The sequence below is a fragment of the Sphingobium sp. GW821-FHT02B05 genome, from assembly GCF_059421905.1.
The window spans coordinates 953,399-1,859,543 of record NZ_JBWKVW010000001.1 but is presented as its reverse complement, the minus strand read 5'-3'; the positions used below and the strand labels follow the sequence as shown (position 1 = coordinate 1,859,543).

Annotated in this window: 876 protein-coding genes, 13 tRNA genes, 1 other RNA gene, 8 pseudogenes, 1 riboswitch and 1 other annotated feature (1 of these 900 only partly in view); of the genes and pseudogenes, 522 read left to right on the top strand and 376 right to left on the bottom strand. The window is 64.0% G+C overall.

The features are described from left to right. A protein-coding gene (locus AC07UX_RS09295) for an ABC transporter ATP-binding protein (RefSeq protein WP_495191611.1) crosses the window boundary here: on the top strand, positions 1–736 show its 3' portion. Its footprint begins 41 nt before the window's first position; the window shows 736 of its 777 coding nt (coding positions 42–777); its start codon lies off the left edge, out of view; the stop codon is at positions 734–736. A 26-nt stretch (positions 737–762) separates the two neighbouring features. Here the strand turns inward: AC07UX_RS09295 and AC07UX_RS09290 are convergent, their stop codons facing one another. Then, positions 763–1,968, bottom strand: coding sequence for a penicillin-binding protein activator (locus AC07UX_RS09290; protein ID WP_495191610.1), 1,206 nt, complete (start codon positions 1,966–1,968; stop codon positions 763–765). 11 nt (positions 1,969–1,979) lie between these two features. Between AC07UX_RS09290 and rsmI the strand changes: the two genes are divergently transcribed. The 4 genes from rsmI (at position 1,980) to AC07UX_RS09270 (ending at position 4,942) form a co-directional block, all read left to right on the top strand. Continuing rightward, positions 1,980–2,837 carry a 16S rRNA (cytidine(1402)-2'-O)-methyltransferase gene (gene rsmI / locus AC07UX_RS09285; protein WP_495191609.1) on the top strand — a complete coding sequence of 286 codons (858 nt, stop codon included), beginning with the start codon at positions 1,980–1,982 and terminating at the stop codon, positions 2,835–2,837. Beyond that, entirely contained in the window at positions 2,834–3,187 is a 354-nt protein-coding gene (locus AC07UX_RS09280) for a YraN family protein (protein ID WP_495191608.1), read from the top strand. The genes rsmI and AC07UX_RS09280 overlap by 4 nt, the downstream gene beginning before the upstream one ends. 144 nt (positions 3,188–3,331) lie before the next feature. Continuing rightward, complete coding sequence (gene gshB, locus AC07UX_RS09275) at positions 3,332–4,306, top strand: glutathione synthase (RefSeq protein ID WP_495191607.1); 975 nt, start codon at positions 3,332–3,334, stop codon at positions 4,304–4,306. A gap of 36 nt (positions 4,307–4,342) precedes the next feature. After that, the gene (locus AC07UX_RS09270) at positions 4,343–4,942 is read left to right on the top strand and encodes a DedA family protein (RefSeq protein ID WP_495191606.1); all 600 of its coding nucleotides are present in this window, start codon (positions 4,343–4,345) and stop codon (positions 4,940–4,942) included. Here AC07UX_RS09270 and AC07UX_RS09265 read toward each other — a convergent pair. Continuing rightward, positions 4,939–5,238 (bottom strand): hypothetical protein, encoded by a 300-nt coding sequence (locus AC07UX_RS09265; protein WP_495191605.1) that lies wholly within the window; start codon positions 5,236–5,238, stop codon positions 4,939–4,941. The two genes, AC07UX_RS09270 and AC07UX_RS09265, sit on opposite strands and share 4 nt — an antisense overlap. A 63-nt stretch (positions 5,239–5,301) precedes the next feature. After that, the gene (locus tag AC07UX_RS09260) at positions 5,302–6,192 is read right to left on the bottom strand and encodes a tyrosine recombinase XerC (protein WP_495191604.1); all 891 of its coding nucleotides are present in this window, start codon (positions 6,190–6,192) and stop codon (positions 5,302–5,304) included. A gap of 297 nt (positions 6,193–6,489) precedes the next feature. Between AC07UX_RS09260 and AC07UX_RS09255 the strand changes: the two genes are divergently transcribed. From AC07UX_RS09255 to nadA, 3 genes are read left to right on the top strand one after another with little or no spacing between them, the layout of a single operon-like run. Then, positions 6,490–7,368, top strand: coding sequence for an MBL fold metallo-hydrolase (locus tag AC07UX_RS09255; RefSeq protein WP_495191603.1), 879 nt, complete (start codon positions 6,490–6,492; stop codon positions 7,366–7,368). Further along, positions 7,353–8,072 carry a DUF4230 domain-containing protein gene (locus AC07UX_RS09250; RefSeq protein ID WP_495191602.1) on the top strand — a complete coding sequence of 240 codons (720 nt, stop codon included), beginning with the start codon at positions 7,353–7,355 and terminating at the stop codon, positions 8,070–8,072. The genes AC07UX_RS09255 and AC07UX_RS09250 overlap by 16 nt, the downstream gene beginning before the upstream one ends. 46 nt (positions 8,073–8,118) lie before the next feature. Beyond that, positions 8,119–9,105, top strand: a complete 987-nt coding sequence (gene nadA / locus AC07UX_RS09245; protein WP_495191601.1) for a quinolinate synthase NadA — start codon at positions 8,119–8,121, stop codon at positions 9,103–9,105. Between the two features lie 6 nt (positions 9,106–9,111). Here nadA and AC07UX_RS09240 read toward each other — a convergent pair whose 3' ends face one another. Further along, positions 9,112–9,540 (bottom strand): type II toxin-antitoxin system VapC family toxin, encoded by a 429-nt coding sequence (locus tag AC07UX_RS09240; RefSeq protein ID WP_495191600.1) that lies wholly within the window; start codon positions 9,538–9,540, stop codon positions 9,112–9,114. Next, positions 9,537–9,788: a type II toxin-antitoxin system Phd/YefM family antitoxin gene (locus AC07UX_RS09235; protein WP_495191599.1), complete on the bottom strand. Its 252-nt coding sequence runs from the start codon at positions 9,786–9,788 to the stop codon at positions 9,537–9,539. The genes AC07UX_RS09240 and AC07UX_RS09235 overlap by 4 nt, the downstream gene beginning before the upstream one ends. Positions 9,789–9,871: 83 nt before the next feature. Here AC07UX_RS09235 and nadC point away from each other — a divergent pair, with 83 nt between their 5' ends. Further along, a complete protein-coding gene (nadC, locus tag AC07UX_RS09230) occupies positions 9,872–10,720 on the top strand; it encodes a carboxylating nicotinate-nucleotide diphosphorylase (RefSeq protein ID WP_495191598.1) in 849 nt (282 codons plus the stop codon). Beyond that, on the top strand, positions 10,713–11,420 hold the full coding sequence (locus tag AC07UX_RS09225; protein ID WP_495191597.1) for a ribonuclease T2 family protein: 708 nt from the start codon (positions 10,713–10,715) through the stop codon (positions 11,418–11,420). Before nadC ends, AC07UX_RS09225 begins: the two co-directional genes overlap by 8 nt. Here the strand turns inward: AC07UX_RS09225 and AC07UX_RS09220 are convergent, their stop codons facing one another. Together AC07UX_RS09220 and AC07UX_RS09215 are read right to left on the bottom strand one after the other, a co-directional pair. Next, positions 11,421–11,843: a DUF4112 domain-containing protein gene (locus tag AC07UX_RS09220; RefSeq protein ID WP_495191596.1), complete on the bottom strand. Its 423-nt coding sequence runs from the start codon at positions 11,841–11,843 to the stop codon at positions 11,421–11,423. It lies immediately after the preceding gene. Positions 11,844–11,865: 22 nt separating this feature from the next. Beyond that, positions 11,866–13,356 carry an ABC transporter substrate-binding protein gene (locus AC07UX_RS09215; RefSeq protein ID WP_495191595.1) on the bottom strand — a complete coding sequence of 497 codons (1,491 nt, stop codon included), beginning with the start codon at positions 13,354–13,356 and terminating at the stop codon, positions 11,866–11,868. Positions 13,357–13,582: 226 nt separating this feature from the next. On the opposite strand from AC07UX_RS09215, the gene AC07UX_RS09210 reads away from it, so the two are divergent. Next, entirely contained in the window at positions 13,583–15,040 is a 1,458-nt protein-coding gene (locus AC07UX_RS09210) for a porin (protein ID WP_495191594.1), read from the top strand. Positions 15,041–15,164: 124 nt separating this feature from the next. Next, entirely contained in the window at positions 15,165–16,373 is a 1,209-nt protein-coding gene (locus AC07UX_RS09205; RefSeq protein ID WP_495191593.1) for a hypothetical protein, read from the top strand. Positions 16,374–16,468: 95 nt separating this feature from the next. Here AC07UX_RS09205 and rplL read toward each other — a convergent pair whose 3' ends face one another. The 4 genes from rplL to AC07UX_RS09185 all read right to left on the bottom strand — a co-directional run bounded on the left by rplL (position 16,469) and on the right by AC07UX_RS09185 (position 22,296). Then, the gene (rplL, locus tag AC07UX_RS09200) at positions 16,469–16,843 is read right to left on the bottom strand and encodes a 50S ribosomal protein L7/L12 (protein WP_120250812.1); all 375 of its coding nucleotides are present in this window, start codon (positions 16,841–16,843) and stop codon (positions 16,469–16,471) included. 68 nt (positions 16,844–16,911) lie between these two features. Beyond that, on the bottom strand, positions 16,912–17,427 hold the full coding sequence (gene rplJ, locus AC07UX_RS09195; RefSeq protein ID WP_495191592.1) for a 50S ribosomal protein L10: 516 nt from the start codon (positions 17,425–17,427) through the stop codon (positions 16,912–16,914). Positions 17,428–18,165: 738 nt separating this feature from the next. Then, positions 18,166–19,980, bottom strand: coding sequence for a GGDEF domain-containing protein (locus AC07UX_RS09190; RefSeq protein ID WP_495191591.1), 1,815 nt, complete (start codon positions 19,978–19,980; stop codon positions 18,166–18,168). Positions 19,981–20,190: 210 nt separating this feature from the next. After that, positions 20,191–22,296: a RelA/SpoT family protein gene (locus tag AC07UX_RS09185; protein WP_495191590.1), complete on the bottom strand. Its 2,106-nt coding sequence runs from the start codon at positions 22,294–22,296 to the stop codon at positions 20,191–20,193. 110 nt (positions 22,297–22,406) lie between these two features. Here AC07UX_RS09185 and AC07UX_RS09180 point away from each other — a divergent pair, with 110 nt between their 5' ends. The 3 genes from AC07UX_RS09180 to AC07UX_RS09170 are packed head-to-tail and all read left to right on the top strand — an operon-like array spanning position 22,407 to position 24,849. Next, positions 22,407–22,889, top strand: coding sequence for a winged helix-turn-helix transcriptional regulator (locus tag AC07UX_RS09180; protein ID WP_495191589.1), 483 nt, complete (start codon positions 22,407–22,409; stop codon positions 22,887–22,889). 50 nt (positions 22,890–22,939) lie between these two features. Next, a complete protein-coding gene (locus AC07UX_RS09175; RefSeq protein ID WP_495191588.1) occupies positions 22,940–24,052 on the top strand; it encodes a sensor histidine kinase in 1,113 nt (370 codons plus the stop codon). Next, a complete protein-coding gene (locus tag AC07UX_RS09170) occupies positions 24,049–24,849 on the top strand; it encodes a LytR/AlgR family response regulator transcription factor (RefSeq protein ID WP_311269076.1) in 801 nt (266 codons plus the stop codon). Before AC07UX_RS09175 ends, AC07UX_RS09170 begins: the two co-directional genes overlap by 4 nt. A gap of 141 nt (positions 24,850–24,990) precedes the next feature. On the opposite strand, the gene AC07UX_RS09165 is transcribed toward AC07UX_RS09170, so the two are convergent. Further along, positions 24,991–25,722: an SDR family oxidoreductase gene (locus AC07UX_RS09165; protein WP_495191587.1), complete on the bottom strand. Its 732-nt coding sequence runs from the start codon at positions 25,720–25,722 to the stop codon at positions 24,991–24,993. A gap of 277 nt (positions 25,723–25,999) precedes the next feature. Between AC07UX_RS09165 and AC07UX_RS09160 the strand changes: the two genes are divergently transcribed. Continuing rightward, positions 26,000–26,893 (top strand): AraC family transcriptional regulator, encoded by an 894-nt coding sequence (locus tag AC07UX_RS09160; protein WP_495191586.1) that lies wholly within the window; start codon positions 26,000–26,002, stop codon positions 26,891–26,893. A 54-nt stretch (positions 26,894–26,947) separates the two neighbouring features. Here the strand turns inward: AC07UX_RS09160 and AC07UX_RS09155 are convergent, their stop codons facing one another. Then, complete coding sequence (locus AC07UX_RS09155; RefSeq protein WP_495191585.1) at positions 26,948–27,364, bottom strand: GtrA family protein; 417 nt, start codon at positions 27,362–27,364, stop codon at positions 26,948–26,950. 45 nt (positions 27,365–27,409) lie between these two features. On the opposite strand from AC07UX_RS09155, the gene AC07UX_RS09150 reads away from it, so the two are divergent. After that, a complete protein-coding gene (locus tag AC07UX_RS09150) occupies positions 27,410–29,284 on the top strand; it encodes a hypothetical protein (RefSeq protein ID WP_495191584.1) in 1,875 nt (624 codons plus the stop codon). A 75-nt stretch (positions 29,285–29,359) separates the two neighbouring features. Here the strand turns inward: AC07UX_RS09150 and AC07UX_RS09145 are convergent, their stop codons facing one another. Beyond that, the gene (locus AC07UX_RS09145; protein WP_495191583.1) at positions 29,360–29,818 is read right to left on the bottom strand and encodes a nucleoside deaminase; all 459 of its coding nucleotides are present in this window, start codon (positions 29,816–29,818) and stop codon (positions 29,360–29,362) included. Between the two features lie 174 nt (positions 29,819–29,992). Further along, positions 29,993–30,214: a hypothetical protein gene (locus tag AC07UX_RS09140; protein ID WP_495191582.1), complete on the bottom strand. Its 222-nt coding sequence runs from the start codon at positions 30,212–30,214 to the stop codon at positions 29,993–29,995. Positions 30,215–30,360: 146 nt separating this feature from the next. On the opposite strand from AC07UX_RS09140, the gene rpmB reads away from it, so the two are divergent. Continuing rightward, on the top strand, positions 30,361–30,654 hold the full coding sequence (gene rpmB / locus AC07UX_RS09135) for a 50S ribosomal protein L28 (RefSeq protein WP_495191581.1): 294 nt from the start codon (positions 30,361–30,363) through the stop codon (positions 30,652–30,654). Between the two features lie 189 nt (positions 30,655–30,843). Here rpmB and AC07UX_RS09130 read toward each other — a convergent pair whose 3' ends face one another. Further along, entirely contained in the window at positions 30,844–31,827 is a 984-nt protein-coding gene (locus AC07UX_RS09130; RefSeq protein ID WP_495191580.1) for an esterase-like activity of phytase family protein, read from the bottom strand. A 188-nt stretch (positions 31,828–32,015) separates the two neighbouring features. Here AC07UX_RS09130 and AC07UX_RS09125 point away from each other — a divergent pair, with 188 nt between their 5' ends. Continuing rightward, positions 32,016–32,453, top strand: coding sequence for a hypothetical protein (locus tag AC07UX_RS09125; RefSeq protein ID WP_495191579.1), 438 nt, complete (start codon positions 32,016–32,018; stop codon positions 32,451–32,453). 74 nt (positions 32,454–32,527) lie between these two features. Here AC07UX_RS09125 and AC07UX_RS09120 read toward each other — a convergent pair whose 3' ends face one another. Together AC07UX_RS09120 and AC07UX_RS09115 are read right to left on the bottom strand one after the other, a co-directional pair. Beyond that, positions 32,528–32,770: a hypothetical protein gene (locus AC07UX_RS09120; RefSeq protein ID WP_495191578.1), complete on the bottom strand. Its 243-nt coding sequence runs from the start codon at positions 32,768–32,770 to the stop codon at positions 32,528–32,530. A 78-nt stretch (positions 32,771–32,848) separates the two neighbouring features. Then, a complete protein-coding gene (locus AC07UX_RS09115; RefSeq protein WP_495191577.1) occupies positions 32,849–33,064 on the bottom strand; it encodes a circumsporozoite protein in 216 nt (71 codons plus the stop codon). A gap of 229 nt (positions 33,065–33,293) precedes the next feature. Here AC07UX_RS09115 and AC07UX_RS09110 point away from each other — a divergent pair, with 229 nt between their 5' ends. The 7 genes from AC07UX_RS09110 (at position 33,294) to AC07UX_RS09080 (ending at position 40,760) form a co-directional block, all read left to right on the top strand. Continuing rightward, positions 33,294–34,265 (top strand): ArsR/SmtB family transcription factor, encoded by a 972-nt coding sequence (locus tag AC07UX_RS09110; RefSeq protein WP_495191576.1) that lies wholly within the window; start codon positions 33,294–33,296, stop codon positions 34,263–34,265. Beyond that, entirely contained in the window at positions 34,262–35,182 is a 921-nt protein-coding gene (metF, locus tag AC07UX_RS09105) for a methylenetetrahydrofolate reductase (protein WP_495191575.1), read from the top strand. The genes AC07UX_RS09110 and metF overlap by 4 nt, the downstream gene beginning before the upstream one ends. A gap of 94 nt (positions 35,183–35,276) precedes the next feature. Beyond that, on the top strand, positions 35,277–36,323 hold the full coding sequence (locus AC07UX_RS09100; RefSeq protein ID WP_495191574.1) for a homocysteine S-methyltransferase family protein: 1,047 nt from the start codon (positions 35,277–35,279) through the stop codon (positions 36,321–36,323). An 84-nt stretch (positions 36,324–36,407) separates the two neighbouring features. Then, complete coding sequence (gene metH, locus AC07UX_RS09095; RefSeq protein ID WP_495191573.1) at positions 36,408–39,008, top strand: methionine synthase; 2,601 nt, start codon at positions 36,408–36,410, stop codon at positions 39,006–39,008. A gap of 57 nt (positions 39,009–39,065) precedes the next feature. Next, positions 39,066–39,500, top strand: coding sequence for a DUF488 domain-containing protein (locus tag AC07UX_RS09090; protein ID WP_495191572.1), 435 nt, complete (start codon positions 39,066–39,068; stop codon positions 39,498–39,500). A gap of 95 nt (positions 39,501–39,595) precedes the next feature. Beyond that, positions 39,596–40,534, top strand: coding sequence for a right-handed parallel beta-helix repeat-containing protein (locus tag AC07UX_RS09085; RefSeq protein ID WP_495191571.1), 939 nt, complete (start codon positions 39,596–39,598; stop codon positions 40,532–40,534). Positions 40,535–40,565: 31 nt separating this feature from the next. Further along, the gene (locus tag AC07UX_RS09080; RefSeq protein WP_495191570.1) at positions 40,566–40,760 is read left to right on the top strand and encodes a hypothetical protein; all 195 of its coding nucleotides are present in this window, start codon (positions 40,566–40,568) and stop codon (positions 40,758–40,760) included. Positions 40,761–40,763: 3 nt separating this feature from the next. Here the strand turns inward: AC07UX_RS09080 and AC07UX_RS09075 are convergent, their stop codons facing one another. Together AC07UX_RS09075 and AC07UX_RS09070 are read right to left on the bottom strand one after the other, a co-directional pair. After that, the gene (locus AC07UX_RS09075) at positions 40,764–41,789 is read right to left on the bottom strand and encodes a glycosyltransferase (protein ID WP_495191569.1); all 1,026 of its coding nucleotides are present in this window, start codon (positions 41,787–41,789) and stop codon (positions 40,764–40,766) included. A gap of 33 nt (positions 41,790–41,822) precedes the next feature. Continuing rightward, positions 41,823–43,220, bottom strand: coding sequence for a helix-turn-helix domain-containing protein (locus AC07UX_RS09070; protein ID WP_495191568.1), 1,398 nt, complete (start codon positions 43,218–43,220; stop codon positions 41,823–41,825). A gap of 141 nt (positions 43,221–43,361) precedes the next feature. Between AC07UX_RS09070 and AC07UX_RS09065 the strand changes: the two genes are divergently transcribed. Next, positions 43,362–44,957, top strand: a complete 1,596-nt coding sequence (locus tag AC07UX_RS09065; RefSeq protein ID WP_495191567.1) for an isocitrate lyase — start codon at positions 43,362–43,364, stop codon at positions 44,955–44,957. Between the two features lie 339 nt (positions 44,958–45,296). On the opposite strand, the gene AC07UX_RS09060 is transcribed toward AC07UX_RS09065, so the two are convergent. Continuing rightward, positions 45,297–47,105: a DUF885 domain-containing protein gene (locus AC07UX_RS09060; RefSeq protein WP_495191566.1), complete on the bottom strand. Its 1,809-nt coding sequence runs from the start codon at positions 47,103–47,105 to the stop codon at positions 45,297–45,299. A gap of 226 nt (positions 47,106–47,331) precedes the next feature. On the opposite strand from AC07UX_RS09060, the gene AC07UX_RS09055 reads away from it, so the two are divergent. From AC07UX_RS09055 to AC07UX_RS09020, 8 genes are all read left to right on the top strand, one after another. Further along, positions 47,332–48,030 (top strand): glutathione S-transferase family protein, encoded by a 699-nt coding sequence (locus tag AC07UX_RS09055; RefSeq protein WP_495191565.1) that lies wholly within the window; start codon positions 47,332–47,334, stop codon positions 48,028–48,030. 102 nt (positions 48,031–48,132) lie between these two features. Then, a complete protein-coding gene (leuC, locus tag AC07UX_RS09050; protein ID WP_495191564.1) occupies positions 48,133–49,584 on the top strand; it encodes a 3-isopropylmalate dehydratase large subunit in 1,452 nt (483 codons plus the stop codon). Positions 49,585–49,693: 109 nt separating this feature from the next. Further along, positions 49,694–50,305: a 3-isopropylmalate dehydratase small subunit gene (gene leuD / locus AC07UX_RS09045; RefSeq protein WP_495191563.1), complete on the top strand. Its 612-nt coding sequence runs from the start codon at positions 49,694–49,696 to the stop codon at positions 50,303–50,305. A gap of 58 nt (positions 50,306–50,363) precedes the next feature. Next, positions 50,364–50,687, top strand: a complete 324-nt coding sequence (locus AC07UX_RS09040; protein WP_495191562.1) for a DUF1476 domain-containing protein — start codon at positions 50,364–50,366, stop codon at positions 50,685–50,687. Positions 50,688–50,698: 11 nt separating this feature from the next. Next, positions 50,699–50,932, top strand: coding sequence for a BolA/IbaG family iron-sulfur metabolism protein (locus AC07UX_RS09035; protein ID WP_495191561.1), 234 nt, complete (start codon positions 50,699–50,701; stop codon positions 50,930–50,932). A 56-nt stretch (positions 50,933–50,988) separates the two neighbouring features. Further along, positions 50,989–51,321, top strand: a complete 333-nt coding sequence (grxD, locus tag AC07UX_RS09030; protein WP_495191560.1) for a Grx4 family monothiol glutaredoxin — start codon at positions 50,989–50,991, stop codon at positions 51,319–51,321. Positions 51,322–52,002: 681 nt separating this feature from the next. Then, positions 52,003–52,371 (top strand): BlaI/MecI/CopY family transcriptional regulator, encoded by a 369-nt coding sequence (locus AC07UX_RS09025; RefSeq protein WP_056683720.1) that lies wholly within the window; start codon positions 52,003–52,005, stop codon positions 52,369–52,371. Beyond that, a complete protein-coding gene (locus AC07UX_RS09020) occupies positions 52,368–54,032 on the top strand; it encodes a M56 family metallopeptidase (protein WP_495191559.1) in 1,665 nt (554 codons plus the stop codon). The genes AC07UX_RS09025 and AC07UX_RS09020 overlap by 4 nt, the downstream gene beginning before the upstream one ends. A 4-nt stretch (positions 54,033–54,036) precedes the next feature. Here AC07UX_RS09020 and hemW read toward each other — a convergent pair whose 3' ends face one another. Next, positions 54,037–55,224 (bottom strand): radical SAM family heme chaperone HemW, encoded by a 1,188-nt coding sequence (gene hemW / locus AC07UX_RS09015; RefSeq protein WP_495191558.1) that lies wholly within the window; start codon positions 55,222–55,224, stop codon positions 54,037–54,039. Between the two features lie 25 nt (positions 55,225–55,249). On the opposite strand from hemW, the gene AC07UX_RS09010 reads away from it, so the two are divergent. Continuing rightward, the gene (locus AC07UX_RS09010; protein WP_495191557.1) at positions 55,250–55,918 is read left to right on the top strand and encodes a CAP domain-containing protein; all 669 of its coding nucleotides are present in this window, start codon (positions 55,250–55,252) and stop codon (positions 55,916–55,918) included. A gap of 63 nt (positions 55,919–55,981) precedes the next feature. Next, complete coding sequence (locus AC07UX_RS09005) at positions 55,982–56,752, top strand: hypothetical protein (protein WP_495191556.1); 771 nt, start codon at positions 55,982–55,984, stop codon at positions 56,750–56,752. Positions 56,753–56,756: 4 nt separating this feature from the next. Here the strand turns inward: AC07UX_RS09005 and rdgB are convergent, their stop codons facing one another. Both rdgB and rph read right to left on the bottom strand, forming a co-directional pair. Further along, positions 56,757–57,386 (bottom strand): RdgB/HAM1 family non-canonical purine NTP pyrophosphatase, encoded by a 630-nt coding sequence (gene rdgB, locus AC07UX_RS09000; protein ID WP_495191843.1) that lies wholly within the window; start codon positions 57,384–57,386, stop codon positions 56,757–56,759. Between the two features lie 109 nt (positions 57,387–57,495). Next, positions 57,496–58,212 (bottom strand): ribonuclease PH, encoded by a 717-nt coding sequence (gene rph / locus AC07UX_RS08995; RefSeq protein WP_495191555.1) that lies wholly within the window; start codon positions 58,210–58,212, stop codon positions 57,496–57,498. Between the two features lie 133 nt (positions 58,213–58,345). On the opposite strand from rph, the gene AC07UX_RS08990 reads away from it, so the two are divergent. The 6 genes and pseudogenes from AC07UX_RS08990 to AC07UX_RS08965 all read left to right on the top strand — a co-directional run bounded on the left by AC07UX_RS08990 (position 58,346) and on the right by AC07UX_RS08965 (position 62,845). After that, positions 58,346–58,852, top strand: coding sequence for a DUF6438 domain-containing protein (locus tag AC07UX_RS08990; protein WP_495191554.1), 507 nt, complete (start codon positions 58,346–58,348; stop codon positions 58,850–58,852). A gap of 31 nt (positions 58,853–58,883) precedes the next feature. Continuing rightward, the gene (hrcA, locus tag AC07UX_RS08985) at positions 58,884–59,927 is read left to right on the top strand and encodes a heat-inducible transcriptional repressor HrcA (RefSeq protein WP_495191553.1); all 1,044 of its coding nucleotides are present in this window, start codon (positions 58,884–58,886) and stop codon (positions 59,925–59,927) included. Further along, positions 59,924–60,478 carry a nucleotide exchange factor GrpE gene (gene grpE / locus AC07UX_RS08980; RefSeq protein ID WP_495191552.1) on the top strand — a complete coding sequence of 185 codons (555 nt, stop codon included), beginning with the start codon at positions 59,924–59,926 and terminating at the stop codon, positions 60,476–60,478. Before hrcA ends, grpE begins: the two co-directional genes overlap by 4 nt. Positions 60,479–60,583: 105 nt before the next feature. Further along, positions 60,584–61,823 (top strand): annotated as a pseudogene (locus AC07UX_RS08975) (threonine synthase). A 93-nt stretch (positions 61,824–61,916) separates the two neighbouring features. After that, positions 61,917–62,564: a PadR family transcriptional regulator gene (locus AC07UX_RS08970; RefSeq protein ID WP_495191551.1), complete on the top strand. Its 648-nt coding sequence runs from the start codon at positions 61,917–61,919 to the stop codon at positions 62,562–62,564. Between the two features lie 2 nt (positions 62,565–62,566). Then, on the top strand, positions 62,567–62,845 hold the full coding sequence (locus tag AC07UX_RS08965) for a DUF2218 domain-containing protein (RefSeq protein WP_495191550.1): 279 nt from the start codon (positions 62,567–62,569) through the stop codon (positions 62,843–62,845). A gap of 87 nt (positions 62,846–62,932) precedes the next feature. Here the strand turns inward: AC07UX_RS08965 and AC07UX_RS08960 are convergent, their stop codons facing one another. Together AC07UX_RS08960 and AC07UX_RS08955 are read right to left on the bottom strand one after the other, a co-directional pair. Then, positions 62,933–64,063, bottom strand: a complete 1,131-nt coding sequence (locus tag AC07UX_RS08960; protein ID WP_495191549.1) for a M14 family metallopeptidase — start codon at positions 64,061–64,063, stop codon at positions 62,933–62,935. Further along, the gene (locus AC07UX_RS08955; protein WP_495191548.1) at positions 64,060–64,677 is read right to left on the bottom strand and encodes a hypothetical protein; all 618 of its coding nucleotides are present in this window, start codon (positions 64,675–64,677) and stop codon (positions 64,060–64,062) included. The genes AC07UX_RS08960 and AC07UX_RS08955 overlap by 4 nt, the downstream gene beginning before the upstream one ends. A gap of 211 nt (positions 64,678–64,888) precedes the next feature. On the opposite strand from AC07UX_RS08955, the gene ykgO reads away from it, so the two are divergent. Then, on the top strand, positions 64,889–65,014 hold the full coding sequence (gene ykgO / locus AC07UX_RS08950; RefSeq protein WP_004210176.1) for a type B 50S ribosomal protein L36: 126 nt from the start codon (positions 64,889–64,891) through the stop codon (positions 65,012–65,014). Positions 65,015–65,276: 262 nt separating this feature from the next. Here the strand turns inward: ykgO and pyk are convergent, their stop codons facing one another. Next, the gene (gene pyk / locus AC07UX_RS08945; RefSeq protein WP_495191547.1) at positions 65,277–66,734 is read right to left on the bottom strand and encodes a pyruvate kinase; all 1,458 of its coding nucleotides are present in this window, start codon (positions 66,732–66,734) and stop codon (positions 65,277–65,279) included. Between the two features lie 110 nt (positions 66,735–66,844). On the opposite strand from pyk, the gene AC07UX_RS08940 reads away from it, so the two are divergent. The 5 genes from AC07UX_RS08940 to ruvC all read left to right on the top strand — a co-directional run bounded on the left by AC07UX_RS08940 (position 66,845) and on the right by ruvC (position 69,368). Continuing rightward, positions 66,845–67,144, top strand: a complete 300-nt coding sequence (locus tag AC07UX_RS08940) for a DUF1244 domain-containing protein (RefSeq protein ID WP_495191546.1) — start codon at positions 66,845–66,847, stop codon at positions 67,142–67,144. A 61-nt stretch (positions 67,145–67,205) separates the two neighbouring features. Further along, positions 67,206–67,448, top strand: coding sequence for a DUF2312 domain-containing protein (locus AC07UX_RS08935; protein ID WP_056683669.1), 243 nt, complete (start codon positions 67,206–67,208; stop codon positions 67,446–67,448). A 155-nt stretch (positions 67,449–67,603) separates the two neighbouring features. Beyond that, entirely contained in the window at positions 67,604–67,930 is a 327-nt protein-coding gene (locus tag AC07UX_RS08930) for a heavy metal-binding domain-containing protein (protein WP_495191545.1), read from the top strand. A gap of 112 nt (positions 67,931–68,042) precedes the next feature. Beyond that, positions 68,043–68,786: a YebC/PmpR family DNA-binding transcriptional regulator gene (locus AC07UX_RS08925; RefSeq protein ID WP_184269935.1), complete on the top strand. Its 744-nt coding sequence runs from the start codon at positions 68,043–68,045 to the stop codon at positions 68,784–68,786. A gap of 90 nt (positions 68,787–68,876) precedes the next feature. Continuing rightward, the gene (gene ruvC, locus AC07UX_RS08920; RefSeq protein ID WP_495191544.1) at positions 68,877–69,368 is read left to right on the top strand and encodes a crossover junction endodeoxyribonuclease RuvC; all 492 of its coding nucleotides are present in this window, start codon (positions 68,877–68,879) and stop codon (positions 69,366–69,368) included. A 9-nt stretch (positions 69,369–69,377) separates the two neighbouring features. On the opposite strand, the gene AC07UX_RS08915 is transcribed toward ruvC, so the two are convergent. The 3 genes from AC07UX_RS08915 to AC07UX_RS08905 all read right to left on the bottom strand — a co-directional run bounded on the left by AC07UX_RS08915 (position 69,378) and on the right by AC07UX_RS08905 (position 72,507). Next, on the bottom strand, positions 69,378–70,097 hold the full coding sequence (locus AC07UX_RS08915) for a dienelactone hydrolase family protein (RefSeq protein WP_495191543.1): 720 nt from the start codon (positions 70,095–70,097) through the stop codon (positions 69,378–69,380). Between the two features lie 11 nt (positions 70,098–70,108). Next, complete coding sequence (locus AC07UX_RS08910) at positions 70,109–71,119, bottom strand: 50S ribosomal protein L11 methyltransferase (RefSeq protein WP_495191542.1); 1,011 nt, start codon at positions 71,117–71,119, stop codon at positions 70,109–70,111. Between the two features lie 95 nt (positions 71,120–71,214). Further along, positions 71,215–72,507: a methyl-accepting chemotaxis protein gene (locus AC07UX_RS08905; RefSeq protein ID WP_495191842.1), complete on the bottom strand. Its 1,293-nt coding sequence runs from the start codon at positions 72,505–72,507 to the stop codon at positions 71,215–71,217. A 240-nt stretch (positions 72,508–72,747) separates the two neighbouring features. Between AC07UX_RS08905 and sdhC the strand changes: the two genes are divergently transcribed. The 4 genes from sdhC to AC07UX_RS08885 all read left to right on the top strand — a co-directional run bounded on the left by sdhC (position 72,748) and on the right by AC07UX_RS08885 (position 76,476). Then, positions 72,748–73,143, top strand: a complete 396-nt coding sequence (sdhC, locus tag AC07UX_RS08900) for a succinate dehydrogenase, cytochrome b556 subunit (RefSeq protein ID WP_495191541.1) — start codon at positions 72,748–72,750, stop codon at positions 73,141–73,143. After that, positions 73,143–73,535, top strand: a complete 393-nt coding sequence (gene sdhD / locus AC07UX_RS08895; protein ID WP_495191540.1) for a succinate dehydrogenase, hydrophobic membrane anchor protein — start codon at positions 73,143–73,145, stop codon at positions 73,533–73,535. Before sdhC ends, sdhD begins: the two co-directional genes overlap by 1 nt. Next, positions 73,532–75,334: a succinate dehydrogenase flavoprotein subunit gene (sdhA, locus tag AC07UX_RS08890; protein ID WP_495191539.1), complete on the top strand. Its 1,803-nt coding sequence runs from the start codon at positions 73,532–73,534 to the stop codon at positions 75,332–75,334. The genes sdhD and sdhA overlap by 4 nt, the downstream gene beginning before the upstream one ends. 86 nt (positions 75,335–75,420) lie before the next feature. Continuing rightward, the gene (locus tag AC07UX_RS08885) at positions 75,421–76,476 is read left to right on the top strand and encodes an ATP-binding protein (RefSeq protein WP_495191538.1); all 1,056 of its coding nucleotides are present in this window, start codon (positions 75,421–75,423) and stop codon (positions 76,474–76,476) included. Positions 76,477–76,546: 70 nt separating this feature from the next. On the opposite strand, the gene AC07UX_RS08880 is transcribed toward AC07UX_RS08885, so the two are convergent. Both AC07UX_RS08880 and AC07UX_RS08875 read right to left on the bottom strand, forming a co-directional pair. After that, on the bottom strand, positions 76,547–77,017 hold the full coding sequence (locus AC07UX_RS08880) for a vgr related protein (protein WP_495191537.1): 471 nt from the start codon (positions 77,015–77,017) through the stop codon (positions 76,547–76,549). Then, positions 77,014–77,496, bottom strand: coding sequence for a copper chaperone PCu(A)C (locus AC07UX_RS08875; RefSeq protein WP_495191536.1), 483 nt, complete (start codon positions 77,494–77,496; stop codon positions 77,014–77,016). Before AC07UX_RS08875 ends, AC07UX_RS08880 begins: the two co-directional genes overlap by 4 nt. A gap of 175 nt (positions 77,497–77,671) precedes the next feature. On the opposite strand from AC07UX_RS08875, the gene dnaK reads away from it, so the two are divergent. Both dnaK and dnaJ read left to right on the top strand, forming a co-directional pair. Next, positions 77,672–79,573, top strand: coding sequence for a molecular chaperone DnaK (dnaK, locus tag AC07UX_RS08870; protein WP_495191535.1), 1,902 nt, complete (start codon positions 77,672–77,674; stop codon positions 79,571–79,573). Between the two features lie 65 nt (positions 79,574–79,638). Then, a complete protein-coding gene (gene dnaJ / locus AC07UX_RS08865; protein ID WP_495191534.1) occupies positions 79,639–80,787 on the top strand; it encodes a molecular chaperone DnaJ in 1,149 nt (382 codons plus the stop codon). 97 nt (positions 80,788–80,884) lie between these two features. Here dnaJ and AC07UX_RS08860 read toward each other — a convergent pair whose 3' ends face one another. Further along, positions 80,885–82,180 (bottom strand): amino acid permease, encoded by a 1,296-nt coding sequence (locus AC07UX_RS08860; protein ID WP_495191533.1) that lies wholly within the window; start codon positions 82,178–82,180, stop codon positions 80,885–80,887. Positions 82,181–82,388: 208 nt separating this feature from the next. Here AC07UX_RS08860 and AC07UX_RS08855 point away from each other — a divergent pair, with 208 nt between their 5' ends. Next, positions 82,389–82,580, top strand: a complete 192-nt coding sequence (locus tag AC07UX_RS08855; RefSeq protein WP_495191532.1) for a hypothetical protein — start codon at positions 82,389–82,391, stop codon at positions 82,578–82,580. Positions 82,581–82,638: 58 nt separating this feature from the next. On the opposite strand, the gene AC07UX_RS08850 is transcribed toward AC07UX_RS08855, so the two are convergent. Together AC07UX_RS08850 and AC07UX_RS08845 are read right to left on the bottom strand one after the other, a co-directional pair. Next, a complete protein-coding gene (locus AC07UX_RS08850; RefSeq protein ID WP_495191531.1) occupies positions 82,639–84,441 on the bottom strand; it encodes an acyl-CoA dehydrogenase C-terminal domain-containing protein in 1,803 nt (600 codons plus the stop codon). Positions 84,442–84,490: 49 nt separating this feature from the next. Continuing rightward, positions 84,491–84,901, bottom strand: a complete 411-nt coding sequence (locus tag AC07UX_RS08845; protein ID WP_120250752.1) for a MerR family transcriptional regulator — start codon at positions 84,899–84,901, stop codon at positions 84,491–84,493. 106 nt (positions 84,902–85,007) lie between these two features. Here AC07UX_RS08845 and AC07UX_RS08840 point away from each other — a divergent pair, with 106 nt between their 5' ends. From AC07UX_RS08840 to AC07UX_RS08820, 5 genes are all read left to right on the top strand, one after another. Next, positions 85,008–85,418: a DUF2946 family protein gene (locus AC07UX_RS08840; protein WP_495191530.1), complete on the top strand. Its 411-nt coding sequence runs from the start codon at positions 85,008–85,010 to the stop codon at positions 85,416–85,418. A 75-nt stretch (positions 85,419–85,493) separates the two neighbouring features. Then, entirely contained in the window at positions 85,494–87,515 is a 2,022-nt protein-coding gene (locus tag AC07UX_RS08835; RefSeq protein ID WP_495191529.1) for a TonB-dependent receptor family protein, read from the top strand. Further along, positions 87,515–88,765 (top strand): PepSY-associated TM helix domain-containing protein, encoded by a 1,251-nt coding sequence (locus AC07UX_RS08830; RefSeq protein ID WP_495191528.1) that lies wholly within the window; start codon positions 87,515–87,517, stop codon positions 88,763–88,765. Before AC07UX_RS08835 ends, AC07UX_RS08830 begins: the two co-directional genes overlap by 1 nt. A gap of 35 nt (positions 88,766–88,800) precedes the next feature. Then, positions 88,801–90,423: an NAD(P)/FAD-dependent oxidoreductase gene (locus AC07UX_RS08825; protein ID WP_495191527.1), complete on the top strand. Its 1,623-nt coding sequence runs from the start codon at positions 88,801–88,803 to the stop codon at positions 90,421–90,423. Positions 90,424–90,475: 52 nt separating this feature from the next. Further along, positions 90,476–90,754 carry a hypothetical protein gene (locus tag AC07UX_RS08820; protein ID WP_495191526.1) on the top strand — a complete coding sequence of 93 codons (279 nt, stop codon included), beginning with the start codon at positions 90,476–90,478 and terminating at the stop codon, positions 90,752–90,754. Positions 90,755–90,814: 60 nt separating this feature from the next. Here the strand turns inward: AC07UX_RS08820 and AC07UX_RS08815 are convergent. The 11 genes from AC07UX_RS08815 to hflK all read right to left on the bottom strand — a co-directional run bounded on the left by AC07UX_RS08815 (position 90,815) and on the right by hflK (position 110,059). After that, a tRNA-Gln gene (locus AC07UX_RS08815) sits at positions 90,815–90,888 on the bottom strand. Between the two features lie 233 nt (positions 90,889–91,121). Continuing rightward, a complete protein-coding gene (rpoC, locus tag AC07UX_RS08810; protein WP_495191525.1) occupies positions 91,122–95,408 on the bottom strand; it encodes a DNA-directed RNA polymerase subunit beta' in 4,287 nt (1,428 codons plus the stop codon). Between the two features lie 86 nt (positions 95,409–95,494). Further along, positions 95,495–99,658 carry a DNA-directed RNA polymerase subunit beta gene (gene rpoB / locus AC07UX_RS08805; protein ID WP_495191524.1) on the bottom strand — a complete coding sequence of 1,388 codons (4,164 nt, stop codon included), beginning with the start codon at positions 99,656–99,658 and terminating at the stop codon, positions 95,495–95,497. A gap of 377 nt (positions 99,659–100,035) precedes the next feature. Further along, positions 100,036–101,355, bottom strand: coding sequence for a cell wall hydrolase (locus AC07UX_RS08800; RefSeq protein ID WP_495191523.1), 1,320 nt, complete (start codon positions 101,353–101,355; stop codon positions 100,036–100,038). Between the two features lie 212 nt (positions 101,356–101,567). Further along, on the bottom strand, positions 101,568–102,485 hold the full coding sequence (gene cysK / locus AC07UX_RS08795) for a cysteine synthase A (RefSeq protein ID WP_495191522.1): 918 nt from the start codon (positions 102,483–102,485) through the stop codon (positions 101,568–101,570). After that, a complete protein-coding gene (locus AC07UX_RS08790; RefSeq protein WP_495191521.1) occupies positions 102,482–103,786 on the bottom strand; it encodes an MFS transporter in 1,305 nt (434 codons plus the stop codon). The genes cysK and AC07UX_RS08790 overlap by 4 nt, the downstream gene beginning before the upstream one ends. Before the next feature lie 468 nt (positions 103,787–104,254). After that, positions 104,255–104,647, bottom strand: coding sequence for a hypothetical protein (locus AC07UX_RS08785; RefSeq protein ID WP_495191520.1), 393 nt, complete (start codon positions 104,645–104,647; stop codon positions 104,255–104,257). 34 nt (positions 104,648–104,681) lie between these two features. Then, positions 104,682–106,313 (bottom strand): helicase HerA-like domain-containing protein, encoded by a 1,632-nt coding sequence (locus AC07UX_RS08780; RefSeq protein ID WP_495191519.1) that lies wholly within the window; start codon positions 106,311–106,313, stop codon positions 104,682–104,684. A 128-nt stretch (positions 106,314–106,441) separates the two neighbouring features. Further along, a complete protein-coding gene (locus AC07UX_RS08775) occupies positions 106,442–107,956 on the bottom strand; it encodes a Do family serine endopeptidase (protein ID WP_495191518.1) in 1,515 nt (504 codons plus the stop codon). Positions 107,957–108,092: 136 nt separating this feature from the next. Next, the gene (gene hflC, locus AC07UX_RS08770; protein WP_495191517.1) at positions 108,093–108,941 is read right to left on the bottom strand and encodes a protease modulator HflC; all 849 of its coding nucleotides are present in this window, start codon (positions 108,939–108,941) and stop codon (positions 108,093–108,095) included. After that, positions 108,941–110,059 (bottom strand): FtsH protease activity modulator HflK, encoded by a 1,119-nt coding sequence (hflK, locus tag AC07UX_RS08765; RefSeq protein WP_495191516.1) that lies wholly within the window; start codon positions 110,057–110,059, stop codon positions 108,941–108,943. The genes hflC and hflK overlap by 1 nt, the downstream gene beginning before the upstream one ends. Positions 110,060–110,133: 74 nt before the next feature. Here hflK and AC07UX_RS08760 point away from each other — a divergent pair, with 74 nt between their 5' ends. Further along, entirely contained in the window at positions 110,134–111,114 is a 981-nt protein-coding gene (locus AC07UX_RS08760; protein WP_495191515.1) for an Mrp/NBP35 family ATP-binding protein, read from the top strand. Here AC07UX_RS08760 and AC07UX_RS08755 read toward each other — a convergent pair whose 3' ends face one another. After that, on the bottom strand, positions 111,115–111,573 hold the full coding sequence (locus tag AC07UX_RS08755) for a GNAT family N-acetyltransferase (protein WP_495191841.1): 459 nt from the start codon (positions 111,571–111,573) through the stop codon (positions 111,115–111,117). A gap of 86 nt (positions 111,574–111,659) precedes the next feature. On the opposite strand from AC07UX_RS08755, the gene AC07UX_RS08750 reads away from it, so the two are divergent. The 8 genes from AC07UX_RS08750 (at position 111,660) to AC07UX_RS08715 (ending at position 120,527) form a co-directional block, all read left to right on the top strand. Further along, positions 111,660–112,094, top strand: coding sequence for a CoA-binding protein (locus AC07UX_RS08750; protein ID WP_495191514.1), 435 nt, complete (start codon positions 111,660–111,662; stop codon positions 112,092–112,094). Between the two features lie 38 nt (positions 112,095–112,132). Next, entirely contained in the window at positions 112,133–114,400 is a 2,268-nt protein-coding gene (locus AC07UX_RS08745) for a xanthine dehydrogenase family protein molybdopterin-binding subunit (RefSeq protein ID WP_495191513.1), read from the top strand. Next, on the top strand, positions 114,397–115,395 hold the full coding sequence (gene hemH, locus AC07UX_RS08740; protein ID WP_495191512.1) for a ferrochelatase: 999 nt from the start codon (positions 114,397–114,399) through the stop codon (positions 115,393–115,395). Before AC07UX_RS08745 ends, hemH begins: the two co-directional genes overlap by 4 nt. Before the next feature lie 25 nt (positions 115,396–115,420). Beyond that, positions 115,421–116,143: an acetoacetyl-CoA reductase gene (phbB, locus tag AC07UX_RS08735; RefSeq protein WP_495191511.1), complete on the top strand. Its 723-nt coding sequence runs from the start codon at positions 115,421–115,423 to the stop codon at positions 116,141–116,143. Then, entirely contained in the window at positions 116,143–116,439 is a 297-nt protein-coding gene (locus tag AC07UX_RS08730; RefSeq protein ID WP_495191510.1) for a ribbon-helix-helix domain-containing protein, read from the top strand. Before phbB ends, AC07UX_RS08730 begins: the two co-directional genes overlap by 1 nt. Before the next feature lie 60 nt (positions 116,440–116,499). Next, positions 116,500–118,944, top strand: coding sequence for a TonB-dependent receptor (locus tag AC07UX_RS08725; RefSeq protein ID WP_495191509.1), 2,445 nt, complete (start codon positions 116,500–116,502; stop codon positions 118,942–118,944). Positions 118,945–119,056: 112 nt separating this feature from the next. After that, positions 119,057–119,827 (top strand): energy transducer TonB, encoded by a 771-nt coding sequence (locus AC07UX_RS08720; RefSeq protein WP_495191508.1) that lies wholly within the window; start codon positions 119,057–119,059, stop codon positions 119,825–119,827. Between the two features lie 16 nt (positions 119,828–119,843). Beyond that, a complete protein-coding gene (locus AC07UX_RS08715; RefSeq protein WP_495191507.1) occupies positions 119,844–120,527 on the top strand; it encodes a Fe2+-dependent dioxygenase in 684 nt (227 codons plus the stop codon). A 377-nt stretch (positions 120,528–120,904) separates the two neighbouring features. Here AC07UX_RS08715 and AC07UX_RS08710 read toward each other — a convergent pair whose 3' ends face one another. From AC07UX_RS08710 to AC07UX_RS08695, 4 genes are all read right to left on the bottom strand, one after another. Then, the gene (locus AC07UX_RS08710) at positions 120,905–121,768 is read right to left on the bottom strand and encodes an FAD:protein FMN transferase (RefSeq protein WP_495191840.1); all 864 of its coding nucleotides are present in this window, start codon (positions 121,766–121,768) and stop codon (positions 120,905–120,907) included. Positions 121,769–121,878: 110 nt separating this feature from the next. Next, a complete protein-coding gene (locus AC07UX_RS08705) occupies positions 121,879–122,775 on the bottom strand; it encodes a DUF4198 domain-containing protein (RefSeq protein ID WP_495191506.1) in 897 nt (298 codons plus the stop codon). Between the two features lie 13 nt (positions 122,776–122,788). Next, on the bottom strand, positions 122,789–123,319 hold the full coding sequence (locus AC07UX_RS08700; protein ID WP_495191505.1) for a DUF2271 domain-containing protein: 531 nt from the start codon (positions 123,317–123,319) through the stop codon (positions 122,789–122,791). Between the two features lie 18 nt (positions 123,320–123,337). Further along, the gene (locus AC07UX_RS08695) at positions 123,338–123,982 is read right to left on the bottom strand and encodes a PepSY-associated TM helix domain-containing protein (protein ID WP_495191504.1); all 645 of its coding nucleotides are present in this window, start codon (positions 123,980–123,982) and stop codon (positions 123,338–123,340) included. A gap of 279 nt (positions 123,983–124,261) precedes the next feature. Here AC07UX_RS08695 and AC07UX_RS08690 point away from each other — a divergent pair, with 279 nt between their 5' ends. After that, a complete protein-coding gene (locus AC07UX_RS08690; protein WP_495191503.1) occupies positions 124,262–125,239 on the top strand; it encodes an MlaA family lipoprotein in 978 nt (325 codons plus the stop codon). A 156-nt stretch (positions 125,240–125,395) separates the two neighbouring features. Here the strand turns inward: AC07UX_RS08690 and AC07UX_RS08685 are convergent, their stop codons facing one another. Together AC07UX_RS08685 and AC07UX_RS08680 are read right to left on the bottom strand one after the other, a co-directional pair. Further along, complete coding sequence (locus tag AC07UX_RS08685; protein WP_495191502.1) at positions 125,396–130,075, bottom strand: NAD-glutamate dehydrogenase; 4,680 nt, start codon at positions 130,073–130,075, stop codon at positions 125,396–125,398. A gap of 313 nt (positions 130,076–130,388) precedes the next feature. Beyond that, complete coding sequence (locus AC07UX_RS08680) at positions 130,389–131,705, bottom strand: PAS domain-containing protein (protein WP_495191501.1); 1,317 nt, start codon at positions 131,703–131,705, stop codon at positions 130,389–130,391. A gap of 192 nt (positions 131,706–131,897) precedes the next feature. On the opposite strand from AC07UX_RS08680, the gene AC07UX_RS08675 reads away from it, so the two are divergent. Next, a tRNA-Thr gene (locus tag AC07UX_RS08675) sits at positions 131,898–131,973 on the top strand. Between the two features lie 488 nt (positions 131,974–132,461). Here the strand turns inward: AC07UX_RS08675 and AC07UX_RS08670 are convergent. Beyond that, positions 132,462–133,358, bottom strand: coding sequence for a LysR family transcriptional regulator (locus tag AC07UX_RS08670; RefSeq protein ID WP_495191500.1), 897 nt, complete (start codon positions 133,356–133,358; stop codon positions 132,462–132,464). A gap of 143 nt (positions 133,359–133,501) precedes the next feature. On the opposite strand from AC07UX_RS08670, the gene AC07UX_RS08665 reads away from it, so the two are divergent. From AC07UX_RS08665 to AC07UX_RS08635, 7 genes are read left to right on the top strand one after another with little or no spacing between them, the layout of a single operon-like run. Further along, complete coding sequence (locus tag AC07UX_RS08665; protein ID WP_495191839.1) at positions 133,502–134,485, top strand: aldo/keto reductase; 984 nt, start codon at positions 133,502–133,504, stop codon at positions 134,483–134,485. Positions 134,486–134,505: 20 nt separating this feature from the next. Continuing rightward, positions 134,506–135,363 (top strand): aldo/keto reductase, encoded by an 858-nt coding sequence (locus AC07UX_RS08660; protein ID WP_495191499.1) that lies wholly within the window; start codon positions 134,506–134,508, stop codon positions 135,361–135,363. Positions 135,364–135,408: 45 nt separating this feature from the next. Beyond that, the gene (locus tag AC07UX_RS08655; RefSeq protein WP_495191498.1) at positions 135,409–136,575 is read left to right on the top strand and encodes a (R)-mandelonitrile lyase; all 1,167 of its coding nucleotides are present in this window, start codon (positions 135,409–135,411) and stop codon (positions 136,573–136,575) included. 8 nt (positions 136,576–136,583) lie between these two features. Next, positions 136,584–137,231: an aldehyde dehydrogenase iron-sulfur subunit PaoA gene (paoA, locus tag AC07UX_RS08650; protein ID WP_495191497.1), complete on the top strand. Its 648-nt coding sequence runs from the start codon at positions 136,584–136,586 to the stop codon at positions 137,229–137,231. Further along, the gene (locus AC07UX_RS08645) at positions 137,228–138,181 is read left to right on the top strand and encodes an FAD binding domain-containing protein (protein WP_495191496.1); all 954 of its coding nucleotides are present in this window, start codon (positions 137,228–137,230) and stop codon (positions 138,179–138,181) included. Before paoA ends, AC07UX_RS08645 begins: the two co-directional genes overlap by 4 nt. After that, entirely contained in the window at positions 138,178–140,382 is a 2,205-nt protein-coding gene (paoC, locus tag AC07UX_RS08640) for an aldehyde oxidoreductase molybdenum-binding subunit PaoC (RefSeq protein WP_495191495.1), read from the top strand. Before AC07UX_RS08645 ends, paoC begins: the two co-directional genes overlap by 4 nt. After that, a complete protein-coding gene (locus AC07UX_RS08635; protein WP_495191494.1) occupies positions 140,379–140,966 on the top strand; it encodes a flavodoxin in 588 nt (195 codons plus the stop codon). Before paoC ends, AC07UX_RS08635 begins: the two co-directional genes overlap by 4 nt. A gap of 143 nt (positions 140,967–141,109) precedes the next feature. Here the strand turns inward: AC07UX_RS08635 and AC07UX_RS08630 are convergent, their stop codons facing one another. Both AC07UX_RS08630 and AC07UX_RS08625 read right to left on the bottom strand, forming a co-directional pair. After that, on the bottom strand, positions 141,110–141,712 hold the full coding sequence (locus AC07UX_RS08630; protein ID WP_495191493.1) for a response regulator transcription factor: 603 nt from the start codon (positions 141,710–141,712) through the stop codon (positions 141,110–141,112). Further along, positions 141,705–143,300 carry an ATP-binding protein gene (locus tag AC07UX_RS08625; RefSeq protein ID WP_495191492.1) on the bottom strand — a complete coding sequence of 532 codons (1,596 nt, stop codon included), beginning with the start codon at positions 143,298–143,300 and terminating at the stop codon, positions 141,705–141,707. Before AC07UX_RS08625 ends, AC07UX_RS08630 begins: the two co-directional genes overlap by 8 nt. A gap of 230 nt (positions 143,301–143,530) precedes the next feature. Here AC07UX_RS08625 and AC07UX_RS08620 point away from each other — a divergent pair, with 230 nt between their 5' ends. Continuing rightward, positions 143,531–144,622, top strand: coding sequence for a flagellin N-terminal helical domain-containing protein (locus AC07UX_RS08620; protein WP_495191491.1), 1,092 nt, complete (start codon positions 143,531–143,533; stop codon positions 144,620–144,622). Further along, positions 144,619–145,203, top strand: coding sequence for a PilZ domain-containing protein (locus AC07UX_RS08615; RefSeq protein WP_495191490.1), 585 nt, complete (start codon positions 144,619–144,621; stop codon positions 145,201–145,203). The genes AC07UX_RS08620 and AC07UX_RS08615 overlap by 4 nt, the downstream gene beginning before the upstream one ends. Positions 145,204–145,330: 127 nt before the next feature. Here the strand turns inward: AC07UX_RS08615 and AC07UX_RS08610 are convergent, their stop codons facing one another. Then, a complete protein-coding gene (locus AC07UX_RS08610) occupies positions 145,331–145,870 on the bottom strand; it encodes a hypothetical protein (RefSeq protein ID WP_495191489.1) in 540 nt (179 codons plus the stop codon). Between the two features lie 4 nt (positions 145,871–145,874). Between AC07UX_RS08610 and AC07UX_RS08605 the strand changes: the two genes are divergently transcribed. Beyond that, positions 145,875–147,272, top strand: coding sequence for an MFS transporter (locus AC07UX_RS08605; RefSeq protein WP_495191488.1), 1,398 nt, complete (start codon positions 145,875–145,877; stop codon positions 147,270–147,272). A gap of 34 nt (positions 147,273–147,306) precedes the next feature. Here AC07UX_RS08605 and AC07UX_RS08600 read toward each other — a convergent pair whose 3' ends face one another. Both AC07UX_RS08600 and AC07UX_RS08595 read right to left on the bottom strand, forming a co-directional pair. After that, entirely contained in the window at positions 147,307–148,569 is a 1,263-nt protein-coding gene (locus AC07UX_RS08600; protein WP_495191487.1) for a M24 family metallopeptidase, read from the bottom strand. Between the two features lie 67 nt (positions 148,570–148,636). Continuing rightward, the gene (locus AC07UX_RS08595) at positions 148,637–150,964 is read right to left on the bottom strand and encodes a TonB-dependent receptor (RefSeq protein ID WP_495191486.1); all 2,328 of its coding nucleotides are present in this window, start codon (positions 150,962–150,964) and stop codon (positions 148,637–148,639) included. A 311-nt stretch (positions 150,965–151,275) separates the two neighbouring features. Between AC07UX_RS08595 and AC07UX_RS08590 the strand changes: the two genes are divergently transcribed. Next, positions 151,276–152,655 (top strand): LLM class flavin-dependent oxidoreductase, encoded by a 1,380-nt coding sequence (locus AC07UX_RS08590; protein WP_495191485.1) that lies wholly within the window; start codon positions 151,276–151,278, stop codon positions 152,653–152,655. Positions 152,656–152,688: 33 nt separating this feature from the next. Here AC07UX_RS08590 and AC07UX_RS08585 read toward each other — a convergent pair whose 3' ends face one another. The 5 genes from AC07UX_RS08585 to AC07UX_RS08565 all read right to left on the bottom strand — a co-directional run bounded on the left by AC07UX_RS08585 (position 152,689) and on the right by AC07UX_RS08565 (position 157,146). Beyond that, positions 152,689–153,465: a helix-turn-helix domain-containing protein gene (locus tag AC07UX_RS08585; RefSeq protein WP_495191484.1), complete on the bottom strand. Its 777-nt coding sequence runs from the start codon at positions 153,463–153,465 to the stop codon at positions 152,689–152,691. Between the two features lie 245 nt (positions 153,466–153,710). Further along, a complete protein-coding gene (locus tag AC07UX_RS08580) occupies positions 153,711–154,631 on the bottom strand; it encodes a polysaccharide deacetylase family protein (RefSeq protein ID WP_495191483.1) in 921 nt (306 codons plus the stop codon). Then, complete coding sequence (locus AC07UX_RS08575; protein WP_495191482.1) at positions 154,628–155,518, bottom strand: polysaccharide deacetylase family protein; 891 nt, start codon at positions 155,516–155,518, stop codon at positions 154,628–154,630. Before AC07UX_RS08575 ends, AC07UX_RS08580 begins: the two co-directional genes overlap by 4 nt. Next, a complete protein-coding gene (locus AC07UX_RS08570; RefSeq protein WP_495191481.1) occupies positions 155,508–156,197 on the bottom strand; it encodes an isochorismatase family protein in 690 nt (229 codons plus the stop codon). Before AC07UX_RS08570 ends, AC07UX_RS08575 begins: the two co-directional genes overlap by 11 nt. 10 nt (positions 156,198–156,207) lie before the next feature. Next, on the bottom strand, positions 156,208–157,146 hold the full coding sequence (locus tag AC07UX_RS08565) for a hydroxymethylglutaryl-CoA lyase (RefSeq protein ID WP_495191480.1): 939 nt from the start codon (positions 157,144–157,146) through the stop codon (positions 156,208–156,210). 74 nt (positions 157,147–157,220) lie between these two features. Here AC07UX_RS08565 and AC07UX_RS08560 point away from each other — a divergent pair, with 74 nt between their 5' ends. After that, a complete protein-coding gene (locus AC07UX_RS08560; protein ID WP_495191479.1) occupies positions 157,221–158,375 on the top strand; it encodes a CaiB/BaiF CoA transferase family protein in 1,155 nt (384 codons plus the stop codon). Positions 158,376–158,382: 7 nt separating this feature from the next. Here AC07UX_RS08560 and AC07UX_RS08555 read toward each other — a convergent pair whose 3' ends face one another. After that, positions 158,383–159,138, bottom strand: a complete 756-nt coding sequence (locus AC07UX_RS08555; protein ID WP_495191478.1) for a GntR family transcriptional regulator — start codon at positions 159,136–159,138, stop codon at positions 158,383–158,385. Between the two features lie 93 nt (positions 159,139–159,231). On the opposite strand from AC07UX_RS08555, the gene AC07UX_RS08550 reads away from it, so the two are divergent. From AC07UX_RS08550 to AC07UX_RS08540, 3 genes are read left to right on the top strand one after another with little or no spacing between them, the layout of a single operon-like run. Next, positions 159,232–160,623, top strand: a complete 1,392-nt coding sequence (locus tag AC07UX_RS08550) for a 3-isopropylmalate dehydratase large subunit (protein ID WP_495191477.1) — start codon at positions 159,232–159,234, stop codon at positions 160,621–160,623. Then, positions 160,620–161,207 (top strand): 3-isopropylmalate dehydratase small subunit, encoded by a 588-nt coding sequence (leuD, locus tag AC07UX_RS08545; protein ID WP_495191476.1) that lies wholly within the window; start codon positions 160,620–160,622, stop codon positions 161,205–161,207. Before AC07UX_RS08550 ends, leuD (AC07UX_RS08545) begins: the two co-directional genes overlap by 4 nt. Positions 161,208–161,217: 10 nt before the next feature. After that, complete coding sequence (locus AC07UX_RS08540) at positions 161,218–162,585, top strand: FAD-dependent oxidoreductase (protein ID WP_495191475.1); 1,368 nt, start codon at positions 161,218–161,220, stop codon at positions 162,583–162,585. Between the two features lie 218 nt (positions 162,586–162,803). On the opposite strand, the gene AC07UX_RS08535 is transcribed toward AC07UX_RS08540, so the two are convergent. Together AC07UX_RS08535 and AC07UX_RS08530 are read right to left on the bottom strand one after the other, a co-directional pair. Further along, complete coding sequence (locus tag AC07UX_RS08535; RefSeq protein ID WP_495191474.1) at positions 162,804–164,108, bottom strand: M24 family metallopeptidase; 1,305 nt, start codon at positions 164,106–164,108, stop codon at positions 162,804–162,806. After that, a complete protein-coding gene (locus AC07UX_RS08530; protein WP_495191473.1) occupies positions 164,098–164,937 on the bottom strand; it encodes an alpha/beta fold hydrolase in 840 nt (279 codons plus the stop codon). The genes AC07UX_RS08535 and AC07UX_RS08530 overlap by 11 nt, the downstream gene beginning before the upstream one ends. A 119-nt stretch (positions 164,938–165,056) precedes the next feature. Between AC07UX_RS08530 and AC07UX_RS08525 the strand changes: the two genes are divergently transcribed. The 4 genes from AC07UX_RS08525 to AC07UX_RS08510 are packed head-to-tail and all read left to right on the top strand — an operon-like array spanning position 165,057 to position 168,683. Continuing rightward, on the top strand, positions 165,057–166,445 hold the full coding sequence (locus AC07UX_RS08525; RefSeq protein WP_495191472.1) for an MFS transporter: 1,389 nt from the start codon (positions 165,057–165,059) through the stop codon (positions 166,443–166,445). Then, a complete protein-coding gene (locus tag AC07UX_RS08520; protein ID WP_495191471.1) occupies positions 166,445–166,750 on the top strand; it encodes a hypothetical protein in 306 nt (101 codons plus the stop codon). Before AC07UX_RS08525 ends, AC07UX_RS08520 begins: the two co-directional genes overlap by 1 nt. Continuing rightward, positions 166,747–167,862, top strand: coding sequence for a class I SAM-dependent methyltransferase (locus AC07UX_RS08515; RefSeq protein ID WP_495191470.1), 1,116 nt, complete (start codon positions 166,747–166,749; stop codon positions 167,860–167,862). Before AC07UX_RS08520 ends, AC07UX_RS08515 begins: the two co-directional genes overlap by 4 nt. Continuing rightward, the gene (locus AC07UX_RS08510; protein WP_495191469.1) at positions 167,859–168,683 is read left to right on the top strand and encodes an alpha/beta fold hydrolase; all 825 of its coding nucleotides are present in this window, start codon (positions 167,859–167,861) and stop codon (positions 168,681–168,683) included. The genes AC07UX_RS08515 and AC07UX_RS08510 overlap by 4 nt, the downstream gene beginning before the upstream one ends. Here the strand turns inward: AC07UX_RS08510 and AC07UX_RS08505 are convergent. Together AC07UX_RS08505 and AC07UX_RS08500 are read right to left on the bottom strand one after the other, a co-directional pair. Further along, entirely contained in the window at positions 168,676–169,248 is a 573-nt protein-coding gene (locus tag AC07UX_RS08505; RefSeq protein WP_495191468.1) for a hydrolase, read from the bottom strand. The genes AC07UX_RS08510 and AC07UX_RS08505 overlap by 8 nt on opposite strands. Before the next feature lie 14 nt (positions 169,249–169,262). Next, entirely contained in the window at positions 169,263–170,486 is a 1,224-nt protein-coding gene (locus tag AC07UX_RS08500) for an FAD-dependent oxidoreductase (protein ID WP_495191467.1), read from the bottom strand. Positions 170,487–170,683: 197 nt separating this feature from the next. Here AC07UX_RS08500 and AC07UX_RS08495 point away from each other — a divergent pair, with 197 nt between their 5' ends. The 3 genes from AC07UX_RS08495 to AC07UX_RS08485 are packed head-to-tail and all read left to right on the top strand — an operon-like array spanning position 170,684 to position 173,185. Next, complete coding sequence (locus tag AC07UX_RS08495) at positions 170,684–171,727, top strand: class I SAM-dependent methyltransferase (protein ID WP_495191466.1); 1,044 nt, start codon at positions 170,684–170,686, stop codon at positions 171,725–171,727. Beyond that, complete coding sequence (locus AC07UX_RS08490) at positions 171,720–171,983, top strand: hypothetical protein (RefSeq protein WP_495191465.1); 264 nt, start codon at positions 171,720–171,722, stop codon at positions 171,981–171,983. Before AC07UX_RS08495 ends, AC07UX_RS08490 begins: the two co-directional genes overlap by 8 nt. Next, positions 171,980–173,185 carry an MFS transporter gene (locus AC07UX_RS08485; protein WP_495191464.1) on the top strand — a complete coding sequence of 402 codons (1,206 nt, stop codon included), beginning with the start codon at positions 171,980–171,982 and terminating at the stop codon, positions 173,183–173,185. The genes AC07UX_RS08490 and AC07UX_RS08485 overlap by 4 nt, the downstream gene beginning before the upstream one ends. A 4-nt stretch (positions 173,186–173,189) precedes the next feature. Here AC07UX_RS08485 and AC07UX_RS08480 read toward each other — a convergent pair whose 3' ends face one another. The 5 genes from AC07UX_RS08480 to AC07UX_RS08460 all read right to left on the bottom strand — a co-directional run bounded on the left by AC07UX_RS08480 (position 173,190) and on the right by AC07UX_RS08460 (position 177,239). Continuing rightward, a complete protein-coding gene (locus AC07UX_RS08480) occupies positions 173,190–173,936 on the bottom strand; it encodes a maleate cis-trans isomerase family protein (protein WP_495191463.1) in 747 nt (248 codons plus the stop codon). After that, complete coding sequence (locus AC07UX_RS08475) at positions 173,929–174,567, bottom strand: isochorismatase family protein (RefSeq protein ID WP_495191462.1); 639 nt, start codon at positions 174,565–174,567, stop codon at positions 173,929–173,931. Before AC07UX_RS08475 ends, AC07UX_RS08480 begins: the two co-directional genes overlap by 8 nt. Continuing rightward, positions 174,557–175,417 carry an isocitrate lyase/PEP mutase family protein gene (locus tag AC07UX_RS08470; protein ID WP_495191461.1) on the bottom strand — a complete coding sequence of 287 codons (861 nt, stop codon included), beginning with the start codon at positions 175,415–175,417 and terminating at the stop codon, positions 174,557–174,559. Before AC07UX_RS08470 ends, AC07UX_RS08475 begins: the two co-directional genes overlap by 11 nt. Beyond that, positions 175,417–176,331 (bottom strand): polysaccharide deacetylase family protein, encoded by a 915-nt coding sequence (locus AC07UX_RS08465; protein ID WP_495191460.1) that lies wholly within the window; start codon positions 176,329–176,331, stop codon positions 175,417–175,419. The genes AC07UX_RS08470 and AC07UX_RS08465 overlap by 1 nt, the downstream gene beginning before the upstream one ends. A 92-nt stretch (positions 176,332–176,423) precedes the next feature. After that, the gene (locus AC07UX_RS08460) at positions 176,424–177,239 is read right to left on the bottom strand and encodes an alpha/beta fold hydrolase (RefSeq protein ID WP_495191459.1); all 816 of its coding nucleotides are present in this window, start codon (positions 177,237–177,239) and stop codon (positions 176,424–176,426) included. A 158-nt stretch (positions 177,240–177,397) separates the two neighbouring features. On the opposite strand from AC07UX_RS08460, the gene AC07UX_RS08455 reads away from it, so the two are divergent. Further along, positions 177,398–178,765 carry an MFS transporter gene (locus AC07UX_RS08455; RefSeq protein WP_495191458.1) on the top strand — a complete coding sequence of 456 codons (1,368 nt, stop codon included), beginning with the start codon at positions 177,398–177,400 and terminating at the stop codon, positions 178,763–178,765. Positions 178,766–179,115: 350 nt separating this feature from the next. Here the strand turns inward: AC07UX_RS08455 and AC07UX_RS08450 are convergent, their stop codons facing one another. Both AC07UX_RS08450 and ilvD read right to left on the bottom strand, forming a co-directional pair. Continuing rightward, positions 179,116–179,493: a hypothetical protein gene (locus tag AC07UX_RS08450; protein ID WP_495191457.1), complete on the bottom strand. Its 378-nt coding sequence runs from the start codon at positions 179,491–179,493 to the stop codon at positions 179,116–179,118. 195 nt (positions 179,494–179,688) lie between these two features. Then, positions 179,689–181,539: a dihydroxy-acid dehydratase gene (gene ilvD / locus AC07UX_RS08445; RefSeq protein WP_495191456.1), complete on the bottom strand. Its 1,851-nt coding sequence runs from the start codon at positions 181,537–181,539 to the stop codon at positions 179,689–179,691. A gap of 273 nt (positions 181,540–181,812) precedes the next feature. Here ilvD and AC07UX_RS08440 point away from each other — a divergent pair, with 273 nt between their 5' ends. Beyond that, the gene (locus tag AC07UX_RS08440; protein WP_495191838.1) at positions 181,813–182,460 is read left to right on the top strand and encodes a L,D-transpeptidase family protein; all 648 of its coding nucleotides are present in this window, start codon (positions 181,813–181,815) and stop codon (positions 182,458–182,460) included. Between the two features lie 460 nt (positions 182,461–182,920). Further along, the gene (locus tag AC07UX_RS08435; RefSeq protein WP_495191455.1) at positions 182,921–184,228 is read left to right on the top strand and encodes an MFS transporter; all 1,308 of its coding nucleotides are present in this window, start codon (positions 182,921–182,923) and stop codon (positions 184,226–184,228) included. 83 nt (positions 184,229–184,311) lie between these two features. Here AC07UX_RS08435 and ahpF read toward each other — a convergent pair whose 3' ends face one another. The 3 genes from ahpF to betI all read right to left on the bottom strand — a co-directional run bounded on the left by ahpF (position 184,312) and on the right by betI (position 187,458). After that, positions 184,312–185,892 (bottom strand): alkyl hydroperoxide reductase subunit F, encoded by a 1,581-nt coding sequence (gene ahpF, locus AC07UX_RS08430; RefSeq protein WP_495191454.1) that lies wholly within the window; start codon positions 185,890–185,892, stop codon positions 184,312–184,314. Positions 185,893–186,114: 222 nt separating this feature from the next. After that, the gene (gene ahpC, locus AC07UX_RS08425; RefSeq protein WP_495191453.1) at positions 186,115–186,678 is read right to left on the bottom strand and encodes an alkyl hydroperoxide reductase subunit C; all 564 of its coding nucleotides are present in this window, start codon (positions 186,676–186,678) and stop codon (positions 186,115–186,117) included. A 141-nt stretch (positions 186,679–186,819) separates the two neighbouring features. After that, the gene (betI, locus tag AC07UX_RS08420; protein WP_495191452.1) at positions 186,820–187,458 is read right to left on the bottom strand and encodes a transcriptional regulator BetI; all 639 of its coding nucleotides are present in this window, start codon (positions 187,456–187,458) and stop codon (positions 186,820–186,822) included. A 121-nt stretch (positions 187,459–187,579) separates the two neighbouring features. Between betI and AC07UX_RS08415 the strand changes: the two genes are divergently transcribed. Next, a complete protein-coding gene (locus tag AC07UX_RS08415) occupies positions 187,580–188,050 on the top strand; it encodes a hypothetical protein (protein ID WP_495191451.1) in 471 nt (156 codons plus the stop codon). Between the two features lie 127 nt (positions 188,051–188,177). Here the strand turns inward: AC07UX_RS08415 and AC07UX_RS08410 are convergent, their stop codons facing one another. Continuing rightward, positions 188,178–188,516 (bottom strand): ArsR/SmtB family transcription factor, encoded by a 339-nt coding sequence (locus AC07UX_RS08410; RefSeq protein WP_495191450.1) that lies wholly within the window; start codon positions 188,514–188,516, stop codon positions 188,178–188,180. Positions 188,517–188,806: 290 nt separating this feature from the next. Between AC07UX_RS08410 and AC07UX_RS08405 the strand changes: the two genes are divergently transcribed. Both AC07UX_RS08405 and folP read left to right on the top strand, forming a co-directional pair. Continuing rightward, the gene (locus tag AC07UX_RS08405) at positions 188,807–189,934 is read left to right on the top strand and encodes a site-specific DNA-methyltransferase (protein ID WP_495191449.1); all 1,128 of its coding nucleotides are present in this window, start codon (positions 188,807–188,809) and stop codon (positions 189,932–189,934) included. 42 nt (positions 189,935–189,976) lie between these two features. After that, entirely contained in the window at positions 189,977–191,095 is a 1,119-nt protein-coding gene (gene folP / locus AC07UX_RS08400; protein WP_495191448.1) for a dihydropteroate synthase, read from the top strand. A gap of 249 nt (positions 191,096–191,344) precedes the next feature. On the opposite strand, the gene AC07UX_RS08395 is transcribed toward folP, so the two are convergent. From AC07UX_RS08395 to AC07UX_RS08385, 3 genes are all read right to left on the bottom strand, one after another. Beyond that, complete coding sequence (locus tag AC07UX_RS08395) at positions 191,345–191,788, bottom strand: GNAT family N-acetyltransferase (protein WP_495191447.1); 444 nt, start codon at positions 191,786–191,788, stop codon at positions 191,345–191,347. Between the two features lie 41 nt (positions 191,789–191,829). Continuing rightward, positions 191,830–192,471 carry a hypothetical protein gene (locus AC07UX_RS08390; protein ID WP_495191446.1) on the bottom strand — a complete coding sequence of 214 codons (642 nt, stop codon included), beginning with the start codon at positions 192,469–192,471 and terminating at the stop codon, positions 191,830–191,832. 79 nt (positions 192,472–192,550) lie between these two features. After that, positions 192,551–193,996, bottom strand: coding sequence for a sigma-54-dependent transcriptional regulator (locus AC07UX_RS08385; RefSeq protein WP_495191445.1), 1,446 nt, complete (start codon positions 193,994–193,996; stop codon positions 192,551–192,553). 152 nt (positions 193,997–194,148) lie between these two features. Between AC07UX_RS08385 and AC07UX_RS08380 the strand changes: the two genes are divergently transcribed. From AC07UX_RS08380 to AC07UX_RS08365, 4 genes are all read left to right on the top strand, one after another. After that, positions 194,149–194,274: an aa3-type cytochrome c oxidase subunit IV gene (locus AC07UX_RS08380; RefSeq protein ID WP_495191444.1), complete on the top strand. Its 126-nt coding sequence runs from the start codon at positions 194,149–194,151 to the stop codon at positions 194,272–194,274. 34 nt (positions 194,275–194,308) lie between these two features. Then, positions 194,309–194,611, top strand: coding sequence for a hypothetical protein (locus AC07UX_RS08375; RefSeq protein ID WP_495191443.1), 303 nt, complete (start codon positions 194,309–194,311; stop codon positions 194,609–194,611). Beyond that, positions 194,608–195,258: an NAD(P)(+) transhydrogenase (Re/Si-specific) subunit beta gene (locus AC07UX_RS08370; protein WP_495191442.1), complete on the top strand. Its 651-nt coding sequence runs from the start codon at positions 194,608–194,610 to the stop codon at positions 195,256–195,258. Before AC07UX_RS08375 ends, AC07UX_RS08370 begins: the two co-directional genes overlap by 4 nt. A gap of 76 nt (positions 195,259–195,334) precedes the next feature. Beyond that, positions 195,335–196,024 (top strand): aspartate/glutamate racemase family protein, encoded by a 690-nt coding sequence (locus AC07UX_RS08365; RefSeq protein WP_495191441.1) that lies wholly within the window; start codon positions 195,335–195,337, stop codon positions 196,022–196,024. A gap of 16 nt (positions 196,025–196,040) precedes the next feature. Here AC07UX_RS08365 and AC07UX_RS08360 read toward each other — a convergent pair whose 3' ends face one another. From AC07UX_RS08360 to AC07UX_RS08345, 4 genes are all read right to left on the bottom strand, one after another. After that, positions 196,041–196,775: a FadR/GntR family transcriptional regulator gene (locus tag AC07UX_RS08360; protein WP_495191440.1), complete on the bottom strand. Its 735-nt coding sequence runs from the start codon at positions 196,773–196,775 to the stop codon at positions 196,041–196,043. A gap of 16 nt (positions 196,776–196,791) precedes the next feature. Next, the gene (locus AC07UX_RS08355; protein ID WP_495191439.1) at positions 196,792–197,715 is read right to left on the bottom strand and encodes a Gfo/Idh/MocA family protein; all 924 of its coding nucleotides are present in this window, start codon (positions 197,713–197,715) and stop codon (positions 196,792–196,794) included. Beyond that, positions 197,712–199,289, bottom strand: a complete 1,578-nt coding sequence (locus AC07UX_RS08350; RefSeq protein ID WP_495191438.1) for an aldehyde dehydrogenase (NADP(+)) — start codon at positions 199,287–199,289, stop codon at positions 197,712–197,714. The genes AC07UX_RS08355 and AC07UX_RS08350 overlap by 4 nt, the downstream gene beginning before the upstream one ends. Before the next feature lie 138 nt (positions 199,290–199,427). Then, positions 199,428–201,230: an IlvD/Edd family dehydratase gene (locus AC07UX_RS08345; protein ID WP_495191437.1), complete on the bottom strand. Its 1,803-nt coding sequence runs from the start codon at positions 201,228–201,230 to the stop codon at positions 199,428–199,430. Between the two features lie 138 nt (positions 201,231–201,368). Here AC07UX_RS08345 and AC07UX_RS08340 point away from each other — a divergent pair, with 138 nt between their 5' ends. After that, the gene (locus AC07UX_RS08340) at positions 201,369–202,286 is read left to right on the top strand and encodes a 2-dehydro-3-deoxygalactonokinase (protein WP_495191436.1); all 918 of its coding nucleotides are present in this window, start codon (positions 201,369–201,371) and stop codon (positions 202,284–202,286) included. Further along, positions 202,283–202,915, top strand: a complete 633-nt coding sequence (locus tag AC07UX_RS08335; protein WP_495191435.1) for a 2-dehydro-3-deoxy-6-phosphogalactonate aldolase — start codon at positions 202,283–202,285, stop codon at positions 202,913–202,915. The genes AC07UX_RS08340 and AC07UX_RS08335 overlap by 4 nt, the downstream gene beginning before the upstream one ends. Before the next feature lie 4 nt (positions 202,916–202,919). Here the strand turns inward: AC07UX_RS08335 and AC07UX_RS08330 are convergent, their stop codons facing one another. Then, positions 202,920–204,962 (bottom strand): ATP-binding protein, encoded by a 2,043-nt coding sequence (locus AC07UX_RS08330; protein ID WP_495191434.1) that lies wholly within the window; start codon positions 204,960–204,962, stop codon positions 202,920–202,922. A gap of 148 nt (positions 204,963–205,110) precedes the next feature. On the opposite strand from AC07UX_RS08330, the gene AC07UX_RS08325 reads away from it, so the two are divergent. The 4 genes from AC07UX_RS08325 to rpsI all read left to right on the top strand — a co-directional run bounded on the left by AC07UX_RS08325 (position 205,111) and on the right by rpsI (position 208,080). Then, positions 205,111–206,139, top strand: a complete 1,029-nt coding sequence (locus tag AC07UX_RS08325) for a COX15/CtaA family protein (protein WP_495191433.1) — start codon at positions 205,111–205,113, stop codon at positions 206,137–206,139. Further along, on the top strand, positions 206,136–206,918 hold the full coding sequence (locus tag AC07UX_RS08320) for a hypothetical protein (RefSeq protein ID WP_495191432.1): 783 nt from the start codon (positions 206,136–206,138) through the stop codon (positions 206,916–206,918). The genes AC07UX_RS08325 and AC07UX_RS08320 overlap by 4 nt, the downstream gene beginning before the upstream one ends. Before the next feature lie 134 nt (positions 206,919–207,052). Then, positions 207,053–207,532: a 50S ribosomal protein L13 gene (gene rplM, locus AC07UX_RS08315; protein WP_082462630.1), complete on the top strand. Its 480-nt coding sequence runs from the start codon at positions 207,053–207,055 to the stop codon at positions 207,530–207,532. Continuing rightward, on the top strand, positions 207,532–208,080 hold the full coding sequence (rpsI, locus tag AC07UX_RS08310) for a 30S ribosomal protein S9 (protein WP_495191431.1): 549 nt from the start codon (positions 207,532–207,534) through the stop codon (positions 208,078–208,080). Before rplM ends, rpsI begins: the two co-directional genes overlap by 1 nt. 157 nt (positions 208,081–208,237) lie before the next feature. Here rpsI and AC07UX_RS08305 read toward each other — a convergent pair whose 3' ends face one another. Beyond that, positions 208,238–209,134, bottom strand: a complete 897-nt coding sequence (locus tag AC07UX_RS08305) for a diacylglycerol/lipid kinase family protein (protein WP_495191430.1) — start codon at positions 209,132–209,134, stop codon at positions 208,238–208,240. Between the two features lie 70 nt (positions 209,135–209,204). Between AC07UX_RS08305 and AC07UX_RS08300 the strand changes: the two genes are divergently transcribed. After that, positions 209,205–210,104 carry a metallophosphoesterase family protein gene (locus AC07UX_RS08300; protein WP_495191429.1) on the top strand — a complete coding sequence of 300 codons (900 nt, stop codon included), beginning with the start codon at positions 209,205–209,207 and terminating at the stop codon, positions 210,102–210,104. Positions 210,105–210,136: 32 nt separating this feature from the next. Further along, positions 210,137–211,201 (top strand): SDR family oxidoreductase, encoded by a 1,065-nt coding sequence (locus AC07UX_RS08295; protein ID WP_495191428.1) that lies wholly within the window; start codon positions 210,137–210,139, stop codon positions 211,199–211,201. Positions 211,202–211,219: 18 nt separating this feature from the next. Here the strand turns inward: AC07UX_RS08295 and AC07UX_RS08290 are convergent, their stop codons facing one another. Further along, positions 211,220–212,071: a class I SAM-dependent methyltransferase gene (locus AC07UX_RS08290; protein WP_495191427.1), complete on the bottom strand. Its 852-nt coding sequence runs from the start codon at positions 212,069–212,071 to the stop codon at positions 211,220–211,222. A 41-nt stretch (positions 212,072–212,112) separates the two neighbouring features. Between AC07UX_RS08290 and AC07UX_RS08285 the strand changes: the two genes are divergently transcribed. The 5 genes from AC07UX_RS08285 (at position 212,113) to AC07UX_RS08265 (ending at position 214,598) form a co-directional block, all read left to right on the top strand. After that, positions 212,113–212,862, top strand: a complete 750-nt coding sequence (locus tag AC07UX_RS08285) for a double zinc ribbon domain-containing protein (RefSeq protein WP_495191426.1) — start codon at positions 212,113–212,115, stop codon at positions 212,860–212,862. Between the two features lie 49 nt (positions 212,863–212,911). Further along, entirely contained in the window at positions 212,912–213,169 is a 258-nt protein-coding gene (gene grxC / locus AC07UX_RS08280; RefSeq protein WP_495191425.1) for a glutaredoxin 3, read from the top strand. A gap of 5 nt (positions 213,170–213,174) precedes the next feature. Continuing rightward, positions 213,175–214,005, top strand: a complete 831-nt coding sequence (locus tag AC07UX_RS08275) for a carbon-nitrogen hydrolase family protein (protein ID WP_495191837.1) — start codon at positions 213,175–213,177, stop codon at positions 214,003–214,005. Then, complete coding sequence (locus tag AC07UX_RS08270) at positions 214,002–214,487, top strand: DUF1178 family protein (RefSeq protein ID WP_495191424.1); 486 nt, start codon at positions 214,002–214,004, stop codon at positions 214,485–214,487. The genes AC07UX_RS08275 and AC07UX_RS08270 overlap by 4 nt, the downstream gene beginning before the upstream one ends. Positions 214,488–214,521: 34 nt before the next feature. Further along, positions 214,522–214,598: transfer RNA gene (locus tag AC07UX_RS08265), tRNA-Arg, on the top strand. 85 nt (positions 214,599–214,683) lie between these two features. Here AC07UX_RS08265 and map read toward each other — a convergent pair. From map to AC07UX_RS08225, 8 genes are all read right to left on the bottom strand, one after another. Further along, a complete protein-coding gene (map, locus tag AC07UX_RS08260) occupies positions 214,684–215,454 on the bottom strand; it encodes a type I methionyl aminopeptidase (protein ID WP_495191423.1) in 771 nt (256 codons plus the stop codon). Beyond that, positions 215,451–215,663, bottom strand: a complete 213-nt coding sequence (locus AC07UX_RS08255) for a ParD-like family protein (protein WP_495191422.1) — start codon at positions 215,661–215,663, stop codon at positions 215,451–215,453. Before AC07UX_RS08255 ends, map begins: the two co-directional genes overlap by 4 nt. Before the next feature lie 63 nt (positions 215,664–215,726). After that, positions 215,727–216,983 carry an MFS transporter gene (locus AC07UX_RS08250; RefSeq protein ID WP_495191421.1) on the bottom strand — a complete coding sequence of 419 codons (1,257 nt, stop codon included), beginning with the start codon at positions 216,981–216,983 and terminating at the stop codon, positions 215,727–215,729. 35 nt (positions 216,984–217,018) lie between these two features. Further along, on the bottom strand, positions 217,019–218,662 hold the full coding sequence (locus AC07UX_RS08245; RefSeq protein ID WP_495191420.1) for a sulfatase family protein: 1,644 nt from the start codon (positions 218,660–218,662) through the stop codon (positions 217,019–217,021). Beyond that, a complete protein-coding gene (locus AC07UX_RS08240; RefSeq protein WP_495191836.1) occupies positions 218,659–219,591 on the bottom strand; it encodes a formylglycine-generating enzyme family protein in 933 nt (310 codons plus the stop codon). Before AC07UX_RS08240 ends, AC07UX_RS08245 begins: the two co-directional genes overlap by 4 nt. Before the next feature lie 8 nt (positions 219,592–219,599). Then, positions 219,600–221,528, bottom strand: coding sequence for a glycoside hydrolase family 3 protein (locus tag AC07UX_RS08235; RefSeq protein ID WP_495191419.1), 1,929 nt, complete (start codon positions 221,526–221,528; stop codon positions 219,600–219,602). Continuing rightward, complete coding sequence (locus AC07UX_RS08230) at positions 221,522–223,231, bottom strand: glycoside hydrolase family 3 protein (protein WP_495191418.1); 1,710 nt, start codon at positions 223,229–223,231, stop codon at positions 221,522–221,524. The genes AC07UX_RS08235 and AC07UX_RS08230 overlap by 7 nt, the downstream gene beginning before the upstream one ends. A 97-nt stretch (positions 223,232–223,328) precedes the next feature. After that, positions 223,329–225,704 (bottom strand): TonB-dependent receptor, encoded by a 2,376-nt coding sequence (locus AC07UX_RS08225; RefSeq protein WP_495191417.1) that lies wholly within the window; start codon positions 225,702–225,704, stop codon positions 223,329–223,331. Between the two features lie 254 nt (positions 225,705–225,958). On the opposite strand from AC07UX_RS08225, the gene AC07UX_RS08220 reads away from it, so the two are divergent. Continuing rightward, positions 225,959–227,023 carry a LacI family DNA-binding transcriptional regulator gene (locus tag AC07UX_RS08220; RefSeq protein WP_495191416.1) on the top strand — a complete coding sequence of 355 codons (1,065 nt, stop codon included), beginning with the start codon at positions 225,959–225,961 and terminating at the stop codon, positions 227,021–227,023. Here AC07UX_RS08220 and AC07UX_RS08215 read toward each other — a convergent pair. Continuing rightward, positions 227,001–227,969: a magnesium and cobalt transport protein CorA gene (locus AC07UX_RS08215; RefSeq protein ID WP_495191415.1), complete on the bottom strand. Its 969-nt coding sequence runs from the start codon at positions 227,967–227,969 to the stop codon at positions 227,001–227,003. The genes AC07UX_RS08220 and AC07UX_RS08215 overlap by 23 nt on opposite strands. Positions 227,970–228,188: 219 nt before the next feature. Here AC07UX_RS08215 and AC07UX_RS08210 point away from each other — a divergent pair, with 219 nt between their 5' ends. From AC07UX_RS08210 to epsC (AC07UX_RS08170), 9 genes are all read left to right on the top strand, one after another. Further along, positions 228,189–228,713, top strand: a complete 525-nt coding sequence (locus tag AC07UX_RS08210; protein ID WP_495191835.1) for a hypothetical protein — start codon at positions 228,189–228,191, stop codon at positions 228,711–228,713. Between the two features lie 104 nt (positions 228,714–228,817). After that, positions 228,818–229,306: a hypothetical protein gene (locus AC07UX_RS08205; RefSeq protein WP_495191414.1), complete on the top strand. Its 489-nt coding sequence runs from the start codon at positions 228,818–228,820 to the stop codon at positions 229,304–229,306. Further along, the gene (locus AC07UX_RS08200; protein WP_495191413.1) at positions 229,303–230,013 is read left to right on the top strand and encodes a response regulator; all 711 of its coding nucleotides are present in this window, start codon (positions 229,303–229,305) and stop codon (positions 230,011–230,013) included. Before AC07UX_RS08205 ends, AC07UX_RS08200 begins: the two co-directional genes overlap by 4 nt. Before the next feature lie 182 nt (positions 230,014–230,195). Next, positions 230,196–230,894 (top strand): carbonic anhydrase, encoded by a 699-nt coding sequence (locus AC07UX_RS08195; RefSeq protein WP_495191412.1) that lies wholly within the window; start codon positions 230,196–230,198, stop codon positions 230,892–230,894. Between the two features lie 3 nt (positions 230,895–230,897). Beyond that, positions 230,898–232,394: a SulP family inorganic anion transporter gene (locus tag AC07UX_RS08190; protein WP_495191411.1), complete on the top strand. Its 1,497-nt coding sequence runs from the start codon at positions 230,898–230,900 to the stop codon at positions 232,392–232,394. Positions 232,395–232,689: 295 nt separating this feature from the next. Beyond that, on the top strand, positions 232,690–233,547 hold the full coding sequence (locus AC07UX_RS08185) for a TorF family putative porin (RefSeq protein ID WP_495191410.1): 858 nt from the start codon (positions 232,690–232,692) through the stop codon (positions 233,545–233,547). Positions 233,548–233,731: 184 nt separating this feature from the next. Beyond that, positions 233,732–234,442, top strand: coding sequence for a response regulator (locus tag AC07UX_RS08180; RefSeq protein ID WP_056683259.1), 711 nt, complete (start codon positions 233,732–233,734; stop codon positions 234,440–234,442). Continuing rightward, entirely contained in the window at positions 234,439–235,767 is a 1,329-nt protein-coding gene (locus AC07UX_RS08175; protein ID WP_495191409.1) for an ATP-binding protein, read from the top strand. Before AC07UX_RS08180 ends, AC07UX_RS08175 begins: the two co-directional genes overlap by 4 nt. Positions 235,768–235,860: 93 nt before the next feature. After that, positions 235,861–236,868, top strand: a complete 1,008-nt coding sequence (gene epsC, locus AC07UX_RS08170; protein WP_495191408.1) for a serine O-acetyltransferase EpsC — start codon at positions 235,861–235,863, stop codon at positions 236,866–236,868. A gap of 148 nt (positions 236,869–237,016) precedes the next feature. Here the strand turns inward: epsC (AC07UX_RS08170) and AC07UX_RS08165 are convergent, their stop codons facing one another. Then, positions 237,017–238,690, bottom strand: coding sequence for an alkaline phosphatase family protein (locus AC07UX_RS08165; protein ID WP_495191407.1), 1,674 nt, complete (start codon positions 238,688–238,690; stop codon positions 237,017–237,019). Between the two features lie 77 nt (positions 238,691–238,767). Between AC07UX_RS08165 and AC07UX_RS08160 the strand changes: the two genes are divergently transcribed. From AC07UX_RS08160 to AC07UX_RS08115, 10 genes are all read left to right on the top strand, one after another. Continuing rightward, on the top strand, positions 238,768–240,798 hold the full coding sequence (locus AC07UX_RS08160) for a protein-disulfide reductase DsbD family protein (protein ID WP_495191406.1): 2,031 nt from the start codon (positions 238,768–238,770) through the stop codon (positions 240,796–240,798). Continuing rightward, positions 240,798–241,535 carry a TlyA family RNA methyltransferase gene (locus AC07UX_RS08155; protein WP_495191405.1) on the top strand — a complete coding sequence of 246 codons (738 nt, stop codon included), beginning with the start codon at positions 240,798–240,800 and terminating at the stop codon, positions 241,533–241,535. Before AC07UX_RS08160 ends, AC07UX_RS08155 begins: the two co-directional genes overlap by 1 nt. 97 nt (positions 241,536–241,632) lie before the next feature. Further along, on the top strand, positions 241,633–242,694 hold the full coding sequence (locus AC07UX_RS08150) for an efflux RND transporter periplasmic adaptor subunit (RefSeq protein ID WP_495191404.1): 1,062 nt from the start codon (positions 241,633–241,635) through the stop codon (positions 242,692–242,694). Next, entirely contained in the window at positions 242,694–245,798 is a 3,105-nt protein-coding gene (locus AC07UX_RS08145; RefSeq protein ID WP_495191403.1) for an efflux RND transporter permease subunit, read from the top strand. Before AC07UX_RS08150 ends, AC07UX_RS08145 begins: the two co-directional genes overlap by 1 nt. A gap of 24 nt (positions 245,799–245,822) precedes the next feature. Beyond that, a complete protein-coding gene (locus AC07UX_RS08140; protein ID WP_495191402.1) occupies positions 245,823–246,371 on the top strand; it encodes a TspO/MBR family protein in 549 nt (182 codons plus the stop codon). A 41-nt stretch (positions 246,372–246,412) separates the two neighbouring features. Beyond that, complete coding sequence (locus tag AC07UX_RS08135; protein WP_495191401.1) at positions 246,413–246,703, top strand: accessory factor UbiK family protein; 291 nt, start codon at positions 246,413–246,415, stop codon at positions 246,701–246,703. Positions 246,704–246,746: 43 nt separating this feature from the next. Next, entirely contained in the window at positions 246,747–247,253 is a 507-nt protein-coding gene (locus AC07UX_RS08130; protein ID WP_495191400.1) for a type III secretion system chaperone family protein, read from the top strand. Between the two features lie 5 nt (positions 247,254–247,258). Continuing rightward, positions 247,259–248,071, top strand: a complete 813-nt coding sequence (proC, locus tag AC07UX_RS08125) for a pyrroline-5-carboxylate reductase (protein ID WP_495191399.1) — start codon at positions 247,259–247,261, stop codon at positions 248,069–248,071. A 61-nt stretch (positions 248,072–248,132) separates the two neighbouring features. Beyond that, complete coding sequence (locus tag AC07UX_RS08120; protein ID WP_495191398.1) at positions 248,133–248,636, top strand: asparaginase domain-containing protein; 504 nt, start codon at positions 248,133–248,135, stop codon at positions 248,634–248,636. Positions 248,637–248,715: 79 nt separating this feature from the next. Continuing rightward, entirely contained in the window at positions 248,716–248,970 is a 255-nt protein-coding gene (locus AC07UX_RS08115; RefSeq protein ID WP_495191397.1) for a hypothetical protein, read from the top strand. Positions 248,971–249,017: 47 nt separating this feature from the next. Here the strand turns inward: AC07UX_RS08115 and AC07UX_RS08110 are convergent, their stop codons facing one another. From AC07UX_RS08110 to AC07UX_RS08090, 5 genes are all read right to left on the bottom strand, one after another. Then, positions 249,018–250,175, bottom strand: a complete 1,158-nt coding sequence (locus AC07UX_RS08110) for a pyridoxal phosphate-dependent aminotransferase (RefSeq protein WP_495191834.1) — start codon at positions 250,173–250,175, stop codon at positions 249,018–249,020. A gap of 127 nt (positions 250,176–250,302) precedes the next feature. Further along, positions 250,303–250,830, bottom strand: coding sequence for a CarD family transcriptional regulator (locus AC07UX_RS08105; protein WP_120250658.1), 528 nt, complete (start codon positions 250,828–250,830; stop codon positions 250,303–250,305). Positions 250,831–251,077: 247 nt separating this feature from the next. Next, positions 251,078–251,416 carry a ferredoxin FdxA gene (gene fdxA, locus AC07UX_RS08100; RefSeq protein ID WP_056683218.1) on the bottom strand — a complete coding sequence of 113 codons (339 nt, stop codon included), beginning with the start codon at positions 251,414–251,416 and terminating at the stop codon, positions 251,078–251,080. A 147-nt stretch (positions 251,417–251,563) separates the two neighbouring features. Continuing rightward, entirely contained in the window at positions 251,564–251,860 is a 297-nt protein-coding gene (locus AC07UX_RS08095; RefSeq protein WP_495191396.1) for an RNA-binding S4 domain-containing protein, read from the bottom strand. Further along, the gene (locus AC07UX_RS08090) at positions 251,853–254,657 is read right to left on the bottom strand and encodes a helicase-related protein (protein WP_495191833.1); all 2,805 of its coding nucleotides are present in this window, start codon (positions 254,655–254,657) and stop codon (positions 251,853–251,855) included. The genes AC07UX_RS08095 and AC07UX_RS08090 overlap by 8 nt, the downstream gene beginning before the upstream one ends. Positions 254,658–254,884: 227 nt before the next feature. On the opposite strand from AC07UX_RS08090, the gene AC07UX_RS08085 reads away from it, so the two are divergent. Both AC07UX_RS08085 and AC07UX_RS08080 read left to right on the top strand, forming a co-directional pair. Continuing rightward, positions 254,885–256,417, top strand: coding sequence for a peptidoglycan DD-metalloendopeptidase family protein (locus AC07UX_RS08085; protein WP_495191395.1), 1,533 nt, complete (start codon positions 254,885–254,887; stop codon positions 256,415–256,417). Positions 256,418–256,515: 98 nt separating this feature from the next. Continuing rightward, positions 256,516–257,307 (top strand): nucleotidyltransferase family protein, encoded by a 792-nt coding sequence (locus tag AC07UX_RS08080; protein WP_495191394.1) that lies wholly within the window; start codon positions 256,516–256,518, stop codon positions 257,305–257,307. Positions 257,308–257,316: 9 nt separating this feature from the next. Here AC07UX_RS08080 and rnhA read toward each other — a convergent pair whose 3' ends face one another. Genes rnhA through ispH form a run of 3 tightly spaced genes read right to left on the bottom strand, consistent with a single transcriptional unit; the run spans position 257,317 to position 259,700 of the window. Continuing rightward, on the bottom strand, positions 257,317–257,763 hold the full coding sequence (gene rnhA, locus AC07UX_RS08075) for a ribonuclease HI (protein WP_495191393.1): 447 nt from the start codon (positions 257,761–257,763) through the stop codon (positions 257,317–257,319). Then, entirely contained in the window at positions 257,760–258,737 is a 978-nt protein-coding gene (gene thrB / locus AC07UX_RS08070) for a homoserine kinase (protein WP_495191392.1), read from the bottom strand. The genes rnhA and thrB overlap by 4 nt, the downstream gene beginning before the upstream one ends. A 3-nt stretch (positions 258,738–258,740) precedes the next feature. Further along, entirely contained in the window at positions 258,741–259,700 is a 960-nt protein-coding gene (ispH, locus tag AC07UX_RS08065; protein ID WP_495191391.1) for a 4-hydroxy-3-methylbut-2-enyl diphosphate reductase, read from the bottom strand. Between the two features lie 174 nt (positions 259,701–259,874). On the opposite strand from ispH, the gene AC07UX_RS08060 reads away from it, so the two are divergent. From AC07UX_RS08060 to tatC, 9 genes are all read left to right on the top strand, one after another. Beyond that, positions 259,875–260,483, top strand: coding sequence for a hypothetical protein (locus AC07UX_RS08060; RefSeq protein WP_495191832.1), 609 nt, complete (start codon positions 259,875–259,877; stop codon positions 260,481–260,483). A gap of 132 nt (positions 260,484–260,615) precedes the next feature. Next, a complete protein-coding gene (argS, locus tag AC07UX_RS08055) occupies positions 260,616–262,343 on the top strand; it encodes an arginine--tRNA ligase (RefSeq protein ID WP_495191390.1) in 1,728 nt (575 codons plus the stop codon). Positions 262,344–262,356: 13 nt separating this feature from the next. Continuing rightward, the gene (locus tag AC07UX_RS08050) at positions 262,357–263,079 is read left to right on the top strand and encodes an SPOR domain-containing protein (RefSeq protein ID WP_495191389.1); all 723 of its coding nucleotides are present in this window, start codon (positions 262,357–262,359) and stop codon (positions 263,077–263,079) included. Between the two features lie 66 nt (positions 263,080–263,145). Further along, positions 263,146–264,159 (top strand): beta-N-acetylhexosaminidase, encoded by a 1,014-nt coding sequence (gene nagZ, locus AC07UX_RS08045; RefSeq protein WP_495191388.1) that lies wholly within the window; start codon positions 263,146–263,148, stop codon positions 264,157–264,159. Continuing rightward, positions 264,156–264,935: a segregation and condensation protein A gene (locus tag AC07UX_RS08040; RefSeq protein ID WP_495191387.1), complete on the top strand. Its 780-nt coding sequence runs from the start codon at positions 264,156–264,158 to the stop codon at positions 264,933–264,935. Before nagZ ends, AC07UX_RS08040 begins: the two co-directional genes overlap by 4 nt. Next, positions 264,932–265,525 (top strand): SMC-Scp complex subunit ScpB, encoded by a 594-nt coding sequence (gene scpB / locus AC07UX_RS08035; RefSeq protein ID WP_495191386.1) that lies wholly within the window; start codon positions 264,932–264,934, stop codon positions 265,523–265,525. The genes AC07UX_RS08040 and scpB overlap by 4 nt, the downstream gene beginning before the upstream one ends. A 28-nt stretch (positions 265,526–265,553) precedes the next feature. After that, entirely contained in the window at positions 265,554–265,799 is a 246-nt protein-coding gene (locus tag AC07UX_RS08030; RefSeq protein WP_056683173.1) for a twin-arginine translocase TatA/TatE family subunit, read from the top strand. A 26-nt stretch (positions 265,800–265,825) separates the two neighbouring features. Then, entirely contained in the window at positions 265,826–266,284 is a 459-nt protein-coding gene (tatB, locus tag AC07UX_RS08025) for a Sec-independent protein translocase protein TatB (RefSeq protein WP_495191385.1), read from the top strand. Further along, positions 266,281–267,069: a twin-arginine translocase subunit TatC gene (gene tatC, locus AC07UX_RS08020; RefSeq protein WP_495191384.1), complete on the top strand. Its 789-nt coding sequence runs from the start codon at positions 266,281–266,283 to the stop codon at positions 267,067–267,069. The genes tatB and tatC overlap by 4 nt, the downstream gene beginning before the upstream one ends. 170 nt (positions 267,070–267,239) lie before the next feature. Here the strand turns inward: tatC and AC07UX_RS08015 are convergent, their stop codons facing one another. Next, positions 267,240–267,368, bottom strand: a complete 129-nt coding sequence (locus tag AC07UX_RS08015) for an entericidin A/B family lipoprotein (RefSeq protein WP_056683165.1) — start codon at positions 267,366–267,368, stop codon at positions 267,240–267,242. A gap of 356 nt (positions 267,369–267,724) precedes the next feature. After that, positions 267,725–268,714 carry a cell wall hydrolase gene (locus AC07UX_RS08010; protein WP_495191831.1) on the bottom strand — a complete coding sequence of 330 codons (990 nt, stop codon included), beginning with the start codon at positions 268,712–268,714 and terminating at the stop codon, positions 267,725–267,727. Positions 268,715–268,902: 188 nt separating this feature from the next. On the opposite strand from AC07UX_RS08010, the gene AC07UX_RS08005 reads away from it, so the two are divergent. From AC07UX_RS08005 to AC07UX_RS07870, 28 genes are all read left to right on the top strand, one after another. After that, positions 268,903–269,898, top strand: coding sequence for a cysteine synthase A (locus tag AC07UX_RS08005; protein WP_495191383.1), 996 nt, complete (start codon positions 268,903–268,905; stop codon positions 269,896–269,898). A gap of 41 nt (positions 269,899–269,939) precedes the next feature. After that, positions 269,940–270,251: a hypothetical protein gene (locus tag AC07UX_RS08000; protein WP_120252135.1), complete on the top strand. Its 312-nt coding sequence runs from the start codon at positions 269,940–269,942 to the stop codon at positions 270,249–270,251. A 73-nt stretch (positions 270,252–270,324) separates the two neighbouring features. Next, a complete protein-coding gene (locus tag AC07UX_RS07995) occupies positions 270,325–271,596 on the top strand; it encodes a Gldg family protein (protein WP_495191382.1) in 1,272 nt (423 codons plus the stop codon). A 187-nt stretch (positions 271,597–271,783) separates the two neighbouring features. Beyond that, entirely contained in the window at positions 271,784–272,281 is a 498-nt protein-coding gene (locus tag AC07UX_RS07990) for a division/cell wall cluster transcriptional repressor MraZ (protein ID WP_495191381.1), read from the top strand. Next, positions 272,278–273,225: a 16S rRNA (cytosine(1402)-N(4))-methyltransferase RsmH gene (rsmH, locus tag AC07UX_RS07985; RefSeq protein ID WP_495191380.1), complete on the top strand. Its 948-nt coding sequence runs from the start codon at positions 272,278–272,280 to the stop codon at positions 273,223–273,225. Before AC07UX_RS07990 ends, rsmH begins: the two co-directional genes overlap by 4 nt. After that, on the top strand, positions 273,222–273,872 hold the full coding sequence (locus AC07UX_RS07980) for a colicin transporter (RefSeq protein ID WP_495191379.1): 651 nt from the start codon (positions 273,222–273,224) through the stop codon (positions 273,870–273,872). The genes rsmH and AC07UX_RS07980 overlap by 4 nt, the downstream gene beginning before the upstream one ends. Continuing rightward, positions 273,872–275,575 (top strand): peptidoglycan D,D-transpeptidase FtsI family protein, encoded by a 1,704-nt coding sequence (locus tag AC07UX_RS07975; protein WP_495191378.1) that lies wholly within the window; start codon positions 273,872–273,874, stop codon positions 275,573–275,575. The genes AC07UX_RS07980 and AC07UX_RS07975 overlap by 1 nt, the downstream gene beginning before the upstream one ends. After that, positions 275,575–277,029: a UDP-N-acetylmuramoyl-L-alanyl-D-glutamate--2,6-diaminopimelate ligase gene (locus AC07UX_RS07970; protein WP_495191830.1), complete on the top strand. Its 1,455-nt coding sequence runs from the start codon at positions 275,575–275,577 to the stop codon at positions 277,027–277,029. Before AC07UX_RS07975 ends, AC07UX_RS07970 begins: the two co-directional genes overlap by 1 nt. 31 nt (positions 277,030–277,060) lie before the next feature. After that, positions 277,061–278,452, top strand: a complete 1,392-nt coding sequence (locus AC07UX_RS07965) for a UDP-N-acetylmuramoyl-tripeptide--D-alanyl-D-alanine ligase (protein ID WP_495191377.1) — start codon at positions 277,061–277,063, stop codon at positions 278,450–278,452. Then, positions 278,452–279,525 carry a phospho-N-acetylmuramoyl-pentapeptide-transferase gene (gene mraY, locus AC07UX_RS07960; RefSeq protein ID WP_495191376.1) on the top strand — a complete coding sequence of 358 codons (1,074 nt, stop codon included), beginning with the start codon at positions 278,452–278,454 and terminating at the stop codon, positions 279,523–279,525. Before AC07UX_RS07965 ends, mraY begins: the two co-directional genes overlap by 1 nt. Before the next feature lie 4 nt (positions 279,526–279,529). Then, complete coding sequence (murD, locus tag AC07UX_RS07955; protein WP_495191375.1) at positions 279,530–280,855, top strand: UDP-N-acetylmuramoyl-L-alanine--D-glutamate ligase; 1,326 nt, start codon at positions 279,530–279,532, stop codon at positions 280,853–280,855. A gap of 46 nt (positions 280,856–280,901) precedes the next feature. After that, a complete protein-coding gene (locus tag AC07UX_RS07950; RefSeq protein WP_495191374.1) occupies positions 280,902–282,104 on the top strand; it encodes an FtsW/RodA/SpoVE family cell cycle protein in 1,203 nt (400 codons plus the stop codon). Further along, positions 282,101–283,282, top strand: a complete 1,182-nt coding sequence (gene murG, locus AC07UX_RS07945; protein WP_495191373.1) for an undecaprenyldiphospho-muramoylpentapeptide beta-N-acetylglucosaminyltransferase — start codon at positions 282,101–282,103, stop codon at positions 283,280–283,282. Before AC07UX_RS07950 ends, murG begins: the two co-directional genes overlap by 4 nt. Continuing rightward, positions 283,279–284,703: a UDP-N-acetylmuramate--L-alanine ligase gene (murC, locus tag AC07UX_RS07940; RefSeq protein ID WP_495191372.1), complete on the top strand. Its 1,425-nt coding sequence runs from the start codon at positions 283,279–283,281 to the stop codon at positions 284,701–284,703. The genes murG and murC overlap by 4 nt, the downstream gene beginning before the upstream one ends. Beyond that, positions 284,703–284,900: a hypothetical protein gene (locus tag AC07UX_RS07935; RefSeq protein WP_495191371.1), complete on the top strand. Its 198-nt coding sequence runs from the start codon at positions 284,703–284,705 to the stop codon at positions 284,898–284,900. The genes murC and AC07UX_RS07935 overlap by 1 nt, the downstream gene beginning before the upstream one ends. Next, entirely contained in the window at positions 284,882–285,832 is a 951-nt protein-coding gene (gene murB / locus AC07UX_RS07930) for a UDP-N-acetylmuramate dehydrogenase (RefSeq protein ID WP_495191370.1), read from the top strand. The genes AC07UX_RS07935 and murB overlap by 19 nt, the downstream gene beginning before the upstream one ends. Further along, positions 285,829–286,779 carry a D-alanine--D-alanine ligase gene (locus AC07UX_RS07925; RefSeq protein ID WP_495191369.1) on the top strand — a complete coding sequence of 317 codons (951 nt, stop codon included), beginning with the start codon at positions 285,829–285,831 and terminating at the stop codon, positions 286,777–286,779. The genes murB and AC07UX_RS07925 overlap by 4 nt, the downstream gene beginning before the upstream one ends. Beyond that, positions 286,772–287,716, top strand: coding sequence for a cell division protein FtsQ/DivIB (locus tag AC07UX_RS07920; protein WP_495191368.1), 945 nt, complete (start codon positions 286,772–286,774; stop codon positions 287,714–287,716). Before AC07UX_RS07925 ends, AC07UX_RS07920 begins: the two co-directional genes overlap by 8 nt. A 6-nt stretch (positions 287,717–287,722) precedes the next feature. Next, positions 287,723–289,006: a cell division protein FtsA gene (ftsA, locus tag AC07UX_RS07915; RefSeq protein WP_495191367.1), complete on the top strand. Its 1,284-nt coding sequence runs from the start codon at positions 287,723–287,725 to the stop codon at positions 289,004–289,006. A gap of 107 nt (positions 289,007–289,113) precedes the next feature. Then, positions 289,114–290,553, top strand: coding sequence for a cell division protein FtsZ (ftsZ, locus tag AC07UX_RS07910; RefSeq protein WP_495191366.1), 1,440 nt, complete (start codon positions 289,114–289,116; stop codon positions 290,551–290,553). Positions 290,554–290,676: 123 nt separating this feature from the next. Then, a complete protein-coding gene (locus AC07UX_RS07905; protein WP_495191365.1) occupies positions 290,677–292,629 on the top strand; it encodes a tetratricopeptide repeat protein in 1,953 nt (650 codons plus the stop codon). A 169-nt stretch (positions 292,630–292,798) separates the two neighbouring features. Continuing rightward, positions 292,799–293,959: a deoxyguanosinetriphosphate triphosphohydrolase gene (locus AC07UX_RS07900; protein ID WP_495191364.1), complete on the top strand. Its 1,161-nt coding sequence runs from the start codon at positions 292,799–292,801 to the stop codon at positions 293,957–293,959. 54 nt (positions 293,960–294,013) lie between these two features. Next, a riboswitch (glycine riboswitch) is annotated at positions 294,014–294,113 on the top strand. A gap of 175 nt (positions 294,114–294,288) precedes the next feature. Then, positions 294,289–295,437: a glycine cleavage system aminomethyltransferase GcvT gene (gcvT, locus tag AC07UX_RS07895; protein ID WP_495191363.1), complete on the top strand. Its 1,149-nt coding sequence runs from the start codon at positions 294,289–294,291 to the stop codon at positions 295,435–295,437. 43 nt (positions 295,438–295,480) lie between these two features. Then, entirely contained in the window at positions 295,481–295,852 is a 372-nt protein-coding gene (gene gcvH, locus AC07UX_RS07890) for a glycine cleavage system protein GcvH (protein ID WP_495191362.1), read from the top strand. Positions 295,853–296,020: 168 nt separating this feature from the next. Then, on the top strand, positions 296,021–297,379 hold the full coding sequence (gene gcvPA / locus AC07UX_RS07885) for an aminomethyl-transferring glycine dehydrogenase subunit GcvPA (RefSeq protein WP_495191361.1): 1,359 nt from the start codon (positions 296,021–296,023) through the stop codon (positions 297,377–297,379). A gap of 106 nt (positions 297,380–297,485) precedes the next feature. Then, positions 297,486–299,057 (top strand): aminomethyl-transferring glycine dehydrogenase subunit GcvPB, encoded by a 1,572-nt coding sequence (gene gcvPB / locus AC07UX_RS07880; protein ID WP_495191360.1) that lies wholly within the window; start codon positions 297,486–297,488, stop codon positions 299,055–299,057. Continuing rightward, positions 299,054–299,695, top strand: coding sequence for a DUF938 domain-containing protein (locus AC07UX_RS07875; protein WP_495191359.1), 642 nt, complete (start codon positions 299,054–299,056; stop codon positions 299,693–299,695). Before gcvPB ends, AC07UX_RS07875 begins: the two co-directional genes overlap by 4 nt. Before the next feature lie 113 nt (positions 299,696–299,808). Then, entirely contained in the window at positions 299,809–300,699 is an 891-nt protein-coding gene (locus tag AC07UX_RS07870) for a hypothetical protein (protein ID WP_495191358.1), read from the top strand. Here AC07UX_RS07870 and AC07UX_RS07865 read toward each other — a convergent pair. The 5 genes from AC07UX_RS07865 to hrpB all read right to left on the bottom strand — a co-directional run bounded on the left by AC07UX_RS07865 (position 300,656) and on the right by hrpB (position 307,388). Next, positions 300,656–302,644: an ATP-binding protein gene (locus AC07UX_RS07865; RefSeq protein WP_495191357.1), complete on the bottom strand. Its 1,989-nt coding sequence runs from the start codon at positions 302,642–302,644 to the stop codon at positions 300,656–300,658. The two genes, AC07UX_RS07870 and AC07UX_RS07865, sit on opposite strands and share 44 nt — an antisense overlap. 122 nt (positions 302,645–302,766) lie before the next feature. After that, positions 302,767–304,029, bottom strand: coding sequence for a serine palmitoyltransferase (gene spt, locus AC07UX_RS07860; protein WP_495191356.1), 1,263 nt, complete (start codon positions 304,027–304,029; stop codon positions 302,767–302,769). Between the two features lie 104 nt (positions 304,030–304,133). Next, positions 304,134–304,376, bottom strand: a complete 243-nt coding sequence (locus tag AC07UX_RS07855) for an acyl carrier protein (RefSeq protein ID WP_495191355.1) — start codon at positions 304,374–304,376, stop codon at positions 304,134–304,136. A 120-nt stretch (positions 304,377–304,496) separates the two neighbouring features. Next, entirely contained in the window at positions 304,497–304,775 is a 279-nt protein-coding gene (locus AC07UX_RS07850; protein ID WP_495191354.1) for an ETC complex I subunit, read from the bottom strand. 69 nt (positions 304,776–304,844) lie between these two features. Continuing rightward, positions 304,845–307,388 (bottom strand): ATP-dependent helicase HrpB, encoded by a 2,544-nt coding sequence (gene hrpB / locus AC07UX_RS07845; RefSeq protein ID WP_495191353.1) that lies wholly within the window; start codon positions 307,386–307,388, stop codon positions 304,845–304,847. Positions 307,389–307,529: 141 nt separating this feature from the next. On the opposite strand from hrpB, the gene AC07UX_RS07840 reads away from it, so the two are divergent. Further along, positions 307,530–309,140, top strand: coding sequence for an ATP-binding protein (locus AC07UX_RS07840; RefSeq protein WP_495191352.1), 1,611 nt, complete (start codon positions 307,530–307,532; stop codon positions 309,138–309,140). Here AC07UX_RS07840 and AC07UX_RS07835 read toward each other — a convergent pair whose 3' ends face one another. Both AC07UX_RS07835 and AC07UX_RS07830 read right to left on the bottom strand, forming a co-directional pair. Continuing rightward, positions 309,141–309,920 (bottom strand): TSUP family transporter, encoded by a 780-nt coding sequence (locus tag AC07UX_RS07835; RefSeq protein ID WP_495191351.1) that lies wholly within the window; start codon positions 309,918–309,920, stop codon positions 309,141–309,143. Positions 309,921–310,045: 125 nt separating this feature from the next. Beyond that, on the bottom strand, positions 310,046–311,074 hold the full coding sequence (locus AC07UX_RS07830; RefSeq protein WP_495191350.1) for a polyprenyl synthetase family protein: 1,029 nt from the start codon (positions 311,072–311,074) through the stop codon (positions 310,046–310,048). A gap of 104 nt (positions 311,075–311,178) precedes the next feature. Between AC07UX_RS07830 and AC07UX_RS07825 the strand changes: the two genes are divergently transcribed. Next, on the top strand, positions 311,179–311,457 hold the full coding sequence (locus AC07UX_RS07825) for a chorismate mutase (protein ID WP_120252126.1): 279 nt from the start codon (positions 311,179–311,181) through the stop codon (positions 311,455–311,457). An 81-nt stretch (positions 311,458–311,538) separates the two neighbouring features. Here the strand turns inward: AC07UX_RS07825 and AC07UX_RS07820 are convergent, their stop codons facing one another. From AC07UX_RS07820 to AC07UX_RS07795, 6 genes are all read right to left on the bottom strand, one after another. Next, on the bottom strand, positions 311,539–312,489 hold the full coding sequence (locus AC07UX_RS07820; protein ID WP_495191349.1) for a cupin-like domain-containing protein: 951 nt from the start codon (positions 312,487–312,489) through the stop codon (positions 311,539–311,541). A gap of 115 nt (positions 312,490–312,604) precedes the next feature. Continuing rightward, positions 312,605–313,495 (bottom strand): DMT family transporter, encoded by an 891-nt coding sequence (locus tag AC07UX_RS07815; protein ID WP_495191348.1) that lies wholly within the window; start codon positions 313,493–313,495, stop codon positions 312,605–312,607. A 180-nt stretch (positions 313,496–313,675) separates the two neighbouring features. Beyond that, the gene (locus AC07UX_RS07810) at positions 313,676–313,927 is read right to left on the bottom strand and encodes a hypothetical protein (RefSeq protein ID WP_495191347.1); all 252 of its coding nucleotides are present in this window, start codon (positions 313,925–313,927) and stop codon (positions 313,676–313,678) included. Positions 313,928–314,215: 288 nt separating this feature from the next. Then, positions 314,216–314,857, bottom strand: coding sequence for a heme exporter protein CcmB (locus AC07UX_RS07805; RefSeq protein WP_495191829.1), 642 nt, complete (start codon positions 314,855–314,857; stop codon positions 314,216–314,218). A gap of 2 nt (positions 314,858–314,859) precedes the next feature. Then, on the bottom strand, positions 314,860–315,459 hold the full coding sequence (gene ccmA / locus AC07UX_RS07800; protein WP_495191346.1) for a heme ABC exporter ATP-binding protein CcmA: 600 nt from the start codon (positions 315,457–315,459) through the stop codon (positions 314,860–314,862). Next, positions 315,456–315,863, bottom strand: coding sequence for a metallopeptidase family protein (locus AC07UX_RS07795; protein WP_495191345.1), 408 nt, complete (start codon positions 315,861–315,863; stop codon positions 315,456–315,458). Before AC07UX_RS07795 ends, ccmA begins: the two co-directional genes overlap by 4 nt. A gap of 40 nt (positions 315,864–315,903) precedes the next feature. Between AC07UX_RS07795 and AC07UX_RS07790 the strand changes: the two genes are divergently transcribed. Continuing rightward, the gene (locus tag AC07UX_RS07790; protein ID WP_495191344.1) at positions 315,904–316,194 is read left to right on the top strand and encodes a 4a-hydroxytetrahydrobiopterin dehydratase; all 291 of its coding nucleotides are present in this window, start codon (positions 315,904–315,906) and stop codon (positions 316,192–316,194) included. A gap of 119 nt (positions 316,195–316,313) precedes the next feature. On the opposite strand, the gene AC07UX_RS07785 is transcribed toward AC07UX_RS07790, so the two are convergent. The 3 genes from AC07UX_RS07785 to AC07UX_RS07775 are packed head-to-tail and all read right to left on the bottom strand — an operon-like array spanning position 316,314 to position 319,897. Next, entirely contained in the window at positions 316,314–316,820 is a 507-nt protein-coding gene (locus AC07UX_RS07785; protein WP_495191343.1) for a hypothetical protein, read from the bottom strand. Further along, positions 316,817–319,150, bottom strand: coding sequence for a patatin-like protein (locus AC07UX_RS07780; protein ID WP_495191342.1), 2,334 nt, complete (start codon positions 319,148–319,150; stop codon positions 316,817–316,819). The genes AC07UX_RS07785 and AC07UX_RS07780 overlap by 4 nt, the downstream gene beginning before the upstream one ends. A gap of 48 nt (positions 319,151–319,198) precedes the next feature. Next, positions 319,199–319,897, bottom strand: coding sequence for an endonuclease/exonuclease/phosphatase family protein (locus AC07UX_RS07775; RefSeq protein WP_495191341.1), 699 nt, complete (start codon positions 319,895–319,897; stop codon positions 319,199–319,201). A gap of 88 nt (positions 319,898–319,985) precedes the next feature. Between AC07UX_RS07775 and radA the strand changes: the two genes are divergently transcribed. Then, positions 319,986–321,353 (top strand): DNA repair protein RadA, encoded by a 1,368-nt coding sequence (radA, locus tag AC07UX_RS07770; protein WP_495191828.1) that lies wholly within the window; start codon positions 319,986–319,988, stop codon positions 321,351–321,353. A 12-nt stretch (positions 321,354–321,365) separates the two neighbouring features. Next, positions 321,366–321,884, top strand: coding sequence for a CvpA family protein (locus AC07UX_RS07765; RefSeq protein ID WP_495191340.1), 519 nt, complete (start codon positions 321,366–321,368; stop codon positions 321,882–321,884). Between the two features lie 31 nt (positions 321,885–321,915). On the opposite strand, the gene AC07UX_RS07760 is transcribed toward AC07UX_RS07765, so the two are convergent. The 4 genes from AC07UX_RS07760 to AC07UX_RS07745 form a co-directional block, all read right to left on the bottom strand. Further along, a complete protein-coding gene (locus tag AC07UX_RS07760) occupies positions 321,916–322,833 on the bottom strand; it encodes an NAD-dependent epimerase/dehydratase family protein (RefSeq protein WP_495191339.1) in 918 nt (305 codons plus the stop codon). A 5-nt stretch (positions 322,834–322,838) separates the two neighbouring features. Then, entirely contained in the window at positions 322,839–323,969 is a 1,131-nt protein-coding gene (proB, locus tag AC07UX_RS07755; RefSeq protein WP_495191338.1) for a glutamate 5-kinase, read from the bottom strand. A gap of 90 nt (positions 323,970–324,059) precedes the next feature. Next, positions 324,060–325,154, bottom strand: coding sequence for a GTPase ObgE (gene obgE, locus AC07UX_RS07750; protein WP_495191337.1), 1,095 nt, complete (start codon positions 325,152–325,154; stop codon positions 324,060–324,062). A 30-nt stretch (positions 325,155–325,184) separates the two neighbouring features. Next, a complete protein-coding gene (locus AC07UX_RS07745) occupies positions 325,185–325,802 on the bottom strand; it encodes a TetR/AcrR family transcriptional regulator (RefSeq protein WP_495191336.1) in 618 nt (205 codons plus the stop codon). A 54-nt stretch (positions 325,803–325,856) separates the two neighbouring features. Here AC07UX_RS07745 and AC07UX_RS07740 point away from each other — a divergent pair, with 54 nt between their 5' ends. Further along, positions 325,857–326,708, top strand: coding sequence for a metal-dependent hydrolase (locus AC07UX_RS07740; RefSeq protein ID WP_495191335.1), 852 nt, complete (start codon positions 325,857–325,859; stop codon positions 326,706–326,708). 31 nt (positions 326,709–326,739) lie between these two features. Then, entirely contained in the window at positions 326,740–327,267 is a 528-nt protein-coding gene (locus tag AC07UX_RS07735; protein WP_495191334.1) for a GNAT family N-acetyltransferase, read from the top strand. Between the two features lie 44 nt (positions 327,268–327,311). On the opposite strand, the gene AC07UX_RS07730 is transcribed toward AC07UX_RS07735, so the two are convergent. The 3 genes from AC07UX_RS07730 to rplU all read right to left on the bottom strand — a co-directional run bounded on the left by AC07UX_RS07730 (position 327,312) and on the right by rplU (position 328,786). Continuing rightward, positions 327,312–327,884 carry a GNAT family N-acetyltransferase gene (locus AC07UX_RS07730; RefSeq protein ID WP_495191333.1) on the bottom strand — a complete coding sequence of 191 codons (573 nt, stop codon included), beginning with the start codon at positions 327,882–327,884 and terminating at the stop codon, positions 327,312–327,314. Between the two features lie 306 nt (positions 327,885–328,190). Next, positions 328,191–328,460, bottom strand: a complete 270-nt coding sequence (rpmA, locus tag AC07UX_RS07725; protein ID WP_120250600.1) for a 50S ribosomal protein L27 — start codon at positions 328,458–328,460, stop codon at positions 328,191–328,193. Between the two features lie 29 nt (positions 328,461–328,489). Beyond that, entirely contained in the window at positions 328,490–328,786 is a 297-nt protein-coding gene (gene rplU / locus AC07UX_RS07720; RefSeq protein ID WP_495191332.1) for a 50S ribosomal protein L21, read from the bottom strand. Positions 328,787–329,008: 222 nt separating this feature from the next. On the opposite strand from rplU, the gene AC07UX_RS07715 reads away from it, so the two are divergent. The 3 genes from AC07UX_RS07715 to ybaL all read left to right on the top strand — a co-directional run bounded on the left by AC07UX_RS07715 (position 329,009) and on the right by ybaL (position 331,382). Then, on the top strand, positions 329,009–329,410 hold the full coding sequence (locus AC07UX_RS07715; RefSeq protein ID WP_495191331.1) for a hypothetical protein: 402 nt from the start codon (positions 329,009–329,011) through the stop codon (positions 329,408–329,410). Positions 329,411–329,469: 59 nt separating this feature from the next. Next, positions 329,470–329,601 (top strand): hypothetical protein, encoded by a 132-nt coding sequence (locus AC07UX_RS07710; RefSeq protein WP_495191330.1) that lies wholly within the window; start codon positions 329,470–329,472, stop codon positions 329,599–329,601. A 140-nt stretch (positions 329,602–329,741) separates the two neighbouring features. After that, positions 329,742–331,382, top strand: a complete 1,641-nt coding sequence (gene ybaL / locus AC07UX_RS07705) for a YbaL family putative K(+) efflux transporter (RefSeq protein WP_495191329.1) — start codon at positions 329,742–329,744, stop codon at positions 331,380–331,382. A 54-nt stretch (positions 331,383–331,436) separates the two neighbouring features. Here the strand turns inward: ybaL and AC07UX_RS07700 are convergent, their stop codons facing one another. From AC07UX_RS07700 to AC07UX_RS07645, 12 genes are all read right to left on the bottom strand, one after another. Beyond that, positions 331,437–333,212, bottom strand: a complete 1,776-nt coding sequence (locus AC07UX_RS07700) for a DEAD/DEAH box helicase (RefSeq protein WP_495191328.1) — start codon at positions 333,210–333,212, stop codon at positions 331,437–331,439. Between the two features lie 253 nt (positions 333,213–333,465). After that, on the bottom strand, positions 333,466–334,164 hold the full coding sequence (gene rplA / locus AC07UX_RS07695; RefSeq protein WP_495191327.1) for a 50S ribosomal protein L1: 699 nt from the start codon (positions 334,162–334,164) through the stop codon (positions 333,466–333,468). Between the two features lie 4 nt (positions 334,165–334,168). After that, the gene (rplK, locus tag AC07UX_RS07690; protein ID WP_120250594.1) at positions 334,169–334,600 is read right to left on the bottom strand and encodes a 50S ribosomal protein L11; all 432 of its coding nucleotides are present in this window, start codon (positions 334,598–334,600) and stop codon (positions 334,169–334,171) included. A 334-nt stretch (positions 334,601–334,934) separates the two neighbouring features. Next, on the bottom strand, positions 334,935–335,471 hold the full coding sequence (gene nusG, locus AC07UX_RS07685; protein WP_056687666.1) for a transcription termination/antitermination protein NusG: 537 nt from the start codon (positions 335,469–335,471) through the stop codon (positions 334,935–334,937). A gap of 72 nt (positions 335,472–335,543) precedes the next feature. Continuing rightward, positions 335,544–335,747, bottom strand: a complete 204-nt coding sequence (secE, locus tag AC07UX_RS07680) for a preprotein translocase subunit SecE (RefSeq protein ID WP_056687668.1) — start codon at positions 335,745–335,747, stop codon at positions 335,544–335,546. Between the two features lie 171 nt (positions 335,748–335,918). Further along, positions 335,919–335,994, bottom strand: a tRNA-Trp gene (locus AC07UX_RS07675). A gap of 75 nt (positions 335,995–336,069) precedes the next feature. Further along, entirely contained in the window at positions 336,070–336,975 is a 906-nt protein-coding gene (locus AC07UX_RS07670; RefSeq protein ID WP_495191326.1) for a YihY/virulence factor BrkB family protein, read from the bottom strand. Between the two features lie 565 nt (positions 336,976–337,540). Beyond that, positions 337,541–338,764 (bottom strand): dihydroorotase, encoded by a 1,224-nt coding sequence (locus AC07UX_RS07665; RefSeq protein ID WP_495191827.1) that lies wholly within the window; start codon positions 338,762–338,764, stop codon positions 337,541–337,543. A 104-nt stretch (positions 338,765–338,868) separates the two neighbouring features. Then, complete coding sequence (locus AC07UX_RS07660; RefSeq protein ID WP_495191325.1) at positions 338,869–339,864, bottom strand: aspartate carbamoyltransferase catalytic subunit; 996 nt, start codon at positions 339,862–339,864, stop codon at positions 338,869–338,871. A gap of 52 nt (positions 339,865–339,916) precedes the next feature. After that, positions 339,917–341,527, bottom strand: a complete 1,611-nt coding sequence (locus AC07UX_RS07655; protein WP_495191324.1) for a phytoene desaturase family protein — start codon at positions 341,525–341,527, stop codon at positions 339,917–339,919. 55 nt (positions 341,528–341,582) lie between these two features. Then, a complete protein-coding gene (locus AC07UX_RS07650) occupies positions 341,583–342,746 on the bottom strand; it encodes an aromatic ring-hydroxylating oxygenase subunit alpha (protein ID WP_495191826.1) in 1,164 nt (387 codons plus the stop codon). Positions 342,747–342,832: 86 nt separating this feature from the next. After that, positions 342,833–343,813 carry a bile acid:sodium symporter family protein gene (locus tag AC07UX_RS07645; protein WP_495191323.1) on the bottom strand — a complete coding sequence of 327 codons (981 nt, stop codon included), beginning with the start codon at positions 343,811–343,813 and terminating at the stop codon, positions 342,833–342,835. Positions 343,814–343,915: 102 nt separating this feature from the next. On the opposite strand from AC07UX_RS07645, the gene AC07UX_RS07640 reads away from it, so the two are divergent. Next, entirely contained in the window at positions 343,916–344,674 is a 759-nt protein-coding gene (locus tag AC07UX_RS07640; protein ID WP_495191322.1) for an enoyl-CoA hydratase-related protein, read from the top strand. Positions 344,675–344,769: 95 nt separating this feature from the next. Here the strand turns inward: AC07UX_RS07640 and AC07UX_RS07635 are convergent, their stop codons facing one another. Next, entirely contained in the window at positions 344,770–345,708 is a 939-nt protein-coding gene (locus AC07UX_RS07635) for a DMT family transporter (RefSeq protein ID WP_495191321.1), read from the bottom strand. Between the two features lie 47 nt (positions 345,709–345,755). Between AC07UX_RS07635 and AC07UX_RS07630 the strand changes: the two genes are divergently transcribed. Then, positions 345,756–346,310: a helix-turn-helix domain-containing protein gene (locus AC07UX_RS07630; protein WP_495191320.1), complete on the top strand. Its 555-nt coding sequence runs from the start codon at positions 345,756–345,758 to the stop codon at positions 346,308–346,310. A 19-nt stretch (positions 346,311–346,329) separates the two neighbouring features. Here the strand turns inward: AC07UX_RS07630 and AC07UX_RS07625 are convergent, their stop codons facing one another. After that, complete coding sequence (locus AC07UX_RS07625) at positions 346,330–346,644, bottom strand: hypothetical protein (protein ID WP_495191319.1); 315 nt, start codon at positions 346,642–346,644, stop codon at positions 346,330–346,332. 73 nt (positions 346,645–346,717) lie between these two features. Next, positions 346,718–347,233 (bottom strand): MarR family winged helix-turn-helix transcriptional regulator, encoded by a 516-nt coding sequence (locus AC07UX_RS07620; protein ID WP_495191318.1) that lies wholly within the window; start codon positions 347,231–347,233, stop codon positions 346,718–346,720. Positions 347,234–347,355: 122 nt separating this feature from the next. Between AC07UX_RS07620 and AC07UX_RS07615 the strand changes: the two genes are divergently transcribed. After that, positions 347,356–347,430: transfer RNA gene (locus AC07UX_RS07615), tRNA-Gln, on the top strand. Positions 347,431–347,877: 447 nt separating this feature from the next. Here the strand turns inward: AC07UX_RS07615 and AC07UX_RS07610 are convergent. Continuing rightward, on the bottom strand, positions 347,878–348,990 hold the full coding sequence (locus AC07UX_RS07610; protein ID WP_495191317.1) for an ROK family protein: 1,113 nt from the start codon (positions 348,988–348,990) through the stop codon (positions 347,878–347,880). A 125-nt stretch (positions 348,991–349,115) separates the two neighbouring features. On the opposite strand from AC07UX_RS07610, the gene AC07UX_RS07605 reads away from it, so the two are divergent. Genes AC07UX_RS07605 through AC07UX_RS07595 form a run of 3 tightly spaced genes read left to right on the top strand, consistent with a single transcriptional unit; the run spans position 349,116 to position 353,787 of the window. Beyond that, entirely contained in the window at positions 349,116–351,608 is a 2,493-nt protein-coding gene (locus AC07UX_RS07605) for a TonB-dependent receptor (RefSeq protein ID WP_495191316.1), read from the top strand. After that, entirely contained in the window at positions 351,608–352,786 is a 1,179-nt protein-coding gene (locus tag AC07UX_RS07600; RefSeq protein ID WP_495191315.1) for a YdcF family protein, read from the top strand. The genes AC07UX_RS07605 and AC07UX_RS07600 overlap by 1 nt, the downstream gene beginning before the upstream one ends. Positions 352,787–352,800: 14 nt before the next feature. Next, positions 352,801–353,787 (top strand): phospholipase C/P1 nuclease family protein, encoded by a 987-nt coding sequence (locus tag AC07UX_RS07595; RefSeq protein WP_495191314.1) that lies wholly within the window; start codon positions 352,801–352,803, stop codon positions 353,785–353,787. Positions 353,788–353,846: 59 nt separating this feature from the next. Here the strand turns inward: AC07UX_RS07595 and AC07UX_RS07590 are convergent. The 9 genes and pseudogenes from AC07UX_RS07590 to AC07UX_RS07550 all read right to left on the bottom strand — a co-directional run. Beyond that, positions 353,847–355,082 (bottom strand): annotated as a pseudogene (locus AC07UX_RS07590) (MFS transporter); the annotation flags it as partial. 96 nt (positions 355,083–355,178) lie between these two features. Next, positions 355,179–356,210 carry a phospholipase C/P1 nuclease family protein gene (locus AC07UX_RS07585; RefSeq protein WP_495191313.1) on the bottom strand — a complete coding sequence of 344 codons (1,032 nt, stop codon included), beginning with the start codon at positions 356,208–356,210 and terminating at the stop codon, positions 355,179–355,181. Positions 356,211–356,219: 9 nt separating this feature from the next. Beyond that, entirely contained in the window at positions 356,220–357,431 is a 1,212-nt protein-coding gene (locus AC07UX_RS07580; RefSeq protein ID WP_495191312.1) for an SGNH/GDSL hydrolase family protein, read from the bottom strand. 15 nt (positions 357,432–357,446) lie between these two features. Beyond that, positions 357,447–360,365 (bottom strand): TonB-dependent receptor, encoded by a 2,919-nt coding sequence (locus AC07UX_RS07575; RefSeq protein ID WP_495191311.1) that lies wholly within the window; start codon positions 360,363–360,365, stop codon positions 357,447–357,449. Positions 360,366–360,476: 111 nt separating this feature from the next. Then, entirely contained in the window at positions 360,477–361,484 is a 1,008-nt protein-coding gene (locus AC07UX_RS07570; RefSeq protein WP_495191310.1) for a FecR family protein, read from the bottom strand. Then, positions 361,471–362,061: an RNA polymerase sigma factor gene (locus tag AC07UX_RS07565; RefSeq protein ID WP_495191309.1), complete on the bottom strand. Its 591-nt coding sequence runs from the start codon at positions 362,059–362,061 to the stop codon at positions 361,471–361,473. The genes AC07UX_RS07570 and AC07UX_RS07565 overlap by 14 nt, the downstream gene beginning before the upstream one ends. Positions 362,062–362,227: 166 nt before the next feature. Continuing rightward, a complete protein-coding gene (locus tag AC07UX_RS07560) occupies positions 362,228–363,346 on the bottom strand; it encodes a glycerophosphodiester phosphodiesterase (protein ID WP_495191825.1) in 1,119 nt (372 codons plus the stop codon). Continuing rightward, complete coding sequence (locus AC07UX_RS07555; protein ID WP_495191308.1) at positions 363,346–365,802, bottom strand: TonB-dependent receptor; 2,457 nt, start codon at positions 365,800–365,802, stop codon at positions 363,346–363,348. Before AC07UX_RS07555 ends, AC07UX_RS07560 begins: the two co-directional genes overlap by 1 nt. Positions 365,803–365,954: 152 nt before the next feature. Further along, positions 365,955–366,467, bottom strand: coding sequence for an aminotransferase class I/II-fold pyridoxal phosphate-dependent enzyme (locus AC07UX_RS07550; protein ID WP_495191307.1), 513 nt, complete (start codon positions 366,465–366,467; stop codon positions 365,955–365,957). Between the two features lie 144 nt (positions 366,468–366,611). On the opposite strand from AC07UX_RS07550, the gene AC07UX_RS07545 reads away from it, so the two are divergent. The 13 genes from AC07UX_RS07545 to AC07UX_RS07485 all read left to right on the top strand — a co-directional run bounded on the left by AC07UX_RS07545 (position 366,612) and on the right by AC07UX_RS07485 (position 382,789). Then, entirely contained in the window at positions 366,612–367,616 is a 1,005-nt protein-coding gene (locus AC07UX_RS07545; RefSeq protein WP_495191306.1) for a threonine ammonia-lyase, read from the top strand. Next, a complete protein-coding gene (locus AC07UX_RS07540) occupies positions 367,616–368,515 on the top strand; it encodes a LysR family transcriptional regulator (protein ID WP_495191305.1) in 900 nt (299 codons plus the stop codon). Before AC07UX_RS07545 ends, AC07UX_RS07540 begins: the two co-directional genes overlap by 1 nt. Before the next feature lie 79 nt (positions 368,516–368,594). Beyond that, on the top strand, positions 368,595–369,821 hold the full coding sequence (locus tag AC07UX_RS07535) for an amidohydrolase family protein (protein ID WP_495191304.1): 1,227 nt from the start codon (positions 368,595–368,597) through the stop codon (positions 369,819–369,821). Between the two features lie 16 nt (positions 369,822–369,837). Beyond that, entirely contained in the window at positions 369,838–371,337 is a 1,500-nt protein-coding gene (locus AC07UX_RS07530) for a bifunctional 3-(3-hydroxy-phenyl)propionate/3-hydroxycinnamic acid hydroxylase (RefSeq protein ID WP_495191303.1), read from the top strand. Further along, entirely contained in the window at positions 371,334–371,765 is a 432-nt protein-coding gene (locus AC07UX_RS07525) for a GlcG/HbpS family heme-binding protein (protein WP_495191302.1), read from the top strand. The genes AC07UX_RS07530 and AC07UX_RS07525 overlap by 4 nt, the downstream gene beginning before the upstream one ends. Beyond that, positions 371,762–372,670, top strand: a complete 909-nt coding sequence (locus AC07UX_RS07520; RefSeq protein WP_495191301.1) for a VOC family protein — start codon at positions 371,762–371,764, stop codon at positions 372,668–372,670. Before AC07UX_RS07525 ends, AC07UX_RS07520 begins: the two co-directional genes overlap by 4 nt. Beyond that, positions 372,670–373,500 carry a fumarylacetoacetate hydrolase family protein gene (locus AC07UX_RS07515; protein ID WP_495191300.1) on the top strand — a complete coding sequence of 277 codons (831 nt, stop codon included), beginning with the start codon at positions 372,670–372,672 and terminating at the stop codon, positions 373,498–373,500. Before AC07UX_RS07520 ends, AC07UX_RS07515 begins: the two co-directional genes overlap by 1 nt. A 39-nt stretch (positions 373,501–373,539) precedes the next feature. Further along, complete coding sequence (locus AC07UX_RS07510; RefSeq protein ID WP_495191299.1) at positions 373,540–375,825, top strand: TonB-dependent receptor; 2,286 nt, start codon at positions 373,540–373,542, stop codon at positions 375,823–375,825. A 71-nt stretch (positions 375,826–375,896) separates the two neighbouring features. Continuing rightward, positions 375,897–376,745, top strand: a complete 849-nt coding sequence (locus AC07UX_RS07505) for an alpha/beta hydrolase (RefSeq protein WP_495191298.1) — start codon at positions 375,897–375,899, stop codon at positions 376,743–376,745. 30 nt (positions 376,746–376,775) lie between these two features. Continuing rightward, a complete protein-coding gene (locus AC07UX_RS07500) occupies positions 376,776–378,080 on the top strand; it encodes a glycoside hydrolase family 1 protein (RefSeq protein WP_495191297.1) in 1,305 nt (434 codons plus the stop codon). A 14-nt stretch (positions 378,081–378,094) separates the two neighbouring features. Continuing rightward, positions 378,095–379,003, top strand: a complete 909-nt coding sequence (locus AC07UX_RS07495; protein WP_495191296.1) for an alpha/beta hydrolase — start codon at positions 378,095–378,097, stop codon at positions 379,001–379,003. Next, positions 379,000–379,446 carry a hypothetical protein gene (locus AC07UX_RS07490; protein WP_495191295.1) on the top strand — a complete coding sequence of 149 codons (447 nt, stop codon included), beginning with the start codon at positions 379,000–379,002 and terminating at the stop codon, positions 379,444–379,446. The genes AC07UX_RS07495 and AC07UX_RS07490 overlap by 4 nt, the downstream gene beginning before the upstream one ends. Before the next feature lie 16 nt (positions 379,447–379,462). Further along, complete coding sequence (locus tag AC07UX_RS07485; protein ID WP_495191294.1) at positions 379,463–382,789, top strand: glycosyl hydrolase; 3,327 nt, start codon at positions 379,463–379,465, stop codon at positions 382,787–382,789. A 258-nt stretch (positions 382,790–383,047) separates the two neighbouring features. Here the strand turns inward: AC07UX_RS07485 and AC07UX_RS07480 are convergent, their stop codons facing one another. From AC07UX_RS07480 to AC07UX_RS07465, 4 genes are all read right to left on the bottom strand, one after another. After that, positions 383,048–383,809, bottom strand: a complete 762-nt coding sequence (locus AC07UX_RS07480) for a TIGR02186 family protein (RefSeq protein ID WP_495191293.1) — start codon at positions 383,807–383,809, stop codon at positions 383,048–383,050. Further along, positions 383,809–384,723: a sulfite exporter TauE/SafE family protein gene (locus tag AC07UX_RS07475; protein ID WP_495191824.1), complete on the bottom strand. Its 915-nt coding sequence runs from the start codon at positions 384,721–384,723 to the stop codon at positions 383,809–383,811. Before AC07UX_RS07475 ends, AC07UX_RS07480 begins: the two co-directional genes overlap by 1 nt. Positions 384,724–384,780: 57 nt before the next feature. Continuing rightward, positions 384,781–385,569, bottom strand: a complete 789-nt coding sequence (locus AC07UX_RS07470) for a hypothetical protein (RefSeq protein WP_495191292.1) — start codon at positions 385,567–385,569, stop codon at positions 384,781–384,783. 284 nt (positions 385,570–385,853) lie between these two features. Next, positions 385,854–387,242, bottom strand: a complete 1,389-nt coding sequence (locus tag AC07UX_RS07465) for a glycosyl transferase family protein (protein ID WP_495191823.1) — start codon at positions 387,240–387,242, stop codon at positions 385,854–385,856. A gap of 160 nt (positions 387,243–387,402) precedes the next feature. Between AC07UX_RS07465 and nhaA (AC07UX_RS07460) the strand changes: the two genes are divergently transcribed. Beyond that, positions 387,403–388,608, top strand: coding sequence for a Na+/H+ antiporter NhaA (gene nhaA, locus AC07UX_RS07460; protein WP_495191291.1), 1,206 nt, complete (start codon positions 387,403–387,405; stop codon positions 388,606–388,608). A 113-nt stretch (positions 388,609–388,721) separates the two neighbouring features. Further along, a complete protein-coding gene (locus AC07UX_RS07455; protein ID WP_495191290.1) occupies positions 388,722–388,895 on the top strand; it encodes a hypothetical protein in 174 nt (57 codons plus the stop codon). A 9-nt stretch (positions 388,896–388,904) separates the two neighbouring features. Here the strand turns inward: AC07UX_RS07455 and AC07UX_RS07450 are convergent, their stop codons facing one another. Then, a complete protein-coding gene (locus AC07UX_RS07450; protein ID WP_495191289.1) occupies positions 388,905–389,303 on the bottom strand; it encodes a low affinity iron permease family protein in 399 nt (132 codons plus the stop codon). Between the two features lie 70 nt (positions 389,304–389,373). Between AC07UX_RS07450 and AC07UX_RS07445 the strand changes: the two genes are divergently transcribed. The 4 genes from AC07UX_RS07445 to AC07UX_RS07430 all read left to right on the top strand — a co-directional run bounded on the left by AC07UX_RS07445 (position 389,374) and on the right by AC07UX_RS07430 (position 392,817). Then, entirely contained in the window at positions 389,374–389,694 is a 321-nt protein-coding gene (locus AC07UX_RS07445; protein ID WP_495191288.1) for a hypothetical protein, read from the top strand. A gap of 147 nt (positions 389,695–389,841) precedes the next feature. Further along, the gene (gene sucC, locus AC07UX_RS07440; protein ID WP_495191287.1) at positions 389,842–391,041 is read left to right on the top strand and encodes an ADP-forming succinate--CoA ligase subunit beta; all 1,200 of its coding nucleotides are present in this window, start codon (positions 389,842–389,844) and stop codon (positions 391,039–391,041) included. Between the two features lie 97 nt (positions 391,042–391,138). Beyond that, positions 391,139–391,888 carry an electron transfer flavoprotein subunit beta/FixA family protein gene (locus tag AC07UX_RS07435; protein ID WP_495191286.1) on the top strand — a complete coding sequence of 250 codons (750 nt, stop codon included), beginning with the start codon at positions 391,139–391,141 and terminating at the stop codon, positions 391,886–391,888. Further along, the gene (locus AC07UX_RS07430) at positions 391,885–392,817 is read left to right on the top strand and encodes an electron transfer flavoprotein subunit alpha/FixB family protein (protein ID WP_495191285.1); all 933 of its coding nucleotides are present in this window, start codon (positions 391,885–391,887) and stop codon (positions 392,815–392,817) included. Before AC07UX_RS07435 ends, AC07UX_RS07430 begins: the two co-directional genes overlap by 4 nt. Before the next feature lie 230 nt (positions 392,818–393,047). Here the strand turns inward: AC07UX_RS07430 and AC07UX_RS07425 are convergent, their stop codons facing one another. Continuing rightward, positions 393,048–393,260 carry a hypothetical protein gene (locus AC07UX_RS07425; RefSeq protein WP_495191284.1) on the bottom strand — a complete coding sequence of 71 codons (213 nt, stop codon included), beginning with the start codon at positions 393,258–393,260 and terminating at the stop codon, positions 393,048–393,050. Positions 393,261–393,381: 121 nt separating this feature from the next. Here AC07UX_RS07425 and AC07UX_RS07420 point away from each other — a divergent pair, with 121 nt between their 5' ends. Then, positions 393,382–393,984, top strand: a complete 603-nt coding sequence (locus tag AC07UX_RS07420; protein WP_495191283.1) for a hypothetical protein — start codon at positions 393,382–393,384, stop codon at positions 393,982–393,984. A gap of 8 nt (positions 393,985–393,992) precedes the next feature. On the opposite strand, the gene AC07UX_RS07415 is transcribed toward AC07UX_RS07420, so the two are convergent. The 5 genes from AC07UX_RS07415 to relB all read right to left on the bottom strand — a co-directional run bounded on the left by AC07UX_RS07415 (position 393,993) and on the right by relB (position 396,366). After that, positions 393,993–394,175, bottom strand: coding sequence for a hypothetical protein (locus tag AC07UX_RS07415; RefSeq protein WP_495191282.1), 183 nt, complete (start codon positions 394,173–394,175; stop codon positions 393,993–393,995). Positions 394,176–394,321: 146 nt separating this feature from the next. Next, positions 394,322–394,534: a cold-shock protein gene (locus tag AC07UX_RS07410; RefSeq protein ID WP_120250550.1), complete on the bottom strand. Its 213-nt coding sequence runs from the start codon at positions 394,532–394,534 to the stop codon at positions 394,322–394,324. A gap of 177 nt (positions 394,535–394,711) precedes the next feature. Then, the gene (locus tag AC07UX_RS07405) at positions 394,712–395,818 is read right to left on the bottom strand and encodes a hypothetical protein (protein ID WP_495191281.1); all 1,107 of its coding nucleotides are present in this window, start codon (positions 395,816–395,818) and stop codon (positions 394,712–394,714) included. A 78-nt stretch (positions 395,819–395,896) separates the two neighbouring features. Next, the gene (locus AC07UX_RS07400) at positions 395,897–396,172 is read right to left on the bottom strand and encodes a type II toxin-antitoxin system RelE/ParE family toxin (protein WP_495191280.1); all 276 of its coding nucleotides are present in this window, start codon (positions 396,170–396,172) and stop codon (positions 395,897–395,899) included. Further along, complete coding sequence (gene relB / locus AC07UX_RS07395; protein WP_495191279.1) at positions 396,172–396,366, bottom strand: type II toxin-antitoxin system RelB family antitoxin; 195 nt, start codon at positions 396,364–396,366, stop codon at positions 396,172–396,174. The genes AC07UX_RS07400 and relB overlap by 1 nt, the downstream gene beginning before the upstream one ends. Positions 396,367–396,606: 240 nt before the next feature. Between relB and AC07UX_RS07390 the strand changes: the two genes are divergently transcribed. Continuing rightward, positions 396,607–397,617 (top strand): DUF7946 domain-containing protein, encoded by a 1,011-nt coding sequence (locus AC07UX_RS07390; protein ID WP_495191278.1) that lies wholly within the window; start codon positions 396,607–396,609, stop codon positions 397,615–397,617. A gap of 8 nt (positions 397,618–397,625) precedes the next feature. On the opposite strand, the gene uvrA is transcribed toward AC07UX_RS07390, so the two are convergent. Next, entirely contained in the window at positions 397,626–400,544 is a 2,919-nt protein-coding gene (gene uvrA / locus AC07UX_RS07385; protein ID WP_495191277.1) for an excinuclease ABC subunit UvrA, read from the bottom strand. Positions 400,545–401,448: 904 nt separating this feature from the next. Between uvrA and AC07UX_RS07380 the strand changes: the two genes are divergently transcribed. Continuing rightward, entirely contained in the window at positions 401,449–401,805 is a 357-nt protein-coding gene (locus AC07UX_RS07380; RefSeq protein ID WP_495191276.1) for a UrcA family protein, read from the top strand. Positions 401,806–402,195: 390 nt separating this feature from the next. Here the strand turns inward: AC07UX_RS07380 and AC07UX_RS07375 are convergent, their stop codons facing one another. Next, the gene (locus tag AC07UX_RS07375) at positions 402,196–402,957 is read right to left on the bottom strand and encodes an enoyl-CoA hydratase/isomerase family protein (RefSeq protein WP_495191275.1); all 762 of its coding nucleotides are present in this window, start codon (positions 402,955–402,957) and stop codon (positions 402,196–402,198) included. A gap of 1 nt (position 402,958) precedes the next feature. Then, positions 402,959–403,627 carry an HAD family hydrolase gene (locus tag AC07UX_RS07370; protein WP_495191274.1) on the bottom strand — a complete coding sequence of 223 codons (669 nt, stop codon included), beginning with the start codon at positions 403,625–403,627 and terminating at the stop codon, positions 402,959–402,961. Positions 403,628–403,791: 164 nt separating this feature from the next. Here AC07UX_RS07370 and glmU point away from each other — a divergent pair, with 164 nt between their 5' ends. From glmU to AC07UX_RS07345, 5 genes are all read left to right on the top strand, one after another. Beyond that, entirely contained in the window at positions 403,792–405,084 is a 1,293-nt protein-coding gene (gene glmU, locus AC07UX_RS07365) for a bifunctional UDP-N-acetylglucosamine diphosphorylase/glucosamine-1-phosphate N-acetyltransferase GlmU (protein WP_495191822.1), read from the top strand. A gap of 9 nt (positions 405,085–405,093) precedes the next feature. Next, complete coding sequence (locus AC07UX_RS07360) at positions 405,094–405,969, top strand: metallophosphoesterase (protein WP_495191273.1); 876 nt, start codon at positions 405,094–405,096, stop codon at positions 405,967–405,969. A gap of 112 nt (positions 405,970–406,081) precedes the next feature. Continuing rightward, the gene (gene glmS / locus AC07UX_RS07355) at positions 406,082–407,905 is read left to right on the top strand and encodes a glutamine--fructose-6-phosphate transaminase (isomerizing) (protein ID WP_495191272.1); all 1,824 of its coding nucleotides are present in this window, start codon (positions 406,082–406,084) and stop codon (positions 407,903–407,905) included. Between the two features lie 45 nt (positions 407,906–407,950). Further along, positions 407,951–408,199 (top strand): type II toxin-antitoxin system HicA family toxin, encoded by a 249-nt coding sequence (locus tag AC07UX_RS07350; protein WP_495191271.1) that lies wholly within the window; start codon positions 407,951–407,953, stop codon positions 408,197–408,199. Continuing rightward, a complete protein-coding gene (locus AC07UX_RS07345; RefSeq protein ID WP_495191270.1) occupies positions 408,192–408,542 on the top strand; it encodes a type II toxin-antitoxin system HicB family antitoxin in 351 nt (116 codons plus the stop codon). The genes AC07UX_RS07350 and AC07UX_RS07345 overlap by 8 nt, the downstream gene beginning before the upstream one ends. A 106-nt stretch (positions 408,543–408,648) precedes the next feature. Here AC07UX_RS07345 and AC07UX_RS07340 read toward each other — a convergent pair whose 3' ends face one another. Next, positions 408,649–410,262 (bottom strand): GNAT family N-acetyltransferase, encoded by a 1,614-nt coding sequence (locus tag AC07UX_RS07340; RefSeq protein WP_495191269.1) that lies wholly within the window; start codon positions 410,260–410,262, stop codon positions 408,649–408,651. A gap of 196 nt (positions 410,263–410,458) precedes the next feature. Then, positions 410,459–411,682 (bottom strand): NADP-dependent isocitrate dehydrogenase, encoded by a 1,224-nt coding sequence (locus AC07UX_RS07335; RefSeq protein WP_495191268.1) that lies wholly within the window; start codon positions 411,680–411,682, stop codon positions 410,459–410,461. A gap of 160 nt (positions 411,683–411,842) precedes the next feature. On the opposite strand from AC07UX_RS07335, the gene AC07UX_RS07330 reads away from it, so the two are divergent. Both AC07UX_RS07330 and AC07UX_RS07325 read left to right on the top strand, forming a co-directional pair. Beyond that, on the top strand, positions 411,843–412,577 hold the full coding sequence (locus AC07UX_RS07330; protein WP_495191267.1) for a phosphatidylserine decarboxylase: 735 nt from the start codon (positions 411,843–411,845) through the stop codon (positions 412,575–412,577). 169 nt (positions 412,578–412,746) lie between these two features. Then, the gene (locus AC07UX_RS07325; protein WP_495191821.1) at positions 412,747–413,490 is read left to right on the top strand and encodes a CDP-alcohol phosphatidyltransferase family protein; all 744 of its coding nucleotides are present in this window, start codon (positions 412,747–412,749) and stop codon (positions 413,488–413,490) included. Between the two features lie 71 nt (positions 413,491–413,561). On the opposite strand, the gene AC07UX_RS07320 is transcribed toward AC07UX_RS07325, so the two are convergent. Continuing rightward, positions 413,562–413,789 (bottom strand): hypothetical protein, encoded by a 228-nt coding sequence (locus tag AC07UX_RS07320; RefSeq protein WP_495191820.1) that lies wholly within the window; start codon positions 413,787–413,789, stop codon positions 413,562–413,564. A gap of 256 nt (positions 413,790–414,045) precedes the next feature. Between AC07UX_RS07320 and rpsB the strand changes: the two genes are divergently transcribed. The 14 genes from rpsB (at position 414,046) to AC07UX_RS07250 (ending at position 426,597) form a co-directional block, all read left to right on the top strand. Then, entirely contained in the window at positions 414,046–414,804 is a 759-nt protein-coding gene (gene rpsB, locus AC07UX_RS07315; protein WP_495191266.1) for a 30S ribosomal protein S2, read from the top strand. 219 nt (positions 414,805–415,023) lie between these two features. Next, positions 415,024–415,950: a translation elongation factor Ts gene (gene tsf / locus AC07UX_RS07310; protein WP_495191265.1), complete on the top strand. Its 927-nt coding sequence runs from the start codon at positions 415,024–415,026 to the stop codon at positions 415,948–415,950. Positions 415,951–416,160: 210 nt separating this feature from the next. Then, positions 416,161–416,886, top strand: a complete 726-nt coding sequence (gene pyrH, locus AC07UX_RS07305) for a UMP kinase (RefSeq protein WP_495191264.1) — start codon at positions 416,161–416,163, stop codon at positions 416,884–416,886. A gap of 3 nt (positions 416,887–416,889) precedes the next feature. Further along, positions 416,890–417,447 carry a ribosome recycling factor gene (frr, locus tag AC07UX_RS07300; protein ID WP_120250535.1) on the top strand — a complete coding sequence of 186 codons (558 nt, stop codon included), beginning with the start codon at positions 416,890–416,892 and terminating at the stop codon, positions 417,445–417,447. Positions 417,448–417,490: 43 nt separating this feature from the next. Beyond that, positions 417,491–418,231 (top strand): polyprenyl diphosphate synthase, encoded by a 741-nt coding sequence (uppS, locus tag AC07UX_RS07295; protein WP_495191263.1) that lies wholly within the window; start codon positions 417,491–417,493, stop codon positions 418,229–418,231. A gap of 4 nt (positions 418,232–418,235) precedes the next feature. Beyond that, entirely contained in the window at positions 418,236–419,015 is a 780-nt protein-coding gene (locus AC07UX_RS07290) for a phosphatidate cytidylyltransferase (RefSeq protein WP_495191262.1), read from the top strand. After that, positions 419,012–420,169: a 1-deoxy-D-xylulose-5-phosphate reductoisomerase gene (locus AC07UX_RS07285; RefSeq protein ID WP_495191261.1), complete on the top strand. Its 1,158-nt coding sequence runs from the start codon at positions 419,012–419,014 to the stop codon at positions 420,167–420,169. Before AC07UX_RS07290 ends, AC07UX_RS07285 begins: the two co-directional genes overlap by 4 nt. Further along, a complete protein-coding gene (gene rseP / locus AC07UX_RS07280; RefSeq protein WP_495191260.1) occupies positions 420,166–421,299 on the top strand; it encodes an RIP metalloprotease RseP in 1,134 nt (377 codons plus the stop codon). The genes AC07UX_RS07285 and rseP overlap by 4 nt, the downstream gene beginning before the upstream one ends. A 90-nt stretch (positions 421,300–421,389) precedes the next feature. Next, on the top strand, positions 421,390–424,050 hold the full coding sequence (bamA, locus tag AC07UX_RS07275) for an outer membrane protein assembly factor BamA (protein WP_495191259.1): 2,661 nt from the start codon (positions 421,390–421,392) through the stop codon (positions 424,048–424,050). Beyond that, on the top strand, positions 424,050–424,706 hold the full coding sequence (locus AC07UX_RS07270; RefSeq protein WP_495191258.1) for an OmpH/Skp family outer membrane protein: 657 nt from the start codon (positions 424,050–424,052) through the stop codon (positions 424,704–424,706). Before bamA ends, AC07UX_RS07270 begins: the two co-directional genes overlap by 1 nt. A gap of 6 nt (positions 424,707–424,712) precedes the next feature. Then, positions 424,713–425,189 carry a 3-hydroxyacyl-ACP dehydratase FabZ gene (gene fabZ / locus AC07UX_RS07265; RefSeq protein ID WP_150426216.1) on the top strand — a complete coding sequence of 159 codons (477 nt, stop codon included), beginning with the start codon at positions 424,713–424,715 and terminating at the stop codon, positions 425,187–425,189. 142 nt (positions 425,190–425,331) lie between these two features. Next, positions 425,332–425,556 carry a 50S ribosomal protein L31 gene (gene rpmE, locus AC07UX_RS07260; protein ID WP_120250525.1) on the top strand — a complete coding sequence of 75 codons (225 nt, stop codon included), beginning with the start codon at positions 425,332–425,334 and terminating at the stop codon, positions 425,554–425,556. Between the two features lie 332 nt (positions 425,557–425,888). Further along, on the top strand, positions 425,889–426,212 hold the full coding sequence (locus AC07UX_RS07255; protein ID WP_495191257.1) for a YnfA family protein: 324 nt from the start codon (positions 425,889–425,891) through the stop codon (positions 426,210–426,212). 58 nt (positions 426,213–426,270) lie between these two features. Then, positions 426,271–426,597, top strand: coding sequence for a hypothetical protein (locus tag AC07UX_RS07250; RefSeq protein WP_495191256.1), 327 nt, complete (start codon positions 426,271–426,273; stop codon positions 426,595–426,597). Between the two features lie 102 nt (positions 426,598–426,699). Here AC07UX_RS07250 and aroB read toward each other — a convergent pair whose 3' ends face one another. Both aroB and AC07UX_RS07240 read right to left on the bottom strand, forming a co-directional pair. Further along, positions 426,700–427,809 (bottom strand): 3-dehydroquinate synthase, encoded by a 1,110-nt coding sequence (gene aroB / locus AC07UX_RS07245; RefSeq protein WP_495191255.1) that lies wholly within the window; start codon positions 427,807–427,809, stop codon positions 426,700–426,702. Next, positions 427,800–428,348, bottom strand: a complete 549-nt coding sequence (locus AC07UX_RS07240) for a shikimate kinase (protein WP_495191254.1) — start codon at positions 428,346–428,348, stop codon at positions 427,800–427,802. The genes aroB and AC07UX_RS07240 overlap by 10 nt, the downstream gene beginning before the upstream one ends. Before the next feature lie 95 nt (positions 428,349–428,443). Between AC07UX_RS07240 and AC07UX_RS07235 the strand changes: the two genes are divergently transcribed. The 5 genes from AC07UX_RS07235 (at position 428,444) to AC07UX_RS07215 (ending at position 434,088) form a co-directional block, all read left to right on the top strand. Beyond that, positions 428,444–428,632 (top strand): hypothetical protein, encoded by a 189-nt coding sequence (locus AC07UX_RS07235; protein ID WP_120250522.1) that lies wholly within the window; start codon positions 428,444–428,446, stop codon positions 428,630–428,632. A gap of 5 nt (positions 428,633–428,637) precedes the next feature. Next, complete coding sequence (locus AC07UX_RS07230) at positions 428,638–430,485, top strand: hypothetical protein (RefSeq protein ID WP_495191253.1); 1,848 nt, start codon at positions 428,638–428,640, stop codon at positions 430,483–430,485. Positions 430,486–430,487: 2 nt separating this feature from the next. After that, on the top strand, positions 430,488–431,420 hold the full coding sequence (locus AC07UX_RS07225; RefSeq protein ID WP_495191252.1) for a tyrosine recombinase: 933 nt from the start codon (positions 430,488–430,490) through the stop codon (positions 431,418–431,420). Between the two features lie 10 nt (positions 431,421–431,430). Continuing rightward, complete coding sequence (locus AC07UX_RS07220) at positions 431,431–432,375, top strand: acetyl-CoA carboxylase carboxyltransferase subunit alpha (protein ID WP_495191251.1); 945 nt, start codon at positions 431,431–431,433, stop codon at positions 432,373–432,375. Positions 432,376–432,609: 234 nt separating this feature from the next. Further along, positions 432,610–434,088: a M48 family metalloprotease gene (locus tag AC07UX_RS07215; RefSeq protein ID WP_495191250.1), complete on the top strand. Its 1,479-nt coding sequence runs from the start codon at positions 432,610–432,612 to the stop codon at positions 434,086–434,088. A 259-nt stretch (positions 434,089–434,347) separates the two neighbouring features. On the opposite strand, the gene AC07UX_RS07210 is transcribed toward AC07UX_RS07215, so the two are convergent. Both AC07UX_RS07210 and AC07UX_RS07205 read right to left on the bottom strand, forming a co-directional pair. Then, the gene (locus tag AC07UX_RS07210) at positions 434,348–434,506 is read right to left on the bottom strand and encodes a Flp family type IVb pilin (RefSeq protein ID WP_495191249.1); all 159 of its coding nucleotides are present in this window, start codon (positions 434,504–434,506) and stop codon (positions 434,348–434,350) included. 139 nt (positions 434,507–434,645) lie between these two features. After that, entirely contained in the window at positions 434,646–434,831 is a 186-nt protein-coding gene (locus AC07UX_RS07205; RefSeq protein WP_495191248.1) for a Flp family type IVb pilin, read from the bottom strand. Between the two features lie 82 nt (positions 434,832–434,913). Here AC07UX_RS07205 and AC07UX_RS07200 point away from each other — a divergent pair, with 82 nt between their 5' ends. Further along, the gene (locus AC07UX_RS07200; RefSeq protein ID WP_495191247.1) at positions 434,914–435,321 is read left to right on the top strand and encodes a (deoxy)nucleoside triphosphate pyrophosphohydrolase; all 408 of its coding nucleotides are present in this window, start codon (positions 434,914–434,916) and stop codon (positions 435,319–435,321) included. 161 nt (positions 435,322–435,482) lie between these two features. Here the strand turns inward: AC07UX_RS07200 and bfr are convergent, their stop codons facing one another. The 3 genes from bfr to AC07UX_RS07185 form a co-directional block, all read right to left on the bottom strand. Next, positions 435,483–435,962: a bacterioferritin gene (gene bfr / locus AC07UX_RS07195; protein WP_056687943.1), complete on the bottom strand. Its 480-nt coding sequence runs from the start codon at positions 435,960–435,962 to the stop codon at positions 435,483–435,485. A gap of 148 nt (positions 435,963–436,110) precedes the next feature. Next, positions 436,111–436,281, bottom strand: coding sequence for a (2Fe-2S)-binding protein (locus tag AC07UX_RS07190; RefSeq protein ID WP_093013101.1), 171 nt, complete (start codon positions 436,279–436,281; stop codon positions 436,111–436,113). A 60-nt stretch (positions 436,282–436,341) separates the two neighbouring features. Continuing rightward, entirely contained in the window at positions 436,342–437,598 is a 1,257-nt protein-coding gene (locus AC07UX_RS07185; protein WP_495191246.1) for a DUF418 domain-containing protein, read from the bottom strand. A gap of 61 nt (positions 437,599–437,659) precedes the next feature. Here AC07UX_RS07185 and AC07UX_RS07180 point away from each other — a divergent pair, with 61 nt between their 5' ends. Together AC07UX_RS07180 and AC07UX_RS07175 are read left to right on the top strand one after the other, a co-directional pair. Continuing rightward, positions 437,660–438,451 (top strand): methyltransferase domain-containing protein, encoded by a 792-nt coding sequence (locus tag AC07UX_RS07180; protein WP_495191245.1) that lies wholly within the window; start codon positions 437,660–437,662, stop codon positions 438,449–438,451. A 90-nt stretch (positions 438,452–438,541) separates the two neighbouring features. Continuing rightward, the gene (locus AC07UX_RS07175; protein ID WP_495191244.1) at positions 438,542–439,078 is read left to right on the top strand and encodes a GNAT family N-acetyltransferase; all 537 of its coding nucleotides are present in this window, start codon (positions 438,542–438,544) and stop codon (positions 439,076–439,078) included. A 33-nt stretch (positions 439,079–439,111) separates the two neighbouring features. Here AC07UX_RS07175 and purL read toward each other — a convergent pair whose 3' ends face one another. Next, positions 439,112–441,301, bottom strand: a complete 2,190-nt coding sequence (gene purL / locus AC07UX_RS07170; RefSeq protein WP_495191243.1) for a phosphoribosylformylglycinamidine synthase subunit PurL — start codon at positions 441,299–441,301, stop codon at positions 439,112–439,114. Between the two features lie 202 nt (positions 441,302–441,503). On the opposite strand from purL, the gene AC07UX_RS07165 reads away from it, so the two are divergent. Then, positions 441,504–441,659 carry a hypothetical protein gene (locus tag AC07UX_RS07165; RefSeq protein ID WP_495191242.1) on the top strand — a complete coding sequence of 52 codons (156 nt, stop codon included), beginning with the start codon at positions 441,504–441,506 and terminating at the stop codon, positions 441,657–441,659. 177 nt (positions 441,660–441,836) lie between these two features. On the opposite strand, the gene AC07UX_RS07160 is transcribed toward AC07UX_RS07165, so the two are convergent. Beyond that, positions 441,837–442,220: a hypothetical protein gene (locus AC07UX_RS07160; RefSeq protein WP_495191241.1), complete on the bottom strand. Its 384-nt coding sequence runs from the start codon at positions 442,218–442,220 to the stop codon at positions 441,837–441,839. A gap of 169 nt (positions 442,221–442,389) precedes the next feature. On the opposite strand from AC07UX_RS07160, the gene AC07UX_RS07155 reads away from it, so the two are divergent. The 5 genes from AC07UX_RS07155 (at position 442,390) to queA (ending at position 446,190) form a co-directional block, all read left to right on the top strand. Further along, positions 442,390–442,644 carry an exodeoxyribonuclease VII small subunit gene (locus AC07UX_RS07155; protein WP_495191240.1) on the top strand — a complete coding sequence of 85 codons (255 nt, stop codon included), beginning with the start codon at positions 442,390–442,392 and terminating at the stop codon, positions 442,642–442,644. Between the two features lie 5 nt (positions 442,645–442,649). Continuing rightward, positions 442,650–443,567, top strand: a complete 918-nt coding sequence (locus tag AC07UX_RS07150; protein WP_495191239.1) for a polyprenyl synthetase family protein — start codon at positions 442,650–442,652, stop codon at positions 443,565–443,567. A gap of 5 nt (positions 443,568–443,572) precedes the next feature. Then, positions 443,573–444,085, top strand: a complete 513-nt coding sequence (coaD, locus tag AC07UX_RS07145; RefSeq protein ID WP_495191238.1) for a pantetheine-phosphate adenylyltransferase — start codon at positions 443,573–443,575, stop codon at positions 444,083–444,085. A gap of 167 nt (positions 444,086–444,252) precedes the next feature. After that, positions 444,253–445,020: a peptidylprolyl isomerase gene (locus tag AC07UX_RS07140; RefSeq protein ID WP_495191237.1), complete on the top strand. Its 768-nt coding sequence runs from the start codon at positions 444,253–444,255 to the stop codon at positions 445,018–445,020. A 90-nt stretch (positions 445,021–445,110) separates the two neighbouring features. After that, positions 445,111–446,190 carry a tRNA preQ1(34) S-adenosylmethionine ribosyltransferase-isomerase QueA gene (queA, locus tag AC07UX_RS07135; protein ID WP_495191236.1) on the top strand — a complete coding sequence of 360 codons (1,080 nt, stop codon included), beginning with the start codon at positions 445,111–445,113 and terminating at the stop codon, positions 446,188–446,190. Between the two features lie 114 nt (positions 446,191–446,304). Here the strand turns inward: queA and AC07UX_RS07130 are convergent, their stop codons facing one another. Continuing rightward, on the bottom strand, positions 446,305–446,490 hold the full coding sequence (locus AC07UX_RS07130) for a hypothetical protein (RefSeq protein ID WP_495191235.1): 186 nt from the start codon (positions 446,488–446,490) through the stop codon (positions 446,305–446,307). 142 nt (positions 446,491–446,632) lie between these two features. Between AC07UX_RS07130 and AC07UX_RS07125 the strand changes: the two genes are divergently transcribed. Continuing rightward, positions 446,633–446,887, top strand: a complete 255-nt coding sequence (locus AC07UX_RS07125) for a hypothetical protein (RefSeq protein WP_495191234.1) — start codon at positions 446,633–446,635, stop codon at positions 446,885–446,887. A 3-nt stretch (positions 446,888–446,890) separates the two neighbouring features. On the opposite strand, the gene AC07UX_RS07120 is transcribed toward AC07UX_RS07125, so the two are convergent. Together AC07UX_RS07120 and AC07UX_RS07115 are read right to left on the bottom strand one after the other, a co-directional pair. Next, a complete protein-coding gene (locus AC07UX_RS07120; RefSeq protein WP_495191233.1) occupies positions 446,891–447,229 on the bottom strand; it encodes a DMT family protein in 339 nt (112 codons plus the stop codon). A 119-nt stretch (positions 447,230–447,348) separates the two neighbouring features. After that, positions 447,349–448,272, bottom strand: coding sequence for a DUF2171 domain-containing protein (locus AC07UX_RS07115; RefSeq protein WP_495191232.1), 924 nt, complete (start codon positions 448,270–448,272; stop codon positions 447,349–447,351). A gap of 234 nt (positions 448,273–448,506) precedes the next feature. On the opposite strand from AC07UX_RS07115, the gene AC07UX_RS07110 reads away from it, so the two are divergent. The 3 genes from AC07UX_RS07110 to AC07UX_RS07100 all read left to right on the top strand — a co-directional run bounded on the left by AC07UX_RS07110 (position 448,507) and on the right by AC07UX_RS07100 (position 450,190). Continuing rightward, positions 448,507–448,582: transfer RNA gene (locus AC07UX_RS07110), tRNA-Ala, on the top strand. A gap of 66 nt (positions 448,583–448,648) precedes the next feature. Next, positions 448,649–449,461 carry an NUDIX hydrolase gene (locus AC07UX_RS07105; RefSeq protein ID WP_495191231.1) on the top strand — a complete coding sequence of 271 codons (813 nt, stop codon included), beginning with the start codon at positions 448,649–448,651 and terminating at the stop codon, positions 449,459–449,461. Positions 449,462–449,464: 3 nt separating this feature from the next. After that, complete coding sequence (locus AC07UX_RS07100) at positions 449,465–450,190, top strand: extensin-like domain-containing protein (RefSeq protein WP_495191230.1); 726 nt, start codon at positions 449,465–449,467, stop codon at positions 450,188–450,190. A 66-nt stretch (positions 450,191–450,256) separates the two neighbouring features. On the opposite strand, the gene trpE is transcribed toward AC07UX_RS07100, so the two are convergent. Continuing rightward, positions 450,257–451,780 (bottom strand): anthranilate synthase component I, encoded by a 1,524-nt coding sequence (gene trpE / locus AC07UX_RS07095; protein ID WP_495191229.1) that lies wholly within the window; start codon positions 451,778–451,780, stop codon positions 450,257–450,259. A gap of 1 nt (position 451,781) precedes the next feature. Next, the gene (locus AC07UX_RS07090) at positions 451,782–453,731 is read right to left on the bottom strand and encodes a SurA N-terminal domain-containing protein (protein ID WP_495191228.1); all 1,950 of its coding nucleotides are present in this window, start codon (positions 453,729–453,731) and stop codon (positions 451,782–451,784) included. Between the two features lie 200 nt (positions 453,732–453,931). Between AC07UX_RS07090 and tpiA the strand changes: the two genes are divergently transcribed. The 3 genes from tpiA (at position 453,932) to pyrG (ending at position 456,977) form a co-directional block, all read left to right on the top strand. Beyond that, positions 453,932–454,693, top strand: a complete 762-nt coding sequence (gene tpiA / locus AC07UX_RS07085) for a triose-phosphate isomerase (RefSeq protein ID WP_495191227.1) — start codon at positions 453,932–453,934, stop codon at positions 454,691–454,693. Between the two features lie 186 nt (positions 454,694–454,879). Next, a complete protein-coding gene (gene secG, locus AC07UX_RS07080; protein ID WP_495191819.1) occupies positions 454,880–455,254 on the top strand; it encodes a preprotein translocase subunit SecG in 375 nt (124 codons plus the stop codon). Positions 455,255–455,345: 91 nt separating this feature from the next. Then, positions 455,346–456,977, top strand: a complete 1,632-nt coding sequence (gene pyrG, locus AC07UX_RS07075; RefSeq protein WP_495191226.1) for a CTP synthase — start codon at positions 455,346–455,348, stop codon at positions 456,975–456,977. 93 nt (positions 456,978–457,070) lie between these two features. Here pyrG and AC07UX_RS07070 read toward each other — a convergent pair whose 3' ends face one another. Together AC07UX_RS07070 and AC07UX_RS07065 are read right to left on the bottom strand one after the other, a co-directional pair. Next, a complete protein-coding gene (locus tag AC07UX_RS07070; protein ID WP_495191225.1) occupies positions 457,071–458,174 on the bottom strand; it encodes an NADH:flavin oxidoreductase/NADH oxidase in 1,104 nt (367 codons plus the stop codon). A gap of 126 nt (positions 458,175–458,300) precedes the next feature. Next, positions 458,301–459,431 carry a PQQ-dependent sugar dehydrogenase gene (locus AC07UX_RS07065; protein WP_495191224.1) on the bottom strand — a complete coding sequence of 377 codons (1,131 nt, stop codon included), beginning with the start codon at positions 459,429–459,431 and terminating at the stop codon, positions 458,301–458,303. Between the two features lie 262 nt (positions 459,432–459,693). Between AC07UX_RS07065 and rimP the strand changes: the two genes are divergently transcribed. From rimP to AC07UX_RS07015, 10 genes are all read left to right on the top strand, one after another. Next, positions 459,694–460,218: a ribosome maturation protein RimP gene (rimP, locus tag AC07UX_RS07060; RefSeq protein ID WP_495191223.1), complete on the top strand. Its 525-nt coding sequence runs from the start codon at positions 459,694–459,696 to the stop codon at positions 460,216–460,218. 14 nt (positions 460,219–460,232) lie between these two features. Then, the gene (nusA, locus tag AC07UX_RS07055; protein WP_495191222.1) at positions 460,233–461,804 is read left to right on the top strand and encodes a transcription termination factor NusA; all 1,572 of its coding nucleotides are present in this window, start codon (positions 460,233–460,235) and stop codon (positions 461,802–461,804) included. Between the two features lie 195 nt (positions 461,805–461,999). Next, on the top strand, positions 462,000–462,683 hold the full coding sequence (locus tag AC07UX_RS07050; protein ID WP_495191221.1) for a DUF448 domain-containing protein: 684 nt from the start codon (positions 462,000–462,002) through the stop codon (positions 462,681–462,683). A gap of 97 nt (positions 462,684–462,780) precedes the next feature. Further along, the gene (infB, locus tag AC07UX_RS07045) at positions 462,781–465,396 is read left to right on the top strand and encodes a translation initiation factor IF-2 (protein WP_495191220.1); all 2,616 of its coding nucleotides are present in this window, start codon (positions 462,781–462,783) and stop codon (positions 465,394–465,396) included. 101 nt (positions 465,397–465,497) lie between these two features. After that, positions 465,498–465,899, top strand: coding sequence for a 30S ribosome-binding factor RbfA (gene rbfA / locus AC07UX_RS07040; protein WP_495191219.1), 402 nt, complete (start codon positions 465,498–465,500; stop codon positions 465,897–465,899). Positions 465,900–465,930: 31 nt separating this feature from the next. Beyond that, a complete protein-coding gene (locus AC07UX_RS07035; RefSeq protein WP_495191218.1) occupies positions 465,931–466,200 on the top strand; it encodes an AbrB/MazE/SpoVT family DNA-binding domain-containing protein in 270 nt (89 codons plus the stop codon). Then, positions 466,200–466,589 carry a type II toxin-antitoxin system VapC family toxin gene (locus AC07UX_RS07030; RefSeq protein WP_495191217.1) on the top strand — a complete coding sequence of 130 codons (390 nt, stop codon included), beginning with the start codon at positions 466,200–466,202 and terminating at the stop codon, positions 466,587–466,589. The genes AC07UX_RS07035 and AC07UX_RS07030 overlap by 1 nt, the downstream gene beginning before the upstream one ends. Before the next feature lie 14 nt (positions 466,590–466,603). After that, positions 466,604–467,500 (top strand): alpha/beta hydrolase family protein, encoded by an 897-nt coding sequence (locus AC07UX_RS07025; RefSeq protein WP_495191818.1) that lies wholly within the window; start codon positions 466,604–466,606, stop codon positions 467,498–467,500. A gap of 98 nt (positions 467,501–467,598) precedes the next feature. Further along, positions 467,599–468,177 (top strand): thymidine kinase, encoded by a 579-nt coding sequence (locus AC07UX_RS07020; protein ID WP_341896903.1) that lies wholly within the window; start codon positions 467,599–467,601, stop codon positions 468,175–468,177. Beyond that, positions 468,174–468,722 carry a GNAT family N-acetyltransferase gene (locus tag AC07UX_RS07015; protein ID WP_495191216.1) on the top strand — a complete coding sequence of 183 codons (549 nt, stop codon included), beginning with the start codon at positions 468,174–468,176 and terminating at the stop codon, positions 468,720–468,722. Before AC07UX_RS07020 ends, AC07UX_RS07015 begins: the two co-directional genes overlap by 4 nt. A gap of 49 nt (positions 468,723–468,771) precedes the next feature. Here AC07UX_RS07015 and AC07UX_RS07010 read toward each other — a convergent pair whose 3' ends face one another. After that, the gene (locus tag AC07UX_RS07010; RefSeq protein WP_495191215.1) at positions 468,772–469,467 is read right to left on the bottom strand and encodes an HAD family hydrolase; all 696 of its coding nucleotides are present in this window, start codon (positions 469,465–469,467) and stop codon (positions 468,772–468,774) included. Between the two features lie 61 nt (positions 469,468–469,528). Between AC07UX_RS07010 and truB the strand changes: the two genes are divergently transcribed. The 8 genes and pseudogenes from truB to ligA all read left to right on the top strand — a co-directional run bounded on the left by truB (position 469,529) and on the right by ligA (position 479,852). Further along, positions 469,529–470,473, top strand: a complete 945-nt coding sequence (truB, locus tag AC07UX_RS07005; protein ID WP_495191214.1) for a tRNA pseudouridine(55) synthase TruB — start codon at positions 469,529–469,531, stop codon at positions 470,471–470,473. Beyond that, on the top strand, positions 470,474–470,743 hold the full coding sequence (gene rpsO, locus AC07UX_RS07000) for a 30S ribosomal protein S15 (RefSeq protein WP_495191213.1): 270 nt from the start codon (positions 470,474–470,476) through the stop codon (positions 470,741–470,743). Positions 470,744–471,013: 270 nt separating this feature from the next. Then, positions 471,014–473,350 (top strand): polyribonucleotide nucleotidyltransferase, encoded by a 2,337-nt coding sequence (gene pnp / locus AC07UX_RS06995; RefSeq protein ID WP_495191212.1) that lies wholly within the window; start codon positions 471,014–471,016, stop codon positions 473,348–473,350. 174 nt (positions 473,351–473,524) lie between these two features. Continuing rightward, positions 473,525–474,535, top strand: a complete 1,011-nt coding sequence (locus AC07UX_RS06990; RefSeq protein WP_495191211.1) for a sensor histidine kinase — start codon at positions 473,525–473,527, stop codon at positions 474,533–474,535. 69 nt (positions 474,536–474,604) lie between these two features. Beyond that, positions 474,605–475,393 (top strand): outer membrane protein assembly factor BamD, encoded by a 789-nt coding sequence (locus AC07UX_RS06985; protein ID WP_311270082.1) that lies wholly within the window; start codon positions 474,605–474,607, stop codon positions 475,391–475,393. A gap of 76 nt (positions 475,394–475,469) precedes the next feature. Continuing rightward, positions 475,470–477,131, top strand: coding sequence for a DNA repair protein RecN (gene recN / locus AC07UX_RS06980; RefSeq protein WP_495191210.1), 1,662 nt, complete (start codon positions 475,470–475,472; stop codon positions 477,129–477,131). 83 nt (positions 477,132–477,214) lie between these two features. Continuing rightward, a pseudogene (locus AC07UX_RS06975) lies at positions 477,215–477,588 on the top strand (putative quinol monooxygenase). A gap of 146 nt (positions 477,589–477,734) precedes the next feature. Continuing rightward, positions 477,735–479,852, top strand: a complete 2,118-nt coding sequence (ligA, locus tag AC07UX_RS06970; RefSeq protein WP_495191209.1) for an NAD-dependent DNA ligase LigA — start codon at positions 477,735–477,737, stop codon at positions 479,850–479,852. A gap of 36 nt (positions 479,853–479,888) precedes the next feature. Here the strand turns inward: ligA and chrA are convergent, their stop codons facing one another. Both chrA and AC07UX_RS06960 read right to left on the bottom strand, forming a co-directional pair. Next, positions 479,889–481,190, bottom strand: coding sequence for a chromate efflux transporter (gene chrA, locus AC07UX_RS06965; RefSeq protein ID WP_495191208.1), 1,302 nt, complete (start codon positions 481,188–481,190; stop codon positions 479,889–479,891). Positions 481,191–481,336: 146 nt separating this feature from the next. Continuing rightward, the gene (locus AC07UX_RS06960; protein WP_495191207.1) at positions 481,337–481,723 is read right to left on the bottom strand and encodes a winged helix-turn-helix transcriptional regulator; all 387 of its coding nucleotides are present in this window, start codon (positions 481,721–481,723) and stop codon (positions 481,337–481,339) included. A gap of 108 nt (positions 481,724–481,831) precedes the next feature. On the opposite strand from AC07UX_RS06960, the gene AC07UX_RS06955 reads away from it, so the two are divergent. Next, a complete protein-coding gene (locus AC07UX_RS06955) occupies positions 481,832–482,443 on the top strand; it encodes an NAD(P)-dependent oxidoreductase (RefSeq protein WP_495191206.1) in 612 nt (203 codons plus the stop codon). 73 nt (positions 482,444–482,516) lie between these two features. Here AC07UX_RS06955 and yghU read toward each other — a convergent pair whose 3' ends face one another. Next, positions 482,517–483,386 (bottom strand): glutathione-dependent disulfide-bond oxidoreductase, encoded by an 870-nt coding sequence (gene yghU / locus AC07UX_RS06950; RefSeq protein WP_495191205.1) that lies wholly within the window; start codon positions 483,384–483,386, stop codon positions 482,517–482,519. Between the two features lie 258 nt (positions 483,387–483,644). After that, a complete protein-coding gene (locus AC07UX_RS06945) occupies positions 483,645–484,070 on the bottom strand; it encodes a universal stress protein (protein WP_495191817.1) in 426 nt (141 codons plus the stop codon). Positions 484,071–484,459: 389 nt separating this feature from the next. Here AC07UX_RS06945 and groES point away from each other — a divergent pair, with 389 nt between their 5' ends. Both groES and groL read left to right on the top strand, forming a co-directional pair. Then, a complete protein-coding gene (groES, locus tag AC07UX_RS06940; protein ID WP_004211301.1) occupies positions 484,460–484,747 on the top strand; it encodes a co-chaperone GroES in 288 nt (95 codons plus the stop codon). 102 nt (positions 484,748–484,849) lie between these two features. After that, on the top strand, positions 484,850–486,496 hold the full coding sequence (gene groL / locus AC07UX_RS06935) for a chaperonin GroEL (RefSeq protein ID WP_495191204.1): 1,647 nt from the start codon (positions 484,850–484,852) through the stop codon (positions 486,494–486,496). A 142-nt stretch (positions 486,497–486,638) separates the two neighbouring features. Here the strand turns inward: groL and AC07UX_RS06930 are convergent, their stop codons facing one another. Continuing rightward, positions 486,639–487,331 carry a GNAT family N-acetyltransferase gene (locus tag AC07UX_RS06930; protein ID WP_495191203.1) on the bottom strand — a complete coding sequence of 231 codons (693 nt, stop codon included), beginning with the start codon at positions 487,329–487,331 and terminating at the stop codon, positions 486,639–486,641. 77 nt (positions 487,332–487,408) lie between these two features. Here AC07UX_RS06930 and AC07UX_RS06925 point away from each other — a divergent pair, with 77 nt between their 5' ends. Next, positions 487,409–489,424 (top strand): putative bifunctional diguanylate cyclase/phosphodiesterase, encoded by a 2,016-nt coding sequence (locus AC07UX_RS06925; protein ID WP_495191202.1) that lies wholly within the window; start codon positions 487,409–487,411, stop codon positions 489,422–489,424. Between the two features lie 21 nt (positions 489,425–489,445). Here the strand turns inward: AC07UX_RS06925 and AC07UX_RS06920 are convergent, their stop codons facing one another. Continuing rightward, positions 489,446–490,429, bottom strand: coding sequence for a crotonase/enoyl-CoA hydratase family protein (locus AC07UX_RS06920; protein WP_495191201.1), 984 nt, complete (start codon positions 490,427–490,429; stop codon positions 489,446–489,448). A 238-nt stretch (positions 490,430–490,667) separates the two neighbouring features. On the opposite strand from AC07UX_RS06920, the gene AC07UX_RS06915 reads away from it, so the two are divergent. Both AC07UX_RS06915 and tgt read left to right on the top strand, forming a co-directional pair. Continuing rightward, complete coding sequence (locus tag AC07UX_RS06915) at positions 490,668–490,847, top strand: hypothetical protein (protein WP_495191200.1); 180 nt, start codon at positions 490,668–490,670, stop codon at positions 490,845–490,847. 59 nt (positions 490,848–490,906) lie between these two features. Continuing rightward, the gene (tgt, locus tag AC07UX_RS06910; RefSeq protein WP_495191199.1) at positions 490,907–492,037 is read left to right on the top strand and encodes a tRNA guanosine(34) transglycosylase Tgt; all 1,131 of its coding nucleotides are present in this window, start codon (positions 490,907–490,909) and stop codon (positions 492,035–492,037) included. Between the two features lie 9 nt (positions 492,038–492,046). Here tgt and AC07UX_RS06905 read toward each other — a convergent pair whose 3' ends face one another. Both AC07UX_RS06905 and AC07UX_RS06900 read right to left on the bottom strand, forming a co-directional pair. Beyond that, the gene (locus AC07UX_RS06905) at positions 492,047–493,549 is read right to left on the bottom strand and encodes a sensor histidine kinase (RefSeq protein WP_495191816.1); all 1,503 of its coding nucleotides are present in this window, start codon (positions 493,547–493,549) and stop codon (positions 492,047–492,049) included. Between the two features lie 88 nt (positions 493,550–493,637). Then, positions 493,638–493,892 (bottom strand): NepR family anti-sigma factor, encoded by a 255-nt coding sequence (locus tag AC07UX_RS06900; RefSeq protein WP_495191198.1) that lies wholly within the window; start codon positions 493,890–493,892, stop codon positions 493,638–493,640. A 276-nt stretch (positions 493,893–494,168) separates the two neighbouring features. Here AC07UX_RS06900 and AC07UX_RS06895 point away from each other — a divergent pair, with 276 nt between their 5' ends. The 7 genes from AC07UX_RS06895 (at position 494,169) to AC07UX_RS06865 (ending at position 503,381) form a co-directional block, all read left to right on the top strand. Then, positions 494,169–494,960, top strand: coding sequence for a response regulator (locus AC07UX_RS06895; protein ID WP_495191197.1), 792 nt, complete (start codon positions 494,169–494,171; stop codon positions 494,958–494,960). Positions 494,961–495,280: 320 nt separating this feature from the next. Then, positions 495,281–495,931 (top strand): sigma-70 family RNA polymerase sigma factor, encoded by a 651-nt coding sequence (locus AC07UX_RS06890; protein ID WP_495191196.1) that lies wholly within the window; start codon positions 495,281–495,283, stop codon positions 495,929–495,931. A gap of 51 nt (positions 495,932–495,982) precedes the next feature. Then, positions 495,983–496,255 carry a hypothetical protein gene (locus AC07UX_RS06885; protein ID WP_495191195.1) on the top strand — a complete coding sequence of 91 codons (273 nt, stop codon included), beginning with the start codon at positions 495,983–495,985 and terminating at the stop codon, positions 496,253–496,255. Positions 496,256–496,497: 242 nt separating this feature from the next. Further along, positions 496,498–497,886 (top strand): TIGR03013 family XrtA/PEP-CTERM system glycosyltransferase, encoded by a 1,389-nt coding sequence (locus tag AC07UX_RS06880; RefSeq protein WP_495191194.1) that lies wholly within the window; start codon positions 496,498–496,500, stop codon positions 497,884–497,886. A 13-nt stretch (positions 497,887–497,899) separates the two neighbouring features. Then, positions 497,900–499,972 (top strand): XrtA/PEP-CTERM system histidine kinase PrsK, encoded by a 2,073-nt coding sequence (gene prsK / locus AC07UX_RS06875; RefSeq protein WP_495191193.1) that lies wholly within the window; start codon positions 497,900–497,902, stop codon positions 499,970–499,972. Beyond that, positions 499,972–501,336: a PEP-CTERM-box response regulator transcription factor gene (gene prsR, locus AC07UX_RS06870; protein WP_495191192.1), complete on the top strand. Its 1,365-nt coding sequence runs from the start codon at positions 499,972–499,974 to the stop codon at positions 501,334–501,336. The genes prsK and prsR overlap by 1 nt, the downstream gene beginning before the upstream one ends. A gap of 5 nt (positions 501,337–501,341) precedes the next feature. Next, a complete protein-coding gene (locus AC07UX_RS06865) occupies positions 501,342–503,381 on the top strand; it encodes a tetratricopeptide repeat protein (protein ID WP_495191191.1) in 2,040 nt (679 codons plus the stop codon). A gap of 42 nt (positions 503,382–503,423) precedes the next feature. Here the strand turns inward: AC07UX_RS06865 and AC07UX_RS06860 are convergent, their stop codons facing one another. Both AC07UX_RS06860 and AC07UX_RS06855 read right to left on the bottom strand, forming a co-directional pair. After that, positions 503,424–503,768, bottom strand: coding sequence for a GntR family transcriptional regulator (locus AC07UX_RS06860; protein WP_495191190.1), 345 nt, complete (start codon positions 503,766–503,768; stop codon positions 503,424–503,426). A 73-nt stretch (positions 503,769–503,841) separates the two neighbouring features. Further along, positions 503,842–504,420: a nitroreductase family protein gene (locus AC07UX_RS06855; protein WP_495191189.1), complete on the bottom strand. Its 579-nt coding sequence runs from the start codon at positions 504,418–504,420 to the stop codon at positions 503,842–503,844. A 143-nt stretch (positions 504,421–504,563) separates the two neighbouring features. On the opposite strand from AC07UX_RS06855, the gene AC07UX_RS06850 reads away from it, so the two are divergent. From AC07UX_RS06850 to AC07UX_RS06835, 4 genes are all read left to right on the top strand, one after another. Continuing rightward, on the top strand, positions 504,564–506,087 hold the full coding sequence (locus AC07UX_RS06850; RefSeq protein WP_495191188.1) for a peptide MFS transporter: 1,524 nt from the start codon (positions 504,564–504,566) through the stop codon (positions 506,085–506,087). Next, positions 506,084–507,481, top strand: coding sequence for an amidohydrolase (locus AC07UX_RS06845; protein WP_495191187.1), 1,398 nt, complete (start codon positions 506,084–506,086; stop codon positions 507,479–507,481). Before AC07UX_RS06850 ends, AC07UX_RS06845 begins: the two co-directional genes overlap by 4 nt. Beyond that, positions 507,478–508,785 carry an amidohydrolase family protein gene (locus tag AC07UX_RS06840; protein WP_495191186.1) on the top strand — a complete coding sequence of 436 codons (1,308 nt, stop codon included), beginning with the start codon at positions 507,478–507,480 and terminating at the stop codon, positions 508,783–508,785. Before AC07UX_RS06845 ends, AC07UX_RS06840 begins: the two co-directional genes overlap by 4 nt. A 264-nt stretch (positions 508,786–509,049) precedes the next feature. Continuing rightward, positions 509,050–509,105: a sequence feature (sul1 is cis-regulatory element that is thought to sense ions involved in sulfur or methionine metabolism; They are found in Alphaproteobacteria), on the top strand. 65 nt (positions 509,106–509,170) lie between these two features. Further along, on the top strand, positions 509,171–510,661 hold the full coding sequence (locus tag AC07UX_RS06835; protein ID WP_495191185.1) for a SulP family inorganic anion transporter: 1,491 nt from the start codon (positions 509,171–509,173) through the stop codon (positions 510,659–510,661). A gap of 198 nt (positions 510,662–510,859) precedes the next feature. Here the strand turns inward: AC07UX_RS06835 and AC07UX_RS06830 are convergent, their stop codons facing one another. Then, a complete protein-coding gene (locus AC07UX_RS06830; protein WP_495191184.1) occupies positions 510,860–511,357 on the bottom strand; it encodes an SH3 domain-containing protein in 498 nt (165 codons plus the stop codon). 104 nt (positions 511,358–511,461) lie between these two features. Here AC07UX_RS06830 and AC07UX_RS06825 point away from each other — a divergent pair, with 104 nt between their 5' ends. After that, positions 511,462–512,460, top strand: a complete 999-nt coding sequence (locus AC07UX_RS06825; RefSeq protein WP_495191183.1) for a 2-hydroxyacid dehydrogenase — start codon at positions 511,462–511,464, stop codon at positions 512,458–512,460. A 25-nt stretch (positions 512,461–512,485) separates the two neighbouring features. Here the strand turns inward: AC07UX_RS06825 and AC07UX_RS06820 are convergent, their stop codons facing one another. Next, complete coding sequence (locus AC07UX_RS06820) at positions 512,486–512,938, bottom strand: PA2169 family four-helix-bundle protein (protein WP_495191182.1); 453 nt, start codon at positions 512,936–512,938, stop codon at positions 512,486–512,488. Between the two features lie 178 nt (positions 512,939–513,116). On the opposite strand from AC07UX_RS06820, the gene AC07UX_RS06815 reads away from it, so the two are divergent. The 6 genes from AC07UX_RS06815 to AC07UX_RS06790 all read left to right on the top strand — a co-directional run bounded on the left by AC07UX_RS06815 (position 513,117) and on the right by AC07UX_RS06790 (position 522,531). Beyond that, positions 513,117–513,302 carry a DUF1328 domain-containing protein gene (locus tag AC07UX_RS06815; protein WP_298399454.1) on the top strand — a complete coding sequence of 62 codons (186 nt, stop codon included), beginning with the start codon at positions 513,117–513,119 and terminating at the stop codon, positions 513,300–513,302. A 3-nt stretch (positions 513,303–513,305) separates the two neighbouring features. Next, positions 513,306–513,509, top strand: coding sequence for a DUF5818 domain-containing protein (locus AC07UX_RS06810; RefSeq protein WP_495191181.1), 204 nt, complete (start codon positions 513,306–513,308; stop codon positions 513,507–513,509). 55 nt (positions 513,510–513,564) lie between these two features. Next, positions 513,565–515,322: a DUF885 domain-containing protein gene (locus tag AC07UX_RS06805; RefSeq protein WP_495191180.1), complete on the top strand. Its 1,758-nt coding sequence runs from the start codon at positions 513,565–513,567 to the stop codon at positions 515,320–515,322. A gap of 318 nt (positions 515,323–515,640) precedes the next feature. Beyond that, positions 515,641–518,406, top strand: coding sequence for a bifunctional aconitate hydratase 2/2-methylisocitrate dehydratase (locus AC07UX_RS06800; protein WP_495191179.1), 2,766 nt, complete (start codon positions 515,641–515,643; stop codon positions 518,404–518,406). 651 nt (positions 518,407–519,057) lie between these two features. Next, the gene (acnA, locus tag AC07UX_RS06795) at positions 519,058–521,727 is read left to right on the top strand and encodes an aconitate hydratase AcnA (RefSeq protein ID WP_495191178.1); all 2,670 of its coding nucleotides are present in this window, start codon (positions 519,058–519,060) and stop codon (positions 521,725–521,727) included. Between the two features lie 180 nt (positions 521,728–521,907). Then, the gene (locus AC07UX_RS06790; protein ID WP_495191177.1) at positions 521,908–522,531 is read left to right on the top strand and encodes a hypothetical protein; all 624 of its coding nucleotides are present in this window, start codon (positions 521,908–521,910) and stop codon (positions 522,529–522,531) included. 3 nt (positions 522,532–522,534) lie between these two features. Here the strand turns inward: AC07UX_RS06790 and AC07UX_RS06785 are convergent, their stop codons facing one another. Further along, complete coding sequence (locus tag AC07UX_RS06785; protein ID WP_495191176.1) at positions 522,535–524,859, bottom strand: GH92 family glycosyl hydrolase; 2,325 nt, start codon at positions 524,857–524,859, stop codon at positions 522,535–522,537. A 111-nt stretch (positions 524,860–524,970) separates the two neighbouring features. On the opposite strand from AC07UX_RS06785, the gene AC07UX_RS06780 reads away from it, so the two are divergent. Both AC07UX_RS06780 and AC07UX_RS06775 read left to right on the top strand, forming a co-directional pair. Further along, a complete protein-coding gene (locus AC07UX_RS06780; protein ID WP_495191175.1) occupies positions 524,971–525,672 on the top strand; it encodes a glutamine amidotransferase in 702 nt (233 codons plus the stop codon). 52 nt (positions 525,673–525,724) lie between these two features. Then, on the top strand, positions 525,725–527,077 hold the full coding sequence (locus AC07UX_RS06775; protein ID WP_495191815.1) for a glycoside hydrolase family 27 protein: 1,353 nt from the start codon (positions 525,725–525,727) through the stop codon (positions 527,075–527,077). A gap of 57 nt (positions 527,078–527,134) precedes the next feature. Here AC07UX_RS06775 and AC07UX_RS06770 read toward each other — a convergent pair whose 3' ends face one another. Continuing rightward, positions 527,135–528,811 (bottom strand): M28 family metallopeptidase, encoded by a 1,677-nt coding sequence (locus tag AC07UX_RS06770; RefSeq protein WP_495191174.1) that lies wholly within the window; start codon positions 528,809–528,811, stop codon positions 527,135–527,137. Positions 528,812–528,852: 41 nt separating this feature from the next. Beyond that, a complete protein-coding gene (locus tag AC07UX_RS06765; protein ID WP_495191173.1) occupies positions 528,853–529,509 on the bottom strand; it encodes a glutathione S-transferase in 657 nt (218 codons plus the stop codon). Positions 529,510–529,635: 126 nt separating this feature from the next. On the opposite strand from AC07UX_RS06765, the gene AC07UX_RS06760 reads away from it, so the two are divergent. Beyond that, entirely contained in the window at positions 529,636–530,859 is a 1,224-nt protein-coding gene (locus tag AC07UX_RS06760; RefSeq protein ID WP_495191172.1) for a polyhydroxyalkanoate depolymerase, read from the top strand. Positions 530,860–530,975: 116 nt separating this feature from the next. Here AC07UX_RS06760 and AC07UX_RS06755 read toward each other — a convergent pair whose 3' ends face one another. From AC07UX_RS06755 to AC07UX_RS06730, 6 genes are all read right to left on the bottom strand, one after another. Further along, positions 530,976–531,329 (bottom strand): YbaN family protein, encoded by a 354-nt coding sequence (locus AC07UX_RS06755; protein WP_495191171.1) that lies wholly within the window; start codon positions 531,327–531,329, stop codon positions 530,976–530,978. 344 nt (positions 531,330–531,673) lie between these two features. Further along, positions 531,674–531,904: a hypothetical protein gene (locus tag AC07UX_RS06750; RefSeq protein ID WP_066858169.1), complete on the bottom strand. Its 231-nt coding sequence runs from the start codon at positions 531,902–531,904 to the stop codon at positions 531,674–531,676. A gap of 231 nt (positions 531,905–532,135) precedes the next feature. Continuing rightward, on the bottom strand, positions 532,136–533,440 hold the full coding sequence (locus AC07UX_RS06745; RefSeq protein WP_495191814.1) for a sensor histidine kinase: 1,305 nt from the start codon (positions 533,438–533,440) through the stop codon (positions 532,136–532,138). 163 nt (positions 533,441–533,603) lie between these two features. Beyond that, positions 533,604–534,269, bottom strand: coding sequence for a response regulator transcription factor (locus AC07UX_RS06740; protein ID WP_495191170.1), 666 nt, complete (start codon positions 534,267–534,269; stop codon positions 533,604–533,606). Positions 534,270–534,319: 50 nt separating this feature from the next. Beyond that, positions 534,320–534,613 (bottom strand): hypothetical protein, encoded by a 294-nt coding sequence (locus AC07UX_RS06735; RefSeq protein ID WP_495191813.1) that lies wholly within the window; start codon positions 534,611–534,613, stop codon positions 534,320–534,322. Positions 534,614–534,744: 131 nt separating this feature from the next. Next, the gene (locus AC07UX_RS06730) at positions 534,745–535,488 is read right to left on the bottom strand and encodes an SIMPL domain-containing protein (protein ID WP_495191169.1); all 744 of its coding nucleotides are present in this window, start codon (positions 535,486–535,488) and stop codon (positions 534,745–534,747) included. 140 nt (positions 535,489–535,628) lie between these two features. On the opposite strand from AC07UX_RS06730, the gene AC07UX_RS06725 reads away from it, so the two are divergent. From AC07UX_RS06725 to AC07UX_RS06700, 6 genes are all read left to right on the top strand, one after another. Continuing rightward, entirely contained in the window at positions 535,629–537,410 is a 1,782-nt protein-coding gene (locus tag AC07UX_RS06725; RefSeq protein ID WP_495191168.1) for an ABC-F family ATP-binding cassette domain-containing protein, read from the top strand. A gap of 108 nt (positions 537,411–537,518) precedes the next feature. Beyond that, a complete protein-coding gene (locus AC07UX_RS06720) occupies positions 537,519–538,229 on the top strand; it encodes a VIT1/CCC1 transporter family protein (RefSeq protein WP_495191812.1) in 711 nt (236 codons plus the stop codon). A 43-nt stretch (positions 538,230–538,272) separates the two neighbouring features. Then, positions 538,273–538,818, top strand: a complete 546-nt coding sequence (locus AC07UX_RS06715) for a glutathione peroxidase (RefSeq protein WP_495191167.1) — start codon at positions 538,273–538,275, stop codon at positions 538,816–538,818. Beyond that, positions 538,818–540,128: a M20/M25/M40 family metallo-hydrolase gene (locus AC07UX_RS06710; RefSeq protein ID WP_495191811.1), complete on the top strand. Its 1,311-nt coding sequence runs from the start codon at positions 538,818–538,820 to the stop codon at positions 540,126–540,128. Before AC07UX_RS06715 ends, AC07UX_RS06710 begins: the two co-directional genes overlap by 1 nt. Before the next feature lie 131 nt (positions 540,129–540,259). After that, a complete protein-coding gene (locus tag AC07UX_RS06705; protein ID WP_495191166.1) occupies positions 540,260–540,904 on the top strand; it encodes a trimeric intracellular cation channel family protein in 645 nt (214 codons plus the stop codon). A 200-nt stretch (positions 540,905–541,104) separates the two neighbouring features. Then, positions 541,105–541,359, top strand: coding sequence for a helix-turn-helix domain-containing protein (locus AC07UX_RS06700; RefSeq protein ID WP_495191165.1), 255 nt, complete (start codon positions 541,105–541,107; stop codon positions 541,357–541,359). A 66-nt stretch (positions 541,360–541,425) separates the two neighbouring features. On the opposite strand, the gene sppA is transcribed toward AC07UX_RS06700, so the two are convergent. Further along, a complete protein-coding gene (sppA, locus tag AC07UX_RS06695) occupies positions 541,426–543,312 on the bottom strand; it encodes a signal peptide peptidase SppA (RefSeq protein ID WP_495191164.1) in 1,887 nt (628 codons plus the stop codon). Between the two features lie 156 nt (positions 543,313–543,468). Between sppA and gpmA the strand changes: the two genes are divergently transcribed. The 8 genes from gpmA to AC07UX_RS06655 all read left to right on the top strand — a co-directional run bounded on the left by gpmA (position 543,469) and on the right by AC07UX_RS06655 (position 551,339). After that, positions 543,469–544,155: a 2,3-diphosphoglycerate-dependent phosphoglycerate mutase gene (gene gpmA / locus AC07UX_RS06690; protein WP_495191163.1), complete on the top strand. Its 687-nt coding sequence runs from the start codon at positions 543,469–543,471 to the stop codon at positions 544,153–544,155. A gap of 208 nt (positions 544,156–544,363) precedes the next feature. Beyond that, on the top strand, positions 544,364–544,852 hold the full coding sequence (purE, locus tag AC07UX_RS06685) for a 5-(carboxyamino)imidazole ribonucleotide mutase (RefSeq protein ID WP_495191162.1): 489 nt from the start codon (positions 544,364–544,366) through the stop codon (positions 544,850–544,852). 15 nt (positions 544,853–544,867) lie between these two features. Continuing rightward, complete coding sequence (locus tag AC07UX_RS06680; protein ID WP_495191161.1) at positions 544,868–545,938, top strand: 5-(carboxyamino)imidazole ribonucleotide synthase; 1,071 nt, start codon at positions 544,868–544,870, stop codon at positions 545,936–545,938. Then, a complete protein-coding gene (locus AC07UX_RS06675) occupies positions 545,935–546,420 on the top strand; it encodes a dihydrofolate reductase (protein ID WP_495191160.1) in 486 nt (161 codons plus the stop codon). The genes AC07UX_RS06680 and AC07UX_RS06675 overlap by 4 nt, the downstream gene beginning before the upstream one ends. A 93-nt stretch (positions 546,421–546,513) precedes the next feature. After that, positions 546,514–547,440 carry a bifunctional riboflavin kinase/FAD synthetase gene (locus tag AC07UX_RS06670; RefSeq protein ID WP_495191159.1) on the top strand — a complete coding sequence of 309 codons (927 nt, stop codon included), beginning with the start codon at positions 546,514–546,516 and terminating at the stop codon, positions 547,438–547,440. 121 nt (positions 547,441–547,561) lie between these two features. Beyond that, entirely contained in the window at positions 547,562–550,423 is a 2,862-nt protein-coding gene (gene ileS / locus AC07UX_RS06665; RefSeq protein ID WP_495191158.1) for an isoleucine--tRNA ligase, read from the top strand. Further along, positions 550,420–550,929, top strand: coding sequence for a signal peptidase II (lspA, locus tag AC07UX_RS06660; protein WP_495191157.1), 510 nt, complete (start codon positions 550,420–550,422; stop codon positions 550,927–550,929). Before ileS ends, lspA begins: the two co-directional genes overlap by 4 nt. Beyond that, positions 550,929–551,339, top strand: coding sequence for a DUF3035 domain-containing protein (locus AC07UX_RS06655; protein WP_495191156.1), 411 nt, complete (start codon positions 550,929–550,931; stop codon positions 551,337–551,339). Before lspA ends, AC07UX_RS06655 begins: the two co-directional genes overlap by 1 nt. Here the strand turns inward: AC07UX_RS06655 and AC07UX_RS06650 are convergent, their stop codons facing one another. The 6 genes from AC07UX_RS06650 to AC07UX_RS06625 form a co-directional block, all read right to left on the bottom strand. Beyond that, entirely contained in the window at positions 551,340–552,836 is a 1,497-nt protein-coding gene (locus tag AC07UX_RS06650) for a DUF4403 family protein (RefSeq protein ID WP_495191155.1), read from the bottom strand. Between the two features lie 107 nt (positions 552,837–552,943). Next, positions 552,944–554,872: a 1-deoxy-D-xylulose-5-phosphate synthase gene (gene dxs, locus AC07UX_RS06645; protein WP_495191154.1), complete on the bottom strand. Its 1,929-nt coding sequence runs from the start codon at positions 554,870–554,872 to the stop codon at positions 552,944–552,946. 78 nt (positions 554,873–554,950) lie between these two features. Further along, entirely contained in the window at positions 554,951–555,418 is a 468-nt protein-coding gene (locus AC07UX_RS06640; RefSeq protein ID WP_495191153.1) for a Fur family transcriptional regulator, read from the bottom strand. A gap of 52 nt (positions 555,419–555,470) precedes the next feature. Further along, the gene (locus AC07UX_RS06635; protein ID WP_495191152.1) at positions 555,471–555,797 is read right to left on the bottom strand and encodes a DUF423 domain-containing protein; all 327 of its coding nucleotides are present in this window, start codon (positions 555,795–555,797) and stop codon (positions 555,471–555,473) included. After that, positions 555,794–557,593 carry a cation:proton antiporter domain-containing protein gene (locus tag AC07UX_RS06630; protein ID WP_495191151.1) on the bottom strand — a complete coding sequence of 600 codons (1,800 nt, stop codon included), beginning with the start codon at positions 557,591–557,593 and terminating at the stop codon, positions 555,794–555,796. The genes AC07UX_RS06635 and AC07UX_RS06630 overlap by 4 nt, the downstream gene beginning before the upstream one ends. Continuing rightward, positions 557,593–558,015: an iron-sulfur cluster assembly scaffold protein gene (locus AC07UX_RS06625; RefSeq protein WP_495191150.1), complete on the bottom strand. Its 423-nt coding sequence runs from the start codon at positions 558,013–558,015 to the stop codon at positions 557,593–557,595. Before AC07UX_RS06625 ends, AC07UX_RS06630 begins: the two co-directional genes overlap by 1 nt. Positions 558,016–558,116: 101 nt before the next feature. Between AC07UX_RS06625 and AC07UX_RS06620 the strand changes: the two genes are divergently transcribed. Both AC07UX_RS06620 and AC07UX_RS06615 read left to right on the top strand, forming a co-directional pair. After that, positions 558,117–558,572 carry a YaiI/YqxD family protein gene (locus AC07UX_RS06620; protein WP_495191149.1) on the top strand — a complete coding sequence of 152 codons (456 nt, stop codon included), beginning with the start codon at positions 558,117–558,119 and terminating at the stop codon, positions 558,570–558,572. 2 nt (positions 558,573–558,574) lie between these two features. Next, the gene (locus AC07UX_RS06615; RefSeq protein ID WP_495191148.1) at positions 558,575–559,762 is read left to right on the top strand and encodes a BaiN/RdsA family NAD(P)/FAD-dependent oxidoreductase; all 1,188 of its coding nucleotides are present in this window, start codon (positions 558,575–558,577) and stop codon (positions 559,760–559,762) included. 87 nt (positions 559,763–559,849) lie between these two features. Here AC07UX_RS06615 and AC07UX_RS06610 read toward each other — a convergent pair whose 3' ends face one another. Both AC07UX_RS06610 and AC07UX_RS06605 read right to left on the bottom strand, forming a co-directional pair. Continuing rightward, entirely contained in the window at positions 559,850–560,596 is a 747-nt protein-coding gene (locus AC07UX_RS06610) for a LytR/AlgR family response regulator transcription factor (RefSeq protein ID WP_495191810.1), read from the bottom strand. Between the two features lie 35 nt (positions 560,597–560,631). Further along, on the bottom strand, positions 560,632–561,741 hold the full coding sequence (locus tag AC07UX_RS06605) for a sensor histidine kinase (RefSeq protein ID WP_495191809.1): 1,110 nt from the start codon (positions 561,739–561,741) through the stop codon (positions 560,632–560,634). Positions 561,742–561,902: 161 nt separating this feature from the next. Between AC07UX_RS06605 and AC07UX_RS06600 the strand changes: the two genes are divergently transcribed. The 6 genes from AC07UX_RS06600 (at position 561,903) to AC07UX_RS06575 (ending at position 564,808) form a co-directional block, all read left to right on the top strand. Next, positions 561,903–562,121: a hypothetical protein gene (locus tag AC07UX_RS06600; RefSeq protein ID WP_495191147.1), complete on the top strand. Its 219-nt coding sequence runs from the start codon at positions 561,903–561,905 to the stop codon at positions 562,119–562,121. Positions 562,122–562,201: 80 nt separating this feature from the next. Next, positions 562,202–562,456 carry a hypothetical protein gene (locus AC07UX_RS06595; protein WP_495191146.1) on the top strand — a complete coding sequence of 85 codons (255 nt, stop codon included), beginning with the start codon at positions 562,202–562,204 and terminating at the stop codon, positions 562,454–562,456. 55 nt (positions 562,457–562,511) lie between these two features. Beyond that, the gene (locus AC07UX_RS06590; RefSeq protein WP_495191145.1) at positions 562,512–562,871 is read left to right on the top strand and encodes a winged helix-turn-helix domain-containing protein; all 360 of its coding nucleotides are present in this window, start codon (positions 562,512–562,514) and stop codon (positions 562,869–562,871) included. A 47-nt stretch (positions 562,872–562,918) separates the two neighbouring features. After that, the gene (locus AC07UX_RS06585; protein WP_495191144.1) at positions 562,919–563,275 is read left to right on the top strand and encodes an STAS/SEC14 domain-containing protein; all 357 of its coding nucleotides are present in this window, start codon (positions 562,919–562,921) and stop codon (positions 563,273–563,275) included. Positions 563,276–563,645: 370 nt separating this feature from the next. Further along, positions 563,646–564,194 carry a hypothetical protein gene (locus tag AC07UX_RS06580; protein WP_120252089.1) on the top strand — a complete coding sequence of 183 codons (549 nt, stop codon included), beginning with the start codon at positions 563,646–563,648 and terminating at the stop codon, positions 564,192–564,194. A gap of 422 nt (positions 564,195–564,616) precedes the next feature. Next, positions 564,617–564,808: a hypothetical protein gene (locus AC07UX_RS06575; RefSeq protein ID WP_495191143.1), complete on the top strand. Its 192-nt coding sequence runs from the start codon at positions 564,617–564,619 to the stop codon at positions 564,806–564,808. 63 nt (positions 564,809–564,871) lie between these two features. On the opposite strand, the gene epsC (AC07UX_RS06570) is transcribed toward AC07UX_RS06575, so the two are convergent. The 3 genes from epsC (AC07UX_RS06570) to AC07UX_RS06560 form a co-directional block, all read right to left on the bottom strand. Further along, entirely contained in the window at positions 564,872–565,786 is a 915-nt protein-coding gene (epsC, locus tag AC07UX_RS06570; protein ID WP_495191142.1) for a serine O-acetyltransferase EpsC, read from the bottom strand. A gap of 96 nt (positions 565,787–565,882) precedes the next feature. Beyond that, positions 565,883–567,268 carry a sensor histidine kinase gene (locus AC07UX_RS06565; RefSeq protein WP_495191141.1) on the bottom strand — a complete coding sequence of 462 codons (1,386 nt, stop codon included), beginning with the start codon at positions 567,266–567,268 and terminating at the stop codon, positions 565,883–565,885. Continuing rightward, a complete protein-coding gene (locus AC07UX_RS06560; protein ID WP_495191140.1) occupies positions 567,258–567,911 on the bottom strand; it encodes a response regulator in 654 nt (217 codons plus the stop codon). The genes AC07UX_RS06565 and AC07UX_RS06560 overlap by 11 nt, the downstream gene beginning before the upstream one ends. 109 nt (positions 567,912–568,020) lie before the next feature. Between AC07UX_RS06560 and AC07UX_RS06555 the strand changes: the two genes are divergently transcribed. Genes AC07UX_RS06555 through AC07UX_RS06540 form a run of 4 tightly spaced genes read left to right on the top strand, consistent with a single transcriptional unit; the run spans position 568,021 to position 573,068 of the window. Then, the gene (locus tag AC07UX_RS06555; protein ID WP_495191139.1) at positions 568,021–569,094 is read left to right on the top strand and encodes an ABC transporter substrate-binding protein; all 1,074 of its coding nucleotides are present in this window, start codon (positions 568,021–568,023) and stop codon (positions 569,092–569,094) included. After that, complete coding sequence (locus tag AC07UX_RS06550; protein WP_495191138.1) at positions 569,094–570,587, top strand: OprO/OprP family phosphate-selective porin; 1,494 nt, start codon at positions 569,094–569,096, stop codon at positions 570,585–570,587. Before AC07UX_RS06555 ends, AC07UX_RS06550 begins: the two co-directional genes overlap by 1 nt. 34 nt (positions 570,588–570,621) lie before the next feature. Next, a complete protein-coding gene (locus tag AC07UX_RS06545; protein ID WP_495191137.1) occupies positions 570,622–571,929 on the top strand; it encodes a CitMHS family transporter in 1,308 nt (435 codons plus the stop codon). Positions 571,930–571,988: 59 nt separating this feature from the next. Then, positions 571,989–573,068: an AbrB family transcriptional regulator gene (locus AC07UX_RS06540; protein ID WP_495191136.1), complete on the top strand. Its 1,080-nt coding sequence runs from the start codon at positions 571,989–571,991 to the stop codon at positions 573,066–573,068. On the opposite strand, the gene AC07UX_RS06535 is transcribed toward AC07UX_RS06540, so the two are convergent. The 5 genes from AC07UX_RS06535 to AC07UX_RS06515 all read right to left on the bottom strand — a co-directional run bounded on the left by AC07UX_RS06535 (position 573,052) and on the right by AC07UX_RS06515 (position 578,900). Continuing rightward, a complete protein-coding gene (locus tag AC07UX_RS06535) occupies positions 573,052–573,705 on the bottom strand; it encodes a YjbE family putative metal transport protein (protein ID WP_495191135.1) in 654 nt (217 codons plus the stop codon). The genes AC07UX_RS06540 and AC07UX_RS06535 overlap by 17 nt on opposite strands. Positions 573,706–574,052: 347 nt before the next feature. After that, entirely contained in the window at positions 574,053–574,748 is a 696-nt protein-coding gene (gene trmB / locus AC07UX_RS06530) for a tRNA (guanine(46)-N(7))-methyltransferase TrmB (protein ID WP_495191134.1), read from the bottom strand. Positions 574,749–575,417: 669 nt separating this feature from the next. Continuing rightward, positions 575,418–576,617 (bottom strand): methionine adenosyltransferase, encoded by a 1,200-nt coding sequence (metK, locus tag AC07UX_RS06525; RefSeq protein ID WP_495191133.1) that lies wholly within the window; start codon positions 576,615–576,617, stop codon positions 575,418–575,420. 56 nt (positions 576,618–576,673) lie between these two features. Continuing rightward, the gene (lnt, locus tag AC07UX_RS06520; protein WP_495191132.1) at positions 576,674–578,263 is read right to left on the bottom strand and encodes an apolipoprotein N-acyltransferase; all 1,590 of its coding nucleotides are present in this window, start codon (positions 578,261–578,263) and stop codon (positions 576,674–576,676) included. 1 nt (position 578,264) lies between these two features. Beyond that, positions 578,265–578,900 (bottom strand): YqaA family protein, encoded by a 636-nt coding sequence (locus AC07UX_RS06515; RefSeq protein ID WP_495191131.1) that lies wholly within the window; start codon positions 578,898–578,900, stop codon positions 578,265–578,267. Between the two features lie 351 nt (positions 578,901–579,251). Here AC07UX_RS06515 and AC07UX_RS06510 point away from each other — a divergent pair, with 351 nt between their 5' ends. From AC07UX_RS06510 to AC07UX_RS06490, 5 genes are all read left to right on the top strand, one after another. Then, positions 579,252–580,046, top strand: coding sequence for a hypothetical protein (locus tag AC07UX_RS06510; RefSeq protein WP_495191808.1), 795 nt, complete (start codon positions 579,252–579,254; stop codon positions 580,044–580,046). 93 nt (positions 580,047–580,139) lie between these two features. Continuing rightward, positions 580,140–580,748, top strand: coding sequence for a DJ-1/PfpI family protein (locus tag AC07UX_RS06505; RefSeq protein WP_495191807.1), 609 nt, complete (start codon positions 580,140–580,142; stop codon positions 580,746–580,748). 69 nt (positions 580,749–580,817) lie between these two features. Next, positions 580,818–581,465, top strand: coding sequence for a glutathione S-transferase family protein (locus AC07UX_RS06500; protein WP_495191130.1), 648 nt, complete (start codon positions 580,818–580,820; stop codon positions 581,463–581,465). A 197-nt stretch (positions 581,466–581,662) separates the two neighbouring features. Then, positions 581,663–582,199, top strand: coding sequence for a hypothetical protein (locus AC07UX_RS06495; protein ID WP_495191129.1), 537 nt, complete (start codon positions 581,663–581,665; stop codon positions 582,197–582,199). Between the two features lie 301 nt (positions 582,200–582,500). Continuing rightward, positions 582,501–583,814 carry a DNA-packaging protein gene (locus AC07UX_RS06490; protein WP_495191128.1) on the top strand — a complete coding sequence of 438 codons (1,314 nt, stop codon included), beginning with the start codon at positions 582,501–582,503 and terminating at the stop codon, positions 583,812–583,814. An 80-nt stretch (positions 583,815–583,894) separates the two neighbouring features. Here AC07UX_RS06490 and AC07UX_RS06485 read toward each other — a convergent pair whose 3' ends face one another. After that, entirely contained in the window at positions 583,895–584,722 is an 828-nt protein-coding gene (locus AC07UX_RS06485; protein ID WP_495191127.1) for a hypothetical protein, read from the bottom strand. A gap of 182 nt (positions 584,723–584,904) precedes the next feature. On the opposite strand from AC07UX_RS06485, the gene AC07UX_RS06480 reads away from it, so the two are divergent. The 6 genes from AC07UX_RS06480 to AC07UX_RS06455 all read left to right on the top strand — a co-directional run bounded on the left by AC07UX_RS06480 (position 584,905) and on the right by AC07UX_RS06455 (position 589,487). Beyond that, positions 584,905–586,230 carry a M20/M25/M40 family metallo-hydrolase gene (locus AC07UX_RS06480; RefSeq protein WP_495191126.1) on the top strand — a complete coding sequence of 442 codons (1,326 nt, stop codon included), beginning with the start codon at positions 584,905–584,907 and terminating at the stop codon, positions 586,228–586,230. 111 nt (positions 586,231–586,341) lie between these two features. Next, on the top strand, positions 586,342–586,974 hold the full coding sequence (locus AC07UX_RS06475) for an NAD(P)H-dependent oxidoreductase (protein WP_495191125.1): 633 nt from the start codon (positions 586,342–586,344) through the stop codon (positions 586,972–586,974). Between the two features lie 91 nt (positions 586,975–587,065). After that, complete coding sequence (locus AC07UX_RS06470; protein ID WP_495191124.1) at positions 587,066–587,404, top strand: hypothetical protein; 339 nt, start codon at positions 587,066–587,068, stop codon at positions 587,402–587,404. Between the two features lie 107 nt (positions 587,405–587,511). Further along, complete coding sequence (locus tag AC07UX_RS06465; RefSeq protein ID WP_495191123.1) at positions 587,512–587,691, top strand: hypothetical protein; 180 nt, start codon at positions 587,512–587,514, stop codon at positions 587,689–587,691. A gap of 19 nt (positions 587,692–587,710) precedes the next feature. After that, positions 587,711–588,241, top strand: a complete 531-nt coding sequence (locus AC07UX_RS06460) for a GNAT family N-acetyltransferase (protein ID WP_495191122.1) — start codon at positions 587,711–587,713, stop codon at positions 588,239–588,241. Positions 588,242–588,344: 103 nt separating this feature from the next. Next, positions 588,345–589,487, top strand: a complete 1,143-nt coding sequence (locus AC07UX_RS06455) for a phage portal protein (protein ID WP_495191121.1) — start codon at positions 588,345–588,347, stop codon at positions 589,485–589,487. Between the two features lie 99 nt (positions 589,488–589,586). On the opposite strand, the gene AC07UX_RS06450 is transcribed toward AC07UX_RS06455, so the two are convergent. Continuing rightward, positions 589,587–589,766, bottom strand: a complete 180-nt coding sequence (locus AC07UX_RS06450) for a hypothetical protein (RefSeq protein WP_495191120.1) — start codon at positions 589,764–589,766, stop codon at positions 589,587–589,589. A gap of 48 nt (positions 589,767–589,814) precedes the next feature. On the opposite strand from AC07UX_RS06450, the gene AC07UX_RS06445 reads away from it, so the two are divergent. The 11 genes from AC07UX_RS06445 (at position 589,815) to gp17 (ending at position 596,018) form a co-directional block, all read left to right on the top strand. Continuing rightward, positions 589,815–590,123, top strand: a complete 309-nt coding sequence (locus AC07UX_RS06445) for a DUF6127 family protein (RefSeq protein ID WP_495191119.1) — start codon at positions 589,815–589,817, stop codon at positions 590,121–590,123. Then, complete coding sequence (locus AC07UX_RS06440; protein WP_495191118.1) at positions 590,120–590,527, top strand: HK97 family phage prohead protease; 408 nt, start codon at positions 590,120–590,122, stop codon at positions 590,525–590,527. The genes AC07UX_RS06445 and AC07UX_RS06440 overlap by 4 nt, the downstream gene beginning before the upstream one ends. Before the next feature lie 139 nt (positions 590,528–590,666). Continuing rightward, on the top strand, positions 590,667–590,876 hold the full coding sequence (locus AC07UX_RS06435) for a hypothetical protein (RefSeq protein ID WP_495191117.1): 210 nt from the start codon (positions 590,667–590,669) through the stop codon (positions 590,874–590,876). After that, entirely contained in the window at positions 590,869–591,375 is a 507-nt protein-coding gene (locus AC07UX_RS06430) for a DUF2335 domain-containing protein (RefSeq protein WP_495191116.1), read from the top strand. Before AC07UX_RS06435 ends, AC07UX_RS06430 begins: the two co-directional genes overlap by 8 nt. A 106-nt stretch (positions 591,376–591,481) precedes the next feature. Next, complete coding sequence (locus AC07UX_RS06425) at positions 591,482–592,609, top strand: phage major capsid protein (RefSeq protein WP_495191115.1); 1,128 nt, start codon at positions 591,482–591,484, stop codon at positions 592,607–592,609. 144 nt (positions 592,610–592,753) lie between these two features. Further along, positions 592,754–594,430, top strand: coding sequence for a tail fiber domain-containing protein (locus tag AC07UX_RS06420; RefSeq protein ID WP_495191114.1), 1,677 nt, complete (start codon positions 592,754–592,756; stop codon positions 594,428–594,430). Continuing rightward, positions 594,417–594,584 carry a hypothetical protein gene (locus AC07UX_RS06415; protein WP_495191113.1) on the top strand — a complete coding sequence of 56 codons (168 nt, stop codon included), beginning with the start codon at positions 594,417–594,419 and terminating at the stop codon, positions 594,582–594,584. The genes AC07UX_RS06420 and AC07UX_RS06415 overlap by 14 nt, the downstream gene beginning before the upstream one ends. After that, positions 594,581–594,859 carry a phage fiber-tail adaptor protein gene (locus AC07UX_RS06410; protein WP_495191112.1) on the top strand — a complete coding sequence of 93 codons (279 nt, stop codon included), beginning with the start codon at positions 594,581–594,583 and terminating at the stop codon, positions 594,857–594,859. Before AC07UX_RS06415 ends, AC07UX_RS06410 begins: the two co-directional genes overlap by 4 nt. 6 nt (positions 594,860–594,865) lie before the next feature. Beyond that, a complete protein-coding gene (locus AC07UX_RS06405) occupies positions 594,866–595,402 on the top strand; it encodes a head-tail connector protein (RefSeq protein ID WP_495191111.1) in 537 nt (178 codons plus the stop codon). A gap of 11 nt (positions 595,403–595,413) precedes the next feature. Then, the gene (locus AC07UX_RS06400) at positions 595,414–595,605 is read left to right on the top strand and encodes a hypothetical protein (protein ID WP_495191110.1); all 192 of its coding nucleotides are present in this window, start codon (positions 595,414–595,416) and stop codon (positions 595,603–595,605) included. Further along, complete coding sequence (gene gp17, locus AC07UX_RS06395) at positions 595,602–596,018, top strand: tail completion protein gp17 (RefSeq protein ID WP_495191109.1); 417 nt, start codon at positions 595,602–595,604, stop codon at positions 596,016–596,018. The genes AC07UX_RS06400 and gp17 overlap by 4 nt, the downstream gene beginning before the upstream one ends. A 274-nt stretch (positions 596,019–596,292) precedes the next feature. Here gp17 and AC07UX_RS06390 read toward each other — a convergent pair whose 3' ends face one another. Next, complete coding sequence (locus AC07UX_RS06390; RefSeq protein ID WP_495191108.1) at positions 596,293–596,616, bottom strand: hypothetical protein; 324 nt, start codon at positions 596,614–596,616, stop codon at positions 596,293–596,295. A gap of 137 nt (positions 596,617–596,753) precedes the next feature. Here AC07UX_RS06390 and AC07UX_RS06385 point away from each other — a divergent pair, with 137 nt between their 5' ends. The 10 genes from AC07UX_RS06385 (at position 596,754) to AC07UX_RS06340 (ending at position 605,888) form a co-directional block, all read left to right on the top strand. Next, entirely contained in the window at positions 596,754–597,161 is a 408-nt protein-coding gene (locus AC07UX_RS06385; RefSeq protein ID WP_495191107.1) for a phage major tail protein, TP901-1 family, read from the top strand. Continuing rightward, the gene (locus AC07UX_RS06380) at positions 597,158–597,472 is read left to right on the top strand and encodes a gene transfer agent family protein (RefSeq protein ID WP_495191106.1); all 315 of its coding nucleotides are present in this window, start codon (positions 597,158–597,160) and stop codon (positions 597,470–597,472) included. The genes AC07UX_RS06385 and AC07UX_RS06380 overlap by 4 nt, the downstream gene beginning before the upstream one ends. Then, a complete protein-coding gene (locus tag AC07UX_RS06375) occupies positions 597,469–597,666 on the top strand; it encodes a phage tail assembly chaperone (RefSeq protein WP_495191105.1) in 198 nt (65 codons plus the stop codon). The genes AC07UX_RS06380 and AC07UX_RS06375 overlap by 4 nt, the downstream gene beginning before the upstream one ends. A gap of 78 nt (positions 597,667–597,744) precedes the next feature. Then, entirely contained in the window at positions 597,745–598,302 is a 558-nt protein-coding gene (locus AC07UX_RS06370; RefSeq protein ID WP_495191104.1) for a tail tape measure protein, read from the top strand. Then, positions 598,302–600,647: a DUF2460 domain-containing protein gene (locus AC07UX_RS06365; protein ID WP_495191103.1), complete on the top strand. Its 2,346-nt coding sequence runs from the start codon at positions 598,302–598,304 to the stop codon at positions 600,645–600,647. Before AC07UX_RS06370 ends, AC07UX_RS06365 begins: the two co-directional genes overlap by 1 nt. Beyond that, on the top strand, positions 600,644–601,459 hold the full coding sequence (locus AC07UX_RS06360; protein WP_495191102.1) for a phage/gene transfer agent baseplate hub protein: 816 nt from the start codon (positions 600,644–600,646) through the stop codon (positions 601,457–601,459). The genes AC07UX_RS06365 and AC07UX_RS06360 overlap by 4 nt, the downstream gene beginning before the upstream one ends. After that, the gene (locus AC07UX_RS06355; RefSeq protein WP_495191101.1) at positions 601,456–601,824 is read left to right on the top strand and encodes an NlpC/P60 family protein; all 369 of its coding nucleotides are present in this window, start codon (positions 601,456–601,458) and stop codon (positions 601,822–601,824) included. Before AC07UX_RS06360 ends, AC07UX_RS06355 begins: the two co-directional genes overlap by 4 nt. A 39-nt stretch (positions 601,825–601,863) precedes the next feature. Further along, on the top strand, positions 601,864–604,062 hold the full coding sequence (locus tag AC07UX_RS06350; RefSeq protein WP_495191100.1) for a phage tail protein: 2,199 nt from the start codon (positions 601,864–601,866) through the stop codon (positions 604,060–604,062). A gap of 51 nt (positions 604,063–604,113) precedes the next feature. Further along, a complete protein-coding gene (locus AC07UX_RS06345; protein WP_495191099.1) occupies positions 604,114–604,611 on the top strand; it encodes a DUF2793 domain-containing protein in 498 nt (165 codons plus the stop codon). A 200-nt stretch (positions 604,612–604,811) separates the two neighbouring features. Further along, a complete protein-coding gene (locus AC07UX_RS06340; protein ID WP_495191098.1) occupies positions 604,812–605,888 on the top strand; it encodes an OmpA family protein in 1,077 nt (358 codons plus the stop codon). A gap of 347 nt (positions 605,889–606,235) precedes the next feature. Here AC07UX_RS06340 and AC07UX_RS06335 read toward each other — a convergent pair whose 3' ends face one another. Next, complete coding sequence (locus tag AC07UX_RS06335) at positions 606,236–606,718, bottom strand: hypothetical protein (RefSeq protein WP_495191097.1); 483 nt, start codon at positions 606,716–606,718, stop codon at positions 606,236–606,238. Between AC07UX_RS06335 and AC07UX_RS06330 the strand changes: the two genes are divergently transcribed. Beyond that, positions 606,717–607,250 (top strand): superoxide dismutase family protein, encoded by a 534-nt coding sequence (locus tag AC07UX_RS06330; RefSeq protein ID WP_495191096.1) that lies wholly within the window; start codon positions 606,717–606,719, stop codon positions 607,248–607,250. The genes AC07UX_RS06335 and AC07UX_RS06330 overlap by 2 nt on opposite strands. A 668-nt stretch (positions 607,251–607,918) precedes the next feature. Here AC07UX_RS06330 and thpR read toward each other — a convergent pair. The 3 genes from thpR to AC07UX_RS06315 all read right to left on the bottom strand — a co-directional run bounded on the left by thpR (position 607,919) and on the right by AC07UX_RS06315 (position 611,620). Beyond that, positions 607,919–608,476 carry an RNA 2',3'-cyclic phosphodiesterase gene (gene thpR, locus AC07UX_RS06325; RefSeq protein WP_495191095.1) on the bottom strand — a complete coding sequence of 186 codons (558 nt, stop codon included), beginning with the start codon at positions 608,474–608,476 and terminating at the stop codon, positions 607,919–607,921. A 462-nt stretch (positions 608,477–608,938) separates the two neighbouring features. Next, positions 608,939–611,269, bottom strand: coding sequence for an ATP-dependent Clp protease ATP-binding subunit ClpA (clpA, locus tag AC07UX_RS06320; protein WP_495191094.1), 2,331 nt, complete (start codon positions 611,267–611,269; stop codon positions 608,939–608,941). 153 nt (positions 611,270–611,422) lie between these two features. After that, positions 611,423–611,620, bottom strand: coding sequence for a DUF1192 domain-containing protein (locus tag AC07UX_RS06315; RefSeq protein ID WP_495191806.1), 198 nt, complete (start codon positions 611,618–611,620; stop codon positions 611,423–611,425). Positions 611,621–611,723: 103 nt separating this feature from the next. On the opposite strand from AC07UX_RS06315, the gene AC07UX_RS06310 reads away from it, so the two are divergent. Beyond that, positions 611,724–612,728: an NAD(P)H-quinone oxidoreductase gene (locus AC07UX_RS06310; RefSeq protein ID WP_495191093.1), complete on the top strand. Its 1,005-nt coding sequence runs from the start codon at positions 611,724–611,726 to the stop codon at positions 612,726–612,728. A gap of 46 nt (positions 612,729–612,774) precedes the next feature. Here the strand turns inward: AC07UX_RS06310 and AC07UX_RS06305 are convergent, their stop codons facing one another. The 3 genes from AC07UX_RS06305 to AC07UX_RS06295 all read right to left on the bottom strand — a co-directional run bounded on the left by AC07UX_RS06305 (position 612,775) and on the right by AC07UX_RS06295 (position 615,965). Beyond that, a complete protein-coding gene (locus AC07UX_RS06305; protein WP_495191092.1) occupies positions 612,775–613,095 on the bottom strand; it encodes a hypothetical protein in 321 nt (106 codons plus the stop codon). An 83-nt stretch (positions 613,096–613,178) separates the two neighbouring features. Further along, a complete protein-coding gene (locus AC07UX_RS06300; protein WP_495191091.1) occupies positions 613,179–614,516 on the bottom strand; it encodes an LLM class flavin-dependent oxidoreductase in 1,338 nt (445 codons plus the stop codon). 96 nt (positions 614,517–614,612) lie between these two features. Then, positions 614,613–615,965: an FAD/NAD(P)-binding protein gene (locus AC07UX_RS06295; protein WP_495191090.1), complete on the bottom strand. Its 1,353-nt coding sequence runs from the start codon at positions 615,963–615,965 to the stop codon at positions 614,613–614,615. Positions 615,966–616,064: 99 nt separating this feature from the next. On the opposite strand from AC07UX_RS06295, the gene AC07UX_RS06290 reads away from it, so the two are divergent. Genes AC07UX_RS06290 through AC07UX_RS06275 form a run of 4 tightly spaced genes read left to right on the top strand, consistent with a single transcriptional unit; the run spans position 616,065 to position 619,324 of the window. Continuing rightward, complete coding sequence (locus AC07UX_RS06290) at positions 616,065–616,202, top strand: hypothetical protein (protein WP_495191089.1); 138 nt, start codon at positions 616,065–616,067, stop codon at positions 616,200–616,202. After that, positions 616,192–617,181, top strand: coding sequence for an ABC transporter substrate-binding protein (locus AC07UX_RS06285; protein WP_495191088.1), 990 nt, complete (start codon positions 616,192–616,194; stop codon positions 617,179–617,181). Before AC07UX_RS06290 ends, AC07UX_RS06285 begins: the two co-directional genes overlap by 11 nt. Positions 617,182–617,187: 6 nt before the next feature. Then, on the top strand, positions 617,188–618,375 hold the full coding sequence (locus AC07UX_RS06280; RefSeq protein ID WP_495191087.1) for an acyl-CoA dehydrogenase family protein: 1,188 nt from the start codon (positions 617,188–617,190) through the stop codon (positions 618,373–618,375). A 1-nt stretch (position 618,376) separates the two neighbouring features. Then, positions 618,377–619,324 (top strand): D-isomer specific 2-hydroxyacid dehydrogenase family protein, encoded by a 948-nt coding sequence (locus tag AC07UX_RS06275; protein WP_495191086.1) that lies wholly within the window; start codon positions 618,377–618,379, stop codon positions 619,322–619,324. Between the two features lie 100 nt (positions 619,325–619,424). Here AC07UX_RS06275 and AC07UX_RS06270 read toward each other — a convergent pair whose 3' ends face one another. Further along, positions 619,425–620,261: a LysR substrate-binding domain-containing protein gene (locus AC07UX_RS06270; RefSeq protein WP_495191085.1), complete on the bottom strand. Its 837-nt coding sequence runs from the start codon at positions 620,259–620,261 to the stop codon at positions 619,425–619,427. A 401-nt stretch (positions 620,262–620,662) separates the two neighbouring features. Here AC07UX_RS06270 and AC07UX_RS06265 point away from each other — a divergent pair, with 401 nt between their 5' ends. The 11 genes from AC07UX_RS06265 to AC07UX_RS06215 all read left to right on the top strand — a co-directional run bounded on the left by AC07UX_RS06265 (position 620,663) and on the right by AC07UX_RS06215 (position 632,779). Continuing rightward, on the top strand, positions 620,663–621,388 hold the full coding sequence (locus AC07UX_RS06265; protein WP_495191805.1) for an ABC transporter permease: 726 nt from the start codon (positions 620,663–620,665) through the stop codon (positions 621,386–621,388). 2 nt (positions 621,389–621,390) lie between these two features. Then, positions 621,391–622,173, top strand: coding sequence for an ABC transporter ATP-binding protein (locus AC07UX_RS06260; protein WP_495191084.1), 783 nt, complete (start codon positions 621,391–621,393; stop codon positions 622,171–622,173). Next, positions 622,170–622,793 carry a cysteine dioxygenase family protein gene (locus tag AC07UX_RS06255; protein ID WP_495191083.1) on the top strand — a complete coding sequence of 208 codons (624 nt, stop codon included), beginning with the start codon at positions 622,170–622,172 and terminating at the stop codon, positions 622,791–622,793. The genes AC07UX_RS06260 and AC07UX_RS06255 overlap by 4 nt, the downstream gene beginning before the upstream one ends. Next, complete coding sequence (locus AC07UX_RS06250; protein WP_495191082.1) at positions 622,790–624,052, top strand: rhodanese-like domain-containing protein; 1,263 nt, start codon at positions 622,790–622,792, stop codon at positions 624,050–624,052. Before AC07UX_RS06255 ends, AC07UX_RS06250 begins: the two co-directional genes overlap by 4 nt. Before the next feature lie 17 nt (positions 624,053–624,069). Next, complete coding sequence (locus AC07UX_RS06245) at positions 624,070–625,158, top strand: LLM class flavin-dependent oxidoreductase (protein WP_495191081.1); 1,089 nt, start codon at positions 624,070–624,072, stop codon at positions 625,156–625,158. 3 nt (positions 625,159–625,161) lie between these two features. Beyond that, on the top strand, positions 625,162–626,121 hold the full coding sequence (locus AC07UX_RS06240) for an ABC transporter substrate-binding protein (RefSeq protein ID WP_495191080.1): 960 nt from the start codon (positions 625,162–625,164) through the stop codon (positions 626,119–626,121). 129 nt (positions 626,122–626,250) lie between these two features. Beyond that, positions 626,251–628,827, top strand: coding sequence for a TonB-dependent receptor plug domain-containing protein (locus AC07UX_RS06235; protein WP_495191079.1), 2,577 nt, complete (start codon positions 626,251–626,253; stop codon positions 628,825–628,827). Further along, a complete protein-coding gene (locus AC07UX_RS06230; RefSeq protein ID WP_495191078.1) occupies positions 628,802–629,782 on the top strand; it encodes an ABC transporter substrate-binding protein in 981 nt (326 codons plus the stop codon). Before AC07UX_RS06235 ends, AC07UX_RS06230 begins: the two co-directional genes overlap by 26 nt. 82 nt (positions 629,783–629,864) lie before the next feature. Beyond that, entirely contained in the window at positions 629,865–630,656 is a 792-nt protein-coding gene (locus tag AC07UX_RS06225) for a class II aldolase/adducin family protein (RefSeq protein WP_495191077.1), read from the top strand. Positions 630,657–630,665: 9 nt separating this feature from the next. After that, positions 630,666–632,015: an LLM class flavin-dependent oxidoreductase gene (locus tag AC07UX_RS06220; protein ID WP_495191076.1), complete on the top strand. Its 1,350-nt coding sequence runs from the start codon at positions 630,666–630,668 to the stop codon at positions 632,013–632,015. A 101-nt stretch (positions 632,016–632,116) separates the two neighbouring features. Continuing rightward, positions 632,117–632,779 carry a peroxiredoxin-like family protein gene (locus AC07UX_RS06215; RefSeq protein WP_495191075.1) on the top strand — a complete coding sequence of 221 codons (663 nt, stop codon included), beginning with the start codon at positions 632,117–632,119 and terminating at the stop codon, positions 632,777–632,779. A 165-nt stretch (positions 632,780–632,944) separates the two neighbouring features. Here the strand turns inward: AC07UX_RS06215 and AC07UX_RS06210 are convergent. Then, a pseudogene (locus tag AC07UX_RS06210) lies at positions 632,945–633,186 on the bottom strand (efflux RND transporter permease subunit); the annotation flags it as partial. 150 nt (positions 633,187–633,336) lie between these two features. On the opposite strand from AC07UX_RS06210, the gene AC07UX_RS06205 reads away from it, so the two are divergent. The 4 genes from AC07UX_RS06205 to AC07UX_RS06190 all read left to right on the top strand — a co-directional run bounded on the left by AC07UX_RS06205 (position 633,337) and on the right by AC07UX_RS06190 (position 638,972). Further along, positions 633,337–633,483 carry a hypothetical protein gene (locus AC07UX_RS06205; protein ID WP_495191850.1) on the top strand — a complete coding sequence of 49 codons (147 nt, stop codon included), beginning with the start codon at positions 633,337–633,339 and terminating at the stop codon, positions 633,481–633,483. An 86-nt stretch (positions 633,484–633,569) separates the two neighbouring features. Continuing rightward, positions 633,570–634,352 (top strand): ImuA family protein, encoded by a 783-nt coding sequence (locus AC07UX_RS06200; RefSeq protein WP_495191074.1) that lies wholly within the window; start codon positions 633,570–633,572, stop codon positions 634,350–634,352. Further along, a complete protein-coding gene (locus AC07UX_RS06195; RefSeq protein WP_495191073.1) occupies positions 634,312–635,790 on the top strand; it encodes a Y-family DNA polymerase in 1,479 nt (492 codons plus the stop codon). The genes AC07UX_RS06200 and AC07UX_RS06195 overlap by 41 nt, the downstream gene beginning before the upstream one ends. After that, positions 635,787–638,972, top strand: coding sequence for an error-prone DNA polymerase (locus AC07UX_RS06190; protein ID WP_495191072.1), 3,186 nt, complete (start codon positions 635,787–635,789; stop codon positions 638,970–638,972). Before AC07UX_RS06195 ends, AC07UX_RS06190 begins: the two co-directional genes overlap by 4 nt. Positions 638,973–639,675: 703 nt before the next feature. On the opposite strand, the gene AC07UX_RS06185 is transcribed toward AC07UX_RS06190, so the two are convergent. After that, positions 639,676–640,347, bottom strand: coding sequence for a spermidine synthase (locus tag AC07UX_RS06185; protein ID WP_495191071.1), 672 nt, complete (start codon positions 640,345–640,347; stop codon positions 639,676–639,678). 129 nt (positions 640,348–640,476) lie between these two features. Here AC07UX_RS06185 and AC07UX_RS06180 point away from each other — a divergent pair, with 129 nt between their 5' ends. After that, entirely contained in the window at positions 640,477–640,929 is a 453-nt protein-coding gene (locus AC07UX_RS06180; RefSeq protein WP_184265161.1) for a hypothetical protein, read from the top strand. Here the strand turns inward: AC07UX_RS06180 and AC07UX_RS06175 are convergent. From AC07UX_RS06175 to AC07UX_RS06140, 8 genes are all read right to left on the bottom strand, one after another. Beyond that, a complete protein-coding gene (locus AC07UX_RS06175; protein ID WP_495191070.1) occupies positions 640,914–642,719 on the bottom strand; it encodes a carboxypeptidase regulatory-like domain-containing protein in 1,806 nt (601 codons plus the stop codon). The genes AC07UX_RS06180 and AC07UX_RS06175 overlap by 16 nt on opposite strands. Continuing rightward, complete coding sequence (locus AC07UX_RS06170; RefSeq protein WP_495191069.1) at positions 642,716–644,830, bottom strand: DUF4175 domain-containing protein; 2,115 nt, start codon at positions 644,828–644,830, stop codon at positions 642,716–642,718. The genes AC07UX_RS06175 and AC07UX_RS06170 overlap by 4 nt, the downstream gene beginning before the upstream one ends. Then, on the bottom strand, positions 644,827–645,963 hold the full coding sequence (locus AC07UX_RS06165) for a BatA domain-containing protein (protein WP_495191068.1): 1,137 nt from the start codon (positions 645,961–645,963) through the stop codon (positions 644,827–644,829). The genes AC07UX_RS06170 and AC07UX_RS06165 overlap by 4 nt, the downstream gene beginning before the upstream one ends. Next, complete coding sequence (locus AC07UX_RS06160; protein ID WP_495191067.1) at positions 645,960–646,853, bottom strand: DUF58 domain-containing protein; 894 nt, start codon at positions 646,851–646,853, stop codon at positions 645,960–645,962. Before AC07UX_RS06160 ends, AC07UX_RS06165 begins: the two co-directional genes overlap by 4 nt. A 10-nt stretch (positions 646,854–646,863) precedes the next feature. Then, positions 646,864–647,853 carry an AAA family ATPase gene (locus AC07UX_RS06155; RefSeq protein WP_495191066.1) on the bottom strand — a complete coding sequence of 330 codons (990 nt, stop codon included), beginning with the start codon at positions 647,851–647,853 and terminating at the stop codon, positions 646,864–646,866. A 49-nt stretch (positions 647,854–647,902) separates the two neighbouring features. After that, positions 647,903–648,604: a DUF4159 domain-containing protein gene (locus AC07UX_RS06150; RefSeq protein WP_495191065.1), complete on the bottom strand. Its 702-nt coding sequence runs from the start codon at positions 648,602–648,604 to the stop codon at positions 647,903–647,905. Positions 648,605–648,698: 94 nt separating this feature from the next. Continuing rightward, on the bottom strand, positions 648,699–650,033 hold the full coding sequence (locus AC07UX_RS06145; protein ID WP_495191064.1) for a TldD/PmbA family protein: 1,335 nt from the start codon (positions 650,031–650,033) through the stop codon (positions 648,699–648,701). Between the two features lie 141 nt (positions 650,034–650,174). Then, on the bottom strand, positions 650,175–651,809 hold the full coding sequence (locus AC07UX_RS06140) for a TldD/PmbA family protein (protein WP_495191063.1): 1,635 nt from the start codon (positions 651,807–651,809) through the stop codon (positions 650,175–650,177). A gap of 491 nt (positions 651,810–652,300) precedes the next feature. On the opposite strand from AC07UX_RS06140, the gene AC07UX_RS06135 reads away from it, so the two are divergent. Genes AC07UX_RS06135 through AC07UX_RS06080 form a run of 12 tightly spaced genes read left to right on the top strand, consistent with a single transcriptional unit; the run spans position 652,301 to position 660,209 of the window. Continuing rightward, on the top strand, positions 652,301–652,537 hold the full coding sequence (locus tag AC07UX_RS06135; RefSeq protein WP_495191062.1) for a hypothetical protein: 237 nt from the start codon (positions 652,301–652,303) through the stop codon (positions 652,535–652,537). Further along, on the top strand, positions 652,534–653,814 hold the full coding sequence (locus AC07UX_RS06130) for a PRTRC system ParB family protein (protein WP_495191061.1): 1,281 nt from the start codon (positions 652,534–652,536) through the stop codon (positions 653,812–653,814). The genes AC07UX_RS06135 and AC07UX_RS06130 overlap by 4 nt, the downstream gene beginning before the upstream one ends. Positions 653,815–653,819: 5 nt before the next feature. Then, complete coding sequence (locus AC07UX_RS06125; protein WP_495191060.1) at positions 653,820–654,227, top strand: PRTRC system protein E; 408 nt, start codon at positions 653,820–653,822, stop codon at positions 654,225–654,227. A gap of 31 nt (positions 654,228–654,258) precedes the next feature. Beyond that, a complete protein-coding gene (locus tag AC07UX_RS06120; protein WP_495191059.1) occupies positions 654,259–654,465 on the top strand; it encodes a PRTRC system protein C in 207 nt (68 codons plus the stop codon). Between the two features lie 57 nt (positions 654,466–654,522). Continuing rightward, complete coding sequence (locus AC07UX_RS06115) at positions 654,523–655,638, top strand: hypothetical protein (protein WP_495191058.1); 1,116 nt, start codon at positions 654,523–654,525, stop codon at positions 655,636–655,638. Positions 655,639–655,644: 6 nt separating this feature from the next. After that, positions 655,645–656,442, top strand: a complete 798-nt coding sequence (locus tag AC07UX_RS06110) for a PRTRC system protein B (protein ID WP_495191057.1) — start codon at positions 655,645–655,647, stop codon at positions 656,440–656,442. Continuing rightward, positions 656,439–657,098 carry a PRTRC system protein A gene (locus tag AC07UX_RS06105; RefSeq protein WP_495191056.1) on the top strand — a complete coding sequence of 220 codons (660 nt, stop codon included), beginning with the start codon at positions 656,439–656,441 and terminating at the stop codon, positions 657,096–657,098. The genes AC07UX_RS06110 and AC07UX_RS06105 overlap by 4 nt, the downstream gene beginning before the upstream one ends. Continuing rightward, on the top strand, positions 657,088–657,876 hold the full coding sequence (locus AC07UX_RS06100; RefSeq protein WP_495191055.1) for a PRTRC system ThiF family protein: 789 nt from the start codon (positions 657,088–657,090) through the stop codon (positions 657,874–657,876). The genes AC07UX_RS06105 and AC07UX_RS06100 overlap by 11 nt, the downstream gene beginning before the upstream one ends. Beyond that, positions 657,873–658,064, top strand: a complete 192-nt coding sequence (locus AC07UX_RS06095) for a hypothetical protein (protein WP_495191054.1) — start codon at positions 657,873–657,875, stop codon at positions 658,062–658,064. Before AC07UX_RS06100 ends, AC07UX_RS06095 begins: the two co-directional genes overlap by 4 nt. Beyond that, entirely contained in the window at positions 658,061–658,411 is a 351-nt protein-coding gene (locus AC07UX_RS06090; RefSeq protein ID WP_495191053.1) for a hypothetical protein, read from the top strand. The genes AC07UX_RS06095 and AC07UX_RS06090 overlap by 4 nt, the downstream gene beginning before the upstream one ends. After that, positions 658,408–660,060: an SNF2-related protein gene (locus AC07UX_RS06085; protein WP_495191052.1), complete on the top strand. Its 1,653-nt coding sequence runs from the start codon at positions 658,408–658,410 to the stop codon at positions 660,058–660,060. The genes AC07UX_RS06090 and AC07UX_RS06085 overlap by 4 nt, the downstream gene beginning before the upstream one ends. Next, entirely contained in the window at positions 660,057–660,209 is a 153-nt protein-coding gene (locus AC07UX_RS06080) for a hypothetical protein (protein ID WP_495191051.1), read from the top strand. Before AC07UX_RS06085 ends, AC07UX_RS06080 begins: the two co-directional genes overlap by 4 nt. Positions 660,210–660,229: 20 nt before the next feature. Here AC07UX_RS06080 and AC07UX_RS06075 read toward each other — a convergent pair whose 3' ends face one another. Beyond that, positions 660,230–661,045 carry a hypothetical protein gene (locus AC07UX_RS06075; protein WP_495191050.1) on the bottom strand — a complete coding sequence of 272 codons (816 nt, stop codon included), beginning with the start codon at positions 661,043–661,045 and terminating at the stop codon, positions 660,230–660,232. Between AC07UX_RS06075 and AC07UX_RS06070 the strand changes: the two genes are divergently transcribed. Together AC07UX_RS06070 and AC07UX_RS06065 are read left to right on the top strand one after the other, a co-directional pair. Further along, complete coding sequence (locus tag AC07UX_RS06070) at positions 661,044–661,316, top strand: hypothetical protein (RefSeq protein WP_495191049.1); 273 nt, start codon at positions 661,044–661,046, stop codon at positions 661,314–661,316. The genes AC07UX_RS06075 and AC07UX_RS06070 overlap by 2 nt on opposite strands. 222 nt (positions 661,317–661,538) lie before the next feature. Continuing rightward, positions 661,539–661,754, top strand: coding sequence for a hypothetical protein (locus tag AC07UX_RS06065; protein WP_495191048.1), 216 nt, complete (start codon positions 661,539–661,541; stop codon positions 661,752–661,754). Positions 661,755–661,937: 183 nt separating this feature from the next. Here AC07UX_RS06065 and AC07UX_RS06060 read toward each other — a convergent pair whose 3' ends face one another. The 5 genes from AC07UX_RS06060 to AC07UX_RS06040 all read right to left on the bottom strand — a co-directional run bounded on the left by AC07UX_RS06060 (position 661,938) and on the right by AC07UX_RS06040 (position 665,634). After that, positions 661,938–662,276 (bottom strand): hypothetical protein, encoded by a 339-nt coding sequence (locus AC07UX_RS06060; protein ID WP_495191047.1) that lies wholly within the window; start codon positions 662,274–662,276, stop codon positions 661,938–661,940. A 79-nt stretch (positions 662,277–662,355) separates the two neighbouring features. Beyond that, positions 662,356–662,943, bottom strand: coding sequence for a glycoside hydrolase family protein (locus AC07UX_RS06055; RefSeq protein ID WP_495191046.1), 588 nt, complete (start codon positions 662,941–662,943; stop codon positions 662,356–662,358). Continuing rightward, entirely contained in the window at positions 662,933–663,163 is a 231-nt protein-coding gene (locus AC07UX_RS06050; protein ID WP_495191045.1) for a DUF7940 domain-containing protein, read from the bottom strand. The genes AC07UX_RS06055 and AC07UX_RS06050 overlap by 11 nt, the downstream gene beginning before the upstream one ends. Next, the gene (locus AC07UX_RS06045) at positions 663,160–663,543 is read right to left on the bottom strand and encodes a hypothetical protein (protein WP_495191044.1); all 384 of its coding nucleotides are present in this window, start codon (positions 663,541–663,543) and stop codon (positions 663,160–663,162) included. The genes AC07UX_RS06050 and AC07UX_RS06045 overlap by 4 nt, the downstream gene beginning before the upstream one ends. A 102-nt stretch (positions 663,544–663,645) precedes the next feature. Continuing rightward, a complete protein-coding gene (locus tag AC07UX_RS06040; protein ID WP_495191043.1) occupies positions 663,646–665,634 on the bottom strand; it encodes a hypothetical protein in 1,989 nt (662 codons plus the stop codon). Positions 665,635–665,737: 103 nt separating this feature from the next. Here AC07UX_RS06040 and AC07UX_RS06035 point away from each other — a divergent pair, with 103 nt between their 5' ends. After that, entirely contained in the window at positions 665,738–666,139 is a 402-nt protein-coding gene (locus AC07UX_RS06035; protein ID WP_495191042.1) for a hypothetical protein, read from the top strand. Positions 666,140–666,158: 19 nt separating this feature from the next. Here the strand turns inward: AC07UX_RS06035 and AC07UX_RS06030 are convergent, their stop codons facing one another. The 26 genes and pseudogenes from AC07UX_RS06030 to AC07UX_RS05905 all read right to left on the bottom strand — a co-directional run bounded on the left by AC07UX_RS06030 (position 666,159) and on the right by AC07UX_RS05905 (position 691,264). Next, on the bottom strand, positions 666,159–672,581 hold the full coding sequence (locus tag AC07UX_RS06030; protein WP_495191041.1) for an acetyltransferase: 6,423 nt from the start codon (positions 672,579–672,581) through the stop codon (positions 666,159–666,161). Continuing rightward, positions 672,578–674,623, bottom strand: a complete 2,046-nt coding sequence (locus AC07UX_RS06025) for a transglycosylase SLT domain-containing protein (protein ID WP_495191040.1) — start codon at positions 674,621–674,623, stop codon at positions 672,578–672,580. Before AC07UX_RS06025 ends, AC07UX_RS06030 begins: the two co-directional genes overlap by 4 nt. Positions 674,624–674,706: 83 nt before the next feature. Beyond that, positions 674,707–675,189, bottom strand: coding sequence for a virion core protein, T7 gp14 family (locus AC07UX_RS06020; RefSeq protein WP_495191039.1), 483 nt, complete (start codon positions 675,187–675,189; stop codon positions 674,707–674,709). Between the two features lie 16 nt (positions 675,190–675,205). Further along, positions 675,206–675,664: a hypothetical protein gene (locus tag AC07UX_RS06015; RefSeq protein WP_495191038.1), complete on the bottom strand. Its 459-nt coding sequence runs from the start codon at positions 675,662–675,664 to the stop codon at positions 675,206–675,208. Continuing rightward, entirely contained in the window at positions 675,654–677,447 is a 1,794-nt protein-coding gene (locus AC07UX_RS06010; protein ID WP_495191037.1) for a phage tail protein, read from the bottom strand. Before AC07UX_RS06010 ends, AC07UX_RS06015 begins: the two co-directional genes overlap by 11 nt. Then, on the bottom strand, positions 677,447–678,415 hold the full coding sequence (locus AC07UX_RS06005; protein WP_495191036.1) for a Hint domain-containing protein: 969 nt from the start codon (positions 678,413–678,415) through the stop codon (positions 677,447–677,449). The genes AC07UX_RS06010 and AC07UX_RS06005 overlap by 1 nt, the downstream gene beginning before the upstream one ends. After that, positions 678,415–679,092, bottom strand: coding sequence for a phage connector family protein (locus AC07UX_RS06000; protein WP_495191035.1), 678 nt, complete (start codon positions 679,090–679,092; stop codon positions 678,415–678,417). Before AC07UX_RS06000 ends, AC07UX_RS06005 begins: the two co-directional genes overlap by 1 nt. Positions 679,093–679,144: 52 nt before the next feature. Further along, positions 679,145–679,885 (bottom strand): hypothetical protein, encoded by a 741-nt coding sequence (locus tag AC07UX_RS05995; RefSeq protein WP_495191034.1) that lies wholly within the window; start codon positions 679,883–679,885, stop codon positions 679,145–679,147. A gap of 6 nt (positions 679,886–679,891) precedes the next feature. Continuing rightward, on the bottom strand, positions 679,892–680,380 hold the full coding sequence (locus tag AC07UX_RS05990) for a hypothetical protein (protein WP_495191033.1): 489 nt from the start codon (positions 680,378–680,380) through the stop codon (positions 679,892–679,894). A 9-nt stretch (positions 680,381–680,389) separates the two neighbouring features. Next, entirely contained in the window at positions 680,390–680,812 is a 423-nt protein-coding gene (locus AC07UX_RS05985) for a Bbp16 family capsid cement protein (protein WP_495191032.1), read from the bottom strand. Positions 680,813–680,832: 20 nt separating this feature from the next. After that, the gene (locus AC07UX_RS05980; protein WP_495191031.1) at positions 680,833–681,852 is read right to left on the bottom strand and encodes a major capsid protein; all 1,020 of its coding nucleotides are present in this window, start codon (positions 681,850–681,852) and stop codon (positions 680,833–680,835) included. 3 nt (positions 681,853–681,855) lie between these two features. Then, the gene (locus tag AC07UX_RS05975; protein WP_495191030.1) at positions 681,856–682,662 is read right to left on the bottom strand and encodes a hypothetical protein; all 807 of its coding nucleotides are present in this window, start codon (positions 682,660–682,662) and stop codon (positions 681,856–681,858) included. Continuing rightward, positions 682,622–682,933, bottom strand: a complete 312-nt coding sequence (locus AC07UX_RS05970) for a hypothetical protein (RefSeq protein WP_495191029.1) — start codon at positions 682,931–682,933, stop codon at positions 682,622–682,624. The genes AC07UX_RS05975 and AC07UX_RS05970 overlap by 41 nt, the downstream gene beginning before the upstream one ends. Continuing rightward, the gene (locus AC07UX_RS05965) at positions 682,930–684,609 is read right to left on the bottom strand and encodes a portal protein (RefSeq protein ID WP_495191028.1); all 1,680 of its coding nucleotides are present in this window, start codon (positions 684,607–684,609) and stop codon (positions 682,930–682,932) included. Before AC07UX_RS05965 ends, AC07UX_RS05970 begins: the two co-directional genes overlap by 4 nt. Further along, a complete protein-coding gene (locus tag AC07UX_RS05960; RefSeq protein ID WP_495191027.1) occupies positions 684,609–684,797 on the bottom strand; it encodes a hypothetical protein in 189 nt (62 codons plus the stop codon). Before AC07UX_RS05960 ends, AC07UX_RS05965 begins: the two co-directional genes overlap by 1 nt. 59 nt (positions 684,798–684,856) lie before the next feature. Further along, on the bottom strand, positions 684,857–686,362 hold the full coding sequence (locus AC07UX_RS05955; RefSeq protein WP_495191026.1) for a terminase: 1,506 nt from the start codon (positions 686,360–686,362) through the stop codon (positions 684,857–684,859). A 45-nt stretch (positions 686,363–686,407) separates the two neighbouring features. Beyond that, positions 686,408–686,566, bottom strand: coding sequence for a hypothetical protein (locus tag AC07UX_RS05950; protein ID WP_495191025.1), 159 nt, complete (start codon positions 686,564–686,566; stop codon positions 686,408–686,410). Next, on the bottom strand, positions 686,559–687,293 hold the full coding sequence (locus AC07UX_RS05945) for a terminase small subunit (protein WP_495191024.1): 735 nt from the start codon (positions 687,291–687,293) through the stop codon (positions 686,559–686,561). The genes AC07UX_RS05950 and AC07UX_RS05945 overlap by 8 nt, the downstream gene beginning before the upstream one ends. After that, positions 687,290–687,727, bottom strand: a complete 438-nt coding sequence (locus AC07UX_RS05940) for a hypothetical protein (RefSeq protein ID WP_495191023.1) — start codon at positions 687,725–687,727, stop codon at positions 687,290–687,292. The genes AC07UX_RS05945 and AC07UX_RS05940 overlap by 4 nt, the downstream gene beginning before the upstream one ends. 17 nt (positions 687,728–687,744) lie before the next feature. Then, positions 687,745–688,800, bottom strand: a complete 1,056-nt coding sequence (locus AC07UX_RS05935; protein WP_495191022.1) for a DnaA N-terminal domain-containing protein — start codon at positions 688,798–688,800, stop codon at positions 687,745–687,747. Beyond that, positions 688,797–689,147, bottom strand: coding sequence for a hypothetical protein (locus AC07UX_RS05930; RefSeq protein WP_495191021.1), 351 nt, complete (start codon positions 689,145–689,147; stop codon positions 688,797–688,799). Before AC07UX_RS05930 ends, AC07UX_RS05935 begins: the two co-directional genes overlap by 4 nt. 54 nt (positions 689,148–689,201) lie before the next feature. After that, positions 689,202–689,480: a hypothetical protein gene (locus AC07UX_RS05925; RefSeq protein ID WP_495191020.1), complete on the bottom strand. Its 279-nt coding sequence runs from the start codon at positions 689,478–689,480 to the stop codon at positions 689,202–689,204. A gap of 143 nt (positions 689,481–689,623) precedes the next feature. After that, complete coding sequence (locus AC07UX_RS05920; RefSeq protein ID WP_495191019.1) at positions 689,624–690,328, bottom strand: DNA-methyltransferase; 705 nt, start codon at positions 690,326–690,328, stop codon at positions 689,624–689,626. 113 nt (positions 690,329–690,441) lie between these two features. After that, a pseudogene (locus AC07UX_RS05915) lies at positions 690,442–690,636 on the bottom strand (DNA translocase FtsK); the annotation flags it as partial. A gap of 87 nt (positions 690,637–690,723) precedes the next feature. After that, positions 690,724–690,963: pseudogene (locus tag AC07UX_RS05910) on the bottom strand (DUF2312 domain-containing protein); the annotation flags it as partial. 55 nt (positions 690,964–691,018) lie between these two features. Next, positions 691,019–691,264 (bottom strand): hypothetical protein, encoded by a 246-nt coding sequence (locus tag AC07UX_RS05905; RefSeq protein ID WP_495191018.1) that lies wholly within the window; start codon positions 691,262–691,264, stop codon positions 691,019–691,021. 47 nt (positions 691,265–691,311) lie between these two features. Between AC07UX_RS05905 and AC07UX_RS05900 the strand changes: the two genes are divergently transcribed. The 14 genes from AC07UX_RS05900 (at position 691,312) to AC07UX_RS05835 (ending at position 697,767) form a co-directional block, all read left to right on the top strand. Further along, positions 691,312–692,067 (top strand): S24 family peptidase, encoded by a 756-nt coding sequence (locus AC07UX_RS05900; RefSeq protein ID WP_495191017.1) that lies wholly within the window; start codon positions 691,312–691,314, stop codon positions 692,065–692,067. Between the two features lie 5 nt (positions 692,068–692,072). Continuing rightward, positions 692,073–692,474, top strand: a complete 402-nt coding sequence (locus AC07UX_RS05895; protein ID WP_495191016.1) for a hypothetical protein — start codon at positions 692,073–692,075, stop codon at positions 692,472–692,474. A 110-nt stretch (positions 692,475–692,584) separates the two neighbouring features. Continuing rightward, on the top strand, positions 692,585–693,043 hold the full coding sequence (locus AC07UX_RS05890) for a hypothetical protein (RefSeq protein WP_495191015.1): 459 nt from the start codon (positions 692,585–692,587) through the stop codon (positions 693,041–693,043). Further along, positions 693,034–693,276 carry a hypothetical protein gene (locus AC07UX_RS05885; protein ID WP_495191014.1) on the top strand — a complete coding sequence of 81 codons (243 nt, stop codon included), beginning with the start codon at positions 693,034–693,036 and terminating at the stop codon, positions 693,274–693,276. The genes AC07UX_RS05890 and AC07UX_RS05885 overlap by 10 nt, the downstream gene beginning before the upstream one ends. Next, entirely contained in the window at positions 693,273–693,422 is a 150-nt protein-coding gene (locus AC07UX_RS05880) for a hypothetical protein (protein ID WP_495191013.1), read from the top strand. The genes AC07UX_RS05885 and AC07UX_RS05880 overlap by 4 nt, the downstream gene beginning before the upstream one ends. Further along, the gene (locus AC07UX_RS05875; protein WP_495191012.1) at positions 693,419–693,751 is read left to right on the top strand and encodes a hypothetical protein; all 333 of its coding nucleotides are present in this window, start codon (positions 693,419–693,421) and stop codon (positions 693,749–693,751) included. The genes AC07UX_RS05880 and AC07UX_RS05875 overlap by 4 nt, the downstream gene beginning before the upstream one ends. Beyond that, positions 693,751–694,341 (top strand): sulfotransferase, encoded by a 591-nt coding sequence (locus AC07UX_RS05870; RefSeq protein WP_495191011.1) that lies wholly within the window; start codon positions 693,751–693,753, stop codon positions 694,339–694,341. Before AC07UX_RS05875 ends, AC07UX_RS05870 begins: the two co-directional genes overlap by 1 nt. Continuing rightward, the gene (locus AC07UX_RS05865) at positions 694,334–694,555 is read left to right on the top strand and encodes a hypothetical protein (protein ID WP_495191010.1); all 222 of its coding nucleotides are present in this window, start codon (positions 694,334–694,336) and stop codon (positions 694,553–694,555) included. The genes AC07UX_RS05870 and AC07UX_RS05865 overlap by 8 nt, the downstream gene beginning before the upstream one ends. Continuing rightward, entirely contained in the window at positions 694,548–694,847 is a 300-nt protein-coding gene (locus AC07UX_RS05860) for a MarR family transcriptional regulator (protein WP_495191009.1), read from the top strand. Before AC07UX_RS05865 ends, AC07UX_RS05860 begins: the two co-directional genes overlap by 8 nt. Next, positions 694,840–695,181 (top strand): hypothetical protein, encoded by a 342-nt coding sequence (locus AC07UX_RS05855; protein ID WP_495191008.1) that lies wholly within the window; start codon positions 694,840–694,842, stop codon positions 695,179–695,181. The genes AC07UX_RS05860 and AC07UX_RS05855 overlap by 8 nt, the downstream gene beginning before the upstream one ends. Next, positions 695,178–695,417, top strand: coding sequence for a hypothetical protein (locus AC07UX_RS05850; protein WP_495191007.1), 240 nt, complete (start codon positions 695,178–695,180; stop codon positions 695,415–695,417). Before AC07UX_RS05855 ends, AC07UX_RS05850 begins: the two co-directional genes overlap by 4 nt. After that, positions 695,410–695,808: a hypothetical protein gene (locus tag AC07UX_RS05845; RefSeq protein ID WP_495191006.1), complete on the top strand. Its 399-nt coding sequence runs from the start codon at positions 695,410–695,412 to the stop codon at positions 695,806–695,808. Before AC07UX_RS05850 ends, AC07UX_RS05845 begins: the two co-directional genes overlap by 8 nt. After that, positions 695,805–696,305: a hypothetical protein gene (locus AC07UX_RS05840; protein ID WP_495191005.1), complete on the top strand. Its 501-nt coding sequence runs from the start codon at positions 695,805–695,807 to the stop codon at positions 696,303–696,305. The genes AC07UX_RS05845 and AC07UX_RS05840 overlap by 4 nt, the downstream gene beginning before the upstream one ends. 151 nt (positions 696,306–696,456) lie before the next feature. Next, positions 696,457–697,767, top strand: coding sequence for a hypothetical protein (locus AC07UX_RS05835; protein WP_495191004.1), 1,311 nt, complete (start codon positions 696,457–696,459; stop codon positions 697,765–697,767). Positions 697,768–697,773: 6 nt separating this feature from the next. On the opposite strand, the gene AC07UX_RS05830 is transcribed toward AC07UX_RS05835, so the two are convergent. Both AC07UX_RS05830 and AC07UX_RS05825 read right to left on the bottom strand, forming a co-directional pair. Beyond that, positions 697,774–697,850, bottom strand: a tRNA-Pro gene (locus tag AC07UX_RS05830). A gap of 115 nt (positions 697,851–697,965) precedes the next feature. Next, positions 697,966–698,265 carry a JAB domain-containing protein gene (locus tag AC07UX_RS05825; protein ID WP_495191003.1) on the bottom strand — a complete coding sequence of 100 codons (300 nt, stop codon included), beginning with the start codon at positions 698,263–698,265 and terminating at the stop codon, positions 697,966–697,968. Positions 698,266–698,424: 159 nt separating this feature from the next. Here AC07UX_RS05825 and thyA point away from each other — a divergent pair, with 159 nt between their 5' ends. The 4 genes from thyA (at position 698,425) to AC07UX_RS05805 (ending at position 703,240) form a co-directional block, all read left to right on the top strand. Continuing rightward, positions 698,425–699,363 (top strand): thymidylate synthase, encoded by a 939-nt coding sequence (gene thyA, locus AC07UX_RS05820; protein WP_495191804.1) that lies wholly within the window; start codon positions 698,425–698,427, stop codon positions 699,361–699,363. Between the two features lie 141 nt (positions 699,364–699,504). Continuing rightward, positions 699,505–700,800 carry a 3-methyl-2-oxobutanoate dehydrogenase (2-methylpropanoyl-transferring) subunit alpha gene (locus AC07UX_RS05815; RefSeq protein WP_495191002.1) on the top strand — a complete coding sequence of 432 codons (1,296 nt, stop codon included), beginning with the start codon at positions 699,505–699,507 and terminating at the stop codon, positions 700,798–700,800. A gap of 95 nt (positions 700,801–700,895) precedes the next feature. Further along, complete coding sequence (locus tag AC07UX_RS05810) at positions 700,896–701,900, top strand: alpha-ketoacid dehydrogenase subunit beta (protein WP_495191803.1); 1,005 nt, start codon at positions 700,896–700,898, stop codon at positions 701,898–701,900. Between the two features lie 5 nt (positions 701,901–701,905). Further along, a complete protein-coding gene (locus AC07UX_RS05805; RefSeq protein WP_495191001.1) occupies positions 701,906–703,240 on the top strand; it encodes a dihydrolipoamide acetyltransferase family protein in 1,335 nt (444 codons plus the stop codon). Positions 703,241–703,283: 43 nt separating this feature from the next. On the opposite strand, the gene AC07UX_RS05800 is transcribed toward AC07UX_RS05805, so the two are convergent. Further along, positions 703,284–703,733, bottom strand: coding sequence for a hypothetical protein (locus AC07UX_RS05800; protein WP_495191802.1), 450 nt, complete (start codon positions 703,731–703,733; stop codon positions 703,284–703,286). A gap of 208 nt (positions 703,734–703,941) precedes the next feature. On the opposite strand from AC07UX_RS05800, the gene AC07UX_RS05795 reads away from it, so the two are divergent. The 4 genes from AC07UX_RS05795 to AC07UX_RS05780 all read left to right on the top strand — a co-directional run bounded on the left by AC07UX_RS05795 (position 703,942) and on the right by AC07UX_RS05780 (position 705,530). Continuing rightward, positions 703,942–705,096: an AI-2E family transporter gene (locus AC07UX_RS05795; RefSeq protein ID WP_495191000.1), complete on the top strand. Its 1,155-nt coding sequence runs from the start codon at positions 703,942–703,944 to the stop codon at positions 705,094–705,096. 42 nt (positions 705,097–705,138) lie between these two features. Further along, positions 705,139–705,215: transfer RNA gene (locus AC07UX_RS05790), tRNA-Asp, on the top strand. A gap of 81 nt (positions 705,216–705,296) precedes the next feature. After that, positions 705,297–705,373 (top strand) — tRNA-Asp (locus AC07UX_RS05785). Between the two features lie 80 nt (positions 705,374–705,453). Then, positions 705,454–705,530, top strand: a tRNA-Asp gene (locus AC07UX_RS05780). Between the two features lie 31 nt (positions 705,531–705,561). Here the strand turns inward: AC07UX_RS05780 and AC07UX_RS05775 are convergent. The 4 genes from AC07UX_RS05775 to AC07UX_RS05760 all read right to left on the bottom strand — a co-directional run bounded on the left by AC07UX_RS05775 (position 705,562) and on the right by AC07UX_RS05760 (position 707,107). Beyond that, the gene (locus tag AC07UX_RS05775) at positions 705,562–705,798 is read right to left on the bottom strand and encodes a DUF2842 domain-containing protein (protein ID WP_495190999.1); all 237 of its coding nucleotides are present in this window, start codon (positions 705,796–705,798) and stop codon (positions 705,562–705,564) included. Next, positions 705,795–706,382, bottom strand: a complete 588-nt coding sequence (locus AC07UX_RS05770; RefSeq protein ID WP_495190998.1) for a 5-formyltetrahydrofolate cyclo-ligase — start codon at positions 706,380–706,382, stop codon at positions 705,795–705,797. The genes AC07UX_RS05775 and AC07UX_RS05770 overlap by 4 nt, the downstream gene beginning before the upstream one ends. 208 nt (positions 706,383–706,590) lie before the next feature. Continuing rightward, the gene (locus AC07UX_RS05765; RefSeq protein ID WP_495190997.1) at positions 706,591–706,926 is read right to left on the bottom strand and encodes a cell division protein ZapA; all 336 of its coding nucleotides are present in this window, start codon (positions 706,924–706,926) and stop codon (positions 706,591–706,593) included. Beyond that, positions 706,919–707,107, bottom strand: a complete 189-nt coding sequence (locus AC07UX_RS05760) for a hypothetical protein (RefSeq protein WP_495190996.1) — start codon at positions 707,105–707,107, stop codon at positions 706,919–706,921. The genes AC07UX_RS05765 and AC07UX_RS05760 overlap by 8 nt, the downstream gene beginning before the upstream one ends. A gap of 180 nt (positions 707,108–707,287) precedes the next feature. On the opposite strand from AC07UX_RS05760, the gene tkt reads away from it, so the two are divergent. From tkt to AC07UX_RS05745, 3 genes are all read left to right on the top strand, one after another. Next, positions 707,288–709,249, top strand: a complete 1,962-nt coding sequence (tkt, locus tag AC07UX_RS05755; protein WP_495190995.1) for a transketolase — start codon at positions 707,288–707,290, stop codon at positions 709,247–709,249. A gap of 84 nt (positions 709,250–709,333) precedes the next feature. Continuing rightward, positions 709,334–710,344, top strand: a complete 1,011-nt coding sequence (gene gap, locus AC07UX_RS05750) for a type I glyceraldehyde-3-phosphate dehydrogenase (RefSeq protein WP_495190994.1) — start codon at positions 709,334–709,336, stop codon at positions 710,342–710,344. 145 nt (positions 710,345–710,489) lie between these two features. Then, the gene (locus AC07UX_RS05745) at positions 710,490–711,692 is read left to right on the top strand and encodes a phosphoglycerate kinase (RefSeq protein WP_495190993.1); all 1,203 of its coding nucleotides are present in this window, start codon (positions 710,490–710,492) and stop codon (positions 711,690–711,692) included. Between the two features lie 84 nt (positions 711,693–711,776). Here AC07UX_RS05745 and AC07UX_RS05740 read toward each other — a convergent pair whose 3' ends face one another. Continuing rightward, complete coding sequence (locus AC07UX_RS05740) at positions 711,777–712,976, bottom strand: MFS transporter (RefSeq protein WP_495190992.1); 1,200 nt, start codon at positions 712,974–712,976, stop codon at positions 711,777–711,779. 246 nt (positions 712,977–713,222) lie between these two features. Here AC07UX_RS05740 and AC07UX_RS05735 point away from each other — a divergent pair, with 246 nt between their 5' ends. Further along, positions 713,223–714,128: a fructose bisphosphate aldolase gene (locus AC07UX_RS05735; RefSeq protein WP_495191801.1), complete on the top strand. Its 906-nt coding sequence runs from the start codon at positions 713,223–713,225 to the stop codon at positions 714,126–714,128. Positions 714,129–714,259: 131 nt separating this feature from the next. On the opposite strand, the gene AC07UX_RS05730 is transcribed toward AC07UX_RS05735, so the two are convergent. Next, the gene (locus tag AC07UX_RS05730) at positions 714,260–715,393 is read right to left on the bottom strand and encodes a DmpA family aminopeptidase (RefSeq protein ID WP_495190991.1); all 1,134 of its coding nucleotides are present in this window, start codon (positions 715,391–715,393) and stop codon (positions 714,260–714,262) included. Between the two features lie 97 nt (positions 715,394–715,490). Here AC07UX_RS05730 and thiE point away from each other — a divergent pair, with 97 nt between their 5' ends. The 25 genes from thiE (at position 715,491) to aac(6') (ending at position 738,879) form a co-directional block, all read left to right on the top strand. After that, on the top strand, positions 715,491–716,198 hold the full coding sequence (gene thiE, locus AC07UX_RS05725) for a thiamine phosphate synthase (RefSeq protein WP_495190990.1): 708 nt from the start codon (positions 715,491–715,493) through the stop codon (positions 716,196–716,198). A gap of 101 nt (positions 716,199–716,299) precedes the next feature. Next, positions 716,300–717,391 carry a L,D-transpeptidase family protein gene (locus AC07UX_RS05720; protein WP_495190989.1) on the top strand — a complete coding sequence of 364 codons (1,092 nt, stop codon included), beginning with the start codon at positions 716,300–716,302 and terminating at the stop codon, positions 717,389–717,391. Next, the gene (locus AC07UX_RS05715; RefSeq protein ID WP_495190988.1) at positions 717,388–717,960 is read left to right on the top strand and encodes a M23 family metallopeptidase; all 573 of its coding nucleotides are present in this window, start codon (positions 717,388–717,390) and stop codon (positions 717,958–717,960) included. Before AC07UX_RS05720 ends, AC07UX_RS05715 begins: the two co-directional genes overlap by 4 nt. A 222-nt stretch (positions 717,961–718,182) precedes the next feature. Next, entirely contained in the window at positions 718,183–718,749 is a 567-nt protein-coding gene (gene efp / locus AC07UX_RS05710; RefSeq protein WP_495190987.1) for an elongation factor P, read from the top strand. 17 nt (positions 718,750–718,766) lie between these two features. Beyond that, entirely contained in the window at positions 718,767–719,153 is a 387-nt protein-coding gene (locus tag AC07UX_RS05705) for a hypothetical protein (protein WP_495190986.1), read from the top strand. A gap of 41 nt (positions 719,154–719,194) precedes the next feature. Then, positions 719,195–720,007: an inositol monophosphatase family protein gene (locus tag AC07UX_RS05700; RefSeq protein WP_495190985.1), complete on the top strand. Its 813-nt coding sequence runs from the start codon at positions 719,195–719,197 to the stop codon at positions 720,005–720,007. A gap of 475 nt (positions 720,008–720,482) precedes the next feature. Continuing rightward, a complete protein-coding gene (locus AC07UX_RS05695) occupies positions 720,483–720,857 on the top strand; it encodes an NADH-quinone oxidoreductase subunit A (RefSeq protein ID WP_056689651.1) in 375 nt (124 codons plus the stop codon). Continuing rightward, positions 720,848–721,402, top strand: a complete 555-nt coding sequence (locus AC07UX_RS05690; protein ID WP_120250226.1) for a NuoB/complex I 20 kDa subunit family protein — start codon at positions 720,848–720,850, stop codon at positions 721,400–721,402. Before AC07UX_RS05695 ends, AC07UX_RS05690 begins: the two co-directional genes overlap by 10 nt. 1 nt (position 721,403) lies before the next feature. Beyond that, positions 721,404–722,198: an NADH-quinone oxidoreductase subunit C gene (locus AC07UX_RS05685; protein ID WP_495190984.1), complete on the top strand. Its 795-nt coding sequence runs from the start codon at positions 721,404–721,406 to the stop codon at positions 722,196–722,198. Beyond that, positions 722,198–723,433, top strand: a complete 1,236-nt coding sequence (locus AC07UX_RS05680) for an NADH-quinone oxidoreductase subunit D (RefSeq protein ID WP_150425308.1) — start codon at positions 722,198–722,200, stop codon at positions 723,431–723,433. Before AC07UX_RS05685 ends, AC07UX_RS05680 begins: the two co-directional genes overlap by 1 nt. Next, complete coding sequence (locus tag AC07UX_RS05675; RefSeq protein ID WP_495190983.1) at positions 723,433–724,116, top strand: complex I 24 kDa subunit family protein; 684 nt, start codon at positions 723,433–723,435, stop codon at positions 724,114–724,116. The genes AC07UX_RS05680 and AC07UX_RS05675 overlap by 1 nt, the downstream gene beginning before the upstream one ends. Then, positions 724,113–725,447, top strand: coding sequence for an NADH-quinone oxidoreductase subunit NuoF (nuoF, locus tag AC07UX_RS05670; RefSeq protein ID WP_495190982.1), 1,335 nt, complete (start codon positions 724,113–724,115; stop codon positions 725,445–725,447). Before AC07UX_RS05675 ends, nuoF begins: the two co-directional genes overlap by 4 nt. Positions 725,448–725,449: 2 nt before the next feature. Continuing rightward, positions 725,450–727,456, top strand: a complete 2,007-nt coding sequence (nuoG, locus tag AC07UX_RS05665; RefSeq protein ID WP_495190981.1) for an NADH-quinone oxidoreductase subunit NuoG — start codon at positions 725,450–725,452, stop codon at positions 727,454–727,456. Beyond that, the gene (gene nuoH, locus AC07UX_RS05660) at positions 727,453–728,502 is read left to right on the top strand and encodes an NADH-quinone oxidoreductase subunit NuoH (protein WP_495190980.1); all 1,050 of its coding nucleotides are present in this window, start codon (positions 727,453–727,455) and stop codon (positions 728,500–728,502) included. The genes nuoG and nuoH overlap by 4 nt, the downstream gene beginning before the upstream one ends. Continuing rightward, entirely contained in the window at positions 728,499–728,984 is a 486-nt protein-coding gene (nuoI, locus tag AC07UX_RS05655) for an NADH-quinone oxidoreductase subunit NuoI (protein WP_150425304.1), read from the top strand. Before nuoH ends, nuoI begins: the two co-directional genes overlap by 4 nt. A gap of 29 nt (positions 728,985–729,013) precedes the next feature. After that, positions 729,014–729,625: an NADH-quinone oxidoreductase subunit J gene (locus AC07UX_RS05650; protein WP_495190979.1), complete on the top strand. Its 612-nt coding sequence runs from the start codon at positions 729,014–729,016 to the stop codon at positions 729,623–729,625. Continuing rightward, complete coding sequence (nuoK, locus tag AC07UX_RS05645; RefSeq protein WP_004211745.1) at positions 729,622–729,927, top strand: NADH-quinone oxidoreductase subunit NuoK; 306 nt, start codon at positions 729,622–729,624, stop codon at positions 729,925–729,927. Before AC07UX_RS05650 ends, nuoK begins: the two co-directional genes overlap by 4 nt. 10 nt (positions 729,928–729,937) lie before the next feature. Further along, complete coding sequence (nuoL, locus tag AC07UX_RS05640) at positions 729,938–732,025, top strand: NADH-quinone oxidoreductase subunit L (RefSeq protein WP_495190978.1); 2,088 nt, start codon at positions 729,938–729,940, stop codon at positions 732,023–732,025. Continuing rightward, complete coding sequence (locus tag AC07UX_RS05635; RefSeq protein ID WP_495190977.1) at positions 732,025–733,572, top strand: NADH-quinone oxidoreductase subunit M; 1,548 nt, start codon at positions 732,025–732,027, stop codon at positions 733,570–733,572. Before nuoL ends, AC07UX_RS05635 begins: the two co-directional genes overlap by 1 nt. Beyond that, on the top strand, positions 733,572–735,008 hold the full coding sequence (nuoN, locus tag AC07UX_RS05630; RefSeq protein WP_495190976.1) for an NADH-quinone oxidoreductase subunit NuoN: 1,437 nt from the start codon (positions 733,572–733,574) through the stop codon (positions 735,006–735,008). The genes AC07UX_RS05635 and nuoN overlap by 1 nt, the downstream gene beginning before the upstream one ends. A 2-nt stretch (positions 735,009–735,010) precedes the next feature. Next, on the top strand, positions 735,011–735,712 hold the full coding sequence (locus AC07UX_RS05625; protein WP_495191800.1) for a biotin--[acetyl-CoA-carboxylase] ligase: 702 nt from the start codon (positions 735,011–735,013) through the stop codon (positions 735,710–735,712). A gap of 10 nt (positions 735,713–735,722) precedes the next feature. Next, positions 735,723–736,502 (top strand): type III pantothenate kinase, encoded by a 780-nt coding sequence (locus AC07UX_RS05620; protein ID WP_495190975.1) that lies wholly within the window; start codon positions 735,723–735,725, stop codon positions 736,500–736,502. Next, positions 736,502–738,139: a ribonuclease J gene (locus AC07UX_RS05615; protein ID WP_495190974.1), complete on the top strand. Its 1,638-nt coding sequence runs from the start codon at positions 736,502–736,504 to the stop codon at positions 738,137–738,139. Before AC07UX_RS05620 ends, AC07UX_RS05615 begins: the two co-directional genes overlap by 1 nt. Positions 738,140–738,148: 9 nt before the next feature. After that, positions 738,149–738,418: a DUF1467 family protein gene (locus AC07UX_RS05610; RefSeq protein WP_495190973.1), complete on the top strand. Its 270-nt coding sequence runs from the start codon at positions 738,149–738,151 to the stop codon at positions 738,416–738,418. Next, positions 738,415–738,879, top strand: a complete 465-nt coding sequence (gene aac(6'), locus AC07UX_RS05605; protein ID WP_495190972.1) for an aminoglycoside 6'-N-acetyltransferase — start codon at positions 738,415–738,417, stop codon at positions 738,877–738,879. The genes AC07UX_RS05610 and aac(6') overlap by 4 nt, the downstream gene beginning before the upstream one ends. A 9-nt stretch (positions 738,880–738,888) precedes the next feature. Here the strand turns inward: aac(6') and AC07UX_RS05600 are convergent, their stop codons facing one another. Then, positions 738,889–741,561: a coiled-coil domain-containing protein gene (locus tag AC07UX_RS05600; protein WP_495190971.1), complete on the bottom strand. Its 2,673-nt coding sequence runs from the start codon at positions 741,559–741,561 to the stop codon at positions 738,889–738,891. A gap of 79 nt (positions 741,562–741,640) precedes the next feature. Between AC07UX_RS05600 and AC07UX_RS05595 the strand changes: the two genes are divergently transcribed. The 4 genes from AC07UX_RS05595 to AC07UX_RS05580 all read left to right on the top strand — a co-directional run bounded on the left by AC07UX_RS05595 (position 741,641) and on the right by AC07UX_RS05580 (position 745,721). Next, positions 741,641–741,943 carry an Hpt domain-containing protein gene (locus AC07UX_RS05595; RefSeq protein WP_495190970.1) on the top strand — a complete coding sequence of 101 codons (303 nt, stop codon included), beginning with the start codon at positions 741,641–741,643 and terminating at the stop codon, positions 741,941–741,943. Positions 741,944–742,042: 99 nt separating this feature from the next. Next, positions 742,043–743,209 carry a hypothetical protein gene (locus AC07UX_RS05590; protein ID WP_495190969.1) on the top strand — a complete coding sequence of 389 codons (1,167 nt, stop codon included), beginning with the start codon at positions 742,043–742,045 and terminating at the stop codon, positions 743,207–743,209. 56 nt (positions 743,210–743,265) lie between these two features. Continuing rightward, positions 743,266–744,348: a DUF2336 domain-containing protein gene (locus tag AC07UX_RS05585; RefSeq protein WP_495190968.1), complete on the top strand. Its 1,083-nt coding sequence runs from the start codon at positions 743,266–743,268 to the stop codon at positions 744,346–744,348. Then, positions 744,345–745,721 carry a sensor histidine kinase gene (locus AC07UX_RS05580; protein WP_495190967.1) on the top strand — a complete coding sequence of 459 codons (1,377 nt, stop codon included), beginning with the start codon at positions 744,345–744,347 and terminating at the stop codon, positions 745,719–745,721. The genes AC07UX_RS05585 and AC07UX_RS05580 overlap by 4 nt, the downstream gene beginning before the upstream one ends. Before the next feature lie 69 nt (positions 745,722–745,790). Here AC07UX_RS05580 and gltA read toward each other — a convergent pair whose 3' ends face one another. Then, positions 745,791–747,077, bottom strand: a complete 1,287-nt coding sequence (gltA, locus tag AC07UX_RS05575) for a citrate synthase (protein ID WP_495190966.1) — start codon at positions 747,075–747,077, stop codon at positions 745,791–745,793. A 20-nt stretch (positions 747,078–747,097) separates the two neighbouring features. Further along, positions 747,098–748,519, bottom strand: coding sequence for a glutamate--tRNA ligase (gene gltX / locus AC07UX_RS05570; RefSeq protein WP_495191799.1), 1,422 nt, complete (start codon positions 748,517–748,519; stop codon positions 747,098–747,100). 69 nt (positions 748,520–748,588) lie between these two features. On the opposite strand from gltX, the gene AC07UX_RS05565 reads away from it, so the two are divergent. Further along, entirely contained in the window at positions 748,589–750,724 is a 2,136-nt protein-coding gene (locus AC07UX_RS05565) for a ComEC/Rec2 family competence protein (protein WP_495190965.1), read from the top strand. Here AC07UX_RS05565 and lexA read toward each other — a convergent pair. The 6 genes from lexA to AC07UX_RS05535 all read right to left on the bottom strand — a co-directional run bounded on the left by lexA (position 750,721) and on the right by AC07UX_RS05535 (position 755,645). Further along, the gene (gene lexA, locus AC07UX_RS05560) at positions 750,721–751,401 is read right to left on the bottom strand and encodes a transcriptional repressor LexA (protein WP_495190964.1); all 681 of its coding nucleotides are present in this window, start codon (positions 751,399–751,401) and stop codon (positions 750,721–750,723) included. The genes AC07UX_RS05565 and lexA overlap by 4 nt on opposite strands. A 69-nt stretch (positions 751,402–751,470) precedes the next feature. Beyond that, a complete protein-coding gene (locus AC07UX_RS05555; RefSeq protein ID WP_495190963.1) occupies positions 751,471–752,649 on the bottom strand; it encodes a molybdopterin molybdotransferase MoeA in 1,179 nt (392 codons plus the stop codon). Further along, positions 752,646–753,119, bottom strand: a complete 474-nt coding sequence (gene moaC, locus AC07UX_RS05550) for a cyclic pyranopterin monophosphate synthase MoaC (RefSeq protein ID WP_495190962.1) — start codon at positions 753,117–753,119, stop codon at positions 752,646–752,648. The genes AC07UX_RS05555 and moaC overlap by 4 nt, the downstream gene beginning before the upstream one ends. Next, complete coding sequence (gene trpC / locus AC07UX_RS05545; protein ID WP_495190961.1) at positions 753,116–753,907, bottom strand: indole-3-glycerol phosphate synthase TrpC; 792 nt, start codon at positions 753,905–753,907, stop codon at positions 753,116–753,118. The genes moaC and trpC overlap by 4 nt, the downstream gene beginning before the upstream one ends. Continuing rightward, the gene (gene trpD / locus AC07UX_RS05540) at positions 753,904–754,896 is read right to left on the bottom strand and encodes an anthranilate phosphoribosyltransferase (protein ID WP_495190960.1); all 993 of its coding nucleotides are present in this window, start codon (positions 754,894–754,896) and stop codon (positions 753,904–753,906) included. The genes trpC and trpD overlap by 4 nt, the downstream gene beginning before the upstream one ends. 158 nt (positions 754,897–755,054) lie before the next feature. Continuing rightward, on the bottom strand, positions 755,055–755,645 hold the full coding sequence (locus tag AC07UX_RS05535; RefSeq protein WP_495190959.1) for an anthranilate synthase component II: 591 nt from the start codon (positions 755,643–755,645) through the stop codon (positions 755,055–755,057). Positions 755,646–755,769: 124 nt separating this feature from the next. On the opposite strand from AC07UX_RS05535, the gene ssrA reads away from it, so the two are divergent. After that, positions 755,770–756,124: a transfer-messenger RNA gene (gene ssrA / locus AC07UX_RS05530) on the top strand. A gap of 298 nt (positions 756,125–756,422) precedes the next feature. Next, positions 756,423–756,806 carry a tetratricopeptide repeat protein gene (locus AC07UX_RS05525; protein ID WP_495190958.1) on the top strand — a complete coding sequence of 128 codons (384 nt, stop codon included), beginning with the start codon at positions 756,423–756,425 and terminating at the stop codon, positions 756,804–756,806. Between the two features lie 229 nt (positions 756,807–757,035). On the opposite strand, the gene AC07UX_RS05520 is transcribed toward AC07UX_RS05525, so the two are convergent. Both AC07UX_RS05520 and AC07UX_RS05515 read right to left on the bottom strand, forming a co-directional pair. Continuing rightward, the gene (locus tag AC07UX_RS05520) at positions 757,036–759,726 is read right to left on the bottom strand and encodes a TonB-dependent receptor domain-containing protein (RefSeq protein WP_495190957.1); all 2,691 of its coding nucleotides are present in this window, start codon (positions 759,724–759,726) and stop codon (positions 757,036–757,038) included. A 105-nt stretch (positions 759,727–759,831) separates the two neighbouring features. After that, positions 759,832–761,427 carry a beta-helix domain-containing protein gene (locus AC07UX_RS05515; protein ID WP_495190956.1) on the bottom strand — a complete coding sequence of 532 codons (1,596 nt, stop codon included), beginning with the start codon at positions 761,425–761,427 and terminating at the stop codon, positions 759,832–759,834. Positions 761,428–761,672: 245 nt separating this feature from the next. Here AC07UX_RS05515 and AC07UX_RS05510 point away from each other — a divergent pair, with 245 nt between their 5' ends. Further along, entirely contained in the window at positions 761,673–763,091 is a 1,419-nt protein-coding gene (locus tag AC07UX_RS05510) for a CYTH and CHAD domain-containing protein (RefSeq protein ID WP_495190955.1), read from the top strand. On the opposite strand, the gene AC07UX_RS05505 is transcribed toward AC07UX_RS05510, so the two are convergent. Next, positions 763,092–763,742, bottom strand: coding sequence for a prolyl hydroxylase family protein (locus tag AC07UX_RS05505; protein ID WP_495190954.1), 651 nt, complete (start codon positions 763,740–763,742; stop codon positions 763,092–763,094). A 186-nt stretch (positions 763,743–763,928) separates the two neighbouring features. Here AC07UX_RS05505 and AC07UX_RS05500 point away from each other — a divergent pair, with 186 nt between their 5' ends. The 14 genes from AC07UX_RS05500 (at position 763,929) to AC07UX_RS05435 (ending at position 778,410) form a co-directional block, all read left to right on the top strand. Next, on the top strand, positions 763,929–764,786 hold the full coding sequence (locus AC07UX_RS05500; RefSeq protein WP_495190953.1) for a type II secretion system protein N: 858 nt from the start codon (positions 763,929–763,931) through the stop codon (positions 764,784–764,786). Continuing rightward, a complete protein-coding gene (gene gspD, locus AC07UX_RS05495) occupies positions 764,783–767,005 on the top strand; it encodes a type II secretion system secretin GspD (RefSeq protein WP_495190952.1) in 2,223 nt (740 codons plus the stop codon). The genes AC07UX_RS05500 and gspD overlap by 4 nt, the downstream gene beginning before the upstream one ends. Continuing rightward, positions 767,002–768,540 (top strand): type II secretion system ATPase GspE, encoded by a 1,539-nt coding sequence (gene gspE / locus AC07UX_RS05490; RefSeq protein ID WP_495190951.1) that lies wholly within the window; start codon positions 767,002–767,004, stop codon positions 768,538–768,540. Before gspD ends, gspE begins: the two co-directional genes overlap by 4 nt. Beyond that, a complete protein-coding gene (gspF, locus tag AC07UX_RS05485; protein ID WP_495190950.1) occupies positions 768,533–769,750 on the top strand; it encodes a type II secretion system inner membrane protein GspF in 1,218 nt (405 codons plus the stop codon). Before gspE ends, gspF begins: the two co-directional genes overlap by 8 nt. Before the next feature lie 11 nt (positions 769,751–769,761). After that, positions 769,762–770,325 carry a type II secretion system major pseudopilin GspG gene (gspG, locus tag AC07UX_RS05480; protein ID WP_495190949.1) on the top strand — a complete coding sequence of 188 codons (564 nt, stop codon included), beginning with the start codon at positions 769,762–769,764 and terminating at the stop codon, positions 770,323–770,325. Then, positions 770,297–770,857 (top strand): GspH/FimT family pseudopilin, encoded by a 561-nt coding sequence (locus tag AC07UX_RS05475; RefSeq protein ID WP_495190948.1) that lies wholly within the window; start codon positions 770,297–770,299, stop codon positions 770,855–770,857. Before gspG ends, AC07UX_RS05475 begins: the two co-directional genes overlap by 29 nt. 28 nt (positions 770,858–770,885) lie before the next feature. After that, positions 770,886–771,251, top strand: a complete 366-nt coding sequence (gene gspI / locus AC07UX_RS05470; protein ID WP_495190947.1) for a type II secretion system minor pseudopilin GspI — start codon at positions 770,886–770,888, stop codon at positions 771,249–771,251. 71 nt (positions 771,252–771,322) lie between these two features. Continuing rightward, entirely contained in the window at positions 771,323–772,027 is a 705-nt protein-coding gene (gene gspJ / locus AC07UX_RS05465; RefSeq protein WP_495191798.1) for a type II secretion system minor pseudopilin GspJ, read from the top strand. Continuing rightward, entirely contained in the window at positions 772,020–773,009 is a 990-nt protein-coding gene (gene gspK, locus AC07UX_RS05460; protein WP_495190946.1) for a type II secretion system minor pseudopilin GspK, read from the top strand. Before gspJ ends, gspK begins: the two co-directional genes overlap by 8 nt. Next, positions 773,006–774,124 carry a type II secretion system protein GspL gene (gene gspL / locus AC07UX_RS05455; RefSeq protein WP_495190945.1) on the top strand — a complete coding sequence of 373 codons (1,119 nt, stop codon included), beginning with the start codon at positions 773,006–773,008 and terminating at the stop codon, positions 774,122–774,124. Before gspK ends, gspL begins: the two co-directional genes overlap by 4 nt. Beyond that, a complete protein-coding gene (locus AC07UX_RS05450; protein ID WP_495190944.1) occupies positions 774,121–774,609 on the top strand; it encodes a type II secretion system protein M in 489 nt (162 codons plus the stop codon). Before gspL ends, AC07UX_RS05450 begins: the two co-directional genes overlap by 4 nt. Beyond that, positions 774,606–775,328: a type II secretion system protein N gene (gene gspN / locus AC07UX_RS05445; RefSeq protein WP_495190943.1), complete on the top strand. Its 723-nt coding sequence runs from the start codon at positions 774,606–774,608 to the stop codon at positions 775,326–775,328. The genes AC07UX_RS05450 and gspN overlap by 4 nt, the downstream gene beginning before the upstream one ends. Then, on the top strand, positions 775,325–776,080 hold the full coding sequence (locus AC07UX_RS05440) for a prepilin peptidase (protein WP_495190942.1): 756 nt from the start codon (positions 775,325–775,327) through the stop codon (positions 776,078–776,080). Before gspN ends, AC07UX_RS05440 begins: the two co-directional genes overlap by 4 nt. A 248-nt stretch (positions 776,081–776,328) precedes the next feature. Beyond that, positions 776,329–778,410, top strand: coding sequence for a catalase (locus tag AC07UX_RS05435; RefSeq protein ID WP_495190941.1), 2,082 nt, complete (start codon positions 776,329–776,331; stop codon positions 778,408–778,410). 170 nt (positions 778,411–778,580) lie between these two features. Here AC07UX_RS05435 and AC07UX_RS05430 read toward each other — a convergent pair whose 3' ends face one another. Together AC07UX_RS05430 and AC07UX_RS05425 are read right to left on the bottom strand one after the other, a co-directional pair. Next, positions 778,581–779,876, bottom strand: coding sequence for a PQQ-dependent sugar dehydrogenase (locus AC07UX_RS05430; protein WP_495190940.1), 1,296 nt, complete (start codon positions 779,874–779,876; stop codon positions 778,581–778,583). Then, positions 779,873–780,301 carry a DUF2231 domain-containing protein gene (locus AC07UX_RS05425; RefSeq protein WP_495190939.1) on the bottom strand — a complete coding sequence of 143 codons (429 nt, stop codon included), beginning with the start codon at positions 780,299–780,301 and terminating at the stop codon, positions 779,873–779,875. Before AC07UX_RS05425 ends, AC07UX_RS05430 begins: the two co-directional genes overlap by 4 nt. Before the next feature lie 182 nt (positions 780,302–780,483). Here AC07UX_RS05425 and coxB point away from each other — a divergent pair, with 182 nt between their 5' ends. From coxB to AC07UX_RS05400, 5 genes are read left to right on the top strand one after another with little or no spacing between them, the layout of a single operon-like run. Beyond that, on the top strand, positions 780,484–781,452 hold the full coding sequence (gene coxB / locus AC07UX_RS05420; protein ID WP_495190938.1) for a cytochrome c oxidase subunit II: 969 nt from the start codon (positions 780,484–780,486) through the stop codon (positions 781,450–781,452). Continuing rightward, on the top strand, positions 781,449–783,971 hold the full coding sequence (ctaD, locus tag AC07UX_RS05415) for a cytochrome c oxidase subunit I (RefSeq protein ID WP_495190937.1): 2,523 nt from the start codon (positions 781,449–781,451) through the stop codon (positions 783,969–783,971). Before coxB ends, ctaD begins: the two co-directional genes overlap by 4 nt. Further along, positions 783,968–784,345: a hypothetical protein gene (locus AC07UX_RS05410; RefSeq protein ID WP_495190936.1), complete on the top strand. Its 378-nt coding sequence runs from the start codon at positions 783,968–783,970 to the stop codon at positions 784,343–784,345. Before ctaD ends, AC07UX_RS05410 begins: the two co-directional genes overlap by 4 nt. After that, the gene (locus tag AC07UX_RS05405; RefSeq protein ID WP_495190935.1) at positions 784,342–784,932 is read left to right on the top strand and encodes a cytochrome c oxidase assembly protein; all 591 of its coding nucleotides are present in this window, start codon (positions 784,342–784,344) and stop codon (positions 784,930–784,932) included. The genes AC07UX_RS05410 and AC07UX_RS05405 overlap by 4 nt, the downstream gene beginning before the upstream one ends. After that, positions 784,929–786,017: a c-type cytochrome gene (locus AC07UX_RS05400; protein ID WP_495190934.1), complete on the top strand. Its 1,089-nt coding sequence runs from the start codon at positions 784,929–784,931 to the stop codon at positions 786,015–786,017. Before AC07UX_RS05405 ends, AC07UX_RS05400 begins: the two co-directional genes overlap by 4 nt. A 198-nt stretch (positions 786,018–786,215) precedes the next feature. Here AC07UX_RS05400 and AC07UX_RS05395 read toward each other — a convergent pair whose 3' ends face one another. Next, on the bottom strand, positions 786,216–786,440 hold the full coding sequence (locus AC07UX_RS05395; protein WP_495190933.1) for a hypothetical protein: 225 nt from the start codon (positions 786,438–786,440) through the stop codon (positions 786,216–786,218). A gap of 64 nt (positions 786,441–786,504) precedes the next feature. Next, complete coding sequence (locus AC07UX_RS05390) at positions 786,505–787,221, bottom strand: Crp/Fnr family transcriptional regulator (RefSeq protein WP_495190932.1); 717 nt, start codon at positions 787,219–787,221, stop codon at positions 786,505–786,507. A gap of 187 nt (positions 787,222–787,408) precedes the next feature. On the opposite strand from AC07UX_RS05390, the gene AC07UX_RS05385 reads away from it, so the two are divergent. Both AC07UX_RS05385 and AC07UX_RS05380 read left to right on the top strand, forming a co-directional pair. Continuing rightward, positions 787,409–788,296 (top strand): iron-containing redox enzyme family protein, encoded by an 888-nt coding sequence (locus tag AC07UX_RS05385; RefSeq protein WP_495190931.1) that lies wholly within the window; start codon positions 787,409–787,411, stop codon positions 788,294–788,296. Between the two features lie 4 nt (positions 788,297–788,300). Continuing rightward, entirely contained in the window at positions 788,301–788,648 is a 348-nt protein-coding gene (locus AC07UX_RS05380) for a response regulator (RefSeq protein WP_495190930.1), read from the top strand. Positions 788,649–788,831: 183 nt separating this feature from the next. Here AC07UX_RS05380 and AC07UX_RS05375 read toward each other — a convergent pair whose 3' ends face one another. Then, the gene (locus AC07UX_RS05375; protein ID WP_495190929.1) at positions 788,832–789,383 is read right to left on the bottom strand and encodes an opacity protein; all 552 of its coding nucleotides are present in this window, start codon (positions 789,381–789,383) and stop codon (positions 788,832–788,834) included. A gap of 419 nt (positions 789,384–789,802) precedes the next feature. Continuing rightward, on the bottom strand, positions 789,803–790,345 hold the full coding sequence (locus tag AC07UX_RS05370) for a hypothetical protein (RefSeq protein WP_495190928.1): 543 nt from the start codon (positions 790,343–790,345) through the stop codon (positions 789,803–789,805). Here AC07UX_RS05370 and AC07UX_RS05365 point away from each other — a divergent pair. Both AC07UX_RS05365 and AC07UX_RS05360 read left to right on the top strand, forming a co-directional pair. Then, positions 790,329–790,640, top strand: a complete 312-nt coding sequence (locus AC07UX_RS05365) for a polyhydroxyalkanoic acid system family protein (protein ID WP_495190927.1) — start codon at positions 790,329–790,331, stop codon at positions 790,638–790,640. The genes AC07UX_RS05370 and AC07UX_RS05365 overlap by 17 nt on opposite strands. A 360-nt stretch (positions 790,641–791,000) precedes the next feature. Then, on the top strand, positions 791,001–792,152 hold the full coding sequence (locus tag AC07UX_RS05360) for an extracellular catalytic domain type 1 short-chain-length polyhydroxyalkanoate depolymerase (RefSeq protein ID WP_495190926.1): 1,152 nt from the start codon (positions 791,001–791,003) through the stop codon (positions 792,150–792,152). A gap of 4 nt (positions 792,153–792,156) precedes the next feature. Here AC07UX_RS05360 and AC07UX_RS05355 read toward each other — a convergent pair whose 3' ends face one another. The 4 genes and pseudogenes from AC07UX_RS05355 to AC07UX_RS05340 all read right to left on the bottom strand — a co-directional run bounded on the left by AC07UX_RS05355 (position 792,157) and on the right by AC07UX_RS05340 (position 793,198). Next, on the bottom strand, positions 792,157–792,450 hold the full coding sequence (locus AC07UX_RS05355; protein WP_495190925.1) for a DUF3253 domain-containing protein: 294 nt from the start codon (positions 792,448–792,450) through the stop codon (positions 792,157–792,159). Between the two features lie 65 nt (positions 792,451–792,515). Further along, positions 792,516–792,641: pseudogene (locus AC07UX_RS05350) on the bottom strand (DUF2256 domain-containing protein); the annotation flags it as partial. A gap of 7 nt (positions 792,642–792,648) precedes the next feature. Next, positions 792,649–792,906: a hypothetical protein gene (locus tag AC07UX_RS05345; protein ID WP_495190924.1), complete on the bottom strand. Its 258-nt coding sequence runs from the start codon at positions 792,904–792,906 to the stop codon at positions 792,649–792,651. 85 nt (positions 792,907–792,991) lie between these two features. Continuing rightward, a complete protein-coding gene (locus tag AC07UX_RS05340) occupies positions 792,992–793,198 on the bottom strand; it encodes a hypothetical protein (protein WP_495190923.1) in 207 nt (68 codons plus the stop codon). A gap of 135 nt (positions 793,199–793,333) precedes the next feature. Here AC07UX_RS05340 and nhaA (AC07UX_RS05335) point away from each other — a divergent pair, with 135 nt between their 5' ends. Next, on the top strand, positions 793,334–794,713 hold the full coding sequence (nhaA, locus tag AC07UX_RS05335) for a Na+/H+ antiporter NhaA (protein ID WP_495190922.1): 1,380 nt from the start codon (positions 793,334–793,336) through the stop codon (positions 794,711–794,713). A 45-nt stretch (positions 794,714–794,758) separates the two neighbouring features. Here the strand turns inward: nhaA (AC07UX_RS05335) and AC07UX_RS05330 are convergent, their stop codons facing one another. Next, positions 794,759–795,535 carry an N-formylglutamate amidohydrolase gene (locus AC07UX_RS05330; protein ID WP_495190921.1) on the bottom strand — a complete coding sequence of 259 codons (777 nt, stop codon included), beginning with the start codon at positions 795,533–795,535 and terminating at the stop codon, positions 794,759–794,761. Between the two features lie 15 nt (positions 795,536–795,550). Between AC07UX_RS05330 and AC07UX_RS05325 the strand changes: the two genes are divergently transcribed. The 3 genes from AC07UX_RS05325 (at position 795,551) to AC07UX_RS05315 (ending at position 797,820) form a co-directional block, all read left to right on the top strand. Further along, entirely contained in the window at positions 795,551–796,501 is a 951-nt protein-coding gene (locus AC07UX_RS05325; RefSeq protein WP_495190920.1) for a transglutaminase family protein, read from the top strand. Next, positions 796,495–797,310, top strand: a complete 816-nt coding sequence (locus AC07UX_RS05320) for a transglutaminase-like domain-containing protein (RefSeq protein WP_495190919.1) — start codon at positions 796,495–796,497, stop codon at positions 797,308–797,310. The genes AC07UX_RS05325 and AC07UX_RS05320 overlap by 7 nt, the downstream gene beginning before the upstream one ends. A 294-nt stretch (positions 797,311–797,604) precedes the next feature. Further along, positions 797,605–797,820 carry a hypothetical protein gene (locus AC07UX_RS05315; protein ID WP_495190918.1) on the top strand — a complete coding sequence of 72 codons (216 nt, stop codon included), beginning with the start codon at positions 797,605–797,607 and terminating at the stop codon, positions 797,818–797,820. A 196-nt stretch (positions 797,821–798,016) separates the two neighbouring features. Here AC07UX_RS05315 and AC07UX_RS05310 read toward each other — a convergent pair whose 3' ends face one another. Together AC07UX_RS05310 and AC07UX_RS05305 are read right to left on the bottom strand one after the other, a co-directional pair. Further along, complete coding sequence (locus tag AC07UX_RS05310) at positions 798,017–798,199, bottom strand: hypothetical protein (protein WP_495190917.1); 183 nt, start codon at positions 798,197–798,199, stop codon at positions 798,017–798,019. Between the two features lie 62 nt (positions 798,200–798,261). After that, positions 798,262–798,570, bottom strand: coding sequence for an ankyrin repeat domain-containing protein (locus tag AC07UX_RS05305; RefSeq protein WP_495191797.1), 309 nt, complete (start codon positions 798,568–798,570; stop codon positions 798,262–798,264). Positions 798,571–798,813: 243 nt separating this feature from the next. Here AC07UX_RS05305 and AC07UX_RS05300 point away from each other — a divergent pair, with 243 nt between their 5' ends. The 10 genes from AC07UX_RS05300 to AC07UX_RS05255 all read left to right on the top strand — a co-directional run bounded on the left by AC07UX_RS05300 (position 798,814) and on the right by AC07UX_RS05255 (position 807,186). Beyond that, entirely contained in the window at positions 798,814–799,560 is a 747-nt protein-coding gene (locus AC07UX_RS05300; protein WP_495190916.1) for a Crp/Fnr family transcriptional regulator, read from the top strand. Next, the gene (locus AC07UX_RS05295; RefSeq protein WP_495190915.1) at positions 799,557–799,754 is read left to right on the top strand and encodes a hypothetical protein; all 198 of its coding nucleotides are present in this window, start codon (positions 799,557–799,559) and stop codon (positions 799,752–799,754) included. The genes AC07UX_RS05300 and AC07UX_RS05295 overlap by 4 nt, the downstream gene beginning before the upstream one ends. A 282-nt stretch (positions 799,755–800,036) precedes the next feature. Then, complete coding sequence (locus AC07UX_RS05290) at positions 800,037–801,143, top strand: glycosyltransferase (RefSeq protein WP_495190914.1); 1,107 nt, start codon at positions 800,037–800,039, stop codon at positions 801,141–801,143. Next, the gene (locus AC07UX_RS05285; protein WP_495190913.1) at positions 801,140–802,060 is read left to right on the top strand and encodes a glycosyltransferase family 2 protein; all 921 of its coding nucleotides are present in this window, start codon (positions 801,140–801,142) and stop codon (positions 802,058–802,060) included. The genes AC07UX_RS05290 and AC07UX_RS05285 overlap by 4 nt, the downstream gene beginning before the upstream one ends. After that, entirely contained in the window at positions 802,057–803,106 is a 1,050-nt protein-coding gene (locus AC07UX_RS05280; protein ID WP_495190912.1) for a glycosyltransferase, read from the top strand. The genes AC07UX_RS05285 and AC07UX_RS05280 overlap by 4 nt, the downstream gene beginning before the upstream one ends. A gap of 104 nt (positions 803,107–803,210) precedes the next feature. Continuing rightward, on the top strand, positions 803,211–804,209 hold the full coding sequence (locus AC07UX_RS05275; RefSeq protein ID WP_495190911.1) for an acyl-CoA dehydrogenase family protein: 999 nt from the start codon (positions 803,211–803,213) through the stop codon (positions 804,207–804,209). A gap of 11 nt (positions 804,210–804,220) precedes the next feature. Continuing rightward, positions 804,221–804,865, top strand: coding sequence for a PIG-L deacetylase family protein (locus tag AC07UX_RS05270; RefSeq protein WP_495190910.1), 645 nt, complete (start codon positions 804,221–804,223; stop codon positions 804,863–804,865). A 2-nt stretch (positions 804,866–804,867) separates the two neighbouring features. Then, entirely contained in the window at positions 804,868–805,449 is a 582-nt protein-coding gene (locus tag AC07UX_RS05265; RefSeq protein WP_495190909.1) for an SAM-dependent methyltransferase, read from the top strand. Beyond that, a complete protein-coding gene (locus tag AC07UX_RS05260; RefSeq protein WP_495190908.1) occupies positions 805,443–806,387 on the top strand; it encodes a glycosyltransferase family 2 protein in 945 nt (314 codons plus the stop codon). Before AC07UX_RS05265 ends, AC07UX_RS05260 begins: the two co-directional genes overlap by 7 nt. 391 nt (positions 806,388–806,778) lie before the next feature. After that, positions 806,779–807,186 carry a BLUF domain-containing protein gene (locus AC07UX_RS05255; RefSeq protein WP_495190907.1) on the top strand — a complete coding sequence of 136 codons (408 nt, stop codon included), beginning with the start codon at positions 806,779–806,781 and terminating at the stop codon, positions 807,184–807,186. 185 nt (positions 807,187–807,371) lie between these two features. Here AC07UX_RS05255 and AC07UX_RS05250 read toward each other — a convergent pair whose 3' ends face one another. The 6 genes from AC07UX_RS05250 to AC07UX_RS05225 all read right to left on the bottom strand — a co-directional run bounded on the left by AC07UX_RS05250 (position 807,372) and on the right by AC07UX_RS05225 (position 815,967). Further along, positions 807,372–807,692 carry a hypothetical protein gene (locus AC07UX_RS05250; protein ID WP_495190906.1) on the bottom strand — a complete coding sequence of 107 codons (321 nt, stop codon included), beginning with the start codon at positions 807,690–807,692 and terminating at the stop codon, positions 807,372–807,374. A 63-nt stretch (positions 807,693–807,755) separates the two neighbouring features. Then, positions 807,756–810,149 (bottom strand): malto-oligosyltrehalose synthase, encoded by a 2,394-nt coding sequence (treY, locus tag AC07UX_RS05245; RefSeq protein ID WP_495190905.1) that lies wholly within the window; start codon positions 810,147–810,149, stop codon positions 807,756–807,758. Next, complete coding sequence (locus AC07UX_RS05240; protein WP_495190904.1) at positions 810,146–811,906, bottom strand: 4-alpha-glucanotransferase; 1,761 nt, start codon at positions 811,904–811,906, stop codon at positions 810,146–810,148. The genes treY and AC07UX_RS05240 overlap by 4 nt, the downstream gene beginning before the upstream one ends. Further along, a complete protein-coding gene (gene treZ, locus AC07UX_RS05235; RefSeq protein WP_495190903.1) occupies positions 811,903–813,606 on the bottom strand; it encodes a malto-oligosyltrehalose trehalohydrolase in 1,704 nt (567 codons plus the stop codon). Before treZ ends, AC07UX_RS05240 begins: the two co-directional genes overlap by 4 nt. Beyond that, the gene (glgX, locus tag AC07UX_RS05230) at positions 813,603–815,708 is read right to left on the bottom strand and encodes a glycogen debranching protein GlgX (protein WP_495190902.1); all 2,106 of its coding nucleotides are present in this window, start codon (positions 815,706–815,708) and stop codon (positions 813,603–813,605) included. The genes treZ and glgX overlap by 4 nt, the downstream gene beginning before the upstream one ends. Positions 815,709–815,754: 46 nt before the next feature. Continuing rightward, positions 815,755–815,967, bottom strand: a complete 213-nt coding sequence (locus AC07UX_RS05225; protein WP_495190901.1) for a DUF2934 domain-containing protein — start codon at positions 815,965–815,967, stop codon at positions 815,755–815,757. A gap of 157 nt (positions 815,968–816,124) precedes the next feature. On the opposite strand from AC07UX_RS05225, the gene amyA reads away from it, so the two are divergent. The 3 genes from amyA (at position 816,125) to AC07UX_RS05210 (ending at position 819,318) form a co-directional block, all read left to right on the top strand. Further along, positions 816,125–817,615 (top strand): alpha-amylase, encoded by a 1,491-nt coding sequence (amyA, locus tag AC07UX_RS05220; RefSeq protein WP_495190900.1) that lies wholly within the window; start codon positions 816,125–816,127, stop codon positions 817,613–817,615. Positions 817,616–817,756: 141 nt separating this feature from the next. Then, complete coding sequence (locus AC07UX_RS05215; RefSeq protein ID WP_495190899.1) at positions 817,757–818,365, top strand: flavodoxin family protein; 609 nt, start codon at positions 817,757–817,759, stop codon at positions 818,363–818,365. Further along, entirely contained in the window at positions 818,365–819,318 is a 954-nt protein-coding gene (locus tag AC07UX_RS05210) for a cation diffusion facilitator family transporter (RefSeq protein ID WP_495190898.1), read from the top strand. The genes AC07UX_RS05215 and AC07UX_RS05210 overlap by 1 nt, the downstream gene beginning before the upstream one ends. Before the next feature lie 275 nt (positions 819,319–819,593). Here the strand turns inward: AC07UX_RS05210 and AC07UX_RS05205 are convergent. From AC07UX_RS05205 to AC07UX_RS05190, 4 genes are all read right to left on the bottom strand, one after another. Next, positions 819,594–819,670 (bottom strand) — tRNA-Pro (locus AC07UX_RS05205). Between the two features lie 56 nt (positions 819,671–819,726). Then, on the bottom strand, positions 819,727–819,879 hold the full coding sequence (locus AC07UX_RS05200) for a hypothetical protein (RefSeq protein WP_495190897.1): 153 nt from the start codon (positions 819,877–819,879) through the stop codon (positions 819,727–819,729). Between the two features lie 72 nt (positions 819,880–819,951). Continuing rightward, positions 819,952–820,167, bottom strand: a complete 216-nt coding sequence (locus AC07UX_RS05195) for a hypothetical protein (protein WP_056684845.1) — start codon at positions 820,165–820,167, stop codon at positions 819,952–819,954. Between the two features lie 157 nt (positions 820,168–820,324). Further along, positions 820,325–821,698 carry a M20/M25/M40 family metallo-hydrolase gene (locus AC07UX_RS05190; RefSeq protein WP_495190896.1) on the bottom strand — a complete coding sequence of 458 codons (1,374 nt, stop codon included), beginning with the start codon at positions 821,696–821,698 and terminating at the stop codon, positions 820,325–820,327. Between the two features lie 112 nt (positions 821,699–821,810). On the opposite strand from AC07UX_RS05190, the gene ettA reads away from it, so the two are divergent. Both ettA and AC07UX_RS05180 read left to right on the top strand, forming a co-directional pair. Continuing rightward, positions 821,811–823,496, top strand: coding sequence for an energy-dependent translational throttle protein EttA (ettA, locus tag AC07UX_RS05185; protein ID WP_495190895.1), 1,686 nt, complete (start codon positions 821,811–821,813; stop codon positions 823,494–823,496). 19 nt (positions 823,497–823,515) lie between these two features. Further along, positions 823,516–824,640: a 5-methyltetrahydropteroyltriglutamate--homocysteine S-methyltransferase gene (locus AC07UX_RS05180; RefSeq protein WP_495190894.1), complete on the top strand. Its 1,125-nt coding sequence runs from the start codon at positions 823,516–823,518 to the stop codon at positions 824,638–824,640. Positions 824,641–824,790: 150 nt separating this feature from the next. Here AC07UX_RS05180 and AC07UX_RS05175 read toward each other — a convergent pair whose 3' ends face one another. The 4 genes from AC07UX_RS05175 to AC07UX_RS05160 all read right to left on the bottom strand — a co-directional run bounded on the left by AC07UX_RS05175 (position 824,791) and on the right by AC07UX_RS05160 (position 827,651). Further along, positions 824,791–825,798: a cytochrome-c peroxidase gene (locus AC07UX_RS05175; protein WP_495190893.1), complete on the bottom strand. Its 1,008-nt coding sequence runs from the start codon at positions 825,796–825,798 to the stop codon at positions 824,791–824,793. 104 nt (positions 825,799–825,902) lie between these two features. Continuing rightward, the gene (locus AC07UX_RS05170; protein ID WP_495190892.1) at positions 825,903–826,184 is read right to left on the bottom strand and encodes an acylphosphatase; all 282 of its coding nucleotides are present in this window, start codon (positions 826,182–826,184) and stop codon (positions 825,903–825,905) included. A 4-nt stretch (positions 826,185–826,188) separates the two neighbouring features. Beyond that, positions 826,189–826,998: an NYN domain-containing protein gene (locus tag AC07UX_RS05165; RefSeq protein ID WP_495190891.1), complete on the bottom strand. Its 810-nt coding sequence runs from the start codon at positions 826,996–826,998 to the stop codon at positions 826,189–826,191. A gap of 14 nt (positions 826,999–827,012) precedes the next feature. Next, positions 827,013–827,651, bottom strand: coding sequence for a carbonic anhydrase (locus AC07UX_RS05160; protein WP_495190890.1), 639 nt, complete (start codon positions 827,649–827,651; stop codon positions 827,013–827,015). Positions 827,652–827,660: 9 nt separating this feature from the next. Here AC07UX_RS05160 and lipA point away from each other — a divergent pair, with 9 nt between their 5' ends. Both lipA and AC07UX_RS05150 read left to right on the top strand, forming a co-directional pair. Then, positions 827,661–828,686, top strand: coding sequence for a lipoyl synthase (lipA, locus tag AC07UX_RS05155; RefSeq protein WP_495190889.1), 1,026 nt, complete (start codon positions 827,661–827,663; stop codon positions 828,684–828,686). A gap of 7 nt (positions 828,687–828,693) precedes the next feature. Beyond that, positions 828,694–829,167 (top strand): type II toxin-antitoxin system RatA family toxin, encoded by a 474-nt coding sequence (locus AC07UX_RS05150; protein WP_495190888.1) that lies wholly within the window; start codon positions 828,694–828,696, stop codon positions 829,165–829,167. On the opposite strand, the gene AC07UX_RS05145 is transcribed toward AC07UX_RS05150, so the two are convergent. Continuing rightward, the gene (locus tag AC07UX_RS05145; protein WP_495190887.1) at positions 829,116–829,631 is read right to left on the bottom strand and encodes a CinA family protein; all 516 of its coding nucleotides are present in this window, start codon (positions 829,629–829,631) and stop codon (positions 829,116–829,118) included. The two genes, AC07UX_RS05150 and AC07UX_RS05145, sit on opposite strands and share 52 nt — an antisense overlap. Before the next feature lie 4 nt (positions 829,632–829,635). Further along, a complete protein-coding gene (locus AC07UX_RS05140; RefSeq protein WP_495191796.1) occupies positions 829,636–830,817 on the bottom strand; it encodes a bifunctional 2-C-methyl-D-erythritol 4-phosphate cytidylyltransferase/2-C-methyl-D-erythritol 2,4-cyclodiphosphate synthase in 1,182 nt (393 codons plus the stop codon). A gap of 100 nt (positions 830,818–830,917) precedes the next feature. Here AC07UX_RS05140 and dusB point away from each other — a divergent pair, with 100 nt between their 5' ends. The 7 genes from dusB (at position 830,918) to hflX (ending at position 840,327) form a co-directional block, all read left to right on the top strand. After that, positions 830,918–831,955: a tRNA dihydrouridine synthase DusB gene (gene dusB, locus AC07UX_RS05135; protein ID WP_495190886.1), complete on the top strand. Its 1,038-nt coding sequence runs from the start codon at positions 830,918–830,920 to the stop codon at positions 831,953–831,955. Beyond that, positions 831,952–833,061, top strand: a complete 1,110-nt coding sequence (locus AC07UX_RS05130) for a two-component system sensor histidine kinase NtrB (protein WP_495190885.1) — start codon at positions 831,952–831,954, stop codon at positions 833,059–833,061. Before dusB ends, AC07UX_RS05130 begins: the two co-directional genes overlap by 4 nt. Then, on the top strand, positions 833,061–834,506 hold the full coding sequence (gene ntrC / locus AC07UX_RS05125) for a nitrogen regulation protein NR(I) (protein WP_495190884.1): 1,446 nt from the start codon (positions 833,061–833,063) through the stop codon (positions 834,504–834,506). Before AC07UX_RS05130 ends, ntrC begins: the two co-directional genes overlap by 1 nt. 123 nt (positions 834,507–834,629) lie before the next feature. Continuing rightward, positions 834,630–836,885 carry a sensor histidine kinase gene (locus AC07UX_RS05120; protein WP_495190883.1) on the top strand — a complete coding sequence of 752 codons (2,256 nt, stop codon included), beginning with the start codon at positions 834,630–834,632 and terminating at the stop codon, positions 836,883–836,885. After that, complete coding sequence (gene ntrX / locus AC07UX_RS05115) at positions 836,875–838,245, top strand: nitrogen assimilation response regulator NtrX (RefSeq protein WP_120250150.1); 1,371 nt, start codon at positions 836,875–836,877, stop codon at positions 838,243–838,245. Before AC07UX_RS05120 ends, ntrX begins: the two co-directional genes overlap by 11 nt. 172 nt (positions 838,246–838,417) lie before the next feature. Further along, a complete protein-coding gene (gene hfq, locus AC07UX_RS05110; protein WP_495191795.1) occupies positions 838,418–838,912 on the top strand; it encodes an RNA chaperone Hfq in 495 nt (164 codons plus the stop codon). Between the two features lie 65 nt (positions 838,913–838,977). Then, positions 838,978–840,327 carry a GTPase HflX gene (hflX, locus tag AC07UX_RS05105; protein WP_495190882.1) on the top strand — a complete coding sequence of 450 codons (1,350 nt, stop codon included), beginning with the start codon at positions 838,978–838,980 and terminating at the stop codon, positions 840,325–840,327. Between the two features lie 24 nt (positions 840,328–840,351). On the opposite strand, the gene AC07UX_RS05100 is transcribed toward hflX, so the two are convergent. The 13 genes from AC07UX_RS05100 to AC07UX_RS05040 all read right to left on the bottom strand — a co-directional run bounded on the left by AC07UX_RS05100 (position 840,352) and on the right by AC07UX_RS05040 (position 853,588). Beyond that, the gene (locus AC07UX_RS05100) at positions 840,352–840,882 is read right to left on the bottom strand and encodes a tetratricopeptide repeat protein (protein ID WP_495190881.1); all 531 of its coding nucleotides are present in this window, start codon (positions 840,880–840,882) and stop codon (positions 840,352–840,354) included. 120 nt (positions 840,883–841,002) lie between these two features. After that, positions 841,003–841,782 carry a nucleoside triphosphate pyrophosphohydrolase gene (mazG, locus tag AC07UX_RS05095; protein WP_495190880.1) on the bottom strand — a complete coding sequence of 260 codons (780 nt, stop codon included), beginning with the start codon at positions 841,780–841,782 and terminating at the stop codon, positions 841,003–841,005. Positions 841,783–842,033: 251 nt separating this feature from the next. After that, complete coding sequence (locus AC07UX_RS05090; RefSeq protein ID WP_495190879.1) at positions 842,034–843,452, bottom strand: ISNCY family transposase; 1,419 nt, start codon at positions 843,450–843,452, stop codon at positions 842,034–842,036. A gap of 201 nt (positions 843,453–843,653) precedes the next feature. Continuing rightward, the gene (locus AC07UX_RS05085) at positions 843,654–844,955 is read right to left on the bottom strand and encodes an MFS transporter (RefSeq protein ID WP_495190878.1); all 1,302 of its coding nucleotides are present in this window, start codon (positions 844,953–844,955) and stop codon (positions 843,654–843,656) included. Next, on the bottom strand, positions 844,952–845,581 hold the full coding sequence (locus tag AC07UX_RS05080; protein WP_495190877.1) for a retropepsin-like aspartic protease family protein: 630 nt from the start codon (positions 845,579–845,581) through the stop codon (positions 844,952–844,954). Before AC07UX_RS05080 ends, AC07UX_RS05085 begins: the two co-directional genes overlap by 4 nt. Further along, the gene (locus AC07UX_RS05075; RefSeq protein WP_495190876.1) at positions 845,582–846,373 is read right to left on the bottom strand and encodes an MBL fold metallo-hydrolase; all 792 of its coding nucleotides are present in this window, start codon (positions 846,371–846,373) and stop codon (positions 845,582–845,584) included. Then, positions 846,370–847,143: a TatD family hydrolase gene (locus AC07UX_RS05070; RefSeq protein WP_495190875.1), complete on the bottom strand. Its 774-nt coding sequence runs from the start codon at positions 847,141–847,143 to the stop codon at positions 846,370–846,372. Before AC07UX_RS05070 ends, AC07UX_RS05075 begins: the two co-directional genes overlap by 4 nt. 5 nt (positions 847,144–847,148) lie before the next feature. Continuing rightward, complete coding sequence (gene metG, locus AC07UX_RS05065; RefSeq protein WP_495190874.1) at positions 847,149–848,711, bottom strand: methionine--tRNA ligase; 1,563 nt, start codon at positions 848,709–848,711, stop codon at positions 847,149–847,151. A 42-nt stretch (positions 848,712–848,753) separates the two neighbouring features. Then, positions 848,754–849,725 carry a DNA polymerase III delta subunit-related protein gene (locus AC07UX_RS05060; RefSeq protein WP_495190873.1) on the bottom strand — a complete coding sequence of 324 codons (972 nt, stop codon included), beginning with the start codon at positions 849,723–849,725 and terminating at the stop codon, positions 848,754–848,756. After that, positions 849,722–850,363 (bottom strand): dTMP kinase, encoded by a 642-nt coding sequence (tmk, locus tag AC07UX_RS05055; protein ID WP_495190872.1) that lies wholly within the window; start codon positions 850,361–850,363, stop codon positions 849,722–849,724. Before tmk ends, AC07UX_RS05060 begins: the two co-directional genes overlap by 4 nt. Further along, entirely contained in the window at positions 850,360–851,523 is a 1,164-nt protein-coding gene (locus AC07UX_RS05050) for a D-alanyl-D-alanine carboxypeptidase family protein (protein WP_495190871.1), read from the bottom strand. Before AC07UX_RS05050 ends, tmk begins: the two co-directional genes overlap by 4 nt. A gap of 48 nt (positions 851,524–851,571) precedes the next feature. Next, positions 851,572–852,567, bottom strand: a complete 996-nt coding sequence (locus AC07UX_RS05045) for a septal ring lytic transglycosylase RlpA family protein (protein WP_495190870.1) — start codon at positions 852,565–852,567, stop codon at positions 851,572–851,574. After that, entirely contained in the window at positions 852,551–853,588 is a 1,038-nt protein-coding gene (locus AC07UX_RS05040) for a lytic murein transglycosylase (RefSeq protein WP_495190869.1), read from the bottom strand. Before AC07UX_RS05040 ends, AC07UX_RS05045 begins: the two co-directional genes overlap by 17 nt. Before the next feature lie 145 nt (positions 853,589–853,733). Between AC07UX_RS05040 and AC07UX_RS05035 the strand changes: the two genes are divergently transcribed. Further along, positions 853,734–853,823 (top strand) — tRNA-Ser (locus tag AC07UX_RS05035). 20 nt (positions 853,824–853,843) lie between these two features. Here AC07UX_RS05035 and AC07UX_RS05030 read toward each other — a convergent pair. Both AC07UX_RS05030 and secA read right to left on the bottom strand, forming a co-directional pair. Continuing rightward, positions 853,844–854,200 carry a PilZ domain-containing protein gene (locus AC07UX_RS05030; protein ID WP_120250135.1) on the bottom strand — a complete coding sequence of 119 codons (357 nt, stop codon included), beginning with the start codon at positions 854,198–854,200 and terminating at the stop codon, positions 853,844–853,846. A gap of 133 nt (positions 854,201–854,333) precedes the next feature. After that, a complete protein-coding gene (gene secA / locus AC07UX_RS05025; RefSeq protein WP_495190868.1) occupies positions 854,334–857,069 on the bottom strand; it encodes a preprotein translocase subunit SecA in 2,736 nt (911 codons plus the stop codon). A 243-nt stretch (positions 857,070–857,312) separates the two neighbouring features. On the opposite strand from secA, the gene AC07UX_RS05020 reads away from it, so the two are divergent. From AC07UX_RS05020 to AC07UX_RS05005, 4 genes are read left to right on the top strand one after another with little or no spacing between them, the layout of a single operon-like run. Next, entirely contained in the window at positions 857,313–858,857 is a 1,545-nt protein-coding gene (locus tag AC07UX_RS05020; protein ID WP_495190867.1) for an ArnT family glycosyltransferase, read from the top strand. 35 nt (positions 858,858–858,892) lie between these two features. Continuing rightward, the gene (argJ, locus tag AC07UX_RS05015; RefSeq protein ID WP_495190866.1) at positions 858,893–860,119 is read left to right on the top strand and encodes a bifunctional glutamate N-acetyltransferase/amino-acid acetyltransferase ArgJ; all 1,227 of its coding nucleotides are present in this window, start codon (positions 858,893–858,895) and stop codon (positions 860,117–860,119) included. Next, positions 860,119–860,913 carry an inositol monophosphatase family protein gene (locus AC07UX_RS05010; protein ID WP_495190865.1) on the top strand — a complete coding sequence of 265 codons (795 nt, stop codon included), beginning with the start codon at positions 860,119–860,121 and terminating at the stop codon, positions 860,911–860,913. The genes argJ and AC07UX_RS05010 overlap by 1 nt, the downstream gene beginning before the upstream one ends. An 11-nt stretch (positions 860,914–860,924) precedes the next feature. Next, entirely contained in the window at positions 860,925–861,533 is a 609-nt protein-coding gene (locus tag AC07UX_RS05005; protein WP_495190864.1) for a glutathione S-transferase family protein, read from the top strand. Between the two features lie 17 nt (positions 861,534–861,550). Here AC07UX_RS05005 and trxA read toward each other — a convergent pair whose 3' ends face one another. From trxA to AC07UX_RS04960, 9 genes are all read right to left on the bottom strand, one after another. Beyond that, positions 861,551–861,871 (bottom strand): thioredoxin, encoded by a 321-nt coding sequence (gene trxA, locus AC07UX_RS05000; RefSeq protein ID WP_120250131.1) that lies wholly within the window; start codon positions 861,869–861,871, stop codon positions 861,551–861,553. 56 nt (positions 861,872–861,927) lie between these two features. Next, on the bottom strand, positions 861,928–865,365 hold the full coding sequence (addA, locus tag AC07UX_RS04995) for a double-strand break repair helicase AddA (protein WP_495190863.1): 3,438 nt from the start codon (positions 865,363–865,365) through the stop codon (positions 861,928–861,930). Then, the gene (gene addB / locus AC07UX_RS04990) at positions 865,346–868,315 is read right to left on the bottom strand and encodes a double-strand break repair protein AddB (protein WP_495190862.1); all 2,970 of its coding nucleotides are present in this window, start codon (positions 868,313–868,315) and stop codon (positions 865,346–865,348) included. The genes addA and addB overlap by 20 nt, the downstream gene beginning before the upstream one ends. Beyond that, complete coding sequence (locus AC07UX_RS04985) at positions 868,308–869,018, bottom strand: nucleotidyltransferase family protein (protein ID WP_495190861.1); 711 nt, start codon at positions 869,016–869,018, stop codon at positions 868,308–868,310. Before AC07UX_RS04985 ends, addB begins: the two co-directional genes overlap by 8 nt. Further along, a complete protein-coding gene (locus tag AC07UX_RS04980; RefSeq protein WP_495190860.1) occupies positions 869,015–870,001 on the bottom strand; it encodes an aminoglycoside phosphotransferase family protein in 987 nt (328 codons plus the stop codon). Before AC07UX_RS04980 ends, AC07UX_RS04985 begins: the two co-directional genes overlap by 4 nt. Further along, on the bottom strand, positions 869,998–870,453 hold the full coding sequence (gene tsaE / locus AC07UX_RS04975; protein ID WP_495191794.1) for a tRNA (adenosine(37)-N6)-threonylcarbamoyltransferase complex ATPase subunit type 1 TsaE: 456 nt from the start codon (positions 870,451–870,453) through the stop codon (positions 869,998–870,000). The genes AC07UX_RS04980 and tsaE overlap by 4 nt, the downstream gene beginning before the upstream one ends. A gap of 7 nt (positions 870,454–870,460) precedes the next feature. After that, on the bottom strand, positions 870,461–872,809 hold the full coding sequence (locus AC07UX_RS04970; RefSeq protein WP_495190859.1) for a sensor histidine kinase: 2,349 nt from the start codon (positions 872,807–872,809) through the stop codon (positions 870,461–870,463). 148 nt (positions 872,810–872,957) lie between these two features. Beyond that, positions 872,958–874,376 (bottom strand): adenosylhomocysteinase, encoded by a 1,419-nt coding sequence (gene ahcY / locus AC07UX_RS04965; protein WP_495190858.1) that lies wholly within the window; start codon positions 874,374–874,376, stop codon positions 872,958–872,960. Between the two features lie 121 nt (positions 874,377–874,497). Further along, positions 874,498–875,058: a YqgE/AlgH family protein gene (locus AC07UX_RS04960; protein ID WP_495190857.1), complete on the bottom strand. Its 561-nt coding sequence runs from the start codon at positions 875,056–875,058 to the stop codon at positions 874,498–874,500. Positions 875,059–875,202: 144 nt separating this feature from the next. Here AC07UX_RS04960 and AC07UX_RS04955 point away from each other — a divergent pair, with 144 nt between their 5' ends. Further along, a complete protein-coding gene (locus AC07UX_RS04955; RefSeq protein WP_495190856.1) occupies positions 875,203–875,685 on the top strand; it encodes a peroxiredoxin in 483 nt (160 codons plus the stop codon). Positions 875,686–875,776: 91 nt separating this feature from the next. Then, a complete protein-coding gene (locus AC07UX_RS04950) occupies positions 875,777–877,231 on the top strand; it encodes an AMP nucleosidase (protein ID WP_495190855.1) in 1,455 nt (484 codons plus the stop codon). Here AC07UX_RS04950 and AC07UX_RS04945 read toward each other — a convergent pair. The 7 genes from AC07UX_RS04945 to AC07UX_RS04915 all read right to left on the bottom strand — a co-directional run bounded on the left by AC07UX_RS04945 (position 877,228) and on the right by AC07UX_RS04915 (position 885,447). Further along, entirely contained in the window at positions 877,228–878,325 is a 1,098-nt protein-coding gene (locus AC07UX_RS04945; RefSeq protein ID WP_495190854.1) for a GGDEF domain-containing protein, read from the bottom strand. The genes AC07UX_RS04950 and AC07UX_RS04945 overlap by 4 nt on opposite strands. 82 nt (positions 878,326–878,407) lie before the next feature. After that, complete coding sequence (locus AC07UX_RS04940; protein WP_495190853.1) at positions 878,408–880,231, bottom strand: M2 family metallopeptidase; 1,824 nt, start codon at positions 880,229–880,231, stop codon at positions 878,408–878,410. A gap of 53 nt (positions 880,232–880,284) precedes the next feature. Then, a complete protein-coding gene (locus AC07UX_RS04935) occupies positions 880,285–881,046 on the bottom strand; it encodes an alpha/beta fold hydrolase (protein WP_495190852.1) in 762 nt (253 codons plus the stop codon). 44 nt (positions 881,047–881,090) lie between these two features. Beyond that, the gene (locus AC07UX_RS04930; RefSeq protein WP_495190851.1) at positions 881,091–881,729 is read right to left on the bottom strand and encodes a DUF2238 domain-containing protein; all 639 of its coding nucleotides are present in this window, start codon (positions 881,727–881,729) and stop codon (positions 881,091–881,093) included. Between the two features lie 152 nt (positions 881,730–881,881). Further along, positions 881,882–882,907: an aspartate-semialdehyde dehydrogenase gene (locus AC07UX_RS04925; protein WP_495190850.1), complete on the bottom strand. Its 1,026-nt coding sequence runs from the start codon at positions 882,905–882,907 to the stop codon at positions 881,882–881,884. Between the two features lie 128 nt (positions 882,908–883,035). Next, complete coding sequence (locus tag AC07UX_RS04920) at positions 883,036–885,258, bottom strand: S9 family peptidase (protein ID WP_495190849.1); 2,223 nt, start codon at positions 885,256–885,258, stop codon at positions 883,036–883,038. 114 nt (positions 885,259–885,372) lie between these two features. Further along, positions 885,373–885,447 (bottom strand) — tRNA-Val (locus tag AC07UX_RS04915). A 139-nt stretch (positions 885,448–885,586) separates the two neighbouring features. Here AC07UX_RS04915 and AC07UX_RS04910 point away from each other — a divergent pair. Further along, the gene (locus tag AC07UX_RS04910; RefSeq protein WP_495191793.1) at positions 885,587–885,715 is read left to right on the top strand and encodes an entericidin A/B family lipoprotein; all 129 of its coding nucleotides are present in this window, start codon (positions 885,587–885,589) and stop codon (positions 885,713–885,715) included. A 40-nt stretch (positions 885,716–885,755) separates the two neighbouring features. On the opposite strand, the gene AC07UX_RS04905 is transcribed toward AC07UX_RS04910, so the two are convergent. Next, positions 885,756–885,944: a hypothetical protein gene (locus AC07UX_RS04905; protein WP_495190848.1), complete on the bottom strand. Its 189-nt coding sequence runs from the start codon at positions 885,942–885,944 to the stop codon at positions 885,756–885,758. Positions 885,945–886,119: 175 nt separating this feature from the next. Here AC07UX_RS04905 and hslV point away from each other — a divergent pair, with 175 nt between their 5' ends. Together hslV and hslU are read left to right on the top strand one after the other, a co-directional pair. Continuing rightward, positions 886,120–886,686, top strand: a complete 567-nt coding sequence (hslV, locus tag AC07UX_RS04900; protein WP_495190847.1) for an ATP-dependent protease subunit HslV — start codon at positions 886,120–886,122, stop codon at positions 886,684–886,686. A gap of 40 nt (positions 886,687–886,726) precedes the next feature. Further along, positions 886,727–888,028 carry an ATP-dependent protease ATPase subunit HslU gene (gene hslU / locus AC07UX_RS04895; RefSeq protein WP_495190846.1) on the top strand — a complete coding sequence of 434 codons (1,302 nt, stop codon included), beginning with the start codon at positions 886,727–886,729 and terminating at the stop codon, positions 888,026–888,028. A gap of 80 nt (positions 888,029–888,108) precedes the next feature. Here hslU and proS read toward each other — a convergent pair whose 3' ends face one another. The 3 genes from proS to phaR all read right to left on the bottom strand — a co-directional run bounded on the left by proS (position 888,109) and on the right by phaR (position 890,665). Next, positions 888,109–889,635 (bottom strand): proline--tRNA ligase, encoded by a 1,527-nt coding sequence (proS, locus tag AC07UX_RS04890; protein WP_495190845.1) that lies wholly within the window; start codon positions 889,633–889,635, stop codon positions 888,109–888,111. A 99-nt stretch (positions 889,636–889,734) separates the two neighbouring features. Then, the gene (locus AC07UX_RS04885; protein WP_495190844.1) at positions 889,735–890,076 is read right to left on the bottom strand and encodes a hypothetical protein; all 342 of its coding nucleotides are present in this window, start codon (positions 890,074–890,076) and stop codon (positions 889,735–889,737) included. 4 nt (positions 890,077–890,080) lie between these two features. After that, positions 890,081–890,665: a polyhydroxyalkanoate synthesis repressor PhaR gene (gene phaR / locus AC07UX_RS04880; RefSeq protein ID WP_495190843.1), complete on the bottom strand. Its 585-nt coding sequence runs from the start codon at positions 890,663–890,665 to the stop codon at positions 890,081–890,083. Here phaR and AC07UX_RS04875 point away from each other — a divergent pair. Together AC07UX_RS04875 and AC07UX_RS04870 are read left to right on the top strand one after the other, a co-directional pair. Beyond that, positions 890,664–891,752, top strand: a complete 1,089-nt coding sequence (locus tag AC07UX_RS04875; protein WP_495190842.1) for an alpha/beta hydrolase — start codon at positions 890,664–890,666, stop codon at positions 891,750–891,752. The two genes, phaR and AC07UX_RS04875, sit on opposite strands and share 2 nt — an antisense overlap. 47 nt (positions 891,753–891,799) lie before the next feature. Then, positions 891,800–892,972, top strand: coding sequence for an acetyl-CoA C-acetyltransferase (locus AC07UX_RS04870; RefSeq protein WP_495190841.1), 1,173 nt, complete (start codon positions 891,800–891,802; stop codon positions 892,970–892,972). Positions 892,973–893,032: 60 nt separating this feature from the next. Here AC07UX_RS04870 and AC07UX_RS04865 read toward each other — a convergent pair. Both AC07UX_RS04865 and AC07UX_RS04860 read right to left on the bottom strand, forming a co-directional pair. Then, a pseudogene (locus tag AC07UX_RS04865) lies at positions 893,033–893,289 on the bottom strand (MFS transporter); the annotation flags it as partial. A 133-nt stretch (positions 893,290–893,422) separates the two neighbouring features. Next, a complete protein-coding gene (locus AC07UX_RS04860; protein ID WP_495190840.1) occupies positions 893,423–893,794 on the bottom strand; it encodes a tRNA-binding protein in 372 nt (123 codons plus the stop codon). A 61-nt stretch (positions 893,795–893,855) separates the two neighbouring features. Between AC07UX_RS04860 and AC07UX_RS04855 the strand changes: the two genes are divergently transcribed. Then, positions 893,856–894,068, top strand: a complete 213-nt coding sequence (locus AC07UX_RS04855) for a hypothetical protein (RefSeq protein WP_495190839.1) — start codon at positions 893,856–893,858, stop codon at positions 894,066–894,068. A 40-nt stretch (positions 894,069–894,108) separates the two neighbouring features. On the opposite strand, the gene AC07UX_RS04850 is transcribed toward AC07UX_RS04855, so the two are convergent. The 5 genes from AC07UX_RS04850 to AC07UX_RS04830 form a co-directional block, all read right to left on the bottom strand. Beyond that, the gene (locus AC07UX_RS04850; protein WP_495190838.1) at positions 894,109–896,109 is read right to left on the bottom strand and encodes an ATP-binding protein; all 2,001 of its coding nucleotides are present in this window, start codon (positions 896,107–896,109) and stop codon (positions 894,109–894,111) included. A 352-nt stretch (positions 896,110–896,461) separates the two neighbouring features. After that, a complete protein-coding gene (gene bioB, locus AC07UX_RS04845) occupies positions 896,462–897,475 on the bottom strand; it encodes a biotin synthase BioB (RefSeq protein ID WP_495190837.1) in 1,014 nt (337 codons plus the stop codon). Further along, on the bottom strand, positions 897,476–899,629 hold the full coding sequence (scpA, locus tag AC07UX_RS04840) for a methylmalonyl-CoA mutase (protein ID WP_495190836.1): 2,154 nt from the start codon (positions 899,627–899,629) through the stop codon (positions 897,476–897,478). Positions 899,630–899,734: 105 nt separating this feature from the next. After that, the gene (gene mce / locus AC07UX_RS04835) at positions 899,735–900,172 is read right to left on the bottom strand and encodes a methylmalonyl-CoA epimerase (RefSeq protein WP_495191792.1); all 438 of its coding nucleotides are present in this window, start codon (positions 900,170–900,172) and stop codon (positions 899,735–899,737) included. A 111-nt stretch (positions 900,173–900,283) separates the two neighbouring features. Continuing rightward, entirely contained in the window at positions 900,284–901,816 is a 1,533-nt protein-coding gene (locus tag AC07UX_RS04830) for an acyl-CoA carboxylase subunit beta (protein WP_495190835.1), read from the bottom strand. Positions 901,817–902,006: 190 nt separating this feature from the next. Here AC07UX_RS04830 and AC07UX_RS04825 point away from each other — a divergent pair, with 190 nt between their 5' ends. Beyond that, positions 902,007–903,422: a helix-turn-helix domain-containing protein gene (locus AC07UX_RS04825; protein ID WP_495190834.1), complete on the top strand. Its 1,416-nt coding sequence runs from the start codon at positions 902,007–902,009 to the stop codon at positions 903,420–903,422. A gap of 41 nt (positions 903,423–903,463) precedes the next feature. Here AC07UX_RS04825 and AC07UX_RS04820 read toward each other — a convergent pair whose 3' ends face one another. Then, the gene (locus AC07UX_RS04820; protein ID WP_495190833.1) at positions 903,464–904,360 is read right to left on the bottom strand and encodes a LysR family transcriptional regulator; all 897 of its coding nucleotides are present in this window, start codon (positions 904,358–904,360) and stop codon (positions 903,464–903,466) included. Between the two features lie 103 nt (positions 904,361–904,463). Between AC07UX_RS04820 and AC07UX_RS04815 the strand changes: the two genes are divergently transcribed. Together AC07UX_RS04815 and AC07UX_RS04810 are read left to right on the top strand one after the other, a co-directional pair. Then, positions 904,464–905,243 (top strand): SDR family NAD(P)-dependent oxidoreductase, encoded by a 780-nt coding sequence (locus AC07UX_RS04815; protein ID WP_495190832.1) that lies wholly within the window; start codon positions 904,464–904,466, stop codon positions 905,241–905,243. 60 nt (positions 905,244–905,303) lie between these two features. Beyond that, the gene (locus tag AC07UX_RS04810; RefSeq protein WP_495191791.1) at positions 905,304–906,017 is read left to right on the top strand and encodes a 2OG-Fe dioxygenase family protein; all 714 of its coding nucleotides are present in this window, start codon (positions 905,304–905,306) and stop codon (positions 906,015–906,017) included. The last annotated feature ends 128 nt before the right edge of the window (positions 906,018–906,145 follow it).

Sequence of the window (906,145 nt, the reverse complement as noted above, 5' to 3'; positions counted from 1 at the left end):
GCGTCATGCGGCGGTCCGCAATGTCGGCGTGACGCTGGAGCCGGGACGGTTGGTCGGCGTGATCGGCCCCAATGGCGCGGGCAAGTCCACCTTGATCCGGGCGCTGCTGGGGCTGGCGAAGCCGGAAGCGGGGCAGGTGCGGATCGACGGGCGCGATGTGGCCGGGCTGGACCGGCAGAGCGTGGCGAAATCCGTCGCCTATCTGCCGCAGGGGCAGACGCTGCACTGGCCGCTGGGGGTCGAGCGGCTGGTGGCGCTGGGGCGACTGCCGCATCTGGGGCCGTTGTCGCGCCTGTCGGTGGAGGACGAGGCGGCGATCGAGGCAGCGATGGCGCGGGCCGATGTGCTGCACCTCAAAGGCCGGCTCGCGACCGAATTGTCGGGTGGCGAGCGGGCGCGGGTGCTGCTGGCGCGGGCGCTGGCCGTGGGCGCGCGGGCGCTGATCGCGGACGAGCCGCTGGCCGCGCTCGATCCGGGGCATCAGATCGACGTCATGGACCTGCTGCGGGCCGAGGCGCGGGGCGGGGCGCTGGTGGTGACCGTGCTGCACGACCTTGGCATGGCCGCGCGCTATTGCGACCGGTTGCTGCTGATGGACGGAGGCGCGCTTGTCGCCGATGGCGCGCCGATGGATGTGCTGACGCCCGACATATTGGCGCGCGTCTATGGCGTGACCGCCCGGATCGAGCGGGACGGGGACGTGCCGCTGATCCTGCCGGTGGGGCGGGTCCGCTAAATCCTCCCCCTGCGGGAAGGACGGTCTTACTCGCCGAAGCTGCGCGGGGCAGGGTCGATCACGCTGATGGTGCCGGCGCCGACTTCCCCGACCTCCAGCGCGCGTTCGGCCACGCCCGCACGGTTGAAGCGGAAGGCGCCGTCGATCCCGGAAAAGCCGCCGGCGTCACGCAGGCGGGCCGCCGGGAAGGGCGTACCGGGCTTCCAGTCCTGCGCGATGCGGACGGTCAACAACACCGAATCATAGCCGAGCGAGGAGAGGCGGAAGGGGGCGCTGCCGTAGCGGGCGCGATATTTGTTGGCGAGCTGGCGATACAGCGCATCGGACACGCTGGCGAACCAGGCGCCGCGCAGCACGGGACTTGCAGCCAGCGCGGTGTCCGTGTTCCACAGTTCCGTGCCCAGCAGGCGTGCGGTGGCGCCGCCATTCTTGCGCACGATCGGCGCGACCTGCAACGCCACCCGGCCGCTGTCGGCGATGAGCAGCGCGTCGTAGCTGGATGAGGCCTGGAGCTTGTTCACCGCAGCAGTGATGGAGGCAGGCGAGCGGTCGAAGGTCTGCATCGACACGACGGTACCGCCGGCCTGTTCGACCGCGCGGAGCATGGCGTTGCCGGCCCGTTCGCCATAAGTGCCGCGGGGCACCAGCGCGCCGAAGCGGGACAGGCCCTTGCCCTTCGCATAATCCACGACGCGGTCGATCGACTGGGCGGTGTTGTAGCCCAGCACATAGACGCCGCTGCCCGCGATGCTGGCATCGTTTGAAAAGCTGACGACCGGCACATTGGCGCGGGCGGCGATAGGCCCGACGATGCGGGCATCCTCCGCCAGCAAGGGGCCAAGGATCAGGCGGTTGCCGTCGGCCAGCGCCTTGTTGACGGCGGCCGCCGCACCCAGCGCCGTGTCATAGGTGGTGATGCGTACGCGATCGGTCTTGGTATCCAGCAAGGCCAGCGTGGTGGCGTTGGCGATCGACTGGCCCACGCCCGCATTGGTGCCGGTCATCGGCACCAGCAGGGCAACGCGATGACGGGCTGTATCGGTGGGCAGGCCCTGCACGACTTCCGGACCGGTCGGCCGGGTGGGACCAGTGGGGGCGGCTGGCCCCGGCCCCTTGGGCACGATCGACTGACAGGCGGCCAGGAACAGGGCCGCCCCCATGAAGGCGATCCGCGCGCCCCTTTTTATGGCGGCGAACATGTTTGCTTGCCGGGGGGCATCCGTCTCTGTCATCTGGCGTCCTTATGGAAACTGAACCTTCAGGGCTTGAGCCTGGGCTTTATATCGTGGCGGGGCCAATCGGCAACCTTGGTGACCTTACGCCGCGCGGGGCGGAAGTCCTGCGGCTGGCAGATGTGGTCGCCGTGGAAGATACACGGGTGAGCGCGCGCCTCCTGCGCCACGCCGGGTCGGACCGGCCGATGGTCCCCTATCATGATCATAGCGCGGAAAATGTGCGGCAGCGGCTGGTCGAACGGATGGCGAGCGAATCGGTGGCTTTGCTGTCGGACGCGGGGACGCCGCTGATTTCAGATCCGGGATACAAGCTGGTGCGCGACGCGCGGGCGGCGGGGCGGAAGGTCACGACCCTGCCCGGACCCAGCGCGGCGATCGCGGCGCTGACGCTGTCGGGCCTGCCGACCGATCGCTTCCTGTTCATGGGCTTCCTGCCCAGCAAGGCGAAGGCGCGGGGGGACGCGCTGGACGAAGTGGCAGCGCTGCGGGCCACCTTGGTCTTTTACGAGAGCGGACCGCGCCTGTCCGACAGTCTGGCGTCGATGGCCGCGCATCTGGGCGATCGGGACGCGGCGGTGAGCCGGGAGATCAGCAAGACGTTCGAGGAGACGGCGACGGGCACATTGACCGAATTGTCCGTCCGCTACGCCGATGCGCCGCCCAAGGGGGAGATCGTCGTCACCGTCGGTCCGCCCGGCGAAGCGCCGCCGGCGAGCGCGGAGGATGCCGATGCGGCGTTGCGGGAGGCGCTGACCCGGTTGCCGGTGTCCAAGGCGGCGGGCGAGGTGGCCAAGAAGCTGGGGCTGGATCGGCGGACGCTGTATGACCGGGCGACGGAATTGAAGGCCATGGAATCGGAGGGGTGAGCAGGCATCAGGCGGAGAAGCGCGGACGTCAGGCCGAACGCATCGCTGCCTGGTGGCTGCGGCTTAAAGGCTGGCAGATTGTCGGGCGGCGGATGCGGACGCCTGCTGGCGAGGTCGACCTCGTCGCGCGGCGCGGGTCGATGATCGCCTTTGTCGAGGTGAAGGCGCGGGGAAGCGCGGCGGAGCTGGACCTGGCGATCGACGAACGCCGGCTGGCGCGGGTCGCGGCCGCGGCGGAAATATTGTGGCATGATCTGGCGAAACCGGGCGACGATATGCGAATCGACGTCATCCTCCTTGCGCCGGGCCGCGCGCCACGCCATCTGGCCAATGTCTGGCATGGGGGGTGATGGCCTGCCCCATCAATCAACCCCGTTCGTTTCGAGCGGAGGTTCGAGCGAAGCCGAGAGCCGAAGTCGAGAAGGCATTCTCGACAGACGCTTCTCGACAGGCTCGAAGCTGCGCGAACCGAACGGTTTAAGGGAAAGATACGAATGACCGAACTCAACCCCCTGACCGTCGCCATGCAGATGGACCCCATGGAGGGTATCAAGATCGGGGGCGATTCGACCTTCCATATCATGCTGGCGGCGCAGGCGCGGGGGCACAGGCTCTATCATTATCTGGCGCCGGACCTGACCTTCCGCGACGGCCGCGTGCTGGCCAAGGCACGGCCGGTGCGGGTGCAGAAGGTGCAGGGCGATCATTTCGCCTTTGGCGACTGGGAAGTGCTGGACCTTGGCCGGGACGTCGATGTCGTGTGGATGCGGCAGGACCCGCCGTTCGACCTCAGCTACATCACCGCCACCCATCTGCTGGAGCGGGTGCAGGACGAGACATTGGTGGTGAACGACCCCGCCAGCGTCCGCAATGCGCCCGAAAAGCTGTTCGTGCTGGACTATGCGCGCTTCATGCCGCCCACGATGATCACCCGCGATCTGGCGCAGGTGAAGACGTTCCTGGCCGAGCATGGCGAGATCGTGGTGAAGCCGCTCTATGGCAATGGCGGCGTGGCGGTGTTCCATGTCGGCAGCAACGGGGCGAACCTGTCGTCGCTGGTGGAACTGTTCAACGCCTCATGGGTCGAACCCTTCATGGTGCAGGCCTTCATCCCCGGCGTCGCGGAAGGCGACAAGCGGATCGTGCTGATCGACGGAGAGGTCGCGGGCGCGGTCAACCGCATTCCGGGCAAGGGCGAGATCCGGTCGAACCTGGCCGTGGGCGGATCGGCGGCCAAGACCGAATTGACCGATAAGGAGCGCGAAATCTGCGCCGCGCTTGGCCCGGAACTCAAGGCGCGCGGCTTGTTGTTCGTGGGGATCGACGTGATCGGCGGCGAATGGCTGACGGAAATCAACGTGACGTCGCCGACGGGGATCGTGTCGATCGATGCGTTCGACGGCACGGATACCGGCGGCCTGATCTGGGACGCCATCGACGCACGGCTGGCGGCGCGGGCGGCGGCGTGACCTGATGCCCAGGGTTTTCCTGACGGGCTTGGGGATATGACCGATTGGGTGCTCCGCCTGATCGATGCGGGGGGATATTGGGGGATCTTCTTCCTGATGATCCTGGAAAATGTCTTTCCGCCGATCCCGTCCGAACTGATCATGGGCATTGGCGGCATCCGCGTCGGGCAGGGGCGGATGGCGATGGAATGGCTGTTGCTGGCGGGCACGATCGGCACCACCATCGGCAATTATGTCTGGTATCTGGTGGGCCATATGCTGGGCTTTGCCCGGTTGAAGCCGCTTGTCGACCGCTTCGGCCGCTGGGCCACGCTGGAATGGCGCGATGTCGAGGCGCTGGACCGGCTGTTCGGTAAATATGGGCAGATCGTCGTCTTCGTGTTTCGCTTCATGCCGGCGTTTCGCACGATGATATCGCTGCCCGCCGGGCTGTTCCGCATGGGTCATGTGCGCTTCCTGTTATGGACCACTGGCGGCGCGCTGATCTGGAACGTCATCCTGGCCTATGCCGGCTATGTGCTGGGGCAGAATTTCCGCAACATCGACCATTATGTCGGACCGGCGGCGACCGCCTGCGTCATCGGGGCGGTGCTGCTCTATCTTTGGCGGCTCGCGACCTGGCGGCCCAAGGGCTAGAAGGGAATTTTCACCCCTACCATCACTCGCTGGGAGGTGGTGCCGTTGGCCATGCTCTGGCTTTCGACATGGACATTGCCCTTCACCTTGCCGAACAGCCCCATTTCCGCGCGACCGAGCGGCGGTTCGGTGTCCAACGGGACAGGTTCGTTATCGACCCGCTGGCTCTGGCGTCGCGCGGTGACGACGATGGCGTTGGCATCAGGGGAGGGTTTCACCTTCTTCAGGTCGAAATCGGCGGGAATGTCGGCCCCGCCCACGCTTTGCAGGGCCAATATCAGACGCAACATCATCATATTCCCCTTCGGGGCCGAAGATGATGCAAGCTGTCCTGCGATTGCGGCCGATATAAGGCGATTTCAGGCGCGGGGGTGGGCGTTGCGATAGATGTCGAGCAGATGGGCGGCATCGACCTGCGTATAGATTTGGGTCGAGGACAGGCTGGCATGGCCGAGCAGTTCCTGAAGGGAGCGCAGGTCCGCGCCGCGCCCCAGCAGATGAGTCGCGAAACTGTGGCGCAGCGCATGCGGCGTGGTGCGGTCCGACAGGCCGAGGCGCCCGCGCGCGCCCTGCACGGCGCGGCGGATGATCGCAGGAGAGAGCGGCCCGCCGCGCGCACCCCGGAACAAAGGTTCGTCGCGGGCCGGCGGATAAGGGCAGAGGTCGAGATAGGCGGCGATCGCGTCGCGCACTTGCGGCAATAGCGGAACGATGCGGGTCTTGTTGCGCTTGCCGGTGACGCGCAGCGTGTCGGCCAGCGGCAATATGTCGCCATGCAGCCCCATCGCCTCCCCGATGCGCAGCCCGGCACCATAGAGTAGCAGGAGCACGGCCCAGTCGCGCGCACCGATCCAGCCGTCGCGCGCGGTTTCGGCGATATCCTGCGCCAGCGCGACCGCTTCGTCGGGGGAGACGGGGCGGGGCAGGCCGCGCTTGACCCGTGGGCCTTTGAGGTGCGGCACACGGGCATCGTCGCCGCCGACGAATTTCAGAAAACCGCGCACGGCGGACAGTTCGCGTGCGGCGGAGAGGTTGCCGATGCCGTCGGCGCGGCGGCTGGACAGGAAGGCGCGCAGGTCCGCCTGATCGAGGCTGGCGAGGGTTGTTGCGGTGACGGCTTCACCCCGATGCTCCGCGAGGAAGGCGATCAGCCGCTCGGCCGTTGCGACATAGGCGCGCACGGTATGGATGGAGCGACGACGGTCGAGCGCCAGATGCTGGCGCCAGCGTTCGGGGAGGGCGCCGCTCATGTTGGACACGCCGGGCTTAACTTCGCACATTTCCCGCCAAATGAGACATTTTGGAACAAGAGTTGGAAATATTGTTGCGAACTAATGTGGGGGGACGAGGAGCGCTGAGCGGGCATGGCGGGAGCATATCAGAGGGCGGCGCAGTAGGACAGGTGGACGGGATGGATGACGGAAGGGCTACTTTCCCAAACGTTATCCCAGCGACGGCTGCGATCCCAGCCTTCGCTGGGGTGAAGGTAAGGGGGCGACATGTCGCGCACCCTTGAAATCCGCGCATAAATGGGCACATGGGTGGGCATGGCACCTCCCTTCGATCCGGCCGACCTGCCGACCGGCCTTTTGATGCCGCTCAGCCCCCTGGTTCATCGCGTGTTGGCGCCCAATCCTTCGCCTTTCACCTTTACCGGAACTCAGACCTATATCGTCGGCGCGCAGGCCGTGGCGGTGATTGATCCCGGCCCGGACGATGCCGACCATCTGGCCGCGCTGATCGCCGCGATCGCGGGGCGGCCGGTGGTGGCGATATTATGCACCCATACCCATCGCGACCATAGCCCGGCCGCGCGGCCATTGAGCGACCTGACCGGCGCGCCGGTCATCGGTTGCGCGCCGCTGACGCTGGACGATGACGGGCCGCGCGCGGACGCGGCGTTTGACGCGGGCTATCGCCCCGATCGCATCTTGGCCGATGGCGAGCAGGTGCGCGGGCCGGGCTGGACGCTGGCGGCGGTGGCGACGCCGGGCCATACGTCCAACCATCTGTGCTTTGCCCTGCTGGAGGAAAAGGCGCTGTTCAGCGGCGATCATGTGATGGGCTGGTCCACCAGCGTGATTTCCCCCCCCGATGGCGACATGACCGCCTATATGCGTTCCATGCAGTTGCTTCTGGGGCGCGACGATGTCGTCTATTATCCCGCCCATGGCGAGCCGATCGACAATCCGCAGCGGCTGGTGCGCGGGATGATGGGGCATCGCAAGCAGCGCGAGGGGCAGATTTTGCGATTCCTGGAACGGAACGGGGACAGCGCCATCCCGGACATGGTGGCGGAGATGTACAAGGGCGTAGATCCGCGCCTGCATGGCGCCGCCGGGCGATCGGTGCTGGCGCATCTGATCGACCTGGACGGTCGGGGTCTGGCAGAACCCACCGGGGACGGGCGATGGCAGATGCGTTGAAACGGTACGCCGGTCCGATCGGCGCGGCGCTGCTGATCCTGTTCGCGGGCGCGGCGATGCTGGTCGGCTGGCAGCGCTATAATCGCGACTATGTGGTGGCGGTGGAGGATGATGGATCGGCGGTGACGAAGATCATCGCAGAGAAGATCGCCGGCACCAGCGACCTGCGCGTGTCGCGGTTGAACGGCGTGGTCCAGAGTACGGCCCAGGATGTGCGCGGCTTTGGCTGGCTGAAATCCGACCAGGTGGTGAAGATGCCCTATTCGGTCGATTATTTCATCGACCTGTCGGGGCTTTCGCCAAGCGATCTGGAATGGGATGAAAAGAGCCGCACGCTGATCGTCAATGCGCCCGACGTGAAGACGGACAAGGCCAATGTCGATGAAGCGCGCCGGACCTTGGTGCGCACCGGCGGCATGTTCGTGACGCGCGAAGCGGGCGAGGCGCTGAGCCGCAAGGCGTCCGCCCATGCGCAGGCGCGGGCGGAAGCCTCTGCCCGGTCGCCCGAACGCATGGCGCAGGCGCGCGAATATGGGCGGTCGGCAGTGGCGAAGGTCATGGGCGCGCCGCTGGCCGCGATGGGCTTTGGCAATGCGCGGGTGATCGTCACCTTCCCGTCGGAGCGCAAAGGGGACAATCGCGAGCGGTGGGACGTCACCACGCCGATCAACGAGGTACTGGCAAACCGCAGACAGGCCCGCTAGGGCGCGCGGTAAGCCCGGATGCAGGGACAGGCAGGAGTTACAGGGTATGAACGCTTTCACCGCGATTCCGCAGGGCACCGACCTGCGTGCTGAAATCGACCGGCTGCGCAAGGAGCGCAATGCCGTGATCCTTGGCCATTATTATCAATCGCCGGAAATTCAGGATCTGTCCGATTTCGTCGGCGATTCGCTGGAGCTGTCGCGCAAGGCGGCGGAGACGGATGCGGACGTCATCGCTTTTTGCGGTGTGCGCTTCATGGCGGAGACGGCCAAGATCCTGTCGCCGGAAAAGATCGTGGTGCTGCCGGACATGGATGCCGGTTGCAGCCTGGAAGACAGCTGCCCGCCCGCGCAGTTCAAGGCGTTTCGCGAGGCGCACCCCGATCATATTGCGCTCAGCTACATCAACTGTTCGGCCGAGGTGAAGGCGCTGTCCGACATCATCGTGACGTCGTCTTCCGCCGAAAAGATATTGGCGCAGATCCCCAAGGATCAGAAGATCATCTTTGGTCCCGACAAGCATCTGGGCGGGTACCTCAAGCGCAAGCTGGGCCGCGACATGCTGTTGTGGCCGGGCGTGTGCATCGTGCATGAGGCGTTCAGCGAGACCGAGTTGCTCAAGCTGAAGGCCGTGCATCCCGACGCGCCCATCGCTGCGCATCCCGAATGCCCGCCCTATATCGTCGATCATGCCGATTATGTCGGGTCGACCAGCGGCATCCTCGATTTCGCCAAGACGATGCCGGGCGACACGCTGATCGTGGCGACCGAACCGCATATCATCCACCAGATGCAAAAAGCGGTGCCGGACAAGAATTTCATCGGCGCGCCGGGTGCGGACGGCAACTGCAACTGCAACATCTGCCCCTATATGGCGCTCAACACGATGGAAAAGCTGTATCTGTCGCTGCGCGACTTGCAGCCGCGTATCGAGATGGACGAGACGCTACGGTTGCAGGCGAAGAAGAGTCTGGACCGGATGCTGGAAATGGCCAGCGGCACGGTGGGGCAGGGCGATGTGGGCGCGCGCTAAGGCGCTTTAACTTCGGTACGCCAGCCGCTGTTCGCTGAGCAGCGGCTGGTGCCATAATGTTTCGCAAGGAAATGCCGCGAAGGCCGGATCGCGGGTGAGCAAGGTCAAGTCTTCCAGTTCCGCCTGTGCCGCCAGCATCCGGTCGAAAGGATCGCGATGCGGCACATCATAAGCACCGGCGCGCAGTCCATGGGCAGATTTCAGGTCGAGTGAGCGGAAGTCGGCATCCGCCACCGCAGCCTCATAGCGATCGAGGTAGGGCAGGAGTTGTGGCAGCTTGCCGACTCGCGCCTTCGTCGCGATTTCCCAGGCATTCACGCTGCTGACGAAAATCTGGTCGGCGCCGCTTTCGATCATGCGATCAATCCTGTCAGGCAGCAGGCTTCGGTCCGTCCACCACCAGATCAGGACATGGGTGTCGAGAAGCAGCCTCAATCCCCATGCCCCTCCCAAAGGCGCAATTCGTCCTCCGGCAGTGGATCGAAAATTTCGTCGCCAACCGTGAACAGGCCTGCAAACTGGCCACCCCGCCTTTTGGGGCGGTCCTGCACCGGATTGATCGGCACAAGTTTGGCATAGGGCTTTCCAGCCTTTGCAAGGATGATTTCCTCGCCGGCGTGGGCGCGATCCAAGAGCTTGGAGAAATGCGTCTTGGCCTCGTGAACATTGACGGTCGCGGTCATGCGAGCAATATGGACTTAGTCCATGGACTAAGTCAAGCGCGATGGAGACTTGCGACCGCACCACATATGATTAGAGAGAGGCCATGACCTTCTCCCTCCCCGGTTTCGACCTTGATGCTTTTGTGGCGGCCACGCTGGCCGAAGACTTTGGTCCCGATGGCCGCGATGTGACCAGCGAGGCGGTGATCCCAGCCGATGCGATCTTCGACGGGGTGATGGACAGCCGGGATGATGTGACGCTGGCCGGGCTGCCGATTGCCATGGCGTTTTTCCGGGCGCTGGACCCGGATGTCGAGATCGAATTGCTGCATCGCGATGGCGATCGGGTGGCGGCGGGGACCGACATCATGCGCATCCGGGGCAAGGCGCGGGCGATGCTGACCGCGGAGCGGTCCGCGCTCAACACCGTACAGCATCTGACCGGCATCGCGACGATGACGCGGGCCTATGTCGACGCGATCCTGGGCACGGGCGCGACCTTGCTCGACACGCGCAAGACGATTCCGGGCCTGCGGGTACTGGAAAAATATGCGACGCGGCAGGGCGGGGCGACCAATCATCGCATGGGCCTGTGGGACGCGGCGATGATCAAGGACAATCATGTCGCCGTTGCCGGATCCGTCGAGGAGGCGGTACGCCGCGCCGTGGCAGCGGGCGTCGAGCGGATCATCGTCGAGGTCGATCGGGTGGACCAGATCGAGCCGGCGCTGGCTGCCGGCGCCACCCATCTGCTGCTCGACAATATGGATGCGCCGACGCTGCGCGGGGCCGTGACGCTGATCGGTGGGCGGGTGCCGACCGAATCGTCGGGCGGGGTCACGCTGGACACGATCCGCGCCAAGGCGGAGACCGGCGTGACTTATATCAGCGTCGGCCGACTGACCCAATCGGCGCCGGCCGCCGACATCGGACTGGATTTCGCTTATGCTTAAGATGCTGCTGCCCCTTATCGCGATCGCCATGCCGGGCATGGCCATGGCACAGGCCAACCAGTGCCGCCTGCCCGAAATCATCGCGCGGCCCAAGGTCGAGGGGCCGACGGCCGAAGATCCCAAGCGGGTGCTGCCGATCGGCTATTATACGCTGGCGGTCAGCTGGACGCCGCAATATTGCAAGACGTCGCGCGGCGGCGCGCGGGATGCTTTCCAGTGCCAGTCGGGCAATGATTTCGCCTTCACCCTGCATGGGCTGTGGCCGGACGGCTATGGGCAGGAATGGCCGCAATATTGCAAGGCTTCGGGAGTCCTGCCGCGCAAGGTGATCCGCGACCATCTCTGTTCGACGCCGTCGGTGCAGCTGATCCAGCATGAATGGGAAAAGCACGGCACCTGCATGCCGACCAATCCGACCAAATTCTTTGCCCTGTCGCGCAAGCTGTATCAGGGGCTGCGTTATCCCGACATGGCGGCGCTGGCGGCGCGGCCGACTTTGTCGGCGCGGGATTTCGCCCAGGCCTTCGCGGCGGAGAATAAAGGCATGGTCGCGGACGGCATTCGGTTGAACGTGACGCGCGACGGCGCCCTGAGCGAAGTGTGGATCTGCATGGACCGTAACTATCGCTACATCAGCTGCCCGCCGCAGCAGGGCGGGGTGAAGGACCGGGCGCAGTTGCGGATTCAGCCTAAGGGGTGATTAGCCGTCGATCGTCACCGTCGAGGGATGGTGGCGATCAAGATGCTTGCGGATGATGCGCAGATTCTTGGTATTCGACTTGTAGAGAAAGTCGAACAGGTCGCCGGCGAAGGGAATGGCGCCGATCAGCGTATCCACGCCGACATTGGCAGCCATGCGGGTGATCTGCCATTTCGACATGCCCAGATTGCGGGCTTCCCACACGATCCAGGCGCCCATGGCCGCGGTGGCAAGATCGCCCACCACCGGCACCAGCCCGACCAGACTGTCGAGGCCAACGCGATATTTGGTGCCGGGAATGACGAACAGCCCCTCCAGCATCGCCTCCATCGCCTCGATCCGGCGGCGGATCGAGGCTGGGTCGCGGCCAAAACCGGGCATATCGCGCGCGATACGATCAAACTGGTCCTGGGAAATCGCCATCTGAAAATTCTCCTCCGCCACCCTAATTGGTGGTGCGGAAGAGATGGTTCAATGGGTGCCGTGCGCGGGCGGATGATTGGAAGCCGGTAAGCCGTTTCGATACCAGCGACCAGCGCACCGGGGCGCCCAGCGGGATGTAGCCGTTGTGGCCGACCATCTGCGCCTCCGCCTCGGCAATGCGGGCGACCCGTTCGTCCATGGTCGGGGCCAGGCTGGCGGCGTGCAGCTGGGCATCGGCGCCATCGCTGCAATGGATTTTCCGCGCGCAGCCGACGCGGCCGAGATACCAGAGTGCGCTGTCATAGGCGGCGACTTCATCGACCAGCCGCAGATCGGCTTGCGCATCGAGCGCGACGCGCCGGACGGACAGGCCTATCGCGGCGAGGTCGCGGCGCAGCATGCCAAGCAACAGGGTGGCACCGGGGCCGCGCGGCAGGGCGATGCGCAGCGGCGGCGGCGGGCCATGGTCTGCGCGCCAGCGGGTGACGCTCGCCCCGGCCTGCGCGCGCCGCTGGTCGAGCGATTGGGCAGCCCAGGCAGGATCGGTGGGCGCGCGGCCCAGGTCCATCTGGTCAGGCAGCAACCGTTCGCTGGTCGCCCAGCCACCGAGCGGGAACAGGGCGGGCAGCTGGCTGCGGTCGATGCTCATGTTGATCGCGGCGCGGATGGCGGGATCGTCGAGCAGCTTGCCCTGACCGGTGACGGCAAGGCCGAGCAGGCCGCTTACCGGATCGATGCGGACATTATCGCGGTCGATCCCGGCGGATACCAGCAGCGGCAGGTCGGTAAAGCGCCCGCCCAGCACCAGTGCGGCATCCCTCTCCCGGAAGCGAATGATCGCCAGCGCGGCGCGTTCGGCGCGCAGAACCAGCGTCTGCGAAGGGGGCGGCGGATCGTCGGGAGCATCGCCGGTGGTGCGGTCCACGGGCGTCAAATAGGTGGCGTCGCCCTTGGTGACGCGGCGATAGGGTCCGGTGCCGCCATCCCGTGACAGGACGGCCATCTGCGGCTGGGCCAGCATTTGCAGCACATAGGGGCGCGGGGCGGTCATGCGGATTTCGATCACTTCGCCGGTCATCGGCACGACCGCCTGTACCGCATCGAGCGGGCCGTCCGGGTCCAGGCGACGCAGCGATTCGATTCGTGCCATCAGCATGCGGGCGACATCGGGGGCGGTGACGCGCGCACCATTGGCCCAGAACGCACGGCGCAGGCGGAATATATAGGATCGCCCGTCATCCTCCACGATCCATCGTTGCGCCAGAGCAGGCAGGATTTCCCCGCTGGCGTCGAAGGCCACCAGACCCTGCGCGGTCGCTTCCAGGATCAGTTTGGCGCCGGGGTCGGGCAGGCGGAGCAACGGTTTCGCGAAATCGTCTTTATCGCCCAGTACGCTGACGACGACAGGCCCCTTGCCCTCGTCCGAACAGCTGCTCGCGAGCAGGGCCAGCCCTGCTGCGGCGACCAGCGTGGCGCGGCGGCAAGACTGGACGATGGGGGTGATCATGAACATGCTGGTCGAAGGCTTAGAGCATTTTGAGGGCCGGTGGAAACACCCGGCGGACAAGAGCGCAAGCCTATCGCGATAGGCCGACGACGAGGGGTCGGCGTCGAGAGGCCGGCAGGTCGCGCGATGCGCGGTGTCTTCGTTTCACTGTCACTAAAGTGAGATATAAATGTCATTTTCACGTCATCAAACTGACATAGCGCTCTGCCGCATTCGGATCGGAAGGCGGGCAATGACAGGATCAAGACTGAAGGGCATGGCGTTGGCGGTGAGCCTGATCGCCCTGATGCCGGAGATGGCGGCGGCGCAAAGCAACGCCGCCTTGCAGCAGCAGATCGACGAGTTGAAGGCGCAGGTGCAGGCGCTGACCAGCGCACTGGCCGCCAGCAAGACGGCGACGGCCACCGGTCCGGTGCCGGCAGCAGGATCGCAAAACCCGGAAGCCGCGCCGGCCGCGCCGACCGCCTTGGCCGCTGCGTCCGTGCCACCGGCCGAGCCTGTAGCGGTTGCCGCCGCGTCCGCGCCTGCACCCAAATCCAAGGCATGGTATGAAAAGCTGACGCTGCGGGGCTATACCCAGATGCGCTACAACGCCTTCCTGTCCGGGGACGATAGCGCGCCGGCGGGGATTTCGCGTCTTGGCTCGGTCCATGACAGCGCGATTTCAGACCGCAGCGGCTTTTCTCTGCGCCGGGCACGGCTGGTATTGCAGGGCGACGTCTCCGATCGCGTGTCGCTCTATTTCCAGTCCGATTTCGCAACGGCCGTGAACAATCAGGCGGGCACCGAACGGCGCGAGGGCTATGTCCAGTTGCGCGACGCCTATGCCGATATCTTCATCGACAAGGCAAAGAGCCTGCGCCTGCGCCTCGGCCAGTCGAAAGTGCCGTTCGGTTGGGAAAATATGCAGTCATCGTCCAATCGCCTGACGCTGGACCGTAGCGATGCGATCAACAGCGCGGTGCCCAGCGAGCGGGATCTGGGCGTCGTCGCTTATTATACGCCCGCTTCGGTCGACAGGATCTGGGCGCGATTGGAGGATGGCGGGCAGAAGCTGTTCGGCAATTACGGCGCCTTTGGCCTGGGGGTTTTCAACGGGCAAGGCATCAACCGGACCGAGCAGAATCGCGGGCTGATGAAGGTCGCCTTTGCGACATGGCCGTTCGAACTGGACGGGCTGGGTGGCGCTTTTGCCGGGCAGGTGTTCGAAATCGGCGGATCGGCGATGCTGAACGACGTCCAGCCCGAATTGCGCAGCGGTTCGATCAGCCCTGTCGCCTACAAGGATAATCGCGTCGGCCTGCATGCGATGCTCTATCCGCAGCCATTTGGCATCCAGGCCGAATGGAATTGGGGCAAGGGGCCGGAATATGACCTGACCAGCAAGGCGATCGAAACCAAGAAGCTGAGCGGCGGCTATGTCCAGATGATGTACCGCCTGCCTACCGATACGGTCGGCACGCTGATTCCCTATGGTCGCTGGCAACGCTATCGCGGCGGGTGGAAGGGCGCGACCAGTGCGCCGCGACTGGAGACGGACGAGTTCGAGATGGGCGTCGAATGGCAAATCTGGAAGGCGCTGGAACTGACGGTCGCCTATGCCCGCATGAAGCGCGCCGAGGCGGACGAGCGCCGCACCGGCCGCGCAGAAGGTGACCTGATCCGCACGCAGGTACAGTGGAATTATTGACCGGCGACAGCGGCCGCAGGGTTGGCAACGATATATCAAGGGACTTGTATAAGAAGCGTCGATAACGCTGCTTTAACCGAGTGTGTCGATGCGTCATGCCGTTTCATCGCCGTCCCTGTCGCTGATGGGGCGCTCCCTGCCTGGCTGGTGCGATCTGCCCGCATCGACCTGGCTGGTTATGGTCAGCTACATGGCCATTCTTCTGGGGGTCGCCCTGTCGATTCCCTTCCCGACGCGCATCGACGAGTTGCAGCATTATTCGGTCATCCGCGCGCAATATGAGCAGCCGGCACTTTTCCCCGACTGGGGCCGCTATCTGGTCCTGCGGGCGGACGATTTGTCCCGATGGTCCGATATCCCTAACTATATCAACCATCCCTCGCTCTATTATCTGCTGATGGCCCCTTTCATGGCGGCCGGTGGCGATCCGCTGCTGCTGCGGCTCGTCAATGTCCTGTTGTCGACGCTCACTCTGCTGATTTTGGTGGTTGCGGTGCGACGGCGGTTCGCGCCCGATCTGCTGTCGCCGACCGTGTTCGCGCTGGTCGCCGCCTGCTTCCCCAAGGGCGCCGTGGTGGGGGGGCTGGTCAATAACGACAATCTGGCGGTCATGGCGGGGGCGATGCTGTTTGCCGGACTGCTGGGCATGCCGGCCGCCGGCTGGTGGATCATGGTCGGGCTGGCGATCGCCGGCTGGACCAAGCTGACCGCCTTTTTGGCGCTGGCGGCAGTGGCGGGGGCCGGGCTAGGGCTGCGGCTGATGCGGCGCGAGATGGCGCCGGGCGATCCGCTGCTGCGTTTCTTGGCGTTGGGGCTGGCGATCGGTGCGCTGCCCTATCTGGTCCATCTGGTCCAGACCGGCCATGTCCTGTGGGTGAATGACGCGCATTGGCGGGTGCCGCCGGGGCAGCGGGCACATTATGATTTGCCGGCCTTCGCCAGCTATTTCCTGCGATCCATGCTGTTCAAATGGCCGGCCGCGGAGGGCGCCTATCCGATGGCGCTGGTCCTGGCCATGTTGCTGGCGGCATTGGGGGTTGCAGGCGCGGGCCTTCATGTGCGGGCGGTGCGTTCCGTCGCCATGGCCTATGGCGCGGGGATCGTTGCGCTGCTGGCGATCCATTTCCTGTTCGGGTGGCGCAGTTTCCAGGCGCTGGGCGACCTGACCATCGCGCAGACCCGCTATTATAATGTGCTGTGGCCGGGCGTTGCGCTGGCGGCGAGTGCGGGGGCGGGGGTGCTGGCGCGCTATTGGCGCGGGGCGCCCCATGCGGTGGCGGCGCTGTATCTGGCGCCGACGCTGATCGGGTCGGCGGCGATGGCGCTCATCTGACAGAAAAAGGGCGGCAACCCGAAGGCGCCGCCCCTGTTTCTCCGGCTGAAACCGGGTCGGTTCGCCCCGACGCTTTCGCATCGGGGCTGGTCCGATTACTTCAGCTCGACGGTCGCGCCGGCTTCTTCAAGCTGCTTCTTCAGCTTGTCGGCTTCGTCCTTGTTCACGCCTTCCTTGACAGCCTTGGGAGCGCCTTCGACCAGAGCCTTGGCTTCGGTCAGGCCCAGGCCGGTGATGGCGCGGACTTCCTTGATGACGTTGATCTTCTTGCCACCGTCGCCGGTCAGGATCACGTCGAATTCGGTCTGCTCTTCGGCAGCCGGTGCGGCGGCGGCAGCGGCCGGGCCGGCAACGGCGACGGCAGCAGCGGCGCTAACGCCCCACTTTTCTTCCAGAGCCTTCGACAGTTCGGCGGCTTCGAGGACGGTGAGGGCCGAGAGCTGGTCGACCAGAGCGTTGATGTCTGCCATGATATATTTCCTTTTTTGGGGCGAAATGCCCCGTCAGATGAGGGTCAAAAAATCGGAGGACGAACGGCTCAGGCCGCTTCCTTCTCCGCATAGGCGTTGAAGACGCGCGCAAGCTGCGCAGCCGGTGCCTGGGTGACGGTTGCGAGCTTGGTAGCAGGCGCGACCAGAAGGCCAACCAGCTTTGCACGCAGTTCATCCAGCGACGGCATCGATGCGAGCGCCTTGACGCCCTCTGCATCGAGCAGCACTTCACCCATCGCGCCGCCAACGATCTCAAGCTTGTCGTTGGTCTTGGCGAAATCGATCGCAACCTTGGCGGCTGCAACCGGGTCGACCGAGGTGGCCAGGCCAACCGGACCGGTGAGCAGGTCGCTCAGGCCGGTGTAGCTGGTGCCATCAAGGGCGATACGGGCGAGGCGGTTCTTCGTAACCTTGTAGGTCGCGCCGGCTTCGCGCATCTTCTGGCGCAGGACGGTCGACTGTGCGACGGTCATGCCGAGGTTGCGGGTCACGACGACCACGCCAACTTCTGCCAGTTCTGCGTTCAGCGCGGAAACGACATCAGCTTTCTGATTACGATCCATGCCATTACTCCACTTCATGTTCGCTTCGCCCGGAAAGGTCCAAGCGAACGGCTAAAACCCACGCCTGACGGCATGGGGCACTAAGTCCGAAGGGGAGAGATCGACCGGCCATGTCCCCTCATGAGGCACAGGCAGACCCGAATCGGGTGCATGACCCGGTTCGGTAAAGAACTTTTCCCCGTCTAGGCTGGAGATTAAGAAGGGCATATTCCCTTCGCCAACTGTCTCGGACGGAAGACCCGTGGGGTTGAGCCACCGGTCTGCTGGCGCGCCCATAGGGGATGTGGGCGGGAATGTCACGCGGAAACTGGGATCGGGGTGGGCCGCAGGTGCGCGACGGGCGAAGTTCACACCGTCGTCGGGGGTCGGGCGACGCAAAAGGTGGAAAAATGGCGAATGACGCGCCCCCCACGCTTCCCCGAAGCGCTCGCGACGCGCCACTTCCAACAAGGGCAGGGCACAGGGACGCGACAGGGGCGCGACAGGGAGAGGACGGGGACGCGACACCGACGCGCCGGGGGGTCGGGTGGAGCGGTGCGGTGCGCGTGCGCGGGTGGAGGGGAGGGGCGGCGTGGTCCATCTGTGAGGATGGATCAGAGAAACGCCGAGTAGGAAAGGGGAAGATTGGCCGATAGGCGAATGTCAGCTTCGGAGTGCGGGTCATCGTATAGCTGCGGGTCGCGTTGTGTCGCGTCCGGACCCAACTTACGCCGTTCTGAATGGCCAAAACAGCTGATCTCAGCCAGTATAATGAACGCAATTTCGACCCGCAGCTTTAGCGGCATAAAGTCGTCGATCCGAAACCAGCAAAGCTTCTTCCAAAGTTCTGGCAGATCGCGGCACGTCCACAGCACCGCCGCTGAAACGAAGCGGATAATTCGGGGCCAGAGCCAAGTTTACCCTTCCCGCTTTTTGCGCAACGCGATCCAATATGGTGCGGGCATCGTCTGGCCCTGCATTTGGAATGACAAGGAGAAATTCCTCACCACCCCAGCGCCCGAAAATATCGCCGGGTCTGATCGTTTCCTTGAACAGGAGAGCAAAGGTCTTGAGAGCTTCGTCGCCCGCATCGTGGCCAAAGCTGTCATTGCATGATTTGAAGTGGTCGAGATCGACGATAGCGATCATGGCGCGTCCGTCACGCGATACGGCGCGCGATACCACTTCTCTCGCGCGGGCTTCTGTATATCTGCGGTTGGGCAGACCAGTCAGCGGATCGGTAATGGATTGTTCTCGATAGAGCCTGCGTTGCCTAGTGAGAAGGAAAACCAAACCTGCCAGAAACGCTCCGAGCATGATCAACAGCGTGGCGATCAGCCGCTGGTGCGTAATGACTTCGCTTTTCAAACGGTTTTGCTCAGCCGCCTCCTGTAATTGATCGTCCATATTATCGACCACATGCTCCATCGCGGTGGCAGCACTTCTCGTCGTCCTTTGAAATTTGGCAAGGTGATGGTTTCGCAGCGCGGGCACTCCATGCGCAAAATCGCCTTTGGCGATCAGCAGCTCCGCCTCTGCACGTTGGACGCCGCCGCCAAAGGACATAAGCTTTTTGGAGATACGGCCATGAATCTGATCGACATCCTTTTGCGCCAACGCCGCTTGACCTGTGCGCGCATAGGCCGTGGCCCGGAACGGCAACATGGAATTCTTCACGACATCCGGCACGTTCAGCGCCGGACCATAAGGGGCCAGGCATTTCAACACACCGGGCCAATCCTCTCGCGACGATGCAGCAAAGGCGCAGATATTGCCGGCATATCCCGACGCGGTTGCCGTATCAGTACGCGCAGCCAGCCGGGTATAGATTTGCACCAGCATCAACGCCTCATCGTGCCGTCCCAGATAGCTAAGCGACTGGGTGAGATTATAGACCGATTCATAGTCCGGGCGCGGGTAGGAGGATGCTGCCATGTAAGTTTCGGCGCGCTCGGCGGCCTTGAGCGAACCGGGCACGTCGTCGATCATGATATGGCCGATGGATACAAGATCCCACGCTGCCGCCGCCACGCTGGCTTGCCCTGCCTGTTCCTGCGGAATGCGGGGAATTGTATCGACCATCAGGCGCAGTGCGTCGCCGATGCGGCCTTCATCAAACAGGCGACGGGCCAATGCCGTGTCGGCAAATACCCGTGGCAACCAGTCCGACTGTCGCCTAGCCAGATTCTCCATCTCGGCCAGACTGACATCATGGTCGCGCAGATGACGGATCTGAAGAGCGTTAACCTGCGCGATGGCCATGTATCGGAGGTTATTTTGCTGTCGGGCAGATCGCGCCAACTGCTCATTCCATCGTACTGCGACAGGGAAGTCTCCCTGGTTGATCATGATCCGTGTCACATGCTGGAGACGGCTCAGCCCCTCCGCATCCCTTCGCTCTAATGCAGCTCGACCGAAGCTCTCCAGCACTGCAAAGCTCGAGTGCATGGCCCTTTGTTCGACGCGCTTGGCATAGGCAACCGCATCGGTTGTGACGAATGACGCGCTATTTTGCGCGCGTCCTTGCGCAAGCGAAGGTGGAACGCAGCATAATGTCGAGGTCAATACCGCCAAGCTTGCGGTAAACAGGCAACGCAAGTCTTCTACTCCGCGCAAACCAAATGCCTACATAGGCTATCGTTAAAAATCCGTGTGCAACGTCGTTCGCAGGCTTCAATCATTAGCCGAAAAACAAGCGATATCACATGTGTGAATGTCCGATTGCCCGCACGGTGATCGAAGTATGACGCGACCGCAATTGGCGCATCCCCGCCACTTACCCCATCAAACCCGATCCGCCTGCACCACCACATCAATCGCCCGCAACGCCGACAATATCCGGTTCAGATGTTGCGCGTCCGCCACTTCCAGGTCGATGATGTCGGTGTGGAAGGGGCCTTCGCGGTTGACCAGTTGCAGGTTGAGGATGTTGGCCTTGGTCGCGCCGAAGACGTTGGCGACGGCGGCCAGGGCGCCCGGCTGGTTCTTGACGATGACGGAGAGGCGGGCGGTGCCGCCCTTGGACTTGCTGTCCCACGACAGATCGACCCAATCGTCGTCCTGCTCCACCTCCAGCGAGCGGCAGTCGATCGTGTGGACCTCGATCGGTTCGCCGGTGCGGCGCACGCCCACGATGCGGTCGCCGGGGACGGGGTGGCAGCAATCGCCCAGATTGTACGCGATGCCGGGCGTCAGGCCGCGGATCGAGACGGGTTCGTGCTGGCGCGGATGCGCTTCGGCCATGCCCTGCGCGCTGGTGGAGCCGGGCATCAGCGCCTCCATCACTTCGCTGTCGAGCAGGCGATGAGTCGCGATCGCCACCATCAATGACGCGCGATCCTCCAGCTTGAGGCGCTTCAAGGCGGCGTTCAGCGCCTTGTCGCCCAGCTCCTTCGCCAGATCGGGGGAGAAGCGGCCGACGATTTCGTCATAGAGCTTTTCGCCGAGCTTGATTTCCTCGCCCCGCTGTTTCTGGCGGATATAGCGGCGGATGGCGGCGCGGGCCTTGCCGGTGATGGCGAAGGTCAGCCAGCCGGGCTGCGGTTCCTGCCCTTCGGATTTCAGGATTTCGACCTGATCGCCATTTTCGAGGGAGGTGCGCAGCGGCACGACGCGGCCGTTGACCTTGGCCCCGACGGTCTGGTTGCCGAGCGAGGTATGGACGGCATAGGCGAAATCGACCGGGGTCGACCCCTTGGGCATCTGATGCAGCTCACCCTTGGGCGAGAAGGCGAAGATGCGGTCCTGATACATGGCCATGCGGGTATGTTCGAGCAGCTCGTCCGCATCCTGGCTCTGCTCCAGGATTTCGACCAGGTCGCGCAGCCAGGCGGCATGATGGTCGGTGGCGTCGCCCTTCTGCTTATAGGCCCAGTGCGCGGCGAGGCCGAGTTCGGCGTCATTGTGCATGTCGCGGCTGCGAATCTGTACCTCGATCCGGGCATTGTCCTGGTGGATGACGGTGGTGTGCAGCGACTGATAGCCGTTGCGCTTGGGCGTGGAGATATAATCCTTGAACCGGCCGGGCACCATCTTGAACGTCTGGTGGATGATGCCGAGCGCGCGGTAGCAATCTTCATGGCTGTCGGTGATGACGCGGAAGGCCATGACGTCGGTCAGCTGTTCGAAGCTGATATGCCGTTCCTGCATCTTCTTGAAGATCGAATAGGGGTGTTTTTCGCGGCCCGACACGCTGACCGACATGCCCTTGCCCGCCAGCAGCAATTGCAGTTCCGCGCCGATCCGGTCGACCTTGTCATGGCCGCCTTCCTTCAGCTGCTCCAGCCGCTTGGTGATGCTGGCATAGGCTTCCGGCTCGATCTCGCGGAAGGAGAGCAGCTGCATTTCGCGCATGAAATCATACATGCCGATCCGTTCGGCCAGCGGCGCATAGATATCCATCGTCTCGCGCGCGATGCGGCGGCGCTTGTCGGGATTCTTGATGAAGTGCAGCGTGCGCATATTGTGCAGCCGGTCGGCGAGCTTGACCAGCAGCACCCGGATATCGTCCGACATGGCGAGCAGGAATTTGCGCAGATTTTCCGCCGCCCGCTCATTTTCGGACATGGCCTCGATCTTGGATAGCTTGGTCACGCCATCGACCATGCGCGCGACATCCTTGCCGAACGCGCCCTCAATCTCCTCATAGGTGACCAGCGTATCTTCGATCGTGTCGTGCAGCAGCGCGGTCACGATCGTCTGGTCGTCCAGGTTGAAGTCGGTCAATATGCCCGCCACTTCGATCGGGTGGCTGAAATAGGGGTCGCCGCTGGCGCGTTTCTGGCTGCCATGTTTCTGGACCGAAAAGACATAGGCGCGGTTGATCATCGCTTCGTCCGCATCCGGATCGTAGCGCTTTACCCGTTCGACAAGTTCATATTGACGCAGCATCGTTGCCCGATTGTGTGAGAACGGGCTTGCGGTGCAACAAAAAAATCCCATTTAATTGAATAAGGCGGCGATTTTGCAACGCCTGTGACTTTACGCTATGCGTCAGGGCCATGAAACATAACCTTGCTCAGGATCTGGAACAATGCGCGCTGCCCAGCGCGCTGGAGATGATGGGCGAACGCTGGTCGTTCCTCATCCTGCGCGGCGCCTTGTCGGGCATTCGCCATTTCGAAGAGTTTCAGTCCACGTTGGGCATCGCCCGCAACATATTGGCCAACCGGCTCGCAAGGCTGGTCGAAAACGGCATATTGGTGCGCGAACCGATGCAGTGCGACCGGCGGAAGGTCGAATATCGGCTTACCGAAAAGGGGCAGGGGCTGGCCCCCGCCATGATCGCGCTGCGCCAGTGGGGCGAAAAATGGGGATGCGGCACGCCCGCCTGCCAGGTGCTGGCCGACAAGCGCGACGGCCAGCCGATCCGGCCGATCGGCATATTGGCGCATGACGGACGCACGCTGGACCTCGCCGATCTGGTCTGGCTGTGTACCGACGAAGTGACGCCGATGGCCGAGGAGCCGGCGGTCGCGGCCTGAAGGCTAAAGCATCTTTGACCGGGCGCGCAAATGGCCTAAGTCTGGGCGCAATGTCCGTCACCGTCCCCCGCATCAAGCCGCAGCCCTTTTTCGCTGACAAGAATCGCGCCTTCTGGAACCTCCAGTCGCTGGGCTGGGCCGGGGCGTTCCTGCTGCGCGGATCGTCCACCATCGCCAATGGCCAGCCGCTCTCCAGCCTGGTGCCGGTGCTGATCTCTACCGTGTCGGGCTATTCGGTGACGCTGCTGATCGCGGTGATGTTTCGCTTTCTGGTGAAGAAGCGGCCGATCATCACCTGGGGCGTGTCGATCGTGACCGTGGTGTTCGCCGCGGGGCTGGTCGCCTTCATCGACGCATGGGTGTTTTCGACGCAGAACCGGGCGAGCGATACGGCGGGGCTGCAACTGTTCCTGGGCGCATTCTATCTCTCCATGACGCTGCTGGGCGCCTGGTCCGCGCTTTATTATGCGATCAACTTCTACCTGACGGTGGAGGAGCAGGCGGATCAGCTGCTGCGGCTGGAAAATCAGGCGGCCAACGCGCAGCTGGCGATGCTGCGGTACCAGCTGAACCCGCATTTCCTATTCAATACGCTCAACAGCATATCGACGCTGGTGCTGCTCAAGCAGACGGACCGGGCCAATGCCATGCTCTCGCGCCTGTCCTCCTTCCTGCGCTATACGCTGATCAACGAGCCGACCGCGCAGGTGACGATCGAGCAGGAGATCGAGACGCTCAAACTCTATCTGGAGATCGAGAAGATGCGGTTCGAGGATCGGTTGCGGCCGGTCTTCACCATCGATCCGGCCGTCGCCCATGCGCGCTTGCCCTCCCTCCTGCTCCAGCCCCTGGTCGAAAACGCGATCAAATATGCGGTGACGCCCAAGGAGGAAGGGGCGGAAATCGCGGTCACGGCGCAGCCTGCCGGGGATAATGTCCGGATCGTCGTATCGGACAGCGGGCCGGGATTGAACGAAGGCGGAATGAAGCCGCACATTCCCATGAGCGAGGGGACGGGAGTGGGCCTGCCGAACATCCGGGACCGGTTAATTCAGGCCTTCGGGGAACGACAGAGCTTCGAAACGCGTTCCACGCCGGGCGGATTTTCGGTCATCATCGAATTTCCGCTGAATTTGGATGAAACATCGAAAGTGGCCGCATGACCATCAGAACAATCCTCGTCGATGACGAAAGCCTGGCCATTCAAGGGCTCCAGCTGCGTCTGCAAGCGCATGAGGATGTCGAAATTATCGAAACCTGCAACAACGGCCGCGAAGCCATCCGCGCGATCAAGACGCATAAACCCGACCTTGTGTTCCTCGATATTCAGATGCCCGGTTTCGATGGCTTTTCCGTCGTGCAGGGGCTGATGGAAGTCGAGCCACCGCTCGTCATCTTCTGCACCGCCTATAGCGACCATGCGATCCGTGCGTTCGAGGCGCAGGCGGTCGACTATCTGATGAAGCCGGTGGACGAAGGGCGGCTGGCCGACGCGCTGGATCGCGTGCGCCAGCGGCTGAATGAGAAGCGGCAGGTGCAGGAAGTCGAGAAGCTGCGCGAAGTGCTGGCCGAAGTCGCGCCGCAGGCGATGAGCGATTTCGTGACCGACGATGATTCGCCCGCATCCAGCCGGTTCGAGAAGCTGATCAACATCAAGGATCGCGGGCAGATTTTCCGCGTCGATGTGGATTCGATCGAGCGGATCGACGCGGCTGGCGACTATATGTGCATCTATACGGCCGACAATAGCCTGATCCTGCGCGAGACGATGAAGGATCTGGAAAAGCGGCTGGACCCGCGCAATTTCCAGCGCGTGCATCGCTCCACCATTGTCAACCTGAGCCAGGTGCGGCAGGTCAAGCCCCACACCAATGGCGAATGTTTCCTGGTGCTGGAAAGCGGCGCGCAGGTGAAGGTCAGCCGCTCCTATCGCGATGTGGTGGCGCGCTTCGTGCATTGAAAAGAACAATGTCATCCCCGCCTTTGCGGGAATGACATTGTTTTGAGCCATATAAACCCAAGGCGCGACAGGTTGGGTCATATATGCGTTCCCCGGCGCAGGCCGGGGAACACAGAAGGCAAAGCTCATTGCCTGTTGGTATCAATCCATCGTCCGCACCGGCCGGACGACCAGTTCGTTGACGTCCACATCGTCGGGCTGTTCCACCGCATAGGCGATGGCGCGGGCGATCGCGTCCGGGGTCAGGGCGATGGCGCGGAAATCCTGCATCGCGGCGGCGGCGCCCGCTTCGGTGATGGTGCCGGCCAGTTCGGATTCCACCACGCCCGGCGACACCACGGTCACGCGGATATCGTCATGTTCCATGCGCAGCCCGTCGGAAATGGCGCGGACCGCATATTTGGTGGCGCTGTAAACGCCGCAGGTCGGCCAGACGCGATAGCCGCCGATGGACGAAATATTGACGAAATGGCCACTGCGCTGCACCTTGAACCGGGGCAGGGCGGCAGCGATGCCGTGCAGCACGCCGCGAATGTTGACGTCGATCATCCGGTCCCATTCATCGACCTTCAGGCTGTCGAAGCGCGATAGCGGCATCAGGCCCGCATTGTTCACCAGTACGTCGATCCGGCCAAATCCGGCCTCCGTCGCGGCGACGAACGCCTCGACATCGGCGCGGTCGGTGACGTCGAGCGCGCGGAAGGCGACCGTGCCACCAGCGGCATTGAGTTCGTCGGCAAGGCTGGCCAGCCGGTCGGTGCGCCGCGCGCCCAGCATCAGCCTGGCGCCGCGCGCCGCCAGCAGCCGCGCCGTGCCCTCCCCGATGCCGCTGCTGGCGCCGGTGATTGCGATGACCTTGGTGTCTATTGCCATGTCCTGTCTCCCGATCGGGCGGATCGACCGTCGATCCGATGGGCCATGGATGCGCCATCATGGGGTGGGGGCGGTAGAATGGGCTTGCGTGATGATTGCACGATTTTCCAGATTTGGAGTGGTGGGCTGTTCAGGTGGAGATGCTCCAGATAAGAAGCCGTCACACTGATTTCCCTAACTTGGTTCGTTTCGAGCGTGTCGAGAAACCCGAAGCGCCGCGCTCGCCGCTTCTCGACTTCGCTCGAAGCGAACGGAAGCTTGTCAGGAGGATGGTCACATGTCCCATGGTCCGTTGGCGGAACAGATTGCCCGATATGCCGATGGCGACGGGATCGTCGACACCGCCATCCCGCGCCTGACGCTGGTGCGCTGGAGCCATGCGGACGAGCCGGTGCATATGCTCCAGCGGCCCGCGCTCTGCATCATCGCGCAGGGGGCCAAGCGGGTGATGCTGGGCGATAGCGTGGTGGCTTATGGGCCGGCCAGCTATCTGGTCGCCTCGCTCGACCTGCCGATCACCGGCATGGTCACGCAGGCCAGCGAGGATGCGCCCTATCTCTGCTTCTGCCTCTATCTCGATCCGGTGCTGTTGTCCGACATCGCCATTTCACTGCCGCCGGCGGCCCCTGTGGCGGAAGGGAGCGCATTGTCGCTGCATCCGATCACGCCCGAATTGCTGGATGCCGCAAACCGGCTGACGGCGTTGCTGGGCGATCCGGGTGGCGCGCCGCTGCTGGCGCCGCTGATCGAGCGGGAGTTGCTGGTGCGGCTGATGACCGGGCGGAGCGGCGGCATCGTGCGTGCGATCGCGGCGGGGGATAGCAGGACGGGGCAGATCGCGCGAGCTATCGGATGGCTGAAGGCGCATTTCCGCGAGCCGTATGACGGGCCGGGGCTGGCCGATCTTGCAGGGATGAGCGTGTCGAGCTTCCATGCGCATTTCCGCCGCGCCACCGCGATGACGCCGCTGCAATATCAAAAGCAGTTGCGGTTGCAGGCGGCACGCACGCTGATGCTGGCCGACCGGCTGGACGCGGCGGAGGCCGGGTTTCGCGTGGGCTATGACAGTCCCTCGCAGTTCAGCCGCGAATATCGCCGCCTCTTCGGCGCGCCGCCGGTGCGGGACATGGGGCGCTTGCGGACCATGCCGCATGTGGCGATGGCGATTTAGCGGAGCGGGCATGGATGGGCAGGGGCCATCGTGCCCATTTCCGGCCGGGCGCCGTCACCTGAACACCCATTGCCGGTTCAGCCCGAACATCACGGCGGGCGTCACGAAGAGCATCGCGGGGATGGGGGACCATTCGGGCCACCCCATATGGGTGACGCACAGATATACCCAGAGCGCGTTGAGGGCGTAGCTGACGAGCGAGACGATGATGAATTTCGCGCCGCGCGCGGCGTGGCCGCCATGGCCGCCATGGCCGCGGAAGGTGAAGAGGCTGTGGCTGACATAGCCGATCGCGACGGCGGCGAGATAGCCGATGAAATTGGCAGCCTGCGGATGGAAGCCGGCGAGCGCGGCGAGGCACCAGTAGATCGCCGCCTGACAGGCGGTGACGAACAGGCCGGTCACGCCATAGCGGACGATCTGCCAGAAGAGCGGGCCATGGTCTGCATAAAGTCGTGACAGATATTTCATGGATCGCCCCGTTGCGCTTTGATGCGGAGCGTCTAATCGACAGCCATGACCTTGCCTAGCCGCGATATCCTGCGCGCCCGCGCGCGCCATTGGGCGCCGATCCTGACCGCCTATACCCAGCGGCACTGGAAATGGCTGACCTTCCTGATCTGGATCGTCATCGCCATCGTCATGGTCGCGACGCGCTGGCCTGCGGTTCATTGGCTGGTGCTGAGCGATACGGACGATAATATCCGCTATGTGCAGGTGAAGGACTGGCTGGCCGGGCAGGGCTGGTATGATCTGCGCCAATATCGGCTCGATCCGCCGGGCGGGGCGAACATCCACTGGTCGCGGCTGGTCGACATTCCGATCGCAGGGCTGATCATCTTCTTCCGCGCCTTCGTCGATCAGGGGCTGGCCGATCGGCTGGCCTGCGCCATCGCGCCGCTGCTGCCGTTGTTGTTGCTGATGGGGAGCCTGGGGTTCATCGGGCGGCGGCTGGCCGGGCCGAACGGCTGGTGGCTGGCGGTGCTGGCGCCGCTGGCCGCGCAGATGGGGCTGGGCATGTATGCGCCGATGCGGATCGACCATCATGGCTGGCAACTGGCGCTGGCGGTGACGATGCTGGCCGGCGTGATCGACGGTCATCGGCTGCGCGGCGGATTGATGGCGGGCATCAGCAGCGCCTTGTCGATCGCCATCGGCATGGAGATGATCGTCTATCTGGCGGCGGGCGGTGCCCTCATCGCACTGCGCTGGGTGTTCCGGCCGGGGGAGGCGCGGCGGATGCTGCCCTACGGCCTCAGCCTCGCGGGGGCGACGTCGCTCTGTTATGTGCTGTTCGCCAGTTATGCCAACCGGGACATGGTGTGCGACGCGATATCGCCCATCTGGGTGGCGGTGTTCGGCGCGGCGGGCGCGGGCATGGTGATGCTGTCGATCGCGCCGCTGCGCAGCTGGCCGGTGCGGCTGGCTGCGGGCGCAGTCGTGGGCGGCGCGGTGGCCGCGTTTTTCTATGCGAACTGGCCGCAATGCCTGACCCCCTATCAGATTTCGCCGGAATTGCAGCGGCTGTGGCTGGCCAATATCCGGGAGGCGAAGCCGATCACCGCGCAGGCGCAATCCATGGTCGTGCCGTTGCTGGCAGTACCGGCGGCGGGGCTGGTCGGTTTGCTCTGGGCCTTGTGGGATGCGCGGCGCGACGCCGAGCGGCTCTGGGCCTGGGCGACGGTCGGCGCGATGATGGTCTTTTCCACGGCACTGCTGTTCTGGCAGTTGCGCGCGGGGCCGGCGGCGCAGTTGCTGGCGATCCCGCCGGCCGCCTGGGCCGCGCACCGGCTGGTCGCGGCGATCCTGACGGGGACGCGGCGGGTGCGGATGGGCGCCGGTTTGGGCGTGGCGCTGCTGGCGGCGATCGCCTGCGCCTATCCGCTCTATCCGCAGCTGGTGAAATTCTATCAGGAGGCGACGGGCACGAAGCCCAAGCCCTGGCGCCCTTCGGCCATTGCACGCACCGATGCGATCAAGAAGGCGAACGGACGATGCCGCACGCTGCCCGCGCTGGAGGTGCTGGACCAGTTGCCGCCCGCGACCATCTTCACCATGGTGGACCTTGGGCCGCGCCTGATCGCGACGACGCATCATAGTGCGATCGCCGGCCCCTATCATCGCAATGGGGCGACGATCCTGGACATGCACCATGCCTATGACGGGCCGGCGGATGGGTTTCGCGCGATCGCGGCGAAGCATCATGCCACCTATCTGCTGGTCTGCCCCAATTTCCCGGAAGGGACGATCTATCAGTCGCGCAGCCCGCGCGGCTTCTATGCCGGGCTGATGCGGGGAACGGTCCCGCGCTGGCTGGTGCCGGTCGATCTGAAGACGGGGATGACGCTGCCTTACCAGCTCTATAAAATCGATTATGCGACGCCGCGCTGACCGCGCGACATCATATGGTTTTTGTGGGACGCATCGCTGATGCGAAAAGGGCGCCCCTTTTCGCGCGATGCTTGGTTAGCGCCGGGCAGCGAAAAAGTCGCGGAGAAGCGCTGAGGCTTCGGCTTCGGCAAGACCGCCATAGACGTCGGGGCGATGCAGGCATTGCGGCTGGGCGAAAAGACGCGGGCCTTGCTCGATCGCGCCGCCCTTGGGATCGCCCACCGCATAATAGAGGCGGGCGATGCGGGCGTGCGATATGGCGCCCGCGCACATGGGACAGGGCTCCAGCGTCACCCACAGGTCGCAACCGGTCAGCCGATAGTCGCCCAGATGCGCGGCGGCTGCGCGCATCGCGACGATTTCGGCATGGGCGGTGGGATCATGGTCGCGGCGGTTGCGGTTCTCGCCCTCGCCGATAATCGCGCCATCCTTCGTTACTACGGCACCGATCGGCACTTCGCCCGCCGCCTCGGCGGTGCGGGCGAGCGCCAGGGCGCGGCGCATGGGCGCGGGCAGGGGGAAGGGCTGAGCCATCAGCCCCGCCCGTTACAGGATGATGCACGCTGAAGGAAGTTATACCACGGCACAACGACGCCAACCTCTGGCTGTCGGTTCCGCAGTGCAGGCCGGGGGGTCCAGGCCAGGGAACTGGACCCCGGCCTGCGCCGGGGAACGTGCATTATAGGGAAGTGTCAGCGTCGGATGCTGTCAGGGCTTCTTCACGTCCACGGTGGGCACATCGACGGTTTCCTTGCGGGTGCCGACTTCCACCTTGGCGACGTTCGCCTCATATTTGGGCAGAGCGCCTTCCTTGACCGCGACTTCGGGCAGCCGTCCTTCCTGCGTTTTTTGCAGGTCGATGAAGCCCGTGGCGATGCCGCCGGCCAGGACCAGCAAAATGATGACCAATATTCCACCAATGACTCGCATTCGTCCCTCCTCTGGGTTAGTTGACCTTTCAACGCGCGGGGTCGCAGAGGGTTGCGATCCTGCCTTGCTGCGGCTTGACGGGGACGACGAATCCCGTTATCGGCGCGGCTTTCCGAACGAACCCGAATTTCAAAGGTTGATTGACTATGTCGCGCATTTGCGAGCTGACCGGTAAGGGTCGCCAGGTGGGTCACAATGTTTCCCACGCCAATAACAAGACCAAGCGCGTGTTCCTGCCGAACTTGCAGAACGTGTCGCTGATCTCCGAGACGCTGGAAACCACGGTTAAGCTGCGCGTATCGACCCATGGTCTGCGTTCGGTCGAACATAATGGCGGCCTGGACAACTGGCTGGTCAAGACCAACGACGAGAAGCTGTCGCTGAAGGCCCGTCGCCTGAAGCGCGACATCGTCAAGAAGAAGGCTGCCGTCGCAGCCTGATTTCCGACCGATTCGTTTCGGCATAAGGAGCGGCCCCGCAACGGGCCGCTTTTTTGCGTTGGCATTTGGCTTGTGACGGGCTTCAAGCGGCGTCTTTCTGCGCTTCCGGTGCTCACATACTGAACTACGCGGCGCGCGGGTCCTGGAACGCCAATATTTCCGGCCGCCATAGGCCAAATTCCGGTCGCGCTATTTCATCCCGAATTTCAGCAGCAATGTGCGCTGGAAGAATTCGTGATTGTCGTCGGAGATGATCCAGATGACCGGGCGGCCATTCTCATGGGACAGCGCAAGCCCCTCGAAATTGTCGGCGAGCAGCGGTGGGGCCAGTCTGGCAAGGGTGCGGGCCTTCATCTCCGTGCCCGGCTCCAGCTTTTCGGGCAGGTCGACGATGGCGATGATGCCGGTGAACAGTTGCTCCATGGTCAGGCGACGATTGAGGACCAGCAGGTGCCGGTCGTCCAGCGCCACCGCATCGGTCGGGCGATAGCCGCGCGGTGCGGTGTAGCGCAGATGGATGGGGATGGGCGTATCCTTTTCCGCCGGATCGCCGGCAAAGAGCAGGCTGTCATGATGCCCGTCCGCCGTCATCCCCATTTCGCCGATCGCCAGAAAGCGGCCGTCGGGCAGGCGGGTGAAAGATTCGATCGACCCGGTCTTGGGCCAGGCGACGATTTCCGGCCAGGTACGACAGGCCTCCACGCGGGCAAAGCCGGGGCTGTAGCGACAGATCGCCTGTTGCAGTTCGAAGCCTGCCCAATAGCGGCCGGTCGCCGGATCGTGGGTCAGACTTTCCGAATCCCACGCCCACCAGGGGCGATGGCGATCCTGCGGGCGGATGGGCAGGGGGGCGATGAAAGGGTGCCCCTCTCCATCGCCCGGAGCAATGCGAAAGCCCATCAATATCCCTGAATCGCTCAGGCCCAATATATCGCCCAACGGTGACACCAGCAGCGCCGATATGCCGCCAAAACCGGGATTGGCGCTCTCCAGCTGCCAGCCGCCAAGATAGGTAAGCGCGCCCACATGGGTCAGCCCCGGCTCGATGCTGCTGAGCGGCAGGGGGCGGGCGGTGACCAGCAGGCTGCCTGCGCGCACCGCTTCCGGTTTCCCCATCGGCGGGGCCGGCAACAGCAAAATGGCAACAAGGAGGACGATCAGGATTCGCTGCATCGCCCCTGCCATAGGATATAATCGGGTCGGACGCAGCAGGGTCGTGACGGGTAGGGCGCAGGTGAACGGGGGCTGACACCCCCATTCAGGCTCGGCTCAACCCGAATCGATCATAAGGGTATCAATCGAAGGGCAATCCCGTTCTTTTCAACGGCCGCCCAAGAGGATGGCAAATGAGGAGAAGCGCCATGAAGATGAAGTTTCTTGTTAATCTGGGAGCCGCTCTGGCGATGGGCGCCGCTTCCTTTGCCGTGACGGCAACCCCGGCTGCGGCGCGGGATCATTATCGCGGCGGTTATGACCGTGGCGATTATTATCGCGGTGGCTATGATCGCGGTTGGCGGGGTGATCGCGGCTATCGCGGCTACCGCAACGACGGGTATCGCGGCTATCGTGGCGACGGCTATTATCGCAACAGCTATCGCGGCGGATATCGTGGCGGCTATCGCTGCCGGGACAATGGCACCGGCGGCACCATCATCGGCGCGATCGCCGGTGGCCTGCTGGGTAACGAAGTGGGCAAGGGTTCGGGCCGCTATGGTCGTCGCGGCGATGGCACCACGGGCGCCATCCTTGGCGCGGGCGTAGGTGCGCTGGCCGGCCGGGCGATCGACCGCAACTGCTAAATCCCGCGATATTCGGACATAAGGAGGGCCGTCCCATAGGGGCGGCCCTTTTCGCATCGGGATTTTTGGTCGCATCAGGGTTTGGGTTCGGGCTGCGGGGCGACCCGCTTGCGGTCGGCACCTGCGGCCGTGACGGCAGCGGGGTTGAGGCCGGGGTCGGCGCTTTGCGCTGCGCCGGTGCGGGCATCCAGCATGGCCGCAGCATCGTTAAGCGCCTGGGCTTCGCCGGCGCTGACCCCGCCGACGCCGTCCTGCGATCCCGATCCACAGGCGGCCAGCATGGACAGGGCGGCAAGGGGGAGGAGAGGGCGGACCATGGTTTGCTCCAAAAGAAAAAGGGCCGCCCCGTTGTCGGTGCGACCCTTCCCTAAATTCTAGACCCGAACGGGACTGAATTACATCGCGTTCGCAGCGTTGTTGGTCGCGTTCGACGCAGCGTTCGCAGCGTTGTCGGCAGCGTTCAGCGCAGCGTTCATGGCGTTGTCGGCAGCGTTCGAAGCGTTTTCGGCCGAGTTGGCGGCGTTGTTGGCAGCGTTCTCGGTACCGCCCGAGCAAGCAGCCAGGCCGAGCGAAGCGGCGAGAACGAGCGAAAGAGCAATCGACTTGGTCATGGGTTTAAACCCCTCTCTGAGAAAAATAAAAATGCAGACCACTCTCGGAGAAAAGCTCACCCCCCATTGCGCCTGCACGCCGATTCGTACTGCCTTGAACCGGGCAAGGCAATCCCATTCATGGAGCCAAAAGGTCGGATACCCGCCATTTCATCGCTTTATGGATGAAAAATGCACGGAAAATTCACTGGCATTGACGTATATAAAGATTTCTTTATATGGAATGTCCATGCACGCGGCACTTGATATATTCCGGGCACTTGGCGACCCGACGCGGCTGCGCATCATCCACCTGTTGCGGGCGATGGAGCTGGCGGTGGGGGAGATTGCGCAGGTCGTGGGGCAGAGCCAGCCGCGCGTGTCGCGCCATGTCCGCATATTGGCCGAAGCGGGGCTGGTGGAGCGGCGCAAGGAAGGCAATTGGGTATTTCTGCGCCTGGGCAAGGACCGGTCGGTCGTGCCCTTCCTGACCCTGTTCGACCGGCTGGAGCCGTCCGAAAGCGAAGCGTTGTGGCAGGCGGCGGATCTGGCGCGACTGGCCGCCGTGCGCGCCGACCGCGCGCGGGCGGCCGAATGCTATTTTGCCGAACATGCAGAAGAATGGGACGCGATACGCTCCCTTCATGTCGCCGAAGCCGATGTGGAAGCGGCCATGGTGGCGCTTCTGGGGCGCGAGCCGATCGGCCATCTGCTCGACATCGGCACCGGCACCGGGCGGATGATCGAACTGTTCGGAGCCGGCGCGGATCAGGTGACCGCGCTGGACCGCAGCCCGGACATGCTGCGCCTGGCACGGGCCAAGCTGCCGCAGGATGCCGGCGACAAATATGCGCTGTTGCTGGGCGATTTCCTGGACCTGCCGCTGGAGCAGGGCAGTGCCGATACGGTGGTGCTGCATCAGGTGCTGCATTATGCGCAGGCGCCCGAGCTGGTGATCGCGCAGGCGGCGCGGGTCGCGGCGACGAACGGCCGGGTGCTGATCGCCGATTTCGCGGCGCATGAACGCGAAGAATTGCGCCTGCGCGACCAGCATGCGCGGCTGGGCTTTTCCGACGAGCAGATCGAAGGCTGGTTCGCGCAGGCGGGGCTGGCGCTGGAACGGGTGGAAACGCTGCCCGGCCAGGAATTGACGGTAGTATTGTGGCTGGGGCGGCGCCAGAGCGTCGATGTCCTGCCCATCGAAGGACGGATTTCCGCATGACCCTTAACGATCCCATGCACAATGAGGCTATTGGGCCGCTTTACGCGGATCTGGCCGGCGACGCCCGCGTCAGCTTCGAATTTTTTCCGCCCAAGACGGAGAAGATGGAAGCGCAGCTGTGGTCGGCGATCGAGACCTTGGCCCCCCTGGCGCCCAAATTCGTGTCCGTCACCTATGGGGCGGGCGGCTCCACGCGCGAGCGTACCCATAATACGGTTGCCCGCATCGCGAAGGAAACGTCTCTGTCCGCCGCCGCGCACCTGACCTGCGTGGCGGCCAGCAGGGATGAGATTGGCGAGATTGCCGACGCCTATTGGGATGCGGGCGTGCGCCATATCGTCGCGTTGCGCGGCGATCCGCCGGAAGTGGGCGGCCGGTTCGAGCCGCACCCGCAAGGCTATGCCGGCGCGGCCGATCTGGTCGAAGGGCTGATGAAGCGCCATCCGTTCGAGATCAGCGTGTCGGCCTATCCCGAAGTGCATCCCGACGCCGCGAGCGCGCAAAGCGACCTCGATAATCTGAAGCGCAAGCTGGACGCCGGGGCGACCCGTGCGATCACGCAATTCTTCTTCTCGCCCGACGCCTATTTCCGCTTCATGGACAAGGTCGGCGCGGCGGGGATCACGGCGGACATCGTACCGGGCATCATGCCGGTCAGCAATTTCGCCGCGACACAGCGCATGGCCGCCATGTGCAATACCGACGTGCCGCCGTGGATGGCGCGCCTGTTCGAAGGGCTGGACGAACATCCCGCATCGCGCCAGCTGGTGTCGGCGACGATCGCCGCCGAACTGTGCCGCAAATTGTATGAAGGCGGCGTGCGCGATTTCCATTTCTACACGCTCAATCGGGCGGAACTCAGCTTTGCGATCTGCCATCTGCTCGGCCTTCGGGCCAAGGTGGCAGTGGACGCCTGATACACATCAACCCCCTCCGTTCGGTTCGCGCTTGGCGAGAACCGGTTGCGCGAGGGTTCTCGACAAGCTCGAACCGAACGGGGAGAGGGAGCATATGACCGCCGAAGACCAATTGCGCCAACTGGCCGCCGACAAGATCCTGATCTTCGATGGCGGTTACGGCACATCGATCCAGAAACACGGCCTGACCGAAGCCGATTATCGCGGCGACCTGGACCTGGCGAAGGACCAGAAAGGCAATAACGACCTTCTGTGCCTCACGCGCCCGGACATCGTGGAGGGCATCCATAGCGCCTATCTGGAAGCCGGCGCGGACATGATCGAGACGAACACGTTCAGCTCCACCAAGATCGCGATGGCCGATTATGGCGCCGAGCATCTGGTGTGGGACATCAATATCGCGGCGGCAAAGCTGGCCCGCAGCGCGTGTGAAAAGGCGACGGCGAAGGATGGCAAGCCGCGCTTCGTGTGCGGCTCGATCGGCCCGACGAACAAGACGCTCAGCATTTCGCCAGACGTCAACGACCCCGCCTTTCGTGAAGTCGATTACGACACGCTCAAGGCCGATTATCGCGAGCAGTGCGACGCGCTGATCGCCGGTGGGGTGGATTTCCTGCTGGTCGAAACCTGCTTCGATACGCTCAATGCCAAGGCCGCGGGCATGGCCGCGCGCGAGGCGGAGGAAGCGGCGGGCCGCTCCGTGCCGCTGATGCTCAGCTTCACCATCACGGACATGTCGGGCCGCAACCTGTCGGGCCACACGATCAACGCCTTCTGGTATTCTCTGCGCCATTTGAAGCCGCTGACCATCGGCGTGAACTGCGCCTTCGGGGCGGATCTGCTGCGGCCGTATCTGGCCGAACTGTCGAAAAATGCCGATACGCTGATCCTGGCCTATCCCAATGCGGGCCTGCCCAACGAACTGGGCCAATATGACGAACTGCCCGAAACCACCGCGAAGCTGATCCGCGACTGGGTGGACGAAGGGCTGGTGAATATGGTCGGCGGCTGTTGCGGCACGACCCCGGCGCATATCGGCGCGGTGGCAAAGGCGCTGGACGGGCACAAGCCGCGCGTGGTGCCGGCCCTGCCGGTCGTGACGCGGCTCGCGGGCCTCGAACCGATGCATATCGCGGCGTAAAAATTCACATCCGTTCGGTTCGAGCTTGTCGAGAACCGGGCGCGCAACGCTTCTCGACAGGCTCGAAGCGAACGGAACTAGAGAATGACCACCCAATCCACCGCCACTTTCGTCAATATCGGTGAGCGCACCAACGTCACCGGATCGGCCAAGTTCAAGAAGCTGATCATGGCGGGCGACTATGCCGCCGCCATCGACATCGCGCGCGAGCAGGTGGAGAATGGCGCGCAGATCGTCGACGTAAATATGGACGAGGGCCTGCTCGACGCGGTCGAGGCGATGACGACTTTCCTCAAGCTGATGACGTCGGAACCGGACATCAGCCGCGTGCCGGTCATGATCGACTCGTCGAAGTGGGATGTCATCGAGGCGGGGCTGAAATGCGTCAGCGGCAAGCCGATCGTCAATTCGATCAGCATGAAGGAGGGCGAGGAGGCCTTCCTGTTCCATGCGCGCAAATGCATGGCCTATGGCGCCGCCGCCGTCATCATGGCGTTCGACGAGACGGGCCAGGCGGACACGAAGGAGCGCAAGGTCGAGATTTGCGAGCGCGCCTACAAGCTGTTGATGACGATCGGCTTTCCGCCCGAGGACATTATCTTCGATCCCAATATCTTCGCGGTGGCGACCGGGATCGAGGAGCATAATAATTACGGCGTCGACTTCATCGAGGCGTGCCGCGAGATCAAGAAGCGCTGCCCGCACGTCCATATTTCGGGCGGCCTGTCGAACTTTTCCTTCTCCTTCCGTGGCAACGAGCCGGTGCGCCGGGCGATGCACTCGGTCTTCCTCTATCACGCCATTCCGGCGGGGCTGGACATGGCGATCGTCAATGCCGGGCAGCTCGACGTCTATGACGCGATCGACCCGGCGCTGCGCAAGGCGTGTGAGGATGTGCTGCTGAACACGGACCCCGAAGCGGGCGACCGGCTGGTGACGTTGGCCGAAAGCTTCAAGGGCAAGGATGCGGCGTCCGAAAAGGCCGCGCAGGAATGGCGCGGCTGGCCGGTTGCCAAGCGGCTGGAACATGCGCTGGTCAAGGGCATCGACATGTATGTGGTGGAGGATACGGAGGAATGCCGCCTGGCCGCGGACAAGCCGATCCATGTGATCGAAGGCCCGCTGATGGACGGGATGAACGTCGTCGGCGACCTGTTCGGCGCGGGCAAGATGTTCCTGCCGCAAGTCGTGAAATCCGCCCGCGTCATGAAGAAGGCGGTCGCCCATCTGCTGCCCTTCATCGAAGCGGCAAAGGAGCCGGGCGCCAAGGGCAAGGGCAAGATCATCATGGCGACCGTCAAGGGCGACGTGCATGATATCGGCAAGAATATCGTCGGCGTCGTCCTGCAATGCAACGGCTTCGACGTGATCGACATGGGCGTGATGGTGCCGTGGCAGGACATCATCAAGGCCGCGAACGAGAATGACGCCGACATGATCGGGCTTTCGGGCCTCATCACTCCCTCGCTGGACGAGATGGTGACGGTGGCGGCGGAAATGCAGCGGGCGAACATGACCATGCCGCTGCTGATCGGCGGGGCGACGACGTCGCGCGTGCATACCGCGCTGCGCATCGACCCGGCCTTTACCGGGCCGGTCGTCCATGTGCTGGACGCCAGCCGCGCCGTGGGCGTGGCCACGGCCCTGGTGTCCGAAACGCAGAAGAATGATTTCGTCCAGAAGACCAAGGACGATTATGAGCATGTCCGCGTCGCCCGCGCCAACAAGGGGCAGAGCGCGCTGATCAGCATCGCGGACGCGCGCGACAACGGCTTCGAGATCGACGAGAGCCTGAAGGCGCCACGCCCGCGCCTGCCCGGCGTGCATAAATTCCCCGACTGGGACCTGAAGGATCTGGTCCAGTATATCGACTGGACGCCCTTCTTCCGCGCCTGGGAACTGGCGGGCAATTATCCCGCGATTTTGACCGATCCGGTGGTGGGCGAAAGCGCGACCAGCCTGTTTGCCGACGCGCAGAAGATGCTGGACAAGATCGTCAACGACAAATGGCTGACCGCGCGCGGCGTGGCGGGCCTGTGGCCGTGCCGTCGCAAGGGCGACGACATCATCGTCCATGTCGAGGATGAGAAACATTACACCCTGCCGATGCTGCGCCAGCAGATACAGAAGCGGGAAGGGCGGGCGAACATGTGCCTCGCCGACTTCATCAGCCATGATGGCGACTGGATGGGCGGGTTCGCCGTGTCGATCCATGGCATCGAACCGCATCTGGCGCGGTTCAAGAATGCGATCGATGACTATTCGGACATCCTTCTGAAGGCGCTGGCCGACCGTCTGGCCGAAGCCTTTGCCGAGCGGCTGCACCATTATGTCCGCACGGCATTGTGGGGCTATGCCGAGGGCGAGCAGCTGACCAACGAAGCGCTCATCAAGGAACAATATCGCGGAATCCGCCCGGCGCCCGGCTATCCCGCCTGCCCGGAACATAGCCTGAAACCGATCCTGTTCGAGATGCTGGACGCGCATCATGCGACCGGCGCGACGTTGACGGAAAGCTTTGCGATGTTGCCGACGGCGGCGGTCAGCGGCTTTTACTTCGGCCATGCGCAGGCGGAATATTTCGGCGTGGCGCGGGTCGGCCGCGACCAGCTGGAAGATTATGCGCAGCGGCGCGGTATCGACCTGGAAACGGCGGAACGCTATTTGCGCCCGAATCTGGACTAAGGACTTGCTCCCCGGCGAAGGGATGAAACACGCCATCTCCCTTCCTATCTCCCGCCCATGAAGATCTTCACCATCGGCTATGAAGGCACGACGCAGCCGGACCTGATCGCGGCGCTGCAAGCCGCCGGCGTCCGGTTGCTCGCCGATGTCCGCGCGGTGCCGCTGTCGCGCCGCCCCGGTTTCTCGAAGAACATCCTGGCCGCCGGCCTGCGCGAGGCGGGGATCGACTATGTCGGCCTGAAGGCGCTGGGCACGCCGGCCGAGGGGCGCGAGGCTGCGCGCAAGGGGCAGCATGCACGGCTGGCGGAAATCTATGCGCGCCAGCTCGACCTGCCCGAAGCGATCGTGCAAGCCGAGCAGTTGAAGGATATGGCGGCGGAGCGCCCCACGGCCCTGCTCTGTTTCGAACGTGATCCGTCGGGCTGCCACCGCTCGCTGCTGATCGACGCGGTGCTGCCGGATGCGGTGCGGATCGACCTGTTCCCGGCGTAAAGACATGGCCGTCACCCTGTCCCATAGCGGGGCAGCGGCAGATTGCGGGTCTTCGCGCCTTGGTGCTGCCGTCGGCGGCGTTTATGCACGCGCACATGCGCATAGTCTCCACCACGCTCCTCGTCTCCGCCGCGATCGCTTCGGCCGCGCTGGCGCAGGGCAATGCCGCTCCCTTCACCGTCGCAGAGACGGGGCAGGGCTTTGCCACGATCGGCGACGCGCTGGCCGCGATCGGCGACCGGCGCGGCACGGTGGTCGTGGCGCCCGGCACCTACCGCCAATGCGGCGTGCAGCAAGGGGGCGACGTCACCATCCGCGCGGCGACGCCCGGCACCGCGATCTTCGACGGGGCCGTGTGCGAAGGGAAGGGCGCGCTGGTGCTGCGCGGCCAGGCCAGCCATGTGGACGGCATCATCTTCCAGAATATGCGCGTGCCCGACGGCAATGGCGCGGGCATTCGCCTGGAAAGCGGCAACCTGACCGTCCGCAACAGCCTGTTCCGCAACAGCGAGGAGGGTATCCTTACCGGCGACTATGATGGCGGGCAGGTGGAGATCGACAAATCGACCTTCCGCAAGCTCGGCCGGTGCGACCGCGACCTCGACTGCGCGCATGGCATCTATATCGGTCGGCTCGCCAGCCTGTCCGTCACCAACAGCCGGTTCGATCAGGGCGATGGCGGTCATTATCTGAAAACCCGCACCGCCCGCGTCACGATAAGCGGCAACAGCTTCGACGATAGCGGCGGGCATCTGACCAATTATATGATCGACCTGTCCAATGGCGCGACCGGTACCATCACCGGTAATGAAATGGTGCAGGGCAAGGACAAGGATAACTGGTCAGCCTTCATCACCGTGGCTCCGGAAGGCCGCGAACATTCGAGCGCGGGCCTGGTGATCGAGGGGAACAAGGCGGGCTTCGTGCCGGGGCTGGAGCGCGGCTCCACCTTCGTCGCCAATTTCACCGACGATGCGGTGCGGATCGGCACGAACCAACTGGCGCCCAGCATGAAGGTCAAGGACCGGCGCTGACTTGGCCGCGTTGGCGTGATAGGATGGCGTCATGCGAACCACCTATGACAGCGCGACCGTCCGCCTCTATCATCTGGGCGATGATGGGGCGGCCATGACGATCATGTATGGGCCGTTGAGCCAGGCCCTGCGTGTCGCCGAACAGCAGCCGGCCGAAGTGCAGGACGGGCTGTTCCTGGCGACCGACAATGATGTGGTCGCCTATCTGGACCTGATCGAAAGCTGATCGTCAGCCCAGCAGCGCGAGCTGCTGGCGGATGACGTCCAGATTATGCTGGGCCAGATGGCTGCCGCGTCCTTCGACGGACCCGTCCAGATCGGGGCGCTCGCCAATCTCCAGGCAGCGTTCCCAGGCCGTGGCGGCAAGCGGCAACCAGTCGGTGAGCGCATGAGCCGGCTCGGCCAGCGCCCGGTCCATGGCGAGGTTGCCCAGGACGAAGAAGAAATCGGGCGACTCCGGCCAATGGGGCATCTGCTGCCCGGCGATGGCGATGCCTTCCTCCGATTCGCCCGACTGGCCGAGGCAATGGAGCCGGCGGATCATCAGGCCGTGGGTCCATGGCGCGCTATCGGGGGTGCGGGCGCTGGCCTGTTCATACCAGTCCGCTGCGCAGGCGTAGTCTTGCGCCGTCTCCGCCTCCTTGCCCAATTGGTAGAGGAGGTAGGGATTTTCGGGATCGACCTGCAATTCTGCCAGCAGCAGCGGCGTATTGCGATCCCGCTTGCCCGCCGCCTGCGCGTCCTCATAGCCGTCATGGTCGAGGATGAGGGCGATGCGCTCGACCGGCAGGCTGGACACGGGCTGTTCGTGGATGCGCCCGGCATAGCGGACGCCGCGAGGCAATAGCCGGGCGATCCAGCTGCGGGTGGAGGGCAGGGCGGTGCCAGCCTGCTGCGGCAGGTCGAAGCTGCTGCGGATGCAGAGAGCGCCCAGCCGTGGCGGTCCCTCGCACCAGTCACGCAAACCCTCGCCCCCCTTCGCGATCCATTCGTCGGCGTCGATCACCAGGTTCCAGTCGGCGTCGGACAGCGCCAGCACATGATTGCGCGCGGCCGAAAAATCGCCTGGCCAGTCGAGATGATGGACCTGCGCGCCGCAGCCCTGCGCGATCGCGACGCTGTCGTCGGTCGATCCGGTGTCCAGCACGATCATGGCATCGACATAGGGTCGCACGCTGGCGAGACAGCGGGCGATGCAGCGCGCCTCGTTACGCATGATGAGCGTCGCGGCGATGCGGGGGCGATTGGCGGTCATGCCCCTGTTTCGCCTGGCCGGCCTAAAAAGCCGTTAACCATCGGCAAAGCCGAAGGGCGCGCGGGTGCGGCGATAATCGTCGGGCAGCATGTCGCGGCCGATCGGCGGGGCGGATCGGGCCATGCACTGGGCGCGGTGGCACAGGCGACAGGTGACGCCGATCGGGGTCGGGGCGGGCGCGGGCGCATCCTGCGTATAGATCAGCCGATGTGCATGTTCCGCCGCGCAGCACAGTGCGATGGCGCGCTCCACCTTCGGCGCGCCCCAGCTGCCGCCGCCCGCCGTCACCGTGCGCGCGATCGAGAAGAAGCGCTGGCCGTCGGGCAGCTCCAGCCATTGCGTTACCACTTCGCGCGGGGTTTCGAACACGCGATGCACCGACCAGAGCGGGCAGGAGCCGCCATGCCGCGCAAAGGGGAAGCCCGCGCCGTCGAGCCGCTTGCTGACATTGCCGGCCGGATCGACCCGCAGGAAGAAGAAGGGGACGCGCTCCTGCCCCGGCTTTTGCAGGGTGGTCAGGCGATGGGCGGTCTGTTCGAAACTCGTCCCGAACTGGCGGGCCAGTGCCTCCACATCATAGCGGCGCGCTTCGACGGCCTTGGCAAAGGCGGTATAGGGCATCAGGATTGCGGCGGCGGCATAGCTGGCGAGTGCGCGGCGGGCGAGGCGGCGGCCGCTTTCATGGGAGAAGTGACCGTCTTTCAGGATCGAGTCGAAATTTTTGCGCAGGTCCAGATAGGCGATCTGGAGCGCCAGCTGGAATTGCGAACTGGCGCCATCCAGCGCATCGTCCAGCAGCACCGCGTCGCGATGCCGGTCGAGGCGGCGCATCGATCCGGCCATCACGTCCGAAGGCAGGCGGCGGACGCGCAGATTATGCTTCGCCTTGAGCCAGGCGATGAGGCCGCCTTCGGCCTCCGCTTGCGCCGCCAGCCTTTCCGCCGCATCGTCCAGCAGCGGGAAGCTGTTGCGCCGGGCGGCGAGGAAGCGGCGCGATTCGGCGACGGGATCAGCCATATCTTCGACAGGTTCGACCCCCGCGCCGCGATCCGCCAGCGCCAGATGCTCCTCGCGATAGCTGGTATAAAGGCGCAGCAGCGCTTCGGTAATGCCGGGATAATTGACCGCGACGTCGCCGGTGGCGAGCGTGGGCAGGTCTATGTCGGCGAACATCGGGTCCTTCAGCACCGCCTGCAACCGCGCCGACTGCTCCGCGCCGCCGTCCCCGGCCACCTCCGCCATATCAAGTTTGTAGGTCCGGGCGAGGCGCAACAGCATGTCGGCGGTCAGCGGCCGCTGGTTGCGTTCCAGCAAGGCCACGTAGGAGGCGGATATGTCGAGATCGGCGGCCATGTCCGCCTGCGTCAGGCCGAGTTCTCGCCGCAGCCGCCGCAGTCGCGGCCCCATGTAAACCGGGCGATCCTTGGCCATATCCGCGACTCCTGTGCAGGCTTTACAACTTTACAGCAGATTTTTGTAAAGATCGACAACTGAACTTCAGCGGGACTGCCGCACCGCAGCAGGGGCGATTAGGTCGGGAGCAACAGATCACCGGACGCAAGGAAAACGGCCATGACCTATCAGGACAATATCGCAAAGGCGCAGGGCCTCATCGGCCGCCACCCCGGCACCTGGGACGGGATCAATGCCGAATCCGTCGCCCGAATGAAGCTCCAGAACCGCTTCAACACCGGGCTGGACATCGCCAAATATACCGCCGGCATCATGCGCCGCGACATGGCCGCCTATGATCTGGACCCGGCCAACTACACCCAGTCGCTTGGCTGCTGGCACGGCTTCATCGGCCAGCAGAAGCTGATCGCGATCAAGAAGCATTTTGGTACGACCCGCCAAAAATATCTGTACCTGTCCGGCTGGATGGTCGCAGCGCTGCGCAGCGATTTCGGCCCGCTGCCCGACCAATCGATGCACGAAAAGACCAGCGTCGCCGCGCTGATCGAAGAACTCTACACCTTCCTCAAGCAGGCCGACGCCCGCGAACTGGGGATGATGTTCCGCGATCTGGACAAGGCGCGCGAGACAGGCAATGCGGTCGAGGCACAGCGCCTGACCCATGCGATCGACAATTATGAAACCCATGTCGTTCCCATCATTGCAGACATCGACGCGGGCTTCGGCAATGCGGAGGCCACCTATCTGCTCGCCAAGAAGATGATCGAGGCGGGCGCCTGCGCGCTCCAGATCGAAAATCAGGTCAGCGACGAAAAGCAGTGCGGGCATCAGGACGGCAAGGTCACGGTGCCGCATGAGGACTTCCTGGCGAAGGTCCGCGCCTGCCGCTACGCCTTCCTGGAACTGGGCGTCGACGATGGCGTCATCGTCACCCGGACGGACTCGCTGGGCGCGGGGCTGACCAAGCAGATCGCGGTCAGCAAGGAACCCGGCGATATCGGTGACCAGTATAACAGCTTCCTCGATTGCGAAGAGATCGACCCGGCCACGGCGAGGAATGGCGATGTCATCCTGAACCGCGACGGCAAGCTGTTGCGCCCCAAGCGCCTGCCCAGCAACCTGTTCCAGTTCCGCGAAGGCACCGGGGCGGATCGCTGCGTCCTCGACTGCATCACCTCACTCCAGAATGGCGCGGACCTGCTGTGGATCGAGACGGAAAAGCCGCATATCGAGCAGATCGCGTCGATGGTCGACCGCATCCGCGACGTCATCCCCAACGCCAAGCTGGTCTATAATAATTCGCCCAGCTTCAACTGGACGCTGAACTTCCGCCAGCAGGTCTATGACGCATGGGTCGAGGCCGGCAAGGATGTCGGCGCCTATGACCGGGCGAAGCTGATGAGCGCCGATTATGACGCGACCGACCTGGGCCAGGAAGCCGATGAGAAGATCCGCACCTTCCAGAAGGATGCGGCGGCGCGGGCCGGTATCTTCCATCACCTCATCACCCTGCCCACCTACCACACGGCGGCGCTCAGCACCGATAACCTGGCCAAGGATTATTTCGGCGAGGCGGGCATGCTGGGCTATGTCGAGGGCGTCCAGCGCAAGGAAATCCGTCAGGGCATCGCCTGCGTGAAGCATCAGAATATGTCGGGCAGCGACATTGGCGACGATCACAAGGATTATTTCGCTGGGGAAGCCGCGCTGAAGGCCGGCGGCGCGCACAACACGATGAACCAGTTTGCAGCCTAAAGGCTGCGGGGAACCAGTTTGCGGCCTGAAGGCCGCGGTGAACCAGGTTGCAGCCTAAAGGCTGCGGGGAGACCCTTTTGCGGCTTGAAGATCGAGGCTGTTCCCCGGCGCAGGCCGGGGTCCGGTTGGCACCGTTGGACTGGACCCCGGCCTGCGCCGGGGAACGGTATATCCAAGTTCCGGCTTTCCGCCGAACGTAGAGCCAAGGCGCGGGGATTTCGGGTTTCCCGTCTGGGGATCGGCCCTCCGCGTGTTTGGGTGGAAGAAACTGGACGACCCGGCGGCGCGCCGCCGGGTCGTTTTTTGTTCAATGCCGAGCGGTCATTGCGAGCGGGGAATTCAGGCCATTCCCGCCCGCTGCCGAACCGTCTGCTTCAAAATATCCAGCGGCATCGCGCCCAGCGTCAGCACCTCATGGAAGGCCTTGAGGTCGAACTTGTCCCCTTGCCTGGCCTTCACCTCGTCGCGCAGCTGCGTCCAGACGGTGTGGCCGATCTTGTAACTGCATGCCTGACCCGGCCATACGGTGTAGCGGTCGATCTCGCCCTGGCTGCGGCCGCGCGCGATGCCGGTGGTGGCGATGAGGTAATCGGTCGCCTTTTCCCGGCTCCAGCGCTTGGCGTGCATGCCACTGTCCACCACCAGACGGGTGGCGCGGAACAGCAGCGACTGGAGATAGCCGACCTGCCCCAGCGGATCGCCTTCATACATGCCCATTTCGTCGGCCAGCTGCTCGGAATAGAGCGCCCAGCCTTCCGAATAGCCGCTGTAGAAGCCGCGCCGGCGGATCATCGGTATGGAGTCGGATTCCAGCGCCACCGACACCTGAAGATGGTGCCCCGGCACCGCTTCATGATAGCTGAGCGTCGCGAGGCCGAATTTCGGCCGGTCGAACGTGTCGCGCAGGTTGATGAAATAGATGGCCGGGCGCGACCCGTCGAGCGAGGCATTCTGATAATAGCCGCCCGGCGCGCCGGCCTGAATCGTTACCGGCACGCGGCGGACCTCGACCGGGGCCTTGGGCACGGTGTTGAACGCTTCGGGGAGGCGCTTCTGCATGGCGATGATCTGGCTGTTGAGCTGCGCCAGCAGCGCCTCGCGACCCGGATCGGTGTTGGGGAAGAGCTGGTCGGGGCGCTTGTTGAGTTCGACGAGGCGATCGCCGACGCTGCCCTGACTCATTCCCTCTCCTTTAAGGATGGCGTCGATCCGCGACGAGATGCTGGCGACCTGATCCAGACCCATCCGGTGGATTTCATCGCCGGTCAGCTTGGTCGTGGTCGCGGCTTCGGCGGCGGCGGCGTAGAAGGCTTCGCCATCGGGCAGGCGCCAGCAGCCGGCATCATGGCTGGCCTTGGCGCGCAGTTGCGCCACCAGTGCGCGCTGGCGATCGACGGCGGGGAAAATCTTTTCCGCGACAATCTTTTCCGCCTGTGCGGCGCGCTCAGGCGGCAGACCGGCGGCGGCCAGTTTCTTGACGAAGGACGCGACCAGCACGGTCTGCGCGGCCGGCTGGTCACGCAGGGACGCCTGCATCTTCATGGTGGTGTCGAGAATATAGTCCGGCGCGAACACGCCCTTGGCCGCGTCCGCCTTCTGCCGGGCCAGTTCGCCGTCCAGCGCGGCGGGGAAGGCTTCCAGGCGGGACAGGTAAGCGTCGGCATCCGCCGCATCCTTCACCCGATGCTGCGAATCGAGGAAGTCGGGGACTTCGCGATAGCTGCCGGTCAGCTGGCTGAGGATATAGGGGGCGTAGCGGCCCGCCGTCTCGCCATAGCCGAAACGTTCGCCGCCCACGGCGCGGTCCAGTTGGTAGGCGACGACATCATAGTCGAGCTGGCTGGCGGGGCTGAGTTTGGCGCGATCGACGCTGGCCAGTTGCTTCACCTGGGCCTTGGTGCGGGCCAGATCCTTGGCCGCGCCCGCCGCGCTGGTGTCGCTCAGCTTGCCCCGCAACGCCGCGCGCGCGCCAGTGTCGAGGCCAAGGCGGGTCGCGCTTTCCGGCGATTCGGCCAGGCGACCGTAGAAGAAATCGTCCAGCATCGCGCGGAACCGCGCATCGGCGCCGGCCCCTTGCGCAAAAGCGTTGGGCGTGGCGGCGGCAAGGGCGGTGGCACCGCTGGTGGCAAGAAATTGGCGTCGGTTCACGACAGGAGGCTCCAGAGCAAGGGGAGGGCAGCAAGGAGCGCCGCCCGCGATGCGCTCTTTTGACGCCCGTTCAACAGCTTGGCTAGGGCAAGATCGTAGCGGCAGAACCCCGCCCGCGATGACGAACGTCTGATAAGCCCAGCTTGTCAGCATCATGGATCGTTGCGGCTGTCCCGCCGTTTCCTCCTGCGCTATGGCGCGCGTGCCTTGCACAGGGAGGAACCACATGGCCTACACGCTGATCACCGCCAACCGGAATTACAGCAGCTGGTCGCTGCGCCCCTGGGTACTGATGCAGGCGCTGGGCATAGAGTTCGAGGACCGGATCGAGCCGTTTGCGTCGGCCACCAACTATGCCGCCTTCCGCAGCTTCTCGCCCACGGGGCAGGTGCCGGTGCTGATCGACGGGGCCGATGGAGAGGGGCTTACCGTCTGGGATTCGCTGGGTATCATCCTTTATCTGGCGGACCGTCATCCCGGCGTCTGGCCGGCGGACGAGGCGGCGCGCGCCTTTGCCCAATGTGCGACGGCCGAAATGCACAGCGGCTTCACCACGTTGCGCGACGACTGCACCATGAATGTCGGCGTTCGCGTCGAGCCGCACATGCCATCGCCCGCGCTCAACAAGGATATCGCCCGGCTGCGCGAAGTGTGGGAGCAGGGGCTGGACCTGTTCAGCGGCCCTTTCCTCGCCGGCGACGCCTTCACCGCGATCGACGCCTTCTATGCGCCCGTCGCCTTTCGCGTGCGCACCTATGGGCTGGACGTCGGCCCGCACGCGCAGGTCTGGGTCGACCATATGCTCGCCCACCCCGCCATGCAGCAGTGGGAAAGGGAGGCGCTGGCCGAAACATGGCGCGAGGACAGCCATGAAGCGGAGATCGGCGCGGCCGGCAAGATCGTCGAAGACTATCGCGCCCAATAATCCGACCCTGTAACTTTCTTGCCCGCCTGACAGGAAAAACAGGTCAAATCGGTCGTCCACCCCCTTTCCCGATCCGCCCGACGGGTCTAGGGGGTGGACATTATGGTCAAGTCTCGCACCCTCTACGAAAAGATCTGGGACGCGCACGTCGTCGAACGGCGTCCCGATGGCACCTGCCTCATCTACATCGACCGCCACCTCGTCCATGAAGTGACGAGCCCGCAGGCGTTCGAAGGCCTTCGTCTCGCTGGACGAAAAGTGCGCCGGCCCGACCTGACCCTGGCGGTGCCGGACCATAATCTGCCCACCACGCCGCGCCGCGACGCGGATGGCCATCGCATCCCGATCGCCGATCCGGAAAGCGCGCAGCAGCTGGCTGCGCTGGAACGCAATGCGCCCGAATTCGGCGTCCGCCTGATCGGTGACGCCGATCTGGAGCAGGGCATCGTCCATGTCGTCGGCCCGGAACAGGGCTTCACGCTGCCCGGCACCACCTTGGTGTGCGGCGACAGCCATACCAGCTCGCACGGTGCGCTGGGCGCGCTGGCCTTCGGCATCGGCACGAGCGAGGTGGAGCATGTGCTGGCGACCCAGACGCTGTTGCTGAAACAATCCAAGACCATGGCCGTCGTGGTCGATGGCGAACTGGCGCCCGGCGTCACGCCCAAGGATGTGGCGCTGGCGATCTGCGGCACCATCGGCACGGCGGGCGGCACCGGCTATGTCATGGAATATCGGGGTTCCGTGTTCCGCGACATGTCGATCGAGGGGCGCCTGACCGTCGCCAACATGTCGATCGAGGCGGGCGCGCGTTCCGGCCTGTTCGCCCCGGACGAAAAGACCTTCGCCTATATCAAGGGCCGCCCGATGGCGCCCAGGGGGGCGGATTTCGATGCGGCCGTCGCTTATTGGCAGACGCTCGTCACCGATGAAGGCGCCGTCTTCGACAAGACGGTGGTGATCGACGCGGCCGACATCGTCCCCAACGTCACCTGGGGCACCAGCCCGGAAGACGTCGTGGCCGTCACCGGCACGGTCCCCGATCCGCTGAGCTTTGCCGATCCGTCCAAGCAGGCCGCCGCGCAAAAGTCGCTTGATTATATGGGTCTGGTCGCCGGGCAGAAGATGGAAGATGTCGCTATCGAGCATGTCTTCATCGGCAGTTGCACCAACAGCCGGATCGAGGATCTGCGCGCCGCCGCATCCTTGCTGAAGGGGCGCCATGTCGCGGCCGGCATCAAGCATGCGATGGTCGTGCCGGGTTCCGGTCTGGTGAAGCAACAGGCCGAATCCGAAGGGCTGGACCGCATCTTCCTGGACGCCGGTTTCGAATGGCGCGAGCCTGGCTGTTCGGCGTGCCTGGGCATGAACCCGGACAAGGTGCCGGCGGGCGAACGCTGTGCATCGACCAGCAACCGCAATTTCATGGGCCGTCAGGGACCGGGGTCGCGCACCCATCTGGTGTCGCCGGCCATGGCGGCGGCGGCGGCCATTACCGGCCACCTCACGGATGTGCGGTTATTGTTGAATAATGAAGAGGGTGTGGTCGCATGAAGAAGATTTTCTGGCTGCTGACGCTGGGCGCGCTGGCCAGCGCGGCGATGGCCGCTACCCTGGGTCGCGCGGAAGACACGCCGGCTGCCGAGGTAAAGAAGGTTCGCTGATGGACAAGTTGACGACCGTCGATGGCCGGGCCTATCCGTTCGGGATGAAGAATGTCGATACCGACATCGTCATTCCCGCGCATTGGCTCAAGACCATTTCGCGCAATGGCCTGGGGCGCGGCGCGTTCGAAGTGCTGCGCAAGGAACCGGGCAACGTCTTCGACGATCCGGTATATGCCGGCAGCCCGATCCTGATCGCCGGCGACAATTTCGGCTGCGGCTCCAGCCGCGAACATGCCGCCTGGGCGCTCGCCGACCTGGGGATCAAGGTGGTGATCGCGCCCAGCTTCTCCGACATCTTTTCCGGCAATGCGTTCAAGAACGGCATTTTGACCGTGGTCCTGCCGCAGGATGCGGTCGATCGGTTGATGGAAGTGGCCCAGGGAATCAACGGGACTCCGGACACGATCCATGTCGATCTGGAATCGCAGTCCGTCACCACCCAATTCCAGGACCGGTTCGCGTTCGAGATCGACCCGTTCCGCAAACATTGCCTGCTGGGCGGCCTGGACGAAATCGGCCTGACGCTGGATCAGGGCGACGCGATCGACGGCTATGAAGCCAGGCAGGCACAGGATCGCCCCTGGATCGTCCCCGCCGCCGTTGCGTAATTTTCCGCTTCTGCCTATCTGTCGTACCTTGATACCGCTTTGAACGGGGCATAGACGCATGACCACTTTCGACGATCGCGAAAAGGCGTTCGAAAACAAGTTCGCCCATGACCAGGAAATGGAATTTCGTATCCAGGCGCGCCGCAACCGGTTGCTGGGCGAATGGGCCGCGGTCAAGATGGGTCTGACCCCGGAAGAGACGGACGCCTATGCCAAGGCGGTGGTGCAGGCCGATTTCGAGGAAGCGGGCGACGAGGATGTCATTCGCAAGCTGGTAGGCGATATGACGTCGGCCGGCGTCGATATCGACGAAGCCGGGGTGCGTGCCGCTCTGGACGAGCAGGCCGTGATCGCCCGCCGTCAATTCATCGAAGTACAGTAAGGCTTGATCCCATGCCCATGGCAGCCGACGATATTGCGGACATGATCCGCGCCGCCATCCCCGATGCGCAGGTCGAGATTACCGACCTGGCCGGGGACGGCGATCATTATGCGGCGAAGGTCGTGGCGGAAAGTTTTCGCGGGCTGACGCGGGTGGCGCAGCAGCGCGCCGTCTATGCTGCGCTTGGCGGACGTATGGGTGGCGTGCTTCACGCCTTGCAACTGACCACAGCGGTTCCCAACTAACAGACCAGAGATTCGCGTCCATCGCATGGGCGCCAGACAGGAATGGAACTTTTCACATGACCGACGCCGTGCAGCAGCGGATCGCCGACATCGTCAAGAGCAGCGACGTGGTGCTTTTCATGAAGGGTACGCCGCTCTTCCCGCAATGCGGCTTTTCCAGCCGCGCCATCGCGATCCTGGAGCATCTGGGCGTGACCTATGAAACGGTCGACGTCTTGCAGGACCAGGCCGTGCGTCAGGGCATCAAGGCCTTTTCCGACTGGCCGACCATCCCCCAGCTCTATGTGAAGGGCGAATTTGTCGGCGGCAGCGACATCATGATGGAAATGTATGAAGCGGGCGAGCTGAGCCAGCTCATGACAGATCAAGGGATCGCCGCCGCCAACTGAGCGGAGGTATGATCGGAAACGGGAAGGCGGTCCGGGAACGGGCCGCCTTTTGTGTTTTGGGGCCGACCCTTTTTCCCCTCCCCCCAAGGGAGAGGGCTGCGCAGACATGGCAGCTGGCGGCCTTGGTTGAAGCTGGGTGAGGGGCAGGCTCACGATAATAGGCCAGCCTCGCGCCAGCCCCTTGTCCACCCGCCACCGGTCCACAGCCCCGTTACCAACAGAGGCGTGCGCAGCGCGTCGCTGTCGCGTGGGTGTGGCGCCGGTGACGCTTTGGGAGAGCCTCGCGGGGGCTTCGCGACCGCGTCGGGCCCGCCAAGGCCGGCAACAGTGCGAACTTCGCTCGTCGCGTCGTCGTAAGCTGACATGGAGGGAGAGCCAACGGGTGGGGGATGCGGAGCGGAGACTGCCTGCATCCCCCGGTAGTTGAACGGTGGGAACGCGACTAAAGTCGCAATGGCCGTGCCAGTTTGGGGCGATCGCGGGAAGCTGCGGCTTTCAAAGGTTAACGCGCCGACCGGCTGTGCACCAACTGTCAAGATTTCCGACATTTTCGGGCGTTTTCAATATGAAGGCAGTGAGGGAAGGCCGAGCAAACGGCTATTGACTACATCTGTAATCAATGCGACTACATCTGTGGTTGTTAAACATCGAGTCGGGTATCGACTCAGTCAGCGAGAAGATGTGAGCGAGAAGATCAGCGAAGCGGAACTGGTGGTGATGGAGGCGCTGTGGGAAGCCGCGCCGCAGACCGCCAACGACGTTGCCGATCGCGTCGCCACCGACCGCGACTGGAGCCTGCAAACGGTCAAGACCCTGTTGTCGCGCCTGATGGCCAAGGATGTCATCGCCGCCGACCAGGATGGCCGGCGTTTTCTCTATCGTCCGATGGTGGCCCGCGACGATTATGTCGCGGGCGAAGGCGGGCGTCTGGTCAACCGCCTGTTTGGCGGGCGGATTTCGCCGCTGGTCGCCCAGCTGGCGCAACAGGATCAATTGACGGCGGACGATATCGCCGAGCTTGAGGCCATCCTGAAGGGGTTGAAATCATGAGCGTCTGGCTGGCCGAAACGCTGATCGCCACTACCTTGCTGATGGCGCTGGTGATGATGTTGCGGCGGCCGGTCGCGCGCTGGCTGGGGGCGGGGGCGGCCTATCTGCTCTGGGCGCTGCCGCTGGCGCGGATGGTGATGCCGGCTTTGCCACGCGACGTCGACCCGTCGCCGCTGCATCTGGCGGTGGATCAGGCGGGTCTGCCCGACCTGTTGACGGTATCGGCCGCCACGCCCGCCGTCGCCACGGCGCAGGGCTTTCCCTGGCTGGAGGCTGGCCTGTCGCTCTGGTTCGTGGGCATGATCGCTTTCCTGATCGTGCAGGCGGTGGGCTACGTCCGTTTCCGTCGCCACATGCTGGATGACGCCACCCCGGTCGGGGAGGCAGGGCGCATCCGCATCATTTCCAGCCCGCATGCGACCGGCCCGCTCGCCTTTGGCGTATTGCGGCCCTATATCGTGCTGCCGGCCGATTTCGCCCTGCGCTACGACGCGCAGGAGCAGGATATGGCGATCGCCCATGAACGGGCGCACCATGAACGGGGCGACCTGGCCGCCAATATGATCGCGCTGCTGCTGCTGGCCGTCCATTGGTGCAATCCGGTCGCCTGGATCGCCTATCGTGCCTATCGCGCCGATCAGGAAACCGCCTGCGACGCCCGCGTCCTTTCGCTCTACGGTCGCGATCAGGCCCATGCCTATGGCCGCGCCATATTGAAGGCGGCCGGCGGCCGGCAGTTTGCCGGCGCCTGCCATCTCACCCGTATCACCACGCTCAAGGGGAGGCTGAAAATGCTGTCCAACCATGACATTTCGCTTCAGCGCATCAGCTGGGGCATGGCCGCCGTCGCGATCGTCACCGCCACCGGCCTGGCGCTCACCGCATCGGGCAGCCGCGCCGCGCAGCAGATGGCCGCGATCACCGACAAGGTGGAAAGCGCCGACTTCGCCAAATTGTCCGACCTGGTGTCGCAGCCCGCCACGGCCAGCGTGCCGGCGACGACCCAAGTCGCGGCGGTCCCTGCTGTACCGACGGTGCCTGCCGTCCCTGCGGTGAAGGCGGGCGATGACGCATGGTCCTCGCCAGCGCCCATGGCGCCGCCCGCGGCGATAGTGCCCGCAGCCGACATGATCGCCCCGGTCGCGCCCGTACCGCCCACGCCGCCGATCGTGCGCAGCGAAAAGGGGCGTATCACCGTTACCCATGCCGACGGCCGCGTCGAAACGCACCGCATCCCGACGCAGGCGGAGATTGCGCGGATGGTCCCGAACGTCGATGTCCGCGAAGGATGCGACGGCAATAATGGCCAGGTGCAAACGCGCCGGGAATGGGTGGATGGTAGTGGTCGGCGGCAGATTCGGGTCCGCATCTGCAATAGCGCGATCGAAGCACAGGCGCGTCGCGCGGAAGCGCAAGCCGAGCGGGCAGAAGCGTTGGCCGAACGCCAGGGTACCCGCGCGGAGGCCATGGCCGAGCGGCAGGCAGCGCTGGCCGAACGTGACGGTGCGCGGGCCGAACGCATGGGCAAGCTGGCGGCACGGCGCGGCCTGATGAACGCACGGGTTCAGATCGCCAACAGCCGGATGCCCGCCAAGGATCAGGCCGAAGCCCTGCGCGACATCGACGATGAAATCGCGGCGCTGGACCGCGACAGGAACTGATCGTTCAGACCGCCACCACTTCGGGCAGGATGGCGTCGAGCAGGAGCATACCCGCCGGCGCCACCTGCAAATGGTCGCCGGTCAGGCGGATGAGGCCAAGGTCGGTCAATTGCGCGATCGCCCGTTCGTCCACCAGACGGTCCGCCCTGATCCCGGACAGGGCGGCGATCCGGGCCAGATCGACCCCTTCGCCGAGCCGCAGGCCCATCAGCAACGCCTCACGGGCGCGGTCTTCCGGCGCCAATGGGTCCTCGCTCTGAATACCATGGCCGTTGCGGGATACCGCGCCCATCCAGTTTTCCGGCTTTTTGTGACGCAGCGTCGCCATGCCGCCCCGCCGGCCATGCGCGCCCGGCCCGATGCCGGCATAATCGCCATAGCGCCAATAGACGAGATTATGGCGGCTTTCCTGCCCCGGCCGGGCATGGTTGCTGATTTCATAGGCGGGGATGCCCGCCGCGCCGGTCATCGCCTGCGTCAGTTCATAGAGCGTCGCGCCATGATCGGGATCGGCGGGCGTCAACTTGTTCTGCGCCACCAAAGTGGCAAAGCGCGTGCCCGGCTCGATCGTCAGCTGATAGAGCGACAGATGCCCGGTGCCGAAGGACAGAGCGCGCGCCAGTTCCGCTTCCCAATCCGCTTCGCTCTGATCGGGGCGGGCGTAGATCAGGTCGAAGCTGACCCTGTCGAACACGCGCTGCGCCGTGTCGAGCGCAGCCAGTCCCTCCGCCACGTCATGAGCGCGGCCCAGGAAATGTAGCGCCTGATCGTCGAGCGCCTGAAGGCCGAGCGAGGTGCGGTTGACCCCGGCAGCGGCGAGATCGGCAAAGCGCGCTGCCTCGACCGAATTGGGATTGGCCTCCAGCGTGATCTCTATGTCCGGGGTGAAGCTCCAATGACGCTCCGCCGTGCCGATCAGCGTTTCGACCAGCGCAGGCGGCATGAGGGACGGGGTGCCGCCGCCAAAGAAGATCGACGAAAGCGGCCGGCCCGGCGCCAGCGCCGCTTCATGCGCCATGTCCGCCAGCAGCGCGGCTTCCCATGCCGGAATGTCCACGCCATCGCGGACATGACTGTTAAAATCGCAGTAGGGACATTTGGAAACGCAAAAGGGCCAGTGGATATATAAGGCTTGCGCGTTGGCCGGGGCGTTGGCTGGGGCCGTTGCGATTTGGGGGTTAAGAGGCGACATGGCTGGGGGCAGCCCTAAAGACTTTTTGCGCGCTTCGCTATGGGGTGCGCTGATACTGGCGATGCCGATGGTGACGGGCGGCGCGCAGGCGGCGTCTGAGAGCAGGGGCGGCGGCGCTGCGCCAGCCGGCACGGTCGCTACCGGCACGGTCATGCCCGCTGCCTATTATGGCATGGAAGAAGCGCCGCGCGGGACTGCGCTGCTGCGGTCGGTCATACTCGACGCGCATAATAAGGAGCGTGGCTCGCTCGGCCTGCCGCTGCTGGACTGGGACGATGGGCTGGCGACCGACGCCGCCCGCTATGCCGACGATATGGCGCGCAGCGGCCTGTTCCGCCATTCGCCCCGCACAGGCCGTGCGATCCCCAGCGGCGAAAATCTGTGGATGGGACCGCGCCGCCTCTATGGCTATGGTGCGATGGTCGGATCGTTCCTGGAGGAAAAGCGGCTGACCCGTATCGCGGGCAAGCTGCCCGACATGAGCGCGACGGGACGTTGGCAGGATGTGGGCCATTATACGCAGATGATCTGGCGCGGGACGCGCAAGGTGGGTTGTGCACTGGGCGAGGGGGCGAATGCGGACTATCTGGTCTGCCGCTATTTCCCGGCAGGCAACGCCTTTGGCAAGGGGCCGCTGGACGCCGATGATGTGGCGCCGATGGCGCAAACGCAGGTTGCCAGCGTCGGTCCATAAGGCGGCGATGGATATTCTGCTGGCGGTGGGCATTGAGGAAAGGAAGCCGCAAAGGAGAAGAGGATGCGCCATACCGCACTGTCATGGATGATTTCAGGTTGCGCGCTGTTGGCGCTTGGCGCCTGCGGGGCGCCGCCGCAGCCTGAGCATAAGGCGGACGAGGCGCCCAGCGCCAATGACGCCGCGCCGGTGGCTGCATCGCCGGTCAATGCGAGCGTCGCGCAAAGTCCGATGCCCGTACCCGTTGCGCAAAGCGCGGAGCCGCTGTCCTGTACGGCCGATATCGGCGCTGCGGCCGCAGCAAAGAGGGTGGCCGTCTGTCGCAATGTTTCGCCCGCCACCCGGCCGCCCTGCAATGCGGCCAACAGCTGCGCCATGATCGAGGATGAGATTGCACGCAGCTGCGCCCTGTTCGATGGCAAGGGCGAACCGATGCCGGGATGCGATCCCGCGCCCAAGAGCATGGCGGCGGCGGTCGCGGTGGTGCAGCTTTACTATTCGGCGATCAATGCCCGCGATTATGGCACCGCCTGGGCGCAATGGGGGGAGGATGGTCCGCCCAACCAGACATTGGACAATTTTCAGGCGGGCTTTGCCGGCACGCGATCGACGCGCGTGACGATCGGCAGCAGGCTGGAGCCGGGCGATGGCGGCGCGGGTTCGATCTACCAGACGGTGCCGGTGACGGTCGATTCGCAGCTGCTGGACGGGACGCGCCAGCGTTTCGTGGGCGACTATGTGCTGCGCCGCGTCAATGATGTGGACGGCGCCACGCCCGCCCAGCTGCGCTGGCATATCGGGCAGGCGAAGCTGAAGGCCGTGCCGGTTAGCTGACAGGTCAAATGACCGCCGCGACCAGTTGCTCGAAGGCCCTGGCGCGGTGGCTCATGGCGTGTTTGGCGTCCGGGTCCATCTCGCCGAAGCTGATGGCGTGGTCCAATGGCTGGAACATGGCGTCATAGCCAAAGCCATTCTGCCCGCGCGGCGGCCAGACCAGGGTGCCGTCGATCCGCCCCTCGAACGCTTCGACATGGCCATCGGGCCAGGCGAGGGCGAGGGCGCAGATGAAATGGGCGCTATGGCTGGCGTCCGGCCCCTTGGCCTGCACGCCGTCCCACACCAGCTGCATCGCCATGCCGAAATCCTTGGTCGGGCCGGCCCAGCGCGCCGAAAACAGGCCGGGATCGCCGCCCAGCGCTTCGACGCACAGGCCGCTGTCGTCGGCAAGAGCGGGCAGGCCGGAGAGGTCGGCGGCCTGCATCGCCTTCAATTCCGCATTGGCGATGAAGGTGGTGCCGGTTTCTTCCGGTTCGGGCAGGTCGAGCGACGCGGCGGAGATCGGCTCGATCCCGTAGGGGCCAAGCAGGGCAGCGATTTCGCGTACCTTGCCGGGATTATGGCTGGCGATCACCAGTCTGCCCGGCTTCAGTTTGCGGATCGCCTGTTCCTGTCCGAAATCGTCGCTCATCATTCACTACCCTATGCCGTTCGTTTCGAACGTAGTCGAGAAACGCGCGAATGCGCTATCGGCTTCTCGACATAGTTTATCCTGAGCGCTCGAAGCGAACGGATATAAATTAACGTCCGGTCGCCACATCCTGCGCCGCGAAGATCTTCGCGCAGCCGATGCGGGCGAGGCGGAGCAGGCGGAGCAGCTCTTCCTCGTCATAGGCAGCACCCTCGGCCGTCGCCTGCACTTCGGCGAACTTGCCGTCGCCGGTCAGGATCAGGTTGGCGTCGGTTTCGGCATTGCTGTCTTCGGCATAGTCGAGGTCGAGCACGGGGGTGCCGTTATAGATGCCGCAGCTGATCGCCGCGACCTTCTGGATGATCGGGTCTTCGGTCAGTGCGCCGGACGCGAGCAGTTTGTCCACCGCGATGCGCAGCGCGACCCAGCTGCCGGAAATGGCCGCAGTGCGGGTGCCGCCATCGGCCTGGATCACGTCGCAATCGATCACGATCTGGCGCTCGCCCAGCTTCTTCAAGTCCACGACCGTGCGCAGCGAGCGGCCGATCAGGCGCTGGATTTCCTGGGTACGGCCCGACTGCTTGCCCTTGGCCGCTTCACGGCTGCCGCGGGTGTGGGTGGCGCGGGGCAGCATGCCATATTCGGCCGTCACCCAGCCCGACCCCTTGCCGCGCAGGAAAGGCGGCACCTTTTCTTCCACCGACGCGGTGCAAAGCACGCGCGTATCGCCGAAGCTGATGAGGCAGCTGCCTTCGGCATGGATGGTGAAGCCGGGTTCCATGGTGATATCGCGCATCTGGTCGGGCGCGCGGCCGGAAGGACGCATAAATTCTACTCCGAAGCATTTGAAAGGCGACAGGGGTCGCCAATGCGCCCAATGGCGCACTTAAAGCGTCGCTTAGCGGTCGATGGGGCGAGTTGCCAGTGTCCAGAGCGCGAATTGGACGATATGAGGGGTTATGACGATAAAAATCTGGGCCGCAGCCGGGCTGTTGGCATTGACGGGATGCCTGGCGGAGCAGGAAGGGCTGGAGCCGCCCAAGGCGCCGGGCGATGTGATCCGCTTTACGGCGGGGCGCTGCTTTGGCGCATGCCCGGCCTATATGGTGCAGGTGTCGCCCGATGGCGCGGGCCTGCTGACGCCCGAACGCTTTACGTCGGTGCCGGGGCCGACCCGCTTCACCATCAGCCGGGTGCAATATCGCAAGCTGCTGGCGACGTTGGCGCCGCATCGACCCGCGACCGGCACGACGGAAAAGATCGACCAGAAAAGCTGCACCCGCTTCGCCACCGACATGCCCGCCTACAGCGTGGAATGGAGCCGGCCGGGGCAACAGGCGACACGGCTGGATTTCCAGTCGGGCTGCATGGACCCGCGCTATGGCAAGCTGCGCGTGGCGATCGCGTCGGTGCCCAAGATCCTGGACGTTGAGCATATGCTGAACCCCAAGGCAGTGACGCCTTGAGCGCGCATCCCGTCTTGCCTAGATAAGGCACATGTCGGTCACGCCCATATCCGAATTGAACGATCGCGCGCGCGATGTCTTTCGCCTGGTGGTGGAAAGCTATCTGGGTACGGGCATGCCGGTGGGATCGCGCACCATCAGCAAGATGGCCTCGCTCAGCCTGTCGCCCGCCTCCATCCGTAACGTCATGCAGGATCTGGAGGAACTGGGCCTGCTCGCCGCGCCGCATACCTCGGCGGGGCGGATGCCCACCGAAACGGGGCTCCGCCTGTTCGTCGACGGCATGATGCAGGCGGCCGAACCGTCGGCGGAGGAGCGCCGCGCGATCGAAGCGGGGATATCCGAAAGCGGGCCGATCGAGGAAGCATTGTCCGCTGCCACCGCGACTCTTTCCGGGCTGTCGGCCTGCGCGGGCATCGTGATGGTGCCCAAGCGGGAGCCGGTGCTGCGCCAGTTCGGCTTCGTGCCGCTGAACGGCCGCCAAGCGCTGGCGGTGCTGGTGGGGCAGGACGGGTCGGTCGAAAATCGCGTGCTGGACCTGCCCGAAGGCGTCAGCCCGATCGCGCTCAACGAAGCGGCCAATTTCATGTCGGCGCGGTTCGGCGGCCTGACCCTGCGCCAGGCGGGCGAGGCGCTGGCACGGGAGATGGAGGCGGAGCGGCACGCGCTCGACAACAGCGCGCGCGATCTGGCGGCGCGGGGCCTGGCCATCTGGTCGCATGACGCCGACGACCGGCCGGTGCTGATCGTGCGGGGCCAGTCGCATCTGCTGGACGATGGCGCGGCCGCCGACCTGGAACGGGCGCGGCAGTTGCTGGAGCAGCTGGAGGGCAAGCAGGAAATATTGGACCTGCTGCGCGGCGCATTGGCCGGCAGCGCGACCAAAATCTTCATCGGCTCGGAAAACAAGCTCTTTTCCCTGTCAGGGTCTTCGGTCATAGCCGCCCCCTACCGTGGCGCGGACGGCCGGGTCGTCGGCGTGGTCGGCGTGATCGGCCCCACGCGCTTGAACTATGCGCGGGTGATCCCCATGGTGGACTTTACTGCACAGACGCTGTCGAGATTGATGAGATGACCGAGAACAAAGACACTATCGAAAACACCGAAGTCGTGGACGCTCTGCCCGAAGATGCGGCACCGGCCGGAGACGCCGCAGCGGACAAGATCGTCGCGCTGGAGGCCGAGCTTGCCACCGCAAAGCAGGATATTCTCTACGCCCATGCCGATACGCAGAATGTGCGTCGCCGGCTGGAAAAGGAACTGGCCGATGCGCGTTCCTATGCGTCGACCGCCTTTGCGCGCGATATCCTGTCGGTTGCCGACAATCTGAGCCGTGCGCTGGCCGCGATCCCCGCCGAATTGCGCGAGGATGAGAAATTCAAGAGCCTGGTCGTGGGGCTGGAGGCTACCGGCCGCGAACTGGACAGCGTGTTCGGCCGCAATGGCGTGACCAGGCTGGAGTCGGTCGGCCAACCGCTCGATCCCAACAAGCATCAGGCGGTGATGGAGATCCCGTCGGCCGACGCCGAGCCGGGCACCGTGCTGGTGGAAATGCAGGCCGGCTACATGATCAAGGACCGCCTGCTGCGCCCCGCCATGGTGAGCGTGGCGAAGAAGCCGGACTAACCGACGGGCTTGTATATCCCGTTCGCCCCGAGCCTGTCGAAGAGCCCCACTTTCTAGAAGAGAAGGGCGGGGGCTTCGACAAGCTCGGCCCGAACGGAGATTTTTGTGTTGCACGACCTCAACCTCACCACCGACCGTCCGACCTTCGTCACCCATCTGGAATGTTCGCTGACCGGCGAACGCTATGAGGCGGACAAGCTGCACGGCCTCTCGGCGGCGGGAAAGCCGCTGCTGGTGCGCTATGATCTGGAGGGCGTCCGGGCCACGCTGACCAAGGAAGCGCTTGCCCAGCGGCCGATGGACCTGTGGCGGTGGCGTGAATTGCTGCCGGTGCGACAGACGGCCAATATCGTGAGCCTGGGCGAAAATGCGACTCCGCTCATTCCGCTCCCGCGCACGGCGGCGCGGCTGGGTGGGGCACATCTGCTGGCCAAGGATGAAGGGCGCCTGCCGACGGCGTCGTTCAAGGCGCGTGGCCTCGTCATGGCGGTTTCGATGGCCAAGGAACTGGGCGTGACCCAGGTGGCGATGCCGACCAACGGCAATGCCGGCGCGGCGCTGGCCGCTTATGCCGCCGTTGCGGGCATGGTCGGTGATCTTCTGTCCCGCCGACACGCCTGAAATCAACGTACGGGAAATCGCGGCGCAGGGCGCGCGGGTCTATCGCGTCAACGGCTATATTGACGACTGCGGCGCCATCGTGGGGCAGGGCGTCAAGGCACGCGGCTGGTTCGACTTCTCGACGCTGAAAGAGCCCTACCGGATCGAGGGCAAGAAGACGATGGGCCTCGAACTGGCCGAACAGCTCGGTTGGGAATTGCCCGACGCGATCTTCTACCCCACCGGCGGCGGCACCGGCCTCATCGGCATGTGGAAGGCGTTCGACGAACTGGAGAAGATCGGCTTCATCGGATCGAAGCGCCCCAAGATGTTCGCGGTGCAGGCCGAAGGCTGCGCGCCGATGGTTCGCGCCTTCGAACAGGGCGTGGAATTTGCCGAGCGCTGGGAGGACGCCCAAACCATCGCCATGGGTATCCGCGTACCCAAGGCCGTGGGCGATTTCCTGATCCTCCGCGCGGTGCGGGAAAGCGGCGGCGCGGCGCTGGCCGTCTCGGACGCGGCGATCGCGGCAGCGGTGCGCGATGTTGCGCGCGATGATGGCTTGCTGCTCTGTCCGGAGGGCGGGGCCACGCTGGCGGCCTATCAACGTGCGCTGGACGAGGGGCTGATCGGGCGGGACGATCGCGCGGTGCTGTTCAACTGTGCCAGCGGCCTCAAATATCCGCTGGAGGACCAGAGCCGCACATTGGACCGGCACGCGCCGATCGATTTTTCAACGCTCTAAGATATCGTGGTACAATTAAGATCTATCTTAAATCTTGACGATGAGATTTTTTAAGATATATCGCATTGCATCATGACATATATGAAAGAGCAAATGATGCGTAATCACCACAATTTTCACGGCCGCCATGGCGGTCATCATCGCGGTCTGCATGGGCATGACCGCTTCGCCTTCCCCGGCGGCTTTGGCCGTGGCCATGGCGGCCCGTTCGGTGGCGGCGATCCCTTTGGCGAGGACGGCCCGCGCGGTGGCGGTCGCGGTGGACGCGGCGGCGGTGGTCGCCGGCGCCTGTTCGACAATGAAACGCTGCGGCTCATCCTGCTGAAGCTGATCGCCGATGAACCGCGCCACGGCTATGAATTGATCCGCGCGATCGAGGCGCTATCGGGCGAAGCCTATGCCCCCAGCCCCGGCGTCGTCTATCCGACGCTCACCCTGCTGTCCGAAATGGACCTCATCGCCGAAGAGCCGAGCGAGGGCAGCCGCAAGCGCTTTGCCGTCACCGATGCGGGCCGTGCGCAGATCGAAGAGCGCAAGGCGGCGCTCGACCTGGCGCTGGAGCGGCTGGCGTCGATGGCGCAAAAGGCCGAGCGGGTCGATGGCGGCCCGGTACGCCGCGCGATGCACAATCTGCGTTTTGCCATCCAGCAACGCCTTGAAAAGGAAGGGGCCGATAACCAGACCATGTTCGACGTCGCCGCCCTGATCGACGAAGCCGTCGCCAAGATCGAAAGGCTCTGAATATGCCCCTGACCGCAACTGTGCCGACCACCAATGGCAGCCGTTATCTCCAGCAATTGTGCAAACATTGGAGCCACAAGTTCGACGTCGATTTCGACGCTGAACAGGGCGTCATCGCTTTCCCCATGGGGCCGATCCGCATGACCGCGCAGCAGGAAGCGCTGGTGGTCGTGCTGGAGCCGAACCCCGATGCGGATGTCGAGCGGTTCAAGCAGGTGGTCGCCGACCATCTCGACCGCTTCGCCTTCCGCGAAGCGCCGCTGCCCTTTGCGTGGCAGTAAGGGCCAAGATCAGCTTGTCCGTCCCCGGCGAAGGCCGGGGTCCGGTTCAGGTCTAAAGACTGCGCCCCGGCCTTTGCCGGGGAACAATCAAATATCCTCGATCATCTCTGCCAGCACGGCCAGGCAATCCTTGCCCAGCTGGATGGAGCGGGCGGGGGACCAGCCGAAATCGGCGTCGGGCAGGTCGTCATTGTCCTTGAACGGCATTTCCAGCGTCATTGCCACCGCGCCGAATCGCTCGGCGACCTGATTGGTGGACATGGACAGGTTCGCCTTGCCCGCGCCGGCCACCGGATAGCCCAGCCGCGTCTGGAAATCGGGCGTGCGGGCGGCCAGCGTGTCGCGATAGCGATGGTAAAGCTGGACCTGCTTGTCCGTAATCGACGGGATCCCTTCGAACCCTGCGATGAACACCGCGGGGATCGCTTCGTCGCCATGGACGTCCATGGCGAAGTCCACGCCCGTCTCGTCCATCGCATTGCGGACCATCAGCACTTCGGGGCTACGCTCGGCAGTCGGCTGATGCCATTCGCGATTGAGGTTCACGCCGACCGCATTGGTGCGCAGATGGCCGCGACGGCTGCCGTCCGGGTTCATATTGGGGACGAGGTGGATCGTCGCCTTCTGCCGCAACAGACGGGCGACCGCGTCTTCCTCGTCGGTCAGGCGCTCCAGCGCGCCTTCCATCCACCATTGCGCCATCGATTCGCCGGGATGCTGGCGGGCGTAGAGCCACACCTGCTTGGGGCCGTCGCCGATCGTGAGCAGGTCCATCGGCTGGCCGTCCAGCGTCAGGCCCAGTTCGCGATGCTCGACGCCCGGCTGGCTGGCCGCCCAGGCGATCAGATCGTGATGGCGCTCCATCGAATAGGGTGCGAAATAGGCGATCCAGACGGCATTGCTGTCCGGTTCCAGTCGGATGGTCAGCGTGCCATCGGCATAGCTGGTATCGGCCAGCAGCCAGTTTTCGCGGTCCTCGCTGACGCGGGCGCTATAGCCTGCCCAGCCGTCGGGATAGGCCGACTGGCCGCAATTGACGATGGCCAGTTCCACGGCGCGCCCCGCCGCATTGGCGAGCCGGAAATGGAACCATTGATAGAAGTCACTCTGATGGTCCGTCACGATCTCCAGCTCGGCGCGGACGCCGGCGGGGGAGTCGGTGATGGAGAGGGTGCGAATATTGCCGCTGTCAAAGCCGCTGGAGATGCTGATGGTCATTTGACCATTATAGTGCGCCCCGATTCACCGGGATAGCCCCCGATCAGCGCCGCGGCGAGTTTCTGCGCGGCGGTAGCGGGCTGGGCGGCGGGCGATCCCTGTTTTGCCTCCGTCGAGGCGCGCCCTTCCCAGATGGCGGTCGAATCGGACCGGCGGCGCAGCTGCACATGCAGCTGGGTCGTCACGATATCCTTGGGCTTGCCCGACAGGTTGATGCCGACGCCCAGCCCCAGGCCGCCAAAGGTGCCGCCCCGGCGCCCGCCACCGCTGCCGATCCCGCCGCTCATGCCCACGCTGACCGGCTTGTCGCTGCTGCGATCGACGCCGGAGGGGCGAAAGGTGCGGCTGAAGCTGACCAGCGCGACATAATCGCTCTGCGCGCCTTCGCCGGCGGCGCTGAAGCCCACGCGCTGGAATTCCTGCGATACCGCGCCGGCATAGGTGCGGAATTCCAGGCTGATGTCGGGATTGCCCGGCATTTCCTCGACCGCGACGGAGCCTGAGCGGGCCGGGTTGTCGATATGGAATCGCGTCACTTCCACGCGCGGGGCGGCCGTCGCGCAGGCGCCGAGCGGAAGGGCGATGGCGGCGATGAAAAGAAGGCGCTTCGGCATGGGGTCAACTCCAACGGGCATTCGGCTATCATGTCATGCTATAGACGGTGCGAGGGGCATAATCCCCTCCAACGCTTGAAGCCACGAACTTGCTGCATGAAGGATGAACAGAGTCAAAAGAGCGGCTGTCGCCCTTGACTTTGGTCCGCCCCGCCCATAGGGGCTGCGCTTCGATTTTCGAACAAATTCAGATTCCATCAAGGGCCTAGCCATGAAGATCCGCAACTCGCTCAAGTCGCTCAAGGGACGCCACCGGGACAACCGCGTGATCCGTCGTCGCGGCCGCACCTACGTCATCAACAAGACCAACCGCCGCTTCAAGGCCCGCCAGGGCTAAAAGCCGGACTGCTCCTTCGGGGGGCAGGTCTTGTAACGCAAAAAGAGCGCCCGGTCATGGATCGGGCGCTTTTCTGCGTTTGTCCGAGCTTGGAGCGGAAGGCGATTCGCGCGAATCGAATCACCCTCCCTCCGTTCGTTTCGAGCTTGTCGCGTAACGAGGCAGCATAGTGCTGCCCATTTATCGACCTCGGCCTGTCCTGAGCGACTGCCTTGGCAGGTAGTCGAAGGGCTCGAAGCGAACGGAGGGAGGGTGTGATCGTTCAGCCTTCGTCGCGGCCCTTGAGTTCGTCGCCGCGCACCGCCGCGACATGCAGAACGTTGGTCGACCCCGGCGTGCCGAAGGGGACGCCGGCCAGCACGACGATCTTGCCGCCCTTTTCGGCCATGCCGTGGCGCAACGCCATGCGCCGGGCCTTGCCGATCATTTCTTCGAAATTGCCGATATCCTTGGTGCGGATGGCATGCACGCCCCAGGTCAGGCCCAGCTTGCGCGCCGTGTCCGACCGCGGTGTCAGCGCAAGAATCGGCGCTGACGGCCGCTCGCGGGCCACGCGGCGGACCGTGCTGCCCGACGAAGTGAAGCAGGTGATGGCGCTGGCGCCCACGACATCGACGATATTGCCGGCGCTTTCGGCCAGTGCGTCGGCGGTGGTCGGGTCAGGGCGCGTTTCGGTATAGTGGAGCCGGCCGAAATAGCCGGGATCGCGTTCGACGCTGTGGGCGATACTGTCCATCATCGCGACCGCCTCGACCGGCCAGTCGCCCGCCGCCGTCTCCGCCGACAGCATGATGGCGTCGGCGCCGTCATAGACGGCCGTGGCAACGTCCGACACTTCGGCGCGCGTGGGCGAGGGGGACTTGATCATCGATTCGAGCATCTGGGTCGCGACGACCACCGGGCGGCCCATGCGCCGCGCGGTGGCGACGATCTGCTTTTGCAACGGTGGTACGGCCTGCGGCGGGAGTTCGACGCCCAGGTCGCCGCGTGCGACCATCACGCCGTCCGCCAGTTCGATAATTTCCTCCAGTCGCTGCACCGCCGACGGCTTTTCGATCTTGGCCATCAGCGCGCCATAGCCGCCCATCAGCTTGCGCGCTTCGGCCAGGTCTTCGGGCCGCTGGACGAAGCTGAGCGCGATCCAGTCGCAACCCTGTTCTATCGCGAAGCTGAGGTCGCGGCGATCCTTGTCCGTCAGCGCCGGCACTGGCACGACGACGTCAGGTACGTTCACGCCCTTGCGATTGGACAGGGTGCCGCCGACTTCGACGATCGTGTCGATGCGCTTCTCTCCGACCGTCTTGACCCGCAGCACCAGCTTGCCGTCGTCCAGCAGCAGGCGCGTTTCGGGCACCAGCGCGGCGTAGATTTCGGGGTGCGGCAAGTTGACGCGGCGCGCGTCGCCCGGCGTTTCGTCCTGGTCCAGGACGAAGGGCGCGCCGGTTTCCAATATGGCCAGGCCCTTTTCGAACGTGCCCACGCGCAGCTTTGGTCCCTGAAGGTCGCCCAGGATCGTGGTCGGCCGATGGAATTCCTTTTCCAGATCGCGGATGATGGCGATGCGTGCGGCATGATCCTCATGCGCGCCATGGCTCATATTGATGCGGAAGGCATCGGCCCCGGCGACGAACAGCGCCCGGATCATTTCGGGCGTGTCGCTCGCAGGACCAAGGGTCGCCAGGATGCGAACCTTGCGAGAGCGGGGCGGTAGTGTCGTCATGTCTTCTCCTGAGCGTCATGATCGCTCCCGGTTTGCCGGGGCGAGGTTATGCGTTATCCATGCTGCACGACAGGATGATGTAGTTTTCAGCGAAAGGGTTTCTCGCGCCGATGTCCGATACCATAGTCACAGATGCCGTTGCTGCAACCGCCTTCCGCCGTCTGGTCGCGCATTTGCAGCATCGCACCGATGTGGAGAATATCGACCTGATGGGAACGGCGGGCTTCTGCCGCAACTGCCTGGCCGACTGGATTGCGGAAGCGGACGGCGATCTGACGCGGGATCAGGCGCGCGAAATCATCCACGGCATGCCCTTTTCGCAGTGGAAGGCGCAGCATCAGGGCGAAGCCACGCCTCAGCAGATCGCAAAGATGCAGGAGAGTGTGGCGAAGAACGCCGACAGTCATTAGAGGCGTCCGCCAACCTGATTCATTCAGCCTGATTCACATTTCACAACGAACGGAGATTCCCATGAGCGAGGGCAACGTCGCAGCCGACCAGCTACGTCTTCTCATCGAGCGCATCGAGCGGCTCGAAGAGGAAAAGAAGGGTATCGGCGACGACATCAAGGACGTCTATCTGGAGGCCAAGGCGACCGGCTATGATGCCAAGATCATGCGCCAGATCATCCGCCTGCGTAAGATGCAGCCGCATGACCGGCAGGAGATGGAAGCCATCCTCCAGACCTATCTTTCTGCGCTGGGCATGGAATAAGGCGCTGTTTGTCAGCTACGCTTAAGCGTATCTTTGAGCCGCATCGGCCCTCTCCCCCACCCGGCCATCTATATGATACTGCCTGGCCAGGTGGAGGAGAGGGCCGGCGCGGAAATCCGGCGGAGGCCGGATTCTTCATCAAGGGAGAAGCGTCCATGTCCGAGATCATCGTCAGCACCACCAGCCGTCTGGAGGGGAGGCCCGCGAAGGAATATCTCGGCATCGTCACTGGTGAGGTGATCGTGGGCGCCAACCTGTTTCGCGACCTGTTTGCCAGCGTCCGCGATATCGTGGGTGGGCGGTCGGGCGCCTATGAAGATGTGCTTCAGCGCGCCCGCGAGCAGGCCATTGCCGAAATGCGCACCCGCGCGGCGAGCCTGGGTGCCAATGCCGTCGTCGGCGTGGACCTGGACTATGAAGTGATCGGCTCCAACGGGTCGATGCTGATGGTGTCGGCGTCGGGCACCGCGATCCTCTATTGACCCTGCAAACTACCGGGCAATGATGGCGCACGCGCGCTGGCGGTTGCCCTTTGGGCGGCCGCTGGTGTAAGGGCGCCCATCCTATTTCAACGGCAGATAAGAATTCAGGACCATGGCAGGCCATTCCAAATTCAAGAATATCATGCATCGCAAGGGCGCGCAGGACAAGAAGCGCTCCTCGATGTTCTCCAAGCTGAGCCGCGAAATCACCGTCGCGGCCAAGATGGGCATGCCCGATGTGGACATGAACCCGCGTCTGCGCCTGGCGGTCAACGCGGCCAAGGCGCAGTCGATGCCCAAGGACAATATCCAGCGCGCCATCGACAAGGCGAGCAAGGGCGATACGGAGAATTACGAGGAAGTGCGCTATGAGGGCTACGGCCCCGGCGGCACAGCGATCATCGTCGAGGCGCTGACCGACAATCGCAATCGTACCGCGACCAACGTGCGCACCGCCTTTTCCAAAAATGGCGGCAATCTGGGCGCGTCGGGCGCGGTGAGCCATGGCTTCGATCGCCTTGGCCTCATCACCTATCCGGCGAGCGCGGGCGACGCCGAAGCCATCTTCGAAGCGGCGCTGGAAGCCGGCGCGGAGGACGTGTCGTCCAACGAGGACGAGCATGAAATCTGGACCGCGATGGACGCGCTCCACGAAGTCGCCAAGGCGCTGGAAGCCACGCTGGGCGCCGCAGACGGCGCCAAGCTGGCCTGGAAGCCCACCACCACCGTCGAAGTCGACGAAAGCAACGCCGCCACGCTGATGAAGCTGGTCGACACGCTGGAAGATGATGACGACGTCCAGACCGTCTGGGGCAATTACGAAGTCTCCGACGAAGTGATGGAAAAGCTGGGCTGACATGCCTTCTTCCGTTCGTGTCGAGCCTGGTCGAGACACGAAAAGCGCAAGGCTTCTCGACTTCGCTCGAAGCGAACGGATTTCCTTTCCATGATCCTTCTTGGCCTGGACCCCGGACTTGGCACCACCGGCTGGGGCCTGATTGCCGCGGATGGCAATCGGCTGACCCATATCGGCAATGGCCAGATCAAGACCGACAGCACGATGTCGCTGGCGACGCGGCTGCTGGCGCTCGACCTGGCGCTGACCGACCTCATCCTGGAGCATAAGCCCGATGGCGCGGCGGTCGAGGAGGTGTTCGTCAATGTGAACCCGCAATCGACGCTGAAACTGGGGCAGGCGCGCGGCGTCATCCTGCTCAATGCGTCGCGATCGGGCATGGAGGTCGGCGAATATGCCGCCCGGCTCGTGAAGAAATCGGTCGTGGGCGTCGGCAATGCGTCGAAGGATCAGGTGCATGCCATGGTGCAGCGCCTGTTGCCCGGCGCGAAGATCGCCGGGCCGGATGCGGCCGACGCGCTCGCCGTGGCCATCACCCACGCCCATCATCTGGCCAGCGCGCGGCGTATCCCGACGCGCTGACCATCGGGGTCAGCCGAACAGGTCGCCCAGAAAATCCGTCATGGCGCGGAAGCTGCGGCGGTCTGCGTCCGGACTGTAGGCGAGGCCCTTTTCCGGCATGTTCACCGCCTCGTCCGTGAAGGCGTGGCCGGTATGGCCATAGGCGTGAATCTGCCAGTCGCAGCCGGCTTGGGTCAGTTCCTTCGCCAGCCCTACGGTAGCTTCCGGCGGGGCGATCGGGTCGTCCCAGCCATGGCAGATCAGCAGCTTGGCGCCGATGTTCGCATTGGGGAAGGGTGGGGCTTCATAGACGCCGTGGAAGCTGACGCCGCCGGATATGTCCGCGCCGGACCGGGCGAGATCGAGTACGCATTTGCCGCCGAAGCAGAAGCCGATCGCCGCCGTCCGTGCCGGATCGACCGTTCCCAGCCCCTTGAGCAGCGCATGCACGCCGTTCGCCCGATCACGCAGCAGCGCGCGGTCGGCGTTCAATGCGTCCATGTAGAGCGCCGGATTGGCGTCGGCACGGCTCGTGCGCTTGCCCTGACCGAAGATATCGGCGACCAGCACCGTGTAGCCGAGCGCCGCTACCTTCTGCGCATAGGCGAAATCTGCCTCCTTGGTTCCCAGCACATTGGGGAAGAGCAGGATGCCGGGGCGTGGATCATCATTTGCGGTGTCGGCCACGACGACATGTTCGAACGGGTCGCCGTCCATTTGCTGGACGAGGACGGTGCGGGTGATGCTCATGAACTGATCCTTCAAATGCTGCCGAAACCGGGGGCTTCGCCGCGTGCGGCGCTGTCGATGCGCTTCGGGCGCTTCCAGCCGATGACGGGCCGCTTGCGCAAGTGCAATGTCGGCCAGTCGCCCCGGTCGCTGCGTTCGGCCAGGCGCATGCCCTGGGCGCGATAGGCGGCGATCACCGCATCGGCCTGTTCGTTGAGCAGACCGGCCAGCACGATGCTGCCGCCTTCCTCCACCAGGGCGCAGAGCGCTGGCGCCAATTCGATCAACGGCCCGGCCAGGATGTTGGCGATCAGCAGGTCGTAGGGCGCTCGCCCGATCAGCGCCGGATGATTGCCGCCCGCCGCCGTCACCAGCGCCAGCCGGCCCGCCCCGTCGCCCAGCGTCACGCCATTGGTCCGCGCATTGTCGGCAGTGATTTCCACGGCGACGGCGTCGATATCCGACGCGATCGTATGGGCACGCGGCCACAGGGTCAGCGCAGCGAAGGCGAGCAGCCCGGTGCCCGTGCCGATGTCGGCGACATGGCGAAAACGCATGCCGACCGATCGCATCCGGTCGAGCATGGCCAGGCAGCCGGCGGTGGTTTCATGCTGCCCGGTGCCAAAGGCACGTCCTGCCTCGATCAGCAAATTGACGTGGCCAGGCAGTTCGGGGTCGGCGGCGATGTTGCGCACATGGAAACGGCCGGCCGTCACCGGCTCCAGCCCCTGTTGGCTCAGCGTTACCCAATCCTCGTCGGGCAGGGCTTCGACGATCGGTTTGACCCGTGCGGCGCTGGGCACCAGCGTGCGCAGCAGCTTGATCGCGGCCGGACTGGGCTTGCCTTCGAAATAGGCGTCGAGTTGCCATGCGTTGTCGTCATCGGGCGCAGCCTCGCTGGTCATCAGCACCGGTGGCCGGTCCATGATGGCGAAGGCCGCAATGTCGCCGTCCAGCGCCTCCGCTTCGGCGCGGGTACAGGGGAGGGTGACTTTCCAGCTTTGGACTGGCTGGCTTTGGGCTGCGTTTGCGACATCGTTCATCCCGCCGCCTTTAGACCAGCGGCGGGGGGAGGGGAAGCTTCGCAACAGCCCTACGCAAGCATCCGTTCGGAGATAAGGTTGCTTGAGCGCGCCGCTCAGGCGACCTGACGCCCGAAGTCGGACGAGGCATGCCGCAGGCTGGCCAGCTTGCCCTCCACGCTCACAAAGCCGCGTTCCAACTGGTCGATTTCCGACGCCACCACTTCAGTATCCTGTCGGATGGCGGAAATGGTGGTCGACATCGAATCAGCCGCCAGCGCGGTTTCATCCACGGCGGCGGTGATCATGGTGACGGTCTGCGCCTGCGCGTCCATGGCATGGCGGATACGCTCGGCGCTGGCCTGCACTTCGCCCACCGTGTCGCGGATGCGCTCGTTCGTCTCGACCGACTGGCGGGTCGAGGCTTGGATATCGGCGATCTTGCTGGCAATTTCGTCGGTGGCACGGGCGGTCTGGTTGGCCAGGCTCTTCACTTCCTGCGCGACGACGGCAAAACCGCGCCCGGCATCACCGGCGCGGGCCGCCTCGATCGTGGCATTGAGCGCGAGCAGGTTGGTCTGCCCGGCAATGTCGCGAATCAGGCCCAGGATCGATTCGATCGACTTGGCATGTTCGGACAGGGTAGCCGACATCGCGACCGCGTCGCCCGACTGGGACGAGGCGCGCCGCGCGACTTCGGCGGAGCTTTCGACTTCGGTTCGGGCATCCTCGATCGCGCGGATCAGGCCGGCGGAGGTGCGGGCGGCTTCGCGCATGGCAAGGGCGGACTGTTCGGCGGCGGCAGCGACTTCGGAAGCCTTGCCCAACATGCCGCGCGTCGCGGCCGACGCATCCTTGGCCTGTTCGCGCAGCGATTCGCCCAGCTTCGACGCGCCGTCGATTTCGCCGACGATTCGCTGTTCGAACAGCGTACCGTACCGCTGACGTTCGATACGCTGGTTTTCGGCCTGATCGTTGGCCAGCACATTGCTCATGAAGCCCGAATCGATCATCGCGATCTGCAACATCATGCTCAGCAACTTGCGGCAGCGTGCGCCGTCGTCATGGCAGCGTTCCCAGATCAGATCGGTAACACGTTCGTTCGCGGCGGCCACGGCGGTCATCACCGACCGCACCGACACGTCATGTTTGCGGGCATGCCGCACACAGTCGGCGGCCGATTGCGCCCAGCGCCCTTCTGCGAAATGCAGCAGTTTTTCACGGACATAACGGTCCGCTTCCTGCTCGATCCGGGCGATGATGGCGCCGCCAAGCCTATCCTTCAGGCCGGTTTCACGCATATAGGTGGTAAAGAATGTCGCGCTGACGCTGCCCAGATCCTGCTCGATCAGTTCGCCCACCTCGCGCGCGGCACGGGCGATCGCGCCGGTGGGGTCGACGTCCGCCATATAGTCCGATGTGATGGCGGCGGAGGGGAGACTGGACGGCATGCGGGAACGGCCCTTGCTGAAGACATGATCGGTTCGCGTTCGATCATTAGCGTGGGTTGGTTAATCACTTCTTATGCCTGCTGGCGCTTATCGGAAAAGCCTCGGCAACTTTCTATGGCCTTCCGCTGCTTGCCCTCGTGGCGCTTCGCTCTTAAGGGGAGCGGACTCAGGGACAAGTATCTAAGGACTAGGGTAGACATGGCGCGTTCCAACAGCCGGCCGCTCTCGCCGCATTTGACGATCTGGAAATGGGGGCCGGCCATGGCCGTCTCCATCATGCACCGCGTAACGGGCAACGGTCTGGCGACCGCTGGCGCGCTTGGCCTCATCTGGTGGCTGATGGCCGCTGCGACCGGTCCGGAGGCCTATGCGACCTTCGTGAAGTGCGCGACCTCGCCGATCGGCTATCTGGTGATGATCGGCCTTTCCTGGTTCTTCTTCCAGCATCTCTTTTCGGGCCTCCGCCATTTCGTGCTCGACATGGGCGCGGGTTATGAGCTGAAGAACAACAAGATGTGGTCGATCGCGACCTTCATCCTGTCGTTGCTCACGACCGGCTTCGTCTGGCTCACCATCTTCGGAAAGGCGCTCTGATGGGTACCGGTACTGGCATCGGTCGCGTTCGCGGCCTCGGCTCCGCCAAGCATGGCGCGCATCATTGGCTGGCGCAGCGCTACACTGCCGTCGGCAATCTGCTGCTGACCCTGTGGCTGCTCTTCAGCCTGCTCAGCCTGCCCGGCCTGGATTATGAAAGCGTCGTCAGCTGGATTCACAATCCGCTGGTCGCGGTGCCGATGATGCTGATGATCGTCAGCATCTTCTGGCACCTGCGTCTGGGCATGCAGGTGATGCTGGAGGATTATGTCCATGACAAGGGACTGGCCTTCTTCTCCATGCTTGTGCTCAATTTCTATGCCTTTGGCGGCGCGGCCGCCGGCATCTTCGCGATCGCCAAGATCGCCTTCATCGGGGTCGTCAAGCCATGACCGAAGCCTATAAGATCATCGACCATACCTACGACACCGTCGTCGTGGGCGCGGGCGGCTCCGGCCTGCGCGCGACCATGGGCAGCGCCGAAGCGGGCCTCAAGACCGCCTGCATCACCAAGCTGTTCCCGACCCGCAGCCATACCGTGGCGGCGCAGGGCGGCATCGCCGCGTCGCTGGGCAACAATTCGCCCGACCACTGGACCTGGCACATGTACGACACCGTCAAGGGGTCGGACTGGCTGGGCGACCAGGACGCCATCGAATATATGGTGCGTGAAGCGCCGGCGGCGGTGATCGAGCTGGAACATGCCGGCGTGCCGTTCAGCCGTAACGAGGATGGGACGATCTATCAGCGTCCTTTCGGCGGCCACATGCAGAATATGGGCGCCGGCCCGCCGGTGCAGCGCACCTGCGCCGCGGCGGACCGTACCGGTCATGCCATGCTGCACGCGCTCTATCAGCAGTCGCTGAAATATGACGCGGACTTCTACATCGAATATTTCGCCATCGACCTCATCATGGAAAATGGCGAGTGCCGTGGCGTCATCGCGATCTGCATGGAAGATGGTTCGATTCATCGCTTCCGCAGCCATGCGGTCGTGCTGGCGACGGGCGGCTATGGCCGCGCCTATTTCTCCGCCACCTCGGCCCATAGCTGCACCGGCGACGGCGGCGGCATGGTGCTGCGCGCGGGTCTGCCGCTCCAGGATCTGGAGTTCGTGCAGTTCCACCCGACCGGCATCTACGGCGCGGGCGTGCTCATCACCGAAGGCGCGCGTGGCGAGGGCGGTTACCTCACCAACTCCGAAGGCGAGCGGTTCATGGAACGCTATGCCCCGTCGGCCAAGGATCTGGCGTCGCGCGACGTCGTGTCGCGTTCGATGGCGATGGAAATGCGCGAAGGGCGCGGCGTGGGCGAGCATAAGGATCATATCTTCCTGCACCTCGACCATATCGATCCCAAGGTGCTGGCAGAGCGCCTGCCCGGCATCACCGAAAGCGGCAAGATTTTCGCGGGCGTGGACCTTACCCGCCAACCGCTGCCGGTGACGCCGACGGTCCATTACAATATGGGCGGCATCCCCTGTAACTATCATGGTCAGGTGGTGACGAAGGTTGGCGACGATCCGGAAGTGATCGTCAAGGGCCTGTTCGCGGTCGGCGAAGCGGCCTGCGTGTCGGTCCATGGCGCGAACCGCCTCGGCTCCAACAGCCTCATCGACCTTGTCGTGTTCGGCCGGGCCACGGGCCTGTTCCTGAAGGAAAATCTGAAGCCCAATGCGCCGCACAAGGCGCTGCCGGCCGATGCCGCCGATCTGGCGCTCAGCCGCCTCGACCATTATCGCAATGCGAAGGGCAGCACGCCGACGGCGGATATCCGCATGGACATGCAGCGGACCATGCAGAAGCATGCCGCCGTGTTCCGCGACAGCGCCCTGCTGTCGGAAGGCGTCACCCAGATGCAGGCGGTCAACAAGCGGCTTCAGGACGTCAAGGTCAGCGATCGTTCGCTGATCTGGAACACCGACCTCATCGAGACGCTGGAACTGGACAACCTCATGAGCCAGGCCATCTGCACGATGGAAGGCGCCGAAGCGCGCAAGGAATCGCGCGGCGCCCATGCGCATGAGGATTTCCCGAACCGCGACGACGAAAACTGGATGAAGCACACCATCAGCTGGTTCGAAGGCTGGGGTGGTTCGGGCGGCAAGGTGACGCTCGATTATCGCCCGGTCCACGACTATACGATGACCGACGAAGCGGAATATGTGAAGCCCAAGGCGCGCGTCTATTAAGACATTGCGTTCCAAGGCAGAAGTTTGAGGAGGGGGCTGGCCGCAGGGCTGGCCCCCTTTTCATTCGGGCAGGATGTGGAGACGACATGACGCAGCAGCAGGACGCGATCGCCATCCTCTATCAGGCGCTGCCGCCGCCGGTGATCGACGGGCTGCGCAAGGATGCCAAGCCGGGCGGCTATTCCGATGGCGGCGCGGATATCGGGTTCGTGCTGCGCGGGCGGGGACATCGGGTGGTGACCCCGGTGGCCGCTCCCGATCCCGCCCGGCCGCTCGACTGGGTGTTCCCCGACACGGCCGACGGCATCGCGGAGGCGATCGCCGCGGGTGCCAACATCCTGTGGGCCAACAGCGTGCTGTTCGAAGGGCATCCGCTCGAAGCCGTGCTGGGACAGGTGCGGATCGTGGGGCAATTGCCCGAACTGATGCAGCGCTATGACGACAAATTCGCCACGAACCGGATGCTGGAGGCGGCGGGCCTGCCGGTCGCACGCTCCTTCCTGATGGCGCAGGCGGCGCGGCCGGGCGTGTCGGCGCTGGCGGATGTCGTTGCGGCGATCGCGGAAACGGCGTTGAGCTTTCCGCTGATCGTGAAGCCGGTGCGCGGGCGCGGCAGTCAGGGCGTCAGCCGGGTTGCCGATCTGGCAGGGTTGCTGTCGGCAGCGACCGCCCTGATCGCGGACGCGAAATTCGGCGATACACTGATCGTCGAGGAATATCTGGCCGGGGAAGAGGTCACGGTCACGGTGATGCCGCCGCTCGACGGTACCTACCGGGCACTGCGCCCCGTGCGTCGCTTCAACCAGAAGGACGGCGTGGCGCCCTATAATGGCGACGTCGCCGTGACCGCCAACAGCGTAGCGATCAACGAATCGGAACTGGCGGCACCGGCCGTTCAAGCGATGCTGGACGCCTGCGTCCGGGCGGCGGCGCTGGTCGGCGCGCGCGCCGTCATCCGCATCGATTGCCGTGCGGACGCCAGCGGCGCCTACACATTGTTCGACCTCAACATGAAGCCCAACATGACCGGTCCCGGCCGCCCCGGTCGTGACGACCAGGACTGCCTGTCCGCCATAGCGGCGCGCGCCGACGGCATGAGTTTCGCGCTATTGCTGGAAGGGATGCTGGCTGGAGCTTGGTGAAGCGGGGCCAACTGACGATCACGAGCTGAGGTCAATCCTCCCCTGGCAGGGGAGGGCCGACAACCGTCGCTCAGCCGTCCGCCCTGCCAAATGGCAATAGCGCCTCATACACATCCAGCCCCGGCTTGCCCGCCACCGCGATACCCCGTCGCAGCAAAAACGCATGGCGCACGATCTCCGCCTGCTGCTCTATTCCATATCGCGCGAACGGCTTGCCGGGCACCACATCATAGCCATAGCGGCAAAAGGGGTGGCGCATCAGCGGCAGCCACCATTTTCCGGATCGTTGCGCCTGCCACACATGGGTCATCTCATGGATGAAATGCCCCTGGATATGCAGCGGAGTGTCGCAGAAATCCCTGCAGAACAGCCCGCCATCCGGATGGAACCACAGGTCGCCGTCCGGCGCCATGGTGACGTTCCTCGGCTGGAACGGCCACCATTTGCGCGCATGCACGCGCACCTTGCCATAGTCGATTTCCGCCCCGAACAGGGTCCGGGCCAGCGCCGCCTCCTGCTGCGTCAGTAGGCGGCTGGTCAATGTTGAGGCGTTCCGGGTGCCGCGTTATCGGCGGGCTTTGCCGCGCCAGCCGCTTCGGGCTTGCGGATCACCGCGTCCACCAGCAGCCGGTCGCCATTGCCCATCAGGAAAGTGAACTGCATCTTGCCCCGGCTGATCGCCGTATCGTTGATGCCCCAGATCATCAGATGCCTGGCCCCCGGCGCGAAGGCGACCTGCCCCTTGGGCGGCACATCGACGCTTTCGATCCGCTCCATCGTGGTCATGCCGTCCTTGCTCACCGTCTCGTGCATTTCGACCTTGAGCGCATAGTCGGTCAGTACGCCGCGCAACTGCACCCCCGCATCCCCGCCATGGACGACGAAATAGCCCGCCGAAGGCGTGTCCTTGTTGGGCGACAGCCGCACCCAGGCCTGGTCGATATAGGATGGCGCAGGGTCGCCGCAGGCGCTGAGCGCCAAGGGGGCCGCCAGGGCGAAAAGGGCAAAGCGCGCGCGCATCCGACACTCCATAACTTGTCTCGTTTCTGGTCGATCCATCAGGTAAACGCCCCAGCGTCTTGTGCCAAGCGTAACCGCGCCTATATCCCGCTTTGCAGACCGGCCTTGCCTTGGCGCTTATGTGAGGCATATGGCCGTCAACCGCTGAATATGTTTGGGGTTACAAGAGGAAGAGATGGCAAAAGTAATCGGGATCGATCTGGGTACCACCAACAGCTGTGTCGCTGTCATGGATGGCGGCAAGCCCAAGGTCATCGAAAATGCGGAAGGGGCGCGGACCACGCCCTCGATCGTCGCCTTCGCCAAGGATGGCGAGCGTCTGATCGGTCAGCCGGCCAAGCGCCAGGCGGTCACCAATCCGGACAACACGATTTTTGCGGTAAAGCGCCTTATCGGCCGCCGCTTCGACGATCCGTTGACCAAGAAGGACATGGAGCTCGTTCCCTACGACATCGCGAAGGGCCCGAATGGCGACGCCTGGGTCAAGGCCGGTGGCGAGGAATATAGCCCGTCGCAGATCAGCGCCTTCACGCTTCAGAAGATGAAGGAAACCGCCGAATCCTATCTCGGCGAAACCGTGACGCAGGCGGTCATCACCGTGCCCGCCTACTTCAACGACGCCCAGCGTCAGGCGACCAAGGACGCCGGCCAGATCGCAGGCCTTGAGGTGCTGCGCATCATCAACGAGCCGACTGCGGCTGCGCTGGCCTACGGCCTCGACAAGCAGGACGGCAAGACGATCGCGGTCTATGACCTTGGCGGCGGTACGTTCGACATTTCGATTCTCGAAATCGGGGACGGCGTGTTCGAAGTGAAGTCGACCAACGGCGACACCTTCCTGGGCGGCGAAGATTTCGACGCCAAGCTGGTGGAATATCTGGCCGCCGACTTCAAGAAGGCGGAAAGCATCGACCTGACCAAGGACAAGCTGGCCCTCCAGCGTCTGAAGGAAGCCGCTGAAAAGGCGAAGATCGAGCTGTCCTCGGCGCAGACGACCGAAGTCAACCTGCCCTTCATCACCGCCGACCAAAATGGTCCCAAGCATCTGGTGAAGACGATCACCCGCGCCGATCTGGAGCGTCTGGTCGCCGACCTCATCAAGCGCACGATGGACCCGGTCAAGAAGGCGATGGCGGACGCAGGCGTGTCGGCCAGCGACATCAGCGAAGTCGTCCTCGTCGGCGGCATGACCCGCATGCCCAAGGTGCGCGAAGCCGTGAAGGAATTTTTCGGCAAGGAACCGCATACCGGCGTGAACCCGGACGAAGTCGTCGCCATGGGCGCGGCGATCCAGGCCGGCGTGCTTCAGGGCGACGTCAAGGACGTGCTGCTGCTCGACGTGACCCCGCTGAGCCTGGGCATCGAAACGCTGGGTGGCGTGTTCACCCGCATGATCGACCGCAACACCACCATCCCCGCGAAAAAGTCGCAGGTCTATTCGACCGCCGACGACAATCAGCAGGCGGTGACCATCCGCGTGTTCCAGGGCGAGCGTGAAATGGCGGCGGACAACAAGATCCTCGGCCAGTTCGACCTGCTCGGTATTCCGCCTGCTCCGCGCGGCGTGCCACAGATCGAAGTCACGTTCGACATCGACGCCAACGGCCTGGTCAACGTGTCCGCCAAGGACAAGGGCACCGGCAAGGAACAGCAGATCCGCATCCAGGCGTCGGGCGGTCTTAGCGACGCCGATATCGACCAGATGGTCAAGGATGCCGAGCGCTTTGCCGAAGACGACAAGAAGCGTCGCGAATCGGCGGAAGCCAAGAACAATGCCGAAAGCCTGGTCCACACGACCGAGGCGCAGCTGGCCGAACATGGCGATAAGGTCGACGCATCGCTGAAGGGCGAGATCGAAGCGGCGATTGCGGAAACAAAGACCGCGATCGAAGGCGGCGACGCCGAAGCGATGAAGACCAAGGCGCAGGAACTCGCGACCATTGCGATGAAGCTCGGCCAGGCGATCTACGAGAAGGAGCAGGCCAATGCGGCGGCTCCGGGTGCGGACGCGCCCAAGGCTGACGACGACGTCGTCGACGCCGAATTCTCGGAAGTCGACGATAACAACAAGGCATAATCTATGCCCATCGCCCGTCATGCCGATAGCCATCGGCATGACGGGCGAAGCGGGCGGGGGCCTCTATGACGACCGAAGTTGACTATTACGAGCTGCTCGAAGTCGAGCGTACCGCTGACGGCGCAGTGATCAAGAGCGCCTATCGCAAGATGGCGATGAAATATCACCCGGACAAAACCGGGGGATGCGCGGACAGCGAAGCCAAGTTCAAGGCTGTATCTGAAGCCTATGACTGCCTGAAAGACCCGCAAAAGCGCGCGGCCTATGACCGCTACGGTCATGCGGCCTACACCCAGCAACAGCAGGGGGGCGGTGGAGGCGGCGGCTTCCGCGGCGGTGGAGCCGGTGGCTTTTCCGACCTGGGCGATATTTTCGAGACGATCTTCGGCCAGTCCGGCTTTGGCGGACAGGGCGGTGGCGGGCGTCAGGCCAATCGTCGCGGCGCGGACCTGCGCTACGACATGGAAATCACGCTCGACGAAGCCTATCACGGCAAGAAGACCGAGATTGCGATCGACGTATCGGCCGCATGCGACACGTGCGAGGGGTCTGGCGCCCAGCCCGGCACCGGGGTCAAGACCTGCGGCACGTGCAAGGGCCATGGACAGGTCCGTGCGCAGCAGGGCTTCTTCGTGGTCGAACGCACCTGCCCGTCCTGCCATGGCGCAGGCCAGGTGATCGAAAGCCCGTGTAAAGCCTGCCGCGGCGAAGGGCGCGTGGACAAGCCCAAGAGCCTGTCGGTCAACATCCCGGCCGGCGTGGACGAAGGAACCCGCATCCGCCTGTCGGGCGAGGGCGAAGCCGGCGCGCGCGGCGCTCCTGCGGGCGACCTCTACATCTTCCTGCATGTAAAGCGGCATGCGCTGTTCGAACGCGACGGCACGACGTTATTCTGCCGTGCGCCGGTCAGCTTCACCACGGCGGCGCTGGGCGGGTCGATCGAAGTGCCGGGGCTGGATGGCATCCGGCATCAGATCAAAATCCCGACCGGCATCCAGTCGGGGAAGCAATTGCGCCAGCGCGGCGGCGGCATGCCGGTTCTGAACGGGCGTGGCCATGGCGACCTGGTCATTCAGGTCGAGGTGGAAACGCCGACCAGGCTGACGGCCAAGCAAAAGGAATTGCTGGAAGCCTTCCGCGAAACGGAAACGGGTGAGGAATGCCCGCAGGTCAGCGGCTTCTTTTCCAAGCTCAAGGATTTGTGGGCGGACTAAATTTTCTAAAAAATCCGTTCGGTTCGAATAGTCTTCGCGCGAAGTCGAGAAGGCGTATCGACGACAGTTCTCGACAGACTCGAACCGAACGGATGATTTACGACGCCTTACGCCCCCGCCGCGCCCACCAGTAAAAGGGCAGGCCCGCCAGCATCAGCAGGATACTCGACCCGCTCGCCACCAGTCCGGCGCCCCATAATGTCCAGAGCGCGTAGCCCAGCCCGATAACCGCCGCCGGCATCACCAGCCGGAATCTCAGGCTGGCCAGCGCACATCCCACATAGAGCCACAGCGTCGCCGACGTCGCCAGAAGCGCCATCGCCGTGAACAATGCCACCAACCCCTGCAAGCTGTTCGCGACCAGCATCAGGCTGGCCAGCACGGTCGACAGGATCAGCCCGCGCACCGGCGTGCCCTTGGCATCCGTAGCCGCCAGCCAGCGCGGCAATTCACCCGCCCGCGCCATTGCCAATGGCACTTCGCCCTGGAGCAGCGTCCAGCCATTGAGCGCACCAAGGCAGCTGATCACCACGAAAATGGCGATGAAGCGGGCCGGTCCCGCCGACCAATAATGGCTGACGAACGCGCCGAAGGGCGATCCGGTCTGCGTTTCCGCGGCGGGCAGGGTCAGCGCGATACCGGAGCAGACGATCAGATAGATAAGGCCGGTTGCCGCCGTGCCGATGAGCGTGGCGCGCGGGATGGTGCGGGCGGGATCGCGTACCTTATCCGCCGCCACGCTGGCCGATTCGAAACCCAGCAGGGCCCAGAGCGTCAATGCGGCCGAAGCGGTGATGCCAGCCCCGGTCAGCCCCTGCGCAGGGAAGGGTTCGACCTGCGCGCTACCGTTGCTCAGGATGATCGACAGCACAATGAGAGCGACGAGGATCGGCACCAACTTGATGCAGGTGGTGGCGATCTGCGTCAGGCCGGCTGCCCGCGCACCGATCAGGTTGATACCCGTCATCGCCCACAGGAACGCGATGGAGCAGACGGCGCCCAGGCCGGGCTTCGCCAGCACCGGCATGATGCTGCTCAGATTCGCGGTCGCCGCCACCGCGATGGTGACGTTGGTGATGATGATGGAAATCCAGTAGATCCAGCCGATCGCAAAGCCCGCCAGCGGCCCATAAGCCCGCGCGATCATCTGCGATGCGTTGGCGTCCGGCATGGCGACGGTCAGTCTCGCGATGACGAAGGCGAGCACCAGCGATCCGGCGATGGTGAAGCCCCACCCCGCCACCGCATCCCAGCCGAACGGCGCGAGGCTGGCAGGCAGCAGGAACACGCCCGACCCGATCATATTGCCCATGACGAGGGCGATGCAGGCTGCCAGGCCCAGCGTGCGGGAAGAGGAGGCTGCGGCGGTCGCACGATCGGGCTGGTGGCACATGTCCGAACCCTAATGGCGTGTCTGGCCGATTGCTAGGGGAGGCGAATGGCCGTGATGCTCTGGCATGGACGGGAAACCTGATAGAACTCCGCCCGTTACTGGAAGGGGAGACCAAAGGGGCGCTCCCGGTCGCAACATGTAATTCCTGCAATCGCCCTCGCCCGCATTGCATTTGCGAAGGCGCGCTCAAAAGCCCAGATAGGCTGCGATGCTGCAACGCAGCAAAGTCAATAAAGGCCCTGTCATGTTTTCCCTTCTTGCGCTGTATTTCTCCTATCGCCGCGACGTCGTCTCTGCCGAGCGCTATATTTCCGCGCTCAATAAGACCGAGGCGACCGCGCCGGTTGCAGACGATGTGACGCCCGTCCCCGTCGAAGAGCGGCTGCCGCTCGCAGCATGATGTCCATGCGGAAAGGGCGGCCCGATGGACCGCCCTTCGCATGATATTGGTCGCCGGATCAGGCTGCCAGAAACATATCCGGATCGAGCGCCATAAGGGCGTCGGCACCGCCCTCGATCTTGCGCCGCAGAGACCCTGCATCGGGCATGATGCGTTCGGCAAAGAAGCGCGCCGTCACCAGCTTCGCCTCCAGATATTTGGCGTCCCCTTCGCCCGCCGCGATCAGCGTGGTCGCGGCCTTTGCCATGCGAAGCCACATCAGGCCGGTCGCGACGATACCCAAAATATGCATATAATGATGCGCGCCGGCCCCGGCATGTTCGGGGTTCTTCATCGCATTCTGCATCAGCCACATGGTCGCCGCGCCTAGCTGGCCGCTGGCCTTTTCCAGCGCTTCGGCGATCGGCGCCAGCTTTTCGTCGGCCTTGGCGGTGGCGACGTCCTCGCCCACCATCTTGAGGAAGGACTGGAGCGCCCGCCCGCCGTTCATCGGCAGCTTGCGGCCCACCAGGTCCATCGCCTGCACGCCGTTGGTGCCTTCGTAAATCTGGGCGATGCGGGCGTCGCGCACATATTGCTCCACGCCATTTTCCCAGATGTAGCCATGGCCGCCGAACACCTGCTGGCAGGCGACCGCCACGTCGAAGCCGCGATCGGTGCCATAGCCCTTGACCACCGGGGTCAGCAGTTGGAGCAAATCGTCGGCCGCCTGACGCTCTTCTTCCGTCGCGGCATGGTGCGACAGGTCGACTTGCAGCGACGTCCACAGGATCAGCGCGCGCAGACCCTCCGTCATTGCCTTGGCTTCCATCAGCATGCGGCGCACGTCGGGATGGACGAACAGCGTGTCGGCCTTTTCGTTCGGCTCCTTCGGCCCCGTCAGTGCGCGCCCCTGACGACGATCCTTGGCATAATGAACGGCATTCTGGAACGCGATCTCCGCCTGGCCCAGCCCTTGAAGGCCCACGCCCAGCCGCGCCGCGTTCATCATGATGAACATCGCGGCCAGGCCCTTATTCTCCTCGCCCACGATCCAGCCGGTCGCGCCGTCATAATTCATGACGCAGGTGGCGTTGCCATGGATTCCCATCTTATGCTCGATCGATCCACAGGACACGGCATTGCGATCCCCCAATGCGCCATCGTCGCCCACGAACATCTTCGGAACGACGAACAGGGAAATGCCCTTGCTGCCTTCCGGTGCATCCGGCGTCTTGGCAAGAACGAGGTGGATGATATTGTCGGCCAGGTCATGCTCGCCCGCCGAAATGAAGATCTTCGTGCCGGTGATGCTGAAGCTGCCATCGGCCTGCGGCACGGCCTTGGTCTTGATGAGGCCAAGGTCGGTGCCGCAATGGGGTTCGGTCAGGTTCATCGTGCCGGTCCATTCGCCCGACACCATCTTGGGAATATAGCGTTGTTGCAGTTCGGCGCTGCCCTTGGCGATCAGCGCCGCGACGGCGCCGGCGGTCAGCCCATGATACATTTCGAACGCCTGATTGGCCGACAGCACATATTCGTCCACCGCCGTCGCCAGCACGCTGGGCAGGCCCTGACCGCCAAATTCGGCCGGGCCGTGGATCGTGGTCCAGCCGCCTGCGACAAACTGGTCGAACGCGGCCTTGAAGCCGGTGGGCGTGGTCACGCTGCCGTCGGGGTGACGGGTGCAGCCTTCCTTGTCACCCACGGCATTGAGCGGAAACAGCACTTCGGCCGCCATCTTGCCGCCTTCGGTCAAAATTGCCTCGACCAGATCGGGCGTGGCATTTTCAAATCCGGGCAGGTTGGCATAGCGGTCCAGCCCGACAATATGGTCCAGCACGAAGCGGGTGTCGCGAACGGGGGCGGCATAGCTGGGCATGATCTTCTCCTGATTATTCTTCTAAGTCTCCCCGGCGGGGGGAGGGGGATTATTTCTGTTCGATGGTCGTGATGAAGCTGGCCAGCTCCGTGATGGCCGCGTCGATATCGTCCTTTTGCCGGGTCAGCAGGTCGATCCGCGCCTTGCACTTGTCCACGGTGACGCGCCGCTGCGCCTCATGCGCTTCGTCGGCGTCATAAAGGTCGATCATCTCGCGAATCTCGGTCAGGCTGAACCCGACCCGCTTGCCGCGCAATATCCAGGCGAGGCGGGCGCGGTCGCGGCGCGAATAGATGCGGGCGAGGCCCTGCCGTTCCGGCGAGATCAGCCCTTCATCCTCATAAAAGCGCAGCGCGCGGGCCGTGACCCCGAATTCCTCGGACAGGTCGGTGATCGTGTAGCTTTGCCGTTCGCTATGGTCGGGCAATTCGATGCCGGCGATGCTGCTGCGCGTGTTCATGACAGGAGATGTAAATAGCCTTTACGTTTACGTCAAGGTGAGTGAATGGTCGGCTTGGACCTTTTGCCCGGATGACAAGGCAGCTTGTCGCCGCTACGTCAGGAACATGATGGGGGCGATCAGACGGTCGGAGAAGGCACGCGCGCTGCTGGCGGCGCTGGCTTTGCTCGTGCTCGCCATCCAGCTGATCGCGCCATCCGGCTTCATGCCGGTGCGCACGGAACGGGGCGTCGTGGTGACGCTCTGTACCGGCACTGGACCGGTCAATGTCGTCGTGCCGCGTGGCGCGGCACCCGAAAAGGGCAGTCATCACTCCGACGACGGCATGACCGGGCAGCAGCATTGCCCGTTCGCAGCATCGGTGCAGCCGCTGGTCCCGCCGCTCATGGCAGCCGACCTGCCGCTACCCGCCTGGCACCTGGCTTTCGGCCCGATCGCCTTCGCGCTCAAAACAGGGCTGATCGCCCGCCTGGCCGCGCCGCCGCCGCCATCCCTGGGACCCCCCGCCACTTTCTGAACGTCACAGGCTCTCTGGCTCGTCCCAGTCTAGCCTGCCGAAATCTCGTTATTCTTTCAGAAAGTTACCCCATTCATGCGTCATTACCATGTCGCGCGCGGCCTGCCGCTGTGCGCCCTGATCCTTGTCCTGTCCACCAACTCTGTCTGGGCGGAGGAGGCCGAACAAAGCGCCATCATCGTCACCGCCAGCCCGATCGTCGAAGAAGCCGCCACCCGCGTCCAGCAGACCCCCGGCGGCGTCGATGTCGTCGCCGCCGACGACTTCGCGAACAAGGCCGCCGTCTCGCTACGCGATGCGCTAGCCTTCTCCCCCGGCGTCTATACCCAGCCGCGCTTCGGGCAGGAGGTGCGCATTTCCATCCGCGGATCGGGCCTGTCGCGCGGCTATCATATGCGGGGCCTCACGCTGTTGCAGGATGGTATCCCCATCAACAGCGCCGACGACAATGGCGACTTCCAGGAACTCGACCCGCAAATTTTCCAGCATCTGGAAGTCTATCGCGGCGGCAATGCGCTCCGCTTCGGCGGATCGACGCTGGGCGGGGCGATCAATGCCGTGACGCCGACCGGACGCAGCATGCCGGGCACGGAGATACGCATCGACGGCGGCAGCTTCGACACGCTGCGCGGCAAGATCGCCTATGGCCATGCCGATGATCGCGCGGATGTCTATCTCGCTGTCTCAGGCGACCGGTCCGACAGCGACCGCGCCCATGGCGACCGCAAGGCGCTGCGCTTCAACGGCAATGTCGGGCTGAAGCTGGGGGAGGGGGTGGAAACCCGCTTCTATGCCAGCGCCCAGACCATCCGCCAGCATCTGGCAGGCGCATTGGGCGAATCGGACGCGCTGGCCAACCCCGGCAAGGGCAATTTCACCGGCAATCAGGCCCGGGACATCGATTCGATCCGTCTCCAGAATCGCACCACCATCGACCTTTCTCATGGCGCGCTGGCCTTCGGCCTCTTCTACAATGCTAAGGCTTTGTCCCACCCCATCTATCAATTGATCGACCAGACGTCGGAGGATCGCGGCCTTTTCGCCAGCCTCGACCTCAAAGGCGACCTTGCCGGCATGCCGGTGGCCCTGACGCTGGGCAGCCAGGCGCGATTCGGGCGCACGGTGGCGCGCCAGTTCGTGAACCTGAACGGCAGGTCCGGCGCGTTGACCGCCAATGCCCTGCAAAAGGCGCAGACGATCAACAGCTATGCCGAAGCGCGGATCGCGCCCGCCGCGAACCTCTGGCTGATCGCAGGCGGCCTCTACAGCCATGGCGAGCGGCGGATCGCCAATCGCCTTGTCCCGGCGCGCAGCGGCGACGCCAGCTTCGACAGCTTGGCACCCAGACTGGGGCTGCTCTATGAGCCTGCCGAAACCCTGCAATTCTATGCCAATTATAGCCGCTCGGTCGAAATGCCCGGCTTTGGCGAACTCAGCCAGACGCCGACGGGTGGCGCACCGGGCTTCACGCCGGTCGGCCTGCAAAAGGCATGGACGGCAGAAATCGGCACGCGCGGCCGGCGGGGCATCGCGGCCTGGGATGTCAGCCTCTATCGTGCGGACATACAGGGCGAGATGCTGCAATATAGCGTCATCGCCGGCACCATCCCCGCCGCGACCTTCAATGCCGACCGTACCCGGCATCAGGGGATCGAGGCCGGGCTGGACCTGACCCTGACGCCCTGGGCCAGCCTGCGACAGGTCTATCAATTCAGCGATTTCCGGTTCCGCGACGATGCGCAATTCGGCGACAATCGCCTGCCGGTGGTGCCGCGCCATTTCTATCGCGCGGAACTAACGCTGGGCACCGAAAGGCTCAGCATTGCGCCGGCGGTCGAATGGCTGCCGCAGGGCGCCTGGGTCGATTATGCCAACAGCAAGCGGGTTGGCAATTATGCGCTGCTCAACCTGGGGGCACAGGCGCAACTGCGCGATGGTGTCACCCTGTTCCTCGACGCCCGCAACCTGACCGGGGAGCGCGCCATCGGCGATGTCAGCGCCGTGGTGAACTATGCCGCGTTGCCCGCGACCAGTCGCGCAATCTTCTATCCTGTCGAACGGCGCGCCTTCTATGCCGGCGTGCGGGCGCGCTTCTGATGGAGCGGGACCTGTATCGCGCCATGTGGCGCTGGCATTTCTATGCCGGCCTCATCGTCCTGCCGGTGCTGGCGCTGATGGCAGTGACCGGCGCCCTTTATCTCTACAAGCCGGAAGTGGAGGCGTTCCTTTATCCGGTGCGGATTACCGCGCCGCCGGATGCGCAACCACTGCCGCCATCGCGCCTGATCGAAGCTGCACGGGGGACGGGAGCACCGGCAACCCAATTGCTGGTGCCCGCCCGGCGCAACGAAAGCTGGCGCGTGACGACAGGATCGACCGTCACGTTCGTCGATCCCTTCAGCGGGCGCCCGCTGGGCCAGATGCACGATGGCGGCATCATGCAGACGGTCCGCGACCTGCACAGCCTGGCGCTGACCGGCCCGATCGGCAACCGGCTGGTGGAGGTGGTGGCGGGCTGGGCGATCCTGCTTTGCATCACCGGCCTCTATCTGCGTTGGCCCCGGCGCGGCAGCCCGGCACTGGCGATCCGGGGGCGCGCCGGCGGACGGCTTTTCTGGCGCGACCTGCATGGCACGCTCGGCTTTCTGTCGGCCGGCGTGATCCTGTTCCTGGCCGTCACCGGGATGCCCTGGACGGATGTATGGGGCGGCGGCCTGCGCGCCGTCATCGCAGCCAATGGCGCGGGCCGTCCGCCCATGAAGGTCAACCCCTGGGCGCCGGCAGCGAAGCAGGCGCTGCCCTGGACCCTGCGAGAGGATAATGCGCCAGGCGGCGATCCCGGCGACGTCGGCGTCGATGCCGTAGCCCGGATCGCGGGGCGCCATGGCCTGGCTTCCGGCTATCAGCTGTTCCTGCCATCCAGCCCCGGCGCGCCCTATCTGGTCACTGCGCTCACCACCCGCGCCGACGATGCTCGTGCCATCACCATCGACGCGGGCACTGGCGCTGTGGTGCAGAACATGGACTGGCGCCAGTTTGGCGCTGGCGCCAAAAGCGTCGAATGGGGCGTCGCGACCCATCAGGGCCAGCAATATGGGGAACCGAACCGGCTGCTGATGCTGGCCGGCTGCCTCTGCCTGCTCGCCCTCTGCCTGACCGCGCCGATCCTCTGGTGGAAACGCCGGTTCGCCAAGCCGCCGCCTGCGCCACCGGGCACCCAGCGCATGGTCGCCGGGTTGATGCTGGGTCTTGGCCTGCTCTTCCCGCTCACCGGCCTGTCGATGCTTGCGGCGCTGGCGGGCGAATGGCTGGCCGGTCGGCTCGCCGTTCGGATGTGGGGGACCTAGTTTATTTTCAGGCCGCGAAGGACTATGGCGCAGCGATGATCCGTCTTTCCGGCCTGAAACTGCCCCTCGACCATCCGGCCGAGGCGATCCCCGCCGCCATTTGCGCCCGCCTTGGCATCGAACCGCACGACCTGCGCGGGCATAGTCTGGTACGGCGGGGCAATGACGCGCGCCGTCGCTCCGCGATCATGCTGGTTTACACCTTCGACGTCGATGTCGCGGAAGAAGCGGCGCTACTCGCCGGTTTCGCCGACGACCATGACGTCCGCCCCACGCCGGACACCAGCTACACGTTCGTCGCCCATGCGCCCGATGGCTGGCAGGGCCAGCGCCCGATCGTCATCGGCGCCGGCCCATGCGGCCTGTTCGCGGGCCTCATCCTCGCCCAGATGGGGTTCAGGCCCATCATTCTCGATCGCGGCAAGGTGGTGCGCGAACGGACCAAGGATACCTGGGGCCTGTGGCGCCGGGCGGAACTGAACCCGGACAGCAATGTCCAGTTTGGCGAGGGCGGGGCGGGCACCTTCTCCGACGGCAAGCTCTATTGCCGCGTCAAAGACCCGCGTTTTCTGGGCCGCAAGGTGCTGGAGGAATTCGTCGCCGCTGGCGCGCCTGACGATATCTTGTGGGAAGCGCATCCCCATATCGGCACCTTCCGCCTCGTCACCATGGTGGAGGCGATGCGCAGGCAGATCGAGGCGCTGGGCGGCGAATATCGCTGGCAGCATCGCGTCGACGATCTGGTGCTGGAACGGCAGGGGGACGGGACGCAGAAGCTGCGCGGCATCGTGCTGCACGATGGCAGCGTGATCGAAAGCGACCATGTCGTGCTGGCGGTCGGCCATAGCGCGCGCCCGACCTTCGAAATGCTGCACGCGCGCGGCATCCATATCGAACCCAAGCCCTTCTCCATCGGCGTGCGCATCGAACATCCGCAAAGCTGGGTGGATCGCGCCCGCTATGGCAATTGCGCCGGCCATCCCGACCTTGGCGCCGCGGCCTACAGCCTTGCCCACCATTGCGCCAACGGGCGCACCGTTTACAGTTTCTGCATGTGCCCCGGCGGTCGCGTCGTCGCCGCCACGTCGGAAGAGGGGCAGGTCGTCACCAACGGCATGAGCCAATATAGCCGGGCCGAATTCAACGCCAATTCCGGGCTGGTGGTCGGCATCGACCCAGCCAGAGATTATCCCGACGGGCCACTGGCCGGCATCGCGCTCCAGCGCCATTGGGAAAGCCTGGCCTATCAGGCGGGCGGGTCTTCCTACTGGGCGCCGGGCCAGACGGTCGGGGATTTCCTCGCGCGCCGACCCTCGACGCATCTTGGCGACGTGGTGCCCTCCTACAAGCCGGGCGTCACGCCGACCGACCTGTCGCTCTGCCTGCCTGACTATGTGGTAGAGGCTTTCCACGAGGCGCTGCCCGCCTTTGGCCGCCAGATCGCCCATTATGACCATCCCGACGCGGTCATGACCGGCGTGGAAACCCGCACGTCCTCACCCATCCGCATCACGCGCGGCAAGGATTTCCAAAGCCTCAACGTCGTCGGCCTGTATCCGGCGGGCGAAGGGGCGGGCTATGCTGGTGGCATCCTTTCTGCCGCGATCGACGGCATCAAGGTGGCAGAAGCGGTCGCCCGGGCGATCGTGCCGGCATAGCGCACCGACGATGCCGCTGGACGGCATGGGTCGCTTTGGCGACCTTCGTGACATGACACCTATCGAACGAGCCGCTCGCGCCTTATGCGCGTTGGAAGCCAATGCAGGAGTCAGTCTCGCCTCGCCGGGTAACGAAGCCGACTGGCGGCGTCATGTGCCGCAGGTAATCGCGGTGATCGATGTTTTGCACGACCCAATCCTGCCGATGAAGGAGGCGGGGGTGGAGATCATCCGCCATATCGGTCCGGATGAATCGCTGCTCGCCTATCAAAGCGATGCGGCCAATGTGTGGCGATACATGATCGACGCCATCCGTCAGCAGGGCTATTGATCGCGGCATAGCGATCAATGTTCAGCCGCGTGGCTATGTTTATGTGCTCATTTGGAAATTTGGATGCCCGACAAGGACTCGAACCTTGATTGACGGAGTCAGAGTCCGCTCTCTTACCATTAGAGGATCGGGCATCAATCCTGAGCGCACCGCGCTTGGGACGCCGCAGATAGGCGGGGTTTGAGAGTCGGTCAAGCGCTTTTCTGATATAATTGCGCGACTTTTATGGCATTTCGCTGCGTTCGGATAAAAAGAAAGCCCGCCGAACGCAGCTGCGTCCGACGGGCATATCTTCTCTTCCTTGCGGAAGGGAAGGGCATGGGAGCCGCACTCTATATAGGGTGCGGCTCCCATGCTTTCAAAGGGCTTATTCGCCGTCGCTCTTCAGCAGGTAATCGCCCGCATCCGCATCGCTGCCATGGGTTTCCCCTTCGACGGCAGCCAGCGCATCGTTGCCGATGGCCGCTTCCGGGCCCTGCGCCAGTTCGGCGGCGCGTTCGGCGGCCGCCGACTTGGGTGCGATCAGGTCCACCTGGCTGGAGGCGCGCAGCGCGGCCCGCAGCGCCGCGTCACGCGACGAAGCGGCAACGCGCAGGCGGTTCATGCCGGCACCGGTACCCGCCGGGATCAGGCGGCCGACGATGACATTTTCCTTCAGGCCGACCAGCGTGTCCTTCTTGCCCTGGACCGCCGCTTCCGTGAGGACGCGGGTGGTTTCCTGGAAGGACGCCGCCGAAATGAACGAACGGGTCTGGAGCGAGGCCTTGGTGATGCCAAGCAGCACCGGCTTGCCAGCGGCGGGCGCGAAGCCCGGCTGGAGCTTGCTGTTGATCTCGTCCATTTCCTCACGGTCGATCTGCTCGCCCACCAGCAGGGTGGTGTCGCCGGACTCGATGATCTCGACCTTCTGCAACATCTGACGAACGATCGTTTCGATGTGCTTGTCGTTGATCTTCACGCCCTGCAAGCGATAGACTTCCTGGATTTCAGCGACCAGATATTCGGCCAGCGGCTCGATACCCAGCACTTCCAGAATGTCATGCGGATCGGGCGAACCGCCGATCAGGTTGTCGCCGCGCTTCACGAAGTCGCCTTCCTGAACGTCGATCACCTTGCTCTTGGGGATCAGATATTCGACCGGCTCGCCGCCATCTTCGGGATTGATGGCGATCTTCCGCTTCGCCTTGTAATCCTTCAGGAACTGGACGCGGCCCGACACCTTGGCAATGATCGCATTGTCCTTGGGCTTGCGGGCTTCGAACAGCTCGGCAACGCGCGGCAGACCACCGGTGATGTCGCGGGTCTTGGCCGCTTCGCGGCTGACACGCGCCAGCACGTCACCGGCCTGAACCTGCGCACCATCGTCGACCGACAGGGTCGCACCCACCGCCAGCATATAGCGTGCGGCTTCGCCCGAATTGTCGTCGAGCAGGGTGAGGCGCGGGCGAAGATCTTCCTTGGTGCGGGCAGCACCACGATGTTCGATCACCACGCGCTGGGCGATACCGGTGGCTTCGTCGGTCTGCTCGGTCAGCGTCTTGTTGTCGATCAGGTCGACATACTTAACGATACCGGGCTTTTCCGTGATCACCGGCATGGTGAAGGGATCCCATTCGGCGAAGCGGTCGCCCTTCTTCACGGCATCGCCATCTGCGAACAGGATGGTGGCGCCGTACGGCAGGCGGTGCGTTTCGCGTTCGCGGCCTTCGCTGTCGATGATCGCGATCTCGCCGTTGCGGGCGAGCGACAGGCGGCGACCGTTCTTGTCGGTGATCGTCGGCATGTCGCGCAGTTCGATCGTACCGTCGGCCAGGGCCTCCAGGTTCGACGTTTCGTTGAAGTTGGCCGCGCCGCCGATGTGGAAGGTACGCATGGTCAGCTGCGTGCCCGGTTCACCGATCGACTGAGCCGCGATTACGCCGACGGCTTCGCCGATGTTCACCGGCGTACCGCGGGCCAGGTCACGACCGTAGCACTTGCCGCAAACGCCCATCTTGCTTTCGCAGATCAGCGGGCTGCGGATCTTCACGGCCTGCGTGCCGATGGCTTCGATCTGGGCGATCATCGGTTCGTCCAGCAGAGTGCCGATCGGAATGACGATGCTGCCATCCTTGCTGTCGACGATGTCCTGCGCCGTGGTGCGGCCCAGGATGCGTTCGCCGAGCGAGGCGATGACCGAACCACCCTGAACGATGGCCTTCATCTCCAGCGCCTTTTCGGTGCCGCAATCATCCTCGACGATCGTGCAATCCTGCGACACGTCGACCAGACGGCGGGTCAGGTAACCCGAATTCGCCGTCTTGAGCGCGGTGTCGGCCAGACCCTTGCGAGCGCCGTGGGTGGAGTTGAAATACTCAAGGACGGTCAGACCTTCCTTGAAGTTCGAGATGATCGGCGTCTCGATGATCTCGCCCGAAGGCTTGGCCATCAGGCCGCGCATGCCGGCCAGCTGCTTCATCTGGGCCTGGCTACCACGGGCACCGGAGTGCGCCATCATGTAGATCGAGTTGATCTGCTTCTGGCGGCCGGTTTCCGGATCGATCGGCATCGCACGGATTTCGTCCATCATGGCATTCGCCACCACGTCGCCGCAACGGCTCCAGGCGTCGATGACCTTGTTGTACTTTTCCTGCTGCGTGATCAGACCGTCCTGATACTGCTGCTCATAGTCGGCCACCAGCGCCTTGGTTTCGGCGACGGACCCTTCCTTCGAATCCGGAATCACCATGTCGTCCTTGCCGAACGAGATGCCGGCCTGGAATGCGTGGCGGAAGCCCAGCGCCATGATGGCGTCGGCGAACAGTACCGTGTCCTTCTGACCGGTGTGACGATAGACCTCGTCGATCACGTCGCCCACATCCTTCTTGGTCAGAAGGCGGTTGACGGCGTCGAAGGGTACCTTGTGGCTCTTGGGCAGACATTCGCCCAGCAGCATGCGGCCCGGCGTCGTCTCGAAGCGCTTCATATATTGCTGACCGTTTTCGTCGGTCTGCGGCACGCGGCTGATGATCTTCGAATGCAGGGTGACGGCCTTGGCATAGAGGGCCTGATGGACCTCCTGCATGTCGGACAGCAGCATGCCTTCGCCCGGTTCGCCCACACGTTCCATCGACAGATAATAGATGCCCAGAACCATGTCCTGCGAGGGGACGATGATCGGCTTGCCGTTGGCGGGCGACAGGATGTTGTTGGTGGACATCATCAGCACGCGCGCCTCCAGCTGGGCTTCCAGCGAGAGCGGTACGTGGACGGCCATCTGGTCACCATCGAAGTCGGCGTTGAAGGCCGAGCAGACGAGCGGGTGCAGCTGGATCGCCTTGCCTTCGATCAGCACGGGTTCGAACGCCTGGATGCCCAGACGGTGAAGCGTGGGCGCACGGTTCAGCATGACCGGATGTTCGCGGATCACCTCGTCCAGGATGTCCCAGACTTCCTTGCGTTCCTTTTCCACCCACTTCTTGGCCTGCTTCAGGGTCATGGACAGACCCTTGGCATCCAGACGCGCGTAGATGAACGGCTTGAACAGTTCGAGCGCCATCTTCTTGGGCAGGCCGCACTGATGCAGCTTCAGCTCCGGACCGGTCACGATGACCGAACGACCCGAATAGTCGACGCGCTTGCCGAGCAGGTTCTGACGGAAGCGGCCCTGCTTGCCCTTGAGCATGTCCGACAGCGACTTCAAAGGACGCTTGTTGGCGCCGGTGATGACGCGACCACGACGGCCGTTGTCGAACAGGGCGTCGACGGCTTCCTGCAACATGCGCTTTTCGTTGCGGACAATGATGTCCGGCGCGCGCAGTTCCATCAGGCGCTTCAGGCGATTGTTACGGTTGATGACGCGGCGATACAGGTCGTTCAGATCCGACGTCGCGAAACGACCGCCGTCCAGCGGCACCAGCGGGCGCAGTTCCGGCGGAATGACCGGCACGACGTCCAGGATCATCCATTCCGGCCGATTGCCCGATTCCAGGAAGCTCTCGACGACCTTGAGGCGCTTGATGATCTTCTTGGGCTTCAATTCCGACTTGGTGACGGCCAGCTCGTCCAGCAGCGCCTGCTTCTCGCCTTCCAGGTCGAGATCCATCAGCATCTGCTTGACGGCTTCCGCGCCGATGCCGGCGGAGAAGGCGTCTTCGCCATATTCGTCCTGCGCGTCGAGCAGTTCGTCTTCGGTCAGCAGCTGGAACTTCTCCAGCGGCGTCAGGCCGGGTTCGGTGATGATATAGGATTCGAAGTAGAGGACGCGCTCCAGCTGCTTGAGCTGCATGTCGAGCAGCAGGCCGATGCGTGAGGGCAGGCTCTTGAGGAACCAGATGTGCGCGACCGGCGCGGCCAGTTCGATATGGCCCATGCGCTCGCGGCGGACCTTCGACACGGTCACTTCCACGCCGCACTTTTCGCAGACGATGCCCTTGTACTTCATGCGCTTATACTTGCCGCACAAGCATTCATAGTCCTTGATCGGACCGAAGATGCGGGCGCAGAACAGGCCGTCACGTTCGGGCTTGAACGTGCGATAGTTGATGGTCTCCGGCTTCTTGATCTCGCCGAAGGACCAGGACCGGATGCGCTCTGGCGAGGCAAGGCCGATCTGGATCTGATCGAAGGTTTCGGCCTTCTGGACCGGGTTCGCGAAGTTGGTCAGTTCGTTCATATTTCAAGTCCCTCTAGAGGGTAAAGTATCTGGAGCGAGGCAGGGGAGGGGCACTGCCCTGGGGAAGGCAGTGCCCGCAAAACCCCTTATTCCGCCGCCTGCGCCAAGCCGTCGTCGTCTTCGGCCGCGTCCATCGCGGCGAGTTCGACGTTGAGGCCCAGCGAGCGCATTTCCTTGACCAGCACGTTGAAGCTTTCGGGAATGCCGGCCTCGAACGTGTCGTCGCCCTTGACGATCGCTTCGTAAACCTTGGTGCGGCCGACCACGTCGTCGGACTTCACCGTCAGCATTTCCTGGAGCGTGTAGGCAGCGCCATAGGCCTGGAGCGCCCACACTTCCATTTCACCGAAGCGCTGACCACCGAACTGCGCCTTACCACCCAGCGGCTGCTGGGTAACGAGCGAGTAGGGGCCGATCGAACGGGCGTGGATCTTGTCGTCGACCAGGTGATGCAGCTTCAGCATATAGATGATGCCAACAGTCACCTTGCGGTCGAAACGGTCGCCGGTGCGGCCGTCATACAGATCCGACTGGCCCGACGTGTGCAGGCCTGCGCGTTCCAGCATGTCCGACACGTCCGCTTCGCGGGCGCCGTCGAACACCGGCGTCGCCATCGGGATGCCCCGCTGGAGATGCTCGGCCAGATCGATGATCTGCTCGGGCGTGCGGGCTTCGATCTGCTCGGCATAGCGATCGCCGTAGGAGGTCAGCAGCCGTTCCTTGACCGCGTCGGGCATGTCGCCCGGCTGCGGGTTCGGATTGGCTTCACGCCAGTCTTCCAGCGCGTGCTTGAGCTGCTGGCCAAGGCCGCGGGCAGCCCAGCCCAGATGCGTTTCGAAGATCTGCCCGACGTTCATGCGCGACGGCACGCCCAGCGGGTTCAGCACGATGTCGACATGGGTGCCGTCTTCCAGGAACGGCATGTCCTCGATCGGCAGGATACGCGAAATGACGCCCTTGTTACCATGGCGGCCGGCCATCTTGTCGCCCGGTTGCAGCTTGCGCTTCACCGCGACGAAGACCTTGACCATCTTCAGCACGCCCGGCGGCAGCTCGTCGCCGCGCTGGAGCTTGTCGACGCGATCCTCGAACTTGTCGACGATCGACTTCACCGCTTCGTCATACTGTCCCTTGATCGCTTCGATCTGGGCCTGGCGGCTGTCGTCCTCGACGGCGAACTTCCACCATTCGTGCCGTTCGACTTCGCCCAGCAGGGCTTCATCGATGACGACGCCCTTCTTGACGCCCTTGGGCGCGGCAGACGCGGTCTGGCCCGTCAGCATTTCCGACAAGCGGTTGAAGGTCGCGCGGTTGAGGATGGCGCGTTCGTCTTCACGGTCCTTGGCGAGACGGTCGATTTCCTCCCGCTCGATCGCCATGGCACGTTCGTCCTTGTCGATACCGTGACGGTTGAACACGCGCACTTCCACGACCGTACCGGCAACGCCCGGCGGCAGACGCAGGGACGTGTCGCGCACGTCGCTCGCCTTCTCGCCGAAGATCGCGCGGAGCAGCTTTTCTTCCGGAGTCATCGGCGATTCACCCTTGGGGGTGATCTTGCCGACCAGAATGTCGCCCGGCTCCACTTCGGCGCCGATATACACGATGCCAGCCTCGTCGAGGTTGCGCAGCGCTTCTTCACCGACGTTCGGGATGTCGCGGGTGATGTCCTCCGGCCCCAGCTTGGTGTCGCGGGCCATGACCTCGAACTCCTCGATATGGATCGAGGTGAAGACGTCGTCCTTCACGATCCGTTCGGAGATCAGGATGGAGTCTTCGTAGTTGTAGCCGTTCCAGGGCATGAACGCGACGAGCGTATTGCGGCCCAGCGCCAGCTCGCCGAACTCGGTCGACGGGCCATCGGCGATGACGTCGCCGGCTTCGATCAGGTCGCCCACCTTCACCAGCGGACGCTGGTTGATGCAGGTATCCTGGTTGGAACGCTGGAACTTCTGGAGCGTGTAGATGTCCACGCCCGACTGGCCGGCTTCGATGTCGCCGGTCGCGCGGATGACGATACGGGTCGCGTCGACCTGATCGACGATGCCAGCCCGCTTGGACGCGACGGCCGCGCCGGAGTCGCGGGCGACCGTGCCTTCCATGCCGGTGCCCACGAACGGCGCTTCGGCGCGGACCAGAGGCACGGCCTGACGCTGCATGTTCGATCCCATCAGCGCGCGGTTGGCGTCATCATTTTCCAGGAACGGAATGAGCGATGCGGCGACCGACACAAGCTGCTTGGGGCTGACGTCCATCAGGGTGATGTGGTCCTTGGGCGCCATCAGGAACTCACCGGCCTCACGGGCAGAAATGAGATCCTCGACGAAGGTGCCGTCGGCATTCACTTCGGCGTTGGCCTGCGCGATCGTGTGCTTGGCCTCCTCCATAGCCGACAGATAGACGACGTCGTCGGTGACCTTGTTGTCCACGACCTTGCGGTACGGCGTTTCGATGAAGCCGTACTTGTTGACGCGGCTGAAGGTCGCGAGGCTGTTGATCAGACCGATGTTCGGGCCTTCGGGCGTTTCGATCGGGCAGATACGGCCATAATGGGTCGGGTGAACGTCGCGGACTTCGAAGCCTGCGCGTTCGCGGGTCAGACCGCCCGGCCCGAGCGCCGATACGCGGCGCTTGTGGGTGACTTCCGACAGCGGGTTGGTCTGATCCATGAACTGCGACAGCTGCGAGGAGCCGAAGAATTCACGCACGGCCGCCACGGCGGGCTTCGCATTGATCAGGTCGTTCGGCATGACCGTCGACACGTCGACCGACGACATGCGTTCCTTGACCGCGCGCTCCATGCGCAGCAGGCCGACGCGATACTGGTTTTCCAGCAATTCGCCGACCGAACGGACGCGACGGTTGCCCAGGTTATCGATATCGTCGATTTCGCCCTTGCCGTCCTTCAGGTTCACCAGTTCCTTGACGACCGCGAGGATGTCCTCGACGCGCAGGGTGGTGACCGTGTCCTCGGCATCGAGGTCGAGGCGCATGTTCAGCTTCACGCGGCCCACGGCCGACAGGTCGTAGCGTTCCGGATCGAAGAACAGGCCGGCAAACAGCGCTTCGGCCGTTTCCTTCGTCGGCGGTTCGCCAGGGCGCATGACGCGATAGATGTCGGACAGGGCCTGGTCGCGATCCTCGGCCTTGTCGGCCTTGAGCGTATTACGAATCCATGCGCCGGTGCCGACATGGTCGATGTCCAGCAGTTCCAGACGGTCCACGCCCGCCTTGTCGAGCTTTTCCAGATTCTCAGGGCTGACTTCGTCGCCGGCTTCGATGTAGATTTCGCCGGTGCTCTCGTTGATGAGGTCATAGGCGCTGTAGCGGCCATAGACTTCCTCGGTCGGGATCAGCAGCGTGGCGAGGCCATCCTTTTCCGCCTTGTTGGCGGCGCGGGGGCTGATCTTGTGACCGGCAGCGAACACGACTTCGCCAGAAGCGGCATCGACGATGTCGAACGCCGGCTTCAGGCCGCGCCATGCTTCGGCGAGATAGGGGATGACCCAGCCGCCTTCGCCGCGGACATAGGTAACCTTGTTATAGAATTCGCCCAGAATTTCTTCCGGCGTCAGGCCCAGCGCGAACAGCAGCGCAGTGACCGGCAGCTTGCGCTTGCGGTCGATGCGGACGTTGACGATGTCCTTGGCGTCGAATTCGAAGTCGAGCCACGAACCACGGTAGGGAATGACGCGCGCGGCAAAGAGATACTTGCCCGACGAGTGGGTCTTGCCACGGTCATGATCGAACAGGACGCCCGGCGAACGGTGCATCTGGCTGACGATGACGCGCTCGGTGCCGTTGACGATGAAGGTGCCGTTGCCCGTCATCAGGGGCATGTCGCCCATATAGACGTCCTGCTCCTTGATATCCAGGACCGAACGGGTTTCGGTGTCCTGATCGACTTCGAACACGATCAGGCGCAGGGTGACGCGCATCGGCGCGGCGTAGGTGATGCCGCGCTGACGGCATTCTTCCACGTCGTACTTGGGATCTTCCAGCTCATAATGGACGAAGTCCATTTCGGCGGTGCCGGCGAAGTCGCGGATCGGGAAGACGCTGCGCAGCGTCTTTTCCAGGCCCGAAACATAGCCGATCGACGGGTCGGAACGCAGGAACTGTTCGTAACTCTCCCTCTGAACCTCGATCAGGTTCGGCATCTGCACCACTTCATGGATGTCGCCGAACACCTTGCGGATGCGCTTCTTGGCGCCGGTGTTGCTGATGGGGGGGAGAGCCTTGGTCGCCATGCGGTTCCTGCCTGTTACCTGTCTAAACGTCGTCAGTTCGTCGTGTTTTTCCGCATCCCGGCGGAAATTCAGTCGAAGCGCTATGGGAAAGCGGGTGATTCGCACCCTCTATTCCACGCAAAAAAGTGCGGGCCGGGACTGTCCGATCCGCACTGTCAGCACCTGATGACCCGTCGAAAGTCGCCCAATTCCGCCAGCTTCGCGCGCAATTCGATGCTGGACCCCGAGCGATCCGGGGGACGGCCGACCATCAACGCATAGCGTCGCAGGACGACCGGATTGACGCTGATATAGGCGCTATGTGGCTGTTTGTGAAGGGGGGTGGCGATGGATACCGGTCCCCCTGCGATATTCCGGCCCGCCGTGGCCGGTGCCTATCAGTCCGGCGTGGCCGTGGCGGCGTTACCCGCCATGCCGGGCGGCAGGATCTTCACCGTTTCGAACCGCTCCTTGCGCCGCACGCCGGTCAACATCGGTGCGGGAGACGCCGCGGTTATGCGCTGGCGCATACATTCGCTCTTGGCCGCGCGGGGGATGACCCCGCAATTCCACAAGGCGCGCTGCAACCCGCTTTGTATGTCGTGGATGTAGGAAAAGCGCATCGCCGCCAGATTGGCGAGCGTCAATGGCAGGCCGGTGGGGGCGTCCGCCGCGGTCCAGCCCATGATCCGACATTGCGGACGCCCGGCGCAGAAGGTCCGCGCGCTGGCCGGCCAGCTGTCCGGCTTGCTGCCCTTGGGCAGTTCGACCAGGAAGCTGCGGATGTCCGCCAGGGCGATCAGCCGCACGCCTGCCACGCTCTTGCCGATCTGATCGAGGCCGATCGCCTGTCGCGCCTGCGCGGCGATCGCCTCTGCGCTGTCGCCGACCGGCGTGATGGCGCCAGGCAGCGGCAGCGTCACATCGCGATGCGCGATCGAAAAAGCGGCGATCCGCGGGATCAGCGGCTCGCCCGGATCGACGGTCTTGCGGAAGGCGGCCGGTGTCCCCCACCAGCCGCGCCAGCGGAAGAAGAGGTGCGTGCCGACCGCCGTGATCTTGTCCAGGCTGCTGCTCCAATAGGGGACGACCCAGTCGGTATGATAATGGGTGGCATGGCCGACTGCCGCATAGACCTTGCCCGCCAGTGCGCTGCGCGCGATGTCCTGCGCGCGCGCCCAGGCGGCCGGGCCCGGTATGCGGGCCAAGGCTCCGTCGCAGCTGAAGGTGAACTGGCAACCGGTGCTGCGCTCCTGTCCCTGGAACACGACGCCACATACCGTCTTGGGGAAGGCGGGGTGACGCACCCGGTTCAGCACCACTTGTGCGACGGCCTGCTCACCCACCGCATCGTCGCCCGCTTCAAATATCTCTGCTGCCGCCAGGCAGTCCGTCGCGCGGGCCAGGTCGGTTTGCGTGCCGGAAAAGCGGAAGGGCGCGGCTGCCGGATTGGGATCGCGCGAAAAGGGGATGGCGGCATTGAACGCCACGGCCTGATCCCGCTCCAGAGCATAGACCTTGACCGGTTCGACCGGGGGAGGCGGCGTCGATGGCCGCTTGCCCCGTGCCGCATGGGCGACCGCGAGGCGAGCGGGCGCATCGGCCGCCTGCCGATGGCTTTCCCAGCCGGCCACGGCCATGGGGAGGCCAATGAACAATAGCGCCCAGACGATCCAGGACAAAAGGGTGGAGAGGTCGGTTCGTTTCACGCGGATCATGGCCCTGCACCGGATCGGTCGTCAGCGCGGTTCGCCACGTTTCCGACTATCAGCCACGTCATGCCGAACCTGTTTCAGCATCGATCGGACCTTTGTGCGCAGTGTGCCTTTAGGCAGGAACAGGGATCGAAACAAGGCAGGCCACACGGCGCGCCGTCCGCCCCTATGGTAGAGGGCGAACGGCAGTAGGCGAGCTTGCCTTGTTCCGGGCCTTATTCGGGCAGGAAGTCGGGCACCGACAGATAGCGCTCGCCAGTGTCATAGTTGAAGCCGAGCACGCGGCTGCCAGTGGGCAACTCCTTCAACTTCTGTGCGATCGCCGCCAGCGTGCCGCCCGACGAAATGCCGACCAGCAGCCCTTCCTGCGTTGCGGCGCGGCGCGCATAATCCTTGGCATCGGCCGGATCGACCTGGATCACGCCGTCCAGCAGCTGCGTATGCAGGTTGGCCGGGATGAAGCCCGCGCCGATGCCCTGGATCGGATGTGGGCCGGGCTGGCCGCCGCTGATGACCGGCGACAGGGTGGGCTCGACCGCATAGACCTTTAAGGCAGGCCACTGTTTCTTGAGCACTTCGGCGACGCCGGTGATATGGCCGCCCGTGCCCACGCCGGTGATCAGCGCGTCGATCGGCGTGTCGGCGAAATCGGCCAGGATTTCCTGCGCCGTCGTACGGACATGCACGTCGATATTGGCGGGATTTTCGAACTGCTGCGGCATCCAGCTGCCCGGCGTCTGCGACACCAGCTCCAGCGCGCGCTCGATCGCGCCCTTCATGCCCTTTTCGCGCGGCGTCAGGTCGAAACTGGCGCCATAGGCCAGCATCAGGCGACGGCGCTCGATCGACATGCTTTCGGGCATGACCAGGATCAGCTTGTACCCCTTGACCGCCGCGACCATGGCCAGCCCGACGCCGGTATTGCCCGACGTCGGCTCGATGATGGTGCCGCCGGGCTGCAATTCGCCGCTGGCTTCGGCCGCTTCGATCATGGCCAGCGCAATGCGGTCCTTGATCGACCCGCCGGGGTTCGATCGTTCCGACTTGATCCAGACTTCAGCGTCGCCGAACAGCCGGTTCACCCGGACATGCGGCGTATTGCCGATGGTTTCGAGAATCGTGGCAGCTTTCATTGTGTCTTCTCCAAGCTGTTTTCCGCTCGCCCGATGTCGGGTGGATCGAAGCTACGTGCAAGGCGCAATTCGGGAAAGAGTCGCGCCCAGATGATGGTGATGATGATAGCACCGACGCCGCCGCCGATCACGGCGGCGATCGGCCCGACCAGGGCGGCCAGGAAACCGGACTCCGCCTCGCCCAGTTCGTTGGACGCCGAAATGGTCAGTTGCGACAGGCTGGACACGCGGCCGCGCATGGCGTCGGGCGTATGCAGCTGCACCAGCGACTGGCGCACGAAGACCGATACCATGTCCGCGCCGCCCAGCACGACCAGCGCGGCCACGCCAGCCTCCACCGCGATGTCGCGCGGCAGGAAGGCCGTGCAACCGAACGCGATGGTGGCGAGGCCAAACAGGATGACCGCGCCCAGCATCTTGAGGCCGACCTCCGTCTTCATCGGGCGGAACGAGAACCATAAAGCCGTCAATCCTGCGCCGATGCCCGGCGCGATGGCCAGATGGCCATAGCCTTCCGACCCCACATGCAGGATGTCGCGGGCATACACGGGCAGCAGCGCCGTGGCGCCGGCCAGCAGCACCGCGAACAGGTCCAGCGTGATCGTCGCCAGCACCAGCCGGTTGCCCCGTACATAGGTAAAGCCGTCGATCATCTGGCGGATGGGGTGGCGCCCCTGCTGGCGCGGCGGCTGTGGCACCGGCCCGATCATCAGCATGGATACCAGCCCGACCCCGAACAGGACGGCGGACAGCGCATAGGCGAACCAGGGTTCCATCGCATAGGCGTATCCGCCCAGCGCCTTGCCCAATATGTCGCCCGCCTGCCAGGCGACGGAGGACAGGGCGATGGCATTGGGCAGCACCGCGGCGGGCACCAGATTGGGCGCGAGTGCGCCATAGGCCGGTCCGTTGAAGGCGCGGGCGATGCCGACGATGACCGCGATGAAGAAGATGAGCGGCAGGTTGACCCAGCCTTCATAAGTGGCGAACGCCAGCAAGGCCGCCGCCATGGTCAGCAACGCCAGGGTCAACCGGGTGATGATCCGCCGGTCATAATGATCCGCGACCCATCCGGTGACGGGCGTCAGCAGGAACAGCGGCAGGAACTGGGCCAGGCCGATAAGGCCGAGCTGCGCCGATGCGCCGGCCGTGGTCATCGTCTCTCGCGCGATATTATAGGCCTGCCACGCCAATATGATCATCATGCTGTACTGCGCCAGCGTCGCGCAGAAACGCCCCACCAGATAGGCCCGGAAATTGGGGAATTGCAGCGGATGGCGGGAGGGGGGAGAGGCCGTCATGCCAGGGGCTTTAGCGGGGCTTATATTGCCGAAGCAACAGCGCCGCGATCCGCCGTGCGACAAGATTTGCTTTGCGACCTATGAGGGGCGGGCTGAAATTGTCGAAGACGAGACTTTCCGTCGCTCTTTTTACGCTTTTTCCTGCAACGGCGAAGTTCACACCGTCACGCGGCTTTTGGGCCGCAAGCACCCCCGAAGCGCTCGCGAGGCGCTCGCAAGGCGTCACCGACGCGCTCCCGAAGCGTCCCCGGTCAGACGCGCATGCGCCACCAAGTTTACACCCCAGGCGCCGCCTGCGCATGGGCATTGCGATCATGGAGGTGCAGGGCGAAGCTGTCATCCCACAGGATAGATCAGACAAAATCCTACATTGAAAGCGGCATGGTCGAGGGCATGGCGGCATTTTTGCAGCCGCCCGACCCGACATATGGCAGTCCGCTACCCACCCGAACCGGGCGTTTGCGCGGTCTATTTCCGCAACATTATGCCGCTGACCGACCCGTTGCGAACCGAGCAGACGAAGGGAATGTCGCCGTCACCAGAACCCACCACGCCCTCGACCTCCCAGCCTGTGGACATGGTGCTGGCCCGCGCCGCCCCGATCAGTCGCGACGCCGGCCCCGCCTGATACAGCGCCTTTTCCGCGCAGGCATCCCGCGCCGCAGCCGCAGTGGAGATCGACCCATAGCCAGGCGTGGCATAGGGCGTTTGCCGCGCGTCACGCTGCGCCTGCCGGTCGGCGACGATGTCGCTGACGATGGCAGCGCCCACGACATGCCGGGGCACGACGACGATTTGCGCATGCAGGGGCGTGGTCAGCAGAAACATCGCTGCACCTGTCCAACTCGCTGTCGCTTTCATGTCGATCATCTCCCTGTTGCGCCCTGACGATAGCCTATTTGAACAGGCTGCCCAAGATACCACGGACCAGCTTGCCGGCAATGCCGCCCGACGAAGACTTGCGGCTCGATCCGCCGAATACCGCCCGGCCCAGTTCATTGGCGACCTGCCGCCCGACAGAAGAGCCGGCGGCGCGGGTGGCGGACTGGACCGCCTTGTCAAAGGCGCTGGGCCTGGCCGCCTCGCGCGCTTCCGCGGCTTCCCGCCGGGCTTGTTCCTTCAGTTCCGCCTCGCGTTGCTTGGCTTCCACCTTCGCTTGCGTGGCGGCGGCCTTGTCGGCTTCGGCCTGCGCTTTGGAAGCCTGCGCCGCGGCCGCTGCGGCCTGTCCGCGCGCCGCGAGGATTTCCTCTGCCGACTCCCGGTTGACGGCGGTGTCATATTTGCCCGCGACCGGCGATATCGACTGGATGATCGCCCGTTCCTTGGCATCGAGCGGGCCGAGGCGCGAACGGGGCGGGGCGATCAGCGTGCGCTGCACGATGCCCGGCGATCCATCCTCCTGCAACAGCGAGACCAGCGCCTCGCCGACCTTCAATTCGGTGATCGCCGTTTCGACATTCAGGTCGGGATTGATGCGGAAGGTTTCCGCCGCAGCCTTGATCGCGCGCTGGTCGCGCGGGGTGAAGGCGCGCAGCGCATGCTGCACCCGGTTGCCGAGCTGCCCCGCCACATCTTCGGGAATGTCGATCGGGTTTTGCGTGACGAAATAGACGCCCACGCCCTTCGACCGGATCAGGCGCACCACCTGCTCGATCTTGTCGGTCAGCGCCTTGGGCGCGTCATCGAACAGCAGATGCGCTTCATCGAAGAAGAAGACCAGCTTGGGCTTGTCCGGGTCGCCCACTTCGGGGAGCGTTTCGAACAGCTCACTCAGCAGCCACAGCAGGAAGGTCGCATAAAGTTTGGGCGACTGCATCAGCTTGTCGGCGGCCAGCACATTTACATAGCCGCGCCCTTTCTCATCCACCTGCAACATGTCGTGGATGTCGAGCGCCGGCTCGCCGAAGAAATGTTCGCCGCCCTGGCTTTCCAGCTGGAGCAATTGCCGCTGGATCGCGCCGACGCTGGCCTTGGTCACATTGCCATAGCGGGCCGAAAGCGTGTCGGCATTTTCGGCGCAATGGGCCAGCATCGCCTGCAAATCGCCAAGGTCCAGCAGCAGCAGGCCTTCCTCATCCGCATATTTGAAGGCGATCGACAGCACGCCTTCCTGCGTTTCGTTAAGGCCCATCAGGCGCGCGAGCAGCAGCGGCCCCATCTCGCTGACGGTGGTGCGGATCGGATGACCCTGCTGCCCGTAAAGATCCCAGAAGATCGCCGGATTATCGGCATAGCTATAGTCGGCGATCCCGACTTCCGCCGCGCGGGCCACCAGCTTGTCGGCATTTTTGGCGGTGGGGGAGCCGGCCATGGATATGCCGGCCAGGTCGCCCTTAACGTCGGCCAGGAACACCGGCACGCCCAGCGCGGAAAAGCTTTCGGCGATGCCCTGCAACGTCACCGTCTTGCCGGTGCCGGTCGCGCCCGCGATCAGGCCGTGGCGATTTGCCCGACGCAGGTTCAGCGTCTGTGGCACGCCGCCTTCCTTCTCCGGTGCGCCCAGGCCGATGAAGATACCGTCGATCATCAAAAATCCCCGAAAACGAAGACCCGCTCGCCCCGCACCTGTCGAACGTCTGTCGACAGATACGGCCCGAACGGGTCTGAATTGGCTATCCCAACTCTAGCGAGCCGGACGCCGTCGGCAAGAGCCGCTTATTTGTCGCGCAGGCGCACCGGCAGGAAGATGGCCGGCTGGCCGCGACGCAGCACCTGCAACAGGATGGCGTTGCGGCCCTGCGCCGAAACCGCCTTGGCCTGAGCGTCCAGTTCCGCCTGAGTGGCTACAGGGCGATTATTCGCGCTGATGATGACGTCGCCGCGACGCAGGCCCTTGGCGCCCGCATCGGTGGATCCATCGACGGCGGTGATGACGACGCCCTTGGTATCGGCGGCGATGCCCAGCTGGCGGATGATGCCGGGCGTCAGCGGGATCGCCGAAATACCCAGCGCCTGTTGCGTCGCCTGACCCGGATTCTGCTCCTGCTGGCTGAAATCTTCATCGCCCTGCGGTTGCGCGAAATTGTTGAGCTCGTCTTCCGACGGGCGCTCGCCCACGATCGCGGTCACGGTCTGGCGCTGGCCGTTGCGAATGAGGACGATCGGCACGCGCGCGCCAATGTCCTGATTGGCGACGATGGAGGACAGATTCTGGTCCGCCGTCACTTCCTGACCGGCCACGCTGACGATCACGTCGCCAGCCTTGATCCCGGCCTTCTCGGCGCCCTTGCCCGGCTCGACGCCCTGGACGAATTCACCGCGATTCTTGGCCAGACCCAGCGAATCCGCCAGATCTTCGCCCAGCGGGCTGATTTGTACGCCCAGATAGCCGCGCTTGATCGTCTGACCCTTTTGCAAGGTGGCGACGATCGGGGCGGCCTGTTCCGACGGAATGGCAAAGCCGATGCCGACATTGCCGCCCGAAGGCGACAGGATCTGGCTGTTGATGCCGATCACGTTGCCGCGCATGTCGAACATCGGGCCACCGCTGTTGCCCTGGTTGATCGACGCATCGGTCTGGATGAACTTGTCGTAGCCCGACGTGCCGCCGGTATTGCGATGCAGCGCGGAAATGATCCCCGCCGTCACCGTGCCCGACAGGGCGAAGGGGTTGCCGATCGCCACGACCCAGTCGCCCACGCGCGCCTTGGTGCTGTCGCCGAACTTCACGAAGGGCAGGGGCTTGGGCGATTCGATCTTCAGCACCGCCAGGTCGGTGGCGGGGTCGCGGCCGATCAGCTTGGCGGGAAATTCCTGCTTGTCGGTCATGGTAACCGTGATCGAATCGACGCTGGCGCCTTCTGCACCGGCGGACACCACATGGTTGTTGGTGACGATATAGCCGTCGGCCGAAATCAGGAAGCCCGAACCCAGCGACTGGGCCTGGCGCGTCTGGGGCTGGCCGCCGCCCTGGCCCTGGCCGAACAGGTCGCCGAACGGAGTGCCGGCAAACGGGTTCTGCACCTTCACGCGCTGCTTGGTCGAAATATTGACCACGGCCGGTTGCAGCTTTTCGACCATGTCGGCCAGGCTCGCGGGCGCGCCCGCAGGCGCTGCGGCCGTCAGGCCTTCGTTCTGCGCGGTCTGCGCGCCGACATTGGAACTGGTGGTAACCGCGATGGCGGTGCCGCCGAGCAGCAGGGCGCCGGTAATGGCATAAGCGTAACGCACTCGTGACGGTCCTCTTCAAAGCTTCAGGGGTAAGGAAGGCGGGACTTTTAGGAAGCCCTCAGATGCTCCGCTTTGCCTTAACCCTCATTGAATGACGCTGGTTCCGTAATGATCCGGGCGGGATCATGACGAAAGATTAACGTCGTCCCTGAAATTGCCGCAGGAACTCATTGTCCGGCGACAGGATGATGTTGGTCTGACCCGGACGGTCGGGCGCGAAAGTATAGCGATAGCTCTGCATCCCGCGATAGAAATCGTAGAAGGACGGGTCTTTCCCAAAGCTTTCGGCATAGATGCGCGCGGCGTTCGCGTCGGCTTCGGCGCGGATGATCTGCGCCTGCTTGGCGCCCTGCGCACGGATGGTCAGCGCTTCCTGCTCGCGCGCGGTGCGCATGCGGGTGAAGGCGCTTTCCAGCGGCGTGCCGTCGGGCAAATCGGCGCGCTTGATGCGTACGTCCACGATCTCCGCGCCATATTGGCGCGCGACCCGGTCCAGGCCGGCCTCGATATTCTGCATCACCTGCCCGCGTTCGGGGCTGAGCAGCGCGGCGAAGGGCCGCTTGCCCAGTTCGTTGCGCAGCGCGGAGCCCAGGATCGGGCGCAGCGCGTCGGACACGCGGTCCTCGCTGCCGGCTGCAATATACATGCGCAGCGGATCGATGATGCGATAGCGGGCGAAGGCATCGACCTGAAGGCGCAGCTGATCGGTGGACAGCACCTGCTGGCGCTCCATTTCGACCGACAGCACGCGCTTGTCGATCCACACGATCTGATCGACGAACGGCGCGCGCAGGATGATGCCGGCGCCCGTCTGGCCGAAGCTTTCATTGGGGCGGTAGCGATTGATGATTTCCTTGGGATCGCCGAAGCGGACGATCACACCCTGTTTGGTTTCGGGCACGATCGCCACGGTGCTGCCGATCAGGATCAACAGCGCCAGCAGGATCAGCGCAAGGGCGACGGGATGACGCAGGATGGCGGGCATTACTGGCCTCCCGTGCTGGTGGCATCGGTGGCGGGGGCGGCCTGCGCGCGACGCTTGATTTCGGGCAGGGGCAGATAGGGCGTCACATTATTGCCCTCCACGATGGTCTTGTCGACGTTCGACAGCACGCTCTCCATGGTTTCATAATACATGCGACGACGGGTCACGTCGGGCGACAGCTTATATTGTTCATAGACCTTGTCGAAGGCTGCGGCTTCACCCTGCGCCTTGGCGGTCACCTGCTGGGCGGCGGCGCGCGCTTCGTTGAGGTAGGTCTGCGCGGTCTGCTGCGCGGCGGACACGGCCTTGAACGCATCGTTCACGGCGGTCGGCGGGTCGGCCTGCTTGATCGCGACGCCCTGGATGCGGATGCCCGACTTGTAGCCGTCCAGTATCTCCTGCATGCGCAGTTCGACCTGCTGCTCGATCGCGGTGCGACCCGCACCCAGCGCATCGTCAAGGCTGACGCTGGCGAGCACCGAACGCATGGCGCTTTCGGCGACTTCGCGCACGCTGGCGTCAGGTTCCGACAGCTGGAACAGATAGAGCTCGGGGTTACGGATGTTCCAGCGCACCGAATAGGCAAGGTCTATGATATTCTGGTCACCGGTCAGCACCAGATTTTCGCTTTCGGCGCTGGCCGATCCGATGTCGATGGTGCGGATTTCTTCCACATCGACCGTCGTCACCGCCTCGAACGGAGCGGGCAGGGTCAGGCTTATGCCCGGCGTGAGGGTGCGGCTATATTTGCCGAGGAAGGTGACGACGCCACGTTCCTGGGGCCCGACGCGGTGAAAACTGGTCAGGACCAGCCACAAGATGACCACCAGGCCGACCGCGACTGGCCACAAGGCCCGGCCGGCCGCGCGGGGCGGCAGGCCGCCACCACTGCCATTGCCGCCGCCCTGGCCAAAGCTTTCGCGACCACGACGCAGCAATTCTTCGATCGCGGACGGGCCTTTCTGGCCGCCGGACGGCTTGCCCGGCTGCGTCCACGGATTGCGTGGGCCGCCGTCGCCGCCTTTCTGCCCGTCCCCGCCCGGGCCGTCATTCTTGCCGCCCCAGGGGCCTTGGACCATCGCTGCGATCGCGGGCATCCACCCGAATATTCTTCTCATACTGTCTTCTATAGGAAGGCTCTTGTCCGAAAAACAGTGCAAATGGCTGCGATTATTTCCTACAGGGCTTCGTCATGACCGATCTTGCCGATTTCACCGCCCGTCTGACCGCTCTCACCGATGGCCGCGCCAGTGCGCCGCGCCTGAAGGACGGGGTGATGACCCTGGCCCTGGACGTAGGCGGCCTGTCGCCGGAGCAGCGCGACGGGCTGGCCGCCGCGATCCGCGAAGGGGGGATGACCGTGGCGGGCGTGGCCGATGTCCGCATCGCCATGACGGCTGAGCGCAAGCCCGCGCAAGAGCGCAAGCCGTTGCGGATATTGGCGGTCGCGTCGGGCAAGGGCGGGGTGGGCAAATCGACCCTGTCGGCCAATCTGGCCGTCGCGCTCCACCGACTGGGGATCAAGGTGGGGCTGGTCGATGCCGACATCTATGGCCCGTCGCAGGCCAAGCTGATGGGGAGCGAGGACCAAAAGCCGGTCGCGCGCGACAAGAAGCTGGTGCCCGTCACCGGTCCGATCGGCATCCCGATGCTGTCGATGGCGCATCTGGTGGAGCCGGGCAAGGCGCTGGCGTGGCGCGGGCCGATGGTCGGCAATGCGCTCACGCAACTGATCGACGCGGAATGGGGCGAGGCTGAACTGCTGGTGGTCGACATGCCGCCCGGCACCGGCGATATCCAGTTGACCATGGTGCAGAAGCACAAGCCTGCCGGCGCGGTGATCGTGTCCACGCCGCAGGATCTGGCGCTGATCGACGCGACCCGCGCGGTAAGTCTGTTTGTGCAGGCTGGCGTGCCGATGGTCGGTCTGGTCGAAAATATGGCTGGCTATGCCTGCCCCCATTGCGGCGAAATCTCCGATCCCTTCGGGCAGGGCGGTGCGGAAAGCGCGGCGGGCGACCTGTCCATGCCCTTCCTCGGCCGCATTCCGCTGGCCATCGACATTCGCCGCCAGTCCGACGCGGGCGATCCCCCGGCGGCGGGCGAGGGCCTATATGCCGACGCTTTCCGCGCCATCGCGCAGAAGGTGGCGGACTGGCTGAAGGCGGCCTGATTAAAGGCGCAGGTGCAGGAACTGGCTGAAGCCGTTCACCCGATAGTCGCCGAACGGCCCGCCATCGACGAAGCCATGGCGGCGATAGAGGGCAAGCGCCGGGCCGAAGGCGGTGCCGCGTCCCGTCTCCAGGCTCATATGTTTGAGGCCGTTCGCCCGCGCCGTGTCGATGACATGAAGCAGCAACGCCGTGCCCACGCCCTGTCGCAGAAAGTCCGGGTGGGTCCGCATCGACTTGATCTCGCCGTGCTCGGCATCGAGCAGCCGCAGCGCGCCCACGCCTGCAATCGCATCGCCGTCCCAGGCCGACCATAGCCTGATATCGGGCGCTTGCAGGCCAGACAGGTCCAGCGCGAACACGGCGTCGGACGGCGAATGATCCTGCATGCCAGACAGATGCAGCGCCAGCAGCGCGCGGGTCTGCGGATCGGTCAGGTCGTCGGGGCGGATGGCAAACATGGGCACAGACTAACCCCGTGGTGTCGCGAAGGGAACGTCTTGCATGCAGCGACGTCCTTCCCATGTCATCGCAAAAGGAGACTCTCATGCCTCTCACCGCCCCGCAGGATATCGCCGCCTTGCTCGACCGCACCCGCACCATCGCGCTGGTCGGCATTTCCGATCGCCCGGATCGCCCAAGCTATGGCGTGATGAAATTTCTTCAGGACCATGGCTATCGCGTCCTGCCGGTCAACCCGCAGATCGCCGGCGAGCATGTCCATGGCGAATTCGTCTGGGGGCGCCTGTCCGACATCGGCGTGCCTGTCGACCTGGTCGATATCTTCCGCCGCAGCGAGGCGGCGGGCGAGGCGGTGGACGATGCCATCGCGGTCGGAGCCAAGGCGGTGTGGATGCAGTTGGGCGTCGTCAACGAAGCCGCCGCCGCACGCGCCGAGGCGGCGGGATTGCAGGTAGTGATGGACCGCTGTCCGGCGATCGACATTCCGCGCTTCGGCATCGCGCCGATCGCTGCGGATTAGCGCTAGGCAGCACGCGCCTGCGCCTCTATCAGGCAGGCATGGCGCGCACCCCGCGGAAGCAATCCGGCACCAAAACAGGCATTGATCGCCGCACCCTGCTGGTGGGCGGCGGCGCGGCGGCGGGCCTGATGATCGCCTGGGGCGTCTGGCCGCGCAGCTACGCGCCCAATCTCAATGCCGGCGCGACCGAAACGATCCTCAACGCCTTCCTGAAGATCGACGCATCGGGGCAGATCATCGTCGTCGTGCCGCAGACCGAAATGGGGCAGGGCGTCACGACCGTCCTGCCGCAGATATTGGCGGACGAGCTGGGCGCTGACTGGCGCACGGTCGCGGTGCAGAGTGCGCCGGTCAGCCCGCTCTACGCCAACAGGCTGCTGGCGCGCGAATGGCTGGCGAGCGACTGGACGCGCCTGCTGGGCGGGGCGGGCGACTGGGCGCTCAATCAATATGCGACGCGCGGCGCGCTGATGCTGACCGGCGGCGGCACCTCCATCCCCATGTTCCGCGACGCCTATCGCGATGCCGGTGCGGCAGCGCGTGTCCTGTTGTGCAAGGCGGCTGCGGCGCGCTGGGCCATCCCGTGGGAAAGCTGCGACATACTCGATGGCATCATCACCGATGGCGCGGCCCATCGCATTAAGATCGGCGATATCGTCGCTGACGCCGCCCGATTCGACCTGCCCGACATATTGCCCTATCGGCAGGGGCAGGACGGGCGCCTGTCGGGGCAGGATCTGCCGCGCCTAGACACCCCGTCGAAGATTGACGGCAGCCATAATTATGCCGCCGACATCCGCCTGCCCGACATGGTCTATGCCTCGATCCGGCAGGGGCCGATCGGCGACGCCCTGTTGGCCGGCGTGGATGAGCGCAGCGCGGGCGGGGTCACCGGCTTCCTGCGGCTGATCCGGCGTGAACGGTGGGTCGCGGCGATCGCCAGCAACTGGTGGGCGGCCAACAGGGCACTCGATCTGGCCGACCCGGTCTTCACCTTGCGCGGGGTGCCCGTCAGTAGCGGCAGCATGGACGATGCGCTGGAAGCGGCCTTTGCAGGATCGGCCGGTCGCCGCCTTTACGCGCAGGGGGACCTTGGTCCGGTGTTCGATGGCGCGACCATATTGGCCAGCGAATATCAGGTCGATGCCGGCCTGCATCTGTCGATCGAACCGCCTTGCGCGACCGCCCGCGTGACGGGGGATGGCGCCGAAATCTGGATGGCGACGCAGGCGCCCGGCCTGGCCCGTGCGGCGATCGCCGATGCGCTCGGCCTGTCCGAACGGGGGGTGACGGTCTATCCGCTCCATGCCGGCGGCTCCTTCGGGCGCGCCATGGATTGGGATGTCGGTGTGCAGGCGGCGCTCCTCGCGCAGGAGATGAAGCGGCCGGTTCAATTGCTCTGGTCGCGGCTGGAAGATGTGATCCAGGATCGCCCCAGCGCCCCGGCCCACGCCCGGATGGCCGCCAAGCTCGGCCGAAACGGCGCGATCGAAGGCTGGTCGGCCAAGGTCGCTGCGCCCTGCGCCATGACCCAGACATGGTCACGGATCGCCGATCGCAAATTGCCGCATGAAGCGGCCGCCGATGCGGCGGACACGGTCACGCGGCTGGCGGTGGCCGGCATGGTGCCGCCTTATGCCATTCCAAATTGGGCGGTGGATCATTTTCCGGCCGATGTCGGGCTGCCACTCGGCTTCATGCGCGGCAACGCGCATCTGCATGGCACTTTCTTTACCGAAAGCTTCATCGACGAACTGGCGCATCTGGCAGGGATAGAGGCCATGTCCTTCCGCATCCAGATGCTCGGCGGCAATCCGCGTCTCGCCCATTGCCTTTCGACCGCGGCGTCGATGGGCGGCTGGCAGGGCGGGATAGCCGGCAGCGGGCAGGGGCTTTCCGCGCACATGATGGATGGCGCTTATGCCGCCGTCATGGTGGAGGCGGCGATGAATGGCGACGCGCTCAGCGTCAATCGCATCGTCGCGGCGGTCGATGCCGGGGATCAGGTCAATCCCGACATCGCCCGGCAGCAGATCGAAAGCGGCCTGATCTATGGCCTGGCCTATGCCATGGGTGCGTCCGTCCCTTATGAAAAGGGGATGCCAACCCGCGCCATTCTGGGTCGCATGAACCTGCCACGGTTGGCGGACATCGGAGAGGTCACGGTGGAGTTGATGCGCAGCACCGCCGACCCAGCTGGCGTCACCGACCTTGCCGCGCCACTGGTCGCCCCCGCCATCGCGAACGCCCTGTACACATGGACAGGTCAGCGCCTGCGCAGACTGCCTTTAGTAGGAACCGCATGACCCTGCCTGCCGATCATCCCGCCATTCCTGCGCCCAAAGTGGGTGTGCTGCTCATCAACCTCGGCACGCCGGACGCGCCCGACGCCAAATCGGTGCGCCGCTATCTGGCGGAATTTCTGTCCGACCCGCGCGTGGTGGAAATTCCCAAACTCGTCTGGCAGCCGATCCTGCATGGCGTGATCCTGACCACCCGCCCGAAAAAATCCGCCCATGCCTATCAACAGGTGTGGACGCCCGATGGTTCGCCGCTGGCCGTTTACACCCGCGCCACCGCGCAGGCGTTGCAGCAGGCGATGCCCCATGTCCTCGTCGACTGGGCGATGCGCTATGGCAATCCCGCCATTGCTGAAAAGCTCGCCGCGATGAAGGCCCAGGGGTGCGATCGCATCCTGCTCGCGCCGCTCTATCCGCAATATAGCGGCGCGACCACGGCGACCGCCAATGACGCCGCCTTTGCCGCATTGGCGGCGATGCGCTGGCAGCCGGCGGTGCGCACCCTGCCGCCCTATCATGACGATCCGGCCTATATCGCGGCATTGAAGGCGTCCATCGACCGGCATGTCGCCGCACTCGATTTCGTGCCGGATGCGCTGCTCGCCAGTTTCCACGGCATGCCGGAACGCACCTTGCATCTGGGCGATCCCTATCATTGCCAGTCGGTCAAGACCGTCAGATTGTTGCGCGAGGCTTTGTCCCTGCCTGTCCATATGAGCTTCCAGTCGCGCTTCGGCCGGGCCAAATGGCTCGAACCGGAAACCGAAGCGACGCTCGCCAAATTGGTACAGGATGGTGTCCGGAATATTGCTGTCGTCACGCCCGGCTTCGCGGCGGATTGCCTTGAAACCCTAGAGGAAATCGCTTTGCGCGCGAAAGATGTCTTTTTGCGCCAGGGTGGCGAAAATTTTGCCTATTTGCCCTGTCTAAACGCATCGGCGGAAGCTATCACCCTTTACCAGAGGCTTATGAGCCGCGAGCTTTCGGGTTGGATCGACTGACCCCGTTGCAGGAAGAGGATAGCAGATGTCGAGAGTAGCGATCGTGACCGGCGGAACGCGGGGCATCGGCGAGGCGATCAGCCTGGCACTGAAGGAATTGGGCTACACCGTCGCTGCCAATTATGCCGGTAATGAGGAAAAGGCGAAGGCCTTCACCGAAAAGACCGGCATTGCCACCTTCAAATGGGATGTCGGCGACCATCAGGCCTGCCTCGACGGCGTGGCGAAGGTGACGCAGGCGCTCGGCCCGGTCGATATCGTCGTCAACAATGCCGGTATCACTCGCGACGGCGTGCTGGCGAAGATGAGCTTCGACGACTGGAACGAGGTGATGCGCATCAACCTTGGCGGTTGCTTCAACATGGCCAAGGCAACGTTCGGCGGCATGCGCGAACGCGGCTGGGGCCGGATCGTCAATATCGGTTCGATCAACGGCCAGGCCGGCCAATATGGCCAGGTGAACTATGCCGCCGCCAAATCGGGCATCCATGGCTTTACCAAGGCGCTGGCGCAGGAAGGCGCCCGGTCGGGCATCACCGTCAATGCGATCGCGCCCGGCTATATCGACACCGACATGGTGGCCGCGGTGCCGCCTGCCGTTCTGGAAAAGATCGTGGCGAAAATCCCCGTCGGCCGTTTGGGGCAGGCGCATGAAATCGCGCGCGGCGTCGCGTTCCTGTGCAGTGAGGATGGTGGCTTCGTGACCGGCAGCACCCTGTCGATCAACGGCGGCCAGCATATGTATTGATGTCAGGGGGCGATCCTGACCAAGGCCCCGATGGGCCGGAGGGGTCGCCCTTCTCCCCGCCGGTCAAGCGCAGCGTGACCATAGCGGGACACCAGACCGCCATCAGTCTGGAACCCATCTTCTGGGACGCGCTGCGTGCCCAAGCTGCGCAGCAACAATTGCCCGTCAACGCGCTCGTCGCCTGCATTGATGCGGAGCGGCTCGCCGTGCCGCATCCGCCCAATCTGGCCAGCGCCATTCGCAGTTGGCTCTTCCTGCAACAATCTTGCAAGATCGGTAATAATCAGTCGCAATAGCGTTGACTCTGAGAAGGACTCGCAATAGCAGCGTCCCCAACAAAAAGGGGACCTGTAAACATGTTGAAGTCCGGGAATATGACGTCCTTTCTGGCGCTCGGTTGTGTTGGCGCCATGGCATTTGCAGCCAATGCAAGCGCACAAGGCGGGGAGCAGGCTGCGCGCTTGGGCGGCATGACCGTCACCGACAGCGCGATCGATGAATCGACGATCAAGGTGGAGAAGGCGGAATCGCCCAAATATACCCGGCCCCTTCTCGACACGCCGCAGACCATCACCGTCATCGGCAAGGAAACCATCCAGCAGCAAAATCTGCTCACCCTGCGCGACGTGCTGTCCACCGTGCCCGGCATCACCTTTGGCGCGGGCGAGGGCGGCTTTGGCTATGGCGACCGCATCATCCTGCGTGGACAGGACGCCAAGAATGACGTGACGATCGACGGCGTGCGTTCGGGCGCCTTCCTCAATCGCAACGAAGTCTATAATATCGAGCAGGTCGAAGTCACCAATGGCGCCAACTCGGTCATGAACGGCGGCGGATCGGTCGCCGGTACGATCAACCTTGTCACCAAGCGTCCGCTGGCCGACGATCAGACCATCCTCAACGCCGGCATCGGCACCGACAATTATTACCGCGCCACGATCGACGCCAACCAGCGCGTCAACGATCTGATCGCCGTGCGCCTGAACGCCGTCTATCACAAGAATGACGTGCCCGGCCGCGATGTCGAGGATTATGAGCGCTATGGCTTTGCCCCTGCCATCACCATCGGCATCGACGGCCCGACCAGCCTGACCGTGCAGGGCGAATATCTGCATGATGAAGCGATGCCCCAATATGGCGTGCGCTATTATCCGCGAGAGGGCGGCTTCCTTGAGGAATTCGATCGTTCGGGCTATTATGGCTTTGCCAATCTGGATCAGCAGAACAGCACGACCCGCTCGGTCCAGGCGATCTTCAGCCATCAGTTCAGCGACGCGGTCAAGATCCGCAACCTGACCCGCTACGAACATATTCGCCAGAATACGATCACCAGCCAGCCCAACGGCACCTTCTGCCTCTCGACCGGTTTCCAGCCCGCCGATGTTAATACCGGCATATCGGCCGCCTGCCCGGCGACGGTCCCCGCCGGCTATTATCTGCCCACCGGTGGCCGCGGCGTTCAGCGTTTCATCAACAATACGACCGCCTATAACCAGATCGACCTGAGCGCCGATTTCGATACCGGTGGCGTTGGGCATACGCTGGTCCTCGGCGCGTCGGCGCTGTGGGAACAATATCGGCAGGAGCAGGGTACGTTGCCCCGCAATGCCGACGGGTCCACGCCCGCTTTCCCGCTGGTCAACATTGCGAACCCCGGTGAGGTGGTTCAGGGGCCGGCCGGCTATAGCTATGGCAACAACGAATATAACGGTCCGATCAACTTCATCCGATCCAGCCGCGCGCTGGGCGAGCAGACCAGCTATGCCGCCTATCTGTTCGATACGCTCAAGTTCAGCGATTTCTTCGAAATCAACGGCGGCGTGCGCTATGAAAATGTGAAGGGGCTGAGCCGCAGCTTCGCCTACAACGCCACCGCCGGTTCGCCGACGCTGGGCCAGTTGACCACGGCGACCAGCTTCCCGCGCACGAACGACAATCTCTTCTCCTATCGCGTCGGCGCGGTGGTGAAGCCGACGCCGGACACCAGCCTCTATGTCGCCTATGGCAACAGCAAGCTGCCGTCCAAGGCCTCGGTCGACGGCACCTGCACCGTGGCCAATGCGGCCGGTGGCAGCGGCACTTGCTTCGTGAAGCCGGAAACCACGAAAAACTACGAGATCGGTGCCAAGGCCGACCTGTTCGACAAGAAGCTGCTGCTGACGCTGGCTGCCTTCCGCAACGATCGTGACCAGATCAAGGTCGTGTCGGGCGACCCGACCCTGCCGGATCAGGCGACCGATGGTCGCCAGCGGGTCGAAGGCATATCCTTCGGCGCATCGGGCAACATCACCAGCAACTGGACGATTTCGGCCAACTACATGTATCTGAAATCGAAGATCAAACAGGGCGTTTCGGACTATTGCCTGGATAATCCCGGCACGACGGACCCTGCGGCAGGTGCGTGCGCCAACAGTGCCGCTTTCCTCGACCCGACGGCCGGCTATGCGCTGACCAACACGCCCAAACATTCGGGCAGCCTGTTCACCACCTACCGTTTCGACTTTGGTCTGGAACTGGGCTATGGCCTGACCTATCAGGGCCGCTTCCTGCTGAACCAGCCATCGCTGGCACAGTTGAGCGCGGTCGGCGGCAGCACCTACGTCCCTTATTATGTGCCCAGCTACACCATCCATCGCCTGATGGTGAACTATCCGATCACGCCGAACCTGAAGGCGCAGGTCAACGTCCAGAATTTCACCAATGAGAAATATGTGACGACCGTGCGCAACGCCGTGGGTGGCAGCTGGGCGCAGCCGGCGCCGACCCGGTCGGCGGTGTTCAGCCTGAACTATCAGTTCTGATCCTTGCCTGGCCCCGGCCGCTGGCGGCCGGGGCCAGTTTTGCTGAATATTGCCAAAGCGCAATTGATTCGCATTAGGCTTCGCGTTATGGCGCGGAAAGGGAGGCGCTGTCATGCTGCAAGCCGCGAGTCTGCCGATCGACGACTATGATGCCATTGCGGAGCAGGCGGTCGCGCCCGCGCCCGTCATGTCCCGTTCGCCTGTCGACACAGGCCCTTCCGCCGCCGCTCGCTATGGCGCACGGTCGCGGCCCAATCTTCCTGCCATTGCGGCCATTCTTGTCCTGCATGCGCTGGCGATCGGCGCGCTCATTCAGGTCCGCAACCATGTGCAACGGGCGGAAGCCACGAAGCTGACGGTCGTCAACCTGACCCCGCCACCACCGCCCCCGGCAGCCGAAACGCCACCACCACCGCCGACCAAGCCGGCCGTGGTGGCGCCGCCGCCCATCGTGCAAACACCCGTGCCGGTCCAGACCGTGCAGACGACTCCCGATCCGACCCCGGTGCCGACCCCCATGCCCGTCGCGGTCACGGTGGCCGTGGCCGGCCCGCCGGCCCCCGTCGCGCCACCGGCCCCGCCCAGTATCGTGCAGGGCGGCGACCTCGGCGCGCAGATGGTAGCGGGCAGGCCGCCGCGCTATCCGATCGAAAGCCGTCGCAAACATGAACAGGGCACGGTGGTGCTGAGCCTGATCGTCGGGCTGGACGGGGCGGTCGAAAGCATCAGCGTGGCGCAAAGCAGCGGCTCCTCCCGGCTCGACAATGCCGCCCGCGACGCGGTGAAGGGCTGGCGCTGGAAGCCGATCCTGCGCAGCGGCCAGCCTGTGCGGGTCAAGGGCGTGGTCGAAATCCCCTTCATCCTGCGGACCGACGCCGCCTGACGGACACGCCTTTCCCATGCTGATTGCCATACCCGACCTGATCGACGCCGCCGGCGTCGCCGCCATCCGTTCCGTGATCGATGCCGCCGACTGGGTGGATGGCAACATCACCTCCGGCCACCAGTCCGCGCTGGCCAAGCGCAACCTGCAATTGCCCGAAGAAAGCGATGCCGCGAAACGGGCCGGGCAGATGGTGCTGGATGCGCTCGGCCAATCGCCCCTGTTCATCGCCGCCGCTCTGCCGCTCAAGATTTTCCTGCCCTTGTTCAACAGCTATGCCGGGGGTCAGAATTTCGGCGTTCATGTCGACAATGCCGTGCGGATCCAGGCCGGGACGGGCTTTCGCGTTCGCTCCGACCTGTCCATCACCGTCTTTCTGGAAGCGCCCGACGCTTATGATGGCGGCGAACTGACGATCGAGACCAATTTCGGCGTGCAGCAGGTGAAGCTGCCGGCGGGCCATGCGGTCCTCTATCCGTCCTCCTCGCTGCATCGGGTCGAGCCGGTGACGCGCGGGCGTCGGGTGGCCAGCTTCTTCTGGCTGCAATCGATGGTCCGCGACGATGGCGCACGGCAGATGCTGTTCGACCTCGACCGCAGCGTGCAGGGCGTCGCTGCTGCCATGGGGCAGGACCATGACGAGGTGATCCGCCTTACCGGCGTCTATCACAACCTGCTGCGCCGCTGGGCCGACGCCTGACGGGTTGGCGGCGACGAGAGGCGGACCTATCGCGATCCTTCCGATCTGTCCCATAGCCGTCACTCCAGCGAAGGCTGGGGTCTCAGGCGGTAGTAGAAGGAGGCCAACCGTCTCGCGCTATCCGTTGACGCAATGTGCGCCTGCCTGAGATCCCAGCTTTCGCTGGGATGACGGTATCCAGGGCGTACACTTAAAACCCGCCGGTCTCCTACCCACCCATTTCTGTCCTACACGCGCCGTTTGCGCTAACAGCCTATCCAGGCTGGAAGGATTGCTGCGGCCGACCGGCGATCGACATATAATGTCCAACTCTTGTAAGGAAATGTCTGAATCAGCGGGAAATGTGCGAAGTTAAGCGGGCCATTTCCTATTTGTCTTCACGCCAGCATCGCGGCCATTGCCGGCGTCATATATTCCTGCCCACCGTCGCGCGTGCGCATCACCAGGCGCGCCGCCAGCCCATGACGGGTGGCGAGGTGCATGCCGCGGTTCGGCCCCATCACGGTGATGGCGGTGGCCCAGGCGTCGGCCAGCATCGCCTGATCGTGCAGCACCGTCACCGATGCGACGCCTTCCTCGATCGGCTGGCCAGCTGCGGGATCGATGCTGTGGGAGAGGCGGGTGCCGTCTGCCATGCGGAAGCGGCGATAGTCGCCGGAGGTGGCGACGGCCATGTCGCACAGCGCGATGCGCAGGGTGGGGACGGGCAGGTCGGTGGGCGGTTCGACATCCACCCACCAGGGCTGAAGGTCGGGCTTTACGCCGTCGCCGCGCAATTCGCCGCCAATTTCGATCAGGAAATTCGTGACGCCCATGTCACGCAGCGCATACGCCACGGCATCGACGGCGAAACCCTTGGCTATGCCTGAGAAATCGAGCGCCACATCGGCCAGCCGTCGGGCATGGCCGCGCTCGACCTCGATTCGGGTCCAGGGCCGGGCGATGGCATAGGGCGATGCTAAAGCGTTCGGCCCGAACCCCCAATGATCGACGAGCCGGCCGATGGCGGGATCGAAGGCGCCGTCCGACAGCCGGGCCATGTCCAGCCCGGCGCGCAGCACGTCCAGCATATCGGCGGGCAGCTTTATCCATTCGCCCACCGGCGCGCGATTGAACTGGCTGATCGCGCTGTCCGCCTCCCAATGGCTCATCTGGTCGATGATGCGGGCGAGGACCGTCTCGATCGCAACGGCGCAGCCTGCGGGCGGTGCCACGATCTGGACCGACCAGCTGGTGCCCATGGTCGGGCCGCCATAGGACATGATTGCGCCCGGCTGTCGTCGCCCGACCAACTGATCGGGCGACAGGCCGGGCGCAATCGCGATGCGGACGCCATGGGACGCCGGCAGTGTCAGGGGGCCAGCACTTCCAGCGTGGTGATGTAGGATGCGCGGCGCTTCGGCGGGCCGGCCGGCGCCTGCGGGCGCGGCGGCGGCGGGGCGCCTTCGCCGGCCTTGGCGCCGGGAGCGCCGGGTCCACCTTCGCCGCCGGGGCCGCCCTCACGACCACCACCGATCGTGGCGTTCAGCCAATACATGCCCGGCTGCGGCCAGGTGATCGACGCCTTGCCTTCCTTGTCTGCGACAAGGTCGATCTGGCCCAGCGCGTCGCGATAGCGGATGCCGCCGGGAATGACCGTGATCTTCAGGCCCGCAGCGGGCTTGCCGTCCAGCAGAAACTGGAAGGTGGCCGCTTCGCCGGACACGAGATCGTTGGGATGGGTGACCGGGACCAGCTCGATGCCGACGCCGGCGGGCTTGAAGATGGTCGTGCTGGGCGCGCCCAGAGTCACGAAAATCTCGTTGCGGCTGGCCATTTCGGCGGTCTGCACATTGGTCGCCCCGGCGGGAATGACGCTGGCCAGCTTGTCCTTGGTCGTGCCGCGCGGCAGGCGTTCCTGCTTGCCGTTCAGCGTGTAGCTGCCCATCACGCCGGTCGACACATTGGCGATGCGGTATGTGCCGGGCTTGGTCAGATGGACGTCGAAGGTCGACCGATAGCGGCCCTTGGCGGCGTTTTCGATTTTCCCCGTCGCGCCGTCCGGTTCGGTCACGACGATATTGTCGGTCCCCATCGGGAAATGTTCGAAATAGAAGAGGTCGTTGGAGACGGCCGCGTCCACGGTGACCCAGCTGTCCGTGCCGGACAGGGTGGTGGAGGACGGCATCATCCACTGGCGATGGGCTTGCGCCGTGGTGGCGAGCGAAAGGGCGGCGAGCGCGCCCGCGATCAGAAATCTGGCCTTCATGGTCTTTCCCCTGTTACTTTCCGAAGCTGAGGGCGACGGCGCCCAATTCGCTGCTGCCCGCCGCGCGGACCGTTGCGCCTGGCTTTGGCGGCCAGGAGAAGGGCAGGCGGACGACTTCGCGGCCACCCACTTCGCGGGCGGCCTCGACCAGCAGCGTGTAATTGCCGGGCGCGAGCGTACCGAGCGGCCCCTTGCCGGCGATAAAGGCGATCTTCTGGTCGCCCGGCGCGCGGGTTGCGCCGCTGACGCCATCGACCGGGAAATTCAGCGCACGGCCCGATGCCCGCCACCATTGGCGCATGTCGCGCAGCCATTTGGTGCCTTCGCCCTTGGCCTTGTCATAATCATACCAGACCGCCAGGCTGCGGGGTGCCGCGCCCTCTTTTTCGACCCAGATGGCGACATAGGGACGATGATATTCTGCGACCGACAGGCGCGGAATATTGACGCTGACGTTGATCGTCTGGGCCGTGGCAGGAGCGGCGGCCCCTGCCACGCCCAGCGCGGCGGTGCCGGTCAGCAGCAGGCGATGGCTGATCTGCATAAGCGAAATAATCCCCCGTTAATGGATGAAGATGATGGCAAGGATCGCCGGAATGGCGAGGCCGGCGGCGACCAGTGGCCAGGTGCTTGGTCTTTTCTTGGCGTGCAGTTGCAGCAGGACGAGACCGGTCAGCGCGAAGACGAAGCAGGCGATCGAGAAGATGTCGATAAACCATTTCCATGGCGACCCGGCATTGCGGCCCTTGTGCAGATCGTTGAGATAGCTGATCCAGCCGCGGCTGGTGCTTTCGCTGGCCACCTTGCCGTCATGCCGGTCGATCGACACCCAGCCGTCCCCGCCGGGGCGGGGCAAGGCGAGATAGATTTCATCGGCCGACCATTCGGCGACGCCTTGCCCTGACTGGCCCACGGACTTTTCCACCCAGTCGGCGACGGGCGCGGGCAAGGGTTTCCTGGCATCGGGCGCATCGTCGGCCGCCACCTGTTTCAGCAGGTCGGCAGGCAGGGTGGCGCTTTTTTCGATCGTGTGCGGCGACGCTTCGACGTCTGCGGCGTGGTTGAGCGTGATGCCGGTAAAGGCGAAGAGCAACAGGCCGATGAGGCTGATCGCCGAGCTGACCCAGTGCCAGGTATGCAGCTGCTTCATCCAGAAGGCCTTGGCGCTCTTCTTCCTGGGCGTGTGGATGCGGGCGGTTCCGTGCATCGAAATAAAGTCTGTCCTGCGAAATGGCTATGCATCGCATAACGCGAACGACTCGCAGTTGCAAACGAGTCGCGCCGATAATCTTGTATCAAAATGTAAGAGGGTGCGACGAGCAGCCCCGGCGGGAGGATCGGCAGGCAGGCCTTGCTATTGACGATGCGGCCCACCACCTCTAGCCGCGCTGTATGCCTGATGTAACACGGATTAAATATGTCTGGTACGTCATGGATTTTGAAGGGCGTTGCGGGGAGAGCGCGGGGCCGCTGCTAGGAATATATTATGTTGGTGCCGGCCGTTGCTGCGGGAATGATGATGATGGGGGCGCAGGCGCAAGGCGCTGTACCGCAACTGGCTGTGGCTGCGGATGTTGCCGCGATACAGGATGCTTCCCCGGCCGTGCCGGCGGCGGTTGCCCCATCGCCAGCCGCCACGCCGCCCGCTCCGCAAGATGATGCCGCGCAGGATATTGTCGTCACGGGCGACAAGGGCGCGCCCAAGGGCGATCCGCTGGAGCAATTGAACGCCAAGAGTTTCGAAGCGGTGCAGTCGGTCGACAAGGCAGTCGTGGAGCCGGTGGCCAAGGCCTATAATAAGGGCCTGCCGCGCCCGGTGCGCAAGGGGCTGCGCAATTTCTTCTCCAACTTGCAGGACCCGGTGGTCGCCGCCGCCTATCTGCTCCAGTTCAAGCCGGGCAAGGCATTCGAGACGGTAGGGCGGTTCGGCGTCAATTCGACGCTGGGCTTTGTCGGCCTGTTCGATGTCGCCAAGCGCAAGCCGTTCAACCTGCCCCATCGCAACAATGGCCTGGCCAACACGCTGGGCTTCTATGGCATCGGGCCGGGTCCGTACATGTATCTGCCGATCGTCGGGCCGACGACGCTGCGCGACATTGTCGGCGACACGGTGGACAAGATGATCCTGCCCTTTGCCGTGGGCAAGCCGTTCAACAAACCCACCTATGTCATCCCTTCGACGATCCTGAACCAGCTGGGCGAGCGCGCCGCGTTCGACGAAACCATCACGGCGATCCGCAAGGAAGACGATCCCTATACCGTGTACAAGACCATGTATCTGCGCCAGCGCAAGGCGGAGATCGAGGCGCTGCACGGACGGGTGTCCGACGAAAAATTCGTGCCCATCTATGGCGAGGATATCCGCACGCCGGGCAAGAAGGACGCACCCAAGCTGGTGGTGCCCGATACCTATGGCGACGATGTAGAAGACGAGCCGGCAACAGATACGCCGCCGCAATCGTAATATCGCGATGCCATAGGGTGTAGCGTTCCCCGGCCGTCGCCGGGGAACGCAGGGGCGGTGGCTCACATCAAGACATTGGCTCGCGGAAAAATCGACGCATGAAAAAGGGGCGCCATCCGCATGGGATGGCGCCCCTTTTTTTTGTTGTGGAGTGGATCAGCGCCCCAGCAAGCCGCGCGCCTGTCCCGCAATCTCCGCCAGCATGGCGACATTGGGGGTCGCGGCGGCCTTGGCGCGCTGGACCAGCGTACGGAACTGGCGGACGCGGGCGCCCTTGGCCTGCAACCAGTCTTCGACGTGAGTGGCGACGTCCTTGCCCTTCCCCTGGGCCAGGAAGTCGAGACGGACCTGCTGCATGTCGCGGGCGACGCCGGAAATCAGCAGCCGCTCCCACGGATCGGTCGGTTCCATGCGCGCGGCCGCGGACTGGACCCAATCGATGCCGACCGCTTCGCCCAGATGGGTGAAGGCACGGGTCAGCGCGACTTCCTCCACGCCCATGCGGGCGGCGAGCGAGGCGATGCCGACGGCGCCATCCAGCTTGAACAGGCCGGCGGTGCGCACTGCCAGCGTTTCCGGCGCGCCAAGGCCGATCAGCCTGTCGGTGACGGCGGCGGTGCGGCGCTGCGCCTCGCTGGTCAGCAGGTCATCGACCTGGCTGGCCAGCAGGCCGACGCCTGTGGCCAGTCGCTCATGCCCTTCGGCCGGCAACGTACCGGCGGGCAGGGCGCGCAATATGTCGGCTATCTGCGCCCGCATGCCGCCGGCAATGTCGCTGAACAGGGCAAGCCGCGCACCTTCCGACATATCCGCCGCGTCGATATCCGCCCAGAGCGTGCCGATATCGTACAGGCGTTCCGCGATCAGGAAGGCGCTGGCCAGATCCGCGAGCGAGCAGCCTTCCTCCTCCGCCAGCTCGAACGGATGGATGAGGCCCAGACGATTGACGATGCGGTTGGCGACCTTGGTGGCGATGATCTCCTTCCTGAGCGCATGGCCGGCGATCGCGTCCGCTTCCTTCTTCTGCATCGCTTCCGGGAAGGCGGCCATCAGTTCGGCGATCATGCTGTCGTCCGTGGCAAGCTCGCCATGTTCGATCGCATCCTGCAAGGCGAGCTTGGCGGTCGAAAGCAGCACGGCGAGTTCCGGGCGGGTGAGACCCTGACCGTCCTGTCCACGGCGTAGCAACTGGTCGTTGGCGGCCAGCCCCTCCACCTGCCGGTCGAGCCGCCCGGTTTCCTCGAACGTCTCGATCAGGCGGACATAGGAGGCCAGATCGGCCGCACCGCCCGCTTCGGCGATGGAGAGGCCAAGCGCCTGGAGCCGATTATCCTCCAGCACGATGTCGCCCACCGCGTCGGTCATGCTTTCCAGCAACGTGTTGCGCTTGTCGAAGGGCAGGCGGCCTTCGGCCATCTCCTTATTCAGCGCGATCTTGATGTTGACCTCATTATCCGAACAATCGACGCCCGCGCTATTGTCGATGAAGTCGGTGTTGATCCGCCCGCCATGCAGCGAGAAGGCGATGCGGCCCGCCTGGGTCGTGCCCAGGTTCGCACCCTCGCCGATCACCTTGACGCGCAGCTGTTCGGCATTGACGCGCAGCCGGTCATTGGCCGGATCGCCGACATCGCCATGGCTTTGCGCGGCGGCCTTCACATAGGTGCCGATGCCGCCGAACCACAGCAGGTCGGCAGGCGCCTTGAGGATCGCGGAGATAAGCGCGGCCGGCTCCATCTCCTTGTCCTGAACGTCCAGGATCGCCTGCATTTCGGGCGTCAGCGCAATGCGTTTCAGCGCGCGGGAGAAGACGCCGCCGCCCTTGGAAATCAGCGCCTTGTCATAATCTTCCCAGCTGGATCGCGGCAAGGCGAACATACGGTTGCGCTCTTCCCAGCTCTTGGCCGGATCGGGCGAGGGGTCGAAGAAGATGTGGCGATGGTCGAAGGCAGCGACCAGCTTGATCGCCTTGCTGAGGAGCATGCCATTGCCGAACACGTCGCCCGACATGTCGCCGCAGCCCACGACGCTGACCGGCTCGCTCTGCACATCGACGCCCATTTCGGCAAAGTGGCGCTGGACCGAAATCCATGCGCCACGCGCCGTGATGCCCATCGCCTTGTGATCGTAACCGTTGGAGCCGCCGCTGGCGAAGGCGTCGCCCAGCCAGAAGCCGCGATCCAGCGCGATGGCGTTGGCGACGTCGGAGAAAGTCGCCGTGCCCTTGTCCGCCGCGACGACGAAATAGGGATCGTCGCCGTCATGCACGACGACGTCGGCGGGGTGCTGCACCGTGTTCGTCACGATATTGTCGGTGATCGACAGCAAGGATCGGATGAAGATGCGATAGCTTTCGGTGCCTTCGGCGATCCAGGCGTCGCGATCGGCCTGCGGATTGGGCAGTTGCTTGGGATAGAATCCGCCCTTTGCGCCGGTCGGTACGATGACGGCATTCTTCACGCGCTGCGCCTTCATGAGGCCCAGGATTTCGGTGCGGAAATCGTCGCGGCGGTCGGACCAGCGCAGGCCGCCACGGGCGACCGGGCCGGCGCGCAGGTGGATACCCTCGACACGCGGGGAATAGACCCAGATTTCGCGCCAGGGCAGCGGCGCCGGCAGGCCGGGCACCAGGGCGCTGTCCAGCTTGAAGGCGATCGCCTCCTGCGCGGCGGGGGCGTAGAAATTGGTGCGCAGCGTGGCGGTGATGACGGCGCGCAGCAGGCGCAGGATGCGATCTTCGTCGATCGCCGTCACCTGCTCCAGCCCGGCGTCGATGTCGGATTGCGCCTGCGCGATGCGGTCGGCCGCGCCATCCTGCGTGGCGGGATCATGCAGCGCTTCGAACAGGGTGATGAGGGTGTTGGCGATGCCCTGCGCCTTGCGAAGCGTATCGGCGAAGGTCGCCATGCCATAGGCGACGCCCGCCTGACGCAGATAGCGATAGAGGGCGCGGAACAGCACGACGGAGCGCGGCGCGAGGCCGGCGGTCACGATCAGTTCGTTCAGCCGGTCATTTTCCGCCACGCCTTCCAGTACCTGGGCGATGGCTTCTGTCACCACCTCGGCGCGATCGACCACCAGCTGCGCATTATCGCCGGTTGGCAGTTCCAGCACGAAGCGCTGGACATGGCCCAGCGTGCCGCCTTCGGCCGCGCTGCCGCTGATCGCGGTGGTCATTTCCTCGATCACGCGGAAGCCGAAATTCTCGAAGGCGGGAACGACTTCGGACAGGGCGACGCTGACATGGCTGTAGAGTTTAAGCCGCAGACGTTGGGCGCTGTCTTCGGGATTGCGGTAGATGCGGATCGACTTGTCGCCGTCCCCGGACAGGGCATGGATCAGGCGGATGTCGACGGCGGCTTCTTCCGGACCTGCGCCGTTGCGATAGGCGAGCGGGAAGCCGCCGCCATAACGCTGCGCCATGGCGGCGGCGCGGCCTGGCTCCTCGGTAACGGCCAGCGCTTCTTCGACCGCCGGAATCCAGCCACGCACCATCTGCTTGAGCATCCGGTCGAGCGCGACGTCATCGGGTACGATCCCGCCATCGCGCAGGTCGAGCGTGATGCGTAGCAGCGCTAGGCCGCCTTCCTCCAGCGCGATCGACCAGCTGAGCACCGTGCCATGGCTCTTGAGCGCCAGCATGTCCTGAATGCTCACGCGGCGGGCGGTGGACAGCTCGTCGCGCGGCAGCCAGACGAAGGCATAGAGGTGACGCGCCAGCGCGCTGGTGGCGAGCGCCAGCTTGGGCCGCGGCCGATCCGTCAGCGACATGAAGGTCAGCGCCAGTCGCTCCAGCGTGTCGCGGTCGAAGCCGATCGTGATGTCGTGGGGCAGGGCGGTCAGCGCATGGGCCAGCGTCTTGCCGGCATGGCCCTGCGGGTCGAAGCCGAACTTGTCCATCAGCGTGGACAGGGCGGAGCGCAGCAGAGGCACCTTGTCCGGGGTCGCCGACAGGCCGGAACTGGTCCACATGCCGGCATGGATCGACAGGGCCTTGACCGTCTTGCCGTCCCGCACCGGAATGATGATGAGGTCGAGCAGTACCAGGCGATGGACGCGCGAAATCCGGCTGGACTTGATGATGAGCGGGGTGCGCTTGCCCTCCTCGAACCAAGTGAAGGCCGCCTCCAGCGAGGCGGGCGCGATCAGCGGCTTGTCATGGCGGGTGCAGATGCCGAGCGGCGCGCTGCTGCTGCCGTCGCGGTGCAGGATTTCATGGCCGGTCTGGGTGAAATGGCGGGTCAGGAACCAGCGCAGCAGGGCGGCCCCTTCCTCATCCGGCACGGCATCGGCATCGGCGGCCATCGCCGACTGCATCTTGGGCCAGTCGGCGACCGCGACGCGCACGTCGGCCAGCGTTTCCTGCAAGGATTTTTCGAGCGCCCGGCGCGCCTTCGCATCGGCGCGGTCGGTTTCGATATAGATCATGGATTCGCGGCGGGCGCCGGACGCATCCTCTTCGAACAGGCCGGTCAGCGCGCCATCGCCGTCGCGCGTCACGAACAGCACGGGATGGAGCAGACGGTGGATGGTGATGTCGGCCGCCGCCAGCGCATTGGCGATGGAATCGACCAGGAAGGGCATGTCGTCATTGATGATGGCGAGCCGCATGAAGCGGCCGTTGGCGCCTTCGCCCATCGTCTCCACCGCGATCGCCTCATGGCCCGGCTTGCGGCCATTGGCGGTACGGCCCAGAAATGCGGCGGCGCCAGCCAGTGCGGTCTCGTCAAACCCCTCGCTTTCGCCGGGCAGGGCGCCCCGGCTGAGCGCGCCTTCCAGCGCCTCGCGAATATTCTGGTCGACTTCCTTGTTCTTCGCTTCCGCCAGCGCCGTCATTCGCTCACCTCTTGCCACGGGTCTGTCCCGCATGATTCATAACGGAGGAGGCGCTGGATCGCCGCCATGCGACTCCTCGGCTTTAGGGCCGCCTATATGCGCCCGGCCAAGAGGCGGCTCAACCCTTGCAGGAAATAAAATTTCCGATTTTTGAAATAATATGATGCAACGCAACATGGCCCGCGCGCGATGTGCGGGGCCGGTCGGTCGAGGCGACTATCGTTCAGCCCGCGCAGCATGTCGAGCGCGGATGCGCACAGTCCGGACCTATTTTCTGACGAGTTGACGGCAGATCATGGCCGGACCTGCCGTATCAGCGCGCGGCGGCGCTGATCACCCGCTGGTTGAGATCGCTGTCACCCGGCAGGGCGGCGACGATCGCCAGCGTGCCATCGGCCTCGCGCCGGGCGATGACGACGGCCAGGCCATCGGCATCGGTGGCGACGGCGACCGGATCTATCGCGACGGCGGCCTTTACCGCGTCCCGCGCCATCTGGCGGCGATCGGGCCTGGCGGGGGCCTGCGACCGGCGCTGGGCACGTTCGTCGCGGACCAGCGCCTTGAGGCCACCGACATAGTCGGACAGATAGGCGGCCAACGATCCGACGCTCAGGCCCGCGGTCATCGCATGGTCCAGCGCGGTCGCATATTCGGTGATGCGCGTCTTGTCGTAAGTGGCTCCGAAGACCAGTTTGATGACGGCAGTCATCGGGCTGCGGGCCTGCGCCTTGATGCCATAATCATGCAGCAGTTCGGCATAGTCGTCCGGGCGGACGCGGGCGACCTGTGCGAAATCATAGGAGAGGCTGACGGCGCGATAGAGGGCGGCATGGCTGCGCGCCTCGCTGATCCGCACACGGGCCGCGCCATCGCGGGCGATGGCCAGCCAGTCGGCCAGCGGCGCATCCTCGGTCGGACATTCCATGCCGGTAAGGTCGAGCGCGTCGTCGTCCTCATCATCCGCTTCGATACCGAAGGCCAAGCTGTTGCTCTGCTGGTCGGCGGCGGGGCCGTCGGCCCAGATCGGCGCGGTGTCGCGCGCCGCCGGCGCGCTGCGCATCGCCTCGTCCACTTCCAGTTCCAGCGCATCGGTCAGGCTGCGGCTGGCCAGCTCCTTCCAGTTGATGACGCCGAATACGAAGTCGATCGTTTCGTCGTCGGACGAGAAGGGCATCAATATGCCGCGATACATGATTTCCGCACCGCGCTGGTTGACGAATTCGGCTTCGAAGCCGATCGGCGCGGCATTGGCGATGATTTGCAGATAATGGTCGGTCAGGCGCGACAGCAGCGACCGGGCCGGCACATCGTCGATATAGGCGATCGCGCCTTCTATCTGACATTCGGCGCGCAGCGCGGCGCCCAGATAGACGATGGCGGGATTGTCCAGGCCCACGCTGAAATCGAGCAGCACCGAATAGGGACCGAAATCCTCCAGCTGTTCGGGGGCCAGATCCTCGATCGAGGGCAGGGTGCGGTCGCCCAGCAACGACGCCCAATAATTATAGGCGCGCACCTGCATGCGCCGTTCATCGGAGATGACGGCGGGCGGCGCATCCATCTGCGCGTCGCCGACATAGTCGAAATCGTCCTCGTCATTGGCGGCATCATGCCCCCGCAGCGTGTCCATTCGATCGTCCTACCTTGCGCTGAAAAACTATTCCGGGACTCGACAGTGGCACGGGATGGTAAATTTGGCGTAAACAGGATGGCGCGGATTGGCCGGGGCAGGGCGAACGGGATGCGGGCGGAAAAAAGGCGCGCGCGGAGTGAAATGCCCGCTTGTCCAATCGCCCAACCGCTGTTATCTGCCCGCCCCGACGCCGCTTTAGCTCAGTTGGTAGAGCACATCATTCGTAATGATGGGGTCACGTGTTCGAGTCACGTAAGCGGCACCAGCCTTTCAGCAGGAAATCCTCGAAAACCTAGCGAAAGTGCCTTTCGGCCGATGGCTGCAAGGTTGCTCGGTTTATCTGCCTTTGGGCTGATCCACGTGGGGATCTGGACGAGCGCCAACAACCGAGCGCGCGCTGATTTATGGACCGCTATCGGCATCAGCGGGCTGGCAACTCTTGCGCGACAACATACTCAAGCAGCCATTCGATTGGAGGCTTGTTCAGAGCGGGCTGTCTCTTCTCCCACCCTTAGCTGACGAGCTGCTCTCGCTTCTTTGCCGCTTCGAAAGTGCGCTTCTCAAACCCGCTTGCCAGCTTGTTCATTCATGCGGTTGGCCAGGCATTGACGCGATCCAACCTTGCTTGATCAAGGATGGCCGTACACGGGACGGGAATCCAGTCCTCGCGATTGGACGCGCTGTCATCATCGTCAGCTGTCTTGTAATATCAGCTGGTGACGAAACATGCCGTATAGCCGGATGGTGATATCATCATTGGGACCGGAAGCGCAGCGCTTCAAGCAGCATCTTGAACGCGGGAGAAGGCTGCCTGCGACTGGTGTAATAGAGATAATATCCATCGAAAGGCTCGCACCATTCGTCGAGCACGCGAACGAGAGATCCGTCTGAAAAGTGATCGAGAACATGATCCTCGACCATGAAAGCGATCCCATGTCCGGCAAGCGCTGCTGTCATGATGAGGTGCGCGTCGTTGAACACCAATTGACCCTGGGCCTTGACCCTCAGCTCCTTGCCGCCGCGCTCGAATTCCCAGGCATATAGTCCGCCGGACGTGGACATTCGCAGACTGATGCAATTGTGTTTCGCCAGATCATAAGGCGTTAGGGGCGTTCCCTGGCGAGCCAGGTAGGATGGAGAAGCGAACGCAGCCATTCGGAGTTTCGGACCGATTGGCACCGCAATCATGTCCTGTTCCAACGCTTCGCCAAGGCGCACGCCGGCATCATATCGATCGGCAACGATATCCACAAAGCCACCCTCGATACTGACTTCGATGTTCAAGTCGGGATTTTCGGCCGTCAGGCGGTCGATGACCGGCCACAGCACCGCACGCGCCGCATGAGCGCTGGACGTAATTCGAACAGTCCCTCCGGGACGTTGGCGAAGCTCCGTCAGCGTCGCCAGCTTGTCATCGATCGTATCGAATGCAGGTCGCAGCGTCTCGATCAGACGTTCACCGGCCTCCGTCGGCGCGACGCTGCGGGTCGTGCGGGTAAGCAACCGCAGCCCCAATTTGGCCTCCAGGCGGCGCACGGTATGGCTCAGCGCTGATTGCGAAATGCCCAGCTTTGCCGCTGCCCTGGTAAAGCTACGCTCCTCTGCGACGGCCAGAAACATTGCAAGATTGCCCAATTCTTCACGTTTCATATTCAGCCTGGCCGATCAAGTTTCATGACATGATGTCATAGACCCAAGCGATTTGCCCTGTCTAATTGTCAGAGCGGCTTCACGCTACCTTTCGATCATCATGGCCCGGCATGTGAGCAACGGGCCAAACGAGGATTTTGATGATGCAGAAGCGCATATTGGGCCGCAGCGGCCTTGAGGTGTCGGCTCTTGGGCTTGGATGCATGGGGCTGAGCTATGGCTACGGCCCCGCGACCGATCGCACGGAGGCGGTATCCCTGCTGCGCGCGGCGCACGATCGCGGCATTACCTTCTTCGACACGGCCGAAGCCTATGGGCCGGGGGACAATGAGGAGGTTGTCGGCGAAGCACTGGCGCCGGTTCGCGATCGGGTGGTGATCGCCACCAAATTCGGGTTCGAGAACGGCAAACCGGGTGATGGCTTGAACAGCCGTCCCGAGCGTATCCGGCAGGTCGCGAACGAGGCGCTGTCCCGATTGCGCACCGATTGCATCGACCTTTTCTATCAGCACCGCGTCGATCCCAATGTGCCGATTGAGGACGTGGCCGGAACGGTTCGCGACCTGATCGCCGAGGGCAAGGTCAAACATTTCGGCCTGTCGGAAGCCGGCCCCGACACAATCCGACGCGCCCATGCGGTGCAGCCCGTCGCGGCACTTCAAAGCGAATATTCGATGTTCTGGCGCGAGCCGGAGTCAGAGATCCTGCCACTGCTCGAAGAGCTGGGGATCGGCTTCGTGCCGTTTGCACCGCTCGGCAAGGGCTTTCTCACCGGCAAGCTGAAGGCCGACACCATTTTCGCGGCCGATGACTTCCGCAGCACCGTGCCGCGCTTCCAGGCGGATGCGATGGCGGCGAACCAGGCGCTTGTCGATCTGGTCACGACGATCGCCGGCGAGAAGGGGGCCACGCCCGCGCAGGTCGCGCTTGCATGGCTGCTCGCACAGCGTCCCTGGATCGTGCCCATCCCTGGTACGACCAAGCTCCACCGGCTGGAGGAGAACCTGGGGGGTGCCGATCTGGCGCTGACCGATCAGGACCTGGCGCGCATCGCCGACGCCCTGTCGGGGATCGAAGTTCATGGCGAGCGCTATGCGGCCTCGCATCAGCAGTTCGTAAATCGCTGAACCGATCGAGGACCACGCCCATGACCAGCAACGTTCCCTGCGTCACGCTCAACAACGGCGTTAAGATGCCGATCCTTGGCTTCGGCGTGTTTCAGGTGCCAGATCCCGCAGAATGCGAGCGAAGCGTCCGCGACGCGATCGACGTCGGCTATCGCCTGCTCGATACCGCTGCGTCCTACGGCAACGAGGAGGCGGTTGGCGCTGCCATCAAAAGCCACGGCATCGATCGAAGCGAGCTGTTCGTCACCACCAAGCTCTGGGTCCAGGATGCCAGCTACGAAGGAGCAAAGGCCGCCTTCGAGCGGTCGATCAACAAGCTCGAGCTGGACTATCTCGACCTATGGCTGATCCATCAACCCTATGGCGACGTGTACGGCGCATGGCGCGCGATGGAAGAACTGTACAAGGCGGGACGCATCCGCGCGATCGGGGTCAGCAACTTCTACCCTGATCGCCTTGTCGACTTCGTGCTGCACAACGCGGTCAAGCCGGCGGTCAACCAGATCGAGATCCATCCTTTCCACCAGCAGACCGACGCGGTGAAGATCCTTGAGGAGCACGGCGTCCAGCCAGAGGCATGGGGACCGTTCGCGGAGGGCAAGAACGGCCTGTTCACGAACGCGCTGTTGCAGCCGATCGCCGACAAGCATGGCAAGAGCATCGCTCAGGTCGTGCTTCGCTGGCTGACCGACCGGGGCATCGTCGCGATCCCCAAATCGGTACGCAAGGAGCGCATGGCGCAGAATTTCGATATTTTCGATTTCGATCTCGACGCCGGCGACCGCGATGCCATCGCCCAGCTCGATCGGAACATCAGCAGCTTTTTCGATCATCGCGATCCGGCGATGGTGAAGTGGCTCGGCGAACGGAAGCTGTGATCGTCGTGGCCGGGCTGATGAGCGGGTGAGATGGGAGACGAGACTATGAAGATCGCTACCGCAACTGCCGCCGCTCTGGCGATGGCCGTGCCTGTCGAGGCGCAGGATCGTCCCTCGGTTGCGCCCAAGAACATGCAGGCAATCGCGCCGGCATTGGCTGGCTATACCGACCGGGTGCTGTTTGGCGACCTGTGGGTGCGACCCGAGCTGGCTCCGCGCGACCGCAGCATCGTCACTCTGTCGGTGCTGATTGCCATGGGCAAGACCGCGCAGATGACGAGCCATCTCAATCGTGGCCTCGATAACGGTATCAAGCCGTCCGAGGTGGCCGGCATGGTGACGCAGCTCGCCTTCTATACCGGGTGGCCGAACGCCGTGTCGGCCTTGAACGAGGTCGAGAAGCTATTTGCCGCACGCCATGTCGATCTACAGTCGCTTGCAGCGGTGCCTCCGGCCACCGCGCCGCTCCCCGCATCCGATCCCGCGCGTGCCGCGACCGTCAACAGGACGCTCGCCCCGATCGCACCCAAGCTTGCGCAGCTGACCAACGATGTCGTGTTCGCCGACTTGTGGCGGCGTACCGACTTGTCGCCCCGCGACCGCAGCCTTGTCACCATCGCCGCGCTTTCCGCAGGGGGTGACGGCGACCAGCTTGCTTTCCATGTCCAGCGCGGTCTCGAAAACGGGCTGACCCAAGCGCAGATCGTTGAGGCCCTGACTCATCTCGCTTTCTACGCAGGATGGCCGAAGGCGAACGCCGCCATTGGCGTCGCGGGCAAGGTGTTTGCCAGACAAGAGGTTGCCGCCATGTCAGACGTTCAGGTCATTCGTCCCGGCCAAGAGCCAAAATCTGGTCCCGCCGACTATTTCACCGGCAGCGTGTCCGTCGCATCGCCCTTCAAAGGCACCGGCGATGCGCGCCTCGGCGGTGCGACGGTAACGTTCCAGCCGGGCGCGCATACGAACTGGCACACGCATCCGCTGGGGCAACTGCTGATCGTCACCGCTGGACACGGATGGGTCCAGGCCGATGGCGAGGCTGCCATGCCGATCGCGACGGGGGACACCGTGTTTATCTCGCCGGGCGTCAAGCACTGGCATGGTGCAGCGCGCGACAGCGTGATGACCCATGTCGCGGTCTCCGAAGCGCTCGATGGTATGTCCGTGACATGGCTCGAACCAGTCGCGGACGAGTTATACAACAAGCTGTAACAGGAGAGATGGCGATGATGTCTGAGATGGAGATGTCCAGGCGAGGCGTTCTCGCCGCCAGTGCCGCAACGGCTGCGCTGGCCGCGGCCCCGCATGTCGAGGCGCAACCCTTAAAGGCGGTTCCGCCCGCGACCATGCCGGTATCGCTCACCATCAATGGCAAGCGCCGCGACCTTACGCTCGACACGCGCACGACGCTGCTCGATGCGCTGCGCGAGCATCTGAAGCTTACCGGCACGAAAAAGGGCTGCGATCATGGGCAATGCGGAGCATGCACCGTCATCGTCAACGGTGAGCGGATCAATTCCTGCCTCAGCCTTGCCGTGCAACATCAGGGCGACGAGGTGACGACGATCGAGGGGCTGGGCACGCCCGACAATCTCCATCCCATGCAGGCCGCGTTCGTCCGCCATGACGGCTATCAGTGCGGCTATTGCACGCCGGGCCAGATTTGTTCGGCCATTGCGGTGCTGGACGAGATCGGGCGCGGGGTGCCGAGCCACGTCCAGGCCGATCTTTCCGCTCGACCTCAGCTGACCAACATCGAAATGCGCGAGCGGATGAGCGGCAATATCTGCCGTTGCGGTGCCTATTCCAACATCGCCGAGGCGATGGCGGAAGTCGCGGGAACCGCTGAGAAGGAGATGGGCGCATGAAGCCCTTCACCTATGAGCGCGCGAAGACGCCGGCGCAAGCCGCCGCCGCTGTTGCCCGTCAGCCCGGCGCCAAGTTCCTTGCCGGGGGCACCAACCTGCTCGACCTGATGAAGCTGGAGATCGAGACGCCCCGGCATCTGGTCGATGTCCAGGACCTGAAGCTCGATCGGATCGAGCCGACAACGGATGGCGGCTTGCGGATCGGCGCGCTGGTCACCAACACCGCGCTCGCTGCCGACACCCGCGTCCGTCGCGATTATGGCGTGCTCACCCGCGCGATCGTGGCAGGCGCCTCTGGCCAGCTTCGCAACAAGGCGACAACGGCGGGCAATCTGCTTCAGCGGACCCGATGTCCCTATTTCTATGACCCCAACATGCCCTGCAACAAGCGCAGGCCGGGGGCGGGCTGCGCTGCGATCGGCGGCTATTCGCGTCAGCTGGCCGTGATCGGTTCCAGCGACCAATGTATTGCCACCTATCCCGGCGATATGGCCGTGGCGATGCGCGTGCTGGATGCGACCGTGGAGACGGTCAAGGCGGATGGCACGACCCGCGCCATCCCGATCGCCGATTTCCACCGTCTGCCCGGCGACAATCCCCACCTCGACAACAAGCTTGAAGCCGGCGAGCTGATTACGGCGGTGACGCTGCCCCGGCCGCTTGGCGGCACGCACCATTATGAGAAGGTGCGTGACAGGGCGTCCTATGCGTTCGCGCTCGTCTCGGTCGCGGCCGTCCTCCAGAAGGACGGGAGCGGCCGTGTCGCGTTCGGCGGGGTCGCGCACAAGCCGTGGCGGGTCGAAGCGGCCGATGCCATGATGACGCAAGGGGCCGCAGCCGTGACGGCCAGAGCGTTCGCAAACGCCCAACCGACAGAGGAAAATGCGTTCAAGATACCGCTCGCGACGCGGGCGCTTGCAGCCACCATCGCGGAGGGCAAGTCAGCATGAAGTTCGACACGCCAGCGGGCACCAACCCGATCGATCGGGAAACGGTCGTGGGCAAGCCGCACCCGCGCATCGAAGGGCCGCTCAAGACGACCGGGCGCGCAGTCTATTCCTACGAGAACCACGAAGCCGCGCCGAACGCCGCCTATGGCTATGTCGTCGGTTCGGCCATCGCCAAGGGGCGCATATCGTCGATGGATATGCGCGAGGCCAGGGCCGCGCCGGGTGTCCTCGCAATCGTGACGGCCGATAATGCCGGGCCGATCAAGACGCAGGGGTTCTACGTCGCCAAGCCCCTCGCAGGGCCGGAGATCGAGCATTATCATCAGGCTATCGCGCTGGTCATCGCGGAAACGTTCGAGCAGGCGCGGCATGCCGCATCGCTGATCCGCGTCGATTATGCGCGCGGTCAGGGCGCGTTCGATCTGGCCGCTGCACGCGCGGGAGCAAAGCCGCATCAGCGTCAGCCAGACGTCCGCATCGGCGACTTCGACAAGGCGTTCTCGTCTGCTCCCGTGAAGGTCGATGCGACCTACACCACCCCGGATCACAGTCACATGATGCTGGAGCCGCACGCCACGATCGCACGCTGGGACGGCGATCTGCTGACAATATGGTCGGCGCAGCAGATTGTTGGTTGGGCGCGTCGCGACCTCGGCAACAAGCTCAATATCCCGCAGGACAAGATCCGCGTCGTCGCGACCTACATTGGTGGCGGCTTCGGCGGAAAGGGTAGCGTCTGTTCGGACGCGATCCTTGCGGCGCTTGGCGCTCGCGCCGTCGGCCGCCCGGTAAAGGTGGCGTTGCCGCGCCCGCTGATGCCGAACAACACGACGCATCGCCCCGCCACGATCCAGCGGGTCCGTCTGGCGGCGGGTCGCGACGGCAAGCTGGTCGCGGTCGGTCATGAAACCCTCTCCGGCAATCTGCCGGGGGGCGGCCCGGAGATCGCGGCTGCGCAGACGCAGTTGCTCTATGGGGGGGCAAACCGCCTCAACCTGACCCGGCTCGCGACGCTCGACCTGCCCGAAGGCAATGCGATGCGCGCACCGGGCGAGGCGTCGGGCCTGATGGCGCTCGAAGTGGCGATGGACGAGCTGGCCGAGAAGCTGGGGATGGACCCGGTGGAGCTGCGCGTCATCAACGACACCCAGGTCGTTCCGGGCGAGTCAGGTCAGGCTCCGCGTCCATTCTCCATCCGTCAATTCGTTCCGTGCCTGCGCACGGGCGCCGAGCGCTTCGGTTGGCAGGAGCGCCAAGCCAAGCCCGGCAGCCGCCGCGAAGGCCGCTGGCTGATCGGCATGGGCATGGCATCCGCCATTCGCGGCGCGCCTATCATTCCCGCCGGTGGGCGGGTCACGCTCGATAGCAAGGGGATCGTGACCGTCGAGAGCAACATGACCGACATGGGGACGGGCAGCTACACCGTCATCGGCCAGACGGTCGCGGAAATGATGGGCCTGCCCCTCGATCGCGTCGTGGTGAAGCTCGCAGACTCGAATTTTCCTGAAGCGTTCGGGGGTGGCGGACAGGGGGGTGCCGCATCCGCGACGGCCGGTGCCTATGCCGCGTGCGTGAAGCTGCGCGAAGCCGTAGCGACGAAGCTGGGGTTCAACTCTGCCGACGCCGAGTTCGTGGACGGCGAAGTCCGGGCCGGCAACCGACGCGCCCCGCTTGCGCAGGCCGCGAAGGACGGTGCGATCACGGCTGAAGACAAGATGGAATATGGCGACCTGTCGAAGCGGTTCGAACAGCAGACCTTCGGAGCCCATTTCTGCGAGGTTGCCGTCGATGCCTATACCGGCGAAATCCGCATCCGGCGGATGCTCGCCGTTTGCGCGGCCGGACGTATCCTCAACCCCATCACCGCCCGCAGCCAGGTGATTGGCGGCATGGTCGGCGGCGCGGGCGCGGCGCTGATGGAAGAGCTGGCCGTTGACAAGCGCTTTGGCTTCTTCGTCAATCACGACCTCGCCGGATACGAAGTGCCGGTCCATGCCGACATACCGCATCAGGAGGTGATCTTCCTGGAGGAAACCGATCCCACCATGTCACCAGTGAAGGCCAAGGGCGTCGGCGAGCTTGGTATTTCCGGCGTCGCACCCGCCATTGCCAACGCGGTTTACAACGCGACCGGGGTGCGGGTCCGGGAATATCCGATCACACTCGACAAGCATCTGGCGAAACTGCCGGAGATCGTATGACTCAAGGTCCGCAGCGGTTCTCGCGCCGTACCGTGCTGGTGACCCCGGCAATGCTGTCACTGGTTGGCACGGCATGTGCGCAGGAGTCCGAGCAGCCCCGTACCAGTGCCGGCAAGACACTGGTCGCGTATCTCACCCGATCGGGCAATACCCGCGTGATTGCAGGAACCTTGCAGCGAACGCTGCCGGCTGATCTCTTCGAAATCCGTCCCGCGCGACCATATCCGGATGATTATGAGCAGCATGTCGCGCAGGCCACGCGCGAGCGAGACAGCGGGTTTGAACCTCCACTGGCGGCCAAGGTCGACAACATTGCCGGCTATGACACTGTCTTCCTTGGCTTTCCTATCTGGGGGGAGACGACACCCCCGCCAATCCGCTCGTTCCTGAAGGCTCATGATCTACGCGGGAAGACGCTTCGCCCGTTCATAACGCATGGCGGATATGGTGTTGGCGGCAGTCTTGCGGTGCTGGCATCCCATGCGACCGGCGCAACGATCGAAGACGCCTTCGTCATGGAGGCAGACCAGGAACGGCGCACGCTCAATCAGGTCCGCGATTGGCTCGGCCAGATCAACCGCTAACGGTATTGGATTTTCGAGTATGATCGTGACCGATCCAGTTTGCTTCTCAGGATCGAGGCGTGCGTTCTTGTCGCCTGCATGATCGGGGCTACTGCTTCGGGTACCCATGGCATGGCATGATGAAGGCAACGCCAGCGCCCAACTCAAGAGCCTGACAGTTCCCGCATCAGGGCTATCAAACCGGCCGCACTGGAAATGCCCGTTTTCGCGACGATCGACGCCCGATGATCTTCGATTGTCTTCGGGCTCAACCCCAGCTCCGCCGCGACCATCTTGTTGCTCATGCCCTGCGCCAGATAGGCCAGCACATCGCGTTCGCGCGGCGTCAGAGACGCTATGCGGGCAAAGGCTGCGCGGCGGCGGCGGCTCCAAGCAATGCCCTCGGCTACGGCAATGAGCAGGCGATCTTCATCGATCGGTTTTTCCAGATAGTCCAGCCCACCATAACGCCGGATCGCATCGACCGCGTTGGCCGTGGTCGGCCACGCCGTCATGAATATGATCGCAGCCGCCGCATCGATGGTGCGTAATTTCTGCGCCATTGCAAAGCCGTCCATGTCCCCCATCATGACGTCGGTCACGATGCAATGGGCAGGCGCTTTGGCGTGATGATCCAGCATGGCAGCAGGATCGACGAAGGGCATGGCATCATAGCCGTTGCGAGCCAGCAGTCGCGATACGGCCGCACTCAAATCACCGTCATCATCCACCACATGGATAAGGGCACGCTGGTCCGTGTCAGCCATCGTTCGCCTCCATCAGCGGCAGGCGGATGATATGGTGAATCATGTTCGCATCCGTCCCCTCCCTGTTCAGCACACCGCCATGCGCCTCCACGATCGCGCGTGCGACCAGCGTCCCGATGCCCATTCCGGCATAGTCGAGCGGGGCAGTGTCGCTCCGGTTGCTGACCCGAACACTGACCGTCGCCATGTCGGCGGCGAGATCGACCGCGATCGATCCCCCCGGCGAGGCGGCCATCGCGTTGCGGATCAGGTTGAGCAAGGCCTGCGTCAGTTCCACTTCCTGCCCATGCACCATCAGATCACCCGGCTGCGTGGTCAGGGCGATATGGCATCGCAAGGCGCGCGCCTCCCCGGAAAGGATAGCGATGCAATCCTCGACCAGTCGCCGCATGGAAAGAGCCGATGGCTCATCGACCGCCCGGCCACCGAACCGACGCAGCCGACGGACCATTTCGGCCAATGCCTGCGCCTTTCTTTCGATCAGGGCCGCGCTTTCGGCCATATCGGCAAGATTGGGATCATCCGACCGACTGGTGGCGGCGAGGTGGCGGCTCTCGATGGCGAGGGTCGACAGCGGCTGGCTGATTTCATGAATGACGGCGACCGACATCGCGCGGAGCGTCTTCAAGCGTTCGGCCTGAAACAACATGCGGTCACGCCGGGCGATGTCGCGACGCGCGCGCGCCTGCGCATCGGCAAAACTGCCCGCCAGATAGGCGGAGATGGCAACCCCGGCCAGCCACATATGCAGGGCAAAGCGTGTCGCGACCGACGTCATCGGGGCGGACCATGGCAGGATGATGACCGCGCACAGCATGATCGCGACCGACGCGCCATGTCGTCCGCAACGCAGGCCCACCCATGTCGATGTTACCAGAACCGGGGTCAGGGCGATTTGCGGGTCCACGCTGGCGAGCCCGGCCACCAATATCCACCCGACACAAAAGACCGCCCCGGTTTCGATCACGCGCGCAGCGGACGGCCATCCGCCGGTTTCCGCACTATCCGCGCCGTCGATACGCGCGGCGAGCCACAGCAAGGGCGGCGCGATCAATAGCACGCCAAGCAGATCGCCAACCAGAAAGGCTGCAATAGTGGTCGCAAAAGGCTGCGCCGACAGGTCGGGCATGATGCTGGGCCGGATCCATTCCCACAGGCCCGCCGTGAAAGCGGCCGCCGTAGGCGCCAGCACCGATGCAAGGCCGAAGGGCATGGGCGCGATCGAGAGGTCGGACGTCCCGCGCCGCTGCATCCACCGCACAAGACCGATCGTTGCCCCGTAGATCAGCGATGGACGCGCAACCCCGGCGAGATCGTTCCAGATCGTCGGAGAATCAATATGAACGACGCCGACCGCCAATTGGATCAGGCATTCATACAGCGCGACGATCGGCGCATGGCGTGCCCCGCAGTGCCAAAAAAGCGCCACCCGCACACCGGCGGCCGGATACCAGAGGCTGTAGAAATGCGCACCACCCCAGTGTCGCGCGACATGATGGGCCAACACGAAAGCGACGCCATAGGCCAGCAAGATCGTTATGCCGCGTTTCGGGTTGTCGAAAAGGGAATGGTCAGCAGGTCCGGACATCCCGGCCCGTCTTAAGGATGTGCGAAGACCTGCCAAGCCGGGAAAAATCCCGTCCTTTCAGTTTCTGTCCGGGAAATTCCCGGATGGTCGGCTTGATCCCGCCCCGACATGAATGTGCTCCACGGGGGCGATGCTTTCGGTTCCCGGATGGCGCATGCGACCCGCGCCGTCCGGGGACATCCATTTCGGGTCCGCACATCGGGGCCTGTCGGACCCAGCCGGGGAACAGCATGAGCGTCATTGGCACCAACAGCGCTGCGCTTCGCGCCCAGCGGGCAATAGAGGCCGCCAGCAAGGCGCAATCGCAGGCCGCCGAACGGCTATCGACGGGCAAGCGGATCAATTCTGCAAAGGATGATGCCGCAGGGCTGGCGATCAGCAGCACCCTGTCATCGCAGATTACCGGATTGCAGGCGGGAAGACGGAATGCCGCCGACGGCATATCGCTGCTTCAGACCGCCGAAGGCATAATGGGTGAGGTGCAGAACACGCTCCAACGCATGCGGGAGCTTGCGGTGCAGGCGTCCAGCGGCATCAATTCCCCTGAAAATCTGGCGGCCTTGCAAGCTGAGATGGTCCAGTCCGTTGCCCATATCGACGCCCTTCTCGGCAACGCCGAATTTAATGGCATCGAGCTGTTTTCAGACACCGCCAATGGGATCGTCGCGCACGATTATAACAACGACACCGATTTCAAGGATATCTATGTCGAGAACAATATCCTCTATGACGAGACGCATAATGCGGGAAAAACGGTCATCAACATCCAGACCGGGGCCAATGCGAACGACACGACCCGGATCGAAATTCCCACGCTGCGCAGCGCCAGCGACAATTTTACCCTGCTAGGCACCGACATGAACGTCGCGGGGTTCGAGCGATTCGTCGGGATTGCCAATATCGACCTGACCCTGGCCAACGACGTCGGCGCGCCACGGCAATATACCTACACCAATGCTGATGGTTTTCAGGTGTGGCACGATGTTCCCGGCCATATCGAATATACCGACTCCGACTATAAATCCTACGCTTCCATCGGCGTGACCGCACAGCAGGCGCTGGATGTCATCGACGCCGCGTTGGCGCAGGTCAGCGATGTGCGGGTCACGTTGGGTGTCTCTCAACTTCGGCTGGAATCGACGATGTCGCAGGCCGACAGTTCGATCGTCAATTTGACCGATGCGCGCTCCCGCATAGAAGATGCCGATTTCTCCGCCGAGACGACAGCTTTGGCGAAAAACCAGATATTGACGCAGGCAGCGACTGCGATGCTGGCACAGGCCAATGCCAGTCAGCGCGACATCCTGAAGCTCATCGAATGAGCGTTGAACGCGCCATATCTCTTCTCCATATCGGAACGCTGTCGACGGACAGGCATCAAAGCCTGTGCCTGATCCGCGCCCTGGCTTCTGATCATGCTATCGTCAGAGCAAGTCTGCCCGTGATGCCCGGCACGGGCCTGACGTTGGGCCTGCGAAACGGCCTATCCATCGCCACATCCGTCGAGGGCGCACAGGACGAGCGGATCAAGCTCAAATTCGGCCAGCCAGTCCCTATGGACCGACTGATGCGGGACCAAGCGCGGGGAAATGGAGGCGCGGAATCGGTTCGGGTTCCTGCTTCGGCTGAGGTGAAAGTCGAGGTGAACGGAGCACGGATCGTCGCCATTTTGCGCGACATATCCTTGTTTGGAGTCCGGCTCGCCGACATGCCGGAGAATCTTCCCCCCGGTGCTGAGGTCACCGTTCACATAGCAGGCCTCGTTCGACGCACAGCCATTATCAGATGGCACAGGAGCGGTCAGGCAGGTCTGCGATTTGCCCACAGCCTTGGCTACGAGCTACTGGATAGCTGGTTGATCAGACGCGGCGATCAGTGGCATCCGCCCTTTCTGACACCCTGAGAATCAGAGAGCGGATGTGAGCGGCGGCCCTGTCCGAGTGGTCATCGCTGATCATCACCGCTCACCCTCATGTCGACATTCGCCGAAGGCATGCTGGCCGTTCGTCAACGCATTGACGTGGCGGCGGCTACAATTTCGCAATCGCTTGGCTGCCGAGACCAATTTCTCTCCGGGTAAAAATCGATGTGTAGCGGTCAGGCCCCCGGATTGGCGCACGGGGAAATTCCGTCCGGTAAGCCCTGCGACGGATGGTTTCTGAAATCTTTGTCGAATGGTGGAGCGCTTTGCCGATCTGGTCACGATCACGCGCCCGCTGTGCCATCAGGTCGATGCGGGCGACCAGATCAGTGGCCCAGCTTGCAGAGATCGGCAACGCAGTCGGAATGATTTTACGCGGGTTGCGTGTTGGGTCCAGGCAGCCAGGATTTTGGTGATCTGAATGTCTGTCAGGCACGCCCTTTACGTTCGGATGCCTGGAATGACCGGCTAGTGGAGATAGTCGAGATGGCACTGCACGGCCCGTGCGGGAGCAGCCAAAGCTGAATGCTGGCCACCCTGATAGATGGGTATCATGAAACAGGCAGGGATTTTCAACGAACGGGCCGCCCGAACGCAATGGCGCCGCGTTTTCGCTGCGCTTACCGTCAGCGCTGGTTGCGATGGTCACTGAGGTGAAGCGCGATCGTCGCGCGACAATCACGGCTGCCGTGGTGGGGGGCGCTGCCTTTGTGCAGGCGTTTGACTCCAGCGCAATTACCATGGCCTTGCCCGATATTGCGCGAGATTTTTCGGCACCGGTCCTGTCCCTCAACGTCATCATCACCGCCTATCTGATGGGCGCGACGGCAGCACTGCCACTATGCGCATGGTTGGCAGACCGAGCAGGACCGCGCCGCACGTTCATCGCCTCGCTCGCGCTGTTTGGAGGGGCCGCGTTGCTCTGCGGTCTGTCCAGCAATCTGACTCTGCTGTTGGTTGCGCGCATTCTGGAAGGCTGCGCTGGCGCGATGTTATTGCCCGTCGGTCGGATAATCGTGCTGCGATCTGCGCAGACGCAAGATTTCGTGCGCGCGTTGGCAGTGATGACCATGCCGATCATGCTGGGGCCGGTTGTCGGGCCGACAGTTGGCGGAATCATTGTAACCGAATTATCGTGGCGCTGGCTGTTCCTGCTGAACATGCCCCTCACGCTGTTGGGCATCATTCTGGTTCTTCTATGCGTGGAGGAACAGCCTACCTCACCTGTAAAACTTGATGTGATCGGGACGGTGCTGATCGTCCTGGCCCTGATCGGCGTCACCTTTGGGCTGGGCGCCGTGACGAGGGCCGACGTCACGCCAGCGGCAACAGGAGCGATAGTCGCAGGCGCGCTGCTGTGCGGGATCGTCTATGTCATCCATGCGCGCGCGAAGCCCGCCGCAGTCCTTTCCCTCTCCTCTTTCGCCAGCTTTCCCGCCCGGCTCAGCACCATCGGCGGCATGTTCCCGCGCATGTTGGTAAGCGCAGTACCCTTTTTACTCACGATGCTTTTTCAGGTGGGACTGGGCCTGAGCGCGATCGAAGCAGGCGGGCTGATTTTTGCCAGTGCGGTGGGCGCATTACTCAGCCGCTATTGCATTAATCCGCTGCTCGTTCTGTTCGGTTTTCGCTTGCTGCTGGTAGTGAACGGCGTGCTGCTGGCATTGACGGTCGGGCTGTGCGCGATATTCAATGCTCATACGCCGCATATATATATTCTGGCATTACTGTTCGTGCAGGGGTTGCTGCGCTCTTTGCAACTTCTGCTGCTCAACATCGTCGGATATTCCGAGTTAAGTGAGAGGGAATTTGCAGCGGCCAGTACGATATCGAGCGTGAGTCAGCAAATGGCGCAGGGGGTTGGGGTTGCGATTGCCGTCATCGCCGTTCAACTCACGCAACGGCTGACCGGCTCACAAAGCACGACGATCGAGACAATTGCGCCCGCATTTATCGCGGTGGCGCTTCTGTCGCTACTATCGATCTTTTGGTTTGTTCGCCTGCCCTTGGATGCCGGTGCGGCGATGATCGTTCGCAAGACAAGGCAATAGCGGCGTCTGAGACGACGCCGCTATCGCAAGAATGTCAGGCGACCGGCCGAAGCCGCAATGATGTGTCGCAATTGGTCAATGGTTCTACGCCGTTGGCCGTGACCAAAATCTGGTCTTCGGTGTGCAGGTTCCCCCAGCCGATTTCATAATAGGGCATGTCGAGCGAGAAGATCATATTCTCCTCAAATATGAATTCGCCATTGCCACCGGGCAGGGTGGGGCCGATCGGGATTTTGTGGTCCGAATGTTCCAGGCCGATGGAATGGGGCGTGGCGAAGAAGAAGCCAGGAAACCCTGCCTTGCGCACGGCTTCGATCACCGCGTCGGACACTTCGCGGCCGGTGACTCCGGGCTTTACGACCTTGAGCACAGTCTCGCACCCGACTTCCAGCGCCTTCACCCGCTCTACGATGTCCGGCCGAGGCGTACCGCACAGGGCAATGCGTCCAAGGTCGCCATGATAGTTGCGATATTCGCATAGCCCGTCGAACGTGATGGTCTCATCCGCCAGCACCCGGCCCATATTATTGTTGGTACCGTTCTGCCCGGTGGCGAGATACAGGCCGCGACCGCCGCGCTTGGCGATTTCGACATTGTAGATGATCTCCAGATCGTCGCGCGGCATCCCGACCTGAAGGCTGTCGATCACCGCCTCCAGCGCTTCCTCGTTCATCTTCGCAACCTTGCGCATGATGGCTATTTCGTCGGGCGTCTTGACCATGCGGATGTCGCGGAAGGTCGTGGTCCCTTCGACGACACTGATGTCGGGCAGGCCGATTTCCTGCAACCATGGACCCACTCGCGGGTCGTCGGAGGCAAGCCGGGCATTGGTCAGGCCGGCATCCTGCAAGGCTTTCTTGAGCGCATATAGCGCATTGACGGAGGCATTGCCGCGATTACCCTCCATGAATTGCAGATATTCCTCGTCGCGCGGGGAAAGCTGGTCATGCTTGATCGGCCATTTCATGCCATATTCGACATGTTCGGGATCTTCGACATCGGGGTCGAAGTCGCGGCGGTCGCAATAGACGGGATGCACATAGCTCTGGATGTTCGGCATCCAGGTCGATTCCGGCCGGTGGAAGAAGCGTAGATGCTCCACCCCGGTTACGATCAGCGCGGCCGGTTTGTCATGATCGCGCGGCAGCAGCGCGTAATTGTAGAAGCTGCGCCGCATCCGCATGAGCGCGCCCCAATAATCCGACAGATAATAGACGTTGATCGGTGCGACGGCGATCAGCCCGTCCAGCCCTTCGCGATCCATGATGGCATCGGCGCGCGCGCGGTTGAGAAGCATATTTATGTCCCGGAAAAGAGGAAAAAAAAGGGCGGCGCCGAAATGACCCGGTGCCGCCCGCCCCGCTTTAGAAACGCGCTACGCCGCGCATGCCCACCGTGCGGCGTTCCGGTGCCGCCAGGATGAAGGTGTTGAGGCCTTGGGTGACGCTGCTGTTCGGATTGGTGTTGCGCAGCAGGTTCGATGGCGTCTTGTCGTCGGTCAGGTTGCGAGCGAAGATTTCGAACGTGTACTTGTCCGAATTGATACCCAGGCGCAGGTTGAACTTGCTGGCCGAGTTGATCCAGGCCGTATTGTCCGACGTCGCATATTGTTTGCCGGTATAGACATAGTCGAGGCGGATAGATCCGGTCCACATATCGTCTATGGGCTGCTCATAGGTCGCTGCGGCGGAACCGGAGAATTCCGGGTAGCGCTCCATCAGGTCGCCTACGGGATTGCGCACGCCGGAGTCCTGCACGCATTCCGAGCAGTCTGTGAAGCGGATGTCCGTCTTCGCCCAGTTGAACGTGCCCTCGAACGTCCAGGGACGGCTCGGCTTGTAGGTCGCTTCCAGTTCCACGCCGTACACGTTGGTCGATCCATTGGGGAAGGTCAGCGTTGCTGTCGAGGTGGTTGTGCCGATCGTGTAGGGCACATTCTGGTTGATCTGGCGGTCGCGCCATTCGCCATAATAGAAAGCGGACAGGATACGCAGCTTGCGATCGAACAGTTCACCCTTGAAGCCGAATTCATACATGGTCAGCTTTTCTTCGGCCACCGCGACCGGTACCGATCCGCCCGGCGCATTGGCGGTCAACTGCGCTTGGATGGCGGGGCTGAACGCCAGATAATTGGTATTGAACGTACCGGGGCGCGTGCCTTTCGACCAGGACAGATAGGTGCTGGCCGAGGGCGCCAGTTCATAGTTCAGGATGAGGCGCGGCGAGAAAGACCTGAAAGTCTGCGACAGGTCGGTGACGGTCGCGCCGGTCGATGCGCTATAGGCGATGTGGTTGATCGTGTCCCACTGATAGCGGGCTTCCCCGCTCAGCTTCAGGCTGTCGGTGATCTTGAGGTTGGCCGATCCGAAGGCGCCCCAGGTGCGGGCCCGATAGTCGGTCGGCACGCCCAGATTGGCCGGATTTGCGCTGGTCGTCGGGCGATAGGCGCGCGTGAAGAAATTGATGCTCTCCCAATAATAGTTGCCGCCGACCATGAAGCTGAGCGGGCCATATTCAGGGGTCGCCAGACGCAGTTCGGCCGAGGTATTATCGATATTGTAGGGCAGCAGGACGGTAGAGGAATAACCGGTCGTGTCCGCCCGGTTATAGGTGTCGGTCAGCACCGCCCAATCGTTGCCGCTGTGCGAAACCGAACCCGACAGTGTGTAGTCGCCCAGTTCCCAGTCGAACATGCCGTATGTCTGATAGGCTTCGCGTTCCAGACCGAGATGGTCGATGAAGTCCGCCGGAAGAACCGCGCCGATCGCCGGATTGGTCACGCCGCCGAAATTGTTGCTGCCCTTGGCGCGGGTGTTCTGCGACATTTTGGACGTCGCGATGTCGCCCAGATTGCCGCAGATGGTGTTGAAACCAGTGGTGCTGCCACGCGGTATGCGTCCGGTGCCGCCCGTATTGCAGTTATAGTCGGATTCGCCCAGCAGCGCCTGGGCCGTCGGGCCGTCACTGTCTTGCCAGTAGGTGCCGTAGCCGCGAATGGTCAGTGTCTCGGTCGGTTTGATGATGATCGAACCCGCGACCGACTTCGTCTCGCGCTGGCCCAACGTGCCGCCGAAGCCAACGTTGCGATATTGGCCGTCGGTATAATAATAGGTGCCCGACAGGCGCACGCCGATCTTGTCGGTGATGATCGGCCCTTCGACGCTCACCTTGACGTTGACCGTCGAATAGAGGTCGAGCGACGCATCGATCGAGCCATGGAAATCGGTGAGCGAGGGCGGCGCGGTGATGAAGTTGATCGCGCCGGCAAAGGTCGAGCGCCCGAAATAGGCGCTCTGCGGACCCTTCACTACTTCTACGCGCTGCACATCGGTCATGCCCGGAATGGCGCCTGAAGGAACAGGCACGCCATCGACGAAGACGGTCACGGCCTGGCGGTTGGGGGAATCGCCAGGAAACATTCCGCGCATCGAATAGGTGTGAAAGCTGCGGTCGTTGCGGTTCGCGGCGCTGTTTTGGTAACGCAGACCCGGCACGAAGTCGTTGAGTTCCTGGAAGCCCTGTACACCGCGGGCGCTGAGCGCCTCGGCGGTCAACGCGGTGATCGCGACCGGTGTATCGACCAGGTTTTCGCCGACCTTGCGTGCAGTCACGGTGATTTCGGCCAGCCCACCGCCCGCATCGGCCTGGGGCGCAACGTCGGTCTGGGCTGAAGCAAGGCTCGGTATCATCATGATGCCCACGGCAGCGACGGATGCGAATAGACCAATGCGTAACTTCGTTTGTGACCGACCGAACATATCCATACCCCTTATATAACTGCTGGAATTTGGTCCTGCGAATGGCAAGGCTCGATCTTTTCGTCGGCCTTTTGTTGTAGGCGCAGGAGGGCGGATCGGCAGGGACAAGTCCAATCGGGGTGAAAAACTATCCACCAGTCAGGCAAAAAGTGAGCGCTATGTCCACCATGCGGTCATTTTGTCCGCATCAATTTGGCGTGTCGCCCGCTATGCTAGCCCGGCGTTTCCCATCAAGGAGACAAGCGATGAGCACCTCGCGTCAGATGCACCTGCTCGCCTTTCCATCGGCCTTGGGCGCGCATGTCGCCGGCTGGCGCAAGGCTACCCCGTCCGGCGGCCAGCATAGCCTGAAATATTACGCCCATCTTGCAGAGGTTGCCGAAGCAGGTCTGTTCGATGCGATCTTCTTCGCCGACGCACAGGGTTATCGCACGATCGTCGGCCGCGACGCCTATGCGCGCGTGGATGCGCTGCGGATCGATCCGCTGGTACTGCTGGGCGCGCTGGCCGCGAGCACGGACAAACTTGGTCTCATCTGCACCCTGTCGACCAGCTATAACGAACCCTATGCCGTCGCGCGCCGCATGGCGACGCTCGACCATCTGAGCGGGGGGCGTGCGGGCTGGAACGTGGTCACATCGACCAGCCAGAACGAAGCGCGCAATTTCGGCCGCGACCAGCATTTCGGCCATGCCGAACGCTATGCCCGCGCCGGCGAATTTCTGGACGTGGTGACCGGCCTGTGGGACAGTTTCGAGGAGGACGCGGTCGAGGTCGATCAGGCCGCCGGTCGCTATTTCGATCCGGCCAAGGTCCATGCGCTGGAGCATCAGGGCCAGCATTTCCGTGTGGCCGGTCCCCTGACCTGCGCCCGTCCGCCGCAGGGTCATCCAGTGATCGTGCAGGCGGGGTCGTCCGACGCCGGACAGGCGCTGGCCGCGCAGACCGCCGAAGTCGTCTTCACGTCCCACCCGAATATTCCGAGCGCCGCCAAATTCTACGCCGCGCTTAAGGGGCAGGTAGTGGCCGCAGGCCGATCGCCCGATTCGTGCAAGATCATGCCCGCGATCCAGCCGCTGGTGGCCGATACGGAGGAGGAAGCGCGCGCGATCGAAGCGGAACTGGAAGCGCTCGTCCATCCCGACCTCGCCATCGCCATGTTGCAGATGCAGATCGGCCAAACACTGGACCTGACAAAGCTGGACCTGAACGGCCCGTTGCCCGATATGCCCGACAGCAATGCCGCCCGTTCGATTCAGGCGCGCGTCGCCGAAATGTCGCGCGATGGGAAGGTCAGCATTCTCCAGCTCGCTCGGCGGATCGCGGCCGGCCGCACCAGCGCGGCGCTTACCGGCACGCCGGTCCAGATCGCCGACGCGATGGAGCAGTGGTTCAATGCCGGAGCTGCGGACGGCTTCGTCATTGTTCCGCCGGTGCTGCCCGACCAGTTGGAGGTCTTCGTGGCCAAGGTGGTGCCGGAACTCCAGCGGCGCGGGCTTTTCCGCACTGCCTATGCGGGGACGACCCTGCGAGAGCATCTGGGCCTTGATCGTCCGGTCAGCCGCTATACCGATCCCGCTACGCCACGGGTGGAACCGCGCATCTGGCAGCCTGATCTCAAGTGAGGGCGCAGGGCGCGACGGATGCCGTCGCGCCCGTCAGTCCAGATCGCCGCTGATCGCTTCGGCGGTGGCTTTGAGCGGCGCGACGAACTGGGCTACCGCGTCGCTCATCTTCGTCGCCGATGCGAAGAAGGCCAGTGTCAGCGCGCCTGCGACCGTGCCCTTGCGCGTGAGGATCGGTACGGCGATCGAGGATGTCTTCCCCGGATTGCGGGTGAACTGGTTATAGCCGCGCGTGGAGAAGCCCGCGCCGCGTATCTGTTCGACCAGATCGCCATTCTCCATCAGGTCGATGACATGCATGTTCACCCGCTTTGGAAGCAGCTTGATCGCTCGGAACAATTCGATCCGCTCCATCTCCCCGATATTGGCCAGATAGACGTGCCCCGCCGCACACTCCAAGATCGGCAGGGTGAAGCCGGGATGATAATGGCTGAAGGTCAGCGCCGTCAGAGCGTGGGTGGAATCGCGGATCACCATGGAATGGCCGACCTGCGTCGATAGGGAAATCGGCCAGCCGACGCGCCGGGTCAGGTCCACGATATGCGTTCGTGCCGCCCGGACCAGCTCGGCATCGCCCTGGAATCCGTGGGCCAGCGCCTGCACCAGCGCGGTTGGGCGATAACGTTTGCGCGCGGGTTCCCGTTCGATCAGCCCTTCATGCAGTAATGTCTGCACGATGCGGCACGCGGTCGGGTAGGGAACTTCGGACGACCGCGCTATTTCCATCATCGACAAAGAATTGCCGCGATTGACGGCCTGAAGCACCGCAATGCCGCGCGAGAGCGAGCGAATCGGAACGCCTTTTTCCATGGTTCACATTGTGACTGACTGATGACCTGATAGCGGTTTCGAAAATATTCTATCCGACAGACGGATAAAATAGTGAAATCCTCCATCGAAAATGGGTGCGACCGTAGCCTGCAACGCCCCCATTTCTCCGTCAGACGATCAGATTAGAACATCATGCGGAAAAGCGGGAACCGGTTTTGCGCTTGAAATGATGCGAAAACAAAACCTGATGGGCATGTCCTGCGTCGCATTCAACGTAGAACGGTCTAGAGTGCGGCGGCAATCACAACGTCGCCTGCCGGGGCGACCCAGGCCTCCGGGCGAGCCGCGACCCAGCGGAGCAACGCCTCTAAAGCGTCGATGCGATAGGGTAGGGCCATGATATAAGGCGTCAGATGCAGCGGCAGCATTCTTGCCGCGCCGGTGGTCGCCGCCTCTGACGACAGCCAATCGAAAGCGTCGCGCATCTGCTGTGCGTAACTGTCGGCCGAATTTTGCTGCACGGTGATGATCTGTCGGTCCGACAGTTCATGGTTGAGTGGCAGGTTGACGATGGCACCGGCCGGAGTGGTCATGCGGTAGGGCAGTTCGTCATTCACCCAGTCGAGCATGTAATTCACACCGCTCTCGGCCAGCAGCCTGGGCGTATTGAAACTTTGCGACCGGGCGATGGACAGCCAGCCGCGCGGACGCATGCCAGTCGCCCGTTCCAATGTATCGAGCGATCGCATGATGAGCGCGCGTTCGTCTTCTTCGGGCAGGCCGCTGGCGATCGTGCCGTTCATATCAGTGGAATGAGCGACGATCTCATGCCCCGCCCTTACGATGTCTGCGACCAGCGATGGGTAGCGTTCGGCTATGGCGGAATTGGTCGCGACCGAGACGCGCATCCCCGCGGCCGCGAAGGCATCAAGCAAGCGGTAGATGCCAACGCGCAATCCATATTCACGCGAGGTATAATGGCGATAGTCGGGATAGGCCGTCTGCATATGCCCCGGCGCGCGGAACGGCGCGTCGTTCGGCAGGATCGGAAACCATTCGAGGCTAACGATGATCGGCACTGCGACGCTGCGTCCATCCGGCCAGACGATGGGTGTGCGCTCGAACAGGTTTGACCAAGGATAGAGATCATGGTCCATCCCCCGCCGGCGGCGGGGATAGTTGAGGTAGCTGGGGTCGAGCGTCATCGAACATCTCCCTGCGCCAGAATGTGGTCGGCGATGTCGCCGCTGCGCGTGATCCATGCGCGGCCATCGGCAGCGATGTGGCGCAGTACATCCTCGAAAGCGCCGATGCGGTGGGGCTGGCCGATCAGATAGCTGTGCAGCGGTATGCACATGACCGTGCCGGACGTCTCGCCTTCGCGCGCCAACCGGTCGAACTGGCGGATCAGCGTATCGGCATATTCGCGCGGGGACATGTTATAGACGAAGAAGCCATAATGGTCGTTGACCTCCAGGCTGTAGGGCATGGAGATGAGGCTGCCCTGCGCGACATGGACCGGTTGGGGCTGGTCGTCATGATAGAGGTCGCAGGTATAGGTCAGCCCATATTCGGCGATCAGGTCGAGCGTGCGCGGCGTATGGGTGAGGGCAGGCGCGAGCCAGCCCTTGATCGTCTGTCCGGTTGCATCGCGGACGGTGCGGATCGAATCCTCGATGATCGCGCGTTCCTGCGCCTCGTCCATGCCATAGGAATAGCGGGTATTGTAGATGCCGTGGCTGAAGAATTCCCAGCCGCGCGCGTTCGCGTCCTCGACGACGTCAGGAATATGATCGCACAGCGCCACGGACAGGCTGACCGATCCGGGGAAGCCGTGCTTCGTCATGACATCTGCCATCCGCCAGTGACCGACCCGATTGGCATGGTCGCGATGGCTGTATCCGACGACGTCGGGGTGGGGCTTTGCCCAACTCTTGCGGTGCGGGTTTGTCGGTGGGTCCAGTTCGTAATATTCGAGGTTGGGCGACACCCATAGCGCGACACTCTTGCCGCCGGGCCATTCGATTTTCGGCCGACCGCGGTAGGGCAGATAATCGTAGAGGCCCGGATCCGCCTGCCCTTCACGCACCATAATTCTCCAGCCAGTCGACCACTGTCTGGACCGGCTCGACATCGGCATATTTCAGCTGAAGATCGGTCAGGTTGGCGTAATGATAGCTTTCATGCTTGTCGGCGGTCGTCTCGATGGGAACGATGGCGCGATAGCCTCGGCTGAGCGCTTCGACTGCCGTCGCCCGGACGCAGCCCGAGGTGGAGCCGCCCGTAATGACCACGGTATCGACCTTGTGCCACACCAGCAGGCTCTGGAGCGGCGTTTCAAAGAAGGCCGATGGCATGCGTTTGTCGTAAACCACGTCGATCGACGGATCGATTTCGCACCGCTCGTCGAAATCATGGCGGCGCGATCCATATTTGATGTTCTGGAGTGAGTCGGGCGTATTCGTCCGCGTGCCCCAGACGCCCGCGTCGGCCGCCGTGCCGGCATAAGCGACATGGGTCCAGATAACCGGCATTCCCTTTTGCCGCGCCAAACGGGAAATCGTGTTGATATGCTCGATCTGGCGCGGATCGGTTTCATAGGCGGTCTTGAACTCGTCTATCCGCGTATATGCGTTTTGCAGGTCGACATTGACGATGGCGAGCTTGGTGCCGAAGCCGAACTTGCTGCGTGCCGGATTGGCCATCACCTCGTCAAAAATCTGGCGCGCGGTCTTGCCGTCCGACACCATCTTTGTGCCCACAATCGTCATGAAACCTCCTTCAGGCCGCGACCCTTTCTTGCGCCGGACGGAAGCCCAGCGGCAGGCCAGCGTCAGGCAGGAAGCCGTAAAGCGGTTCGTTCGCCAAGGCGTTGGCCAGGATTGATCGCACAGCGATCAGTTTTTGCAGGTCGATCCCGGTGTCGAGGCCCATTGCCTCCAGCATGAACGCCAGATCCTCTGTCACGATATTGCCCGATGCCCCCGGCGCGAAGGGGCAGCCGCCAAGACCGCCGAGCGATGCGTCGAAGGTGGTGAGGCCGCAGTCGAGCGCTGCCAGCACGTTGGCAAGGCCCAGGCCGCGCGTATTGTGCAAGTGTATGCCGGTCAGTCCGCCGTCGCCCACGACGCCGCGCACCAGCCTGATAAGATGCTTTACCGCTGCCGGATCAGCATAGCCGGTGGTGTCGGATAGGCCGACCTCATCGCAGCCCGCCTGCATCAGCGCATCGGCCAGACGCGCTATCTGCGCGTCGGGAATGGCGCCCTCCAGCGTGCAACCGAAGGCGGTGGAAAGGCTCCCTTCGAAATGAGGCCGCTTTGCTTCCGGTAGGGTGGCGATCAGGGTCGCGATGCCACGCGCTTCCTCGATCACCTGATCGTGGGTGCGGCGCAGATTCGCCATGCTGTGGGTTTCGGACACCGACAGGGGCAGGGTGATCTTGTGCGCACCGGCCTCGATCGCGGCCTGCGCCCTGCGCAGATTGGGCACCAGCACCGCGACGGTCAGGCCGGGAATCGTACGGGCGAAGGCCACGACCTCCGCCGTGTCGGCAAGCTGCGGCAACAGCTTTGCCGGGACGAAGCTGCCGACCTCAATCTCCGTCACCCCGGCGGCGGCTTCCGCTGCGATCCACGCCTTTTTGGCCTCCAGCGGCATGATCGTAGAAATGCTCTGCAACCCGTCGCGCGGGCCCACTTCACTGATCAGAACAGCCATGTTCATAAACTCCGCTTGGCTTAATTGTATTATTCTTATATCAATTAAACCGAACTGATCAATGGAGTTGCGGAATGGACGATAGCGCCTTGCCTCTGGCCGGCATCCGGGTGGTCGAATTCACGCATATGGTGATGGGGCCATCGGCAGGCGTGATCCTGGCAGATCTGGGCGCAGACGTGGTGAAGGTGGAACCGCAGGGCGGCGACCAGACGCGCCGCCTTCTCGGATCGGGCGCAGGCTATTTTCCGATGTTCAACCGCAACAAGCGATCCATCTGCCTCGACCTGAAATCCGAAGACGGGCTGGCCATCGCCCGCAAGCTCTGCATCGGCGCGGATATCGTGATCGAGAATTTCCGGCCTGGCACGCTCGACCGGCTGGGCCTGGGTTATGAAGCGCTCAAGGATGACAATATCGGCCTGATCCACTGTTCGGCCAAAGGCTTTCTGTCCGGTCCCTATGAACATCGCACCGCACTGGACGAAGTAACGCAGATGATGGGCGGCCTTGCCTATATGACCGGCCCGCCCGGACGTCCGCTGCGTGCCGGCGCGTCCGTGATCGATGTTACCGGAGGCATGTTCGGCGTGATCGGCATCCTCGCTGCGCTGGAGCGTCGTCATCGGACCGGTGAGGGCGGCACGGTCAAATGCGCGCTCTACGAGACGACGGCCTTCCTCGTCGGCCAGCATATGGCGCAGAAGGCCGTCACCGGCAAAGCCGCGCAGCCCATGCCAGTGCGCATTTCGGCTTGGGCGATCTATGATGTGTTCGATACGGCTGTGGAGGGGGAGCAGCTTTTTCTTGGCGTGGTCAGCGACAGTCAGTGGAAGATATTTTGCGAAACCTTCGGCCTGACGGATTTGGGCGCCAACCCCGATTATGCCGCGAACAACCAGCGCGTGCTGGCGCGCGACGTCATCCTGCCGCGCGTACGCGCGCATCTTGCGCAATTCACCCGCGCGGAACTGATTGCGACAATCGAAGGGGCAGGCTTGCCCTTCGCGCCGATCGCCCGGCCTGACGATCTGTTCGACGACCCACATCTCAATGCTGGGGGGCTGTTGCCGCTTACCATTCCCGGCGGCGAAAAGACGATGCTGCCGGGCCTGCCGATCGAGTTCGATGGCGAGCGTCTGCCGCTGCGCCACGACATTCCCGAAGCGGGGGGCGACGCGGAATCGATCCTGGAAGAGATCGGCTGGGCAACGGCGCCGGCTGCCTGAAGGCGGCTCAGTCTGCGGCGGCCCGCGCCCCCAGATCGACGGTCAGGCGGTAACGGTCGCCGCGATATTGCGCGATCGTCGCCAGCAGCGGCTTGTCGCTTCGGTCGCGCACCAACCGATCGACGCGAATGATCGGCGCGCGCGGTTCTACCTGAAGAAAGGCCGCGAGGGACGGGTCGGCGGCGACCGCTGATACGGTCTGGCTCGCTGCCCCGATCGCATGGCCGGACGTGCGGATCAGTTCCAGCAGCGGCGTGGTCATCAAATCCCTGCCATTGAGTGCGCCCGCAACCTGTTCGGGCACGAAGCTTTCGATCGCGCCGAGGGGCAGATCATCGAGAAAGCGGACCCGCAACGCCCGCACGATCATCGCGCCATCGGTCAGGTCCAGAAGGTCTGCAATTTGCGGGCTGGCGATTTCCCGTTCGAATGACACGACGCGCACACGCGTCCGCCGACCGAAGGCGATCAGCGATTCGACTGCCTGTTCGATATTCGCTTCGATCGGAATGGTCTGTTCCTGGAAGATGACGCGCGTACCAACACGACGTTTGCGTTCGACCAGACCCTGTGCCGCCAATTCATCGAGCGCACGGCGCGCGGTGATGCGCGATACGTCGAACTGGGCGACAACTTCATGTTCGGTCGGCACCGCAGATCCCGCTGGACGCTTGCCCGATGTGATTTCATCGCGAAGCGTGAGGAATATCTGCTGATAGAGCGGGATGCCGCCGGACCGGCCGGCGCGTCGTGGGGATGCCATTCTCCCGGCGTGCCGCACTTCCCTTTGCTCGCCAAGCGATTTATTTGTTATATTGATATAGCAAATTAGTGCGGCTGCGTTTACCGTCGCCGCATGGGAAGAACGATCTTCGAAAAGATCTGGGACGCGCATCGGGTCGAATCGTTGGGAGAGGCCAGCGATCTGATCCTGATCGACCGGATATTGCTGCACGAACGGACCGGCGGCATCGCGCTGAAGAGTCTGGCGGAGGCGGGGCGGCCGATCGTTGCGCCGCGTCAGGTGTTCGCGACGATGGATCATGTCGTCGATACGCTGCCGGGACGGAGCGACCGGACCATCATGCCGACCGGGCGCGACTTCATCGTCGCGACGCGCGAAGCTGCTATCGCGGCGGGCATCACCCTGTTCGACCTTGGCGATCCGCGTCAGGGCATCGTCCATGTGATTTCGCCCGAACAGGGCATCATCCTTCCCGGCCTCAGTCTCGTCTGCCCGGACAGTCATACATGCAGCCAGGGGGCGCTGGGCGGCTTGGCTTGGGGCATCGGGTCGAGCGAAGCGGAACATGCGCTCGCCACCGGCACCTTGCGGGTGAAGCGCCCCAACACCATGCGCGTGACTGTGAATGGTGCATTGCGTCCCGGCGTCACACCCAAGGATCTGGCACTGCACATTCTCGCCCGCTTCGGGTCGGCGGGCGGGAAGGGACATGTGGTCGAATATGCAGGGGACGCCGTGCGTGCGCTGGACGTGGAGGGGAGGCTCACTCTTTGCAACATGGCGACCGAATTTTCGGCCTTCACTGCAATCATTGCGCCGGATGAAAAGGTGTTCGCCTATCTGAAGGATGCGCCCTTCGCGCCGAAAGGAGAAGCCTGGGACGCGGCAGTCGCGGACTGGCGCGCGTTGGCGAGCGATGCGGACGCCCAATTCGACGCGCAACTGACCATCGACGCTGCCGATGTGGCGCCCATGATAAGCTGGGGCACCAGCCCGCAGCAGGCCGTCCCGCTAAACGGCCAAGTGCCGCGGGGAGTAGAGGAAGCGCTGGTCCGCGCGCGCGACTATATCGGTCTGGAGGAAGGCGCGGCATTGATCGGGCAGCCGATCGACGCGGCGTTCATCGGTTCGTGCACCAACAGCCGCCTCTCGGACCTGCGGCGCGCAGCGGCGATCCTGAAGGGGCGCCAGGTCGCGCCCGGCGTCCGCGCCATCTGTGTCCCCGGATCGGGGCAGGTCAAGGCCGCTGCCGAAGCGGAAGGGATTGATCGCATTTTCCTCGATGCGGGGTTCGAATGGCGCGAGCCGGGCTGTTCCATGTGCTTTTTCGCCGGGGGTGAGCATTTCGGCGCGCAGGAGCGCGTCGTCACCTCCACCAATCGCAATTTCGAAAGTCGGCAGGGACCAGGCACCCGCTCGCATCTTGCCTCGCCCGAAACGGTTGCCGCCTCGGCCATTGCCGGCTGCATCGCCGACCCCTCCCTGTTGAAGGCGCAATCATGACTGGGTTCAAATCCCTCACCAGCATCGCCGCGCCTTTAATTCGCGACAATATCGATACGGACGCGATCATTCCCTCTCGCGAGATGAAATCTGTCGCCAAGACCGGGCTGGCGGACGGTCTGTTCGCAGGATGGCGCTACAAGGAGGGGCGCACGCCCGCGCCCGATTTTATCCTGAACCAGCCTGCCTATGTCGATGCGCAGATATTGTTGGGTGGCATCAATTTCGGATGCGGGTCCAGTCGGGAACACGCCGCATGGGCGCTGGCCGAATATGGGTTCCGCGTGATCGTAGCACCCAGCTTCAACCCGATCTTTCGCGCGAATTGCGTGCGCAACGGCATTGTTCCGGTCGAGTTGGACGCATGGCCGCTTGCGCGGGCAAGTGGTCCGCTGACCGTCGATCTGCCGAGTCAGAGCGTCATGGCGGCAGGCGGGCAGCGCTGGACCTTCGCCATCGATTCTGAAGCGAAGGCCATGCTGCTCGATGGCCTGGACGAGATCGGCCTGACCCTGTTGCGAGCCGGGGCCATCACGGCCTTTCGCGCCCATGACCGGGCACTTCGCCCCTGGGCTTATCTGTAAGGAGATTATCATGGATGCCATCCATGTTTCCGTCGTGATCATAGGAGCGGGCGGAACGGGCCTCGCAGCCGCGTTGGCCGCCGCCGACCTTGGCGCGGAGGTACTGGTTATCGAGCGCGATCAGACGCCGCTGGGCTCCACCGCGATGTCGACCGGCCTGATCCCCGCCGCCGGGACGCCCGAGCAGGCCGCCGCAGGAATCTTTGACAGCCCGGATCGCTTCACCGCCGACATATTGGCCAAGACCAAGGGCGCGACCGATGCCGCCATGGCCCGCCATATCGCGAACGAATCCGCCGAAACCATCGCCTGGCTGCGCGACACTCATGGCCTACCTCTCGCCCTGATCGGCGGCTTTCTGTATCCCGGCCACAGCGCACAGCGCATGTATGGCACTCCCCACCGCACGGGCGGCGAATTGATGGCGGCGCTGGAATCCGCGGCCGAGCGGGCGCAAGTGATGATACTGACGGAGGCAACCGCGTGCGATCTGACGCGCGAAGGCGACCGTGTCACCGGGCTGAGCGTCCTGCGCCCCGACGGTACGACCGAAACCATCATTTGCGACGCGCTGATCCTGGCCTGTTCGGGCTTTGGCGGTGCGGCTGATCTTGTCGCACGCCATATCCCGGATATGGCAGAGGCTGTCTTTCACGGGCATCCCGGCAACAAGGGCGACGCGCTGCGTTGGGGCGAGGAGCTGGGCGCGGCGGTCGCTGACCTTGGGGCCTATCAGGGCCATGGCGGGCTGGCTGCGGGGCATGGCGTTCCGATCCTCTGGCCGCTCATCATGGAAGGCGGTTTTCAGGTGAATGCCGATGGCCTGCGTTTCTCCAACGAGGCGTCGGGCTATTCCGAGCAGGCGGCCAAGGTGAATGCGCAGCCGGGCCATGTCGCCTGGTCGATCTTCGATCACAGGCTGCATGAACTGATGCTCGACTTCGACGATTATCGGGAAGCGTTGGGCGCGGGCGCAGTGGTGTGGGCAGACACGGTCGATGAACTGGCCGGAGCCGTGCGTTTGCCGGTCGAGGCGCTGGCCGGGACGGTCGAGGGGGTGGCCGCCATGACGCGCGGTGAAACGAGCGACGCCTTCGGCCGCGACTTTTCAGGCAAGCCCGAACTGGCCGGTCCCTGGTATGCCGCAAAGGTGACAGGCGCGCTCTTCCATACGCAGGGCGGTCTGGTGGTCGATCGCGATGCGCGTGTATTGAAGGCGGATGGATCGCCCTTCCCCAATCTGTTTGCGGGCGGCGGGGCGGCGCGGGGCATATCCGGGCCCGGTGCGGACGGCTATCTTGCCGGGAACGGCCTGCTTGCCGCGACGACGCTGGGCAAGCTGGCCGGTCGAGCGGCGGCGCGGCTGGCCAAGGGCTAGAAGCGACGATCCGGACGAGCATCCCTATCGCGGGTGCAGCGTCGTCCTTTTCTTCTGGAGCGGCCAGCCCTTCGCGCACGCGCGGCTGACGGTCGAAGAAAAGTTCTAGGCCGCAGAGAAGCGCCATGTCTTCCCTGCGGATATCGACCGCGATCGACGGCGACTTTCGGAAGCCCGCACCATTTAGTCGGGACGGGGATCAAGGCCAGCCTCCCCGGCTAGATAGGTTTCACGCGAAGGGCTGTATCCATCGACGTGATCGGCTCGCAGCCATTGGCCCGCACGATCATCATGTCCTCGACATGGGTCGTGCCCCAGCCAAACTCATGATAGGGCATGTCCAGCGTGAAGACCATATTCTCCTCGAAGACGAGGGGGTGATGTCCGGGCATTTCCGGCCCGACGGACACCGGATGGTCCGTATGCTCCAGCCCCACCGAATGCGGCCCGGCAATGACGAAGCCGGGGAAGCCTGCCTCGTGCACCGACTTCAATGTCAGGTCGACAATCTCCTTGAAGCTCTTGCCCGGCCGGATTGCCTCATAGGCAATGCGCAGCGCCGCGCTTACTGCGTCGAAGCGGCGTAGCATCTCGTCGGTAGGGGTGCCGAAATAGACGGATCGGCCGACATCGCCGCGATATTGCTGCCAGCTTCCCACCGAATCCAGCTTGATGAGTTCGTTCGGCTCCACCACGCCTGTTGCAAGGCCACGGATATTGGCGATGATCCATTCGGATCGTCCGCCCTGCTGCGCCATGGAAAGGGCATGGATGCGGCCCAGTTCGTCGAGCGGCATGCCGACTTCCATCGCGTCCACTACGGTATTGATCGCAGTCTCGCTCATGCGCCCGGCGGTTTTCAGCAGGTCGATCTCAGCCTCGCTCTTCACCATGCGGATCTGCTTGAAGATATTGAGCGCATCGACGCCCCGCAGATCGTCCAGCCCCACTTGTTGCAACCAGCCCAGCACGCGCGGATCATCGAACCCAAGCCGCCCTTTTTCCAGGCCCGCAGCGCGGATTGCGCCCGCCAGCGCGCGGCACGCCGTAACCTCCGCGCCGCCGCGATGCTGGGCGTAGCGGTCGAGCAACTGCTGGTCGCGCGGGGCCATCGGCGCACCCGGCCGCGTCGGATAGGGTGTAAGCGGCGCGTCCTTCACCGCCTCTGCCGTCACGACCTGATCGCCGCCGGAAGCCGGTTCCTCGATCAGTTCCTCGGTCGAAAATTCAAAGTCGCGTTCGGGGATCGCCTTGGGCGCGATGCGGGTGATGAAGGTCGCCACATTGGGCATCCATGTCGGGGCATGTTCCAGATGATAGACGCCTGTGCCCGGCATGATAAGGGCAGCAGGCTTGCTCTCGTCGCGCGGCAGGAAGGCATAGAGCGTATAGTTGCGCGACATCAGGAACATCGAGCCCCAATAGTCGGAGAGATAGTAGATATTTTCCTGAAAGGCAGCGACCAGCCCGTCGAGGCCGTGCAGATCCATGATGGCGTTGGCGCGGGCGCGGTTAAGCAGCATGGGTCGTCTCCTGTTCATCGTAAAAGGCACGCAGCGCCTGCGCGATCCGCAATACGCCGCCTTCGGGTTCGAAAATATCGCGGTCCATGCCTGGCAGTTCCACGACGCGCGCGTCAGGAATCAGTCGGGCGGCTGCCTTGCTATGCTCCAGCAGCGGCTCGTGCGGCTGCACGATCAGCACGGGCTGTGCGATTTGCGCCAGCCGTTCCTCGACCGGATAGGTCCACACGCCCTCATAGGGCCACCAGTAACGGTGCAGCGGCTTGGCGCGCTCTGCCCAGATTTGCGCCGCCCGTTCGATGGGGATGCCCGGCGTGCGCTGCGCGACGGTGAAGTTCCACAGCCATCGCAATCGTGCGAAGATCGCTTCGCCATCATCGGTTGGCGGCTGCACCGCATGAATCTGGTCGAGCCGCTCGCGCCGCTCCGCCTCCGGCCGAAAGGGGATGCCTGACAACACGAGATGCCGCGCGCGGTTGCCCAGCAGCTTGGCCAATTCTATCGCGAGGAAGGTGCCAGTGTGAAATCCGAACAGGTCGACCGGTTCGTCCAGCCCCAGGGCAGTTATCCCTTCGGCGAAGGCGGCAGCATATTCGGCCATGGCGATCGGCTGCTCCGGCCGGGCGGACATGCCGAATCCCGGTGTATCGAATGCGATGACGCGCCGGTCCTTCGCCATTTCGGTCAACAGGTGGCGATATTCCTCTGAACTGGACGGGTTCTGATGCAGCAGGACGAGGGGGCGGCGCGCAGGCGCATCTGGGCGTCCCTCCAGATAGTGGAGCTGCCCGAACCGGGCGTCGGTATAGCCGTTGCGTGCTGCGGTCATAGCTGCTCCATAAGCGCCATGATAGCATTGCGCGCCGCCCATCCCGCACAATTGATCGTCAGGTGGATAGAAGGGCGACCCTTGATGCGCCTTGCCGACCGTCATGATTGTGTATGGCCGTGACCCAGATATCTACCCCCAACTCCGCCGCCATGGGCCAAGCCGATTCGACGACGGACCGATTGCCCTTCCTCCTTCAGTTCGGATGGGGGCTGGGCACCATGGGTCTTACCGCCTTCATGGTCGGCAGCTATCTGCTCCTGCGCTTCATGACCGACTATATGGGTGTTCCCGCCGCCATAGCCGGAACTGTCTTCGCGCTCGCAAAGATTTACGACGCGATCGCCGATCCGATCTTCGGCGGCTTTTCCGATCGCACCCAGTCGCGCTGGGGCCGCCGCAGGCCGTTCCTGCTGGCCGGTGCCTTCGCCTGCGGCCTCACCTTCATGCTGGCCTTCAACGCGCCGGTGATTGAAAATCGGGCAGGAGCGGTCGCCTTGTTGGCCGGCCTGCTGATCCTGCACGCCAGTTCCTATGCGGTCTTTGCCGTCCCATACATGGCAATGCCGGCGGAGATGACCGATAATCCGCATGAGCGATCGAAACTCATGTCTTTCCGCGTCATCAACGGGGCACTGGGCAATCTGGTCGGCGGCTGGGCCACCGCGTCGCTGATCGCCCTGTTCGGCGGCGGCCTGATGGGCCATCGGATGATGGGCATCATCGTCGGCCTGCTTATCTTTGCCGTGCTGATGGGCTGTTTCTTCCTGACCGCGCCCGCGCGCCACCGCGAAATCGACAAGAACCATCTCCCCTATCGCCAGCAACTGAAACTCGCCACGCGCAACAGGCCCTTCATGGTGTTGCAGGGGGCAAAGCTGATGCTGATGAGCGCGGCTGGCCTGCACACCGCGTCCGCCGCCTTCTTCGTCCAGCGACGGCTGGAGATGAGCGATGCCTGGCTCGGTATCATCTACGCGACGCTCACCATCGGCACCGTTCTGGTCCAGCCGCTGTGGCTCTGGTGCGCGCGCACCTATGGCAAGCGGCAGACCTATACGATCGCGGGGCTGTTCACGGCGCTCGTCTGGGCCAGTTGGCTCCCCTTTGGTCCCGGCACCCATGGCTGGATCATCGGTGGTATCGGCCTGCTCGCCGGGTTCGGCAATGGCGGGATCGTGATGATCAGCCAATCAATGCTGCCCGACACCATAGCCTATCAATATCTCGCCACCGGCCAGCGCAGCGAGGGCAGTTTCGCGGGCGTGTACATATTGGTGGAAAAACTGGGGCAGGCGATCGGTGCGTCGCTAACCGGCATCATCCTGGGCCTGTTCGGCTATATCCAGTCGACCGGACATCAAGCCGTCGAGCAGCCGCAGAGCGCCATTACCGGCATCACGCTCGTTTATTGCGTTTTCTCGACCGGCTTCCTGCTGGCGAGCATTGTCGTGCTGCGCTTCTACCCGCTCGACGAACGCAGCATGACCTTGAGGAGCGCGTCCTGATGCCCCGTCCGCCCGTCAATCGCCGCCTGGCCGTGCAGGGCCAGTCGCCGGCGGAGGACCGGTTGCTCGCGATGGTTGCAGCGCTGGCGTCGGAACTGGCGATGACGCGCGAACGGCTCGACACGCTGGAGCGGCTGGCGGACGCATCGGGCATGGTGCCGCGCGCCGCGATCGAGGATTATGTTCCCGATGCCATGGCTGCACAGGAACGGGACGCGACCCGCCAGCGCCTGATCGCCAAGGTCTTCCGCCCGCTCAAGGACGATGCGGAGCGGGCTGCCCATGAGGAGGAGCCTTCCGCATGACCGCCCATCCCATGTTGCCGCAGGCCAGCCATGACGAACTGGCCGAACAATTGTTCATCCGTGACCTCAAGGGCTGGATCGGCGGCGAGGTGGAAGGGCATCAGCGCACGCTGGCCGCACGGCTCGATCCGGGCGCGCAAAGCAATGCGCGCGAGGAAAGGCTCTACGAAGCGCTGCACGAACAGGACATTTTCCGCGCCTGGGCCAGCCTGCGCCGCACATCGCAGGACATGCTATGGGATGCGATCGCCACCAGCGTCGCGCGGCAGGGCAAGGAACTGGACGCCAAGGCAGCCGTGCATGAAGCGGGATCGGTCACCCTGCCCGATGATGCGGGCCTGCCCGCCTATATCGAAAGCCGCGACGTCCATCTGATGCCGGGCGGTTACCAGCATGACGAAGGTGGCGTGTTGCAAGGCGCGATCATGGATCGCGGCGGGGCGGTCTATATGCTGGGGCGCAATGGGGGTCTGTTGAATGACGGGCGGGGGCGCACCGTGCTGGCGCATCTGTTCGCCCGTTTTCCCGATTTCGAGCCAAGCCGGATATTGGAGCTGGGCTGCGGCGTCGGCGCCAGCCTGGTGCCGCTGGCCAAGGCGTTTCCGCAAGCCGAAGTCCACGGTATCGATCTCGGCGCGTCGATGCTGCGCTATGCCCGCGCGCGCGCCGCGTCGATGGGCGCGACCGTGCATCTCGCGCAGGACGATGCGGAAGGCACGCGCTATCCTGGCGGCAGTTTCGACCTCGTCTTTTCCGCCGTGCTGATGCACGAAACCTCGGCCGATGCGATCCCGCGCATTCTCGCCGAAAGCCGCAGACTGCTCGCGCCGGGCGGCGTCGCCATCCATCTGGAAGTGCCCCAGCGCTACGAAGCGATGGATCTTTGGGGCCGTATCCGCGGACAGATCGAGGCGGATTACAACAACGAGCCGGCCTGGCGGGCGGCGATCAGCGCTGACTATGACGCCCTGATGCGGCAGGCAGGCTTCACCAAGGTCGCGACCGGCTATCAGGATGCGGCGCGCGGCGATCCGCAGCCGGGGCAGGGGGGCTTTGGCCAGACGTCGAAGGGCGTGTTCGGTTCCTGGTTCGTGGCGTCGGGCCGGGCGTGATCGACCGCGCCTTTGCCCGTGTCGCCGAAGGGCTGACCCATTATCGTCATGTCGAAGGAAGCGGCACGCCGTTGCTGCTGCTCCATGCCTCACCCGGATCGTCGGCGAATCTGGTGCCGCTGGTCGAAGCGCTCATGGCGACCGGCAACGCGCCGCCGCTGATCGCGCCGGACACGCCGGGCAACGGCGACAGCGCCGCGCTGATCGCGCAATCGCCAGACATGGCCGACTATTCCGATGCGCTCGTTCGCCTGATGGATGCGCTCGGCATCGATCGGGCAAACATCTACGGCGCGCACACGGGCGCTCGGATCGCCGTGGAGGCGGGGGTGCGGCACCCCGATCGCGTGGCCGCCATCGTTGCAGACGGTATCGGTGAATATGAAGGCGCGCTGCGGGACGAACTGATCGAACGCTACGCGCCCGAAGTGCAGCCCGACGATTATGGATCGCATCTCCTCTGGGCCTTCCATTTCGTCCGCGATCAGGCGCTGCATTTCCCCCATTATGTCCGCGATCCCGCGCATCGCCTCATGACGCGCGCGGTGCCTGATGCGGATGCGCTGCACAGTGCGGCCATGGAGGTACTGAAGGCGCTGGGCACCTATCATCACGCCTATCGCGCGGCCTTTGCCTATCCTACCCGCGCGCGGCTGGAGCGGCTTGAGCGCCCCTTCTACCTGCTCGACGCTGTGGGAGAGATACCGGGCCTGCGCGCGCAGGCAGAAGCGCTGGCGAAGGCCGCGCCCGATTGTCGGTTGGTGCCGGTCGAAGCGGGCCTGACGGCGAAGGCCGAGGCGATCGTCGCGACGCTCAGCTGAGCGCGGCGACGATGTCGTCGGTCTTGCGCACATGCCCCAAACGCGGGAAGACGTGCGCGATCGGAAAAGCGTGCAGCATGTCGCTGAAGCTGGCCATCGCATCCTCCGCAAAGATCAGTCGATAGCCATGCTCCCACGCCGACCGGGCGGTTGATTCCACGCCCATATGCGTGGCGATGCCGGCCAGGATGATCGTGTCGATGCCGCGACGGCGCAGTTGCAAGTCCAATTCGGTGCCGTAAAACGCGCCCCACTGCCGCTTGACGATGCGCATGTCGCCGTCATGCGCACCCAGTTCCGGCACGATCTCTGCGAAATCGGCGGGCGGCCCGTCGGATGAACGGGGCGCGCTGATGTCGGCCGGTTGCGCCAAAGCATCGACGAAGCCTTTGTGGAAATCGACCGTCACCAGCACAATGATGCCACGGACAACCCGCAGCGCTTCGGCGATGGCGCGGCTGCGCGCGACTACATCGGCGGATGCGTGCGGCGCGGTGCTGTTCGCTACGATGCCCTTTTGCAGGTCGATCGCGACCAGCGCGGTGCGGGTTGGGTCGATGTCCATGCCGGCTCCTCTCGTCAATCGATCGCGGCTGCGTCTGCCAGACTGGTCACCATCGCCTGCCGCAACAGATAGGCACGGCGTTTTTCGGGATCATTGGCCAACGCCTCCATCTTGGCGCGCTGCAACCTGTGCGCTTCGGACTGGCCACCGCGCATCAGCTCCATATTCTGGATCGTCTGGCTCTGGATGAAATCATGCGTCATTTGCCGTCGCTGGCGGTCGTAGCGGGTGAGCAGCGCCGGATCGGCCTTGTTCTGGATCACCTCGACCAGCTTCTCGCACAGGTTGAAGGCGTCATGAATGCCGCTGTTCATGCCGAATCCGCCTAGCGGGTTGTTGAGATGCGCGGCGTCCCCCATCAGGAATATGCGGCCGACCTGGAACTGCTTCGCGACGCGCTGGTGGATGCGATAGACGGTGCGATGGAAGGTTTCCACCGCCGTGCCATCGCCGGTCAGCCCGTCGAACACTGCGTTCTTCTTGGCATCGGATCGCAGGTCGACCGATTCATCCAGATCATTCGCCGGCACCAGCACGCGCCAAAGCGTCGGCACGCGCAGCAGCACCAGCCACTCGTCGGGATCGGAGACATAATTTACCGGCGCCAAGCCGGGGAGATACTCCTCCAGCGGCGTTTCAGTGGTCAGGCACAGGAATTTTTCAGGGTAGGTGAACCCATCGAAGCCGACACCCAGCCACTTGCGCACGATGGAAGATGCGCCATCCGCCCCGATCAGGTAATCAGCCCGCACGGTGCGGATGTCGTTGGGCGTTTCCAGCGAAAGGGTAACGCCATCGCCATCCTGCTCCAGATGGACCAGACGGTGGTTGAACAGCACCTGCGCGGCGGGCAGTTCCTCCAGCGCGGACGCCATCATGCGGGCGAGATGATATTGTTCGCACTGGACGCGGAAGGGATATCGGACGGCGTCGGCAATCTCGGTCATGTCGAAGGAGAGGATGTCGCCGCTGCGCCGGTCGCGCCAATGATAGATGGGGGCTTTCAGGCCGCGCTCGAACAGCTTTTCGGTGAAGCCCAGCGTGTCGAGCATCTCCAGCGTTGGTGCGTGAAAGGTGGAGGCGCGCATGTCCTGTGCGCAGTCCGGTCCCGATTCCACCAGCATCACGTCGATGCCCCGTTGGGCGAGATAGGTGGCCGCGACGCATCCGACCGGGCCTGCGCCGGCGATCACCACCTGCACCCGTTCACCGGCCTGTTTGATATGCGGATCGGTCATAAGTCCCCTGAAATCTATGGTCGCCCCATCTGCTAGGAAGTGGCGGCCCCGGCCGCGACCTGCCCGCCAGCTTTATCCGCAGGTCGATAAATTGCGGGTCGTCCTGTGCGATCTGTTCGTCCAGCGATCAGAATGGTGCGCGCGATTGTCGCGGGGCTGCGCGTGGATGAGCGTCATCCAGATATTTGGAGGCGCGGATGATCGACATTCCTCTCAAGCAGCGCGGGCGCGCGCGCATCGATTTCGAGGTGGGCGTGCGGCTGGCCGCGCGCCGTCGCCAGCAGGCATGCGAGGGCGTTTTGGCGGACAGGGGCGTGACGGCCGGGACGCTGCCCGACGACATGGATGCGCGCCATGCGTTGATCGATGCGACGCTGCGGGATGTGGCGCCATGGACGACGCATGCCTGGCTCGGCGACTGGAGCGCTAGGGAACATGGCCGCGTGTGCGAAGAGGCGTTCGATGAAGTAGCGGACATCGCTGTTCCTGCGCTGGACGCGCTGGAGCAGGGTGCCTCGACCCTGACGGACGATGGCGCTGCCAAGCCGCGCTATTGGTCGGAAATCTGGTTTCATCGCACGCGGGGCGGATGGGACGCATCGCCTTATAACGGCTATGTTCATGGCGAGCTTGTGCATCGCCGCTATGTCTCGCGCATCTATCCGGGCGACATCTATGCCCAGCGTCGCCGGGTGCTCGAGGCGCTGGGCGATTTCGCCGCGCGTGATATCGTCGAATTCGGCACGTCGAGCGGCCATTACACGGTCGCATTGGCAGAGCGCTTTCCGGACGCGCGGATCATCGGCATAGACCCGTCGCGACGGATGCTTGAGCAGGCCCGGCGGGTCGGCAACGGATTGGGCCACAGGTGGGATTTGCGGGTCGGAGTAGGCGAGGAGAGTGGCCTGCCCGCCGAAAGCACGGACCTCGTCACCAGTTATGCCATCCATCATGAACTGCCGCCGCGCATCATCACCCGATGGTTCGCGGAAGCCTGGCGATTGTTGCGACCAGGCGGAATGCTGCTGATGGCGGACGTGCCGCGCTATGCCGATCTGGATCGGCTGGCCGCCTGGCGCTTCGACTGGTCAGCGAAATGGGGCGGCGAGCCATTTTGGCGTTCATCAGCCCAGTTGGATTTGGGTGAGGGGGCTCGGTCGGCAGGCTTCGTCGATGTGACATCGACCGGCGTTTCGCCGACCGGCAATCCCTATTATGTGGTGGGCCGCAAACATGGTTGACCCGACGCCCAACCGGACGATCCTGCCTGCCGCCTCGCTGGACCGTGTCGCCGACGCCGTGCTGGCGCTTGCGCGTGAGTTGTGGGTCATGCGCGACCGCCAGATGGTGCTGGAAACGGTCCTTGCGGACCGGGGCATTGATGTGGCCGCGATGATCGACGATTTCGCCCCCGATCCGGCGTTTCAGGAACGGCTCGATGCGGAGCGCGACCGGTTGATCGAGGCGGTGGCGCGCGCTCTGGATGGCGCGCGATGAGCGAACCGATCGATAGCGGATGGACGCCGCTACGCCGCCGGGTCGTGGCCATCTGCACTCTCATCAATGCGCTCGATGGCATGGACGTTCTCATCATGTCCTATGTGGCGCCCGCCATGGCAGCGGACTGGACCATCGGTTTTGAAATGATGGGGTTGATCTTCAGCGCCGGGCTTGCCGGCATGGTGATCGGTTGCTTGCTGGTCGCGCCCTTCGCTGACAGTATCGGACGGCGTCCGATCGTGCTGATGGCTCTCATGATGATGAGCGCAGGCATGTTGGGTACGGGCCTGGCTGGCAGCCTCACGCCCTTTCTGATCGCGCGCATCGTTGCCGGCATCGGCATCGGCACCCTTCTTGCCAGCATCGCCGCGCTGACGGCCGAATATGCGCCACCAGGTAGGACCAGCTTTGCCATCGGCCTCTTTCAGGCGGGTTACCCGATCGGCGCGGTGCTTACCGGTTTGGCCAGCATCGCTGCGATCCCGACCTTCGGCTGGCAGGCGACATTGCTTGGCGCAGGCTGCATCAGCCTCGCGGTCCTGCCTGTCGCCTGGATCGGCCTGCCCGAATCCCGCCGCTTCCTGGAGGAGGGGAAAGAAAACCGCAGCGCCACGCCGCCGGTCGGTGGGCTCTTCATCGCGGGCCGCTGGCGATCGACGCTGGCGCTCTGGTGCGCGACCTTCGCCGGTTTTGCCGTCCTCTATTTCATCACCAGCTGGATTCCGGGCCTCGCCATCGAAGCGGGCCTTGCGCCTGGCGCAGCGCTATGGGCGGGCACGATCTTCAATCTGGGCGGCTGCGTCGGCGCGACCGCGATCGGCTGGCTTGCGATCCGCACGTCGATCGCTCGGTTGATCCGCCTCTTCCTTGGCGGCGCAGCGATACTGCTGCTGCTCTTTTCCGCGCCCTTGCCGCTCGCCCTGGTCCTGCTCATCGCCTTCGGCATCGGCCTAACCCTTCAGGGCGGCTTCAGCGGCTTCTACGCACTTTGCGCCGAACTCTATCCGCCCGAAACGCGCAGCAGCGGAACCGGCTGGGCGGTGGGCATCGGCCGGGGCGGGGCGATATTGGGGCCAGCGGTCGGCGGCATGTTGCTGGCGGCGAAGCTGCCGCTCTGGGCCGTGTTCCTGAGTTTCGCCGTGCCGCTCGTCCTTTCCGGCGCGCTGGCCGTGCTCGCCGCACGCCTGCGCACCGGATAAGGGGTCAGAACTCGGCCATCAACCGGCCGAAGCCTTCTTTCCTGTCCATGATCCCGTTCATGCGCAGCGCGTTCCAGTAGGTCGCGGTGTTGATCGCGATCACCGGCTTGCCCAGGAACAGTTCTGCCGCCGCGGCAAAGCGGACCATCGACAGGTTGGTGCCGACCTGCACGATCGCATCCACATCGTCGCCGTCCAGTCCCAGCACCGTATCGCGTAGCCGTGCCGGCGGCACTTCTGCAATCGCCGTCCAGCTTGGGCAGCGCAACGGCGTGTCGCGCACCACGGTCACGCCATGGTCGCTCATGAACTTGGCGACTTCCGCATTGGCGACCGGGTAATAGGGTGACAGCACGGCCACCTTTCTGATCCCGCCATAGGCGCTGAAGGCAGCGATCAGCGACTGCGCGCCGGTGCACAGCGAAACGCCGGCGACCTCCTCGACCGCCTTGGACCACCGGGCCGATCCTTCGGCGCCGCCATAGAAGGTGACGGCCGACATGCCCATGACCAGGAAGTCGGGGCGGCAGGTCATCACACCGCGCACCGCTTCATGGGTCGCCTCGTCGATCTTGAGCGTCCCTGCCATGAAACTTTCGTCGGACAGTGCCTTGGCGTCCTCCACGATGATGCGACTATAATGATTGGTCACTCCCGCCACGCGAAGATCGTCGAAATCCGGTTGCACCACCGTGTTGGTCGATGGCCCCAGCACGCCGAACTTCTTCCGCCAACCCAGCATGTCACCCATGATTACGTCCTTTCTGCATCAGGGCGACGGCGTCTTTTTCGCTCACCACCTCGGCCATCTTGGCTGCCATATCGAACAGATTTTGCTCATGCGGCCGGGCGTCCCGGTCGCCGCATGCCTCGCGGATCACGAAGGGCGCAAAGCCATGGCACAGCGCATCGAGCGCGGTTGCCCGCACGCAGCCGCTGGTCGAAAATCCGGTCACCATCACCGTGTCCACACGCATCGCGTGCAGCGTGGAGGCGAGCGAGGTGCCGAAGAAAGCGGACGGATATTGTTTCGAGATCACCATCTCGTTCGCGCGCGGTTGCAGCGTGTCGGGAAAGGCGCCGTCCGGCGACCCGCGCGTGAAAGCGCGCAAAGCCGGCACCTTGCGGAAGAATATGCCGCCATCCGCGCCGCCCGGCTCATAGACCACATTGGTGAAGATTACCGGCACGCCAGCATCGCGGGCGGCGGCAACAATGCGTTCGTTGGAAGCGAGTGCCGCCTCCACCCCGGCATAGAGTGGCGAGGCGGGTTTCAGATAGGCCATCACGACATCGACGATCAGCAGCACGGGCCGCTGCCCGAACGGCAATCGACCGCCGAAGCCGGCGGCGGCATAATCCTCTTGCAGGTCATCCCGCATGATCGTCTCCCCAAGCAATGAGATCGGCCGCGCCGGTGAGCGCGTTCATGTCGGAAAGCCGCGCCAGCGGCAGTCCGTCGGTGGTGCGATGCGCGGCCAGATGCGCCAGCCAGCCAGGGGCGGCGGTTACCAGGCCATGCATCAGGAGAAGGGGGTGCAGCGCAACCCGAACCCCCCCACGTTCCAGAATTTGGGCGTCGTTGGTCGGCGTGAAACCGCCTTCGACCAGATTGTGGACCAGCGGCACGCGCCCGGCGAAGCGGGCCGACACGGCATCCAGTTCAGCCATGTCGCGGGGTCCTTCCACGAAGATCATGTCCGCGCCCGCTTCCAGATAGGCGTCCGCCCGGTCGAGCGCGGCGTTCAGCCCCTCGACCGCCAGCGCATCCGTGCGTGCGATCACCAGCATCCTGTCCCGACTGTCCAAAGCCGCCCGGATGCGTCCGAGCGCCTCGCCCATCGGCACCACGGTCTTGCCCGCCATATGGCCGCAGCGCTTCGGAAAGCCCTGATCCTCGATCTGGATCGCGCTTGCGCCTGCCCGCTCGAATCCGCGGACCGTGCGGGCAAGCGTCAGCGCATTGCCGAATCCCGTGTCGCCGTCCGCAATCAGCGGGATCGCCACCCGGTCGCGGATCGCCGTGATCGTGTCGATCACCTCGGTCGCGGTGACAAGGCCGATGTCGGGGCGACCAAAGCGCCCCATGGCAATGCCCCCGCCGGTGACGAAAGCGGCCGGAAAACCGGCCTTCTCGACCAAAAGGGCGGTCAGCCCGTCCCAGCATCCCGGCACGGACAATAGCCGCCCGCCGGGCGCGATCAGCGCGCGAAGGGCGGCGATATGGTCCATCAGCCGAGCTGGCCCGGAATATGGCTTTCATGATTCTGGAGATACCAGTCTGCAATCTCCTCACGTGTGGTCCACCATATGCCCGGCAGCGACTTGGCATGTTCGATGAACTCGCGCAGCGCCCGTACGCGATGCGCGCGGCCGGACACATGCGGGTGGAGGCCGACATTCATGATCCGCCCGGTCTTCGCGCCCTCGGCATAGAGCACGTCCAGTTCCTCGATCAGCGCGTCGCGGAACTGGTCCGTCGTATAATTTTTCCGCGTGATGAAGGTGAAATCGTTGATCTCGTTCGAATAGGGGACCGACACGATCGGGCCATGCGGCGTTTTCAGCAGATAGGGCTGATCATCGTTCATGATGTCGCAATAGAAGGTCGCGCCATATTGGGCGAGGATGTCGGCCGTCTGCAACGTGCCCCGCAGCGAGGAGGACAACCAGCCTTTGGATTTGCGCCCCGTGAATTTTTCGAACTGCTCCAGTGTGCGCGTTACGACTTCGCGCTCCTTCGTCGGATCCTGCGCGAAATTGGTCAGCAGTTCGCCCTGCTCCCAGTTGTGAGTCAATAATTCCCAACCGCGTTCCAGGACTGCGTCGGTCATCGCCTTGCGCCGTTCGAATGTGACGGCATTGGTGGTGCAGGACGCCGGCACGCCCAATTCGTCGAACAGATCGAACAGGCGCCAGATGCCGACCCGTTGACCATATTCGCGCCAGGTGAAATTGGGGAAATCGGGCGTGTTGCCGGGCAGGATATCGGGCAGGATCGACGGGCCGCCTGCATAATAGGGCTTGTCGGTGTCCTTCGTCAGATCCCAGGTCTCCAGATTGAATGTCAGGATCAACGCGACCTGCTTGCCGTCCGGCCATTTGAGCGGCTGGCGGGCGGGGAGCGGGATATAGTCATAGTCCATGGGAAACCTCCTTGCGCGGAACTGCTCTTTAACGAACCGACAGAGCGAGGACAAAAGGGGCGGGTATTTTCCTCGCAGGGCGAATAAAATGGTCAGGGTGCGCGCAGGAATGTGTCGATCATCGTCGCAATGGCGTCGCGCTCCAGCACGAACAGGCCATGTCCCGCGCCGGGCAAAGGCGTTACTGTAACATGGGGGATCAGCGGCGCGGCCCGCTGCGTCGGTTGCCACAAATCGTCCTCCGGCGCGATCAGCAGTACCGGCTGCATCAGCATGGGCAGCGCCGCCGCCAGATCATAGCCATAGACCGCGGCATAGCCCCAATAGGCACGCGCGCCGCTGCGCAGATTTTCGGTGAGCGATTCCTGCTTCCAGCCGATGTCGATGCGCGGATCGAACAGGGTCTGCATGTGCTGCCACATGGCCAGCAGATGGTTGCCATCATCGGCCAGGGTGGTGCCGGCGGCAAGCCGCTCCATCCGCGCGGTGCGCGCCTGGGCGTCATAGAGCGGCAGGGACACCGGCACGATCCGCCGCACCCGTTCGGGCGCTGCAAGCGCCATGGCTACCGCGATGACCGATCCAGTATGGTAGCCCACGACATCGAACGGCCCCGCCGGGATCAACCCGTCGCGCGCCAGCGTCGTCATCAGGTCCAGCATCTCGGCCGCCAAATCAGTGATGGCAGCCGGATCGGACGGCGCATCGCTCGCCCCATAGCCTGGCGTGTCGGGCGCTATCACAGTTCGCCCGGCTGCCAGCAATGGCATCAATGGCTCCCATATCCAGCCGGACTTCGGCGTGGGGTGCAGCATCAGTAGAGGCGGGGCGTCCACCCTGCCGCCCTTGGCGATCCGCAGGTGGATCTGGCCCCAGCGGCCATCGGCATAATGTCGGCGGATGGTCATGCCCGTCTCCCTGGCTCGTCCATTCGGATTAGCGCTCCGATCGCCGCTACTGCTGCTTTCGTCCGTGTCTATCCACCCTGCGGATAGTCATCGATCCGTTCGTCGCCCCTTCCGTAAAGCGTGCATGCTTTCGCCTTCACCCTTCAGGGAGGCCTTAAGTGTCGGCAACGATTGCAACTTCATCGATCGAGGATCGCCTGCCGACTCGCCTCTGTATCGGTTTCGGTATCGGTTCGCTGGGGATCGCGATCCTGCTGAATACCGTCACGACCTTCTTTCCGGCGCTGATGACGACGGTGCTTGGGCAGTCGGCTGGCCTGGCGGGGCTGCTGCTCACCGTCTCGAAACTCTATGATGCGGTGGCGGACATCGTGATCGGCATGGTCAGCGACCGGACTCGCAGTCGCTGGGGTCGGCGTCGTCCCTATCTGCTCGTCGGCGCGTTGATATCGGGCGTGTCTTTCCTGTTGATCTTCATGCCACCCAAGCTGGAAGGCATGGGTCTCGTCATCTGGATGGGGATGGCGCTGGTCGTCTATTCCACCGGCTATTCGCTCTTTTCCGTGCCTTATGTCGCCATGGCGGGCGAGATGACCGACGGCTATCATGAACGCACGCGCCTCTTTTCTTTTCGCGCTTTCTTTATCACCTTCGGCCAGATCATTTCCTCGGCTGGGACGGCGGCACTGATCAGCTGGGCGGGCGGGGGAAGCGCTGGCTACGCCATTATGGGAGCGGTGACGGGCGCGATCCTCACTGCAACGATGCTGGCCTGCTTCGCGGGGACCCGCACGGCCCGTTTCGTCAACGCAAGCCCCATTGGCCATATGAGCAAGAGCGAGGCGATCCGGGCCCTCGTCACCAACCGGCCTTTCGTGCTCCTGATGTCCATCAAAATTGCTCAGTTCATGGCGATCGCCGTCATCAACACGACGAAACTGTTGTTTCTGCTGAATGTCGCGAAGGTCGGCTATACAGGATTGATACATCTGACCGTCGTGCAGAATGTCGTTTCTGCTCTGGCGGTTCCACTGTGGGTTCGCGCAGCCCGCATCATCGGCAAGCGAAACGCCTATATCGTCGCCACCGCCTGCCTTGCAATTGTCTATGGCAGCTGGTTCTTTACTGGCCCGGACCTGAGCCTGACGTCTATCTGGTGGCGCGGCGCGATAAATGGGCTGGCGGCGGCCGGCACGACATTGCTCAGCATCTCCATGCTGCCTGACATCATGGAATATGATCGCATCAAGACCGGCCTGCGCCGCGAGGGCATATTTTCAGGAATTTACACCATCGTGGAAAAACTGGGTTTTGCGTTGGGCGCAGCGATCACCGGGGCCGTCCTGTCCTTCTCCGGTTATATCCCCACGACGGGGGGTAAACTGGTCGATCAGCCGCAATCGGCTATTTCGGGCCTCTATGCTGGTGCATCGATCATTCCAGCGCTGCTGATCTGTATCAGCATGGGGCTTATGCTATTCTATCGTCTGGATGAGAAGGCGCTTCGTGCTATCCGTACAAATTAGAGCGTTTCTACGTTGTTGGAGTCGCCTGCTGACTCGGAAAACGCGGCAAGCCAAGGACGTAGGGCAGCCGGGCCAATGGGATCGGATCGGAAACGGCTTCAAGCGCTGGAGTGGGTCGTCAGCAGCGACTGTCAGTTGTTATACCAACCTGCCTTGATCTTCGCTCGTGCGCCTATTTGCGGCGTCCGATAGGCACGATGCGCCAGCGCTGATCGACGAGCCTGTTCCAGGCCTCGCAGCCAAGGTCGTCGTTGCGAGGTTGCCCTGGTTCATGGACCTATGGGGCGATCCCTATCGGCCAACTGGTTGCAAGACGTCCCCGCGCATTAGCCGGTCATGGCCTATCCATGCTAATAAGGGCGATCGATATCGCTTGTCAGCCACATCTCCGAAGGCAGTTTCGAACTGAACACGGCGACATTGGTGCTTGCAAGCAATGCCCTCAGACGCTTCTTCTGGTCGATATCGTTGGTCCATATCGCTACGCGATCCGATGACTGGAATGTGCGCTGCATTTGCCAGAGCGTGCGGGCGGCGACAGCCTCGGTCGGGCGGAGCGCCTCTGTAATATCGAAAAGGATACGAACAGGACGCCCATGCGCGCGCCGCCTGCTCAGCTCAATTCTCAGATTTCGATAGAGCAAATCTACATCGACCAATTCCCACTGGCCGCTTGCAAAGATCGCCATGATCCCGTCAGGATCGGAAAGGAGATCGATTTCAACCACATCCTCACCATATCATGCTTAAGGCATGATTAATTATGTATCGAAGCGTTTATGCCTTCCGCTCCAAAGGCCGTCAACTTTGTAGGGCTGTCGCTGCGTAAATTACCGCAATGCTGCGCATGGATCCATGCCGCCGATCGAAGCAATTCATGTGTTCCGTCCCGCCGGCATGGCAACTGGCGGGACGCATGTCGATCAGCGCTCGATCTGGCTGACGTCGCGCACCGCGCCCTTGGCCGCGTTGGTGGTCATTGCGGCGTAGGCGCGCAGGGCCGGGGACACGTCGCGCTTGCGGCCGAAGGGCTTCCATGCCTTGGCGCCGCGGGCTTCCATTTCGGCGCGGCGTTCCGCCAGCAGCGCGTCGTCCAGGTCCACCTTGATGACACGGGCCGGGATGTCGATGACGATCGGGTCGCCGGTCTGGACCAGCGCGATCAGGCCGCCTTCGGCCGCTTCGGGGGACACATGGCCGATCGACAGGCCCGACGTGCCGCCGGAAAAACGCCCGTCGGTGATGAGCGCGCAGGCCTTGCCCAGCCCCTTCGACTTCAGGTAGCTGGTGGGATACAGCATTTCCTGCATGCCCGGCCCGCCCTTTGGCCCTTCATAGCGGATGACAACGACGTCGTTGGCCTTCACTTCGTTGCCAAGGATGCCCGCGACCGCCGCGTCCTGGCTTTCATAGACGCGGGCCTGGCCGTGGAAGACGAGGATGCTTTCGTCCACGCCGGCCGTCTTCACGATGCAGCCTTCGGGCGCGAGGTTGCCGAACAGCACGGCCAGGCCGCCATCCTTGGAAAAGGCATGTTCGGCCGAACGGATCACGCCATGCTCGCGGTCGGTGTCCAGTTCCTCCCAGCGCTCGGATTGGCTGAACGCCGTCTGGGTCGGCACGCCGCCGGGCGCCGCGCGATAGAAGTTGCGCACTTCCTCGCTATTGGTGCGGCCGATGTCCCAGCGGGCGAGCGCGGCGGCCATGGTCGGCGCATGCACGGTCGGCAGGCTTGCGTCGATCAGGCCCGCGCGCTCCAGTTCGCCCAAAATCGCCATGATGCCACCGGCGCGGTGGACATCCTCCATATGGACGTCGTTCTTGGCTGGTGCGACCTTGCACAGGCACGGCACGCGGCGCGACAGCCGGTCGATATCGGCCATGGTGAAGTCGATCCCGCCTTCATAGGCGGCCGCCAGCAGGTGCAGCACCGTGTTGGACGACCCGCCCATCGCGATGTCCAGGCTCATGGCATTTTCGAACGCCGCGAAATTGGCGATGCTGCGCGGCAGGACGCTCTCGTCATCCTGCTCATAATAGCGTTTGGTGATGTCGACGATGACATGGCCGGCTTCACGGAACAGGCGCTCGCGATCGGAGTGGGTGGCCAGCGTCGATCCATTGCCTGGCAGCGACAGGCCCAGCGCTTCGGTCAGGCAGTTCATCGAATTGGCGGTGAACATGCCCGAACAGCTGCCGCAGGTGGGGCAGGCCGACCGTTCGATGGTCTTCACTTCCTCGTCCGTATAATTTTCGTCGGCGGCGACGACCATGGCGTCGACCAGGTCGAGCGCGACCTTCTTGCCACGCACGGTCGCCTTGCCCGCTTCCATCGGCCCGCCGGACACGAAGACGACCGGGATGTTGAGGCGCATCGCGGCCATCAGCATGCCGGGCGTGATCTTGTCGCAATTGGAGATGCACACGATCGCGTCGGCACAATGGGCGTTGACCATATATTCGACGCTGTCGGCGATCAGATCGCGGCTGGGCAGCGAATAGAGCATGCCGCCATGGCCCATTGCGATGCCGTCATCGACCGCGATGGTGTTGAATTCCTTGGCGACGCCGCCCGCCGCCTCGATTTCGCGCGCGACCAGCTGGCCCAGATCCTTGAGGTGGACATGGCCTGGCACGAATTGAGTGAATGAATTGGCGATCGCGATGATCGGCTTGCCGAAATCCTCGTCCTTCATGCCCGTCGCGCGCCATAGACCACGGGCGCCCGCCATATTGCGGCCATGGGTGGTGGTGCGGGAACGATAGGCAGGCATGACTCGGAATCCTTCAGACTATGATCGCGCCCCTCTACAGACTGCGACGCGGCTGTGAAACATTTTATTCCTTTCACGCGCCATTTCTATCATTTTATTGCGAGCGCTTCGCGTCGGTCCCTTGGTGTAGCTTGTCCCACGATGGGACCGCATGATCGGCGGGGCAAAGCCGGGGGTGGCGCTGGCGGCGATCATGGTTAAGAAACCATTATGCGTTTCTTGTCGCCCTGCCTGCGCGCTCTTGCCCTTGCGTCCATAGTGGGCCTGTCGCTGATGGCAGGCGGGTCGGCCGGTCCGGTGCAGGCTGCGGGCGAAGCGGCGATGGCGCCGGGTGGCTATCGCTGGCTGGAAACCGGTCCTTGGGACGCATCGCGCGACGGGCCGATCTATATGGTCATCAGCATCGAAAAGCAGATGATCCATGTCTATGTCGGCGACCGGTTGATCGGCATGGCCAGCGTATCGACGGGCATGAAGGGGCACCGCACCCCGATCGGCGACTATCCGATCCTGCAAAAGCGGCAATGGCACCGCTCCAACCTCTACAGCAACGCGCCCATGCCCTATATGCAACGGCTGACCTGGGACGGGATTGCGCTCCATGCCGGGCATAATCCGGGCTATCCCGCCAGCCATGGCTGCATCCGTCTGCCCTACGCCTTTGCGCGGCAGCTGTTCGCGATGACGAAGATGGGGACGCTGGTGGAAGTGACGCAGGCGCGGCTGAGCGCGGCGCTGAAGCTCGACGCGCTGGTGCTGAGCGATCCGGGTAGTAGCGTGGTGACGTTCGGGCAGCCGCGGACGCGCGGAGGCGCTATCCTGTCGCCAGTGCCGGCCGCGACCATGCCGGCAGACGCGGGGCCGGGAGAGGTGCCGATGCTGGAGGTCGATCCCGGCATCTTCGGGATAATAGGTCGGTAGGCGGGCCACTTTCGTCGCCCCGGCCGCTTTTGCAGGCTCGCGACGCACGTCCTTTCGAGCTTTGCCGGAGCAAGCGGGATGCCGGACAAAAGCCGGCATGACGAAGGAGGGTATGGCGACTATCAGCCATTTGCCAACTTATCGCGATCTTTCCGATCTGTCCCATAGCCGTCACCCCAGCGAAGGCTGGGGTCTCAGGCGGTAGTAGAAGAAGGCCAGCCGTCTTGCGCTATCCGTTGACGCAATGTGCGCCTGCCTGAGATCCCAGCTTTCGCTGGGATGACGGTATCCAGGGCGTTAGGCTCAAAACCCGCCGTTCCGCTACCCACCCATCTCCGCCATTGCTCTGTCGCCGCATGATATCGCGATGCCGGTCTCCCGCCTTGTCGCAGCCCCCCTTCCAACGCGACAGATATCGGCGCAGGAAGGGGCATATGGCGGCGAAGGCGAAGGAGTATCGATGCAGGCCCGTTCCACCTCCTCTCAGCCGCTGCCCACCCGGTCCCTGGCGGTCGCGGCGCTTTCCACCATTGTGGAATGGTATGATTTCACCCTCTATCTCTATTTCGCGACCGTGTTGTCGCGGGTGTTTTTCGGCGGCGGTGCGGTCGGGTTGGGGGATGCGCTGGCGGGTTTTGCCGTCGCCTATCTGATGCGGCCGGTCGGCGCGATCGTCTTTGGGCATATCGGCGATCGCTATGGACGGCGGCCGACCATGATCCTGTCGATGGGAATGATGACCGCGGCCATGCTGGCGACGGCGATGTTGCCGACCCATGAGCAGGTCGGTCCGGCGGCGGGCTGGATGATGATCGGGCTTCGCTGCCTGATGGCCTTCTCCGTGGGGGGCGAATATACCGGCGTGGTTGCTTATCTGCTGGAGGGCGCGCGGGCGGAGCGGCGCGGCTTCGTCACATCGCTGGCGTCGGCGGCGAGCGAAGTGGGGGCGTTGCTGGCGGCGGGCGTGTCCGCCATCACCGTCGCCTCGCTGGACGATATGGCGCTGGCGGGTTGGGGATGGCGCATTCCCTTCCTGGTCGGTGCGGCGCTGGCCGGCATCATATTGCTGGCCCGGTCCACCATGGAGGAATCCCCCGATTTCCTGCGGCAACAGGCGCAGGCGACGACGCCCCGGTCGCCGCTGCGCCACAGCCTGCGCCATCATCGCGCCGCGATCGGCCGGGGTTTCGCCATTTCGGCACTGGGATCGATCACCTATTATGTCGGCATCACCTATGTGCCCAGCTTCCTGTCCGCCATGGGCGCGACCGGGGAAGCCGACGCGCTGTGGCTGTCGACGCTGGCGGCGCTGGCGGTCATATTGGTCACGCCGATGACCGGCCTGCTGACCGACCGGGTTGGGCGCCGGCCGGTGCTGGTCGGGCTGGCGATCGCGGGCGTGCTGCTGCCGATGCTGCTTTTCCTGATGATGCGCGGCGGCTTTGGGCTGGCGCTGGCGGGGGCCGTGCTATTGGCCTGCCTTGGCGGCGCGGTCAGCGCTGTGGGCGCCGTCGCCACGGCCGAGCAATTTCCGGGGGAGGGGCGGCTCAGCGGCCTGGCCTTTGGTGCGACCAGCGCGACCGCCCTGTTCGGCGGGCTTACGCCATGGCTGGCGCATCATCTGGTGGCGGCGAGCGGCTGGGCGCCCGCGCCGGGCGCCATGATCGCGGTCGTGGCGCTTTGCGTCCTGCCGGTGCTGATCGCACTGCCGGAAACCGCGTCACGCAAAAGCAAGAAGGCCGACCCGTTACCGGATCGGCCTTTCTAGGGCTGTCCCCCGGCGCAGGCCGGGGTCCAGTTGAGAGCGTGGAACCGGACCCCGGCCTTCGCCGCGGAACAGCTTCGTTTGTCTTACGCCGCCTGCGCCGCTTCCTCGCTGGCCGGCAGGCGGATCAGATAATCGAAAGCGGACAGCGCCGCCGTCGATCCCGCGCCCATGGCGATCACGATCTGCTTGTACGGGACGGTCGTGCAGTCACCCGCCGCAAAGATGCCCGGCTGGCTGGTTTCGCCGCGCGCGTCGATCTCGATCTCGCCACGCGGCGACAAGGCGATCGCGTCCTTCAACCATTCGGTATTGGGGACCAGGCCGATCTGGACGAAGATGCCCTCCAGTTCGACATCATGCTCCGTGCCATGGTTGCGGTCCTTGTAGGACAGGCCCGTGACCCGCTCGCCATTGCCGTCCACCTTGGTGGTCAGCGCCGAGGTGATGATCTTGACGTTGGGCAGGCTGGCCAGCTTGCGCTGCAACACGGCGTCCGCGCGCAACTGGCTGTCATATTCGACCAGCGTCACATGGGCGACGATGCCGGCCAGGTCGATGGCCGCTTCGACGCCGCTATTGCCGCCGCCGATCACCGCCACGCGCTTGCCCTTGAACAGCGGACCGTCGCAATGCGGGCAGTAGGCGACGCCCTTGTTGCGATATTCCTCTTCGCCCGGCACGCCCATCTGCCGCCAGCGGGCACCGGTGGACAGGATCAGTGTACGGCCCTTGAGCGACGCGCCATTTTCCAGCACGACTTCATGATAGCCGCCCTCGGTCTTGCTGGGGATCAGCTTGGCCGCCTTTTGCAGGTTCATGATTTCGACATCATAATCCTTGACGTGCGCTTCCAGCGCGGACGCCAGTTTCGGCCCTTCTGTGCGCGATACCGAGATGAAATTCTCGATATCCATCGTGTCCAGCACCTGCCCGCCAAAGCGCTCCGCCGCGACGCCGGTGCGGATACCCTTGCGCGCTGCATAGACGGCCGCTGCCGCACCGGCGGGGCCGCCGCCAACGACCAGAACCTCGAACGGGTCCTGCGCCTTGATCTTCTCGGCAGCGCGCGCTTCCGCGCCGCTGTCGATCTTCGCGACGATCTGCTCCAGCTCCATGCGGCCCTGGCCAAAGGGTTCGCCGTTCAGGAAGATGGTCGGCACCGCCATCACCTTGCGTGCGTCCACTTCCTCCTTGAACAGGCCGCCGTCGATGGCGACATGGCTGATCCGGGGATTGAGCACGCTCATCAGGTTGAGCGCCTGCACCACGTCGGGGCAATTCTGGCACGACAGCGAGAAATAGGTTTCGAACGCATAGTCGCCGTCCAGATCCCTGACCTGCTGGATCAGATCCTGCGCCGCCTTCGACGGATGGCCGCCGACCTGCAACAACGCCAGCACCAGCGAGGTAAATTCATGCCCCATCGGCAGGCCCGCGAAGGTCACACCGATATCGGTGCCCACGCGGCGGATCATGAAGCTGGGCTTACGCTTGTCCGCGCCCGTCACGACCGAAACCTTGTCCGACAGCTCCGCGATCTCGCCCAGCAATTCGCTCATTTCACGCGACTTCGCGCCATCGTCCAGCGACGCCACCAGCTCGATGGGCTGGGTGATGTTCGCCATATAGGCCTTCAGCTGACCTTTGAGATTTGCGTCCAACATCTTGTGCGTCTCCATGGATTAATGCGCGCGACGATCCGTTCGCCAGGCAGTGCGACCCGAAGGCCCGGCGTTCCGTTCGAAGATAGCGATGAATATCGGGATAAAAACCCCGCCGGGCCGGGGAGCTTCTTGCTCGACCCGGTCCGGCGAGTGCCTTCTCAGGACTTGGTTTGGTGCGATTTCCGGGTCGTCAGATGTCCCATCTGACTGGAAATCGGTTGTTTAGATCTTGCCGACCAGGTCGAGCGACGGGGCCAGGGTGGCTTCGCCTTCTTCCCACTTGGCAGGGCAGACTTCGCCCGGATGGCTGGCCCAATATTGGAGCGCCTTCACCTTGCGGAGCAGTTCGGCCGCGTTGCGACCCACGCCCTCGGGGGTGATTTCAACCAGCTGGATCACGCCTTCGGGATCGAGGACGAAGGTGCCACGATCGGCCAGGCCGACGCCTTCACGCAGAACGTCGAACTGGGTGGCCAGCGCGTGGTTCTGGTCGCCGACCATGAAATAGTTGATCTTGCCGATCGCCGGCGACGTGTCGTGCCAGGCCTTGTGGCTGAAATGGGTGTCGGTCGATACCGAATAGACTTCCACGCCCATGCCCTGGAGGGTGGGGTAGATGTCCGCCAGGTCTTCCAGTTCGGTCGGGCAGACGAAGGTGAAGTCGGCCGGGTAGAAGAAGAAGACGGCCCACTTGCCCTTCACGTCGGCGTCCGTGATGTCGACGAACTTGCCTTCCTTGTAGGCGGTGGCCGAAAAGGGCTTCAGGGGGGTGTTGATGAGAGCCATGGGCTTCCTTTTCCTGATGAATAATATTGCGGTTGCGAAGACCCATGTAGGGATGCGGTCGATTCGGGGGAAATTGCTTTTCTCGGATGCGCTAAGTGAGAAAAACGATCAGAGCCTGTCCGATTGATCGAACGCCTCGCCTTAAATCTGCAACAATGTTCCCATCGCGGCCTCGACCATGGCCTGCGCTTCCTCCGGCGAAAAGGTGGATCGATCAAGGCACAGCTCCAGCCACAGACCATCCACCAGCGCGCTCAGGCTGATCGCGGCTATGCGGGTCTGCGACGGGGGAAGGGCAGGGGCGGCGGCCTGCAACAGCGCCTCCAGCTGCGCGCGCGTTCCGGCATAGACGGCGGCATGGACGGCGGCGATCGCGGGATCGGATTTGACCAAGCTCCAGAAGGCGATCCAGGTGGCGAGCAGATCCGGGTCCAGGATCGGTTCGCGGAAATTGGCCTGAAGACAGGCGCGCAGCCGGTCGCGTGGATCGTCGCCGGCCGCCTCGATCGCGGCGTCCAGCGCGACGGACACCCGCGTGCCGACATCGACATAGGTGGCCAGGATCAGCGCATCGACACCGTCGAAATAATGGGTCAGCAGGCCGGACGAGACGCCCGCGCGCGCGCAGATGGCGCGGACGGATGTGCCGCCGACGCCCTTTTCGGCCAGGCACCGCGCCGTCGCCTCGATCAGTGCCTGCCGCCGCACGTCGGCCGCTTCGCGCACGAAACGCGCTCTGGGCCTCGTCGTGCCTGCGCGCTCTCCAAATCTGTCGGTCATCGTCATTCCCCCATATCGTCTTTGCGCGCGGACGGGGCGGCTGGCAAGAGATCGTCCCATGTTCCGGGGATCATATCGGGACGGCTGGTGGTTGTGATCGGACGATGAAGGAGACTGACGGATGATACGCGCCCTTTCCCCGCTTGTGCTGCTGCCCATATTGCTGGCCGGTTGCGCCAAAACGCCCGACAATCAATCGTTGGCCAACAACGCCGCCAATGTCGCATCGGTCGAGACGTTCGACGAGAGCGACGCGGCACCCACCGACAACCAGGCCTACGGTCAGAGCGCCGACGCGCGCTTGCCGACCGACGACTGGGTCGGCAAATGGACCGGGCCGGAGGGGCTGTTCCTGGACATCCAGCCTTCGCCCGATGGAAAGCCCGGCCATTATGCCCTGACCAACAAGGACAATCTGGACCGGCAGGGCGATTATCAGGGTATCGCCGACGGCACGACGATCCGTTTCGTGCGCGATGGCAAGGATCTGGCGATCCGGCCGGGCAACGGTGACGAAAGCGGCTTCAAATATCTGGCCGGCAAGAGTGACTGCCTGATCGTGGTGAAAGGGCAGGAGGGTTACTGCCGTTAGGTGCCGGCGGACCGGAGAATATGTCCACGTCATCCCGGTCTCGATCCGAGGTCCCGCTTACTTCTCCCCACCGCTTGAACAAAAGCGGGGGCCCCGGCTCAAGAACGGGTGACGACACATGCCCGTCTCAACCACCCAGCCCCTCAAGCGCGGAAAAGCGCTGCGACCAGAGCGCGCCATGGATCGCCATCCACTGGATCACCGGGCCCAGCCCCTTCACCCGCGCGGCATACCAGGTTTCGCGCCCCGCGCGACGCGCCGTCACGAGGCCGGCACGTTTGAGCTTGGCAAGGTGGCGGGACACCATCGGCTGCGATACGCCCGACACCTGCGTGAGCGCCTGCACATTCTGTTCGCCCTCTCGCACCAGCGTCTCCAGCAGGGCACGGCGGGTGCCGTCCGACAGCGCCTTGAACAGGGCATCGGTGGCGGCGTCGCGATCGGCGGTTCGTGATTCACTCGTCATCGTCGATTCATAATCATATGGTTATGAATATGTCCAGTTTTACGTGACGACTCGCCTGTTTTCGGCGTTAACCAAAAAAAGTCAGGCGGCCGGCGGCGGAGAGTCTTTTGCGCAACACCGCCCCATGTAGAGTCTGTGCGGAGTCGGCCGACTCAACATCTTGTGGGTGCCTGCTTCGTTCTCATCGTCGTTAACTATTGTCTGAAGCCCGGCGCCTAAGCCGCTGATCTTGACGGCGGACTCCCAAGGACTCACTGCTGGGCCTCAAGACGATTTTGGGGGCCAAGACCATGGGTGTAATGGAGCGCGTCGCAGCGCCGCGGCGGAAGAAGGCGATTGCGTCCGTAGAGGTCGAGGCCGACCGGCTGCTCCGCGGCGATTGCATCTCGGAAATGGCCAAGCTGCCCGACAATTGCATCGACATGATCTTTGCCGATCCGCCCTATAATCTCCAGCTGGGTGGCGACCTGTTCCGGCCCGAAGGCGGCCGCGTCGATGCGGTCGATAATGATTGGGACAAGTTCGACACGCTGGGCAGCTATGATCGCTTTACCAAGGCGTGGCTGCGCGAGGCGCGCCGTATCCTCAAACCCAACGGCTCCATGTGGGTGATCGGCAGCTATCATAATATCTTTCGCGTCGGCACCGCGCTCCAGGACGAAGGCTTCTGGATCCTGAACGACATCATCTGGCGCAAATCCAACCCCATGCCCAATTTCAAGGGCACGCGGTTCACCAATGCGCATGAGACGCTGATCTGGGCGAGCCAGGGCGAGGACGCCAAATATACGTTCAATTACAAGGCGATGAAGACGCTCAATGACGAGTTGCAGATGCGCTCCGACTGGGTGCTGCCGATTTGCGGCGGGCAGGAGCGACTGAAGCGCAACGGGACGAAGGCGCATCCGACGCAAAAGCCCGAAGCGCTGCTCTATCGCGTGATGCTGGCCACCACCAAGCCCGGCGACGTGGTGCTCGATCCCTTCTTTGGCACCGGCACCACCGGCGCCGTCGCCAAGCGCCTCGGCCGCAAGTGGATCGGCATCGAACGCGAGCCGGACTATATCGAAGTGGCGCTGGAACGCATTGAAGCCGCGCTGCCGCTGGACGAAAGTGCGCTCACCATCATGCAGACCGCGCGCCAGCAGCCCAAGGTGGCGTTCGGCACGCTGGTCGAGACTGGCTATCTGAACCCGGGCACGCTGTTGATGGACAGCAAGCGCCGCTGGCAGGCGGAGGTCCGCGCGGACGGATCGCTCAGCGTCGGCACCGACAGCGGCTCCATCCACAAGATGGGCGCCACATTGCAAGGCGCGCCCAGCTGCAACGGCTGGACCTTCTGGCATGTCGAGGTGGACGGCAAGCTGGCCGCCATCGACACGCTGCGCCAGACCTATTTGCTGGCCAACGAGCCTTAACGATCCCAAAGCTTCGCTCGAAGCGAACGGATAGGGATTTCCATGGTCAGCCTCCCCCCTCACGCCCGCCTCTACCTCAAGCCCACATGGTTCGTGCCGACCCCGATTGGCCAGCCTGATGGCAGCGTGGCGCGGATGGGCAATGGGCTGATCTGGTTCCAGGGCTTTGAACTCGGCGCCTTCGATGGCGCACGGCGGATCGCGCGGCTGACGGTGCCGGTGGCGGAGTTTGAGGCGACCATCGCCGCGTTGCCCGGACCGCTGGCGCAGCGGGCGCACCAACTGGCGGCGAATATCTCGGCCCAACGCGCGCCGCTCGTCCTGGGCGATCGCACGATCCGCTTCGACGCGCCGCAGGTGATGGCGATCCTGAACGTCACGCCCGACAGCTTTTCCGATGGCGGCAAGCATGTGGGCGATCCGCAGGCGGCGGCCGATGCGGGGTTCGCCATGGCGGCGGCCGGTGCCGCGCTGATCGACGTCGGCGGGGAATCGACCCGGCCCAAGGCGGCAAAGGTTTGGGAAGGCGACGAGATCGCCCGCATCGCGCCGGTGATCGAGCGGCTGGCGGCGGCCGGGGTTTCTGTGTCGGTCGATACGCGCAAAGCCGCCGTGATGGAGGCGGCGCTGGGCGCGGGCGCAAAGATCATCAACGACGTCAGTGCGCTGGCGCATGATCCGCGCAGCCTGGACGTGGTGGCGAAGGCAGGTTGCCCGGTCATCCTGATGCACGCGCCGTCGGCCGGCGACGATCCCCATGACAATCCCGACGGCTATGGCGATGTGGTCGCCGATGTGTTCGACCATCTGGAGGCGCGGATCGCGGCCTGCGAGGCCGCCGGTATCGCGCGGGCCAATATCATGGTCGATCCCGGCCTGGGTTTCGGCAAGAGCCTGGCGGATAATCTCGCGCTGGTGAACGGCCTCGCCACCTTCCAGGCGCTGGGCGTGCCCTTGCTGTTTGCGGGCAGCCGCAAGCGGCTGATCGGTGCCCTGTCGAACGAGGCGCCGGCGGCGGATCGGTTGGGCGGCTCGGTCGCGCTTGCCTTCCGTGCGGCGCAGCTGGGGGCGCAGATGGTGCGCGTGCATGACGTGAAGGAAAGCGTGCAAGCGCTGCACCTGTGGCGCGGCCTCGCCGATGCGGGACTGAGCGCGATTTGAAGGATATTGGTCAGCGCCAGATCAAGGAAGGCAGCAGGGCTCCGGGTAAAGGCCGGGGTGACGAATATTCGGCACATGACGCCTTTTGCGCGAAGCTGTCCTATTCCAGCCCCGACGGCTAGGGTCTGTCTCGCGCCATCGCTATAGCCGACCCACGCAACAAAATGTCCAACTCTTGTTTCGATATGTCGAATTCAACGGGAAATGTGCGAAGTTAAGCAACGCATATCCTGTTCAGGCTGGCGCCGCTCAGCCCAGTTGCCGCCGATAAAATCGTGTATCGACCGCCATTTTGGGGAAGCTGGCCGGCAGATTTTCCGCCGCCACCAGCGCAAAGCCATTTTTCTCATAGAAGCGATGCGCGGCCAGAAACTGCTCGGTCGTGCCCAGCCATAGCGCGCGAACACCTCTGTCTCGCGCCTGCGCCATCAGCCTGTCGAGCAAAGCCTGCGCCACCCCGGCGGTCCGCCCACGATGGCTGGCGGCAACGAACATCTTGCGCAGCGCCGCCTGACTCGATCCGATATCCCTGAGCGCGATCGTGCCGACCAGCCGGCCATCGGCCTGCGCGACCCAGAAGTCGCCGGTCCGGTCCTGATAGAAGGCCGGGATATCGCCCAGGTCCGGCTGATCCTGCGCGGTGATGGCGATGCCATATTCGTCGCGCTGGATCGTCAGGATCAGGTCCAGCACGCCCGGCTGGTCGGCCGGGGTGAAGCGGCGGATCGTCAGGGTCAGTTGGCGGGCCTCGTCGCGGCCGGTGCAGCGGCATTGGCGGCGGGCGCCGCTGCGGCCGCTTCCGCCTCGGCCTTGGGCGCAAAGACCCGCAGGCTGGCCAGCGTCTGTTCGGCAATGCCCTGATATTGTTCGCTCAGCATTTCGGGATAGACGAAGGTGGCGGTCACGATCGACCCGTCGGCCTGCCTGAGCAGGCGCAGCCCCACATTATTGCCTTCGCCGTCATTGGCGGTGCCGCGATATTCATTCTCGCCGATGAAATCGCCATCGACCCCTTCGGCCCCGTTGCTGACCGCCTCGACGATCTGCTGGAGCGTCTGGTCATTGTCATTCTTTTGCCAGAAGACGCGGACGTCGGCGCCGGCACCCGGATCCTGATAGACGGCGCCGTCGGCGTTGCTGGCGTCCTTGTCGATGGTCCAGCCTTCAGGGAAGGTCACCGAAAAGCCGCGCGTCTGGTTCACATAATTGCGGTTTTCGACTTCGTCCGCCTGCGCATTGGCGATCGCATTGGCTGCGGCGGCATTAGCGGCCGCCGCCAACTCCTCCTGGCTCGGCATGTCGGCGACCTTTTCGGTCCTTCCGCAGGCGGCAAGCAGGGCGAGGGGGAGGAGGGCGACAAGGGTTGGATGTTTCATGGCCCGATCCAAAGCATAGCCGCGCGGATAATTCAACGCTGTAGCCCGATCCGCCCGTTGATCCCATATGCTCGGCCGGTCATGCCGCGCTGTCGATGCCCAATTCCGCCAGCTTGCGATAGAGGGTGGATCGCCCGATGCCCAGCCGCCGCGCAACCTCCGTCATGCGACCGCGATAATGGCCGATCGCCAGGCGAATGACGTCAGCCTCTATCTCCGCCAGCTGGCGCACATGCCCGTCGCCTTCGAACAGGGTGATGCCTGCGCCGTCGCGATGCGGATGGCCGGCGGCGCGCGGGCGCATGGGCAGCACGCTGGCGCTTCCGGCCTGAATATGGGCGGCGATCTGTGGGAAATCCTGCGGCGTCAGCGCATCGCCCTCGCACAATACGGCGGCGCGGAAGAGGGCGTTCTGCAACTGTCGGACATTGCCCGGCCAGCCATGCTGCATCAGCAAGGCCAGCGCATCGTCGGTGACGCCCAGGCCGCGCAACCCCGGCTGGGTGGCGATGCGGGCAAGCAGGTGGCGCGACAGGGCGGGGATGTCGCCCATGCGTTCGCGCAGGGGCGGGACGGTCAGCTGGACGACGTTGAGGCGATAATAGAGATCCTCGCGGAAACGACCGGCCTCGACTTCCTCGATCAGCCGCTTGTTGGTCGCGGCGATGACGCGCACATCGACATGGGACGGGCGGCGTGCGCCGATCGGCTGCACTTCGCCATCCTGCAACACGCGCAGCAACTTGACCTGCGCATCCAGCGGCATCTCGCTGACTTCGTCCAGAAAGATGGTGCCCATGTCCGCGCTGGCGAACCGGCCGACATGGCGGTCGAACGCCCCGGTAAAGGCGCCTCGCTCATGGCCGAACAGTTCCGATTCGACCAGGTTGGCGGGGATGGCGCCGCAATTGACCGTGACCATCGCCTGTTTGTGGCGGGGCGATGCGGCGTGGATGGCGCGGGCGATCACATCCTTGCCGACGCCGCTTTCGCCTTCGATCAGCACGGGGACGCGGGCGCGCGCCGCCTTGGCCGCGATGGCCAGCGCCGCGCGGAATTGCGGGGCGGAACCGACCACGTCCTCGAAAGACAGCGGGGCGGTGATCTTTTCGGTCAGCGGGCGCAACTCGCCTGCGGCCGCGCCCTCGGCCAGGGTCGCGTTCAAAGCCGCGAGCAGCCGTTCGGGCGCGATCGGTTTGGACAGATAATCGGTCGCGCCGGCACGCATCGCCTCCACGGCGATGGCGACATTGTTATGCGCGGTCAGGATCAGAATGGGCAAAGCAGGGCGGCGGCTGCGAATTTCACGGATCAGGCCGGACGGTTCATAGTCCGGGCTCCATTGGTCCAGGATGATCGCATCCAGTTGCATCCCGTCCTGCGTGCCGAGCGTGGCGATGGCGGTTTCGCCATCGGCAGCAAAGATGGTGCGCCATCCCGCACGCGCGCCCAGCGCCGATACCAGCCGCCTCTGGGCCGGTTCGTCGTCGATCAGCATCAGCATCGGTACGCCGTCGCGCGTCATCAAACCCCTCATGTGCAAAGCTGGGCATGATGGTAAGCACAGGGAGTAAAAGCGGACTTAACCGCGCGGAATTTTCTTGGGCATGCCGGGTTGAGGCCATGACGCCCAGACGATAAGAGATGGGCGCAATCATCGCGACAAGGGGACAGGATATGGCGTCGGAAGGCAATATGAAGGCCGCGAACCAGACTTATGGCAGCTTCGTGGGTTTCGTGAAGTGGGGCACGATCGTCTCCGTGGCTCTGGCTGCGCTGGTCGTCCTGCTGATCGCCAGCTGATCGCCATAGCATTTCCTTGCCGGAAGGAGGGGGCGTGAACGGCGTCGGCCTGTTGCCCCTGTTCCTGCTGGCCATTGCGGGCGGCTTCATCGCCGCCCGGCCGGATGCCGATCCGGATCGCCCGCTCTGGCGCTCGGGTGTCGGGGCATTGCCGGCGATCATGCTGGTCGGCGCCGTGATCGCCGCCGCCGAAGCCGGCAGCGCCAGCGCCCGCTATCTCGCCTTGTTCGCCGTCCTCATCGCCAGCGTGGCGGCCGTTCTACTGGTCGGCATAGCCGAACGGCGCTGGCCGCCGGTCGCGCCAGCTCAGGATGACTCTGGCGAGGATGTCGGGTGAGCGCCGCCTTCGACCCGTCCTGGCTAGGTGCGCGCATCGACGGGGTCGATCCTTCGCCGCTGGTGGCGGGCATGTGGCTCGTCGCGGCCGGACTGTTGCTCTGTGCGCTCTGGTTGCGCGGGCACCGTGTCGGCAACCGGCTTGCGCTGGCGGGCGGCATGTTGGCGGTGGGCGCCGCGCTTTATAGCCATGATGTCGTCAACCTGCCGGAAATCGTTAGCGCCCTGGTGATCGGCGGGAGCATAGGCCTGACGCTCGCGCGGCGGTGTGCGGCGCATCGGCTCTCCTGGCTGGTGTTGGTGGCCCATGGCCTGCTGGGACTGGCGGGCGTGGCGACAGGCGTGGCCCTGTTCCTCAATCCCTTCGCCTTCGCGCTGGTGGACGGGCAGGGCCATGTCACGCCAACCCATGGCGCGCTGTTGCTGGGGGGTGTTGCCATCGGCGCGTCGGTGGTGCTTGGCGCGCTGCTGATGCTGGTCCGGCGCACGCAGTCTGGCCTGGCGCTGGTCGGCAGCGGCGCGGGCTGGTCGGCGGCGGCGCTGGGGCTGGCGATGGGTAACAGCGCGCTGGTGCTGGCCGGAGGCATGGCGGGCGCGGCCGGGCTGCGTCTGGGGTGGCGCGCGCGGACCATCAGACGGGCTGCGTAAAGCGCCTTGCCTAGCGGGGCGTGCTTCCCCTAACGCTTGGCCATCTGAACCCCTTCCTGCGCAGCGGAGACACGCATTGCACACACTCGGCCTGATCGGCGGCCTCAGCTGGACCTCCACCGCCCGCTATTATGCAATCATCAATCAGGCGGTGCATCGTGCGCTGGGCGGACAGCATAGCGCGCCGCTGTTGATCGACAGCCTCGACTTCGCGTCGGTCGCCGGTTGCCAGAACGAGGCGGACTGGGACGCCGCCGCCGCCAAGCTGATTGCGTCGGCCCGGCGGCTGGAGCAAGCGGGCGCGGAAAGCCTGCTGATCTGTGCCAATTCCATGCATCGCGTCTATGACAAGGTGCAGGCGCAGGTCGGCATCCCCATCATCCATATCGCCGAAGTGGTGGGCGACCGGATGCAGGCGGATGGTATCGAAAAAGCGGCGTTGATCGGCACGCGCAACGTGATGACCGAAAAATTCTACCGTCAGCGGCTGGTATCCCATGGCGTGTCGCTGCTGCCGGCCGACATGGAGCTGGCCGAACGGATCGACAAGATCGTCTATGACGAATTGACGGTGGGCAAGGTCAGCAAGGAATCCGAACGCTATATGAAGTCGGAACTCACCGACATCGCGAAGGAAGATGTGCAGGCGGTGGTGCTGGCCTGCACCGAACTGGAGCTGATCGTGGACGTGAAGGCGAATGTCCTGCCGATCTACGACTGCACCGGCATCCACGCCAAGGCGGGTGTGGAATTTATTCTGGGGTGAGCGCTTGCCCGGCGCGTTACCCGCCAGGCTCCGCCAGCGCGATATCCATGTCGGCGAGCGCCAGGCGCAGCAGTTCGGCCATGGTCGCGCGTGCGGCGGCCGTGTCGCGTGCGGCGATCGCCTGAAACACGGCGCGATGGTCGGGTAGGGGGTCGCGCGGCATCAGCTTCTTGCGATGTTTGAACGTGGTGGTCCAGCTGACCGCTGCCCCGACCGAGCTGGCCAGCGCCTCCAACGCATCATTATGGGTGGCAGCCAGGATCGCATGATGAAAACGCTGGTCGGCGGCGCGGCCGTCAGGGGTGGACAGTCCAAAGCGCCCCATTTCCGCCAACGCCGCTTCCATCGTCGCCAGTTGCTCATCGGTACGGCGGCGCGCGGCAAATTCGGCGGCCGCCGGTTCGATCACGCCGCGCAATTCGAACAGGTCGCGGATGAAGCCGGCGTCCGGCTCGCCGGCAAACATCCACGCCAGCATTTCGGGGTCCAGTACGTTCCAGCGGCTGCGCGGCAGCACGCGGGTACCCGCCTTGGGACGGCTTTCCAGCATCCCCTTGGCAATCAGGATGCGTACCGCCTCGCGATAGGCGGTGCGCGATACGCCCAGCCGCTCCGACGCCTCGATCTCACCCTCGAACAATTCGCCGGGGCGGTGCCGGCCGGTCAGGATCGCGGTGCCAAGGTCGCGGGCGATCGTCTGATGGATGCGTAGCACGCTGTCCTCCGATCCGATCTTGCGCCCGCTACCCAATGCCCGCTCCTATAGCTCAGTCCTCGAACACTGCCGTAGGACAATGCCGCCCGCAAAGGAAGGCATCCGCTACAAGGCGCAGCGGCGCTGTATCCGCGTCGATCGCCTTGTCCGCCACCAGTCCCACGAAACGACGGTACATGGTCGGATATTCTTCGTCCGGCGCTTTCATCTGTACCTCGCCATCGAGGCGCAGCGTGTTGCCGCCTTCGGACAGGAGCAGGCTGCCCTTGTCTGTCTCCACTGCGATGTCCCAGGTCTGCGGACCGGTCTGGCGCCAATCGAACACGGCGTCTATCGCTGCGCCCGATGCCGTTGCCATGGCCAGCGTCGCACCGATCGGCGCCTGCTTGTTCGACGGCACTTCCAGTTCCGCCGAAAGAACGGTGATCGGCTCGCCGACGATCTCGGTCAGGATCGACAGGGCGTTTATGCCCGGATCGAACACGCCAAAACCGCCCGCTTCCCATATCCAGGGCTGGCCCGGATGCCAGTGACGCACATCCTCGCGCCACTGAATGTCGATCCGCTCGACCTTGCGCGCCGCGATCCACGCCTTGGCCTGGGCCACGGCGGCGGCATAGCGGCTGTGCCAGCTGGCATAGAGCGTGACGCCCTGCCCCTTCGCCAGCGCCGTCAGCGCCTCCACTTCGGACACGGTCGCGCCCGGCGGCTTTTCCAGAAACACATGCTTGCCCGCCAGCAACGCCTGCCGGGCCGCATGATAGCGGACCTGCGGCGGCTGGCAGAGGATGACGGCGTCAAGGTCGGGTTCGCCCGCCAGCATCGCGCCGAGGTCAGGGTAATTATTCACCCCTTCCCCCTGCGCGTTGCGGCTGGCGACGGCGACCAGGTCGATGCCGTCTATCTTTTCAATGGCGGGCAGGTGCTGATCGCGCGCGATCTTGCCGAGCCCTACCAGACCTGCCCGAATGGTCATGCGGCCACTTCCAGCTTGCCTTCGTTACGGCGCGTCAGGCCCCAGGGATTGGCGTCCTGCAACGCGGCGGGCAGCAGCGCATCGGGTACGTCCTGATAGCAGACCGGGCGCAGGAAGCGCATCATCGCCAGCGTACCGACCGAGGTCGAGCGGCCGTCCGATGTGGAGGGGAAGGGACCGCCATGGACCATGGCGTGGGTCACTTCGACCCCGGTGGGCCAGCCATTGGCAAGCACGCGGCCCACTTTACGGGAAAGCGTGGGCAGCAGCTTGGCGGCATCGTCCGCATCGCTGGCTTCCATCTGGAGCGTTGCGGTCAGCTGACCTTCCAGATCGGCGATCGTGGCGATGACGTCTTCGATCGTGGCGCATTTCACCAGGATCGAGGATGCACCGAACACTTCATGCGCCAATGCCGGGTTCGCGCGGAACTGGTCGGCAGCGGTGGAGAAGAAGGCGGACTGGCCGCGATTGACGCCGTCCGCTTCCGTACCGCGCGCGACGGTCGTCACGCCATCTGCGCTGGCCAGTGCCTCGACGCCCTTTTCATAGGCGGCGTGGATGCCCGGCGTCAGCATGACCTGCGCCGCATTGGCCGACAGGGCGTTGGCGGCCGAAGCGACGAACGTGTCGAGATCGGGGCTGTCGAGCGCGATCACCATGCCGGGATTGGTGCAGAACTGGCCGGCGAACAGCGACATGGAGCCGACGAATGCGGTGCCCAGCGCTTCGGCGCGCGCGGCGAGCGCGCCGGGCAGCAGGACGACCGGGTTGATCGACGACATTTCCGAATAGACCGGGATCGGCTCGGCCCGCTTGGCGGCGATCTGCATCAGCGCAATGCCGCCACCGCGCGAACCGGTGAAGCCCACCGCCTTGATGCGGGCGTCAGCGACCAGTGCGCCGCCCAGATCGTTGGTGGTGCCGGGCAGGTAGGAGAATACGCCTTCGGGCAGGCCACAGGCCGCGACCGCCGCGATGATCGCGCGGGCGACCAGTTCGCCGGTGCCGGGGTGCGCGGGATGCCCCTTCACCACGACCGGGCAACCGGCCGCGAAGGCGGATGCCGTGTCGCCGCCCGCGACCGAGAAAGCGAGCGGGAAGTTGGACGCGCCGAACACGGCGACCGGGCCGAGCGCCTGATTGACGCGGCGCAGGTCGCTGCGCGGCAGGGGGGTGCGTTCCGGCAGCGCCTTGTCGATCGTGGCGTCCAGCCAGTCGCCCTGGCGGACATAGCTGGCGAACAGGCGCAACTGGCCGACGGTGCGGCCCCGCTCGCCCTCGAGCCGACCGCGGGGCAGGCCGGATTCGCTCATCGCGGTGGTGATGAGCAGGTCGCCGACAGCGACGATCTGGTCGGCGACGGCCTCCAGGAAAGCGGCGCGTGCGTCGGGGGTCAGGGTGGAGAAGGTTTCGAACGCGGCCTCGGCCAAAGCGGTCGCGTCAGCGACATCGGCGGTCGATGCGTTGGAAAAGGCGACCTCGCCCTTCGCGCCGGTCGACGGGTCGATGGCGTAGAAAGGCTCGCCGCCGTTGCGCTCGCTCGCGCCGATAAGGATGGCTCCGTTGAACATGATGTTCTCCTGAATGAAGGATGGAATGGCTGATCGATCGTGCAGCCGGGATCTGGTCCGTTTGCGGCACATATCATGCTGAAATGACAGGGAAGGGGGCGGCCTTCAGATGGAGAGCCGCCCCGCTGCTTTCAAGAATTAATGATTGTCACGCGGCAGGCCCATGGTCTGGGCGATGCGCTGATATTTCTCCGCGCCTTCCAGGATGGCGCCGGTGTTCATCTGGCCCACGACCGAGCGCTGGATTTCCTGCCATGGGGTCTGCGAAGCGGGATATTTGAATCCGCCCTCGGCCACCAGCTTGGCGCGGCGGGCCTCCAGTTCCTCGTCGGAAATCAGGACGTTCACCGTACCGGCCTTCAGGTCCATGCGGACGCGGTCGCCGGTTTCCAGCAGCGCAAGGCCACCCATGGCTGCCGCTTCGGGGGAAGCGTTCAGGATCGACGGGCTTCCGCTCGTACCCGACTGGCGGCCATCGCCGATGCAGGGCAGGGCGGACACGCCTTCGGTAATGAGATAGGATGGCGGACGCATGTTCACGACCTCGGCCGCACCCGGATAGCCGATGGGGCCGGCGCCGCGCATGAACATCAGCGTGTCGGCGGTGATGCCGACCGACGGGTCGTCGATGCGATGGTGATAATCTTCCGGCCCGTCGAACACGACCGCCGGGCCTTCAAAGGCTTCGGGGTCGTCTGGGTTCGACAGGTAGCGCTGGCGGAACTCGTCGCTGATGACGCTGGTCTTCATGACCGCTTCGTCGAACAGGTTGCCGGTCAGGACCAGGAAGCCGGCTTCGTCCTTTAGCGGCTGGCCGAACGGGCGGATGACCTTTTCATCCTCGATCTCCACGCCCTTGCAATTTTCGCCCATGGTCTTGCCATTGACGGTCATCGCGCCTTCCTTGATCAGGCCCTGATCGATCAGCTGGCTGATGACGGCAGGCAGGCCGCCGGCCCGATAATAATCCTCGCCCAGATATTCGCCGGCAGGCTGCATGTTGACCAGCAGCGGCACCTTATGCCCGACGGTTTCCCAGTCCTTGAGCGGCAGGTCCACGCCCATATGGCGGGCGATTGCGGCCAGATGGATCGGCGCGTTGGTCGAACCGCCGATCGCCGAGTTGGCGACGATGGCGTTGTGGAAGGCGTCGAGCGTCATGATGTCGGAGGGCTTCAAGTCCTCATGCACCATTTCCACGATGCGCTTCCCGGTGCGCCAGGCCGCTTCCTGCCGGTCGCGATAGGGGGCCGGGATCGCCGCGCTGCCGGGCAGCATCATGCCCAGTGCTTCGGCCAGCGCGTTCATGGTGCTGGCGGTGCCCATGGTGTTGCAGAAGCCAGTGGACGGTGCAGACGATGCGACCAGCTTGATGAAGCCTTCATCGTCGATCTTGCCGGCGGCCAGCAGCTGGCGGCCATGCCATACGATCGTCCCCGAACCGGTGCGCTCACCCTTGTGCCAGCCATTGAGCATCGGGCCCACCGACAAGGCGATCGCCGGAATGTTGACGGTCGCGGCGGCCATCAGCAGCGCCGGCGTGGTCTTGTCGCACCCGCTGGTCAGGATCACGCCGTCGAGCGGATAGCCATACATGGCTTCGACCAGGCCCAGATAGGCAAGGTTGCGGTCGAGGCCAGCGGTCGGGCGCTTGCCGGTTTCCTGGATCGGATGGACCGGGAATTCCAACGCGATGCCGCCCATTTCGCGAATGCCCTCGCGCATGCGTTCGGCCAGCACCAGATGATGGCGATTGCAGGGTGACAGGTCGCTGCCGGTCTGGGCGATGCCGATAATCGGTTTGCCGCTGCGCAGTTCCTCGAGGGACAGGCCGAAGTTCAGATAGCGCTCCAGATAGAGCGAGGTCATGTCGATATTGTCCGGGTTGTCGAACCAGGCGCGGCTGCGCAGCTTCGGGGCAGTCTTGGGCGAATCGCTCATAGGGGCATCCTGACGCAAAAATAGGGCATGGCGCGTTGACGCGCTTGCCCTCCTGATATACTCAGACAAATAACATTTCAAGCACCCGAAGTGGGGTAATGTGAGCGCTACCATAAATAAAGTCAGGACCGGGCCGCGATGACCGGTGCGGTAGGGGGTTATGCCGTGATCGGCGACTGGGGCACCAGCCGCCTGCGCCTGTTCCGGGTCGAACAGGGGGCTATCGTGGCGCGTCGCGACGGGCCGGGTATCGGCGCGGTCGGGCGCGCGGCAGAGGCCGCCTTTGCCGAAACGATGGCACTCTGGCTGGATGATGGCGCTCCGGAATCGATCACACTTTGCGGCATGGCCGGCGCGCGCGACGGCTGGGTCGAGGCGCCCTATGCCGACTGTCCCGCCGACGCCGCGACATGGCGGCAGGCGGCCGTGCGGTTCGACTGGCACGGTGCGCCACTCGCCATCATGGCGGGTCTGGCCTGCAAGAGCGCGGACGGCGTCCCTGATGTGATGCGGGGCGAGGAGACGCAGATTTTTGGCGCCCTGGCGCGCGACCCCGCGCTTTGCCACGGTCGGCACCTGATCGTGTTGCCGGGCACGCACAATAAATGGTCGTTGGTCGAGGACGGCCGGATCGTCTCTTTCCGCACCATGCCGACCGGCGAGTTGTTTGCCCTGCTGCGCGACCAGTCGACACTGGGGCCGAAAGTCGAGCTGACCGATCCGGCCCACGAAGCCGCTGGTTTCGCCGAAGGATTGGACCGCGCGAATGATGCCAAGCTGTTGCAGTCGTTGTTCGCGGCGCGGGCCATGCGGCTGCGCAGCGGTCGGTCGGGCGACTGGGCGCTGGGCTATCTGTCCGGCCTGCTGATCGGCTGCGAGATTGCGGAGATTATGGAGACGCTGACCGGCACGGACGACGTGGTGCTGATTGGCGACAAGAAATTATCCGCCCGCTATGCGCAGGCGCTCGACGCACGGGGCATCGCATGCCGTGCGCTGGATGGTGACGGCTGCGCGCTCGCGGGCCTTGGTTTTACGGGAGAGTTGACGGCATGACCTTGGACGAATTGCTGGCCGACGGCGCGCCGCCGGTCTGCGCCATCCTGCGCGGCATCAAGCCGCAAGAGGCGATCGACGTCAGCGCGGCGCTGGTAGAAGCGGGCATCCGCATCCTGGAAGTGCCGTTCAACTCGCCTGAGCCATTGAAGAGCATCGCGGCGATGCAGGATGCGTTTGGCGATCGCGCGCTGATCGGCGGCGGCACGGTGCTGAGCGTCGAAGCGGTCGAGCAATTGCATGGCGCGGGCGGGCGCATCATGGTGACGCCGAACACCAATCCAGCCGTGATCGCGCGGGGCGCAGAGCTGGGACTGGAACTCCTGCCCGGCTTCATGACGCCCAGCGAAGCCTTCGCCGCGATCGCTGCGGGCGCGAAGCGGATCAAGCTGTTCCCGGCGGCGCAACTGGGCGCGGCCTATGTAAAGGCGGTGAAGGACGTGCTGCCCAAGCATGTCAGCGTGTGGGCGGTCGGCGGTACTGGCGCGGATACGATCGGGCAGTGGCTTGCTGGCGGATGCGAAGGCATTGGCGTCGGTGGCGCGCTTTACAAGCCGGGCGACGACGCGGCGACTGTGGGGCAGAGAGGCCGCGATCTTGTGGCGGCATGGAACGCCGCGGCCGTTTGAATTTTCAGGCGACACCTTCGGCTGGCTGTTCGGCCCGATCCAGAACCTCGCGTATCTTCGCGGCCAGGTCGGCATAGCCAAAGGGCTTGGTCAGCAGCTCCACGCCCGCATCCAGCCGGCCACGATGGACGATGGCGTCGCGGGCATAACCGGTGGTGAACAGGATTTTGAGGTCCGGCCAGCGCGTCTTGGCCGCGCGACTGAGATCCGCTCCGGTCATGCCGCCTGGTAGGACCACATCGGTAAAGAGCAAATGGACTGGCCTGTCCGCTGCCTCCAGCGCGGCGAGGGCGGCAGGGCCATCGTTGGCGGCGATTACATGATAACCCAGGTCGCGCAGCACTTCGAGCGAATAGGCGCGGACATTATCGTCATCTTCGCACAGCAGGATCGTTTCGGCCCCGCCCCGCAGCGGCCGGGGCGGCACATCTTGCGCATCGTTGGCAGCAACGCTGCCATGGTGACGGGGCAGGTAGAGGCGTACGCTGGTGCCCTGGCCCGGCTGCGACTGGACGCGCATATGGCCACCCGACTGTTTGATGAAGCCATAGACCATCGACAGGCCAAGGCCGGTGCCGCGCCCGACTTCCTTTGTGGTGAAAAAGGGTTCGATCGCCTGAGCCAGCGTTTCCGCGTCCATACCGTCGCCCGAATCCGATACGCATATTACCACATAGTCCCCCGGCGTCAGCTCGCCGTCCTGCGCTGCCTGATCGGCGTCAATGACGCGATTGGTCACCTCGATCGCCAATTGGCCGCCTGAAGGCATGGCGTCGCGCGCATTGACCGCCAGGTTGAGCAGCGCATTTTCCATCTGGTTGACATCCACCTCGATCGGCCAGCTTCGCGGCGTTTCGATCGTCGTGACGCGAATCGTCTCGCCCAGCGTCCGGTGCAGCATGTCCGACATGCCGGCGACGAGCTGGTTGGGATTTGCCGGGCGCGGGTCGAGTGGCTGGCGGCGGGAAAAGGCCAGCAACCGCTGCGTCAATATGGTTGCCCGGTCCGCGCCTGCGGCGGCGCGCGCGACCATGTTTCGCATCCGCGTCGCATCGGCAGGTAGCGCTCTTTGCAACAATTCCAGATTGCCAGTCACGATCTGAAGCAGATTGTTGAAGTCGTGCGCTACCCCGCCAGTCAGCTGACCCAGCGTTTCCATCTTCTGCGCCTGTCGCAGCGCCGCTTCGGTATCGGCCAGCGCGAGCGCATGGGCGCGTTGCTCCGTGACGTCGCGGGCGACGCAATAGATGATGTCGCCATCCGGCACGGCGGTCCAGCTGAAGGTGCGGTAACTGCCATCCTTCGTCCGGAACCGATTGTCGAAGCGCATCACCGTTTCGCCCTGGGCCAGATCGTCGATGCGTTCGCGGGTTGCGGCGATATCGTCGGGATGTTCCATCCATTGCGACGTGCGGCCGATCAGATCCTCTTCGGTCCAGCCCAATATGTCGGTCCAGGCGGGACTGGCGGCAAGCCAGACGCCTGCGGTATCCGCGATCAGAAAGGGATCGCGAGCCAGTGCCCAGAGGCGGTTGCGCTCGGCCAGCATCGCTCGCTCGGCCAGCACGCGCTGCGTGGTTTCGCTGACGATGCACAGGACGCCGCCGATCGACCCGTCGCCTTCGAAGACCGGGGAATAGCTGATGTCGAAATAGACATGCTCGCCCCGGCCGCCGTCACGTTCGATGTAAAAGGGGCGGTCCTTGGCATGGACCGTTTCGCCGCCTTCATAGACGGTGCGCAGCAACGGTCCGAGGTCGCTCCATAACTCGGCCCAGCCCTCGCAGCCAGGACGGCCAAGCACATGGGGATGTTTGTCGCCGATCGTGGGGACGTAGGTTTCATTATAGAGCGCGCAATATTGCGGCCCCCAGAACAGCACGATTTCCGCCTTGGACGACAGCATCAGGCGGACGGTCGACACCAGGATGGGCGACCAGCTGTCCACCGGGCCAAGCGGTGAACTGTCGTCCAGCGCGGCGATGAGAGCCCCGACCGGTCCCTGCGCAGCGATCATCGCGGCTATGCCGGTCGGTGCGGCGGTCATGACAAAATCCCTGCTTCAAACCATGTCAGTTTCATACGCCCTTGGCGCAATTTGTTTCCCAATTGCCAGCCTCTGGGCCGATTTGTCCATGCCCGATATGCGCTGCGACGGCTTGAAAAGGGGCCGGCATGGGCGCATGGACCGGGCCATGACAGCCGCTTCGTTCCGCGCCCCGCGCCCTGCCGCCATTGCCCGCTGGTTGCTGACCGTGGCGTTCCTGGTCTTTTGCATGGTTGTGGTGGGCGGGATTACGCGCCTGACCGAATCCGGCCTGTCGATTACCCAGTGGAAACCGATCACCGGCGCCATTCCGCCACTGACCCATGCCCAGTGGATAGAGGCATTCCGCCTATATCAGCAAATTCCCGAATATCAGCAGTTGCGCCAAGGCATGACCCTGTCGGACTTCCAGTTCATCTTCTTCTGGGAATGGCTGCATCGGCTGCTCGGCCGGCTCATCGGCGTGGCTTTTGCGCTGCCGCTCATCTGGTTCGCGGTGCGTCGTGCCATTCCCGCGGGCTATGGTCTCCGTCTGGTCGCACTCCTCGCTTTGGGCGGATTGCAGGGCGCGATCGGCTGGTGGATGGTGAAGTCCGGCCTGTCCGTGCGCACGGATGTCAGCCATTATCGGCTGGCCGTCCATCTGCTGACGGCGCTGTTCATCATCGGCGGCCTGATCTGGACGGCGCTGGATCTGCGCGCATTGGCGCGCTCCGGCGGCGCGCGGCCGGCGCGGTTGCGCCCCTTCGCGCTGGCGGTGCTGCTGGTGCTGCTGATCCAGTTGATGCTGGGCGCGTTCACCGCTGGCCTGGACGCCGGCTATGTGTCCAACACATGGCCGCTGATGAACGATCATCTGGTGCCGGAGGGGATCAGCTGGATGGGATCATATTGGGCCACCATGTCCAGCGATCCCTATCTCGTCCATTTCCTGCATCGCTGGTGGGCCTGGGTCGCGGCCGTGATGCTGATCCTTCTGGCGCGGCTGGCGAAGCGGGCGGGGCAACGTGGCGCGTCGATCGCCATCAACGCTGCGTTGGGGACTCAGATAGTTCTGGGCATCGCCACCGTCATCAGCGGCATCGCCCTGCCACTGGCAGTGCTGCATCAGGCTGTCGGCACGCTGGTCGTGGCCGCCGCCGCCTGGGGCGCCCATGCCGTGGGCGCGCGCCGGTGAGGACGCCGCTGGCCATCGTCGCAATCGCGCTGGCGCAGCCGGTCGCGGCGCAGACCATCGCAATCCCCTTTGCGCCGCCGACCGACCGGGCACTGACCTATCGCATCGAACAGCATCGACCAGTGGCGGGCAAGGTCAGCGCCTTCACCGCCAGCCGCGATCTGCGGTTCGAACGGGTGGGGGAGGGTTATGTCCTCACCGTCACTTTGCGCGCGATCGACACGGACGCTCCCCAACCGGGCGCGCACCCTTATCGCGCAGCGCTGGGGCCATTGGTCGGGATCGCCATGCGCTTCCGGCTGGATGGGCAGGGCAAGATCGTCGCGCTGGATGATGAAGATGCGATCTGGGCGAAGGTGCGGGCCGGCGTCGATGTCGTGGCGGCCGAGCCTGATAGCGAGCGCCAGCGGGCGGCGCAAAAGGTCCGCGCCTTGTTCGACAGCCTGTCAGTTGAAGGGCGCTTGTCTTTGCTGTCGGGCGAATTGCGTCCGATTTTTCTTTTCGCCAGTAGTGATGTCGCAGGTGGCGCAGGGCGCGGATTGCGCAGCGTGGCCGGGTCCCCGCTTGTGCGCCCGGTGCCGGTCGAAGGCGCGCTGACGCTGTCCGGGCAGGATGGCGACATGCTGGTTCTGGACGAAAAGCTGGCCGGGGACGGTGTGCAGGTTTCGATCAAATATCGCCTGTCGCGGGTCACCGGTCTGGTGGAAAGTCAGGAGCGAAGCCTGATCGCAGGCGGACAGCCGCTGGTGGAAAAACGGACTCTGACGCCCGCCGATTAGGCGAAGGTATTATTTTACCCGTCGGGAAACGCCCCGAATCTCTTGACTTCCTGCGCCGCTACCGTCATTAGCGCCCCACTTCCGGGTGTCGGCAACGGCGCCCGGTTTCATTTTTCATCTGGAGTATTGGCACCATGAAGGCGCTGATGAAGACCACCAAGCCGGCGACCCCGGCAACGGTCGAAAAGAAGTGGATCCTGATCGACGCCGAAGGCGCCGTCGTGGGCCGTCTCGCATCGACCGTCGCGAATATCCTGCGCGGCAAGCACAAGACCAGCTTCACGCCCCACGTCGATTGCGGTGACAATGTCATCATCATCAACGCCGGCAAGGTGAAGTTCACCGGTCGCAAGCTGACCGACAAGGTTTACTACAAGCACACCGGTTATGCCGGCGGCATCAAGGAAACCACCCCCCAGAAGATTCTGGAAGGTCGTTTCCCTGAGCGCGTCCTGGAAAAGGCCGTCGAGCGTATGATCCCCCGTGGTCCGCTGGGTCGTCAGCAGATGCGCAACCTGCGCATCTTCGCCGGTGCCGAGCATGCTCATGAAGCCCAGAACCCCGAAGTGCTCGATTTCGTGTCGCGCAACCGCAAGAACAAGGTGGGTGCATAATGTCCGATAACCGCCAGTCCCTGTCCGACCTTGCGGCGATCGCCGCGAACGCCCCCGTCGCCGCTGCGCCTGTCGCCGCCGACGCCGTGGAAGGTGAAGCGCCCGTCGTCTCCGCTCCGGTTCAGCCGTCGGCCCCGCTGCGCGATCAGGAAATCGACAGCCTCGGCCGCGCCTACGCCACCGGCCGTCGTAAGGACGCCGTTGCCCGCGTGTGGGTAAAGCCCGGCACCGGCAAGATCACGGTCAACGGCCGTGACCAGGAAGTCTATTTCGCCCGTCCGACCCTGCGCCTGGTGATCAACCAGCCGTTCGGCGTCACCGAGCGTGAAGGCCAGTATGACGTGATCGCCACCGTCAAGGGCGGCGGTCTGTCGGGTCAGGCCGGCGCCGTGAAGCACGGCATTGCGCAGGCTTTGTCGAAGTACGAGCCGGCGCTGCGCAGCGCGGTCAAGGCCGAAGGCTTCCTGACCCGCGACAGCCGCGTCGTCGAGCGTAAGAAGTACGGTAAGGCCAAGGCCCGTCGTAGCTTCCAGTTCTCGAAGCGCTAAGCGTCTTCGACACCATCGAACACAGAGAAGGGGCCGGTTTCCGGTCCCTTTTTTGTTGCGCCTTGCGTGAGATTTTCCTTCGTTTCGAGCGTGGTCGAGAAACGCATATATTGCGCTATCCGCCTCCCGACTTTGCCCGGATCGAATGGAGCAGGCGTCAATCGCCGCGTGGCACCGCCACCTCGACCGCGCCGGCCGCGATCTTCACCGTAACGGGCGTTTTCGCCAATACTTCACCGTCGATGGAGATGCGCTGGCGGGGGTGGCAGTCGATCTTGAAGCATGTGCCGTGAAACTCTTCGGTATGCGCGTTACGATCGCGCAGTTTGAAGAATTTGGCGTACCAGTCCCAGGCGAGGCGCGGCTTGCTGCGGCCCACGACGGCCTGCACCACGATTTCCCCGGTGTCGACATCGGCGTGATCGGAAAGCTCTACGCCGCCATGATAGGGGCCGTTCAGGATGCGTACCTCCGTCGACCACATGCGCCGTTCCTTCACACCATCGTCGACGGTCAGGCGGAAGGCGCGAAAGCCGACCGAGCATTTGACGGCCCAGAGCAGATAGCCGATCCGCCCCAGATAGCGCTTCAGCTTGTGTGGCACGGTCTGCCCGATCATCGGCGAGAGACCGAGCGAGGCCGCATTCACGAAATAGTCGCGGTCGATCATGCCCAGGTCCACGCGGCGGCGCTGGCCGTTGGCGATCGCCTGCACCGCGCCGTCCAGGTCGAGCGGCAGGCCCAGCGTCCGGGCGAAGCTGTTCGCCGTGCCGAGCGGCAGTACGCCGAACACGACATGCTTGCCGACCAGTTCGTCCACCGTCCCCGACATGGATCCGTCGCCGCCGCCCACGATCACCATGGGCGCGCCGCTTTCCACCGCCTTGCGCACGGTCGCGGCCATCTGTTCGGGGTCTTCCACCGCATGGGCGGCGATCAGGCGGACGCCGGCAGCTTCCAGCTTGGCCTTCGCCTGCGCGAAATTATCCTGCCCGCTTCGGCTATGGGCGTTGACGACCAATATGGCGTCTTTGGGGAGGGGGTTCGTTTCCATGCCGCAATAACTCCGCGAGAAGGGATTTGGGTCCGTTGGAAACCCTGTGGCGCGCAATCGTTACTGTGCCATGGCTCGCATCGCTCATCTTTCCGATATTCACTTTGGCGCCAATCATCGCAAGATCGTGGACGCCGCCACCGCCTGGCTGGAGGAAAGGCGGCCCGACCTGGTCGTCATCAGCGGCGATTTCACGCAGCGGGCACGAGTGGAGCAGTTCAAACAGGCCGCCGCCTGGCTCAACAGGTTGCACGGCGCAGGACTGAAGACGCTGGTGGTGCCGGGCAATCATGATGTGCCGCTTTATGATGTGGTGCGCCGTTTCACTCGGCCGCTGGCGCGCTATAAACGCTATATCAGCAACGATCTCTGCCCCTTTTACGAGGATAGGGAGGTCGCGATCCTGGGACTCAACACCGCCCGTTCGCTCACGATCAAGGACGGGCGGATCAATCATGACCAGATGGACCTGCTGCGCGATCGCTTCGCCAGGGTGGCGCCGGACAAGACCCGCATCCTTGTCACCCATCATCCGCTCTTTTCCATGCCGATCGGCAAGGGCGGGGAATTGAGCGAAGCGGTCGGCCGGCACGATGACGCGGTCAGGGCCGCTTGCGAGGCCGGGGTGCATCTGGCGCTGGCCGGTCATTTTCATCGCACCTATGCGCAGGCCGCGCAGAAGATGGTGGAACATAGCGGCGGCGCGTTGGTGATCCAGGCCGGGACGGCGACCTCCACCCGGCTGCGCAACGCCGAACCGCAAAGTTTCAACTGGCTGCATGTGCGGCGAAACAACGAGATGGAGTTGCAGGTGATCGTATGGGATGGTGCGGCGTTCCGGCGGGCGAGCCATGTCGAATATCGCCGTCAGGATGAAGAATGGACATCGCGGGCTATCTATGAAGCGCCGGTGGTCGGCAAACTGGCACTTGGCACTGCAAATGGCCCACATGCGATGGCACCGGACTGACACTTTATACACTCTATACTGATCGGAATATCATGACGGAAAAAACGGCACTCGTCGTCGGCGCAAGCGGGATCGTGGGCGGCGCTACCGCTGCACTTCTGACCGCTGAAGGATGGACGGTGCATGGTCTGGCGCGGCGACCGATAAGCCAGGCTGGCGTACTGCCTGTCGTCGCTGACCTTCGGGATGCCGAAGCGACGGCATCAGCGCTCGCCGATATCCGGCCCGATGCGGTGTTTATCACCACCTGGCTGCGGCAGGATAGCGAGGCGGAGAATATCCGGGTGAATGCGGCCATGGTTCGCAACCTGCTCGATGGTCTTCGTCCCGGTGCCAGCACACGCCATGTCGCGCTGGTTACCGGCCTCAAACATTATCTCGGTCCGTTCGAGGCCTATGGAAAAGGCGTGTTGCCGCAGACCCCGTTTCGCGAAGAACAGGGGCGGCTGGACGTCGAGAATTTCTATTATGCCCAGGAGGATGAGCTGTTCGCCGCGGCAGAACAGGATGGTTTCGGCTGGAGCGTGCATCGCCCGCATACGGTCATTGGCAAGGCGGTCGGCAACGCGATGAACATGGGGACGACGCTGGCCGTCTATGCGACGCTGTGCCGCGAAACGGGGCGTCCCTTCCGCTTTCCCGGCTCTGCCGCACAATGGCATGGCCTGACTGACATGACGGACGCCACGGTGCTGGCGAAGCATCTGCTATGGGCGACGCAAACGGCATCGGCGCGGAACGAAGCCTTCAACATCGTCAATGGTGACGTGTTCCGCTGGCAGTGGCTGTGGGGCCGGATTGCAACATGGTTCGGGTTGGAGGCTGCGCCTTTCGATGGCGAAATCCTGCCGCTGGAACGGCAGATGGCGGACGACGCGGCGACTTGGGGCCGCATCGCCGAACGCGACGGACTGGTCGAAGCGGACATCACCCGTCTCATCTCGCCCTGGCATACGGATGCCGATCTGGGTCGTCCGATCGAAGTGGTGACCGACATGTCGAAAAGCCGTCGGATGGGCTTTACGACTTACTTGCCGACCGACGATGCCTTCTTCGCGCTGTTCGACCGCCTTCGCGCCGATCGCCTCATTCCCTGAGCGTGCGAAGGGGAAGGATCAGTCCTTCCCCTTCAGCGCCGCCGCGAGCGATACCGTGGCGCTGCCGCGTTTGGCGGGGGCGGCCTGGCTGGGGTCGGGTTTCCAGCCGGACAGGTAGATGATCGCCATCTGCTCTGCGGTGCGGCCGTCCGGGTCGGCGGCTCCGGCGAAATGAGCGGCAGCGCGCATCAGCACATCGCGGGTCAGGGCCGGTGCGCGCGTCTCCAGCACATTGCCTGCGCCCATGCCGCGCAAATCATGCATCAGGCGGATGACGTCGCCATAGCGGACATCCAGCGCGTCTCCGTCCGCGACGGGCATGGCGAAGCCGGCGCGGCTCAATAGGTCGCCGGCCGATCGCACATCGACTTGCGGATGGACATGCTGGCCGGGCCGGTCGCCTTCCGCCGCGAGCAGGGCCGCCTTGAGCCGCGGCAGGCTGCCGGCGCCCGCAAAAGCGGCGAGCATCAGTCCATCGGGGCGCAGCACGCGCCGCATCAGGATCAGCGCACCGGGCAGGTCGTTGACGCTGTCGAGCGTACCGCAGGCGATGACCAGATCGAAACTGTCGTCGGCAAAGGGCAGGGCGTCTTCGTCGGCCTGTACGCCGCCTGCAATACTGGCCGCGACAAAGCCAGGGTCGGCGCAGGCCACCCGCTTGCCCATCGCCTCCAGCGCCGCCCTGGCGCTGCCGTCCGGGCAACCGATCAGCAGCACTTCGGGCAGGTCGCGCTGTACGTCGCCCAGCCGGTCGAGCAACTCGTCCAGCATCGCCCGGTAGAGAAAGTCATGGTCGGCGAAGGCGGGCAACATGCGGTCGCGGTGGCGCGCGCGGCGATCGCGGTCGAAAATGTCGGGGCGGGAATCCATGGCGGGCCTTGTGCATCGGGCGCGAAGTGCGGACAAGGCAGATGATGCCTGTCCTCCCGCTTCTCAAGGGGCTTTTGCAGCCTGCGGTCGATTATGCGCTGCCGCCGCGCTGCCCCGGTTGCGGCGCCATCGTGGGGGAGGATTTCGCTTTCTGCCTGTCCTGCTGGGGCGGGATGGAATTTCTGGGCGAGCCCTGCTGCGCGCGGTGCGGCGTGCCTTTCCCGCATGAAATGGGGAAAGGGGCGGAATGTGGGGGTTGCATGGCCGATCCGCCGCCATGGGACAGTGCGCGGGCGGTGCTGGCCTATGGCGATGTCGCGCGGACGGTGGCGCTGCGCCTGAAATATGGGCGGCGCATCGGCCTGGCCCGGTTGATCGCGCGGCAGATGCTGCGTCACGTGGGGGATACGGAAGCCCTGATCGTGCCGGTGCCGTTGCACCGCTGGCGCTTGTGGAACCGGGGTTTCAACCAGTCGGCCCTGATTGCCGATCATCTGGGGCGGCTGACGGGCTGGCCGGTGGACAAACAGGCATTGCGGCGCGTGAAGCGCACGGCGCCGTTGCGGGGCATGAACCCGAAGCAGCGGGCGAAGATGGTGCGTGGCGCCTTCGCGCTGGGGGGCGCGCAGCGGCTGAAGGGCCGGCGCATATTGCTGATCGACGATGTCCATACCAGCGGCGCGACGGCGGCTGCCTGTGCGAAGATGCTGAAGCGCGGCGGGGCCGGGGACGTGCGGCTGCTTTGCTGGGCGCGGGTGCTTCCGGACGCCATTGCCCAACCCGTTGATTGACAAAGCGCTGCTTTACCCCAATTTCGGGGGAAAGGAGTTTTCCGATATCATGGCGAAGGTCGAAATCTATACCAAGGACTGGTGCGGCTATTGTGCGCGGGCCAAGGCGCTGCTGACCGACAAGGGTGTACCGTTCGAAGAATATGACATCACGATGGGCGGCCCGAAGCGCGAGGAAATGCTGGAGCGGGCGCCCGGCCGGTCCAGCGTGCCGCAAATCTTCATCGACGGCGCCCATATCGGGGGCAGCGACGACCTGTCCGCGCTGAACCGGGCGGGCAAGCTGGACGCATTGCTGGGCCTATGAGCATGTTGCGCGCCGCCCTGTTCCAGATGACCAGCGGGGTCGATCCCGCCGCCAACGCCGCCGCCATCGTGGAGATGGTGAAGCGGGCGAAGGCGGAGGGGGCGGACATGCTGTTCACCCCCGAAATGGCCGGGTGCCTGGATCGCGACCGGGCGCGGGCGGCGAACACGCTGCGCAACGAAGCGGAGGATGTGGTGCTGGCCGCCGTGCGGGATGCCGCCGCGCGCGAAGGGATGTGGGTGCATATCGGGTCGCTGCCCCTGAAGGGCGAGCGGGCCGACGGGCGCTGGGCCAATCGCAGTTTCCTGATCGACGACACGGGCGCGATCCGGGCGCGCTACGACAAGATCCATCTGTTCGACGTCGATCTGGCGACGGGGGAAAGCTGGCGCGAATCTTCGGTCTATGGGCCGGGCGAACAGGTGGTCGCGGCCGATACGCCATGGGGGCGGATGGGCTTTTCCATCTGCTACGACATGCGCTTTCCCGATCTGTACCGGGCGCTGACCAATGCGGGCGCGACGATCTTGCTGGCGCCGGCTGCCTTTACCGTGCCCACGGGGCAGGCGCACTGGCATGTGCTGCTGCGCGCGCGGGCGATCGAGGCCGGCTGCTATGTCATCGCGACGGCCCAGGTGGGCCATCATGAAGATGGCCGCATCACCTATGGCCATAGCGTGGTGATCGATCCCTGGGGCGAAGTCCTGCTCGACATGGGCGAAACCGCCGGGCTGGGGCTTGCGGATATCGACCTGTCGCGCATAGGGGATGTGCGCGGGCGCGTGCCCGCCATCTCCAACCGCCGTATGATACCCAAGGACGTGACTGTTTCGTGATCGTATTCGACCTGAAATGCGCGGGCCAGGGCCATGTGTTCGAAGCATGGTTCGGGTCCAGCACCGATTATGCGGACCAGAAGGCGCGGGGTCTGTTGACCTGTCCGCTATGCGGCGACGCGGACGTGACCAAGGCGGTGATGGCGCCGGCCGTGGGGGCGAAGGGCAATAGCCGCACCGAAGTGGCGCCGGCGTCCTCCCCGCGGCAGGAGCCGACCGCGCCGGTCATGAACGTTGCGGATCAGGCGAAGATGCAGGCGCTGGTCGAAGCGCTGGGGCAGGCGCAGGCCAAGGCGTTGGAAGGTTCCACCTGGGTCGGGCGCGGCTTTGCCGAACAGGCCCGCGCCATGCACTATGGCGAGCAGGACCGCAGCAGCATCCATGGCGAGGTGGCACCGGCCGAGGCCAAGGCGCTGATCGCAGAGGGTGTCGAGGTCGCGCCGCTGCCCTTTCCGGTCATTCCACCCCAAGCTAAGAATTGACCGGAACCGCGACGCGCAATAGAGCCGTCGCCGGGCACCCGTAGCTCAGCAGGATAGAGCATTAGATTCCTAATCTAAGGGCCATGGGTTCGAATCCCGTCGGGTGCACCATTTCTAAAGCCTCAAGCGTCGGCGTGGGCACCCTGACGGGTTCCAGATCGCTCTTTTCCGAGTGCCTCACTCAATAGCGCCATTTTCAGGACCGCGCCGGCTTTTCGTCCGGACGCAGGGTCAGGACGCGCACGCCGGTCGCCGTGACCGCCACGGTATGTTCGAATTGGGCGGACAGCTTGCCGTCGGTGGTGACCACGGTCCAGCCATCGTCCAGCGTCCGTACCGTGCGGCGGCCCTGGTTCAGCATCGGCTCGATGGTGAAGACCATGCCTTCCTTCAGCACCATGCCGCTGCCGGGCTTGCCGAAATGCAGGACCTGCGGCTCTTCGTGCATTTCGGTGCCGATGCCATGACCGCAATAGTCGCGCACGATCGCATAGCCGGCGCGCTTGGCGTGGCGCTCGATCGCATGGCCCACGTCGCCGAGGCGGGCACCGGGCCGGACCATGCCGATGCCCTTCCACAGCGCATCATAAGTGGTCTTCACCAGCCGGCGGGCGGCGGGCGTGACGTCGCCGATCATGTAGGTCTTGCTGGAATCGGCGATATAGCCGTCCTTTTCCAGCGTGATGTCGAAATTCACGATGTCGCCGTCGCGCAGCACCTCCTGCGTTGAGGGCACGCCATGGCAGACGACATGGTTGATCGAGCAGTTGAGGACGAAGCCATAGCCATATTGGCCCTTGCTGGCGGGCCGTGCCTGCAACTGATCGACGATCAGGCGCTCGACCGCATTGTTGACGTCCATCGTCGTGCGCCCGGCGAGCGGCTGGGCGTCGAGCCAGGTGAAGACGGATGCCAGCAACCGGCCTGCTTCCGCCATGATCTCGATTTCGGCGGGGGTCTTTATCATCCTGCCGGCACCGGCATGGGGGCGGGATCAACGCCGGCCTCCTGATATTCCCTGGCCACGATCTGCTGAAAGCTGAGCTGGGGGTTCAGTTCGCACAACATGCCGATCCTGATCCAGAAGGCGGCCTGCGCGTTGATCGAGCGGTAGGCAGCCTTGCTGGCCTTGCGCAGCTGATCGTGCAGCTCATCCTCTATGTTGACGATACCCACAGTCCATCCTGCCCTATATGAATCATATATGGTTCATATAGGGCATCGGGGAAATGGGCAAGATCAGCGGGATCGGCGCACCGGGCAGATGGTGATCGCGCCGATCAGGGCGAAAAGGCAGCCGACGAAGTAGATGGCGGCATAGTCATTGCCCTGCGCGCTGCCGATCGCGAGGATGATCGGGGCGATGGCGGGGGCCAGCGACTGGGGCAGGCTGTTGGCGATCTGGAACACGCCCATATCCTTCGCGCTGTCCTCCGGCCGGGGCAGGATGGCGGCCAGCAGGGCAAGGTCGACCGCGAAATAGAGGCCCTTGCCGATGCCGGCCATGGCGACGCCGACCAGGAATTGCGAGACGGACGGGGCGAGGGCGATCGTCAGGAAACCGGCGCCCTCCAGCGCGGCGGCAAGGAAGATCAGAGGTTTGCGGCGGCCGGTCCAGTCGGTGATGAAGCCGCCGACCAGCGATATGGCGATGGTGGCGGTGGCGATGATCGCCATGGACTTTACCATCACCTGCGTCGCGGCGGCCTTTTCCAGCGACAATTGATCGGTCAGGAAGAAAAGCTGGTAGGTCAAAAGGAACGACCAGGCCATCATGATGAGGAAGCGGCTGCCAAAGGCCCAGCTGAAGTCCCAGTCGCGGAAAGGGGCGCCGATCGCGCGCAGCATGGCGATGGGGCCAAGGCGGCGATCATCGCTGCCGGCGGCCTGGCGATCGGGCAGGATGAAGCACAGGATACCGATGCTGACCACGGTGATCGCGAAGGGAGCAAGGAACATCAGCAGCGACGACCCCTGGGTATATTGGGTGATCCAGCTGCCTGCGAAGGTGCCCATGGTCGATGTCATGCCCAGCATGCCCGCAACACGCCCCTGCCAGCGGACGGGAATGATGTCGGGCAGGATCGGCAGGCATCCCGCCTGCATCGCGTTGAAGCCGGCCTGGCAGATGATCCAGCCCACGCCCAACAGCAGGAGATTGGGCGCAAGGCCGAGCAGCAGCAGGCCGGCGCCCGCGACCAGCAGCCCGCCCAGCAGCCATGGTCGGCGGCGGCCGAAGCGGCTGCGCGTCCGGTCCGACAGGGCGCCGCAGACCGGCGTGGCAACCAGCGCCACGAAGCCGCCGATCGCCAGGATGATGCCCAGCCAGCGGCCTTTCTCCGCCTCGCTCGCAATCTCACCCACGCGCAGCGCCAGCGTCATCACCACCGGGGTCAGCAGCGCGACCCAGATGCCGAACTGCGCCAGTACATAAATGGCGACGAAGCCCAGCGACACGGCGGGGCGAGTGGTTTCCGGCGAAGGGGATGCGGTCATCGACGCGAACTTTCAGAAGGGCCGGCTGGCCATAGTCACGGGTGGTAGGTCTTGCCTTCGGCGTCCGCTTTGGCCTTGGCCGGGCTGTCAGCGAACAGGTCGTTCATCTTGGTCGGCAGATTGGGCTGCACATACCAGTCGGCCGGGAAATCGGCGGCATGCGGGCCGTCGATATTGCGGTTGACCAGGCCGGAACTGGTCTTGCGCGTATAGGGCACAACATGCGCGCCCTGGTTGTTGGCGAGCTGGTCGAACAGCGCCTTGCGCAGGGTGATCTTGGTATCCAACCACTTGGGATCCTGGATCAGATTGTGCATCTCGTCCGGATCGGTCTTGAGGTCGTACAGTTCCTCCAGATCCCACACGCCATGATATTGGATATATTTCACCCGGTCGCGCTCGATCGCGAAGGTGGTGGGGGTCTGCGGAAAACTCCATTCCCAATAATATTCATAGACGAAATCGCCGGGGTTCCAGGTCTTTTCGTCAATCTTGCCCTCGGCGACGGGCAGGAAGCTCTTCCCCTCCATCTGTGCGGGTTTCGCCACATGGGCGATGTCGAGGAAGGTCGGCGCCAGGTCCAGGTTGCGCACGACCGCGGGGTTGGTCACCCCCTTTGGCACCATGCCGGGCGCCCAGACGATCATCGGCACGCGCACAGACGGTTCATAGGCGTTGCGCTTGTCGATCAGGCCATGTTCGCCGATCAGGAAGCCGTTGTCGGAATAGAAGACGACCATCGTATTTTTATCGAGATGGTTCTTCTTCAGATACGCCAGGATGCGACCCAGGCTCTCATCCACGGGGGAAAGGGTGCGATAATAGTCGCGCACCTGCTCCGTCATGGGATTGTTGGTGTGATAGGGGAAGTCGGCGCCGTGCCAGCTGTTGCGCTGGTTCCGGACCCATAGCGGTTTGCCCGCATTATTTTCCGGCGTGTCCGCCATGCTGGCGGGCAGCTTGATCTGAAGGTCGCCATATTGCGCCTTGTAGCGATCGGGCGGCAGCGGATCGCTATGGACCGCCTTGTGGCTCAGATAGAGGAAGAAGGGTTTGGACGGATCGCGCCCCTTCTCCAGCCAATCCATCGCATAATCGGTCAGTTCGTCGGTGATATAGCCGGTGCGCTTTACATGCGCGCCATCGACGTTGAGCATCTGCCGCTCGCCCGCCGCGATTTTTTCGGGACTGAGCTGTTCGGTCGGGAAATAGGCGCCTTGCCCCTTGAAGCTGACCCATTTGTCGAAGCCCGGGCGGGGGGCGTCGGTATCGAAGCCCATATGCCATTTACCGAAGAAGCCGGTCTGATAGCCCGCTGCCTGAAGATATTTGGGGAAGAAGGTCAGCCCTTCTTCGGAACTGTTATTATTGTCCACCACGCCATGGTTGCGCGCGGTCTGGCCGGTCAGGATAGTCGCGCGGCTGGGCGAGCAGAGCGAGGAGGTGACGACGGCATTGGGGAAATAGACGCCGTCCCTGGCCAGCCGGTCGATATTGGGCGTCTGGAGGCCCGGCGTCAGGAAGCCCATCGCGTCGTAACGCAGATCGTCCACCAGCACGAAGATCATGTTTGTGGGCTTCGGCTGCGGCGCGTTCACCGGCTTGGCGAAGGCGCCCGGACCCAGCAGGGTGCAGGCGGCGATCGCGGCGGCGCGCAGCGCGCGACGGGCGTGGGTCATGGACGGGTTCCCTTCTTGTCCCGGATGATGCAGCGAAAACCGATATGGCTGGTGGCGCTGTCCACTGCCTGCGCATGGCGGGCGGCGGGGCGATAGCGCTGGCAATAATTGGGCGCGCATAGATGCGATCCGCCCTTCAATACCTTCCGCGGGATGGCGATGCCGGGCGTGGCGGGATCGAAACTCTCGCGCTTCGTGCCGCCGCGGGGATTGGCCGGGACGCAGCAGCTGCCCTTGGCCTTGCGCTCGACGCGCGGTTGGGCGAACCAGTCGGTCGTCCATTCCCAGACATTGCCGATCATGTCGTACAGGCCATGGCCGTTGGCGGGGTAGGTGCGCACCGGGGATGTGCGCTCATAGCCGTCCTCCAGCGTGTTGCCATAGGGGAAGGCGCCCTGCCAGTAATTGGCCATCATCGCGCCTTCCGGTGCCAGTGCGTTGCCCCAGGCATAGTCCGCGGCGTCCAGCCCGCCGCGCGCGGCATATTCCCATTCCGCCTCGGTCGGCAGCGCCTTGCCCGCCCAATTCGCATAGGCCTCCGCATCGGCAAAGGCGACATGGACGACGGGATGATCCTCCAGTCCCTCGATCCGGCTGTCCGGTCCATGGGGATGGCGCCAGTCGGTACCAAAGCTGAACTGCCACCACTGGCTGTAATCGTCGAGCGACACCGGGCCGCCCGTGCGCTGGAACAGCAGCGATCCAGCCTGTGCCATCGCCGGGTCCATGCCGGGATAGTCCTTGGGGTCGGGCGCGATTTCCGCCAGCGTGACATGACCGGTCGCTGCCACGAAGCGGGCGAAGTCCCGGTTGGTGACGGGCGTTTCGTCGATCCGGAAGCCGTCCACCTGCACCCGGCGCACCGGCGCTTCCTCCGGGTAGAATCGGTCCGACCCCATCAGGAAGGTGCCGCCGGGCAGATGGATCATGCCGTCCGTCACTGGGCGGACGCCTTGAGGACGATACCGGCGCCGCGCGGATAGGCGGGGGCGGGGCCATCATCGGGCAGGTCGGGGCTTTGCGCCTCGACATCGGCCATGGAGCGGGGGAGCGAGAAGGGCATATGGCCTTTTGCCACTGCGCGCCCGGTGACGACATCCAGCACCGCGGCATCGCTGGCGCCGAAGGTGACGAGAATCGCGCGGGCCATCGGCTCGATCGCGGTCAGGATGGCCGGGCGGTCCATCTCCACGGCGACGATGGTGGGGACATGGGCGGCGGCGCGGCGAAGCGCCTGCACATCCTTGTCGTCGGCGCGGAAATCGAGCCGCCCCTCATGCTGGCGCGCGCCGAAGAAATGATGCGGGTGCAGCGTTTCGGACGGGGTAGCGGTGCGAATGAGGGCGATGTCGGCCTGTGCAGGGTCTGCGACCACGGTGAAGTCGGCGGCACGGGCGGCGGCGGCATCGACATTGTGCAGCCAGATGCGCTTGCCCGGCGCGACCGGCAGGATGGCGGCGTCGTTGCGCAGCAGCACCTGGCTGGCGCGCTGGACCGCGTCCGCCTGCCCTTGAGCCTGCGGGTTGCCGACGATGCGGGCTGCGGCGGCTTCATCGACATAGGGGTTGTCGAACAGCCCCTGTTCGAACTTCAGGCGCAGCACGCGACGGACGGATTCGTCGATCCGCTTTTCGCTGACGAGACCCTTGGCGAGCGCGTCCAGGATCGGGGCGGGATCGTTCGCGCCGCCAAACTGGTCGATACCGGCATTCAGCCCCTTGGCGAAGCGGGTCGTCTTGTCGGCCGTTTCCATGCCCCATGGCGTGCCGATCGAGGCGGGCGTCTGCGGATTGGCGGCATCGGGCGCCATGCAGGCTTGCGGGCAATCATTGGTGATCGACCAGTCGGAGACGATCAGGCCGGAAAAGCCTTTCTCCCTGCGCAGCAGGCCGGTCAGCATCTGCTTGTTGAAGCCGGCGGCGACCGGTTCGATCGGCTGGCCTGCGATCTTGGGCCCATGAACGATGACATAGGTGGGCATGACGCCGGCGCTGTGGGCGGCCAGGCTGTCGTCGAAGGCGCGGATATGCTGGGCGAAGGATGCGTCGGTCAGCCGTGCGTTGCGGCCATAATGATTGTGGCCGTCAAAGCCTTCGGGTTCGGCGCCATAGCCGACCCAATGCTTGACCACGGTCGCGACGCCATCGGGGCGGACGCCGGTGCGGCCATGCTGGAAGCCGTCCACATAGGCGCCGGCAAGGCGGGAGACTTCGGCCGGATCGGACCCGAAGGTGGCGGCGAAGCGCGGCCAGCGCGGTTCGGTGGCAAGGTCCGCCTGCGGCGATAGCGCCATATGAATGCCGACGGCGCGATATTCCTGCCGGGCGATGTCGCCGAAGCGGCGCACGGTTTCCGTGTCGCCCAGCGCGGCAAAGCCCAGCGTGTCGGGCCAGAGCGAGAAGCCGCCGCCGGTGGTGCTGGCGCCCAATGTCGCCTGGAAATGATGGCGCGGATCGGTGCTGATCGTGACGGGGATGCCCAGGCGGCCGGCCTCCGCCAGTTTCTGTACCGCGTTATTTTGCGCGGCGAGGTCGGACGGCGACACGACGAGGCGGGTGATGAAGCTGCTGATGTGGCGATCATTGAGCAGCTTGGTGGTCGCATCGGCATCATAGGCCTTGCCTGCGAAGCCGATCGCGGAACCGGGCGTCGGCAGCGTGCCGTGCAACAGCATGCCGGCCTTTTCCGCCAGCGTCATCTGCTTCAGCAGATCCTCGACCCGCGCGTCGATGGGCGCGCGGCTATCCTCATACCGGTCGACCCGACCATTATGGTTGAGGTCGCGCCAGCCCTTGGGCGGTGACGCGGCGGCGCCCAGCGCGAGCGCGAAAAGCGATGCCGCGGCGATCCTGCGGGGGCTTACCATGTCAGTTGTTCCTTCCCGCAAAAAGCATCGACCGGGCTGTTCCCGGTAAAGGGCGCTTCACCCACCAGTCGCTCCACCAATGCCGTCTGCACGTCGGGCAGTGAGGCATAGGCGTTGATATAGGTCGCGAAATTGGGCGCGTCATACAGATAATAGGGCTGGCCGAAGGAGACGAGCAGCGTCGGGATTTCCCGGTTGAACTGGATCATCCCGTTGCGCGGACTGGCGTGCAGCTTGGCAAAGTCGAGGAAGATATGGCTGAGCGAGGGCGTCGCTTCCTGCCCGATCAGATAGAGGATGAGGTCGGTATCCCCCGACGTCGGCATCGCTTCGGGATCGAAATGGCGGATGGTGAAGCCCCGGCTTTCCAGGCCAGCGATCAACGGCGTGAAATCGCGTTCGGGCGCGCCGGAAAAGAAGCTGGACCCTTCGTCCGAAATGATGACCAGGCGCTTGTGCCTGTCCGGCGCGATCGGGATCAGCGCTTCGCGATCCTTGACCAGGGTAATGCTGGCGGCGCAGGCCCGCGCAGCCCTGTCCAGATGGGCGGGCTGGCGCAGCAGGGAGCGGGTCTGCTCGATCGGCGCGATGCGCTCGTCCGGGGTCATGCGGTGCAGGCCGAGCTTCGCCTTCAGCATCAGGAAGCGGGTGACGGCGTCGTGGAGGCGCTGTTCCGACAGGCGGCCCTCGCGAAGGCCCTGCACCATGAGGTCCATGTCGGCCACCGGATCGCGGCTGAACAGGAAGACGTCGCAGCCGCCCTCGATAACGGCGGGGACGGCCTCGGCCCGGTCCATCCAGCTGGTGAGACCTCCCATGACGGTGGCGTCGGACACGATCAGCCCGCGGAAGCCCAGCTCGCCGCGCAGCAGGTCATGATTGAGCAGGCGCGAGACGGAGGCCGGTTCGAAGGCCTGCGCGCCCGCGTGCGGCATCTTTTCGCGGATATAGGCGGGCAGGGCGATATGGGCGGACATGATCGTCATCACGCCATCATCGACCAGCGTGCCATATATGCGGCCGAAGGTCGCGCGCCATTCGTCCATGTCCATGTCGTTGACGCTGGTGACGAGATGCTGGTCGCGATCGTCCAGCCCATCGCCCGGCCAATGCTTGGCGCACGCCGCCACGCCCTGTGCCTGCAAGGCGCGGACATAGGCGCGCGCCTGCGCCAGGATGCGGTCGGGATCGGCGCCATAGGAACGGGTGCCGACCACCGCATTGCGGAAGGCGCGATTGATATCGACGACGGGGGTGAAGGACCAGTTATAGCCCAGCGCCCGGCTTTCCTGCCCGACGATGTGGGCAAGATCGGCGCTCAGCGTGAGGTCGTCGCAAGCGGCGATGCCCATCTGGTTAGGGATGGCGGTTGTGAAGGGCGCGCTGACCGTGCCGCCTTCTATATCGCCCGACAGGATCAGCGGAACTTCCGATCGTTCCACCGCATGGCGCGTGGCGGTCCATGCCGCGTCGATATCATGCGTCGGGAAGCGATGGATGCCGCCCGGTGCATGACCGAGCAGGCCGTCGGTTTCCGCGATGCTGTCATGCCGGGCGGACAGGACGAAAAGCTGTGCGATCTGCGCCTCGACGCTCATCGCATCGCGGGTTTTTTCCACCCAGGCCATGTCCTCCGGGGAGAGGGCAAGAGGACCGGCGCCGGGTGAAAGGGGGGAAGTCGGATTGTGAATGATGCTGCTCATTTCGGATCGGTGAAGGCGTCATCGCGGCGGCCGCGCCGCGAAAAGTGCGGGCGGTTCGGCAAGGGCGCGGCGGCAAGGCACCGCCGCGCCCCCAGGATCAGAACTTCACGCCAAGCGTGGCGCCGAAGTAACGGTCGGCATCCTTGTTGAACGTGCCGACCAGATCATAATTGCCGCCCAGGAAGGATGTGTGGCCGATGCTGGTCAGATAGTTTTCGTCGAACAGATTTTTGACGAACAGGGTCAGGCTGTAGCGGCCGTCAATCTGCTTCACGCCGATGCTGGCATCGACCAGCGTATAGGCCGGCTGCTCCAGCAGCGGGTCTTGCTCGACAGAGAAGTTCATGGCGCTCTGGAAGTTGACGCCCACCTGCGCGAAGCCGGCATAGTCGGTGCCGGGAATCTGCGCTTCGTAACGGGGGGCGATGCTGATCTTCCACTTGGGGCTGACCGGCAGGGTGGCGCCGCGCAGATTTTGCGTCGGGGTCACCCCTGCTCCCGTGCGATAGCAGACGTTGATCGGCGTGCCGGTCATGACCGGTGCCGTCGCGGCGATCTGCTGCGGACAGTTCAGGCCATCGATATCGATCTTCGCATCGGAATAGGTGACGGCGCCGGTCAGGCTGAAATGATCGTCGGGACGCACGGTCGCCTCGATCTCGAAGCCCTTGGTGCGCGACTTGCCGGCGTTGGTCGATACGAACTGCACCACGCCCGACGCGATGTCGGAGCGGTTCGCCTGCACCTGAAGATTGGTATAGTCGGCAAGGAAGAGGGCGGTGGTGACGCTGAGCACGCCATCGGCGGTGCGCCCCTTGAAGCCCACTTCATAGGCATTGACATGTTCCGGCTCCAGCACGGTCTGATCGGCCAGGTTGGTGGAGATTTCCATGTCATAGCCCAGCCCCTTGTAGCCGCGGGTATAGCTGCCATAGAGTTGCGCATTGCGGCTGAATTCATATTGCAGGCCCGCCTTGCCGGTGACGGCGGTGTCGCTGGCGCTGATCGAACCGCTGGTCGATGCGTTGCCGGGGAAGATCACGTCGCCTGCCACGATCGGTGCGGTACGGGTGCCGCTGTTGGTGCCCTTTTCATATTGCACGCGCAGGCCGCCGATCGCCTTCAGGCCGCCCACGATGCGATAGTCGACCTGGCCAAATGCGGCGATGCTGTCCTGCTTCAGGCGAACGTCGCTCCTGGCCGATTGCCATATGATGTTGCTCGTGGCGCAGGGCTGGCCGAAGGTGCCGGCGGTGCAGCGGGCGCGGCGGCGATCGAACGGCCGTTCGATGTCGGAATGCATGTAGAAGACGCCGGCGACATAGTTGAGGTCGCTATTGCCATTATTGGCGATGCGCAGTTCCTGGCTGAAGGCGTCCAGGTCAACGATGCCATGGTTCTGGCTGAAATAGGCATAGGTGGCGCTGCTGCCTACGAACAACGGCACATTGCTGTTGATGCGTTCGATCGGCTGGTTCACGTCCAGATGATATTTCTGGTAGGCGGAAATGGAGGTGACGGTCGCGCCGCCCAGATCCCAATCGGCCTGCAACGAATAGGTCTGCTGCTTGCTGTTGGAATAGGTCACGCTTTCATCGTTCAACGTGCGGTTTTCGCGCGTCGCGTTGATCGGGCCGACCAGCGACTGGAGGTTCGGATTGGTGATCGCGATCCAGGTGGAGGCGCAGCAATCCGCATCCGTCTTGCGATATTCGCCCGCGAACAGCAGGTTCAGATTCTCGGTCGCATCCCATTCCAGCTTGCCGCGCACGCCCCAGCTCTTGGACCCATTGTCCCAGCTACCGGTGGCGATATTGCGAGCGACGCCCCGCACATCATTGTAGAAGCCGGTGACGCGGGCGCGCAGCGTGTCGCTGATCGGGCCGGACACGGTGCCACGGGCGCGATATTCGCCATGCTCGGCGATCGTCGCTTCGCCCTTGCCCTCAAACTCGCGCGAGGGGCGGGCGGTGGTGACGCTGATGACGCCCGCGGTCGCATTCTTGCCGAACAGCGTGCCCTGCGGGCCGCGCAGCACTTCAACCCGCTCGATATCGGCCAGGTCGGTGAAGCCCTGCGTCTGGCGCACGGCGACGACGCCATCGACGACGGTGGAAACGGAGGATTCGACGCCTTGGCCGAACAGCGCAGTGCCGATGCCGCGGATGCGGAAGCTGCTGTTGGTGGGGGTCGCGCCCTGCTGGAACGTCAGCGAAGGGACGGCCTGCACCAGCGAGCTGCTATCGTTGATCTGGCGATTGGCCAGCGCGTCGGCGCCCACGGCCGTCACGGCCAACGGTACGTCCTGCAAGCGTTCGGCGCGCTTCTGCGCGGTGACGACGATGTCGGTGCCATCCAGCGGGGTCTGCGGCGCGGCGTCCTGCGCCATCGCGGCGGCAGGGGCCAGGGCGATGCCCAGGCTGAATGCGGACACCGCGGCGCGGCGCATCGTTATGGTCTTGGAAAAACGCATATATCCTCCCCTGATCCGCACCGTTTTGGCGTGCGGTTGTGCAACTGGTCCGACCAGCGGTTTGACCGCTTGGTTGTAGCGCTAAATCTTCCGCAGTGACGGCAATGTCAACAGCAATATTTTAGCGCTACATTTTCCCGTCATGTTGCGGATTTCCTGCAACAGGGGCCTTCGACGCCATTTGCAACCGCAGGGAATATAGCGTTAAACATCTGGCCAAGGTGCAGGGTGCGCCGGTCAGGGAGTCGCCAGATATGGCCCGTTCGGGGCGTCGTGCCAGTCAGGCCATTACCATTCAGACCGTCGCGGATCATGCCGGCGTGTCGGCCATGACCGTGTCCAATGTGCTCAACAACAGCAGCAAGGTACGGCAAAGCACGCGCGATACGGTGATGGCGGCGGTGCGTGAGCTCAATTATGTGCCCAACATGGCGGCGCGGTCGCTGGCCAGCGCCAGCGCGACGCGAATCGGTCTGCTTTACCGCAATATCGAAAATGCGTTTTTGAGTTCCATATTGGTAGGCGCGCTGGACGCGACGAGCCGGCTGGGCGCGCAACTGTTGCTGCGCCCGCTGGAAAGCGGCGACCCCAGGGAAATCGCACAGCAGATGCAGGGTATGGTGGAAAATGGCGCGCATGCGATCCTGATCGTGCCGCCCTATTGCGAGGTTGCCAATCGCCACGGCCTGACCCGCGACTTTCCGGTGCCGGTCGTGGCCATGTCGCCGGGTGACGCACTGCCGGGCGATCATTGCGTGCGGATCGACGATTTCGGCGCCGCGCTGGACATGACCGCCTATCTGATCGGCCTGGGCCATCGGGACATCGGCTTCATTCGCGGCGGCGCAGGGCACCTCATCCACCGTACCCGCTGCGAAGGCTATCAGGCGGCGCTGCGGGCGGCGGGGCTTCCGATCCGGCCGGAATTGATCGCGACCGGGGATATGAGCTTTGAATCGGGGCTGGTCGCGGGCGCGGCGTTGCTGGACCTGCCCGACCGGCCGACCGCCATCTTCGCCAGCAATGACGACATGGCCGCCGCGATCGTCTCACTGGCGCATCGGCGCGGGCTGGACGTGCCGCGCGACTTGTCCGTCGCGGGGTTCGACGACACGCCGATCGCGGTAAAGATCTGGCCGTCGCTCACCACGGTCAAGCATCCGGGCAAGCAGATTTCGGCGCAGGCCGCGACGTTGGCGATCAATCTGGCGCGTAACGGGGCAGGGGGCGCAGAGCGAGTGAACGACTATTTGGCCCATGAACTGGTGATCCGCGAGTCGGTGGCGCCACCGCCGGCTACAACCATTTCAGCTTCTTGAACCGGGTATAGAGCAGGGTGCAGATCACGGCGATCACGCCCAGCACCACCGGATAGCCGTAGCGGCTCCGCAGCTCGGGCATATGTTCGAAATTCATGCCATATATGCCGGCGATCGCAGTCGGCACCGCCAGGATCGCGGCCCAGGCGGCCAGTTGCCGGGTGATGTCGCCGGTGCGCTGCTGCTCCAGCAGATTGCTGGATTCGAATACGCTGTTCAGGATCTCGCGCAGATCGTCCACCATCGTCTGCACCCGGCGGACATGGTCGCGCACATCGCTGAAATAGGGGCGGGCTTCCGGGTCGATGCAGGGCAGGTCCATCTTGACGAACTTGGTCGCCACCTCCTGCATCGGCAGCAGGATGCGCTGGAACCGGATCAACTGGCGGCGCAGGCTGAAGATGCGGGTAATGTCCTCGCGGCGCAGGAAATGGTCGATCATCCGCTGTTCCATCTCCAGCACTTCCTCCTCTATCCCCTCGATGATCGGCAGATAGCCATCGACGATGAAGTCGATGATGGCATGCAGCACATAGTCCACGCCTTGCGCCAGACGGGATGGCACCGCCTCCAATTCTTCCCGCAGGGCCAGATGGGCGCGGGCGGACCCATGGCGCACGCTGATGATATGATTATGCCCCAAGAAGAGTGCGGTTTCGCCGTAGCAGATGGCATCGCCCTCGACATGGGCGGTGCGCGTGACGACGAACAGCTGGTCGCCATAAATGTCGATCTTGGGCAACTGATTCGCCTTGATCGCATCCTCCACCGCCAGCGGATGCAGCCCGTAGGTGCGGGCCAGTATCTGCATTTCCGCCTCGGTCGGTTCCGCAACACCGATCCAGATGAATTCGGACTTGTCGGGCGCACAGTCGATTCGCTCGTCGATCGCCACCGGGCGGACCCGCTGGCCGTTGCGATAGAGATAGGCGGCGACGACGGTCATGACGTGGTGTTTCCCTTTGGTTTCGGGTGCCTAGCAGACAATTTCGGCGCCGTCGCGCCCTTCGCCGCACCGAAGTTTCGGCCCATATGATTTTTGCTGAAGGGGCTGGCGATTGACTTGCCCATGACATAGTTCGGGCCGAAAGGGGCGCATGGAAAAACGCGCGGCGCAGGCTTGGAGGGGGCATGCCGCGCGACAATATGGAGCTGTGCCTTGCACATCACGACCATCGATTTCGAGGCGTCCTGCCTGCCACGCCATGGACGGTCCTTCCCGATCGAAGTGGGGATAGCCGATGGCGATATGTCGCGCAGCTGGCTGATTCGCCCGCATGACGACTGGGCCGGCTGGGACTGGACACCCGAAGCCGAGGCGTTGCACGGCCTGAGCCGCGAACGGATCGCGTATGAAGGTCTGCCGGCATCGGTGGTGCTTGCCGAGCTGATCGCCGCCACGCAGGGGCATCGGGTCATCGCCGACAGCCTGATCGACCAATATTGGCTCGATACGCTGGCAGCCGCAGCGGGCGTGCCGTCGCCCTTCACCATCCAGCATGTCGCCACCTTGTTCGACGAGGAACAAGCGGACGAGGCCCGCGTGGGCGCGGCCGTGGCCTTTGCCGACGGGCGGGGGGCGACCCGGCATCGCGCAGCGGGCGATGCCCTGTGGCTGTCTGCGCTGATCGGCCATGTTCGCGGCATGGTAGCGCCTATGCCCAATCCGATATTGCTGGCAGCGCAATGAATCATTGCCTGAAACCGAACTTCAGCAATGATTTGTTACGTTCGGCAAATTGCGGAGACATTTGCCAGCCTTAATCCTCTGTCATCCGTATCTGCCCGGCCAAGATGGCGCAGATCGCCCATGACGCAGAGGAGACATCCATGTTCCTGATCCTGGCATCCAGCGTGGCGGCGCTTGCCGCTGCCCCCGGCACCATCCACAGCACCGACATAAGCCATGGCGCGCAGGCCTATACGGCCAGCTATCACGCCCAGCCGGCAATCAGCCTGCGAGAGGTGGAACCCCGCTTCGCCAATCGTGGCGCGATCCCGGTTTGCCGCTGGCAGGCCGACGTCTCCGTGACCCGATCGGTCGCTGCCCAGGGTCAGGCGATCCCGGCCTTTGGCAAGGCGATCCATCGCTTCGCCCCGCTGTCGGGCAGCTATGCCGGCACCTGCACAGCCGCCCGCCACCAGATCGACGCGCAGGTCGCCCGCTATGCGGCCACCCGGTCGGCCGAAGCCGTCGCCGTCGCGCAGCAGGATCGTGCCGTTTTGGTCAATGAGCTGGATGGCGTGCGCGCGCTGACCAAAGGCGTCGTGAAAGGCGGATGAGTCCACCGCTGATATTGATCGCAGAGACACATCAGGATCTGCGGCAGACGATACGTGAATATCTGGAGCAGAGTGGTTTTCGCGCCCTGCCGGCGGCTTCTGCCCACGATATTTACAGCGCGCTGACCACTACGCCGGTCGGCGCGCTGGTGCTGGATGCGGCGCTGCGCGGACCGGACGGGCTGGACCTGTGCCGCGACGTGCGCGAACGCAGTGACGTGCCCATCATCCTTGTCGCGGCGAACAGTTCGGAGGTCGACCGGGTGGTCGGGCTGGAACTGGGCGCCGACGATTATATGGCGAAGCCCTATTCGCCGCGCGAACTGGCGGCGCGGCTGCGGGCTGTGCTGCGTCGGGGGCGGGGCGAGCGGGCACTGGGTCTGCGTCGCCAGACGGAGGCGATTTTCGAAGGATGGGTGGTGGACTTTGCCCGGCGCGAGGTGACGGACCCCGCCGGACATCAGGTTGATCTGACCGCGGCGGAATTTTCGCTGCTATCGGTCTTCCTCGACCATTCCCAGACGGTGATTGCGCGCGCGCGGCTGATGGAACTGGCAGGGGTGCGCGACACGCCCTCGTCGGACCGCAGCATCGACGTGCTGGTCAGCCGGCTGCGCCGCAAGCTGGGGGAGGGCGGCCGGGCTGCGCCGATTGTTACTGTGCGCGGCGTGGGATATATGTTCAGCGCGGTGGTCGATCGGCGCTGAATGGCAAAGGATTGCGAAAAACCGCCATTTCGGGCGGTTTTTCGCTCGCCGGGCGCTTTCATTGGCCAGACATAGTTTTTAACAATCCCGCTGCGCCGCAGCAAAACCGCTTGTCTATTCTTCACACTATACCGGTCCGCCCCCTGGCCGGAGATAGTCATTCAAAGAAGAGGATAGACTCCATGAACGAGCTTATCGGTCGCGTTTTTGACTTTGAAACCAAGGTTTATCCCAGCGAAAGCACGCTGTACAACCAGCTGGCCAACCATGGCCAAAGCCCCAAGGCGCTGATGATTTCCTGCGCGGATTCGCGCATCGTCCCCGAACAGATCATGCAGGCTGCGCCCGGCGACCTGTTCGTGTGCCGCAATGCCGGCAACATCGTGCCGCCGCATGCCAGCCAGCTGGGCGGCGTGACCGCGACGGTCGAATATGCCGTCATGGTGCTGGGCGTGCGCGACATCATTGTATGCGGCCATAGCGACTGCGGCGCGATGAAGGCACTGGCGACCGACGCCGACCTGACGTCGATGCCGAACGTCGCCGCCTGGCTGCGTCACAGCCATGCCGCGCAGAAGGTGTGCCGCGAAAATTATCCCACGGATCTGAGCGACGCGGAAAAGCTGCGCAACATGGCGCTGGAAAATGTCGTGGTTCAGCTCGCCCACCTGCGCACCCATCCGTCGATCGCGTCGGGCATCGCCCGTGGCGAAATCGCGCTGCATGGATGGTATGTCGACATTCACGCCGGCCAGGTGCTTGGCCTTGACGGCGAAACCGGTCGCTTCTCGCCCCTGCGCGAAGGCCAGCCGATGCCGGTCGCTCTTCCCCACGGCCGTCGCCTCGCCGGCGAATCGGTTTATGCCCAAGCGGCGGAGTAAATCATGCTGAAGGCTCTTTCCGGCGGCAATTTCGGCCGCGATTTCACGGCGTCGATCGTCGTCTTCCTGGTGGCGATGCCGCTTTGCATGGGCATCGCCATTGCGTCCGGCGTGCCGCCGGAAAAGGGTCTTATCACCGGCATCATCGGGGGCATCGTCGTCGGCCTGCTCGCGGGTTCTCCGTTGCAGGTCAGCGGCCCCGCCGCCGGCCTTGCCGTCATCGTCTTTGAAATCGTCCGCGAACAGGGGCTTTCGGCCCTGGGGCCGATCCTGATTCTGGCGGGCGCGATCCAGGTTGTTGCAGGCATGTTGCGGGTCGGCGGCTGGTTTCGCGCCATTTCGCCCGCCGTCGTGCATGGCATGCTTGCGGGCATCGGCGTGCTGATCGTGGTCGGCCAGTTCCATGTGCTGTTCGACGACAAGCCGCTGTCGAGCGGCCTGCACAATCTGATCGCCATGCCCGGCCAGATTCTGGGCCTGTCGAACGGCGATACCGTCACTGCCTTCGCCGTCGGCCTTGTCACCATTTTCAGCATGTTGGGCTGGGAGAAGTTCCGCCCCGCCTCGATGAAGCTGGTGCCCGGCGCACTCGTCGGCGTGGTGGCCGCGACGCTCGTCGCCTTCGCGCTGGGCCTGGACATCGCGCGCGTCGTGGTGCCCGAATCGATCGTCGCGGCGGTCAGCCTGCCCGAACAGGGCCTGCTGGCGCAGTTGCTGAACCCGACCGTCATCACCACGGCCATCGCAATCGCCTTCATCGCCAGCGCCGAAACATTGCTGTCGGCCGCCGCCGTGGATCGCATGCACGATGGTGTGCGGACCAATTACAACAAGGAATTGAGCGCGCAGGGCGTGGGCAACCTGCTCTGCGGCCTTGCCGGCGCGCTGCCGATGACCGGCGTGATCGTCCGTTCGTCGGCCAACGTGCAGGCGGGGGCCAAGACCCGCCTGTCCGCGATCCTGCACGGCATCTGGATTTTGGGCTTCGTGGCCCTGCTGCCCTGGCTGTTGCGGGAAATCCCGATGGCCGCGCTGGCCGGCATCCTCGTCATCACCGGCGTTCGCCTGGTGAGCGTGGCGCACGTCAAGCATCTCTTCCACCTCTATGGTCCGCTGCCTGCGATCGTATGGGCCGCAACGCTGATCTGCGTCGTGACGACCGACCTGCTGACCGGCGTGCTGGTGGGCATCGGCCTGTCGATGCTGGAACTGCTGCCCCACGCGACCCGCCTGCGCCTGAAGGTGGAGGATGAAAGCCGGGGCGAAGCGCATGAAGTGGCGCTGCGCGGTACCGCCACCTTCCTCAGCCTGCCCAAGCTGTCGGCCAAACTGGAATCGCTCCCGACCGCCGGCCTTGTCATCCTGAACGTCGAGCGTCTGGGCCATATCGACCATACTTGCGCCGAAATGCTGCGCGAATGGGTCGATCGCCGGCGCGGGACCGGCGCACCCGTCGAACTGTTCGGTGCGACCGGTCGGATGCGTCAACTGGTCGCCTGATCCCTTCACAACGACATGGGCGACATTTTGAACCGCCGTGCCTTTCCCCCGGGGCATGGCGGTTTCCTTTTGCTCCAATTTGTTAGAAACGAAATAGCAACATAATATTGCCCAAATAGCAAAGAACCGTGCCCTGTATAGCACAGCAGTCCCGATCCGTTCGCAGCTGCGGCAAAAGCAGTTTGCGCGAAGGACAGGACCGAATAGGCCAAGATCATTCGCTGGCATCGGGGACGATCAACAACAGATCCCTGGGCGGCGAATGCAGGACGGAACATTCCAACGTAAAAGGGGAATGTTCATGAAGTACCAAATCGCCTGTGCCGCCCTCGCGCTCCTTTCCAGCGCCCCGGCCTTTGCGCAGGAAGAACCCACCAGCCCCGTGACGGTTACCGGCAGCGTCGGCCTCGTGTCCGATTATCGTTTCCGTGGCGTGTCGCAGTCGGACAAGGCCATGGCCGTGCAGGGGGGCATCACCGCCACGCATGAAAGCGGCGCCTATGTCGGCACCTGGGCGTCGAACCTGGCGGGCTGGGGCACCTTTGGCGGCGCCGGCATCGAACTGGACCTGTTCGCCGGCTATGCAGTTCCGCTGAACGAAACCACCACGCTGGACGTGGGCCTGACCTGGTACATGTATCCGTCGGGTGCGGACGAAACCGATTTCGCCGAACCCTATGTGAAGCTGTCGAGCCAGCTTGGCCCGGTCAAGGCCCTGGTCGGCGTCGCCTATGCGCCCAAGCAGCAGGCGCTGGGCAAATGGTATAATGACGCATTCAGCTATGCTGGCGGCGTCCCCGACAGCCCCGGCAAGAAGAATGACAATTTCTACAGCTGGGTGGACGTCAGTGGCGCGGTTCCCAACACGCCGGTCAGCCTGAAGGCGCATCTGGGCTATTCGAAGGGCAATAGCGGCCTTGGCCCGAACGGCACCTCGGTTGCCCCCACCGGCAAATATATGGACTGGCTAGTCGGCGCGGATGTCGCCATCCCCGGTACGCCGCTCACCCTGGGCGTGGCCTATGTCGATACCGACATCGCCCGCGTCGAGGAAAACTACCTTCGTCCCAACCTGTCGGTGGCGGATGCGGACAACGCCGGCAAGTCGATCGTGCGCAGCCAGGTCGTCTTCTCGCTGACGGCGGCCTTCTGATTCGAAGCCTTGGCTTTGCCTGAAAAAGGGCCGGTCCGACACGATGCGTCGGGCCGGCCCTTTTCGCTGGCGTGACAAATTGTTGCTCCAGTCGCGATTGACCCGTTGGTCGGGGGCGCGCAGTTGACCCTCGATACGGCGCGGCCTATCTCCAAAGCATGACATTTTGTGCGCTGACGCTTTCATGACCGCCCCGTCGATCATCCTCGTCGAAGACGATCCGCCGCTGCGCACGCTGACGGCCCGCGCGCTTCAGGAACATGGCTATCAGGTGCGGCCCGCATCGTCCGGCCCGGAAATGTGGGTGGCCTTCGACGCTGGCCCAGTGGACCTTGTGGTGCTGGACGTCATGCTGCCGGGTACCAACGGCATTGACCTATGCCGCCAGATCCGCCGCAAGAGCGATGTCCCCATCATTTTCATCAGCGCCAAGGGCAGCGAGACGGACCGCATCGTCGGGCTGGAACTGGGCGCGGACGATTACCTTCCCAAACCCTTCGGCACGCGCGAGCTGATCGCCCGCATCCGCGCCATCCTGCGCCGCGTCGGCGTGGAGCGCGGCCCGGACGAGCATCGCGAGAGCGAAGCCCATTTCGACGGCTGGAGCGTCAACTTCCCCCGCCGCGAACTCCGCTCGCCCACCGGCGCGATCGTGGAGTTGACCGGGGCGGAGTTCGACCTGCTCGGTTCCTTCCTCAGCCATCCGCAGCGCGTCATCGCGCGCGAACGGCTGATCGAACTGTCCCGCACCCGCATGGGCGACAGCTCCGACCGCAGCATCGACGTGCTGGTCAGCCGCCTGCGCCGCAAATTGTCCACGCAGGACAAGGGCGCGCCGATCACCACCGTGCGCGGCGTGGGCTATATGTTCAATGCAGAGGTCAGCCGCGCTTGAAACTTCAGTTCAGGGGATCGCTCGGCCTGCTCGGCCGGCTCTGTGCGATCCTGCTGCTGACCGTCACGCTGGAATTTGCCGTCGGCACGCTCGTCTATGAGCGGGCCAGCCATTTGTCGTTGCAGGATGACGAGGCCCGGCGCCTGGCCGAACATCTGGTCATCGCGCGCAAGCTGCTGCTCGAACAACCGCGCAACGAACGTCCCGCGCTTGGCCTGCAACTGACCACCGACCGCTACGATGTCCACTGGTCCCCGGCCGCCCCGCCGCCGCCGCCGCTATCGCCCGAACTGGAGCGGATGCGGCGCCAGATCATCGACTGGGAACCCAGCCTGGAAAAATCCGGCCTGTGGCTGCGCCTGACGCCGGGGCGCCATTCTGAAATCAATGGTGGGCTGCAACTTCATGATGGCAGCTGGCTCTATTTCGGCATGCACCATAGCGGTGGGAAATGGGCCTTCACCATCGGCCGGCTGGGGCTGGCGCTGATCCCGGTATTGGCGCTGCTGCTCGCGGGCCTGCTGCTGATCCGCCGAACGCTGGCCCCGCTGCGCGACCTGACCCATGCGACCCACCGGATCGGTCGCGGCTCCGAAGTGATCGTACCCGAAGCCGGCACCAACGACGTGCGCAACCTCATCACCGCGTTCAACGCGATGCAGGCACGCATGCACCGCCTTATCGACGAGCGTACGGAAACGCTGGCGGCGGTCGGCCATGATCTGCGCACGCCGCTCGCCCGGCTGCAATTGCGGTTGGAAATGGTGAAAGACCCCGAAGTGCAGGACGCCATGGGCGGCGACCTGGCGGAAATGGGCGCGATGCTGGAATCGCTGCTCGCTTTCCTTGGCGGCGAAAAGGATCCCGAACCGCCGGTCCGCACCGACATCGCGGTCAGCATCGCCACCATCGTCGATGCGTTTCAGGATCATGACCAGGATGTGGACTATAACGGGCCGGACCATCTGGAAATGGAAGTGCGCGGCCTGTCGCTGCGCCGGGCAGTGCGCAACCTGATCGAGAATGCGCTTCACTATGGCGATCGCGCCCGCGTGTCGCTGGAGCGCAAGGGCAATGAGGTGCTGATCCGCGTCGATGATGACGGTCCCGGCATCCCGCGTGAGCGGCTGGAGGAAGTGCTCCGGCCCTTCTCCCGCCTGGACGATGCGCGTCAGCGCAATACGCGCGGGCTGGGTCTGGGCCTTGCCATCGTGCAGAAGGCGGTGATGGCGGAGGGCGGCCAGTTCATCCTGGCCAACCGGCCCGAAGGCGGATTGCGCGCCGAAATCTGCCTGTATCTGCCCAGGCAGGCGGGGCGCGGCTAAAAGAGAATCTGTTCGGCCCCAAGCAAAACTCGTTTATCCCTGTCCCCGTCACCACGCTATGCCCCCGGCAATAAGCGCATGAAGGCGGACAAGATGGCAGACGGACAGGACGACGATCGCATCGTCGAGGGGTATTGGGATGTTGACGGGCTGGTCGCGGCGCTGAGCAGCGCGCGCAGCCGCTGGCGGCAATCGCAACGGCATCACGCCGAATATGGCGCCGAGGGCTTCCCCTCTCGCGACAATATGGCGAAGATCACCCAATCGCTCTGCGGCGCGCTCTTTCCCCTGCGGCTCGGCCCCAGCTTCGTGCGCCTCCATAATGAGGACGCCTATGTCGCCGACACGCTGCAAACCGTCCTTAGCCGTCTCCATGGTCAGATCCGGCTGGAGCTTATCTATGCGCTGAAGGGGCAGCCGGTCGAGGCCGTGGACAAGGAAGCGGCGCGGATCATATCGGCCTTTGCCGAAAGCCTGCCGGCATTACGCACCCTGCTCGACACCGATGTCGATGCGGCCTTCCTGGGCGATCCCGCCGCACGCAGCGTGGATGAGGTGCTGATCTGCTACCCGTCGATGCTGGCGATCATCCATCACCGGCTGGCGCATCGTCTCTATGAACTGGGCGCGCCATTGGTGGCCCGCATCGTCTCGGAAATCGCCCATGGAAAGACCGGGATCGACATTCACCCCGGCGCGAAGATCGGCCCGTCCTTCTTCATCGACCATGGCACCGGCGTGGTGATCGGCGAAACCGCGATCGTCGGCGCGCGGGTGCGCCTTTATCAGGGGGTGACGCTGGGCGCGCGCAGTTTCCCGGCGGACGAGAAGGGGCATCTGGAAAAGGCCCTGCCGCGCCATCCGATCATCGAGGATGATGTGGTGATCTACGCCGGCGCGACGGTGCTGGGCCGCATCATCGTGGGCAGCCGCTCGGTCATCGGCGGCAATGTCTGGCTGACCGACAGCGTACCGGCCGACTCCAACGTCCGTCAGGCCAAGGCGCAATATGAAGTGACCAGCCGCGTCCAGGTATCCGCCCCGCACCGCGTCCACGCTTTGGTCGAGGAAGCGACGGACGGGATCGGGGAGAATATCTGAGACCATTTCGAAGGCAGCTGGCACGGCTGCCGGCTGGCATCATGCTCTCAAGTCGGCGATCAGTCGATTTTGCTGTTCCCCGGCGCAGGCCGGGGTCCAGTTCCACGCCGCCATCTGGACCCCGCCCTGAGCCGAGGAGCAGCCAAGATTATGGCGCGCAGCTGTCCCCATCCCCCGCGATCAGGTCCAGGCAGCGGCCGTCAATCTCATCCTTGGGCACCGGCAGCTTGATGAGCGCGGCCAGCGTCGGCAGGATGTCGACCGTCTCGACGCCCAGCGGCTGTTCGAAATGCTGCATCCCCTTGCGCCAGAACAGGATCGGCACCCGGCGATCCGTGTCCCAGGGCGAACCATGGGTCGCGACCGCGCCCATCACGGCGCTTTCCGGGATAGACATGACCCGCGGCTTGAGCAGCACGAGCAGGTCACCCGACCGCGCGGGATAGAAGCTGGCGCGCGCTTCCTGGATCAGGCTCCAGCTTTCGGGCGGCCCGGATGGGGAAGGGGTAGCGGCGATTTCCGCCTTGGTAAAGACGGTCTGCACTTGCGGATGCGCGCGCAGATAGGCCAAGGTCGCAGCCTCCACCTTCGCGCGCTCGGAGGCGGTCAGCCCCTTGTCGAAATAAAGGTCGCCGGCCGGCCCGTCGCCCCAGATCAGTTTCTTGCCGGCCATGCCGACCTTTTCGGCGATGGTGGCGTTCAGCGCCTTTGGCGTCAGCGCCTTGTCCACCCGCTGTTCCATCGGCATGGCGTTCAGCCGGTGGCGTTCGGGCAGGTCATGGCCGCCATGGTCGGCGGTCAGCACGACGACATAGTCGATGCCGTCCTTGTCCAGCTTATCGAAGAAGGCGCCCAGTTCGCGGTCCAGACGATCGACCTGGATGCAGCTTTCGGTGCCTTCGGTACCATAGGTGTGGCCGACATAATCGGTCGCCGACAGGCCGATCGAAATGATGTCGGTCTGCGCCTGCTTGCCCAGGGCCATGCTGTCGATCGCGGCGGCGGCGAAGGCCAGCGTCAGCGCATCCTGTTCGGGCGAAATGCGAAAACCGGTATAGTCGCCCGCCTGCCGCGCGAAGCGGCCGGTGCCGACGGAACGATTGCCCGCCTGTACCGCGAAATCCTTCGACACGCACTGGGCGGGCAGTTCGAACCCGGCATTGGGCTGCGCCAAGCGCTGGGCGAACACATCGTTCACCTTGGCGACCAGCGGCGGAACCGTCACGCCCTTGTAGCTGACATAGCCCTTGGGGCCGAGCCACCAGGCCTGATCGGCGGTCGGCCCGCCCATCATGATGGCGGCGCGGTCCTTGCCGGAGACCGACACGACGCGCGTGGCGGGATTGGCGATCTTCATCCTACCGCCCAGAGTCGGCACATTCAGATGCAGGGGCGATGCCTCATAATGGTCGCTGTCGGTCCCCGGCTGGCTTTCATCCTCTGCACAATAGACATTCTTGTCATCGCGCTTGGCGTTCAGATCGAACCAGTTGTTGGCGATGATGCCGGTGCGCGACGGGCGGCTGCCGGTCAGGATGGTTGAATGGCCGGGGCAGGTTTCAGTCGCGGCATGGCTTTGGTAGCCGCGCGGGAAGACGGCGCCTTCGCTGGTCAGGCGCTTGAGCCCGCCGGTATAATATTGGCGATATTCGCTGAACAGGTCGGCGGAAAACTGGTCGACGCTGATCGCGACGATCAGCTTGGGTGGAGAGGCGGGCGCGGCTGTTGCGGCAGGCGCGGACGCCGGGCTTTGCGCGACGACGGGCGCGACAGGGACCAGGGCGCTGGCAAGCAACAGGGCGGCGGCGACTCGTTTCAACATATTCTATGACCTTCTCATGCCTTGACGGCGGATAGGGAGCGACCTAGCCCCCTTGCACCTGACCGACCAGAGGCCCGATGCGGATTTTTCAAGTCATATTCATGACGCTTGCCCTGTTGGCAGGCCTGTCTGCCGCGCACGCCCAAAGTGCTTTTGGCGGCGCGGCGGCGCATATCGCCGCGACACTGGCGGCGGAAAGCGCCGTGCCCAGGGCGGGCGAGGGCACGACCATCGCCTTTGCCATGGTGCCGGAACAGGGCTGGCACGGCTATTGGGAAAATCCGGGCGATGCGGGTCTGGGCATGACCGTTGACTGGACCTTGCCAAGGGGCGTGACCGTCGGCGCGCTGCGCTATCCGGTGCCCGAAACCCTGCTGATCGCGGGCCTGATGAACCATGTCTATGAAGGCCCCTATGCGGTGCTGGCGGACCTGAAGGTCGCGGCGGATGTGGCGCCCGGCACGCGCCTGCCGGTGAAGGCGGCGGCTCAGTGGCTGGCCTGCACCGACAAGGTGTGCGTGCCCGAAGGCGGCGACCTGACGCTGGACCTGATCGTCGGTGACGGTCAGGTCTTGACGGCCACGCGCGCGCGCTTCGATGGCTGGCGCACCCATTTGCCGCGCCCGCTGGGGTCGGAGGCGACCTATGCGATCAAGGACGGCAAGCTCCGCCTCTCCGTGCCCTTCCCGGCAAATGCGCAGGCAAGCGATGTGCATCTGTTTCCGCTGCCCGACGGGCTGATCCGCAACGCTGCCCCGCAGGCGGTGACGCGGCAAGGCGATCAATTGCTGCTGGAAACCGACGCGGCCGATGGCGCTAAGAACGGCACCGTTCAGGCGGTCCTGCGGACCGGCGATCATGTCGGCTTCCTGCTGACCGCCCGGCCGGGCGAGGTGGCCGGCGCGGCATCGGGCGGCGGTCAGTGGGGCGCCATCTTCGCGGCCCTGGGCGGCGCGCTGCTGGGCGGGCTGCTGCTCAACATCATGCCCTGCGTCTTCCCGATCCTGGGTTTGAAGGCGATGAAGCTGGCCAGGGCGGGCGGTAACGAACGCACCGTCCGGCGCGAAGCGCTGGCCTATACTGCCGGCATCATCCTTATCTGCCTCGCATTGGGCGGCCTGTTGCTGGCGTTGCGCGCGGCGGGGGACGCGGTCGGCTGGGCCTTCCAGTTGCAGGATCCGCGCATCATCCTGGCGCTGTTGCTGCTGGTGACGGCGATCGCCTTCAATCTGGCCGGCCTGTTCGACCTCCGCGCCTATGGCGGCGGTGAAGGCTTGGCAGGGAAGGGCGGCGTGGCAGGCTCCTTCTGGACCGGCGCGCTCGTCGCCTTTGTTGCGACGCCCTGTACCGGGCCGTTCATGGCGGCGGCGATGGGCGCGGCGCTGCTGCTGCCCCTGGCCGCCGCGCTGGCGGTATTTGCGGGGCTGGGCCTTGGCCTTGCGCTGCCATTCCTGTTGCTCGCCTGGGTGCCGGCGCTTCGCAATCGTTTGCCTAAACCCGGTAGCTGGATGAGCACGTTCCAGAAGATATTGGCCATCCCGATGTTCCTGACCGCGCTGGGCCTCGCCTGGCTGCTGGGGCAGCAGCGCGGCGTGCCCGGCATGACGATCGGCCTGTCGGCCGCATTGCTGCTCGCCCTGCTGCTCTGGGGACTGGGCGGTCGCCAGCGGCGGGGCGATGGCGGCGGCCTCATCGCCGCCATCGCCGGTCTGGCGATCCTGTCGGCGGCCGCCTATGCCCTGCCGACCCGCGCGCCGACCGCCGCGAAAGCTGGCGATTCCACTGTCTCTTTCGCTGTCTCGAAACTCGCCGAACTGCGCGCCGCCAACAAGCCGGTCTTCCTCTATTTCACCGCCGACTGGTGCCTGACCTGCAAGGCGAACGAGGCCGCCGCCATCGACCGGGCCGAAACCCGTGCCGCCTTCGACAAGGCCGGCGTTACCGTCATGGTCGGCGACTGGACCAATGCCGATCCCGCCATCACCCGCTTTCTGGAAAGCCAGGGGCGCTCCGGCGTGCCGCTCTATCTTTATTATGCGCCGGGCAAGGAGGCCCAGACCTTGCCGCAATTGCTGACCCCCGCCACTCTGACCGGACTGGTGCGCTGATGGCGAAAGTCCGTGCCGATCAACTGCTCGTCGACAACGGCCTGGCCGAAAGCCGCGCCCGTGCGCAGGCGCTCATCCTCGCCGGCCTCGTCTTCCTGGGCGACAAGAAGGTGGAGAAGGCCGGGCAGCAGGTGGCCGCCGATGCCGACCTTGATGTGCGCGGTCGCGATCATCCCTGGGTATCGCGCGGCGGCATCAAGCTGGCCCATGCGATCGAGCAATTTGGCATCGACGTCACCGGCTTCGTCGCCATCGACGTCGGCTCCTCGACCGGCGGCTTTACCGACGTGCTGCTGACCAATGGCGCAGCGAAGGTCTATGCGGTCGACAGCGGCACCAATCAGCTCGCCTGGAAACTACGCTCCGACGATCGCGTCGTCGTGCATGAACAGACCAGCGCCCGCATTCTGACCGATGCCCATATCCCCGAACCGGTGGACATCATCGTGTGTGACGCCAGCTTCATCAGCCTGGCCAAGGTGCTTGAAAGGCCGCTCAGCTTCGCCAGGCCCGGTGCGCAGATGGTCGCGCTCATCAAGCCGCAGTTCGAAGCGCGGCGCGAAGAGGTCGGCAAGAATGGCGTGATCCGCGATCCCGCCGTCCACGATCGCGTCTGCGCCGAGGTGCAGGACTGGGCCGTCGCGCAGGGCTGGACTGTCGCGGGACTGACGCAAAGCCCGATTACCGGGCCGCAGGGCAATGTGGAATTTCTTCTCTACGCCCGCCTTGGCGGATAACGGGTTCAGCTTCGTTCTCAGCCCCCGACATATACTGATACATATTGCGACAAAGCTTCCCATTGTGTCGCCCCGAAAGGCCCGATAGCCCTCCGCCATGCGCCCTTATTTGCCTGTCATTCTCTCCGCCCTTTGTCTTGCCGGTTGCAGCGGCGAAAAGCAGCAGAAACCGCGCGCCGTTCCGTTAGTGGAAATCCAGCCGATCGCGCCCGCTGCCTTTACCGATGATCTGGAGGCGGTCGGCACCGCGCTTGCCAATGAGCAGGTCGTGCTGTCTGCGCCGGTCACGGAACGGATCGAGGCGCTGAACTTCGCCGATGGCGGCTTCGTTGCCAAAGGGCAGGTCATCGCGCGTCTTGCAGTTGGCCAGGAACAGGCCGAACTTGCCTCTGCGGAGGCGACCGCGCTTCAGGCGGGCCAGCAATTGCAACGCATCCAGTCGCTCAAGGATCGCGGCTTTGCCACCGGCGCCACGCTGGAACAGCAGGTGGCGCTCTCCAATGCCGCCCGCGCCAATGCGCAACTTGCGCGTGCCTCGATCGGCGACCGGGTGATCCGCGCGCCCTTCGGCGGCTGGGTTTCGCTGCGCACCGTGTCGCCCGGCGCGATCGTGACGGCGGGAACGGCGATCGCCACGGTCAGCGACATCAGCCGCATCAAGCTGGACTTCACCATCCCCGAAACCCGGCTGGCGATGATCCGCACGGGCATGCCGATCAAGGCGGTATCGGCCGCCTGGCCCGACCGGCCGTTCAACGGCACCATCGCGACGATCGACCCGGTCATCGACCCGGCCACGCGCGCGGTGAAGGTGCGGGCGATCCTGCCCAACCCCGACAAGGCGTTGAAACCCGGCATGTTGCTGACCGTCAGCGTGATGGCGCGCCGGCGCCAGTCGCTGTCCGTGCCCGAACTGGCGGTCGTGGGTGACGGCGACGAGCGCTTCGTCTTCGTCGTCGAGGATCGCACGGCCAAGCGGACCAAGGTCAGCACCGGCATCCGCCAGGACGGTCGGGTCGAGATATTGGGCGGGGTGAAGCCGGGCCAGAAGGTCGTGACCGAAGGCGTCGTGAAGCTGACCGACGGCGTTACCGTCCGGCTGGCTGGCGACAAGAATGATGCACAGCCCAGGGACGGATCGGGCAAGGGCGCGCGCTGATGCAATTGTCCGATCTTTCCGTTCGCCGCCCGGTCTTCGCCGCGGTCGTCGCGGTATTGCTCTGCATCGTCGGCGTCGTCGGCTGGATGAGCCTGTCGGTGCGCGAATATCCCGATACCGATCCGCCGATCGTGTCGGTCGAAACCAGCTATACCGGCGCGGCGGCCTCCGTGGTGGAAACCCGCATCACCCAGTTGATCGAAGATGGCGTCGCGGGGGTGCAGGGCATCCAGACGATCACATCGACGTCGCAGGACGGCACATCCAACATCAATATCGAATTCGATCCGTCGCGCGACATCGACAGCGCCGCCAATGACGTGCGCGATCGTGTCGGTTCGGTGGTGGAGGATCTGCCCGAAGACGCGCTGGCGCCCGAAATCCGCAAGGTCGATTCCGACGCCCGCTCCATCCTGTTCCTTGCCTTTTCCCGCCCCGGCTGGTCGTCGATCCAGATCAGCGACTATCTCGACCGCAACGTCGCCGACCGTTTCTCCGCGATAGATGGCGTCGCCCGCGTCACCATCGGCGGCGAAGCGCGGCCCTCCACCCGCATCTGGTTCAACGCGGAAAAGCTGGCCGCCTTCGGCCTGACCCCGGCCGATGTCGAGGCCGCGCTACGCAGCCAGAATGTGGAACTGCCCGCCGGCCGCTTCGAATCGAAGGACCAGAACCAGACGTTGCGCGTCGAACGGCCCTTCGCCACGCCGGCGGAATTTTCCGGGCTGGTCGTGGGCCGCGGCACGGACGGCTATCAGGTGCGCCTGGGCGACGTCGCCCGGATCGAGGAAGGGGCGGAAAATCCCTATACCAGCTTCCGGTCGAACCAGGGCACCGCGATCGGTATCGGCATCATCCGCCAGTCGGGCGCCAACACGCTGGCCGTCGCGCAAAAGGCCAAGGCGCTTATCAAGGAACTGGAGCCGACCTTGCCGCAGGGCATGCGCGTCGCCATTGGCACCGACGAATCCCTGTTCATCGAACGCGCCATCGACAATGTCTATGACACGCTGATCGAGGCGGCGCTGCTGGTCATCCTCGTCATCTTCCTGTTCCTGGGATCGGTGCGCGCGACGATCATCCCGGCGGTGACCGTGCCGATCTGCCTGCTGGCGACCTGCGCTGTCATGTGGCTGCTTGGCCTGTCGATCAACCTGCTGACCCTGCTCGCCTTCGTGCTGGCGATCGGTCTGGTGGTGGACGACGCCATCGTCGTGCTGGAAAATGTCTATCACCGTATCGAACAGGGCGACGATCCGCTGGTCGCCGCTTATCTCGGCACCCGGCAGGTGGGCTTCGCGATCATTTCGACCACCTTGGTCGTCTGCGCGGTATTCGTGCCGGTAATGTTCCTCGCCGGCCAGACTGGCCTGCTGTTTCGCGAACTCGCCATCGCCATGATCGCGGCCATCGCCTTCTCCGGCTTCATCTCGCTCAGCCTGGCGCCGATGATGTGTTCCAAGCTGCTCAAGACGGCCGAGCGCGGGCGGTTCGCGCGCTGGATCGACGATCGTTTCCAGCGGCTGGAACATGGCTATGCGCGCTGGCTGGACGGCGCCTTGCGCAAGCCGTTGCTACCCTTGCTGGGCGTATTCCTCTTCCTGGGTGTCGCCGGCTTCTTCTTCACCCGCCTGCCGAGCGAACTCGCGCCCGCCGAAGATACCGGCGTAGTGGAAGCGCAGATCAGCGCGCCCGAAGGCACCGGCTTTGCCCGCATGATGGCCTATATGAAGAAGATCGAGGATGATCTGGCCTTCCTGCGCAAGGATGGCACGCTCCAGAATCTGGTCATCCGCACCCCGTCGGGTTTCGGCGCGACGGACGATTATAATGGCGGCAACGTCATCGCCTTCCTGCGGCCATGGGAAGATCGTACCATCACCACCGCGCAGGTCGCGACGATCGTGAACAAGGTGATTGCCGACCAGCCGGGCGTGCGCGGCAATGCGGCGCCGCGATCGGGGCTGGGGCGCGGGCGTGGCCTGCCGGTCAATATCGTACTGGCCGGCTCCACCTATGAAGGGCTGGTCGCCGCGCGCGACCGGATCATGGCGGCGGCGGCCGACTATCCCGGCCTGATCAACGTCGACAGCGATTACAAGGAAACCAAGCCGCAGATGCGGATCGAGGCCAATCTGGCCCGTGCCGGCGATCTGGGCGTATCGGTGAACGATGTCAGCCAGGCGCTGCAAAGCCTGCTTGGTTCCCGCCGCGTCGGCACCTATGTCGACCGGGGCGAAGAATATCGCGTGCTGGTGCAGGCGGAGGAGGACGGCCGCCGGACCGTCGCCGATCTGGAGCGGATCAACGTCCGGTCCCGCACCGGCGCGCTGGTACCGCTGTCCACATTGGTCAAGGTGCGCGAAGTCGCCGGGCCGCGTCAGCTCAACCGCTACAACAAGCTGCGCGCCATCACCCTGACTGCCGCGCTGGCGCCCGGCACCTCGCTGGGCGAGGCACTGACCTTCCTGGAGGATCAGGCGCGTCAGTCACCCGAAGTGCTGGCCATCGGCTATCGCGGCGAAAGCCAGTCCTTGCGCGAAACCGGCGGGTCGATCTGGCTGGTCTTCGGCCTTACCATATTGATCGTCTATCTGCTGCTGGCTGCGCAGTTTGAAAGCTTCGTCCATCCCGGCATCATCATCGCCACCGTGCCGCTGGCCGTGGCGGGCGGCGCGCTGGGGCTGGCGATCATGGGCGGCTCGATCAACCTCTACAGCCAGATCGGCATCGTCATGCTGGTGGGCCTCGCCGCCAAGAACGGCATCCTGATCGTCGAGTTCGCCAATCAGCTGCGCGATGAGGGGATGGACGTCGCGCAAGCCATTCGCGAAGCGGCCAAGCGACGCCTTCGCCCAATCCTGATGACGTCCATCGCGACCGTCATCGGTGCGGTGCCGCTGGTGATGCGGGGCGGGGCCGGGGCGGCCGCGCGGCACTCGATCGGCACCGTCGTGGTGTTCGGCGTCAGCCTGGCAACGCTCATCACGCTTTTCCTCATTCCGATCTTCTATTCCCGCGTTGCCAAGCGGACGGTTTCTCCGCAAACCGTCAGTCGAAAGCTGGATTCGGCGCTCAAGGATTCGCCGGAACCCGCCGAATAATGGCTTTTTGGAGCTGCCTTGCCGATGAACGAGATTGCGTCGCCCGGTCAATTGCGTCTTGCCTATCTGCGCTGGGCGCTGGTGACGGTGCCCGCTATCGTCTTCCTCGGCTTCATGTCCGGGCGCCTTGCCAATAGCGGCTATGGCAATCGCTGGTTCGACGCGCTGGACAAGCCCGCCTTCATGCCGCCGGGCTGGGCCTTCGGCGTCGCCTGGACCATCCTTTATGTCCTGATGGCGCTGGCCTTCGCCATCGTGCTGCATGCGCGCGGGGCGCAGGGGCGGGGCGGGGCAATCGCACTGTTCCTGATGCAATTGCTGCTCAACCTCTGCTGGTCGCCGCTTTTCTTTCGCGCGCATCAGGTGGGCAGTGCGCTAGCGCTGATCCTGATCCTGACCGTGCTGGTGGCGGTGACGACCGCGTTTTTCTGGCGGATTCGGCGCTTGGCCGGCGTGCTGCTGCTGCCCTATCTGGCATGGCTGGCCTTCGCTTCCTTCCTCAACTATGAGATTGCTGTGCTGAACCCCGATGCGGCGACCCTTGTGGCCCCGGCGCTCAGAACCCAGATATGATCTACGGGCGCGCCCATCGCGCCGCAAAAAGGACAAGTGCAATGCAGAGCGAAAACCGCTTCTTCGACGATCTGGCCAAGCTGGTGAACGGCGCTGCCGGCACCGTGGCCGGCGTGACGCGCGAATTTGAATCCAACGCGCGCGAGCGGGCGAAGGAATGGATCGGCGGCCTGGAATTCGTGTCGCGTGAAGAATTTGACGCGGTCAAGGCCGTCGCCGCCGCCGCGCGCGAAGAAGTCGAGCTGCTCAAGGCCCGGCTCGACGCGCTGGAAGGCAAGACGACCGAACCGGTGACGAAGAGCGTCAAGGCCACCAAGCCCGCGGCGGATTGACTCGCGTCTGTCCTTTCACCGCATCCGGTGATAAGGCGCGCCGATGATGGATAGTGACGAATTCGAACATGGCGGTGGGGAAGCCGCGCCGATCGACATGCTGGGCGCCTATTTCGAGGCGCATGGCTGGAGCTACGAGCAGGTCGGCGAGGATGAAATTGTCGCCAATACCCAGGGATCGTGGGCGCAATATGAGCTGCGCGGTATCTGGCGCGACGAAGATCAGGTGCTGCAACTGCTGGCGCTGCCCGACATTCGTGTCAGCGAAGAAAAGCGCGGCACCATCTACGAGACGCTGGGCCTGATCAACGAGCAGCTGTGGCTCGGCCATTTCGAGCTATGGTCGTCCAGCGGCATCATCCTGTTCCGCCACGGTGCGCTGCTGGGCGCGGGCGGCACGTTGACGCTGGATCAGGCGCAATTGCTGGTCGAAACCGCGATCGACGAATGCGAACGCTTCTATCCGGTGTTCCAGTTCGTCCTTTGGGGCGGCAAGTCGCCATCCGAGGCGATCTCCGCCAGCCTGATCGAAACCCGCGGCGAGGCCTGACCTGCATGATTGCCATCTGGCCCGATCACCTGTTCCTTGTCGGCTGCGGCAATATGGCGGGGCAGATGTTGTCCCGCTGGCTGGACCAGGGGCTGGACCCTGCCCGTATCACCGTGCTGCGCCCCAGCGGCAAGCCGGTGGCCGACGGCGTCGCGGTGGTGACGGACTATCCGGCGGTGCTGCCGGCCGGCACAACCGTGTTGCTGGGCATGAAACCCTATCAGATTGCCGATGTCGCCGCCGCGCTGGCGCCGCTTTGTGCGATCGACACGCGGATCGTGTCGATCCTCGCCGGCACGACGCTGGCCGAATTGCGCAGCCGCTTCCCCGTCGCGCGCGATGTCGTGCGGGCCATGCCCAACCTGCCGGTGGGGCTGGGCCAGGGGGTGACGGCGCTGTTCAGCGACGATGCCACCGATCCCTCTGCACGCGACGCGATCGGCGCCCTGATCCAGCCTCTGGGGCTGGTCGAATGGATCGCCGACGAAGCCCTGTTCAATCAGGTGACGGCACTGTCGGGATGCGGCCCGGCCTTCCTGTTCCGCTTCGTCGATGCACTGGCTCGCGCGGGCGAAGCGATCGGCATCCCCGCCGATCAGGCCGCGCGCATGGCGCTGGCAACCGTGCAGGGGTCGGCGAATATGGCCGCACGCGCCTCTGTCAGCCCGGCTACGCTCGCCGATCAGGTCGCCAGCCCCGGCGGCATGACGCGCCAGGGGCTCAATGTGCTGGACGCCGACGACCGGCTGCTTGCGCTACTGACCGATACGCTGGCCGCCGCTCGCGATCGCGGCGAGGCGATGGCGCGCGGCGACTAAGCACGGTTCCGGGGGCGGCGCTTTTGCGGTAAGGCGCGCCGAAATCACCCTGGAGTTGCTCATGTTGTCGCCCGAAACCCCCATCCTGCTGCTCACCACCGGTGGGACCATCGACAAAGTCTATTTCGACGCCCTGTCCGACTATCAGGTCGGGGAAACGGTGATGGCCAAGCTGCTGGAGGTCGCGCGGGTGAAGCGCCCTTTCCGCATCGAGGAAGTGACGCGCAAGGACAGTCTGGAACTGGACGAGACGGATCGGGCGCTGATCGTCGCGCGCGTCGCGGCCGCCCGCGAAAAACATATCGTCATCACCCATGGCACCGACACGATGACCGACACAGCCAGAGAGATGGCCGGGATCGAAGGGAAGACCATCGTGCTGGTCGGTGCGCTGGCCCCCGCCCGCTTCGGCGAGAGCGACGCCAGCTTCAACCTGGGCATGGCCTTCGCCACCGCGCAGGTGGCCGAACCGGGCGTCTATATCACCATGAGCGGGTCGGTATTTCGCGCGGACAAGGTGGTGAAGGATCGCGCCAAGGGCGCCTTCGTACCGACGCAGGACTGATCGCGACCATCTCGCTCCCGGAACAACATCCCCCGCCCGGCATTGAACGGGCGGGTGGCATGACGAGGAGGAGCAAGACATGACCGATAATCGGTCCGATTATCAGGAGCGTCCGGCGACGCACACGACAATCATCGAAAAGCGCGGCGGTGGCGGCACGACCATCGCAATCCTGCTGCTGGTGGTCGTGGTGGCGGTGGCCGCTTTCTTCCTGATCAGCAGCCAGACGAACAAGGATAATGCGGTATCCACCGCAGCCGAGCAGGTCGGCTCCGCCGCCAGCGATGTCGGTGACGCGGCCAAGGATGCGGCCGGCGCGGTCAAGAAGGATTAAGGAATGAAGGGGGCTGGCAACCTGTGGTACCAGCCCCTTCGCTCATCTCAGACCATGATCTTGTCGAGCGCGGCGCAGAAGGCCTGCATGTCGGCCATCGAACCGACCGTCACGCGCGACATGGTGGGCCAAGGCGCCCAGTTGCGGCCGATGCCGACGCCCGCTGCCAGGAACTGATCCTGCACGCCCTTGGCTGGCTTGCCCCAATCGACCATGAACATATTTGCGTCCGACGGGATGAACTTGATCCCGCGCTTTTTGAGATGCGCGAACGTATAGTCGCGCGCGGCGATCATTTCGGCGCGGCGCTGTTCGATCAGCGCCTTTTGCGTGAGGGCTACCGTGCCGCACACGACCGAGGGCAGCGGCAGGTTGGTCGACATGCGCTTGCCGTCATAGCGCATAAGCTGCTCGTGAAGCGCGGGCGATGCGATGGTCGCGCCCAGCCGCATGCCCGCCATGCCGAACAGCTTGGAAAAGGTGCGCAGCACGACGACATCGTCGCGCTTGGCGGCCAGATAGGCGGCGGACTTGGCATGGGAGAAGTGGAGATAGGCCTCGTCCACCAGCACGACCGATCCGGCTGGCTTGTTGGCGACAAGCCATTCGATGTCCGCGATCGGGGTGATCGTGCCGGTCGGGTTGTTGGGCGAACAGACATAATAGAGGCCAGCCTGCGGATCGGCGGCCAGCATCGCCTTCACGTCATGGCGATAGTCGCTGGTCAGCGGCACCTTGGTCACTTTCGCGCCTGCCCATTCGGCCGTGCCCCAGGGCTGTTCATAGCTGACGTCCGCCGTCACCAGGCCCTTTTTGGGCGAACAGAAAGCAACGACGATGCGCGACAGCGGATCGCTGGAACCGGGCCATGGCAGGATATGGTCGGCGGGCACGCCCTCGATCGTGGCGAGCGTTGTCTTGAAATCGGTGACTTCGGTGCCAGGATGGTAGAAATTGGAATGGCCGATGATCTTGGCGGCTTCCGCCTGTGCGACGGGGAAGGGGCCGGTCCAGCATTCGTTGGAGCCGATGCGGACCTTGGGAAAATTGCCCTCTTCCGGGCCGTTGTTGCGCTGCGCCCAGAGCGGCGTGCCTGCGCTCGCGGCTGCGACGCCGGCGCCCAGCACGCCCATGATGCGGGCGGCCTGTCGCCGGGAATAGCCACGTTCGAGAAGATCCTGCCGTGCGTTGGACTGGTCATGCATCATATCGTTCCCCTGTCATTACCTACAGGGGAGGAAACGGACGAAGGCGGCTTTTCCGCAGCGTCCAAAGAGAAAGGGCGCCCGTGGCCGGACGCCCTTTTCTTCATTCAGGCAAGGAATGAGGGGATCAGCCCTCGACCTTCACATGCTTGGGCGCAGCCTCATTGAGGATGCGCAGAATCTTCTTGAGCGCGGTCGGCTCGTCCGTTTCTTCCATCGCGGCGAGTTCGCGGGCGAGGCGGCTGGACGCTGCTTCGAAGATCTGGCGTTCGGAATAGCTCTGCTCAGGCTGGTCGTCGGCACGGAACAGGTCGCGGGTCACTTCGGCGATCGACACCAGGTCGCCCGAATTGATTTTCGCTTCATATTCCTGCGCGCGGCGCGACCACATGGTACGCTTTACCTTGGGCTTGCCCTTGAGCGTTTCCATCGATTCTTCGAGGGTCTTGTTGGAGGACAGCTTGCGCATGCCCACGCCTTCCGCCTTGTTGGTCGGCACGCGAAGCGTCATGCGCTCCTTTTCGAAACGGAGCACGTACAGCTCCAGTTCCATGCCGGCAATCTGCTCCTTCTGAAGCTCGATTACACGGCCTACGCCATGCTTGGGATAAACGACATAATCACCAACGTCAAAGGACAGCGCCTTGGCAGCCATTTGATACCTTTCCAATTCAACCGGGGAACGGGCCGTCGCGGGGCAGATGCGAGACAAATGCCGAGGGGTCCACGGCGACACCGTCAAGACATGAAGCGTATTCTCCAGAGCCGGATGATAGGGAACATCCAGCCGTCACGGAGCTATTTAGCAGATTCGTAACAAAATTACCACCCCCGGACACAATGTCTGGGGGTGGGGTTGTTCCTGTGGCGCAATATGGGACGCCATAGGGCGCGCAAAGGGTTTAGCTGCCTTCGCCCGGTTCGGGGGAAAAGAACTTCTCCAGTTTGTTTTCCACGCCGCTCATCGCGTCGGCGTCGGCAGGCGCTTCGCCCTTCACGGTGATGTTGGGCCATTCGGCGGAAAATTTGGTGTTGAGTTCCAGCCATTTTTCAAGGCCGTTCTCGGTATCGGGCAGGATCGCTTCGGCCGGGCATTCCGGTTCGCACACGCCGCAGTCGATGCACTCGTTCGGATTGATGACCAGCATATTCTCGCCCTCGTAGAAACAGTCGACGGGGCAGACCTCGACGCAATCCATATATTTGCAGCGGATGCAATTGTCGGTCACGACATAGGTCATTGTCTGGGCACTCGTAGGATTGGAAAAAGCGCGGCCCTGCTATGCCCCACACGCGCGAAGGTCAATGAGGATATTGTTGTCAGGGCTTTAGGGCGGGTTTCGTGCGAACGACTCTCAAATTCATGCGTCGGGATCAAGGCTTGCGGTCTATCCGCCGACCGTCAGTTCCTCATAGCAGGCCTGGGCCTCGGGCGCCGGCCCGCGTCGTGCCGGCAGGGCGACGACGCGGACCACGCGCACCTTGTCGAAATGGGGGAAGGTGATGAGGTCGCCCGTTCGCACCGGCGAATGGGCACGCTCGATCCGGCGGCCGTTCAGGCGGATATGGCCATCTTCCGCCAGTTTCTGTGCGTTCGACCGGCTGGAGCACAGCCGGACGAACCACAAATATTTGTCGATGCGCAGCGTCGGCCCATGGCCGACGCCCGACACCGGGTCAGCCATTTCGGCCGAGCAGGTCGGCAAGGCCGGCAAAGGCGTTGTTGGCCGGCGCCGGCGTGCTGCCGGGCGAGGCCGGGCGGGACCCGCCGGAGCGCGGCGGGCGGCCATCCTTGTCGGAACGACGAGCGCCGCCGCCAGGCTTGCCGCCATCCTTGCCGTCGCGCGGCAGCTGGTTGCGGGCCTGCTGGCCCTGATGCGGGCGGCCATTTTGCGGACGATCGCCACGCGGTTTCTGTCGGCCCCTGAACGTCCAGTTGGCGCCAGCGACAGGAGCAACCTGCGCTTCTGCGGCGCCTTCCACAGTGTCCATGCCTTCGGTCGGGGCTTCGGCGGCTTCCACAGGGGTTTCCTCAACCACTTCCGGTGCCGGCGGCGTGACCGGACGGAAACCGGCGAGCCGCATCAATTGCAGGAAGGAAGGTTCGGATAGGCCCAGCGACACGATTTGCGGGCTGCTGTGGGTAAAGGGTTCGTTCTTGGCGATGGCTTCATGTGCGGCGCGGGCCATGCGCTCGGCCATGTCGATGCGCAACATCTGCTCGCCAAATCCACGGAAGCCGGCAATGCGCGCACCCATCTGTTCGAACTTCTCGCCGGCCGGGATCAGCGTCAGGCCGGGGCCGGGCAGCGGCAGGCAGGGCTTGGCGATTCGTGCCGCCAGCAGCGCCGAGCGCCAGCGCGCCGCGCCGGGCTTCAGCAGGCCGGGATGATAGATGTCGAGCACGCCGATATCGATGCCCGCCTTGCGCAGCAGATGGCGCTGATCCTTGTCGAGATGGCCGAGCGCCGAATCGAGATCGGTGCGCGCGATCACGCCGCCGGCGTCGCCAAGCTGCGCAAAGACGGCGCGCACGACCGCGGGGACTTCAGGATCGGACGCGCTCTCGTTCATCTTGACGAGCGGGAGGAGATGCTTCTGCTTCTGGGCCTCGACCCAGGCGGCGATGCGGGTCACGACCTGCTTTTGCACATCCTGGCCCAGGCTAAGTAGCGCGCGATCCAGCCGAATTTCCGGAGCCAGCAGGCTTGATCCCGCCAGCAGCGACGCCACCGGCGTTTCGCCCCAGGCGATGCCCGGTGCCTGTCCTGCTTCGTCCATGAGCGCGAAATCCGTATCCGCTGCGCCCACCAATTCGTCTGCCTTCACTCGTAATACCTTTCCAAGGCGCCGTTCCGCGGCCGCCAGCAACATCTTCCTGTCCTGATGTCGCGTAGCGGGATCGACGGAGAATCGGAAGCCGTCAAGTTTTCCGATCGTCTCGCCATCGACACAGACGCTCCCGTCCGGCTCCACCGTGACCGGCAGATTGCTCGCATTCTGCCCGATATCGCGCAGCAGGACGGATGTGCGCCGATCGACGAAACGCTGCGTCAACGCGGCGTGGAGCGCATCTGACAGCTTTTCCTCCAGCGCGCGGGTGCGCTCTGCCATTTCGGCCGGATGAGCCAGCCAATCGGGGCGATGAGCGATGTACGACCATGTGCGCGCGGCGGCGATCCGGCCCGACAGCGTGTCGATATCGCCCTGTACCGAATCGAGCCGGGCCAAATTCTGGGCGAACCAGTCGCGCGGGATATGGCCGGTGCCTTCCGACAGAAATTGCCAGATGCGATTGACGGTGCGGCCATGATGGTCCGCGCCCAGCTTCTGGAAATCGGGCAGGCCGCAGGCGCTCCACAGCCGTTCGACCTGCCGCTTGCCCTTGACCCGTTCGATCACCAGCGGATCGTCGGCCATGCGTCGCAATACGGCAAGATCCACCGCTTCGGGCGCGGCGCGCAGTTCGGGACGCTGCGGCTTCTGCTCCAGATCGGCCAGAAGATGCTCCAGCCGGTCGGTGCGGGGCGTGCCGTTGCGCCAGAAAAGCTGCTCGATCGGCGGGAAGCGATGCGCCTCGATCGCCTCGATCTCTTCCGGCGTGAAAGCGGCGTCTCCATCCTCGCCGCCCAGACTGCCGAATGTGCCATCCTTGTGATGACGGCCCGCGCGCCCGGCGATCTGCGCCATTTCGCTGACGGTCAGGCGGCGGCTGCGGCGGCCGTCATATTTGCGCAGGGATGCAAAGGCGACATGGGCGACATCCAGGTTCAACCCCATGCCGATGGCGTCGGTGGCGACCAGATAGTCGACCTCGCCATTCAAAAACATCTGCACCTGCGAATTGCGGGTGCGGGGGCTGAGCGCGCCCATCACCACCGCAGCGCCGCCCCGGAAACGGCGCAGCATTTCAGCGACGGCATAGACTTCTTCAGCGGAGAAGGCGACGATGGCGGATCGTTTGGGCAGGCGCGACAGCTTCTTGGCGCCGGCATAGCTGAGCGTCGAAAAGCGCGGGCGGCCGATGATTTCGATATCCGGGACCAACGCCTTGACCAGGCGGCTGATGCTGGCGGACCCCAGGATCATCGTCTCTTCCCGACCCCGCGCGCGCAGCAGCCGGTCGGTGAAGATATGGCCGCGTTCCGGGTCAGACCCCAATTGCGCCTCGTCCAGCGCGACGAAGGCGAAATCCTCCTTGATGCCGGTTTCCCGCCCACCGCTGAGCGGCATGGATTCGGCCGTGCAGAGGAAATAGCGCGCGCCCGGCGGCACGATCTTTTCCTCGCCGGTGATGAGTGCGACCAGTTGCGGCCCCTTGATCGCGACCACCCGGTCATAGACTTCGCGCGCCAGCAGGCGCAGCGGAAAGCCCATCATGCCGCTCGAATGGCCGCACATGCGCTCTACGGCAAGGTGGGTCTTGCCGGTGTTGGTCGGACCGAGGACAGCGGTGATGGGAGAACGGGCGAACTGGGCCATGATGCTCGCTATGTCGGGCAGGACCGGCCGGGTAGCAAGGAGTTTTGCGGTTCCGCCCGCAAACGCCAATCCCGTCGGGCCATGGGCACGGTTCGTCGCACGGTTGTTCGTCATACGGACGTCTTTATTTGACTTTAACCCTGTGCGTTCACAACAGTCCCGCCCACGCATGGCGCGGGGGACGTTGCCGGCGCAGCAATGATAAAAATGCCTTTGGGGTCGCGGGTTTGTTTCAGGAAAGCCAGTTGGGATCGCAACAGGGCGGCGCGTCCATGTCGCTGTGGATGGCCGATTCCCTCGCGCGTGCCGGCGCCGCGCCGCAGCCACGAGACTGGCGCACGCGCTTGCGCGACTGGGCGGATGAGGTCGATCTGGTCCCCGACCTTGCCGAACGGGTCGGCAGCCTTACCTGGTTCCGCGGCCTTGCCACCTGCTTCGGCCTTTGTGCCACGGCGCTCTACCTCTCGCCTTCCTTCCAGCCGATTCCGGGCCTGCCCGGTGCCCGCCTGAGCGACGCGCATTATGACGAGGTGCGCAGCCAGATGATGACTCCGCTCGCGCTCGGCGCTGACAGCGGGCGGCACATGGGCGCGACCGATGCGGTGCAGCCGCTGCGCGAGACGCCGGAGCGCCCGCAGATCGAACTCAGTGCCCAGATCGGCAGCAGCGACACGCTGGCCCGTGCCCTGTCACGCGCCGGGGTCAGCGGCGGCGACGTCGCTACCGTGACGGCGATGGTCGGCGGCGACTTGAGCGAGGGTGTGAAGCCCGGCACGCGCCTCGACATCATATTGGGGCGTCGCACCAGCCGCGACCGGCCGCGTCCGCTCGACAAGCTGGCCTTCCGTGCCCGGCTCGACCTTGCCCTTGAACTGACGCGCGCCGGCGGCGTGCTGTCGGTCAGGCGCATCCCCATCCGCGTCGACAATACGCCGCTGCGGATTCAGGGCGTGGTCGGCGACAGCATCTATCGCTCGGCCCGCGCGGCCGGCGCGCCGCCCAGGGCGGTCCAGGCCTTCCTGCGCGTCATCGCGGGGCAGGTCGATCTGGGTGGGATCGGGGCGGGCGACCGCTACGATATCGTCACCGAATATCGCCGTGCCGAAACCGGCGATGTGGAGGTGGGCGATCTCCTCTATGCGGGCCTTAGACGATCGCGCGGCAAGTCGGTCGACATGCTGAAATGGACGAAGGACGGCCGCACCGAATGGTTCGAAGCGTCGGGTGTGGGCGAACGGCGCGGCGTCTTGTCGGCGCCGGTCGCCGGGCGCATGTCGTCGGGCTATGGGCAGCGTCGCCATCCGATATTGGGCTATACCCGCATGCACGCCGGCATCGACTTTGCGGCGCGCTACGGCTCGCCCATCTACGCCGTGACGGACGGCGTGGTCGCCTTTGCCGGTCGCCATGGCGGCCATGGCAATTATGTCCGCATCCAGCATGGCGGGGGTCTCGCCACCGGCTATGCCCATATGAGCCGCATCGCGGCGGCACCGGGTCAGCGGGTGCGGCGCGGCCAGGTGATCGGCTATGTCGGATCGACCGGCCTGTCGACCGGTCCGCATCTCCATTATGAGCTGTATCGCAATGGCGCGACGGTCAATCCGCTGTCGGTGAAGTTCACCACGACGGCGCAGCTGGCGGGGGCTGAACTATCCGCCTTCCGCGCGCGACTGGCGCAATATCGTGGGCTGCGCGTCGGCCTGCATGACAGTTTCGCGCAAAAGGCTCCGGCGGCGCCCGTGGCGTCTGGCAAATAAGTCCCTTTCCGCCGCGGGGTAGCTCCAATTTATCGTTTTCCGCATTCTGCGAACCGTCGGCTGTTCCAGCCGACTTCAGAATGCTCTAGGGCGCGGCGATGACCTCTCCTCTTCCCGCCGCAGTCACCGCCATCCTGCTCGCGGGCGCACGCCCCATTCCCGATCCCTTGGCGCAGGCCGCCGGCGTGGCGGTCAAGCCGCTGGTTCCGGTGGGTGGAGAGCCGATGATCAATCGCCCGGCGCGCGCGCTGCTGGATCATCCCGCGATAGGCCAAGTGGTGATCCTGACCCAGCGCGCGGACCTGTTCGCCGCCGATCCCGCCACCGCCTGGCTGGCCGACCATCCGCGCATACGCTTCGAAAAGGGCGGGCAGGGCATCGCCTCTTCGCTGCTGGCGCTGCTGGAGGGGGACGACGTGCCGTTCCCGATTTTGATGACCACCGCCGATCATGTGCTGCTCGACCGCGCCATGCTGGACCAGTTCGTGGCGGAAGCGCGCGGTGCGGACGTCGCGGTCGCCATGGTGGAGCGGGCGACCTTGCTGGCCCGCTATCCGCAGTCGCGCCGCACCTGGCTCAAATTCCGCGACGGCTGGTGGTCGGGCGCGAACATCTTCTGGTTCGGCAGCGACAAGGCGAGCGCGATCATCTCCCTGTGGCAGGAGGTGGAGCAGGACCGCAAAAAGGGCTGGAAAATCCTGGCAGCCTTCGGCCCGTTCGCATTGCTGGGCGCGTTGCTGCGCATCCTGACTTTGCGTGGCGGGATGGCGCGGATCGGTCGCAAGTTCGGTCTTGCGGCGCGGCTGGTTGCGATGGACAGCCCGGAAGCCTGTATCGACGCCGACAAGCCCGAAGACGTGACGCTGATCGAGGCGATCCTGCGGCGCTGACGGCGCGCCTTATTTCCGGAAACTCTCCGCTGCCGCGCAGGCAAGCGCGTCGGCGCGCTCGTTTTCCGGATGGCCGGCATGGCCCTTCACCCATTGCCACGTCACCTTATGGGGGGCCGCAGCCTTCAGCAGCAATTGCCAGATTTCGACATTCTTCACCGGCTTGTTATCCGCAGTCCGCCAACCCCTTTTCTGCCAGCCGAAGACCCATTTGGTGATGCCGTCCATCACATATTTACTATCGGTATAGAGCGTCACCTGGCACGGCTTTTTCAGCATATTCAGTGCTTCGACCGCCGCCATCATTTCCATGCGGTTGTTGGTCGTCTGCGCTTCGCCGCCGGAAATGTCCTTCTCCGTATCGCCAAAGCGCAGCACGGCGCCCCAGCCGCCGGGGCCGGGATTGCCCTTGCACGCGCCGTCGGTGAAAATCTCCACTTTGGGCAGGTCGGTCATGCGCCCAGCAATTCCGCCGGATCGGCCTTCGCATAGAATTCCAGCCGGCGCAGATAGGCCAGTGGATCCTTGCGCGTCACCAGTGCGTCGGCGGGCGTATTGATCCAGTCATAGGCGCGCGTGAGCAGGAACCGCAAAGCCGCGCCCCGGCACAGGATGGGGAAGGCGGCGCGTTCGGCATCGCTCAGCCCATGGGCCTGCATATAGCCTTCGCCCATCGCGGCTGCGCGTTCGCCATGCCAGGTCGCGCCGTCATTGCTGAAGCACCAGGCGCTATGCGTCACCGCCAGATCATAGGCGCGGACGTCGGTGCAGCTGAAATAAAAGTCGATGAGGCCGGTGACGTCTTCGCCCAGCATCAGGACATTGTCGGGAAAGAGGTCGGCATGGATGACGCTGCGGGGCAAGTCGGCCGGCCAGTGGGCATCCAGAAACGCCAGTTCGGTCGCCACCCGCGCGCCAAGGCCCGGTTCGATCTGGTCGAAATCCGCGCCGCATTTGGCCGCCAGCGCGTGCCAGCCGGTCTTGTCGAGTGCATTGCGCCGCTCGCCGGCAAAACCCTGCGCCGCCTTGTGCAATTCACCCAGCGCAACGCCGGCCGCGCGTGCCTGCCCGCCGGTCGGCTCGGTGACGGAAATGCCTGTCAGGAACTCGATCAGGCAGGCGGGACGACCCGACAATTGCTGGAGCCGCTTGCCCTCCCGATCGGCGATGAAGCGGGGGACGAGGCATCCGCGCGCGCCCAGATGGTCGAGCAGGTCCATGAAGAAAGGCAGGTCCTCCTCATCCACCCGCTTTTCATAGAGCGTCAGGATGTAACGGTGACCGCGTCCATCGGCGCCGGTGGTTTCCAACAGATAATTGCTGTTCTCGACCCCTTCGGCGATGCCCTTGGCCGATACGAGGCGCCCGGCGTCATAGCGGGTGAGGAAGGCGTCGATCTCTTCGGCGGGAACATGGGTATAGACGGCCATGGTTCAGGCAGTCTCCAGTCCGCGCGGGAGCTTGAAGGCGATCGTCTCGCGTGCCGTTTCCACCTGTTCTTCCTCGACAGCGAATCGTTCGGCCAGCCGGTCGGCCACTTCGCGCACCAATATTTCAGGGGCGGAGGCACCGGCGGTCAGGCCCAGCGTCTCGACGCCTTCCAGCCAGTCGAAGTCGATCTCATCCGCGCGCTGGATCAACCGGGCGGGGGTCCCCTCCCGTTCGGCGACCTCCACCAGCCGCAGCGAATTGGAACTGTTGGGCGCGCCGATCACGTAGAGGGCGTCGCATCTGGGCGCGATCGCCTTCACCGCCGTCTGCCGGTTCGATGTGGCATAACATATGTCCTCGCCCTTGGGCGCGGATATTGACGGGAAGCGGCGCTCCAACGCGGAGACGATTGCGGCGGTATCGTCCACCGACAGGGTCGTTTGCGTGAGGAATGCGAGATTATCGGGATCGGCCGGCGTAAAGGCTTCGGCATCCTCGACCGTTTCTATCAGGCTCATCGTACCGTCTGGCACCTGGCCGAAGGTGCCGATGACTTCGGGATGCCCCTTATGCCCGACGAACAGGATATGGCGGCCAGCCGCGACCTGCCGTTCGGCCTGGCGATGGACCTTGCTGACCAGCGGGCAGGTGGCGTCCAGATAGGACAGGCCCCGCTGTTCCGCCTTGGCCGGTACCGCCTTGGGCACGCCATGGGCGGAAAAGACCACCGGCACACCGTCGGGCACCTGATCCAGGCTTTCCACGAAGATCGCGCCCTTGGCCTTCAGCCCGTCGACGACGAATTTGTTATGGACGATTTCGTGGCGGACATAGACCGGGGCGCCATAGGCCTCGATTGCCTTTTCGACGATGATGATGGCGCGATCGACCCCGGCGCAAAAGCCGCGCGGTGCGGCGATCAGGAGCTTCATCGGCGGGCGGGCGGTGGGCGCGTGCGTCATGTCTTGCCGCTTAGAGAAGAATGGGGGCAGAGGAAAGCCGCTTCCTTTTGGTTGGAGGGGATGGGCAGTTGCGTGGCAGGCGGCGGATGGATAAGGAAGCGCAAAGCTTCTGGTCATGTGGGCCGTTTGAAGGAATATCTGCCTGTGAAATTGTCTCATATCGCCCTGACCGGAATGTTGGCCCTGGCTCTGGCGGGCTGCTCGCGGCGTGGTGAGATTGATGCGACCGGCGGTATCGTCGCGGTGCGTTCGGCCTGCCCGGTGGCGGCGATCCCCGCGCAGACCGGCGATATCACGCTCTTCACCGCGCCCGGTCGTACCGACGCTGCGGGCATCGACGTGGTGGCGGAGATCACCAACCTGCGTTCCACCTGCGCGGATGGCGCACAATTCTATACCGAAGCGACCTTCACGGTGAACGCCCGGCGCAACGACGCCAGCGCCGCTCGGCAGGTGACCTTGCCCTATTTCTCCGCCGTGGTGCGCGGCGGCAATGCCGTGATCGCCAAGCGCGTGGGTCAGGTGACGTTGAACTTCGCCGCTGGCGATTATCGTGCCAGCGCGCAGGCGAAGGCCGGCAGCTATGTCGACAAGGCTGCCGCCACGCTGCCCGCCGACATCCAGCAGAAGATCACGGCGAAGCGCAAGGCCGGCGATGCCGACGCCGCCATCGACCCCTTCGCTCAGCCCGATGTCAAGGCGGCGCTCCAGAAGACCAGCTTCGAGCTGCTCGTGGGTTTCAACCTGACCCAGGATCAGCTCCGATATAATGCGACCCGTTAAAGCCCATTGAACTACCCCCCGTTCGGGCTGAGCGAAGTCGAAGCCTGCCACTGAGCGGAGCGAAGTGCCTTCACTTCGTTCAGGCGAGCCCTTCGACTTCGCTCAGGGCGAACGGCGTTGAAGGAAAAGCCCGTGTCCCTTTACACCCGTTTCACCGCCCATCTCGATGCCGTGCTCGACGCGCTGGAGGCCGAAGGCACGCTGCCTGCCGGCCTCAACCGCAAGCCGGTCACAGTCGAGCCGCCGCGTGACGCCACCCATGGCGACCTCGCCACCAACGCCGCCATGGTGCTGGCCAAGCCTGCGGGCACCAATCCGCGCGCGCTGGCCGATGCGATCGTGGCCAAGTTGCAGGCGCTGGACGAAGTCGAAGGCGCGACCATCGCTGGTCCGGGCTTCATCAACCTGACCCTGACCGATCCGACCTGGCGCGCGGAACTGGCCGCGATCCATGCGGACGCCGATGAGTATGGCCGGTCCGATTTCGGGCAGGGCGTGACCGTCAATGTCGAATATGTATCGGCCAACCCGACCGGTCCGATGCATATGGGCCATTGCCGTGGTGCCGTGGTGGGCGACGCGCTCGCCACGCTGCTGGAATATGCCGGGCATAGGGTCACGCGCGAATATTATATCAACGATGCGGGCGGTCAGGTCGATGTCCTCGCTCGCTCGGCCCATGTGCGTTACCGCGAAGCGCTGGGCGAGGATGTAGGCGCGATCCCCGAAGGTCTCTATCCCGGCGACTATCTGGTGCCGGTGGGGCAGGCGCTTGCGACCGAATATGGCGACCGCTTCGTCGGCGCGCCCGAAGCCGACTGGCTCGTTACCTTCCGCACCTTTGCGGTCGCAAAGATGATGGACATGATCCGCGACGATCTCGCGCTGCTCGGCATCCATCACGACCTCTTCTCTTCGGAGGCCGAATTGCAGGCGGCCGGCAAGCCGGAGGCGGCCGAAGCCTGGCTGCGTGCGCACGACCTGGTCTATGACGGCGTGCTGGAAGCACCCAAGGGCGAACTGCCCGACGACTGGGAGCCGGTGGAGTTGCCGCTGTTCCGCTCGACCCGATTTGGCGACGATCAGGATCGGCCGATCAAGAAGTCGAACGGGTCATGGACCTATTTCGGCGCCGACATGGCCTATCATTACCAGAAGGCCCAGAGCGCCGACCAGCTGATCGACATCTGGGGCGCCGACCATGCCGGTACGGTCAAGCGCATCCAGGCGGCGGTCGCCGCGTTGACGCAGGGCAAGGCGCGGTTCGACGTCAAGCTCATCCAGATGGTCCGCCTGCTGCGCGATGGCGAGCCGGTGAAGATGTCCAAGCGCGCGGGCAATTTCGTGACACTGGCCGATGTGGTCAAGGAAGTGGGCAAGGATGTCGTCCGCTTCACCATGTTGACGCGCAAGGCCGACGCCCAGATGGACTTCGACTTCGCCAAGGTGGTGGAGGCGTCTAAGGACAATCCGGTCTTCTACGTCCAGTACGCCCATGCGCGCATTTCCTCGCTCGGCCGCCGCGCGCAGGAGGCCGGGATCGTCCTGCCTGCGCCCGACCTGTCCCTTCTTGGGACGGCGGAACTGGCCATGGTCAAGCTCGCCGCGCAATTCCCGCGTGTCGTAGAAGGGGCCGCGCAGGCCCGCGAACCGCATCGTGTTGCCTTCTATCTCAATGACTTGGCCTCCGCCTTCCATGGCTGGTGGAATATGGGCAATGACGATCCGCGCGCGCGCGTCATCCTGGCCGAGGATCCGGCGCTCACTGCGACGCGCCTTTTCCTCGCGCAAGGAATAGGGCAGATTATCCGTAACGGGCTGGCGCTGATGGGCGTTGCGGCCCTGACGGAAATGCAGTGAGGCGCTGACTATCATGAGCGATTATGCGCGCGGACGACTGGACCTGGACGATGAAGATCGTCTGCCCTGGCTGGAGCCGGCCATCGACGATGATGCGGACGACCGCATATCTCCCTTGCGGCTGCTCGGCCTGATCCTGCTCGGCCTCGCGCTGATCGGCGCGGTCGTCGCTGGCGTGTGGTGGATGCAGAATCGCAACGGCGCCGGTGGCGCGGGCGAGGGGCAATTGATCGCGGCGCCGACCGATGATTACAAGATCGCCGCCAACGAGGCCGATGCCAAGAAGTTCGATGGCGAAGGCGATGCCAGCTTCGCCGCGAGCGAAGGTGTCGTGCGCGACGGTCGCATCGACCCCAGCCGTGTGCCCGAAGCGCCGATCGCCAAGACCGCGCCCGCGCCGGCCGCCCCCGCGCCCGCGACCCCGAACAAGCCCGCCGCCAGCGTAACCGCCCGCGTCACCGACGAAACCAGCGCGCGTCCGACCGCAACGGTCAGGCCAGCCGCTGGCGGCGCGATGATCCAGCTGGGCGCCTATGGCAGCGCATCGGGCGCCAAGGATGCCTGGACCAAATTATCCAAGCGCTTTGCCTATCTCGCGCCGCTCTCCATGTCGGTCGAACCGGCCCAGGTCGGCGGCGGCACCGTTTACCGCCTGCGCGCCAGCGCCGGCGGACAGGCGAGCACCATCTGCGGCAAACTGAAAGTCGCCGGCGAAAGCTGCATGGTCGTGAATTGATAGAAGAGGGAAGGGCGCTGCTCTTCCCCTTCGACAATCGCGGTTCGACGCGCTACGATCCTCCCCATGAAACCCGTTATCTTCGGCCTTTCCGGCGAAACCCTGACTGCCGACGAGCGCGCCTTTTTCGCAGACGCGCAGCCGGCAGGCTATATCCTGTTCAAACGCAATATTGCCGACAGGGCGCAGGTCCGGGCGCTGACCGACGATCTGCGTGCGCTGCACGGTCGCGACGACCTGCTCGTCATGATCGATCAGGAAGGCGGCCGGGTCGCGCGGATGCAGGCGCCGGTCTGGCCCAGCTTCCCGCCCGGCGCGGCCTTCGACCGGCTCTATGACATCGCCCCGTCCAGCGCGATCGCCGCGGCGCGTGCCAATGCCCACGCCATCGCGCTGACCCTGGCAGAGGTCGGCATCACCGTCGATGCGCTGCCCCTGCTGGATGTGCGGCAGGAAGGCGCGAGCGACATCATGGGCGACCGCACTTTGGGCGCCGATCCGATGCGCGTCGCCGCGCTGGGCCGCGCCACGTTGGAAGGGCTGGCCGAAGGCGGCGTGGTCGGCATCGTCAAACATATGCCGGGCCATGGCCGGGCGATGGTGGACAGCCATCTGGCGCTGCCGATCGTCAACGCGAACCTCAATGCGCTGGAAACCGACCTGGCGCCGTTCCGCACGCTCAATCGCGCGCCGATGGGGATGACCGCGCACGTCGTCTATACCGAATGGGATGCGGAGCGGCCCGCCAGCCTGTCGCCCAGGATCATCGGCGAAATCATCCGCCAGCGCATCGGTTTCGACGGGCTGCTCATGTCCGACGATCTCGATATGAAGGCGTTGCAGGGCAGCATCCCCGAACTGGCGGCCGGTGTGGTCGCGGCGGGTTGCGACCTGGCGCTCAATTGCTGGGCGCGGATGGACGATATGGTCGGCATTGCCGGCCTGCTGCCCGACATCACGGATCAGGCGCGCGCGCGGCTGGACCGGGCGATGGCGTCGGTCACGCGCGGCGCGGACCGGTCGGAACTGGAAGAACTGCTGGCGACGCGCGATTCGCTGCTGGACCTGGCGCTCGCTTGACGCAGGATCTGTTCAGCCAGCCGGCTGTTCCCAGTCCCGAGACGCTCACCGTCAGCTTCGATGCGTGGGAAGGGCCGCTCGACCTGCTGCTCAGCCTTGCGCGCACGCAGAAGGTCGATCTGCGCGAAATCTCCATATTGGCGCTGACCGAGCAATATCTGGGCTTTATCGACGGCGCGCGGCAGTTGCGGCTGGAACTGGCGGCCGATTATCTGGTGATGGCGGCCTGGCTGGCCTATCTCAAATCCGCGCTGCTGCTGCCCCGGCAGGAACAGGAAGATCCCAGTCCCGAAGACATGGCGTTGCGGCTGCAATTGCGGCTCCAGCGGCTCCATGCGATGCGCGATGCCGCCGCCCGGCTGATGGCGCGCGACCGGGTGGGGCGCGACGTCTTCACCCGGCGCAAGCCCGAAGGGCTGCGGCTCATCAGGAAAGCGCGATGGCGCGCCAGCCTCTACGACCTGATCCAGGCCTATGGCCAGATTCGCGCCCGGACCCAGCCTGTGGTCCACACCATTGCGGTCCGCCCGGTGATGACGCTGGATGAGGCGATCCAGCGGGTCGGATCGCTGGTCGGCACGGCATTGGACTGGACCCGGCTTGAATCTTTCCTGCCGCCTGACCTGGATGCGCCCAAGGCGAAGTCCGCCCTGGCCAGCAGTTTCGTCGCCGCACTGGAACTGGCGCGGCAGGGGCGGCTGGAGATGCAGCAGGACGGCATCTTCGCGCCAATCTACCTCCGCGCGCCAGTATCGAATCAGGGCAGCCCGGCATGAGCGGCCCGCCCGACGATTTCCTGCGTGCGGTGGAAGCCGCCCTGTTCGTGGCCGAAGCACCACTTAGTCCAGCCGAACTCAAACTGCATGTGGGGGATGGCGGCAATCTTGCCACCGCGTTGCAGATGCTGTCGGATCATTATGCCGGGCGCGGCATCAACCTCGTCGAGCGGGGCGGGCGCTGGCATTTCCAGACCGCAAGCGACCTGGCCCATATCCTGCGGCGCGAGAAGGACGAACCGCGCAAATTGTCGCGTGCCGCCATGGAGACGCTGGCCATCATCGCTTATCATGAGCCGGTCAGCCGCGCGGAAATCGAAGCGATCCGGGGCGTGCAAGTGGCTAAGGGGACGCTGGACGTGCTGATGGAGGCGGGCTGGGTCCGTCCCGCCGGCCGTCGCGAAGTGCCCGGCCGCCCGCTTATCTATGCGACCAGCGTAGATTTTCTGTCACATTTCGGGCTTAGCAGCCGTCGCGACCTTCCTGGAATGGACGATTTGCGCGCCGCTGGCCTGCTCGACCCCGTCGATTTGGCGCTGGAGGGTATGGGCGGACAATCCGTTCTGGAAAATGACGAGGAAGAGGCCTAGATAGGTCTTCTGCTAGGAGTATTGAAAAATGGGTTCCTTTTCGCTGATGCACTGGGTGATCGTGCTCCTGGTCGTCATGCTGCTGTTCGGTGGCGGCCGCATTTCCGGCCTGATGGGCGACGTTGCCAAGGGCATAAAGAGCTTCAAGAAGGGCATGGCGGACGATGACGATGATGTGACGCCGGCCAAGCCCGCCGTGCGCATCGATGGTCATCGCGTGCCTGAGCAGGACGCGCCGACGCCCAGCGCGACCGAAGAAAAGACCAAGGCCTGATCCTCCAGCAAGGCCGATAGTCCCGCATGTTTGGTATCGATTCGTCCGAACTTCTGGTGATCGTGATCATTGCCGTGATCGTGATCGGGCCGAAGGACTTGCCGCGCGCGCTCTACAAGGTGGGGCAGATCGTGGGCAAGGCGCAGGGCATGGCCCGCCATTTCCGCACCGGCATAGACGCCATGGTTCGCGAAGTGGAACTGGAAGAGCTGGAAAAGAAATGGGCTGCGCAGAACAAGCGGATCATGGAAGAACATCCGCCCGAAACGTCCGACGACGCGCTGCCTGCACCGGTCGATACGTCCGCGCAGGATGCGCCGCCTTATGTCGCGGACTCCGCGCCGGCAGAGCATCCGCCCTTCGTTGCCGAATCGGCGCCGGTCGCTCCGGCACCATCGCCCGCCCCGACATCGGCGAACGACGGGCCGCCCTATGTGGCCGAAGCGCCGGTCGTTCAGCCTCATAAGGGTGATGCGGCGGCATGATCGGCGATATCGATGACAGCAAGGCGCCCCTGCTCGACCATCTGATCGAGTTGCGCGGCCGGTTGCTCAAATGCGTCTATGCGCTGGTGCTGACCGGTGCGATCTGCTTCTATTTTTCAGAGCAGCTGTTCGCGATCCTGGTGCATCCGCTCAAGGAGGCATTTGGCGACGGCGGCGGCAAGCTGGTCTATACCAAGCTGTACGAAGCCTTTTTCGTGCAGGTGAAGATCGCCTTCTTCGGGGCCTTCTGCCTGTCCTTCCCGATCATCGCAAACCAGCTATGGGCCTTCGTCGCGCCGGGTCTCTATGCCAAGGAGAAGAAGGCGTTGTTGCCGTTCATCCTGGCCACGCCCTTCCTGTTCGCCATGGGCGCCAGCCTTGCCTATTTCGTGGTCATGCCCATGGCCTTCCATTTCTTTCTGGAATTTCAGGGCAATAGTAGCGGCCTGTCGGTGGAGGCCCTGCCCAGCGCGGATGCCTATCTGGGTCTGGTGATGCAGTTCATCCTGGCCTTTGGCATCAGCTTTCTGATGCCGGTGCTGCTGATGCTGCTCAACCGGGCGGGCTTCGTCACGCGCGCGCAGCTGATCGGCATGCGCCGCTATATGATCGTTGCCGCCTTCATCCTGGCTGCGGTGCTGACCCCGCCCGACGTCGTGTCGCAGCTGATGCTGGCCGTCCCGCTATTGCTGCTCTACGAAATCACGATCATCGCCATCTGGTTCACCGACCGCAAGGCCGCGAAAATGGCAGCAGCGGAAGAAGCGGAAGAGGCCTCCGCCTGAGTCTTCCCGGTGAATGGGCGCTGTGGTCATGGGCGTCTGGGCGCGTGGACGGATGACAGTCCGTTGTCGGATCGAGCGCCCGCTGTCGGGTCGAGCGCCAAAAAAAGGCCCGCCGTTTGACGGGCGGGCCATGCTAGGGAGGGGGTAGTGAAACGCGAAATCCGCGGCGCTTAGTTCGCGCTCTTTTCCACGGCCTTGCCGGCGCTCTGCACGTCGCGGCCAGCGCCTTCGACCGTGTTGCACGCAGCGACCATCAGCGAACCCGTGAGCAGCACGGCAGCCAGGATTTTCTTCGTCATCGAAAGTCTCCTCGTAAATTCTGTGACCGGACGGCGGCGCCATCCCGGTGACGAAGGGAAGAACCCGCGCTGGAAAGATACGTTCCGCAGCCGGAAAGAATAATGATTTCAGGAAGAAAGCTGCCCCGAAAAATTCTGAGCCCGGAATGCGTCGGGGGGGGAAGCATTCCGGGCTCATATTTTGTGGATAGCAAGAGCGGGGGGCAAAAGATTTGCTATCCGGAATATAAAACCCTCCGCGACACGGATCGGTTCCCGCAAGCACCAAAAAATGCACTTTTTTAAATGCTTTTTTTACAGCTGCTTCGATGGTGACTGGATATTTAACCACAAAAATCGCCGGCCAGCGGACGAAATCAGATGAGCGGTCGTCCCGTGTTGCGATATTCCGGACGGATCGTGGACTCCGGCAGGCCGTCGTCGGCGCGCTGTGGTGCGGGGGCGGGCGTCGAGCCGGCACGCGGCGCGGCGGGCTGTTGCGCAAGCATCGGGACATTGCCCTGCGGCACGTAAGCGGGCGCAAGCGTTTCCACCGGGGTTACCGGTCTGGCGGGCCAGCTGGTGCGGGCCGGACCGGAAATCGTCTCCCGCCCCAGATAGGGTATGCGAAAGGCGGCGGGCGTGCCGTTGAACCCCGGATTGCGGTAGAAGATGTGCGCGCCGATCACCGCCACCGCCTGAAGGCTGGATGACCATTCCGGCCGGACTGCCAGCGTATGATAATGGGTGGCCAGGCCCACAGGGGTATAGCCCTTGCCGGCCAGCGCCTGTTCCGCCACGCGCCGCGCCCTGATCCAGGCCGCCGCCGCCGGCATGCGTGCCATGGCCCCGTCGCAGCTGAAGGTGAACTGGCATCGAAAGTCGGCGCGTTCCGACCCCTGATAGACGACGCCGCACACCGTATTGGGCCAGAGCGGACTGCGCACCCGATTGAGCACCACCTGCGCCACCGCGCGCTGCCCTTCGTCCGGTTCGTTCGCCGCTTCATAATAGACGGCCGACGTCAGGCAGTTGAGCGCGCGATAACTGTCCAGGCCGGTCAACCCCCGGAACAGCATTGCCGGCGCGGGCGTCGCCTCGTCCAGTCCCAGCACATGCTCGCTCTGTACCGTGGCGACGCCCGGCACCGGATCGAACGCGCCCTGCGCGTAGAAAAAGGCAGAGCCGGGGAAATTCTGCGCCGATTCCTCGGACGGGTCGGCATGGCCGATATCCTGCTCGCCGCGCAGCATATCCAGCGGCGCGGCGGTGATCAGGCGCGGCGCGACGAGCAGCAACAGCGCGATCGCCAGGATCGCCCCATGCCCCCTCCATCCCCGCATCTGTGCCAGCATGCCCATGCCCATCCCGTCAAGTGGCGACCAGCCGTCGCCCGCCCGCAAGCCCTTAGCCTAAAATCCTTATTCTTTCCTCCTCGCATTTCTTATTGTTCCGCGATGGGACGATGATCGGCGCAAAGGTTAAAATGCGCGCTTTTGCCGGGTCATCATTCCCTTGCTTGGCAAAGCCGCGCTCGCTCCGCTATGCGGGTGCCATGCTGCTTCAATCCAATAGTCTCGCGCTGATCGGCAACACGCCGATGGTGCGCCTCGCCGGCCCCTCGCAGGAGACGGGCTGCGACATTTTCGCCAAATGCGAATTTGCCAATCCCGGCGCGTCCGTGAAGGATCGCGCCGCCCTGTTCATCGTCAACGATGCCGAGGAAAAGGGACTGCTCAAGCCTGGCGGCACGATCGTCGAAGGGACCGCGGGCAATACCGGCATCGGCCTCGCGCTGGTCGCCAATGCAAAGGGTTACAAATCGATCATCGTCATGCCCGAGACGCAGAGCCGGGAAAAGATGGACACGCTGCGCGCGCTGGGCGCGGAGCTGGTGACGGTGCCGGCGGCGCCCTATTCCAACCCCGGCCATTTCGTCCACACCTCGCGCCGACTGGCGGAGGAAACGGAAGGAGCGATCTGGGCCAACCAGTTCGACAATATCGCCAATCGCAAGGCGCATATCGTCGGCACGGCCGAGGAAATCTGGACCCAGATGGAAGGCCGGATCGACGGTTTTACCTGCGCGGCGGGCACTGGCGGCACGATTGCGGGCGTGGGCCTGGGCCTCAAGGCCAAGGATGAGGCGATCACCATCGCCTTGAGTGACCCGCATGGCGCGGCGCTGTTCAACTATTATGCCCATGGCGAATTGAAGGCGGAAGGCTCCTCGGTTGCCGAAGGCATCGGGCAGGGGCGTATCACCGCCAATCTGGACGGCGCGCCGATCGACACGCAATTCCGTATCTCGGACGAGGACGGTCTGCTCTGGGTGCGCCGCCTGCTGGCGGAGGAAGGGCTGTGCCTTGGCCTGTCGTCGGGCATCAACGTCGCGGGCGCAGTCGCGCTGGCGAAGCAATTGGGGCCGGGCAAGCGGATCGCGACCATCCTGTGCGACACAGGCTTTCGGTACCTGTCGACGCTCTATAACCGGCAATGGCTGGAATCTAAGGGCTTGACCGTCTTCCCCTGGCTCGCGCACACTGCATGATCGCCGACACGGGTCGCGGCGAAGGCAATAAGAGCGCAAGCATGGCTGAAGCACCCCGCCGTCAGGAAGGGTTACAGCGCGTCCAGATCGGCCTTACCGGCCTGGCGGGTGTCGTGCTGCTGGTCGGCCTCGCCAATATCGTGATCGAAAAGGCGCGGATGGACGACGCCGCGCTGCCGCCGCCTGTGGTGCCCACGCTCAGCCAGACGCAAAATGCCGTCTCACCCAAGGAGCCTCTGGCGGAACTGGGCGTGCAACCCGCGCCGGAGCAGGCGCCGATCGTGCCCGACCTTCAGCCCGATCCCAATATTCGCAAGCCCATGGACCGCGATCCCGCGCAACAACAGCGCTAAGGGTCGGCGTGGCCTCCATTCTCATCGTCATGGCTTCGCTACGCTTGCGATGACGAAAGATAATCCTGGGCAAATGAAGGCAGGCCTGAAGCGTTTCCTCTGGCTCTGGCTGCCGCCGTTCGCTCTTTTCTTTGCCGGGTTGCAGCGCGCCTTTCTGACGGGGCAGGCCGATCCCTGGGACTGGGGACTGCCTGCGGCTTTTCTACTGGGCGCGCTGGGCCTGCTCCTTGCGCGCCGGACTGGGGCGATGAAGGCCTGGGTGGCGCTGGGGGGCGTCGGGATGGCGCTGATCTTCTGCGCGCTGGCCGCAGCGCGCCCGCCGGATCAGTTGGCAGCGGTGGGGCTATTGGCGGTGGCATTGCTCGCCATATTCGGTGGCGCGTTGCTCATGCCAAGGCGTTATGCGGCTGGCCCATATGAAGCAGCCCCCGGCCTGCGCCGGGGAAGGTTCGTATCAATAGCTGTTGGGGTTGGTCTGATCGCCGCTGCCGCCATTCTCCTCTGGCGCGGCCCTGCGCAACAGGTCCGACCTGTCCCGGATCGTCCCAGTCTTGCCGTCGTTACCGGCCTGCCGCTTTTCTGGGAGGAGGCGGGCAGGGGTGGGCCGCGCGATGCGCCGATCGTCACACTCCTGCGGACCCGTTTCACCGTCAGGCCAATGGATGATCCGCTTCAACTCAAGACGTCGGGCGCCGACCGCTTGCTGCTGGCCCAACCGCGCGCGCTGACGCCGGCGCAACTGGTCGCGATCGACCAATGGGTGCGGGATGGCGGGACCGTACTGGTGCTGGCCGATCCGCTGCTCCGCTGGCCGTCCGCCCTGCCTCTGGGCGACCGCCGCCGCGCGCCCTCCGTCACGCTGCTGGGGCCGCTGCTCGATCATTGGGGGTTCCGCCCATGTGCCATTACAAGCGAAGAAATCCGGCATTTCGCGCCCGACGGCACGCTCGTCACCCTGTCGGGCGCGCGCGCCTGTCCCACTGCGGAGAGAGACGGGATCGTGCAGCGCAAGCAGGTAGGGCATGGCGCGGCCCTGCTGCTGGGCGACGCCGATCCGATCGACGACCGGCTCTGGCTCGCCGATCCCGCGCACCCCATCGATCCGCGCTATTGGGTGGCCGATACGCCCGCTCGCCTCATCCACTGGCTGGGCGGTAAGGCCGTCCCCGGCGACCGGCGCTGGATTCGGGAGCCGGGGGACGTCATCGGCGCCCTGCGATGGGCGCTTCTCGCTGGGACGATATGGGCGATCATGGGTGCGATGCTCTTTGGCCGGAAAAGACGGGTCTCCAGCCATGGAACAGAAAAAGAACATGAAAGGGTGAAAGATAACAAATCCGGTTAGTCCCGTATTTCACCGTCTTTTCCCATCGTCACCCATGCTTTCCCATTGCAGTCCGCCCTCATGCTTGGTAGGAAAACCGGCATTGGGGTTCGTCAGGCTTTGCGTTGTCCTGTGCGCTGGATGATCGTTCTCATGATTCCGGCGACAGGTGGCCTGTGCCCCGAAAACAAGGGGCCAGGTCGCCATCGTGTCGGACGTCATTCTCTATTCGGGCAACGCATTCAGCGTCGCGGACGGCAAAGGCCGTTTCGTGCTGCCCCTGGAGATGCGCAAGCTGGTCAAGCAGGCCAGCGGCGGCGAAAATCGCCTGTGCCTGTCGGTCCATTTCGACAATGGCTGCGCCACCGGCTTCGGCCTGTCCCACAAGCAGTTCCTGTTCGAGGAGGTCGAGAAGCTGGAGCGTCAGGCCTATGAGGCCGGGCGCGACTTCAACGCCGATCTGGAGCGCGAAAACCGCCTCGGTACGATTGAGGACGTAAATTTCGACGATGCCGGCCGATTCTTCCTCCACCCCGATATCAAGGAAGAAGCAGGTATCACGGACGCGATCTTCTTTTACGGCGTGGGCCGCTATTTCCAGATCTGGAAGCCCGAAGCCCTGGTCGAAAGCCCGGATCGCCCGGCGTTGATCCGCAACAAGGTCCGCCGCTGGATCGACGCCCGCGCGGAAGGGGCAGCGAAGTGAGCGATGCCCCCCACATCCCCGTCCTGATCGACGAAGTCCTCGACGCCCTCGCCATCGAACCCGGCGAGATCCATGTTGACGGCACCTTCGGCGCTGGCGGCTATAGCAGCGCCATGGCCCGTGCCGGCGCCCGCGTCTTCGCCTTCGATCGCGACCCCGATGCGATCCGGGAAGGGCAGGCGGTGGCCGACGCGCATCGGATCACGCTGATCCCTGGCGAATTTTCGCGCATGGCGGAATTGCTGGCGGAGCGCGGCGTCGACAAAGTGTCGGGCATTACGCTCGATATCGGCGTATCCTCGATGCAGCTGGATCGGGCGGAGCGCGGCTTCTCCTTCCAGTCCGACGGCCCGCTCACCATGACGATGAGCCAGGACGGCATGAGCGCCGCCGATTTCCTCAATACAGCGTCCGAGGAAGAGATCGCCAAAGTCATCTATCGCTATGGCGACGAGCCCAAGTCGCGCCGTGTCGCCCGCGCGATCGTGGAGGCGCGCCCGCTGGAGCGCACCGGCCAACTGGCCGCCATCGTCCGCAAGGCGCTGGGCCATAAGCCGCACGACAAGAAAGACCCCGCGACCCGTACCTTCCAGGCGATCCGCATCCATGTGAACCGCGAACTGGAGGAGCTGGAGTTGGCCCTCGAAGCGGCGGAAGCCCTGCTGGAGGAGGGCGGACGCCTTGCGATCGTCACCTTCCACTCTCTGGAAGATCGCATCGTCAAACAGTTTCTACGCAACCGCAGCGGCGGCGACAGCGGTGGGTCCAGGCATATGCCCGAACGCGCCGCCGGGCCGCAGCCGACCTTCGCCAAGCCGGCCAAGGCGGTGAAATCCGGTGAGGCCGAATTGGCGCGCAACCCCCGCGCCCGATCCGCCACGCTCCGCGCTGCCATCCGTACGTCTGCCCCCGCCCACCAGTCTCTTCGGAGTGTCCGCTCATGATCGCCGTCAAAAGGTTGCAGAGCCTGATCTGGGTGATCCTCGTCGCGCTGGGCGCGCTGGGCGCCTATATGGTGTCGCTCAAGGTCGCGACCGAACGCAACGAACTGATGAAGGTCCGGGCGCAGATCGCGCGGGCAAAGGCGGATATCCGCTATCTGGAAACGGAATTCAGCGCGCGCGCGTCCATGCGGCAGCTGGAACGCTGGAACCAGGATGATTTCATGTATTCGACGCCCAGCGCCCAGCAATATCTGGGCGGGGAAAGGGCGCTGGCCCATCTGGACGGGGTGCAGCCCAATGGTCCCGACTATATCGCGCCGCCGGTGATGGTGGCGATGGTCGAAACCCCGGCCGACCTGCCATCCGCCCCGCAAAAGGTGCCCGAAAGCCCCGCCGCGACCCAGATCCGCAGCGATATCGCGGTGATCCGGGAGGCGCATGCGGCCGACGCCGTCGACAAGCTGCCCAAGCCCGCGCGCCGTACCCCCTTGCAGCAGGCGAAGGCCGACGCCGACGTGTCGAAGCCCAATCCGGTCGCGCGCAAGGCGGAGCGGATGGCGATGCTCGATGCCAAGCTGCTGGATGACAGCACGCTGGGCGACCTGAGCGCCAAGGCGGCGCGCGAGAAGCGCAGGGAGGCGCGCTGATGGCCACGATCATTGTCCAGCCGGGCGGCGAGCGGGCGGGGCGAGCGCGGGTCAACCTGACCGCCATCGCCCACAACCGGCTGATGCTGCTGCTGATCCTGTTCATGCTCATCACCGCCATCGTCATCGGCCGACTCGTCTGGGTCGGCATTTTTGCGCATGGCAATGCGGGCGACGGCAGCCTGTCGCCTTTCCTGCCGGCGCGTGCGGACATCGTCGATCGCAACGGCGTGCCGCTGGCGCGCACCATGGATGCCTATTCGGTGGCGGTTCGCCCGTCCAAGCTGATCGGCGATCCGGGCGAACTTGCGCGCAAGCTGCACGAAATCTTCCCGGACGAACCAGAAGCGGCCTTCTACAAGAAGCTGACCGGCCGGGGCTGGGCCTATCTGCGCCGTCGAGCCCTGCCAGAGGAAGTGGCGGCAGTGAACGCGCTGGGCGAAATCGGCATCGAATTCCCGCGCGAGAAAGAGCGCCTCTATCCGCAGCGCACGCTGGCGGCCCATGTGCTGGGCTTCGCGCCCAACGCCGAAGGGCAGGGCGGCATGGGCGTGGAGGCGGCCTTCAACGACCGGCTGACCCAGGCGGCGCAGCGCGGCAAGCCCTTCGCCATCTCGATCGACAGCCGGGTGCAGGGCGCGCTGGAAAGCGAACTTTACGCGCAGCTGGTACAGACCAGGGCAAAGGGCGCGGGCGGCATCATCATGGACGCCAATACCGGCGAGATCATCGCCATGGCCTCCATCCCCGTCTTCGATCCCAACAAGCTGCAAAATTATGCGGGCAAGACGTGCAGCGAATCGCCGCTCTGCAACCATATGGTGCAGGCCCGCTACGAACTGGGTTCCTCCTTCAAGCCGCTGTCGATCGCGGCGGCCATGGATGCCGGCGTCGTGACGTCGATGAGCAAGCGCTATGACGCCACCGCGCCCCTTGCTGTTGCCGGCTTCCGCATCCGCGACGATCATTCGCTTGGTCGCTGGATCAACGTGCCGGAAATCCTGGTGCACAGCTCCAACATCGGCACGGCGCGGATCGCCGACGAAATGGGCGCCGCGCCGCTGCAAAAGATGTTCCGCAGCCTCGATTTCGACCAGCGTGCCCCGATCGAGTTCAACGAGCGGGCCAAGGGCATCTGGCCATCCAGCTGGGGCCGCATCACCAGCATGACCACGGCTTATGGGCATGGTATTGCGGTCACGCCGCTGCATCTGGCGGCGGCCTATGCGGCGCTGGTCAATGGCGGCATCTGGCGTCCGGCCACCATGCGCAAGCTGCGCCCCGACGAAGTGCCCGAAGGACGCCGCGTCTTTACCGCCGCCACCAGCGCGCGGATGCGGCAACTGTTGCGGATGATCGTGTCGGCGGGTACAGGACGCAGTGCCGATGCCAAGGGATTCCGGGTGGGCGGCAAGACGGGTTCCGCCGAAAAGCCCCAGGAGGGGCGCTATAACAAGACTTCGCTCGTGACGACTTTCGCCTCTGCCTTCCCGATGGACAATCCCCGCTACGTCGTGGTCGCGATCATGGACGAGGCGACCGGCCAATATGGCCTGCGCACCGCCGCCTGGACCGCCGCCCCGGTGGTCAAGCGCGTGGTGGAGCGCGCCGGCCCGATGCTGGGCGTGATGCCGGACGAAAGTCGTGACGTGGATATTTCGGATCTGATGCCGCTGCTGCACGGCGACAAGGAGAAAGAATGATGCGCCTCGGGTCGCTTATCGAGGGGCTGGATGCGGACATATCGACCAAGGTCGGCGCTATTGCCGGCCTTGATGCGTCCGTGACCGGCTTTGCCATCGACAATCGCAAGGTCGCGCCCGGCACCGTCTTCGGTGCGTTTCAGGGCCTGCGCGTCAATGGCGAGGACTATATTTCCGACGCGGTGAAGGCCGGCGCGGTCGCCATCGTCGCGCGCCCCGAAGCGAAGGTGGAAGGCGCGATCCACATCGCCCACGCCAATCCCCGCCGCTTGCTGGCGTTGATGGCCGCCCGCTATTTCGCGCCCTTCCCGGACGTGACCGTCGCCGTCACCGGCACCAATGGCAAGACCAGCACCGTCGAACTCGCGCGCCAGCTGTGGCGCATGCTGGGTCACAAGTCCGCGTCGATCGGTACGCTGGGCGTCACGACCGCGGTCGATCAGGTATCGACCGGCCTCACCACGCCGGACATCGTCACCTTCCTCGCCAATATGTCGGGCCTCAAACGCGAAGGCATCACCCATGCCGCGTTCGAGGCGTCCAGCCATGGCCTCGACCAATATCGTACCGAAGGGCTGCCGGTCGTCGCCGGGGCCTTCACCAACCTGTCGCGCGATCATCTCGACTATCATGGCGACATGGACAGCTATTTCGACGCCAAGATGCGGCTGTTCGACGAAGTCCTGTCGGCTGATGGCGCGGCGGTCGTCTGGGCCGACGACGCATGGTCGGACAAGGTCATCCAGCGCGCTACGAAGCGGGGGCTTCGTGTGCTGAGCGTCGGGGTGCAGGGACAGGCTCTGCGCCTCGTCAACCGCACCCCGACCCAGTTGGGCCAGGCGCTGGAGGTCGAAGCTGACGGCACGCTCTACAAGGTGAACCTGCCGCTGATCGGCGCCTATCAGGCCGCCAATGCGCTGACCGCCGCTGGTCTCGTCATCGCGACGGGTGGTGACACGGTCAAGGTCATGGAACTGCTCGGCCGGGTCCAGCCAGTGCGCGGTCGGCTGGAACGCGCGGTCATCAGCAAGGCGGGCGCGCCCGTCTATGTCGATTATGCCCATACGCCTGATGGCCTGAAAGCCGCGATTGAGGCGCTGCGCCCGCATACGCGCGGCAAGCTCATCACCCTGTTCGGCGCCGGCGGCGATCGGGATGCGGGCAAACGTCCGCTGATGGGCAAGGTAGCGGCGGACCTGTCAGACCATGTCATCGTCACCGACGACAATCCCCGTTCGGAAGAACCCTCCGCAATCCGCGCCGCCGTGCTGGCGGGTGCGCCGCAGGCCGAGGAAATCGGCGGTCGCCGTGCCGCCATCGCCGCCGCCATCGGTCAGGCGGGCGCGGACGATATCGTCCTGCTGGCCGGCAAGGGCCATGAACAGGGCCAGATCATCGGCGACCGCGTCCTGCCCTTCGACGACGTGACCGTGGCGCGGGAGTGCGCGGGGTGATTCTCGGTTCCCACCTTTCCGTTCGGTGTCTATGACCGACCTCTGGACCTCCGCCGAAATCGCCGAGGCCACAGGCGGCGCCGCGTCGGCGCCGTTTGCCGTTTCGGGCGTCGCCTTCGACAGCCGCGAAGTGGGGCAGGGCGACCTGTTCGTCGCGATGAAGGGTGAGGCGACCGACGGCCATAAATTCGTCGCCAAGGCCTTCGACCAAGGCGCGGCAGGCGCGATCGTCAGCGAGCCGGTCGATCACCCCCATATCCTCGTCCCCGACAGCGCCCTTGCGCTCGAAGCGCTGGGAAAAGCATCGCGCAAGCGCATGAATGGCAAGGTGATCGGCGTCACCGGATCGGTCGGCAAGACCGGCACGAAGGAAGCTTTGTTCCAGGCGCTGGACCGTGCCGCGCCCGGCGAGGCGCATCGCTCGGTCAAAAGCTACAACAACCATGTCGGCGTGCCCTTGAGTCTGTCGCGCATGGCGCACAATACGGCCTATGGCGTGTTCGAAATGGGTATGAATCATGCCGGCGAACTGTCTGCGCTGACCCGGCAGGTCCGGCCCCATGTCGCCATCGTCACCGCCATCGCGCCTGCGCATATCGAATTTTTCGGCACCGAAGCGAAGATCGCCGAGGCCAAGGCGGAAATCTTTGAAGGACTGCAACCGGGCGGCACGGCGATCATCCCCTATGACAGCCCGCATGTCGCCACGCTCTATAACAAGGCGGAGCGCCACGCCGCCCGCATCCTGACCTTCGGCACCAGCCCGCAGGCCGATGTCTGCGCGCGCGAAGCCGTGCCCGCGCCGGGCGGCGGCACGCTGGTCACGGCCACCCTTCCGGGCGCCGAACTTTGCTTCACCGTGGCCGCGCCCGGCGATCATTGGGTGTCCAATGCGCTCGCCGTGCTGGCGGCGGTAGAGGCGGTGGGCGGCGATCTGGCCGCAGCCGGCCTTGCGCTCGCCGAAATGCCGGGCCTGCCGGGCCGGGGCGAACGGCGCATCCTGCCGGTTGCCGGTGGCGAAGCGCTGCTGATCGACGAAAGCTACAACGCCAATCCCTTGTCCATGAAGGCGACGCTGACCCAGCTTGGCCGCGAGAAAGCTGATCGTCGCATCGCCATATTGGGCGGCATGCGCGAGCTGGGCGACCGCAGCGTAGAACTTCATGCCGGCCTTGCCGAACCGCTGGGGGCGGGGCAGGTCGACTATGCCATATTGGTTGGCGCGGAAATGACGCCTCTGGTCGATGCGCTGGCCGGCGTCATTCCCTTTGTCCATGTCGCCGACACGGCGGCGGCCATCCCCCTCATTCAAACCGAAATGCGCGCGGGCGACGCGATCCTGGTCAAAGGCTCCAACGGCGTGGGCCTGTCCCGCCTGGTCGCTGCCCTGGCCGAGGCCGCCCGTGACGGAGATGTAAACTAATGCTCTACTGGCTGGCCGAAACCCTGGATTTCGCAGGTGTTTTCAACCTGATCCGTTACCTGTCCTTCCGGGCGGGCGCGGCGATCTTCACCGCGCTCTTCATCGGCCTGGTCATCGGCCCCAAATTCATCGGCTGGCTGCGCGTCCGCCAGGGCAAGGGGCAGCCGATCCGCGACGACGGCCCGCAAAGCCACCTGGCCAAGCGTGGCACGCCGACCATGGGCGGCCTCATGATCCTGACCTCCATGGTCATTTCGGTGCTGCTGTGGATGGATCTGCAATCCACCTATGTCTGGGCCTGCCTGTTCGTCACTCTGGGCTTCGGCGCGATCGGCTTCCTCGACGATTATGACAAGGTGACGAAGGCCAGCCACAAGGGCCTGTCGGGCAGGATGCGCCTGATCTTCGAATTTCTGATCGCCGGCGTCGCCGCCTGGATGATCGTGAACCAGCATGGCAATACCGCGCTCTACGTGCCCTTCTACAATGGCCCGGCGATCGAACTGGGGCCGTTCTACTTCTGCTTTGCCGCCTTCGTCATCGTGGCGTTCGGCAATGCCGTGAACCTGACGGACGGCCTCGACGGCCTTGCCACCATGCCGGTCATCATCGCCAGTCTGGCCTTCATGCTGATCGTCTATCTGGTCGGGCGCGCGGACTTTGCCGATTATCTGGGCATCCCCCATGTGCCAGGCGCGGGCAATCTCACCATATTGTGCGGCGCGATCATCGGCGCGGGCCTTGCCTTCCTGTGGTTCAACGCGCCGCCGGCCGCCGTCTTCATGGGCGACACTGGCAGCCTGGCGCTGGGCGGCACGATCGGCGTGATCGCCGTGACGGCCCATCACGAAATCGTGCTGGGCATCATCGGCGGGCTGTTCGTCGTGGAAGCGCTGAGCGTCATCATCCAGGTCTTCTTTTACAAGCGCACCGGCAAGCGCGTGTTCAAGATGGCGCCGATCCACCATCATTTCGAACAACTGGGCTGGGCCGAACCGACCGTGGTGATCCGGTTCTGGATCATCGCCTTCATCCTGGCGCTCGCCGGCCTTGCCACCTTGAAGCTGAGGTAAGCGGATGATCGTTTCGGACGCTTTCAGGGGCAAGACCTACGCCGTGCTGGGCCTGGCGCGGTCCGGCCTCGCCACGGTCGACACGCTGGTCGCGAGCGGCGCGCGCGTCGTCGCCTGGGACAGCCGGGAAGAAGCGCGCGCGCTGGTCGCGGGCAAAGCGGAACTGGGCGATCCGATGGAGATCGACCTTTCCGGCTTCGACGGCATCGTCCTGTCGCCGGGCGTGCCGCTGAACCGTCACCCCATCGCGATGCGTGCCAAGATCGCCGCTGTCCCCATCATCGGCGACATCGAGCTGTTCGCGCTCGCCCGGCCGACGCTGCCGCCGCACAAGGTCGTCGGCATCACAGGCACAAACGGCAAGTCGACGACGACCGCGCTGATCCACCATATCATCGAGCAGGCGGGCTTCCCGACGGTGATGGGCGGCAATATCGGCCTGCCGATCCTCAGCCAACCGCCGCTGGAGCCGAACCTGCATGGCGTGGGCGTCTATGTGCTGGAACTGTCCAGCTATCAGATCGACCTGACCCACAGCCTGGACTGCGACGTCGCGGTGCTGCTCAACATCACGCCGGACCATCTGGATCGCTACGACGGCTTTGCAGGCTATGTCGCGTCGAAGGCGCGTCTGTTCGCCATGCAGTCTCCGGGACAGGTGGCCGTCATCGCGACCGATGATGAACCAAGCCGAGCGATTGCCGACAACCTGTTCTCCGGATTGGTGCGCGTGGCGTCTTCCGACATCGATCCTGCCACCCAACACCCCTGGCCCGCCCTTCAAGGGCCGCACAATGCGCAAAATGCTGCTGTCTCTATCGCTGTCGCAAAGGCGCTGGGCATCGACGAAGCGACCATATCCGCCGCTCTGGCCAGCTACGCCTCGCTCCCGCACCGCATGCAGGCCGTCGGCACCCGCAACGGCGTCCTCTACGTCAACGACAGCAAGGCGACCAACGCCGCGTCCACCGCGCCCGCACTCGCCGCCTGGCCGGCGAAGGACGGCAAGCCGCGCATCCACTGGATCTTGGGCGGCGTCGCCAAATCGGACAATCTGGACGAGTGCATCCCCCATTTCGCCAACATCGCCCACGCCTATACCATCGGTGAAGCGGGGCATATGTTCGCCGATCTGCTGCGCCCGCATATGGCGGTGGACGACAGTGAAATGCTAAGCGCCGCCGTCCGCCGCGCCGCGCGCATTGCGCAGCCGGGGGACGTGGTGCTGTTGTCCCCGGCCTGCGCCAGTTTCGACCAGTTTCGCGATTTCGAAGCGCGCGGCGATGCCTTCGCCGCCGCCGTTGCGGCGCTGGATTCTCTTAGCGATTAACCACCAAGTCGGGGGCGACACGATGGGCAGGGAAGGGACGACACGGATGTTCAAGGCTGGCGAACTGGTGAAGGGTTTCCGCACCCGCACCGTGCCGCGCGAACGGACGGCGCTCGCCATCTGGTTCTGGGAAATCGACCGCGTGCTCCTGTCGCTGATCGTCACGCTGATGGCGATCGGGCTGGTCGCCGTCGCGGCGGCATCCCCCGTCGCTGCGATCGACCGGTCGACCGCCTCGGTCGCGGTCAATCCGCTCATCTATTTCTATCGCCAGCTGATGTGGGTGTTCATCGGCCTGCCCATCATGCTCATCATTTCCATGCTGCCCCGCCCGCAGGCGCGGCGGCTCGCCATCTTCGGCTGTGCCTTCTTTTTCGTCATGCTGCTGTGCGTGCCGATCCTGGGATCGACGGTGAACGGCGCCAAGCGCTGGATCGACCTGCCGGGCTTCCGTTTCCAGCCGTCCGAATTTCTCAAGCCCGTCTTCGTCGTGGCGCTCGCCTGGCTGTTGTCGCTGCGTACCAAGGATATGAGCCTGCCGGTCGTGCCGCTGAGCTTCTGCGTCACCGGCCTTATCGCCATCATCCTGATGCGCCAGCCCGACTTCGGCCAGACGGTCATCTTCTGCGCCTGTCTTGGCGTGCTCCTGCTGCTGTCGGGCGTGTCGATGCGCTTCATCGGCGCGATGGGCGGGGCGGCGCTCGCGGGACTGGTCGCCGTCTATATGTTCTATGAAAATGGCCGCCAGCGCGTGAACGACTTCCTGGGCATCGGGGTTCAGCTGGACGCCGGCCCGGACCAGACAGACCTTGCCTTCCGCACCATCTCCCATGGTGGCTTTACCGGCGTCGGGCCGGGTGGGGGCCAGAACAAGTTCCGCCTCCCCGAAGCGCATACCGATTATATCTTCTCGGTGATCGGGGAGGAGTTCGGCCTGCTCGCCTGCATCGCGATCGCCTGCGTCTATCTCGCCATCGTGGTGCGCGTGCTGCTGCGCCTGCTGGACGAGGAAGATAATTTCACGATCCTCGCCGCCGCCGGCCTCACCACCCAGTTCGGCCTTCAGGCGATCATCAACATGGGCGTTAACGCGCAGATATTTCCGTCAAAAGGCATGACGCTGCCCTTTATCAGCTACGGCGGCTCCTCTATGCTGGCGCTTTGTATCGGCGTCGGCCTGCTGCTCGCATTCACGCGGCGCAACCCCTTCATGGGTCGGCACACGGTCGTCAAATGGAGTGGTCGATGAGCATTTCCCGTCACTTCGTCCTCGCCGCCGGCGGGACGGGGGGTCATATGATTCCAGCCCATGCCGTGGCGGAGGAGCTGATGGCGCGTGGTCATCATGTCGCGCTCGTCACCGACGAGCGGGGCGCGAAAATCCCCGGCATCTTCGATCACGCGCCCGACAATCGCGCGCAGGTCCATGTCATGCCCGCCGGCCGGATGACGAAGAACCCGCTCAGCTGGCCTGGCGCGCTCAGGGCGATCCTGGCCGGCCGCGCCATGTCCCGCCGCCTCAACGAAACCTTTCGCCCGACCGCCGTGGTCGGTTTCGGCGGCTATCCCGCCATGCCCGCGCTGCTGGGCGCGCTGGCAGATGGCATCCCGACCGCCATCCACGAACAAAATGCCGTGCTGGGCCGGGTCAACCGTCTGCTCAGCGGTGGCGTCGATGCGATCGCGACGGCCTATCCCGACGTAGAGCGGCTGAAACCGGCCTATGCGTCCAGGGTCCACCTGATCGGCAATCCGGTCCGCGAAGAAGTAAAGCAGTTGCGCGAGGAGGATTTCCCCGCGCTCACCGACGAAAGCGTCTTCCGCGTGCTGGTGATCGGCGGCAGCCAGGGCGCCTCCATCCTGTCCAGCGTCGTGCCCGAAGGCCTCTCGATGCTGCCGGTCGCGCTGCGCCGTCGCCTGCAAGTCACGCAGCAATGCCGCGCCGAAGATATTGAGCGCGTCCGCAAAACCTATGCGGAAATGGAAATCCCCGCAGACCTCGCCACCTATTTCAACGATGTGCCCGAAAAGCTGGGCTGGTCGCATCTGGTGATCGCGCGGGCAGGGGCCTCCACGCTGGCGGAACTGACCTGCGCCGGCCGTCCGGCGATCCTCATCCCGCTGCCCAGTGCGATGGACGATCACCAGACCGCCAATGCGAAGGAAATGACCGAGGCCGGCGGCGCCCGCACCATCCCGCAGGCCCGCTTCACCGCGGTCGAACTGGCCAAGCAGATGCAGAAGATGGCGCTGGAACCCGGCGCGCTTCAGAACGCCGCCAAGCGCGCGCGCAACTGCGGCCGTCCCCATGCCGCGCGCGACATGGCCGACCTGCTGGAAAGCATCGGCACCGCGCCCATCGTCAACGATCCGGTCAGGGTCGGCCCGACCCCGACCACGCTCAATCTCCAGGGAGTTCCCGCATGAAGGGTGTCGGCACAGACATCGGCACGATCCATTTCATCGGCATCGGCGGCATCGGCATGTCCGGCATCGCCGAAGTGATGCACAATCTGGGGTATAGCGTGCAAGGATCCGATGTGGCCGAAGGCTATGTCGTGGAAGGCCTGCGCGCCAAGGGGATCAAGGTGATGATCGGCCACAAGGCCGAAAATCTGGGCGATGCCGCCGTGGTCGTCACCTCCACCGCGATCAAGCGCGGCAATCCCGAAGTCGAACTGGCGCTGGAAAATCGCGTGCCGGTCATCCGCCGCGCGGAAATGCTCGCCGAACTCATGCGCCTCAAATCCACCGTGGCGATCGCGGGCACCCACGGCAAGACCACGACGACGTCGATGGTCGCCGCGCTGCTCGACGCGGGCGGGGTGGACCCGACCGTCATCAACGGCGGCATCATCAACAGCTATGGGTCCAACGCGCGCCTCGGCAACAGCGACTGGATGGTCGTGGAGGCCGACGAAAGCGACGGTAGCTTCCTGCGCCTTGATGGAACGATCGCGGTCGTCACCAATATCGATCCCGAACATCTCGACCATTATGGCAATTTCGACAGGGTCAAGGACGCCTTCGTCGAGTTCGTCGGCAACGTCCCCTTCTACGGCGCAGCGATGCTGTGCCTCGACCATCCCGAAGTGCAGGCGATCCTGCCGCGAGTGCAGGATCGCCGGATCGTCACCTACGGTTTTTCCGCGCAGGCCGATATCCGGGGCGACAATGTCCAGCCCATCCCTGGCGGCAACCGCTTCGATATCCAGATCCGCGAGCGCGACGGATCGACCCGCCGGATCGAGGGAATCGAAATGCCGATGCCCGGCCGCCACAATGTCCTGAACGCCATGGCAGCGATCGGCGTGGCGTTGCAAATGGGCATTGACGACGCGACCATCCAGACCGGTTTCGCCAAGTTCGGCGGCGTGAAGCGCCGCTTCACCAAGGTCGGCGAGATTGAGGTTGCAGGCGGCACCGCCACCGTCATCGACGATTATGGCCACCATCCGGTCGAGATCAAGGCGGTTCTCGCCGCCGCGCGCGAAGGCGCCAAGGGCCGCGTCATCGCCGTGGTCCAGCCGCACCGCTTCACCCGCCTGCGCGACCTGATGGACGAATTTCAGCAGGCGTTCAACGATGCCGACATCGTCTATGCCGCCCCCGTCTATACGGCGGGCGAACAACCGATCGAGGGCGTGGACAGCGCGGCGCTGGTCGCCGGGCTCAAGCGGCGCGGCCATCGCAACGCCGCGACTGTCGCCGATGCCGACGACCTGGCCGCCGTCATCGCCGCCGATATCCAGCCCGACGACATGGTCATCTGCCTTGGCGCGGGCGACATCACCAAATGGGCTGCCGGCCTCGCCCCGGCCGTGAACAGCGTGAAGGAAACCGCCTGATGTTCGAACTGTTCGCCGTCGGACTGGAAATGCAGAAGCGCATGATCGATGCCCAGATGCAGGGCGTCGAGGTCGCGCGCGACATGGTGGAGGCCGCGCAGAAGCAGGTGCAGACCGGCATGGCCGCGGCGCAGGCCAATGAAGCGGGCCTCAAGGCCATGAAGGGCTGGATGAACCTGTGGGGCATGCGCGGTTGACGACTGACACGGCCCTCCCGCCCGTTCGTGGCACGCTCAAGGCTGACGCCCCGCTGGCGCCGCTCGTCTGGTTCAAGGCGGGCGGCGTGGCGCAATGGCTGTTCGAACCAAAGGATGCGGATGATCTGTCCGATTTCCTCGCCATGCTCGATCCGCAAGTGCCGTTCATGGCATTGGGCCTCGGCTCCAACCTCATCGTGCGCGATGGCGGCGTGCCGGGCGTGGTCGTGCGCCTGGGCAAGCCCTTCGCGAAGGTCGATCGGCTGGATGATGTTACGCTGACCTGCGGCGCGGGCGCGTCGGGCATCCTCGTGTCATCGACCGCGCGCGACGCAGGGATAGCCGGCCTTGAATTTCTGCGCTCCATTCCCGGCACGGTCGGCGGTTTCGTGCGCATGAACGGCGGTGCCTATGGCCGCGAGACGGCGGACATACTCGTCTCCTGCGATGTCGTGCTGCGCTCTGGCGAGCAGATCACGCTGCTGGCCCGCGACCTCCATTATACCTACCGCCATTCCAACCTGACCGACGGTGCGGTCGTGGTGAGCGCGACTTTTCGTGGCGAACCGGGCGAACCCGCTGCGATCCAGGCCGAAATGGACCGTATCGCCACCGCGCGCGAAGAGAGCCAGCCGCTGCGCAGCAAGACCGGCGGCTCCACCTTCAAGAACCCCGACGGGCACAAGGCCTGGGCGCTGGTGGATGAAGCGGGCTGTCGCGGCCTCCAACTGGGCGGCGCGCAGGTGAGCGAAAAGCACACCAATTTCCTGCTCAACACCGGCGACGCCACCAGCGCGGACATCGAAGCGCTGGGCGAGGAGGTCCGCCGCCGCGTGAAGGACAAGAGCGGCGTCGAACTGGAATGGGAAATCCAGCGGGTCGGCCTGTTTGCCGACGACGCACATGAACCGATCGAAGGAAATATCGCATGAGCCGTGGTCCCTGGCATGTCGCCGTCCTGATGGGCGGCTGGTCGGCGGAGCGGCCTGTCTCGCTGTCTTCGGGCGAAGGCGTCGCCAAGGCGCTGGAATCGCGCGGCCACAAAGTCACGCGGATCGACATGGACCGCAACGTCGCCGCGCGCCTGGCCGAAACCAAGGCCGATGTGATCTTCAACGCGCTGCACGGCGTCCCCGGCGAAGACGGCACTGTGCAGGGCATGATGGACCTGATGGGCCTCACCTACACCCATAGCGGCCTTGCGACATCGGTCATCGCGATCGACAAGCAACTGACCAAGCAGGCGCTGGTGCCGCACGGCATCCCCATGCCCGGCGGCCATATCGTGCAGAGCGAAAGCCTCTTTACCGCCGATCCGCTGCCGCGTCCCTATGTGCTCAAGCCCGTCAATGAAGGCAGCTCGGTCGGCGTTGCCATCGTCACGGCGGAGGGCAATTACGGCAGTCCCATCGGTCGCGACAGCGTCGGCCCCTGGCAGGATTTCTCCGAACTGCTGGCCGAACCCTATATTCGCGGCCGTGAACTGACGACCGCCGTGCTGGGCGACGAAGCCCTGCTCGTTACTGAACTACGCCCCAAAAGCGGCTTCTATGATTTCGACGCCAAATATACCGACGGCATGACGGACCATATCTGCCCCGCCGATCTGCCGCCGGAAATTACCGAAGCCTGCAAGGCGATCGCCCTGCGAGCCCATCAATTGCTGGGCTGCAAGGGCGCATCGCGTGCCGATTTTCGCTGGGACGATACGCAGGGGATCGAGGGGCTGTTCCTGCTGGAGGTCAATACCCAGCCGGGCATGACGCCCCTGAGCCTGGTCCCCGAACAGGCGGCGAAGCTGGGCATTGACTATGCCACGCTGGTAGAGACTATTGTGGCAGAGGCGTTGGATCGCGCCGGGGGACATGGTGATGGCTGAGGCACGTATCCGGCGCGGCGGCACCGCACGGCTGAGCAGCGCGAAGGGAAGGGCGACGAAGGGCGGCCGCGGCCGTGTGCTCAAGCGTCAAAGCGGTCTCGACCGGCTGGTCGAGATGCTGCCCGTCAGCGAAGCGACCCTGCAACGTATGGCCAGCTGGGCGATCGTCGGCATCTTCGGTGCCATCGTCCTGTCCATAGCCATCTTCGCCGGCCTCCCCGGCATGGCGCGGCAGCAGGCGGCGGACATCGCCGCCCGTGCCGGTTTCGAAGTCGACAAGGTCGAAGTGCGCGGCGTCGAACGGATGGACGAACTGCCCGTCTATAATATCGCGCTGGGGCAGGTGGATCGCTCCATGCTCTCGCTCGACCTGCCCAAGGTGCGGGCCGACATGCTGAAGCTCGGCTGGGTCAAGGATGCGCGTATTTCCCGTCGCCTGCCCGACACGCTGGTGGTCGACATCATCGAGCGCGATCCGGTCGCCGTCTGGCAGCATGACGGGCAATTGCACCTGATCGACGTGCAGGGCGTGGTGCTCCAGTCGGTGTCGGCCAGCGCCATGCCGGACCTGCCGCTGGTCGTCGGCCCCAATGCCAATCGCCAGACCGCCGGCCTCAATCGCCTGATGGAAAATGCTCCGGCCCTGAAGCCCATGCTGGCAGGCGCGACCTGGGTCGGGAACCGCCGCTGGGATTTGCGCTTTCAATCGGGTGAGACGCTCTCCCTGCCGGAGGGTGACAAGGATTCCGCCGGCGCCCTGGTGAACTTCGCCCGCATGGACGGTGTGAACCGTCTGCTCGGCCGAGGCATCGTCAAATTCGACATGCGCGATCCCGACCGTTTCGTCCTGCGCCTGCCGCAGGGCAAGGTCGAGGAAAAGCCGACCGACGCCGCGGCGGCCACCGCCAAGGCGCCGGACGCAGGCGAGGAAGGCTAGGACAAGATGGCGCAGCCCAAGGTCGAAAAGCTCATTACCGCGATCGACATTGGCTCCTGGAAAGTGTCGGCGCTGATCGCAGGTCGCACCGACACCGGCGAACTCGCGATCCTGGGAACGGGTCAGCGGGAAAGCCGTGGCGTGCGCCGGGGTTTCATCGCGGACATGGAGCGTACCGAACTGGCCGTCCGCGAAACGGTGGAACAGGCCGAGCGGGTCGCGGGGACCAATATCGAGGATGTGTGGGTCAGCTTTTCGGGCGGGTCCCTCGTCAGCGATGTCGTCACGGTCGAGCGCGACATGGGCGGCTATCGCATCGAACAGCCCGATATCGACGACCTCCTGACCACCGGCCAGCAGGGCATCGACCCTGATGGCCGCATCGTCCTTCATGCCCAGCCGACCTGCTTCACCATCAATGGCAAGGTGCCGGTGAAGAAGCCGCTGGGCATGCATGCGGACCTGCTGGGCGTCGACATCCATGTGGTGCTGGCGGACGGCGCGCCGCTCGCCAATCTCGACCTGTGCGTGCGTGGCGCCTATCTCAACGTCAATTCGATCGTCGCCGCGCCGATCGCGACGGGCCTGGCCTGCCTTTCCGAAGAAGAGCGCGACCTGGGCGTCGCTCTGGTGGAAATGGGCGCGGGCGTCACCAACGTCTCGCTCTATGCGGGCGGCATGCTGGTCGGCCTCCATTCCATTCCGATGGGCGCGGCGGACATTACCGACGACATCGCCTCGTCCTTCGGTATCCGCCGCAGCCAGGCGGAGCGGATCAAATGCTTCTATGGTTCCGCCATGCAGAACCCCCGCGATTTCCGCGAGATGATCGAGATCGCGCCGCCCCATGGCGAAGCGGCCATTCCGGGGCAGGCCGCCGGTCCCAATGCGGAAGGGGGCAAGATCACCCGGGCCGCTCTCGTCGGCGTCATCTGCGAACGGCTCAATCAGATCATGACGGAGGTCAACGCGGCACTGGCCGGCATGGGGTTCAATTCCACCGGACGCCAGGTCGTCTTGACCGGCGGCGGCGCGGAAATGAAGGGCATTGCCGATTATGCCCAGGGCGCATTAGGCCGCGCCGTGCGTGTCGGGCGACCAAGGGGCTTGTCCGCCATGCCCGAAGCGCATAGTGGGCCGGCCTTCGCGACATTGGCGGGACTCGCGCTTTACGGCGCTTCCAACCCGGTTGATCTCCGCACGATGGCGCCTGCGCCGCAAACGGTGCATCGTCTGGGTACCCCGCTCTGGTGGCAGCGTATGATGCGCGCGATGAAGACGAACTATTAGACGAAATGCTATAAAGACGAAAATAGCTGGTGAAATACGCTATTTTCTGGTGTTAACATTGTATGACGGCGTTGCTTCCTGACGAGGAAGCTGAGGGAGCAGAATTTATGAGCATTGAAATCAGCCCACCGCATGTGGACGAACTGAAGCCGCGCATCGCGGTGATCGGCGTCGGCGGCGCGGGCGGCAATGCCATCGCGAACATGATTGCCGCTTCGGTCGAAGGCGTGGACTTCATCGTGGCCAATACCGACGCGCAGGCGCTGAACAGCTCGCCGGCGGAGCGGCGTATTCAGCTCGGGCCGCAGATCACCGAAGGCCTGGGTGCCGGTTCGCGCCCCGAAATCGGCAAGGCGGCCGCTGAAGAAACGATCGCTTCGGTCGAAGAGGCGCTCAACGGCGCGCATATGTGCTTCATCACCGCGGGCATGGGCGGCGGCACCGGCACCGGCGCGGCACCCGTCATTGCGAAGGCTGCGCGCGATCGCGGCATCCTGACCGTCGGTGTCGTGACCAAGCCCTTCACCTTCGAAGGCAATCGCCGCATGAAGTCGGCCGACGCCGGCATCGAAGAATTGCAGAAGCATGTCGATACGCTGATCGTCATCCCGAACCAGAATCTCTTCCTGATCGCCAATCCGAACACGACCTTCAAGGAAGCGTTCCAGATGGCGGACGAAGTGCTGCAACAGGGCGTGCGCTCGATCACCGACCTCATGATCATGCCCGGCCTCATCAACCTCGACTTTGCCGACGTCCGTTCGGTGATGGGCGAAATGGGCAAGGCGATGATGGGCACCGGCGAAGCCGAAGGCGACGGCCGTGCGCTTCAGGCCGCTGAGAAGGCGATCGCCAACCCGCTGCTCGACGGCGTGTCGATGCGCGGCGCGAAGGGCGTCATCGTGTCCATCGTGGGTGGCGACGACATGCGCCTGATGGAAGTGGACGAAGCTGCCAACCATATCCGCGAACTGGTCGATCCGGATGCGAACATCATCTGGGGCAGCGCCTTCAACGATGGCCTGAACGGCAAGATCCGCGTGTCGGTGGTCGCCACAGGCATCGAAGCCGAAGCCGGCGGCAACGCCGCACCGCTGACCCAGCCGTTCAGCTTCGCCAACCGCCCGTCGGTGTCCGTGCCGCAGGCCGCAGCGCCCAGGGCTGCGGCAGCGCCCGTCGCGGCCCAGCCGGCCCCTGTCGCTGCGCCTGCACCCACGCCGGCCCCGGCGCCCGCGCCGCAGCCCGAGACGCTGGAACTCGACGTGCCGGCGGCGCCCGCTCCGGCCGCCCCGTCGCCGTCCTTCGCGCCGCCCAAGCCCGCTGCCGTCTTCGATGACGAAGACAGCAGCCAGGACGAACTGGTCCTGGGTGCCGAAGCGGCCGAACCGACCGTGCCTGCCGCGGCGCCGCCGCGCGTGGCGACTGGCGGTACCCTGTTCGAACGCATGGCCGGCCTGACCCGTGGGACTGAAAAGGCGCCGGGCGCTGACGATGCCGCGCCGGGCGTGGATATCCCGCGTTTCCTGAATCGTCAGAGCAACCAGTAATTTCCAGACCGGCTCCGGCCGTGGAAACATGATGAAGCGCGCTGTCGGTTGCCTGGGGCAACCCGGCGCGCTTTTTCGTTGCGCTAATTCCCTATTCAGCATGCGATCGTTTAAGGCCCCGATGTGAAACAGACTTCTCCTTGGATTCTCGGACTTTGCCTGTCCGGTGCGGCGGTGCTGCCAACCGGCATGGCGCAGGCGCAACTCGACCAGTCCCAACTGGTTCGCCCGCTCGGCGCTGCCGATCTCAATGCCAATCTCTCGCGGCTTGCCGCCAACCCGCGCGATGTCGCTGCGCTGATCGGGGCAGGTGAGGCGGCACTGGCGCTGGACGATCCGCGCGCGGCTGCCGGTTTTTACGCGCGCGCCGACGCGATCGAAAGCGGCAATGGCCGGATCAAGGCCGGACTGGCGCGCGTGATGCTTAAGCTGCAAAACCCGGTCGAGGCGCTGCGGCTGTTCGATCAGGCGCAACGATTGGGCTATCCCGACGCGACGATCCTGTCCGATCGCGGCCTTGCAAAGGATATGACCGGCGATCAGGCCGGCGCGCAGCGCGATTATCAGGCGGCGCTGCAACGCACGCCCAATGATGACGAACTGGTGCGCCGCTACGCCGCATCGCTCGGCATCGCCGGTCAGGTCGCGGCGTCCGACAAAATCCTCGAACCCTTGCTCTACAAGAGCGATCGGGCCGCCTGGCGCTACAAGGCTTTCATCCTGGCGATGAACAACAAGCAGGCTGACGCGAAGAAGGTGGCGGAACAGACCATGCCCGCCCAACTGGCCGGCGCCATCACGCCCTATATGCAGAAAATGCCCTATCTCACCCCCGCGCAAAAGGCCGCAGCGGTGCATTTCGGCCATTTCCCGCAGCAGATCGGTACCAGCATCGCCGCGATCACGCCGACTCCGCCCGCGCCCGGCATTGCGATAGCCAAGCCGGTGGCGGTCGCCGCCGTGGCGCCTGAAAAGACGAAACCGCTCAGCCGCAGCGAGCAGCGCCGCCAGCAGCGTGAGGCTGCCCGCAAGGCCCGCGAAGAGCGGCTGGCCGCCGCCCGCCGCCCCGCGCAAACGCCACCGGCACAAGCCCGCCCGGCCCAGACGCAGGTGGCGCAGGCCGCAACCAGGCCGCCAGTGCCGGAACCTGCGCGCCAGCCGATCCTGCAACAGCCCGCGTCGCAGCCCGCTCGTTCGGCGCCCGTGCCGCAGGTCCAGCCGCTACCGTCCGATGAACGCGGCAACGGGGCGCAGACAAGAACGGAAACCGTCCCGCTGCGGCCGGGCGAAAGCTTCCCGTCCACCACCGTGCAGGGGCCACCGGCGCCGGGCTTTGAATCGATCCAGAGCAATGCCGCGCGCGCCACGCCGGCGCAAAATCCGCCGTCCGGCAACGGCCCGCAGCCCAATGCTACCGCTCTCGCGCAGGCATCGACGCCCGCGCCTGCATCGCCTCAGCCGGCTGAGCCTGCAACGACGCCCGCCGCCGGGCCGTCGCCGGCTCCGGCCGCCCAACCGTCAACCAGCGTGCAGCAGCCTGACCCCGAAATGGTTCGCACGCTGGCCGACATCATCCGCGCCATCGACGTGCCGGAAGCCGAGCGTCAGTCCAGCGTCGCGGCCGTCGATCTGAATGAGGTCGCCGCGCTTCAGGCTTCCCGTCGCGCCGAACGGCAGGCCGCTGCCAAAATGGCTGCCGACAAGGCGAAAAAGGATGCCGCAGCCAAGGCCAAGGCGGAAGCCGATGCCAAAGCCAAGGCAGAGGCCAGGGCCGCAGCGGAAGAAAAGAAGCGGCTCGCCGCCAACCCCTCGCGCAACTGGCTTCAGGTCGGCGTCGGCCAGAGCAAGGGCGCGCTGGGCTTCACGATGAAGGGCTTGCGCAAGAAATACACGATCCTGGCCCCGCAAGGCGCGTGGAGCGCCAGCTGGGGCCGCACCAACCGCCTGCTGGTCGGCCCCTTCGCCAGCTTCGCCCGCGCCAAGGAACTGGAAACCAGCCTGAAAAAGGATGGCGCGGACGTCTTTGCCTGGCGCAGCGATGCCGGCGAGGAGGTGGAGAAGCTGGGCGGCGAGTGAGCTATATAGCCGTCCGGGCATGCACTGGCTTTTAGTGAGATCGTCATCCTGTGGTGACGAATATTGTAACCATGCGCACGCACCCACACCCCGCCGCCGCATCACCAAATATGCAATCGCCCCTCACTAGCCGTTCAAACCCGCCCCGCTTTGGGCTAACAGGCGTCCCATGACGACGCTTGCTTCCTATGCCTGCCATCCCGACGCCAGTCAGGGCCGCCTTCATGCCGAACCGGGGGGGGAGGTGCGGGGGCCGCGCGATGTGTTTCAGCGGGATCGCGACCGCATCATCCATAGCATCGCCTTCCGCCGCCTGCGCCACAAGACGCAGGTGTTCGTCTCGCCCGATGGCGATCATTTCCGCGTCCGCCTGACCCACAGCCTGGAGGTCGCGCAGATCGGCCGCACCACCGCACGCACGCTGGGCCTCAATGAAGATCTGACCGAAGCCCTCTGCCTCGCCCACGACATTGGCCATCCGCCCTTTGGCCATGCGGGCGAGGATGCGCTGGAAGCCGCGCTGGAAGAGCATGGCGGCTTCGATCACAACGCCCATACGCTGCGCACGCTGATGCTGTTGGAAAGCCCCTATCCACGGTTCCGGGGCCTCAACCTCAGCTGGGAAATGCTGGAGGGGCTGGCCAAGCATAATGGCCCGATCGAACGTCCGGGCTGGGCGATGCGCGAACTGGATGCGCTCTTTCCGCTGAACCTTTCCAGCCATGCCTCGCTGGAGGCGCAGCTGGCGGCCATTTCCGACGATATCGCCTATGACAACCACGATATCGACGATGGCCTGCGCGCGGGTCTGCTTACGCTCGACCAGCTGCTGGAGGTGCCCTTCGTCGCCCATTGCTGGGACCGGGTGCGCAAACGCTATCCCGACGTTGCGCAGGACCGCCTGCTGCGCGAACTGGTGCGCGAACAGATCGGCGTCATGGCCAACGACCTGCTCGCCGCCACCCGCGTCAATATCGTGCAATCCGGCGTCGAAACGGTCGCGGATGTCCGCGCGCTCGGCCGTACCCTGGTCGCCTTTTCGCCCGAACTCGCCGAGCAGGAACGCGATCTCAAGCGCTTCATGTACGCCACCCTCTACCATCATCCCGAACAGCTTGCGGCGGCGGATCGGGCACGGATCATCGTCACCGACCTGTTCGCCGCCTATCAGGCCGATCCGGCGCTGATGCCGCCCGAATGGCGCGACGATTGCACGTTCGAAGAACCCGTCCGCAGCCGCCACATCGCCGATTTCATCGCCGGCATGACCGACCGCTACGCCGAAAAACGCCATGCGGAGATTTATGGCCTGGTGGCTTTGGCCGATTGACGCGCCCGTGCGTTTGACGCAATGCGCTGAATGTCTCCGGCGGATTCGTTCGCCGGGCATGATGCGGGAGAGCATGGGAAGCCTTTGAGGCCACCCCGTCACCGAAGGAGCAACCGCCCCGGAATCTCTCAGGTCAAAGGACCGCATCGCGCGCAAGGCACTCTGGAAAGCGGACGGATTTCCGTCCCACCGAAGGGGTAAGCCATGTGGCCGCACGGCCGCTGGTCAAAGCTCTCAGGTTCCGTGACAGAGGGGGTGGCAGTTGTAACAGGTCCGACTCCGGGCCTGTCTATGCTGTCGCTACCACCTCCTGCATGGAAAGGCCGCTCATGTCCGGCACGCAAGACGCCACGCATTTCGAAGACCTGCCGCTCGAAGCACTTCCGCTCGATGCCTGGCACCGCGCCCGTGGCGCGCGCATGGTCGGCTTTGCCGGCTATCATATGCCGATCCAATATGAAGGCATCATGGCCGAACATAGCTGGACCCGCGAACATGCCGGCCTGTTCGATGTCAGCCATATGGGCCAGCTGACCTTCAGTGGGGAGGGCGTGGACGACGCGCTCGAAACCCTGCTGCCCAGCGACATCAAGGGGCTGAAGCCCTTCCGCCAGCGCTATTCGATGCTGCTGGATCAGGATGGCGGTATCCTGGACGATCTGATGGTCTCGCGCCTCGGTAATGATGCCTTCGACGGCGCGGATATCTATATGGTGGTCAACGGCGCGACCAAATATGACGATATCGGCTGGATCATCGAACATCTGCCCGACGCCGTCGTCATGAATCATATGGCCGATCAGGCGCTGCTGGCGCTGCAAGGCCCGCAAGCGGGCGAGGCGCTGGCCGCACTCATTCCGGAAACCGCGGACCTTCTCTTCATGCAGTCGGGCCTCTTCACCTGGCGCGGCGTTTCGCTGTGGATCAGCCGGTCGGGCTATACCGGCGAGGATGGTTTCGAGATCAGCATCCCTGCCGACGACGCGACCCTGCTCGCCGACGCGCTGTGCGCCCTGCCGCAGGTCAAGCCGATCGGCCTTGGTGCGCGCGACTCGCTGCGTCTGGAGGCTGGCCTGCCGCTCTACGGCCATGACCTGTCTCCTGCCGTCAGCACCATCGGCGCCGACCTGGGCTTTGCCATCGGCAAGCGCCGGCGCGAGGAAGGCGGCTTCATCGGCCATGCCCGCGTCATGAAGGAACTGGCCGACGGACCCGGCGCGAAGCGCGTGGGCCTCAAGATCGCAGGCCGCCTGCCGGCCCGCGAAGGCGCGACCATCCATATCGGCGCAACCCAGGTCGGCGAAGTCACCTCCGGTGGCTTCGCGCCGACCGTTGGCGCGCCGATCGCGATGGGCTGGGTCAGCCTGCCGCACAGCGCGGAAGGGACCGCGCTGGAAATCGAAGTGCGTGGAAAACGCATCGCCGCTGAGGTTGCGCCGATGCCGTTCGTTGCGCATCGTTATCGCCGCAAGGCCTGAGCGTCCGGGCCTGAATTTTCTACACTCCGAGGGGAGACACAGCATGAGCCGTTATTTCACCGACGAACATGAATGGATCGACGTAGAGGGCGAAATCGCCACCGTCGGCATCACCGACTATGCGCAGGAACAGCTTGGCGACATCGTGTTCGTCGAACTGCCGGCCGAAGGCACGACCTTCGACAAGGGCGACGACGCCGCCGTCGTGGAATCCGTCAAGGCCGCGTCCGACGTCTATGCCCCGATTTCGGGCGAAGTGATCGAGAGCAACGGCGCGCTGGAGGACGAACCGGCGCTGGTCAACAGCGATGCCGAGGAAGACGGCTGGTTCTTCAAGCTGCGCATCGCCGACACCAGCGAGCTGGAAGGCCTGATGACCGAAGCCGCCTACAAGAAATTCGTGGCGAGCCTCTGATCCTGATCTGGCCCCTCCCTTTTTAAGGGAGGGGTTGGGGTGGGTGGCGACCGCAGGGAGCCTAGAACCTGTCCCGAAGAGCCGCCGCTGGCGCGGCGCACCCACCCTTGATCGGAGGCACGTGACTCCGATCAACCCTCCCTAAAAGGGAGGGGACCGGAGAAATACATGCGCTATCTACCCCTTACCGACACCGACCGGCAGGACATGCTGTCCGTCATCGGCGCTGCGTCCATCGACGACCTTTTCGTCGACGTGCCTGTGCAAGCCCGCTTGACCGGCACGATTCCCGGCCTGCCCGACCATGCCAGCGAACTGGCGGTCGAGCGCCACATGGGCGCGCTTGCACGGAAGAATCTGTCGGCAGGGGAGGCGCCCTTCTTCCTGGGGGCCGGCGCCTACAAGCATCATGTGCCCGCCAGCGTCGATCATCTGATCCAGCGCGGCGAGTTTCTGACCGCCTACACGCCCTATCAGCCGGAAATCGCGCAGGGCACGTTGCAGGTGCTATTCGAATTCCAGACGCAGGTGGCGCGCCTGCTGGGCGTCGATGTCGCCAACGCCTCCATGTATGACGGCTCGACCGCCTGCTGGGAAGCGATCGGCATGGCCCGCCGCATTACCAAGCGCGGCAAGGCTCTGCTTTCGTCGGGCCTCCACCCCCATTATGTCTCGGTCGCCAACACCATGGCGAAGTTCACCGGCGACGCGCTGGTGCATGAAGCGCCGACGCTGGACGCCGCGACCGATATCGACGCGCTGATCGCATCGATCGACAAGGACACATCCTGCGTTGTCGTCCAGTACCCGGACATTCTCGGCCGCATCGCCGACCTGACCCCGCTCGCCGACGCCGCACACGCGGCCGGCGCGCTGCTGGTCGCGGTAGTGACGGAACCCGTTGCGCTGGGCGCGATCAAGGCGCCCGGCCATATGGGAGCGGACATCGTGGTGGGCGAAGGCCAGTCGATTGGCGTCGGCCTCCAGTTCGGCGGGCCTTATCTCGGCCTGTTCGGCTGCAAGCAGAAATATGTCCGCCAGATGCCGGGTCGCCTGTGCGGCGAAACCGTCGATGCGGCGGGCAAGCGCGGCTATGTGCTGACGCTTTCCACCCGCGAGCAGCATATCCGCCGTGAGAAGGCGACGTCGAACATCTGCACCAATTCGGGCCTGTGCGCGCTGGCCTTCAGCATCCACATGACGCTGCTGGGCGAACGGGGCCTGCGGGAATTGGCGACGCTGAACCACGGCCTCGCTTGCCAGGCCGCCGATCGTCTGGCCAAGGTGCCGGGCGTCACGCTGCTCAACGACGGCTTCTTCAACGAATTCACCCTGATCCTGACCAAGGATGCGCGCGACGTCGTGCGCACCCTGGCCGACAAGGGTGTGCTGGCGGGCGTCTCGCTCGGCCGCCTCTTCCCGGACGCGCCGCAGATCGGCAACGGCCTCGTCGTCGCGGTCACTGAAACCGTCACGGCGGAGGATATCGAAACTCTTGCCGCCGCGCTTGAGGAGGAACTGGCATGACCATGCGCCTTTCATCCCGTTCGCTTCGAGCCTGTCGAGAAGCAGGGCACGCAACGGTTCTCGACAAGCTCGAACTGAACCGCGTTTTTATGCAGGAGATCGCGGCATGACCATGTTGAAGGAAGGTCGCCCGACCACCCCCGTTCCCGTCAAGGAAGCCCATATGGCCCCCGCAACCGCCACCGGCAATCGCGCGCTTATGCTGGAAGAAGCGCTGATCTTCGAGATCGGATCGACCGACACCACCGGCGTCGATTTCGCTCAGACGCCCGAGCATCAAAGCCGCCTCGGTTCGCTCGCCCGCACCGACGGCATCGGTCTGCCCGGCCTGTCGGAGCAGGAGACGGTGCGTCACTACACCCGCCTGTCGCGCCAGAACTATGCCATCGACCTGGGCCTGTTCCCGCTCGGCAGTTGCACGATGAAGCACAACCCGCGCCTCAATGAAAAGGTCGCGCGGATGCCCGGTTTCGCCGACATCCACCCACTCCAGCCCCAGTCCACCGTACAGGGCGCGCTGGCGGTCATCCATGAACTTGCCCAGTGGCTGGTGACGCTGACCGGCATGCACTCGGTCGCGATGTCGCCCAAGGCGGGCGCCCATGGCGAACTGTGCGGTCTGCTCGCGATCCGCGCCGCGCTGGAAGCGCGCGGTGACGCCCGCAGCGTCGTCCTCGTCCCCGAAAGCGCGCATGGCACCAACCCCGCCACCGCCGCCTTCTGCGGCTACAAGGTAGAGGATATCCCCGCGACCGCCGAAGGCCGCGTGGACCTTGAAGCCCTCAAGGACCGCCTCGGCCCGGACGTTGCGGCGGTGATGATCACCAACCCCAACACCTGCGGCCTGTTCGAACGGGACATGAAGACCATCTCCGACGCGGTCCATGCCGTCGGGGCCTTCGTCTATTGCGACGGCGCGAACTTCAACGCCATCGTCGGCCGGGTCCGCCCCGGCGACCTGGGCGTCGATGCGATGCACATCAACCTGCACAAGACTTTCTCGACGCCCCATGGCGGCGGCGGCCCCGGCTCCGGCCCGGTCGTGCTGTCGGAAGCGCTCGCGCCCTTCGCGCCGCTCCCCTTCGTGGAAAAGCGGGGCGACAGCTTCGCCCTGGTCGAAGAGGAAACGGCGGAGGATCACCACGGTCAGACCTTCGGCCGCATGGTCGCCTTCCATGGCCAGATGGGCATGTTCACCCGCGCGCTGACCTATATCCTCAGCCATGGCGCGGACGGGCTGCGTCAGGTTGCCAGCGATGCGGTGCTCAATGCCAATTATATCCTGCGCAGCCTGGACGATGTGCTGGATGCGCCCTTCGGCGGCAGCGGCCCGTGCATGCACGAAGCCCTGTTCAGCGATAAGGGCCTGGCTGACGGCTTCACCACGCTCGACATCGCCAAGGGGCTGATCGACGAAGGCTTCCACCCGATGACCATGTATTTCCCGCTGGTCGTCCATGGCGCGATGCTGGTCGAACCGACCGAGACGGAGAGCAAGGCCGCGCTGGACCAGTTCATCCTGGCGCTGCGCAGCCTGGCGGAACGCGCCAAGGCGGGCGACGAAGCGCTCAAGGGCGCGCCCTATCACGCCCCGCGTCGTCGCCTGGACGAGACGCTGGCAGCGCGCAAGCCGATCCTGACCTGGACCGACCCCGCGCTGGCGGTCGCCGCCGAATGATCGACAGGCCGGAACCCTGGCAACCGGGTTCCGGCCCTGCCGGCGCGGGAAAACGCCACGCCCCCGCGACGCAGCGCAACCGCGACGCCATCGCGGATATCCTGCGCGATGCCTTGCCACCCTCCGGTCTTGTGCTGGAGGTCGCGAGCGGGAGCGGCGAACATGCCATCCACTTCGCCGCCACTTTCCCGGCACTGGATTGGCAACCGACCGATCCCGATCCGGCGGCGCTCGCCTCGATCGCGGCATGGCGCGACGACGCAAAGCTGCCCAACCTGCACGCCCCGATGCAACTGGCCGCTGCGGCTGACTGGCCGCTCGCCCAGGCCGACGCCATCCTTTGCATCAACATGGTGCATATCTCGCCATGGGACGCGACACTTGGCTTGCTGCGCGGGGCAGGGGAGGTGCTGCCGCCAGGCGGCCTGCTTTATCTGTACGGGCCCTACACCCGCGAGAATGTGGAGACCGCCGCCAGCAACCTCAGCTTCGACGCCGCGCTCAAGGCGCGTGACCCCCGCTGGGGTCTGCGATCGGTGGAGGATGTCATCGCGGCAGCGGACAGGCAAGGCCTGCTTTTCGACCGCCTGATCGACATGCCCGCGAACAACCTGTCATTGCTCTTTCATAAGGGATAACGGTAAACATCCGTTCGCCCTGCGCTTGTCGAAGGGTCGCACTTTCTTGAAAACAAGAGCGGGGCTTCGACAGGCTCAGCCCCGAACGGAATTGACCCTTTTTACACCGACCCATGCCCCACCAACTCCTCCCCCTCGTCACCGCCGAACTTTCATCCCCGGCCGATCCGCGCGCGGCCGCCATGGCCGGGGCGCTCGCCGCCCAATATTGCGCTGCCGCCCGTGCCGTCCTCTTCTATGGGTCCTGCCTGCGGGAGGCCAATCTCGACGGGCTGATGCTCGATTTCTACCTGATCGTCTCGGACTATCCGACCGCTTACGGGAAAAGCTGGCTCGCGACCGCCAACCGGCTGATCCCGCCCAACGTATTCCCGTTCGAACATAATGGTCTGATCGCCAAATATGCGGTCCTGTCCGAAGCCGACTTCGCCCGGCTCAACAGCCCGGCGGCGGACAATGTCTCGGTCTGGGCGCGCTTCGCCCAGCCATCGCGCCTGCTCTGGGCGTCGGACGATCTTGCCCGCCAGCGCACGATCGCTGCCGTGGCGCAGGCCGCGCCGACTCTGCTCTCGCTCGCCAGGCCGATGCACGAAGGGCAGGGGGCAAGGCCGGGAGATGCGCTGGCCCTCTGGAAGACCGGCTTTACCCTGACCTATAATGCGGAATTGCGGGCCGAAAAAAAGGGCCGCTCCCTTTCGATCGTGGACGCCGATCCCGCGCGCTATCGCCGCTTCGGGGACGCTGCGCTGGCCGATGGCCTGCCGCCTTCACCCGCCGATGCCCCTGCGCTCTGGCGTCAGCTCCAGCGGCGCGGCAAGCGGCTGTCGGTCGCACGCCTGGCCAAGGCCAGCTTCACCTATGCCGGCGGCATCGATTATCTGGCGTGGAAGATCAATCGCCACGCCGGCACGAAGATAGAGATCAAGCCCTGGCAACGGCGCTGGCCGCTGCTGGGCGCGGTCACTCTGCTGCCGCGGCTGTTCCGGGGTGGCGCGATTCGCTGAGCATCTGGCTTAGCGCCTGCCCCAGCGCCATCAGCGTATAGGGTTTGCGCAGCACCGCATGTCCCGCAAAATCGGCGCTGTCGTTGCCGTCGCCGGTATAGCCGGTCACGAACAGCACCGGCAGATGCTGAAAGCGCGCGGGCAGGGCCTTTACCATTTCCGGGCCGGTCATGTCGGGCATCAACACGTCGCTGACGATCAGGCCGATGTCGCCGTGGCTCGCCAGCAGCTTGACGGCCTTTGCCGGATGGTCGCACGCGATCGGCAGGTGACCCAGTTCGCTCAGCGCCGCCATCGTCTGGTTCAACACCCGGACATCGTCTTCGACCACCAGAATGCGGGTGGGCGGCTGCTCCACCGGCGTTCGCGCGAACCCGGCCTCGGCTTCCGCCACCTCTCCCGCCCTGTCCGATCGCGGCAGATACAGATGCACGCCGGTGCCGATGCCCGGTGTTGATTCGATGCGAATTTCGCCACCGCACTGGCGCACGAAACCGAAAATCTGGCTAAGCCCCAGACCCGTTCCCTTGCCCACCGGCTTGGTGGTGAAGAAGGGTTCGAATACACGCGCCACGACGTCCGGCGTCATGCCACACCCGTTATCGGTCACGCTGACGGTGACATAATCGCCCGCCACGCACGCGCCGACTTCGCCGTCCGACAATAATGCCTGCCCCGTCGCCATCGTCAGGCGACCGCGTCCCTCCATCGCGTCGCGCGCATTGACGCACAGGTTCAGGATCGCATTTTCCATCTGATGCTGGTCAACGAAAATGCGCCATCCGCTCGCGCCCTCGGCGAACTCCACGCTGATCTGGTCGCCGATCGTGCGGTCGATCAGGTCGGCCATGCCGCTCAGCAACGCATCAGGATCGACGGCGCTGGGCAACAAAGGCTCCGACCGGGCAAAGGCCAGCAGTCGCCGGGTCAGCGCCGCTGCGCGGTTGGCCCCCTCCATCGCATTGTCCAGATGTCGGTCCGCCTCGTCGGGCTTCACCGCCATCTTGCGCTTGGCCAGTTCCAGCCCGCCCACGACGACCGCCAGCATATTGTTGAAATCATGGGCAATGCCGCCGGTCAGCTGGCCCACCGCATCCATCTTCTGCATCTGGCGCAGATGATCCTGCGCCGCCGCGCGCTCTGCCGACTCCTGTTTCAATTGCTCATAGGCGTCGGACAGTTCGGCCGTGCGTGCCGCCACCGCCGCCTCCAGCCGGTCGGCGCGTTCGGTCTCGACATCCGCCAATCGCCGCGCCGTGCGTCGCTCGCGAAAGGCGGTATTGGCGAACCAGATGCCGAACACTATGCACACCAGCATGGCCAGCCCGACCAGTCGCGACGTCTTGCCCACCCACTCGTTGCGATCGCCGGCCAGCGTCACTGCCAGGCTCCGTTCGCGCAGCCGGTCATTCTCCGCCTTGATGACCAGGTCGAGCAGCGCTGTGATCCGCCGCAGATCCTGGCTCTTGCCGGCCTGATGGAAGCGCGCCAGCGCGGCCATCTTCTGGTCGTAGGTGGTGCGCAGGCCAATCTCGTTCAGCGTCTTGCCACGCGCGATGAACGCATAACGCAACGCGGCGACATTGCCGCGCTGCCAGGCGGAGGTGCGCGTCGCATAGCCCAGCGTCTTCAACTGGCTGGCGGCGCTGCGCCACTGATCCTGGAACAGGCGGCCGGTATCGGGGTCCAGGCTGATGACATAGCGCGCCAGCGTCACCTCGGCCCGCGCCACCCGCGCCTCGAACCCGCGCGCCAGCGCGATCACCTCGAAACTGTTCTGCTGTTCGGCCAGCGCCTGCGCATGATCGCGTGATGCGTTGCTGGCGCTGTAGATCAGCGCACCCATCGAACCGATCAGCAACAGGCCGAGCAGCAGCGGCAGCATGCGTCGCACAAGCACGCGGCTCAAATCATATGGGTCGCCAGGAAGTTCGGGTTCGGCCATCGGACCGTTACACTAGCCCAACAAGCCCGAAGACGAAACATCGGTCATGATCGGTTCCATGCGTCACGGCCATTTCGTCGCACTCATGGCTCCATCGGTCGCCATGTCACGGCGTTATCGGCTCAGCCGATTGCTCCGGTCGCCTTGCCCGCCGCTTCGAACATCCCGATGATCTGCGTCACCTGATCGTCGCTATGGTCGGCGCACAGCGAACAGCGCAGCAGGAAGGTGCCGGCCGGAGTCGCCGGTGGGCGTGCCATGTTGACGTACAGGCCCAGCTCCAGCAGCGTCTGCCACATGGCGACGGCCTGCATCTGGTCGGTCAGGATGACGGCGATGATCGCCGATTGCGGCGTCGCGCTGCCCAGCTTGAAGCCAAGATCGGACAGGCCCTTATGCAGCCGCTGGCTGTTCTTCCACAGATGGGCGCGCTTTTCGCCCGCGTGCATCAGCTTGCGGATGCTGGTCGCGGCGGTCGCGACGACGCTGGGCGGCAGCGATGCGGTAAAGACATAAGGACGACAGACGAGGCGCAGGATTTCGAACTTGGGATGGTTCGATACGCAAAAGCCACCCACCGTGCCGACCGACTTGGAGAAGGTGCCGACCACGAAGTCGATTTCGCCTTCCACGCCCTGTTCCTCATAGGCGCCCCGGCCATTGGGGCCGAAGAAACCCATGCCATGGGCTTCGTCGCACAGGATCATGCAATTGGGATGCTTGCGGATCGCGGCGACCATCTCGGGCAGGGGCGCGACGTCGCCCAGCATCGAATAGACGCCTTCCAGCACCACCAGCTTCAGCGCGTCGGCAGGCAGGCGACCCAGGCGCTTGTCCAGGTCCTCGACGCTGTTGTGGCGGAAACGGACGATCTCCGCATTGCCCAGGCCACAACCGTCATAGATGGACGCATGGCTGTCGGCGTCCAGCACGACATAGTCGCCCTTGCCCGCCAGCGTGGAGATGATGCCGAGGTTCGCCTGATAGCCGGTCGAAAAGACCATGGCGCCCGACGTGCCGTAAAATTCCTTGAGCGCGTCCTCGACTTCCTTGTGGCCCTGATAGGTGCCGTTGAGGACGCGGCTGCCGGTCGTGCCCGCGCCGAATTCGTCCAGCGCCTTCTTGCCCGCCGCGACCACATCCGGGTCGAACGTCATGCCCATATAATTATAGGTGCCGAGCAGGATGGTTTCCTTGCCCTTGATCATCGCGCGGGTGGGGGACAGCACCTCGTCCATCACGATCGCATAGGGATCGCGCACGCCGGTCGCCAGCAGCGCCTCGCGCTCGTTGATCAGCGGATCGAATTTGGAAAACAGGTCGCGCGCGCCGGGCGTTTCGGCCGGGGTGTGCGCATCGTTCGCGGTGGCGGCAGCGTCGGTCATATAAAAAATCCGTTCGGTTCAGGACCTCCGTTCGGTTCGAGCCTGTCGAGAACCAAGCGCATCGTTCTCGACAGGCTCGAACCGAACGGGAAAGGACAGGCGGTTCAGCCCTTCAGCTTCGCGACCGCGTCCACCAGCTGGCCGACGGTTTCGATTTCGGCCTGCATGTTCATGGTGATGATGATGTCGAACTCATCCTCGATGGCGGCGACGAAATCCATCACCGTCAGGCTGTCCCACTCCAGATCGCCGGCGAAGCTGGTGGCTTCGGTCAGCGCGACGCCTTTCTTGTTGAAAGGCTCGATCTGCGCGGCGACGCTGTCGAAAATGGCGGTGCGATCGGTCATTATCGGTAAAATCTTTCCGTCAAAGCGCGGCTTTTGCCGCCTCATCCCGCTCTTTGGCAAGCGAATAAGGCGTCAATCGGGCAGCAACGCGCCCGAATATGAAATGGCTTTTGCGTCCGCTTACCGGAAATTGTCGGCGTAGGCCTGCAATTTCAGCGTCTTGGGCGGCGTCGCGATGACGGTATAGGGCACGCCCTTCTTTTGCGCATAGGCGACGGCGCTTTCCTGCGATGGAAAGCTCAGCTTCAGCTGCTGCTGCGTGTCGCCCGAACCGGCCCAGCCGGTCAGCGGATCGGCCTTCTTCGCTTCGGCGGGCACATATTCCAGCACCCATTTATGGGTCAGCGCCTTGCCGGACTGGAGGGCGTTTTTCTGGATCTGGTAAATGCGCGCGTTCATCGCGAAAGACTCCGTAAATTCGTCACGCTGCGTTGCACCAGCGGCCGCCGCCAAGTCAAGGCCCAGCCCCTATCGGCGCCGCGCATCCGCATTTTTCGTGCGCAATGTGGCGTTCGCGCCGGCCGGATCGTCGGGCCAGGGGTGGCGCGGATAGCGCCCCCGCATTTCCTTCGCCACGTCGCGCCAGTTGCCCGCCCAGAAACCGGGCAGGTCGCGCGTCGTCTGGATCGGGCGCCCGGCCGGCGAGGTCAGCGACAGCACCAGCGGGATGCGCTGGCTCCCCACGGTCGGATGTTCGGAAAGGCCGAACAGCGCCTGCACCCGCAATTCGACGCGCGGCCCGCCTTCGGCCGCATAGTCGATCGCATGGTGGCTGCCCGCAGGCGATCGGAAATCGGGCGGCGCCAGCCGATCCAGCTGGCTCTTGCCGTCCCAGCCGATCAGCCCCTCCAGCACGCCCGACAATTGCGACCGGTCGATATCCGACAGCCGTCGCCTGCCCGCCAGCAGGGAGGGCAGCCATGCGTCTAGCGTTTCGATCAACGCCGCATCCGACAGCGCCTCCAGCCCGGCAAATGCGCCCCGCATCCGCAGCGACTGCGCCGCCTCCGACCATGGCAGCAGGTCCAGCCCACCCTGGCGCACGCCGTCCACCAAGGCCGCGACCACCGCATCGGGATCGGGCCGGTCATCCGACCCGGACGACAGCCGCACCGCGCCCAGCCGCCGTTCGCGCAGCGCCTCGATCCCGCTATTGGCGGGACGGAATTTCACCGTCCGATGCTCCATGATCCGCGCTCCGAACAGCGCGATTACGTCCGCTTCGTCGATCGGCGCGGCGGACAGGATGCGCGCGCCTGCCGCGCTGCCCTGCACCTCGCCGACGGCCAGCCACGCCTCCCGCGCGAGCGGCGACAACGGATCAAGCCGAAACCCGCGCCCCCCCGCACTCGTCCAGTCCGCGCCATCGGACGACCGCCGCTTGGCCACCCGATCGGGGAAGGCGAGGGCGAGGCACAAGCCGACGCTATGATCAGAATAACCCCTCCCTTCCAGGGAGGGGTTGGGGTGGGTGCGCCGCAGCAGCTGCGCTTGCGACGCCGATGGTGAAGGCTCGCTACGTTCGCCACTCACCCCCGGCCCCTCCCCAATAGGGAGGGGGGAAAGGAGTTTCGCCCACCGCTTCGCCAATCCTCGTGCCGCGTCCGCCCGCTTGCCGCTCTCCCGCCGCCAGCGCTGCCGACGCAATGTCAGGTCGGTATCCTGCCCGCCAATCCCGCGCTCGCCCAGCAGCACCGCAACATCCGCCGCGACCTCGGCCAGTCCCATCTCGCCGGCCCGCACCAGCATATGCGCGATGCGCGGTGACAGGGGCAGCTTGGCCAGCGCCTTCCCATGCGGCGTAATCCGCCCGTCCGCATCCAGCGCGTCCAGCACCGTCAGCCGCCCCCGCGCTTCCTCGACCGCCGCGGCCGGCGGCGCATCCAGCCAGCGCAGCGCTGACGGATCGCTCACCCCCCACAGCGCGCAGTCCAGCAACAGGCTCGACAGGTCGCTTTCCAAAATCTCCGGCGGGTCGAACGGCGGCATCCCCGCACTCGCCGCCGCTTCCCACAAGCGATAGGCGACGCCGGGCCGCTGCCGCGCCGCACGCCCGGCGCGCTGCGTGGCCGACGCCTGGCTGGCCCGCTCCGTCACCAGCCGCGTCACGCCTGCCGCCCGGTCGTACCGCGGCCGCCGTGCGAGGCCACTGTCCACCACGATCCGCACGCCATCAATGGTCAGGCTGGTTTCCGCGATCGCGGTGGCGAGGATGACCTTGCGCCGTCCCGCCCGCGAAGGCCGGATCGCGGCGCGCTGCGCGCCGGGGTCCAGCGACCCGTGCAGCATATGGACTTCGACCGCGCCGCCCTCGATCCGCTCCGCCGTCCGCTCGATCTCCCGCACGCCCGGCAGGAAGGCGAGCAGGTCGCCCTCGGCTTCCTCGCTCAGCGCCCGGCGGATCGCCGCCGCCATCTCATCCTCGATCTTCTTCTCGGCCGCGCGGCCGATGTGGCGGTGGTCCAGCGGCTGGATGCGCCCCTCGCTCTCTATGACCGGCGCACCATCCAAAAGAGACGCGAACCGCGCCCCGTCCAGCGTTGCCGACATCGGCACGATCCGCAGGTCTGGCCGCAACGCCCCCTGCGCGTCCAAAGCCAGCGCCAGTCCGAAATCGCTGTCCAGGCTGCGCTCATGCACTTCGTCGAACAGCACGGCCGATACGCCTGCCAGTTCCGGATCATCCTGTATCCGCCGCACGAAAATACCTTCGGTCAGCACCAGCAGCCGCGTGCGCGCCGACACCTTGCTGTCCATCCGCGTCGCATAGCCGACCGTGCCGCCCGGCTGTTCGCCCATCATCTCGGCGATCCGCTCCGCCGCCGCCCGCGCCGCCAGCCTGCGCGGCGACAGCAGCAGCACTTGTCCTGCGCACCATGGCTCGTTCAGCAGGGCAGGGGCCACCGCCGTCGTCTTGCCCGCGCCCGGCGGCGCTACCAGCACGGCGTTGCTCCCCGCTCGCAACGCGGCAAGCAGGTCGGGCAGGACGGCATAAATGGGCAGGTCGGTCATCGCGCCTCCCTCGCGCCAATCGTCGCGCCGCGCAAGATGCGGCAAGAATAGTCGCCGTCACGGGAAAAAGGTGCCAATATGGACGTTGGGCGCACACAAGCTGATCCGCATCGAGCGGCACGTGGAAGGACGAGCAGGGGAATGGCCAGCCAGATGGAGGGAGCGGACCGGTATCGCACCCTGTTCGAAACGATGGACGAGGGCTTTTGCATCATCGAATTTTTCGATGGCCCCCATGGCCCGTTGAGCGACTATATCCATGTCGAGGCGAACGCCGCCTATGCCCGCCATGCCGGCATCCCCAATGTCGTGGGGCAGAAGCTGCGCGAAATGGTGCCGGATGAGGCGGACGGCTGGGTCGAGCTCTATGGCGGCGTCCTGCACAGCGGCCAGCCCATCCGCTTCCAGCGTGAACTGGAAGCAACCGGTCATCATCTGGAAGTCTCCTCCTTCCGGGTCGGCCCGTTTGAAAACCGCCAGGTTGCGGTGCTGTTCAACGACATCACCGACCGGATCAAGGCGGAAAGGGCGCAGCGGGCCCTCAACGAAACGCTCGAAGCCCGCATCGCCCAGGCGCTGGAGGAACGGGAACAGGCCGAAAGCGCCCTGCGCCAGGCGCAGAAGATGGAGGCGGTGGGCCAGCTGACCGGCGGACTTGCCCATGATTTCAACAATTTGCTGGCCGGTATTTCCGGCGCGTTCGAAATGATCGGCGTGCGGTTGGCGCAAGGCCGCACCGCAGACGTCGACAAATATCTGACCGCCGGGCAGGGCGCCACCCGCCGCGCCGCCGCGCTGACCCATCGCCTGCTGGCCTTTTCCCGTCGCCAGACGTTGACGCCCAAGCCGACCGTCGTGAACCGGCTGCTCGGCGATTTTTCCGAACTGGTCCGCCGCACCGTCGGGCCGCAGATAGAGGTGCAGACCATCGCCTCGTCGGGTCTGTGGCCCGCTTTGGTCGATGCCAACCAGCTGGAAAATGCGCTGCTCAACCTCTGTATCAACGCGCGCGACGCGATGCCCAGCGGTGGCAAGATCACGATCGAGACGGGCAATCGCTGGCTCGACGCCCGTAGCGCCCGCGAACATGGCCTCACGCCGGGCCAATATGTCACCATATGCACCAGCGACACCGGCACCGGCATCGACAAGGCGATCCTCGATCGCGTCTTCGATCCTTTTTTCACCACCAAGCCGATCGGGCAGGGGACGGGCCTTGGCCTCTCCATGGTCTATGGCTTCGCGCGCCAGAGCAACGGCCATGTCCGCATCTATTCGGAGCCGGGCGACGGCACGATGGTCTGCATCTATTTGCCCCGCCACCGTGGCGAGGAGGATATCGACGCGACGGACATCAGCGAACCCCCGATCGAGGGCGGGGCGAGCGAAACCATCCTGGTGATCGACGACGAACCATCGGTGCGGATGCTGGTCGTCGATGCGCTCAGCGATCTGGGCTATCATTGTCTGGAGGCCGCAGACGGCCCAGCCGGCCTGCGCATCCTGGAATCGCGCGCGCGGATCGATCTGCTCATCACCGATGTCGGGCTGCCGGGCGGCCTCAACGGCCGTCAGGTCGCCGACGCCGCCCGCACGCTACGCCCGGATCTCAAAATATTGTTCGTCACCGGCTATGCCGAAAATGCCGTGCTGAACCATGGCCATATCGAACATGGGATGGAAGTGCTGACCAAGCCCTTCGCCGTGGACGAACTGCATCGCCGCGTGGCGACGCTGGTGCAGGCGGAATGATTATCCGAACAGATAGATATGGATCGGGTTTTTCGGGTCCAGCAGCATCTTGGCGGTCAGCGCCAGCGACATGACGATCAGCAGCGGCTTGATCAGGCGCGACCAGAACCGCATCGCCAGATGCGACCCGATCTGCCCGCCGGTGATGCTGCCCACCGCCATGGCCAGGCCCGCAATCCAGATCACATGCCCGCCCGCGATCATGGTCAGCAAGCCCGCGACATTGCTGGCCAGATTGGCGGCCTTCGTCTGCGCCGTCGCACGCAGGATGGACAGGCCGCCCAGCGCCAGGAAAATGGTCGTGTAGAAGGCCCCGGCCCCCGGCCCGAAAAAGCCGTCGTAAAAGCCGACCACGCCGATCAGTCCGGATAACGCCGCCATGCCGACCCGCGCATGGCGATCGGCATCGCTCAACTTGGGGGAGAAGGTGAAATAGGCGGCAAGCGCGATCAGCAGCGCTGGCATCAAACCCGCCAGAATCGACGGATCGACCCGCTGGAGCAACCATGCCCCCCCGACGGACCCGATGAAGGCGGCCAGGACGGGCCATTTATAGGTTTTGAGGTCCATATGCCCGCGCCGGGCATAGGCCACGCAGGCGCCGAACGTACCCAGGCTGCTTTGCAACTTGTTGGTCGCGACCGCCTGAACCGGCGGTATCCCCGCCGCCAGCAGCGCGGGCAGCGCGATAAGCCCTCCGCCGCCCGCCATCGCATCGACGCACCCGGCCATCGTCGCTGCGGCCACAAGGAAAGCGATGGTTTCGGGGGAGAGGATCATAGGCGTAATCCGGCTCCGCCCTCTGACCCTTTCGGGCCGAGCCTGTCGAAGCCCTGTACTTTCTGTGTCAGGGGCCAAATGACCGATGGATGGCGTCTGATCGAACGATCAGGCGCCGGAAAACCTCAATAGGCCCGCGCTATAGCGAATTCGACCGCTTCGGTAAGGGCCGCCTTGGCCTGACCGGCATCGAACCGGCCCAGCGCGTCGATCGCGCGCTGGCCATAATGGCGCGCGCGCGCCATCGTGTCGGCGATGGCGCCGGTCTGGCGTAGCAGGCCGGTGGCATGGGCCAGGTCTTCGTCGCTGATCTTGTGGCCAGCGATCGCCGCCTTCCAGAAGGCCTTGTCTTCGGCCGATCCGCGCGCATAGGCCAGGATCACCGGCAACGTCACCTTGCCGTCGCGGAAATCGTCGCCCGCATCCTTGCCCATGGTCGCGCCGTCCGATTCATAATCGATCGCATCGTCGATCAGCTGGAACGCGATGCCAAGGTTCCGGCCATAGACGTCCAGCGCCTGCTCCTCCGCCTCGCTGCGGTCGGCAACCACGGCGGAAATGCGGCAGGCGGCGGCGAACAGGGCGGCGGTCTTGGCGCCGATAATGTCCAGATACTGGTCTTCGCTGGTGTCGATCTTGCGCTGGGCGGTCAGCTGGTTGACCTCGCCCTCGGCGATCACCGCCGACGCATTGGCCAGGATCTTGAGCACCTTGAGCGATTCCGCCTCGACCATCAGCTCGAACGAGCGGGAGAAGAGGAAATCGCCCACCAGCACGCTGGCGCTGTTGCCCCAGATGATGTTGGCGGTCTTGCGGCCCCGACGCAGCCCCGACCCATCGACGACATCGTCATGCAGCAGCGTGGCGGTGTGGATGAACTCGACGGCGGCGGCCAGCTTGTAATGGCGCGTGCCGGCATAGCCGACCAGGTCGGCGCAGGCCAAAGTCAGCATCGGCCGCAGGCGCTTGCCGCCGCCCGCAATCAGATGACCGGCCAGTTCCGGGATCAGGGGGATGCGCGACTGCATCCGGTCCAGGATCACGGCATTGACCTGGTTCATGCCGTCGGCAACCAGCGACATGATGGGGGCGAGCGAGGGCGCGGCGTTCGCGCGGCCGATCGGGTGGACGTTACCGGAGGCGGGTGCTGTCATGACCGCGCCCATGTGGCGGTGCAAAATGTGAAAGGCAAGCGGGAATAGCTTGCACAAGGCGGCGGATGCGGCAAAAAGCGCGCCATCTGGAACCGGAGGCCCAAGTGGACGAGACTTTGAACCGCTATCGCGAAAGCATCGACAATATCGACGCGGCGCTGGTGTTCATGCTGGCCGAACGTTTCAAGATCACCCAGGCCGTCGGCGAGCATAAGGCGACTCACGATCTGCCCCCCGCCGATCCCGGCCGGGAGGATCGCCAGATCACCCGCCTGCGCCAGCTGGCGCTCGACGCGAAGCTCGATCCCGACTTCACCGAAAAATTCCTGCGCTTCATCATCGACGAAGTCATCCGCCACCACGAGCAACTGCGCGAGGGGTAAGCGAGCTGCATCATTGCGAGCGCAGCGAAGCAATCCATCGTAGCGCAACGATGGATCTGTTGCGCGTGCAAAGACGGCGAATTACCCCGCCGGATAACTTTCATGCCCGACATTGGGCCAGTGGAAATTGGTATAGGTCAGCATGGTCGAAAAGCTTTCCGACCGCACCTGATGCCACCAGCCGATCGGGATGAACAGCAGGTCGCCCGGCGTCAGCAACACGTCATAGCGCAGCACGTCCCGCGCCTGCGGATGCAGCTTCAACCGCGCCTCGTCGGTGACGTCCCGCACATCGCTGAACACATGCGAGCGGTGCGCCAGTCGTCGCGTCTGTGATGGCGGGATCAGGATGACGCGCTTGGTGCCGCTCACCTGCGCCAGCATATTGTTGGTCAGGTCGAAATGCAGTGGCGTGAACGTGCCTTCGCCGCCGATCCACAGCATCCCCGGCGCGCGCGTCAGATAGGCGTCGATCGGCCCTAGATCATTTTCCAGCACGCGCAGTGCCGGCCCGTTGGCGGCGCTGTTGGACGCGGTCAGATAGGCGTCGTTCCCGCCCTTGCGCGCCAAAGCCATGAACTGGCGGAACGGCGCGCGCTTGCGATGCCTGTCCTTCTTCAGCTCATAATCCTGTGTGGTCGATCGCCCGCCCTGATATTCGATCATGGCGTCGCCAACTGTCTTCGCCAGATAATCGGGCGTCCATCGCGCCAGCGCCGGCCAATGGTCGATCGCGCCCTTGATCAGCACCGGCCGCCCCGGCGCGTAAAAACCGTGCAGGAAATCCTCGCCAGACAGATGTTCTGCGGTCAACAGGCCGGACGCATAGGGCGACAGCGCGCGCTGCTGCTCCTGCACGTCCATCAGCCACTCCCGCCGCTTGAGGGGCAACGTCTCTTCTGTCGCCTTGGCCGGCATGGGCGGCGGCGTAATCGGTCGTGCGGTGGCGGCACCGAAGTCGATCTGCCGCAAGGCCATTTGCATCGCCATGTCGGCGGCCTGGGCGGGAAGGGAGGGCAGCATCTTGCTCATGCCGTTCCCTACCGCCCGATGATGACGGCGATGTTGCAACCGATGACGTTTATGTGACGACGGACATGCTCTCGGAACCGTCCGTCCTGAGCCTGTCGAAGGACGCGCACGCCGTTCAGGCCGGCTCGACGACCTCCACCTTCTTCCCCTGCGACCGCCCGATCAGTACGCCGCCCAGCGCCAGCGTAAAGCCCAGCAACTGCACCGGCCCCAGCCGCTCGCCGAACAGCAGCCAGGCCTCGATCGCAGCCAGCGGCGGCACCAGGAGCAACAGCATCGACATGCGCGTCGCCCCTTGATGCCGCACCAGCCACACCAGCAGCGACAGGCCGCCGGCGGACAGGCCCAGCACGGACCAGCCAAGGCCCAGCCACAAAATCGGCGCCCCGTCCCAGCGATATTCGCCCACCAGCACGGTCGCGGCGATCGCCACCAACGCCCCGCCCATATTCTGCACCGCGCCCGATACGGCGATTCCGTCGCCCGCGATCGCGCCGCGCTGGATCAGCGTGCCGCCGGCCATGCCCAGCACCGCGACCATGCCCGCGATCGCGGGGGCGATGCCGATCCCGCCCGCGCCTGATCGCTCGATCGCCGGCATCAGGACGCAGCCCACGCCGGCGATCGCGACGGCCAGCCCGCCCCACGCGCGGCCCGGCAACCGCTCGCCCAATAATGCGACGCTCGCAACCGCCACCATCAGCGGCTGGAGCGATCCCAGCAGCGACATGATTCCGGCGGGCATGCCGTCATTCACCGCCCACCAGCTGAGCGTCAGATAAAAGCCATGCAGCATCGCGCCGGCCGCCAGATGCAACCCCAGCCGCCGCCCCGTTGGCCAGGCCTGCCGCGCATAGAGCGCCGCCCCGCTCAGCACTATGGCCGTCGCCGTCAGCCGTAGCGCCAGGATCAGTTCCGGCGCGCCATGGGGCACCATCGCCCGCGCGACGATGAAGCCGGTGGACCATATGAGGACGAAGAGGACAGACGCGACAAGGCCGAACATGTCGCTGCCTTTGGCGCAAGGGCAGGGCGATGTCGAGCCGGAGGAAGGGAGGAGGCGGGATGCGCCGGTCGGGCCGGGGCGATACCGAACTTGGTTGGCGGCACTGGCCTACGGCTCAGGATCCACCGCGCCTCCTCGGTCCGCCCTTGCCAAAGGACATGGCGCGATCCGGTACAGCGCTCATCCAGCCCCCAACTCGCAACGCCACTGGGGCCGCAGCGCCATCTTGGCCGCGCCGATCATCTGCCGATGCGCCATGCTGTCGGGCAGCACATCGATCCACGACTGGCCCGTCATGACCCCATAGCTTTCACGCCAGATCTTGCCCGCGATCAGGTCAATCTCTTCGTCCGTGGGTTGATGCTGTTCGGCCAGACATCGCACGAGCAGCCGATGAAAGATATTGCCGGAATTCTGGCGAATTCGGTTCATGGTGACGTCCTCTCCATGGCGCCGATTTTTATCGGCATCCGTAGGGGAAGGTGCCTGATTCGCACGCCTCCGTCAATCAATGGGGCCGCAAAGCTGTCCTATCGGCCGCCATCATGCCATGCTCGCGCATCGCCAAGGCGCTGATGCGAGGCTTTCCGATAGGATCAGGCCGGCGCAACAAAATGTCCGAATTGACGGGAAATGTGTGAAGTTAAGGCATTTCGACGTCGTCCGGCACGGATGACGGCGCGCAATTTGCGGCGACAAAAGACTATCGCGGGCAAAGATCTATTCCCGCCCTGCCCGGATCGCCGCGCCGCCGGCAAAGGGCGTGATAGCCACCAGCAGCAAGGATGCCGCACCCAGGAATTTGAGCGCCGCGCCGCTCCCGTCGCCCAGCGTCCCCGCGCCGAAAATCAGCAGCGGCACCGCCAGCGGCAGTGCCAGCAACCCGGCCAGCGCCCCGCTGGACCGCAACCCGGCCGTCAGCGTGGCCACCAGCAACCCCAGCGCCGCCAGCGCGGGCGTCCCGATCAACAACCCCAGTTCCAGCGTCGCTATAGTCCCGCCGTCCAGCTTCAGCAGCGCGGCGGCGGGCAGGGTGGCGATCATCAGCGGCGGGCCGAAGCCCAGCCAGTGCGCCACCAGCCGCGCCGTCACCACCCATTCCTCGCCAATGCCGCGCAGCGCGATCTGGTCCAGTATGCCGGCCTGCATGTCCGGCGCGACCAGCCGATCGACCGGCAACAGGCTGGCCAGCAGCGCTGCGATCCACAGCATCCCGCCGCCGGTCCGCCCCAGCAGCGCCGCATCCGGCCCGACCGCAAAGGGATAAAGGCTGGCGACCAGCAACAAGAAGGCGACGGGCAGCCATAGGCCCGCCGATGCCCAGGCCTGGCGCAGGTCACGCGCCGCCAGCAGCCACATCATTCTCATGCCGCGTCTGCCCGATAGTCCGACAGCGCCAGCGTCACCGGTGCGTCGATCGGCAGCGGCTGGTGCGACGCCGCGACCACGATCCCGCCCGCCGCCAGGTGTCCGGCCACCGCCCGGCCCAACAGGTCCAGCGACGCCATATCCAGCCCGTTGCCCGGTTCGTCCAGCAACCACACGCCCGCGCCGCTTGCGATCACGCGCGCCAGCATCGCCCGCTTGCGCTGGCCGGTCGACAACATCCGCACCGGCACCTGCGCCAGTCCCGTCAGTGCCATCGCGGCCAGGGCGGCATCGACCGCATCCGGCCCGGTCCGGTCCAGCTTCGCCCAGAAGGACAGGGCATCGCGTAGCGGCTGCTCACCGTCCAGCGCCAGCCGTTCGTCGGTCATCGCCACGCCGCCGCCGCGCTCCACCGTCCCGGCAAAGGCCGGCAGCAACCCGGCGCAGATTCGCAACAGGCTGGATTTTCCGACGCCGTTCGGCCCGGTCAGCAACGCGCCGTCGCCCGGTTCCAGGGTCAGGTCCACCCCCGTAAACAGCATCCGCCCGCCCCGCAGGCAGGCCACATCGGTCAGGCGCAACGCCGCACCGGTCATAGCGTGACCATGTCCTCCAGGACATGCATGTCGATATCCGACAGGCCGAAATGATGGCCGATTTCATGCACCACGACATGGGTGATGAGCGCGTCCAGCGGCACGCCCGTCTCCACCCATTCGTCCAGCAGCGGCCGGCGGAACAGATGCACGGTCGGCGGCCCGTCCCCGGTCTGCGCTTCCTGACCGATCGTTCGGCCGGTGTAGAGGCCCGTCAGTTCGAACGGGTCGCTCAGGTCCATTTCCTTCAGGATCGCCGCGTCCGCAAAATCCTCCACGAACAGCACGACGTCGGACAGATGCTCGGTGAAGGGAGAGGGGAGCCGGCTCAGCGCGACAAGCGCCAGCGTCTCAATCTCTTCCCTGGTGGGAGCGAAGCGGGGCGGTTGACCGTTGGACGACATGCCTGCCACATACCCCAAGGCATTTCATGAGGATAGGGACATGATTGGTAAACTGACCGATGAGGAACGCGCCCTTGCGCTCGCCGACCTGCCGCAATGGACGCCGGTATCGGACCCGGACGGCATCTCCCGCCGCTTCACCTTCACCGATTTCGTGGGCGCCTTCGGCTTCATGACGCGCGTCGCGATTATGGCTGAAAAGGCGGACCATCATCCCGAATGGTCGAACGTCTATAACCGGGTGGACATAATTCTGACCACCCACGACGCCGGCGGCCTGTCGCAGCGGGACGTCGATCTCGCCAAGGCGATTGATGGGCTGGCGGAGTGAGGCAAATGATCCGGGCCGGCGACCCCAGTCGTTACCCGTCACCCCAGCGAAGGCCGGGGTCGCAGCAAAGGAAGCGCAAGGCTGCCTGAGATCCCAGCCTTCGCTGGGATGACGATACCTCAATAATTCGCCACGCCCTCGATATGCGTGTCATAGCCCTTGAGCGCGCTCGTCACCGACGCATCCCCGGCATAGCGTCGGCGCAGCATCGCCAGACGGGCGTCTGTCCCCTGGCACAGTTCGGCGATATTCTCGGCGATATAGGCGCGCCGTTCCGCATCATAGGCCTGCTCGCCCCGGAAATGGTCGCATCCGTCGCGGTCGACCATGAAGGCGGTGACTTCCTGGGGGAAGGGCAGGGCGGATACATCATCGCCCGACGGCGGCAGGTCCATCACGTTCCGCGGCGCCGGCTGGGCGCGGACGGTGACGACCGGCGATGCCTTGGTCGGGACGGTCGCATTCTTGATCGGCAGCGGCGCCGGCTCCTCCGGCAGCAGGGTGGCGACGACGGTCGGCGGCGCGATGCCGTTATCGGCCTGCGCGCTGTCATCGGACGAGTCGCGACAGCCGGCGACCAGCGCCAGCATCAGCACCACAGTAACCAGACCAAAACGCCCGCTCACCCGATCTCCTCCCGCAAGCTGGCGATAAGATCGGCTACATGGGGCAGCCGCGACTCTTCCTCATCGAGGATCGCCAGAAACGCGGCCCGCCTATAGTCGGCCAATGCTTCGGGCGAAAGACGGCTTGCTGCGGGCATGGCCGAAATCACGATATCCAGAAGCCGCTCTACCCCGTGCAGCCGGCCCCACAGATAGTCATTCTCGCGATAGACCCTGCTAAAGAAAGCCCCGAAGTTGTTGAATTCAATGCCCTTGAGCGTCGCGCTTGCTCCGCCGCCCCGGATCGCGGAGCAATCTTCCGGCGAAATCCGATCGACCTTCACCGGATCATATTCATCCAGAGTGTCACCCTGGAGCAACGGTAAGGTGGCGATATCGGTAAAGGGGAAGCCCAGATAGGCGAGCAGCATGGTGCGGCGCCCCCCCTTGGGCAGGCCGGCGAACGCCTCCGCCAGCATCAGGTCGGCCGCTTCGTCCCGCGCCTTCAATCCGCGTGCAGCTGCCACCGCTTCCATCGCCGCTGCCGCATCGGTCGGCACGGACTTGGCCGCTACGATCGCCTCTGCCCCGTAAAACTCGCTATCCTCGCACTCGGCGTAGAGGCTGAGCGCCCCATAGATGGCATCGTGCATCGCCAGCACCGCCGGATCGTCGGCCTCCGCCTCCAGTTCCAGCGTATCGGCCAGCCGCCGCGCCAGATAGCGCAACCGCCGGATGCGGAAGGCCAGGTCATGGGCGCGGAAGAAAGCGACCGGCGCCGACGCCGATCCGCCATCGTCGCTCAATTGGTCCGCCCCCCCGGCGCGGATCGCGGCCCAGATCGCCTGGCGATAGCTTTCCCGCATCATCGCGCTGTCCTCGCCGCTCAGGCGAAACAGCAGCGAACAAAGCGATTCGACGATCCCCGACAATTTCAGATGGCCATAGGCGGGATAGGCAAAGCCCGCCGCGCTCGCCGCCCGCTGCTGCGCCTTGCCGCGCCAGGCGGAAAGGCGCGCGGGCGTCGGCCGGTCGAGAAACAGCATCCGCCCGATCGCGCTTTCCACATCGGCCTCTATGCCGGGGCGCAACGCATCCAATATCCGCCGCATCCGCCGGATGCCCGCACTATGCCGGTCGATCGCTTCCAGATTGTCGCGGATCGGCTGCTCGCGCGGAATGTCGGACAGGGCGCCGAAGATGGTCCGGAAAAATCCGGGCAGCGGCGCATCCTCGCCGGTCGGCGCGTCCTGCTGCTCGCCCTCCTTGTTCAGGCGGATGGACCGGTGCCCAGGCTTGGGGTCGATATAGACGAAGCGCCGGTCAACCTCCCGCCGCGACGGCCGGTTCTTCAGCGCGCCGATCGCCTGCGCGAAGGGCGCGTTCGCCAGCACCGATCCGTCGATCAGTACGGCGTCCTCCGCCGTCCCGCGCGCCGCATGGCGGGGCAGGGCGCGCGCCAGGAATGCGTCGCGCGTCGGCCACCCGCGATGCTGGCGCTTCAACACCCGGTCCAGTTCCCGCACGGTAAAGGGGGGAAAGGCACCGGGGAAACTTGCCGTCGCCCGCGCCGCAAACACCAGCTCGGCCGCATCGGCGAAACCCCGTTCTCCGCGCCCGCGCGCCTTGAAGCCTATCGACAGCCGATGCTCCGTCTCGATCACCTGCGCCGGGCTGTTCAGGTTCAGGCTCTGGGGATGCCCCTCGAAATCCGTGACCGTCACGAACAGGTCGAGCGGATGCCCGTCCGGCAACAGCGGTTGCCCCTTGTCCGCCGCCGCCATCGCGTCGAACGCATCGACCAGCATGGCCGAAAATATCTCCCCGCCAAAGGGCGGCTCGAACCAGCGCGACCGGATGAAGCGGGAAAGTTTCATCCGCACTTCCTCGCGCGTGTCCGGCGCCACGGTCCGCTCCACCGCATCGCCCGGCCGTCGCGCCGCCATCCACACCAGAGGCGTGGCCCAGAATTTCGTCATGGCGCGGGCAGGGCGGGCATCGGGGTCCAGCAGCCGGTCGACATCGGCATTGTCCAGCCACATGGTCGTCAACGGCTCCAGCGACTGGCCCGTCTCGATCGCCTGCGCCAGGAAAATGCCGTTGATCCCGCCCGCGCTGGCCCCCGCGATAATGTCTGGCATGACACGCAACCGCACGCCGCTTGCGGCCGCCATATCCGCCAAGACCTGCGCATAGACGGCCTCGCTGCCACCGCTGGCCGGCACGCCATCATGAAAGGCCCGGCTGGCGCGCGCCAGATGCCACACCTCCTTGGTGATGCCGTGCATGTAGATCGCCAGGCTGATCCCGCCATAGCAGACCAGCGCCAGTCGCAATTCCCGCTCCTTCATGGGGCGAACGTCGCAGAGGGCGGCGGGATTGGCAACCCAAAGCGGCGGTTACCCAACCGCAAACTCCGCCCAGATCGGCAGATGATCCGAAGCCTTCCGCGCCGCTGCGCTTTCATGCACGCCGCAATCCTTCAGGGTCAGCTTGCCGCAATGCATGATCCGGTCCAGCCGCGCCACCGGCCGCCGCGCATGGAAACTCCGCCCGCACGGCGCAAAGCTGTAATGCCGCGCAAAATCGGCGAGGCAGCCACGCTCCGCGCTCCATTCGTTCAGGTCGCCCATCAGCACGGTGGGCATCGCCTCACCCTGCGCCGCCGCATGGATGACCGCCGCCGCCTGCCGCCGCCGCCACAGGCCCGACAGGTCCAGATGCATGCCGAACACCCGCACCGTCGCGCCGTTCAGCGTCACTTCCGCCATCGTCGCCCCGCGCGGCTCCAGATAGGGCAGGTGCAGCACGTCATGGGCGGCGACCTCCGCCTCCTTGCGCACCAATATCGCATTGCCGTGCCAGCCCATGGAATCGGTCTGCACATTCAGCGGCACCGGCCGATAGCCGCTCTGATTGTCCATCAACAGCGGCGGGATCGCCGCAGACCGCACGCCAAAGCGCCGGTCGGCCTCCTGCAACGCGACGATATCGGCATCCACCTGCGCCAATACCTCCAGCACCCGTTCCGGCACCCGCCGCCGATCGGTGCCGATGGCCTTGCGGATATTATAGCTGGCTACCCGGATTGTTTTCATGGCGTTTCAATGCGCCAGCGCGGCGGATGTTTCCAGATCATGTTTTGATGTTCTTGCAATGTTCGCACGCCGTCGGCATATCCGTGCCATGGCCAAGGCAAAACGCAAATTCGTCTGTCAGCAATGCGGCACCGTCGCCAGCCGGTGGCAGGGTCAGTGCGAGGATTGCGGCGAATGGAACAGCATCGTCGAAGAAGCGGCGGAAACGGTCTTTTCGTCCCGGCACGACCTGCAAAATGGCGGACGCGCCATCACGCTGGTCGGCCTTGACAGCCAGGTCGAACTGCCCCCGCGCACCAGTACCGGCATCGCCGAATTCGACCGGGCGCTGGGCGGCGGCATCGTCCATGGTTCCGCGACCCTGATCGGTGGCGATCCAGGCATCGGCAAATCCACGCTGCTGCTGCAAGCGGCCGCGCGCATCGCCGCGAGAGGCCTGTCGGTGGCCTATATCAGTGGCGAGGAAGCCGCCGATCAGGTCCGTTTGCGGGCCCAGCGCCTCGGCCTCGGCAATGCGCCTGTGCAACTGGCCAGCGCTACCTCCGTCCGCGATATCCTGACGACCTTGGGAGAGGGGCCGCCGCCCGCGCTGCTCATCATCGATTCGATTCAGACGATGCACAGCGACCTGATCGAAGGGGCGCCCGGCACCGTCAGCCAGGTCCGCGCCTCGTCCCAGGAACTGATCAAATTCGCCAAGCAACGCGGCACCGCGCTGATCCTGGTCGGCCATGTGACCAAGGATGGCAGCATCGCCGGTCCGCGCGTGCTGGAACATATGGTCGACACCGTGCTGGCGTTTGAGGGCGAACGCAGCCACCAATATCGCATTCTGCGTGCGGTCAAGAACCGCTTCGGCGGCACGGACGAGATCGGCGTGTTCGCCATGGTCGCTGAAGGGCTGGAGGAAGTCGCCAACCCCTCCGCGCTCTTCCTCACCAACCGCGACGAAACGGTCACGGGCGCGACCGTCTTCCCCGCACTGGAAGGCACCCGTCCGGTCTTGGTGGAAATTCAGGCGCTGGTCGTGCGCCTGTCCAGCGGCGCTACGCCCCGGCGCGCCGTGGTCGGCTGGGACAGCGGCCGGCTCGCCATGATCCTTGCCGTGCTGGAGGCGCGCTGCGGCCTCAGCTTTTCGACCTGCGAAGTCTATCTGAACGTTGCGGGCGGTTATCGTCTGACCGATCCGGCTGCCGACCTTGCCGTCGCCGCCGCGCTCATTTCCGCCATGTCGGAACGGCCGGTGCCGGTCGATATCATTCTGTTCGGCGAAATCGCCCTGTCGAGCGAAATCCGCCCCGTCTCTCATTCGCCGCTGCGTCTGCGCGAAGCGGCGAAGCTCGGTTTTACCCGCGCCTATATCCCGGCCTCGGCCGCGGACGGGGTGAAGGGAATCGCGGTCAGTGGTTTCCGCACCCTCGCGCAGTTGGTTGACCAGATGCTGGGACGCGGATAGCGACAGCGCATAATGAACGCCATCGACATTCTCGTCCTGCTCGCCATCGGCGGGTGCGCCATATTGGGCCTCATGCGCGGTTTCGTGCTCGAAACCCTCTCGCTCATCGCCTGGGTGCTGGCGATCTTCGCCATCCGCCTGTTCCACGCCCCGACGGCCGAATTGCTCAGCGCCTTCGTCGGCAACAGCAGCGGCGCCGCCATGCTGGCGCTGGTCCTCGTCTTCGGCGTGACCTTCGGCGTGGGGAAACTGATCGCCCACGCCATCGGTCGCCGCACCCGCCAGTCGATCCTGGGTCCGGTCGACCGGGTGCTGGGCGCGGGCTTCGGCGCGGTGAAGGGCCTGATCGGCGCGACGATCCTCTTCCTCGCCTTCAGCCTGGTCTATGACACATTCTACGGCAGCGGCGCCCGCCGGCCCGACTGGCTCAGCGACGCGCGTACCTATCCGTTGCTCAATGCCAGCGGTCAGGCGATCAGCGAATTTCTGGCAGAACAGCGCGCAAGGAAACCAGCGCCGGAGGATCGGTAACCGGTCCCCGAACGGAAAGGGGGCAGCGACCCTACAGCCAGCCCTTCAACCGATAGGCCGCCACGGTCGCGCTCAGCCCATCCTCGGTCTTCACCTGCGGCAACCACAGCCGCTTGGGCGGTTGCTTGCGCTTGCCCACCACCCAGTCGGGGTGACAGAAATAATCGACCCGATCCGGCGTCAGCTTGGCTTTCCTGCCGCGCACCAGCCGGTCGGTCCGCGCCGCGACGTTCAACAGCCATTCCGGCGTCGCCAGCGTCTTGACCGACCGCCCGACCGCCCGGCCGATCGCCTGCCCGAAATCCTTGTGATCCCATCCGCCCGGCGTACCGTCATCGACCTCATAGATGCGGGTGAGGCTGTTCTCCCGCTCCCCCGACAGCGCCAGCAGCAGCGCGGCCAGATCGCCCACATGAATCACCGACAACCGCCCGCCCGGCGGCAGCATCATGATGCCGCGCTTGGCCATGCGGAACAGTTCCAGCATCTCCTTGTCGCCCGGCCCGTAAATCGCCGGCGGCCGCACGATCGTCCAGTCCAGGCCGCTGGCCTTCACATGTTTTTCGGCCAGTTCCTTGGACCATCCATAGTCGGACAGGCCCGGCTCCCGCGCCGCCAGCGACGACACATGCACCAGCCGCTTGACCCCGCGCTTGCGCATCGCATCGACCACCGCCATGGTTCCGCGCGCATTGCCCGTCTCGAAACCGTCGCGGTCGGGCGCGTTCACCACGCCTGCAATATGGATCACCGCATCGGCATCGCGCACCAGCGTGTCGAGCGCGGCTGCATCCTCCAGCGATCCATGCACCCATTTCAGCTTCGCGCGCGGCGGCTGTGCCCGGCGGGTCAGCGCATTGACGCGCAACCCGTCGCCCAGCGCCTGTTCCAGCACTTCGGCGCCGACGAAACCCGTCGCGCCGGTAATGGCAATCCGCATCTGCTGCATACCCCTCAGACCATCGCCATATGGTCGCGATGGACCAGCACGGACCGGGGCATCTCGCCCAGCAGCGTCGCGATATCCTCGCTGCGCTTGCCCGCAATCTTCACCGCCGCTTCGCTGTCATATTCGATCAGGCCGCGCGCGATGACCCGGCCGTCCTGCGCCACGATATCGACCACATCGCCGCGATCGAACATACCCTCGACCTGGGCGACCCCAGCGGGCAGCAGGCTGTTGCCCTTGCCCAGCGCCTTTTCCGCACCGGCATCCACGATGATCCGCCCGCGCGTCGTCAACCGCCCGGCCAGCCAGCCCTTGCGCGCGCCCTTGCCTTGGGCGGCCAGGAAAATGGACCCGCGCCCGCTTGTCGCCCAATGCGCCAGCGGCGAATCCACCTTGCCCGAAATGATGGCCAGATGCGCGCCCGCACCCGTGGCGATGCGCGCCGCCTGAATCTTCGACACCATCCCGCCCGATCCCATGCCGGACGCGGAGCCGGTATCGGCCATCGCCGCGATCCGGGCGTCGATCGTCTCGATTGTCTCTATCAGCATGGCGCTGGCATCGACGTGCGGGTTGGCGGTGTAAAGCCCGTCCACATCGGAAAGCAGCGCAACCGCGTCAGCCCGTGCCGCCTGTCCGATGCGCGCCGCCAGCCGATCATTGTCGCCAAAACGGATTTCGCTCGTCGCCACGCTGTCATTCTCGTTGATGACCGGTACGACATCCAGCGCCATCAGCCGCTCCAGCGTGGCCGAAGCGTTCAGATACCGCCGCCTGTTTTCCAGATCGTCCAGCGTCACCAGCATCTGCGCGGCGGTGATGCCTTTCTCGTCCAGCAGGCTGGCCCAGCATTGCGACAATGCGATCTGCCCGGTCGCCGCCGCCGCCTGCGCATCCTCCAGGCTGCCGCGCCCGCCCTTTGGCAGGTTCAGCCGCCGCGCGCCCAGCGCGATCGCGCCCGACGACACGATGATGACCTGCTGACCCGCCGCCTTGCGCGCCGCCACATCGGCCACCAGCGTACGCAGCCAGTCCACCCGCACCTGTCCCGCCGGATCGACCAGCAGGGCCGACCCGATCTTGATGACCAGACGGCGGACGAGGGCAGGGGGGAAACCGGAAAGGGATGAGGTCACAGTAAAAGGTCCGTTCAGTTCGAGCCTGTCGAGAACCCCCGCGCAAAGTTCTCGACAAGCTCGAACCGAACGGAGGTTGATGATCTGGCTCTAGATCGGCGACCAGCCGGCTTCGCTTTCAGCGCCGCCTTCTTCACGGTCCTCAGTCTCCTGATCCATCATCAGCAGCACCGCATCCAGCAATGGACCCACGCCTTCGCCAGTCGCGCCGGAAATGATGAAGACATCCTCCACGCCCGCTTCCTCGCGCAGCTGGTCGGCAATGTCCTCCATCAACTCCTGCCCCAGCAGGTCGCCCTTGTTCAGCACCACCAGCTGCGGCTTTTCGTCCAGACCTTCCCCGTACGCCGCCAGTTCGTCGGTGACGACATGGAACGCTTCGACCGGATCGTCGGTCGTCGCGTCGATCATGTGGAGCAGCACGCGGCAACGTTCGATATGGCCCAGGAAGCGGTCGCCAATGCCCACGCCTTCGGCCGCGCCCGCGATCAGGCCGGGAATATCCGCCAGCACGAATTCGCGGTCGCGATGCAGCACCACGCCCAGCTGCGGCTTGGTGGTGGTAAAGGCATAGGCACCGACCTTCGCCTTGGTATTCGTCACCTGATTGATCAGCGTCGATTTGCCCGCATTGGGCATCCCCACCAGCCCGACGTCGGCCAGCAGCTTCAGCCGCAACCACACCCACATTTCCTGACCCGGCCAGCCCGTGCCATGCTGGCGCGGCGCGCGGTTTGTGCTGGTCTTGTACGACATGTTGCCACGCCCGCCATCGCCGCCGCGCAGGAAGGTAACGCGCTGCCCCACTTCGGTGAAGTCGGCCAGAACGTCCTGATCCTCATATTCGGGATAGCCGTCCTCGTCCTCGCTGCCCTCGATCGGCTTGGGGTCGGACAATATCTGCGTGCCTACCGGCACCTTGATGATCAGGTCCTTGCCGCCCGCGCCATAGCGGTTCTTGCCCATGCCGGGCGTGCCGCGCTGCGCCTTGAAATGCTGGGTATAGCGGAAATCGATCAGGGTATTGAGGCCCTGCACCGCTTCGAAGATGATGTCGCCGCCCTTGCCGCCATTGCCGCCGTCGGGGCCGCCATATTCCTCGTATTTTTCACGGCGGAAACTGACCGCGCCGGGGCCGCCCCAGCCGGATTTGATGTAGATTTTGGCTTGATCGAGAAAATGCATGGCGCGCCCATAACCGCAAAAGGCAAAAAGTTAAACCTTGGCTTGCGCTGCAATGGCCGCAGCTTCCTGCATCAGCGCAAAAGTCAGGCTCCTCGTGGCGATTTCCCGCGCTTTTTCGCGGGGCAGGGCCAGCGCCCCGGCCATTGCGCCACCCAGCTGCGAATCGCCCAAAGCCAGCAGCACCAGCATCAGCGTATTCTCCCGGATCAATTCGGCGAGGTTGGCGGTGAGCGCGCTCGCTGCCAGCTTGTCGACCAGCCGGTGGATCGCCTCCACCACCGGGTCCAGCGCATCCTCATTGCCCGATGCCAGCATCCAGCTGGCCAGCGCGCCCGCGCCCTCCCGGTCGAAGGCGTCGAACGTCATGTCCACGATGATGCGCGGGCTGACCTCGCCGCGCCGCGCCGCATTGACCGCATCGCCGATCTTGGCCGTGATCGTCTCGCCCAGATGGGCCGCCAGCGCCTTTTGCAATCCTGCCGCCGACCCGAAATGGTGCAGCAGATTGGCATGCGTCCGGCCGACCCGCCCGGCCACGGCCTTGAGCGTCACCGCCTGCGGTCCCGCCTCGATCAGCAGGTCGCGCGCGGCCTCCACGGCGACGAGGCGGCTCTCATCCTGGCTGAGGCGTGCGCGTTTTATTGACATGAGTGTCAGTTACTCTTATTTACATCAATGTAAGTAACAACCGGAGGCATCCCCATGACCCCGACCGATCTCACCATTACACCTCGCGATCGTCGCTTTGGACGCGATCGCCGGGCCGCGCGACATTGGCTGAACGGCGACCCGATCGCCACGGCTTTCTTCAATGCCCTGTCGATCACCTTCCCGCGCGGGGAGGCCTATTTCATCGACAGCGTCCGCGCCTTTCGCGATGGCGTGCCGGACAGGCTGGCCCGCGAAATCGCCGCCTTCATCAAACAGGAGGTGGTCCACAGCCGCGAGCATCTGGCCTTCAACCGGCAGGTGACCGACCATGGCTATGACGTATCGCGCCTGGACGCCGACGTGACGATGGTGCTGGACCTCGCCAGGCAGCGGCCACCTATCGCCAGCCTGGCCGCGACCATGGCGCTCGAACATTTTACCGCCATCCTCGCCCATGAACTGCTGAGCGACCCGCGGCATCTGGACGGGGCCGATCCGGAGATCGCCGCGCTCTGGCGCTGGCACGCGGTCGAGGAGATCGAGCATAAGGGCGTCGCTCACGATACATGGGTTCACGCCACACGCGACTGGAGGCGGTTCAAGCGCTGGTGGGTAAAGAGCGCCATGATGCTGGTCGTGACCAAGCATTTCCTCCACCACCGCGCCCGCGGCATGATGGACCTGTTGCAACAGGATGGCATCACCGGACGGCGCGCATGGGGCGGTTTGCTCCGCTACGCACTGGTCCGGCCCGGCATATTGCGCCGTGTCGCGCGACCATGGCTTGGCTATTTCCTGCCGGGCTTCCACCCCTGGGCAGTGGACGATCGCGCGCTGATCGGGCTGGCCGAAAGCCCCTATGCCGACGCGCTCCCGCAGGGCGCCCTGCCGTCGCCGGCTTGACCGGACGCGATCGACGGCGTCTTATCAGCGCATGACGCAAGCCCCCACATTGGAAACCATCCGCCTGATCCTGCGCCCCCATGCGGCGGAGGATTACGCCAACTGCCGGACATTATGGGCCGACGCGGATGTCGTACGCCATATCGGCGGGATGCCGCAGGACAGCCAGGCCGTCTGGTTCCGCATCCTGCGCTATGCCGGTATGTGGTCGCTGCTCGGCCACGGCATGTGGGTGATCGAGGAGCGCGACAGCGGCGCCTTCCTGGGCGAAGCGGGCCTGCTGAGCGCCGAACGCGGCCTGGCCGAACTGGAGGGCGTGCCCGAAGCGGGTTGGGTATTGGCGCCGCAAGCTTGGGGCAGGGGTATCGCCACAGAGGCGATGCAGGCGATCCTCGACTGGGCCGACGCACATGTCGCCGCGCCTTCGCTCCGCTGTATCATCGACCCCGACAATGCCGCGTCGGCCCATGTCGCGGAGAAACTGGGTTTCCACGCGCTCGTCGACACAGACTATGGCGGCAAGCCCACCCGTGTCTTCGATCGGCCGAAATCAGGCTAGAAACGATGCGTCATCCCGACATGGAGGGATGACGCAACATGGATTCACGCCGCCACGAGCAGCGCGTCGCGATACAGGTCCATGGCCGGGTCATTATCCTGTCGCATGGCGTCGCCTTCCTCGAACAGCAGGCAATCGACCATCGCGTCGCGGGCCAGGCTGTAGCGCTGCGCCTTTTGCCCGGTGAAGCGGAAGCCCAGCTTGCGCAGGACATTGCCCGATGCCGGATTGTCGGCAAAGTGGCAGGCGCGGATGTCGCGCACGCCATTGGCCCGCGCCATGCTCATCACCGCGCCCGCAGCTTCGGTCGCAAAGCCCAGGCCCCAATAGGGGCGGGCGATCCAGTAACCCAGTTCCGGTGCGCCATCTTCGTCGAGATGGATGCCGCAACCGCCCACCAGGCGCGGCGCGCCCTGGGTACGGGTAAAGGCCAGCAGGCGCGGCAATTGCGGATGCTGCGGCAGCGCCAGAAAAGCTTCCGCATCGTCCAGTCCATAGGGGCTGGGCGCACGGGTCAGGTTACGCAGGACCGACGCATCACCGATCGTCCGGGCCAGCATGGGGGCATCTTCCATCCAGCCCGGACGAAGGAGCAGGCGGGGGGTACGGGCAAACATTCTCGTCTCTCCTCTTGGCTGCGCCGTTAGCCGCCAATGATGACGACTTCGCGACGGCATGGTCTGGATGATTCCCCGCCGGCTAGACGCGCGAGAAGGCGTGGAGTTCCAGGGACTTGAGGGAAATCGGAAGAGGAAGTGCTGCTTTATTTCCTTGTCATGATCCGGTCAGGATCAGGCAACGGAAAAAGGGGCGCTCCCATGGTAGGAGCGCCCCTTGTTTCCCTCGAAAACCGGCAGGTGCCTGATGACATCTGCCGGGAGGATCGCCCCTGTTGCGGGGGGCGATCCGTCATCGATCACCCGTTATTCGGCGGCGAGCGCCACGGCGTCGACCGACACATATTTGCGGCCGAGCTTGCCGGTGTGGAATACCACGCGGCCTTCGTTCAGCGCGAACAGCGTATGGTCCTTGCCGATGCCGACATTGCGGCCCGGATAGACGCGCGTGCCGCGCTGACGGATGATGATGTTGCCGCCGATCACTTCCTGACCGCCGAACTTCTTCACGCCAAGGCGCTTCGACTCAGAATCGCGACCGTTGCGCGACGAACCGCCAGCTTTTTTATGTGCCATGACCTAAACTCCTTAACTTATGTCTGCGCTCAGGCGATCGACACGATCTTGAGGATCGTGTGATTCTGGCGGTGACCGTTCTTGCGGCGATAGTTGTGACGACGACGCTTCTTGAAGACGATGACCTTCTCGCCCTTCGCCTGCGCGATGATCTCTGCGGCAACGGTCAGCTTGGCAACGTCCTTCAGGTCGCCGCCTTCACCGGCCAGCAGGACGTCGTCCAGCGTAACCTTGTCGCCGGCTTTGCCAGCCAGCTTTTCAACGACGATCTTGTCTCCGGCGGCGACGCGATACTGCTTGCCGCCCGTGCGCACGATAGCGAACATGGCTTGTCTCTTCTCGTTCAAATCTGCTTTACGCAGCTCACCAAAGACATGATGCCTTGCCGACCCGCGCGGGAATGTGGCCCGTTAGTGGAATGACTCGCGCCTGTCAACCGATGGCGGTTCGGAACCGGGGTGGTTTTCCCGCTTTTTCATCCCTATCTTCACGGCTGCACAGGCCGGAACGGCATTATATATGGGCGATTACAGGAGCAAGTCCGGCGCATGCGGCAGGCTACAGAGTCATGGTGGATCGGAAAGGGCGCGTTGATGCGCTTGCCGATCCTTGCCGCCCTGTGGACGCTGCTGGCGGTCACTTTGCTATCCGCGCTGGCGCCGATGGGGCCACCGCTCAGCCGCGCCACCGGCTCCGCCTTCAATCCTGCAACGCTGGACGTCGTGCTCAAGGCCCGCGCCCAGCCTGCGTCCCAGACCGCGGTGGAAACGCCCCGCCCCGGTGGGGAGGGCGCACCGCCGCCCATGCTGCTGGCGCTGGCCCTGGCTCTCGTCCTGCTCGCGCTCCGCCACGTCCGGCCGATTGGCCCCACCGGCGATCATCGCGCCGCCATCCGATCCTCCACACCCGCGCGCACCCGTCGCGCCCGTGCGCCGCCCCGCGCTTCCTGACGATTCGCGTTAACGCCCGGCCCCGCAGCCGGGCTTCGTCGGAAGAAGGAGCATCTCCCATGGCTCGCAGGAAAGCAGCGCGACGCATCCGTCGTCGTCGCCCGCCCTGGTGGTTCATGCCCGCCATCATGTCTGGCCTCGCCATCGCGGCAGCCGGCCTGTCGGCGGTGATGATGACCGTCGTAGAATAAACATCCCTTCCATCCGTTCGGTTCGAGCGTGTCGAGAACCATCAGCCTGCGTTCCCGACAGGCTTGAACCGAACGGATGTGGTATAAATGTCCCGCCGGACGCAGCGCACAGCGTCCGGCGGCAGGATCGAAAGGCTTTCATGCCCCACCACACGCCCCTGATCGGCACCATCGTTGCCGGCCTCGTCGTCGCCTTCATCATGGGCGCCATCGCCCATCGCCTCAAACTCTCGCCGTTGGTCGGCTATCTGGTCGCCGGCATATTGGTCGGCCCCTTCACGCCCGGTTTCGTCGCCGATGCGGGCCTGGCCAATGAACTGGCCGAAATCGGCGTCATCCTGCTGATGTTCGGGGTCGGCCTGCATTTTTCGTTGAAAGACCTGTTGTCGGTCAGGAATATCGCCGTCCCCGGCGCGCTGGTGCAGATCGCGGTCGCGACCCTGCTCGGCATGGGCCTGGCTTATTATATGGGCTGGGGGCTGATGGGCGGCATCGTCTTCGGCCTCGCGCTCTCGGTCGCCAGTACGGTGGTACTGCTGCGCGCCTTGCAGGGCGCCGACCTGGTCGAAACCCGGCGGGGCCGAATCGCGATCGGCTGGCTGATCGTGGAGGATCTGGTGATGGTCCTCGCCCTCGTCCTGCTCCCCGCGCTTGCCGGCGTCCTCGACAATGCCGATGGCGGCGGCGGGGCAGGGGCGCTCGTAGCGCCGCTGCTGGGCACGCTGCTGAAGGTTGCGGGCTTCGTCGCCGTCATGCTGATCGTCGGCCGCCGCGTCATCCCCTGGGCGCTCCACTGGGTGGTCCATACCGGATCGCGGGAGCTGTTCCGCCTCGCCGTCCTTGCCATTGCGCTGGGCGTCGCTTTCGGTGCAGCCCTCGCCTTCGACGTGTCCTTCGCGCTGGGCGCTTTCTTCGCCGGCATGATTCTGGGCGAAACGCCGCTCAGCCGCCGCGCGACGGAGGAGACGCTCCCGCTGCGCGATGCCTTCGCCGTGCTGTTCTTCGTGTCGGTGGGGATGCTGTTCAATCCCTCGATCGTGCTGGAGCATCCGCTGCCCTTGCTGGCAACCGTCCTCATCATCGTCGTTGGCAAGTCGATCGCCGCTTGGGGCATCGTCCGCGCCTTCGGCCACGCCAATGTGACGGCGCTCACCATCGCGGCCAGCCTGGCGCAGATCGGCGAATTTTCCTTCATCCTGGCGTCGCTGGGCACCGGCCTTGGCGTCCTGCCCGCCGACGCGCGCGACCTCATCCTGGCCGGTGCGCTCGTCTCCATCTTCCTCAACCCCATCCTTTTCTCGCTCATCGTGCGCGACCACAAGAAGGATGAGGATGAGGCGGAAGTGGGCGCCGCCAAGGCGCCGGAAAAGCCGCGCATCGGCCATGTCATCCTGATCGGCTATGGGCGCGTGGGCAAGCTGATCGCCCTGCGCCTGCATGAACGCGATGTGCATTTCGTGGTTGTGGAGGGTGACCCGGAACGCGCGGAAGAAGCCGAGGAAAACGGCCTGTCGGTGGTGCGCGGCAATGCGCTGGAGGACAAGCATCTGCTCGCCGCCGGCATTTGCGAGGCGCGCCACCTGCTGATCGCCGTGCCCGAAGGCTATGAAGGCGGCGCCATCCACGACCATGCGCGCACCCTCAACGACAAGGTTCAGGTCATCGCCCGCGCGCATAGCGATGCGGAGGTCGAGCATCTGGAGCGGCTGGGCGTCCCCCATGTCGTCATGGGCGAACGCGAACTGGCCGGCCGCATGCTGACCCTGTGCGGCGTGAGATAAAGAAAAAGGCCCCGTTCGGTCCTGCCGAACGGGGCCTTTGTCAAATCCGGCCGATCAACCGCGCGAGCGGGGCGGCCCCTTGCGCGGGCCACCGGCGCCGGCACCCTTGAACGGGCGCGCGCTGTGCGGACGTCCACCGCCCGGACCGCCACGCGGCGGGCCGCTGCGGTTGGGTCGCGCGTCGTTGGACGGGCGCAGCTGCTTGCGGTTCTCGCGCGCTTCCTCGCGCGGTGCGCCTTCGGTCGGCTCGAACCTGACGTCCGCACCCTCGTCATTGGCTTCACCGGTCCGCTTGACCGCCGCGATGAACTTCGACGCGATGGCGCGCGGAATTTCGAACATCGTCTCGTTGGTCGTGATGCGGATCGCACCGATGTCCCCGCGCGACACATGGCCACGGCGGCAGATCAGCGGCAATATCCAGCGCGGATCGGCATTCTGGCGACGGCCAATGTCCATGCGGAACCACTGGGTATCCTCAAAGCCCGGACGCGGCCCGTCACGGCGCGCAGGCGCCTCGCTGGCGTCCAGCAGCTCTTCGGGCGCCGGCATCGCCGCACGGGCGCTGCGCACCAGCATCGCGGCGATTTCCTTGGCGCTCTTGGCTTCCAGCAGTTCGTTGCCCAGTGCCCAGTCGGACTCTTCCAGTTCCATCGGCTCCAGCAGCCGCGCGCGCAGCCGTTCGGCATCCTGTGCGGCGATCTGCTCCTTGCTCGGCGCGGTCGTCCATTCGACCGGGATCTTGGCGCCCTTCAGCATGGATTCGACGCGGCGGCGGCGCGGATAGGGCACGATCAGCACGGCGGTGCCCTTCTTGCCCGCACGGCCGGTACGTCCCGAACGATGCTGCATCGTCTCGGCGTCGCGTGGCAGTTCCACATGGACCACCAGCGTCAGCGTGGGCAGGTCGATGCCGCGTGCGGCCACGTCCGTCGCCACGCACACCCGCGCCCGCTTGTCGCGCAGCGCCTGCAACGCATGGTTGCGCTCATTCTGGCTATGCTCGCCCGACAGCGCCACGGCGGCAAAGCCACGCTCGGTCAGGCTGGCGTGCAGGTGGCGCACATTGTCGCGCGTGGCGCAGAACAGGATCGCCGTTTCCGCCTCATGGAAACGCAGCAGGTTGACCACCGCATTTTCGATGTCTGCGGGCGCGACGGTCATCGCCTGATAGCTGATGTCGCCATGGCCGCGCTCGGCCGAGATGGTCGCGATTTGCAGCGCGTCCTTCTGGTAGCGACGCGCCAGCGCCACGATCGGCTTGGGCATGGTGGCCGAAAACAGCAGCGTACGACGGCCTTCGCCGGTCGCGTCGAGAATCCCTTCCAGATCCTCGCGGAAGCCCATGTCGAGCATCTCGTCGGCCTCGTCCAGCACGGCGGTCTTGAGCGCCGACAGGTCGAGCGCGCCGCGTTCCAGATGGTCGCGCAAACGGCCCGGCGTACCGACCACGATATGCGCGCCCTGCGACAAGGCGCGGCGTTCCTTGGCGGCGTCCATGCCGCCTACGCAGGTGGCAATGCGCGCGCGGGCGCCAGCATAGAGCCATTCCAGCTCGCGACTGACCTGCAATGCCAGTTCGCGCGTCGGCGCGATCACCAGCGCCAGCGGCCATGCGGGCGGGGGCAGGCGATCGGCGTCGCCCAGCAGTTCGCCGGCCATGGCCAGGCCGAAGGCGACGGTCTTGCCCGATCCGGTCTGCGCCGACACGATCAGGTCGCGGCCATGCGCTTCTTCCTGCGTCACTTCGGACTGAACGGGGGTCAGCGCTTCATAGCCCTTGGTCGTCAACGCCTGGGCAAGAAGGGGGTGGAGTGTTTCAAATGTCATGTTTTTGTTTTCTCGTCGGTTAAAAGCGACCCGCCTTCATCCGACGGAATCAACATAACCTTTCTCGCTGTCGCCGGTTCGCGATCAGCCGGTGCGTCAGGTCAGGTCGCACCCGTTCAGGTTGGTTGCCCAACCGCCATTGCCTGTTGCGGAATGGCAAAAGGGACGGGCTTTGCGCCGCATCCCCCAAACAAGAAAGCCTCCTTCCACATTCCGAGGAAGGAGGCTTGTCTCATAGTCTATAGCGCAAAAATCAGACCGAAGCGACTTCCGCCACATCGACCTTCACGCCCGGACCCATCGAGGAGGACAGGGCAATCTTGCGGACATACTTGCCCTTCGAACCCGACGGCTTCGCCTTGACGATCGCGTCGACGAAGGCGTCGAAATTCTTGCGCAGGTCTTCGGCCGAGAAGCTCGACTTGCCCAGGCCAGCATGGATGATGCCGGCCTTTTCGACGCGGAATTCGATCTGACCACCCTTGGCGGCTTTCACGGCTTCGGCGACGTTCGGCGTCACGGTGCCCAGCTTGGGGTTCGGCATCAGGCCCTTGGGGCCCAGAACCTTACCCAGGCGACCCACCAGACCCATCATGTCGGGGGTGGCGATGACGCGCTGGAAGTCGATGTTGCCGGCCTGGATCGATTCGAGCAGGTCTTCGGCACCCACGATGTCGGCACCGGCGTCGAGCGCCTGCTGGGCCTTGTCGTTGCGGGCGAACACGGCGACGCGAACGTCCTTGCCGGTGCCGGCGGGCAGGGTGACGACGCCACGGACCATCTGGTCGGCATGACGCGGATCGACGCCCAGGTTGATCGCGATTTCGACGGATTCGTCGAACTTGGCGGTCGCGTGGGTCTTGATCAGGCCCAGCGCTTCGTCAACGCCGTGCAGCTTTTCCTTGTCGACGGCGGCGGCCAGAACCTTGGCCTTCTTGGTGATCTTCGCCATTATATCAGCCCTCCACCACGTCGAGGCCCATCGCGCGAGCGGAGCCTTCGATGATCTTCGTTGCAGCGTCGATGTCGTTCGCGTTGAGGTCGACCATCTTGGCCTGGGCGATTTCGGCGAGCTGGGTGCGGGTGATCTTGCCGGCGACGACCTTGCCCGGTTCCTTGGAACCCGACTTCAGGTTGATCGCCTTCTTGATCAGGAAGGTTGCGGGCGGCTGCTTCGTGGTGAAGGTGAAGCTGCGGTCGGCATAGACGGTGATGATCGTGGGCAGCGGGGTGCCCTTGTCCATGCTGGCCGTCTGCGCGTTGAACGCCTTGCAGAATTCCATGATGTTCACGCCGCGCTGACCCAGCGCAGGGCCGATCGGCGGGGCGGGCTTTGCGTCTCCAGCGGGCACCTGGAGTTTGATATAGCCCGTAATCTTCTTGGCCATTGTCACTCACTCTATAGCTGGCGGATGTGCGAACACATCTGCCGGTTCAAGTTTAGCGGTCGAACGGTTGTCACGAAGACAACCTCCCGCATTTGGCTCCATCCACCCTGACGGGCGATATGGAAGCGCGGGCCTATAGCGATGTTCGCTCGGAAAGGAAAGGGGGTCTGCCCCATTCCGGAAAAATCCCAGCGCGGCCCGCAATCCTGTCGCGATAAGCCGCCGCTCCTCGCTGGGGAACAGCCTTGTCCGGGTTGTCATCTAGACGCCAAAAAGGGCCACCGATCCGAAGAAAAGGCGACCCTTTTTGAAAACCAGCCTTTGGGGCAGGCGCTTATTTCGACAGTTCGACCTGTTCGAAATCCAGTTCCACCGGCGTTGCGCGACCGAAGATCGACACCGACACCTTGACCCGGTTCTTTTCGAAATCCAGTTCCTCGACCACGCCGTTGAAGCTGGCGAACGGGCCGTCCAGCACCTTGACGCTGTCGCCGATTTCGTAATCGACGCTGACCTTGTGCTTGGGGGCGGCTTCGGCTTCCTTCTGGGCGCCGAAATAGCGGGCGGCGTCCGCCTCGCTGATCGCCTGCGGCTTGCCCATGGAACCCAGGAAGCCCGTCACCTTGGGCGTGTTCTTAACCAGGTGATAGATGTCGTCGTTCATCGCCAGCTTGGCCAGGACATAGCCGGGCATGAACTTGCGCTCGACCTGGACCTTCTTGCCGCGCTTGACCTCAGTGATGGTTTCGACAGGCACTTCGACCTGTTCGACCAGTTGCGACAGGCCCATGCGCTCGGCTTCGGACAGGATCGATTCCTTGACCTTGTTCTCGAAGCCCGAATAGGCGTGGATGATGTACCAGCGCGCCATGTTACCGTCTAAACTCCTGTTCAGAGCATTATGCTCAATGTCCCGACGCCCGCAAATCCAAGCCCTGGAGGCTTAACGACCCGCTGCCACGCCCAGCAACCACTGGACGATCGCGCCGAAGAAAGTGTCGATGCCAAAGAAGAACAGGCCCAGCAGCGTCGTCATGATGACGACCATCACGCCGGTCATCACCGTTTCGCGACCGGTCGGCCATACGATCTTCTTCGCTTCGGTCTGTACCTGGTTGACGAATTCGCCGGGGGATACCTTCGCCATCGTCTGCCTTTGCACGTCTTGAAACCAACACCAAATCGCGAAGCAACAGTCCGCCCTCCCGATCCCGCCTGCTTCGGCGTCCGGGGGTGCGGCCGCACGCTCCGCGACCTAATTCGCCAGCAAACCTAGCCGCGAACCCCTGTATTTTCAAGGTTTCGCGGCCAGTTCGCTTGGCAGGAGTGGAGGGACTCGAACCCACGGCATTCGGTTTTGGAGACCGACGCTCTACCAACTGAGCTACACTCCTGCACTGGCCGGGACCAGCGAAGGAGGGCGCTTTAGCGTGGCCGTGCGGGGAGGGCAAGCGCCATTATGCCGCTTTTTATATTGGGTCGGCCACTTGCGTGTCGGCGCTGGTCTGCCGCTCGGCCTCCGCATTGATCTGCGCGCCCAGCAACACGATATAGGCGGACACGAACAGCCACAGTTGCAGCACCACCACCGCGCCCAGCGACCCATATGTCTTGTTGTAATTGCCGAATGTGGAAACATAGAAGGATACGCCCAGCGTTGCGGCCAGCCAGAACAGGGTCGCGGCCACCGATCCCACCGTCAGCCATTGCCACTGCGCATGGCGCCGGTTCGGCCCGAACCGGTAGATGAGGCCGAAGATCGTGCTGGCCAGCAAGCCCGCGCACAGCCAGGTCGCCGCCTTGATCGCGAACAGCACGCCCGGCCCCCAATTGGTCAGGAAATCCTGCAACAGGCCGATGATCGTGGCTGTGAACACGCCCGCGACCACCACCAGCACCGCCGAAAAGGTGATCCCCATCGAGGTGCGGTAGAATTTCAGGATGTTGCGGCCTTCCTTCTGACCATAGACGATATTGAGCGCCTCCATGATCGCCGACGCCGCGCGGGTCGCGCCATAGACGGCGATCGCCAGCGCCAGCAGCAGCCCGAACCCGATCGCGGGCTTTCGCGTACTCACTACGCCCAGCAACTGGTCGTTGATGAGGGATGCGGCGTCCTGCGGCACGACGGAAATGATCGCCTGCATATGCCGCTGCACCATCGACGGATCGCCGAACAACCCATAGGTCAGCACCACGGCCGCCAGCAAAGGCGCGATCGACAGAAAGGCATAATAGGCCACGCCGGCCGCCAGCAACCCGACATGATTGGCCGACAGCGCGCCATGGACGCGCTTCAATATCTCCCACCATCCCCGCGCCGGTATCTTCCACGGCGCATCGACATGCACTTGGCTCGCGACGGTAGCGGTCATCACATTCCCCTGCTGTTCCCCAAGGCAAGCGCGCAAGGGGGGAGGGTAGTTCCCTGATGAGGTGGACGGGTGGTTGATCTGCCGAAATGGGTGGTTTCCTGCTATTCCCCTCCCGCAAGCGGGAGGGGCAGCGAGACTTGCGTGCGCAGCGCGTTAGTCGCAGCGGGGTGGGCTGTTGCGACGTCCAGCCCACCCCCTGGCCCCCTCCTGTAAACGGGAGGGGGAACATGTCCGCCTCTGGTCGCCACCAGCCATCCCGCCATCGCGCTTCCAAAGTAGGATTTTCTCTGATCTATCCTGCGGGATGAAAGCCTCGTCCTTCCACTGCATCAGCGATCGGTCCGTGCGCAAAGGCGCGATGCGGGCGCGTGGGTGGCGCGGTCCTGTGACCCTGATGGCGCGCGGTCGTGACCCATGTGGCGCGCCGGTGGCGCGTCGCGCGCGCGTGGCGAGCGCGTCGGGGACGCTTCCGGCGAAAAAGCCGTGCAACGGTGTGAACTTCGCCCTGTCGCCTCGTCACGGTCCCGGCCACGGCCCGCAATGCCGTTCGCCGGGGCAGCAGTCCCTACAGGAACACCCCACCCTTCATCACCCGCCGCGCGCGACCCTGCACCGGCACGCGGTCGAACGGGGTATTGTCCGCCGACGCCGCCATCTTCGCCCGGTCCACGATCCACGGCGCATCGGGATCGACGAAGATCAGGTCCGCCGCGCTGCCGCTCGCAAAGCTGCCCGCATCGACGCCCAATATCCGCGCCGGATTGGCGCTGAGCAGCGTCATCAGTCGGCCCATGCCGACATGCCCATCCCGCACCAGATTGAGCGAGAGCGCCAGCAGCGTCTCTGCCCCCGCCATGCCCGGCGACGCATCGGCGAAGGGCAGGCGCTTGTCTTCCGGCCCGCGCGGATCATGGCTGGATGTGATGACGTCCACCGTCCCATCCGCCACGGCGGCCAGGCTCGCCTGCCGATCGCGCTCGTCCCGCAATGGCGGGGACAGCCGCGCAAAGGTGCGGAAATCGGTTGCCGCCTGATCGTTCAGGAACAGATAGGCCGGGCTGATGCCGCAACTGACCTTCAGCCCCTCCGCCTTGGCCGCGCGGACTAGGTCGAAGCCCGCCTTTGTCGTCACCAGCCGGAAATGGATGGCCGCGCCCGTCTCGCGCACCAGCATGATGTCGCGCGCGATCGCCAATGCCTCGGCGCAGGCCGGCGCGTGCGGCAGGCCCAGCCGGGTCGCCGTCTCGCCGCTGGTTGCGACCGCCTTGGCGCTCAGCCCGCCATCTTCGGCATGGGCGATGACCGTCAGGCCCAGCCCGCTGGCGTAGGACAGCACGCGCAGCATCACGCCCGAATCGGCGATCCACTGGCGCCCGGTGCCGACCGCCTTCGCGCCCGCCATCTGCATCAGGCCCATCTCGGCCATCTCCTGCCCCAGCAGGCCGCGCGTCGCCGCCGCGATCGGATGGACCCAGAAATCAGGCTTGCCCGCCCGCGTCGCCTGCCGGATCAGGCCGACGTCGTCCAGCGGCGCGCGCTGGTCTGGCATCAGCGCCGCGCGCGTGATCCCGCCGTAAAGAAAGGCCGGCTTGTCGGTCGCAAACACGCCCAGATCAATCAGGCCCGGCGCCACGATCATCCCGCGCGCGTCGACGCTTTGCGCATCGTCCGGCACCGCGACATCGCCCGCCGCCAGGATCCGGTCTCCCTCGATCAACACGGTGCCGGGAACCGGCGCGTCGCCCCTGGGGTCGGCCAGCTTGCCGTTGACGATGGCGATCTTGCTCATGCCCAACCCGCTTTCCTTGTTGGTCGGGATGGTCAAGACCATCCCACTTTCCTTGTTGGTCGGGATGGTCAAGACCATCCCACTTTCCCTGCTGGTCGGGATGGTCAAGACCATCCCTCCACGCCGCGCGCGCTGCGCGTCAGCACGTCCAGGCATGCCATGCGCACCGCCACGCCCATGGCCACCTGCTCGGTGATCGCGGAGCGTTCCGGATGATCCGCCACCGAACTGCTGATTTCCACGCCCCGGTTCATCGGCCCCGGATGCATCACCAGCGCATCGGGCTTGGCTTGTCCCAGCCGCTCCGGCGTCAGCCCGTACAATGCATGATATTCACGCGGGGAGGGGATGAAGGCCCCATCCATCCGCTCATTCTGGAGCCGCAGCATCATCACGACGTCAGCGCCGTCCAGCCCCTCGTCCATGCGCGTGAACGGCGTTGCCCCCAGCATCTCGACGTCCGGCGGCAGCAAGGTCGGCGGCGCCACCGCGCGCACCTGCGCGCCCAGCGCGGCCAGGCACAGCATGTTCGACCGTGCCACCCGGCTATGCAGCACATCGCCGCAGATCGCGACGACCAGCCCCGCAAAACTGCCCTTGCGCCGGCGAATGGTCAATGCGTCCAGCAGCGCCTGCGTGGGATGCTGGTGCCAGCCATCGCCTGCGTTCAGCACCGGACAATCCACCTTGTCCGCGATCAGGCGCACCGCGCCCGAACTGGCATGGCGAATGACGATCACGTCGGCGGCCATGGCATTCAATGTCATCGCCGTGTCGATCAGCGTCTCGCCCTTCTTCACGCTCGATTGGCCGGCGTGCATGTTGACGACATCCGCCCCCAGCCGCTTGCCGGCAATCTCGAACGACAACAAAGTGCGCGTGCTGTTCTCGAAAAAGGCGTTGATCTGGGTCATACCCGCCAGCCGCCCGTCATGCTTGCGCGCCTGGCCCTTGTTGGTCGTGGCCCAATGCTCGGCTTCGTCCAGCAGGAAACGGATTTCCCAGGGCTTCAGGTCCGCGATGGACAGCAAATGCCTGTGCGGAAACAACGCCCGGCCGGTCAGCGCGGGTGTGGCGTCAGGTATGAAGATATCGGGCATGAACCGGGTCTTTAGGGGAGCAAGCCGGGGAGGGCAAGGCGTCCTGAAACGCTCAGGCCCGCCCGCGCCATTTCCCGAAGATCGCCCGGTCCTTCATCACTTCGCGCGCCGCATTATGGCCCGGCGCCCCGGTCACGCCGCCGCCCGGATGCGTGCCCGCGCCGCACATATAGAGGCCCTTCACCGGCCCGCGATAGGCGCCGTGGCCCAGCACCGGCCGCGCCGCCCACATCTGGTCCAGCGTCAGATTGCCGTGCATGATGTCGCCGCCGATCAGCCCGAACTTGCGCTCCAGGTCGAGCGGCGAATGGATCTGTCGCGCGATCACGCTCCTGGCAAATCCCGGCGCATGCGCGTCCACCGTCGCGATGATATGGTCCGCCGCTGCGTCCCGCTCGTCATCCCACGAACGCCCGTCCGGCAATTCCGGCGCGAATTGCTGGCAAAAGAGGCTGGCGACATGGCACCCCTCCGGCGCCAGGCTGTCGTCGATGGTCGACGGGATCAGCATTTCCACGATCGGCGCCTTCGACCAGCCGTCGCGCTTTGCGTCCAGAAACGCCCGGTCCATATAATCCAAAGTCGGCGCGATGATGATGCCCGACTGGTGATGCTCGCCCACACCGGGCAGGCAGGTGAAGTCGGCCAGGGCGGACAGCGCCACGTTCATGCGGAACGTACCCGACCCGGCCTTGAACGCCTTCACGCGCTTTACAAAATCGGTGGGCAGATCGGCCGGTGCCATCAACTGCTGATACAGCAATTTAGGCCCGACATTGGCGATCACCGCGCCGCCCATCACCTCTTCGCCGCTTTCCAGCCGCACGCCCGCAGCGCGCCCACCATCCACCAGAACGGATGCGACCGGCGCCTCCAGACTGATCTCCACGCCCATCGCGCTCACGACCTTGGCCATGATCTGCGTGATCGCGCCCATGCCGCCTACGCTGTGGCCCCATGCGCCCTTCCTGCCGTTCACTTCGCCGAACACATGATGCAACAGCACATAGGCGCTGCCCGGCGTATCGGGGCTGGCATAGTTACCGACCACCGCGTCGAAACCGAACGCCGCCTTCACCGCGTCGCTTTCGAACCAGCTGTCCAGGAAAGTGCGGGCCGATTTGGTGAACAGGTCCAGCACGTCGCGCTGCTGCTCCAGCCCCAGCCCCGCGACCCGTCGCCCCTGTTTCAGCGCTTCGACGACCATGGTCAGCCCGTCACCGACATTGGGCGGCGCTTTAAGCACCAGATCGCGCAATATATCGGCCACCACCTCCAGCGCGTCATAATAAGCCGGCAGCGCCTTGGCGTCATGCGCGCTGAACTTGGCAAACTCGGCCTGCGTCTTCTCCAGTCCGCCACCCAGCTTCAGATAGCCGCCATCGGGCTGCGGCAGGAAATTGCTGATCGGCCGCTCGATCACGCGATAGCCATGATCGGCCAGCTGCATGTCGCGGATGACCTTGGGATTGAGCAGGCTGACGGTATAGCTGGCGGTCGAATTGCGGAAACCGGGATGGAATTCCTCCGTCACCGCTGCGCCGCCCACGACATCGCGCCGCTCTAGAATGCGCACCTTATAGCCCGCTCGCGCCAGGTAAAAGGCGCAGACGAGGCCATTATGCCCGCCCCCGATGATGACCGCGTCGTAGGATTTGCTCATGTCACTGCTCCTACATCCGTTCGTTTCGAGCGAAGTCGAGAAACCCCAGCGCCGCTCATGCCTTGCTGCTCCACCCCATCCCCGGCGCGCGATGTAACCGCGCCTCCGGAATCAGCTCGCGCACCCGCCCGCAAAAATGCCGGAGCGCCACTTCCTGCTCGCTCAGGGGGCCGACGGTGAAGCTGGCCGACGCCATCCCCGCCTGCACCCGGCCGACCAGTTGCGTATCCTCGGCATTGACCTGCCGGTTGATCCGCCAGTTCAGATAGCGGGCCGCCTTCATCTCCCGCCGGTCGTCGGGCAGGGCATAGCTGATCTCCCGGATCAGCGTCTGCGTCGGCGACACCGGCAGCCACTGCATGAAGTCGACCTGATCGGGATAGATGTCGAAGGCGAAATTCGGCCATAGTTTGAAATAGGTCCACAGCCGCTGCCGCGCCGCCGGCAGATGCGGCACTGGCGGCAGGAAATGCTGATAGGCCCGCTCGGACAGATTGGCGGACGGGCGATCGACGATCGGCCCCCACATCTTGTCGGCATGGGCGCTGGCCTCCACGCCATAGCCGTCGCCCATCAGCCGCTTGAGGCCCGGATGCGCAACCGCGATATGCAGCCCGTCCGAATAATTGTCGCCGATATTCTTCCAGTTCACGGCCCGCGGCCGCAACGTCACCCGCCCCAGCGCCCGCACGTCCGGGAACCGATACGGCGCGACTTCCGCTTCATAGGGGGCCATCATCTGCGCCACCGAAGGCCCGCCATCGTCCACCAGTCGCACGAACAAAAAGCCTTGCCAGCGATCCACTTCGACGCGCGCCAGCCCATGATCGGCCAACGCGAACGCCGTGCCATAGCTGGCCTTCATCGGCACGCCCGACAGTCTGCCATCTTGCTGATAGGTCCAGCCATGATAGGGGCAGACCAGCTTCTTCGCGCAACCGCTGGTTTCATTGACGATCCGCGCCCCGCGATGACGACAGACATTGGTGAACGCGCGTACCGCGCCATCGTCGCCGCGGATCAGGATCACACTTTCGCCGATATAGTCGAGCGAGTGGAAATCGCCGGGCGCAGGGATGTCGCTCTCATGGCAGACAATCTGCCAGGACGGGCGAAAGATCCGCTCTACCTCGACCCCGAAAAATTCGGCGTCGCCATAGGTCCAGGCCGGCAGGCTCCATCCTGCATCGGGATCATTCCCGCCATATTCCCCTTGCATCACCGCCCACGCCCCCCGGCATCGTTATTTTTACGTGTGTATAACAAACTTTCTGAAAAGTCGATTCACCTGTCTCACTCGCTGTCTCAATCCGCGATCGGATCACTCTCTACTTGCGCGCCATACCGTCTTGCCAGCCAGGCGCAGACCATCAACTGGATTTGGTGGAACAGCATGATGGGCAGCAGGATCGGCCCGACGGCCGCCGCCGGGAACAGCACGCCCGCGATCGGCACGCCCGACGCCAAGCTCTTCTTAGACCCGCAAAATTGCAGCACGATCGCATCTTCCCGCGACAGGCCCAGCATCCGCCCCAGCGCCAGCGTGAACAGCAGGATGAGTACCAGCATCACGATGCACAGCCCCGCCAGCACCGCCAATTCTTCGCCAGACACCTTGGCCCACAACCCTTCGACCACGGCGGCGGAGAAGGCGGCATAGACGACCAGCAGAATGGACCCGCGATCGACCCGCCCGATCATCGCCTTGTGCCGCGCCACAAAGCCGCCGATCCACGGCCGCAGCAAATGCCCCACGACGAAGGGCAGCAACAGTTGCAGCACGATCCCTTCTGCCGAAGACAGTGACATCAGGCTACCGCTGCCGCTCCTCTGCATCAGCAAAGCGACCAGCACCGGCGTCAGGACAATGCCCAGCAGGTTGGAGAAGGAGGCGCTGACCACGGCGGCTGCGACATTGCCCCGCGCGATCGCGGTAAAGGCGATCGACGACTGCACCGTCGATGGCAGCAGCGTCAGGAACAGCAGCCCCGCCCGCATATCCTGCGGCACGAATCCGAATCGCCCGATCAACAATCCCAGCAGGGGGAAGGCGGCAAAGGTCGTTGCCAGAGTCGCCAGATGGAGTTTCCACGCCTTCGCCCCGTCCCAGATCGCCTCGCGCGACAATTTCGCACCATGCAGGAAAAAAAGCAGCACGATGCCGGCATCGGCAATCCAGTCCGCGATCCGCGCACCGTTGCCCCGCGCAGGCAGGATGGACGCTAGGGCCACGGTGGCGATCAGCAGCAGCAGGAACGGGTCGAGGGCTTGGCGCAGGCGCTTCATGCATGGCTCCGGTCGAACGCAGGATTGCGGCGGGGGGATAGACGCGGCGTTCGACCTGCGCCAACAATTTCCCCTTGGATGCATGCAAGGAGAGGCTGGCCCATGAGCGAGCATATCGCGATTACGGAAAAGCAGGGCGTCGTGGAAATCATGATCGACCGCGCCGACAAGAAGAACGCGCTGACCGCGCCCATGTATCGTGCCATGACGACAGCTTTGATGGACGCTTCCGCACGTTCCGATATCGGCGCGGTGCTGATCGCCGGGCAGGGGGATGCCTTTTGCGCGGGCAATGACCTGAAAGACTTCATGGCCGGGCCGGAAGGCGGGGCCGCCGCCTTCGACTTCATTCGGGCCATCGCCGCCTTCGACAAGCCTTTGGTCGCTGCGGTACAGGGGCTGGCGGTTGGCGTCGGCACGACTATGTTGTTCCACTGCGACCTCGTCTATGCCGCGCCCGACGCCCGTTTCGTCATGCCCTTCGTCAATCTGGGGATCGTGCCGGAGGCTGGCTCCAGCCTGCTCGCGCCCGCCGTGTTGGGTCATGCCAAGGCGGCTGCGATGCTGCTATTGGGCGAACCGCTGGAGGCTGACGCGGCCGACCGCGCCGGCCTCGTCACCGCGATCGTGCCGGGTAACGGCCTGCACGCCCATGCGCGTGCCAAGGCGGCGGCGCTGATGGGCAAGCCGCCCCAGGCCTTGCTGGCCACCCGCCGCCTGATGAAGGGGGACCCCGCCATCCTCATCGCCCGGATCGAGGAGGAAGCGCGCCTGTTCCGCCAATCCCTGACGTCGCCCGAAGCGCAGGAAGCCTTCGCCGCTTTCTTCGAAAAGCGCGCGCCGGTCTTTAGGCGCGGCTAAGCATAACTGCCGTTCGGTTTCGAATATAGTCGAGCAATGGGCAGGGTAGAAGGAATTGGTCGAAGAAAAGCCTGTCCTACAGGCATGCGCTTGCGTTACGCCGATGCCGGTTCTTTCCCAGCGTCGGCTTCCTCACATTTTTTCTTCCGCCCGAACTGCATTTCGCTCACGATCACGGCCGCGACGATCAATATGCCGCCCATCAGCGCCGTGGGCGGCAACCGCTCGCCCGCAATGCGGCCGATGATCCCGGCCCATACCGGCTCGCCAGCATAGATCAGCGTGGCGCGCGTCGGCGAAACGGTCCGCTGTGCCCAGTTCATCACGAACTGGATCAACGCCGTCATCGCGCCAAGCCCGCAGGCGCTCAGGCCCACGGTCCAACTGAGCGGCGGCACCTGCTCGCCCATCGCACCCATGCAGGCGAATGACAGCAGGGACGTCGCTGCCAACTGCACCAAAGTCACCCGCGCGACATTCACCTTGCCCGCCCACAGGCTGATGAAGATGATTTCCAGTGCGATCGCCACCGTGCTGATCAGGGTCAGCGCCTCGCCCTTGCCCAGCGCCAGCCCATCCTTGGGCGCTGCCACCAGCATCAACCCGACAAAGGCCAGCGCCACGCCGATCCAGCTGGTCAGGCGCGGCCGCCTGCGCAGGATGATCCACTGCATGATCGGCACCAGCGGCACATAGGCGGCGGTGATGAAGGCGGACGTGCTGCTGCCGATCGTCTGCAATCCCCAGGTCTGGAGCGAATAGCCGACGAATATGCCCAGCCCGATCGTCAGGCCGGCCAGCAACTCCTTGCCCGTCAGCCCGCGCAGCACTGGCAATGCCAACGGCAGGGCGATCAGCGCCGCCGTGCCAAAGCGCAGCCCCACGAAAAAGAAAGGCCCCGTTTCCTGCATTGCACGATGGACGATCAGGAAAGTCCCGCCCCAAAGGACGGTCACGCCGATTAGCGCCAATTCGGGACGGCCGATCATTAGGCGCGGATGGTTGGGCTTGCCGGAATCGTCATTGTGCAACATAATGCACATGCCCTATGAGTAATATATTGCACAGTCAAGACAGGCCGATGGACCGCCGCCCCGATGTCCTCGCGCATGTCGCCGGCAATGTCCGGGCGCTTCGTGCCGAACGCGGCCTTAGTCAGGATGGGTTGGCGACGGCAGCGGACGTCAGCCGCCGCATGATCTCCGGCATCGAAAGCGGGGAGGCGAATGTCAGCCTTTCGACGCTCGACCGGTTGGCGGCAGCACTGGGCGTCAGCTTTTCGCGCCTCGTGCGCCCACCCGAAATGCCGGACAATAGTCGGATCGACAGCCTGGCATGGCGCGGCCACAGTTCCGACAGCCGTGCCACCCTGCTCGGCACCGTCCCCGCCGCGCGAGAGGCGGAACTATGGACATGGTCGCTAGGGGCAGGGGAGGTCTATCCGGCCGAAGCCGATGCTGCCAACTGGCATGAAATGCTCTACGTGGTCGATGGCATATTGACCGTCGAACAGGAAGGGATTGCGCCCCGGCGGGTGGAAAGGGGCGACTTCCTGATCTTCACCAGCGATCGCCCCTATCTCTTCGCCAACCGCAATACCGAACCGGTCCGCTTCGTCAGGAATGTGGTGTTTTAACCAAAGGAAAAAGGCAGCCTTATTCCTTCTTCAGGTCGTTCCCGGCCTTTTCCAGCGACGTGCCGACATCATGCTTTGCCTCGGCAGCCTCGCGCTTGGCATCGGCGGCGGCATTGTCGCTCGCCGCGCCGATCCGCTCGGCCCCATTGTCGATGGCGTGGCCTGCATGATCCAGCCCGTTATCGATCTTGGCGCCTGCATCATCGACCGCGTTGCTCACGTCATTGCCGATCGCCGACCCGGCATTTTCCAGATTGGTCTGCGCCTTTTCCGAGCAGGCGGACAGGCCGGAGACGGTCAGCACCGCGACCGCGGCGAGTAGGGATGTGCGCATGGTGGCTCCTCTTGCCATTGAATATAGCCTCTCTAAGCGCAGGAGGCGGCAGAAGGTTTCGCAGCCGTGTCGTTTATCCGCCGCGCAGGCCGAAGACCATCGACCGATCGCCCTCGGGAATCAGGCCCTCCAGCACGCGCCAGAAACCGGTGACCGATCCTTGGCCAGCCTGCGCATAGGCGGTCGCCATCTTCTCGCGCAGGGCGCGGAAAAGCTCTGCTTCCAGCGCCTTGCCTGCCGGGCTGAGCCGCAACAGTTTCTGCCTGCGATCGCTGGCGCCGGTGCGAGTCTCGATATAGCCGCGCTCGACCAGATCGTTCAGCACGCGCCCTAGCGATTGTTTGGTGATGGCCAACAGGCGCAGCAGATCCTTGACCGTCAGGTCCGGCTGGCGGGAAATAAAATAGAGCGCCCGGTGATGCGCCCGGCCCAGCCCCTGCGCCGCCAGCCCCTCGTCGATCGACCGGGTCAGCGCGGAATAGCCGAAATAGAGCATTTCGATTCCCCGCCGTATCTCGTCCTCGCGCAGGAAGAGCGGCGATGCCGGAGAAATGGGGGCGGGGGACGCGGGGGAACTGGAAACCGACATGAAGGGCTGTGATCCGGGAAAAGAGCGACGTCCATATTGGCGTCATCAAACTATCATGACTAGGGCTTTCCTTTCGCCGATGACACGTTATATGGCGATCCGCGCCGAGATGATCGGCCTGCTGGGGCGTCGCCAAGCGGTAAGGCAGCGGCTTTTGATGCCGCCATGCGCAGGTTCGAATCCTGCCGCCCCAGCCAGTTTTCTCCCAAATGACCGCAAAACCCCGATTCTCGGATGCGCCGTAACCATGGTGGGGCACTTGCTACAAAACCCATCTACAAAGTTGGGGCTTTGAGCGAACGGGGGGGCGAACACTATCAGCGGCAGTGCGCTTCTCAACGGCAATGCCCATTTTTAGCGTGCCGTTGTCAGGTTTGGCCGACGGTTCGCTCCTGAACAGCGAAATCCGATTGTCGATCCTCTGGCTGGGGACGTCCTTTGCTTGTTTCAACAAAGGGGCTTATTGTGCCTTTCGCCGTAGAAACGCCATCAGCGCGCTCGCTACATTCTGCGCGTTGGCCCCAGGTTCATCATCGGGGCAGTTCGCCAGCGGTCCAGAAGGACGGCACGCCGCAGAAGCCAAAGGCCTTGTATCTTGCCAGGTCCGACAGCGCCTGGCGGTCCGCGATCAAGCCTTCCCCTGCTCACACATCTGCGGATAAAGCATGAATGGGCAACAGCGCAGCACCAAAAGTGATCGGCGAACCATGCAGGCGCGATATCTGTATGGGCGGCCGCCGCTGATGGACGGTCGTTACCAGTTCGGAATCATGCAGGCGGCTGGCCAGCGCTTGGAGAATGTCGGGTGGCAAGGTGCCGGCCAGGACAATTGCCCCCGGATCAAGCCATGCAAACGCCGTGTTGCAGATCGCTTCCAGTTGCGAGGAGGCGCGGTCCAGCCAGCTTTCGATCGTGCCGATTTGGTCCGGGGCGCTGAAGTCGATGTCGGTAACCGATGACAGGTCGCACCCGGCGCTACGCAGCATCGCCAGCAGATCCAGGGGGCTGGGGCGTGGCAGATGCCCAGGGAACAGGCAGCCGATCTCGCCTGCCACTCCATATTGACCGCGCACGAGCCGGCCATCGACAATGACGCCTGCGCCGATGCCAAAGCCCAAGAGCAGCACAACGATAGTGCCGAAATCCCGCAGCAGGCCTCCCAGATAATATTCGGCGATCGCCGCAGCATTGGCATCATTTTCGATCCAGAGCGGCCAGCCCATTTCGGCGGATAAAATATCGCGCAGCGGTGCGTCGCGCCAATTGGGTAAGACGTCAACGACGCTCCAACGATCGCCGGTCGGCGATAATGATGGTCCTGGCACCGCAACGCCCAGACCCAACATGCGACGTCCCAGCAGGCCGTGCCGGTCCACCAGTTCATGCGTCATGCGCCGCACCTTGCGCGCAAAGCCCTGGGGATCGATGGGTTCGACGGCTTCATGGTGGACGGCGATGGTCGTGCCGGTGAAATCGACCAGGGCGATGTCGATGAAGCCCTTGTGCGCAGTTGCGCCGACCGCATAACCGCCATGGCCCGCAAGGCGCAGCGGTATGGCCGGGCGCCCACGGCCCCGTGCCTCCGCATCAGGCACCTCCTCCACCAGATTAAGGGCGATCAGGTCGCGCGACAGGCGGGTGAGCGCTGTACCGCTGATTCCCAATGCGGATGCGAGTGCGGACCGCGACAACGGGCCGGACTTGCGCAACATCTGGATAATGCGCTGCTGGTCCTTGTCCAGGGTGGGAAACTGCATGTCGATCCGGCTGTCCCGTAAAATGCGAGGACCGGTTATGGCGATTTATTTATTTTCACAACAATAATTAAAAATGTCACATCGTACGCCCAGAGGCGCCCCGACCAATTCAGAGGGGACGCATCATGTTCAAGACTTTACTGGCCTGCGGCACGGCGCTTGCCGCGCTTTGCACCATCGGGTCGCCAGCCCTAGCCCAGACCGCCGACACCGCACCGGCGGAGCAAGCGGCTGCCGATACCGGCAATGGCCCCGACGACATCATCGTTACCGGGTCCACCCGTGCCCAGCGCCGCTTCGATGTGTCCTATGCGATCAACACCATCTCGGCCGAGGATGTGGAGAAGATCGCGCCTGTCAATTTCGCCGACCTGATCGGCCAGTTGCCCGGCTTCCAGACCGAAATCACAGGCGGCGAAGTGCAGAATATCTATCGCATTCGCGGCCTGCCGAACGACGGCGGTTTCGTCAGCTTCCAGCAGGACGGCCTGCCGCTGTTCCATGAGAATGACGGCGTCTTCTTCCGCGGCGACGCGATCCTGAAGCAGGATCTGATGACCGACCATGTGGAGGTCGTGCGCGGCGGCCCGGCGCCGGTCTATGCCAGCTATTCAGGCGCGATCATCAACGCGATCACCGTCACCGGCAGCGACACGCCGCGCGGCAAGGCGCAGGTCACGCTGGGCGACACCGGCCTTTATCGCCTCGACGCCTATCAGGCTGGCCCGCTGGGCAACGACACCTATTATGCTATCGGCGGCTTCATCCGCTATCATGACGGCTATCGCGACAATGGCTTCGCCAATGACAAGGGCGGGCAGCTCCGCGCCAATATCAAGCATGATTTCGACAATGGCTCGATCAAGCTGAACCTCAACTATGTGAACGACCACAACGTCTTCTACCTGCCGATCCCGATAGCCGACCCGCGCGATCCCAGCCTCTCGCTCGACAAATATATCGACTATTTCGATGGCACCATGAACTCGCCGTCGCTGCGCAACGTGAACCTCCAATATCGCGACGGCACTGGCCAGATCCAGAGCCGCACCGGCGACCTGTCGGATGGCCGCCATATGCAGATGATCAATTTCGGTGCTCAATATGATGGCGATTTCGACGGCTGGCTTGTCTCGGCCAAGGCCGGCTATACCCAGGGCAAGCTCGATTTCAGTGCCTTCTACTCGACCACCAACCCGGCCGACGGCAATGCCTTTGCCGCCGGCTATCTGGCCCGCGCCACCGCGGCTTTCGGCGCGGTCGATCATTTCGGCTACACGCTGGCGGGAACCAATACCGTCTATGATCCCTATTCGGCGTCCGGTCTGGTGATGCAGGGTCAGTATCGCGACATCCACTCGAAATTCTATTCGGCTCAGGCCAACCTGTCCGTCGCCAAGAAGTTCGAGACCGGTTTCGGCAGCCACGACCTCAAACTGGGCCTCTATGGAAGCTTCTATGGCGAGGACAGCCGCACCTTGTATCAGAACTACCTGATCGAGGTGGCGGGCAAGCCGCGCACGCTGGACCTGGTCGCCTATAATGCCGCCGGCGCGGAAATCGGCCGCGTCACGGACAACGGCGTGCTCAACTATGCCGCGACCCTCAACCAGGGCGATAGCGACGCCAAGATGGTCGCCGTCTTCGCCAACGACACCTGGGAAATCGTGCCGGGTTTGCGCATCGATGCCGGCATCCGCCATGAACGCTACAGCTACAAGGGCTGGGCGGCGCTGACCGGTGCGGCCAATCTGGGCGACACGACCACCCTGGCGGATGACAGCACCCGCGCCTTTACCGGCGTGATCCTCAATCAGAAACTCAAGCCCAATGTCACCAACTGGACGGTCGGCGCCAATTACGACTTTTCCAGCCATGTTGGCATCTATGGCCGCGCCTCGCACCTGGAAACGCCGCCCAACATCCAGACCGTGATGAGCATCAATCCGACCATCATCACGACAAAGGCCGACCAGTTCGAAGCCGGGCTGAAGCTCGCCTCTGGCCGCTCCTATCTCTATGTCACGGGCTTCTACACGAATTTCGACCCGTTGAACGCCAGCTTCCTGGCCTATGATCCGACCACGGGCCGCAACGACGTCAACATCCCCTTCATCGGCGAGGCACAGGTCAAGGGCGTGGAATTCGACGGCAAGCTGGCGTTGAGCAACTGGTTCTCGCTCAATGGCGCGCTCACCATCAGCGATCCCAAATACAAGAATTTCGAAAGCTCGACCGGTGCCGATCCGGAACAGGCCGAAGGCAACCAGATTGTCCGCCAGCCCAAGATCTACGGCAATATCCGACCCAGCTTCGATTTTCAGACGGGCGACACCGATGTGTCGGTCTATGGTCGCTACACCTATATGGGCAAGCGTTATGTCGACCTCTACAACAACACCGCGTTGCCGGCCTACGGCACGATCGGTGCCGGCATCACGGTTCGGCACGGAAGTTGGCAGGCGCAGGTCGTGGGCGACAATCTGTTCAACGCTCATGGATTGACCGAAGGCAATACCCGCACCGACTCGCTGAGCGGCCAGGGCAGCGCCGAGGCGATCTATGGCCGGCCGATCTTCGGTCGCAACTTCCGCCTCGTCGTCAGCAAGTCCTGGTGATGGCTCGCCGCCTCGGCCGCATGGCGGCCTCGTTTATGACGACGGCGGCGGTGGCGATCACGCCCGTCCCGGCTCTTGCCGGGGCGGCGCGCGACGCCGCGGCGGGGGCGCTCTCGCAGCGTCTTTTTCCCCTGCTCGATGCCCTTGGGCAGGATCCCGTCGCACTTGCGGCCTTCCGCGCCCGGCCAGATATGGATACGCTGCTCCATAGGCGCGAAGATCGACGCACGGCCTGCGCGGGCGATGTCGATTGCGTCGCGCAGGCCAATGTCTGGACCCCGACCGAGATCGAATTGATGGCCCAAGCTGCGCTATCGCTGCGCGGCGTCCCGGTGGCGGACGACGGCGCCGGTGCGCAGATCCGGCGTGAAGTCGAAGGCATTAACGCCACCTTGCGCAGCTACGCGCTGGGACAGGTGCCGGCCTACCCGGATATTGACGGTGCCGGCACGATCGACGTGCGCGAGCGACAGGCCCGTCTGCGCGCCGCTGCCTGGATCGCGCAGACACCGCGTAAAGGCTCCGCCCAGGCGCTGGATTCCAGCATCGAATATGTGCTGGCTCTGCTCGACGTCAGCGATCGCACGGACGCGATCGGTTTCGAGCCGCTGACCGGCGGCCTCAACGCGCCCGCCATGGCACGTGCAAAGGGTGTCGACTGGAAACGCTATCGCTACAGCGCCCTGATCGTCACCGGGGTTGGGCCGGAAGTCGATGGCATGCAGATGAGTCCGTTTGGCAAATATCATCTGCGCCTTGCCGCCAATCGGTTCGCTGATGGCGACGCGCCCTTCATCATCCTGACCGGTGGCCGTGCCCATCCGCGCGCGACCCGCTTTGCCGAGGCGGAGCAGATGCGTCAGGCGCTGATTGATCGCTATGGCGTGCCGGCCGATGCGATCATCATCGAACCCTATGCCCGGCACACCACCACCAATTTGCGCAACGCCAGCCGCTTGCTGATGGCGATGGCCGCGCCGCTGGACAAGGACGCGCTGATCGTCTGCAATCCGGGGCAGAGTGCGATGATCGAAAATCCGCTGTTCGGGCAACGCAACGACAAGGAACTGGGCTATCAGCCCGGCACCATCGGTGCGCGCCTGACCCCAACAGAATTGCTGTTCCGCCCGTCGCGCCTGTCCGCACGGGTCGATCCGCGCGATCCGCTCGATCCCTGAAGGGAGGCATGACAATGCGTAATTTCACTTTGGCCCTGGCGCTCGGCGCGCTGGCATTTAGCCCCAACACCGCAATGGCCTGGGGCGGCACCGCGCATGCGGTGATCGACCGCGCCGCTCTGGACTCCATCCCGCAGGACGGCCCCGTCTTCCTGAAGAGCTATACTGACTATATTGCTGCCTCTGCTTCGCTGCCCGACAGCTGGCGCGGGGATTCTGAAAATTTCTCCAAGATAGAGGAAGACCCCAATCATGGCTGGTTCAGGGAGCAATTCTCGTTTCTGAAGCCAATCCCGCGCTCACGTTATGAATTCGTGATCGCGCTCTACAAACGCTATGAAACGATCAAGGACAACGACCCGGCGACTGCCGCGCGCACCAATGTGCGCTGGACGGGCACCTTGCCCTATGCGGCGATCGAAGCCTATGACCGGCTGGTCGTCTGCATGCGACAAGTCCGCAAGGCGCAGGCAGCGGGCCAGGATGCGTCGGTGCCGGAACAGCATTGCGCTTTCGACACGATCCGCCTCGGCCACTATATAGGCGACGGTGCGCAACCCATGCATGACTCGGTCCATTCAGACGGGTGGCGGGGTGACAATTCTGGTGGCTTTACCACCGATCGCAGCGTGCATGGTCGGTTCGAGAGCCAGTTCGTCGATGGCATGAAGCTGACCGTGGCGGACATTGCGCCGCGCATCAGGGCGCCGGGCCATCGCAGCGGCGACATGTTCGATGCCGTCCTTGCCTATCTGGACGAGGCTGGCGACAAGGTGGAACGGGTCTATATGTTGGAGAAGCGAGCGGGCTTTGCCGATTTTTCCGACAGGGATGTGCGCGCCATGGTCTATGAGCGGACGGCCGCCGGGGCCTCCATGCTGCGGGACATGCTCTGTCGCGCCTGGGCCGAAAGTGCCCAGCCGCCTGTCAAGGTCACACCCGCGCCGCTGTATTTCCGCAATCCGCGTTTCAATCCGGAGACCGGATCGGCACCCGACTGACGGCGCCGATCCAGCGCAGCAAGCAGGCGGCCATGTCGGGCATGGCCCAATGTGAAGCGACGCATCAGCAGAATGGCGGCGAGGCCGCCGGCCAGCGGGATGCCTAGGCCAAGGCTGATGATGGCGGCCTGGACCGCCATCGTTTGCGACTGGCCGGGGACATAGCCCAGCCAGCCCAGCGTCCAGCCGATCAGGCTGATCGAGGCCGCGCCGCTCGCCTTCACCATGACGAGGTAAAAGGCGAACAAGCCTGTTTCGAACCGTCTTGCGTGCCGCCATTCCACGACATCTACGGCGTCGGCAAGCAGGCCCCAAGGCAGCATGAAGACGCTGGCGAGGCCAAATCCAATCAGGGCCGCGCACCCCAGGAGCGTCGTCGGCCAGGACAGGCACAGGCCAAATGCAATCAGGCCCAAAATGCTTATGCCATGTCCCATGGCGAGCAGCGCGCTCTTGCTGAACCGGTGGGTAAGGGCAGTCCAGCACAGGACGCCGGCGAACTGCCCTGTCGCCAGCGCCAGCAACAGCGTGGGGACCAGATCGGGGCGGTGGACGACATAGCTGCCCATATAGAGCAGCGTCCGTCCGAAGGTCGGCGCGGCAAAGCCGGTCAACAGGGCCAGCAGGCCCATGCCCATCACCATCGGGTCGCGCAGCGGTACACCGATGCCGTCCAATTCAGCTTCGCGCTGCACAGGACGAAGCCGGCCGCTGCCGGAAGTCCAGGCGCACAGGATCATGGTCAGGGCAAACAGGCCGCCGGCCACCGCACCGGCCAGCGCCATCCGGTCGAAAACATGGTTGCTGCCGGCACGTTGCACCACTGGTGTCAGGACCGTCGCGACGACCAGCGCACTGGTGGTGCTGAAGAACAGGCGATAACCCGACACGCGCCCGCGGGCGCGGCTGTCGCTGGTCAACTGCGCCATCATCGCATTATGCGGCACGTCGATGATCGCGTAGGCACCACGGAACAGCAGCAGCGCTGCCGCGAGCATCCATAGTTGCCGCGCGCCCAGCATCGGCATGGCATAGAGAAAGGCGAAGGCCAGCGCGCAGGGCGTCGCCGCGACCGCAACCATCCAGCGATAGCCCTTGCCGGCGCGCCGTAGCCGGATGACCAGCCGCGCAGCGATCAGATCGAAGATCAGATCGCCGCACAAGGCTGCCAGCATCAACCATCCGGCGGTTGTGCCGCTCAGGCCGAACACATCAGTCAGCAAAAACAGGATCGTCAGTTCCGCGCCGCTGAAAACCAGCGCCTTGCCGAAATTGCCGGAGGCATAAGCCAGCATGCGGCCATCTTCCCGTGTACCGATCACCTCAACTTCCCGTATGTTCGTGACCGCATGCGGATTTGCGGGACGCGCGCGTCCTAAAAGTCTATTCTTTCATTCGTGCGACAAAGGACCGGGTGATGTGAAATTGCCTTCAGGCGGCGGCGCGGAGCCGGTTGCCGGATCGAAAGCCGGATCGGAAGGATTCAGGGGGTTCCTGACCTGTGGGGCAGTGGCCGCCTCTTTCCAGGCACGAACGATCATGTCGCGCAGCATGGCGGCGCCGGCGGCACAGCTGTGATAGACGAGGCTGCGGGCCTCGGCATTTTTGGGATCGTTCAGCGCGCCGCGTTGTTCCAGGGCATAGACCTGTTCCATCCGGTCGCCCGCATGGTCGAGAAAGGCGAGCATTTGATCAAAAAGATCGCCCCTGAGCGGATCGGTCGCGCCCATTAACGGTCGGATATCGTCCACTTTCAGGGCGATGGCAGCGACATAGGCGGACTCGAACTGTCCGTGGATCTTGCCGTCTCTGCTGTAACCTTTGGGATTGTCGCCGCGCCAACCGTCGCTGTTGACGGAGTCGTGCAGCGGCTGCGCACCGTCGCCGACATAATGGCCGAGACGCACGACACTATGGGCAATATTCTGCTCCAGCACGCGCGCCTGCGCTTTGTCTTCCTTGGCGCGCGCTGCCCGCAGCAAGCGCATTTCCGCGACCATCTGTCCATATTGCTCCATCGCTGCGTAGGGCAGGGTGCCGGTCCAGCGCACGTTCATGCGCGCGGCTGTCGCGGGTGCACTGTCCTTCAGCCGCAAATGTTCGCGATAAAGCGCCAAGACGAAAGCATAGCGGGACCGCGGGACGGGCTTGAGAAACGCGAACTGTTCGCGGAACCATCCATGATTGGGATCTTCCTCGACCTTCGCGAACGGCTCCGTGGCGTTTCGCCATTTGTCGGGCAACGTGGCCGAGCGGGTGATGTAGTCCAGATAGTCATGCAGGAAAATCGGACCGTCAGCCGGCAGAGCCTCGATGGCAGCGCGATCGATGACGACATGTGCCTGATGGCCCCACGCCAGCGCGGCAGTAGGGGACAGCGCAAGCAGGACAGCCATCAGCGGCGGGAGTGGCGAAAGGCGCATGGCTTTTTCCTATTCGGTGTAGGCAGGGCGGACGAGCGGACGCAATAGCGACAGAGGGACCGCGCGACCCATCGCCTCATAACCTGCGTCGCCTGGGTGCAACTTGTCGCCGGAATCGAACGGGCGTTTGATGGCGGGCGGCGTCCCGTTGTCGCGCAGCGCCGCATCGAAATCGACGACGGCGTCGAACCGCCCGCTCTTGCGTATCCACTGATTGGTGTGCTGCCGCACTTCCTCCATGTCGCGTGAGAGATATTTGGAACCCCAGCCAGGCGTGATCGTGCCACCGATTACCCGGATGCCGCGTGCGTGGGCCAGCGCGATGATCCGCTGATAGCCCGCGATCAGGTCAGCGGCGGCTACAGGGGCTTCGCCGGGCTGCCCCGCGCGCCATATGTCGTTTATGCCCTCCAGCAGGATCAGGTGCGTAACGCCGGGCACCGAAACAATGTCCCGATCGAACCGATCCACTGCCGCTGTACCGCGTCCCTCTCGCAGCAGGCGGTTGCCGCTGATACCCATGTTGACCACGCCGCAATGCGCGCCTTTTTGTTCGATCAGGCGCCGTGCCAGAACACCGGGCCAGCCGCGCCAGCCGGTGCGCGTACCTCGCGCGCCTTCCGTGATGGAATCACCCATGGTGACGATGGTGCAGTCGGCGGAGGGATTATGCACAGAAAATTGGGTGACGAACGGACGCAGCTTGCGCGTTTCCAGACCCGCCCCGTCGGCAGTCATGCCCGTCTCGCTGAAGGCAACAGGGAAACCGGCATTGCCACCGACAATGGTGCTGGGCGAACGGGTTTCGATCGTCAGGATGAGGTCGTCGCCGGCCTTGACGGCAAGATCGACTGGCAGGCTGAAAAGATCCGCTCCGGCTACGATCCCCATGGGCGAGCCGGTGGGAAATGCCAGCGGACGCTCGCTTGCGGTGTCGAGGCCGAAGCCTTCCTTTCCCGCAGCCTTGGCTACCGTCACCCGGCCGATCTCCAATGGCAGCGCGCCAGCCGGATTGGTGAATATGAAGCGGAGAGCGGAGCCCGACTGGCTGGATCGCAGGCGATAGCGATAAGTGCCGGCAGGTAGCGTATCGCGCACGGCCTTCGTCGCAGGCGAGGTGGCATAGCCCCATGCCCCACCCCAGCGCTGATTGTCCGGAGGGGCCGCAGCAGCGTTCGCCGCCAGTGCGGCAAACATGGGTGCAAGGCTGATGCGTTTCATGTCGACCGCCTCCAATCAGAATTTGTAGCGCAGTGCGGCGGAATAGGTGCGTCCTTCGAAATAGACGCGGTCGTGGAAATCTTCCGACCCCCAATAGGCCCGCTGCGGCCGGTTGGTGAGGTTGGTGCCGTCGATCGTCAAAGACAGGTTGCGATTGAAATTATAGGTGGCCGACGCAGCCAGACGCTCGATCGGATACCAGTTCAGATTCTTGGTCGGATCGGTGAGATTATAGGCCAGCGTGAACTGCCCGCGCCAGCTATAGGCGATCTTCGCGCGAAACCGGCCGTCGTCATAGAAGAGCGCGAGATTATAGGCGTGCTTGGAGATGCCTGCTGTCTGCCCCGTAAAGGCTGCCGTCGCGTTCGTGGCAGGCAATGCCTGCTTGGAGTCCGTATAGGTATAGTTTGCCGATACGCCGAAATTGCGCAGCATGCCGGGCGCGAAGTCGAAGAAGGTGCTTACGCTTGCTTCGATGCCCTTGATCGTGCCATCGCCGGCGTTGACCGGTCGGGTCACATCAACGATGCCCAATGCGCCGGGGATGCTGCTGTCCTGTTCGATCGCGTTGACGATGTAGTTTTTGACGTCGCGCTGGAACAGGGCGATGCTGGCGGCGCCGGCACGGCCATAATAATATTCAAGCGATGCGTCCCAGTTGGTCGACCGGATCGGCAACAGGTCTGGATTGCCGGTCGTTACGCGGCCTGTGTAAGCGCCCGATCCGGCCAGCACCTGCGCGAAGGTCTGGCTGGGGTTGAGCTGCGAGAAATCGGGGCGGCTGAACGTCTTCGTCCAGGCCAGGCGCAACTGAAGCTGCGGTGTGAAATGCGCCACCGCGCTGAAACTGGGGTCCAGGTCCAGATAGTTTTGTCGCGCGTGAACAGGCGTATAGCTCGTCACATTGCCGCCCGAAGTGGGCGAGCGGGACACGGCATATTGGGTGCCGTCGATGGCGAGCACCGTATTGACCAGACGCGCGCCCGCTACGCCGTCGATTGCGACACCGGCCAGATCGAAACCATATTTGATCTGACCATAGGCGGCATAGCTGGTTTCCTTTCCACTGAAGGCGGATTGGGGCGCGAAGGCGGGACGGCCGCCATCTGTGAACAGCTTGGTGGTCAGAAGGGAGTCGACATAGGCGTTCACGCTTTTGACATTGCTCATGCTGGCAAGCCAATTGGCATCGTAACCAACCCAGCCGCTCGGCAATGTCGCGTCGTCCGCCGACACGCCGCGCGTCAGCTTGACGGGCGTGGCACCACCCGGCACCTCGGACATGGACAGACCAAGAGGATTGAGGTTCGCAAGGCCCGTCCCGGTCTGATAGTCGGCGGTGCGCCGGGCGTAGCGAAACCCCGTCTTGATCGACCGGAAGAAGCCTGTCCCCGTGTCCAGATTGAGGTCGGTGCGCCATTGCAGGCCCTTGCCCTTCTGCCGGGTACGGGTGTCGGAATAGGCACGTACATGGAACTGGTCGATGTCGGACAGATCGACGTTGCGATAGCTATAGGACAAGCCGCCATATTTGCTGTCGCTCTGAAACACGGCGTCGATGACCGGCGCTTTGTTGAATGAAAGCAGCATGAGCTGCTGATCGGTTTCGATTTTCGATGTCGTATAGACAGCGCTGGTCGTCAGCGTGGCGATGCCGGAACTAAAGTCGGCGCCGAATTCAAGCTGGGTCGTGTCGAGCAATTGCCGGGTGTGGTTGGAGCGCGGCCCGGAATCTGCCGTCGCGGTGAACGTCGCACTCTTCACGATGTTGGTGCCAGGAACCAGTTCGACATTGGTCAACGGCGTCGTCAGCGCCATGTTGGTCTGAAGGTCGGTATCCGTATATTCATTGTCGTCGGTGACGTGGGTGGCGCGCAGATAGAGTCCGAAATTATAGGCCGGACGCCATTGCAGCTCTGCGGTAACGACCGGGCGCTCATAGCTGCCCTTGGGATTTTTGAGCAGGATGCCGGTCGGAAAGGCCTGGCCCGCGGCATTGGTCTGGGGCTGGAGGCTTTCGCGATAGGACTCATAATAATCGCGCTTGAGATAGGAGGCGTTGAGCATGACACCGATCTCTCCAGCGCCCGTGTCCCAATTACCCGCGACCAGCAGGTCGGCATTGCCGAACGCCTTCTTCGCCTGATCGTCATAGCTGCCGCGCAGCGTAGCGGCCGCGCTCAGGCCCTTCTTGAAGTCAAGCGGCTGGCGCAACTGTACGTCCACCGCGCCGCCGATTCCGCCTTCGATGAGGTCGGGCGTCAGCGCCTTATAGACTTCCATCGACCGGATAAGTCCGGCGGGATAGCTATTGAGCAGTGTGCGGCGCGAGGAGCCGGTATAGGCTTCCTGCCCGTTGATCATCGTCACAACCTGAGCAATGCCGCGAATGGTGATCGACTGGCCCTCACCGCGATTGCGGAAGATCTGGACGCCGGGCAGGCGGGCCAGTGCCTCGGTCGCGCTATTGTCCGGCAACTGGCCGATATCTTCGGCTGCTACGCTATCAACGATGGCGTCGGACTTGCGCTTTATCTCCCGTGCGATGTTCATGCTGGCGCGAAAACCGGTGACGACGATTTTGTCATCGTCGGCTGCCTGTTGCGCGATGGGCTTTCCCGGCTGGGGCACCGCCGCGCGCCGCAGGACGATGCGGGCGCCGTCATCTGCGGCGATCTCCAGGCCGCTGCCGGCAGTCAGTTGCCGCAGGGCGACACGCGCGCTCATCATGCCCTTGACCGGCCGACTGCGGATTGTTTCCAGCCCTTCGCCGGGCGCGACGATCTGCAACCGTGCTTGCTTGCCAAGGGCGGCGATCGCGGTCTGCATCTGCTGTGCGGGAATGTCGAACGCGCGATCCTGCGCGTGGGCCGGACATGCGACTGCAACCGCCGCAGCAAAGATGCTGCAGCCAGAATAAAATCTGGAATTCATGAAAAAAATGTCCCCGCTATTCGGCCTTCAAGACCGGGTTCGCGGACTAGATGCTGCCTGGGAGCCGATCCTCCACCCGGACGCGAAATTTTTTGTGCGTCGGTGGTCCTCTCACCGCGACAGGGTTATCGCGTCGGTTGAAACCGACAGTGCAAGCCCCTGTGCCAGAGCGGCCGCCCGCGCAAAGCCGATCGGATCGCTGGTCGAATAAACCCCCGCGACCTTGAGCCGGGCGACGGCGGGATCGGCGATGGCGATGCGCATGTCCGAATAACGGGCGAACTCGCGAGCCGCGTCACCCAGCGTCATGCCGGTCAGGTCCATCTCGCCGCGCTGCCACAGTCCGATCCGGTCGACATCGGCCATAGACAGTTTTTCCTGCATGACTTTCCGGCCGGCAAAGGCCAACTGATCGCCAGCCACCAGTCGCGTCGGCGCGCCATCGCCATGTCGCACCTCGACTATACCTTCACGGACCGTCACCGACACAGTGTCGGGATCGGACAACCGCACGATGAAGCTTGTGCCAACGACGCGAATGCGTAACGGTCCGGCGTCGACGATGAAGGGGCGTTCCATATCCTTGGCGACATCGAAATTGGCTTCGCCCGCCACGAGTGCGACGCGGCGGACATCATCCTGCAACGCCACCTTGATCTCTGCCTGGCTATTGAGCGTGACCGCCGATCCGTCGCGCAACGCCGCGCGCTGAACATTGCCCATCGATGCAGCGATGCTTTCCCCGCTGAACAGATTTTTCAACCCAACGACAGCCACCGCTGTTGCGGCGATCGCACCCAGTCCACCGCCAATCCACATTCTACGTGAAACGCCAGGTGTGTGGTCTTGAATCTCCGGCGGATGCTCGGCCCGATCGTCAACATCGGCTGCATCGCCCATCTGCGGATGCACTAGGGGGTAGGGGACGCCCAGCGATGCTGCGCGGTCGAAATAGGCGCTGGCGGCCATGGCGCGGGTAAAGGCGCCCATATTGCGGCTATCCTGGCCAGTCCATGCATCCAGTTCTGCCTCTTCCTGGGCGGACATTTCGCCGGATTGAATGCGTATGGCCCATTGCGCGGCGCAGGTTTCGCGCATGCTGGGTTCAGCGTTGGGCATCCCGCCGCTCTGTCTCAAAAACTCGGTCACGGTCTCTAGATGCCGGATCGCGTCGATTTCCGCCACGTCCGAATGCATGCGTCAGGCTGGCGAATGCCTTGACCATATGTTTTTCCACCGTGCTTTCGGCAATATCGAGTTGCCGCGCGACCTCCTTTTGCGACAGGCCGCGCAATTTGCGCAGCACGAAGACCTCACGGCAACGATCGGGCAGCCGGTCGATAAAGGCCGCGACCTGTTCCAACTCCTGGCGGTCCGACATGACCCGCTCTGCGTCTGGTGCCGGTTCGGGAATTTCCAATATCTCCGCCTGGGCGGGTGCGTCGATCATGACGACACGAGAGCGCCTTAGCGATTGGAGTACGACCGATTTGGCGACCTCGAAGAAATAATTTCGTGGCGTCTGGATATGATCGACCGATTTGAGGCTCGCCAATATGGCATAGCTTTCCTGGATGATGTCATCGACGTCCATGCCCCAACCCGATGGGCGGCGCGCCAGCCACTGCCGCAGAGCGGGCTCATGTGGGAAGATATGGCGGCCCAGCCAGGCTGCTCTTTGATGGGGAAGTCTCATCGCCAGTGGCAGATAGACATATTGAATGACAGTTTGGATACAGGGCGCGTTCCTGCTTCGCACATCCCCTTATATACCCCATGGCCTGCTGTACGGACCGCCGATGATATTGCCGCTGGATGTCGCCTTCGGGGCGATCTGGATTGGGAATTCTGTTCTTTCGATCTTAGGACATGGCACGCCGTCCCAAAGCCGGATCGTCTGTGAAGATCGCATCGACACCCGTTGCGATGTAGCGCTGCATCTCTGCAATACTGCCTGCCTCATTGCGCGCAGAGGGGCCATCGCCGTTGCGAAAATCAGCGGCCAGGAATTGATTTTCCGGACGGAAGGTCCAGATGCTGACGAGCAGGCCAGCCGCGTGCGCGGCATCGACGAGTCCTGTGGGCCTCGTCAGGCGCTGATCCTTGTCGACAGGAATGACCATCCGGACGTGGGGGGCAAGATAATCGGCATAGCTCGCGACGTCGGCAAGACCTGCGGGCGTCAGCATGTCGCGATAGGACCGCTTGCCGCCCGCCGCCAGCACATCGGCCGGGGCCTGGGCCGGGTCGCCGATCAACTGCGCCAATTGGATGTTGGGATATGCGGCTATCTTGCCGCGCAGCGCACGTAGATTGGCGACCTCGAACGACTGGATGGCGAAGGGCGCGCGTTGGAGATAGGCGCTCTTGCCGATGATATCGATCAGCCGCTGCTCCTGCGGCAGGCCGATGCCGGCAAAATAGGTCGAATGCTTGATTTCGGGGATCAGGCCGATGGTCCGGCCGCGTGCGGCGGATTCGGCTGCCACGAAATCGGCTATCTCCTCCATCGACACGATCTGGAACGCGCCGTCATGGGACTGGCTTTCGGGCCGGATCGCGCCCAGCCGTTCCTTGGCACGCAAAGTCTTGAGTTCCGCGAAGGTGAAATCTTCCGTGAACCAGCCTTCCTGCCGTTCGCCGTCGATCGTCTTGACGGTCTTGCGTCCAGCAAATTCCGTCCGCGCCGCCACGTCCGTCGTGTCGGCGATATTATTCTCATGCCGCGCCACCAGGACGCCGTCTTGCGTCGCGACCAGATCGGGTTCGACATAGTCGGCACCATCCTGGATCGCCTTGGCATAGGCGGCCAGCGTATGTTCCGGACGCAGCGCCGATGCGCCGCGATGGGCGATCAGCAGTGGCGGACCCTTGCGCGCCATGGGCGCGGCGATCGCCGCTCCTGCGCCCGTTACAGCGCCGACTGCCAGGCCAGCACCCGCCTGAAGCAGGGAGCGGCGCGATACTGGCCCGGCCTGCATCAGTAGTTCACCGACAGCGTGGCGAACCACTGGCGCGGCGGGATGGGATAGACGTTATAGTTGTTGGTGTTCGCGCTCGCCTGCACCGTTGACGCGCCGGTCGTGTCGAACAGGTTGGTGACGTTCAGGCTGACTTCAGCCTTTTGCAGGCCGACCATGCTGGCGGGCAGGCGATAGGCGATCCGGGCGCTGGCCTGGAACACCGACTTGACCGACGCATCATTGGTAAAGGTGGTGAACCGGCGGCCGACATAGTCGCCGATCAGCTGCGCGTCGAAATCGCCAAGCGTCAGCGTCGCGACCGTCTTGTTCATCCACTTCGGGCTGACGGGTATCAGCTTGCCGCCGGTGGGTACGACGCCGCCCACGGTCGCGATGCCGCCAATCCGGGTGCCGGTGGCGGCACCGGTGATGGTGCTATAGTCGCTGTCGTAGATGGAGCGATTGTAGGACACGGCGTTGTAGAGCGAGAACACCTGCCCGAACCGCAACGTCAGCGCCGCATCGATGCCGTCCGTCTTGACGCCGCCGACATTGAATACCGCAGGCGTCCCGCCGCTGATGCCACCGCCGCCGATGCCGCCGATTGCGCCGGCGGGCGTGATGCCCAGCAGGCGGTCGCTGAAATCGACATGATAATAGTTCACCTGCGCTTCGATGCCGGTCAGGAACGCGCTGTCGATGGTGCGGCGGCTGCGCAGGCCGATTTCATAGACCCAGGATGTTTCGGGACGGCCGTTGAATTTGAGATTGTCGAACGCTGCCTGGCTGCCGCTGCTCCACGGCGTAACGCCGCCGCCGCCATAGGGCTGGAAGTGGCGCAGGTTCTTCTGCACATTGACATAGACCTGTTCGCTATCGGTGAAGTCCCACTTCGCACCGATTGCGGGCAGGAACCAGCGCTTGGTGTTGATCTCGCCTTCGGGCAGGGCACTTGCCGAACCGGGCAGCGACCCGATGATCGGCTGCACCGGGAAGGTGCCGCTGGCAAATTGCAGGCTGGACTTGAAGCCGCCCTGGATCAACAGGCTGGGCGTGACCTGCCAGCTGTCCTGCACATGGAGTTGCAAGACGTTGGTGCGCATTTCGCTGGCATATTGGGTGAACAGCGGGTCGTGCGGCGGCAGGGAATAGGGATTGTAGTCCTGCGGCCGGGTGACGTCGAGCGCATACCAGTTCCGATAGGCGGCCGAGCTGTTATATTCGTACCAGGCGCCCAGCTGGATCTGATGGTTGCCCAGCGTCGCGTCGATCGAAGACAGGATGCCGCCGCGGTCGATACGATATTCGGTGGTGCGGATCGCATAGCCCGAATTGCCGGTGGCCGTCTTCAGATTCTGGCCGGGGAAATAGAGCGAGAACAGGTTGGGCAGGCCCGCGACCGTGATCGGCCCCGCAACGATGCCCGCACCGTCATTATTATGGTAATAGATCTGGTTCGACCAATCGACCTTGTCCGACAGATGGGCCTGATATTTGAGGTAGCCCAGATAATCGGTGCGGATGGCGGCGCTGTAATAGTTGCGATAATTCTGCGCTTCGGCCGCCGGCACATTGCCGCTGGCGTTCAGATAGGCGACTGCTGCGTCGAAGTCGGGGTAGAAGAAGGGGCGGGTATAGGGCTGATATGCCTGCGCCGCATTCGCAGGGGTCTTGAAGACGGTGGTCGCGTCCTCATTGGGTTCCTGCTTGTCGGAATAGCTGAAATAGGCCGTGAACTTGCCGTTGCTGTCGTCGTGCACGAATTTCGCGTTGGCGGCCCAGCCCTTCTGCTTGCCCCGGAAATCCCAGGCGCGGGCACGATGGCGCAGGACCGAGACATAGCCGCTATTGCCATCACCAAACGCGCCGCTGTCCAGGCGGACAAACGTGCGGGCCGTGCCATAGCTGCCAAACGTGTGATTGAGCTGAGCGCCCATTTGCGCACGCGGATCGCTCGAAAAATTCTCGATCCCGCCGCCCAGGTTGCTGGTCGATGCGATGCCCAGTTCCGCCGTACCGGTGGCAACGACGACGCTGCCGACATTTTCGGAGATGATGGCGCGCTGGGGCGACAGGCCGTTGAAATTGCCATAGCTCTGGTCGCCCAGCGGCACGCCGTCCAGCGTGTGCCCCAATTGCTGGGCGCTGAAGCCATGGATGAAGAGCGAGGCGTTCTGTTCGTTGTTGCCCCATGGGTCGGCGGTCACATACATGACGCCCGGCAGGGTCTGGATCGCCTTGAACGGCGCGACGCCCGGCAGGATCTTCTGGATTTCCGTCGTGGTAATGGCGGTGGCGGAGCGCGTCGCCTTCACGCCGGTAACGACGATCGAGGTCGGCTCGCCATCGGCGTCTGCCGGCTGTGCCGCAGAAGGTGCGGGCGTCTGCGAGAAAGCTGGCACGCTTACCGCCAGAGCGAACAGACCGGTGCCGCCCAGAAGGCAGGCGCGCGAAAGCGCGTGCAAAATCGTCATGACCCTATATCCCCAAACAATGTGCGATTTCGCACTTGCAGCATCGCGTTAGGTGGGATTGGTTGCCGTTTCCGGTCCGTTTCGGGTCGTATTCATGACATTTGAACGGCGACCATGTTGCATTGCTGCCCCATCAGGCATGCGATAGTCGATCAACGCGCCCAGCGTTTCGTCCAGACTGCGGGCGCGAGCAGCTTCGAAGTGGAACCGGCATGGATGACCCGTGCAGGCGCGTGGCTCGCCATCGGCAGCAACGGTTGTGCACTAAAATGAACTTCATGGTCATAATCGTCTTCGATAATCGCGAAGGCGAATTGTCGGGCGAGTTCCAGCAAGCGCAGGCGCCGTTCGGGCCGCATGGATACGGTGGTGGGAAACTGATGGTGCGGGGTGAGGAAGATCGCCCGCACCCGATGCTTGCGACAGGCGCGTTCGCCATCGGCGACATCGACGCCGTCTTCATCCAGTCCGACCGTGACGATCTTCGCCCCGCAGGCGCGGAACGCGGCGACGGCTGGCTCGTAGGTCAGTCGTTCGACCAGCACCGCGTCGCCCGGCCGGATCAGGATGCGTGCGTTCAGGGGCACGCCCATCTGGCTGCCGCGCATGATGCAGATATCGTCTGCCGCGACCATCAGGCCACGCTGGCGTCGCGCGATCTGCATGTAGCGCGGGTAGCAAAAAATCAGGACGTCGCAAAAAGATCGACCATCCGTGCGCCTGACCAGGAGCGGGCCAGCAGGCGCAGGTTGGCGCTTCTCCTCCTGCCGGGGGAGCGCTAGAGCCTTGGACGCAATAAGGAGCCGCGCATGGATCAACCGCCCGTCATCACCATCGCCGATATTATCGACGCCGCCCATGTCATCGCCCCGGCCGCCGTGCGCACGCCCTTGCTGGAAAATGACGCGCTCAACGATCGCGTCGGCCGCCGCGTCCTGCTGAAGTTCGAAGGGGCGCAGCGCACCGGATCGTTCAAGTTTCGCGGCGCGTATAATCGTCTGGCGCGGCTGGACGATCGGGAGCGGGCGGCGGGCGTCGTCGCCTGGTCTTCGGGCAATCATGCGCAGGGCGTGGCGGCTGCTGCAAAGCTGCTCGGCATGCCGGCGACGATAGTGATGCCGGCCGACGCGCCTGCGGTCAAGCTGGCCAACACGCGCGCGCTCGGCGCGGACATCGTGACTTATGATCGCCATCGTGAAAGCCGCGAGGCGATCGCCACCGCTTTGTCCCAGGAGCGGGGCGCAGTGCTGGTGCCGTCTTTCGACGATCCCTTCATCATCGCTGGGCAGGGCACGGCCGGCCTTGAAATTCTGGACCAGGCGGCGGAAGTGGGTGCCGATATCGGTCAGATCCTCGTCTGTTGCGGCGGAGGCGGCCTGACCGCCGGCATTGCCACGGCGGTCAAGGCGCGCGCACCCGATATCGCGCTTTATTCGGTCGAGCCGGCGGGTTTCGACGATACCGCCCGTTCGCTCGTCAGCGGCCGGCGCGAAACGGTGGCGACCGATGCCCGCAGCATCTGCGACGCGCTGATGGCGCCCAGCCCCGGCGGCATGACCTTCCCGATCAACCAGGCGCTGCTGTCCGGCGGTCTGGTCGTCAACGACGATCAGGTGCGCGATGCCATGCGCTTCGCCTTCGCCTCGCTCAAACTGGTGGTGGAGCCGGGCGGGGCGGTCGCACTGGCCGCCATGCTCAGCGGCCTCGCGCCATCCTGCGATGGCGCCAGCGTCGTTGTGATGTCGGGCAGCAACGTCGATCCTGCAATCTATGCAGCCATAGTCGGGCCGCCCATCGTCGGAGACGTCGCCTGATGATCGATCCGCGCGCCATCCGCACCTTTCTGGCGGTCTGCCGTGCCAACAGCATCAGCGGCGGCGCGCGGGCGCTTAATATCTCGCAGCCATCCGTATCGATCGCGATCGCGCAACTCGAACAGTCGCTGGGCGGCGTGTCCTTGTTCGAGCGCTCGCGCAGCGGCATCCAGCTGACGCCCGAAGGCGAGGCGTTGCTGCGGCGCGCGGAGGCGATCGACAGCCTGATGGCCGATGTGGAAACCGAAGTGAAGCTGGCCAGCGCCGGCGTGACCGGGCCATTGCGGGTGGGTGGCACGCCCGGCGCCCTGGTCAGCCTGCTGCCCGACGCGGTGCGCCGCATGGAGGCGCGGATCGGCCATTTTGCCCTGCATGTGGTGGAACGGCCAGACCATGATCTGGCGGCGATGCTCCATCGGGGCGAAATCGAACTGGCGTTCGTGACCACCGGCATCGAACAGCCGCCCGCAGGCATCGAAGAACGCACTTTCTCTCGCGATCCTTTCGCCCTGATCGTGGGCAGGCAGAATGACCACATGCCCGCGCGCCTTTCGTTGCGCGACACGGCCCATATGCGCTGGGTCTTGCCAGAAGCACGCGGGGCCTTTCGCCGGCAGGTCGATGCGCTGTTCATGGCCGCCGATATCCCGGTGCCACGGGATATCATCCGCTGCGACTCCCTGCTCACGACCAAGGCGATGGTCCGTGGAAGCCAGCGCGTGACCATCTTGCCGATGCAGGTCGCCTCGGCCGAATTGTCGATCGGCGTGCTGCGCGCGATAGCGATCGAGGAAGCACAATTTGCCCGAAGCATTGGCGTGCGCAAATTGGCGGAGGGCCGTTTGTCACGTCTGGGCATGGAATTGTTAGACACGCTTATCCATAGTTCGAAACTATGATGTATCCAAAAATCATTATTTTTCTTTCTATGCGTAGCAGCCTATAACGTCTCCATAACGAGAGCAGGAGAGACTTCAGGTGCAACAGCTTATCCGCAATGTTCGGATATTCGACGGAACGGGCAGCGATCCCGTCGCTGGTGCCGTCCTGATCGAAGGCGACAGCATCGTCGCCATCCTGCCGCCCGACACCGACGCAACGGCTGACAATGTGATCGACGGCCAGGGCGGCACGCTGATGCCCGGCATGGTCGATGCGCATACCCACCTGACCTGGGGCAGTTCGGTCGAGAAAATCTATCACCAGTTCATCCTGCCCCCAGAAGAACTGAAGGTCGCCGCGTGGCGCAATGCCCGCGTGCTGCTCGACCATGGCTATACCAGCCTCTATTCCGCCGGCGCGCTGGGCGACCAAATCGAACCTGACCTCGCCCGCGCCATCGAGGCCGGTGAAACGCCCGGCCCGCGGCTGGTCCCCTCGACGCTGGAGCGCAGCCCGGAAGGCGAAGAGGGCGTGGAGACGGGCGACGTGTTCAATGGTCGCGGTCCGCAAGCCATGCGGGACTTCGTCGCCTATTGCGCGGCGGAAGGGGTCAAGTCGCTCAAGCTGGTCATTTCCGGCGAAGATGCGCTCAAGCCCGGTTCGTCCGGCGACATCCTCTACACGGATGAGGAAATGCTGGCGGCGGGCGAGGCGGCGAAGGAAGCGGGTCTGTGGATCGCGACCCATGCCTATTCGCCGCGCGCCATCACGCTTGCGCTCGAAGCGGGCGCGCGCATCCTCTATCATTGCTCCTTCGCCGACGATGCCGCAATCGACGCGATGGCCGCGAAGAAGGACGCGATCTTCTACGCACCCGGTCCCGGCGTGTCGGTCGCCGCGCTGGAAGCGTCGCCCCCGCCGCACATCAATATGGCGTCGATGAAGGCGAGCGCGGCCGAGCGTCTGGAGCTGGAAAAGGCGCTTGTGCCCAAATTGAAGGCACGGGGCGTGCGCGTTCTGCCCGGTGGCGACTATGGTTTTCCCTTCAATCCCCATGGCCGCAACGCCCGCGACCTGGAGCATTTCGTCACTTATTACGGCTTCACGCCGGCCGAAGCCCTGAGTGCCGCCACGATGCTCGGCGGGCAGCTGATGGGACAGCAAGTTGGACAGGTGAAGCCGGGTTATCTGGCTGACCTTTTGCTGATAGACGGTGATCCGACGCAGGATGTGAAAATCCTGCAAAATTCCAATAATATCAAGATGATAATGCTTGGCGGGCGACTGCATAAATCGCCTGTTGCCCAGCCCGTGGCTGCCTGACCGGAAAGACGCTTTCATGTTCGATGTTGCGATCATCGGCTGCGGGCCGGTGGGGGCCTTTGCGGCCAATTTACTTGGGAAATCCGGCGCTTCGGTCCTGGTGATCGAGCAGGCGGCGCATCCCTATCCGCTGCCCCGCGCAGTGCATCTGGACCATGAAATGATGCGCCTGTTCCAGTCGGCCGGGGTCATCGAACGGGTCGTTGGCGACATGCGCGATACCGAAGGACATCTGCATGTCGGCGCCGACCATGGCGTCATCCGCTACATGGGGACGGTGGGCCGCGCGCGGCCGTTCAGCTGGTCGAACGATTATTTCTTTTACCAGCCCGAACTGGAGGATCATCTCCGCGACGCGCTGGCCGACTACCCCAATATAACTGTCCAACTCGGTGTCGCATTCGAAGGACTGGAGCAGAATGCGGACGGCGTAACGCTCCGCCTGTCCGGCGACCGCAGCGAACAGGCCCGCTATGTCATCGCCTGCGACGGCGCGCGCAGTGCCGTGCGCAAGGCGTTGGGCATCAGGCTGGACGATCTGGATTTCGAGGAACCTTGGCTGGTGGTCGATGCCGAGGTCGATGGCCCGGTCCGCTTCCCCGACCTGTGGGGCGTGCCCGAAGCCGCCGACCTGCAAAAACTGTCGGTCATGATGTGCGATCCCAACCGGCCGGCGACGATCGTGCCGGGACGCGGCAACCATCGCCGCTGGGAATTCATGCTGTTGCCGGGCGAAGACGACCAGGCGATGATGGCACCCGATGCGGTTGCCGCCCTTGTCGCGCCCTATCTGTCCGGGGTTCCGCACCGGGTCGTGCGCGCAGCGACCTATCGTTTCCATGGACTGATCGCCGAGCGGTGGCGGCAGGGCGGCGTCTTTCTGGCCGGCGATGCCGCGCACCAGACGCCGCCCTTTTTCGGGCAGGGCATGTGCCATGGCCTGCGCGACGTCGCCAATCTGGCGTGGAAGCTCGACCTTGTATTAAAGGGCCAGGCACCCGACGCACTGCTTGATACCTATCAGCCTGAGCGCGATCCCCATGTCCGCGCCGTCATTTCCGCCGCCGTGGGGGCGGGCCGTTATATCTGCATGCTCGATCCGCAAGCGGCGGCAGAGCGAGACGCGAACATGCGTGAAGCCGCCAAGGAGGCTCAGCATGGCACCGCCGCCGACCTGATCCCCGCCATCGCCACCGGCATTGTCGCAACGGGCACGGCGGGCGCAGGCGAGCGCTTCATCCAGCCGCGCGTCGGCGATCGGCTGTTGGACGATGTCGCCGGCAGCGGTTGGCGGCTCTTCACCCGCACGGCCATCGACGGCGGCGATTTGTCCGTGATCGATCTCACGCAATTGGACGACGGCGGCGCGATCGCTGGCTGGCTCGCCGCCCGCAACGCCGATGCGGTGCTGGTCCGGCCCGATCATTATGTTTTCGGCACCGGGAAGGCGAGCGACCTGATCGCCCGGCGCAACGCCCTGATCGCTGGCGCCACACGTCAGGAGATTGCCGCATGAGCCTAACCCTGCATCAGGCGCGGACCATCGTCGACGCTTCCCTGTCCAAGGGCGGCGCCGATGGCGCGCAGCCGCTGGCCGTCGTGGTGCTGGACGCCGGCGCGCATCCGGTGGCGATGGTGCGGGAGGATGGCGCCAGCCTGTTCCGTTTCGATATCGCCAAGGCGAAGGCCGTAGGTGCGCTGGGGATGGGGGCGGATACGCGGGTTCTGGCCGCGCGCGCGGCTTCCAACCCCGTCTTCTTTCAGAGCGTCGTCGCCGCCACCGGCGGTCGGCTCGCTCTGTCGCCCGGCGGCGTCCTGATCCGTGACATGGAAGGTGCGGTGATCGGCGCCGTCGGGATCAGCGGCGACACCGGCGACTGCGACGAGGTCTGCGCCGTCGCGGGCATTTTGGCCGCCGGTCTGTTTCATGGAGAAAAACGATGAGATTGCGCAGCATCGAGCTGGCGCTGCCGGGTGCGGCGGAGGCGGCGGCTTTCCTGACGGACATATGGGGCATGGCCCCGGCGGATGTCGTGGGCGACATTCATTATCTGCGCGGATCGGGCAGCTATCCCTATCTGGTCGCGCTGGAAGAGTCGGCGCACCCTCATGTCCGTTCCACTACCTTCGTCTGCACCGCCGACAGTCTGGAGCAGTTGAAGCGCAGCGTAACCGAAGCAGGCCTGCCTGCCGCGCCCGTGACCTCAGCCGATCCGGGCGGCGGCCATGGCATCATCGTCGAACTGGCCGAGGGTGAACTGCTCCGCTTTCTGGTCGATGCGGCGGAAGTCGCGCCGATTGAGGGACGCGACCTGCCGGTCAAGCTGACCCATGTCGTGTTCAACAGCGCCGACGCCGAAGCGACCGGCCTTCTGGTCGAGGATGCACTGGGCTTCCGCGTGTCGGACCGGACCAAGGCCATGGTTTTCGTGCGCTGCAACGACTCCCATCATTCGACCGCCTTCGCCCGTGCCGGATTCGCCTCTCTCAACCATATCGCCTTCGAGATGGAGGATATCGACGCGGTGATGCGCGGCATCGGCCGTTTGCGCGATCAGGATATGGCGCCAGCCTGGGGGCCGGGCCGTCATGGTCCGGGCGCCAACGTCTTCGCCTATTTCATTGCCCCCTTTGGTCCCGTCATCGAATTTTCGACCGCTGTCGAGAAGGTGCCTCACGACTATCAGGCCGGCGCGCCGGAAGACTGGACCTGGCCTGCCAGGCGGATCGACCAATGGGGCATTTCGACCAAGGATTTCGACGGCCTGCGCGCCGCCGAAGAGAAATTTCGCCATCGTCGCGAATGGGACGCCCAGCCCCTCGATGTTCTGACTGAGGAAAATCACTAATGCGTTATGTCAGCTTTCGCCGCCCCGACGGCACCGCCAGCTTTGGCCGCCTTGACGGTGAGACGATCGTCGAACTGGCGACCGGTGCGACGCCCAGCCTGAAGGCGGCGCTGGCCGAGGGCAGCCTGTCGGCGCTGACCGATGGGGCGACCTTTGCCGCAGCCGACATCGTGTTGATGCCGGTCATCCCCGATCCGGCCAAGATATTGTGCGTCGGCCTCAACTATGCCGATCATGTCAAGGAAACCGGCCGCGAGCAGAAAGCGCATCCGGCGATCTTCGTGCGCTATGCCGACAGCCTGGTCGCCGACGGCCAGCCGATGGTGAAGCCGTCCGTGACCGAACGGTTCGACTATGAAGGCGAGTTGGCGATCGTCATCGGCAAGCCCGCGCACAAGGTCGCGGCGGCCGACGCCTGGAACTATGTCGCCGGTTACTCTGCCTTCAACGATGGCAGCGCGCGCGACTGGCAGCGGCACAATATCCAGTTCACGCCCGGCAAGACCTTTCCCGGCACCGGCGGTTTCGGCCCGGCCCTGGTGACGGCGGACGAGATCGAGGATCTGGACGCCCTGCGCGTCCAGACCCGCCTGAACGGGGAACTGCTTCAGGACCAGCCGGTCGGCGACATGATCTGGGATATCCCGACCGTGATCGAATATGTGTCGGCTTTCACCCCACTCAGCCCCGGCGACGTCATCGCCACCGGCACGCCCGGCGGCGTGGGCGATAAGCGCACCCCGCCGCTCTACATGAAGGCCGGCGACAAGGTCGAAATCAGCATCGGCGCCATCGGCACGCTCACCAACCGCATCATCGACGAACAATAATCAACAACTACCCAATCATAAGAAAGGGAGAGGGACATCATGCGTAAGTTCAACCTGACCATCACCGCGCTCGCTGGCGCGAGCGTCATCGCCCTGTCGGTGCCCGCCTTTGCGCAGGACGCAACGCCGCAACAGGCAGCAGACGCAGCGGACGTCAATTCGGACATCATCGTCACCGCCCAGCGCAAGGCGGAGAAGGTGACGGAGGTGCCGATCTCCATCACCGTCGCCAATCAGGCGCAACTGGAACGGCAGCAGGTCAATACGGTCAACGACCTCAGCCGCGTCGCGCCTTCGCTGGAAATCCAGCAGGCGCCGGGCCAGAATACCGGCGGCGGCGGCGCCATTCGCGGTATCGGGACACAGACCTTTTCGGCCGGGGCGGTCGCCTCGGTGGGCGTGGTCGTCGATCAGGTCAGCCAGGGCAATGCCAACATCTCCGACCTGTTCGACGTGTCGCGGATCGAAGTGCTGAAAGGTCCGCAGGGCACTTTGTTCGGCCTCACGACGTCGGCGGGCGTCATCAACATCACGACCAATGCACCCGACCCCAGCGGCTTTTCTGCGCGGGTGCGCACCGAATTGTCCGATGCCGGCACCGCCGGGTCGAAGTTCGGCAATCAGGTCATTCAAGGCGTCGTGAACATCCCGCTGGCGTCCAATACCGCCATTCGTGTGTCGGGCGTCACCAATTTGCGCCAGGGCGTAAACAAGAATGCACTGACCGGTGATTATAATGACAATGATCGATATGGCGTGCGTGGGCGTCTGCTCTGGGAGCCGACCGAGCGGCTGACCGTCAACCTGATCGGCGATTATACCAAGAGCCGTGCCGAAAATGGTGGCGACTTCTTCACCTTCGTCCAGACCAGCGGCCCCGGCACGGCATTGGGCGGCCTGCTTCGGGACAGCGTCGGGATCACGGGCCGGCTGGCAAGCTGCGGCGTGACGCCCGGCGAAGGCAATCAGAAATATTGCTCCGACTCCTCCTATGTCGGCCGTACGGAAAATTACGGCGGCTCGCTCCAGCTCGATTACGAAGCCGATCCGTTCACGCTGACCTCCGTCACCGCCTATCGCAAATCGAACGAAACAGGTTTTGGCGCGGCGACCAACGTATTCCGTGGCGATCCACTGGAATTGCAGGTCGGCAACGGTGCGGTGAACCGCAAGCTGAGCCTGTTTACGCAGGAGTTGCGAGTCAGTTCGCCTGCCGATCAGTTCCTGGAATATACCGCTGGCGTTTTCTATTCGAACCAGAAGCAGACACGCGATCCGGAAAGCCTTTCGGTGTCGGTGGTGCCGTTCCCTGGCCTGACCATCCCGATCGTGCGCAACCCCGGCGCTGATCTGGATATTCAGGATGAATCGCTTGCCGTCTTCGGGCAGGGCACCTTCCATCTGTCGCCCAGCCTGCGCCTGATTGCCGGTGGCCGGTTCACGACCGATCGACTGTCGATGGATCGCTACGATTATTTCACGCCCGCCGATCCGTTCAGCCGCACCATATTGGACGTCCAGAAATTCTCCTGGCGGCTGGGTGCGCAATATGATCTGGCCCGCGACATGATGATCTACGCCACCGCATCGCGCGGGTTCAAGGGCGGCCAGATCGCCATCCCGTCGGCACCGGCCAAGCCTTTCGTCGTACTGCCCGAAATCCCGATGGCTTATGAAGCAGGCCTGAAGACCACCTTGTTCGGCGGTTGGGTCGCGGACCTCAGCGTCTTCTATCAGAAGATCAAGAATTTCCAGGCGCAGCAGTGCACCGTGGACAGCACTGCCGTCATTTCCTGCGTGCAGACTAACATCAACGGAGTGAAGTCGCGCGGCGCGGAAATCAACTTCTTTGGCAAGGTTTTCGAAGGCCTGTCGCTCAATACCGGCTTCATCTATGCCAAGGCGACCTACCCGACCAACTTCATCGGTACGGATGGCACTAACATCGGCGGCTCGCAACTGGCCTATGCACCCAAATATAAGTTCACGCTGTCGGGTGAATATGAAGCGCCTGTGGCGGGTCGCTTGAACGGATTCGTGGCCGCCGACACGGTCTGGAAATCGCGCGTGCGCTACGAAGCCAATTCGAACAGCCTGACGACCTTCCGCCCGCACTGGCTGGTAGGTGGCCGGATCGGACTGCGCACCGATGATAATCGCTACAGCGTCGCTGTGTTCGGCCGCAACCTGTTCAACGTGCATGAGCCTTCGCTGATGCAGAGCGATTTCCCCTACACCACCGACCAGGGCGAGCAGAATATCGGTGCCATCTATGGCCCGCAGTCCTTCCGCCAGGTGGGCATCAGCTTCGACGCGAAGTTCTGATCTGACAGTAGCATGGCGGGGCTGTACGCTCCGCCATGCCTGTTTACCGCACGGCATAGGAAAGGGGACGGATGAACCAGACCAGACAGGACATCGCGGCGCTGGGTACCGACCTTGGCCCGGATGTTCTCGACCAATGTCGTGCGCTGTTCGATGTCGAACAGTCGGCACTGATGGCGCAAGTGCCGGTGGCGGCTGCGGACATTGCTTATGGGCCGCATGACCGGCATCGGATCGATATCTACCGACCTGTGGGCAGCGACCCGGCGCCGATCATGGTCTTCGTCCACGGCGGCGGTTTCCTAAAAGGCGACAAGGGCGGCGCGGGGGTCTGGCCCAACGCCAATGTCGGACGCATGGCGGCACAGGCGGGCTTTCTGGGCGTCGTCATCAATTATCGGCTGGCGCCCGACAATGTCTGGCCGGCCGGGGCCGATGATGTCGCGGCCGTCGTCGCCTGGATCAAGGACCATGCTGCGCAACATGGTGGCGATCCCGGTCGCATCGTCCTGATGGGCACGTCGGCAGGGGCGGTGCATGTCTCGGCCTATCTCAAGCTGGCTGGAGATCGTGACGTTCGCGCCGCCATCCTGCTTTCGGGCCTCTATGGCTATACGCCTCTCGATCAGCGGGACATGCTCTATTATGGCGATCCGGTGCTTTATCCGGAGCGTATGCCGCTGGAAGCGGTCGCCTCGACCAGATTGCCGCTGTTGATCGCCTGTGCCGAATTTGATCCGCCGCGCTTTCAGGCGGAGTTTCTGGGGCTGATGCAGGATCGGCTTACCCGCCATGGCGCGATGCCGCGCGGTTATATTCATTCGGGCCATAATCATTACAGCCTGGCCATGCATTTGGGCACCACCGACCGGCGGCTGTCGCAAGAAATCTGCGCCTTCGTGCGCGAAACTACTGCCTGACATTTCATATATAATCGGAGAGACGGACACATGCTGGACCGCAGAACCCTTCTGGCCACTGGCGCTGCCGCCATGGCTGCCCCTGCCTTTGCCGCGCGCAAGAGTGCCGACCCGGCCTTTCCCAAGGACTTTCTGTGGGGCGCGGCCACCGCGCCGCACCAGATCGAGGGCAATAATATCGCCAGCGACCTGTGGTTCCTGGAAAACCAGCAACCCACCGTGTTCAGCCAGCCGTCGGGCGATGCCTGCAACAGCTTCGCCTTGTGGGAAACCGACCTCGACCTTGCCAAGGCGATGGGCCTCAACTGCTATCGCTTCGGCATCGAATGGGCGCGGATCGAGCCGGAGAAGGGCCTGTTCAGCCAAGCGATGCTCGACCATTATAGAGCGGTGATCGAGGGATGTCGGGCACGTGGCCTGGCCCCGGTCGTGACCTTTAGCCATTTCACCGCGCCGCGCTGGTTCAGTGCGCAAGGCGGCTGGACCAACCCGGAAAGCGCGTCGCTGTTCGCGCGCTATTGCGACAAGGCGACGCGCGCTTTGGGGCAGGGCATCCATAGCGTCATAACCTTCAACGAACCGAACATCCTTTTGCTACTGAAGCCCATGCTGCCGCCGCAGTTGTGGGCTATTCAGAAGCTGACGCTGGAAACCGCGGCCAAGCGGCTGGGCGTTCCCAAATTCGTTAGCGCCAATGTTGCCGATGTCGCAGACCTGCCGGCCTTGCAGAAGGGGCTGCTGGCCGCGCATCAGGCGGGCAAGGCGGCGATCAAGGGGGTGCGGCCTGACCTGCCGGTCGGCATTTCGCTCGCCATGATGGACGATCAGGCCGTGGGTAAGGCTTCGGTGCGCGACCGGATGCGCGGCGAGCTGTATGGCGAATGGCTGCATGTCGCGAAGGGCGACGATTTCATCGGCGTGCAGAATTACGAGCGTGCGTTGTGGGGCGACAAGGGCCGGCTGCCCGCGCCCAAGGGATCGACCGTCAACTGGTCGGGCACCGAAGTCTGGCCGGGGTCACTCGCCGGCGCGGTCCGCTACGCCCATGAAGCGACCGGCGTGCCCATTCTGGTCTCCGAACATGGCGTTGGGACCGAAGACGACACGATCCGCGCAAAATTCATTCCCGAAGCATTGGCTGGGCTGAAGGCGACGATCGACGATGGCATTCCTGTGCGCGGCTATTGCCACTGGTCTCTGCTTGACAATTTCGAATGGATTTTCGGTTATAAGCCCAAGTTCGGCTTGCATAGTGTCGATCCGGTGACATTTGCGCGGACGCCCAAGCCCAGCGCCGGCATCTATGGCGCCATCGCACGCCGTAACGCGCTGTAAAGGGAGAGATCGTCATGAAGCGTATCGCTCTCATCGCCGCGATGCTGACGACCGCTCCGGCGGTTGCGCAGATGCCTGTTCCGGTACCAGCGCAGGCGCCGGCCGAGCCGGATGCCATTGCGCTCTATCCGCAGGTAAAATCACCCAAGGGATCGGCCGAGAACTGGGTTCGCTTCGGCCAGGATCTGGCCGTTCGCAACGTCACTGTGCCCACCATTACGCCCGTTCTGCCCGATCCCTCCAAAGCGACCGGCGCAGCGGTCATCGTGGCGCCGGGCGGCGCCTTCATGCTGTTGTCGATGGAGCATGAAGGCTGGAGCGTCGCGCGCTGGCTGGCCGAACATGGCATTGCCGCCTTCGTTCTGAAATATCGGTTGAACCCGACCCCGGCCGATACCGCTGAGGCGTCCGCCTATATGGGCAAGCGGATGGCGGATTCGCTGCGCGATCCGACCGCCGCGCCGGGCATCACCGAGCCGCGCGCCACGCTCGATGCGCTGGCGGCTTTGAAGATGGTGCGCGGTGAAGCCGGCAAATGGGGCGTGGATCCGACGCGGGTCGGCATGATCGGCTTTTCCGCGGGCGCGATGACCACTCTGAACGCGGCACTGGAAGGAAAGGGGGGCGATCGCCCGTCCTTCATCGGCTATGTCTATGGTCCGATGCTGGCGCGCAATGCGCCGGCCGACGCGCCACCGATGTTCGCGGCCATCGCCAATGACGATAGCCTGTTTCCCAATCCTTCTTATGCGCTAGTGGAAAGCTGGCGGCGGGTTCATGTGCCGGTCGAGCTTCACGCTTATGAGCGTGGCGATCATGGTTTCGGCATGGGCAAGCCCGGCACCACGACCATGGGGCTGCTGCCGCAGTTCCTGTCCTGGATGGACATGCGCGGCCTGTTGAGCACGAAGGCCGGGCAGTGACGGCGCCGGCCGTATCGATCCGCCGGGAAGCCGGCATCAGCGTCGTCATCAACGGGGTGTTGAGCCTGGCTTTCTTCCTGGGCGTATTCGGGACCGTGTCGCGTCCGCTCGGCTGGATGGCGCCGGACAATCTGGCGATCGATTTCGTGCCGCAAAGCATCGCGGTCGCGCTGATGAGTGCGCTGGTTCCCGCGCTGATCGCCAGGAAACGGCTGGGGAACGGACCGGGGCTTCGGCCCATCCTCACTCGTGCGGCTCTCTTTGCTCTGGCCGGCGGCGTCCTGGGCGGCTTTCTGGCCCTTGCCATCGGCGCGGCGGCCCTGTCGACCATCGGCTGGGGCACCGCCCTGGCGATCAAAATCACCTATGGCGGTGCGCTTGGTGCGCTGGTCGCCACTCTGGCGCTGGGGCGGTTCATATCGTCCGTCCGCGCTGGTCGATAGAAAGAGGATTGCCCAGATGACGCCCCGCACCCTTCGCTTTTTCGCTTTGTTGGCCTGCACCGTCCTGGCCACGCCGGCGCGGGCGGATGAACTGGCCGATGGCTTCCGCAATCCGCCCCAGTCGGCGCGCCCGCGCGTCTGGTGGCATTGGATGAACGGCAATGTGACCAAGGAGGGGATCGACAAGGATCTCGACTGGATGGCGCGCATGGGGATTGGCGGCGTGCAGAATTTCGATGCCAGCCTGATGACGCCGCAGATCGTCAAGGAACGGCTGGTCTATATGACCGACGGTTGGAAGGATGCGTTCCGTCATGCCGTCCAGACGGCCGATGCCAAGGGTCTGGAATTCGCCATCGCCGCCTCCCCGGGCTGGAGCGAAACGGGCGGCCCCTGGGTCAAGCCGCAGGACGCCATGAAGAAGCTGGTCTGGAGTGAAACCGACCTGCGTGGCGGCCAGCGGGTGACGGGCGTTTTGCCAGCGCCGCCAGCTGTCACGGGGCCGTTCCAGAGTGCAAAGTTCAACGATCCGCTGTCCGGCGGAGCCGACGCTGGGGCGCTACCCAGCTATTATGCCGACGCGCGGGTGCTGGCCTATCCGGTCGTGGCGACGTCTCTGCCGCAACCGCGGGTGACACAGGCCGATGGTGCTGCGCTGGACGCGGCGCCGTTGCTTGACGATGACCTGGAAACCGTCGCGCAACTGGCCAAGGGCGACGCGGTCCATCCCGGCGCGCTGATCCTGGACTATGGCAAGCCCGTCACCATTCGTTCGGCCAGCCTGTTCGTGCCCCATGCCCGTCCGCCTTTCGGTGATCCGGCCTACCGCCCGACATTGGAGGTGGAGACGGCGCAAGGCTGGCGGCCGGTGGGCCGTTTCACCCTGACCGAGGTGTCCGCCACGATCGGCGTTGCCCCCGTCACGGCGCGGCGTTTCCGGCTGGTGCTTTCGCCCAATGATGCGCCCAAGTCGCCCGGATTGGGCGACGGCGCGCCCGGTGCGGTGATGATGGATGTGTTCGCGCGGCCGGATAGTCCGACGCTGGGCATTGGCGCGTTGCGGCTGTCGGCCGACCCGAAGATCGATCAATATGAAGTGAAGGCCGGATACGGGATCGTGCCGGACTATAATGTGTTGAGCGACGGACGCGCATCTGATGTACCGGCGATCGACCCGGCGAAAGTCGTCGACCTGACCGGCCATTTGCGCCCCGACGGCACGCTGGACTGGACCGCGCCCAAAGGCAGCGACTGGCGCATCGTCCGCATGGGCTATTCGCTGACCGGCAAGACTAACCATCCCGCCACGCCCGAAGCGACGGGGCTGGAAGTCGATAAATATGATGCCGCTGCCGTTCGCCGCTATCTTGAAACCTACCTGGGCATGTATCGCGACACGGTGGGTGCGGACTGGATCGGCAAAAAGGGTATCCGTGCGCTGCTGACCGACAGTATCGAGGTTGGTGCGTCCAACTGGACCCCGCGCATGGTTGAAGAGTTCCAAGCGCGGCGTGGCTATGATCCGGTGCCGTTCCTGCCTGCGCTGACCGGCGTCGTGGTGGGGTCGGCCGCGCGCAGCGATGCTTTTCTGCATGACTATCGGCAGACGCTGGCCGACCTGCTGGCCGACGCCCATTATGGCACGGTGGCGAAGGTCGCGCATGAAAATGGCCTGACCGTCTATGGCGAGGCACTGGAAAATGGGCGCCCGGTGCTGGGCGACGATCTGGCCATGCGGTCCCATGCCGATGTGCCGATGGCGGCGATGTGGACATTCAACCGGGGCGCCGCGCCGCGTCCGACCCTGATCGGCGATATGAAGGGCGCTGCGTCGGTCGCCCATATCTACGGCCAGAATATCGTTTCGGCGGAAAGCATGACATCGGCCTTTGCGCCCTGGGCCTTCGCGCCGTCCGACCTGAAGCGCGTCATCGACCTGGAGTTCGTATCGGGCGTCAACCGCCCCATCGTCCATACGTCGGTTCATCAGCCGGTGGACGACAAGCTGCCGGGCCTTAGCCTCATGATATTCGGCCAATATTTTAACCGGCATGAAAGCTGGGCGGAGATGGCCAAGCCTTGGGTCGATTATATGGCGCGCACCGGCTATCTGCTCCAGCAGGGCCGCGACCATGCCGACCTGGCTTATTTCTATGGCGAGGACGCGCCGATCACATCGCTGTTCGAACATGGCGTGCCGGCAGATCTGCCGACCCGCTACGCCTATGATTTCGTCAATGCAGATATCCTGGCCAACCGCATGAGCGTCGAAAAGGGCGAATTGGTCGCTGGAAAGGCCCGATATCGCGCGCTCTATCTTGGTGGGTCGAGCCGGGTTATGACGCTGGCGACGTTGCGACGCATTGCTGCATTGGTGGACGCTGGCGCGACGGTTATTGGCACCGCGCCCGAACGCCCGCCGGGCCTTCAGGATGACGCCGCCGCCTTCAAGGCGCTGGCCGATCGTCTCTGGCGTGGTGGTGCTGTCGGCAAGGGGCGGGTCATCTCCAGCCAGGATGCCCAAGCCGCACTGGCCAGTGCCGGCGTCGGCCCGGACTTCCGTGTCGCGAGTGGTGCTGCGGATGCGGACTATCGCTTCATCCACCGCAAGCTGGCCGATGGCGACCTCTATTTCGTCAACAATCGCACCGACAAGGCGGGCCGCATCGAGGCGCACTTTCGTGTGGCGGGTCGGCAACCCGAATTGTGGCGCGCGATCGATGGGACTGCGACCCCCGTATCCTACCGCATAGAGGGCGGGGAAACGGTGATCCCGCTGGATGTCGGCGCAGAGGATGCCTTTTTCATCCTGTTCCGTGATCCGGCCAAGGCCGCATCGGCCACGATTGCGGCCAAGCCAGCGCGGCAGGTCGCCACGCTCAGCCGTCCCTGGAGTGTCAGTTTTCAGCCGAACCGCGGTGCGCCGGCGAAGATTGACATGCCGAAACTGACGCCGCTGGAGACCAATGCAGACAAGGGCGTGCGCTATTTCTCCGGGACGGCGCGCTATCATACGCGCTTCGCTTTGCCCAAGGGGGTGAAGCCCGGCGCGCCGCTCTGGATTGATCTGGGCAAGATCGGCGATCTGGCCGAAGTACGCATCAATGGACAGTCTGCCGGTACGACATGGTTCGCACCCTATCGGCTCGACATCGGCAAGCTGGTGAAGGCGGGTAACAACGAGTTGGAAATCAAGGTCGCCAATCTGTGGGTCAATCGCCTGATCGGCGATCAGCAGCCCGGTGCGGAGCAGGTCACCTTCACCGCCGCGCCGACTTACCAGCCCGATGCGCCGTTGCGGCCGTCCGGCCTGATCGGGCCGGTACAGTTGTTCGCCGAGTAAAACTCAATGGTCGAGCGGCTCGCCGTTTCGCAAGGGTGGTGGGCGCTTGACCTTCCTGATGTGGCGCGGGCCCAAGAATACGGCGCCGATGATTGCCGGCGTTAAAGCTAGGTCGATAGCGCTGGACCTGCGCCGCGCTCAGCCGGCGGCTGAGGTCGAAGCGCGGTCGACGATCTGGGCAAGTTCGGCGCGGAACGAGGACAAGGTTTTCGGCACTGTGTCCGCGGTCCGATCCAAATCATAAGAAGTTGGTAAATGTCAGATGCGCCGGGCGATGGCGCCGGCGGCCCATCCCATGCCCACCGCCATGGCGATCGCCACCAGGCCATAGACGAAGGACCAATGTTCGGCAGCGCTGGCCATGAACTGTTCGAAGCCGGATTTGCGCACGGTGATGTCGCGCACGGCTGCGGCGACGACGCGCCCGTCCTGCACCAGGAAGGTTTCGGCGGTATAGTCGCCGACGATGACGCGCGCCGACAAGGGCAAACGGGCGCGGTAGAGGACGCCGTCGGTGATCTCCACCGTGCCGGGGCGTTCGACGAACAGGCCGGACCGGGCGCGCAGATCGACCAGCCCTGCCTGGAAGCGGGACAGTTCGCCATTGTCATTCAGGGAGGAGGGGGAAAGCTGGAGCTTGTCGACGCCCAGTTCATAGATGGCGGCGGTGCGTTCATCGACGATCCGGTCGATGGGGCGCGAGGAGGCCATGGCGTAGAAGCTGGGCGCTGAACGGAATTGAGCTTCATCGGCATTGACCCATATGCCCGCGACCTTTTGCTTTTCGCGCATGGTGATGGACTGTTCCGGCCCTTTGAGCACAACGACGATGTCGGCCGGCTTTTCAGGGCGGCGGCCTTCAGGATAGACGATCGCACCGAACAGCAGCAGGTCCGCGCCAGTGAAGCTATACTGGATTGCGATATCGCGCTGGGAGACGTCTGGCACCAGTTGCGGTTCGTCCGCGCCGCATAGCAGAAGGGCAAGTGGAAGCGCGGACAGGGCGACGCGGCGGCGCATCAGCCGACCTCTATCGTGTAGATTTCATCCGGCCGCCAGCCCAGGCCCAAGGCCATGCGCGCTGCGACAAGCAGCACGATCGCGGCCAGTAGGATTCGCAGATATTCAGGGCGGATCGACATGGAAATACGAGTGCCGACCTGCGCGCCGGTGACGCTGCCGATCAACAGCAACAGGGCCAGCACGAGGTCCACTGCCTTGGTCGTCATGGCGTGCATCATCGTCGTTGCCATGGTGACGAACAATATCTGAAACAGGGAGGTGCCAACCACCGCCTGCGTTGCCATGCCGAGCAGATAGAGCATCGCGGGCACCAGGATGAAGCCACCGCCCACGCCCAGCAGCATGGTCAGGATGCCCGTCGCCATGCCGAGCAACAGCGGGGCCAGCGGCGAGATATAGAGGCCGGATCGATAGAAGCGCCAGCGCATCGGCAGCGCGGCGACGAGCGGATGGTGTCGGCGCTTGCGCGCAGGGGGACGCTTTCCGGTCTTCAGCGCGATAAGGGCCTGGATCGACTCCTTGGCCATCAGGCCGCCGATGCCACCCAGCATCAGCACGTAGAGGATGCCGATAACGGTATCGATCTGACCCAGATATTGGAGCAGGCGGAAGATGAAGACGCCCATCCCCGCGCCGATGACGCCACCGGCGATCAGCACGCCGCCCATGCGGAAATCCACAGTGCCGCGCGACATATGGGTGAACACGCCCGATACGCTGGCGCCGGTGACCTGGGACGCGGCAGAGGCTGCGGCGACGGTCGGGGGAATGCCGTAAAAGATCAGCAGCGGAGTGGTGAGAAAGCCGCCGCCTACGCCGAACATGCCCGACAGCAGGCCGACGAGACCGCCAAGGCCGATGATGACAAGCGCGTTGACCGACAGATTGGCTATGGGCAGGTAGAGATCCATGCCCGTTCGGGTTACCCTCAACCGACGCCGATATAAAGCGGCGATGGTTGCGATCGATCAAAAATCCGCAGCCAGGGTGACGGCAAGGCCAGAGCCCGGCCGCGCCTGCCCGGCAATCCTCTGCCGCCATTCGACGGACAGGCGGGCGTTGGCCTGCGGCAGGGGCAGGCGAAACTGCAATTCCGGGCCGATGTCGAGACGGGCGGCACCGGGTTGAGCGCCACCTGACACGGCGGCGCCGAGACGGAGGGGCGTACCCGACAGCGGCGCATTCAGGGAGATTTTTCCGTCGATGAAGGCATCCTTCTGCCGGAAGCCGACAATGCCGGCCTGTACATAGGCTTCGGCCATGATCGATGGCGCTACCGGCGTAGGTCCAAAACCGCCGACCGCCATCACGACATTGGCGTTGCGCCCGCCAGTGCCGAGCGCGATGCGCCGCTCGGTCGCCAGCGTAACGGGAATCGCGCGGACTGGCTGGATGGACAGGCCGACGGCCGCTTCCGGTGCGGCCGGACGTTGGAGCGCCCCGGTCAGTCGGCCATAGCCTGTCATCCGGATCGCAGCATGAGGCGCGATGTCATAGTCCAGCCGCAGGCCGGCCTGCGATCCGCCAAGTTGCCCGGTCGAAATAGTCTGCGGGCCTACAAAACTGCCCTGTCTCCAGAAAAGCCATGCGCCGGCGCGCCATCGGTTCGAGGACGACTGAGAGGCCTGCTGCGGCGGTGGGCTGGCGGTTGGCGAGCGAAGGCCACCGATGGTCTTCGAACCGCTCTCATCATGCGTTTTGGCGAAATCGGACATCGGCCCTACGAACCGCAAAAGATCCAATGGCGTGTCTTCCATGGACTGTGATGCGCGATTGGTCCGGCGATAATGAGCGCGATCCGACCGGAGTTGCGGCGCGCTTTCGGGGCCTGTCGAAGACGTGACCCGGTCAATGGGCCGGATGGCCGACACGGCGCTGGCATTCCTCAGAGCGAGCGGCGACAGAGAATGAGGTGCTGATGAGCCAGCATGGATATCGGGTTGCAGGGACGGTGTGAGATCGGGGCCCAAGATGCGGATGCAGACCCAGCCTGCCAATATTAGGGCGAAGAAGCGCAAGGGACGACCGCTTGCGCTGCGGGTCATGATTGGGTCTTCAGATCGGGGAATTTATGCTGTGTCTTGTCCCATACCAGCGGCCTTCCCAATAAAGATCCGGCATAGAGGAAGATGGCCCGTTGCGCTGCGGCTATGGCGATGAAATTGGCGATGAGCGTGCGGGGAATGGACATCATCCCAGAGCGCCAGCCATAAGTGCGGCCTACGAACAGGGCGCGTACGATCGTGCGCCAGGTCATCAGCCAAAAGTTGAAACAGAGTAGCCCCGTGACAAGCGGGGATAGCGGCGGTGGCTGGAGTGGTATCAGAAGATTGGCAAAGGTGATTACGCAGGAAAGGAAGAAGGCGACATAGGCCGCAAACAGCACCAGGGCGGCCAGCGTCGCGCGACGATCGCGAATGCGCATCCACCATTCGGCCGGCCCGCCATGCCAGCCCATCCGGTCCCATCCCGCCAGAGAGATGCCGACCATCCATCGCGCTTTCTGCCTGATGGCCGCGCCGATGCTATCGGGAAAATATTCGCGGGTCGCCACCAGCGCGCCCGTCGTGTCGCGCATGCGCACGAAGACGCCGCGGCCGCCCATATGGGCGATTTGCAGGCCCGCTTCATAGTCCTCCGTCAGGGACGACGGATCGAACGGGCCGCCATAAAAGGGATCGGACAGGCGCCCAAGCATCTTGCGTTCGAAGGCGCAGGCAACCCCGGCGGACGGTATGGATGCGCCCAGGGCTTCCCGTACTGTCAACGCCTTTCCATGGCTTTCTGCAAATTCGTCGCCATAATGGTTGCCAATGGCGCGGGCCAGCCAGTTGCCATGGCCTGGCAAAGGCAAGACCGGCAACTGGACCAGGTCGAAACGGTCGATCATGAAGTCGAACAGGCGAATTTCGTCAGGATGGACGACATCTTCGGCATCATGCAGCACGATCGCCTTGAAGGGACGGTGGGTGCGCGATTCCACATCCTTCATCGCCCGCCACAAGATGTTGAGGCAATCCGCCTTGGTCGTTGGGCCAGGTCGCGGGTTCATGCCCAGGATGATGCGTGGTTCGCCCGACGCGATCGGTGCGATCGAATCCAGCGTGTCGGGATCGTTGGGATAGAGGCCAACAAAAATCCGATAGTCGTCGTCCGGCCAAGCGGCCAGGGCATGGCGCAGCATCGGCCCGATGACAGCGGCTTCGCGCCAGGCCGGGATGAAGATGGCGATACATCCGGGGTTGTGGGACGGCGGCAGGGTCGCGGTGGTCATGCGCGGATGGCGGGCATAGACGGTCAGGTTTCGCCAGCATCGACGGCATATAAAGAGCAGGTCGATCATCAAATCGTCCAGCCCGCCAATCGCCAGTCCGACGACCGCAAAAAGCAGAAATTCGCGATGAAGGGCCATCAGGCCCGCAGCCAGCATGTCCCCCAAGCATTGACCCCCGTCATTCTGTACGAGAGAGGATGACATCTGTGTAAGACACTTCCAAGCATTTTGCTTGTTTTGCGTATAATATATTTGAAGATGACGAGAATTACCGATGGCAGCAGGTGGATTGGGACCTAAAACGAATGAAACAGGCATGAATCGAGCGCATCCGTCCGCATTGCGGGCGTTCCTGACCGGCGAAACGGGCGGCGCAATATTGTTGATGATCGCAGCGGCGGCAGCCATTTTACTGGCCAATCTGCCGGCGACGGGGCATCTCTATCATGCCGCGTTGCATGCGCCGCTAGGGCCGATCCTGTCGCCGCGCATCGGACCGATGACGCCGCATCTGTGGATCAATGACGGGCTGATGGCGATCTTCTTCCTGCTGGTGGGGTTGGAGATCAAGCGGGAGTTTCTGGACGGAGGCTTGGCCAACTGGAGCAAACGGCGGCTACCCATAATCGCAGCGGTGGCGGGAATGGCAGCACCAGCTTTGGTCTATATGCTGGTTACGGCGGGACGCCCGGCGTTGAGCAATGGCTGGGCCATTCCCGCTGCGACCGACATCGCCTTCGCAATCGGCGTGCTGGCGCTGCTGGGAAGCCGGGCGCCGGCGTCGCTCAAACTGTTCCTGACCGCCGTAGCGATTGTCGATGACATGGGGGCGGTCGCCATCATCGCATTTTTCTACAGTTATGGGCTGGACCTGGCGGCGTTGGCAGGGGCCGCCGTGCTGCTGGCGCTGATGTTCGGGTTCAAACGGGCGGGGGTGACGATGTTATGGCCCTATCTTGTGGGATTCCTGATCTTATGGTTCCTCATCCTGCTGTCGGGTGTGCATGCGACCGTGGCGGGCGTCCTGGCGGCGATGACGGTGCCATTGCGTCCATCGCCGGGCAGGCCGGATGCGGTAGATAGTCCGCTCCATCGACTGGAACATGCCATCCATCCTTGGAGCGCCTATCTGATCGTGCCTTTGTTCGGTTTCGCCAATGCCGGCCTCAACCTTGGTGGAGAGGCCGTGGCGGCGCTGCTTTCGCCTCTGTCGCTCGGCGTCGCCCTTGGCCTTTTTCTCGGCAAGCAGGTCGGTATCTTTGGTGCCATATGGGGTGCCGTGCGGCTGGGACTTGCGGATCGGCCGGCCGGCGCGACCTGGGCGCAGGTCTATGGCATGGCGATGTTGTGCGGCATCGGCTTTACCATGAGCCTGTTCATCGGCGGGCTTGCCTTCCCCAACGATGCGTTGCTGGTGGAGGAGGCAAAGGGCGGGATATTGCTGGGATCGCTGCTGTCTGCCCTGTCGGGCTATGCGGTTTTGCGCTGGCTGGCGCGTCCGGTCGCCTCGTCGCCGCGATAAGCAGGTTCGTAAAACGGGATCGATCATGCTAAATTCATGGCTGATGTTGCGAGTCGAAAGCGGCATCGGACAATCGACCAATCTCTGCACGCATGTATGGGAGGAGGGCGACCATGGAAATGGATGTCAATTATCTGCTGCACCGCCAGCAGGTGTCGTTGATGCGAGCGAAAAGCTCGCGATCCCCGCAAGGGCGGGATGCTTATGAACATCTGGCACAAAGCTATGGCGATCGCATCGATGCGCATCGGCGGGAAAATGAGAAGCTGATCGTCCGGGCGCATTGACCTAGCGGGTCAGCGCCGGTCGATCAGCCGCTCGATCGACAGGCGATGCGTTTCGTCGTCTCCGCATTCCCGCTCCAGCACGGCCTTGATGCGTTCCAGCTCCGCTTCGGTCAGATGCTCTATGCCGATGAAATCGTCGCGCGCCGTGTCGATGGCGCGGATCAGTTCGTCGAGCTTCGCCTGGATTGCGGAACCGTCGCGATTTTGTGCATTCTGGATCAGGAAGACCATGAGGAATGTGACGATGGTGGTGCCGGTATTGATGACCAGCTGCCAAGTGTCGGAATAATGGAAAAGCGGCCCGGTCACGAGCCAGAGGATGACGATGACGAGCGCCATGACGAAGGCGCTGGGCTGGCCCGCCCAATTGGCGACACGGTGCGACAAGGTCGCGAAAATCCGATCCATAGGTGATTCTTCCTTTACGAAGCTGTACCATTTATCCCTTGTTCAGCGTGACGTGGCCATGAAAAGCGCGATGCGACACCTCCCTTTTCGCGCGGCATTGGCCGGCGCCCTCATTCTTCTTCCTGCTTGCACCTCTCTGACACCCGAATCGCGGCTACGTTCCGGGTTGGAAGAGGCCGGGCTGTCACCGCGCATGGCAGGTTGCATGGCAGAAAGGATGGCGGACCGGCTGAGCCTGATGCAGTTGCGAAAGCTCCAGTCGCTCGCATCGCTCCGCAAATCTCACAGCGGCAAGATGAGCATCGACCAGCTGCTGCGCAATGTCCGCGCGTTGGAAGATCCGGAGATTTTCGCCGTCACCAGCGGATCAGCACTACGCTGCGCTTTCTGACGTTACAGGGGTGGCGGGCACCAAAAACAGTTTTTTCGGCTTTACAGACTTTGCAATTTTGCAAAGTCATTTTGCGAAATTCTCTGGTGCGTCGCTTTTCGCTGTGCTTAGCCGCTGACATCAGATTTCAGCGAAAGGGCACGCCCCATGAACATTCACGAATATCAAGCCAAGGAACTGCTGGCGAAGTACGGCGCGCCGATCGCCGCCGGTTACGCCGCCTTCTCGGTTGAAGAAGCCGTCGAAGCCGCCAAGAAACTGCCTGGGCCGCTCTATGTCGTGAAGTCGCAGATCCACGCCGGTGGCCGTGGCAAGGGCAAGTTCAAGGAACTGGCCCCCGAAGCCAAGGGCGGTGTACGCCTCGCCTTCAACCTGGACGAGGTGAAGGCGCATTCGGCCGACATGCTGGGCAACACGCTGGTCACCATCCAGACTGGCGAAGCGGGCAAGCAGGTCAATCGTCTGTACATCACCGACGGCGCCGACATCGCCAAGGAATTCTACCTGGCGCTGCTGGTCGATCGCGCCACCAGCCGCATCGCGTTCGTCGTATCCACCGAAGGCGGCATGGACATTGAAGAGGTCGCCCATTCGACCCCGGAAAAGATCCACAGCTTCTCGGTCGATCCCGCTTCGGGCTTCCAGCCGCACCACGGCCGCGCCGTTGCCAACGCTCTGGGCCTGACCGGTGACTTGGCCAAGCAGGCTTCGAAGGTTGCCGCGTCGCTCTATGCCGCCTTCCTCGACACCGATGCCGAGCAGATCGAAGTCAACCCGCTGGCGCTGACCGAGCAGGGCAACCTGCTGGTTCTGGACGCCAAGGTCGGTTTCGACGGCAACGCCATGTTCCGTCACAAGGACATCGCCGAACTGCGCGACCTGACCGAAGAAGATGCGGCCGAAGTCGAAGCGTCGAAGTACGACCTTGCCTACATCAAGCTGGACGGCAACATCGGTTGCATGGTGAACGGCGCGGGCCTGGCCATGGCGACGATGGACATCATCAAGCTGAACGGCGAATTCCCCGCCAACTTCCTGGACGTAGGCGGCGGCGCCACGACCGAAAAGGTGACGGCTGCCTTCAAGATCATCCTGAAGGACCCGGCGGTGAAGGGCATCCTGGTCAACATCTTCGGTGGCATCATGAAGTGCGACATCATTGCCAATGGCATCGTCGCCGCCGCCAAGGAAGTGAACCTGTCGGTTCCGCTGGTCGTCCGTCTGGAAGGCACCAACGTCCAGCAGGGCAAGGACATATTGGCCAATTCCGGTCTTCCCATCGTCCCGGCGGACGATCTGGGCGACGCGGCCAAGAAGATCGTGGCGGAAGTGAGGAAGGCGGCCTGATCCGCTTTCCCGCCTGAACGATACACCAAAGGGTGCGGGGGGACCGGAAACGGTCCGCCCGTGCCCGTATTGGCGTTTATAATGGAGGATGTTGAATATGAAGATCCTTGTGCCCGTAAAGCGGGTTATCGACTATAATGTGAAGCCGCGGGTGAAGGCGGACGGTACGGGCGTCGATCTGGCGAACGTGAAGATGAGCATGAACCCGTTTGACGAAATCGCGGTCGAAGAGGCCATTCGCCTGAAGGAAAAGGGCGTGGCGACCGAGGTCGTGGCGGTGTCGATCGGCGTTGCCAAGGCGCAGGAAACGTTGCGGACCGCGCTGGCCATGGGTGCCGATCGGGCGATCCTGATCCAGACCGACGATGAAGTCGAACCACTGGGCGTCGCCAAGCTGCTCGCCAAGGTGCAGGAAGAAGAAGGCGCTGGTCTCATCATCCTGGGCAAGCAGGCGATCGACGACGACAGCAACCAGACCGGCCAGATGCTGGCTGCGCTGCTGAACCTGCCGCAGGGCACGTTCGCATCGAAGGTCGAGGTTGCCGATGGCAGCGTCCACGTGACCCGTGAAGTCGATGGCGGTCTGGAGACCGTGAAGTTGAACACGCCCGCGATCATCACCACCGACTTGCGCCTGAACGAACCGCGCTATGCCTCGCTGCCCAACATCATGAAGGCCAAGGCCAAGCCGCTGGCGAGCAAGACTCCTGCCGATTACGGCGTGGACATCGCTCCGCGCCTTGAGACGCTCAAAGTGTCGGAACCGCCCAAGCGCTCGGCCGGTATCAAGGTCGCCGACGTCGATGAACTGGTGACTAAACTCAAGGCTCTGGGAGTGGCAGCATGAGCAAGACGCTTGTTTGGGTTGAACATGAAGGCGGAGCGGTCAAGGACGCGACCCTTTCGGCAGTCACCGCTGCTTCGAAGCTGGGTGAAGTGCATCTTTTGGTCGCCGGCGCTGGCATCAGCGGTGTCGCCGAGGCGGCTGCGAAGATTGCTGGCGTGGGCAAGGTCCATGTCGCCGACGACGCGGCCTTTGGTCATGCGTTGCCGGAAAATGTCGCGCCGCTGATCGTAGATTTGATGGGTCATCATGACGCATTCGTTGCACCAGCCACCAGCAACGGCAAGAATATCGCGCCGCGTGTCGCCGCTTTGCTCGACGTCATGCAGATCAGCGATATCCTGTCGGTGGAAAGCGAAGACACGTTCACCCGTCCAATCTACGCCGGCAATGCCATCGCGACCGTCAAGTCGAAGGATGCCAAGAAGGTTATCACCGTCCGGGGCACCGCTTTTGAAAAGGCGGCGATCGAGGGCGGTTCGGGTGTCGTGGAAGCCGTGGCCTCGACCGGAGACAAGGGCGTGTCGTCCTTCGTCGGTGCCGAGATCGCCAAGCTGGAACGTCCCGAACTGACCAGCGCCAAGATCATCGTGTCGGGTGGCCGGGCGTTGAAGGATGGCGAGACGTTCGAGGCGACCATCTTCCCGCTGGCCGACAAGCTGGGCGCTGCCGTCGGTGCGAGCCGTGCTGCGGTCGATGCGGGCTATGTGCCCAACGACTATCAGGTCGGTCAGACCGGCAAGATCGTGGCGCCCGAAGTCTATATCGCGGTCGGCATTTCCGGCGCGATACAGCATCTGGCCGGCATGAAGGACAGCAAGACCATCATCGCCATCAACAAGGACGAGGATGCGCCGATCTTCCAGGTTGCGGACATCGGCCTGGTCGGTGATCTGTTCAAGGTCGTGCCGGAGCTTACCGAAAAGCTGTAAGCCTTCGTGACGCAGTAGGAAAGGGCGTGGGACTATTCCCACGCCCTTTTTCTATGTCATTTTCAGTTGATGCGTTTGTTGACGATGCCACCAGGGGCATTGGAACACACCGGGGCGATGGTGTCGCCCATAGAAAAGCCGCCCGTCGCTGCCATGAGAGGGGGGTATGGCAGCAAGCGGGCGGCGACCGGCGGCGAGCGGGGACTGTAGCCGCCGGATGGGAATAGATTTTAGTTGGGCAGCGGACGGCTGCTGGTGACGGACGGCGTCACCAGCGGGGTGGTGGTCGCGGTGCCGGTTTCGGCGCGCTGTTCGTCGAGCTTGGCCTTAGCCTCGCCATAGCGGGCGACGATGTCGTCCTTGAACTCGGTCAGCTTGCCTTCGTCATAGAGCTTCTTGCCGACATAGCCTGCGATGGCGCCGAAAATCAGGGTGCGGATCATGGGGAATCTCCTAATCAGTGGGTTTGATGGGATAACTGGCCACGGCGACAGGGGTTCCAAGGGCGATTGCCTGAGCATCGCTTTCCGCTAGTCTTGCGGCGGGCTGTGGGGGAATTGAGGCATGTCGGCTTTCGATCTGGTGTTCGCGGTGTTCGGCCTGTTGCTGGGCCTGGCCATTGCCGAGGTACTGGGCGGCTTTGCCAGGGTGCTCAAACTCAAGCGCGCCGCCAAGCCGGTGCGGGTCGGATGGCTCACCCCGTTGCTGGGGCTGTTCGTCATGCTGGACCTGACCAGTTTCTGGGGCACGGCGTTCAGCATGCGGGACCAGATGGACGCCAGTTACCTGACGCTGGTGGTCGTGCTGACCATCGTGGGCGTCTATCATCTGATCGCGTCGGTGATCTTTCCCGACGAGCCGGAGCAATGGCCCGATTTCGACGATTGGTACGACAAGCAGAACCGGCTGGTGATCGGCGGGCTGTTGGGCGTCAATATCGCCACGATGGTCGGGCAGGCTGTGCTGGACAGCGTCCGTCCGCTGCCCGATGCGCCGGAGGGGCCGGCAGGGGCGGTGGGCTTTCTATTCTATGCCGGCGGCGCGCTATCGTTGTTTGCGTTGCTGATCGCCCTGCTGTTCGTCCATGACCGGCGGTGGAACGTGGCGATGCTGGCGGCGCTGAACCTGATCCTGCTGAGCACCAGCATATTGGAGGATTATGTCTGAAAGCCCGGTCAGGCCGGATTGCCGCCCCGTTCGCGCAGCGCGCGGCTGACGTCGATCTGATCCTGGCGACGGGCCATGGCGAGGAAGGCCGCTTCGGAGCGGAGGCAGCGGTCGCGGACATTGTCCAGCTGCGCGGCGGCGGCATCATCATGCGCCTTGGCCGCAAGGGCGTGATAGTCTGGATTGGCCATGGCAAGGCTCCTTCTGGAAGAAGAAAGGCCGGGCGCCATGGGAGCGGCGCCCGACCGGCCCGCCCGCCGCGCCTGCAAAAAGCACATGCGGCGGGGGCCAGCAACGGGGTGCGGCGCGCCCGAAAGCCCGCCGCCCCGCACGCCGCTTATTCGGCGTGAGCGATGTTCACAGCCGCCATCTTGCCGCGACGGTCCTGCTCCAGATCATAGGAGACGCGGTCCTTTTCGCGCAGCGTGGCGAGGCCGGCGCGCTCGACGGCGCTGATGTGGACGAATGCGTCCGGGCTGCCATCATCGGGAGCGATGAAGCCAAAGCCCTTGTCGGCGTTGAAGAATTTTACGGTGCCTACGATGCTCATGGAAATTACCTTCTTGTCTGCGATGCGTCCCGTGTGGACGCACCGGGTCGCTAAAGGGGCAGGGAAAGAAGGAGTGAGGGAGCCGCAAAGCGCCGAAAGACCGTCGATTTGCGACTATAGCCCCACCCATGTAGGCCATAGGCAGCGAAATAGCAAATCGGGCGCGGGGACAGGCGTTCAGGCGGGCACGGGATGGGGGTGCGCGTCCATGGCGGTGCCCTTTCCTTCGGGGGTTTCGGAGGTTTCTTCGGTCAGGCCTTCGTCGGTCGGGGCGAAATGGAAATAGGCGTCGCGGGCGCGGGCCGCCGCCATTTCATAGGGTTGCAGCCAGGCGGCATGTTCCGCCTCCATCGCCGCCCGCTCATCGGGCGTCAGATCGCGGTCATAATCGTCCACATCATAGTCGCTGCTGGTCGCATCGCCGGTGAAGCCGGGCGGCGGCGGGAAATCGGTACGCCAGCGCTGTAGCCGACTGCTCCACCAATGTCCGCGCAGCCGGGCGGCGGCTTCCTCCGGCGGCAGGTCGGACCGGTTGGGTTCGGGTTCAGGCTGCGGTTCCGGCGCCGGTTCGGGGCGAAGTTCACACCGTTCATCGGCGACGGGACTCTGCGGATTCTGCCCGGCTGCAAGCGGCATGCGCGCGGCGACGAAGAGCGCGGCGCAGGCGCCCGACGAGATGGACGCGGCAACCGCCTCCACCACCGGTTCGGGCGTGGCCGGGCGGGAACCGTCGAGCAGCTGCGCGTCGGCCATCGTGCGGCCGCGGGGCTCTTCGCCGGTGTGGGGGAGGGCGAGGCCGTCCAGCTCCGCCTGCGCGACGTCTTCGGGGCAGATCATGTCGAGATAGGCGGCGAAATCCTGCGCCACGACGCGGGCGAGCGCGGCGTCGGAGCCTTCGGCCGGGGAGTCGGCCATGCGATCGAGCCGGGACAGCATCGACATGGCGAGGCGATTGTCGTGGCGGTGGCGGGTGACCTGGTAATTGTCGGGGTCTTTGCGGATGGTTTCTTCATTGCCGGTGATGGCGCGGGCGAGGAGATCCGTCGCGAGGCGGGCGCGGGCGATCAGGATCGCGGCGTCCCAGCCCAGGCGAAAGGCCGCGCCGTCATGGCGGGTGCGCAGGGCATAAGCGGAGCGGGCGGTGATGCGCACGGCTTCGCAGGCGAGCATGATGACGCCGGAGGCGGCGAGAACGTCGAGAAAGCGCCGCTGTCGCGCCGGGGACCAGCCATCGGCGCGGCTTTGCGGGGCGGCGGTGGGGAGAATGGGGTCGTGGATGGACATGGCTTGGCTCCCGGTTGGAGAAGGTCTTGCCGGGAGGATATGTGGGTGGGGGGCGTGTAGGACAGGGGAATAGGGTTTTCAGGGATAGTGTTGGCGGGCGTGATGGAGCGCCAATATCTGAATCCGGTCGGTCATGACCCGATAGACCAGGATATAGTTTGGATGGACCACCGCTTCCCGCGTGCCGGGAACCCGACCGGTGCGGTGGAGATACGGATGGTCGGGCAAGCGATCGGCAGCGTGACGGATGGCAGCGCCTATGCGGTCGGCCGCCGTCGGGTTACGTATTTCGATATAGTCGATGACACTTTCGAGTTTTCGCAGAGCGCTGGCTCTCCAGACGACCGGCAGCACTATGCCGTTTTGCGCTCGTCCGCCTTTTTGCGGCGGTCGATAATGGCCTGCATCCGGGCCATCGCTTCGTTATGAGGAATGTCGGGTTCGTCCGATGCCATCGCGGCCTCGACCTCCGCACGGAACCATGCGTCATAGGCTTCCGCTTCTTCGGTCGTCGCGAACTCGGACTCGATGGGGGTGAGCTTGGTCATGGGGGGAGTGTAGCAGGTGAGTGCGGTGGGGCCAATTGGGGTGGAGGTGGTTGGTCCGATGTGGATTAGGTTTGGAGGGATTTCGGGATTTAATAAACTGTCGCCGCAACTCCGTTGCATTGTAATTCTCCAGCCAAGCGCTTGCCGTTCGGTATATCTACACCAAATTGAATTAGCACGACGCAACACAAATAAGGAAAAACACAAGGTTATTGACGCATTTGTTACGCGAAGCCAATAATGAAGAAAGCGCTACAGATTTTGGGGGGTAATGTGGAGACTATCAAATTCACTTTTGACGGTAAGCTGGCATCCCAGCATCGAATGGACTTCTATGAGTCCGCTCGATTCCAATACTCAGCATCGAGGCTTCTCGTTAAGCTCGATAATTTCCGACGGACTGGAAATTTTCCTAAAAAAATAACATATAATAATACTCCAGATATCCTGATACTTCCTACTCGACGCGGAAGTTTCGGAATTGATGTAATTGTTCCAGCTCTACAGGCGGCCGCGCCGGTAATTTATGAAGCTCCATTGGGAGCTATGTTGTCGTACGTAATCGATCGAGTCTTCTCATCTGCGGATGATGATGCCATCAAAGCTGCATTGGCGAATAATGACCACCTTCTCGACGTTTTTGAACAAACTATAGAAGGTAGAGATGAGGCCTTGGCCCGCACGCTTGAAATGTTGCAAAGGCGGATGGACAATGAAGATGATCTAAACGGACAGATAAGGTCGCTATATGAACGGCTTCTCGCAGATCAAGAAAGGAAAGCCCTTTTAAGTGATGAGCGAGCGATCCTGCAACGCATTCCAGCAGACGATGAGGCTGAACTCATTACAATGGCTGCCCCGCTCCTTAAAGAAATGAATGTTCCGCTTCGACGCAGTGCGAGAAAGGTAAATATATCCACCTCCGCAAACGATAATGAAACAAGAATTTTGCATGCTAATAAAGCTATGGCCGACGCGTTAGACACGCAAAAAGTTGATAGACGGCTTACAACTATCGATATTAACATAGTCCAGTTTAATAAAGAAAGTGGATGGGGGAAATTCGAGAATGACGAATGGGATGGGCGACCGTCTTTCTCAATTCCTGGAGAGATTTTGGACGATTTAAAGCAAATCGCGGTGAACGCGATGCATGAAGATATGGTTGAAGTTGACTGCTATTTTGTTCGAAGTGCTGCGGGAGTACCTCAAAGAATACTTGTTACCGACATCCGTGAGATCGATGAATAGACGTTCTTTCACTCCGCCGCCACAGCCTCCAGCCCCAACAACGGCGCCAGATACCGCCCGGTAAAGCTGCGCTTCTCCTTCACGACCTTTTCCGGCGTGCCTTCCGCAACCACTTCGCCGCCCTTCACGCCACCCTCAGGCCCCATGTCGATAATCCAGTCCGCCGTCTTGATGACGTCCAGATTATGTTCGATCACGACCACGCTGTTGCCCTGGTCGACCAGCGCGTGGAGGACTTCCAATAGTTTGCGGACATCCTCGAAATGCAGGCCCGTCGTGGGTTCGTCCAATATGTAGAGCGTGTTGCCGGTGGCGCGGCGGCTGAGTTCCTTGGCGAGTTTGACGCGCTGGGCTTCGCCGCCGGACAGGGTCGTGGCCTGCTGGCCGACCTTGATATAGCCAAGGCCGACTTCCGCCAGCATCGCCATCTTGTCGCGGATGGGGGGCACGGCCTTGAAGAATTCGACCGCATCCTCGACCGTCATGTCGAGGACGTCGGCGATGCTCATCCCCTTGAACTTCACCTCCAGCGTCTCGCGATTGTAGCGGGCGCCGTGGCAGACGTCGCAGGTGACATAGACGTCGGGGAGGAAGTGCATCTCGATCTTGAGGAGGCCGTCGCCGGTGCAGGCTTCGCAGCGGCCGCCCTTGACGTTGAAGCTGAAGCGGCCGGGCTTGTAGCCGCGCGCCTGGGCTTCGGGAAGGCCGGCGAACCAGTCGCGGATGTTGGTGAAGGCGCCGGTATAGGTGGCCGGGTTGGAGCGCGGGGTGCGGCCGATGGGCGACTGGTCGATGTCGATCACCTTGTCGCAATGTTCGAGGCCCGTCACCTTGTCGTGCGCGCCGGCGACGATGCGGGCGCCGTTCAGGGCGCGCGCCGATGCCGCATAAAGGGTGTCGATGGTGAAGCTGGACTTGCCCGATCCCGACACGCCGGTGACGCAGGTGAAGGTGCCGAGCGGGATCGACGCGGTAACGCCGGTCAGGTTGTTGGCGCGGGCGTTGTGGACGGTGAGCTTCTTGCCCGACCCCTTGCGGCGCTTGGCGGGCACGTCGATGCGGCGGGTGCCGTTGAGATAGTCCGCGGTCAGGCTGTCCTTGTTCTTGAGGATCTGCTTGAGCGTGCCCTGCGCGACGATGGCGCCGCCATGGACGCCCGCGCCCGGCCCCATGTCGACGATATAGTCGGCGGCGCGGATCGCATCCTCGTCATGCTCCACGACGATGACGCTGTTGCCGAGGTCGCGCAGGCGCTTGAGGGTCACGAGCAGGCGGTCGTTGTCGCGCTGGTGCAGGCCGATCGAGGGTTCGTCGAGAACGTAGAGGACGCCGGACAGGCCGCTGCCGATCTGGCTGGCGAGGCGGATGCGCTGGCTTTCGCCGCCCGACAGCGTGCCGCTGGTGCGGTCGAGGTTGAGATAGTCGAGGCCGACATTGTTGAGGAAGCCGAGGCGCTCGACGATTTCCTTGAGGATGGCCCTGGCGATCTGCTTCTGCTGGTCGTTCAGCGCGTCCGGCATCGCGGTGAAGAAATTGAGCGCGTCCACCACCGAGCGGCGGGTGGAGAGGGAGATGTCCTCGCCCGCGATTTTGACCGCCAGCGCTTCGGGCTTGAGGCGCGCGCCGTGGCAGGTCTCGCAAGGCATGGCGGTCTGGTACTTGGCCAGCTCCTCGCGCATCCAGGCGCTGTCGGTTTGCAGGAGGCGGCGATTGAGGTTGCCGATGACGCCCTCGAACGCTTTCTTGACCTCGTAGCTTTTCCTGCCGTCCTGGAAGCGCAGGGTGACGGGCTTGCCGCCGGTGCCGTGCAGGATGATGAGCTTTACCTCGCCCGGCAGGTCGGCCCAGGGGGTTTCGAGCGAGAAGCCGAACTCCTTCGCCAGGGAGCCGAGCACCTGCATATAATAGGGGCTGGGCGGATTGGATTTGGCCCAGGGGACGACCGCGCCCTTCTTTATGGAGAGCGCTTCGTTGGGGACGACGAGGTCGGGGTCGAACTCCTGCCGTTCGCCAAGACCATCGCAGGCCGGGCAGGCGCCCATGGGGGCGTTGAAGGAGAAGAGGCGCGGTTCGATTTCGGGGATGGTGAAGCCGCTGACCGGGCAGGCGAATTTTTCGGAGAAGACGATGCGGTTGGCGGGGATGCCGGCGCCCTTCATCTTCTTGTCGGTGCTTTGCGCTTCGTCCTCGCGGCCGGGCACGACGCCTTCGGCCAAGTCCACGAAGGCGAGGCCGTCGGCGAGTTTCAGGGCTTGTTCGAAACTGTCGGCAAGGCGCGTGCCCATGTCCGCGTCCACGGCCAGGCGGTCGACGACCACTTCGATGTCATGCTTGTACTTCTTGTCGAGGGCGGGCGCATCCTCGATCAGGTACATTTCGCCGTCGATGCGCACGCGGGTGTAGCCCGCCTTCTGCCATTCGGCCAGTTCCTTGCGATATTCGCCCTTGCGCCCGCGCACCACGGGGGCGAGCAGGTAGAAGCGCGTGCCCTGCGGCAGGAGCATGACGCGGTCCACCATCTGGCTGACGGTCTGCGCGCTGATCGGCAGGCCGGTGGCGGGCGAATAAGGGATGCCGACGCGCGCCCAGAGGAGGCGCATATAGTCGTAGATTTCCGTGACCGTGGCGACGGTGGAGCGCGGGTTGCGGCTGGTCGTCTTCTGCTCAATGCTGATCGCGGGGCTGAGGCCCTCAATATGCTCGACATCGGGCTTCTGCATCATCTCCAGAAACTGGCGCGCATAGGCGGAGAGCGATTCCACGTAGCGGCGCTGACCCTCCGCATAGATGGTGTCGAAGGCGAGGGACGATTTGCCCGAGCCGGACAGGCCGGTGATGACGACAAGGCTGTCGCGGGGCAGATCGACGTCCACGCCCTTGAGATTATGTTCACGCGCGCCGCGCACGGAGATGTGGGTCAGACTCATGGGGCCGTTCTATATTTGTTCGATGGAGCGGGGGCAAGCGGAAGCGGGCATCCCGATGGCGAAGATAGGAAAGCGAACGATCAAATGCGAGGGCGGTTGCGAAGCGTCTGGCGCAAAAGGGATTGAAAGGCCCGCCGCATGTCGTTCGTGGCGTGATGAGGGTTGTTCGTCACCCCACCATGCCGCCGGGCGGTGCGCATGGGCGGATCATCGAAGCGGGCGGGATCGTCATCATCCTGTCGCTATGATGAGGGCATAGGGCGAGCGGGTTGCACCCGTTAAGCGACGGTTCAGTGCGAATGGCGTCGTTTCCCCTTCAAACAGTTATCCCGATCCGGAGTGCCCGACAGCATCTGGATACGCCCCCGGCATCCCTTGCGCCGGGGGCGTTTTCGTGCCTGCGCGATCCGCGCGATGCCCCTGCCTGCGCGATCCGCGCGATGACCCTGTCTGCGTGGTTCGCGCGATGCCCTTGCAGCGAGAGGGGTCTTGATTGGATCGCCACGCTTCGCTCGCGATGACGCTGTGAAGCCGTCTCCGGTCATCAAACCCTAAAGCCGGTCTCGCAATGCGCATGTCGGTGCCGATGGCGATGCGACTCAGGCGCATTTCAACATGTCCCTTACGGAAATGTCGTTTGCAGAAGGGGCGGATGTCGTTCGTCCCGCCGTTCGTCCCCCTGCGTCGGCGCTTGGTCGGCAGTGCCGTCGTTGGCCGACAGGGATCGTTACCGGGTCGAAGCGGACGGGCGCCGGGCAGATTGGGGGCGTAACACAATGAGGCGAACGGGGCAGGTGCCGACCCCTGAAAGACCTTCCCGGCTCCGCCCGTTCGCATCCGGCGCTTCCCATAGCCCCCCCCTTGCCGGGGCGCCGGCCACAACAGATTTCGAGGAGATAGCCCCATGTTCCGTTCGACCCCATTTGCCGCCGTTCTTGCCCCCGTCGCTGTGCTGGCCAGTGCCGCTATCGGTGCGGGCGCCGCGTCCGCGCAGGAATTTCAATCCAACGGCCGGACCACCGGCGTCTATCATGGCGACCTGGACCTGGCGCAGCCGGCCCATCAGCAGCAGTTGCGCAGCCGGATCGCGCGGGCCGCCAACCGCGTCTGCTCGTCGATGGATCTGCAAGCGCAGATGAATTGCAAGGCCAAGGCGATCGCCCATGTCGAAGCGCCGATCACGGCGGCCATCGCGCGTGCCGAGACGGGCGAGCGTTATGCGGACGCGGGCAAGACCGTGCGTCCGGTGGTCGGGAACTGATCCCGACGGGCCATGATGTGACGCGATCCTTCTGCGTTCCCCCGGCTCAGTCGATGGGAGGCGCGTGACTTCTATCGAGGGTACGGTCCCACGCTCTGAACTGGACCCCGGCCTGCGCCGGGGAACGGTTATTGCTGCGCGCGTCATGCCGCCTTGCCATGATCCGCGCGGCCCGTGCGGATGGTTTTGCGATAAAGGCCCGGTTTGCGCCGGGCCTTTTCGTATGTTGGACTTCTTCGGTTTTGGAACGTCAGGCTGAACCGCTATATGCGCCTGCCTGATATTGACGCCTCATAGCGCTGACTCAGTTGAAGCCGGGGAACAAGGCGTTACTCGTTCGAGATGCAAGCCTTCGCTCTCCCTAAACGGATGAGAGGCCGATGTCGCCGGTCAGAAATCCGGGCGGCGTTTTTCGCGGAAGGCGCTGACGCCTTCGGCGAAGTCGGGCAGGGTGAAGGCGTCGCGGAACAGGGCGAGCGTGGTGGCATCGTCGTCCGCCTGGCCTTCAAGGATGCGGCGGACGATCGCCTTGGACGCGCGAACGCTGTGCTGGGCGTTGGCGGCGATGGTGCGCGCGAGCATGTCTGCGGCGGTCAGGGGATCGGGCGCGACCTCTTCGATCAGGCCGATCGCCAGCGCTTCTTCGGCGCTGTGGAGCGCGCCGGTGAAGAGGATGCGTCTGGCGCGGGCCGGGCCGACCAGATCGACCAGCAATTTCGTGTCGAACAGCGAATAGACGATGCCGAGTTTGGCCGGCGTGATGCCAAGGCGCGCGGTCGGCGACGCGATGCGCAGGTCGCAGGCGATGGCAAGGCCGCATCCGCCGCCGACGCAATCGCCGTCGATCGCGGCGATCACCGGCTTTTGGCTGCGGGCAAGCGCATATTGGCTGGCGCGGATCGCGGCCTGATTGGCGATGCGCCAGTCTTCTTCGCGCGAACGGGCGGCAAATTCGTTGATGTCGGCGCCCGCGCAGAACAGGCCGGGCGTGGCGGAGGCGAGGATGAGGACGCGGATCGCGTCATCCGCCATGGCCTGCCCGACAAGTTGGGGGAGCTGTTCCCACATGGCCTGGGTCATGGCGTTGCGCCGGTCGGGTCGGTCGATCAGCAGGCGGGCGACCGGGCCATCCTGTTCCAGCCGCAGCGGCATGTCAGGCGGGCCAGCGTTGCAGCAGCGGGACCAGCTCGTCGAAATGGTCGATCACCGCGTCCGCCTCCAGCGTTTCGACGGGACCGTCGAGGAAGCCGAAACCGACCGCGATATTGGCGATGCCGGCATTTTTCGCGCCGGCGATGTCGTTGATCGTATCGCCGATGAAGATGGTGCGACCGCCGCCTGCGCGGGCGACCATTTCCCGGATCGGGGCGGGATCGGGCTTGGCCACGCCGACGGTATCGCCGGCCACGATGGCCGCGAACCGGTCCGACAGGCCGATCTGGTGCATCAGCGGGATGGTGAAGCGTTCCGCCTTGTTGGTGCAGATGGCAAGCTTGACGCCTGCGCCGGCCAGGGCGTCCATCGCATCCAGCAGGCCGGGATAGGGGAGCGAGTGGATGGCGAGATTCTGCTCATAATAATCGAGCAATATGGGGAGCAGGCTGTCGAGCGTTTCGGCGTCATAGCCGCCCGACGCATCGAGCGCGCGGGCCAGCATGATTTTCGCGCCCTTGCCGACGAAGGGGTGGATAGCGGCGGCCGGGAAGGGCGGGCGACCGATCGTGCCGATGGCGTAATTCACCGCGGCGGCAAGATCGCCGCTGGTGTCGATCAGGGTGCCGTCCAGGTCGAAACCGACGATGTCGAAAGGGATGCTGCTCATGACGCCTGCCATGCCGCCTGCGCGGTGGCAAAGGCAAGGCAAACATGGCAGAGGAAGGACAAGTCATAGCTTTTGCCGGGAAAATCATCGTGACCAGTTCCGCCAGCCGTCCAAGCGACCGTCCTTTGGCCGTCATCATCCTTGCCGCCGGGCAGGGGACGCGGATGAAGTCGTCGCTTCACAAGGTTTTGCATCCGATCGCGGGGCGATCCATGCTGTTGCACCTGCTGGCGAGCGTGGGCGACCTCAAGCCCGAACGGCAGGTGGTGGTCGTGGGCGCGGGGCGCGCGCAGGTGGAAAAGGCGGTGGCCGGCACCGGCGCGGTCATCGCGGTGCAGGAGGCGCAGCTGGGCACCGGCCATGCGGTGGCGCAGGCCCATGATGCGCTGGCGGGATTTGCGGGCGATGTGCTGATCCTCTATGGCGACGTGCCGCTGGTGAGCGCGGGCACGATGCGGGCGATGCTGGATCGGCTGAGCCGGGGCGACGAGCCGCGCGCGGTGGTGCTGGGCTTTCGCCCGGACGATGCGGCCGCCTATGGCCGGATCATCGCCGACGGGCAGGGCATCATCGAGAAGATGGTCGAATATAAGGACGCCAGCGAGGCCGAGCGGGCGGTGACGCTGTGCAATAGCGGGCTGATGGCGGTGCGGTCGACCGACCTGTTCGTGCTGCTGGACCAGATCGGCAACAATAATGCGGCGGGCGAATATTATCTGCCCGATATCGTCATGCTGCCCGGCGGGACGAGCGCCGTCATCGAAACGCAAGCGTGGGAAGTGGCGGGCGTGAACAGCAGGGCCGAACTGGCGGGGGTCGAGGCGGTGTGGCAGGCGCGGCGCCGGGCTGAGGCGATGCGCGACGGGGTGACTTTGGTTGCGCCCGAAACGGTGTTCTTTGCGCATGACACGGTGCTGGGCCGCGATGTGGTGGTGGAGCCGAACGTCGTGTTCGGCCCGGGCGTGACCGTGGCGGACGACGTGGTCATTCACGCCTTTTCGCATCTGGAGGGAGCAAGTGTCGCCAGTGGCGCGGCGATCGGTCCCTATGCGCGGTTGCGGCCGGGGGCGGAGATCGGCGTCAAGGCCAAGGTCGGCAATTTCGTCGAGATCAAGAAGGCGCGCCTGGGCGAGGGGGCGAAGGTCAATCACCTGTCCTATATCGGCGATGCCAGCGTGGGGGCGGGGAGCAATATCGGTGCGGGTGTCATCACCTGCAATTATGACGGCTTCTTCAAACATAGGACGGAAATCGGCGCGGGGGCCTTTGTCGGGTCGAACAGTGCCCTGGTGGCGCCGGTGACGATCGGTGACGGGGCGATCGTGGCGGCGGGCAGCGTGGTAACGAAGCCGGTCGAGGCCGATGCGCTGTGTCTGGTGCGGCCCGAACAGATCGGCAAGGCGGGATGGGCGGCGGCCTTTCGCGCGCGGATGTCGGCAAAGAAGGCGGGCAAGTGAGGGCCCGCCATGACGCGGTGTCAGGGTCGTGAGTTGATCCGGAAATTGCTCTGGGCGTTGCTGGGGATCGTCCTGATCGCCGTAGCGCTTGCCCTGTGGCTGTTCCTCAACGCCAGCGCCATGCCGATCGTGCGGCGGGCCGAAGTGGCGCTGCCCTTTCCCGCCGATGCGCCGCGCAGGGCGGTGCGGGTCGCTTTGCTGACCGACACGCATCTGTCGGGGCCGGACAACAGCCCGGAGCGCCTCACGCGGATCGTCAAGCAGATCAACGGGTTGAAGCCCGACCTCATCCTGCTGGGCGGCGACTATATCGGCGACGACAAGGGCGGGGCGATCTATGATGCGCAGGCGAGCATCGCGCCCTTTGCGGGGCTGCGCGCGCCGCTGGGCGTGGTGGCGGTGCTGGGCAATCATGACAGTCGCAGCAAGCTCAATCGCCGGGCGCTGAGCGAGCGGGACTGGAAGGCGGGCTTTGCGCGCATGGGCATCGCCCTGTTGCTGGACGAGGCGGTGCGGCGCGGGCCGCTGGCGATCGGGGGATTGCAGGATATCTATACCCGCAAGGTCGACATGCCGGGCACGCTGGCCGCGATGGCCCGGACCGGCGGCGCGCCGGTCATCCTGTCGCATGGGCCGGATGTGTTTCCCAAGCTGCCCGGCGCGCGGTCGCTGACGCTGGTGGGGCATAGCCATTGCGGGCAGATCGCCTTTCCCTTCATCGGCATTACCTATGTGCCGTCGAAATATGGCACCCGCTATGCGTGCGGCGTCTATCGGGAGGGCGCGCGGACGATGATCGTGTCGGGCGGGGTGGGCACAAGCAGCGCGCCGGTGCGGATGCTGGCGCCGCCCGATATCTGGCTGGTGACGATCAGGCCGGAATGACATTCTTTTCATCATCGGGCCATGGCGTTGTTGCCGGTCCGGCATTAATGGCATGGCGACATCTACGCCCTATATGGGCGCAAACTCATCTGTTTCTACGGGGCTTTCCTTCATGTGCGGCATCATTGGAATCATCGGCAGGGAAGACGTTGCGGAGCGGCTGGTCGACGGGCTGAAGCGGCTGGAATATCGCGGCTATGACAGCGCGGGCGTGGCCACCGTGCATGGCGGCGCGATCGACCGCCGCCGCGCGGAGGGGAAGCTCAACAATCTGGTAAGGGAGCTTGGCCAATCGCCGCTGCCCGGCACGACGGGGATTGCGCATACCCGCTGGGCCACCCATGGCGCGCCGACGACCAGCAACGCCCACCCGCATGCGACCCGCGAAGTGGCGCTGGTCCACAATGGCATCATCGAGAATTTCAAGCCGCTGCGCGACGAACTGATCGCGCGCGGCCGGACCTTCGACAGCCAGACCGATACCGAAGTCGTCGCCCATCTGGTGAGCGAACTGGTGGAGCAGGGGGCCAGCCCCAAGGATGCGGTGCGCCAGGTCCTGCCGCGCCTGCACGGCGCATTCGCGCTGGCGATCCTGTTCCGCAGCCATCCCGACATGCTGATCGGTGCGCGGCTGGGATCGCCTCTGGTGGTGGGCTATGGCGATGGAGAAACCTATCTGGGGTCCGATGCGCTGGCGCTGGCGCCGCTGACGCAGCGCATCGCCTATCTGGAAGAAGGCGACTGGGTCGTCATCACGGCGCAGGGCGCCGAGATTTTCGACAAGGATAATAACGCCGTCGAGCGTCCGGTGACGATCAGCGGCGTGTCTGGCGCGATGATCGACAAGGGCAATCATCGCCATTTCATGCAAAAGGAAATTTACGAGCAGCCGGTCGTCGTGGCCCAGACTCTGAAAGCCTATCTGCAACGGATGGACGATCGCGTGTCGTTGCCGATCCCCGATTTCGACCTGTCGGCGATCCGCCGCGTCACCATCGTCGCCTGCGGTACCAGCTTCTATGCCGGGATGGTCGCGCGCTACTGGTTCGAGCAATTTGCCCGCGTGCCGGTGGATTTGGATTTCGCCAGCGAGTTTCGCTATCGCGAGCCGGTGATGGAAGAAGGGGGCCTTGCCCTCTTCATCAGCCAGTCGGGTGAGACGGCCGATACGCTGGCGGCACTGCGCTATGCGCGCGCGCAGGGGCAGAAGATCGCGGTGGTCGTCAACGTGCCGACCAGTTCGATGGCGCGCGAGGCGGACCTGTTGCTGCCGACCCATGCCGGCCCGGAAATCGGCGTGGCGTCGACCAAGGCCTTTACCTGCCAGCTGGCGGTGCTGGCGGCGTTCGCCGCCAATCTGGCGCGGGCCAAGGGGCGGCTGAGCCCGGCGGAGGAAAAGGACATCGTCCGGCACCTGGCCGAGGCGCCGGCCGCGATCAACGGCGCGCTGGCCTATGACGAGGCGATCGAGGCAATGGCGCACCATATCGTGCCGGCGCGCGACGTGCTGTATCTGGGGCGCGGGACCGATTATCCGATCGCGCTGGAAGGAGCGCTGAAGCTGAAGGAAATCAGCTATATCCATGCCGAGGGCTATGCCGCGGGCGAGATGAAGCACGGGCCGATCGCCCTGATCGACGAAGCGGTGCCGGTGATCTGCATCGCCCCATCCGGGCCTTTGTTCGAGAAGACCGTGAGCAATATGCAGGAAGTGCAGGCGCGCGGCGGCAAGGTGGTGCTGATTTCCGATTATGACGGCGTGCAGGCGGCTGGCGAAGGGTGCCTTGCGACGATCACCATGCCCAAGGTCCACCCGCTGATCGCGCCGATGGTCTATGCCGTGCCGGTGCAGTTGCTGGCATATCATGTCGCGGTGCTGAAGGGCACGGATGTGGATCAGCCGAGGAACCTGGCGAAGAGCGTGACGGTGGAGTAAGGGCCGACCGATTGCGTTTTGACACCATATACGGTATCATATGCGATGACCAAGGCCGACAAGCTGCTGGACAGGATGGCGCGCAATCCCGCCGGGGATTGGACGATATCGGATGTCCAGACGCTGTGCGACCAGTTGGGATGGACCTGCCTGCCGCCGATGGGTGGCGGATCGCACTGGAAAGTGGCGGTGCCAGGCAGTGATACCATCCTGACGATACCGGCCAAGCGTCCGATCAAGCCGGTCTATATTCGTAAGCTGATGACGTTCGTGAAGGATAGCAAACATGGCTGAAGCTGATCCACGGCAGGCCGATTATGCGATCATGGTCGAGCCTTTGTCGGAAAAGGATGGGGGCGGCTGGCTCGCCACCGTGCCTGCCTTGCCCGGGTGCATGGGGGATGGCGACACGCCCGAAGCCGCACTGGCGGATGCGGCCAATGCCATCGCCGAATGGCATGCGGCGGCAAAGGCGCTGGGACGCGATGTGCCGGGGCCTGCCGCGTTGGGTCAATGGCGGCAACGTGTGCCCCGGTCGCTGCACGAGAAGCTGAAGTTCGTGGCTGCGCGCGAAGGCGTTTCGCTCAATGCCTATGTCGCCAATATATTGGCGGAGAGCATCGGGCGGACCGGGTAGGTTTTTTAGGGGAGGATGCGCCGCTGCCCCCTCACCCAGCTCCGACTAGGCAGTACGCTGCCAAGTCTGCGCAGCCCTCTCCCCCGAGGGGAGAGGGTTAAGAATTTTAGCCGCCGCCCGGCGCGTTGTGGCCGCCGGCGGGGACGGGGCCGCCGCTGGGCGCGTGGCTGTGGTCGGGGTTGCTGTCCCATTCGATATGATAGAGGTCGAAACGCCGGTCGCGCAGGTTGCGGACGGTGCCTTCGGCGCGTGCCCAGCTGAGATCGGCGAGGTTGACGTCCGCCATGGTCAGAGTCTCCACATTCTCCGTCGATTCAGCGGCGATGCCGTCTCTGGCGAAGGGCAGGTCGCAGGGCGTCAGGATCGCGCTCTGCGCATATTGGATGTCCATATTGTCCACGTTGGGCAGATTGCCGACATTGCCAGACATGACGACATAGCATTGATTCTCGATCGCGCGGGCCTGCGCGCAATAGCGCACGCGCAGATAGCCCAGGCGCGAGTCGGTGCAGAAGGGCACGAAGATGATGCGTGCGCCCTGATCCACCAGACGGCGGGCCAGTTCGGGAAATTCGCTGTCATAGCAGATGAGCACGCCGATCGGGCCGCAGTCGGTCTGGATCACGTCGAGGGAATCGCCGCCCTTGATGTTCCACCAGAAGGCTTCGTTGGGGGTCGGGTGGATCTTTTCCTGCGTATGGATGGAGCCGTCGCGCAGCGCCACATAGGCGATATTCTGAATGTCGCCATCGTCCGCGCGGGTCGGGTGGGAGCCGCCGATGATGTTGATATTATATTCCAGCGCCATCCGCCCAAGTTCCCTGGTCAGGCGTGGCGTATAGGCGGTCAGCTTGTCGATCGCCTCCACCGGGGTCAGCTTCTTCTGCTCGTAGGAGAGGAGCGGCAGGGTGAAGAGTTCGGGGAAGATGATGAAGTCCGAACGATAGTCGGCCGCGACATCGACGAAATATTCGACGTTGCGGATGAATTCGTCGAAATTCTCGACCGCGCGCGCCTGAAGCTGGCAGGTGGCGATGCGGACGCTTTCGACGCCGCGCGGCACGCGCATTTCGGGCGCTTCGTCAGGATCGACATAGGGGTTGCGCCAGACGAGATGGGCGGCATGCCCGTCGGACTGCTTGTCTTCGGGCAGGTAGTTTTCGAGTATGCCGAGCGGTTCGAACTGGTTCTTGAGCTGGAAGCTGATGACCTGATCGCGCATCTTGCCGGAGACGACCTTGTCCAGATAATCCTGCGGGCCGTGGACGCGGCGCTTGGCGCGGGCAAAGCCGGGCATGCGGCCGGCGATGACGATGCCGTGCAGGTCCAGCTCCTCGGCCAGTTCCTTGCGCTCGTCATAGAGGCGCTGGCCGATGCGCAGGCCGCGCAGCTTGGGATCGACCGCCATTTCATAGCCGTAGAGCCATTCGCCCGCCGCGCTGTGCCGGGTGCCGAAACCATTGGCGGTAATCTCGTCCCAGTCATGGACGGCAAAGGCCATGCCCTTGCTGACGCGCATGGTGGCGCAATAGCCCACCACCTTGTCATCATAGAGGGCGACGAAGCAGCCATTGGGGAAATTGTTGATCTGACCCCGGATGGTGGCCAGCGAATAATTGGGCATGCCCGGATAGGCACGGGCGATCAGCCGTTGAATGCCGCGCACGTCGGACGGGACCGCGGCGCGGACGTCCAGGCGTTTCTTGGTTCCGGTGGACACTGCGCAATCTCCCTATGCGTCTTTCGTCAGACATGTTCCCCGGCGAAGGCCGGGGTCCAGTTCCACGGGCCGAGCTGGACCCCGGCATGCGCCGGGGAAGATGGTGGATCATAGAAAAAGGCGGCGTCGGATGACCGGCGCCGCCTCGTTCCGTTACCGTACTGAAACCGCGAGAGCGGGGTTCAGTTCCAGCCCTTTAGGCCCACTTGCCCATTTCGGTTTCGAGGTTGACGCGGATCGCTTCGAAGAACTGCTCCGTGGTCATCCACGACTGTTCCGGACCGATCAGCAGCGCCAGATCCTTGGTCATCGCGCCGCTTTCGACGGTCTGGATGCAGACGCGCTCCAGCGTTTCGGCGAACTTCACCACTTCGGGCGTCTCGTCGAACTTGCCGCGGAACTTGAGGCCGCCGGTCCAGGCGAAGATCGAGGCGATCGGGTTGGTCGAGGTCGCCTTGCCCTGCTGATGCTGGCGATAGTGGCGGGTGACGGTGCCGTGGGCGGCTTCGGCCTCTACGGTCTTGCCGTCGGGCGAGAGCAGGACCGAGGTCATGAGGCCGAGCGAGCCGAAGCCCTGCGCCACCTGGTCCGACTGGACGTCGCCGTCATAGTTCTTGCAGGCCCAGACGAATTCGCCGCTCCACTTGAGCGCGGAGGCGACCATGTCGTCGATCAGGCGATGTTCGTAAACGATGCCGGCATCCTTGAACTTCTGCGCGAAGCCTTCGGTTTCGAACACTTCCTGGAACAGATCCTTGAAGCGGCCGTCATAGGCCTTGAGGATGGTGTTCTTGGTCGAGAGATAGACCGGCCATTTCAGGTTCAGGCCATAGTTGAACGAGGCGCGGGCGAAGTCGCGGATCGAATCGTCCAGATTGTACATCGCCATGGCGACGCCCGAGCCGGGGAAGTCGAACACTTCGCGGTCGATCGTCTCGCCATTTTCGCCTTCGAAGACGAGGCGCAGCTTGCCGGCGCCGGGCACCTTGAAATCGGTGGCGCGATACTGGTCGCCGAACGCATGGCGGCCAACGACGATCGGCTTGGTCCAGCCGGGGATCAGGCGGGGTACGTTGGAAATGACGATCGGTTCGCGGAAGACGACGCCGCCCAGGATGTTGCGGATGGTGCCGTTGGGCGACTTCCACATCGACTTGAGGTTGAATTCCTCGACGCGCTGTTCGTCGGGCGTGATGGTGGCGCACTTTACGCCGACGCCATATTCCTTGATCGCGTTGGCGGAATCGATCGTGATCTGATCGTTCGTCTCGTCACGCTTTTCGACGCTGAGGTCGTAATATTTGAGGTCGATGTCGAGATAGGGGAGAATGAGGCGTTCGCGAATCCATTCCCAGATGATGCGGGTCATTTCATCGCCGTCGATCTCCACGACGGGGTTCTTCACCTTGATCTTCGCCATAGCGCCTATTCGCCTTCTTTCTACTGGGTGGAATATGGGGACGCACTACGGAAAGCGGCGGCAATGTTCAACCGTGCAAGGGCATGAATCTGCCCTGTGCGGAGCCTTGCCCCGGATCGGTCGTTGTCAGGGGGCGGCTCTCTCCCTAAAGACGGTGACCATGGAAAATGATGAGATCACGATTGCCGCCGGCGGCAATGTCAAATGGCGCTTCCCTTCGGTGCATCCGGAGGGGGTGAAGTTCGGCCTGATCGCGGTTGCGATCACCGCCGTCCTGTTCCTGCTGGGCTGGGACATCGTCGGCTGGCTGATGCTGATCGTGACGATCTGGGTCTTTGCCTTTTTCCGCGATCCGGTGCGCGCCGTGCCGCAGGACGAGGGCGCGATCATCGCGCCGGCCGACGGGCTCGTCACGCTGATCCAGCGGGTGCCGCCGCCGCGCGAAATGGCGGGCGAGCATGGGCTGGGCGACCAGCCGCTGATCCGCGTGTCGATCTTCATGAGCGTGTTCGACGTGCATATCAATCGCACCCCGATCGGCGGGACGATCAAGTCGGTGGTCTATATCAGCGGCAAGTTCCTGAACGCGGACCTGGACAAGGCGAGCGAGGATAATGAGCGGCAGCATATCCTGGTCGAGCGGCATGACGGCGTGCGCATCGGCTTTACGCAGATTGCGGGGCTGGTGGCGCGGCGGATAGTGCCGTTCGTCAAGCCCGGCGACATGGTCGCGGCGGGGCAGCGGATCGGACTCATTCGCTTCGGCAGCCGCGTCGACGTCTATCTGCCCGCCGGCACCGCGCCGCGCGTGATCCTGGGCCAGCGCACCGTCGCGGGCGAGACGATCCTGGGCCAGATGGGCGACGCGCGCGTGATCGCGGGCATCCAGCAGTGATTTTCCTTCGCGCTTCTAAATCTTGGGCCGTTCGTGCTGAGCCTGTCGAAGCACGCACGCGCCCTTCGACAAGCTCAGGGCGACCGGCTGTTGTGAATAAAGGCCTTGTGGCATGAGCCGGCAGCGGCGCGCGGTGCCGCGCGGGCTGCGGCGGGGCATTACGCTGCGGATGCTGGCGCCCAATGCGGTGACGGCGATGGCGCTGTGCTTTGGCCTGACGGGCGTGCGCTACGGCATTTCGGGCGAGTGGGAGCGGGCGGTGCTGTCCATCCTGTTCGCGGGCGTTCTCGATGGGCTGGACGGGCGGATCGCGCGCATGTTGCGTGGCGAGAGCCGCTTCGGCGCGGAACTGGATTCGCTGTCCGATTCGATCGCGTTCGGCGTGGCGCCGGCGCTGATCCTCTACCTCTGGTCGCTTTATGCGATGCCGAAGTTCGGCTGGATCTTCGCGCTGGCCCATGCGCTGTCCTGCGCGCTGCGTCTGGCCCGGTTCAATGCCGCGATCGACGCGGACGAACAGCCGCACAAGTCGGCAGGCTTCCTGACCGGCGTACCGGCGCCGGCGGGGGCGGGGCTGGCCTTCGTGCCGCTCTATCTGTGGCTGGTGACGGGCGCGGATATTTTCCGCGCCTGGTATGTGGTGGCGCCCTGGGCCGCCTTCGTCGCCTTCCTGATGATTTCCAACATCGCGACCTATAGCTGGTCGGCGCTGCGGCTGCGCAAGCGCATAAGGTTGGAGATGATTGCGCTGGCGGGCCTGCTGGCGGCGCTGCTGGTGACCGATCCCTGGCTGACGCTGCTGATAATCTGCGCGGTCTATGTGGTGCTGATCCCGTTCGGGATCATGTCCTACGCCAAGGTGCGCAAGCAGCGGGAAAGTGCGGCGGCGGCTGCGATAGTGCCAAGGGCCTGAATTAGGATTTCAGGGTTGAGGGGCTTCGACAGGATCAGCCCGAACGGATTTCCGATCTGTTTTAAATCCGATCAGGCGGCCAGCGCGCTGCTATGCGTGATGCGGGTCGGGCGGGGCGCCGCCTGCGCGACGCGGGGGCGGCGGATGCGGATGTGATAGACCGGCGGGTTCTGGGGGATCGGTTCGAACTGAAGCGCGGCCACCATCTTGTCATGATAGAGCGCGAACATCCAGGCGATGGTGCCGACGGCCAGCAGGAAAGCGCCGGAGAACAGGGTTGCGGCAACAAGAGCGAACATAAGGATCACTTTCTGTCTTGCCATCTACACGACATGGCTCATTATGACGGATTGAACGGCGATTAACCCTATTTGTTCCGTCTGTTCCCTTTATGTTCTCAATCGAGAACGGCGTCAACCCTTGCCAACCATTTTTTTCGACGCTAAAGGCGCGACCATTCCACATGGGAATCGACATATCCGGTGCCACGCGCCGCCTTTGAGGCAGCTTCGCGGTTCCTGATTCCCAGAGGGCCAACCGGAAGGAGATACTATTATGGCGGCACCTGTCGTCACCATGCACCAATTGATCGAGGCTGGCGCCCATTTCGGCCACCAGACCCACCGTTGGAATCCGCGCATGAAGCCGTACATCTTCGGCGAGCGCAACGGCATCCACATCCTTGACCTGTCGCAGACCGTGCCCCTGTTCGGCCGCGCGCTCGACTTCGTGTCGGGCACCGTCGCCGCCGGCGGCAAGGTGCTGTTCGTGGGCACCAAGCGCCAGGCGCAGGACCCGATCGCAGACGCCGCCCGCAAGTCGGGCCAGCATTTCGTCAACCATCGCTGGCTGGGCGGCATGCTCACCAACTGGAAGACCATTTCGGGTTCGATCAAGCGCCTGAAGACCCTTGAGGAAAAGCTGTCGGGCGACACCCACGGCTTCACCAAGAAGGAAGTGCTTCAGATGACGCGCGAGCGCGAGAAGCTGGAACTGTCGCTGGGCGGTATCCGCGACATGAACGGCATCCCCGACGTGATGTTCGTGATCGACGCCAACAAGGAAGAACTGGCGATCAAGGAAGCCAACACGCTGGGTATTCCGGTCGTCGCGATCCTGGATTCGAACGTGTCGCCCGACGGCATCGCGTTCCCGGTTCCCGCGAACGATGACGCCAGCCGCGCCATCCGCCTCTATTGCGACGCCATCGCCGCCGCCGCCACCAAGGGCAACCGTGGTGCGCAGCAGGCATCGGGCGTCGACATGGGCGCGCTGGACGAGCCGGCCGCCGAAGAGATCGTTGCCGAAGCCTAAAAGCGTCGCACGACTGCAAGATTGGCGAACTAGAGGGTTGCGATCGGTATCAGAATAGCTGGTCCCCGGCGAAAGTCGGGGCCAGATCGGACCGTCCAACTGGACCCCGGCCCGCGCCGGGGAACGCAACCCAAGAGGGCGCGCTCCACCGGAACGCGCCCTGACGCCTATTTTGAACGTATGAATTTTTGAAACATCCAGGAATTTAGGAGCCGAAACATGGCCGAGATCACTGCTGCCGCCGTCAAGGAACTGCGCGACCGTTCGGGCGCGGGCATGATGGATTGCAAGAAGGCGCTCACCGAAGCCAATGGCGACATCGAAGCGGCAACCGACTGGCTGCGCGCCAAGGGTCTGGCCGCTGCGCAGAAGAAGTCGAGCCGCACCGCCGCTGAAGGCCTGGTCGGCGTTGTCGTCGCCGGCACCAAGGGCGTCGCCGTCGAAGTGAACAGCGAAACCGACTTCGTCGCCAAGAACGACCAGTTCCAGGACTTCGTGCGCACCGTGTCGACCGTCGCGCTGGAAAGCGGCGCTGCCGACGCCGAAGCGCTGACCGCGCAGGCGCACCCCGCCGGCGGCACCATCGCCGAAAAGCTGGTCGCCAACATCGCCACCATCGGCGAAAACCAGAATGTCCGTCGCGTCGCGCATGTCGAAGTGACGCAGGGCGTCGTCGTGCCCTACGTCCACAATGCGGCTGCACCGGGCCTGGGCAAGATCGGCGTGCTGGTCGCGCTGGAAGGCGATGCGCCGACCGCCGTTCTGGAGCCGCTGGGCAAGCAGATCGCCATGCATATCGCTGCGGCTTTCCCGCTGGCGCTGTCGGCCGCCGACATCGATCCGGCGCTGCTGGAGCGTGAACGCGCCATCGCCGCCGAAAAGGCCGCCGAATCGGGCAAGCCCGCCGAAATCGTCGCCAAGATGGTGGACGGCGCGGTTGCCAAGTTCGCCAAGGAGCAGGCCCTGCTGTCGCAGATCTTCGTGATGGACAACAAGACGCCGGTCGCCGACGTCGTCGCCAAGGCCGCCAAGGATGCCGGCGCGACCATCACGCTGAAGTCCTATGTTCGCTTCCAGCTGGGCGAAGGCATCGAAAAGGAAGTCAGCGACTTCGCGGCGGAAGTCGCGGCCGCCGCCGGCGTCTGATCGACCGCTTCAGCCGACAGGAATAGCGAGGGGAGCGGCCGCAGGGTCGCTCCCCTTTTTTCTTGCCCGTCGATCGGGCGATGGCGGGCCTGCACATATTCTCCATCGGGCAAGCTGCATATCGGCAACAATCGCCCTTCCCATTATGCGCATGCGCCCCTAATGTCCGGCCGCTTTCCCTGTCCACCTATCCAAGGATTCTTGCCCCGCATGACCCGGCCTGCCTACAAGCGCATCCTGTTGAAATTGTCCGGCGAAGTGCTGATGGGGCAGGGGCAGTTCGGCATCGAGCCGGAAACCGTGGCCCGTGTCGCCGGCGAAATCGCCGCGGCCAAGGATGCCGGGTTCGAAATCTGCGTCGTCGTGGGTGGCGGCAACATCTTCCGCGGGCTGGCCGGTGCGGCCAAGGGCTTCGACCGGGCGAGCGCCGATTATATGGGCATGCTGGCCACTGTCATGAACGCGCTGGCGGTGCAGAACGGGCTGGAGAAGCTGGGTTATGATACCCGCGTCCAGTCCGCCATTCCGATGGCGTCGGTGTGCGAGCCCTATATTCGCCGCAAGGCCGAGCGGCATATGGAGAAAGGCCGGATCGTCATTTTCGCCGCCGGTACCGGCAGCCCCTATTTCACCACCGATACGACGGCAGCGTTGCGCGCGGCCGAAATGAATTGCGACGCGCTGTTCAAGGGCACGAGCGTGGACGGCATCTATAATGCCGACCCCAAGAAGGTCGCCGATGCGGTCCGGTACGACAGCATCAGCTTCGACCAGGTGCTGAACGATAACCTCAAGGTCATGGACGCCAGCGCGATCGCGCTGTGCCGTGAAAATAATATCCCCATCGTCGTGTTCAACATCCGTGAAACCGGGAACCTAGCCACCGTGCTGGCCGGGCAGGGTGTCGCGACGATCGTGCAGAATCAGGAGTCCTAAGTCATGCCGCAATATAACAAGTCCGACCTGGAACGCCGCATGGCCGGCGCGATCGAAGCGCTGCGCGGCGACCTGACGGGCCTGCGCACCGGGCGGGCCAATGTGCAGCTGCTCGATCCGGTGATGGTCACCGTCTATGGCGCGAACATGCCGCTCAACCAGGTTGCCACCGTATCCGCGCCCGAACCGCGCATGTTGTCGGTGCAGGTGTGGGACAAGACCAATGTCGGCCCGTGCGACAAGGCGATCCGGTCTGCGGGCCTGGGCCTCAACCCCATCGTCGACGGGCAGACGCTGCGCCTGCCGATCCCCGACCTGACCGAGGAACGGCGCAAGGAACTGGCCAAGCTGGCCAGCAAATATGCCGAAGGCGCGCGCATCGCGGTGCGCAACGTCCGCCGCGACGGCATGGACAGCCTGAAGACCGACGAGAAGAAGGGCGAGATCAGCGAAGACGAGCGCAAGCGCCTGGAAACCGAAGTGCAGAAGATGACCGACAGCACGATCGTGGATATCGACGCGCTGGCGACGTCGAAGGAAAAGGAAATCCTCGGCCAGTAAGCCGGGGCTTTTCTTTCGCGGCCAAAGCACGCATTCTTTTCTGATGGCCACTCAAGCCAAGCCCGATCTGACCAGCGTTGCGTCCGACCATGGCGCGCGCCACGTCGCCATCATTATGGACGGCAATGGCCGCTGGGCCAAGAAACGGCTGCTGCCGCGCGTCGCGGGCCATCGCGCTGGTGTCGAGGCGGTGCGGCGGGTGGCGCGGGCGGCGCAGGATCTGGGCCTGGAATGCCTGACGCTCTACGCCTTTTCCTCCGAAAACTGGAAGCGGCCGGCGAGCGAAGTCGCGGACCTGATGGGGTTGCTGCGCCATTTCATCCAGTCCGATATCGACGAATTTCACGCCAATGGCGTGCGGTTGCGGGTGATTGGCAATTATCGTGCGCTCGAACCCTCGCTGGTCGAGTTGATCGAGGGCGCGATGGCGCGCACGGCGGGCAATAGCGGGCCAATCATCGCGATCGCGCTCAACTATGGCGCGCAGGACGAGATGGTGCAGGCGGTGCAGAGGCTGGCGGCACGCGCGGCGGCCGGCGAGATCGCGGCCGACGCGATCGGCGCTGCCGATATCGACGGGGCGCTCTATACCGCTGGCCTGCCGCCGCTGGACCTGATGGTCCGCACGTCGGGCGAGCAGCGGCTCAGCAATTTCATGCTGTGGCAGGCCGCCTATGCCGAGCTGTATTTCACCGACACGCTATGGCCGGATTTCGGCGCCGACGCGCTGGCGCAGGCGCTGGATGCGTTCCGCATGAGGGACCGCCGTTTCGGCGGATTGTGATCGAATGACGAGCGAATTGCGGACCCGCAGCATCGTGGGCGTCGCGCTGATCGCGGTGGCGCTGGGTGCGCTGCTGTCGGGTGGCCTGATCTTCTGGACGCTGCTGGTAATAGCCGGCGTGCTGATGCAGGGGGAATGGGGCGACCTGACCGGCGCGAGTCCGGAGCAGCGCAAGGCGGCGATGTTCGCCGTGTCGATCCCGCTGGCGCTGCTGTGCCCGCTGGCGGCCGGGATCGACTGGCCGGTGCTGATCGCTGGCGCGGCGGCGTTCTTCTTCGTCCTGTTTACCAGCCGCAAGCCGAGACTGGCGCTGGGCATCCCCTATATCTGCCTGCCGATCGTGGCGTTGCTGTATCTGCGGGGGCAGGGGCCGAACATATTCGGGCTGCTGCTGGCCTTCTGGGCGCTGGGGCTGGTGTGGGCGACGGATATCGGCGCCTATTTTGCCGGCCGGTCGATCGGCGGGCCGAAGCTGGCGCCGCGGATCAGCCCGTCCAAGACCTGGGCGGGGCTGGCCGGCGGCGTGCTGGCGGCGCTGGTGCTGGGTTTCCTGCTGCATCGCTTTGCCGACCTGCCGATCCAGCTGGCGGCGGCGAGCGGCCTGCTGGCCGTGGCGGCGCAGGCGGGCGACCTGCTGGAAAGCCATATGAAGCGCCGGGCGGGCGTGAAGGATAGCGGCATGTTGCTGCCGGGGCATGGCGGGGTGATGGACCGGCTGGACGGGGTGGCAACCGCTGCGCCCCTGGCGGCCATCCTCTATTGGCTATTGGCCGCAGGCGCATGAAAAGCATCTCCATTTTCGGTGCGACCGGATCGGTCGGCCTGTCGACGCTGGACCTGATCCGGCGCGAACCGGACGCCTACAAGGTCGTGGCGCTGACCGCGAACAGCGACGTGGACGGTCTGGCGGCGCAGGCGCGCGCGACCGGTGCGCAGATGGCCGTGATCGGGCAGGAGCGGCATTACGGCGCGCTGAAGGACGCGCTGGCCGGATCGGGCATCGAGGCGGCAGCAGGCGAGGAGGCTCTGGTCGAAGCGGCGCAGACGGGTGCGGACTGGACCATGGCGTCGATCGTGGGCTGCGCCGGGTTGCGGCCGACCATCGCGGCGCTGAAAGCCGGTGGCACGGTGGCGCTGGCCAACAAGGAGTCGCTGGTATCTGCCGGGGCGCTGATGATGGAGGCGGCGACCGCATCCGGCGCGACGTTGTTGCCGGTCGATAGCGAACATAATGCGATTTTCCAGTGCCTTGCCGGCAGCAGTTTGGACGATGTCGCAAGGATCACGCTGACCGCGAGCGGCGGGCCGTTCCGCACGAAGAGCCGGGACGAGATGGCGGCGATGACCCCGGCGCAGGCGGTGGCGCATCCCAACTGGTCGATGGGCGCCAAGATCAGCGTCGATAGCGCGACGATGATGAACAAGGGGCTGGAACTGATCGAGGCGGCCTATCTCTTCCCTGTCGGGTTGGACCGGATCGAGATACTGGTGCATCCCCAATCGGTGATTCATTCGATGGTCGAATATCGCGATCGGTCCACCCTGGCACAGCTGGGGTCGCCGGACATGCGGATTCCGATCGCCCATGCGCTGGCCTGGCCCAGGCGGATCGCGGCGCCGTGCCAGCCGCTGGACCTGGCACGCATTGGCAGGCTCGATTTCGAAGCGCCTGATATGGAACGCTTTCCCGCGCTCCGCCTGGCGCGAGAGGCGGCGCAGGCGGGCGGGGCCACCCCGGCGATCATGAACGCGGCCAATGAAGTGGCGGTCGCGGCTTTCCTTGCGGGGCGGATCGGCTTCCTTGATATCGCCATGATTGTAGAGGATGTGTTGAACCGTTATAGCGCGGCCAGCCCTGCTACGATCGACGATGTGCTGGCCGCCGACGGGCAGGCCCGTACGCAGGCGGGCCAAGTGATGGAAAGATTGACGGTTTGATCCACAGTCCCGGTTTCCTGTTGACCGTACTCGCCTTTGTGGCGGTCATCGGACCGCTCGTCTTCGTGCATGAGCTGGGCCATTATCTGGTCGGGCGCTGGTGCGGGGTGAAGGCGGAGGCCTTTTCGATCGGCTTCGGGCCGGAAATTTTCGCCTGGGTGGACCGGCGCGGTACGCGCTGGCGCGTGGCGGCGCTGCCTTTGGGTGGCTATGTCCGCTTCAAGGGCGACATGAATGCGGCGAGCATGACCGATCCGGCCTGGCTGGAAATGTCGGCCAAGGACCGGGCCGAGGCCTTTCCCGCCAAGCCGTTGTGGCAGCGCGCGGCGATCGTGGCGGCCGGGCCGGCGATCAATTTCCTGTTCGCGATCCTGATCCTGGCGACCTTCGCCTTCGTCCATGGCGAAAGCCGCACGCCGGCAGTGGCGGGCATGGTGCAGCCGGGCAGCGCGGCGGCGGCGGCCGGCCTGAAGGCCGGCGACCGTATCGTGTCGCTGGGCGGCCGGGACATGGCGACCTTCGACGATATCCGCCTTTACGCGCAGATTCGCCCCGGCGAAGCGGTCGCGATGGTGATCGAGCGAGACGGCAGGACCTTCGCGCGCGACGGCAAGATCGGAAGCGTCACCGAGGATGACGGTTTCGGCAACAAGTTCCAGGTCGGTCGGCTGGGCCTGGCGCCCGGCGATCCGGTGATCGAGCCGGTCAGCCTGCTGCGCGCGCCCGTGGTGGCGATCGAGCGTACCGGGCAGATCGTGCGCACCATGGTCGAGACGATGGGGCAGATTTTCAGCGGCGGCCGGTCGGTCAAGGAATTGGGCGGCCCGTTGAAGATCGCGCAGGTTTCGGGGCAGGCGGCGACGATGGGCATCGAAAGCTTCATCTTCTTCGTGGCGCTCATCTCGATTAACTTGGGGTTCATCAACCTGTTGCCAATTCCGATGCTGGATGGCGGGCATCTGCTCTTTTACGGGATCGAAGCGGTGCAGCGGCGGCCGGTCAGCGCACAGGCGCAGGAATGGGCCTATCGGTCCGGTCTGGCGGTGCTGATGGCGATGATGCTGCTGGTGACTTTCAACGATTTGTCGTCTTTCGGGCTTTGGAAGAGCCTGTCCGGCTTGATCGGTTGACGCGCATCGGGCAGGGAAGCCCGGTTTGGCGTCGTCTGTGTCGGCGGAAACATTTTATTGCGAGTTTTTGAGGTGATGCGGGTGACAGCGATGAAGAGCAGCTTGAGGCAGCGCCCGGTCGTGGCCGCCCTGTTGGCGACGACCATGATCGCGGGCGTGCCGGCCCTTCCTGCGATGGCCCAGCAAACGCCGGCCCCCGCAGGCACGCTGGCCGCGCCCGCAGGGACGACGGCCGCCACGGCGCCGACGCAGGGCACGATCCGCGCGATCAGCGTGATCGGCACCCAGCGCCTGGAGCCGGATACGGTATTGTCCTACACAAAGCTGCGCATCGGCCAGCCGTACAGCCAGGAGAGCCTGGACCAGGCGCTGCGCGACCTGTACGAAACGGAACTGTTCGCGGACGTCCAGATCCGTAACGACAGCGGGTCGCTCACCGTCGAGGTGAAGGAAAACCCGGTCATCAACCGTATCGTCCTTGAAGGTAATAAGCGCCTCAAGGAAGACAAGATTCGTCCTGAAATAAAACTGGCTCCGCGCCAGATCTATACCCGGTCTAAGGTGCGTGCCGACGTCGCCCGCATCGTCGAGCTGTATCGCCGCCAGGGCCGGTTTGCCGCGACGATCGAGCCGAAGATGGTCCAGCTGGACCAGAACCGCGTCGATATCGTGTTCGAGATCAGCGAAGGGCCCAAGTCCAAGGTCCGCCAGATCAACATCATCGGCAACGACAAGTTCAAGGATGGCGAACTGCGCAGCCAGATGGTGACCAAGCAGTCGCGCTGGTTCCGCCTCTTTTCGTCGGGCACGAGCTACGATCCCGATCGTCTGGCCTATGACCAGCAGAAGCTGCGCCAATTCTATTTGACCGAAGGCTATGCCGATTTCCGCGTGATTTCCGCCGTGGCGGAACTGACGCCGGACAAGCAGGACTTCATCATCACCTATGTGGTGGAAGAAGGCGATCGCTACAAATTCGGCGATGTGAAGGTCGAATCCGACATTCGCGACCTGTCCGGCGACGGCCTGACCAAGCGCCTGCCGATGAAGAAGGGCGACTGGTACAACGCCAAGCAGGTCGAGGACACGGTCGATACGCTGAGCGAGACGGCCGGGCTTTTCGGTTATGCCTTTGCCGATGTGTCGCCGGACTTCAACCGCGACAAGGAAAGCCTGACGATGGGGATCAATTTCCGCATCGCCAACGCGCCGCGCGTCTATGTCGAGCGGGTCGACATCAACGGCAACACGCTGACGCAGGACAAGGTCGTGCGCCGCGAATTCCGTCTGGCCGAAGGCGACGCCTTCAACAGCTTCCTGGTGAAGCGCTCGAAGGACCGCATCAACTCATTGGGCTTCTTCCAGGAGAAGCTGGACATCGAGCAGAAGCCGGGGTCCGCGCCCGACCGCATCGTGCTGGAAACCAACGTGCAGGAAAAATCGACCGGCGAATTGTCGCTGTCGGCCGGTTTCTCGTCGCTGGAACGCTTCATCGTGTCGGCGTCGATCACGCAGCGCAACTTCCGCGGCAAGGGCCAGGAACTGCGCACCTCGGTCAATTATTCGGCCTATTCCAAGTCGATCGAAGTAGGCTTTACCGAGCCCTATTTCATGGACAAGAATATCGCGATCGGCGGTGACATCTATCGCCGCGACCTCAACAGCTTCCGTTATCTGACGAGCAACACGCGCGATACGACCTACGAGCAGACCACGACCGGCTTCCAGCTGCGCGCGGGCGTGCCGATCACCGAATATATGTCGCTGGCGCTGCGCTACAGCCTCAATTTCGATGACGTGACGCTGGACAGGGATACTTATTATACGGACGGGCAGTGCGACCCGATCCTGGCCGGCCGCTATCTGTGCGACGCGATCGGCAAGCGGACGACGTCGTCGATCGGCTATTCGCTGATCTACGACACCCGCGACAATCGCATCCGCGCGACCCGTGGCCAGAACCTGACGTTGAGCCAGGATTTTGCGGGTCTTGGCGGCAGCGTGAAATATGTCCGGACGCGCTTGCAGGGCGCGAAATATGTGCCGCTGGGCGGTGGCTTCATCTTCTCGCTGTCGGGCGAGGGTGGCTATATCCACAGTCTGGAAGGCGAACGGCGGGATTCGACCGGCCAGCTGGTCGACCGGGTCCGCCTGACCGATCGTTTCTTCCTGGGCGAACCGCAATTCCGTGGCTTCGACATTCGCGGCGTCGGCCCGCGCATCGTGCGCCGCTATTACAGCACCACGGTCGAGAATGGCGTGGCGACCGGCGAGCAGATCACCGGCACCAACAACCGGACGGACGACGCGCTGGGCGGCAAGATCTACTATCTGGCCCGCGCGGAAATCGAAATCCCGCTGGGTTCGGGCGCGCGTGAAATGGGCCTGCGTCCGTCGGTGTTCATGGATGCCGGCGCCGTGGGCGGCCTGAAGTCGCCCGGCCTGATCAACGGCACCGGCCAATTTGCCGGCTATTGCTCGGCCACCGGCCAGACGACCGTCCGCGCGAGCGGCACGGCCGCCAATCCGGTCTGTCCGGTCGCCTATACCAGTGCGTCGGACTATGCGGTGACGGGCGGCTTTGTGGAACAATATCTCGGCGACACGCTCAAGCCGCGTCTGTCGGTGGGCTTTGGCGTCAACTGGAACTCGCCCTTCGGCCCGTTCCGCATCGACATCGCCAAGGCCCTGCTCAAGGAACCAGGGGACGACAACAAGCTCATCACCTTCAACGTAGGGACTCAATTCTGATGAAGACGATTTTCAAGGCCGCGGCGCTGACGCTGGCACCCATGACCGCCATTGCAATGACCGCCGTTCCGGCCGTTGCCCAGACCAAGTCGGGCATCGCCGTGGTCGATCTGGAAGAAGCCGTCGCCAAGAGCGCCGCCTTCACCACCGCGATCAGCCAGATGCAGACCACCTACAAGCCGCAGATCGACGCGATCAACACGCGCCGTGCTGCGATCGAAACCGACCTCAAGACCAAGGGCGACGCGCTTCAGGCCGCGCTGAAGGCCGCCGGCAACAAGCCGACCCCGGCGATCGAAACCCAGTATCAGCAGTATCAGCAGGCGCAGCAGAGCGCGCAGGCCGAATTGCAGCGCATGGGCCAGCCGGTCGGCCTGGCCCGCGCCTATGTCGAGCAGCAGATCGTCGCCAAGCTGGACGACGCGCTGAAGGCCGCGACCGCCAAGACCAAGTCGGAAATCGTGTTCAAGAAGCAGGCGACGGAAAGCTTCGGCGCTGGCGCGGACATCACGCCGGCCGTCATCACCGAACTCAATGCGCTGGTCCCCAGCGTCGGCATCACGCCGCCGGCCGGCTGGCAGCCGGGTGGCCAGGGTCAGGGCGCTGCGGCCGCACCCGCTCCGGCGACCCCGGCGCAGGCGCCCAAGTCGCGCTGATAAAAGATGACCGGAGAGGTTGAAACGACCGCCCTTGGCCCGATGGATGTCCGTCGGGTCATGGCCGCGCTGCCGCATCGTTACCCGATGCTGCTGGTCGATCGTGTGGTGACGCTGGTGCCCAACCAGTCGATCCACGCGATCAAGGCGGTGTCGGTGAACGAGCCGTTTTTCCAGGGGCATTTCCCCACCCGGCCGATCATGCCCGGCGTGCTGATCGTGGAAGCGATGGCGCAGGCGGCGGGCGTGCTGGCGGTGGAATCGATGAACCTGGCCGATTCGGGCAAGCTCGTCTATTTCATGAGCATCGACGGCGCGAAGTTCCGCACCCCGGTGGAGCCGGGCTGCCTGCTCGACCTGCATGTGGAAGTGACGCAAAATCGCGGCGCGATCTGCAAGTTCAGCGGCAAGGCGCTGATCGACGGCAAGCTGGCGGCAGAAGCCAATTTCGTCGCGATGATCAGCGATCCGCCCAAGGATTGAGCGGTTCTGCCTTCCCGATGAGGGGAGGAAGAGCAGAGACTATCTTGCCAAGGCGCGCCGAACCCGCTAACGGCGCGCCTTCGCTATTTTTTCCAGCATCCATGGCCGGTCGGAACCGGCCTCTACACGGAGCAATGTCGCCATGAAGGCCAATACCCACCCCGACTATCACGTCATCACCGTTCAGATGACCGACGGTACCACGTTCCAGACCCGTTCGACCTGGGGCAAGGAAGGCGACACGCTGGCGCTCGACATCGACCCCAAGTCGCATCCGGCCTGGACTGGCGGCAACCGCCAGCTGGACACCGGCGGCCAGGTGGCGCGCTTCAACAAGCGTTTCGGCGGCCTGACGCTGAAGAAGTAATCGGCCTTCGAGCATCGCGTGGAAAAGCGGGAACCGGTTTTCCCCCAAACGCGATGTTCTGGATGGTTGCGGAAAAGGGCGCCTGCGGGCGCCCTTTTTTGTGCCTGCGTGGGGAGAGCGAGAGCAAAAAAAAGGGCCTCCAGCTAAAAGATGGAGGCCGAGGTTCAGGGGAGGATCAGCGGCGACAGAAGGGGGATCTGTATGCGTGCCGCTGACAAGGGCCGGTCTAGGCGGGCAATGATGCAGGGGAATGTCCGGCATGTTGCGCGGGGGCCGGGTCGGTGAAATGTTTCGGCCTTGCGGTCGGTTCGCGATGCTGCCAGGCGCGGGGCATGGCTGTGCTTGTCTATATCGGGGCCGCGCTGGCGGAGATTGCGGGCTGCTTCGCCTTTTGGGCGTGGTTGCGGATGGGCAGGTCGATCGGATGGTTGGTACCCGGTGTCGCATCTTTATGCCTGTTCGCCTGGCTGCTGACGCTGGTGGAGGCGGACAATGCCGGGCGAGCCTATGCCGCCTATGGGTCGATCTACATCCTGGCGGCGGTCGGCTGGCTGTGGGCGGCCGAAGGCGTGCGGCCGGACCGATGGGATCTGATCGGCGTGGCCATTTGTTTGGTCGGGGGCGGGGTGATCCTGTGGGGCCCGCGATCGGCGTGAGGATTTGCGCGGGATGACGGCAGCGGGCAGAGACGATCGGGTGAGTGGGAGACGATATATGCGGACGCTGATGATAGTGGGGCTGGCCTGTGCGCTGGCCGGCTGTGGCGATAGTGATGCAGACCGGGTGGTAAGCGACAATCGGGTCGAGCCGGAAACCGGCGCGGCGGCACAGGTCGCCAAGCTGGACGAGGATTTGCGCAATGGCGTCTTTGCCAAGGCGATCCGCGATAGCGGCGCCGCCTGTCCGGAAGTGACGGGATCGCAGCGCGCGGAGATCCGTCATGGCGTGCGCGGGTGGAAGGCGCAGTGCAATAATGAGAGCGCGCACCTGATCCAGATATTGGCCGACGGGACGGCCAAGGTGACGAGCCGGACCTATTGACGGGGCTATCAGGTTCGATGTGAGGTCGAACCTTTAGGATGACGTGAATATATGGCTCAGCGTTCCCCGGCCTGCGCCGGGGACGCTTCATGTGAATTGGCGCTAGGCCCCGGCGCGATCCGCGTCGAGGAAGGTGGCGACGTCGTCCAGTATCACGTCCTTCGACAGGAAGGTCTGGCCGATGCCGCGGGCCAGCAGGAAGGGCAGGGTGCCGGCCGCCATCTTCTTGTCATGCAGCATATGGCCGACCAGTTCGGCGCCGTCGGCCCGCACATGCGCGCTGGCAAGGTCGTGGGGCAGGCCCACGGCCCGGAGATGGGCGTTGACCCGGTTCGCCTCGTCCGCCGGGCAGAGGCCGAGGCGGGCGGAATAGCGGAAGGCCAGCGCCATGCCGGCGGCGACGCCCTCCCCATGGAGCAGCGTATCGGAAAAGCCGGTGTCGGCCTCCAGCGCATGGCCGAAAGTGTGGCCAAGGTTGAGCAGCGCGCGGCGGCCCGACGTTTCGCGCTCGTCATCGGCGACGATCGCGGCCTTGGCCCGGACGCTGCACTCGATCGCGTAGGTGCGGGCGTCCGGATCGCCGGCGAGCAGCGCAGCGGCGTTGGCGTCGCACCAGGCGAAGAAGGCGGGATCGTCGATCAGGCCATATTTGACGACTTCGGCATAGCCGGCGCGGGTTTCGCGCAGCGGCAGGCTGTCGAGCGTCGAGGGGTCGATAAGGACCAATGCGGGCTGGTAGAAGCTGCCGATCAGATTCTTGCCGGCCTTCGCATTGATCGCGGTCTTGCCGCCGACCGACGAATCGACCTGCGCCAGCAAGGTAGTCGGCACCTGGATAAAGTGGCAGCCGCGCTTGAGGATGGAGGCGGCAAAGCCGACCAGATCGCCGATCACGCCGCCGCCCAGCGCGATGATATGGTCGCCGCGCTCGATTTCCAGCGCGAGCAGGGCGTCGAGCAGCTGTTCCAGATGGCGCCAGCTCTTGGTCTGTTCGCCCGGTGGCAGGATGATCGGTTCGACCGCGATGGCGGCGGCGCGCAGGCTGGCGTCGAGCCGGGGCAGCTGGGCCTTGGCGACATTTTCGTCGGTGACGACGACGAGGCGGCCCTGGCGCGCATAGGGAGCGAGGATGGCGCCGGCGCGGTCGAGCGCGCCCTGTTCGATCAGGATATCATAGCTGCGCGCACCCAGCGCGACGCGGACTAATGCCATGCGGTCAATTGCTCCATGATGCTGTCGACCGCGACTTCATGCGGGGCGGCGATGCTTTTCACATGAATGGGCGCAAGCGCGTAGATGGGGTTGCGCACCGCCGCCAGCTCCATGAGGACGATGCGGGGATCGCGATTCTTGAGCAACGGGCGGCTTTCGCGCCGGGCGACGCGATCGACCAATATGTCGATATCGGCGTCCAGCCAGATGGCGGTCGCCGCGTCGAGAATCAGCCTGCGCGTTTCGTCCTGCATGAAGGCGCCGCCGCCGGTGGCGATCACCTTGGGCACGCCGTCCATCAGCCGGGCGATGACCCGCCGTTCGCCGTCACGGAAATAGGATTCGCCATAGCGTTCGAAAATCTCCGCCACGCTCATGCCGGCAGCCTTTTCAATCTCTTCGTCCGCATCGACGAAGCTGAGGCCGAGGCGGGCCGCAAGGCGGCGGCCGACCGTGGATTTGCCCACGCCCATCATCCCCACCAGGACGATGGGACCGCGTCGCGCCGGACTGTCAGGGATTTTGCTGTTTCGCTGCATGGCTTGCGGGGCTATACAGCCAGCCGTCACAGAGGCAAATCGCATCTTTTTCTTTCCCCCGGCCAAGTTTCCGGGTCAGTCATAGCCAAGGACTTATGAAGAATAATCGCAACTTCAGCAGTTTCGAAGGCGGCCAGCGTCGCCGTGGCACCAGCCTGCCGATCATCCCCATCGCTCTGGTCCTGTTGCTCGTCGCGCTGCTGGCCTTTTTCTGGTCGCGCGGTGGCGAGCAGCCGCAGCAGCGCGTCGAAAAGGTCATCCCCGCAGAGAAGCTGGGCCAGTAAGGCGGATGCGCTGGCCGCGCGCTAATGCGAAATGGGCATTGGGCAGTTTTGCGCTGGCGCTGACCCTGCCGGTCGTCGCGCAACAGGCGCCCGAATCGCTGCTGCCGCCCGGTTTCGGCGACACGCCCGAAGCACCGGCCGCGCCGCGCCCTGCCCAGCCGGCGCAGGGCGCGCCCGTTACCGTGCGGCCGCCCAGCGCCGCGCCGTCCACGGCGCCAGGCACGTCCATGGTGCAGCCGCTCAATCCGGCGGTGCCGCCCGACCTGTCGCTGGTGGAGGCGCAAAATGCGGCCGAAGACGCGCTGACGCCGGAGGAAATCGCGGCGCAGAAGGCGAAATACGACCTGCCCGAGACCGCGCGGCGGTCGCTGGAGCGGATCGGGCCGCTGACGCCGCAGACGCGCGGGTTCGAGCCGGACGCCTTTGGCGGCGAATCCGGCAGATACCTGGCCGCGCTGATGCAGCAGACCCATGCGCCGATCGTGTCGCGCTGGGCCTCCATCCTGTTGCGCCGGGCCTTGCTGAGCGCGGTGGATACGCCGCGCGATATCGACGGCGCGGACTGGGCGGCGGAGCGCGCCTGGCTGCTGCTGCGCATGGGCGAGGCGGACAATGCCCGGCTGATGGTGCAGAGCGTCGATTCGGATCGCTATTCGCCGCGCCTTTATGCCGTGGCGATGGAAACCTATCTGGCGGCGGCCGATCCGGCGGGGCTTTGCCCCCTGTCGGCCGGCGCGCTGCGGTTCAGCAAGGCGCCCGGTTGGGACATGACGCGGGCGATCTGCCCGGCGCTGTCGGGCGATCAGGGGACATCGAGCGGTGCGCTCAATCAGGCGCAGCGCAAGGGCGTGGTGCGCGGCATCGATTATCGGCTGGCCGAAAAGGTCGTCGGCACCGGATTCAACGCGCGCCGGTCGGTGAAGATCGAATGGGATGGCGTGGACCGGCTGACCGCCTGGCGCTTTGGCCTGGCGACGGCGCTGAATGTCGAAATTCCCGATACGCTCTATGGCACCGTTGGCCCGCATGTTCGGGCGTGGGAGGCGCGCGCGCCGGCCCTGAGCGCGGTGAAGCGTCGTCCCGGCGTTGATATCGCGGCGCGACTGGGCGTGCTGTCCAGTGCGGCGCTGGTCGGATTCTACGGTCAGTTGGGCACGGATGGCGATGCGCCCGCCGATGCCGCCGACCGGATCGATTCGCTGCGCACCGCCTTTTCCGGGGCGACGGTGGGCGACCGGATCGGCGCGATGCACAGTTGGTGGGGCGACAATGGCAAGCCCGACTATCTGGGCATGATCGCGACGGCGCGGGCCGCCGCGGCGCTGCCGGTGGCGCAGGCCGATGCGCAGGATGCGGCCAATCTGGTCGGTTCCATGCTGACCGCCGGTTATGACCGCAACGCGGCGCGCTGGGCACGGGCGATCGGCCAGCTGGACGGTGCGGGCGCTTCGCAATTCTGGGCGCTGCTGGCGGTCGGGGCGCCGAGCGCGGTGGTCGAGATCAACAGCAGCCGCGTGTCGAGCTATGTCGGTGACGTGGGAGCGGACAAGGGGCGGATGCTGATCGCGGCGCTGGCCGGCCTGTCGCGCCTGCCCGCGCAGGACGCCGCCACGCTGGCGCAGGATAACGGCTTTGCGCTCGGCGCCAACAGCCGCTGGGCGCGCGCCATCGGTGCGGCGGCGCAGCGGGGCGAAAAGGGCACGGTCGCGTTGCTGGCGGCAGTCGGCATGCAGGGGACGGACTGGAGCCGCCTGCCGGCCGGGCATCTCTATCATGTCGTGGCGGCGCTACATCGCGTGGGGCTGGACCCCGAAGCGCGGATGATCGCGGCCGAGGCGATCAGCCGGGCCTGATCATGACAGCAGACGACGCCGGCCTGATCGACCGCTTTCTGGAAATGATGGCGGCGGAACGCGGCGCGTCGCGCAATACGCTGCTGGCCTATCGGGCCGACCTCAATGGGGCTGGCGAACTGCTGGGCGGGTTGGCCGGGGCGAGCAAGGACAGGCTGGGGACGCTGGCTGTGGCGTGGGCGAAGCTGGCGGCGTCGTCCGTGGCGCGCAAGGCGTCGGCGTTGCGGGCCTTTTACGGCTTTCTGGAGGAGGAAGGGCTGCGCGCCGACAATCCCTCCGCTGCGCTGCCGCGCCCGGTGACGCAGCGCGCCTTGCCCAGGATATTGTCGGTGGCGGAGGTGGATCGATTCTTTGCGACGATCGCCGAACGGCTGGAGGCAGAGCATCCCGTGCCGGCGGACCTGCGGCTCGCGGCGCTGATCGAACTGCTCTATGGATCGGGGCTGCGCGCGACCGAATTGGTGTCGCTGCCGCGCCGGGCTCTGTCGCATGACCGGCCTTTCCTGATCCTGAAGGGGAAGGGCGCGCGCGAGCGGCTGGTCCCCATATCGGATCGGGCGCGGGCGGCCGTCGCCGCCTGGCTGCCGCATGTGCCGGGGGATAGCGTGTGGCTCTTTCCGTCGGGCAAGAGCCATTTGAGCCGTATCCGGCTTTATCAACTGGTCAAGACACTGGCCGCGGCGAGCGGCATCGCGCCCGAGCGGGTCAGCCCGCATGTGTTGCGCCACGCCTTTGCCACGCACCTGCTGGAAGGGGGCGCGGATCTGCGCGCGCTGCAATCCATGCTGGGCCATGCCGATATCGGCACGACGCAAATCTATACCCATGTGGACAGCCGGCGGCTGGTCGAACTGGTCAACCAGCGGCATCCGCTGGCCGGGATGCACGCGAAGAAGCCGCATCAGCGCGTTGACGACGACGCGCCAGCGCCGTAACGCACGGGCCATGGTAAGCTTTCTGGAATTCGAAAAGCCGATCGCTGAGCTGGAAGCGCGCATCGTTGAATTGCGCGCCACCGCCAGTGTGGGCGACATCAACATCGACGGCGAGATCGCGACGCTGGAACAGCGCGCGGCCAAGCTGCTCACCGACACCTATGGCAAGCTGACGCCCTGGCAGAAGACGCAGGTGGCACGGCATGCCGAACGCCCGCACTTCAAGGATTATGTGGCGGGCATGTTCGACAATTTCATGCCGCTGGCCGGCGACCGCGCCTTTGCCGACGATCAGGCGATCATCGGAGGCTTTGCGACTCTGGGCGAGCGCAAGGTCATGGTGATCGGCCATGAAAAGGGCGACGATACCGCCAGCCGCGTGCGCCACAATTTCGGCATGGCCAAGCCCGAAGGATATCGCAAGGCGATCCGCCTGATGGAACTGGCCGACCGGTTCGGCCTGCCGGTCGTCAGCCTGGTCGACACGTCGGGCGCCTTTCCGGGGGTGCAGGCGGAAGAACGCGGCCAGGCCGAAGCCATTGCGCGCTCGACCGAGGCGTGCCTGAAGCTGGGCGTGCCGATGGTCGCGGCGGTGGTGGGCGAAGGCGGGTCGGGCGGCGCGATCGCGCTGGCGGCGGCCAACCGCGTGCTGATGTTCGAACATGCCATCTATTCGGTGATTTCGCCCGAAGGTTGCGCGTCGATCCTGTGGCGCACCGCCGACAAGGCGAGCGACGCGGCGACCGCGATGCAGGTGACGGCGCAGCATCTGAAGGCATTGGGCGTGATCGACCGGATCGTGGCGGAACCGGTGGGCGGCGCCCATCGCGATCCGGTGCAGGCGATCGCCAATCTGGGCGCGGCGATCGAGGCGGAACTGGGCGCGCTCGATGGGCTGTCGGCAGATGCGCTGCGCACCGACCGGGCCGACAAATTCCTGGCCATCGGCGCCTGAAAGGCACAGTTTGAAATCCGGCTGAAGGGCGGATTGGCGGCGCCAGCCCGCTCCCCCACCCGGACACCCATAAGATACCGACGCCGGGTAGCGGGCCGGAGAAGCGGGCTGGCGCCTTTTATATATTCCGGTCGCCTCTGTGACGGCACGGAGGGGCGCTAAATCGCTCGCTTTTTCCGGAACGGCTCGCCATTTTCATCGTTACGTTGGGGTAACGTCGAGGGTGGAGAGACGATGAACTGGAAGTGGAAGCTGGGCGGCGTTGGCGCGGTGCTGGCGATGGCGGCGAGCGCGCCTGTGGTGATCGGGCAGCAGCGCGCAATCCGCACGGTGTCGAACATCAGTGCGCAGGACAAGGCGAGCGGCGCCAAGCAGCATCCTGAATTATTGAAGGAATTTGGCGGCGCCTATGTGGGGCCGCAGGCGAAATATGTGGAGGGCGTCGGTCGCCGCATCGCGGTGCAATCGGGCCTGTCGAATGCGCAGGGCGATTTTACAGTGACCCTGCTCAATTCGCCGGTGAACAACGCCTTCGCCATTCCGGGTGGCTATGTCTATGTCACCCGCCAGTTGATGGCGCTGATGAACGACGAGGCGGAACTGGCCGGCGTGCTGGGCCATGAAGTGGGCCATGTCGCGGCCCAGCATGGCCAGCGCCGTCAACAGGCGGCGCAGCGCAATGCGGTCGGCGGGGCGCTGCTCGGTGCATTGGCGGGCGCTTTGCTGGGCGATTCGGGCTTTTCGGGTCTGATCCAGAAAGGGATCGGCACGGGCAGCCAGTTGTTGACGCTCAAATTTTCCCGCACACAGGAATATGAAGCCGACGATCTGGGCATCCGCTATTTGGCGAGCGGCGGTTATGATCCGCGCGCCTTGTCCGACATGCTGGCGTCGTTGGCGGCGCAGAGCGACCTGGATGCGCAGGTGACGGGCAATGCCCGATCGACGCCGGCCTGGGCGAGTACCCATCCCGATCCCGGCGCGCGCGTGGAGCGGGCCGCCAGAGCCGCCGAAGCGACGCGGGCGACCAGCACGGTGCGCAATCGCGACGCCTTCCTGAACGCGGTGGATGGCGTCCTTTATGGCGATGATCCCAAGCAGGGCGTGATCGACGGCAACCGATTCCGCCATCCCGACCTGCGCCTCAGCTTCACCATTCCCAACGGTTTCGGCATGGAAAATGGCGCCGATGCGGTGTCGATCGCCGGGTCGGGCGGGCAGGCGCAATTTGCCGCCGCGCCCTATTCGGGCAATCTGGACGCCTATATCAACAGCGTCCTTGCCAAGCTGGGCGGGGGCAAGGGCGGCGTGCCGACAGGTGAGGTCAATCGCACGACGATCAACGGCCTGCCCGCCGCCTATCGCACCGTGCGCGCATCGACCCAGTCCAGCCAGGTGGATGCGACCGTGTTCGCTTATGATTTCGGGGGCGGGAAGGCCTATCACTTCCTGCTGCTGACGCCGGCGGGACAGGGGGTTGGTCCATTCGTCGACATGGTTGATTCGGTGCAGCGCCTGAGCGCCCAGGAGGCGGCGGCGATCAAGCCGCGCCGCGTTGACGTGGTGACGGTGAAGGCCGGGGATACGGTGCAGTCGCTGGCCAAGCGGATGGCCTATACCGACTATCAGCTGGACCGGTTCCTGACGATCAATGCGCTGGAGGAAAATAGCGTGCTGCGCGACGGGCAGCGGGTGAAGATCGTCACCTGGTAGGCGCGCATGTTCGATGCTGGCCGGTGTGCATGTGACAAAGGTGCATGTTCACGCAGCGTCGCATAGCAGGCCGCGTTTAAACAGGGACGCAAGTTGCGTGCGTTGGCGTCTTGGTTTTGGCATCGCTTTCAGCGGCAAACCGGTTGCCATTTTTTCCGCATTTTGCGCGCCATATGCTGACACCAAAATATCCCAGGCACATACGAAAAAGGCGGCGGACCGATGTCCACCGCCTCTTTCACAAAGTCGGAAGAAGCTATTAGAGCTTGTTCGAGACATTGTTGAAGGTGCTGCCGAGCTTGGTGCCCAGGCTGGTCATCGCGCCAATGGCGGCGACGGCGATCAGAGCGGCGATCAGGCCGTATTCAATCGCGGTGGCACCCTTTTCGTTCTTCAGCATCTTACGGATGAACTGCATGTGATGTCTCCTTGGAAAATATTGCAACGTTTAACTACCCGGCCGCCCCGCATGGTAATTCGTGGTCAGCACGGATCGAATTAGAGGAGGGCGGTTGAGAAATTCTTAATGGGGAAAAGTTGCTGTCAAATATTGATGGTTAATATTTGGTAACTTCTGTGGCCACGTTGTTCCACATGCTGGTGGTTTTCGTGGCGACGTTGTTGAGCGCGACGACCATGGCCAGGACGATCATGGCGATGATCAGCCCATATTCGACCGCCGTGGCGCCGCGCTCGCAGCGCAGCAGGCCCAAACGGGTCAGCATTTCAGCAAGCGCGCGCATATAGTCCCCGTTTCGCTACAGACAGTCCCCGCTGGTCGTGTAAAGGCTACAGGGTTAACAAAGCCCTCCCGACTGGACCGATATGCCCTCTTTTTCTCCCCTGATGGTCGTCGCCGTAGCGTTGGTGGACGCCGACAGCCGCGTGCTGCTGCAACAGCGGCCACCGGGGAAGGCGATGGCGGACCTGTGGGAATTCCCCGGCGGGAAGGTGGAGCCGGGCGAGACGCCGGAGGCGGCGCTGGTGCGCGAGCTGGAGGAGGAGCTGGGCATCGAGACGCATGCAAGCTGTCTGGCGCCCGCGACATTCGCCAGCGAGCCGCTGGGCGACAGGCATCTGTTGCTGCTGCTTTATGTATGCCGCAAGTGGAAGGGCGTGCCCGAAGCGCGCCACGCGACTGCGCTCAAATGGCTCAAGCCCGCGCAGATGTATGCGCTGGACATGCCGCCGGCGGACCTGCCGCTGATCGGGCTGCTCGACGCGCTGCTGTAATATCGAGATTTTACAGGACCGGTTCCCCGGCCCACGTCGAAGAACACAGAGCGTCGGCTTCACATGTTTGCTGGCTGGCACAACGTAAAAAGGGGCGCCCTACAGGACGCCCCTTTTTATAAGACTCGTGTATCTCGGCCGGTGCCGCGGCAGGCCGGAAATCAGTCTTCCTTCGCCTTGCTTTGCAGCTGGACATAATTCTGGATGCCCATGCGTTCGATCATTTCGAACTGGGTTTCCAGCGTGTCGACATGTTCTTCCTCGCTTTCGAGGATGTACTGGAACAGGTCGCGGCTGACGAAATCCTTGATCGATTCGCAATAGGCGATCGCTTCGCGCAGGACCGGCAGCGCTTCATATTCCAGTTCGAGGTCGGCCTTGAGGATTTCCTCGACCGTTTCGCCGATCTTCAGGCGACCGAGCAGCTGGAAATTGGGCAGGCCGTCAAGGAAGAGGATGCGTTCCGCCACCTTGTCGGCGTGCTTCATCTCGTCGATCGACTCTTCATATTCGAACTTGGCCAGCTTTTCGATGCCCCAATGTTTGAGCACGCGATAGTGGAGGAAATATTGATTGATCGCGGTCAGCTCGTTTTTGAGCACCTCGTTCAGATATTCGATGACTTTCAGATCGCCTTTCATGGCGCTTTACTCCGGCAATGGGGGTTGCCGGCCCGTATATCGTTTAGGACGCACGCTGTTAAGTCGAAAACCCTTGTAAATCAGGGGTTTTTTACTGCGCTATTGCGTGGAGATCGCGATTGCCGACTGAGGCTGATTCGCAATGCCGTCAGGCCGAAGCCCGTTCCGCCGCGATGATGGTGCGCGCGAAGGAGACGCACTGGCCACATTTGGGGCGGCGGCCGAATTGGGCATAGGCGCTGCACGGCGTATCGGCCCCGTTTCGCGCGGCTTCCCGTACATCCTTTTCACGAATGGCATTACAAACGCAGACGACCATCGAAGACACTCTCCTGACGAATCCGCAGATAGCGTGCCTGATAATGGGTCGCAATAGTATTCAGTCGCTTTTGCGAATCTTTTGCGACCGGCCGTTGACCAGACTGCGCCACAGCCATTCGGCCGGCCCCATCGCGAATCGGGACGTATAGGGTTTCGACCAGGCCAGCATGGCTGCCCAGCCGGCCAGTACGAAGAGCGGCAGGGCGGCGGGCGGCACGCTGGCAAAGAGGCCGAGGCCCCAGCCGTAGAAGAGCGCGGTCATGATGAGGCTGGTGGCGAGATAGTTGCTGAGCGTCAGCCGTCCGGCGGCGGCGAGGCGGGCGACGAGAGGATGGTCCCGATGGCGCGCGGCGAGCCAGAGGATGAACGCGGCCCAGCCGACGGTCAGCGGAATGCGAAAGGGCAGCGACCAGGCGAGCGCCACGCCATAAGCGGGCAGCGGGGCAAAGCCGCTGAACGCCACCCAGAACGCCAGCGCGGCCATGGGCGGCAGGCCGATGAGGAAGCAATGGCGGGCGGTGCGGCGATATTGCTCCGCGTCCCAATTGCCGGTCAGGAAGCCGCCCTTGAGCATCGCCATGCCCAGCAGCATGAAGCCCATGGTTTCGAAAGCGGTAAAGAGGAAGCCCCAGAGCCAGTCGCCGGGCAGGCCGGTCAGCTTATGCTGGAAGATGGTGGCGAAGCTGCCGCGATAGGTGAGGATTTCCGCCTGGGTCGAGGGGCTGGCGGGGCTGGACAGGGCGGCCATGAAGGCGTCGTACCCATCGCGCATGGCGCCGGGCGCGCCGGGCGCCGTGGCGGCGTGACCCCAGAGATAGAGGCTGGCGATGAAGGTGGCGCACAGCAGGAACTGAAAGAAGAAGAAGAGCAGGGCGCGCTTGACCAGGGCGAAAGGTTCGAGGTGGACGAACAGCAGCGCGAACAGGCTGATCAGCGCATAGACGCGCAATATGTCGCCCCACCAGAGCAGGAAGAAATGGGCGCAGCCAAGGACGAACAGCCAGCCGGCGCGAATCATCTGCGCCCGGCGTCCGTCGCGTCCGGCCATCTCCTCCCGGTCGATCAGCAACAGCATCGACGCGCCGAACAACAGGGCGAACAGGCCGCGCATCTTGCCATCGACGAAGAGGAGGCTGACCGCCCAGGCGACGATGTCGGCGGCCGAGGGCGTGCCGGCCACCGCTGGGTTGAAATAGGCATTTTGCGGCAGGGCGAAGGCGGTGATGTTCATCCACAATATGCCCAGCACCGCGCAGCCGCGCAGCACATCCATGGCCTGGATACGGGGGGCGGGGTTGCGCGGGGCGGTGGTCATGAAGCGGATGGTCCTGCAAAGGGGCTGGTCATAAAGCCAAGGCTCTGCCATCCGCCTAGCCATGATTGATGGCTCCAGGCAATGGCGCAAGCAACGGATAAGCGACGCATTCGGCGCGGCGGCGGCGCATTATGACGGACATGCCGGGCCGCAACGGCTGGTGGCGAAGCTGGTCGCGGATCTCGCCCAGCGGCAGCGGCCCGATGGCGTGGCGCGCATATTGGAGATTGGCTGCGGCACGGGGTTCCTGACGCGCGACATTCAGGCGCGCTGGCCCGGTGCGGCATTGACCGCGACGGATATTTCGCCCGGCATGCTGGAGCAGGCGGCGGCCAATGGCCGGGTCGCGGGCCGGTTCATGACGATGGATGGAGAAGCGCCTGTTTTCGATGGGCCATGGTTCGACCTGATCCTGTCCAGCCTGGCATTTCAATGGTTCGACGATCTGGAGGCGGGGGTCGCGCGGCTGGCGACGTTGCTGAGGCCGGGCGGGAGCCTGATCTTTTCCACCATGGGGCAGGGCAGTTTCGCGCGCTGGCGTGCCGCCCATGCGGCCTGCGGGCTGGTGGCGGGCGTGCCCGACTATCCATCGCTGGATGCGCTGCGGGCGATAGTGGGGCGGCATCCGGACGGTTTTGCCTTCGATGAGGATTATGCGCTGGCCTGCGGCGGGGCACGTGGGTTGATTGCGCATCTGAAAGGGATCGGCGCCGTGGTGCCGAGCGAAGGGCACAAGCCGCTGCGGCCGGCCGATCTGCGCCGGGTGATGGCGACGTTCGAGGCCGATGGCGGGGAGGATGGCTATCAGGTGCTGTTCGGCCGGGTGACACGGCCGCTGTCGGAGACGGTCTGAGGCAAGATGAACCCTTTGCGGGTTACGATCACAGCCTTGCTCGATCGGACAGGCATTGCAGCAGGGCACGGGCTCTGCCAATTCAGGCGCATGACCGTTCTGCCCGCCACCATCCGCCGTGCCCGATCCGGCGACGCCCAGGCGCTGTCCCGGCTCAAGCTGGCCGCGTTTCGGGAAACCTTTCTCGACGGATTTGCCATTCCCTATCCACCCGCCGACCTCGCCCTGTTCGAGCAGGAGAGCTATGGCGTGGAGCGCGTCGCGGCGGAACTGGCCGACCCGTCGCATGCGACATGGGTAGCGGAAGCGGCGGACGGGCAGCTGCTGGCCTATGCCCATGTCGGCCCGTGCAAATTGCCGCATCCGAAGGCTTCGGCGGATCAGGGGGAACTCTATCAGCTTTACGCGCTCAATGCGGCGCAGGGGCGGGGGATCGGGCGGGTGCTGATGGATGTGGCGCTGGACTGGCTGGCGGCTGAAATGCCGGGCCCCATATGGCTGGGCGTATGGTCGGGCAATGCGCGCGCGCAGGCGGTCTATGGCAAGCGGGGTTTCGTGAAGGTGGGCGATTATGGGTTCCGTGTCGGCGCGTGGACCGACGCGGAATATATCTACCGCCGGGGATAGGCGGGAGCGGGATTGAGGCCCGCTCCTGATCCTTTACAGTTCGCTGTCCATGAGGGCGGGGAAGAAGCCTTCATGGGCGGAGCGCAGCGTGTCGAGGGCGATGCCGGCGACACTGGTGCCGCCGACGGTGCCGATCTTCACCGCGCCGGGCACGTCCACGCCGGCCGCCGTGGTGACGACATAGCGGCCCTGGTCCTCGCCAAAGGCCGATGCGGTGGTGAGCGTGACGTCCAGTGTCGCGCCGATCCTGCCGGCCAGCGCCATTTCCGCGATGGTGACGATCAGGCCGCCGTCGGCAATGTCATGCACGGCGGTCGCCTTGCCGTCGGCGATCAGGGCGCGGACGATGTCGGCGTTGGCGCGTTCGGCGATGAGGTCCACCTTGGGCGCATCACCTGCTTCGCGGCCTGCGATCTCGCGCAGCCAGATGGTCTGGCCAAGGTGGGTGCCCAAGGACTCTTCGGCCCCGCCGATCAGCCAGATGGCGTCGCCTTCCTGCTTGAACGCGACCGTCGCCATGACGTCCACATCCTTGAGCAGGCCGATGCCGCCGATCGCCGGCGTCGGCAGGATCGCCGAACCGCCGCCGGTCGCCTTCGATTCATTGTAGAGCGAGACGTTGCCCGAGACGATCGGGAAGTCGAGCGCGCGGCAGGCGTCGCCCATGCCCTCAAGGCAGCCGGTCAGCTGCGCCATGATTTCGGGGCGCTGCGGGTTGGCGAAGTTGAGGCAGTTGGTGACGGCGAGCGGGGTCGAACCGACTGCGCTCAGGTTACGATAACATTCGGCGATCGCCTGCTTGCCGCCTTCATAGGGGTCGGCATAGCAATAGCGCGGCGTGCAGTCGGTGCTGATGGCGATGCCCTTTTGCGCGCCATGGACGCGCACGACCGCGGCGTCGCCGCCGGGGCGCTGCACCGTGTCGGCGCCGACCATGTGGTCGTACTGTTCCCAGATCCAGCGGCGGCTGGCAATGTCGGGGCTGCCCATCAGGGTGACGAGGTCCGCGCCGATATCCGCGCTTTCGGCGATGTCGCCCAGCGGCTGGACCTTCGACCAGATCTTATACTCGTCCTTCGGCATGGAGGGACGGTCGTAGAGCGGCGCGTCGTCGGCCAGGGGGGCAAGCGGGATGTCGCAGACGATCTCGCCCTTATGTTCCAGCACCATGCGGCCGGTGTCGGTGACATGACCGATGACGGCGAAGTCCAGTTCCCACTTTTTGAAGATCGCCTCGGCGAAATCTTCGCGGCCGGGCTTCAAGACCATGAGCATGCGCTCCTGGCTTTCCGACAGCATCATTTCATAGGTGGTCATGCCGGTTTCGCGCTGCGGCACGTCATCCATCTTGAGGTGGAGGCCAACGCCGCCCTTCGACGCCATTTCGACGCTGGAGGAAGTGAGGCCGGCCGCGCCCATGTCCTGAATGGCGACGATCGCGTCGGACGCCATCAGTTCCAGGCACGCCTCGATCAGCAGCTTTTCGGTGAAGGGGTCGCCCACCTGCACGGTGGGGCGCTTGGCGTCGGCGTCGTCGCCAAAGTCCGCGCTGGCCATGGTCGCGCCATGGATGCCGTCACGGCCGGTCTTGGAGCCGACATAGACGATCGGATTGCCGACGCCCGAAGCGGCCGAATAGAAGATCTTGTCTGTGTCGGCGACGCCCACGGTCATCGCGTTGACCAGAATGTTGCCGTCATAGGCGGGGTGGAAATTCACCTCGCCGCCCACGGTCGGCACGCCGACGCAATTGCCGTAGCCGCCGATGCCATGGACCACGCCTGCGATCAGATGCTTCATCTTGGGATGATCGGGGCGGCCGAAGCGTAGCGCGTTCATGTTGGCCACCGGGCGCGCACCCATGGTGAAGACGTCGCGCAGGATGCCGCCGACGCCCGTCGCCGCGCCCTGATAGGGTTCGATATAGGACGGGTGGTTGTGGCTTTCCATCTTGAAGATGGCCGCCTGCCCGTCGCCGATGTCGACCACGCCGGCATTTTCGCCGGGGCCGCAAATGACCTGCGGCCCCTTGGTCGGCAGCTTCATCAGATGAATCTTCGAGGATTTGTACGAGCAATGCTCCGACCACATGACCGAGAATATGCCCAGTTCGGTCAGGTTCGGTTCCCGGCCGATGGCGTTCAGGACGCGGTCATATTCTTCCGGGCTGAGGCCATGTTCGGCGACGACTTCCGGGGTGATGTGGGGTGCGGTGCTGGACATGCCCGCGCCTTTAGCGATGGCGTGGGCGAAGGGCAATGGTGGGCGTGCGATCGCATGGCGCGAAGCGCTGCCGGGGCATATTTACCCGCTCTCCTCAACGGTTCATCGCGGCGGCAACCTTTCGTTAACGCCCTTCCCCAAAGTTCATGTCCTGGGGCGGGGTGGCGATTCGACGGAGATTGAGGCCGCAGAGAGGTTTTCCATGAAGGGGAGTGACTTCTTTTATTTTTCCAGCCGTTGCAAGAAGCAGCGCCTGATGGAGCAGGCGTCCACATCGGAACGCGCCAGGATGGCGCACCGACGGCTGGCCAACGCCTATGCCGACCGTGCCGCGCTGGCGATGTTCAACAATGAGTGATGGTGGGATAATCGACCATCTCCGTTCGTTTGGAGCGTGTCGAGAAACGGCAAGGGCAGGTCCATCCGCTTCTCGACATGCCCGAAGCGAGCGGGCTGAGGTGCGATCGTCAGGCGCAATGAAAAGGCCGGACCTTCGTGTGAAGGCCCGGCCTGGCAATCGGGAAAGTCGTGCGACTTAGACGTGGCAGGCCTGAGCGCTCTTGCCCGGCACGGTAATGGTCACGTCGTCGCCCGAACCCTTGACTTCAAAGCCGCCCTCGGCGGTGAAGGGCTGACCGGCTTCGGCAGCCTTGAGCGAGGTGGCGGTGCCACCCTTTTCGGTGCGCAGCAGCGCGGTCTTGTCATCGCTCATATAGTCGACGAAGATCAGGCTGTTGTCCTTGCAACGGAACTGCTTGTTCGCCTTCACCGACGGCGGCAATTCGACCGGCGCGGCGTTGGCAAGCTGCGCCGCCATCGGGTCGGCGGGGCCGCCCACGACTTCCGGCTCGTCATTCTTGTTGCAGGCCGACAGCAAAGCGACGCTGGCGACGGCGATGAGGGGGAGATAATATTTCATAGCGATCCTTTTATGTGCATGCGCAACATGGTGCGTCAACGCAAAACTACGACGTTCCCGCTATGCCCCCTGAAATGACGCCATGACCGTTTGATGACAGCGGGCGCCGCGACCCGCTTATTGCCGGGGCGGGCTTGACCGGGGGCGTGACGGCGGCCAATGCAAGGGCATGGCTGAGGATATTTCCACCCCCGACACCGAAACCCTGTCGTTCGAGGATGCGCTGCGCGCGCTCGAAACGATCGTCCGCCGGCTTGAAAGCGGCGATGTGCCGCTCGACGAGTCCATATCGCTCTATGCGAAGGGCGAAGAGCTGCGCAAGCGCTGTACCGAGCGGTTGCAGGCGGCCGAGGCGCGCATCGCCAAGCTGACGGTCGACGCCAATGGCGCGGTTACCGGCGCCCAGACCTTCGGCGCGGATTGATCCGCATGACGGGGGAAGTCGGGACCGCTTCCGCAACAGCGCTGGTGACGACGCGCGCTGCGGAGGTCGCACACGCGATCGACGCCGCGTTCGACCGATTGCTGCCCTTGCCGTCCGATGCGCGCGTGCGCCTTTATGATGCGATGCGGCATGCCGCGATCGGTGGTGGCAAGCGGCTGCGCCCGTTGCTGGTGCAGGCGACCAGCGACCTGTTCAATATTTCGCGCGACTCGGCGCTGCGGGTGGGCCTGGCGGTCGAGTGCATCCATGTCTATTCGCTGATCCACGACGATCTGCCGGCGATGGACGATGACGATATGCGGCGCGGCAAGCCGACCGTACACAAGGCGTTCGACGAGGCGACCGCGATCCTGGCGGGCGATTGCCTGCACGACCTGGCGTTCGAGATACTGGCCGACGAGGAGACGCATCCCGATCCGTTCGTGCGGATCGAACTGGTGCGCGCGCTGGCCGCCGCAAGTGGCCCTGCCGGCATGGCGGGCGGGCAGATGATGGATCTGGAGGCGGAAAAGACCCGCTTCGACCTGGCCACCGTCACGCGGCTTCAAAATCTCAAGACCGGGGCGCTGATCGAATTTTGCGTGGAGGCGGCCGCGATCATGGCGCGCCTGCCGCACGAGGCGCGTACCGGGCTGCGCGGCTATGCCCGCGACATCGGCCTGGCCTTCCAGATTGCCGACGATTTGCTGGACGTAGAGGGCGACGCGGCGCTGGCGGGCAAGGCGCTGGGCAAGGATGCGGCGGCGGGCAAGGAAACCTTCCTGTCGCTGATGGGCGTGGAGCGCGCGCGCGAACAGGCACATATGCTGGTCGCGCAGGCCAAGGCGCATCTGCATGGCCATGGTCCGGAGGCCGACCTGCTGCGCGCCATTGCCGACTATATCGTGGAGAGGGATCGCTAACAGTCATGAGCAAACAGCGTATCGGCGTCTATCCCGGCACTTTCGATCCCATTACGCTTGGCCATATGGACATCATCCGGCGTGGCGCGAAGCTGGTCGACAAGCTGGTGATCGGCGTGACCACCAATATCGCCAAGTCGCCCATGTTCTCCGACGAGGAGCGGCTGGAGATGGTGCGCCGCGAATGTGCCGGCATAGATACCGAGATCGTCGTCACCGGTTTCAATTCGCTGCTGATGGACTTTGCCGAATCGCAGGGCGCCAGCGTCATCATCCGGGGCCTGCGCGCGGTCGCGGACTTCGAATATGAATATCAGATGGCGGGCATGAACCAGCAGATCAACGGGCGGATCGAGACGGTTTTCCTGATGGCGGATGTGGGATTGCAGCCGATTGCGTCGCGGCTGGTCAAGGAAATCGCGCTCTATGGCGGGCCGATCCACAAGTTCGTCAGCCCGGTGGTGCGCGACGAAGTGGTGGCGCGGGTCGAAAAGATCGGGCGAAAAGGAACGGATTGAGTCTTTAGGGGGAGAACCGCACAAGCCTGCTCTTCACAATGCGCTTTACCGGGCATTTTGCAAAGGACTCGACCGTTTCAGCGCTCGTTCAGTTGCCAATCGCGATCAGGGCGCTATCAGGGCGGCTTGGCCCCATGGCTTTTACGAGATCAAGGAACTGCTGCTCCATGCGTTTTACTAGCGCGCTCAAGACTCTGGCGATCACATTCGCCCTCACCGCGTCCGGCGTGGCCCTGGCCCAGGGCGGCGGTGGCGGCAATGCCGAGGAAATGAAGAAGGCCGAGGCCGCTGTGCGGGCGCAGGACAATGCCAAGTCGCTGGGCACCGACCTGACCCCCAAGCTGCCGCCGGCGACCATCCCGGCCGATCCGCAGAATATCTGGGATCTGGACCTGTCGAGCGGTGGCCGCGTGCGCATCCAGCTGCGCCCCGACATCGCGCCCAATCATGTCGAGCGGATCAAGGAGCTGACGCGCCAGGGTTTCTACAATGGCCTGAAATTCCATCGCGTCATTCCCGGCTTCATGGCGCAGGGCGGCGATCCCAAGGGCGACGGCACCGGCGGATCGAGCCTGCCCGACCTGAAGGCCGAGTTCAATCCGATGCCGCATCTGCGCGGTACGCTGTCGATGGCGCGCGCCCAGAGCGAGGATAGCGCGAACAGCCAGTTCTTCATCGTGCTGCTGCCGCGCATGCAGCTGGACAAGAAATATACCGTGTTCGGCCGCGTGATCGAAGGCATGCAATATGTCGATGCGATCCATGAGGGCGAGCCGCCGGCCGACCCCAGCGTGATCCTTCAGGCGTCGATCGAGAGCGACGGCAAGCCGCCGCTGACGGTTGCGCCCACGCCGCCCACGCCGCCCGCGCCGCCGGTGTCGATCATCGACACGGCCAAGCCTGCGCCTAAGAAGGCTGCGCCTAAAAAGAAATAAGCCGGTGCGGCTTTTGCTGTAGTTTCAAGGCCCCGTTCGCTTCTTCGTAGGCGAACGGGGCCGAACTGTTTGGATGAAGCGTTTCCAGCCATGCGCGTAAACCTGTTCGATTTCGACCTGCCGCCTGAAAATATCGCATTGCGGCCTGCATCCCCGCGCGACAGTGCGCGGATGCTGCTGGTGCCGGGCGATGGCGCGATGCAGGACCGGATCGTGCGTGACCTGCCGTCGATGCTGCGCGCGGGCGACGTGCTGGTGTTCAACGATACCAGGGTCATTCCCGCCCAGCTGGAGGGGATGCGGGGCGAGGCGCGGATCGGCGCGACGCTGCACAAGCGGCAGGGCTTGCGGCAATGGCAGGCCTTCCTGCGCAACGCCAAGCGGGTGCGGGCGGGCGACCGGATCGATTTCGGCGCGGGCGTGACGGCGGTGGCCGGCGCGCGCGACGAGGATGGCGGCGTGACGCTGGACTTCGAAGGCGACGAGCCGGTGGAAGTGCTGCTGGAGCGGGCAGGGCGGATGCCGCTGCCGCCCTATATCGCCAGCAAGCGCCAGACCGACGAACGGGACCGCAGCGATTATCAGACGATGTTCGCACGGGAGGATGGCGCGGTCGCCGCACCCACCGCCGCGCTGCACTTCACGCCGGAGTTGATGGCGGCCATCGCGGCGGCCGGCGTGCTGACCGAGACGCTGACGCTGCATGTCGGGGCGGGGACGTTCCTGCCGGTCAAGGCCGACGATACGGACGACCATCGCATGCACGCCGAATGGGGGCGGATCGACGCGGCCACGGCGGATCGGCTGAACGCGGCGCGGGCGGCAGGCGGCCGGTTGATCGCGGTAGGCACGACGTCCTTGCGCCTGCTGGAGAGCGCTGCGGGCGAGGACGATGTCATCCGCCCCTTCGCAGATGAAACCCGCATCTTCATCACGCCGGGCTATCGCTTCCGGGCGGTCGATGGGCTGATGACCAATTTTCATCTGCCCAAATCCACGCTCTTCATGCTGGTCAGCGCGCTGATGGGAACGGAGCGGATGCAGGCCGTCTATGGCCATGCGATCGAAACGGGCTATCGTTTCTACAGCTACGGGGATTCATCGCTGCTGTTGCCGGAACGGTCCATTCAGGGCGAGATCGCGGCTCATATGCAGCGTTCCCCGGCGTAGGCCGGGCCCAGTCCCATGCTCTGAACTGGGCCCCGGCCTGCGCCGGGGAACCGAGAGGGAAGGGCCATGCCGATGTTTCGCGGCACAGCCTTCAACCCGGTCTGACCGATTGGTTTAGCTGCGGGCGCGGTTGCGGGCGAAGCTGAAGACGCCATAGCCGACCGCGGCCAGCGTGCCGACTTTCGCGACCGTCTTGATGGCGCCGGTCGTGATATAGCCCAGGATCGCGCCCTTTACGCCGCTGTCGCCATCCTTGCGATCAATGGCTGCGCCGATGACTGTGCCGATTACATTCTTCATGAAGCATCTCCGCTGTTGCGGGAGGGGAGCGTTTCGCGGCGGCGAAAGTTCCGCCGGGTGGCAAGTGGCGGTCATTCGGTTCGCGAGTGATACCTTTTGAGTCTCATGCGTTGTTTTCACAGGCAATATGAGGACAAGGCCCATGCAGACCGCTTCCCGCACGGCGCAGCCGCCCTTCACCACCGGTTTCAGCCCGCTTTATCATGCGAACAGCGTCAACCATTGTCCGTCCTGCACGCGCCAGCACTGGATCGTCGGGCGGATGGTCGCCGAATGTGCCTTTTGCGGCACCGCCTTGCCGCTGGAGCAATTCAGCACCTATAGCGCCAGTCCGCGCTTTGCCTGCCATGGCCCCAGTGCGGACGAGGTGCCGGAGGCGTTGCGTCCCGTATCCTGATCGTCAGGCCCTGCCCACGAAAAGGAAGCCGACCGCGCCCATGATGCAGGCGAAGGCGGCGAGGTGACGCCAGTGCAGCGGTTCGCCCAGCACCGTCACCATGAAGCCGCCGAAGATGATAAGCGCGATGGCTTCCTGCGCGACCTTGAGCTGCCCCGCGCTCCAGCCGCTGGCAAAGCCGATGCGGTTGGCGGGGACGGCCAGGCAATATTCGAATAGCGCGATGCCCCAGCTGATGAGGATGACCAGCAGGATCGGCTTGTCCATCCCGCCCTTCAGATGCCAGTACCAGGCGATCGTCATGAAGATGTTGGAGATGATCAGCAGGATGATGGTCGGCATGGCACCAGGCTCGCGCGGGGAGGGTGCGATGCTTTGGCACCCGTGATGGCGTCAACGCAAGGCGGCTTGCAAAAAGGCCCGGTGTCGCCACCGGGCCTCTTCATGTTCCAGACTATGGATCAGCGATAGCGCGTGCTGCTGTAGCTGCTGCTGGCGGTACCTTCGCCGGTCCATCCGCTCTGATCGCGATCACGCTCGCCGAACAGGGCGTTCTGCTCACGTTCGGTGCGCCAGGCGTCCTGCGCCTGTTCCGCGGTCTTTTCCAGCGTCACCTTGGTCGCATCGACCGACTTGATCCAGCTCGACGGGATCGAATGGTGGACGCCGCCGGCATCGCTGTCGCTCTTGGTCAGGATGATGCGGTCGCCACGCAGCTTGTCGACGGTGCCGACATGCTCGCCGTCGCTGCCGACCACTTCATGATGTTCGCGCACCTGCTGGATCGCCTGGCGCTGTTCGCCGCGGCGGCTGCGCCATGTGCCGAATTCGCTGTTGAAGCGGTCGCGATTGTCGCGCTGATATTCCGCATAGTCGCGATCGAGTTCCTCGATGCGCTGCTGGCGCCAGCTGTGATAATTGCTGTCGTGATGGGCGCCATAATCCTGTTGCGGACCATAGTTTACGCGGCTGCCATGATCGACGTTGCCATAGCCGCTGCGTTCGCCGCTGTAGGGCGTGAAACCGCGATTGGGGAGGTAATCGCTGCGCCCGGCGCTGGCATAGCCCAGGCGGCTGGACTGATCGCGCGGGTCGCCATAGGGGCGATTATAATATTCGTCATATTCGCGGCGGCGCTCCGCCTCTTCATCGCCGAACCAGCTGCGAATCTCGTCGCCGGCGCGGTCGAAAAAGCCACGATCATCATAATCATAGTCGCTGGGGGGGCGGCGATAGTCGGGGCCGCCGAACTGGCCGCGCGTGCCATAACGATAGCCCTGGTCGCCGCGTCCATAGTCGCGCTGACCGCGATAGCGATCCCCGCGGTCCAGATTGCCGGCATAACGGTCTTCGCCACCATAGCGGCGTCCGCCTTGGTAACCCATCGTCCTTCTCCTTCTATGGATGACGCCAACGCGGCGTCCACGGGGGTTCAATGAGCGGGCAGGGGCATCGTTCCGGGCGTTACGCAGGGGTAATGTCCTGCCCATCGGGCGTCCTGTCGCGTCGGAAATGCCGGGCTTTTCTGCGGCTTGATCCAGATCAGCCTTGAACATGGGTTTTTGTGCAAAATGCTGTTGCAAGGGCCAAAACGCTATCCTATAGGCAGCGCTCCTTCGGGGGCCTTAGCTCAGCTGGGAGAGCGCGTCGTTCGCAATGACGAGGTCAGCGGTTCGATCCCGCTAGGCTCCACCAACCCCTTCAACGGGGTTGATCCGAAGGACTTTACCGCCAGCGCCGGATGGGCGTAGAGCAGGTCCCATGACAGATGAGAATGATGCGGCGGAAGATAAGGGCCGCCCTGCCGCCACGCTGGTCGTCGTGCGCGACCGGCATGGCGCTGCGCCCGAACTGCTGATGGTGGAACGCGCGTCGAGCATGGCCTTTGCCGCTGGCGCGCTGGTCTTTCCCGGCGGCGCGGTGGACGCGGCGGATCATGATCTGGCCGCGCGGATCGACCATAAGATGGAGCCGGACGAGGCGGCGGGACGGATCGCCGCCATTCGCGAGACGATCGAGGAAGCGGGCCTGGGCATCGGCCTGACCGGCATCGGCATGAGTGGCATCGGCCCGACCGGCGCAGTGGATGCGGCGACGGTGCTGCGGCTGCGCGACGGGCTGCATGACGGGCGTACGCTGGGCGAGATGCTGGAGCGGCTGGGGCTGGGGATTGCGCTGGATGCGTTGACGCTCTTTGCGCGATGGCACCCCGCGCCGTTCGAGCAGGCACGGCGGATATTCGACACGCGATTCTATATTGCCCGCGCGCCCCAAGGACAGGTCGCCAGCGTCGACACGACCGAGAATGTGCGGCTGTTCTGGAGCAGCGCGGCCGACACGCTGGCCAGTGCGGCGGCGGGGGAGGCGCGACTGGTGTTCCCGACGCGGCGCAATCTGGAGCGGCTGGCGTTGCATGATGATTATGCGGCGCTGATCGCGGATGCGGCCGCCTACCCGATCGAAAAGGTACGGCCGTGGCAGGAGGAGCGGGATGGAGAGGTGCATTTGTGCATCCCCGATCATCTGGGCTATCCCGTCACCATGGAACCAATGCGGCAGGTCCGGCGTGCTTGAGTCGTGCGACGACTTCACCTGACCCTGCGCCGCCTGCTCTGGCTGGTCGCCTTCGCTTGTCTTGCCCTGCTGGCCTATGGCGCGATGCGGCAGCGGCCGCAGGACCTGCCCTGGACGCAACTGGATCTGGACCAGCCGATCGGACTGTTTACCGGGCGCAAGCTGGCGGCATTGACCGGCGATGCCGATGGTTGTCGGGCCCTGCTCGACCGGGCGGGGGTGGATTATGTCGCGGTGGCGCCGGGCGGTGCCGACCAATGTCGCTATGCCGATGCGGTGCGGTTGCGCGCGGAGACGGGCGGGATCGGGCTGGCGCCTGCTGCCGTGGCGCCATCCTGCCCGGTGGTCGCGGCGTTGAAGCTGTGGGAATGGCAGGTGGTGCAACCGGCGGCCCAGCGTGTCTATGGCCAGCCGGTTCGGTCGATCCGCCATTTCGGCAGTTATAGCTGCCGGCGGATGTACGGGCGCAGCGCGGGCGATTTCAGCGAACATGCCACGGCCGATGCGATCGACGTCGCGGCCTTTGTGCTGAAGGACGGGCGTCAGGTCAGCGTGCTCAAGGACTGGAAGGGGACGGGCAAGGACGCGGATTTCCTGCGCGCAGTGCGGGACGGGGCATGCGGGCTGTTTTCGACCGTGCTGTCGCCCGATTACAATGCTGCCCATCGCGACCATTTTCACCTGGATCAGGCGGAGCGCGGCGCGATGGGAGGACGGGCGTGCCGGTAAACGCAGGGTCTCAAGCACCGGGCCGTTCGCAGCGAGCCAGTCGAGGCTCGACACGGTCGGATGGGGTTACTGCCCGAACTGTGCTTCGCGGGCGAGGCTTACCGCCTCGCGGGCGGCGGCGAGCAGGGCGCCGCTCTTGGCTTCGCATTCGCGCTGTTCATATTCGGCGGTCGAATCGGCGACGATGCCGGCGCCGGCCTGAACATGCATGACGCCATCCTTGAGCACGGCGGTGCGCAGGACGATGCAGCTGTCCATATTGCCGTCCGGCCCGAAATAGCCGACCCCGCCGGCATAGGCGCCGCGCGTTTCGGGTTCCAGTTCGGCGATGATCTCGCAGGCGCGGACCTTGGGCGCGCCCGATACGGTGCCGGCCGGGAAGCCGGCGAAGAGGGCGTCGATCGCATCCTTGTCATCGCTCAGGCGGCCGACGACGTTGGAGACGATGTGCATGACATGGCTGTACAATTCGACGCTGTAGCTTTCCGTCACCGTCACCGATCCGGCGGACGCGACCCGGCCGACATCGTTGCGGCCCAGGTCCAGCAGCATGAGATGCTCGGCCCGTTCCTTCGGATCGGCGAGCAGGCTTTCGCGATTGGCGGCGTCCTCGACGGCGTTCCTGCCCCGCGGGCGCGTGCCGGCGATCGGCCGGATCGTGACTTCGCCATTGCGGGCGCGCACCAGGATTTCGGGCGACGAACCGATCAGCGCGAAGCCGGGCAAGTCGAGATAATAGAGGAAGGGCGAAGGATTGATCCGCCGCAGCGCGCGATAGAGAGCGATGGGCGGCAGGGTGAAGGGACTGGTGAAACGTTGCGCCATCACGACCTGGAAGATGTCGCCGGCGACGATATATTCCTTTGCGCGATCGACCATCGCTTCATAGCGGCCCGGTTGCAGCACCGGGGTGACGTCCACGTCGGCGATGTCGGCAGGCGCAGGGACGGCGGGCAGCGGCGCAGCCAGGCGGGCTGCGGTGGCGTCGATCCGCTCCAGCGCGGCTTCGATGGCCTTGTCCGCATCGGCGAAGCTGCCCTTCCATACTGGCGCGACCAGATAGAGGGCGTCGGCCAGCCGATCGAAGACCAGGATGACGGTGGGCCGCACGAACAGCATGTCGGGCACGCCGATGTCGTTGGCGGCGGGACGGGGCAGCTTTTCGACCAGCCCGACCGTTTCGTAACCGAAATAGCCGACGAGGCAGGCGAGCGCGGCGGGCAGGGCCGGGTCCATATGGGCGCGACATTCGGCGACCAGATCGCGCAGCGCGTCGAGCGCGCCCTTGTCCTGGCGTATGAAGGCGTCGCGGTCGGTGGCCCAGTGGCGATTGATTTCCGCCTGCTGCCCATCGGCACGGAAGACCAGGTCGGGGGCGAGGCCGATCAGGCTGTGGCGGCCGCGCACGGCGCCGCCCTCGACCGATTCCAGCAGATAGTCGCCCCGGTCCGGCTCGAACAATTTGAGCGCGGCGGAAATGGGCGTGTCGGTGTCGGCAATCTGCCGTTTCCACACCAGCGCCGATTCGCCCCGCGCCAGCGCGGCGCGCGCGCTGGCGATGCCGTCGGTCGCCCCCCCATGAACCGCCATCTTACTGTTCGCCGCTATTGGTGGCGGCCAGCGCGCTGCGGACCTGATCCACGGCCTTGGCATTGCGGGTGACGCCCATATCCTTTTCGATCGCGCGTTCGAACTGCTGGCCATATTCCTGGCCGACCACTTCGCCCAGCTGGGTGCGGACCTGATTGAGCAATTCCGGCTGGCCCTTGGCATCGCCGCGCTCGATCTTGTTCAGTTGCACCACGAAATAGCCGCGATCCTGGCCGATCGGCAGGGTCTTGACCGTGTTGGCGGCCATCGAGAAGAGGATGGCGACTTCGGCTGGCGGGCGCTGTTCGCCGCGCATGATGTCGGCGCGGCGGCCGCCCAGCGTCTGGGGCGCGGGCAGCTTGACGCCGGCCTGGGCAATGGCGTCGGCCAGCTTCGTACCCTTGGCGACCTTTGCCTGGATCTGCTCGGCCAGCGCCTTCGCCTTCTGGCTGCCTGCGTTCAGCTTATACTGGGCCAGCACCAGCTGCTTGACCTCTGCCAGCGGGGGCGGGGCGGCGGCGACGATCTCGCCCGGCGCGGCCAGCGCATAGCGCTTGTCGGCGGTGATCGGGATCAGCTGCGCGTCGTCGTCGGCACTCATCGAGAAGACCGGGGCGAGCAGCGGCGTAAGGTCCGGACCGGCGGTGAAGGCCGAATCCTTGACCTGCTTGCCGGTGGCCAGAACCAGCGGGCTGGTTTCCAGCTTCAGCCCATTATCCTTCGCCACTTCGTCGAAGGTGCCGCCGTCGGCGATCGCATCCTCGATCTTGCCGGTGAAGTCGGTGAGCAGCTGCTTTTCCTTCTGGACGCGCAGCGCGGCGACGATGTCGTCGCGTACGGCGGCGACCGGACGGGCCGGGGTTTCCTTGGCAAAGGTGACGCGCACCAGCAGCCAGCCGAGCGACCCACGGACCGGGCCGATCAGGTCGCCCTGCTTGCCGGCGAAGACGGCGTCGGCGACGGACTTGCCGGCCGACGCGGTCAGCGCCTCCCGGCTCTGGTCGGTGGATGTCGATACAGCCAGGCCAGCGCCCCTGGCGGCGTCGGCCAGCGATTTGCCGCCCTTCACCTGATCGGCGATCGCCTTGGCAGCGGCCTGCGTGGGCAGCACTAGCTGTTCGATACTGCGCGTCTGCTTGGCGGCGTAGGCGGCCTTGTTCTGGTTGTAATAGCTGCTGATCTCCGCATCGGTCGGCTGGGCCGCCTGGGCGAAGCGATCGGCGTCGATCACGGCGTAGCGGATGCGGCGCTGTTCGGGGATGGTGTAGCGGCTGGCATTCTTCTTGTAGAAATCGGCCAGCTGCGCGTCGCTCGGCGTCTTTTCGTCGAGGAAGGCGATGGCGGGGATCGCCGCGACCGTACCCTGGCGCGCTTCCAGCAGCAGCGAGGCATAGGGCAGGACCAGGCTGTCGGTCAGCTTGACGCCCAGGCCCACGGGGGCGAGCATCTGACGCTGGAGGATTTCGCGGCTGATATCGTCGCGCAGCGCCTGTTCGGTCAGCCGTTCGCGGGCCAGCAGGGCGCGGAAGCTGTCGTTGCTGAAATTGCCGGCCGCATCCTGGAACGCGGGGATCTGTGCGATCTGCGCATCGACCAGCCGCTTGGAGATATGCACGCCCTGATCGTCGGCAAAGGCGCGCAGCGTCAGCGAAGCGACCAGCTGGTCATAGACCTGCCTGCCGCCGCCCTGCGCGAAGAAGTCGCCGATCTGAAGCCCCGGATTGGAGCGGCGTGCATTTTCGAACACGCGCTGGACGCGATCCTGCAATTCGGTTTCGGACAATGTATAGCCGCCCGCCTTGGCCGCGGTCCCGCCGCCAGCGATGGAGCCGCCGAACTTGCCGCTCGAAATGTCCCCCATGATGAAGGCCGCGGCGATCACCCCCAGAAAGAGGATGGCGATGAGCGCGCCGAACTTGGAGCGGATGAAGCTGCGAAAGACAGAAAGCATGGGGGTTCCGGAACTGCGGCTGTGTGGCGGCCCGCTTTAAGGGCGGATGCGCGCGGCGGCAAGGCTTGGACTGGACAAATGCGTGAGCGCCGTTCATCGGCTGTGGCAGCATCCTGTTCTTTCGGGGAGACGTGCGGGTAAAAGCCCGGCGGCGAAGGGGCAGGGCGCGACGTGCAGCAATAATCACAAGGAACGCTTTGATGGGCAGGCGCAAGCTGGTTGTCGGCAATTGGAAGATGAACGGGATGCGCGCGCATCTGAACGAGGTCGAGGCGATCGGGGCGGTCGCGGCGGCGCATCCGAACGTGGAGGTGGGCCTGTGCCTGCCCGCGACGCTCATCATGGCAGGGTCCGAACGGCGGGGCGCCGCCTTCATCGGGGCGCAAAACTGCCATATGGATTTCAGCGGCGCCTATACCGGCTCGCTGTCGGCCGAGATGCTGGCCGAAGCCGGCGCCACCTGGGTCATCACCGGCCATAGCGAACGGCGCGAGGCGCGGGGCGAAACCAATGCCGACATCGCCGCCAAGTCGGTCGCCGCGCATAATGCGGGCATCAACGTGATCCTGTGCGTGGGCGAAACACTGGCCGTGCGGGACGCGGGACGGGCAGAGCAGGTGGTGGCCGACCAGTTGCTCGCTTCCCTGCCCGAAGGGGCGGCTGCGGACTGGCTGGCGGTTGCCTATGAACCCATCTGGGCGATCGGCACCGGCCGCATCCCGACGATCGAGGCAGTGGCCACCATGCATGGGGCGTTGCGTAGCGCGCTGGCCAGTCGGATCGGCGCGGAGGCGGACAAGGTGCGTATCCTCTATGGCGGGTCGATGAATGGCGACAATGCGGCCGACCTGATGGCCATCGCCGATGTCGATGGCGGGCTGGTGGGTGGCGCAAGCCTGACTGCCGCGAAATTCGCGCCGATCATCGCGGCAGCCGACAGCAAGCTGGCGGCAGCGGCCTGATATAATTCATGCTCCGTTCGCTTCGAGCGAAGTCGAGGAGCCGTAAGCGCTGTGCCAGCGTTTCTCGGCTTCGCTCGAAACGAACGACCTTCAGTATAAGCTGAGGCAGCCTGCAATGGTTGCCCCCGCGCGCCATCGTCGCTATGTGCGCGCCAACGCACCCTATTGTACCGGACCATCGTCGCCATGTTCACCTTCCTCCTCGTCGTTCAGGCGATCGTCGCCGCCCTGTTGGTCACCGTCATCCTGATGCAGAAGTCGGAAGGCGGCGGCCTGGGCGTGGGTGGCAGCCCGGCGGGCCTGATGTCGGCGCGCGGCGCGGCGGATTTCCTGACCCGTTCGACCACGGTGCTGGCCAGCATCTTCGTGCTGCTGTCGGTCGTGATGGCGGTGATCGCCGCCGTGCGTCACGCGCCGAGCGACATCGACACCTCGCTGGTGAAGCAGGCTCCGGCGACGCAGGCTGCGCCGGCCGCGCCTAACGCCGATCCGCTGGCTGGCGTGGCCAGCAACGCGGCGTCCGCTCCGGCGGCGAACGGCGCGGTTCCGCTCGCCAACTAAACTTTCCGTCGATCTTTCGATCTTTTTTTCAAGCGCGCGTAGATTCGCGCGCTTGCCCTTTGTTGTTCCGAAAGGCTAAGCCTCTCTTCCCATGACGCGGTATATTTTCATCACCGGCGGCGTGGTCTCCTCGCTTGGCAAAGGCCTTATGGCCGCTTCGCTCGCAGCGCTGCTGCAAGCGCGAGGTTTCCGTGTGCGAATCCGGAAATTCGACCCCTATCTCAACGTCGATCCGGGCACGATGAGCCCGTATCAGCATGGCGAAGTCTATGTGACCGACGATGGGGCGGAAACCGACCTGGACCTTGGCCATTATGAGCGGTTCACCGGGGTTTCGGCGCGGCAGTCGGACAATGTGACGCAGGGCCGCGTCTATCAGACGATCATCCAGCGCGAACGGCGCGGCGACTATCTGGGCGCGACGGTGCAGGTCATCCCGCACGTCACCGACGAGATCAAGGCGTTCGCCACGGCCGATACCGAAGACCTGGACTTCGTGCTGTGCGAAATCGGCGGCACGGTGGGCGACATCGAATCGCTGCCCTTCATGGAAGCGATTCGCCAGCTGCATAACGACCTCGATCGCGGCCAGTCGATCTTCGTCCATGTGACGCTGGTGCCGTACATCGCGGCGGCCGGCGAGCTGAAGACCAAGCCGACCCAGCGCAGCGTGCGCGACCTGACATCGCTCGGCATCCAGCCCGACATTTTGCTGTGCCGCTGCGAACATCCGCTGCCCGACAGCGAGCGCAAGAAGATCGCCCTGTTCTGCAACGTGCGCCCTGAGGCGGTCATTCCCGCGCTCGACGCCAGCAGCATCTACGCCGTGCCGCATCAATATCATGCCGAAGGGCTGGATGAGGAAGTGCTGCGCGCATTCGGCATCAAGGATGCGCCGGCGCCGGAAATGGCGCGGTGGGACGATATCATGGATCGTCGGCAAAACCCCGAAGGCGAAGTCACGATCGGGGTGGTCGGCAAATATGTCGGCCTGCTGGACGCCTACAAATCGCTGTTCGAAGCGCTCAGCCATGGTGGCCTGGCCAACCGGGTGAAGGTCAACGTCAAGTGGATCGACGCGGAGCTGTTCGAGAAGGGGGACGATATCGTCGCCAGCCTGGAGCCGATGCATGGCATCCTGGTCCCCGGCGGTTTTGGCGTGCGCGGGTCGGAAGGCAAGATCGAATCGGTCAAGTTCGCGCGCGAACGCAATGTGCCCTTTTTCGGCATCTGCCTTGGCATGCAGATGGCCTGTATCGAGGGCGCGCGGAACACGGCGGGCATCACGCAAGCCTCCACCACGGAATTTGGCGAGACGTCCGAGCCGGTCGTGGGCCTCATCACCGAATGGATGGGCAAGGAAGGGTTGCAGAAGCGCACGGCGGACACCGATCTGGGCGGCACGATGCGTCTGGGCGCCTATCCGGCGAAACTGGACGGCAACAGCGTCGTGGCAGGCATTTACGGCAGCAACGACATCAGTGAGCGGCACCGCCATCGCTATGAGGTGAATGCGGGCTATCGCGACGCACTGGAAAAGGGCGGCCTGATCTTCTCAGGCATGTCGCCGGACGGCATGCTGCCCGAAATCGTCGAGCGGCCCGACCATCCCTGGTTCGTGGGCGTGCAATTCCATCCGGAACTGAAGTCCAAGCCCTTCGATCCGCATCCGCTCTTCGCCAGCTTCATCGCAGCGGCGGTGAAGCAGAGCCGGCTGGTCTGAAATAAACTGTTCCCCGGCACAGGCCGGGGCCCAGTTGCAACCGTCGAACTGGACCCCGGCCTGTGCCGGGGAACAGCATGGGCAGGGGGCAGGTCAGGATTCGAACAGATGCCGGTACTGGCGCGGCTGGCAGCGCAGATATTGCGGGGCGGCCTTCACTGACGCGCCCAGATGGGCGGCGGCGTGCCAGGGCCAGCGCGGGTCGTAGAGGATGGTGCGCGCAATCGCGATCAGGTCTGCGTCGCCGGTGCCGACGATCGCTTCGGCTTGTTCAAAGTCGGTGATGAGGCCGACGGCTATCACCGGGATCGACACCGCCTGCTTGACGGCGCGGGCCAGTGGCACCTGATAGCTGGGCCCGACCGGAATCTCCTGCCGCGGGTCCAGGCCGCCGCTCGACACATGGATGGCGCTGCACCCGCGCGCTTCCAGCGCCTTGGCAAAGGCGATCGTCTGGTCGATGTCCCAGCCGCCTTCCACCCAGTCCGTGCCCGACACGCGCATCGTAACCGGCTTGTGCGCAGGGAAGGCTGCGCGCACCGCATCGAAAATCTCCAGCGGCAGGCGCATCCGATTTTCGAGGCTGCCACCATAGTCATCGTCGCGCCGGTTGGAGAGGGGCGAGAGAAACTGATGCAGCAGATAGCCGTGCGCGCCGTGCAGCTGTATGGCGTCCAGGCCCAGATTGTCGGCACGTTTCGCCGCCGCGACGAAGGCGTCGCGCAGCCGGTCGATGCCGGCCCGGTCGAGCGCCATCGGCGCATGAGTGCCCGGTGTGAAGGGCAGGTCGGACGGCGCGACCGTCTGCCAGCCATTGGGCGAGTCGGGCGCGATCTGCGCGCCGCCTTCCCATGGGACATGGGTCGATGCCTTGCGCCCGGCATGGCCGAGCTGGATCGCGATGGGCATGGCGCTATGCGCGCGCACGCCGTCCAGCACCCGCTTCATCGCGGCTTCGGTCCGGTCGTCCCACAGGCCGACATCGGCATGACTGATCCGGCCTTCGGGCAGGACGGCGCTGGCCTCGATCGTGAGCAAGGCAGCGCCCGACAAGGCAAGCTGGCCCAGATGGATGAGGTGCCAGTCGGTCATTTCGCCATCGACGGCCGAATATTGGCACATGGGGGCGATGACGATGCGATTGTCGAGGCTCAGGTCGCCGACGTGGAAAGGCTCGAACAGCTTGGGTCCGCTCATGATATCTCCGGCTTTTATGGAGACGAAAGCGGGGGCCAGTTTCGTGCGTCGAACTGGCCCCGGCCTTCGCCGGGGAACGAGAAGCGCCCTATATAGGGCGCCCTCCATGTCCTGAAAGGCGTCCGATCAGCCGGCCGGCGTCAGTTTCAGCATCCGGCCCTGCGATTTGCCGCCATCCTCCAGTAGCCACAGCGCGCCGTCCGGCCCCTGTTCCACTTCGCGGATGCGGGCGCCCATGTCCCATTGATCGGCCTTTTCCGCCTTTTCGCCGCCCAGCTTCACGCGGACCAGGCTCTGGCTGGACAGGCCGCCGATGAACAGGGAGTTTTTCCACTGCGGGAAGAGGTCGCCCGAATAATAAAGCAGGCCGCCCGGCGAAATGACCGGGTTCCACCAGGCTTTGGGTGCTTCGAAGCCGTCGCCCGGCGCATGATCGGGAATGTCGCGGCCGTCATAATGGCTGCCGTTCGATGCCTTGGGCCAGCCATAATTGAGGCCGGGCTTGATGAGGTTCACCTCGTCGCCGCCCTTAGGCCCCATTTCCTGTTCCCACAGGCGCCCGTCCTTGTCGAAGGCGATGCCCAGCAGGTTGCGATGGCCATAGGACCAGATGGCGGGGTTGAAGCCCTTGGCGCTGAGCGGATTGCCCGCGGCCGGCGTGCCGTCAAGGTTGAGGCGCAGCACCTTGCCCAGCGTGGACTTGGGGTCTTGCGCGGGGTCGAACTTCTGCCGCTCGCCATTGGTGAAGAAGAGATATTTGCCATCGGGCGAAAAGGCGATGCGGCCCGAATAATGGCCGTTGCCATCGACATAGGGGCTGGCGCGGAAGAGGACGGTCACGCCGTCGAGCTTGGTCGTGCCGTCGCTTGCCTGGTTGAACGCGCCCCTGGCCAGCGCCACGCCTTTCAAGCCATCGCGTTCTTCGGAAAAGCTGAAATAGACGGCCTTGTCCTTCGCGAAGGTCGGCGAGAGGACGACGTCCATCAGCGCGCCTTGCCCTGCACTGTCCACCTTGGGGATGCCGCCGACCGGGATCTTGGTGCCGTTTTTCGGATCGAACAGGATCATCTCGCCTGCCTTTTCCGTCACCAGCGCGCGCCCGTCCGGCAGGAAGGTCATGGCCCAGGGCGAATCGAAGTCGGCGATCACGGAGCTTTTGAACGGCTTGTCGCCAGCGGCGGTGGTCTGGCTATTGGCGCCTTCGCCCGAGCAGGCGATCAGGAGGAGGGGCAGGGCGGAAATCAAGGTGCGGGACATTCTATCCTCCGTTCGGGCTGCGCTGATCGAGACCCCGTCCGTCCTGAAAGAAAGAGCGGCCCTTCGACAAGCGCAGGGCGGACGGGGGATATGAAAATTTCCGATAGAATGATCGGGCACGAATAATGTTGCAGATTTCTCGTACCATGCCTATATCGCTCTTGCTTCCTTACATCGTCAAACATGTCAGGGTCGCGGGCAGGACGCTCGCGGCGGCGAATGCTGCATCGCCGAAGCACGCATATTTATTGTCGGAGACTGCATGGCGGACATCGCCGAACTGACCGCGCTGATCGAACCTGAGGTGAAGGCTTTGGGCTTCGACCTTGTGCGCATCAAGCTTTTCGGGTCGGGCGACGAATATACGCTCCAGATCATGGCCGAAAATCCCAAGACCAAGCAGCTCGTGATCGAAGATTGCGCCGCCATATCGCGCCGCATTTCGGACGTGATGGACGAGGTCGACCCGATCGAGGAAGCCTATCGCCTGGAAGTCAGTTCCCCCGGTATCGACCGGCCGCTGACCCGCCTGTCCGACTTCATGGAATGGGCGAGCCATGAGGCGAAGATCAGCGCGACCGAAATCGTCGAGGGTCGCAAGAGCTTTCGCGGCGTCATCAATGGCGTGGAGGGGGAGGATATCCTCTTCACCGACGCCAAGGCCGGCGACGTCGTCATTCCGTTTTCGCTTGTCAGCGACGCCAAGCTGGTGCTGACCGACAGGCTGATTTCTGCTAGTATGCCGCTTTCCTCCGATGGGGCGGATGAATTTGAAACCGAAGAATAAGGGTTCATAAAGCCATGGCCAACGCCATTTCCGCCAATCGGGCCGAACTGATCGCCATCGCCAATTCGGTGGCCAGTGAAAAGATGATCGACAAGGCCATCGTCATCGAGGCGATGGAAGACGCGATCCAGCGCGCGGCGCGTGCCCGCTATGGCGCCGAAAACGATATCCGTGCGAAGCTGGACCCGGACAGCGGCGACCTGCGCCTGTGGCGCGTCGTCGAAGTGGTCGAGGTGGTCGAGGATTATTTCAAACAGGTGGACCTCAAGCAGGGCCAGAAGCTGAAGAAGGACGCCGTGATCGGCGACTTCATCGTCGATCCGCTGCCCGCCATCGACCTGGGCCGCATCGATGCCCAGTCGGCCAAGCAGGTGATCTTCCAGAAGGTCCGCGACGCCGAGCGCGAGCGCCAGCATGAAGAATATAAGGACCGCGTGGGCGAGATCATCACCGGCGTCGTCAAGTCGGTCGAATTCGGCCATGTCGTCGTCAATCTGGGCCGCGCCGAAGGCGTGATCCGCCGCGATCAGCAGATCCCGCGCGAAGTCGTGCGCGTGGGCGATCGCATCCGATCGGTCGTGCTGAACGTGCGCCGCGAAAATCGCGGGCCGCAGATTTTCCTCAGCCGTGCGCACCCCGAATTCATGAAGAAGCTGTTCGCGCAGGAAGTCCCCGAAATCTACGACGGCGTCATCACCATCATGGCCGCCGCCCGCGATCCGGGCAGTCGCGCCAAGATCGGCGTCATCAGCCGCGACAGCAGCATCGATCCGGTCGGCGCCTGCGTCGGCATGAAGGGTAGCCGCGTCCAGGCCGTCGTGCAGGAAATGCAGGGCGAAAAGATCGACATCATCCCCTGGTCGGAAGATACCGCCACTTTCGTCGTCAATGCGTTGCAGCCCGCGCAGGTCGCCCGCGTCGTCATCGACGAAGAGGAAGAGCGTATCGAAGTCGTCGTGCCCGACGATCAGCTCAGCCTCGCCATCGGCCGTCGTGGCCAGAATGTCCGCCTCGCCAGCCAGCTGACCGGCAAGGCGATCGACATCATGACCGAGGCCGACGCCAGCGAGAAGCGCCAGAAGGAATTCGTCGCCCGCTCCGAACTGTTCCAGAACGAACTGGACGTGGACGAGACGCTGTCGCAGCTGCTGGTCGCCGAAGGCTTTGGCGAGCTGGAGGAAGTCGCCTATGTCGAAATCGACGAGCTGGCGGCGATCGAAGGCTTTGACGAGGAGCTGGCCGCCGAATTGCAGAATCGTGCGCTCGAAGCGCTGGAGCGCCGTGAGGTTGCTGCTCGTGAAGAACGCACCAATCTGGGCGTCGAGGACGCGCTGGCCGACATTCCGCACCTGACCGAAGCGATGCTGGTCACGCTGGGCAAGGCGGGCATCAAGACGCTGGACGATCTGGCGGACCTGGCCACCGACGAACTGGTGCAGAAGAAGCGTGTCGACCAGCGCCGTCGCAAGACGGACAGCAACAGCGACGACAAGGGCGGCATCCTGGCGGCCTATGGTCTGTCGGACGAGCAGGGCAATGAGATCATCATGGCCGCGCGCGCCCACTGGTTCGAAGAGGAAGCATAAGTCTCCATGGCTTTAGACGGCATCCTGTCAGCATATTGCACCCGGTCGCGCATGCAGCGGCCGGGCATGCCGAGGGCTGTCGCATCGACTCTAGCAAGGGAGGACGCCAATGTTGCGGACACTCCCCGATGAGAGAATAGCGCCTCTCGACAGCGTTGGACTTGCCCTTTCATCCGTTTTGGCGGAGGGGCGCGCATGACCGAACGCAAATGTATATTGAACGGCGACCGCGCCGACCCCGAAACGCTGATCCGTCTGGCGATCGGCCCGGAAGGTCAGGTGCTGCCCGACATCCGTGCCAAGGCGCCGGGGCGGGGTGCCTGGATCGGCGTGTCGCGCACCGAACTGGAAGTCGCGATCGCCAAGGGCAAGCTGAAAGCCGCGATCGCCCGTTCCTTCAAGGACGGGACGATCGACATTCCCGCCGACCTGCCGGCCATGATCGAGTCGGGGCTGCGCAAGACGCTGCTCGACCGGCTGGGCCTGGAGGCGCGGGCGTCCATGCTGCTGACCGGTTCTGAAAAAATCGACGTCGCCTGTCGCAAGGGGCAGGTGCAATTGCTGCTCCATGCGGCCGATGCGGCGGCCGACGGCAACCGCAAACTGGACCAGGCGCTGCGCGTCGGACAGGAAGCGGAAGGCACGGATTTGGCAGGCATCACCTTGCCTGTGGACCGCGACGCCCTATCTATGGCAATGGGGCGCGATAATGTCGTCCATATCGCGGTGACCGACTCGCGGGCAGCTTCGCGCCTGCGCGCGGCCATAGGCCGCTTGGAAAGCTATCTGGGTTGCGCTAACGGGGCGTCCGTGCATGGGGAGCATGTCTCCGCTGATGCGCCGGACGTTTCTGGTCAGGCTTCGATTGGGCCCCATTAGGCATCGTTCTTGCGGGCGCAGGCCGGAAGCATCGAAGAATAAAGGCGTCGGCGGGCCTATCCGGCCGAAGCGGAAGTGAAGGGTTAAGTTCGAACTTATGAGTGACAGCAAGGAAGACAAGCCGGTTCTGGGTCGCAAGCCGCTGGGCATCAAGCGGACCGTGGAATCCGGTCAGGTGCAGCAGCAGTTCAGCCATGGCCGCAAGAATACGGTCGTGGTTGAGGTGAAGCGGCGCCGCGTCCTGGGCAAGCCCGGTGAGACGACCGGTGGCGCTCCTGCGGCTGCGCCCCAGGCCGAGCCCGCTCCGGCACCCGTTGCGCAGGCCCCTGCGCCGCGCCCTGCCGCCCCTGCGCCGCAGCAGACCCGCGCGCCGCAGCCCGCCCCCGTGCGCCAGGCGCCGCCGCAGAGCCTGATGTCGCGTCAGGAATTGCAGGCCAAGCTGCTGCGCGAGGCCGAGGAAGCCCGCATGACCGCGCTGGAAGATGCGCGCCGTCGTGAGGACGCCGCACGCATCGCCGCCAGCGAGGAAGAAAAGCGCCGGGTCGAGGAAAATCGCCTGGCTGCCGAAGCGGCCGCCGCTGCGCCTGCGCCGGCGGAAGAGCCTGCGCCGCAGCCGGTTGCCGAAGCAGCCGCTGCGCCTGCGGCTGAACCTGCAAAGGTAGAGGCCGCTGCGCCGACCGGTACGCAGGAACGCCCTGCTGCGACCACGGCTGCCCCGGCCGCCGCCACGCCGCCGCCGCGTCGCTTCACCCCGGTCACGCCGGTCAAGCGCCCCGAACCGGCCAAGCCCGATCGCGCCAAGAAGGGCGAGGATAATCGTCGCCAGTCCGGCAAGCTGACCGTCACCAAGGCCTTGGCCGATGACGACAGCGCCCGCGCCCGTAGCCTCGCCGCGCTCAAGCGCGCGCGCGAAAAAGAACGTCGCGCCCATTATGCCGGCGGCGCCCAGCCGCGTGACAAGCAGGTCCGCGACGTCGTGGTGCCTGAAGTCATCACCGTGCAGGAACTGGCCAACCGTATGGCCGAAAAGGGCGCGGACTTGGTCAAGTCGCTGTTCAAGATGGGGCAGGCGGTTACGCTCAACCAGCCGATCGATCAGGATACGGCCGAGTTGCTGGTCGAAGAATTCGGCCACCGCATCCAGCGCGTGTCCGATGCCGACGTTGAAATCGGCATCGAAGGCGATGTCGACGCGGTCGAAACGCTCAAGCCGCGTGCACCCGTCGTCACGATCATGGGCCATGTCGATCACGGCAAGACCTCGCTGCTCGACGCGCTGCGCGGGACCGACGTGGTTGCCGGCGAAAGCGGCGGCATCACGCAGCATATCGGCGCCTATCAGGTGACGACGAAGAAGGGCGATGTCATCACCTTCCTCGACACGCCGGGCCATGAAGCCTTTTCCGAAATGCGTGCCCGCGGCGCCAACGTCACCGACATCGTCATCCTGGTGGTGGCGGCGGACGACGGCCTGATGCCGCAGACGATCGAAGCCATCAATCATACCAAGGCGGCGGGCGTGCCGATGATCGTTGCGATCAACAAGTGCGACAAGCCCGAAGCGAACCCGCAAAAGGTGCGCGAGCGCCTGTTGAGCGAGGAAATCGTGGTCGAGGATATGGGCGGCGACGTGCAGGACGTGGAGGTTTCGGCGCTCAAGAAGACCGGCCTTGACGAACTGATCGAGAAGATCCTGCTTCAGGCCGAAGTCATGGAACTGACCGCCAACCCCGATCGCGCTGCCGAAGGCAATGTAATCGAGGCACAGCTGGACAAGGGCCGTGGTGCCGTTGCCACCGTGCTGGTGCGCAAGGGGACGCTCAAGATCGGCGACACCTTCGTCATCGGCGCAGAAAGCGGCAAGGTGCGCGCGCTGGTCAACGACAAGGGTCAGAATGTGAAGGTTGCCGGTCCATCGACCCCGGTCGAGGTGCTGGGCCTGTCGGGCGTGCCCAAGGCGGGCGACCAGCTCACCGTCGTCGAAAACGAAGCCCGTGCCCGCGAAGTCGCCGCCTATCGCCAGGAACAGCTCACGCTCAAGCGGACGGCGTCGGTGCCGACCAATTTCGAGAGCATGTTCTCTGCCCTCAACACGACGATGATCGAATATCCGGTCGTTATCCGTGGCGATGTGCAAGGGTCTGTCGAAGCGATCGTCACGGCGCTCAACCGCATTTCGACCGACGAGATCAAGGTGCGGATCCTCAGCTCGGGCGTGGGTGCGATCACCGAAAGCGACGTCACTCTGGCCGCCGCCAGCCGCGCGCCGCTGATCGGCTTCAACGTCCGCCCCAACGCCAAGGCGCGTCCCATGGCCATCCGCGAGAAGGTGTCGCTGCGTTATTATGACGTGATCTACGACCTGCTTGAAGAAGTGCGCGGCGAAATGGCGGGCCAATTGGCGCCCGAACGCATCGAAACGATCGTGGGCCGGGCCGAAGTGCTTCAGGTGTTCCCGGCGGGCAAGAAGGACAAGGCGGCCGGTCTGCTCGTCCTGGACGGCATCATCCGAAAGGGGCTCAATGCGCGCCTTACCCGTTCGGACGTCATCGTATCGAAGACGGTCATCCACTCGCTGCGTCGCTTCAAGGACGATGTGTCCGAAGTGCGCGCCGGCATGGAGTGCGGTGCGGTGTTGCAGGATACGAACGACATCAAGGCCGGCGATACGCTGGAACTGTTCGAGGTCGAAGAGCGTCAGCGCACGCTGTAACAGGAAAGTGCGTCACCCCGGCGAAGGCTGGGGTCTCGTGCGATCCTGGCTCTGCCGTCGCTTGAGACCCCCCGCCTGCGCCGGGGTGACGAGGATTAATTATGGCTCAACAACAATCCGAAGGCCCGTCCGTCCGCCTGCTGCGCGTGGGTGAACAGGTGCGCCATGTCCTGTCCGACATTCTTCAGCGCGGCGACGTGCATGACGATGTGCTGGCCAAGCATGTCGTCAGTGTCACCGAAGTGCGCATGTCACCGGACCTGCGGCACGCGACCATCTTCATCAAATCGCTGCTGGGGCAGGACGAGGAGGCGGTGCTGAAGGCGCTGCGCACCAATACCGCCTATCTGCAACGCGAAGTCGCCCATCGGATCGCGCTCAAATATGCCGCGAAGCTGAAATTTCTGGCCGACGAGAGTTTCGACGAGGGCAGCCATATCGACAAGCTGCTGCGCGATCCCAAGGTGGCGCAGGATCTGGTGAAGGACGAGGGCGAAGATTGACTCGGCCTGCGGTAAGACGCATCTTACCGCGATGAACGCCAAGACCACATTGTCGGCAAAAGGGCAGGTCGTCATTCCGAAAAATGTGCGCGACCAGCTTGGCCTTGCGCCGGGACAGGTGCTGGATGTGGTGCCGATGGCCGGCGGGGTATTGCTCAAGCCGCAGCACAAGAAATCCGGCCGTAGTTTCGACGAGATCGTGACGGGTATTCGGGCGCGCTACCGGCATCAGGGACCGTCGCTGTCCATTGAGGACATGGACGAGGCAGTCGCCCGGATGTTTCGCGATTCCCAGGATTGATGGCGGCTGCGGTCGATACGAATGTGTTGATTCGCTTCCTGACGGGAGACGACCCATCACAGGCTGCCATCGCAGCAGAACGGATCAGTCAGGGATTTCTGCTTCTGCCTACTGTGTTGGTCGAAACGGAATGGGTATTGCGTGCCAGCTATGATTGGCCGCGCGAACAGATAGAGGCAGCTTTTCGCGACATCGTGGATTTGCCCGAAGCGATCGGCATGCCAGCTGGCATGGATTGGGTGCTGGATCGTTTTTCAGCCGGTGCCGACTTTAGCGATATGATGCACCTGGCCATGGCTGGCGATGCGGATGCCTTTCTGACATTCGATCGGCAGATCGAAAAACGGGTGGGGGATTCCTCGCCTGTCGCCGTCATCACCTTAATATGAACGGGGATTATATCATGCGGGCTTTCTGGTTGTCTTGCGCCTTGCTGTCTTGCGCGGCGACGCCCGCCATCGGCAAAGAGCCCGCCATCCATCACGCCGTCGTTGCCGATCCCAAGCCCGACGCCGCCAATCCCGCCGGCATGGCCGCCTTCGTCATTCCGGTCGAGGATGGGGCGATGAATGCGGTAATGTACACGGCCGCCGGATCGGGCCTGCACCCCACGCTGCTGCTGCTCCATGGCTTTCCGGGCAACGAGCAGAATCTGGATCTGGCACAGGCGGCGCGACGGGCCGGATGGAATGTGCTGACGCTCCATTATCGCGGCAGCTGGGGCAGCCCCGGCACCTTCTCCTTCGGTCATGCGGCGGAGGATGGCTTTGCCGCGCTCCAATATCTGCAACAGGCATCGGTGGTCGCCAAATATCGGATCGATACCAGCGCGATCGTGGTCGCGGGGCACAGCATGGGCGGTTTCATGGCCGCCGATGCCGCTGCTGCCGATCCGCGCGTCGCAGGCTTGTTCCTGATCGACCCATGGGATCCGTCGCAGACCGTCGCGTCGCTGGCGAGCGCGCAGGGTGAGGCCGGATGGAAGGCGGAAGTGGCGGGCGACCTGCCGCCGCTCAACGGCGCGACTTACGAAAGCCTGACCGGTGAGATCAAGGCGGACGGACAGAAATTTGACCTTGGCCGGCGTCTGGCGGCCTATGCTCGCAGGCCGCTGACCATCATCGGTGCAGAGCGGGGGATCGGCGCGATGGCGCGCAAGGTCGCCGCCGACGCACAGGGCGCCAACCCGGATTCGCGGCTGATGGTATGGCCGACCGACCATAGTTTTTCCGACAGCCGCATCGCGCTGGCCGATGCGCTGGTGCGGTTTCTGGCGGGCGTGGCGCCGAGCATGCGGTAGATTGACGATCGCGCACGGAGGTGGGGTGAGCGTTCGCGCCAATGTTCGTCCCGCATGGATATTTCCATCCGTCGCGAAACCGCTCTATGCGCAGCAATATGGCGAAACTCTATTTCTACTATAGCTCGATGAATGCGGGGAAATCGACGACCCTGCTGCAATCGGACTTCAACTATCGCGAGCGCGGCATGGACACGATGTTGTGGACCGCCGCGCTGGACGATCGCTACGGCCATGGCCGGATCGTGTCGCGCATCGGGCTGGAGGCGCAGGCGCATCTGTTCGATCCGCAGGTTGATATCTTCGCCGCCATCGCCGCGCAGCATCAGGCGACGCCACTATCCTGCGTGCTGCTGGACGAAGCGCAATTCCTGACCGAGGCGCAGGTGTGGCAACTGGGCGCGGTGTGCGATCGGCTCGGCATCCCGGTGCTGTGCTACGGCATCCGCACCGATTTTCAGGGGCAGCTTTTCCCCGGCAGCGCCGCCTTGCTGGGGCTTGCCGATTCGCTGAGCGAGATCAAGACGATCTGCGAGTGCGGGCGCAAGGCGATCATGAACCTGCGCATGGACGAACAGGGCAGGGCGATCCGGCAGGGCGACCAGACGGAGATTGGCGGCAACGACCGTTATGTGGCGCTGTGCCGCCGCCATTTTGTGGAGCAGATGCAGCGATGACCCGGATGGAAAAATTGCTGGCGCCGATCGAGGCGCCGGGCCTGTATCTGGAACAGTTGCGTGAAGGGCATCGCGAAACGCTGCGCGCGCTATGCCCGGTGGATGATCCGGTGTGGGAGATCTTTCCGGCCAACTGGTCGGGCGACCATTTCGATGCGATGTTCGACGCGACGCTGGCCAATGCGGATCGCTTCCCCTTCCTGATCGTCGCGGATGGTCGGGCGGTCGGCATGTCTGGTTTCCTGCGCGTGGCGGCCGCCGACAATTGGCTGGAACTGGGCGGCACCTATATGACGCCTGCCGCGCGCGGCACTGGTCTCAATGGCCGGATCAAGCCGCTGCTGATCGGCCGGGCGCTCGATTGTGGCTTTACCCGCATCGAATTTTGCATCGACCAGCGCAACGTCCGGTCGCAAAAGGCGGTGGAGAAATTGGGGGCGGTGCGCGAGGGAGTTCTTCGCAAGCAGCGTATCACCTGGACCGGCCATGTGCGCGACACGGCGATCTATTCGATCCTGGCCGATGAATGGCGGGAGCAAGCCTGAGCGTGGGACGTGACCCCGGCATTTGCCGGGGAACATGTTTCGAGGCGGCCTAGCCGATCGTCGCGATCCAGCCGGGCAGGTCGGCGAGCTGCTGCAATTGCGTGAAGCGGGGATGGTCCGACGGCGCGGCAGCGCGTTCATGGACCCAGGCGCCCTCTTGCGGGATGTAGGCGGCCCATGCGCCCGCCTCCAGCGCGGGCAATATGTCGGACCGCATGGAATCGCCGGCCATTACAGCTTCTTGTGGGTCGATGTTCATGCGCGAAAACAACGCACGGAACGTGTCCGCCTTCTTGTCGCTGACGATTTCGATGCCGGAAAACAGATCGCCCAGGCCCGACGCGGCCAGCTTGCTTTCCTGATGCAGCAGGTCGCCCTTCGTCACCAGCACCAGCGGCGCGATATGGGCCAGCCGTTCCAGCGTGTCCTGCACCCCGTCGAACAGCAGGACCGGATGCGCCAGCAGCGCGCGGCCCGCCGCCAATATCCCCGCGATCATCCCGGCGGACAGCCTGTCGCCCGCCACCTCCACCGCCGTTTCGATCATCGAGAGGGTGAAGCCTTTCGCGCCATAGCCATAGAGCGGCAGGTTGCGTATCTCGCACGCGATCATGCGCTCGCGCGTGACGTCGACCTGCGCGAAGGGGCGCAGCATGTCGATCAGCGCGTCCTCCGTCTCATGGAAATGGCGCATATTATGCCAAAGGGTATCGTCGGCATCGAGGCAGATGAGCTTGATGGTCATGGCGCCCGGATAGCGCATTAAAGGCTGACACGCCAAGACGGGCGATATAAGGCCCGCCGCCATGCATGGCTGGATCATTCTCGACAAACCCCATGGCCTGGGTTCCACCCAGGCCGTCAGCGCGGTCAAGCGCGCGTTGCGGACGCACAGGGAATTGTCGGGCGGAACGGAAAAATGGAAGGTCGGCCATGGCGGCACGCTCGATCCGCTGGCGACCGGCGTGCTGCCGATCGCGGTGGGGGAGGCGACGAAGCTGGCCGGGCGGATGCTCGACAGCGACAAGATCTATGACTTCACGATCGCGTTCGGCAGCCAGACCGATACGCTGGACCTGGAAGGGAAGGTGATTGCCCAAAGCGATCATCTGCCCACGCTGGCGGAGGTGGAGGCGGTGCTGCCGCGCTTTACTGGCGGAATAGAGCAGGCGCCGCCCGCCTATAGCGCGATCCTGATCGACGGCCAGCGCGCCTACGACCTTGCCCGCAAGGGGGAGGCGGTGGAGATGAAGCTGCGGCATGTCACTATTCATGCGCTGACGCCGGTTCGCTGCTCGACAAGCGCGAACCGGACGGACGATGCGAGGCTGGCTTCGGTCACCCTGACCGCCCATGTGTCCAAGGGCACCTATATCCGCAGCCTTGCCCGCGACATCGCGATCGCTCTTGGCACGGTGGGCCATGTGACCATGCTGCGCCGGATCAAGGCGGGGCCGTTCACGCTGGAATCGGCAATTTCGCTGGACAAATTGGACGAAGCTGCTAGGGGCGGCACCATCGGTGGGCTTATGCTGCCGTTGACGGCGGGGCTGGACGACATCCCGGCTCTCGCAGTCTCTCCCGATCAGGCACTGGCTCTCCGTCAGGGGAAGGTGCTGTCGGGGTCCGACATTGCCACCGGCCTTCATCTGGCGTTCGACGGGATCATTCCCGTGGCGCTGGTCGAAATGCTGGACGGAGACATCCGGGTGGTGCGCGGATTTAACCTGATGCCGAAGGAAGAAGACTAGATGACGATCACTGCCGAGCGCAAGGAAGCGCTTATCAAGGAACATGCCCGCGTTGAGGGTGACACCGGTTCGCCGGAAGTCCAGGTTGCGATCCTGACGGAACGCATCACCAACCTGACCGAGCATTTCAAGGGTCACCACAAGGACAATCATAGCCGTCGTGGTCTCCTGATGATGGTCAACAAGCGTCGTTCGCTTCTGGACTATCTCAAGAAGAAGGATGGGGCGCGTTATACCGACCTCATCGCCAAGCTGGGCCTGCGCAAGTAACCCAGTCGTTCGGCCCGCTTCGGCGGGCCGATTACGTATTGGGTTACCCCGACGAAGGTCGGGGTCCAGCGGGCAGGGCACGGTGCCCAGGCCCGACAAGGCGCAACTGAACCCCGGCCTTCCTGCCGGGGAACGAAGGGAAGGGATCGCAATCCGGTGATCCCGATCCGACCCAGGGGCCAGATGATGCCCCAAAACCGATGCGGTCCGGTTTAGCCCGCATGACAGGCCCCGCCCGGCAATAGGGCCAGGTGGGCGAAGGAAAATTCTATGTTCGATGTAAAGAAAGTTTCGATCGAGCTGGCCGGCAAGACGCTGACCCTCGAAACCGGCCGTATCGCGCGCCAGGCCGACGCCGCCGTGCTGGCCACCTATGGCGAAACCGTGGTGCTGTGCGCCGTGACCGCCGCCAAGAGCGTGAAGGAAGGCCAGGACTTCTTCCCGCTGACCGTCCACTATCAGGAAAAATATTCGGCCGCAGGGCGCATCCCCGGTGGCTTCTTCAAGCGTGAGCGCGGCGCGACGGAAAAGGAAACGCTGGTTTCCCGCCTGATCGACCGCCCGATCCGCCCGCTTTTCCCCGAAGGTTTCTATAACGAAATCAACGTGATCGCGCAGGTTCTGTCGTTCGACGGCGAAAGCGAACCCGATATCGTGGCGATGATCGCCGCGTCGGCCGCGCTGACCCTGTCGGGCGTGCCCTTCATGGGCCCGATCGGTGCCGCGCGCGTCGGTTACAAGGACGGCGAATATCAGCTGAACCCCAGCCTGGAAGAAGTGAAGACCGGCGAACTCGACCTGGTCGTTGCCGCCACCGGCAACGCGGTGATGATGGTTGAATCCGAAGCCAAGGAACTGTCGGAAGACGTCATGCTGGGCGCGGTCCTGTTCGCCCATGAAGCCAGCAAGAAGATCGCCAACGCGATCATCGACCTGGCCGAGAAGGCTGCCAAGGATCCGTGGGACATCGCCAAGGGCGACAATGTCGAAGACCTGAAGAAGAAGCTGAAGAAGCTGATCGGCAAGGACATCACGGCCGCCTACAAGCTGACCGACAAGTCGGCCCGCTCGAACGCGCTGAACGAAGCCCGCGCCAAGGCGAAGGCCAGCTTCGCAGCCGAGGGCCTGGACGCCCAGACCGTGATGGCCGGGATCAAGCTGACCAAGAAGCTGGAAGCGGAAATCGTGCGCGGCGCCATCCTGAAGGACGGCAAGCGTATCGACGGCCGGACCACCACGCAGATCCGTCCGATCGAAGCGATGGTCGGCTTCCTGCCCCGTACCCATGGTTCGGCCCTGTTCACGCGCGGTGAAACGCAGTCCATCTGCACCACCACGCTGGGCACCAAGGACGCCGAGCAGATGATCGACGGCCTGACCGGCCTGCATTATGAAAACTTCATGCTGCACTATAACTTCCCGCCCTATTCGGTCGGTGAAGTCGGCCGTTTCGGCGCGCCGGGTCGTCGTGAAGTGGGTCATGGCAAGCTGGCATGGCGTGCGCTGCACCCCGTTCTGCCGAGCAAGGACGAATTCCCCTACACCATCCGCGTTCTCTCGGACATCACCGAGTCGAATGGCTCGTCTTCGATGGCGACGGTCTGCGGCGGTTCGCTCTCGATGATGGACGCCGGTGTGCCGTTGAAGCGCCCCGTGTCGGGCATCGCCATGGGCCTGATCCTGGAAGGCAAGGACTTCGCCGTCCTGTCCGACATCCTGGGTGACGAAGATCATCTGGGCGACATGGACTTCAAGGTGGCCGGTACCGAAGCGGGCATCACCACCATGCAGATGGACATCAAGGTTGCCGGCATCACGCAGGAAATCTTCGAAGTCGCGCTGCGCCAGGCCAAGGAAGGCCGCGCCCACATTCTGGGTGAGATGAGCAAGGCGCTGTCCTCGACCCGCACCGAGCTGTCGGCCCACGCCCCGCGCATCGAGACGATCCAGATCGACAAGGCGAAGATCCGTGACGTCATCGGCACCGGCGGCAAGGTGATCCGCGAAATCGTCGCCGAAACCGGCGCGAAGGTGGACATCGATGACGAAGGCATCATCAAGATCAGCTCGTCCGACACCGCCCAGATCGAAGCGGCCAAGAAGTGGATTCTGGGCATCGTCGAGGAAGCCGAAGTCGGCAAGGTCTATGTCGGCAAGGTCGTCAACATCGTCGATTTCGGTGCGTTCGTGAACTTCATGGGTGGCAAGGACGGTCTCGTCCACGTCTCCGAAATGAAGAATGAGCGCGTCGAAAAGCCGACCGACGTCGTGTCGGAAGGCCAGGAAGTGAAGGTCAAGGTTCTCGAAATCGATCCGCGCGGCAAGGTTCGCCTGTCCATGCGCGTCGTCGATCAGGAAACCGGCGAAGAGCTGGAAGACACCCGTCCGGCGCGCGAACCGCGTGAACCGCGCGGCGATCGTGGCGAAGGCCGTGGCGACCGTGGCCGTGGCCCGCGTCGCGATGGCGGCGACCGTGGCGGTCGCGGTGGTGATCGTGGTCCGCGCCGTGATGGCGGTGGTGACCGTGGTCCGCGTCGTGAACGCAGCGAAGGCGGTAACGATGATGGCCCCAGCGGCGGTCTGCCCAACTTCCTGACCCAGGACTAAGCTTTGCGTCCGGTCGCAAGATCGGACGAAGGCAGGAAAACGGGGCGCCCGGTCAGACTGGCGCCCCGTTTTTGCGTTTGCCTTTCCACGCGCTAACCTGGATCAAGGACCGGGGGTAAAGTTTTGCTAGTGTAACGAGGGTCGGCCACAGGGTCGGCCAGAGCGGGGGGCTTCATGCAGCGGACGAATGCGCGCTTTGTCGAACGCCTGCCGCTCGTGCTCGACCGGCCGGTTTATGCTTATGTGCTGACGAGCCTTTTCTGCGCGTCGGCGCTGCTGCTGCGCATCGCGGCGGACCCTTTGCTGCCGGTGGGCTATCCCTTCGTCACCTTTTTCCCGGCCGTCATCCTGTCTTCTTTCCTGTTCGGCGTGCGACCCGGCATTTTCGCGGGCCTGCTGTGCGGGATCATCTCATGGTATGTCTTCATCCCGCCGCATAATGGGTTCGGGGTCAATCCGGCGGTGGTCGTCGCGATGCTGTTCTACAGTGGCGTGGTGGTGGTGGATATCGCGCTCATCCACTTCATGCAGCGGGCCAATTTCAATCTGGCGGTGGAGCGGGAACGCAGCCGCTCGCTGGCCGACAATCGCGAATTGCTGTTCCAGGAATTGCAGCATCGCGTGTCCAACAATCTTCAGGTCGTGGCCGCGATGCTCTCGCTTCAGCGCCGCCATGTCGATCATGACGTCGCCCGCCGCGCGCTGGACGATGCGTCGGAACGGCTGGCGCTGGTCGGCCGGATCAGCCGGGCGCTCTACGATCCGTCCGGGGCCGGGCAGGACATGCACGGCTTCCTGTCGGCCCTGACCGCCGATATCATGGACGCCAGTGGACGGCGGGACGTCGGCTTGACCGTGGCGGCGCCGGCCGGTCTGCGGCTGGACCCCAATATCATCGTGCCACTGGCGCTGGTCGTGGCGGAATCGGTCAGCAACGCGATCGAACATGGCCTGCCCGACCGGCCCGGCCATATCCATGTCAGCCTGGCGCAGGTGGATGGCGCGCTGGCGCTGGAGGTGGCCGACGACGGCCATGGGCTGACGCCCGGCGGCGATGCGGGCCAATCGCTGGGCCTGCGCATCGCCCATGCGCTCGCGGCCCAGCTGGGCGGGCGTTTCTCCCTGACCGCAGCACCCCAAGGCGGGGCGATCGCCCGGCTCGACCTGCCGGCCAGGACAGCCTGAGGAAGGGCCTGTTGACGAAGGCGCATTCTGCCGCTTGGCGGAGGCGATCCGCTCGGCTATGACCCGGCCATGCTGACGAAAACCTTGACGCGCATCGGCGCGGCCACCGCCCTGGTCCTGATCGCCTCGCCCGTGCTCACCGGCTGCTCCACATCGAAGAACAAGGCCGACACCCAATATGTCGCCCGTGACGTGTCGACCCTGTATAACAGTGGCAAGGACCGGCTCGATCGTGGCCAGTATAAGCTCGCTGCCGCCCTGTTCGACGAGGTGGAGCGCCAGCATCCCTATTCGCCCTGGGCGCGCCGGGCGCAGCTCATGTCCGCGTTCAGCTATTATATGAACCAGGACTATAACGAGTCCATCGCCGCGTCGCAGCGTTTCCTGTCGATTCATACCGGCAACAAGGACGCGCCCTACGCCTATTATCTGATCGCGCTGTGCTATTATGAACAGATTGCCGACGTCACCCGCGACCAGAAGATCACGCAGCAGGGGCTGGACGCGCTGGGCGAGCTGATCCGCCGTTATCCCGATACCCGCTACGCCGCCGATGCGCGGTTGAAGGTCGATCTGGTGAACGATCACCTGGCCGGCAAGGAAATGGAAGTGGGTCGCTTCTACCAGCGCCGAGGCCAGTGGCTGGCCGCTACGCTGCGTTTCCGTTCGGTCGTGGATAAATATCAGACCACGACCCACACGCCCGAAGCGCTGGAGCGTCTGGTCGAATCCTATCTCTCGCTCGGCATCCCCGCCGAAGCGCAAAAGGCCGCCGCCGTGCTGGGTCGCAACTATCCCGGCACCAAATGGTATGAACGCAGCTACAAGCTGATGCAGCAACATGGCGGCAAGGCCTGATCCGCAATTGGCATGACTTGACCTCAACCAACTTGCCCGTTCCTAATTTGTTCAGTGACGGTTATAGGCGGATGTCATGCTAACCTCGCTCGCCATCCGCAATGTCGTGCTGATCGAGGCGCTGGACCTGGAGTTCGGTGCCGGCCTGTCCGTGCTGACGGGGGAAACCGGCGCGGGCAAATCGATCCTGCTCGATTCGCTGGGGCTGGCACTGGGCGCGCGCGCCGATAGCGGGCTGGTCCGCAGCGGCGAAGCGCAGGCGAGCGTGGTCGCCACCTTCGAACCGCCCGCTGTCACCACCCGCGTCGCCCAATTGCTGGCGGACAATGGCATCGATATGGAGCCGGGCGAACCGCTGCTGATCCGCCGGCTGGTAAAGGCCGATGGGGGCAGCCGCGCCTTCGTCAACGACCAGCCCTGTTCGGCCGCCCTGCTGCGCGACATTGGCGGGTCGTTGGTCGAGATACACGGCCAGCATGACGATCGCGGCCTGCTCAACCCGCGCGGCCATCGGGCGCTGCTCGACAGCTATGGCCGGTGTGACGCAGGCGCCGTCGCCACTGCCCATGCCGGATGGCGCGCCGCCGCCAATGCGCTGGCCGACGCGCGCGAGACGGTGGACAATGCCGCGCGCGACCGCGACTATCTGACCCATGCGGTGGAGGAATTGCGCAAATTTGCGCCTGAACCGGGCGAAGAGGAAATCCTCGCCCAGGAGCGCGCGACCATGCAGAAGGGCGCGCGCCTGACCGATGACCTGAGCGCGGTCAGCGATTGCCTGATCGGTTCCGACGGTGGCCTGGCCCAGTTGCGGCAGGCGGCGCGCCGGCTCGATCGCATCGCGGGCGAAGAACCTTTGCTCAACGCCGTGCTTGAGGCGCTGGATCGTGCGGTCGTCGAAGCGGGCGAGGCGGAGGATCGTCTGGCCGAAGCCGCCGACGCGCTGAGTTTCGATCCCGCCCGGCTGGATGCGATCGAAACCCGCCTGTTCGACCTGCGCGGTCTGGCCCGCAAGCATCAGGTGCAGCCTGACGATCTGGCCGCCCTGCGCGACGAAATGGCGGCAAAGCTCGCCGCGATCGAGGGCGGAGAAGAACATATCGCGGCGCTGGAAAAGGATGTGGCGGGCAAGGCCGACGCCTATCGCGCCGCCGCGCAGGCGCTGTCGGCCGAGCGGCAGCTGGCCGCAGGGCGCCTCGACGCTGCGGTTGCCGGCGAACTCGCGCCGCTGAAGCTGGACGCTGCACGGTTCCGCACGGTGGTGGCGCGACAAGACGAGGCTCAGTGGAGCGCGCAGGGCATGGATCGGGTCGAGTTCGAGATTTCGACCAACCCCGGCGCGCCCTTCGCGCCGCTGGCGAAGATCGCGAGCGGAGGCGAATTGTCGCGCTTCATCCTGGCGCTCAAGGTCGCGCTGGCCGAGCGGGGCGGCGCGGATACGCTGATTTTCGACGAGATCGACCGGGGCGTCGGTGGCGCGGTGGCCGATGCGATCGGCGAACGGTTGTCGCGGCTGGCGCGCAGCAACCAGATATTGGTCGTCACCCACAGCCCGCAGGTCGCGGCGCGGGGCGCGGGCCATATGCTGATCGCCAAGTCGAGCGACGGCACCGTGACCCGCACCGGCGTCCATGCGCTGAGCGAGGCCGAGCGGCGCGAGGAAATCGCGCGCATGCTGTCGGGCGCGGAAATCACCGCGGAGGCGCGGGCGCAGGCGGAGCGGTTGCTGGAAGCTTGACGCATCCTCCGTTCGGTTCGAGCTTGTCGAGAACCGTCGCGCAGGGTTGTCGACAAGTTCGAACCGAACGGAGATCGGAGTGCATGACCCATAACCGTAGAGACATGCTTGGCCTGACCGCCGCCGCGATCGCCGCCGGCGCTGTCCCCCTCGCCGCGCAGGAGGCCAGGCCCCGCTACGGCCTGATCGGCCAGATGCTGAGCGAACCCGGCAAGCGCGACGCGCTGGTTGCGATCCTGACGTCGGCGACCGGCGATATGCCCGGTTGCCTGTCCTATGTGGTGGCCTCGACACGGCCAATCCGGACGCGATCTGGATCACCGAAATCTGGGACAGCCGCGAAAGCCATGCCGCCTCGCTCAAACTGCCCGCCGTGCGCGCCGCCATCGCCCAGGCGCGGCCGATCATTGCGGGCTTTCCGCAGCATTTCGAAACGGTGCCGGTGGCGGGCATGTAATTATTCACCGTTCGTGCTGCGTAGGGGCTGAGTAAAGTCGAAGACCCGTATCGAAGCATCAGGCGCGGCGCGCGATCCTTCGATACGCCATTTCGGCTTCGCTCAATGGCTACTCAGGACGAACGGACGAGGTTATGGAGGGCGTTATGACCGACCCCGCGACCCTCACCGACGCCCAGGCCGCCAACCGCCTGATGCGCCTTGCCAAAGAGGTGGCGAAGCACAACCGCCTCTATCACGATCAGGACGCGCCGGAGATTAGCGACGCCGACTATGACGCGCTGATCCGCGAAAATAACGCGCTGGAGGCGGCCTTTCCGCATCTGATCCGTGCCGATTCGCCCAATGCGCAGGTGGGTGCCGCCGCCACATCGACGCTGAAGAAAGTGCCCCATGCCGTTCGCATGATGAGCCTCGACAACGGTTTTTCGGACGAGGATATCGGGGAATTTCTGGCCCGCGTCCGCCGCTTCCTTGCCCTGCCCGAAGACGCGCCGCTGGCGCTGACCGCCGAACCGAAGATTGACGGCCTGTCCTGCTCGCTGCGCTATGAAAAGGGCGCGTTGGTGCTGGCCGCGACGCGCGGGGACGGGACGACGGGGGAGGACGTCACCGCCAATGTCCGCACGATCGCCGACATTCCCCAGCAATTGACCGGTCCGAACCTCCCCGACCTGTTCGAAGTGCGCGGCGAAGTCTATATGGCCAAGGGCGATTTCGTGGCTCTGAACCAGCGCCTGCTCGCGGAGGCCGATGACCCGGACAAGGCGCGCCAATTCGCCAATCCGCGCAATGCCGCCGCCGGATCGCTGCGCCAGAAGGACGCGACTGTCACCGCCGCCCGCCCGCTGCGTTTCCTGGCCCATGGCTGGGGTGCGCACAGCGCCGTGCCTGCCGACACGCAACTGGGCGTGATGCAGGCGATCGCAGGCTGGGGCCTGCCGGTGTCGGACATGCTGGCCTGCGTCGACAGTCTGGAAGCGCTGATCGCCCATTATCGGGCGATAGAGGCGGCGCGCGCCGAACTCCCTTTCGACATCGATGGGGTCGTGTACAAGGTCGATCGGCTCGACTGGCAGCAGCGCCTCGGCTTCGTGGCGAAGGCGCCGCGATGGGCCATCGCGCATAAATTCCCCGCCGAACGGGCGCAGACCACGCTGGAAGCCATCGACATTCAGGTCGGCCGCACCGGCAAGCTGACCCCGGTGGGCCGCCTGACCCCCGTGACCGTGGGGGGCGTGGTCGTCTCCAATGTGACGCTGCACAATGCCGACGAGATTGCGCGGCTGGGCGTGCGTCCCGGCGACCGCATCGTCGTGCAGCGCGCGGGCGACGTCATCCCGCAGGTGGTGGACAATCTGACCCGTGCGGAGGCGCGCGAACCCTTCCTGTTTCCGACCCATTGCCCGGTCTGCCAGTCCGAAGCGGTGCGCGAGGAGGAGGAAGTCGATTTTCGCTGCACTGGCGGCCTCATCTGCCCGGCCCAGCGGTTCGAGCGGCTGCGTCACTTCGTCAGCCGCGCCGCGCTGGATATCGAGGGGCTGGGCGAGAAGTCGATTCAGGAATTTATCGACCTGGGCTGGATCGCCGAACCGGCCGATATCTTTCGCCTGAAACAGCATCGGCCAGCCCTGATCGGCCGCGAAGGGTGGAAGGAAAAGTCGGTCGACAATCTGCTCGCCGCGATCGAGGCCAAGCGCGCGCCGGACGCTGCAAAGCTGCTCTTTGGCCTTGGCATCCGCCATGTCGGCGCGGTGACGGCGCGCGATCTGCTCAAACGCTACACCAGGTTGCCGGCGATCCGCGCGATCGGTGAAGAGATTATCGCCCTGCGCGCCGCCGCCGATCCGGCCGAGACGCAGGCCAAGCGGGACAAGGCGATCGCCGAGCATATCGGCGTCGACAATGTCGGGAGCGCGGTCGGCCATGCGCTGGCCGATTTCTTCCACGAACCGCATAATGTGGAAGCGTGGGACGACCTGCTGCGCGAGGTGTCGCCGCCCGACTATGTGGTCGAGACCACCGCCAGTGCCGTCACCGGCAAGATCGTCGTCTTCACCGGCAAGCTGGAGACGATGAGCCGCGACGAGGCGAAGGCGCAGGCCGAACGGCTGGGGGCCAAGGCGGCGGGTTCGGTCAGCGCCAAGACCGATCTGGTCGTGGCTGGCCCCGGCGCGGGCAGCAAGCTCAAACAGGCCGCGGCGCTGGGGATCGAGGTCATTACCGAAGAGGCCTGGGTTAAGATCGTGCAGGCGGCGGGGTAACATCATGACCGGGGAACAGCCATTATCAATGTGGCTCTAAACCCCGCTCAACGCCAGCCCGGCCACGGCGCAGATCGCCAGCACTGTCATCACCCCGCGCTTGGCCACGAAGATCAGCAGCGCGGCGGCGAGCGCGATGGCGGCAATGCGCCAGTCCAGGCTGGTCCAGTCCGGCCACCACAGCCTGACCGGTCCGGCGGCCACCCGATCCCCGCGCATGAACATTATATGCAGCGCGAACCAGACTGTAAGGTTACCGATCACTCCGACGATCGCGGCGGTCAACGCCGCCAGCGCGCCTTGCAGCCGTGGCGCGCGCTCCAGCCGCTCCATCCACGGCGCGACGCTGAATATCCACAAGAAGCAAGGCGCGAACGTCACCCAGGTCGTCAGCATCGCACCCAGCAATCCCGCGACCATCGGCGTGAACGGGGCCGGCGCCCGGAATGCGCTTAGAAAGCCGACAAACTGGGTCACCAAAATCAGCGGCCCCGGCGTCGTTTCGGCCAGGCCGAGGCCATCGGTCATCTCGCCGGCCGACAGCCAGTGCATCGATTGCACCGCCTCCTGCGCCATATAGGCCAGCACCGCATAGGCGCCGCCGAACGTCACCACCGCCAGTTGCGAGAAGAACAGGCCGATCCGCCACAGGACATGATCGGGGCCGAGCGCCAGCAGGATCGCCAGCATCGGCGCGGCCCATATCGCGACCCATATCGCGATCGACCGCAGCGTCTGCGCCCATGGCAGCGGCCCGACCGGCGCGTCGATCGCCGCCTTGCCATGGGCGCGCAGCCAGTCCGGCCGCATCCGTGCCAGCAGGAAGCCGATCGCGCCCGATCCCAGCACGACCAGCGGAAAGGGGAGGTTGAACAGGAACAGCGCAAGGAAGGCGGCAAAGGCCAGTGCCCGCTTGAACCCGCTGTCCAGCGCGCGCCGGGCGATGCGGATCAGCGCCTGCACGACGATGGCGAGCACCGCCGCCTTGATACCCAAAAACAGCGCCGCCACGGGCTTCATGTCCGCAGCAAAGGCGTAGAGAACCGACAGGCCCAGCATGATCGCTGCGCCCGGCAGCACGAACAGCAATCCGCAGACAAGGCCGCCGATCGTGCCGTGCATCCGCCACCCGATCCAGGTCGCCAACTGCTGCGCCTCTGGCCCCGGCAGCAGATGGCAGACATTGAGCGCGCGCAGGAAAGCGCCTTCCTCCACCCATTGCCGTTCCTCCACCAGTTCGCGGTGCATCAGCGCGATCTGGCCCGCCGGGCCGCCGAAACTGATGAGGCCGATCCGTCCGAAGACTCGGAATAATGTCGATAGATCCGGTTGCGACACGCGCGTCCCCCTTGGGCCGGACACGCCTGGACGCGCCGAGGGCCCGATACAGCCGCAATGCTTGGGCGGGGAACGCCTGAACGGGAGATTGCCTTATCCCGTACGCGCATCATGCGATGATGCAGGGGCGGGCGCAAGAAGGGATTTCAGGCGGCCAGCGCGTCCGTACCGTCATGGGCGCGGCGCGCGGCCATGATGTCGCCGACATGGCTTTCGGCCCAATGGGTGATCTGGTCCAATATGCCGATCAGCCCGCCGGCCAACGGCGTCAGCCGATATTCGACCGTCACCGGCACGGTGGGGAAGGCGGCCCGGCTGACCAAGCCATCGCGCTCCAAACTCTTCAGGGTTTGCGACAGCATTTTCTGCGAAATCGCGCCGATCCGCCGCCGCAGGTCGTTGAAGCGCACCGGCCCGTCCTTCAGCGTCAACATCACCAGCACCGCCCATTTGTCTCCGATCCGGTCCAGCACATGGCGGGTCGGGCAGTCGGGATTATAGGCGTCGCCAATGCGGGGCGGGGATAGATCCATGCTAGTTTCCTGTGCGTAACCAGGTGATGGCAAAGTGCCTTCTTGCGATTATGATATCGCAATCGCTATCTGGTTTCCATCAGTAACCACCCAAGGGAGATTGGACGCATGAAGGTAGCGATCATCGGCGGCACCGGCCGCGCTGGCACGGAAATGAGCGCGGAACTGGCGCGGCGCGGGCATCAGGTGACGGCCATTTCCCGCCATCCCGAAAATGCGGTCAAAGTTGACGGCGTCACGGCCGTTGCCGGTGACGTCCAGCGCCCCGACGCGCTGGTCGATGCGATCAAGGGCCATGATGTGGTAGTCAGCGCCGTCATGTTCTCCGACACCGATCCGGCCTCGCTGGTCGGCGTGGTGCGCGACTCCGGCGTGCCCCGCTATCTGGTGGTCGGCGGCGCCGGCAGCCTGGAGGTCGCGCCGGGCGTGGCGCTCATCACCACCCCGGAATTTCCCGAAGCCTACAAGGTCGAAGCGGGCAAGGGCGCGGATTTCCTGAACTATCTGCGCGGGGTGGACGATATCGACTGGACCTTCCTCTCGCCGTCCGCCTATTTCTTCGTCGGCGAGCGCAAGGGCAGCTTCCGCCTCGGCAAGGACGAACTGCTGGTCGATGCGGACGGCAATAGCAGCATATCCTATGCCGATTATGCCATCGCACTGGCCGATGAGATCGAACAGCCGCAGCATAGCAAGGCGCGGTTTACGGTTGGATATTGAAGCCCTGAAAATCCCCCTGCGTCATCCCCGCCCAAGGCCGGGATGACGCAGGTTCCTGTCTAACGTGAGGGCCTCACGCCGCGCCTTCCAGCTTGTCCTGCGTCTTCGTTTCGAAGTCGCTCGCGGCGTGCCGTTCGTGCAGCTGTTCTTCCAGCGGCCCGTTCACCTTGTTGACCATGCGGCCGCGCTGCACGGCGGGGCGGGCGTCGATCTGCTTCGCCCAGCGCAGGAGGTTCTTGTAGCTGTCCACGTCCAGAAACTCCGCCGCGCCATAGGCCCGGCCCAGCACCAACCCGCCATACCAGGGCCAGATGGCGATATCGGCGATCGTATAGTCAGCGCCGGCCACATAGTCGCTTTCCGCCAGACGCCGGTCGAGCAGGTCCAGCTGCCGCTTCACTTCCATCGTGTAGCGGTTGATCGGATATTCGTATTTTTCCGGCGCATAGGCGAAGAAATGGCCGAAACCGCCTCCCAGCAGCGGGCCGGCGCCCATTTGCCAGAACAGCCAGTTGAGCGTCTCGGTTCGCCCGGCGGGGTCGGTCGGCAGGAACTTGCCGAATTTTTCCGCCAGGTAAAGCAGGATGGCGCCGGATTCGAACACGCGCTGCGGCGGCGATACGCTGCGATCGAGCAGGGCGGGGATCTTGCTGTTGGGATTGACGCTGACGAAGCCGCTGCCGAACTGGTCGCCATCGCCGATCTTGATGAGCCAGGCGTCATAGTCCGCGGCGGAAATACCCGCCTCCAGCAATTCTTCCAGCAGGATCGTCACCTTCTGCCCGTTGGGCGTGGCGAGCGAATAGAGCTGGAGCGGATGGTCGCCGACCGGCAGATCCTTGTCATGGGTCGCGCCGGCGATCGGCCGGTTGATATTGGCGAAGGGGCCGCCATTTTCCTTGTCCCATGTCCAGACTTTGGGCGGCGTGTAGGTGTCGGTCATGCGGGCTGGCTCCGATAAAAAGGATGTGGCCCGCAGGTAGGAAGCGGGGTTACTGCCCGCAACCGAGCGCCGCTCAACTATCCATGATTATTTCGCATCCGTTCGCACCACGGTGTCGCAGATTTGAAATACGCCTCATCATGGGAATGATAGAAGGCGCGTATTTCAAATCCATAAGCCCCACTGGAATCACATATTTGCTGGTGACCCTGATGAATCTGACGTTCGTTTCGCGCTCGTCCGGCACGGTGACGAACGTCAGTTTCGGGTCACCAGCACGCTGACCGGCGACTGGTGGACGATGGCCGACGCATTGGATCCCAGCAATCTGGACGAGAGAGATGGCTGGTGCGACCCGATGACGATCAGGTCGGCGCCGCGCCGTTCCGCCTCGATCAGCACCTCGTCGCGCACGCGACCGCGCCGGGTGAATATCTGCGTACGGGCCGGGTCCAGTCCGGCTTCGGCGGCCCATGCCTGCATGTCGGCTATCGCTTCCTCCTCTTCCCGCTCGTCGAAATCGATCGCCAGCAATTCGGAATAGCGGGTCGGCAGATAGTAGCGCACATAGAGGATATGGACGGTGCCGGTTGTACCGGCAATGTCAGCCGCGGCGGCGATCGCGGCATGGGCCAGGTCCGGATTGTTGACATCGACGGCGGCCAGGATCGTGGCGTAGGGCATCATCCTCTCCTTATGCTTGTGCCGCCTTCAACCGGCGACACGTGCGAGCGATGCGCCTGTCATCAAAGATTCCCGAAGCGACATCTATAAGGAATAGCCGCAATATCCGTGCAATCCGTCGCGCCACGGATGACGGTGGCGCGGGCCAGGCCTATCTGCGGCGACGCGCTGGTGCCGGGTGGGCACGGACAGGAAATTTTTCCGTTTCCGCCCTCTTGACCAGCGAAACGATTTTTCCATATTCATGCCGCTGGCACTCCTGTTCAGTGAGTGCTAACAAAGACAGGTTCATCGGGAGAAGGACAGGCGGACAGGATGGTTTGGAGCACGACTCCAATTGTCCAGCCGCTGCGCCCCATCCCAAATTACGCCAGGGAAAGGCACTCAACATGGCATTTCGCCCATTGCATGACCGCGTTCTCGTCCGCCGCATCGAAGCGGAAGCGAAGACCGCCGGTGGCATCATCATCCCCGACACCGCCAAGGAAAAGCCGCAGGAAGGCGAGATCGTCTCCGTCGGTTCGGGCAGCAAGGCCGAAGACGGCAAGGTGACCCCGCTGGACGTCAAGGCCGGCGATCGCGTGCTGTTCGGCAAATGGTCGGGCACCGAAGTCAAGGTCGACGGTGAAGACCTGCTCATCATGAAGGAATCGGACATTCTGGGTATCGTGGCGTAAAGCTGCGAACCGGATATCCCTTCCCGATTTCGGCGAAAATTCGCGCCCAGTGACGGTGTGAACTTCGCAAATTTTGCAATTCTCAAACGAAGGTAAAAGATCATGGCAGCGAAGGACGTAAAGTTTTCGCGTGACGCTCGTGAGCGCATCCTGCGCGGCGTCGACATCCTGGCCGACGCGGTCAAGGTGACCCTGGGCCCCAAGGGCCGCAACGTCGTCATCGACAAGAGCTTCGGCGCGCCCCGCATCACCAAGGACGGTGTTTCGGTCGCCAAGGAAATCGAACTGAAGGACAAGTTCGAAAACATGGGCGCCCAGATGGTGCGCGAAGTGGCTTCGAAGACCAACGACATCGCCGGCGACGGCACCACCACCGCGACCGTCCTGGCCCAGGCCATCGTGCGCGAAGGCATGAAGTCGGTTGCCGCCGGCATGAACCCGATGGACCTGAAGCGTGGCATCGACCTCGCCGTGACCAAGGTCGTCGAGGACATCAAGGCCCGTTCGAAGCCGGTTTCGGGTTCGGCCGAAGTCGCTCAGGTCGGCATCATCTCCGCCAACGGCGACCGTGAAGTCGGCGAAAAGATCGCCGAAGCCATGGAAAAGGTCGGCAAGGAAGGCGTCATCACCGTCGAAGAGGCCAAGGGTCTCGACTTCGAGCTGGACGTCGTGGAAGGCATGCAGTTCGACCGCGGCTACCTGTCGCCCTACTTCATCACCAACCCGGAAAAGATGGCCGTCGAGCTGGCTGATCCGTACATCCTGATCCACGAAAAGAAGCTGTCGAACCTTCAGTCGATCCTTCCCATCCTGGAAGCCGTCGTTCAGTCGGGCCGTCCCCTGCTGATCATCGCGGAAGACATTGAAGGCGAAGCGCTGGCGACCCTGGTCGTCAACAAGCTGCGCGGCGGCCTGAAGGTCGCGGCTGTCAAGGCGCCTGGCTTCGGCGATCGCCGCAAGGCCATGCTGGAAGACATCGCCGTCCTGACCAAGGGCGAAGTGATTTCGGAAGACCTGGGCATCAAGCTTGAGTCCGTCACGCTCGGCATGCTCGGCACCGCCAAGCGCGTTACCATCGACAAGGACAACACCGTCATCGTCGATGGCGCCGGCGACGCCGACTCGATCAAGGGCCGTACCGAGCAGATCCGTCAGCAGATCGAGAACACCACCTCGGACTATGACCGTGAAAAGCTTCAGGAACGTCTGGCGAAGCTTGCTGGCGGCGTGGCCGTCATCAAGGTCGGCGGTGCGACCGAAGTGGAAGTCAAGGAACGCAAGGACCGCGTCGACGACGCCCTGCACGCCACGCGCGCAGCCGTCGAAGAAGGCATCGTCCCTGGCGGTGGTACGGCTCTGCTGTACGCGACCAAGGCGCTGGCCGGTCTGACGGGCGTCAATGACGACCAGACCCGCGGCATCGACATCGTCCGCAAGTCGCTGACCGCTCTGGTTCGCCAGATCGCCAGCAACGCCGGTCATGACGGCGCCGTCGTTTCGGGCAAGCTGCTCGATCAGGACGACACCTCGTTCGGCTTCAACGCTTCGACCGACGTGTATGAAAACCTGGTCGCCGCCGGCGTCATCGACCCGACCAAGGTCGTGCGTACCGCGCTCCAGAACGCTGCCTCGGTTGCTGGTCTGCTGATCACCACCGAAGCGGCCGTTTCGGAACTGCCCTCCGACGACAAGGCGCCGATGGGCATGCCCGGCGGCGGCATGGGCGGCATGGGCGGCATGGACTTCTAAAACAACGATCATGGCGGGCGGGGCCTGGCTCCGCCCGCCGATCGAAGTCCCTCGCTTCACGCGAACATCGAAAAAAGCCGGTGGAGCGATCCACCGGCTTTTTTCATGCCCTATTTCCCTGTCCTATTGCGGTTGAACCGATCTACGCTGACGGATGCTCGCTCCCTGCCAGCGCCGTCATCGGCAATTTCGCCCGCACTTCGAACCCCAGCGAGCGATACAGGGCAATCGTCTTTTCATGCGCGGCATAGGCGTGGAGAAAGGGTGTTTCGCCCCGGTCCAGCATCGCCTGCGCCACGACCCGCATCAGCGCGCCGGCCAGGCCCCGGCCGCGCCAGTCGGGATGGGTGCATACGCCGCTGACTTCGGTAAAACCGGGCAGGCGCATGCGTTCGCCCGCCACGGCGATCAGCCGGCCCTCCGCCCGCACGCCGATGAAGCGGCCCAGCCTGTGGGTGCGCGACCGGAACGGGCCGGGCTTGGTCAACAGCGCGAGGTCCAGCATATCCGCCGCGTCGCTTTCGTCCAGCGGTACCCAGTCCGGCGGTGGCGCGGTGGCAGGGGTGATGGATGGGGCGACCATCTGCGCCAGCGTGGCGGTGCCATCGACATGGACGCCGGGCGGCGGGGTCAGCGCTTCCGGTCCGATCAGCCACAATTCGCCGTCCGCCGGGACCAGCGCAGCCATCGCGGCAAGGCTTTCGGGATGGCCGTCGATCGCCGCGCCGAACGGGCCGTGCAACGGTTCGAGCCGGCGGGCGCGATCGTCGCCCTGCGCCAAAGCCGCCCAGCCGCTCGACAGGCTGTTCCAGACGGGGCGATCTAGCGGATGCATCGGGACAACTCCCTGTTGGAGAAATATGTGAAGGGCCATACGCCTAACAACAATGTTAACCGAAAAATAAACGGAAAATGCGATGCCCTGAGCGGGAAGCGGAGACCCGCCATTTGCGCGTGCTGAAAACATTATTGGAAAGGCGCAGGGCGCTGGATACCGGTCAGGACGCCGACGTACGGCGGAGCCTGGTCGAATCGCTTTACGCATCGCCCCGGTCCTTGACGATCGGCGCCGTGACCGGCGTTGCGGTCGGCATCGTCATCAGTACGCTGTCCAGGCCCGGACCGATCCAGTTTGTTGTCGCCGTCCTGTGCCTGGTCGCGACGCTCCGCGTCATTTCCGCCGTCTTTTTCCATCGCCAACTGGTGCGCGGCACCGCCGTCGCCTCCCGCAGTTGGGAACTGGCCTATGAACTGGGCGCATGGGGCTATGCTGGCTTGCTGGGCCTGATGAGCTTCGTCACCCTGCTGGGATCGCCCAACCCGGTCACGCACATGCTCAGCGTATCGATGGCCACGGGCTATGCCGGCGGCATTTCCGGTCGCAATGCAGGCCGAGTGCAGATAGCCATCGGTCAGGTGTGCCTTACGCTGCTGCCGACGGCGACAGGCCTGTGGCTGGAAGGATCGACCGGTTATCGCGTCCTGTCCGTAGCCATGGTGATGATGGTACTGGGCCTGGCCGAAATCAGCTCGACCATCCACCGCATCGTCGTGCAGGCGCTGGTGGGCAAGCGCGAAAAATCGCTGCTGGCCGAAAAATTCGAGCGGCTGGCGCGTTTCGACAGCCTGACCGGCCTGGAAAACCGCATGGCGATGCAGATGCGTCTGCGTGAAATATTCGATTCCAACCAGAAGCGGAACGATGCCGTCACCATATTGTGGATGGACATCGACCGGTTCAAGGAGATCAACGACTCGCTGGGCCATATGGTCGGGGACCAGCTGCTCCGCGGGGTAGCGGAGCGGCTGAACGATGTGGTGCAGGGGCGCGGGCGCATCGCGCGATTCGGTGGTGACGAATTCGTCATCATCTGCCCGGACATGGACCGCGTGACTGCCGCTGCATTGGCGCAGGAGATTATCGGCTATTTCGCCCATGGCTTTGACCTGAGCGACAATCACCTCCAGGTTACGGCTTCGATCGGCTATGCCGTCGCGCCGCAGGACGGCCGCGACATGGACGAACTGATGCAGCATGCCGATCTGGCGCTCTATGAAGCGAAGCGGGAAGGGCGCAATCGTGCCGCCAGCTTCAACTGGTCGCTCAAGGAACGGTTCAACCGTATCCACGAAATCGAGACGGGTCTGCGCCGTGCGCTCGACGGTGGCGAACTCAAGCTGCTCTATCAACCGATCGTCGATCTGGAGACGGGACATATCGATGCCTGCGAAGCGCTGCTGCGGTGGGATCATCCTGTGCTGGGGCCCATTCCGCCGTCCGAATTCATCCCGATTTCGGAAAGCATGGGCATGATCGAGGCGATGACCGGATGGGTGCTACGCGAAGCCTGCACCACCGCCGTCGCCTGGCCAGGGGACGTGCGCATCGCCATCAATATTTCGCCTGCTTCGCTCAAATGCGCCGAACTGCCGGGCAACGTCATCGCCGCGCTGCTGGAATCCGGCCTGCCCGCCCGCCGGCTGGAGCTGGAGGTCACGGAGTCGATCTTCCTCGACAATAGCGGACAGACCAACAGCATCCTGCGCGAATTGCAGCGGATCGGATTGCGGCTGGCGCTCGATGATTTCGGTACCGGTTATAGTGCGCTGTCCTATCTGCGGTCCTACCGGTTCGACACGCTCAAAGTCGACCAGAGCTTCATGGCCGGCGTCAGCGCCAATGCCGAGGATCGCGCCATCGTCCGCGCGATCGGCAATCTGGCGCGCGACCTCAATATGGATACGGTGGCCGAAGGGATCGAGACGCCGGACCAACTCGGCCACGCGCGTGAAGCCGGCTTCACCAACGTGCAGGGTTATCTGTTCAGCAGGCCGGTCCCGCGCGAACGGATCGCCGAACTGATCGCGGCGGGGCCGCTGGCCGGCAGCGAACGCCCCGATCCGCTGCCACGCCGCCGCCGCGCCTGATCGCGGCGGCGCGTCCTTCGTTTACCCGCGCAGCCGGGTTTGCGCGGCGGCCAGGCGGCGCATCATGCGCAGGTCACGGTCGGACAGGGCCAGCGCCGTGTCGGTCCAGGTTTCGACGATATCGACCAGTTCCTCCAGCGTCATCGGATTGACCCTGCGGCCGGCCCGATTGATGCCGACATAGCCGGCATGATGCGACGCATGATCCTTGATCCACTGGGCCGTTGCGGCCTCACCCTCGCCGGTTTCGACCACCTGGGTGACGATGCCCATGTCGCACATTTCCTCGGCGGTATAGATGCGGCCATCCGTCAGCATCTGCCGCGCCAGAACGGGGCCGACCCGGCGGGAAAGGATGGAATAGGCGCCCATGCCGGGGAAGAGGCCGAACAGCACTTCGGGCAGGCCGAAGCGCGCTTGCCGTTCGGCGATGATGACGTCGAAGCACATCAGCGCCTCCAGCCCGCCGCCCAGCGCATCGCCCTGAGCCAGGCCGATGTTGATGATGTTCATGTCGTTGCAATGCCAGATGCGATCGACGATCTCGCAGCAGGCGATGCCATATTTCAACAGCGTGGCGCGGTCGCGCCGCTGGATGCATTCGGCGAACATCTCAAGATCGCCACCCAGGTTGAACACGCCGGGAAAGCGCGATCCCAGCACCATGAATTTCAACAGGCCGCTTCCATCGCCTGCATGCTTGTCGTCGAAGACGCGCTTGCTTTCCCGCTGCCAAGCCATGGTGTCGCGAATCAGGCCCATATTGCTATTGGGCCGTTCCAGCGGCGTCATGAACGCCCAGAGCGTCGAAAGATCTTCGTCCCAGCGGACGTCGATCTGTCCCAGGTCGAATAAGGTGGACTGGCGGAATGCCCGTTCCAGTCCGGTGTCGCCCGGTGTTTCCGTAGCGGCGAGCGGCGGAAGTTCGGCGCTGCCTGAGACATCGTCGTCGGATGCGACCTCAGCCTCATCTCTGGTCGGATTAAACCGTCCTGAATCAATCATCTGCGACCCCATTTTGCTATACGGCATGAAAAGATCAGGCTCGCACGCAGCATGCAATCAACCCGAACATGATTGACAGCCCGTTAACCATTTTTGGTCAGCACTGTTGCAGGGAGGTCGCCCTAAAACCCATCCAACCCGCTCTGATGTGGCGCAGAAGCCACAAACGGCATTGTTATTCGGTCGTAAAATTCCTGGCTCAGGCCTTTGTTAACCTTTATTAATTATGCCGCTGGGCATGAACGAGCCGCGTCCACACAGCCCCTGCGTCACCCTCGCCCTGCACGATGAGCAAGGCGATCCCTGGCCGTTGCGCCTGTCGGCGGATTGTTTGCGCTTCATCGGCCCCTATCGCCGGGTCGAAGGCTTCCATATCGATGCGATGGCGCTGTTTGAAGGCGTGCGCAGGGCGGGCTGAACCGGTCGGCCGATCGGCTGGTCCTTGAATGCGTGCCGGTTCGCCATTAGAGCGCGGCGATGACCAACCCCCGTTTTTCCTTCTCGATCCATGCCACCGATGGCAAGGCCCGCACCGGTGCGATCCAGATGCGCCGCGGCGAAATCCGTACGCCGGCGTTCATGCCGGTGGGGACTGCTGCCACCGTCAAGGCGATGCGCCCTGCCGAAGTCCGTGCTACCGGCGCAGACATCATCCTGGGCAACACCTATCACCTGATGCTGCGTCCGGGCGCCGAGCGTATGGCGCGCCTGGGCGGCCTGCACGGCTTCATGGGCTGGGATCGGCCGATCCTGACCGACAGTGGCGGATATCAGGTGATGAGCCTGAGTGCGCTCACCAAGATGAGCGAAGAGGGTGTCGCCTTCTCCAGCCATATCGATGGGTCGAAGCATATGCTGACCCCCGAACGCTCGATGGAAATCCAGCGGCTGCTCGACAGCGATATCGTCATGGCGTTCGACGAATGCACCAAGAATGGCTGCACGCATGACGAGGCCGCCAGGTCGATGGAGCGCTCCATGCGCTGGGCCAAGCGGTCGCGCGACGGGTTCGATGCAGGCGGCGATCATACGACACGCGCCGCATTGTTCGGTATCCAGCAGGGATCGCTGGACGAGGGGTTGCGCCGGGTATCGGCGGAAAAGCTGATCGAGGTCGGCTTCGACGGCTATGCCGTGGGTGGCCTGGCGGTGGGCGAGGGGCAGGAGGCGATGTTCGCCACGCTCGATTTCGCGCCCGACATGCTGCCGCAGGACAAGCCGCGATACCTTATGGGCGTGGGCAAACCGGACGATATCGTCGGCGCGGTGGAACGCGGCATCGACATGTTCGATTGCGTGCTGCCGACCCGGTCGGGGCGTAACGGGCAAGCCTTCACCTGGGCAGGGCCGCTCAATATTCGCAATGCCAAGTTCAACGAGGATAAGGGGCCGCTCGATCCGCGGTGCGGCTGCCCGGTCTGTGCGACCTGGAGCCGGGCCTATCTGCACCATCTGGTGAAGGCGGGCGAAATGCTGGGGGCGATGCTGATGACCCAGCATAACATCCATTTCTACCAGGAGTTGATGCAGGGGCTGCGCGACAATATTGCCGCCGGCACGCTGGCCAGCTTTACGGCCGATTTCCGGCGTGACTATCGGAAAGTCTGATCCGGCATTTTACGGGATGATGGTGATGGCGATGGCGTAGCTGCCCGTTTCGCCATCATAATCCAGCGGCGCACGCAACTGGCGTGACAGGCCGGTCAGCACCCGGCCATAGCGTTCGTCGAGATAGCTGGTCATGGCGTCCGAGGTCTTGAGGCCGGATGACACTATCGTCAACCGCGCCCGATCGTCGCGGTTCGCTTCCAATTGCACGGAAATCCGCATGGTTGCCTGAGGGGCGAGCATCATGGCGAGTTCGACCAGTTCGGTCAGCAGGAAGGCGATCGGCACGGCCACATCCTGACTGATGTGCAGATTGTCGCTGTCGATCTGGATCGCGAACCGGCGGGCCGAAGCGGGCGCCGTACCGCGCAGGCTGGCCGACAATTCGCTGATGAGCGGACGCACGCCGACGCCGCGATTTTCCTCCAACTCAGCAAAATGATTGCGATGGACGACCGATAGCGCATCGACCCGGCGCTGGATCGACGCATAGGCATCCGAGGCTTCGACATTATGCGCCGATCGGGCGTGCAGATTGATGAGGCTGGCAATGATTTGCAGGTTGTTCTTGACCCGATGATGGACTTCGCGGGTCAGCTTGCGCTGCGTTTCCAGCCCGTCTGCCATCTCCGCCTCATGGGTGGCGACGTCCTTGCTGATCTCGTGAAACGTCTCGCCCAGCGCCATGATCTCTTGCGCAGGTGTACGGATGCGCTGCATCGGTTCCAATACTTCGCCCGGCTGATAGGCCGCGACCACGCGGCGCAGCACGACCAGCGGGCGGATCAGAAGTCGATTGACGACGAACCAGCCAATCGCGGCAGCAGCGAACCACATGACCAGCGGGAGAAAGAGCGACAGCATGCGGGCCAGCGTGGCCGGCGGTTCGCGCACCGTCATGGTAAGCAGGATATCGGGCGGATCGAGACGGGCGGACAGGCTGTTGCTATGGCCGCTGACGCCGCCGCCCGGACGGCTGACGATCAATTGGCGCGCTCCCTGCCGCAGCGTGAGTTGCCGATTTTGCAGCGCAGTGGCAGGATCGGCGACGCTTTCCAGCTGGGCGCGCGAATAATAGGAGAGGGCGACCAACCGGCCATTGCCGCTGCGTACCCGACTGACCAGATGGGTTGGCAGCAATTGCGCGATGGGCCGCGCGAAACGATCGGCCGGGGTGATGCCTGCCGGTTCGGGCTGCCGGGAATTGCACAGGCGGCGGCCAGCGCGGTCATAGATATAGAAATGACCGCCTTCGGCATCGTGGGACGTCAGGAAAAAAGCCAGCCGCCGACACATGCCCTTGTCGGCGGCACCATTGGCCAGTGCATTGACGGTCAGTTCCAGCGCCGTGCGGTCCGACTGTAAATCGGCGGTCAGCTTGCGGGCGCTTTGCGTTACCGCGACGCGCAACAAGGCGTCCTTTTCCAAATCGGCGGTGCGAATCGCCTGCAAGGAGGCGACCAGCGCGATCAGCCCCAAAGGCAAAAGAGCCAGGGTCAGGATGAGAAACATCTTGACGCCGGTCGATCGGAAAAAATGCAGCAAAGGCTCGATCATAGAGCGGGCTGCCGGAGGAAGGCTGCCCCCAATCATAAGCGTATCAGTCCAATTTGCTCAGCAGATCCAGCATTTCGGCGGGAATATCTTCATCTACAGCGCGTTGATAAACCGTACGCAAGGCGTTGGAGACGTTACCATCCTCCTTAGCCGCGCCCGACCGACGCTTGCGCTGGGCGGCGGAGCCCTTCACTTGTGTTTCTGGAGACGTGACGTCGCTAATACTGTCGTCATTGGCCACGCCCCGCTCCGTCGTTGAAGAAACCAAAATCAGCCCCTCTACAGCAATTTTCGCCATGCCGGACCGCCCGTTTCGCGGGTTTCCGCCATGACGTCAATTCGCACAACCATGCAATCCATGAGAAATTCAGGATTTCGTCGAAAAAACCATGTGGATGCGAAACAAATTCCCATGTCGTTGGTTCCGTCATCCGAAGCATTTTTTACGCTGTGCGGCTTTGCGCAGCTATGGGGCGGCGGGGGGTTGTCATGAAGTCATCGACATTCCATCCTACGCGGCGTCCCCATGCTTTGGGACAATGATGCCCCAAGAGGGCAGGGAGAAGACTTTACGATGTCGCTTGGACAGCAACTGCACCCCCATCTTCCGTTCCTGCGCCGCTATGCGCGTGCGTTGACCGGCAGCCAGAACCACGGTGACGCCTATGTCCGCGCCGCACTGGAAGCGATCGTCGCCGCGCCGGAAGAATTCCCCAGTGACGTCGATCCGCGCCTTGGGCTCTACAAGACTTTTCAGGCGATCTGGTCATCCTCTCATCTGGAAGATTTGCCGATGTCCGCCGGCAATGGCCGCGAAGCGATTGCGCAGGCCCGTCTTGCGCGGTTGACGCCGTTGCCGCGGCAGGCGTTGCTGCTCACCGCGCTGGAAGGCTTTACCGTCGACGACGTGTCCTACCTGATCGATCTGGACAGTGCCGATGTCGAGGCGCTGGTCGAGGAAGCGCTGGGCGAGATCGAAGCGCAGACCCGCGCCAAGGTCCTCATCATCGAGGACGAGCCGATCATCGCGATGGATATCGAGACGATCGTGCGCGACCTTGGCCATGACGTCACCGCCATCGCCGTGACCCGCGAGGATGCCGTGCGTGAGGCGCTGGCTGACAGGCCGGGTTTGGTGCTGGCCGACATCCAGCTGGCCGACGACAGCAGCGGCATCGACGCTGTGAAGGACATTCTTGCGGAATTTTCCGTGCCGGTGATCTTCATCACCGCCTTCCCGGAAAGATTGCTGACCGGCGAGCGTCCGGAACCCACTTTCCTCATCACCAAGCCTTTCCAGCGTGCGACGGTGAAGGCGGCCATTTCGCAAGCGCTCTTCTTCGACGAGGCGACCGCGCCGGCCTAAGGCATGCGAGGTCAGAAAGTCACGGAACCCCGATCGGAACGCTGCGTTAATGATGCGTAACGATCGGGAGGCGTGTCATGGCCGAACAGGGAAGACATTCCACAACCGATGATGCTTGCGCAGGCGCTACCTCAATGTGGTGCGCCACGTGCTCGCTATTTCGCTGGCGGCCTTCGCCATGTCGATGGTGACTTGGCGTTAGGGCGAAAGAACGGAAAGTTGGTTGTTGATAGTGATCGGTTTAGGATGCGGATACACTTATGGCTTTGACGACGTCGGTTCATGCGGCGGATACGGAATCCGATACGGGGGTTGTTCCCATGAATGAGGACGTTGGCGAAATCAGCGGGATCGAAGAACGTGCGACGCTGTCCGATTCGGATTTCAAGCGCGAATTGGCCGCTGTGATTCCCCATCTGCGCGCCTTTGGCCGGTCTTTGTCCGGCAATCGCGACGTGGCCGACGATCTGGTCCAGGAAACTTTGCTCAAGGCATGGGCAGCGCGTAATCGCTTTCAGGCCGGCACCAACATGCGCGCCTGGACCTTCATCATCCTGCGCAACCATTATCTGTCGCAAATGCGCCGCTCGCGCTTCCGCGGGGAATGGGACGATCTGACTGCGGATCGTATTCTGGCTGCGCCGGCCGGGCAGGACAAGCATGTCGAGCTTTCCGACATGCAGCGCGCTTTGCTGCAATTGCCTCAGCCGCAGCGAGAGGCCTTGATCCTGGTAGGCGCAGGCGGCTTTGCTTATGAGGAAGCCGCCGAGATTTGCGGCGTTGCCGTCGGTACGATCAAAAGTCGTGTGGCGCGCGGCCGCGCGGCGCTGGAACAAATATTGGAAAGCGGCGACCTGCCGTCCCGCCGTACCCAGGAAACCACCGATACAGCGGTGCTGGACGAAATTATGGAGGATGTCGATCGTCTGAGCCGTGGACGCGGCGCCGCTGACGTCCATGAGGATGACTGATTGGAACGTTCGTCTCCCGTTGTCCGTTATCCGGACTTGAGGAGATAATTTATGGGCGACATGCCATCTGGCCGGAACGATGAGCGACATCCGGTGTCACCGCATGTTTCCGTCGTCCGTCGATCGAAGGGTAGCGGGGTCGTCTTCGCGCTGATTGCCATTGCATTGATCCTGGCTATCGGTTTTTTCTACATGACCAACGAACGACGCGGCGATGCCCAGGCCGATAAGATCACGCGTGCTGCGGGAACCGTGGATGATGCCGCGAAGGTCGTGAGCCAAGCCGCCCGCAACGCAGCCGACACTTTACGCAACGAGCATTGAGGCAGGGCCGATCCGTCGGGCCGATGATGCGACGACGCAACGATGTGCGTTGCTTATGGCGTTTCCTGCGCGTCTGACCGGCCCGCCTCCATTCCCCTTTCCAAAGAGTTGCCCCTGGATTCAGCATTTCTTTGCCATTGTCGGGCAGAGTATATCCACTGTCGGATTATCTTACAGCCGTTGTAAGGCAATCCGGCTCCCCGGAAGGCGCCGGATTGGCGGCCAGCAGGATATGCACGACGATGATAAGGCTGTTCAAACATTATGTGCCGCATGCGGTGCTGCTGCTGGGACTGCTTGATTTCGCACTGCTGCTAGGCGCCGCAGAAGGGGGATGGATATTGCGCGCGCGGCAGATCGGCATGGATGTCGATCATGTCATGACCCGATCCGGCCCATTGATCAGCTTCGCGATCGCCATCCAGACCGCGATGATCGCGGTCGGCGTCTATGGCACCGAAGCCCTGCAATCCATTCGTTTCGCCTTTGCGCGGCTGCTGGTGGCGGTGTCGCTGGGCGTGATTTTCCTGTCCGTCCTCTATTTCCTGTTGCCCGGCATAACGTTGTGGCGGTCCAACTCGCTGTACGCCATGGGCCTGGCCATGGGGCTGCTGGTGACGGTTCGGTTGCTGCTAGGGTCGATGCTGGGCGGAGAAGCGTTCAAGCGGCGGCTGGTGGTTCTGGGCGCGGGCAATCGCGCCAACCGGATCAAGGAATTGGAGAAGAAGCGTGGCGCCGGATTCCTGGTCGTCGGCTTCATCGCCATGAATGACGGGCCGCAGGTGATCCCCGAAGCAATCAACCGCGACGCCGTGTTCAACCTGTCCGACTTCGTCGTTCGGCTGAACGCCAGCGAAGTGGTGCTGGCGCTGGAGGAGCGGCGTAATGCGATCCCGATGAGCGACCTGCTGCGGATCAAGACGACTGGCGTCCATGTCAACGATCTTTCCAGTTTCCTGGAGCGTGAGACGGGCCGTGTCGACCTGGCCAGCGTCAACCCAAGCTGGCTGATCTTTTCCGACGGGTTTTCGGCCGGCCGCCGCTTGTCGAGCATCGCCAAGCGGCTGTTCGACGTGGTTGCCAGTTCGATCCTGCTGGCGCTGACCGGCCCGATCATTCTGATCGCCGCTATATTGGTGAAGCTCGATACCAAGGGCCCGGCTTTCTACCGGCAGCAGCGCGTCGGGCTGTTCGGACAGGAATTCTGGATCGTCAAGTTGCGCACGATGCGGCTGGACGCCGAAGTCAACGGGCAGGCGGTGTGGGCGGAAAAAGATGACCCGCGTATCACGCGCCTGGGCTATTGGCTGCGCAAGCTGCGTATCGATGAACTGCCGCAGACCTGGACGGTGCTGAAGGGCGAGATGAGTTTCGTCGGCCCACGCCCCGAACGGCGCCAGTTCGTCGAGGATCTGGAACAGCATCTGCGCTATTATGCCGAACGGCACATGGTAAAGCCCGGCATCACCGGCTGGGCACAGATCAACTATCCCTACGGAGCATCAATCGAGGATGCCCGGCACAAGCTGGAATATGACCTCTATTATGCCAAGAATTACACGCCTTTTCTGGATCTGCTGATCCTGATCCAGACCTTGCGGGTCGTGCTCTGGCCCGACGGCGCGCGCTGAGGCGTTAGCGGTTATGGGAGCGCTCCTTCAATTTGTCGGCGACTGGGGCCATGCACTGGCCGCCGTGCTGTTCGCGGCGCTGGGTATTTTCCTGCTGCGCCGCCGTGGCGAGGCGCCGGAACCGCGGCTGCTCGCCGTTGCTTTGCTCCTGACATCCTGCTGGGCGCTCTATGTCTCTTTCGGGGGGGTGTCGAAGCCGCTATCGGGGATCGGCGAAAGCATCCGCAACGCCGCCTGGCTGCTGGCAATTTATGTGATGATGCGGCGCGGCCCGGTGGGGCGCGCGGGGCCGGCGATTGCCGTGAGCGCCGTCTATCTGGCGGTGGCGGGCCTGCTGATGTTGCAGACATTCACCGACCTTGTCTGGCGGCAATTGTCGCCGGGGAGCGACCTGCATCATGCGCTCGTCAACTGTTCGCTGATCCTGCGGATGATGACCGCGATCGGCAGCCTGTTGCTGGTCCATCATCTTTACACCGCCTGGCCTTCGCGCGAACGGGGCGGGGTGTCGTTGCTGCTGGGATCGCTGGCGGCGATGTGGACCTATGATCTCAGCCTCTACGCCATCTGCTGGTTCGCGCCGCATCGGGTGAACGAGCTTTACGCGCTGCGCGGCCTGCTGATGGGCCTGGTCGCGCCGGTCATCGCGGTCGGCATGCGCAAGGGGATGGCAGGGCGGTTGCAATTGTCCCGCGCCATTACGTTCCAGTCACTTTCGATCGTCGCCGTTGGCCTCTATGTCGCGGTGCTGACCGCCGCTGCCGTGCTGATCGAACTGATCGCCGGCCCTTATGCGCGGGTGGTGGAGATTGCGGCGGTCTTCTTCACGGCGGTCACGGCGCTGGTGCTGTTGCCCTCGCCGCAGATGCGGGCGCTTTGGAAGGTGCAGGTCGCCAAGCATTTCTTCCAGCATCGCTATGATTATCGCACCGAATGGATGCGGTTTGGCGATACCATAGGTCGTCCGGGCGAGGATGCCGCGCCGCTGGGCCAGCGCGTGGCGAAGGCGATGGCCGACATCACCGATTCGCCCGGCGCCCTGTTGCTGCTTCGGGACGAACGTGGCGGGCTGGCGTTCGAAACATGTTGGAACTGGAGCGGCGACCTGTCGGATATCGGCACGGTCCCGCCCGAAATCGTGTCGCAATTGGAAGCGAGCGGATGGATCGTCGATCTGGGCCGGCTCAAGAACAGCGACGGTGCGCTGGTTCTGCCGGAATGGCTGACGCAGGATCGGCGCTTCTGGGCGCTGGTGCCGCTGATCCATTATGGTCGGATGATCGGCGCGCTGCTGCTGGCGCCACCGCCTATCGACCGGCGGCTGGATTGGGAAGATTTCGATATGTTGCGCGCCGCCGGACGGCAGGCCGCGACCCATATCAGCGAGGCGCAGGGCCAGCAGGCGCTGGATGACGCGCAACGGTTCGAGGAGTTCAATCGCCGCTTTGCATTCATCATCCATGACGTGAAGAATCTGGTCAGCCAATTGTCGCTGCTGTCCCGCAATGCGGAGCGCCACGCCGACAACCCCGAATTCCGCGCCGACATGGTGCTGACGCTCAGGGAATCGGTGGGGAAGATGAACGACATGCTTGCCCGCCTGTCGCAGCATAATAAGGGCCGGGCGGAAGAGCCGCGCCCTGTGGCGCTGATCGACCTGTTGCAGCAGGTCGCCCGCACCCGCGCGCGCCAGCATCCGGTCCATGTCAGCGGCGATGCGCCTTTGGCCTTGGCGGACCCTGCACGGGTCGAACAGATCGTCACCCATCTGCTGCAAAATGCCATCGATGCCAGCGCGCCGGACAGCCCGGTCGATTTGCGCTTGTCCACCGAAGCCGGGGAAGCGGTGGTGGCGATCATCGATCGGGGCAAGGGCATGAGCGCCGAATATATCCGCCGCGACCTGTTCAAGCCCTTCTCCTCCAGCAAGGCGGCGGGCTTTGGCCTGGGGGCTTTCGAGGCGCGCACTTTGACCATGGCCATGGGCGGCCGGATCGAGGTGGAAAGCAAACCCGGCGCCGGCAGCCGTTTCACATTGCGCCTGCCGCTGGCGCCCCATAGCGACACACAAGAGAAGGCCGCCTGATGAGCGACACACGCCCCAAATTGCTGATCGTGGAAGATGATCCGGGTCTCCAGCGACAATTGCGCTGGGCCTATGAGGATTATCGGCTCTTCATCGCCGGCGACCGGCAGGAAGCGATCGAGATGCTGCGCGCGGAAGCGCCGGACGTGGTGACGCTGGACCTCGGCTTGCCGCCCGATCCCGACGGCACCAGCGAAGGCTTTGCGACGCTCGCGGAAATGCTGAAGATCAAGCCGGATACGAAGGTCATCGTGGCGTCGGGCCATGGCGCGCGGGAAAGTGCCCTGGATGCGATTTCGGGCGGTGCCTATGATTTTTACCAAAAGCCGGTCGATATCGACGAACTGGGCCTGATTGTCCGCCGTGCATTCCATGTCCATGCGCTGGAGCGGGAGAATGCGCGGCTTGCCGAAACCGCGCCGGAAGACAGCCGGGTGTTGGGTCGCATCATTTCCGGCGCGCCCGAAATGATGAAGGTCGCCCGCACGATCGAGCGGGTGGCCGGCGCGCAGGTGTCCGTCCTGCTGCTGGGTGCGAGCGGCACGGGCAAGGAGTTGCTGGCGCAGGGCCTGCATGACGCCAGTCCGCGCCGTGGCGGCGCTTTCGTCGCGATCAATTGCGCCGCGATCCCTGAAACCCTGCTGGAGTCCGAACTGTTCGGCCATGAAAAGGGTGCTTTTACCGGCGCGATCAAGACCACGCCGGGCAAGATCGAGCAGGCGCAGGGCGGCACATTGTTCCTGGACGAGGTGGGGGACATTCCGCTGACCTTGCAGGTCAAGCTGCTGCGCTTTTTGCAAGAGCGGGTCATCGAGAGGATTGGCGGGCGCCAACCGATCGCCGTCGATACCCGGATCGTATGCGCCACGCATCAGAATCTGGAGCAGATGATCGAAGGCGGCAGTTTTCGCGAGGATCTCTATTATCGCCTCGCCGAAATCGTCGTGCGGATTCCGGCGCTGAAGGATCGTCCCGGCGACCCGGCATTGCTGGCGCGCCATTTCCTCACGCGGTTTGCCCGTGACATGAACCCGCAGGTCAAGGGGCTGGCGCCCGATGCTCTGGCGGCGCTGGATAGTTGGGGCTGGCCAGGCAATGTGCGCGAACTGGAAAACCGGATGAAGCGCGCGGTCATCATGGCCGACGGCAAGTTCATCACCGCTGCCGATTTGGATCTGGATGACGAGCGTGCCGAGGGCGGCGACCTCGTCAACCTGAAAGCGGCGCGCGAAATGGCCGACCGTCGTGCCATCCGCCGCGCGATCGCCCGGACCGATGGCAATATTTCCGGCGCGGCCAAGATGTTGGGCATCAGCCGGCCGACGCTGTACGATTTGCTCAAACAATATCAGATGCAGGGCTGACGCCGATGCGACGGTCTCGTCTGATCCTGATTGTCGGGGTGGCATTGCTGGCATTGGGAGCGGCCGGCATGTTGCAATGGCGCGCGCATGAGCGCGATGGCAGCGCAGCGCTGGCGCGCGGCCTGGCCGCGCTCGACAAAGGGGACGCGCGCACGGCGCGGGTCGAATTGATGAACGCGATCAAGCGCGATCCTAATTCAGCGACCGCCCATGTGGCGCAGGCGCAGGCGTTGGTCGATTTAGGCGATGGCGCAGGCGCGCAGGCTGCCGTCGAACGGGCACGCACGCTAGGGGCATCGCCGGCAGCGACCCGCGCCGTCATGGCGCAGGCATCATTGTTGCAGGGCGACCCGACTGGTGCGCTGAAGGAAGCGCGCGCGCCCGACTTGCCGCGGGAAGCGGGCGTCGTCGCGGCACGTGTGATCGCACAGGCCGCCCTGGCACAAGGCGACCTGCAAGCTGCGCGTGCGGCCTTGCAAAGAGCCATGGCGAACGCACCCGGCGACCCAGCCAATTGGGTGGAACTGGGGCGGTTGCAGATGGTCGTGGGGGATCAGGCGGGCGCGATCATGGCCGCCGACCGGGCGGTGGCGCTGGCGCCGAACGATGCGAAGGCCCTGACTTTGCGTGGGGAACTGACCCGCGCGCAATATGGCCTGACGGCTTCGCTCCCCTGGTTCGAGCGGGCGCTGGCCGCCGATCCGGATTCGGTGCCCACGCTGGAGCAATATGCCGCGACGCTGGCCGATGCCGGGCAGGCCAGTCGAATGTTGGGGCTGACCCGTCGCTTGCTGGCGATCGATCCGTCCAATCCGCGTGCCTGGATGATGCAGGCGGTGATGGCGGCGCGCGCGGGGGAGGGCGATCTGGCGCGCAAGCTGCTGGAGCGGACCAGGGGTCGGCTGGACAGCGAACCTGCGACCCGCCTGCTGCGCGGCATATTGCAGTTGCAGGACAGCAATCCCGTGCTGGCCACCGAGGCGCTGGCGCCACTGGTCGTCGCCCAGCCGGATAATCGCACGGCCCGGACTCTGTTGGCGCGCGCCTTGTACGATAATGACGACTTTGCATCTGCCGCGACGACGCTGGCGCCGATCGTGGCGCAGCGAGACGCCGATCCCTATGTGCTGAGCTTTGGCGCGCGGGTGCAGGAGGCGCTGGGCAACCGGGCGATGGCGGACGATATGCTGTCGCGGGCCGCATGGCCGGTGCGGGCGACGAGCGATGCCTTCGTCAGCGCGTCGGACGATGGGATGGCGTCCGGTGCTGGGCCGGCCAGCGGCACGACCGCGCGCGACAATATCCCTTATATCCGTGCGCTGCTGAGCACGGGCCGCAACGGTGAGGCGCTGGCGCGGGCGCGTCTGCTCAGTCGTGCCAATCCAGGGGCGCCCGACGCCTGGTTGATACTGGGCGACACGATGGGCGCGGCGAACCAGCCGCTGGATGCCGCGCGCGCCTATGAGGCGGCCGCCAATATCCGGTTCGATCGCGCGACGGCGCTGCGGCTTGCCGCTGCCTGGGTCCGTGCCGGCAACGTCCCGCGCGCGCGGCAGGTGACGCAATTGTTCCTCAGCCAAAATCCCAACGACGTCGAAATGCAGCGTCTGGCCGGCGAGATGGCGATGCAGGCGCAGGACTGGCGTGGCGCGCGCCGGATGTTGCAGGCGGTGCGGGCACGGATTGGGGACAATGACGCGGTGTTGATGGCCGACCTCGCCCGCGCCGCGATGGAAGATGGAGATCCTACCGTTGCGCGCGCCTATGCGGCTCATGCTTATCGATTGATGCCCGGTAATCCGGTGACGGCGGACATGTTCGGTTGGATATTGCTGCGCAGCGGCGAGAAGGGACCGGCGGCGGTCGATTTGCTGGAAAAGGCGGTGGCGCTGGCGCCCGATGTGCCTGTGGTGCAACTGCATCTGGGGCAGGCCTATGCAGCTGCCGGTCGCAGGGGCGAGGCGAAACTGGCGCTGGGCCGTGCAGCAGCCGTGCGCGGCTTTGCCGGTCGTCAGGAAGCGGTGGATGCGCTGGCGGCGCTGTAAGGGCGTGCGCCGATTGATCGGCTCAGGGTTGCGGGATGGGGTTCATGCTTTTGCCAGGTCCAGATCGTCGATCCGCAGGCCGAGCCGCCTGATCTGTGCCGCGACGGGTGGCCAAATGCTGTCGAGGAAACGTTCGCGTTCGGCTTCGCGCAGGCGGCGGGTCGCGCCGTCCGCGACGAACATGCCGACGCCGCGCTTCACCACCACCAGCCCGTCATCCTGAAAGCTCTGATAGGCCTTCGCCACGGTCAGTGGATTGGCGCCCTGCGCAGCGGCGAAGGCGCGCACAGAAGGCAACAGGTCGCCATCGGTAAATTCCCCATCCAGGATGGAGGCGGCGATAATCTCACGCAGGCGGAGATAGACGGGTTTGGATTCGTCGGCCATAGTGCATCAGTGCCATAATACAGCCATGCGGGTCAATGCGCAGAGGTTGTTCGGCAATGCTTTGCGGTTATCATTATCTTCCCCAAGTCGAAACGATCGCGTCATATTCTGGCCGGGGCCGTTCTTCCTGCGGCTTGCCGGAAGTGCCGATGAAGACAAAGCCGGCAATCTTCTCGCCCTTCTTGCCGAAAGCGTCGCGGACGTCTTCGTTGAAGCTGGGCCAGCCGGTGAGCCATCCACCGGCAAAGCCCAGCGCATGGGTGGCGTGCAGCAGGTTCATGATCGCGGCGCCCGCCGACAATTCCTGTTCCCAGACCGGGATCTTGCTGCCCGCGACCGGGGACGACAGGGCCACCACCAGCGTGGGTGCCTGATGGGCGAACTGATGCATCGCCTCTATCTCCAGCCGTCCAGCATCCGGCTTTTCCGCGCGATAGGCGGTTTCCAGCAGGTCGGCCAATGCGGCGCGCTTGTCCTGCGGTACGATGACGAAACGCCATGGCGCCAGCTTGCCATGATCGGGGGTACGCAGCGCCACCTCCAATATCTGGCGCAGTTGCGCGTCGTCCGGGCCGGGCGCGATCAGGTCGCGCGGCTTGCCGGAACGGCGGGTCTGGAGCAGGGCGAGCGGGGAGGAAAGGTCGTTGAACATCGTTCCGACAGATGGCGCGCCCAACGCTTCGACGCAAGGGTCCGGCTGCCCTTTTGACAGGGCGGACCGATCCGCACTAGGTTCTCGCCCATAAGCGGTCCCCAGCATGGAGGGCCGGACACAGAATAAGCAAAGGGTGCCGAATGGCGACTTCGGACATGAGTGCCGCCGAGGCAGGGAAAACCTGGCTCGGCCATCCGCGTGGGCTGTATCTGCTCTTTTTCGCGGAAATGTGGGAGCGTTTCTCCTATTACGGGATGCGCGCCATCCTGATTTTCTACCTCACCAAGCATTTCCTCTTTGGCGAGGACAAGGCCTATCTCCTCTACGGCGCCTATACCTCGCTGGTCTATATCACGCCGGTCATCGGCGGCTATCTGGCCGACCGGTTTCTTGGGCCGCGCAAGGCCGTGCTCGTCGGCGGCGTCTTCATCGCCATCGGCCATTTCCTGATCGCGATTACGGAAGGACCGGGCGGACAAGACCCGCTGTTCCTGAATGGCTTCTATCTGGCGCTGGCATCCATCATCGTGGGCACCGGTTTCCTTAAGGCCAATATTTCCGTGCTGGTGGGCGAGCTTTACGCCCGCGACGATCATCGCCGCGATCCCGCCTTCTCCATCTTCTACATGGGGATCAACATGGGCGGGATGTTGGGGCCGGTCGTCTGCGGCCTGCTCGGCGAACTATGGGGCTGGAGCTGGGGCTTTGGCGCGGCCGGCGTGGGCATGCTGGCGGGTCTGGTCATGTTCGTATGGCTGAAGCCATGGCTGCTGGGCAAGGGCGAACCGCCGGCACCCCAGCAGTTGCGTGCGCGCACGGGCACCGGCCTCAACCAGGAATGGACCATCTATCTGGCCGCGGCGCTGGGCGTGGCAGCCATCTGGCTGGTGATCCGCTATGCCGAACTGCTGGGCTATGCGCTGCTGGGCTTTTCGGCGCTGACCGTCGTCTATATCCTGTGGCGGACGGTCGGCACGCTGGGCAAGGTCGATCGCGATCGCATGTTTGCCGCGCTCTTCCTGATCGCGCTCAATCCGCTCTTCTGGGGCCTGTTCGAGCAGACGGGGTCGTCGCTCAACATCTTTACCGACCGCAATGTCGACCGCAATATGCTGGGTTGGGAAGTGCCTGCCTCGCTGTTCCAGTCGGTCAATTCGGTGTTTATCATCCTGCTCGCGCCGCTCTTTGCGATCCTGTGGACCTTCCTGGACAAGCGGCGGCTGGAGCCATCCTCGCCCGCCAAGTTCGGTATCGGGCTGGTGCTGTGCGGCGCAGGTTTTCTGGTACTGGTCGCGGGCGCGGCGATGGCAGGAGAAAATCTCACGCCGGTGATCTTCGTCTTCCTGATCTACTTGCTCCACACCATGGCGGAGCTTTGCTTCTCACCGGTGGGCCTGTCCGCCATGACGCGCCTGTCGGTGTCTTCGATGGTGGGGCTGGTCATGGGGACATGGTTCCTGGCGATGGCGGCGGGCAATTTCATCGCGGGCCTCATCGCCCGCGCGACGGGGAGCGGCGAGGCGGGTAACGTCACGCAGGTGCTGGACGTCTATACCCGCATCGGCTGGTTTGCGATCGTGGTGGGGGGGCTGGTGCTGCTCGTCTCCCCCTATGTGAAGCGGCTGATGCATCTCGATCTGATCGGTTCGGAGGAAAAGGCATGAACATGAGCGGCAGACTGCTGCTGGTCGCGGCGTTGCTGGCGGGAACCGCTGGCCCGGTCGCGGCGAAGAAGGAGAAGGAGGCGCAGCCCGCTTCGCAGGGATCGTCGGCCGAACCGGACAATCCTTATCCCTCCACCTACAAACCCTATCCGGGGCGGCCGACGGTGATCCGCAATGCCACCATCTTCGATGGCGAAGGTGGGCGCATCGACGGCGGCGTGGTCTTCCTGAACGAAGGCCGGATCGTCGCGATCGGTGGGCCGGATACGCCGATCCCGGCCGATATCGCGGTGTTCGACGGGACCGGCAAATATGTCACCCCCGGCGTGATCGACATTCACAGCCACTTGGGAGTCTATGCCTCCCCCGGCGTGGACGCGCTGTCGGACGGCAATGAAATGACGTCGCCGGTGACGCCCCATGTGTGGGCCGAACATAGTATCTGGCCGCAAGATCCCGGTTTCGGGCGGGCGTTGGCCAATGGTGGCGTCACGACGCTCCAGATCCTGCCCGGATCGGGCAATCTGTTCGGCGGTCGCAGCGTCACGGTGAAGAATGTTCCGGCCCGCACCCAGCAGGGGATGAAATTCCCCGGCGCCCCCTATGGCCTGAAGATGGCCTGCGGCGAAAATCCCAAGCGCGTCTATGGCGCCAAGGGGCGCGAACCCAGCACCCGCATGGGCAATATGGCGGTCGATCGCCAGACCTGGATCAAGGCGCGCGACTATCAGAAGAAGCGCGCGGCGGGCAAGGACCAGACCCGCGACCTGGGCATGGAGACGCTGGCGGACGTGCTGGAGGGCAAGATCCTGGTCCATAACCATTGCTATCGCGCGGACGAGATGGCCAATGTGATCGATATGTCGAAGGAGTTCGGCTACAAGATCACCGCCTTCCACCATGCGGTCGAAAGCTACAAGATCGCCGACCTGCTGCGTGAAAATGGCATCTGCTCGGCCATGTGGGGCGACTGGTACGGCTTCAAGATGGAAGCCTATGACGGGATCAAGGAAAATGTCCCGCTGGTGCAGCAGGCCGGTGCCTGCGCGATCGTGCATAGCGACGATCAGGATGGCATCCAGCGCCTGAATCAGGAAGCGGCCAAGGCATTGGGTGCAGGCCGGCGCATGGGGATCGATATTTCCGATGAGGTCGCCTGGACCTGGCTGGCGATCAACCCTGCCAGGGCGATGGGCATTGCAGACCAGACCGGGAGCCTGAAGGTCGGCAAGATGGCCGATGTCGTGCTGTGGAACGGCAATCCGTTCAGCACCTATACGCGGCCGGAGAAGGTGTGGATCGACGGGGCGCTGATGTATGACAGCGGCAATCCCAAGCTGCGGCCGGTGAGTGATTTCGAACTGGGCCAGATCGGCGCGGGAGACGTGAAATGAGCATGACGCGAACGGTTCTTGCAATGTTGGCCATGGCCATTTCCACCCCCGCGCTGGCCCAGTCCATCGCCATCACCGGCGCGACGCTGGCGATCGGCGACGGGTCGGAGCCGATCCGCAACGGCACGCTGGTCATCACCGCGGGCAAGGTGGTTGCGGCTGGTGTCGGCGTGGCCGTGCCCGCAGGCACGAAGACGATCGATGCCGGCGGCAAATGGGTGACGCCCGGTATCGTGTCGGGCTTTTCCCGCGTGGGCCTTGCCGAAGTGCCGGGGGTCAAGGAAACCAACGACACCCGTGCGGCCCGATCGCCCTTTTCCGCCGCGATCGACGTCGCGCCGGCGATCAATCCGCTGGCCAATCCGATTGCGATCAGCCGCACGGCCGGCGTGACCCGTGCGGTTGTGGTGCCTGCGGCTGGCAATGGCATCTTTGCCGGGCAAGGCGCGGTGATCGATCTGGGCGCGGATATGACGCCCATCACCAAGGCCCGCGCCTTCCAATTTGTGGAGATGGGCGAAGAGGGGAAGGATGATGCCGGCGGCAGTCGCGCGGCGACCGTCCTGACATTCCGCATGATGCTGCGCGAAGCGCAGTTATTTGCCAAGGCGCCGGACAGCTATGACGGCCGGTCGCGCGATGCCCTGCTGAACCGGGTCGATGCCGAGGCGCTGGTGCCGGTCGTGACGGGTGCGATGCCGCTGATGGTGCATGTCGAAAGCGCACGGGATATCCTGACCGTACTGTCGCTGCGGCAGGATTTCCCGGCGTTGAAACTGATCCTGGCAGGCGCCACCGAAGGCTGGATGGTAGCGCCGCAGATAGCGGCGGCCAAGGTGCCGGTCATCACGGCCGGGCTGGAGGACCTGCCGTCCAACTTCGAGAAGCTGGCCGCGACCCAGAGCAATGTGGGCCGGATGGTGAAGGCGGGCGTCGCCGTTTCGATGGGCCTGCTGACCGGCGACGATGCCCTGCAACTGCGCGCCGCGACGCAACAGGCGGGCAATATGATCGCCCTGACCAAAGTGCCGGGCGCGACGGGGCTGAGCTGGGGGCAGGCGCTGCGCACCATCACGTCGGCCCCGGCCGAGGCGATGGGGCTGGGCGACCGGTTCGGATCGCTCAAGGCCGGCAAGGCGGGCGATGTGGTGATCTGGGATGGCGATCCACTGGAAATGACGTCGGCGCCGGTCGCGGTGTGGATCGACGGGGTGCAGCAGTCGCTGGAGAACCGGCAGACCAAGTTGCGCGACCGCTATGCCAGCCCAAGCGAAGGGGCGATGCCCAAGGCGTATGAATGGTGACGGGATAGGGGAAGCGGCGCCAGATTGGTGCATCGAGGCAACGTCGCGCCCACCTCTCCCAGCTTCAACAAATATCAAGAAGCCCTGAGACTGACTCACAAGGAGCGTTCCCTGGCCTACGCCGGGGAACGCTGAGCCATAGGTTCCCATCATTGCCTGTTGGTGTAAGGCAGCAATCTGCCAATTCTGCGCGACCCTCTCCCCGCAAGGAGAGAGGGGGTATCTTGATCCATGGCTATATCTTCCGCTAAGGAGGGGTATTCGCATGGACCCGGTGAAATTCCGGGTGGCTATTCCGGCCGCCGATCCGCCGGACAACATCCCACATGATCCAACCCGATGCGCCGCGCGATTGCGGCGTCATGTGTCTTGTTGTGGACTTTCTATGACCGATATACTTACCCGATATCGTCGGCAGTGGTTTGTCGACTTTACCTCCGCGCGGCGCGATGTGCTGGCCGGGATCGTCGTCGCGCTGGCGCTTATTCCCGAAGCCATCGGCTTTTCCGTCATCGCCGGCGTCGATCCGCGCGTTGGCCTCTATGCGTCCGTCGCGATCGCCATGACGATCGCGCTGATCGGCGGGCGGCCGGGCATGATTTCCGCCGCGACCGCCGCCGTCGCCGTGCTGGTGGGGCCGCTGGTGAAGCAGCATGGCGTCGATTATCTGTTTGCGGCCACCATATTGATGGGGCTGATCCAGATCTTTGCCGGATTGCTCAGGCTCGACCTGCTGATGCAGTTCGTGTCCCGATCGGTCATTACAGGCTTCGTCAATGCGCTCGCCATCCTGATCTTCATGGCGCAGTTGCCGCAACTGACCAACGTCAGCTGGCATAGCTATGCGATGGTCGCGGCGGGGCTGGCGATCATCTATCTTTTCCCGCGCGTGACGAAGGCCGTGCCTTCGCCGCTGGTGGCGATCGTTGTGCTGAGCGCGATCGGCCTGTGGTTGGGCCTGCCGGTGCATAGCGTCGGCGATATGGGCAAGTTGCCGGAAGGGCTGCCCAGCTTTGCCCTGCCGCATGTGCCGCTGACGCTGGATACGCTGCGGATCATCCTGCCTTATTCTGCCACGATGGCGGCGGTCGGGCTGCTGGAAACCATGCTGACGGCGCAGATCGTCGATGACATGACCGATACGGACAGCGACAAGAAGCGCGAGGCGATGGGGCAGGGCGGGGCGAATATCGTCGCTGCGCTGTTTGGCGGCATGGGCGGATGCGCGATGATCGGCCAGTCGGTCATCAACGTGACGTCGGGCGGGCGCGGACGCCTTTCGACCTTCGTGGCAGGCGGGTTCCTGCTGTTCCTGCTCACCGTGCTGGGGCTGTGGGTGGGGCGGATGCCCATGCCGGCTTTGGTGTCGGTGATGGTCATGGTGTCGATCGGCACGTTCAGCTGGAATTCGATCCTGAACCTGCGGCGCCATCCGCCGACGTCTTCGCTGGTGATGCTGGCGACGATGGCCGTCGTGCTTGCCACGCGCGACCTGTCGATGGGCGTGCTGGTCGGCGTGCTGCTGTCGGGTATCTTCTTCGCCGGCAAGGTGCAGCGCATGTTCGCGGTCGAACGGCGCGAGGCGGACGGGCGGACGGTCTATCGCGTCACCGGCCAGATATTCTTCGCATCGGTCGATCGCTTCACCCGCGCTTTCCGGCAGGAGGAGGGCGCCGTCCCCGTCCTGATCGACGTAAGCGGCGCGCATTTTTGGGATATTTCCGGCGTAGGGGCGCTCGACAAGATCGTCGCGCGGCTGCGCGGGGATGGGCGGCAGGTCGAGGTGGTCGGTTACAATCGCGCCAGCGCCGACCTGATCGACCGTTTTGCTTTGCATGACAAGACCGGGGTGGAACTGGGCGCTACGCCGCATTGAGACAGCGAGTTGGACAGTCCTATCGCGTGGTCGGCTTCGAACCGGCGCGTAATATGATGTCCTATTTGCGTTAGAAAATGTCCTACAGGGCGCGGCCGCAGAGCAGCCGATCCGATGACATCGGACTGGCTGCTCCAAGTTTTTGGCTTGCCGCGTTTTTCCGGGCCAGCAGGTAGTCCAACCTGCTTGGAAAACGCTTTATTTGTCGGTCGCGCCCCAGATATCGCTGGTCTTCACATAGCCGCGCTGGCCCCTGGCGTCGAAGGTGCACCAGTTGCCCGAACAATCGCTGAGCCGGCCCACGACGCCGCGTTGGGCGCGGAACAGCGCGCGGGCGCCGTCGCTGGCGGATTCGCGCAACGGGGCTTCCTGGGAGCGGACGATCGCGGTCGGCGTGTCGCTGAGCAGGCGGACGTGCATCCAGCCCTGCGCGCCGTCGGCATCCTCCACCTTGCGCCACAGGCCCAGCACCTGCACCACCTTCACCGGCAGGTCGCGGCGGCGGTAGATCCAGTTTGAAGGGTAATCGAGGCTCGGCCCGACGCGCATCCGCGCCTCGTCATGCGAGAGGGACGCCCAATAGGGCACCTTTTTGGCCGGTCCGGCCAGCGCAGCGCTACCGGCTGCCAAAGCCGCAGCCATGCCTGCGCCCAGCAGCAGACGCTTTATTTCAGACCCATTGCCGATGTCACCCATGGCTTTCCCTTACTCCCTGCCGGGGCGCCGCGACAAGCGCTGATCTTGCCACGGGGCGCCATATCCGCTTGACCGGGCGCGTGGGCAGGAATAGCGGCCTAGTCATGGCCAGAAAACAGCGCCCCGCCAAGCCGCGCGTCATCGTCACGCGCCGCCTGCCGCCCAATGTGGAGGCGCGCATGGCCCAATTATTCGATGCCAGTTTCAACGTCGGCGACGTAGCGATGAGCCACGCCGAGCTGGCGAGTGCCATGGCGCAATGCGACGTGCTGGTCCCGTGCATCAGCGATCCCATCGACGCCGCCCTGATCGAGGGGGCGCCGGAGCGGTTGCAACTGATCGCCAGTTTCGGCAGCGGCGTCGACCATATCGACCTGACGGCCGCACGGAAAAAAGGCATCATCGTCACCAATACACCCGGCGTCCTGACCGAGGATACGGCGGACATGACGATGGCCCTGATCCTGTCCGTCCCCCGCCGTCTGGCGGAAGGGGAAAAACTGGTGCGGACCGGCGAGTGGCGCGGCTGGAGCCCGTCCGGCATGCTGGGCCATCGCATCGGCGGCAAGAAATTGGGCATTATCGGCATGGGGCGGATCGGCCGCGCCGTCGCCCGCCGCGCCCGCGCGTTCGGCCTGTCGATCGCCTATCATAATCGCCACCGCCTGCCGTTCGAAGTGGAGCAGGAACTGGAAGCGGAATGGCATGGCGATCTGGACGCGCTGCTGGCCGGGAGCGACATCGTATCGATCCATTGTCCGCTCAACGCCGATAGTCGCGGGCTGATCGACGACAGGCGGGTGGCGCTGATGCCATCGCACGCCTATCTCATCAACACGTCACGCGCCGAGATTACCGACGAGCAGGCGTTGATCGCGGCGCTGGACGAGGGACGGATCGCCGGGGCGGGCTTCGACGTCTATACCCATGAGCCGGCGGTCGATCAGCGGTTGCTGGCGCTGTCCAACGTCGTGCTGCTGCCGCATATGGGGTCGGCGACGTTCGAGGGGCGCGATGCGACGGGCGCGCGCGTCATCGCCAATATCCGCACCTGGGTGGACGGGCACCGCCCGCCCAATCAGGTGCTGGAGGGGTGGGTCTGATCCTGGCTGTCGGGATTGGGCGCGGTCATGCCGCGGCGACCTGATCCTTGAGGCCGTTCACGACCATATGGCCATGCGCCACGGATTCATGCGCCTGGTGGACGATTGCCTGCGTTTCGGCATCGATCGCATCGTCCTTTAGCACCCGTTCGAATTCTTCGCGCAGATAATCCTCCCCGCGGTCGATCGCCTGGATCACGGCCTTGTCGCCGCCGCCCAGCGCGACGAAGATATCCTCCATCCGGCGGTGGACCGTACCGGCGGCCGAGCCGAATTCATTGGGCTTGCCGCCCAGCGCACGGCTGCGCGCCTGAAGCAGATCGACCGCCTTCGTGCGTTCGCCGGCCAGATCGCGGAACAGGATCTGATATTCTGCCGACGTCACCTTGTCGGCGCTATGTTCATAGCCCTTCACACTGTCGATCAGGGTGGTGATCAGGTCGTCCAGCTTGCTGATGGCATGGTTGTTCGACATCATGGTCTCCTTCCGGGCCGTGCCCATTTGATCGTGCGACAACCGCCCGGAGCGGCCGATTGTTCAATCAAGCATTTGATAATCGACCTTAATCCTTCGTTATCCATCTTCGTGCCGCAAGTGGAACAAGTGTCGTTATCGTCGGTTGAAACGGCATCACTTTGCACACAAGGATATTTCCATGATCAAGCTTGCGATCATCTCCCTCGTCATTGCTGCCGTGCTGGCGCTGCTCGGCTTTGGTGGCGCAGCCGGCACCTTTGTCGGCATCGCCAAGATCCTGTTCTTCATCGCCATTGCAGTGTTCGTGCTGTTCCTGGTGCTGGGCATATTGGCCGGTAAGGGCATCAAGGACGCGATAGACTGACGCATGACCGATATTGGCGCTGGAGTGGATGAGACCGGCAGATTGCTGCGCGATGAGGCCGGCTTTCTGCTCCAGCGCGACCTGGGCGGGAGTTACCGCCTTGTCCTGCTGCGCGTGCCCGTGGATCATGTCGAGAAAAGGGTGCGGGTGCAGGGCTATTATGCCGGCGATGGCATAGTGGAGGCGGAGGGCGTGGCCGCCGCCTGACAGGTGCAAGGCCGCCTCTTGCCAAAAAGCGCGGGACGCGCGAACCATTGCGTCCATGCACAAGATTCTTTCTTTCCTTATTGCCGTTTCCGCGCCCGTCCTGGTCCACGCGCAGACGACCCCGCACGCGGATCTGGCCAAGATCATCGACGATCATTGGGCCTGGTATCTGTCCACCCATCCGGTCGAGGCGACGGCGCGGGGCGTGCGCAATTATGACGACCGTATTGCCGACATGTCGCTTGCCGCGCGCGATGCGCAGGTGAAGGCGGAGCAGGGCTTCGTCACCCGGCTGGAGGCGGTGCCGGCGCAGCAGCTGGACGCCGCCGACCGGGTGAACCGCGACGTCCTGCTGTGGATGCTGCGCGACGATATCGATAGCGACCGGCATCCGGCCGAACGGTTGATGCTGTTCACCACCTATTATGGCTGGCACCAGGGCTTTTCGGGCATGGCCGATGGCCTGCCTTTCTACAATCGCGCCGATTATGAAAGCTATCTCAAGCGACTGGCGCTCTACCCCAAGATGAATGGCGATGCGCTGGCGATCACGCGGCAGGCGATCAAGGGCGGCTATGTGCAGCCCTGTTCGGTGCTGCAAAATTATGCCGGGACGATCAGCGGCATCGTGGATGGAAAGCCGGAGGAGACGCGCTTCTACGAACCGTTCAAGCGGGGCAAGCCGCGCGACATCAGCGATGGCGACTGGAGCGCGATGCAGGCGCGCGCCGTCACCATCATCCGCGATGTGCTGACGCCGGAATATCGTAAGTGGCACGATCTGTTCGTAGCTGATTATCTGCCCCATTGCCGCAAGAGCGACAGTGCGTCGGCGCTGCCGGGCGGTGCGGCCTGGTATGCGGCCCGTGTAAAGGCGCATACGACGACCGACCTGACGCCGGATCAAATCCACCGGATCGGGCTGGACGAGGTTGCGCGCATCGGCAAGCGGATGGACGAGATTGCGACCAAGGCCGGATACCCCAGCCGCGCGGCCTATATCCAGCATCTGCGCACCGATCCGTCCTATTATGCCAGGACGCCGGAAGAGTTGCTGCGCGTTTCGGCGCGGCAGGCCAAGACGATCGACGGGCTGTTGCCGCGTTATTTCGGGACGTTGCCACGCCTGCCCTATGGATTGAAGCCGATCCCGGCGGCCGAGGCGGAAGGCACGACGACGGCCTATTATGGACCGGGGGCGCCGGAGAGCGGCATATCGGGCACCTATTGGGTCAATACGTCGAAGCTGGACCAGAGGCCTTTCTGGGAAGTGCCCGCGCTGACCGCGCATGAGGCGGTGCCGGGGCATCACAACCAGATCGCGCTGCAACAGGAATTGGCGTTGCCGCCGTTCCGCAAATATCTGGCGGGCTTCACCGCCTATGTGGAAGGGTGGGCGCTCTATACCGAATATCTGGGCGAGGAGATGGGGCTTTACGACACGCCCGAAAAGATGATGGGGCGCCTGTCCTACGAAATGTGGCGGGCCTGCCGGCTGGTGGTGGATACCGGCATCCATGCGAAGGGTTGGGACAAGGCGAAGGCGGTCGCCTTCATGAGGACCAACAGCGCCCTGTCCGACGCAAATATCGACGCGGAGGTCAATCGCTATATCAGTTGGCCGGGTCAGGCGCTGGGCTACAAGCTGGGCGAGATCAAGATCCGGTCCTTGCGAGTGAAGGCAGAGGCGGCGCTGGGGCCAAAATTCGACCTGCGGCGCTTCCATGATGCGGTGCTGGCGCAGGGCGCGGTGCCGCTGACCGTGCTGGAAAGCCAGATCGACGGGTGGATTGCGGCGGAGAAGGCGCGGTAAGGGACCGGCATTGTCCGGCTTGAGCACGTCGAGAAACTTATAGCACAGCGCTTCGGTTTCTCGGCTTTGCTGGAAACGAACGGAGGTCCAGCCGGGATAGCCGTCCTACTTAAGTCCATTCATTACTCAGAGTAATGTAAAAACCGCGGTTTTCGGCCGATTGTCGAGGTCGGCAGCAACATTTTGCTGCGCTGCGGCGCCTTGCCAATTGGCGTCTCTTGGCGTACCGGGGCGGCGTCAGCTCCCGGACCGGGCATATAAGTCGGCAAGTGGCGCTGCGCGTCGACTCCGTGCACTTTATATGACGTTGGGAACGAGATGAGCATTTACCTGGATTATCTGGCCGAAATCGAAAGCCGTAAGACTCAGGGACTCGCGCCCAAGCCGATCGACGATGGCGCCCTGGTCGGCGAGATCATCGCCATCATCCAGGACACGGGCAGCGAACATCGCGCCGATGCGCTGAAATTCTTCATCTACAACACGCTGCCGGGCACCACCAGTGCTGCGGGCGTGAAGGCAGACTTCCTGAAGAAGGTCATTCTGGGCGAAGTGACCGTCGCGGAAATCACCCCGGCCTTCGCGCTGGATCTGCTTAGCCACATGAAGGGCGGTCCGTCGATCAAGGTGCTGCTCGACATCGCGCTGGGCGACGACGCCGCGATCGCCAAGCAGGCGGGCGATGTGCTCAAGACCCAGGTGTTCCTGTACGACGCCGACATGTTCCGCCTGCGCGACGCCTATGCGGCCGGCAACGCGGTCGCCAAGGATGTGCTGGAAAGCTACGCCAACGCCGAATTCTTCGTGAAGCTTCCCGACGTCGAGGGCGAGATCAAGGTCGTGACCTTCATCGCCGGCGAAGGCGACATCTCGACCGACCTTCTGTCGCCCGGTAATCAGGCGCATTCGCGTTCCGACCGCGAACTGCATGGCCAATGCATGATCTCGCCGGAGGCCCAGCAGCAGATTCAGGCGCTCAAGATCCAGCATCCCGACAAGCGGGTGATGCTGATCGCCGAAAAGGGCACGATGGGCGTCGGCTCCTCGCGCATGTCGGGCGTCAACAATGTGGCGTTGTGGGCCGGCAAGCAGTCCAGCCCCTATGTGCCGTTCGTCAACTATGCGCCGGTCGTCGCGGGCACCAATGGCATTTCGCCGATCTTTGCGACCACCGTGGACGTGACCGGCGGCATCGGCCTGAACCTGAAGAACTGGGTCAAGATGACCGGCCCGGACGGCAAGGCAATCCTGAACAATGACGGCAACCCCGTCCTTGAAGAGAAATTCTCCGTTGCGACCGGCACGGTGCTGAAGATCGACGTCAAGAACAAGACGCTGACCGACGAAGCCGGCAACGAACTGGTCGACGTCGCCGCGTCCTTCACGCCGCAGAAGATGGAATTCATGAAGGCGGGCAGCAGCTATGCCATCGTCTTCGGCAAGAAGCTCCAGACCTTTGCCGCCGAGACGCTGGGCATCGAAGCGCCCAAGGTGTTCGCGCCGAACAAGGAAATCACGGTCGAGGACCAGGGCCTGACCGCCGTGGAGAAGATCTTCAACCGCAATGCGGTGGGCGTGACTCCGGGCAAGGTGCTGCACGCGGGCTCCGACGTGCGCGTGAAGGTGAACATCGTGGGATCGCAGGACACCACCGGCCTGATGACCGCCCAGGAACTGGAAGCGATGGCGGCCACCGTCATTTCGCCGCTGGTGGACGGCGCCTATCAGTCGGGCTGCCACACGGCGTCGGTGTGGGACAAGAAGGCGCAGGCCAATATCCCCAAGCTGATGAGCTTCATGAACAATTTCGGCCTGATTACGGCGCGCGACCCTAAGGGCGTCTATCATGCGATGACCGACGTGATCCATAAGGTGCTGAACGACATCACCGTGGACGATTGGGCGATCATCATCGGCGGCGACAGCCACACCCGCATGTCGAAGGGCGTGGCGTTCGGCGCGGACTCCGGCACGGTTGCGCTGGCGCTGGCTACCGGTGAGGCGACCATGCCGATCCCGCAGTCGGTGAAGGTCACGTTCAAGGGCAAGATGCAGCCCTATATGGACTTCCGCGATGTCGTCCACGCGACCCAGGCGCAGATGCTGGCCCAGTTCGGCGGCGAGAATGTGTTCCAGGGCCGCATCATCGAAGTGCATATCGGCACGCTGCTGGCCGACCAGGCCTTCACCTTCACCGACTGGACGGCCGAGATGAAGGCCAAGGCGTCGATCTGCATTTCCGAGAATGAGACGCTGATCGAATCGCTGGAAATCGCCAAGTCGCGCATCCAGATCATGATCGACAAGGGCATGGAAAATGCCGCGGGTACATTGAAGGGCCTGATCGCCCTGGCGGACAAGCGCATCGCGGAAATCCGTTCGGGTGAAAAGCCTGCGCTGACGCCTGACGACAATGCGAAATATTTCGCCGAAGTCGTGGTCGACCTGGACCTGATCGACGAGCCGATGATCGCCGACCCGGACGTCAACAATGCCGATGTGTCGAAGCGCTACACCCACGATACGATCCGCCCCGTTTCCTATTATGGCGGCACGAAGAAGGTCGATCTGGGCTTCATCGGGTCGTGCATGGTGCATAAGGGCGACATGAAGATCCTGGCGCAGATGTTGAAGAACATCGAAGCGACCGAAGGCAAGGTCGAGTTCAAGGCGCCGCTGGTCGTCGCCCCGCCGACCTACAATATCGTCGACGAGCTGAAGGCCGAGGGCGATTGGGACGTTCTGAAAAAATATGCCGGGTTCGAGTTCGACGATCTTCACCCGAAGAACGCTGCGCGTACCGAATATGAGAATATGCTCTATCTGGAGCGTCCGGGCTGCAACCTGTGCATGGGCAATCAGGAAAAGGCCGCGAAGGGTGATACCGTCCTCGCCACCTCGACCCGCCTGTTCCAGGGGCGCGTGGTGGAAGATACGGCCAACAAGAAGGGGGAATCGCTGCTCGCTTCGACCCCGGTCGTGGTGCTGTCGACCATATTGGGCCGCACGCCCAACATGGATGAGTATAAGAGCGCCGTCACCGGCATCGACCTGACCAAGTTCGCGCCGTCCGCCGCGCATTGATCTAGGGGGCCAAGGCCCTTTTGTGACGAGGCCGTTGCCATGCTTCCTGCCTAATGGGGGAAGTGAGGTGGCGGCCTTTTCGTTTGAGCAATTAGCGCCCGATCGCCTTAAGTCGAAGGGCTAAGCTGAGACATGGCCGAAGCACTTCGCTGTGCCTGGTGATTGGGCGTCGACTTTAACTCAGCCCGAACGGTCGATAGGCTGAAGCGCCGTCAGGACAAGCCGCTGAACCACGCACGATGTTGCGATGCAGCAAGGGGCAGGGGCGCTTCGCAATGGGCACATTCCGCCACTACCCGACCCACGATCCACTGGCTGCCGCCGCAGTCGGGGCAGGGGGTTTTGCGACCAAGATAATATTGCGGATTGATAGCAATTATGCCTGTTTCCACGGGCGAAAAACCTGTGTCCATGACTGTTTCCCCTTTTCTGCCGATGCAACGTTTAAAGGGGTGAAACGTATCCCTACATAAGCATCACAGACTGCGTCGCCATTTGATTTGCCTAGTGCAGATGATATGGCAGCGCAGCATCGGACATATCTGCTTCGACCATGGGTTGGGGTGTATCCTTGCCACCTTGCCATCCGGCGAGCCTCTGGTGGAAACGCGCCCTCCTTTGGCCGAGGCCTTGCGAGGAGACGCACATCTTATGACCGCCATCGGACAGGATACTCTGGGCACGCGCGACATGTTGAATGTCGGCGGCAAGGACATTGCCTATTATTCGTTGAAGAAGGCCGCGCAGAAGCTGGGCGATGTGTCCCGCCTGCCCTTTTCGATGAAGGTGCTGCTGGAAAATCTGCTCCGTTTCGAAGATGGCGTAACCGTCACTGCCGAGGATATCCAGGCGATCGTCGATTGGCAGAATGATCGGGGCAAGGCCGAGCGGGAAATCCAGTACCGCCCCGCGCGCGTGCTGTTGCAGGACTTTACCGGCGTGCCCTGCGTGGTCGATCTGGCCGCGATGCGCGACGCGATGAACGCGCTGGGCGCCGACGCCAGCAAGATCAATCCGCAGGTGCCCGTCCATCTGGTGATCGACCATTCGGTCATGGTCGACGAGTTCGGCACGCCCAAGGCGTTCGAGCAGAATATGGAGATCGAATATCAGCGCAATATGGAGCGCTACGACTTCCTGAAATGGGGCAGCAAGTCCCTCGCCAATTTCTACGCCGTGCCGCCGGGCACGGGCATCTGCCATCAGGTCAATCTGGAAAATATCGCGCAGGGCGTGTGGTCGTCGGTCGATGAAAGCGGCGCCACCGTCGCCTATCCCGACACCTGCGTCGGCACAGACAGCCACACCACCATGGTCAACGGCCTTGGCGTGCTGGGCTGGGGCGTGGGCGGGATCGAGGCGGAGGCCGCGATGCTGGGCCAGCCCGTATCCATGCTGATCCCCGAAGTCGTGGGCTTCAAATTCACCGGGACGCTGAAGGAAGGCGTGACGGCCACCGACCTGGTGCTGACCTGTACCCAGATGCTGCGCGCGCGCGGCGTGGTGGGGCGTTTCGTGGAATATTTCGGTCCGGGCCTGGCGACGCTGAGCCTGGCCGATCGGGCGACGCTGGCCAATATGGCGCCGGAATATGGCGCGACCTGCGGCTTTTTCGGCATCGATGACAAGACGCTGGACTATATGCGCCTGACCGGTCGCCCGGACGAGACGATCGCGCTGGTCGAAGCCTATGCCAAGGAGCAGGGTTTCTGGATCGACCCGTCGATCGAGCCGGTCTTTACCGACACCCTGGAACTGGACCTGTCCACCGTCGTGCCGAGCCTCGCCGGGCCGAAGCGCCCGCAGGACCGAGTCGCGCTGCCCGATGTCGACGATGTGTTCAATGCCGACATGGTCAATACCTACAAGAAGGCGCAGACCCGCGTTCCGGTGGAGGACAAGGATTTCGACATTGGCGACGGCGACGTCACCATCGCCGCGATCACCAGCTGCACCAATACGTCCAATCCCAGCGTGCTGATTGCCGCTGGCCTGGTCGCCAAGAAGGCGAACGAGCTGGGGCTCAAGCCCAAGCCGTGGGTCAAGACGTCGCTGGCGCCGGGTAGCCAGGTCGTGACCGACTATCTGGAAAAGGCGGGGTTGCAGTCGCATCTGGACGCCATCGGCTTCAACCTTGTGGGCTATGGCTGCACCACCTGCATCGGCAATTCGGGGCCGCTGGCGCCGGCGATCAGTGCGGCGATCAATGAAAATGGGCTGGTCGCCGCCGCCGTGATTTCGGGCAACCGCAATTTCGAAGGGCGCGTGTCGCCGGACGTGCGGGCCAATTTCCTCGCCAGCCCGCCGCTGGTGGTCGCCTATGCGCTCAAGGGCACGGTGATCGAGGATTTCCTGACCACGCCGATCGGCGTCAGCACGGCGGGGAACGACGTGTATCTCAAGGACATCTGGCCGACCAACGACGAGATCGCGACCACCATCGCGGGTGCGGTGGACCGGCCGATGTTCCAGGCGCGCTATGCCAATGTCTATAAGGGCGACGCGCATTGGCAGGCGATCGATGTCACCGGATCGGACACTTATCAGTGGCGCGCGGGATCGACCTATGTCGCCAACCCGCCCTATTTCGAGGGGTTGAGCATGACCCCGGCGCCGGTGACGGACATTGTGGAGGCGAAGCCGCTGGCGATCTTCGGCGATTCCATCACCACCGACCATATTTCGCCGGCCGGTTCCATCAAGGCGTCGTCGCCTGCGGGCAAATGGCTGTCGGAGCATCAGGTCAGTCAGGCCGATTTCAACAGCTATGGGTCGCGGCGCGGGCATCATGAAGTGATGATGCGCGGCACCTTCGCCAATATCCGCATCAAGAATCTGATGCTGGACGGCGTCGAGGGGGGCATGACGCGCTATGACGGCGAGGTCATGCCGATTTACGACGCGGCGATGAAGCATAAGGCGGTCGGCACGCCGCTGGTGGTCATCGGCGGCAAGGAATATGGCACGGGATCGTCGCGCGACTGGGCGGCGAAGGGCACGAATTTGCTGGGTGTCCGATCGGTCATCGTCGAAAGTTTCGAGCGTATCCACCGGTCGAACCTGGTTGGCATGGGCGTGTTGCCGCTCCAGTTCAAGGATGGCGATACGCGCGATACGCTGGGCCTGACGGGGGACGAGACGTTCACCATCCAGGGCGTCGCCGACCTGAAGCCGCGTCAGGATGTGAATGTGGTCGTAAAGCGGGCCGATGGATCGACCTTCACCTTCACCGCATTGTGCCGCATCGATACCGTCAACGAGCTGGAATATTTCCTGAACGGCGGCATCCTGCAATATGTGCTGCGCAAGCTGGCGGCGTGATCGGCTGAGTCCATGAAAAAAGGCTTCTTCCAGGAGGAAGGAGCCTTTTTTCATGGACATGCTCGATCATAAAATCGTCATGATTGTCTGAAAACCTCTATATTCCAGAACGGGATGCGAGCCGTCTGAAGCGTGGTTCGATGCAAACGCATCACGGTCGAGCAGGTTGAGGTGATGGTCATGAACATAGTCATGGTGATTTTGCTGCTGTCGGCGACTGCCGCACAGGCGGAAGAAAGCGCCCCGTCTCCTGACAAGGCCTTTGGCGCCTATGGGCGTGGCACGGCCGAAAATGCGATGAGCGAATTTGCGCAATGCGTGGTGCGCGGGACGCCGGCGAAGGTCGCGGACGCGCTGAAGACGCGGCCCGGGTCGCCGGAGGAGACGGCCAGCTTCATGGCGATGGCCAACAGCCGGAAGGGATGCCTGCACCAGGGCAAGCTGCGGATGAAGGGCCATGCGATGCGCGGCGCGCTGGCCGAGCAGCTTTATCTGCACCGCTTCACCGCCCCGCTGGTCGAGCCTGCCAATCCCGCCGCGCCGGCGCCGGCCGTCGTGGAAGGGGAGGACGCCTATCACGCCTATGCCGGCTGCATCGTCGCGCGCAACGCGCCTGCGGTGGACAGTCTGATCCGGTACAAGGCCGGCAGTGATGAGGAACGCGCAGCGTTTCAAAGTGCGATGCCGGCGCTGTCTTCCTGCCTGGCGGGCGGGGAAAGCCACCGGTTGCGGATCGACCGTGCCGTGCTGCGCGGCTATCTGGCCGAGGCGTTGCTGGATTTTCGCAATGCCGGGATCGGCTGACCCCTATCGTCCATAGCCCGTCATCGAATAGGGCCGGGCCTTCGTGCCGGTGGCCCAGGTCTTGTTCGGCGTCGCCTGCATGGTGAAGTGGAGCGTGCCGCCTGCGCGGATTTGCGCGTCGGTGATATAGGCGCGGTCCAGTGGTTTGCCGTTCAGCGTCACCGTGCCGATGTAGCGGTTGGCGTCGGACAGGTCGTCCGTCGTCACGGTGAAGCGCTTGCCATTGGGGAGCGCCATGTCGGCGCGCTCGACGAAGGGGCGGCCGATCACATATTCGTTGCTGCCCGGCGCGACAGGATAGAAGCCCAGGGCGGTGAAGACGAGCCAGGCGGACATCTGGCCCAGATCGTCATTGCCGGCCAGGCCTTCGGGCGTCGGCTTATACTGGCTGTCGATGATCTGCTTCAGGCGTTCCTGCGTGCGCCAGGGTTGCCCCGCATAGCTGTAGAGATAGGCGACATGGTGGCTGGGTTCGTTGCCATGGATATATTGGCCGATGAGGCCCGATATATCCTCGGCATGGCTATAGTCGATCTTGCTATTGTCATAGTCGAACATGGCGTCGAGTTTCGCGACGGTCCTGGCGTCGCCGCCCAGCAGGCGGAACAGGCCGGCCTGATCATGCGGCATGAACCAGCTATATTGCCAGGCATTGCCCTCCGTATAGTCCGATCCATAGTTGATGGCGGTGGGGTCGAACGGGGTGCGAAAGGACCCGTCGGCTTTGCGTGCGCGCAGGAAGCCGGTCTTGGGGTCGAAGCTGTTGCGCCAGTTGCGGGCGCGCTTTTCGAAACGCTCTGCCGTGGCGGTGTCGCCCAGATGGCGGGCGAGGCGGGCGATTGTCCAGTCGTCATAGGCATATTCGACCGTCTTGGACGCCGCTTCGGGTTCCCGGTCGATGGGCACGTAGCCGAGCTTCATATAGTCGCCAAGGCCGCCATAGGGGGCATAGTCGGCGCTGGCGACCATCTCTTTAAGGGCAATGCTACAGTTTATGCCCCCAATCCCCTTGAGGCAGGCGTCGGCGATCACCGGAACGGCGTGATAGCCGATCATGGTCCAGGTTTCCTTGCCGGCAAATTGCCAGACGGGCAGGATGCCGAAGGGACTCATCACCTTTCCCAGAAGCAGCGAGTTGACGAAATCGGCATTTCGCTGTTCGGGCTGGATGAGCGTGAGCAGCGGATGTTCGGCCCGGAACGTGTCCCATAGGGAGAAGGTCGAATATTTGGTCGTCTTGTCATGGGCATGCACCTGATCGTCGGGCCCGCGCCAGCGCCCGTCTGCGTCGCTCCAGATGCTGGGCGCCATCAGGCTGTGATAGAGGGCGGTGTAGATGTTGCGGCGCATCGGGGCGGGGGCGGCGATCTTTACGGCGCCCAGCGCATCGTTCCAGGCGGTGCGGGTCTTGGCCCGGATCGCGTCGAAATCGCCGACTTCGCTGGCGAGGTTGGCGATGGCGCCATCCTCGTCCACGCCCGACAGGGCGACCTTGACCTCCAGCGGCTTGGCGAGCGGACCGAAATCCAGTTGCGCCACCAGCGCGCGGCCGGAGAGGGAGTCGAGCGTTTCGGGGCCACGGCCCGGTCCCTTGAACCCCTTGTAGAGGATGTCCTTTTCCGTGCTGACAAACTGGTGCGCCGTCAGTGGTGCGGAGAAGCGCATGGCGAAGAAGATGCGCCGCGGGGTGGCCCAGCCGCGTATCTCGCGCGATCCGGTGATGGTGCCGTCGGCACGGATACGGACCGACGACCAGAGGATCTTGCCGGGATAGTCGTAGATGATCGAGCGCAGGTCCAGCACCAGATGCGCGGCCTTGCCCGCCGGGAAGCTATAGCGGTGGACACCGATGCGCGTGCCCGCCGTCATCTCCGCACGGACGCCGGGGTCGGTCAGGGTGACGGCATAATAGCCGGGCGAGGCGACCTCGTCGGCCTTGCGGGAGCGATAGCCGGGCGTCTTGTCGTCGCCAGCCTCCAGCGGGACGCTGTCGCCGCTGACCGGGGTGACGAGAAAATCGCCCAGGTCGCTATGGCCGGCGCCCGAGAAATGGGTGTGGGAAAGGCCGAGGATCGTCGGGTCTTCGTGGCGATAGCCGGCGGCCCAATCATAGGTCTGGCGCGCCGGGCCGACATGGGTGTCGGGCGACAATTGCACCATGCCGAAGGGGGCGACCGCGCCGGGGAAGGTGTGGCCCTCGCCCGACGTGCCGATGAAGGGATCGACGGCCTCGACCGGATCGTCGCTGGCAGGGCCTTGGGCGAAAAGGGGCGTGCCGGCGAGGAGGCTGGCGGCGACAAGCGTGCGGGCGGTGCGGAAGGCGTTCATGGTCCGCGTTAAATCATGGACGCGGGCATTGGCCAATAGCGCTGATTTGACCGCGCCAAGAAAGGCTGGGGTGGCGGCGGCGTGCGGGATTGTCTAGCGTCCGACTCAGCAATGAAGAGAGCGTTGATCGTCCGTCATGTCCCGCGCGAAGGCGCTGCGGGCTATCTCCAGCCGATAGAGGCTGCCGGTTATCATATCGATCGCATCGATGTGGCCAGCCCCGATTTCGGGCAGGTGGATCTGTGCGAGCCCGACCTGCTCATCATGATGGGCGGCCCCATGGGCGTTTACGAGCAGGCATTGCATCCCTGGATTCCGGTGCAGATCGAGAAACTGGCGGCGCGGCTGGCGGCGGACCGGCCGACCTTGGGCGTGTGCCTGGGCAGCCAGATGATGGCGGCGGCGCTGGGCGCACGGGTCTATCCGGGCGGGCAGATGGAACTGGGCTTTGCGCCTGTCAGCGTGAATGCGGCCGGGGCGGCATCCCCGTTGCGACATATCGATGGCGTGCCGGTTTTGCATTGGCATAGCGATACGTTCGATTTGCCCGACAATGTCGAGTTGCTGGCATCGACCGCCAAATATGCGCACCAGGCGTTTCGGCGTGGAAGCAATGTGCTGGCGCTGCAATTTCATGCCGAGATGGGCGAAGATCCGCGTTTCGAGGATTGGCTGACGCATTTCTGGGCGGATCTGGATGTGGCGCAGCAATGCGGGATCGCTTTGCGCGAGGACCATGGCCTGCATGGGCCTGTCGCGGTGGCGGCCGGGCGGGCGATGATCGGCGAATGGCTGGCCGGGATCAAAGGCTGAAGTCGGGTTGCTTTCGCATCGGACTTCCTATTAACTCCGACAAATGACGAGGATGACCATGAAGGCCAGCCGCCGCGACATGATCGCAGGCGGCATGGCAGGGCTTGCGGCTGCGGGAGCAGTGCGTGCAGGTGCAGCACCGGTGGAGCGGAGTGCGGCGCTATTGGCGCCAAGGCCGCCGATGGGATGGAACAGCTGGAACAGTTTCGCCACCACCATCACCGAGGCGCAGGCGCGAGAAACCGCCCGGATCATGGCCGAGAAGCTGATGCCGTACGGCTATGATATCTTTACCGTCGATATCCAGTGGTATGAACCCGACGCATCCAGCTATACCTATAATGCCAAGCCCAAGCCGGCGATGGATGCCCATGGCCGGATGATCCCAGCGCCCAATCGCTTTCCGTCCAGCGCGGGGGGCAAGGGGTTCACGCAACTGGCCAAGGAGGTGCATGCGCTGGGCATGCAGTTCGGCATCCATGTCATGCGCGGCATTCCGCGCGCGGCGGTGGAGGCGAATTTGCCGATATTGGGGACCAGCTATCGCGCGGCGGATGTGGCGGACAAGAGCAGCATCTGTTCCTGGAACCCGGACATGTATGGCGTCGACATGACGCGGCCGGGCGCGCAGGCCTATTATGACAGCATCTTTCGACTCTATGCCGAGTGGGGCGTCGATTTCGTCAAGATGGACGATATGAGCCGTCCCTATGACGCCCATGCGGCGGAGATCGAGGCGGCCCACAAGGCCATTCGAGCGACGGGGCGCCCGATCATCCTGAGCCTCTCGCCGGGGGAAACGCCGGTCATCCGGGGCGATCATGTGCGAAAATATGCGCAGATGTGGCGGATTTCCGATGATTTCTGGGACGATTGGACGATGCTGGAGGCGCAGTTCACGCGGCTGGAAAACTGGACGCCCTGGCGCGGGCCAGGGTCCTGGCCCGATGCCGACATGCTGCCACTGGGTCGGCTGGCTCTGGGCGAGCGGGATACGCGCTTTACCCCGGACGAGCAGAAGACGCTGATGACATTATGGGCGATCGCGCGGTCGCCGCTCATCATGGGCGGCGATTTGCGGCATCTGGATGCGGCGACGCTGGCGTTGCTGACCAATAGAGAGGTGATCGCGGTCAATCAGGCGAGCCAGGGTAATTGCCCGCATTTCGTCGAGGATGGCGTGCGGGTCTGGTCGGCCGTGCCGGAAGAGGGGAAGGGGCGCTATGTCGCGCTGTTCAATACCGGCGACAAGGCGCGCGAGGTCGGCGTCAAGTTGCGCGATCTGGGCCTGAGCGGGCCGGTGGCAATGCGGGATGTGTGGGCCGGCAAGGCGCTGGGCCAGCAGGCGGAGCGGGTGTCCGCGATGCTGCCGGCGCATGGGAGCGCGTTGTATCGGTTGGGTTGAAGCGGAGAAGCGGACTTGTTCCCCGGCCTTCGCCGGGGAACAGCATGGTTGGTTGCTTTACTTCCTTGCCGCCGCGCTCTTGTCGCGGATGGCCTTGAACTCGGAACCGGCCTTCCATTGCGGCCAGCGGGTGGAATTGGCGAGGTCTCGACCGATGTCTAGCATCAGGTCCACGTCCTGCGCGGCGCCGTCCAGCTTCCACATATCGTCCACGGCGTCGCAAGCCTGATGATAGCATTTGCCGGTATAGGCGTCGATCCACGCCTGACCCGCAGCACGGCCGCCATCGACCATGTCGGATGCACCGGCCAGACCCATCATGAGCAATACGGGCACGCCGCGCTTGGCCATGGAGAAATGGTCGGCGCGATAGAAGAGGCCGCGTTCGGGCAGGCTTTCCTGCGTGATGACGCGGCCCTGCGCCGTGGCGAATTTGGCCAGATCATCCTCAAGGCTGTTCTGGCCCTTGCCGATCAGGATCACGTCCTTCGCCTTGCCGGCGGTCTGGAGCACGTCGATGGTGAGGTTGGCCACCGTCTTGTCGATCGGATAGACCGGGTTCTGGGCATAATGTTCGGAGCCGAGCAGGCCGCGTTCCTCCGCCGTCCAGGCGGCGAAGACGATCGATCGGTCGGGCGCGGGTGCGGCCTTAAAGGCGCGGGCGATTTCGAACAGGCCGGCGAGGCCAAGCGCATCGTCATTGGCGCCGGCGCGATAGATGCGGCCCTGTGCGTCGGGCTTGCCTTGCCCATAGGCGTCCCAATGCGCGCCATACATGACGGTTTCCTGCGGACGCCTGGCGCCGGGGATGCGGGCGAGGACGTTGGCGCTCTGCACGACTTCCTGCTTGACCGGGAAGGCGGCGGAGAAGGTTGCGCCCTTCAGTTCGACAGGCTTGAACTTGGCCGAACGAGCTTGTTTGCGCAAGGTGGCAAGATCCTGGCCGGCGCCGGTGAACAGGGCCTTGGCCGCGTCGCCCTCGACCCAGCCCTGCACTTGCAGGCTGGTCAGCTTGTCGGCGGGGCGGACGAGGTCGTAATTTTCGCCGCCGGGGCTGACGACGACGTTCCAGCCATAGCCCGCGCCTGGCGTGTCATGGACGATCAGCGCGCCGATCGCGCCGCGACGCGCCGCTTCCTCGAACTTGTAGGTCCAGCGGCCATAATAGGTCATGGTCTTGCCGCCGAACTTGCCGAACGGGTCTTCGCCTCTCACCGCCTCGAAATCCGGGTCGTTGATGAGGAAGATGGCGACCTTGCCCTTCAGGTCCGCGCCCTTGAAATCGTCCCAGCCGCGTTCGGGAGCGGACACGCCATAGCCGACGAAGACAAGCGGCGCGTTGGCGAGCGCAACCTTGTCCTTGGGCTGGAGGGTCGAGAGATAGACCTGCTTGCCGACGGTCCAGGGGGTGGCGGCACCATTTTGCGCGACCTGCAACCCTTCGGCCTGGCCGAGGCGGGTGTGGAGCAGGGGCACGGTCTGCACCCACTGGCCGTCTGGGCCACCGGGTTCCAGCCCCAGCTGCTCGAAGCGGGCGACCAGATAGCCGATGGTGCGTTCTTCACCGATGGTGCCGGGCGCACGGCCCTGAAACAGGTCGGACGCCAGCGTACGGACGGACTGTTCAAGGCGGGCCGGCTCGACGGTCTGGGCGCGTGCAGCCAGGGGGCAGGCCAGAGAGCAAGAAAGGGCGGCGGTCAGGCCAAGGGCCATAGCAAGGGTGCGTGTGATCATGGACCCGCTCTAACCCCGTGGCCGGGCGGGGGGAAGGGCGTTCAGAACTCGGTTTCGAGTTCGATCATTTCGTCCGGTTCGGCGCGGGCATCCTCTATCCATTCGCGCATCAACGACCAGCTGTTGATGGTCTGGCAATAGGCGGCGGTGGCGTGAGATACCGGGACGGCATAGGTCAGGAAGCGTTGCGCCACCGGCGCGAACATGGCGTCGGCCACGGTCGGTTCGTCGCCGAACAGCCAGGGGCCGCCATAGCTGTCCAGACATTCGGCCCAGATGGCTTCGACCCGGTCGATATCCGGGCGGGCGCCGGGGAAGATCGGGAATTTGCTGTGCCGGACCTTCAGGTTCATGGGCAGGGCGGAGCGGAGATTGGCAAAACCGGAATGAATTTCGCCCGATACCGACCGGCAATGGGCGCGCGCCTTCCGGTCGGTGGGGTACATGCCGACATTGGGATAAAGTTCGTGGAGATATTCCGCGATGGCCAGCGTGTCCCATACGCTGGCGCCTTCATGGGTCAGGCGCGGGACCAGCACGGAGGGGGAGAGGAGCAGCAATTCGGCGCGATTGTCCGGGTCGTCCAGCGCGATCGTCTGTTCGATCACCCGAAGCCCCGCAAGCCGGCATAAAAGCCAGCCACGCAGCGACCAGGACGAGTAGTTCTTGCTGGATAAAGTGAGTGTCGCGGCGGCCATGGTGACTCTCCTACGTTGGTCCAACGTCACATTTATGATGATGCAGCGCAACATAAAAAGCATGTATAGCGTTTTATCAAAATACCGATTCGTGTCGCGGAAACAGTATAAGGCTTTTTGGCTATCATGCGCATGCTCTACAGTGGTTATCAGGCCTGGAACGACATGCTGGCCCCAGCGCGGTTCGGGGCGCAGGTGGCCCTTGGCCTGCGAGACAAGATGGGACCGATGGCCGATTGGGCGATGCCGCGCCGCATGTTCGCGCTGATGGACGTGTTTCAGGGCGCCAAGCTGACGCACAAGCGGCCGACCTACAAGATCGATACCGTAACAAGCGGCAATGCCGAAGTGGCGGTGCGCGAGGAAGTCGCGCTGGACCTGCCGTTCGGCGACCTGCTGCATTTCGTGAAGGATGAGGTGGAGGCGGAGCAGCCGCGCGTGCTGGTGGTAGCGCCCATGTCCGGCCATTTTTCGACATTGCTGCGCAGCACCGTGCAGACGCTGTTGCGCGACCATGACGTCTATATCACCGACTGGAAAAATGCGCGCGACGTGCCGTTGGAGGCCGGGCGGTTCGGCTTTGACGACTATGTCGACTATATCATCCAGTTCTTGCAGGAACTGGGCGAGGGCGCGCATCTGGTGTCGGTGTGCCAGCCCTGCGTGCCGGCGATGGCGGCCGTTGCGCTGATGTCCGAAGACAAGGACAAGGCGACGCCGCGGTCGATGACGCTGATGGGCGGGCCGATCGACCCCAATGCCGCGCCGACTGCGGTGAACGACCTGGCTAATGAAAAGCCGATCGAATGGTTCGAGGAAAATCTGATTTCGGTCGTGCCGTTCCGCTATGCCGGGCGCGGACGGGAGGTCTATCCGGGCTTCGTGCAACTGTCCGCCTTCATGTCGATGAACATGGACCGCCATTCGTCGCAGCATCGCGAACTCTATCAGTTGCTGGCAGACGGCAAGACGGTCGAGGCCGACAAGATCAAGACGTTTTACGAGGAATATTTCGCGGTCCTGGACATGACCAAGGAGTTCTACCTGGAAACCGTGGACATGGTGTTCCAGCGGACGCTGCTGGCCAAGGGCGAGATGACGGTGCGCGGGCGCAAGGTCAATCCGGGCGCGATCCGCAATACCGCGCTGCTGACGGTCGAGGGCGAACGGGACGATGTGTGCGCGGTGGGCCAGACGTCGGCTGCGCATGCGCTGTGCACCGGGTTGCGACCGCATATGAAGCGCCACCATCTGCAACCGGGGGTGGGCCATTATGGCGTATTTTCGGGCAGCAAATGGGAAAAGCAGGTCTATCCGCAGGTGCGCAACATGATCCTGGCGATGAACTGAGGGCGGCGGCCTGATCCTTCCTCCCGTCGATCGGGTCGGCCTGTTGCCATTTGTAGGACGCCTTCCCGGTCACTTGGGTTAGACCGCCCGCTGGGCGAACGTCCATGGCGGAGCGTTCAGCCCTCCGGCCGGGTCCATATCCAGCTGCCACCGATCAGCGCAGCGGCGATTGGGACCAGAAACCAGGGCCATGGGGAGAAGATCAGCGCCAATATGACGCTGAAGGCGAAGGCGCCAAGCGCAGCCTTCTTGCCCCGGCGGCTGATCGCCCCATGTTCGCGCCAGCGACGGATATGCGGGCCGAAATGCTTGTGGTCCAGCAGCCTGGCCTCAAGGCGCGGGCTGGAACGGGCAAAGCAGAAGGCCGCGAGGATCATGAACGGCACGGTGGGCAGCAGCGGCAGGAAGGCGCCGATCGTGCCGAGGCCGATCGAGAGAAACCCTGCGATGAGATAGAGGTGCCGCCGCATGGGGTTTCCTGTTGGGGTGGGATCGTGCTGCTATTGCTTCGCAGCTGCGGGGCGGGATGGCAAGGTGGATGTGGGGATCGAGCGGCGGGGATGGGTGGTTAGGGGACGGTCGGGTTTTAAGTGTAACGCCCCGAATAGCGTCATCCCAGCGAAGGCTGGGATCTCAGGCAGGCACACGCTGCGTGAATGGATAGCGCAAGACGGCTGGCCTCGCCCTACTGCCGCCTGAGACCCCAGCCTTCGCTGGGGTGACGGCTATGGGGCAAATGGGAAGGACCGCGATAAGTCCGATTCTGGTCGTTGATAGACCAACAGCATGGACGACTGCATAATTCGCGATCTCATTATCGCCATGGCGGCTTGTGGCCCGACGAGCGGTTTTCGGTAACGCCGTCTTTATAGAGCAGCCAGTAGATGAGCAGCGACAATGGCAGCATCACTCCGAATTTCACCCACCATTTTGCATCATCGGGTAGGACCAGCGGCGGCACAATCAGCCCGATCGCTAATGCGATGAGGAAAGCGTAGCGATGTAAAATGTATGGGATCACATCAGCTTCTCCTTCATTGGCCAAATATCATATTGGCAAAGAAGCTGAATGTCCGCAATCGAGACGCGCCAGCCTAACGTTGAACGACACAAAATGGTCGATACTCGACATAGCCTTATCCGACCTGCCGGGCCCTTCTACAGGCTCAAGGCAAGCTGGACCGGTGTCTCGTTTTTCTTCGGGCAATGTGCGTTAAGAAGAGGGAGCCGGATCAAGTGCGGGAATACGCTTTGCCTGATCTTTAGCGTCCTCTTCTCACGCCGCCGGTAGCCGCAGTCGTACCAGCAATCCGCCCAGATCCTCGCTTTCCTCCAGCACGACGGTGCCGCCGTAGATTTCGGCGACGTCGCGGACGATGGCGAGGCCCAGGCCAGTGCCTGGCTTGCCGGAATCGAGGCGGACGCCGCGGTCGAAGATGCGGACGCGGTCCGCCTCCGGTATGCCCATGCCGTCATCCTCGACCAATATCTCGATCATGTCCGCCGCGCGCCCTACCGTAGCAAAGACGCTGCCACCGCCATATTTGGCGGCGTTTTCGATAAGGTTGCCGAGCATTTCGTCGAGATCCTGCCGCTCGACGCGCACGGCGGATTCCTTGTCGCCGTCCATGTCGACGCGGGCTTCGGGATAGAGGCGCTGGACCGCACGCTCGACGGCGGTGAGGCTGGCCCAGACATCCGCGCGGCTTTGGGCGGCGCCGCGACGGCCGACGGCGCGGGCGCGGGCAAGGTGATGATCGACCTGCCGCCGCATCGTCGTCGCTTCGCGGATCACCGCGTCGCCAAGGTCGGGCGCCTGCGCGGTGGCGGCGTTCATGATGACGGTCAACGGGGTCTTGAGCGCATGGGCAAGATTGCCGGCATGGGTGCGGGCTTCCTCCGCCTGCCGCTCATTATGGGCGAGCAGGGCGTTCAGTTCCTCGACCATGGGGAGAACTTCGGCAGGCATGGGTTCGGTGACGCGGCTCTTTTGCCCGTCGCGCATCTTGATGATTTCCAGCCGCACCTTGCGCAGGGGGCGCAGGCCATAGATGGTCTGAAGCGTCGCCAGCATGAACAGGCCAAGCGCCAGCAGCGCGAAACTGTTGAACAATGTGGTGCGCAGCGTCCGGATCTGCCCATCCAGCCCTTCGCGCGCCTGCGCCACCATGAACAGCCAGCGCGTGTCGGAGCCGGGCAGGATGACGGTGCGTTCCATGATGCGCAAATCTTCGCCGGGGAATTGCTTGCTGTTATAGGTGTGGAGATGGCGGTCGTGATGCTGCGCCGGTGCCTTGAGCGCGCGATCCCAGAGCGAGCGGGAGCGCCAGTCTTCATGCCCCTTCGCGCTGATCTGATAATATAGGCCGCTGCTGGGTTCCAGGAAGCGCTGGTCGGCCAGTTCGCGGTTGAAGAGGACTTCGCCGTCCGGGCCGATTTCCGACGCCGCGATCATCGCGGTCAGCACATAGTTCATTCCGTCGTCGAAATTGCGGGTGATCGCGTCGGCCAGCACCCGGTCCAGCGCCACGCCGCCGCCGATCAGCAGCAGGCTGATCCACAGCGCGGCGATGCCGATCATCCGCCGGCTGATGGAGCCGGTGGAGCGGACGGGGGGAGGGGATTGGTTGTCCATCTGGACCTGACCTACACCCGTTCGTTTCGAGCATGTCGAGAAACGAGAAGCGCGCTGCTGGCCGCTTCTCGACTTCGCTCGAAGCGAACGGAGGTGGGTGCCGTTCCGATCAGCGCCCCGGCTCGTCCAGGCTGTAGCCAAGGCCGCGGATGGTGGTGATGACGTCGGCACCCAGTTTCTTGCGGATGCGAGTTACGAACACTTCGATCGTGTTGGAATCGCGGTCGAAATCCTGATCGTAAATATGTTCGATCAGTTCGGTGCGGCTGACCACCTTGCCCTTGTGATGGAGCAGGTAGGAGAGCAGCTTATATTCCTGCGCGGTAAGTTTGACCGGATCGCCTTTCAGCGTCACCTTGCCCGATCGGGTGTCGAGGCGGACGTCACCTGCGATCAGTTCGCTTGATGCGTTGCCCGACGCACGGCGGATGAGCGCACGCAGGCGGGCGATCAGTTCCTCGCTCTGGAACGGCTTGGCGAGATAATCGTCGGCGCCCGCGTCGAGGCCCGCGACCTTGTCCGACCAGCTGTCGCGTGCGGTAAGCACCAGCACGGGGAAGCTGCGGCCTTCCTTGCGCCAGCGGTCCAGCACGGTAAGGCCGTCGATGGTGGGCAGACCAAGGTCGAGCACGACCGCGTCATAGCTTTCGGTCGCGCCCAGGAAATGGCCGTCTTCGCCATCGGTGGCGAGGTCCACGGCATAGCCGGCGCCTTCCAGCGTATTCCTGAGCTGCTGGCCCAGATTCGGTTCATCCTCGACGATCAGCAGGCGCATGTGGCTTTTGTCCGTTTCTATTATGCGTTGAGTCAAAAGGCGGGCGCGGGTCAGCGCGCCATGCCGATGATATCGCCGGTCCGGCCGTCGGCATCAACCCATACGACCTTGCCGTCCTTCACATATTTCAGGCGGTAGCGGTTGGTGGAGGGGTTGAATTCGCTGCCGACATAGGAGGCGCCATCGACCGCCGCATCGACGCGGCGTTTGATCATGGCAAAAGGCATGACCTGCCCGTCCAGCATCGCGCGTCGCGCGGCATCCTGCTCGTCGCGGCGATTGCCCGCGTCGGCGGCGGGAATGGCCACCGCAAGGGCAAGGGATGCCGTGATCGCAGCGGCCATAGAGCGGGGCAGGCTGTTCCACTTCATATTCATGGGCATGACATAGGTGAATGGCATTGAACAGGTGGTGAATGGCGGGAATATGAACAGAAAAGGCGGCGATGCAGAAACATCGCCGCCTTTCTGGTCGATTATTTTTCCAGCGCGTATTGCACGGTGAGCGTGACCGATGCGCTGACCTGGCCGGGTTCGACCGGGGTGACGGGCGCGGCGTCCGCCTTGAAGCGGGCTGTCATGGCCATCGGCATGGGCGGCTGGCCGCCGCTGTTGCTTTCGGCGATGGAGATCAGGCGCGCGGTGCGATAGCCCGCCGCCTGGGCGTAGAAATCAGCCTGCGCCTTTGCGCTCTTGAGCGCGGTGCCACGGGCCTGCTGGATCAGGGGCGAGGGGTCTTCGATCGAGAAGCTGGGGCCGTTGATGTTGGTGGCGCCCGCTGCGACGAAGGCGTCGAGCGATGCGCCGACCTTCTTGATGTCGCGCAGCTTCACCGTCAGCTGGTTCGACGCTTCATAGCCGATGAAGCGCGGACCTTCCGGCTGGCCCTCGCGATTGCTGTAATCATATTGGGCGGACAGGTTGATGCCGCTGGTCTGGATATTCTTTTTCGCGATGCCGACCTTGGACAAGGCAGCGATCAGCTTTTCGGTCCTGGCGGCATTATCCTGCATGGCAGCCTGCGCGGTCTGGGCGCGGGTTTGGACGCCGGTGCCGACGGTCGCGATGTCCGGCGCGGCTTCGACGCTTTCGGTGACGTTCAATGTCACGACCGGCGCCGTCTCGGCGATGGTGACGCTGGTCTGGGCGCCCGCTGATGTGGGGGCCGCGACCGGCAGCGCGGCAGCGCCAAGCGCCATCAGGGCGAGAGCGGATTTCATGGACGTTTCTCCTCTATAAGTCCTTGCCCCCATATTTGGCCGGGGTGCGATGAATGGACGCTGTCCTGCGTTGAAAGCCGTCCGAAAGCTTTCCGGTTCCGGTCTTGCTCTCACGGATGACAGCGCTTAGCTGCACCTTCATGGCAGCTCCTATTCTCTCGTTCGAAAATCTCGGCCTTTCGCAGGGCTCTCACTGGCTGTTTCGCGGCCTCAACATCGCCGTCGGCGCGCGGGATCGGCTGGCGCTGATCGGCCGCAATGGCGTGGGCAAGACGACCTTGCTCAAATTGCTGGGAGGGCAGATCGAGGCGGATGAGGGCGTGCGGTCGGTTCAGCCGGGTGCGCGGGTCATCACGCTGGAGCAAGACCCCGACGTCACGCCGTTCAAGACGCTGCATGATTTTGCGCTGGCCGGAGAGTTTGCGCCACCCGCGCATGAAGTGGAGGCGATTGCCGACCAGTTGGGCATCGACCTGAGCCGGGAAGCCAGGACCGCGAGCGGGGGCGAGCGACGTCGGGCCGCGATCGCCCGCGCGCTGGCGAGCGAACCGGACCTGTTGCTGCTGGACGAGCCGACCAACCATCTGGACATCGCCGCGATCGACTGGATCGAAAACTGGATGGCACGCTACAGCGGCGCCTTCATCGTCATCAGCCATGACCGCGCCTTCCTGACACGGCTGACGCGCCAGACCCTGTGGCTGGATCGCGGCCAGATGCGGCGTAACGAAATTGGTTTCGGCGGTTTCGAACAGTGGATGGAAGCGGTCTATGCCGAAGAGGCGCGGGCGGCGGAGAAGCTGGACGCGAAGCTGAAGATCGAGGCGCATTGGCTGGAGCGGGGCGTCACGGCGCGGCGCAAGCGCAATCAGGGGCGGCTCGCCAAGCTGTGGGAAATGCGCGAAACGCGCGCGGCGATGCAGGGGCCGCAGGGCACCGCCAAGATTGCGGTGGCGAGCGACGACAGCAAGACCAAGAGCGTCATCAAGGTCGAGCATGTCACCAAGACTTTCGGTGATCGCACGATCATCGACGACCTGTCGATCCGTGTGCAGCGCGGCGACCGGATCGGCATCGTCGGTGGCAATGGTGCGGGCAAGTCCACGCTGCTGAAATTGCTGACCGGCGAACTGGCGCCCGATAGCGGCAGCGTGACGCTGGCCAAGACGCTGGACATGATCTTCATCGACCAGCAGCGCAGCCTGATGCAGGGCGACAAGACGGTGCGCGACGTGCTGGCCGAAGGGGGCGACTGGATCGACGTGCGGGGGTCACGCAAGCATGTGCATGGCTATCTCAAGGACTTTCTGTTCGATCCGAGCCTGGCGGAGGCGAAGGTTGCGACCCTGTCCGGCGGCGAGCGGTCGCGGCTGCTGTTCGCGCGGGAATTTGCGCGCGAATCCAACCTGCTGGTGCTGGACGAGCCGACCAACGACCTGGATCTGGAAACGCTGGACCTGTTGCAGGAAGTGATCGCGGATTATGACGGCACGGTGCTGATCGTCAGCCATGACCGCGACTTTCTGGATCGCACGGTGACGGTGACCCTGGGGCTGGATGGCACCGGGGTCGTCGACGTGATCGTGGGTGGCTATGCCGACTGGATCAACAAGCGCGATCCGCGCAAGGCCGCGAAGATCGAAAAGAAGGAAGCCGCGCCGCCACCGCCGCCCAAGCCGGTGTCGGCCAAGCTGACCTACAAGGACCAGCGCGATCTCGACCTGCTGCCCAAGCGGATCGAGGAGCTGGAAGCGGCGATCGCGCGGGACGAGGAGGCGCTGGCCGATCCGGCGCTCTATACGAAAGATCCCAAGACGTTCGCGGCGCTGACCGGGGCGATCGAAAAGGCGCGGGCCGACAAGGATGCGGCCGAGGAGCGCTGGCTGGAATTGGCCGAGAAGGCCGAGGGGTTGGCGGGGTAGTCACCTAATCCGTTCGGTTCGAACGTGTCGAAACGGGCAGAAAGCGGTCGGTACATAGTTGGACCCCGGCCTTAGCCGGGGAACAAAGAAGTGGGGAAAGGGATCATGATGGACACGCAAATCGGGCCGATCCCCCATCATGCCGTTCACTATGTCAATCGCGTCGGCTGGCTGCGCGCGGCGGTGCTGGGGGCCAATGACGGGATCGTGTCGACCGCCAGCCTGATGACCGGGATCGCGGCGTCGGGGGCGGCTTCGCAGGCCATTTTGTTGACGGGCGTGGCGGCGCTTGTCGCGGGAGCGATGTCGATGGCGGCGGGCGAATATGTGTCGGTGAGTGCGCAGTCCGATACCGAGCGCGCCGACCTTGCCAAAGAAGCAAAGGCGTTGCGGACCCAGCCCCATGCCGAATGGGTGGAGTTGCGCGACATCTATGTCGAGCGCGGGCTGACGCCGGATCTGGCGGGGCAGGTGGCCGAGCAGTTGATGGCGGCCGATGCGCTGGGCGCCCATGCGCGCGACGAACTGGGCATTTCCGATACAGTTGCGGCGCGACCCGTGCAGGCGGCGCTGGCGTCTGCCGCGAGTTTTGCAGCTGGGGCCGCGCCACCGGTGGTGGCGGCCGCGCTGGCGCCGGCGGGTGGCGCGATAGCGGCGATCGTGGGTATGTGCCTGCTTTGCCTGATTTTGCTGGGCTATGCCGGCGCGAAGCTGGGCGGGGCGCATCCGTTGCGGTCGATCGTCCGAACGCTTTTCTGGGGTGGGCTGGCGATGGCGGTGACGGCCGGTGCGGGGCATCTGTTCGGCGCGGCAATTTGATGCCAAGGTCCGGCGCAACCTGATTCCATCAAGGAGACGCCCCATGACCGATATCCAGCAGATTCCGCTCAAGACCATCAAGGGGGCGGACGCCAGCCTGGCCGACTATACGGGCAAGGTGGTGCTGGCGGTCAATGTGGCGTCGAAATGCGGCCTGACCCCGCAATATGAGGGGCTGGAAAAGCTCTATGCCGATTACAAGGACAAGGGGCTGGTGGTCGCAGGCTTCCCGGCCAATGATTTCGGGGCGCAGGAGCCGGGCAGCAATGACGAGATCGCGACCTTTTGCACCACCAATTTCGGCGTCGAATTTCCGATGTTCGAAAAGATCGTCGTTACAGGACCGGACAAGCATCCGCTCTATGCCGCGCTGACCAGCGCGCAGCCCGACGCGCAGGGCGATGGTGCGGCGTTTCGGGAGAAGCTGACCGGCTATGGCATCACGCCCAATCCGGAGCCGGAAGTGCTGTGGAATTTCGAGAAGTTCCTGATCGCCAAGGATGGCAGCGTGGCCGCGCGCTTCGCGCCGACGACGGCGCCGGACGATGCTGCGCTGGTCGCGGCGATCGAGGCGGAACTGGCCAAGTGATGGTGCGGTCTGTGATTGCCGCTGCTCTGTTGCTGAGCGGATCGACGATTGCCCATGCCGCGCTCAGTCCGGCCGAGCAGAAGATCGGCGCGAGCGTGGAGGCGGGCTATGAACCGTCGGTCGGCTTGCTCGAAAAGCTGGTGAACCAGAATAGCGGGTCGATGAACCTGGCGGGCGTGAAGGCGGTGGCCGACATGCTGCGACCGGAGTTCGAGGCGCTGGGCTTTACCGTGACGTGGAAGCCGATGGATGCGGCCAAGCGTGCCGGGCATCTGATCGCGGTCCACAAGGGCAAGGCGGGCAGCACGAAGATGCTGCTGATCGGGCATCTGGATACCGTGTTCGAGCCGGATTCGCCGTTCCAGAAGTTCGTACGCGAAGGCGATTTTGCGAGAGGTCCGGGCGTAGCCGACGACAAGGGCGGCGTGGTGACGATGATCCTCGCCCTCAAGGCCATGCGGGCGGCCGGCACGTTGAAAGCCGCGAATATCGAGGTGGTGCTGACCGGGGATGAGGAGGATTCGGGCGATCCGGTGGAGATCGCACGCGCCGATCTGGTGCAGGCTGGCAAGCGGGCCGATGTGGCGCTCGACTTCGAGGGGCTGAGCCAGGAAAATGGCAAGGATATGGGCTCGATCGCCCGCCGCTCCTCCAACGGCTGGACGCTGACGACGACGGCGAAGTCGGGTCATAGTTCGGGGATATTTTCGGCCGAGGCGGGTGATGGCGCGGTCTATGAACTCGCGCGCATATTGGTCGCCTTCCGCAAGGAATTGCCGGAGCCGAACCTGACGTTCAACGCCGGGCTGATCGGCGGCGGTCAGAGCGCGGAGGTGGACAAGGACGGCGTGCGCATCGCGGTGACGGGCAAGACCAACATCATTCCGCCGATCGCCGTGGCGAAGGGCGATTTCCGCACGTTGAGCGAGGCGCAGACGCGGCGGGTGCGCGAGAAGATGCAGGCTATCGTGGACCGCGAGCATCTGAACGGTACGTCGGCAAAGATCGCCTTCGATCAGGGCTATCCGTCCATGGCCCCGACCGAGGGGAACAGGGCGCTGCTGGGCAAGCTGAACGGCATCAATCGCGATCTTGGCCTGCCGGAGATGGCGGCGCTCGATCCGTTGAAGCGCGGGGCGGGCGATATCAGCTTCGTGGCGGCCGATACGGACGGGCTGGTTGGGCTGGGTCTGGCGTCCAGCGGCGACCATAGCCCGGCGGAAAAGGCGGACCTGTCCACGATGAAGCGCCAGGCCAAGCGTGCTGCGATATTGATGAGCCGGCTGGCGGTGGAGAAGGGGCGGAAATAGGGGGCTTTCGTGTCCCGCGCTCAAGATAATATGTTCCCCGGCGCAGGCCGGGGTCCAGGTCTGTGCGTGGAATCTGGACCCCGGCCTGCGCCGGGGAACATGCATTGCCGCTAAGATAAGTTGTCCTGATCATGCTTCCTCCCACGCCCTTGCTCGTCACCTCCATCGGCCCGGTGCTCGAAACATTGAGCATCGTGGGCACGTTCGTGTTCGCCGCGTCGGGTGCGCTGGCGGCGGCGCGGCTGCGGCAGACGCTGGTGACCTTTGCCTTCTTCGCGCTGGTGACGGGCGTGGGCGGGGGCACGGTGCGCGACTTGCTGATCGGGGCGCCGGTATTCTGGGTGGTGGACGCGGTGCCGGCGATCGCCTGCATGGGCGCGGCTTTGGTCGTGTGGTTCACCCCGCGCCGCTGGTGGAGCGACCGGGCGCTGGACTGGCTCGACGCGATCGGGCTGGCCGCCTTTGCCGTGTTCGGCGCGGCCAAGGCGATGAGTTTCGGCGTGCCGCCCTTCGTCGCTGGGATGATGGGGGTCGTCACCGGCTGCGTCGGCGGCATCATGCGCGACCTCCTTGCGGGCGAGCCGTCCATCCTGTTGCGCCCGGAACTCTATGTGACGGCGGCGGCATTCGCGTCGGGGCTGTTCGTGGCGCTGCGCTGGGTTGGGCTGGACGTGCCGGTTGCAGGCGTGATCGCGGCGCTGCTGGGGTTCGGGCTGCGCGCGATGGCGATCTGGCGCGGGCTGGGGTTGCCGGTCTATCGGGGGGAGGGCGAATAGGGTTGATTTTGGCAGGCTCATACCGCGTAAACGGATAGCGTCAGGCTCCGACGCCACCCTGTTACCGCCTGAGACCCCAGCCTTCGCTGGGGTGACGGATATGGTGCAGGCCAAAATAATCGCCGGACATCCATTCGCGCCCGATCTTGCCTAATGCGCAAGATTGCCTAGAGCGCGGGTAACGAATGAAAGGGACAATCATGGCCGCGCAAATTTCGATGGATGAGCGAAGCGAGCATTTTGCTTTTTGTGTGCAGCTCTTCGGCGGCACTACCGCTTTTTCGCGGCGGCTTGGGATAGACGAGCGGGCCATCCGCCGTTTCATCAATGGGGAGCGCCCCATCAGCGATGGGCTGCTGGAGGATACGGCAAAGGCGTTGCGCCTGCTGGCCGCCGAAGCGACCACGGCTGAGAAACAGATTGCCGCCTTATTGGATGCAGGCCCCCCGTCATAAAGTGACGCCCTGCGCGTCGGTGGCCACGCCCCTCCCATAGACAGTAGGGGCGTATCTGATGTCAGGCTAGCGCCACAGGCCCGCCAGCATCGCCAGCATGCCGCGTTCTTCCGCCGCGTTGCGCGGCCTTGGGGCGCCATAGCCGCGACATTCCAGGCAGTCGGCGCGGACGCCTGCGCCCATCACCAACGCCTTGACGTCGGACACGGCCTGCATCGCCCAACCGCGCTGCATCCAGGCCTGACGGGCGAGCATGTCGCGCGGCGCGGTGGCGCTGTCCTGTTCGCGGTCGGCGAGGGACTGGACGAACTCGGCGATCTTGTCGGGCTGCTTCTCGATATAATAGGGCCTGGCTTTGGCCGGATCGAGCTTCGCGCGGCGGGCGGCTTCGGCGATGGCGTCTTCCAGGCCGCCGAAGCGGTCCACGAGGCCGATCTGGCGCGCGGTGCCGCCGTCCCAGACGCGGCCCTGCGCGATGGCGTCGATCGCTTCGGGCGTTTTCTTCCGCGATCGCGCGACCAAGCCGACGAAGCGGCGATAGATATCCTCGACCCCCAATTGCATGATCTGGTCGAATTCCGGCGTCGTGCCGCCGGTGACGTCGGGCTGGCCTGAGAGCGGCGTGGTGCGCACGCCGTCCGTAGTGATGCCCATCTTCGCCAGCGTCCCTTCAAAGCTGGGAATGATGCCGAAGACGCCGATCGAGCCGGTGATCGTGTCCGGCTCGGCGAAGATGACGTCGCCCGGCGTCGATACCCAATAGCCACCGCTGGCTGCGACATTGGCCATGGAGACGACCACGGGCAGGCCGGCCGACTTGGCTTGCAGGATGGCGCCGCGAATCTTTTCCGACGCCATGACCGAGCCGCCCGGCGAATCGACGCGCACGACGAGGGCCTTGAGGTTCTTTTCATCGAGGGCGGTCAGCAGCAGGTCGGAAATCGTGTCGCCCGCCGCCGTACCGGGGCCGGCTTCTCCGTCCACGATGTCGCCTGCGACCGTCAGCACGCCGATCTGCCCGTCATTGGCGGGCTTGCGCGCCTTCACATAGGAGGCCAGGTCGATGGTGGCAAAATTGCCGGCCTTGTCGTTATCCGACGCTTCGCCGGCGATCTGCGCGACGCGCGCGCCAAAAGCCGACTGGTCGCCCAGCTTGTCGAGCAGGCCGGCGGCGAGCGCGGCCTTGGCAATGTCGCCATTGGTGGCGCGGGCCGCCGCGGCGGGATCACTGGCATAGGGCGCGATCTTTGCCTTGGGCCGGGCCTTCGTCACGTCATCCTGCCAGCTTTGCCACAAGGCGCCGGCCAGCGCCTGATTGGCCTGCTTGGCTTCGGGCGACTGTTCGGTGCGGGTGAAGGGTTCGACGAAGCTTTTATAGGTGCCGACACGATAGACATGGGTGTTGACGCCCAATTTGTCGATCAGCCCCTTATAGTAAAGTTGCGAGCCGCCGCGGCCGAGGATCGCGACACCGCCAAATGGATCGCTCCATATTTCGCTGGCATGGGCGGCGAGTTGATAGCTGTCGTCGCTGTAGAGGGTGGCATAGGCCAGCACCGGCTTCTTGGCGGCGCGTACGGCGTCCAGCGCTTTGCCCACGCGGCCCATCGCCACCTGTCCGCCGCCGACGAAACCGTCGAGATTGAGGACCACGGCCTTCACCTTGGCGTCGCTCCTTGCCGCGTCGAGTGCGGCGACGATGTCGGACAGGCGATATTCCTTCGCTTCCGAGCCGGAGCCGCTGAGCAGCGCCATCGTGCTGGTTTCGGCGGGCTGTTCCACGATGCTGCCATCGAGGTCGAGCAGCAGCGCGCCAGACGACACGGCCTTGCCCGGCTTGGGCGAAAAGGAGAGGGCGGCATAGAGCGCGCCGAAGAAGAGCAGCAGGAAGAGGAGGACGAGGCCGTCCTTGATCGCGACCAATATGCGCCAGGCGCCCTTCACAAATGCCAAGTTGCTGCTTCCTTTTCTTTGGTCCGTCCGTGGCTATCGCATCGGCCGATCGACTGCAATGTGGGCTTGGGCCGCGCGCTCGCAAGGCTTGCGCACAGGATTTTGCCCGTTATGGGAAACGCATCATTCGCCGTTATCGTGCAGGAGACGCGCCCTATGCCCACTCTCGTCCTTATCCGCCATGGCCAATCGACCTGGAACCTGGAAAACCGCTTCACCGGATGGTGGGACGTCGACGTGACCGAAAAGGGCGTGGAGGAAGCCCGTGCCGCCGGGCGCCTGCTCAAGGAAAAGGGGCTGGATTTCGACCAATGCTATACATCGGTCCAGAGCCGCGCGATCAAGACGCTGAACCTGGTGCTGGAGGAAATGGGCCGTCTGTGGCTGCCGGTCGAGAAGGACTGGCGCCTGAATGAGCGGCATTATGGCGGCTTGACGGGCCTCAACAAGGCGGAGACGGCGGCCAAGCATGGCGACGACCAGGTCAAGATCTGGCGCCGCAGCTTCGACATTCCGCCACCGGTGCTGGAAGCGGGCAGCGCGTTCGATCTGGCGGCCGATCGCCGTTATGCCGGCATCCCCATCCCGTCGACCGAAAGCCTGAAGGACACGATCGCGCGCGTGCTTCCCTATTGGGAATCGACCATCGCGCCCGACCTGAAGGCCGGCAAGCGGGTCGTCATTTCCGCCCACGGCAATTCGCTGCGCGCGCTGGTGAAGCATCTGTCGAACATTCCCGACGATGAAATCACCGAACTGGAAATCCCGACCGGCCAGCCGATCGTCTATGAATTGGCGGACGATCTGAGCGCGATCGAACGCTATTATCTGTCGGAGCGATAAAGGCAGTACCGTCGGGTTCGAGCCGCTGCGAGTTTGGTCGGGAAGCGTCCGTCGAGAACTTTGTTTCAGGCATGGTTCCCGACACGTTCGAACCGAACGGTGGATGTGCATTTATACGCAATGCGAGATTGCCCCCTGGCGGTCCGACCGCTAAGGGGCTTGGCTTTCCGGGCGGATGCCAAGGCCGCCCTGTTTGGGGAAGCATGATATGAGCGGGGCAGTGACAGTCGGCATTATCATGGGCTCGCGGTCCGATTGGGACACGATGCGCCATGCTGCCGAGACGCTCGAAGCGCTGGGCGTCGCCCATGAATGCAAGGTCGTGTCGGCCCATCGCACCCCGCAACGCCTCTACGATTATGCCACCGGCGCTGTGGATCGCGGGCTGAAAGTCATCATCGCCGGTGCCGGCGGCGCGGCGCACCTGCCGGGCATGGCGGCGTCCATGACCCGCCTGCCGGTGCTGGGCGTGCCGGTCGAATCCAAGGCTTTGAAGGGCATGGATTCGCTGCTGTCCATCGTCCAGATGCCGGGCGGCATTCCCGTTGCCACGCTGGCGATCGGCAAGCCCGGCGCGATCAATGCCGGCCTGCTGGCGGCTTCCATCCTGGCCACCAACGATCCTGACCTTGCGGAACGGCTGGACGCCTGGCGCACGCGCCAGACCGATGCCGTGGCCGAAACCGTCGAAGACTGATAGAATTAGAGAGACATGACGACCATCGCGCCCGGTTCGACCATCGGTATCCTCGGCGGCGGCCAGCTTGGCCGGATGATCGCCATGGCGGCGGCGCAGCTGGGCTATCGCACCAGCATCTATGCGCCCGAAGAGAGCGGCCCGGCCGCCGACGTGTCGCCGCTGTGGACGCGGGGCGCCTATGAGGATGCCGACGCGCTGGCGGCCTTTGCCGATGGCGTCGATGTCGTCACCTACGAGTTCGAGAATATCGATCCGTCCGCGGTCGAGGTACTGGCCTCGCACGGGCTGGTCCGTCCGGGCGCGCAGGCGTTGCGCGTGGCGCAGGACCGGCTGGCCGAGAAGCATTTCGTGTGCGATCTGGGCGGGCTGACGGCGCCGTTCGCGCCGGTCGAGAGCCTGGACGATCTGGAAAGCGCGATCGAGCAGGTGGGCAGTCGCGCCATCCTGAAGACCAACCGCATGGGCTATGACGGCAAGGGGCAGGCGCGCCTGTCGGAGCCGGGCGATGCCGTGGGTGCGTGGAACGCCATCGGCCGGCAGAGCGCGATCCTGGAAGGGTTCGTGATGTTCGATCAGGAATTTTCCGTGATCCTTGTGCGCGCGCATGATGGCGAAATCCGCTTCTGGGATTCGGCGGCGAACGTCCATGTCGATGGCATATTGGCGACGTCGAGCGTGCCGGCGGGCGCGTTGATCGAGGGTCAGGTGGGGCAGGCGCGCGCCATGGCTGCGAAGATCGCCGATGCGCTGGACTATGTCGGCGTGCTGACATGCGAATTTTTCGCCAGCGCCGACGGCCCGGTGTTCAACGAAATGGCGCCGCGCGTGCATAATAGCGGTCACTGGACGATCGAAGGCGCGGTGACGAGCCAGTTCGAAAATCATGTGCGCGCCATTTGCGGCCTGCCGCTGGGCGACACGGCGCTGGCAGCGCGGGGCGCGGACATGCGCAACCTGATCGGCGACGATGCGCACGAATGGCAGGCGATTTTGAGCGATCCGGCCAATCACCTGCATCTCTATGGCAAGCATGAAGCGCGGCCCGGTCGCAAGATGGGGCATGTGACGCGGCTCATCCTGTGAGCAGCGAGATCGTCCTCGTCCTTGCACGCGCCGATAATGGCGTGATCGGCAAGGATGGCGATTTGCCCTGGCGCTTGCCGGCGGATTTGAAGCATTTCAAGGCGGTAACGCTGGGCCATCCGATGTTGATGGGGCGCAAGACGTTCGACAGCCTGCCAGGCCTGTTGCCCAATCGCCGCCATATCGTCCTCACCCATGACCGGGACTGGCATGCCGAAGGGGCGGAAGTGGCCCATGATGTTGATGCAGCCATCGCATTGGCTGATGCGTCGGTGCTGATGGTGATCGGGGGGGCGGAGATATACCGGCTGTTCCTCAGTCGTGCGGATCGGATCGAGTTGACCGAAGTGCATATGAATGCGCAGGGCGATACCAGCATCGCCTATCCAGATCCGGCGGACTGGCGGGAAAGCGGGCGCGTGGATCATCCAGCGGCGGATGGCCGGCCGGCCTATAGTTTCGTGACGTTCGTGCGGCGATGATTTTCGTCCCTGCTTCGCTCCGCCCGGAATGACGATGGGGCTGGGGCATCGCGTCCATTGCCACGCCCCGTCCGCGCCCCTATAGGCCGCGCCATGGAGCGGCTTTCTAGCAGCGCCCCGATGCCCGCGCATTTGCGTGGGAGCGTCATGGCGCTCGGTAATTTCGATGGCTTTCATGCCGGTCATCAGGCGGTGGTCGGACGCGCCATCGCGCGTGCGCGGGCCGAGGGACGGCCGGCGATCGTCGCGACCTTCGATCCGCATCCGATGCGGCTGTTTAAGCCCGATACGCCCAATTTCCGCCTGACCACGCTGGACCAGCGGGAGGCTCTGTTTGCCCATGCGGGCGCCGACGCGATGCTGGTGTTCGATTTTACCGCCGCCTTGGCCGCGCTCGATCCCGCCGCCTATGTCCGCTTGCTGACCGATCAGCTGGGCGTCAGCGCGGTGGTGACGGGCGAGGATTTCACCTTTGGCCGGGCGCGCAGCGGCACCATCGCCAGCTTTGCGCAGCTGGGCCTGTCGGCCGAAACGATCGCGCCGGTGACGGATGAGGAGGGCGTGATTTCCTCCAGCCGTATCCGCACCGCGTTGCAAGAAGGCGATTGCGCCACCGCGACGCGGCTGCTCACCCGTCCCTTCGCGGTCAGGGGGATCGTCCAGCATGGCGACAAGCTGGGGCGCACGATCGGCTTTCCGACCGCCAATATCGACATGGGCCCCTATTTGCGGCCGGCCTATGGCATTTATGCGGTGCGCGGGCTGTTGCCCGACGGGCGGGTGCTGGACGGCGCGGCCAATCTGGGCATCCGGCCCAGCTTCGATCCGCCCAAGGAATTGCTGGAGCCGCATTTCTTCGATTTCGCCGAAAGCCTCTATGAACTGGCGATCGAGGTGCAGTTGATCCACTATCTGCGTGCCGAAGCGAAATATGACGGGCTGGACCCGTTGATCGCACAGATTGCCGCAGACTGCACGCAAGCGCGGCAAATCCTTGCGGGAACGCCCCGGCTCGCTTAAGGCACGGCGCTAATCTGCCCAACCTCCGTTCGGTTCGAGCAGCTTCGAGCTTGTCGAGAAGCGTCCGTCGAGAACAGTTCTCGACAAGTTCGAACCGAACGGATCTAGCATAAGTGCCCCCATGACCGACGCACCTGACTATAAGAGCACCGTCTTCCTGCCCGTCACCGACTTTCCGATGAAGGCGGGCCTTGCGCAGAAGGAACCGGCGATCGCCGCGCAGTGGGCGGCGATGGACCTCTATGGCAAGCTGCGCGAGAAGCGCGCCGGGCGCGAACGCTTCATCCTGCATGACGGGCCGCCCTACGCCAATGGCGACATCCATATGGGCCATGCGATGAACAAGGTGCTCAAGGACATCATCGTCCGCAGCCAGTCGCTGCTGGGCAAGGATGCACCTTATGTGCCCGGATGGGATTGCCATGGCCTGCCGATCGAATGGAAGATCGAGGAGGAATATCGCAAGAAGAAGCTGAACAAGGATGAGGTGCCCGCCGCCGAATTCCGCGCCCAGTGCCGCGCCTATGCCGACAGATGGGTGGACGTGCAGAAGGAGCAGTTCAAGCGTCTGGGCGTGATGGGCGATTGGGCCGATCCGTACCTGACCATGAAGTTCGATGCCGAAGCGACGATCGTGGGCGAATTGCTGAAGTTCGCGGAAAGCGGGCAGCTTTATCGCGGGGCCAAGCCCGTCATGTGGTCGCCGGTCGAAAAGACCGCGCTGGCCGAAGCCGAGGTCGAATATGAGGATGTGACGTCGACCCAGATCGACGTGGCGTTCGAGATCGTGGAAGCGCCGAACGCGCCGGAACTGGTCGGTGCGCATGCGGTGATCTGGACGACCACGCCCTGGACGATCCCGGTCAATCAGGCGATCGCTTATGGGGAAGATGTTGAGTATGTCCTCCTGAAGGACGGAAGTTCGACTCGCTCTTACCTGATTGCGAAGGATCTTGCGGCGGCGTTTCAGGCGCGGGGCGGTGATCTGGTTGTCGGCACCCTGTCTTACCACGAAAGCGAGTGGCCGGTATTCAAAGGCAGCGACCTTGCCGGCGCCATCGCCCGCCACCCGATGCACGCGCTGGGCGGCTTCTTCGCAAAGCCGCGTCCGCTGCTGCCGGCCGATCATGTCACTACCGATGCGGGCACAGGCCTTGTCCACATGGCGCCCGACCATGGCGAGGAGGATTTCATCGCTTGCAAGAAGCTGGGCATCGACCCGGTCTTCGCGGTCAACGATGCGGGCTTCTATCGCGACGACTGGGACTGGCTGGCCGGGCAGGGCAGTGTCATCAACACCAAGTTCAACGGTCCTGACGGTCCGATCTGCACCGACCTGCGCGCCGTTGGCGCCCTGCTGAGCGCCAGCGACTTCCGCCATAGCTATCCGCACAGCTGGCGGTCGAAGGCGCGGATCATCTATCGCTGCACGCCGCAATGGTTCATCCCGATGGATAAACCCCAGGAAGGCGGGGTGGCTGACGTCGATGGCGGGGTGATGCCGACGCCGGTTATCAGCGGCAACAGCCCGACGCTGCGCGAAATTGCGGTCGATGCGATAGAGCAGACCCGCTGGGTGCCGGAGCGCTCCACCAACCGTATCCGATCGATGGTGGAAGGTCGGCCCGACTGGGTCATCAGCCGGCAGCGCGCCTGGGGCGTGCCGATCGCGCTCTATGTGCATCGCAAGAGCGGCCAGTATCTGGTCGATCCGGCGGTCAATGCCCGCATCATCGAAGCGTTCAAGGGCGCGGGCGCGGACGCATGGTTCGGCGCCGATCATCAGGCGCTGCTCGGCCCCGATTACGACCTCAACGACTATGAAGTCGTGAACGACATTCTGGACGTCTGGTTCGACAGCGGCTCTACGCACAGCTTCGTGGTCGAGGGCCGCTATGGCGAAGGCACGCGCGCGGACCTTTATATCGAGGGGTCGGACCAGCATCGCGGCTGGTTCCAGTCCTCGCTGCTCGAAAGCTGCGGCACGCGCGGGCAGGCGCCCTATAAGGCGGTGCTGACCCATGGTTTCGCGCTGGACGGCACGGGCAAGAAAATGTCCAAGAGCCTTGGCAATGTCGTCGATCCGCTCAAGATCATGAGCGAGAGCGGCGCGGACATTTTGCGCGTCTGGGTCGCGAGCACCGACTATTTCGATGACGTGCGCATCGGCAAGGAGGTGCTGGCCGGTTCGTCCGACGCCTATCGCAAATTGCGCAATACGTTCCGCTACATGCTGGGCGCGCTTTCCGACTATGATGAAGAAACAGAAGCGGTGTCCTACGCCGAAATGCCGGAGCTGGAGCGCTATATGCTCCATCGTCTGGCGCAGCTGGACGTGGAGCTGCGCGCGGTGGTGGACAAGGCGGCGAAGAGCGAGAATTGGCTGGAGTTCAGCCGCTATACCCGCGCGATCTTCGACTTCGCGAACAGCGACCTTAGCGCCTTCTTCTTCGATATCCGCAAGGATTGTCTCTATTGCGATGCGAAGTCGGACCCCAAGCGCCGCGCCTATCGCACTTTGCTCGACACGCTGTTCCATGCGCTGGTGCGCTACGTGGCGCCGATCATCCCCTTCACGGCGGAAGAAGTGTGGCAGAGCCGCTTCCCCAATGCGGACGAGAGCGTCCATTTCCTGGAATGGCCGGAGATCGACCGTCACTGGATCAATGGCGATCTGGACGACAAATGGACCGAATTGCGCAACCAGCGCGAGCAGGTGAACGAGGCGATCGAGCCGCTGCGCCGCGAAAAGATCGTACGGTCCAGCCTGGACGCCGACGTCACCATGGGCGAATTGCTGCCGGTGGGCGACGTCGATTTTGCCGAAGTGGCGATCGTCGCGCGAGTGACGATGGGCGAGGGCGACGGCATCGTCGTGACGCCCAGCCAATGGCATAAATGCGGCCGTTGCTGGCGCAAGCTGCCGGAAGTAACCGAAGACGGCACGCTATGCGACCGTTGTGACGAGGTGCTGAAGGCATGAGTGCCGTCAATCATCGTCCGCTGGGGCTGACCGTCGCGATCGTGACGCTGGCGCTGGACCAACTGGTCAAATATAGCGTGACCTATCCGCTGGCTCTGCAAAGCCGGTTGGAAGGGATCGATATCCTGCCGTTCTTCCGCCTGCGCTGGCTGGAAAATCGCGGCGTTTCCATGGGCTTCTTCCACGCCGACACAGATGTCGCCCGCTGGGTTCTGGTGGGCATGACGATGCTGATCGCCGGGTTCGTGGGCGTGTGGATGTGGCGCGAAAAGGCGCGGCAGGATGTTACGGCGCTGGGCCTGGTGCTGGGCGGGGCGATCGGCAATATCGTCGATCGGATGCGACTGGGCTATGTCGTCGACTATGCCGATCTGCATTTTGGCGAATGGCGGCCTTTTCTGATTTTCAACCTGGCGGACGCCGCCATCACCATCGGCGTGTTGATCCTGCTTGCGCGGGCGTTGCTGCTGCGCGACAAGGGCGCAAAGACGGAGACTTTGAAGTAATGCGTAAATTGATCCTCGCCGCTGGTCTGGTATCCACCCTGTCCGCATGCGGCGGCGGCGGCGGGCTGTTCAATCGCCAGCGCCCCGACGAATTCGCCGTCTCGCGCCAGGCGCCGCTGGTGATCCCGCCCGACTTCGCGCTGGTGCCGCCGGCGCCCGGTACGCCGGCCGCTGCGTCGGTCGATTCGAGCAAGGCTGCGATGGAAGCCATGTTCGGTGGCCCGGCCGCGCGTAGCGCGAGCGAAAGCGCGACGCTGAACGCGGCTGGCCGTGGCACTGCGGCTGCTGGCATCCGCTCGTCGGCGGGCGATCCGGGTACCGAAGTGGTGGACAAGGGCGCCACCACGCGCGACATCATCGCCGCGCCGGAAGGCGACGGCCAGGATGCGCGCGCCGCGACGCCGCAATAATCAAAGCGGTCGATAGCTGATCTGCGCCTTGCCCATCGCACGGACGGGCAGGTGCAGACCCTGACCGTAGGCATGGATCTGGCCGATGTCGAACCGGTCGGCATGGGCGTGGATGACGAAGTCGCCTTCCCGCTTTTGCGCGATCGCGCGACCGATCTTTCCCTTGAGTTCCTCTATATCCTTGGCGAAATTCTGGCCCAGCGCGCTGGCGATGAGGTTGGAGAAGCCGGGGCTTTGCCCGATCGCCAGCAATATCTCGCCGCTCAGCCCGTCGCTATTGCCGGTGATGACCGGATCGACGAAGCCCACCCGGGCGGAGTTGGCGGCATTGACCGGGCGCGCCGCCAGCCAGATGCGGCCATGAAACCCCTTCTGTGAATTGACGGGCCGCGCGGCGATATCGACACCCACCGCGATGCGCCCGCCGGTCGTCCCATAACTGCTGATATTGGAGAAGCGCGCCACCACGGGGCCGATCCCCGGCAAGGTGAAGGGGCGAGACGCGCGTTTAGACAAGGCGCGCTGAATGACGGGTTGCAACTGGCGATAATCGGCCGTCACCGGCAGATAGAAGGACAGGCGGTTACGCACCGGTGCTTGATCGAGCGGGGGCAGGGCCGTGGGATTGGGCGGGGCCGGGCGATCGCCGACGAATGTCTCCGTAATTGCTTCCATGCCCAGGTCCAGCCGGATCGTGCTGCCGCGCATCGTATAGCCATTGTAGAAGATCTTCTGCGGGCTGACGCGCATCCAGACCGGCGGGTTTTCCTTGTTCAGCGCCAGCGTGGCGAAGGCCTGACGCCACAGTCTTTCCGCCTCGCGGCGCAGGTTCATCTTGCTCAGTTCGCGTGGGAGGTCGCGTTCCAGCTTGGCGACGATGGGGCGCAGTTTCTGGTCAGCTTCATCGGTGAAGCGGATGCGCTGGCCCAGGAAGTCGATGCCGGGCGGCGTGGTCCAGTCATAATGGAGCCGCACCCGGCCGCTGGGCGTCCAGTCGCGCGCCAAGTCGACGGTAATGCGCGCCTGTACCATGGCCGATCCGGTGGCGGTTTCCCCCTTCAGCACGCCGCCTACATCCCGCGCGCTGATGCTGGCATGGATGGGGAGGTCGGCGATGATATCCCGCCCTTCGCCACGCAGGGTGACAGGGCCGCGGGTGACGGTACCGACGATGGTGCAGCCGATGGGTGGGGTGACCTTGACCTCGCCGCCGAATATCCTGACCTTTTGCGGGGCGACGCAGCGCGGTTCGCGGCGGTTGATGGTCCACAAAATGCGCGGCACCGCCTGCTCGATCGCGTCGCGCAGGGCATTGGCGTCGGCATCGACGGGCACCGCAATCAGGGACTTTTCCTGGGGCGCCGGTACCGGGTCGGTCGCGCGGGGCGGCGCGACGTCAGCGGGCTTTTGGTGGCAGGCGGCGCACAGGATGAGCACGAGGAGGGCAGGTGCGGATCGAGGGACTATCCGCGATTTCGCCTGATGATGCGCCGACAACCGCTCCCTCCGCTCCTGATGGTTCGTGCCGTTCACCCTTATGACGGCACGGTCGATCCATTACGCTTGCGGAGGGAATTTGGTTCCTGAACGGTGTGACGGCCCCGTCAGGCCCGCGCTTCTGTACCCACGCTGTTGTGACGCAGCGCGGTCAGGACCGTATCGACGATGGCGTCGGCGTCCAGCCGCGCATCGGCATATTGTTTTTCCGGCTTGTCCTGATCCTGGAAGATGTCGGGCAGACGCATGGTGCGCAGCTTCAGGCCATTGTCGATCAGGCCAAGGTCGCTGGCGAGCGTGAGCACATGGGCGCCAAGACCGCCGATCGCGCCTTCCTCGATCGTGACCGCAACTTCATGCGTGGTCAGCAGCTTGCGGATCAGGGCTTCGTCCAACGGCTTGGCGAAGCGCAGGTCGGCGACGGTGGTGGTCAGCCCCCTGGCCTCCAGCGCTTCGGCGGCCTTGAGCGCTTCTTCGAGGCGGGTGCCGAGCGACAGAATGGCGACCTGGCGCCCTTCGCGCAAGGTGCGGCCCTTGCCGATCGGCAGCGCTTCGGGGGCGACCGGCATGTCGACGCCGGTGCCGTTGCCACGCGGATAGCGCAGCGCAATCGGGCCACTGTCATGCACGGCGCAGGTGTGGACCATGTGGACCAGTTCGGCTTCGTCCGCTGCGGCCATCACCACCATATTGGGTAGGGTGGCGAGATAGGTGACGTCAAAACTGCCCGCATGGGTGGAGCCGTCTGCCCCGACAAGGCCGGCGCGATCGATGGCGAAGCGGACGGGCAGATTCTGGATCGCGACGTCATGCACGACCTGGTCGTAAGCGCGTTGCAGGAAGGTCGAATAGATGGCGCAGAAGGGGCGCATGCCTTCCGCCGCGAGGCCGGCCGCGAAGGTGACGGCATGCTGTTCCGCGATGCCGACGTCGAAAGTGCGGTCGGGGAAGGCGAGTTCGAATTTGTCGAGGCCAGTGCCCGACGGCATGGCCGCGGTAATGGCGCAGACTGTCGGGTCGCGCTGCGCTTCGGCGATCAGCGCCTGGGCGAAGACATTGGTGTAGCTGGGCGGTCCGGGCGGAGCCTTCGCCTGCGTGCCGGTGATGACGTCGAATTTCTGGACGCCATGATATTTGTCGGCGGCGGCTTCGGCCGGGGCATAGCCCTTGCCCTTTTGCGTGACGACATGAACGAGGCATGGCCCTTCGGCGGCATCGCGGACATTTTCGAGGACCGGGATCAGCTGGTCGAGATTATGACCATCGACCGGGCCGACATAATAGAAGCCCAGCTCTTCGAACAGGGTGCCGCCCATGGCCATGCCACGGGCAAATTCGTCGGTCTTGCGGGCGGCATTGTGGAGCGGGCGCGGCAGTTTGCGGGCGAGGCGCTTGGCCAGGTCGCGCAGGCCGAGAAATTCGCGGCTGGAGACGAGGCGGGCGAGATAGGCGGACAGGCCACCAACCGGCGGCGCGATCGACATATCATTGTCGTTGAGGATGACGACGAGGCGATTGCCGGCTGCGCGGGCGTTGTTCATCGCTTCATAGGCCATGCCGGCCGACATCGCGCCGTCACCGATGACGGCGATGCCCTTGCCCGGACGATCCTGCATCTTGTTGGCGACGGCAAAGCCGAGCGCCGCGCTGATCGAGGTTGAGCTGTGTGCCGCGCCGAACGGGTCATATTCGCTCTCCGCCCGCTTGGTGAAGCCCGACAGGCCGCCACCCATGCGCAGCGTGCGGATGCGATCGCGACGTCCGGTCAGTATCTTGTGCGGATAGCATTGATGGCCGACGTCCCAGACCAGCTTGTCCTGGGGCGTATCGAACACATAATGGATGGCGGTGGTCAGTTCGACCACGCCCAGTCCCGAACCCAGATGGCCGCCGGTCACGCCGACGGCTGCGATCACTTCCTGGCGCAGTTCGTCCGCCAGCTGGTGCAGCTGTTCGGGTTTCAGCGTGCGCAGGTCCGACGGCCAGACGACCTGGTCGAGGAGCGGGGTTTGCGGGCGATCATTCATGAAGGACATAGACTCCCGCGGCCCTAGCGCCGTTCCGGATCAAAGCAAAGGCCGCTAGGCCGTTCGATGGGCAGGCGCACCGCGCCATCAGGCTGCGCATTTCGCGCAAAGACCCAAAATCTCTATCACCGGCCGTTCCGGGTTGAAACCTTCATGCCTGGCAACGGCGCGGACCTGGTTCGTTACCTTGTCGTCATCGACATGGGTGGCCTGCTTGCAGTTGCGGCAGACAAGGAAGATGCAGTCGTGATGACAGCCAGGATGGGCGTTGGCGATATAGGCGTTCGCGCTTTCGACGCGCATGGCGATGTTGTTGGTCACGAACAGGTCGAGGATGCGATACACGCTGTTGGGCGCGACCCGCTTGCCGCGCGCCTTCGACACGGTGTCGGCGATGTCATAGGCCGATGCCGGGCGCTCCTCCGCAGCGAGCGCGTCGAAGATGGCGGCGCGCATCGGCGTCCATTGCTCATCCTGCGCCTCCAATGTGGTGCGGGCGGCATCGGCGAGGTTGGTACCCGTCGGTTCGTGATGATGATGGTGGTGGTCGGCCATGGCGTCAATCTAGGCTGGAGGGCGCTCAGGAGCAAGGGCAGGGCATAAAGGCTCAGCGCTGGGCGAAGGTCCAGGCGGCCCAGAGCCAGCCCGCGATCATCAGCGTGCCGCCGATCGGGGTGATAGCGCCCAGCCATTTGGGGCCACCCAATGCCATGACATAGAGGCTGATCGCGAAGATGGCGGCACCGGTGAGCAGCAAGGCCGCCGCGCCGCGCGTGACCCCGGTGATCGCCAATGCCGCGACGGCATGGATCAGCTGGTAGAGGCCGCCAGTGCGCAGCCATTCGGCAGCCTTGGGATCGGCGACGCCATGGGCGCCGAAAGCGCCGGCCCCGATGGCCAGCGCGGCCGACAGGCAAGCCAGTATCGCGATCATGCTTCTTCTCCATCCCCTCTGCTGAGCAGGCGCATGCCCTTGCCGGGCCGATACATCAAGTCCTTGGCCGCGAGGAGATTGCCATGTTTGGTCTGGAGCGCGAGCCGTTGCGCATCATTGGCGCGATATTGGCGCTCGACCTCCTCGACCTCGCCATCCGGGACGCCCATTGCCTGCATTGCCTGAACGCCCATGCAGATGGCCGATTCATAGACTTCACGGACCGTGCCGGCGAGGTCCATATCCTGCAATTCCAACAATTGCCGCCGGTCGAAGACGCGGACCATGAGGGCCGCCTGCGGGAAGGCTTGCGCGATCGGCTGAAGCGCGCGCGAATCGAGGGCTGGATCGTCGATGCAGAAGGCGATCAGGCGGGCCTCTTCGGCGCCGGCGCGATGGAGCAGGTCCATGCGGGTGCCGTCGCCATAATAGACCTTCATGTCGAAGCGGCTCGACACTTCGATCTGGGCGGGCTTCTTGTCGATCAGCACGACGCCGAAGCCATGGCCCATCAGCATCTGCGCCACGGTCTGGCCGAAGCGGCCATAGCCCACGATGATGGCGGAGCCGCGCGGTGCATCCTCCGGCCCCGGCAGGTCGTCATGATCCTTGGGCTTGGCAAATTCGAAGCGGCGGGCGAACAGCATCAGGAACGGCGTCGTCGCCATGGAAAAGGTGACGATGGCGCTGAACAGGCTGGCGGCCTGCGGGGCGATCAGCAGGGCGTTCTGTGCCTGGGCGAAGAGGACGAAACCGAATTCGCCACCCTGCGACAGGAGGAGGCCAGCGCCCAGCGCCTGTTTCCAGGCCATGCCGAACAGGCGGGCGAGGCCGGCGATGATCGCCGCCTTGGTCGCCACCAGGATCGCGGCCATGGAAAGGACGAACAGGGGGTTTGCGGCGACGGTGCGCAGGTCCAGCACCATGCCGACGGCCAGGAAAAAGAGGCCGAGCAGGATGGAGCGGAAGGGTTCGACGTCGGCCTCAATCTCATGCCGGTAGGGCGAATCGGCGAGCATCACGCCCGCGACGAAGGCGCCGAGCGCGGTCGAGAGGTGCAGGCTGTGCATCAGCGCGGCAGCGGCCAGCACGGTGAAGAGGCCGACGGCGACGAACAGCTCACGCTCGCCCATGTGGCCGACCAGGCCAAGCAGTGGGCGCAGGATGAAGCGGCCCGCCAGAACGAGGCCGGCGATGGCGGCGAGAGTATAGGCGGCCATCATCCATCCGGGCGGGCCACCGGCATCGGCTGGGTTGCGCGAGAGGGCGGCGACGATGGTGATGAGCGGGACGATCGAGAGATCCTGGAACAGCAGGATCGAGAAGACCTTTTCGCCAAAGGGCGAGTTGATGCGGCCGCTGGATTTGAGGCCTGGCAACACCTGCGCGGTGGAGGAGAGCGCGAGCGGCAGGCCGAGCGCGATCGCCGCGCCCCAGCTGAAGCCGGTCGAATAGAAGATGATGGCGGTGAGGACGCAGCCGCACAGAACCACCTGCGCCAGGCCGAGTGCGAAAATGTCGCGCTTCAGGCGCCAGAGGCGGGCGGGGTGCAGTTCCAGGCCGACGAGGAAGAGCAGCAGGACGATGCCGATTTCGGCGATGGCAAGCTTCGATTCCGCGCCGCCGACAAGGCCCAGGCCCTGCGGCCCGACCAGCGCGCCCGCCACGAGATAGCCGAGCACGGCGCCGAGGCCGAAACGGCGAAAGAGCATGACGAAAAGGACGGCGGCGCCAAGCAGGATGACGCCTTCGGAGAGGAGAACGTCGGTCGCGCTGACGGGAGCATGCGCCTCCATCAGGCGTCGGCCTGCCGGGCGGCTTGCGCAATCGCTTCGAAGCCAAGGCGGATCGAAGCGTGACGGGCGGGGTAGCCGCGTGCCGGGGCAAGCACGGCAAGACCCGGCCAGAAGTCGAGATCCTCGCTGTCGCCCGAGAGGTACGCGGCGAGCTTGTCGCGGGCGTCGGCCAGTTCGTCGGCGGTCAGGCCGATCGCATGGCCGGCCATCAGGGCGGCGGAGGCTTGGCCGAGCGCGCAGGCCTTTACGTCCAGCCCCATGGCGGACAGGCGGCCATCGGTCATGCGCACATCGGCCGTCACGCGCGATCCGCAGGTGGGGGAACGCTTTTCCACGGTCGCGTGCGGCGCGTCGAGACGCCGGTGATGCGGGATGCCGGCAGCCAGCCGCAATATGTCTTTATTGTAAAGGGGGGCATTCATGCGCATCCATGTAGGGCAGGAATATCGCGGGGTGAAGGCGGCACTTGGTCCGACAAGAAATAAGCTGGCCTGATGCGTTCGGCCCGCCTATCGCCCACCCCATGAAGATATTGGTCGATGCCGACGCCTGCCCCGTGAAGGAGGAGATCTACAAGGTCGCCTGGCGGCATGAAATAGCCGTGACGATCGTGAGCAATAGCCCGATCCGGATTCCCGCGCATCCTTTGCTGGACCGCGTGGTGGTGAGCGACGGGTTCGATGCGGCAGACGACTGGATCGCCGAGCGGGCCGATGCGAGTTCCGTGTGCATCACAGCCGATATCTTGCTGGCGGACCGCTGCCTGAAGGCCGGCGCAGTGGTGATCGCGCCCAATGGGAAGCCCTTCACGCTGAGTTCGATCGGCGCGGCGGTGGCGACGCGGGCGATCATGGCGGACCTGCGCGCAGGGGCCGTGGGCGATCCGATCGGCGGGCCGCCGCCCTTCGGCAAGGTCGATCGGTCGCGCTTTCTTCAGGCGCTGAACGAGGCGCTGGTGCGCCTGAAACGGGGGCGGTGACGGTGGCCGGCGCTAATGAGGGCAATTGGGATGCGATCGTGCTGGGCGCCGGCGCGGCCGGGATGATGTGTGCCGCCACCGCCGGGCAGCGGGGCAAGCGCGTGCTGCTGGTCGATCATGCCGAGGCGGTGGGCAAGAAGATCCTGATATCGGGGGGCGGGCGGTGCAATTTCACCAATATCCATACCGCCGCCGATCGTTATCTGTCGGCCAATCCGCATTTCGCCAAGTCGGCGCTGGGACGCTATACCGCGCAGGACTTTATCGGGCTGGTCGATGCCTATGGCATCGCCTGGCATGAAAAGACGCTGGGGCAGCTGTTTTGCGACGGGTCGGCGAAGCAGATCGTGGCGATGCTGTCGGAGGAATGTGCCAAGGGTGGTGTGGCGCTGGCTTTGGGGCAGGCGGTTGCGGATATCGACCATGGCGATGGGTTGTATCGGGTGAAAGTGGGCGGCACGGTGCATCGCGCGCCGGCGCTTGTGCTGGCGACCGGCGGGCCTTCCATCCCCAAAATGGGGGCGACCGGCTTTGCCTATGACGTGGCGCGGCATTTCGGCCTTGGCATCGTGCAGCCGCGTCCGGCGCTGGTGCCCTTCACCCTGGGGCCGGAGGAGCAATTATTCCAGTCGCTCTCAGGCGTGTCGGCCGATGTCGAGGTACGGTGGAACAAGACGCGCTTTCGCGAGGCGGCGCTGTTCACGCATCGCGGGCTGTCCGGACCGGCGATGTTGCAGATATCCTCCTACTGGCAGCATCGCACCGCCATTCAGGTGAATTTCCTGCCGGATCGGCCGGCCGACTGGTTGCTGGCGGAGAAGACCGAGCGGCCGCGGGTGAGCCTGCGCCGGGTGTTGGCGCAGGCGCTGACCGAGCGGTTGGCCGATGCGCTGCTGGAGCGGTTGGCGGTGCAGGGCGAAATGGGTGCGCTGACCGACAGGGTGCTGCGGCAGGTGGGGACGCGGCTGAGCGATTGGGCATTCGTGCCGTCGGGAACGGAGGGCTATGCCAAGGCCGAGGTGACCGTGGGCGGGATCGCCACCGCCGGTCTGTCGTCGCGCACGATGGAGGCGGCCAAGGTGCCGGGCCTGTACGCGATCGGCGAGGCGGTGGACGTTACCGGATGGCTCGGAGGCTATAATTTCCAGTGGGCCTGGGCCAGTGGGGTTGCGGCCGGGCAGGCGATTTAAGATGTCGCGTTCCCCGGCGAAAGCAGGGGCCCAGTTTAGAGGGCGGGACTGGACCCCGGCCTTCGCCGGGGAACGGCGTCGCGTCTATTACCGCCCCGTCATCGCCCGTGCGTTGGCGAGGAAGGTGCGGCCGATGCGGATTTCGCCGCCATCGGTCAGCGCGGCGAACCACACGCCGCTGCCGTCGTGGCGCAGCCGGGCGATATGGTCGCGGCGCACGATATGACTGCGGTGCAGGCGGACGAATTGCTGCGGGTCCAGCCGCTCCTCCAGGCTGCTGATCGTCTGGTGCAGCAGATAGCTGTGGGTGCCGACATGCAGGCGCATATAATCGCGCTCCGCTTCGATTCGGTCGATCTGGTCGGTGGCGATGCGGATCAATTCGGAGCGATACGGTACCCAGAATTCCTCCGCCCATTCAGGGCTGGGTTCGCTGGTGATGGCGGGCGCGTCGGTCACGGACTGGTTGCGCAGCGCCGCTTCCACCCGGTCGATCGCGCGGGTCAGCCGGTCATGGGCGACAGGCTTTAGCATGTAATCGACGGCGGCCAGGTCGAACGCCTCCACCGCAAATCCCTCGAACGCGGTGACGAAGATGACGGCAGGGCGGATGCCCATGCGGCCCACGGCGCGGGCGACGCCGATCCCGTCGAGCAAGGGCATCGCGATGTCGAGAAGGACGAGGTCGGGCTTTAACCCCTCGATCAGGCGCAGAGCGGCCTCTCCATCGGTGGCGGTGCCGACCAGCGCGATGCGCGGTTCGCGGGCGCAGAGCATCTGGAGGCGTTCGACGGCGAGCGGTTCGTCATCGACGATCATGGTGCGGACTGGCATGGTGCCAACTGGCATGGTGCGGATGGACATGGGCGTCAGCAACCCCGGCGGATGATGGGCAAGGTAAGGAGGACGGAGAAACCGTCCCCTTCGCGCGCACCATAGACGATGCGGCCCTGATCGCCAAAACGGGCGGTCAGCCGGTCGCGCACATTGACCAGGCCGATGCCGCTGCCAGCGTCCGTATCGCCGGGCGGATTGTCGCCATCGTCGGTCACGGCGATGTGGATGAGGTCGCCATCCTCGCGTGCGGTGATGGTGATGGTCACGGGACTTGAGGTGCGGGACACGCCATATTTGATCGCATTTTCGACCAGCGGCTGGAGGATGAGGCCGGGGACGCAGGCGTTCATCAGCGCGGGCGGGATGTCGATGACGGTGGTCAGACGGTCGGGGAAACGGACCGCCTCGATATCCAGATAGAGTTTCTGGAGATGGACTTCCTCCTCCAGCGGAACGTCGTCCAGCGGATCGCCGGTCAGGCTGGTGCGGTAGAAGTTGGAGAGCGACATGATCATCTGCTCCGCATCGTCCGGCTTGTTGCGCATGACCAGGGTGGAAAGGGAGTTCAAGGTGTTGAACAGAAAGTGCGGGTTCACCTGATACCGCAGGGATCGCAGTTCGGCCTGCTGCGCGGCGCGTTCCAGCCGGGCGGCGCGGCGTTCGGTGCGGTGCGCTTCGCTGGCGTAGGAGAGGGCGAGATAGAGGCCGGCCCAAGCGGCGAGGAAGAAATAGCGCGTCATCGCATCTTCGACGATGGAGATCAGCACATAGCCTTCCTCGATCGCCTTCTTCTTCATTTCCGCGTCGGGAAAGAGGCTGATCGGATCATAGACGTTGAAGATATAATAGTTGGCGGCCGCCATGGCGAGCGCGAAGGGCGCGGCGAGCGAGAAGGCGGCGACGAACCGGACTGCCAGCGGCTTATAGTCGAACCGGCGCAGCGCCAGATAGAGGATCCAGGTGACGATGATGCCGATTACCGCCACGACCATGCGGCGGGCAGCCATTTCCCACTGCGCGTCGAAGCCGACGACGATGGCGCGCAGGGTGACGATGATGGTGTAGAAGAACCAGAAGCCCAAAATGGAATAGAGCGCGATCGACGGCGCGACGCCGCGATCGTCTTCGGGAAGATCAGTCATCATGGCTTTCTACGCCGGGATGTGGCGAAAGTCTCTAGCTGCCCGTGTTGCTGGTCGAACTGGCGGCGGCGTTGGTCGAAGGGAGGCAAGGCCGAAGACGCAGGCGGAACCGCGCCACTGGCCTGTCCGTTGATCCTCCGCGAAACCACAGGAGAGAAACGATGACGGACAAGCAGAAGGATGTGCGTCCGAACAGCCGCGAAGAAGCGGGCGACGATCGGGTGAGCGATGCACAGGATCATGTGCTTCATCCCGAAGAGAAGCGGGACGAGAGTTTGAGGGATTCGATGGATGCGTCCGACCCGCCATCGACCGCCAAGCCCGGCGACAAGGGCGATCCGGTGCCGTCTTCCGGTTTCAATAACGATGAGGACCGATAGCTCCGACCGAAACGATATGCTATCCTGACAGGCGGAAGAGCGACAAAGCGCCGCCCCTTTTTGAGAGGAGTATGCCATCCATGCCGACGTCCACAACCCCCGCCATCGAACGCATCGCCCGCGTTCTTGCCGGTCGGCAATTGAGCCTGAACGGGGGCGGGCAAGATCCGCATGCGGCAGGCGCGGTGGATGCCGCTTGGCCCGACCATGTGGATGACGCCTATGCCATTTTGCATACGCTGCGCGAACCGGACGCGCAGATGGCGCAGGCCGGCGATGTGGCCGTATGGCGCGCGATGATCGGCGCAGTGCTGGAGCGGCGGGCGGGCGCCTGAAGCCGACGGAGCGACTGGCCTTGGCCGCCCCGAACCGCTAAGGCGCGGCAGGCCGATGCTGAAGATCAAGATCCAGATATATTGCGGCGACCAGATCGCCATGGGACCGGGCAAGGCCGACCTGCTCGATGCGATTGCGGCCGAGGGGTCCATCTCGGCAGCCGGGCGGAAATTAGGTATGAGCTATCGGCGGTGCTGGTTGCTGGTCGATGTAATGAACCGATGCTGGGCCGAACCGCTGGTCACGACGTCGAGCGAAGGCGCGCGGTTGACCGAGAGCGGGACTGCGATCCTGGCGGCCTATCGCACATTGCAGGCCAGCATGGACGGCACCGGATCGCCGGGTGCGGCGGCGCTGGAACAGCGTTTGCGGGACGCGCCGCTGGCAGCGCAAGTCGCTCCGCCGCATAGATAATCTTTCGGTAACGCCTGTTGGGCATGGAGTGCGGCGGAGGCTTTCCCATGTACGACATCCGATTCCGCCATGACATCAATCTGCTCGACATCGCCTGGCACGGCCAGTTCACCAGCGAGGGTGTCGCCGCCTATGCCCGCGAAGTGAAGGCTCAATTCGTGGCGGAGGGGTTCGCGCCCGGCTATCGGTTGCGGATGGACATGAGCGGCAGCGCGGTACAACCGCAGGATGCGGTCGCAGCCTTCCGCGAGCATCTGGGCGAGGGGCTGTTCCCGCGGGCGTCGCGGATCGCCATCGTCACGCCCAGCATCATCGCCACCATGCAGGTGCGGCGGGAGATGACCCAGGATTATATGCGCATCTTCGCGCAGGCCGACGAGGCGTTGGCGTGGCTGCTGGAATAAAGGGCTGCGATAGGGCGCCGATGGCTTTTTGTTCCCCGGCAGACTCCGGGTCCAGTTCCAAGCTCTCGATTGGGCGCCGGCCTGCGCCGGGGACGGAAATTTGTCGGCGCATATCATTGCTGTTCGATAGGAGACAGCGAGTTGGACAATGTGAACGCAGGGTTTGCGTGTTATTAGTTAGCTAACTATTTATTCGGGATGACATGATATTCATGCGTTTCAACGGCCTGTCGCAGTCACGAAAGTTTCATGTTGCGCCGCAAAAAGAAATCTGGTCCGTTGTGAATAGCGGTGGAACAGGCGCTTAAGCCTTCAGTAACCATAGAGGGCGCATGTTCCATCCTACGACTTCAAGTCGGAGGGCATGAACATGGGTACGAGTGCAAGACCGGCGGATGGGGCGATCACCCTGGCGGAACTGCGTGAATTCGCGAGCTTCCCGTCTGCCACACAACGCTATATTCGCCGATCGCTGGATATCGGGCTGCATCGCCGCGACGCGATGAAGCTATGGTCCCGCGACATGGTGGAGGAAGCGTCGATCCGCGCACAGGCGCGCATCTACGGGCGACTGGACGAGATCAAGGCGCGCGTACCCGATGACAGCGGGCTGGAGCAGGTGGAGCCGTTCATGGCGCCCCTGGTCACCATTTCGGCCTTCGACCTGGGCCAGGATCGGCTGAGCAGCTTTTCCGCCTATCGTTTCCTGTACGAACGCCTGCTGGGCGCGGGGTCGCGGCCTTGGTTGCCGGGCGCTTTCTGCGCCGCCGCCAGCCTGCCGCATCTGCATCCCGAAAAGCGGCGCGCGTTGCTCCAGTCGATCAGCGAAGCGGCGGCGACGGCGGTGGGCTGGTCCAATCGCGAACCGACCTTCTACCCCGAATGGGTGGAAAAGGTGGATCTATCCAAGGCGAACTGAGCGCAAGCCGTTTTGCCTGACGAAAGGGCCGCGTGAAGTGGGGGCTTCGCGCGGCCTTTTGCATGGGCAAGGGGAATGGGTGGCTTTTTCGATGGGCGACATATCCACGCCCGGCCGGAGGTCAGGGGAGGGCGCAGGGCTGTGCGGGATTGCGTGGTCGGGCAGGCTGGCCGGACAATCATCATGGGCGTCCGGGCAAATGACCCTGCCCGCATTTTGGGGCGATGATTGAGCGTGGCAAATATGCCTATGAGGACATCTCACTGGTCCGCCGGCTCCTGCTGCCTAGCATCGCAACATATGGCGGGACCGGTCGGAAATTTGGGGCGACCCGACCGGGATTAGGTCCGATGCCTCTTGGCAAAAGCGCACGCGGCATGGACCATCATCATTCGACAACCGATCATCATGGAGGCCAGTTCATGACCATCGAAACCCGATTGCAGGCTCTCAAAGCGCGTATCTCCGCGATATTGAACGACGATCTGCGCTATGCCGTAGCGGAACGCATCCGCGAACTGGGCTATATCGACCTGCGCGACTTCTTCCAGGCACGGCCCGTGCTGGCGCATGTCCATGCGCTGGAGCGGATGCTGCTGATGGCGCGTGCGTGATGGTGCTGGGACGGCCGGTCCATCCCGGCCGTCCCAGCACGGTCATCTGACTATCCTTCGCTTCTAGCCCGGCTGGCGGATGATGGGGGGCGGGGCTTCGACGATGCTGCCGGCGGGCACGTCGCTGCGCAGCCACAGATTGCCGCCGATCCGCGATCCCGCGCCGATCGTCACTCGTCCGATGATGCTCGCATTGGCATGAACGATCACGTCGTCGCCCAATATGGGGTGGCGCGGAACGTCGTGGCGGCCCTCCACATCCGGGTCGCCCCCCAGCGTCACGCCCTGATAGAGGCGCACCCGGTCCCCGATGATGGCGGTTTCGCCGATCACGACGCCGGTGCCATGGTCGATGAAGAAGCGGCCGCCGATCGTCGCGCCGGGATGAATGTCTATGCCGGTGCGTTCATGCGCGATTTCCGCGATCACCCGCGCGACGATCGGCGCGCCGAGGCGATAGAGGAGGTGGGCGATGCGGTGGTGGATGACGGCGGTGAGGGAAGGGTAGGCAAGCAGCACTTCGTCCACGCTGCGCGCGGCAGGATCGGCGGCATAGCCGGCCTCCACATCGCTATCGAGCAGGCGGCGGATATCGGGCAGGCGCGCGGCGAAGATGCCGATCGCCCGTTCGACCTTCAGCGCGATCGCTTTCTGGTCGCTGTCGGGGGCGTCATAGCCCAGCTCCAACCGGATCTGCGCCGCGAGTTGCGACAGGGTCGATTCGAGCGAGGCGCCGACATAGTTGTTTTCATTCTGCGCGGTGAGTTCGGGCGGGCCGAAGCGCAGCGGAAAAAGGGCGATGGCCAGTTCGTTGCTGATTCGCTTGAGCGACTGGCGCGAGGGGAAATGGACGCCCTGTTCGGCATGACGGGCATGGCCCGCGCGCCAGTCCAGCCGCGCCTGATGCAGCGCATCGACCACGAGGTCGATCTGTTGCGGGAACTGGATGCCGTCGGCGGGCAGGGAAGAGCTGGTCATGAAATGTCTCGGATGATGAAGCACTGCGCACCGCTATATCAATTGAATTGGTAGTGAATGGAGCGCTTTTATCCATCCCGCCCGAAAGCTGGGGTTTCAGGCGGGATGGTGGGCCGGGAAGCGGACGGTGATGCAGGTGCCCGGCGCGGCGTTGGACATGCTGACATGCGCGCCCATGCGCTGGGCCGCCGATTGCACGATGGCAAGACCAAGGCCGGTGCCGTCCGGTCCGGTCTGGCCGGCGGCGCGGAAGAAGCGTTCGAATATGCGGGATCGGTTTTCCGGCGCGATGCCCGGGCCGTCATCCTGCACGGATAGCGTGATTTCCGTATCGGTGCGTGCCAGTGCGACGGTGACCGTGCCGCCGCGCCGATTGTAGCGGATGCCATTGTCGATGAGGTTGGCGAGGATTTCGAAGATCAGCGTCCGGTGCGCCCGCACGGGATAGCTGTCGCCATCCTGCGCGTCCAAATTCAGTTCGACATCGGCCGCAATGGCCTGGTTGATGAGGCGGCCGATCACGGCCTGGCTGACTTCCTTGAGATCGACCGTTTCGAGCGGGGGCGATACGCCGCCTTCCTCCGCGCGGGCGAGGGCGAGCAGCTGCGTCACCAGCCGCTCCAGGCGCTGGACCGCGTCGGCAATCTCGTCCAGCGCCTCATGCGAGCCGCGCCGCGCCAGTTCCACCTGCACCCGCAGCACCGACAGGGGCGTGCGCATCTGGTGCGAGGCGTCGGCGGTGAAGCGGCGCATACCGCCGGTCGCGGTGTCGAGTTGCGCCAGCATATGGTCGAAGGCGATGGCCAGGGGTTGCAGTTCGTTGGGCAGCGGCCCGGCGTCGAGCGGGGAGAAATCCGCGCGGACATTGCCGTCGCGCGCCTCCACGGTGCGGCGCAGGCGGGCGAGGGGGCGCAGGCTCCAGCCCAGCGCGGGGCGCAGCAGCAGCACGGCGACGCCGACCAGCGCCACTTCGCCCAGCAGCAGGGCGATGGTCAGCTGCCCGGCCAGCGTCTTGCGATTGTCCAATGTTTCGGCGACCTGGATCACGACCGGCTGGTCGATGCGGGGGAGCATGCGCTTCACCTCCGCGATGCGGATGCCCTGATCGCGATAGCGGGCGAAGCGGAAGCGGGGGTGGTCGACGGTCATGGTCGCCGGATCGGGCGCGGGCAGATCGGCATAGCCGGTCAGCAATGCACGCCCCACGGCGATGCGATAATAGACATTGTCGCGCTCGCTATTCTCCAGCATGCCAAAGGCGGCCGGAGGCAGGTCCAGCGTCACTTCGCCCCGTTCCACCTGCACCGTTTCGGCGATGGCGCCCAGCGCGCCGCCGAGCACCCGGTCATTGGTGCGGCGCACCACATCGGAGATGAGCGTCGCGCCGCCCACGCCGATGATTGCCGCCGCGCCCAGCAAAGGGCCGAGCATCGCTGCGAGCAGCCGGGTGCGCAGGGCGATCGCCTGAGACTTACCCGACATCGAGCATATAGCCCACGCCGCGCACGGTGCGGATGCCGGGGCCATCGGGCGCCAGCTTGCCCCGCAGGCGCGTCACATGCACTTCGATGGCGTTGCCGCCGACCGGCTCGTCGAAGCCGAAGACTTCGCCGATCAGCAGCTCGCGCGGCACCACCTGCCCGGCGCGAGTCGCCAGCGCCTCCAGCACCGCCAATTCGCGGCGGCGCAGGTCAAGGGCGCGGCCCGCCACTTCCACAGCGCCGGTGGAGCGATTGATGGTGAGCGTGCCGACGACAAGTTCCGGCGTCGGATCGCCGCCGCGCCGCCGCCCCAGCGCGCGTACCCGCGCCTCCAGCTCCTCCGGGTCGAAGGGTTTGCGCAGATAATCGTCGGCCCCCAGATCCAGCCCGCGCACCCGATCGTCCAGCGCGTCGCGCGCGGTCAGCATCAGTACCGCGACCTTTTCGCCCCGGCGGCGCAGTTCAGCCAGGACGGCAAAACCATCCATGTCGGGCAGGCCGACGTCCAGGATGACCAGCGCATAGGGTTCGCTGCCGACGATGGACAGGGCGTCTTCCCCCGTCGCGACATGATCCACGGCATGGCCCCCCGCACGGAGCAGGGCGGAAATGCTGCGCGCCAGCGCGGCGTCATCCTCGATCATCAAAATCCGAATGGGGCACCCGATGCTGAAAGGTTGGTGACAGCTTGGCTTCGTAACTGAGCCTCACATCTTATCCGGCGATAGAAACGGAAGGCGAGGAGCAGGGTTCGTGCGACGGGTTATTCAGATTGTTTCCCTCTTGGCAAGTCTGGCGGTGCCGACGGTCGTAGCGGTGGCGGAGCGGCCGGCAGGCTATCCGCGATCCTATGACCAGTTGATCGCCGACGCGCAGGCGGAACGGCAGGTCGTGGTCTATGCCAATGCCGACACGTCGGAAATGGCGCCGGTCATCCTGGCGTTCCAGCGGCGGTATCCGGGCGTGACGGTGCGCTATGCCGACCTTGGCTCCAACGAAATGTATCGCCGCTTCGTCGCGGAATCGCGAGGTCGCAAGCCATCGGCCGATCTGGTCTGGTCGTCGGCGATGGACCAGCAGGTGAAGCTGATCAACGACGGGTTCGCGCAAAGCTATACCAGCCCCGAAAAGCCGGCTTTGCCAGCGTCGGCAGTGTGGAAGAATATGGGCTTTGGCGTCACCGCCGAACCGATCGCCTATGTTTACAACAAGAAAGCAATCCCCAACCCGCCGCGCAGCCATGCCGCGCTGGAAGCGATGTTGCGCAAGGATCGCCGGGCGCTGACGGGCAAGGTCGCGACTTTCGACCCGGCGCGGTCGAACACCGGCTATCTGTATCTGACGCAGGATTTCGCGATCACAGGCGACACGCGGTCGCTGGTGGAGGCGATGGCGGCGACCCGGCCGGTCCTGTCCATCACCACCGAGCCGATGTTGCGCGGCGTGGCGGAAGGCAAGCTGTCCATCGCCTATAATGTCATCGGTTCCTATGCGGTGGAGCGGGCGCGGCGCGACCCGCGCATCGGCGTCATATTTCCGCAGGATTATACGATCGTGATGTCGCGCATCGCCTTTGTCGCGCGGGAGGCGCGGCATCCTGCCGCCGCCAAGCTGTTCCTGGATTTCCTGCTGTCGCGTCAGGGCCAGTCCCTGCTCGCCCAGCACAGCCTCTGGCCGGTCCGCGCCGACATTCGCGGTCGCCGGCTTCCTGCGGCTCAGGCGCGCCCGGTGCGCGTCGGCCCGCAGCTTCTCGCCAATCTCGATCGCCTGAAACAGCAGCGCTTCCTGCGCGACTGGAACGCGATCCTCGCTTCTGGAGCCAAATAATGACGTCCCTGATGTTGCGCGGCGCCCCCGCTTTCCGCAATGGCTGTGCCGCGCTGGCGCTGATCGCCGCCACCCCTGCGCTGGCGCAGACGCCCAGTGCCGACGAACTGGCCGCGCTGGTAAAGGCGCAGGCGGCCGAAATCGCCTTGCTCAAGGCGCGGCTGGACAAGATCGAAGGGCGGTCGGTTGCGCAGGCCGCCGCACCGGTGCCCGCGCCGCAAGTCGCGCAGCAGCAGGCGACGCCGGCGCTGGTCGTCACGCCCTTCGCGCCGCAGATCGTGCCGCCCGGTCCGGCCGACATCGACGTGGCGCAGGCCCGCGCCATCGCCGCCAACGAAGTCGGCGTGAAAACCGAATGGGGGGCAGGCCTGCCCGTCTTCCGATCGGCCGACGGCGTCTTCACCTACAAGCCGCGCGGGCGCATCCTGGTCGACGTCAGTTCGACCATGGGTTCGAAATATGATGGCCGCAACACGACCACGACCGGCATGCGCGCGCTGCGGCTGGGTCTGGAAGGCGGCGTCGGGCCGCATTTCTTCTACCAGTTCGAAAGCGACTTTTCGGAAAATGAGGTCGACATCGTCACCGCCTTTCTGGGCTATCGCAACAAGATCAGCAGCAAGGTCGATTATGACGTGCGCGCCGGGCATCTGTTCAACGATCGCGCGTTCGAGGGCAGCACCGGCTCTGACTCCACGCCGTTCCTGGAACGCGGCACGGTTTCGACCGCGATCATCCCGCAGCGCGGCTTTTACGGCATCGGCATCATGGGCCGCATGTTCGGTCCCAACTGGCATGCGTCGGTCAGCGTGACCGGCGACCGGGTCGATGGCCAGCAGGCGACCAACGACAGCCGCACCGCCGCCTTCCGCGCGCACTGGAACCCGATCAGGACCGACCGGTCGCTGTTGCATGTGGGCGCATGGGGCTTTGACGAGGCGCTGTCGTCGGCGGCGACGACGTTGACGCGCAGCACTGTGATCGGCGGGCGGTTCAATGGGGCGGTGCGGGTATCGACCGGCGAGTTGCTGGGCGGCAAATCGACCACCGGCTATGGTGTGGAACTGGGCGGCTATAGCGGCGGCCTGTGGGTGATGGGCGAAGCCGGACGGCGCGTCGCGCGCCTGACCGGCGGACGCCCCGATTTCGAGAGCAAGGCGTGGAGCCTGTCCACCGGCCTGTTCCTGACCGGCGAACTGCCCCCCTATAATCCGCGCCTTGGCAGCTTTGGCCAGCCCAACGTCATCGATCCGGTGCTGGATGGCGGGTCGGGTGCGATCGAACTGACCGCACGCTACGAAAATCTGGATTATACCGACCTTGTCCTTGGCGGCGACGGATGGGCCGCTACGGTCGGTGTGAACTGGTATCTCAACAGCTTCACGCGGATTCAGCTGAACGGCATCCATTGGCGCACCGACAATCGTGCCGGCGCCTTCACCGGCAGCGACGACGGCCAGACCGTCAGCGCGCGTGTCGGCGTGACTTTCTGATCCTTCTTCTCCTCGCCTCTTCAAGGATGCAGCGATGAATCTTGCCCTGCTCGGCTTCCTGATGGTCGCCACCTTCATGACGCTGATCATGACCAAAAAGATGACGCCGCTGGTGGCGCTGATCGTCATTCCGTCCCTGTTCGGCGTTGTCGCCGGGCAGGCGGCGGGCCTGGGCGACATGATGATCGACGGCATCAAGAATCTGGCGCCGACCGGCGTGATGCTGCTGTTTGCCATCCTGTTCTTTTCGACCATGACGGACACGGGATTGTTCGATCCGCTGGTAGGCCGGCTGGTCAAGCTGGTGCATGGCGATCCGCTGCTGATCCTGCTGGGATCGGTGGTGTTGTGCGCGGTCGTCAGCCTGGATGGTGACGGATCGACCACCTACATCATCACCTGCGCCGCGCTGCTGCCGCTTTACAAGCGGTTCGACATGAAGCGCATCTACCTCGTCTGCCTGCTGATGGTGACGAGCGGGATCATGAACCTGACGCCGTGGGGCGGGCCGACCGCTCGTGCCGCCAGTGCGCTGAAGCTCGATCCGGCGACCCTCTTCCTGCCGCTCGTCCCCGGCATGATCGCGGGCCTGGCTTTCCTGCTGGGCCTGGCCTTCTGGTTCGGGATCAAGGAGCGGCGACGCCTGGGCCATGTCCATGTCCCGCAGCGTGAGGCGGTGGACGTCGCCGACCTTGGCGTGTCGCAATATCCCGAAGCGCGCCGTCCGCATCTGCGCTGGTTCAACGCGGCGCTGGTGGTCGTGCTCTTGGGCCTGCTGGTATGGGGAATCCTGCCGCTGTCGGTCCTGATGATGATCGCCTTCGCCATTGCCATGATCGTCAACTATCCGGGCGTCGCGCAGCAGAAGGAGCGGATCGCCGCCCATGCCGGCAATGTCCTGTCGGTCGTGTCGCTGATCTTCGCCGCAGGCATCTTCACCGGCATATTGGGCGGCACCGGCATGGTGGAGGCGATGAGCAAGGAAGTGGTGGGCTTCATCCCGCCCGCGCTCGGGCCGTATATGGCGCCGATCACCGCTTTGCTGTCCATGCCCTTCACCTTCTTTATCTCCAACGACGCCTTTTATTTCGGCATGCTGCCGATCCTGGCGGAGGCCGGCGCCCATTATGGCGTCGATCCGATGGCGATCGCGCGCGCGTCGCTGATGGGCCAGCCGGTCCATCTGCTCAGCCCGCTGGTGCCGTCCACCTATCTGCTCGTCAGCCTGGCCGGCATCGACCTGGCCGATCATCAGCGCTTCACCTTGCTGCCGGCCGCCGCCGTGTGCATCGTCATGACGCTGGTGGGCATGATCGCGCTGGCTTTCCCCTTCGTGGCCTGACGGTTACGGGAGACGGCGGACGACGCGGCTAAATTCGTGAAAATATGAGGAATGAGATCATGGTCCGCCCCAACCCGATCGGATCATGGTCCAAGAGTGGAGGAATGATGCTGCGCTTCCTGGCGGCGCTGGCCGTGGGGGCGGGGGGCGGCGCGCTGTTCCTGGAGATCGGCGCGCCTTTGCCCTGGGTGCTGGGGTCCATGGCCGCCTGCGCCGTGGCCAGCGTCATCGGCCTGCCGATACAGGCGTCTTCCGCCACGCGCCGGCCGATGGCGGCGGTGATTGGCGTCGTGCTGGGCAGCAGTTTTGGCCCGCATCTGTTACCGCAGGCGCGCGAGTGGATCATCCCGCTTGTCGCGTTGCCCTTCTTTCTTGCGAGCGCGGCGCTGCTGTGCGTCACCTATTTCCGCAAGGTCGCGAAATTCGATCCGGCCACCGCCTATTTCGCCGGCATGCCCGGTGGCATCGCCGAAATGGTGGTGATGGGGGCGGAGCGCGGCGCGGACGAGCGAACCATCGGCCTCATCCACGGCGCGCGCATCTTTCTGGTCGTCTTCATCCTGCCCTTTCTGATCCGGCTGGACCATGCGCCGGTCGCCATGGCGCCAGCCGCGGCGGTGACGGGGGAGGTGGCGGACTGGACGCTCTTGGCGTGGGCGGTGGGCTGCGTGCTTGTGGGGCTGCTTGTCGGCAGGCTGCTGCGCCTGCCGGCCTGGCATCTGGTCGGGCCGCTGGCGGTGAGTGCGGCCGTGCATATGAGCGGGGTGGCCGATTTCCGCATCCCGGCATGGGCGCTGGCGGCCGCGCAGGTGGGACTGGGCGCCACCATAGGCTGCCGCTTCGTCGGGCTGACGATGAAGACTTTGCTGCGCACCGTGGCGCTGGCGGCGGGATCGACACTGATCCTGCTGGCGGTGACGTTCGCCTGGGCGGCGGGGGTCAGCGTATTGACCGGGTTGGACCCGGTGCTGCTGACCCTGGCCTATTCGCCCGGCGGCCTCGCCGAAATGAGCATGGTGGCGCTCAGTCTGGCACTGGAGCCGGGCGTGGTCATCATCCATCACCTGACCCGCGTGGTGCTGGTCCTGATCGGCGCACCACTTGGGTTCAGGGCCATGAAGATCAGAACAGGGTCATGAGGCCCGTCGCCGGGTCGATCACGCCTTCATAGATCATCTTGGCCGCGACATAGAGGATCACTGCCAGACCGAAATAGGCGATGGCGCGGTAGCGTTCGATGACGCGGGCGAGCAGATTTGCCGCCACGCCCATCAGCGCGACCGACAGGATCAGGCCGACGACCAGGATGCCGGGATGTTCGCGCGCGGCGCCGGCGACGGCCAGCACATTGTCCAGGCTCATGGACACGTCGGCGATGGCGACGGCCCAGGCGGCCTGGGCAAAGCCCCTGGGCGCAGCCTTGCCAGCGATATCGCCGGCATCTTCGGCTTCGCCGCCCGAACGCAGTTCGCGCCACATCTTCCATGCGACCCACACCAGCAGCAGGCCACCGGCAAAAACGAGGCCGACCAGCTGCATCAGCTGCGTCACGAGCAGGGCGAAGGCGATGCGCAGCACCAAGGCGGCGATGACGCCGATCGCGATCACCTTGCGACGGGAGGCGGGGGGCAGGCCGGCAGCCAGCGCGCCCACGACGATCGCATTGTCCGCCGCGAGCATGATGTCGATCAGCACGACCTGGCCGAAGGCGGCCAGGGCGGCAGGGGAGCCGATATTGGAAAAATCGGCCACGATATGGGTCCAGATGTCGTTCATAAATCCTCTCACAGGCGACGACCGGGGGCGTCGGATTGACGACTGCTTTCAGGCGAAACAGCGTGGATCGCCATGGGAAGGCGACCGGCGGCGCATAGGACAGGAAGCTGTCACCCACCTTTCAGCCGGGCGGGCTTTCGATCATGCGCGGCCTTGAAAGGCGTCACGCCCTGGCGGAGCAGAAAGCGGGGATGACAGGATGGGCTAAAGCCGCCCAGGTGCTGGAGCGGGTTCGGATTCGTGGCCGCCCATCCGGCATTGCGCGGCATGGGGGGCAGCGTCGCGTGGGGATATTTTCAAGGCCCTGAGATGCTGAAATCCGTCATTTGCGGACGTAAGCCGTTGATCTATTTTCGCCGGTAACGGAAATACCAGACTTCGTGGCCGATGCGGCGGGCCTTGGCTTCGTAGCGGGTTTCGGGCCAGCCGCCGGGGCGGGTCTGGAAATCCCTGGCTTCGCTGGCCAGCCAGTCGAAATCGGGATGACCGTTCATCACCATCAACGCCCAGCGCAGATAGACCGGATGGTCGGTGCCGAAGCGGAATTCGCCGCCGGGCTTGAGTTTGCGCGCGATCATCGCGACCGGGCCGGGGTTCATCATCCGGCGCTTGGCGTGGCGCGCCTTGGGCCATGGGTCGGGATGGAGGAGATAGACGAAGCTCAAGGCGCCGTCGGGGATGCGGGCGAGCACGTCGAGCGCATCGCCCATGTGGAGGCGGACATTGCCGAGCGCGCCGTCGCGGACGTGGCCCAGCGCCTGAACCACGCCGTTCAGGAACGGTTCGCAGCCGATAAAGCCATGGTCGGGCAGCATGTCGGCGCGATAGGCCATATGCTCGCCGCCGCCGAAGCCGATTTCGAAATGAAGCGGGCGATCGTAGCCGAAGAGGTCGGCAGCGGTCACTTCGCCTTCGGCCGGGACCGATACGGCAGGCAGGAGGGTGTCGACCAGTTCCTGCTGGCCCTTGCGGAGCTTTGGCCCCGACTGGCGGCCGTAGAGGCGGTTGAGGGTCGTGGGATCGCCGGATTTATGCGCTGTCATGGGCAGCGCCGATAGCGGGGCGGAGCCGTGGGGGCAAGCGGCGAGCGCGGAGCGGGAACAGGGTGCCCCTTCCTGCGATCCGTCGCTGTGCAGTCCGGATCGCAGGAAGGGGCGGAATGACAAGAGGCTGGCGACGATGGCTGAGGAGAAGCATCGCCGGATTTCGACGGGCATCGGCTGGAAGCCGCCCGCCGCCACATCCTTCGTCAGGTCATTTGCACTTGATGAAACGACCCTTTGCATCCTTGCAGGGCGCCTTTTTGACAGGCGGCCTGGGGGTGCATTTGACGAATTTGCCCTTCGCGTCCTTGCATGGCGCGGCAGATGCAGGAGCAACATTGCCGGCCAACAGGGAAAGGCCGAGGAAGGCGATGGCAACCGTCTTTGTCATGATGTGCCTCTTTGGGGAGAGGAGGGTGTCGGGTTTGACAGGGGTTGCAAACCCGACCCGGCTTTTATGCGCTGGACGGGGGCGGTTGCCTAATGAACTTTTCGTCATTTTACGGACAGGCGGGGTATCAAAAAGGGCGCCGAAGGCTGGTGCCCCGGCGCCCTTTTATGATGGTACGATGTGCCCACCCGCTGCGACCAACGCGCTGCGCGCGCAGGTCTCGCTGCCCTTGGCCGGAGTCACTTGCCTCCGGCCAAGGGCAGCAGGAGGGGAGCAGGTCAGGCCAGCGCGGCCTTGAGCTGATCGACCAGATCGGTCTTTTCCCAGGGGAAATAATCGCCGTCGGGGGTGCGGCCGAAATGGCCGTAGGCGGCGGTCTTCTGGTAGATCGGCTTGTTGAGGCCCAGGTGGGTGCGGATGCCCTTGGGCGTCAGCCGGACGAGGGTCGGCAGGACGGCTTCGATGGCCGAGGCTTCCACCGTGCCGGTGCCGTGCAGGTCGACATAGAGCGAGAGCGGTTCGGCGACGCCGATGGCGTAGCTCAACTGGATCGTGCAGCGACGGGCAAGGCCGGCGGCGACGATGTTCTTCGCCAGATAGCGGGTGATGTAGGCGGCCGAGCGATCGACCTTGGTCGGGTCCTTGCCGGAGAAGGCGCCGCCGCCATGAGGCGACGCGCCGCCATAGGTGTCGACGATGATCTTGCGGCCGGTGAGGCCAGCGTCGCCATCGGGGCCGCCGATTTCGAACAGGCCGGTCGGGTTGACGTAGATGGCTTCGTCGCCGGGCAGCCAGCCTTCGGGCAGGACGTCGGCCATGACGCCCTTGACGTAAGCACGCAGTTCGGCCCGGCTGTCGTCATTATCCATGCCGGCGGCATGCTGGGTCGACACGACAAGGGCGGTCGCGCGGACCGGCTTTTCGTCGATATATTCGAGGGTCACCTGGCTCTTGGCGTCAGGCTCCAGGAAGGGCACGACCTTGTTGTGGCGGTCGTCCGCCATGCGTTCCAGGATCTTGTGGCTGTAATAGAGGGTGGCGGGCATGAGGTCGGGGGTTTCGTCGGACGCATAGCCGAACATGATGCCCTGGTCGCCGGCGCCTTCATCCTTGTTGCCGCTTTCATCGACGCCCTGGGCGATGTGGGCGGACTGGCCGTGGAGGTTGTTTTCGAAGCGGAAGGTCTGCCAGTGGAAGCCATCCTGCTCATAACCGATGCGCTTGACCGTTTCGCGGACGGTGGCTTCGATTTCTTCCTGCGCGCCCGGCAACCAGGCACCGTTTTCATAGACGCCCTTGCAGCGGATTTCGCCGGCCAGAACGACGAGCTGGGTCGTGGTCAGCGTTTCGCAGGCGATGCGGGCTTCGGGGTCTTTCGACAGGAAGAGATCGACGATCGAGTCGGAAATCTGGTCAGCGACCTTGTCGGGATGGCCTTCGGACACGGATTCCGAGGTGAAGAGAAATTGATTGCGCATGTGACTCCCGTACGGTGCTTGGGCAGGTTGCGATATAAAGAAATGTTTATGTGCTATTAGCTTTTGGCTTTGCGGAGCGCAAGAGCCGCGACCAGCAGCAGGAGCGCCAGCAGTCCGGGCGACCAGTTGCCAAGGCGCGCGAAGAGCGTGGGCGGCAATGCGGGGGGCAGGCCGGAGTCGAGGAAACCGGCGCGGTTGAGGCCGAGCGCGTGGACGACATGGCCGCGCGCGTCGATGATCGCGGAGACACCGGTGGGGGTCGAGCGGATGATGGGCACCCCTTCCTCCAGCGCGCGCAGGCGGGCCTGTGCCAGATGCTGGACAGGCCCCCAGCTGCCGAACCAGGCGTCGTTGGAGGGGTTGAAGAGGAAGTCGGGGCGGTTCGCCGCGTCGATCACATGACCTGAAAAGATGATCTCGTAGCAGATCTGGATGCCCATCTTGAGCGGGGGGCGGCCGGGATTGGCGGGCAGGGTCAGGCTTTGCGGGCCCGGGCCGGGCCAGAAATCGGCGTCTCCGGGCACGAGACGGGACAGGCCGATGGGTTCGAGGATGTTCCGCATCGGCAGATATTCGCCATAGGGGACGAGGTGCGATTTCGAATAGCGGCCCGCGATGGTGGCGGCCGGGGTGACGATCCAGACGCTGTTGTTGGCGCCGGAAAGTTTGTTGACGAGGGTGCCGTCCTGTTCGGCCGGCTTGAAATAGACCTTGTCCCCGCCGGTCATCAGCAGGTCGTCGGGGCCGAGCAGGTGCGCGAGCCGGGCGCGCCAGTCGGGTTCCATGTCGAGATAGGCAGGGATCGCCGCTTCGGGCCAGAAGATGAGGCGCGGGGCCGGGCGCGGCTGGCCCGACAGGGTCGAGAGCTTGCGGAAATTGCGATATTCCGCCTCGACCGAATATTTTTCGTCCTGGCCGATATTGGGCTGGACCACGCGGATGCGGGGCGCGCCGACGGGCGTGGCTGGCGCGGGGGCGAGGTGGCCCCACAGAGCAAGCAGGGCGAGAGGCGCGGCGAACATGGCCGCGGGACGGACCCGGCGCTGGGTCGCAAGCAGCAGCGCGCCGGCGGCGAGGATGGTAAGGGCGCCCAGGCCGTAGGTGCCGATGACCGTCGCTGCGAGACCGATGCCGGTGGGCAGCAAGGTGACGCCGAGCGGGTTCCAGGCGAAGCCGGTGAAGAGGGTGGAGCGCAGATATTCGGTGGCGAGCCACAGGGCGGCGAAGAGGAGGATGAAGGATAAAGGCTCGCTTTGCTCGCCTACCCACCCCCGGCCCCTCCCTGAGAGGGGGGGGAGTTTGGCGTGCAGCCACCATGCGCCCAATGTCGCGAGGCCGGGATAGGCCGCGAGATAGAGCGAGAGCAGGAGCACCGCGCCATAACCGAACCAGTGCGGCATCGCATCCTGAAAGGTGAAGGCGTGGGCGATCCAGTTGAGGCCCAAAGTGAAATGGCCGACGCCGAACAGCCAGCCGCGCAGGAAGGCGACGCGGCGGTCGGGGGCCTGTTCGATCAGGATCAGCAACACGGCCAGGCAAGCGAGCGTGACCGGCCAGAGATTGAGCGGGGCAAAGCCGGTGGCGGAGGCGAATCCCGCCAGCAGCGCCGTGACTTTGGGGTGGCGGGCGAAGGCTTGTTTCAGCACGTCAGCGGATCGATTCAAGCGTCGCGCCGGTGCATTTGTCGCTCTTTTGCCCGCCGCCGGTCAACATCGAGGCGGCAAGGAAGCCGCCGACGATGAGGACGAGGAAGGCAGCAGAGAGCAGGGCCAGATATTTTTCGATGAAGGCTTTGATCGGGCGGCCGAATTTCCAGAAGAGGAAGCCGACGAGCATGAACTGGAAGGCGCGGCTGACGATGCTGGCCCATAGGAAGGTGAAGAGCGGCAGGCCGATGAAGCCGGCCGTGATGGTGATGAGCTTGAACGGGATGGGCGTCGCGCCCTTGATGAGGATGATTTCCGCGCCGTAATCGCGCAGATAGCAGGCCGCGACCGGGAATTTGGCGGCAAGGCCGAGCGCGGTCAGTATCTGCTGCCCGACGGTTTCATACAGGAAATGGCCGATGGCATAGCCGAAGAGGCCGCCCAGCACCGAGGCAAGGGTGCAGATGAAGCCGAAGCGGATCGCGCGTTCCGGGCGGGCAAGGCACATGAGGCCGAGCAGCGGATGCGGCGGGATCGGGAAGAAGCTCGATTCCATGAAGCTGATGGCGAAGAGCCACCGTTCGGCGTGGCGGTGGGCGGCCTTTGCCAGCGTCCATTGGTAGAGCCGTGTAAGCATCGCGGTCAGGTCGTCTTTCCGCCCAGGCGGGGCTGCAAATGGCGCTTTTCTGCGCTTCCGGTGCTCACATGCTTCAAGCACGCTGCGTTGGGCCGAGTCATGCCCCTCGGGCCAAGGTTCTCGAAAATCACCATTTTCGCCTCGGCCTGAACGGAAACTCGACCTGCCCGTAACCGAACTGGGTTCAGGTCGCCAGCGCTTTTGCGTGACCGTGATGCGACCGGGGGGGCGCACGGGGTTGATTGTTTGGCGCCGTCTGGGCATGACCCCATCCCGATAGCCCTGTCCGGTCGCCCTGTTTTGAATATTCCCCCTATCCCATGGTCGAAGGTGCGGCAGCGCGCGGGCGGTATCGTCTTCGCACTGGTGCTGAACCTGTTGCTGTTGCTGGCGCTCTTCACCCTGTCGCCCCGGTTCGAGCCGCCCAGACAAGACGATCGCATGCCCGTGACGTTCGATGTTGAGACGGGCGAGAAGACCGACCAGCAACAGGCCAAGGCGGAAAGGACGGAGAAGCGGGAGACACAGTCTTCGCCGCAGAAGCAGGCCGATCCGGTGGTACGCCCACCGGTGCCGGTGGAAAAGCCGGCCGAGCAGCCGCCATCGCCCTTTCCCTTCCTGACGCTCAATCGCGAGCAGATGGCGTCGGCCGATATCGGCAACCTGCCCAAGGGGACGCAGGGCGAGGGCGAAGGCAAGGGCAATAGCGCGGCGGTGCAGGGGCCGGGCGAAGGGCCGGGCGGAGTGCAACTGTACGAGGCGGAATGGTATCGGCGGCCGACCCATGCGGAGCTGTCCACCTATCTGCCGGCCAATGCGCCGGCGCGGGGCTATGGCCTGGTCGCGTGCAAGACGATCGACCATTATCATGTCGAAAATTGCCAGACGTTGGGGGAATATCCGCTGGGGTCGGGCCTTGCCAAGGCGGTGCGACTGGCCGCCTGGCAGTTTCTGGTGATGCCGCCGCGGGTCAATGGCAAGAAGATGGTGGGGAGCTGGGTGCGGATCCGCATCGATTATACGCGGACCATGGTGCCGGGTGGCGCGGCGTCCGGGCCGGAGCCTGATGCGGACGATCAGGCCGGCCCCCCGTCGCGGCCGGCGCCCAAGCCGCTGGCGCCGGGGGTTTCCGGACCGCAATTCTGAACGACGCCAATTCGTCGCGAGCGGATCGCGCGGATGGTGGCCGCTGCCTTTAAGATGCGCGCAATGACGAGGGTCTTGTGTGCGGAGGCGATGATGCGGGTGGCGGTGGTTACGTTCGACGGATTCAACGAGTTGGACAGTTTCGTGGCGCTGGCGCTGCTGAACCGGGCAGCGGGCTGGCGGGCCGGGATCTGCGGGCCCGGCGAGACGGTGACGTCGATGAATGGCGTGGAGGTCGCGGTGCAGCACCCCATGGAATTTGCGAATGAAGCCGATGTCGTGCTGATCGGGAGCGGGGTGCGGACGCGCGAGTTCGTTTCGGATGCGAAACTGATGGCGGGCATGCGACTGGACCCTGCGCGGCAGATTATCGGGGCGCAATGTTCGGGCGCGCTGGTGCTGGCGCGGCTGGGGCTGCTGGAAGGGGTGCCGGTATGCACCGACGTGACGAGCAAGCCCTGGGTCGTGGCCACCGGTGCGCAGGTGATCGAGGCGCCGTTCCATGCGACCGGCAATGTGGCGACCGCGGGCGGGTGCATGGCGGCGCAGTATCTGAGCGCCTGGGCGATCGCGCGCGGGGCGGGGGAAGAGACCGCGCGGGACGTGATCGACTATGTCGCGCCGGTAGGGGAGAAAGCGGAGACGGTGGCAAGGGTCATGGGGGTGGTGGCGTCGTTTCTGGCCGTCGAGGCGGTGGTATAAAATAGTTGCGTTCTACTACTGGATTGGCAGAGTGCCGCCACCCGACCTGACAACAGAAGGAGAGAGACTATGATTATCCATGGGGCCAGGCCGTCGCCCTTCGTGCGCAAGGTCATCGTCTTTGCGGCGGAAAAGGGGATCGATGTCGAAGTGCAGACGGCCGGCTTCGGGCGTGGGGGCGAAGGCTATCTGAAGGGGTCGCCCTTCGGCAAGATTCCGGCGCTGGAGGATGGCGATTTCCTGCTGTGCGATTCGACCGCGATCATCACCTATATGGATGCCCTGCATCCGGGAACCGAGATGATCCCGACCGAACCCAGAGAGCGCGCCCGGACCATATGGTTCGAGGAGTTCGGCGATACCGTGGTGCAGGCGGCGGGGCAGAAGATCTTCTTCAACCGGGCGGTGGCCAGGCGGTTGAAGCGGGAGCCGGACCTGGCGGCGGCGGATGCGGCCGAAGCCGGGGAAATGCCGAAAATCTACGATTATCTGGAAGATGTGCTGCCGGAAAGCGGCTGGCTGGTGGAGGATCGCTTCACGCTGGCGGATCTGGCGGCGGCGTGCCCGATCATCAATGTCGGCTATGTGTCGGATGGACTGAGCGCCGATCGCTGGCCCAAGGTGGTGGCGTGGATCGGCCGGGTGAAGGCACGGCCGAGCGTGGCGGCGGCTTTGGCGGAAGAAGCGCCGATGATCCGGGCCATGATTGAAAAATAACCCATATGGAACATTTTTGTTGACATCGTCACGCTGATCTGGCAGAGATTGGCACAGTGGAAAAATGTGAGTCGCCAAGGTGCTGATGCAGCTGGCGGCTTTTGAAGGGCTGGTCCGGGAGGGCCGGCCCTTTTTGTTTGCGCCAGGAGTTTTGGGGCGGGTTTTGGGGGCGGGCTTTAAGGGCCGGGGAGGCAGGGATGGCAGGCGGGAAGCAGTTGGTGCCGGGGCGGCAGCAGGCGGGCGGCAAGAGCAAGGCGCAGATGCGCAACGGGCGAAGCGACGGCTGGACGGTGGAGAAGGAGGATATCTTCTTTTCGACGCTGGCGCAGACCTGCAATGCGAGCGAGGCAGCGCGCGAGGCGGGCGTGTGCCGGGCCAGTGCCTATCGGCGCAAGGCCATCGACCCGGCTTTTGCGGAACATTGGGAGGATGCGTTGGCGGAAGGTTATGGCGAGATCGAATTGATGCTGATGCGCGCGGCGCTGTTTGGCCATCAAAGTGAGGAGACGGTGCGCGACGGCGAGGGGGTGGTCAAGACGCACAAGGTCACGCGCAAGCAGGATATGGGCGTGGCGATGCGCCTGTTGCTGGCCCATCGCGACACGGTGGCGGCGATCCGCAAGGCGCGGATGGACCGGGCGGCGGCGGCCGCGGCCGAGGATGGCGATGCGGTGCGGCAACGGGTGCATGCGGCGCTGGACGTCGCGCATGCGCGGATGCAGGGTGGGGGGTGAGTGTGGATTGGGGGGCAAGTTTCATCTCCCACCTTCCACTCGGTCCATCGATTTCGCTAAGGGCGAACGGGGCTAGGGAACATCAGGGCGAGCAAGGGCGCATATAAAGACGGCCCATAGGTAGCGTTCCCTGGCGGCGGCCGGGGGCCTGGTCCACGCTCCGAACTGGGCCCCAGCCTGCGCCGGGGAACGGGTAGGTCCAGGTGCGCATCTTTGTGTGTTGGAGACGTGCCTTACCCGCGCCAAGGCAAGGTCTTGCGGCGCCGATGCAGCCGGCAGCCAAGAGAGAAGGAGGGAGATTATGGCGCTTTCGCAATTTGAGCGGCTGGCGCTGGAGCCGGGGGATGTGCGCGACGCGGTGTTGCGGCAGCTGGACCGGCAGGCGTTGATGGCGCTGGAGCGGGATTGGGCGTTTCTGGCGCGGCCGGGGCAGTTGGCGCCGGCGGGCGACTGGCGCATCTGGTTGATGATGGCGGGGCGTGGCTATGGCAAGACGCGCGCCGGGGCGGAATGGGTGCGCGCCATTGCGCAGGACGATCCCACGGCGCGGATCGCGCTGGTCGGTGCGACGCTGGGCGAGGCGCGCAGCGTGATGGTGGAAGGGGCGAGCGGGCTGCTGGCGATCGCGCCATGGTGGGATCGGCCGGCCTATGCGCCGGCGCTGCGGACGTTGCGCTGGCCCAACGGGGCGATGGCGACGCTCTATGGCGCGGCGGAGCCGGAGAGTTTGCGCGGGCCGCAGTTCAGCCATGGCTGGGCCGACGAGATCGCCAAATGGGCGGGCGGACAGGCGGCGTGGGACAATCTGATGATGGGATTGCGATTGGGGCGGCAGCCGCGCGTGCTGGCGACGACCACGCCGCGACCGGTGCCGCTGGTGCGCGGGCTGGTGGCGCGCGATGGCGCCGACGTCGTGGTGACGCGGGGGCGGACGGCGGACAATGCCGCGCATCTGGCCGAAGGCTTCGTCGCGGCGATGGCGGAGCGCTATGGCGGCACGCGGCTGGGGCGGCAGGAACTGGACGGCGAACTGATCGAGGAGGTGGAGGGCGCGCTGTGGTCGCGCGCGCTGGTCGAGCGGTGCCGGGTGCGCCACGTGCCGGGCGTGCTGCGCCGTGTGGTGGTGGCGGTCGATCCGCCGGCGTCGGCAGGCGGCGACGCATGCGGGATCGTGGTGGCGGGGCTGGGCAGCGACGGGCGGGCCTATGTCATCGCGGATGCGAGCGTTTCGGGGCTGTCGCCCGAAGGCTGGGCACGGGCCGTGGCGGCCGCGGCGCTGGTCCATGGCGCCGACCGGGTGGTGGCCGAGGCGAATAATGGCGGGGCGATGGTGGAAAGCGTGCTGGTGGCGGCGCAGGAGTCGATGCCGGTGAAGCTGGTCCATGCGAGCCGCGGCAAAGCGGCGCGGGCGGAGCCGGTGGCGGCGCTGTACGAGGCCGGGCGGGTGGCGCATCGCGGCGCCTTTCCGGATCTGGAGGACCAGATGTGCGGGCTATTGGCGGGCGGCGGCTATGTCGGGCCGGGGCGGTCGCCCGATCGCGCCGACGCGCTGGTGTGGGCGATGACCGAACTGATGCTGGGGAAGGCAGGCGAGGCGCGGGTAAGGGCGATGTGAAGGCGGTGCTTCGGGAAGGCCGGCGCGGGGTGGGCCGCGCCGGACCTGTGGGCGTCAGTTGGCTTTGATTTCGAGCAGCATCACACGCCAAAATCGAAGATGCGCGCGGTCATGGCGCCAGCCGATCCGCCGCCTGTAAGGGCGTAGATGAAACCATATTCGCCGGCATCCAACTCTTTTGCAGGGGTTACTCTGAACACGCCGGGACGAACCATTTCATAGTCGAAGGCAAGGCGATCCTTATCCATGACGCCTGTTTTCGCTCCGCCGATATTGGCGCTGCCAACGCGCGCTTCCCGACGGCCATCCTTCTTCATGAGTTTGATCAGCGTGAATTCGGAAGGTGAAGAGACTGTCGCCGCTGTGCCGGCCGCCCACGCCGTATTGCCGCGCACCGTGTCAGGATTAGATTCGTCGAAGAAAAAGTAAAAGCTCGGGCGACCGGGCTGGGTACGGACACGCGCAGCCTCGTTCTGAATTGCGGCCTTGATGCTCATCGACGCTATGCCGCCAGTGAACGCATAACCGATAATGCCGCCCGTCTTCGCCTGGTTCGTTACCGTTGGATCGATGCGCTGCATCTTGCCGCCCGCGCCCGTATTGGACAGGAGATAGACGCCAGCCGGGTGGGGAATGAGCGGATCTGGCGAATCCATCGACATCGCTGGAATCGATGCAGCGGCGCTGTTGTTCAGCATCGCAGCCATGATCGGACCGGAAACACCTTTGCTTTTAAGCAAGAGCATCTCGTCCGTCGTAAGATCAAACCTGGTACCGGACGCTTTTATTTTTGCAATCACGGCTTCATCGCCAATACCGGCGCTGGATAGTGCGATGACGCTATCTACGGATAGAGTTTCCGCAAAGGCGGGCACGGCGATGGCGACTGCCATCGCTGCAAAAGTCATTTTGAACATCGGAACCCCCAAAATAGACTCAACTCCCCCCGGAGCCGAGATATGCTCTGGTGCATTTATGGCGGGGCGATCGTCAAGGGATAAATATTTGATCTTTATTGGGGAATATTTTGCAGCAGCGAGAAAGGCGGTGCGTGCTTTACAGATGCGGCGCAGGCGATAGACCGGTCGCCATGAAAAACATCCTCCCGCTGACCGCAGCGTCCGCCCTGATCCTGACAACCCAGGCCGTCCTTCCCGCCGCTGCGCAGACGCGGGCGCCCGATGCGGCGCGGCTGAAGGCGAATGTCGAGACGCTGGTGCGTTTCGGGACGCGGCATACGCTGTCTTCGGCGACCGATCCCAAGCGGGGGATCGGGGCGGCGCGCAAGTGGGGCGCGGCGGAATTTGCGAAGATCGGCAAGGGATGCGGCGGGTGTTTGACGGTGGAGACGATCGCGGATCGCTTTACCGGGCCGCGCGCGCCCGATGGCGTGGAGGTGGTGGATGTGCTGGCGATCCAGACGGGGACGGGCGATCCCAGCCAGGTGGTGATCGTCGCCGGGCATATCGACAGCCGCGTGACCGATGTGATGAACATCACCGACGATGCGCCGGGCGCGAACGACAATGCGTCGGGCACGGCGCTGGTCATGGAAGCGGCGCGGGTGCTGGCGGGCGAAAAGTTCGACGGGACGATCGTCTATGCGCTGCTGTCTGGGGAAGAACAGGGGCTGTGGGGCGCCAAGCTGCTGGCCGCGACCGCCAAGGCGCGCGGGTGGCATGTGCGCGCGATGCTGAACAACGATATCGTCGGCAATACGGTGGGGCAGAATGGCCAGCGCGTGGCCGACCGGGTGCGGGTGTTTTCCGAAGGGATCCGCTTTGCCGAGGAAGGCAAGGCGAGCCTGACGCGCCGGGCGATCGGCGGCGAGGATGATGGCCCATCGCGCGCGCTGGCCAAGGCGATCGACGGGATTGCCAGGGCCGACCGGGGGATCGGACTGGATGTGTTTGCGGTGCGGCGGCTGGACCGCTTCGGGCGGGGCGGCGATCATTCGCCGTTCCTGGAGCTGGGCTTTCCCGCCGTGCGCTTTTCGGTGGGGATCGAGAATTACGACCGGCAGCATCAGGATCTGCGCACCGAAAAGGGCCACGTCTATGGCGACACGGTCGAGGGGATGGACTTTCCCTATCTGGCGAAGGTGACGGCGCTCAATGTCGCGACGTTGCGGCGACTGGCAGACGCGCCGGCGGCCCCGGCGAGCGTGTCGCTGGATGGCGCGCTGTCGATGGATACGCGGGTCTTCTGGGACGCGGTGCCGGGCGCGGCTTCGTACAAAGTCTATTGGCGCCGGGCCGATGCGCAGGATTGGAGCGACAGCCGCGCGGTGACGGGGGCGAGCGAGACGGTGCTGAAGGATGTCGTGGTGGACGATCATTTCATCGGCGTGGCGGCCGTGGCGAAGAACGGCGCGGAAAGCCTGGTGACGTTCGGGGGCATGGCGCCGCGGAAATAGGGGCATAAATTAGTTTTGATACGATACCTTTAATTCCACGCGCCATGCTTTACATGCGGGCGTCATGTGCAGGGGCCACGCCCTTGCCCGACGCTTATCGGAAGGACAACCATGCTGATCGACCGTTTGAACTGGCGCTATGCCACCAAGAAGATGAACCCGGACAAGGCCGTGCCGGAGGAGAAGGTGGAGCGCATCCTGGAAGCGGTGCGGCTGGCGCCGACGTCGAGCGGGTTGCAGCAGTTCGAGGTGATCGTCGTCACGAACAAGCCAGTGCGCGAGAAGATCAAGGCGATCGCCTGGAACCAGGAGCAGGTGACGGACGCATCGCACCTGATCGTCTTTGCCGCGTGGGACAATTATACGCCAGAGCGGATCAACCACATGTTCGACCTGGTCAACGACGAGCGCGGTTTCAAGAATGAAGGCTGGGAAGCCTATCGCCAGATGTTGCTGGGCACATATCCGCAGCGCGACGCGGAGACGAATTTCGAGCATGCGGCGCGGCAGGCCTATGTCGGGCTTGGCATCGCGCTGACCGCCGCCGCCTTCGAGGAGGTGGATGCGACGCCGATGGAGGGTTTCGACCCGGCGGCGCTGGACGATATATTGGACCTGCGGGCGCGGGGGCTGCGCTCCGTCGCGATCATGCCGCTGGGCTATCGCGCGGATGAAGGCGACTGGTTGCTGGGCCTCAAGAAGGTACGGCGCCCGGTCGAGGAGTTCGTTTCGCGGGTGGATTGACAGTGCGCGTCGCCCTTTCCGTCGGGAACCGGGGGAAGGGGCGGATCCTTTTCGGGCCATTATCAATGTGGTTGGAAACGGAGTAAGTGCAATGAAGATGGCCAGTATCTGTGCGGCTGTCGTGGGTGTTTCGTTGATGGCGGGACCGGTGATGGCCGCGAGCCTCAATAGCAAGGACCGGGCGCGGGTGGCGCGGGCCGCGCCGCGCGATCGCGACGATGTGCGCTATTGCCTGTTGAAGGGCAAGAAGGGTCGCGACAAGGGCACGCTGATCGGCGCGGCCGGTGGTGCCGGCGTGGGCGCGATCGCGGGCGGGAGCCTGGGCGAGACATTGCTGGCGGGTGCCGCGGGCGCCGTGGCGGGCCGGGTGATCGGCAAGAGCGAAGGCACGGACAGCGTGTGCGACCGGGTGCTGGCGCGGAACAGGTGAGGTGATTTGGCTTGGCGTCAAGTAGAAATTTTGCTAATTCAGCCTTTGCCAAGGTCATCCGGCTATACCCGATTTCCGCGTCGTCTCTAACTAGGGAAGGAGAGCAAATGTCAGTTCATTCGAACATATTTGGCGGTCTCCATCTGAGTGGAGAGGATGCCCGCAAATTCGTTGCCCAGACCCGTACCGGTCAGAGTGCGACGGTCAAGGATACGGTCAGCCGTGGGAAAGCATTGGCTGCCGTCCTGTTATCGACAGGACAGGTCAAGATTGACACATCTGCGTAAAGAGATTTAATTTCCCCTTATGTCGGGGGATATCATCGTCAAGATACTTGAAACGGCTGATCTGGACCAGGTCAGCCGTTTTCGCATGAAGGATGACGGGGACAAGCCGTTGCAGAAATTCCTGCGGCGGGACGCCTTCAAATCCGGCGGGGCCAATCTGACCACCACCTATGTCATCAAGCGGCCCGATGCCCCGCATGTGCTGGCCTATGCCAGCATCATGTGCGCGGAGATTAGGCTGGAGGGCGCCTACCCAATCGACGACAAGAAGGGGGCGGAGCGGTACAGCTATCAGCCGGCGGTGCGGATCGCGCGGCTGGCCGTGTGCGAGGGGTGCGAAGGGCAGGGCTGGGGCAAGACATTGGTTACGACGGTGATCGGGGTCGTTTCATTGTCCATCCAGCCCTACGCGGGGTGCCGGTTCCTGATCGTCGATGCGAAGCGCAAATCGGTCGATTTCTATCGGAAGCTGGGCTTTCGATTGCTCGACACGGTGGAAAACCGGGCGCTCGAAATGCCGCTGATGTTCATGGATCTGAAGGGCGGGTAATGCTGAGGGGGGGGCGGCCTCCTCTCCCGGACTGGTTTGCTGCCTGGTTTTCACCAACCCTCTTCCCTGTCGGGAGGAGGGTTTTTTCGTTTGGGGATGCTTTATGAAATGGTTCGGGACGAAAGCGGCCTTCGAAGGGGCGGCGCAGGGCGATGCGCGGCCGGTGCTGGCGCGGGCCTGGGGTTCGGGCGCGGTGGCGCTGGGGGAATGGCCGGCCAGCTATGAGGCGCAGTTGCGCGCCGGGGTGATGGGCAATGCGGTGGCGCAGCGGGCGATGCGGCTGGTGTCCGAAGGGGCGGGGGCCTGCGCGATCAGGGTGCGGGGTGTCGATGACGCGGCGATGGCGATCGTGGCCGCGCTGGTCGGGCGCGCGTCGGCCGGGCAGGGGCTGGTGGAGACATTGGCCTGTCACCTGCTGCTGCACGGCAATGCCTATGTGCAGCTGATCGCGGGGGCGGAGGGCAAGCCGGCCGAACTTTTTGCGCTGCGGCCCGAACGGGTGAGCGTGGAGGCGGATGCGCGGGGGTGGCCGGCGGCCTATCTCTATCGCGTGGGGGAAAGCGTGACGCGCCTGTCGCCGCAGGATGGCGCGGGGCGGACGAGCGTGCTGCATATCAAGGCGCTGCATCCGCTGGACGATCATTATGGGTTGGGCTGTACCGGCGCGGCGGCGGGCGCGGTGGCGATCCACAATGCCGCGAGCGTATGGAACAAGGCGTTGCTGGACAATGCGGCGCGGCCCAGCGGCGCGATGGTCTATGATCCGGGCGACGGGTCGGTGCTGTCGCCCGAACAGTTTGAGCGGGTGAAGCGGGAGATGGAGGCGGCCTTTGCCGGGGCGGCCAATGCCGGGCGGCCGATGCTGCTGGAGGGGGGCTTGAGCTGGCGGGCGATGAGTTTGACGCCGGCGGAGATGGATTTCGTAGGGCTGAAAAGCGCGGCGGCGCGGGAGATATCGCTGGCCTTCGGCGTGCCGCCGATGCTGATGGGCCTGCCCGGCGACAACGCCTATGCCAATTATCGCGAGGCGAACAAGGCGCTGTGGCGGCAGACGATATTGCCGTTGGTGGCGAAGATTTGCGGGGCGCTGGCCCAGGGGCTGGACGATTGGTGGCCTGGGCTGGTCATCGCGCCGGACCTGGATGCGGTGCCGGCGCTGTCGGACGAGCGCGCGGCCCTGTGGGAACGGGTCGCAGCGGCGGATTTCCTGAGCGCCGACGAGAAGAAAGCGCTGTTGGGGCTTTAGAGCATCGCCCCAAAAAGTGGGAACCGGTTTTTGGCATAAAGCGATGCGAAAACAGAAAGATGAAGCGATCGACCTGCGTCGGGTTGAATGCCGCGCGCTCTAGAAGGCGTCGGGCGCGCGGGCGGGCATGGAATCGAGGCGGCAAAAGCCATTGCCCCAATTCCAGCTGCCACCCTGCACGATGCAGTCGCCCGCCCGGAACAGGCCGAAATGCCAGGCGAGGGCGGCGAGGATGACCAGGGCGAGGATGATCAGGACTTTGCGAGGGGCACGTTTCATGCGCGCGCAGATAGGCATTGTGCGGCGCGAAGGGAAGGAGGGCGGGACATGAAAGAGGAGATGCTGGCGCGGCTGGTGGCGCAGGCGGAGGGGCGACCGATGGATATGGTCACGGTCCGCGCGCTGATCGAGGAGGCGAGCGATCTGGGCGCGGGACGGGCGCTGGAGCGGCTGGGGCTGGCGGACCGGCGCGCGGAGGGCGACATGCGGGAATTGCGCGAATTGCTGTCCGCCTGGCGCGACGCGAAAAAGGCGGCGCGCGGGGCGGTGATCGGATGGGCGGTGCGGATCGCCATGGCGTTGATCCTGCTGGGGATTGCGGTCAAGGTCGGGCTGCTGGGGCTTGTCCGGGCATGAGCGGGGGCGATGTGCGCTTTGCCGGCTATGCGGCGATATTCGACCGGGTGGACCGGGGCGGGGACGTGGTGCGGGCAGGGGCCTTTGGCGCGATCGACGCAGCGGGCGTGCCCTTGTTGTGGCAGCACGGGCCGGGGCAGGTGATCGGCGTGGTGGAAAAGGCGCTGGAGGACGCGCGGGGGTTGCGCGTGATCGGCCGGGTGTCGCGGCGCACGGCGGCGGGGCGCGAGGCGGCGGCGGCGCTGGCGCGCGGGGCGCTGGACGGGCTGTCCTTCGGCTATCGGGTGCGGGCGGCGCGGGGCGTGGGGCCGCGGGAGTTGCTGGGACTGGACTTGGTGGAGGTGAGTTTGGTGACGCATCCGATGCAGGATCTGGCCCGGGTGGTGGCGGTGGAGGGGGTGTAAGGTCGGTCTCTGGCTATGCATTCAATATTAGATGATTCCGACAGCGACCCGCCGTCAGTCAAGTTATAAGCAGATGTCAATTATTGACAGTTAGCCATGTCTAGCCCATTTGGATTCTGCGCGAGGAAGGAAAATGAACATGACCTATCATGATCGCAGCCTCCTTGAGGGCCAGAAGGCCAAGCTGAAAAAGCGGGCCAAGTTAAGGCATGACATTCTGCAAGGATCGTTTAGCCTTACTCTTTTCCCGAAATCACCTCGGTTCAAGTCTGGTTCTTTGGAAGGCGATTGGAAGGCTGTCGGCGCTGATATTCGTAAGGCCATGAAGCTATACGACAATCGTGACTAAGCCTCCGGTGAAAATGGAAATGGAGGAAGATGACGAGCGGCTCACCGTTGAGGCGCTCGAACCTCTGTTCAGACCTGACAAAAAAGATTTGGGTGTTCAAATCGTCGCGACCATGGTGCGGCGTGTACATAGCGGCCCATTGCCTGCTCCTGAAACATACGCTCAATATGAGGCAGTCCACGCTGGAGCCGCCGAGCGAATTTTAAGGATGGCTGAAAAAGAGCAGGATCATCGGCATGACAGCGAAAATAAAATCATATTCCATGAATATGGTATTCGCTATGCTGCGCAGGCTGGAGCGATTTTCGCTCTCATCCTTCTTTGTTCTTTGGTCGCCTATTGCGCGTTCGTAGGTGAACCGATTACCGCCGCAGTGATTGGCGCTGTTGGTGCGATAGTGGTGGCATTCTTACGATACACGCAGATCAAAACCGATGTTGAGCCAGTCGAAAAACCGTTGCCGACATCCAAAAAGTCGCCGGCGAAACGAAAGCGCTGAGCATCCCAATCTGAACGATTAAATTCGGTTCAAAGGCGGTCCCATCCGGGGCCGCTTTTTTCGTATGGGCGGTCCGTCTGGGCCGCCCTTTTTTGTGGAGACGGGCATGACGGATCAGGTGGTGGACAAGCTGGAGGCCAGCTTTGACGCGGTGTTGCAGGGGGAGCGGATCGAGGGGTTGGAGCGTGCGGTCGCGGCGCTGAAAGGGGCGCTGCATGCCACGCAGCGGCCGGCGCTCGATGGGGTGAAGGGGGGCGCCGTCGATCCCGCGCGGGCGGCCTTTGTCGATCGCTATTTGCGGCAGGGGCATGAGGCAGGTGTCGAATTGAAGAGCTTTTCCGGCGCTTCCGGCGCGGCGGGGGGCTATGCGGTGCCGCGCGAGATCGACCAGCTGATCGGATCGACGCTGAAGGCGATTTCGCCGATCCGCGCCATCGCCAATGTCGTGCGCACCGGGACGGCGGGCTATCGCAAGCTGGTGACGGCGGGTGGCATCGTGTCGGGATGGGCGAGCGAAACGGGCGCGCGGGCCGAGACGGGGACGCCCAGCTTCAACGAGATCGCGCCGCCGTCGGGCGAATTGTTCTCCAATCCGGCGGCGAGCCAGGCGATGCTGGACGATGCGCAGTTCGATGTCGAAGCCTGGCTGGCCGGCGAGATTGCCCGCGAATTTGCGGTCGCGGAGGGCGCGGCCTTCGTCAATGGCAATGGGACCAACAAGCCCAAGGGCTTCCTGACCTATACGACCACCAATGAGGCCGACAGCGTGCGTGCGTTCGGATCGTTGCAATATGTGGCGTCGGGCGCGGCGGGGGGCTTTGCGGCGTCCAACCCGCAGGACAAGCTGATCGACCTGGTGCAGAGCCTGCGCGCGCCCTATCGCCAGGGGGCGAGTTTCGTCATGAACAGCGCCACGCTGGCGGCGGTGCGCAAGATGAAGACGAGCGATGGCGCGTTCCTCTGGCAGCCGGGGCTGACGGGTGGGCAGCCCGCGACGCTGTTGGGCTATCCGGTGGTCGAGGCGGAGGACATGCCCGATATCGCCGCGAACAGCCTGTCGATCGCCTTCGGCAATTTCCAGGCCGGCTATGTCATCGCCGAGCGCAGCGACACGAGCATCCTGCGCGATCCGTTCAGCAACAAGCCGTTCGTGCATTTCTATGCGGTCAAGCGGATCGGCGGCGCGGTGGCCAATTCGGAAGCGATCAAATTGATGAAGTTTGCCGCTTCCTGATGATGGAGGGGGCGTGCGGCCCCCTCTTCCAACTGCGCCTAGCCGGCTAGCTGGCAAGGCTTCGTATCCTTCTCCCCCGTGGGGAGAAGATTTGGGGGGAGGCTTTTGGGCTTTCCCCCCTTTTTGTTTTCGAGGGGGGCGGTTGTGGCGATCACGGATTGGGAGATGGCGGACCTGGTGCGGGAGGTCTGTCTGGATGCGGGGCTGGGACCGCTGGCGCTGGGCGGGGCTTTGCCGGGCTATCGCGGCTTTGCAGCGGCGCTGAGCGAGGGGGCGCGCTTTCCCTATGTGATACAGGGGGTGGTCGATCCTGCACAGTGGGAGGCAGGAAGCGGGACGATCGACGAGAGTGGGCGGCTGGTGCGGACGCCGCATGCGTCTTCGGCCGGGGGCGCGGCGGTGGATTTCGTCGCGGGGGAGAAGCATGTCGGGCTGGCGCTGCATGCCGACTGGGTCGCGCGGGTCGAGGGGCATGGCCATGGGATCGAGGCGATCGAGGGGCTGGCGGCGGCGCTGGCGGCTGGTCCGGCCGGCGGTGCCCTGACGAGCGTGGATGACGCCAATGTCAGGCTGACGCTGGGCGGTGGGGCGGCGACGGCCTTGCTGGCGCCGGCATCGATCAGCGCGGGTTGGTCGGGACAGTTGGCGGTGGCGCGGGGCGGGACCGGGGCGGCGAGCCTGACCGGCTATGTCAAGGGCAATGGCGCAGCGGCGATGAGCGGCAGCGCCACCATCCCGGCGAGCGACATCAGCGGGCTGGGCAGCATGGCGGCGCAACAGGCCGGGTCGGTGACGATCAGCGGCGGGACGGCGGCCCTGTCCGCCTTCAGCCTGGCGCCTGCGTCCGGGGCGGCGAATATGGTGGTGAGCGCGGTCAACGGGCAGAGTGCCGGCGTGTCGCTGGGCACCGCAGGCGTCGAGATGTGGCGGGTGGAGCGCACGGCGAGCGCCAATGTCGGGGGCAATGCCGGGTCGGATTTCGCGCTGCGGCGGATGGATGACAGCGGCGCGCTGCTGGGCACGGCGATCACCATATCGCGGGCGAGCGGCGCGATGACGGTGGGCGCGCTGAGCAGCGGCGTTCTCAATTGCACCGGGACCAGCACGCCGGTGGTGTCGGCGATCCGTGCGGGCAGCAGCTTCAATTGCTGTTTTTCCGCGCAGACCAGCGCGGGCACCGTCTTTTTCGGCAATGTGGATGGCGCGCGATTTGCCGTGGGTGGCAGCAGCAACCTGGCAGTGTCGCCCTATCTGACCGCGAGCGCGACCAGCTTTGCCATCGGCGCAAGCGTGGAGACGAGTTTCGCCAGCGCCGGGCGGCCGCTGAGCGACAATGCGATCGGATGGGGTACGGCGGCCTATCGCTGGTCCACCCTCTATGCCGCGAGCGGGACGATCAACACATCGGACGCGCGGGCCAAATGCGACCTGGGCCCGGCGGATGCGGCGTTGATCGACGCCTGGGGCGCGGTGGAATGGCAACGCTATCGCTTCGTCGAGGCGGTGGCGGAAAAGGGCGAGGATGCGCGCTGGCACATGGGGCTGGTGGCGCAGCAGGTGCGCGATGCGATCGACCAGCGGCTGGGCGCGGGCGCGGCGGTGCGATGGGGGCTGGTGTGCCATGACAATTGGGATGCGGCGCCGGAGGAGCGGGCCGAGGATGGCGCGTTGGTGCGCCCCGCGCGGGCGGCGGGCGACCGTTGGGGGCTGCGATATGACGAATGTTTCGCGCTGGAGGCGGCATGGCAGCGACGCGCGATCGCGCGGATCGAGGCGCGGCTGGCGCTGATCGAAGCGGGCGGCGCGCATGCTGGCGGGTGAGGCGATCGGCGCGGGGGCGCTGGGCACGGTGCGGGTGACGAGACTGTGGCGGGGGCCATGGGGATGGGGCGTGCGCCCCGATCAGGCGGCGCGGGTGCGCGCGCGGGACGGGGCGATGCGCCCGGAGGCGAACGGGGGGAGCAAGGTGCGATGAGCCTGACTGTCAAAGACCCGCAAGCGCGGGTGGATCATGCGATCGACTGGTCCGCCTATCTGGCGGGGCAGAATCTGGTGGCGAGCCTGTGGACGGTCGCGCCGCAGGAGCAAGGCGGGCTGGTGGTAGAGGCCAGCGCGTTCGAGGCGGAGCGCAGCAGTGCGCGGCTGAGCGGAGGGATCGTCGGCCGCGTCTATCGGCTGACCAATCGCGTCACCCTGTCCGACGGGCAGGTGGACGAACGGTCGGTGACGATGCGGGTGGAGGAGCGCTGAGAGACCATGGTGGAAGAGAGCGAGAGCGGAGCGCTGGCGGCATCGCTGGCGGAGCTGAAGGCCTATTTGCGGATCGAGACGGCGGGCGAGGATGCGGTGCTGGCGGGATTGCTGAGAAGTGCGGCAGCGCTGTGCGAGCAATTTACCGGGCAATGGCTGATGCGGCGTGCGGTGGGCGAGACGGTGGCGGCGGACGGGAGCTGGCAAAGGCTGGCGGCGCGGCCGGTGGCGGCGATCGACGGGGTCGAGGCGGTGGATGGCGAGGGGGTGGTGCTGGCGTTGCCGGTGGAGGCCTATGCGATCGACATCGACGCGGCGGGCGACGGGTGGGTGCGATCGACGCGGGCGCGGGCGGGCGAGCGGCTGACGGTGCGCTATCGCGCGGGGATGGCGGCGGAGATGAACGGCCTGCCCGAACCGCTGCGGCAGGGGATCGTGCGGCTGGCGGCGGAGCATTTTTCGGCGCGCGGGACGGAGAGCGCGGCGCCGCCGGCGGTGGTGAGCGCACTGTGGCGGCCGTTTCGGCGGATGCGGCTGGCGTGAGGGGGGCTGGCATGAGGGCGCGGCTGACGGCTTTGCTGGAGGCGCGGGCGGTGGCCCGTCGGATGCGCATTGCGGCGGCGCTGGGGGATATGGGCGTCGATGCGGTGGTGGAGGGAGAGGATGTGCGCGCGTCCGGGGCTGGACTGGCGGGGCGCTGGTGGCGGGATATTGGGCTGCGGGATGCGGGGAGGGACGGGATATGAGCGCGGAAGTGGCGGCGCGGGCGGCGATGATCGCGGCGTTGCGGGCGGACGGGGTGCTGATGGATGGGCTAAATGGCCTGTTCGACGGCGATCCGGGGCGGGCGAGCATACCCTATGCCTATGTCGATGCCTGTATCGGCGCGGACTGGGGCGGGAAGGATATGGACGGGCGCGAGGTGCGGCTGAGTTTGGCGTTGCGCGTGGGGGATGAGGCGGCGCGGCGGCTGGGCGCCATGATCGCGCGGGTCGATGCGGCGGTGGCCGAGCTGGGCGTGCAGGACGGGTGGCGGATCGTCACCGCGCGGCTGGTGCGATCACGGGTTGCGCGCGATGAAGGGCGCGACGCGGGGCGGGCGCCTGCGGGATGGCGGGCGGTGATCGATTATCGGTTGCGGATGGTGCGGGCGGGGTGAGGGGCATAACGGCGCAGGCATTTAGAGCCCGATGACTTGAGCCGGACCCGCCCAGGATGACGATCCAGTGCAAAAGCATCTCGCTCCAGTAAAAGCGTGCGGAGGCGCAGAGCGCGCAGAAGGAAACAGGATTTTGCTCTGCGTCCTTTGCGTCTCTGCGCCTGATCTTCATGCCGGGCCGGACCGGCTATGCCGTTGCCTTCCTGCCTTCATTTGCGTGGCATGATGTCGTCCTGACGGCGCTTGGCGATGTCAGGCGCCCTGATCGTCGAGATCAGCGGGGCTGGCTGCTTTCTTCATATTCGCTGGTGATCTTGTCGACATATTCGCTGATCTGGTCGTCCGCATCCGAATTGGCGGCGGCGTCGGTCATCTTGTCGGCCTTGTCCGAGGCGACGATGGCGGCGCGGAAGGCGGCTTCCTTGTCCGCGCAGGCCTTTTTGGCGGCCGATTGGAAATCGCCGACGGCGAGCTTCTTGTCGAGCGACGGCTGGACCTGGGCGCTCAGGCATTTGGAAAATTCCTTGCGGCCGGTGCCGACCGCGTCGGCGGATGGCGCAGCGGCCAGCATCATCATGAGCGAAGCAGCAACAATCATACAGACCTCTCCATAAGCGGCGCATCCATGCTGTGGCCGGTTGGCCGGGCATGCGCCGAGTCCCCTAGTTTTTCGCGATTTTCCGGGTGGGAACAGGGTGTTCCGCGCGTCGGGATCGCTTGTCGGGAGAATGCGCCATGGGCGTCGAAAAGGGAAGTGCGTTTCTGTTGAAAGTGGGTGACGGCAATGTCCCCGCAACATATGCGACCGTGGCCGGCATGCGGACCACGCAGCTGTCCGTCAATGGCGAGGCGGTGAACATCACCAGCAAGGATTCGGGCGGCTGGCGCGAACTTTTGTCCGGCGCAGGGGTGCGGTCCGTCAGCGTATCGGCGGCGGGGCTGTTCACCGGCTCTGCGGCAGAGGTGCGCGTGCGCGGCCATGCGCTGGCCGGGACGATCGAAGATTATGAGCTGAGTTTCGAGAGCGGCGAGCGGATGCGCGGGCGGTTCCTGGTCACGCGGCTGGACTATGCCGGCGACTATAATGGCGAGCGCAACTATGCGCTGAGCCTGGAAAGCTCAGGTCCGGTGGTGAGCGAATGAGCGCCGGGGCGGCGAACCCCGCGCGGGGAGAAGCGGCGCTGGATCTGGGCGGCGAGCGGCTGGCGCTGCGGCCGAGTTTCGGGGCGCTGGTGGCGGCGGAGCAGGAATTGGGGCCGCTGTTCGACCTGGTCGAGCGGGCGGCGGACGGGAAATTGTCTCTCGCCGATCTGGTCGCGCTGTTCTGGCATTGTCTGGTGGATCGCGATGCGCTGAGCCGCGAGGTGCTGGGCGAGGCGATCGTCGCGGTGGGGCTGGCGAAGGTGACGCCGGTGCTCAAGGCGATGCTGCAACAGATATTGGCGGGAAAATGACGCGCTTTGCCGACGGGGCGGGGCGGCTGGCGGGCGTGGCCGGGTGGCTGCTGGGCTGGCGGCCCGACGAGTTCTGGCGCGCGACCCCGGCGGAACTGGCGGCGGTGCTGCGCGCGGCGCGGGGGGAGGCGGCGCCGGAGACCGGCGTGGATGGGGGGGAATTGGCCCGGTTGATGGGGGCGATGCCGGACTAGGCAAGCCACCTCAGCGCACCGGCTGAAGGCCCTTCATGACGCTCAGGGCGAACGGACCTTGTTTTGAAAGGCAGTCATATGGACGAGGATATCGAGACTTTGGTGGTGCGGGTGCGGGCCGATACGCAGGGGCTGAGCCGGGATGTCGAGGCGATGCGGGCGGGGCTGGAAGGGCCGCTGGGCGATGGGGCGGACCGGGCAGGGCGGCGGATCGAGCAGGGGCTGATGCGGGCGGTGCGGACCGGCAAGTTCGGGTTCGAGGATCTGCGGCGGATGGCCGTCGGCGTGCTGGACGAGATTGCGGCCAGTGCGCTGGGGTCGGCTGTGGCTGGCAGCGGGGGCGGGAGCGGCGGGCTGGCGAGCCTGGGGGCATCGCTGCTGACGTCGGCGCTGGGGCTGCCGGGGCGGGCGACCGGCGGGCCGGTGGCGCCGGGGCGGGCCTATATGGTCGGCGAACGGGGACCCGAAATGTTCGTGCCGACGACGAGCGGGCAGGTGGTGGCGCAGGGCGTTGGCGGCGGGCGCGACGTGCGGGTGAGCATCGCAGTCAATGGACGGGGTGGCGAGAGCGAGCCGCGCTTGCTGGCGCGCAGTGCGCGGCAGGTGGCGCGGGCGGTGAAGGGGGCGCTGGGCTGATGGGGGACATGGGCTATTGGCTGGCGGACAAGCGACAGGGGCAGGAGGCGCGCTGGATCAAGCGTTTTGCCGCGACGCACTGGACCGTCAATTTTCCGCGGCCGATGATGGCGAGCGTCGTGACGACCGCGCCGGACGCGGTGCGGGTGGACGCGGTCTTTTACGGGTCGGGCGATCTGGCGGGGCTGATCTGGGACGCTGTAGATGGCTGGAGCCATCCCCTGCTCGCCTATGAGACGGGCCGGGATTTCCGGGATTGCACCCTGTCCTTTCGCTGGCGCAGCGGGAGCGTGCGCAGGCTGGACGAGACGCATGGCCCGACGCTGACGATCGAGGGGCGGGATGCGGATGGTGCCCCGCGTGCCTGGTATGTGCGCCTATGGAACTATGCGAACGGCGGGCCGGAAGATGCTGTCATCAGGCTGGATTTTTCTGCGCTGTCAGGTGGCTTCGACCTGCCCGAAGATGATGACCCGGTGTGGGCGGGGGATGTGGACCGGATGTTCATATCGCTGGTGCCGCCTGGCTATGATGAGGGGAACACGCCCTTTCCCGCTGCGGTCGAGGGGTGGGCGGCACTGAGCGAGATTGCGTGCGAGGGCGCGGGGTCGGTGCTGGCGATCGGGGATGTGATGCTGCCCGAACACGGGCTGTCCATGGCGACCGGCTATGACGATTGTTTCAACCAGACACCCGAACGGGTGGTGGGGGCGATCCATGCGCTGGGCTATCGCGGGGCGATCAACCATTATGTGGGCATGAGCCATTATTTCCGGCTCGAAAGGCTGGGGGACGGGCTTTACGTCAGCCTGAGCGGCGGGGTGCTCAATGCGGCCTGCGCGGCCTGGCACCGGGACTTTGCGGTGCGGGCGAAGGCGATGGGGTTCGATGTCATCTGGTCGCTATCCTATGAATTGTTCGATGCGCATTGCTGGAACGACTGGAAGCAGCGAGCGGAGGACGGCGCGCCGGCGCTGACCGGATGGGTGCCGCCTTCGACATTGCTGTCGCCGGCACATGGCGGCGCGATGGCCTATTTGCAGCAGGTGGCCGGCGCCTTTGTTTCCATGGGGTTGGAGGCGGGATTGCCGATCCTGTTTCAGGTCGGCGAACCCTGGTGGTGGGTGATGCCGGGGGATGGGCGGATATGCGTCTATGACGAGGCTGCGCGGGCGGCGTTGGCAGGGACGATGGGGGGCGGGAGCCTGGTGTCTATCCCCAGTATTTGGGGCGATCTGGACGCGGGGCAATGCGCGCTGCTGGATGCGGCGGGGGCTTTGCTGGCGGCATCGACGGCGGCTTTGTGTAGGGCCGTGAAGGCGCTGGCGCCGGGGGCGGTGACGCATTTGCTGGCTCACCTTCCGACCATATTGGACCCGCGCGCGCCGGAGGCCAAGCGCGCGAACATGCCGGTCGGATGGGCCACGCCCGCGTTCGATGTGCTGCAACTGGAGGATTATGACTGGGTGACGGAGGGGCGGCCCGGCCTGACGGCGAAGGGCGTGGCGGCGGCGGCCGCGCGGCTGGGCTATCCGATCGGGGAGCAGCATTATCTGGCGGGGTTCGTGCTGCTGCCAGAGCAGGCCGCGCAATGGGGGCTGATCGCCAAGGCGGCGCAGGCGGCGGTGGCGCGGGGGACGGCGCAGACCTTCATCTGGGCGCTGCCGCAAGTATGCCGCGATGGCTTTACCTGCTTCAGGCAGGGTGGGGAGGATGATGTGCAAGCCTTTGACGATATAGTCTTTCCCATTGCGATGGGCAGCCAGGCGAGCGTGTCGCCGGCCTTTTCGACGCAGATCGTGGAAAGCCCTTCGGGGCATGAGCGGCGCAGCGCCGACTGGGCGGACGCGCGCCTGTCCTTCGATGCGGGGCCGGGGGTCAGGTCGGAGGCGGATATCGCCGCGCTGATCGCCTTCTTTCGGGCGCGGCGGGGGGCGGCGCGCGGGTTTCGCTTTACCGATCCCTATGACGATCGCAGCGGCGCGCCGGGCGTGGCGCCGGGGCCGATCGACCAGCGGCTGGGCGTGGGCGATGGGACGACGAGCGCGTTCCAGCTCATGCGCCATTATGGCGCGGGCGACGAGGCGCAGGGACGGATCATCACGCGGCCGGTGCCGGGGAGCATCCGCGTGGCGGCCGATGGCGTGGAACTGGCCGGGGGGTGGAGCCATGCGGGGCTGGGCGTGATCGCATTTGATGCGGCACCGGCCCAAGGCGTGGTGCTGACCGCCGGATACCGGTTCGATGTGCCGGTGCGCTTTGCCGAGGACCGGCTGGACATCAACCGCGCGACCTTTGCCGCGGGCGAGGCGCCTTCGGTGATGCTGGTGGAGATACGCGAATGAGCGACCTGGAACGGTTGAGCGAGACGCTGAATACGCTGGCTTTCTGCTGGCGGATCGCGCGGCGGGACGGGGTGACGATCGGGCTGACCAGCCATGACCGGGATCTGGCGATCGGCGGGCTGACCTATCGCGCGGCGCCGGGGATGACGCCTTCTGCCATAAGCAGCGGCACGGGGCTGGCGGGCGAGGATAGCGATGTGGCGGGCGCGCTGTCGAGCGACGCCATCAGCGAGGCGGACCTGATGGCCGGGCGATGGGACGGCGCGGCGCTGGAGGTGCGGCTGACGCAGTGGGAGGCGCCGGGCGCGCTGTGGCTGTTGCTGGCGCGGGGCGAGATGGGCGCGGTGGCGCGCAAGGGTGGCGCGTTCACGGCCGAATTGCTGGGCGCGGCGGCGGTGCTGAACGGGCCGGTGGCGCCGTCCACATCGCCCGATTGCCGGGCGCGGCTGGGCGACAGGGCGTGCCGGGTCGATATGGCCGGGCGGCGGCGGATCGTCGCGGTCGAGGGTGTCGAGGAGGCCGTGGTCGCCGTTGGCGGGTTGGAGGCAGGGGCTTATGCGTTCGGGACGTTGCGATGGCTCGGCGGGGGTAATGCCGGGCTGGTGCAGGGGGTGATCGACAATGGCGCGGCGGCGGTGACGCTGAACGACCCGCCGGCCTTTGCGGTGGCGGCGGGGACGTTGGCGCTGCTGAGCGAAGGGTGCGACCGGCAATTGGCGACCTGCGCCGGGCGCTTTGGCAATGCGGTCAATTTCCGGGGCGAACCCTATCTGCCGGGTATGGATTTGCTGACCCGCTATCCGGGCGCATGAACAGCGTCGTCGAGCGGGCGCGGGCGATGATCGGCGTGCCGTTCCGGCTGCATGGGCGGAACAAGGCCGGACTGGATTGCGTGGGGCTGGCGGCGGGGGCGCTGGGGCGGGATGCGCCCTGCGCCTATGGGCTGCGCAGTGGCGATGTGGCGCGGGCCGAGGGCTGGCTGCGCGCGGCGGGGCTGCGGTTGGTGGACGAGGGATTGGCGGGGGATCTGGCGCTGGTGCGGCCGGGGCCTTTGCAACTGCATCTGATGATCGGGACCGGGGCGGGCTTTGTCCATGCCCATGCGGGGCTGGGGCGGGTGGTGGAGATGCCGGGGGTGTCGCCATGGCCGGTGCTGGGCTGGTGGAGAGCGGAATAGATCGACGGAGGGTCGGGTGACATTTGGAGGGAGGGGCATATGGCGACGGTTGTGCTGACGGCGGTGGGGACGGTGCTGGGTGGGCCGATCGGCGCGGCGATCGGGGCGGTGGTCGGCAATGTCATCGACAATCAGGTGCTGTTCAAGCCCAAGGGGCGCGAGGGTGCGCGGCTGTCCGACTTGCAGGTGCAGACATCGCGTTACGGCACGCAGATGCCGAAACTGTTCGGGACGATGCGGGTGGCGGGCACGGTCATCTGGGCCACCGACCTGAAGGAGGTGCAGAGCCGGAGCGGTGGCGGCAAGGGGCGGGGGAGCGTGACCAGTTACAGCTATTCCGCCAGTTTTGCGGTGGCGCTGTCGGCGCGGGCGATCGGTCAGGTCAGGCGGATCTGGGCGGACGGCAATTTGCTGCGCGGGGCGGCGGGGGATTTCAAGACGGAGATTTCCGCCTTTCGCACATATCCGGGCGGCGAGGATCAGGCGGTCGATCCGCTGATCGCGGCGGCGCAGGGCGTGGGCCTGACGCCGGCGCATCGCGGGATCGCCTATGTGCTGTTCGAGGATCTGGCGCTGGCCGATTATGGCAATCGGATCCCGTCGCTGACATTCGAGGTGGAGGCCGATGCCGGGGCGGTGGCGATCGGCTCTGTGGCAGGCGCGCTGAGCGAAGGGCGGCTGGGTGGCGACGGGCTGGCGCAGGTGGAAGGCTTTGCCGCGAGCGGAAGCGATGTGCGCGAGGCGATCACGCCGCTGGTCGAGGCGCATGGGCTGGCGTTGCGGTCGGATGAAACGGGCTTGCAACTGGCGGCGGCGGGCGATGGGACCGAGGGCGAGATCGGTGCGGAGGCGCTGGCGCGGCGGGTCAATGGGCGGGACGTCGATCCGGCCGAGCGATCGGGCGCGGCGGCCGATGCGGTGCCCGTGGCGCTGAGCCTGCGCCATTATGATGCGGCGCGCGATTATCAGGCCGGGGTGCAGCGGGTGACGCGACCGGGGCCGGGGCGGCAGGAAACGGGCATGGAATTGCCCGTGGTGATGGCGGCGGACGCGGCGCGGGCGCTGGCGGCGGCGCGGCTGGCGGGCGGCTGGACCGGGCGGACGACGATGGCGCTGCATTGCGACTGGCGGGCGCTGGCTCTGGCGCCGGGAGCGGTGGTGCGCGTGGCGGACGCGCCGGGGCTGTGGCGGATCGAGGAACGGGAATGGGCGGCGATGGCGGTGCGGCTGGCGCTGCGGCGGGTACCGGGCGCGGGCGGGGCTTTGCCGGCGGGGGCTTCATCCGGGACGATCGTGCGACAGGTGGATGCGCCGCATGGCGTGACGAGCGTGATGCTGGCGGATCTGCCATGGGTGAAGGATGGGGTGGCAAGCGCGCCCCTGCTGGTCGCGGCGGCGAGTGGCGGGGCAGGCTGGCGCGGTGCGGCCCTTTTCGTGATGAGCAAGAGCGGCGAGGCGATGCCGATCGGGCGCAGCGGGTTGCGGGCGGTGATGGGCGTGGCGGACGGGGGTTTGGCCAACGGCAGCGCGACTATGGTGGACCGGCGCCATGGAGTGAGCGTCACTGTGCTGGCGGACGATATGGTGCTGGCTAGCGCGGATGAGGCGGCGCTGGGGCAGGGGCGGAACCTGTGTCTGATCGGCCGGGAGCTGGTGCAGTTCGAGACGGCGGAACGGATCGGGCCGGATCGCTATCGGCTAAGCGGGCTGCGCCGGGGGCTGCGTGGCACCGAATGGGCGATGGCCGGGCATGAGCCAAACGAGTCGTTCCTGCTGATCGAGGAGGATCGACTGGTAGAGCCGCTGGCGGCGACGGGCGGCGTGGGAGAGCCGGGCGCGCCGTTGCGCGTGGCGGCGCTGGGCCTGGGGGATGTCGCCCCGGTGGAGGCGGCGATCACGATCGAAGGCGCCGCGCTGATGCCGCCTTCGCCGGTGCATCTGACGGTGCGGGGCGAGGACGGCGGATGGCGCATCGGCTGGATCAGGCGCAGCCGGGCGGGATGGCGATGGAACAATGGCGGCGACGTGCCGCTGGGCGAGGAAAGGGAGCTTTATGCCATCCGCCTGCTGGATGGGGCGAACGTGGTGCGCAATGCCGAAAGCGTGGTGCCGCAATGGACCTATGATGCGGCGATGGTGGCGGCCGATGGAACCGCCGGGCGATCGCTGCGCGTGGAGGTGCGGCAGATCGGGACGCTGGCGCCGGGGCGGGCGGCGTCGGTGGGGTTCGTCGCTTGAGGCGACGGGAACGGGCTTTGTCGCCTGACCGCAAGCAGGAGGAGAATGGGCATGGACGGAACCGCGCGATGGGCGCTGCCATTATTATTTGCAGGGCAGGCGCACAAGGAAATCACCCATAATGAAGCATTGGTCCTGATCGATGCGTTGCTGCACGGGCGGGTGGAAAGCGCCGACCTGCCCAGCCCGCCGACCGGCCCGGCCGTGGGGCAGTGCTGGATCGTGGCGGACGGGGCAACGGGCGACTGGGCCGGAAAGACGGGGGCGATCGCGGTGTGGACCGAGGGCGGATGGCGTTTTGTTCCGCCGCGCGCGGGCCTTTGCATCGCCGTCGCCGACCGCGATCATCGCCTATTGCATGACGGGACGGAATGGCGGGCCGGGGCGATCCGCCAAGACGGCATCTATCTGAACGAAGACAAAGTGGTGGGCGTGCAAATGGCGGCCATCGCCGCGCCGACCGGGGGCGGCGTGATTGACGCGGAGGCGCGCTCTACCGTCGCAGACATTCTGGCTGCCTTGCGTCAACATGGGCTGATCGCCACCTAATATTACGCTATTATGTTTTTCGTGTTACGAAGGCGATTCAATAGTCTGCGGTCTTCCGGCATTAGCTGCACGGCGCATTGAACACCGGCCTAGTGCGTTATTTTTGCAACGGTTTCACTAATTGTGGACTTGCCATGAAACCTTCTCCCGATTACAGGGTTTCAGCAGTCCTTCGTGACACTCTTGAAAGGGGAATTCAAATGCGGAAGCTTGCCCTCGCGGCTGCGCTTGCGACCACTGCCCTGGCCACCCCGGCCATGGCACGTGACAACAGCTGGTATGTTGGCGTCGACGCCGGCGTCCTGCTGGTCGAAGACCAGGACATCACCTTCACGCCCGGCAACGGCGCGGCTGCCAGCAACACCGTTTCGGGTGTTGACTATCACAAGGGTTATGATTTCGACGCCAACATCGGCTACGACTTCGGCGGTTTCCGCCTGGAAGCCGAAGCCGCTTACAAGCGCGCCAAGGTCGACCTGGACGAAAGCGGCTTCGGCGGCGCGGCCTCGGCCCTGTCGTTCATGCTGAACGGCTTGCTCGACTTCGGTCCCGATGACGGCCTTCAGGGCTTCGTCGGCGGCGGTGTCGGCGTTTCGCGCGGCAAGCTGGCCAACGACCTGGTCAACGACAGCGACACTGGCTTCGCCTGGCAGGCGATCGCCGGCGTTCGTTACCCGGTGACCAACAATGTCGACGTTTCGCTGAAGTATCGCTTCTTCAACCAGGACGATATCAAGCTGATCCCGGCATACACCACCATCGGTGGCCCGGCTGGTTCGACCGCAGACACCAAGCTGCGTACGCACAGCCTGCTGCTCGGCCTGACCTACAACTTCGGTGGCGAACCGGCTGCTCCGCCGCCGCCCCCGCCGCCGCCGCCGCCCCCGCCGCCGCCTCCCCCGCCGCCCCCGCCGCCGGTTGCCGAGTGCAACCCTGGCCCGTACATCGTGTTCTTCGAATGGGACAAGTCGGACATCACGCCTGACGCCGCCACCATCCTGGACAACGCGGTTTCGGCCTACAGCAGCTGCGGCAGCGCACAGGTCATGCTGGCCGGTCACGCTGACCGTTCGGGTTCGGCCTCGTACAACGTCGGCCTCTCGCAGCGCCGCGCTGATGCGACCAAGGCCTATCTGGCCTCGAAGGGCATCCCTGACGGTGTCATCACCACGCAGGCCTTCGGTGAGTCGAAGCCGCGCGTCGACACTGCCGACGGCGTTCGCGAAGTCCAGAACCGTCGCGTGGAAATCAGCTACGGTCCGGGTTCGGGCCAGTAAGCCGATCTCCATTCCTCGGAATGGAATACAGAATTGGGGGCCGGTCGCAGGATCGGCCCCTTTTTCTTTGCGTTGCCGGCGCGGAAATGGAGTGAGCGTGCGTGCAGTATGTTCGGCCATGGGCGATCCGATGATGGCGCATTCTGTAAAGTCCCATTAGCCGGCCGACTGGGGGGCACCGCGATCTGTCTTACGGATGCGATGTCGTGCGGGTGGCTTGCAAAGCGCATCACGAAGGGTGCAGGGTGCAGGGTGCAGGGTGCAGGGTGCAGGGTGCAGGGCGTCGAAAACGCATTGACGATCCCGCAGCCCATCACATTGGCGGGATGCGGATCGCTGTTCATCGCCTATCCGTTGATCGCCGGATGCGTATATGTGCTTCGGTGGAGAGCGGTGCTGCTCTGGATTCTGGCCACGCCGATAGCTTCTGGATGTACGGTCGTCGGGATCGGATTGAGCCAGGACGGCGTGGGCTGGGTCGTGAAATCGGGATCGCGGTTTTCCGATATCTGCGTGACCGGCCCTGTGACGATGCTTTTTTTCGCGATCGCGGTCGCTGACCGTCGATCGGTTATGCCTCGCAAAGGCATTTTGCAGTCCGCTACATTGCTGGCAGCGTGCAAGGTATGGAAAATACTGGATTTCCTGAGCATGATCCGATCCGATCCTGTTCGAAGCATGTGTCCGATGTCCAGTGCGAGGCGTCCAGGCTGCGGATAGCAAGCAATATCATTTGAACCGGGGATGACAAATCGGTTCGAATGGGCAACAAAAAGCGTGTTGCCGCGTTCGCGCTCATATATCAGCCCTTTCCCCTGGGAGCCTGCCATGAAATTTCTTGCCCTTGCCGCCGCCCTGCCTTTCGCGCTTGCCACGTCGGCCTGTGCGACGGCCGCCGATACCTCCGCCGCGCCCACGGCGTCGGCCAAGCTGGCCGCTGGCGATGGCGCCGCGCGCGGAACGGCAAGCGTGACCCAGGCGGCTGACGGCCTGCACGTGCTGGTCAAGGCGACCGGCGTGACACCCGGCATCCATGCTGTCCATATCCACACGACCGGCCAATGTGCCGGGCCGGACTTTACCAGCGCTGGCGGGCACTGGAACCCGACCGCGCACAAGCATGGCAAGGATAATCCCGCCGGTCCGCACATGGGCGACATGCCCAATATGACGGTCGGGTCCGATGGCACCGGCGCGATCGAATATGTCGTGGCCGGCGGCATGATCAGCGAAGGCGCTTCGCCGTTGCTGGACACGGACGGCGCGGCGATCGTGATCCATGCCCAGGCCGACGATTATGCCACCGACCCCACCGGCAATGCCGGCGGCCGCGCGGCGTGCGGTGTGCTGACCAAGGGGTGAGGCAGGCGCTACGCCGCCGGCGTGGCATAGGTGATTGAAGGCGCCCGGATCGCTTGCCATAAGGGCGGTGATCCGGGCGCCTTCGTATTTCGGCCATGGGGGCGGGCCGATCGTACCGGCACGATTCGTACCGGCGCAGTGATGTGCTGCGGCCCTGGCATCGTTCGATCAGTGGACAGGGGCGGCCGCCATAGGCGATGGCGATGATGGACCGTGCGGACAGTTGGATGGCGCAATGCCGTTGCGGGACGCCAAGGGTTCGAGATCATGTCGAGCGATGGGCAGAACACGGCCCCACCGCCGCACCCGTTTCTCCTGCCGGATGCGTGCCGCCGCAGCCGGTTCGATGGAATTGGGCGATATCTGCTTCCTGCGGGGCGGGGAGGTGCTGACCGGCTGTCGGACCGATAGCGGCGCGGCGCAGCATTTCTCGCGCCCCGTGGGGCTTCCATACCCGGCATCAGGGCGATCTAACCCAATCAATATTCCGTCGATGTCGCGTGCCTGGATGGGGCCAGCAGCGTCGACTTCAGGGAAGTCGATGGGGCCAGCAGCGTCGACTTCAGGGAAGTGCCGGTGTTCGATCGGGTGAACCATCCCAGGGCCGAACACGCGCCTGCGCGGTTGGCCGGGACGTTGTATTTCGTTCCGGCGCAATAGCCGGGTCGTCAGTCCGGGCTGCCCGGCGCCCTGCCGCTGGCGGGATAGTCCTCCACTGGATGATAGCTGGCACCGCCATGGCCGACGCGGCTTTCGTAGAGGGTGAAGCCGTCCACGCGGAAGAGCGGGCCGGTGAGCGCGGCATGGCGGGCGAGGAAGGGTGCGACGAAGGCGCCCGTGCGGCCGAAGCGGGCGAGCGTGATATGAGGGAGATAGGCGCGGCCTTCGGGCGGCAGGCCGGTCGAAACGCAAGCGCGGTCGGCCTTTTTATGCAGCCGTGCGAGCGCGTCGCGGGGCTGTACGCCGGCCCAGAGCGTATCGACCACGCCCCTGCGATCGAAGCTGCCGACGCCGGACAATTGGATGTCGAAGGGCGTGAAGCGGATGGCGGCGAGGGCGTCGGCGATATCGTTCGCCCGGTGCCGGTCGACTTCGCCGATGAATCGCAGGGTGAGGTGAAGCTGGGCGTCATCCTGCCAGCGGGCGTTGTCGACCCCCGTCATCAGCGAGAGAAGATGGGTGCGCTGATCAGCGGGTGGGCGGATGGCGACGAACAGGCGGTGCATGGGGTCTATATAGGGGTGTTCGTGACAATTGCTTATGGGGTTTGTGCAGGGCGGGTCGGGAGCAACATTGTCGCGCTGGACCCTTCGACAGGATTGATCCGGGGGCGCTTTCTATCGCCAATGCTTGCGGAAAAAAGCGGGATGCCGGGTCGAGCGCAGACGCCGCTGCTTCCGCCGTGCATGGACGATTGGATCGACAAGGAAAGTCCGGTTCGGGTGGTCGCTGCGTTTGTGAACGCAGTGGATCTTTTGGGGCTTGGATTTGGGGTCGTGCCGGCGCCTGGACCCGTTGCCGCGAACGAGTGATAGTGCTTCGCGTCATCCGGCTTCGCCCTCATCCGGCTTCGCCTCACCCGCTGGCGCTTGAGGCTGCGTGTCCTTCTGCGCCGTGGGGAGAAGGGGGGCACATATGGAAAGGGCGGCCGTTGCGGGCCGCCCTTTCGTCATTGCGCGTGAAGGCGTTTACTTCGTGCCTTCCGATGCCTTGGCCTTGCCGCCCTTCTTGCCCTTTTTGGGGGCTGCCGGGGTGATCTGGAACGCCAATGCCCCAACCCCCTCGGTCTCCTTCATATGGACATGGACTTCGCCGCCATGGACCAGCTTGCCGAAGAGCAGTTCCTCGGCCAGCGGCTGCTTGATCTTTTCCTGCATCAGGCGGCCCATCGGGCGGGCGCCGTACAGCTTGTCATAGCCCTTCTTCGTGAGCCAGGCCTTGGCGTCTTCGTCCAGCGTGATGTGGACGTCGCGGTCGGCCAGTTGCAGTTCGAGTTGCAGCACGAACTTGTCGATGACGCGGGCGACGATTTCCGGCGGCAGATAGCCGAAGGGCACGATCGCATCGAGGCGGTTGCGGAATTCGGGGGTGAAGAGCTTCTTCACCGCGTCTTCCTGCACATCCTCGCGAGTCAGCTCGCCGAAACCGATCGATTCCTTCGCCATGTCCGACGCACCGGCATTGGTGGTCATGATGAGGATGGTGTTGCGGAAATCGACGGTCTTGCCGTGATGATCGGTCAGGCGGCCATTGTCCATCACCTGCAACAGGATGTTGAACAGGTCCGGATGCGCCTTTTCGATTTCGTCGAGCAGCAGGACGCTGTGCGGATTCTGGTCGACCGCGTCGGTCAGCAAGCCGCCCTGGTCGTAGCCGACATAGCCCGGAGGGGCGCCGATCAGGCGGCTGACCGAATGGCGTTCCATATATTCCGACATGTCGAACCGCTGGAGCGGGATGCCGAGCAAGGTTGCCAGCTGGCGCGCCACCTCCGTCTTGCCGACGCCGGTGGGGCCGGAGAAGAGATAGTTGCCGATCGGCTTGTCGGGATCGCGCAGGCCCGCGCGCGACAGCTTGATCGCCGACGACAGCACCTCGATCGCCTTGTCCTGACCGAAGACGACGCGCTTGAGGTCGGTGGTCAGCGATTCCAGCACGCTCTTGTCGTCGGACGACACGGTCTTGGGCGGGATGCGGGCCATGGTCGCGATGACCTGCTCGATCTCCTTGGGGGTGATCGTCTTCTTGCGTTTGGTTGGCACCACGAGCATCTGCATCGCGCCGACTTCGTCGATCACGTCGATCGCCTTGTCCGGCAGCTTGCGGTCGTTGATGTAACGGGCCGAAAGCTCCACCGCGGCCTTGATCGCGTCCGGCGTATATTTGACGTGATGATGTTCCTCGAACGCGGTGCGCAGCCCGGCGAGGATCTTGATCGTATCCTCGATCGTGGGTTCGTTGACGTCGATCTTCTGGAACCGGCGCAGCAGGGCGCGGTCCTTTTCGAAATGATTGCGGAATTCCTTGTAGGTGGTCGAACCGATGCAGCGGATCGTGCCGCCCGACAGGGCAGGCTTGAGCAGATTGGATGCGTCCATCGCGCCGCCGCTGGTGGCGCCGGCGCCAATCACCGTATGAATTTCGTCAATGAAGAGAACCGCATGCGGCATCTTCTCCAGTTCGGTGACGACCGCCTTCAGACGCTCCTCGAAATCGCCGCGATAGCGGGTGCCGGCCAGCAATGCGCCCATGTCGAGCGAGTAGATGACGGCTTCCTTCAAGACGTCGGGGACTTCGCCCTCGACGATCTTGCGCGCCAGGCCTTCCGCGATCGCGGTCTTGCCCACGCCCGGATCGCCCACATAGAGCGGGTTGTTCTTGGACCGGCGGCACAGGATCTGGATCGTGCGATCCACTTCGGCGGTGCGGCCGATCAGCGGATCGACCTTGCCCCGACCGGCCTTCTCATTGAGGTTGACGGTGAATTGTTCGAGGGCGCTGTCCTTCTTGGCCTTACCGTCCTGCACCTTCTTTTCCTCCTCGGCGGCGCCCTTCGTCTCCTGACGCTCGGGCGCGGGCGTGCCCTTGCCGACGCCGTGGCTGATGAAGCTCACGGCATCGAGGCGGCTCATATCCTGCTGTTGCAGGAAATAGACGGCATAGGATTCGCGTTCGGAAAAGAGCGCGACGAGGACGTTGGCGCCCGTCACTTCATCCTTGCCGGACGACTGGACATGGAGGATGGCGCGCTGGACCACGCGCTGAAAACCGCTGGTGGGGGAGGGGTCGCTGGCCCCTTCGACCTTCAGGCTGTCGAGTTCGGTATCGAGATAATGGGTGACCGCGTCGCCCAGTTCGCCCAGTTCCACGCCGCACGCCTGCATGACCTTTGACGCATGTTCGTCATCAATCAATGCCAGGAGGAGATGCTCCAGCGTGGCATATTCGTGCTTGCGCTCGGATGCGTGCGTCAGCGCATTGTGCAGGGTGGTTTCAAGAGCGGGTGCGAATGAAGGCATGTCTGTTCTACTCCTGGCCCCAAAAAGGGGTAGTGTTGAACCCTATGTCGGCATTGCTCGACGCAGGATCAAGGCCATCGCCCCGACCCGCGGAATTGCCTGACTGCCGTAGCCCAATGGAGCCTTTCAAGGCGCAGGGGGCATGGCAACGGTTCATCTTCTGAATAACGCCTCGGCACTTGCCTTATGGTTAACGGCGTTTTCTTTCGTCCGTCTGGTCCGCGCGATTTCCGTTTCGAGGGCGGCGATGCGGGCATCCAGTTCGGATACGGACAATGGCCCCAGATCCTGTTTCAGCAGGCGGGTCAGCGGATCGTCGCCCTTGTTCGGCAGATCGTCATCCAGGTCCATGACGCCAATGTTGACCCAGTTGGCCACTCTGTCAATAAGGGCATGGAGTCCGCAGCGACATTTTTGATGCGGTGCAACATGGTTAACGGCTGGGGGCAGCGATATGGCGGATTTGGGCGCAGTGCCGGACGAGATGACGGCGATCGCGATTCCGACGCCTGGCGGGCCGGAGGCTTTGGTGGCGCAGCGACGGCCGGTGCCGGTGCCGGGCGAGGGCGAAGTGCTGATCAAGGTGGCCGCCGCCGGCGTGAACCGGCCGGACGTGTTGCAGCGGCAGGGCAAATATCCGCCGCCGCCGGGCGCCAGCGACATACCCGGACTGGAAGTGGCAGGTACGATCGTGGCCGCCGGCAGCGGCGCGGACATGCTGGTCGGGCAGAAGGTCTGCGCGCTGCTGGCGGGCGGGGGCTATGCGGAATATGCGGTCGCGCCGGCGGGGCAATGCCTGCCGGTGCCGGACGATTATGACCTGTCAGAGGCGGCGGCGCTGCCCGAAACATTGTTTACCGTGTGGACCAATTTGTTCGAGCGCGCCTATGTCGTGGCGGGCGACACGGTGCTGGTCCATGGCGGGACCAGCGGCATCGGGACGATGGCGATCCGGCTGTGCAACCTGTTCGACGTGACGATCATCGCGACTTGCGGGTCGGACGAGAAATGCGATCAGGCGCGCGCATGGGGCGCGGATCATGCGATCAATTACAAGAGCCAGGATTATGTCGAGGAGGTGAAGCGCATCACCGAAGGGCAGGGCGTGCAGGCGGTGCTGGACATGGTGGGCGGCGATTATGTGCCGCGCAACCTGTCCTGCCTGGCCGAGGATGGCCGGCATGTGTCGATCGCCGTGCTGGGCGGGGCGAAGGCGGACATCTTCATCCCGGCGATCATGCAAAAGCGGCTGACGCTGACCGGATCGACGCTGCGGGCGCGGTCGACGGGCTTCAAGAGTCTGGTTGCAGACGAACTGATGCGCAATGTCTGGCCGTTCGTGGGCGAGGGAAAGCTGCGTCCGGCGATGGACCAGCGGTTCGCGCTGGCAGATGCGGCCAAGGCCCATGCCCGCATGGACGCGGGCGAGCATTTCGGGAAGATCGTGCTGGTCGTGTGACGATGGTGCGCGGTCGCCAGAAAGGCTGAACTGGGTGCAAAATACCCTAATTCCCGTCCGCATCCACCATGAACACCATCGGCTTGCCGCGCGAGGTGGGTTCCCAACCCGCCGCCAGGGCCGCGCGTATGCCGCGCGAAACGATCGCGTCGTTGATCTGGAGCCGGCCGCGCTGCAATCCCTTGAGCAAGCGCTTGGGCGGCGGAAATTCCAGTACCGCTTCGCGCTGCGCATCGGCCTGCAACAGGGCGATCGTCATGCCCCGCCAGCCATCGGCGTCGCTCCATTGCGGCTCTCGCCGAAGTTCCCATTCATATGTGACCCCGTCGACAAGGACGGTTCCGGCCTGATTGTGCATATTGAGCATCGGGCCGCCTTAGCAGCCGCGCGGCGGCAAGCCAGCCTTATCGCCGATAAGGGGCCGGTGATCGCGACCACCGGCCCCGGCTGTTACGCCGCGCTCCTGGCCGATCGTGCGGCCGTATAGCGATTGTCCGGCACCCCCAGGCCCAGATGCTCGCGGAAGGTCGTGCCTTCATAATCCGTGCGGAACAGGCCGCGCGCCTGCAAAATCGGGATCACCCTGTCCACGAACAGGTCGAGTTGCCCCGGCAGCGGCTCGAACAGTACGAAGCCGTCCGCCGCGCCGCTTTCGAACCAGGCCTGCAACCGGTCGGCGACCGTCTCGGCCGATCCGACGAAGGCGCCGCGCGGAGTCGCCAGACGCTCGGCGATCTGGCGCAGCGTCAGATTGTCCGCCCGCACTTCGGCCAATATGCGCAGCGTGCCGCTCTGCTGGCTGTTGAGGCCGATATGTTCGACATCGGGGAAGGGCGCGTCCAGATCATATTGGCGGAAATCATGGTCGTTGAAGGTGCGCGACAGATAGCCAAGGCCGGTGTCGATCGATTCCAGCGCGGCCAGTTCGCGATAGCGCGCCTCGGCATCCGCGTCCGTATCGCCCACGATCGGCGCGATGCCGGGCAGGATGAACAGCGTGTCGGGATCGCGGCCAAAGCCCTTCGCCCGCGCCTTCACATCCGCATAATAGGCCTGGCCGTCCTCCTGCGTGGGCGCATGGGTGAAGATCACCTCCGCCCGTTTCGCGGCAAAGGCACGGCCGTCGTCGGAAGCGCCCGCCTGGAAGATGACCGGCTGGCCCTGCGGCGTGCGCTTGATGTTGAGCGGCCCGCGCACCTGGAAAAATTCGCCCTTGTGATCCAGCCGGTGCAACTTGTCGGGATCGACGAACCGGCCGCTTTGCTTGTCGGCGACATGGGCGTCCTTTTCCCAACTGTCCCAAAGCCCCTGCACGACATCCAGATATTCGGCCGCGATGCGATAGCGCACGGCATGGGCGGGATGTTCGGCCTTGCTGAAATTCGCGGCGGTATCGCCCAGCCAGGAGGTGACGACGTTCCATCCCGCGCGTCCGCCGCTCAGATGATCGAGCGAGGCGAACTGGCGCGCGACGTTGAAGGGTTCGGAATAGCTGACCGTCAGCGTGGCGACCAGGCCGATGCGCGATGTTGTGGCCGCCAGCGCGGACAGGATCGTGATCGGTTCGAACCGGTTGAGATAATGGGGGCTGGATTTCTCGTTGATCGACAGGCTGTCGGCGACGAACAGGAAATCCAACTTGCCGCGCTCGGCCGTTGCGGCCTGTTTTTGATATTGAGCCAGGCTGGTGCTGGCATTGCCGTCGCGATCGGGGTGGCGCCAATCATTCCAGGTGCGCCCCACGCCATGCAGGATGAAGCCGAGCTTGATATGCCGCTGTTGGGCCATGGAGCGTCCTTTCCAGAAATAGAAGGACGCAAATTAGGCCATGGCCGGGCAAGGAACCAACGCGGACTGGTCGGTCATTTATGATTTGGACAAATATCAAAGGCCTTCCGCCTCCACCCAATGGGCGCTGGTCAGTTCGCGCGCCAGCGTCCAGACCTGCCGCCTGATATCGGGCACGGCGACGATTTCCCAATGGGCGCCGCGCGTCATCGGGCCGACGACATGCAGCCGTTCCTGCGCATCGCCATGCGCGGCGATGGCGCGGCACTGGCGATCCACGTCGATGCCGATCGCCAGCGGATCGGGCCGGATGTCGCCGCGGTCGAACAGATTGCGCAGCAACGGATCGGTCACGCGCCGCAGGTCGCCCAGCGGCCCGGTGCAATTGACCACGCGCGCCACCTTCAGCGTCGTGCTCGTCGCGGCGCCGCGTGCGCGCAGGCCGATGCGCAGGCCGTCGCCTTCGGGCGCCGCCGTCGCCACCTTCGCGGCGCGAACTTCCAGCCGGCCCTGCACGCGCAGGCCATCCAGCCGTTCCGCCACGCCGGGCGCAATACGATGGCGATGCACGTCCCAATAGGGGCGCAGATGGCGCAGGAAGCGGCTGCGTTCGCTGGCGCTGGCGGCGCGCCACATGTCAGGGGTGAAGCGGCGTAACTCATCCACCGCATTGCGCCAGCCAATCTGGACCGCGCGATCGCGCACCGTGCGTACCAGTGCGGACGCCGGGCCTGCGGGCCGATCCTGCCGCGCGGCATAAGGCGGTGCGGGGGCATGGGCTTGCGGTGTCAGGCCCCGGCGCGACAAGGCGACGATCTTGCCCTTATAGCCTGCGCTATCCAGGCTGAGCGCGCAGTCCACGGCGGTCAGCCCGCTGCCCAGCAGCAGCACGACGTCCTGCCGGCCAAGGCCGATGGCGATATCCGCCGCCCATGGATCGTCGACATAGGCAGGACGGCCAAGCCCGGCAAAGGCGGGCAGGTCGTGCGGCGGCAGGTTGCCCGGTGCGATCACCGCGACGTCGGCCTCCAACAGGTCGCCCGATCGCAGCGCGACGAAGGCGCGATCCTCTCTTGCGATCAGGTCGATCGCCTCATCGGCCAGGATGGCGAACCGGTCGCCCGCCGCGGCCCGCGCGTCGTCCAGCATGGCGCACAGATAGGCGCCATAGTCGCGCCGGGTGGCGAAGCTGCCCTCCTGGCCCAGCCCCTGCGTCACCAGCCAGTCCACGAAATGCGCCGGCTGGTCGGGCAGCGCGCTCATATTGGCGGCGCGCACGTTGAGGACATGGTCGGCCTGTGCCGCGCCATAGGCCAGGCCACGCCCCAACCGATCCGGCCGCCGCTCCACCAGCGTCACGCGCACATTACCATGGCGAAGCAGGTTGATCGCCAGCAGCACGCCGCTGAACCCGCCGCCGACAATGGCGACATGATCGACCTTCAGCATGGATCAAGCATTTCTAATGGTTCCACCAGCATTGCTTGTGAGACATATCTCTACTAATGAAATAGATAAAGTCCTATCTGCATCGAAGGAAGGACGATCATGAGCCTGTTGCGTTCCCTGCCCCAGCGATGGGCGCGCCTGCGCGAAGCGGCACGCCGGGAATTTTTGCGCGATCCCGACATCATCCTGTTCGAGCGCGCCGGCGGAACGATCCGCGATGGTGGGCATGGTCGCTGATAGCCTGTCGCGGCGCGGCTTCATCGGCGCCAGCGCGGGCTCCTGCCTGATCCTGGCGGGATGCAGCGCGGCCAAGGGGGGCAGGCCCAAATTGCGCGTCTCCATCACCGGCAAGGGAGAAGGCGACACGCGCCTGCTGTTCAAGGCGGCGGGTATCGTGCCCGAAGGCTTCGAACTGGCCTATAGCGAATTTCAGTCCGGCCATCTGGTGGTCGAAGCGCTCAACGGCGGCTCGCTCGATTATGGCGGGATGAGCGAGATTCCGCCCATCTTTGCGGCCGCTTCCACCATCCAGAGCTTTCGCCAGATCGCCGTCACCCATGGCGACGTCAACAATCAGGTCGTGCTGGTGCCCAGGGGGTCGAAGGCGAAGAGCATCGCCGACCTGAAGGGCAAGCGCGTGGGCTATGTCCGCGCCACCACCTCCCAATATTTCCTGATCCGCATGCTGGAGGAGGTCGGCCTGAGCTGGGGCGACATCACTCCGGTGGCGATGGGCGTGTCGGACGGCGCGGCCGCCTTCTCGCAAGGGGCGCTCGACGGCTGGGCCATCTACGGCTTTCCGATCCAGCGCGCCATCGCGACGGAGGGCGCGCGCGTCCTCAAGACGGCCTATGGCATATTGTCGGGCAACTATCTGGTGTCCGCCCATGTCGATGCGCTGGCCGATCCCGAAAAGGCGAAGCTGATCGGCGATTATCTGGGGCTGGTGCAGAGGGGCTTTGGCTGGGCGGCGGCGCATCAGGATGAATGGGCCGGCATCATCGCCCAGGATATAGGCGTACCGCGTGACTATGTGCTCGACCAGTTCAGGCGCAAGAGCGCGAGCTACGAACTGCGCCCCGTCACCGACGAGGCGATCGCCTCGCAGCAACAGGTCGCGGATCTTTTCTTCCGGCAGAAGCTGTTGCCCAAGGCGGTCGATGTGCGGCCGCTTTGGGACGCGCGCTTCAATAATGCCATTCCCAGGAGAGGCTGAACCATCATGGCCACGCAGGCAATTCAGCAGGACGATGCGCCGCTCCAGGCGACCGACCCCATAAGCGCGGATCAACTGGACCGGCTGACCCGGCGCCTCGCCCAAACGGCGGAGCATTATGACCGTAGCGGCGAATTTCCCCGCGCCAGTTTCGATTATCTGGCAAGCGAAGGGCTGATCGGCCTTACCGTCCCGCATGAGCTGGGCGGCCGTGGTGCTGGTCTGGTCGAGGCGATCCGGGTGCTGGGCGCGGTGGCGAAGGGCGATCCTTCGACCGCGCTCATCCTGTTCATGACCTATCATTATCACGCCACGCCCGCCCGCGCACGGACCTGGCCGCAGGCGATCTACGAACGGCTGGCGCGCGATGCCGTGGCGGGCCGGGGCCTGATCGGCGGCCTGCGCGTGGAGCCGGAACTGGGCACGCCGGTGCGCGGCGGCCTGCCCGCGACCATCGCCCGGCGCACCGCCGATGGCTGGGCCCTGACTGGCACGAAAATCTATTCCACCGGCTCGACCGGTCTCGACTGGTTTTCGGTCTGGGCCAGGACGGATGAGGCAGACCCGCGCGTCGGCAATTTCCTGGTGCGATCGGACAGTGCGGGCATCGACATCGAACCGGCCTGGGACCATCTGGGCATGCGGGCGACCGTCAGCCATGCGGTCCATTTTGCCGATACGCCAACGCCGACTGACCATGCGGTCGATATCCGCCCGCCTGCGCAATGGGCGGCAGGCGCGGGCGATCCTGGCCTTGCCATCTGGAACGCGCTCGCCATCTCGACCATCTATGATGGCGTCGCGCGGGCGGCGCGGGACTGGCTGCGCGCCTATCTGAACGATCGGGTGCCCACCAATCTGGGCGCGTCGCTGGCCACCCTGCCGCGCGTGCAGGAAAAATTCGGCGAGATCGAGGCCCTGTTGCAGGTCAACCGCACGCTGATCCGCGATGCCGCCGCCCGGCACGAGGCCGGCGACCCGCCGAGCGCGGTGGAGGTGAACAACATCAAATATCTCGCCACCGCCAATGCGATCCGCGCTGTGGAAATCGGCCTGGAACTGACCGGCAATCCCGGCATCAGTCGGAAGAACCCGCTGGAGCGCCATTATCGCGACGTGCTGTGCAGCCGCATCCACTCGCCACAGACCGACACCATATTGATCGCCGCCGGTCGCGCGGCGCTTGGGAACTGACATGTCGCTCATCATTGCCAGCCAGCTTGACGCCGATTTCAACAGAGGCCTCAGCCAGCATCCCATTGGGCCGATATTGATCGACGTGGCGGAGGATGAGCCATGGGCCGCTGCCGCCGAAGCCGATGTCCTGCTGGTCCGGCCGTCGCCATCCTGGCGGCAGCCGTCGGTGCAGCGTCCGCGCGCCTGGCCGGGTCGACTGAAATGGGTGTATAGCGCGTCGGCCGGGATCGACTTCTATCCGCAATGGCTGCTCGATGCGCCGCTGGTGACTTGCGGCCGGGGCGTCGCGTCGGACGAGATTGCCGACTATGTCATCGCCGCCATCTACGCCCATGCCAAGAATCTGGAGGGGGTCACCGCGCGATCTCGCGCGCAGTGGATCAACGTCCCGCTCGGTCGGGTGTCGGGCACCACGATCGGCATCGTGGGCCTGGGCGCGATCGGTCAGGCGGTGGCGAAACGGGGCCTCGCGCTGGGCGCACAGGTGGTCGGCCTGCGCCGCACCGGTGCGCAATCGGGCATCAGCGGCGTGGAGCATGTCGGCGATATCGACACGCTGGTCGCGCGCGCCGATCATATCATCATCGCCGTGCCAGCGACGCCGCAAACGCGGCATCTCTTCAATGCGGAGCTGCTCGCCAAGGTGAAGCCCGGCGCCCATATCATCAACGTCGCGCGCGGATCGGTGATCGATCAGGATGCGCTGATCCAGGCGCTGGATGGGGAGGGCGGACCCGGCTTCGCAACGCTGGACGTCACCGATCCGGAGCCGTTGCCCGAACGCCATCGGCTCTACACCCATCCGCGCATACGCCTCACGCCGCATGTGTCCAGCAACCACACATTGGTGCGCCATCGCCTGCTGGAAAAGGTGCGCGACGATATTTCCCGCTTTGCGCGCGGCGAGGCGCCCAGCGACATCGTCGATCCCGCGCGGGGCTACTAAGGGCAAAAGAGGGGGGCGATCCGGATCGGCGCCCTCTTTCATCTATATGAGGCGTTCCCCGGCCTGCGCCGGGGAACGTGGGGCTACTGGCTTGTCGCTATCAGAGCGCCTCGACCGTCTCCCGCGCCAGTTCGGCCAGCCGGTTCGCGGCCTTGTCCAACTTGTCGCCCGACCGCAGGATCGCCGCCACGCGCGGCAGCTGTGGCAGCCGATCATGCTCCAGCGCCTGGCTGTCCTCCAGAAACAGGTGCGTGCGGCATGTAACGCCCAGGCCCGCGCCCACGGCGGCCTTCAACGTCGCCAGATTGGGCGTTTCCACCGCGATGCGCCATTGCAGCCCGGCATCCTCCAGCGCCCGGATCGCCGCCTCGCGGAACCGGCATGGCTCTTCCAGCACGGCCAGCGGAATGACATCCCGATCGACCAGATGCGTGTCGCCATACCAGCTCATCGGCGCGACCGTCACCGCATGGGCATCGTTGGGCGCGGCAAAGCCCAGCAATATGTCCAGTTCCCGCCGGTCCAAAAGGGCCTGCAATTCCGCCGTTCCAGCGACGCGCGCATAGATTTGCGCGTCGGGATGCAGTTCGGCAAAGCGGGAAAGCAGGCCTGTCAGCAATGTGTCGGCGAAGTCCTGCACCATGCCGATCCGCGCCGGTCCGGCAAAGCGCCCGGCGCTGACCGCCGCCACCGCTTCGTCATGCAACAGCAGCACGCGCCGCGCATAATCGAGCAGCACGGTCCCCGCCGCCGTCAGGTTGAGCCGGCGCCCTTCGCGCAGGAACAGCGTCTGTTGCACCAGTTCCTCCAGCCGCTTGATTTGCAGGCTGAGCGCGGATTGAGTCACGAATACCTGTTCCGACGCATTGAGCATCGATCCTGTGTCGACGATGGCGACGAAGCTGCGCAACAAGTTGGTCGGCAAATTGACCGGCACGATGGACCCCTTGAGTTTGGGAAATGGGAGCAGCCGATCCGATGCCGGAAACGGAAAACGGCTTATCGCCAATGCTTATATATCAATCAAAATAGTAGAGATTTAAACGGCCCAGAAAAAACTTGGCCCGTACGAAACCGAGACGGAGAACCGCCATTTCCGGCGGTCATCTGCCCCTGCGGAGCGATGAAATGCGATCTATGACGAATGCTGATAGATCGCCCAAGAAAAACTCAATTGAATAGGTAGAGAAATCATGTTGGGCTTGTCCGCAGCTTCATAAAGGGCCGGACATGGCGGTTTTGACGATCAATGATACATCGGCGGCAGCGCGGGGCCAGTGGGCATCGACGCGCCGGCCGTTCTCCCTGTCGCGCTTCGGCGGGCGCTGGCTGTCGCCGGTGCTGCTGCTGCTCCTGTGGGAGGCCGGCTCGCGGGTTGGCCTGATCCCGGAGCGGACGCTCGCGGCGCCATCCGCGGTGCTGGGTACCCTGCTCGAAATGGTGATTTCCGGCGAGCTGCCCTCCAACCTGTTGGTGTCCTTCGCCCGCGTCGCCGTGGGCCTGCTTATCGGCGTCAGCCTGGGCCTCGCGCTCGGCCTCATCGCCGGGCTGTCGCGGTCGGGCGAACTGGCGGTCGATCCGCTCATGCAGATCAAGCGCACCATTCCCGCGCTGGCCCTGACCCCGCTTTTCATCGTGTGGTTCGGCATCGGCGAAACGCCCAAGGTCGCGTTGATCGCCTTTGGCACCATCTTCCCGGTCTATCTGAACCTCTATAGCGGCATCCGCAGCGTCGACCTGCGCCTGCTCGATGCGGCCAGGAGCTTCGGCCTCAGCCGCTGGGAGCAGGTCTGGCACGTCGTCCTGCCCTCGGCCCTGCCGCAGCTGCTGGTCGGCCTGCGCTACGCCCTTTCGGTGTCGATCCTGGTGCTGGTCGTGGCGGAGCAGATCAACGCCTCGGCCGGCCTTGGCTATCTTATCAACAACGCCCGCGATTTCATGCGGACCGACATCATCGTCGTCTGCCTCATGGTCTATGCCATTCTCGGCCTGGGTGCCGACTGGCTGGTCCGTGCCATCGAAGCCCGCGCCCTGATCTGGCGCCCCAGCATAGTGGAGCAATAAGCATGGACGCTCGCCTCGGTTTTTCCACGGTGGAGCTTGCAGCCCACCAACTCCATCCCGAACCCGTCGTTCGCCTGCGCGGCTTTACGCGGCGCTTCGGCGCCAACACCATCATCGACGGTCTCGACCTCGACATCGCGCCGGGCGAATTCATCGCTTTGCTGGGGCGATCCGGTTCGGGCAAGACGACGCTGCTGCGCACCCTGGCTGGCCTGGACGAAGTGCGCGGGCAGGATGTGGAAGTCCCCGACTCCCGCGCCGTCGTGTTTCAGGATGCGCGCCTGCTGCCCTGGAAGCCGGTGTGGAAGAATGTCTCGCTGGGCCTCAAGGGCGATAACGGACGCGATCGCGCCGAAGCCGCGCTCAAGGAAGTGGGCCTTGGCCACCGCCTCGACGCCTGGCCGCTGACCCTGTCGGGCGGCGAAGCCCAGCGCGTGGCGCTGGCCCGCGCGCTGGTGCGCGAACCCAAATTGCTGTTGCTGGACGAGCCGTTCGCCGCGCTCGACGCGCTCACCCGCTATCGCATGCACGATCTCGTCCTCTCGCTCTGGCGCGCGCACAAGCCCGCCGTGCTGATCGTCACCCATGATGTCGAGGAAGCGATCGCGCTGGCCGACCGGGTGCTGGTGCTGGACAAGGGCCGCATCGTCGCCGAGGAACGCATCACCGCCCCGCGCGGGGAACGCGCCAGCTTCGCGGGTCGCCTGCGGGAAAAGCTGTTGTCCCATCTGGGCGGCGCCGATCATGGCGAGGGGGTCGTGCCCATTGCGATCGCTGCCGAATGAGCGCGCTTGCCACCCTCGACCGCCCGGTGACGGCGCCCGATACAGGCCGCCTGCGCGGTTTCGTCACCGCCTTTGCCGACTTGCTGGCCGCCACCCGCGACGAGCAGGCTATACTGGAAAGCGGCCGCGCCTTGCTCAGCCGCCTGATCGCCACCGACGACTGGCTGCCGGAGGAATTCGCCCGGCCCGATCCCGACCGCTACCAGCAATATCTGCTCCATTGCGACAGTCGGGAACGGTTCAGCGTGGTCAGCTTCGTCTGGGGACCGGGCCAGTCCACCCCCATCCACGACCATAAAGTCTGGGGCCTGATCGGCATGTTGCGCGGGGTGGAAAAGGTGGAGAGTTTCCGCCGCCTGCCGAGCGGCGCGCTGGTCGATGAGGGCGAGGAACTGCTGCATGAAGGGGAGGTGGATGCCGTCTCCCCGCGCATCGGGGATATTCACCGGGTCACCAATGGCCTGACCGACCGGCCCTCCATCAGCATCCATGTCTATGGCGCCAATATCGGCGCGGTCGAGCGCGCGACCTATGCCCTCGACGGCACGCCCAAGACCTTCATTTCGGGTTACGCCAACCGCGTGATCCCCAACCTCTGGGACAGATCGAAAACCGCATGAGCACCGACACACTGGACAAGATTCAGACCGCCACCCCGCAGGATATCCGCCACGCCCTGCTGGTGGGCAGCGAAATCGCCATCATCGACGTGCGCGAGGAACATGAATTTGCGCAGGGCCACCCGCTCTTCGCCGCGCAGATCCCCTTGCGTCGGATCGACGATGAAGCACGCTGGCGCATCCCGCGCCTGGCGACCCCGATCATCGTCTATGACAATGGGGAGGGGCTGGCGCACAAAGCCGCCGTCCGCCTGGAAGCGCTCGGCTATACCGATGTGCGCGAACTGGACGGTGGCCTGTCGGCATGGCGCGACGCCGGCTATGAATTGTTCGAGGACGTCAACAGCTATAGCAAGGCGTTTGGCGAACTGGTCGAACATCGCCGCCACACGCCCTCGCTCGCCGCCGAAGACGTGCAGGCGCTGATCGACGAAAAGGCGGACATCAAGATACTGGATGCACGCCGCTACGACGAATATAACACGATGAGCATCCCGACCGGGACCAGCGTGCCGGGCGCCGAACTGGCGCTGCGTGCCCGCATCATCGCGCCCGATCCCGACACCACCATCATCGTCAATTGCGCCGGTCGCACCCGCTCCATCATCGGCACCCAGTCGCTGGTCAATGCCGGCGTTCCCAACAAGGTGTTCGCGCTGCGCAACGGCACGATCGGCTGGACGCTGGCCGGGCAGCAGCTGGAAACCGGCCAGACCCGCGCGGCACCGGAAATCGACGATGCCGCCATCGCTGAAGCCGATGGCCATGCGCGCGACGTCGCCTACCGCGCCGGCGTCAAGCGGATCGGCTGGGCCGAGCTGGAGGCGTTCAAGGCTGACACGGCCCGCACCCTCTATCTCTACGATGTGCGTCAGCCGCGCGAATATGAAAGCGGCCATCTGCCCGGCTTCCGCAATGCGCAAGGCGGCCAGCTGGTGCAGGAAACCGATCACAACGCCCCGGTCCGTGGCGCCCGGATCGTCGTGACCGATCCGACCGGCGTGCGCGCGGCGATGACCGCGTCCTGGCTGGCGCAACTGGGCTGGGACGTGTCGATCCTCGACATCGACTGGTCGGCCGTGACGCTGGAAAGCGGCCCCGATGGCGCGCCGTCCCCGCGCGGGCCGGAGGGCCGCTACAAGCGCCCCTATGAAGGCACGGACAACAAGGCCGCCGCCATGCAGGCCTATCTCGACTGGGAATATGGCCTCGTCGCCCAGCTGGAGCGCGACGGCACCCACGGCTTCTACGTCATCTAAAAATCGGGAGAGTAACCATGAGCGTCAAGTTCATCGGCTATATCGGTTTCAACAACGGGTCGGAAACGCAGGCGGCGGTGCGCAGCCGCGCGCTCGACACCGACTATGTGAACGCAGCGGCCAAGGCGCAGGAAGAGGGCGGCTTCGACCGCGTCCTCATCCCCTTCGGCTCAAACAGCCCGGAAAGCCAGATCGTCGCGGCCCATGCCGCCGCCATGACCACGAAGCTGGGCTTTCTGGTCGCCCATCGACCCGGATTCACCCAGCCGACGGTCGCCGCGCGCCAGCTGGCGACGCTGGATCAGCTGTCGGGCGGCCGCGTGGCCGTCCACATCATCACGGGCGGCGCTGACGAAGAAATGGCGCGCGACGGCGACACCCGGACGGTGAAGGCCGAACGCTACCGCCGCACCGACGAATATCTCAACATCCTGCGGCAGGAATGGACGGCGTCCAAACCCTTCGACCATCAGGGCAAATTCTACGACATCCGTCAGGCCTTCAGCGCGATCAAGCCCGACAATCTGCCGGTCTTCTTCGGGGGATCGTCGCAGGAAGCGATCGACGTCGCCGGTCGCCATGCCGACGTCTATGCGCTGTGGGGCGAAACATTGGAAGCGGTGCAGGATACGGTACGCGCCGTGCGCAAATCGGCCGCGCGCTATGGTCGCGATCCGGGCTTCTCGCTCTCGCTGCGCCCGGTGATCGCCGATACGGAGGAAGCCGCGTGGAAGCGGGCGGCGGAGATCGAGGAGCAGGTGCGCGAAAACCGCATCGCCGCCGGCCTGCCGATCACCGGCCATCGCCCGCCCAATGCCGGGTCGCTCCGCCTGCTCGACACCGCCAGCGCCAATCGGCAGGACAAGCGGCTGTGGACCGGCGTCGCCGCCCTGACCGGCGCGGCCGGCAACAGCACCGGCCTGGTCGGCACGCCCGATCAGGTGGCGGACGCCATGCTCGATTATTATGACATCGGCATCGACCATTTCCTGATCCGCGGTTTCGATCCGCTGGGCGATTCCATCCTCTATGGCCGCGAATTGCTGCCGGTCGTGCGCCGCAAGGTGGCCGATCGCGCGGCATCCGGCCTCGCACTGGCGGGCTGATCCATGCTCAGGAAAAACGTCGTCATCCTGTCGGCGTCCCTTATCGCGGTGGCGGGCCTCGGCCTTGCCGCCGCGACTTTTAAGGGCAGCGACGGCAAGGTCTTGCGGGTCGCCAACCAGAAGGGGCAGGTCAAATCCATGATGATCGCGTCGGGGGTGCTGAAAGGCGCGCCCTATAGCGTCGAATGGTCGGAATTTCCGGCGGCCCAGCCTTTGCTGGAAGCGGTCGGCGGTGGCGCGGCGGACCTGGGCCTGGCCGCCGACGCGCCCTTCATCTTCGCCTATCAAAGCGGCAGTCCGGTCAAGGCGATCGGCGTGCAGGCGCCCGCGCAGCAGGCCGGCGAAGCGCTCGCCATCCTGGTCAAGAACGGATCGCCGCTCAAAGGCGCGCAGGATCTGGTCGGCAAGTCGGTGGCGACCACGCGCGGGTCGATCGGCCATCATCTGCTGCTTCAGGCATTGGAGCGCGCCCATATTCCGGCCGACAAGGTGCGCGTCACCTTCCTGCCGCCCGGTGACGCCAAGGCCGCCTTCGACAGCGGTTCGATCGACGCCTGGGCGATCTGGACGCCCTATACCAATGTCGCGATCAAGGAAGGCGCGCGCGCCATCGTCGATGCGAAGGATTATGGCCTGCCCCTCTACATCGACATCGCCTATGCCGATAGTATCGATCCGAAACGCGCGCTGCTCGCCGACTTCCTTCAGCGGGAGGCGAAGGCCGTCGCCTGGGCGCGCGCCCATCCCGACGATTTCGCGCAGGTGCTGGCGAAGGAAACCGGCCTCCCGATCGACATCGCCCGCGCCAGCTTCGACCGCAACAATCGCGTGGCGCAACCGATCGATGCAAAGATCATCGCGCATGAGCAGGATATCACCGCCCGCTTCCGCAAAGCGGGCCTGACCGAGGGCAAACGCGACGTTGCGCAGGCCTTCGATACCAGTTTCGCCCGGTCGCATTGAAACGGCGGCTTGGCGCGCGCCAAGATAATCTAAAGTTTAAGGAAAATCATGTGGCCAGCCACGAACTCATTTCTCAATCAAAATTGTAGAAAATAGAGAGGTCCCCAAGTCTGATCTGGGGGAATATCCATGAAGAATAGCGCATATTATCTCGCAACCTCGGCGCTTTCCGCTATCGCACTCGCTGTCTCGCCGGCGTTTGCTCAGGCTGTCAGCGGCCCCGACGAAGCGGCTGCCGATGCCGGGACGATCATCGTCACCGGCGTTCGCGGCGCACCGCGCACCATCGCCCAAAGCCCGGCGCCGATCGACGTCGTCGGCGCGGACAAGCTACAAGCGACCGGCGCGGCCGAATTCGGCGAAGCGCTGTCGAAACTTCTGCCCTCGCTCAATTTCGGATCGACCCATGCCGGGGTCTTTTCGGTCGGCCGGCCCGTCACCAATCGCGGCCTGGCGCCGGCCTATACGCTGGTGCTGGTCAACGGGAAGCGCCGGCACAACGGCGCCTTCCTCAACAATTCGACCACCGACACATCGGGCGCCAATCCGGTCGATGTCGATATGATCCCGACCAGCGGCATCGACCGGATCGAAGTGCTCAAGGACAGCGCCGCCGCCCAATATGGCACCGATGCGATCGCCGGCGTCATCAACATCCAGCTGGCCGAGAAGGAAGGGCTGAGCGGCGACTTCACCTACGGGACGCTCTATTCCGCCAATGGCAAGCCCGACAGCTGGAAGGGCACGGTCCGATACGGCACGAAGATCGGCGACGATGGCGGCTTTCTGACGCTCAGCGGCGACATTCGCAAGCGCGGCGGCGCCTGGTGGAATCTGGCCGCGACCGACACCAATCTCTATGGCCTGCCCGCCGGTCGCACCATCGATCAGGTGGTGGCCTCCAGCGGCCTCACGCGCGCGCAGGTGGAGGCGAACATCGCCGACGCCAACGCCCGCAACGCCGCCTGGAACCGCGACGGCGCCCATAATGGCGACCCGCAGATCAAGGCGTTCAACCTGGGCTATAACGCCCAGCTGCCAGTGACGGACAGTGCCACCCTCTACAGTTTCGGCACCTATGGCGAGCGCGACGCCCAGATCGGCAATAATTTCCGCCGCCCCAACAGCACCGCCAATTTCACCGCGCTCTTCCCGGACGGCTATTATCCGCTCAACAATATCGACGAGACGGATTTCCAGTTCGTCGGCGGCCTCAAAGGCACGCTGATCGGTTGGGACTATGATATTTCCTCTTCCTTCGGCCGCAATGCCAGCCGGCAATATTCCAAGCTTTCCATTCGCCCCTCGCTGGGTCCGGACAGCCCGACCACCTGGCCCAATCTCGCCAATTTCGAGTTCCGCCAGTGGACGCACAATATCGACCTGCATCGCGAATATGACATCGGCTTCGCCAAGCCGCTGCAAGTGTCGATCGGCGGCGAATATCGGCTTGATCGCTTCCGCACCTTTGCCGGCGATCCGCTGGCCTATGAGCCGGCGACCTACACCTACCAGCCGGGCGACCAGCAATATGACTGGAATGTCGGCCGGGTCGCCTCCCCGGTGGTGCAGGGCGCGATCGTCCTGTCGCCGGCCGACGAGGCGGACATCAGCCGTAAAGTCTATGCCGGCTATATCGACCTTGGCCTCTATCCGACCGATGCCTGGTATATCGGCGCAGCCGTGCGGGCCGAACATTATAGCGACGGGTCCGGCAGTCCGATCGGCCTGAAGCTCAACAGCCGTTACGAAGTCAGCCCGGCCTTCGCCATTCGCGGCACCGTGGGCACCGGCTTTCGCGCGCCGTCGCTCACGCAGATCGGCTATGCCCAGACGGACGGGCGCACCTCCTCCTTCTTCAACGCCGACACCGGCCAGACCGAACTGCGCCCGACCGTCGCCAAGCTGGTGACGGCGGACAGCAATGTCGGCCAGTTGCTGGGTGCCAAGCCGCTCAAGGCGGAAAAGACCTGGAATGCCGGCCTGGGCATCGTGTTCACGCCCCTGCCGACGCTCTCGATCACGCTGGACGGCTATTATATCAAGATCAAGGATCGTATCGAACGCACCGGCCGCCTGTTCGGCACCGGCATTTCCGCCATCCTGGCCGCCAACGGCCTGTCCGATATCGAGCAGGCGGAATATTTCATCAACGCCGCCGATACCGAAACGAAGGGCTTCGACCTCGTCGCCGATTATGCGACCGGCCTTGGCGATTTCGGCAAGCTCGGCCTGACCTTCGCCTTCAACTACAGCAAGACCAGGGTGACGGACATCGTCGCCACGCCGGCGCAGTTGTTCGCGGCCGATGGCACATCGCTACTGGGCGCTGGCTCCGTCTTCTTCGGCGGCGACAAGATCGGCGAACTGGAAGTGCTCCAGCCGCGCACCAAGCTGGTCAGTACGCTCAACTGGAGCAGGGGCATTTTCGGATTCAGCCTGACCAACACCCGTTATGGCAAATATACGCAGCGCACCGCCGCCGGCGACGATCGCTATTTCGGTGCGAAGATCATCACCGACGCCAGCATCAGCGCGAAGGTGACGGACTTCGCCACCCTCTCGGTCGGCGCCACCAACCTGTTCGACGTCCGACCCGAAACCAACGGGCCGGGCAATCCCCAGACGGGGCAGGGCTATTATGGCCCGTCCCCCTTCAATCCCGCAGGCGGATATTATTATGGGCGGATCGCTCTTGCTTTCTGATCGACGCACTTTCCTGAAGGATTTTGGCGTTGCCGGCGTCGCCACGCTTGGCCTTGCCGCGTGCGGCGGGGCCGGGAAGGGGGAGCGGACCAAGCTGGTCCTGGGCGATCAGGTCCACCTTCTCCAGTCGAAGGCGGAGGCGGCGGGCGCGTTCGACAATCTGGCCTATGATGTGGAATGGGCCAATTTCGTCGGCGCCGCCCCCTTGCTGGAGGCGCTGAACGCAGGGGCGGTCGATACCGCGCCGGCGGGCGACCTGCCGGTCGTTCTGGCGGCGGCGGCGGGCGCGCCGCTCAAGGTGATCGCCGGATCGCTCTCCTCCACGCGCGACATCGCCATCATCGTGCCGCCCGGTTCGCCGATCCGCAACGTGGCGGGCCTCGCGGGCCATCGCGTGATCGTGTCGAGCGCGCGCGGCAGCATCTCCCACTATCTCCTGCTCGAAGCGCTCAAGGAGGCGAAGGTCGATCGCAAGGCGGTCGATATCGGCTTCATGCTGCCCAATGACGCCGCCGCCGCCTTCGCCGCCGGGCGGATCGAGGCCTGGGCGACCTTTGGCACCTATCAGATCGCGGCGGAGGATCGGGGCGCGCGGGTGCTGCGCGACGGGCAGGGGATCAACACCGGCCTCACCCTGATCGCCGCGTCGCAGGCGGCGCTGGACGATCCGGCCAGGCGGGCGGCGATCAAGGATGCGCTGGCCCGTTTCCGCACCGCCAGCCTATGGGCGCAGGCGCATCCCGATATGTATGCGGGCGTCTTCGCCAGGGCGACCGGCGTGGACCCGAAGCTGGCAAAGCTGATCGTGGATCGCCAGAACCCCGCGCTGATCGCCCCCGACGCGGCCGTCATCAAGCCGCTCCAGCGCGTTGTCGATCGCTTCCATGCCGATGGCGAACTGCCCGTCCATGTCGATGTCGCAAAGATCGTCGATGCCGGCGTGTTCCCGGCATGAGCGGCGCTTGCCCATCCATCAGACATTCTCATTGGGCGGCGGCCCGTCGCCTGCCTAGATTTGCCCGCAAAGGAGCATGACCATGGCTACAGTCCTGAAAGACGATCGTTTCCGTGCATCCGGCATCAGCGAAGCGGAATGGAAGGTTCGCGTGGATCTCGCCGCCTTCTATCGCCTGTCCGCCCTCTATGGCTGGGACGATTTTCTCTACACCCATATTTCGGCGCGCGTGCCGGGGCCGGACCATCATTTCCTCATCAACCCGTTCGGCCTGATGTTCGATGAAATCACCGCGTCCAGCCTGGTGAAGGTCGATCTGGACGGCAATGTCATCGGGCAGAGCGACTATGGCATCAACTATGCCGGCTATGTGATCCATTCGGCGATCCATGCCGCGCGCGACGACGCCCATTTCATCGCCCATTTCCACAGCGCCGACGGCATGGCCGTCTCCGCCCATGCCGAAGGGCTGCTGCCATTGAACCAGCGCGCGCTGGCGCTGATCCCGCGCATTTCCTATCATGACTATGAAGGCGTGGCGCTCAACCTGGACGAGCGCGAACGCATCGTCGCCGACCTTGGCGATACGAAGGTCATGCTGCTGCGCAACCATGGCACGCTGGCGCTCGGCGCATCGCCCGGTGAGGCGTTCAGCGGCATCTATCATCTGGAGGAGGCCTGCAAGGCGCAGGTCCGCACCCTGTCCATCGGCCGCGACCGCGTGCTGATCGCCCCGGAAGAGGCGCAGGAGGAGGTACGCCGCCAAATCAGCCGGGACCGCCAGCCGGTCGAGGGCGCGAAGTCCCATTATGACCTCGTCTGGGAAGCGGCCCTGCGCAAGGCCGGCCGCCACTCCCCCGGCTTCGATGCTTGAAGGATAGTCATGACCAGGCGCCAACTCAAACTCGGCCTCGTCCCCACCGGCGTCGGCGGTCCGGGCGACAGCAATCGCTGGCTGGACACGGACATTCCGGTCGATGCCAGCGTCAATATCGACTGGTATATCGATGTCGTGCGCCAGGCGGAGGCGGCGAAGTTCGACCTCGTCTTCATCGTCGACAGCCAGTTCATCACTGCCCATTCGCCACCCCATTATCTCAACCGGCTGGAACCGCTCACCCTCCTGTCGGCACTGGCCGTGGCGACCAGGCATATCGGTCTGGTCGCCACGCTCACCACCTCCTATAACGATCCGTTCAACCTGGCCCGGCGCTTCGCCTCGCTCGACCTCATCAGCAAGGGGCGTGCGGGCTGGAACGTCGTCACCAGCGGAGACGCCGGCACGGCAGGCAATTTCAGCCAGCCGGAGCATTTCGACTATGACACCCGCTATCGCCGCGCGGTCGAATTTCTCGATGTGGCGCGGGGCCTCTGGTCGAGCTGGGAAGAGGGCGCGCTGGTCCGCGATCGCGCGACCGGCCAGTTCCTCGACGCCGACAAGCTGCACCGGCTGGATCATCAGGGCGAATTCTTCCAGGTCGTCGGCCCGCTCAATCTCCAGCGTTCGCCGCAGGGCGAGCCGGTCATCTTCCAGGCGGGCGACAGCGATCAGGGCCGCGATCTGGGCGCCACCATCGCCGACGCCATCTTCACCCATGCCGCGACGATCGAGCAGGGGCAGGCCTTCTACGCCGACCTCAAGGGCCGCGCCCTGCGCCAGGGGCGCAATCCGGACGAGATCGTGATCCTGCCCGGCTTTTCCGTCTATGTCGGCGACACGGATGCGGACGCGCAGGATCTCCAGCGCCGCTATCGCGAACTGGACCAGAGCTTCGATCAGGCGCTGGCCGAATTCGGCCGCCCCTTTGGCTGGCATGATTTCCGCCAATATGATCCCGACGCGCCCTTTCCGGTGCAGGCGCTGGAAGCGGCAAGGAACAGCTTCTATACCCACGCGAAGGCGATAACCGATCAGGCCGTCGAACAGGGCCTGACCCTGCGTCAGGTGGTGGAACGGGCACGGGTCGGGCGCGGCAGTCCCTTCGTGGGATCGGCGCAGACGGTCGCGGACGAGATCCAGCGCTGGTTCGAAGGGCGCGCGCTCGACGGCCTCAACGTCCATCTTGGCCATCCCGCGCAATTCAGGCGTTTCGTGGCGGAAGTCGTGCCGATCCTTCAGGAACGCGGCCTGTTCCGCACCGAGTATGAAGCGGACACGCTGCGCGGCAATCTGGGCCTGCCGATCCTGCCCAGCCGGCATCAACGCGGCAGGAACCGCCGCGACGCCGCCTGAGCAATCCCCTGAAACTATGACAAATCTTCGACCCTCATCCGCCAACTCTCATTGGTGGCGAGGGGCGTCGCTTGCCATCATGACCTCAATTGCAGGAGATCATGATGGCCACTCTTCTTACTATATCGCTCAAGGATCGCTTCGCCGCGCTTCAGGCCGAGCGTGCGCGTAGCTGGACCCCGGCGCAGATCGAGGCCAATGTTGCGGCGCGCCGCCAGCTGGTCGATCGGTTCGACCCGGCCGATGTGGCCCAGCCGGGCGACCGCCTGCCGCCCCTGACCTTCACCCAAGTCGATGGCGGCATGGTGACGCTGGACGCGCTGACCGCCGACGGGCCGGCGCTGCTGCTGCTCTTCCGCTTCGCCACCTGCGGGGCCGACACCATCGCCTTGCCCTATTATGCGGAGGCGCTGGCGCCGGCCTTGGCTGATCGCAACATTCCGCTGGTTGCGCTCAGCCCGCAAATCCCCGATCGCCTGCGCGACATCAAACAGCGCTACGGCCTGCCTTTCCCGGTCGCGACCGATGCGGACAATGGGCTGGCGCGGCTGCTCAACGTCGCCTTCCGCCCCGACGATCGCCCGTCGCCGCCGCCCGCCGGCTGGATCGGCGAATTGACCGGCACCGATAGCTGGGAATTGCCGCAGCCATCGGTGCTGCTGGTCGGGCCGGGCCGGATCGTCCGATGGCTCCATGTCAGCCCCGACTGGCTGGATCGGCCAGAGGCATCGGACATTCTCCGTCAGATCGACAGTAGGATTTGAGGTGGAACGGGGGCAGTGCCCCAGCTGCCCGCTCTCCACGATCGCCTGCGGCGTAATGGTCGGCCGGGTCGGCTGGCCGGAAACGGGTCCGCCGGGGGAGCAGTCCTTCCCCCGGTGGTTATTTATCTACTAATATGGTAGATCGTTAAGGCAATCGAGTTTTGCTCATGGTTGCATCGATACTGCCAAAGGGCTGTCCAACTCGCTGTCTCGCTTGCGCCGCTGCGCACCGTGACGGGCATAGATGGTGGGCAGCACGAACAATGTCAGCAGCGTCGCCGACAGCAGCCCGCCGATGACGACCGCAGCCAGCGGCTTTTGCACCTCCGCGCCGGCCCCGCTGCCGATCGCCATCGGCACGAAGCCCAGGCTGGCGACCAGCGCGGTCATCCCACCGGCCGCAACCGCCCAGCGCGGACCGGTCCTGAGGTCGGGCGGGGCTGTTTAGGAAAGCGGCGGCGCCATGGCAGCTGCCATGATGATGGGTCACGGCCTGATCGCCGTCGCTCGGCGCGCGATCCTCATCCGTATCGCTATGCACATAGCCGGAACATTCGATGTCGAACGCCCCAGCCTGTTCGCGCGCATGGATCGCCGTTGCGGTCGTCAACGACGCGAGCAACAGGCACATGAACAGGAAGGTGCCATGGAACATCGGCACTTTCCTGTCCGATCGCCAGACCCTTGTCATCGCAAACCCGTGACACTCCACCATCCGATGTGCCGATTTCGGTGCTGGACGCGGGGCGAACTATGGAACATAAAGTGAACATAGTGAGCGATTCGAGATATGGCAGGCAGGGTTCCCATTCATGGCACAGGTCCGTCAGGACGACAGGCGCCAGCGACGCAAGCGTCCTTCCCGACGCTTGAACAGGGGCATCTGCATGAAATCCACTGTGCCACGCCGGACCGGGCGGCGGCACTGGCCTTCGCCCTGTCGAAGGGTGTGTCCCAAGGCATGTCTCAGGGCATGGGTGCGAAGGCAGGGGCGATCTTCGCCTTGCGCGCGGCGCGGCGGCAGCGCTTGCCGACGCTTTTTTCGGGCGACGGGCTGGCGCTGCTGGGGATTGCCCCCGATCGCCTGACCATCGTGGAGGCGGGCAGCGAGGTGGAGATGCTGCGCGCCGGGCTGGAGGCGGCGCGCTGTCCGGGCGTCGCCATGGTGCTGATGGAAAGCGAGGGGCGTTTTGCCGATTACGACCTGACCGCCAGCCGCCGGTTGGTGCTGGCGGCGGAAAGCTCCGGCGCCACCATCCTGCTGCTGCGCGGCGATGCGGAACAGCGATCGAGCGGGGCGCAGACCCGCTGGTCGATCCGCAGCGCGCCCTCGACCCCGCTGGAGGCCGATGCCCCCGGCCTGCCGGCGGTCGAGGCCGAATTGCTCCGCTGCCGAAGCGGGCCTGCGGGCGGGCGCTGGCTTCTGTCATGGGATGCGGAACATGGATGTTTCAGGGACGGGGACGCAGGAGAGGGGAGCGGGGACGCGCCTGTGCCTGGCGCTGTGGTTCCCTTTTCTCGCCTGCGAACGGATGCAGGCGATGATGGCCCCGGCCAGCGACAGGTCGCCTGACGCGGAACCGGCGCCCTTCGCTCTTGTGGCGCGGGTCGGCAATACGCTGCGGCTGGCCTCGGTGGACAGGATCGCCTGTCGGCAGGGGCTGGCGGCTGGCATGACGCTGGCCGATGCGCGGGCGCGCTGCCCCACGCTGGTCACGCATCCGGCCGATCCCCCCGCCGACGCGCGCGAACTGGACCGCTTGCTGGAGGCGATGCGCCATTTCACCCCGATGGTGGCGCTCGATGCCCCCGATGGCCTGATCCTGGATATCAGCGGCTGCACCCATTTGTTCGGCGGGGCGCAGGCGCTGGCGCGACAGGCGCGGCGACTTGCCGGCTATGCCAGCCGCCCAGGCTTCGGCGCCAACGCCATGGCCGCGCGCGCACTGGCGCGTCATGGCCGCGCGGACGGCGATATCCACGCCCTGCCGGTCATGGCGCTCGATCTGGACGATAGCGCTCTGGCCGCCTTGCGCCGGGCGGGGCTGCGCAGCATCGGCGACCTTGCCCGCCGGCCCATGGGCATGATCGCCGCGCGTTTCGGCGAACAGGCCGTCACCCGCCTGCGCCAGATATTGGGCGACGCGCCCAGCCCGATCGCGCCGCGCCGCCCATCCGCCCCCATCCGTGCCGAAGCCCGCTTCCCCGAACCCATCGCCCGGACCGAGGATGTGATGGACGTGATCGAGGATCTGCTGGGACAGGCGGCGCGGCAGATGGAGGCGCGCAAGCTGGGCGGGCGGCGCTTCGTCATCCGCCTGCTGCGCAGCGACGGCGCGCGGCAGGGGCTTGGCATAGAAACGGGCCAGCCGGTGCGCGATCCCGCCGCCGTGCTGCGCCTGCTGCGCGAGCGGATCGATACCATGGCCGACCCGCTCGACCCCGGTTTCGGCTTCGACGCGGTGCTGCTCGCAGTCCCGCGCGTCGAGCCGCTGGTCGAGCGGCAACAGGCCATGGAGGGCGAAGAGGCCAGGGCAGGCGAGGAGAGCATCGTCGCCCTGATCGACCGGCTCGGCATCCGCCTTGGCCCGGACAAGGTCCGCCGTCTTCAGCCCCGCGACCGCCATATCCCCGAAAGCGCGCAGGCCTTCGTGCCCGCGGCACAGGCCAAGGCGCATCCATGGCCTGCAACGCCGGATCATGCACCCCGGCCGCTATTGCTGTTCGACCCGCCGCAGCCGGTGGCGGTGATCGCCGGCGTGCCCGACGGCCCGCCCCAGCGCTTCCGCTGGCGCGATCAATTGCATGAAGTACGCCTGGCCGAAGGGCCGGAGCGGATCGCGGCCGAATGGTGGCGCCGGCGCGACGGGCATCAGCCGGGCGGGGCAGGGCGCACCCGCGACTATTACCGGATCGAGGACAAGGATGGCCGCCGCTACTGGATGTTCCGCCACGGCCTGTTCGGCGAGGAATCCGACATAGGCTGGTATCTGCACGGCCTGTTCGCATGAGCGCGCCGCCCTTTGCCGAAATCGTCGCCGCCACCAATTTCAGCTTCCTGCGCGGCGCATCCCATCCCCGCGACATGGTGGTCCAGGCGGCGCATCTGGGCATGACCGCCATCGGCATCGCCGATCGCAATACGGTGGCCGGCGTCGTGCGCGCGCATCAGGCGCTGAAGGATCTGGGCGCGCTGGCCGGTGGCATGCGCCTGATCGTCGGCGCGCGGCTGGTGTTTGCCGATGGCACGCCCGATATCGTCGCCTATCCCCGCACCCGGTTCGGCTGGGGCCGGCTGACCCGCCTGCTGACCATGGGCAATCGCGCCACGACGAAGGGCGACTGCACCCTCACCCTTCCCGACCTGATCGACCATGCGCAGGACATGGCGCTGATCGCGATGGATGGCGACGCCGCGCTGCTGGCGCGATTGCGCGCGGTGACGCCCCATCTCTGGCTGGCCGCGACCATGGGCCGGGCCGGGCGCGACGCGCGGATGCTGGCCCGGCGCAAGGCGCTGGCCGCGCAAAGCGGCGTCCCGCTGATCGCCACCAACGATGCCCTGTATGCAGAAGCCGACGACCGCCCGATGCAGGATATCCTCACCTGCATCCGCGAAGGGCTGACCATCCAGACCGCCGGCAAACGCCTCGCCCCCAATGCCGAACGCCATCTGAAACACCCCGCCGAAATGGCGCGGCTCTTCACCGCCTGCCCGCAGGCGATCGCCGCGACGCAGGATCTGCTCGCCTGCATCGCCTTCACGCTCGACCAGCTCGTCTATGAATATCCCCATGAACCGGTGCCCGAAGGCTGGGCGCCGCAGGACTGGCTGGAGCATCTGGTCATGGAAGAGGCGCAGGCGCGCTTTCCCGCCGGATTGCCGCCCCGATATCGGGAGACGCTAGAGGAAGAGTTCGACCTGATCCGCGCCAAGAATTATGCTTATTATTTCCTGACCGTCCACGACATCGTCGCTTATGCGCGCGGCCTCGACCCACCGATCCTCTGTCAGGGGCGCGGGTCCGCCGCCAATTCGCTGGTTTGCTACCTTCTGGGCATCACGCCCATCGACCCGGTGCGCGAAAAACTGCTCTTCTCCCGCTTCCTGTCCGAAAACCGGCATGAGCCGCCCGATATCGACGTCGATTTCGAACATGAACGGCGCGAGGAGGTGATGCAATATATCTACCGCCGCTACGGCCGGGAGCGGGCGGGCATCGCCGCGACCGTCATCCGCTATCGCTCCCGCAGCGCGCTGCGCGAAGTCGGCAAGGCGCTGGGCCTGACCGAGGATGTGACGGCGCGCCTGTCCGGCACCATCTGGGGCAGCCATAGCGGGGAGGATGTGCCCGAAAGCCGCGTCAGCGACGCCGGCTTCGACCCTGCCAATCCCGAACTGGCCCGCCTGCGCGACATGGCGAGCCGGCTGCTGGAATATCCGCGCCATCTCTCGCAGCATGTCGGTGGCTTCGTGCTGAGCCATGGGCGGCTCGACGAACTGGTGCCGATCCACAATGCCGCCATGCCCGACCGCACCTTCATCGAATGGGACAAGGATGATCTCGACACGCTCAAGCTGATGAAGGTCGATGTGCTGGCGCTCGGCATGTTGACCGCCATCCGCAAGAGCTTCGACCTGATGCGCTTGCACGGCCTGGGCGACCTGGCGCTGGACCGCGTTCCGCTGGAGGATGAAGCCACCTACAGGATGCTGCAAAAGGGCGACAGCATCGGCACCTTCCAGGTCGAAAGCCGCGCCCAGATCGCCATGCTGCCCCGCATGAAGCCCAAAGTGCTTTACGATCTCGTCATCCAGGTCGCGATCGTGCGCCCCGGCCCGATCCAGGGCGGCATGGTCCACCCCTATCTGCGGCGGCGCAGCGGCGAAGAAAAGGCCGAACTGCCCGGCCCGCCCGACAATCCCGGCGAATTGCAGGAGGTGTTGGGCAAGACATTGGGCGTTCCCCTGTTTCAGGAACAGGCGATGAAGCTGGCGATCGTGGCAGGCGGTTTTTCGAACGCGCAGGCCGACGGGTTGCGCCGGGCAATGGCGACGTTCCGGCGGACGGGCGAAGTCAGCAAATATCAGACCGACCTGATCGAAGGCATGGTAAGCCGCGGCTATGAACGGGACTTTGCCGAACGTTGCTTCAAACAGATTGAAGGTTTCGGCGAATATGGCTTCCCCGAAAGCCATGCGCAGGCGTTCGGCTGGCTCGCTTATGTTTCCTCCTGGCTGAAATGCCATTACCCCGCCGTCTTCACCTGCGCCCTGCTCAACAGCCAGCCCATGGGCTTCTACGCCCCCGCGCAACTGGTCCGCGACGCGCAGCAACATGGCGTGGAGGTGCGGCCGATCGACGTGCAGGCCAGCGAATGGAACAGCAGCCTGGAGGGTGAGCGGATCTTGCGACTCGGCCTCGACCGGATGGATGGCTTTCGGCAGGAGTGGGCGCTGGCGCTGATGGCGGCGCGGGCCGATGCGCCGATCCGCGACATGGAGGATCTGGCCCGCCGCGTCGGCCTGCCATCCCGCGCGCTGCATCTGCTGGCCGATGCCGACGCGCTCCGTTCCATCGGCCAGAGCCGGCGCGAAGCCGGCTGGGAAGCGCGCCGCATACCCTCCGCCCAACTGCCGCTGTTCGCGGCGCAGGATTTGCCGGAACTTGGCCGGGAAGCCGACGCCGCGCTCCCGCCCATGCCCCTGTCGGAAGAAGTGGCGGTCGATTACGCCACCCACCGCCTGTCGCTGAAGGGCCATCCGATGCAATTTCTGCGCAGCCATTTCGCGTCCCAGGGCGCGATCGACTGCGCCGGCGTCAATGCGGCAAGGGACGGCACGAAGGTCCGGGTGGCGGGCGTGGTGCTGATCCGCCAGCGGCCGGGCAAGGGCAATGCGGTCTTCATCACGATCGAGGATGAAAGCGGCATCGTCAACGCCCTGCTCTGGACCCGCGACATGGAAAGGCAACGCCGCGCGGTCATGGCATCGCGCCTGATGCTGATCGACGGCGAAGTCCAGCGCAGCAAGGAAAATGTCGTCCATTTGATGGTCGACCGGGTGACCGACGCGACCGAAGCGATGGCGCGACTGAACGAGGGGCAAGGGAGCAGGGCACCCGCCCGGCCATCCCCGCACAGGCATCCCCGCGACATGCGGATATTGCCCAAGTCACGGGATTTTCATTAAGGGGATGGCTGTTTTGGGTGGTTAGGGGACGGTCGGGTTTTTTAGTGTAACGCCCCGAATAGCGTCATCCCAGCGAAGGCTGGGATCTCGGGCAGGCACACGCTGCGTAAATGGATAGCGCAAGACGGCTGGCCTCCTCCTACTGCCGCCTGAGACCCCAGCCTTCGCTGGGGTGACGGCTATGGGGCAAATGGGAAGGACCGCGATAAGTCCGATTCTGGTCGCTCAAGGGTGAGGGGAGGCAACCTCGCAATTAGACACCAGGCTCGCGCAAGTCCCCCTCATCCAACTGCGCCTAGCGGCTGCGCGACAAGGCTTCGCATCCTTTTTGCCTCCAAGGGAGAAGATCGCCGCTTTGACGCTCAACAGCCCTCCAACATCCTTCCAATATAGGATTTCTTCTGATCTATCCTTGTGGATGAACGCCATCCGCCACGCGCTGATTTCCACACCCTGCCGGTCGCGATCCGGGCGCAAAGCTGTCGCGTTCCCGTCGCGCCCCTGTGACCCAAGTGGCGCATTGCAGGCGCGTGCCCGTGGCCCAAGTGGCGCAAGCCCGTCGCCTTCCCTTCGCATATCAGGTGCATGCCTGTCGCATTTCGCCGATTTTGCCCTGCGACGGTGTGAACTTCGGCCCGTTGCGTCAAAATATGTCGCGTCGAAATATGTCGCGCCGAAATTTATCACGTTGCCGCCGCGCGCTTTACCGCTTCAGTGCGAACCAGATCACATGGCGCGGCCCCTTGCCGTTGTCGCGGGCCTTGACCGCCACCTCGTCCACCAGGAAACCGGCATTGCGCAGGCGATTGGCGAAGACATCGTCCGATCCGGCCGACCATACCGCCAATATGCCGCCGGGCTTCAACGCCGCCTTGGCGGTTTGCAGGCCCGCGCGCGAATAAAGCCGGTCGTTCGCCGCCGCCGTCAGCCCGTCCGGCCCATTGTCCACGTCCAGCAGGATCGCGTCATAGCTGCCATGGCCCGCCGCGATCACCGGCACGACATCGTCGATCACCAGGTCGACGCGCGGGTCGTCCAGGCATCCGGCCATCAGGTCCACCATCGGCCCGCGCGCCCATTCGATGATCTTGGGCACCAGTTCGGCGACCGTCACCTTGGCCGACTTGTCCAGCACGCCCAGCGCCGCGCGCAGGGTAAAGCCCATGCCATAGCCGCCGATCAGGATATGCGGCGCCTTGCGCCCGCGCAGCCGCTCGATCGTCATCAGCGCCAGCTGCTTTTCCGATCCGCTCATCCGGCTGCTCATCAATTCGTTGCGGTCCAGCACGATCATATGATCGGCGCCGCGCCGATAGAGTTTCAGCTCCTGCCCGCCCGGCACCTGCGCGCAATCCAGATATTCCCGCGGGATCATGTCACGTCCTTCCATTCATCGCACAGCCTGTCGCGTCCGGCGCGCATGGCAGCTTGGCTTCCGTCACGCAAATGCTACAGGCACCTGCAATCCGGCTTCACCCTATCACGGCAGGCAGTTTCTTCCTTCATGCGCTATTTTCTCGACACCGAATTTAACGGCTTTGGCGGCACGCTCATCAGCGTGGCGCTGGTTCCCGAGCATGAAGGGGACGAGGAATTCTACGTCTCCCTGCCGCTGCCCGAAGAGATCGAGCCATGGGTCGAAAAGCATGTCGTCCCCTATCTGCGCCATGTGCCGCCGGCCATCGACCTGCAACTGGGCCGGGTCGAAGCGGCCGACCATGTCGCCGCCTATCTGGAGGGGGACAGCGATCCGGTCATCATCGCCGACTGGCCGGAGGATCTGGCCCATTTTTGCGCGCTGCTGGTGACGGGGCCGGGGCGGATGGCGGGGGTCGATTTCGGCCTGCGGCTCGAACTCATCAACGCGGCGGGTTTCAGCGCGGCGGCCAACAGCCGCGTGCCGCACAACGCCCTGCACGACGCGCGCGCGCTGCGCGACTTCTACATGGCGGACTGAACGGGACGGGGCGTTCGCCGGCCGAGCCGCGAGCGTTCCAGCCACCAGAGCAGCGCACTCGCCGCCAGCCAGCCCAGCCACCAGGGCCAGGTGGCGCCCGACGCATCGGGCATCGTCGATCCGCTGGCCGCGGCCGCATCGCTGCGTAGCATCGCCATCGCCCGCTGGTCGTGCGCCGCGTGCATGGCCGGCAATGCGTCGCGAGGCTGCACATAGAAGGGGCGTATCTCCCCCTGCGTACGCAGCCTATGCCAACCCGCCCCGGCCGGCCAGAAGGCGCCACAGCCGGCGACCGGCAGGATGCGTGCCTGCGTGCCGTCCGGCTTTTCGACATGGGCGTCGCCGGTCAGGCCGCACAGCGTCATCCGCTCGCCGACCCAGACGGTATCGGTCGCCATGCGGCTGGCCGGGGCAGGCCGGGCAACGGTGCCCAGCACATCGCTCCACCAGTCGCCATACAGGTCGCTGCGCCCCGTCAGGGTCAGCCCATAGCTGTCGATCGCGGTAAACAGCGCGACCCGCCCCGCCCCGATGGCGCGCCACGCCGCCAGGCTGGTGCCGCCCGCATCCTGCAACAAGGGGACGGCATTATCGCCACCGGGCGCCAGTCCGACGCGGCTGACATCGGGCGCCAGTTCCTCTGGCAGCGCCATGTCCACCGGCGCGTCTGCGCTGCCAATGCCATGGCGCGTGCGGGCGATCGCCTGCATGGGCACCTTGGGCAAGGCCAGCGGCGCGATGCCGCCCGGACCGCTCAGGCCAAAGCCCAGCGCCTGCCATTGTGATCGGGTCGCGCCGTCGATCGCCCCGCCCGCGCGCAGCACCAGCCCCATGCCATCCCGCACCGCCGCCAACAGCGCGCCGCGCGCGCCGGGCCAGCTGCGTTCGTCCACTACCGCCACATCGAACCGGCGCAGGCTGCCCGCATCCAGCGAGACTGGCGCATCGCCCAGCGCGATCCCGCCGCCCGCGCTCATCTGCGTGGTCACATCATATCCGGCGTCGCTCGCCCAGCGGCGCAGATATTTGACCTCCGGACCCGGCGCACCGGCCAGGATCAGCAGGCGGGGGCGGGTGGTTTCGACAATCCACACCGGCACATGCGCCTGCTCGACGATCCGCCTGCCCGATCGGACCTGCAAGGTGAAGGTGGCCGCCCCGGCTGCGCGCGCCGTGCCGGCCAGCTGGAAATGGCCGTCCTTGTCTGCCGAGCCGCTGTCGGTGACGCGCCCGGCCGGGTCGAGCAATTCCATGCCGGCGCCCGGCCATCCGTTGAGGGTGCCGCCCATGATGAAGCGGGCGCCCGGCGCAACGGCCGCTGGCGGGGCGATGTCGATGATGCCTGGCCGCAACGGTGGCGGGTCGAAGCGCACCGCCAGCGGTTTTGCGACGTCCATGTCGCGCGATGCCAACCCGTTGCCCAAAACATGGATGTGCGTCACGCCGGGATGGCGCCGCAGTGCCGTGGCCAGATCCGGCACGGCTTCGCCACCGCCGATCGCCGGTGCTTCGGGCAGCAGGACCAGGGGCGCGCCCGCCTGGACGCCGTTCAATCGCGCGGTGCCCGCCGTTGCGACCCGCAGACCGACCGCATCGCCACCGTCCGTGGGCGGGACTAATGCGAGATACAGCAAGCCGGCGCAAAGCGGCTGGAGCAGCGCCAGCGCCATCGTCCGGCCGATCGAAGCCTGCCCGGTGCCGTGCGCCGCCCGATGCCAAAGGCCCAGACGGACCCAGCCCAACAATATGGCCAATCCCAGGATCAGCGCGAGGGCAGTCTCCGCTTTCATGGCGCATCCCCGATCGCGTTCAGATAGCGCGTGCCGGCAGCATCGGCCGGGCGCCGTCTCGCCGGGCGGGCAGTCCGCTCCATCGCAGTCCACAGCAGCGCGCGCAACTTCGCGCGGCACGACAGGCAGGCAGGATTGCTGCGCACGGTGTCGATCGCCCCGCTCAACGCCAGCGGGTCCGGCAGCCGCGCAGCATTGGCCCGCGCCCAGCCGTCCAGCGCGCCGAGTGCGATCGGTCCCCGGATCGCGTCCGGCCCATCGCCCAGGGCCCGCCATGCGGCGGCGGCCGGACCGTCATCACCTTCAACGGGAGCGACCGGCAGGGTCCGGCTTTCCAGCCCCTCGCGCTTGCCGGTCATGCGGCGGCTGGCGTCGATCGGCGGCAATTCCGGCCCGACCCGCGACAGGAAGATACGGGTCGCCTGCTGCACCTCCTTGATGAAGCGCAGCGCCTTGTAGGCATAGGGCAGGGCGGCGTCGGGATGCCCGGTCTTGAGTTCGCGTTCGGACTGCCACATTTCGTCCACCGCCAGCTTCAATATGGCACGGGTTTCCGGATCGAGGCTGGAAGCAGGGCTTTCGTCATGCGGATGGCCGAATTCTGCCAGAACATCTTCCTTTTCGCCGAAGACATTGGGCGCAGCGACCGGTGGGCCATGGTCGTGACCATCGCCGTCCTGATGTCCGTCCGCATCGGCGGTGGGCAATTGCGGTTGCCCTTCGCTTTCGCCGCCCAGAAACTGGCTGTATCGGCCGCGCAATATCTGCTGGTCGCCCCCGATCGCGGCGGAGCGGGCGAGGGTGCGGTCGGGCGCGATGCTGCGCTTTTCCTTCAACAGTTTCTCGATATCGATGATGATCTGGCGCTGGCTACGGAAATAAGCGGGCAGGGTGGTGTTGACCATGCCGGTCAGGCCGCTGCTTTCGGGTCCTTTGGGAGAGGGCCAACGCAGGATCAGGCTGGGGCCGCGCATCTCCTGCGGATCGGGCGCACGATTGTCGCGGACGATCAACTGCACCACCATGTCGCCGCCAGCCGCAAAGCCGAAGGTCGAGAAATCGAGCCGGGGCGCAAAGCGACGATCGCGCGCCGGGCCGGTGCCGGTGACGGCGATTTCCCGCTCGCTGAAGGTCACATTCTCGCCCTCGCCAATGGCCAGCGTCACGCGCAGCCGGGCGGTGGCGGCGACGCCATGATCGTCGGTCGCGGCAAAGACCGGACTCCAACTGCGCTGGCCGGGATCGACCATGGTCAGGCCGGCGGTGGGGGAGAGCGCCTTCACCTGCGGCGGCGTGTCTGCGATGGCGTCGATCCGGTGCAGCGGCGGGGTCACGCCTTTCGTTGCGCCTGGATCGACACGGTAGAGGAAGGAGGCGCCGAGCGTCCGGCTGGCGATCCATGTGTCGCCTTCGCGGCGCAGCGCGATCGGGGTGCCGCCGGGCAAGGTGAGGGCCGGCGCGCTGGCCTGCGGATCGAAGCGCAGCGTCCATTCCAGCCGCGACCCCGATGGCGCGCGCGTGTCGAGCGTAGCGGAATCGCGGACCGGCAGGCCGGTATAGGCCGGCGGAACGATGCGGAGATTTTGCGCGACGAGGCGCGGGATGCCGGGTCGGACCGGCAGCCCTTCCTGCGCGGGCGCCAATGTCGGCGGACCTTCGCCCGCGCGCGGCCACAGCAGGGCGACCGCGATCAGGCCAGCGGCCAGCAGGCTGAGGATCAGGATGGCGCGCCGCGACCACATTGGGGCCAAATCCTGCGGCGCGCCCTGATCCAGCCGGGCGGCGATGCGGCTGCGCTGGAGCGATTGCAGCGGGGATGCCGGCGGTTCGTCTGTGAAGAGGAGGGCGCTGCTATCCTCCAGTTCGGGGCGCGTGTCGTCCAGGCGGCGGATCAGCCAGGGCCGGTCGAAACGGGCCGCGCGCCGTCGTGCCGCAAGAAATGCGACAACGAGTGAGACAGCTGCAACGACCATCGCGGCGGTCGATCCGGCCAGTCGCCAGCCCAGGGCGGTTAGCGCCAGAAGGGGCGGCAGGGCGAGCGCCAGCGTATCGGCTGCGCGGCGCCGCCGGGCGGGCGTAACCCATTGGATGAACAGCGCGTCGCCGATCATGGTGCGATGCTCCGGCTGCGGCGGGTGGCGAGCCAGCGTTCGACCAGCAGCAGCAGGGCGATCAGCAACGCCAGCCAGGGTCGCAATGATTGCGGCGGCTGGTCATAGGCGCGGCCACCGGTCAGCGGCGCATAATCGGCGGCGGTGACGCGCATGGGCGTTGCAGCAGGCGTCAGGAGACGGCGCAATTGCGCCGGAAAGTCCGGGTCAAGCAACTCCGGCATCTGCGACGGCACTAAAGGACGGGTGAAGCGGATCAGGCGACCATGGCCCAGCGACCGGGCCTCCGCCAGCGGTATCCCCTGCGCGTCGCGCCAGACCGGCACCATCGCCCGATCGGTCGGCACGATGGTATCGTTGGCGACGATCAGGGTGCCGCCGTTTCGAACCCAATTGACAGCGCTGTCCAACAGTGTGCCGCCCGCCAGCCAGACCAGCAGACGGTCCTTCTTCAGCAAGGGCTTGTCCGTCGAAAAGCTGTCCAACTCGCTGTCTCTTTGCACCAATGCCAGCGCCGCCGCGCGGATGTAGCGCAGGGCGGCTCGATGATCGGCATCGTAGCGGATCGACAGCGGCGGTGGTGGCAGGGGCCTGACCACAGATGCCATGGCGCCACCGGTCACGCGCCATGTCACCTTGCGGGACAGGCGCAGGCGATCGGCGTCGGCACCTTCGATAATGGAGGGCACCAGGATCGTCAGCGGCGTATCGGCCGGCAACTCTGCATCGATCTGGCGGATCAGGCTGGCGAGCGGGATGGGACCGGCGGGCTGCGGCTTGTCGATCGCGGGAAAGCCCGGCGCCAGCCAGTGCAGCCGGCTATCCTTATAGGCGGCCATGTCGAAAGTGGCGCCCGGCACCACCGCGACATAGGGGCTGCGATCGGCCGCGCCGAACAGCACGGGTTGGGCCAGCCACAAGGCGGCCAGCGCCAGCAGCACCAGTCGGATGAGCAGCAAGGGCCATTCGTCGAAGCGCAGGCGCGATCGTGGCCGGGGCTTCTGCCGCAGCCAGCGCAGCGCGGCAAAGTCGGTCGGCACCGCCTCGCTGCGCCGGGCGATATGCAGGATCAGCGGGACGATCAGCGCCGTCAGCGCAGCCAGTGCCGCCGGAAAGAGCAGGGCCATGCTCATCCATATTCCGCCGCATCATGGGCGCCGAACAGGCGGCGCAGCGGCAAATCGACCGGCTCGTCGAGCATATGCGCCGCATGACGGATGCCGATCCCCTCCAGCCGGGCGTGCAGGGCCGCCCGTGCCTGCTCAAAGCGCGCCAGAAATTCGGATCGCAACGCCGCGCCGTCCGCCAGCAATTCCTCGCCGGTTTCGGGATCGCGGAAACGATGGCCGCCATCGAAGGGGAAATCCCGTTCCGCGACCGTCAGCATCTCGACCACCAGGGTTTCGCGCCCGGCCGCCGCGAGTTTCTCCGCCAGCGCCACGGCCCCCTCGTCGAAACAGTCGGACAGAAGGATGACCAGGTCATGCGCGCCTATCCGTTCCCACACCGGCCCCAGCTGGCTTTCCGGAACGAAACCGCGCGCCGGGCGGACGTTCAGCAATTCGAGCAACAGGCGATCGCGCTGGCGCAGGCCGGTCGCGGGGGGCAGTAACGTCAGCCCTTCGTCGCCCAGCGCCATGACGCCGAAGCGGTCGCCCTGTTGCATCGCCAGCTCCGCGATGGCGGCGGCGATCGCCTTGGCGGCGTCGAGCCGGCTATAGTCCGGCCGGTTCGCGTCGGCCTGACCCATGGATGCGCTGGCGTCGATCATTATCCACACCGCGACCGGGCTTTCGCGCTCAGCCTCCCGCACGAAGAATTTGTCCGACCGGGCGTAGAGTTTCCAGTCGATCTGGCGCAGTTCGTCGCCCGGCTCATAGGCACGATATTGGGCGAACTCCAGCCCCGCGCCCCGGCTATGGCTGCGATGCAGGCCCAGCCCGTGTGAGCCAACCGCCCGGCGCGTGACGAGGCGCAGGCCGCGAAGGCGGCTGCGCACGTCGGGAGGAAGAAGGTCGACCATGGCGAAAGGATCAGGCGAGTGGAACGGCGCGGATCAGGGCGCCGACCACATCGTCGGCGCTGCGCCCTTCGGCTTCGGCGGCAAAGGACAGCAGGAGGCGATGGCGCATGACCGGCGCGGCCAGTGCCGCGATATCCTCGCGCGTCGCAGAGAGGCGACCGTGGAGCAGCGCCCGCGCCTTGGCCGTGAGGATCAAAGCCTGTCCCGCGCGCGGCCCGGCGCCCCATTTCACATATTTGCAGATATCATCCGGCGCGCCATCGCCGGGACGGCTGGCGCGCACGATCCGCGTCACCCAGCCGAGCAGGTCGTTGCTCAGATGCACATCGCGCACCAGCTTTTGTAGCGCCAGCACCTCTTCGCCCGCCATCACGGCAGGGACCGTGCCGGGCGCTGCACCGGTGGTCTGCGCCAGGATCGCGCGCTCCTCCGCCTCGGTCGGATAATCGACTCGGATGTGCAGGAGGAAGCGGTCGAGCTGGGCTTCGGGCAGGGGATAGGTGCCGGCCTGCTCCAGCGGATTTTGCGTCGCCAGCACGAAGAAGGGCTTGGGCAGGACATGGGTGACGCCGGCATAGCTGACCGTCTTTTCCTGCATCGCCTCCAGCAGGGCGGCTTGCGTCTTGGGCGGGGTGCGGTTGAGCTCGTCGGCCAGCAGCAGGTTGGTGAAGACCGGCCCCTGCTGGAAGCGGAAGCTGCGATGGCCGGTGCCATGATCCTCCTCCAGCAATTCGGTGCCCAGAATGTCGCTGGGCATCAAATCGGGCGTGAACTGGACGCGGCGGAAATCGAGCTTGAGCGCTTCGCCGAGCGAGCGGACGAGGAGCGTCTTGCCAAGGCCGGGCACGCCTTCCAGCAGGCAATGGCCGCCCGCCAGCAGGCCGATCAGCAGTTGCTCCACGACCTCGCCTTGTCCGACGATCGCCTGGCCGATCGCGGCGCGCAATTGGGTGAGCGCGCCGAGGCGGCTCTGGATGTCGGCTTCGGTAAGGTCGGTCATGTCATGTCCCTTGCTGGACGAAAGGCGGGAAAAGGGGAGGAGTGAGGCGTCACACCGACAGCGCGTACATCACGATGTTGACCGCGAATTTCGTATTGTCCTCGGCCAGGAAGCGCTTGTTGCGCCAGTCATAATCCCATTCGCAGCCATAATCCTTGTTGCTGTACAAAACGCCCAGCCGCCCGTTCACCTCTATGCCCTTCAGATAGTCGTGGACCAGGTCATCGCCCCAGCCATTGAGTTCGAGGCCGGTGTTGGGCGGCCCGTCGAACTTGAAGAAGCTGCGATAGAGGCCATGGCTTTTCGGCAATGGCTTCAGCGCCTTGGGACCGAAAATCTTTGCCATCTGCGCCTCGAAGGAGCGAGCGAACAGGCCGTCTATGTCATGGTTGCAATCGTCCACCATGACGAAGCCGCCATTGCGGACATAGCGTTCGAAATTGCGCCGCTCGGCCGGCGAAAACTCCACCAGCTTGTGACCCGCCATGTAGCAGAAGGGGGCCGTAAGCATCTTCGGGTCCGAAAGGGCGATGACATGCTCCTTCGGATCGACGCGCAGCGTCGTATAGTCGATCAGCGAGGTGACGATGTTGGATGGCGTACGCTGATCCGCATCCCAGTCGCCACTGTCGTAGCGCAGGCGCGTGAACCAGAAGTCGTAGCCCCCGGCTGCTTCGGCAACGGGTGACCGGGCCAGTAATGTGCTGGCCAGGCCACCCGTCATCCACCGAAGAAATTCGCTGCGTGTCATGAAAGCCGATCGGGCCAGGCCATACTCCGTCCTGCGGCATGGATCGTTCCCCGGCCTTCGCCGGGGAACAGATTGGTCATGGCAGGCTCGCTCGTCACACCGCGTCCGAAAGCGAGGTGAAGGTGAAGTCGCGCAGCTTCATCGGCGGCACGACGATGTTCATCGACACTTCGTCCGGCGGCACGCGGACCGGCTTGCCCAGCTCTTCTACATTGTTGAGCATGATGACCGGGCTTTCGTTGAACCGGAAATTCTTGATCGGATATTTGATCTGCCCGTTCTCGATATAGAAGGTGCCGTCGCGGGTCAGGCCGGTCAGCAGCACGGTCTGCGGATCGACCATGCGGATATACCAGGTGCGGGTGACGAGCACGCCGCGCTCGGTCGAGCGGACGAGATCGGCGGTCGACTTGGTGCCGCCCGTCATCAGGATATTGCCCATCTGCCCGGCGGCAGGCTTGCCCTGCTTGCTCGCCCAGTAGCGGCTATAGTTGAGGTTCGTGACCTTGCCGTCCTTGACCATGTCCATGCGCTGGCGGGCCAGGCCGTCATCGTCCCATGGTTCGCAAGGGGCGACCGGATCCCAGGGATCGGTGTAGAAATTGACCTGCGGACCGAACACCTGTTCGCCCAGCTTGTTGCCGCCGCCCTTCTTCGACAGGAAGCTGCGGCCTTCGTCCGCTTCGCGCGCGCCGAAGAAGTAGAACATGAAGCCGATGAGGCCCGCTGCCGCCATCGGTTCCAGGATCACCGTATATTTGCCCGGCTCCAGCGCCTTGGCCTCGGAAGAGGCGGACGCCTTGCGCATGGCGATCTGGATGTCGCTGTCCGCCTTGAAACGGGTGGCGTCCTGCGTGTCGGTGCCGACCCAGCCGGAACCCCGGCCATCTTCGGTCCGGACGGTGCAGGTATAATCGAGCATGGTCGAGCGTTGATACCCAAAATTGCCCTTGCTGTTGGCGATCGCGGTGAAGCTCTGATTATCCTCCAGATAGCCGGCCGCGATCAGCTTCTGCGATTTGCAGGCGTCGATCGAGGTTTTGGCGACCTGGGCACGATAAGCCGGCGTGATGTCGGCGGTGGACTGCGCAAAGGTCGGGCTGGGCTTATAGGTCTGCTTGGCGACGGCCGGCATGAATTCCGGATTGTCGGGCGCGAGTTGCGCCAGCGTTTCGGCCCGGCGCACGACCCGCTCCAGCGAGGCGTCGTCAAACTGGTTGATGGTGGCGGTGCCGACCTTCTTGCCATAGGCGACCTGCACGGCGAGTTCGATATCGTCGGTCTGGCCGGCTGTGGACACATTGTTGCGGGCGAAGCGGATATTGCCCTGGATCTTGCCGGTCAGCTGCGCGGTGCATTCGTCGGCCTTCGACAGGCTGACGACCTTGGTCAGGATGGCCTTGGACTGCGCTTCGGTAAGGATGCTCATGTTATTTTCTCCCCAGGAGCCTGATCGTTTGAGGAAGAAGCGCTCCGCGCTTCTTCCGATGACGTGATCAGGCTCTAATCCTGAATTGCAGACCTTGATTCACGCTTCAGACAAGTCTGAAGCGATCAAGGTCTGGCGCGATCAGCCGAGCGAACGCGCGGTGTTGATGACGTTGATACCGTTGAAGCGCGCGGTCGATGACCCGTGCGACACGGCGGAGACCTGGGCCGGCTGGCCCTTGCCGTCGAAGAAGGAACCGCCCAGGCGATAGTCGCTGGCGTCGCAGACGCCCACGCAGGCGTTCCAGAATTCGGGGGTGCGGATCTGGTAGGCGACATCCTCTATCTGCTGGGTGATCTTGCCCTGCTTGATCTCATAGAAGAGCTGGCCGCCGAACTGGGCGTTATAGCGCTGCTGGTCGATCGAGAAGCTGCCGTCGCCCACGATGTAGATGCCGTCCTCGACACCGGCGATCATGTCAGCGACGCTCTTCTTGGCCTTGCCCGGCTCCAGCGACACGTTGGCCATGCGCTGGAACTGCACGTTGGACCAGCTATCGGAATAGGCGCAGCCGTCCGATTCCTTCTTGCCCTCGATATGGGCCTGATCGCGGATCGCCTGATAGCCGACCAGCTTGCCGTCGCGGATCAGATCCCACTTCTTGGTCTTGATGCCTTCATCGTCATAGGCGACCGCACCCAGGCTGCCGACCTGCGTCTTGTCGGCGACGATGTTCACATTGGCGCTGCCATACTGGAAATGGCTTTCCAGCTTGTCCATCGTGGCAAAGCTGGTGCCGGCATAATTGGCTTCATAGCCCAGCACGCGGTCCAGTTCGAGCGGGTGGCCGACCGATTCATGGATGGTGAGCCAGGTGTGCGACGGGTCGAGGACGAGGTCGTACTTGCCCGGCTTGACCGAAGGCGCCTTCAGCTTGGCGCGCGCCTGCTTGGCCGCGGCGATCGCATCTTCCTTCATGTCATAGCTGTTGCCATAGACGACCACGCCGTTGGGCAGCACGGTCTTGCCTGACGCGGCACCATCCAGATATTCATAGCCAAGCCCCATCGGGGCCGACAGGCCTTCGCGCGTGCGGAACTTGCCGCTGGTCTTGTCGACCGCCGTGATGGTGGTCGGCGCCCAGATGCGGTGGACGTCCTGGTCGATATAGCTGCCGTCGGTGCTGGCGAAATATTTCTGTTCATTGACCAGGAACAGGATGGAATTGATGAAGTCCGCGCCCGCGTCCATCGCGGCGGCGTTGACGTCCGTCAGCAGCGCCACCTTGTCCTTGATGGGCACGGTCATCGCGTTCTTGACGATCGGCGTCTTCCAGCTGACTTCGCCCACGCCCCTGGTCGGGGCCAGTTCGACAGGCGCGGTCTGCGCCGGAGCGTTGGCCTTGGCGATGGCGACGGCCTGCTGCGCGGCCCTGGCCACGGCATCGGCGGTCATTTCATTGGTGGCGGCAAAGCCCCAGGCGCCATTGGCGATCACCCGGATGCCGACGCCCGACGATTCTGTATTGACGATATTTTCGACATTGCGTTCGCGGGTAATGACGAACTGGCGCAAGTAGCGGCCGACGCGCACGTCGGTATAGCTGGCGCCAGCGCTCTTGGCCGCGTTCATCGCGGTATCGGCCAGGCTCTTCTTCACCGCGATGTCGATGGCGCTGTTCAGTTCCTCTGCGGCAATCACTTTGCCGAACATCGAAGGAAGGACGAGTCCCCCTACGCCCATGGCCCCGAAGGCCAGAAAATCGCGTCTGTACAAGCTGTGTCTCCCGCCTGAAACGCCCGCCTGTATGCGGGTCGGATTGTCACCGGCTTGCGGCAGGTCGCCGCACCGGGTTGATGAGGGGGATCATTGCGGCCCGGAGAGGCGGGGTCAAACATCTTTTACGGATGCACAAGAAGCACGCGCATAGTTTCGACACATGTCATCTGTCGAAAAATCATGGTCCGGCAAACCGTTGCAGGCGCAAAAAATCGGCGGCGATGGCTATGCCATCCCGCTGATCAATCGCTTCTTCCTGTGAAGAAAGTTGGTCGGGGAAAGAGGATTCGAACCTCCGGCCCCTGCCTCCCGAAGGCAACGCCTAGCGCCTCATGGCGCGGAAATCCTCACTTAGACCGCGATAACCGCGCGGAACAGAGGGTGAAAGACTCGGCAAATATGCCGATTTCCACCGGAGTTACACCGGAGACAGAAACGGCGCAATCGCGTGGGTTCTGCACTTGCGCACAGCCGCGCGCGGGCGGTGCATGATGGCTATGCTCAACAATAAGAAGGCGCAGCAGCGCCTGGTCGACGACTGGAACAAGCGTTGGCCGGTCGGGCAGGCGGTGACCGTCCGCCGCGACAACGGCGAAGGCCTGGCCACGAAGACGACGAGCGAAGCCCAACTGCTGTCCGGTCACTCCGCCGTCATTTGGTTGGAAGGCATCAGCGGCTGCTACCTGCTCAGCCGTGTCGTTCCGGTTACGGAGGTGGCGGCATGACCGACCTTCCAACGACGTTGCCGCTTTCCAAGATCGTCCAGGGCGACAACCCCCGCCGCTACTTCGACCAGAAGAAGCACGATGAACTGGTGGCATCCTTCCGTCTGCGCGGCATTCTCCAGCCGCTACTCCTCCGACCTGTTCATAGCGGCGAGGGGTACAGCATCGTAGCAGGCGGTCGACGCTACCGGGCTGCAATCGAAGCGTTTGGCCCCGACGCCGACGTGCCGGTCATGATCCAGGATATGAGCGATCAGGAGGCGCTGGAAGCGGCGATCGACGAGAACGACAACCGCGAGGATGCTTCCGAGACGGAGCAGGCCGACGCCGCGGTCCGCGTCCTGGCCGCCTGCAATGGCGAACGCGCAGAGGCGGCGCGGCGGCTGGCGTGGTCGCCGGCGAAGCTTGACCGTCGTCTGGCACTTGCCAACCTCGCCGACCCCGTGAAGGTAGCGCTCGACGAACGCCGCATCAAGGTCGGCCATGCCGAGCTGCTTGCGGCGGTACCAGCCGACAAGCAGGAAAAGGCGCTCGACACGATCCTCGTGAACAGCCTGGGCGTCGCGAAGACGCGCGAGCTGTTGATGCGCGTAACGCAGAGCCTGGCCGGTGCGCAGTTCAACAAAGCTGAGTGCACGACGTGCCCGTTCAATTCGGCCTCGCAGCGCGCACTGTTCGCCACCCACGTCGACGATGGCTATTGCACCAACCCCGGCTGTTTCCAGCTCAAGACGGAAGCGGAGGCCGCCGCCGTTGCCGCCAGCGCGCCCAAGCCAGCCGCCCCCGCGGTGAAGGCTGATCCTGTGCCGGCCGTCGATAAGGGAAAACCGGCACCGGCCGCGCCCGCCGGGAAACCGGTCAAGGCCGCAGCGCCGCCACCAGCCGCTCCGAAGGTGACGGCAGAGACGATCGCCAACCGCGTCACGGCGATGCGCGAATCGGCATGGCGCAAGGCGCTGATACAGGCGGTGGAAGGCGACCCCGATATCGCCGCTGCATTCCATGCGACGCTGCGCGACACGTTCGAGGTGGACCGGGCGTTCCTGACGAAGTTCGGCAAGGACGAACTGAAGTTCATCGCGCAGGAATGCGGCTTGGTCGACCACATGGGCGCGAAGGCCTTTGCCAAGCTGCTCGACGCGCCGCCCACGAAGATCATCGACGGGATGTTGAACGCTACCGGCTTCAGCTGGGCCGGGCGCCTGCCCAGCGCCATCACTTTGGACGGCAAATACAGCCCGCCGCCCGCCGCTCCTGCCTTCTCCGAGAAAGACTGATCGCCATGCTCATCACCAGCCTGTTGCCGCTGCTGTCCCGCTATTCGCTCGGCTTCGACCTTATTGCCGGCGCCAACAATATGGTCACGCTCACCGTCATGCCGCGCAAGGCGGCTGGCGCAAAACATGATCCCCAGGCCGAGGAGGTTCGGCCGATATCGATTACCGCAACGGCGGCCGAGATCGACGAGGAACTCGCGAAGGGCGTCGATGGCGCGCTCGGCCAGCTGATCGTCAGTCGCAAGGAATTGGGCGATCAAATCGCCGAACAGCGCGCCGCGGCCGAGACGGCAAAGTCTGCCGCCAAGCCGAAGGCCAAACCAGAGCCGGCCGCGAAGGCACCGGTGCCAGCCGCACCTGCGCCCGAACCCGTTGTCGCGGCGCCGGGTGAACCTGCGTCCCTGTGGGACTGACCTTCTCAACAACTTCTGCCGGGAGGCACATATGCAAATCAATCATCTCACCCGCGCCTATCGCTATGACGGTATCGACCTACCGGTACCGCCGCACCTCACCGACGATCCGCAGGGCCTACGCACCTATCACGCCGCTCTCTACCCCGCGATCCTCAATGCCGAGGCCGTAGACGCGGGCGTGTCGAACAATGTTCACGTCACCGAGTACCGCCGCGCCGTCGGCACCAAGGGATAGCCGTGGCCGCCGCGATACCGCCCGTCCCCCGCAAGACGCTCCTCGAATGGATCGAGCATGACGATGGCAACGAAACCAGTCCTTCCGTCCCCAAGTGCAGCGAGCAGGCCGCAGCCCTTCACGCGCAAATCCTCGTCGATCAGGACGGCCGGGGCGAACCGATCCAGCCGCCCGCCGGTCTCCATCTCTCGCCCCTCGGTTGAACTGGCCGGGCGATCGGTCACCATATCGCCCGACGTCCAGATCGCGTTCGACGGCCCGCTTGGGGCGCATCACAAGCTGCTCGGCCATTGGGTGGCAGCGCAAGACGATGCGTCCCGGCTCTATACGCGCGGCGAGGCGCGCCAGCGGATCGAGCGCCAGTTCAATTCGGCGGTGCTGGAAATCCTCAATCCAATCGAGATCGTGGATTTGCGGGCGGCGGTGCTGGAGGGCGAGGATGGCAACCCGCCTGCAATTGCCCTCATTTGCGAAAGCATAGGCCAGATGGACCTCGGCTGGATCGAGAAGTCCAACGCGCTGCGCAACACCGTGTTCGAGCAGGTGGCGTCGGTCGGCCTGCAGGCGGCGGCCTATCAGGCGCTTGCGACGACACTAAACGCTGCCGTCCCTATGATCGGCTTCGAGGATCTGATGGAGGAGCTGTCCGCCTATTATTGGGATGGGTCCATCGACGACGAAGGCGCGATAGCTGCCATGAAGGATTGGCGCGGCCTGGAAGACGACGAGATCGACGTCGAGCAGCTGCCGTCTGGCGTCATGGAGAGGCGTCCCGCATGGATGCTTGCGTCCAACGCCCAACCGCTGAAGAAACTGCCGGCCGGGCTGGCCAAGAGGATACGGCGCCTTCGCAAAGCGCGCGAGGCCTTAGCTGCTCTCGAAATTACCGAGAGCGGCTGGCGCTATAACAGCGACTTCATCCTCGAATATCTTCCCGAATACGAGGATCACGGTACGCTGCCATCGATGACGATCGTCCCGTTCGATGTGTTCGCTCGCGAGATCGATGACGTGGCGCGCATCTGCATGGAGCAGGGATTCCACGATATCGTCGGTCTCTACCAGCTGCCCGGCCCAGCCGCCGTCGACCAGTGGTTCGCGTCGCTGAAGCTTGGCGCGGAGCTGCTGCTCGCCGCGCAAGACCTGATCAACACCAACCCCTTTCATCCGTGAGGCTCTATGCCCAATCATTCCACACAGTTTGAAGCGACGCCCGGCGGCATGGTGCTGACCAATGCCATTCTGCTCTATAGCCCGGCCAGCCGATACATCGGTTCCGGGGCAGGTGCAGCAGCGTTCGCCAGCATCCACGACGTCGAGCAGCGCGATGCGGGCCCGCTGATCGCGGCTGGCTCACCATTGACCCGTGCGCACCTGCGTCAATGGACAAAGGCCTTGGACCGCGCCGCGCCGCCCGAGATCCTGCCTGCCAACGTGCTGGTGGCCCATGCCGACCTTCTCGCCTGGTGGGTGCCGTCGCAGGTGCGGCTGGCCTATTTCGACCTGTCCCGGCCGCCGAAGGGGGTGAAGGTACTGGCGCAGCGCACCAGTGTGCCGGTCCCGTATCCGGCACAGCTGTTTGTCGCCAGCCGCAAGGGGTTCGGGGTCTACGCCCTGCCGATAGACGAGCGCCCGAATGCCGAAACGAAGCTGCTCCATAGCCCGGTGCTGAACGTCTATCTCACCGGCCAGCTGTGCTGGGGCAACATCGTCCGCCCGAAGGCGCTGACGATCGCATCGATACCTGAATATGAGCGGGCGATCTTCGAGTCCTGGTCGACACACCCCAATCTTGGACAGGAATCGACTGTCACGGGCAGGGGCGGGCTGGTGAAGCTGTGGGATGATCTCGCGGCCGCCAAGGCGAAGCGCTTTCCTGTGCAGCGGTTGAAACCCTTCAATCCGAACAGCAATGGCAAGGCCCCGAAATCACCCATCACGCTTGGCACCCTCATTGCAACGAAGGTGGCGGCATGATCGATCTCGCCGACGACGCGACCGCCGCGGCCTTACTCGCGGAAGTGCCCTGCTATCCGGTGCCTCCATCTGGCCGATCCCCCGCCATCGATGCGCTGCGCGCTGCGCGGTCGGGTCAGGGCCTCGAGATCGGGCGGAAAGGCGTGATGCTGATCCTGCGCCGGCCGTGGCTGGCGCTCGATACCTACATCACCGACAACCCGCTCGCCTATCTGCCCTACGGCGTAGGAGGAAAAGAGCGCGCGGAATTGCGGTGCGGGCTGCTGCCACACGAGTATCTTGAGCCCCTTCTATATCATTTTCGCAAGGCGCTGCCGAATGAGGCGGCGGCGTTCGTGATCTGGAACGAGGTCACGCGCGAATTTGCCGTGCGATTCCCGACCATCGACGAGGCAACGCCGTCGCGTCTGGTTTATCGCACGCCGGTGCTGGACGCGAACTGGCATGTCGTGTGCGATATTCATAGCCACGGCACCGGCCCCGCGTTCTTCAGCGCTACCGACAACGCGGACGATGCGCACGCGACAAAGATATCCCTCGTGTTCGGCCGTCTCGACCAGCCGGGCAATGAGGACATGGCATCGCGCCTTTGCGCGGCCGGGATGTTCCTGCCGCTCCCGCGCAGCCCATTCCAGGGAGATAATCATGCAGCCTGATATGCTCAACCGCCATTATCTCCGCCCGACGCTAGGCGATCGCGCTATCAACGTCATGCTGGTCGGGTGCGGCGGCAACGGCGCGCAGATGCTCATGGGGCTGGCGTCGCTCGATACGGCTCTCCGGGCGATATCGCCGCGATCGCTGAACGTCACGGTCGTGGACGACGATACGGTGAGCGAGGCGAACCTCGGCCGCCAGCCGTTCTATCGCTGCGACCTCGGCAATTCGAAGGCCATCACGCTGACCGAACGCATCAATATCGCACATGGACTATCGTGGAAGGCAGTCCATGGGCGAGCGCCAGCCGACATCGGTGTGACGGGCATGGACATCGTCATCACCTGCGTCGACACCGCGGCGGCGCGGCGTGCGATCGGAAAGGCGATCGACGCGTGCGAGCCAGAGTTCCATAATCTCCAGCCGGCATCCTACTGGATGGACCTGGGCAACAGGGCGACCGACGGGCAGTTCCTCATAGGATGCCCGAAACCTTGGTGGGGAAAGCATGGGGATCGCCTGTTGACGGTGCTGGAATATTTCCCCGAGCTAGCGGACGAGAGTATCGCCGAAGACGACGCGCCCAGCTGCTCGGTTGCGGAGGCGTTGGAGAAGCAATCGCTGTTCGTGAATAGGGTCATGTCCAGCCATGCTCTGGCGCTGCTGTTCGATCTTCTCGGCCGGGGGTCAATCGGCCACGCTGGCGGATTCATCAATCTGGCGAGCGGGCAGGCGCTGCCGATATCATTACCTCGCCCCAAAGAGATGGCTGCATGAAGCGCCGCCGCCGCCCACTCCGCCCGCCATCCCAGCCGTGGAACCCCGACGAGGACGCCAAGCTCCGCGAGGTGAACGAAATCGGCCTGCGCGTCGAATATTGGCAGCTTGCCCTGCCGCACCGTCGCGAGAGCGAGATGCTCGATCGCCGCTATGTGCTCGGCATCAAACCAGCGAGGGACATATGATCGTAAACGAGCTGGTGCAGCAGCTGCGCCGGCAACGCTATCGTGTCGGCCAGGAAGCATGGCTGCAAATGGACATCGAGGCCGCGCTCACAGCGCTGGGCGTGAGCTTCGAGCGCGAGGCCCGCCTGTCGTCCAGGGATCGGATCGATTTCCTCATCGACGGCGGGATCGGCATCGAGGCGAAGACGCGCTGCGCGCCGCGCCAGATCTTCCGTCAGCTCGAACGCTATGCCGAGCACGACGCCATCACATCCCTCATTCTCATCAGCGGTACCGCCACCGGCTTGCCCAGCGTCATCAACGGCCGTCCGCTATTCTACATCTCCACCGGGAGGGCGGCACTTTGAAGACATATGGCCAGCTCGAACTGGACACGATGGCGCGGCGCTGGCGGATCAAGGATCTCGCCCCACACGTCGCGATCGCGTTCAAGCGTATGTTCCCCCGCGTGCCGGTCACATCGACCGAGATCACGATCAGCGACACCGACGAGGTGCGGGCCGATCTGCACTGGTTCATGGCACGCTATCCGCTTGAGCATGATTCATGGGGCGAGCTGGACGAGGCGGTGGACCGACTGGCGTTCCGTGCCGCCGAGCGCGATCGCATCCTCCTGCCCACATGGAAGCCGGGCGCCGTCACAGGGTTCAAGGAGGGTAGGGCGCCCTACCTCTACCAGACACAGGCGTCGAAGGTGGCGATCGCGAACGGCGGCCTGCTGCTGGGCGATGATGTTGGCCTCGGCAAAACGATATCGGCGATCGCCACCATGCTCATGGGCGCGCCGATGCCTGCCGGCGTTGTCGTCCAGCCGCACCTGACCGGTCAGTGGAAAAAGCGGATCGAGGAATTCTCGACGCTGCGCGTCCATGTCATCAAGGGGCGCACGCCCTACGATCTGCCGGAGGCGGACGTCTACATCTACCGCTACAGCAACATCGCCGGCTGGGTGGACGTGCTAAAGGATGGCCTGCTCCGCTCTGTGTTCTACGACGAGATCCAGGAGCTGCGCCACGGCTGGGGCACGGATAAGGGCAATGCGTGCGGCAAGGTGAGCCAGGTCGCCCAATTCCGCATGGGGCTGACCGCCACGCCAGTCTATAACTATGGCGACGAGATGCACTCCGTCATGGAGTATATCAAGCCGGACATCCTTGGCGATCGCGAGGAGTTTTTCCGCGAGTGGTGCGGGCGCGAGCGGGTTGTCGCTAATCCCGACGCCCTTGGCTCCTACCTACGCGACACCGGCTTTTTCCTCCGGCGCACTGAAGACGATCCCACCGTTGACGCATCCATGCCGCCGGCCAATGTGCTGGAGTGGGAGCTGGACTATGATCTGGACGCCGTCGCGGGCGAGGAAGAGATCATGCGCCAGCTCGCCCACACCGTATTGAGAGCCAGCTTCACCGAGGCCGGCCGCGCCGCGCGCGAGCTCGACATGAAGATGCGACAGCTGACCGGTATCGCAAAGGCCAAGTCAGTCGCCGCCTATGTGTCCCTGCTCCTGAAGGAAAGCCCGCGTGTGCTGCTCGCAGGCTGGCACCGTGAGGTCTATAGTATCTGGAGCCAGGCGCTCGCCGCGTTCAATCCAGTGCTTTACACCGGATCGGAGAGCGGCCCAGCCAAGCAGCGCAGCGTCGATGCTTTCACGACCGGCGATTCCCGCGTGATGATGATGTCGCTGCGATCAGGCGCAGGCCTCGATGGGCTCCAGCACTATTGCCAGGATGCCGTGATCGGCGAGTTCGATTGGTCGCCACAGGTGCACTATCAATTCATCGGACGCCTGCGCCGGCCGGGGCAGGAGGGGCAGGTCAACGCGCACTATGTCCATACGAACTGGGGTAGCGATCCCGTCATCGTGGAGATGCTGGGCATCAAGGCGGACCAGTCGCGGGGGATCAACGATCCCGGTCAAGCGCCGAAGCCGCGGGCGACGGACGAAAGCCGGATCAAGGTGCTGGCGCAGCGGGTGCTGGATGGAGGGGCGGCATGATCCCTCATATCTGCACATTCAGCGAGCCCGAGTTCTTCGACCAAGATTATTCGCCGCGCATTTATGTCGATCAGGCGGGCAAGCCGTATAACTTCCCAAGAAAGCGGAAGCGCGAGGCGCAAATCATCAAGTTGCTAGGCCTTCGATGAACCGGACGCGCCTCAGGCGTTCAACCAAACTCTATCTTCGGCCGTCCGTCCGGACCATCGCTGATACGAATTCCGAAACTATTGCTACCATCACTTTCATGGCTCAAGGCAGCAGTCTTTCTGCCATCTCGCACATTCATTTCAGTGTAGCCACCCAAATGCGTTACCTCGTTGCCAAATTGCGCAGAAGTCGAGGCCGATGAATCGCTCCGACGGAAGCTCGCGCCGTCTAGATTTTGGGTCGCACCCTTAGACGTCCTGATCGTCGCGGGAGCGCCGCTTTGGGTAAGGTTCGACAGATCGACGCTACTGGCTCCGGTAGCCGACGAAAGAAATTCTCGCCCCTCAACCTCCAGATTTTTTGCCGATAGCGTCCCGTCGTCGGTGTAGAGCCTAACGGCGTCATCGGGTTTGGTGGCGATGGTCGCCGCCTTAGCCAGCAATCGAGCCAGGTCATCGTCACCCTTTCTGGCCTCTAGGATGGCGATCCGTTGCTCCAGACTGCCTACCTTGGCCACTTCCGGGACAAGCTCCTCGATTTCCCACACAGTCCGCAATAGAAGATCATGGAGATCTGGCGAAAGCGCCTGGTCTCCAATCCGTTTTACGAAAACGCCTAAGACCGGCCCCAGTATGGGCACCCCGCCCACTATAGCCGCAGCAATCTCGACCGAAGCCGGACCGAACATCGTCGCCGCGTCTACCCTGCCAAGCTCTGCTTCGATTTGCTGTAATCCGTTTGTTTCCACCGGCCGACTCCCAAAGAGTTGGCGAACGATACCACAACGGATACAGAACAATATATCTATCTTAAACAGTCTGACAGAGGTGCCCATGCCGAACGGAATCACGCGATTTGCCGATCCGATCTCATTGTGGGCACCTGGTATCGGCGCGGCACTGACGGTTGCATCGGGTGGGATCGCACTCGTCGATAGTGTCAACCCGGCGATCGCATGGCTTGGGATTGTGGGCGGCGGACTGAGCGCCATCGGGATCTGGGCAACCGGAGCGGCGTCAAGGGATCGCGACGCGCAACTCCAAATGTCGATGCAGTTCTCGTTGTGGACGTTGGAAGAACAGGCGAAGGGGCCGCCGCATTGCTGATACCCCTTGACCGAACCGAGAACATTGCGCGAACAAACCGCATGGACGATGAAACGCGACGATCAAACGAGCAACTGGTGGCGGACTTTTTCCACTCTTCGCGGGCGGCTGCAAAGGCGCGCAAGAAGGGGCGGCCGAAAGGAGAGCCGCCGGTAAGTCACCGTGCGAATACGGACTGGTGGAACCACCCCAGTCTAAAGCGCTAATTTTGAAGGGATGCACATGCAGGACGAAGCCAAGGCAAAATTCCGGACGTTTGCCACCCGGTACGGCAAGGACGAGGATGTTCTGGATTCAGGCCTGAAGGGCGCGGATCTACACGAGATCGCCGACTTTCTGGATGCAGTGGTCGAAATCGAGGAGATCGACCTGCGCAATCTGGGCGGCCTGTCCAACGTCCGGCCGCTCGTTGGCATGGACCATCTCGTGAAGCCGTAGGCCTATTGCGCCGACGACCACGCCTTGATCGCGGCCACCTTATTCCGGCAGTCCGCTCCGGCCTCCAGCGCGTCGACCAGAAAGGCCGACGCCTGCGCATCCGTGAACCTTCCTTCAACCCCAGCCGGCGCTGGCGGGACAGGCTCCGCGGCGCAGCTCAGATATTGCGGCGGCACTGGCAGCTTAGCGGGCGGCGGCGCGCTCCCGCAGGCGGCGCATGACAGCATCGACGCCAGGGCCAGCATTGTCGTGGGTCGCTTCATGGGTCACTATCTCCCTCAGTTCCTTGACCTCGCTCTGCGTTCTGGCGGCCAGTGCGATATCCGTCAGGGCAGCTGCCTTGCCTGCGCGCGCGGCGGCCGCTTCCAGCTTCGCCGCCGTCGCCTCATTTTTCAGGGCCGTGGCCTGGTTGGCCTGACCCTTACCGACGCAGGACGCCGGCCCCCACGCGAGCAGCGCGCCAGCAATCAGGCCAGCCGCAAAGATGAGGCGATTCGCGCCTAGTCCGGGCAACCCGATCATGGCGCCATCCAGTATGCTGCGGCGGTAAGCACCGCGAGCCAGATGGCGGCCGAGATCGGGATGGCGAAAAGCAAGCCCCTCATGCGTCCTTCGCGCAGACAGCACGCTCCCTCTCGCGGCGAACGGCCAAGCCTTTGCTCACCACCTTCTTGCCGTTCACCGTGACCTTGTTCCAGGCCAGCATGGAGGTGCAGGCCGGGCCGATCTGCCCCGCATTGAACAGCCGGCGCGCCGTCGAATCGCAATAGTTGGCAACACCCACATTATAGGCGATGGACACGGCGGCGAAGCGGGCGCGATCGCGGCCGGCATAAGTCAGCGCCAGCCCCGGCGTGCACTGCATCACCCCCTTGGCATGGACGACCAGCGCATCCTCCAGCATCACCGCGCACTGCGCTTCGGTGAACTGATCGGTGATTTTGATCTTCCGACCCTGGTAGCTGGTCAGGCCGTCGCAGGCCGTCGCCACACCGACGATATCGAGATAGGCGCGCAGATACTGTTTGCCGCTGATATGCCGCACGGTCGCGGTACCATCCTGCGCGATCTTGACGTCGACCTTCCGGCCGCTCTCGTGCTCCGGGATGTCATTTAGCAGCAGGCCGGCCGTGACAAAGCCGACGATCGCCACCAGTGACCCGCCGCGCACGGCAGTTTTATTCGCCATCACTCGCCCCCTGCTTGAACAACATCGCGACGAGGGCGGCAGCGCCTAGCACCAGGCCGATGATCTGAGGTTGAGGCAGCAGCTCCCGCGCCTCACTGGGCACGAGCGCCCAGGTGGCCTGACCCGCGATCGCCGTCGACGTCAGCCAGACCGACCAGCGCTTGCCCAGTGTCCGCCAGTCGTCGATGATGCGCGCACGGATGCGCTCCCTGAAACTCATGTCGGCCCTCCGTTGTGATTCCTCTCCAGCCGCGTAATGCGGCGGTCATAATCGGCGAACCGGCTGTCCTGCGCTTGCGCCTGCGCCTTCTGACGTTCGTCGATCCGCGCCAGCGTCTGCTGCATTTCCGTCACGCTGCTCGCGACCCAGAACATGGCAACCGTGATGATCGTGGTGACCAAACCGGCAGCGATCCCGGCAAGCCATTTCAATATCGGGTTCGTCACCTTGTCGCTTTCGTCGGGGAGTGCGCCGCTGAGGCGTGCCACCGCTCGTTCCAGTTGGCCGATTTGTGGGGCGTATTCGGCAAGCGCCATCGCGGCCGCCTGCTGCGCCATGATCTTCACCTGTTCGGCGGTGCGATCGTCAGAGATCGGCATGGCGCAACCAAAGGGCAAAGAGCGGGTCGGCAAGGTGTGCCTGCCACTGGGCCTCGCTCATCTGGCCAGAGCGGTAGCAGGCGAAAATCATGGCAAAGTCGCTCATTTCGCGACCCACCCCGTGTTGCCGGTGCCGCCCTCTTTGACATACAGCGTGCTGCCCGCACCACCATCAGCGCGCGTGTAGATTGAACCGACAGGCGCGGTTACGACACCCTCAGGCGATCCCGACCCCATAAATCGGGCGATCATTGTCAGCGAATCGGATTGCCGCGCATACAATTCCAGCACGCCGTTAACCCAATTATTATCTGCGCTCACAAAGCGCATGCCGCCCGCCGACTTGATTGTGCCTATCGTGTCGCATCCCCAGCCGAACATGGCCGAGACCTTCGCTGCCGTCGCGGAATTGTCCGGGTTGAACGGGCCCATTGGACTGGGCATCAGATAGCCCATCGTGCTTTGATTCGCGATCAGGCGGTTGCCGCTGGTCGCCGCGTTGGGTCCATCGACCAGCTTGGTGAAACTGTTTGGCGCGACGGTGATGATGTTGTTGTAAGACAGTGTCCCGAAATAAATCGGGTTCTGAACGTCGCGCGTGATGAGATCCGCGACGATCCCGTTGCCTTGGTCTATCCGCATCCCGCAACTTGAGGTCATGCCAGCGCCACCTAGCTGCACGTCGATGATCGCGGCTATCTTCATGTCTTGGTTGGCCACCGCGCCACCTGTGACTTTGATGCCGATGAACTCGCCTGATCCGTTCTGGCAGTAGATCAGCCCTGGCGTAATTGTCGTTTGAAGCACATTGTCCAGCAAGATGCCGGTCTGCCGCGCGTTAATGTGCCAGTTGGTCATTGTGAGCCATGGCTCGGAGGTCGTAACATGTACCTTGGACACACCGACAAGCACATCAACGGCAACGAAGCCGGTGATGATCGTTCCTTCCACCTGATCGACAATATCAATGCCCTTGCCGACAGAGATCGCCTGGAAGTTCGAGATTTTTACATCTGTCGCCTCGCCGCCGACTTTGAGGCCATCAAGCGTTTTCGTAAGGCTGTCGAACGCGCCCTGTGTGTAGCACTCTTCGACCACACTGTTGCGCGCGTTTTTTAAGTACGGACCGCCAGTCCAGTACTTCGTGGCATCGGGCGAGATGTCGGCAATGATGTCGAACAGACGAACAGCACGGATATTGATGCCCGATGACGTGGCGTATTCAAGGCTTACGGGGCGGCCGCAATCTGCCGCACCTGCTCGCGCTGTAAACCCGCCGATGTCGATATTGGTCGATGCGGACAACCCGGTGGCGATGAATAGCCCCCCGGACCCGCTAAAGGTAATTGTGAGCGCGCCAGAGCCGGGGCCGAAGATGCAAATATCAGCATCTGGCAGAACTACGCTGGTGGTTTGCGTGAACTCTTCGTCGCCAAGATAAAGCGCGCGGCCCGATGCGCCGGCCGCGTTGACAGCGGCTTGCAGGCTGATGAAGTCGCGGCGATCGAGGGGAAGGTCGAGAAACTTGTCACGGGCCGTGCGATCCCGTGCATTCAAACCGGCCTGCCTGAATGCAGCCAGCGCGACCCCCTTGCTAGGCGCAGGCGAAGCCAGGTCAGAGCGGAAGGCGGGATCATTGCCGGTACCTTCCGAGAAACCCCACGAGCCGTCGGGTTTCACGACGGGAAACTGACTTTCAGCACCGCCGCCAAGCGGGGTTTGAGGGGCGCGATCTACGCGGGACTGGAGAAAAATGCTTTGAACCGCAAGGCGCTCGAAAGCAGGGTTGAGCGTGCGTGGATTGAATGCCGTCACCGACCCTAGGTCGATGACGACGCCGAATGCAGGTGCAGACGCGATAAGGAATTCGGGAAGAGCTGCGGCTGTCGGAGGTGCGTCGAACACGATCGTGCCGCCATCGGCACCGACGGCAGGCACGATGGAAAAGCTGAAGCCAGTGATGGCATCCCCTTGACGATCGACGATGACGACTTCGCTGGTCGACATCGTCCTGAAGGTGAATGGGAACGAGATCGTTACCCCATTCGGGTAGAACGGGCCGTCATAAGCATTGGTTTTGGTGACACCCATTCATATCGTCCCGCATTGAGGCGGGTACCCAACTAGCCCATGCGGGCGCGGGCTTGCATAGATGGCGGTCGCTTTCTACCAGTGGGGGAACAGGGAGAAGTATATGCGGAACGTCATTGTGTTGGTCGTTGCGAGCTTGAGCCTCGTCAGCTGTTCTACATTTGGCGACATGGATGCCGGCTTGGACGGGCTGAAGGGACAGCCGGCACAAGCCGCTTTCGCGAAGCTTGGTATTCCGAAGTCAGAAGGCGTGATAGCCGGAAGAAAATTCTACGCTTGGGGTACGTCTTTCCAGACATCCTCGCCGGTTGTGAATACGTCCAATACGTACGGGCAAGTTGGCGGAACGCCCTACAGCGCAACGACTACCGGAACCCAATGGACAACCGACAGCTACGATTGCGCTGTGAGAATATTTGTAGATGCCGATGAAGTAATTCAAAACTATGATTATCAAGGCAATCTAGGCGGATGCCATGGATATGGCAAAGCGTTGAAGCGATAATTTCTAGGCTTTCGCGTTTTTAATCATCCTTGATCTTGCCCTTCGTCAAACCCTCCCACCATTCGGCAAAACCCTCCGGGTTCTGTTCACCCGAATAGACGTCGACCAGGAACTGGCTGGTCGCTGCCATCTGGCCGGAGGTCGGCGCACCGAAATAGCCCGCCACCTCCATCGCGTTGCGGGTCGCGCGCTTCGTATCGTCGCCGTCCGCCAGCCGCTTCATGTCCTTGATGGTCCGCGAGGCGGTGGAGACGAAGCGGTCCACCGACGACACGCTGCTATCAAAGCCCTTGACCGCGACGTTCGCGAGATCGCGCACGACAGGCAGCGGACCGAGCGCGTTGAGGCTCATCGTTGAAAGCGCCCACTGGGTGAAGCTTTCCTCATCGTCGTCATCCGGCCAGCGCCCGGCCAGCCACTCGGCCGCCAGCGCCGGGAAGACGTAGAGCAGGAGGAAGCGCGTCACCAGGCCGGGGATCGCCGCCGCCTCGCGCTTGCGGAACGCGGTACCAGTGTCGCGCGCGAAATTGCGCTGGCGCTGATAATAGGCGCTCATGAAGCTGTAGAACGGCGTGATCATCTTCATCGCTTCGCCAGCCGCGCCCTTGCCGCGCATGATGGCAGCGAGATCCTTCGCGGCGCCGGAGCCCTGCGATTTACGAATGACCTCGTCGGCATAGGCGATCGCGACATCCTCGGCCGCGCCGGTTTCCAACGACTTGTTATAGGCGGCCATCCACGACACGACGGACACGAAGCGGTCCACGGCGCCGATCGCCATGAAGCCGGTGGCGCGGATGTCGGAGACGGTTTTGCCCAGACCGCTATCGTTGCTGAGCATGTCCTTCATGTCGCGGTCCATCGTGTCCATGCGCGAAGCGACCTCCTGGCTGCGCTCCAGCACGAACCCGAAGGCGTCGATCGGATGCTGGCCATAAGCGAACACGCCCTTCGCCATGGCGGCTGGCCCAACGACCTCGGCCGTCTGCACAAAGCCGGAGATCTGCATCGCGACGGTCGACCAGCGGAAGGCCAGGCCAGTGAAGGTCGCATTCACGCGCAGCGTCTTCAGCGCTTTCTCGAACCCGCCCAGGCCCTGCGCCTCATAGGCCAGCTCATTGGAGATGTGATGCAGCCACGGGTTGAACTGCTTCTGGATCTCCTCGCCCATCACCTCGCGCACCGCCTTGACGATGCGGGCGTCGTTCAGGAATTTATGCGTGTCCATCATCGCCTCACGGTGCGTGATGTCGTGCACAACCTCGGTGATGTGCCGCGACAGCACCGACGGCGACAGCAGGATCGGCATGTCCCGAACCTCGGTCCGCTCGTTGGTCGATCCGGCGCGCGTACTGGAGCGCTTATAGCCGTTGCTGAAAAGCTGGTCCGAGCTGATCGCCGTGAGCTTCTCGACGCGCAGATCGCGCGACGTGTCATAGACGACGGGGAAATAGCCGCCGCGCAGGGTGCCGGCGTTCGTCTGCACCTCCCGCGCCTCCACCTTATCCGGCTCGACGCCGTTGATCCGCCGCTCGAGCGCTGCAATGTCCGGCCATAGCGTGTCGACGATGTCCCAGACCTTCTGCACATAGGTCCACTCGGCCGGGGTCAGCTCCTGGTTGAGCATGTCGAGCATGGACTGTTCGCCCCAGCCGTAACCGCCCGCCAGCTTCTCCGCATTGCCCTCGTTGCCAAGGTTCAAGGCCATGGAGATCAGCTGGTCGCGCGTCATCACCGACTGCTGGCCATTCCGCGGATCGATGAAAGGCAGGGCAACCTTCTGCCCCCAGCGCTTGCGGACCTCCTTGGGCACCTCCGCCTGCGCCTTCTCCAGCGCTGTCACCATCGCCCTGGTCATCGTGCGCCGGCGTTCCTGCGCATCGACGATCCGTTGGAAGACGACGCGCTTGAACATGCCGAACTTGCCGCCATCCAGCCAGTCGAAGACGGTTTCCATCTTCAGGAGCGAAGCGTCGATCGACAGCATCGTACGCTTGGCCCGGCTGAAGAAGCCCGGCTCGAGGAAGGTCCGGTTCTCAGGAATCGCCTTGAGGTCGCGCGTGCCGATAAGGCCCTCGACCTGTTTGACCGTGTCGGAGATGACCGCCTCATAATCGCGCTCTTCCTTCGCATCGAGCAGTGACTGCTTATGCCGGCCGAGGTGGAGGATCTGCACGACAGCGTCATTCAGGGCGAGCAGCTGGCCGACCTTCAGCCGCGTCCAGTGCGTCCGGCCGATGGATTCGGCGAACGACGGCGGTACGACGACGTCATAGCCCTCCGCCTGGCGCTCGGCCGCCCAGGCCTCGAAACTCTCCTGCCGATTGATCGACCGCTGGGACCGCTCTTTCATCTCGACCTGTTCGAGCAGCAGCTGCGCGCGTTCGAGATAATCCTGATCCACGCCCTTCACGGTGCGGCGCTTGGCCCATTTCTCCAGCCGCTTGACCGCCTCATCGACTTGGTCGGCCCCGCGGCGTGCGGCGGCGACCAGCGCGTTATTGAGCATCTGGCTCTGCTTCTGGCGGAAAGCCTCCTCATGATCCTTCGCAATGACGGCGTCCATCGCCGCCCGGCCGGCCTTGGCGGCGGCACGCTCGTAGCGGATGATCGCCGAGCGGCTGGCGACATCGCGCACGCGGCCGTCGGTAATCTGCCGCTCGGCCCAGCTTTTCGCCACGCTGTAGGGGGTGACACGCTGCCCCGTCATGCGGCCGAGCACGCGCAGCTCCGCGCCCATCACCGCGCCCAGCTCGTCCGACTGGGCGGCGGCGAGCGCCTCCTGCTCAATACTGCCATCGGTGAAGGGATCGCCGAAACGCTCCAGCATCAGGGCCTCGACCTCCTGATCGATCAGGGCTTTGCGTACCGAGCGCTTATCGCCATTCTCACGCATCTCGCGGCGGCGGATCTCGATCCCCATCAGGGCGCGCACCATCTCGTCGCCGGTACGGAACCCGGCCAGCTCCGCGACGTCGTCGGGGTTTGCGCCGCCTTCCTTGTGCAAGCGCGTGAAATCCTTGGGCAGCATCGCCGCCGCATCCTCGCCCAATGTGTCCTTTATCCACTGCGTATCGAGCGGCGCCTCACGCGCCATGGCCAGGGCGCGATATTCGGGGAGGGCGTCGATGCGCTCGGTGACGTCCTGGCGCACCTCTTCCTCGCGCTCGCGCCATTCCTTCCCCACGCGCCGCTTCACCGCGTTCATCGTCTTGGCGAGCATTCGGCTCTGCGCGGCATCGCGGGCAGTGGTGGCAAGGTTCTGATAGCCGGCATATTCAGCATCCGTCATCGATGCCGGTTTCTGCGGGAACAGCGCCTCCAGATGCTGCGCGGCGATCGCGTCGGCCAGCTCTTCGTCGGTCGCGATGAGGCGATCCATCACGCCGCGCACCTCGTCGGAGATCGGTGTATTGAGGCGCGACACGCTATTATAGAGGCTGATCATCCAGGCCTTGAAGGTCTGGAACAGGCGCTGGAGACCGGGCGAGGGGGCCTTGCCCTCCATCAAGTAACGCTCGACACCCCGCGCCCAAAGCTCGTGGGCATCGACCGGGATTGCACCGTCTTCCAGCGGGTGACCATTGGCGGCGAACCAGTCCTGCACGATCTGCCAGTCGTCGCGCACCTGTTGCGGTGCATCGGCGTCGGCCGCGTCCTCGCGCAACTCCTCCAGCCATAGGTGCCCGGACTCATGCAGGAAGGTGGACGGGTTTTGGGTCTGGTATAGCTCGATGATGGCAGCAGCACTTTGCCCGCCGGGGAACAGGATGCGGCCACGCGGCCCGGTGCCGTGGCTTTGGTCGTACGTTTTGCCGGGCGGGTTGCGCACCATCTGCTCGGATGTGGTGAAACTGCGGGCTTTACCCTTGTTTTCGACGAAGCCCAGCGATTTATAGAACCGCTTCAGGCGAGCGACACTGCCGCCGAAGTCGCCGCTCGGAGTGAGCGCAACACGCATCCCAGCCACATCAGCGCGGCGCACGATCTCCCGCATCACCTCGGTACCAACACCTCCATTGCGTTGGTCGGCTGGAACCTCGATGCGACTTATGGTGGCGGTCGATCCATTGTCCGATATGGCAAGCTTTACGTCCGGGAATTCTGCGGCCGCCCAGCCCCGAACCTCCTCGGAAAATACGCCACCCTGATAGAATGCGTCGCCGTCCGCTTCCTCAGCCGCATAGTCCTCGATCGCCTTGCGGATATCGCGGCGGCTGGTCGTGTCGGGATCGATCCCGCGGTTCTCCAACAGGGCGCGCAATTCCTCCGCCGCGTCGCGCACGGACTTTTCGCGTGCGATCAGCGTGCGGTCCCGGCCCGCCACGCCCTCGGCGATCGCGTCCAGCAGGTCGTTGGCGGTCGGGCGCTGGTCGCCGAACTCAGGGAAGTACCCCGCTTCCCATGCGCGCTGCGCCCAGGCGTCCGCCCCATATTCATTCTCGCCGAAGCCGCCATCCTCCAGCAGCTCGCCCTGATCGCGGAGCAACCTGCGCTGGCCCGGCTTACCACGGTGCCAGGCGTCGGCGCCCATGGATTTCAGGTCGCCGCCGGTGTCAACGATGCCGCCGTCCCGCGCGATGAACTGCATCAGCGTCGGTCCGAGGTTCTGGGTCGGGTCCAGCCGCCGCTTCATGACATCGATGGCGACGTCGAGCTGATCGGCCTTCTGCGCCGCTGCGATATTCTCGGGCAGGATCTGGCGGACCTGAAGGCCGTCATATTCCGTGCCGGCGAGATCGCGACCCATGCGGGCGGCGCGCGTGCTGGCGCGCTGGGCGAGGAACTCGGCGTTCTGCCGCGCCATCGACGGCGACATGCCAGCCGTCGTCAGCTTTTCCGTGAGAGACTGGAGCAGCTGCTCGCGCGGGGCGGCGGCGGCACGGGCCTGCTCCGTCTCCTGCGCCATGCTGTCCGACAATTCCTCCATGGCGTCGGTCCAGGCCTCGTTGAACGTCTCGGCTTCGCGGAGCGACATGCCGCCAGCCGAGAGGCGGATATCGCTCTTGAGCGATTCCCAGCCCGGCGTCGTGGCCAGTCGCGTGAGCTCACCCACCGGCAGCACAAGATCGCCGCCGGTTGCCTCCGCCTCATCTATCTGGACGCGCCAGCCGTCGAGGTCGCCGGCATAGCCATCCGACTGCATGTAGGAGCGCACCGCCTCGGCTGGCAGATAGACCTGATCGACGCCGCTGTCCTCGCCCAGCTGCTGCACCAGGTCGGCGATCGCGTCGGGGGCGCGCTGCGCGGTTTTGGATTGCGCGGTGGCGGTGGCGATCTCGTCGAGGAAGGCGCCGCCATGCAGGGCGCTGTTGGCATCCGAGATGCGCGACACCATCGCGCCTATCGGCCGTAGCGCGGGCCGTGACAATTCGCCGGAGGCGCGCAGGCCGCCACCCATCAGGCCGCCGGCGACCATGCCGGCGAACGCCTGATCGAACATCTCGTCGGGATCGAACTTGGTACCGGTCTGTGAATGACCGCCGATATATTCGACCATGCTCTGGCCGAACTCGGTGGTCGCCTCGGTCGCACCGGCCTGCGCAATGCGGCCGAGCGCAGTTCGACCGCCGGCGCCGAAGATGCCATGGATGCCGACGCGCTCTAGAACGGAGCTGAGCACGGCGGCTGGAGTGGCTTCGACGACATCCTGTGCAGTGGCGTCTTCGCGGCCCTGCACCTGCGCACGGGTCTGGCCGATATTGCCAGCCTGTCCCGCGACGTAGAGAGGAGCGGCGAGGGCGGCCTGCGCCATCCCTGGAATGCTTTGCACGCCCGAATCGAGCCCAAACGCCAGGATGTTGCCGAGCGTTGGCCGCTGCTTCACCGTTTTCCATGTGGTTTTGCCGGCGACCTCTGTCCACGCGACATCCCCGTAAATCCGGGCCTGCGCGCGAGCCATAGCGGCGCCCGCCTTATCGCGGTCGTTATTTTCTCGGCTGGTCCAGGGCAGCGGGTTGCGGGCCGACCAGTCCTGAAGCGCCCCGCGGAATGAAGCGGCACCCGATTCCAGGCTGTAGAGCCCAGATTGGAACAGGTCGCCCATGCGATCGAGGAAGCCGCCGTCTCTGACGATATCGAGCTTGTCGAGCGCCACGCGGTTCATGAACGCCGAGCCGAGGCGATCGAGCGTTGACGCATCATCTGAAGCTGTGGCCATGCCTTGCGGATTACGCTCTGCCCAATTCCTGACCGATGGATGCCGATCATAAACTCCGATAATGACATCTACCCTGCGACGCTTTTCCCAGTCGTCAAGGTCCGCATCGGCGTGGCTAGGGGGAACATTATACTCGCGCGCTATCGAACTGGCGCGGGCTGCGCGCTCAGGGTCGGGGAGCCGGGCCAGCTCATTGCGCTGAACATTTCTGATGTAATCGACTAGCTCATCTTCAGTGCTCTTTTTCCCGCCCGGCGTGAGATAGTCGGGGAAATCTGTCACTGGAACGCTCCATACATGTCGATGTAGATTTGCGCGATCTGCGCGTCGTTCGGCGCCTGGCCTGAATGCGTCTTCTTCCAAGCGTTCACGATGTCGGAGCGGGTGCCTGCTGGGATATCGGTCACGCGGAAGGCTTTGCCCGGAGCAACCTCATAGCGGCGCTGGTTGTTTTCACCCCATAGCGATCCGGGCGTAGCCACCTTCAGTGTGGCTCGCTGCCAAGCCTGTTTGACTATGTCGTCGGTGACCTTCGCCCGGCCATTGTCCGTCATCGACCGAACGTAACGATCCATGTCGTTGAAGACGGCGGCATAGTCGTCGTCCTTCAGATTCAATTGGTCGATCTTGCTGTAACGGGTGATGCCCGACGTGATGCTGTTCGCGAAATCGCCACCCTTGCCGCTATATTCCTTTTGCCATTCGATGAGATTGGTCATCGCTCCTGGCGTAATCTGGCTGCTATATTCGCGCAGATCTTTTCGAGCGAAGCCGGCAGGATCGAGGGCGCGCTCGCGCTCGAGCAAGCGTTGAACGTTGTTGCCGTCCTTGGGCACGGACGCGGCGAGTTGCGCTTTTAGGTTGGCGTCTGCCATGTTGGTCAGCGTCAGTTGTTGCTGTGGCGACATCGATGCGAACGACGTGCCTAGCTGCGAGACGTTGGTGAAGCCGTTACCAAGCTCGACGGCGCGGGATATACCGGACTCATAGGCATCATTCTCGCGGGCGGACTGAAGGCCCTTCGCGTGCTGTACCCGCCGATCAACCTCCGCCTGCACGGACCGCTTCTGTTCCGGCGTCCAGCCGGCCCCGGAGGCAACAGCATCTAGACGGCCGTAGACCTCGACCTCATCGACGCCATCGGCAGTGCCGGCCAAGCCCATGCGCGCCGCAAAATCACTGACATACTTTTTGGTCTCGGCTGGCAGATGGTCGCGCCAGTCCTTCCCACTCTTTGACGCCTTGGCGATCGCGCCACGGACGCCGGTTCCCTTCGTGGCCGACCCCGGACCCGCGTTGTAGGCGGCGGCCGCCTTGAGAGGATCGCCGAAGTCGCGCAGCTGCTTGGCGAAATAGGCTTGGCCCAGCGCCACGTTATACCCGTGGTCAGTCTTATATTTGTTCTCGTCCCACTTTAGACCGGCCAGCTTGGCGGCCTCTGGAGCGGTGCCGGGCATCACCTGAGCCGGGCCGATCGCACCCTTCGGACTGGTCAGAAACTGGCCGTTCTTGCCGGTACCGCCCTCGATCGGGATAATGCCATTGGTGAACAGGCTCTTCGACGAATAGGCAACGCCTTCACCGGCAGGGACATTGGGTGCCGACTGGCCACCCATCACCATGTCCGCGCCCGATATCGAGAAGCGGAGCTCCATCGGTTCTTTCAAGCTCCGTGCGATCGCCAGCGTGTCGTCTGCGTTAAAATCGCCGCGGTGGACTGCGGCATAGCCAATCGCGTCGTCCTGGCGGTTATCGGCGAGCAACTGATTAAGGACGGCCAGCCGCGTGGCAGAGGTGTAATTGCGTTTCGCGACCGTCAGCCCGACGCCCGTGACGCCATGGACCTTGGCTTCCGCTTCCACGGCGGCAAGGCCCGCGCCGAGGTTTGCGCGAAACGCATTGTCATCCGACCAGTTGAGGACGGCTGAATCCATGAACTGCGCCTGCTCGCCCTTGGCGACGGACACCTGTTGCGTCTTGAGCGCACCGATGCTGTGCGTGCTGATCTTGTCGACAAAGCCGGTCTCGATTCCGCCAGCCGCCTGATCGAAATAGCGGCGCATCCGGTCATTGGTGGCTTTGCCCGAGAAGTCCTGCCGGAGCTTCGTGAGCTGCTCGCGCGTCGTGGTCGACCCATTGAGCGCATCAATCCCCTCGCTTGACAGGTATGTCGTCATCACCGGCGTTGCCTGAGACTGGAAATCCAGCAGCATCTGCCGGGCCTGCGTCCGGTCGAACTCGTCGTTCAGTGCGTCCTGCTGCTTGGCATAGTCCACTGCCTGGCCGCCCAGATCGCGCAGCCCTTCACCGATCGCCTCGCCCACCGGATTGCGGACCGGCTGGACAGCACCGACCGGGCGAGCAGCGCGATCGACGTTGTTGCCGCGATAGACGGGAACCGACACCATCAGCTCGCTCCCATCCCTTTACGGATCTTGCCATATTCCTTGGCGCCGCCGATCAGTGTGGACCCGACACTGAACGCCCCGCCGATCAGCGCGGCGGTGCTGGCATTGCGCTGCGATTTGGCTTCAGCCCGGTAATTGGCGCCTTGGATCAGGAACCCACGAACATCACGGTTCGTGTTTTCGGCGATGTTGCTGGCGTCCTCCTCGCCATACATGGCGGTATCGCCCACGAAATCGGCGGCCGACCCGAAGCTGATGTCCAGGCCGTTCGCCGCCATCGCCGCGCGCTGCGAACCCATGCGCTGAGACACTTCGCGATAATGCTTCACCTGGTCCTGCTGGCCGCGCTCTAAAGCATCGGCGGCCGAGGCACTGGCCTCCCTGCTGTTCGCCTCCGCCTGGCGTGCCGCGCCGCGGGATTGCGCGCTGGCAGCCAAAGCCGAATAGCCGGTGCCGGCCGCCGCAACGCCGGCGCCGATCAAGGCAAGGGTGGCCGGTTCACACATGGGCGGAGATCCTGAAGGGAACGAACTCTACCCCGCCATGCACTTCGCGCTCGCCGCCGACAGCAAAGCCCCAACGCGCCAGCAGGCTGATGGCGAGGGCATTATTTACAGAGACCAGATTCACGAGGGTCGGCGTCGTCTGGCGCATATGGGCGATCACGGCGGAGCCTTTGACAAGGAAGGAGCGGCCCTGCTTGTAAACCGCATCCGTGCCGAGGAACCATGGAGAGCCCACACCTTCTACCATGTTGAGCGCCGCCAGCCCGAGCATTGCGATCGGCGCGTCACCGTGCAGCACCGTAAGTGACCAGAGCGAGCGCCGCCTCGCGGATCGAAGCGCGGCCTTGGGCTCGTGGCCCATGGCGCGACACTCTAGCTGGTCAATAACGCGCATCTCGCGGGCAAGGCGGCCTATATGGCTGGGGAGGGACGGCACCAGCTCAACGGACACCCTTAGCCTCCAGATAGGCGGCGGTGACGCGCATCGGCAGTGGATTCTCCTGCCGAATAACCAGCGTGGTTTCGAAGTCGGCGACCTGCTCCATCTGCACCCGAACGATACCGCTGTAGAGCTTGGCCTGCATGCCCACTGGCTCAGTGTCACGGGTTACGACGGCTTCCTGAAGGTCGACGCGCCGACCAGCCGTCACGCCCAGCGTGTCGACGATGCGCATATGCGCGCGACCGGTCGTTTGCTTCGTGCCTGTGGATGCCCCGCCGGCCGCCTCGAAGTTGAGCGGCAAGGTCTCGACCGTGGCGATGACTGGCAGGCCGATCGTGACCTGCATAGCCTGGTCTGGGATTGTGACGCGGCCATTGGTGACGGTCAGGCCCTTGGCGACGAACCCGTCCGCCAGCGCCCACACCTCTTTGCCTTCGAGATGATCCAGCCGGTCGAACACGGTCCGCGCCTCTTCCAAAGACCATGACACCGCGCAGTCGAGATAGCAGGCCGCGCGGAAATCCTTCCATTTGGCGCTGGCGAGCTGCTCCAGATAATAGGCGTCGGCGCCATTGATGAAGCGCTTGATGATGAGATAGACCCGGTCCTCGCCATCCTCCGGCACCGAGCACACAGACTGAACCTCGCCGTCAATGTCCATCTCGGTCCAGCCCCACACCTGCTGTTCGCGCTGCCAGGTGAAGGCGAGGAGCTTACCGTCGTCGCGGACCGCCCAGACCACGGACAAGGGCTCCTCTGCATAGCACCAGTCGATGATGCGGTGACCGGTGAAGAAGTCGGGCGAGAACACGGACACGTCGTTCGACTGGAACCCGTCGATATCGAAGCTGTAGCCCAGCGTGCGGATCTCAGCGCCGATTGCCGGCTGGAATAAGGTGACGTTGTCGATCAGCAGCGCCTTCAATGTGGACGCGCCGCGACCGTTCTGGCGCACCACCTTGGGTGGCGGCGAGGGCGAAAGGTAATCGTCGTTCGCCCCCTTCACCTGAAAGATGCTGTCCGATGTCAGCGCCAGCAGGTTCTGCGCGGGGATCAGCTGGTTGATCGCGTTCACCTTGCCGGACGAGCACGCAATAGCGAGGCTGTCATCGGCCTTTAAAGGCCTGGCCTTGTCCATATTCTCGAAATCGGCCGAGCGAGAGCCGTAGATTGCATTGGGCGCGTTCTTGGTTTTTCCAAGGAACAAGCGCTGCTCGAAGAAGCTGACCGAGGATGGATAGTTGCCGGGCGCGTCGAACGGATTCCAGCCGACGATCGGCGCGTCGGATAGGTCCGCATTGATGTTGTCATCGCGGAAGGTCAACGCTGTCGTTTCGCCGATGAAGCCGAACGCTGCGCCATTCTCGGATTTATAGATACGATAGAAGGTGCCGTCCGCAACGGCGGAATAGACGATCTGATTGTAGTTGCGCTTCAGACCGAGATCGTTGGTGACCGTCACCGCGACGGACGCGCGGCTTTCCTGCCCGGTCAGGTCATTGACGGCCGATACCTTATAACTTGCCGGCTGGGGGAAATAGGCTGCACCGCTATTCGCGCTGTCGGTGTTGGGGGTGATCGCCGTGGCGTCGATCGTCGCCGGGGCGGCGAGTGTGGGGCCGAAGGCGACGTCCCCGAAAGACCAGCTGTAATGGCTGGCGCGAGTGAGCTTCGTGACCGGATGGTCCTGGTGCACGATGTACATGGTGTCGAACGACTGCGCATAGTCGATGTCAGGCAGCTCGACGGCGTTGTAAGGCGTGCCCGCACGGTAGAGACGATAGCCGCCCATTATGGAATGTTCGGCTTGATATTGTGGCTGAGCAAGCCGTTGCTGATATATGTCCGCGCGCGCTCGACAGTGAGGCGAACTACGTTATCGTGCCCATCGGGCAGGCCATGGTTCGAAATCATATCCCATCGGCCGTCCCACCATACGCGATGATTGCCGGTGCCGCGCAGCTTTCGGCCGCCAAAGTCGGCGAGCCAAACCTCTTGCTCTACGATCTCGACGCCGGTGACGCGGAACGCGCCGAGTACCATTGTTTCCTCGTGGCGCGTGCGCACCATGTCGCCCACTACGATATCGCCAGCCGGACGCTCGGCGCCGTCCGCCATCAGCACCAGGGTATCGGTCGTGACACAATAGCTGCCACCGCCGCCCGTGTTGGGGGGAGGGGGCGGTGTGACAGGAGGCGGGACCGGCGGATCGGGCGGGGGCGGGGCCGGATCTGCGGTGCGCAGCGTGCCGCCGCCAGATCCCGTGAAGGCGCCATAGCTGGTCGTGTCGAGGTCGATCGTGAAGTTGTTCTGGTCGATCACGGACAGGATCGTCACGACCCGCTCGTTGATCTGCACCATACCCTCGACGTCGCGAGCGATGAACTGGTCCCCCGCGCTGTAGGCGTGATAGGGAATCGTTACCTGTGCGGGGTTGGACCGCGTGATAGCGGTGATCGCCAGATGCTCTTCCAGCACCATGCCGCCGAACGCGGCTGGGCGCATGGCGCCTTGCGTGAAAGCGAGCGCATAGGGCTGATCGAGCGAGAAGGTGAACGGGAACAGGCGGCCGGGGCCGGGCAGCTTGTAGATGAAGCGCGTGCCTTGCCTGTTCTGGAATCCGCCGCGTTTGACCAGGACGATATTGACGCCCTGCTTTAGGCCCGCGCTGTACGATGCGATATCGACGCGAGCGTGCAGATCCTTGGAAAGAACGCCCTTGGAGAAATTGACCTGGCCGAGATTGACGCCCGCACCCATTAGCGAAACAGGCCATGCGTATAAAGCGTGCCCATGCCCACGCCGCGGGCCTGTGCGCGCTCGCTGACGAAGTCGTCATCATAGTCTGGCGTGCGATTGGCCTCGTCCGCGATCGCGCGCTGGCGCTGGATCTCCGCCATCTGCATCAGGCCGCGCTGGCGGGTCGCATCGTTGAGGATGGGCATCACGAGGCGGGAGGCCAGCTCCAGCACGACCAGCCGCGAGAAGGACGATGTGAAGGAGGCAACCTGCACCTCATCAGGGAGATATTCGAGGATCGCGTCGGGAAGGTTGGTGTAGAGTACCTGTCCTGCAATCTGATATTCGATCGTGGCAGCGAGCTGGGCAGCAATGCCGACGGTGCCGGCGTAACCGATAAGGCCAGCTTGCGGCGAGGCAGTGCCGGCGGGCAGGATGCGCAGTGGCGTGCCCAGGCCGGACGGGAGCGCATAGGCGAACGCCCATTCTCCGGGCCGACTATTGGAGATGACTGCCAACGCGGAGCGGACCTTGCCGAACCCCCAGTCATAGGCCTCCAGCAGATCGGATATGACGCCCCGATAGAGGCGCTTGCAGTGCCTGGCGCTCTGCTTGGTCTCGTCGTTCAGATCCGAGATGGTTTCCGCCGGCAGCTCGCCCAGCGCTTCATTGCAGATGTCGAGGATCGATCGCGCCATAGCGATGGCATACGACCCACGCCGCACGGCTAGAACGCTTTGCTGGTAGAAGTCAGGTGTCGCTGCGCTGCACGGCGATGCATGTGAACGTCGTGCCCACAGCACTCGCGCCGAATATGTCGAAATTGGTAAGCGCGGCGATCAGGGCGTTGACGCCGGTGACAACGGCCGTGAGCAAGGCAGTCAGAGACAGCGGCGCCATGGTCGGGAGCGGTCGGGACCGCCAGACCCTGATGACGCAGCCGATATAGGCGCCCGATGGTGCAGGCGTCATCACCTCCCTGACCCAGCTCTCCACCCTGAAGGTGGCCGGGTTGGCGCTCATGACGCCGGTGTCGGGCGGAATCTCGGTGCAGGTAATGCCGGGTGGCAGGGTAAATGTGCGGGTGAAGGCAATCTGGACCGTCGAGCCGACCGCTATAGTTGCCTTCGTGGTGCTAGTCAGTCGCGGGTGCTGATGTTTGGCGCCTGGCACCTTCATTCCCTCGAGTCCAGCCTTGCCACCTGTTACCTCCGGCTGGGGCACCTCATTGGCTATGACAGGAACCGTGACCGCCAAAGCCGTCAGGTCCGCGCTGGACGCCTTCCCCGCTACAGCGCCGGCGAGCGTATCGACCGACGACTGACTTGCCTTGCTGCTCACCTGCGTTGCAAGGCCACCAACCGTGGACGCGTTGGCCTTCTGGTTGATCTGGTTCTGAAGGCTGGTCGGATCGAACGCGGGCGGAATGACAAGAGGGACGGCCTGCTCTGTGCGGGCCGCCCCTCTGGGTCTCGTGGCGTCATAAGCCACGATGGGTTACTTCGTCGTCTTGGCCGCCGGCTTAGCGGCAGCGGCGGCGACCGCATCGGCCAGCTGATCCTTGAGATCGTCACGCTCTTTGGTGAGCTCGCCAATCTGCTGCATGGCGCTGTCCCGTTCCGTGATCGTTCCATCACGTTCGGTTTCCAGCCGCTTCACCTCCGCAAAGGCCTCGTCGCGCTCGCGGTTGGCGTCCGCAATCAGCTGCGCCGCGTCAGCATCATTGCTGTTCTTGGCGTCCAGCTTCGACTGAAGATCCGTGATGTCCAGGCCGAGTACGTCCAGCCGGTCGACGATCGCCGCCGCGCTCTTGGGGCCATGGCCGTTGCGGAAGAAGTCGATCAGCTCGTCGACGGTCATGTCCGCCGTCAGCTCGTCGGTGGGGGCGACCTGCGCCGGTGCCGATGCCGCGGGAGGCACCGGCGACCCCGCCTTGTAAAAGACGCCACCGATGAAGCTGTCATGATCAAGCACCTTGCCCATCATCGTTTCTCCTTAACGGCCCGTCCAGGCGGGCAGGTTGTTGGCATAGTCGGTACCGGCGACGAGGTGCGCGGACACCGCGCCAGCCGTATGGGTGCCGACATTGACGTACTGGACGCCGACGTAGCGCTTGGTCGTGTCCGGCATGGCGACATCCCAAACCGGCTGGCCCGCCACCAGCGTCGCTTCCGCGCGAACCGGGCCGGTTGCGAGCACCGTAGGCGACGACAAATCGGCATTGTCGCTTTCGATGATCTGCGGCGCGACGCTGGTGCCGCCGGTGAAGGTCACATCGACATTGATGTACATGCGCAAGCCGAGATTACGGCCCAGATTGCGCTTGGACACCAGGAGGTCGATGCTGTTGGTGGAGACCTGCGTCCCCGTGGTGAGCGCCTGCGCGTTAGACAGGCGGAGCTGTGCGTCTTTGATCAAGGTCTTATCCTTTCCTGCCCTTACGCGGTGACGCGCGATTCATTGACCTTCAGCGCGTCGGTGCGGCGGACCGGCACCTCGCCGAAGTTCATGACCTTCTTGCCGCCGGCGTCATCCCACGAGAGGAACGTGCCCTTCGTGTTGTTCATCTGGCGGCGAAGCATGGCGGACAATTCGCGCGGCATGTAGAACGCAGCACGAACGCCCTCTAGGCTTTCGATCATCTCGACCATCTGGGTCATGATGTCTTCGATATCGGCGCCGGTCGCCTTGTTCTTGACCAGCTGGTCAAGGTCGATGTTCGCGGCACGCACGACATAGCGCCAGTCCTTGACCATCAGGCCGGTGCGCCAGACCCAGTGATCCATATAACCCTGGTAGGGATTACCGGCACCGTCGCGCAGCACCATGCTGTCGGTACCAGCGCCCGGCGTGGTGACATCTTCGTGCTGGAGGCCGCCGATGCTGCCCTTGGGGAAGATGCCGGTCACGGTGTCGTGGCTCCATCCGATCAGATAGATCGAGCGCAGCTTCGTGCCCGAGCCAGCGCAGTCGAGCACCTGACCGGCCTTCTGGTCATTGGCGGCATTGAGCGTGTTGAAGCGGTTGGCGAAGCCGGTGAAGCCATCGCCGGCGGCCGTGTTGCCGTACATCAGGGTGCGGGCCATCTTATTGCCGTTGCCCTGAATATGCGCACGTCCCTCTTTGAGGCGATAGCCGTCGACATTGCCCGAGAGCTTGGCGATTTCCGCGTCCACCTGGCTATAGTCTTCGAGCAGCGCGCAGGTTTCTTCGATCGGCGTGGTGCTGCCCTTGGTGATCGGCACACCCGCGTTCAGCGCGCGCCAGCTACCTTCGGGCAGCGAGGTGCGGACGCTGTCCTTATGGCCGGTGACAAGGTTGCCTTCCATCCAGGTCATGTCTTCCAGGATGGGATTGGTCTGCTTGAGGACTTCGGCGATTTCCAGCTGCGACCCATCGGGCGCGAGCTGGTTGACGATGTCGATCAGCGTCGGAACATTAGATGCGAGAACAGCCATTAATTACCCTTTCCGGCCGTAGAATTTCTCTTCCGAGGTCAGGGGACGGCCGCCCCCCGTTCCCGGATCTGCTTTGCCCTCGGCAAGATCGCGCCCGATGCGCGACAGCATGCGCATCATCTGGGGGTGATTGCCGAGGCCTGATTCATTGAGGAAGGTGCGGAACTGCTGACCTTCCGCGTCGTCGGGGAGGAAGCGCGAGATCGTGCGGGCAGCGAGCGCCTTGCTCTCCTCCAGCCGTGAACCGCCGACTTCCTTGTCCGCCAGCGTTTCCTTGGCCCAGTCGGCGACGAGCTGCTGGCCGGCTTCTGCCGCCTGCGTCTCCGCGCGCTGCTGCAGGACCGGCAGCACCTTTTCAGCATAGCCGCCGAGCAGCTTGCTTGCGGCGTCCTGGCTCAGGTCCATGTCGCGCAGGACCGGCTCGAATGCGTCGAACGCTTCCTGGTCGAAGGTCACGCCCTCGCCCAGGTCGAACTCATATTTTTCGGGTGCACCGAGAAGGGAGGCGGCAGGATCTTCATCCTTATCGCCTCCCTCTTCGGGAGATTTGGGATCACCTCCTTCCGGATCAGCGTCAGGCGCAGGATCAGGCTTGGGTGCCGGATCGCCGCCGAGCAACGTGTTATCAGGCGCGGGATCAGCGGGAGCGTCCGCACCCGGATCGGCGGCAGGCGTATCACCGCCACCGGTGCCCGCATCATGGTCAGGCGCACGCATGAAGCGGCCGTGACGGCGCTCCATCGGCGTCATCGCCGTGCGGCTGAGGAGGCTACTCCTCCGACTGATCTTCATATCGATTTCGACGAGCACTAGGTTTCTCCTTGGGGGCAAGAGCCTCGGATATGGCGAGGTGGATCGCGGCCAGCGGCTGCGCGCTTCCCGTCGCATGCGGCAGTGCCGCTTCGACCCATCCGAGAATTTCCAACCCCAAGGCGCGCTTTCCTTCCAATCGAAGGGACGTGTCGTCCTTGGTGGCTGGGATGGCGATACCGGCGCTTTCGACGATCCTGAAAAGAAATCGACGAAAAGCCCGAACTTCTACCAGGTCGCGCAGCTCCTGCTCTTCGACCTGCCTGCTCATTGCTGGCCGATCTCATTGAGGAGGGCAGCGGCCTCGACGCCAGCCTTTGCCGGCTGGGCCATGGCGGCCATGCGTTCCTGCTGCTGTTGCTGTTGGCGCTGGGCGCGTATCTGGTCGACCACGGACGGATCGCGCATGCCGACGGCGGGCGCTGCGCTGCGCTCCCAATGATCACGGACCAGCGCATCGCCGTCGACCAGGTCGATCGCATCCGGCTGGAACTGGGCAACCGCGCCGACAAAGGCGAGCGAGCGCTCGGTCTGCCCCGCACCCATCATCTTCTGGGCCTGCGCCAGCACCGATATGAACTCGATATCGATCTCTTCGTCTTCCAGCTCCTCGGGCGGGAGAGGGAAGAGGCCACCGCGCAGCGCGATTCCGAAGGCACGCTCGACTGCGACCTTGAGCATATCGACGTTGATGCTCTCGATGACGGGGCCGAGCTGCGTCATCTTCTCGTCGTTGCGCAGCTGGGTTTCGAGATCGTTCAAGGGCTGGACGCCATCGCGCTCGGTGATAGCCATGAACAGATCGGCATAGGTCGCCTCACTGATCGCGCGGCGGCACTCCTGCACGTCGGCACCAACGAGGTTGATCGCCTGATAGGGCGCTTCGTAAACGACCTCGACCTTGCCCGCGTCCACGCTGGCGAGTGCGGTATGCTGGCCTGGCCGCATCTTGAAGTCGCGCGGCCCCTGCGTCGGTGGCTTCACGACCATGTCGGTCACTTCGCCCTTGCGCTTGGACTGGGCCTGAAGCTCGCGCATGTCGGGCAAGGCGTCGCGGCCGGGGCCGGTCGCCCAGACGTCCGTGCCATCGACCGCCCAGCGCGCGACCCAGAAGGGTTGCTCCATATAGCCGCGATGCTCGAGCAGGCGGCTCTTGTCAGTGTCGCAGGCCATCCACTTGACCGACCGCCACTTCATGCCTGCCGCGCCCCAGCCGCGTTCGCGATATTCCGTGTTCGGCTCGATCAGGTGATAGACAAGGAACGTCGCGGTGTAGCTGGAGGCGTTCCAGGCTGTTCGCACCGACTGATCCACGGCCGACCAGTCCATGCCGCCGTCAGGCTGGCGGACATAGCCATCGACCAGCTGGCGGGTGGTCATCATTACCCAGCGCAGCAACGTGTCGACCTTGCCCTTGCGGTTCACATCGCAGGCAAACTCGCCAATCTTGAGGCCGATGCAGTTGATGCCGAACTCATCGTCATCGTCCATGATCGCCGCGGCGTTGCCGAAGCGGCCGAGCTGGCCATAATTGGAGCGGACGACGCGATAGAAGTTGGAGCCGGCGAAGATCATCGACAGCACGCCAACGCAGGAGCCGAACCAGACCTTGGTGGCTTGGGTGGCGGTAGACTGTCCGCCGCGATCGCGCTTCAGGGCGAAGTTGAACCATGGGCGGTTGGGCGAGCTGTTGCCTGAGTAGAGGCCGCTTTCGACATAGCGGAAGACGCGGATCGAATGGCCGTCATATAGCGGGCGGGACTTGGGTCGCCTGCGCCCCTGCTGATTGGAGATCAGGCCCTCAGTGATCGGATAGCCCGAATAGAGGGCGATCTCGTGCCACTCGGCCTTTTCCTGATCGACCAGCGCGTGCATCGTGGTGGCGCGAGCCTTCACATGCTCTTTGAGCGTGAGCTCCTTATGAGGGTTCAGGCTCAGCGTGGCCATTACGCGCCGAGGATGCTGGTGGTCGTGGCTGGCGCAGCTGCGCTGGCGGCGGTGTTGCCGGTGACGATCAGGGAGGAGAAGCCGCGCCGGCGGCGAGCATCATCCGTGGATCGGGTGGCGGCGTCCTTCTCCGGCATCTGCGCAGCCTGGCGCTCCGGGACGGTCGTGGCTTTCGGGGCTTTGGGCATGCACATGCGCAATCAGATACGCTGGCAGGCCGTCGCCAAGAATGTGCTGGTGGTAGAAGTCAGGCGTAGCGATCTTCTGCAAAGCCGTCGTCGCCGGCGTAGCGATCGCCATTCTGCCCAATGCCGTAGTTGGCCGGATTGAGCGAGGCAGGCACGGCACGCGGTGCGACGGGCTCAGCGAAGGTGCAGGCCAGCGCGTCGCCATCGTCGGGCGAAGCCACGTCGCGCGCCCGCATATGCTCCTTTCGCTCCAGCAGGATACGCTGGTCTGCGTCATAGCTATATTCCGGCGCGATCAGATCGTCCTCGATCGCCTGCTCGTCCGGGATCGCGCCATATTCCAGCCAGGACCGCATCGTCGTCCAGATCTCCGACCGCTTGTTCGCCGTGCGCACGCGGACATTGCCCGACCATGTGGCGTCGCGGCCCTTGCCGCCGAAGGCAACCTCGACGATCAGCGTGTCCGGCAGGATCTGACGCAGGCGATCGATGACGCCCGCACCCATGGCGCCGACGTCCACCATGATCGCATCAGGGTGCCACTTCATAGCCTCGATAGCGATATCGCCGGCGACCTGCATCGTGTCCTCTTTGTACCAGCGCTTCCACGGGCGGGAGCGGGCGTCACGGCCCTGGCGGATCGCGAGCGTGCTATGGTCATCACCGAAGCGGGCGACGTCGACGCCGAAGATCACCGGATCGGTGCGCAGCACGACGGGCTCGCGCGAGCGCGCCGCCTCGACCAGGTCGGAGCCTATGAACTGCATGGAAGAAGCAGACGGAAACATGCCACGAACGCGGACCTTTACGATATCACTGTCCACGCCATAGGTGTCGACCAGCTCTTGCAGATAGGCTTTGTTGGTGCCTTCTACCGTGCGGCTGTCGATCTGCTTGGTTTTCCAGCGATTGCGCAGTTTGCCGAAGCACTGGCGGAACCAGCCGGTATTCTTTGTCGGGTTGCCGAATGCGATCCAGATAATCTCGGTGTCCGCGTCGGTGAGCGCGCCGAGCGTCACCTCCCAGACCTTGTCGTCGATGCCCGATGCTTCGTCATAGATGATGACGATGCGCTTGCCCTCATTGTGAAGGCCGGCGAACGCTTCTGTATTCTCTTTGGACCAGGTGACCGCGTCCAGCCGCCAGCTCTTCTCATGGCCGGGCGTGGTGGACGCCAGCGCGGAGGCGGTGATCTTGAACCACGCGGCGGTGATCGCCATGCGCGCCCACTTGGCGATCTCAGGAATCGTCTTCGTGCGCAGCTGGGGCTCGGTGTTGGCGGTGATGACCACCTTGCAGTCGTCGCAGGTGTCGAGCGCCCATTTTGCAATCATGGAAATAAGCGCGGACTTGCCGATACCGTGGCCCGAGGCGCGGGCGATCATCAAGGGCGTAAAGCGGGTCTCGGGGTTGGATAGGTGGTCACCTATCTCTTCCAGCACCTCTTTCTGCCACACGCGCGGGCCGGGATGCTTTTCGAGTGGCGTCCCCTTCTCGCCCCATGGATACGAGAAGAGGACGTGACCTAGCGGATCGTGCGTAAAATCGCCGATCGCCTCCGCCAACAGCGCATCGTCACTGGTCGACGGGGCATGTTTCATTGATGTCCGTCAGTCAGCCTTCGCAGGCTTGTCGCCGCGCAGGAAAGCGTCGAACGCTTCGGCGCGCGCGACGATGTCGTTCGGGCGGTCGGGCTGGAGTGACGTCGCTACAGCTTTATCCAAGGCGAACTTGCGGCGATCGATGGCGTTAAAATCGTCCTCATTCATCTGTCTTTTCCTCTTGGCTACGGGTGCGCGCCATGGCCCGGGCGCGGCGGGCTGCGATCAGCGCGGCGATATTCTCACCGGCATCGACCTCGATCTTCTCTTTGAACATGCCCAGATGCTTGGCGACGTTCTCCATCGCCTTGTCCTGATCGCGCATCTTGATCTTCATGCCGTCGCGCGTGATCTCGACACCGGCATAGAGAAGGCGGGCGGCGCCCTTCAGGTGGCGCGTGTCGTGCGCAAACACATCTTCCCGACCCTCGCCAAAACATTTGGGGCAGTCGCGGTGCGGTACCAGCGTCTTGTTGTAGCCATAGCCACCGATATCGGTGGGGAAGGTGCGCGGGTCGGCATTCTCCACCATCGCCGCAGCCTTCATCGCCGTTAGATACTCTTCCACGTCGATCCATTGATGCTCGAAGTCGATGCCATAGCAATTGCGGCAGCAGAGGCGGCGCAGCTGGATCAGATCGTTGGCATTGGCCGTGGCGATCTCCCACCAGTGCTGGAGCACCATGTCGGCGGTGATCTCCGTACGCTCGGAGCGCGCGGCCTGCGCGGCGGCGATCGCGGCGGCAACCTTGTGATGTCTGAGGAGCTTGCACGCGCTCGCCTCGGCCGAGTTGCCGCGCGCGCTATATCCGGCGCGGCGATAGGCAGCGGCGGCGTTGAGATCGACGAGATATTCCTCAACGAAGCGCGCCTGTTTACCAGCGAGCCCCTTCATGGCGCATCAACGGAGAGCGCGTCGCAGCGGGCGCGGAAATCGGAGTCGTCGACATAGAGACGGCGCGAGATGCGATGGCCGTGCATGACGGTAGGGTGGGCGCGGTTCATGGCACGGGCGATCTTGTGGTAGCTATAATCCAGGCGCTTTGCCTCAAACGTGATCGCCATGCGCAGCACGCACAATCCGCGCGCGGTAGATGACCCGCGAATCGCCGCGACCTTCTCACTATTGCCATCGGCCGCGCGGAAGATGATCTGGCAGATCACCAGCTCGGCGCCGGAGACCGTGGCGAGCAGCTCGGGCGAGGTGTAGCGCGCCGAGGTGACGGGCCAGTCCTGCTTCGCCTTGCAAAAGCGGGAAGGGCACCGGCTGGCCTCCGACAGCGCCACCCGTGCGTCGCACTGGCGACAATATTGTTTACGCTCGACCATGTTCGACCCGATCCCCGTTATGCTGGTGGTTTTTCATGCGAGAACCTAAGCTCCGCATCTGGGCCCAGCACGGCGTGCATGGCCTGCCCGATCTCGTTCGCGAAATTGCCGCGCAGATGATCGGCGGCAAAGCTGCTGACCGCGACGACGGTGAGCGTGCCGGCCTCGATGTCCATGCGGCAGGGGCCGACCCACTGGGCATAGACCTGCTCGCCCAGCTTGGCCTTGGCGTGGGCGCGGATCTTCGCCGCCGCACCGTTTTCGCGGCTGGTGTCGTGGGCCTTGGCCGGCTGCACTGGGCCGGTGGCGGCTGGCGCGGTGTGGCGGACGCCTGCCTTGGCGTCGCGTAGCACACGGCCCGTGATCTCGTTGATGCGGTTGCACCAGGTGCGGTTCCAGTCGAGCTTGCGCGCGCCGGCCCTGCCTTCTGCAAGCCAGAAATTCAGGAACGCTTCGGCCTCAGCCTCGTACGCACCGGCTGGCCACTGTCGCGCCTTGGCCTGAGCTCGCGGCGGCAGATCGGCGATGGCAGGAGCTATCCAGTCGCAGGGGATACGCTCCCCACGACCAGCCTTTTTCGATGAAACCTCATCGCTTCCACCCCCTTGGGGGGGATTAGAACCGTTAGGTTCTAAGGGGGTAGAAGGGTTATTAAATGGTTTGGGTGCACCTCGTGCGGGGGTAGGCGCACCAGATGCACCGGTGCACGCTGTTCGGGGGTGCACGTCGTGCACCGGTGCCGCATTCTCTACTCTGCCCGATGCAGCGGGTGCATCCTGTGCGGGGGTGCACCTCGTGCGGGGGTGGACGGTATAGACGACACCGCGCCCCGGCCGCTCGTCGCGGCTGATATGCCCGTCGGTTTCCAGCGCCCGCAGGCAGTTCTGCACGCCCCGCTCCGACAGAGACGTCTTTTTCATGATGCTGCGCTTGTCGGCGCGCCCCTTGATCGGAATCCACGTCACGCCGTCATCGTTCGCGGCATCGGCCAACACCAGCAGCACATAGCGCTCGGTGGTCGGCATGAAGTCCATGCCGTCGCCCATCACGACGTTCATAAGCTTGATGCTCATCCTCCCACGACCTCGATCACGACCTTACCATATTTGGCGCGATCGCCGAACTGGACGACAGGCTGGCCGAAATGGCGATCATCGACGCCGAGCGCCCAGGCAATGCCATCCTGATAGGCTTTGATGCTTGCCCCGGCATTGTCCTTGTCGGGCAGCGGGCCAGCCGGCTTGCAGTGGAAGGTGACGACGAGGCGCAGCTGCTCGCCTGCCGGCGCGTCTGCGCGCTTCGACAGCGCAGCCACGCGCGCCCAACCCTTGTGGGTCTTGGTCGCCTTATGCTTGCGCATGTGATGCCCGCGACCATTGGGCCACAGGATCGGCGCAGGAAAGGGCAGTTCGATAATCATGATGCACCCGCTGATCTCATCCTCGGGGCGGTGCTGGACCGCCCTCCGGTGATGTCAGTTGACGTTGGCGCGGACAGCCGCGTCCTTGGCTTCGAGCAGCTTGCGCAGGGCGACAGTCCGCTCCGGGTTGCGGGGCAGCGTCTCGACGATGTGGCGGGCGAGCTCGCAGAACGGACGCGAGGCGGCCTGAAGGACGGCCGGCAGGTGCGAATAATGGAAGTAGCGCAGGATCGCGTCGGTACCCATTTGCTCAGCGGTGAACTCGGTAGGCGGCGGATCGAAAGCAGCGTCCGTCATGATGATCTCCTCAGGATAATGCGCGTAGGTGGTCACGATTTGCGGCGTCTATGCCCCCCTGTCGAAACCGCTTGCCCCGGCTGGGCGGCGTTACCGGACCGCCCGGACGGACATCGTGTCCTTGTTTGTGCCCAGGCCGACGCGGCCGTCTGGGTGGAACATTCGACAGGGGTAGCTTGTCACGGCGGCACATGATCCTCGTGCGCCTTGCGCAGCCGCTCGACGGCGGTGGCGAAATGCTTGGGATTGTGCTCGATCCCGATAAACCGGCGGCCGGCCTTCACCGCCGCGACGCCGGTGGAACCGGTGCCCATGAACGGATCGCAGATGACCTCGCCGGCGACGTTGGTGATGATCTTGTCCATCACCTCGTCCGGCTTCACCGTAGCATGGCCGAATTTCGCATCGCCGCGTGGCGACATGGCGACGATCTCGCGATCGAGCTCCAGCAACGTGCCGCGTGGATGGAAGTCACGGTTCCAAGCATGGATGTAGATCTCCATTACCGGGCGGTAATGCTTGTTCGCCACCGGCTGGGGGTTCTTCTTCCGCCAGATGCACAGCGCCTGCCGCTCAAAGCTGCCGTCCAGATAAGGCAGGAGCTTGGGCAGCTGGTCATTGTGGCAGAACACGACGGCCGCGCCGCAGAGCAGCGGATTGACGATCGTGTGATCGAAGCCATCGGCCAGGCCCTCGTCGAGGATCTGGTCCATGCCCTGGCGCTGGGCGCGATAGTGCCCGCCGCCTTCCGCCCTAAACTCATAGGGCGGGTCGGTGACAATCGCATCCACCCAGCCGAGGCGGGGCAGCATCACATAGGCGTCCGCAAGGTAGAGCGTCGCGCGCGCCATCGTGACGACAGTGGGGGTGACGGTGTCCAGCATCAGCCAGCCGCCCGCTCCACGATCGGGATCATCGGCCCGCCGTCTATGCTCATGGAGATGGATGCATCGTTCTTGGCGCAAAGATCTCGCAACTTCTGCATGGACGCCTGCACGTCACCGCCGCGCGCGATGAGAATATCGCGCTTGCCAATATGGTTGGGCGGACCGACGACACCGCGCTTTTCCAGATCCTCGACCAGCCGCGCCGCGTGGTTATAGCCGATGCGCATCTGGCGCTGGAGCCATGAGGTCGAAGCGTTCTGATGTTCGATGACAAGGGAGAGGGCAGTCTCGAACAACTCCGCATCACTGGCGCTAGGGGCAGGGGCGGGCGTAGAAGGATCAGGCCGACCGTCATGCCCTTGATACATATCCTGCTGGCGGCCGGGGCCGTCTTCCATGCCGAGCGCGGACAGGTAGGTTTCCAGCACCGCCTGCATTTCCTGCCGGTGATGTGGCTCCATTTTGCGCAGCTGGATGATCTGACGCATGATCTTGGCGTCGTACCCGGTGGCCTTCGCCTCCAGATAGACGTCCTTGATATCGTCGTTGATACCCTTCTTCTCTTCCTCCAGCCGCTCGATGCGCTCGATGAAAAGGCGGAGCTGGTCCGCTGCTACGCTACCCTCAGACATGATGTGCTCCGCAAAGTGAAATGATGAAAAAGAACGTTAAGTGAACAAAAGATGGTTAATCTGTTGGAAATGTCCTTGCGGGCTCGCTAGGCGAGATGGCGGCTGGGTCGTAATTCTGCATGAACTCGACGATCCGCTGACCTGTGCGAAGCGTGATCGAACGATCCTTCTTCAATCCGGTCACTAAATTGCTGTCACCGACGGCCAGCCGGCCGAACGTGGAAGGGGGCAACGAGTTCTCGACGCAGAATTCCTCAATGCGTCGGAGCATCTCCGCGTCGGTCAAAAGTGCCTGTTCCATAAATCCTACATAAACGGATAAATCCTACCCTACAAGTTGGAAAGATCATGCTCGAAACAGACCCGCGTTTGTGGGAAAAATCCAACATGAATAATGCTGATTTCCCGCGTGGCAGGGCGCTCTACGAGATGCTGATGGCATTGAAGCCGCCAAAGCTCGCTGAGACGAAGTGGGCCACTGAGTCCGGTCTGAACAAAGCGTTCTTCACCAACATGAAGGGCGGCGATGGAAGCATTCGCAGCGACAATCTGGAGAAGCTCCTGGCCTACATCGGCAAATCTGTCTCCGATCTAACTGGCCCAGCCGTTCGGCCAGCCTCAAACGCCGAGCCTGTCAGATTTGAAGGGCAATCACTGGAGCGTGTCCGGGGGGACTGCCCGGTCTTTGGAACAGCGCTTGGCGCAGAACGAGTGATTGATGGGGAGGCAATCGAACAAACGATGCTGAATTCGGGGGATGTGATTGAGTATCGGAAGCGGCCACCCATCACAAATGGGGTTGAGCGCGTCTATGGTTTGTATGTTCAAGGCTCGTCCATGTATCCCGCGCATCGCGACGGGGCCTTCCTCTTTGCCCAGTATGAAGCGCCGTTGCGCGTCGGCGATGACGTGGTCGTATACCTCCGCCCCGTGGATGAGTCGGACGATGGCAGCACTGCGCGCTGCGTCCTAGTGAAGCGGCTGGTGAAACGCACTGCCCAGCATGTCGAGTTGGAGCAATACACCCCTGCGAAGGTGTTTCGCATTCCGATGTCGGACGTCTTGCGGATAGACCGCGTGTTGACAGCAGACGATTACGCCTAGTCCGCATGTCTTTATTCAACCGCATCTTCCCTAGCCAGCCGCAGAAAAGGCTGATCCGGGCGCTTGGTTCAGTTGATGAAATCTTTGCAGACCAGATCGCTTGGGATCTCTTAAGACGTGATTTGCGCGCGCAAATCTACCGTCCCGCGTATCGCCATGTCGTTCTCGGTCCTAAAGACATCGATGCGACAAACTCTGTGCTCTACGCGGCTATGCGCTTAGGCGCGGAGGAAGCATCGTCTGGTCGCCACCACATTTATCGCGGGACACTGGGCATGATGGGGGTGAGTTATCGCGGCATCGCTTTGGCGGCGTTGAAGGCCTTGGCCGAAAACGGGTTCATGACCCATGAAGATGCAGACCACGAGGCAGCAGTGCTTAGGGACAATGTGCGCAGCGAAGGATAGATCCGAGACAAAACAACGTCGTAGGAATTATAAGTAGGTTAAATCCAACTTCGCGTTGACAGGTAGGAAACATCCAACTAATTCTTCTCCCGTAATCAACGGGAGGCCACATGCTCGCTCTCATCACCGATAACACGCTCCGCGTTCCGGCCGCACCGCCGCTCGCGCCCGTGCTCGACATCGAAGACGACGTCACCGCGCTTGAGCTGGACTGGCTCGCCAACTTCCTCGCTGACGTCCAGTCGTTCACCGACCTGTCCGACCTGTCTGTCGGCGCCAGCTTCGACGACGCATGGCTGCGCCTTGAACGGCTGGCCATCGCACTGGGCATGCCGGAATATCAGCCCGACGGCGTGATCGCCTGGTGCGAGGACTTGCTGCGCCAGCATGGCCACGCGGTACCTGCGCCCGCCGCCCTGACCGTCGGCACCCCTGAATATCGCGCGCGGCATATCTCCATGCTGTGGAACGCCAATCTCTGGCACGAGGCGGTGATGATCTTCTCCGGCGCCGCCGCCATTGGCCTGCTGTTCTACGCGATCGCGAAGGACATCCAGCCGTGGATGTGATCGCCTTCCCCGTCCAGCGTGTGCTCGGTACCGCTGCGCCCGTGTCGCCCGGCCCGATCGTCGGCGATGTCCCGACCCTGCTGGCCCGCGCGCTCGACCGCCTGCTGACCGCCACCGTCGACGCGGATCTGGCGGACGGCCTCGCGCTCTCGATCGGCGCGGCTGGTGCGCGGGAGCAGGCGCTTGAGGCGATGGCCGCCTTTGAGGCCAGCCGCAGCGGCGCGCCGTCGTGACCGCTCGCTTCACCAATCACGGCCGCGATCCGCTCACGACCGCGCCGCAGACGCAATGGCAGGCGCAGCGCACGCGCGGTCCCATCCTGCCGATGGAGCAACCCCGCCGCCCGCGCTGGTGGCAGTTCTGGAAGGCCAGCCGATGATCAACTTTGCCGATATCGCTCTGACGCGCTTCCTCCGCATGCGCCGGCTCATGACAGATCCTGTCGTCACGGTGACGCCGGAGGTTGAGGAGGAGCCGCCTTTCTTCATGGTCTGGCGGCCCACCGGCGACGCGCCTGTTCAGAAGCATTTCGAGCGTGACTATGCCGAGCGGGAGGCTGAGCGGGTCGCTCGCCTCCATCCCGAGAGCGATGTCTTCGTGATGGCTCCCGCCTCGCGGGTTCGAGCGAAGCGTGTTGAGCGTGAGGATTATGCTCGTGCCCATTCGGCTGATTGCATGTGCTCGCGCTGCGATCAGATCCCGTTCTGATGGCTAGCCCCACCATCATCGTCGCAGGCCTCGGCCGGTGCGGATCCTCGCTTGTCATGCAGATGCTCGCCGCCGCCGGCGCGCCGTGCGTCGGCACCTATCCTGATTTCGAGGATGCCGTCTCGGTGCTGCTCGATCCCAAGGACACCGAAGCGCAGCGCAAGTTCTACAACACGTGCAAGGGCAGGGCGGTCAAACTGCTCGATCCTCATCTGAACCGGCCGCCGTTCGGTCTCGACTATCGTTGCATCTTCCTAACCCGCAATCCGCGAGAGCAGGCGAAGAGCATGCTCAAGCTGCTGGGAATGACGAACAACCGGAAGGCTCGCAAAGCCATGGAAGCGTCCGTCCGTGACGACACCGACAGTGCAAGGCTTGCCATGATGAAGATCGGCGACGGGAGGTATCTCAGCATGCCGTTCGAAAACCTGATCCACGATCCTGAGGGAGCCGCCCGCGCCATCGCCGCATGGGTGCAGACCTATCGTGGCCAGCCGCTGGACGTCGAGAAGATGGCGCGATGCGTCCGCCGGCGTCCGGCCACCTGTCTGCCCCACATGCTCGAGTTGGAGCTGATTGCCCATGGCTGACCAGATCAACCGCGCATGGTCGGCTCACTGCCAGTATCCAAACCGCAAACCATTCTATCTGGGCACTGTCATGATGCCGATCCGGTCTACGCAGGCCGAGGTCGATGCTGCATTGCGCGCGCTGTGGAATAGCCTCTCGCCTCATCCGGCCCCGGCGCTTGTCGCGGTCCCCGGCATCGTGGTCTTTCAACCCGAGGAGCCAGCCCATGTCTAACCTCATCGACCAGGCGATGACCTTCGTCACGTCGCCCGCCTACATGGACCTCACGATCCGCCAGCTCGCCATCATCGGCGTGGCGGCCGACGCCGTGGAGCCGCTCCGGGTGAAGGAGATGGCCGCCGCGATCAAGGTGGAGAAGCCCGTTATCACACGCGCGCTGGACCGCATGGAGCGGGACGGGCTGCTGGAGCGCAAGAAGGGCACCGACAAGCGCGATTGCTTCATCCATGTGACGGACGCGGGCAGGGCGTTCCGGGCTTCGATTGGGGAGGCGCGGCATGTCTGACCTCAAGATCGACCCGTTCAAATTCATCGGCAAGCCCGAAGATTGGGGCGTGTTTGGCTCCAGTGAGCACGATGAGCAGTGCGACGCCGAGCGTCGAGCGATATGCCACTATTTCCTTCGCCGTATTGAAAAGGGCGTGAAGCGGCGAGACCGCGAAAACCCGGTGGCTGATGTTATTACCGGCGGCTTCGTCGGCTTCGCTGGGCTGTTCATCTCGTCTGGCGGTGGCCCGGAGGCGATGACGGAGGACATGTTTGAGCGCTTCATCGGCGCCGCAACCTTCGCTTGGTATCAGGCCATGTCGGCGGGATCGCAGGGGAGTGCAGTCCAGTGAGCGACCTCGCCCAGACCATCGCCGCCATCATCGACGCGCCTGCCTGGGGCGAGCGCAACACGATGCATCTGGTCGGCCGCAAGGTGCTGCGCGACTCCGCCCGGATGCGCAAGCAGGACAAGCACCGCCGTGCCGCGTCGATGAAGAAGGCCGTCCGCATCCTCGAAGCGATGGCGGGCCATTTCACCGACGCCGCGCAGATCGCGATGACGTTCGAGGAGCCAGCCGATGTCTGAGCATGTCCGTGTCCGCCGCGACTGGATCGACGTTCGCCACGAGTATCTCCAGAACGATGGCAAGTGGATGACTGGCAAGTGCGCGGAGGCAGGCTTCTGTCGCGAGTGCAACCGTGATGGCGAGCGCCAGCCGATGGCGTTCATAAGCAAGGCGTGGGACGCTGGCGTGGACGAGCTGCACGCCGCGCGCGTCATCATCGCCGCGCACCTCTACATCCCGGTCAAGCTGGCCGACGATGGCGCTGTGCTGCGCACGACCGACTTCCGCCGCCTGTGGATCGCCTTTCATCTGGAGATCCTGCACGGCACGCCGATCGCGGATGCCGACGTGCTGGCGGCGCGGACGATCGGCGATCTGATTTCCCTCGTATCGATGCAGGAGGCGGCATGACCGACGAACCGCATGTTTGCTGGACAGTCAGCACAACCTCGCACCTGCGCAACCTCACGCGGGAAGATCTGAAGGAGGCGACCTATGCCGTCCACTATCAGAATCCGCCGCGTAAGAACGACGACGGCAGCACGACGCTGAGCATGATGTTTCCGGCGCTGGTCGTATCGTTCTATGCGGGCGAGCCGGAGAAGATCGCAAAACGCGTGGCCGAGGTGCTTAATGCGCACTGGGATGGCTGGCGGCCGATCGAGACTGCGCCGACGAACGGGACGACGATCGATGTGTGGCGCGATGGCAGTCGCGAAACCGTCTATTGGGGCTTCCCGCCACACGAGTGCGGGGAAATGGGCCAGTATTGCGACAGCGATTGGCACAGCATCAAAGAGCCGGGCTGGATTTGCTCGACGTTCGGCGAGTTCGTCGGCGGCGAGCATGATCCGTTCACCCACTGGATGCCCGTCTCGGCCGGTCCAGCCGTGGATGAAGCGACATGAGCGCCGCCCTCCCCGAAATTGCCGAGAGGATGCAGCGCGCCATCCTCAATGGACGGGGCATCCGCCTCGAAGCAAACGACCTCGATCTGCTCGTCGCGATCGGCGTCAACGACCTCGTCCAGACCGAAAATGCTAAAATGCTGAGAGAACAATGCGTAACCCGCACGATGAAGAGCCGCTCTATTCCAGGGGGACAACCCGTCTCGGAGGCCCAAAATACTGGCTCGCCCGTGACCGTCGCTCCGACGGCTCGCTCCGCTCCCCCAATCTCTACATCTTCTGGTACGACGGTGACAAAGGACGCCTCCGGTCGCGCTCGACGCGCACTCAGGATGTCGGGAAGGCAGAGGAGCGGCTCGACGCCCTCTTCCTCGAACGCGAGCGGGGACAGCGCATCTGCGACGAATGCGGACAGCTGATTGTCGGCGCACCACCGCACGCCCTCGTTGACGCCATGTCCAACTATCTGATCTCGGTCCGCAAGAAGCCGTCGCTCACCTCCATCAAGGCGCGGCTGGCCCATGTTTCGAACTATCTGATCGAGACAGATAGGCTCGATGTGACGTGCGACCAGGTCAACGAGGAATGGATCGACGATTTCCGCGACTGGGCTTTCGAGGTGCCGGTCGTGTCGACGGCGGGCAAGGTGCTCGGCGATCGCAGCGCAGGGACGGTGGAAGGATCTGTCCGCGCGCTCAGCGCCGCGATCAATCATGCCAACGGCCGGGGCGATACGCCCTATGCAGCCGCGTTTCAGGCAAAGAAGCCGGACGAGGTGAGCGAGACGCCGGCGTACCGCGCCGACATCGGCAAGCTGGCCGAGATGTTCAATTACTGCCTCCGGCCGCCGCGACCAGCCGGAACGAGCGACAAAGCCTATGATCGTCAGCTGGCGTTCCGGGAGGCGCTCCTGCGCTTCCTCCGGGTGAGCGTGGCGACCTGGTGCAGGCCCGACGCTGCCTATGACGTCTCGACCGATCCCGAGCGCCGTCAGTGGTACCCGGACATCCGGGCGCTGGCCCTCAACCAGCGCGGCCGACCGCAGACGAAGAAATACCGGCCGGTCGTACCTGTAGCGATCCAGCTGGTGGAGCACCTGAAGGCGGCGCCGGTCGGCTTCTATGTCGGGCCCAAGTCTATTCGCACTGCATTCGAGGCGATGCAGGACGAGCTGCGCCTGCCGCGTGATGGCGAGACCGGGCAGAAACTGATTCGCCGGTCCATCGCTAAGCTGGCGCGCAGCCGTCTAGGCGAGGCTTTGTGGGTGGAAGGTCAGATGATGCTGGGCCACCGCGTGCACTCGAAAACGTCCGACATCTATGCGGCGTTCGAGGCGGGTTATCTGACCAATGCGCTCGCAGTCACCGAGCAGATTATCGACGAGATCGAGGTGAAGGCTCCTGGGGCCTTTCACCGGAACCACACCGGACTTAAGATCATCCATGGAGGACGAAATGCTTAGAAAAGTTGGTCGGGGAAAGAGGATTCGAACCTCCGGCCCCTGCCTCCCGAAGACAGTGCTCTACCAGGCTGAGCTATTCCCCGACCGATGCCGAAACCGCTTTGTGGGCGGCCCCGTAAGGCAGGAGTGCGCCTATAGAGAGGGGTTTGTGGGCTGGCAAGCGGGCAATGACGTTTTTTTGCAATGATCGCAAAATCATCAGAGCAGCCCTTCCGCGCGGAAGCTGAAACGGGCGTCGCCGGCCTGAATGACATGGTCGGCAAGCTGCATGTCGAGCGGGCGGAGGCGACGAGCGAGGAGACGGGTCAGCATGATGTCGTCCGGGCGGGGCAGGCAGGATATGTGAGCGGCCCGTTGCTGGATCAGCGCCAGCCAGCGGCCGTCCGTCGCCAGCAGCCGGCTGAATGTGCCGCGCCAGTCGGGTTGCAGCGGAATGACGCCGTTCGGTCGCCAGTCCGCATCGAGCAACGCCAGCAGGAAGGTGCTGCGATCCGTCATGGCGGCAGCATGACGGAACGGGCAGGGGACATGCCAGCACAAGCTGGTCCATTATGGTGGAGTGGGCATCGGATGGTCGCGCAAGATTGGCGCAGCGCCGGCGCTGGGCTACAGCCGGCCTATCCAGACTCGCATGCTCAGGAACCTGCCTTGACCGATATGCCTACTTCGTCCGCCCCCCATTATGAGCAGCAATATCTGGACCTGATGCGGCATATCTGGCGCCATGGCGATGAACGGGTCGATCGTACCGGCGTGGGCACGCGGTCGATCCTGGGGGCGACGATGCGATTCTCGCTGGCGGACGATGCGATCCCCCTGCTGACGACCAAGCGCGTCTATTGGAAGGTCGCGGCGCGGGAAATGCTGTGGTTCCTGACCGGCGACACCAATATTCGCGAACTGGTGAAGCAGAATGTGCATATCTGGACCGACTGGCCGCTCGACGCCTATCGCAAGGCGACCGGTGAGGACATCGATCGCGACGCCTTCGAGGCGCGAATCATTGCGGACGATGATTTCGCTCGTCAATGGGGCGATCTGGGTCCGGTCTATGGCGCGCAATGGGTGAACTGGCCGCGTTACGAACCGGCGGGCGACGGCTTGTTTCGCCGCGCGGCGCAGGGGCATAACCAGATTGCCGGGCTGGTGGATGCAATTCGCACCACGCCGGGGTCGCGCCGGCTGCTCTTCACCGGCTGGAATGTGGCCGAAGTCGCGCAGATGGCGCTGCCGCCCTGCCACATGACCTATCAGTTTCAGGTCGCCAACGGGCGCCTCAACGGCCTGTTGTTCCAGCGCAGTTGCGACCTAGGCCTTGGCTTTGCCTTCAACATCTTCGGCCTGTCGATGATGACCCGGATGCTGGCGCAGCAATGCGATCTGGAGCCGGGCGAAGTGGTCTGGCAGGGCGGCGACGTCCATCTCTACCTCAACCACGCCGATCTGGTGGAGGAGCAGATGTCGCGGATTCCGTTCGGCACACCGAAATTGCGGATCAATCGGCGGCCTTCGACTATTTTCGATTATCGCATCGAAGATTTCGAAGTGAGCGATTACGCGCCGCAGGCCCATATTTCCGCGCCGGTCGCTGTCTGAAGGCTGTCGATGAGACAGCGAGTTGGACAGGTGCAACGCATGGCGACGAGGAACAATGGGTAAGGAGGGCTTGCCTTTCGTGGTGTTGTAATTTAATAATTACCGCAAGCAATATTATTGCAATGCACCATAGGAGGCAGGATGAGCGATCCGATCGGATCAGGCGTCACGCAAGGGCAGGCCGGGCGGAATCTTCCGCCGTTGCGCCTGCATGTGCCAGAGCCGCCCGCACGGCCCGGCGAAAGCGCAGACTTCACCCATTTCGACATTCCCGCCGCCGATGCGGCGCCGCGTCCCGACGAAGCGTCGCAGCCCGGCGAAATGCGCGACCTGGCCTATGGGCTGGTCCGCGTGCTGGATGAAGATGGCGCGGCCGTCGGAGCCTGGAACCCCAAGCTGCCGCCTGACACGCTGTTGCGGATGCTGCGCTACATGGCGCTGACCCGTGCGTTCGACGCACGCATGTTCCGCGCCCAGCGGCAGGGCAAGACCAGCTTCTACATGAAGTCCACCGGGGAGGAAGCGGTGTCGATAGGCGCCGCGCTGGCGCTGGCGCGCGATGACATGTGTTTCCCCAGCTATCGCCAGCAGGGCATCCTGCTCGCCCGCGACTGGCCGCTCGTCGACATGATGAACCAGATTTATTCCAACACCGGCGACCGGCTGAAGGGCCGCCAGTTGCCGATCATGTATTCGGCGCGGGAGGCGGGCTTCTTCTCGATTTCCGGCAACCTGACCACTCAATATCCGCAGGCGGTGGGCTGGGCGATGGCAAGCGCGGCGCGGGGCGACACGCGCATCGCGGCGACCTGGTGCGGGGAAGGATCGACGGCGGAGGGCGATTTCCATTCGGCCTGCACCTTTGCCAGCGTCTATCGTGCGCCGGTCATCATGAATGTCGTGAATAATCAGTGGGCTATCAGCAGTTTTTCAGGTTTCGCAGGAGCGGAGGCCACGACCTTCGCCGCGCGCGCCGTGGGCTATGGCATTGCCGGCCTGCGGGTCGATGGCAATGACATCCTGGCCGTCTATGCCGCGACGCGCTGGGCCGCCGACCGGGCACGCGCCAATGGCGGGCCGACGCTGATCGAGCATTTCACCTATCGCGTCGAAGGGCATAGCACGTCGGATGATCCGACGGCCTATCGCTCCGCCGAGGAAAGCAGCCTCTGGCCGCTGGGCGACCCGATCGCGCGGTTGAAGGCGCATTGCATCGCGCTGGGCATCTGGGACGAGGATCGCCACGCCGCGATGGACAGGGAACTGGCCGAACTGGTCCGCGACGCCGCACGCGAGGCGGAGAAGAACGGCATCCTGGGTCATGGCCTGCATCACCCGATGGAATCGATGTTCGAGGATGTGTTCGAAGAGATGCCCCGGCACCTCAAGGAACAGCAGCAGCAGATGCTGGACGAATGGAAGGCGGCAGGCCTGTGAGCGAAGCGATCGAATCAAGGGCTGCGAGCGAAGCGACCGGATCAGAGGCTGCGAGCGATATGACCATGCAGGAAGCGCGCAGCGACGTGCAGCAGATGAACATGATCCAGGCGATCAACAGCGCCATGGACGTCATGATGGATCGCGATCCCACGGTGGTCGTGATGGGCGAGGATGTCGGCTTTTTCGGCGGCGTGTTCCGCGCCACCGCCGGTCTTCAGGCGAAATATGGCAAGAACCGCGTGTTCGACACGCCGATCACCGAATGCGGGATCATCGGCGTGGCGGTGGGCATGGGCGCCTATGGGTTGCGGCCGGTGCCGGAAATCCAGTTTGCCGACTATATCTACCCCGCGCTGGATCAACTCGTGTCGGAAGCGGGGCGGTTGCGCTACCGGTCGGCCGGCGAGTTCATCGCGCCGATGACGGTGCGGTCGCCCTTTGGCGGGGGCATCTTCGGCGGGCAGACGCACAGCCAGTCGCCCGAAGGCATCTTCACCCATTGTTCGGGGATCAAGACGGTGATCCCGTCCACCCCCTATGACGCCAAGGGGCTGCTGATCGCCGCGATCGAGGATAATGATCCGACCATCTTCTTCGAACCCAAGCGCATCTATAACGGCCCGTTCGACGGCCATTATGATACGCCGGCGAAAAGTTGGGCGGGGCATGCGGATGCGCAGGTGCCGGCCGGCTATTATCGCATCCCGCTGGGCAAGGCGCGGATCGCGCGGGAAGGGCAGGCGCTGACCATCCTGTGCTACGGTACGATGGTCCATGTGGTGGAAAATACGGTGGCGGCGCATGGCGTCGATGCCGAGATCATCGACCTGCGCAGCCTGGTGCCACTCGACATCGATACGATCGAGGAATCGGTGCGCAAGACCGGTCGCTGCCTGATCGTGCACGAGGCGACCCGCACTTCCGGCTTTGGAGCCGAATTGCTCGCCCAGGTGCAGGAGCGTTGCTTCTATCATCTCGAAGCGCCGATCGAGCGCGTCACCGGCTTCGACACGCCCTATCCGCACAGTCTGGAATGGGCCTATTTCCCAGGGCCCGTGCGCATCCGCGAAGCTATCAACAAGATCATGAAGGACTGAGCGCCATGGCTCTTTTCACGTTCAAGCTGCCGGATATCGGCGAAGGCATCGCACAGGCCGAAATCGTCGGCTGGCACGTCAAGGCAGGCGACCGGGTCGAGGAAGACCAGCCGATCGCCGACATGATGACCGACAAGGCGACGGTCGAAATGGAAAGCCCCGTCGCGGGCACGATCGTGCGCCTCGCCGGCGAACCGGGCGACCAGGTGTCCATCGGCGCGATGCTGGTGGAGATCGAGGTGGAAGGCGAGGCCCCTGCTGCGCCGCCGCCATCGGTCGAAACGATCGAGGCGGAAGTGCCGGGCGAGGCGGTGGTTGAAGATGTGGCGTCATCATCCGTTCGCCCTGAGCCTGTCGAAGGGCCGGGCCGACCCGAAAATGAGATTGCTTCGCCTTCGGTTCAGCAGCGGGCTTCGACTTCGCTCAGCCCGGACGGGGGGGAGAGGACGCCGGCTGCCCACGCAGAACCCATCCTCGCCTCGCCCGCCGTGCGCGCCCGTGCCAAGGATCTGGGCGTCGATCTGTCGCAGGTGAAGCCTGCCGGCGATCATATCCGCCACGCGGACCTCGACGCCTATCTTCTCTATGGGCAGGGCCAGGGCTATCGCCCGGCCGGACGGTCGGCCAGGCGCGCGGACGAGGCGGTCAAGGTCATTGGCATGCGCCGCCGCATCGCAGAGAATATGGCGGCGTCCAAGCGCGCCATTCCGCACTTCACCTATGTCGAGGAAATCGACGTGACGGCGCTGGAAGCGTTGCGCGAGCAACTGAACGCCCATCGGGGCGACCGTCCGAAGCTCACCATGTTGCCGCTGCTGATCGTGGCGCTGTGCAAGGCGCTGCCGGACTTCCCGATGCTCAACGCGCGCTATGACGACGAAGCGGGCGTGGTGACGCGCCATGGGGCAGTACATCTGGGGTTGGCGACGCAGACCGACGCCGGCCTGATGGTGCCGGTGATCCGCGACGCGCAGGATCGCAATGTGTGGCAGCTGGCAAGCGAAATCCGTCGTCTTGCCGACGCCGCGCGCAGCGGCAAGGCCAGGTCGGAAGAACTGTCCGGCTCCACCCTGACGCTGACGTCGCTGGGGCCGCTGGGCGGCATTGCGACGACGCCGGTCATCAACCGGCCTGAAGTCGCGATCATCGGTCCGAACCGCGTGATCGAACGCCCTGTTTTCGTTACCAACAAGATGGGGGGCAAGGAGGTCGTCGCGGCGAAGTTGATGAACCTGTCTATCAGTTGCGACCATCGCGTCGTCGATGGATGGGACGCGGCCAGCTTCGTGCAGGCCGTGCGCAAGCTGCTGGAGGCGCCGGCCCTCCTGTTCGTGGATTGATTGGAAGGGCAGGCGGGCGGCGCGATGGCGCCCGCTTGCCCGTTCAGCGCATGACCGCGCGATAACTCAGGCGGCCGGCGCGGCCGGGCTGTACCATATCGGGCAATTGCCAGCGTATATGGGTCACATCTTCGGCTACGGCACGGCGCACGCCGCCCAGCGGCGTGGGGAGCCATATCTGGTCCAGCCGTCCCCAATGGTTGCCGCCGTCGACGGACACCATCATGGCCGGGTCGCTCAGGTCCGGGCGGATGCCGCGTGGCACCGGCCGGATAATGGCGGAATCGCGCAGCGCGTGGCTGCCGTCATTGCGCCAGTGGACGATGACGATCAGCGTATCGCCCGGACTGACCCGGTCGGCACTCGCCAATATGCGGCGCGCGCGGCCGTTAATGTCGGTCGACACCCGTTCCACGAACATCTGCGTGTCGAGGCGCATCGCAGGCTGAGCGATCGCCACGCCCGTCATTCCGCCCGTAATGCCGGTCGCCATGCCCGCCGCCCCGGCAAGCCAGGCCAGAAGCCTGCGCGTCATACTCTTCCCCGTTCTTTCGTCCCCTTGGCGCCAGCCTATAGCAACCGAGCGCAAATATTTGGTTAAGCCTTTCTTTTCCTTGCGTGGAGCCATGCCGACGCCCTTTGTAAATTGACGCTTGGCCGTCGGCAGCGCACATCGGGGGTGAACGAAAGGGGAATCGGGCGTGCCATTGACGGAGTTGCAAGAGGTCAACCGGCGTCGCGACCGGCTGCTGGCGTCGATCGCGCTGACATCGGGTATCGGCCTTTTGCTGGCGCTGCCCTTTGCGCTGCGGGCGGGGGCGGAGTTTTTCCTGCCGCTGACGGCCGCGCTGGTCGTCGCCATCGCCCTGGTGCCGCTGCTGGAATGGATGGAGCGGCGCGGCTTGCCGTCGGGACTTGCGGCGCTGATCGCGGTCGTGGGCTTCCTGGTTGTCGCCAACACGGCGCTGGTCCTGATCGTCGTGCCGGCGACCGAATGGTTCGTGATACTGCCGCAGCGCCTGCCGCAGATTCAGGCGAACCTGGCGCCGCTGATCGATTTTTATGCCAATCTTCAGCGCTTCGTGGACGAAACCGTGCAGATGCTGGCGACCGGCCCGGTGGCCGCGGCGCAAACGGCCGCGGTGGAGGCGCCACGGTCCCTGCTGCAATTTGCCGCCACATCGGCGCCCTCTGCGATCATCCAGATGGTGTTCGCGCTGCTCATCATCTATTTCTTCCTCGCCGGCTGGACCCGGCTGCGGCGGCGCACGATCAATAGCCGGGGCAGTTTCGATGGCGCCATGGCGGTCGCGCGGGTGATCCAGAATGTGGTCGATGCGACATCGGCCTATGTCATCACCATCGCCATCATCAACCTGTCGCTGGGGCTGGCCGTGGCGGTTGCCCTATGGCTGATCGGCATGCCTTCGCCCCTGATGTGGGGCGGGATCGTGGCGCTGCTCAATTTCGTGCCCTATTTCGGGCCGATGCTGGCCGCCGTGCTGCTGGCCCTGGGCGGCCTGATGGTGTTCGACGACGTCTATGTCGCACTGTTGCCGGCCGGGTTGCAGGTCGGCTTCCATCTGGTGGAGGCCAATGTCATCACCCCGCTCTTGCTGGGGCGGCGGCTGACGATGAACCCGTTGTTGATTCTCCTGTCGCTGACCTTTTGGGGATGGGTGTGGGGCACGCCCGGCGCGTTGCTGGCGGTGCCGCTGCTGATCATCATCCAGACGGTCGTGTCGGCCGCCGGTACCCCGGATATTGCCGGTTTCCTGTTCGAGCAGGGCACGTTGACCGTGTCGCCGCGCAAAGAAAATGACGAGAAAGAGGAAACTGATGTTGCGGACGGTTGACAGCATCGCAGGACGCTCATAGACGGCGCTTCCACACCAAACGCGGGTGTAGCTCAGTTGGTTAGAGTGCCGGCCTGTCACGCCGGAGGTCGCGGGTTCGAGCCCCGTCACTCGCGCCACTTTCCTTGACCGGAGGGTGGATATGGTGTTCCAGACTGCATCGTCTGGCGGTTGAAAAACCGCAAAAGATGTCGCCCTGCGCGGGTGTAGCTCAGTTGGTTAGAGTGCCGGCCTGTCACGCCGGAGGTCGCGGGTTCGAGCCCCGTCACTCGCGCCACCTTCCTTGACCGGAGGGTGATTTTCCCGGATATTGCATCATCTGGCGGCCCCGTGGGTCGATAAGGATGCAGCGCCTACGCGGGTGTAGCTCAGTTGGTTAGAGTGCCGGCCTGTCACGCCGGAGGTCGCGGGTTCGAGCCCCGTCACTCGCGCCACCGCTTCGATAAGGCGGTGGGAATAGGGATATCAGCGCCAGCGCCCGGTTTCCATCCAGGCCAGCAGCCGCCGCAGCGGCAAGACCCAGATCCACACGATCCCCAGCACGACATAGACCGGCACCTGCGCCCACATGGGCAGCGCGCCGATCAGGCCGGACAGGCTGCCCACCATGATGGCCCACAGCGCGATCAGTGCCACGATCGCCAGCATGCCGACAGGCTTGCGCCAGCTTGGCTGGTGATAATGACGCGGGTCTATGCTCATAGCTCCGGTCCTTCGATCAGTTCGACTTCGGTCATGATGATGTCCAGCGGCAGATCCCATGGATCGGCGGGCACGGTGTCCAGCTCCTGCGCGGACCAGGCGATGCCGACGCGCAGCGCATCGGGGAAGCGGGCGAAGGCCCGGTCATAATAGCCGCCGCCCTGACCCAGCCGGTTCATCGCGCGGTCGAACCCGACCAGCGGCGCGATGATGACATCGGGTGCGACAGGGCCGTCCTTCGGCTCTGGATGGCTGGTGCGGAACAGGCCGGGGACCAGATGATCCTCAGGCTCCCAAGGCAGGAAATCCATGCTGCCCAGCCGGTCGAGGACGCGCGGCAAGGCGACGACTATGCCCATCGCCTGCAACTGCGGGGCCATCCGCTGCGCGGGTGCCTCGTCATCCAACCCCATATAGAGCGCCACGATCCGCGCGTCGGCGACCCGGCGGGCCAGTGGGGAGGGGATGGCCTTGAACGCCAGCCGGTGGGCCAGCGGGTCCAGCGTGGCGACGAAGCCGCTGCGCCGTTGCCGTGCGATGGCACGCAGGCTGTTCTTGTCGGCGGCGGGTGTATCGTCGCTCATGATGACCTTATCGGACCGGAAGAGGGGCTGGGGCAGGGTGACGGGACCGCCTCGGCCGTGTGCTGGAATATCCTCTGACGCCTCAACGTCAGGTGGGGACCATGTAGAACGGGCCGGAGCCCGCCCAGGGACAGCCCCCTTGGATGTGATTATCGCCTCAGGGATGTTCGCTAAAGCTCGTACCGCGCAGTGCCCGTCGCCGACCAATCTAGGCGTTGTCGGCCCGACCGGCAAGTCGTTCGCGCAGCTTTTCTATGCGCCCTGCCAAAGCCTCGATCGCCCGAACGCTTGGCTCGTCGTCGCCGTCCAGTTGCAGGCGCGCCTGCCGGCCGGCATTGTCCCGCTTCAATTCGTTGAGTTCGTCGGCCAGGAACAGCGCGGCGAACAATAATGTGCGGACTTCCGTCAGCCCCGGCGTGCTTTGCTGCGCCACGCGCGCCTTTTCCTCGATCAGGCTGGCCAGGTGCGCCAGATGGGCTTCCTCGCCATCGCGGCAGCGGATCTGATAATGGCGGCTGGCGATCACCAGGTTCGTTTCAGCCATGGGCATGCCCTTTCAGCGTGTCGATAAGATCGTCCAGCGAGCGAAGCGCGGCGCGCGCGGCTTTCTGGTCCATAGCGGGGAGGGGATCGGCCGGGGCCGTCAGACCCGCCACATCCTGTTCAAGCCGGCTTACAGCACGCTCCAGCGTGCCGATCGCCTGCATCATGCGGTCGCTTGCCATCCTGCATCCATAGCGAAAGAAAAGGCCCTGCAAAAGCGCTCTTTCGGGCAGCTGGCCGCGCTCCTGGCACCCGTGCGGTTGACGCATGGGGCTTGACGCGACAAAGGGGGCGCGATCTCGACTCGCCTGCATGCGCGCGGGCGCCGTCGCTTGCCATGTTCAGGAAAGACGCCAGCCCAGATGACCGTTTCCGAAAAGTCGCTCGCCAACGCCATCCGGGCGCTGTCCATGGACGCCGTGCAGGCCGCCAACAGCGGCCATCCGGGCATGCCGATGGGCATGGCGGATGTGGCGACCGTGTTGTTCGGCGATTATCTGAAATTCGATCCCACCCAGCCGAAATGGGCCGATCGCGACCGTTTCGTCCTGTCGGCGGGCCATGGGTCGATGCTGATCTATTCGCTGCTGCACCTGACCGGCTATGCCCGTCCGACCATCGAGGACATCGCCAATTTCCGCCAGTTGCACAGCCCGTGCGCCGGCCATCCCGAAAATTTCGAGCTGGCAGGCGTGGAAGCCACGACCGGACCGCTGGGTTCGGGCCTGGCCACCGCCGTCGGCATGGCGATCGCCGAGCGTCACCTGAACGCGCAGTTCGGCGACGATCTGGTCGATCACCGCACCTGGGTGATCGCGGGCGACGGCTGCCTGATGGAAGGCATCAACCATGAAGCGATCGGCCTGGCCGGGCACCTGAACCTGGGCCGCCTGATCGTGCTGTGGGACGATAACAAGATCACCATCGACGGTGCCGTCGACCTGTCGAGTAGCGAAGATGTGCTGGCCCGCTATGCCGCGACCGGCTGGCATGTCGTGTCGTGCGACGGCCATGACGTTGCCGACGTGCGCCGCGCGCTGGCCGAAGCGGTCGCCGACAGCCGCCCCTCGATCGTCGCCTGCGCGACCAAGATCGGCTATGGCGCGCCGAACAAGGCCGGCACTTCGGGGGTCCATGGTTCCGCGCTTGGCACCGACGAAGTCGCCGCCGCTCGCGAATTCCTGGGCTGGACCGACGCACCCTTCGTCATCCCCGCCGACATTGCCGACGCCTGGAAGGCGATTGGTGCCAAGGGTCGCGACGTTCGCGCCGCGTGGGAAGGTCGCCTTGCAAACAGCGGTAAATCTCCGGAATTTACCCGTCGCATGGCTGGCGAACTGCCTGCCGACTTCTCGCTGGAAGCCTATATCGACACGCTGATCGCCAACCCGCAGAAGGTCGCCACCCGCAAGGCGAGCGAACTGGCGCTGGGTGCGATCAATGATCTGCTGCCCGAAACGCTGGGCGGCTCGGCCGACCTCACCGGTTCCAACAACACCAAGACCAAGTCGACCGGTCCGCTGACCAAGGACGACTATAGCGGCCGTTACGTCTATTATGGCATCCGCGAATTCGGCATGGCCTGCGCGATGAACGGCATGGCGCTGCATGGCGGCGTCATCCCCTATGGCGGCACCTTTCTCGTCTTCTCCGACTATATGCGCGGCGGCATCCGTCTGGCGGCGCTCCAGCAGCAGCGCGTCATCCATGTCCTGACCCATGACTCGATCGGTCTGGGCGAAGACGGCCCGACCCATCAGCCGATCGAGCATGTCATGTCGATGCGCATGATCCCGAACCTGGACGTCTATCGCCCGGCCGACATCGTGGAAACGGCGGAATGCTGGGAACTGGCGCTCAAGGACGCAACCGGCCCGTCGGTGCTGGCGCTGACCCGCCAGAACCTGCCGCAGCTGCGCACGGAAAAGGCTGAAAACCTCTCGGCCAAGGGCGCCTATCGCCTGGTCGCCGCCACCGCCGCGCGCAAGGTCGTCATCCTTGCCACCGGTTCGGAAGTCGAAATCGCCGTCGACACCGCCAAGGCGCTGGAAGCACAGGGCATCGGCGCCGACGTCGTATCCGTGCCCAGCTTCGCGCATTTCGATGCGCAGGACGCGGCGTACAAGGCCGACATCCTGCCTGCCAATGTGCTGCGCGTCTCGATCGAGGCCGGCACGACCTTCGGCTGGGAACGCTATACCGGCCTTGACGGCCTGCGCTTTGGCATCGACAGCTTCGGCGCGTCGGCCCCGGCGGAAGATCTTTACGATCATTTCGGCCTGACCGCCGCAAAGATCGCGCCGCAGATCGCGGCTGCGCTCTGACATATCCGGGCGGGCCGCCAGCATGATGACGGCTCGCTCAAACCTTTATCCAACCGAACAACAACACCCCAGGAGGCTAGTGCAGTGGCAACGAAGGTAGCAATTAACGGTTTTGGACGTATCGGCCGCCTGGTGGCGCGCGCCATTCTTTCGCGCACCGACCATGATCTGGAACTGGTCAGCATCAATGATCTGGGCGACGTCAAGTCCAACGCCCTGCTGTTCAAGCGTGACAGCGTACATGGCAACTGGGCCGGCGACGTCAGCGTGGACGGTGATTTCCTCGTCGTGGACGGCAAGAAGATCAAGGTGACGGCAGAGCGCGACCCCGCCAACCTGCCGCACGCCGCGCTGGGCGTCGAAATCGCGCTGGAATGCACCGGCATCTTCACCACGAAGGACAAGGCCAGCGCCCACCTGACCGCCGGCGCCAAGCGCGTCATCATTTCCGCGCCCGGCACCAATGTCGATCGCACCGTCGTGTTCGGCGTCAACCATGACGCGCTGACCGCCGATGATATCGTCATTTCGAACGCCAGCTGCACCACCAACTGCCTGGCCCCGCTCGCCAAGGTCCTGAACGATGCGATCGGCATCGAAAGCGGCTTCATGACGACGATCCACAGCTATACCAACGACCAGAACACCCTGGATCAGTTGCACAGCGACATGCGCCGCGCCCGCGCCGCCGCCCTGTCGCAGATTCCGACCTCCACGGGCGCTGCCCGCGCGGTCGGTGAGGTTCTGCCCGAATTGAAGGGCAAGCTGGACGGATCGTCGATCCGCGTGCCGACCCCGAACGTCTCGGTCGTGGACCTCAAGTTCATCCCCAAGCGCCCGACCACGAAGGACGAGGTCAACAGCCTGCTCAAGGCCGCGTCGGAATCCGGCCCGCTCAAGGGCGTGCTGGGCTATTCGGACGAGCCGCTGGTGTCGATCGACTATAATGGCGATCCGCGCAGCTCGACCGTGGACAGCCTGGAAACGGCCGTGGTCGATGGCAAGCTGGTCCGCGTTCTGAGCTGGTACGACAATGAATGGGGCTTCTCGAACCGCATGATCGACACCACCGGCGTCGTCGCGAAGTTCCTGTAAGACGAAGGTTGAAGGGCAGGCGAAAGTCTGCCCTTTCTCGTCATCCCAGCGAAAGCTCGGATCTCGCTTTCTTCCTCGGCGCAGGAAGGCGAGGGCGATCCCAGCCTTCGCTGGGATGACGTCTATTCAGATTAGGGGAAGATATATGACCAAGCCCTTCAAGACGCTCGACGATATGGGCGATATCACCGGCAAGATCGTGCTGGTGCGCGAAGATTTGAATGTGCCCATGCAGGACGGTTCGGTCAGCGACGACACCCGCCTGCACGCGGCGATGCCGACCGTGCTGGAACTGGCCGATCGCGGTGCCAAGGTGCTGATCCTCGCCCATTTCGGCCGGCCCAAGGGCCAGAAGAACCCCGAATATTCGCTGTCGAAGATTACCCGTCCGCTGACGCAGGTGCTGGGTCGCGACGTGCAGTTCATCCCAGACTGCCAGGGTGAAGCCGCCACAGATGGCATCGCGGTCATGCGCCCCGGCGACATCGCGATCCTTGAAAATACCCGCTTCCATCCCGGCGAGGAAAAGAACGATCCGGCACTGGTCGATGCGATCGCGGCGATCGGCGACCTGTATGTCAACGATGCTTTTTCCGCCGCGCATCGCGCCCATGCCTCGACCGAGGGGCTTGCGCACAAGCTGCCATCCTTTGCGGGTCGTTCGATGGAAAAGGAACTGGACGCGCTTCAAGCCGCGCTCGGCGAACCGGTCAAGCCGGTCGCGGCCGTCGTGGGCGGGGCCAAGGTGTCGACCAAGCTGGATGTGCTCAACAACCTCGTCACGCAGGTCGATCACCTCATCATCGGCGGCGGCATGGCCAACACCTTCCTCTATGCCCGCGGCGTCGATATCGGCAAGTCGCTGTGCGAGAAGGATCTGGCCGACACCGCCGAAGCCATCTTCGACAAGGCGGAAGCGGCCGGCTGCATCATCCATCTGCCCTATGACGTTGTCGTGGCCAAGGAATTTGCCGCCAACCCGGCGTCGTTGCGCACCTGCAACGTGCATGAAGTCGCGGAAGACGAGATGATTCTGGACGTCGGCCCGGCCGCTGTCGAGGCGCTGGGCGATGCGCTCAAAAATTGCCGGACCCTGGTGTGGAACGGCCCGCTTGGCGCCTTCGAGATCGCGCCGTTCGACGCGGCGACCGTTGCGCTGGCGAAGACGGCGGCTGCGCTGACCAAGGAAGGTCAGCTGACCTCGGTGGCCGGCGGTGGCGATACGGTCGCGGCGCTCAACCATGCGGGCGTGGGAAGCGACTTCAGCTTCATCTCGACCGCTGGCGGCGCCTTCCTGGAATGGATGGAAGGCAAGGAACTGCCGGGCGTGAAGGCGCTGTTCGTCTGATCGTGCAATCATCCGTTCGCTTCGAGCGAAGTCGAGGAGCATGTCTCGACTTCGCTCGGCACGAACGGAAGCTTTTACAATATCTTACCGCGCGATGCTCGCGCCCCGATCGAACAGCAGGAAGGCGAGGGTGGCGACGCCGCCGATTGCCGCGCCGGCCAGCGCGCTGGCGCTCCAGCCGCCCGCTTCATAGGTGACGGAGCCGATCACTGATCCCAGCGCGCCGACCAGGAACATCACCGTCACATAGGCCGCGTTGATCCGTCCGCGCGCATGGGGATCGAGCGAGAAGATCAGCTTCTGCCCGGTGATCTGGCTCATCTGCACTGCGCCGTCGATCAGCACCGCCATGATGGTGAAGCCGATCAGGCTGCCCGCCGCCACGGTCCAGTCGGCCAGCAGGAAACCGGCCGTCAGCCCCGCCAGCCCGATAAGGGACGCGGGCCGGGTCAATTTGCGATCCGCCATCCAGCCCGCAATCGGTGCCACCAGCGCGCCGCCGGCCCCCGCCAGTGCAAAGGCGCCGACACCGGCATGGCCCAGGCGAAATTCGTGGATCAGCGCCAGCGGCGCGGCGGTCCAGAACAGGTTGAAGGCCGCGAACATCGCCGCCTGATAGAATGCGCGCATTCGCACGACCCTATGCACGACCAATTGCGAGAAGGTCGATGCCAGCACCTGCCCATAATGCATGCCGCCCTTGGGCTGGCGCCTGGGGCAGGCGGCGAGCAGCGCGATGCCGACCATCGCCATCACGATCGCCGAGACGATGAAGGTCGCGCGCCAGCCGACCGATCCGGCCAGGAAATTGGCGACGGGGCGCGACAGCATGATGCCGAACAGCAGGCCGCTCATCACCGTACCCACCACGCGCCCCTGTTTTTCCGGGCTGGCGAGGTGGGAGGCGAGAGGGACGAGCACCTGCGCGCCGGTCGCGCCCACGCCGGTCAGGATCGAGGCGACAAGGAAGCTGGTCGGGCCGTTGGAAAAGGCGATGGCGAGGCAGCCGATGATCGTGGCTACGATCGAGGTCAGCACGATCCGCCGGTTTTCGAACAGGTCGGCCAGCGGCACGACCAGGAACAGTCCGACGCCATAGCCCAGTTGCGTCAGCGTGGTGATGAGGCCCGCGACGCTGGCCGACATGCCGATTTCCGGCCCGATCACGTCAATAAGCGTTTGCGCATAATAAAGATTGGCGACCATCACGCCGCAGCCGACCGCCATCAGCAGGATGGCGGCGGGGGACAGGTCGGCGGGCTTGGCGGCGGCTATGCTGGTCATGCCCTGCCCTATGGGTCCCAAGTCGCAACCTTTCAACCCGTATCAATGTGATTCATGGTGCGATGCAGCGTACCGGGCGCAGAATTTGGGCTAGTCCGCCTTGCGGTGCGACATGGGACTGGCTACCAGCCCCTTTACCGGCGATCATCATTACAAAGTCGCACCCGGCAGGTGGATGGTGGAGCGTCCACCGACAGTCTAATTTCGTGCCGCGATGTCGCGGCGCCCAAGGGAAGGTATGTGCAGATGCTGGATCAGGACATGAAGCAGAAGATCGCGACGGGCGAAGGCTTTATCGCTGCGCTCGACCAGAGCGGCGGTTCCACGCCCAAGGCGCTCAAGGGCTATGGCGTCGAGGAAAGCGCCTGGTCGAGCGAAGAGGAAATGTTCGGCCTGATCCATGCGATGCGCAGCCGCGTCATCACCGCGCCGCCCTTCACCGGCGACAAGGTGCTGGGCGCGATCCTGTTCGAACGTACGATGGACGGCACCGTCGATGGCAAGCCGACCCCCACTGCGCTGATCGAGCGGGGCGTCGTGCCCTTCATCAAGATCGACAAGGGTCTGGAGGATGAGGCGAACGGCGTGCAGCTGATGAAGCCCAATCCCGGCCTCGACACGCTGCTCGCCCGCGCCAAGGGCCTGGGCGTGTTCGGCACCAAGGAACGTTCGGTCATCAACCTGGCCAACCGCGAAGGCATTGCTGCCGTCGTCGCGCAGCAGTTCGAAGTGGGCAGGCAGGTGCTGGCCGGCGGCCTGATGCCGATCATCGAGCCGGAAGTGAACATCAAGTCGCCCGAACGCGCCGAAGCTGACCAGATATTGCTGGAAGAAATCCTCAAGCATCTCAATGCCCTGGACGAAGGCGTTCAGGTGATGCTCAAGCTGTCGCTGCCCGCCAAGGCCGGCCTGTTCGATCCGCTGGTCGACCATCCCGCCGTGCTGCGCGTCGTCGCCCTGTCGGGTGGTTTTGCGCGTCCGGAAGCCTGTATCGAGCTGTCGAAGAATCGCGGCATCATCGCCAGCTTCAGCCGCGCGCTGCTGAACGACCTGCGCTACCAGATGACCGACGAGGAATTCAACGCATCGCTGGGCGAAGCGATCGACGAAATCCACGGCGCTTCGGTCGCCAAGCAGCCGGTCGCGGCCTGATGGGATTTGGGGCCGGGCGGCGATAGAGCTGCCCGGCCTTTTCATGAGAGAATGATGCGTTCGTTTCGCGCATAGTCTAGATATGGGAAGTGCGGTTTTGGTCGTTTCTCGACTGCGATCGCCGCGAACGGCTATTGGGCGTTTTGACGCTTCACCACCGGCAACACCTTGTCCAGCGGCAGCGCCTGCGCCGTGCCGCGATGGCCCACCACCGTCTGCGCCTTGAACAGGGCGTTCAGTACGGCTTCCTCGGTCGCTTCGATCGTCGCCTGAAACAGCGGTGACATCTTGTCATTGGGCAGATCCTCCATCCCCGCCACGGCGTTGCGCTTCGCCGCCGTCCGCCGTACCGCCACATTCGTGGAAAACGCCACCGCATAGTCGCCCGACCCGTTGGAAAAGCTGGACCCGGTCCGCGCGATTCCGCCAAAGGCGCGCTCGGCAACCCGGCGCAGATTGCGATCGGAGAGCGGCGCATCGGTTGCGATCACGATCACGACCGATCCGTCCGCCTTCTTTTCCTCGACCTGTTTGCGATAATCATATTGGCCGAGTTTCACGCCCACCGGCACGCCCGCGATGGTCAGTATGCCGCCATAATTGGCCTGCACCAGCACGCCGATGGTCCAGCCGCCAAGCGAAGCGGGCAGCTTGCGCGACGATGTGCCGATCCCAGCCTTATATCCAAAGGCGATGGTGCCCGTGCCCGCGCCGACCGCGCCTTCTTCGACCACGCCGTCCTTGGCCGTCTCAATTGCCCGACGCGCGTCAGCGATCGTCACATGGCGAGCGCGAATATCGTTGAGCATCCCGTCATTGGTTTCGCCCACCACCGCGTTGACCGACCGCACTTCCTCATTGCCCGGTTGGGCCAGCGTCCATTCGACCGAGGCCGCCGCCGCCTCCGCTACGTTGAGCGTATTGGTCAGCAGGATCGGCGTTTCGATCTCGCCCAGTTCGGCCAATTGGGTCGATCCCATGAACTTGCCGAAGGCATTGTAGGCGACGAAGCCGGCCGGCACCTTGTCCTGGAACAGGTTGCCGCCATGGGGCAGGATGGCGGTGACGCCGGTGTTGACGTCATGGCTGCGCGGCAGCGTCACCTGACCCACCATCACGCCGGCGACATCGGTGATGGCATTGCGCGGTCCGGGGGACAGGATGCCCACGCGCACGCCGACTTCGCGCGCACGCGGCCGTTGGGTGTCCTTCGCCACAACGGGTGCGCCCGACAGCAGCAACAGGATGGCGATGGCGTGGCGCATGATGCTTTCCCCAATTTTATGAAGGGTTTTCTCTATCAGCGGCGAAGGCGCACCGCCACGCTCTTGGCGTCCGCGCCTGAATGGCTATAAGGCGCCCATGACCGACTTCACCGACGAAGAGCTGGCGCTCGATCCACATTTTGCCGACCAGTTCGAAGCAGGCTTTCGCCCCGCCTGCCAGCTATACCTGATTTCCCCGCCGACCATCGGCGAGGATTTTGTCGATCGGTTGGCGCAGGCTTTTGACGGGGGTGAGGTCGCCGCTTTCCAGTTGCGATTGAAGGGGCTGGATGAGGACGCCATCGCCGCTGCTGCCGCGCCGTTGCAAAGGCTGTGCGCGCAGCGGGAGGTCGCCTTCATCATCAACGACAGCGTGGCATTGGCCCAGCGGCTTGGCGCGGACGGCGTTCATCTGGGGCAGGGCGATGGCGACCCGAAGGAGGCGCGCAAGCTGCTGGGGCCGAAGGTGCAGATCGGCGTCACCTGCCATGACAGCCGCCATCTGGCGATGGAAGCGGGCGAGGCCGGGGCCGATTATGTCGCGTTCGGCGCTTTCTTTCCCACCACGACGAAAGACGTGACGCATCATGCGGAGCCTTCGATCCTGGGATGGTGGACGACGCTGTTCGAACTGCCCTGCGTCGCGATCGGCGGCGTGACGGCGGACAATGCCGGCCCGCTGGTCGCGGCCGGCGCCGATTTCCTGGCGGTGAGCGGTGCGGTATGGAACCATCCGGACGGTCCTGCCGCCGGCGTGGCCGCTTTCAGGGATGTCTTGGCCAGCAAGGCCCCGCCGCCGCGCTGATGCCACTATATTTTCCCTCTCGCATGTAAGCGGGGAATGATGGCGTCGCACCCTTACGCCTTTTCGCGCGTTCTCTCCTCACAACTACGGAGAGTAGCGCCTTGAAAAATCACCTGTTGCTTGCCGCCCTGCTGTGCAGCGCCTGCAATGTGAACGTCACGGATGCCAATGAAAGCCAGCCTGCGCCCAACGCCGCGCAGCCGGACAATAGCGCCGCTGCTCAGTTGGCCGTGAAAAAGGCGGCCTATGATTTCCCGGTCGTGCAGGAGCAGAACCCGCCGCAGCCCAATCGCATCCTGATGGCGCAGGTGGCGCTCGATCGCTGGGGTTTCTCGCCGGGCGTTCTCGATGGGAAGGACGGCATGAGCTATAAGGCGGCGTTGCGCGGTTTCCAGGCAGCCCACGACCTCCCCGTGACGGGGGAATTCGACCAGAAAACCGGCGCCGCCCTGCTGGAAGGGGACGCGCGACCGAGCACCTATCTCGTGAAAATTCCCGACGATTTCGCGCGCGGTCCTTTTTTTAACATGCCCAAGGGTCTGAACGAGCAGGCGAGCCTGCCCGCCCTTACCTACCGCAACCTGCTGGAGAAACTGGCGGAACGGTTCCACACCACGCCAGAGGCGCTCGTCGCGCTCAATCCGCCGAACACGAAGGTAGCCGCTGGTGCGACGATCCGGGTGCCCGCGATCGACAATCAGCCAGTGGCGCAGATCGAAGGCGACGAGCGCGGCTGGGGCGAGACGCTGGCCAGCCTGGGCGTGGCCAAGGATCAGCCGCAGGCGGACCATATCGTGGTCGACAAGTCCGAAGGGCTGCTCAAGGTCTATAATGCCCAGAACCGCATGATCGCGCAGTTTCCAGTGACGACCGGGTCGCAGCATGATCCGCTGCCGCTGGGCGAATGGACGATCAAGGGAGTCAGCCGCAATCCCGATTTCCATTATAATCCCAACCTCTTCTGGGACGCTTCCAGCAAGGATCAGAAGGCTGTGCTGAAGCCCGGTCCCAATGGTCCGGTGGGCGTCGTGTGGATCGACCTGTCGAAGGATCATTATGGCATCCATGGCACGCCGGAGCCGCAGACGATCGGCCGCACCGAAAGCCATGGCTGCATCCGCCTGACCAATTGGGATGCCGCCCGCCTTGCCCAGATGGTGAAGAGCGGGGTCAAGGCGAAGTTTCAGGCATGAGCAGGCGGGCGTGGGCAGGGGGAGCGGCGGCGCTGCTTCTCTGCGCGGCCTTCGCCCATTTTTGCGTGCGGATAGTGCCCGCGGATGTGCCATCCTCATGGGCGCCACCGCCACAGGTCGATGGCACGCCGGACAATGGATCGCTTTTGATCCCGGTGGAAGGCGTGCCCGCTTCCGCGCTGACAGACACCTTCACGCAGGCGCGGGCCGGCGGCGCCCGGCCGCATGACGCGATCGACATCATGGCGGCGCGGGGCAGGGCGGTGCTGGCCGCTGCCGACGGTCGCATCGAAAAGCTGTTCTGGAGCGGGGATGGCGGACGTACCCTCTATCAAAGATCGACCGACGGACGATTGATCTATTATTATGCGCATCTGGATGCCTATGCGACGGGCCTGCGCGAAGGGCAGCTGCTCCGACGCGGACAGCGCATCGCCACGGTGGGCAGTACGGGCAATGCCGATCCGGCCGCGCCGCACCTTCATTTCGCGGTGAACGTCATGCGGCCGGGCGAGCCCTGGCATGGGGGGCGGCCGATCAACCCCTATCCGCTGCTGGTGCAGCGTTGATCTGTCCTACAGCGCCATGTCCATGCTACATTCGCCAAGGAGGGTCGACTTTCCGAAAATATCCTATGCAGGACATGTAATTTCAGCATTTGCGGGAAAAGTGCGAAGTTAAGGTCCGACCCGGCTCCCTCTTGCCCTTCGCGCCCGCCCGCTGTAAAGGCGCGCCCAGCCTCAAAGAGGCCGGCTCTTTTCCACCTTCAGACATATAGGCAGGCTCTTCCCATGGCGAAGATCAGCGGCGTGGACATTCGTCCCGGCAACAATATCGAATATGAGGGCGGCCTGTGGCGCGCCGTCAAGATCCAGCACACCCAGCCCGGCAAGGGCGGCGCCTATATGCAGGTCGAACTCAAGAACCTGATCGACGGTCGCAAGAACAACGTCCGTTTCCGCTCCGCCGAAAGCGTCGAGCGCATCCGCCTCGACACCAAGGATTTCCAGTATCTCTACGCCGAAGGCGACATGCTCGTCTTCATGGATCAGGAAAGCTACGAACAGATCAACCTGCCGTCCGAACTGCTGGGTGAAGCCGCCGACTTCCTTCAGGACGGTATGGAAGTGACGCTGGAAATGTATGAGGAACGGCCGATCTCGGTCCAGTTGCCCGACACGATCGAAGCGACCGTGGTGGAAGCCGACGCCGTGGTGAAGGGGCAGACCGCCTCGGCCAGCTACAAGCCGGCGATCCTGGACAATGGCGTGCGCGTCATGGTGCCGCCCCATATCGTCAGCGGCACGCGCATCGTCGTGGACGTCTATGCCCGCGAATATGTGAAGCGGGCCGACTGATGCGGCGCGGGCGCAACATGGCACTGGCCGCGCGTTTGGCGATGGGCCTGGCGATCGGCGTCGTACCGGTTGCGCTTCCCGTTTCGGCAAACGCGCAGACGACGGCGCGGGCCGCACCGACCAAGGCGCAGCTGGACAGCGCGGCGTTCACGCTGCGCATCATCATGACCGCGCTACAGTCGAAAGAGGTCGAGCAGCCGGTCAAGAATGCGCTGTTCGATTGCCTCTATTCCAATTCGATCGGTGAGATCAGCGCCGCAAGTGACAAGGTGATCGCCGCCAACGCGGGCAAGGTCGATCGCAAGGATGCGTCGCAGATGCTGGCGGTGGTTGCGGGCACCTGCGGCTATCGCCCCGCCGCCGCCGCTGGCAAGCCGGCCGCCAAGCCCGCCCCGAAGAAATAACCAAGCAGGCCGTTCACGTTGGGAGCGGCGGAGAAAAAAACATGGCATCGCATTCCGGTCTTCTTACCGTCATGGAGCGCGCCGCGCGCAAGGCGGGCAGCAAGCTCCGCCGCGACTTCGGCGAAGTCGAACATCTTCAGGTCAGCCGCAAGGGGCCGGCGGACTTCGTGTCCAAGGCCGACCAGCAGGCGGAAAAGACGCTGGTGGAAGAATTGCAGAAGGCGCGTCCCGACTGGGGCTTCCTGCTGGAAGAAGGGGGCGTGATCGAAGGCGATCCGAGCAAGCCGCGCTGGATCATCGATCCGCTGGACGGCACCACCAACTTCCTGCACGGCATCCCGCACTTCGCGATTTCGATCGCCGTCGAAGAGCCGCTGTACGGCGGCAAGCGGGAGGTCACCACCGGCCTCATCTATCAGCCCGTCACCGACGAAAGCTATTGGGCGGAAAAGAGCCGGGGCGCCTGGCGTCACGACCAGCGCCTGCGCGTGTCGGCCCGACGCGACCTGGCCGATTGCGTGATCGCCACCGGCATCCCGTTCATGGGCCATGGTAACATGGCCGAATGGACCCGCATTTTCGGGGCAGTCGCTCCCTCGGTTGCCGGCATCCGCCGTTTCGGCGCCGCGTCGCTCGACCTCGCCCATGTCGCGTCCGGCCGCTATGATGGCTATTGGGAAAGCGGTTTGCAGCCCTGGGACGTTGCCGCCGGCCTGTTGCTGGTCCGTGAAGCGGGCGGTTTCGCCAGCGATTTCCGCGGCGGCGATCAGGCGATCGAACGCAAGGAAGTGATCGCCGGCAATGACGCGATCCACAGCAAGCTGCATAAGTTGGTGGCCGGCGCGTTGCGCTGATCTGCCGTCATTCCGCCGCCATCCGCTGACCATCGAGGTCGGCAGGCGAGTCGTTTGAAGAAAAACCGGCGACCGGCCGCCCGCCCGATTGGGGAGGGGCGGACGGCCGCCGGCTTTCTTCGTCATGGACAGTTGGCGCCGTCGTCGCGCTGCGTGTGCGCTGTTGCAGATGGAGTCGGGGCGGCCTTGGAATGGCGGTCAGCCGAGATGAACCGGTACGTCATGTTGTGCGTGCCACGTGCAAGACGACTGCGCGATACGCATAACCCCTTAAGAGGCCGCTGGACGATATCGGCGGTCCAGGCCTTTGCCGCGCCGGTTTCCGGCCTGTTTGAACGAGTGTTCCTGGTGTTCCGCCGCTACCGCTAACATACGGATTTTTTGCGAATCATTCTCAGTCCCTTGGCCCCTTGCTTCGCATGTGCAGCGGGCCTAAAGCGCCCCCAACAATGACAATTTGTCCCAGGGGATAACATTGGTCGACCTCGCCCAATATCTGCCGATCCTGATTTTTCTGGGGATCGCCTTGCTGCTTTCCGGCACGTTCGTCTTTTTGCCGATGCTGGTGGGCCGCCTGACCGGTGCGCATAAGCCCGACCCTGCCAAGCTCTCCGAATATGAATGCGGTTTTCCCGCGTTTGAAGAGCCGCGCAGCCAGTTCGACGTGCGTTTCTATCTGGTCGCCATTCTCTTCATCATTTTCGATCTGGAGGCGGCGTTCCTGTTCCCGTGGGCTGTAAGCCTTGACCAGATCGGCTGGGCCGGCTGGGCAACGATGATGATCTTCATAGCGGAGCTGGTGCTCGGCCTCGTCTATGCGTGGAAGAAGGGAGCACTCGATTGGGAGTAGAACTCTATAACCCTGCGCCCGGCACCTTGCCCCCGCAGGGCACGCAGCCCGACCAGGACTTCTTCAACGCTCTGAACGGCGAAGTGAACGACAAGGGTTTCCTGGTCACGTCGACCGAGGAACTGTTCCAGTGGGCGCGCACCGGCTCGCTCTGGTGGATGACCTTCGGTCTCGCCTGCTGCGCGGTGGAAATGATCCACGTCAACATGCCGCGGTACGACATGGAGCGTTTCGGCGCCGCGCCGCGCGCGTCCCCGCGCCAGTCGGACGTGATGATCGTGGCCGGTACGCTGTGCAACAAAATGGCGCCTGCCCTGCGCAAGGTCTATGACCAGATGTCCAACCCGAAATATGTGATTTCGATGGGCAGCTGCGCCAATGGCGGCGGCTATTATCATTATAGCTATTCCGTCGTCCGTGGTTGCGACCGCATCGTGCCGGTCGATATCTACGTGCCGGGTTGCCCGCCGACCGCCGAAGCCCTGCTTTATGGCGTGATGCAGTTGCAGCGGAAGATCCGCCGCATCGGGACGATCGAGCGTTAATATGGCCCATTCCGCACCCAAGATCGTGAACCCCCAAGGCATTGCCGAGGAAATCGGCGCGTTGCTGGGGTCCATGCTGATCGAAACCGTCGATCATGCCGACGAATTGACCTTCACCGTCGTGCGAGAGGACCTGGCCAACGCCATGGTCGCGCTGCGTGACATGGGTCATTATCAGCAGCTGATGGAAATCGCCGGCGTCGACTATCCGGATCGTGCCGAACGGTTCGAGGTCGCCTATCATCTGCTGAGCGTCACGCGGAACCACCGCATCCGCGTGAAGGTATCGACCGACGAAGATATGCCCGTGCCGACCGTCACGCATCTCTGGCCGGTCGCCGGCTGGCTGGAGCGCGAAGTGTTCGACATGTATGGCGTCGTGTTCGACGGCAATACCGACCTGCGCCGCATCCTGACCGATTACGGGTTCAAGGGGCATCCGCAGCGCAAGGACTTTCCGCTGACCGGCTATGTCGAACTGCGCTATTCCGAAGAGGATAAGCGCGTCGTCTATGAACCGGTGAAGCTGGCGCAGGATTTCCGCAGCTTCGACTTCATGAGCCCGTGGGAAGGCGCGCAATATGTGCTGCCCGGCGACGAAAAGGCCGCTGCGCCCGCCGCCCCGGCTGCACCCGCCGCCGCCCCGACGCCCAAGGCGACCGAGAGCAAGGCCGACACCGGTGCTGGCGACGCCGCCAACAAGAAGGCAGAGGAAAAGTCGGGCGACGCCCCGGCCAAGCCTGCTGCCGCCATCGATGAAGGCAAGGGTGCTGCCAAGCCGGAGGACAAGGCATAATGTCCGATTATCTGGAAAAGCTGGACCATGTGACCGATGCGGCCGACCCGGCCTATGGCGACACGGAAATCCAGAATTATACGATCAACTTCGGCCCGCAGCATCCGGCGGCGCACGGCGTTTTGCGTCTGGTCATGGAACTGGAAGGCGAAATCGTCGAGCGCTGCGACCCGCATGTCGGCCTGCTGCATCGCGGCACCGAAAAGCTGATCGAATATAAGACCTATATGCAGGCGCTGCCCTATTTCGACCGGCTGGACTATTGTTCGCCGCTCGGCATGGAGCATAGCTATGTTCTGGCCGTCGAAAAGCTGCTGAACCTGGAAGTGCCGCTACGCGCGCAATATCTGCGCGTGTTCTTCGCGGAACTGACCCGCATCTGCAATCACATGCTGAACCTGGGATCGCATGTGATGGACGTCGGCGCGATGACGCCGAACCTGTGGCTGTTCGAAATCCGCGAGGATTGCCTCAACTTCTTCGAGCGGGCTTCTGGTGCGCGTATGCACAGCGCCTATTTCCGGCCGGGCGGCGTGCATCAGGATGTTCCGCTCAAGCTGCTGACCGACATTGCCGACTGGCTCGACACCCGTCTGCCGCGCCTGTTCGAGGATGCGATGAGCCTGGTGGTCGACAACCGCATCTTCAAGCAGCGCAATGTCGATATCGCCATCGTGAGCAAGGAAGACGCGCTGAAATGGGGCTTCTCCGGCCCGATGTTGCGCGGCTCCGGCATCGCCTGGGACATCCGCAAGGCGCAGCCTTACGACGTCTATGACCGCATGGACTTCGATATTCCGGTCGGCACGGCCTATGACTGCTATGACCGGTTCATGGTCCGCGTCGAAGAAGTGCGCCAGTCGGCACGCATCATGAAGCAGTGCCTCAATGAAATGCCCGAAGGGCCGATCGCCAGCTTCGACCGCAAGGTGTCGCCGCCCAAGCGCGGTGAAATGAAGCGGTCGATGGAAGCGCTGATCCACCACTTCAAGCTCTATACCGAAGGCTTTCATGTGCCGGCGGGCGAAGTCTATGTCGCGACCGAAAGCCCCAAGGGCGAATTCGGCGTCTATCTGGTCAGCGACGGCAGCAACAAGCCCTATCGCTGCAAGATCCGCCCGACCGCCTTCTCGCATTTGCAGGCGATGGATTTCATGATGAAGGGCCACATGCTGGCCGACACCACCGCTGTCCTCGGCGCCATGGACATCGTGTTTGGAGAGTGTGACCGCTAATGGCTGACGCAGTTCATATCCCGGATGAGGCCGAGACCCGCGCGCGCTGGGGCGCGTTCGAGTGGACGGCCGAAAATGCCGAACAGGCCAAGAAGGTCATCGCGCGCTACCCCGCCGGTCGCCAGCAGTCGGCTGTGATGCCGCTGCTCGACCTGGCCCAGCGCCAGGTGGCGGCGGAAACGCAGACCAATGGCTGGCTGCCCGTCCCTGTGATGGAATATATCGGGCGTCAGCTCGATATGCCCTATATGCGCGTCTATGAAGTCGCGACCTTCTATACCATGTACAATCTTGCGCCGGTCGGCCGCTATCATGTGCAGGTGTGCGGCACGACGCCGTGCATGCTGCGCGGTTCGGACGATGTTTTTTCGGCATGCAAGAACAAGGGGCTGGTCAAGGGTGGCACGACCCCCGACGGCCTCTTCACGCTGACCGAAGTCGAATGTCTTGGCGCCTGCGCCAACGCGCCGATGGTGCAGATCAACGACGATAATTTCGAAGATCTGACCTATGACAGCATGAGCGCGATCCTGGAGACGCTGGCCTCTGGCGGCCAGCCCAAGATCGGCCCGCAGATCGACCGCCAGACGAGCGCGCCCGAAGGCGGCCCGACCACCCTCAAGGAGATGGTCGGCGAGAATCACGACTATCGCGGTCAATGGAACGAAGGAGCGACGGCATGACCGATGCACCCGCACCGGCGCCCTTCGTCGGGCCGCTGTCCGACAAGGACCGTATCTTCACCAACGTCCATGGCTTCCAGGATTGGGGCGTCGACGCCGCCATGAAGCGCGGCGATTGGGACAATACCAAGAAGCTGATGGAGTTGGGGCAGGACGCCATCATCGACATCATCAAGGCGTCGAACCTGCGCGGTCGTGGCGGCGCCGGCTTCCCGACGGGCATGAAGTGGAGCTTCATGCCCAAGGAAAGCAAGGATGGCCGTCCCAGCTTCCTCGTCATCAACGCAGACGAATCCGAGCCGGGGTCTTGCAAGGACCGCGAAATCATCCGCCACGATCCGCACAAGCTGATCGAGGGCGCGCTGATCGCCGGTTTCGCGATGCGGGCGCGCGCCGCCTACATCTATATCCGTGGCGAGTTCATTTATGAGGCGAAGGTTCTCTTCGCCGCCGTCGAACAGGCCTATGAAAAGGGCTTTATCGGCAAGAATGCCTGCGGTTCCGGCTATGATTTCGACGTCTTCGTCCACCGTGGCGCGGGTGCATACATCTGCGGCGAGGAAACCGCACAGATCGAAAGCATCGAGGGCAAGAAGGGCCAGCCCCGCCTGAAGCCGCCTTTCCCGGCGGGTGCGGGTCTTTACGGTTGCCCGACCACCGTGAACAATGTGGAATCGATCGCGGTCAGCCCGACGATCCTGCGCCGTGGCGCGGCCTGGTTCAACGGCTTCGGCCGCGAAAATAATCGTGGCACCAAGCTGTTCCAGATCAGCGGTCATGTGAACAAGCCGTGCGTGGTCGAGGAATCGATGTCGATCCCGTTCCGCGAACTGATCGACCGTCATTGCGGCGGCATTCGGGGCGGTTGGGACAATCTGCTGGCTGTCATCCCCGGCGGATCGTCGGTGCCTCTGGTTCCTGCAAAGGAAATCATGGACGCGCCGATGGATTTCGACGGTCTGCGTGCGCTCGGCTCAGGCCTTGGCACCGCCGCCGTCATCGTCATGGACAAGTCGACCGACATCGTCCGCGCCATTTCGCGCCTCTCCTACTTCTACAAGCATGAGAGTTGCGGCCAGTGTACGCCGTGCCGCGAAGGCACCGGCTGGATGTGGCGCGTGATGGAGCGTCTGCGCACCGGCGACGCGGACCAGAGCGAAATCGACATGCTGTTCCAGGTGACCAAGCAGGTCGAAGGCCACACCATCTGCGCGCTTGGCGACGCGGCTGCCTGGCCGATCCAGGGCCTCATCAAGCATTTCCGCCCGGAAATCGAGCGCCGGATCAATGAGAACAAGGGTAGTGCCCCCGTCATGGAGGCAGCGGAGTAACCATGCCGAAGGTCAAAGTAGACGGCGTAGAATTGGAAGTCCCGGCCGGGGCGACGGTTCTTCAGGCTTGCGAGCAGGCGGGGAAGGAAATCCCCCGTTTCTGTTATCATGAGCGCCTTTCCATTGCGGGCAATTGCCGCATGTGCCTGGTCGAGGTGAAGCCCGGACCGCCCAAGCCCCAGGCTTCGTGCGCGTTGCCGGCCACCGAAGGCCAGGAAATCCGTACCGACAGCGAAATGGTCAAGAAGGCCCGCGAAGGGGTGATGGAGTTCCTGCTCATCAATCACCCGCTCGACTGCCCGATCTGCGATCAGGGCGGCGAGTGCGATCTTCAGGACCAGTCGGTCGCCTATGGCCGTGGTTCGTCGCGCTATGACGAAAACAAGCGCGCCGTGACCGAGAAGAATATGGGACCGATCGTCAAGACGGTCATGACCCGCTGCATCCAGTGCACCCGTTGCGTGCGCTTTGCAGAGGAAGTCGCGGGCGTGCCGGAAATCGGTGCCATCTATCGCGGCGAAAATATGCAGATCACCACCTATCTCGAACACGCCGCCAAGAGCGAGCTGTCGGGCAATGTGGTGGACCTCTGCCCGGTCGGGGCGCTCACGTCGAAGCCCTACGCTTTCGAAGCGCGTCCGTGGGAATTGAAGAAAACCCATGCGATCGACGTGATGGATGCGTTGGGCACCAACATCCGCCTCGACAGCCGCGGCCGTCAGGTGTTGCGCGCCGTGCCGCGCATCAACGATGACGTGAACGAGGAGTGGGCGTCAGACAAGACCCGGCACAATGTCGATGGTCTGGTCCGCAAACGCCTCGACAAGCCCTATGTCCGCAAGAATGGCAAGCTGGTTCCGGCAACCTGGGCAGAAGCCTTTGCCGCCGTCGCCGCTGTCCAGCATGGCGGCAGCGTCGCGGCGATCGCGGGCGACCTGCTCGATTGCGAAACCATGTTCGCCGGCAAGGCACTGGTCGAAAAGCTCGGCGGCACGATGCTGGAAGGCCGTCAGACCGGCTTGTCCTACGACGTATCGAGCCTGTCGTCGGTGGTGTTCAACACGCCGCTCGCAGACCTCGAAACCGCTGACGTCATCCTGCTGGTCGGCACCAACCTGCGCTGGGAAGCGCCGCTGGTGAACACCCGCATCCGCAAGGCGATCAAGAAGGGCGCGAAGATTTTCGCGGTCGGGCCGGAAGTCGACCTGACCTACAAGGTCGAATGGCTGGGTAACGACGCTTCGCTGCTCGCCAAGCTGCCCGAAGCAGTGCTGGAAGCGTTCAAGGGTGCGGCCCGCCCGGCGATGATCGTCGGCGGCGGCGTGCTGGCCAAGGACGGCGCCCATGGCGACACGCTGGCGCTGGTCGAGACGCTGGGCCTCGTTAAAGAGGGCTGGAACGGCTATAACGTCCTGCACTTCGCGGCGGCCCGCATGGGCGGCCTGATGCTGGGCTATGCGACGCAGGGTGGCATCAAGGCGGTGGCGCAGGCCGCGCCGAAGCTGCTGATCTCGCTGGGCGCCGACGAAGTCGATTATGCGGCGTTCGAAGGCAGCTTCAAGCTGTATGTCGGCCATCATGGCGACAAGGGCGCGCACGCGGCGGACGTGATCCTGCCGGGCGCCAGCTATGCCGAGAAGGCGGGCACCTATGTCAATCTGGAGGGCCGCGTGCAGTTTGGTGAAAAGGCCGTGTTCGCGCCGGGCGACGCCCGCGAAGACTGGTCGATCCTGCGCGCGCTGTCCGAAGCGCTGGGCGCCAAGCTGCCGTTCGACAGCTTCGAGCAGCTGCGGGCCGAAATGGTGAAGGCGGTTCCGGCGCTGGGCGTGGAAGGTCTGGCCAATTATGGTTGGTCCATCCCGTCGCTGCCCACCGGTGCGACCGGCGAGTTCGGTTCGCCGATCAAGGATTTCTATCTCACCAACGCCATCTGCCGTGCCAGCCCGACGATGCAGCAATGCTCTGCCGAGCTGATCCATGGTGCCGAGTATGCGGAGGCCGCAGAGTGACCGCTTTCTTCCAAGGCCTCGGCCTGCCTTTCGAAGGCGCCTGGCTGCTTTCCACCGTCATCGGCATTTTGGTGATCTGCCTTCCCGTCATGCTGGCGGTGGCGATGATCATTTATGCCGATCGGAAGATCTGGGCGGCGATGGCGCTGCGCCGTGGTCCCAACGTCGTTGGTCCCTTCGGCTTGCTCCAGTCGTTTGCAGATGGTCTGAAGGTCTTCCTTCAGGAAACCATCATTCCGTCGGCGGCGAACAAGACGCTGTTTCTGATCGCGCCGATCATCACCTTTACCGTGGCACTCATGGCCTGGGCGGTGATCCCGTTCCAGGTGGGCGTGGTCGTCTCCAACATCAATGTCGGCCTGCTCTACATTCTGGCGATCAGTTCGCTGGGCGTCTATGGCGTGGTGCTGGCCGGTTGGGCGTCCAACTCCAAATATCCCTTCTATTCCGCGATCCGCGCCAGCGCGCAGATGATCAGCTATGAAGTTTCGATCGGCTTCATCATCATCACGGTGGTGCTGTGGGCAGGCAGTTTCAACCTGACCGCGATCGTCGAAAGCCAGAAGGGCTATTATGGTCTGGTGAACGGCAACTTCATCAACCCGCTGCTGTTCCCCATGGCGATCATGTTCCTGATTTCGGCGCTTGCCGAAACGGCCCGCGCCCCATTCGACCTGACCGAAGCGGAAAGCGAGCTGGTCGCGGGGTACCAGACCGAATATTCGTCCATGGCCTTCGCGCTCTACTGGCTTGGCGAATATGCCAACGTCATCCTGATGTGCGCGCTGAACGCGATCCTGTTCTGGGGTGGCTATCTGCCACCGCTCGACTGGGCGCCGCTCTATGCCGTGCCGGGCATTCTCTGGCTGTTCGCCAAAATGCTCTTCTTCTTCTTCGTCTTCTCCTGGGTGAAGGCGACGGTGCCCCGCTACCGTTATGACCAGTTGATGCGGCTGGGCTGGAAAATCTTCCTGCCGACCTCGCTCTTCTTCGTCTTCCTGGTTTCGGGCTTCCTCATGCTGACGCGCTATGGAGGCGCACAATGAGCCTCGGTTATTACGTCAAGAGCTTTACCCTCTGGGAGTTTGTGAAGGCGCACTGGCTGACCTTGAAGTATTTCTTCAAGCCCAAGGCGACGATCAACTATCCGTACGAGAAGAACCCGATCTCGCCGCGCTTCCGTGGTGAACATGCGCTGCGCCGCTACCCCAATGGGGAAGAACGCTGCATCGCATGCAAGCTGTGCGAGGCCATCTGTCCCGCGCAGGCGATCACCATCGAAGCGCAGCCGCGCGACGATGGCAGCCGCCGCACCACGCGCTACGACATCGACATGACCAAGTGCATCTATTGCGGCTTCTGCCAGGAAGCCTGCCCGGTCGATGCGATTGTCGAGGGACCGAATTTCGAATTCGCAACCGAAACCCGCGAGGAGCTGATCTACGACAAGAACAAGCTCCTGGAAAACGGCGACAAGTGGGAACGGGCGATTGCCGCGAACCTTGCCGCCGATGCCCCCTATCGTTAAGCCGCCGGCGTCAAAGGGAATATGAACCTGTGATCCACGTCCTCGCCTTCTACCTGTTCGCCATTTTGGTGGTGAGCAGCGGCGCGCTCACGATATTGTCGCGCAACCCGGTCCATTCGGTCCTCTGGCTGATCCTGTCCTTCTTCAACGCTGCCGGTCTGATGATCCTGCTCGGCGCCGAATTCATCGCGATGCTGCTCGTCATCGTCTATGTCGGCGCGGTGGCGGTGCTGTTCCTGTTCGTCGTCATGATGCTCGACATCGACTTCGCCGAACTGCGGGCTGGCTTCGTCGATTATCTGCCCTTCGGCCTGCTTATCGCGCTGGTGCTGCTGGCGGAAATCATTCTGGGCATCGGCCTGTGGAGTGCAGGTCCGATCGAACTTGCGCAGCGCGCGGCGCCGGCCAACCCGGAACTGTCGAACATTCAGGCGATCGGCGGGCTGCTTTATACCCGCTACATCTTCCTGTTCGAAGCGGCGGGCATCGTCCTGCTGGTTGCCATGATCGGTGCCATCGTCTTGACCCACCGCGCTCGTGGCGGCGTGAAGGGCCAGAATGTCGCCAAGCAGAACCGTCGCCGTCCGCAGGATGCGACGCGAAACATCAATCAGCCCGTGGGGCAGGGGGTGGAGCTGTGATCGGCCTTCAACATTATATGGTGGTCAGCGCCATCCTCTTCGTGATGGGGGTGCTGGGCATCTTCATCAACCGCAAGAATGTCATCATCATCCTGATGGCGATCGAGCTGATCCTTTTGAGCGTGAACATCAACCTCGTAGCCTTCAGCGCCTTCCTGGGCGATCTGGTGGGTCAGGTCTTCTCGATGTTCGTGCTGACCGTCGCGGCGGGTGAGGCGGCCATCGGCCTTGCCATCCTCGTCATCTACTTCCGCGGTCGCGGCACCATCGCCGTCGACGACGTCAACCGGATGAAGGGCTGAGCCTCCTGACATGATTCAGTATATCGTCCTTCTTCCGCTGCTGGCGGCTGCCATCGCCGGCCTTGGCAACAAGGCCCTTGGCAAGCTGCCGGCCAAGATCATCACCACCGGCGCGCTGTTCATCGCTTGCGCGCTGAGCTGGGCGACCTTCATTCCCTTCCTGCTCGGCGACGCGCAAGCATCGGTCACGCCGCTGTTCACCTGGATCGAAAGCGGCAGCTTCGATGCCCAGTGGGCGCTGCGCGTCGACACGATGACGGCGGTCATGCTGGTGGTCATCACCAGCGTGTCGAGCCTCGTCCACCTCTACAGCTGGGGCTATATGGACGAAGAGCCGGATCAGCCGCGCTTCTTCGCCTATCTCTCGCTCTTCACCTTCGCGATGCTGATGCTCGTGACCGCGAACAATCTGCTCCAGATGTTCTTCGGCTGGGAAGGCGTTGGCCTGGCCTCCTACCTGCTCATCGGCTTCTGGTTCCGTAAGCCCAGCGCCAACGCGGCCGCGATCAAGGCGTTCGTCGTCAACCGCGTCGGCGACCTTGGCTTCATGATGGGCATTTTCGGCACCTATCTGGTGTTCAACACCATATCGATCCCGGAAATCCTGGAGGCCGCGCCCTCCATGGCCGGCTCGACCATCGGCTTCCTTGGCTACCGCTTCGACACAATGACCGTGCTCTGCCTGCTGCTGTTCGTCGGCGCGATGGGCAAGTCGGCGCAGCTTGGCCTGCACACCTGGTTGCCGGATGCGATGGAAGGCCCGACGCCTGTGTCGGCGCTGATCCACGCGGCGACCATGGTGACTGCCGGCGTCTTCATGGTCTGCCGCCTGTCGCCTATGTTCGAAACGTCGGAAACGGCGCTGACCGTCGTCACCTATGTCGGTGCCGCGACCTGCCTGTTCGCCGCGACGGTCGGTACCGTGCAGACAGATATCAAGCGCGTCATCGCCTATTCGACCTGTTCGCAGCTGGGCTATATGTTCTTCGCCGCGGGCGTCGGCGCCTATGGCGCGGCGATGTTCCACTTGTTCACGCACGCCTTCTTCAAGGCGCTGCTGTTCCTGGGCGCTGGTTCGGTCATTCATGCGATGCACCATGAACAGGACATGCGCTACTATGGCGGCCTGCGTAAGAGCATCCCGATCACCTTCTGGACGATGACGTTGGGAACGCTGGCCATCACCGGCGTCGGCCTGCCGATCGTCGGCGTGGGCTTTGCCGGCTTCTATTCGAAGGACGGTATCCTCGAAGCGGCCTATGCGGCTGGCGGTGCGGGTACCGGTGCGTTCATCGTCGGCGTGTTCGCTGCACTGTTGACCAGCTTCTATAGCTGGCGCCTGGTGTTCCTCACCTTCTTCGGCAAGCCGCGCTGGACCCAGTCCGAGCATATCCAGCATGCGTTGCATGACGCCCATGGCCATGGCCATGACGACCACGGTCACGACGCGCATGGTCACGACGCGCATGCGGCGCATGCCCATGACGCCCATGGCCATGACGATCATCATGCGCATGATGCCGGCGACGGTACCGGCGGCTATCACCCGCATGAAAGCCCGCTGGTCATGCTGATCCCGCTGCTGGTGCTGAGCCTGGGCGCAGTCTTTGCCGGCTTCGTCTTCCACGACCAGTTTATAGGGCCAGAAGGCGGCATCGAATTCTGGAAGGGCGCGCTCGCGTTCGACAGCCATCTGATGCACGAAGCGCATCTGGTGCCGACCTGGGTGAAGTTCTCGCCGTTCACGGTGATGCTGACCGGTCTGGTCATCGCCTGGCTCGCCTACATCAAGAACATCGACTGGCCGCGCCGCTTCGTCGCGACCTTCGGCGGCCTCTACCAGTTCCTGCTCAACAAGTGGTACTTCGACGAACTGTACAACTTCCTGTTCGTCAAGCCTGCCTTCGCCATCGGCCGCTTCTTCTGGAAGTTCGGTGACGTGGGCTTCATCGACCGCTTCGGCCCCAACGGGCTGGCCGCTCTGGTCGTGCAGGGCAACAAGATCACCCGTCGGCTTCAGTCCGGCTACCTCTACACCTACGCGCTGGTGATGCTCATCGGGCTCGCCGCGGCAGCAACCTGGGCGATGACACGATAATGGACGGCTTCCCCATCCTTTCCCTGATGATGGCAGTGCCGATGGCCGGGGCCATCGCCTGCCTGTTCGCGGGCGCCAACACTGCGCGCTGGATCGCGTTGATCGCGACTCTGGTCGATTTCGTCCTCGGCATCGTCCTGTGGATGAATTTCGACCAGGGCGGGCTGCAATGGCAGTTCCAGGAATATGCGCCGATCTTCGGTCGCTTCGCCTGGGCGCTGGGTATCGACGGTATCGCCCTGATGCTGATCGCGCTGACCGTGTTCCTGATGCCGATCTGCATCGGCGCCAGCTGGAGCGCGATCAACAAGCGCGTCGGCGAATATATGGCGGCGTTCCTGTTCATGGAGGTGCTGATGATCGGCGTCTTCACGGCGCAGGATCTCTACCTCTTCTACATCATGTTCGAAGCCGGCCTGATCCCGATGTACCTGATCATCGGCATCTGGGGTGGCGCGGACCGCATCTACGCTTCGTACAAATTCTTCCTCTATACGCTGTTCGGTTCGGTCCTGATGCTGATCGCGATGATGTGGATGGTACATGAAGCCGGTTCGACCGAAATTCCGGTCCTGATGGCCTATAACTTCGATCCGCATGTCCAAACCTGGCTGTTCCTGGCCTTCTTCGCCAGCTTCGCGGTGAAGATGCCGATGTGGCCGGTCCACACCTGGCTGCCCGATGCGCACGTTCAGGCGCCGACGGCAGGGTCGGTCATTCTGGCAGGCGTGCTGCTGAAGATGGGTGGCTATGGCTTCATCCGCTTCTCGCTGCCGATGTTCCCCGAAGCCTCGGCGCAGTTGGCGCCGCTGGTCTGGGGCCTGTCGATGGTCGCGGTGGTCTATACCAGCCTCGTCGCGCTCGTTCAGTCGGACATGAAGAAGCTGATCGCCTATTCGTCGGTCGCGCATATGGCGATCGTCACCATCGGCCTGTTCGCCTTCAACCAGGCGGGCATCGAGGGCGCGATGATGGTCATGCTGGGCCACGGTCTGGTCGCTGGCGCATTGTTCCTGTGCGTGGGCGTCGTCTATGACCGCCTTCATACCCGCGAGATCAATCGCTACGGTGGCCTCAGCATCAACATGCCGCGCTACGCCGTGCTGTTCCTGTTCTTCACCATGGCATCGGTCGGTCTGCCGGGTACGTCCAACTTCGTCGGTGAATTCCTGTCGCTGATGGGCGTTTATCAGGCATCGAGCTGGGTCGCCCTGGTGTGCACCACGGGCATCATTCTGGGCGCAGCCTATATGCTCTATCTTTATCGCCGCATCTGCTACGGCGATCAGGTGAATGCCGATGCTGCGGCCATGCCCGACCTGTCGATCCGGGAATTCTGGTTGATGGCGCCGATCGCAGCCGTGGTGCTGTGGATGGGCGTCTATCCGGAAAGCTTCCTGGCCCCGATGCGGTCCGACATCCGCGCGCTCGAAGCGCGCCTCGCCCCTGCGGCTCCCGCAGGAGATTCCAAGATCAAGATGGGTGCGCCCAAGCCTAAAAGCGAGGGCCACCATGAAGAAGCATCCGCGCACGGGGAGGCGCACTGATGATTGACTCCGCTTCCCTTCTGGCGGTCGTGCCGGAACTCATCCTGACGGCGGGTGGGCTGGCATTGATGCTGGTCGCGGCCTTTGGCGGCGACGGCTCGGCCCGGATCGTCAACTGGCTGTCGGTGATCGTGCTCGCCATCGCAGGCGTTTCTCTGTCCTGCTCGCTGGCCCATGGTCCGGACGCCTTTGATGGCCTCTACCGCGCAGACGCCTTTTCGGCCTTTGCCAAGGCGCTGATCTATGGTGCAGCGGCGGCGGCTATCCTGCTGGCTCCGCGCTTCTTCTCGGTAGGCGGCAATCCGCGCCCCGAATATCCGGTGCTGATCCTGTTCGCTGCCATCGGCATGGGCATGATGGTCTCGGCGGGCGACATGCTGACGCTTTATGTCGGCCTGGAAATGAACAGCCTGGCCTCCTATGTGCTGGCGAGCTTCATGCGCCAGGACGTACGCTCTTCCGAAGCCGGCCTGAAATATTTTGTGCTTGGCTCGCTGGCGAGTGGCATCCTGCTCTACGGCATCTCGCTGCTTTACGGTTTCACCGGCAGCACCGCGTTCGACGGCATTGCCGTGGCGCTGGGTGATGGCGTGTCGAAGGGCGAACTGTTCGGTCTGGTCTTCGTGCTGGCAGGGCTGGCGTTCAAGATCAGCGCCGTGCCGTTCCACATGTGGACGCCCGACGTCTATGAAGGCGCGCCGACCCCGGTCACGACCTTCTTCGCCAGCGCGCCCAAGGTTGCGGCCATCGGCCTGACCGTGCGCGTCGCGATCGAGGCGCTGGGTCCGGCGGGTCTGGACTGGCAGCAGATCGTGATCTTCGTCGCGCTCGCCTCCATCCTGTTCGGCGCCGTGGCCGCCATCGGCCAGACGAACATCAAGCGCCTGATGGCCTATTCGTCGATCAACAATGTCGGCTTCGCACTGATCGGTCTGGCGGCCGGTACGCCCGCCGGTGCGGCCGCGACGATGAGCTACATGGCGATCTACGTCATCATGACCATCGGCGGTTTCGCCTGCATCCTGCAATTGCGCGATGCCGACGGCAAGCCGGTCGAGGAGATCGCCAAGCTGGCCGGCCTGTCGCAGTCGCGCAAGGGGCTGGCGGCCGCGCTCGCCATCTTCATGTTCTCGATGGCCGGTATCCCGCCGCTCTTCGGCTTCTGGGCGAAATTCCTGGTGTTCGATGCGGCGGTCGCGTCCGGCCTGACGGCGCTGGCCGCCTTCGGTATCGCCATGTCGGTGATCGGTGCCTTCTATTATCTCAAGATCATCAAGACGATGTATTTCGACGAGCCGGTCGCCACCTATGAGGCGAAGGGCGGCCCGGTCGAGAACATCATCCTGACGGCCTGCGCCGTGGTGATCGTCCTGGGTTACCTGCTCAACCCCATGCTGGATCAGGCGAGCGCTGCCGCGGCAGCGTCGCTCTTCTGACGCTGCTTCGTTTCGTCGAGGAAACCGGTTCCACCAACGCCGATATGCTGGCGTTGGCGGAGCAGGGGGGCGCTGACGGTAGCTGGTTGCGCGCCGCGCGCCAGACCGGAGGCAAGGGGCGCATGGGGCGCACCTGGGAAAGCCCCGATGGCAATCTTTACTGCTCTACGCTGGTCCGGTTGCAGTCGACCGATCCTTTGCCCCACACGCTGGCGCTGGTTGCCGCCAATGCGGTCCATGCACTTGTCGCGCCGCTGTGTGTGGGCCAAGCGCGGATCAAATGGCCCAATGACATATTAGTCGATGGCGCCAAGATCGCCGGCATATTGCTTGAGCGGGCGGGCGACGCGATCGTCGTGGGCATCGGCATCAACGTGACCGGCCACCCGGTCGGGCTGGATCGCCCGGTCACCAGCCTGATGACGCAGGGGAGCGGAGACGCCTCGGCCGAAGCGCTTTATGATCGGCTCGCCCAGCTTTTCGGTCATTGGCTATCCATCTGGCGGGCGCAGGGGCTGGACCCCATCCGCACCCACTGGCTGCTCAATGCCCATCCTACCGGCACGCCGATGCGCGTGATTCAGCCAGATGGCGGGCAGGTCGAGGGGGCATTCGACACGCTTGATCGACAGGGCATGCTGATCCTGCGCTTGGCGAATGGGGACAGTCGTGCCATTCACGCCGGCGACATCATTCTCAACTGAGGGACCGGCCATGCTTCTCGCGATCGACGCGGGTAACACCAATGTCGTTTTCGCGCTGCTAGACGGGCGCGAGATCAAGACACGCTGGCGCATCGCCACCGATCCCCGGCGCACGGCTGACGAATATGTCGTCTGGCTGAACCAGCTTTTGCAGCTGGAAGGCTATGCCATCGCCGATGTCGAAGCCGTCATCATCGCCACCGTCGTGCCGCGCGCGCTCCATAATTTGCAGGTGCTGGCCGAGAAATATTTCAAGACCACGGCGCTGGTCGCCGGCCAGGGACCGGTCGATTGGGGCATCAAGCTGGACGTGGCCGAGCCTGGGTCCGTTGGTGCGGACCGGGTTGTAAATGCGATCGCCGCCCACCATCTTTATCAGGATGATCTGATCGTCATCGATTTCGGGACGGCGACGACCTTCGACGTGGTCGATTATAGCGGTGCCTACAAGGGCGGCGTGATCGCGCCGGGTATCAACCTGTCGCTGGATGCGCTGGTCGCCGCCGCAGCCAAACTGCCCAAAATCGCGATCGAGCCACCGGAAAGCCGGTCGGTGATCGGGCGCACCACGGTAGATGCGATGCAGATCGGCGTTTTTTGGGGTTATGTGGCGATGATGGAAGGGCTGGTCGCGCGTATCCGCGCCGAGATCGGCCGTCCGGCCAAGGTAATTTCGACCGGAGGACTAGCCGTCCTCTTCAATGACAATAGCAATATTTTCGATGCGATCGCACCGGACCTGACCATCTTGGGGCTGGCGCTGTTGCACGAGCGGAGTTTGAAAACATAATGATACCCAAGGATGAACTGATTTTCCTGGCCCTTGGCGGTTCGGGCGAAATCGGCATGAACGTCAATCTATATGGCTGCCAGGGCAAATGGGTCATGGTCGATCTGGGCCTGACTTTTGCCGATCCCAATTATCCCGGCGTGGAATTGATCCTGCCGGACCTGAGCTTCATCGAGGACCGGCGCGACGACCTGTTGGGCATCGTCCTGACCCATGGGCATGAAGATCACATCGGCGCGATCCCCTATCTGGCCGCCGACCTTGGCGTGCCGCTTTACGCCACGCCCTTCACCGCGGGCCTGATCCGGATGAAGCTGGAAGAGGAGGGCCTCAGCAAGGACGTGAAGCTGCATGTGATCCAGAATGAAGGCAGCTTCAGTCTGGGTCCGTTCGGTTTCCGCTATGTCCCGCTCGCCCACTCCATTCCGGAGGGCAATGCGGTGCTGATCGACACGCCTTATGGCCGCATCTTCCACACCGGCGACTGGAAGCTGGACGAGCAACCGCTGCTCGGCCAGCCCTCGACCCCGGCGGAGTTGACCGCGATCGGCGACGACGGTGTGCTGGCGCTGGTGTGCGACAGCACCAATGTGTTCAACGACAAGGCCAGCGGTTCCGAAGGCGATGTGCGCGATGGGCTGATGCAGGCCGTCGCCGGCGCCAAGGGGCGGGTACTGGTCACAACCTTTGCGTCCAATGCCGCGCGGGTGCAGACTTTGGGGGAAGTTGCGGCGGCGACGGGACGCAAGGTGTGCGTCGCTGGCCGCTCGCTCGACCGCATCATCGGCACTGCCAAGGCGGCAGGCTATCTCAAGGATTTTCCGCCGACCGTCGATTGGGACGACGTCATGGGCCTGCCGCGCGATGAGGTGATGATCATCGCCACGGGCGGACAGGGTGAGGCGCGGGCCGCGCTGTCGCGCATCGCGTTCGACAGCCATCCGATCAAGCTGGCGGAAGGGGACACGGTCGTCTTCTCGTCCAAGCAAATCCCCGGCAATGAAATCGCCATCGGCCGCATCCAGAATGCACTGGCGCAGAAGAATATCCTGATGATCACCGATCGCCAGGCCGAGGTGCATGTGTCGGGTCATCCCGGCCGACCGGAACTGGAAGCCATGTATCGCTGGATTCGGCCTGAGATATTGCTGCCGGTCCATGGCGAGCGCCGCCATATGGCGGAGCAGGCGCGGCTTGGCATTGCCACGGGCATCCGCCATGCGGTGGTTCAGTCCAACGGCGACCTGCTGCGTCTGGCGCCAGGTGCGCCGGAAATTATCGGCCAGCAGGAAACCGGGCGACTGGTGCTGGACGGCGACGTCATCCTGCCCGCCGACGGATCGACCATGAACGAGCGGCGCAAGCTCGGCCTGCATGGTCAGATCAGCGTGGCCGTGGCGATCGACCGCAAGGGCAAGCTGATCGGCGATCCCATGCTGCGGACGCAGGGTGTGCCGGTGGAGGAAGACAAGGCGGCTTTCCTGGCGGAAGCGGCCGAGGAAGCCGCCGCTGCCATTCCCAAGGGATCGCTGGAGGAAGAGGCCTTGCGGGAACGTCTCCGTCTGGCCGTGCGCCGCACCGCGACGCGCTGGACCGGCAAGAAGCCGATAGTGGACGTTCTGATCGTTCGCGCCTAAAAAGGCACGATGAACTGGTACGCCATCTTCGCCATCTATTTCCTGATGTGGGTCATCAGTGCCTTCATCATGCTCCCCTTCGGCATCCGTACCCCCAATGAAACGGGTGAAGTGCTGCTGAAGGGGCAGGCGGACAGCGCACCGAGCAATTTCCGCCCCACCGTCGTGATGATGCGCGCGACCATATTGGCGACGATCCTGTTCGGCCTCTATTATGCCAATTATGTTCAGGGCTGGGTGACGCTGGACATGCTGCCCGGCTATCGCGTCGCGCGATGAGGGAGGCGGCGGAGCGGATCGTTCGCGCCGCTGCCGTTCATGCGGAATCCTGGGCGCGGATGCGCGCCGCGCTCTGGCCGGATGCCAGCCTATCCGATCATCGGGATGATATTGCCGACAGTCTGGCGGCAGGCGCCAACGGCGCGGCTGCCTTTGTCGCACTGGACGAGCAGGGCGATGCCGTCGCCTTTGTCGAGGCGGCGCTGCGCCACGATTATGTCAATGGGTGCGATACCAGCCCGGTTCTGTTCGTGGAGGGGCTGTATGTCGCGCCTGATGCACGACGGGCCGGGTTGGCGCGCGCGTTGATCGAAGCGGTGGCGGCATGGGGACGATCCATGGACTGCACCGAAATGGCGTCGGACGCCGATATCGCCAATCTGTCCAGCCATGCCTTTCACCAGGCCGCCGGTTTCGCTGAAACCGAGCGGGTGGTCTATTTTCGCAAACTGATCGGCTGAGCCGCCGCCTTACTGCCGCAGTCGCTCGATGGCTTGGGCGAGGGCGACATAGAGCTTGCCCATGTCGGACGAGAGGACCGCGACGCCCAATGCGTTGCCATCGCGGGCCGACAGGATGATCCGCAACATGGATTCGAAATCGTGGATGTAGCGGTTCACATGATCGCGGAATTCCGCGTCATTATCATAATGGATCGCGATTTCGCGCGATTCGCCGGCATCCAGCAGCTTCACCGCGCGGCGTGTAAACACGCCCCGGTCGCCCTTCAGATAGGCGGACCAGGCCGAATCGGTCACATCGTTGGACAGCAGCTTCGCCACGTCGATCGCCGTACTGTTGAGCGATTCGATCAGCAGCGCCGAACGCCGCGCAAAATGGTCACGGTCGCGGGTTTCCGACGCACGCTCTGCTTCTTCGATCCGCTGCTCCACACTGGCGCTGGTGTCGGCGATCGTCAGCAATTGACGGGTCAGGCGTTCCGATGCCTGATGCGCGGCCTTGACTGCCTCTTCTGCTACCCGCGCGACCTGCTCGATCTGCGCTGTGACCTTCTCGCCAATCACGGCCTGTAACGCTTCGTCGCTGGCCTGGGCCAAATGTTGCGCAGCGTCGGGGATCGCGCGACCCAATGCCTGCCGCGCACGCTCGGCGGCCTGATCGGCCGTGTCCTTGACCCGCAACAATGCGGTCACCAGCAGCGGCCCGGCGCCTTCTGTAATGCGGGTTGCATCCTGATGCGCCCCGTCCAGCGTTGTGCGCAACCGCTCCACCAAGGCGCGATTGGCCTCCAGTCCGCCCTGCGTACTTTCCAGCCATTCGGTCAGGCGGCTGCCCTGACCGCGCAGCATTTCCTCGGCTTCCTCGGTCCGCCCGACCAGCGCCTCCGAAATCGCCTCCAGTCGTTCCATTTCGGGCGTGGTACTGCCCAAAAGGGTGCGGCTCTGTTGCAGGCGGGCGTCGAACCGCTCCAGCGCGGCCGGATAGGTTTCGTCCAGTTCCCGAACGCTCGAATCGAGTGCGACGAGCAGCGTTTCGGCGCAACCGATCAGCTTTTCGGCGGTCACGCCGCCCGCCGCCAGCGCCTGGTCGATGCGCTGCGTTTCCTCCGTCATGCGCATCAGCGCGCCGGTCAACCGTTCGCCGCGCGCCAGAGCGCTGTCCTCCAGCGCGGCAAAACGCACTTCGGTGCTGGCGATCGTGTCGTGCAGTCCGCTGTGCAGGCCGGACATCAGGCTGCGCTGCCCTTCGATCAGGTCGTTGATCTGGTGCAGTCGGCTTTCGACATCGCCGATCGTATCGCTAAGGCCGGCGACAGTCTCGTCGCCGATCGCCGTCAGGCTTTCACGCGAGCGATTGATTAGCGCGTCGAGCGATGCTGTCTGGCTGCTGAGGCCGCCATCGGTGATGGCCAGGGTCTCCTGCGCGCGTTGCAACGCCGCGTCGAGGCGACGACGCAGATCCGTTTCCATCGCCTCCATGTCGCGCTCCAGCACCGCCATGGCGTCCTGGCTGGCCTGACCGATGCCCTTTTCGGCGGCGGATACCAAGGCTTCGAGCGCCTGGGCCCGACGGGTCAGCGCGTCGTCGGTGGTGGCCATGCCGGCCTGTATCGTACGCTGCGCATTGTCCAGCCGGGTGCGTAAGGCAGCTTCGGCGGCATCCAGATCCTGCGTCAGCGCCTGGCGCACCTGCGCGCTCGTGGTCGCAACCCCGGTCTGCGCCGCGTCGATCAACGCCGTCAGCGCGGCGGCATGTGCTTCGATATCTTCACGGCTGCGGTCCATCGCCTGCCGCGCGCCCTGCGCGGTCGCGTCGATCCGGCCCGACGCGATGTCGGACATGCCTGTAACCTCTTCGGCGGCCGACCGGGTCGATTCCTGCAATTGGGTCAGCTGGCTCGCCAGGCTCTTGGTTGCGGCCAGCGTGCGGGCGCGCGCATCGTCGGACAGTTCGCCCAGCGCATGCAACCGCGCTTCCAGCGTGTCGATCCGTTCGGACAGGGCATGGCCATTGTCCATCATCTGCGCGGTCATGCGACCGGTACGATCTTCCAGTTCGGGGATCGACCCGATCAGCTGATCCATCCGTGATACCAGGGCCATGGCCGCACGCTCGGCGGTTTCGGCCTTGTCGGCGGTGGTCTGGGCGCGCCCTGCTATCAGTTCGGCGGAGGCTTCCATATTGCTGCTGGCCGCGGCGCCATAGCTGTCGAGCAATTCGGCCTGATCCTGCATCGCCTGGCGCGCGGATTCCAATTGGGTGCTGATCCGACCTAGCCGCAGTTCCAGCAGATCCGCTTCGGTTCGCAGCGCGCGTGCGGTGTCGAGATAGCGGCGTGATTCGGTCCGGCTGTTGCGGACCAGCAGCATATAGACGACGGCCAGCAATATCAGGGGAATAGCGAGGGTGACGAACCCATTGGCCCAGGCGAAGGGACCGGCGGCCAGATTGCCAGAAGTAGCAATGGCCCAGCCGGCAAAGCCGACCCAGCCGATCGCCAGCACGGCCAGGGCCCAGCGCATCTTCCTTACCGAGCTTTCGCCAACGCCGTCGGCCGCCTCATTCTCATCTATGTCGAGAACGGCTTGTTTCAAAAGCAAAATATCGTCCATCTGCGACTCGTTGCCGGTCGCGGTTTGTTCGTCTCGCCAGAACTCGACGATGGTGCTGCCCCCTGTCATGTCCGCATCCTAGCATCTTTTCCCGCTTCGGAAATGCCCTGTTACCAAAACTTAACGCAAGCCCGATAGCGTTTGTCCCATGTCCTATGATCCTGGCGCCCTTCATGCCGCTTTGGCGGCCGCAGTCGGCGACGATAGTGCGTTGATCGCCGATCTGCGCGTTGCCTTTCTGGAAAGCGCCACCCGGCAAGTCGATCTGTTGGGGCGGGCGCGTTGCGACGCCAATTGGGAATTGGCGGCCTGGCGATTGAAGGGGCTTGCGGCCAGCTTTGGTCTGACCGCCCTGATCGCGCTGGCCGACGAGGCAGCGGCCGCGGCACCCGGCGATCCGCGCGTGCTGCGCAAGTTGCGGGCGGCATTGCAGGTGCTCGATCAAGCCTGATCGGTTCTGCCCGTGGTCTGAGCAAATGGGCCGCTTGCGCGAAACGCGCGCGCTTGCGAAAAGGTCGCCGCACAACAATCGGGTCACAAGCGTAACAATATGAGCTTCGCCGCTATTCTCAGCGCCAGCCGCGCATCGGGCGATTCGCCTCCGGGCCTGCGTGCAAGCCTCTATTTCGCCGGCCAGACCCTGGTGGAATATCAGGCGCGGCAAGCGGCGCAGGCCGGCGCCGACCGTATCATGATATTGGTGAGCGTCATCACACCGGCCCTTTCTCAGGCCGTCGATCGGCTGAGCGCGGACGGCATCGCCGTCGCGCTGGTGCGGGACATGGTGTCGATGGTGCGGGATGCGCCGCGCGACAGCGACGTCTTGCTTGTCGCCGATGGCGCAATCGTGTCGCAGGCGCATTTCGATGCAATGGGCGCGGCGGACGGCAATGTCATGCTGGTAGTCGACGATAGCCGGGCGAGCACCCCTTTTGAGCGGATCGACGCGGGCCAGCGTTGGGCCGGGCTGGCAAGGATCAGTCCGGACCTGCTGTTCGGCACGCTCGACATGATCGGCGACTGGGATCTGGCGCTCACGCTGGTGCGCACCGCCGTACAGAAGGGGGCGCGGCGGATCACCGTGCCACAGGACGACCTGCTGGAAGGGCGTGTCGCACTGGTCGAAACGCAGGCGCAGGCAGATCTGGTGGCGCAGGCGGTAACCGCCGTCGGCGCGGCGCAGGCGCAGGCGCGGGGAGGCATCGAACATTATCTGCTGGCGCCGGTCGCGCGGATCGTCAGTCCGCCATTGATGCGGATGCAGGTGCCGGCAATTCAGGTGCGGATCGCCGCGGTCGCGCTGGGCACCGTCGCGCTTGTGCCGATCGAATTGGGATGGCCGCTGACCGGCTTTTTCCTGCTATGCGGTGCGCTGCTCCTGTCTGAAATCAGCGACCGGCTGGGCGATCTGGCGTTGCGCGCGCCGTTGACGAACTGGCTGGCCTTTTGCGCGCCGCTGGCCGTGCTGGCGGGCATGGTCTTTGCCGGCGGCACCACCATGGCGGCTGATCTGGCATTGTTGCTGGGCATCGTGATGGTAGCCGATCGTTGGGGCCGTACCGGCGCGGCGCGGCCATGGATGATCTTCACCCCCGGCACGGCCTTGCTGCTGCTGATCCTGACCGGGTTCGTCGGCATGATGGCACAGGGCTTTCGTACCGCGATCTTGTTGGCAATTGCATCGCTTGGCGCCATGCTCTTGCGCAAGCCGGGATGATGATTTTACCTGCAGGGTTTAGTGCATTTTAACGACGTGCGATTATGCTGTCCGGCATGAACGTCCATTCGTCCCCTACCGGCATGATGAACGACCGGCCGATGGCGCGCGCCATGGCGGGACTGTCCGCCGTTCCGGTCGGTCATGCCATCGATCTGGCGTTCTTTTTCCCTGATGAGACGCAGGCGCGGCCTGACGCCGTGATCGTGGAGACCCGTCGTCATCTGGGTGGCTGCATCGCCGCGATCGAAATGGCCCTGCGCCTGTCGCTGGAGCATGCGCCCGATGTTGCAGCCGCACTGGATCGCTGGCCGGCGCCGCTCGCCTGGTCGATGGTGCGGGCGCAACCCAGCCTGATCGGTCCCGATCTTCTTGCACATATGCAGATGCGTGCCGGCGTGACGCTGATGCTGCGCCAATTTGGACAGGCTGATGTCGAACAACTGGACGAAGGACGGGGCGACCTGATCCCGACCATCGACGACCCGGAATTTGGCGACGGGCTATCGGCGCTGGCGCTGGCCGAAGGGCGCTGGCTCGCTCTGGCCGGTGAAGATGCGCCGATGAAACCGGACCTGCCGGCCGAATATTTTGCCGATCTGCTCTGGACGGTGGCCGCCTGCCTTCATGTCGTTTCGGGGCGAACCATGGTGGACGGGGGCGATCGGTCTTTGGCGGCCTTCGATCGGTCGGGCTGGGCGCTGCTGCGCGATCATGACGAGGCCGCGTGCCCGATCGCGCAGGCGGACAAACTGGTACGCAGGATGGGCGAGCGGGCTGACGTACCAGAATTGCTCGGCGCCTTGCTGGAACAACGTCGTTTCTTGCTGTTTGCGGCAGTGGCGGCGCGGCGGCTGCGGATGGACAGCCGCCACATGATCACCATGCTGGTGATGGGGCCGGTAGCGGAACTGGCATATCTGTGCCGTGCGCTGGGTGGGTCGGCGGCCGACTATCGCATCTTGCTGCTCGCGTTGCGCCCGGTGCGGCCTTTCCTCTCGGACGCGGCGATCGTCGCGGAGGCGGAGCGTTATCAAAGCGTGAGCGAGGATCAGGCCGACAGCGCGATCGGCGCCTTGCGTACGTCGCCTGTGCTGCGCGCGAAGCTCGACCATTTGCGCGCGGTGGCCGGTACATGACGGCGCCATCGCCGGCCATCGTCCGCGCCACCCTGTCCGCCGATGGCCGCCTGCTGAGCGCGGACACACTGTTGCTGACGCTTCAGCAGGAGGCGGGGGCGGATCTGGGCGAAGCCTTTGCGGTGCCGCAACTGGTGGCGATCGCCCGGTTGGCGGCGCGCCTTGGCGTTATGGTGTCGCGGCCTGTGGTCGCGGCGGCGCAGCGCGGCGATATCGACATGTGGGTGCGGGCCAAGCCGGACGACCAGGGTGTGAGCCTGTCGATCGTGGACTGGCGCGAGCGGCCATCCGCGCCGACATTGCCCGATGATGGCCGACGCGACGCGGATATCGCGGCGTTGGCGGACGGTTGGACCTGGCAGATCGACACGCAATTGCGGTTTCAGATGGTGCTGGCGGGCGGCGGAGACAGCGGTGTGCTGCCAACCCATCCGCCTGTGCCGGGCGCGCGTTTCTCCAGCTATTTTCAGCTGGAAGCGGATGAAGATGGCGATATGGCGATGCTGCGGGGTTTCGCCCAACGGCGCGCCTTCCGCGATCAGCAGGCGGTATTGGCGAGCGAAGGCAAAAGTCGTTTCCGCCTCTCGGCTTTCCCCATGTTCGATCACGCCGGTCAGTTGACGGGCTATCGCGGCACGGCCTTCCCATTGGAAAAGGCGGTGGTCGCGCCGATGGCGGACGAAGCGCCGATGGCTATCTACCCGGCCGAGTTCGGCCGCCGCCTCGATCGATCGTTGCGCCAGCCGCTGGGGCGGATCATCGCCAATGCCGATACGATCAGCGCGCAGTTGGAAGGACCGTTGCGCCCCGATTATGCCGGCTATGCCAATGACATCGCGGCGGCGGGGCGGCATCTGATGGCGCTGGTCGATGATCTGGCCGATTTGCAGGCGATCGACCGGCCCGATTTCAGCGTGATTGCCGAAGAGGTGGATTTGGCCGATCTGGGCCGCCGCGCGGCGGGCCTGCTGGCGGTCAAGGCGCTGGATCGGCGCATCACCATCATCGCGCCGGCGCCGGAGGCAAGCCTGCCCGCAATCGGCGAATTTCGGCGTATCCTGCAAATATTGGTCAATTTGATCGGCAACGCCGTCCGCTATTCGCCCGAAGGCACCGAAGTGCGCGTGGCGACCGAATGGGAAAGCGGCCAGGCGCGCATCGCCGTGATCGATCAGGGCGCGGGCGTGGCGCAGGCGGACCGGGAACGGATTTTCGAGAAGTTCGAACGGTTGGGCCGGGACGACGCCAGCGGGAGCGGCCTTGGCCTCTATATTTCCCGACGCCTCGCCCGCGCGATGAATGGCGATATTCGCATTGGTGGCGCGCCGGGCGAGGGCGCCCGTTTCATCCTCTCCCTACCGGTCGGAAACTAAACATCTTCAACAAAAAAACGGCGCCCGATCGGGGCGCCGTTCCTTTAAAAATGCCGTGCTGTGTCGTGCTTAGCGCTTGTCGACCGAGACATAGTCGCGCTGCGTCGGGCCGGTGTAGAGCTGACGCGGGCGGCCGATCTTCTGGGCTGGATCCGAAATCATCTCGTTCCACTGCGCGACCCAGCCGACCGTACGGGCAAGGGCGAAGAGCACGGTGAACATTTCGGTCGGGAAGCCGATGGCCGACAGGATGACGCCCGAATAGAAATCGACGTTCGGGTACAGCTTCTTCTCGACGAAATAGGGGTCGTTGAGCGCGATCTGCTCCAGCTCCTTGGCGACGTCGAAGACGGGATCGTTGACGCCCAGCTTTTCCAGAACGTCCTTCGCGGTCTTCTGCATCACGGTCGCGCGCGGATCGTAATTTTTATACACGCGATGGCCAAAGCCCATCAGGCGGAACGGATCGTCCTTGTTCTTGGCGCGGGCGATATATTCAGGAATACGGTCGACGGTGCCGATTTCGCGCAGCATGTTGAGCGCGGCTTCGTTCGCGCCGCCATGTGCCGGACCCCACAGGCAGGCGATGCCAGCCGCGATGCAGGCGAACGGGTTCGCGCCCGACGAACCGGCCAGACGTACGGTCGAGGTCGAAGCATTCTGTTCGTGGTCGGCGTGCAGGATGAAAATCTTGTCCATCGCGTCGACGATGACGGGATCGGGCTCATATTCTTCCGCCGGGACCGAGAAGGTCATGCGCAGGAAATTGGCGGTATAGGACAGGTCATTGCGCGGATAGACGAAGGGCTGACCCACCGAATATTTATATGCCATCGCGGCGATCGTCGGCATCTTGGCGATCAGGCGGTGGCTGGCGATGCGGCGCTGTTCGGGATCGTTGATCTCGGTCGAGTCGTGGTAGAAGGCCGACAGGGCGCCGACGACACCGACCATGATCGCCATCGGATGTGCATCGCGGCGGAAACCGCGGAAAAACGCGCTCAACTGCTCATGCACCATGGTGTGGCGCGTGATCGTGTTGGTGAAGTCCTCCAGCTCTGCCTTCGACGGCAATTCGCCGTTCAGCAGCAGGTAGCAGACTTCCATGAAGCTGGATTCTTCGGCCAGCTGGCCGATCGGATAACCGCGGTGGAGCAGGATGCCCTGGTCGCCGTCGATGTAGGTGAGGCCGGATTCACAGCTGGCGGTCGAGGTGAAACCCGGATCGTAGGTGAACATGCCGGTATTGGCGTAGAGCTTGCGAACGTCGATGACCTGCGGACCAACGGTACCATCCATGATGGCGTAGTCCTTGGCGTCTCCCCCAACGGTCAGGTTGGCTGTGTTATCCGACATATTTTTCTCCTTGTACGTCATCAACCGGCCACTGCGTGCCCTGCGGCGGCCAGTCGTTCCAAGCTCGCCTCTTTCCCCAGAAGGAAGAGGACATCAAAAATGCCTGGCGAGGTCGTGCGGCCGGTGAGCGCCGCACGAAGCGGCTGCGCCACCTTGCCCAGTCCCAGGCCGGCATCCTCTGCCACGCGGCGTATCACGTCTTCGATCGCTTCGACCGTCCAGGACTGGACAGGCTGGAGAGCGTCGGCTGTCTTGTCGAGCAGCGCGCGCGCGGAGTCGTCTAGCAGAGCAGTGGCCTTTTCGTCAAAATCGAGCGGGCAACTTTTGAACAGAAATTCTGCTCCCTCGGCAATTTCGTTAAGGTTCTTGGCCCTGGGCTTCAGCGATGCCATAGCCTGGGTCAGGAGCGCTACATTGGTATCCGATATAGCGATTTCAAGACGCTGTTCGACCCGCGGCGCGACCAGTTTTGCCAGGCGGGCATCATCGGCTTCGCGAATATAATGGCCGTTGAGATTTTCCAGCTTCTTGATGTCGAACCGCGAGGGCGAACGACCGACTCCGTCGATATCGAACAGTTCGATGGCGCGATCGATCGCGATGATTTCTTCGTCGCCATGGCCCCAGCCCAGGCGCAGGAGATAATTCAGCACCGCTTCGGGGAGCATCCCCATTTCGTCGCGATAGGCATCAACGCCGAGCGCGCCGTGACGCTTCGACAATTTCGCGCCGTCCGAACCGTGGATCAGCGGGATGTGGGCGTAGATCGGCTCTTCCCAGTTCATCGCCTTGATGATGCTGAGTTGACGGAAGGCGTTGTTGAGGTGGTCGTCGCCGCGAATGACGTGTGTGACGCCCATGTCATGATCGTCGACCACGACGGCCAGCATATAGGTGGGCGTGCCGTCCGAACGTAGCAGGATCATGTCGTCCAGTTCGGCATTCTGCACCACGACACGGCCTTGCACCGCGTCTTCGATCACCGTTTCGCCGGTCCGGGGCGCCTTGATGCGGACGACGAAGGGGGCGCCTGCCGGCGCGTCTTCGGGCGAGCGGTCACGCCAGCGGCCATCGTAGCGCATCGGCTGCTTGGCGGCGCGCTGCTGCTCGCGCAATTCCGCCAGTTCTTCGGGCGTGGCGTAACAGCGATAGGCATGGCCCGCTTCGAGGAGCTGGTCGACGACCTCGGCATGCCGTGGGGTGCGCTCGAACTGGAACATGGCGGGTTCGTCACCGCCCAGGCCCAGCCATTCCAGACCGTCGAAAATGGCGGCCACGGCTTCTTCTGTAGAGCGGGCGCGATCCGTGTCTTCCACGCGGAGCAGGAACTTGCCCCCATGGTGGCGCGCGAACAGCCAGTTGAAGAGTGCGGTACGGGCGCCGCCAATGTGGAGGAACCCTGTTGGGGACGGGGCGAAACGGGTCACCACCTGCTTGTTCATTCCCGTTGCACTTACCGTCATATTCTTCGACATTCGCCTTGCTGACCCATGGATGCGACGCCCCCTAGCATGGCTTTTGAGCCACGACAAACCTCCCTTGGTCGGAGGGGGGCAGTGTTGTCCCGAACTGGGCTGGACGCGGTTGAAAGCTGGCTGGAATGGGAGCGCGAACAGATCGGCCTTTGGGTGCCGATCGCGCTGGGCTGCGGCATCGCAGCGTGGTTCATCCTGCCCGATGCGATGGCGTGGCTTGCCTATTGTTGCGGCATGTTGGCGCTGGCCTGCATGGGCGTGATGCTGCCGGATGGTGGGCGATTGCGGCGCATGCTTGTCGCAGGCGCACTATTGGCTTGCCTGGGGTGCCTATTGGTGTGGGGCAAGGCAGTCCTGCTGGGGCACCCCCCGCTGGCGCGGGCACGATTTGTCGAGATGACAGGCGATGTGACAGTGGTACGGCCGGTGCCGGCGCAGGCGATGGTGCGGGTCATGCTGCGGCCGGTGGACGCGCCGGACCTGCCGCAGGTGGTGCGGATCAATATCGCCGATGCGGATATGCCGGTCGGCCTGGGGGAAGGCGCGCGGATTCGCTTCCGCGTGCGGTTGATGCCGCCTGCACCGCCCAGCGTGCCGGGCGGCTATGATTTTGCAGCACGCGCCTATTTTCAGGGCATCGGGGCGACCGGCAAGGCATTGAAGCCGATCGAAGTGCTGACGCCATCGACGGCGGGGCAACCGCTGCGGACACGATTGTTCGGCCATATATTGTCGCGGGTCGATGGGCCGGCAGAGGGAATCGCGGCGGCGCTTGCCACGGGCGATCAGGGCGCCATTCCCGAAGCGGATGCAGAGGCGATGCGGCGCAGCGGGCTGGCGCATCTATTATCGATCAGCGGGCTGCATGTGACGGCGTTGATCGGCGCGGTGATTTTCCTGCTGATGCGGGTGATGGTGATCAGCCAGCGGGTGGCTTTGGGATGGCCGTTGATGCTGATCGCGGCGGCCGGTGGGGCGCTGGCGGGGATCGGCTATACGTTGCTGACCGGGGCGGAGGTGCCGACGGTGCGGTCCTGCGTCGCGGCGTTGCTGGTGCTGGGCGGGCTAGCGATGGGGCGGGATGCCGTGACGCTGCGGCTGGTGGCGACGGGCGCGCTGGTGGTGCTGGTCCTGTGGCCCGAAGCGCTGGCGGGGCCGAGCTTCCAGATGAGTTTTGCGGCCGTGACGGCATTGGTCGCGTTGGCGGAACATCAGCGTTTTCGGGCCTTTGCTGCGGCGCGAGAGGAAGGGTTGCTGGGCAAGCTGGGGCGCAATCTGGCCGTGATGCTGGCGACGGGGATAGCCGTTGAACTGGTGTTGATGCCGATCGCTCTGTTCCACTTTCACAAGGCCGGACTGCTGGGGGCCTTCGCCAATCTGATCGCCATCCCGCTGACGACGTTCGTCGTCATGCCGCTGGAGGCGCTGGCCCTGCTACTGGATGTCGCCGGGCTGGGCGCGCCGGCCTGGTGGTTGACCGAGCAGGCGCTGAACCTGTTGCTGGCGTTGGCCCATGGCGTTGCGGCCAGCCCGATGGCGAGCCTGTTGGCGCCGACCATGGGAATGGGTTTGTTCGGCATCGCCATGATCGGCCTGCTCTGGTGCCTGCTGTGGCGCACGCGCTGGCGTTGGCTGGGGTTGCCGCCTGTCCTGATCGCTGTGGCCGTGACCTTTGCCGCATCGCCACCGGATATCCTGGTGACTGGCGATGGCCGCCATGTGGCGGTGCGGACGGACAGGGGGATGGCGATATTGCGGGATCGGGCAGGGGATTATGTGCGTGACGTCCTGTCCGAAAGCGCGGGCTATGATGGCGAACTGGCGGCGATTGCCGACCTGCCGACAGCGCGTTGCTCCGTCGATCTTTGCGCTGTCCGCCTGAAGGACGGCGCGGGGCGCAGTTGGCGAGTGCTGTTTACGCGCAGCGACGTGCTGATTGCCCGGCAGGATTTTGTGCGGGATTGCGCTGCGTCAGATATCGTCGTGAGCGATCGCGGGCTGCCAGGTTGGTGCCGCCCACGCTGGCTGAAAATCGACCGCCGGCTGCTGGCGCGCACCGGCGGTCTGTCGATCGGCCTGGAAAAAGGCGAAGTTCACACCGTCCATCGGCCCGGCGACGCCCATCCCTGGATCAGTCGCCCAAGGCCCCGGCCGAGGGCGACTACGCCCTAATTATAGCGGCGCAGCAGCCCCGCGAGCTTGCCCTGGATGCGGACCTGCCGCGAGTCGTAGATTTGCGGTTCATAGGCGCTGTTCGCCGGGTCGAGGCGAACGCGGCCGCCATCGCGCCGGAAATATTTGAGCGTCGCTTCCGCCTCGTCGATCAGGGCGACGACGATCTGGCCTTCGCGGGCGACGTCGGTGCGCTGGATCAGGGCGAAGTCGCCGTCGAGAATGCCGGCCTCCATCATCGAGTCGCCGGAGACTTCCAGCGCATAATGATCGCCTGCGCCCAGCAGGGCGGCGGGGACGGATAGCATCGCCTGGCCTTCCATCGCCTCGATCGGGACACCCGCCGCGATCCGCCCGTGCATCGGGATTTCGATTACGTCATTGGCCGCGATCGGCAGGAGCGGCGGCGGCGTCACCAGCTTGGGCTTGGCCGGCACTATCGGTGCAGGCGCACGGTGCATGGCATCGGGGAGCTTGAGCACTTCCAAAGCGCGGGCGCGGTTGGGCAGGCGGCGAATGAAGCCGCGCTCTTCCAACGCATTGATCAGGCGGTGAATGCCGGACTTGGACCGCAGGTCCAGTGCGTCCTTCATTTCCTCGAACGAAGGCGATACGCCGCCTTCGTCCAATCGGGTCTGAATGAAGCTCAGCAATTCCTGCTGCTTGGGCGTCAACATCGCGGTCCTCCGTGGAACGTATGAGGAACGCATAGGAAACAGATGAAGGTTAGTCAAGCGTTCCGCGCATCACAGCGGCAGGATCGTCACGCGCGTTCCAGGCTCGGCTGGCGGCGATCCGGCAGGGCGCAGGATCAGGCAGTCGGCCATGGCCATGGCGGCGGTGGCGGCGCTGTCCTGCGCGGTGACGGAGACGATGCCGGCGGTGCTGCGAAAGGCGCGCAGATAATCGTCGCGATCGCCCGTTGCGGGGAGGGCAGACGCCAGTGAGGCGTCGGTCGTGCGCGGCAAAGGATCGCGCGCGCCGCTGACATGACGGACGAGCGGCAACAGGAAGAGCGTCGCGGTGACGAAGGCGGAAACGGGATTGCCCGGCAAGCCAAGGAACAGCGCGTCGCCAAGGCGCCCGGCCATCAGCGGCTTGCCGGGGCGCATCCGTATCTTCCAGAAATCGAGCGTGCCGCCGGCCTGGACGAAGGCGGGGCGAACAAGGTCGTGATCGCCCACCGAAGCGCCGCCGGTCGAAACGATGATGTCGGCGCTTTTGGCGCGATCCAGCGCGGCGACCATGGCGTCCAGATCATCCGGCACGATGCCGAGGTCGATGACGTCGCAGGGCAGGGCGGCGAGCAGGGCCGCCAGCATCGGCGCGTTGGAGGAGGGCAGCAGGCCGGCCGGCGTCGGCGCGCCGGGCGGCACCAGTTCATTGCCGGTGGACAGGATGGCAACGCGCGGGCGGCGAGCGACCGGCACGGCGCCATGGCCGCCCAGCACGGCGAGCGCGACCTGGGCCGGGCCAAGACAGCTGCCGGCCTCCAGCAGGATCGCGTCCCTGGCGAAGTCGGAAGCGGAGGGCCGAACATGCCGGCCCGGCGAGACCGGATCGTCGCTGGCGGTCAGCCGATCGCCGTCGCGGGTCGCATTTTCCTGGATCAATATGGCGTCGGTGCCGGGCGGCAGCGGGGCGCCGGTGAAGATGCGGCTGGCCTCACCCGGCGCGAGCGGCGCCTGCAACCCCATGCCGGCCGCGCTTTTCGCGGTGACGCGCCAGGGACCGGGCATTTCGCTCGCGCGAATAGCATAACCATCCATGGCGGAGAGGTCCGCCCAGGGCTGGTCGCGCAGGGCGGCAATATCCTGCGCCAGCCAACGGCCGGTCGCTGCGCCGATCGCCACTGTTTCCGACGGCAGCCGGTCGGCCAGCGCGAACAGGCGAGCCTGTGCTTCTGCAACCGGCAGCAGGCTCATGATTGCCGGTGCCAGTCGCCGGATTTGCCGCCGGTCTTGGCTTCAAGCCGGACCGCACCGATGACCATCGCCTTGTCCAGCGCCTTGGCCATGTCGTAGATGGTGAGCAACGCCACCGAGGCAGCGGTCAGCGCCTCCATCTCCACCCCGGTCTGGCCGGCGGTGCGCGCGGTGGCGGTCACGGTGACGCCGCCATCGTCCAGGTCGAAATCGACCGTCACGGCGCTGAGCGCGATCGGGTGGCAGAGTGGGATGAGGTCGGCGGTCTTCTTGGCCGCCATGATGCCGGCGACTCGCGCCACGGCGAGGACGTCGCCCTTCTTAACCAGCCCGTCGGCGATGGCTTTGGCGGCGTTCGCGTGCATCTCGATCCGGCCGGACGCGACCGCTTCACGCGCCGTCACCGCCTTGGCCCCGACATCGACCATGCGGGCCGCGCCATCCTCGTCCAGATGGGTAAGGGCGGTCATGCCCCGGTCAACAGATTATGGGTCGCAGCCTCCACATCCGCCTGCCGCATCAGCGTTTCGCCGACCAGGAAGCAGCGCACGCCATGTTCGGACATGGCGAGAAGGTCGGCATGGCTGCCAAGGCCGCTTTCGGCAATGAAGGTGCAGCCCGCCGGCGCCTTGCCCACCAGTTCATACGTGCGCGCGAAATCGACCGAAAAGTCGCGCAGGTCGCGATTATTGACGCCGATCAGGCGCGAACGCAGCTTTAGTGCCCGCTCCAGTTCCGCTTCGTCATGCACCTCGATCAGCGCGTCCATGCCCAGGCCGAGGGCGGCGTCCTCAATCTCCTGCATCTGGCCGTCGTCCAGCGCGGCGACGATGATGAGGATGGCATCGGCGCCCAGCGACCGGCTTTCCAGCACCTGCCAGGGGTCGACGAGAAAATCCTTGCGCAATACCGGGATGGCGCAGGCCGAGCGGGCCGCCATCAGATAATCGTCATGGCCCTGAAAATAAGGTTCGTCGGTCAGTACCGACAGGCAGGCCGCGCCGCCGGCTGCATAGGCTTGCGCGTGGGCAGGCGGATCGAAGTCCGCGCGGATCAGGCCCTTGGACGGGCTGGCCTTCTTGATTTCCGCGATCAGGCCGAAGCCGGCGCGGGCGGCATCGTCCAGCGCCTTGCGGAAACCGCGCGGCGGGGTCTGCTCGCTGGCGCGGGCGTGGAGTGAGGCGATGCTGGTCGCGGCCCGGCGGCGGACGACATCCTCGCGCTTGAAATCGCAGATTTCGATCAGCTTATTGGTCATTGATAGGCAATCCAGCAATTGAGCAGGGCGTTGGCAAGGCCACGATCGATGGTTTCGGCCGCTTCTTCCACACCCTCGCGCAGATCGGATGCGGCGTCGGCGACGACAAGGGCGGCGGCGGCATTGAGCAGCACGGCGTCGCGATACGGCCCTTCTTCGCCTTGCAGCAGGGCGCGCAGGGCGGCCGCATTATGGGCCGCGTCGCCGCCGCGGATCGCATCGACCGGGTGGGTGGACAGGCCCAGCTCCGCGGCGGTCAGGCGGCGCATCGCGACCAGTCCGTTGCCGCTGACTTCAGCGATGTCGTTGCCGCCGGCCAGCGACAGTTCGTCCAGCCCTTCGTCGCCCGATACGATCATCGCCCGGTCCGCGCCCAGTTCCGCCAGCGCTTCGGCATAGATGGGGACATAGGCGGGGCGGGCGATGCCGACCAGTTGGCGGCGGACATTGGCCGGATTGGCAAGCGGTCCCATCAGGTTGAAGATGGTGCGTTCACCGATCGCCTTGCGGATCGGGGCCAGGCGTTTGAGCGCCGGGTGATAATTTTGCGCGAAGAGGAAGCAAATGCCGAGATCGGCGAGGGTCGCTTCTGCGGTCACGGCCGCCTTGTCGAGGTTGAGGCCGAGCGCTTCGAGCGTATCGGCTGCGCCGGCTTTGGAAGAGGCGGCGCGGTTGCCATGTTTGGCGACCGGCACGCCGGCGGCTGCGACAACGAGTGAGACAGCCGTGGAGACGTTGAGCGTATGATGCCCGTCGCCCCCGGTGCCGCATACGTCGATCGCGCCGGGGGGTGCGCTGACCGGGATCATGCGAGCGCGCATCGCGCGGGCGGCGGCGGCTATCTCGGTCGCCGTCTCGCCACGACGGGCCATGGTGACAAGGAAATCGGCAATGGCTTCGTTGCTCAGGTCAGCATCGAACAAGAGGTCGAAGGCCATGGCAGCGGCATGGGCGGACAGGGGCGTGGAGGGATTAGGCAGGCTGGTCATCGCCATCGGCCTTAGTCGGCGCGGGGCCGATGAGTCGAGAGGGCGTTATGCGCTAACTTCGCACTTTTCCCGCTGATATCGTAATTAGATTTCCTCTTCCGGACATATTCGGAAAGCAGCCGGGCCATTATGGCCCGGTCACGCCGAATAGGACAGGCTCAGGCGGCTTCGCGTTCCCGTACAGGTAGGCCGGCTATGCCCATGAAATTGGCGAGCATGTCGTGGCCATGTTCGGTGGCGATGCTTTCCGGGTGGAATTGTACCGAATGAATCGGCAGGGTCGCGTGGCGGAACCCCATGACGGAGCCGTCCGCGCTGGTCGCATTGACCACCAGTTCGGCCGGAACATCCTCCACGATCAGTGAGTGATAACGGGTGGCGGTGAAGGGTGAGGGCAGACCCGCAAACAGGCCGGTGCCGTCGTGGGTGACGGGCGAGGTCTTGCCGTGCATCAGGCCACCGCGCACCACCTTGCCCCCGAAATGCTGGCCGATCGACTGATGGCCCAGGCACACGCCGAGCAACGGCGCGCCCGCGTCCGCGCAGGCGGCCACGAGGTCAAGGCTGACGCCGGCTTCATTGGGGGTGCAGGGGCCGGGCGACAGCAGGAACGCCTTTGCGCCGCTGGACAAAGCCTGGCCCGCCGAAATGGCGTCGTTACGGACGACCTCCACCTCAGCGCCGAGCTCCATCAGATAATGGACCAGGTTCCAGGTGAAGCTGTCATAATTGTCGATGACGAGGATCATGGCCCAGAGCCTTAGCGCGGGATGGGCGCGGGGGGAAGTGGGGAGCGATGCAGAGCGGTTGGGAGATTATTTTCTTTGCCCACTGCCATAGGCAGCACAAGCTTTGTCCCGCTCGCCAAGTCCATGGCTTGAAAAAGCCTTCGCTTGCGCCCATATGGGTCGGGCCGGGTTCGCCCGGCTATGGTGATAAAGTGTGTCGTATAATAGACGCAGCGGACCCGGGGGCAGTACCCGGCGGTTCCACCACATGTCCCGTGACGGCCCAGCCGGAACGGGGTGCCTGATGGGGCCGAACTAGGATCGACGTGTGTTCAAAGGCGATATTTTTACCCGGCCCGTGTAAGCCGTTAAACTGTGCAAAACTCACAAGTGCCAACGATAACGAAGCACTCGCCATTGCAGCGTAATTGAGGGCCTCACGGCCTGACATTACTCTAAAATAGCGCGGTTGAACCCACCGGGCAACAGAAGGGAATTCAGCGGTTTCCAGGGCGCCGGGCAACAGAAGTCCCTGGACCTTCTCCCGTCATCGTCATCCCATCAGGTCGTCAAACGGGCGATGCGGTCGATCGTCTCGGTGGCAGGTGCGATTCGAATCGCGGCAGTTCGGCCTGTTTTTTCAATTACGCTTTTATGACAATATGGCGTAAAATTCATAACATATTGATATTAAACAAAAGAAACTTGTTTTCTGGCAGGTCATGCTATCTTGCCCGGATGTCATCGAAATGAAATACTTCTGGCTATGTTAGAAAGTTTTTTCGAGGAGATCGGGAGATGAAAAAGGCCGCAATCACGATGGGTCTGGTGCTGGCAGCAATGATGCCCGGCATGGTCCAGGCGGCGCCCGAGGAGATGGTTGTGGTCGGCGCGCCGGATGGCACGCTGGCGGCGAGCGCGCTCCAGTCCGGTCGCTTCGGGGACGCGCAGCGCAAGCTGGCGTCGATGCCGGTCTATGGCGAGAATGATCCCGCCCGCCTCATCAACCTGGGCAATGCCTATGCGGGCCAGGGCAAGATGGCGCAGGCGCGCGAAGCCTATCGCTCCGCCCGCTTCGCGCCGGAGGTGACGCTGGTGCTGGCCAACGGCACGGAAGAATCGTCGCGGTCCGTTGCAGTCCGGGCATTGGGTCGCCTCAATCCCAGCTATGCGATGAACTGATCGGCTGACCCCTAAAGGTGCAGGGAGCGGGGGCGTCGTTCGCCAAGGATGGCGCCTCTTTGCTTTTGATGCACGGCAAAACGGCCGGGTTTCCCCGGCCGTTGGCTTGTCTGCGATGGGTGACGATCGGAGCGCGCTTCGTTGGATTGAAGCTGGTCGCGCGCTCCGCGTTTTTTGTTGTCGCATCATTTCAAGCGGAAAACCGTTTCCCACTTTTCCGCGCGATGCTTCAGAAGGCCACGGTCATCGACGCGGCGATGGTGGTGCCGATCTTGTACCGGTTGTAATAGACCTTGTTGTCGCCGGCCTGCTGATATTCCTGGAACTTGCGACCCAGGATATTGCGGGCCTCCAGCTTGAATTCGCTGTTGATGCCGCCGGGCAGCGTCACGCCCTGGCGTGCGACGAAGTCCAGCTGGATGCCCGGCTTTTCCTTGATGTCGGGCTGAAGGTTCGGACCGCGGCTGGTGACGCGGGGGCTGGCATAGGTCAGCAGCAGCGTCTGCTGCGACAGCTTTTCCGTATCTTCCAGACCCAGTTGCAGGTTGACCAGATGGTCAGACTGACCGGTCAGCGGTACGCCGTTCAGGAAATAGTCCGACGCGGCCGGCAGCTCGCCGTTGGTGTAGGTGTAGGGGATTGTCGTGTCCCCTTCCTTCACCTTCAACTTGGACTGGGTATAGGTATAGTTGCCGATCAGCGCGATGCGACGATTGGCGAAGAAATCGCCGTTCGACAGGTTGCCCAGCGGCACATATTTCTGCGCTTCCAGTTCGAAACCATAGAGCGAGGCTTCCGGTGCGTTGGCGAAGCTGGTCGTCACCGCATAGGTATCGTTGATCGTGGTGAAGGTTTCGATCGGATTGTCGATCTTCTTGTAGAAGGCCGCCGCGATCAGCCGCTCGTCACGGCCCATATACCATTCAGCGCGAATGTCCGCGTTCCACAGCTGGCTGTCCTTGAGGAAAGGGTTGCCCCGGAAGAAACGGTTGGATTCGGTGTCGAGATAGGGCTGGGCGATCAGTTCGCGGAATTGCGGGCGAGCGATCGTCTTGGACGCGCTGGCGCGGAACTGGAGGCCCTTGGCGGCTTCGAGCGTCACGGTCAGGGCGGGGAGCCAATAGTCCTTCTTGATCTGGTTGAAGGGGGTGAGGCCGGTATTGTAAACGTCCACGCCGGTCACCGACTGGTCGCCCTTTTCATACCGGACGCCCGCGTTGAAGCTGACGCCCGGAACGACCTGCGCCTGCACCTGTGCATAGCCGGCATGGACGCGCATGGCGGCGTCATAGACCGGATAATTGCCCGAAAATTCCAGCAGGCTGATGTCGTACAGCTGGATCGTGGCGTCCGACGTCAGATAGTCGGGGCGCAGCTGCTGCACGGCCAGCGGCAGGTTGGTGGCGTCATAATGTAGTTCGTAGCGCGACGACGTACGCTTCGTGTCGGTGAAGGCATAGCCCGCCGTGATGGTGAAATCGGGCGAGAATTTATAGCTGAGGTCCGCGCCGGCCGACCAGAGATCTTCATTGAGATCGCTGAACGTGACCGATGCGTCGCCGCGCTGGCGGTTGAGAGCGTTGATGAAGCGATCGCCGACCGGGTCCTCGGTCAGGGCGCGATTGGTGCGCACATAGACGAATTCGCGTTCATAGGGTGCTTCGCGCTGCGAATTGGAGAAGCCTCCGCGCACGTCCAGGCTGAGCGCATCGCTCAACTTGAACTCACCCACCAGATGGGTGTCGATCAACTGGCGCTCATACCAGGCGGTATTTTGCGTCATATAGTCGGCGCCCTGGATCTGGCCGTCATTCTGGCCGACCGACAACGCGCTGCGCTTCAAGGTGTCGCGGATGTAGAGGTTGGTCCAGCGCAGCTTCTGCTCGCCCAGTTCCAACCCGATGCCCAGCAGGGCATTGACCGTGATTTCATTGTCGGTGCTGATCTGCTGCGTATTCTTGCCCGCGCCTTCGGCCGGATTGAGCGATGCCTGTTGCAGCGTGTCGCGGGTGCGCCACTTGTTGCTGTAGGAACCGGTCGCGATGATGCCCAGGCGACCGTCACTGCCGACATCAACCGCCGTACCGGCGTTGATCGAGCCGGAGAAGTTGAACGGCAGGCTGTTGGTGCGCTGAAGCAGGGTCGTGTCCGCATTCAGGAACTGCATCGCGATGGCGCGCAGGTCGGCGCGCGGCATGTTCGGGAAGGGGGTGCCGCTCTTGATCGCTTCGTCCAGCAGCGGCGGCACGTCGCGCGAGCTGTCGTCGAAGCCGGTCCAGTCGGACTTGGCGCCATAATGGGTATAGCCCATCTGGCCCGACGTTTCCGTGTTGGCCGAGCTGCCAAAACCCAATTCCAGATAGGATTCCGTCGGGATCGCCTTGGTCGTCAGGTTGATGACGCCGCCGCCAAACTCACCGGGGAAGTTGGCCGAAAAGCTTTTCTGGACCAGGGTCGATGCGATCACGCTGGTCGGGAAGATGTCCAGCGGAACGACGCGCTTCAACGGTTCCGGGCTGGGCAGGGGGGAGCCATTCAGAAGGGCAAGCGAATAACGGTCGCCAAGGCCGCGGACATAGACATAGCCGCCCGACACGACCGACAGGCCGGTCACGCGCTGGAGCGAGCCGGCGATGTCGCCTTCGCCCGTGCGCTTGATGTCGGCGGCGGACAGGACGTTGACCACCTGCGGCGCGGCCTGCGAGATATTCGCCGTGCGGCGGCCAGTGACGACGATATCGGCGCCAGGGATCGACACGTCGACATTGCCCGATTGCGCATCGGCCTCATCGGCGGCGCTGGGCGTGGTCGTCATGCCAGCGTCGCCAGCTTGGGTCGGATTGGTCTGCGCCATCGCCATCGGCGTGACCAGCGCGGTGGAAATCAGGAGCAGGCGCGCCAGGCTGAGCGGCTTCGACATGCTATTTGTCCCCCTTGGGAAAATTCGGAGCAAAAGAAACTGGGCAAAAGAAGGCGGGGAAGCGTGATTTTACGCTCCCCCGCCCCTGTTGAGGTCAGGTGCCGATCAGCGCGGGATGGCGGTGCAGTTGCCGCTGGTGCTGCCGAAGCTGGCGGTCACCGAGTTGCAGGTCCAGCCGGCATACCAGGTGTCGGCGCTGTCCTTCACCGCACCGATATAGTTGGTGGTGGCGAAGTTGGTGTCGATGGTCTTGGGGTCGATGGCGGTACGGGCGGTTTCCGTCGCGCCATTGATGAACAGGCTGGTCAGCGACGGCGTGTAGCTGATGGTGCTGTTCGCGCCGGCTTCGAAGATCGATTGCACGGTGGCGGCATCGACGTTGCGGCTGCCCTTGTACGGCGTGCTGTTGCACTGCATCACGACCGAGATGTAGCGCGGCTTGCCGGCGTCCTGAAGCGCCGTGTCGGCGTCGCGGACGGTCGGCGTGCTGTCGATGCGCAGGCAGCTCTGGGTCGGGCTGACGATGATGCCGTTGACCAGCGCCAGGTCGGCGCCGCCGCGCAGCAGCATGGCCGCACCGTTCGAACCGGTGGTCGCGCGGTTGATGGCGGTGAAGTTGGCGACCTTGAGATACTGGCGCGGCAGGGCGTCTTCGCTGGCGTTGCTGTTGGTGCCACCGTTCGAGTCGGTTTCGAGGAAGCCGTCGCCGATGTCATTGTTGGCGCGCTGGATGCTCAGCAGGAACTGGACGGTGCCGCGATAGCCGATGTCGGTATCCAGGTTATCGTCTTCGTTGCCGGTCAGGACCAGATAGCGGGGGTGAACCGAACCACCGAAGATTTCGATGCCGTCGTCCGAGCTGTTGTGGACCTGAATATGGTCAAGCACGGTGCCGGTGCCGACGCCCGATGGGGTCAGGCCCTGCAATTCGCTCGAACCCGACAGGACGAAGCCCGAATAGCGGATCTGGACATAGGACATGCGACCCGAATTGTCGGCGTCGTCAGCGCCGCCGTAGAGCGCGCCGCTGGCACCTTCGGTGTCGCGTTCGCAGGCGGTGGTGCCGGGTGCGGCGGCCGGGGCCAAGCAGTCGGTGATCTTGGCACGGCCGAGCAGCACGACGCCGCCCCACTGGCCCGACGACTGGTCGGTGTTGGTGCCCAGGACGTTTTCACGGCTGGTGAAGACGATCGGCTGGGTGGCGGTGCCGACCGCGTTGATGCGGTTGCCGCGGTTGACGGCCAGGAAGCTGTTGCCGGTGCCCGCGAAGATGGTGACGCCCGGATCGATGGTGAGCGTGACGTTGTTGCCGGTGCTGGTAGCGCCCTGATCGGTGCCGACATCGACGCGGCCTGGCATCGAGTAGATCACGCCGGTCTGCTTCGAAATGGCGGTCGAGCTGGTGAAGCGCGCCGGGAAGGCGCAGTTACGCCAGGTGTTTGTGCCGTCCGTGATGGTGCCGGCATCGGTCAGCTGCACGGAGCCAGCAATGCTGGGGCAGGCGGCGGCAGGCGTCACAGCCGTCGGCGTGGGGGTTGGGGTCGGCGTGGGGGTGGGCGTGGGCGTAGGGGTCGGCGTCGGCGTCGGGAGGACGATCGTGCCTTCGCCGGGCGAAGCGATGTCGTCGGCGCCGCAGGCGCTCAGGCCCACGCAGGCGCAGCCCGCCATCAGGATCGTTTGGATACGGTTAATCTTGGCCATGTCGTCTCCGCTCCGGTCTTGCCGGGATGGTTGAAATGCGGAGCGCAGGGGAATTTCGATTCGGACAACGCCCCCTGTCGCCCTCGGATCGGGCAGTTAGGCCTGGCAGATGACATGGTGATGCTGGTTCTGTGACGTTGGAGAGACTATCGTGTGACAGTTTAAGGACTCTCGTGGCGTTTCCATGAAAGGCTGCGCCATGCTAAGGGCTTCATGACCGCGGGGGCGTCGACAGGGAGCAGGACTTGCAACCGGAAATCGAACTCAAGCTGCAACTGTCTGCGCACGCAGCGGAAATCTTTGCGCAATGGCCGCCATTGCAAGGGCTGGATAGCGAGGCAGCGAAGCTGCACGCCACCTATTTCGATACGTCCGACCGGCAATTGGCGCAGCAGGGCGTCAGCCTGCGCATTCGGCGTTCCGGGCGGCGGCGCATCCAGACGGTCAAGGCCAATGGACGCGGCGGGGCCGGGCTGTACGCGCGGGACGAGTGGGAGCGGCCCGTGCGTGGCAACACACCGGTGCTGGATGACGGCAATCCGGTGGCGGCATTGCTGGGCGAGGGGATCATGGATGTCGCGCCGATGTTCGATGTGGTCGTGGAACGCCGGACCTGGCTGGTGCCGCAGGATGGGGCGCTGATCGAACTGGTGCTGGACCGTGGCGTGGTGCGGGCAGCGGCGCGGGAAGAGCCGATCTGCGAAGTCGAACTGGAATTGAAGAGCGGCAGTTCGACCGCACTATTTGCGCTGGCGAGGCGGATCGATGCGGATGTGGCGGTGCGAATCGGGGTGCTGAGCAAGGCGGAGCGGGGCTATCGGCTGGCCGAGGTCTTGCCGCCCGCCCATAAGGCGGAACCGGTGCGGCTCGATCCCGACATCACGATCGGCGATGCCTTCGGGCGGATCGTAGCGCTGTGCCTGCGCCATTATCGGCTGAACGAAGCGGTGCTGCTGGAGGGCTACGCACCCACCGCGTTGCATCAGGCGCGGGTTGCCGTCCGCCGCCTGCGCACGGCGATCGGCCTGTTTCGGCCGGTGTTGCGCGCGGAGGAAGTGGCGGGCTTTCAGGGCGAGTTGCGCTGGCTGGCACATATGTTGGGCGAGGCGCGCGACCTGGATGTGCTGTCGGTCGAGGATGCGGCCGGGCAAGCGGTGCTGGAAGCGGCGAGGGTGGAGGCACATGCGCGCGTGCTGCAATGGCTGGCATCTGCGCGGGTACGGATGCTGATGCTGGACCTCACGCAATGGCTGGCGGGCGGAGCGGGTCTTGGCAACGACGCGACACGGCCGGCCTTCCCCTTTGCAACGGAGCGATTGCGCAAGCGCCGCAAACATGTCGCCAAGGGCGGCAAACATATGAAGCGGCTGAGCGACGAAGCGCGCCATGCCGTGCGAAAGGATGCGAAGAAGCTGCGCTATGCCGCTGAATATTTTGGCGGTCTTTTCCAGGCCAAGACAGCGCAGCGGTACAAGCGCTTTATCGGCAAGCTGGAAGCGATGCAGGACAGGCTCGGAAAGCTTAACGATCTGGTGAGCGCACCGGCGACGCTGGCGCGCATCGGGTTGGAGGGGAAGGCGGATTTAACGGACAAGCCGAAACTGCTTTCCGCCGCGGCAAAGGCGCATGGCAAGCTGGCGGAGGCTCGGCCTTTCTGGGATTGATTACCCCCAGGGGCGTTCGCGATACCATTTGGTGATGACGTGCTTGACGCCCGTCCGCACCTTCATGCCATGATGGATGCTGGCCGGATTGGGTTCGCCCGAAGCCAGGCGATTATTCCATATCAACAATTTGCCCGTCTCCGGCTGCACCGTCTTGCCGATCTTCGTGAAGCGGGTGGCGCCGCCGGCGGCCGGTTCGTTCAGATAGACCATCAGTGTCCAGGTGCGGTTGCCCGCGACCGAGCAATAGCGCGCATAATCCGCGCCCTTGGGGTCGAAATAGTCGGTATGCGCCTTGAATTCCTGCCCCACATCATAGCGTTGCCCCTGGATCGGTTCGCCATGGGGCGTGGCGATGCCGGCAAAGGCGTCCAGCCGCGCATTGATGGCGGCGACGAAGGGGTCGCCATGGTCGAGATCGCAGGTTTCGCTGGTGCGGAAATAGCCGTCGCCATTGGCGTCCGCGATGGTCGAGGGTCGGCGCTTATCGTCGATGCGCTCGACCAGTTGGGCGCATTCCTGCGCGTTCAGGAAATCGCGCTGGATGAACAGCGTCAATTCCTTGCTGGGCACCCGTTGGATGCGGGGATGCGATGCGATCCAGGCAGGGTCGGCATCGCTATGCGCCGGGGCGTCGATCTGGTTCGTCATGGGCGATCCGAAAAGGGCGAAGATGATGGAAAGACGACGCCACGCCTATCTTCCGCCCGTGAAAATGCAAGTCGTGGGACGCAGCAATTACGCCCTGTCATATATCAGTCATATAATTGTCATTCGGGAGTAAGATCACCCGCCTAGCTGACCTCCAGGGAATAGACGGGGGCCTGCTTCACCATCATGCGTGTGCCATTTGGCGATAGGATGCGCGGTTTCAGGCGCGAACGGCCGGCATCGCTTCCGGCGATCGACTGGCTGGCGCTGCTCGAAAAGCTGCTGCTGGTGGTGCTGGCATTGCAACTGGTGCGGCTTGTCTGGGCCGTGATGGCGCCGGTCGGCAGTTTTGGCCCATGGGAAGGGCGGCAGGCGCATACGCTGTCGCCCGCCGCGCGGCAGGCGCTCTTCGCCAGTTTCGACCCCTTCTTCCGCAGCGGCGCACCGCAGCAAGCCGGCAGCGGTGTCGTCACATCGCTGGCGCTTACCCTATACGGTGTGCGGCTGAACGAAGGGTCGGGGCTGGGTTCCGCAATCATCGCGTCGCCCGACGGGGTACAGAACAGTTTCGCCGTGGGTGATGAGGTCATGCCGGGCGTGGTGCTGAAAGCCGTCGCCTTCGATCATGTCACGATCGACCGGGGTGGGGCGGAGGAACAGATTTTCCTCGACCAATCGACGCCGGCGCCCGAAGCCGAACCGGCTCCGGCGAGCGGTGCAGGCTGGCAGAGCGCCGCGCCGCCACCGCCCGCGGCATCCGGCGCCGGTCCTACCGTCGATAGCCTGAAGCGAGACATCGGCTTTGCCCCGCGTTTGCAGAATGGCCGCGTCACGGGGCTTGCCGTCCTGTCCAAGGGACCGGGCTTTGCCGACGTGGGTTTCAAGCCCGGCGATATAGTGAGCCAGGTCAATGGCCAGCCTATCGGATCGGCCGGCGATCTTCAGACCCTTCAGAACCAGATCGCGCCCGGCGCGCGCCTCTCCCTGACCGTCGAGCGCGGCGCCGCCGTCGCATCGGTCAACATCATAGTGCAAGGCCAATGACCCGCAAACTCCTTCTCTCCGCCGCCACGGCCCCGATTGTCTGCATTCTGGCCCTGGCCACGCCGATCGCCGCGCCGCTCATGGCGCAACAGACGCTGAACGTGCGAGATGCCGACATCCGCGCCTTCATTCAGGATGCGGCGCGGGTGACGGGTCGCACCTTCATCATCGACAATAAGGTGCAGGGGAAGGTGTCGGTCGTGACCGACCGGCCGCTGAGCCGATCCGAGTATTTCGAGATCGTGCTGTCGACCCTGCGCGCCAATGGGCTGGTCGCGGTGCCGGCGCCGGGCGGCGCCTATCGCATCCAGCCGGCCGATGGCGCAGCGGGCCAGCCGAGCAGCGTGGGCCGGGCGGCCAATCGCAACAGCTTCGTGACCGAAGTCTTCCGCCTGCGTTCGATCGACGCGGCGAGCGCGCTGGAAACGCTGCGCCCGCTGGTGAGCAAGGAAGGCTCCGTCACTGCCAACCGCGCGGGCAACAGCGTGGTCGTGGCCGATTATGCCGACAATATCGCACGCATCCGGCAGGTGATCGCCCGTATCGATCGCGACACGGCGGCAACGCAGATGGTGATGCTGAAAAATGCCGGCGCGCGGGAAATTGCGACGTCGTTGCAGGCGCTGGTGGCGAGCGGGGGCGGCGAAAATGCCGCGCCGTCGGCCGCGACCGTCGTGCCGATCGACAGCAGCAACGCGGTGGCGATCCGGGGCGATGCCAATACCGTGGCCCGGCTGGTGGCGATGGCCCGGCAACTGGACCAGCAGGCGGCGAGCGGTACGGAAATCCGGGTCTATTGGCTGGAACATGCCGATGCCGAAAAGCTGCTGCCGGTGTTGCAGCAATTGGTGGGTCAATCGACCAGCCAGCCGGTGACGGCATCCACCCCGGCCGCCGGTGGCGCAGCCCCCGCATCGCAGGCGGCGGCGCCGGTGGCGGCCGCATCCTCTTCATCTTCGTCCAGCGGCGGTGGCATTTCCACGCGCGGTCCGGCGATCGTCACCCGCTATGAAGGCGCGAACGCCATCATCGTCGCGGCCAATAGCGACGTGCAACGGATGCTGGGTGAGACGATCCGTCAGGTCGATACCCGCCGCGAACAGGTGCTGGTCGAAGCGATCATCGTGGAAATCAGCGATGCGGCGGCCAAGAAGCTGGGCGTGCAGTTCCTGCTCGGCAGCACATCGACCGGCTTTGCCGCGACCAATTACAGCAATGCGTCGCCCAATTTGCTGACCCTGGCCGGTGCCTATGGGGCGACCCAGCTGGGCACGACGACGACGACCGTGGTGGCGGCCGATGGCACGCGGACGACGACCGAGGTGCAGAATAGCGGCGACCTCGCCAGCAGCTTGCAGGAGGCCGCGATCAGTAGCCTGACCAGCGCGACCGGCGCGATTGCGGGCCTGGGCGGCAGCATCGGCAAGAACGGTATCTTCGGCGCGATCATCAATGCGGTGAAGTCCGACACGGAAAGCAATCTGCTCTCCACGCCGTCGGTGATGACGCTGGACAATCAGAAGGCGTCGATCCTGGTCGGGCAGCAGGTGCCGGTGACGACGGGAGAGGCGCTCAGCCAGAATTTCGACAACCAGTTCCGCACCGTGCAGCGGCAGGATGTCGGCATCAAGCTGGAGGTAAAGCCCCAGATCAACACCGGCGGCGCGATCAAGCTGTTCCTGAAGCAGGAAGTGTCGAGCGTGGCCGGGCCGGTCAGCAACTCCAGCAGCGACCTCATCATCAACAAGCGTGAGATCGAGACGACCGTCACCGTGGACGATGGCGAGATCCTCGCGCTCGGCGGTCTGCTGGACGATAATGAGCGCAAGACGATCGAACGCATTCCGCTGCTGTCCGACATTCCGGGGCTGGGCGAGCTGTTCAAATCGCGCAGCCGCAGCCGGTCCAAGACCAATTTGATGGTCTTCATCCGCCCGACCATCCTGCGGTCGAAGGAAGACGCCCAGCGGCTGACGCAGCAGCGCTACGGCTATGTCCGGGGCATGCAGTTGCAGCGCAATCCCGACATGGAGCCGACCATCGACGAACTGGTGCGAGACTATATGGGCGCGACCCCGCCCGTCGCGGCGCAACCGGGCGATGCGGTGGTGCAGCCCGATGCGGGCGCGACGCCATCACAGGTCATCGAGCCCAGCGTCCGCCAGTCGAGCGGCGTCGTGCGACCGGTCGAATTACCGGCAAGCGGAGAGCAGAAGTGAGCGATCAGTCGCAAGCCGTTGAATTTCCTTCGGCGCCATCGCGGCCGATCGACATCCCCTATGTCTTCGCCCGCAAACATGGCGTGGTCATGCTGCCGGTGGAGGGCGATCGTCTGACGATTGCCGTGCGTGAGGGCAGCGATCCGCGCGTCCTGTTGGAAGTCCGCCGCCATCTGGCGCGCAGTTTCGACGTCATCTTCGTCGCGCCGGGCGAGTTCGATCGGCACCTGTCGAATCATTATGCGATGGAGGGCAGCGCAGCCGCCATGGCGGGATCGCTGGAGGTCGGCGCGGACGAGCTGGATATTCTCGCCGCCGATATCCCCACGGCCGACGACCTGCTCGACAGCGCCGACGATGCGCCGGCGATCCGCCTGATCAACGGCATCATCGCCGAAGCCGCGCGGCAGGGCGTGTCCGACATCCACATCGAACCCTATGAAACCGGTCTGATCGTGCGCATGCGCGTGGATGGCGTGTTGCGCGAAACGCTGCGCATGCCGCCCCATGTGGCGCCCGTGGTGGTCAGCCGCATCAAGGTGATGGCGCGCCTGGACATTGCCGAGCGGCGCGTGCCGCAGGACGGGCGCATCGGCCTGACGCTGGGCGGCAAGCTGCTCGACGTGCGTGTTTCCACCCTGCCGAGCCGGGCCGGCGAGCGGGTGGTGCTGCGCATCCTGGACAAGGAGAATGCCGGCATCACGCTCGACCTGCTGGGCATGACGGGCACGCCGGACAGGATTTTCCGCGAAGGGCTGAACGAACCCAACGGCATCATCCTGGTCACCGGGCCGACCGGGTCGGGCAAGACGACGACGCTCTACGCCGGTCTGCGCCAGTTGAACGACGGGTCGCGCAACATCCTGACGGTCGAAGACCCGGTCGAATATGCGATGGAAGGTGTGGGCCAGACGCAGGTCAATGCCAAGGTCGGCCTGACCTTTGCCGCTGGCCTGCGCGCCATCCTTCGGCAGGATCCCGACGTCGTCATGGTCGGCGAAATCCGCGATCGCGAAACCGCGGAGATTGCGGTGCAGGCGTCGCTGACGGGGCACCTCGTCCTGTCGACCGTCCATACCAATGATGCGGTCGGCGCCATCACCCGGATGCGCGACATGCGGGTCGAACCCTTTCTGCTCGCCTCGACGCTGCGCGCAGTCATCGCCCAGCGTCTGGTGCGCCGCCTCTGCCAGAGCTGTCGCGAGCCGGTGCAGGCGGACAAGTCGGCCAGCGCGTTGCTGGGCTTCGATCCGGGCACGATCATCTATCGGGCGCGCGGTTGCGACGCTTGTAACGGTACCGGCTATAAGGGCCGGATCGGCGTGTTCGAAGCGATCCGGGTGGACGATACCATCCGTCGGCTCATCAACGACGGTGGCGACGAATCGCTGATCGCGCGCCATGCCTTCCTGAACGCGCCCAATCTGGGGTCTGCGGCACGGGCGCTGGTGCGTGACGGGCAGACCACGGCGGAGGAGGCGATCCGCGTGTCGCGTCGCGATTCCGTCGATGCGGAAACCATCGCCGATGGCTGATTTCGACTATAGCGTCATCGACCCGGCAGGGCGGGAACGCAGCGGGAGCATGAAGGCCGCCACGATCGAGGATGCGCGCGCGAAGCTGGATGCGCGCAAGCTGTTCATCGTACGGATCGAGCCGGGCGCGGTCGAAACGGCGCGCAAGCGGGCAGGGCTGTCGCTGCGCACGCCGCGCCTGTCGGCCAAGGAATTGACGCTCTTCACCCGCCAGCTGTCGACGCTGATCCAGGTCAGCCCGCTGGAAGAATCGCTGCGGACCATCTGCAAGCAGAGCGAGCAGGATCATGTCCGGGCGATCGTGGGCAAGGTGCATGGTGGCGTGCTGGAAGGGCGGCGGCTGGCCGATGCGCTGGGCGCAGAACCCAAGAGTTTCCCGCCGCTCTTTCGCGCGATGATTTCCGCCGGCGAAAGCTCCGGCAGCCTGCCGACGATCATGGAGCGTCTGTCGGACCTGATGGAACGGCAGGCGGTGATGCGGTCCAAGGTGCTGACGGCGATCGCCTATCCATCCGTGCTGGCGACCTTTGCCATATTCGTGGTCGCGGCGTTGATGATCTTCGTCGTGCCCAAGGTGGTGGAGCAGTTCGATACGGTGGGACAGGAATTGCCCCTGCTGACCCGCATGGTGATGGGCGTGTCCGCCTTCCTGGCCGCTTATTGGTGGTTGCTGCTGATCCTGATGGCGGCAGGTGGCGTGGGTTTCTGGCGTGCGATGAAGATGGATCGCTTTCGCTACCGCTTCGATGCCATGCTGCTCGGCCTGCCCTTGCTGGGGCGCCTGATCCGCGATCTGCATGCGGCACGCATGGCGCGCACCCTGTCGACCATGATCGCCAGCCGGCTGCCCCTGATGGAGGGTCTGTCGCTGACCGCCAACACCGTCCACAACCGGGTGCTGCGCAAGGCGTCCGACGAGATTGTGGAAGCGATCCGGGGGGGTGGGAGCCTGTCCGCCGCGCTGCGCCGGGCCGGCGTGTTTCCGCCCTTGCTCGTCTATCTGGCTGCCAGCGGCGAGAGCGCCGGGCGGCTCGACACGATGCTGGAGCGCGCTGCCGACTATCTGGAGCGTGAGTTCGACAGCTTCACCTCTGCCGCGCTGGCGATGCTGGAGCCTGTCATCATCATATTGATGGGCGGCATCGTCGCCGTCATCATCCTGTCCATCCTGCTGCCGATCTTGCAGCTGCAAAGCCTCACCGGGGCTTGAAGGAGTCGAATATGAAGCAATTTTCTATCCGCACCCCGTTCCCCGGCGAAGGCCGGGGTCCAGATGACGCAGAGCAGCGTCAAGGCCCTTGGGCCACGGCCTGCGCCGGGGCGCGCTCATCAACTGATGAGCGTGGCTTCACGCCCTTGAGGCGTTCCGCCGAAAACGGCTTCACGCTTGTCGAACTGATGGTCGTGATCGTCATCATCGGCCTGCTGGCGACTATCGTGGCGATCAACGTCATACCTGCGACGGACACGGCCCGGATCGAGAAGGCCAAGGCCGATATCGCGACGATCGAGCAGGCTTTGGAGCAATATCGGCTCGATAACCTGACCTATCCGGCCGGGTCGGACGGGTTGCAGGCATTGCTCAACCCGCCGGCTTCGCTGGCCCAGCCGCAGCGTTATCGCCGGGGCGGCTATATCAAGAAGCTGCCCGACGATCCCTGGGGCCGCGCCTATCTCTACACCGTGCCGGGCCGCAAGGGCGCGTTCGACATCAGCTCGCTGGGCGCGGACGGCCAGCCGGGCGGCGAGAGCGAAAATGCGGATATCTATTCCAGCGAACTGTAATTCTGCGTTCCGCGGCGGAGGCCGAGGTCCAGAGCGGCTTGCGCGGCGATTCACCCGCTGGGCGCCGGCCTGCGCCGGGGCGCGCTCGCGTGCCGACGAGCGCGGCTTCACGCTGGTCGAACTGATGGTCGTGCTGGCGATCATCGGCTTCATTTCGGCGGCCGTCGTGCTCGCCATCCCCGATCCGCGCGGGCGCGTGATCGAGGATGCCGACCGCTTTGCCGCGCGCGTTGCCGCCGCGCGCGACGAAGCGGTCGTCACTGCGCGGCCGATGGGCCTGTGGGTATCGGCGTCCGGCTATGGCTTTCAGCGCCGCGAAGGTGGCCAGTGGACGCCGCTGGAGGACAAGCCCTTCGTCACCGCAAATTGGAAAGGCGGCACCCGCGCGCTGGTGGGCAAGGATGGGCGCCAGCAAATCGCCTTCGACGGCACGGGCCTTCCGACCGATCCCTTGACCGTGACCCTCGCCCGTGAAGGCGAGCGTGTTTCCGTAACCGTCGATATGGCAGGGAAGGTCATGGTCGGTGGGTAAGACAGGTACATCTCGCCCGACGGACATCATGCTGAAACGATCCGAACTCGGCTTCACCCTGCTTGAAATGCTGGTCGCGCTGGCTGTGTTCAGCCTTGCGGCACTGGCGCTGGTGCGGTTGCAGGGCGTGACGCTGCGCACCGCCGCCGACCTCGACAGCAAGGCGCTGGGCCAGATCGTGGCGCGCAACCTGATGGTGGAGGTGCAGAGCGATCCTGTGCCGCCTTCCATCGGCGAAGAAGGTGGCGATGTCGATAATGGCGGACGCCGTTGGCACTGGAGCCGCACCGTCAAGCCAACCAACGACCAGCGACTGTTGCAGGTCGATCTGACCGTGGATGGTCAGCCCGGCACATCTCCGGTCGTGCTAAGCTTCGTGCGGGTGGTCGAATGATGGCGCGTTCCCAACATCCGTTCGGTGCGAGTTTGTCGGGAAACTTTGCGCCCTCATCCGTTCTCGGCAGGATCGAACCGAACGACGATGCGCGTAAACATGGTTTTACGCCCCATGAGCGCGCCGTCGAACATGGCTTTACTGCCTTTGAGCGTTCGGCCCAACAGGGCTTCACACTGATCGAATTGCTCGTGGCCCTCATGATCTTCGCGATGCTGGCCAGCGCCGGGGTGCTGTTGCTGGGCAATAGTGTGTCGGCGCAGGCGCAGGTCAAGGCGCGGCTGGACGATATGGCGGCGGTGCAGCGGGCAGGGGGCGCGCTGGCGGCCGATCTGGGGCAGGCGGTGCCGCGCATCACCCGGACCCAAGCGGGCACCAATGCGCCGGCCTTCTGGGCGCATGATGATGGCGAAGCGCAGCCGGTGATGCAGTTCGTGCGCGGCGGATGGGACAATCTGGGCGATCTGCCCCGGCCTTCGCTCCAGAAGGTCGAATATTGGGTACGGCAGGGGCGGCTGGAGCGGCGCACCTATGCGCAACTGGACGGTGCGGCGGGCGATGAGCCGGCGGCCTTGCTCGACAATGTCGAGACAGTCGTGCTGCGCTTTCGCGATGCGCAGGGTCGATGGCAGGAGGCGTGGACGCCTAGCCAGCCGGACCTGATGCCCCTTGCGGTCGAGATGATCGTGACGCGCACCGGCGAGCCGCCGGTCATGCTGCGCTTCCTGGTGGCACCCGGTCCGGCGGAAAAGCTGGAGGGGGCGAGCGGTGCCTGATCCGGGCAGGGATAGCGAAAAAGGCGCAGCGCTGCTGACGGTCCTGCTGCTGGTTGCGGTGATGGCGGTGGTGGCGGCGACCGCGCTGGAGCGGCTGGCGCTGGCGACCCGCATGACCGGCAATGGCGGCGCGGTCGATCAGGGGCGGGCCTATGCCGACGCCGGCATGGAGATGGCAAGGCTGCGCATCGCCGACCTTACCGCATCCAATCCGGCGAAGATCACGCTGGCGGGCGGTTGGATGGGCACGCCCCAATCCATTCCGGTCCCCGGTGGCGCGGCGATCGCGCGGGTGACCGATGGCGGCAACTGCTTCAATCTCAATAGCGTCGTCAGCGGCGAAAATGAGGCGAGCCTGAAGGTCCGCCCCATCGGCGTCTTGCAGTTTCAGGGCCTGCTGGAGGCTTTGGGCGTGGACGCGCGGCAAGCGCAGGTCGCCGCCGCGAGCCTGGCCGACTGGATCGACACGGACAGCGTGCCGCAGCCCGGCGGTGCGGAAGACGAGACATATGCGGCGATGGAGCGGCCCTATCGCGCGCCCAACCGCATGATGGTGGACGCCAGCGAATTGCGGGCGGTCAGCGGCATCAGCCCGGCCATCTATGATCTGGCGAAGCCGTGGATTTGCGCGCTGCCGGTCACGACCTTGTCGCCGATCAACATCAATACGCTGTTGCCGCAGCAGGCGCCCCTGTTTGCCATGCTGCTGCCGGGGCAATTGAGCGTCGGTCAGGCGCGGCAACTGCTGGCGCAGCGGCCAGCGGACGGCTACGGCAACACGGTGCAATTCTGGGCGATGCCTTCGCTTGCCGGCCTGTCGCCGGATGCGGAGGTAGGCGCTCAGGTGAAATTGACGACTGGATTTTTCGGAGTGGACGTTTCGGTGGATGTCGGGGGAACGCAGGTGGTGGAGCGGGCGCTGATCGACGCGCGGGAAAGTCCCGCGCGGCTGGTGCGGCGAAGCTGGGGCGCAGGAGCATGAGCAGTCGCGATGCGCTGATCGTCTTTCTGCCGGAGGCGGCGGAGGCTGCGCCACGCTGGATGCGGGTCGTGGATGGCGCGCCGACCCAGTCGGGCGACGGCGCCAACTGGCTGGCGACCTGCGGCCTTGCTGCATTGCCGGAACAGGCGCGCATACTGTTGGTGCCGCCCGCCGCGCTGGTGACGCTGCACTGGATGACGCATCCCGACCTGCCGGTGCGGCAGGGGCGGGCGGCCGCACGGCTGGCGGCGCTGGCCGGTGGATTGATTCCGGCCGACCAGCTATTTGCCGTCGCGAACGCCAATGAAGATCCGGCCCGGCCGCATATCGTCGCCGTGGCGAGCCGCGCCGACATGCAGCATTGGCTGCTGTGGGCGCAGCATCATGGGTTGGACCCGGACATCATCGTGCCCGCGCCCCTGTTGTTGCCAGAGCCGGAGCAAGGCTTCACGCGCGGCTCGATCGGTGGTGAGACGGTATTGCGCGGTATCGACCTGGCGATGACTGCCGACATGGCGCTCCCTGAACTGATCGCGGATGCGCCCGTCGTCGATGTGGCGACGGGGCTGATCGAAGAAAGCGCGATCGCAGCGCTCGATACGCCGCCGCTCGACATGCGGCAGGGCGACTTCGCCAAGCGGGTCCGGCGCGACATGGATGGCAGGACGATCGGCCGGATTGCGGTGTGGAGTGGGCTGATCCTGCTCGTCAGCCTGATGATCGCGCTGATCGGCGTCGCCAAACGGCATATGGAGGCGGGTCGGTTGGACAAGGACAGTCTGGCGCAGGCGCAACAGGTGTTGCCGGGCGCAACCGACGCGGCGCAGGCCTTGGCCGAGATGGAGGGCAAGCTGGCGGCGCGGGGGGCAGGCGGACGCGCCTTTACCGCGCCGACCGCCGCCTTGCTGAGTGCGATGCAGGATGCGCCGGGCGTGGCGCTGACCACCCTGTCGCGCGACCCGGACGGCATGGTGCGCGCCACGCTGGCGGCGGCCAAGGCGGAGGACATCAATATCGTGCTGCTGGCATTGCAGGCGGCCGGCTTCACGATCACGGCGACGCCCTCTCAGGAGCCGGGCGGACGGACGCTGGCAGATATCACGGTGCGGTCATGATGGAACGGATGGCGACATATTGGTCGGAGCGGTCGACCCGCGAACAATGGATGCTGGGCGTGATGTTCGCGCTGCTCGGCATCGTGATCCTGTGGTTCGGCGTGGCGATGCCGCTCGACCGGGCGCAGCGATCCGCGCGCGAAACATTGCTGGCGGCGACCGATCGCAACGCCGCCGTGCGCATGGCGGTGAAGCAGTTGAAAATGCTTCCTCGCGATGCCGCCGCTACCGGTCCGGCTATACCGATCGATCAATTTGTCGGACAGAGTGCGGGTGAAGCCGGGCTGACGCTGGAACGGGCGCAGGCGCAGGGCGGGGACCGGATGGACATCGCCATCGCCACGGTCCGGCCAGTCGCGCTCCTGTCCTGGCTGGCGACGCTGGAGGCGCAGGGGGTCCGGGTCGAAACGATGAGCGCGCGCCCGTCCGCAACGGCTGGCAGCACATCGGTCCAGGCCGTTTTGGTGCGGGGGGCGGGGCGATGATGGGCCTTGTGCTGTCGCGGCGGATGCGGATCGTCCTGCTGCTGGCGCTGTTCTTTGGCCTGTTGCTGTTCCTGCCGATGCGCGTGGCGCTGGGCGTGGCCGGGCTGGAGCGGCTGGGCGTCGCCGCCCGCGAGGTGCGTGGCAGCGTGTGGAGAGGCCGGATCGACCAGCTGATGCTGGGCAATATGCCGCTGGGCAGCGTCCGGGCCGGCCTGTCCCCGATATCGCTGCTCATGGGCCGTGCCCGCTTCGATATTGACCGGACCAAGGGGCTGGCCGACGATATCAGCGGTGCGCTGACGGTCGGTTTCGGTCGGATCGGCGTGGACGATGTGCGCGGCGCGGTGCCGCTGGGGAGAACCTTCGCGCCGCTGCCGGTAGGCAGTCTGATGCTGGAGGATGTCAGCGCTTATTATAGCGGCGATCGCTGCGGCCATGCCGAAGGGCGGGTGCGTGCGCGGATGGCCGGGCAGATTCCGGGCCTGAACCTCAGCCAGGGACTGTCGGGCGTGGTTGCTTGTGATGGCGATGCGCTGTTGCTGCCGCTGGTGAGCCAGTCCGGCATGGAAAAGATCAGCCTGCGCATCTGGCGGTCGGGGCGCTATACCGCAGAAATGCGGATTGAAACCGCCGATCCTGCTCTGTCCGCGACGCTGGGGCAGGCCGGGTTCGCATCGGTTGGTGGCGGACAGGTGCTGAAGGTCGAAGGTACATTGTGATCCAGCCCGTTGCGGCCCTGACCGGCGCAGCCCTCATCGGGGCGTTGGCCGGTGCGATCGCCGGTAGTTTCCTCAGCACCATCGTTCTGCGCTGGCCCCAGGGGCGCGGCATCCTGCGCGGCCGTTCTGCCTGCGATGGGTGCGGCCGCAATTTAGGTGCCCGCGATCTCGTGCCATTGCTCAGTGCGTTGATCCAGCGGGGCCGGTGTCGCGCCTGTGGCGCGCGGATCGACCCTTTGCATGGCCGGATGGAGGCGGCCTGCGCGATCATCGGCGCGCTCGCCATAGGCGGGTTGCCCGAACTGGGCGGTGTCGCCTGGGCCTTGCTTGGCTGGGTGCTGCTGACGCTGGCGATATTGGATTGGCGCCATTTCTGGCTGCCCGACGCGCTGACCCTGCCGCTCGCCTTCATGGGCCTTACCATAGGGATGTGGGCGACGGATGTCAGTTTGCCCGACCGGGTGATCGGCGCGGCGACGGGCTATGGCGCGTTGCTGGCGGTCGCGCTTGGCTACAAGATGTTGCGCGGCCGCGAAGGCTTGGGTCTGGGCGACGCGAAACTGCTCGCTGCGCTGGGCGCCTGGTTCGGCTGGCAGGCCTTGCCCTTCATTCTGCTGATCGCGTCCGTATCGGGCCTGATGGTGATGCTGGTCACCGGGCGGGCGGTAAAAAGCAGCGCCCGCGTACCACTGGGCAGCTTCCTGGCGCTGGCTGCGCTGCCCGCATGGATCATCGTCCTGCGCATATTCTGACGTGAATTGTCGGGGAACGTGACGACCGGAATAAACCCAGGTTAAGTCGCCAGGGGAAAATCGTCAGGTAGGAACATCGAGCGGTGAACAAAGCGCCTTTGGCGCGTTGTGAGGGGGTGGACCGATCCTGTCGGCCAATGCCTCTAACAGTAGTGACGGACCTTGGATGCGCGCAACGTGCGTATCGTAACGACAGAATAGGGTTCGCCGCGCTGCAATCGATCGACATTCAGAAAGGCGACGTTCAAATGGCCAAGGCACCAAAATCCAGCGGGAACACGACCGGCGGCGAAACGCACCAGACGGCCGAAAGCATCGATGCCGCTGTCCTGACGACCAATCATGGCGTGCCGATCTCGGACAATCAGAATTCGCTCAAGAGCGGATCGCGTGGTCCCACCCTGTTGGAGGATTTCGTCCTTCGCGAGAAAATCTTCCACTTCGATCATGAGCGGATCCCGGAGCGTATCGTCCATGCGCGTGGATCGGGTGCCCATGGCGTTTTCGAGGCGACCGACGACATATCCGACCTGTCCAAAGCGGCGGTCTTTTCCAAGGGAGAGAAGACCGAGGTCTTCGTTCGCTTCTCCACCGTGGCGGGCGGCGCAGGGTCGGTCGACACGCCCCGCGATGTGCGCGGCTTTGCCGTCAAATTCTATACGCGCGAAGGCAATTGGGATCTGGTGGGCAACAACATCCCGGTTTTCTTCATCCAGGACGCCATCAAATTTCCGGACCTTGTCCATGCGGTCAAGATGGAGGCCGACCGTGGCTATCCGCAGGCCGGGAGCGCGCACGACACCTTCTGGGATTGGGCATCGCTGATGCCTGAAACCACCCATATGCTGATGTGGGCGATGTCGGACCGCACTTTGCCGCGCTCCTTCCGCACGATGGAAGGGTTCGGCGTCCATACGTTCAAACTGGTTAATGTCAAGGGCGAAGCGCATTTCGTCAAATTCCACTGGAAGCCGCGGCTCGGGCTTCAATCGACCATCTGGGATGAGGCGCTCAAGCTACAGGCGGCCGACAATGACTATCAACGCCGCGACCTGTTCGAGGCGATCGAAGCAGGCGACTTTCCCCAATGGGACCTGGGCATACAGCTGTTCGATCAGGCCTTTGCCGAGGCGCAGCCCTATGACGTGCTCGACGCGACGAAGCTGATCCCGGAAGAAGACGTGCCCGTGCGCCTTATCGGCACGCTGACGCTTAATCGCAATGTCGATAACTTCTTTGCGGAGACCGAGCAGGTGGCGTTTCTGCCCTCCAACGTCCCGCCGGGTATCGATTTTTCCAACGACCCGCTTCTCCAGGGTCGGCTGTTCTCCTACCTCGACACGCAGAATTCGCGGCTCGGCACCACCAATTTCCATCAGATACCGGTCAACGCGCCGCGCTGTCCGTTCGGTAATTTCCAGCGCGACGGGAAAATGCAGACGATGGTGCCGAAGGGCCGCGCCAACTATGAACCCAACAGCCTTGCCGCGCATGGTGAGGAAGGCGGTCCGCGCGAAAGTCCCGATACAGGGTTCGTGACCGCGAACCTGGCGACTGGCCCCGACGAGACCGGCGACAAGCTGCGTGTACGGGCCGAGGCTTTCGCGGATCATTTCAGCCAGGCGCGGTTGTTCTACCGTTCGCAGACGGAAAGTGAGCAGGCCCATATCGCCTCCTCCTTCGTATTCGAACTCTCGAAGGTCGAGCAATTGGATCAGGTACCCGTCCGAATGGTCGCCAATCTGCGCAATGTGGACGAAAATCTTGCCGAGCGGGTTGCCAACGGTCTTGGGATCGCGCTGCCGAAGAAGGCGGAGGCGGCCAAGGAGCCTATCGATATGCCGCCGTCCGACGCGCTTTCGATCCACAAGAACATGAAGGCGACGCTCGAAGGCCGCAAGGTGGGTATCCTGATCGCGGATGGCAGCGATGCGGACGAACTGGCATCGATCGTCGCATCGGTGGAAAAGGCCAAGGGCAAGGCAGTCATCGTCGCGCCCAAGGTTGGCGGCGCGAAACTTTCCGATGGAAAGCAGCAGAAGGCTGATGGTCAGCTTGCTGGTTCGCCAAGCCAGATTTTCGACGCGGTGGCGATCCTGTTGTCGCAGGAAGGTTGCGCCATGCTGCTGAAAGAAGCGGCGGCAGTCGAATTTGTCATGAACGCTTTTGGTCACCTCAAAGCGATCGGCGCAAATGCGACGGCGCAGCCGCTGCTCGACAAGGCAGGTGTGGTAGCCGACGCCGGCGTTACCGGACTTGATAGCGCATTCGTGGAAGCAGCGGCGCTGCGCTTCTATGATCGTGAGCAGTCGGTGCGCATCCTGGCCTGACCCCAGCCATGTAGATCGGCCCGGCCGGAGCTTTGTTGCAAACAGGCTCTGCCGGGCTCGATGTACGGTCGGATTGCCTGCCCAATGTCGATGCCGTCATGAAGCAGGCACGTAGCGCCGGGACGGTCAACACCCTCCAGTCGGTTGCCCCCTCCCTATTTGATTGATGGCTATCGGCGGCTGGGGGCCACCCGCCAGATCGTGTTGGACAGGTCGTCCGCGACGATCAGGGCGCCGTGGACAGGGTCGTAGGTGACGCCGACCGGACGCCCACGTGCATGATCGTCCTTGATGAAGCCAGTCAGGAAGTCCTGCGGCTTGCCAGAGGGGCGACCGTTGGCGAAGGGAACCCAGACGACCTTGTAGCCGGACAAATCCTGCCGGTTCCAGCTGCCATGTTCGCCGATAAAGGCGCCTTGCGCAAAGCTGCGGCCCAAACCGCCGTCGATCGGGAAACTGATGCCTAGCGCTGCGACATGCGATCCCAGCGCATAGTCTGGGCGGATCGCACGGCGGACCATATCGAGTTTTTGCGGACGGACGCGCGGGTCCACATTTTGGCCCCAATAGCTATACGGCCAGCCGTAGAAGGCCCCCGGACGAACCGCCGTCATATAGTCAGGCACCAGTTGCGGGCCGAGTTCATCCCGTTCGTTCACCACGGCCCATAGTCGCCGGGTCCGGGGTTCGACGGCGAGCGCCGTAGGATTGCGGATGCCGGACGCATAGGTGCGGTGCATCCCGCTTTGCCGGTCGATTTCCCAGATGACCGCGCGATCACCCTCTATGCCCATGCCGCGTTCGCCCACGTTGCTGTTGGAGCCGATGCCGACATAGAGTTTCGATCCGTCCGGTCCGGCGGTAAGCGCCTTGGTCCAGTGATGGTTGATGTAGGAGGGCAGCTTGGTCACCTCCACGCCTGGCATGGTGATGCGGGTCATGCCGTCGCGATAGGCAAAGCGCAGCAATGCGTCCTGCGCCGCCACATATATTTGCCCGTCGACATAGGCCAAGCCGTAAGGCGCATTTAGGCCGGTGATGAAGCTGGTGCGCAGTTCAGCATGGCCGTCATTGTCGGCGTCGCGCAGCAAGGTGACACGATTGCCGCCCTTGACCGGCGATTTTCCCATGGCCTTGATATAATTGGCGATGACATCCTTCGGGCGGAGTGCAGGAGCGCCGCCGCCAGCCCCTTCCGCGACCAATATGTCGCCATTGGGCAGCACCAGGGTCTGGCGCGGGATGGCCAGGCCGGTGGCGAGCGCCGTCACGGTGAAACCCGCCGGAGCGGTTGGCTTTTCGCTCCCCCATCCGACCGGCGTCGCGATCTTCATCGGCGGCAGCAATGTCTGCCGCTGATCGGGGAGGTCGGGGCGATCGCCGGTCTGGTCAATGCCCGGTTGGCTGCGGCCACATGCGACAAGCGCAAGCAGGCCGGTGCAGAGAAGAAACTTGCGCATCATCATGGCCGATCCTCCCGATAGCCTGCATGCGCGATCCAGCCGGCGGCAAGGGCAAGGGCGCTGCTCAGGATGGACAGGATCAGGCCGGTCGTGCCGACCGAACTCCAGCCGTCGCGACTATGCTGGAAAGCATTCACAAGGCCGCAAACCCACATGAGGCCGAGCAGCAGCAGATATAGTGCAGAACGCGATCTCGCAGCGCCTCTCGTGCGGACCACTCCGATGATGGCCCAGATCAGCACGATGCCGCCGCCCAGCAAACCGCCGGTAATCAGCCAGGCCGAAAAATTGGTCCACTGGACTTCGGCGCTGTTCAGATAGGTGATGTCGGACAGCAGTGCAGCCGGAAACAGGGCGAGGGGCCACGCAAGCAGCCAGCCGTGCAGCGGGTGAAGCAAGGGCCGGACGCGCGGCGGAGCGCTGGGCAAGAGGGCCTCCTGATCGAATGGATGACAGGAAGGCAATTCGCGGCGCGGCCTTTAGTTTCCTCGCAAAGTCAAATCGGGGTACTTGTTACGAAACAGAAATCATTGAACCGGACGGCCGTTGGCGTGTTCGACCCAGTGACGCGGCCGTTCCGATGCGGCGTGTAGGGGGTAAAGCGAGCACGATGCGCAATCCATGGCTCTGGACGATGATGCTGTCTGGCCTCACCGCCTGCAATGCGGAGCAGTCGACCCTGCACGTCTTCGGTGCCGAAGCGCGGGAAGTTCGGCAGATGGCGCTGATCCTCACCATCGGCGCTGTGGTGATCGTGACGATCATGGTCGCACTTTATCTGCGCGCCGTGCGGGCGCCCGAAGGCAGGATCAGCCATCATGACGGGATGCGGATGGTTCTGTGGCTGGGCGCTATCGGCCCGACCCTGATCCTGGCGGCATTGCTCATCTATGCGCTGCCCGCCATGCGCCCCCGCCCCAGCGGTCCAGACGATCTGGTCGTGCGGGTGGATGGCGAGCAATTCTGGTGGCGGGTCACCTATCGACCCCAGAACGGGGGCGGCGCACTCTTGTCTGCCAATGAAATTCGTATTCCTGTTGGCCGAACAGTCGCATTCGAACTGACTGCGCAGGATGTGATCCACAGTTTCTGGATCCCCGGCCTGGCTGGCAAGATGGACATGATACCGGGGCGTACCAATCGGCTGGTGGTGCAGGCGGAAAAGGCTGGCCGCTATCGTGGCGTGTGCGCGGAATTTTGCGGCCTGTCCCATGCGCTGATGGCCTTCGACGTGATCGCGATGGATGGCCCGGATTTCGATGCCTGGCTGGACCGGAGCAGAGGCGCGAGCCGAGGCGTAGCAGCGTCTCGGGGAGCCGTGCTGTTTGATGCGCATGGGTGTGGTGCCTGCCACACCATTCGCGGGACGACGCAGGCGGCAGGGATCGGACCTGACCTCAGCCGATTTGGCGAGAGGCGGACGTTGGGCGCGGGCATACTCCCGCCAACGCCAGTCAATATCGCCGCCTTCATCCGGTCGCCGCAAAGCGCCAAACCGGGCGCGCGCATGCCCGCCTATCCGCAAATCAGCGCAGCCGACGCCGAGGCGATCGCGCATTATCTCAAGGGGCTAAAATGAGCCTGCACGACCAGGATGATCCCGCACTGCGCGCCGCGCAGGAAGAAAGGCTGCGCGCCGTATGGGCGCCGCCCAAGGGGCTGTTCCTCCGCTGGACCGACTGCAACAATAATCGCGTAGGCGTCTGGTATGTGCTGACCGCCTTCGGCTTCATGCTGTTCGCTGGCGTGCTCGCGCTCATCATGCGCACCCAGCTTGCAGTGCCGGACAATGACCTGGTGAGCGCCAACAGCTTCAACCAGTTGTTCACGCTGCACGGTTCGATGATGATGTTTCTGTTCGCCGTGCCGATGTTCGAAGCGGTATCCATCATACTGCTGCCGCAGTTGCTGGGCGCGCGCGACCTGCCGTTCCCGCGTCTGTCCGCCTTCGGCTACTGGTCCTTCCTCATCGGAGGCCTGTTCGTCGGCGGCTCCATATTCTTCAACGCCGCGCCGGACGGCGGCTGGTTCATGTATCCGCCGCTGACCACCCGCACCGACCTGTCGGGACTTGGCGCGGATATATGGATGCTGGGCCTGTCCTTTATCGAGGTATCGTCCGTCGCCGCGGCGGTCGAACTGATCGTCGGCGTGCTCAAGTGCCGGCCGCCGGGAATGCGACTCAATCTCATGCCGCTCTATGCCTGGTATATCCTGGTCGTTGCGGTGATGATCCTGTTCGCCTTTCCGCCATTGATCGCGGGCGACATATTGTTCGAGATGGAGAGGCTACTTGGCTGGCCTTTCTTTGACGCGAACCGGGGCGGAGATCCGTTGCTGTGGCAGCATCTCTTCTGGATATTCGGGCATCCCGAAGTTTACATCATCTTCCTGCCGTCGATCGCGCTGTTTGCGATGCTGGTGCCGACCTTCGCCAACCGGCACCTGCTGGGCTACCCCTGGATCGTCCTGGCGGCCGTGGGAACAGCCTTCCTGTCGTTCGGTCTGTGGGTACACCATATGTTTACGACAGGCCTGCCCAAGATCAGCCTTGCCTTCTTCTCCGCCGCTTCGGAAGCGGTGGCGATCCCAACCGGGGTCCAGATTTTCGTGTTCATCGCCACGCTTTGGGCCGGGCGTGTCACATGGTCGACACCCTTGCTCTATGCCACCGGGAGCCTCGCCATCTTCGTGATCGGCGGCCTTACGGGCGTGATGGTAGCCGTCGCCCCTTTCGACTGGCAGGCGCATGACAGCTATTTCATCGTCGCTCACCTCCATTATGTGCTGATCGGCGGGACGCTGATGCCACTGTTCGCGGGCCTTTATTATTATTGGCCGCTGATAACAGGGAAGAAGCTGTCCGATCGGCTCGGCCGGATCGCCTTCTGGATGCTGTTCGTCGGCGCGAACGTCACCTTCTTTCCCATGCACCTGTCGGGTCTGATGGGCATGCCGCGCCGCGTCTTCACCTATCCGGCTGAACTGGGCCTCGGCAGCCTCAACATGATCTCGACTGCCGGGGCGTATCTGTTCGCGGCCGGTGTCGCGATCATCTGCGTCGATCTGTGCCTGTCGCCGCGCCGGGCCAAGGCCGTCCGCAACCCGTGGAACGCAGGCACGCTCGAATGGTTGGCCCATCCCGATGACGAGGATTGGGGCATCCGGTCGGTGCCGCTGATCGAAAGCCGCTATCCCATATGGGACCAGAGTGATTTCGTGAAGAAAGTGGACGAAGGGCGTTTCTTCCTGCCCGATGCGGAGGAAGGGCGGCGGGAAACCATCGTGACGACGGTGCTGGACGCCCGGCCGCTGGCCGTGATCCGGCTCGGCACGCCCAGCGTCAAGCCGATGTTGACGGCGATCGCGCTGGGTGGCGTGTTCATCCTGACCACCTATCATCTCTATTGGGCGGCGCTGGTCTGCGGGGTGGCGACTTTGGCCTGCACGCTCTGGTGGCTGTGGACCGGAACGGCGGAGAAACCCGAAAAGTCGTGCAAGCCCATCGGCCATGGCATCGAATTGCCGCTTTATCTTTCCGGCCCTTCGGCGCCCGGCTGGTGGGCGATGTTCATTACCATGATGGCCGATGCGACCGCCTTTTCCGGCCTCGTCTTTGGCTATTTCTTCTTCTGGACGCGCCACGCCGATTTCCCGCCTGCGGGAATGGCGGATGGGCCGGGCATGATGTGGCCGATGATCGCGCTGATGGTCGGGGTGGCCGGATGGCTGGCGACGATCGCTGCGCGGGAATTGCATGCGCGGGGCGCGGTGGCGATTGCACGTGCGTTGCTGTGTCTTGGCATCATGCTGAGCATCGCCGGGGTGGGCGCCGGGCTGGCGGGACCGTGGACCAGCGACCTGGACCCGCAGGCGCACAGCTATCCCGCGATTGTGTGGACGCTGGCGATCTGGACAAGCGCTCATGCGGGCATAGCGGCGATCATGCAGGGCTATGCGTTGGCGCGCAGTCTGGCAGGCAGGATGGATCCGCAGCATGACGCCGACCTGCGCAACATCAGCGTCTATATGCATTTCTACGCCCTAACCGCCGTCGTCACCTACGCCACCATCGGCCTTTTCCCGGAGGTGGCATGACCAAGCGCGGCAAATGGCACGAGCGGCTGAAGGTCACGCTCTGGACGTTGATCGTTCCGCCAACCATCTGGGCCGGGCATTTCCTGATGGCCTATCTGTGGGCCGCGATTTCCTGTGCGAAGGCGGGCGCATTCGCGACCTTCCCGACATTGTTCGTCATCGGCACGCTGGTCGCGCTGACCCTGATCGGCCTGTCGGGCTGGATCGCCTGGATGCAGGGGCGCATGCCCGGCGGCAGCGTGCCGCATGAAGATTCGACCGATATCGACCGGCTGCGTTTTCTGGCCAAGTCGACATTGCTGCTCGCTGGACTGAGTTTCATCGGCGTCCTCTTCACGGCCATTCCGGTCCTTTTCCTGCGGGATTGCCTGTGACGCGCGCCATACTCATCGCCGGGGTCGGCCTTTTGCCTATTGGATGGCTGCTCGCGGCATTGCCGCTGGGTATGATCGGCCATATGGCGGGGCATATGATCGCCGTGGCGGTCGCCGCGCCGCTGATCGCGCTGGGTTTGACAGGAACTGCCGCCGATCCCGCCCGCCGCTGGCCCCGCATCGTGACGCCGATGGCGATGATGCTGGTCGAACTGCTGGTCGTGTGGCTGTGGCACTTGCCCGCGATGCGCGGGGCGGCACAGTTCGTCCCGATATTGGTCGCTGAACAGTTGAGCTTTCTGGCTGCCGGGCTGCTACTCTGGTCCTCCGTATGTCATGCACCGCAGCGCATGGCAGGCATAGGCGCGCTGTTGCTGACATCAATGCACATGACGTTGCTGGGCGTCCTGATCGGCCTTGCCCCCCGGCCGCTTTATCAATTGGGCCATCACGGTCCCGCAGGGATGCACCCGCTGATCGACCAGCAACTGGGCGGGGTCGTCATGCTGCTGCTGGGCGCTGCCAGCTATTTCATCGGCGGTCTGGTGCTGCTCGCCAGCCTCCTTCGTCAGCGGAGCATGATATGACCATCCGCATTACCTGGATGCGCGCCGTCGTCGCGCTGATTGGCTTGGGACTTTCCGCCATGCTGTTCGCCTGGTCGGGCGTGATGCAGATTTCCGCGTCGTCCGGACATTGGCACATTACCGACTGGTTTCTCCACTGGGTTATGCGCAATTCGGTGCGGACCTATTCGACCTTTCAGGCGCCCGAGGATGCACTGGACGAAAGCGGGCTGGTCAGCGCAGCAGGGCATTTTCGGCAAGCCTGCCAGGTCTGCCATGGCGCGCCGGGCGTCCGTCCGTCGCCCGTCATGCAGAAGGCCACGCCACCGGCCCCCGACCTTTCGAAAACAGCGGGAGAATGGCGGGATCGCGAATTGTTCTGGATCATCCGTCATGGTGTGAAATTCACCGGGATGCCCGCTTGGGCTGCACCCGACCGTCCGGACGAGGTGCGCCGAATGACCGCTTTTGTGCGTCGCCTGCCGGGCATGACGGCGCAGCAATATCGCGCGCTTACGCAAGAAGCGGATGAAAAGCGCATAGCCGGCATCGCGCCTGCTACGCTGGCGGCCTGCACCGGGTGCCATGGCACGGATGGGCGAGGGCGCGGCCAGCCCGATATTCCGGTGCTGGGCGGGCAGGATCCCGCCTATCTGCTGACGAGCCTGCGCCGCTATGCGTCGGGCGAACGATCAAGCGCCGTCATGCAGGCGGCGGCCGCCACCTTGAGTGAGGCCGAAATGGAGAAGCTCGCCAGCCATTTCGCCGCCATGCCGGGACTGGAGGCAAAGGCCATGTTGTCGCAACTCCCGTCACTCAAGGACAAGGCGGGCTTGCCGATCCCGGCGTGCCGAAATTGCCATGCGTCCGGCAAGGAGGGACCGGTGCTGGCCGGCCAGAAAGCATCCTACGTCGCGGCGCGCCTGAAGGGCTGGCAGCATAGCCCCGCCATTGTCGATGCGCGCCAGTCTCCTGAAACCATGGCGATGATCGCCCGGCGCATCCAGGCTGACCGGATAGAGGCGCTGGCAGCTTCCGTCGCAAATTCGGGCGCCAATATTAATGTTGCGGCCAACAGCGGATCTGCGCGAGAGGATGGGAACTGATCAAAATTCAGGCGCGCAAAGTGCAAATATCCGCCTGCGATGTTGGCCGTGCATATTGTCCCAGCCAAATTCTTTCTCCACACAGACAGGCCTCAATGATCCCCCTCCAGCGCGCAAGCCGCTGATGCAAATTTGCCTTAGTGAAGTGCCATCGAAATAGAGATTGGTAGTCGTCAACGAAAATATCGTGATGATCTATTATCGATCCGAATCTTGTTCCGCCTGCTGGGACTGAGCGTCGCTTGCGTTGACGTCGGAGAATTGCGCACGCGCTTCCTGTGCCGCACGGATCAATGCCTGCCCGGTGCCCTCTGCGGCTTCGGGGGTCAGGGTGATAGCGATGCCGTCGGGGCCGTCGAGCATGACCAGTCCAGCTTCGGCCGTGGCCGTCCCTGTATCTTCATATATTCCTGGGGTCGGCATAGGCCATCTTTCCTGTCGGAGGCTTGGAGCAGGAAGGAACGAATCGTGATAAGGCTCGGTTCCGTCAGTTCCGGTTGTCCAGGAACAGGTAGGACGGATCAAACTCTCCCAACTGTGCCAGACCTTGGGCGTCCGCGATATGAACCTGATTGCGGCGGATCGTCATGAGACCGCGATCCTTCAGTTCGCGCAACATCCGGTTCATATGGACGGGCGTGATGCCGCAGGCTTCACCCAGGTCGGCCTGCGTCATGGGCAAGTGAAAGGACACCCCGTCGCTTCGGCCGACGGCGCGCAGTTTGGCTTCGACTTCGCAGAAGAAATGGCTGACGCGGGCGATGGCATCCAGTCGGCCGAGGCGGAAGATCCACTCCCGATGCATCGCGGCATCCAGCAGGGTGCTGAACCACAGCAATTTGGTCAGGTTCGGGCGCGTGACCATCAATTCATCCAGTGCGGCATGGGGTACGAGCGCGACCTTGCACGCGGTCAATGTCGCCAGATCATGATCGAGATGGCCCAGGGGAAAGCCGTGAAGATCGACAAAATCCCCGGCGACGTGGACAGCCACCAATTGCCGGGCGCCTTGTCGGTCGTCCATATAGCGGCACATGAACCCTTCGATCAGATAGGTGCTCATCCTGACCGGATCGTCGCGGGATATCATCGTCTTGCGTGCGGGCAAGGAACGCAGGTCGGACACGGATGCCTCCAACGCGGCGAGGTCGTCGGCGGTCAACCGACCGCGCCTGCGGTTGCGGAGCAAATCTGCAAAAACCATCCTGATATCCAAGGTTAGAGGCATTGGCGGACCCTGTTTCGGCCTTGAGCCGCTCAAGAGCAAACTGAATCGCAATGGCTTATTGATCGCTCCCGTCCACCGACTTGATCCTGTTTAACGTGATTTTCCGGAACGGGGAGCGGTCTCCCGCATTTGTTCGTCATACCCAAAATCGGAAGGCTCTTTAGTGGCTACTCGGCTAGACTATGACGGATCGCAATTTCTTCGGCAGGATTTTCAGGAGGCGTTGAGCCGATGGAACCGGCGGCGATTGGCGCCAGCCTTTCCAGCGGAGGCAACCGCGTCGCAGTTCGACCGCGATCGGACCATGCTGCGACTGGAACAAGCGTTCATCGAAGAGCTTCGCGCCGACGTGTCGGAGGAAGCCGCAAAGGCGCCAGCGGACCCTGATGGGTTCATCGCATGGTTTGAGGATTTGAAAGCCAGCGGGCCAGGACAGCATGACCGGCTTTTTCCATGGTTGGCGGATCAGGCCGGGCGGGACGAGCTGCGCTGGTTCCTGTCGCAGGAAACGGCTGGCGAGGCGGGTTTCGACGATCTTGTGGCGATGACCCAGGTGAAGCTGCCGCCGCGCGCGAAGCTGGAATTGGCGCGCAACTATTGGGACGAGATGGGGCGTGGCAATGCCAAGGGCATGCATGGCCCCATGCTGGGTCAGTTGGTCGACATCCTTCAACTGGATACGCGGATCGACCATACCGTCTGGGAAAGCCTGGCGTTGGCGAATGCGATGACGGCGATGGCATCTTCACGCCATTATGCCTGGCATAGTGTCGGCGCGCTGGGAGTCATCGAGCTTACCGCGCCCGACAGGTCGGCGCACACGGCCAAGGGGCTGCGACGGATTGGCCTGTCCGGATCCGAACGCCGCTATTTCGATCTGCACGCGGTCCTGGATCTCAAGCATAGCCGCGACTGGAATGACGAGGCGATCCGCCCGCTCGTTGCCGAAGATCCCCGACGGGCGACGGCCATGGCGGAAGGGGCTTTGATCCGGCTTCAATGCGGCGCGCGCTGCTTCGATCGCTATCGCGCCCATTTCGGATTGGAGTAAGGCAATGGGACGCCCGATCTTGTTGGTGGAGGATGACCCCGCCGTCGCCGCGGTGATTGCCGACATGCTGGAGCAGGCGGACTATGTGGTGGACGGACCCTATGCCACCTTGTCCGACGGGATCGAGGCCCTGTCCCGCCACATGCCGGCCGGCGCGATTTTGGACATTCGTTTGGGACGGGGGGATGTCGGGTTGTTGGCCGACGATCTCGATCTGTATGATATCCCCTATCTATTTTGCTCCGGCGCCTTCGATCATCCGGCCGTTCAGGCGCACCCGTCCGCGCCCCTGATCTCCAAACCGGCGTTGGCCGCAAGGTTGATACCGACGTTGCAGCGGATTTTGCACTGAACCATCCGATCTGATCGTTCGACGTTCCGGCCCGGGCCAGGTCCCAAGCGGGGGACATGGATCGTCGCGCCGGGCAGAAGTGCCTTCATGGTCCGGCGCCGACCGTCGTGAAGCATGACCAAATAGAGTGGACCCCGCCAGCATATGATCGCTGACGGGGTCCATTCTGTTTAGATTGTAACCTTAGAAGTGGAAGATCACGCCGGCCATGGGACGGAAGCTGTCGAGGTCATAGGTATCGACCTGCACGCGCAGGCGCACGCCGCTATTGCCGGTAATGCCGCCCAGGCCAACGTCCTTGGGTCCGACTTCCACGCCGGCGCCGTACATCCAGTCCTTGCGGTCAGGCCAGCCGCCCTTGCCGTTGACCCACTGATAGCCGGCCGATGCGAAGATCAGGCCGCTTTCGCCAGCGCGGGCACCAAAGCGGCCCTTGACCCCATATTCCCAGTCAATGTCGCTGAAGCCCTTGGTCGCGTTGCCTTCAACGCCAACAAAAACCGGACCCAGCGGAACGTTCACGCCTGCGATACCGCTGATCAAGGCGCCGTTCATGATGGTTTCGCCGGGGATGGCACCGAATTCGGAACCCCGATCAAAAGTGTGATAGCCGCCAAGCACACCGACATAAGGCTCAACACCGAACGCATCGGTGCCATCAGGTGCGGTCTCCTGCGCGGAGGCAATGGCAGGAAAAGCTGCCAGGATGGCAGCGGCGGCGAGAAACTTCTTCATACGAACCCCTTTATGTTTCGGTAGGTGGATCGCTGAACCGGCCAGGCCCTCGCAAGTTTCACGGAAAAGTCATTAAACTGAAACAGTTGCATAAATGCAACGTGAATTCGGCGGGAACGATGGACTGAGGCATGCGTGGTAGGCCGGTAAGCGGTCGGTTCCTTGCCGTCTTCCATTGCGTCCTTTTCCGGTTCCTTTGGAGGAGAGGCTTGTGACACGGTGGTGGCGCAGAAATGGCGTCGGAGCGCATGAAGCGTGCATGGCTTTTAGCTAAGAAGGACTGTTGCCTCGAAGGGAGCTTCGTCCGCCCCTCGCCAGCCCGGGATGGATGACAATTTCGGTTCGGATCGACATCGTTGATGACGAGTGCGGTTTTCAACCGCAGGTCCGGAGCCGTGGCTAGCTCGCGCTCAACCGTCTCAGGGGAGATGGATCTGAGTGATCGTGCCGACCGCCGGCGCCGTGCTGCCCAGCGGTCGAATGGAATGCGCACGAATGAAGCTTTCAGGATCGACGCCATGCTCCAGGAGCACGCCGCACTTGTCTCCATCCGCCCAGATGACCGAGGCGCAAAATTCGACATGTTCGACGATGATCGTCACGGGCGTACCGGCTGGCGGAAATTCAAATCCTTCCAGCTGGGCGCCATAGATCGACATGTTTTTGATATTGGCGAACTCGTAAAGTCCAGACCAGTTGACCGTACATGGAATGTTCGCGGACTGGCGCGTAGCATGACGACGTTCGGAAGAGTGGGCGAGAGCATTGAGCATCATATAGTCCTGTCGTCCCCAATGTAAGACATGCAGGCAGCCCAAAAGTTCCCGAAATAATTGACGTTTCCGGTTGCCCGTCGATGCACGAGACCGCCCACATGCCACTTCTGCGTCATGATTTGCAGCAGTGGATGACGGAACGATACAGTCTCGGATGAGTCCTGATGTCATGGCGACACCGATCATAATCGACATTCCCCACAGCCTTGGCCGTGAAGAGGCCAAGCGGCGCATGACCAGCGGGGTAGGGAAACTGGCCTCGCACATTCCAGGCGGCGCAGCTACCGTCACCCATGGCTGGCCAAGCCCGGATCAAATGTCTTTGACCGTCGCAACCATGGGCGTTGAAGTGCCATGCACCGTGGAAGCTGGGGACGTTCGTCTTCGGGTGACAGTGGAGTTGCCTGCGATGCTCAGCCTCATGTCGGGTCCGATCAAAGCCATTGTTCGCCAGCAAGGGGAACGATTGCTCATCGGCTGACAGTCTCGTCACCAATTGTGACAGTGCTTCAGCACCGGCCCACTACCCTTGATTTTTCAAGCTGTCCGTCGCCGCGAATATGGCAACGCGACAATTTTGAAATTCCATGCGGCTTGCCGCTATCGCGTGATCCCTTGGGTGGCGCATTTGCCGGTCTGTCCTCAGCATTGGGCGCGGGTGTCCGGGAGACGATGCCATGCTGCCTGGGTCGCCCGCTGCATGGAGGTCCGTAATCCACTCACTCGCGATAATCGCACTTGCGACCTTGCAAGCGTGTCGCTTCGCTCCATATTGTGCAGTGCAGCATAAATGGATTGCCGCAGGGCTGACGGCTGAAGTTGCTCAATAGGAGATTTTCGCGTGGCCAAATTATCCGCTACTATCGCCCGACTGGCAGCAATGCGAACCGGCCACCCAACCCAGGCTGTCGCGGTTGGTCAAGGCCGCCTGGCAAGCCTTGACGGCTTTGGGACCAACCCCGGCGCCTTGAGTGCCAAAATCTATGTTCCCGAACATGTTGCCGAGAAACCGGCGCTGGTCGTCATACTGCATGGCTGCACGCAGAACGCCGGCGGCTATGACCACGGCTCGGGCTGGTCACGATTGGCTGATGAGCATGGTTTCTTGCTCCTTTTTCCAGAACAACGGCGCGCGAATAACCCGAATCTGTGTTTCAACTGGTTCTCTCCGATGGACAATGGCCGTGATCTGGGCGAGGCGCAGTCCATCCACCAGATGATCATGGCGATGATGAAGGCCCATGACGCCGACCCATCCCGCATATTCGTGACCGGTCTTTCCGCAGGTGGCGCAATGACCTCCGTTATGCTCGCCAGCTACCCGGAAGTGTTCGCAGGCGGTGCGATCATTGCGGGCTTGCCGCACGGCGCGGCATCCACCATCCCGCAGGCACTGGAAGCGATGCGGTCCCCGGGAGTCCTGAACGGAAGGGATCTGGGCGATCGGGTGCGCCATGCGTCCGGCCATAGCGGCCCCTGGCCACGTATTTCGATATGGCATGGAAGCGCTGACAGTACGGTCAGCAGCGCCAATGCGGACGCTATACTGGCACAATGGCTTTCGGTGCATGGTCTAGAGCCGGCGCCGGATGCTTCGGAACAGATAGCCGGCCATCGCCGGCGCGCCTGGAACGATGCAGCCGGGCGCCCGCTTATCGAGGATTATCGCATCGCCAATATGGGCCATGGTACGCCGCTGTCCACGACCGGGCAGGATGCTTGCGGCGCTGTAATGCCGCATATGATCGAAGCGGGTATTTCATCGACACGCCGGATCGCAGCATCATGGGAGCTGCTGGGGACCGAGAAGAGACGTGCTGTCGCCCAAGTAACTGAACATGTCGAAGAGGAGCAGCCAAATCTGCCCGTACCAAAAATAGGTCGGTTGGAAGCGATGTCTTCCGGACCTTCACGCCAAGTCGCATCGGGAAAGGCGGGGGTCGAACAAATCATTCATGATGCACTTCGTGCTGCCGGCCTGATGCGGCGATAGAGATTCAGCCCGTAGGTTCCGCTCGCCTGATCCGATAGGGACCAGAGCGGGACGCCATGCGCTTTCCCTTCCAACTCAGCTCGACCGACCCATCGTCCACCAACCGATCGATCGCAGCGTGGACGAGCGGCATCGCCGAACGCCACGAAGACGCGCCTGGATCAGCGGTCGCTTCACCGGCAATCGCCCTTGCGACCTCGCTTGGACAGATTGTCGCCTTGTCATTGCGTTGGTCGAGCAGCTGTAAAACGGCGCTGCACGCATCCGTTATCGACCCAAGATTGCTATCAGGGCTCATGAGCTCAGATCGGGTCGGATGCCGGGTTTGGGGTGTTCATCTTCAGGCTTGCTCGACCTGCCTTGTCTGCGGCAGCGCTCCGAACAAAATTTTACCTGCTCCCAATCCCTCTCCCATTTCTTGCGCCATGCAAATGGCCGACCGCACCCCATGCAGATTTTCGAAGGAAGCTTCAGCTTGTGATGGGTCATGACAGGGTCAAAGGCCAATCTGTTCGAGCGCAGAGGCGAGATCAGGATCGATGGCCTGGTCGGATCTGGGCGTCAGACGGTTCAGCGCGGTACGCAAACGCTGCTGCGCAACCTGCAATGTCTTATGGCGGACCTCACGCATTGCATTGGTGCGCCACGATCGGCTCTCACCCAGCAGCGCGGCCCATTTCATTTCTTCTGCTTCCAGGATCGACAGTGCCAGCCGGAGGCCGTCCCGACGGCCATGGGCATAATCCTTTTCCATGATTATCACTCAAAAATTCGCACCCGCCGCATCGACAGTGCGTAATTTCTACGATTGGCTCAGCACGGCGCTGTTGATCGAGGCCTCAGTACCTCGAATCATTTTCCTTTGACGTAAGGCTTTGTACCGCTTGCACGACGCCGTATCCGACGACGGCCAGCAAACCGACCTTTACCACAGCACCGACAATGCGAGGCGTGAAGTAGCCGATCAACGCCCCCTTCGCACCGCTGTCGCCGTCCCGCTGGTCCAGCTTGGACCCTATGATGGCACCTACGATATCGGTAATCATGGCATATCCCCTTGTTGAGATAGTGGCAGCGCGCGACATTGCTGGAGGTTCCGCCTTTTCTTCTACTCCAAGCCGGCAGTTGCTCGGTATTCCGTACAGGGTGGAACTCTATCTCTCGGCAGGCGCTTGCGTGGGATGGCCATCACTCCACGCCAGAAGGGCGCGACAAATGCGAAACGGCAACATGCGCCCGCTCGCGCCAAATTCCTTGATCGGATCGAGCCATTCTTTGCGGGCAAGGACGTCATCGGCGGACCGCTGCTGCTCGCGACGATCGCCGCGCTTATCTTCACCAACACTCCCCTTCGTGAAAATTATGAGCGGTTCTGGGACAGCGCGCTATACTTCGGGTTTGGTCGCCTGTCGGTTAGCCATAGCGTGGCGGAATGGATCGACGATGCCCTACTGCCGTTGTTCTTCATCATCATAGGCGCAGATGTGAAACGCGAGCTTGTGCGCGGCGCCTTGTCTCAGGTGCGCACAGCGCTATTTCCGATCGCTGGCGCCATCGGCGGCATGCTGGTTCCCGTCTTCCTTTTCTGGCTGATCGCGCGGGGCAGTGATGCGATGACAGGCTGGGGCACGGTGATCGCCATGGACACCGCGTTTGGCCTGGCGCTGATTGGTCTGTTCGCCTCACGCCTTCCAGATGGCGTACGTGCCCTGTTTCTTGCATTTGCAGCGATCGATGACATCGGGGGTCTGCTCGTGATCGCCTTCGCCTACAGCGACATGATTTATCTTGATGGCCTTCTGATTGCGGCCACTGGCTTTGCCGCCATCTACCTTCTGCGCCATCTGCGCTGGGGCGCGAGCATACCCTATGTTCTGCTTGCTCTCTTGCTGTGGGTCGGCATTCTGCGATCGGGCATTCATACGACGATCGCCGGGGTGCTGCTTGGCTTCCTCGTGCCGGTATATCCCCGGCTGGGCCGCAAGGATTTTGCGGACAATGTTCAGGACGAGATCGATGAATTTCAGCAGGCGCACCGCCATGCTCTTGGGGAAGGGCAAGGCGACCAGGTCGGCCGCTCGGAAAGGAAGGCGCAGGAGCGTTTGGGTTATCTTCATGAAATGACCAGCGCCACTCATGCGACAGGAGAGCGGGTGATAACGCTTCTTTCTCCCTGGATCAGCTATGTCGTGTTGCCGCTGTTCGCCCTTTCGAACGTGCGGGTGCATATCAGTCCAGATCTCATTGAAGACAGCTTTCATTCAACACTTGCGCCCGCGATCCTTGTAGGGCTGTGCCTTGGCAAGCCGCTGGGCTTTTTCGGTTTTAGCTGGATCGCGACCCGGCTGCGACTTGCACGGCTGCCCGATGATGTGCGCTGGTCAATGATTGCCGCGATCGGGACGGTAGCGGGTATCGGCTTTACAATCTCGCTCTTCATATCGGGTCTGGCATTCAGTGAAGGCAGGCTTCAGGAGATCGCATCGCTTTCGATCATCGCCGCTTCGGCGATGGCAGGCCTGACCGGCTATGCGGCACTTCGCTTTGTCGTGCGCAGATAGGCCGGGCCTGCGCGGCCGTATTGCGCTTGATCGAGTTGCCTCGGCTCATGGCTCTGATAGCCATGCGGATGTCGCCGCCGCCCGGATCCGTTCAGCCCAGTGGACCTGTCCACCATGATCGTCGATAAGATCCTGTCGGACCTCAATTTCTACATAGGGCAGATCGCGCGGAAAGGCGTGGAACGCTATCGTATAGTCTGTTGCATCCATGCGATAGGGCTCGTTGTCGCCCACGCATATGGTTTGGTCGCCCTGCAACCGCGCAAGCATCGCTCTGGCGAAACCCGTCTGCCCACGCCAGTGGAGAACGCCGATATCCCACGGGCGGCCAAGGCCGTTCAACATGGGTGTGAAGCTGTGCAAGGAAAGCAGGATGGTATCGACACCGGCCGATCGTCTGGCGTCGAGCAAGGCCGATATGGCTGCATGGTAGGGCGTGTGGATCAACGCTATCCGGGACTTCCTGGCCGCATCGTCCAGAGCGCCATTGCCGGTGACGGATGTGCCATCGGACTGGACCGCAATGGCGTCCGGATGCGCAGGATCACGATTGCAGTCGATCACGAGGCGAGAATAGGTTTGATGGATGAATGGTGCGTCGAGCAGGCGTGCCAATTCCCTGCCCAGACCCCGCACGCCGATGTCGATAGCGATATGCCGTGCCCGGTCCTTGGCGGTCAGGCCCAAGTCACCCAGCGGCTCCGGGATAGCTGCACCCGCATGATCTCCGGTCAACAGGAACGGCGAGCGGCCTCCCGCGTTATCGACAGCGAACGGCGCCGGATCGTCCGGACTCAATAATGTCGCCGCCTCTCGGGCCATCGGAACCTTCCTTTCATGCCGTTGCTGACGATCCATCACGTCACCACCTATCGTTATGCGCAGCCGGTGTCGCTGGGCGAGCATCGCATCATGATGCGGCCGCGCGAAGCCTTCGATCAGCGATTGCTGTCCGCCCGGCTCGACATCGATCCCCAGCCCAGCGAACTGCGCTGGCTGCATGATGTCTTTGGAAACTCCGTAGCCATCGCCTTGTTCAAAAAACGCGCCTCGCATCTCGTCGTCACCAGCGAAGTGACGCTGGAACATGCGCCGCTGGCGCAGCAACAGGTGGATGTCGAACCCTATGCCCGCCTGTTTCCGTTCACCTACTCGTCGGAGGACATGCCCGACTTACTGCGGTCGATCGAGCGGCAGCATCTGGACCCGGAACGGATGGTCGATAATTGGGCGCGCAGCTTCGTCCGCAATGACGGCAATACCGGCACGGTCGATCTGCTCACCCGGATCGCCACCGGCATCCAGCGCGACTTCACCTATGTCCCCCGGCATGAGAAAGGCACCCAGTCGCCGATCGAGACGCTGCGCAAGCGGCAGGGCACTTGCCGCGACTTCGCGGTGTTGATGATCGAGGCGGTGCGCGCGCTGGGCTTCGCTGCGCGCTTCGTGTCCGGCTATGTCTATAACCCTTCCCGGCACGAGGGCGTGGTCGGCGGGGGCAATACCCATGCCTGGGTGCGCATCTTCCTGCCCGGATCGGGCTGGGTCGAGTTCGATCCGACCAATGGCATCATCGGCAATCGCGGCCTCATTCGCGTGGCGATCGCCCGCGATCCCTATCAGGCGCTGCCACTGTCGGGCACCTGGTTCGGCTTGCCCGCCAGCTTCTTGGGCATGGACATATCGGTCGATGTCCATCGCGCCGATCCCGCGCTCTTCCCCACCACAGGCCATGGCGCCATCAACAGCCGCATCGCCGGCGCTCCAGGAAAGACCCCGACATGCTGATCCGCTGCGGTTATGATATCGAATTTTCCACCGACAAACAGGTCGCGATGATGGCGATGCTGAGCCTGCACCCTTCGCGCCATCAGGATCTGCGCACGCCCCAGCGGCTGATCGCCAGTCCCGACATCCCGCTCTATCATTTCGAGGATGGGTTCGGGAATGTCGCAACACGCCTGACCCTCCCGCCCGGCAATGTCACCCTGTCCTGCGACTTCGTAATCGAGGATAGCGGCGAGCCGGACCGGCGCGCGCCCGATGGTCCGCAAATGCCCGTCGAGGAATTGCCCGATGCCGTCATGCCCTTCCTGCTGGGCAGCCGCTATTGCGAGACCGATCGGCTGATGGACGTCGCCTGGTCCAATTTCGGTCATTTAACCGCAGCGCGTGACCGGGTCGATGCCATCGTCGACTTCGTCCACAATCATATCGAATTCGGCTATCATCATGCCCGGTCGGACAAGACGGCGTGGAACGGCTATCAGGAACGGCGGGGCGTATGCCGCGATTTTGCCCATCTCGCCATCACCCTATGCCGCTGCATGAACATCCCGGCGCGCTATTGCACCGGCTATCTGGGCGATATCGGCGTGCCGCCGGTGGATGCGCCGATGGATTTCAGCGCCTGGTTCGACGTCTATATCGACGGCGACTGGTACACGCATGACGCCCGCCACAACCGTCCCCGGATCGGCCGCATCCTGATGGCGCGGGGCCGCGACGCCACCGATGTCGCCCTGACGACAGCCTTCGGCCCGGCAAATCTGGTGCGGTTCCAGGTGCATACCGATGAGGTTTCCGCCCTTGACTGATCCGATCGCCGGCCCGCTGCTGCAATCCCGGACAGGCTCGCTCGGCGCGCCGCCCTTCGCGCAGGCGGGTGGCAAGGATTGCCTGCCGGCGCCGACGACCTTCCACCACGATCGCTGCGCTGGAGCGGTGGGCGAGGGGCTGGCGCTGGTGCGGCGGATTTTCTGGACGCTATCCTTGGCGCAGGGCACGATGGGATTTCGCCCGATCGATGCGGCGATGTCAGCGCGGCTGATCGCCCCACTCGGTCGCAATCCGCCACAATGCGGCATTTGTGGCGCGCATCTTCGCTGTCCATGCTGTCCGAGATGTGTGAGGCTGCCGCCGGGCGCGCATCGGCCAAGGGCCAGGCGGGCCGCTATCATGTCGCGCTCGGTTGTACCGATGAGGGCTTTCTGATCTTTTCTGAGCGGCACGACCTGCGCGAAACGCTGTGGCGCGCCTTCATCGTTCGCTGCATTGGCAGGGCGCGTGCGCGTACTTCCCCGTCTTGGCAAATGCCTTGCGCGTGAATGTGCGCAATCTCGATACCATCAGAGCAGATTTGCGCTGAAGTTTTTACATGAAGGCGAAATTTGCAGAGTAGCAAATCTTTTTTGTGCTGCGTGGGATCTGCCAGAACAGGCAGGCCCAGACATGATGAAGATTTAAAAATTCAAAAAAAAACGCCGCACGATGCCGGACGGCGTGGTAGGCTCTGGTAGGGGCTTATTCCTTGGCGCCGGTTCCAGGCTCCGTGGTCTTGGGTGCCTTGCCGTCTTCGACGCGACCTTCATTGCGAAGGTCGCGACCTTCCTGCGCCTTCTTCTTGGCTTCAGGCGTTTCGCCATGCTCGTTCAGTTCTTCTTTCACGAAACCAGCTGCTTCTTTTGCTTTGCCTTCAATGCTCATGACCGTTTCCTTTTCTACAGAATATTTATTGAACGCCCACATGAACATCACGTTCCATTTCTTTATTGTTTTTCAACGAGATTGATCTGCATCATGATTATATTCATATCGAGTAACGAATTCCCGGATATGTCGATTTCGCCGCGAGGCGGGCGACAATTTCTGCCCGTCCTTGTGCAGGCGTCAAATGCAGGCGCCAAGCCCGCCGCATCATCGCCATTATGATTTCGGAGGCGGGGATTGGCCCTAACCTCAAGACGGATATCAATTGCAGCATCGCGGCCGAACAATGCCGAGAACATGAAAGCGGTCTGACCCGTGCGGTCGGTATGGTTCGGATCTGCTCTGGCCTCGATCAGGGACTTCGCGATGTCTGTATCTCTTCAAGGCGACGCCCATCGGTGCGGAATTTACCTCTGTCGCAACACTGTTGGAAGCCGCGCAGTTCGAAAACCAGTGCACCGCGAAATGGCGATAGCCGGTCTGCGAGGCTTACTCGCCACCGTCACGGATTAACAAACATCATATACTAAGGTTGGAGGCCCGGGATCGCATTAGCCACTTTTCGGTTTAGCACCTTCGGATCATTCATAGAAAGGGTCTGCTGTTCACCCATGTTCCTGGACCGTTTTCTTGCTAACCGTCGTGGCGTCGATCTCACCATGGAGGAGAGATCGTTGCTTGAAAGCGCGATCAGCGAAATCCGCTCGGTGGAACCGCGTCGCACCATCATCGAGGCTTGCGAACCGGTGTCTGTCAGCACCTATCTGCTGGAAGGCATCTTGTCGCGATATATCGACGATAAGAAAGGTCTTCGACAGCTGGTGGCGGTGCATGTGCCCGGCGAGTTCGTCGATCTGCACGCCTATCCGATGCGCGAACTGGATCATTCAATCGGTACGCTGACCGCAGCGACCGTTGCCATCGTTCCGCACAACGCCCTCAAGGATATTCTTGATCCGCGACCTGAGCTTGCGCGAAAGCTATGGTTCTCTACCCTGATCGATGCTGCGATGCACCGCGCCTGGCTGTTTCGTGTGGGACGGCTCGATGCCGTAGGCCGGGTTGCGCACTTCCTGTGTGAGATCAATGCGCGGCTCGAAGCTGTTGCCCTCTCCGATGGACGTCGCTTCGTGCTGGCTCTCACCCAAAGTGACATTGCCGAGATTTGCGGTTTGACCACCGTACACACCAACAGGGCTTTTCGCCAGCTACGCGAAGCTGGGCTTTGCAACATGCGCGCCTCTTTGGTCGAAATTGAAGACCTCTCCGCCTTGATGCAGCGCGGCGATTTCAATCCCAACTATCTTTATCTTGGTGGAAACCCACTTGCCAACGACGATGATGGAGAGCCGAAATGAAGGATAACCAATCCGTTGAGCCGTTTACCGACGCCGGCGTTGCGGCCGTGGAAGATGGCCATGTCGTTCTCGACGGCCCGGATGGCATTGCCATCACTTTGACACCGGAAGCAGCGGTGGCGACCGGACGCAGTCTGGTCGAAGCAGGCGAAGCGGCTCTGGAGAGAGTCAAAGGCGCTAAAGGAAATTCGTAGGCTGGCAACCATCTTCTGCAACGCGAGCGATCAGTTCGTGCAAGGACAGCTTAGCCAGCTGTGAGTTTTCGGCCGGCGTGCCTTACAATTTGATCTGATCATGGCAAATATGTTTCGGAAATATCCAGGAAAAATCCCGTCACCAGGCGAAGAGGTCCAAGATATGATTTTTATCAATCTGATTTCCGGCTGACGCACTGGTTCGCATTGGAAAGTTTATACCTCGGCAACGTTTAGAAATAGACGGATGGCACTCTTTGCGCATCGTGTCAGGGAGGCGAAATGCGCATCGCGATCATTGCTCATCTGAAATATCCCATAGCTGAGCCGTTCGCCGGCGGCCTTGAGATGCATACGCACATGCTTGCACGCTCGCTTCGTGAGCGCGGTCATGACGTCACGCTCTTCGCTTCGACACGTTCGGACCCCTCACTGGGTGTCGAAGCCATCTGTCCCGAAACTTCGCTGCTTGAAACAGGGATAGCGGAAGCCAACGATGTCGCATTCTTCCGTGAACATCATGCCTATCTCGGCTTGATGACCGAGCTGCGATCACGATCATTTGACGTGATACACAATAATTCTCTGCATTATCTTCCGGTGAGCATGGCTGACACGCTCACGACGCCGGTTGTGACCACGCTGCATACCCCTCCATTCTGCTGGCTGGAAAGTGGAGTTCGATTGAACCGAGGTCCTATGACCTACGTGGCCGTGTCGCAGGCGACCGCTGCCATGTGGAGCCATGTAGCCAGAACGGATCATGTGATTTCAAACGGTATCGACTTGACGCATTTTCCCTTCCAGCCGATTGCTAGCGAAACACCCTATCTGGTCTGGTACGGAAGGATCGTGCCGGAAAAGGGATTGGATTTTGCAATCGATGCCGCGCGTCTCGCAGGGTTGCCGCTGCGCATCGCCGGGCCGGTCTCGAACCAAGCCTATTATGAGGAATCGATCAGGCCACGTTTGGGGGGGGATGTCGAATATGTAGGACATCTGCCCCATCGCGATCTCGCCCGTCTTGTCGGTGGGGCGATGGCCACGCTCTGCACGCCCCGTTGGGAAGAGCCCTATGGCCTTGTCGTGGCTGAAGCCTTGGCATGTGGCACGCCGGTCGCTGCCTTTCGCCGCGGCGGCGTGCCTGCTCTTCTGAGCGACGATTGTGGTGTCCTGGCTGAGCCGGACGATCTCGCTTCACTGGCGTCGGCAGCGCTTGCGGCTTCGGTACTGAGCCGCGGCGCGTGCAGGGCCCATGCGGAGCGATACTGCGACGCACAGCGCATGGTCGATCAATATGAAGCCGTTTACCGCGAACTCGCCACTGTCGATGTTGACGGAGAGAGCCAAGCAGCGGTTGCACATCCGCTCATTGCGAGCGTTGCATGAGCTTTCCAGCCTGCGTGTGTGTACCGGCCCGTAACGAGGCGGCGCACATCGGCCGCTTGATCCAAGCACTGGCCCAACAGACCGTCCGGCGTTTCGCTGTCGCAATCTGCGTCAACAACAGTAGCGACGCTACCTGCGCAATGGCGAAAAGGGCGATGCTGGAGTTCGGCGCGCGCTTCCGCCTGGAGATTATCGAGCGGCAGTTCGAGCCGGACCTTGCCCATGCCGGATCCGCGCGCCGCGCTGCCATGGATATGGGCATGCAGATGATCCCCCCCGACGGCATTTTGATATCCACCGATGCGGATTGCCGCCCACCGCCAGATTGGGTGGAAGCCAATCTCCAGCATTGCGCAGCGGATCATATCGTGGGTGGACGCATCGAACTGGACGAAATGGAGGCCGAGGGCGCGTCGGAGATTTTTTCACTGCGCGGTCGCTTCGACGCCTATTGGGAGGCCGTCCGCGCGATCGAGGACGCGATAGATCCGGTCGAATGGGACATGCCGCCCAGGCATGGCGACCACACCGGCGCTAGCCTTGCACTGTCCATCGACCTGTATCGCCGCGCTGGCGGTGTCCCGCTTATCGCCTCCGGCGAAGATCGCGCGTTGGTCGAGGCAGCCATGCGAGCAGGAGGACGGCTTGTCCACCCAAATGCCGTATGGACCAGAGCCTCCTCCAGGACAGCAGGACGGGCCGACGCCGGCATGGCCGCCGACATGCAGCGGTGGATCGATTGTGCGGCCAGCGGACATGTTCCGGCCGTACCCGACCTTGCACATTGGGAGGCGCGCGCGCGATGGCGCCGTCAGGCAAGGAAAGCCTTGGGAATGGCAGCGCTCTGCGAGGCCGAACGCTCGCTTCCCGCCATGCCCTGCGACATGCCGCTCCCGGAAGCGGCAGCAGCATCGTGAGCCGAGCGATCGGATATTATGTGCATCATCATGGCGACGGCCACCGTCAGCGCGCTATAGCGATTGGCGCGATGTTGGAGGATGTTACGCTCATTGGAACCGGCATTGCCGACAAGGTGGACCAGCTATCTTTTGTCGATCTTCCCGATGACCGCCTCGGCGCGGATTTTACCGGAATCGACCATGCCGAGCGCCCATCGTCCCTGCACTACGCCCCGCTGGATCATGAAGGCATAAGGCAGCGTACGGCAATCATCGCGGGCTGGATAGCACAGGCCCGGCCGCGTCTGATGGTGGTCGATGTATCTGCGGAAGTGGCGATGCTGGCCAGACTCGCTTCGGTGCCCACCGTCTATGTCCGCTTGAACGGCAGCCGGCTGGACGCCGCGCATCTGGACGCCTTTCGTGGTGCGACCGCGCTCCTGGCGCCTTTTCACGAAGCGCTGGACGATGACGACATTCCTGCCTGGGTCAGGGAAAAGACATTTTATGCGCCGGCAATTGTTCGATCGCTCTCCCGAAGCATAGGGGGCGACGATCGCATCATCCTGGTCATTCTGGGCCGGGGGGGCGGAATCTCCGACGGCGATCGATGGGCGGATGCCGCTCGATCGACGCCGGACCGGCAGTGGCGGATCCTTGGCCCCTGCACAGTACCTTCGGACATTCCATGCAATCTTGAGCTGCGCGGTTGGGTAGATGATGTCGGCACGCATATTGGCGCAGCCGATGTCATTATCGGCGGTGCCGGGGATGGTGTGGTCAGCGCCGTTCTGGCAGCTCGTCGCCCGTTCATATGCTTGCCCGAACCTCGGCCGTTCGAAGAGCAGTTGTCGAAGGCGAGGAGACTTGCGGCAACAGGCGGCGCGATCGTGCGTTATGATTGGCCGCAGAAAGACGAGTGGCCAGGCTTGATCGTTCAGGCGATCGAGCAGGCCGATCGGTGGCCGGCCTGTTTGACCGACAGGGGTGGGGCGGAGAGGGTCGCTTGCTGGCTGGATAGTCTTCCCGCTGCGATTCCCACAGGTAGGAGCGATATTGCGTGATCCCGGACATAGAACAGCCAGTCACCGTTACCACCGATATCGTCGATCGGCTTGCTACGCTCGGCTCCCGTTATGATGCCGCCCCCAATTTCCCCGTTGAAAGCATGGCAGCTCTGATCGAGAGCGGACATCATCGGCGGTTCGCTCCAAAAGAATGTGGTGGGGAAGCATTCGACAATGAAGCAGGACGCAACCGCGCGATGGCAGGGGCCTTGCGGCAGGTTGGACGTGGAGATCTCAGCATTGGCCGCCTCTACGAGGGACATGTCAACGCAATGTCGTTGTTCGCCTGGTACGGCACGACCGAGCAGCACATATGGCTAACGCAGGCGCTTGATCGCGGCGCCTGGTTTGGGGTTTGGGCGACAGAAGCCGCTCCGGGTGTCCGACTGACGCAAGGGCCGAAATTCTCGCTTCTTGGCGAGAAGATGTTCGCGAGCGGCGCGGGCGGCCTCGACTACGCGCTCGTCACGGCCGCCGGCGAGGGCCATGCTCGCCGGTTGGTCATCGTGCGCGCCAATGAAAAGGCACGCGCCGACCTTTCCGGATGGCGGGTGCGCGGCATGCGGGCGAGCGTCAGCGGACGCTACCTTCTGGAAGGCATAGCGGTAGAACCCTCGATGCTCCTGGGTGAGCCGGGCGACTATGATCGCGAACCTCGTTTCACCGCCGGCGCATGGCGCTTCTGCGCGGCGCAGCTCGGTGGGATCGAGGCGCTTGTCGCGGAGATCCGCCGGTGCATGCGCGACGGCGTACGCGATGACCCGGTTCAACGGGCGCGCTTTGCTGATGCAATAGTCGCCGTGCGGACCGCGGGCTTCTGGGTGGCTGAGGCCGCGCAGAGCTTTGCATCAGGTCATGAAGATTCTGTAGCGATGGCGCGACTGACACGAGGCGTCGTTGAAAATGCCGGGTTCGTGGTCATGGAAGCTGCTGCGCGCATCCTTGGGACGCAAAGTGCCTTTGATGGGCAACGCGCCGACAAGATCATCCGCGACCTCTCCCTGTTTCTGCGACAGGGAGGTCCGGATCATGCGCGCGACGAAGCCGCCAAGACGCTTCTCGATCACGATATCTGGACCGAGAGCGACAGGCTATGGTGAGGAGTGAGCCCTTGGAAAGCAGCCGCTGGTCGCAGGCGCGGTGGCTCATCCTCGCGCCCCATCCCGATGACGAGACTTTGGGTGCCGGGGCGCTGATAGCCTATAGCGCGGCCCATGATCGACTTGGTGGGATCGTATTTCTGACGGATGGAACCGGATCACATCCTGACGGGACGCCGCGCGTCGCCATGACCCGACGCAGGGAGGCTCGCCATGCGATCGGCAGGATGGGCGCTGCGACTATCCCGACGACCTGGATGGGTTGGCGCGATGCCCATCCCCATCCTGTCGACAGCAAGGCGTTTGCGCGAGGCGCCGATCAGCTCGCAACCCTGATCCGCTGGCGCCGGATCGACGCCATTGCCGTATCCGACCGTAGCGAAGCGCATTGCGACCATGTTGCGGCCTATCACCTGGCTGAAACCGCTCTGCGAAAAGCCAAGCGGCCTGTCGCCTTGTTCGCCTATCATGTGTGGAGCGAAGTGCCGCATGGCGGTCGGCATATCGCTACCCCGACCATGGCTCCAGCGCGACGCCTGCACGCACTGCGAGCACACCGCAGCCAGATGTCGCCGACCCTGGGTGATGGCTTTAGGCTTCCCCGCGAAAAATTCCGCATGGCCGCACGAGATATACTGACATTGAGGAGGGGATGACGATGACCGGTGCCAGCCTGAAAGCCAGGTATTTCGACGACATATTTTCGTCAGACGATGATCCATGGAATCTGGCGGCAAGCGAATATGAGGCCGCCAAGTTCGCGCACACCCATCATGTGCTCGCTGATCGTCGATATGCCCATGCACTGGAGGTTGGATGCGCCCATGGCGTTCTTACCAGCCATGTTGCCCCTCTTTGCGACAGCCTGCTGGCGATAGATATCAGCACCAAGGCCTTGGCCAAGGCCCGGGACCGGGTTGGCGACCGTCCCGGCATAACGCTCGCCCGGATGGCGTTTCCAAAAGAGGCACCGGATGATGGACTTTTTGACCTCGTAGTCCTTTCCGAGGTGGCCTATTATTGGGATCTGGTTGATCTCGACCGTGCAAACGAGTGGCTGCGAGACGGTGTGGGGCCCGGCGGCCGCATCATTCTCGTCCATTATACAGGACAGACCGATTATCCCCATAGCGGCGATGATGCGGTCGAGGCCCTGTGGTCGGAATTGCAGTCGAGTTTCGAGGTTGAGCAGGCAGAACGCCGGGAAACATATCGGCTCGATCTGTGGAAACGATGCTGATGGGAGTTTCCGTCCTCACCATTGTCCGCAATCGCAGCGCGCATTTGGCGCAGCTTGTAGAAGGGCTTCGGCGCAGCGAACGCAAGCCTGATGAACTCATCGTCGTTGATATGAGTGATGAGCCGGTTGGGATGGGACCAGCCAGCTTTCCGGTCCGCATCGATCGCTTCGAAACAGACGGGCTGCCGCTCGCAGCTGCCCGCAATCGTGCAGCATCACTCGCGAGCCAGGACATGCTGATGTTCCTTGACGTCGATTGCATTCCGATGCGCGATTGCGTTGGTCTCTTGTCTGACACGCTGTCCAACCATGATGCCATCCTATGTGCCGATGTTCGCTATTTGGGACCACATTCCGCGCGCGGATGCTGGGATGAAGCGGATTTAATGGCTAACGGCCTCGCGCATCCGGTGCGTTCTTTTCCTGACCATGGAGTTAGGGAGGAGGCAAATCCGGGGCTGTTCTGGTCACTCGCCTTCGCGCTTCGCCGATCGACTTTCGAAGCGTTGGGCGGGTTTGACGCGGGATTCACCGGCTATGGGGCCGAAGACACCGATTTCGGGTTCAGGGCTGCTGAAAGTGGCTTTAAGCTGTTGTTCGTCGGTCAGGCGATCGCCTGTCACCAATATCATGATAGCTATGAACCGCCCGTACAGCATGTCGCTGACATTGTGCGTAATGCGATACGGTTCCGAGCACGTTGGGAGCGATGGCCGATGGAGGGCTGGCTCGAAGCATTTGCCCGCATCGGATTGGTGGCTTGGTGTGGGGACAGGCTGGAACTGCTTCGGTTGCCGACGCATGCTGAAATAGCGGCGTCCAGGGTCGAGCCGACAGGTTGGCTCAGGCCTGACGAGGTGCAGATAGAGAATGGCATCGGGACGCAGGAGCCGTTCGGTGCAGAAAAGCGACAAAGCCTGGATGAAAGCCGGATTTGATTTCCGGATCTTACCGATCACGCCGATGCCAGCAAGCCGGCGCCCCTTGATATTATCGACTGAAGATCTCTGCCAACAGAAGGCAACTGGATCAACGAGGCGAGAAGCAGCGCCCGATCAATTGCAACGGCATCGGCGAGCAGGCCGAATTTGCCAACCTCCGTATCTCCGCCGCCCAGGGAATCTTACGAACCGCGTTTACGCGGGAAAGACGATAGCGCTGGAAATTGGGCATTGCAGGCCCGCCGCGCAATCATTTCGACCATTGAAATTTGATCCCGATAATATGGCTGCCCGGTAGCTACGGAGAATGCAACATAGGTTAAACGGATCGTTAACTTTGTGTTTGATCTTCTGATTTACAGCTTTTGTTCGTTCCCGGAGATCCACCATGAAGCGCCTTCTTTATATCAGCACGGCACGCTCTTCCCTGAGCCAGACCGAACTCCATGAGCTCCTGGAAAAATCACGAAAGGCAAATGTCGCTGCGGATGTGACCGGGTTACTCGTGGTAGGCGGGCGTCGTTTTTTGCAGGTCCTCGAAGGTCCCGAGGAAGCTGTACTGGCAACCTACGAGCGGATCACGCGCGATCCGCGTCATTTCGCACTGGTCAAGCTACACGACAAAGAGGTCGCCAACAGGTCGTTCGCGTCATGGGCGATGGGGTTTGAACAGGGCGGCATAGCCTCAGTAGCGGGATCATTGGAAGAACAGGTAGAAGCCATCGTAGCGCCGATTGCCGATCCGACTTTACGTGCATATTTCCTGGGCTTCGCCAAAACTCACGCATCGGCATAAATGCCTATCACGCAGCGGGCTACCAATTTCATCCGCCTATCTGTGGCCGATCAGCTGTTGAAGCTATGTTTCGGTTTCAAAGCTGGAGCGGCCCGAATATTCTCAGACCGCTGTAGCCTAGCTATTTTCGTCAAATCGCCCCGTGCTGCCGCCCAATGGCGTTCCTGCTTGCTCTCGCCAGCTACTCAGGCCGCGGCGGTTTGTGCGATGGAATGGCCATCGACCTTCTGGAGGAGGAAGACACAATCCTCGAACGTCGCTGCTGCCACATGTGTTTGCTGCCCGTCGGTATGACGAAGACTGAGCTCCCACAGCATGTCGCTGCCGACACATTGCTCGCGCGCCTTGTCGCTCTCAAACAGGATTTTTTCGCCCATGCGTTCGCGATCGAGCAAGTGCCGCGCGACAGTCGTGCGCATATCGCGATGGGCGTTGCAGTGCAGCTCGATTGTATCGACGCGGGCAGCGAACCATTCCAGTGTTCGGGACTCAAATACCACGAGCATCTCCAATTACGGCCGGGGAAGGGGCCCCCACGAAGACGCATGATTCAAGCGGTTGTTCCGCATTTATTCCGTAACTTTATCGAGGTTAATCAGAAAGGGATCGGACGCGAATATCTCGCGCGCCAGGAGAGGTTCTTCAAGCCGCAGACAGGTGTCCTGCCAGAAGGAAGCGGGAGGAAGGTCGCCATGCGCGATCACGGGCGCCGCGGCGCGAATGACGACGGCGCATGTGAGCCGGCTTTTTTCATGCATCCGGGTGAAGGCCAGAATATTGCCGGCACGCGGCCCTTCGACGGGCACGGGCTCATAGCTGCCAGCTGCAAACAGCGAGGCATTGTCGCGGCGCATCGTCAGCAGCCGACGAACGAGGTTGAACTTGGGATCGCCGGGCCTGTCGTTCTGACCGAGCAGCACCTGTCGGTGCTGATAATCGACGCTCCGCCGATTGTCCGGATCGACGAGGCTGAGGTCAGGCAATTCGCATCCCTGATAAATGTCCGGGACACCTGGCAAGCAGAATTTTAGCACAGTCTGCGCCAGACTATCGGTTCTGGCGGCTGGCGCTATCTGCCTGACAAAGCGCTCAAAATCGTCCGTGAAGCCCGGATCGCCCAGCAAACTATCGACAAGGCCCGCCGCGTCCCGTTCATAATCCAGTTTGGGCGCCTCCCAGCTTGAGCGCAGGCGCGCTTCCCTCAGCGATTTCAGTTGCCACGCCTGGATGCGGCTGAGAAAGCCTGCTTCGTCCATTTGCTCAGGCCAGGCGCCCAGCATGGTCTGGAAAAGCTGATACCGGTCGGCCGGATGGACGCAGGCACCATGACCTTCGGCCATATGGCTCCAGCGCTCGACGCATTGCCGCCACAGATCGGGTATGCTGCTCAGGACCGCGATCCTTGCACGGCTGTCCTCGCCACGCTTGTGGTCGTGCGTCGCGGTCGCGAGCAAAGCTGCAGGAAAATCCCGTGCGCGCTCCATCGCCCTATGGTGAAATTCGACCGGCGGGATTGCAAACTGTTCGGGCACCGAGCCGACCTCATTGGCCGACAGCAGAGGGGCGCGGCGATAGAAGGCGGTATCTTCCACGCCCTTCGCCGCGATGGGTGCGGACAGCTGCTGGAACCGGCGCACGGCTTCGGCGGCCAGGTCAGGATCGCCCGGGCCATCGCCGGCAAGCCATGCCAGGATCTGCCGCGCGACAGGTTCCTCGCCGGGGGGGAGCAGAGACTGGACGGCCTCCCACGCCTCGGTTCGTGCTGGCTCATCGCCTGACGGCGCGGAACGTCCGTCGCCATAGGTGCGATAGACAGGAAAGACCTGAAGCAGGCAGGTAATCGCGCGGCGCAGCATGGCGGCCGTGAGCCCCTCCACTGCTGGTTCGTCGGTGCTTTGCGCGAGCGTCTCGAATGCAAGGACGCAGGCACCAAGCTGCGCCTCGAACTGCCATTGGAGCATATCGCGCCTGGCATTGCGAAGGACCGTCTGCGTGTCGGATTGGTCCGGGTCGAGAGAGGCCCACAATTCGGCAAGCGGCGCTTCGCCCGCTGGTTCGTGGAGCAGCGCCATGACATCGCGCATGAAGTCATAGCCAGTGCTGCCATCGACGCCCCAATCGGTCGCCAGAGTCTCGTTGGCACCCAGTATCTTTTCAACGAGGATCGGGGCGCCGGGGCGGATGGCATCCATTCGGCTACGCAGCTGGCGGCAATAGCCGGCCGGGTCGGTCAGTCCATCGACATGATCGATCCGCAGACCGTCGATCAGCCCTTCGTCATAGAGGCGAAAATAGAGCGCGTGGGTCGCTTCGAACACAGATGGATCCTCGACCCTCACGCCAGCAAGCTCGTTGATCGAGAAGAAGCGACGCCAGTTCAGCCGATCATTGGCCGCGCGCCAGTGCAGGAGCAAATAATGCTGCGCCCGTGCGATCGTAGCGACGTCCCCGTCCTGTGGCCCGTCGGGGCGCAACGGCAGCTTCTGTTCGCCATAGAGAAGGAGATGCGGCTCGCCATGCGATCCCAAAATCAGATCGCCATGCGCAAAGACGTCTGCCAAGGGTTCTCCCAGAATGGGAAGGACAAGCGGCCCGTTCCAGTCGAGATCGAAATAACGGGCGAACGGACTGGCGCGGCCATGGCGCAGCACATCGTTCCACCATGGGTTCTCACCACCTGCGACGCCCATGTGATTGGGAACGATGTCGACGATGATGCCCATGTCATGGGCGCGCAGGGCAGCGACGAGACTGCGAAAGCCGTCTTCGCCGCCCAGTTCCGGATTTATGCAGGTGGGATCGACAACGTCATAGCCATGGGTCGATCCGCGTCGGGCGGTCGTGATGGGGGAGGCGTAGAGATGGCTGATGCCAAGCTCCGCCAAATAGGGGACGATCGCCTCGGCCGCCGCGAACGGAAAATCGCCGGTCAGTTGTACCCTGTAGGTTGCGCGAGGCGTCATGCGGAATCCTTTTGTCTCGCGCCCGCATTCGGGCGAGCTTTTACCAGGGATGCGATGCGCCGCTTCACGTCGGGTCGGGCCAGGAGCGCATCGACGGGGGCGGGGAGGCGACGACGCCAGTTCGGATGCTCGACCGTGGTGCCCGGAAGATTGGGCTGATCGGCAAGGCCGACCAGGTCCTCCATGGGCACCAGCAGCAGTGGCGCGCGGGACATGGCCAGAAAGGCCAGGGCCTGGTCGATGACGGGCGCCGGATCATCGTCGGCGGGTTGCGGCTTGCCCGCCCCTATCGCCGCCCACAAGGCACGGCGCGCCTCCGCTCGCTCGCCTGGCGTTTCTCCGCCACGATCGAGCATGCTGTTCCATTCCAGATCGCGTCCGGTCCACCAGCCCGCTATCGTCGCTACATCATGGGTGCCGCTCATGGCGATGGAGGTGTCAGGGTAGCTGGAGCCGGCCAGGAACGCACTCTCATCGCGGGCGAAAGGCAGCACCGTCATGCCGTAGATACAAGCAGCTTCGAGCGCCTCGCTAAAGCCGGGCGGCCGGGTGCCCAGATCCTCCGCGATGACGATGGCGCCGGCGCGCCAGGCTTCGATCTTGAGCAGGCGAAGCATGTTGGCGAAGGGATAGGCGAGATAGGCGCCCTCGGATGCCGGGCGCCCCTTGGGTATCACCCAGAGCCTTTGGAGGCCGAATGCGTGATCGATCCGGATGCCCCCACCTTGCGGCAGGTTGGCGCGCAGCATGGCGATGAAAGGCGCAAATCCTCGTTCGGCAAGGCCTTGGGGACTGTAGCTGGTAAGGCCCCAGTCCTGGCCCTGCGGCCCGAGCGGGTCGGGCGGTGCTCCGATGCTCAATCCTTGAAGAAAAGCGCCCGGATCGTCGCAGGCTTCCGCTCCGAGCGGATCGACGCCCACCGCAAGGTCGGCAATGAGGCCAATAGCCATGCCGGCTTGCCGCGCGGCGCATTGCACGCTTTCCAGCCCAGCGCGAGCCTTCTCCTGGAGGAAGCGCTCGAACGCGGGCGCGTCGTTCTTGTCATCGGCGCTGAGATCGAATTCCGCGCGTAGGGCGGCAAGTTTGGCAGGGCCGGCGACCTCCCAGTCGATCAAGTCGCAGGGCGCTGCGACGCCGGGACGGTCGGCCGGTGCCAGCAGGGGATTAAGCGCGACGCGGCTGGACGGCGAATAGGGCGCGAAGCGTTCGGGTTCGGTCAGCGACTGGGCGTGCACCGGGCTGAGCGCGATGGCGTCGGCGCCGCAGGCTCCAAGCCTTGCAACGGCATCGGCGAGCAAACCAAAATCGCCAAAGTCGGTGTTTTCCCCGCGCAGGGAGGGTATCTGAATGGTGACGCCCCAGATGCGCTCATCGATGGCGCTACAGCGCGCAGGCGCGACTGCGAGCAGGATTGTGCCATCATCATAGTCGGCCTGATAGTAGCCGGGCCGGGACAGGCCCTTATCGATGTCGAATTCGATAGGCTCTCCCGTCTCGCAACGGAGGGCAAGCGCGCCTTCGGGCAAGGGCAGCGGCTCGCCGCAATCGACCGAGACGAAGGAGGGGCGGCCCGAATGCCGTTCGTGCAATGCCGCGCGTGCTACGGTGATCGTCGCGTCGTCACTGGCCGGAGATCCAAGTGCCGCGAGGATCGCGCGCAAGCTCTCGTCGCTCACGACCTGTTCCCGGCCTTCCGCATCGGTCCAGAGGCGTGCGATACCGGCTTCCTGCGCCAACCGGTGGAGCAACGGGATCACGGCTCCTCGATCCAGCCGGTGCAGGAGGCCGCTGCTCCCGCTTGCCCGGTCGCGAAGAAGGGCGCCGCCTGAAGGGGCGCGGCGACGGCCGTGTCGCCCAGATTGACAAGGATGGTGAGAATGCGGCCGTCTCCGAGCGTCCATGAAGCCTGCACGGCTGCCATGGACAATGCGCATGCCCCGATCGCGCGGGCGCCTGCGATGCCGGGACCGATCCGCTCGCGGCGAAGCGTCAGCAGCGACTGGTAGAAGGCGCGCCATTCGCCGGCGTCGCTCCCTTCGACCACGCTTGCCATCTCGAACGTGTCCAGCGCATTGGGATCGGGAATATGCGCGCACGCCTCCTCGCTGGCGAAGGCGGCGAAGCCCTTGAACTCGCGCCGCCTTCCTTCGCGCACGGCGTCGGCCAGATCGTCATGGAAGTCGGTGAAGAAGAGGAACGGGCTTCTGGCGCCGACCTCCTCTCCCATGAACAGCAAGGGGATTTGCGGCATCAGCAGCAGAAGCGCTGTTGCCGCCTTCAGCCGTTCGGTCGAGGTGAGCGCGATCAGCCGTTCGCCAAGCGCGCGGTTTCCGGTCTGGTCATGGTTTTGCAGGAAGGCGATGAATGCGGTGGGGGGCAGATGGGCGCTCGGGGTGCCGCGCGGCTTGCCCTTCTGGTGGGGCGAAGGCTCACCCTGATAGATGAACCCTTCTGACAGGCAGCGGACGAGCTTTTGCGCCGGGCTCTGCGCAAAATCCTCATAATAGGCGTCCGTCTCGCCGGTAAGGAGGACGTGCATGACATTGTGGAAATCATCGTTCCACTGTGCATCATAGCGCCCCGGTCCCAGGCGCGCGGCATCGTTGCGCTCATTTTCCAGCATGAGGTGGATATGGCGACCCGGCGTCGCCGCGCGGATTTCGCATGCGAGGGCGTCGAGGAAGTCGTCATTATCGATTGCATGAACCGCGTCGAAGCGCAGCCCGTCAAAACCATAGTCGTTGAGCCACATCAGCGCATTCTCGCGAAAGTAGCTTGCGATCTGCGGTCGATCTACCGCGACCGAGCCGCCCCAGGGCGTGTGCCGTTCTGCATGGAAGAAGGCACTCGCATAGGTACCCAGATAATTGCCGTCGGGCCCGAAATGATTATAGACGACGTCGAGGAAAATCATGAGATCAAGGCTGTGGGCGGCGTCGACGAGCACGCACAGCTCGTCCGGATTGCCATAGGCCTCCGCCGGTGCAAAGGGCAGCACGCCGTCATAGCCCCAGTTGCGCGTGCCACTAAAGGCGTTCACCGGCATCAATTGGATCGCGGTTATCCCGATCGCCTGCAAGGCGGGGAGCCGGTCCGCCACCGCTGCAAAGCCGCCGAACAGGCCGACATGCAGCTCGTAGATGACGGTTTCTTCCCATGGCCGGCCTGTCCAGCCGGACGTGCGCGGCGATCGGGGCGATACCACGCTCCAGCCATGGACACCGCCCGACTGCCTGCGGGATGCCGGATCGGGAACGGTAAGGTCCGGGTCCAGGCGAAAGCGGTAGCGGGTCCCCGCATCCGCCCGTGCGTCGATGCCGAACCAGCCATCCTCCTCGCGCACCATGGGAAGCGCGGCCTCGCCCGCGATTTCCAGGGAAACGCTCGCTCTGTCCGGCGCCCAAAGGGCAAAGCGCCATCGCCCGTCACCCAGATCGGTCGGCCCCCAGTGCGTCACGACGCCGGCCTCTCGCCAAGCCAGGAGATCAACACGGCGCTATGTCCCTCGACGCGATATTGGTCGCCGATCGCAAAGGGAGAAAGGTCGTGCCGCGCGCTGTCGATCAGCACTTCGCGCGGCGCGGACGGAGCGGGAAGGATGAATTCGATTGCGTCCTCACTCGCGTTGAGAAGCAGCGTCAGCGCCTCTACCCGTCCGTCATCGCGCAGTACCGCCCGCCGCATCACCAGGGCGCGCCCTTCCGGATTGTTCCAGTCATCTGCCGTCAGCTGCTTGCCGCGCTCATCCCACCATTCGATGTCGTTGATCCCGAACCCCGGCGAATCCTGGCCATAAAGGAAGGTTGGGGCGCGCAGGACGGGATGCGCCTTGCGCAGCGCGATCAGCCGCGCGGTGAAGTCGAACAGGGCCTTGCCTTCCTCGCCCTCCATCATCGACCAGTCGAGCCAGCTGATGCCATTATCCTGGCAATAAGCATTGTTGTTGCCGCTTTGGGTACGGCCGAACTCGTCGCCGGCCACGAGCATTGGCGTGCCGAGCGAGGCGAGCAAGGTGGTAAGCATGGCGCGGCGGACCCGGAACCTTTTGTCTATGACGGCGGGATCGTCGGTTGCCCCTTCGGCGCCCCAGTTGCGCGAGAGATTATTGTCATGGCCGTCGCGATTATCTTCGCCATTGGCCTCATTGTGCCGCTCTTCATAGGAAACGAGGTCGGCAAGTGTGTAGCCGTCATGGCTGGTAAGGAAATTGACACTCGCCCAGGGGCGGCGGGCGCGACGATCGAACAGGTCGCCCGAGCCTGAAAGTCGCGCCGCCAGATCGGCCCGCTGCCCCGCATCTCCTCGCCAATAGCCGCGGGCGGTATCTCGATATTTGTCGTTCCATTCGGCAAAGCCGGGCGGGAAATTGCCGAGCTGGTACCCTCCCATGCCAACGTCCCACGGCTCGGCAATCAGTTTGAGGCGGCCGAGTATCGGATCCTGGCGCAATACGTCGAACAGCCCGGCGTTGGGGTCGAAACCATGATCGGTGCGGCCGAGCGTCAGCCCAAGGTCGAAGCGGAAACCGTCGATCCCGTAACTTGTGGCCCAATAGCGCAGTGAATCCGCCACCATCTGGATCACACGGGCATGGGTCAACTTGAAGGTGTTGCCGGTACCCGTGTCGTTGAGGCAATAGCGCGGATCGTCGGGCAGCAGCCGGTAATAGGTTGCATTGTCGATGCCGCGCCAGGACAGTGTCGGACCAAGCTCGCTACCCTCGCAGCTATGATTATAGACGACATCGAGGATTACCTCGATGCCGGCCGCGTGCAGCCGCCGCACTGCAACGCGGAGTTCGTCGTGGCTATCGCCGGAAAAATAGCTTGGTTCGGGCGCAAAAAAGCTGAGGCTGTTATAGCCCCAATAGTTTCGCAGGCCCTTTTCCAACAGGAACCTGTCCTGTGTAAAGGCGTGGATCGGCATCAGTTCGAGCGTGGTGATGCCCAGGCGCTTCATATGGTCGATGACCTTGGGGTGGGCGAGCGCGGCGAACGTGCCGCGTTCCTGCGCGGGCGCTGCCTCCAACAGTTTCGTCAGGCCCTTGGCATGGGCCTCGTAGATCACTGTCTCCGACCAGGGGACGTTGGGCCGCACGTCGCGCGACCAGTCGAAACTATCATGGGTGACGACGGCCTTGGGCATGGCGTTGGCACTGTCGCGCCGGTCAAAGCCCAAATCCTTGCGCCGGCCGCGAACAGGATAGCCGTGCAGCACATCATTCCATCGGATGCTGCCTGATAGCCGCCGCGCATAGGGATCAAGCAGCAGCTTGTTGGGGTTGAAGCGATGGCCCTGTTCAGGGGCGTAGGGACCATGGACCCTGTAACCATAGAGAAGTCCGGGCCGCGCATCGGGCAGATATCCGTGCCAGACCTCGTCGGTACATTCCGGCAGGGCCAGCCGGGCGACTTCCCTTCGGCCCCTGGGATCGAACAGGCAGAGTTCGATCCGATCGGCATTGGCGGAGAAAATCGCGAAATTTACGCCGAGCCCGTCAAAGCTCGCGCCAAGGGGATAGGGTGATCCGCCCTCTAGGCGGTCTGGATGCAGGCTCAATAGGGCTTGGTCCTGTCATGGAGGGGACGGGTAAGAACCAGCGGGTTCAGACTTTGGATTTCCGCGATCTTGTCTTGGTAAGAGCTTGTGCCGCTGCTCCGGTCGCGAGGGGAGGGGGCAGTTCGGCGAGCTTGTCCACCTGCGCCATTTCTTCGGCGGCCTGACGCCAATGTTCCTCGGCAAGCCCTTCTGGACGGCCCTGGGCCGCCCAAATGGCATGTGCCCTTTCACGAATGCGATCCTCAAGACTGTCCTGCATGAAGCCCTCCATCCCACGCCGCGATGCGCGGCGAACGATAAATGCTCAGGAAGCCCAATGGATGCGGCATTTAATGCAGATCAGTGCGTTTTTTTGCTGCGCTGCAACCGGCGCGGCTTCTGCTCGTTAAGCGGCGGCCTCTTTCCAAGGATTTGCGATGGCCCCGCGAACGCTGATTCAATTCTTTCACTGGTATTATCCCGCAGACGGTTCGCTCTGGAACGAGGTGGCGAGCGCTTCTGCCGAGCTTGCTGCCATGGGCGTGACCGATGTCTGGTTGCCACCGGCATATAAGGGCGCTTCGGGTCAGCAATCGGTGGGCTATGATAGCTATGATCTGTTCGATCTTGGCGAGTTTGATCAAAAGGGGTCGGTCGCGACCCGCTATGGGGACCGGTCCGGGTTCGAAGGTGCGACGCAGGCCCTGCGCGATGCGGGAATTGGCGTGATCCACGACGTCGTCTTCAACCACAAGATCGGCGCAGACGAGATCGAGCCTGTGCGCGTGCGCCGCACCAACCCTGATGATCGTACCCAGATCGAGGAAGAGGCCTTTGAAGCCCATGCCTGGACGCGCTTCACCTTCCCGGCGAGGCAGGGCCAATATTCCAAGTTCATCTGGGACAGTCGATGCTTCACCGGCGTCGATCATGTCGAGCAGCCCGACGAAAATGGCGTTTTCCGCCTCGTCAACGACTATGGGGATGGAGAATGGCATGATGAAGTCGATGGCGAGCACGGCAATTATGATTATCTGATGGGCGCAGACGTAGAATTTCGCAATCACGCCGTTTACGAGGAGCTGAAATATTGGGGGCGGTGGCTTGCCGAGCAGGTGCCGTGCAACGGCTTCCGGCTGGATGCCGCCAAACATATCCCCGCCTGGTTCTTCCGCGATTGGGTTGGCCATATGCGTGAGAGCGTTGATCCCGAACTGTTCGTGGTAGCTGAATATTGGCATCCCGACATGGCGGCGCTGGGCCAGTATCTTGAGCAGGTCGATCGGCAATTGATGCTGTTCGACGTGGCATTGCACCACCGCTTTCACGATGCGTCGCGCGCTGGCGGCGACTTCGACCTACGGACCCTGTTCGACGGTACGCTCGTCGCAGCCATGCCAGACCATGCAGTGACCATCGTTGGCAATCACGACACCCAACCCCTGCAAGCGCTCGAAGCGCCGGTTGAGGACTGGTTCAAGCCGCACGCCTACGCGCTGATCCTGATGCGTGAGCAGGGTACGCCCTGCCTCTTCCATCCCGACCTTTACGGCGCGCGCTACAGTGACACAGGTGGCGACGAAGAGGTGCATGACATAGTGATTGCCCCCGTCGATTGCCTGCCCCGCCTTGTCGAAGCCCGGAAGAGCTTCGCCCATGGCGCGCAGACAGATATTTTCGACGACCCGCACTGCCTTATGGTCGTGCGGCACGGCACGGACGCCCAGCCCGGCGCCGTCCTCATCCTCACGAACCGGGATGGCATGGAAAAGACGGTGGAACTGGGAAGCGGTCATGCCGACATGGTGTTCGTGGATTATCTTGGGCATTGCGATGAGGAGCGCGCCGCTGACGGGGCGGGGCAACTCACTGTGCGGGTGACACCTGGGTCGGTAAGCCTGTGGGTGCGCAAGGACGCGCTTGGCTGATCGGCAGGGTGGCCAAATCCGGCATTCCCCATCCCGCATCGGCTGCCCGCCGCACGAACCCATCGTCGTGCCAGGCGTTGTCTGGCCAGCGAACAGGTGGTCGCGCTTTGGTGGCGCCCCCAATCTTGAAGGAGATGATCGATGGCGCTCAAGGCCCTCGCAATTAACTGCACGCTCAAGGCGGATGCGTCCGAGGAGAGCTCGACCGATGCCATGATTGCGGTGCTGGCCAAGAAATTTGGCGACAGAGGGGTAACCGTCGGCGAAACGGTGCGGGTCGCATCGTTGGACATCAAGCCGGGCGTCACTTCCGATGAGGGCGAGGGCGATGACTGGCCCGCCCTTCGATCCAAGATACTGGACCATGACATATTGATTTTCGGAGGCCCCATCTGGATGGGCCAGATCAGCAGCGTCGCCAAGCGGGTGCTGGAACGGATGGACGCCTTCCTGTCCGAAACCGACGGTCAGGGACGCATGCCGAGCTATGGCAAGGTCGCGGTCGCGGCGATCGTGGGCAATGAGGATGGCGCGCATTTTTCCTCCGCCCAACTGTTTCAGGCGTTGAACGATGTAGGTTGGACGATCCCGGCGGTAGCCGCCTGCTATTGGGTCGGCGAGGCGATGGGATCGACCGATTTCAAGGATTTGAAGGAAATCCCGGACATGGTGAGCAGAACCGCAGCCATGGTTGCGGGCAATGCCGCCCATCTGGCCGGGCTGCTCCACGCCAGCCCTTATCCCGGCTGATGGCGATGGGTGATCTGGCAAGAAGATTTCGCGAGAATATCGTCCTTTACGGCGCCCTGCTGGCTAATGTCGGGATCGCCATCGCCAAATTCGTGGCGGCCGGCATCAGCGGATCGTCTTCCATGCTGACCGAGGGGGTGCATTCGCTGGTCGACAGCGGCAATCAGCTGCTGCTGCTTCATGGTCAGGCTAAGGCCAAGCGGCCGCCCGATGCGACGCATCCCTTCGGCTATGGGCGTGAGCTTTATTTCTGGGCCTTTGTGGTTGCCATTCTGATTTTCGCGGTAGGCGCCGGCGTATCTATATATGAAGGATGGCTACATATTGCCGAGCCGGAACCGTTGCGCGATCCGACCGTCAACTATGTGGTCCTTGCGATAGCCGTGCTGCTGGAAGGCACGAGCTGGGTCATTGCGGTGCGCGCGTTCAATGGGAAGCGAGGCGCCAGCAGCTGGTGGCAATCCGTCCGTCGGTCGAAGGACCCAGCCGGCTTTATCGTTCTATTTGAGGATAGTGCGGCGCTCATCGGTCTCGCAATGGCGGGCGTTGGCGTGTGGGCCAGCCATTATTTCGCAGACCCGCGCATTGACGGCGTGGCATCGATCGCGATCGGCCTTGTGCTGGCCGGGGTCGCCGTGCTGCTGGCACGGGAGGCGAAAGGCCTTCTGATCGGTGAAAGTGCAGACCCGGCGATCATTTCGGCGGTTTGGGCGATCCTTGACCGCAGGCCGCAGGTCAGCGCCGTCAATCATGTGCGCACGATCCACACGGCGCCCGACGCGGTGTTCGTCGCGATCAGCGCCGATTTCCTGGACGGCCTGTCTATGGGGGAGGCGGAAAGCCTGATCGAAGATATCGAGCAGGAGATGAAGGCGCAGGTGCCGGAACTGACATCCATCTATATCCGGCCGGAGAAACAGGCCGATGCAGTGCGGCAGGCGCGACCGGCCTGACGCCTTGCCGGCGCGCGCGCGGAGGCCGCCGTCATCGGATGCTCAATCGCTTTGTCGTGCGCCGTTAGCAAGGTCAGCACGCTGTCCGGAAGCATAGCCCTGGATATGTGCGTTTCACGCGGCGAGACCAGCGACATTTCTGCTAAAAAAGCGGTGTTGACCCATTCCATCTCAGATATTGATGGTGTTCCGTGGGTTCACATCCAAGCCGCTGGACACAGCGTACTTTCACCCTGGACCTCATGGGCGCATATAAGGTGTTTCGACGTGAAAAATGGTCGGGGAGACAGGATTCGAACCTGCGACATCCTGCTCCCAAAGCAGGCGCGCTACCAGACTGCGCTACTCCCCGACGGAAGGCGGCCTTAGCGGGGGATCGCGCGTTCCGTCAATCGCTCATCGCACCGATCAGTGAAAGAAAAGCCATAAAAGCAAAATGATCGGGATGGGCACGCCCAGCAGCCACAATAAAATGCCCTTGCCCATGTCAGTCTCTCCTTGTTCTACAAGGATCAAACCCCTGGCCGGACAGGGATGTTCCGCCGGAGCGGATATGGCCATCCGTCCGTATCGCACAAATAAAAAGGGCGAGCCGTTAAGGCCCGCCCTTCGGAAATCTCGCTAAAGCGAAGATTAGTGCGCAGCGTTCGCAGCGTTCTCGGCAACGTTGGCGGCGTTCGCAGCAACATTGGCGGCGTTCGCAGCGTTGTCGGCAGCGTTAGCGGCGTTTTCGACAACGTTTTCGACAACGGCGTTCGAAGCGTTCGCGGTTTCGTTGGCCGGCTTCTCACCGCAAGCAGCGAGGGCCATCAGGCTGGCCGAAGCGAAAACAACAGCGATCTTCTTCATTGTGTACGGCTCCCATAGCATTATGCCGCGTCTGGCACGTTACAAATGTGACCCTACGCGAGCGACCCGCATTAACGTGTGCGTTGCACAAATCAATGCTTTTCTGCGCCGGTGAGACGATGGAATCACGCGGCAGGGCGTTCTCTACTATAAAAGTTCAGTTAACGCCCATGGATTCTGGCGCGTTGGCGACGGTATGGAGCGTGACGGCCCATGCCGCGACATTCTGGCGCAACTGTGCCGGATCGACCTTGTCCAGCGTGTCGTCGGGCGTGTGGTGAATGTCGAAATAGCGGGTGCCATCCTGTTGCAAGTCGATCACCGGCACGCCGGCATTCACGAGCGGTTCGATGTCCGATCCGCCGTGCGCCTTGTCCCGGCTGGGCACGACGCCGAGCGGGGCCAGGCCCTGCGCGATGCGAGCCGAAAGGGCGTCATGTCCGGTCGGCAGGGTGAAATCGACCTTCCAAACCTTGTCAGCGCCAAAATCCGATTCCGCCACCAGTGCATGGGGTTCCTTGCCATGCGCGGCGAAATAGGCCCGGCCCCCGTCGCCACCGACTTCTTCCGCACCAGCGAAGAGGACGCGGATCGTCCGGCGCGGCTGGCCGGCCTTTGCCACCTGCAATGCGGCCGCAGCGATGATGCCGCAACCCGATGCGTCGTCGATCGCGCCGGTGCCCTGATCCCAACTGTCGAGGTGGCAGGCGGCGACGACCAGCCCGGCCTTGGGATCGCTGCCCGGAATTTCAGCGATGACATTGCCCGAAGGCTGGTCCTTCAATCGCTTCGACACGGCGGTCAGGTGGATGCGGACCGGCTTGCCGCGCGCGGCGATGCGGGCGAGTTGCTCGGCGTCGGGCACGCTCAGCGCCACGGCGGGGATCGGCGTCACGCCATCGGCCCACATCTGCACGCCGGTATGGGCGATGCGATGGTGGTCGGTGCCGATCGATTTGACGAGAATGGCGATCGCGCCCTTCCTGGCTGCAACGCTCGGTCCCTGGCGGCGGGCTGCGCCGTAATAGCCATAGCCCGAACCGTCCTGCGCCGCCTTCATCTCATGACTGACAAAGGCGATCTTGCCCTTCAGGCTGCCGTCGGGCGCGGCCAGGAGATCGGCGATGGTCGGGAAATAGACGATTTCGCCTTCGATGCCTGCTTCGGGGGTGGAGCCGCTATTGCCCAGCGCCGCCACGACCAGATTTTGCGGGAAGGGGCTGACGACATGCGCTTCGTCGCGCACGCGCTGCCATACGGGCATGCTGTAGGCTTCTGCGCGGACATTGGAAAAGCCCAACGCTTTCAGCTTCGCCACCGACCAGTCGCGGGCGAGCGCTTCGCGCGCGGTCCCGGCCGGGCGGGGTCCGACTTCCGTGGTCAGTCCCTCGGTAATGTCCCATGCGACATCGTCTCTAAGCGCCGCTTGGCGAATCGCGCTGCTGTCTGCGGGGGCCGCATGGGCGAGGGCGGGGGTGAGGATGCTGCCAAGGAGAAGGGCGGCGAGCGGGCCCGATCGGATTTTCTGCATGGGTGAAGGCGTAACGGGGCATCCCTCATTTGCCAATATGTTCCGCGTCCGCTAACTCGGCGCAGATTTTCAAACCGACTTTCCCGTCCTGATTTCGGAGCAGCGCGCACCTATGTCCGCATCCTCGCAATATGCCTATGTCATGAAGAGCATGACGAAGACCTTCCCCGGCGCAGCCAAGCCGGTGTTGAGCAATATCAACCTGCAATTCTACCGGGGTTCCAAGATCGGCATCGTCGGTCCGAACGGTGCGGGTAAATCGACCCTGATCAAGATCATGGCCGGCATCGATACCGATTTTAGCGGTGAAGCCTGGCCGGGCGAAAATATCACCGTGGGCTATCTGCCACAGGAACCGCAGCTCGATCCCAACAAGTCGGTGCTGGAAAACGTCAAGGACGGCGCCCGCGAGATCGCGGACAAGATGGACCGTTTCAACGAGATCAGCATGATCATGGCCGATCCGCCGGAAGACGTCGATTTCGACGCGCTGATGGAAGAAATGGGTACATTGCAGGAGCAGATCGACGCGGTCGATGGCTGGACGCTCGACAACCAGCTGGAAATCGCGATGGAGGCGCTGCGTTGCCCGCCGTCAGACTGGTCGGTGGAAAGCCTGTCGGGCGGTGAAAAGCGCCGCATCGCGCTCACCCGCCTGCTGATCCAGAAGCCCGACATCCTGCTGCTCGACGAACCGACCAACCATCTGGATGCCGAAAGCGTCACCTGGCTGGAAAACCATCTGAAGGAATATGCCGGCTCGGTGCTGATGATCACCCACGACCGCTACTTCCTCGACAATGTGGTAGGGTGGATCCTGGAACTCGATCGCGGAAAATATTTCCCCTATGAAGGCAACTACTCCACCTATCTGGAGAAGAAGGCCAAGCGCCTGGAGCAGGAAGATCGCGAAGCGACCGGGCGCCAGAAGGCGATCAACGACGAGTTGGAATGGATTCGGGCCGGCACCAAGGGCCGCCAGACCAAGTCCAAGGCACGTATCAAGAAGTTCGAGGAACTGGTCGCGGGCCAGAACAACCGTTCGCCCGGCAAGGCGCAGATCGTCATCCAGGTGCCAGAGCGCCTGGGCGGCAAGGTGATCGAATTCAAGGGTATTTCCAAGGCGTTCGGCGACAAGCTGCTGTTCGAGGATCTCTCCTTCCTGTTGCCGCCGGGCGGCATCGTGGGCGTCATCGGTCCGAACGGCGCGGGTAAATCGACCCTTTTCAAGCTCATCACCGGGCAGGAAACGCCCGATTCGGGTGAGATCGACATCGGTACGACCGTGCGCCTTGGTTTCGTCGACCAGAGCCGCGATCATCTGGATGACAGCAAGAATGTCTGGGAAGAGGTGTCGGATGGCCTGGATTATGTGAAGGTCAACGGCCATGACATGTCGACCCGTGCCTATGTCGGCGCCTTCAACTTCAAGGGCCAGGACCAGCAGAAGAATGTCGGCAAGCTGTCGGGTGGTGAGCGCAACCGCGTCCACATCGCCAAGATGCTGAAAAAGGGTGGCAACGTGTTGCTGCTCGACGAACCGACCAACGATCTGGACGTCGAAACGCTGGGCGCGCTGGAAGAAGCCATCGAAAACTTCGCGGGCTGCGCCGTGGTCATCAGCCATGACCGCTTCTTCCTCGATCGCCTGGCCACGCATATCCTCGCATTCGAAGGCAACAGCCATGTCGAATGGTTCGAAGGCAATTTCGAAGCTTATGAAGAAGATAAGCGCCGTCGTCTGGGCGATGCGGCCGATCGGCCGACCGCACTGGCCTACAAGAAGCTGACGCGCTGATTTTCACTCGGGAATTTTGATGATGACGAATATCGCACCGCCCGCGCGGGCGGACCATGTCGGGTCGCTGTTACGGCCCGCCACGGTCACGGCCGCGCGCAAGGCTTTTTTCGAAGACGGCGCCATCACGCGCGCGGAACTGACCGCTGTAGAGGATGCCGCGATCATCGACGCGGTGAAGATGCAGGAATCGGTGGGGCTGAAGGTCGTCACCGACGGGGAAATCCGCCGGTCTTTCTGGCATTATGATTTCATGGGCGGGCTGACCGGTTTCGACCTGGAGCAGCGCGACCCTGAAGAGGGTGCGCAATTCCATGGCGTGAAGCTGCGACCGACCTTCCCGGTCATCAACGGAAAGCTGGATTTTCCGGCGGACCATCCGATGCTGGACCATTTCCGCTTCCTGGCCGCAAACACCAGCGTCACGCCGAAAATCTCGATTCCGGGGCCTAGCTGCTGCCATTTCCGTACGGCCAAGGCGGACATCCGCGTGCCGGACTATGCCGATCTCCACGTGCTGTTCGCTGATCTGTCCGCCACCTATGCCAAGGCGGTCGCAGCCTTCTACGATGCGGGCTGTCGTTATCTTCAGATGGACGACATCTTCTTCGCCTATCTGTGCGATCCCAAGCATCGCGCGCAAAAGGCGGCCGAAGGCGTCGATCCCGACTGGCTGATTACCGCCTATGCCCGCATGATGCAGGAAGCGATCAAGGGCCGTCCGGACGACATGCTGATCGGGATGCACATGTGCCGCGGCAATTTCCGCTCCACCTGGGCGGCAGAGGGCGCCTATGATCTGGCGGCCGATGCCATCTTCAACCAGACCGGCGTCGATCTGTTCTTCATGGAATATGACAGCGAACGCGCCGGCGGCTTGGAACCGCTGCGTTTCCTCGCCAAGGGCAGCCAGCGCGTCTATCCCGGTTTCATCACGACCAAAACACCGGATCTGGAGCCGGTCGATCAGCTCAAGCGCCAGATCGAGGAAGCGGCCCGGTTCGCCGATATCGACCAGCTGGGCATCGCGCCGCAATGCGGCTTTGCTTCGACGGAAGAGGGCAATGCCATCACCGCCGACGAGCAGAAGGCAAAGCTGGAACTGGTTGTGCGGACCGCAGAAGCGATCTGGGGCACAGCCTGACCATCGATCGTGGTGCGATTGCAAGAAACACAATCGCGCTGCAAACATTTGCATTTGCCTTGATAGCGTTGTCACGGCAGTTAGATCCTGCCTTTCAGGCATCCTCTCCTAAAAACTTTCAGGGCTGGTCCTCACGGATCGGCCCTTTTTTTATCCGATCGGGATCGGGCAGCCGGCCGGGGGCGGACCAAGGTCCCGGTTGGTCAGGAAGCCGCGATCGGTCAACGAATCGAGAAAGGCCAGCATGGCGTTCATGTCGACACCCGCCAGTTGCGCGGCGGCATGACGGCGGATCGCGGAATCCATGCTGGGGCTTTGGCCATCATGCAGCCAGGGTCCGGTGACGGCGACATTGCGGAGCGACGGCGTGCGAAACTGTTCGGGCGGCGGCTCGAAACCGGGCGGCAGCGGCTTGCCGCCATAGAGGCTGCCGTCCGCTTCACCCAATGCCGCCGTGCCGACATAATGAACCTGTCCGTCGGTCAGGTCCGGACCGCTATGGCAGGTGGCGCACCCGGCCGCCTTGAATTGGGCAGCGCCCATGCGCGCAAGTGGCGTCAGCATGCCCCGGTCGTGCGGGCTGCCGAACGAGATCATGGTCCGTTGAAACGCGCCCAGCGCTTGCGTGATCCTGGCATAATTCGCGCCGTCGGATGCCTTGGGGAAGGCCAGCAGGAATAGCCGGCGATAACAGGGATCTTTATGCAATCGCTGGGTCAGTTCCGTTTCCTGCCCAGCCATGCCCATTTCCACCGGTTTGATGCCGGTCATGGGCACCAACGCCTGCGCTTCCAACGATGTGATGCCTGCTTCTGTCCAGGTAAACCCGCTGCGCCAGGCGATGTTGGCCAGCCCCGGCACGTTGCGCACGCCCATGTCCCCGGTCACGCCGATATGGCTGGGCTGGCCATCGCTGAAGCCGCGCGATTGCTGATGGCAATCGGCGCATGCCATGCTGCCATCGCGTGACAGTGCCCTGTCGTAGAAAAGACGACGGCCCAGCGCGACCTTGGCCGCGCTCATGCCGTTGTCGGCCGGGGTGGTCGGCGCAGCGATGCCGGCGGGAAAATACGGCCAGCGCCATGCCGGCTGACCGGCCACTACCCCGGTCGCCAGCAACCATGTTCCGCCGACGATCGCCGCTATCCCTGCCCGCAAGGCCTGTCCCCTTCACCCCATGCAAGACGCAGGAGGCTGCACGATCCGCAGGGCGGCGTAAAGCGTCGGAGCTAGGGGGCTAAGCGCAGGGCTTGCCACAATGGCTAGTTTCCGGCCGTTTCCCGCTTTTCGAACGTAGCGAAATGCGCGACCGGCACATCGGTCGCTTCGATCCGGGTCACTTTCGCGTCGGGCGGCCCGTCCTCAGCCAGCGCCATGAACTGCGCGATCACGGTCTCTTCCCCCTCGACCACGGCTTCGACGCTGCCATCCGTCCGGTTGCGGACCCAGCCGGCAAGGCCGAGTGCGCGCGCCGTTGCCACGGTCCAGGCGCGGTACCAGACACCCTGCACCCGGCCATGGATCAAAAGATGCCGGGCGATCATGGCGTCATTTGACCCGCTTGATCCAGGTCTGACCGCCTTCGCGCACCTCGGTGATGAAATTGGGAATGGCGCCGACCAGATCGGACAGGCGCTTGAACCCGTAATTGCGCACGTCGAAACTGGAGCGGTTGCCCACCCGCTGCCCCACCGGCCCCAGTGCCACGAAGCCGCGTTCGTCCCGCTTCGCTTCGTCATAGGCGTCGATCAGCAGGCGGATGACCTCTGCATCGACCGTCTTGGCCGGGGCCGATGCAGGCGGGGATGGCGCTATCGGTGCGGCCGTCTGTGCGGGCGCTGCCTTGGGCGGCGTAACGCTGGCCGGCGCGGCTTTCCTGACCGGCGCCTTGGCCGTCGCCGGTATTTCAGCGGGCTTGAGCGCCGCCACGTTAAGGAAACGGGTGCAGGCACGACGGAAACCTTCGGGCGTGTTGGCCGATCCGAAGCCATAGACAGGGATGCCCTGCTGGCGAATGCGGGTCGCAAGGGGCGTGAAATCGCTGTCGCTCGACATCAGCCCAAAGCCATCGACCCGACCCGACGCCATCAGGTCCATCGCGTCGATCGTCATCTTCATGTCGGTGGCATTCTTGCCCTTGGTCAGGTCGAACTGCTGCTGCGGTTCGATCGCATGGGCCACCGACAGGGCGGCCCATGTCTTGAGCGTCGTCTTGCTCCAATTGCCATAGGCGCGGCGGATATTCACCGTGCCCAGTTCCGCCAGCACGGTCATGACCGAATCGAAATGCGCCGCAGACGCATTGTCCGCGTCGATCAGCAGGGCAATATTGCCGCGGCCTTCCTGCCCTGTGGCCATGTCGTGATTTCCTTTCAGGCTGGCGCGAAGGCGCCGCTCTCTTCGTTCAATATATGCAGCTGGCCGTCGGATATGGCGAAGAAGCTGCCGACCAGCTTCAATTCGCCGCTCTTCTCCTTGGCGCGGACGCAAGGGAAGCTGCGGAGATTTTTAAGGCTGATCTTTACGCCTTCCTGCTCCATCGCGCGTTCGGCATCGCGGTCGCGCTGGTCGCCATAGCGTTCGACCACCACGTCGCGGGCGTCGTCCAGCAATTCGATCCAGTTATGGATGAAACCGCCTTCGCCAGGAGGCGCATCCTTCAGATCCTGACTAAGTGCCGCCTTGCAACCACCGCATTTGCCATGGCCCATCACGACGATTTCGCCGACTTTCAGCACCTGCACGGCAAATTCCAGCGCCGCCGACACGCCATGCCAGCCGGGATTGGTCTCGAACGGCGGCACCAGAGCGGCCACGTTGCGCACAACGAAAATCTCGCCGGGGCTGGTATCGAAAATCTGCGCCGGATCGACTCGGCTGTCCGAACAGGCGATCACCATCACCTTGGGGCTTTGCCCTTCGTTCAGTTCGTCCCATCGTTCGCGCTGCTGGCTCCAGCCGGTGGTGCGAAAACGGCGATAGCCGGCGATCATGTCATTAAAATCGGTCATGGGGCGCAGATGTGCCGCACAAAGACAGGACTGGCAAGAGCGGCCCGGCATCGCTATCTGGGGCGCATGAACGACATCAGCCCGATCCCCGTGCCCGCTCAGTCTGCCAATGGACCTGCCAATGGACCTGAGCGCGTTCGCAAGCCCGACTGGATTCGCGTCAAGGCGCCAACCAGCAAGGGCTATAACGAAACCCGCCAGTTGATGCGCGACAAGAAGCTCGCGACGGTGTGCGAGGAAGCGGCCTGTCCCAACATCGGCGAATGCTGGACGAAGAAGCACGCCACGGTGATGATCCTGGGCGATGTCTGCACCCGCGCCTGCGCCTTCTGCAATGTGAAGACCGGCATGCCGCGTAAGGTCGATCCCAACGAACCGCAGAATCTGGCCGATGCCTGCGCTGAAATGGGTCTGGAGCATATCGTCATCACCTCGGTCGATCGCGACGACCTGCCCGATGGTGGCGCATCGCAGTTCGTCAAGGTGATCGAAGCGCTGCGCCGCACGACGCCGAATACGACGATCGAAATTCTGACCCCCGACTTCCGCAACAAGCATGAGCGGGCGGTCGAAATGATCGTCACCGCGCGTCCGGACGTCTATAATCACAATCTGGAGACGGTCCCGCGCCTCTACCCGACCATCCGCCCCGGCGCGCGCTATTATGCGTCGCTGCGCCTGCTGGAGTCGGTCAAGCGGCTGGATCCGTCCATCTTCACCAAGTCGGGCATCATGCTGGGCCTGGGCGAAGAGCGTCTGGAAGTGCATCAGGTGATGGACGACATGCGTTCGGCCGACATCGATTTCCTGACCATGGGGCAGTATCTTCAGCCCACGCCCAAACATGCCAAGGTCATGGAATTCGTCACGCCGGCGGCGTTCAACGCCTATGCCGCGATCGCGCGGGCGAAGGGCTTCCTTCAGGTGGCGTCCAGCCCGCTCACGCGCTCCAGCTACCATGCCGGCAAGGATTTCGCCGAAATGAAGGCCGCGCGCGAGGCAAAGCTCGCCAAGGCGGCGCTGGCCAAGGGCTGATCGCACCATGCCCAAGCATAACGAAACGCGGCATCTGCCCTATACCCCGACGCAAATGTTCGACCTGGTGTCGAATGTTGCGGCCTATCCGGAATTTCTCCCCTGGATCAGCGCCATCCGTGTGCGGTCCGACAGCGAGACGGAGATGGTCGCCGACATGATCGTCGGGTTCAAGGGTGTGAAGGAAAGCTTCACCTCCCGCGTCCACAAGCATAGCCCGGATCATGTTCGGGTCGATTATCTCGACGGCCCGCTCAAGCATCTCCACAATGAATGGGGTTTCCGCGACGACGGGCAGGGCGGGGTGCTGGTCGATTTTGAGGTCGAGTTCGAATTCAAAAACCGGCTGTTCGAAATGCTGGCCGGCCAGTTTTTCGACAAAGCGCTGCGCAAGATGATCGGCGCGTTCGAAACCCGCGCCGCCCAGCTCTACGCAGGCGGGTCGGGCAGCAGCAGTTCCAGCGCGCATAGCGCCGCCTGAAGGCGGACGCCGCCCCGGCCGTTATTTTCGAAATGGCGCATGTCGGCTACGACCTTGTCGGGGCTGGCACCGCGTTCGGCGCGGGCGAAGACGACGGTGCCGACCGGCTTCTGTTCGGTGCCGCCGCCCGGCCCGGCGATACCGGTAATGGCGACTGCGACATGGGCGTGGCTTTTCTTCAGCGCACCCTGCGCCATGGCCCAGGCGGTTGCGATGGACACCGCACCGAATGTGTCCAGCACATCATGCGAAACTTTCAGAAGTTCCGCCTTCATATCATTGGAATAAGTGATGAAACCGGCGTCGAACACGTCGGATGATCCCGCGATCTCAGTGAGCGCGGCGGACACCAGGCCGCCCGTGCAGCTCTCCGCTACCGCAATCGTGCGCCCGGCGCGACGGTTGGCGATGATGACCTTTTCGGCGAGTTCGACCAACTGGGCCGGCAGGATCGTATCTGGCATGGGGTCAGGATAGCGCGGGAAGGGACAAGGTGGCAACCGCCTGGGCGGCGATGCCCTCGCGCCTGCCGGCGAAGCCGAGGCGCTCGGTCGTGGTCGCCTTCACGCTGACCCGGTCGATCGGCACGGCCAGTATCTGGGCGATCCGCGCGCGCATGGCTTCGCGATGCGGCCCGATCTTGGGCGCTTCGCAGATGATGGTCAGGTCGATATGGTCAAGGACGCCGTCGCGCGCAGCGATCCGATCGCGCGCGTAGGCGAGGAAACGGTCGGACGCCGCTCCACGCCATTGCGGGTCCGACGGCGGGAAATGGCTGCCGATATCGCCTTCCGCCAGCGCGCCCAGTATCGCGTCGACGATGGCATGGAGCGCGACGTCGGCATCGCTATGTCCGGCGAGGCCCCGATCATGCGGAACCAAAATGCCCCCCAGCCACAATTCTTCGTTCGGGGCGAGTCGGTGGACGTCATAGCCCATGCCGACGCGGGTGCTGCGCAGCGTTGCGTGGGCCGCCTCGACGCGGGCGAAATCCTGCGGATATGTCAATTTCTCCAGCCTTTCATCGCCTGGCACCAACATGACGTCATGACCCCAGGCTCTCAATATCTGCGCATCATCGGTTGCCTCGCGCGCCTCATCCCAAGCGCTATGCGCTGCCAATATGGCGTCGAAGCGGAAGGCCTGCGGCGTCTGTACGCGGTGCAGGGCCGCCCGGTCCACGCCTGCGCCCATGATTGCGCCGTCGCCGCGCACCAGCGTGTCGGCGACGGGTAAAGCGGGGATGGCGCCGGTGGCATCGTCCAGCGCGGCAAGCAGCCGGTCTATGACCGCACCAGGCAGGAAGGGGCGGGCGGCATCATGGATCAGGACGATATCCGCGCTACCGGCCGCCGCGATGGCCTCCAGCCCCGCGCGCACCGACCCGCGCCGGCTGTCCGCCCCGGTGGCGAAGGTCGCAGCCCGGTCGCCCAGCAATTCGCGGGCCTCATCGGCATGCCCATCGCCCAGCACGATATGGATTGCGTCGATCCCGCCATGGGCCACCAGCGCATCATAGGCATGCGCCAGTACGGCCTTGCCGGCCACCATGCGGAACTGTTTGGGAATGTCGCCGCCGGCCCGGCTGCCCTGGCCGGCCGCGACGATCAGCGCGACGATCTTGCTTTGGGATGTCATGCCATGGCGCATAGCGGGTCGCGGCACAGGCCGAAAGGGGGAGTAGCTTGCCGCCCGACCCATTTTCCGCTAAGGGCTGCCTGTTTTTTAGGCAGTATTTCGAAACAAGATCATGCGCAAACTTGCTCCCATTTCCATCGGCCCTGTGTCCATCGACATGCCCGTCGTGCTGGCGCCGATGACCGGCGTCACCGACATGCCCTTCCGGACGCTGGTTCGGCGCTATGGCTGCGGCCTCAATGTGACGGAAATGATCGCGTCCGCGGCGATGATCCGCGAAACGCGCCAATCCTTGCAAAAGGCCGCCTGGCACCCGCTGGAAGAGCCGGTGTCGATGCAACTGGCCGGCTGCTCGCCCACCGAAATGGCCGAGGCTGCGAAGCTGAACGCGGATCGCGGCGCGGCGATCATCGACATCAATATGGGTTGCCCGGTGAAGAAGGTCGTCAATGGCGATGCGGGCAGCGCGCTGATGCGCGACCTGCCGCTCGCCGCCTCGCTGATCAAGGCGACGGTGGAGGCGGTCGATGTGCCCGTTACCGTGAAGATGCGCATGGGTTGGGATCATGCCAGCCTCAATGCGCCGGAGCTTGCTCATATCGCCGAGGATCTGGGCGCCAGGCTCATCACCGTCCACGGCCGTACCCGCAACCAGATGTATAAGGGGTCTGCGGATTGGGCGTTCGTTCGCTCGGTCAAGGAGGCTGTGAAGCTGCCCGTCATCGTCAATGGCGACATCTGCTCGATCGAGGACGCTGACACGGCTCTGGAACAGAGCGGCGCGGATGGCGTGATGATCGGCCGCGGTGCCTATGGCCGACCCTGGCTGATCGGTCAGGTCATGGCCTGGCTGACCGATGGCACGCGCTTGCCGGACCCGTCGCTCGATGAACAATATCGTGTGATCGTAGAACATTATCACGCGATGCTGGTACATTATGACAGGCATACCGGCGTCAATATGGCGCGCAAGCACATCGGCTGGTACACCAAGGGGCTGACCGGTTCGGCCGAATTCCGCAATGCCGTGAACCAGCAGCCCGACGCCGATGTGGTGCTGGACATGCTGGCGCGCTTCTACGAGCCGCTGATCGCCAGCGGCCTGGATGCCGAAGCGCTGCGCGCGGCGGCTTTGCGCAAGGCTGCATGACGAATTTGCTAACGTCCGTTCCGCCGCTTCGGATGGTGCAGGACGGGCCTTCGCTGACCGAGCAGATGACGGCCTTGCCGGTCGCGACATTGCTCGTCCGGCCGGACAATCACATCGCCGAAGCCAATGTACGGGCCGAAACCTTGTTGAACATGGCACGATCGGCCATCGTCGGCAGCGACGTGGCCCGCACCATCCGCATTGCGGAGGCGGGCGCGCGCTTCGACATCTGGCACAGCAACAAGCCGATCGCCGCCTATGACATAAAGGTCCATGCCGGCCGTACTGCGGAAATGGAGGTCGATCTCATGATCTCCCCGATCGTCGATCATGATGGTTGGCGGGTCGTGTCGCTCCATGCACAGAGCCAGGCCCGCAAGATCGGTCATCGCGGGTCGGCGGGCGGTGCCCGTTCCGCCATGGGCGCGGCAGCGATTTTGGCGCATGAGATCAAGAACCCGTTGTCGGGCATTCGTGGCGCCGCGCAACTTCTGGAATCCAGCCATGGCGGGCGGGACGCGGCGCTGACCCAGCTGATCTGCAACGAGGTGGACCGGATCGCCGCCCTGATCGACCGGATGCAGGATTTTACCACCGACCGGACGCTGGAATGCCACCCTGGCAACATCTATCCGCTGATCGACCGAGCGGCCGGGATCGCAGCCGCCGGATTTGCAAAAAACATAAAGATCATAAAACATTATGATCCATCCTTGCCATTTGCCAACATCAATGACGATGCGTTGGTGCAGGTGATGATCAACCTGCTGAAAAACGCGGCAGAGGCACTTGAATATACGGACAAACCCAGCATCAGGGTGGAAACCGCCTTTCGCCATGGCGTGTCTGTCGTGGTTGGCGGCGGCAAGGGCAGCGCCGTGCTGCCGATCGAAATCCTCGTCATCGACAATGGACCTGGCGTGCCCGAACATATTCTGGACCATCTCTTCAACCCCTTCATCACCGGCAAGCGGGACGGGCAGGGGCTGGGCCTGGCGCTGGTGGACAAGCTGGTCCGCGACATGAGCGGGTTCGTCCAATATTCGCGCGACACCGAAACGGCCGAATCCACTTTCCGTATCCTCCTGCCGATGAGCATGGGCTGATGGCGGCGACCGGCACCATATTGGTCGTGGATGACGATCCCGCCATCTGCGTGGTCGTGGGCGAAGCGCTGCGGCGGCAGGGGCATAAGGTGAAGACCGCCGCCTCGATCCGCGAGCGCAGCGCCCTGATGGACAGTTTCGTGCCCGATATCCTCATCACCGACGTGATGCTGCCCGATGGCGACGGGCTGGACGGCGTGGCCGACATCCTTGCCGATCGTCCCGACCTGAACGTCATCATCCTGTCGGCGCAGAACACGCTCAACACCGCGATCCGCGCCACCGAAAAAGGCGCATTCGAATATCTGCCCAAGCCCTTCGACCTCAACGAACTGACCCGTGCCGTATCCGACGCGCTGGGCACGCGGGAAAGCGCGGACGGTCAGATCGACGAACCCGGCCTGCCGCACGATGGCCTGCCTCTGGTCGGTCGATCGCCGGCGATGCAGGAAGTCTATCGCACCATCGCCCGCGTTCTTTCCAACGACCTGTCCATTCTGGTGCTGGGCGAATCGGGCACTGGCAAGGAACTGGTGGCCGAAGCGATCCACAGCCTGGGCCAGCGCCGCACCAAGCCCTTCATCGCGATTAACATGGCCGCTATCCCGCGCGAACTGATCGAGGCGGAACTGTTCGGTTATGAAAAGGGCGCCTTCACCGGCGCCCATGCCCGCACGGCCGGCAAGTTCGAGCAGGCGCAGGGCGGGACGCTGTTTCTCGACGAAATCGGCGACATGCCTATGGAGGCGCAGACGCGGCTGCTGCGCGTGCTGCAATCGGGTGAAGTGACGACCGTCGGCGGGTCGAAGCCGGTGCGGGTCAATGTCCGCATCATTGCCGCGACCAACAAGGATCTGCCCCTGTTGATCGAGGATGGGCGCTTCCGCCAGGATCTCTATTATCGCCTCAATGTCGTGCCCATCGCGCTACCGGCACTGCGCGAACGGCGTGAGGACGTCATTCTGCTCGCGCGTCATTTCATGGAACGGGCTGCGCTGGAGGGCTTGCCGCGCAAGACGCTGGCTGACGACGCCGCCCAATTGCTGATGGTCTATCACTGGCCCGGCAATGTGCGCGAACTGCAAAATCTGATGCAGCGCCTGTCGGTACTGAGCCGTGAAAACGTCATCACCGCAGAGATTTTGCGTCATATGCTGCCGCTCGACGCGGTGCCGGCGGACTATGCCGCGCCCGCGGATCAACTGGCTCATGCGGTGCGGGAATGGGCCAGGCGCCAGTTGGGCATCGGCCTTGCCCAGCCCAACCGCGCCTTGCATGACGACCTGCTCGCCGTGGTCGAACCGATCCTGCTGCAAGAGGCGCTGGCGAGCGTCGATGGCAACCAGATTCGCGCGGCGGGCCTGCTGGGCATCAATCGCAATACGTTGCGCAAGAAGCTGACCGACTATGGGTTGGACCCGATGCAACTGCGCCTCAGCGATTGATCGGATCACAGCTCGCCCTCAATCCTGTGCCGGGACGAACCGACGGTCTTCCTCGACCAGCGACAGGGTTTTAATCAAATACTGTGTTTGAACGGGCACGGTCCTTGTTGTAACAAAGCCACGATGAGTGGCGCGACGACATTGCCCAAGCGGGCATCGGCATGGCGGAGGCAGTTGCCGGCCTTCCTGCGCCACGGGCGTCTGGCCTCGCTGGTGGAAGGCTTCACCCTGGCCCTGTTCCTGGGCATGGCGGGCCTGACCTATTATATCCTGTCGGGCAACGGCCAATCCTATACGCTGCTGACCCCGCCCATCGTCGCCTTGCTGCTGGTGGCCAATCTGGTCCCGGCGATCGCGCTGCTGATGCTGCTGGGACGGCGCGTGGCCAAGCGACGCGCGGCGCAATCCGCCATCGGCAGCGACGGTCAGTTGCACGTTCGTCTGGTCGCCATCTTCTCGATCGTGGCCAGCGTGCCGATGCTGCTGGTGGTGATCTTCGCGTCCTTGCTGTTCCAATATGGCGTGCAATTCTGGTTTTCGGACAGCGCGCGGAGCATGCTGCAAAATGCCAGCGATCTGGCACGCGGCTATTATGAACAGAATTTGCGCGAAGTGGGCGACGAGACGGTCACCATGTCGAGCGACCTGCGCAAGGAATTGACGGATTCGCAGGTGAACAGCCCGCGCTTTGCCGAATATCTCCTCTATCAGGTGGTCGGTCGCAAGCTGAGCCGCGCGGCGATCATCGAACTGGGCAAGGACGGTATCGCGCGCACCGCGGCCACGGTCGATCCGGAAAACCGGCCTGCCGCGGACAAGCTGACGCCCGAAGTGGTCAAGCGTCTGGGGCAGGGGGAGACGATCGTCGTCCAGACCCGCAATAACCAGATCGATGCGGTCACGCTGCTCTACCCCGGTTCCAAAGTCTATCTCTACGCATCCCGCAATGCGGACAGCTCCTCCTTCTCCAACGTCGCGCGCGCGCAGAAGGTCTTGTCGGATTATGACCTGTTCGCCGCGCAATCCCGCGCGCTCCAGTTGCGCTTCAACATCGCCTTGTTCGTGGGATCGCTGCTGCTGGTCGGCATCGCGGTCTATATCGCGCTCGCCGTGGCGGACTGGATGGTGCGACCGGTCAATGAACTGGTGACCGCCGCGCGGCGGATCACGGCAGGCGACCTGTCGGCCCGCGTCACCGGTCATAAATCGCGCGACGAGATCGGCACGCTGGCCGCCGCCTTCAACCGCATGACGCAAAGGCTGGAGGCGCAAACCGGTGCGCTGGTCGCGGCCAACAGCCAGCTGGACGAACGTCGCGCCTTTATCGAGGCGATCCTGTCGGGCGTCAGCGCCGGTGTGCTGTCGGTCGATTTCGAAGGCGTGGTGCAACTGCTTAACAGCTCTGCCGCCGCCATTCTGGTGGAGGAGGGTGACGATCCGGTCGGCCGCCCGCTCATCAAGGTGTCGGCCGAACTGGCCGAATTCATCGCGTCGGAAGACAGCGCCGGCATCGTTCAGGTCCGCTCCCATGGCGATCTGCGCACATTGGCGGTCAAACGCTCGCAGGATGCCTCGCGCCATATCCTGACCTTCGACGACATTACGCAGCAGCTGTCCGATCAGCGCCGTGCCGCCTGGTCGGACGTCGCCCGCCGTATCGCGCATGAGATCAAGAACCCGCTGACCCCCATCCAGCTGGCGGCGGAGCGTCTGCAACGTCGCTATGCCGAGGAAGTTACGAGCGACAAGGCGACCTTCACCCGGCTGACCGGCACCATTGTCCGGCAGGTCGGCGATCTGCGCCGCATCGTGGACGAATTCTCCTCCTTCGCGCGTATGCCCAAGCCGGTCTTCCGGCGGGAGGCGGTTGGCGACATCGCGCGCCATGCCCTTTTCCTGCATGAGGTCGCGCATCCCGATATCCGCTTCGAATATCATGCGGACCTGCCCGATCTGGATCTGGTCTGCGATCGCCGCCAGCTGGGTCAGGCATTGACGAACATCGTCAAGAACGCCGTCGAATCCATTGAACAAAAACCAGTTTCCGAAAATGGCGGCCCGCATGGCCATGTGCGCATGGCGCTCGGTCAGTCTGGTGGCGATATCATTATCACGGTGCGGGACGACGGCATCGGGTTGCCGCCCGAACGCGACCGGATACTGGAACCTTATATGACGACGCGGACCAAGGGGACGGGCCTTGGCCTCGCCATCGTCAAGAAGATTGTCGAAGAGCATCTGGGTGAGATCCGCTTCGACGATGCACAGGGGGGGGGCGCATGCGTGACATTGCGCTTCGCCGCAGGGGCGCTCGAAAAAATGGAAGAAGGGCAAATCATAGCCCTGCCGAAAGGAAAAGTGACGGCCAATGGCGCTTGATATTCTGATTGTCGACGATGAAGAGGACATTCGCGATCTGGTCGCGGGCGTGCTGGAAGATGAAGGGTTCACGACGCGGACCGCAGCCAATAGCGACAGCGCGATCGAGGCGCTCGACAACCGGCGCCCCTCGCTGGTCCTGCTCGACGTCTGGTTGCAGGGCTCCCGCATGGATGGCCTCGAGCTGCTCGACGAAATCAAGCGCCGCGATCCGACCGTGCCGGTGCTCATGATCTCGGGCCACGGCAATATCGACACCGCCGTCGCAGCGATCCGCAAGGGCGCGGCCGACTTCATCGAAAAGCCTTTCGAGGCCGACCGGCTGCTCCACCTCGTCGCCCGCGCGACGGAGACGGAACGGTTGCGGCGCGAGAACCAGGTGCTGCGCGCCCGCTTCGGCCAGGATGACGAACTGACCGGCACGTCGGCGTCGATCAACGGCGTGCGTGCCACGATCAAGAAGGTCGCCGGCACCGGCAGCCGCGTCCTGATTTCCGGCCCCGCCGGCGTCGGCAAGGAAGTGGCCGCCCGCATGCTCCACAGCTGGAGCGGCCGGGCCGATTCGCCCTTCATCATCGTTGCCGCCGCGCGCATGGACCCGGACCGGGTCGAAGAGGAATTGTTCGGCGTGGAAGACCCCAGCGGCCTCGTCCGCCCCGGTTTTCTGGAGCAATCGCATGGCGGCACGCTCTATCTCGATGAAATCGCCGACATGCCGATCACGACGCAGGGCAAGATATTGCGCGTCCTGACGGACCAGAGCTTCACCCGCGTCGGCGGCCAGCGGCAGGTGAAGGTGGACGTCCGCGTCATTTCCTCGACCGCGCTCAATCTGGCGAGCGAGATTGAAGAGCGGCGTTTCCGCGAGGATCTTTTCTATCGCCTCAACGTCGTGCCACTGGCCATTCCGCCCCTGTCCGAACGCCGCGACGATATTCCGCCGCTGGTCGAACATTATCTCGCCCGCTTCGCTGCGGAGCGGCGCGTCCCGCCGCCCGAAATCGCGAGCGATGCCATGGCCGCGTTGCAGGCCAATGAGTGGCCGGGCAATGTGCGCCAGTTGCGCAACGTCATCGAACGCACGATGATCCTGGCGCCGGGTGACCGGATCGGCCGGATCGAACTGGACATGCTGCCCGCCGAACTTACCAGCGGCGGCGGCGGGGAGGGGATGGGCCAGTCCGCCATCATGGGCGCGCCCCTGCGTGAAGCACGCGAAAGTTTCGAGCGCGAATATCTGCGCATCCAGATCCGCCGGTTTTCAGGCAATATCTCACGGACCGCGACCTTCATCGGCATGGAACGCTCCGCACTGCACCGCAAACTCAAGCTGCTCGGCATTACCGAAGGCAAGGATTGAGCGGATTCGGGGAGGGGTATCCAATCGATTGCCGAACTTTTGCCGAAGCGCATCTCGACCATGGACGCCCCTTCGCAATTGCGATAGGATCGCACGCGCTCCCGACAGGCGGGGGCGAGCAAGACATCCTGCTTAGGATGCGAGAGCGGGTAACGTCCCGCCAAGAAAAGGACTGGCGAAGACCATGGCCGACAAAGTGAACAATCTTCAGGATATTTTCCTCAACAGCCTGCGCAAGAGCAAGACCCCGGTGACCATGTTCCTGGTCAAGGGCGTGAAGTTGCAAGGCATCATCACCTGGTTCGACAATTTCTCCGTGCTGCTGCGCCGCGATGGCCAGTCGCAGCTGGTCTATAAACATGCCATTTCCACGGTCATGCCGGCGGCGTCGATGGACCTGACCGATCTGCGCAAGGCCAGCGATGGCAATGGCAGGTCGAAGCTGCTTCAGGAAATCTTCCTGTCGGCCGTCCGCAAGTCGGGCAGCCCGGTGACGATGTTCCTGGTGAACGGCGTGATGCTTCAGGGCGAAATCGCTGCCTTCGATCTCTTCTGCATGCTGCTCGAACGCGACGGCATGGTGCAGTTGGTTTACAAACACGCCATTTCCACGGTCCAGCCGCTCCATGCGCTCGACCTGACCGGCGAAAACGAACAGGACGACTGATCGTCTATCCAGCGTCCGGTCTGCCCAGTGGTGGACCGGGCCGCTGCAAGATGCTCTAAACATGCATGGCCATATTCAACCGCGACTCCGATGACGAAGTGGCGCGCGGCGCGCGCGCCGTCGTCGTTCATGCCGAAACCCATAATGCAGATCGCCGGGATAGCGATGCCCGGCTGGAGGAAGCGCGTGGCCTGGCTCTGGCCATTGGCATCGACGTGCGCGCTAGCCAGGCCTTCCGCGTGCGCGACCGTAAGCCGGCGACTCTGTTCGGCAGCGGGCAGGTGGACCAGATCGCCATGCTCGCCCGGCAGGAAGAGGCCGAACTCATCATCGTCGACAACAGCCTCTCACCGGTGCAGCAAAGCAATCTGGAAAAGGCGTGCGAGGCCAAGGTCATCGACCGCACCGGCCTGATCCTGGAAATCTTCGGCGAGCGCGCGGCCACCAATGAAGGGCGACTTCAGGTCGAACTTGCCCATCTGGATTATCAGGCGGGGCGTCTGGTGCGCAGTTGGACCCATCTTGAGCGACAGCGTGGCGGCTTTGGCTTCCTCGGCGGTCCCGGAGAGACCCAGATCGAAGCGGACCGTCGTATGATCCGCGATCGCATGGCAAAGATCCGCCGCGAACTGGATCAGGTCACGCGCACCCGTGGCCTCCACCGCGCCCGGCGCCAGCGCGCGCCTTGGCCGGTGATCGCGCTGGTCGGCTATACCAATGCCGGAAAATCCACGCTTTTCAACAGGATGACCGGCGCCACCGTCATGGCGGAAGATTTGCTCTTCGCCACGCTGGACCCCACGATGCGCCAGATCGCGCTGCCGGGTCTGGACAAGGCGATCCTGTCCGACACGGTCGGTTTTGTGTCCGATCTTCCCACCCAACTTATCGCCGCTTTCCGCGCGACGCTGGAGGAAGTGCTGTCGGCCGACCTCATCGTCCATGTCCGCGACATCGCCCATCCCGATAGCGAGGCGCAGCGGGACGACGTGCTGGATGTGCTCGGCGAGCTCGGCGTTGCCGGCGAAGCGGCGCTGGATCGTGGGGAAGGGGAGCCTGAACCGCCGCCGATCCTGGAGGCGTGGAACAAGCTGGACCTGCTCGGCGAAGAGGGTGCCGCCCTGGCGCGCGAGACCGCTTCCCGCCGCGACGATGTCGTCATTCTCTCCGCCTTGACCGGGGAGGGCGTGGACGACCTCCAGCGCGCGATCAGCGACCGCATGACACGCGGCGCGAAAGTCTATGGCCTGCGCATTCCCGTATCGGATGGCGCGACCGTCGCCTGGCTGCATGAACATGGCGAAGTGCTGTCCAGCAGCGTCGATGGCGAGGAAACTCGCGTCGATGTGCGCCTGTCCGACGCCGCCTTCGCCCGCTATTCGAAACGGGCGCAAAAACCTGAAGCAGCAGATTAGGGCGACCACCGCCGCCTTAATCAATCAGATCAGTGCCTTTTCGACGACGCCGACGGCCTGGTCGAGCGCCTTGGCGCGATCGCAATCGCTACCGCATTTTTCCTGCTGATAGCGCAGCTTGTTCAATATGGTCAGAGCGGCATCGCGATTGCCGAGGCGGATTTCTGCCAAGGCCAACCCAGACATGGCGCCCGGTGCGCCATATTTTCCATAATATAGGCTCTTCTCGAAATAGCGGCGCGCCGCGGCCGCATCACCCATACCGAGCTTTGCGACGCCCTTCAGGAAGGGCACTTGTTTGCTGCTGGTTTCGCCGATCATTTTCGACAGCATCGAATCCGCCTCGACATAATGGCCGGCCGCGATCAGCTTTTGCGCCTGCACCACATTGACCCGGCGCGGTCCAAGTTCGGCCGTATAGAGACTAGTATCGAACCTGGGTGCAAGCAACGGCGCTGCTATGTTGAAATGGATCCCCGACACGCCGCCTGCTTGCTGAGCGTGAGCCGGTACTGCCATTGCGCAGATGAAGGGAAGAAGGACCGTCAGACGCATTGCATATTCCTCCATATCAAAGATCGAAAAGCTATGGTCTTTGCAAGCGGATGTCAAATTTAGGTTTCAAGTCCGAACCTTGTCTGGATCATTTCTGTAATGATAGCGGGCTTGCGGGCGTCAGGCGCCTTTCTCCAGCCGCTTCGCCTCCTGCCAAAGTAATTCCTGCTCATCGAGCGACAGGCCGGCAAAGGCATCACCAGCCTGCTCCTCCATAGACCGGAAGCGTCGATCGAACTTGCCATTGGCCTTGCGCAGAGCGGTTTCCGGATCGACCTTCAAATGGCGCGCAAGGTTGACCACGGCAAATAGCAGGTCGCCGACCTCTTCTTCGCGTTCGTCCTGCGTGTTTGCATCCTGCACCTCTTCCAGTTCTTCGACGACCTTGTCGATCACGCGGGCCGTCTCGGGCCAATCGAAACCGGTGCGCGCGGCCCGCTTCTGCAATTTTTCAGCGCGCAGCAGTGCGGGCAGGGCGATCGCCACGCCGGCCAGGGCGCTGGGATCGGGGTCTTTCTCCGCCCGTTCGGCCGCTTTGATGACTTCCCATTGTGCATGGCCGTCTTCACGGCGCGCGCCTTCGCCAAAGACATGGGGATGGCGCCGGATCATTTTCTGCGTGATGGCGTCGATTACATCCTGCAATGCAAAATGGCCGGCCTGTTCCGCCATGCGGCTGTGAAAGGCGACCTGAAGCAACAGGTCGCCCAATTCGTCGCGCAACGCCGCCATATCGTTGCGCTCGACCGCGTCGGCCACTTCATAGGCTTCCTCGATCGTATAGGGGACGATCGACGCGAAATCCTGCTCGATATCCCAGGGGCAACCGGTGTCGGGATCGCGCAATCGCGCCATGACGTCGGCAAGCGGCATGATATCGGCGGGACTGGCTTTGGACATAAGAAAGGGATCTCTGCTGGAGGTAAAAGGCCGGCGATAGGGTCTGCACATCCTTCTGGCCAGACCGCCCGGCCCAAAATCTCATTGTTCCTGCTACTTAGAGAAGTCACATTCTCCGCCATATAGAAATGTCACAGGATGGAGGACAGCAGGGGCTGCGCGTAGCCATCCATACAGCGCAGCGCTGCCCCTGCTGATGCGCTGACCTTGGGGTAGTAGACCATGGACCCGCTGCTCTGCAGTGGGCCCGGTCATGCCCTTTGCACGAAGCTGAGCGTGCCGCGTTCGCGCAACGCCTCGTCACTGAGCCTGGGACCGCGTTTGAGCTTTGAACCACCCAGTTTGCGGCGGTCGATCTTTGGCGGCGGTTCTGGTTCGGGGAAGAGATGCAGGGGCTGGTCGCGGCGGGCAGGGGCGTCGTTATTGCGCTTGCGGTGATGCGGCATGATGGCCTGCATCTGTTTGGCCAACATCAGCGCCGCGTCCAGATGCTTGTTCTCGACAATGGAAGGCTGGTTGACCTTCCGCATCTTGTCGAACGGACGATAGGGCAGGACATGGCCCTCATGTTCGATCTCCAGCCGACCGTCAGGATATTCGCACACTGTCACCCGCTTGCGCGCCAATGCTTTGCTGATCGCTGTCGGCTCCAGAATGAACATCACCTTGTTGTAATGCAGCGTCAGCGCCGCCGTTACTGTCCGCTGCTCCCGCCAGACCATGATCGAGCGCAGATCGTCATGCGTAGCGAGGGGACGGTGCAGGTCGCGCACATCAAAGGCGGGGCGAGCGAACCGCGCATTATGCCGGGCCATATAGCTGTCGAGAAAGACGTTGGCGTCCTCGATCGACGATATGCCTTCCAGACGCATCGCTTTGACCAGGCGATCCTGCAACGTGGCATTGGCCCGTTCGACCCGGCCCTTGGCCTGCGGCGAGTTGGCGCAGATAATCTCGATGTTCAGTGCATCCAGCGCACGTCCGAAATGCGTCATGCCATCGCCGCGTGCTGCGCTGGCTTTGGCGTTCCGAAACACGCTGTGCTTGTCGGAATAGAAGGCCACCGGTTTGCCGTGCCGCTCGATATACTCCCGCGTCGCATCCATATAGGCGAAGGTGCTCTCGCTTTCGGCCATTTTGAGGTGCATCAGTTCGCTGGTCGCGTCGTCAATATAGACGAGCAGGGTGCATTGCGGCCCGCGATCCTCGAACCACCAGTGCTTCGACCCGTCGATCTGGATCAGCTCGCCCCGGCAGTCGCGCCGGTAGCGTGGCTGATATGGGCGAGGGCGCCGGGTTTCGCGATCCTTCCACAACCCGGCCTTGATCATGAACTGACGCAACGTCTCGCAGGACAGATGAATATCGTGCCGTTCGGCCAGATACTCACGGGCCAGCGTGGGACCGAAATCATAATAATGCTCACGCACGATCGCGACCACGCGCTCGCGAAAATCATCGGCATAGCGCCGGTTGCTCGGCCGGCCGCGCTTGGCTGACACCAAGCCGGCAGCACCTTCGGCTCGTAACCGATCCAACAGCCGATAAATCTGCCGCCGCTGAATGCCTAAAAGCCGCGCCGCATCCGTCGGCCGCAGTTCGCCACGGTCCACGCGCATCAAGGTATCGAAACGCGAAAGCTCGCCATCGCTCATCACCAGCACCGCCATTATCGCACATCCTCCAACGCGAAGGATGAACATGACAGCAGCGCTCCGCTGATGATCCAAACTGTGTCATCTCTATCTAGCGGAGGTGTGTCATTTCTAAATGGCGCTTACACTCATTAAGTTCGATAATAAGGATTATGTTAAACCAGCCATCATTCCGCTACCGCGTAGGGCTGTCCAACTCGCTGTCTCACTGCCACCTCAATCCTCCCGGATCTGGCTATGTTTTGCGGTATCGCGCATCCGGACATAGACGGTCAGCGATATCGCGATCATCACCGTCACATAGATGTAGAACGCCTGTTCCATGCCGGCCTGCTTGAACCACAAGGCTACGAACTCTGCCGTCCCGCCGAACAAGGTATTGGCCAGCGCATAAGGCAGCGCCACGCCTAGCGCCCGGATATGCGCCGGAAACAGCTCGGCCTTCACCACGGCGTTGATCGACGTATAGCCGGTTACGATCACCAGCCCTGCCATCACCAGCAGTCCCGCGACGATCGGGTCTTTGGTCACGGCCAGGGTGGTGAAGATCGGATAGGTGCAGAGCATGCCCATCACGCCAAAGCCGATCATCAACGGCTTGCGCCCGATCCGGTCCGACAATGCACCGGCGACCGGCTGCAACAACATGAACAGAAACAGCGTCACGGCATTGATCTGCGATGCGACCTCGCGGCTCAACCCACTGGTATTCACAAGGAATTTCTGCATGTAGATACTGTACGCATAGAAAGCGATCGTGCCGCCCGCCGTCAGCAGCATCACCGTCAGCGTTTCGCGCGGGTGGTTGGTGATGAGTTCGACGAAGCCGGATTTGGGCGCACCCTGCGCCTTGGCGACCGCAAAGCTCTGCGTTTCGGCCAGGCCCCGCCGCAGCCAGAAGACGATGACCGCCAGCAACCCGCCGATGAAGAAGGGTATGCGCCATCCCCAGGCGTCCAGTTGCGCCTCGCTCAATGTCGCCTGCAACAGCAGCAGGACGCAGATCGCGACCAATTGCCCGGCGATCAATGTCACATATTGAAAGCTGGAGAAGAAACCACGCCGGTTCTTACCCGCCATTTCCGACAGATAGGTCGCGCTGGCGCCATATTCGCCGCCGATCGACAGCCCCTGCATCAGCCTCGCCAGAACCAGCACTAGTGGCGCGGCCACCCCGATCGTCTCATAGCCCGGCGTCACCGCGATCAGCAGCGATCCCGCGCACATCAGCGCCACGGACAGCGTGAGGCCGCTCTTGCGCCCATGGCGATCGGCATAGACGCCCATCAGCCAGGCCCCGATCGGCCGCATCAGGAACCCAACGGCGAAGATGCCCGCCGCACTCAGCAATTGCGCGGTACGATCTTCGCTTGGAAAGAAATGCGGCGCGAAATAGAGGGTGAAGGCGGCATAGGCATACCAGTCATACCATTCCACCAGATTGCCGGTGGACCCGCCGATAATGGCCTTCAGCCGCTGCGCCTGGGTCGGCGTCCCCTGCTCCGTCGCCGCGCTCATGGTTTCAGCACCATGGCGCCATCCTGGACGCCCCAGCTTTTCAGCCGCGAAAGCATGTTCATACCGATGACGTTGACCTCTCCGAAAGCGGGTGAGACGACGACGGGCAGGTCGCTCGCCGAAATGGGACCGATCGCCAAGGTGGCGATGCTGGATCGTTTTGCCTCTACCTTGCCATTGGCGGTTGTCATGATGACATTGGGTTCGCCGACATCATCGTTGAGGCCTGCCGCACGCGCTGTATTTTCGGACAGCGCGGTAACGGTCGCACCGCTGTCGATCAGGAAGCGGGCGGGCGTGCCGTTGATCGTTGCCTCCACCCAATAATGGCCATCCGGCGCCACGGGGATGCGCAACGCCTGCCCCTCGGCCTGCGCACGCGGCAAAGCGGCGGGCGCTTCATCGGGGGTGACCATAGTCCCCTCCTCCGCCCAGCGGCCGGTCAAAAAACCTTGGCTTTGGCCGAATTTGAAGAGTCCGAGCAGACCAGCAAAGATGGCGACCCACAATAACGCCATGCGTAGCAGGCTGCCCCAGGCCATCTGCCGTCCGATCAGCGCAGACCCGACCAATATGAGTGCCAGCACATACCAGATGGTCGATGCCGCCTGATCTGTGCCGTCCATTCAGGCCCCCTGCTCTTTCGCGTCCAATTCGATCACCAAACCATCATAGCCCGGCTCCACGCCTTTGGGCAGGGTGCCAAGCAGCGTGGCATAATCCATGCTCTGGTCCATATGGGTCAGGATAGCGCGTTCGGGGCGGGTCGTGGCGATGCCGTCCAGCGTCAGCGCCAGATGCGGATGGGTCGGGTGCGGCTTTTCCCGCAACGCATCGACTACCCAAATGTCCAGCCCATCATAGAGCGCGAGCATATCGGGCGTGAGCGCATGGAAATCCGTGGCATAGCCGATCGACCGGCCGCCATAAGCGAAGCGGAAACCGGTGGAGTAAATCTCGCCATGCGGCTGATCGACGCAGGCGATGTCGATGTCGCCGATGCGCAGGCTATCGGGCAGGATATGGGCGTTGATCGTGGGATGATAGCCATTGCGCCCCTCGAACGCATAGGCAAAACGCTGGCTCAGCAACGTCATCGTCTGCGCCCGCGCATAGCCTGGCACGGGCGTGCGGCGGTGGTGGAAAAGCTGGCGGACATCATCGATGCCATGGCTGTGGTCGGCATGGTCGTGCGTCCACAGGATTGCGTCGATCTGGATTACATTTGCCGCCAGCAACTGCGCGCGCATGTCCGGCGACGTATCGACCAGGATGCGGGTCGTCGGGCTTTCGACCAATATGGACACGCGGGTCCGCCGGTTCTTCGGCTCTGAAGGATCGCAGGCGCCCCAGTCATTGCCGATCCGGGGCACGCCCGAAGAGGTGCCGCTGCCCAGGATCGTCAGCTTCAGGCTCATGCGACCTTCGAGAAGAGGGCGCGGAAATTGGCCGACGTCGCCGCCGCCAGCTCCTCGATACTCTCGCCGCGCAGATTGGCCAGGAATTTGGCAGTGTCCGCGACATAGGCCGGTTCGCAAGACTTGCCGCGATGCGGCACCGGCGCCAGGAACGGCGAGTCCGTTTCCACCAGCAGCCGATCAAGCGGCAACCGTGCGGCCGTTTCCTGCAAATCCTTGGCGCTCTTGAACGTGACGATGCCCGAAATGCTGATGTAGAAGCCCAGTTCCATCGCAGCATCGGCAAAGGCCCCGCTGGCGGTGAAGCAATGGATGACGCCGCCATAAGGCCCCTGCTCCATCTCTTCCCGCATGATGCGCAGCGTGTCCTTCTCAGCGTCGCGGGTATGGACGATCATCGGCAGCCCGGTTTCGCGGCAGGCGGCGATGTGGGACCGGAAGCTCTTCTGCTGCCGTTCGCGATCGCTATGGTCGTAATAATAGTCGAGGCCGGTTTCGCCGATGCCCACGACACGCGGATGCGCGGCGCGCTCGACCAGCTTGGCGGTATCGACATGGGGATGCTCGTCAGCTTCATGCGGATGGATGCCGACCGTCGCCCAGACATCGGCCTCGCGCACGGCGGTATCCAGCACCGCGTCCCACTCGCTTTCACGGGTGGCGATGTTGAGCATCAGATCGACGCCCGCGGCGCGCGACCGTGCCAGCACATTGGCCTGATCCTCGATCAAGCCCTTGTAGTTCAGGTGGCAATGGCTGTCGATCAGCATGGCGTTCAGCCTTCCGCCTCGGTCAGTTCCAGTCGCGGGAAAAGCGGCTTGGGCGCGCCAAGAATGAAGCCCGAAGCGCGCAGATCAGCGTAGAAGTCGCTGCCGATGACGTCATAGCTACGCTTCTTCGCATCGATTCCCATCTGGTCCAGCAGCGCAGTGGCGCTGGCCGGAATGACCGGCTGGATCATGATGGCCAGGCTGGCGATCGCTTCATAGAGCGTGGCCAGCACCGCCTCCATCCGTGCCGGGTGGGTCTTGCGCAATGCCCATGGCGCCTGCGCGTCGATATAGGCGTTGCAGGCGAATACGGCGCGCATCCATGCCTCGATCGCGACCGACGGGGCCAGATCGGCCATGGCGCTCTGGAAGGTTTGCGCGGCGTCCGCGATGATATTCAGCAATTCGCTATCGACATCCAGCGGCGCCGCTTCGGGCAACCGCCCTTCCAGATTCTTAGCGATGAAGCTGAGCGTCCGCTGCGCCAGATTGCCGAAGCTGTTGGCCAGATCGCTGTTCGACCGCGCGACGATCGCCTCAGCGCTATAGCTGCCGTCATTGCCGAACGTGACTTCGGACAGCAGGAAATAGCGCAACTGATCCACGCCGAAGCGATCGGCCAGTTCCATCGGATCGGCGACATTGCCGACCGACTTCGACATCTTCTCACCCCGGTTCAGCAGGAAGCCGTGACCGAAGACCTGTTTTGGCAAAGGCAGCTTCGCGCTCATCAGGAAGGCCGGCCAGTAAACCGTATGAAAACGCACGATATCCTTGCCGATAACATGCGTGATATCGCCGCCCTCGGCCCAATAGCGCGCCATCCGCGCCGCATCGTCGGGATAGCCGCAGCCAGTCAGATAATTGGTGAGCGCGTCGACCCACACATACATGACATGGCCTTCGTTGCCCGGCACCTTCACCCCCCAGTCGAAACTGGTGCGCGATACGCTGAGGTCGGACAGGCCGCCTTCGACGAACCGCATAATCTCGTTGCGGCGGCTGTCGGGCTGAATGAAGTCGGGCTGGCTTTCATAAAGTGCCAGCAGCCGTTCCTGATAGGCCGACAGGCGAAAGAACCAGCTTTCCTCGACCGTCCATTCGACGGGCGTACCTTGGGGAGATAGCTTCGCGCCCCCTTCCCCCTCGACGATTTCCTTCTCGTCGTAAAAGGCTTCGTCGCGGACCGAATACCAACCTTCGTAGCGGCCGAGATACAGGTCGCCATTGGCCTCCATCGCCTGCCAGATCGCCTGGCTGGCGGCGTGATGATCCGGTTCGCTGGTGCGGATGAAGCGATCATGGCTGATATTCAGCCTCTCATTCATCTGCTTGAAATAGCCGGCCATTTCATCGGCCAGCTCGCGCGGCTCGATCCCCCGGTTGCGCGCGGTCTGCGCCATTTTCAGTCCATGTTCGTCGGTGCCGGTCTGGAAGAAAACGTCGCGGCCCATCATCCGCTGGAACCGCGCGACCGCGTCGGTGGCGATCACCTCATAGGCATGGCCGATATGCGGGCGGCCGTTGGGATAGGAAATGGCGGTGGTGATGGTGAAGGGCTTGGACATGGCGCCATCCCTAGCGGCTGTTATGGGCGGCGCAAAGTCGCTTTATGCGTGCGATGGGGCCAGCGCCGCGACATGGCCCGCCAGTTCGAACACGACCGCCGCCGGATCGAGCGACAGGATCACCGCGCCACCGGCCAGATGGCGCGCCTTTTCCCAATGATCGAGCGCCTGACCCAGCGCCGGCCCCTGTTTGGTTCGTGCCGCCTGCGCGATGAAGGCGGGCGCGCGCTCCAGAAACGCCTCATAACGCGGCTTGGCGGCCTTGAGCGCCAGCGCCCTGGCCAGCGCCAGCCGCTGACGATTGCCGGGATCGCCCTGCATCGCCAGACTGCTGAGCGCCTGTTCGATCTCCGAAAGGTTGAGGCCTGCATAGCGCAGCGCCTGCCCCGGCGATCCGTCACCTGCGCGCACCAAAGCGTCCACTTCCTGCGGCGAAAGCGTCTCGTCCGTGGCCTTGAGGACCGCGCGCATCGTAGCATGGTCCAGCGGATCGAAGCGCAGCGTGCGGCAGCGCGACCGGATGGTCGGCAACAACCGTCCCGGCGCATGGCTGACCAGCAGGAAGATCATATCCGCCGGCGGCTCTTCCAGCGTCTTGAGCAGCGCATTGGCCGCGCCCCGCTCCAGATCGTCAGCACTATCCACCACGACCACACGACGCTCCGACAGCGACGGGGCCGACTGGGTCAGCCGCGCCAGTCCGCGTATCTGGTCCACACTGATATTGCGGGCGGTGCCGGTTTCCTTCTCCAGCGGCGCCAGTTCGGCATAGTCGGGATGGGCGGTCGCCTCGATAAGTCGGCGGATCGGATGGCTTTGGGGCACGAACAGCCCCTCTTCCTCGATCGACGGACCGGCGGCGTCTGCCAGCAATCGCATCGCCAAGGCGCGCGCGAAGCTGGCCTTGCCGATGCCTTTGGGGCCGGCAAGAATCCAGCCATGGTGCATGCGTCCGCTACGTGCCGCCATGGTCAGCGTGCGCGTCTGGTCATCGTGTCCCAGCAGTGCCGTCATGGCAGCAGGTCTTCGATCGCGTCCAGCAGCCGCACCGTCACCACTTCGGCCGGACCGGAGGCGTCGATGCCGTGGACTCGGTCGCTTTCCTCCTGCGCGAAGCGGGCGAAGGCATCGGCGACGGCACGATGGAAATCGCTCGCCCGCCCGCCAATACGGTCGGTCGCATCGCCATCGCGCGCCCGCGCCCGGCCGCTGGCTTCTGCTTCGGGCAGCGTCAGCAACAATGTGCGATCGGGCAGGAAGCCTGCGCTGCCGATCCGATGCAGCGCCAATATGTCGGCGTCGCTCAATTCGCCCTGCCCCTGATAGGCGCGGCTGGAATCAAGGAACCGATCCGACAGCACCCAGGCACCCCGCGCCAGCGCCGGCCGGATCGTCTTTTCGATATGGTCCGCCCGCGCTGCCGCAAACAGCAAAGCTTCGGCACGCGGACTCCATCGATCTGCGCCGCCGGTCAGCAGCAGGGCGCGGATCGCCTCCGCCCCCTCGCTCCCGCCCGGCTCGCGCGTCTCGATCACCTCCAGGCCGCGGACGCGCAAAGCAGCGGCAAGTGCCCGCAACTGAGTCGACTTGCCCGCGCCTTCGCCACCTTCCAGCGATAGGAAACGCCCGCTAGCTGATGATCTGGGCGTCAAGCGAACAACGACTTCAGGCCATTCCAAAGCCGGCCGAAAATGCCCGCTTCGGCCACATCCTCACCCGCGACCAGTGGCATGATCTGCGGCGGCGTGTCGGGCGTCTGGACGATCAGCTGGGCGATCTGCTGGCCCTTGGCGATCGGTGCCTTGATCGGGCCGGTATAGACGACCTTTACCTGCACGTTGGCAGATGCCGTGCGCGGCAGGGTGACGGCCATGTTCTGCGGCGCGACCAGCGCCACGCTCGTCGCGCTGCCCATTTGGACTGCGGCCGTTTCGACCGTCTGCCCTTTCTTGAACAAAGGCTGCGCCTTCCACGCCTTGAAGCCCCAGTCCATGAAGCGCACGGCTTCGGTGGCGCGGCCGTTGAAGCTGGTGGAGCCGGCGGTGACGATGATCAGGCGGCGGCCATCCTGTTCGGCCGAGCCGGTAAAGCCGAAACCGGCCTCCTCGGTATGGCCGGTCTTGAGGCCATCGGCGCCGGCGATCTTGCCCAAAATGGGGTTGCGGTTCGCCTGTGCGATGTCCGATCCGCCCATCGTCTTGCCCCATGTGAAGGAGCGGGTGGCGTAGAAACGCTTGTAGAGATCGGGCGTCTCGACGATCGTCGCCTCGGCCAGCTTGGCCAGATCCTCGGCGGTCACATAGGTCACGCCTTCGTCCGGCCAGCCATTGCTGGTGCCGAAATGGCTGTTCTTCAGGCCAAGCCGCTTGGCCTCCTCATTCATCGCCGCGACGAAGGCCTGCTCCGTACCGGCAATCCCTTCCGCCAGAACGACGCAGGCGTCGTTGCCTGACAGGGTGACGATGCCATGCAGCAGATTTTCCACCGACACCTGCTCGCCGACCGACAGGAACATGGTCGATCCGGCCTGCGGTCCATGCCACTGCTTCCAGGTTTCCGGGCGCACCGTGAACTTGGTGTCCAGTTTCAATTCGCCCTTCTGGATCAGGCGGAAGGCGACATGCGCCGTCATCATCTTTGCCAGCGACGCCGGCGGCATGCGGGTTTCGCCGCCCTTGTCGTACAGCACGGCGCCTGACGACAGATCCTTCATATAAGCGATGGGCGCTTCGCTGGTATAGGGCGGCGCGGCCGCGATCAGCGGCTGGGCCAGCAGCCCGGCGGCGAGGAGGACTGCAACGCTTTTCTTCATCGGAAACTGCCTTCGAATAAGATGGAATCGCTCAGACATATGCGATCTCTATCGTGCGTCATTAGCCATGATGCGGGCATTCTCAAAGCCTTTGGCTGCGGCGGACCGCACGGCGGCCTGCGCAGCCTGTTGCGTGGGATAGGGGCCAAGACGCACGCGCCATATCCCTGCGCCCGCTTCGGCACGGGCGCCGATGCTTTTCGCTACGGTTTGGGCGCGCGCTTGAGACGAGAAGGCCCCGACCTGAACGATATAGCCACCAGTGCGCGGCGGCGCCACGGGCGCGGAAGCCTGAACCGGCTTGGGAGGGGGTTTTGCCGTCTGGGTGGCGATGCGTGCTGGCGGCGGCGCCTGATCGAAATCGGCGCCAGGCCTGGCCGACGCAACGTGCCGGGCGGCGACTGGGTCAGGCTTGGGCTTCGTCGGCGCTGCTGCTCGGGCCGGCGTGGCCGCAGCATGCGAAACGGCGGGCAGCTTGGTTCGCAACACACGCAAAAGCGCCGCCGGCGTTTCCAGCCGTTCGGCGGCCTGCCCCTGCCCGCGCAGCACGGCGCGTTCCTGCTCTGGCGGGTTGACCCGGCGCACGCGCACGGGAACCATGGCCTGACCGCTCACGCCCAGTTGCGATGCCGCGCCGGGCGACAGAGCGATCAACTGGTCGCTGCGCATCGGCCCGCGATCATTCACCCGCACCAGGATCGTGCGCCCGCTATCCAGTGCGGTCACTTCGACATAGCTGGGCAATGGCAATGTCTTATGTGCCGCAGTAATGGCGGAGGGAGCGAAGGCTTCGCCGTTGGCGGTCATGCCACCCCGACTGCCATCGCTGCTTTCGCCGGCATAGCCGACCTCATCGTAGGAAACGGGATCGGCCGGTGTGTAGGTGACGCCGCCCACTGCATAGGGCGCACCCAGAGGTGCCGGCGTGTCGCTGGCAATGGCTGCTGGCGCACCAGCCCGCTGTGGTTGTGCCGCACCGGCGCCGCCACCGCCCAGCGCCACAATCATGGCCGTGACGAACAGCCCCTTATTGTTTGACAGCATCCGCCAGCAATCCCACCGACAAGGCATAGAAATTGGAACAATTATAATCCAGGATCGCCCGATAATTGCTCGTCAGCAGATAGGCGGTCTTGCCCGGTCCATCGGGTTCCAGCAGTGTCGCCATGACGCCATCGGCCGGCCATATACCGCTATTGGGGAATAGCCCCAGCTTGCGCCACTCCGCCATGGTCAGCCAACGGCTATGCCGGTTGAACACGCGCGGGCAGCGGGCCGGCTCCGTCTTGGCAGCCACCGACGCGCGATTGAAGCTGGCCGGCACACTGACCGCCACGCCCCATGGCTGGCCTTTGCGCCATCCCGACTGCACGAAATAATTGGCGATGGAGGCCAGCGCGTCGGCTTCGCTGGTCCAGATATCGGCTTTCCCGTCGCCATCGCCATCCTTGGCGATGCGCAGATACACGGACGGCAGGAATTGGGGATAGCCGGTCGCGCCCGCCCAACTCCCCACCAGCCGGCTGCGCGGTACGCCATTGTCCAGCATCTTGAGCGTCGCCAGCAATTCAGGCTCGAAAAGGGCACGACGGCGGCCTTCATGCGCCAGAGTGGCCAGCGATCGGATCAGGTCGAAATCGCCGGTATAGCTGCCATAATTGGTTTCATGGCCGTAGATGGCGACCATGATCTCTTCCGGCACGCCGGTTTCCGCCTCGATCCGGGCAAGCCGCGACCGGTTTGCCTGATAGGCGACACGCCCCCGGCTGATGCGGGCAGCATCGACATGCTGGCGGCGATAGGGTTCGAAATTGGGGATGGGTGAATAGGCGCCGCCGCCCGGCTGGCTCTGGTCCAGTTGCACGACGCGCGGATTGATCGTCAGCGTGGGAAACACGCTGTCCAGCGTTGCATCCCTGATGCCCATGGCCCGCGCCTTGGGCCTCAGGCCTTCCAGATAAGCACGAAAATCGGCACTATCCTGCGCCTGCGCAGGGACTATCGCGACACTGCCGCCGGTAATGGCAGTCAGGCCGAGCAACACGGACAGGACGGACGAACGCAAAGAATCCCTCATCCCCTTGTTGTTGCACAGGCAGGGCGGCAGGTGAATCCTTTATTGCGACGGCCGGTCGGTTAAGGCGACGAACCGTGCCCATCGCGATTTTGGACTTGGCAATGGCGCACGGCACGCTAGGAAGCCCCCTAACGGAAGTGTGGCCGAGTGGTTTAAGGCAGCGGTCTTGAAAACCGCCGTGGGTTTACGCTCACCGTGGGTTCGAATCCCACCGCTTCCGCCATTTTCATTCCACATCACGCTTCAGGCGTAACTGCTGGGGCCAGTGCCATGGAGGATGACGGGTGGCAGTTCCATCTTGTGGATGCTGGCCTCCGCGATGATCGCCAGCGGATCGACCGGATGACTGAGCAGCAGGCCGCAGCGATCCGGCCCGTCCCAGATCACGGTGCCGCACACTTCCAGCCCTTCGGTGATAAGCGTCACCCATTCGCCGATCGGCGGCAGCCAATTCCCTGTCAGTAGCGCGCCATAGATGGAAATATTACGAATGGTGACGGTCTGGCTGATACCGTCCCAGTTCAATGTCGCCTCGACCTCTGCGTCGTAGCGGCTCTCGCGGCGGCGTTCCGCACGCGCGCGATAGATCATGCTGTCCATAGCCTCTCTCCCGGCTGCCCCCCGGGATTAGACCAAAGTCGATCCAGAAGATTACGGAAGAATGAAACGGCTTGGTTAACGTCCGGTTGGGTGGAAACGGGCCGGACGTTACGCCTGGCCCTTCCTTGTCAGGTTAAGCCAGAGCGCCGTGGCAATGCTTGTATTTCTGGCCCGAACCGCACGGGCAAGGCGCGTTGCGGCTGATGTCCAGATTGGCATATTCGCCGGCCGCTGCGTTGCCCACAGGCGCGCGGGGAATGGTGGTGGTGACGCTCCCGAAGCTGCCGGCGTCGATGTCCGCGCTATTATCTTCGCCCGAAAAGGGGTCGATATGGGTGGTGATGAAGTCCGGCAGGACCGGCAGGCCATAATCTTCCAACGGGGGCTGTTCCATGCGGAACTGCACCCGCGCGATGGAGCCGGTCACATCCTCCCGGATATTTTCCAGCATCCGTTCGAACAGGGCGAAGGCTTCCTGCTTATATTCGTTGATCGGCGTCTTTTGCGCATAGGCGCGCAGATGCACCACCTGCCGCAGAGCGTCGAGCGTCGAAAGATGCTCTTTCCAATGATGGTCCAGGCTTTGGAGCAGGATCGACTTTTCGATCATGTGCCAGTCTGACGCCTCGACCTCCTTGGTCTTTTCGGCGACGGCTTCGTCCGCCAGTGCCGACAGACGTTCCTCGATCATTTCAGGATCGACTGAATCCTCGGCCAGCCAGGCGTCGAAATCAGGTTCAAGCCCCAATATTTCGGCGGTACGCGCTTTCAGGCGGTCCATGTCCCACTGTTCGGGATAGGTGCCTGGCGGGCAGGATGCGCCGACCAGGTCGTTCACTGTCTCATGGCGCATGTCGACCACGACGTCATCGACCGTGTCGCTGTCCATGATGTCGCTGCGCTGTTCGTAGATGACCTTGCGCTGGTCGTTCATGACGTCGTCATATTCGACGACCTGCTTGCGGATGTCGTAGTTGCGGGCTTCGACCTTGCGCTGCGCCGTCTCGATCGCCTTGCTCAGCCATTTGGACGGCGGCAGCGCTTCGCCATCTTCCAGGTTCGACCGGATCATCTTGGCGAACATCGTGTCCGGGCCGAAGATGCGCATCAGATCATCGTCGAGGCTGAGGTAGAAGCGCGACAGGCCGGGGTCGCCCTGACGGCCCGAACGGCCACGCAGCTGGTTGTCGATGCGGCGGCTCTCATGCCGCTCCGTGGCCAGCACGAACAGGCCGCCGGCGGCCAGCACTTCCTGTTTTTCGACTTCGATCTCGGCTTCGATCCGGGCGATTGCGGCGTCGCGCTCCGGCCCTTCCGGGACATCGCGCAGTTCGTCCTCGACCCGCATTTCCAGATTACCGCCCAACTTGATGTCAGTGCCGCGACCGGCCATGTTGGTGGCGATCGTCACGGCGCCCTTGCGGCCCGCCTGCGCGACGATATGCGCTTCGCTGTCATGGAAACGGGCGTTGAGGACAGCGTGTGGCACGCCTTCCTGCTTCAGGAATTCCGACAGCATTTCCGACTTTTCGATCGACACGGTGCCGACCAGAACCGGCTGGCCCTGCTCCGCATGGACCTTGATGGTCTTGGCGATGCCGCGGAACTTGTCGTCCAGATTCTTGTAGAAGCTGTCTTCTTCGTCGATGCGCTGCACCGCCCGGTTGGTCGGGATGGTGACGACGTTCATCTTGTAGATTTCGAAGAATTCTGCCGCTTCGGTCGCGGCCGTACCGGTCATGCCGCCCAGCTTGGGATACATTCGGAAATAATTCTGGAAGGTGATCGACGCCAGCGTCTGGTTCTCCGGCTCGATCTGGACGCCTTCCTTGGCCTCCACCGCCTGATGCAGGCCGTCCGACCAGCGACGGCCATCCATCATGCGACCGGTAAATTCGTCGATGATGACGACCTTCCCATCCTTGACGATATAGTCGATGTCGCGGCGGAACATCACGACCGCGCGCAGCGCCTGGTTCACATGATGGACGACAGCGGTATTTTCGAAGTCATAGAGGTTCGCGCCCTGCAACAGGCCGGCATCCTCCAGCAGTCGCTCGATCTTCTCGGTGCCATCCTCGGTCAGCGTGACGGTGCGCTGCTTCTCGTCCTTCTCATAATCGGCCTCGACAATCTGCTTCACGATCGCGTCGACAGCGACGTACAGCTCCGACTTGTCGTCGGTCGGTCCGGAGATGATCAGCGGCGTGCGCGCTTCGTCGATCAGGATCGAGTCCACCTCATCGACGATCGCATAGTTGAACGGGCGCTGGACCATCGATGCGCGGTCATATTTCATATTGTCGCGCAGATAATCGAAGCCGAGTTCGTTGTTCGTCGCATAAGTGATGTCGGCGGCATAGGCTTCGCGCCGTTGATCTTCGCTGATGTTCGGCACGATGACGCCCGTGGTGAGGCCCAGGAAGCGATAGACCTGCCCCATCCATTCGCAGTCGCGGCTGGCGAGATAGTCGTTCACGGTGACGACGTGAACGCCCTTCCCCTCCAGCGCATTGAGATAGGTGGCGAGTGTCGCGACCAGCGTCTTGCCTTCACCCGTCCGCATTTCGGCGATTTCACCGCGATGCAGAACGATGCCGCCCACCATCTGCACATCGAAATGACGCATGCCCAGCACGCGGACGGCCGCTTCACGAACCGTGGCGAAGGCTTCGGGGAGCAGGTCGTCCAGCGTTTCGCCATTGGCCAGCCGTTCGCGGAACCGGCTGGTCTGGGCGACCAGTTCCTCATCATTCATCGCCTGCACCGCGCCTTCGAAAGAGGCGATCTGGTCAACGATCTTGCCCAGCGACTTCACATAACGTTCATTGGACGATCCGAAGATGGACTTGGCGAGTGCGCCGAACATGCAAATTCCTGACAATAGGGGGACGTTTCGCCTCCTTGCGAGAGACGCACGCAGATATGCGCCGCGATTTAGGCACGGCACATCCGTTAGTCAATCAGAGTGCGGTTGAACCCACCCTGTCGTGACGATGTCATGATTGCGCGGCAGGCGGCTTTCGTCCGGTGGCGGCGTCATCAGGGCGCGCGAGGCTTTGCATCGCGCAAGCCGCGCCACAACGACGTAGCAAGAATAAGGGGCGTAAAATTGTATCGTTCGTTCGTCCTGGCGCCGGCGCGCAGCAGCCGTACCCTGCCGGTCGCCATACTGGTGGCGGTGGCGTTGGTCCTGTGGTTCGGCCTGACTGCAATCGCGACTCCATTCGACCATGACGAAAGCCAATATGTTGCCGGTGCCTATTTCAGCAGCCGGCTGCTGATTTTCCGTGATTTTCTCCATCTTCAGCCGCCGCTGCACAGTTGGATCTTTGCGCCGCTGGCCTCGTTCATTCCCGATCATATGGTGCTGGCGATGCGGCTGGCGACAGCCGCGACGGCAATTTCCACGCTGGCGGCGCTTTGGACGGCACAGCGTATTGCCGGCGTGTCGCGGGATAGCGCGACCATCGCGACATTGCTTGTGGCGACCACCGCTGCTTTTCAGTTCACCGGCGCCGTGGTGCGCAATGACATGCTTCCGACCTTGCTGTCCGCCATGGGACTGATGGCCAGCTTGCTCGCGCTGCGCCATTGCATGCGCCGATATTGGCTGGCCGCTGGCGCGCTGTTCGGCCTTGCCATCGCCACCAAACTGAATTTCGCGCCATTGGGCCTGATGACCGGGCTGTTCGTGCTGGTGACGGGCGGACGCTGTGGGTTCAAGGCGGCGTGTTGCCTGGCGCTGGGCGCTTGCATGGGTATGGCACCGATGCTGGTCGCCTGGACGGTGGCGCCGGATGCCTTCTTCTATGGCGTGCTGACCTATGGCGCGACCGCGCCCCATGCCTGGTATGCCGCTAACGGTGCCTTCGACGAACTCGACACGCTGGAAAAGCTGACCGACCTCATCAAATATCTGTGGAAAGGGCCGGCGCTTGTCGCGCTCATTCTGCTCTGCGCCAATTGGATCGCGACGCGGGGCCGCATCCGATCCCCCGGACGGCGGCTGGCGATCTGGATGACGGGCGGCGCGCTGATCGGTGCGGCGCTGCCTACCCCGTCGCAGGTCCAATATGTCATGCCGCTGCTCCCGCCGCTGGCGCTGGCGCTGGGTTATCTGCTCGACGACGCGCGCCGCTGGACTTTCGTTCGGCGTCAGGCCTTGCTCGGATTGCTGTGCCTGGCTGCCATTCCCGGCATGCTGGCGCCGACCCGCCATGTCGTGGCGATGCTGCGCGCAGGCTCGCCCGTTCTGGAGGCGGAGGCCGACGCGCGCTGGGCCGGGGCGACCGTGCGTGCCAGCGGCGGCGGCGATATTGCAACGCTCTCTGCGCACATGATCCTGGGCAGCGGACTCGACCTCGACCCGCGCTTTGCCGCCGGTCCCTTCGCCTACCGCACCGGCTGGACGATGGGACCTGTTTTGGCGCGGCAGGTCCATGCGATGATCCCGGCGACGCTGGGCGACATGGACCGCAACCCGCCAGCCGCCATCCTGACCGGCTATGAAGACGGCACCCGCAAATTGCCGATGCGTCCCGATGACGGCCTGATCGCCTATGCCCGTCGCCATGGCTATCGGATGCTGGCGATGCCCGATGGCGTGGGCCGGCTCTATCTTCGAACCGGCCCGTCTTTCCGGGTCGCGCAATGATTGACCCCCGGCCAATTTTGCCGCATTTCGCCGCCATGACCGATCGTTCCCCCCTCGCTCCCGCCGCCTTCCCGATCCTGCCAGCCGTTGACGGTGTGATGCTGCGTACCGCGCGCGCCGGATATAAGGCATGGACGCGATGCGACCTGACCTATGTGGAATTGGAAGCCGGCACGGCCGTCGCGGGGGTAACGACGCAGAGCAAATGCCCGTCCCCGGAGGTCGAATGGTGCCGTGACGCGATTCCGCTAGGCTCGGCCCGCGCGCTGGTGGTCAATGCCGGCAACGCCAATGCCTTTACCGGTCATCGCGGCCGCGCCGCGGTGGAAGCGATCGCGGCGAAGGTCGCCAATCGCCTTGGCTGCCTTCCGTCGGATATTTTCGTGTCATCGACCGGCGTGATCGGAGTACCGCTGCCGATCGACAAGGCCGAGGCCGGGCTGGAAGCCGCCTTCGCCGCTGCACCGTGCGGCTGGGAAGAGGCCGCAACCACGATCGGCACGACCGACACCTTCGCCAAGGGCGCGCATGTGTCCGCCATGATCGGCGAGCAGCGGGTCGAACTGGTTGGCATCATCAAGGGTTCCGGCATGATCGCGCCCGACATGGCGACGATGCTGGGCTATATCTTCACCGACGCCGCGATCGACCCTGCCCTGCTGCAACAGATGCTCTCTGCCGCCAATCGCAAGAGTTTTTCCTGCATTACGGTCGACAGCGACACATCCACCAGCGACACGGTGCTGGCCTTCGCCACGGGTAAGGCGGGCAATGTCCCGCTCGCCTCCATGGACGATGCCGGCGCAGACGCATTCCACGCGGCGCTGAACGATTTGTGCCGCCAGCTTGCGCATCTGGTGGTGCGTGATGGCGAAGGCGCGACCAAGTTCATCGACATCAGCGTCGAAGGCGCGGAAAGCGACGAAAGCGCCCATCGCATCGCTTTGTCGATCGCCAACTCCCCGCTGGTCAAGACCGCGATCGCTGGCGAGGACGCCAATTGGGGCCGCGTGGTCATGGCCGTGGGCAAGGCCGGCGAACCGGCCGACCGGGACAAGCTGTCGATCCGCTTCGGCGCGACGCAGGTGGCGACCGGTGGCCTGGCGGTCGAGGGTTATGACGAGGCACCCGTCGCCGCGCACCTGAAGGGGCAGGACATCGTCATCGGCGTCGACATTGGCCTGGGTGAAGGGCGCGCGCAGGTTTGGACCTGCGACCTGACCCATGGTTACATCTCTATCAATGCGGATTATCGTAGCTGATGCTGGAACTGCATGAACCCGTCGTCGCGCTGATGCGGCAGGTTGGGCGCGATATCGTCATGCCGCGTTACCAGAATCTGTCCGGCGATGAAGTCAGCGAAAAGGCGGCGAACGATTTCGTCACCATCGCCGACAAGGAAAGCGAATGGCGTCTGGCCGAAGGGCTGGCCGCGATCCTGCCCGAAGCTGGCATCATCGGTGAGGAAGCCTGCGCCGCCGACCCCGCCATATTGGACCGGGCCGGTCAGGGCTTGAACTGGATCATCGACCCGATCGACGGGACCGGCAATTTCGCGGCGGGCAAGGCACCTTTCGGGATCATGGTGGCGTTAGTCGATGGCGGCACGACCCTGGCTGGCTGGATACTCGACCCGCTGACCGGGCGGATCTGCCACGCCATGCTGGGCGGCGGCAGCCATATCGATGGTGAACGGGTGCAGGCGCGCGAGAGCGGCGGCGACCTGCCGATCGCGGCGCTGGCCGTCTATTTCATGCCGGAGGAAGAGCGCGCCGATATTCAGCGCCGGTCGCAAGGCAGTTTCACGCTGGTGGATATTCCCCGCTGCGCCGCCGAACAATATCCACGATTGGTTCTGGGGCAGAATGACGTGTCCGTCTTTGCGCGCACCTTGCCCTGGGATCATGCGGCGGGCACGCTGTTCGTCAATGAGGCGGGCGGTTGCTGCCAGCGCACCGACGGAACGCCTTATCTGGTGGGCGACCTCCGGCGTGGGTTGATGGGGGCATCTTCGCCGCGCCTGTGGGATCAGGCGGCCGCGACGCTGTTCGGGTAAAAGGATATTCCATGCTGACGATCTGGGGCCGGTTGAATTCGCATAATGTGAAGAAGGTCGCTTGGTTCGCCGACGAAATAGGCGTGCCCTATGTCCGCCATGATGTGGGCGGCGCCTTTGGCATGAATGCGGACTATCTGGCGAAGAACCCCAATGCGCTGATCCCCACGATCGAGGATGGCGACGTTACCTTGTGGGAGTCCAACGCGATCCTGCGCTATCTGGCCGCGCGTTACGCCCCTGCCCTGTGGCCGGCCAATCCTGCGGAGCGCGCGCAAGGCGACAAGTGGATGGATTGGCAATTCGCCTTCGCCGATGCGCAGCGCGACGCCTTCCTGCAACTGGTGCGACGCGGGCCCGAACAGCGAGATGGACAGCTACTGGCGGCGTCGGCGGCGGCATCCGGCGCGGCGATGCGGATATTGGACCGCACGCTGGCGGTGCAACCCTGGCTTTCAGGTGTCTCTTTCGGTGTCGCAGACGTGCCGATGGGCGTCTATGCCCACACGTTTTTCACGCTCGACATGGAGCGGCCCGATGTGCCGCATGTGCGCGCCTGGTACGACCGGCTGCGCGGGCGGTCGGCCTATGTCAAGTCGGTGATGATCCCGCTGACATAGGCCCCCCGCTGAACCGCTTACAGGACGCTTTCGATCCAGCCCTTGAGCGCGCTCTTGGGCGCGGCGCCGACCTTGGTCGCTGCCGCTTCGCCATTTTTGAACAGGATCATCGTCGGAATGCCGCGCACGCCATATTGGCCCGGTGCATCGGGATTTTCGTCGATATTGATCTTCGCGATGATGACCTTGTCGGCCAGTTCCTCGGAGATTTCCTCCAGGGCCGGACCGATCATCTTGCACGGGCCGCACCATTCGGCCCAGAAATCGACAAGCACGGGCTTGTCCGCATTGATGACGTCGTCCTTGAAGCTGAGGTCGGTAACTGCCTTGGTGGCCATGGGTGTCTCCTTTACTTGAAGCCTATCTAGGGTGAGCGCGCATCCGGCTCAACGGGTCAGAGCGGCAAATTCTCCTGCGCGGGCGCATAGTCGGGCTTTTGCGCCACCAGCGGCGCGGGGCCCGGCTTGTGCGCCGCCAGCGCTGCGGGGGGCACGATGATAAGCCGGGGCGCACTGGTATAGAGCAGCCCGGCCTCGATCGCGCGATCGGGAAAGATCACTTCCAACGCCGCGACATAGGCGGCCATTTGCCGGATATGCGGGATCGGCACGTCCGCCAACGTCAGCGGGACGACCCGCCCTGTCTTGAAATCGGCGATCTGGATGCGATCGGGTCCGATGCACAGCCGGTCGACCGTGCCGGCGATGACGGCTTCGCCCACGACCGCAGCGATCGGTGCTTCGGCAAGCGCATCCGGCCCGAACAGCGCGGCAAAGTCCGGCGCTTCGATCACGCGGAGCGCCTGGTCGATGACATCATTTCGCTGCGCCGCATCGGTGACGCCCTGCTGCGCCAGCCAGCGATCCGCTGCGTCGCGCCGACGATCAGGGGCAAGGTCAGGCAGTCGTTCGAACAAAGCATGGAGCCAACGGCCCCGTTCCGCCGCCGCGCGCATCGCAAGTGTCGGCGGCGGATAGGGTACGTCATCCTCCACCGGCGCCGACGGCGCGAGGGGCCGGGGCGGCCGCATTTCGGCCGGCGCGGGCTGGCGCAGCCATAGCGGCTGATCCAGCGCCATCGCTTCGATCGCGCTTTGTGGCTCCGCAGCCTTGGGCGGCAGCACCTCCGTGCCATGCCAGCGCCGGGTCGCGCCCCAGAGCGGATCGGCATCCCATTGCGCGCCGAGCGAGATCATCGCGCCCTCGACCGCCGCATACCAGCTTTCCGGTTTGACCTCTCCCTTCGCGCGCGGACCAAGCGATCCCGCAACGATCAACTTCTCTTCCGCGCGGGTCAGCGCGACGTAGAGCAGGCGCCAATGCTCCTCCCGCTCCACCTGCGCGGCGGCCTCCGCCACTTCGCCGATCGGTCCCTGTCGTTCCGGCTTGCGCGGGGCCAGGATCGGCAGGCCGTTCCACACTAGCGAGTCGGCGCGGTTGCCGGCATCGGGGTCCAGGCAGGCGTCCGCCAGAATGACGATCGGCGCCTGCAAACCCTTGGCGCCATGGACGGTCAACAGGCGAAGATTGTCCCCCTGCGCTGCGGCATCGCGCACGATGTCCACCTCGCCCCGATCGAACCAGTCGATGAAGCGCTGGAGCGAGGGATGGTCGTCGCTTTCGAAAGCGAGCGCGGCGTTCAGCAATTCCTCGATCGGATCGGCGGCTTCGGTGCCCAGGCGCTCGATCAGGCGACGGCGCCCCTCCATCGGCCCGGACAGGATCGCCTCCAGATAGCGATAGGGGGTCGAGAAATCGGCCATCGCCAGCAAGTCGCGCAGTGGTTGCAGTATGGCCCCGTCCCGCGTCTCCCGCAAATGCCGCCACAGCCCGCCCTTGCGGCCGATCAGGCGCGTCATCAACTCGTCCTGGGTCCAGCCGATCAGTGGCGACACCAGCAGCGAGGCGAGGTTCAGCTCGTCCTCCGGCTGCACCGCAAAGCGCAATGCCGCCAGCAGGTCGCGCACCGCCAGAGGGCTGTTCAGCCGCAACCGGTCGATGCCCGCGACTGCCACCTTCTCCTCATAAAGCCGCGCGACGATCAGCCGTGCCAGTTCGCTACGCCGTCGCACCAGGATCATGACGTCGCCTGCACGGACCGGTCGGCCCCGGCTTTCCAGCATCAGGCCGTCGTCGATCCATTGCCGGATCTGGCGGGCGATCTTCGTCGCCAGCGTCCGTTCCTGGTCGGCGGCCCAATCTTCCTCCCCCTCTGCATCCTCCGAAAGGCCGGCGACGACGGGTTTCCAAAGTTGCACTTCGCCGGGATGGCGGTTGGCGCTGATGTGGCGGACCTCGCTTGGCGCCATGCCCAGCTTTTGTGCAGTCAGCGTGGCGATGGTGCGATCCACCACGTCCAGCACAGCGGGTGTCGACCGGAAGCTCTGATCCAGCGAGAGGTTGAAAAATTCATGCCCGGACTGGTCGGCATCTCGATTGAACAACAGGCGGGCGGCTTCGAAATTGGCCGGGCTCGTGCCCTGAAAGCCGAAGATCGCCTGTTTGAAATCGCCCACGGTGAAGATGGTGCGGACCTTCTGCGCCGGATCCCATTCGGTCGCGAAAAACTCCTCGGCCAGCGTACGGACGATCCGCCATTGCGCGGCATTGGTGTCCTGCGCTTCATCCACCAATATATGGTCGATCCGCTGGTCCAGCTTGTAGCGTATCCACTCCGCGATGCCCGGCTGTTCCAGCAAAGATGCGGTGCGCGCGATCAAATCGTCGAAATCGACCGCACCTGCCAGTCGCTTGCCCTGCGTATAGGCGCGGGCGTAGGCGCGCCCGGCATGCAATGCCTGCGCCAGCAAGGCGGCATAGTCGGCGCGCAGTTTCATCGCGATCAGCGCCCCACAGCGGTCATGCAGCCGCCCTGCCATCTCGATATAGCCGTCGACCGGCGGCACCCAGCCCTTGGCGTCGATCAGGTCGCCGTCCGCCTTGGCCCAGGCGCGGTGCAGGTCGATGAGCGTCGCTGCCCGGCCTGCCGGGTCGAGCGCCCGCCAGGCCGCGATGCGATCGCACCGCTCCAGCCCGCGCCCCTTGCCCCAATCCACATTGGCGCGCACGATCCCGTCCAGCGTCCGCATATCGAACATCGTGTCGGAACATTGTTCGGCAAGCCATTGATCGATATCGCCGTCCGGCAGTTCCAATTCGGTCGCCAGCCACGATCCGATCGTGGCGGGCAGATCGTCCAGCGCATCGCCCTTTGCCGCGCAGCGCATCAGAAACTGTTCTGCCCCGCCCTCGCCCAGCCGCAAGCTGATATCCTGCAACGCGCCGATCAGCGCCTCGTCGCCCAGATCATGCGCCTGCACGACCATGTCGGCGAGCGTCTGGCGGGCCAGGCTGGATTGCTCGCGCTGGTCGAGCGGACGGAAGCCCGGCGTCAGTTCGGCTTCCAGTGGAAAGGCGGTCAGCAATTGCTGGCAAAAGCCATGGATGGTCTGGATGCGCAGGCCGCCGCCGGTGGATTCCAGCACTTCGGCGAAAAGACGCCGGGCCTGATCCTGCTGCTGAGGCCCATGATCCTCGCCTAGCGCCATCAGATCGGTCGCCAGCGCAGGACCATCCATCTGCACCCATGCCGCCAGTCGGTCGTGGATGCGGTCGGCCATCTCCGCCGCGCCTGCCTTGGTGAAGGTCAGGCACAGGATATTCTCTGGCCTCACGCCTTGCAGCAGCAAGCGGAAGACGCGGGCAGTCAGCACATGGGTCTTGCCGGTGCCGGCCGATGCCGACAGCCACACATGCGCGTCGGGTGCGGCGGCGCGGGCCTGATCGCCGAGTAATTTCTGAAGCGCGCGCGTCTTAGCCATCGTCGCGGCCATACCATTCCTCCAGCCGCATCAGCTGGTCATAATCGCCATAATTGGCGACTTCGGGGTTAATCTCTGCCCGGAAAGGCGCGCTGCCCAGCAGGAAGGCGTTGGCCAGTTCCTCGAAATGCTCATGGGCATGGGCGGTGAACTGGTCGGTGACGATCTTGTCGCGCTTGCCCAGCGGATCGACGGGACGCTCGCGATAGCCGAACTGGTCGCCCTTCTTGGCCAGCGACCAATATTCGAAATCGCCCGCTTTCGGTTGCGATCCCAGCCCGTCAAACCCGTCCAGTTCCGCGATGATGCCCAGCAACCCCAATTGCAGGGAAAATCCGGCCTTCACCTGTCGCGCGCTGGGCGGCTTGCCGGTCTTGTAGTCGATGATGCCGATGCGGCCGTCGGCCAGCCGATCGATCCGGTCGGCCTTGCCCATCAGCGTAACGCCGGCGATGTCGGCCCGCCCTTCCTGCTCGACGGCCAATATGGTGCGTCCTTCCGCCTTGTCCTTCACCACTTCGGCCGCGATCCAGCGGATCGCCTCGACCAATCGGGGCTGCCACAGGGCCTTGAGCAGCGGATGGACCTCCGGCTGGTCGAACATGGCGCGGGCGCGCTCTTCCAGATCGGCGGGGTCCAGCGTCCCGGCTTCCGCCCAGCGCTGGAGAATGTCGTGGACCGCCGTGCCGCGCCACGCCGGGCCGGCATCGGCATCGACCGGGTCGAGCCGCGCCAGGCGCAACACGCGCTTGGCATAGAAGGCGAAGGGATCAGCCTTCAGCCGGTCGACATCGGTTACGGGGATGAGTTTCGGTCGTATGGAAGCGGGTGGCGTGGGAGCAGGGCGTTCGGCCGGGCGATGGGCGGCGGGCGCATCCATCCCCTGCGCCAGCATCACATAGCGTTGCGCCGATTTCCATTGCGGCCCGGCCATGGCCTTCAATCGCAACCAGAAGCGTGAGGCGACCGCCGGACCACCGCTGCCGCGCCGCGCGCGGGTGATGAGGACGTGCGGCGCGCCGAGTGCGCTGGCGAAATCATGCGCGGCCAGGCCGATCCGCATTTCCAGCCCCGGCAACCCCAGTTCGCGACGGATGCGGGGCGCCAGCCAGGGGTCGGGTGATGGCAGGCCCGGCCATGTGCCTTCGTTCAATCCGCCCAGGATCATGAGATCGGCCTGCATCAACTGCGCTTCGATCAGGCCCAATATGCTGATGCGCGGATGGCCTCCCTGCGGCGGGCGCACCGACACGCCGCCCAGCATATGGTCCAGCAATGCCGGCAGCGCGCGGGGATCGGCTTGGCGCGGGCCGTCAGGCGCGGCAGCCTCCATTTCGGCGAACAAGTCAGCGGCGGCATGACCCTGATGGCCGGACCAGACGGCATCGCCAGACAATGCCCCGGCCTGTTCGCGCAATGCCGCCAGTTGCTCCCCAAGGTCGATAGCCCGGTCGAAGCCGCTTTCCAACGGCTCCAGCAGCGCGCGTGCCTGTGGCCACCACTCCCGCACCGCCTCGCGCAGCACCCGCTGGCGGTCATCCGGGCGTGGAAGCAGTAGCAGGTCGATGCCGTGCAACCCCGCTTGCGGCCGCGGCCCGCGTAGCAGCAGGTCGAGCGCACGCACGCCTTCAAGCCAGCCAAGCCGTGCCTCGCCGCGCATGACCAGCGGATGTTTCAGCAGCGTGAGCAATGGCACCGGCGCGAAGCGTTCCGCGACCGCCTCTGCCATGGCGACCAGCAGCGTACCGGGGAGCAGGCGCGACAAAGGCTGACCGGCGGAATCGTCGGCCGCTATGCCCCAACGGCGCAGATGGGCCGATACGCGGGTCGCCAGTTGTCGGTCGGGCGTCACGAGCGCAGCGGTGCGCTCGGGCGTTTCCAGCGCCTCGCGCAGCGCAATGGCGATCGCCTGCGCCTCCTCGCCCGGCGTCGCGACTTCCAGCGCTTCCACACCGCTCAGCGATCGATCGACGGTCTTCAGGTCGCGCCAGCGACTGGTGAGCCGTGGCGGCAGCATCGCGTTGGAAATATTGCGACTGCGCACCGCGCGCGCATCATGCTCGCTGCCCCAGCGCCAGTTGGCGACATCCTCGCGAGTTGCGCTCATGGCGTCTAGCAGGCGTTTCAGCGCAAATTGCGGATGGCTTTCATGGCCGGCAGGCGCGCGACCGGTGACGGGATCGGGATCGAACGGACCGATCGCGTCCCACGCCTCCTCATCCATATGCTGGTCGAGGCCGGCGAAGACGACCATGCCGTTCGCCATCGTGCCGATCCGCCGGAGCAATGCGGCAACGGCGGGCGCGGTGGAGGCGATGCCCGCCGCCGCCACGAAGCCGGCCGGTGGATGCGCGCGCCAGCGCGCCGTCAGCCGATCGAACAGGCGATTGCGCCGATCGGCCATGTCGATGCACCCGGTCCGTGCCAGTTCCACCGGCCATTGGGCGATCAAAATTTCGAACATTGTCAAAGACGTCTGCCAATGTTTCGACAGTTCATCGGACAGTTGCAGCTGGTGCAGCGCGCTCAGCGGCACCCGTTCCACCTGCATCTGGTCCAGCACGGCGCCCAGTGCCTGGCCCAGCAGCAAGGCCTGGCCTGCATCGATGTCGGACTTGGCCGCCTGTACCATTCGCGCCAGGATCATCTGGCGGCGCATCGGTGCGATCGCGGGGGGTACGGCGTCCGTCTCACCCAAGGGATCCAGCGCGCCGCCGACCTGCTCGCCAAGGTCCGGATCGCCGATCGCGACCAGGCGCGGCAGCAGCAAGCCGCCGCCTGACTGGCGCACGAAGGCATCGCTGACGGCTCGGATCGCACGGTTGTTGGGCAGCAATATCATGCCCTGCGCCAGCGCCATCGGATCGCCGCGGTGCTGGGCCAGCAGGCCCGCTACCAGCGCATCGGCGAAGGCGCGGTGCGCGGGAATGGTGAACAGCGCGGGGCGGGTCCGATCACCCATGGGCGATCATGGACTCCACCACCGGAATGGCCTTCGGCGTGCCGACATCGAACCACAGCCCCTGATGCGATACGCCGTAGAGGCGCCCCTTTTCGATCGCGCGGTTCCAGAAGATATTGGTCGAGAAAACGTCGGCCGGCGGATCGACCAGCAGATCGGGCGAGATGATCTGGATACCGATATAGACGAACGGCGCGACATGGCCCTGCTTGCGGCGGGTCAGGCGGCCATTGGCATCCATATGGAAATCGCCTTGCCCGGAGTGGCACATGGCGCGCGCCTGCGGCACCAGCAGCAGCAGCGAGTCCATCTTTGCCGGATCCCAGATCCGCCGCATCATCGCAAATGTCTCGCTGGGGCCATCGACCCAATAATTGTCGCTGTTGACGCAAAAGACGGGGCCATCACCCAGCAGGGGTTTTGCCTTTATCAGGCCGCCGCCGGTTTCCAGCAGCTTGGCGCGCTCGTCCGACACGGCGAAATCCAGCCCGCATTTGCGCGCCTTCAGATGAGCTTCAACCGTGTCCGCCAGATAATGGACATTGACGACCACCTTTTTGATGCCGCCCGCTTCAAGCCGGTCGAGCGCATGGTCCATCAGCGGCTTGCCCGCCACCTTGACCAGCGGCTTGGGCCGCGTCGCGGTGAGCGGCCGCATGCGCTTGCCCAGCCCGGCGGCCATCAGCATCGCGGTATCGATCATGCGGGATCATGCTCTTCGAGCGCCTTATGGCGCTTGTCTGCGGGGATGTTGGCGGCGAACCATTCGGCGACGGGGGCCAGCACCGGATGCTGGAGATCGCGCTCCAGCAGGTCCCACATACGCGGAAGATATGACAAATAACGCGGCTTGCCGTCGCGTTTCCACAGGCGCGTAAAAATGCCGATGATCTTGGCATTGCGCTGCGCGCCCAGCACCGCGTAGGCCGCGTCGAAATCGGCGGGCGGATTGGCGAGCGCCTTATAATGGGCCAGCATAGCGGCTTCGACCTCCATTGGCACGTCGCGCCGGGCATCCTGCAACAGGGACACCAGATCATAGGCCGGGTGGCCAGCCAGTGCATCCTGAAAGTCGAGCAGGCCCAGACCATGGGAGGCCGCCCCGTCGATCAGCATGATATTTTCGGCATGATAGTCGCGCAATACCGTCACCGTCTGACTGGCCGACAGTTCCACGATCGGCAGCACCGCGTCCCATGCACGAATATAGGCATCGGCATCGGCATCCAGTTCGACTGCCGGACAATACCATTCGGTGAGCAGGCCGACCTCGCGCTGATAGACCGCACGGTCATAGGGCGGCACGTCGGCGGCAGGCAGCTTGTGCAGTTCGGCCAACAGGTCGATCGCGCGGGAATAGACCGCCAGTTCGGTATCTGGCTCGGTATCCAGATGCTCCTTGACGCGCAGGTCGCCAAAATCCTCGATCAGCACCAGTCCGTGCGTCAGGTCGCGCGCCAATATGCGCGGCGCGGCGAAACCGTCGGCCAGCAGATGTTCGGCAATAGCGATGAACGGGCGCGGATCTTCATGCGGCGGCGGCGCATCCATCAGTACGGCGCGGCGTCCGCCGTCGAGAACGCGGAAATAGCGGCGGAAGGAAGCGTCGCCGGCCAGCGGGACGATGGCGGCGCCGTCCCATCCCGCCTCGGCGAGAAAGGCGGGCGCGGTGGCGGGGGGGATCATATCTGTGACCATCGATCCGTCCAAGCGTCCGGCACGTCCGCTGTCAAGCGTCGCGCGTCATTGCCTGCCCCATCTCTGGCGAAGTCGATGCCAAGACGCAGCGCATGCGGCCATAGAGCGTCACCCAATCGGTCGGGCCATTCGATGATGAGCAGGCTATCCATCAGATAGTCGCCCAGCGCCAGTTCCTCGGCCTCTTCAGGCAGGTCCAGACGATAGAGATCGACATGGGCGACCGGCAGGCGAACATCCGGCACATCATAGGGCTGGACGATGGCGAAGCTGGGACTGGGTGCCTCGCCCTCCAGCCCCAGGGCTTCCAATATGCCACGCGCCAGCGTCGTCTTGCCGGCGCCAAGGCCGCCATCAAGGGCGATCACGTCGCCGATGCGGGCATGGACCGCTATCCGCCGACCCAGGTCCAGCATCGCCGCTTCCCCGCTCAGATCCATGATCGTTTCAGCCACGGGGCAATTCGATCACGGCCATTGTCCCCTGACCAGCTTCCGATACCAGTTGCAACGTACCGCCATGCGCCTCCGCCAACTGCCGCGCCAGCGGCAGGCCGATGCCGGCCCGGCCCCCGTTGCGCGCCTGACCCGCGCGGGCAGCGGGGTCGAAGATGGCGACCTGCTGCGACGGGGCGATACCGGGACCATTGTCCGACACGACGATCCGCGCCTTGTCCTGCGTACCGTCGCCATGCAGCAGGATGCGCGCGCCCTTGCCACAATAGCGGATCGCATTTTCCAGCAGATGGTCGATCGCCTGACCGATCCGCCGCGCATCGCCCTGCACGGCGCCCAGACTGTCTCTCAATGCGATCTCAATCTCTATGCCCTTTGCGGTAGCGTCCATGGTCATCCGGCTGGCGCTGTCCTGCACCACCTTGGCCAGGTCGACGCGGGCATGTTCGATCGGCAGCGTGCCGACCTCCCCCTGGGTCAGGTCCAGAACATTGTCGATCAGCATCGAAAGGCGCGCCGTGCTTTGCAGGATGCCATCGACATAGCCCTGCGCCGATGTGCTGAGTTCGCCGGCATAACCTGCGCTCATCATCTCGGCGAAACCGGAAATGGTGGTCAGCGGGGTCCGCAATTCGTAACTCATATTGGTGACGAAGGCGGTCTTGACCTTGTCCGCCTGCTCCAGCGCCTCGTTCCGGTCACGCAGCACCTGTTCGACGCGGCGGCTGTCGGTCACGTCCAGCATGGTGAAAAGCGCATTGCCGTCCGGCAGCGGGATGGCCGCAAATTCGAAGATGCGCCCATCGGCAAAACCGACATGGCCGATGCGCTGCTTGCGCTCGACCGTCGCGGCGCGCACCAGTTCACGCACCAGATTGGCCTGTTGCGGCTTGGCAAGTTGCGCCTGCACCGCGCGCATCAGGTCATCGATGCGCGGATGACAGGCGAGCAAATCCTCGCTCGCGCCCCATATGGTGCGGAACCGGCTGTTCCACATCTGGAGCTTGCCGTCCGAGGAAAAGACGCCGATCGATTCGAACAGGTTGTCGAACGTCGCGGTGCGCACCCGGAGCAGCGTGTCGCGCGCGCTCGACAACTGCACCTGCTCGGTGCGATCCTCGAAAATCAGCAGCAGCCCGCCATCGGGCAAAGGCTGGGCATAGACGCGCAAATGCGTGCCATCCTGCAACAGCCAGTTTTCCTCCAGCGGGTTGGGCGACAGAAACCATTGCCGCCTTTCGGTCCGCCACGCCGGGAAATCGCGATGTTCGGGAATACGGCGCGCATCGCGCATCTGGTCCAGAACGCGCTCGAACAAAGGCGCGTCGGTCAGAGCGTCCTGACGCAAGCCGAACAGGCTGATGAAAGGCTGGTTCCAGAAGCGCAGCGCCCGATCCGGGCCGAAGCGCGCTACGCCCGCCGACAGCCGATCGAGCAGGTCGCGCTGCGCCGTTTCCAGTCGTCGATGCTCGGTCCGCGCCTGTTCCAGTTCATGCTGATCGACCGCGTAGCCCGCAACGCCGGCCGGTCCCAACGGCACATCCACGACTCGCATCGTGCGGCGTTCGCCGTCGATCGTGGCGGGCACCATGCGTTCGATCGGTTCGTCGCGGGCGATCGCATCGGCCGCGGCGGCTTCGGGGGTAAGGCCCGCCACCGTTTCGACCAGTTCGGTGCCATGGGCGATGACATCGGCCGCGCCGGATGCGTCGACCGCGCGTACATAAGCGCTGTTGACCAGGCTAAGGCGCAGGTCGGGCGTACGATGCCACATGGGAAAGGGAGCAGCCTCGACCAGACCCGCCAACGCCTCCAGCGCGTCGCGCAACTGCTCGACATGACCACGCAAAGACTGGATTTCGGCCTGGCTGTCGGTCGCGTCGAAAATCCACAGGATGACGCCGCCGCTTTCCGCGATGCCCGGCCCGGCAGGCGCGCCGCGCACCAGCAACAGACGCGACGAACCATGACCGCGCACCGGCAGGGAGAAGCTTTTCCCCGCCCGCTGGGCCGATGCGATTTCCTGCGCCAGCACGGCCGCATCTTCCGGCTCCAGCCCGCCATCGGGGGCGGTGAGTTCGGAGGCGAAGGTCGGGACACGCGGTTTGCCGAGCCATTTGGCAAGGCGGTCGGCCGCTTCCAGCCGCCCGTCGGGATGGATGATGATCGGCGCGGCCGGCGCCGACGCCAGCAGGCTCGACAACCGATCGAGCTTCCCGTGTGCCTGCGTCCCTTCGCGCCGCATACGCTGGCCGCTGAGCAACGCCCAGACCGCAGCGCCCAGCCACGCGGCCAGCACCACGCCGAAGATGATCGCGGCATAGGGCGACAATGTCGTCATGACATCCGCCCCTCGCGCGTCCTAGCCTGCCTGTCCCTGTTCATAAGCCGACCGGGCCTAAACCAGAACAGCGTCATGGCCAAGCCGAACGCAAGAAAAAAGGGAGACGTTGCCGCCTCCCCGTTTTCCTTTGCCTGATGGCGTTCGCTTAGTAGCGATAATGGTCGGGCTTGAACGGGCCTTCCACCGGCACGCCGATATAGTCGGCCTGGCGCTGGCTGAGCGTCGTCAGCTTCACGCCCAGCTTTTCCAGGTGCAGCGCGGCGACCTTTTCGTCCAGATGCTTGGGCAGGACATAGACGTCGTTGCCGTACGTTTCGCTCTTGGTCCACAGTTCGATCTGCGCCAGCGTCTGGTTGGTGAAGCTGGCCGACATCACGAAGCTGGGGTGGCCCGTCGCGTTGCCCAGGTTGACCAGGCGGCCCTTCGACAGGACGATGATCTTCTTGCCGTCGGGGAATTCGACTTCATCGACCTGCGGCTTGATCTCGGTCCATTTCATGTTCGACAGGCCAGCAATTTCGATTTCGCTGTCGAAATGGCCGATGTTCGATACGATCGCCATATTCTTCATGGCGCGCATGTGATCGACGGTCAGCACGCCTTCATTGCCGGTCGCGGTGACGAAGATGTCGGCGCGCGGCGCGGCGTCTTCCATCGTCACGACTTCATAGCCTTCCATCGCGGCCTGAAGCGCGCAGATCGGATCGACTTCGGTCACCAGCACGCGGGCGCCGCCATTGCGGAGCGACGCGGCCGACCCCTTGCCGACGTCACCAAAGCCGGCGACGCAGGCAACCTTGCCCGCCAGCATCACGTCGGTGCCGCGACGGATGGCGTCGACCAGCGACTCCTTGCAGCCATAGAGGTTGTCGAACTTCGACTTGGTGACGCTGTCGTTCACGTTTATCGCGGGGAAAGGCAGCTTGCCCTTCTTCGACAGCTCATACAGGCGATGCACGCCGGTGGTGGTTTCTTCCGACACGCCCTTGATCGACTGGACGGTCTTGGTTAGGAAGCCGGGGCGCTCCTTCAGCACGCGCTTCAGCACCGAAACGAAGATTTCCTCTTCCTCGTTCGACGGCGTGAACAGCTCTTCGCCGGCCTCGACACGCGCGCCCCACAGGGCGAACATGGTGGCGTCGCCGCCATCGTCCAGGATCAGGTTGCACACGCCACTATCGTCATTGTGCCAGTCGAAGATGCGTTCGACATAGTCCCAATATTCCTGGAGCGTTTCGCCCTTGATCGCAAAGACCGGCACGCCCGACGCGGCGATCGCGGCGGCGGCATGATCCTGCGTAGAATAGATGTTGCAGGTCGCCCAGCGGACCTGCGCGCCCAGCGCGGTCAGCGTTTCGATCAGCACGGCGGTCTGGATCGTCATGTGCAGCGAACCGGTGATGCGGGCGCCCTTGAGCGGCTGCGACGCACCGAATTCGGCGCGCAGGGCCATCAGGCCGGGCATTTCGGTTTCCGCGATCTCGATTTCCTTGCGGCCAAAGGCGGCAAGGGCGATGTCGGCGATCACATAATCCTGCGCCTGGGTGGCGGGTGCGGTGGCCACGATCGTATCTCCGTCAGCTAAAGATTAGGCCTTGCCAGCGTCATGCCGGGCGAGGCGATGGAAAGCGCCTTACCAATGGCCGGCGCGCATGGCAACTTATATAAAGATTTCTTTATGTGCCTTATGCGGAACCGGCGCCCGATACAAGGTGGGAGGCATCCACCCCGGCGGCGGCGTAAGCGGCGGCCCATTTGCGACCGGTGGGAATGTCGAACAGCAGGTCGGGATCGCCATCAGCCAGGAACCAGCTCTCCCCTGTCATTTCCTGCTCCAGCTGCCCTGCGCCCCAGCCGGCATAGCCCAGCGCCACCAGATAGCGGCTCGGCCCCCGCCCCTCCGCGATGGCTTTCAATATGTCGAGGGAGCCGGACAGGCCCCAACGGCCGCCGACCTGCACCATATCCTGCCCGCCCCAATCGAGCGAATGGAGGACGAAACCCCGGCGCGGCTCGACCGGGCCGCCGCGCAGCACCGGCATGTCGGGCACTTGGCCGCCATCTATATCGAAGCTCTCCAGCAGTTCGCGGAAGGACACGCCCTCCATCTCCTCACCCACGGCGATACCCAGCGCGCCATTTTCGTCATGCACGCATAGCGCCACCACCGAATGGTCGAAGCGTGTGTCGGCCATGCCGGGCAAGGCGAGCAGGAAATGCCCGCCATAGAAGCGAGTTTCAGTCATGCTTCGAATATAGAGGGCCGCAGGAACTTGCCAAGGACGCGCGTCGCAGCATTGGGGCGACACGACATATTCATGGGCCCGTCCCTTGACAGAAACGCCCCCAGCGCCGACCTCCCGCCCGTTACAAGGCCAGGAGACCAGACCATGACCATTTCCAAGGGCGATCGCCTTCCCAGCACCACTTTTACCAGGATGACCGAAAACGGCCCAGAAGCAGTGCCGTCCGAAGAATATTTCGCGGGCAAGACCGTCGCGATCTTTTCCGTACCCGGTGCCTTCACCCCGACATGCTCGGCCAAGCATCTGCCCGGTTTCATCGACAAGAGCGAAGCCTTGAAGGCTAAGGGCGTGGACGAAATCGCCTGCACCGCCGTCAACGACGCCTTCGTCATGGGCGCCTGGGGCAAGTCGGCGGGCGCCGATGGAAAAGTTACGATGCTGGCCGACGGTAACGCCGATTTCGCACAGGCGGTGGGCCTGACCATGGACGGCAGCAAGTTCGGCCTGGGCACCCGCGGCCAGCGTTTCTCGATGATCGTCAAGGACGGCGTCGTCGAGGAACTGAACGTCGAAGCGCCGGGCGACTTCAAGATATCCTCGGCCGATTATCTGCTCGAACAGCTTTGACCGGCATGGATCGGGCGGCGAATTGAAAATCCGTTGCCCGATCCGCACGCTGCGTCTTCCTTCCGTCACGCAAAGACGGTAACAGGAGGCGATGACACAAAGCATCGGCAGCAAGGCGGTCGCGCAGCTCGACCATATCTATCAGACGTCCATCGAAACTCTGCGGGAAGCGATGCGGGCCTACGCCCGAGACGGCAGCATCCCGCCGCCGGAGGCCAAGATCGATCGGCGGTATTGCTATCCCGAATTGCGGATCATCTACCATGGCGAGACCGATGCGCCGCCACCGGGTCGCTCCTTCGCGCGGTTGTCGAAACCGGGCCGCTACGTCACCACCGTCACCCGCCCCACGATGTTCGCCGACTATCTGGCCGAACAGATTGATCTGCTGGTCCGCGACTATGGCGTGGACGTCGAGACCGGGCTGAGCGACCAGCAAATCCCCTTCCCCTATGTGCTGGACGGCCTGGACATGAGCGCGCTGGATGGCACCCCGCCGACCGAACTGGCCCGCTATTTCCCCGCTACCGAACTGGCGGAGATCGGCGACGAGATCGCCGACGGCCTGTTCATGCCGGACGTCGATGGTGACCGGCCGCTGGCCCTGTTCGATGGACTGCGCACCGATTTCTCGCTCGCACGGCTGAAACATTATACCGGCACCCCTGCCGAACATGTGCAGCGCTACATCCTCTTCACCAACTATCACCGCTATGTCGACGAATTCGTCGCCTGGGCCTGCGATGAGCTACAGCGCGAAGGCAGCCGCTATACCGCCCTGTCCGGCGCAGGCGGCGTCTATGTCACGCCCGAAACCGCCGACCCGGCCCGGATGATCGCCGACAGCGCATGGCGCCGGCACCAGATGCCCGCCTATCATCTGATCGCGCCCGACCGGAGCGGCATCACGCTGGTGAATATCGGCGTCGGTCCGTCCAACGCCAAGACGATCTGCGACCATCTGGCGGTCGTACGCCCCGAAGCCTGGCTGATGATCGGCCACTGTGGCGGCCTGCGCCCCAGCCAGCGGATCGGCGACTATGTGCTGGCCCACGCCTATCTGCGCGACGACCATGTGCTGGACGAAATGCTGCCCCCGGAAATCCCGGTCCCCGCCATCGCCGAAGTGCAGGTTGCCATGGCGCAGGCTGCCGAAGCGGTGCTGGGCAGGGGCGACCCGGAGGATTTCAAGCGCCGCCTGCGCACCGGCACCGTCGTCACCACGGACGATCGCAACTGGGAATTGCGCTATTCCAGCTCGGCCCTGCGGTTCAGCCTGTCGCGCGCGGTCGGCATCGACATGGAATCGGCGACTATCGCGGCGCAGGGCTATCGCTTCCGCGTCCCCTACGGCACCTTGCTCTGCGTTTCGGACAAACCGATCCATGGCGAATTGAAGCTGCCGGGTCAGGCCAACCGCTTTTATGAAGAGGCGATCGCCAGCCATTTGCGCGTCGGTCTGATGACCTGCGAATTGCTGCGCGAGGAAGGCGCGAAGCTGCACAGTCGCAAGCTGCGTGCCTTCAATGAGCCGCCCTTCCGCTAAGCGGCGGCGCGCCAGATGGCGATGCGGTCCTTGCCGCTTCTCTTGGCGGTATATAGGGCCGCATCGGCGCGCGCGACCATATCCTCCAACTGCTGGTCGATCGCGACCAGTTCCGCCACGCCGAAACTGGCGCGCAGCCCGGTGACGGGGACGCCCGGCAGGGCCAGATGCGCTACCTCCACTCGCACCCGCTCCATCACGTCTGCGGCGGCGGTGGCGTCTGTGTCCAGCAACAACAAACCAAATTCGTCGCCCCCCATGCGGCCGACCACGTCCCCGCGCCGGACCGCGCTGGTCAGCAGGCGCGCGAAACCACGCAGCGCCTGATCGCCGGCTATATGCCCATAGCCGTCATTCAACGCCTTGAAGCCATCCAGATCGCACACCACCAGCGCCAAAGGACGCTTGTGCCGGCGCGCCTGCGCGATCGCCTGCGCAGCCGCTTCATCCAGTCCGCGACGGTTGAACACCTGCGTCAGAGGGTCATGGCGCATCTGCATCCTTAACTGCTCCGCCAGGTCGCCCGCTACCACCAGCACCGCAGTGACCGCCGTGGCGACATAGGTGGTGGGGGTGAAGATGCTGAAGATCAGCCGGTAGAGATCCTTGCCGATTTCCGGACCGCGAATCATCATTGCAGCACCAGCCAGAGCGAACTGGACGATGACGAAGATCAGCAGGGCCACAAAGAAAGCCATTTCCGGCGGAGTGAAGCGCCGATCCCTGGGCCATAGTGACACGGCGCTCACGGCCAGCAGCACGCCGACATAGCTGGGAATGATAAGCCCCTGCATGATCTGGCTGCCTACCGGGCCGATGGCGAACGCCATGGCCAATATGACGATCGCAGCCGGGATGGCGAACCCGGCCAGGCGCAGCGGCTTGCCTGACCGCTGGCGCACGCCAATGGCCAACAAGGAGCCACTCACGATCAATCCAACGCCAGTGATGATGAACCAGGTCGGGCTTTTCAGGAAGAATCCGCCCGCATTGGCCATCCATTGCAGCATCCCGACTGCATAGGATGCCATCCAGGTCAGGACATGTTTTTGCCGCCCGAAATGAAACCACGCCACGGTCAGGGCGACGGTCATTACGGCAGCGGTGCCGAATAGGAGGGATAGGAGTATGGCTGCCGCGTTCATGCGGCAGCCATTTACCAAGATTTACTCAGGCTTACCAGCCACAAGACTTGCCTTTATTTTGCGTAATCAACCACTTCTGTAGAGGGGCAAAATAATTGACCAACGCCTTGCCTGACATTTGCCGGCTGCCGGTGAAAGCCTGAAGTGCGTCAGGCCAGGGCTTTGACGCGCCCATTTTCAGCATCGCATCAAGTTTGGCGCCCACAGCCTTGTTTCCATAGAAGGAACAGCGATGCAGCGGCCCCTTCCACCCGGATTGCTTGCACGCCGCCTCATAGAATTGGAACTGTAGCACCCGCGCCAGAAAGTAACGGGTATAGGGTGTGTTGCCGGGGATATGGAACTTGGCACCCGCATCGAACTTCGTCTCATCGCGGGACGTTGGCGGAACGATGCCCTGATATTGCCGCCGCAGGTCGTCCCAGCCCTTTTCATACTGGCTCTGCGGAATCGATCCGTCGAACACGCCCCAGCGCCATTTGTCGATCAACAGGCCGAAGGGCAGGAAGGCAACCTTGTCCATCGCCTGCCGCAGAAGAAGTCCCAGATCCTTGTCCGCGCCGGGCACCTTGGCTTGGTCGAGCAGACCGATTTTGACCAGATAGTCGGGCGTTATAGATAGCGCCACGAAATCGCCGATCGCTTCATGGAAACCGTCATTGGCGCCATCCAGATACAGCGGCTTCTGGATCTGATAAGCCCGCTGATAGTAATTATGGCCCAGTTCATGGTGAATGGTGACGAAATCGTCGCCATTCACCTTGGTGCACATCTTGATGCGGATGTCGTTCTTGTTGTCCAGATCCCAGGCCGAGGCGTGGCAGATGACTTCGCGATCGCGCGGCTTGGTGATCTGCGAACGGTCCCAGAATGTCTGCGGCAGCGGCTCGAACCCTAGCGAGCTGTAGAAGCCCTCGCCCGCCTTGACCATCTTGACCGGGTCATAACCCTTCGCCTTCAGCAGGTCGGTCGTGTCGTAACCCAGGTCGCCCGCCCCTGCCGGCGCCACGACATCATAGATATTGCCCCATTCCTGCGCCCACATGTTGCCCAGCAGGTCGGCGCGGATCGGACCGGTCTTGGGCTGTACCGCGTCGCCATATTTTTCGTTCAACTTGGTGCGGGTATAGCAATGGAGATCGTCGTAGAGCGGCTTGACCTCCGCCCAGATCTTGTCGGTCAGCTTGGCGAAATCGTCGGCCGGCATGTCATATTTGGACCGCCACATCGCGCCAGTGTCGGCAAAGCCCAGTTCCTTTGCGCCGGCGTTGGCGATGCCCACCAGCTTGGCATAATCCTGCCGCATCGGCGCGCCGACATTGTCATGCCAGCTGACCCACATTTCCTTCAACTCTTCCGGATTGCGGTTTTCCCCCATCTGCTCTTCGATATCGCTGCCGTTGATCGGCTGCCCCTTGAGCGTCCCCTTGCCCTTGCCATAGGTGGACTGGAGCTTGGTCGCGAGGTCGTTCAGTTCCTCGGCCGCCCCCGGCGCCGTCGGCGCGGGAAGTGTCAAGGCGGTACGCAGCAGCGTCAGCCGGCGCTTGGTTTCTTCCGAAAGGCCCGGCGTCGTTGCATATTTCGCGGCCTCCAGCGCGTAATCGACGCGCTGTTTCGTATCGATCGCGCCAAAATAGGACGCGATCGCATCGGTATCATCGGTGATGTAGGTCGCGTTGATCCACGCCGCCCGACCGCTCACGATCGATTGGTCGAACAGCGCCTTTTCCGCCCTGGCGAGAAAGGCGTCGGCATCGGCGGCGGTGGGTGAGGCCGCAGCCGGTGCCTGCTGCGCCATCACCGGCGAAACAACGAGGGCGGCCGCAAGCGCGGCCATGGAAATAGCGATTTTCACGGAGTTCCCCTTATCGGTTATGACCGGGAAGGTGGCTTGGTCCGCCGATACAGTCAAGCGGTCAGGAAATCGACCATCGCCTGTCCCAGCTCCTTGCGGGTGACGGCGTTCATATGGTTGCCCGGTATTTCGACATAGCGGCCATTAGGCAGCACATCGACCAGTTCCTGCGCGATGCCGTTATCCTGATCGTCGGCACCGCAAATGACCTCCGTCGGCTGCTCAAATCCCGCGATCGTCGCTTCTTCGGTATCGACGAAGGTGTTGAGGATGTGCAGCATCGCGACCGGATCGCCCTTGGTGGTCTTCAAAAATGCCTCGGTCATCCATTCCGACGTGCCACGCTCGAACGTACCGAGGTTGGTCAGCACATTCTTGTAATAGCCGCCCTTGTCGAGCGTCTTGACCAGGCCCCGCAGGCCCATGCCGGCCAAGATCACGCGGCGCGGCGTCGCACCCCGCGCCAGCATCCGCACCGTCGTCCGCGCGCCCAGCGAATAGCCGCCCAGGTCATAATCGGTCAGGCCCATTTGTTCGACCAGTGCCAGATTGTCGTCGGTCAGGGCGTCGGCCGGATAGGCGGCTGCGTCGTGCGGCTTTGCGCTTTCACCATGACCGCGCAGGTCCGGCAGGATCAGGCGGAACCCAGCATCCACCAGCTTTGCGGCATGGCCGTATCGGATCCAGTTGGTGAAGGCGTTGGAGAAATAGCCGTGGATCAGGACCAGATCGCGCCCTTGCCCGACCACATGCACCGCGATCGGCAGCCCGTCCCGCCCCTTGATGTCATGGCGTTCGATCGGCAGGTCGGTCATCGGGGCAAATCCTTATCGGGCAGCAATGCCCCGCCGATATGGCGTCAGCCCCGGCGGCGCAAGAGTGCGATCACCGCCAGCGTAGCGCCGATCTGCGCGACAGCCATATCTTTTTGCGCGTCCCAGACGTCGCCCTGCTGCCCGTTATAATAGTCGGCCGTTTCCCCAGCGGCCATGATGGTGAGCAGCCATTCGAATATCTCGTACAGCGCGCTGCCAAGGCCGATGGCGGCAAAGGCGAAGGTCAGGCTCCATCGCCATGACAGGCCGCCATGGCGCAGTGCAAATTCCGCTACCGGCAGTGTCAGCAGCGCTCCGAATGAAAAATGCACCAGCCGATCATAGGCGTTGCGCGTCGTGCCGAAGAGGCTGGAGATATCATGGCCGCTCACAACCCGTGCCCAATCGTCATAAGGCACATAGCTGTATATCCAGCGCGCGCCCAAAGTGTGCAGCAGCAGAAACAGCCAGATGCAGGCGACAGCGGATGTGGAAAACGGCCAGCGTCGCAGCAGCCATGGCGCGGTCAGGATCAGCGCGACCGTCGGCCCATGCTGGAGCGGCGCGAGGTCGGGATAAGGCTGCGCAATATTGGCGAGGCCAATCGCCGCCAGCAGCATCAGTATCATCCGGCGCTGTACGATCGGAATCGTCTTCCACATCGTGACAGGGCTGGAAATCATAGGTTTCCTATGAATCGAAGCATCGATAAGGACTGATTTTGTCCTGTTCCCCGGCGAAGGCCGGGGTCCAGTTCCGCACTATCAACTGGACCCCGGCCTTTGCCGGGGAACAGCATGATTGAAGTCTTGAAACGTATCAACGCAACCGGGCCTTAGCCCTTTTTAAGGTGACGACGACCCAGCAGTTCGGCGATCTGCACGGCGTTCAACGCTGCGCCCTTGCGCAGGTTGTCGCTGACGCACCACAGGTTGATGCCATTCTCGATCGTGGAATCCTCACGCACGCGGCTGATGAAGGTGGCGAAATCGCCGACACATTCGATCGGCGTGATATATCCGCCGTCCTCCCGCTTATCGACCAGCATGATGCCCGGTGCTTCGCGCAGGATGTCCTGCGCTTCCTTGGCCGAAATCTCGTTCTCGAACTCGATGTTGATCGATTCCGAATGGCCCACGAACACTGGTACGCGCACGCAGGTCGCCGTGACCTTCACCTTGGGATCGAGGATCTTCTTGGTTTCCGCGACCATCTTCCATTCTTCCTTGGTCGAACCATCGTCCAGGAAAACGTCGATATGCGGGATCACGTTGAACGCGATCTGCTTGGTGAACTTCTTGGGCTCGGCCGGATCGCCGACGAAGATGTTGCGGCTCTGCTCGAACAGTTCGTCCATGCCCGCCTTGCCCGCGCCCGACACCGACTGATAGGTCGATACGACGACGCGCTTGATCTTCGCCGCGTCATGCAGCGGCTTCAACGCGACGACCATCTGAGCGGTCGAGCAGTTGGGGTTGGCGATGATATTCTTCTTCTTGTAGCCATCGATCGCGTCCGGGTTCACTTCCGGCACAATCAGCGGCACGTCCGGGTCCATGCGATAGAGCGAGCTGTTGTCGATCACGACGCAGCCGGCCGCCGCCGCCTTGGGCGCGTAGATTTCAGTCGGGCCGCTGCCCGCCGCGAACAGAGCGATATCCCATCCGGTAAAGTCGAAATGTTCGATATTTTTGCATTTGAGAACCTTGCCCGTCTCACCGAAATCGACATCGGTGCCGGTGGACCGCGACGATGCAACCGCCGCAATCTCGTCAATAGGGAACTCGCGTTCGGCGAGAATGGTCAGCATCTCGCGGCCCACATTACCGGTGGCACCTACGACGACGACCCTGTAACCCATGACTAAAGTCTCCATTTCAACGTATCATTGCGGAGTGCGCGCCATAGCGATGTGGCCGCATTTGTCCAGAAAGAAGGGCTTTGCTGCTGCAAAGCCCTTCCACAGCGCAATTTAATTTCGAAGCATCATCACTTTAACGGCGGTCCACCCGCTTCCTGGGCCAGGAACTTCTCGATCGTCTTCCACAGATGGACGCTGATGCCCGGCCCGCCCACGCGATGGGTCTGGCCCGGATAGGCCATCATCTGGAACGGCACCGCTTCGCCCTGCATCTTCGCCATCAGCGCGGTTGCGTTATCGAACACGACATTGTCGTCAGACATGCCGTGGATCAGCAGCAGCGGATCCTTGATCTCCACTGCCTCGTCCACCGCGCCTGATGCCGGATAGGCGCTTGGGCGGTCCTGCGGCTGGCCCAGATAGCGTTCGGTATAATGGGTGTCGTACAGTTCCCACTTCGTCACCGGCGCACCCGCCACCGCCGCCGCGAAGACGCCGGGCGCCTTCTCCAGCAATTTGAGCGACATGTAGCCGCCATAGGACCAGCCATAAGTGGTGATCCGCTTGGGATCGACGAAGGGCTGCGCCTTCAGCCACTCGACCCCCTTCAACTGGTCGTCCACCTCCACCGTGCCCATGGCGCGATATAGCTGATCCTCGAACGCCTTGCCGCGATCGGGCGTGCCGCGATTGTCGATGGCGAAGACGATCCAGCCGCGATCCACCAGATATTGGTTCAGCGCGCCCGACCATGTGTTGGTCACCTGCCGTCCACCGTTCGGACCGCCATAATGGATCATGAAGACGGGATAGCGTTTCCCCGGCTCCATCTTGGGCGTCATGATCTTGGTATAGAGGGTCGATCCATCGGCCGCCTTCACGGTGCCGAAGGTCGTCTTCACATGATCCGCGACATAGGGCGCGTAGGGATGCGTGCCGTTCAGCGCATTTTCCGACAACCATTGCAATTGCTTGCCGCTGCTATCTGCCAGATAGACCTGCTTGGGCTGATCGCTATTCTGGCGCGTCACCACCAGCTTGCTGGCTGCGCCGTCCATCACGGCCTCATTCCACCAGCCATTGGCGGTCAGCGGCCGTGCTTGCCCCGCCTTGTCGAGTGACGTCACGTAAAGCTGTTGCTCCAGCGGCGTCTCACGGTTGCCGGTGAAATAGATCAGCTCTTTGGCTTCATCTACACCCACGACATCGCGCACTTCCCAGTTGCCCTTGGTCAGCGCCGTCCATTTGGTACCACGCACGCGATAGAGATGACCATGACCGCTTCGCTCCGACCACCACAGGAAACTGCCGTCGCGCAGCGCGTGGAAATTGTTTGAAAGATTGATCCAGCTTTTCGCACTTTCGCTCAGCGCGAGCTTCGCCTTGCCCGTGGTCGGATCGACCGCCAGCAGGTCCAGGCGCTTCTGGTCCCGGCTCTCGCGCTGGACATAGAGCGTCTTGCCGTCCTTCGACCAATCGACGCGGGCGAGATAGATATCTTTCTCCCTACCCAGATCGACCTGTACCTGCCCCGATCCGTCCGGCTTCATGACGAACAGGTCGACGATGGCATTGGGCGTGCCGGCGGCGGGATAGCGCTGCTGATAGACCTTTGTGCCCTCGCCGCCGATCGCCGTCCGGGTGACGATGCCGACCGGACTTTCATCGACGCGGGCGACCGCGATGCGGCTGTCGTCGGGCGACCACCAGTAACCGGTGCGCCGATCCATTTCCTCCTGCGCGACGAATTCGGCAACGCCCCAGCTCAACGTCCCACTGGCACCCTGCGTCAATTGCCGTTCCCGCCCGCCGATCGGCTGGGTGAACAGATTGCCGCCGCGCACGAAGGAGACAAAGCCACCCTTGGGGCTGACCACGCCATTCAATTCGCCATCGGGTGTGTCCGTCAGGCGCGTAACCTTGCCATCCAGGCCAGCCAGATAGAGATCGCCATCGACCGGCACCAATATGCTCTTGCCGTCGGGCGACCAGTCATAACTGGTGATGCCCGTGCTGCCCGCGACACTGCGATCGCGTTCGCGCTGCATCTTTTCCGCTTCGCTCAGGGCGGCGCCGCTGCCGGTCTTCTTCGAATCGACCAGCATGCGTTCCGCGCCGGTCTTGCTGTCGATCGCCCAAAGGTCGAGCCGTTCCTTCTCGTCCGCGCGCGGCTTTAGCAGCGTGACCAGCGATCCGTCGGGTGAAAGCTTCAGCGCGCGCGGCTGCGGTCCCGCCAGATCTGGGCTTGCGAAGACGCGCTCCAGCGTCAACCTTTCCTGCGCCTGGACTGCGATTGTCGGAGAAAGCAGCAGCACGCCGAGCGCAGCGCCGCATTTCAGATAGGGGGGCATGATGATCCTTTCCGGTCGGCGCGACAACGCACCGCATGATGCCGACGGCTTAGCGCGACGGGTCAGAAAAGATCAATGCCGGGAAATAAACTGTCCTGCCATCCTCGTTGAGGATGGTGGGCGCGACAGGGATTGAACCTGTGACCCCACCCGTGTGAAGGGTGTGCTCTACCGCTGAGCTACGCGCCCCCTGTAAGGAGGAGGCGGCCTTTGGCATCGGCGGCGCAGCCTGTCAACATGCTGCCAGCGATTTGATGCAAAATGCTTTCCCGACTGCCCGATGCCCGCTTATAATCAGGCACCAATTTTTGAAAGTGAAGACCTCTCCATGCGCCAAATCCTTGCCTTGCTGATCTCCAGCCTGCTGCTCGCCGCACTTGCAGCCTGCAATACGGTTCAAGGCGTCGGTCGGGATATCGAATCAGTGGGCCGGGCCGGCAAGGATGCGATGCACTGAGAAGCGCCTGGCGCTCCTCCACATTTTTTTCGCTGCGCGCTTATTGAAGCACGCGCCCTATCACGGTCGCATTCTTGCTAAGCTGCACCCCGTCGCAATCCGGCTCGCCACACTCGCAGGCTTCGATCGTGTAGCGCACGCCACACATGACCAAAATGTCCTGGTCGAACGAATAGTTGGAGATACCCGCCCGTTCGACCTTTTCCTGTGCTCTGGCCTTGAGAGACATTGCGAGTTCTCACTTGTAGTTTAGGTTGCCGATCATTGGTTGTGCAGTGCACAATGTCAATTGATCGAAATTTGTTCCTAACGCATTCGTAAGAATATCGTCGTCGAAATGACACGTTTTGGCGCAGCGTTTCGTGCGACTTGCACGCAGCGGTTCAGCGTCCCATATGCCGGCCATGAACGACCAACGCAGCTCTTCCATGCCCGTCTGGCATGGCACAACAATCATGTCCGTCCGCAAGAATGGGAAAGTCGTCGTTGCCGGCGACGGCCAGGTTTCCATGGGGCAAACCGTGATGAAACCCAACGCCCGCAAGGTGCGCCGCCTGCATGATGGCAGCGTGATTGGCGGCTTTGCCGGCGCAACGGCTGACGCTTTCACCTTGTTCGAACGGCTCGAAGCCAAGCTGGAACGCCACAATGGGCAGTTGATGCGTGCTGCGGTGGAACTGGCGAAGGACTGGCGTACCGACAAATATCTGCGCAATCTGGAAGCGATGATGATCGTCGCGGACAAGGATGTGACGTTGATCCTGACCGGCAACGGTGACGTTCTGGAGCCGCTGGGTGGGGTCGCTGCGATCGGTTCCGGCGGCAATTTCGCCCTCGCCGCCGCCCGCGCACTGGTGGAATATGAAGAAGACGCCGAAACCCTCGCCCGCAAGGCGATGGGCGTGGCCGCCGACATCTGCGTTTACACCAATGACCAGCTGACGATCGAAACGCTGAACAGCGCAAACTGACCTGAAAAGCCCCTCCCACGAAAGGGAGGGGGGAGTTTTTATGAACGACAATCTGACCCCTAAAGCCATCGTCGCCGCGCTGGACGCTCATATCATCGGCCAGCATGACGCCAAGCGCGCCGTCGCTGTCGCCTTGCGCAACCGCTGGCGCCGCCAGCATTTGCCCGCCGATCTGCGCGACGAGGTGACGCCCAAGAATATCCTGATGATCGGGCCCACCGGCTGCGGCAAGACGGAGATCAGCCGGCGCCTCGCCAAGTTGGCGGACGCCCCCTTCGTGAAGGTCGAGGCGACCAAATTCACTGAGGTCGGCTATGTCGGCCGCGACGTCGAACAGATCGTGCGCGATCTGGTGGAAGAGGCCGTGCGCCTGGAAAAGGATCGCCGCCGCGAAGCCGTGCGTGAAGCTGCCTCGGAAGCCGCCATGGCCCGCCTGCTGGACGCGCTGACTGGCAAGGAAGCGAGCGAGGCCACGCGCCTGTCCTTCCGCCAGAAGATCGAGAATGACCAGATGAACGATGTGGAGGTCGAGGTGGAAGTCGCCGATGCCCCCTCCATGCCGATGGAAATACCCGGCATGGGTGGTCAGGTCGGCATGATCAACATCAGCGACATGATGTCGAAGGCGTTCGGCCAGCAACAGAAGAAGCGTCGCAAGATGCGCGTCGCCGAAGCCTGGGACAAGCTGGTCGAAGAGGAGCAGGACAAGCGGCTCGATCAGGATGACGTCGCCCGCGTCGCGATCACCAGCGCGGAGCAGAATGGCATCGTCTTCCTGGACGAGATCGACAAGATCGCGGTCAGCGACGTGCGTGGCGGTTCCGTCAGCCGCGAAGGCGTGCAGCGCGACCTGCTGCCGCTGATCGAGGGTACGACCGTGTCGACCAAATATGGCCCGCTCAAGACCGACCATATCCTGTTCATCGCGTCCGGCGCCTTCCATGTGGCCAAGCCCAGCGACCTGTTGCCCGAACTACAGGGCCGCCTGCCGATCCGGGTCGAGCTGAAGGCGCTGACGGAGGAAGATTTCGTCGCGATCCTCTCCGACACGAAGGCCAGCCTTGTTGCGCAATATCGCGCCCTGCTGGCGACGGAGGAGGTGACGATCGACCTGACGCCCGAAGGCATCCGCGCCGTGGCAAAGATCGCCGCCGACGTGAACAGCGAGATCGAGAATATCGGCGCTCGCCGCCTCCAGACGGTGATGGAAAAGCTGCTGGAGGATGTCAGCTTCGAGGCGGAGGATCGCCGCGGTGAAACGCTGGTGATCGACCGGGCCTATGTCGACAAGCAATTGTCGGCGGTGGCCCATGACACCGACTTGAGCAAATATGTGCTGTAACTGACTTTTCCCCGGCGCTGGCCGGGGTCCAGTTCTGCCGTTTCGACTGGCCCCCGGCCTGTGCCGGGGAACAGACCGGTTTAATAGGAGCGACCGACCAGCACCCGCTCAACGGCTTTGTCGCCGGTGAAGATGCACAGGCCATCCGCCGCTTCCGCGTCGGTCGGCACGTTGCGCAAAGTCAGCTTCTCGCCCTTCAGCCATTGCACCACCTTGTCCAGTGCCTCGCCGGTCGGCTTGGCCCACTGGACCAGTGCCCAGCCGGGGGTCTTGCTGGCCTTGAAATAAGCCTTGAGCGCATCGAGGTCGCTTATCGACTTGTCGATGCTGCCGTCCAGCCGCGCCTTGGCATCCGTGAACAAAGACGACTGGATATCGTCCAGCATCGCGGTCGCCTGCGCCACGAAATCGCCCTTGGCAACGATCTGGCTGTCGAGCTTGCCGTCTTCGCGATAAAGCCGGTCGCGGCGGATGACAGAGACATTGCCGCCGGCGACGTCACGGCCGCCAACCTCGATGACGATCGGCGCACCCTTCTTGACCCAGCCCCAGCGCTTGGTGGCCGCCTTGGACGGGCGCTTGTCGAGCAGCGCGCGCACCGGTTCGCGAAACACATCCAGCCCGTTCAGCTGGTTGACCAGATCGGTGCAATAATCGACGATCGCGGCGTCTTCGTCATTGTCGCGCAGCATCGGCACGACCACGATCTGATAGGGCGCGACGCGCGGCGGCACACGCAACCCGTCATCGTCGCCATGGACCATGATCAGGCCGCCGATCATCCGGGTCGACATGCCCCAGCTGGTGGTCTGGGCCAACTCCTGCTGCCCTTCGGCATTCTGGAACTTGATGTTCTGCGCCTGGCTGAAGGTGGTGCCGAGGAAATGCGAGGTGCCGGCCTGCAATGCCTTGCCGTCCTGCATCATCGCCTCGATCGAATAAGTCGCGACCGCGCCGGGGAAGCGCTCATTCTCCGGCTTCTCGCCTGCGACAACCGGCAGGCCGACACATTCCTCGGCGAAGCTGCGATAGACTTCGAGCATCTTCATCGTCTCTTCCATCGCCTCATCGACGGTGGCGTGCGCGGTATGGCCTTCCTGCCAGAGGAACTCGCTGGTACGCAGGAACATGCGCGTGCGCATTTCCCAACGCACCACGTTGGCCCACTGGTTGATCAGAACCGGCAGATCGCGCCAGCTCTGCACCCAGCGGCTGAACGCTGCGCCGATCACGGTTTCCGATGTCGGCCGCACGACCAGCGGCTCTTCCAGCTTCGCTTCGGGGTCCGGCACCATCTTGCCGTCCTTCTGGATCAGGCGATGGTGGGTAACGACCGCCATTTCCTTGGCGAAGCCATCGACATGCTCGGCTTCCTTCTCGAAATAGCTCAAGGGGATGAACAGTGGGAAATAGCAGTTTTCATGCCCCGTCTGCTTGATCCGCGCGTCGAGCAGGGTCTGGATGCGCTCCCAGATGCCATAGCCCCACGGACGGATGACCATGCAGCCGCGCACGCCGCTTTCCTCGGCCATGTCGGCCTCAGTGATGACCGCCTGATACCAGGCGGCGAAATCCTTTTCGCGGGTGACATTGAGGGCGTGCTTCACGGCGTGCGAACCTTGGCTAGAAACGGAAAGAAGAATGGCGCGCCATAGGCCAGACGCGCCATGTCTGTCGACCCCCGCAGGGGCGCAATGATGATGGGTTCAGGCGTCCGCGCCCAGCCGCTCCAGCCAGGCCTTCGCCTGCTTGGGTTCGCCAACGGCATCGGCAGCGGCCGGACCGCGCACCGCCATGAAATCCTGATGCAACGAAAAAGGCTCCAGCCCCAGCGTGTCGCGCATGGCGCCGATCTCGTCGGCCAGTTCCTCCAGCGCCGCGATCACCGGCGCAGTCCGGGCGCGGGCCGCCTTGTCCTTTTGATGGTCGAACAGCCCCCAGCGCCCCGCCGCCGTGACGCGCAGTGCCGCGATCAGCGCATCGCGATACTCCGATTCCACTTCAGTCCGGCGGACGTCGAGCCGCTCCAGTCGATCCGCCTTGGCCATCGTTTCAGGTCAGCTTGTCGATCTTGGCATTGAGCGCCGCCAACTGGGCCTTGAGGTCGCTGATCTCCTCATCCTTGCTGCCTTCCGTGGCGGACTGCGTCGGCCCCGCTGGGGGCGTCATGCCCGGAATGCCCGGTACGCCGTTGCCGAAAGCGCTGGCCGCCGCCTCGAACATTTGCAGGTTGCGCTTGGCGATGTCGGCCAGAGGACCGCCGCCGAATGCGCCCTTCATGGCTTCCTGAAACTGCTGCTGGTTCTTGCGGAAGGCGTCCATCGACGCTTCCAGATATTGCGGCACCATCGATTGCATGGAATCGCCATACATGGCGATCAACTGGCGCAGGAAATTGACGGGCAGCATGTTCTTGCCACGCTGTTCCTCTTCCATGATGATCTGGGTCAGGACGTTGTGGGTGATGTCCTCGCCGGTCTTGGCGTCCACGACCACGAATTCGCGTCCCTCGCGCGTCATCTGCGATAGAAGGTCCAGCGTAATATAACTCGAAGTTTCGGTATTATAGAGCCGCCTGTTGGCGTACTTCTTGATGACGACCGGTTCTGATTCATTGACGGTCTTGGACTTGGCCATGGATTCCTCTCCCACACCTGACCATCTCGCATTAGCACGGACCGATGCCGCACCGCAACATGGGCCTCGGCCTTTACCCCTTTTTCTCAATATTTTATGGCGCGAAACGGAGAATGATCCGGACCTTCGGCGTCGAGCCTTCCAGGGCTTGCGCAAATATCAGGATGCAGTGCGTCCACCTGCCCGGACGCCCGCCCGCTGCGTGGCAACCGCCGGGTCGGCCCGTCTATTGCAATATGGCGCGGTAAACGACCGTAATCCTGTGGTTTTCATACCCTCGCTCATCAATTCGCCGCAGGTGCTCGATCTGTCGGAAAGTCGATCCTTGCTGCGGCATATGAGTGCAGCAGGGCATGATGCCTATCTTGTGGACTGGGGCATGCCATCTGCGCAGGATGCGACGCTCGGTCTGGACGGTCATGTGACGGAACGGCTTCTTCCCCTGCTTGCGGCCCTGGACCGCCCGCCTGTTCTGGTTGGCTATTGCCTGGGCGGCACATTGGCGATCGGTGCCGCCGCATTGCGCCCGTTGCAGGCCGTCGCGACGATTGCAGCGCCCTGGCATTTCGATGCCTTCCTGCCTGCCGACCTCGATCTGATCGCAGGCCTGTGGTGCGGCGCAAAGCCAATGTGCGAGCGGATCGGTTATGTGCCGATGGAGGTGTTGCAATCGGGTTTCTGGGCGATGGACCCTGTGCGCACCATCCGCAAATATGCCGCCTTTGCCGATGCAGAGCCGGGATCGGACGCAGAACGCGCCTTCCTTGCGGTCGAGGATTGGGCCAATGGCGGCGCGCCCCTGACCGTCGCGGCCGGGCGCGACCTGTTCGAAACTTTCTATGCCGATAATGTGAGTGGTACAGGGCGCTGGCGCGTCCGCGGGCAGATCGTCGATCCCGCCGCGCTCCCCTGCCCGACCCTGTCGATCGTCTCCACGACCGACCGGATCGTGCCGGCCGCCGCCGGCCCTCGCTTTCGCGAAGAACAACATTTCTCATTGGGCCATGTCGGCATGGTGGTGGGTGGCCACGCGCGCCAAATGCTGTGGGAACCGCTGTCCCTTTGGCTTTCCAGCCATGGTGGTTGATGCTATGTGCGCCTGCGAAAACAACCACTGGAATTGAGGATCAGGCTTTGTCAGACATCGTCATTACCGCCGCCAAGCGTACGCCTGTCGGTAGCTTCATGGGCGCTTTCGGTTCGACCCCTGCGCATGAACTGGGCCGTCAGGCGATCATCGCCGCGCTCGCGCAGGGCGGCGTCGCACCGGAGGAGGTGGACGAGGTGATTCTGGGTCAGGTGCTTGCCGCCGGGCAGGGTCAAAACCCCGCGCGTCAGGCAGCGGTCAATGCCGGCATTCCGGTGGAGCGGACGGCGATCGGCCTCAACCAGCTTTGCGGTTCCGGCCTGCGCGCCGTGGCGCTTGCGGCGCAGGCGATCCGCGCCGGTGATGCCGGCATCATGGTTGCGGGCGGCCAGGAAAGCATGTCGCTCGCCCCGCACGCGCAATATCTGCGCGCCGGTGCCAAGATGGGGCCGGTCACGCTGATCGATACGATGATCCATGACGGCCTGACCGACGCCTTCAACAATTACCACATGGGCATCACCGCAGAAAATCTGGCGGAAAAGTATCAGATCAGCCGCGAAGCCCAGGACATTTTCGCCGTCGCCAGCCAGAACAAGGCCGAAGCCGCGCGCGCATCGGGACGCTTCGCCGACGAAATCGTGCCGGTGACGATCACGGGGCGCAAGGGCGACACGATCATCGATCAGGACGAATATATCCGTGTCGGCGCCACGATCGAAGCGATGGAAAAGCTCAAGCCCGCCTTCAAGAAGGACGGCACTGTCACCGCCGCCAACGCCAGCGGCCTCAACGACGGCGCAGCTGCGCTGGTACTGATGACCGCCGATGCCGCTGCCAAGCGCGGCGCCACCATCCTTGGCCGCATCGCCGGCTTTGCGACCTGCGGCGTCGATCCCTCGATCATGGGCATCGGCCCCGCGCCGGCCAGCCGCAAGGCGCTGGCAAAGGCCGGCTGGTCGATCGCCGATCTCGACCTGATCGAAGCCAATGAAGCCTTTGCCGCGCAGGCGCTGGCCGTGGGCAAGGAACTGGGCTTCGATCCCGAAAAGCTGAACGTCAATGGCGGCGCGATCGCCATCGGCCACCCGATCGGCGCGTCGGGCGCGCGCGTGCTGACGACCCTGCTCTACGAAATGGCCAAGCGCGACGCCAAGAAGGGCCTCGCCACGCTTTGCATCGGGGGCGGCATGGGCGTCGCCATGTGCATCGAACGCTGATCGCCAGCTGAGAATGGACATGAGCCGCCGGTCGAAAGATTGGCGGCTTTTTCATGTCTGTCAGGCGTGCAGCGACCGATCCCTGGTTTCCGTTAGAGCGATAAGGCATGTCACCAGCGCCAGCGCCACGATCGCCAGCATGTACCACAGGCCCGCATAGGGATTGCCGTCCGCGCCACGACATATTGGCTGACCAGCGGCAGGAGACCGCCGAAATTGCCAGTGCCGACATGATAGGGCATGGACAGCGAACGATAGCGTATCCGTGCCGGAAAATATTCCGAAAGAAAAGCGTCGATTGGCCCATAGCTCATCCCGCCCCCTTAACTTCGCACATTTCCCGCCAATCGTGACATTATCATGCGGAAGTAGGAAATCTTATTTCCATCATGCCGGTCGTCCCATGGCGCCATCATCGCAGGATGCAGCGCAATAGGACAGACCGGCGCGTCAGAAGAGCCGCGATCCGTTGGGCACTGGCCTGTCCGGGGCGAACAACATGACCGCGCCGGCTTCGTCGGCAAAGCCCAACGTCAAAACCTGCGACATGAACTTGCCGATCTGGCGCGGGGGGAAATTGACGACGGCGGCGACCTGACGCCCCCGCAATTCTTCCAGGGCATGATTTTCGGTAATCTGCGCGCTCGATCGCTTCTGGCCGATTGCCGGGCCGAAATCTATGAGCAGCTTATAGGCCGGCTTGCGCGCCTCCGGAAAAGGTTCGGCCGACAGGATCGTGCCGATCCTGATATCGACCTTCAGGAAATCGTCGAAGCCGATCATGTCGCTTGCCGGCGCTGCGGGATCATGGGTCAGGTGCATCGGGCGCCCTTCAATATGGATGGCGTGCCGACCATATCCAGGCTGCCGTCCGAAAGTCCACATGGCCATCCTGCAATCGCGCGCGGCATGGCGGGGTCAGGCGTTCGAGGATCGCGGGGCAGACCGCCGGATCGGCCAATTCGAGCGCATTTACCGGCGTGTGCCGCCGCCTGTGGCGCTGGTGCAGGCGGCGGCGATGATGGCGGCCGATGGCGCAGCCATGCTTTGCACCAACCCACCTCACTTTCCCTATCCCACCAGGCCGGCGGAATAGGGAGAAGCAAGATCATCGCGAGAATTTCGCAATAAGGCGATTATTCCATTTCCAGGATGATGGCGTCCACCGGCAGGCTTTCGCCCTGCGCCGCCGACACGCTCTTCACCACGCCCGCTTTTTGCGCGCGCAGGATATTTTCCATCTTCATCGCTTCGATCACCGCCAACGGCTGGCCAGCCTCGACCTTGTCGCCTTCCGCCACATGCAGCGCCACCAGCAGCCCCGGCATCGGGCAGATAAGGTAGCGCGACAGGTCCGGCGGGATCTTTTCGATCATATGCTGCGCGTGCGGCGCGGCATGGGCGGGCAGGACGCGCAGCCGGTGGCTCGCCCCTCGCGCGGTCAGCACGAAGCCCGACCGCACCGGCGCGATCCGTACCGCCAGATATTCCTCGCCAAACTCCGCCTCGATCAGCCGGTCGCCGGGCGTATATTCCAGTGCCATGTCGATCGCTTCGCCATCCACCGTGACTTCGTCGCCGTCAATCTCCACATCATGGACGGCATCACCGATCCTGACCTGCCAGCCGGTCGGCGGCGCGAGGCGCTTGCCCAATTGTCCGTCGATCCGGCGAGCCCGGTCGGCTTGCGCCATGGCGGCGAAGGCGCCGATCGCAGACAGTCGCACCAGCAGGTCGGGCGAGGCCGGGGCCCCGTGGAACCCGTCCGGATATTCCTCGGCGATAAAGCCGGTGGTGATATTGCCCGAACGGAAGCGCTCATGCTGCATCAGCGCCGAGACGAAATCGATATTATGCCCCGGCCCCTCGATCTCGAACTGGTCGAGCGCTTCGATTTGCTTGTCGATCGCCTCCAGTCGGGTCGGCGCCCAGGTGATGAGTTTGGCGATCATCGGGTCGTAGAACATGGAGACTTCGCCGCCCTCTTCCACGCCGTCATCCACCCGGATCAGCGCGCCGCTTTCATCCGTACCCGTTTCGGGCGGATTATAGCGGATCAGGCGGCCGGTGGACGGCAGGAAACCGCGATACGGGTCTTCGGCATAGACGCGGTTCTCGATGGCCCAGCCGTTGATCTTCACATCCGCCTGACCAAAGCTCAGCGTTTCGCCATTGGCCACGCGGATCATCTGTTCCACCAGATCGACGCCGGTGATTTCCTCGGTGACGGGATGTTCGACCTGCAAGCGGGTGTTCATTTCCAGGAAGTAGAAGCCGTCCCCGGTCTTGTCCTCGCCGCTGACGATCAGTTCGACCGTGCCGGCGCTGAAATAGCCGACCGCGCGGGCGAGCGCGACGCATTGCTCGCCCATCTTCTTGCGCATTTCCGGCGACACGAAGGGCGACGGGGCTTCCTCGACCACCTTCTGGTGGCGGCGCTGGATCGAACATTCGCGCTCGTTCAGATAAACGATATTGCCATGCTGGTCGCCCAGCACCTGAATTTCGATATGGCGCGGGCTTTCGATGAACTTCTCGATGAAGACGCGGTCGTCGCCGAAGCTGTTCAGCCCCTCGCGTTTGGTGGCTTCGAAGCCTTCGCGGACATCCTGCTCGCTATAGGCCAGCCGCATCCCCTTGCCGCCGCCGCCCGCCGACGCCTTCATCATCACCGGATAGCCGATCTCGTTCGAGATACGGACGGCATGTTCGGTGTCGTCAATGACGCCAACGAAGCCGGGGACGACATTGACGCCGGCTTCCAGCGCCAGTTTCTTGGACTCGATCTTGTCCCCCATCGCCGCGATCGCGTTGGCCGGAGGCCCGACGAAGATGATGCCCTCCGCGTCCAGCGCCTTGCGGAAGCTCTCGCGCTCGGAGAGGAAGCCATAGCCGGGATGCACCGCGTCGGCGCCGGTCTGCTTGCAGGCTTCGATGATCTTGTCGGCGATCAGATAGGATTGGGCGGCGGGCGACGGGCCGATATGCACGGCCTCGTCGGCCATCATGACATGCGGCGCGCGGGCGTCGGCATCGGAATAGACCGCGACGGTCTTTATGCCCATCTTCTTGGCCGTGCGCATGACACGACACGCAATTTCGCCACGGTTCGCGATCAGGATCTTGGTGATTGCCATATTATTCCCTGTTCCAGTCCTATCCTATCAGCCGTTCGGGCTGAGCCTGTCGAAGCCGCGTCCTTCCCCCTCAACGAGAAGATTAGCCGTTCGATATTTCGACGACGCAAACGGGTCGTTGAAACGGGGCTAATGAGCGCGAGCTACTTGCCTTTTGAATTTTTCCGCCATGTCGATAATGCAATAATCCATAGGATCGGCGTCATGACGTAGAAAAGGCTCATGGTGTTCGCGCGGGCAGCTTCGCAAGCGGCGGGTGCATTAGAACAATTTGGCAACGACAGCCTATAATAGCCGTAGGCCGTCGCCGCCATACATCCGGTGATCACCAAAATAAGCGAAGCCGATTTGCTCACTCCGCCGCTTCCATCTCGACCTTTACTTCCGCCTGCATCGGCACGACGCCCAGTTTGGCGAACAGCGCCGCGTCCGCATTGTCGCCCGCATTCGCCGTGGTCAGCAGCTTGTCGCCGGTGAAGATGCTGTTCGCGCCCGCCATGAAGCAGAGCGCCTGGCAGCTGTCCGACATGCTCTCGCGCCCCGCGCTCAGGCGCACCATGCTTTCGGGCATCACGATCCGCGCGACCGCGACGGTCCGCACGAACTCGATCTCGTCGATCTTGGCGAGCGGCGTGTCGGCCAGCATATCGCCCAGCACCGTGCCCTTGACCGGCACCAGCGCGTTGATCGGCACACTTTGCGGATGCTGCGGCAGCACGGCCAGCGCGTGCAGGAAGCCGACGCGATCGGCGCGCGTCTCTCCCATGCCCACGATCCCGCCGCTGCACACGTTGATGCCCGAATTGCGGACATTTTCCAGCGTTTCCAGGCGATCGTCGAAGGTCCGGGTGGTGATGACCTTCTCATAATGTTCGGGCGAGGTGTCGATATTATGGTTGTAATAATCAAGGCCCGCATCGGCCAGGGTCTTGGCCTGCTTCTCGTCCAGCATGCCCAGCGTCATGCAGGTTTCCATGCCCATCTGGCGCACGCCCTTCACCATCTGGACGATGGCGGGCATGTCGCGCTCCTTGGGATTGCGCCAGGCCGCGCCCATGCAGAAGCGCGAGGAGCCGGCATCCTTCGCCTGCGCCGCCGCCTGCATCACCGCCTGCACGCTCATCAGCTTTTCGGCCTTGAGGCCGCTCTCCGCCGAGGCCGACTGGTTGCAATAGCCGCAATCTTCCGGGCAGCCGCCGGTCTTGATCGACAACAGGGTGGACAGCTGCACCTGGTTGCGCGGGAAGTTCGCACGGTGGATCGACTGCGCCTCGAACATGAGATCGCCGAACGGCAGGTCGAACAACGCTGCGATGTCCTCGCGCGTCCAGTCGTTGCGGGCGGTCAGGGTGGATGGGGTCGTCATTTACGCAGCTTCCTCTAGCCCCGCGGGGGGCATGTTGTGACCGAGGAGGCGCAGCACGTCGGCCGCGCACTCCACGACGTTGGAACCCGGCCCATAAATGCCCTGAACTCCGGCGTCACGAAGATAGTCATAGTCCTGCGGCGGGATGACGCCGCCAGCGATCACCTTGATGTCGGTGCGCCCCTGCTCCCGCAGCCGGTTGATGAGTTCGGGGATCAGCGTCTTGTGCCCCGCCGCCAGGCTGGATGCGCCGATCACATCCACGCCGCTATCCAGCGCCAGCACCACCGTTTCCTCCGGCGTCTGGAACAACGGGCCGGACACGACGTCGAAGCCCAGATCGCCAAAGGCCGATGCGATGACGTTGGCGCCCCGGTCGTGTCCATCCTGTCCCATTTTTGCAACGAGCAATTTGGGTTTGCGACCGAGGCGCCGTTCGACGGCCTGCACGCCGTCGAGAACCTGTTGCCAGCGGCTGTCGCCGGCATAGGGGGCCGCATAGACGCCCTTCACCGGCGTCGGCTGCGTGCCATAGCGTTGGAAACTATCCTCCATGGCAGAGGAGATTTCACCCAGCGTCGCGCGGGCGCGGGCCGCTTCAACCGCATGGGCCAGAAGGTTCGTCTCGATCGACTGCGGCGCGGCGGCCGCGTCGCGCAGAGCCTGCAAAGCAGCCTGGCAGGCATCCTCGTCGCGCTCCGCCTTCACCTTCGCGATGCGCGCGATCTGACCTTCGCGCACTTTCGCATTATCGACTTCGAGCGTTTCGAGCAGGTCCTCGGTGGCGAGCCGATATTTGTTCACGCCCACGATCACGTCCTCGGCGCGATCGACGCGCGCCTGCCGCGCCGCCGCCGCCGTTTCGATCATCGCCTTGGGCCAGCCGGCCGCCACGGCCTTCGCCATGCCGCCTTCGCTTTCCACCCGGTCGATAATCTCCTGCGCGGCGTCGACCAGTTGTTGGGTCAGCGCCTCGACATAATAGCTGCCACCCAGCGGATCGACGACGTTGCACATGCCCGTCTCTTCCTGGATCACGATCTGGGTATTGCGCGCGATGCGAGCGGAAAAGTCCGTCGGCAGCGCGATCGCCTCGTCCAGCGCATTGGTGTGCAGCGACTGGGTGCCGCCCAGCATCGCCGCCATCGCCTCGATCGTCGTGCGCATGACATTGTTATAGGGGTCTTGCTCGGTCAGCGACACGCCGCTGGTCTGGCAATGGGTGCGCAGCATCTTGCTGCGCTCGCTTTGTGCGCCCAGCTTGGTCATGGCGCGGTGCCATAGCACCCGGGCGGCACGTAGCTTGGCGATCTCCATGAAGAAATTCATGCCGATCGCGAAGAAGAAGCTCAACCGTCCGGCGAAATTGTCGATATCCAGCCCGCTCGCCATGCCATAGCGCGCATATTCTATGCCGTCGGCGATGGTGAAGGCCAGCTCCTGCACCTGCGTCGCGCCGGCTTCCTGCATATGATAGCCGGAAATGGAGATGCTGTTGAACTTGGGCATCTCGCGCGATGTATAGCCGAAAATGTCGCTGATGATCCGCATGCTGGGTTCGGGCGGATAGATATAGGTGTTGCGGACCATGAACTCCTTGAGGATGTCGTTCTGGACCGTTCCGTCGAGCAGCTTGCGATCGACCCCCTGTTCCTCGCCCGCGACGATGAAGAAGGCCAGCACGGGAATGATCGCCCCGTTCATCGTCATGCTGACCGACATCTTGTCGAGCGGGATACCGTCGAACAGGATCTTCATATCCTCGATCGTGTCGATCGCCACCCCGGCCTTGCCGACGTCGCCGGTGACGCGCGGATGGTCGCTGTCATAACCGCGATGGGTGGCAAGGTCGAAGGCGACGCTCAGGCCCTTCTGCCCGGCGGCCAGATTGCGGCGATAAAAGGCGTTGGATTCCTCGGCTGTCGAGAAGCCCGCATATTGGCGCACGGTCCAGGGGCGCCCGGCATACATGGACGCACGCACCCCGCGCGTGAACGGCGCGAAACCGGGGAGGCCCGGATCGACCGTCACATCCTCGGCGGTATAGAGCGGCTTTACCTGAATACCTTCGGGGGTATTCCAGTTCAAATCCTTGCCCTTCACTTCCTTGGCGGCAGCGGCGGCCCACTGGTCCAGCGTTGGCTTCTCGGTCATGCTAATCCCAGTTCCTATACCAACATCCGTTCGGTTCGAACTTGTCGAGAACAACGTGCCAAGCCTGGTTCTCGACAAGCTCGAACCGAACGGGTTTATATCAAATCAATGCGCGCCCTTCGGCGTTTCCATGATCTCGGTCAGCACCCCGTTCATATACTTAGGGTGCACGAAGAAGATCGGGGTGCCGTGCGCACCGATGCGCGGCTCACCCAGCACCTTTTTGCCCAACCCCTCGAACCACGCCTTGGCTGCGTGAATATCGGCCACTTCGTAGCACATATGGTGCTGCCCGCCGGCCGGGTTCCTGGCGATGAAGCCGTGGATCGGGCTGTTCTCGCCCAGGGGCTCGATCAGTTCGATCTGCGTCCCCGCCGTGCCTCCCTCACCCGGCGTGTCGACAAAACACACCCTCACGCCCTGCGCCGGCAGGTCGAACGGTTCGTGCGCGATCGTCGCGCCCATGACGTCGCGATAATAGGCCAGGCTCGCCTCCATCGAAGGCGTCGCGATGCCGATATGGTTGAGACGCCCGAGTTTCATCACATCAATCCCATCTTCGTCATTCCCGCGTAAGCGGGAACCCATCTCTCACCCCATCCCCAAGATACAACGTCAGGAGATGGGTCCCCGCTTTCGCGGGGATGACGTTATTTAGAGCGGAATATTGTCATGTTTCTTCCACGGGTTTTCCAACGCCTTGTTCTTGAGCTTGCGCAGCCCCAGCGCGATCCGGCGCCGCGTGGAGTGCGGCTGGATCACCTCGTCGATGAAGCCCTTGCTCGCCGCGACGAACGGATTGGCGAAGCGGTCCTCATATTCCTTGGTCTTTTCGGCGATCTCGTCCGCCGTGCGCCCACGAAAGATGATCTCCACCGCGCCCTTCGCGCCCATCACCGCGATTTCCGCCGTCGGCCAGGCATAGTTCAGATCGCCGCGCAGATGCTTTGACGACATGACGTCATAGGCCCCGCCATAGGCCTTGCGCGTGATGACGGTGATTTTCGGCACGGTCGCCTCGGCATAGGCGAAGAGCAGCTTGGCGCCATGCTTGATGATGCCGCTATGTTCCTGTGCCGTCCCCGGCAGGAAGCCCGGCACGTCCACGAAGGTCACGATCGGTATCTCGAACGCATCGCAAAAGCGCACGAAACGACCTGCCTTCTTGGACGAATTGATGTCCAGCACGCCCGCCAGCACCATCGGCTGGTTGGCGATGATGCCCACCGTCTTGCCCTCGACCCGGCCGAACCCGCACAGGATGTTGCCGGCGTGCGCGGGCTGGACCTCAAAGAAATCGCCCTCGTCCACCACCTTGCGGATCAGTTCGTGCATGTCATAGGGCTGGTTGGCATTGGCCGGGATCAGCGTGTCCAGACTCGGCTCGATCCGGTCCCACGGGTCCGCGCTCGGCCGTTCGGGCACCGGCTCCTTGTTGGATGCAGGCAGGAAGTCCACGAAATCGCGGGTCGCCAGCAATGCCTCTATATCATTCTCGAACGCCACGTCGGCCACGCCCGACTTGGTCGTGTGCGTCACCGCGCCGCCCAGTTCCTCCTGCGTGACGACTTCGTTCGTCACCGTCTTGACCACATCCGGCCCGGTCACGAACATGAAGCTGCTGTCCTTCACCATGAAGATGAAGTCGGTCATGGCGGGCGAATAGACCGCGCCGCCCGCGCACGGCCCCATGATGACGCTGATCTGCGGCACCACGCCCGACGCCAGCACATTGCGCTGGAAAATCTCCGCATAGCCCGCAAGCGACGCCACGCCCTCCTGAATGCGTGCGCCGCCGCTGTCATTGAGGCCGATCACCGGGGCGCCGACCTTCAGCGCCATGTCCATGATCTTGCAGATCTTCATCGCGTGCCGTTCCGACACCGCGCCGCCATAGACGGTGAAATCCTGGCTGAACACGAACACCAGCCGGCCGTTGATGGTGCCCGATCCGGTCACCACCCCATCGCCGGGAATATGTTGGTCGTCCATCCCGAAATCGACGCAATTATGCTCGACATACATGTCCAGCTCTTCAAAGCTGTCCTCGTCCAGCAGCACGTCCAGCCGCTCCCGCGCCGTCAGCTTGCCCTTGCCATGCTGGGCGTCGATCCGCCGCTGTCCGCCACCAAGGCGCGCAGCCTCCCGCTTGGCTTCCAGCTGTTCGATGATGGCGAGCTTCGACATTCCTACATCTCTCCCATGTGCGGCAGCGGCCGCCTTGCCCTTCCCCTACCCAGCCCGCCACCCAGTTCGCAAATGTAAATTTGCTAATTTGCAAATCGCGACTTCGCAAATTAGGAACGGAGTTTGGCGCAGATCCGCACCCCGGCGAAGGCCGGGGTGCGGCAATCGAACCGCAGGCAGGGAAGACAATATGGCACGCGGCAACCGCATCTTCGCAGGTCCTCGCCTGCGCCAGCTTCGTCTGGACCATCGAATGGACCAGGCGACGATGGCACAGGCACTGGGCATATCCGTATCCTATCTTTCGCAGATGGAAAATGACGATCGTCCCCTGACCGCCAAGGTCAAGGCCGCGCTCGCCAGCGCCTTTCCGACCGACTGGGCCAGTTTCGACAGTCGGGAGGAGGAGCAGCTTCTGGGCGCCTTCACCTATGCGCTGGGCCATCCCGAACTGCCGGGCACACAGATGGAGCCGGAGCGGATCGAGAAGCTGCATCTGCAATTTCCCGAATTCGCGGCGCGCTATGTCGATCTCTATAATGCGCATATGCGCGCCAACGAACGCATCAACATGATCGAGGAGGCGATCGCCAACGATCATGAAGTGCAGGCCCGCCTGCCATGGGAAGCGGCGCGCGACTGGTTCCATGAATCGGGCAATTATGTCCATGCGCTCGACTGCCTGGCCGAGGAGATGGCGGAAAGCTTCACCCAGGGCCAGGTGCTGGACGAAGGCATGCTGGTGGAGGCGCTGGCCCGCCGCCATGGCATCGAGACGTTGATTGCCGACACGCCTGACAGCGCGCTGCGGGCCTATCGCGCCACGGAACGCAAGCTGTTCATCAACGCGGCCCTGCCGACCGAGAGCCGCAAGTTCATGCTCGCCCATCAATTGATGATGCTGGAAGGGCAGGCGGTGATCGCCGATGTGGTCAAGAAAGCCGCCCTGCCCGTCCCCGGCGCCGACCGGTTGCTGGCGATCGGCCTTGGCAATTATGCTGCCGGCGCGCTGCTATTGCCCTATGCCGCTTTCCGCGAAGCCGCCCGCACCATGCGCCACGATATCGACCGGATCGCCCGCACATTCGGCGTCAGTTTCGAGCAGGCCTGCCATCGCCTTTCCACGCTGCAACGTCCCGGCCTGCGCGGCATCCCCTTCTTTTTCTGCCGTGTCGACATGGCAGGCAACATCACCAAGCGCCACAGCGCCACCCGCCTGCAATTTGCCCGTTTTGGCGGCGCCTGCCCGCTCTGGAACGTGCATGAGGCGGTCGCCGTCCCCGACCGCATCAACGTGCAGCTCGGCGAGACGCCGGACGGCGTGCGCTATGTCTCGATGGCCAAGGGGCTGGTGAAGCCATCGGGCAGTTACAAGCGCACCCCACGCCGTTACGCCGTGGTGCTGGGTTGCGAAGTCGCCCATGCCGCCAACTTCGTCTATGCCGATGGGCTCCATCTGGCCGAGGAAGGCGCGGCGACGCCGATCGGCATCACCTGTCGCCTCTGTCCTCGGCAAAGTTGCGACCAGCGCGCCTTTCCCCCCGCCGACCGTCCCATCCATGTCGACCCGGACAATCGCCAGATCGTGCCTTATTGGATCGGCTAGCTCCCATTGGGCGTGGCCGCATCTGACCGGATCCAAAAACCCTATCCATCGATCACCATCTCTCCCTCAAGGAAGTCCAGAAAGACGCGAACGCGCGCCGCCGCCCGATCTTCGGCTGCATAGAGGGCGTGGATATCCTCGCCATCGCCGGCATTATAGTCGGCCAGCACCTCGACCAGCCGTCCCTCGCGCAGGTCACGCGCTACGTGGAAACGGCCATGCCGGGCGATGCCGGCACCTGCGACCGCCATGTGCCGCACGACTTCGCCCGAATTGCCGAAGAAGCGCCCCTCCGCCGGCCGCTGCACCAATTTTCCCTTCACCCGGAATGGCCAACTGTCCACCGACCGGCGAAAGGTGAAGCGCAGGCAGTCGTGCGCGTCCAGATCGTCCGGTGTCTCCGGCGTTCCTAACCGCGCCAGATAATCGGGACTGGCGACAAGCACCATGCGGCTATGCCCCAGCTTCTTCGCACGCAGGCGGGTGTCGCGCAGCGGCCCGATGCGAATGGCGATATCCGCCCGCTCCTCGACCAGATCGACGATATCGTCGGTCAGCGTCAGGTCTACATTCACCGCCGGATAGAGCGCGCCAAATTTCGGCAGGATAGGGATCAGACATTCCATGCCGAACGAAGGCGAAGCGTTGATCCGTAGCAGCCCACGCGGTCCCTCTCCCTCCATGTGCAGGCTGCTTTCGGCATCATGGATATCGCCGAATATCGCGGTCATCCGGTCGCGATAGACCTGGCCTTCACGGGTCAATGCCAGCGAGCGGGTCGTGCGTCGGACCAGCGCTACGCCCAGCCTTTGTTCCAGTCTTGCGATTGACCGGCTGACCGCCGACGGGGTCAGGCGCAAAGCCTTTGCGGCCGCTGCAAAGCTGCCTTCACCCGCCACCATCAGGAAAGTCTCAACGTCGCCGAACCGATTATCCATGATTTCAATTCACTTCTGAAGTGATGTCATTCCATCTAATCATCAATAAGGGAATATCTATCTACCTGTCCAACTCGCTGTCTCATTCGAAAGGGAAAAGCCCATGGACCTGAAACTTACCGGTAAAAGCGCCATCGTCACCGGATCGACCGCCGGCATCGGTCTCGCTATCGCCAGGCGGCTTGCGCAGGAGGGCGTCGCCGTCACCATCACTGGCCGTAGCCAGGCCAAGCTGGACGCCGCCGCCGCAGACATCGCCCTGCCGGTCAACGCCGTCCTGGCCGATCCGGCCACGGCGGAGGGCGCCGCCGCGCTGATCGCCGCCGTCCCCGCCACCGACATCCTCGTCAACAATCTGGGCATTTACGAAGCCAAGGATTTCGCCGACATCACAGACGAAGACTGGCATCATCTGTTCGAGGTCAATGTCGTGAGCGGAGCCCGCCTCTCCCGCCATTATTTCCCCAGGATGCTGGAGAAAAACTGGGGCCGTGTGCTGTTCATCGCCAGCGAAAGCGGCCTGCTGCCGCCGGCCGAGATGATCCATTATGGCATGACCAAGTCGGCCCAACTGTCCATCTCGCGCGGGCTTGCCGAACATACGCGCGGCACCGGCGTCACGGTCAACTCCGTCATGCCCGGCCCCACCCGCTCGGAAGGGATCGTCGATTTCATCCGTTCCGTGGTGGACAATAAGGACGCTCCGGAAGCCGATCGCGAAGCGGAATTCTTCACGAAACTGCGCCCTCTTTCGCTTATCAAGCGGCTGATCGAGGCGGACGAGGTCGGCGCGATGGTCGCCTATCTAGCCAGTCCGCTGGCTGCCGCCACCAATGGCGCGGCCATCCGGGTCGAAGGCGGCATGGTGCCCACGATCGCGTAAAATCCGCCTTGCGGAAACTGGCCCTGTCGCTCGTCTCTCGCCTCTATTAGAGGGATGATGATGAGCGACACGGACAGCCTTTCCCATATCGAACATGCCCTTCGAACGGACGGCTATGCCCGCCTGCCCGGCGCGACGATGTTCGATATGCTGGACGTTGCCGAACCCGATTGGGCGGCTTTCGCGCTAAGCTGGAACGACCTTGGCCCCGATCTCTACATGGCCGATGGCGGCCGCTATCGCCGGCGCCGCCATGCGGCCTTCGCGCTGGAACAGGGGCGCCTTACCCGCAAGCCGCATCAACCCCATTATCAGAGCCGCGACTATAATGCGCTCAACGGCGACGTGCAGCGCTGGTTCGATCCGGTCGCGGACGACACGATCGACAATCCCGTCCTCGCTGCGATCTTTGCCTTTTGCGCCGACCATTTCGATGCTGCCGCCATGGGCCACTGGCATGTCGAAATGCACCAGTTCCGGATCGAGGCGAAACCGGACGAACAGGGCCGCCCCACGCCCGAAGGGATGCACCGCGACGGGGTGGACCATGTGCTGGTCATGCTGGTCGAGCGGCGCAATGTCCGCGAAGGCGTGACCCGCATCGGGGCGCCTGACGGCAGGGCGCTCGGCGAATTCACGCTGACGAACCCGGCCGACACGATGCTGATCGACGATCACCGCATCCTGCACGGCGTAACGGAAATCCATCCGGTCGATCCGGCCTTGCCAGCCTGGCGCGATGCGCTGGTCGTGACGTTCGTCGCTGAACGGTGATCGCCTACCGCCGTTCGCCCTGCGCGACGTCGAAGGGGTGTTTATACCGACGCATAACATGACCAGTATGAGGCGTTCCCCGGCGCAGGCCGGGGTCCAGACGGACACGGGCTTTCATCACCGCGCGC

Bases quoted from the DNA above. Each gene is read 5' to 3' on its own strand.
- AC07UX_RS07010 (WP_495191215.1), bottom strand. From the start codon at position 469,467: ATGACCATCAAGCTCATCTGCCTCGATGCCGACGATACCCTTTGGCAT.
- AC07UX_RS05715 (WP_495190988.1), top strand. From the start codon at position 717,388: ATGAGCAGGCGGGCGTGGGCAGGGGGAGCGGCGGCGCTGCTTCTCTGC.
- AC07UX_RS06900 (WP_495191198.1), bottom strand. From the start codon at position 493,892: ATGGCGAAAATTGCTGTAGAGGGGCTGATTTTGGTTTCTTCAACGACG.
- AC07UX_RS07575 (WP_495191311.1), bottom strand. From the start codon at position 360,365: ATGAATTCCAGATTTTATTCTGGCTGCAGCATCTTTGCTGCGGCGGTT.
- AC07UX_RS04955 (WP_495190856.1), top strand. From the start codon at position 875,203: ATGACCATTTCCAAGGGCGATCGCCTTCCCAGCACCACTTTTACCAGG.
- tatB (WP_495191385.1), top strand. From the start codon at position 265,826: ATGTTTGGTATCGATTCGTCCGAACTTCTGGTGATCGTGATCATTGCC.
- AC07UX_RS04875 (WP_495190842.1), top strand. From the start codon at position 890,664: ATGGATTCCTCTCCCACACCTGACCATCTCGCATTAGCACGGACCGAT.
- AC07UX_RS07630 (WP_495191320.1), top strand. From the start codon at position 345,756: ATGGACCGCCGCCCCGATGTCCTCGCGCATGTCGCCGGCAATGTCCGG.
- AC07UX_RS07765 (WP_495191340.1), top strand. From the start codon at position 321,366: ATGAACGCCATCGACATTCTCGTCCTGCTCGCCATCGGCGGGTGCGCC.
- AC07UX_RS06595 (WP_495191146.1), top strand. From the start codon at position 562,202: ATGCCGACGTCCACAACCCCCGCCATCGAACGCATCGCCCGCGTTCTT.
- AC07UX_RS07760 (WP_495191339.1), bottom strand. From the start codon at position 322,833: ATGCAGCAGATGCGGATTGCCATTACCGGCGCGACGGGTTTCGTCGGC.
- AC07UX_RS05825 (WP_495191003.1), bottom strand. From the start codon at position 698,265: ATGACGGATCGCAGCACCTTCCTGCTGGCGTTGCTCGATGCGGACTGG.
- AC07UX_RS05800 (WP_495191802.1), bottom strand. From the start codon at position 703,733: ATGGCGACCGGCATTACGGGCGGAATGACGGGCGTGGCGATCGCTCAG.
- AC07UX_RS05685 (WP_495190984.1), top strand. From the start codon at position 721,404: ATGGCCCATTCCGCACCCAAGATCGTGAACCCCCAAGGCATTGCCGAG.
- AC07UX_RS05325 (WP_495190920.1), top strand. From the start codon at position 795,551: ATGCCGTTGCTGACGATCCATCACGTCACCACCTATCGTTATGCGCAG.
- AC07UX_RS07105 (WP_495191231.1), top strand. From the start codon at position 448,649: ATGACAGATGAGAATGATGCGGCGGAAGATAAGGGCCGCCCTGCCGCC.
- dnaK (WP_495191535.1), top strand. From the start codon at position 77,672: ATGGCAAAAGTAATCGGGATCGATCTGGGTACCACCAACAGCTGTGTC.
- AC07UX_RS08670 (WP_495191500.1), bottom strand. From the start codon at position 133,358: ATGAAACGTGAAGAATTGGGCAATCTTGCAATGTTTCTGGCCGTCGCA.
- AC07UX_RS08750 (WP_495191514.1), top strand. From the start codon at position 111,660: ATGCCTCTCACCGCCCCGCAGGATATCGCCGCCTTGCTCGACCGCACC.
- AC07UX_RS07655 (WP_495191324.1), bottom strand. From the start codon at position 341,527: ATGAGCAAATCCTACGACGCGGTCATCATCGGGGGCGGGCATAATGGC.
- AC07UX_RS08000 (WP_120252135.1), top strand. From the start codon at position 269,940: ATGGCTGAAGCACCCCGCCGTCAGGAAGGGTTACAGCGCGTCCAGATC.
- AC07UX_RS06365 (WP_495191103.1), top strand. From the start codon at position 598,302: ATGGGGGACATGGGCTATTGGCTGGCGGACAAGCGACAGGGGCAGGAG.
- dxs (WP_495191154.1), bottom strand. From the start codon at position 554,872: ATGTCCTTCATGAATGATCGCCCGCAAACCCCGCTCCTCGACCAGGTC.
- radA (WP_495191828.1), top strand. From the start codon at position 319,986: ATGGCCAAGGCAAAACGCAAATTCGTCTGTCAGCAATGCGGCACCGTC.
- AC07UX_RS09175 (WP_495191588.1), top strand. From the start codon at position 22,940: ATGTCCGTCACCGTCCCCCGCATCAAGCCGCAGCCCTTTTTCGCTGAC.
- AC07UX_RS08235 (WP_495191419.1), bottom strand. From the start codon at position 221,528: ATGGTAAGCCCCCGCAGGATCGCCGCGGCATCGCTTTTCGCGCTCGCG.
- ykgO (WP_004210176.1), top strand. From the start codon at position 64,889: ATGAAGATCCGCAACTCGCTCAAGTCGCTCAAGGGACGCCACCGGGAC.
- rpoB (WP_495191524.1), bottom strand. From the start codon at position 99,658: ATGGCGACCAAGGCTCTCCCCCCCATCAGCAACACCGGCGCCAAGAAG.
- AC07UX_RS06745 (WP_495191814.1), bottom strand. From the start codon at position 533,440: ATGATCGGCATCGCCGCGCTGTGGATCAGCCTGCTGCTGATCGGCGGC.
- AC07UX_RS07600 (WP_495191315.1), top strand. From the start codon at position 351,608: ATGGCTCGCCGCCTCGGCCGCATGGCGGCCTCGTTTATGACGACGGCG.
- AC07UX_RS06340 (WP_495191098.1), top strand. From the start codon at position 604,812: ATGCGGAAGCTTGCCCTCGCGGCTGCGCTTGCGACCACTGCCCTGGCC.
- AC07UX_RS05950 (WP_495191025.1), bottom strand. From the start codon at position 686,566: ATGAATGAGGACGATTTTAACGCCATCGATCGCCGCAAGTTCGCCTTG.
- AC07UX_RS06930 (WP_495191203.1), bottom strand. From the start codon at position 487,331: ATGCATCCGCTAGATCGCCCCGTCTGGAACAGCCTGTCGAGCGGCTGG.
- hslV (WP_495190847.1), top strand. From the start codon at position 886,120: ATGAACGACCAACGCAGCTCTTCCATGCCCGTCTGGCATGGCACAACA.
- AC07UX_RS08385 (WP_495191445.1), bottom strand. From the start codon at position 193,996: ATGACGCGCGACGGCGTACCGATGCTGATGCTGATCGACGACGAACCG.
- AC07UX_RS06055 (WP_495191046.1), bottom strand. From the start codon at position 662,943: ATGGCGAATAAAACTGCCGTGCGCGGCGGGTCACTGGTGGCGATCGTC.
- gpmA (WP_495191163.1), top strand. From the start codon at position 543,469: ATGCCCACTCTCGTCCTTATCCGCCATGGCCAATCGACCTGGAACCTG.
- AC07UX_RS07235 (WP_120250522.1), top strand. From the start codon at position 428,444: ATGAAGAATAATCGCAACTTCAGCAGTTTCGAAGGCGGCCAGCGTCGC.
- AC07UX_RS05745 (WP_495190993.1), top strand. From the start codon at position 710,490: ATGACCAAGCCCTTCAAGACGCTCGACGATATGGGCGATATCACCGGC.
- AC07UX_RS06160 (WP_495191067.1), bottom strand. From the start codon at position 646,853: ATGGTCGACCTTCTTCCTCCCGACGTGCGCAGCCGCCTTCGCGGCCTG.
- AC07UX_RS04825 (WP_495190834.1), top strand. From the start codon at position 902,007: ATGGCACGCGGCAACCGCATCTTCGCAGGTCCTCGCCTGCGCCAGCTT.
- frr (WP_120250535.1), top strand. From the start codon at position 416,890: ATGCCGCAATATAACAAGTCCGACCTGGAACGCCGCATGGCCGGCGCG.
- AC07UX_RS06475 (WP_495191125.1), top strand. From the start codon at position 586,342: ATGCTGATCGACCGTTTGAACTGGCGCTATGCCACCAAGAAGATGAAC.
- nadA (WP_495191601.1), top strand. From the start codon at position 8,119: ATGAACGCTTTCACCGCGATTCCGCAGGGCACCGACCTGCGTGCTGAA.
- AC07UX_RS05450 (WP_495190944.1), top strand. From the start codon at position 774,121: ATGATGGAACGGATGGCGACATATTGGTCGGAGCGGTCGACCCGCGAA.
- AC07UX_RS08910 (WP_495191542.1), bottom strand. From the start codon at position 71,119: ATGAACGATGTCGCAAACGCAGCCCAAAGCCAGCCAGTCCAAAGCTGG.
- AC07UX_RS05375 (WP_495190929.1), bottom strand. From the start codon at position 789,383: ATGAAGAAGTTTCTCGCCGCCGCTGCCATCCTGGCAGCTTTTCCTGCC.
- AC07UX_RS08550 (WP_495191477.1), top strand. From the start codon at position 159,232: ATGGGAAGAACGATCTTCGAAAAGATCTGGGACGCGCATCGGGTCGAA.
- AC07UX_RS08410 (WP_495191450.1), bottom strand. From the start codon at position 188,516: ATGACGAGTGAATCACGAACCGCCGATCGCGACGCCGCCACCGATGCC.
- grpE (WP_495191552.1), top strand. From the start codon at position 59,924: ATGACCGAGAACAAAGACACTATCGAAAACACCGAAGTCGTGGACGCT.
- AC07UX_RS08785 (WP_495191520.1), bottom strand. From the start codon at position 104,647: ATGAAAGCGACAGCGAGTTGGACAGGTGCAGCGATGTTTCTGCTGACC.
- AC07UX_RS07335 (WP_495191268.1), bottom strand. From the start codon at position 411,682: ATGGCGAAGATCAAGGTGAAGAACCCCGTCGTGGAGATCGACGGCGAT.
- AC07UX_RS06250 (WP_495191082.1), top strand. From the start codon at position 622,790: ATGAGCACCGACACACTGGACAAGATTCAGACCGCCACCCCGCAGGAT.
- tkt (WP_495190995.1), top strand. From the start codon at position 707,288: ATGACCGTTTCCGAAAAGTCGCTCGCCAACGCCATCCGGGCGCTGTCC.
- AC07UX_RS08500 (WP_495191467.1), bottom strand. From the start codon at position 170,486: ATGACCGATCCGCATATCAAACAGGCCGGTGAACGGGTGCAGGTGGTG.
- rpmA (WP_120250600.1), bottom strand. From the start codon at position 328,460: ATGGCACATAAAAAAGCTGGCGGTTCGTCGCGCAACGGTCGCGATTCT.
- AC07UX_RS05740 (WP_495190992.1), bottom strand. From the start codon at position 712,976: ATGACCAGCATAGCCGCCGCCAAGCCCGCCGACCTGTCCCCCGCCGCC.
- AC07UX_RS07410 (WP_120250550.1), bottom strand. From the start codon at position 394,534: ATGAGCATCGTAGGCACCGTAAAATTCTTCAACGCCGACAAGGGCTTT.
- AC07UX_RS06375 (WP_495191105.1), top strand. From the start codon at position 597,469: ATGACGCGCTTTGCCGACGGGGCGGGGCGGCTGGCGGGCGTGGCCGGG.
- AC07UX_RS06260 (WP_495191084.1), top strand. From the start codon at position 621,391: ATGGACGCTCGCCTCGGTTTTTCCACGGTGGAGCTTGCAGCCCACCAA.
- AC07UX_RS05565 (WP_495190965.1), top strand. From the start codon at position 748,589: ATGGCTTTTGAGCCACGACAAACCTCCCTTGGTCGGAGGGGGGCAGTG.
- AC07UX_RS05930 (WP_495191021.1), bottom strand. From the start codon at position 689,147: ATGATTATCGAACTGCCCTTTCCTGCGCCGATCCTGTGGCCCAATGGT.
- AC07UX_RS07475 (WP_495191824.1), bottom strand. From the start codon at position 384,723: ATGGATCTCTACCTGCCCATAGCCAATCTGTCGGTCAACGCGCTTGTC.
- betI (WP_495191452.1), bottom strand. From the start codon at position 187,458: ATGACCGACAGATTTGGAGAGCGCGCAGGCACGACGAGGCCCAGAGCG.
- gcvPB (WP_495191360.1), top strand. From the start codon at position 297,486: ATGACCATGTTGAAGGAAGGTCGCCCGACCACCCCCGTTCCCGTCAAG.
- AC07UX_RS08010 (WP_495191831.1), bottom strand. From the start codon at position 268,714: ATGGGCATGGGCATGCTGGCACAGATGCGGGGATGGAGGGGGCATGGG.
- AC07UX_RS08135 (WP_495191401.1), top strand. From the start codon at position 246,413: ATGCAGAGCGAAAACCGCTTCTTCGACGATCTGGCCAAGCTGGTGAAC.
- pyrG (WP_495191226.1), top strand. From the start codon at position 455,346: ATGACGCGGTATATTTTCATCACCGGCGGCGTGGTCTCCTCGCTTGGC.
- AC07UX_RS05050 (WP_495190871.1), bottom strand. From the start codon at position 851,523: ATGAAGAAAAGCGTTGCAGTCCTCCTCGCCGCCGGGCTGCTGGCCCAG.
- rdgB (WP_495191843.1), bottom strand. From the start codon at position 57,386: ATGAGCGACGATTTCGGACAGGAACAGGCGATCCGCAAACTGAAGCCG.
- AC07UX_RS06640 (WP_495191153.1), bottom strand. From the start codon at position 555,418: ATGGCCGACCACCACCATCATCATCACGAACCGACGGGTACCAACCTC.
- AC07UX_RS08200 (WP_495191413.1), top strand. From the start codon at position 229,303: ATGAGTCCACCGCTGATATTGATCGCAGAGACACATCAGGATCTGCGG.
- AC07UX_RS08080 (WP_495191394.1), top strand. From the start codon at position 256,516: ATGACCTCTCCTCTTCCCGCCGCAGTCACCGCCATCCTGCTCGCGGGC.
- nagZ (WP_495191388.1), top strand. From the start codon at position 263,146: ATGAAACCCGTTATCTTCGGCCTTTCCGGCGAAACCCTGACTGCCGAC.
- AC07UX_RS05255 (WP_495190907.1), top strand. From the start codon at position 806,779: ATGAAGCGCCTTCTTTATATCAGCACGGCACGCTCTTCCCTGAGCCAG.
- AC07UX_RS06500 (WP_495191130.1), top strand. From the start codon at position 580,818: ATGATTATCCATGGGGCCAGGCCGTCGCCCTTCGTGCGCAAGGTCATC.
- AC07UX_RS06840 (WP_495191186.1), top strand. From the start codon at position 507,478: ATGAGCATGACGCGAACGGTTCTTGCAATGTTGGCCATGGCCATTTCC.
- AC07UX_RS07180 (WP_495191245.1), top strand. From the start codon at position 437,660: ATGATTGATGGCTCCAGGCAATGGCGCAAGCAACGGATAAGCGACGCA.
- AC07UX_RS05590 (WP_495190969.1), top strand. From the start codon at position 742,043: ATGAGCTTCGCCGCTATTCTCAGCGCCAGCCGCGCATCGGGCGATTCG.
- AC07UX_RS09130 (WP_495191580.1), bottom strand. From the start codon at position 31,827: ATGCAGCGAATCCTGATCGTCCTCCTTGTTGCCATTTTGCTGTTGCCG.
- AC07UX_RS08780 (WP_495191519.1), bottom strand. From the start codon at position 106,313: ATGATCGACGGTATCTTCATCGGCCTGGGCGCACCGGAGAAGGAAGGC.
- AC07UX_RS08505 (WP_495191468.1), bottom strand. From the start codon at position 169,248: ATGGACATCGACCCAACCCGCACCGCGCTGGTCGCGATCGACCTGCAA.
- AC07UX_RS06095 (WP_495191054.1), top strand. From the start codon at position 657,873: ATGAAGCGCCGCCGCCGCCCACTCCGCCCGCCATCCCAGCCGTGGAAC.
- AC07UX_RS08530 (WP_495191473.1), bottom strand. From the start codon at position 164,937: ATGACCGCAGCACGCAACGGCTATACCGACGCCCGGTTCGGGCAGCTC.
- AC07UX_RS08585 (WP_495191484.1), bottom strand. From the start codon at position 153,465: ATGGAAAAAGGCGTTCCGATTCGCTCGCTCTCGCGCGGCATTGCGGTG.
- AC07UX_RS08095 (WP_495191396.1), bottom strand. From the start codon at position 251,860: ATGGCTGACCCGGTGTCGGGCGTCGGCCATGGGCCGACGCTGCGCATC.
- AC07UX_RS08905 (WP_495191842.1), bottom strand. From the start codon at position 72,507: ATGGCGGACGTCGACCCCACCGGCGCGATCGCCCGTGCCGCGCGCGAG.
- AC07UX_RS06185 (WP_495191071.1), bottom strand. From the start codon at position 640,347: ATGATCCCGCGGGAATATCTGGATTGCGCGCAGGTGCCGGGCGGGCAG.
- AC07UX_RS06890 (WP_495191196.1), top strand. From the start codon at position 495,281: ATGAATGAGGACGTTGGCGAAATCAGCGGGATCGAAGAACGTGCGACG.
- AC07UX_RS07120 (WP_495191233.1), bottom strand. From the start codon at position 447,229: ATGCCGACCATCATCCTGCTGATCATCTCCAACATCTTCATGACGATC.
- murD (WP_495191375.1), top strand. From the start codon at position 279,530: ATGATCGTTTCGGACGCTTTCAGGGGCAAGACCTACGCCGTGCTGGGC.
- AC07UX_RS07570 (WP_495191310.1), bottom strand. From the start codon at position 361,484: ATGCCCAACGCTGAACCCAGCATGCGCGAAACCTGCGCCGCGCAATGG.
- AC07UX_RS08725 (WP_495191509.1), top strand. From the start codon at position 116,500: ATGTTGAAGTCCGGGAATATGACGTCCTTTCTGGCGCTCGGTTGTGTT.
- AC07UX_RS08935 (WP_056683669.1), top strand. From the start codon at position 67,206: ATGAGCGAGGGCAACGTCGCAGCCGACCAGCTACGTCTTCTCATCGAG.
- AC07UX_RS05390 (WP_495190932.1), bottom strand. From the start codon at position 787,221: ATGGTTTTTGCAGATTTGCTCCGCAACCGCAGGCGCGGTCGGTTGACC.
- AC07UX_RS08230 (WP_495191418.1), bottom strand. From the start codon at position 223,231: ATGAGCAGCATCATTCACAATCCGACTTCCCCCCTTTCACCCGGCGCC.
- AC07UX_RS06550 (WP_495191138.1), top strand. From the start codon at position 569,094: ATGACGTCCCTGATGTTGCGCGGCGCCCCCGCTTTCCGCAATGGCTGT.
- AC07UX_RS05145 (WP_495190887.1), bottom strand. From the start codon at position 829,631: ATGCCAGATACGATCCTGCCGGCCCAGTTGGTCGAACTCGCCGAAAAG.
- AC07UX_RS06470 (WP_495191124.1), top strand. From the start codon at position 587,066: ATGAAGATGGCCAGTATCTGTGCGGCTGTCGTGGGTGTTTCGTTGATG.
- thiE (WP_495190990.1), top strand. From the start codon at position 715,491: ATGACCGACTTCACCGACGAAGAGCTGGCGCTCGATCCACATTTTGCC.
- AC07UX_RS05355 (WP_495190925.1), bottom strand. From the start codon at position 792,450: ATGAGCCCTGATAGCAATCTTGGGTCGATAACGGATGCGTGCAGCGCC.
- AC07UX_RS06730 (WP_495191169.1), bottom strand. From the start codon at position 535,488: ATGAAATCCGCTCTCGCCCTGATGGCGCTTGGCGCTGCCGCGCTGCCG.
- AC07UX_RS08560 (WP_495191479.1), top strand. From the start codon at position 157,221: ATGGACGATAGCGCCTTGCCTCTGGCCGGCATCCGGGTGGTCGAATTC.
- AC07UX_RS06715 (WP_495191167.1), top strand. From the start codon at position 538,273: ATGACCGATATCCAGCAGATTCCGCTCAAGACCATCAAGGGGGCGGAC.
- AC07UX_RS07775 (WP_495191341.1), bottom strand. From the start codon at position 319,897: ATGAAAACAATCCGGGTAGCCAGCTATAATATCCGCAAGGCCATCGGC.
- AC07UX_RS07215 (WP_495191250.1), top strand. From the start codon at position 432,610: ATGAACTGGAAGTGGAAGCTGGGCGGCGTTGGCGCGGTGCTGGCGATG.
- rph (WP_495191555.1), bottom strand. From the start codon at position 58,212: ATGCGTCCTTCCGGCCGCGCGCCCGACCAGATGCGCGATATCACCATG.
- AC07UX_RS06100 (WP_495191055.1), top strand. From the start codon at position 657,088: ATGCAGCCTGATATGCTCAACCGCCATTATCTCCGCCCGACGCTAGGC.
- AC07UX_RS07550 (WP_495191307.1), bottom strand. From the start codon at position 366,467: ATGCAGATCGCGCGACGCCAGCGTGGCCTGATGGTCGCGGCAGACGAT.
- AC07UX_RS06490 (WP_495191128.1), top strand. From the start codon at position 582,501: ATGGCGCTTTCGCAATTTGAGCGGCTGGCGCTGGAGCCGGGGGATGTG.
- ntrC (WP_495190884.1), top strand. From the start codon at position 833,061: ATGGCGGCGACCGGCACCATATTGGTCGTGGATGACGATCCCGCCATC.
- AC07UX_RS07540 (WP_495191305.1), top strand. From the start codon at position 367,616: ATGATCGATCCGCGCGCCATCCGCACCTTTCTGGCGGTCTGCCGTGCC.
- AC07UX_RS06460 (WP_495191122.1), top strand. From the start codon at position 587,711: ATGTCGGGGGATATCATCGTCAAGATACTTGAAACGGCTGATCTGGAC.
- nuoL (WP_495190978.1), top strand. From the start codon at position 729,938: ATGATTCAGTATATCGTCCTTCTTCCGCTGCTGGCGGCTGCCATCGCC.
- AC07UX_RS07810 (WP_495191347.1), bottom strand. From the start codon at position 313,927: ATGAACCGAATTCGCCAGAATTCCGGCAATATCTTTCATCGGCTGCTC.
- AC07UX_RS06625 (WP_495191150.1), bottom strand. From the start codon at position 558,015: ATGAATGCCCCCCTTTACAATAAAGACATATTGCGGCTGGCTGCCGGC.
- AC07UX_RS08820 (WP_495191526.1), top strand. From the start codon at position 90,476: ATGACACCTATCGAACGAGCCGCTCGCGCCTTATGCGCGTTGGAAGCC.
- AC07UX_RS06590 (WP_495191145.1), top strand. From the start codon at position 562,512: ATGCTGAAGATCAAGATCCAGATATATTGCGGCGACCAGATCGCCATG.
- AC07UX_RS08710 (WP_495191840.1), bottom strand. From the start codon at position 121,768: ATGGGCACCAGCTGGTCGGTCCAGATCGTGGCACCGCCCGCAGGCTGC.
- AC07UX_RS08090 (WP_495191833.1), bottom strand. From the start codon at position 254,657: ATGGCCCAGTTCGCCCGTTCTCCCATCACCGCTGTCCTCGGTCCGACC.
- AC07UX_RS06845 (WP_495191187.1), top strand. From the start codon at position 506,084: ATGAACATGAGCGGCAGACTGCTGCTGGTCGCGGCGTTGCTGGCGGGA.
- AC07UX_RS06010 (WP_495191037.1), bottom strand. From the start codon at position 677,447: ATGGGCGGCTATCGTCTCTACCGTGCGGGCACGCCTTACAACGCCGTC.
- AC07UX_RS08015 (WP_056683165.1), bottom strand. From the start codon at position 267,368: ATGACGAAGAAAATCCTGGCTGCCGTGCTGCTCACGGGTTCGCTGATG.
- AC07UX_RS09155 (WP_495191585.1), bottom strand. From the start codon at position 27,364: ATGAAATATCTGTCACGACTTTATGCAGACCATGGCCCGCTCTTCTGG.
- AC07UX_RS07470 (WP_495191292.1), bottom strand. From the start codon at position 385,569: ATGGAAGACACGCCATTGGATCTTTTGCGGTTCGTAGGGCCGATGTCC.
- uppS (WP_495191263.1), top strand. From the start codon at position 417,491: ATGGCCACTCAAGCCAAGCCCGATCTGACCAGCGTTGCGTCCGACCAT.
- AC07UX_RS09170 (WP_311269076.1), top strand. From the start codon at position 24,049: ATGACCATCAGAACAATCCTCGTCGATGACGAAAGCCTGGCCATTCAA.
- AC07UX_RS08305 (WP_495191430.1), bottom strand. From the start codon at position 209,134: ATGGAAACGAACCCCCTCCCCAAAGACGCCATATTGGTCGTCAACGCC.
- AC07UX_RS05075 (WP_495190876.1), bottom strand. From the start codon at position 846,373: ATGAGCCTGAAGCTGACGATCCTGGGCAGCGGCACCTCTTCGGGCGTG.
- AC07UX_RS07835 (WP_495191351.1), bottom strand. From the start codon at position 309,920: ATGATCCTCTCCCCCGAAACCATCGCTTTCCTTGTGGCCGCAGCGACG.
- AC07UX_RS06985 (WP_311270082.1), top strand. From the start codon at position 474,605: ATGCTGACGAAAACCTTGACGCGCATCGGCGCGGCCACCGCCCTGGTC.
- AC07UX_RS07560 (WP_495191825.1), bottom strand. From the start codon at position 363,346: ATGCAGGCCGGGCCAGTATCGCGCCGCTCCCTGCTTCAGGCGGGTGCT.
- AC07UX_RS09185 (WP_495191590.1), bottom strand. From the start codon at position 22,296: ATGCTGCGTCAATATGAACTTGTCGAACGGGTAAAGCGCTACGATCCG.
- AC07UX_RS06115 (WP_495191058.1), top strand. From the start codon at position 654,523: ATGACGATGGCAACGAAACCAGTCCTTCCGTCCCCAAGTGCAGCGAGC.
- nhaA (WP_495190922.1), top strand. From the start codon at position 793,334: ATGGCCATCACTCCACGCCAGAAGGGCGCGACAAATGCGAAACGGCAA.
- AC07UX_RS08620 (WP_495191491.1), top strand. From the start codon at position 143,531: ATGAGCGTCATTGGCACCAACAGCGCTGCGCTTCGCGCCCAGCGGGCA.
- gspD (WP_495190952.1), top strand. From the start codon at position 764,783: ATGACCCGCAAACTCCTTCTCTCCGCCGCCACGGCCCCGATTGTCTGC.
- AC07UX_RS05320 (WP_495190919.1), top strand. From the start codon at position 796,495: ATGCTGATCCGCTGCGGTTATGATATCGAATTTTCCACCGACAAACAG.
- AC07UX_RS08645 (WP_495191496.1), top strand. From the start codon at position 137,228: ATGAAGCCCTTCACCTATGAGCGCGCGAAGACGCCGGCGCAAGCCGCC.
- AC07UX_RS07635 (WP_495191321.1), bottom strand. From the start codon at position 345,708: ATGTTGCACAATGACGATTCCGGCAAGCCCAACCATCCGCGCCTAATG.
- AC07UX_RS05365 (WP_495190927.1), top strand. From the start codon at position 790,329: ATGGCGACACCGATCATAATCGACATTCCCCACAGCCTTGGCCGTGAA.
- AC07UX_RS05620 (WP_495190975.1), top strand. From the start codon at position 735,723: ATGCTTCTCGCGATCGACGCGGGTAACACCAATGTCGTTTTCGCGCTG.
- ftsA (WP_495191367.1), top strand. From the start codon at position 287,723: ATGGCGCAGCCCAAGGTCGAAAAGCTCATTACCGCGATCGACATTGGC.
- AC07UX_RS07780 (WP_495191342.1), bottom strand. From the start codon at position 319,150: ATGAAGGAGCGGGAATTGCGACTGGCGCTGGTCTGCTATGGCGGGATC.
- AC07UX_RS07920 (WP_495191368.1), top strand. From the start codon at position 286,772: ATGGCTGAGGCACGTATCCGGCGCGGCGGCACCGCACGGCTGAGCAGC.
- AC07UX_RS06150 (WP_495191065.1), bottom strand. From the start codon at position 648,604: ATGACACGCAGCGAATTTCTTCGGTGGATGACGGGTGGCCTGGCCAGC.
- tsf (WP_495191265.1), top strand. From the start codon at position 415,024: ATGGCCGAGATCACTGCTGCCGCCGTCAAGGAACTGCGCGACCGTTCG.
- AC07UX_RS04910 (WP_495191793.1), top strand. From the start codon at position 885,587: ATGCGCCAAATCCTTGCCTTGCTGATCTCCAGCCTGCTGCTCGCCGCA.
- AC07UX_RS06725 (WP_495191168.1), top strand. From the start codon at position 535,629: ATGGCAGCTCCTATTCTCTCGTTCGAAAATCTCGGCCTTTCGCAGGGC.
- secA (WP_495190868.1), bottom strand. From the start codon at position 857,069: ATGTTCGGCGCACTCGCCAAGTCCATCTTCGGATCGTCCAATGAACGT.
- AC07UX_RS05835 (WP_495191004.1), top strand. From the start codon at position 696,457: ATGCGTAACCCGCACGATGAAGAGCCGCTCTATTCCAGGGGGACAACC.
- AC07UX_RS06760 (WP_495191172.1), top strand. From the start codon at position 529,636: ATGCGCATGCTCTACAGTGGTTATCAGGCCTGGAACGACATGCTGGCC.
- AC07UX_RS04860 (WP_495190840.1), bottom strand. From the start codon at position 893,794: ATGCACCTGACCCATGATCCCGCAGCGCCGGCAAGCGACATGATCGGC.
- AC07UX_RS08835 (WP_495191529.1), top strand. From the start codon at position 85,494: ATGCGTCATTACCATGTCGCGCGCGGCCTGCCGCTGTGCGCCCTGATC.
- AC07UX_RS05535 (WP_495190959.1), bottom strand. From the start codon at position 755,645: ATGATCCTCGTCATCGACAATTATGACAGCTTCACCTGGAACCTGGTC.
- AC07UX_RS05250 (WP_495190906.1), bottom strand. From the start codon at position 807,692: ATGCTCGTGGTATTTGAGTCCCGAACACTGGAATGGTTCGCTGCCCGC.
- AC07UX_RS07285 (WP_495191261.1), top strand. From the start codon at position 419,012: ATGAAAAGCATCTCCATTTTCGGTGCGACCGGATCGGTCGGCCTGTCG.
- AC07UX_RS05855 (WP_495191008.1), top strand. From the start codon at position 694,840: ATGTCTGACCTCAAGATCGACCCGTTCAAATTCATCGGCAAGCCCGAA.
- gshB (WP_495191607.1), top strand. From the start codon at position 3,332: ATGACCGAACTCAACCCCCTGACCGTCGCCATGCAGATGGACCCCATG.
- AC07UX_RS08580 (WP_495191483.1), bottom strand. From the start codon at position 154,631: ATGACGCTCGACCCCAGCTACCTCAACTATCCCCGCCGCCGGCGGGGG.
- AC07UX_RS04810 (WP_495191791.1), top strand. From the start codon at position 905,304: ATGAGCGACACGGACAGCCTTTCCCATATCGAACATGCCCTTCGAACG.
- AC07UX_RS07205 (WP_495191248.1), bottom strand. From the start codon at position 434,831: ATGCGCGCGCTTGCTGAAATGCTGACCCGTTTGGGCCTGCTGCGCTGC.
- AC07UX_RS08570 (WP_495191481.1), bottom strand. From the start codon at position 156,197: ATGACGATTGTGGGCACAAAGATGGTGTCGGACGGCAAGACCGCGCGC.
- AC07UX_RS05435 (WP_495190941.1), top strand. From the start codon at position 776,329: ATGGCCAAGGCACCAAAATCCAGCGGGAACACGACCGGCGGCGAAACG.
- AC07UX_RS08745 (WP_495191513.1), top strand. From the start codon at position 112,133: ATGGCGCGCACCCCGCGGAAGCAATCCGGCACCAAAACAGGCATTGAT.
- AC07UX_RS09290 (WP_495191610.1), bottom strand. From the start codon at position 1,968: ATGACAGAGACGGATGCCCCCCGGCAAGCAAACATGTTCGCCGCCATA.
- AC07UX_RS09270 (WP_495191606.1), top strand. From the start codon at position 4,343: ATGACCGATTGGGTGCTCCGCCTGATCGATGCGGGGGGATATTGGGGG.
- AC07UX_RS06720 (WP_495191812.1), top strand. From the start codon at position 537,519: ATGGACACGCAAATCGGGCCGATCCCCCATCATGCCGTTCACTATGTC.
- AC07UX_RS06075 (WP_495191050.1), bottom strand. From the start codon at position 661,045: ATGGGCACCTCTGTCAGACTGTTTAAGATAGATATATTGTTCTGTATC.
- AC07UX_RS04960 (WP_495190857.1), bottom strand. From the start codon at position 875,058: ATGACTGAAACTCGCTTCTATGGCGGGCATTTCCTGCTCGCCTTGCCC.
- AC07UX_RS08730 (WP_495191510.1), top strand. From the start codon at position 116,143: ATGTCAGGGGGCGATCCTGACCAAGGCCCCGATGGGCCGGAGGGGTCG.
- pyrH (WP_495191264.1), top strand. From the start codon at position 416,161: ATGACCCGGCCTGCCTACAAGCGCATCCTGTTGAAATTGTCCGGCGAA.
- purL (WP_495191243.1), bottom strand. From the start codon at position 441,301: ATGTCCAGCACCGCACCCCACATCACCCCGGAAGTCGTCGCCGAACAT.
- AC07UX_RS07620 (WP_495191318.1), bottom strand. From the start codon at position 347,233: ATGTCGGTTTCCAGTTCCCCCGCGTCCCCCGCCCCCATTTCTCCGGCA.
- acnA (WP_495191178.1), top strand. From the start codon at position 519,058: ATGACCGCCATCGGACAGGATACTCTGGGCACGCGCGACATGTTGAAT.
- AC07UX_RS06295 (WP_495191090.1), bottom strand. From the start codon at position 615,965: ATGCTGAAGGTCGATCATGTCGCCATTGTCGGCGGCGGGTTCAGCGGC.
- prsK (WP_495191193.1), top strand. From the start codon at position 497,900: ATGGGAGCGCTCCTTCAATTTGTCGGCGACTGGGGCCATGCACTGGCC.
- AC07UX_RS06180 (WP_184265161.1), top strand. From the start codon at position 640,477: ATGCGCTATTTTCTCGACACCGAATTTAACGGCTTTGGCGGCACGCTC.
- rpoC (WP_495191525.1), bottom strand. From the start codon at position 95,408: ATGAACGAACTGACCAACTTCGCGAACCCGGTCCAGAAGGCCGAAACC.
- AC07UX_RS07875 (WP_495191359.1), top strand. From the start codon at position 299,054: ATGATCGACAGGCCGGAACCCTGGCAACCGGGTTCCGGCCCTGCCGGC.
- AC07UX_RS05505 (WP_495190954.1), bottom strand. From the start codon at position 763,742: ATGACGAACCAGATCGACGCCCCGGCGCATAGCGATGCCGACCCTGCC.
- AC07UX_RS06560 (WP_495191140.1), bottom strand. From the start codon at position 567,911: ATGATCGAGGATGACGCCGCGCTGGCGCGCAGCATTTCCGCCCTGCTC.
- groL (WP_495191204.1), top strand. From the start codon at position 484,850: ATGGCAGCGAAGGACGTAAAGTTTTCGCGTGACGCTCGTGAGCGCATC.
- AC07UX_RS06130 (WP_495191061.1), top strand. From the start codon at position 652,534: ATGACCGACCTTCCAACGACGTTGCCGCTTTCCAAGATCGTCCAGGGC.
- rplL (WP_120250812.1), bottom strand. From the start codon at position 16,843: ATGGCAGACATCAACGCTCTGGTCGACCAGCTCTCGGCCCTCACCGTC.
- sdhD (WP_495191540.1), top strand. From the start codon at position 73,143: ATGGGTACCGGTACTGGCATCGGTCGCGTTCGCGGCCTCGGCTCCGCC.
- AC07UX_RS05300 (WP_495190916.1), top strand. From the start codon at position 798,814: ATGTTCCTGGACCGTTTTCTTGCTAACCGTCGTGGCGTCGATCTCACC.
- AC07UX_RS07830 (WP_495191350.1), bottom strand. From the start codon at position 311,074: ATGACAGCACCCGCCTCCGGTAACGTCCACCCGATCGGCCGCGCGAAC.
- AC07UX_RS05845 (WP_495191006.1), top strand. From the start codon at position 695,410: ATGTCTGAGCATGTCCGTGTCCGCCGCGACTGGATCGACGTTCGCCAC.
- AC07UX_RS06655 (WP_495191156.1), top strand. From the start codon at position 550,929: ATGCGTAAATTGATCCTCGCCGCTGGTCTGGTATCCACCCTGTCCGCA.
- AC07UX_RS07505 (WP_495191298.1), top strand. From the start codon at position 375,897: ATGAACCAGACCAGACAGGACATCGCGGCGCTGGGTACCGACCTTGGC.
- AC07UX_RS08685 (WP_495191502.1), bottom strand. From the start codon at position 130,075: ATGACGGCGCTGGCGGAAGCGAAGAACAAGGAAGTCGACCAGAATATT.
- metK (WP_495191133.1), bottom strand. From the start codon at position 576,617: ATGCGCAATCAATTTCTCTTCACCTCGGAATCCGTGTCCGAAGGCCAT.
- AC07UX_RS08185 (WP_495191410.1), top strand. From the start codon at position 232,690: ATGTTCATGAAGTACCAAATCGCCTGTGCCGCCCTCGCGCTCCTTTCC.
- AC07UX_RS07160 (WP_495191241.1), bottom strand. From the start codon at position 442,220: ATGAAATATTATCTCCCCCTCATCGCCGTCGCCAGCGTCGCTTTGCTG.
- infB (WP_495191220.1), top strand. From the start codon at position 462,781: ATGAGTGACAGCAAGGAAGACAAGCCGGTTCTGGGTCGCAAGCCGCTG.
- AC07UX_RS06885 (WP_495191195.1), top strand. From the start codon at position 495,983: ATGGGCGACATGCCATCTGGCCGGAACGATGAGCGACATCCGGTGTCA.
- gltX (WP_495191799.1), bottom strand. From the start codon at position 748,519: ATGAACAAGCAGGTGGTGACCCGTTTCGCCCCGTCCCCAACAGGGTTC.
- nuoF (WP_495190982.1), top strand. From the start codon at position 724,113: ATGACCGATGCACCCGCACCGGCGCCCTTCGTCGGGCCGCTGTCCGAC.
- AC07UX_RS06415 (WP_495191113.1), top strand. From the start codon at position 594,417: ATGCTGGCGGGTGAGGCGATCGGCGCGGGGGCGCTGGGCACGGTGCGG.
- AC07UX_RS07070 (WP_495191225.1), bottom strand. From the start codon at position 458,174: ATGAGCGGACCCAAGCTGTTCGAGCCTTTCCACGTCGGCGACCTGAGC.
- obgE (WP_495191337.1), bottom strand. From the start codon at position 325,154: ATGCATTTTCTCGATCAAGCCAAAATCTACATCAAATCCGGCTGGGGC.
- AC07UX_RS05500 (WP_495190953.1), top strand. From the start codon at position 763,929: ATGCGTGTGCCATTTGGCGATAGGATGCGCGGTTTCAGGCGCGAACGG.
- rpsO (WP_495191213.1), top strand. From the start codon at position 470,474: ATGACGATCACTGCCGAGCGCAAGGAAGCGCTTATCAAGGAACATGCC.
- AC07UX_RS08595 (WP_495191486.1), bottom strand. From the start codon at position 150,964: ATGATGATACCGAGCCTTGCTTCAGCCCAGACCGACGTTGCGCCCCAG.
- AC07UX_RS05760 (WP_495190996.1), bottom strand. From the start codon at position 707,107: ATGGCAAGCGACCGCATGATGCAGGCGATCGGCACGCTGGAGCGTGCT.
- AC07UX_RS06920 (WP_495191201.1), bottom strand. From the start codon at position 490,429: ATGATTGATTCAGGACGGTTTAATCCGACCAGAGATGAGGCTGAGGTC.
- AC07UX_RS06240 (WP_495191080.1), top strand. From the start codon at position 625,162: ATGCTCAGGAAAAACGTCGTCATCCTGTCGGCGTCCCTTATCGCGGTG.
- AC07UX_RS06705 (WP_495191166.1), top strand. From the start codon at position 540,260: ATGCTTCCTCCCACGCCCTTGCTCGTCACCTCCATCGGCCCGGTGCTC.
- AC07UX_RS06780 (WP_495191175.1), top strand. From the start codon at position 524,971: ATGAAGAGAGCGTTGATCGTCCGTCATGTCCCGCGCGAAGGCGCTGCG.
- AC07UX_RS07090 (WP_495191228.1), bottom strand. From the start codon at position 453,731: ATGCTTTCTGTCTTTCGCAGCTTCATCCGCTCCAAGTTCGGCGCGCTC.
- AC07UX_RS08665 (WP_495191839.1), top strand. From the start codon at position 133,502: ATGCAGAAGCGCATATTGGGCCGCAGCGGCCTTGAGGTGTCGGCTCTT.
- ettA (WP_495190895.1), top strand. From the start codon at position 821,811: ATGTCCGCATCCTCGCAATATGCCTATGTCATGAAGAGCATGACGAAG.
- AC07UX_RS06155 (WP_495191066.1), bottom strand. From the start codon at position 647,853: ATGACCGACCTTACCGAAGCCGACATCCAGAGCCGCCTCGGCGCGCTC.
- AC07UX_RS05555 (WP_495190963.1), bottom strand. From the start codon at position 752,649: ATGAGCCTGCTGCCGGTTGCAGAAGCACAGGCTCGCCTGTTCGCGCTG.
- AC07UX_RS05410 (WP_495190936.1), top strand. From the start codon at position 783,968: ATGACCAAGCGCGGCAAATGGCACGAGCGGCTGAAGGTCACGCTCTGG.
- ileS (WP_495191158.1), top strand. From the start codon at position 547,562: ATGACCGACGCACCTGACTATAAGAGCACCGTCTTCCTGCCCGTCACC.
- AC07UX_RS07240 (WP_495191254.1), bottom strand. From the start codon at position 428,348: ATGCAGCGAAACAGCAAAATCCCTGACAGTCCGGCGCGACGCGGTCCC.
- AC07UX_RS07465 (WP_495191823.1), bottom strand. From the start codon at position 387,242: ATGCTGGCTGCGGGCCTGATGGCCCTTCATCGCGAATTTCTGCTTTTT.
- tsaE (WP_495191794.1), bottom strand. From the start codon at position 870,453: ATGGATCTGAGCGGGGAAGCGGCGATGCTGGACCTGGGTCGGCGGATA.
- AC07UX_RS08150 (WP_495191404.1), top strand. From the start codon at position 241,633: ATGCGCCCTTATTTGCCTGTCATTCTCTCCGCCCTTTGTCTTGCCGGT.
- AC07UX_RS08515 (WP_495191470.1), top strand. From the start codon at position 166,747: ATGACCGCCCATCCCATGTTGCCGCAGGCCAGCCATGACGAACTGGCC.
- AC07UX_RS08330 (WP_495191434.1), bottom strand. From the start codon at position 204,962: ATGACCGCCGCACCGACCGGCATAGCCGCGATGATCGCTGCGCAGGGA.
- AC07UX_RS07555 (WP_495191308.1), bottom strand. From the start codon at position 365,802: ATGACGATTTTGCACGCGCTTTCGCGCGCCTGCCTTCTGGGCGGCACC.
- AC07UX_RS05165 (WP_495190891.1), bottom strand. From the start codon at position 826,998: ATGGCCACAGGGCAGGAAGGCCGCGGCAATATTGCCCTGCTGATCGAC.
- AC07UX_RS06955 (WP_495191206.1), top strand. From the start codon at position 481,832: ATGAAGGTAGCGATCATCGGCGGCACCGGCCGCGCTGGCACGGAAATG.
- AC07UX_RS07525 (WP_495191302.1), top strand. From the start codon at position 371,334: ATGAGCCTAACCCTGCATCAGGCGCGGACCATCGTCGACGCTTCCCTG.
- AC07UX_RS08690 (WP_495191503.1), top strand. From the start codon at position 124,262: ATGTTGGTGCCGGCCGTTGCTGCGGGAATGATGATGATGGGGGCGCAG.
- AC07UX_RS05935 (WP_495191022.1), bottom strand. From the start codon at position 688,800: ATGAGCATCAAGCTTATGAACGTCGTGATGGGCGACGGCATGGACTTC.
- AC07UX_RS09115 (WP_495191577.1), bottom strand. From the start codon at position 33,064: ATGACCAAGTCGATTGCTCTTTCGCTCGTTCTCGCCGCTTCGCTCGGC.
- AC07UX_RS08220 (WP_495191416.1), top strand. From the start codon at position 225,959: ATGGCCCGTTCGGGGCGTCGTGCCAGTCAGGCCATTACCATTCAGACC.
- AC07UX_RS05225 (WP_495190901.1), bottom strand. From the start codon at position 815,967: ATGCAGGACAGTCTTGAGGATCGCATTCGTGAAAGGGCACATGCCATT.
- AC07UX_RS08465 (WP_495191460.1), bottom strand. From the start codon at position 176,331: ATGGACTATGACTATATCCCGCTCCCCGCCCGCCAGCCGCTCAAATGG.
- thpR (WP_495191095.1), bottom strand. From the start codon at position 608,476: ATGCACCGCCTGTTCGTCGCCATCCGCCCACCCGCTGATCAGCGCACC.
- AC07UX_RS09165 (WP_495191587.1), bottom strand. From the start codon at position 25,722: ATGGCAATAGACACCAAGGTCATCGCAATCACCGGCGCCAGCAGCGGC.
- epsC (WP_495191142.1), bottom strand. From the start codon at position 565,786: ATGACCAGCTCTTCCCTGCCCGCCGACGGCATCCAGTTCCCGCAACAG.
- AC07UX_RS07035 (WP_495191218.1), top strand. From the start codon at position 465,931: ATGAACGCCAAGACCACATTGTCGGCAAAAGGGCAGGTCGTCATTCCG.
- AC07UX_RS06235 (WP_495191079.1), top strand. From the start codon at position 626,251: ATGAAGAATAGCGCATATTATCTCGCAACCTCGGCGCTTTCCGCTATC.
- AC07UX_RS05770 (WP_495190998.1), bottom strand. From the start codon at position 706,382: ATGAGCGACGATACACCCGCCGCCGACAAGAACAGCCTGCGTGCCATC.
- AC07UX_RS05965 (WP_495191028.1), bottom strand. From the start codon at position 684,609: ATGGCCACGCTGAGCCTGAACCCTCATAAGGAGCTCACGCTCAAAGAG.
- murC (WP_495191372.1), top strand. From the start codon at position 283,279: ATGAAGGGTGTCGGCACAGACATCGGCACGATCCATTTCATCGGCATC.
- AC07UX_RS05215 (WP_495190899.1), top strand. From the start codon at position 817,757: ATGGCGCTCAAGGCCCTCGCAATTAACTGCACGCTCAAGGCGGATGCG.
- clpA (WP_495191094.1), bottom strand. From the start codon at position 611,269: ATGCCTTCATTCGCACCCGCTCTTGAAACCACCCTGCACAATGCGCTG.
- sdhC (WP_495191541.1), top strand. From the start codon at position 72,748: ATGGCGCGTTCCAACAGCCGGCCGCTCTCGCCGCATTTGACGATCTGG.
- ruvC (WP_495191544.1), top strand. From the start codon at position 68,877: ATGATCCTTCTTGGCCTGGACCCCGGACTTGGCACCACCGGCTGGGGC.
- AC07UX_RS08440 (WP_495191838.1), top strand. From the start codon at position 181,813: ATGGCAGGCGGGTCGGCCGGTCCGGTGCAGGCTGCGGGCGAAGCGGCG.
- AC07UX_RS06860 (WP_495191190.1), bottom strand. From the start codon at position 503,768: ATGGCCGACGAATCCAAACCCGTCTATCTCCGCCTGCGTGAGATTATC.
- AC07UX_RS06050 (WP_495191045.1), bottom strand. From the start codon at position 663,163: ATGAGTTTCAGGGAGCGCATCCGTGCGCGCATCATCGACGACTGGCGG.
- AC07UX_RS05195 (WP_056684845.1), bottom strand. From the start codon at position 820,167: ATGAAGAAGATCGCTGTTGTTTTCGCTTCGGCCAGCCTGATGGCCCTC.
- AC07UX_RS09110 (WP_495191576.1), top strand. From the start codon at position 33,294: ATGCACGCGGCACTTGATATATTCCGGGCACTTGGCGACCCGACGCGG.
- AC07UX_RS08600 (WP_495191487.1), bottom strand. From the start codon at position 148,569: ATGCTTCTCAACCGCGCGCGCGCCGATGCCATCATGGATCGCGAAGGG.
- AC07UX_RS09100 (WP_495191574.1), top strand. From the start codon at position 35,277: ATGACCGCCGAAGACCAATTGCGCCAACTGGCCGCCGACAAGATCCTG.
- AC07UX_RS08145 (WP_495191403.1), top strand. From the start codon at position 242,694: ATGCAATTGTCCGATCTTTCCGTTCGCCGCCCGGTCTTCGCCGCGGTC.
- AC07UX_RS05005 (WP_495190864.1), top strand. From the start codon at position 860,925: ATGCTGACGATCTGGGGCCGGTTGAATTCGCATAATGTGAAGAAGGTC.
- AC07UX_RS05960 (WP_495191027.1), bottom strand. From the start codon at position 684,797: ATGCCCAAAGCCCCGAAAGCCACGACCGTCCCGGAGCGCCAGGCTGCG.
- AC07UX_RS09005 (WP_495191556.1), top strand. From the start codon at position 55,982: ATGCGCCATACCGCACTGTCATGGATGATTTCAGGTTGCGCGCTGTTG.
- AC07UX_RS08695 (WP_495191504.1), bottom strand. From the start codon at position 123,982: ATGCACGGAACCGCCCGCATCCACACGCCCAGGAAGAAGAGCGCCAAG.
- AC07UX_RS04855 (WP_495190839.1), top strand. From the start codon at position 893,856: ATGGCCATCCTGCAATCGCGCGCGGCATGGCGGGGTCAGGCGTTCGAG.
- AC07UX_RS08355 (WP_495191439.1), bottom strand. From the start codon at position 197,715: ATGACCATTCGGGCAGGTCTGGTAGGGCTCGGCAAGATCGCGCGCGAT.
- AC07UX_RS07710 (WP_495191330.1), top strand. From the start codon at position 329,470: ATGGCTCGCAGGAAAGCAGCGCGACGCATCCGTCGTCGTCGCCCGCCC.
- AC07UX_RS07185 (WP_495191246.1), bottom strand. From the start codon at position 437,598: ATGACCACCGCCCCGCGCAACCCCGCCCCCCGTATCCAGGCCATGGAT.
- AC07UX_RS06195 (WP_495191073.1), top strand. From the start codon at position 634,312: ATGCAGGCGATGATGGCCCCGGCCAGCGACAGGTCGCCTGACGCGGAA.
- AC07UX_RS09150 (WP_495191584.1), top strand. From the start codon at position 27,410: ATGACCTTGCCTAGCCGCGATATCCTGCGCGCCCGCGCGCGCCATTGG.
- prsR (WP_495191192.1), top strand. From the start codon at position 499,972: ATGAGCGACACACGCCCCAAATTGCTGATCGTGGAAGATGATCCGGGT.
- AC07UX_RS09080 (WP_495191570.1), top strand. From the start codon at position 40,566: ATGCGAACCACCTATGACAGCGCGACCGTCCGCCTCTATCATCTGGGC.
- hflC (WP_495191517.1), bottom strand. From the start codon at position 108,941: ATGCCCGCCATCCTGCGTCATCCCGTCGCCCTTGCGCTGATCCTGCTG.
- AC07UX_RS06825 (WP_495191183.1), top strand. From the start codon at position 511,462: ATGGCCAGAAAACAGCGCCCCGCCAAGCCGCGCGTCATCGTCACGCGC.
- bioB (WP_495190837.1), bottom strand. From the start codon at position 897,475: ATGACGACCCCATCCACCCTGACCGCCCGCAACGACTGGACGCGCGAG.
- AC07UX_RS07250 (WP_495191256.1), top strand. From the start codon at position 426,271: ATGCGGACGCTGATGATAGTGGGGCTGGCCTGTGCGCTGGCCGGCTGT.
- AC07UX_RS04930 (WP_495190851.1), bottom strand. From the start codon at position 881,729: ATGATTTCCAGCCCTGTCACGATGTGGAAGACGATTCCGATCGTACAG.
- AC07UX_RS06925 (WP_495191202.1), top strand. From the start codon at position 487,409: ATGCGATGCCCTGAGCGGGAAGCGGAGACCCGCCATTTGCGCGTGCTG.
- AC07UX_RS07115 (WP_495191232.1), bottom strand. From the start codon at position 448,272: ATGGGTTACCAAGGCGGACGCCGCTATGGTGGCGAAGACCGTTATGCC.
- AC07UX_RS08390 (WP_495191446.1), bottom strand. From the start codon at position 192,471: ATGAAACATCCAACCCTTGTCGCCCTCCTCCCCCTCGCCCTGCTTGCC.
- metF (WP_495191575.1), top strand. From the start codon at position 34,262: ATGACCCTTAACGATCCCATGCACAATGAGGCTATTGGGCCGCTTTAC.
- AC07UX_RS05895 (WP_495191016.1), top strand. From the start codon at position 692,073: ATGTCTTTATTCAACCGCATCTTCCCTAGCCAGCCGCAGAAAAGGCTG.
- AC07UX_RS07495 (WP_495191296.1), top strand. From the start codon at position 378,095: ATGAAGCGTATCGCTCTCATCGCCGCGATGCTGACGACCGCTCCGGCG.
- AC07UX_RS07485 (WP_495191294.1), top strand. From the start codon at position 379,463: ATGACGCCCCGCACCCTTCGCTTTTTCGCTTTGTTGGCCTGCACCGTC.
- AC07UX_RS08955 (WP_495191548.1), bottom strand. From the start codon at position 64,677: ATGCCGAAGCGCCTTCTTTTCATCGCCGCCATCGCCCTTCCGCTCGGC.
- AC07UX_RS06135 (WP_495191062.1), top strand. From the start codon at position 652,301: ATGATGGCTATGCTCAACAATAAGAAGGCGCAGCAGCGCCTGGTCGAC.
- AC07UX_RS05120 (WP_495190883.1), top strand. From the start codon at position 834,630: ATGAGTGGCGCGACGACATTGCCCAAGCGGGCATCGGCATGGCGGAGG.
- AC07UX_RS06145 (WP_495191064.1), bottom strand. From the start codon at position 650,033: ATGAGCATCCTTACCGAAGCGCAGTCCAAGGCCATCCTGACCAAGGTC.
- AC07UX_RS04980 (WP_495190860.1), bottom strand. From the start codon at position 870,001: ATGATCCCCCCCGCCACCGCGCCCGCCTTTCTCGCCGAGGCGGGATGG.
- gcvT (WP_495191363.1), top strand. From the start codon at position 294,289: ATGTCCGGCACGCAAGACGCCACGCATTTCGAAGACCTGCCGCTCGAA.
- AC07UX_RS06785 (WP_495191176.1), bottom strand. From the start codon at position 524,859: ATGAACGCCTTCCGCACCGCCCGCACGCTTGTCGCCGCCAGCCTCCTC.
- AC07UX_RS04970 (WP_495190859.1), bottom strand. From the start codon at position 872,809: ATGACGACATTGTCGCCCTATGCCGCGATCATCTTCGGCGTGGTGCTG.
- leuD (WP_495191476.1), top strand. From the start codon at position 160,620: ATGACTGGGTTCAAATCCCTCACCAGCATCGCCGCGCCTTTAATTCGC.
- AC07UX_RS05045 (WP_495190870.1), bottom strand. From the start codon at position 852,567: ATGCTGTCAAACAATAAGGGGCTGTTCGTCACGGCCATGATTGTGGCG.
- lexA (WP_495190964.1), bottom strand. From the start codon at position 751,401: ATGTTGACGCCCAAGCAGCAGGAATTGCTGAGCTTCATTCAGACCCGA.
- AC07UX_RS06005 (WP_495191036.1), bottom strand. From the start codon at position 678,415: ATGGGTGCGGGCGTCAATCTCGGCCAGGTCAATTTCTCCAAGGGCGTT.
- AC07UX_RS08520 (WP_495191471.1), top strand. From the start codon at position 166,445: ATGCCCCGTCCGCCCGTCAATCGCCGCCTGGCCGTGCAGGGCCAGTCG.
- AC07UX_RS07965 (WP_495191377.1), top strand. From the start codon at position 277,061: ATGACCGACCTCTGGACCTCCGCCGAAATCGCCGAGGCCACAGGCGGC.
- AC07UX_RS07530 (WP_495191303.1), top strand. From the start codon at position 369,838: ATGTTCGATGTTGCGATCATCGGCTGCGGGCCGGTGGGGGCCTTTGCG.
- AC07UX_RS06495 (WP_495191129.1), top strand. From the start codon at position 581,663: ATGGCAGGCGGGAAGCAGTTGGTGCCGGGGCGGCAGCAGGCGGGCGGC.
- AC07UX_RS08415 (WP_495191451.1), top strand. From the start codon at position 187,580: ATGATACGCGCCCTTTCCCCGCTTGTGCTGCTGCCCATATTGCTGGCC.
- AC07UX_RS08405 (WP_495191449.1), top strand. From the start codon at position 188,807: ATGGGTGTAATGGAGCGCGTCGCAGCGCCGCGGCGGAAGAAGGCGATT.
- AC07UX_RS07360 (WP_495191273.1), top strand. From the start codon at position 405,094: ATGACGCGGTGTCAGGGTCGTGAGTTGATCCGGAAATTGCTCTGGGCG.
- AC07UX_RS06945 (WP_495191817.1), bottom strand. From the start codon at position 484,070: ATGCCCTACGCCACGATCCTGGCCGCCGTCGATGTCAACAATCCGGAC.
- AC07UX_RS07450 (WP_495191289.1), bottom strand. From the start codon at position 389,303: ATGGATCGGATTTTCGCGACCTTGTCGCACCGTGTCGCCAATTGGGCG.
- AC07UX_RS08630 (WP_495191493.1), bottom strand. From the start codon at position 141,712: ATGGCTGACACGGACCAGCGTGCCCTTATCCATGTGGTGGATGATGAC.
- AC07UX_RS08925 (WP_184269935.1), top strand. From the start codon at position 68,043: ATGGCAGGCCATTCCAAATTCAAGAATATCATGCATCGCAAGGGCGCG.
- AC07UX_RS05330 (WP_495190921.1), bottom strand. From the start codon at position 795,535: ATGGCCCGAGAGGCGGCGACATTATTGAGTCCGGACGATCCGGCGCCG.
- AC07UX_RS05945 (WP_495191024.1), bottom strand. From the start codon at position 687,293: ATGAAGGGGCTCGCTGGTAAACAGGCGCGCTTCGTTGAGGAATATCTC.
- secG (WP_495191819.1), top strand. From the start codon at position 454,880: ATGTTCACCTTCCTCCTCGTCGTTCAGGCGATCGTCGCCGCCCTGTTG.
- AC07UX_RS05090 (WP_495190879.1), bottom strand. From the start codon at position 843,452: ATGGCGGTGCTGGTGATGAGCGATGGCGAGCTTTCGCGTTTCGATACC.
- AC07UX_RS06330 (WP_495191096.1), top strand. From the start codon at position 606,717: ATGAAATTTCTTGCCCTTGCCGCCGCCCTGCCTTTCGCGCTTGCCACG.
- hemW (WP_495191558.1), bottom strand. From the start codon at position 55,224: ATGTCGCCTCTTAACCCCCAAATCGCAACGGCCCCAGCCAACGCCCCG.
- AC07UX_RS07025 (WP_495191818.1), top strand. From the start codon at position 466,604: ATGCGGGCTTTCTGGTTGTCTTGCGCCTTGCTGTCTTGCGCGGCGACG.
- AC07UX_RS09260 (WP_495191604.1), bottom strand. From the start codon at position 6,192: ATGAGCGGCGCCCTCCCCGAACGCTGGCGCCAGCATCTGGCGCTCGAC.
- AC07UX_RS05080 (WP_495190877.1), bottom strand. From the start codon at position 845,581: ATGGACGGCACAGATCAGGCGGCATCGACCATCTGGTATGTGCTGGCA.
- trpE (WP_495191229.1), bottom strand. From the start codon at position 451,780: ATGGCGGTTCATGGGGGGGCGACCGACGGCATCGCCAGCGCGCGCGCC.
- rpsI (WP_495191431.1), top strand. From the start codon at position 207,532: ATGTCCGATAACCGCCAGTCCCTGTCCGACCTTGCGGCGATCGCCGCG.
- recN (WP_495191210.1), top strand. From the start codon at position 475,470: ATGCTAACCTCGCTCGCCATCCGCAATGTCGTGCTGATCGAGGCGCTG.
- AC07UX_RS06290 (WP_495191089.1), top strand. From the start codon at position 616,065: ATGAGCCTGTTGCGTTCCCTGCCCCAGCGATGGGCGCGCCTGCGCGAA.
- AC07UX_RS08845 (WP_120250752.1), bottom strand. From the start codon at position 84,901: ATGAACACGCGCAGCAGCATCGCCGGCATCGAATTGCCCGACCATAGC.
- AC07UX_RS09250 (WP_495191602.1), top strand. From the start codon at position 7,353: ATGGCAGATGCGTTGAAACGGTACGCCGGTCCGATCGGCGCGGCGCTG.
- AC07UX_RS08300 (WP_495191429.1), top strand. From the start codon at position 209,205: ATGGCTCGCATCGCTCATCTTTCCGATATTCACTTTGGCGCCAATCAT.
- AC07UX_RS05735 (WP_495191801.1), top strand. From the start codon at position 713,223: ATGCTGGATCAGGACATGAAGCAGAAGATCGCGACGGGCGAAGGCTTT.
- AC07UX_RS08030 (WP_056683173.1), top strand. From the start codon at position 265,554: ATGGGTTCCTTTTCGCTGATGCACTGGGTGATCGTGCTCCTGGTCGTC.
- AC07UX_RS08960 (WP_495191549.1), bottom strand. From the start codon at position 64,063: ATGACCATCAGCATCTCCAGCGGCTTTGACAGCGGCAATATTCGCACC.
- glmU (WP_495191822.1), top strand. From the start codon at position 403,792: ATGAAGTCGTCGCTTCACAAGGTTTTGCATCCGATCGCGGGGCGATCC.
- hflX (WP_495190882.1), top strand. From the start codon at position 838,978: ATGGCCATATTCAACCGCGACTCCGATGACGAAGTGGCGCGCGGCGCG.
- AC07UX_RS06820 (WP_495191182.1), bottom strand. From the start codon at position 512,938: ATGATGTCGAACAACCATGCCATCAGCAAGCTGGACGACCTGATCACC.
- AC07UX_RS06805 (WP_495191180.1), top strand. From the start codon at position 513,565: ATGCACAAGATTCTTTCTTTCCTTATTGCCGTTTCCGCGCCCGTCCTG.
- AC07UX_RS06280 (WP_495191087.1), top strand. From the start codon at position 617,188: ATGGCCACGCAGGCAATTCAGCAGGACGATGCGCCGCTCCAGGCGACC.
- relB (WP_495191279.1), bottom strand. From the start codon at position 396,366: ATGACCAAGCTCACCCCCATCGAGTCCGAGTTCGCGACGACCGAAGAA.
- AC07UX_RS08915 (WP_495191543.1), bottom strand. From the start codon at position 70,097: ATGAGCATCACCCGCACCGTCCTCGTCCAGCAAATGGACGGCGACCCG.
- moaC (WP_495190962.1), bottom strand. From the start codon at position 753,119: ATGACCGCCCTTACCCATCTGGACGAGGATGGCGCGGCCCGCATGGTC.
- AC07UX_RS06600 (WP_495191147.1), top strand. From the start codon at position 561,903: ATGACGGACAAGCAGAAGGATGTGCGTCCGAACAGCCGCGAAGAAGCG.
- AC07UX_RS06540 (WP_495191136.1), top strand. From the start codon at position 571,989: ATGGTCCGCCCCAACCCGATCGGATCATGGTCCAAGAGTGGAGGAATG.
- AC07UX_RS08660 (WP_495191499.1), top strand. From the start codon at position 134,506: ATGACCAGCAACGTTCCCTGCGTCACGCTCAACAACGGCGTTAAGATG.
- AC07UX_RS05980 (WP_495191031.1), bottom strand. From the start codon at position 681,852: ATGGCTGTTCTCGCATCTAATGTTCCGACGCTGATCGACATCGTCAAC.
- AC07UX_RS04920 (WP_495190849.1), bottom strand. From the start codon at position 885,258: ATGCCCCCCTATCTGAAATGCGGCGCTGCGCTCGGCGTGCTGCTGCTT.
- AC07UX_RS06390 (WP_495191108.1), bottom strand. From the start codon at position 596,616: ATGATTGTTGCTGCTTCGCTCATGATGATGCTGGCCGCTGCGCCATCC.
- AC07UX_RS05940 (WP_495191023.1), bottom strand. From the start codon at position 687,727: ATGGTCGAGCGTAAACAATATTGTCGCCAGTGCGACGCACGGGTGGCG.
- AC07UX_RS07585 (WP_495191313.1), bottom strand. From the start codon at position 356,210: ATGCGCCTTTCGCCACTCCCGCCGCTGATGGCTGTCCTGCTTGCGCTG.
- rpmE (WP_120250525.1), top strand. From the start codon at position 425,332: ATGAAGGCCAATACCCACCCCGACTATCACGTCATCACCGTTCAGATG.
- AC07UX_RS06580 (WP_120252089.1), top strand. From the start codon at position 563,646: ATGGGTACGAGTGCAAGACCGGCGGATGGGGCGATCACCCTGGCGGAA.
- AC07UX_RS07995 (WP_495191382.1), top strand. From the start codon at position 270,325: ATGAAGGCAGGCCTGAAGCGTTTCCTCTGGCTCTGGCTGCCGCCGTTC.
- argJ (WP_495190866.1), top strand. From the start codon at position 858,893: ATGACCGATCGTTCCCCCCTCGCTCCCGCCGCCTTCCCGATCCTGCCA.
- AC07UX_RS08295 (WP_495191428.1), top strand. From the start codon at position 210,137: ATGACGGAAAAAACGGCACTCGTCGTCGGCGCAAGCGGGATCGTGGGC.
- rbfA (WP_495191219.1), top strand. From the start codon at position 465,498: ATGGCTCAACAACAATCCGAAGGCCCGTCCGTCCGCCTGCTGCGCGTG.
- AC07UX_RS07820 (WP_495191349.1), bottom strand. From the start codon at position 312,489: ATGAGCAAGATGCTGCCCTCCCTTCCCGCCCAGGCCGCCGACATGGCG.
- AC07UX_RS06880 (WP_495191194.1), top strand. From the start codon at position 496,498: ATGATAAGGCTGTTCAAACATTATGTGCCGCATGCGGTGCTGCTGCTG.
- rnhA (WP_495191393.1), bottom strand. From the start codon at position 257,763: ATGACCGACCTGCCCAAAGTGGAGATTTTCACCGACGGCGCGTGCAAG.
- AC07UX_RS06060 (WP_495191047.1), bottom strand. From the start codon at position 662,276: ATGATCGGGTTGCCCGGACTAGGCGCGAATCGCCTCATCTTTGCGGCT.
- AC07UX_RS06535 (WP_495191135.1), bottom strand. From the start codon at position 573,705: ATGAACGACATCTGGACCCATATCGTGGCCGATTTTTCCAATATCGGC.
- AC07UX_RS07370 (WP_495191274.1), bottom strand. From the start codon at position 403,627: ATGAGCAGCATCCCTTTCGACATCGTCGGTTTCGACCTGGACGGCACC.
- AC07UX_RS04885 (WP_495190844.1), bottom strand. From the start codon at position 890,076: ATGGCCAAGGCGGATCGACTGGAGCGGCTCGACGTCCGCCGGACTGAA.
- AC07UX_RS05140 (WP_495191796.1), bottom strand. From the start codon at position 830,817: ATGCGCCATGGCATGACATCCCAAAGCAAGATCGTCGCGCTGATCGTC.
- AC07UX_RS05260 (WP_495190908.1), top strand. From the start codon at position 805,443: ATGCTGATGGGAGTTTCCGTCCTCACCATTGTCCGCAATCGCAGCGCG.
- mazG (WP_495190880.1), bottom strand. From the start codon at position 841,782: ATGTCCAAAGCCAGTCCCGCCGATATCATGCCGCTTGCCGACGTCATG.
- mraY (WP_495191376.1), top strand. From the start codon at position 278,452: ATGCTCTACTGGCTGGCCGAAACCCTGGATTTCGCAGGTGTTTTCAAC.
- AC07UX_RS08680 (WP_495191501.1), bottom strand. From the start codon at position 131,705: ATGGACACGCTGCGGGGGCATGATGCCGCCAATGACGAGGACGATTTC.
- phbB (WP_495191511.1), top strand. From the start codon at position 115,421: ATGTCGAGAGTAGCGATCGTGACCGGCGGAACGCGGGGCATCGGCGAG.
- AC07UX_RS06310 (WP_495191093.1), top strand. From the start codon at position 611,724: ATGGCGGATTTGGGCGCAGTGCCGGACGAGATGACGGCGATCGCGATT.
- paoA (WP_495191497.1), top strand. From the start codon at position 136,584: ATGGCGATGATGTCTGAGATGGAGATGTCCAGGCGAGGCGTTCTCGCC.
- hemH (WP_495191512.1), top strand. From the start codon at position 114,397: ATGACCCTGCCTGCCGATCATCCCGCCATTCCTGCGCCCAAAGTGGGT.
- nuoG (WP_495190981.1), top strand. From the start codon at position 725,450: ATGCCGAAGGTCAAAGTAGACGGCGTAGAATTGGAAGTCCCGGCCGGG.
- AC07UX_RS07210 (WP_495191249.1), bottom strand. From the start codon at position 434,506: ATGCAGTTCATCCGTAAGATGCTGAAGAACGAAAAGGGTGCCACCGCG.
- AC07UX_RS08990 (WP_495191554.1), top strand. From the start codon at position 58,346: ATGACGATAAAAATCTGGGCCGCAGCCGGGCTGTTGGCATTGACGGGA.
- AC07UX_RS07665 (WP_495191827.1), bottom strand. From the start codon at position 338,764: ATGAGCAAGATCGCCATCGTCAACGGCAAGCTGGCCGACCCCAGGGGC.
- AC07UX_RS07715 (WP_495191331.1), top strand. From the start codon at position 329,009: ATGCGGCAGGCTACAGAGTCATGGTGGATCGGAAAGGGCGCGTTGATG.
- purE (WP_495191162.1), top strand. From the start codon at position 544,364: ATGAGCGGGGCAGTGACAGTCGGCATTATCATGGGCTCGCGGTCCGAT.
- AC07UX_RS05310 (WP_495190917.1), bottom strand. From the start codon at position 798,199: ATGAGCATTGAAGGCAAAGCAAAAGAAGCAGCTGGTTTCGTGAAAGAA.
- AC07UX_RS05905 (WP_495191018.1), bottom strand. From the start codon at position 691,264: ATGGAACAGGCACTTTTGACCGACGCGGAGATGCTCCGACGCATTGAG.
- AC07UX_RS05520 (WP_495190957.1), bottom strand. From the start codon at position 759,726: ATGTCGAAGCCGCTCAGCCTGGCGCGCCTGCTCCTGATTTCCACCGCG.
- AC07UX_RS05810 (WP_495191803.1), top strand. From the start codon at position 700,896: ATGAACATGATCCAGGCGATCAACAGCGCCATGGACGTCATGATGGAT.
- AC07UX_RS08215 (WP_495191415.1), bottom strand. From the start codon at position 227,969: ATGACCGTCGTCGCCGCCTATCTCTATCGCAACGGCCAGCGGGTCCGC.
- AC07UX_RS06225 (WP_495191077.1), top strand. From the start codon at position 629,865: ATGGCTACAGTCCTGAAAGACGATCGTTTCCGTGCATCCGGCATCAGC.
- AC07UX_RS09160 (WP_495191586.1), top strand. From the start codon at position 26,000: ATGTCCCATGGTCCGTTGGCGGAACAGATTGCCCGATATGCCGATGGC.
- AC07UX_RS05515 (WP_495190956.1), bottom strand. From the start codon at position 761,427: ATGGCCAAGATTAACCGTATCCAAACGATCCTGATGGCGGGCTGCGCC.
- leuD (WP_495191563.1), top strand. From the start codon at position 49,694: ATGGACAAGTTGACGACCGTCGATGGCCGGGCCTATCCGTTCGGGATG.
- AC07UX_RS05900 (WP_495191017.1), top strand. From the start codon at position 691,312: ATGCTCGAAACAGACCCGCGTTTGTGGGAAAAATCCAACATGAATAAT.
- AC07UX_RS05060 (WP_495190873.1), bottom strand. From the start codon at position 849,725: ATGACGGCACTGCTGGGACACGATGACCAGACGCGCACGCTGACCATG.
- scpB (WP_495191386.1), top strand. From the start codon at position 264,932: ATGAGCGGCCCGCCCGACGATTTCCTGCGTGCGGTGGAAGCCGCCCTG.
- AC07UX_RS07815 (WP_495191348.1), bottom strand. From the start codon at position 313,495: ATGTTCGGCCTTGTCGCGTCTGTCCTCTTCGTCCTCATATGGTCCACC.
- AC07UX_RS06275 (WP_495191086.1), top strand. From the start codon at position 618,377: ATGTCGCTCATCATTGCCAGCCAGCTTGACGCCGATTTCAACAGAGGC.
- AC07UX_RS06035 (WP_495191042.1), top strand. From the start codon at position 665,738: ATGCGGAACGTCATTGTGTTGGTCGTTGCGAGCTTGAGCCTCGTCAGC.
- AC07UX_RS07225 (WP_495191252.1), top strand. From the start codon at position 430,488: ATGACAGCAGACGACGCCGGCCTGATCGACCGCTTTCTGGAAATGATG.
- AC07UX_RS04815 (WP_495190832.1), top strand. From the start codon at position 904,464: ATGGACCTGAAACTTACCGGTAAAAGCGCCATCGTCACCGGATCGACC.
- AC07UX_RS07130 (WP_495191235.1), bottom strand. From the start codon at position 446,490: ATGAAGAATGTAATCGGCACAGTCATCGGCGCAGCCATTGATCGCAAG.
- AC07UX_RS07970 (WP_495191830.1), top strand. From the start codon at position 275,575: ATGCGCCTCGGGTCGCTTATCGAGGGGCTGGATGCGGACATATCGACC.
- AC07UX_RS05875 (WP_495191012.1), top strand. From the start codon at position 693,419: ATGATCAACTTTGCCGATATCGCTCTGACGCGCTTCCTCCGCATGCGC.
- tgt (WP_495191199.1), top strand. From the start codon at position 490,907: ATGACCAACCCCCGTTTTTCCTTCTCGATCCATGCCACCGATGGCAAG.
- ftsZ (WP_495191366.1), top strand. From the start codon at position 289,114: ATGAGCATTGAAATCAGCCCACCGCATGTGGACGAACTGAAGCCGCGC.
- AC07UX_RS07730 (WP_495191333.1), bottom strand. From the start codon at position 327,884: ATGTTTGCCCGTACCCCCCGCCTGCTCCTTCGTCCGGGCTGGATGGAA.
- rimP (WP_495191223.1), top strand. From the start codon at position 459,694: ATGGCGGACATCGCCGAACTGACCGCGCTGATCGAACCTGAGGTGAAG.
- AC07UX_RS05775 (WP_495190999.1), bottom strand. From the start codon at position 705,798: ATGAGCATAGACCCGCGTCATTATCACCAGCCAAGCTGGCGCAAGCCT.
- AC07UX_RS05265 (WP_495190909.1), top strand. From the start codon at position 804,868: ATGACCGGTGCCAGCCTGAAAGCCAGGTATTTCGACGACATATTTTCG.
- AC07UX_RS07430 (WP_495191285.1), top strand. From the start codon at position 391,885: ATGAGCAAGACGCTTGTTTGGGTTGAACATGAAGGCGGAGCGGTCAAG.
- AC07UX_RS08205 (WP_495191414.1), top strand. From the start codon at position 228,818: ATGGCGCAGATCGCCCATGACGCAGAGGAGACATCCATGTTCCTGATC.
- AC07UX_RS05285 (WP_495190913.1), top strand. From the start codon at position 801,140: ATGAGCTTTCCAGCCTGCGTGTGTGTACCGGCCCGTAACGAGGCGGCG.
- AC07UX_RS06080 (WP_495191051.1), top strand. From the start codon at position 660,057: ATGATCCCTCATATCTGCACATTCAGCGAGCCCGAGTTCTTCGACCAA.
- AC07UX_RS06830 (WP_495191184.1), bottom strand. From the start codon at position 511,357: ATGGGTGACATCGGCAATGGGTCTGAAATAAAGCGTCTGCTGCTGGGC.
- AC07UX_RS08155 (WP_495191405.1), top strand. From the start codon at position 240,798: ATGGCGAAAGTCCGTGCCGATCAACTGCTCGTCGACAACGGCCTGGCC.
- map (WP_495191423.1), bottom strand. From the start codon at position 215,454: ATGATAAAGACCCCCGCCGAAATCGAGATCATGGCGGAAGCAGGCCGG.
- AC07UX_RS08190 (WP_495191411.1), top strand. From the start codon at position 230,898: ATGCTGAAGGCTCTTTCCGGCGGCAATTTCGGCCGCGATTTCACGGCG.
- thrB (WP_495191392.1), bottom strand. From the start codon at position 258,737: ATGGCCGTCTATACCCATGTTCCCGCCGAAGAGATCGACGCCTTCCTC.
- secE (WP_056687668.1), bottom strand. From the start codon at position 335,747: ATGGCGAAGGTATCCCCCGGCGAATTCGTCAACCAGGTACAGACCGAA.
- AC07UX_RS06360 (WP_495191102.1), top strand. From the start codon at position 600,644: ATGAGCGACCTGGAACGGTTGAGCGAGACGCTGAATACGCTGGCTTTC.
- AC07UX_RS06635 (WP_495191152.1), bottom strand. From the start codon at position 555,797: ATGATCGCGATACTGGCTTGCCTGTCGGCCGCGCTGGCCATCGGGGCC.
- AC07UX_RS07325 (WP_495191821.1), top strand. From the start codon at position 412,747: ATGCTGGCGCCCAATGCGGTGACGGCGATGGCGCTGTGCTTTGGCCTG.
- AC07UX_RS06905 (WP_495191816.1), bottom strand. From the start codon at position 493,549: ATGTTTCTCATCCTGACCCTGGCTCTTTTGCCTTTGGGGCTGATCGCG.
- AC07UX_RS06315 (WP_495191806.1), bottom strand. From the start codon at position 611,620: ATGGACCTGGATGACGATCTGCCGAACAAGGGCGACGATCCGCTGACC.
- gltA (WP_495190966.1), bottom strand. From the start codon at position 747,077: ATGTCGGATAACACAGCCAACCTGACCGTTGGGGGAGACGCCAAGGAC.
- AC07UX_RS06455 (WP_495191121.1), top strand. From the start codon at position 588,345: ATGAAATGGTTCGGGACGAAAGCGGCCTTCGAAGGGGCGGCGCAGGGC.
- thyA (WP_495191804.1), top strand. From the start codon at position 698,425: ATGCCTACTTCGTCCGCCCCCCATTATGAGCAGCAATATCTGGACCTG.
- AC07UX_RS05920 (WP_495191019.1), bottom strand. From the start codon at position 690,328: ATGCTGGACACCGTCACCCCCACTGTCGTCACGATGGCGCGCGCGACG.
- cysK (WP_495191522.1), bottom strand. From the start codon at position 102,485: ATGAAAGCTGCCACGATTCTCGAAACCATCGGCAATACGCCGCATGTC.
- AC07UX_RS05970 (WP_495191029.1), bottom strand. From the start codon at position 682,933: ATGAGCAGGCAGGTCGAAGAGCAGGAGCTGCGCGACCTGGTAGAAGTT.
- AC07UX_RS05615 (WP_495190974.1), top strand. From the start codon at position 736,502: ATGATACCCAAGGATGAACTGATTTTCCTGGCCCTTGGCGGTTCGGGC.
- AC07UX_RS05815 (WP_495191002.1), top strand. From the start codon at position 699,505: ATGAGCGATCCGATCGGATCAGGCGTCACGCAAGGGCAGGCCGGGCGG.
- AC07UX_RS06440 (WP_495191118.1), top strand. From the start codon at position 590,120: ATGAGCGGGGGCGATGTGCGCTTTGCCGGCTATGCGGCGATATTCGAC.
- ligA (WP_495191209.1), top strand. From the start codon at position 477,735: ATGACCGACCCCGCGACCCTCACCGACGCCCAGGCCGCCAACCGCCTG.
- nusA (WP_495191222.1), top strand. From the start codon at position 460,233: ATGGCCAACGCCATTTCCGCCAATCGGGCCGAACTGATCGCCATCGCC.
- AC07UX_RS06220 (WP_495191076.1), top strand. From the start codon at position 630,666: ATGACCAGGCGCCAACTCAAACTCGGCCTCGTCCCCACCGGCGTCGGC.
- hslU (WP_495190846.1), top strand. From the start codon at position 886,727: ATGAACGACAATCTGACCCCTAAAGCCATCGTCGCCGCGCTGGACGCT.
- trpD (WP_495190960.1), bottom strand. From the start codon at position 754,896: ATGACCAGCCTGCCTAATCCCTCCACGCCCCTGTCCGCCCATGCCGCT.
- pyk (WP_495191547.1), bottom strand. From the start codon at position 66,734: ATGACGACACTACCGCCCCGCTCTCGCAAGGTTCGCATCCTGGCGACC.
- gspI (WP_495190947.1), top strand. From the start codon at position 770,886: ATGCTGAAACGATCCGAACTCGGCTTCACCCTGCTTGAAATGCTGGTC.
- gspL (WP_495190945.1), top strand. From the start codon at position 773,006: ATGAGCAGTCGCGATGCGCTGATCGTCTTTCTGCCGGAGGCGGCGGAG.
- AC07UX_RS05700 (WP_495190985.1), top strand. From the start codon at position 719,195: ATGGCATCGCATTCCGGTCTTCTTACCGTCATGGAGCGCGCCGCGCGC.
- amyA (WP_495190900.1), top strand. From the start codon at position 816,125: ATGGCCCCGCGAACGCTGATTCAATTCTTTCACTGGTATTATCCCGCA.
- AC07UX_RS07805 (WP_495191829.1), bottom strand. From the start codon at position 314,857: ATGATGTGGCTGCTGGCGGCGCGTGACCTGCGCCAGGCCTGGGCATCG.
- AC07UX_RS07020 (WP_341896903.1), top strand. From the start codon at position 467,599: ATGGCGAAACTCTATTTCTACTATAGCTCGATGAATGCGGGGAAATCG.
- AC07UX_RS06125 (WP_495191060.1), top strand. From the start codon at position 653,820: ATGCTCATCACCAGCCTGTTGCCGCTGCTGTCCCGCTATTCGCTCGGC.
- AC07UX_RS08350 (WP_495191438.1), bottom strand. From the start codon at position 199,289: ATGTTCAACGGAGCCATCCTTATCGGCGCGAGCGAGCGCAACGGCGGC.
- AC07UX_RS07320 (WP_495191820.1), bottom strand. From the start codon at position 413,789: ATGTTCGCTCTTGTTGCCGCAACCCTGTTCTCCGGCGCTTTCCTGCTG.
- AC07UX_RS08565 (WP_495191480.1), bottom strand. From the start codon at position 157,146: ATGGCTGTTCTGATCAGTGAAGTGGGCCCGCGCGACGGGTTGCAGAGC.
- AC07UX_RS06565 (WP_495191141.1), bottom strand. From the start codon at position 567,268: ATGTCGGGTAAGTCTCAGGCGATCGCCCTGCGCACCCGGCTGCTCGCA.
- AC07UX_RS07565 (WP_495191309.1), bottom strand. From the start codon at position 362,061: ATGAGACTTCCCCATCAAAGAGCAGCCTGGCTGGGCCGCCATATCTTC.
- AC07UX_RS06255 (WP_495191083.1), top strand. From the start codon at position 622,170: ATGAGCGCGCTTGCCACCCTCGACCGCCCGGTGACGGCGCCCGATACA.
- AC07UX_RS05100 (WP_495190881.1), bottom strand. From the start codon at position 840,882: ATGCGTCTGACGGTCCTTCTTCCCTTCATCTGCGCAATGGCAGTACCG.
- AC07UX_RS04830 (WP_495190835.1), bottom strand. From the start codon at position 901,816: ATGTCGAAGCTCGCCATCATCGAACAGCTGGAAGCCAAGCGGGAGGCT.
- bamA (WP_495191259.1), top strand. From the start codon at position 421,390: ATGAAGAGCAGCTTGAGGCAGCGCCCGGTCGTGGCCGCCCTGTTGGCG.
- AC07UX_RS06045 (WP_495191044.1), bottom strand. From the start codon at position 663,543: ATGCCGATCTCTGACGATCGCACCGCCGAACAGGTGAAGATCATGGCG.
- murG (WP_495191373.1), top strand. From the start codon at position 282,101: ATGAGCATTTCCCGTCACTTCGTCCTCGCCGCCGGCGGGACGGGGGGT.
- AC07UX_RS04820 (WP_495190833.1), bottom strand. From the start codon at position 904,360: ATGGATAATCGGTTCGGCGACGTTGAGACTTTCCTGATGGTGGCGGGT.
- AC07UX_RS07375 (WP_495191275.1), bottom strand. From the start codon at position 402,957: ATGCCGCTGCGGCTGGAACAGGATGGCCCGGTCGCCCGCCTGCTGATC.
- dnaJ (WP_495191534.1), top strand. From the start codon at position 79,639: ATGACGACCGAAGTTGACTATTACGAGCTGCTCGAAGTCGAGCGTACC.
- AC07UX_RS08240 (WP_495191836.1), bottom strand. From the start codon at position 219,591: ATGATCCATCTGCCCGGCGGCACCTTCCTGATGGGGTCGGACCGATTC.
- AC07UX_RS08840 (WP_495191530.1), top strand. From the start codon at position 85,008: ATGATGGGGGCGATCAGACGGTCGGAGAAGGCACGCGCGCTGCTGGCG.
- AC07UX_RS06680 (WP_495191161.1), top strand. From the start codon at position 544,868: ATGACGACCATCGCGCCCGGTTCGACCATCGGTATCCTCGGCGGCGGC.
- AC07UX_RS08245 (WP_495191420.1), bottom strand. From the start codon at position 218,662: ATGACCCACGCCCGTCGCGCGCTGCGCGCCGCCGCGATCGCCGCCTGC.
- AC07UX_RS06215 (WP_495191075.1), top strand. From the start codon at position 632,117: ATGATGGCCACTCTTCTTACTATATCGCTCAAGGATCGCTTCGCCGCG.
- AC07UX_RS08060 (WP_495191832.1), top strand. From the start codon at position 259,875: ATGTTGGCCCTGGCTCTGGCGGGCTGCTCGCGGCGTGGTGAGATTGAT.
- AC07UX_RS08460 (WP_495191459.1), bottom strand. From the start codon at position 177,239: ATGACCATCCGCCGACATTATGCCGATGGCCGCTGGGGCCAGATCCAC.
- AC07UX_RS08290 (WP_495191427.1), bottom strand. From the start codon at position 212,071: ATGGATTCCCGCCCCGACATTTTCGACCGCGATCGCCGCGCGCGCCAC.
- lspA (WP_495191157.1), top strand. From the start codon at position 550,420: ATGAGTGCCGTCAATCATCGTCCGCTGGGGCTGACCGTCGCGATCGTG.
- AC07UX_RS08800 (WP_495191523.1), bottom strand. From the start codon at position 101,355: ATGATCCGCGTGAAACGAACCGACCTCTCCACCCTTTTGTCCTGGATC.
- AC07UX_RS07740 (WP_495191335.1), top strand. From the start codon at position 325,857: ATGACCCCGACCGATCTCACCATTACACCTCGCGATCGTCGCTTTGGA.
- dusB (WP_495190886.1), top strand. From the start codon at position 830,918: ATGCGCAAACTTGCTCCCATTTCCATCGGCCCTGTGTCCATCGACATG.
- AC07UX_RS07980 (WP_495191379.1), top strand. From the start codon at position 273,222: ATGATCGCCGTCAAAAGGTTGCAGAGCCTGATCTGGGTGATCCTCGTC.
- rplJ (WP_495191592.1), bottom strand. From the start codon at position 17,427: ATGGATCGTAATCAGAAAGCTGATGTCGTTTCCGCGCTGAACGCAGAA.
- AC07UX_RS05130 (WP_495190885.1), top strand. From the start codon at position 831,952: ATGACGAATTTGCTAACGTCCGTTCCGCCGCTTCGGATGGTGCAGGAC.
- AC07UX_RS05170 (WP_495190892.1), bottom strand. From the start codon at position 826,184: ATGATCGCCCGGCATCTTTTGATCCATGGCCGGGTGCAGGGTGTCTGG.
- nhaA (WP_495191291.1), top strand. From the start codon at position 387,403: ATGAATCGAGCGCATCCGTCCGCATTGCGGGCGTTCCTGACCGGCGAA.
- AC07UX_RS08790 (WP_495191521.1), bottom strand. From the start codon at position 103,786: ATGACGGCCTCTCCCCCCTCCCGCCATCCGCTGCAATTCCCCAATTTC.
- tatC (WP_495191384.1), top strand. From the start codon at position 266,281: ATGATCGGCGATATCGATGACAGCAAGGCGCCCCTGCTCGACCATCTG.
- AC07UX_RS08825 (WP_495191527.1), top strand. From the start codon at position 88,801: ATGATCCGTCTTTCCGGCCTGAAACTGCCCCTCGACCATCCGGCCGAG.
- ahpC (WP_495191453.1), bottom strand. From the start codon at position 186,678: ATGGCTCTCATCAACACCCCCCTGAAGCCCTTTTCGGCCACCGCCTAC.
- AC07UX_RS08970 (WP_495191551.1), top strand. From the start codon at position 61,917: ATGATGCGTAATCACCACAATTTTCACGGCCGCCATGGCGGTCATCAT.
- AC07UX_RS05295 (WP_495190915.1), top strand. From the start codon at position 799,557: ATGAAGGATAACCAATCCGTTGAGCCGTTTACCGACGCCGGCGTTGCG.
- AC07UX_RS05370 (WP_495190928.1), bottom strand. From the start codon at position 790,345: ATGATCGGTGTCGCCATGACATCAGGACTCATCCGAGACTGTATCGTT.
- AC07UX_RS06070 (WP_495191049.1), top strand. From the start codon at position 661,044: ATGCCGAACGGAATCACGCGATTTGCCGATCCGATCTCATTGTGGGCA.
- AC07UX_RS09020 (WP_495191559.1), top strand. From the start codon at position 52,368: ATGAGCGTCTGGCTGGCCGAAACGCTGATCGCCACTACCTTGCTGATG.
- AC07UX_RS05345 (WP_495190924.1), bottom strand. From the start codon at position 792,906: ATGGAAAAGGATTATGCCCATGGCCGTCGGGACGGCCTCCGGCTGGCA.
- grxD (WP_495191560.1), top strand. From the start codon at position 50,989: ATGACCGACGCCGTGCAGCAGCGGATCGCCGACATCGTCAAGAGCAGC.
- AC07UX_RS05340 (WP_495190923.1), bottom strand. From the start codon at position 793,198: ATGATTACCGATATCGTAGGTGCCATCATAGGGTCCAAGCTGGACCAG.
- AC07UX_RS09035 (WP_495191561.1), top strand. From the start codon at position 50,699: ATGCCCATGGCAGCCGACGATATTGCGGACATGATCCGCGCCGCCATC.
- AC07UX_RS09205 (WP_495191593.1), top strand. From the start codon at position 15,165: ATGGGGCGCTCCCTGCCTGGCTGGTGCGATCTGCCCGCATCGACCTGG.
- paoC (WP_495191495.1), top strand. From the start codon at position 138,178: ATGAAGTTCGACACGCCAGCGGGCACCAACCCGATCGATCGGGAAACG.
- rplK (WP_120250594.1), bottom strand. From the start codon at position 334,600: ATGGCCAAGAAGATTACGGGCTATATCAAACTCCAGGTGCCCGCTGGA.
- AC07UX_RS06735 (WP_495191813.1), bottom strand. From the start codon at position 534,613: ATGGCCGCTGCGATCACGGCATCCCTTGCCCTTGCGGTGGCCATTCCC.
- AC07UX_RS09065 (WP_495191567.1), top strand. From the start codon at position 43,362: ATGACCTATCAGGACAATATCGCAAAGGCGCAGGGCCTCATCGGCCGC.
- gspF (WP_495190950.1), top strand. From the start codon at position 768,533: ATGGCTGATTTCGACTATAGCGTCATCGACCCGGCAGGGCGGGAACGC.
- AC07UX_RS06120 (WP_495191059.1), top strand. From the start codon at position 654,259: ATGCAAATCAATCATCTCACCCGCGCCTATCGCTATGACGGTATCGAC.
- AC07UX_RS07925 (WP_495191369.1), top strand. From the start codon at position 285,829: ATGAGCCGTGGTCCCTGGCATGTCGCCGTCCTGATGGGCGGCTGGTCG.
- hflK (WP_495191516.1), bottom strand. From the start codon at position 110,059: ATGAGAAGAATATTCGGGTGGATGCCCGCGATCGCAGCGATGGTCCAA.
- AC07UX_RS06670 (WP_495191159.1), top strand. From the start codon at position 546,514: ATGGAGCGGCTTTCTAGCAGCGCCCCGATGCCCGCGCATTTGCGTGGG.
- AC07UX_RS06175 (WP_495191070.1), bottom strand. From the start codon at position 642,719: ATGAAAGCGGAGACTGCCCTCGCGCTGATCCTGGGATTGGCCATATTG.
- AC07UX_RS05585 (WP_495190968.1), top strand. From the start codon at position 743,266: ATGAACGTCCATTCGTCCCCTACCGGCATGATGAACGACCGGCCGATG.
- AC07UX_RS06450 (WP_495191120.1), bottom strand. From the start codon at position 589,766: ATGAAACGTGCCCCTCGCAAAGTCCTGATCATCCTCGCCCTGGTCATC.
- AC07UX_RS07030 (WP_495191217.1), top strand. From the start codon at position 466,200: ATGGCGGCTGCGGTCGATACGAATGTGTTGATTCGCTTCCTGACGGGA.
- yghU (WP_495191205.1), bottom strand. From the start codon at position 483,386: ATGACCGACACCTACACGCCGCCCAAAGTCTGGACATGGGACAAGGAA.
- AC07UX_RS05290 (WP_495190914.1), top strand. From the start codon at position 800,037: ATGCGCATCGCGATCATTGCTCATCTGAAATATCCCATAGCTGAGCCG.
- AC07UX_RS07015 (WP_495191216.1), top strand. From the start codon at position 468,174: ATGACCCGGATGGAAAAATTGCTGGCGCCGATCGAGGCGCCGGGCCTG.
- AC07UX_RS04950 (WP_495190855.1), top strand. From the start codon at position 875,777: ATGACACAAAGCATCGGCAGCAAGGCGGTCGCGCAGCTCGACCATATC.
- AC07UX_RS07330 (WP_495191267.1), top strand. From the start codon at position 411,843: ATGGAAAATGATGAGATCACGATTGCCGCCGGCGGCAATGTCAAATGG.
- AC07UX_RS07290 (WP_495191262.1), top strand. From the start codon at position 418,236: ATGACGAGCGAATTGCGGACCCGCAGCATCGTGGGCGTCGCGCTGATC.
- AC07UX_RS06065 (WP_495191048.1), top strand. From the start codon at position 661,539: ATGCAGGACGAAGCCAAGGCAAAATTCCGGACGTTTGCCACCCGGTAC.
- AC07UX_RS07670 (WP_495191326.1), bottom strand. From the start codon at position 336,975: ATGACCGCTACCGTCGCGAGCCAAGTGCATGTCGATGCGCCGTGGAAG.
- AC07UX_RS07735 (WP_495191334.1), top strand. From the start codon at position 326,740: ATGACGCAAGCCCCCACATTGGAAACCATCCGCCTGATCCTGCGCCCC.
- AC07UX_RS08855 (WP_495191532.1), top strand. From the start codon at position 82,389: ATGCTGCAACGCAGCAAAGTCAATAAAGGCCCTGTCATGTTTTCCCTT.
- AC07UX_RS06405 (WP_495191111.1), top strand. From the start codon at position 594,866: ATGGTGGAAGAGAGCGAGAGCGGAGCGCTGGCGGCATCGCTGGCGGAG.
- AC07UX_RS07865 (WP_495191357.1), bottom strand. From the start codon at position 302,644: ATGGCCGAACCCGAACTTCCTGGCGACCCATATGATTTGAGCCGCGTG.
- AC07UX_RS05705 (WP_495190986.1), top strand. From the start codon at position 718,767: ATGGCACTGGCCGCGCGTTTGGCGATGGGCCTGGCGATCGGCGTCGTA.
- rplU (WP_495191332.1), bottom strand. From the start codon at position 328,786: ATGTTCGCTATCGTGCGCACGGGCGGCAAGCAGTATCGCGTCGCCGCC.
- AC07UX_RS08165 (WP_495191407.1), bottom strand. From the start codon at position 238,690: ATGTTGAAACGAGTCGCCGCCGCCCTGTTGCTTGCCAGCGCCCTGGTC.
- AC07UX_RS06190 (WP_495191072.1), top strand. From the start codon at position 635,787: ATGAGCGCGCCGCCCTTTGCCGAAATCGTCGCCGCCACCAATTTCAGC.
- AC07UX_RS06040 (WP_495191043.1), bottom strand. From the start codon at position 665,634: ATGGGTGTCACCAAAACCAATGCTTATGACGGCCCGTTCTACCCGAAT.
- AC07UX_RS09265 (WP_495191605.1), bottom strand. From the start codon at position 5,238: ATGATGATGTTGCGTCTGATATTGGCCCTGCAAAGCGTGGGCGGGGCC.
- phaR (WP_495190843.1), bottom strand. From the start codon at position 890,665: ATGGCCAAGTCCAAGACCGTCAATGAATCAGAACCGGTCGTCATCAAG.
- AC07UX_RS07855 (WP_495191355.1), bottom strand. From the start codon at position 304,376: ATGACCGATCGCACCGCCATTTTCGACAGCGTCGCCGCGCAGATCGAG.
- AC07UX_RS06105 (WP_495191056.1), top strand. From the start codon at position 656,439: ATGATCGATCTCGCCGACGACGCGACCGCCGCGGCCTTACTCGCGGAA.
- AC07UX_RS07510 (WP_495191299.1), top strand. From the start codon at position 373,540: ATGCGTAAGTTCAACCTGACCATCACCGCGCTCGCTGGCGCGAGCGTC.
- AC07UX_RS05030 (WP_120250135.1), bottom strand. From the start codon at position 854,200: ATGGACAGCATGATCTATCGCGCGCGTGCGGAACGCCGCCGCGAGAGC.
- AC07UX_RS08830 (WP_495191528.1), top strand. From the start codon at position 87,515: ATGGAGCGGGACCTGTATCGCGCCATGTGGCGCTGGCATTTCTATGCC.
- AC07UX_RS08575 (WP_495191482.1), bottom strand. From the start codon at position 155,518: ATGGTGCGTGAAGGGCAGGCGGATCCGGGCCTCTACGATTATCTGCCC.
- rpmB (WP_495191581.1), top strand. From the start codon at position 30,361: ATGTCGCGCATTTGCGAGCTGACCGGTAAGGGTCGCCAGGTGGGTCAC.
- AC07UX_RS07640 (WP_495191322.1), top strand. From the start codon at position 343,916: ATGAGCGAGCATATCGCGATTACGGAAAAGCAGGGCGTCGTGGAAATC.
- AC07UX_RS05595 (WP_495190970.1), top strand. From the start codon at position 741,641: ATGTCCTATGATCCTGGCGCCCTTCATGCCGCTTTGGCGGCCGCAGTC.
- gspG (WP_495190949.1), top strand. From the start codon at position 769,762: ATGAAGCAATTTTCTATCCGCACCCCGTTCCCCGGCGAAGGCCGGGGT.
- AC07UX_RS09075 (WP_495191569.1), bottom strand. From the start codon at position 41,789: ATGACCGCCAATCGCCCCCGCATCGCCGCGACGCTCATCATGCGTAAC.
- AC07UX_RS06435 (WP_495191117.1), top strand. From the start codon at position 590,667: ATGACCTATCATGATCGCAGCCTCCTTGAGGGCCAGAAGGCCAAGCTG.
- leuC (WP_495191564.1), top strand. From the start codon at position 48,133: ATGGTCAAGTCTCGCACCCTCTACGAAAAGATCTGGGACGCGCACGTC.
- AC07UX_RS07950 (WP_495191374.1), top strand. From the start codon at position 280,902: ATGTTCAAGGCTGGCGAACTGGTGAAGGGTTTCCGCACCCGCACCGTG.
- AC07UX_RS08180 (WP_056683259.1), top strand. From the start codon at position 233,732: ATGACCGCCCCGTCGATCATCCTCGTCGAAGACGATCCGCCGCTGCGC.
- AC07UX_RS09090 (WP_495191572.1), top strand. From the start codon at position 39,066: ATGAAGATCTTCACCATCGGCTATGAAGGCACGACGCAGCCGGACCTG.
- AC07UX_RS07140 (WP_495191237.1), top strand. From the start codon at position 444,253: ATGCGTTTTACTAGCGCGCTCAAGACTCTGGCGATCACATTCGCCCTC.
- AC07UX_RS05210 (WP_495190898.1), top strand. From the start codon at position 818,365: ATGGCGATGGGTGATCTGGCAAGAAGATTTCGCGAGAATATCGTCCTT.
- metH (WP_495191573.1), top strand. From the start codon at position 36,408: ATGACCACCCAATCCACCGCCACTTTCGTCAATATCGGTGAGCGCACC.
- AC07UX_RS06605 (WP_495191809.1), bottom strand. From the start codon at position 561,741: ATGACTGATCTTCCCGAAGACGATCGCGGCGTCGCGCCGTCGATCGCG.
- AC07UX_RS07050 (WP_495191221.1), top strand. From the start codon at position 462,000: ATGACCGAACGCAAATGTATATTGAACGGCGACCGCGCCGACCCCGAA.
- grxC (WP_495191425.1), top strand. From the start codon at position 212,912: ATGGCGAAGGTCGAAATCTATACCAAGGACTGGTGCGGCTATTGTGCG.
- AC07UX_RS06990 (WP_495191211.1), top strand. From the start codon at position 473,525: ATGCAGCGGACGAATGCGCGCTTTGTCGAACGCCTGCCGCTCGTGCTC.
- AC07UX_RS06230 (WP_495191078.1), top strand. From the start codon at position 628,802: ATGGGCGGATCGCTCTTGCTTTCTGATCGACGCACTTTCCTGAAGGAT.
- AC07UX_RS06585 (WP_495191144.1), top strand. From the start codon at position 562,919: ATGTACGACATCCGATTCCGCCATGACATCAATCTGCTCGACATCGCC.
- AC07UX_RS09125 (WP_495191579.1), top strand. From the start codon at position 32,016: ATGAAGATGAAGTTTCTTGTTAATCTGGGAGCCGCTCTGGCGATGGGC.
- metG (WP_495190874.1), bottom strand. From the start codon at position 848,711: ATGTCCAAGCCCTTCACCATCACCACCGCCATTTCCTATCCCAACGGC.
- AC07UX_RS08470 (WP_495191461.1), bottom strand. From the start codon at position 175,417: ATGGACCATATCGCCGCCCTTCGCGCGCTGATCGCGCCCGGCGGGCGG.
- AC07UX_RS05160 (WP_495190890.1), bottom strand. From the start codon at position 827,651: ATGACCGATTTTAATGACATGATCGCCGGCTATCGCCGTTTTCGCACC.
- AC07UX_RS07595 (WP_495191314.1), top strand. From the start codon at position 352,801: ATGCGTAATTTCACTTTGGCCCTGGCGCTCGGCGCGCTGGCATTTAGC.
- nuoN (WP_495190976.1), top strand. From the start codon at position 733,572: ATGATTGACTCCGCTTCCCTTCTGGCGGTCGTGCCGGAACTCATCCTG.
- AC07UX_RS09215 (WP_495191595.1), bottom strand. From the start codon at position 13,356: ATGTTCATGATCACCCCCATCGTCCAGTCTTGCCGCCGCGCCACGCTG.
- AC07UX_RS04985 (WP_495190861.1), bottom strand. From the start codon at position 869,018: ATGATCGATACCGCGATGCTGATGGCCGCCGGGCTGGGCAAGCGCATG.
- gcvH (WP_495191362.1), top strand. From the start codon at position 295,481: ATGAGCCGTTATTTCACCGACGAACATGAATGGATCGACGTAGAGGGC.
- proC (WP_495191399.1), top strand. From the start codon at position 247,259: ATGATTGCCATCTGGCCCGATCACCTGTTCCTTGTCGGCTGCGGCAAT.
- AC07UX_RS09210 (WP_495191594.1), top strand. From the start codon at position 13,583: ATGACAGGATCAAGACTGAAGGGCATGGCGTTGGCGGTGAGCCTGATC.
- AC07UX_RS08195 (WP_495191412.1), top strand. From the start codon at position 230,196: ATGAACGAGCTTATCGGTCGCGTTTTTGACTTTGAAACCAAGGTTTAT.
- addA (WP_495190863.1), bottom strand. From the start codon at position 865,365: ATGGCCGCGACGATGGCTAAGACGCGCGCGCTTCAGAAATTACTCGGC.
- AC07UX_RS08625 (WP_495191492.1), bottom strand. From the start codon at position 143,300: ATGTCCGGACCTGCTGACCATTCCCTTTTCGACAACCCGAAACGCGGC.
- fabZ (WP_150426216.1), top strand. From the start codon at position 424,713: ATGACCGGAGAGGTTGAAACGACCGCCCTTGGCCCGATGGATGTCCGT.
- AC07UX_RS06865 (WP_495191191.1), top strand. From the start codon at position 501,342: ATGCGACGGTCTCGTCTGATCCTGATTGTCGGGGTGGCATTGCTGGCA.
- AC07UX_RS08110 (WP_495191834.1), bottom strand. From the start codon at position 250,175: ATGCATGACCAGTCCAACGCACGGCAGGATCTTCTCGAACGTGGCTAT.
- AC07UX_RS08850 (WP_495191531.1), bottom strand. From the start codon at position 84,441: ATGCCCAGCTATGCCGCCCCCGTTCGCGACACCCGCTTCGTGCTGGAC.
- AC07UX_RS09255 (WP_495191603.1), top strand. From the start codon at position 6,490: ATGGCACCTCCCTTCGATCCGGCCGACCTGCCGACCGGCCTTTTGATG.
- ctaD (WP_495190937.1), top strand. From the start codon at position 781,449: ATGAGCCTGCACGACCAGGATGATCCCGCACTGCGCGCCGCGCAGGAA.
- truB (WP_495191214.1), top strand. From the start codon at position 469,529: ATGCATGGCTGGATCATTCTCGACAAACCCCATGGCCTGGGTTCCACC.
- AC07UX_RS08345 (WP_495191437.1), bottom strand. From the start codon at position 201,230: ATGAGCGATTCGCCCAAGACTGCCCCGAAGCTGCGCAGCCGCGCCTGG.
- AC07UX_RS06895 (WP_495191197.1), top strand. From the start codon at position 494,169: ATGTCGCTTGGACAGCAACTGCACCCCCATCTTCCGTTCCTGCGCCGC.
- AC07UX_RS06465 (WP_495191123.1), top strand. From the start codon at position 587,512: ATGTCAGTTCATTCGAACATATTTGGCGGTCTCCATCTGAGTGGAGAG.
- rplM (WP_082462630.1), top strand. From the start codon at position 207,053: ATGAAGGCGCTGATGAAGACCACCAAGCCGGCGACCCCGGCAACGGTC.
- AC07UX_RS06800 (WP_495191179.1), top strand. From the start codon at position 515,641: ATGAGCATTTACCTGGATTATCTGGCCGAAATCGAAAGCCGTAAGACT.
- AC07UX_RS07975 (WP_495191378.1), top strand. From the start codon at position 273,872: ATGGCCACGATCATTGTCCAGCCGGGCGGCGAGCGGGCGGGGCGAGCG.
- rplA (WP_495191327.1), bottom strand. From the start codon at position 334,164: ATGGCGAAGATCACCAAGAAGGCCAAGGTTCTGGCCGCCGCCGTCGAC.
- AC07UX_RS06515 (WP_495191131.1), bottom strand. From the start codon at position 578,900: ATGCTTACACGGCTCTACCAATGGACGCTGGCAAAGGCCGCCCACCGC.
- AC07UX_RS06630 (WP_495191151.1), bottom strand. From the start codon at position 557,593: ATGGAGGCGCATGCTCCCGTCAGCGCGACCGACGTTCTCCTCTCCGAA.
- AC07UX_RS08105 (WP_120250658.1), bottom strand. From the start codon at position 250,830: ATGGCTGCCAAGGCGCTGTCCTTTGACGTTGGTGATTATGTCGTTTAT.
- folP (WP_495191448.1), top strand. From the start codon at position 189,977: ATGGTCAGCCTCCCCCCTCACGCCCGCCTCTACCTCAAGCCCACATGG.
- AC07UX_RS08160 (WP_495191406.1), top strand. From the start codon at position 238,768: ATGCGGATTTTTCAAGTCATATTCATGACGCTTGCCCTGTTGGCAGGC.
- glmS (WP_495191272.1), top strand. From the start codon at position 406,082: ATGTGCGGCATCATTGGAATCATCGGCAGGGAAGACGTTGCGGAGCGG.
- AC07UX_RS07445 (WP_495191288.1), top strand. From the start codon at position 389,374: ATGCGACACCTCCCTTTTCGCGCGGCATTGGCCGGCGCCCTCATTCTT.
- AC07UX_RS08655 (WP_495191498.1), top strand. From the start codon at position 135,409: ATGAAGATCGCTACCGCAACTGCCGCCGCTCTGGCGATGGCCGTGCCT.
- AC07UX_RS06855 (WP_495191189.1), bottom strand. From the start codon at position 504,420: ATGTTCAACGACCTTTCCTCCCCGCTCGCCCTGCTCCAGACCCGCCGT.
- AC07UX_RS07795 (WP_495191345.1), bottom strand. From the start codon at position 315,863: ATGTCGTCCAACGGTCAACCGCCCCGCTTCGCTCCCACCAGGGAAGAG.
- AC07UX_RS05680 (WP_150425308.1), top strand. From the start codon at position 722,198: ATGTCCGATTATCTGGAAAAGCTGGACCATGTGACCGATGCGGCCGAC.
- AC07UX_RS07700 (WP_495191328.1), bottom strand. From the start codon at position 333,212: ATGACATTTGAAACACTCCACCCCCTTCTTGCCCAGGCGTTGACGACC.
- AC07UX_RS09085 (WP_495191571.1), top strand. From the start codon at position 39,596: ATGCGCATAGTCTCCACCACGCTCCTCGTCTCCGCCGCGATCGCTTCG.
- queA (WP_495191236.1), top strand. From the start codon at position 445,111: ATGCGCGTAAACCTGTTCGATTTCGACCTGCCGCCTGAAAATATCGCA.
- sucC (WP_495191287.1), top strand. From the start codon at position 389,842: ATGAACATTCACGAATATCAAGCCAAGGAACTGCTGGCGAAGTACGGC.
- AC07UX_RS05635 (WP_495190977.1), top strand. From the start codon at position 732,025: ATGGACGGCTTCCCCATCCTTTCCCTGATGATGGCAGTGCCGATGGCC.
- nusG (WP_056687666.1), bottom strand. From the start codon at position 335,471: ATGGCGCGCTGGTACATCATCCACGCCTATTCGGGCTTCGAGAACAAG.
- AC07UX_RS06755 (WP_495191171.1), bottom strand. From the start codon at position 531,329: ATGCGGCGGCACCTCTATCTCATCGCAGGGTTTCTCTCGATCGGCCTC.
- AC07UX_RS05085 (WP_495190878.1), bottom strand. From the start codon at position 844,955: ATGAGCGCGGCGACGGAGCAGGGGACGCCGACCCAGGCGCAGCGGCTG.
- bfr (WP_056687943.1), bottom strand. From the start codon at position 435,962: ATGAAAGGCGATCTGAAAGTCATCGAATATCTGAACGAGGTGCTCAAA.
- AC07UX_RS07520 (WP_495191301.1), top strand. From the start codon at position 371,762: ATGAGATTGCGCAGCATCGAGCTGGCGCTGCCGGGTGCGGCGGAGGCG.
- AC07UX_RS05865 (WP_495191010.1), top strand. From the start codon at position 694,334: ATGGCTGACCAGATCAACCGCGCATGGTCGGCTCACTGCCAGTATCCA.
- fdxA (WP_056683218.1), bottom strand. From the start codon at position 251,416: ATGACCTATGTCGTGACCGACAATTGCATCCGCTGCAAATATATGGAT.
- AC07UX_RS08325 (WP_495191433.1), top strand. From the start codon at position 205,111: ATGACAGCCGCTTCGTTCCGCGCCCCGCGCCCTGCCGCCATTGCCCGC.
- AC07UX_RS05840 (WP_495191005.1), top strand. From the start codon at position 695,805: ATGACCGACGAACCGCATGTTTGCTGGACAGTCAGCACAACCTCGCAC.
- AC07UX_RS08860 (WP_495191533.1), bottom strand. From the start codon at position 82,180: ATGTGCCACCAGCCCGATCGTGCGACCGCCGCAGCCTCCTCTTCCCGC.
- AC07UX_RS06710 (WP_495191811.1), top strand. From the start codon at position 538,818: ATGGTGCGGTCTGTGATTGCCGCTGCTCTGTTGCTGAGCGGATCGACG.
- AC07UX_RS06740 (WP_495191170.1), bottom strand. From the start codon at position 534,269: ATGCGCCTGCTGATCGTCGAGGATGAACCGAATCTGGGCCAGCAGCTC.
- AC07UX_RS09235 (WP_495191599.1), bottom strand. From the start codon at position 9,788: ATGACCGCGACCGTCAATGTTCACGAGGCCAAGACGCATTTCTCCAAG.
- AC07UX_RS08335 (WP_495191435.1), top strand. From the start codon at position 202,283: ATGACCTTGGACGAATTGCTGGCCGACGGCGCGCCGCCGGTCTGCGCC.
- AC07UX_RS06915 (WP_495191200.1), top strand. From the start codon at position 490,668: ATGAACGAGCCGCGTCCACACAGCCCCTGCGTCACCCTCGCCCTGCAC.
- AC07UX_RS07650 (WP_495191826.1), bottom strand. From the start codon at position 342,746: ATGCAAGGGGAATATGGCGGGAATGATCCCGATGCAGGATGGAGCCTG.
- AC07UX_RS07455 (WP_495191290.1), top strand. From the start codon at position 388,722: ATGGAAATGGATGTCAATTATCTGCTGCACCGCCAGCAGGTGTCGTTG.
- AC07UX_RS07935 (WP_495191371.1), top strand. From the start codon at position 284,703: ATGTTCGAACTGTTCGCCGTCGGACTGGAAATGCAGAAGCGCATGATC.
- ybaL (WP_495191329.1), top strand. From the start codon at position 329,742: ATGCCCCACCACACGCCCCTGATCGGCACCATCGTTGCCGGCCTCGTC.
- AC07UX_RS06090 (WP_495191053.1), top strand. From the start codon at position 658,061: ATGATCGTAAACGAGCTGGTGCAGCAGCTGCGCCGGCAACGCTATCGT.
- AC07UX_RS06775 (WP_495191815.1), top strand. From the start codon at position 525,725: ATGACCATGAAGGCCAGCCGCCGCGACATGATCGCAGGCGGCATGGCA.
- AC07UX_RS07435 (WP_495191286.1), top strand. From the start codon at position 391,139: ATGAAGATCCTTGTGCCCGTAAAGCGGGTTATCGACTATAATGTGAAG.
- AC07UX_RS05870 (WP_495191011.1), top strand. From the start codon at position 693,751: ATGGCTAGCCCCACCATCATCGTCGCAGGCCTCGGCCGGTGCGGATCC.
- AC07UX_RS06335 (WP_495191097.1), bottom strand. From the start codon at position 606,718: ATGGCAGGCTCCCAGGGGAAAGGGCTGATATATGAGCGCGAACGCGGC.
- AC07UX_RS06350 (WP_495191100.1), top strand. From the start codon at position 601,864: ATGGCGACGGTTGTGCTGACGGCGGTGGGGACGGTGCTGGGTGGGCCG.
- AC07UX_RS06200 (WP_495191074.1), top strand. From the start codon at position 633,570: ATGGCAGGCAGGGTTCCCATTCATGGCACAGGTCCGTCAGGACGACAG.
- AC07UX_RS08705 (WP_495191506.1), bottom strand. From the start codon at position 122,775: ATGAAGGCCAGATTTCTGATCGCGGGCGCGCTCGCCGCCCTTTCGCTC.
- coaD (WP_495191238.1), top strand. From the start codon at position 443,573: ATGAGCAAACAGCGTATCGGCGTCTATCCCGGCACTTTCGATCCCATT.
- AC07UX_RS06170 (WP_495191069.1), bottom strand. From the start codon at position 644,830: ATGATCGGCGACGCGCTGTTCATCCAATGGGTTACGCCCGCCCGGCGG.
- AC07UX_RS07220 (WP_495191251.1), top strand. From the start codon at position 431,431: ATGGTAAGCTTTCTGGAATTCGAAAAGCCGATCGCTGAGCTGGAAGCG.
- AC07UX_RS08555 (WP_495191478.1), bottom strand. From the start codon at position 159,138: ATGGCATCCCCACGACGCGCCGGCCGGTCCGGCGGCATCCCGCTCTAT.
- AC07UX_RS06205 (WP_495191850.1), top strand. From the start codon at position 633,337: ATGTCGAACGCCCCAGCCTGTTCGCGCGCATGGATCGCCGTTGCGGTC.
- AC07UX_RS08720 (WP_495191508.1), top strand. From the start codon at position 119,057: ATGCTGCAAGCCGCGAGTCTGCCGATCGACGACTATGATGCCATTGCG.
- AC07UX_RS09055 (WP_495191565.1), top strand. From the start codon at position 47,332: ATGGCCTACACGCTGATCACCGCCAACCGGAATTACAGCAGCTGGTCG.
- AC07UX_RS05190 (WP_495190896.1), bottom strand. From the start codon at position 821,698: ATGCAGAAAATCCGATCGGGCCCGCTCGCCGCCCTTCTCCTTGGCAGC.
- AC07UX_RS06165 (WP_495191068.1), bottom strand. From the start codon at position 645,963: ATGAGCATGGCCCTGCTCTTTCCGGCGGCACTGGCTGCGCTGACGGCG.
- AC07UX_RS07610 (WP_495191317.1), bottom strand. From the start codon at position 348,990: ATGCAGTTTCCCACCCTGGACAAGGACCAGCAGCGCATTATCCAGATG.
- AC07UX_RS07155 (WP_495191240.1), top strand. From the start codon at position 442,390: ATGGCTGAGGATATTTCCACCCCCGACACCGAAACCCTGTCGTTCGAG.
- ccmA (WP_495191346.1), bottom strand. From the start codon at position 315,459: ATGACCGGTGCGGCGTTGCGCCTGACCGATGTGGCCTGCCTGCGGGGC.
- AC07UX_RS06370 (WP_495191104.1), top strand. From the start codon at position 597,745: ATGGACGAGGATATCGAGACTTTGGTGGTGCGGGTGCGGGCCGATACG.
- AC07UX_RS07480 (WP_495191293.1), bottom strand. From the start codon at position 383,809: ATGCGCCGCCGCGTCGCCCTGTCCGCGCTTCCACTTGCCCTTCTGCTA.
- AC07UX_RS08225 (WP_495191417.1), bottom strand. From the start codon at position 225,704: ATGCGTTTTTCCAAGACCATAACGATGCGCCGCGCCGCGGTGTCCGCA.
- AC07UX_RS04935 (WP_495190852.1), bottom strand. From the start codon at position 881,046: ATGACCGACCTGCCGATCGAACGCCATGACATCAAGGGGCGGGACGGG.
- ilvD (WP_495191456.1), bottom strand. From the start codon at position 181,539: ATGCCTGCCTATCGTTCCCGCACCACCACCCATGGCCGCAATATGGCG.
- AC07UX_RS07420 (WP_495191283.1), top strand. From the start codon at position 393,382: ATGTCGGCTTTCGATCTGGTGTTCGCGGTGTTCGGCCTGTTGCTGGGC.
- AC07UX_RS09070 (WP_495191568.1), bottom strand. From the start codon at position 43,220: ATGGCCAAGGATCGCCCGGTTTACATGGGGCCGCGACTGCGGCGGCTG.
- AC07UX_RS07900 (WP_495191364.1), top strand. From the start codon at position 292,799: ATGACGACGCTTGCTTCCTATGCCTGCCATCCCGACGCCAGTCAGGGC.
- AC07UX_RS05610 (WP_495190973.1), top strand. From the start codon at position 738,149: ATGAACTGGTACGCCATCTTCGCCATCTATTTCCTGATGTGGGTCATC.
- AC07UX_RS08590 (WP_495191485.1), top strand. From the start codon at position 151,276: ATGAGCACCTCGCGTCAGATGCACCTGCTCGCCTTTCCATCGGCCTTG.
- AC07UX_RS06425 (WP_495191115.1), top strand. From the start codon at position 591,482: ATGACGGATCAGGTGGTGGACAAGCTGGAGGCCAGCTTTGACGCGGTG.
- AC07UX_RS07745 (WP_495191336.1), bottom strand. From the start codon at position 325,802: ATGTCAATAAAACGCGCACGCCTCAGCCAGGATGAGAGCCGCCTCGTC.
- addB (WP_495190862.1), bottom strand. From the start codon at position 868,315: ATGGGTGATCGGACCCGCCCCGCGCTGTTCACCATTCCCGCGCACCGC.
- AC07UX_RS06610 (WP_495191810.1), bottom strand. From the start codon at position 560,596: ATGCCAGTCCGCACCATGATCGTCGATGACGAACCGCTCGCCGTCGAA.
- gspN (WP_495190943.1), top strand. From the start codon at position 774,606: ATGATGGGCCTTGTGCTGTCGCGGCGGATGCGGATCGTCCTGCTGCTG.
- AC07UX_RS06790 (WP_495191177.1), top strand. From the start codon at position 521,908: ATGAACATAGTCATGGTGATTTTGCTGCTGTCGGCGACTGCCGCACAG.
- AC07UX_RS06505 (WP_495191807.1), top strand. From the start codon at position 580,140: ATGCGGGTGGCGGTGGTTACGTTCGACGGATTCAACGAGTTGGACAGT.
- AC07UX_RS09140 (WP_495191582.1), bottom strand. From the start codon at position 30,214: ATGCGAGTCATTGGTGGAATATTGGTCATCATTTTGCTGGTCCTGGCC.
- AC07UX_RS07165 (WP_495191242.1), top strand. From the start codon at position 441,504: ATGAAGGGGAGTGACTTCTTTTATTTTTCCAGCCGTTGCAAGAAGCAG.
- AC07UX_RS08760 (WP_495191515.1), top strand. From the start codon at position 110,134: ATGACCGATCTTGCCGATTTCACCGCCCGTCTGACCGCTCTCACCGAT.
- rpsB (WP_495191266.1), top strand. From the start codon at position 414,046: ATGGCGGCACCTGTCGTCACCATGCACCAATTGATCGAGGCTGGCGCC.
- ispH (WP_495191391.1), bottom strand. From the start codon at position 259,700: ATGACGCACGCGCCCACCGCCCGCCCGCCGATGAAGCTCCTGATCGCC.
- AC07UX_RS05805 (WP_495191001.1), top strand. From the start codon at position 701,906: ATGGCTCTTTTCACGTTCAAGCTGCCGGATATCGGCGAAGGCATCGCA.
- AC07UX_RS05150 (WP_495190888.1), top strand. From the start codon at position 828,694: ATGCCCAAGCATAACGAAACGCGGCATCTGCCCTATACCCCGACGCAA.
- AC07UX_RS09040 (WP_495191562.1), top strand. From the start codon at position 50,364: ATGACCACTTTCGACGATCGCGAAAAGGCGTTCGAAAACAAGTTCGCC.
- AC07UX_RS05600 (WP_495190971.1), bottom strand. From the start codon at position 741,561: ATGACAGGGGGCAGCACCATCGTCGAGTTCTGGCGAGACGAACAAACC.
- nadC (WP_495191598.1), top strand. From the start codon at position 9,872: ATGACCTTCTCCCTCCCCGGTTTCGACCTTGATGCTTTTGTGGCGGCC.
- AC07UX_RS07605 (WP_495191316.1), top strand. From the start codon at position 349,116: ATGTTCAAGACTTTACTGGCCTGCGGCACGGCGCTTGCCGCGCTTTGC.
- AC07UX_RS09120 (WP_495191578.1), bottom strand. From the start codon at position 32,770: ATGGTCCGCCCTCTCCTCCCCCTTGCCGCCCTGTCCATGCTGGCCGCC.
- AC07UX_RS06960 (WP_495191207.1), bottom strand. From the start codon at position 481,723: ATGGATCTATCCCCGCCCCGCATTGGCGACGCCTATAATCCCGACTGC.
- AC07UX_RS06305 (WP_495191092.1), bottom strand. From the start codon at position 613,095: ATGCTCAATATGCACAATCAGGCCGGAACCGTCCTTGTCGACGGGGTC.
- AC07UX_RS06485 (WP_495191127.1), bottom strand. From the start codon at position 584,722: ATGACTTTTGCAGCGATGGCAGTCGCCATCGCCGTGCCCGCCTTTGCG.
- AC07UX_RS06400 (WP_495191110.1), top strand. From the start codon at position 595,414: ATGAGGGCGCGGCTGACGGCTTTGCTGGAGGCGCGGGCGGTGGCCCGT.
- AC07UX_RS05380 (WP_495190930.1), top strand. From the start codon at position 788,301: ATGGGACGCCCGATCTTGTTGGTGGAGGATGACCCCGCCGTCGCCGCG.
- AC07UX_RS06245 (WP_495191081.1), top strand. From the start codon at position 624,070: ATGAGCGTCAAGTTCATCGGCTATATCGGTTTCAACAACGGGTCGGAA.
- lipA (WP_495190889.1), top strand. From the start codon at position 827,661: ATGTGCCGCACAAAGACAGGACTGGCAAGAGCGGCCCGGCATCGCTAT.
- AC07UX_RS07840 (WP_495191352.1), top strand. From the start codon at position 307,530: ATGGCCAGCCAGATGGAGGGAGCGGACCGGTATCGCACCCTGTTCGAA.
- AC07UX_RS07380 (WP_495191276.1), top strand. From the start codon at position 401,449: ATGTTCCGTTCGACCCCATTTGCCGCCGTTCTTGCCCCCGTCGCTGTG.
- AC07UX_RS07660 (WP_495191325.1), bottom strand. From the start codon at position 339,864: ATGCCCGATATCTTCATACCTGACGCCACACCCGCGCTGACCGGCCGG.
- epsC (WP_495191408.1), top strand. From the start codon at position 235,861: ATGGCAGACGGACAGGACGACGATCGCATCGTCGAGGGGTATTGGGAT.
- AC07UX_RS06770 (WP_495191174.1), bottom strand. From the start codon at position 528,811: ATGATCACACGCACCCTTGCTATGGCCCTTGGCCTGACCGCCGCCCTT.
- AC07UX_RS05990 (WP_495191033.1), bottom strand. From the start codon at position 680,380: ATGATGGGCAAGGTGCTTGATCATGACAGCTTCATCGGTGGCGTCTTT.
- AC07UX_RS08885 (WP_495191538.1), top strand. From the start codon at position 75,421: ATGACGCAGCAGCAGGACGCGATCGCCATCCTCTATCAGGCGCTGCCG.
- AC07UX_RS07790 (WP_495191344.1), top strand. From the start codon at position 315,904: ATGATTGGTAAACTGACCGATGAGGAACGCGCCCTTGCGCTCGCCGAC.
- AC07UX_RS08140 (WP_495191402.1), top strand. From the start codon at position 245,823: ATGAACGAGATTGCGTCGCCCGGTCAATTGCGTCTTGCCTATCTGCGC.
- AC07UX_RS06850 (WP_495191188.1), top strand. From the start codon at position 504,564: ATGGCGACTTCGGACATGAGTGCCGCCGAGGCAGGGAAAACCTGGCTC.
- AC07UX_RS08285 (WP_495191426.1), top strand. From the start codon at position 212,113: ATGATGCCTGTCCTCCCGCTTCTCAAGGGGCTTTTGCAGCCTGCGGTC.
- AC07UX_RS07270 (WP_495191258.1), top strand. From the start codon at position 424,050: ATGAAGACGATTTTCAAGGCCGCGGCGCTGACGCTGGCACCCATGACC.
- AC07UX_RS06000 (WP_495191035.1), bottom strand. From the start codon at position 679,092: ATGGCGCGATCGATCCTCGACATCTGCAATGAAGCGCTGGGCGAGCTG.
- AC07UX_RS06575 (WP_495191143.1), top strand. From the start codon at position 564,617: ATGACCATCGAAACCCGATTGCAGGCTCTCAAAGCGCGTATCTCCGCG.
- AC07UX_RS05400 (WP_495190934.1), top strand. From the start codon at position 784,929: ATGACCATCCGCATTACCTGGATGCGCGCCGTCGTCGCGCTGATTGGC.
- AC07UX_RS08005 (WP_495191383.1), top strand. From the start codon at position 268,903: ATGCTGCTTCAATCCAATAGTCTCGCGCTGATCGGCAACACGCCGATG.
- AC07UX_RS06620 (WP_495191149.1), top strand. From the start codon at position 558,117: ATGAAGATATTGGTCGATGCCGACGCCTGCCCCGTGAAGGAGGAGATC.
- AC07UX_RS05890 (WP_495191015.1), top strand. From the start codon at position 692,585: ATGCTCGCTCTCATCACCGATAACACGCTCCGCGTTCCGGCCGCACCG.
- AC07UX_RS04945 (WP_495190854.1), bottom strand. From the start codon at position 878,325: ATGACCGTCGCCCTGACCGTGGCGTGGTTTCATTTCGGGCGGCAAAAA.
- AC07UX_RS06345 (WP_495191099.1), top strand. From the start codon at position 604,114: ATGGACGGAACCGCGCGATGGGCGCTGCCATTATTATTTGCAGGGCAG.
- mce (WP_495191792.1), bottom strand. From the start codon at position 900,172: ATGAAACTCGGGCGTCTCAACCATATCGGCATCGCGACGCCTTCGATG.
- AC07UX_RS04925 (WP_495190850.1), bottom strand. From the start codon at position 882,907: ATGGGTTACAGGGTCGTCGTCGTAGGTGCCACCGGTAATGTGGGCCGC.
- AC07UX_RS08380 (WP_495191444.1), top strand. From the start codon at position 194,149: ATGGCGTCGGAAGGCAATATGAAGGCCGCGAACCAGACTTATGGCAGC.
- AC07UX_RS08875 (WP_495191536.1), bottom strand. From the start codon at position 77,496: ATGCGCGCGCGCTTTGCCCTTTTCGCCCTGGCGGCCCCCTTGGCGCTC.
- AC07UX_RS07545 (WP_495191306.1), top strand. From the start codon at position 366,612: ATGGATCAACCGCCCGTCATCACCATCGCCGATATTATCGACGCCGCC.
- AC07UX_RS08535 (WP_495191474.1), bottom strand. From the start codon at position 164,108: ATGCTGCTTAACCGCGCCCGCGCCAACGCCATCATGGATCTGCACGGC.
- AC07UX_RS05675 (WP_495190983.1), top strand. From the start codon at position 723,433: ATGGCTGACGCAGTTCATATCCCGGATGAGGCCGAGACCCGCGCGCGC.
- AC07UX_RS08755 (WP_495191841.1), bottom strand. From the start codon at position 111,573: ATGTTTGCCATCCGCCCCGACGACCTGACCGATCCGCAGACCCGCGCG.
- AC07UX_RS06385 (WP_495191107.1), top strand. From the start codon at position 596,754: ATGGGCGTCGAAAAGGGAAGTGCGTTTCTGTTGAAAGTGGGTGACGGC.
- AC07UX_RS08480 (WP_495191463.1), bottom strand. From the start codon at position 173,936: ATGGGTGACATGCTGGGTTGGCGGAAGAAGTTCGGCGTGCTGGGGCCA.
- AC07UX_RS06285 (WP_495191088.1), top strand. From the start codon at position 616,192: ATGGTCGCTGATAGCCTGTCGCGGCGCGGCTTCATCGGCGCCAGCGCG.
- AC07UX_RS06110 (WP_495191057.1), top strand. From the start codon at position 655,645: ATGCCCAATCATTCCACACAGTTTGAAGCGACGCCCGGCGGCATGGTG.
- AC07UX_RS07425 (WP_495191284.1), bottom strand. From the start codon at position 393,260: ATGATCCGCACCCTGATTTTCGGCGCCATCGCAGGCTATGTCGGCAAG.
- AC07UX_RS06300 (WP_495191091.1), bottom strand. From the start codon at position 614,516: ATGGCCCAACAGCGGCATATCAAGCTCGGCTTCATCCTGCATGGCGTG.
- AC07UX_RS05860 (WP_495191009.1), top strand. From the start codon at position 694,548: ATGTCTAACCTCATCGACCAGGCGATGACCTTCGTCACGTCGCCCGCC.
- AC07UX_RS05010 (WP_495190865.1), top strand. From the start codon at position 860,119: ATGCTGGAACTGCATGAACCCGTCGTCGCGCTGATGCGGCAGGTTGGG.
- tpiA (WP_495191227.1), top strand. From the start codon at position 453,932: ATGGGCAGGCGCAAGCTGGTTGTCGGCAATTGGAAGATGAACGGGATG.
- aroB (WP_495191255.1), bottom strand. From the start codon at position 427,809: ATGGCATTAGTCCGCGTCGCGCTGGGTGCGCGCAGCTATGATATCCTG.
- AC07UX_RS08940 (WP_495191546.1), top strand. From the start codon at position 66,845: ATGTCCGATACCATAGTCACAGATGCCGTTGCTGCAACCGCCTTCCGC.
- AC07UX_RS07645 (WP_495191323.1), bottom strand. From the start codon at position 343,813: ATGAAGCGCCTGCGCCAAGCCCTCGACCCGTTCCTGCTGCTGCTGATC.
- AC07UX_RS08700 (WP_495191505.1), bottom strand. From the start codon at position 123,319: ATGCAGATCAGCCATCGCCTGCTGCTGACCGGCACCGCCGCGCTGGGC.
- spt (WP_495191356.1), bottom strand. From the start codon at position 304,029: ATGACCGACGCTGCCGCCACCGCGAACGATGCGCACACCCCGGCCGAA.
- AC07UX_RS07625 (WP_495191319.1), bottom strand. From the start codon at position 346,644: ATGCGCACATCCCTACTCGCCGCGGTCGCGGTGCTGACCGTCTCCGGC.
- trxA (WP_120250131.1), bottom strand. From the start codon at position 861,871: ATGGCCACCAAGGCAGTTACCGACCTCAGCTTCAAGGACGACGTCATC.
- pnp (WP_495191212.1), top strand. From the start codon at position 471,014: ATGTTCGATGTAAAGAAAGTTTCGATCGAGCTGGCCGGCAAGACGCTG.
- AC07UX_RS05525 (WP_495190958.1), top strand. From the start codon at position 756,423: ATGAAAAAGGCCGCAATCACGATGGGTCTGGTGCTGGCAGCAATGATG.
- AC07UX_RS05315 (WP_495190918.1), top strand. From the start codon at position 797,605: ATGCTGTCCGAGATGTGTGAGGCTGCCGCCGGGCGCGCATCGGCCAAG.
- AC07UX_RS07415 (WP_495191282.1), bottom strand. From the start codon at position 394,175: ATGGCCAATCCAGACTATCACGCCCTTGCGGCCAAGGCGCATGATGAT.
- AC07UX_RS07255 (WP_495191257.1), top strand. From the start codon at position 425,889: ATGGCTGTGCTTGTCTATATCGGGGCCGCGCTGGCGGAGATTGCGGGC.
- AC07UX_RS04850 (WP_495190838.1), bottom strand. From the start codon at position 896,109: ATGGCAATCACCAAGATCCTGATCGCGAACCGTGGCGAAATTGCGTGT.
- AC07UX_RS08540 (WP_495191475.1), top strand. From the start codon at position 161,218: ATGGATGCCATCCATGTTTCCGTCGTGATCATAGGAGCGGGCGGAACG.
- AC07UX_RS08475 (WP_495191462.1), bottom strand. From the start codon at position 174,567: ATGCGGGATGACCTGCAAGAGGATTATGCCGCCGCCGGCTTCGGCGGT.
- nuoI (WP_150425304.1), top strand. From the start codon at position 728,499: ATGAGCCTCGGTTATTACGTCAAGAGCTTTACCCTCTGGGAGTTTGTG.
- AC07UX_RS07390 (WP_495191278.1), top strand. From the start codon at position 396,607: ATGAAGAAAGCGCTACAGATTTTGGGGGGTAATGTGGAGACTATCAAA.
- AC07UX_RS07850 (WP_495191354.1), bottom strand. From the start codon at position 304,775: ATGAACGCGCGCATTTACCAGATCCAGAAAAACGCCCTCCAGTCCGGC.
- AC07UX_RS06815 (WP_298399454.1), top strand. From the start codon at position 513,117: ATGATCAAGCTTGCGATCATCTCCCTCGTCATTGCTGCCGTGCTGGCG.
- AC07UX_RS07150 (WP_495191239.1), top strand. From the start codon at position 442,650: ATGACGGGGGAAGTCGGGACCGCTTCCGCAACAGCGCTGGTGACGACG.
- AC07UX_RS08120 (WP_495191398.1), top strand. From the start codon at position 248,133: ATGTTGTCGCCCGAAACCCCCATCCTGCTGCTCACCACCGGTGGGACC.
- AC07UX_RS08485 (WP_495191464.1), top strand. From the start codon at position 171,980: ATGAGCGAACCGATCGATAGCGGATGGACGCCGCTACGCCGCCGGGTC.
- AC07UX_RS07515 (WP_495191300.1), top strand. From the start codon at position 372,670: ATGCGTTATGTCAGCTTTCGCCGCCCCGACGGCACCGCCAGCTTTGGC.
- AC07UX_RS05765 (WP_495190997.1), bottom strand. From the start codon at position 706,926: ATGGCTGAAACGAACCTGGTGATCGCCAGCCGCCATTATCAGATCCGC.
- AC07UX_RS05430 (WP_495190940.1), bottom strand. From the start codon at position 779,876: ATGATGATGCGCAAGTTTCTTCTCTGCACCGGCCTGCTTGCGCTTGTC.
- AC07UX_RS08715 (WP_495191507.1), top strand. From the start codon at position 119,844: ATGCTGATTGCCATACCCGACCTGATCGACGCCGCCGGCGTCGCCGCC.
- treY (WP_495190905.1), bottom strand. From the start codon at position 810,149: ATGACGCCTCGCGCAACCTACAGGGTACAACTGACCGGCGATTTTCCG.
- AC07UX_RS08130 (WP_495191400.1), top strand. From the start codon at position 246,747: ATGATGGATAGTGACGAATTCGAACATGGCGGTGGGGAAGCCGCGCCG.
- uvrA (WP_495191277.1), bottom strand. From the start codon at position 400,544: ATGAGTCTGACCCACATCTCCGTGCGCGGCGCGCGTGAACATAATCTC.
- AC07UX_RS06480 (WP_495191126.1), top strand. From the start codon at position 584,905: ATGAAAAACATCCTCCCGCTGACCGCAGCGTCCGCCCTGATCCTGACA.
- AC07UX_RS06835 (WP_495191185.1), top strand. From the start codon at position 509,171: ATGACCGATATACTTACCCGATATCGTCGGCAGTGGTTTGTCGACTTT.
- AC07UX_RS05200 (WP_495190897.1), bottom strand. From the start codon at position 819,879: ATGGCCATATCCGCTCCGGCGGAACATCCCTGTCCGGCCAGGGGTTTG.
- AC07UX_RS06700 (WP_495191165.1), top strand. From the start codon at position 541,105: ATGGCCGCGCAAATTTCGATGGATGAGCGAAGCGAGCATTTTGCTTTT.
- AC07UX_RS06445 (WP_495191119.1), top strand. From the start codon at position 589,815: ATGAAAGAGGAGATGCTGGCGCGGCTGGTGGCGCAGGCGGAGGGGCGA.
- AC07UX_RS09225 (WP_495191597.1), top strand. From the start codon at position 10,713: ATGCTTAAGATGCTGCTGCCCCTTATCGCGATCGCCATGCCGGGCATG.
- AC07UX_RS08930 (WP_495191545.1), top strand. From the start codon at position 67,604: ATGTCCGAGATCATCGTCAGCACCACCAGCCGTCTGGAGGGGAGGCCC.
- AC07UX_RS08965 (WP_495191550.1), top strand. From the start codon at position 62,567: ATGCCCCTGACCGCAACTGTGCCGACCACCAATGGCAGCCGTTATCTC.
- AC07UX_RS06410 (WP_495191112.1), top strand. From the start codon at position 594,581: ATGAGCCTGACTGTCAAAGACCCGCAAGCGCGGGTGGATCATGCGATC.
- trpC (WP_495190961.1), bottom strand. From the start codon at position 753,907: ATGACCAATAAGCTGATCGAAATCTGCGATTTCAAGCGCGAGGATGTC.
- AC07UX_RS07350 (WP_495191271.1), top strand. From the start codon at position 407,951: ATGACCAAGGCCGACAAGCTGCTGGACAGGATGGCGCGCAATCCCGCC.
- AC07UX_RS07405 (WP_495191281.1), bottom strand. From the start codon at position 395,818: ATGTCCATCCACGACCCCATTCTCCCCACCGCCGCCCCGCAAAGCCGC.
- AC07UX_RS06380 (WP_495191106.1), top strand. From the start codon at position 597,158: ATGAGCGCCGGGGCGGCGAACCCCGCGCGGGGAGAAGCGGCGCTGGAT.
- rsmI (WP_495191609.1), top strand. From the start codon at position 1,980: ATGGAAACTGAACCTTCAGGGCTTGAGCCTGGGCTTTATATCGTGGCG.
- ntrX (WP_120250150.1), top strand. From the start codon at position 836,875: ATGGCGCTTGATATTCTGATTGTCGACGATGAAGAGGACATTCGCGAT.
- AC07UX_RS07175 (WP_495191244.1), top strand. From the start codon at position 438,542: ATGACCGTTCTGCCCGCCACCATCCGCCGTGCCCGATCCGGCGACGCC.
- AC07UX_RS08340 (WP_495191436.1), top strand. From the start codon at position 201,369: ATGACCGGTGCGGTAGGGGGTTATGCCGTGATCGGCGACTGGGGCACC.
- AC07UX_RS08490 (WP_495191465.1), top strand. From the start codon at position 171,720: ATGGTTGACCCGACGCCCAACCGGACGATCCTGCCTGCCGCCTCGCTG.
- AC07UX_RS08115 (WP_495191397.1), top strand. From the start codon at position 248,716: ATGACCGATAATCGGTCCGATTATCAGGAGCGTCCGGCGACGCACACG.
- AC07UX_RS08050 (WP_495191389.1), top strand. From the start codon at position 262,357: ATGAGCGATTATGCGCGCGGACGACTGGACCTGGACGATGAAGATCGT.
- AC07UX_RS07190 (WP_093013101.1), bottom strand. From the start codon at position 436,281: ATGGTCGTCTGCGTTTGTAATGCCATTCGTGAAAAGGATGTACGGGAA.
- AC07UX_RS07200 (WP_495191247.1), top strand. From the start codon at position 434,914: ATGCCCTCTTTTTCTCCCCTGATGGTCGTCGCCGTAGCGTTGGTGGAC.
- AC07UX_RS07345 (WP_495191270.1), top strand. From the start codon at position 408,192: ATGGCTGAAGCTGATCCACGGCAGGCCGATTATGCGATCATGGTCGAG.
- hrcA (WP_495191553.1), top strand. From the start codon at position 58,884: ATGTCGGTCACGCCCATATCCGAATTGAACGATCGCGCGCGCGATGTC.
- AC07UX_RS06545 (WP_495191137.1), top strand. From the start codon at position 570,622: ATGAATCTTGCCCTGCTCGGCTTCCTGATGGTCGCCACCTTCATGACG.
- AC07UX_RS05580 (WP_495190967.1), top strand. From the start codon at position 744,345: ATGACGGCGCCATCGCCGGCCATCGTCCGCGCCACCCTGTCCGCCGAT.
- AC07UX_RS07230 (WP_495191253.1), top strand. From the start codon at position 428,638: ATGCGCTGGCCGCGCGCTAATGCGAAATGGGCATTGGGCAGTTTTGCG.
- ahpF (WP_495191454.1), bottom strand. From the start codon at position 185,892: ATGTTGGACGCAAATCTCAAAGGTCAGCTGAAGGCCTATATGGCGAAC.
- trmB (WP_495191134.1), bottom strand. From the start codon at position 574,748: ATGACAGCGCATAAATCCGGCGATCCCACGACCCTCAACCGCCTCTAC.
- scpA (WP_495190836.1), bottom strand. From the start codon at position 899,629: ATGACCGAGAAGCCAACGCTGGACCAGTGGGCCGCCGCTGCCGCCAAG.
- AC07UX_RS08635 (WP_495191494.1), top strand. From the start codon at position 140,379: ATGACTCAAGGTCCGCAGCGGTTCTCGCGCCGTACCGTGCTGGTGACC.
- AC07UX_RS08615 (WP_495191490.1), top strand. From the start codon at position 144,619: ATGAGCGTTGAACGCGCCATATCTCTTCTCCATATCGGAACGCTGTCG.
- AC07UX_RS07065 (WP_495191224.1), bottom strand. From the start codon at position 459,431: ATGTCCCGCACCTTGATTTCCGCCCTGCCCCTCCTCCTGATCGCCTGC.
- sdhA (WP_495191539.1), top strand. From the start codon at position 73,532: ATGACCGAAGCCTATAAGATCATCGACCATACCTACGACACCGTCGTC.
- AC07UX_RS06810 (WP_495191181.1), top strand. From the start codon at position 513,306: ATGACCGATATTGGCGCTGGAGTGGATGAGACCGGCAGATTGCTGCGC.
- AC07UX_RS07125 (WP_495191234.1), top strand. From the start codon at position 446,633: ATGCAGACCGCTTCCCGCACGGCGCAGCCGCCCTTCACCACCGGTTTC.
- AC07UX_RS04905 (WP_495190848.1), bottom strand. From the start codon at position 885,944: ATGTCTCTCAAGGCCAGAGCACAGGAAAAGGTCGAACGGGCGGGTATC.
- AC07UX_RS05475 (WP_495190948.1), top strand. From the start codon at position 770,297: ATGCGGATATCTATTCCAGCGAACTGTAATTCTGCGTTCCGCGGCGGA.
- AC07UX_RS08435 (WP_495191455.1), top strand. From the start codon at position 182,921: ATGCAGGCCCGTTCCACCTCCTCTCAGCCGCTGCCCACCCGGTCCCTG.
- AC07UX_RS06355 (WP_495191101.1), top strand. From the start codon at position 601,456: ATGAACAGCGTCGTCGAGCGGGCGCGGGCGATGATCGGCGTGCCGTTC.
- AC07UX_RS05730 (WP_495190991.1), bottom strand. From the start codon at position 715,393: ATGCGCCACGCCATCGCCATCCTGTTGCTGCTGTCGGGCGCACCCGTT.
- hrpB (WP_495191353.1), bottom strand. From the start codon at position 307,388: ATGACCGACCTGCCCATTTATGCCGTCCTGCCCGACCTGCTTGCCGCG.
- AC07UX_RS06765 (WP_495191173.1), bottom strand. From the start codon at position 529,509: ATGGCCGCCGCGACACTCACTTTATCCAGCAAGAACTACTCGTCCTGG.
- AC07UX_RS08250 (WP_495191421.1), bottom strand. From the start codon at position 216,983: ATGACCGCATCCCCTTCGCCGGAAACCACTCGCCCCGCCGTGTCGCTG.
- AC07UX_RS05180 (WP_495190894.1), top strand. From the start codon at position 823,516: ATGATGACGAATATCGCACCGCCCGCGCGGGCGGACCATGTCGGGTCG.
- AC07UX_RS09220 (WP_495191596.1), bottom strand. From the start codon at position 11,843: ATGGCGATTTCCCAGGACCAGTTTGATCGTATCGCGCGCGATATGCCC.
- AC07UX_RS09145 (WP_495191583.1), bottom strand. From the start codon at position 29,818: ATGGCTCAGCCCTTCCCCCTGCCCGCGCCCATGCGCCGCGCCCTGGCG.
- AC07UX_RS07870 (WP_495191358.1), top strand. From the start codon at position 299,809: ATGCCCCACCAACTCCTCCCCCTCGTCACCGCCGAACTTTCATCCCCG.
- AC07UX_RS05395 (WP_495190933.1), bottom strand. From the start codon at position 786,440: ATGCCGACCCCAGGAATATATGAAGATACAGGGACGGCCACGGCCGAA.
- AC07UX_RS05070 (WP_495190875.1), bottom strand. From the start codon at position 847,143: ATGCTGATCGACAGCCATTGCCACCTGAACTACAAGGGCTTGATCGAG.
- AC07UX_RS08495 (WP_495191466.1), top strand. From the start codon at position 170,684: ATGATCGACATTCCTCTCAAGCAGCGCGGGCGCGCGCGCATCGATTTC.
- AC07UX_RS07500 (WP_495191297.1), top strand. From the start codon at position 376,776: ATGCTGGACCGCAGAACCCTTCTGGCCACTGGCGCTGCCGCCATGGCT.
- coxB (WP_495190938.1), top strand. From the start codon at position 780,484: ATGCGCAATCCATGGCTCTGGACGATGATGCTGTCTGGCCTCACCGCC.
- efp (WP_495190987.1), top strand. From the start codon at position 718,183: ATGGCGAAGATCAGCGGCGTGGACATTCGTCCCGGCAACAATATCGAA.
- gp17 (WP_495191109.1), top strand. From the start codon at position 595,602: ATGAGCGCGGAAGTGGCGGCGCGGGCGGCGATGATCGCGGCGTTGCGG.
- gcvPA (WP_495191361.1), top strand. From the start codon at position 296,021: ATGCGCTATCTACCCCTTACCGACACCGACCGGCAGGACATGCTGTCC.
- groES (WP_004211301.1), top strand. From the start codon at position 484,460: ATGGCATTTCGCCCATTGCATGACCGCGTTCTCGTCCGCCGCATCGAA.
- AC07UX_RS09180 (WP_495191589.1), top strand. From the start codon at position 22,407: ATGAAACATAACCTTGCTCAGGATCTGGAACAATGCGCGCTGCCCAGC.
- AC07UX_RS07580 (WP_495191312.1), bottom strand. From the start codon at position 357,431: ATGAAACGCATCAGCCTTGCACCCATGTTTGCCGCACTGGCGGCGAAC.
- AC07UX_RS05275 (WP_495190911.1), top strand. From the start codon at position 803,211: ATGGCAGCTCTGATCGAGAGCGGACATCATCGGCGGTTCGCTCCAAAA.